Here is a 656950-nt window from a genome sequence, read left to right as displayed (position 1 = left end):
AGACACAAAACGTAGCTTTTCATCCATCTTCGTACTTTCATTCCACGGCATAGAGTGGTCCCTCCTATGCCAAAAACTGTAAAGTATGTGTCCGGTATAAAGTGTTAACTATGTGTCGAGTCGTACACAACGACTTAGGGAGAAATTCCTAAGTCGTTTTTCCTTTTGGCGTCACAAAATAAGGCAGCCTTGGGGCTGGCAGAAGGGACTTAGGCCTGTTGGTGTCGCTTGTGCTAAATTTTGTTCAATGAAAACATTTGATTACTTAGGTCTAGTTCTAAAACATGAGCTTATTGCCATCAAGGAGTCTCTAATTGAGCTCCGCATGGTAGTAATTATGATCTTGCTATTGATTGGCGGAGTCATTGTTTACCTTAAGCCCTTTCCTTTTACTGGCATTACTATTGCCACCTCTTATAAGGGTGGAGATTGGTACCAATTTGGCGAGGCCGCTATTGCTCCTTTAAAGGAACATGAGATCGACGTTGTAGTGGTAGCCACTAATGGGACGATAGAGAATGCGGAAGAACTCAAGGATCCAAAAAGTAAGGTAAATGCTGGATTTGTTTATGCTGCTACGCTGTCGGAAGAGCAACAAAAAGAACTCTATTCACTTGGTAGTGTGAGTTATGACCCAGTATGGATTTTTTATAGAAATGAGCTTGCTGACAAAATTAAAACCATACAAGATTTAACGAAATATAAAGTAGCCTTAGCCCCGAAGAAAAGCGGGTCCTATATCTTGGCTAAGAAATTATTTGAGGCTAATGGCATTAACATTGAAAGCAATTCTCATTTTGTATCGAGCTCATGGGAAGATTCCCGAGAAAACTTTTTATCCGGCAATGCTGATGTCTATATTTTTGTAGCCACTATGCTCGATCCACTTGTAAAAGAATTAATCCACTCTCCCGATCTAACCTTATTTAATTTACCAAATGCCATTGCCTATCAGAAACAATTTAATTATCTAGATGCAGTCGTTATTCCTGCTGGCTCAATTGATATTGAAAAAAAATTACCTGTTCGTGATATTTCTTTAGTTGCTACTACAACCACGCTAGCTGTTCGTAAGGATCTGCATCCCGCCTTGCAACTGGCTTTATTAATGACGAGTAAGCAGGTCATACAAGATTCATCAAAATTATTTTTCTCTAAGCGCGATGAGTTCCCCGCCTATGTTGATCCTTCTATCCCACTTAGCCCTATAGCGAGGAATTTTTACAACTATGGACCTCCCAAAACTACGGAATACCTACCTTACTGGCTTGTAGTCTTTATTGATCGATTTTGGTTAGTGGTGTTGGCGGCATTTGCAGTTATTTATCCCTTGTCTAAACTTAATTTTCATCTACGAAGGTTTCGCTTCATCATTCGTGAGCGTACTCACTATGCGCTGATCTTAAATATTGAGCAGGAGATAACGGGCAAGAAGCTGTCGATCGAAGAAAAAGAAAAGTTACTTAAAAAATTAGAAATGATTAATAAACAAGCTCTTCAGCATTTTGTTCCCGTTGGTGAAGAGCCGAATTACTTTTTATTCCTGAATGCGCTGCAATTGCTGAGAAATAAGATCGAGAGAAATGGATAATCTTATTCTTCTGTTGCAGTTTGATGTTGGCTCTCATAATCCTTTGGTCCCAGGCTCAAGTCCTGGTGGGCCCGCCAGAAAAATAAACCCTTATCAGAAATGGTGGGGGTTTTGTCATTTGAGCAATACTTTATGCATCGCTGGGCATGCTAGAACTGTGTATGCGAACTCTATAGAAAAAAATGCCTTAGTTCTTCAAGGGGGATTTAAAAGTCCATTGCATAGTTTGCTTCATGGGCTATAGAATCAATAAAGTTAATTTGCCGTTAAAGCTAATGCGGCATACCCCACTATCTCAAATCAAGGATTCAATGCTGCCAAAGAGTTCACCCTGGTAGTGATAGTAGGTACTATTTCAAATAGAGGGTAATTTTTATGAAAAAAATTATATTCAGCTTCTTGCTTGTAGCCACTCTTCCTTTTGCTAGTAATTTGATGGCTCAAGATTATCCAAATAAACCAATTAAGATTTTAGTTGGGTATGCCCCTGGGGGTGCAGTTGATTTGGTTGCTAGAACTTTAGGTCAAAGCATCTCAGCCCCTCTTGGCCAGTCGATAGTGATTGAAAACAAGCCAGGAGCTGGGTCAAATATTGCCGTCAAGCAATTGATTGATAGTCCACCTGATGGGTACACCTTAATGGTTGCTGCAAATGCCTTGGCAGCAAATATGTCTTTGTATAAGCCACAACCCTTTGATATCGAAAAAGACATTACGCCAATTGCCATGATTGGCCGCGTACCTGTAGTGCTCGCAGTCTCTGCAGAAAGTAAGTACCAAAAATTATCTGATTTGATCAGCGCTGCAAAGGCGAATCCTGATGTTATTACCTATGGAACTCCTGGTAATGGCGGCGCGCCACATATGGCCATGAAACTTTTCGAGCAATCCTCCGGGATTACTTTGAAACAAATTCCCTACAAAGGTGGAGCTCCTGCGATTACAGATCTTATTGGAGGGCAGCTAGATTTGGTTGCTGTAAATATGTTGGAAATTGCACCGCATGCCAAAAGTGGCAAGCTAAAGATTGTTGCCGTTATGAGCGCAAAGCGTTCCCCAATATTTCCAGAGGTGCCCACGGTAGCGGAATCTGGCTTTCCAGGTTTTGAAGCCTCTGTGTGGTACAGCTTAATTGCACCCGCGAAGACTCCAGCATCCATTGTGAAGACACTACATGCTCAAGTTGAGAAAGCCTTACAGTCTAAAGAGATGTTGGAGCGCTTGGGTTCAATTGGTGGAGAGGTAAGTCCTGGGACTACTGCTCAAGCAGCTTCTTTTTTAAATTCGGAGCGTAGGCGTTACGAGAAACTAGTGCGTGAAGCCAATATTAAGCCAGACTAATTTTTGCTGCCATCAGCACCATAAAGGAAAGAATAGATGATCATTGATTGTCATGGCCACTACACCACTACTCCAAAAGCCTTAAAGGCTTGGCGTAGTGCCCAGATTGCTAATTTAAATACACCAGAGCTGGGTCCTAAGGTATCTGATTTAAAAATTAGTGACGATGAAATTCGAGAGTCTATTGAGAATAATCAATTAGCTAGGATGCGTGAGCGCGGAATTGATGTCACTATCTTTTCGCCTCAAGCCAGTGCTATGGCTCATCACATTGGCGATTTCAATACCTCAGCAACATGGGCAGCTCTATGCAACGAACTATGCTACCGAGTGACCCAGCTTTTCCCGAAGCACTTTGTTGGCGCTGCAATGCTACCGCAGTCACCGGGGGTAGATATTAGTACCTGTTTACCTGAAATGCGCAAATGCATTAATGAATATGATTTTGTGGGGATCAATCTCAATCCTGATCCTTCAGGAGGGCATTGGCGTGAACCGCCATTGAGCAATTCACAATGGTATTCCATTTACGAAGAAATGATCGCCTTAGATGTGCCAGCAATGATTCATGTAAGTTCAAGTTGCAATGAATGCTTTCATAGTGTTGGTGCCCATTATTTAAATGCTGACACCAGTGTATTCATGCAATGCCTGACTTCAGATTTGTTTGCACAGTTTTCTGCTTTGCGTTTCGTAATTCCGCATGGTGGCGGGGCAGTCCCTTACCACTGGGGCCGATTTAGAGGGCTTGCGAGGGATATGAATATCCCTGATATTAATCAGAAACTACTCAATAATATTTATTTTGATACTTGCGTTTATCACCAGCCAGGGATCAATCTGCTCACTGAGGTGATCCCAGTCGAGAACATTCTCTTTGCATCAGAAACTATTGGAGCAGTAAAGGGAATCGATCCTGATACTGGGTTTTACTTTGATGATACGCGTCGCTATCTTGATGCGGTTGAGACTCTTAACAATCAAGAGAAAGCGATGATTTTTGAAGACAATGCGCGCAAGGTATTCTCTCGAATTAACAATAGAATTCCAAAGTAAAAAGGAAATAGATCTGTAGCCATTTCTTTGGAAATCTGCCCTCATAATCCTTTGGTCACAGATTCAAGTCCTGGTGGGCCCACCAGCAATATCAACGACTTAGGGAGAAATTCCTAAGTCGTTTTTCCTTGTGCGCCACCGAGCATGTAAGCAAACTCTAAATATTTTCCACTGTCACCTCATGGGATATATAGGTCAGCTGTGATTGTAGAAGTCATTCAAGAAATTATGAATCAATAAAGACTCAGTAAGTTAGTGCTTATGACTGTCTTATTGATTTGATAGTATGCGCTTATGGATAAAGAAATAGAAGATCACGAGTCGCAAACGCCTGCTAAGCAAGCGGCCGCCAAGAAGAGCACTTTGGTTAGCGTTGTTGTCAATATTGGCTTAACTGTTTCACAAGTCTTTGCGGGCATTGTGTCTGGATCTCAAGGCTTGATTGCTGATGGTATTCATTCGGCAACAGACTTAGTTGCTGACTTTGTAGTGCTCTTTGCTAATCACCATAGTGCCAAAGATGCAGATGAGGATCACCAGTATGGCCATCAACGATATGAAACTGCCGCCTCTTTATTTTTAGGAATTTCATTATTGGCTGTTGGCGCTGGCATGCTCTTTAAGGCTGGCGAAAAGATTATTGATCCAGTGCCGGCGGGACAAATTCAAATCTTAGCTCTGTATGTCGCATTAGCTTCTTTGCTTGCCAAGGAGATACTGTTTAGATATATGTTGGCAGTGGCTAAGCGGGTTCGCTCCTCAATGTTGGTGGCCAATGCTTGGCATGCAAGATCTGATGCGGCTTCTTCTTTAGTGGTTTCCATTGGTATTGTTGGTGCCTTATTAGGGCACCCAATCTTTGATGCTATTGGTGCCCTAGTAGTTGGCTTAATGGTGGCAAAGATGGGGTGGAAGTTTGGCTGGGACGCTCTGCATGACTTAATGGATAGGGCGGTATCTGAAGAAGAGTATCGTCAAATTGAGGAGATTATCAAATCAATAGATGGCGTTAGAGGCTTTCATGATCTCAGAACTCGCAAGATGGGCGATATGATCTTGGTTGATGTACATATCGATGTAGATGCAAATGCCACCGTTAAACTTGGACATGACATTGCTCTTAAGGTAGTTAATCAAATTAAGAAAAAATTACCAGTCCTTAATGTGATGACCCATATTGATCCTGTTTAATAGTATGTTAATTATAGTTAAAACAATAATTGCTGCCCTAGTCATCGTAGGGGTTGGTGAAATAAGTAAGCGCAGCTCTACCCTGTCTGCATTTTTGCTGGCCTTGCCTATTGTCTCGATTGCAGCTCTTATATTGATCTATATTGAATCCAAAGATAAAGTCAAAATTGCAGATATCAGTTACGAGACATTTTGGTATGTGATTCCAAGCTTACCCATGTTTCTATTGCTGAGCTGGCTGATGAGAAACGAATATCACTTCTATTGGTCTTTATTTTTGTGTTGTGTTCTAACGGCCGCATTATTTGCTGTTACACAATATCTATTATTAAAAACGTAGTATGAGAAGCATACATATCATCCTTTTCTTGGACTGATTCACGGACTTGATTTTTTAGATCATTCAACACATCATTGGGGCGGGGTAGCAAGTAAAACTAGGAAACCAAGCCTAATCGACAATACCATGGAAAAAACTTACAACATTGATGTGAATATTCACACCCTAGATTCACTTTTTAGTGAGTTGGATCCAAACCCGTTTAGACGTAGAGATCTTGATCCTCGAGCAGTACATCATATTTTGCAGTGGGCTAGTGATGCTCCGCCACAAATCCCAATTGTTTTGATATTGCATGTGGCAAGCGATGAACCAAGTTTAGCTACCGAGTCCGATGTCGAGCAGGCGGTAGATAATTATTTCGAATATGAGGCCGAATTAATTGGGCGACAACATAATCGTAATCGGAATAGGATGCTCAAATGGCTGGGTGCAGGTATTGCCATAATGATTATTCTATTAACGATCAAATACTATAGCTTGCAAATCTGGCCTGATAGTTACTTCAGTACTGTCATTTGTGAGGCTTTTGTGATTATGGGATGGGTCTCTTTATGGGTGCCTATTGAACGTTTAGGTTATGACGGTTTATTGGTTCGTGAGCAACTTAACCTTTATCGTCGTTTGGCTATCATGAACGTACGCTTTGCTCGAGCTTAGGCCAAAATAGCCTTCAAAAAGCGTTGAATTTTCTCGTCTTCTTCGCTACGGTTGTCTACTGGAATATAGTTATTTTGTGCCTGAACAAATTCAAAAGCGTCGCGTAGATTTGCATTTTGTTGCGAAATCTGATGGAGGCAGGCTATTTGAACTTCCGAGGTATCGAGAAAGTAGAGCTGATTTAGGAGTTGGTTAACTACAAGCTTGTCTGCAATCATCTGCAAAGCATCTTTGTCTAGATCGGTTGTAAGTTCTTGGGCTCGGGTCCTGGCGTTCGTGAATAGCGCTTCAATTAGCTCATTCATTTTTGCCATATCAAACCCTGGCTTACATAGCTGAATGATTTCAATCGAGATGCTTTTCATAGGGACTTCTTGAATGTAGTTATATTGCATGGAAAATTCCTCGACAATGAGTTGGATATGACAATATTCTCTCTTTTATACCTTAACACTCCTTAGCGAAATTTACGTGACTAACCTGAGATGCAAACTAGGAGGCTATTCAAAAATGTGTCATATATAAGTCATCTTGGGTATTTATCGTTAGATAAATGACAACCGATTCCTTTAAAAATACATCCTCCACCCTGAAAGAAGCTGAAAATCTAGCAATAGCTCCCTCGGGAATTTGGGATCTAGTTCTGTTGCCCATTATTCTGCTGATCCTTCTAGTATTGGGTTTTGGTGCAGAGGAAATGGCAAAGCCATTTTTAGTGGGTACGCCTATTGAGTTGTCCTTGGATGCGGCCAACTTGCCCTATTACTTGTTGCGTACTATTTTGCGAATGTTTATTGCGCTCGCATTCTCGGTAGTATTTGCTTTTGGCTTTGCACTTCTGGCATCTCGGTCTAAGGCGGCAGAAAAGGTCTTGGTACCAATCTTGGATATTTTGCAATCAATTCCAGTATTAGGTTTCCTTTCAATTACTGTCACAGGCTTTATTGCACTATTTCCTGGAAGCCTTTTGGGGGTTGAGTGTGCGGCAATTTTTGCTATTTTTACTGCACAAGCATGGAATATGGCATTTAGTGCCTATCAAAGTTTTAAAACGATTCCAGCAGAACTAGATGAGGCATCTAGAATTTTTAAACTGTCTCCTTGGCAGCGTTTTTGGAGGCTCGACATTCCTGTATCTATGCCAGGAATGTTATGGAATATGATGATGTCGATGTCCGGAGGCTGGTTTTTTTTGGTAGCGTCTGAGGCAATTACTGTAGCAAATCAAGATATTAAATTACCTGGTATTGGATCTTATATTGCCTTGGCTATTGATCAGCGTGATTTGGGCGCAATCGGCCTAGCAATTGTGACTATGTTGATTGGCATCACGCTTTATGATCAACTTTTCTTTAGGCCTCTGGTTGCTTGGGCAGATAAATTTCGATTTGAAGAGGGTGATGGAGAAGTCACTCCCAAGTCTTGGGCTTTAAATCTCTGGCGTCGTACTGTATGGCTGCAGCAGCTAGGATTGGGAGTTATTAAACTATTTGAAAGCAGCTTTCGCTTCTTTAGAAAGCGTACTGACGGCACTGTTGCTCCCGCAAAAAACATTATTCCCTCGCATCACGTGGCCCGCGGTTGGGATGTTTTAGTAATAATTGCGGCTTGCTCAGCAGTAATCTATTTAGTTAAGTATATTCATACCGAGGTGGGATTAACGGAGGTCTTGCACATCCTATATTTAGGAGTGTTGACCTTGATACGCGTGGTTGTCTTAATTGCAATCGCCATTGTTATATGGGTTCCAATTGGGATCTGGATTGGCCTTAATCCTCGTATTGCAGAGCATTCTCAAGCAGTAGCACAATTTTTGGCTGCTTTTCCAGCAAACTTGCTTTTTCCAATTGCCGTTGTGGGTATTTTGCATTTCAAGTTAGATCCCAATATCTGGCTCTCGCCACTGATTATTTTTGGTACGCAATGGTATATCTTGTTCAACGTGATCGCGGGTGCTTCCACTATTCCGGTTGAGTTACGCTATGCAGCGGACAACTTAGGCCTTAAAGCATGGACTAAATGGCGTCGTTACTACCTGCCAGCAATTTTCCCAAGTCTGGTAACTGGGGCCCTAACCGCCACAGGGGGATCTTGGAATGCCAGCATTGTTTCTGAGTACGTCACTTGGGGTGATATCACTCTAAAGGCTGAGGGACTGGGATCTTATATCGCTGAAATGACAACAGCAGGCGATTTTCCACGTATTGCATTAGGAATTGGCGTGATGTGTATTTTTGTTATTGGTTTTAATCGCTTTATTTGGCGCCGTCTTTATTTGCTCTCAGAAAAGGGCTTGAATTTTTAACTTGTTCGGAAAGTTTGCACGAATGTCGACACCCCTTATTAAACTTCGCTCTGTTAATAAATCTTTCAAGTCAGCAGATGGTTCAGATCGAATGATTTTGGAAAACGTGGATTTCACTCTTAGAGAGGGAGAAATTGTTGCGCTATTGGGTCAATCGGGCTCAGGAAAATCAACTCTATTACGTATTATGGCCGGCCTAATTTCAGCAGATTCTGGTGAGGTTGAATATGCTGGAAAACCGATTTATGGACCGGTTAATGGGATTAGCATGGTATTTCAGTCCTTTGCATTATTTCCTTGGTTGTCGGTTCAACAAAATGTCGAGCTTGGTCTTGAGGCTCGTGGAATTGCTCCCGATGAGCGTGCCAAAAAAGCCAAACAAGCCATTGAATTGATTGGTTTAGAGGGTTTTGAAGGAGCGTTGCCAAAAGAGTTATCTGGCGGCATGCGACAACGCGTAGGTATTGCTAGAGCTATTGTTTTGGAGCCAGAGGTCCTGTTAATGGATGAGGCATTCTCTGCTCTTGATGTGATGACAGGCGAACATTTGCGTGACGATATCTTAGAGTTATGGCAATCAGGAGATTTGCCAACCAAATCACTTTTGGTTGTCTCTCATAATATTGAAGAGGCGGTCATGATGGCGGATAGGGCTTTAATTTTTTCTTCCAATCCAGGCCGCGTTCGCTTTGAGTTACCTATTGGGTTAGAGCGACCACGTGAGCCAAAAACTCCAGAGATACATCATTTAGTAGACTGCATCTATACCGAAATGGTGAACCCTCAAAGACGTTTAGCCGATGGTCAGCTAGATTATGGCTTGGCTACTGAGCGCAGTCCATACCCACATGCCAATGTTGCATCAATTGAAGGGCTTATGGAGCGCTTAATTGACCCAGAATTTTTAGGTCGTGCTGATTTGCCTAAGATTGCTGAAGCTACTGAGATGAGTGATAACGCCTTCATAAATGCGGTAGAGGATCTGGTATTGCTAGAGTTTGCTATGGTGAAAGACGGCGATTTAATTGCTACCGAGTTAGGTAGTATTTTTGGTAATGGCGACAGTGAATTAAGAAAACAAATGCTAGGTCAGCAGGCTCTGGAGACCATTCCATTTATAAGTGAGCTATATCAAGAGCTCAAGAGTGCCCCCTCTACGAAGGTCTCGTTTGACGTACTTACTAAATCATTAGGCCTGTCTTTAGATAAGCGTGACGTGAAGAAGACACTTGATCTCATTTTAGAGTGGTCCACTTACGGCGATTTGATCGACCTAGACTTCAAGGCGCGCAAAGTATTTTTGCATTCTGAAAGTCCTGTAAGAATTTAGTTGAAAAACTAGATCTTTTTAGCAATAAATTTGCCATGTCTTATCTAAAAAATCTTTCTTTCGCTTTATTAACTCTTTCTTTAATCGGTTGGGCTCAGGCATTTGAACCCTTAAATACTGATGATGCGGGAACAGTTAAGAAGGGCGGGAATCAGATTGAAATGTATTTTTACTCAATCAATAAGGTTAACCAGCCTACAGGCACAGGTCAGGACACCTCGAGCCCAGGCACAGAATTTCTGGGGTCAGGTTCTACAAATTCATTCCCCTTTACTTACACCCGAGGCATCGCTGAGAATGTTGAGATTGCATTAGGGACGCAATACAATGCGACCCCGCGTGCAAGTAATTACTCACCGCTTAGTAACTACACCCTAAATGCAAAGTGGCGTTTTTTGGGTGAAGAGGGCGATAGCTGGAATTTCGCAATAAAACCCATCCTGCAATTTCCCGATACAAAGCAACAACAAGTAGTGGGTTTTGGACAGGCGGCATTCAATTATGGTGCAACATTAATTTCCTCTTATTATTTAAATGAGTCCTTGGAGGCTCATATCAATGTAGGTTATATGCGTAGCCCCTATAACGTAAATTACTTAAACGGTGGCAGTGCCACTCCTTTAAGATTGAACATCTACTCCGCATCCATTGCACCCGTCTGGAATGTCATGGATGGTTTACGCTTTGCCCTCGATTTTGGTGTACAAACCAACCCACCTTCGACCGAACAGCAGTCCACTATGTACGGTATGGTTGCTGCAATTATTGGACTATCTGAAAGTGTGGACTTTGGTATTTCAATGATGCGTAGTGCGCAAAATACCGGGCTAGTATTGGTTGGCAATGGACCTAATTCAACGCGCTTAGATGCGGGAATTACATGGCGATTTGATTAGGTGCGGACAACGTCTAAGATAAGCACATGCATATGCCGACAATCAGGCGCACTAGCTCTGGATAGCCCTAAGCAGTGATCAAAGCCACCGCAGCGCCATTCATGATCTCCTCAGCCGTTTGTGAAATGGTTTCATCATAAAGTTAAATTAGTTAGGTCTCAAAGTCATGACAATACAATCAATCGGCGTTATCGGCGCAGGCATTATGGGCAATGGGATTGCTCAGGTATGTGCTACTCATGGTTTGGAAGTGACCATGATTGATATCAATGATGCAGCGCTTGAGCGGGGCATGGATACCATTACGCATAGTTTAGAACGTATGGTGAAAAAAGGTACGCTCTCTCAAGACAATCTCGCGCACGCAATGAAGCGAATCGCAGTGAGTACTGACTACCATAAATTAGTGAACTTAGACTTGGTGATTGAAGCAGCCACTGAAAACCAATCTTTAAAAGAAAAAATCCTACACGAGGTAGATAGCCTAGTATCAAAAGACACCATTATTGCTACTAATACGTCATCATTGTCGATTACTAAATTAGCAGCCTTCAATTCCAATCCAGAACGCTTTATTGGAATGCATTTTTTTAACCCAGTACCACTGATGAGTTTGGTTGAGGTGATCTGTGGTTTGCAAACCAGTACTACGACCCGAGAAAGCGTGATTGCATTTGCCCGTGAAATTGACAAACATCCCATTGCTGTAAAAAATGCACCAGGCTTTGTTGTGAATCGTATTTTATTGCCAATGATCAATGAAGCCTTCTTTGTATTAGGTGAAGGTATTGCCTCTCCAGAGGATATCGATGAAGGTATGAAATTGGGCTGCAATCAACCGATTGGTCCCTTAGCATTGGCTGATCTGATTGGATTAGATACTTGCTTGGCAATCATGGAAACTTACTTTAATAGCTTTAATGACTCCAAGTACCGCCCTGCGCCACTTTTAAGAGAGCTGGTGGCCGCAGGATATCTCGGTAGAAAAACCAAGCGTGGTGTGTTTAAGTACTAAGGGGAAGAAGTAAGAATATTATTTTCTAACAGTCTCATTTTAAGTCAAAAAATTATCACTTTTACCTTAGGCTAGCCCCATGTTCAAGAAGGTGCTCAAGCGAACCACGCTGTTGCTGATGGCTTTAATCGTGCTGGCTGGAATCATGTTGTGGACTCCAGACAAATCTAGGGTAGATCTTGAGAAAGCCTACGGCTCTCCAAAAAATAGCTATGCCACAGCCTTGGGGGTCAAGATACATTATCAAGATACAGGACCCGCTAAAAATCCGATACCAATCCTGTTCCTACATGGCTTTGGATCTAGCTTGCAAACTTGGGATACCTGGTCTAGGGATTTGAGTAGTGAATATCGTGTGATTTCCGTGGATCTTCCAGGCTTTGGATTAACAGGAGAGGACCCTAGTGGGATTTATACGGATCAGAGAAGTGTTGAAGTCTTAGAGGCTTTTCTGAAGGAGCTCCAGATTCCAAAAGTAGTGATGGTGGGTAATTCGATGGGGGGCAAATTTGCCTGGCAATTTGCTGCTCAATATCCAGAGCAAGTGAGTAAGCTGGTATTAATTTCACCAGACGGCTATGCAAGTCCTGGAATAGGGTATGGCAAAAAGACCGAAATACCCGCTATTGCCAATCTTTATCGCTACTTCTTTTCGAAGTCATTCTTGGTAATGAATCTAGAGCCAGCTTACGCTGACCCAAAAACTTTAAATGATGGCTTGGTAAATCGGTATTACGACTTGATGTTAGCACCGGGAGTTCGGGGCGCTATTTTGGCTCGAATGCAACAAACCGTTTTGCAGGATCCAGTGCCATCCCTTTCCAAGATTCAGGCGCCTACTTTGTTAATGTGGGGAGAGAAGGATGCTTTCATTCCAATTTCAAACTCTGAGGATTATTTAAAGGTAATGCCCAATGCCAAAAGAGTTGCTTTACCCAATATTGGTCATTTGCCCCAAGAGGAGCAAGCTAGTATTGGTCTTCAGGCGCTAAAAGAATTTTTATAAATAATGAATACATTCGCCATTTGGTTGGTTCAACTGAGCTCATAGCTAAGCTAAACGCAATTGAAATATTCTGGAGGACTAGTTATTGGATGGCACCCATCTAAATTTGTAATTGAATGATGAATAGTCCAAGGGGTAGCAAAGTTACACAAACCGGAATTCTTTGGACCTATGTTACTAGGTTTCGGCCTGGTGTTCTGATGGCTGCATCACGTATACTTGATAGCAGGTTGTATTTACTGGGTTTATTAACTGGAGAGAGAATGTTTACATTAAAGCGCGCTTCACTAATGGTAGCAATTACCTTAATGGGATTATTAACTGCTTGCGTAACGCAACAAAGTTATAACTCTCTTGAGCAGGCATATTCACAATTGCAACAAGCTTATCAGGGAGATGAGGTTGAGATTCGTCAACTACAAGGTGAACTAAAAATTACCATTAAGGACAAAATTCTATTTCCCGAAGGCGGCTTTAAATTGAATGCAAAGGCTGATCAGGTTTTAGCAAAAATGGCGCCAACTCTTTCTGGATTTCAAAATACCAAAATTGTTGTGCGAGGCTATACCGATAATGTAGGTATTGGGCCTGGATTGCGCAGCGAAGGAATTGCTACAAACTTAGATTTATCTTCTAGACGAGCAGACAATGTCGCAGATTATTTAATCCGTAAGGGCGTAGATAAGAATTTAATTTCCGCTCAAGGCATGGGTGACACTAATCCCGTTGCCTCTAATGCCACCCCAGATGGACGTGCTCAAAACCGTCGCATTGAGGTAACTTTAGTTGGTCCTGGAAATTAATTAGCACAATATAAGTTAAGGATAAAAAATGAATAATGTATTGAAGCTTGTAGCGATGGGCTGCGTAGTCATTGGGCTAGTAGCTTGTGCTGGAACCCCTGATGTTAAGACCTCCTCGGCAGACTTTGTGAAGGTAAGTAATGGCATTTTGACTAGCAGTTACGGTAAAACGATTTATACCTTTGATAAAGATCAAGCAAATTCCGGTAAATCAGAGTGCGTTCTCACTTGCGCCGATAACTGGCCACCAGTCTATGTTGAACCAGGCATTAAGCTATCTGGTGACTTCTCTTTAATTAGTCGTAACGATGGACAAAAGCAGCTTACCTATAAAGGAAAGCCCCTTTATTTCTTCGTGAAGGACAAAAACCCAGGCGATAAGACTGGTGATAATGTCAATAAAGTCTGGCATGTTGTAACGCCTTAATTAGAAGTTGTGGAAATGAAAATACCAACCTTTGGGTTGGTATTTTTTTTGCCACTATCCAGCATTAAATCTCATGTAATGGCTATCTGATATAGTTTTTGTATTGAATCAAACTGCCGAGTCCATGAAAAAAATTACCATCTTTCTCTTTGCTTTCTTCGCTTTATCTCCTGTCATTTCTCATGCTGCAGTAATTAAAGTTGCCGCTGTTGAATTTAATCCCGCTGAGCAGAATGTGCAGGCTAATATTGATGGGATAGCAGCTAAAGTCACTACGGCTTCTCAGAATGGGGCTAAGTTGATTGTTCTGCCAGAGGTTGCTGTGACGGGTTGGATTATCACTAGCAAAAAGGACTCAGATACGATTCCTGGCAAAGCGACTACAGCCATGGAAAAGATCACAAAAAAATATAACAATTACGTTGTGATTGGTTTATATGAGAACGATCCTGTAACTGGGCTAACGCACAATGCAGCCGCCCTGATCGGACCCAAAGGATATATTGGTAAGTACCGTAAAAATCAATTGCCACCCGGTGACTTTAGTACTGCTACGCCAGGTAATTTAGGTTTTCCAGTGTTTGATACCGATATTGGTCGGATAGGCATGCTCATTTGTTTTGATGACAGTCGTCTGCAATCCTTATTGGTTCCCAGTTTGCGTGGGATAGATATTCTGGCAATGCCAATTGGTTCTGACACTACGCCTAAGTTTGAAAAAATGAGTAATGGCAATCACTCAACCATTGCAAACATAGCAACCTTATCCCCTTGGATTGGCATCAATACGGTTGCCACAAATCAAGCGGGCTTAGTGAAAATGCCCCAAATCAAATTTGTTGATCAATTTACTGGTGGATCCTCTATTTGGGATAGTAGTGGAAAACAACTTACTAGCTCTAAGGCGGGCACATGGACAAAGCCTGAGGAGCCCACAATCATTTATGCCACTATAGACACTAAGAAGAAAAGTGTGCAAAAAGAATTTTGGCTTAAGCATCGTCGCCCAGAGCTATATGGCATCTATAACCTATACAAAGCACCCGTTGATCCGGTAACCAACAATACTCAGAATCAAATTGGAGCTCTTTTAATTCAATATGATCCAGTGAATGGTGATGTAGATGCGAATGCTAAAAAAGTAGAAGGCTTGATTAAGGCCAATCCGAATGGTTTTAATCTGGCGGTATTGCCGTTCAATTCATTTTTAGGCAAGGTGGCTCTAGATAAAATCAATATCGCTAAGTATGCTGAGAGTCTTGATGGTAAAAGCGCAACATTAGCATCCAACCTGGCAAAAAATTATAAAACCTATCTTTTATTCTCTATGCCTGAGGCAAAAGATGGCAAGTATTATGAAACTGCAGTCCTGTTTGATTTCAATGGTAAGCAAGCTGGGATTTATCGCAAGTCGCATTTAAATGATCGTGAGCAGCAGTGGGCTACGCCCGGCAATGATCTTCCTGTGTTTAGTACTAATGACTTGGGTCGAGTCGCAGTCATGCTTAATGATGAAGTGCGTATTCCTGAGCTAACTGAAGTTTATGCATTAAAAAGAGCAGACCTCATCTTGATTCCAGCAATGTATGACGGTAAAGCCTATGGTGGTGAAGTCAATATACCTAAAGGCTTAGTCCCAGCAGCCAGCAATCGAGGGATGTATATGTGGTTTGATATTGCAAAGTATTCTCAAGCATTTACGCTTGTTGCTAACTATCTTCCAAAAGAATCCAACGGCTTTAATGCGAGTGCCTTGTATTCCTTAGTACCAGAAGAGGGCTTTTATCCCCCTAATATCGCTCCCAATAAAGAGATTGCACATCAAGTGCTCTTTACAACAAATCTGCAGAAAAACTTATGGATAGATCAACAGAAGCTAGTAGTAGGTAGACGTTATGATCTGGCTGCACCCTTGGCCTTGGATCCTCAAAGTGCTTGTTTTAAGGAATGGCAAAAAGATTCGACCAATAAAGAGGTATGCCCTAAAGCTGTGAGTGGGAAATAGATTCGAGAATGAGGCTGCAAAAAAATTTATATTCTTTACAAAATATTGCGTAGAGATGATTACCTTTTTAACTGTTATATATATAAATAAAGTTATGAAAAAACTATTCTCATTTTTGATTCTTGGAGTTAGTTCAATTGCTCTATCCACTTCTGTTTATGCTGATCCGCCAATGCAGCCCTTCTACGCTGCAGTGATCAAAATGAGTCCTGAAGGTAAGTTAGGCCAAGTCATTAAGCAGGAAAAGATAGCGACCTCATTAAAGGGCGCGCAGGCCTGGAGAATTGCTTATATTTCTTCTGACATTGCCGGACGCAAAACAATCTCAACTGGTTTGGTAATTGCACCTTTAGGCCCAGCCCCAGCGGGTGGACGCCCAGTAATGACGTGGGCACATGGCACAACTGGATCTGCCCAAAACTGCGGACCTTCTCAAGTTATTGACCCTGCAGTTCCTTTGAACGAGTATTTTTTAGTGGGCGGAAATTCGTGGACTGATTACGGAATCCCTGCTGTAGAAGAGTTTCTCAAAGAGGGCTATGTTCTTGTTGCAACCGATTATCAAGGTCTAGGTGGTGGCGGCAGACATCAATATAGTGTTGCCGCAACAAATGCTATGGACACAATCAACGCTGCTCGTGCTGTAACTTCAATGAAGGAGACTGGAGCTAATAAGAAAACGATAGTTTACGGATGGTCTCAGGGTGGCGGCGCTGTAATTGCATTGGCAGGCATGCCCGAATACATCCAACAAACTGGCACAGTATCTGATAATCCTGACATTGTTGGTTTCGTAGCATTAGCACCGCAAGATATTTCCATTCTTGCACCAGCCGGCAAGCTTGATCAAGCTACTGCTGATAAATATTTTCAAGACTCACAAAAGATGTTTTTGGATAGCGTTTTTAATTTCACTCATGCAACGATGTTCTACTGGGGTACTCAGGCAGCCTTTCCAAATCTCAAGCTTTCGGATATTTTTACCGATGAAGGTGTAAAAGTTGCCAATGAGATTTATAGCAATAAATGTATGCATACAGCTAGCGACACATTTAACTTTAACTACGGTTCAAGCTACGCAAGCTTATTGAAACAGAAGCCAACCAATACTGTTGCCTGGGCCCAGGCAATGTTAAAAGGCGGCGTGCCTGTAGTAAAGCCGATGGCTCCAGTGCAGATTTACTTTGGTTCTAAAGATACTGCTGTTCCACCCATGATGCATAAGCTATATCAAGAGCAAGCATGCAAATTGGGTGGCAATGTTGGAAGAATGCAGTTACCAGGCGAGCAATCTCACTTTACAACTCCTGGATCATCTAAGCCGTTCTATTTATCTTGGGTGAAAGATCGTATTGTTGGAAAGTCCTTGGCCAATGCTTGCCCATAACCTTTGAGCTTACTGTCTTCTGGTTTATGCCATTCATCAGCAACAAAGGCTTTGCCATCGAGTGCACTCATCGCACTAGTAATCCGATCTTGAAGACCCCAAAAGTAATCTTTGAGGGCTGCGATATTGATGGGGGCTTGGGGGGTGTGGGGGGGGTGTGGGGAACTTTTAGATCAGGCATCAGTAAATTGTAATTTAGCTAAGTGTGAGTAAAGTCCTTCGTTATTGACAAGGCTGGCATGATCGCCAATCTCAACAATGCGACCATTTTCGATAACGACAATTCTGTCTGCCTTCTTAACGGTGGCAAGTCGGTGCGCAATCACGATAGTAGTTCTGCCTTTCATGGCCACTTCAAGGGCTTGCTGCACCAATCTCTCTGACTCTGCATCCAATGAACTGGTCGCTTCATCTAATAAGAGTATTGGCGGATCCTTCAGTAAAGCCCTTGCAATAGCGATGCGTTGTTTTTGACCTCCAGATAAGCGAACACCACGATCGCCTAAATAAGTCTGGTATCCATCTGGCAGTCTGGTAATAAATTCATCAACTGATGCGAGCTTAGATGCTTGTATGACTTCTTCATCACTTGCATGCTCTTTACCATACCGAATATTTTCTAGTGCATTTTCAGAGAAGATGCTGATTTCTTGCGGCACTACTCCAATCAGTTGCCTTAAGTCCGCCAATTGAAATTGCTTGATATCGACCCCATCAAAGGAGATGCTTCCAGATTGCGGGTCATAAAAACGCTGAATTAATTTAAACAAGCTTGTCTTGCCCGAGCCAGATGGCCCCACAATTGCGATTTTTTCACCAGCCTTAATGTGTAAGCTCACATCAGTGAGAACATTGCTTGGGATAGATGGGTAATGAAAATTGATGTCTTGGATATCAATGCTAATCGCCTGATTCATGGCTCGATCAGAAATGAATGGCTCTTTGGGGTTTTGTACTTGTGATCTAAAGCTCAGCAGCTCTAGGAGTCGCTCACTTGCACCAATAGCTCTTTGAACATCGCCGAGCACTTCAGATAGAGCGGCAATTGCTCCTGCGACGATCACTGCATATAAAAAGAATTGAGTTAACTGGCCGCCAGACATTTCTTTATTGCTGACTGCATACGCCCCGAGCCATAGCACGGCAATAATGCTGGTAAAGCCTAAAAGAATGGCTACAAAGGTGAGTCTGCCCCTTGCCGCACTTCGATTAATGGAAGCAATGAATGAGGTCTCGATAGACTGATTAAATATCTTGATCTCTTTCTGTTCATTTGCGAAAGATTGGACAGTCAGAATGGCATTGATTTTTTCTCCTGCGATCGCAGATGCAAGCGCAATCTTATCTTGAGAATTTCTGGAGAGCAGCCGAACTTTTTTCCCCATCAGCATGATAGGGAGCACGGTTAATAAGAGCGTAGCAAGAATGATTAAGCTTAATTTAATGCTGGTAATGAACATCATCGTCATGCCGCCAACCAGCAGGAATAGATTCCGGACTGCCATTGACACACTTGTGCCTACCAGAATTTGTACTATGGAAGTGTCATTGTTAATGCGTGAAAGCAGTTCCCCACTCTGCTTGGTTTCAAAGAACTCAGGGCTTTGCACAATGATGTGTGAGTAGACCGCTTTGCGGATATCGCTCGTTACTCTCTCGCCAAGCCAAGAAACAATGTAGTAACGCAATGCGCTTGCAAAGGCCAAAACAAATGCAGCCAAGAATAGATTGATGAAGGTGATATTAATCTGCGCATGACTAATGTCACTAAATCCTAAATCAACAATCTTTCGAAAACACAGGGGTACTACTAGAGTTGCTGAGGCAGCCAGAACTAGGCTGATCGCCGCTACAAGTAGTTGCTTTTTATAGGGCTTTAAAAATGGCAGGAATGACTTTACAGACTTTAACTTTTTAGAGTTTTGAATTTCTTTATCAGTCATAGGAAATGGTCTTGCTTGTCTCTCAATATTTCTTCGATTATCGATCCTAGACATTGAATCAAGGCATACCGATTTTTGGTGATTCGATTGCCAGTTCTGCGCGCCGATTGTTGCCTAAAGTACTATGGAATTTATATAAGGGTAAATACTAGTTATATAGATTTTTAAACAACATTATTAAATTTATAGAAAATTAATTACAAATATAAGTTATTGAAAATAAACAATTAAATTTCATATTAAGGTATTTAATGTATATTGCCCTTGACAATTGTAAGTGTATTTAATAGATTACATAGGTAGTTTTGGGAATCAGTGACTTTGGTCACTACCCTGCGTGCGGGGTTGCACGTTTAGTTAGTCTTTTCTATAGGGAGACGCCAACTATGTCAGATGGAAAAATGAGCCTTACCGGGCTGACAGAGGAACAATCAGAGGAATTGCATCGCAATCTGATTCAAGGGACCCAGTTTTTTGGGATGATCGCAGCGCTAGCACATTTGCTTGCTTATATTTATTCGCCTTGGCTTAAATAAGGGAAGGGGAGATTAATATGATTTACGGAAAAATGTGGACAGTAGTTCGACCTACTGTTGGGATTCCGCTCATTATTGGAGCGGTAGCAGTTGGATCTTTTAGTGTGCATTACGCAATCCTGAGCCATACAACTTGGGTGAGTGCTTTCTTGGAGGGTGGCGCTAAGACAGCATCAGCACCAGCTCCGGCAGTACCGACGGCACCAGTTAAGAAGTAAGGAATTGAATGTCCCACTAAAGGCTGGTTTCGTACCAGCCTTTTTCATTTCCATGGGCATATTCATTGGGCTAGAATTTACAAGATGAATCGAGTAACTAAAAAACTCATGCAGTCCTGGGCAAATCTGGGACCTCGATATCTTCCTTTTGCAGACGCAGCGTCTGATCACTTACCTCTATCTCGATTATTAAGACTGTCTCTTTTTCAAGTCTCTGCGGGGATGGCTTTGGTTTTGTTAGTAGGCACTTTAAATCGCGTGATGATTGTTGAGCTGCATGTGCCAGCTTCTATTGTGTCGGTGATGATTTCTTTACCAATTATTTTTGCGCCTTTTCGAGCGCTGATTGGTTTTCGTTCGGATAACCACAAATCTGCCTTAGGTTGGCGAAGAGTTCCCTACATCTGGAAGGGGGCCTTAGTTCAGTTTGGCGGCTTGTCCATCATGCCCTTTGCATTGCTGGTTTTATCTGGTGCCGGGCAGTCTCAACAAGCGCCAGTTTGGGTTGGCTGGGTCGCATCTGGCCTGGCATTTTTATTGGTTGGAGCTGGCATACACATTACCCAGACAGTGGGCCTCGCTTTGGCTACAGATCTCGCTCCTGAAGCAGATCAGCCTAAAGTAGTTGGACTGATGTATGTCATGCAACTGATGGGCATGATTGTCAGTGCCTTGCTATTTGGTTGGGCTCTGCAAGAATTCAGTCCTGGAAAATTAATTCAAGTTATCCAAGCTTCTGCAGTTGTCACGATCGTGCTGAATGTCATTTCATTATGGAAACAAGAGCCCAGAATACAAGTGGCAAAACCACGTCATCAGGAGCCCTCATTCATAGAGTCTTGGCAGATGTTTGCGCGAGGCGGTAACGCCATGAGAAGGTTGCTTGTAGTTGGCTTTGGAACCATGGCATTTAGCATGAATGAAGTTTTGCTAGAGCCTTATGGAGGTCAAATCTTAAATATGAGTGTTAGCGAGACTACGATGCTCACAGCAATCTTAGCGGTGGGCGGGCTCATTGGCTTTAGCTGGGCCTCTCGTGTATTGAGTAAAGGTACAGATCCTTTTTACATGGCTAGCATTGGTGCCCTGGTAGGGATTCCCGCTTTTATTTTGATTGTCCTCTCCGCTCCATTGGCTTTAAAGACATTATTTTTATTGGGAACTTTTTTAATTGGTTTTGGCGCAGGCTTATTTAGTCATGGAACTCTAACTGCAACGATGCAATTGGCGCCAGCCAATCAAAGGGGGCTTGCTTTAGGAGCTTGGGGTGCAGTGCAAGCAACCGCAGCTGGAATTGCGATTGGTTTGGGCGGGGTCATGAGAGACATTGTTGTTGCCATAGGGGCTGCAAATTGGCTTCCTGAGGGGCTTATTACTGCAACGACTGGCTACTCTTTCGTCTATTTCTTGGAAATTGGCTTGTTGATTGCTACAATTTTCGCAATGACAACGCTTTTATCCAAGAAGAAATAAAATTTGAATTGGTAGGTTGATCGTTTTAATTTAGGGAGATAAATATGAATCTAACCGGAATTTTAGTAGTCGCTTTTGTAGTCGTTTGCCTGATCACGATTGGGAAAATGGCAAAAAACCTGACTAGCAAATATAAATAAAAAGAGGTACTTCTAACGCCCCTTATTTCAATACGGGGCGTTTATCGTGGGCCAAAGATTTTGAGCACCACGTATTCCATCATGAAGTTGCAAATGAGTGCGCTTACTAAGCCTGTTAGTACAGCAAGACCAACCCCACTGATTTCGTGACCAAACTTGAAGCCGAAGCCAAACCCTAAGATGCTAGCAAAGCAGTAAGGGATGAATCGCCAAATAGAATATTTCTTTTTGGTATTACTCATACCGTTTGAAATTATTTAGACGAACCCAATTTTTTAAAGTCTTTGCACAAGTTGGACGAAATTGCCATTAGGAAGTAGCCAATCAGACCAATAGTAAAGAGCACATATCCCTGATCCCGAATTGCTAGGATGAGTCCGAACAGCATGAGGAAGAGAAAAGCTAGACTAAGAATTGTTTTGGTGAACATGACTACCTCTCAAGATTGTGATGGATGAAAATGAAAATATCAGATTTAATCTGGCTATTTTTACACAGGCTTAGGTATCAACTCCGCCGCCCCTTGGGCCAGCAGATCTTGGGCTACCGCCAATCCTAGGGCTTCTGCATCAGCTACTGAGGCTACTGCCCCACTGCCTTTAGCTAGGCAGATGTTTTGACCATCGGTACTGGCGACAAAAGAGCGGATCTGCATCTGGTTTTGATCCCAAGTGGCATACGCTGCTAGGGGCACCTCACAAGAGCCACCTAATTGCCGAGAGACCATGCGCTCTGCTGATACGGCGTACAAGGTCGGTAAATCTAAGAGTGGCGCAAGCCACTCTTTAATATGCGGATGACTAGTGAGGGTCTCAATGCCTAGGGCGCCTTGACCTGCTGCTGGGGTGTAGGGATCGTAAGGCAGGCAAGCGCGGATGCGGGACTCTAGGCCTAAGCGCTTGAGACCAGCAGCGGCCAAAATAATGGCTTGATACTCACCGCGATCTAATTTACCCATGCGGGTATCTAAATTACCGCGTAGTGGCTCAATCACCAGATGGGGGAACTTAGCGCGCAATACGGACTCTCGTCGTAAGCTCGAAGTTCCCACAATCGCGCCAGCAGGTAGCTCCTCTAAGCTAGCGTAATCATTAGAGACAAAGGCATCTCTGGCATCTTCTCTGGCCATCACGCAAGACAGATCAAAACCCTCTGGCATCACCATTGGGACATCTTTTAAGGAGTGCACTGCCAGATCAGCCCGGCCATCTTCTAGGGCAGTCTCTAACTCTTTGACAAATAGGCCTTTGCCACCGACTTTAGACAGGGCTTTATCCAAAATCTGGTCCCCTCTGGTGGTCATGCCCAAAATCTGGACATCACAGTCTGGGTAGCACTTTTTAAGGCAATCTTGGACATAGTGCGCCTGCCATAGGGCTAGGCGACTTTCTCGGGAGGCAATGACCAGGCGCTTGGGGGCTGCCAAGGCAGAGGCAGAAGAGGAGGAATTTAGGGTTTGGGACATAAGGCTAATTCAATGCCACTCATTTTTTCAGAAACTAGAGGATATTCCTAATCATCAAATGCAACATTACCATTTACTTAGACTAAACTAAATTTTATTTTCTATATTCATTTGTCTTCGGATAGCAATGGCCCTGAACTTTCCTTTTACAGCAATTGTTTCACAAACCGAGATGAAGCTGGCGATCACGCTCTGCACAATCGACCCTTTAATCGGCGGCGTTCTTATTTTTGGTGATCGTGGAACTGGTAAGTCCACTACCATTCGCTCCCTGGCTGCCTTGCTACCCACTATGAAATCCATTGTGGGCTGTCAGTACCACTGTAATCCAGATTCTAAAAGTCTTTGCTCTGAATGCGAGGCTAAAAAGGCGGCAGGTCAAAAGCTAAAAACAGAAAGTATTCCAGTGCCAGTGGTGGACTTACCTCTGGGCGCTACTGAAGATCGAGTAGTGGGAGCATTGGATATTGAAAAGGCACTTACTCAAGGTATTAAGACCTTTGAACCAGGCCTGCTAGCAAAAGCGAATCGTGGCTATCTCTATATAGATGAGGTAAATCTACTTGAAGATCACTTAGTGGATTTATTAATTGATGTTGCTGCCTCTGGTGAAAATATTATTGAGCGTGAGGGTTTAAGCATTCGGCATCCCGCGCGCTTTGTATTGATTGGTAGCGGTAATCCTGAAGAAGGTGAATTACGCCCTCAAATGTTAGATCGATTTGGTTTATCGACAGAGGTGAGAACTCCTGGCGATTTTAAAGAGCGTGTAGAAATTATTAAAAGACGTGATGAGTTTGAAAGAAACCCAGAGCGCTTTATTGCCAAGTGGCAAAAAGTAGAAGACGATTTCAAACAAAAAATTATCAAATCTCAAAAACTCTTAGATAAAGTGGAGGTGGAAGATGAATTGCTTGAAGTCGCCACTAAACTCTGCGCTCATTTGGGAACCGATGGCTTAAGAGGTGAATTAACCCTGTTAAGAGGCGTTAGAGCCTTAGCTGCATTCGAGGGCAAGAAAAAAGCCAACCTGAATCATTTGAAGAAAATTGCACCCCTCGCTCTAGGACATAGATTGCGACGTAATCCGTTGGACGATAGTTCCTCAGGAGCAAGAATTGATCGTGCTATGCAAGAGTTTTTTGCCACTGCAGCAAAGTGAAATCTGATCAAACAGTATGGTTTGATGCCAATTTAATTGCCATTCTATTGGCAATTAATCCCAAAGGTCTCAAAGGTGTAACCGTCAAAAGCCAATTTGGTCCTGTGAGAGAGGCCTGGTTTAGTTATTTAAAACAACTCACTTCCTCATGCGGTATGCAGGTACTGAAAGCACCTGCCAATATCTCTGCTGAACAGCTGATTGGTGCATTAGATGTTGAAGCTAGTTTGCAGGCGGGTTCATTGGTCATGAGTAAGGGTCTTTTGGAGCGAGTCCATGGCAATCTATTGCTACTACCGATGGTAGAGAGAATGGACTTACAGGCCATTGCATTGATCTCACAAGCTCTAGATGAGAAAAATGCATTTGATGAATCTACTCACTTTGGAGTCATTGCATTTGATGAATCAGATAGTGTTGATGAATCAATTAGTCCTCGATTGCTAGATCGATTAGCCTTTGAGTTGTACTTAGATCAATTATCTTTAGTAGATATCAAAGAATCCCTTGAGGTGAATGCTGAAGATATAGAAGAGGCACGAAAACTTTTGCCTTCAGTCAAGTGCAGTGACGAATATTTGGAAGTAATGACAAAGGCAGGTTTTAGTCTAGGTGTGAGCTCTTTCAGGGCAAATCACTTTGCGCTGGAGGTAGCAAAGACCTTGGCCGCATTGAGGGGCCTGGTTGAGGTGAGTCAAGATGAGGTGATTGATGCTGCCCGCTTGGTATACACCCCATCTAAGCGGGCATATATGCCTCCTGAGATGGATCAATCTGAAGACCAAGCTAATGAGGATCAGAATGATCAAGATTCTGATAGTGAGCAAGAAGACTCTCAAAGCGATCCAGAATCCTCAGATGAAATCAAGCAAGAGCAGCCTTCTGAGCAGGAGCTAGAGGACATCATAGTTCAGGCGGTAAAGGCCTCGATTCCTCCTAAACTCTTGCGGCAATCCAAAGATATGATGCGGGCTGGTAAATCGGCTGCACATGTTTCCGGAAAGTCAGGATCAATTCAGAAAAATTTCTTGAGCGGCAGACCTCTTGGAGCACGCAAGGGAAGGCCTACCGATGGCAAACGCCTAGATATTCTGAAAAGCATTAGGGCTGCTATACCTTGGCAGCGACTTCGAAAAGGAGTGCTTGCTCACAATCAAGCGAATCAGCCTCACAGCCGAATTGACTTTAGGGCTGAAGATCTGCATATCAAGCAGTATTTAAGAAGACGAGGAACGGTCACCATTTTTTTGGTTGATGCATCAGGCTCATCCGCAACTCAGCGTTTAGCTGAGGCAAAAGGTGCTCTAGAGGAATTATTGGCACAGTGCTATATCAGGCGCGATGAAGTGGCGATGCTTTCCATGCGCGGGGCAAAGGCAGAGGTGGTGTTACCCCCAACGCGTTCACTTGCTAGGGCAAAAAGAAATTTAGCAGCTTTACCTGGTGGGGGCGGTACACCATTGGCTTCAGGTTTTCGGGCCGCAAACGAGATGGCTATCTCTCTTCAACGCAAAGGTTTAACGCCCATCATTGTCATCATGAGTGACGGTAAGGCTAATGTAAATCTTCAAGGTGTTGGGGGGAGGGGTAGCGCTCATGCTGATGCATTAACGGCGGCTAAAGAGTTAAGACTGAAAAACCATCGTGTATTGTTTGTTGATACATCGCCGCAACCTGAGATCTTGGCTCAAGAATTATCCGGCACGATGGCTGCACAATATTTTCCATTACCTTTTACAGGCTCTGGAAAACAAATATCACAAGCAGCTATGCAATTAGCAAATTACTGATGCATCTTCTTTTGTGATAATTTTTTTAGGACCTGTTGACCTCTAAAGTAGGCATTTAAAAATAGCCCTAAGCCAATAAGTACTCCTAAGAACAATGCGACATACATTATTGTGGACATGGTTCTCTCCTCTCTTCAAGTAACGCTGCTTCAATTAATTCAATAGCATATTTTTCATTTGCTTCATGAAACATATGTCCGCCTTTGATCTCAATGACCTTTGCTTGAGCAAAGTATTGCTTAATAACCTGTTGTAGAGCTTGCGCTGGAATCCAACCATCATCTTCAGTCAAGATGAATGTCAGTTTGGATTGAATTTTTTTACATTGCTCAAGCAGTCCTGGTATGTCAGTGCCGGCCATAAAGCTCATTGAGCCGTTGAGATGATCCGCATTCTTAAACAAGGTTTTATATCGATTTCGTTTTTCAGTATTGAGATTCGTATTGGTTGAGTCAATCAGGCTATCAATCATTTTGGTGTGTGGCAAAAGATCGGCAAGCACAGCAGTAAAAAATGACGATGTCACTATCGGATTTAAAAATGGTGCAACAAATCGATGATAGAAGCTAGGTAAGCTAATGAGCGAGGGGTTAAGGCCCACAATCGTTTTGGCTTGCTTATTTTGAAGGGTGTAGCTTAGGGCTAAGGTAGCTCCTGCAGAGTGACCAATGATGTGATCAAAATATTCGATATGGAGAGCCTCTCTTAACTCAGAGAGTTTGGTGGCTAAGGCATCTAGGTTTAAATTTTTTGCTCCCAGGTTTCTGGTAAACCCATGGCCGGGTAGATCAGGCGCAATGACTGTATATTTTTTTGCCAGCTCTGTGAATAGCTCACCCCATGTGTGGGCAGAAGACCCGGTTCCATGCAGTAGCAGCACATGAATCGGCCCATTACCTGCGATTTGCACGTGCCAAGATAAATCTCCAGTCTGAACCTTACGACTGAAAGATCTATTGGGCCAGTCTTCTGGAATTTCACTAATCATTCTCTAAAGCCGCTATTTATCAGGGTAAACCCTTGTATTTTGGTTTGACAGTAACTCAAATAGTGTCTATATTTTTTTACATAGTAAATTGTATTTTAAATTAGACAAAGAAAATTATTTCTTTTAAAGGGGCAAGACCATGTCACCACTTAAGCATTTAGAGCGCGCTTTAGACCATGCATTGAAATCTCATGAATCTGAAAAAGGTCCTGCTCTTTTAAGTAAGGCGATCAGACACGCTGTATTTCCAGGTGGTGCACGTATTAGACCGCAACTCACTTTAGCAGTAGCTCAGGCTTGTGGCAATGATGATCCGCAACTATCGATGGCCAGTGCAATTGCTATTGAGATGATCCATTGTGCTTCTCTAGTGCATGATGATTTGCCTTGTTTTGATGATGCCGATATGCGACGTGGTCAAACATCGGTGCATAAAGAATTTGGCGAGAGATTGGCAGTGCTCACTGGCGATGCCCTGATTGTGATGGCATATCAAACAGTTGCTGCAACATCAAGACGTTCAGCACAAAGACTGGCGCCGATCATTAAAACCATTTCTCAAGGAGTGGGAGCGCCGTTTGGAATTATCGCTGGGCAAGCATGGGAGTGTGAGTCTCAAGCTGTTTTAAGTGAATATCAAAGAGCTAAGACAGGTGCACTGTTTGCAGCGGCAACTGCCGCTGGCGCTCAAGCAGCTGGATCTGATGCTGACACATGGAAAAATCTAGGAGAGTGGCTCGGAGAGGCTTATCAAGTGGCAGATGATATTCGCGATGTACTTGGTGACTCACAGTTTCTTGGAAAACCAAGTGGACAAGATCAAGAGCATCATCGCCCGAGCTCAGCTAAAGAGTTGGGTCTAAATGGTGCTGTTGAACATTTTGATTATTTGGTTGGACAAGCCATTGCATCTATTCCAAATTGCCAAGGTGATGGCTATCTTAAAAAGCTAGTTGCTTTTGAAGCAGAAAGATTGTTGCCCTCCTCATGGTTCGAACGTGGCGAACGTCAGCTAGCTATCGTGACACAAAAACAAGCAGCATAGGGCGCTCGAATAGCTTAATGGCTCAGACCCAATCCATCGCCATTGAACATAGTCAGAAGGACTATGGTTTATGGGACAGAATCTGTATATGGCGAGATAGACTCATTGCGGATACTCGCTTTCAGAATCGCGTAGCAAAAATACCCTTTCTCAGAAATATTGCAAAGAAGAGAGCGAATCAATTATTTGATGTGATGGCCGGATTTGTATACACACAAATTTTGCTTTCATGTGTGCGATTAAATTTATTTAACATCTTGAAAGATGGCCCACTTAATTTATCTGATATCAAAAAATATTGCGGACTAGATACAGTCCCTCTTAAAAAATTATTAGACGCAGCAGTCTCCATTCATTTATTAGAAATTCGTTCTCATGATCGATATGGTTTGGGAACGCTGGGTGCGCCAATGGTTGGTAATACTGCGCTTTCAGCAATGATTGAGCACCACACTGTTTTGTACGAAGACTTGCGTGATCCACTGTCACTTTTATCGGGCGACATTGGAATTAAAAAGATGGAGAAATTTTGGCCTTATGTTTCTGCTGATCAAAAAGATCAAGAGTCAGTTAAGGACAAAGAGCATGTTAAAAATTATTCTGACTTAATGTCAGCATCACTACCATTGGTGGCAGATCAAGTGGTAGATGCATATGACTTTTCTCAGCATGAATGTTTGTTAGATGTCGGTGGCGGGCAAGGAACATTTTTGAAAAGAGTTTTCTTAAATGCTCCGCAACTCAAAAGAAAATTATTTGATCTTCCAGGAGTTGCGAATCTCGCGCAGGAAAGTTTCGCTCTCACTTCCGATCATCAAGATATTGATGTGCATGGAGGCGACTTTTTCAAAGATTCACTTCCACGAGGGGCAGATTTAATTACTTTGATTCGGGTGATCTTTGATCACGATGACGAACGAGTCAAAATTTTATTGAGAGCAATATTTGAGGCTTTACCGGCAGGCGGCAAGCTATTAATTGCCGAACCAATGGCCGATACCCCTGAACATCCTGCGATGGGACATGCTTATTTTGGCTTCTATTTACTTGCCATGGGTAGGGGTAGGCCCAGGACGATTGATGAAATCAGCCATTTAGCAATGGATTCTGGCTTTAAGAGCGTGCAAGTGCTGCCTTGCAGCATGCCGATTAATGCCCAAGTCTTGCTAATTAGTCGATAAATCAGGGTTATTACTAATGCATTTACTCTGAAATGTGTATAAATTAGTTTACATAAAGAAGGTAAAGCAAAATATACATATGTCACAGCAACTTCATTCAACCGCCGTTTTACTTGAGTCGCCACGCGAACTCAGGCTAAAGCGTCTTTTGCTAGATGAGCCAACAGATGTTGATGTTGTTGTGCAGATAGAGTGGAGTGGAATCAGCACAGGTACCGAAAAGTTGTTGTGGAACGGAACCATGCCTGAATTTCCAGGAATGGGATACCCCTTGGTGCCCGGTTATGAGTCAGTCGGAAGAGTCACTCGTGTTGGAAAAAAATCTAAGCTCGATCTCAATCAAAGAGTGTTTGTTCCAGGAGCAAAATGCTTTGGGGACGTTAAAGGATTATTTGGCGGCGCTGCCTCGCATGTTGTTGTGCCGAGCGATAGAGTAGTCGCACTCCCAGAAAAAATGGGTGAAGAAGGCGTGCTACTTGCCTTAGCTGCAACTGCATACCATGTCACTCAAGGTAAAAAATCATTACAGCCAGATTTGATTATTGGCCATGGTGTATTAGGAAGACTCATCGCGAGAATCGCGGTGATGTTAGGGCATCAGCCTGTAGTTTGGGAGATTGATGCCGACCGCATGAGTGGAGCAGAGGGATACACAGTCCTTCATCCATGTGATGACGAAGTCAATAAATATAAAAATATTTGCGATGCCAGTGGACAGGTCAGCATTCTGAATAAGTTAATTGGCCGCTTGCAGCATGGCGGTGAGATTGCCCTGGCAGGCTTTTACGACAAAGACATTCAATTTAATTTTCCTGCTGCCTTCATGAAAGAAGCCAAGTTAAGAATTGCAGCACAGTGGTCACCAGAAGATTTAAGAGATGTGAAGCAAGCCATTGCAAATGGAGATTTAAATTTGCAAGGATTGATTACACATCACCGCAGACCATCTTCAATCGATGAGGTTTATCGCACTGCATTCGAAGATCCTAGTTGTTTAAAAATGGTTGTTGATTGGAGAGAGCCATTATGAATGCGCCTACCGTTCCAAAAGAAGTAACAATTCAATTTTCTCAATTGAAAAAAGAGGCTGCGATTGAGCCTGATCCAGTTCATACCGGCGAAATCAAAAAAGAAACTCAGATCATTGCCATTTATGGCAAAGGCGGAATTGGTAAAAGCTTTACGCTTGCCAATTTGTCCTACATGATGGCCCAACAGGGCAAGAAGGTATTGCTCATTGGATGTGATCCAAAAAGTGACACCACTTCCTTGTTGTTTGGTGGGAAAGCCTGTCCAACCATCATTGAGACTTCTTCGAAAAAGAAGCTCGCTGGTGAGGAAGTCAAGATTGGTGACGTTTGCTTTAAGCGTGATGGTGTTTATGCCATGGAGCTTGGTGGCCCAGAGGTTGGTCGGGGATGCGGTGGCCGCGGAATCATTCACGGATTTGAAACCTTAGAAAAATTAGGCTTCCATGACTGGGGATTTGATTATGTCTTGCTCGACTTCTTGGGCGACGTAGTTTGTGGCGGCTTTGGACTGCCAATTGCCAGAGATATGTGTCAAAAAGTGATTGTGGTTGCAAGTAACGATTTGCAATCCTTGTATGTTGCTAACAACGTTTGCTCTGCAGTTGAATATTTCCGAAAATTAGGCGGCAATGTCGGTGTAGCGGGCATGGTCATCAATCGTGATGATGGTACTGGCGAAGCAACAGCCTTTGCAGAAAATGTAGGTATTCCGATTCTCTCCGTGATTCCAGCGAATGACGATATTCGTAGAAAGAGTGCTAGTTACGAAATTATTGGCAAGCCAGATTCTCAGTGGGGCCCATTATTTGAAGGTCTAGCAAGTAATGTTGCTGCTGCTCCGCCGGTGAGACCTAAGCCAATGACCCCAGATGATTTGCTAGGTTTATTTGCAGCGAATCAAGTTGGTAGAGATGTAGTACTTGAGCCTGCAACCATTTTTGACATGGTTGGCAAAAATGAAGTGATTAAGCCAACTCTTGAAGTGATTTACGACAAAGCTTAAAGAGTAAATCATCGTGAAATCTACTAAAGTCATTCCGATACAAGACCAGACTAATAATACGTCTGGAATTTCCTGTCATTCGGGGGCGGAAGATTTATTAGCGGCTGCTAAATCAGCGAATAAGAGTGAGATTCTTGGTCAGTACGCCAAGGATTACCCAAAGGGTCCTCACGATCAGCCACAAAGTATGTGTCCAGCATTTGGATCATTGCGAGTTGGTTTAAGAATGCGTCGCACTGCGACGATTTTGTCTGGTTCTGCTTGTTGCGTTTATGGCTTGACTTTTACTTCCCACTTTTATGGCGCACGCCGCAGCGTTGGCTATGTCCCATTTAATTCGGAATCATTGGTCACTGGAAAGTTGTTCGAAGATATTCGGGATGCGGTATACAAAGAAGCGAATCCTGAGCTTTATGACGCTATCGTGATCATCAATTTGTGTGTTCCGACCGCTAGTGGTGTTCCATTGCAACTTCTGCCAAAAGAAATTAATGGCGTACGTATCATCGGCATTGATGTTCCAGGGTTTGGAGTTCCAACCCATGCTGAAGCAAAAGATGTTTTAGCAAGTGCAATGTTGCGCTATGCCCGCACAGAAATTGAAAGCGGACCAGTTTCAGCGCCACGCAATGGAATCTCTGATAAACCAACTATTACTCTGTTGGGTGAGATGTTCCCGGTTGATCCAATCAGTATTGGCATGATGCTAGAGCCAATGGATTTGGCAGTAGGTCCAGTAGTGCCTACGAGAGAGTGGCGTGAGTTATATCAAGCCATGGATTCCAAAGTGGTGGCAGCAATACATCCCTTCTATACCGCGAGTATTCGTGAGTTTGAAAGTGCTGGCCGCACCATCGTGGGATCAGCGCCGATTGGTTATGAAGGTACAGCACACTGGTTAGAAAACATTGGAGTTGCTTCCGGCGTCAGTGCAGAAAAAATTGGCAATGCTAAAGATAAGTTTTTGCCTATGATTCAAGCGGCACTCAAAGCAAAGCCAATTAAAGGCAGGATTACGCTTAGTGGCTACGAAGGATCTGAATTATTAGTGGCTCGTTTGTTAGTTGAGAGCGGAGCAGATGTACGCTATGTTGGTAGCGCATGTCCCAAAACAGCCTGGAGTAGTGCTGATTTAGACTGGCTAGAGCAACATGGAGTCCATGTTCAGTATCGCGCCTCTCTCGAGCAAGATCTTGCTGCTATGAAAGAGTTCGAACCAGATTTGGTGATTGGTACAACTCCTGTAGTGCAAAAAGCTAAAGAGTTAGCCATTCCTTCTTTGTATTTCACAAACTTGATTTCCGCAAGACCATTAATGGGTGCCGCAGGCGCTGGATCACTTGCGCAAGTGATTAATGCTGCACTAGCAAATCAAACACGCTTTGATGCCATGAATTCCTTCTTTGAAGGTGTTGGCAAAGATCACGCAACAGGAGTTTGGGAATCAGTACCTGTTGATCATCCTGACTTTAAGGCTGATGTAAGGCGTCGCATGGAAAAAGCGAAGGCCAAGCAAAAAGCAGAGGAGATGGGCTAATGCTAGTCCTTGATCACGATCGCGCTGGTGGCTACTGGGGTGCAGTCTATGTATTCACAGCTGTGAAGGGCTTGCAGGTAGTGATTGATGGCCCTGTTGGTTGCGAGAATCTACCGGTTACCTCTGTATTGCATTACACCGATGGCTTACCTCCGCATGAGCTACCAATCGTTGTGACTGGTCTAGCAGAAGAGCAGTTAGGTAGAGAGGGTACTGAAGAGTCCATGAAGCGGGCTCATAAAGTACTAGACCCAGACTTGCCCGCAGTAGTAGTAACAGGATCTATCGCAGAGATGATTGGCGGTGGCGTTACTCCTGAGGGAACTGGTATCAAACGCTTCTTGCCAAGAACCATTGATGAGGATCAGTGGCAATGTGCTAACCGTGCCATGAATTGGTTATGGACAGAATACGGTTTGAAAAAAATTCCAGAACGTAAGCGTGATGCAGGTGAAAAGCCAAGGGTTAATATTATTGGGCCGTCCTACGGCAGCTTTAATTTATATAGCGATTTAGCTGAAATTCGACGCTTGATTGAAGGTATTGGCGCAGAAGTCAATATGGTGTTCCCACTGGGATCCCATTTAGAAGATATTCCAAAGTTAGTCAATGCAGATGTCAATGTCTGTATGTATAGAGAGTACGGACGTTTACTTTGCGAGACTTTAGAGCGTCCTTATTTGCAGGCACCTATCGGCATGCAATCGACAACTGCTTTCTTAAGAAAATTAGGTGAGCTTTGTGAGATTGATGTAGAAGGTTTCATTGAAAAAGAAAAACATACTACGCTCAAGCCAGTATGGGATCTATGGCGCTCAGTAACGCAGGATTTCTTTGGTACAGCCAGTTTTGCCATTGTTGCCAATGAAACCTATACCAGAGGTGTCCGTAACTTCTTAGAAGAAGAGATGGGTCTCCCTTGTAATTTTGCGGTATCTAGATTGCCAGGAAATAAAACCAATAATGTAGAAGTACGCGAATTGGTTCAGAAGAAAACCCCGCTCGTCATGTTCGGAAGTTATAACGAGCGGATGTATGGCAGCGAGATTGGCGCACGCTTCTCTTATATTCCTGCTTCATTCCCTGGAGCCATAATTCGCAGACACACCGGTACACCATTTATGGGTTATTCAGGTGCGGTGTATTTGATCCAAGAAGTTTGCAACTGCTTGTTTGATGCCTTGTTCAATATCTTGCCACTGGGTACGGAGATGGATAAGGTAGATCGCACCCCAGCAAAAGTTCAGAGCTCTCTCAAGACAATGCCTTGGGAGCAAGAGGCACAAACTCTACTGAATAAATTAATTAGCAATCAACCTGTGCTCACTCAAATATCTGCTGCAAAGAGAATGCGAGATGAAGCAGAGCTTGAAGCACGTAAACAGAATATTGAAAGAGTCACAGTAGATTGTGTGCAGAAGTCATCTTTCTCCGTAACGGCGGGAGAAGTTGCATGAAGTCAGCACAAAAAAATTACCCTGAAAAAGGGTTAAACCAATATGACTTTTTAAGGTCATGTCCTCAAATCTACAGGGGTGATGTAGAAAAGACCGTAAGGTCAGTTTCAAGGAGTTGTCATCATGAGTGAAAACAGATCTATATCTGGGCTTACCGATGCAGAGGCTCAAGAATTCCATGCATTTTATGTGCAAGGTCTTTTAGGGTTTGTTGCAATCGCAGTCGTCGCGCACATACTTGTATGGGCTTGGCGTCCATGGTTCTTTTGATGCATTAGTAAGTAGAAAGTAAATAGCTCAGCTAAAAGGAGTAGTTCTTATGAAGACCAATATAAATTTAATCAATAAAAATGACCTGCAGGAAACCATGTCCTTCAAGTTCATTTTTGTAATTAGTTATGTCGTGATCTTTGTGGCGGCACTCATTTTGGTTGTGTTGCCTGCCTCACGAAAAAGTTGGTTATTTTCAGAATCTGACGGAGCTTCATTCTTTAAGTCAGTGGAGTCAGGCGTCTATAGCTTTATGTCTTACTTAAATTAGGAGAAATACTATGTGGAGAATATGGAAGTTATACGACCCATTACGTGCGATGGTTGCACAGGGCGTTTTTCTTTTTGCTTTGGCGGCCATGATTCATCTCATTTTATTGAGCACTGTTCAATACAAATGGTTGGATGGAATGAGTCAAGAGCAGTACAAAGCAGCAATCTCAGCAGCGAAGAAGTAATCAGATGTACAAACCGTAGACGAATTTCTAGTGATAGATATTCGTCTACGTACGATTAATTAGTTATGAGAAATTGTTTCTCATTATGTAAGGGGCGCTAAATGGCCATGCTCAACTTTGAAAAGAAATACCGCGTACGCGGTGGAACCCTAATAGGCGGAGATCTATTTGATTTCTGGGTGGGTCCTTTCTACGTTGGATTTTTTGGCGTGACAACCATATTCTTTGCATTCTTAGGTACTGCAATGATTTTATGGGGCACATCCCAGATGGGGGTGTGGAATATTTGGCAAATTAATATTGCTCCGCCAGACCTCAAATACGGACTAGGGGTAGCACCTCTCATGGAGGGCGGCTTATGGCAGCTCATTACGATTTGCGCCCTGGGTGCATTTGGTTCGTGGGCAATGCGAGAGGTTGAGATCTCTCGCAAGCTAGGTATGGGCTTACATGTTCCAGCTGCTTTTAGTATGGCGATCTTTGCTTATTTCACTCTTGTAGTAATAAGGCCGCTTCTCATGGGTGCCTGGGGTTATGGATTCCCGTATGGCATTTTGAGCCACTTAGATTGGGTATCAAATACTGGATATCAGTATCTGCACTTTCATTACAACCCTGCGCATATGATTGCGGTGACTTTATTCTTTACCACCACATTGGCACTGGCTTTGCATGGCGCATTGATTTTGTCTTCAACAAACCCTCAGCCTGGTCAGCCAGTAAAAACGCCAGAGCATGAAGATACATTCTTTAGAGATATTGTGGGCTACTCCGTTGGAACCCTCGGTATTCATCGTCTCGGTCTATTCCTTGCATTAGCTGCAGTCTTCTGGAGTGCTGTATGTATCGTCATTAGTGGGCCGTTTTGGACGAAGGGATGGCCGGAGTGGTGGACATGGTGGTTGAATTTGCCAATCTGGGGATAGTTATATCTGAATTGAATATGCGGAGAGCATGATGGAATATCAAAATCTATTTACACAAACGCAAGTCACTGGCCCCGCTAGTCATGGCGTTCCAATTAACGCATACGACATGCGTGAGAGAACTAAGACGATTGGCTTTAGTCATCTCATGGGTCGTATCGGTAATGCGCAATTGGGCCCTATATACCTTGGACGTCTTGGAGTCGCATCTTTGATTTTTGGTATGACTGCGTTTTTCATTATTGGTATGAATATGCTGGCCCAGGTGGGTTGGAATCCGCTGCAATTTGTGAAAAAACTGTTTTGGCTATCGCTCGATGCGCCATCACCCAAATATGGCCTAACCTTTCCCCCATTAAATGAAGGTGGTTGGTGGTTAATTGTTGGATTATTTTCAACTATCTCCATTATGTTGTGGTGGCTGAGAACCTTTAGAAGGGCGCAAGCGCTAGGTATGGGTACTCATGTACCTTGGGCATTTGCATCTGCTATTTGGTTGTTTTTAGTACTTGGTTTATTCCGTCCGGTATTGATGGGAAGTTGGAGCGAAGGCGTTCCCTTTGGCATCTTCTCTCACTTAGATTGGACATCTGCCTTATCCATTCGTTACGGCAATCTGTTTTACAACCCGTTTCATATGCTCTCAATCGTTTTCCTCTACGGTTCAGTGCTCTTATTTGCAATGCATGGCGCAACCATCCTAGCGGTGAGTCGTTTTGGTGGTGAAAGAGAGATTGAGCAGATTGTGGATCGTGGTACTGCATCTGAGAGAGCTGCATTGTTCTGGAGATGGACCATGGGCTTTAATGCCACCATGGAATCTATCCATCGTTGGGCTTGGTGGTTTGCAGTCTTAACACCATTAACTGGCGGCATTGGAATCTTGTTAACTGGTACGGTAGTGGATAACTGGTATCAATGGGGTGTAAAACATAATATTGCTCCTGCATACCCAGCGATATATGGGACTGTAGCTGACCCAGCTTTAACAGCGCCAGCTGCCCCAGTAGCCAAAGGGGACAAAAAATGAAACATGTGACTCAAAAAATTTCGATTGCATTGAGTATCTTTGCAATGGTGATGTTGACGGCGTGCGAAAGACCGCCGGTCGAATCAAAGCAAACAGGCTATCGTGGAACGGGCATGGATCAAGTCAACAATCCACGTACTGAAGCACAGCTAGCCAAGATCAATGAGTTGCCAGCCATGCTACCTTCGTCACCAGATGGCCCAAAGGCGGGTGCAGTCTATAAGAACGTGAAGGTCTTGAATAATCTGAGCGCCGCCCAATTTAGTACCTTTATGGTTTCAATGACTGCCTGGGTTGCTCCTAATGAAGGATGTGCATATTGTCATAACGTGCAAAATTTTGCTGATGATTCTCTCTACACCAAAACGGTAGCGAGAAGAATGATTCAGATGAATCAAAGTATTAATGGCAATTGGGGTGATCACGTTAAGACAACGGGCGTTACTTGCTATACCTGCCATCGAGGCAATAACGTTCCGCAAAATGTTTGGTTCAATCCAATTGAAAAGAAGGGCGGCAATATGTTGGGTAATACCAATGGCCAAAATGATCCATTGGCAACGAATGGCTACTCTTCATTACCAAACCAACCTTTTCAAAGTTACTTTGTAGCAGGTGCAGGTCCTGCACGCATCATTGGAGACACTGCATTGCCTACGGGTAACAAGGCTTCCTTGCAAAAAACCGAGAATGTGTACGGTGTGATGTCACATATGTCTCACTCCCTGGGAGTGAACTGCACCTATTGCCATAACAGTCGTGCATTCAATAGCTGGGAAGAGAGCACTCCGCAGCGTATTCAGGCTTGGCACGGAATTCAGATGCTAAAGGATGTCAACACCACCTTTATCTCACCTTTAGCTGCCATATCGCCTGCCCATCGCAAAGGGCCTGATGGAGATGTTGGTAAAGCCAATTGCGCTACTTGCCATCAAGGCGTTAATAAGCCACTCTTAGGCAAAAGTATGTTGTCAGAATATCCATTCTTAGCTCCTACAAGCGGCAAGCCCAAGGATGGAAATCAAATTGCCAAAAACTAATAACCACTCCTCCACTGATAGTCTCTATCAGTGGACGTTTGATTTGAAGGAAATCTGATGGACCAAAAGGTCGATCACTTTAAGATACCGGAGAATGTGGCGTCATATAGCTATGGCAGTCACCCTGAGCGAGTACTGGTGATTGGATCGGGATTTGGTGGTCTTGCAGTTGCTATTCGATTAGCACTCAAGGGCTACGAGGTCCAAATTCTAGAAAGATTGGATAGTGCGGGTGGACGGGCTTATGTTCATCGCCGCAATGGCTTTACCTTTGATGCAGGTCCAACCATCATTACCGCCCCATTTTTGCTGGAAGAATTATGGGAGATGTGCGGTAAGAAGATGTCTGATGATGTCGACCTCCGAGCCATGGATCCTTTTTATCAAATTCGTTTTTCTGATGGGCGTATCTTTAATTACACAGGTGATTTAGAGCGTATGAAAGACGAGGTCGCTCGATTTAATCCTAAAGATTTGCCAGGATATTTACGGTTTTTAGATGAAGCGGAAAATTGTTACAAGCTCGCCTTTGAGGATCTGGGCGACGTTGCATTTGATAGCATCAAAGACTTAGTCCAGGCGATGCCCAACCTCATTAAGATGCGGGCTTGGAATAATCTCTACAGCCTGGTAGCGAAGTACATTAAAGACCCGCAATTAAGAGAGGTGATGAGTTTTCATCCTCTGCTGATTGGCGGCAATCCATTTTCAGTGAGCTCTGCATATGCGCTCATTAATTCTTTAGAGCGTAAATGGGGAGTGCACTCTGCTATGGGTGGCACAGGGGCGATTATTAAAGGTCTTGTCGGTTTATTAGATGGGCTAGGCGTCTCTATCCGCTATGCCAGCACTGTCAAGAAAATTAATATTGTTGACAATAAAGTAACGGGCGTGACTTTAGAGAATGGGGATGTTTTGTATTCCAATATGGTGGTATCTAATGCCGATACTGCTTGGACTTACAAAAATCTGATTGCGCCAGAGTATCGCAAGGTATGGACTGACAAAAAAATTGAAAATGGTCAATATTCAATGAGTCTATTTGTCTGGTATTTTGGCACTAAAAAGAAGTATCCCGAAGTGCCACACCATATGATGCTCTTAGGTAAGCGCTATAAAGAATTACTAGAAGATATTTTTAAGCGTCATCATTTGGCAAAAGACTTTAGTTTGTACCTACATCGCCCTACGGCTACAGATCCATCATTAGCGCCTGAAGGTTGCGATACTTTTTATGTTCTATCACCAGTACCCCATTTAGATAGCGGCACTGACTGGGCTGAAGTAGCAGAGTCTTATCGAAAGTCGATTGCCAAGATGCTTAGCGAAACTGTTCTTCCTGATCTGGAAGAGAACTTAGTTGAATCCTTTGTAATGACGCCCCAAGATTTTCAAGATAGATTGCTCTCTTATAAAGGTGCGGCATTTGGTCTTGAGCCTCTATTGACGCAGAGTGCATGGTTCAGGCCCCACAATCGTAGTGAAGATATTGAAGGACTTTATATGGTTGGTGCAAGTACTCACCCAGGCGCAGGTATACCCGGAGTACTGTCTTCAGCTAAAGCCCTTGACTCCCTCGTAGAGCCAGCAAAAATGGTGACCAATCGTGCTTGATCGAGCTATCACTACAGAGTACGGCTTCCAGATGGATTTGGGTTCCTGCGAGAATCTGATGCGGGATGGCTCTAAGTCATTTTTCGCTGCTGCCAAAATACTACCGACAAAAATTCGTGATTCAGCAATAGCGTTATACGCATTCTGTCGATTACTGGATGACATGGTGGATGATCAAAATGCCCCAGATGATGTCATTAAGCAAATTGAATATCGGCTAGATCGGATTTATGCACAAAACCCAGTAGATATACCAGCCGATAGGGCATTGGCGATTGTTGTTGATCGCTTTCTGATTCCGCGCAATATATTAGAGGCGCTGGTTGAGGGCTTTAAGTGGGATCGCAATGGGCGCCAATATCAGACCATTGATGAGCTTTGCGATTACGCAGCACGGGTTGCATCAACCGTTGGCGCCATGATGACGCTGATTATGGGTGTACGTGATCGAAATATTTTAGAGCGTGCTTGTGAGTTGGGTTTAGCAATGCAGCTCACAAATATTGCTAGAGACGTTGGCGAAGATGCTAGAAATAATCGCTTGTATTTGCCAAGAGAGTGGCTAGAGGAGGAGGGTATAGATCCTGATGCCTGGTTAGCCAATCCTGTCTTTAACGAGAACATATCTAAAGTCATTCAAAAGCTTATTTGTCATGCAGATGAGATGTATGCCCGTGCTTCCTATGGAATATCGGGTTTGCCGCGTAATTGTCGTTCTGCTATTGCGGCTGCAGGCCTGATTTATTCAGAAATCAGTCGGCAAATTGAGCGTCAAGGTCTAGACAGTATTAGTCAAAGAGCTGTAGTTTCTAAGCGTAAGAAAATATTACTATTATTGAAGTCGCTTCAATCGACTATCTACAGTGCCAAAAAGAATGACAGCCTTAGTCAAATTCCATCGATTCAGTTTTTGGTTGATGCCGTTGAGCCCGAGGCACCATATTCCCACTATAGCGGTTCAGTAGAGGATAGGTTGATATGGGTTGTTGGTCTGATGGAAAAGATTGAGCGCAGAAAAGTGCAATCTTTTAATTCTTTAGCGCAGCATTAAGCAAAGCCCAGCAGTATCAAATTAAAAGAGCCGAGTGGGGTTTCTCGGCATTCTCCAGGGCAACATAAACTGGACAATCTTTGACTCTAAGCGTTTGACATTCAGCGTCTCATGCATTGATATGACATCTTCACCAAGCAGTTTGGATTTCAGCATTGAGCGAGCATAAAAAGGCGTATCTTCAAAGGTGTTCAGAAGCGAGACTGTGGGCGTGTTTCCGTCTGCTTCAGAGCGCATATTGCGATGAATTCCCCAGCCCGTCTTGCGAAGAAGGACTCTTTCGGGTGGCGAGAAGGATTCAATGCTGCCATCGAGATTAAATTTACTGGCAATCACGCGTTCAAGCCCATTTTTCTGCCTAACGTCATAAATCACTGCAGTACTACCATCTTTGAGGTGTGCTCTCGACCAATCCCACTCACTAAAGGGTTTGCTAATAGCTTCATCACCCTCATTGGAATCAAAATAGGCGTTTCCTTGCCACTGAAGGGAAGGATTGGTAAAGCTGACCTCTACTCTTGCTGATGGAGCAATCGGTCCCCAGCGGTGTTTTCCTTGATCATCCAGCGTTACCACTTGCTTGAAGAGTTGCTCTGGAAATACTTTAATACTCCCCTGAACTTTGTTTCCTAGTAAAGGAACGCGTTCGTCAATCTGAATAGTGAGGCAGTCATTTTCCCAGCGTAAATGGCTGGGGCCAACGGTAAACTGATGAGCGGTTCGCTCAATGGCGTTTTGAGCTCGCTCAGTCATCGTCCAATATTTTTTTCTAGGAGTGTAAAGCGCAACATTGATTGCGCAATAGTCATCTGCTGGCGCCGGCTTACTTTTGTTAGCCCAGGCGTAGTAGGGTGAGAAGACACTCCCTACAAAGGCAATAATGCTAAATCCATGCTGCCCATCATCGCTCAGGCCATCGATATACCACCAGAGGTAATTGCCGGGATCTACTGCTTGATTAAATTGAGGCGTTCCATCAGCATGGCGGCCGCCAATCGTCCGGACATAGCTGCCATCGGAATTCCTGGGCCCGGATGCGCGCTCCCCCCTGCCAGAAGTAGGTTGTTGATCTGAGACTGAGAGCCGAGTCGTTGAAAGGAGCTCATCCAACCGTGGGTTGCTTGTCCATAAAGGGCTCCACCCCGTCCCGGAAACAGTTTGGCAAATTCTCGTGGCGAGGTGCGCGTGATCTCTGCCTCCTGAAGTTGAAGGCCATACTGGCGCATGAGTGAAAAAGCTTTTTGTTCGCATCGTTCTATTTCCTCATCATCAGATTGAGTATCGCCATTTGCAGGTGCATTGACTAAGCAAAAAATACGTTCGTAGTCATTATTTTCTAGTGCTAAATCGGTTCTGTCTTGAGCGCAAATATAGACAGTAGGATTTGAGGGTAATTTTTTCTTCTCAAAGATATCAGAAAATTCACTTTGGTATGGCTGATTAAAAAAGACATTGTGTCTAACTAATGGAAAGCCAGATGCTTTAACACGCATAGACCAAGTTAACGCAGAAAGAGAATCAGATTGCTTCAAACTTTTTGGAATGGCTGATGTAGCCTTTGCACCCAATAAGCCGTGTTGTAGTGCGCTGATGTCGCCATTGAAGATTAGGTAATTACATTCAATCACTTCACCTGATGTCAATTGAACTCCGCAAACCTTGTCTCCAGAAAATTGTAGAGATTGGACCTCAGAGTTATATTGAAAATGGCAACCCTTCTTCTGAGCCAGACGGGCTATGACTTCGGGGATTTTGGCCATGCCCCCCTTGATCGACCAGACCCCTTTCATTTCAACCTCCGCAATGAGCATGAGAGTGGCTGGTGCGAGATAAGGAGATGAGCCACAGTAGGTCGCATAGCGCCCAAATAATTGGTGTAATCGCGGATCCGGAAAGTAATGCTTAAGAGCGGACCAAAGCGAACTAAATGGGCCGATATCCCAGAGGACTTTGCTTTTTTGTACGCCTAAAGCGGACATCATGCCTAACATATTTGGGCGAGGAGATTCTATAAAGGGACCCTTTAGTGCCTCATATACTTTTTGAGCGGTTTTGCAAAACTCTAAAAATAGTTGTGCTTGCTTGGGTCCGCTAAATTGTGCTATTGCTTCTGCACTTTGATGTTTATCTGCGTAAAGATCAAGTTGACCATCGCCCCAACTATGACGAGCCAGAATATCTAAGGGCTCTAACTCAAATTCTGCCTCAAAGTTTTCATTGCACTCATTAAAGATCTGCTCAAATATCCAGCGCATTGTAAAAACAGTCGGGCCCGAATCAATCAGTGCATCACCTACCTGGATTTGTCGAATCTTGCCACCGGGTACCGAGCCTTTTTCAAGGACGGTAACATCAAGCCCCTGGTGGGCTAACTCGAGAGCGGCAGTGAGGCCGCCAATACCTGCGCCAACAATGAGAATCTTAGGCGATTTGGACATGCTTACTTTGCCAAATTCCCTGCGCACTCATTACCCTAAAGCGGGTAAACATGGATTCAGAGAAGTAGGTTTGACCATAGGCAGCTTTAATTGCAGCGAGGTGAGCGCCTTGCTGCGCGTATTGCTCAAGGCATTGAGCGTTATCCCAAATGGTAAAAGTGGCTTGACGAAAGTAGGGTGCCTCTCCCACTCCAGCCGTCAGAATTTTTCCTGATGCATGCGCAATCGCATCTTCAGCAGGCTTTGCTTTTTTCCAAAATTGCACTGCTTTGCTTGGCCTAATAGATGCTCTCGTCAAGGATGCGATTGGACCAGAGCTCGGAGGGGTTGGATCTGAACAAGACATTGAAAACCCAGACCAAGAGCCTCGACTAGAGTAGGCTTGTACAGTAGCAATAAAAAATTCATGGGCGTGATCTTGATAGGCCTTGAGAAGGCTTGAAGATTTTTGAAAGCGGCTTGCATTATCTGCGGTATCAAAGACACAAAAGAAGCCTTGTTTCGTCAGGCTCGGAGTGGTGCTAAATCCCCCATTCACGCCTGAACCTAAGAGCTTACAAAATTGCAGACCAGGAAGATGTTGAAAAGGGCGTGTACCTAAAATATACCGAGAGAAGCCCCATCCTCTGGAATCGGAAGCAATATCGACTAAGCCAAATACTGCTGTCTGATCATTCATTCGATCTTAGGCGTCTACATCATCATTGGCATTGCTATCAACAATGCCAAAACGTCTCATTTTGATATACAAACCTTGACGTGATAAGCCCAGCAGCTCTGCTGCAGAAGCTCTATTGGTCATGGTGAGATCAAGTGCAGCCAAGATACATAGCTTTTCAATGATGTCAGTGGTCTCAGTAACAATTTGTTTGAGTGGCACCTTGCCAACCAATTGTGTGAGCTCTTTAGCGTTCTTGCCTAGATTGTCAGGTTTGTCTGCTACTTGAGTTGCCGCCTTAGAAACTTGATGAATACCGATCGCTACCAACGAGAGCTTGCTGCTGTTAAATCCTACAGCAGATATTCGCACTTCGATAGGCGAGCTGCCATCATCTGCTGTAATAGTACTTGCGTAGTCTTTAATGGATCCATGTTCACGCACGGTGCCTAAAATAATTTTGAGATCAACGCTGGCCCTACCAAGCCATATCTCGAGAGATTTGCCTAAGATGCCCTCTTTTTGTGTTGATTGGGACATCGAGACAAAGGTATTGTTGGTTGTGAGAATCACTCCATTTGAGCTGCAGACAATAAAGCCATCCTGGAAATCTTCCATGGCTTGAGAGAGCAGTGCAGCTTGCTCATTCACCGTACCAAGATTTGCAGTATGAGACTTTGGCTTAATAGATACCAGGCAGATATTTTGATTTCCTTCACGCAAAATCGTGCTCGAAATCTCCACATTCTCTTTCAGATTTTCGAGCGTTGTCTGAATAGAGGATTGCAGTATTCCGGCCTTAGACTCCATGAGGTAACTCTGAATAGCCTCATGATCTTTTGCAGGAAATAGATTGACAAAAAGCTTGCCCTGAACCTTTTTCAAATCACCCACTAAAAATCCAGCGGACTTATTCACTTCAACGATTTTTAAAGTCTGGCTATCAACAATTAAGTAGGCCTGATCAATGCTATTGAAAAGTTGTAAATACCGATTCTGAATAGCATGGAGATTTGCGTAGTCACGCTCAATCTCTTGTTGAGATTCAACCAATTTTTGTTGCAGCGTAGCGATGCTGCTGAGATCTTTGCCAATAGCAACTAATTTATTTTGGTTTGCAAAAAAGATGGTGCTGTACTGTATTGGGAGTGAAATAGAACCTTCTATTTCTTGATTCACTTGACGCCACTTTTGTTCATCCTGATCTTCGCTTGTCTTGAGGAGTGCATTGACTTTAGGTTGGCTATCAATGGCAACAGTGTCTAACCATTTTTTTCCTACCAAGGCCGCTGTATTGCTGGAGATGGGCTTAGACCCATCAATGCATCTCTCAATCACACCGGATTTGTCAACGATTAATACTAAATCTACTGAGTAGGCGAGCAGCTCTGCTGCTAAATTTATATCTAAAGCATTCAGTTGTGAAGAATCTAAATTATAAATTTTGGGCACTGTTTTTCTTTTACTTTACTTAAGCATCTAAGTATTTTTTTCTAATTGGCTAAGATGTTGCTCAAGTTTCTGAACGGATTCCTCAGGACTAAATGCTTTGATATCTGCCAGAATATGCTCAAATTCATCGGGCGCTTTATTATAAAGCGGCCCCCCAATAAGAACAATAATTCCTGGGTTCTTAGATTTTTCTCTGAGTAAATTGATCAACTTTGGAAGTTGTTCTAGTTGCTCAAGAGTTGAAACAGAAATGGCAATAGCTTGGTGTTCCTTTGACATGATTCCATAGGTGATGGATTCAATGTCAGCTTGTTTAGGGCGATGAACTTTCCAACCACAAAATGTAAGAAAATTGCTAAAAATGAGAGTGCCCAGTGAGTGCTGAGAGCCTGGGCAGCCAGAGATAAAAATCGATTTATCTTGTTGCCGCTCAAGTTGATTTGCTTGAAAGAGATAATCTAATTTGTGAATCACTCGCTCAAGCCTACTTACACCAATAGAGACATCTGCAAAGCTAAGTGTGTCATCCTCCCATTCCTTGCCTAGTTTTCTGGCAATTACTGGAATGAGTTCTAGAACAATGTAATCAATTGGCATTCCATGGGCTTTGAGAACCGTGATTGCAAACTCAAATGCACCTTCTTCAGTGTTTAACAAAAGACCGGTGAGCTGATCGATTTCTTCTTGGTTCAGCGAGTTCGGATGTTGATCTCGCCTTGCTCGAGGCTCTTGTACCCAATTTTGGTTGGAGGAAGTCCTGGATGCTGACACATCCACTTTGCGTTCAATCTCCTCAATTAAGTCCGGTAATTGAGTGCTGACCACGTCTCGGATGAGTTCTTTTTTAGCTAATGAATTCACTAAACAGCCCCTATGGTAGTACCTGCCATACAAATGACAATTAAATGTAAAATAATTATTACACCTATGATCAATTTTAAGCAATAAATTTGTATAAACTAGGGTTTGTACTTACTTTTAACCCCTTATATAAGGGAAAGTACTAGTTTTTGTAGGACTTTTTTGGCGTAAAGTTTTGTTTACACATAGCCGATACAGCAACCTGAAAACATGAAGACTTATAAGCCACTTTATAGCCCTGAACAACGCGCAAGACGCGATGCCACAGTGTGGACTCTGGTTCAGGGAATTTTGGCCCCAATTCAGTTTTTGGTATGCCTTGTAAGCCTCTCTTTAGTGCTGAGATATCTGCTTACTGGAAATGGTTATGAATTAGCAACGATTTCTGTAGTGATTAAAACGGTATTTCTTTATTTAATCATGCTAACAGGCAGCATTTGGGAGAAAGTTGTTTTTGGAAAGTATCTCTTTGCTGAGAGCTTCTTCTGGGAAGATGTTTTTAGTATGTTGGTCATTTTTTTACATACTCTGTATCTCTACTTCCTTATTGCGGGAGAAATAAGCCAACGCGGATTAATGTATCTCGCTTTAGCAGCTTACGCCTCTTACTTTATTAACGCTGGTCAATTTATTTACAAACTGCGTATCGCCCGCTTGCAGATGAGCAAGGGAGTGACTGCATGAATGCTATTGTCGACTTACCAAAAGATGAAATCAGTAGGACGGGAAAAAATATTCCTATTTATAAAGAGCGTGGCCAAAGAGAAGTTTTTTGTGGTCTCACTGGGATTATTTGGCTTCACCGCAAGATTCAAGATGCATTCTTTTTGGTAGTTGGATCCCGTACCTGTGCACACCTGGTTCAATCCGCCGCAGGCGTCATGATCTTTGCAGAGCCACGTTTTGCTACTGCGATTATCGATGATCGAGATCTGGCTGGTATTGCTGATGCGCATGAGGAATTAGATCGTGTAGTGAAGGCGCTACTTACTCGTCGTCCAGATATTAAGATGCTGTTTTTAGTGGGTTCCTGCCCCTCTGAGGTCATCAAACTTGACCTTTCAAGAGCAGCTCAAAGATTAAATAAAGAATTTTTAAATCACTGTCGTATCTTGAGTTACTCAGGTAGCGGCATTGAAACCACCTTTACCCAAGGAGAGGATGCATGCTTAGCCTCTTTGGTAAATGAGATACCTAAGCAGGTCGCTACTCAAGAAAAAAATCTTCTGATTGTTGGCTGCTTACCAGATGTGGTTGAAGATCAATTTCAGCGCCTCTTTACCGAGCTTGGAATTGAGAATGTGACGTTTTTTCCGCCAAAAAATTCGCAGCAAAAAATAGAGATTCACGCCAATACTCAATATCTCTTGGCACAGCCCTTCCTGGCTGAAACAGCCAGGTTAATTGAGGAGCGGGGCGCTAAAAGAATTTCAGCACCATTCCCATTTGGCGTAGAGGGAACCACGGCTTGGTTAAAAGCTGCGGCAAATCAATGGGGCATTTCATCTGATCGCTTTAATGAAGTGACTCAAGCCAGAATAGAGCGCGCTAAAAAGAGTTTGGAGCGCTATGTACCGATGTTGGAAAACAAAAGTATTTCCTTCTTTCCGGATTCTCAATTAGAAATTCCATTGGCGCGTTTTCTTTCTCAAGAATGCGGCATGAAAGTATTGGAAATTGGAACGCCTTATCTCCATAAGCAACATCTTGAAGCAGAGTTGGAGTTGCTTCCGGAGAATTCAAGAATAGTAGAAGGCCAAGATGTTGAGAAGCAATTAGATCGTTGCCGCTCAGACAAGCCAGATATCGTGGTTTGTGGTTTAGGTCTAGCTAATCCGCTAGAAGCAGAAGGCATTACAACTAAGTGGTCTATTGAGTTGGTATTTAGTCCCGTGCACGGCTACGAGCAAGCTGCTGATTTAGCAGAGCTCTTTGCCCGTCCTTTAAATCGAAGTATGAGATTAGCTGCTTAAGGGAAACAGATGCAATTAACTCTATGGACATATGAAGGCCCTCCGCACATTGGAGCAATGCGGATTGCGACCTCGATGACAGACTTGCATTATGTATTGCACTCACCTCAGGGTGATACATACGCAGATCTACTATTTACGATGATTGGACGTTCACGTAAGCGTCCTCCAGTGACTTACACTACATTTCAGGCTAGAGATCTCGGTGGTGATACAGCGCAATTATTTAAAGATTCAGTTAATAGCGCATATCAGCGTTTTCAGCCAAAGGCGATGATTGTTGGCGCTTCCTGTACTGCAGAATTAATTCAAGATGATCCAGGTGGCTTGGCAAAAGCATTAAGTTTGCCTATCCCAGTCATCCCTTTAGAGCTGCCCTCGTATCAGAAAAAAGAAAACTGGGGTGCTTCAGAAACTTTCTATCACATTGTTCGTGGCTTAGTGGCTGTAGATAAATCCATTTCTGCGCAACAGTATCAAGAGAATCGCACTGCTAGTAAGCAAGAAGGCCAGAAACCGACTTGCAATATTTTGGGACCAACAGCCTTAGGGTTCAGAAATCGTGATGATGTGCAAGAGATTCAGGGTTTATTGGAGTCTATGGGCATTGAAGTCAGAGTAGTGGCTCCTTTAAATGCGTCTGTATCTGATCTGGCTAAGATCCCAGCAGCTGATTTCAATGTGTCACTCTATCCTGAGATTAGCCAGTTGACTTCTACTTGGTTGAACAAAACCTTTGGACAGCCATTTACGAAAATTATTCCAATTGGCACTAAAGCTACTAAGGCCTTTATTCGTGAAGTAGCGCAGTTAGCCAATCTTGATCCAGAAGCTATCTTGGCTTCGCAAGAAGAGAGGGCGCGCTGGTATGCCAAATCAGTTGACTCCACTTATTTAACAGATAAGAGAGTCTTTATCTTTGGCGATGCAAGTCACGCAATCGCTGCAGCCAAAGTGGCCGCAGAAGAAATTGGCTTTAAGGTGGTTGGTCTAGGAACCTATAGTCGCGAATTTGCGCGTGAAGTACGTGAGGCTGCTAAGTTTTACGATGTAGAAGCGCTGATTACCGATGACTATCTCGAGGTTGAGCAAAAAGTGGCTGAATTAAGCCCAGACTTAGTTTTGGGAACTCAGATGGAGCGTCATATCGCTAAGAGACTGGGCGTTCCATGTGCAGTCATTTCTGCACCAGTACACGTTCAAGACTTCCCTGCGCGCTATTCCCCTCAGATGGGTTTTGAAGGTGCTAATGTTTTATTTGATACTTGGATTCATCCTCTGATGATGGGTTTAGAAGAACATCTCATCATGATGTTCCGCGATGACTTTGAATTTAGCGCCAAAGCTGCACCATCGCATTTAGGTCATGGAAGCCCGGTTGAAAATAAACGCACTGCTGACCTAGTCAGTGATGCAGCTGATGATCAAAAGTCAACCCAAGTGAATGCGGAAGTATTTAATGGCGGTGATCCAGCCAATCTGTGGGACGCAGCTGCTGAAAAAGAATTGGGAAAGATTCCATTCTTTGTTAGAGGTAAAGCACGACGTAATACAGAAAAATTTGCAGTAGAGCACGGTATCAGCCAAATAACGATCGAAACTCTCTATGACGCAAAGGCTCACTATGGCAGATAAGCGTACTTCCATGAGAGTGACGATTGTGACGATGGATACGCATTTAGCCAGTGCGACTGAGAGAGCTCGCTATGCGCTAAAAAAGAAAATGCCTGGCTTGGAATTAACGATTCATGCTGCATCAAGCTGGACGGTAGATAGCAATGCCCTAGCAAGCTGTATTCAGGATATTGAGACAGCCGATATCTTGATTGTGACTATGCTCTTCATGGAAGATCACTTTAAGCCAGTGATCGAAGCGCTCAAGGCAAGACGTGAGAACTGTGATGCGATGGTGTGTGCCATGTCCGCAGGAGAAATCGTCACCCTGACCCGTATGGGTGGCTTTGATATGGGCAAGCCTGCTAGTGGCTTGATCGGCTTACTCAAAAGACTCAGGGGTAATAAAGAAAAATCTCAGACTGGTGGCGCTGCTCAGATGAGGATGTTGCGCCGCTTGCCTAAAATCCTCCGCTTTATTCCAGGCGGTGCTCAGGATGTTAGAGCCTATTTTTTAACTCTGCAATATTGGTTAGGAGGCTCTGAAGAGAACCTCTACCATATGGTCAAAAATTTAGTAAATCGCTATGCCTCTGGCGAGCGTGAAGTGTTTAAGACCAAAGAGAAATTGGTTGAGCCTGTCATTTATCCAGACAATGGCATCTATCATCCGCGCTTACAGGGCCGCATGAGTGAATCTTTAGCTGATTTACCCAAGTTGGTTAGCGATAAGAAATCAAAAGGCAGGGTAGGTCTGTTGCTACTCAGATCTTATATTTTGGCTGGTAATACGCTGCACTATGATTCAGCGATTGCCGCTTTGGAAGCGCAGGGCTTACAAGTACTTCCAATTTTTGCGGTAGGTCTTGATGCTAGGCCAGCTATTGAGCAATTCTTTTTCCAAGATGGAAAAAATATCGTCGATGCTGTGGTGTCCTTAACCGGATTTTCTTTAGTGGGTGGACCTGCTTATAACGATGCTAAAGCAGCAGAAGAGGTATTGGCCTCCTTGGATGTTCCTTATCTTGCGGCACAGCCCTTGGAGTTTCAAACCCTCAATGATTGGGGTGGTTCTGAGCGCGGCTTATTGCCAGTAGAGAACACTCTAATGATTGCAATCCCTGAGCTGGATGGCGCAATCGTTCCAATGGTATTTGGTGGTCGTGCCGGCGAAGCGGATGTTCAATGCACGGGTTGCCATAAGGCTTGCGTGTTTGAGGCGAGCATTAATCGTCATGATATGCATACCTGTGTAGAGCGCACAGCCATGTTGGCAGCTCGCGTAAGTAAGTTAATTGCGCTTCGCAAAGCGGAACGTGCCAATCGTAAAGTGGCATTGGTAATGTTTAACTTCCCACCAAATGCTGGAAGAGTGGGAACAGCTGCGCACTTAAGTGTTTTTGAATCTGTTTTTAATACTCTGAAGGGATTGAAGACAGAAGGGTATACCGTTGACGTACCCAATTCTTTAGATGAATTTAGGGATCAGATTCTGATTGGAAATGCCAAGCAATTTAGTACTGATGCCAATGTGCATGCGCAAATTAGTGCAGACGATCATATTAAGCGTGAGCCTTGGTTAAAAGAGATTGAGGCCCAATGGGGTCCAGCACCAGGAAAATTTCTGAGTAATGGATCATCCATTTATGTATTAGGTAAGCAATTTGGAAATGTGTTTGTAGCGTTACAGCCTGGATTTGGATACGAAGGCGATCCAATGCGCTTGCTGTACGAAAAAGGATTTGCACCTACTCATGCTTTCTCAGCGTTTTATCGTTACCTGCGTGAAGATTTTGCCGCTTCGGCAGTCTTGCATTTTGGTACGCATGGTGCCCTTGAATTTATGCCAGGCAAACAATCTGGTATGTCTGGTTCATGCTGGCCAGATCGTTTGATTCATGATTTACCGAACTTATATATTTATGCCTCAAACAATCCTTCAGAGGGAGCGATTGCTAAGAGGCGCGCGGGTGCAACACTCATTAGCTATCTGACGCCTCCTGTTTCTCAGGCAGGCTTATACCAAGGTCTCTTGGAGTTAAAAGAAGCTGTGGAGCATTGGCGCAAGGCAGCGCCTAAAGAAGATGCTCAAGCTTGGGATGTCAATACTCAGGAATTGATCGATTCATTGCAAGCACAAGCAGTTGCACTGGAGTTTGTCTCTGCAGAGCCAGTATGGAAGACTTTAGATGTAGATGCAGTCAACAAAGCAGTAATGCATTTGAGTGAGCAAATTCTAGAATTAGAGTACACGCTGATTCCTTATGGATTGCATGTATTAGGTAGTCAGATGAGTGATGAGCAAAGTCTAGATATGCTGATGAGTTATGCCTCTGTGCAAGAAGGACAGATTCAAGATTTTTCCAGAGAGTCTATGAATGCGTTGATACATTGTGAAAATCTTGAGCAGTTTGCTAAAGATCAAAAGCTGAATCTGATACCTGGTCTGAAGGAAGAGCTGAATCAGGTGCTCAATATGTACCGTGATTTGCAGTCCGACAGCGAAATGCAGGGTATTTTCAAGGCCTTAGAGGGTCGCTATATCCGTCCAGCTCCAGGTGGTGATGTACTCAGAAATCCTCAGGTGCTTCCAACCGGTAGAAATGTACATGGCTTTGATCCATTCCGCATTCCTAGTAAGTTCGCTATGAAAGATGGACAGTATCAAGCAAATAAACTGTTGGAAAGATATCAGGCTGATGGAAATCCATTACCAGAATCAGTAGCAATGGTTCTTTGGGGTACAGACAACCTCAAAACTGAAGGTGGCCCGATTGCGCAAATCTTTGCCTTGATGGGCGCGTTGCCACGCTTTGATAGTTTTGGAAGATTAGCGGGCGCTCAATTGATATCGCTAGAAGAGTTGGGCCGTCCCCGCATTGACGTGATGGTCTCTATTTCAGGAATCTTTAGAGATCTCATGCCTTTGCAAATTAAGATTTTGGCCGAAGCTGCATACCTAGCAGCAGCAGCAGATGAACCACTTGAGCAAAATTTCATTCGCAAGCATGCGCTAGCATATCAAGCTAGTAATAACTGCGATTTAGAGACTGCTGCATTACGTGTATTTGGTAATGCCGAAAGCGCTTATGGTGCCAATGTCAATATGATGATTGATAACGGTCTATGGCGTGATGAAAACGAGTTGGCTGAAACATATACCCGTCGTAAAAGTTTTGCTTATGGAAGATCTGGGACACCAGTACTCCATAGCGATTTACTCAATAGCATTCTTGCAGATGTTGAGTTGACCTATCAAAATCTTGACTCCATCGAGTTGGGTGTAACCACAATTGATACTTACTTTGATACCTTAGGTGGCGTGAGCCGTGCTGTACGTAGGGCTAAAGGCGGTAAAGCCGCACCGGTTTACATTGGTGATCAAACCAAGGGTGACGCAGTAGTGAGAACCTTAAATGAGCAAGTCTCCTTAGAAACACGCTCACGCATGCTCAATCCTAAATGGTATGAGGGCATGCTCAAGCATGGTTATGAAGGTGTTCGTCAACTCGAGAGCCACCTCACAAATACAGTAGGTTGGTCTGCTACCACTGGTCAAGTTGAGCCATGGGTATATCAGCACCTTACACAAACATTCATATTGGATCCCGAAATGCGGGAACGATTAATGAGTCTTAATCCAGCGTCATCAGCGAAAGTGGCTAGTCGCTTATTAGAGGCGTCAGAAAGAAATTATTGGAAGCCAGAGCCATCGGTATTGGAAACATTGCGTCGCGTTGCCAGTGACTTTGAAGATCGACTTGAAGGTGTTTATGAGGGAGTACCTATTTAATGGAAACGGTTAACGTACCAATTGCTTCAATCAGTTCTCGGACTAAGCCGTTAGATGGTGAGGGAAGCTTGCAAGTTCACCTTGATCCAAACGAGAAAATTGGCAATGCCAAAGTATTTGCTATATATGGCAAAGGTGGAATCGGAAAGAGTACAACCTCCTCCAATCTCTCCGCAGCATTTTCTCTTTTAGGTAAGCGGGTAATTCAGATTGGTTGCGACCCTAAGCATGACTCTACATTCACGCTGACTAAAAAGTTGGTCCCCACTGTAATCGACATTCTCGAGTCAGTAGATTTCCACTCCGAAGAGTTGCGTGTAGAGGATTTTGTGTATGAGGGCTTTAACGGAGTTATGTGCGTTGAAGCGGGCGGTCCTCCAGCGGGAACCGGCTGTGGTGGCTATGTTGTAGGTCAAACTGTCAAACTCCTAAAAGAACATCATTTGTTAGAAGACACAGACATTGTTATTTTTGATGTCTTGGGTGACGTTGTGTGTGGTGGTTTTGCGGCTCCCTTGCAGCATGCTGACCGCGCGCTAATCGTCGCCGCTAATGATTTCGACTCTATCTTTGCGATGAATCGTATCGTTCAAGCGATTAGCGCTAAAGCAAAAAACTACAACGTCCGCTTAGGTGGTGTGATTGCTAATCGTAGTCAAGATACCGATCAGATTGACAAATTCAATGATCGAGTTGGCCTTAAGAAAATGGCGCATTTCCCAGACTTAGATGCTATTCGTAAAAGCCGCTTAAAAAAATGCACGATCTTTGAGATGGAATCAACACCTGAGATTGAGGCAGTGAAAGAGGAATACCTCCGCTTAGCCGCAAGCCTTCTTTTGGATGACGATCCGTTGATTATGGAATCACTAAAAGACCGTGAAATCTTTGACTTACTAGGATTTGATTAATGATGGATGCTATTTCTTATCTAGATAGACGCGGTAAGTTACAGGACTATTTTGATCGTACCGCAAATGATGCCTGGGCAAAACTGACATCAGATGCGCCTGTTAGCGGTATTCGTGCCACTGTCAGAGCTGGGCGCGATCAAATGCGCAACAACATCATTAGTCGCTTGCCAGAGGATCTCTCAGGAAAAAGAGTCTTAGATGCTGGCTGTGGAACAGGTGCTCTAGCACTTGAGTTGGCTAATCGGGGTGCTTTTGTAACTGCGGTTGACTTGTCGCCTAATTTAATTGAGCTAGCTAAAAGCAGAATTCCTGAATCTGATCGTCAAAATATTGAGTTCTATGCAGGAGATATGCTAGACGAGGCTTATGGCGATTTTGATTATGTGATCGGTATGGACTCAATGATTCATTACTGTGCAAAAGACATGCTGGTTGTTTTGGAGAAGTTAGCCCCGCGCGTCAAGGAGAAAATTCTCTTTACTTTTGCACCAAGCACCTTACCGCTGGAGCTCATGATTCGGGTTGGTCGTTTATTCCCTAGAAGAGATCGGGCGCCATTTATTGAACCCATTAGTCAAGTGAAGTTGCAAAAGTCGATTCATGAATCCCCATGGTTTGTCGATTGGGAAGTGCCATTTACTCAATTGGTATCAAGTGGCTTTTATAAATCCCAGCTTTTGGAGTTGCAAAAAAGATCATGATAGGTATTTTTAAGATCGCTAAGGCATGGACGAGGATAAACCCTCGCTTTTTGCCTTTTGCTGATGTGGCCACCCCTGATCTACCATTGGGGCGCCTCTTAAGACTATCTTTGTTTCAGGTATCCGTTGGTATGGCTACCTCCTTATTGGTTGGTACTCTCAATCGCGTCATGATTGTTGAGATGGGCATGGATGCATGGCTTGTCGCCTTAATGGTTGCTTTGCCCTTAGTCTTTGCTCCCTTTAGAGCATTGATTGGTCATAAGTCTGATACGCACCGATCTATCTTAGGCTGGAGAAGAGTTCCTTACATTTGGATTGGGACATGGTTGCAATTTGGCGGTCTTGCCATCATGCCTTTTGCCCTTATTTTGCTCTCTGGCGATACTCACTGGCCTGCATGGTTTAGTTATCTTGCCAGTGCCCTAGCATTTTTGCTCATCGGTGCGGGTATGCAAACAACCCAAACGGCTGGCTTGGCTTTGGCAACGGATTTGGCTGATGAAAAAAATCGGCCACGTGTTGTCGCGATGATGTATGTCATGTTGCTGGTAGGCATGGTGTTTAGCGGCATCCTCTTCAGTGTATTTTTGAAGCCATTTAGTCCTATGCAATTAATTAGGGTCATTCAGGGTGTGGCCATCATCACCTTGTTTCTCAATTTATTTGCCTTATGGAAGCAAGAGGCTCGCCAGCCCAGAATGACTTCCCCTGCGATTCCTCAGCCTAAATTCACTCAGAGCTGGCATGAATTCATCAAAAAACCAAACGTACGTCGGTTTTTAATCATGCTCGGTCTTGGAACAACAGCATTTAGCATGCAAGACATTATTTTGGAGCCTTACGGTGGCGAGATATTGCATCTCAATGTATCGGCGACTAGTTTTTTAACTGCCTTAATTGCATTGGGATCCTTAATGGCCTTTTCGCTCTCGGCAAGATGGTTAAGCCGTGGTCACAATGCCTACAGAATTGCTGCACTGGGTTTATTACTAGGGTTAATTGCATTTACGATGGTCATCTTCTCCGAGCCATTGGAATCTCCCAATTTATTCAGATTAGGCGCGCTCTTGATTGGCTTTAGCGGCGGCTTATTTGCGGTCAGTACTTTGACTATCGCAATGAGTATGGAGCAAGAAAATATGAGCGGCATGGTAATCGGAGCATGGGGTGCAGTTACTGCAACGTGTGCGGGGATTGGCATGTCTTTAGGCGGCGTCATCAGGGATCTTATTGCTGAGTTGGCAATGAGTGGAATGATCGGTTCAGCACTGATGAGCCCAGCTACAGGTTATAGCTTTGTTTATCACATTGAAATTTATTTGTTGTTTATTACTTTAGTTGCATTGGGTCCTTTGGTGGCTAAGAGGACATCATTAAATGTTTCAAAAATGGGTAAGTTTGGTCTAGCTGATTTTCCAGGCTAGTTTTTAAGGAAGGGGAGAATTATGGGTACGGGTGCAATTACACAATATATCGACGTAGCTCAAGTCGTGTTTTATATATTCCTACTTTTCTTTGTTGGGTTAATTATTTATCTAACATTAGAAAGTAAGCGAGAAGGGTTTCCATTGGAAACTGAGCGTTATGGACAGGTTCGTCGTGAAGACGGCATCTTGGGTATGCCAAGAGTGAAAAAATTTGTCACAGAGTTTGGCAAAACCTATTACGCTCCGCTTGAAACACCCCCAGAGCCAGAGAAAGTTTCTGCGGTTCCTATTCATCCATGGAATGGAGCACCTTTATCTCCAGTAGGAAACCCTCTGTTGGCTGGTGTTGGTCCTGGCTCATACGCCAATCGTGCCGATCATGTGGATTACGACCTAGAAGGTCATGCGCGGATTCGTCCTTTAAGAAATCTTCCACATATGGCGATTTCTAAAATTGATATCAATCCAATTGGTTTGGATGTGATTGGTGCTGATGGTAATAAAGGCGGTAAGGTGACTGATGTATGGGTAGACCATATGGAAATGATGATTCGCTATCTTGAGGTCGATGCTGATGGCAATAAGGTCTTGCTACCGGTGAACTTTTCCCGTATTGGAAAACAAGATATTCAAGTGCAATCTATTTTGTCAGGTCAGTTCGCACAAGTTCCTAAAACTAAGCATCCAGAAGAGGTGACTTTATTAGAGGAAGAAAAAATCATGGCTTACTTTGGTGCGGGCACTCTGTACGCAACACCTGAGCGCCAGGAGCCACTAATATGAGTCCGGACATTCATCACAGTCCAGAGCATGAGTTTGAGCCTGAGTTTGGGCTGCCTGAAAGATTGCCTGAGGGCGAGCGTATCTTGTGGCAAGGATCTCCTGATACGAAGGAGATCTTGTCTCGGGTCTTTCATATCAAAATGCTAGGCATCTACTTTGGATTGCTTTTAGCCTATAGCATTGCCACCGGATTGTCTGAAGGTGAGGCTCTGACCAGCATTGCATTTGCTGCTCTTCGCATTATGGCCATATCTGCGTTAGGTTTGGGTTTGATTGGTCTGCTTGGATATTTGATTGCTTCTACAGCGGTATATACGATTACCAATAAACGCGTAGTGATGCGCATTGGAATTGTGCTCAATATGACTTTTAATTTTCCATTGAAGATGATTGAGTTAGCGGATTGCGGATTAACTAAAGAGCAGTCAGGCGACATTTATCTGAAATTGAGCAAGGAAACGAAAATTGCGATTTTTCATTTATGGCCTCATGCAAGACCAGGACAGTGGGCAGTACCGCAACCAGCTTTAAGAGGAATTAAAAACTGCCCTGAAGTGGCTAAAATTTTGGTGGATGCTTGGGCAGCACAAAATAATGTCATTGCTCGTTCTGTTCAACTGGGTGAAGCTAAATCAAAAGATTCAAAGAATGCATACTCAGGGGTTGAAACAGCATGATCTTGCGTATGAATACCGCCCAGATGCAAAACTATATTGCATTGTTCATTGCCTCATTGCTGGCGGTAGTGGTTCTGCTTGTTGCAACTTATGATCGATCTGAAAAGTTGGAGCAGCAAACAGATACTCAAGTGATAGCTAAGAGAATCTTGCACTTTAGAGACCTTCCAAATGGTTCGGTTGGTGTGATTTCGGCAGAAAGCGGTCAAATGATTGCTGAGGTTGAAGGTCAGGCTGGCTTTATAAGAGGTATTTTGAGAGCCCTTGCTCGTGATCGTCGCATCCGTCAAATCTCGAGCGATGATGCATTTGAATTAGTCAGCCGTCCTGACGGAAGGCTCACCTTAACCGATCTAGCAACAAAAAATCGAATTGACTTAGAGTCATTCGGAAAAGATAACGCAGCAGAATTTGCAGCATTTTTAAATAACACGAGATAACTATGTCAAAACAAATTGTTCCCTGTCAGGTTGATATGTCCAATACGGCTGAATTTCTTTACGCTCACGTTGATTTGAGTGGCGTCCAGGTTGGCCCTGGTGATGAAGTATTGGTCCACGACCCAATAGTAGATATCTCCTTTGGTGAAGTATTAAGTTATGAGCGCACTGCGACGGTTTCTAAGGCAGGCATCTTCTCGCGACTGTGGGTATATCTCACAGCAAGACTAGAAGTCACGATGCTCTATGAGGTCAGTTTTTCCACCACACGATTTAGTAAGGCTAAAAAATATCCAAGGCAGATGCCTAGCAAAGAGACGGTAACAATGATTTTGAATGAAGGAGTGAAGGTATGAGTGCCAATGCATCAACAATGCCTATGGGGCGTCCTCTCAATGAGTCCACAGACCGCGCTCTTGAAAATACCATTCTGAGTCCTCGCTTTTATACAACAGACTTTGATGAGATGGATCGCTTTGATATCTCATCAGTTAGACCCGAGTGGGATCGCTTAATGCGGGAGTTTGATCAGGATATTAATCAGACCCACTTTCAGCGGCCTGAGGATATGTCCAAGGATTATTCCCATCTTCCAGAAGGGCTATATCAAGAGTTTTTAGACTTCTTGATTAGCTCTATTACTTCTGAATTCTCAGGTTGTGTCCTGTATTCAGAAATTAAGAAATCGATTAGCAACCCAGATCTCAAAAGCCTATTTACCTATATGGCTCGAGATGAGAGCAGGCATGCGGGCTTTATTAACCAATGGCTGAAAGATTTTGGTATTGGTGTTGATTTAGGATTTTTGGCAAGAACTAAAAAGTACACCTTCTTTAAGCCGAAGTTTATTTTTTATGCCACGTATCTTTCCGAGAAGATCGGTTATGCACGCTATATCGCTATTTTCCGTATTGTTCAAAAGAACCCAGAATTGCGTTTTCACCCGATTTTTCTCTGGTTTGAAAAATGGTGCAACGATGAATTCCGCCATGGTGAAGCTTTTGCATTATTAATGCGCGCCAATCCTAAGTTACTTACCGGTGTGAATCGTTTGTGGATTCGTTTTTTCCTGATCGCTGTTTATGCAACGATGTATGTTCGCGATCATTCAAGACCAGAATTTCATAAGGCACTTGGCGTCTCTCCAACAGACTATGACCGTGAGGTTCTCAAGATCACTTCAGAAATTTCGAAGCAAGTATTCCCATTCACCATTAATTTAGATGACCCAAGGGTTTGGAAGGGTTTTGAAAAGTTGAGAAAGATCTCTGATGAAGTTGAAGAGCTGAAGCAAAAGGGTGGATTCTTCTCAGCAATCAAGCGTGGCGCTTTGGCGGTATCGGCCGCGGCTACCTTCGTTCATATTTATCTTTTACCAGTAGTTCCAAATGAGCTACCGGCTGATATTCGTTTGGCACCTGTCTGGTAAGTATCAATGTATTTTTGGATAAGCCCCCTGATATTCACCATCTTTGTATGGTGGTTTAGCACGGGTCTTATTTTGAAACTGAATGGTTTGCCAAAGCGTTTTTTCAAGACGATCTTTGCACTTTCAATAATTGTTTTGTTGATGGCATTTTGGGGTTTAGAAATCTCGAGTCAGCAAACCACTGTTGCTGCTGCGTATTGTTCATTCACTTGCGCCATTATGATTTGGGGTTGGCAAGAGTTAGCCTTTTTACTGGGCTACATTACTGGATCCAGGCGTTCAGATTGTCCTACTGGTCTTAGCGGTATGAGACGAGCTTGGTATGCATTTCAGACTATTAATTATCACGAGCTGACTTTGCTCAGTTTGGGTGTTGTTATCTTCCTCATGAACATGGACGCTGTAAACCAAACTGGCTTATGGACCTATGTCATCTTGTGGGGAATGCGTCAAAGCACCAAGATTAATATTTTCTTGGGCGTATTAAATTTCAATGAAGCATTCTTGCCACAGCATTTGAAATATCTCATTACTTACTTTAAACGTAGAGCAATGAATTTCTTAATGCCATTTTCTATTCTGCTTTCAGTGATCTTCCTGGTTCCCATTTGGACACGTGCTGCTTCTGAGTCCTCTGCTTATGAAATAACTTCCTCTGCTTTATTGGGAACACTCATAGCGCTTGGATTGTTGGAGCATTTATTCCTGATCATGCCATTTCCTAGTGAGCTGCTATGGAAGTGGGGCTATAAAAATCATCGTTAATTGACGGTACATTATGGGCTCATATAAAACGATCTACTTAGCTCAACCCCGCGGCTTTTGTGCGGGAGTAGAGAGGGCTATCCTCATCGTAGAGGAAGCGCTGAAGCAGTATGGAGCCCCTGTGTATGTGCGTCATGAAATTATCCATAACGCCTATGTTGTGAAAGAGTTTGAGGCCCGCGGCGTCGTTTTTGTTAATGAGTTAGATAAAGTGCCTAAAGGCGCGATATTAATTTTTAGTGCACATGGTGTTTCTAAAGCGGTTCGGTATGAAGCAGACGAACGTCAATTTCAGGTGTTCGATGCTACTTGCCCCCTAGTGGCTAAAGTGCATGCTGAGGTTGTTCGCTTAAAAGAGCGTGGTTATCAAATTATTATGATTGGTCATCGTGGTCATCCAGAGGTAGAGGGCACGATGGGACAAGTGGATTCTTCTATTCATTTAATTGAGCATGTATCGGATGTAGACAAGCTTCCTTTTGGCAAAGAGGATTTGCTTGCTTATGTCACTCAAACGACTTTATCGGTTGATGAGACTTTAGAAATTACCGAAGCTCTCATTCATCAATATCCACAGATTCATGCGCCTAAACGTCAGGATATTTGTTATGCAACCCAAAACCGACAAGACGCTGTAAAGGCCATGGTTCCCCATGTCGATGTCGTCATTGTGGTGGGCAGTCAAAATAGTTCTAATTCGAAGCGACTGCAAGAGCTTGCAAGCAGTCTGCATGTGCCGGCATTCTTGGTGGATGATCCCCAGCAGATTCAGGCCGAATGGTTCAAATCCGTGAAGAATATCGGGGTAACCGCTGGCGCTTCTGCCCCAGAGGCCCTCACAGCGACAATTATTGAGTCGATTAACTCCCTTTGCCGGGGTTCGGTGGTTCCGATGATGGGAATCGAGGAAACCGTCAACTTTTCTTTACCAAAAGGCCTGCTGAAAGCAGCTTAAGCCTCAAAATAGGCCTTACCCCTTGATATATAAGGGTTTTCACTGGTAAAAATCAGCATAAAAAGTGTCAAATTTAATTGACACTTTTAAATGTCAATGACAAAATCATTTGCATGAAGCTGCCAGATCCCAAAGCAATTTTGACGCTTTTAAAGCCCATCACTTGGTTCCCGCCAATGTGGGCATTTGCTTGTGGATCGATTACTGGCAGTGAGCAGATTGCTGACAATCTGCCAATATTTTTCCTGGGTTTATTGCTTACTGGACCTCTAGTGTGTGCATCTAGTCAAGCAGTCAATGATTGGTATGACAGACATGTAGATGCAATCAATGAACCTAATCGACCTATTCCATCAGGTCGCATTCCAGGTAGATGGGGTTTGTATATCGCGTTGATTTGGTCATTCATTTCATTATGGGTCGGAAGCTTTTTGGGCCCCATTGGATTTCTGGCAACCATCTTGGCTTTAGTGTTGGCATGGCTCTATAGCATGCCGCCAATCCGATTTAAAAATAATGGTTGGCTTGGCAATCTTGCATGTGGAGTTAGTTACGAAGGCTTAGCTTGGGTTACTGGAGCAACTTTGCTCTCGGGAGGAGTAATACCTAGCAAGCCTTCACTAATACTTGCAGGTCTTTATAGTGCGAGCGCGCACGGCATCATGACTTTGAATGATTTCAAGGCCATTGAAGGCGATCGACAAATGGGCGTGCGTTCCTTGCCTGTTCAGCTTGGTGCATTCAAGGCTGCTCAAGTTTCTGCGCTGATGATGTTGGTCCCACAACTCCTTGTCCTCGGCTTGCTCCTGTATTGGGATAAGCCTATTTATGCATTTGTCATTGGTGGACTCATGATCGGGCAGATTCTATTGCTAAGGGACTTTTTGAAAAAGCCGATTGAGAAAGCCCTGTTCTATAGCGGCTTTGGAGTCCCTTTATTGGTCTCGGGAATGATGGTGGCTGCATTTGCAGTGAATAGTTTAGGAGTGCAGTCATGAGCATTGCTATGACACAGCCTCTTTATCAATCATCTACCTTTGGGTGGATCAGTATTGTGCGTCTTGGCTTAGTACAGGCAGCCATTGGCGCTATTGTCGTCATGACTACTTCAACATTAAATCGCATTATGGTTGTGGAGTTGGCCTTGCCTGCGAGCCTTCCAGGTTTGTTAGTGGCTATTCATTATTTTGTTCAAGTCATTCGGCCACGGATGGGATTTGAGTCTGATATCGGCGCTAAAAGAACCCCGTGGATCATTGGTGGCATAGGTTTATTAGCGCTTGGTGGATTTGGTGCGGCTATCGCCACAACCCTCATGGGTGTGAACTTAATCTTTGGTATTGCGGCGGCTATTGTTGCCTTCTTCTTGATTGGTATTGGTGTGAGTATGAGTGGCACATCCTTGTTAGCGCTATTGGCAAAGGGTGTGAGCGATGACAGAAGAGCAGCAGCAGCGACTACTGTCTGGCTGATGATGATTTTTGGTTTTGCCCTTACGAGCGGCATTGCAGGAAAATTTTTGGATCCCTATTCTCCAGAAAAAGTCATTCTGATCTCCGGAATTATTTCTTCGATTGCTTGTGTATTGACAGTATTGGCTCTCTACAAATTAGAGGGGCATGAGCTAGAAAATAAACCCATTAGTAGCGAGAAAAAAACACCTTTTAGAAAAGCCTTAGCGGATATTTTGGCTGATTCGGATACTAGAAAATTCACCATCTTTATTTTTCTGTCGATGTTTGCCTTTAGCGCGCAAGATTTAATTTTGGAACCTTTCGCTGGAATTGTTTTTAAATACTCCTTGGGTGAGACTACTAGCCTCTCTGGTATCCAGCATTCAGGAGTGTTGACAGGAATGCTTCTAGTGGCGATTTGTGGATCCAGCAGATTGAGGCCTTATTTTGGATCCCTGAGATCCTGGATGATTTATGGCTGCCTTGCGTCAGCAATGGCGATGTTTGGTTTGGTGCTCGCTGGCATTGTCGAAGGTGCCTGGCCCTTAAAACTCAATGTATTTGTTTTGGGTTTAGCCAACGGTGCATTTTCTATTGCAGCGATTGCTTCCATGATGCGATTGGCTGTAGTGGGAGGTTCTGGTAAAGAGGGCGTCAGGATTGGCCTTTGGGGTGGCGCTCAAGCAATTGCATTTGGCTTGGGTGGTCTTTTGGGTGCTGGCGCTAGTGATCTTGCGAGATCTATCTTTACTAATCCGGCATTTGCGTATTCATCGGTCTTTTTTATTGAAGCAATTCTCTTTATTGCTTCCGCATATATGGCATCTCAAGTTGAGAGCAAAACCAGTAGTCCTAGTGGAGCGAGGTGAAACATGACGACAGAATTTATTTATGACGCAGTAGTAGTTGGTGGTGGACCTGCTGGTGCCACTGCTGCTCAAACGCTGGCTGAAAAGGGCAAGCAAGTCTTGTTATTAGATAAGCGTGGTCGTATTAAACCCTGTGGCGGTGCGATTCCGCCGCGTTTAATTAAAGACTTTCAAATTCCAGATGAGCTATTGGTTGCCAAAGCAAAATCTGCAAGGATGGTATCGCCACTGGGAAAAACAGTAGATATTCCGATTGAAAATGGTTTTGTCGGAATGGTAGATCGCGCTCAGTTTGATGAATGGTTAAGACAGCGTGCAGTTGCTGCAGGCGCAACCCGTGAAGATGGCTTATTTGAATTTCTGAAACGAGAAGGATCCAATGTGCGGATCTACTATCGCTCGCGTGGTGCGCGGGATGGTGATCAAGGCGCATTAAAAAGCGTTTTAACGAAAGCGGTAGTTGGGGCTGATGGCGCAAAATCACAAGTGGGAAGAAGCGCTGGGGTGCCAGGATGTGCTGAGGCAAATTATGTATTTGCCTACCATGAGATTATTAAAACCCCTACCGATAAACCACTCTCTTTTGATGCAACGAGATGTGACGTTTTATATCAAAAACCTGTATCACCTGATTTTTATGGTTGGGTATTTCCACATGGTGACACCATCAGCGTTGGCACTGGCAGTGCGGATAAAGGCTTTTCACTCAGAAATGCAGTAGCCAAGCTGCGTGCAGATATTGGCTTAGAGGGTGCTGAATTGATTCGGCATGAAGGGGCGCCTTTGCCGATGAAACCTCTCAAGAGGTGGGACGATGGTCAGCAAGTTGTTTTAGCAGGCGACGCAGCTGGCGTAGTTGCTCCTGCATCTGGAGAAGGTATTTACTACGCGATGCTGGGTGGTCAGTTAGCGGCTGAAGCTGTTGCTGAATTTGTCGAAAGTAATGATCCGGCAAAACTCAAGCTCGCACGTAAGCGCTTCATGAAAGAGCATCGCATGACCTTTATTGTTTTAGGCATCATGCAATATTTTTGGTACTCAACAGATAAAAGACGTGAGAGCTTTGTCAAGATGTGCGAGGACAAGGATGTTCAAAAGCTGACTTTTGAGTCCTACATGAATAAAAAGTTAGTACGTAAGAAGCCTATGGCACATCTCAAGATATTTATTAAGGATATGGGGCACCTCTTAGGTCTCGCAAAAGTATGAAAATATTTTTCCAACATAAGTATTTGTGGTTGATAGCTGGATGGATGGTTGCCACCTCAGTCTTGGGTGGTTTAGCCACCAAATTGGGGCCTTGGTATTTCTCATTAATCCAGCCGCCTTGGAAACCACCAGATTGGTCCTTTGGTGTAATTTGGACCATTATTTTTATTCTGTCTGCTTTAGCGTGGATGGTTGCATTTAATAGTCGTCCGACACAGTCTCAAAAAAATACTATCAACATTCTTTTCTTCTTGAATGGATTTTTGAATGTGCTGTGGAGTGTCTTTTATTTCCGGATGCAGCACCCCGACTGGTCTTTTGTGGAAGCCTTTTTCCTCTGGGGCTCAGTGCTAGCCATCATATTAGTCATGTGGCCAATACGTAGAGTTGCGGCCTATCTGATGGTGCCTTATTTAATTTGGGTAACTATCGCCATGCGTCTAAATTGGGAAACCTTAGTCCTTAATCCAGGAGCTTACTGAGCATATGCCTAGTATGAAGTTGCTAAACCTCGGTGTAAATCACCACACAGCTCCGATTGATATCCGGGAGAGTGTGGCGATTGCGCCCGAAGTTTTGCAAGACTCTTTAATAGATTTAAGAAAATACTTACATAGAGAGAGTGCTGAACATCAGCCAGAGGTTGCGATTCTATCTACCTGTAATCGTATGGAGATTTATTGTGCAGCCAATGATGTTGACTATGAGGATCATCATTTAGAAAATCGCGCTTTTGAATGGCTTGCAGCCCAGAATAATGTTCAGCAAAATGAATTAAAGCCGTATATCTACTCTGCCAAGGAGAGTGATGCAGTAAAACATGCCTTTAGAGTGGGAAGTGGTCTCGATTCCATGGTCCTAGGCGAGACGCAAATCTTGGGTCAATTGAAAAAGGCCATTGAGAACGCTAGCCAGGTTGGAACTTTAGGATCTTATTTAAAGCCATTATTTGATAAAACATTTTCAGTTGCCAAAGTAGTGCGTGGCAATACTCAAATAGGCGCCCATTCTGTTTCGATGGCAGGTGCCTCTGTGAAGTTAGTCGAACGTATTTTTGGGCAGCTAAGCGAATGCAATGTCTTGTTTATTGGCGCCGGGGAAATGATTGGGCTTTGCGCAAGTCACTTTGCTGGTAAAAATCCTAAAAAGATTGCTATCTCCAATCGAACCATGGATCGGGGTAGTGAGTTAATTCAAACATTTAACAATCAAAATTTAAAGACTGAAGTCTTTCCTTTGGCTGATTTAGCTCAGCATTTGTATCAATACGATGTGGTGGTTTCTTGTACAGCTAGTTCACTGCCAATTATTGGTATGGGCATGGTGAAAACCGCATTGAAAGCCCGTCAGTCTCGCCCGATTGCTTTGATTGATTTGGCGGTGCCAAGAGATTTTGAGCCCGAAATTAAGAGTTTAAAAAATGCTTACCTCTATTCGATTGATGACTTAGGTGAGATCGTCAATGCTGGTAAAGCCAACCGTCTTGAATCTATCGGTGAAGCAGAGAAGATTATTGAAAAAGGCGTTCTGGAGTTTTATGAAACTTTAGAAAAAAGAGCAGTTGTACCTATTATTAAGACCATTCAAGATGTGGGTGAGCAATATCAAAAGATTGAGCTAGAAAAGGCCACCAGAAGAATTGCCAATGGTGATGATCCTATGGTGGTCCTCTCGCATATGGCTATTGCATTGGCCAATAAATTTATGCACGCTCCAATCCATGCTTTGAAGCATTCTTCTAATGAAAACTTAGAAGAATATAAAAAAATCATCTCTAAAATCTATTCATCGAAGTGAGGCGGCTATGCTAAAAATGACTAACCTCCTAGAGACCATTACAAATCCGGATGATCTGCGAGCGTATGAAGCGGCTAAGTTACCGCAAATCGCTAGAGAATTGCGCAATTTTATATTGAGCTCTGTCTCAAATACTGGTGGTCACTTATCGTCTAATTTAGGAACGGTTGAATTAGCGCTAGCCTTGCACTATGTCTTTGATACTCCCTATGATCGAATTGTCTGGGATGTAGGTCATCAAAGCTATGCACATAAAGTCTTGACGGGTCGCCGAGATTCTATGGCGGGCCTAAGGCAGTATGGTGGCATCTCTGGCTTTCCTAAGCGAAGCGAGAGTGAATACGATTCCTTTGGAACTGCTCATTCATCTACGAGTATTTCTGCTGCTTTGGGAATGGCTGTCGCTGCAAAAGCCAAAAATGAAGCACGTAATGTCATTGCGGTCATCGGGGATGGTGCTATGAGTGCCGGTATGGCATTTGAGGCAATGAATAATGCGGGCGTAAATAAAAAAGTGCCTTTGATTGTTATTCTGAATGACAACGAGATGTCCATTTCACCTGCGGTTGGAGCACTGAATCGCTACTTGGTGAAATTGATTTCTGGCTCAATGTACGCTGCCACAAAAAGAGGTTTAGATAAAGTCCTCTCTGTAGCTCCACCGATTCGTGAATTTGCCAAAAGGCTAGAAGGTCACGCCAAAGGAATGGTTGGACCAGCAACGATTTTTGAAGAATTCGGTTTTGACTATTACGGCCCTATAGATGGCCATAATTTAAATGTCTTGGTAGCAACTTTAGAGAACATTAAGGTGTTAGCGCAAACCGAAGGTCCGCAGTTCTTGCATATTATTACCAAGAAAGGGAAAGGGTATTCATTAGCTGAAAGCGATCCTATTCTTTATCATGGGCCTGGAAAATTTGATCCCGCAGAAGGTATTCAAGTTAAACCTTCAAGTAAGAAAACATATACGCAAGTTTTTGGTGAGTGGTTATGCGATATGGGTGAGCAAGATCAACGTCTCATCGCCATTACTCCCGCGATGCGCGAAGGTTCTGGGTTAGTTGAATTTGAGCAGCGCTTCCCAGATCGTTACCACGATGTCGGAATTGCAGAGCAGCACGCCGTTACATTTGCAGCAGGGATTGCTTGTGAAGGATTAAAGCCGGTTGTTGCAATTTATTCCACTTTCTTGCAGCGTGGCTACGATCAGCTGATTCATGACGTCACTTTGCAAAATTTACCGATTGTGTTTGCAATTGATCGTGCCGGTATAGTTGGCGCTGATGGTGCAACCCATGCGGGCGCCTTTGATGTAGCATTTTTACGTTGCCTACCTAATTTGGTTCTCATGACGCCATCGAATGAGCAAGAGTGTCGCGCAATGCTGACCACTGCCTTCATGCATGATGGACCGGCGGCAGTACGTTATCCACGTGGGGCAGGAATCGGTTCAGAAACTACTGGTCAGGCATTAGAGCCTTTAGCTCTAGGTAAGGGTAGGGTTGTCAGATCAATTTCTGAGAAGCAGAAGCCCAATAAGAAGATTGCCTTTGTTTGTTTTGGTCCACTTCTATATAACGCTCTACCAGTGGCAGAAGAGCTTAATGCAACCGTGATTGATATGCGTTTCGTGAAGCCATTAGATGAAGCGTTATTAATCAATATTGCGCGCACTCATGATGCTTTGGTTTTTGTTGAGGATAGTGCAGTGAAGGGTGGTGCTGGTAGCGCCTGTCTCGAGGTCCTGGCCGAGCAAAATATTCAAATTGAGTCTATGCAAATCGGATTGCCTGACGAATATGTCGAGCATGGTGAAGTGAATTTCCTCTTAGATCTATATGGACTCTCTCCAGAAAAGATAAAGCAAAGAGTCATAGCGCGACTAGCTTAGACATTAGACGATGATGGAGACAATCGAGATTGCCCCATATCGTGATCTATGTACCGATTGCGGGGTCTCTAGAACCAAGCAACCTAAGCGTTGCGCAACTGCTTGTCAATTCATTCAGCCCAACTATCCTCAATTTGAAATTACTACTCATGGACGAGTTCGTGAGATGGGGGATTCAGATGAAGTCTTTTTTGGCACCTATTTACAAATGTATCGGGCGAGCCTTAAAAAGCCATTAGAGGGAGCGCAATGGACTGGCATCATCACTCGATTATGTGAGGTGCTATTGGAGCAAGGGATTGTGGATGCAGTCATCGCGATGTCCTCTGATCCTGAAGATAAATGGAGACCACAGCCTGTCATCATTAGCAGAGCAGAGGATATGCAGGTATGTAGAGGAATGAAAATGGGCTACGCACCCATTGTTCAATATCTTGAGCAAGCTAAGGATCTTGGATATCAAAGAGTGGCAATGGTCGGTATTCCGTGTCAGGTTTATGCAGCTAGAGCTCTTGAGAAAGAGTTGGATTTCGAAAAACTATTAATTATTGGTTCTCCCTGTTCAGACAACACCACAACAGAAAATTTTCATCACTTCTTAGGTTTGCTATCGCAAAAACCAGAAGAGATTACCTATTTAGAATTTAAAGCGAACTACCATGTTGAGCTGCGCTTTTCAGATGGTCGCATTCAAGAGATTCCTTTTCTCAAATTGCCCCTTTCAGATTTACCAAAAGACTTTTTCCCAACCACTTGTAAAACTTGCGTTGACTATGTCAATTCTCTTTCGGATATTACTGTTGGGTATATGGCCGGTACGGGAGAGCAGTGGCTGATCATTCGCAATGAGAGAGGCCAAGAAATGGCCAAGTTATTGGAGCCTGAAATTCTTCTGGAAGCCCTGGAGTCAGCGGGCAATCGTTTGGGCCCAGTAAAGGGCTTCATGAAAAATGTGGAATTGGCTGCGGGAGGCTTACCTCTTCAACGAATGCCTAATTTCTTGAGAAGCATTTTTGCCTGGGTCATGCCCAGGTTTGGTCCCCGTGGTCTCGAGTTTGCAAAAGCCAGAATTGAGATGAAAGCAATCGAGTCAGTTATTCATCTACGCAGTACTGCGCCGCACAAAATCAAGAATATGGTCCCGTCCCATGTATGGAAACTTGTACGGACATACGGTTTGGAGCCCAGAAAAGAGGAATTAAAGGACTCTAGGGAAAGCACCTACAGTTAATCGTTTGTGCATTTGTTGGAAAGAATCTATAAAGTAAGGATTCCAATAAAGAGGCTCTTAGGCAGCCACGGTATTTTTCAAAAAATTCTTTTTTGATGCCGTGTCTTGATCTAGTGATGTTCATGAATTTATCTCGGCTGGTGAGCATTGCAGGATTTAAGAAGAAATCCAAGCAGGAAGACTTTAAAGAAGGAAATCAACAGTCATCCAAGGTAGCGGATAGCATGTGGAGTGACTGTTTGGTATCTAGCGCGCCTACTACAGCCAACTTTAAAAAAGAACAAGAAACCCACCCGCTTGAAAAGGCCTGTACAGAGGCTGAGTACCTAGAATCCCTGGTCAAAACCATCGAAGGGAAGATACTCCCTCACATCATTGAGCGGCATCTTGAATCATCGATTCCTGAGGACTTGCTGGCAAAAGCAATTATTGATGAAACAAGGATTTCAGAATTAACTCAATTAGTTCTCCAGGAGGATGCACGCACTTCAGTAACTTATGTAAAGACCATTCATACTTCCGGAACCAGCTTAGAAGATATTTACCTGCTTTTGTTAACCCCGGTCGCTAGAAAATTAGGGCAAATGTGGGAAGAGGATGAATCGAGCTTTACTGAGGTCACCATTGCACTGTGGCGTATTAAGCAGTTGATGTATGACTTAAGTCCTGTATTTCAGCAGTACGCTGAACAAAATAAAACAGGCTCTAGCATCATGCTGGTGCCGTTGCCTGGATCTCAGCACAATTTAGGTCTGTTTATGGTTTCTGAATTCTTTGCTAGAGCTGGATGGCGCATTTGGGGTGAGTTGGCTGCTACCGAAGAAGAAATTATTGCCATGTCTGCAAATGAATGGTTTGATGTTGTAGGTTTATCAGCCAGTGTGCGAGAGCAGTTTCCGCAGTTGAAGGAATTAATTAAAAGTATCAAAGCCAAATCAAAAAATCCGCATGTTGGCGTCATCATAGGCAGCCCGGTATTTAATCAATTTCCTGAACTTGTTGATACTCTCGGTGCTGATATGGTTGGAATTGATGCTGCAGATGCGCTCGAAAAGGCTACTTTCTACGTTGAGCGATTGCGCAAAATTTAATTTAGCAAGTTATGGCAGTTCAGCTAGAGAACGATTTATTTATTAGAGCTTGTTTTAGCCAAAAGACTGAGCGAACCCCAGTTTGGTTAATGCGTCAGGCCGGTCGCTATTTATCAGAGTACCGCGCTACCAGGGCTAAAGCTGGGAGTTTTTTGGATCTAGCGAAAAATCCTGAATACGCAACCGAAGTAACACTCCAGCCGATCGATCGTTTTGGTCTTGATGCAGCGATCTTATTCTCCGACATCTTAACCATCCCAGACGCAATGGGCTTGGGCCTCTCTTTTGAAAATGGGGACGGACCACGATTTGCAAGACCTTTAAGTTCTGAATCCGAGGTCAATAAATTACATCAAGCTGATATGGATCAGTTGCAGTATGTATTTGACTCGGTAAGCTCGATTGCAAAGGCGCTTAGTTCCAATGGCAAGCAGCAAGTTCCATTAATTGGATTTTCTGGAAGTCCATGGACATTAGCGTGTTACATGATTGAAGGTGGCGGTTCGCGCGACTTTGCAAGCGCTAAGAAGATGCTCTATGACCGCCAGGATCTCATGCAGAAGATCCTGGATATTAATGTGCATTCCGTAACTGAATACTTATCTTTGCAAATAGATGCTGGTGCGCAGGCGGTCATGATTTTTGATACTTGGGGCGGTTTATTAACGAGCTCAGATTATCTGAAATATTCTCTTGAGCCGATGTCCAACATTATTCAAAACTTACGAAGTAAGCCTCAATATGATTCAGTACCCATCATTTTATTTACCAAGGGTGGGGGTATTTGGCTAAATGATATTGCGCTTTCAGGCGCAAACGTATTGGGTTTGGATTGGACCATTGATTTGGCTAGGGCGCGTGAGGTCATCAATCAAGCAACGAATGAGCCAATTGCCATTCAAGGAAATCTCGATCCCTCAATTCTGCTGTCGAATCCGAAGGAAATTGAGGATAGAATCCAACGATGCTTCGATAATTTATCGGGTGCACAGGTCAAGAATGGCAATCCGCTAGATGGACATATTTTTAATTTAGGTCATGGTATTAGTCAATTCACACCGCCGGATAATGTGGCGGCTTTGGTTGCTAAGGTTAAACAATGCTCAACAGAGCTAAGACTTTCAAAGGTTTAGGGTAAATATGTCTCACGCACATCGAATCGTTATCGTAGGTGGGGGTGCTGGCGGACTGGAGTTGGCTACTAAGCTGGGAGATCGCTTCAATGCAAATAAAGTTCAAGTGACCTTGGTTGATAAAAATAGAACGCATATCTGGAAGCCTAAATTACATGAAGTGGCGGCTGGATCAATGGATCTGGCGGATCAAGAGTTAGATTACATTGCCCAAGCGCATTGGCATCATTTTAAATTCCGCATGGGTGAGCTAACTAGTATTGATCGAGAAAAGAAGCAAATTCAAATATCTGCTTATGTTGATGATTCAGGTGAATTGGTTACTCCAATGCAAACTATTTCTTATGACACATTAGTCATTGCAATTGGTAGCTTAACCAATGACTTTGGTACACAGGGCGTCCAACAATATGCTCAACGACTCGAGTCGATGGGAGATGCGAAACGATTCCATCTCCGCTTAGTGAATGCTTGCCTACGAGCACAAGCGCAGACTACTCCCTTAGCCCCCCATCAATTAAAGGTTGCCATTATTGGAGCAGGGGCAACCGGTGTTGAGCTCGCCGCTGAGCTACATCGCACTACTCGCGCCATCATTTCTTTCGGAATGGATAGGGTAGATCCTGAAAAAGATTTAAAGGTTGCTTTAATTGAGGCTGCCCCTCAAATATTGCCAGCGCTTTCACCACGTATATCCACTGCGGCAGATAAATTATTGTCTGATCTGGGTGTTGAAGTAATGACAAATGCCAAGGTACAAAAAGTTGAGGCAGATAAAGTTGTGCTTGCCAATGGTGTTGAGGTACCAGCGGAGTTGATTGTTTGGGCTGCAGGAGTTAAGGCGCCTGATTTCCTCAAGGGTATTGGGGGTCTGGAGACTAATCATGTTAACCAGCTTGTAGTCTTGCCAACCTTACAGACCACATTAGATCCCAATATCTTTGCGATCGGTGATTGTGCTGCATGTCCCTGGCCTGAGGCAAATAATGGCAAAGGCGGCATTGTTCCACCACGGGCCCAAGCAGCTCATCAGCAAGCAACGCACTTGTATAAGCAAATTAACCGGATTATGAATAATCAAGCTCTCAAGCCATATAAATATAAAGACTTTGGTTCCTTAGTGTCGCTTGGAGAATACAGTAGTGTGGGGAGCATGATGGGTGGCCTCATTGGTGGGAGCCTCATGGTTGAAGGACTCTTTGCCAAGATGATGTATGTCAGCCTGTATAAAATGCATCAACTAGCTCTGCATGGTTGGTTTAAAGTTTTTCTGGATACTTTGAGTCGATCGATTCATCGCAGGACCCACTCTATCGTCAAGCTGCATTAGTGCTGGGTTCCACTTACCCGCAAGCTTAAAATCATGATCTAATTACCAAGTATTGAGTGGGTAAACCCAGAACGAAAACAGGGATAGAATCTCATCATGAATGACGATAAACAAACCTATATAGACAAAAAATTACGTCCATTACCGCGTTGGATATTTATGTCCCGCTGGTTACAGGCGCCCTTATATATTGGCCTTATTGTTGCTCAAGGCGTCTATGTTTGGCAGTTTTGGTTAGAGCTAGTTCATCTCATGAGCATGATGGCCAATAAGACCATCACTGAAACGGCATTGATGCTCATTGTGTTAGGTTTAATTGATGTGGTGATGATCTCTAACTTATTGGTTATGGTCATTGTGGGTGGTTGGGAGACCTTTGTTTCTCGATTGGAGTTGCAGAACCACCCAGATCAACCTGAGTGGTTGTCACATGTCAATGCCGGCGTGCTGAAGGTGAAGTTGGCAACGGCCATCATTGGTATCTCATCAATTCATTTGCTAAAAACGTTTATTAATGCTGCTTCATATGATGAAAAAACCCTGATGTGGCAAACCTTGATACATATCACCTTTGTGCTTTCAGCAGTGGCAATTGCCTACACTGAAAAGTTGGTAACTTCGGCCCATAAAAACCATTAATTAGTAGTTGCACATACAGGTTGCTTAAGGTAAGGTCTTAAAATTTTTGTCACATAGCCCCTTTTCATGGGGTGATATATTGATCGAGAGTCTTTTAAAAAGGTAGGCAATGTCTCGACGTCATTTTCTGAAAACAACAGTCGCAGGTACGGCAGCAGTAGTTGGTGGCTCGGGCATGAGTATTCCAACATCTCATGCCATTTCAAATTCAGAAGCTAAGCTTGAAGCTGCAGCAGCTGATATTTCTCAAAAATTATTCTCTAAAGATGGTTTATCTGTTCCGATTGCTAGTAAGCCCACGGTATCAAAGTTGGCCAAAGGACTTGATCGGACCATGGTGCTTGGCGGCGGCGGAGAGTATTACATTGCTTGGTATTGCGGATTCTTTCATGGTCTATACGAGGCAGGTTTAGATATGGCCAATATTCCTGAGATGGTTGTTGGTACGTCTGCAGGTGCATACATGGGCTCCTCACTATTGTCCGGGGAGTTTGGTCGCTTACGTGCTGAGTTCGATTTCTTTGGAAAGTTTCCACAAATCTTAGCTAAGATTGCGCCCGTCACCAGTCCCAATCTGAGTCAGATGCGCGCAGCTCAAATCAATATGAGTGCGGTAGATGGTAGTACTAAAACTCGCCAAATTATTGGTGCAGCGGCATTGGCTGCTGACAATAAATTAAATGGTAGTCGTATTGAGCAGCTTGCAGCTCTCTTAACTGGGGATAGTAAAAAAGATTGGCCTACTGCTCGGATGTTTACAACCGGGATTGATTGCTATTCAGGAGAGAGATTGGTTATTGGCCAAGACGTTGCTAGAAAAAATAATATTCCCTTGGCGCACGGTGCAGCTGCCAGTAGCTCGCTACCAGGGGTTGATGGTCCAACCCTATTGGGGCAACGTTATGTAATGGACGGCGGTATTTGTTCTAATCCTGCTCATATCGATGTGGTGGCTGGCTCTAAAAGAACCTTAGTTATTACATTAACTGATGGAGTAACAGGTGCAATCTTGACCAATATTCCACATCCTATTGCTCAAAACATAAAAGATGTGGAAGCCACGGGTACAAAAGTGCTCTGGATTGTTGCGGGTACCCCTCCAGGATTAAACCTCCTTGACCCAAAACAGATTGCAGGCGCGTTGCGGATAGGGTATCAACGAGCTAAAGTAGAGGCTTCAAAAATTAAAGAATTTTGGGCTTAGTATATTTATTCACTGAGCGCTTATTAATCAGTCCCATAATATTCTGATGACTGCCAGAGCCCTTCAATTATAAAAATAGACTCTCATCCACTATGATGAGAGTTAATTATTTGCGGTTTTTACCTTACGGAGTTCATTGATGACTTTATTTCTCAGATCCACTCTCGCTGCGTGTTGCATGCTGGTGCTAAATCCATTAGTGAATGCTGCTGACTCTAATGCGGATACCATTTTCTTTGGCGGCCCCATTGTGACGGTGAATGCTAAGAATGAAGAGGTGGATGCGCTAGCAGTGCAAAACGGAAAGATTGTTGCCCTAGGAAAGAAAGATGCCATTACAAAGCAGTGGCAATCTAAATCTACTAAGCTCATTGATCTGAAGGGCCAAACTCTCATGCCGGGCTTTGTTGAGCCACATGTACACATTATGTTGACTGCAGTATTCGAAGGTCTTGGACTGAATTTAAGTAACTTTACTTTGCCCTATGACACCCTGGATACATTGAGTCAGAAGCTTAAGGCTGGCCTAAAAAATGTGCCGCCTGGAGGCTGGCTATTTGGATTTGGAGTAGATCCATCAAGGACCACTCCATTTATGGCTGAATTAACTGCTGATGAATTGGATAAAGTTTCTAAAGATGTTCCTATCTTCATCGTCAATCAGTCAGGTCATATCGCTTACGTCAATCACAAGGCTCTAGAGCTTGCTGGCGTTACAGATAAAACCCCAAATCCTGCTGGTGGGGGAGTATATGTAAAAGATGCCAAGGGTAAGCTCACCGGTAAGCTGATAGAGCCACCAAGCTTTTTACCATTCATGGCAAAAATGCCAAATCCTAGTGAAGCCCAGTTGTTTTCTGCCGTTCAGGGAACTATGAAAAAAATGGCCTCAACTGGAGTAACAAGCGCATCAGAGATGAGTGTTGGCGGTAATTTTGGGGTGGATAAAGAGATCGCTATTTACAAAAATATTTTTGCAAAGAATGCCTCGCCTATTAGAGTCAGAGGATACTTATTTAGTCAGGCCTTACCTGCTGGCTACAACACAATCAAACCCAATGACGGCGACGATAAGTTACGATTTATTGGTATTAAATACATTACTGATGGCTCCACCCAAGGCTTAACTGCCGCACTCAATGATCCCTATAGCTATCCTAAGGGTTCTAAGTGGAGTGGGGCGCTTAATTACAAAGATGCAGAGATTTATGCATCCATGAAATCCTATTTCGATCAAGGCTGGCAAATTTCTTCACACTCTAATGGCGATAAGGCGATTGATCAGGCATTAAATAGTTACTCTAAGTTATTAGCAGGCAATCCAAAGCCGCAAGAGCGTCGTTTACGCATCGAGCACTTTACTGTTAACCATGAGTCACAAGTGAAAAAGGCAGTTCAGTTAGGAGTGATTCCTAGTTTTACTATTGGCCATGTGAATTACTGGGGTGCTGCGTTTCATGATCACATCATAGGGCCTGAGAGGGCTAAGCGTATTGACCCTGCTGGAGACTTCAAGCGGGCTGGCGGTAAATTTACTCTGCATAGTGATTCGCCAGTCTCGAATGTGGGACCTTTGAATTATGTCAGCGAAGAAGTGACGCGCTTATGGCAGTTGCCTCCTCAAAAAGTGCTTGGGCCAACCCAAACAGTGACTGTTGATGACGCCATTCGAGCGATCACCATCGATGCCGCATACCAAATCTTTGCCGACAATATCGTTGGTAGTTTAGAAGTTGGCAAGCAAGCTGATTTAGTGGTGCTCGAGAAGAATCCTCGCAAGACTCCACCGGCTGATATTCGTAATATTAAAGTAAAAGAAACTTGGATTGATGGCAAGCAAGTGAGCTGGTAAAACTTATTAAAACTGTAGTATTTCAAGCTTCTTGTAAGCTTGAGTAAATTATTCATGTATTCATCTGCAGCTATTTCTATAGGCGCATACTAGAGGGGTAGGTTCTGTGGAGATGATGAATGTGCATTAAAAAAGAATTACTGGTAATTGGCTTATGGATGGTAGCTGGATTGGTTCAAGCAGCTACGCCACAAGATTTTTTAAAGACCTATGAGGCTCAATCAGGTAAGGCATCTATAGCCCGAGGCGAGCAGTTCTTTAATGCAAAGCATGGCAAGGAATGGAATTGTGCCTCTTGTCATGAAACCCCTCCAAATCACGATACCAAGCATATTGTCACCGGCAAGGTGATTAAACCTCTTGCACCTTCAGCAAATCCTGCACGCTTTACGGATGAAGCTAAGGTAGATAAGTGGTTTAAGCGTAATTGCAATGATGTCCTTGGGCGCGAATGTAATGCACAAGAAAAGGCTGATGTGTTAGCCTGGCTAATGACGGTGAAGTGAGATTCCAATGAAAAGTGTATTTACATTCTTGTTTGCTGTTTTATTAGTAGGTCCAGCCATTGCTGCCAAAATGCCTATGCCATCCGATATGCCTAAATCTTATGATGCCGAATGTGCCAGTTGTCATATGGCATACCCGCCGGGATTACTAAGTGAAAAGAGTTGGCAAAATGTCATGAGTGGGCTTAGCAAACATTTTGGTACAGATGCCAGTATTGATGAAAAAGAGAAATCAGAAATTACTATCTGGTTGAAGAAAAATGCAGCCACTAAACAAAAATATAGTGAGACAGCACCAGAGAATCGGATAAGCAAGACCTCCTGGTTTATTCGTGAGCATGATGAGATAAAAGCGGATGTCTGGAAGCGAGCCGGCATCAAGAGCCCAGCTAACTGTGGTGCTTGCCATACCACGGCTGCCGAAGGCATTTTTAGTGAAAAGAATATTGCGATACCTAAAAAATGACTGATAAGCAAACTATCTTAGTTTGGGATATTCCAACCCGAGTTTTTCATTGGCTCTTAGTGATTTGTTTTGCTGGTGCTTGGCTTACTTCTGAAACCGAGCGACTCCAGATGATTCACTACGCATTTGGATATTCTGCCTGTGCTCTAGTGCTGTTTAGGCTGGTCTGGGGCTTGATTGGCACTAGATATGCCCGTTTTACCCAATTTGTGAAGGGTCCAAAAGCAATGCTGGAGCACTTTAGTGGCGTTTTAAGTGGTCATCAAGAGAGCAATCCTGGGCATAACCCTGTGGGCGGGATTGTGATGCTCGGTCTGATGTTCATGATTTTATTGATTGGATTAAGTGGTTACTGGAGCGTGAAAGAATTTCTTGGGGATTTCATGAGCGGTGCGCATGAGGCAATTTCGAGTCTAGCCTTGGCATTAGTGATTATTCATATTGCCGCTGCTATCATCATGAGCTTGCTTCAAAAAGAAAACTTAGTAAGAGCCATGGTTAGCGGCAAGAAGCAAGGAATGCCTGAGCAGGGCATTCGGTTTCCGCAGTATTTCATTGGGGTATTGCTTATTTTGGCTTGGGTCTATTGCTTCTATATGGTTGTGAGTGGCTCTTTGCCTGCTTTAACTCAGTAAGTCTGATATGAAAACTATTTACTTTAAGCTGACTACTTTTTTATTGATTGCTTTATGCAGCGTTCATGTATACGCGCAAAATGCAGCACCCTCATGTGAAGTGGTTGAGAAGGCGGTGACTCTTGAAAAAGGTTCGATCAAGTATTTCAAGATGGGAGCTGGGCAGCCGGTCCTATTGCTTCATGGGCTATTTGCTCAAAAGGAGCAATGGGCAGATTTTGCCTGTGAGTTATCAGATGCGGGGTTTATGGTTTACGCACCCGATCTGCCTGGTTATGGCCAGAGCACGGGTTTTGCAATTGAAGACTATCAATTAACTAATGAAGCTGACTTACTCCACCTCTTTGTTCGCAAGTTAGGAATACCCCCGCTGCATATTGCTGGTAATTCAATGGGTGGGGCTATTGCAGCAATTTATAGCACTCAATACCCAACAGAAGTTTTGAGTTTGGGATTCATTGGGGCACCACTGGGAATTATTGGGTGGAGTCCTCAAGTGCGCAATGCCATAGTCGGGGGTGTGAATCCATTTATTCCGACTACGAATACCCAATTCGATTTAGAGATGAGCTTTCTATTCGCTAAGCCACCCATCATTCCAGATGGAGTTAAGCAACAAATTCTGCGGGAGTACACCGTCAATAATCTACATTATCAAAAAGTATGGAATATTGTTAATCTCGATCTCAATGCATTAGAAGCTGTCAATAAATTTCCTAAACCTGCCTTTATTGTCTGGGGTGTAGAGGATGGCATCTTCAATATTGCAGGAAGACCTCTCTTGGATAAGAAATTTCAGAAACCAACTTCTTATTCCATCGCGAATGCCTCGCATTTAATCATGCTTGAAAAGCCGGTAGAGATGGCCAGTCTTTATAGGTCTTTCTTGGAATCCTGGCAAGGGCCTACCCTCGGTAAGTAATAATCTAAACAGCACATCAAGTTTCAGTTATGCTGTCTCCTTCGGAATAATTCACCTCGAAGGCTCTCAATGCCGAATACGATGCAAACCAATAAACCAGCCAGCCTTTTGCCGCCAATAGAATTAAGCGTGAAGAATGGGGATTTAAAAAAAGGGTCCTTGATCTCCATCATGGTTGCTGCAACAGGGGTTGTATTTGGCGATATTGGAACTAGCCCCTTGTATGCATTGCAGCAGTGTTTTAGCTCAGATCATGGCATCCCATTTAGCCCAAATGCTATGTTCGGCATTCTTTCAATGATCTTGTGGTCCTTCATCATTGTTGTCTCATTAAAGTATGTTGTTCTTGTCATGCGGGCTGACAACAATGGCGAAGGTGGAATTTTAGCCCTCATGGCTCTGGCACTAAAAACGGTGCCGAAAGGTTCAAAGCATGCCACTTTCATTATTGTGATGGGCATCTTTGGGGCAAGTATGTTTTATGGTGATGCAATTATTACTCCAGCCATCTCCGTCTTATCGGCAGTTGCAGGACTAGAGGTCTTATCAGCAGGACTAGCGGATTACGTTTTACCGATATCCCTCGCCATTCTTTTTGGACTTTTTCTGATTCAGAAAAAAGGTACCGGCATGGTTGGTAATTTATTTGGCCCCATCATGATTCTGTGGTTTTTAGTAATCGGACTCATGGGTCTGTATCAACTAATGCAAAACCCAGTCATTTTGGGTGCAGTAAGTCCATTCCACGCCATTCATTTCATGAGAGAGTACTCAGCCCAAGGATTTATAGTGCTTGGAGCTGTTTTTCTGGTACTTACAGGTGCAGAAGCGCTCTATGCCGACATGGGACAGTTTGGGAGTCGTTCCATTCGATTTGCTTGGTTCTTTTTAGTCATGCCTTGCCTCTTATTAAATTACTTTGGGCAAGGGGCAATGCTGCTGCAAAATCCCGCCGCTGTGAGTAATCCTTTCTTCTTAATGGTGCCAAAAGCATTTGTATTTCCTTTGGTAATCTTAGCCACGATTGCTACCGTCATCGCATCACAAGCAGTGATTTCAGGCGCATTTTCAATGACCAGCCAGGCCATACAACTTGGCTTTATTCCTCGTATGAATATTCGCCACACCTCAGATAGCCAGATTGGTCAAATATATATACCGATCGTCAATTGGACTTTATTTGTTGTCGTGGTGGGCTTGGTCTTGGTCTTCAAGTCTGCAGATAATCTAGCCGCTGCCTATGGAATTGCCGTCACTACCACCATGATTGCTACAACCATTTTGGTGTGGCTAGTGATGCAATATTTTTGGAAATGGAATCGAATCTTGGTGACACTCATCATCGGGCTATTCTTGACAATTGACTCTACGTTTTTCATTGCAAATGCCGCTAAAGTGGCTGATGGTGGATGGTTTCCATTGCTTGTGGGCGGAGTCTGTTTCTTCTTCTTTATCACCTGGTATCAAGGGAAGAAAATCGTAGAAAGTATTGTGAAAAAAGACGGGGTTAAGTTAGATGTATTTGTTACTGCTTTATTGAAAAACCCACCTACTCAGGTTGCAGGTACAGCAGTCTATCTAAACTCACACATTGAATTTGTGCCCATTGCATTTACAGATAATATTAAACATAACCACGTTATCCATGAGCGAATATTCTTTTTAAATATCGTGACTTGGGATGTTCCTTATATTAAAGATAGTGAGCGCATAAGCTCAGTGGAGTTGGGGAAAAATATTCATCTTGTGAGGGCGGTATTTGGATTTAATGAATCCCCTGATATGCAGGAAATTCTCAAATTGATTGCTGCCAAACTGGATTTGCAATTTGACTTATCTGACACATCCTTTTTTGTTTCTCGGGATGCTATTTCTCCGGAGGAGTTATCGGGCATGTCTCTTTGGCGAGAGACTATCTTTAGCTGGATGCTGAAGAACTCAGCCCGTCAATCTGATTTTTTTAAAATTCCAGTAAATGGATTAATGGAATTCGTGACCAAAATTAGGATCTAACTATCTTTTAATAATGGATATCGACTCCAGTGTCTTCTTGAATGGAGTGGGTTCTATCGCGCTCGGCCCCCAAAATGGGTTGTTATAGATGACTAAAAGAAAGAACATCACGCCAAGTGATCCACCAACCAAGGCAATCATCACTGCATGAATGCGAATGTTTTTTGTTTTAAAGAGGGCAGAAAAGAGAATTAATAACGCTGCTGAAATGATCAGCGCTGCCCACATCGGTTTTGCCAGAAATGATTTTGCACTCTCAATTCGATTACGACGTAAGTCCGTATAGTCTGATAACAAACTGAGACTTTCGTTATGTATCGCAGTACTCTCAAGGCTTGAAGGTTTATGACCAACAAAAATTTGTTTAATACGATCGAGGCGTTTAAATGCATTTAAATCAAACTGCTGTCGATTCAAAATGGGCCATTCTTGATCAATCACCGCCTGGGCATAGTTAATGAGTTCTTCTTGTCCAGCTTTCTTGGTTTCACTGGGATAGGCATCCATGATTTGATAAAGATTGAATAAGGTATGCGCTTCCTTTGATACCGTGTCACTTACAGAATTGTAGTTTTGCCACGCAGCAACAGTCACAAATGCAAAGACAAACCCAACCAGTGTAGGCATGGTGTTGGCAAAGATGGTGCCGAAAATTCCATCATCATTTATGCTTAACCAGGTGCAATACTTTTGAATTAGAAAGAAGATTAAAAGGCTTAAGCCTGTAGAGACTACCAGCATGAGGATGAGTAGGCTTGTTTCGGATAAAGTAGAAAGATAGGTCATGATTTATTTCGTTTGTGAATCAGTTCGACGTCGTACTGGTGGAGGGTATCAATGAGCTCGATTAATTGCTTGCGATCGGCTTCGCTAAACAAGACTTTGGGATTTTGCCCCTGTATTAATAGATTTTTTTCTTCAAGTGCACGAACAGATTCGCCAATTTTCATGTCGCGATATCCGGTCAATTGATAAATCTTGAAATAGAGAATAGCGATATTGACATGCTCATAATCAGGGGTCACCGCGCCAAAGCTTTTCGTAATGCCCGTCAGTGCAAACTGCGCATCTCCAATGGTTTTGGATCGGAGGAGTAAGAATTTCATACTATTGAGTCGATTAGCGATCTCAAACTCACAAGAAATGATTTCCTTTTCTTTGCTCAGCTTGGATTCATAGTGATGCTGGGTAATTTGATATACGGCGGCGCCGCCTGAGAGAAAAACCGACGATAAGAGCCATATCCCAAAATTGCTATTCAGCACTTCGCTGAGCTTGGCCCAAATATCTTTACCTAAGTTTTTGGCATTTTTTTCTGTTGCGGACCAGTCAGAGTCAAGCTTCTTGCTAATATCTCGGCGGTAACGCTCCTCGGCCTCGATTATTCGCTTCTTGTCGTCGTCTAGCATTGGCCTTATCCCGGGGGCAAATAAGCCATATTAGCAAAGATATCCATGAATAGGTAATCCTCCTATACGCTAGGATCACAAAATTGCCGATCGGGCTATACTCATTTTAACGCTCCAAAATAGGTGCGATTAAGCTGAAAATGGCATGAATTCTTGATAGGATTTAGTGCATTAAATAATAAATACATCATGTAGGAGACGAGAAATGCCAAGGTTCAATAGATGTCTGGGCCTGTATTTCATTACGAACATCGAAGTTAACTGAGCGAGTAAGAATGGAATCAACAAATAAGCCACTTCGTGTGGCGATTGCTGGATTAGGAGCTATTGGAAAGTCTTTGGCAACCCGTTTGTCAGACGGCGTTGTACCTGGCGTTGTATTAACGGCAGTTTCGGCTAAAAACCAGGAAAAAGCCAAAGAGTTCACTAAAACCTTGGCCTACCCAGTCAAGGTTTTATCAATATCCGAGCTAGAACCTGAGGCCGATGTCGTTGTTGAATGCGCACCAGCTGAATTACTGGGCGATATCATTGCCCCATTTTTGCGCGCTAAGAAAAAAGCCATCGTTCTATCTGTGGGCGCAATTCTATTTAAGCCTGAGTTAATTGAGCTTGCAAAAACCACGGGCGGAACCATCATGGTCCCAACAGGGGCTTTAATTGGTTTGGATGCCATGATTGCAGCTGCGGAAGGAGAAATCTTCTCCGTCAAAATGGTTACGAACAAGCCGCCATTAGGTTTAAAGGGTGCCCCACATCTCATTGAAAACAATATTTCAGTTGATGGACTCACGGAGCCATTAAAAGTATTCTCTGGTAATGCAAGAGAGGCTGCAAAAGGTTTTCCTGCAAACCTCAATGTAGTAGTAGCGCTTGCCTTAGCGGGCGTTGGTCCTGAAAAAACCCATTTGGAAATTTGGGCTGATCCAACTGTTGTCAGGAATACTCACACAATTACAGTCGACTCAGATTCTGCTAAGTTTTCCATGAAGATGGAAAACATTCCATCAGAGAATCCAAAAACAGGACGTATCGTTGCGCAGAGCGTTGTGGCAATGTTGCGTAAGATGTTGGCTACATTCCAAGTCGGAACCTAAAAATACAATAAAGGAAGACAGATGACTTTTACTGCTGCAAAAAAAGAAGAGATACGCCTTCGTTACTTAGAGGTAGATACCTCAAACGTCGCAGATGTTCTCGATAATATGAATCTGCTGCAACAGGGGCTTTCATCTCAGTTTGGGCCTTACCCAGAAACAAGCAAAAGAATGGCGGGTTGGGCTTATACGATTCGCGGCCAAATGACGCCTTATCCACAGGGCGGTGACGCGGATAAGATGGCAGCTTGCCAAGCCATCTCACCAGGTGAGATTAGCGTTTGGAGTGGGGATGGTAATGGTATTTGCTATTTTGGCGAGTTAATTGCGCTGGGCATGAAAGAGCGTGGCTCAGTTGGCGCTTTGCTTGACGGCGGCATAAGAGATGTTCGTTGGATTGGTGAGCATCAATTCCCTGTATTTGCTTGCTATCGCACTCCGGTTCAATCTATCGGCCGCTGGAAGGTAACTGCGAGTCAAGTGCCTGTTTATATGCGCGGTCATGATGGCGGAAATGTCATTGTTAGACCAGGCGATTTTATTTTGTGTGATGATGATGGTGCGATTGTGATCCCGGTGGAGCATGTTGAGTCTGTTTTGATTGAATCAGAGCGATTAACAGCCATTGAAAAGAATATTCGGATCGATATTGCCAATGGTTTGAGTCTTGCAGATGCCTTGAAAAAGTATGGCCACGTTTAAAGATTTAAGGGAGTTTGTTTTACTGATATTTTTTGCCTGAGTTTTATCTTCTCACCGAAATTCAAAAGGACTACTTATGCCAACGATTGAGCGAGCTTTTGTGATTCGCAGTATTGCAGTGTTGTTTTGGGCAATTTCTTTTGGTGCATCAGCGCAAACGAACTGGCCCAATGGTCAAACTGTTAGGGTCATTGTCCCATTTCCTGGTGGGGCTAGTACATTGGATTCTGTAGTTCGCACGGTTACGCCAGATATTTCCAAGACCTTAGGATCGCCAGTGATTGTGGATAACAAGCCAGGCGCAGGTACTGTGATTGGAGTAGATGCCACTGCTAAAGCAACTGATAATTTGACCGTTGGGGCTGTGGCTAATAGTTTTACTGTGAACCAATCTCTGATTAAATCTTTGCCTTACAACACCACAAGAGACCTACAGCCAGTTGTTCTCATGGCGCGTACAGCGAATGTCTTGGCGGTGAAATCTACTTTGCCTGTCAATAATTTGAAGGAATTGGTGCAGTACGCCAAGAAAAATCCAGGGAAGTTGTCCTATGCTTCATTTGGAAATGGCACAACAGCTCACTTTGCGGGTGAGATGCTGAAATCGATGGCTGGTATTTATGTAGTGCATATTCCTTATCGCGGCCAAGGTCCAGCATTAACCGATCTGATTGCGGGCAACGTGGATTTCATGTTCGGAAATTTGCCTGATTTCTTGCCCTACATTAAATCTGGAAAAATCAAGGCAATTGGCACAACCTATCTCACTCGTGCACCACTTGCGCCAGAAATTCCGACCATTGCCGAGCAGGGATTCCCCACCTTTGAAACAGATTCTTGGTATGGCATTGTTGCTCCTAGCAGCATGACTAAAGATGCCGTAGATAAGATGAATCAAGCTGTTAATAAGGCTTTGCAGGATCCTGCTGTGAAGAAGAACCTTGGTGACCGAGGTATTGAGATTATTGGTGGTACCCCCGCTAAATTCCAAGAGCATATTCAATCTGAAATTCTGAAATACGAGCGTATTGTGAAGTCTGCAAATATGCAGGCTGACTAATAAGACGATCTATGTATCCCATGCTGGTATTCAAAGAGGGTGGCTACCGCTACCTTCCGAGTGTCTTTCAATATTCTGCTGGTGTAGCGGCTGAGCCTGGCTTCCAGTTAGTGCAAGCGAGGTTCAGTTCTGTGCTGCCTATACAAGAGGCTTTCCTTCGAATCGAGCAGTATTTAGGAAAAATTGGTCGTCCCCTAACTGCATTTGCGCATTGTGAGCTGAGATCGCCAAAGCAATTTGACGATCAAGGATTTATTGCCTTCAATCGACAGTATGTAAGTACTTTAGAGCGCTGGGGAATCTATCAAGCAGAGTCCCAGGGGAATCCTGTTAGAAACCCTGTGGCTAGAACCAATGTTTGCCCTGAGTACTTTGGCCCTTCCGAGGTTGGTATGTATTCATTTGCTTTTACCGTTCCAAGTAATACGGACTGCTTAAACAGTTTTATCTTGTCTGGCGGTGGTGATGCTAGATCAGGTCCAGAGTCTTACCGTGAGCGTATAGTGGCTTATGGCGATACATCTGAGGCGGGGATGCGAGTCAAAATGGAATTCGTTACAAATGAAATGAATCAACGTTTGATGAGCCTTGGTTTTGATTGGAAAGATGTTACTAGTGCTCAAGCCTACTCAGTTCATAACATAGGCGCTTTGGCGGAAGAAGTTTTTGCTAAAACAGGGCGGATGCAATGCGGTATTAATTGGTATTTTGCTAGACCGCCAGTTGCTGGCCTTGACTTTGAGATGGACCTTCGAGGTTCAGTAAATCAAATTTTTATATAGATTTTTTATATCGTTTTCTGAGTCATTATCTGAACTGGAAGATCACTAAAGGATTACATGACTTCATCATCTTCTGTAGATAACAAACCCGCTATCGAGACTCGCAGAATCTCGCCTCCCAATATTGGGGAGGCCTATTTAGGCGAAAGGATCTTATGTTATCGCCCCATGAAGCATGGCTCTCCCAATTTAAGTGTGGTGCAAGAAGGGGGTAAGGTGATTGCTCATAACTATGGGCATGGCGGAAGTGGTTGGACTTTAGGGCCCGGATCTGCGAAGTACGTTAATTCACTATTAATCAATTCTGATTTTGGAGCTGAGCTATCGAATAAATCTACTCCCATAGCTATTATTGGAGCGGGGTTGATTGGCCTCTTTACAGCATATGATCTGATTAACCGTGGCTTTAGCAATATCACCATATATGCAGAGCAATTAAAAACATTGCCCTCACATTATGCGGGCGGTCTATTAGCTCCAGTCTCTATGGATAACGACCATGCGATGCAGGCGATCATTGATGAGATTGGAATAGAGGCCTACCGTTTCTATGATGGCATTGCCAATAATCAAAATGCAGATTTCAAAAAAGGTGCTCGTAAGGTGCCTAGTTACTTTAGTAGCCGAGACGACTCCGGTCTAGAGCCCTATGTTGGAAAAGTCATGGGGCCGGCCAAGGATGTCATCCTAGACTTTGGTAATGGCACAACTCGTGCCATGGTTGTCTATGATGATGGCGTCTTTATGAATACTGCACTTCTCATGGAAGAGTTGCATACATTCATGAAGCGTCACCATATTGAAATCATTCAACAGAAGATCCATTCCTTTAATGAGTTAAATCAACGATTTATCTTTAACTGCAGTGGTTTGGGTTCACGAGAGTTGGCGAATGATCCAGCGCTTGTTCCAGTTCAAGGTCATTTGATCATGTTGAAAAATCAGATTCCGGAGAATATGAATTACATGATTTTGGTTTATTTTGGCGAAGGTAAAACCGAAATGGATCAAAAAGTCGAACGCTCTTTTTACTTATTTCCAAAACACTTGCCAGACTCATCACCACAAGATATTGGAGTCATGGGAGGTACTTTTATTGAGGGCGGCAGCCCAGATAAGCCCAATCTAAAAGAGTTTGACACTATTGTTCAAGGTGCTAAGACGTTTTTTGGATTAAGTTAGCATGAAAGCTTCTCATCGCTTATCCATTTTTCTTTCACTTTTCCTTGGCTTATCTTTAGTCTTAGGAAATGTCAGCATTTCTCAACGTGTGCTTGCTGCCGATGTAAAGCAGATTCAGGCGAGTCAGATGATTGCATTGGCTGATCAAGAGGCGCCTGAGCTATTAAAAACTTTAGAAGAGTTGGTAGCAATTGAGTCTGGAAGTTCAGATCTAGAAGGCCTAGCAAAGATTCAGGCAGCTATAGGCAAGAAATTAGATCAACTTGGCATTCCCTATGAAGTCATTGAGGGTAGTGGTAACACTAAGACAGGCGCAATGATTATGGTGAAGCTTAAGGGTAATGGCGTCGCCAAAATTGCCATGATTGCCCATATGGATACGGTGTATCAAAAAGGGGATAGTCAAAAACAGCCCTTTAAGATAGTTGATGGGAAGGCCTATGGTCTTGGTATTCAAGATGATCGCGCCGGCATAGCAGTAATTCTGCATACACTCAAGATGATCAAGGCTGCCGGTATTAATTCATTTGGTGAATTCACTATCCTGATTAATGCTGATGAGGAAATTGGATCACCTGGCTCTAAGGAAGCCATTATGGCTTTGGGTGAAGCAAATGATTTGGTAATTTCTTGTGAAACAAGTGGAACTAAAGCAGATTATGTTCGTTTGGCTACTTCGAGTATTGCGCGTGCCGAGTTAACGGTGCAAGGTAAGGCCGCTCATTCTGGAGCTAACCCCGACTTCGGCCGGAACGCTTTATATGAAATGGCGCATCAAGTGCTGCAGACTCGTGATTTAAATAATATTGCTCCAGGCGTTAAGTTCAATTGGACCCTTGCTCAGGCTGGAACTGTACGTAATATGATTCCGCCGGTTGCTAAGGCATCAGCCGATATTCGGGCTAACAAAATGAGCGACTTTGATTTAGTTGAAGAGAAGTTAAAAGAGAAAATCAAGAATCACCTCATTCCAGATACTACGGTGACTGTTGATTTTGTTCGGGGGAGACCCCCTTTAGTGCCTACAGATAAAAGTTTGGCTGTAGCTAAATTGGCGCAATCGATAGCAAAGGAAATTCAGTGGCCATTAGAGGTGCTTGATAAGCCAACGGGTGGCGGTACTGATGCTGCGTATGCGCAAGTTCGCAGTCGGGGCGCAGTGATTGAAAGCTTTGGTTTACAAGGTTTTGGCGGCCACACCGACAATGCGGAGTACATTTTGATTGACTCCATCAAGCCCAGGTTATTTATTACCAGCATGCTGATCGATCAATTTTCAAAGCAATATTCAGCAGTGAAGTAAGCTTTGTTGGTGCTTAATCCTTAAAAGTCACCACATGGTCTGCTGCTAGGCAAATACCAATTTTTTCGCCGATAGCATGGTCATGATGGCTCGGAACTAAGGCAAAGACTTCCACTCCGGATTTGAGTCTAAGGGTATATAGAAAATCTGCGCCCCGGAAGGTTTTGCGCACTACCTCAGCTTGAGTAGGGCTATTGTCATCGTGCTGAATATCATCCTCACGAAGCAATACATTGACTTCGTCTCCAACTTGACCATCGTGCTCCTGATCAAGTTCAAGCGTGCCAAGTTCGATTTGTACTTTGTCTCCCGCTTGAATGAAGCCCTTTACAAATACCCCACGACCAATGAAATCTGCGATGTAGCGATTCATTGGCTTATGGTAAAGCTCGTAAGGACTATCCCATTGAAGCACTTTGCCATCGGACATCACGCCTACTCGATCGGCGATCGCAAATGCTTCTAGTTGATCATGCGTTACTAAAAGAGCAGTGATGTTATTGGCCTTGAGTATCTCGCGCATTTCTACTGCGAGACGCTCTCGTAAATCGACATCCAAGCTTGAGAAAGGCTCATCAAGCAAAATTAAATCTGGCTCTGGAGCCATTGCTCTGGCAAGGGCAACGCGTTGCTGTTGACCGCCGCTGAGTTCGTGAGGGTATGAACCTGCTTTATCTAAAAGGGAGACTCTCTTGAGCCATTCTTTGGCAACGGTGTCTCTTTCCTGATGGGGTAGATGCTGAAGACCAAAGGCAATGTTCTCCAAAACAGTGAGGTGCGGAAATAATGCAAAGTCCTGAAAGACCATCCCAACACGTCTTTGATTTGGTGGAATATGCAAACTTGGGGAGCTCACCACTTTGTCGCGCAAGAGGATTTCACCTGAATGTGCCGGCTCAAATCCACAAATAGCTCTGAGTACAGTTGATTTGCCGCAGCCAGATGAGCCCAGTAAGCAACCGATCTCACCTTGGGCTAGATCTAGATTAAGCCCATTAACAGCAGTGTTATAGCCATGCCCCTCTTGGCTTGGATAAACGATTTCCAGCTGTTTGATGGAAAGGAGAGTGCGAGCGGAGTTCATCTCTATAATTTTCTCATTAATGCTAGTGGTTTAATGCATAACAAGAGTCTAAACGGATTGCCGATTTCATGAACCGTATTGTCGTACCAATTGCCCTATTGATATTGTTGCCTATATTTGGTCTGGCTGTGCCATTCTTTATTTCGGGTAGCGGCGGGGGCGCGGAGGCGGTTGGCACCTTAAATCACTTGTGGACTTATGTACTGGCTTCTTATATCGCTTCCACCCTAATCCTCGTAATTGGAGTTGGGATATGTATTTTTGTTTTAGGTGTAGGAAATGCTTGGATTATTGCTAGTTATGACTTCCCTGGAAAAAGAATATTTGAATGGGCCTTAATTTTGCCCCTGGCTGTACCAACTTACGTCATGGCCTATCTATTTGTAGATACTTTGCAATTTTCTGGGCCTATTCAATCAGCACTTCGCTCTTGGTTGGATGTAAGTTCTTTATGGTTCTTTCCCGATCCCCGTTCTTTAGCGGGTGCAATTTGGTCTTTCTCATTTTGTCTTTTTCCTTACGTATACCTCCTTGCGCGTACATCATTTTTAGAGCGTAGCAGTCGACTCATGGAGGTTTCTGAAACCTTGGGCTATAGCTCCTTGCAGAGTTTTATGAAATTGGTTTTACCAATGGCTAGGCCAGCTATCTTTGCTGGAATGGCTTTAGCACTGATGGAGGTACTTGCTGATTTTGGTGCAGTCTCTTATTTCGGAGTGCAAACATTTACTACGGGGATCTTCAAGGCTTGGCTATCTTTTGGCGACCGTTTGGCCGCCGTCCAGTTGGCTTTGGGGCTCCTTGGTTTCGTTTTACTCATTTTTTATATTGAGCAAAGTAATCGCTCCAAATTACGATATGCATCAAGCGCACAAAGAAAATTTTCAGCCAAGATCTTGCATGGTAAGAAAGCCATTTTTGCCTTCGTTTTTTGTGGGACAACCTTGTTGTGCGGGTTTTTATTACCAGCCTCCGCGCTGATCCAGTTGTTACTCAAGCAGGGCCTCAGTTTCGATGTTCGTTACTTTGCTTGGCTTAGTAATTCAGTTCTGATCTCGTCAGTTACAGCGGCCATTGCCGTCTTTTTGGCCCTCTTTTTTGCCTATGCAGTCCGCTTAAATTCAGGCTTAGCATGGGTCAATCGCTTACTTGGCTTTGGTTATGCTTTGCCAGGAGCGGTTCTAGCAATTGGTATTCTTTCTTTCCTGGAAGTTATGCAATTGGCCTGGTGGATTTCTGCAAGCGTCATGGTCTTGGTATATGCCTATTTAGTGCGTTTCTTATCTTCCAGTCTGCAAAGTGTGGAAGAGGGTCTAAATAGAGTGACCACTTCAATGGATCAGTCTGCATCGTTGTTAGGCTTAAGTCAGTGGGAGATACTCAAAAAAGTACACGTTCCACTAATTAGGCGAAGTTTAGTTACTGCGGGACTTTTTGTCTTTGTCGATGTGATGAAAGAGTTGCCAGCAACTTTATTATTGCGCCCATTTAATTTTGATACTCTCGCTGTAGCGACTTATCAGTTAGCGGCTGATGAGCGACTCTCTGAGCTTGGACTTCCCGCGCTCACTATCGTCTTGGCAGGATTGATGCCGGTTTTGGTCCTGTCAAAGATGATTTCTCAAAAACGTTCTTCCTGATTCCACCTATTTGGTAGTTTCAATGGCTTAAGCCAGGCTCCCTCTATGGGATTTTTCCTACTAGTTGATAATGATTCTCATTATGATGTAAACTAGAACAAATCTATAAATAAGCCCTTAAATGGGTAAAAAGTCAGAAGGAATTAGGAATGGGTGTCAGAGTAAGCTTTATCAATCATGTGGTCTTCTTGAGTGTTATTGCTGGAACTGCCTTTGCGGCGGAGCCTGTTAAGGAGCTGAATTTATATTCTGCTCGCCATTACCAAACGGATGAAGCGCTTTACAGCGACTTTACCAAGAGGACTGGCATCAAAATCAATCGTATTGAGGCCGATGACAATGGCATTCTGGAAAGAATTAAGAGTGAAGGTGATAAGAGTCAAGCGGATGTCATTTTGTTGGTGGATGCAGCGCGTCTTTGGCGTGCACAAAACCAAAATATTTTTGCGCCAATTAAATCAAAGTATTTAGAGCAGCGTATTCCTGCTAATTTACGAGCCTCAAGTGAAGCTGCTGGTATTTCTTGGTTTGGATATTCCACTAGAGCACGGGTGATTGTTTATAACAAGGGAACAGTCAAGAAGTCTGATGTTGATACGTATGAAAAATTAGCCAGCCCAGAAAATAAAGGGAAAGTGTGCACTCGGTCCGGATCACATCCCTACATGCTCTCATTGGTTGGTGCCTTAATTGAGAGAGATGGCCTGCAGGCCACTGAGACTTGGGCAAAGAATATGGTCGCCAATATGGCTCGTAGCCCCCGGGGTGGTGATACCGATCAAATTAAAGCCGTGGCGTCGGGAGAATGCGGCGTGGCTTTGACCAATACATATTATTTTGCACGCATGATGCAGTCGGACAAGCCAGAAGACATCAGCATGATTTCTAAAATTGGATTTGTGTGGCCTAACCAAGGATCAGGCGGAGTTCATATCAATATCTCTGGAGGTGGAATGGCGCGTAATGCTCCCCATCGTGCAGAGGCTTTACAGTTCCTAGAGTATTTGGCTAGTGATTCAGCGCAAGAGTATTTGGCGAATGGGAATAATGAGTGGCCTGCAGTACCTTCAGTCAAGGTAGAGAATCCTGCCTTGAAAACCTTAGGTCCATTTCAGGCTGAAAAAGTTTCGGTGGCGGCCATTGGTAAAAATCAAATTGCTGCACAAAAGCTTTTAGATCAGGTGGGATACAAATAAATCGGTTAGCGCGTGTGAACTTAGTGCAAATTACCTTAGCGGCGGTAGCAATTGGATTGGTATTGAATTTATCAATCGAGTTTTAAATCGACCAATTCTTATGAGCGACTCAATAAAAATCCCCAGGCATGCTGGGGATTTTTATTTATTAGAGTCATTAAAAACCTAGACCCAACAAGCCATTACTATGCAGCTACAGCAGTCTTTTCAGTCTCTGGTACGGATGAGCGGATGAGGTAATCAAACGCACCCAAGGAAGCTTTTGCACCTTCACCCATGGCGATAATGATTTGCTTGTATGGAACAGTGGTGCAGTCCCCAGCAGCAAAAACGCCTGGTAAAGATGTTTCGCCTTTGGCATCCACAATGACTTCACCATGCTTAGACAGATCAAGGGTGCCCTTAAGCCAGTCTGTATTTGGCAATAGACCAATTTGTACAAAGATGCCTTCAAGCTCAATCTTGTGATCAGTGTTATTCGTGCGATCCTGATACATCAAGCCGTTCACTTTGCTGCCATCACCCAATACTTCTTTAGTCAGGGCGCTCTTAATGACGCTGACATTGCTCAGGCTGGCTAACTTGGCCTGCAGAACAGCATCTGCACGTAATTTGCTATCAAATTCGATGAGAGTGACGTGGCTAACAATACCTGCCAAGTCAATTGCAGCCTCTACACCAGAGTTGCCACCACCGATGACAGCGACACGCTTGCCTTTAAAGAGAGGGCCATCGCAATGGGGGCAATAGGCAACACCTTTATTGCGATATTCTTGTTCGCCAGGAACATTCATTTCTCTCCAACGGGCGCCGGTACTAATTACAACGGACTTACTCCTCAGAACAGCGCCATTGGCTAACTCGACTTCAAGTCCGCCGTCGGTTTTGCGAAGCGCATTAGCACGCTGCAGATTCATGATGTCGACTTCATAACTTTTCACGTGCTGCTCTAAGGCTTGAACCAACTTTGGCCCTTCAGTTTCTTGTACAGAAATGAAGTTCTCAATTCCGAGGGTATCCATAACCTGGCCGCCAAAACGCTCAGCCAGAATTCCGGTACGAATACCTTTACGGGCTGCATAGATTGCAGCTGAAGCACCTGCCGGACCGCCGCCAACAATCAGCATATCGAAATCATCTTTAGCGTTGAGTTTTGCAGCATCTTTTTCTGGGCTGTTGGTATCAAGCTTCGCAATGATTTCTTCAACGGTAGTGCGTCCTTGGCCAAATACTGCATCATTCAAAATCACCGTTGGTACAGCCATGATTTGATGTTGGTCTACTAAGTCCTGAAACAGGGCGCCATCAATCATCTCGTGCTCAACATTGGGGTTGAGCGCTGCCATCAAGTTCAAGGCTTGAACTACGTCTGGGCAGTTATGGCAAGACAGCGAAATAAAAGTCTGAAAATGCAGCTTTCCCTCAATTCCACGGATCCGCTCAATAATGTCTTGCTCTACCTTAGGTGGGTAACCGCTAGCTTGCAAGATGGCCAAGATAAAGGAGGTCATCTCATGGCCCATAGGTAAGCCTGCAAAAGAGATGCGTGCTTCTTCACCTGCTTTACCAACCGTAAAGCTTGGGATCTTCTTGGCTTGACCATTGGTGACCACAGTCACTTTTTCCGATTGCTCAGCAACTTCGTTTAACAGCTCAAGCATTTCTGCTGATTTAGGACTGTCGTCCAGAGTAGCGGTTAACACAATCGGGCTGACGATCTTTTCAAAGTAAGCCTTGAGTTGGGTTTTGATATTGTTGTCTAACATGATGCTTCCTTAATATTCAATTTTGATGAGTCTATTGGGCAGGATCCGGTCCTCTCCAATAGACTCTCCGAAGAGAGTCTGATTGGTAAATAGAATTCCTATTTAGATCTTGCCTACGAGGTCTAAAGACGGAGTCAATGTAGCTGCGCCTTCTTTCCATTTAGCAGGGCATACTTCACCAGGGTGAGCTGCTGTGTACTGAGCTGCCTTCAGCTTGCGCAATGTTTCAGAAACGTCACGAGCGATTTCATTTGAGTGAATTTCTGCAGTCTTGATGACGCCTTCTGGGTTAATGATGAATGTGCCACGCAATGCCAAGCCAGCTTCTGGAATGTGCACACCAAATGCATTTGTCAAAGTGTGTGTTGGATCGCCAACCAATGGGAACTTTGCTTTACCTACAGCTGGTGATGTCTCATGCCAAACTTTGTGTGAGAAATGAGTATCAGTAGTCACGATATACACTTCAGCACCCATCTTTTGGAACTCAGGATAGTTTTCAGCAGCATCTTCAATTTCAGTAGGGCAGTTGAAGGTAAATGCTGCTGGCATGAAAATCAATACTGACCAATGGCCCTTGAGGGTTTCGTCAGTGATAGTAATGAACTTGCCGTTGTGGAAAGCTTCGGTTTTGAACGGCTGAACTGCTGTATTGATAATAGACATGATGTTCCTTTAGAGGGGTTGAAAAAATAACAACTGGGTGAATTTTGGGGCACTGGCATAAATCAGTCAAATGAATTAAAATGATGTTAATAATCGATTTATTAGATAACTGAAGGGGCTTGCTATGGCTGCATTACCCACAATAAAGCAATTACGCTATTTAATCGCACTGAGCGAGACCTTGAGCTTCACTAAGGCTGCAGAAGCCTGTTTTGTAGGGCAATCCACCTTAAGTGCGGGCTTGAAGGAGTTGGAAGACTCCCTTGGTGTACAGCTGGTTGAGAGGGATAAGCATTCGGTCTCTATGACCCCTATCGGTCGAGGTGTTGTAGAGCGTGCGCAGCGCCTGATTGTTCAGGCGGATGATCTAGTGGATTTTGTAGAAGGTTCTGCAGGATCTATGGTGGGGGTGATCAAATTGGGCGTTATTCCAACGATTGCCCCATTCTTGCTGCCTTCTTTATTGCCCAAGATAAGAGAGCAATACCCAAACTTAAAGGTGGTCTTGAGGGAGGATCTATCAGCAAATTTAATGGAGAAGTTAAACCGCCACGAATTAGACTTTGCCTTGATTGCTTTGCCTTATGACACGGAAGGATTTTTGGTCAAAGAATTATTTGATGATGAGTTTTGGTTAGTGGCAAATGAAAACGATCCAGCCTTTAAAAATAAAGAAATTCAGTTGAACAATAAATTAACTGATCGACTCTTGTTGCTAGAAGAAGGCCACTGTTTACGCGACCATACCTTAAAAGCATGCAAAAGAAGTCAGCTGGCAAAGCACGACGGCATTGAGGCCACCAGTTTGCTGACCTTGGTACAAATGGTTGAGTCGGGTTTAGGTATTGCACTCCTGCCAGAGATGGCCGTGAAATCTGGCTTATTAAAGCAAACTCAATTAGTCGCTAGATCCTTATCTTCTTCAGCTCCCAAGAGAAGGATTGCGCTTGTAGCAAGAGCCTCAACGGCCCGTATAGAAGAATTTAATGCGCTAGTGAAAGTCATTAAGACTTAAGCTTTATTTGGTTTACAAATAAAAAACCCAGCACTAAAAGCTGGGGTTTTTTATCAATTGAACTTAGTGAACTTACCAAATAATCCAACCGCTTGTATCCCACTCTTGTTGAGTAATGAAGCCGCTGTTGTCTTTGTCTAAGGTTTTGAATTCTTGTTCAGTCATGCCAGCCTTGAGAGCCTCAGCCTTACTGATCTTTTTGTCTTTATCTGTATCTATTGGTGCAATTGAGTTGTTTTTAGTCTTATGTACATTCAATTCAGTAATGCTGATAGAGCCATTGTTATCTTTGTCAATTAGTAAAAAGATGGCATCAGGCATGCCTGCTTTGGCAGCTTCCTCTTTGGTAATTTTTTGGTCTTTATTGGCATCTAAAGTACTTAATGAAGCAATCTTAGGCGCGGTTGTCTGGGAGTATCCAGTCAGAGGTAATAGTGCAGCAGCAATGAATAAATAATTGATGTGTTTCACTGAGAGTCTCCTTTGATATTGGTTGCTAATTTAACTATACCCGATTCAGGGTGCTCAGACTATGAACTCATGGGACATCAGCTCGGCATATTCCTTTGTGAGGAAAAAGTCAGGCGGATCATCTAGCAAAGATATTGAAGTCATATAGCTAGGATTGGAGTATATAAAGAAGCGGATTTGGTCATAAGCAGCCAAAAGATTCTCTTCTTGAAGTTGTAGCCCAGTATTTTTTAGGGCTGAGAGCTGAAATAAGAATTCGCCAAATTTCACACCAAACTTAGATTCATAAAAGATCTTTCCGTAACTAAAGGAAGCGACCTTAAATTGACTATGTTGAATAAAGGTAGAAAATAATCTCTCGATGATGAAGGGCTTCATCGTCACATTCAAATCACGATGATATGACCCAGTACCGGCATATATGGATCCAACTTCAGTATTGTTAGCCGCCTCTTGATCTAAAAGTTGGAGTGCTTGGTCTACAAAGGAAAAGTAAGCGCTCCAAAATGGTGGCTTTGCAATGAAGTAATTGCAAAAGGCGAACGTATTTTTATCCATTGGTGCGTTAAACGTTACGCCCAGAGATTGTTCTAAAAAATCAATAATTTTATCTAGGCCTGCATGGCCACACTGCACCCCTTGCTGCCAAACATTGAGATGGAGCGCCTCTATTCCCATCATGGGGTTAACGAAAACACAGTCATAACCCTCATTCAATTTTTGCTCAGCAAAATGCGCAAAATCATCTATTGCTAAAAGAGACTTGTGAGTAAATTTTCTGGATACCAAGCCCCAGGCATCACTTGAGCCGCTATTGGCTTGATGGATTTGCTTAAACAGCTCATATTCTCTAGTGCTGTTATCGGTATTGCTACCTGCATCCCAAGGAATGACGCTTGGGGGAAGTGATTTTTTATCATCCTCTCCCATGTAGGGTTGATAGAGCTTAATCATGAGTATTGGCTATGTGGTTTTGCTAAGTCCTCACTGTAGCAGAGCTTCAAATAGGCAGGGGTGATAGTGCCTGCTCCAGAAGTGAGGTACGGCTAATACCTACAACGCGCATCACTCTTGTATTTAGTGAAATACACAATCAGGCTAGCGTCTGATTTATATTTTGTGTAGTAGATCGTAGCTCTGGCATCACTTTTATATTTTGTGAAATACCAAACGCCCGGATCATTGTCAGATTTATATGCTGTTTCATAAACAATGCAATTGGCATCTGATTGATACTGCGTTACGTAGACCTTAGCATCGGCATCTGAGGCATAGTCGGTGATATAAATCTGGGCAGCTTGGGTGGGGGAGCTTATCAAGATCCATCCCACAAGACTAAATTGCATGATGCTTTTTAAAAAGTACATTAATGCCCTCCTGATTACCTTAAGTAATTAAGTTGGGATTGAGCGCCCTAATGCGTTCATCAATATAGTATCCGCCGTATTCGGTATAGCGCAAATACTTGCGCCCACATTCTTGGCATTCACACACATCAGAGCGGTTATAGGGATGAAATTGAATGGAGATGGGGGCATTTTCCGACCATATATTCGTACCTTGAGGGTGATCCTCATCCCAGCACTCTGGGGCGCCCTCGATCCTGAGGGTGCCGATTGGTTTTAGACAATCTAAGCTAAATGAACCTGGAACGGTTTCCCAGCCATTGCAAGCTAGGGAGGAGCAGGAAGGGCAATTCTTTTTTGAGGGAGTGGCATTTGCTATTTCAAGCAATTCACTGCGGTTTAACTCTTTGAGCATTTCCTGGGCATTTAACTGATATGCGATATATTGATATTCATCAAACTGTACCTGAAATCGGTTTTGACCTTCTTTTAGACAAAGGCGTCTTATGAAACTTCAATCTGTCCTAGCTGCACTTCTTGCTGCAGTTGCTATCAATGCATCGGCTGCATACCCAGATAAGTCAATTAAGTTTCTTGTGCCTTGGCCTCCTGGTGGTGCAACCGATCAAGTCGCCCGTATTTTGGTGCAGCCCCTTACTAAAGAACTGGGTGTTTCAGTCTTTGTAGAAAACAAGGGTGGTGCAGGTGGCAACATCGGAACGCAGGCATTTGTTCAAGATAAACCTGATGGCTATTCCATCTTGATGGCCACTAGCTCTACTAATGCTGCTGGCCCTCATTTATTTTCTAACCAAGGCTTTGATGTTATTAAAGATTTCACACCAGTGGTACTGGTTTGTACGATTCCAAACATCATGGTAGTGCCAGCATCCTCTCCTTGGAATAGTCTGAAAGACTTGATGGCTAATGCGAAGCAAAATCCCGGCAAGTTTACTTATGGTTCAGCAGGGATTGGCGCGTCACAACACTTAGCAGGTGCTCAATTTAAAACAGTAACGGGTTTAGATATTCGTCACGTCCCTTATAAGGGTAGTGGGCCAGCTGCCTTGGATCTCATGGCAGGTCACATTGACATGATGCTAGACACTGGATCACTCAATAATATTAAAGCTGGAAAATTAAAAGCCCTAGGTGTTGCTGCTGATAAGCGTATTCCAGAACTACCAAATGTTCCCACTATGAAAGAAGCTGGCGTGCCAATGGTTGCGAATGCTTGGTATGGCGTCATGCTTCCAGCGGGTGCATCCAAGGAAGTGACCGAAAAACTCAATGCTGCATTTAATAAGGTATTGAATGATCCTGAAGTACGGAAAAGCCTGCAATCTATTGGTGCCCAAATTGATGGCGGCTCTGTTGCAGAGTTCACTAAGTTCTCACAATCAGAAGTGAAGCGCTATGAAGGTATTGTGAAGATGTCAGGTGCGCCGAGAGAATAAATAAGAAATCACTTAGAAAAAGATCATGAATCAAATAGAAATCATACGAGCAGTAAGTGACATCATGGATGCCATCGGCGTCGCCGTGGTAGCTATTGGCGTCCTTTGGGGATTTATTCTTTTTGCGAAGAACTTAATTACCCAAAACTCTGCCGAGGCTTACAAGGTATTCCGTGTGCAGATTGTGCGCTCTTTGATTTTAGGGCTCGAGGTCTTGGTGGCTGGGGATGTAATTCGGACGGTTGCCATTAGCCCAACCTTGATGAGTGTGGCTGTATTGGGTGCGATCGTCTTGATACGCTGCTTCCTAAGCTGGTCTCTTACACTAGAGATTGATGGGCGCTGGCCTTGGCAAGCACCTCGAAAAGAATAGCCATTGCTTTTGATGGCATTAATCTGATCTACATGATCTTGTTGAACTTATAAAGGTAATTCTATGTCACATGTTGCACACCTATCGCTTCAAACTAAGCCCGGCTCCTTTCAGAAGGTATGCGATCGTTATCACCAATTTGCCGAGGAAGTCTTGGCAAGTCACCCTGACTTGCATGATGTCATCATCGTGGGTAATCAGGCACAGAATATCGTTGAAGGTTTTGGTATTTGGGAGAATGCTGAACAAGCTGCATCACTCGAAGATACTGCTGACTTTGCAAAGTTCTTAGCAGATATCGAGGCTAATCTTGCTGCCCCAGTAGGAAGAAATGATTTATTGGTTTTCTACCGCATGAGACCGAAAGCTTAATTCTTTGCTCAAGCAATGGATTGATAAATAAAAACCCCAGCAATCACGCTGGGGTTTTTAGTTTGGGCTCTACTGAACTTTACTCAATTTATTTGAGATAGAGAGTGTGTCTCCAAGATCCATCTGCAAGATGTTCTGTTTCAATCCAACCACCTACGCCTCCAAACTTTCCAGTGCCACCTGTAATGGCGCGTCTTGTACTGGTTGCTTCCATTAGAGTTGCTTTAGAGCTTGGGTATTTTGCAATTCCTTGAATCACTATCTGATCTTTGGTGCCATCATCAAATGCGAAGACTGCTGAAGTCATGCGATATTCCATTCCCTTTTCACTCACGAGTCCAGTCGTGGTCATGATCCAGTCTGTAGTGATGCTGGTTCCATCATCCGTTTTTGCAGGAAAGTGCCAAAGACGGACATCGCCAATCGATTGACCGGGTTTCCCATGATCTAAAAAGGTAGGGGCTGCTACTTCCGGATGAGTGACAACGATTTTGGTTTGAGCTAGCGCTATACCGCTAGAGAAGATGGCAGTAATAACTAGAAGGGCTTTCAGAATTCGCATTTGGGACCTCTGTGGGTGGTGATGAACTATTACTATATCCAAGTTAACCTACTCCTGGCACAGTTCTCATTCCTCTGGGCTCCTAGTGTTGTATAAAGTGCCTATATGTCATCCATTGAGCAAACCAGTAAATGAAGGACCAGTCATTTAACCTACTCTCTTATCTGAATTCATTTTTAGAGGGTCATGCGTCTGTCCTAGATGCCCAGAAATTAGAAGTACTTCTTTCTACTATAGAAAAAGAAGCGCATAGCATGCATGATTTTTTAAATGCGCTAGTCAATACTGAAGTATGGAAATCTTGGCAGATTCAAGCTAATCCTTATCAATCGAATATCTTAGCTATCGGAGTAGAGATTGATCGCATTGGATCAGATCACATTGCGCCCGCCTATCACTCGAAAAAGCACATGATGGATGTCTGCTTGATGCTTTCCTATATCTTGATGCAAGAAGAAGGCGCTCAAAAGGATTTGTCAGATAGCTCACCGTGGATGACGAGCTCAACTGAAAAGTGGCAACTTCTACTTGCTGCTGCAGCACATGATTTAGGCCATCCCGGTTTAATGAATAGCGCTCCCTATGAAATAGAGCAGCAAAGCCTAGATTTATTAGCAGCACTTTTTAATCGCACTGGCGCTGATCCAGTTTTAGTAAAAGAGATTCTAGAGAGCATTGAACCCTGGATACTGGCTACAGACCATGCCCAATATGGCGCATTATTGGAGCGGGTGAGTCAGCCTGGGTTAAAGCATGTGGATTGCTTAGCCATGCTATTAGTTGAGGCTGATTTAGCCTCGAGTGTGCTGCCCGTAAGGGGTAAGTTACTGACGGATCGCCTCAGCGATGAGTGGGCTAAGCCTTATCCAGAAAAATCGATTGCTCTTCGAAATCAGGTGGGGTATCTTAGCTTCCTTGCCAGCCTACAGTTTCTGAGCCCCCATTCTGTCCATGCTGGTATCGCTACAATCTTGACTAATTCTCTTACACAACTTCGCACACGACTGTCATGAAGACTAACCATAATATTTTTTCCTTACCTAAGCCGCTCTTTTGGCTATTGGTTATTGCTAACTTAATCTATGCCTTTTGGCTAGATAGTAGCTTTGGATCATTTTGGGGATGGGATATCTCTGACTTAGCTGATAAACAAACTGCAGCTATTGAAGATGTTGCAGCCGTAGCTCAGTTTGTTTTATTTGCCGTCACAGTAGATATGACCATTCGTCATTTTGCAGTGCGCTTTAATGAAACTAGCCAAGGACACCAGATTCCTGCAATTTTGGTGCAGGCGCTTACCTTAATTTGTTACGGCATCATTGGCTTGTTTGGCTTCATCGTGCTGTACGACCATTCTGCCGGACAGTTACTGGCAGCATCGGGTGCAATAGGATTCGGCATTGTCTATGTTTTACGGGAGATGATTGCTGACGTTGTAGCTTGTATCCAAATACAAACTGACGGATTAATTAGTATTGGTGACCAGATCCAGGTTAGAGGCGATGGCGGTGGCTATTACGAGATAGTGCAGATGGATCGCCGCATGGTCACCATCCGAACTGTATTGAAATACGACGTTCGCATTCCGAACCGTCGTTTTATTAATCTCGATTACATCAATCTGTCAAAGCAAGAGACAGAAATGGGCGCGCGCCGTATTCTGGAAGTAGATTTAGATTCTGGAAACGATGCAGATAAGGTTATTGAGTTATTGAGCCAGGCGGCTGAGTTCACCATTAAGAATGATCCCAACTTTTTTCCTTGGTATCGCGCATTTTTAGCCAAGATCAACAATGGGGCTTATACCTTCTTCTTGGTGTATGAGTGCAATCCAACCATTCCTCCAATTCGTTCCAACGGTATTGTGAACTTATCGATTGCGCGCTTCTTCAAGTTGGGCGGCATCAATATGAATTCAACTGTTGAGGTTTTCAAGTCATCTGAAATTATTGATACCGTGAAGAGTCGTATCAAAGATGTTTACCGCCTGGGTGTACTCAGAGCCCTCAACTTAGAGCAGGTTACTCAATTAACGGATGCTGCTGAAATCGTCAATTGCCGTGCTAACCAGTTGTTTATTGAAAAAGGGCATACCGCAGATAGTATGTACATTTTAATTGAGGGTGGACTGGAGGTAACCATTCCGAATGAGCAAGGTGAGGAGGTTGTTGTTGCTTCTATTTGGCCTGGGGATTGTGTTGGTGAGATGTCCTTACTTACCGGTGAGCCACGTTCGGCCAATGTCCGCGCTAAGGTTCATTCCACTCTGCTGGAGATCACCAAAGCTAATATCGCCCCTATTTTTGAAAGCCATCCCGAGTTGATTGAAGAAATCTCTAGCGTTCTTGAACAGCGTAAGGCGGCAAATGAGCTATTGCTGAATAAGACTGTTGAGCCCGACGAAATGAAAAAGAACATTAAGGCCTTGACCAAAAAGATCCTTAAGTTCTTCTTTAACAAGGGTTAACCCGAGTCTGGGCTCTGCTAGCCCAGCTCCCCACCGATGCCGGGCTAGCCCAGCATTTCTTTTTTCTCATTATGAAATCCCCCCAAAAAGGGTGGATGCCCATTTTTTGGGCTTGGGGCGGGGATATTGACTTGAAAATTTGTTAGTATCAAAGCATGCTGGCAACGGCTTTTGCCCCCTTAAGGCCAGACTAAAAACAAATCCAATTGGACGACACAACATGAGCTTAATGAATTCTTTTGCCAAATTAAATCTACGCACTAAATTAGTAATTGGGTTTTCAACTGTCATTTTATTTATGGTGGTGATTACAGGATCTGCTTTTTATGGCTTAAATAAAGTTCAGGGTAGTGCACAACAGATGTATGACAGAGACCTCATAGGTATTAGTCTCTTCCGTTCCGTTAATCGCGATGTAAACGTCATTGGCCGTGTGGTGAATCGCCTTGCTTTAGCGGCAAATGCAGGTGATACAGCTGCCGAGAACCAGGCAAAAGAAACTATCGCAAAAACAAAAATTGCGCTACTGGGGAATTTTGAAAAATCTAAGGTTACTGTTATTCGTCCAGAGGTAAAGGCTTTGGTTAATGATGCAGAGAAGCAAATCTCTCGTTATTTTACTCAAGTCGATAGCATCATAGAAGCTGCTGAAGGTAAGGGCGGAGCAGTTGCTGCTTACAAAATTGTGTCCTCAAAAGAGTATCAGGAAACCCTGTATAAGTTGATGTCCGAAATAAAAGAAATTAGCGACATTAAAACTGCTGCTGCTGAGAAGGCGATGGAAGCCTCTGCAGAATCTGCATTACATCTTGAGCAGTTAATGGCTATCTTGTTAGTGGCTGCGCTAATTTTATCTTTACTAATAATTATTGTCGTTAATAAATCCATTAATGACCCAATTACCAACTTAAAGAATGCCCTAGCGGATTTGGCTGCTGAGCGTTTAGATACTAAGGTTCATAACACCGATTACACCAACGAAATTGGTCAAATGGCCAAAGCCGTTGCTGAATTGCAGATTAGCTTGCAGCATGCAGCTAAGATGGCTGAAGCGGAGCGTGAAAATAATCGTATTGCTGCTGAAACTACCAAGGAAATCGGCGGCATTATTTCTGCAGCCGCCGGTGGCGACTTTACTGCTGCTGTAAAAGTAGAGGGTAAAGAAGGTTTCTTCTTGGATATCTCAAAGCAAGTCAATCAGTTGATTGAAACTTCGCGCAATGCCTTTAAAGCCATCTCTAAGAATGCAACGAGTTTATCTGCGGCTTCTGAAGAGTTATCCGCTGTAAGCACGCAGATGAGTTCTAACGCTGAAGAAACTAATGCGCAGGCTGGTTCAGCTTCTTCAGCTGCAACTCAGGTCAGCACCAATATGCAAACCGTTGCTACTGGTGTTGAGGAGCTAAGCGTGAGCATCCGCGAGATCTCTTCTAACGCAATTGAAGCTTCTGCAGTCGCCACACAAGCAGTAAATGAAGCGCGAATGACTGGCGATACGATGACCAAGCTTGGTATTAGTAGCCAAGAAATTGGTAGTGTATTGAAAGTGATCTCATCGATTGCTGAACAAACCAATCTGTTGGCATTGAATGCCACGATTGAGGCGGCTCGTGCTGGAGAGTTAGGTAAAGGTTTCGCGGTAGTAGCGAACGAAGTTAAAGAATTGGCCGGTCAAACTTCTCGTGCTACTGAAGAAATTGGCGGCAATATTGCCAATATCCAGCGTGATGTTCAGGGGGCAATCGATTCGATCACTGCTATTTCTGGAATCATTAATAAGATCAACGACATCTCTGGAATCATTGCTAGCGCCGTAGAAGAACAGGCTGCTACAGCTAATGAGATTGGTCGTAGTGTTGCTGAAGCTGCGATGGGTAGTACTGAAATCGCACGCAATATTGATTCTGTTTCGACTGTTTCTAGAAACACCACTGAAGGTGCTAACAATTGCCAGCAAGCTGCTCAAGACCTTTCTAAAATGGCCTCAGAATTGCAAAGCATGGTCAATAAGTTCAAGGTTGAAGGCTGAGATCGGTAGAGATATTTAATAGTCAGTCTCTCCACTAGAGATATGGACAATAACGATCAAATCCTAGATGAGTTTCTGCTCGAGGCTGGCGAGATATTCGACCAGCTCGATCTGGACTTTGTTCAGCTTGAGCAAACTCCCGATGACAAAAAACTCATTGGTAATATCTTTAGAGCAATGCATACCCTTAAAGGTAGCAGCGGCTTCTTTGCCTTTCATCGTCTTGAAAAAGTAGCGCATGCCGGTGAATCTTTGCTCAGCAAATTGCGCGATGGGGTTTATATCCTGAATGAAGAGATGACCGATGTTCTTTTGGAAACCTCCGATCGCTTGCGTGCGATTGTGGAAGGCGTACAAAAACAACGTCGTGAGCCTGAGGGCGATGACTCTGCTCTGATTCAAAACCTAAAGTTTTTAACTGAAGGCGGCGTTGGTATTGTGAAGACTGCTACTCCCTCCGCTCCCTCTGCGCCTTCTGCAACCCCTGCGGTATCAAGTACTACCCCAGCTAATCCAGTGGTGGAAGAGGTGATTCAAATTGCTGAGCCTGCTTTGGCGGAAACGATTCCAGAGGTAGCCGCACAAGATCTAGAGCAAGAAATTTTAGAAGTTATTAAAGAGGCCTCTATTGATGCCGCTGTGAATGAAGCGGAAAGCTCAAAAGAGATAGCGGCACCAGTCAAAGTCAGTGTTGAGCTGCTCGATAAGCTGATGAATTTAGTGAGCGAGATGGTGCTGGCGCGTAACCGCTTGCTGTCATTTGCAAGAACCAGCGGAGATTTAGCATTTAACAATACGGTAAGACGTATTGATACCGTTACGCTCGAGCTGCAAGAGCGCATGATGAAAACGCGCATGCAACCCATTAGCCAAGTTTGGTCTAAGTTTCCGCGTTTAGTTCGTGATATTTCTCAGGACTGTGGCAAAAAAGTAGAGTTAGTGCAGATTGGTGCGGAGACTGAGTTAGATCGCACCCTGTTAGAGGGTATTCGTGATCCATTAGTCCACATTATTCGTAATAGCGTAGATCATGGTATTGAATTGCCGAGTGAGCGTATTGCTAAAGGCAAGCCTGAGCTTGGCGCAATTAAATTACGCGCCTCTCATGAAAATGGCATGGTTGTCATTGAGATTGCAGACGATGGTGCTGGCATTGACATCCCCTTAGTCAAGCAAAAAGCAATTCAAATGGGCTTAGTGACAGCTGAGCGTGCAGCAAAGCTGACTGAGCGCGAAATCATTGATTTCATCTACTTACCCGGCTTTTCAACTAAGGCCGAGATTACCAATTTATCTGGTCGTGGCGTGGGCATGGATGTGGTGCGCACCAATATCCAAGAAATTGGTGGCACGGTTGATATTGCTACTTCTGCACAAGGTACCCGTCTCCGCCTGAGTATTCCATTAACGCTGGCGATCATGCCTGCGGTCTTTGTTCGCTCTAAGCAGCAAAGCTACGCTATTCCACAGGTGAATGTGATTGAAATGCTGCGCTATGAACCGCGCGTAGGTGTGCCAGGCGTTGAGAATTTTTACGGCGTTCCTGTCTTCCGTCTGCGCGATAAATTAATTCCTTTGGTCTTCCTCAACTACGAATTAAAAGTAGATGATGTGATGCCACCAACAGATCAAGAGCTTAATATCGTCATTGTTCAAGCCGCCGGCATTCGCTTTGGTTTAGTGGTGGACGAAGTGATGTACATGCAAGAGGTTGTTGTTAAGTCTGTAGGGCCTCTACTAAAGGGTACGCCCGTCTATAGCGGAAGTACGATCCTAGGTAATGGCCATGTAGCATTGATTTTTGATATCAACGCTATTGCAGTTCGCTCCGGAATTATTGCCAAGCTTGCTGATAATCAGTTTGAACAAGATATCTCTGCTGTTTTAGGGGCAAATAATGAGTCACAGCAGATGTTGATGTTTGACCTGCTAGGTTTAGAGCGCATGGTTATCCCGCTAGAAACAGTGGATCGATTAGAGATGATTGCAGCATCACGCATAGACCGTCGTGGAAACGAGGCTGTTGTGCTCTATGGCAATAAAATTATGCGTTTAATTTCATTGGCTCATTATGTTGAAGGCGCGACGCAAAAGAGCTTGTATGGCGATGAAACGGTGCCTGTGATCGTTCATTACCACCACGATCAGCCAGTAGGATTCATTGTTAAAAAAGTACACAATATCGTCAACGTCCCTACTCAAGTGGTGATGGTTTCACCACCACAAAGAGGCATTATGGGTAGCGTGATCGTAAATGACACTGTGATGAGTATTTTGAATGTTCAAGACGTTTTAAATATGTCTGGTCTTGGCCCTAACCAAGAATCCGGTATTGCTGGAGCAGATTTTATTGATGGCGATGTGATTACGATGGATCGGGAGATGAAATGAGTCGTTCCGGTTCCTATGCCACATTTTTTGTAGGCGATTTTTTCTTTGGCATTCCGATTGCGATTGGCGTTGAAGTTACCAAAGGCCAGGAAGTGACCCCAGTTCCTTTGGGTCCTAAAGAGGTTGCGGGATTTTTTAATCTGCGCGGCCAAATTGTGACTGCTATCAATATGCGAGTTCGTCTTGGCATGCCACCAGTTGATTACGGTAGCGACGCACTTAGTATCTTCTTCCAAGATCAAGACCACCTTTTTGCACTCCTGGTTGATCGAGTTGGGGACTTTACTGAGGTTACTGAGAGGACGTTTGAAGAGACTCCATCTAATCTTGATCCCAATGCCAGAGAGTTAATTGTGGGCGTTCATAAATTAGCCGATAAACTATTGTTGGTGTTAGATACCCACAAAATAGTCTCCGGCATCAATCTGGTTCAAAGCTAGATTCTCACCCCTCATTTTAGGAAGCAGTGGATAAAGTACGTGTTCTGATTGTTGATGATTCTGCGGTAATGCGCAAAATCATCGCCAGCGCTTTACAAAAAGAACCTTCAATTGAGATTGCGGGTTTTGCTGCCAATGGTATTCAGGCAATCGAGGCAATTCAGACCTGTAATCCGGATGTGGTGACGCTTGATATTGAAATGCCAGAGATGGATGGTCTGACGGCATTGCGTGAGATACGTAAAGAAAATCGGTACTTACCTATTATTATGTTCAGCTCGCTTACACACAAGGGAGCTCAAGCTGCTGTCATGGCGCTTACTGCTGGCGCGAGTGATTATGTTGGCAAGCCTGCTAATGCAACCGGCGGCATTGATGATGCCTTTAAGGTTCTGGAAACCGAACTCATTCCAAAGATCATTGGTTTGGCAAAGCGCGTTAAATCACGTAGAGCAAAAGAAGGATCGGCAGCAGAGGTGTCTAAGCCCATTTCAGCAGCTGCTCCTAAGGCAGTGATTGCTGCAAAATCAATTGCTCCGATTAAAGCGCCATCCAGCTTAGCCTCAAAAATAAGTAAAGCTACTTCAGGTGTATTAGCAAAACCAGCAGAAGCAGTGTGTATCGGTGTCTCTACTGGTGGACCTGAGGCATTAATGCAGGTATTTGGCGCCTTTAATGCGCCCTTGAGTGTGCCTATTTTTATCGTGCAACATATGCCGGCGGATTTCACAGCTTTGCTTGCCGCACGTTTAAGTGCGACTGGCGTGATGACGGTTAAAGAGGCTGAAGAGGGTGAGATTGCTGAGCCGGGTATGGTTTATATTGCCCCGGGCGGTTTTCATATGACTGTGTCACGCCCTGGTACCAAGACCATTATTCATCTCAATACAGAGCCTCCTGAAAATTCTTGCAGGCCAGCCGTGGATGTCCTATTTAGAACCGCTGCCGATGTCTATGGGAGCAGCCTATTAACAGTCATGTTGACCGGTATGGGCTATGACGGATTAAAAGGCTCTCAGGTAGTTAAGGAAAAGGGTGGTCAGCTCATTGCCCAAGATGAAGCCACGAGCGTTATTTGGGGAATGCCTGGCGCCGTAGTGCAGGCTGGATTGGCTGACTCTGTATTGCCAATCGATAAGATCACCGACGAAATTATTTTCAGAACTCGCAAAGTTCCCGCAAGTCGCTAGTATGTCTAAAGAATATTTACCTCAGTTTTACATCATGTTAGAACAGCAGGTAGGAATTGCTTTAGATGACACCAAGCAATATTTGCTGGAATCCCGCTTATTGCCCTTAGCCACTCAAAATGGCCACCCCGATGTCTATGCCCTCATTAAATACCTGACGCAAAATCCAATAGGCCCTATTCACTGGTTGGCGTTTGAGGCTTTAACTACTAATGAAACCTCTTTCTTTAGAGATAAACATGTTTTTGAAGCGCTCAAGAACAAAATCTTGCCGGACTTAATAGCATCACGTCAAAAAGAAAAGACGCTTCGTATTTGGAGTTCTGCATGTTCTGCAGGGCAGGAGGCCTATAGCTTAGCAATGATGTTGCGTGAGGACTTTGGCCATCTCAATGACTGGACTATATACATTCAGGCTACAGATATCTCTGAACTCATTCTGGAAAAGGCTAAGTCAGGAATCTATAGCTCCATGGAAGCGCATCGAGGACTAGACGCACACTATTTACAGAAGTACTTCACACATATCGAGAAGGGTGCTTATCAAATTAAGCCGGCTATTCGGCAGATGGTGAATTTTTCCCATCACAACTTAGTAGGGAATTGGCCTTTCTACCCGAAGTTTGATTTGATCATGCTCAGAAATGTACTCATTTACTTTAAGCAGGATGTGAAAGATAAAGTCTTACAAAAGATGTATCAACAGTTAAATGGTAGTGACAGCGTACTGATATTAGGGGCCGCCGAATCTATTTACCTTAATGATCTATACAAATTAGTGCCATTAGATAAGATTTCATTCTACAAACCCAATTCTCCTGTGAAGGCCTGATATGGAAAATCAAAATACTCCTCCAGCCGATGCGATTGATCCAGTGTTCGCGGCATTTTCTGTGTTGGTCGTTGATGACAGTAGAACTTTACGTAAGATCCTCATTCGGGAGCTGAACTCCTTGGGCTTTCATAATATTTTGGAAGCAGCCGATGGTTTAGAGGCGATTGAGGTGGTGAAGACAAAGCCGGTTGATCTCATGTTGCTAGATATGGAGATGCCCGAGCTTGATGGATTGGGGGTCTTAGGGCAGCTCAAAGCAGATGAAACCTATAAAGCATTGCCTATTATTGTGATTTCTGGGGCTGATCAGTTTGAAAAAACGATTAAGTGTATTGAGATTGGCGCAGAAGATTATCTGCCAAAGCCTTTCGATCCAATTTTATTGCGTGCTCGCATATTTTCCTCTCTTGAAAAGAAGCGCTTACGTGATTTAGACCGTAAGCATTTAGAGATGCTGAATCATGAAAAGCAGTTGCTCGAGATAGAGCAAATGAAAACTGAAAAGCTGATGCTCAATATTTTGCCAAGACCAATTGCAGATCGCTTGAAGCGGGGCGAGAAAAATATTTCAGGTAGCTATCCAGACGTGACTATTTTATTTAGTGACTTGGTGGGTTTTACCAAAATGTCATCTAAGACTACCGCTACAGAATTGGTGAAATTGCTTAATGATTTGTTTACACGTTTTGACGTGAGAGCTGAGGCCTTAGGCCTCGAAAAGATTAAAACTATTGGTGATGCTTATATGGCAGTGGGAGGTCTTCCCATTCCTCGTCCTGATCATGCTGCTTTATGCGCAGAAATGGCCTTAGGCATGTTTGAAGATCTCAAGAACTTCAACCAAGAAAACAATGCTGAATTAAATATGCGTATCGGGATGAATTCTGGACCGGTAGTGGCAGGGGTGATTGGTTTTACCAAGTTCTCATATGATTTGTGGGGTAATACAGTGAATACTGCTAGCCGCATGGAGTCGACTTCCCAGCATGGGCGAGTACAGGTCTCACCAAGCACCTATGAGGCGCTAAAGGATAGCTATGAATTCGAGGATGCTGGCCTAATGGAATGTAAGGGTTTGGGTGAAATCCGCACCTATTTGCTGGTAGGGAAAAAGGGCTAGTACAGTCATAAAAGCTGTTTTATTATTAACGGATTATTCATTTAAGGGCTTCAATAATGTCTGAGCATTCCAATACAACAGAGTCAGTGCGCGATCATTCCAACGGCCTTGAGGCCTTTATAGAAAAACTGATTTTCAGAAGCCGCTGGATACTGGCCGCTTTCTATTTGATCTTGGTCGCAACACTCTTTTTAGTGGCCATTAAGTTTGTCAAAGAATTTGCCCATTTTGCAATGATCTTTTGGAATGCATCAGAGGCAGAGTTTGTTACAGGCGTTCTAGAGATTGTTGATAAGACTCTTTTGGGTAACCTGCTTATCTTGATCATCTTCTCCGGATATGAGAACTTTGTTTCTGTTATAGGCGCAGCTAAAAATAGTGCAGATCGTCCTAAGTGGATGGGTGGCGTCGACTTCGCTAGTTTGAAGCTGAAATTGATTGGCTCGATTGTGGCTTTGTCAGGCATCAATCTTCTCGCAGCCTTCTTAGAAATTGATACAACCAATAAAGACAATTTAGGTTGGATGGTTGGAATTCATCTAACCTTTGTGGTTACCGGTCTAATCTTTGCTCTGTCTGAAAAATTTATGGTTCACGGCGGTGATTGATCTTGCAGTTAGCCCGTCATTGCTAAAGAGCCCCCGTCAGTTATGTCGGGGGTTTTGCTTTAGGGACTTCTTATTTAGTTAATTTAGGTTTGCTGGGTAGTTCAGTCACTAATTTATAAGCCACTGAGTATTTGTAGATATTACTAACGTATTGGACTGTTTCACTACCGATACGCTCTGCAGCAATCCGCTCTACATTATCAAACCAGATGTTGGGATTGAGACCACGCTTTTGTGCTTCAGCTCGTAATTGCGAAACTCTAGTTGGGCCTGCGTTATAGGCAGCAAAAGCAAACAAGACCTTATTCAGATCGGTCATCTGCTCTTTACTGTAATACTGATCAATCAGGTATCGGATATATTTCACGCCACCATTAATATTGTTATCCACACTATTAATGTCACCAACCTTAAGCTCTTTGCCGGTTGCAGGCATGATTTGCATGACTCCAATGGCACCTACTTTACTTTTCTTATTTTGATCTAGCCGTGACTCTTGGTAGCCTTGGGCTGTCATGAGCAGCCAATCAATATGGTATTGATCACTGTATTTTTGAAATGTCTTAGCTAAGGTATGAAATTTCTTCAGATCTGCAGGGTTAGTGGCATTCTTTACCCATTTCAATGATTTCAGGTAAGTCTGTAATTTTTGATTTCCAAAGCTACTACCAATTTTATTTTTCTCAGTGAAGGCATCCAAGGCTTTTTTTAACTCAGGAGAGTGCTTTCGAAATCCGAAAGCGACACTACCATCCTGGTGTAGAGAAATATCTTCATGAATATGAAGGTTGGGAAAAATGCCCTTCCAGAATCGAGCTAAATACAGATCGCTGACAGTGATTGGTACTAGATTGGCATTCACCATCTCCAATATATCCTCTGTCTCAAACGTGCCGGGCGCATTTTTAATGATGATGGGCGCCTTTTTTTCCTTATGAAACTTGGTATTCAAGAGCTTCAGATTTTCAGCATAGCTGGTACTTGGATTAACGAAAACCGTCTTACCTGATAGATCCTCTAGATTGGTAATGCTTGGTGCATTGGCTGAGGTAACGATGACTTCTTTGATTCCGCTAGCTATTGGTATTGAAAAATCAATGAGCTTTTGACGCTCGGGAGTAATGGTGAGATCAGCTGCAATGATGTCACCTCTTCCAGCAAGTAGTTCTGGAATAAGTTGGTCGCGTGATGTGGGTACAAAAATAAACTGAACTTTTAAATGCTTTACTGCTACTTGTTTATTTAGATCTTGTTCAAAGGCAGTCATCATGTCATACATCAGGCCACGCTGTTGTCCATCCTTATCTAAAAAGTAGAGGGTTTTGTTGTAAGGGATTAAGACGCGCACGACGCGGCGTTTGATCATGTCATCAAGATCTCCCTTCCAGACCTTGCGTTGAGCCTGAATAGTGATGTGATCACTAGTGGGTGATTCAGCATGAGCCGAGACTATCGACAGAATGCCTAAAGCTAGCCCTAAAGCTAGGTTTCGAATAATGCCCAAATCTATGCTCATATAATGATTCCCAATACAGCCACTTAAGTTACATTTAATCAAAATTAAGCACTTATTATCATGCACAAGAAACTATTCTCCTCCCTGGCTTTGATTTTTGCGGCAATGCTCTCAATGGGCTCGGTTTATGGCGCTGAAGATATCAGCCCAATACCTAAGATTTCTGAAGAATGGCGTTTTTCAGTAGTCCCTTACGTATGGGCACCTGGTATCAAGGGCACACTGAATTTCTCTGATGGCCTGGTTAAAACGGCAGATTACTCTTCAAGCAATGTGCTCAGCAATTTGAAAACCGGCGGCATGATTGCTGGAGAAGCCCATTACGGAAAGTGGGGCGTAATGGGCGATGTGATTTCAGCAACCCTTCAGAACACAGGAAACATTCCAGTCGTTGTACCAACGCGTGCCGATGGTACGGTGAGGGCAACTTTGGCCGATAAGGTGACTGTGCAGCAAACCATCCTGACGGGGGCGGCTACTTACACCCTTGCTAATACTAAGGATCTGTACGTTGATGGCTTGTTGGGTATTCGTGCTATCTACGCTACTGCTACTTTGAACCTTGCTTTAGATGGAGGTAGAAATAAAGCCTCTGATGCTAAGACCACTTCAACAGTAGATCCTATTGTCGGCTTTAAGGGCCGCTATCGTATTGCAGAATCCACATGGTATGTACCGTTCTACGGAGATATAGGCGGTGGCGGTGGCACTACCAACTTAACATGGCAAGCAATGTTAGGTGTTGGTAAGACCTTTAATAAATTAGTGGATGCATCCCTTACTTATCGAGCGCTTTACTACGATATGAATAATGGCGGCGTATTACAAAAGACCACCATGCAAGGTCCTCAGCTGGCGGTATCTTTGAATTTCTAAAGCTACTGAGTTAGCAATTTAGTTAAGTAATTATTTAGCGGCTAGACAAGTCGTAAATCAGATTGATAGTCAGTACTAGTAAGGTGGTATTGAAGACAAACGCGGTCATTCCTTGAATCATGGCCAAGTAACGCATTTTGGTGCTGGCAATATTCACATCTGCTGTTTGACAAGTCATCCCTAGGACCATGGAGAAGTAGAGGAAGTCAACATAGTTCGGATTCAGTGTGCTTGGAAAGAGTAGGGGCGGCTGTTTAGTCTTTTCAAGGGCTTGATAGTAGGCATGGGCATAGTGCAATGTAAAAGCCGTATGGATCAGAAACCAAGAGCTGATATAGGTCAGAAGTACTAATCCGATTTCCAGAATCGTGTTATTGATCATGAGGGATTTGACATCAATCATGATCATCACAATCACAACCAGGCTAGTGATTGAGCCAAGGAGTGTAGTCAAAAGAATAAATATGGCGCCATCATCTTCTTTTTCTGAAAGATGAGCGATATTTTCCTTGGTGGAAAAGTGCATCATCACAAACGTAGATAGAACATACAGGCTGGTTGCCACAATCCAAGACAGCGCTATCCGAACCATCGCTGATGGGATTAATGACAGCGTGAAAAAAGCGACTACTCCAGCAATGACAATAATCAGCAGGCGATGGCTAGCACTGAGATAATGCCAGCGCTGTGACCAATGGATGGATTTCATAGTAGCCCTAGTATGCCTTTAACGGCGACAATTATCGCAAATACCCGTTCTATATTTTGAAGTCAGGAGGATTTGAGATAATCAGTCTTAAATTATCCAAGGAGAGTGTGTTGCGCAAGAAAAAAACTGGTTGGGGCATGGTGTTGGGCGCCATATTTCTGATTATTGCCTGTATCGTGGCCTTTAACATGACCAAGCTACCCGAGAAAAATGTTTATTTTCCTGTAATACACACTCCTAGCGCTTAAGAGTTTGTATTAACCCATCCACTGACTAACTGGGGCTGCTGCATCTTGTAGCGGTTGAGAAATGATGTCAACCAAAGCAGGCTCCCCGCACTCAATTGCAGCCTTAATCGCGGCTTCCAGTTTTTGTGGATCATCCACTGTCCAAGAGCGCACTCCATACGCTTCCGCTACTTTGGCATGATTCGTGCGATTGAAGTCTACCGAGTAATAGCGCTCGTCATATCCTGCTTTTTGACTGGCTTTAATCCAGCCATAGACAGAATTTGAAATCACAATCATGAGTATGGGTAGCTTATAACGAGTAATTGTTTCCAGTTCACCCACAGTAAATCCAAAGCTACCATCACCCATGACTGCAACGCATTTGGATTGCGGTTGACCAACCGCAGCACCAATGGCTGCAGACATAGCAAATCCTAGGGCGCCATGCGCTCTATTTGTAATGAAGTGTCTGCCCGGAACATCACTCAGGAAGTAAGCAGAGAAGTAGGGACATGGCGTTCCTGGGTCTGCGCAGACAATCGCATCTTTTGGTAGAAGACGGTTCAGTGTATGAACAATTTTTTCAGGAAGAATGGGGGTGTCATTACTATTTGCCAGCTTTAGAAAAGATTCAAACTTGATCGCTTTAGCTTTCGCAACCACGGCTTTACCATCAATACAGTTTGCATTGCGTGATTGAATATTGGCTTTTAAGTCACGATAGAGTTGCTCGAGAGAGAGCTTCGCGTCACCAACCAGCCCAACTGCAGTGGGGTAATTCGCACCAATGGTTTCAGGATCAACATCTAAATGAATAATGGGGATCGATTTATTTGGGAAACGCCAATTTTCAGTAGTTGTTGAACCAGCACGGCAGGTAATAAAAAATACTAGGTCGGCAGCATTGACAACATCTCTAGTGGCCATGACGCCGCCATTAGCGCCAACCACACCAGCATTCAATGGATGCGTTCCGGCAAGACTGCCTTGACCACTCACAGTGGTACACACTGGAATGTTGAGCATTTCTGCAATGCTCTCCAGTATTTGTTCTGCGCCTGAATTAGTTACGCCGCCACCACAAATGAAAACCGGTGATTTTGCGGCCAAGATGAGCTTGGCTGCTTTTTCAATATCAGTGCTGTTAGCTACATAACGCTGAGCTGGATATTCGCAATGTTCTTTTTGTGCCCAAATATCACTCGCAGCAACAGGATGTTTTTGTACATCATGTGGCAAACAAATATGGGTGCTACCAGGCTTTCCAGTGGTCATTGCGCGGAAAGCGTTGCGGACAGCTGATGGAATTTGCTCTGCCAGATCAATGGTGGTATTCCATTTGGTTAATGGCGCATACAAAGCTTGTTGATCAAGCTCTGTTAATGGAAACTTGCCGCGAGAGGTAACGGGCACATCTGAGGTGATGCCCAATACTGGAATAGATGATTCATTAGCCTCTACTAAGCCTGGCAGAAGATAAGTTGCTCCACCACCACTAGGCCCTTCGCAAACCCCGATTTTATGAGTGACTCGTGCATAAGCATCTGCCATATAAGCAGCGCTGCGTTCATCCCTAGTTAGGATGTGCTGCATGCCATGATCCAGTCTTGCTAGGGCATCGTAAAACGGAAGACTGGTATCGCCGCACAAACCGAAGATATGCTTGACTTCATATTGCTCCAGCATGCGTACTAGGGCTTCAGCACCAGTAATCTTTTCACTCATATTAGTCATCTAAATTCAGTTTGGTTGCTTTAACAAATTGCTGCCAACGTTCAAATTCACGTTTTGCATATTTATCTAGAGTTGGGCCATCGCTAGCTTGAACATCAAAGCCACCTTGGGTTAGCTTAGTCTTCACTTCAGGATCGTTCAGCACTGCCTGAAAATCCGCTGTCAGTTTTTTAACAGTTGCGGCTGGCGTCTCTGCGGGTGCGAACGCACCAATCCAGGAGTAAGCCTCAAAGCCTGGATAGCCAGACTCTGCCACGGTTGGGGTCTTTGGTAACTCAGGGAGGCGCTGGGCTCCAGTGACAGCAAGTGGCTTGAGCTTATCAGCCTGAATTTGACCCTTAAGGGCTGCATAGCTCAAGAGGGTCAAGCTAGCAGTATTGCCAACAACAGCAGCGATTGCTGGGCCACCACCACCATAAGGAACGTGCAGCACGAAAATCCCTGCTTTACGTTTTAAGTCTTCCATAGCCAGTTGATTCAGAGAACCAACACCGGTTGAGGCATAACTAAAAAGACCAGGGTTCTTCTTTGCTGCTGCAATAAATTCAGACAGATTATTTCCTGGTACGGATGGGTTGGCAGCAATCACAAGCGGAAAGCGAACTAACAAACTAACACCTACAAAATCCTTAAAGGTGTCATAAGGGAGTTTGGATTTAACAATGGGGTTAATGGAGTGATTATCAAAGCTGATGAGCAAAGTATTTCCGTCGGGAGCTGATCGCGCAACGTATTGCGTAGCAATTTGGCTCGCAGCGCCCGGACGATTTTCAATGACTACCGGTCTGCCAATTCTTTCGGCCAGTTTGGTTTGGATTGTTCTGGCTGTGATGTCTGTGCTTCCACCGGGTGGAAAGGGCACAACTAAGGTCAAGGGCTTATCGCTCTGAGCGATAGCGATACCTGAGAGGGTGAGTGCCGCCAATGACAGCAAGAGGTATTTAGAGAATAAATTTAAAGTGATTTTCATAGTTAAGCCCTAGTGTTGGGTGCAAAAATGGTGATCGATAATGAAGTCTACAGGATCTGATGGAGATTGACTGAGGCGCGCATCTTGTATGAAAACACCTTGAGAGCTATCTACTGCTTGAATATGGAGCTCTATATTAGGGAGGGAAATCCGAATCCCAGTTGTGTCAGAAACGATGCTTTGTTTGGAAAGGTTGAGGAGTCTTTGAAAGGTAGCTGCAGTTTGACTAATATCGGGGCTAGCAAGGGTAATTAGGGGTAGATGGCCCATCTTATTTGGGTGAGAGAGCCATGCCTTTTGCCAAACATACTCAGGATTTAAGTGTTCACAAAAATAGATCCTGAGACCTGGAATAGGCTGCTCTGAAAAGCGGACCGTCTTAAATTGGACTAATACGGTTTCTCCCATAAATTCACCCTCGCGGGATAAATCTTGCACTGGGTTTACAGCAAACCCAGATGCTTTGAGATGGGAGTAGCAGGCATCAGCATCATCTGTACGAAACACTAGGGCATCCAAGCCAATCGCTTGGTTAGCGATTTCTGCCCTCTGGATGGGCTTGCCTTTTTCCCAGCCCAATAGTTCGATATAGCTCGAGTCCAGCATGATGAGGCGATTACTTGAGCCCAGGTTATGGTGAGCGAGCGGGGTTAAGTGAAAGCCTTGGCTCGTGAAGGTTTGGCTGAGCTCGCTCAGACTATCTCTACCCATGATCACGAGATGATCAAATAGGTATTCTGTGGGGTGGTTTGAACTCACGGAGAATGAAATAGCAATATCAAAAAATTATCATATACGATATTGGAAATACATAGGAGACCTCGTGAAAATTCAGACCATTCGTCGATCTTTATCCATTTTTACCTTGCTATCCCTTGGGCTTTTTGCAGGGGTATTTGGAGTGCATGCTCAAGGGGTGAAAGACTATCCCAATAAATCGATTACCTTGATTGTTCCATTTCCGCCGGGTGGGGCTACCGATGCACTTTCTAGAATCGTTGCGCAAAAGCTCTCTACTAACTTAGGTCAATCTGTCATTGTGGAAAATCATCCTGGTGCCGGGGGAACAATTGGCGCCACTATTGGAATGAGGGCGATTCCAGATGGTTACACGCTGTTGTTCACAACTAGCAGTACGCACTCCGTTGCACCTAGTTTTCCTAAAAAACTGCCTTACGATTCAGTAGCTGATTTCACGCCAATTGGTGGCGTAGCAGTCTCCCCCGCGATTTTGATGGTTACCAAAACCTTGCCCATCAAGACAGTGAAAGATTTAGTGCTTTATGCAAAAGCCCATCCAGGTGAATTGAACTATGCATCAAGTGGTGTTGGTACGGTTATTCAATTAAATGCTGAGGCTGTAAAAGCGCAGGCCGGAATCAATATGACGCATGTGCCTTATAAGGGTTCTGCGCTAGCAATGCCGGATTTAGTTTCTGGAAAAGTTCATATCTTATTTGACTCCATCGTTTCAAGTCTGCAGCCCGTAAAAGACGGAAAGCTAACGGCATTAGCTGTTGGCGGAGTGAAACGTTCCCCTCAATTGCCTGATATACCCACATTGGCTGAGGCTGGAAAAGATTATGGAATGGGTCAATTTGAATCTTCTACTTGGTTTGGATTGTATGGCCCCAAAAATCTGCCTCCAGAGATAGTAGCCAAACTCAATGCTGCCCTAAATAAAACAATCGAGTCACCAGATGTGATTGAGAGATTTGCGCAGGTTGGCGCAGAATCAACACCGGGCACTCCGGAGAAATTTGCCAATATGGTTGCCAGAGAGCGTGCACGCTGGAGTGCTTTAATTAAACAAGCACAAATCAATCCTGATTAAAAAGAACAAGAAGAAAAACGCCTATGAAATTCAACTGGAATAATCCTTACCCCACGATTCGTGTACCTGTCATGGGGCGAAATGTGGTTTCTACATCCCACCCCTTTGCCGCTCAAGCTGGTTTAAAGATTATTCAACAAGGAGGAAATGCAATTGATGCAGCAATTGCTACAGCTGCCGCTTTGATGATTGTGGAGCCAGTGTCGAATGGATTGGGTAGCGACTGTTTTGCGATTGTTTGGGATGGAAAAGAGCTGCATGGACTGAATGCTTCTGGCACTGCACCACAAGCATGGAATCCAGATTATTTCTCGAAAAAATATGGGACCGATGCCAGTGGTTTGGCAGACAGACCCAAGCGAGGTTGGGATTCGGTAACGGTGCCTGGCGCTCTAGCTGGTTGGGAAGAATTGCATAGACGGTTTGGATCATTGCCCCTGGGTGATCTATTACAGCCAGCCATTGAAATTGCTGAGCGTGGCTATGCCATGGCGCCAGTGGTGGCTCATAAGTGGGCTGCCGCCATTCCAGAATTAAGAGATCAACCCGGATTTGCCCAAGCTTTTATGCCTCATGGTCGGGCGCCAGAGATTGGAGAAATCTTTCGCTTTGAGGCAGCAGCGAAGACGCTCAAAAAACTAGCCAAGTCAGGTATTCGTGAGTTCTATGAGGGTGAGATTGCACAAGCAATTACCAATTACTCTAAGACGCATGGTGGCTCAATGACGCTAGAGGATCTTGCTAGCTATCGTCCTGATTGGGTTGGCACGATTCACCAGGAGATGAAGGCAGCAGATGGTAAGACCTACGCCATGCATGAGATACCTCCCAATGGCCAGGGTATAGGTGCTTTAATTGCTCTGGGGATCTTGCAACATTTTGATCTAGCAAGCTTGCCAGTAGATGGCGTACAAAGTCAGCACTTGCAAATAGAGGCAATGAAATTGGCTTTTGCAGATGTGTACCAATATGTTGCTGATCCACGTTCCATGCAAGTAACACCTGAGCAGATGTTAGATCCTGCTTATTTAGCGCAGCGTGCCAAGCTCATCAATCCAAACAAGGCAACCCACTTTCCATTCGGCTTGCCACAATCCGGTGGAACAATTTATCTATCCGCAACGGATGAAAAGGGGCGCATGATTTCTTTCATTCAAAGTAACTATATGGGCTTTGGTTCAGGTGTAGTTGTTCCGGATTGGGGTGTGAGTTTGCAGAACAGAGGATTTGGTTTCTCAATGGATCCAAAGTCGGCAAACGTAGTTGCTGGTGGTAAGCGTCCTTTTCACACCATCATTCCTGCATTTTTAACTCGCAAAGAGGGCGATACCTGGTTGCCACAAATGAGCTTTGGTGTGATGGGCGGAGATATGCAGCCTCAAGGCCATCTACAAACTGTTCTGCGGATGTTGTCTTATCGTCAGCAGCCACAGGCAGCTTGTGATGCGCCCCGCTGGAAAGTCAACCGTGACTTCAGCCTCGATGTGGAAGCCAATATGAATGCTGCAACAGTTCAGGGCTTATCAGATCTAGGCCATACCTTGAAGAAAATTGATGATCCCTATATGGATTTTGGTGCAGGGCAATTTATCTGGAGACTGTCGGACGATATTGAGGACGGCTATATCGCAGCAAGCGATCCAAGACGTGATGGGCAGGCGGCTGTTTATTAACGGCCCTATTGATTACTTAATGAGCTTTAAGTTTTTAGCGCCTTTACCAGTCATCGTAGATGTTGTTCGATAGTGCTCAAGTAGTAATTGTTGTGCAGATGCTATATCACCATTAATTGCTGCTTGGAAAATAGCAATATGTTCAGCATGATGATCGCGTCTACCAAAATTTTTACTTGCAGCTACTTGACGATAGCGGTAGCTTTCAGTGCTTAAGGTTTCACTAAACTCTTTCAGCCATCTTGAGGATGCATTTTCTAGTAGAGTCTTGTGAAACTCTTTATGAAGGCTCTCCCATTCTGGGTTTGCATTATGTTCTTTGGTTTCTAGTGATCTAGGTGTTCGCGATAATTTATGTATCAGCAGAGCCAATTTACTTTCCCAATCATCGGTTCTATTTTGAATAGACTCTTCAAGCGCTTTTCCCTCAATGAAACAGCGAGTTTCGGTTAGGGCATCCAACTCTTCCCAATGCAATGGGGCCACATTAAATCCACGCTGGTCACTTCTAGAAACTAATCCCTCAGCAGACAGACGATTGAGCGCTTCTCGTAAAGGGCTAGCGCCGGTGGAATAGTGATTTGAGAGCTCTTCGATTTTGAGCTTTTGGTCTGCCTGAAGGCGGCCTTGCAGAATATCTGCCTTGAGCTGGTCATAAACCTCGCTGGCCCGTGTAGTGGCGGGTACTAGGCGGAGAGTCGCATTTTGCTTGGGTTTGCTGGTCATGAACTTTGTATTATAAATATCGATATTTTCATGATAATATAAAAATATCGATATTTAAAGGGGTATGAGGTATGGCCGAAAAGCTAGTTGCAAGTCACTCAAGTCTTACTTTGGCAGATGCTGACCAAATCATTGATGAAGCCCTGAAATTACGTCTAAAGCATCATCTCTTGCCGCTTGCAGTGGTAGTACTTGATTCAGGTGGTCATGTAGTTTCCTTTAAGCGAGAGGACGGTTGCGGCATCCTACGTCATGACATTGCCATTGGTAAAGCATGGGCATCCTTAGGTATGGGAATGCCCACAAGACACATTAGAGATAGATTGGCAAATAGACCCACTTTCCAGGCAGCCTTATCTGCTGCTTCAGGCGGAAGATTTATACCAACACCGGGCGGCGTTTTGATTGTGAATGAACAAGGCTCAGCAATTGGTGCTGTAGGTATTAGCGGGGATGCATCTGATAAAGATGAGTATTGTGCAATCGAGGCTATCAAATTGGTTGGCTTCGTTGCGGAGCCACCGATGCCTGCAGAAAATTGGAATGATGGACAGTTATAAGGAGTCATGATGAAACTAATTCAATCAGCTATATGCGTACTGGCATCCTGTTTTGTAATCTCTACGGGGGTGGCGCAGACAACAGCAACGTATCCTACTAAACCCATTCGACTGGTAGTTCCTTTTCCTGCAGGTGGTCCCACAGATCAATTTGCAAGGCAATATGCGCAATCGCTATCCGCTCAGCTTGGTAAACCTGTTGTAGTAGATAACAAGAGTGGCGCTAGCGGAGCGATAGGTAGTCTCGAGGTTAAAAACAGTGCCGCCGATGGCTATACCTTGCTCTTTGGCACGGCATCTACGCATGTGCTTTATGGCTTAATGACGCCAAAACCTCAGTACGATTCCATTAAAGACTTTACTGAAATTGCAGTTGTTGGGGATGCGCCTATTGTGTTTGCGGTAAGCCCTGGAACTAAGGGAGGCTTTAAAGAATTAATTGAGTATGCGCGCCTGAATCCAGGAAAGTTGCAATATGGTTCTGCTGGGGAAGGCACTTATCTTCATATTGTTGGTGAAAGATTGAAATATGAAGTGGGTAACTTAGATATACAGCATATACCTTTTAGGGGAAGCGCCCAATCAATTCCGGCATTGATTGGTGGTCAAGTAAATATGACGGTTGACACCCTTGGGTCTTTAATCAATCAACATCGTGCAGGTAAATTAAAAATCGTCGCCATTGCCGCTACAAAACGATCTCCTTTGATACCAGATGTTCCAACGGTCAATGAAGTGACTGGATTAAAAGACTTTCAAGCTGCCTTATGGAATATTGTTTCTGCGCCAGAGGGGCTATCGCCGGAGATTGCGAATATTTTGATCCTTGCAACCGACAAGGCTTTATCAGATCCCGCCTTGCTTGAGAAGCTAGCGTCAATATCGATTCAGCCGATTAACAACATTACCGGCGTAAAAGCAACTGCATTCATTGCAAAAGAATTGGTTAGCTTGCGACCAGTAGTGCAGTCTATTGCAGTCAAAAAAGATTAACTTAAGGGGTCAATATGCGTTTGTTTAGCTATAAAAATAAGAAAAATGAAAGAGGCATTGGCGTTCTTTGCGCTAAAGATTCAGAGCAATTTGTTGATTTATGTGCAACCGATCCGAGTATTCCGAATAGCCTTTTAAGTTTTATAGAAAGCGATGCTAGTCTTGGTAAAGCAAAGCAAGCATTAAGCAATCCCAATGCAGTCATTCGTAATTTGAGTGAGATTCAATTTGAGACCTTAATTGATCGACCTGGAAAAATTGTCTGCATGGGTTTGAATTACGCAGATCATGCAAAAGAGGGTGGCAATGCAAGGCCTGAGTACCCTAGCTTCTTTATGAGAGGTCCAAGCTCATTAGCGGCTCACAATGCACCACTCATTAGGCCAGCAGTGTCTGATAAGTTAGATTACGAAGCAGAACTCGCATTCATTGTGGGAAAACGTGCACGTAATCTCACAAGAGAAAATGCCCTGGACTGTATTGCTGGCTATAGCGTATTTAATGATGGCAGCATCCGTAACTATCAACGTAAAACTACCCAATGGACGATAGGTAAGAATTTTGATCAAACAGGTGGGTTTGGCCCATGCTTAGTCACGCCAGATGAGCTTCCTCCTGGTGCACATGGCTTACAAATTCAGTCACGCCTAAATGGGGTCGTTATGCAAAATGCCAATACCAAAGACTTTTTATGGGATGTTGCTGAAACCATTGTGTTGATTACAGAATGCATGACTTTGGAGCCTGGCGATGTGGTGATTACCGGAACGCCAGCGGGTGTAGGGTATGCAAGAACGCCGCCTGTCTTTATGAAGCCAGGAGATGTTTGTGAAATTGAAGTTGAAGGCCTTGGAATCTTGACTAACACTATCAAAGATGAGTAAACATGAAAATATCCATAAAAAAAGTATTTTGGATGGTTCTTGGGCTGGCTTTTTGCATAGGCGCCCAAGCACAAACCTACCCTCAAGGACCCGTGAAATTGGTTGTACCTTTGACGCCAGGGTCTGGCGCTGACACTGCTGCCAGAATAGTTGCCAAGTACCTGAATAAAGTCTGGCAGCAACCTGTTGTTGTCGAAAACAAACCGGGTGCTGGTGGATTGATTGGCACTGGTGCTGTATCTAATGCGGAGGCGAATGGACAAACCTTGTTATTTCAGTCAGTCACTTTTGCAACCAATCCTGCGACTTATAAAAAGTTACCCTACGATTTGGCTAAGCCGATGGTAAATATTGCCTATGTGGGTGATACCCCCTATGTCATGGTGACATCGCCTGATGGGCCTTACAAATCAATCAAAGATATTATTGCTGCGGCTAAAGCAAAGCCAGGAGAGATTCCCTTTGCGTCGGTGGGTGTGGGCAGCTCTACTCACTTTGCTGCTGAGTATTTTATTCAGGCAGCTGGGATTAAGATGAATCATATTCCTTTAAAAGGTGGCCCTGAAGCAATACAAGAGGTTATGTCAGGTCGCATTGCCTTTTGTATGGCATCTTTAAGTACTGCTCTTGGGCAAATTAAAGGTGGCAAGTTATTGGCACTCGGTGTTGCGAGTAAGAATCGCTCTCCAGCTGCCACTGATATTCCTACGATTGCAGAACAGGGCTTCCCCAATTTTGATATGAGCCTATGGTTTGGTATGTGGGCGCCATATGGAACCCCTACAGCAATTGTGCAAAAAGTGAATGGCGATTTAGCAAAGGCAATGCAAGATCCAGAGGTGCGTGAGGCTTATGCAAAAGTTGGCATTGAGCCAAAACAAATGTCGGCAGAAGAGTTTAATAAGTTTGTAAAAGAAGAAGTTTCAAGGTATCAAAAAATTGCAACAAATGCACAAATCGAATTGCAATAGTTAAAAGGAGAAACGATGTCAAATAAGCAAAATGTAACTCGCCGTAATGCTATTAAGTTAGGCTTGGGCGCGACTGTCTTAGGTGCCTCTGGTGTTGGGCATGCACAAGAGAAGGGAGTGAAAACACCTTTTCCTGTAGGGCAGGTATTAATCCCGATTGCTGGAAGCGATCAAGAGTTTCCTGTTCGTCGCATTTACTGTATTGGTCGTAACTATGCAGCTCATGCAAGAGAGATGGGATCGGATCCAACTCGTGAGCCACCATTCTTTTTTCAGAAGCCAACGGATGCGGTTCAGTTTGTAGCTCCCACTAAGATTGTTGATCATCCTTATCCTAGCCTCACTAAAAATTACCACTATGAAGTGGAATTGGTTGCAGCGCTCAACAAGGGTGGCAAAAATATCCCTGTAGATAAGGCCTTAGAGCATGTCTATGGTTACGCTTTAGGTCTTGATATGACGCGTAGGGATTTGCAGCGCTTCATGGGTGATCAGAAGAAGCCTTGGGAAATTGGTAAATCGTTTGATCGTTCGGCTCCTATAGGTCCAATCTTTCCGGTAGCGAAAACAGGGCACTTCACCAAGGGCAATATTGAGCTTTCCGTCAATGGGGTAGTCAAGCAAAAGGCCGATTTGAGTCAAATGATTTGGTCGGTAGCAGAACAAATCTCTAAGCTTTCTGAAGCAAATGAATTGTTCCCTGGCGACATTATTTATTCAGGCACGCCTGAGAATGTTGGACCAGTAGTCAGAGGTGACGTTATTCGTTGCCAGATTGTTGGGCTACCTGATCTCTCAATCAAGATCGTGTAATGCAATAGCGGGCTCCTAGGAGCCCGCTAAGTTCTTGAATAGGTAAGCCTTAAGGGCGTATTACTCTAGCTGGATTTTCTTCATAAGGTGGTGAGTAAATCACCAACAGTTTTACTGGCTCATCACTGATCACAGTAAAAACATGCATGGCATCGGCAGGGAAAAAACAGGCATCGCCTGGCCCCATTTCACAAACTTCCCCATTGACTTCTGCTCTTGCGCGACCCTCTAGCATGTAGCAGACTTGTTCAATCCCTGGGTGTGCGTGAGGCAGGGCGCCTTTCCCTTTTTCAATCGTGCCATGTAGTACTTCAAGCTGTTTTGCACCTACGGTTTCTGTGCCAATAATTCTGCGGTTCACAGTGCCCAAATGATTTGCTGGATGATAGCCTTCTACCTCTCCTGCTTTAACAAAGTAACGTGACTTAGTTGCGCTCATTTTTACTCTCTCAATCGAGTTAATAGGATTTTGGAAGACCCAAGACCTTCTCAGCAATAAAGCAAAGGATGAGTTGTGGACTCACGGGAGCTAGGCGGGGAATCCAAGACTCTCGAAGGTATCGTTCCACATGGTATTCCTTGGCATAGCCCATACCGCCGTGGGTCATGATGGCGTTTTCACAAGCATGAAAGCAGGCTTCTGCTGCAAGGTACTTGGCTGCATTCGCTTCAGCTGCACAGGACTCTTGATTGTCATAAAGACTGGCCGCCTTAAAGACCATCAAGTTGGCAGCCTCTAACTCCATCCAAGATTTGGCAAGGGGATGTTGAATGCCTTGGTTTTGACCAATGGGTCTATCAAATACGATTCGCTCTTTGGCATAGAGCGCGCCTCTTGCTAGCGCAGCTTGCCCAAGACCAATAGCCTCTGCTGCAATCAAAATTCTTTCGGGATTCAGACCGTGCAAAATATAAGAGAATCCTTTGCCCTCTTCACCAATTAGATCTTCACTCGGAATTTTGAGCTTATCAATAAAGACTTCGTTTGAATCAACACACTTACGACCCATCTTCTCAATTTCTCTGACATCAATACAGGAGCGATCAAGATCGGTATAAAACAATGACAAGCCTTCGGTTCCCTTAGCATCCTCAATAGGCGTAGTACGGGCTAAGAGCAGAATTTTGTTGGCAACCTGAGCGGTAGAGATCCAAATTTTTTGGCCGCTCACTACATAGTGATCACCTTGTTTCACTGCCTTGGTTGATAGCTTTAGAGTATTCAGGCCTGCATTGGGTTCTGTGACGCCAAAACAAGCGCGATCTTCTCCAGCGATCAAGGGTGGTAGCCAACGTTGCTTTTGCTCATCTGATCCGAACACCACAACTGGATGTAAGCCAAAAATATTCATATGGACTGCAGAGGCTCCCGATAGGCCAGCCCCAGTTCCTGAAATCGTACGCATCATCAGTGCTGCTTCAGTAATACCAAGGCCAGCCCCACCATATTCCTGGGGCATTGCAATTCCTAGCCATCCAGCATCGGCTAAGGCTTTATGAAAGTCAAAGGGGAAGTCACCAGACTGATCCTTCTTAAGCCAATACTCTGCATCAAAAGGTTTGCAGAGTTTTTCAATGGCATCGGCAATTTGCATCTGTTCTGGTGAAAACTGAAAATTCATTTTTTACTTCCAGTACGAATTAATGCCTCAATCGCATCTTCTGCATAGCCTAAGCCTCTTAAAATCTCAGCAGTATGTTGGCCAAGATTGGGAGCGGGGCTCAAGTCTTCTTTTGCTGGAGTCTCTGACCAAGATACTGGGCTTTTCATGACCCGAATTTGTCCTTCGCTGGGATGATTCTCTGTGTAAATGAAAGATTTACTATTGAGATGCTCATCATTGATCAAATCATCGATTGAATTCATCGCTTGATTGGGTAGATCATATTGGTCGAGTAGTTTATGCCATTGCGCAGTAGTGCGCGTCTTCATAATAGATTCAACTTCTCTGTACACCAGGTCAATATTGTTTGCTCGGTTGACATGGGTGCAGAAGATTTCTTCTTGAAGACGCTCAGGCTGACCAATGGCTTCAAAAAAGCTTTTCCAATGCTTGTCGTTATAGATCAGTATGGAGATATAACCATCCTGAGTTGCATACGGCTTGCGATAGGGAGACAGAAGGCGAGCATATCCAGATTTCCCAATGGGGGGAATAAAGGATTCACCACCTAGGTGATCACCCAAAATAAATTGCGCAATGGATTCAAACATTGGCACCACAATATGTTGGCCTTTGCCAGTTTTTTCTCTGGCATACAAGGCAGAGGTGACTGCGTAGACTGAATGCAGTCCAGTGACCCGATCGCCCAAAGTGGTTGGTGCGTAGCGGGGTTCGTGGATTCCATATTGCTGCATTAGCCAAGGTACACCAGCAGCACCTTGAATCAAGTCATCGTAGGCAGGTTTATCGGCATAGGGGCCATCTAATCCAAAGCCGGAACATGAAACGTAAATGATCTTCTCATTTACTTTCTTTAAATCTTCATAGCCCAAGCCTAAGCGATCTAATGCTTGAGGTCTGATATTGGAAATAAAAACATCGACTGTTTTGGCAATATCAATCGCTGCTTGTTTGGAGTCTGGATCTTTTAAATCCAGAACAATACTTTTTTTACCTCGATTGGCTTGCAGGAAGATGTGACCCATCTTAGGATTTTTCATCGGGCCGACATCACGCATATTGTCGCCGTCAGGGGTCTCAATCTTGATAATCTCAGCGCCCATAGACGCCAAAATTTGGGTTGCAAAGGGCCCCAAGATCACCGCGGTTAAATCTAAGATACGAACGCCTGCTAATGGGCCCATCACATTCCTTAATATTGTATTAATTAATTAATTTCTGACTTAATGCCAGATTGAATGATTAACTTACCCCAAAAAGCCATTTGATCGCTGACATATTGGGCAAAATCTTGTGGGTTTTTGGATGGCCAAACTACAAATCCAAGCTGTGCCAATTTAGCTTGCACCTCTTTGTCCTTTAATGCCTCTTGAATAGCCGCATTGACTTTATCAACGATGGGTTTTGGAAGATTGGCCGGACCAAACACGCCATTCCATGACACCACATCAAAACCTTGAATGGTTTTAGCAATCGGTGGAACGTTTGGTAGTTGGGCATATGGCCTGTTGCCAGTTAAACCAATCGGACGTACTTTGCCTGCCTTAATCATGCCCATGCCTGATCCAGTATCTACAACATAAACCTGAATTTGGTTGCCGATCAAATCCGTTAATGCTTGTGGGCTTGATTTGTATGGAATTTGGGTCATGCCGATCTTGGTTAAGTACATGATCGTTTCAGTGGTGACCAATGATGTGCTATTGGGTGTGCCATAGGATAATTTGCCTGGATTTGCTTTAGCGTAATCAATCAGCTCTTGAACAGTCTTCACAGGCAAGTCGTTATTAACAGTAAGCACAAATGGCAGTTCGCCAACTCGTGCAATCGGTGTGAAATCCTTGATCGGATCGTATTTCAGATTTTGAAATAAATAAGGATTTGCAGAGTGAGATGTATTGGTTGTCATTAGTAAGGTATATCCATCCGGCTTAGCGGAAGCGACTAACTGTGCACCGATTTGTGCGCTAGCACCCGGTTTGTTTTCAACAATGACAGGTTGACCTAAGATGCTACCCATTTTGGTGGCCATGATCCGCGCTACTGCATCTGTGCCGCTACCAGCTGCAAAGGGAACTACCAAATTAATATTGGAAGAGGGGTAGCTCTGAGCTGCACAGTGAAGGGAGCTAGCAGCCAGTGCAGCCGCTAGTACTTTGAGTAATTTATTCATCTTGATCTCCTATTGAATTTTTGCTGCAATTGCTCGACCAACACGTGATGCATTGGTTTTGCCAGTTGCTTTTGTTATGTAATCACCAATTTTGACAGTAGCATCAAAGTCTATCCCAGTTTCAATACCTAAGCCCTTGAGCATGTATAAGACATCTTCCGTTGCGACATTGCCAGTGGCGCCCTTGGCATAGGGGCAACCGCCCAAGCCTGCAATAGAAGAGTGAAAAATGCTGACGCCGGTTTGAAGAGCTGCGTATATATTGGCCAGAGATTGTCCATAGGTGTCATGGAAATGTCCGGAAAATTGGGTTTTAGGTGCGATGGTAAAAAGACTTTCAAATACGCTGGCAACTTGACCTGGAGTGCCTACTCCAATAGTGTCGGCAATATCAATCTCATCGCAACCCAAGTCCATCATGCGTTTAGCAACTTCGACCACCTCGGCAGGTGTTACTGATCCTTGGTAGGGGCATCCAAATGAACAGGAGATGCTTCCCCGAATGCGAATGCCATCTTGTTTTGCTGCTTTTGCAACCGGGATAAAGCGCTCAACGGACTCAGTGATGCTGCAATTAATATTTTTCTGAGCAAACGCTTCTGAGGCCGCAGAGAAGATGACGATCTCATCCGCTTTGGCTGTTAGAGCCCCTTCATACCCTTTCATATTGGGAGTGAGTACGGAGTAAATGGTTCCAGGTTTGCGTGCAATGGCAGCCATCACTTCACTGCTGCCAGCCATTTGTGGAATCCATTTGGGAGAAACAAAAGAGGCTGCTTCAATATTCGGAAAACCTGCATGTGACAGTCGATTGATTAATTCAACTTTGATCTCGATTGGCACAAACTCTTTTTCATTTTGCAGGCCATCTCTAGGTCCAACCTCAACAATCTTGACCTTTTGAGGAAGGTTAGGTGATGACTTCATTTGCTTTTCTCGAGAAAGGCCTTCATGCGCGCTTGAGCCTCATCACTAGTTCTAATATTGGCAATACGCTCTACAGTATCTTCAAGTAGGGCAGGTGTAATAGCTTGCTGTGATATATCTCGCACAATCTTTTTACAGGCCATGACCGCCATAGGACCGTTACTCAGTATGGCTTGGCAGATTTCATCCACTTTGCTATCTAAGGCATCGGGATCAACTAACTCATGTACAAATCCCATTTCTTTTCCATGGGCGGCAGTGAAGATTTCTGCTGTTACAAAATATCTGCGGGATGCTTGTTCACCTAATGCGCGAATGACATAAGGCGCAATCGTGGCTGGGAGTAAGCCTAATTTTGCTTCAGAGATACAAAAGCGAACTTGATTAGAGGCAACCAAGATATCGCAAACTGAGGCTAAACCAACTCCACCTGCATAAGCATCACCTTGTACTTTGGCAATGACCGGTTTAGGGCATGCGTAAATGGTATTGAGCATGAATGCCATCTTCCGAGAGTCAGCAATATTCTCTTCTTTAGTGAAATTGGCCATACTTTTCATCCAATTGAGATCGGCACCCGCACAAAAACTTTTCCCATTGGCTTGCAGCACAATCACGCGGCAACGCTCATCAGAACCCAGCTTGGTAAAAATGTCTTGCAGCTCAGCAATTAAGCCTTCATTGAAAGCATTTCGGACTTCTGGTCGATTGAGGGTGACGCGGACGATGTCCTCACCTTCAACAGTCAGATATTGATAAGAAGAGGGGGTGTTGGTAGTCAAATGCAGTCTCCAGTTTCTTTATTTTTTCTTTAATTTACTGGAAACGCAGGCTTAGGGGGAAATTCAGGGTCTGTGCCCAGATGGAATATGGCTCTTAGCTATCTTTGAACCAAGTCCATTTCACAGTGTTTTGCTATGTTCAACTGCATTTGGGGCGTTCCAGGCTTGAATGAGTTGCGCCATAGTGCTTGTACAGATAAGTAGAGATATTAAAAAGCTCGGAATATTTTTTTAATTGAATTCTTTGCTAATGGATTGATAAATTTTAATTACATTTAGGTTGGCGCAACACCTTTCGAAAAAGGGTTCTTTGGGGTAATCCCTTAATCTCGGTAGCTTTTGAATTCTATTTACCGCTTGCGGGATTGTTTAATATAAGAACGTGAGTCTTTTCCATCAAGTCATTTAACTTGGGTTGTATCTATGTTCGCCAGTGAATCACTTCGTATTTATTTGATGACCTCCGGTTTGCTGTTTTGGTTTTTATTAGTTTGCATGCTGGTGATGATAGAGATAGGTTGGAAGGTGGGCTTGCACTTCTCTCGCAAATACGGCATTAAAAAAATTGATGCGGCCGATACATTTTTAGCAGCCATTTTTGGACTATTGGCCTTGCTAATCGCACTGACCTTCTCAGGCGCATCAGATCGGTTTGATAAAAGACGTGATTTGATCACTCAAGAGGTGAGTGCTCTCGGAACCGCCTATCAATCAGTTGATCTATTGGCAAAAAACAATCAACCCCAGATCAGAGAGCTATTTAAAAAATACATCGATTCTCGAATTAATTTATATAAAGATAACGATACGCTCTCTGAGTTGCATTTAGAGAAAAAAGTTGCTCTCCACAATGCTGTTGGAGATGAGATTTGGAAAGCAGTTGTGCGGGCAGTTGAAGACACTGCTTATCCGCAAAAGTTAGTTGCAGCTCAAATATTGCCCGAACTCTCTGATATGTTCACGGCTTCAGAAAATCAGCGCCTTTCCAGTAAATTTCATCCACCACCGGTTGTGATGCAGTCCCTCATATTGCTAACTTTCATAGGAGCTCTCATTGCAGGATATAACATGGGAATTGAAAATAAGAGGGATTGGCTCTTGACTATTATTTTTGTTGTCCTAATGGCTGGAACGATCTACGTCATCATGGAGTTTGAGTATCCCCGGCTTGGAAAAGTCTCGCTGAATGATTTTGATATGGAACTAGTTAATCTGAGAGAGTCGATGTAGCCACCACTTGAGTAAATCATGCTTCTACTGGTATTTCTCTATGGCAAGCATTAAAAACGAGAGTAGATTGGTATCAGTATTCATGAACAAGGAGCTTATATGGCCAAGAGTCCATTTGATGTAAACGCCCTTCCGGGGCAGGAAAAGCTGATAAGAGCCACGAAAGAGGCTAACACGGTTGCCATGGAAAGCGCGCAAGCTATCAACCAAATTAATCAACAGGCTGCTCAAGAGTTGGCTATTTTGGTGCAAAAACGGGTTGCTGAATTAATGAAAACTCAGGATCCTCGGAGTGCATTTGATTATGTGCATGCAGAGGTATTACAAGATGATGCTAAAGAAGTCTCTCAATATCACCAGAAGCTCCTCAAAGTTCTCAATCAGGGTAACAAGGAATTGGCTGATATTGCTGAATCCATGATTGAAGAATCCAAAGCGGATCTCATTCACTTTGTAAACCATGCCACTAATAACGCGCCTGCGGGAAGTGAGGCATATGTGTCAGTATTTAAGACCTCATTTAATACTGCACTACAAAACTTTGAATTGATTCGAGCAGCGATGGCTGACTCATTCTCGAATTTTGAAAAGAGTGTAGAGGGTGTTGCTAAGCACTCTAATAGCGAAAAGAGTTCTTAGTACTTATTCTGAAATTCCAGGGCGGTTTTGATGGTTTGAAAATGAATCTGTACAGTCGATTCGATTTCTTTACCATAGCCGCCCGCCATCGATAGTGCGATTGGCAAATTTCTATTAAGAGCGTATTGCAGAACAGTCTCATCTCTGAGTCGCATTCCTGCGCTACTAATCTTCAATCGCCCAAGACGATCGCCTTCATGTGGATCTGCCCCTGCCAGAAAAATCAGGCTATCAGGCCGAAATCTCCTATCTAATTGATCTAGGCAATTTTCTAGGGCCTTTAGATAGGTTTGATCTTCACACTCATCAGCCAATCCAAAGTCGAGATCACTTACTTCTTTTTGAAAAGGAAAATTGTTCTCACCATGAATCGAGAGGGTAAAAATAGATGAATCCTGTTGCAGAATAGATGCGGTGCCATTGCCCTGATGAACATCCAAATCAATAATCGCAATTTTCAATTTAGAGCTCACTTCTTTCTGTAGGGCTCTTGCTGCAATAGCGGAGTCATTAAAGACGCAAAAGCCAGAGCCCATATCTCGATAAGCATGATGTGTGCCACCTGCTAAATTGACTGCTATTCCTTCAGACATCGCGGCTTTACATGCAGCTACTGTCGCTCCTGCAGATCTGCGGGATCGTTCCACCATCCTCTCGCTCCAGGGAAAGCCGATCTCTCTTTGTTCCTTTGGGCTTAAATTACCTTGAATGATGTTGATCAGGTATTGAGGATCATGGGCATACAGAATTTGAGTATCACTCGCTGCAGGCGCCTCAACAAGTTCAATGCCATCTAACGCGCCAACTAAGTTCCGGAGTTTGGAATACTTTTCCATTGGAAAGCGATGACCGCTTGGCAGCGGCAAAACAAAATGGTCGGTATAGAACGCTTTCACTCTTGAATCGAGTATTGCTCTAATACATTCAAAGGCACAACCTCAAGTGCTTTGATATTGGTGCTTTCGAGTTTAATGAGGGGCGCACAGTCTGCTTGGGCTGCTTCAACCCAGCGATTAATGCAAAGACACCATTGATCACCCGCAAGCAAACCAGGAAAGCGGTATTCAGGTCTAGGTGTGATCAGGTCATTGCCTTTAGCAAGGCTAAATTGCAGAAACTCATCGCTTACTACTGCGCAAACTAAATGGCTTCCGCTATCTTCTTCATTAGTTTTACAGCAGCCATCCCGAAAAAATCCTGTTAGTGGCTCAAAGGAGCAGGGAACTAAGGGTTGCCCCAATACATTTAGTGCTACATCATTTTGCATAAAAGCCCTCTTCTGAGTAATAGATACCAGTTTATTGAAATAAGCTTAAACTTGCTGAATGCGGAGTATGGGTAGCTCAATGTTAGATATGCCCCCTTGGAAGACTATGAAACAATTTCTGCTATCTCTTGTTGTACTGTTAAGTTTGCTTAGCTCGACGAGCTTTGCTCGTGATGCAACTCATATTAATAATGCGTTTGGTTCCGCTAGACTGCAAGGCGCTGGAAAACTGACTTGGTGGGGTCTTGATGTGTACGACGCCACTCTGTATCGCGCTGGCAATCTCAATTCTCCGGAATTTGCCCTGGACCTGCGATATCAAAAGTCCTTCACTGGAATATCAATTGCTAATCGAACCACTGAAGAGATGAAGAAGCTTGGCATACCAGATATGCAAGCTGTTCTGTGGGGTAAAGAGTTGGCAAGCTTTTTGCCTAATGTGGAATCGGGTCAAGCCTTAACTGCAATCTACACCCCCAAACAAGGCACACTGTTTTACTTTGATGGTAAACAGATTGCCCAGGTTAGAGGAGCAGATTTTTCTAAAGCCTTTTTTAGCATATGGCTCGATCCCAAAACCAGTGCGCCGAAATTACGTAGCGAACTTCTTGGACAAAATTGTCCGCCCCCACTCATTAGCGAAGGTTGTTAAGCGATGAAACTGAATGTATATAAATTAGCTTTGTTGGTACTGACGAGCGTGTTGCTGAGCGCTTGTTCTGGTCCAAAGATTTCTCAATACGCCAATGAGAAACCAGTTTTAGATTTAAGTGAGTATTTCTCGGGGACGATTGATGCCTACGGTATTTTTACAGATCGCAGTGGCGCAGTAGTGAAGAGATTCACTGTCTTGATTCAGGCGAACTGGACTATGGTTGATGGCAAGAAAGTGGGAGTCTTAGACGAAAGCTTTGAGTACTCTGATGGCACCAAGCAAAAAAGAATTTGGAAGTTGACTGAAGTTGCTCCAGGCAAATATGTAGGCAGGGCTGATGATGTTGTAGGGGATGCTTTGGGAGAGTCAGCAGGTAATGCCCTAAATTGGGCCTATACCTTGGCTTTGCCAGTAGACGGAACTATTTATAACGTCCAGTTTGATGATTGGATGTATCTCGTGACTCCAAAGGTCATGATTAATAAGGCTCAGATGAGCAAGTTTGGGATTAATTTAGGCGAAGTCACACTCAGTTTCTATAAGCGCTAAACAGAAGTCATCAATTTATGTCACACTTTCCCCTGCGGGGCAGTCTGAGCAAGGCTGTAGTCTTTGCCAACTGCACAATTTCTAATAAAAAATCATAAGGTGACATGTGACAACAGCTCGAGTCGTTAGTCTTTCTGAATTAGGCAGTGCCGACGTAATCAAACTCATTGATAAAGAGTTGCCCGCGCCAGCAAAAGGTGAAGTACAACTTCGTCAGACTGCCATTGGATTTAACTTTATTGATGTGTATCAGCGCTCTGGTGTATATCCACTCGAGCTGCCTACTGGTCTTGGTCATGAGGCAGTGGGTGTGGTACAGGCTATCGGTGAGGGTGTTACTGGTCTGAAGATTGGCGATCGTGTCATGTATATGAACGCTGGTATTGGCGCATATGCTAGTGCGCGCAATGTGGCTGCAGATAAATTGGTGCCAGTACCTGATAATGTTTCTGATGAAGTGGCCGCTGCAGTGTTTTTCAAAGCAATGACAGCGCAATACCTTGTGCAAAAGACATATAAGGTTAAAGCAGGTGATGTTGTTTTAGTCCATGCAGCAGCGGGCGGAGTTGGTCAAATTTTGGCAGGTTGGGCAAAAGCCTTGGGTGCCTTTGTCGTGGGAACCGTTGGCTCCCCGGCTAAGTTTGCCGCAGCTAAAGAGGCTGGTTGCGATGCCGTGATCGATTACTCCAATCCAAATTGGGTTGAAGAGTTTCTGAAGGCAACTGGCGGTAAGAAGGCGAATGTGGTTTACGACTCTGTTGCCAAAACAACCTTCTTAGGCTCCTTAGATTGCACTGCTCCATTTGGTACGGTAGCTCTATTTGGTGCGGCTTCTGGGCCAGCACCGGAGATTCAGCCTGAAATCTTGAACAAGAAGGGCTGTTTATTTCTAACCAGACCATCTGTATTCCCGCATAACGCAACTCATGCTCTATTGCAGGAGAACGCTAAAGCAGTGTTTGATGCCATTGCTAAGGGGCAAGTCAAGGTCCAAATTGGTGCTCAATTTTCTTTAGAGCAGGCTGCCGATGCACATCGGGCAGCAGAGGGAAGAAAGGTTTCGGGCGCTATCGTGATGATCCCTTAACTTACTTCGTAGTTCACCTTTCGAAGCCCCGTGTATGCGGGGCTTTTTTATTGCAAGTTCTAGATGTAATATGGACTCATGAAAACACTTATTCGCTCTCTTGCTCTGGTTCTTTGTTTGTTGTCAGGCTCCTCGGTTTGGGCACAAATTCCACAAACTCAGTACTCACAAGGTATTTCCTATATCACCGGTGGTGTAGGTGAAGAAGAGTCAACGGCTATCTTGACTGAGGCTAAACAATGGCCAGTTTTGTTGGAACTCTCACAGCTTGAAAATGGTAGAGGAGTGTGGATTTTTGGTAGTCAAATCAAAATACTGAATGCTCAAAATGCAGTGGTTTTTGATGCTAAAGCAGAAGGTCCTTACATGCTTATTAATCTGACTGCAGGCGACTATGCAATTCAGGCTAGCTATCAAGGTGTAGAGCAAAAGAGAAGTATTTCAGTAAAGGCAGGGCAGTCCCAAAAGATTTCCATATTCTGGAAATAATCTAATGGGTTGAAATAAAAAAGCCCCTGCAGAAATTCAGGGGCTTTTTTACTCTGTAACTCGCATTAGAAAATATCAGGCTCTGGTACTGGGGCACCAAAACTAGTCTCAAGAAAATCAAAGTCACAACCTTCTTCAGCTTGCAAAATATGACGGCTGAACATCCAGCCATAGCCCCGTTCGTATTTTGGCGCAGGCGCTACCCATTTTGCTTTTCTAGCAGCTAATTCTTCATCGCTAATCTCGAGCTGAATTTTTCTGGCATCAACATCTACTGTGATGAGGTCACCAGTTTTGACTAATGCAAGTGGTCCCCCAATATAGGATTCAGGGGAGGCATGCAAAATACACGCGCCATAACTAGTACCACTCATACGGGCATCTGAAAGACGCAACATATCCCTGACACCTTGTTTCACTAGCTTGAATGGAATTGGGAGCATGCCCCACTCGGGCATACCAGGGCCTCCCTTAGGGCCAGCATTTCTGAGAACCAGGATGTGATCTTCGGTGACATCCAAGTTTTCATCTTCAATGGCCTTCTTCATTTCTGGGTAGCTATCAAACACCAGGGCTGGCCCGGTGTGCTTCAGGAATTTTTCTGCGCAAGCACTGGGTTTAATCACTGCCCCCCCTGGCGCAATATTGCCGCGCAAGACGGCAAGGGCACCTTCTTTATATATTGGATTTTCTAGAGAGCGAATGACATCGGCGTTATACACCTCAGCATTCTGAATGTTTTCACCAAGGGTTTTGCCGGTAACAGTCATCGCTTTGTGATCAAGATGATGTTTCATTTCTTTGAGCATGGCTGGCATACCGCCCGCGTAATAAAAATCTTCCATCAAGTATTTGTCACCACTCGGCCTGATGTTTGCGATCACAGGTACTTTTCTGCTAGCAGCATCAAAATCATCTAAGCTCACAGTGCAATCTTTGCCAGCACGTCTCGACATTGCAATCAAATGAATAATTGCGTTGGTGCTGCAGCCCATAGCCATTGCAGCAGCAATCGCGTTGATGAAATTGGCCTTAGTCAAAATGCGTGATGGGGTGAGATCCTCCCAAACCATTTCTACAATTCTTCTGCCACAAGCAGCAGCCATACGAGGATGACTTGCATCCGCAGCAGGAATGCTCGAAGCGCCGGGTAGACTTAATCCTAGGGCCTCGGTAATGCCCATCATGGTTGCAGCAGTACCCATCGTCATGCAGGTTCCATGGCTACGGGCAATGCCGCCTTCTACCTCAAGCCATTGCGCTTCTGAAATATTTCCAGCACGACGTTCATCCCAGTATTTCCAAGCATCTGATCCAGAGCCTAAGATCTGGCCCTTCCAATTGCCGCGTAGCATAGGGCCAGCTGGCAAATAAATGAAAGGTAAGCCAGCAGATAGTGCGCCCATCACAAGTCCTGGGGTGGTTTTGTCGCAACCACCCATCAGTACCGCACCATCAACTGGATGTGAGCGAATGAGTTCTTCAGTTTCCATTGCCAACATATTGCGATAAAGCATGGTTGTGGGCTTTACATACTGCTCAGCTAAGGAAATCGCAGGCAATTCAATTGGAAAGCCGCCAGCCTGCAAGACGCCACGTTTCACATCTTCAACACGCTGCTTGAAGTGTGTATGGCAGGGGTTGATGTCAGACCAGGTGTTCACAATCGCAATCACTGGTTTACCAGACCAGTCTTCAGGGCCGTAGCCCATTTGCATGGCGCGCGAACGATGTCCAAATGAGCGCAGGTCATCTGGTTCAAACCAACGTGCACTGCGAAGGGATTCTTTTGTCTTTTTTGGCATAAAAGTCTGGGGCTTGGTTTATGGAGATTCTTATCTTAGTGCTTGCTACAGGGTAAAGGGTATATCAGTACTTGTTTTCTGTTGCGCTCTTAATTAATCTTACATTTAGAGACAGTAGCGATATAGATTAATTTATAAGGATCATTCAATGACCAAATTTTCTTTCTTCTCCCGGGTATTGCTTGTTTGGGGTTTGCTTGCTTCATGTTGCATCCCAGCAATTGCACAATCTGATTACCCCAATAGGACGGTAAAGATTATTGTTCCCTTTCCACCAGGGGGCACAACAGACATCATGGCTCGCATATCAGCCGAGCAATTGACCAAGATTTTGAAGCAGCCATTCGTGATTGAGAACATCTCTGGTGGTGGTGGCGTAGTTGGCGCAGAAAGAGCAGTTTCAGCCCCCGCTGATGGCTACACCTTAGTAATGACAGGCGTGGGACAAAATGCGGTGGCCCATGGTTTGGATCCGAATTTGAAATATGACTCTTTAAGAGATTTTGCGCACATCTCTTTAATTGATTTTGGTCCCAATGTCTTAGTGGTCAATCCAGAAAGACCTTTTAAGAGTTTGAAAGAGATTGTGGATTTCGCCCGCGCTAATCCCGGTAAATTAGATTACGGTTATACCTATGCCTCTTCTGGTCATATGGCGATGGAGCTACTCAGGCAAGCCACCGCTACTTGTACTGATGTGAAGAAAAGGGTCAATTGCAATCCATTGCCATTGGTGGGTATTCCTTATCGCGGAGGAGGCCCTCTGCTGAATGCAATTTTGGGTAATGAAATCCCGATGATATTTATCAATCAAGACACTGCCTTGCCCTATGTTCAATCCGGTAAGTTGAGACCTATTGCAGTCAGTAGCTTGCAACGCAATTCTTTGTATCCCAATGTACCCACTGTTGCAGAAAGTGGTTACCCAGGATTTCAGGCGCTGTCATGGGCTGGCATTAGCGCTCCCAAAAACACGCCTAAACCTGTCCTAGACAAATTAGAGGCTGCTATGGTTCAGGCTTTGCAAACTCCAGAGGTGAGACAGCGTTTAGAGTCCGTAGGCTTTGTAGTGCCTACCCCAGGCTCAGCTGCCTATGTCAGCTTCCTGAAGGCTGAAATTGATCAATGGGTTTCATTGATTAAGAAATCGGGCATCAAGCCGGAGTAGTAAATCTTTCCTCTTGGCTAAAAAGCACCTTCGGGTGCTTTTTTATTTCTAAATGAGCAGGGTTTATAATTCTATAAGCATTTGAATTAAAAGAGAATATTCTTAAAAATCCATTCTGCTTGGTTTGACAGTCCCTTTAGGGTCTTGGACAATGCCAAGGGTGGTTTGATTCAAGCCTACGATTCCTCATGACAGCCACTACTTCTGCTACCTCCAGCAAATCTGACTTTGTGCTCCAGGCACGTGCCTTGAGCTGTGTGCGTGGCGAACGTCAACTATTTTCTGATCTACACCTCCAAGTGAAATCTGGTGAGTGTCTCCATGTGCGTGGCCCTAACGGAGTTGGTAAAACCAGTTTATTGCGACTTCTCACAGGGCTATCAAAACCTGAGTCTGGTGAAATCTTATGGAAGCAGGATTCGATTGCAAAGGATCCCGTGCAATACCACCGAGATCTTTTATTTCTGGGACATCGTGATGCTCTGAAAGAGGATCTCACGGCTCTCGAAAATCTTGAAATGTATGCAGCACTCGACAATGTTGACTTGACGCAAGCACAAGCGCTCGCTACTTTGTGGCGATTTGGCTTGCGTGGTCGTGAAGATCTCCCAGTGCAATATTTGTCTGCGGGACAGAAGCGGCGAGTATTAATGGCGCGCATGGCAAGTCGCCAAGCCAAGTTATGGATATTAGATGAGCCTTTTAACGCGCTCGATGTGAATGCAGTTCAGGATTTACAAGATCTGATTGCTGAACATCTTGGTGCTGGTGGCTTAGTAGTGTTAACCAGTCACCAAGACATTCAGATTCCTCATGTGAGGGTCTTGGACTTATGAGTGCTTTCTTTGCCATCATCCATCGCGATTTACTGTTGGTTATGCGTCGTAAGAGCGAGGTCCTCACGGCACTTTTTTTCTTTGTCGTAGTGACGAGTCTTTTCCCATTAGGAATTGGTGCTGATGCTGCCTTGTTGCGTAAGATTGCCCCTGGAGTGCTCTGGGTAGCGGCACTGCTTTCTACCCTGCTAGGTTTGCAGAGAATGTTTGCAGCTGACTACTTAGATGGGGCACTGGAGCAGCTGCTCTTAACCCCACAGTCTTTAGTGCTTTTAGTTGCTGGGAAAGTCACAGCACATTGGCTAGTCAGTGGTTTACCCCTGGTTTTATTAGCCCCCATTATCGGTATTCAGTTTGACTTGGATGCCAGTTCTTTGTACGTATTAATGGGAAGCTTATTGCTGGGAACCCCTGTACTGTCCTTGTTAGGCTCTATTGGAGCAGCTCTGACGCTGGGGGTTCGGGGTGGCAGCGTCTTGATGAGTTTATTGATTTTGCCTCTCTATATCCCAGTATTGATCTTTGGTGCCGGAGCGGTTTATGCCAATAGCGTGGGCCTCGATATCTCAGGCCATTTTTCATTGTTGGGCGCCTTATTGATTTTGGCTTTAGCATTTGTACCTTGGGTAAGTGCTGCAGCCCTAAAGATTGCAATCGAATGAGCCAAGTAAATACTATTTCTGCTTCTAATACTCGCTGGATTAACTGGTTTAAGTTATCCAGCCCAAGCACTTTTTATCCAGTGGCGGGTAAGCTCATCCCAATCTTTTGGGTGCTCTCAGCAATCTTTGGCATAGCTGGTTTATGGATCAGTTTTTTTGTTGCGCCCGTGGATGCAGTTCAGGGGCAGGGATATCGCATCATCTTTGTACATGTCCCCGCTTCATGGATGTCCATGTTTATCTATTTAGTGATGGCTGCCTGGGCTGGTCTTGGGTTGATATTTAATACGCGTCTTTCTGCCATGATGGCGCAAGCACTTGCACCTATAGGTGCATGGATGGCTTTCTTATCTTTATGGACTGGTGCATTTTGGGGTAAGCCAATGTGGGGTACATGGTGGGTGTGGGATGCTCGTCTTACTTCGGAATTAATTTTATTGTTTCTCTATTTAGGATTTATTGCGCTGCAAGCTGCTATTGATAATCCACGAAGAGCTGATAAAGCCGGTGCAATCTTGGCATTGGTAGGCGCTGTGAATGTGCCGATTATTTATTTTTCTGTGAAATGGTGGAATACCTTACATCAGGGTGCATCAGTTTCCTTGACCAAGGCGCCAGCGATGGCACAGACGATGCTTTGGGGCATGCTTTTAATGGCACTCTGCTTTTGGATGTATTCGATTGCGGTAAGTTTGATGCGTGTTCGCACCCTCATTCTAGAGCGTGAGGCCCATTCGGATTGGGTGAGACAATTAAAAGAGGTCAATAGTTAATGTGGAATAGTCCCTCAGAATTTTTTGCTATGGGTGGTTATGCTCTATATGTATGGAGCAGCTTTGGTGTGTGTGCTCTTGTTCTTTTATTAGAGCCCATAGTCATTCGTGCTCGCAATAAACTGGTAGTGCGTCGTCTAAAGCAACAAGTATTAGCGGAGCAATTTGATAAAAAAGGTAGTCAGTGAAGCCAAGACATAAGCGCGCATTACTCATCGTAGCCGCCATAGCAGTCATTAGCGTTGCAGCGTTGTTGATTTTGAATGCGCTCAATAGCAATATTGCTCTTTATGTCACTCCCAGTGATGTTGCTGCAGGTAAGGCGCCCAAGGGCCAAGCATTTCGGATTGGCGGAATGGTCAAAGAGGGTTCTGTCAAACGGGATGGCTTGACAGTTCACTTTGTGATTACCGATATGGCAAAGGATATTCCGGTTGCCTATACAGGTATTCTTCCAGACTTATTTAAAGAGGGTAAGGGCGCGGTCATTCAAGGCCGCATTGATAGCAAAGGCGAATTTATTGCCAGTGAAGTTTTGGCTAAGCATGATGAAAATTACATGCCACCAGAAGCTAAGCATGCATTAGAGCAAGCTCAAAAAAATGGAAGTGCTAAATGATTCCTGAGTTTGGTCATTACGCTTTAATTTTAGCGCTGTGTATTGCGCTGATCCAGGGGGTGCTGCCGCTAGTAGGGGCTCACCAGGGTCGTCGCGAATGGTTGGTCTTGGCGAGGCCAGCAGCACAAACCGTCTTCTTCTTGCTGGCTGTTGCATTTGTGACTTTGACGTGGAGTTTTTATAGTAATGATTTCTCAGTACTCTATGTAGCGGAGCATTCCAACTCGCAGATGCCTGTTGTTTATCGATTAGGCGCTGTCTGGGGTGGTCATGAGGGATCACTTTTACTCTGGGTTTTTTTACTGAGCACTTGGACTATTTTGGTTGCCCAATTATCCAAAGCACTTGATGAGTTTATGGTAGCCCGAGTCATTGGCGTTTTAGGTTTAGTTACTAGTGGATTGCTCCTATTTGTCATCGCTACCTCTAATCCGTTTACGAGATTGTTGCCTGCTGCAGTTGATGGCCGCTCATTAAATCCTTTGCTGCAAGATCCAGGTCTAGTCTTTCATCCGCCCATGCTGTACATGGGGTATGTTGGCTTCTCCGTTGCATTTGCATTTGCAATTGCTTCCTTGCTATCGGGTCGTTTAGATGCTGCATGGGCGCGCTGGTCACGTCCTTGGACAACAGCAGCTTGGATCTTTTTAACGCTGGGTATAGCTCTAGGTTCTTGGTGGGCTTATTACGAATTGGGTTGGGGTGGTTGGTGGTTTTGGGATCCTGTGGAGAATGCTTCATTTATTCCTTGGTTGGTAGGCACAGCACTTTTGCACTCCTTGGCGGTTACAGAAAAGCGCGGCGGATTTAAAAGTTGGACCGTGTTGCTTGCTATCACTGCTTTCTCTTTATCGCTCTTGGGAACGTTCTTGGTGCGTTCTGGTGTGCTGACATCAGTACACGCTTTTGCTACCGATCCAAAACGCGGAATTTTTATTCTGATCTTCCTTTCTTTGGTGGTGGGATCATCCTTAGCTCTTTATGCATGGCGCGCTCCAAAAAGCACGATGGGTGGCAAATTTAGTTTGAGCTCACGCGAGACCTTGATCTTGCTTGGAAATGTCTTTCTGGTAGTTTCAGCTGGCTCTGTATTGTTGGGGACCTTGTATCCACTTTTAATCGATGCATTGCACTTAGGTAAGATTTCTGTAGGGCCTCCTTACTTTAATGCGGTGTTTGTGCCCATCATGATTCCTTTGCTGGTATTAATGGGTATTGGACCTTGGGCCAGTTGGAAGCAAACAGATTTAATTGCAGTACTCAAGCGTTTATGGCTTGCAGGTGTGGTGGCGGTCCTTGCTGGCATTACCATTCCGCTCATCATGGGTGAGTTCACCTGGTTGGCAGGCATCGGGTTCTTATTGGCATTTTGGGTCATCGCTTCTGGTTGTTTGCAGATTATTCGTCAAGCAAAGACTGGCAAGCCAACTCGCTCCTTTATGGGAATGCAAGTAGCGCATTTAGGCATCGCTGTCTTTGTGATTGGTGTCACTATGGTAGGTGCATATCAAGAAGAAAAAGATGTCCGCATGCTAGCTGGAGATACCGTTCAAGTTGGTGGTTATCAAATTCAGCTGCAAGATGTTAAGCAGGTTCCTGGCCCAAATTACACAGCCATGCGCGGTAGCTTCTTGCTGAGTAAAAATGGTGCTAGCGAAGCCATACTCTATCCAGAAAAGCGGAGTTATTTTTCTTCTACGATGCCGATGACTGAGGCAGCGATTGATGTGGGTTTAACGCGCGATATTTATGTTTCCTTAGGCGAAGAACTTGGCGACCAATCTTGGGCAGTACGCGTTTACTACAAACCGTTTGTTGATTGGATTTGGGGCGGCTGCCTATTGATGGCTTTAGGTGGCGTATTGGCTATCTCTGATAAGCGCTATCGCATCAAGTTAAAGGGCAAAATATCATGAAGGCCAAGTTTTTAATTCCGCTATTACTATTCGTAGTTTTAGTTGGATTCTTGGCTGTTGGATTAAACCGCGATCCCCATGAAGTCCCATCCCCTTTAATTAATAAGGCGGCTCCCGCATTCGAGATTGCCCAACTAGAGCAATCGAATAAGACTTTTTCACCGGCCTCCATGATGGGGCAGGTATGGATTTTGAATGTCTGGGCCTCTTGGTGCGTTGCCTGTCGGGAAGAGCATCCAGTACTGGTGGAACTTGCTAAATCTCAAGTTGCCCCTGTGATCGGTCTAGATTACAAAGATAAGCGTGAAGATGCTCTGGCGATGCTAGCAAGACAAGGCAATCCTTATGTGCTTTCAGCCTATGACGCCAATGGACGTGTGGGTATCGATTACGGCGTCTATGGTGTTCCTGAAACCTATGTGATTGATCGTGCTGGCGTGATCCGATTTAAGCATATTGGCCCCATCACTTCTCGGATCCTAAATCAAAAGATCTACCCCTTGGTCAGCGAGCTTAAGAAATCATGAAGTCTTTATTTCTGATCTGTGCAGCTCTTCTCTGTTTTGGAACTTCCTTTGCAAAAGATGCAGCCCCACTTGCTGAAGATCCAGTGATGGAGCAGCGTCTAATCTCTATCTCTGAAGAGATGCGTTGCTTGGTTTGCCAGAATGAATCTTTAGCTGGTTCACGATCTGATTTAGCAAATGACCTTCGTAGAGAAATTCGCAAGCTCATACAAGAAGGTAAGAGCGATGATCAAATCAGAACATTTATGGTCGAGCGTTATGGGGATTTTGTACTTTATCGTCCACCTGTAAAGCCAATTACCTGGTTGCTGTGGATTGGCCCATTTATTATTTTGGTGATCGGTATTGCAGGCTTGCTGATGTATTTACGTCGTAGAAATCAAAGTATGCCTAATACCATTCTCACAGAGGCTGATAATCAAAAGATCGATGCGCTGCTGAATCAAGATAGAAAAGACCGGCTTAATGACTAATTTTTTCATTCCTGCAATATTGTTGTTGGCTTTAGTTTTGCTATTGCTATTGCGCCCCTTTCTATTTCCGGCAAAGGTACCGGCTACCTCACGTCGTCAAATGAATGCGGCAATCTATCGCGAAGAGTTAGATAAATTAGAGGCTGAGCGTACTGCCGGACTTATTACAGCGGAAGACTACGAGATTTCTCATGCAGAGATGCGTCAGCGCCTCTTTCAAGATACCAGCGAAGAAGATGATCGCGCTACTTTAGGGTCCACTAAGAAAACAGCCATTGCACTTTTTGCGTTTGTCACACTCCTTTCCTCTGGAATGTATTTTTATTTTGGTGATGTCACTCAAGTTGCTCAGATGAATAGTGATCAGCCAATGACTCAAGAAGGTGTTGAGAAGATGGTGGCCGAGTTTGCTGACAAGATGGAAAAAGATCCAAGCAATCTAAAAGGTTGGACAATGCTTGCGCGTTCTTATCGTGTCTTAGGGCGCAATGAAGATGCGGCTAAAGCTTATGCACGTGCCGGCAATTTTATTGACAGCGATCCCCAGTTATTGGCGGATTACGCTGATGCGCTTGCATCTAATGCCAATGGTAGCTTTAGCGGCAAACCGTTGAGCCTGATTAATCAGGCCTTGAAATTAGATCCTAATAATTTGATGGCACTTTGGTTGTCTGGGACTGCGGCATTTAGCTCTGGTAATTATCGGTCTGCAGTTCAAGCTTGGGAAAAGCTTGCTACTCAATTACCTCCAAACTCTGAGGAGCTTAAGGGCATTGAGGCATCCATCGCTGAGGCGCGATCCAAGGGCGGTATGGTGGCTAAAGCTCCAGTAGCAGCTGCTGCTGGAAAAGTCATTAGTGGTCAGATTGCCTTATCCAGTGATCTCCAATCTAAGGTCAAAGAGGGTGACACTGTGCTCGTGATCGCTCGACAAGTAGGCGAGCGTATGCCGGTTGCTGTACTCAAGACCTCTGTAGCGCAATTCCCGATGCGCTTTATTCTAAATGATGCATTGGCTATGAACCCTAGTGCTCCTTTATCGAAGTTAAAAGAGGTTTCTGTAGAGGTGAGGATTTCCAAAACAGGCATGGCTAAGCCTGAGCCTGGAGATTTGATTTCTACAGCCAAAACCATTCAAGTCGGCACAGAAAATGTTCGACTACTGGTGGATCAAGTACGCCAATAAGCTTGGCGCTGATTGTTTAGCCGCGACCTACAAAAGGCATTTTCGTGGCCATGATGGTCATCGAAAGAATGTTGCTTTCTAAGGGAAGTTGCGCCATATGAAGCACTGCTTCACCCACATGAGTAACATCCATACGTGGTTCTACCTTGATCGATTGGTCAGCTTGCAAGATGCCGTTAGCCATTCGCTCGGTCATCTCTGTGGCTGCATTACCAATATCGATTTGACCGCAGGTGATGTTAAACGGACGTCCATCTAAGGCAATCGTCTTGGTCAGTCCACTGATTGCATGCTTTGTAGAAGTGTAGGGTGCTGACATAGGTCTTGGGGCATGCGCAGAGATTGAGCCATTATTAATAATTCTGCCGCCTTGAGGGGTTTGGGCTTTCATCATTCGAATTGCTTCTTGCGAGCAAAGGAAAGCGCCACACAGATTCGCGTTCACTACATTCATAAATTGCTCGTAAGTTAATTCTTCCATCGGAATTGCTGGAGCACCCATGCCTGCATTGTTAAACAGCACATCAATACGGCCAAATTTTGCTTTGAGTGCTGCGAATAATGCTTTGACATCGGCTGGTTTGCCAACATCGCAAGCTACCGCTAAGCAGTTACTTTCATTACCACCAATATCAGTAATCGCCTTTTGTAATCGCTCCAAATTTCGGCCGGTCAGAACAACATGAAATCCACCTTTAAGAAGGGCTTTTGCAGCAGCCTTTCCAATGCCGGTTCCGGCGCCAGTGACAAGTGCTACTTTGATTTGACTTGCATTCATGATGGTCTCTAGAGGTTCTAAATGACATCATCTTATCTCGATTTATTTAATCAAATTGAATCTTTTGCCAATTTCTTGGCTCGGGGCATAATGCAAAAAAGAATTGAGATAGTCATGCGATCCCTAAAAAAACACCTATATACCCCTTGGGCTATTGCCCTGAGTTTTTTATTGCTATTGGCAGCCCTATTTGCAGTCCTGTGGGTATTGATTCCACCACCGCCCAAGACGATGGAAATGGCTACAGGCTTTCCTACCGGTCTTTACTACCAGTTTGGTGAGCGCTTAAAGACTGAGCTCCGTGGGGAAGGCGTTGCGCTACAAATTAAAGCTACTGGTGGTACTCAGGATAACTTGGCTTTGTTGAATGATCCAAAGTCTGGCGTGGGCTTTGCGATGATCCAGGGTGGGGTGGCAAATACCAGTCAATATCCCAATCTCGTTTCTATTGCTGGCATGTTTTATGAGCCGGTTTGGGTTTGGTATCGCGATACGGCTTTTAAAGGTGAGGGTGGCCCACTTCGTGTTCTGAGTCAATTAAAAGGTAAGCGCGTTTCAATTGGTAATGATGGCAGCGGTACTTTGGCATTAAGTCAAACGATGTTGCAGCTTAGTGGCTTAACTGAAAAAGATATTCGGGCTGAAAAATTAAAGCCTGATGAAGCCATTAAAAAACTCAATAGTGGTGAGCTAGATGCCGTATTTATTGTGGCTGCAGCTGAGGCGCCTATTTTGCAGCAGTTCTATACCGTCCCCGGCATTCGTTTGATGAGTTTTGATCAGGCGGATGCTTATGCACGCAATCTGCCTTACCTCTCTAAGGTATCCGTTCCAAGAGGATTATTGAGTATTGAATATGATTTACCGCGCCAAGATATTCAGGTGCTCGCTGCAACAGCAACCTTGGTTGCGCATGACTCTATTAGCCCTGCGATGGTCTCGCTTCTCCTAGGTGCTTCTTACGATATTTTGAAATCCTATTCTCGTTTGCAAAAGATAGGGGAGTTCCCATCAAGCATAGGTTTGGATTTTCCTTTGCAAATTGATGCAGAAATTTATCTGAAAGATGGTCCCTCATTCCTGCATCGCCACTTGCCGTTTTGGACGGCAGTTTGGGTGGGCCGCATCATGAAGATATTGATTCCATTGCTGGTCATCTTGATTCCACTTTTTACCTATCTTCCAACATTAAATAATCTCTTATTAAAGTTGAAGTTGGCTAGAGTCTATGAAGAGCTCAAGATTATTGATAAGAATGCCCATAATCTTGAGCTACGTGAAGAAAACTTTAAGAAACTTGAATCAATAGAGCTTCGTGTAGGTAATATCAAGGTATCTAGATTAGAGGCAAAAGAGTTGTATGACTTAAGGGGGCACGTCGGAGATGTGCGTAGTCGTTTAAATCAGTTGAAATAAGGAGACAATCATTATGAAAAATAAAATATATCAATGTGTATTAACGCTTGTATTCGGTTTATTGGCGACGCAGATTTCTGCACAGACATATCCTAGTAAGCCTATTTCTTTGGTGGTGCCACAAACTGCTGGTGGAACCAATGACATCGTGGCGCGCCTAGTAGCCCCAGCGTTTGGTGAAGCGATTGGCGCCTCTGTTGTAGTTGAGAATAGACCGGGAGCGGGCGGTAATATTGGCACCCAAAGTGTGGCTAGATCGGCAAAAGATGGCTATACCCTTTTGCTGACGATTAACAGTGCTCAGGCAATCAACCCTGCGCTTTATAAAAACCCTGGATTTGATCCGATTAATGATTTTGTACCTTTGTACTATATCGGCGCAACTCCCTATGTATTAGTAACGCCACCTGGATCACCCTATAAAACATTGGCTGATGTCGTTGCTGCTGCGAAGAAAAAACCAGGTGAGCTTTCTTATGCATCTGCTGGTAATGGCACTATTAGTCACCTATTGGGCGCCATGCTTAACACCAGTGCAAGCATTGAAATGCAACACATCCCCTACAAAGGTGTAGCACCCGCAATTAATGATGTGTTGGGTGGGCAAGTGCCTTTAGCATTTGCTAGCTTACCTTCGGCTTTGAATTACATTAAAGCTGGAAAGTTGCAAGCAATTGCGATTAGCTCAGCCAAACGCTCTAGTGCAGCCCCTGAAATTCCAACGATTGCAGAAACTTATCCTGATTGTGTTGGTGAGGTTTGGGTTGCGATGTTTGCTCCAATGGGAGTGAGTGCGGAGGTCATTAAGAAAGTTCAAACCGCGATGGAAAAGGTGATGACTCGTCCTGATGTGAGAGAAAAACTCACTGCTCAGGGCTTGGATTTAAGTCCAGTACCTATTAACAGATTAGGTGCTTTACTTAAAGACGAGTTGGCGAAATGGGTCAAGATTGTGAAAGCTTCAGGTGCTCAGCTAGATTAGGTAATCCCTTTTCATGTACTGCCATAAAATGAACCTATGAGTATCACGTCACTGAAACCTCCCTTAACTTCGGCAAAAGCGCTGGCACAAGGTTTGCGCGCCGATGGTTTTGTGGTGGCTTCAGCGGAAACCGTTGCAGAGCTAGCTCATGTCCCAGTGGGCGACTTACAAACCCTATCCCAATACTGGGAAGGCTTGCCACGCGACCCTTATTTAAAAGATGGGGGTCGCTATCGTTTTCGTCGTCACGCTAGTTATGAAATCAAAAAAGAAACACTTGATCTAGTGCCTCATCGCGCCCATTGGCAATCAGTGGATTACAACGCTTTGCATGGCGGTATTGAGAGATGGTTTGAGCCAATTCAAAAACCATTACTGAGTAGTCCAGCATGGCAATCTCTCTTGCTGGGCTTAGGGCACATCTTGAGTAGTCTAAAGCCGGTGAGTACTTGGTTTATAGAGGCGCATCAATTTCGGATTGATACTACCGATGGTATTGGGCGACCAACCCCTGAGGGTGCCCATCGAGATGGTGTTGATTTTGTTGCTGTCTTTTTATTGGATCGTGTTGGTATTAAGGGTGGCGAGACCAGGATATTTGATGCCCAAGGCTCGGCAGGTTTGCGATTTACCTTAACCCAGCCTTGGTCCCTATTGCTCATGAATGATGAGCGCATGATTCATGAATCCACTCCCATTCAGCCAGTTGGAGATTATGGCTATCGCGATACTTTGGTATTAACTTATCGCTCTAATGGATTTCAGGATTCACCTAATAAAAGTCAGCAATAAATATTTATTCTGGCTCCATGCCGGCGTCTTTAATAGCCTTGGCCCACTTCACAGTTTCTAATTTAATTTTCTGACCCAGTGCTTCAGGTGTGCCCGGCTGGGATTCAAAACCCATCGCAGAAAAACGCTCGACTAGGTCCTTTGATTTAGCGGCATCGTTAATCGCCTTATTGAGCTTCATCACAGCATCTTTTGGCATTCCAGCTGGACCAAAGGCCGCAAAGAATGCGATCAACTCATAACCTTTAATGCCCAGTGCCTCATTGACAGTAGGGAGTTCGGGGATGGCAGGAGAGCGCTTTAGTGAGGTCACTGCAAGACCGCGGATTTTGCCTGCCTGAACTTGTGGCAAGGTAACGGCAAAGTCAGCAGTAAACATATTGACCTGTCCACCAATTAAATCGGTCATTGCATTTGGTCCGCTCTTATAAGAGACGCCGGTCATCTTGATTCCTGCAACACTAGATAGCATTTCTGAAGAAACACGTTGCGAAGTGCTTGCATACGCAAATGTCATTTTTCCTGGATCCGCTTTGGCAAGAGAGACAAAGCCGTTCAATGATTTAGCTGGAACATCATTATTAATCGCGACAATTAAAGGTACCGATCCAAAATAACCGATCGGTGTAAATGCGGTATCTTGGTTGTAAGGAAGATTTTTAACCAAGCTTTTTAATGCAGCATTGGTACTGTTGGTTCCAAAAAGCAGGGTGTAGCCGTCAGCTGGAGCTTTGGCTACCAAGTCTGCGCCAATCATGCCATTGGCACCAGGTCGATTTTCAATCACGACTGGCTGCCCTAAAGATTCCGCCATTTTGGCTGCAAAGGCTCGGCCAATTTGATCGGTTGCGCTACCTGCGGCAAACGGGACAATTGCTTTGATCGGTTTGGAGGGGTAATTATCTGCAAAAGCATAGGTGCCACCCAGGGTCATCACAAGGCCTGCAAGGGACAAAATTAAGTGTCTTAAAGGGGTTTTGGTTTTCATAAGGTCTCCACTGTTTTTCATAGTGTAGCGGGTCTTGCTGTTTTGAGGCGAGTAGAATGACTTCACGTTTTTACTGAGTCTTTATGCGCTTACGATCGGCTGGTTACACCCCTCTTATGCTCATGGCACAAACCTGTGCTTTATTAGGCTTTGCTTGCTATGCCGTAGTTCTTACCTCCTTGCAGGAGGAATGGCAACTCTCCAATCTTCAGTCCGGTTTAATTGCGAGCGCATTTTTCTTTGGGTATATGGTGGCGGTACCCCTAGCAACTGCACTTACGGATAGGGTGGATGCTCGTAAGGTCTATTTAGTAGGAGGGCTATCTGCGACCTGTGGTCTTCTGGGAATGGCCTTTTTTGCGTTTAACTTTTGGACAGCCTTGTTTTTTATGGCAATGAATGGCGCTGGGCTAGCAGGAACCTATATGCCTGGTCTCAAAATTTTGTCTGATCGTATTCAGACGGGGGAGTTGACGCGACATATTGCTTTTTACACCGCTTTTTTTGGGATTGGCACCGGCTTCTCTTATCTCTGCTCAGGCTGGATCCTGAGTGCTCTAGATTGGCACTATGTATTTGGCATTATTGCCTTGGGCCCATTTAGCGCATTTTTGATCGTGTTACTTCTTATTCCTCCTCTGCAGCATGAGAAGTGGAAAGGTCCGATCAATATTCGTATTCATGACATCTTCCCTGTAGATAAATGGAAATTGGTCCTGCAAGATAAAAATGCATCCGGTTTTATCTTTGGCTATACCACGCACTCATTAGAGTTATTTGCCTCAAGAAGCTGGATCGTCGCCTTCTTTGCATTTTGCACAGCAATTGCAGGAGAAACTTTTTTCTTGGCTGCCACTACTTTGGCAGGCGTGATTAATTTCTTTGGAGTGCCATCCTCCATTTTGGGAAATGAAATTGCTCTGCGCGTAGGTCGACAAAAATGGGTTTGTATAGTGATGCTCACTAGCGCGGTAATGGGTATTTTGTTAGCGTGCTCTACCGGCCAATCTTGGTGGATCATATGTGCATTGGCTATTGGGCACACTATTTTTATCATGGCCGATTCTTCTACGCTAACTGCCGGTTTGGTTATCAGTGCGAAAGAGAATATTAAAGGTGCCGCGATGGGACTCCACTCTCTAATGGGATTTGGGGGTGGCTTACTAGGCCCTGCTATTTTTGGTTTTGTATTAGACATCTCGGGATCACGCACTTCCCAAGTTTCTTGGATCTGGGCCTACGTATCCGTGGTGATTTGGGGTGTGCTCTTTGTGATTTATGAGCGCCACAATGGTTGGGGAAGCAAAGCAAGTCAATGAAACAAAATTTGGTTTGCTATCACTGCTCTAGCACCATTCTTCCGGATGAATTAATTGAAGCTGATTTGGCCGGAGTAAGTCGACCATTTTGTTGTCCTGGTTGTATGGCGATTGCGCAAACCATTCATGGTGAAGGTCTAGAAGTGTTTTATGCCAGAAGGGCTCAGTCATGTGAAAAGCCGGCAGCCTATTTAGCATCCAATGAGATTCCTGAAAAACTCCGACCTTATGACGACCCGTCTTTGCGTAGTCGATTTACGCGACCTTTTGGTGATACAGGTGAATTAGAGACAACCTTACGCTTAGAAAAAATTCGTTGCGCTGCTTGTGTATGGTTGTGTGAGCAACATCTTCGACGCATTAGTGGCGTTAGGGATGTGCAGATTAATTACGTCACACAAAAAGTAATGGTGCGCTTTTCCTCAGATCAAACTAGCTTAGCTAGATTGATTTTTGAAATCGAGAGAGTGGGGTATGAAGCTTGGCCTTTTGAACCCTCTTTATCTTTAGAGCGAGCTAAAAAGGAAAGAAGACAATTACTTACCAGACTAGGTGTTGCACTCTTGGGAATGATGCAAGTCATGATGTATGCGTGGCCATCTTATGTGGGCGCCGATGACATCACCGCTGAATACGATTTGTTATTAGCCTGGACTAGCTGGGTTTTAACTGTGCCTGTCATGGTGTACTCCGCAGGCCCGATCTTTCAGGCAGCTTGGCGTAGCGTGCTGTCATTTAAGGAAACCCGGATGTTGGGAATGGATGTGCCTATTGCATTGGCTTTGGCATTGGCATTTATTGCTGGAACGATCAATCTGATTACGGGTTCTGGCCAAAGTTATTTTGATTCGATCACGATGTTTGTTGCCTTTATATTAGCGGCGCGTTATGTCGAACTCCTAGCTAGGCAGGATGCCCAAGGTGGGGCGGAAGCCTTAGCAAAACAGCTCCCTGCGACTTGCGAGCGTATGACAGATTATCCAAGCTCACAGGTAGTAGCTCTAGTGCCCGTAGTCAATTGCAATCCTGGGGATGTCTTAAGAGTATCTCCAGGTGAAGTTGTGCCAGCAGATGGCATATTGATTGAAAATCCGAGTGCGCTAGATGAATCACTATTAACCGGAGAATCTAAACCTGTTGAGAAAAAGCTGGGTGATCGTGTCTACGCGGGAACTCACAATATTCTCAATCCACTCATCATGCGCATTGAAGCAGTAGGGCAATCCACTCGCATTGCAGGCATTGCCTCTTTATTGGATCAAGCTTTATTAGCTAAACCGGTGATGGTAAGCCTTGCAGAAAAATGGGCTGCATATTTCGTAGCATTTTTATTGTTTAGCGCCTTCCTCTCTTCGGCTATTTGGTTATATTTTGATCCAAGTCGCGCGTGGACCGTATTAGTTTCAGTATTGGTTGCCAGTTGCCCATGTGCTTTGTCCCTAGCAGTGCCTACTGCCATGGCTGCAGCTCAGGGTGCGGTGACTAAATTAGGCTTGTTGATTGTGCGTGGTCACGTGTTAGAAGGTTTGGTGAAAACGACTGATCTTGTTTTAGATAAAACGGGGACGCTCACCATGGGTCAGCCGGAGCTACAAGAAATTCTGAACTTGCGTCCGGGGTTTGATGCAAAGGAGGCGCTCGCTATTGCGGTGGCGCTAGAGGCAGGGCAGAAGCACCCTTTGGCACTCTCACTGCTGCGTGCTGCTCAAGATGATGAATTGGCTATTCCAGTTTTATCTGAGCCGGTTATGAATATTTTGGGTAAAGGCTTATCTTCGGGTAGTTACCGTTTGGGTAGTGCAACCTGGCTTGGAATTCAATCAGGGTCTCAAGTGGGTCAATATGGTCAAGTCCATTTGGCAGATGATGCTGGGCTGATTGCCAGCTTTATTTTTCTGGATACTGTTCGCAATGGCTTAGAAGATTTATTGGCTAGCGCAAAACGCAGAAACATTGCAGTGCATTTGGTATCTGGTGATGACCCCGCAACAGTCGCTTGGTGGGCTAATCATGTTGGCATCAGTAGTTTTGTTGGAGGCTGCTCGCCGGAAGATAAGTACGACTATATTGAGCGATTACAAAATGCTGGTCGATTTGTGTGGGCAATAGGAGATGGTGTAAATGATGCACCACTATTGGCGCGAGCAGATGTATCGATTGCTGTGGGTGCTGGAGCCCCTTTAGCGTCAGCTGGTGCTGATGCCATCCTGACTTCTGCCTCTCTAAAGCCGCTTGCAAAGACTTTATTGTTGGCTGATAAAACGGCAGTCATTATTAAAGAGAATTTACTTTGGGCTTTGGTCTACAACTTGCTAGCAATACCAGCGGCCATGATGGGTTGGGTTAATCCATGGGTTGCAGGCATTGGAATGTCTTTGTCATCCCTGGCAGTAACCTTAAATGCTTGGCGTTTGCGAAAGGCTTAGACTGTAGGGATGGGACTCTTTCTTCTTATTCCTATTTCTCTCCTTTTAGTGGGGCTCTTAGTTTGGATATTCAATTGGTCCATCAAAAGTGGCCAATTCGATGATTTAGAGGGTCCCGGACAGGCTATCTTGATGGATGATGACACTTCAACTTCTAAAAAAGTTAGTGAACACTCTCAAGATTAGCCATATATCTATTGGATAGATATCAGCTAGTTTCAGTCATTTTTGGGCAATACTATTTTGCCTCTCCCTTTTTGATATAGATCAAAACTCCCTTAAGACCTTACTTTGATAATCAATCCAATCTATTTGGATTATGTCGTTGTTTGGTCACAAAAAAGGAGAAACCATGGGACTTACCGTGGGGAGTAATCAAGATACCTTCAATTACAAGGTTGTCAGCCAATTTGCCATTGTTACTGTACTTTGGGGAATTGTTGGCATGCTCGTGGGGGTCATTCTCGCAGCTCAACTCATCTGGCCAGATATCACCTTTAATATTCCTTGGTTAAGTTATGGTCGTTTACGTCCGCTACACACCAATGCAGTAATTTTTGCTTTCGGTGGATCTGCCTTATTTGCAACGTCTTACTATATTGTTCAGCGTACTAGCCAGGCAAGATTATTTTGTGACAAGCTGGCAGCTTTTACTTTCTGGGGTTGGCAGGCGGTGATTGTTTTAGCTGCCATTACATTGCCTTTAGGATTCTCAACTTCCAAAGAATACGCAGAATTAGAGTGGCCGATTGATATCCTCATTACTTTAGTTTGGGTTGCTTACGCAGTCGTTTTCTTCGGCACCATTATGAAACGTAAGACGAAACATATTTATGTTTCTAATTGGTTCTTTGGCGCATATATTTTGACTATTGCCATCCTCCATATTTTCAATAATTTGGAAATGCCTGCAAGCTTGTGGAAATCATATTCTGCGTATTCAGGCGTTCAAGATGCAATGGTTCAATGGTGGTATGGTCACAATGCAGTAGGTTTCTTCTTGACTACGAGCTTTTTGGGCATGATGTATTACTTCATTCCAAAACAGGCCGAGCGACCAATTTATTCCTATCGCTTATCTATTGTTCACTTTTGGGCATTGAACTTCACCTATATGTGGGCAGGTCCTCATCATCTTCAGCACACTTCGCTGCCTGATTGGACCCAATCTTTAGGAACGGTATTCTCACTCATCTTGTTAGCACCTTCATGGGGCGGCATGATCAACGGCATCATGACTTTGTCTGGCGCTTGGTATAAGTTACGCCGTGATCCGATTTTGAAATTCCTGGTAGTGGCATTGTCTTTCTACGGCATGTCTACCTTCGAAGGTTCGATGATGTCTATCAAGACTGTCAATAGCTTGTCTCACTATACTGACTGGACTATCGGCCACGTGCACTCTGGCGCTTTGGGCTGGGTTGCGATGATTACGATTGGTTCTTTGTACTATCTCATTCCACGTTTGGTTGGTCAAAAAGAGATGTATAGCACTAAGTGGATCGAATTACATTTCTGGATTGCTACGATCGGGGTTGTGCTCTACATTGCTGCTATGTGGATTGCAGGCGTGATGCAAGGATTGATGTGGAGGGCCTTCGAGCCGGATGGAACTTTGACTTATAGCTTCGTTGAGTCAGTTAAAGCAACCTATCCTTTTTATGTCATTCGTTTAATAGGCGGCCTATGCTACTTAAGTGGCATGTTCTTGATGGCATATAACGTCTTCAAAACAGTTCAAGGTAAGGCTTTTATTAACGCGCCGATCCCAATGGCTGTTGCTGAACACTAATAGGAGAAGAAAATGTCTAGCGAAAATAAATTCTTTTCCCACGGAACACTTGAGAAAAACGTTGGGTGGTTAATCATTGCAACAATCATCGTTGTATCGATTGCTGGTTTAGTTCAAATTGTTCCCCTCTTTTTCCAGCACACCACTACTGAGCCAAGCCCTGGCGTAGAGCCCTATTCAGCTCTGCGTTTGGCTGGGCGTGATATTTATCAGCGTGAAGGCTGTGTTGGGTGTCATTCACAGCAGATTCGTACTCTGCGTTCGGAAGTGGAGCGTTACGGCCCTTATTCATTGGCCGGCGAGTCTGTATTTGACCATCCATTCCTTTGGGGTAGTAAGCGTACTGGTCCAGACTTGGCTCGTGTAGGTGCTCGTTATTCAGATGATTGGCATCGTATCCACTTGCGCAATCCACGTGATGTGGTACCAGAGTCCAATATGCCTGGTTACCCATGGTTGCAGAAGAATGCTGCTGATACTTCTTCAATCCAATCTCATATGATTGCCATGACCCGCTTGGGTGTTCCTTATACAGAGGAAATGATTGCAAATGCACCCAAGGAATTAGAAGGCAAGACAGAAGAGGATGCTTTGATTGCATACCTCCAAGGGCTTGGTATTTCTCGTCGCTACATCATGGTTGATGAAGTGGTTGCCAAGTAAGGAATAGCATTTTAATTAGAACGATATAAATCAAATGGAACAGATCACACCTTATCTTTCAGCATTTTCTACAGTTATTGGACTTATTTTTTTTGTAGGAATTGTTTGGTGGGCTTGGTCTCCAGGTAGAAAAAAAGCAAACCAGGAATCTGCGGAGCTTCCATTTGATCTTCCGGATGAATTCAGTAAGGATAAATCATGAGTGACTTTTTTAGCAGCGGTTGGAGTAGCTACATCGCACTAGTTTCATTGGTAGGTATTGTTTGGTGTGTATGGCTATTATTTTCACAGCGTAAAGCTAAAGTGGTGCATACGGCAGATGGTGCGGTTGCTGATACAGGTCATGTTTGGGATGGTGACTTACGTGAGCTAAATAATCCACTCCCACGCTGGTGGATGTGGATGTTTTTACTCTCTTGCGTGTTTGGTTTAGTTTATTTGGTCTTGTTTCCTGGGCTCGGATCTTTCCCTGGTGTATTAGGCTACAGCACTGACGGTGCTTTGATGCAATCCATGACTACTGCTAATGATGAGTTAAAGCCGGTCTATGCCAAATACGTCAAGATGGATATTGAGCAAGTTGCTGCCGACCCAAAAGCCCGTGAGATGGGACAACGTCTATTCTTAAACTCCTGCGCACAATGCCATGGCTCTGATGCCGGTGGCGCTAAAGGCTTTCCAAATTTAACTGACGGTGACTGGCTCTACGGCGGATCTCCTGAAAATATTAAGACAACGCTGATTAACGGCCGCAATGGAGTGATGCCTGCATATGGACATCTAGAAAGTGCACAGATTGTAGATTTAGCCAACTACGTTCGTAGTTTGTCTGGTCTGCCTGCTGATGATGCAAAAGTCACTCGTGGCGCAGAATTATTCAAAGCCAATTGCGTGGCTTGTCATGGCGCAGATGGCAAAGGCAATATTGCTTTAGGTGCTCCTAACTTAACCGATAAGACTTGGTTATATGGTGGCTCTGAGGCTGCAATTATTGAAACCCTAACTAAGGGTCGCATGGCGATGATGCCATCGCAGGACAAAGTGCTGAGTCCTGAGAAGATTCATTTGCTAACCGCCTATGTTTGGGGCTTGTCTAATAACAAGCAGCCAGCAGCAAAGTAATCAGTGTCAGCACAGTCGCCGGGTGGGAAGCCAGTCCCAATAGAAGTTATTGAGGAGTCTCTGTATGAGGTCCGGCGCAAGATTTATCCTCGCTCCGTATCGGGTTTATTTGCCCGCTGGCGTTTCATACTGGTATTTGCAACACAGCTGTTGTTCTATGGCTTACCATGGCTGAGTTGGAATGATCGCCAGGCCGTTCTCTTTGATTTAGTTCAGCGTAAGTTCTATATTTTTGGCCTTGTCCTTTGGCCGCAGGATGTCATCTATCTCACGCTCTTGCTGATACTTTCAGCATTAGCCTTATTTCTATTTACTGCGGTAGCAGGCCGCTTATTTTGTGGCTACGCCTGTCCACAAACGGTTTATACCGAAATCTTTATGTGGATCGAGCGCAAGGTTGAAGGCGATCGCTTTGCCCGTATTCGTTTAGATGGGGAAGAGTGGCCTTGGAGTCTTAAAAAATGGCGCCTGAAATTAACTAAGCATTTCTTATGGCTGGTGATTGCCTTCTGGACGGGCTTTACCTTTATTGGCTATTTCACCCCGATTGAAACCCTAGGTTCTTCGCTCTTGCATTTATCTTTGGGCCCTTGGCAAACTTTTTGGTTGTGCTTCTATAGCTTTGCCACTTGGGGTAACGCTGGTTTCATGCGTGAGCAAGTCTGTAAATATATGTGCCCATATGCACGCTTCCAAAGCGTGATGGTGGATAAAGATACCTTCTTAGTAACGTATGACAAAGTACGCGGTGAGCCTAGGGGTAGCCGTAATAAGTCTGCAGATCATGGCTCTCTTGGGCTTGGTGATTGCGTAGATTGCAGTATTTGTGTGCAGGTATGTCCTACTGGAATTGATATTCGAGATGGTCTGCAATATATGTGCATCGGTTGTGGCGCCTGTATTGATGCCTGCGATCAGGTGATGGAAAAAGTCGATTATCCAAAAGGACTTATTCGCTACACCACTGAGCGTGCTATTGAAGATCGCGAATCAAATCAAAGTGCTATCCGACATATTCTTCGTCCAAGAGTATTGATCTATGCTGCTTTCATCACAGTGCTAGCTTCTGCCTTCTTGATCTCCTTGGCTACCCGCAATCCATTACGTGTAGACATCATGCGCGATCGTGGCGCCTTAGCACGTGAAGTTGAGGGCGTTCGGATTGAAAATATTTATCGTATTCAGATCATGAATGCTTCTGAGCATTCGATGAAGGTTCAACTCAAAGCTACTGGCTTAGATGATTTGAAGATTCTGAATTCTCAAGGTAATGAAATTACACAAATTGATGTTGGACCAGCAAGCAATCAATTGCTTCCCATCAAAGTGAGTACTAATATTGGTCAAAATAACCCGGGTAATTACCCCATTCATTTTGATGTTGTTGCACAAGAGCGAGTAGGCGATCAAACAATTACTCGTACCCGTGATGAAAAATCCAGTTTTATTATTCCCCGTTAAGCAAGTTGTATAAGATGGAGAAAATGCAGATGAATGAACAACAAATAACGAAGCCATGGTGGAAGCAATTGTGGCCATGGTTGCTGATTAGCGGACCAGCTGTTGCGATGATTGGCTGCATCATTACTATTTATTTAGCCATCAACTTATATGCTGATAAACCTTTGCGTGACGGCGTAATTAAGCAAGGCTTGAAAGTAGAGCAGTTGAAAGAATCGCAGGCCAGTAAATGAAATACCGCCTAATGATTTGGATCTTGTGGCCATCGTTTTTAGTGGCCGGTATGGCAGAGGGTTTACTTTTTACTGTGATACATCCTCAGGATCTTTTATTCTTTGGCCATCATCCTGAGATCTCGGATGAAGGTATTTACACCATTGGGTTTTTTGTGATTTGGACTTTCTGTGCGGTTTCTAGTGCCCTGACTGCCTATATTCTTCCTGGCATTGAGGCCCCAGACAGCAAAGAAATTGATCGCGGCTTAATTTAAGCGTGTTTTACCGGGATATCAGTACTCACGCAGCTGGATCTATCAGGATTGGGGATCCCAGCTAACTCATACAAGCCATTCATATCAATGAGTTTGATATGACGTTGTTTGATTTGAATCAGCCCTGATTCAGCAAAGCGTGACAGCATACGACTTACAGTCTCAATCTGAATACCCAAATAGCTACCAATCTCAACGCGACTCATGCGTAAATCAAATTCATTATTGAGATAGCCGCGGGCGGCCAATCGTTGTGAGAGATTTAATAAAAAAGCCGCTAAACGTTCTTCCGCTCGCATCGTGCCCAATGAGAGTAGGTGACGCTGATCTTGAGTCAGCTCTCGACTCATAATCTTATGAAACTGATTTTGCAAAACAGGGATTTGTCGCGCTAAGTCTTCAAACGCTTCGTAACGAATGATACAAACTTCACTTTCTTCAAGGGCGATAGCATCCGATTGGTAATGACCTTCGCCAATGCCATCTAAGCCTAATATTTCTCCAGGAATATGAAAGCCGATGACTTGCTGGCGACCATCTTGTAAGCAGTATTCTGTTTTGAGTGTTCCAAAGCGCACGCTATAGACTGAGCTCAGTGGATCTCCATGGCGATAGAGGCTTTCACCTTTCTGAAGATGTACACGTTCTTTAATCAGGGCGTCTACTTTGCTAACGTCGCTGCTATTGAGTCCAACCGGAAGGCAAAACTGTCCCAAAACACAGACTGAGCATTTGCTTGTTGGAGAATCGGTAGGTTTGTAATTCATCTTGAGGCTTCTTTAGTAGACAGTTTATTCTATATAGGTGAAGAAACCGGTTTTTTACAGTCCCTTTTGGTGGATTAATGTTAACGACTAGCCTGCTACTGGCAGTATTTTTAGGTGCCTTGGTAAGCGGGTGGCACTGCGCTCTGATGTGCGGAGGGATAGCTGCCGCAATTGAGCGTCCAATCACCCTGGAGAGCCCATTAAGGCCTAAATCAGAGCTTTTTTACCTACAGCTAGTGATGCACTTGGGTCGCATTACGACCTATACATTTCTTGGGGCTGCTGCTGCAGGGATTGGCGTGATTGTTTGGCAGCAGAGCTGGCTCCCTATTCAAAGACCCCTCTTTGCTTTAACTTCTTTAATTCTGATATTCATGGGTATTCGTCTTCTGCGCGCGGGTGATGCTCAAGGTCTCTTGCTGGGTAAGTGGCTTGGATCTAAAGTGGCAGGCATTTGGGCTAAATATTTAGGCGGTGTTGCAAGTGGACCATCCCGTTGGTTTAGTGGGATGCTCTGGGGCTTGGTGCCATGCGGTTTGGTTTATAGCGTCCTTCCTCTTGCATTCTTATCGGGGGATATTTGGACAGGTGCCGCGCTAATGTTGGCATTTGGTTTGGGTACTTTGCCAAACTTACTGCTGATTTCTAAATTTTCTGCGGCACTCACTCAGTTTGGCCAATATCTTTGGGTTCGATATTTGGCTGCGGCGCTGCTCTTTATTGCAGGCGGCTTTGGTTTATATCGCGCTTGGGTTTTGCCTGAGGCTTTATTAAAAGGTGGCTTTTGTATATCTTAAGTTCACCAACTTAATAACTAGTAGCCAGTTCGATTCCGCTATAGAGGTCAGGGCATAAGCAATCCTTGGGAATAATTTCCAAGAAGCCACTACGTTGCGCCATCTCTAAGGGTTGATGATCTAGTCCGCAAATAATCAATTTAATATTTCGAATCTTGCAAAGGTGAGCCAGTTCCATAATCGTGTCCATGCCCGAGGTGTCGACATAAATCACATTCTTCAGATCCAGCAAGAGCGTTTGAGATGGTAAATTTTCTTCAATCTTTTCAAGAAGCTTTACTGCGCCAAAAAAGATCGCACCATAAATGCGATAAGCATCTATGCGGCCTTGCAGATTCGCGAGAGCTGCAAAATCTTTACCTTCGGCGCGCTCACACCGAGAGAGGCTAGAAATTCGATAAATAAAAGTAATAAACGCGATCAGCAGACCTACTTGAACTGCTACAGTCAAATCAAGGATGACGGTTAATAGGAAAACACTCAGGATCGTAATGCGGTAAGGTAGGCGGAATTGCTTGAGATCGATAAACTTTCTCCATTCACCCATATTCCAGGCAACGTACATCAATATCGCTGCAAGACTCGCTAGGGGAATGCTTTTTGCCAATGGAGCTGCAAACAAGATAATGATCAGCAATGTTAGTGCATGTACGATTCCTGCAATAGGTGTGTTGCCTCCACTTTCAACATTGGTTACAGTGCGGGCAATTGTTCCGGTGGCAGGCATTCCACCAAAAAAAGGCGTTACCAAATTGGCTACCCCTTGTGCCATGAGCTCTTGGTTGGAGTCATGTCGATCATGAATTAAGCCATCAGCGATACGCGCACAGAGCAGGGACTCTATCGCACCAAGCAAGGCCAGGGTAAGCGCAGGTATCACCATAAATTGAGCGGTATCCCAACTGATAGGGAGCCACTCAAAATGCGGTAAGCCAGAAGGTATGCCGCCAAAGCGACTGCCAATGGTGTCAACAGGGAGATCAAATAAGGCAGTAGCAATCGTTGCCAAAATCATCGCCACAACCGTACCAGGAATGTGCGAGAGCCAACCTAAGCGATGTCGAGATAATCGCCAGACAATGAGAACTGCAAGACTTGCGCAAGCCAAAAGAAGGGCGACTAAATTAACCGTATCTGCCGCTTGGTAAAGGGCTTGAAGCGCTTGAAAAAATTGGGCTGGCATTTTGTCAATTTTCAGCCCAAAGAAGTCTTTGATTTGCGATAGCCCAATTAAAAAGGCGATGCCGTTGGTAAATCCAATAATCACAGCAATGGGAATAAAGCGTACTAAGGTACCAAGACGAAATACGCCCATTAAGAATAGAAAGACGCCTGACATTGCAGTCGCTAATAAGAGATTAGGCACACCATAGCGCTCAACAATGCCATACACAATCACAATAAATGCGCCTGCAGGTCCGCCAATTTGTACTCTGCTTCCACCAAGAAGGGAGATGAGTCCGCCCGCCAGAATGGCAGTAAAAATACCTGCTTCAGGTTTGAGTCCACTTGCAATCGCAAAGGCCATTGCAAGGGGTAGCGCTACGATGCCAACGGTAATACCTGCGAGTACATCCCTCGTAAATAATTTACGGTTATAGCCTTGGAAAGCATCTAATATTTTGGGGTGAAAAAACATAAATAGAATTTAATCGAAGATTAAAACTCGATTACGAAATTCGGTTTCCTACCCAATAGGCAAAGCCCGCAGTTACTGCAGTGACCGCGCTGCCCCAAGCCATGTCAATAAAAGCTAATCTAGTGGGGAAATCTCGTATGACGGCGAGATTGGTAAGGTCGTAGGTCATATAACAAAAGAAGCCAAATAATGCGCCATATTGCACTGCATATATCCAAGATTGCTTAGAGAGTGCCGGCACCAAGACGAAGATGGTGACTCCAAGGGCATAAAGAGCATAGAAGGCTAGGCCGGCAAGTAACTTTGGCTCGCTAGCCATCAGACTACCCATTTCTTGTTGATAGAGATTCTTGGCAATACCAAGCAACCAGATGAGGTCGATCGCAATTAGCGTAACCAGAAAAGAAAGATAGAGCGTCAAATACTTGAGCATTTAATTTACCCTTTTGTGCTTTGTTACATGAATAATAAGCATTATGATGTATGGAGTGAATTAGTAGTTCAATTTAAAGGGAGTTGATATGTTTAAGCATTTATTGGTACCAGTGGATGGTTCAGATGTAAGTAAAAAATCTCTCAAAAAAGTGGCTCAACTTGCCATTGCAGATAAAGCTGCGGTGACACTAGTTTATGTCTCCGATCCCATGCCCCCAATGGTCTATTCCGATAGCACGATGGGCTATGGCATTACCCAAAAGGATCATCAAAAAGTATGTGCTGCCTATGCGCAGGATGTATTTAAGAAGGCTGCTACTGCTCTTGGAGCTAATGTTAAAGCGAAATCCTTACAGGTTTCCAACTCCAATTTATCTGCGGGCATCTTGGATGCTGCTAAAAAAGTGAAGGCGGACGTTATCGTGATGGCCTCGCATAAGCGGACTGGTATTAAGGGTTTATTACTTGGAAGCGAAACACATGAAGTGATCGTGCATTCGACTTTGCCAGTATTAGTGCTTGGGTAAGTTCATTTTGCCTAGTTCAAAAAGGGTCCACTTGGACCCTTTTTTATTGCTGTCATGCGAAGATTAGTTTTGAATTGGACTGCCAAACAACAGAATTTCTCGAGTGAGTTGTCCACTTTCGTTATCGCGCATTGACCACAAATCTAATTGTGTTTTTGCTGCGTAGGGATCAATATAGATCCCATTCTTTCTGAGTTCAAAATGCAGGTGTGGCCCTGTTGATCTTCCTGTCGATCCAACGTAACCAATCTCAAAACCGCGACGCACCTCATTACCCAATGCAAGTTCTACGTTGTAGTTGCTCAAATGTGCATAGTAAGTATGGTAATTGCCAGGATGCTCGATCACGATTAAGTTGCCGAATGCACCGCTGTATCCTAAATGAACCACTTTGCCATTGGCTACACTAAATACGGGAGTGCCTGTAGGAGCAGCGTAGTCGATACCCATATGGGTTCGATAGCGTTGTTTAGGAGGGGCGGCCTGAGCAGTTGGGGCTGTGCTGGCTGGACGTTTGCTCGAAGAGGCTCTTACGCTACCGACACCGCGAGAGATGCGTCGATAACTTAATGGGTTGGTCCAAAAGGAACGCTCGAGAGATTCCCCGCTACCGGTAAAGAAGCCACCAGGTACGTCACCTCTTTCAACCCAATAGGCACTTGCAAAGACTTCTTTATTGCTTGGGTCAAGAATTTCTACTGCCCAAATTTGTGCCCAGCGTTCCCGATCACCAAAATCCACAATCAGGCGTACAACGCTATTGGTATTTTCAAGAGAGTTATTTTCTTCGGGGTAAATTTGCTTGATGATGGAATTTAATTCCCAAACTAGCTCAACTGGTAATTTATCGTTGACTTTGGCGGGGTCATATAAAACTTCGCGCAAAGGCATCCGAATCTCGCTGAGATTTTGAGATTCATTTCTTAAGTAGTCTTGTTGCACTAAAAATCCACCAACAGCTGAAGGTGTAAAGGTCCACACTTCAGTATTGGCATCTTGAATAGGCCCATTCATAATGCTAAGAGAGTCAAAGCGATTTCGACTTCCAAATGCTACCGCATACGGAATGCATTCACCGCGCATTCGATCAAAGAAAGTCTTTGTTTGGTTCTTAAAAAATTCTGCAAACGCCCGATTGTCGATTCCAACATTTGCGGGAAGCTTGTCCTCATTCAAATTTCTTCTCAGGCAGCCTTGACTGACGCGATAGTCCAAATTTCCTGCGCTATCCAAAATCAGCTCATCAGGATCTTTGCGTTGAAATAAGGCTGGATTTAAGCTATTTGATTTTGAGTTGCTGTTACCGGCGGTATCTTTCAGCCCTCGTTGCCCAGAGCTCTGAATAATCACTTTTTGGGTACCCTGAGGGGTCTTTTGGATTTGCTTAGTTTGCTGTGCTAAGGCAGCCGAAGAGAACCCAAATATCACGCTGAACAGAGCGTTGCAAAAGAAGGAGGGTGCCCACGCAAAAACCAAGGTGGATTGAGATACTTTTCTATTCACAGCAACATTATCTAATAATGTGCTGGCTTGGTCTGATATTTATGTTGTGCTGCAGCAAAATGATCATATTTAATCAATATTCTTTAAATATGACGCCATCTACTTAAGCGCTCTGAGTGCTGCCACTTCAAAAGGAATTAATCGATACAATATTTTTTTGATTAAGGAGTTCAGATGCCCATTATTCAGTCAGTGCAAGTTGCCTCTGTAGCAGTTCCATTGGATAAAGTAACTTCATTCTCTACTCGTACGGTTTCAGAGCGTCACTACTGCTTAGTAAAAGTCACCAGCAAGGATGGGCACGAAGGTATCGGATTTTGTTATGTTGGTAGCGCTGGTGGTGATATTGCAAAGCTTGCTGTTGAACAATTATTGGCGCCTAAACTGATTGGCCAAAATAGCCATCGTAGCGAAGGTCTATGGATGGATATGTATAACGAATCCATCTTGCAGGGTCGTGCAGGTGCCGTCATGCGTGGAATCTCGATTTTAGATACCGCACTTTGGGATTTAAATGCCCGCTCAGTTGGGTTACCGCTTCATCACTATCTTGGAGCAGTAGTAGAAGATCGCGTTCCTGCTTATGCCAGTGGCGGCTACTATCTCGATGGCAAAACGCCAGCGAAATTGGGTAAAGAAATGGAGTCCTATGTAAAACAGGGCTTTAAGGCAGTCAAAATGAAAGTGGGGCGCCTATCTCCTTCCGAAGAGGAAGCGCGGGTTAAAGCAGCTCGCAAAGCAATCGGCGAGGATATTTTATTAACCTTAGATGCCAATAATGCCTGGCGTGATTTGCCTACTGCTCTTGAGTATGTGCGTCGTTTCGAGGCTTACAACCCTTACTGGATTGAAGAACCCTTTTCTCCCGATGCAATTGATTTGCATGCGGCATTAGCTCGTCAAACCAAAATCAATGTGGCTACTGGCGAAATGGAAGCAGGGCGCTGGCGCTTTAGAGAGTTGATCGATGCTGGTGGCGTGGCTATATTGCAGTCAGATGCTGCAGTGTGCGGCGGTATTACTGAGTGGCGCCGTATTTCTGCTTATGCGGATTTAAAAGGCATGACTGTTTGCCCTCATTGGATGCATGATTTGCATGCTCCTCTAGTGGCTGCCACTCCTAATGCCCGCTTCGTAGAATTCTTTTTAGATGATCAGGTGCTGAATTTCCGTAGATTGATTAATAAACAACTCACTTTCAAGAATGGTGATCTGATTTTGCATAAAACACCTGGCCTTGGATTTGAATTCGAGGAAGCCGCAGTGAAAAAATATGCAGGCAAGGAAGCTTGGAGCAAGATCGCATAAGAATGTCTAAGAAAACCTCAGTTGGTCGCTGCATATTAATCTTTTTCTGTTGAGACTAAAACAATAAAGCCCGCATGAGCGGGCTTTATTGTTGGTGCTTAATAAGATCTCGAATTTAAGAAGATCTGGGACTCATCTTGAAGTGGGTAATCCCTTGGGTGATAAGAACCAAGGCAAAGCCAACAAAACCAATGATGTCGGCTTCAGTGGATGGGTAGGCCAAGGCTACCCCAGAGATCACCATGATTACGCGCTCGAATACTTTGGTCTTTTCAATAAACCAACCTTGTAAGCCGCCTGCCAAGCAAATGATTCCGACCACGGCAGTAAATGAGATCCAAGCAATCTGCATCCAGTCTGCTTGCTCAAGGGCATTCGTTGAGCCCATAAGCAACAAGCTAACACCAGACTTATCAAGCACAAACATAAATGGCACCAGAATTGCAGGAGCTACATATTTCCAAGTTTGCAATGTTGTTTTATAGGGATTGCCTTTACATATAGCAGCTGCCGCAAATGGCGATAGTGCTGTTGGAGGGGATACTTCTGAGAGTACAGCGTAATAGAAGATAAACATATGCGCTGCAAATGCAGGAACGCCTAAGTTGATCAGTGCTGGTGCTGCAATCACTGCGCAAATAATATAAGAGGCTGTTACTGGCACTGCTAAGCCAACAATCCATACAATCAATGCCGTAAAGATAGCGGTTAATAGTAATGATCCACCAGCATATTGGATCACGATAGAGCTAAATTTCAGTCCAAGACCAGTCAGGGTTACAGTACCCACAATTAAGCCAGCTCCTGCGCAGGTTGCTGCGATAGCCAATACCCCAGTTGAGCCAGATGCCAGTGATTTAGTCAGGTTGGATTTATAGAGACCAGAGAGAATCGGTTCTTTGCCTTTGAACCAGGCATAGGGAATGATGGCAGTATCTTCACGCAACATGCTTGAAAACGCTGAAACGACTGTAGCCCAAAAGACCGACATGACTGGTGAAAAGCCCATCATCATGAAAACCACAATCGAGATGAGGGAGAAAAAATGGAACCAGTATTTTTTAGTTAATTGCCAAGCGCTCTCTGCAGATTCAAAGTGAATATTCTTCATGCCGTATTTGCGTACGTCAATCTCAACCATCACAAACAAGCCTAGATAAAAGAGGATGGTTGGAATGGTAGCCATTAACAAAACATCTAGATAGGATATTTTGAGGAAGTCGGCGATCAAGAAAGCGGCAGCACCCAAAACCGGTGGTGAGATGATGGCACCAAGACCACCGGCTGCTAGCAAGCCCCCGGCAGCATTTTTTTCGTAACCGACTTTTTCTAGCATGGGTGCAGCAACTGAGCCTACGGTAACTGTAGTTGCTACGCCTGATCCTGATGGACCACCCATGAGGAATGAGGACAGCACAATGGTTCTACCAACACCAGAAGATTTGCCACCCATCGCAGCAAAAGAGAAGTCAATAAAAAATTTTCCAGCGCCCGTAAATTGCAAGAAGGCACCAAAGATGGTGAACAAAATAATGAGGGTGGCAGAAACGTCAACTGCAGTTCCGTAGATCCCCTCCAATGTCATAAACATATAGCCTACCAAGCGATCTAAACCATAGCCTTTATGGGTCCATGGTGCTGGTAAGTAATTACCAAATAAGGCATAAAGCAAGAAGAGCACAGTCACAGTCACGAGGACCCAACCATTGGTTCTTCTTACGCTTTCAAGAATCAGCAGGATGAGAGCAATTCCCATCATCACGTCAGTAGAATTTGGGGCAGTGTTTCTGTCCATCAGATCATCGCCGCCAGCCAGAATGTAATAGCCAATGGCAACCGAGCCTAGGGCAAACAAAACGTCCCAAAACATCAATTTATTTTTAAAACGAGCGGAAATCGGAAAGCTTAGGAAGACTAAAAACAATACTAGGGCAACGTGAATAACCCTGAGTTGGTGTGTTGGAACAATTGAGTAGGCTGCGTACAAATGGAACAAAGACATGCCCACTGCAACTAGCGTAATAAATGTGGCTAATAGACCCTTGTAATTATTGGAGTCTCCTTCTTCCTGCTTAATAAAGGCATCTAATTTTTCTTGGGTTTCGTTATCAATTACGTTTTGGTTCATGTCTCAACCTATTTATATATTTATATTTATTGCTACAGCTTTAATGCAGAAGGGGTGAGATTAACTCACCCCCCTTTACTTGCCTTGGTATTAGTTTACCTTGGCGCCTTTTTCTTTAAGGTACTTTAAAGCACCTGGATGGTAGGCAACCGGTGTCGCATTCGCTTTTTGGTTCTCTAGTTTGATATTTCTGTACTCAGCATGTGAGCGAACAAGTTCAAGCTGATTATCAAAGATAGCTTTAACAATCTTATATGCCTCTGCATCAGACATAGAGGCATTGACAACTAATAGATTAGCAACTGCTGCAACGTTGTTATCTTTTTCCATGCCGCTATAAGTTTGCTTAGTGATAACGGATGGGAAGTAAAGGTTGCCATATTTTTTATTCATGGCTGGAACTTCGGCAGCGGTATCTACCATCACGATTTTCATGCCAGGGCTATTGGCCAAATCGGTAACAGCAGCTGTTGGCAGACCACCTACCCAGAAGAAAGCGTCGATCTTCCGGTCCTTTACTGCATTGACTGACTCGGCAACGCTCAAGCGCTCACGCTTTACATCCTTATCCTTATCCAGACCTGCAGCTTCTAGCAAGCGAAACGCCATCACTTCGGTAGCACTTCCAGGGGCGCCAGTACTGACGCGCTTACCCTTCAAATCTTTCATGGTCTTGATACCTGTAGATTCCACAGTGGCCACATGCATTAAGTTTGGATACAGAATGAGTAGGGTTCTTAAATCAACTGGTTTGTCTTTAAATTTATCGTCACCAACGGATGCATCTTTAGCAGCATCAGCCATTGAGAAGGCAACGTAAGGTTTTCCGGTGCCAACCAGTTTTAAGTTATCAACAGAGCCGCCCGTCACTTCAGCGGTTGCTGACATTCCTGGTACATACTTGGATAGTACTGAGGCTAAGCCACCACCCATCGGGTAGTAAACCCCTCCAGTACCGCCAGTCGCAATGGAAATATTTTGAGCTTGCGCGCCTGCCCAAATAAAGCTCAAGGCAATTGCAAAGATTTTGAGTAATTTCATGTTGTCTCCTATTTATTTTCTAATTAAAGGCCAGGCATTGAAAAATTCGCTTTTTGTAATTCACTTAATAATTTTGCTTGCTGTTCTGCAGTTAACTGCATGAGGGGTGGGCGCACTCTTAGCCAATCTGGGTCTTTGCTGTGATGTGCTACAGCGGTTTTCATGCCCGCAATCATTTGATATTGAGCAAAGATTGCACGAAGCTTATCTAAATCGGCTTGGCGCTCATCCGCATTCGATTCCCTCCAGTGTGCAGCCAGCTCTGCAAGGGCTTTGGGATTCACGTTGGCGGTTGCAGAAATGCAGCCAACACCACCAGCACGCAAAGTACGCATTAAGAAAACTTCACTACCAGCGTATACGCGGAAGCCTGAAGGCGCCAATAACTTAATGACGGACTCTGTATACGCCCAGTCACCAGAGCTATCTTTCATACCAACAACCGTTTTTGGATATTCCTTAGCTAGGCGCTCAAGCAGTGACAGGCTTAAATTAATCTTTGTGACAGGCGGAATGTTGTAGATATAAATCTGCAATGCAGAGTTACCCACTTTTTGAATCACTTCAGAAAAGTAAGCAAACAATCCATCATCCGTAATGTCTTTGTAATAAAAAGGCGGGAGCATCAGAACGCCTGCACACTTGTGATCCACTGCATGGCGTGTCATGTTCACTGTGGCATCAATAGAGGTTGCGCCAGTTCCAGGCATCATGTGCTCAGGATTGAGTCCGCCTTCAATGAGTGCAGTGAGCGTGCTCATTTTTTGTGGGGCAGACATTGAGTTAGCTTCTGAGTTCGTGCCAAAGATAGCCTGACCAACACCATTGGCATCTAACCACTTGCACTGCTTGAGTAGCTTTTGTGCATCAGGACTTCCATCTGCTTTGAATGGAGTGAGTACTGGGGACAGCACCGCAGGCAATGTGGAAGGGTGTAAAGAAATAGTCATGCTTGCTCCGATTTAATTTTTAACTTCTGTAGGAAGTGGCTGTTGATTAAAAAACGCTTCTAGATTATCTACGGCTAAATTCGTCATTGCTATCCGTGTTTCTGCGGTAGCGCTCCCGATATGGGGTGTTAAAAGTACATTATCAAGATTTAGGAAGGCCTCGTTAGGATTCGGCTCATTGTCATAGACATCTAAGGCTGCACCAGCAATTTTTTTATGCTGCAGTGCATATAAAAGTGCGGCTTCATCCACTACGCTACCACGAGCAATATTGATTAAGTATCCATTTGGCCCCAGCGCTTCAAGTACTTCCTGGTTGACCATTTTGTCGGTATCAGGGGTAGCAGGGCAGGCTAGAAAAAGCACATCACAGGCTGTTGCTAATGCGTGGACATCCTTGAAGTAGGTATAAGGCACCGCCTTTGGAGAAGGGCCGCTATAAGCAATATCCACCTTAAAGGGCAACAGTCGCTCAGCGAGATCCTGTCCAATGCGGCCCATGCCAGCAATGCCTACTCGTTTGCCAGCTAGGGTGGTGGTGATTTTAAAAAGACCTTTAGACCAAGCTTTACTTTTAACAAACGATTCTGATTCAGGGATACGACGCATTAAGCCAAGCATCATGCCCATTGCCAGCTCACAAACTGCATCATTCAGGACGCCGGGGGTGTTGCTCGCCTTGATGCCTTGTGCTTTGAGATAGGAGAGCGGGAGATTGTCATAGCCTACACCACAGGTAGCTACCATTTTGAGCTTGGGTAGCTGCCGCACCAAGGACTCGGGTAGCTTGGTATTCGAGCGCACTAGGATGGCTTGAAAATCCCCTGATGGCACAGGCGCCGCAGGATCTAAATGGCGAGTTGGAACAAAGCGTCGGTCAATTTCTGCCTGCATAATTTCAGGGAAATGGCCGACCTGTAGCACCGAATTGACGGGGATCATGTCTCACTTACTTTTTTATTGGAATAATGCATACATTGTAAGAGGATTTTTAGCCAAAGGTTCGCCCCCCCATGAGGAGAATGAGTGATGTTGTTTACCCCAGCCGAAACTAAAGTAGTCATTGTTGGCGGTGGCACCATGGGCGCAGACGTTGCGGCCGTGTGTGCACGTGGAGGGTGTGCCGTCCAGGTAGTAGAGCCCACTACCGAGCGTAGAGCACTTTTGCCAGATTATTTTGCTAATACCTTGACTGAGCTTGGCTGCGAAAACCGCATTCATTTACTCACTGTTGCCGGTACCTTAGAAGAAGTAGATTGGTCTGATGTAGATCTCGTCATCGAATGCGTACCCGAACGCTTGGATATCAAACAAGAATTATTTGCCAAGCTTGAGCAGTATGCAAAACCTGAAGCTGTTTTGGCGAGCAACAGCACCAGCTTTCCTATTAGCCAAATTGCCAGTGGCTTGAAAACAGCCGCACGAATGATTGGCCTGCATTTCTTTATGCCAGCACATTTAATTCCTTGTGTGGAAGTAGTTTATGGAGAAAAGACATCTCCCATGGTTGGCGATAGCTTATTTAGGTTAATGACTGCCTGCGGAATGGTTCCAGTTACTGTTAAAAAGGATTTGCCGGGATTTTTGGCAAATCGCTTGCAACATGCTTTGTCACGTGAAGCATTTTCCATGGTGGATGAGGGTATTTGTACACCCGAGGACATTGACAAGGCGGTTCGTTTTGGTTTTGGCTTTCGCTATATTGCCGCTGGCCCTGCTATGCAACGTGATCATGCTGGGCTTGAGATTCATGCTGCTGGAGGAGCCACAATTTATCCTTCATTGAACAATTCTCCTACGATTGCAAAGTGTTTAAGTGAGCGTGTAGAGAGCGGTAAGTTTGGTATGAAAACGGGTGAAGGTTTTTATTCTTGGACTGCAGAATCTATTCAGGATGAGCGTAAGCGTTACCAAGATGCTTTGCGCGAAGGCTTAAAGATTATTCAAAAAGAATTGCCTGAGATAAAGTAATCTCGATAGCAGGTTAAGCAATATCTTGAATATTTAATTTGCGTAGGTGGGGTGCAAGTCGATAAGTGATCAGGACGACAAGGATCGTCGCTGCACCGCCAAACACAATCGACGGCACTAAGCCCATGACGCTGGCTGCGATACCAGACTCTAGTGCACCCAATTCATTAGAGGAGCCGATAAAAATGCCATTGATGGCGCTAATCCGCCCGCGCATATGATTTGGGGTGGTGAGCTGCATAATGCTGCCACGAATCACGACAGAAATGGAGTCGCAACATCCAGAGATGAATAGGAAGAATGCGCAAACCCAGAGATTGCTAGAGATTCCAAAGGCAATGATTGCCATTCCAAACCCAGCAACCGAGAGAAAAAGATACTTTCCAGAGTCAGTCAATATGGGGCGTCTTGCAAGATAGATGCCGGTGATGACAGCGCCTGCTGCTGGAGCAGCCCGAAGGATTCCCAAGGTTTCTGGTCCGGCATTAAGCACTTCTTTAACAAAGGCTGGCAAGATAGAAACAGCGCCACCAAAGAGAACGGCAAACATATCGAGTGCCATCACGCTGAGAATTAATTCATTTTTTCTGACGTAACGAAATCCCTCCATAAAGCTTTTGAAAAATTCATTCTTCAGGGCGCCACTCTTTTCTTGAACCGCGCGAATAAAGGTCACTCCATACAGACCAAAGGCGCCACAACCAGCTGCTAAACAATAAGTCCACTCTAGTCCTGCAAAACCAATCATTAGGCCGCCAAGACCTGGGCCAGCAACGACGCAAATTTGAAATGCGGATGAGGCGTAGGCGGTATAGCGCGTTAACTGATCTCTTGGGATAATCTGCCCAAATAAGGCTTGGTAAGACGGTCGTAATAAGGCGCGCCCAACACCGATAAAGGCAACTGCAACATAAATGAAAGGGACTGGCGGTGTGATCCAGCCGATTGCAATGGCTGCTAGAAATAAAGCAACGGCTATATGAATCAGGCAGGCTAGTCCTGCAATCAGTTTTCTGGAGTAGTGGTCTACCGCATGGCCTGAATAGAGTGCGAGAGCAAAGTAGGGAATTAACTCAGCCAGACCAATCAGACCTAAGGAAACGACGCTATTGGTAATCTCATAGAGATGCCAGCCAACTGCAACCATCGTGATCTGGTAACTCAATGTTGCACCAATGCGATAGAGAAGCAGGGTTCGAAAGGCTTTACTAGGATTCATGAATTTTCTTAGTGTAAGGCAGATCATGCTTTATTCTTATGGTATGAAAAAAATCATTCGCGTTTGGGACTTGCCAATTCGAGTATTTCATTGGCTTTTAGTGGCCTGCATCGTTGGTAGTTTGGTAAGTGTCAATATAGGTGGCAATGCCATAGAGTGGCACGCCTATTTCGGCTACTGTATTTTGACCCTACTGATTTTCAGAATCCTCTGGGGTTTTATTGGTTCAACCCATGCCCGATTTGTGAACTTCTTTCCCTCCAAAGAAAAGATACTGAGTTACCTAAGCGGCAGCTCACCTCGTGTATTAGGACATAATCCTTTGGGCGCGCTTTCTGTTTTTGCATTGTTATTTGTCTTAAGTGTTCAAGTATTTACTGGCTTATTTGTCGATGACGAAATTGCCTTTCAGGGTCCGTTTGCAAAGTACGTTCCCAACTTCCTAGTCTCACTTTTCTCACAGATTCATGAGGCTAATCAGATCGTGATTTATGCCCTCATTGGCATTCATATTGCCGCCATTCTGTTCTATACAAAATTTAAGGGCGAAGACCTCATCAAGCCGATGTTGCATGGCGATAAAGAAATTGACCCAAGCGAGGAGGCAGATTATTTGCCTACTGACTTGGGTCAACCATCCAAGGATGGTGCTACACAGCGAACACTTGCCTTAATTCTATTAAGCGTAATCGCGGTAGTGGTGGGTTATTTCATTACTTCTTCTTAAAGTCGTCGTGACAAGTTTTGCAAGTTTGTCCTGCAGCGCCGAAGGTTTTCTTAATGCTTTCAAGATCACCTGATTGAGCGGCTTTATTGAGATCTGCAACAGCTAATTGCATCTTTTCAGAATTGGATTTGAATTTAGCGCCATCAGTCCAAATGCCAGGCTGTGCTTTGCCACCTTCAGTGCCTGCACCAAATGCTTGCCAAGGCAAGGAAGAAAGCGTCGCTACGATGGCTGCATTTTTAGCAACCTCATCTTTGTTGTAAGGCGCTTCGCCTTTTACAACGGCACCGATTTTCCCGAAGGAATTAGCCATTACTGTAAATACGCTTTGGCGATATTTAATAGCGTCTTCGGGCTTTTGGAATTGTGCAGAAGCAGGGCCAGCAGTCAGCGCTACAACGGTAGCAGTAGTAGCCAGAACAATGTGATGTAGTTTCATTTAAGACCTCTATTGAATGGATGGTGAAGAAGGGGGGCATTACTGACGAAATGAGCATACTCCAAAATGGCGGTTTTTGTCCTAAATTTGCTCTACACAATCATTTGCAAAGGCAGGGTGATGAGGTAAAGAAGATATTTGAAAAATGCCATGAGGGGTTCCATCCAGAAACTGCCAATAATTCCAGTAAACACGAGGGCTAGAACAATAAAAAAGCCCCAAGGCTCTAGTTTGCCAAGTGCAATTGACTGGCGGGCTGGTAAAAGGCTTGAAAGTATTCGGCCTCCATCCAGTGGCGGTAATGGGAATAAATTGAATACTAGCAAGCCGATGTTCCAGGTAACGCCCGCTTGTGCCATTGAAATAAAGAATTTTTCATCGACCCCAAACCCCACCAAGCAAATGAGCAAGATTGCCCAAATGATGGCTTGAATGAAATTGGATCCCGGCCCCGCTAATGCAACCCAAATCGAGTCAATTCGGGGGTTTCTGAGGCGTCCGAAGTTAACAGGAACAGGTTTGGCATAACCAACCAAGAATGGGGACCCCGTTAGGAGTAATGCCAGGGGGATCAAGATGGTGCCCACTGGATCAATGTGTTTGGCTGGGTTTAGGCTGACCCGACCCAGCATGTAGGCGGTGTTATCACCAAATTTACGGGCCGCAAAGCCGTGGGCAGCCTCATGGATCGTAATAGCGAATATCAAGGGAATCGCATTAATTGCGATAGCTTGGATAGAATAGTCAGTAATCATGGCAATATGATATCCATAGGAGCAAAAAAGTGACTGACGATAAAAAACCCGACCCTAAGAACCCAGCTAAGCCCGCAATCGCTAAGCCACCTGCCCGTCCACCGGTTCCAAAAGGCCCATCTGGCCCTGCTGGAAGGCCTCAGGCAGGCTTTGGTGGTGGAAAAGGCATGATGCGTAAGGCTGGCCGCGGTCGATAGTGGATAATTACTCCATTCATTAATGTGTTTACAGAGGATTTAGCATGAACGAGTGGCATAACGAATCTAAAGAAGAAGTTAACAAAAAGATCATTACTTTGATCGTGATGTTGGCCGCAGCAACTAGCTTGGCAATTTTGTTTGCATTGGTAGCAGCTCATACTGGTTACGTATTCGGTTAATTCGCATTAATGACTAGCCATCGCCAACCTGCAGTATTCGCTGGCCATGGCAGTCCGATGTATGCCTTAGAGCCCAATCGCTTTACTGAAGCTTGGGCGAATTTAGGTAAATCTTTAAAACGCCCAGATGCCGTTCTAGTGATCTCGGCGCATTGGGTAACTCGAGGTGTATGGGTTACTGCAATGCCAAAACCCAAAACAATTCATGACTTTGGCGGATTTCCGCAGGAGCTGTTTGATATTCAGTATCCAGCCCCTGGATCACCTGCGCTTGCCGACCGAGTAAAAGAACTTTTAAATGTTCCTGTTGTATTGGAGGAGAACGAGTGGGGCATTGATCATGGTGCCTGGTCCGTTCTCAAATATCTGTATCCCCATGCCGACGTGCCTATTGTGCAACTCAGTCTTGATGGATCAATGTCTGCAAGAGCGCATTACGATTTAGCCAAGCAACTCCGACCCTTGCGTGATGAAAATATACTCATTTTGTCGAGCGGCAATGTGGTGCATAACTTGCGCACAATTGATTGGCATGACAATGCTGTGCCACATGTTTGGGCGAAAGATTTCAATCAATTTTTTATCTCCGAAATGCGTGCTGATCACCATGAGCCACTGATTGATTGGGAGCGCTACGGTGATGCAGCACATTTATCTATTCCTACTGCCGAGCACTATTGGCCTGCACTTTATACCTTGGCATTACAAGAGGATGGAGAGCATGCACAGGTTTTTGTTGATGGTATCGAAATGAGTTCCATCAGCATGCTGGGTTTTTCAATCCAATAAAGCACTTTAAATATGTGGCTATCTCTTCTTGCAATTTTTTTTGGCGCTGGATTTGGTGCCTTATTGCGTGCCGGTTTTAATCTGATGACTGCAAGTACAGTTTCAGTCATTCCATTGGGCACGCTGTTAGCAAACATGGTGGGGGGTTACCTCGTCGGTATTGCTGTCGCATTCTTTGGTAGCAATCCCAGTCTATCTCCAGAGTGGAAATTATTTGTGATTACGGGATTTTTAGGGGGGCTGACGACTTTCTCTAGTTTTTCAGCCGAGGTAGTGGCTTTAATTCAGCGGGGTGACCTTGGTTGGGCTTTGGGCACAGCCCTTTTGCACTTGATTGGCTCCCTTGTATTGACCGTTTTAGGCATCTGGACTTATCAATCTTTTCGATAGTCAGAATTTGAAGTCTTACTGGTAGTTAGGTATAGTTTGTGAAGTACATTCTTGTGTCACTAAATTCGTATTAAAAGGAAAATAATGAAAACATCACGTCGAGACTTCATCACTTACGGTTCTGCATTTGCTTTTGTAAATAGCGTTCCCTCATTTGCATTTGCACAAAGCAAGCCTTTATTTGAATCTATCAATATGTTTGTCCCGGCTGCTCCTGGCGGTGGATGGGATAGTACTGCCAGAGCAATTGAAATGGCAGCTAAAGATGCTGGCCTAGTTGGCTCCTTTCAGTTTGAGAATGTGGGTGGTGCAGGCGGCATGGTTGGTTTGCCACGTTTTGTGAATCAGCGTAAAGGTCAGGGCAATGCCTTGATGGTTGGTGGTTCAGTCATGGTTGGTGCAGCCATTACAAATAAAAGCCCTGTGACTATGGCTGATGTCACTCCAATTGCATGCCTTACAGAAGAGGCGGGCATTCTTGTGGTGCCAACAGATGGAAAGATTAAGAATTGGAAAGATTTTGAAGAGGCGATTAAAGCAAACCCTAAAGCAGTCTCAGTAGCGGGCGGTAGTGCCGGCGGTACTGATCATTTGCTATTGGGTTTAATTATTAAGGCACTTGGTAAAAATCCACGTGAAGCAGCTTATGTTGCTTTCGCAGGCGGTGGTCCCGCAAATGCAGCTATTTTGGGCGGTCAAGTAGTTGCTGGCATCTCAGGTTATTCCGAATTTGCAGAACAAATTAAAGCAGGAAAAATGCGTGCCCTGGCAGTTTCTGGCAGCAAGCGTATTCCTGGTGTAGATGTCCCAACCTTTAAAGAGTTAGGTCTCAATATCACAGCAGCTAATTGGCGTGGTGTATTTGGTGCCCCTGGTATCAACGCTGCACAGAAGGCAGCCTTGGTAGATTTGGTTACCAAGATGCATGACACCAAATCATGGGCAGAGACTTTGGAGAAGCGCAAGTGGACAGATGCCTTTTTAGCAGGCGCAGCATTTGAAGCGCAGATTAAAAAGAATATTGCTGAGACTGAAACTGTTCTCAAAGAATTAGGACTTGCGTGAGTACCCGCCTGATAGCCAGCTTTTTGCTGGTCTTTTGTGCAGTGGCTGTCTGGCAGGTATTGAGTATTCCAGAGTCAACGATCCAATCTGAGGTGGGGCCGATTTTGGCCCCCGCCATCTTGGTCGCTTTGCTCTCTCTGTTGGGGGTGTTTTATTTGCTCTCAGCAATCAGCAATAAGGCTCCAGATTGTATTCATCAGGAAGAGGATCAACCTCTGAATGGCGGAGCAAAACGTGTCTCTTACCTACTGGGTGGTGGACTCGCATTTATTCTGCTTGCTAAATTAATCGGTTTCTTAATACCCGCCACACTTTGTGGGCTGGGCGTATCGATGGCATTTGATGCCAAGTTCAATGTCAAGACAGTGTTAATGGTATTAGCTATTGCAGGTGCGTTCTGGACATTATTTTCAGCGATCTTGGGTGTTGATTTGGGCCCACTCGTTAATCTCAGTTTTTAAGTAAAGATCATCATGAGTTCATTTGATTCCTTGATGCAAGGTTTTGCGGTTGCCTTGCAACCCATGACATTGCTATATGGGTTTATAGGATGTTTAGTGGGCACCTTAGTTGGTGTGCTTCCAGGCATTGGGCCGGCACTGACTATTGCCTTATTGTTGCCGTTAACATTTAAGGTTCCTGCAACTGCGATCTTTGTTTTATTTGCTGGTATCTATTACGGCGCTATGTATGGAGGTTCAACCACCTCTATTTTGCTTAATACGCCTGGTGAGTCTGCGACGATCGTGACCTCACTCGAAGGCAATAAGATGGCGCGTCGTGGCAGGGCAGGTCCTGCACTGGCGACTGCAGCTATCGGTAGTTTTGTGGCCGGAACCATTGGCACGATTGCCTTAACTTTCTTTGCGCCTTGGGTGGTTGATGCTGCCCTCGCATTTGGACCGGCGGAATACTTTAGTTTGATGCTGATGGCCTTAGTAACCGTTTCTGCTGTTCTGGGTAGCTCAGCGCTGCGTGGTTTGATTTCTTTAGTTGCTGGTCTTTTATTTGGCTTAATCGGTATTGATCTCCAAACAGGGCAGCCGCGTTTTACTTTTGGCCAGCCAGAATTTTTGGATGGCATCGAAGTGACGATTGTTGCCGTCGGTTTATTTGCAATTGGCGAAGCACTCTTTTTGGCTTGGCAGGGCAAAGAAAATAAGAAGACAGATGTCTTAGCGGTATCTGGAAGTCTATGGCTCTCAAGGGAAGATTTTGCGCGTTCTTGGAAGGCTTGGATTAGAGGCAGTCTGTTTGGTTTTCCGATAGGAGCAATGCCGGCTGGCGGTGCTGAGTTGCCCACATTGCTTTCTTATTACACAGAAAAGAAGCTCTCTAAAAAACCAGAAGAATTTGGTCATGGTGCGATTGAGGGGGTAGCAGGTCCTGAGGCGGCAAATAATGCTGCAGCAGCGGGCGTGCTGATGCCATTGTTAACGCTAGGTATTCCCACTTCAGCGACTGCTGCGATTATTCTGTCGGCGTTTGAGTCCTATGGAATTCAAGTGGGCCCAACTTTATTTACTCAGCAAAGTGGTTTGGTGTGGACTCTTATTGCGAGCTTATATATTGGTAATGTGATTTTGTTAGTGCTCAACTTGCCTTTAGTTGGTCTCTGGGTCAAGCTGTTGAAGATTCCGCCGCAATGGCTTTACGCAGGTATTGTGGTGATCTCGGTTGCTGGAGTCTACGGCTCTTCCAATTCGGTATTTGATGTAGGCCTGCTATTTTTCTTTGGGATTTTAGGTTTTGGAATGCGCCGCTTTGATTTTCCTGCTGCGCCACTAATTATTGGCTTAATTTTGGGCCCCATGGCAGAGCAGTCGATGCGACAAGCGCTCACGATTAGTCAAGGCAACTGGAGCACCTTCTTTACTAGACCAATCTCGGGTACTTTGATGGCAATTTCAATTGCCCTCTTGGTTGTTCCGAATCTCTTGCGTTTAATTCGCAGTCGAAAACAAGCCTAGATCAATCCCATTGAACCAATAATGGCGCCGAGTACGATTAAGTACAGCGGGTGCCAGCGGGTGAAGAGGGTAAAAAGAATAGTAAATATCGTCAAGGCATATGCAGCAACGCCTTGATTGATTTGTAATGAGATTTGCCATGCAGAGGACAGCACCAAGCCAATCGCAAGCGCTGCTGCCGCATACTGAATCGCCTGCTTCTTAATGGGATCTTTAATGCCCATAATGAGGCGCTGCAAATAGTAAATCAGTATGGATGATGGCCAAATAATTGCAAATGTGGAAACTAGTGCGCCAATGACCCCATAGAGATGCCAACCTAACAAGGTCACCGTCATGAAGTTCGGTCCGGGCGATGCTTGTGCTATTGCAAAGTAATCTGAAAACGTTTGAACATCAATCCAGTGCTCTTGATTGACTGCTAACTTAAATAGCTCTGGTAGAAGGGCATTAATTCCCCCAAACGCAATCAGGGAGAAGGCGGATAACTTGAGAAAGAGGCTTAGCAAAATACTCATGCTCTAGAGGCCTTCTTCCATGCTAAAAAGATTGCTAGTGGAGAGGCAACTAGTACCACCATGCCTAGTCCTAAGTGAAAATAGCTAGCAGCAAGAATGGTGACTATAACCACCAAAAGCATTGCGGGGTAGTGAAACTCATCGCGTAACATTTTGAATCCAGTAGATGCAATGAGCCCGATGCCCACTGCGGAGATGCCGCGTAGCAGACCTTTTACAGAATCCAGATAGCTATAGTGGTCATAGAGTACTGCCAACACCATGACTAAAGAGATGGGCCCAAGGGTGAGCCCCAGCACTGAAGCTGCTGCACCTCTAGCTCCACCAAAACGAGAGCCTACACATACGGCCAAGTTCACGATATTAGGTCCGGGAACAATTTGACAGATTCCGAGGATGGCGCTGAATTCTTCGGAAGTCAGAATCTTGTCACGCTCTACTAAAGTGCGTCTAGCCCAGGGCAAGACGCCTCCAAAACCAGACATACCTATTTTGCTAAAGCTGATAAAGAGTTGTAAGGGGCTTAATTGCAGCAAGATATCAGTGCTTTTTTATTGAGGCTTAAAAGGATGCGGCACGGGTTTATTTTCCAGCCAGGCTTCTAAGGTTTGGGTAATGCCCTGGGAGAAGACTTCAAAAATAGGCTCTGCAATAAAACCCAGATGCGGTGTGACTAAAAGATTGGGAGTATTGCGCAGTGGATCTTCAGCAGGTAAGGGCTCCAAATCAAATACATCCACAGCAGCTTGTCTAGGTCTTCCCGCAGCCAATGCCTTTTGCAGGTCAGTCATGTTAATTAGGGCGGCACGAGAAGTGTTCACCAGAATTGAGTCGGGGCGCATTAAGGCCAGTTGATCTGCGGAGATTAAGCCTTTGGTGCCAGGACCAGCAACTAAGTGCATAGTGACTATTTTTGAGGTGCTCAGTAGTTCTTCAAGACTGACTGCCTTAGCATTTCCTGCGGCAGCTCTTTCGGGAGTCATGCGCGGGCTCCACGTGACCACTTCCATCCCAAATGCTGCACCCACTTTGGCAACACGACTTCCAATGGAGCCTAAGCCCATGATGCCAAGGCGTTCACCTGCTAGCATGGGCAGAACTGAAAGTTCATCACGCCAACCGCCAGAAGAAATCAGCTTGTTTTGCTCAACCAAACGCTTTGAGGCACCCAGTATTAAAGCCCACGTTAATTCAGCAGTGGTTTCTTTAGAGGGGCCTCCAGGCGTTACTGCAATCGGGATATTTCGTGAAAGCAAAGCATTGGAATCAAGAGTGCCGTTGCGTTCACCAGTAAACATCAAAAACTTTAATCTAGGTAGGCGCGCAATCATGGCCTCATTAAAGGGAGAGCGGTCGCGAACTATCGCGATAGCATCTGCATCTTTAACAGCCTCATACAAAGCTTCATCACGTAAGGGCTCATGATGAATTGTCAGATTGGCAAGCTTCTCTAATTTTTCCCAGTTAGAGAAGCGTTTTAGGGCGCGTTCGTAATCTCCGAGGATGACGATATTTGGCTGAGTCATGATTCCGTACTCTGAAAACTAGTCTGGAGTGCACAGCTGAAGGATTTGCTTCAGATCAGATGCCTGTCCTAATTTCCAGAGAGCAGAAATTAACTGCTTCGTTTTTTCTTTACCAATAATAGGTTCAGCAAGACTAGTAAATTTTTGTTCTAAGTTAGCGTCGCTCATTGGATTTTCAACAGAGCCAATCGCATTTTTCACGAAGACGTGTACTTCTTTGCCATCTTTTAGGAAGGCCTTGACGTCCACAGATGCTTCGCTGATGGAGGTGTCGGTAGTCGCATTCACTTTAGCGCGGAGAGCTACTACGTCAGCGCGATTGACGATATCGTCAGCGTATTCGCCTTCACCAGCTTGGCCAAAAATAAGACCAACTGCACAGCCATGGTAGACGCTGAACTTGCCTTCGAGACCATCTTTAGGTGTTTTCTTGCCGGTTAGCTCTAGTACCAATGGATGAACACGTAATTCAATGCGCTCCACATCTTCCGCCTTAACACCTTGTGCACGTAACTGAGCGCAGGCATCAATCGCAGGGTGGATCACGATGCCGCAAGCAAAAGGCTTGTAAGTGTTTAAAGAGATCTCAAATGATTTTCCAAGGGCGCGATCAATTTCTGACCAATCGCATTTGGTTGAGACAGTTTGCATATATCCACGACCTGCCTCAAGCGCTTTAGGGCTGGCAGTAAAACCATGTTTCGCCAAGAGTGCAGAAAGTTGTCCTGCGCGCGCTGCGCCACCTGGATGAAAAGGTTTGGTCATGGTGCCGAACTGTTCACGCATCCCAACGGGTTGTGATGCTGCGATACCTAAGGCCATCGTTGTTTTTTGTAAATCTAAACCCATCAAGCGAGAGCAAGCAGCTGCTGAGCCTAGCATGCCTGTAGAGCCAGTAATGTGCCAACCACGATGGTAATGATCGGGATACATAGCATTACCTACGCGGCAAGCTACATCAATACCCAAAATCAATGAGTCGATCATTTGACGGCCATTGGCGTTGGTATGCTCACCTAAGGCCAAAATCGCTGATGCAACAGGGCCAGCAGGGTGGATCACTGTTTTTAGATGGGTATCATCAAAGTCAAAGGTGTGTGAGCTAATGCCGTTAATTAAAGCGGCGCCACCCATATCAACTTTGTCTTTACGGCCTAAGATGCTCGCTTGCGGAGCTGGCTGGAATTCGCGAATGGCAGCTAAAGAGGATTCAACGCTCTCGTGATTTGCGGCACCAATGGCGCAGCCAAGCCAATTTAAAAAAGTACGATGTGCCTCATGTTCAACTTCTGGGGTCCAGCCTTGGCTAGGATGTGATGTCACAAACTGCGCCAATATATTGGTTACTGGTGGGGCGTTTAAATCGGCTGCTGCGGCAATGGCGTGAGACATGTCTTTTCCTATTTCTAATTTAATTATTCGATTTCGATATTGCGATCTTTAGCAACCTTAACCCAACGTGCAATATCTTCTTTGATATACGTTCCAAACTGTTGAGGTGTCATTGGCATAAGGGTCATAGCTTCGCTAGTCATCTTTTCTGAAAAATCAGGCAATGCCAGCACTTTGTTTATTTCTGTATTGAGCTTGGCAGTAATTGCAGGAGGAAGATTGGCTGGACCAACAATTCCATACCACTGTTGACCATCAAAACCATTTAAGCCGAGCTCTTTGAATGTCGGAATATTAGGTGCGGCAGGGCTACGCTTTGATCCTGTCACTGCTAAGCCACGCACGCGATTCGTATTGATGTAAGGCAGTGCTGCAAACAAAGTGGGGAACATGGCTTGAGTCTGACCGGCAAGCAAGTCTGTGTATGCAGGGCCTACGCCACGATAGGGGATATGCACCATGAAGATGCCAGATGCCAGCTTAATTTGCTCCATACCTAAATGGGTCAGTGTGCCAGGTCCGGCAGAGCCATAGCTTAATTTGGCAGGATTCTTTTTAGCGTAATCAACAAACTCTTTGAAGTTTTTGATTGGCAAATCAGGATTAATCACCAGTACGTTCGGTGTCGCACCAATCATACTAATTGGTGTGTAATCTTTAATGGCATCGTAAGGCAGTCGACGTACCGCAGGATTTGTACCATGGGTTCCAACATAGGCAACCATTAGGGTGTAGCCATCTGCAGGCGCTTTAGCGACAGCCTGTGAGGCAATTGAGCCACCACCACCACCAATGTTTTCTACCACGACTTGTTGGCCGAGTAAGCGTGACAATCTCTCTGCCAAGGTACGAGCAATATTGTCTAAGCCTCCACCAGCGGCAACTGGTGCAATCAGTTTGATAGGCTTCGTTGGGTACGGGGTAGCAGTCGCTTGAGTTTGTGCTTGTGCATTAAAACTGCTAGCAAAAGTGAGTGACAGCAGTGCTAGGGAAGATAAAAAAATCGGCAATTGCCGATTGAGTGATTTAAGCATGTCTCAGGCCCATTTATTTTTATTAATGAAATTACTACTTGGAAATATTTTACTATTTATGGCAGATATTTTCTCGATAAGAGGCCTCATTTTGAGCTCAAACCTCCTGCAAAGGCTGGCTATAGGGGCTCTTAGCTTACTTTGAGATTTTTACGGTTCGAGGCTTCAAAAGGGATTGAGTCTAAAGTGGGCTCTAGGGCTTCCCTTTGATCAAAAACAAAACAAGAGCCCTGATAATGCGCTGAGCCGACCTCTTCAAAGTATTTAAGAATACCGCCCTCTAGTTGGTAGCTGTGTTCCATACCAATTTCACGCATGTATAGGCCGGACTTTTCACAGCGTATCCCCCCAGTACAAAAACTGACTACCGTTTTGTCTGCTAATTGCTCCTTGTGTGCCGCGATCGCTTTAGGGAATTCAGTGAATTTTTGGATATTAAAGTGCAAGGCATTCTCAAAAGTACCGTAGTCAACCTCAAAAGCATTCCGAGTATCTAGCATGACTACTGGCCGACCTAAATCATCGGTGCCACGATCTAGCCATTCTTGTAATTTTTTAGGTGTGATGAAATTCGCGCGACCCTCTTCTGGTCGAATAGCGGGATGATTCATGCGAATGATTTCTGCTTTTATTTTGATCAGCATCTTTTTAAAGGGTTGCTGCTCAGACCAACTTTCTTTGGCTTCTAGCGGCGCAAAGCGAGAATCAGTGCGGAGCCATTCTAAGAATCCGCGCAAGGCATCTTCTTTGCCAGCGAGGAACAGATTAATTCCTTCGCCTGTTAACAAAATAGTGCCTTTGAGTTCTCGGGCATTGCATTCATCCAGCATTTTGGAGCGCAGGGCTGATAAGTCATCGAGGCTGACAAATAAGTAGGCGGCAATGTTCAAAATCGGCTTCATAGTCCTCCTATTATCAAGCAAGCCTGCTGTGGGGGTGGTAATCTTGGGGCTTCCATTTGGAGGAGACAATCCATGCTGTATTTAGTGAAAATTGCCCAAAAAGTCCTTTTATTCGGCCTATTGGGCTTGGGCGCTCATAGCCTTGTAAATGCTCAATCCGCTGGGGTGGGCACGTGGCCGACCCAAAAACCGATTCGCCTGATTGCTGTATTTCCCCCGGGTGGTTCTGTGGACCAGGTTGCTCGCGTTTTAGCGCCAGCCCTGCAGTCTGAGCTTAAGCAAAATGTGGTTGTGGAAAATATTGGTGGAGCTTCTGGTGTTATTGGCACTGCAGCAATGACTCGTTCTGATCCAGATGGATATACCTTTGCGGTAGTGTTTGACACCCACGGTGTTAATCCAAGTCTGAAAGATAAACTCCCGTATGACACTATTAAGGATATAGCTCCGGTGGTGTTAATTGGAACATCGCCAATGGTATTGGTCGCTAGTAAAAAATCTGGCATTACTAGTTTTAAGCAATTAGTTGACCTTTCAAAGACTGGCAAGCAATTTAGTTACGGCTCCATCGGTATTGGCAGCTTAGGTCACTTAGCGATGGCTCGTCTTGCAAAGCAGGCGGGCTTTGATTGGAACCACATCCCATATCGCGGTGGTGGCCCCTTGATGCAAGATGCTTTAGGTGGTCAGGTGGAGTTGGCTGTGGGCTCAGAATTTTTAGTGAAACCACATGTCGACAGTGGCGGCGTTATTCCTTTGGTTATTACTACTGCGAAGAGGTCTGCTTCTTTGCCTAATGTGCCAACGATTTCTGAAAGCGGCTTCCCTGGATTTAGTGCGCCTGCATGGTGGGCTGTACTGGCCCCCGGCAAGACTCCACCAGCAGTAGTGGATGCAATGAACAAGGCCTTAAACAAGGCGCTGAAAACTCCGGCTGTTGCTGAGAAGTTCAAGGCTCAGGGCATTCAAATTGTGGGAGGTACACCTGAAGCTGCGCAAGATTTTATTGGCAAGCAAATTGGTATTTGGGGTAAGTTCGTTATTGAAAATAATATTAAAGAAGTTGGTCAATAGAGAGTATTTATGTCAGAACGTTTAATTCCTTATCAGCCAATGGATTTGGCGGAACCAGCAGAATTGGTTGCTGCGATACGCAAAAGACGTGGTGGCGATTTTATTAACCTTGATCGGATGTTGTTGCACAGCATCCCGATTGCTGAAGGCTGGAATCATTTCATTGGCGAGATTCGCAATAACCTTTCCTTGGATCCGAAGTTACGTGAGCTTGCGATGTGTGGAGTTGCAGTTCTCAATGGCGCCGAATATGAATTCTTTCATCATGCGCCTCCATTCAAAAAGGCTGGCGGTACCGAAGAGCAGGTACAGGCGATTCGATTGATTGGTCAAGCACAGTTTCCGAAGCAGTTATTTAGTCAAGTTGAAAATGATGCTGTGGATTTAACTTATCAGATGACGCGCAATATCAAAGTAGATAGTGAGCTGATGAAGCGGCTACAGAAGGAGCTAGGAAGCACAGATACGGTTGAGTTGGTCACTGTGGTTGCTGCCTACAACATGGTCTCCCGCTTCCTGATTGCGCTTGATGTTAATCCTGAAGATCATCCCCCTGCATAAAATATGATCCGTAATATTCAAACCATTATTCCTGGAGTCGCCACCTCTGATGGTGCGGGCGTGAAGTTGCGCCGAAGTCTAGGGGGCCAGCAGCAAGTCCGCCTGGATCCATTCTTGATGCTAGACGAGTTTTCTTCTAATGATCCAAATGATTATGTAGCAGGCTTTCCTGCACATCCTCATCGAGGTTTTGAGACCGTCACTTATATGCTGGAAGGTCACATGCTGCATGAAGACCATCTAGGCAATCAAGGGCATCTCAAGACTGGGGGAGTGCAGTGGATGACCGCTGGTCGCGGAATTATCCATTCTGAAATGCCACAGCAAGTCAGTGGCGCTATGCGTGGTTTTCAGTTATGGATTAACTTACCCGCAAAAGAAAAAATGAAGCCTGCTGGCTACAAAGATATTCAGGTGGAAGATATTCCTCAAGTCACTTTGCTCAATGGTGGATCGGTGAAGGTGATTGCAGGCAGTTTTGAAAATAGGGGTCAGACCATTCAAGGTCCTATACAAGGCATCACTACCGCACCTTTATTTTTAGACGTTCATCTACCCCCTGATACCCAATTTGAACATCGCATTCCTAAGGAACAAAATGCTTTTGTATATATCTATGAAGGTGATTTAGAGCTTGGCAGTCCGATGAAGGCCATTCCCAAGCAAGCGGCTGTAGTACTGGGCGACGGTGATCAATTGTTCGTAAAAGCCGGAGCAGCCGGAGCGCAATTTATTGTCCTTGCCGCTTTACCTTTACATGAGCCTATTGTGCAATATGGCCCATTTGTAATGAACACCCGCACTGAGATAGAGCAGGCGATTGACGATTATCAAAATAACCGTTTTGTGGTTTCCTAGGTGATCCCAGTAGAAACTCTTCGGTGGGAAGATAGCGGACAAACCCATAGTGCTCAGTGGCATTCTGAAAATGGCATCGCTCCGCATAAAAAGATTCAGATCGTTGACGATACGCTGACTGCTGATATTGCTTATCGCTTAGCTTGTGAAGGCACGGCGATGCTTTACAAAGGGGACTTTCAGAATGCCCGACAGCTTTTGCAGGCTATGGTTCGAAGAGTGGATAAGCCTCCCAAGAAAGCAAAGCGGGCAGATCGACTTGAGAAGACAAAGAATCAAACCCCATTAGATATCTTCAACCTCTACCGTCTTGCCCAATCCCAGCGGGCTCGTATTTTGGGGATGGTATTGATTCCAATCAATCCTGACCACAGCATCTCTTTAAGACGCGCGCCTGATGTCACACAGGCCTGTATTGAAGCCTATGGTGAGCAGACCGAGCCTTACATCATTTCCCTGCGTGAGTTACTTGGTGTCATTAGTGCGCATGAGTGGCGCAAAAAAGGTGTTCAAGTACTCACTAGGGATGATGAAGAGATTCGTATTCATCCGCACTATGGGGTGTTCTCTCCTGTGCGCGGTGAGTATATTGAGTTAGCTTTAAAGGCTCCGCTACCTGCTGCTATCCATAAAAATTCAACCGCCTTTGATATTGGTGTTGGTACTGGAGTACTTTCGGTTGTATTGGCTTTGCGAGGTATTCAGAAGATAGTTGCCACGGATTTAGATGAGCGAGCGATCATATGCGCACAAGAAAATATTGAGCGTTTAGGTTTGCAATCTCAGATAGATGTTCTTAGGGCTGATTTGTTTCCATCGGGTAAAGCAGCACTGATTGTTTGTAATCCCCCATGGATACCAGCTAGACCAAGCTCTTCTCTTGAGCATGCTGTATATGACCCTGAGAGTCAAATGCTAAAAGGCTTTTTGAGTCAACTCAAAAATCATATGCTCGATGACAGTGAGGGCTGGTTAGTTCTGTCTGACTTGGCGGAGCATTTGGGTTTACGAACAAGAGATGAGTTACTTGCTTGGATTGAGCAGGCAGGTCTAAAGGTAATTCATCGTCTTGATACAAAACCACATCACTCAAAAGTATTTGATAAAACAGATGCATTACATGCGGCACGCTCTAAAGAAGTGACTTCGCTTTGGCGTTTGGCGCTAAAGTAGTAACACAACAATAGCCCTACTAAGCTGATCCCCATTGGGATCATGGTTGTTTATCAAATGCATCATCCTTAAAATATTCGTAGAGAGTCCGTAGTTGCTGAAAGTTTTTTCAGTGAAATTACCTACTCTTTACCCGTATAACTTTTAAGGAAGTCATTTGCTCTGTAGTTTGCCACCTAGAAATGCATTGATTATTTCAGGCGTAGTCACAATCCATTTTTTGGTTTTCCTATTATTTTCACCTCCATCATTTGAGGGGGAAAGATCGCTCGCTTCAGAATCCATGATGGTGAATTTAGTCAAACTAGGCGCACATCCATCCAGTCAGAGTCAGTCCACATCAACATCTAAATCAAGCGCAACTATCCCCACTGAAAACCTAAGCCCCAGGCTGCCTGAGCACCCCTCTGTTAGCGCTAGTGGTCGAGAAAGTGGCCGCTCATCTAGCCCTATTCCCAGGCAAGTTCTGCACAACCCCAAGCCAAATTACCCCTTGTTAAGTAGAAAACTCAGGGAGCAGGGCTTGGTGATGGTGAAGTTATGCGTCAACCAGAGTGGTTTGGTGGATGAGGCCAGCATTTCCAAGAGTTCAGGCTTTCAAAGTCTAGATCAGTCGGCACTCACCACCTTATCGCAATGGAGATTTCTGCCAGACTCTTCAAGCCTCAAGTACTCTTCGCAGTGTTTTCAGGCTCCCATTCATTTCAGTCTAGAGGGGTAGTACTTGACCGAAGACAGAGCCGTCAATATTGATTTGAAATACATTCGCTCAACCGAGATTTTGCCAAAGACTGTTTCAAGTGAAGCTTTACTTGGTCAAGGAAAGCAAATCTTTATTACCCATGACGGACAAATCTATCAATTGCGTATTACTAAATTGGGAAAACTCATTTTGACAAAGTAAATATGAAATAGCTTACTAGCCAGCAAGAGCATCTTCATATGCATATAGCCAGCGATTTTTTGTTGTTATCACTGGAGATGGTATATGAAGCATCAAGATGTTTTACGTTATCGAAACAGGCTTGCCTGGTTTTCATCAATTGCATTGTTATGTGGAAGTTCTTTTTCAAGCTGGGTTAGAGCCCAGGATATTGAATTGCCCAGAATTGATATTGTGGGTCGAGAGCAAAATGCCTCGAGCAAAATTCCTGGGACCGTCGATGTGATTGATCAAAAGAGAATGGAGGAGTTGCAGCCTCAATCATTACAAGATGTTTTAAGAACAGTTCCTGGTGTCAATATTCGAGGGGATGAAGGAGGTTTTGGAGCCATTCCCAATATCGGCATACGAGGTTTGAATCCCAGTCGTAGTTCGAAAGTCTTATTGCTGGAGGATGGTGCACCAATTCAACCTAGCCTATTTATTTCTAATGCTTCCTACTACAGCCCTCCAGTGGAGCGCATTGGTGGAATTGAGGTATTAAAGGGCGCATCAGGTCTTCAGTATGGACCCTCTAATATTGGAGGGGTAGTTAATTACCTTACTAAAACACCAGCACAAGGCTTTAAGTTAACCGGTAAGGTTGGCGACTATGGCTATCGCTTGGCAGAGATAGAGGCTGGAGGCAAGTCGTCCACAAATGGCGCCATTGGCGGAATTAACCTGATTCAATCTGAGTCTAGTGGATATCAAGAAAACGGTTTTAAGATGTACGACATCTTGATGAAGGGCGGCATTGAGATAGCGCAAAATCAGTGGCTAAGCCTTAAGTACACGCATTACGATAACAACATCAATACGTCTTATGTTGGTCTGCGTCCAACCCAATATATCAATCGTTCTGGTGATAATCCAGCGCCTAATGATCGTTTTATTACCCAAAGAAATGCAGTAGATATCAATCATTCTCTGGAAGTGAATGCAGACACCAAAATGAATACTTTGATGTATTGGAGTAAGTTGTCCCGAAACTATTGGCGCCAAAGTATTGTGAAGCGAACCCAAGACGCTACGATTTTTAAGGCCTGTAATGTCGGCTCTGACTGTCTAGTCGGCCGTAATCGAGAATTTCAAATGTTGGGTATTGATTCTCGAGTAAATCATGCCTATAAGGCCTTGGGAATTGCTAACGAGGCCGAGTTTGGCGTGCGTCTACATACGGAATCTCAAATTAATCAGTTAGTAAGCTCAAAAACATTGGCATATTCTGGTCGGGTCTCGCTTCATGAAAACAATAAGGCTAATTCGATTGCCTTGTATGGACAGAATCGATTTCTGTTAACTGAGAGCTTTGCTTTAATACCAGGGGTGCGAGTTGAAAGCTATAACCAAACCCGCTCAAATGTCATCACCGGCAAAGCGGGCAGCGCTAAAAACGTGGAAACTATTCCGCAAATTGGGGCAACCTGGCAGCTCATTCCGCAATTGCAAGTCTATGGCAGCATTTATAAGGGCTTTGCACCAGCTCAATTAGCTACTGCGATTGATGACAAGGGGGTCGATCAGCAATTGTCTCCAGAGCGATCTACCAACATGGAATTGGGATTACGAGGGCGGTCAGGAGCTTTTTCTTATGATTCCGCCATCTTTAGCATGAACTTTAGCAATCAAATTGTGAACCAGAGTTTGGCTGCGGGAATTTCAAAAGCCAATGGAGGTAAAAGTTTGCATCAGGGCGCCGAAGCATCGCTGGGTTATGAGTTAGGTTATGGCTGGGCGATGAATGTTAATGCTACTTATATACCGGTTGCAAAGTTTGTTGGTACAAATTCTTTGGGGCGTGATGGCAATCGCATTCCTTATATCCCTAAGCTGACATCCAACCTAGGTGTCAGTTATGAAAAGAATGGCTTCAATACCTTGCTTAGCTTAAATTATGTTTCCAACCAGTATGCTGACTCAGCAAATACTGTGGTTCAAAATGCTATTGGAACGCTGGGTGAGGTGCCCGCTTTTACAACAGTGAATTGGAGTGCTAACTACGCCATTAATAGAGATTGGAAGGTGTTTGGAGCGGTGAATAATGTGTTTGATAAGCGTTATATTTCTAGCCGTAGTCCGGATGGTATTTTTGCTGGAGCACCGCTGAATTTTCAAGCTGGCATGAGCTATCAATTTAATTAATCTGAGTAATTGATTGCTAGAAGGTCAAACGCCACCTCAGAAGGTGGCGTTTGCTTGTTACATACTTCAATATGGTGGAGTCGGCGGGAATCGAACCCGCGTCCGCAAATCCTCCACAACAAGTTCTACATACTTAGTCATATCATTTAATTTAATCAGTTAGTCACAGATTGACATGTTCCTCGCTGACGATTCACTAAGTTTTCGTACTATTCCTCGTGACACGAAATAGTCTTATCTCTTGTATATGACCCTGATGTAGCTTGCGCTACCTGACCCAAGAGAGAATCAGTTCAGGGGCAACCGCAATTAAGCGGCTAGTGCGTAACGTTCGTCGTTAGCAGTTATTACATTCCCATTGATTTACGAGATAACGGGTCCTCGGTATGCCCTTGATGCTTTGTAATCCACGTCGAAACCATGTCGACCCCGGAGTTCATGCATTGGAGGAGCTATTTTAAAGCCGCTAGCTTTAAATTGCCCAATATCTTTTGGAGGTGTTGTTATCCCCTATTGGGGAAGATGATTTCCAATAACTCAAGTGGATGATGAATGAGGTGATCTGCACCCCAAGTTTCAGGAGCTTCTTTGCAACCACAGTAGCCATATGCAGCAGCAACTGTCAGCATGCCCGCAGCTTTACCAGCCAGTACATCACGAATGTCATCACCTACATAAATTGATTTTGTAGGATCAATATTGGCAATTCTGGCTGCATGCAGAATGGGTTCTGGATGCGGTTTGGCGTGCGGTGTTGTATCTCCAGAAACAGTTGAGGCGGATCTGTGGTGAAGCCCCATCAGTTTTACTAGCGGGTTCGTAAAGCGCTCGCTTTTATTAGTCACGATGCCCCAAGGAATATTGGCCGCTTCCATTTGCTCCAGCAAATCATCCATTCCATCAAATAATTTACTGTCAACCAGAAGGGCTTTTTCGTAGTTCAGATAAAACTCATCTCGTAAATCAATGAAATCAGCATGATCTGGAGTAATGCCAAAGGCGCCTTCTAAAAGTCCGCGTGCGCCAGCAGATGCATGGGGGCGCAAAAATTCATAAGGCTTTGGAGCCAGATTGCGATCGATCAGCAATTGATTGGTGGCTGCTACTAAATCAGGAGCTGTATCAGCCAGAGTGCCATCCAGGTCGAAGAAAACCCCATGGTATGGGCTTGAATTTTTGGTGCTCATTTACGAACAGCAATCATGTAGTTGACATCAACATCGTCATTTAGGCTGTAAACCTGAGTGAGGGGGTTGTAACTCAATCCTTTCATTCCCAGCATTTCTAGTCCGGCAGCGCGCGTAAAGTGAACTAACTCTGATGGTTTAATAAATTTGGCGTACTCATGGGTGCCTTTAGGAAGGAGTCGCAGAAGATATTCTGCTCCAATAATGGCAAATAAGTAGGATTTGGGATTGCGGTTAAGGGTGCTAAAAAATAGGGTGCCACCGGGTTTGCAGAGGTCTGCACAGGCTTGAACCACGGATGCTGGATTTGGAACGTGCTCTAGCATCTCCATGCAGGTGACAACGTCATATTGACCAGCCTGCTCTTGCGCCAAATCTTCAGCGGAGATAGCACGATAAGTCAGATTGGCACCTACCTCTAGGGCATGCAATTCAGCAACTTTGAGGGCCTTCTCGGATAAATCAATGCCAGTAGTCTCTGCACCAGATTGGGCAAGTGATTCGGCCAGAATTCCACCACCGCAACCAATATCTACGACTTTCTTGCCATTTAGGCTCACAAAGGTTTTGATCCAAGCCAGTCTTAATGGATTGATTGCATGTAAAGGTTTGAATTCGCTATTGGGATCCCACCAGCGATGGGCTAGGGCGCTAAATTTGGCGATTTCGGATTGATCGACGTTCATATTGGGTTGCTTAAGCGAAAGGCTATTGAAGAAGTTTATGAATATAGCGGAAATAAAAAAGCCCGCTAGAAGCGGGCTTTTTTACAAGTAAAACGAATTACTTAGCAGCTGCTGTACCAACAACTTCGATATCGGTACGGCGGTTCTTAGCGCGGCCTTCAGCAGTTGCATTGCTTGCAACTGGATTGCTCTTGCCTTTTGATTCTGTGTAGATACGGCTACCGTCAACACCTTTGCTTACCAAGTAAGCTTTAACGGATTGCGCACGACGCTGACCGAGGGCCATGTTGTAAGCATCTGTACCAACGCTATCAGTGTTACCAACAGCAATGATGACTTCCAACTTGATTTTGCTCAAGTCTCTAGCGATCTTGTCCAAAGTAGCTTTACCTTCTGGCTTCAATGTTGATTTGTCGAAGTCATAAAGTGTGTCAGCTTGCAAAGTGATCTTGCTTTGAGTAACGCCGGAAGCAGGTTTTTTAGCAGGAGCAGGTTTAGCTACCAAAGCACCGTCACAACCCTTAGATGCAGTTGCAGGTGTCCAGTTGTTATCACGCCAGCACAATGTGCCATCGCCGTTTTTCCAGTTGATACCAGTATTGTTTACCCAGTTATCAACGTTTTGAGCAGAAGTAGCAGTAGCAGCAACAGTAATTACGCCAGCAAGCACCAGTTTTAGGGTTTTGTTCATTTTTAGTCCTCAAAATCTCTTTTTTAAAATTAAAGTCAAACTTAAATGTAATTCGCCCTACTTTGAAGCAAAAGACCGCAAAGCGACACATCTCAATTTCGTACAAACTGACAGAATCTTAGCATAGGGGGCTCCTGTCATCAAAATGATATTATTTCTAGATGGAACAAGCCGCTAAAGAAACACTACCAATATCCCTCGAAGACGAAATGCGGCGGTCCTATTTGGACTACGCAATGAGCGTCATCGTCGGCAGAGCCCTGCCAGACGTGCGCGATGGCCTCAAACCGGTTCACCGCCGGGTCTTATTCGCGATGTATGAATTAAACAACGATTGGAACCGAGCTTACAAAAAATCTGCCCGTATAGTTGGCGACGTAATCGGTAAATACCATCCGCACGGTGATTCTGCGGTGTATGACACCATCGTTCGAATGGCCCAGGATTTCTCTCTGCGCTATATGCTGGTTGACGGACAGGGTAACTTTGGCTCCGTTGACGGCGATAACGCTGCTGCGATGCGCTATACCGAGATCCGCCTTCGGAAGATTGCCCATGAGCTTTTGGCCGATTTGGACAAGGAAACGGTCGATTTTGGGCCAAATTACGACGGTAGCGAGAAAGAACCCCTGATTCTTCCTGCAAAAGTGCCTAATTTGCTCATAAACGGCAGTTCAGGCATCGCTGTGGGTATGGCGACCAATATTCCTCCCCACAACCTGGATGAGGTGGTTACAGCCTGTTTACATGTACTTCATAACCCAGAATGCACGATTGATGAGCTGATTGAGATCATTCCAGCGCCGGATTTCCCAACCGCCGGAATTATTTATGGCGTTCAAGGTGTGCGCGAAGGTTATCGCACTGGTCGTGGCCGAGTGGTCATGCGTGCGAAGACTCACTTTGAAGATATTGATAAAGGCGCTCGTCAAGCCATCATCGTTGATGAATTGCCATATCAAGTAAACAAAAAGAATTTGCTCGAGCGTATTGCTGAGTTAGTAAACGAGAAAAAAGTTGAAGGCATTTCTGATTTGCGTGATGAGTCAGACAAGTCAGGTATGCGCGTTGTGATTGAACTCAAGCGTGGTGAAGTGCCTGAAGTCGTTCTCAACAATTTGTATAAGAGCACTCAGCTACAAGATAACTTCGGTATGAACATGGTGGCCTTGGTTGATAACCAGCCACGCTTGTTGAACTTGAAGCAAATGTTGGAATACTTCTTGCAACATCGTCGTGAAGTAGTTACCCGTCGTACGATTTTTGAATTGCGCAAAGCGCGTGATCGTGGTCACGTCTTAGAAGGTTTAGCAGTTGCTCTAGCGAATATCGATGAGTTCATTGCGATCATCAAGGCGGCGGCAAACCCAGTGGTTGCTAAGCATGAGTTGATGGGCAAGGCATGGGATTCATCCATGGTGCGTGAGATGTTGGCCCGGGCTGAGACTGATACCCCTGGCGGTCGCAATGCTTATCGTCCTGAAGGTTTGTTACCTGAGTACGGTATGCAAACTACTGGCTTGTATCGTTTATCGGATAGCCAAGCGCAAGAAATTTTGCAGATGCGTTTGCAACGCTTGACTGGTCTTGAGCAAGATAAGATCGTGAACGAGTACAAAGAAGTCATGGCTGAAATTTCAGACTTGTTAGATTTATTGGCTAAGCCTGAGCGTGTCACTTCTGTAATCGAATCTGAATTGAAAGAAGTTCAATCAGAGTTTGGTATTGCTGGTGGAGACACAGGTCGTCGTTCATTCATTGAAATGAATGCAACCGAACTCTTCACTGAAGATTTGATTACACCGCAAGACATGGTTGTGACTCTTTCTCACACTGGCTATATGAAGAGCCAGCCACTGAGTGAGTATCGTGCACAAAAACGTGGTGGTCGCGGTAAGCAAGCTGCTGCTACAAAGGATGAAGATTGGATTGATACTTTGTTTGTAGCGAATACGCATGACGCTATTTTGTGCTTCTCTGATCGTGGTCGTATGTATTGGCTCAAAGTATGGGAAGTGCCACAAGGTAGTCGCACATCCCGCGGTAAGCCAATCGTCAATATGTTCCCATTAATTGAAGGCGAAAAGATTACGGTGATTCTCCCAATCAAGGGATATCAGGATGATCAATACGTCTTTATGGCCACTAGCTTAGGAACAGTGAAGAAGACACGTTTGTCTGATTTCTCTAATCCACGTAAGGCTGGAATCATTGCAGTTGATCTAAACGAAGGCGACTTCTTGGTTGGCGCTGCAATTACTGATGGCCAGCATGATGTGATGTTGTTCTCTGATGCAGGTAAAGCAGTGCGCTTTGATGAAAACGATGTTCGCCCAATGGGACGTACAGCACGCGGTGTGCGTGGTATGAACTTGGGTGAAGGGCATCAAGTGATTGCCATGTTGGTCGCCCCGGCAGAGGCTGCAGAAGGTGCTGAGGCTGCTGTAGTTGATACGAGCGGTATTGCTATTCCAAGTAGCGTATTAACTGCTACAGAGAATGGTTACGGTAAGCGGACGCCTATCGCGGAATACACTCGTCATGGCCGTGGTACGAAAGGCATGATTGCGATCCAGACTTCAGAGCGTAACGGTAAGGTGGTTGCCGCTGCATTGGTATCACCTGAAGATCAAATTATGTTGATCACCACTGGTGGTGTCTTAGTGCGTACACGCGTCTCTGAAATTCGTGAGATGGGTCGTGCAACTCAAGGGGTTACTTTGATTAACGTGGATGAAGGTACTCGCTTGTCTGGTCTCCAGCGAATTGCGGAGAGCGACTCTGATGACGAGGGTGATGTTGATGATGCAGAAGAAGGTGATGTTTCTGCTGACCCAGCAACAGATTCCAACTCCGATGTGGCAGGTGATGCTTAAGGCATCACCACAAGACTAGTAACCATCATGACTTTTGACCGCCGCATTTTCAATTTCGCTGCGGGGCCTGCCACTCTGCCTGAAGAGGTGCTGAAGCAGGCCGCTGATGAGATGCTCAATTGGCGTGGACTTGGTACCAGCGTGATGGAAATTAGCCATCGCAGCAAAGAATTCATGGCAGTCTACGAAGAGACTTTAAAAGACTTGCGTACATTGATGAACATTCCTGACAACTACGAAATCTTGTTGTTGCAGGGAGGTGGCCTTGGTCAAAATGCCGCTATTCCAATGAATTTAATGCCTCTGGCTAAGAATGGCCCTAAGGCAGATTTCATCGTGACCGGTGTTTGGTCTGAAAAATCTTTTAAAGAGGCACAGAAATACGGCTCTGCAAATTTAGCCGCATCCTCAGCTGCAGAAAAATTTAATACGATTCCTGCGAGGTCTAGTTGGCAGTTATCTGATGATGCTGCATATGTTCATTACTGCGCGAATGAAACCATCGGTGGCGTTGAATTCCCGGATGTACCCGATGTAGGGAATATTCCTTTAGTTGCCGATATCGCTAGCAACATTCTTTCCAAGGAAATGGATGTGAATCAATGTGCCGTCTGGTTTGCTGGCGCACAAAAGAATGTGGGCCCATCAGGGGTCACGATTGTGATTATCCGAAAAGATTTAATCGGGCACAGTATGGGTATCACCCCAACAATTTGGGATTGGGCTGTTCAGGCAAATACACAATCGATGATCAATACGCCACCCACCTTTGCCATCTATATGGCTGGCCTCGGATTTAAGTGGCTACTGAAACAGGGCGGCGTGAAAGCGATTGAAAAGCGTAATCAAGAGAAGTCTAATTTACTCTATGACTTTTTAGATCAAAGCAGTCTCTATGAGAATCGCGTCACAAAAGAATATCGCTCTCGTATGAATGTGACTTTCTTTCTCAAGGATGAATCCTTAAATGCGAAATTCTTAGAAGAGACGAACGCTGCTGGTTTAGTTGCCTTGCGTGGACATAAAGCGGCTGGTGGTATGCGCGCCAGCATTTACAACGCAATGCCTTTAGAAGGTGTTAAAGCCTTGGTTGAATTTATGCGCGACTTTGAAAGGCGGGCTTAATGAGTACTGAAGAACAGCGTCTCGCACCCCTCCGTGAAAAAATCGATGCACTAGATGCGCAGATTTTAGAGTTGCTGAGCCAACGTGCTAAAGCTGCGCAAGAAGTTGGCCATATTAAAGGGGGCTTCTCCTCACCAGTCTTTCGCCCTGAGCGCGAACGTCAAGTCGTTGCCAAGCTGCAAGAAATTAATCAAGGGCCCTTATTGCCCGATGGAATTGCAGCTATCTGGCGCGAAGTGATGTCTGCTTGCCGTGCTCTTGAAGCGCGTCAAACGATTGCATACCTGGGCCCTGTAGGAACGTTCTCTGAGCAAGCTGCTCAAAACTATTTTGGCCATTCCATCGCAGGCTTGCCTTGCAGTAGCCTTGATGAAGTTTTCAAGGCGGTGGAAAAGGGCTCGGCACAATTTGGGGTGGTGCCAGTTGAAAACTCGAGTGAGGGTGCGATCTCTCGTACCCTAGATCTGCTCTTGGATTCTCCAATGCATATCAGCGGCGAAGTGGTACTGCCAATTCATCATCATTTACTCTCTAAGAGTGGCAACTTAGATGGAGTGACTACAGTATGTGCGCATGCACAAGCCTTGGCGCAATGTCAGCAATGGTTAAGTCAGCATGCGCCTCAATTAAAGCGTCAAGCTGTTAGCAGTAATGCAGAGGCAGCACGTTTGGCAGCGGGTGATCCTACTTTAGCTGCCATTGCTGGAGATCCTGCTCAAATTGCTTATGGCTTACAAGTTGTTGCTGCCCAGGTTCAAGACGATGCGCATAATCGCACTCGCTTTGTAGTGATTGGTACTTATGAGTGTCAGCCAACTGGTAAAGACCAAACTTCTTTAGTGCTGTCGGTTGAGAATCAGCCCGGTGCAGTGCATCGCTTACTTGCTCCCTTAGCTAAGCACGACGTATCAATGAATCGCTTTGAGTCTCGGCCTGCTCGCAAGGGAACTTGGGAATATCATTTTTATATTGATATCGCGGGTCATGCAGCCGATGCAAAAGTGGTCAAGGCATTGGAAGAGTTAAAAGAGATCGCTGCTTTCTATAAAAATCTTGGTTCATATTCCCACTCTGCTTAAGAGTTAAAGAAGCTTAATTTACTGTCGCCAGAATGACTTCAAAAATTGGTTTAAAACACATTCATGCAATTGCGCCTTATGTAGGCGGTCGTCCTATTAGCGAAGTCGCACGTGACTACGGCTTGGATGAAAACAAGATTGTGAAATTGGCATCCAATGAAAATCCATTAGGCATGCCTCAATCTGCTCAAGATGCCATGCTGAAAGCAGCTGCTGATTTGGGCCGCTATCCTGACTCAAACGGTTTTGAATTAAAAAAAGTCTTATCAGAGCGCCTAGGCGTTCCTGCTGATTGGATTACCTTAGGTAATGGCAGCAATGACATCCTAGAGTTGGCGGCTCGCGCTGTTGCTCAAGCGGATGATGAAGTGATCTTTTCTCGCCATGCATTTGCGGTCTATCCATTAGCAACTCAAGCGGTAGGAGCAAAGTCTATTGAGGTGGCCCCAACTACAAGTTATGGTCATGATTTGCCAGCGATGTTGGCTGCAATTCAGTCATCAGGTAGTAAAGCCAAACTCGTATTTGTTGCGAATCCTAATAATCCGACTGGCAGTTATCTTCCAGCTAAAGAGATTGAAGACTTCTTATTGGCAGTGCCCAGTAATGTTGTGGTGGTCTTGGATGAGGCTTACAACGAATACCTCGCGCCTGAGCAGCGTTATGATGCCATCGCTTGGGTAAAGCGCTTCCCCAATATGATTTTGTCTCGCAGTTTTTCTAAGGCGTATGGCTTAGCAGGATTGCGAATTGGATATGGTGTTGCTCAACCTGCCTTAACGGATTTGCTTAATCGCATTCGCCAGCCATTTAATGTGAATAGTTTGGCTCAGGCCGCTGCTATTGCCGCCTTTCAGGATACTGCCTTTTTACAAAAGGGCTATGAGCTTAATCGGGCTGGTTACGCGCAATTGACTGAAGCATTTGATCAACTTGGACTTCAATATCTTCCATCAGCGGGTAATTTTGTTCTAGTCAAGGTGGGTGATGATGACCAAGCTGGCGGACGTATTAATTTAGCCTTGCTCAAGCGCGGCATTATTGTTCGCCCAGTTGGAAATTATGGGTTGCCACAATGGCTCCGAATTTCTATTGGCTTACCCGAAGAGAATGCTGCCTTTTTAGATGCCCTAAAAGATATCTTGGCGCAACAGTAATTAAACAAGATTACACAAGACCGATATCTCTATGACCATTATTAACCCAGAAAGTAATTACGGAACAGTGACTATTGTGGGCGTTGGTTTGATCGGCGCTTCACTTGGACTTGCTCTAAAACAAGCTGGGGTTGTGAAAACAGTATTGGGCGTGGGGCGTAGTCAAGCGAACTTAGATCAAGCACTCAAGATGGGCGCGATTGATGGTGAAGTGGATCTTGTAGAGGCCGCTAAAAAATCTGATGTCATTGTGTTGTGTGTACCTGTAGCGCAAATGCGCGCAGCGTTTGAAACTATTGAGCCGTATTTGGAAGCCAAAACCCTCATAACGGATGCAGGCAGCACTAAGGGCGATGTGATTTTGGCGGCCAAAGAAGTATTAGGAAAAAAAGCCTGTCAGTTTGTGCCGGCGCATCCGATTGCGGGTGGCGCTCAGCATGGCGCTGCTGCGGCCCAAGCAGATTTATTTCAGGGTAAGCAAACGATTATTTGTCCATTACAAGAAAATTCTCCTCAAGACACTGCATTGATTGCTGGTTTTTGGGAATCTGCTGGCGCTATTGTGAAGAGGATTGGCAGCGTGCAGCATGATGCCATTTATGCGGCGGTATCTCATTTACCCCATTTACTATCCTATGCCTTGATGGCGAGTGTGGTGAATTCTGAAGATGCAGATCAAAAGCTTGGACATATTGGCGCAGGGTTTAAGGATTTCACGCGCATTGCCGCTTCTAGTCCAGAGATGTGGCGTGATATTTGCCTGGGTAATCGCACAGCTATTTTGAAAGAATTAGACCAATACTTGCTCATCGTGAGTCACATGCGCAAACTCATTGCTGATAATGATGGCGCTGGCTTGGAGAAATTATTTAACAAGGCAAGCAAAGCGCGCCAAGATTTGGATGTGCTTTGATGAGTGGTTTGCCGGATATTCAGATTGGTCCATTTAAACGAGCGCAGGGCTCGATAGTCTTGCCAGGATCCAAGAGTATTTCTAATCGTGCGTTGTTATTGGCCGCCTTATCAACCGGCACCACTACGCTCAGAAATTTATTGGATGCAGATGACACGCAGGTGATGCGTAATGCATTGCGTCAACTGGGTTTATCAGTCACTGATCAAGCAAATCATGTTTGCGTGGTAGAGGGATGTGGCGGGCAATTTCCAGTGCGCCAAGCTGATCTCTTTATGGGCAATGCAGGCACAGCGATTCGTCCACTCACTGCAGCTCTGGCAATGCAGGGCGGTAACTATCGTTTATCCGGTGTTGCACGCATGCATGAGAGACCAATCCGAGATTTAGTGGATGGCTTGCGCCAAGTAGGCGCGAAGATCGATTACGAATTGCAGGAAGGGTATCCGCCCATTCAGATTTCTGCTGCAGATATTCATATTAAAGATGTCGTGAAAGTGCGTGGCGATGTATCGAGCCAATTTTTAACTGCGCTCTTAATGGCGCTCCCATTGGTTGCTCAAGATCCAGTTCGGATTGAAGTGGTGGGCGAGTTGATTTCACGCCCCTATATTGATATCACTTTGAAGTTGATGGCTCGCTTCGGGGTGAATGTTGCTTGTCCTGATGCGCAATCATTTGTGATTCCTGCCAAAACATCGAATGCAGTTTATGGAAGCCCTGGACAACTATCGGTTGAAGGTGACGCTTCCTCAGCCTCATACTTTTTAGCTTTGGGCGCTATTGGTGGTGGCCCTGTGCGCGTTCTAGGCGTTGGTAATGACAGCATTCAAGGGGACGTTGCTTTTGCAGACGCGCTTGCTTTGATGGGTGCCAATATTTCTGCGGGTGAAGATTGGATAGAAGTAACGGGGGTTAAGAATGCCAATGGTAAGTTGAATGGCATTACGATTGACTGCACGGAGATACCAGATGCGGCTATGACGCTTGCAGTTGCTGCTTTGTTTGCTGAAGGCCCAACTCGACTGAATAACATCGCAAGTTGGCGCGTCAAAGAAACAGATCGTATTGCTGCAATGGCGAAAGAGTTAAGAAAGGTGGGTGCCATTGTTGAAGAGGGTGTTGATTACATCGTCGTGAATGCGCCTGCATCATCAAGTCATTGGCAGTCACCAAGTGAAGGGATTGATACTTATGACGACCATCGTATGGCGATGTGTTTCTCACTCGCTGCCTTTGGTCCGGGTGCCTTAAAAATTAATGATCCCAATTGTGTGGCCAAAACCTTTCCTACCTACTTCGCTGAATTTGCGAAAGTGGTGAATTAATTCATTCGCTCATCCACTTGTTCAGTCAGTCACACCATTTTTTATGAGTCTTCCACCAGTCATCGCCATTGATGGGCCTACTGCCTCAGGTAAGGGAACAGTCGCTTCCTTGGTGGCTCAAAAGCTCGGATTTCATTATTTAGATAGCGGGGCACTCTACCGCTTGGTAGCGCTGGCTAGTGAACAAGAGGGGATTGATACTCAAAATGCCTCTGAATTAGGCATTTTAGTTCCTAAGTTAATGATTTCATTCAAAAATAGTCAAATTTTCTTGAATGGGGCTGATGTGACTGAGGCAATTCGTACAGAAAGCATTGGTTTGAGGGCCTCTGCAGTGGCTGTTCATCCCGAAGTGAGGTTAGCTTTAGTCGATTTACAGCGCAGTTTTCGTCAATTTCCCGGTTTAGTGGCTGATGGCAGGGATATGGCCAGCATCATCTTTCCGGATGCGATTTTGAAGGTTTTCTTGACTGCAACTGCGGCTGCCAGAGCTGAGCGTCGCTATAAGCAATTGATAGCTAAGGGAATTTCTGCTAAACTTGAGGACTTGCTGCAAGATTTACAGGCGCGGGATGCCAGAGATAGTAATCGAGGTACCGCCCCTTTAGTGATTGCAGAAGGTGCAAAAGTGCTTGAAACATCAGATTTGTCGATAGATCAAGCAGTTAAGACAGTTTTGGATTGGTATCAGTCTGCGATTGCTTAGTTTTGTAAGTAGTAGTTGTTAGCTGTAAGAAGTAGTTTTGGCGTCTTGAGAAACTCTACAACGCGATCATTTCATTAGCGTGTTTCTTAAAGGCTTTTTTAACCTAACCCGTCAGGCCTTCTGGCGGCACAAAGTGAATACACATGTCTGAATCATTTGCAGAATTATTTGAAGAATCATTAACCCGATCGAATATGAAGACCGGCCAAGTTATTTCGGCTGAAGTTCTTCGCATCGACCATAACTTCGTCGTTGTTAACGCTGGCTTGAAGTCTGAAGCGTTTATTCCTGTTGAAGAATTCCATAACGACGCTGGCGAGATTGAAGTAGCTCCTGGCGATTTCGTTTCCGTTGCTATCGATGCCCTCGAAAACGGCTATGGCGACACCATCCTCTCCCGTGATAAAGCGAAGCGCTTGGCATCATGGATGAATTTGGAAAAAGCACTTGAGCAAGCTGAGATCGTTACCGGTACTGTTACTGGTAAGGTTAAAGGCGGCTTGACTGTGATGGTTAACGGTATCCGCGCATTCTTGCCTGGATCACTCGTTGATACACGTCCAATCAAAGACACCAGCCCTTACGAAGGTAAGACGATGGAGTTCAAGGTTATCAAACTTGACCGTAAGCGTAATAACGTCGTGTTGTCACGTCGCGCTGTGGTTGAAGCTAGCCAAGGTGAAGAGCGTGCTAAGTTGATGTCTAACCTCAAAGAAGGCGCAGTAGTTACTGGCCTGGTTAAGAACATTACTGATTACGGCGCGTTCGTTGACCTCGGTGGTATCGATGGCCTCTTGCACATCACTGACTTGGCATGGCGTCGTGTGCGTCACCCAAGCGAGATGTTGACTGTAGGTCAAGAAGTTACCGCTAAGATTTTGAAGTTCGATCAAGAGAAGAACCGTGTTTCACTTGGTGTGAAGCAATTGGGTGATGATCCATGGGTTGGTATCGCACGTCGTTACCCACCAAACACCCGTTTATTCGGTAAGGTAACTAACCTCACTGATTACGGCGCGTTTGTTGAGATCGAGTCTGGTATCGAAGGCTTGGTGCACGTATCTGAAATGGATTGGACCAACAAGAACGTTGCTCCAAGCAAAGCCACTGCATTAGGAACCGAAGTTGAAGTCATGGTTCTGGATATTGATGAAGATAAGCGTCGTATTAGCTTGGGCATCAAACAGTGCAAAGCAAATCCATGGGAAGAGTTCTCACGTGCACAGCAAAAAGGCGACAAGCTGACTGGTGCAATCAAGTCTATTACTGACTTTGGTGTGTTCATTGGTTTGCCTGGCGGCATCGACGGTTTAGTTCACCTCTCAGACCTTTCATGGAATGAGCCAGGAGAAGAAGCTGTTAAGAAATACAAAAAAGGTGATGAAGTTGAAGCCACTGTATTGGCAATTGATGTTGAGAAAGAGCGTATCTCTCTCGGTATCAAGCAATTGTCTGGCGACCCATTCAACAACTACACATCTGTCAGCGACAAGGGCAGCCTTGTAACTGGTACTGTGAAAGCGGTTGATGCTAAGGGTGCAACAATTCACTTGGCTGATGAAGTGGAAGCTTACTTACGTGCTTCTGAGATCTCAACAGATCGCGTTGAAGATGCACGTAATGTATTGAAAGAAGGCGATAGCGTTACTGCCATGATCATTAATATTGATCGTAAGTCGCGCGTTATCAATCTTTCAATCAAAGCAAAAGACAGCTCTGATCAACAAGATGCAATGAGCAAGCTCCAAGGTGATGCGCAATCTGGCACTACCAATTTGGGCGCTTTGTTAAAAGCAAAATTGGACAATCAAGGCTAAATCAATATCGCCGCTTTCCATGAGGGAAGCGGCGATTTTTTATTGATAGATCATGACAGATCAAGAGCAACAAGCTATTACTCGCTCCGAACTCGTGGAGAGCCTCGCGGAACAGTTTCCGCAGCTTCTACCTAGAGATGTGGAGTTGGCAGTAAAAACCTTGCTGGACACTATGACCCAGGCATTAGCTGAGGGTAAACGTATCGAGCTACGAGGTGTCGGTAGTTTTGTGTTGCATCATCGTCCTGCACGCGCTGGTCGCAACCCAAAGTCGGGTGAAAAAGTATTGATTCCAGAAAAACGTGTTCCACACTTTAAGCCAGGCAAAGAGTTGCGTGAGCGTGTGGATTACAAGCCTTTAAAACAGGCGGGCCCTAAAGAGGGTTCTGGTGCCTAGTATTCAGGCTCATCCTCAGTGGTCCTTCAGGACCATTTTTTTATTTAAAGTCTGCTCAGCATGATTCAGATAGAGACAGCTTGGCTATTACTTTTACCAGTCATGTTTGGTATTGGCTGGCTAGCTGCACGCTGGGACTTGCGCCTTGAGAATCGAATGGATGAGCGTGAGCGTATGCGTCAGCAGCGTTCAACTTTTAAAGGTTTAAGTCTCCTCTTGAATGAGCAGCCTGATCAAGCAATTGAGACCCTAGTCAAGATTGCGCAGTTGGATCCTGAAACTATTGAATTGCATTTCTCCTTGGGGAATTTATTCCGTCGTCGTGGTGAGACTGAGCGTGCCATTCGCGTGCACCAACATTTAGCGAATCGTGATGATTTAAAGCCGCGTGATCGTGATCATGCTGCCTATGAGTTAGGGCGAGATTTTTTGCGTGCAGGTTTATTGGATCGTGCAGAAGCTTCATTAAATCGCGTTGGTCATGGCAAATTTGCGGCGCCCGCTAAAGAGAGTCTGCTAGAGATGTACCAGGTGGAGCGCGATTGGAAAAAGGCAATTATTGCCGCTTCCGAGCTAGAGTCATTGCAAGGCAAATCTCACCATACCGAGATTGCTCAGTTTTATTGCGAATTAGCCCAAGAATCATTGCATGCAAAAGATTTGGCTAGTGCCGAGCGCTCTATAAAAGAAGCATTACAAGTGGTACCCAATCACACTCGTGCCTTAATTTTGCAGGGCGATTATTTGATGGCATTAGAACAGCCCGCACAAGCGATTGATGCTTGGAGCGTCGTGGCTACTTCGCATCCTGCCTTTATGCATTTAATTGCTGATCGCTGGATGAAGGCGCATACAGATATAGGTAAGAGTGAAGCTGGCTTAGATCGTTTATGTGAATTACTCAATACACAAGCATCCGGTGAACTGTTGGATGTCGTGCATAAGCAAGTCATGCAGATTCGAGGCATCCAGGCAGCAAATACAATGCTCTCCCAGGTAATGCAACACTCACCAAGCTTAAGTGCCCTATCTAAATTGGCAGAGACACGACTGGCCCTAGAAGAAGGTAATGCGAATCCCGATAGGGTGCAGGAGTTGAAGTCGATTTTACACCTCTTGCGTCAAAGAACAACGAGCTTGGCGCGATATACCTGTGGTAATTGCGGTTTCCGAGCAAGACGTTTTTACTGGCAGTGTCCAGGATGTAACAATTGGGAGGCATACTCCCCAAGACGTAGCGAGGGTGTCGCACCTAGCGGTCCTTCAATGTAATAACATTTAATAATGTGTTTTTATAGGAATCCATTTTGAAAGTCACCATCATCGGTAGTGGTTATGTAGGTTTAGTAACGGGAGCATGCTTGGCTGAGCAGGGCAATAATGTCTTTTGTCTTGACCTCGACCCGAAAAAAATCGAGATCCTGAATTCTGGCGGTGTTCCAATCTATGAGCCTGGCCTTAAGGAAATGATTGAGCGCAACCGCGCTGCTGGACGTTTACAGTTCTCAACCGATATTGCTGCTTCAGTGGCGCACGGCGATATTCAATTTATTGCTGTAGGTACCCCTCCTGATGAAGATGGATCTGCAGATCTCCAATATGTTGTGGCAGCTGCTCGTAATATTGGCCGTCATGCAAGCACTCCTAAGGTCATCGTAGATAAATCTACTGTTCCAGTAGGAACTGCAGATAGAGTGACGGCAGCAATTACTGAGGAGTTGGAGAAGCGGGGTCTACCTGTAGATTTATGTTCAGTAGTCTCTAATCCTGAGTTCTTAAAAGAGGGTGCTGCGGTTGAAGATTTTATGCGCCCAGATCGCATTGTGATTGGTACAGAGAATAGTCCTGCTGGCCTGCGCGCTAAGGAGCAAATGCGTAAGTTGTATGCTCCATTTAATCGTCACCATGAGCGCACTTATTACATGGACGTTAAAAGTGCTGAGCTGACTAAGTACGCTGCCAATGCCATGTTGGCTACTCGTATCTCCTTTATGAATGAGCTAGCTAATTTAGCGGATTTAGTGGGTGCTGATATTGAAGCGGTACGCCAAGGCATTGGCTCTGATTCTCGAATTGGCTTTGGTTTCTTGTATCCAGGTACTGGTTATGGTGGATCTTGTTTTCCAAAAGATGTTTCAGCCTTATCTAAAACGGCCAATGAGCACGGTAGAGACTTAAAGATTTTGCAAGCGGTTGAAGCGGTTAATGAAGCGCAGAAATATACGCTCGTCGAAAAGATCGACAAGCGTTTTGGTAAAGACCTTAGCAAGATGAAGTTTGCATTGTGGGGATTGGCATTCAAACCCAATACTGACGATATGCGTGAAGCTCCAAGCCGCGTGATTATTGGGGAATTGGTAAAGCGTGGCGCACAAGTGGTTGCTTATGATCCGGTGGCTATGAAAGAAGCACAACACTGCTTGGATCAAGATTTCAAAGAGAACCCAGACGGCTTGAAAAAGGTCTCGATGGTCAATGATCCGATGATGGCCTTAGATGGATGCGATGCATTGGTGATCGTGACTGAGTGGAAAGCCTTCCGCAGCCCAGATTTTGATGTTGTGAAACAAAAACTCAAGAATCCGATTGTCTTTGATGGCCGAAATCTCTATGAGCCAAGTGCTATGGAAGAGCTAGGCATTGAATACCAGGGTATTGGGCGACATAATTAAACCAGCCAACCAAACAACAGAACATATTAGAAAAGTCTGCCGTGGAAAAAGCGAACCGAGAACAATTCTCCAAAACACATCTGCTCGTAGTGGGTGATGTCATGCTGGATCGCTATTGGTTTGGTGATACAAATCGCATCTCTCCAGAGGCGCCAGTACCAGTAGTTCAGGTTGGTAAGATTGATGAACGCTTGGGCGGTGCTGCAAACGTAGCGCGTAATGTTGCTGCATTAGGGGCCCAGACAACGATTCTAGGGATTGCTGGTAATGATGAGCCAGGCCAGCGAGTGGTTGACTTACTCAAATCAAGCGGTGTTGATAGCCAGCTTGAAATTGATGCCAATGTGCCAACGATTGTGAAGCTCCGGGTGATTGCCCGCCAGCAACAATTGATCCGTCTAGATTTTGAAGAAACTCCTAGTGAAAAAGCCCTGGCTCATAAATTAGAGCGTTTTGAAAAGCTAGTTGGTGGTGCGGATGTCGTGATTTTGTCTGATTACGGCAAGGGCGCCTTAGGTCAAGTCGCACATATGATTGAGCAAGCCCGCGCTCAAAACAAAGTGATTTTGGTTGATCCCAAGGGTGAAGACTATGAAAAATACCGTGGGGCAACTGTCCTAACGCCTAATCGTAGTGAATTACGCCAAGTAGTTGGTCAATGGACTAGCGAGGAAGATCTCACGCGCAGAGCGCAAGATTTACGCCGCTCACTCAATCTGCAGGCTTTGCTCTTAACGCGCTCTGAAGAAGGCATGAGTTTATTTACTGAACAAGGTGTTAGCCACGTTAGGGCGCAAGCTAGAGAGGTATTTGATGTCTCTGGCGCAGGCGATACGGTGATTGCTACTCTGGCAGTAGCCTTGGCTGCAGGCTGGCCGCTTGAAAAGGCGATGGGATTGGCTAATCGTGCTGGTGGTATTGTCGTAGGCAAATTGGGTACAGCAACCGTGACTTCAGAGGAATTACAGTGACTATTATCGTAACTGGGGCAGCAGGGTTTATTGGCGCTAACATTGTTCAGGCACTCAATGCCCGTGGTGAAAAAAATATTATTGCCGTAGATGATCTTAGTCCGGCGGATAAGTATCGCAATCTAGCTGACCTCGACATTATTGATTACCTCGATAAAGATGAGTTCTTAGAAGCTTTTAGAAGCGGTCGTTTTGGCAAGGTGAAAGCAGTTTTTCATGAAGGTGCTTGTTCTGACACGATGGAGACCGATGGGATCTTCATGATGGCAAATAACTATCGCTACACCATGGATTTGCTAGATATCTGCACAGCTCAAAAAGTACAACTTTTATATGCTTCTTCTGCAGCGACTTATGGCGGCTCAGATGTATTTGTTGAGAGTCGGGAGCATGAGAAGCCACTGAATATTTATGGCTACTCGAAATTTTTATTTGATCAGCTCATGCGCAAGCGTTTTGCAGAAAATGCGAATACCGCTCAAGTGGTTGGATTTCGATATTTCAACGTCTATGGACCACGTGAATCACACAAAGGCCGTATGGCTTCAGTAGCTTTTCATCAATACCATCAGTACAAGGCCAATGGTCATGTGAAGTTATTCGGTGAATACGGAGGTTACGGACCTGGTGAGCAAAGTCGTGACTTTGTATCGGTTGAAGATGTCGTCAAGGTAAATCTCTTCTTCTTGGACCACCCAGAGATCAGCGGTATCTTTAATTTAGGAACTGGTCGTGCGCAACCATTTAATGATGTTGCCTTTGCAGTTGCAAATGCGATGCGTAGGTTGGATCAAGCCAAGCCAGCTACCTTAGCTGAATTGGTTAAAGAAAAAGCCATTGAGTACATTCCATTTCCGGATGCGCTCAAAGGCAAGTATCAATGCTTTACTCAAGCTGACTTGAGTAAGTTGCGCGCTGCTGGCTACACAGAACCCTTCTTGAATGTTGAGCAAGGCGTTGGTCGTTATATTGAGTGGCTTGAAGCCAACGCAGGATTTTTGGCAAATCCTCTAGACGCCAAATAAACTATATCTTGAGTAAGTTATTTTTTGTACTTGCTTTTTGGGTGTTCTGTTCAGTTGCGCATGCGCAAGTCTTTGATGTGCCTCATTCAGAAGAGGCGCCCACACGAACCTTATTGATTGAGGCATCAAAACCACGCGCTTTAGTGCTGCTTTTTCCTGGCGGTGGCGGCATGGCTGGTATTTCTGATAGCGGTTCTGTAAGAAGTAAACACACTTTTATTCGCTCCATGGAGATGTGGGCCCAGTATGGAATTGATGCTGTACTAGTTGATACCCCATATGATCTTGGCGATCTGCGGCGTGGAAATTTACGAGGTCGTAAAGATCACTTAACTCGCGTAGATGAGGTGGTCACGTTTTATAAAAATAAGTTCAAGCTACCTATTTGGATCTTTGGACATAGCATGGGTAGTTCTACGGCAACATACTATGCGAATGAAATTGATCAATCCAAAAAGAATCTGGCAGGAATCATTATTGCTGGAACCATTCGAACTGCATCATTGGATGACGCAGTGACATTACCGGTATTAGCAATACATCACCAATACGATGCTTGTGCGGGCACTCCAGTATCAGCATCTTCAAGAATTATTGAGGGGAGGCCACCAAAGCTGGTTTCTAAGCTGGAATTGATTGAGGGAGGCGTTACTGAGGGTGAGGTTTGCCAATCCTTTGCTTTCCATGGCTTTAATCAAACTGAAGCTGAATTTGTTAAAAGGGCAGCAAGCTTTATTTTGAGTCATTAATACTGATTTACTTGTAGTCCAGTCAACTTTCACTTTTTCTTTTCGTTGTAGATAATCCACGCAATTTGGCTGCGTGGATTTTTTATTTACTTCAGGAGAGAAAATGACTCAATACTTTAACTTGCAGGCAGCGCAGAGTTTAATGAAAGCACTTGTATTTTCGACAACGCTTTGCCTTGGTGCTTTGGGTATGGCGAGTGCTGAGCCGATCAATGTCAATACGGCTACCCAATCGGAGTTAGAAAGCATTAAGGGCATAGGTCCGGCAAAAGCAAAGACAATTATTGCTGAGCGCTTAGATGGGGGTCATTTTCAGGATGCTAATGACTTACAAAAACGCGTTCGTGGGATTGGGATGAAATCTGTTGAAAAAATGGTGGATAACGGACTCACCATCGAATCCCCTAGCTCTTTTCGGGAGCCTCATGGCAAAACCAAGAAAGAGGGTTCTAGCAGACGTGGCGCTCGTGGTCAAAGTGCTGCTCGTTCTCAGCCGGAGCGTTCGGGACCTGGTCGCAGAAATTAAACCTTATAGAGCTTAGGCTTGCTTGTGGCTAAAATGGCCATATGAGCAAACCATCTTATTTAACCATTTCACAAACTGTAGGCAATACGCCTTTAGTGCGCTTACAGCGAATTCCTGGCCAAGACAATAACGCTCGCAATAATGTGATCTTGGGTAAATTAGAAGGCAACAATCCAGCCGGGTCGGTCAAAGATCGACCTGCGCTGTCGATGATCATGCGCGCACAAGAGCGTGGTGAAATTAAACCTGGCGATACTCTGATTGAGGCTACTAGCGGCAATACTGGTATTGCGCTTGCTATGACGGCTGCGATGTTGGGATACAAGATGATTTTGGTGATGCCAGAAAATCAAAGTATTGAACGTCGACAAAGTATGGCTGCATATGGTGCAGAACTTATTTTGACTGCAGCATCTGGTGGTATGGAGTTTGCAAGAGACTATGCCTTGCAATTGCAAAGGGAAGGGCGCGGTAGATTGCTCGATCAATTTGCTAACCCGGATAATCCACGTGCTCATATTGAAACCACTGGCCCAGAAATCTGGCGGGATACTGATGGTCAGGTCACGCATTTCATATCCGCAATGGGCACCACAGGAACCATTACCGGCGTATCCACCTATCTCAAATCCATGAATCCGAATATTCAGATTATTGGTGCCCAGCCTGAAGAGGGCTCGCAGATCCCGGGGATACGAAAGTGGGCGCCCGAGTATCTGCCCAAGATTTATGAGGGTGATAGGGTAGATCGTATTGAATACGTGACACAAGCTGATGCCGAAGAGATGGCAAGACGTTTAGCGGCTGAAGAAGGAATCTTCTGCGGAATCTCTGCTGGCGGTGCTTTGGTGGTCGCCTTGCGGATTGCACGTCAGGTTGAAAATGCCACAATTGTGTTTATTGTGTGCGATCGTGGTGACCGCTATTTATCTACTGGAGTATTTCCAGCTTAATTACCCTTCACTTTTTTCTTAGTCTTGGTATTTTTGGGCTTTGATTTGGCGCTTGTGCTAGCAGTTGCTTTCGGGGTGGTTAAAGCAGGTACAACACTTTGGTTCTTGTAGCCTAGTTCTTGTGCAAACTCGGCAACACTTTGGGCATAAAAATAGCTGCGGTTGTATTGAACAATCGACAGAAAATTATTTAATCCCACAACATAGTGAACTTGATCATTGCCATCCTTATCTGGGTAGGGTAAATCCACAATCAGTGCTTTGCTTTGAGGAGCAACGCCACCAGCCTGTAAATCCCCTTGTGAGACAGTCAGAATTCCTTTATCGATTAGTTCTTGAACTGTGTATTTGAGTTGAGGTTCACCGTCGGCCAATGCCCTTGCTGCGGGAATCGCTTTTTCTTGTACCGGAAAATAAATGGGCATCCCCGTTTGCCAGCCGTGCATTTTCATAAAGTTTGCAACGCTAGCGATCGCATCCTTTGGGCTTTGTCTTAGATCAATACGTCCATCTCCATCCCCTTCAATAGCAAAGCTGCGAATGCTACTTGGCATAAATTGGGGTAAGCCAATAGCGCCAGCATAAGAACTGTTTTGATTGAGGCAAGCATTGAGGCGAGATTGGTTTACGCCTTGGGAGCTGTTATTGGAGGGTAATTTGCCTCCAGCCTCAGTCCAGCAGAGCAAGATGAGCTCTTTGAGTTGATCTTTAAAAAGTTGCTCTCGAGCAGTTTTGTTGGGAGTGTCCGGATAACTAAACGCTAAAGTAGAAAGAACATCCTTCACTCTGAAAGTGCCTGTTTGGCGGCCATAGATGGTTTCAATACCGATGATGGCAACAATCAGCTCAGCCGGAACGCCCGTGGCTTGTTCGGTTTGGCTCAAAAAGGCTTGGTTTTGCTCCCAAAAGGCACGGCCTGCCTTGAGGCGGACTGGCTCAATAAAGCGCTGGCGGTAAACAAGCCAATTCTTTTTAAAGGTGGCCGATGGGGGTAATACCAATTTGCGTATGGATGGAATCGTTTTAGCATCTAAGAAGCCAGCTTCTAAGCTCGAAAGCGGGATTTGTTGGGCCTGGGAGACCTGGGCTATCAGTTCATTTAGATTTTGGCCCATACGGGCCTCAGAGACCGTATCCTCAGCTTGGTTTACGATGGGCTGTTGGGCAAAATTAGGTTGGCTGGTGGGTTGTATGGGGGTGTTTGAGCATGCTCCCAAAAGCAGGGTAATAAGTAGGTAGGAGACGCTAAATTTCATGTCGAGATTAGATTATAAAAATAACGATTTTGCTATTAAGGAATGCGAGTAATGACAACAGGATACATAACTCACCCAGACTTTCTCAAACATGAGATGGGAAGTCACCATCCAGAGTGCCCTGAGAGAATTCAGGCAATCAATGATCAATTGATTCGAAGCGGCGTTGACCGTTTCTTACATCATCTAGATGCTCCCTTGGCTACTGAAGATCAACTAGAACTCGTGCATAGCCCTGATCACATCAGTTTTGTTAAAGAGCGCTCTCCAGAAAGCGGTTATTTCATGCTAGATGGCGACACCATCATGAACCCACATACTTACAGAGCATCTTTGCGTGCTGCAGGCGCTGCGATTGCTGGTGTGGATGCGGTGATGAAGGGTGAGGTCGAAAATGTATTTTGCGCAGTGAGACCACCGGGTCATCATGCAGAGCCAACACGCTCTATGGGTTTCTGTGTATTTGATAATGTTGCCATTGCTGCACGTTATGCCATGGAGACTTATGGCATTGAACGTGTCGCTATTATTGACTTTGATGTTCACCACGGTAATGGAACTGAAGCGGCATTTTTCAATGACCCAAATGTGTTGATGTGTAGTTTTTTTCAACATCCGTTCTATCCCTATAGTGGCTTAGATAACGCGAACAATATGGTGAATATTCCTTTGCCTGCATCTACTCGAGGCGATGTTGTGCGCTCGATTGTGGAGGAGCGCTGGCTTCCGGCATTACGTAATTTTGAGCCACAGCTCATTATTATTTCTGCGGGCTTTGATGCGCATCGTGAGGATGATTTAGGGCAAATGGGCTTGGTTGAGGATGACTATGTATGGATCACTCAGCGCCTCAAAGAGATTGCTAAGGAATATGCGCAAGGTCGTATCGTGAGTTGCCTGGAGGGGGGTTATAACCTTTCTGCTCTAGGCCGTAGTGTTGTAGCTCACGTGAAAGCGCTAGCAGATATTTAAAAATTGAACTAAAGGTAAATGATGGCCAATATTTATGAACAAGGTTTAGATCGCAATCCTGCAAATTTCACACCGATTACGCCGCTGTTATTTCTGGAGAGATCAGCAGAGGTCTATCCAAATCGAGTGGCGGTGATTCATGGAAAGTTGCGTCAGACCTGGGCTCAAACCTATGAGCGATGCCGACGCTTAGCTAGTGCTCTGCAAAAGCATGGCATTGGTTTGGGTGATACGGTTGCTGTCATGCTGCCCAATACGCCACCGATGGTAGAGGCCCATTTTGGAATTCCAATGGCGGGCGCTGTATTGAATGCTTTAAATACCCGCCTAGATGCAGAGTCTATCGCCTTCATGCTCAATCATGGCGAAGCAAAAGTCGTTATCGTTGATCCAGAGTTTTCTGCTGTGATGAAAAAAGCACTTGAGCTTGCGAAGAAGGAAAGTGGTCGCGATATCTTGGTGATCGATGCCGAGGAAAAAGAATTTGATGTGCCAGGTGAAAAGTTGGGCACACTCACTTATGAGAAGTTGCTATCTGAAGGCGATCCGCATTTTGCATGGCAGGTGCCTGCAGATGAGTGGCAAGCCATTTGTTTAAATTACACCTCTGGCACCACTGGTAATCCAAAGGGCGTGGTTTATCACCATCGTGGCGCTGCCATTAATGCTATCTCTAATGTGCTCGATTGGGACATCAACAAGCATCCTATCTATTTATGGACTCTACCCATGTTCCATTGCAATGGATGGTGCTTCCCTTGGACGATTGCTGCGCGCGCAGGCGTCAATGTCTGCTTGCGCCGTGTTGATGCACAACATATTTTTGCTGCTATTAAAGAACATGGCGTGACACATTATTGTGCAGCTCCGATTGTGCATAACTTATTAGTCAACGCCCCTGAAGAATTAAAGGCCGGCGTGCCTGCAGGAGTTAAAGGATTAATTGCTGGCGCTGCGCCGCCTGCTTCGATTATTGAAGGTATGGAGAAATTGGGTTTTGACTTAACCCATGTGTATGGTTTGACTGAGGTCTATGGTCCTGCTGCGGTTTGCGTTAAGCAAGATGAGTGGAATGATATGGATATTGGAGAGCGTGCGCGCTTAAATGCAAGACAAGGTGTGCGTTATCACCTGCAACAAGCGATTACCGTATTAAATCCAGAAACGATGGAGCCAGTACCTGCTGATGGTGAGACTATGGGCGAGATCATGTTTAAGGGCAATATCGCCATGAAGGGTTATCTCAAGAATGAGAGAGCAACCAAGGAGGCTTTTGAGGGTGGCTGGTTTCATTCAGGAGATTTAGCAGTCATGAATCCCGATGGTTATGTGAAGATGAAAGATCGCAGTAAAGACATCATTATTTCTGGAGGGGAAAATATCTCCTCTGTTGAGGTGGAGGATGTTCTTTATCGTCACCCTGCAGTCAACGCTGCTGCTGTAGTTGCCAAGCCTGATCCGAAATGGGGTGAAACGCCTTGTGCTTTCCTGGAGATTAAGTCCGGATCTGAAGTGACTGCTGAAGAGATCATTGCCCACTGTAAGCAACATTTAGCTGGCTTTAAGGTGCCAAGGGCCATTGTGTTCTGTGAGCTGCCAAAGACTTCAACAGGGAAAATTCAGAAGTTTGAGTTGCGCAAGCAAGCTGGATCAGCCACTGCTATTGATGTCTAGATCTTCGGCTCTAGGGCGGATAAAATAGATCCTTAAACATTATTACCATTATTGAGAATTCCAAATGAAAATCTTAGTAGCTGTAAAGCGCGTTGTGGATTACAACGTCAAAGTACGAGTCAAGTCTGATAACTCCGGAGTAGATATCGCCAACGTCAAAATGAGTATGAATCCTTTTGATGAAATCGCTGTTGAAGAAGCGGTGCGCCTGAAAGAGGCGGGTGTAGCTACTGAAGTCGTTGTAGTGACTGCTGGCGTTACCCAGTGTCAAGAAACCTTGCGTACTGCTTTAGCGATCGGTGCTGATCGTGCTATTTTGGTAGAGACTGATGCTGATCTGCAGCCCTTAGCTGTTGCCAAGATTCTGAAGGCGCTATCAGACAAAGAACAAGCTCAAATCATTATCTTGGGTAAACAAGCCATTGATGATGACAGCAATCAAACTGGTCAGATGTTAGCTAGTTTGCTCGATATTCCACAAGCGACTTTTGCTTCTAAAGTAGTCGTTTCAGATGGTAAGGCAACAGTCACACGTGAAGTCGATGGCGGTTTAGAAACGATCGCATTGAGTTTGCCTGCAGTCATCACTACAGACTTACGTTTGAATGAGCCACGTTATGTGACTTTGCCAAACATCATGAAGGCCAAGAAAAAACCTTTGGACATTGTGAAGCCTGAAGAGCTTGGAGTCGATATTGCTCCACGCTTGAAGACCATTAAGGTAGAAGAGCCACCTAAGCGCTCAGCCGGTGTCATGGTTGCCGATGTGGCAGCCCTTGTTGATAAATTAAAAAATGAAGCGAAGGTGATTTAAATGGCTGCTCTTGTTATTGCTGAACACGACAATCTGTCCCTAAAGGCGGCGACATTCAATACGGTAGCTGCTGCTTTGCAGTGCTCCCCAGATGTGGATGTTTTAGTAGCTGGTAGCGGTGCTGATGCCGCTGCAGCTGCAGCGGCCCAAATTGCTGGTGTGCGCAAAGTCATTCAAGTGGATGCGCCCGGTTTAGCTGATCAATTAGCCGAGCCTTTGGCTGCTCAAATTCTTGCTATTGCGAGCAGCTATAGTCATTTATTGGCGCCAGCAACTGCTAACGGTAAAAATGTAATGCCGCGGGTTGCTGCTAAGTTGGATGTTGCGCAACTGTCGGATATTACTAAGGTGGTGAGCGCTGATACATTTGAGCGTCCTATCTATGCGGGTAACGCTATTGCAACTGTTCAGTCTGGCGATCCTGTGAAAGTGATTACAGTGCGTACAACTGGCTTTGATCCAGTAGCTGCAAGTGGAGGTTCTGCTGCAGTTGAGAAACAAGCAGCTGCTGACAGCGCAGGTAAATCTGCTTTTGTCGGTCGTGAACTGACTAAATCAGATCGTCCAGAGCTGACTGCTGCCAAGATTATTGTTTCTGGTGGACGTGGTTTGGGATCAGGTGAAAAGTACCAAGAGATCATCACTCCATTGGCCGATAAGTTGGGCGCTGCTTTAGGTGCATCACGTGCTGCAGTAGATGCAGGATATGTTCCTAATGATTATCAAGTGGGTCAAACAGGCAAAATTGTTGCCCCACAACTTTACGTTGCAGTCGGCATCTCTGGAGCAATTCAGCACTTGGCTGGAATGAAAGATTCCAAAGTCATTGTGGCAATCAATAAAGATCCAGAGGCACCGATTTTTGGTGTGGCTGATTACGGTTTGGTGGCTGACTTAAATACTGCAGTGCCCGAGTTAACAAAAGCACTTGGCTAGAACCGAATAAAGAGGAGTAGTCATGCCATATGTAGCACCGGTCAAGGATATGTTGTTTGTAATGAATGAGTTAGCGGGGCTCGCTGAGGTTGTGGCATACCCCTCCTATGCAGAGGCGGGTGCTGACGTTGATTTGGCGCCAGCTATATTGGAAGAGTCAGCTAAATTTAATCAAGATGTAGTGGCGCCACTGAACTGGCCTAGTGATCAAACTCCGAGTTCATTAAAGGATGGTGTTGTTACCACTACCCCCGGTTTTAAAGATGCTTTTGCACAGTTCGCTGCTGCTGGCTGGCAAGGCGTAATTCATCCTGCAGAATTTGGTGGGCAAGGATTGCCAAAGCTAATTGCCTCTGCATGTTTTGAGATGGTTCACTCCGCAAGCCTTTCTTTTGCCTTGTGTCCGATGCTGACTGATGGTGCAATTGAGGCCTTGCTTACGGCGGCTAGCCCAGAGCTGCAAGAAAAATTTGTACCGCAGATGATTGCTGGTGAGTGGACTGGCTCAATGTGCTTGACCGAGCCTCAAGCTGGATCGGATTTATCTATGGTTCGTTCACGCGCTGTCCCAGAAGGTGATGGCACTTATCGAATTTTTGGCACCAAGATTTATATCACCTATGGTGAGCACGATATGGCTAAAAATATCGTGCACCTAGTTCTGGCAAGAACGCCCGATGCACCTGAGGGGGTGAAGGGGATATCTTTGTTTGTGGTACCTAAGTTCTTAGTGAATTCGGATGGATCTTTAGGTGAACGCAATGATGTTCATTGTGTATCCATTGAACATAAGCTAGGCATTAAAGCGAGCCCTACTGCAGTTTTGCAATTTGGCGATCATGGTGGTGCTGTTGCCTATTTAGTTGGCGAAGAAAACCGTGGTCTAGAGTATATGTTTGTGATGATGAATGCCGCGCGATTTGCAGTCGGCATGCAAGGTATCGCAGTCGCAGAACGGGCTTATCAAAAAGCAGTTCAGTACGCTAAGGATCGTGTTCAAAGTCGTGACTTAGAAGGATCGCCTGGTCCGGTTGCCATCATTCATCAGCCGGATGTGAAACGCATGCTAATGACAATGCGTGCCTATACAGAAGCTTGCCGAGCTCTGGCCTACTATGCGGCAGCCGCTTATGATGCTCAACATGCTGCACCAGATGAGGCAGCACAAAAAGCAAACCAAGCTATCTATGAATTTTTAGTTCCTATCGTCAAAGGCTTCTCTACAGAGATGTCGATTGAGGTTGCGAGTCTTGGAGTGCAAGTGCATGGCGGCATGGGCTTCATTGAAGAGACTGGTGCAGCTCAGCATTATCGTGATGCGCGCATTTTGACAATATATGAAGGTACTACTGCGATTCAGGCTAATGATTTAGTTGGTAGAAAAACTGTTCGAGATGGTGGCGCTACTGCGAAGGTGCTTATTCAAAAGATTGAACAAACTGAAAAAGATCTAGCTGCTAGTGCTACTGAGGATGCAAAAGCAGTTTTGAAGCAGCTTAGTGCCGGGCGTAATGCTTTTGAAGAGGCGCTTGCTTACATCTTGACGAATGCAAAGAGCGATACCAAGGCAGTATATGCAGGCAGCGTTGCTTACTTACGCTTATGTGGTTTGGTATTGGGTGGATGGCAGATGGCTCGTGGCCTACTAGCAGCGCAGCGTCTACGTGATGCCGACCCTAGTTTTTATGATGCCAAGATTGCTACAGCCCGTTTCTTTGCAGAAAATTTATTGCCACAAGCACAAGCACTGGCAACATCCATTGTGGAGAGTGGCCAATCTACGAATGCGTTAGCAGTAGAGCAGTTCTAGAATACGTTCTTTCTAAATCAGCAAAGCTATCCGCAATTACTGGGATAGCTTTTTTGCTTCATAGATTTGAGAAATAAAGAATTGCTCAAAAGAGACAGCTAAAAAAGTCATCATGACGCCAGCGCCGAAGACCAAAGAAAATATCACTGTCAGTATTACTGGCCAGCCTGAGCGGGTGCGCTTAACCTCTTCGATACCGGGATTAAATTGAGCATCCCATTTTTCATCTGCACGTAAACCGAAAGTAATGGTGGTTAACCAACTCGCTTCCATTGCAATAAAACCGAAGGTCACTAAGACCCAGCCTGGCGCTGAATGAAAGTGGGCTGCTTTTAGAAGACCCCAGCCTGCAATTCCACCAAGGAAAGCGATGAATTGAACCCAAGCCCAGAATGATTTGAAGCCTTGTAAGTAAAAGCAGTTAAAACCAGTACCTGGGAAAAAGAATCCCAGTGCGCAAAAAATCAGTTTCGAATTTTTCATGAATCTTTCAACTTATTTACTGGTTACTGTGTTGCTGCGTTGAGTAAAGCTTAAAACTTCACGGTCGGCACCGATCATGAGTAATTGATCGCCATTGCGCACGATACTGCGATAGTCATTGAGCTCGTATAAAAAGTCATTCTCAAGTTCGTTGCGAGCTGGTGAGCAGGACATTTTGGTGCTAGTAATTTGTTTGAAGGTAAAGCCTTTCGCATCTTCATCAAGGCTTGCTGTAAAGCGATTGCAGCCAGTTGAACCGCTGACCCTATCTCCCTTAGCATCAAAAATGATTTGGATGGGATTGCTATTTTCACCTTGGGGTATCTGGCGGGTGCGGACCTCGCCATTGGCGTTGGGAGGTAAATTCCAGCGTGTTAGCTCCCATTTAGTGTTGCGCAACTCGCTGCTCGGTGGGCTGGTTTTGGCGCCGCAAGGAGGTATGACATTGGCGCAGGCTGTCAAAAGGGATAAACCAAGGCAGGAAAACGTCATCAATAGACTATTTTGGCTGCTTTTAAGGGGCTTGGGAATGGCTATTTTGACAGTCATTTTTTATAAGCTATTGATTTATATGTATTTTTTACTTTGAATGGATTTCTATTCTACTGGCTTAAGCGCTTAGATAGGTGGAAGAAGTAGGGGTTTTCGTCTAGAATATGAGGCTTTCCGCTCTATCGTGCATTTGCATGACGAGTTGGAGCCCAAGTTTTTTTGTAGAAATTTCATTGGGTTGTAATCAACCTGTTTTCATTTTAGATTTTAAGGAATAAGTATGGTCGTCATTCGACTGGCACGCGGCGGTTCTAAGAAGCGCCCTTTTTACAGCATTGTTGCTACTGATAAGCGCAACCGTCGCGACTCGAACTTTATCGAGCGTATTGGTTATTTCAATCCACAAGCAGCTGAATCTGAGCAAGCCATGCGCATTGCTCAAGATCGTTTGACTTACTGGACTGGTGTTGGTGCACAAATATCTCCAACAGTTGTTCGTTTGATCAAAAACAATCCTGCTGTTTAAATATCATTTATCTAAAAACTTCATCTTCGCGATGGGTTTTTTAGAAGCAGGATTTTACGCAGTTTTATTTTGGGAAAATAAGGTGTCTTTCACATGAGTACACCTTCCCTAAATGACTTGATTGAGCTTGGCGCCATTTCTGAAGCGCAAGGTTTGCAGGGACAAGTGAAGATTAGACCTCACTCATCAGACCCTGTAGCACTGCTCTCTTCTAAACAAGTTTGGCTTTCTTTGATCCCTCGTAGGGATGCTGGTGTTTCTACGTCTGTAGAGCAGGCCTCCCTGACGCAATACAAAGTCAAGAATGCGAAGATGCATAGCGGTAATGTGGTGATGGCATTGGAGGGTATTGCAGATCGAGATCAAGCGTTAGCCTTAAAGGGCGCGCGTATCTTGGTAGCACGCGATGCTTTTCCAAAAGTAGAAAGTGATAGCTATTACTGGGTAGACTTAATTGGATGCCAAGCCGTCAATTTACAAAATGAGTCTTTAGGTGAAGTATTGGATGTCACTGAAAATGGTGCGCATGGTGTGATTGCGATTGGCGATGCTGCTACTAAAGAAATGAAATACCTAGTGCCCTTTGTAAAAGAAGTTGTACAAAACGTAGACTTGCCAAATAAATTAATGACTCTTGATTGGCAATTGGACTGGCAATAAACCAGAAAATAAAAAATGCGCTTTGATGTCGTGACCTTATTTCCGGAGATGTTCTCTGCACTCACGCAGTGGGGCATTACTGGTCGCGCGTGTGAGCAATCTCTAGCTAGTGTTCACTTGTGGAATCCACGCGACTTTTCTTCCGATACCCGTAAGACAGTGGATGATCGCGCTTATGGCGGGGGTCCAGGCATGGTGATGATGGCAAAGCCACTCGAAGATACGCTTGGGGGTATCAAAGCAGCACATCAGGCTGCAGGGCTTAAAAGTGGCCCTGTTTGTCTTCTGGCGCCCCAAGGGGAGCGTTTTTCACAAAAAATAGCTGGAAATATCCTGGATTACGGCAATATCAGCTTTATTTGCGGTCGTTATGAGGCAGTTGACCAACGTTTTATTGATCGTAATGTCGATTTGCAGCTTTCGGTCGGCGATTTTGTGCTTTCAGGGGGTGAAATACCCGCTATGGCCATCATGGACGCGGTTATTAGGCTGATTCCAGGGGCTTTAGGGGATGGCGAATCTGCAGCCCAAGATAGCTTTATGAATGGCCTTTTAGACTATCCACACTACACGCGACCCGAAATATATGAAAATTTATCCGTCCCAGACGTGCTTTTGGGCGGACATCACGCTAAAATAGCGGATTGGCGTCGGCAAAAGTCTTTGGAGCTGACGTTCAAGCTAAGGCCAGATTTAATTGAATCTGCCAGAGCAAATGGGTTGCTAACCCGAGAAGATGAACAATTTCTTCGCTCGCTGTAAATACTTTAAGTAAAGCGCAGTAGTGAATGGGTGGTTTGGTTTTTGGTTTAGTGAAATTGTTTTAACTGCATCCTCTGTTAGGTCCGTTGATTTATATCTCGGGATTAAACGCTAACAAGATGTTTAAGGATTAAAAATGAATTTGATCGAAAAAATTGAGCAAGAAGAAATTGCTCGCTTAAGTGCTAACAAAACTTTGCCAAGCTTTGCGCCTGGCGACACAGTTGTAGTTAGCGTAAACGTAGTTGAGGGTACACGTAAGCGTGCTCAGGCCTTTGAAGGCGTTGTGATTGCTAAACGTAATCGCGGACTCAATTCCAGCTTTATCGTGCGTAAGATTTCTTCTGGTGAAGGCGTTGAGCGTACTTTCCAAACTTATTCACCATTGATCGCTAGCGTTGAAGTGAAGCGTCGCGGTGATGTACGTCGCGCTAAGTTGTACTACTTGCGTGATCGTTCTGGTAAGTCAGCACGTATTAAAGAAAAGTTGCAAGCTCGCACTAAACCAGTAGCTGCTCCAGCTGCTGAGTAAATTGCCTTGCTGCACAAGAAAAGGCGGCCTCGGTCGCCTTTTTTGTTGCCTTAGAATATAACTATGTCCAAGATCCCAACCCCCGAAGAAGATGCAATCAATGTAGCTGCACCTCCTGGGTTTGATGCACGAGCAGTTCCGGTTCATGCTGTTTGCTCTGATCAAGTGAAGGTCTCTCCAGGGATTTTGGCGCCCGAAGTATTGCGACAACGTTTTCAGGCGCCTCCAATTTGGGAGCCTGAAATTACCGATGAAAGTCGGCAAGTGATGGTGGCTGACATTATTGCTAAACGTCAGGCTGCAGGCAAGATAACTGAGGCGGCTGTTTTGATTCCTTTGTTGCTAAAAGAAGATGGCTTATCAGTTTTATTAACCCAGAGAACGAATCATCTGCGTGACCATGCCGGGCAAATTAGTTTTCCGGGTGGCAGGATGGATCCTGGAGATGCGGGTCCTAATGACACGGCCTTGCGTGAAAGCGAAGAGGAAATTGGTTTGGAACGTAGTCGTGTTGAGATAATTGGGCATATGCCTCAATACCTCACAGTTTCTGGATACAGTGTGACCCCTGTGGTTGGCTTGGTTCAAGCTCAGGCAGAATACGTATTAGATGAGTTTGAAGTGGCTGATGTTTTTGAGGTTCCCCTACAGTTTTTGATGGATCCAGCCAATCATCAAGTAAGGATGTGGCAAAGTGAGCAGGGTAGCCGCCGTTTTTATGCGATGCCCTACGAAAATCGGTTTATTTGGGGCGCCACTGCCGGAATGTTGCGTAACCTTTATCATCTATTAAAAGTATGACTTTCTTTTCCATTCTCTTCGCCCTCATTGCCGAGCAATATCGCCCGGTAACCTCTAGCCATTGGATCGCTCGCATGAGTGCTCGTTGGTTGGATTGGGTCGCTGGTGAATTCGGCGGCAAGACAGAGGCAGGTGCAAGTCCAGTTGGCGCACGCATGGCTTGTATGGTGGCATTTATTCTGCCGACCTTTTTAGTGTTTGTGATTTATGTAGTTTGCATGGTGACCTATCCCGTTTTAGGTTTCATCTGGAACATCATCATTGCTTATCTCTTTTTTGGATTTCGTCAGTTCAGTCATTCATTTACTTTGGTACATGAGGCAATCGAGAGTCATGATCTGCCTGCAGCACGCGCCGCACTCGGTGAATGGTATGGACCAGAGTTAGATACCTCTAACCTGACAGAAACTGAAGTGATTTCTTTAGCGTTAGAGCGTGCGATTATTGGTTCGCATCGTCATGTCTTTGGTGTGCTCTTTTGGTTCTTGATGCCAATGGGCCCAGCTGGAGTTGTCTTATACCGTTTAGCTGATACGGCGGCACAGCGCTGGTCTGAGCGTGGTGACTTTAACCTCAGTGAATCTGCGCGCCATTTCTTCTACGTATTGGATTGGATTCCTGCACGTATTACTGCCATGGGCTTTGCCATTGTGGGTAATTTTGAGGGCGCCGTCTATGGCTGGCGTTACCTTACTCAGAAATGGGGCGATTCATTGTCATGTGTAATCCTGGCTTCTGGTAGTGGTGCACTTGGTGTTCGCCTGGGTGAGCCCTTAAGCGAACCCGATAGCGATGAAGCTTTGCGTATGGCTGAGGCTGGTGAGCCTTTGGTCTATGAAGTAGGTATGGAGCCTACTGAGCGCACCATGCGTTCTGCTGTCGGTTTGGTATGGCGTTTGGTTATCGCTTGGATGGCTTTGTTGCTAATGCTGACCATCGCTGTTTGGCTTGGCTAATACCCTGTAATTGCGTATCCGCTGTTTTTGAATCTGAACGCAGCTGCCTGAATAGCGCCAATCTCTCTGGCGCTATTTCATTTCTTTCTACCGCTTCTCGAACTGCACAGTCAGGCTCAGCTTGATGGGCGCAATTATGAAAACGGCATTTACCTAAGAGATCTTTAAATTCTCTAAAGGCATGCTGTAGTTCACTCACAGACATGTGAGCTAAACCAAATTCCTGAAATCCAGGAGAGTCAATCAGAGCGCCTAATCTCCCGCTTGCATCACGCCCCCACGATTCTGGTAACTCAAAGTAACGACAGGCAGTCGTGGTGTGTTTACCAGTATCTAATCGCACAGAATATTCTTGAGTGAGAGCTGCAGCATTAGGTACCCAGGCATTTAATAAGCTGGACTTACCCATACCTGATTGGCCAACAAAAACAGATACTTTGCCTTGTAGGGCGGGTCGCAATGCATCAATCGATTCAGCATCAAATTTTGCTGAGACTTCACTTACCGGGTAGCCCATGCGGACGTAGGGTTCAATGATTTTGCGCGCATGCACTATGTTATCTTTTAGATCACTTTTGTTCAGCAAAATGTGCAAGCCAATTTGGTTTGTCTCAGCAGCAACCACCGCCCTTCCCAATAGGTCGGGTGAAAATGCAGGCTGGGTTGCCAGCACTACCAAAATCTGATCAACGTTAGATGCAATCAACTTGCTTTTAAATGCGTCGGAGCGATAGAGCAAATTTTCTCTCGGTTGAATTTCTACAATGCGCGCCTGATCAGCGGAGGTGCTCTCAAGCAATAATCGATCACCTACTGCACCAACATGCTGCTTGGCTGGTGTGCTCACCTGAATCAGTTCATCACCAAGAATCTGATTACCAAGAGCATCCTTAGTAATCCGTTGCGCTAAATAGTGTCTTCCATAAGAAGCTGTCAGTAGCGCAAGAAATGAATCCATATTCTCTAGTGAAAGCGCTGCAAATTGGCAATACGCAAGGGAGCAGGGGGATGTGAACTATAAAATGCGGTATACAGAGGATCTGGGGTCAAGGTCGATGCGTTGTCTTGGTAGAGTTTGACCAAGGCTGAGATCAAATCTTTCGCTGATGATTTTTCTGCAGCAAATCCATCGGCCTCATATTCATGTTTACGCGAGGCTAAGCTGGATAAAGGGGTAAAGAAAAAGCTAAATACGGGTGATACCAACATAAAGAGTGTCAGTGCCAGACCGCCGTTATATCCATTTAAGTTAGGCAGGACGCCTAGGTTGGTATAGAACCACACCTTGGTGCTAATCCAACCTAGTAATGCAAACATACCGAAGCTCAGAGCAAAAGAGACCAGGAGACGCTTACGAATATGATTGCATTTGAAATGCCCTAGTTCATGGGCAAGCACAGCTTCCACTTCGCCTGGATTGAGTTTTTCAATCAATGTATCAAAAAATACAATGCGCTTCGCTTTACCCATGCCAGCAAAAAATGCATTGCCATGAGCACTTCTTTTGCTACCATCCATCACAAACAAGCCTTGGCTTGCAAAGTCACAGCGCTTTAGTAAAGCTTCAATTTGAGTTTTGAGTGGACCATCATCGAGTGCGACAAATTTATTAAACAAAGGCGCAATAAAGCTTGGGAAAATCCACTGCATTAATAAACTAAAAGCGGTCAGAACACCCCAAGCCCAGAGCCACCAAAAGTCACCAGCCTTAGCCATGAGAGTAAGGATGACCCATAGCAAGGGAACGCCAATCGCACCGCCAACCCCAATGCCCTTCACCATATCGCTAAAGAATAATTTTTTGTTCATGCGGTTAAAGCCAAAACGTTCTTCTAGATAAAACTGCTTGTACCAAGAAAAGGGGAGGTCAAGAATTCCGGAGATCAGCACAACCGATATCAAGAGGGCCATTTGCTGAGGAATACCAGCACCCAATAGTTGAAGTAAAGCTAGATTGAGAATCTCTAAACCACCCAATAAGGTGAAGGTAATGAGAATAATGGCGCTTACGCCATTTTCTAAAATGCCCAAACGTAATTTGGCAATGGTGTAGTCAGCTGCTTTTTGATGTTCCGCTAAAGTGACTTTTTCAGCGAATTCGGCTGGCACGCTATCGCGATGTTGTGCCACATAACGAATTTGACGTTGAGAAAGCCAGTGGCGTAGGCCAAAACTAGCAATAAAAGCAATGAGAAAAATAATAGTGAAGGTCATGAGGTCATTATATTTGTAAATCTATCAATCCTGACTTAAGCGGTAGCTTTAGTCGCCATGTCAAATAGGATGGTTTCTCAAGACTTGGCTGGGATCCTCTTGGGTTGATCCATAGAAGGTCAAACGATGGCAATAAAAAGGCCATTGAGAGCCTATAAATACAATAAGTTCAGCCCATATTAGAATCTAACCCTATAAAAATTGTTGCTAATAAATGCCTGTGCTTGGAAAGTTATTGTTTAGGGTTATTCTGCTCTAGCTTACTGAGGCCAAAAATGAATCCAAATGAAGTCCATTAAAAAGTACCATCACCCTAGAGCAATATGAAATACAACTTACAACTGACTTTTCAATACGGCCTTACTATTTTTTTAAGCGCCTTTTTATTGTTCCAGGTGCAGCCACTAATTGGAAAAATGATCCTGCCATGGTTTGGTGGTTCGGCATCGGTTTGGACAACCTGCATGCTGTTTTTCCAAGCTACCTTGCTGTTTGGTTATGTCTATTCGCATTGGATTGTGAAAATGCTAAGCCCTTATCGGCAAAGTATCTTGCACATTGCGCTGCTATTGATTAGCTTATCTTTGCTCCCTCTAACTGCTAGTGAGATATGGAAGCCTACCGGCAGCGAAAATCCTACCCTTCAAATTCTGGGCCTTTTATTTGCTTCGATTGGTTTACCTTATTTCGTGCTTTCTACAACTGGTCCATTGATTCAGGCCTGGTTTGCACGTGAGCGTACAGGCGGCATTCCATACCGCTTATTTGCCTTGTCTAATTTTGGATCCATGCTGGCTTTGCTGGCTTACCCGATTGCATTTGAGCCAATGCTGCCAACTCAGTGGCAATCGTATTGCTGGTCTGGGTTGTATGTGGTGTTTGTATTGACCTGCGCAATCTTGGCATGGCGCAATCGTCATAGTATTGCCCTCATAGAAGCAGAAAAAGAGTCAGCTCCTGCACCCTCTGCTTCTCGTTTAATGATATGGATATTGTTGGCGGCATGTCCATCCATATTAATGGTGGCAGACACTAGCTTCTTAACTGAAAATATTGCCCCTGTCCCGATGATTTGGGTTGCACCATTAGCTCTTTATTTACTCTCTTTCATTATTTGTTTTGAGGGTAGCGGTTGGTATCAGCGGAAGTTATTTCTACCCTTACTGGTAGCGGCGCTCTTTATTCTGGCTTACTTGCCAACCTTGGGCTTAAACGAATTGCCAGTGATTGTTTCTACGGGCATCAATTTGTTTTCATTCTTTGTTGTTTGTATGGTCTGTCACGGCGAGCTAGCATCCCAACAGCCTAACTCTCGCTATTTAACAACTTATTACTTGATGTTGGCGGTAGGTGGTGTGATGGGCGGCTTTTTTGTAGGCATCATTGCGCCATATTGGTTTACTGAAAACTACGAGTTATCAATCGGTATTGTATTAACAGGAATCGTCGTTGCCTTGGTCTTTTTATCCAATGCGCAATTTAAAAATATCCAATTAAAGATCGCTGCGGTTACAGGAATCGCCTCTTTTCTAGTGCTCATTAGCGTGATTCGCATTGGCGATCATTCACACGATATTGCTGGCATTGAGTTGAGTCATCGAAATTTTTATGGCACCTTAAAAGTTTATATAGATCAGGCTAATGGCTATAAAACAATGCAACATGGCCAAATTAGCCATGGCAATCAATTTATTGATCCTGCAAAAGCGCAAGAGCCGACCACCTACTATGTTCGTGAAAGTGGTGTTGGCCAGGCCATCTTGGTTAAATCTCAATCTAGTCAGCCTATAAAAGTAGGTGTAGTAGGTTTGGGTGTTGGTACCTTGGCTGGTTATGCACGCAAAGGGGATCAATACCGCTTTTATGAAATTAATCCCCAAGTGATTGATGCTGCTAAAAAGCACTTTACTTTTTTATCTAAGAGTCCTGCCGACATCGAGTATGTTTTGGGTGATGCGCGCTTACAATTAGAGCAGGAGCCAAATCAACAGTTTGATGTTCTTGTAATCGATGCTTTCTCGGGCGATTCTGTTCCGATTCATTTACTTACCCAAGAAGCATTTACTCATTACTTTAGGCATTTAAAGAGCGATGGCATTTTGGCATTGCACATTACAAATCGCTTTCTAAACTTGAGCCCAGTTATTAAAACTGCCGCAAATACATTTAATCAAGATGTCAAATTAGTAAGCTTTGCTGCCTCAAAAACGAAGGTAGGCTATCGTTCTGAATGGGCGCTAATCAGTAAAGATAAGAAGGCTTTTCGGGATATTCAATTCATTAACGCGCAAGAGATCGAAGATCCTAAGGGTTTTACCGTGTGGCGCGATGATTACAGTAGTCTCTTATCAATCATTAAATGAAAACAGGTATGAGCGAACAACCAAATACTAGTAGCCCTATTGCTCCAAAGACTGCCCCAGCAAGCGAACATTTGATCTGGGTGGATATGGAGATGTCAGGCTTAAACCCAGAAACTGAGCGTATTTTAGAGATTGCCATCATTGTCACTGATGCCCATCTCAATACCATCGCAACTGCACCGGTTTGGGTGGTTCATCAGGAGGATTTAGTTCTGGATGCCATGGATGCTTGGAATAAAGGTACCCATGGACGTTCGGGTTTGATTGATAAGGTAAAAGCATCAACTCAAGATGAGGCGACTGTCGAGGCCGAGTGTATTGCTTTTTTAAAGCAATATATCAAAGCAGGTATAGCTCCCATGTGTGGCAATACGATCGGTCAAGATAGACGCTTCATGGCTAAGTACATGCCAAAACTAGAGGCCTATTTTCATTATCGAAATATTGACGTCTCCACTCTGAAAGAGTTGTGCAAGCGCTGGCATCCAGAGTTAGTCAAAGGATTTACTAAAAATCAGGCACATACTGCCTTGGCCGATATCGAAGAGTCGATTGAAGAGCTGAAGTATTACCGTGAAAAATTTATTGTTCCCTTACCGCAGTAAGTTTTTACTTTTTAATGGCGCTCTTAGGTCTGAATACTTTTATCACGGTTTCATCAGTTTCCATATAGGGCCCACCAATCAGATCAATGCAGTAAGGTACGGCGGCAAAAATGCCAGGGACAATCGATTTACCTTCAGCATCTTTAAGGCCTTCCAAGGTTTCAGCAATTGCCTTGGGTTGGCCGGGTAGATTAATGATTAAAGCAGCATGGCCCTCAATTTCTCGGAGAACAGCGGTTTGACGAGACAAAATCGCAGTAGGAACAAAGTGCAGGCTGATTTGACGCATTTGCTCCCCAAATCCCGGCATTCTGCGGGTTCCTGCCTCTAGGGTAGCCTCTGGGGTGACATCTCTACGTGAGGGCCCTGTGCCGCCTGTGGTGAGGACTAGGTCGCAACCCAAGTCGTCCACGAGCTCAACAATCGTTTCCGTAATGATTTCTGCCTCATCGGCTATTAATCGTTCATGAAAGACGCAGGGGTTGGTCAAGGCCTTTTTGAGCCAAGTCTGCAGGGCAGGTATGCCCTCATCCTGATAAACACCCTTACTGGCTCGGTCGGAGACTGAGATCAAGCCAATTTTGATTTCGTTTGGAGCGCTTCGCTTCCAGGCTTCGGTATGCTTCATGTTTCTATTCTAGCTATTATTAGGGCATGTTTACATATACATCTAACCAGTTCCAAGAAATCGTCGATTTCATGCTTAAAGAAGCCAAAAAAAGAGGGGCTTCGGACGCTGTTGCCGAGATTTCAGAGGGCCAAGGCCTTTCTGTGACCGTTCGCAAGGGTGAGGTTGAGACGATCGAGCAAAGTCTCGATAAACAGGTTGGCGTGACTGTCTTTTTGGGACATCGTCGCGGGAATGCTAGTACGAGTGATTTTTCAAAAGCTTCTCTTAGGGCTACGGTTGAGGCTGCGTACCATATTGCCCAACATACGGCTGAAGATAATTGTGCCGGGCCAGCTGAGCGTGAGTTATTAGAAAAGAAACCTTTAGATCTAGATTTATTTCACCCATGGAATCTCGATTCTGCAGAAGCAGTGGAAATTGCTCGAGCGGCAGAGGGCAGTGCTTTTGCAGTGAGTAAGCAAATTCAAAATAGTGATGGCGCATCTGTATCAGCTCATCATGCCCATTTCATGATGGGGACATCCCACGGCTTTATGGGCGGTTATCCATTTTCAAGGCATTACATTTCTTGTGCGCCTATCGCAACGGAGACTGGAAAACAGGCCAAGATGCAGCGGGATGATTGGTATTCCAGTTCTCGCATTGCTGAGGAGTTGGCTGATCCTGCAGCCATTGGTAGATATGCTGCGCAACGCGCCTTGTCTCGCCTCAATGCAAGATCGCTTACAACCCGTCGCTGCCCCGTCATCTTTGAAGCTCCTCTAGCAGCGGGTTTATTGGGTGGTTTGGTGCAGGCAGTTTCTGGAGGTGCGCTGTATCGCCGCTCTAGCTTCTTGCTCGATAGCCTGGGTAAGCAGGTGCTACCAAAACACATCAGCCTATTTGAAAATCCACATCTGAAATCCATGACTGGAAGCGCGCCTTTTGATGAGGAAGGTGTTAAGACCTCTGCTCGTACAGTTGTAGATAAGGGAATCTTAGAGGGATATTTTTTATCCACCTATTCAGCGCGTAAATTGGGAATGAAGACCACGGGCAACGCAGGTGGTTCACACCATTTAACAATCCATAGCAAAAAAACGCCTAAGGGTGGTTTGCCTGCCTTACTGAAAGAGATGGGTACTGGCCTATTGGTAACAGAGCTTATGGGGCAGGGCGTGAACTATGTGACTGGGGATTATTCTCGGGGCGCGTTTGGCTACTGGGTTGAAAATGGTGAGATTCAATATCCAGTAGAAGAATTTACGATTGCTGGAAACTTGCGCGATATGCTGATGGATATCCAGATGATTGGAAGTGACACACTGATTCGAGGAACTAAAGAAACGGGTTCCATTTTGATTGGTTCAATGACCATCGGCGGTAAATAAGATAGGCATCTAAGAGATTGGGGAGATTGAAATGCAAAGACGTTCCTTTTTAAAGAAAGCGACTATAGGCGCAGGAGCTGTAGCCCTAGCTGCACCAGCCATTGGGCAAAATTTGCCAACCCTTAATTGGCGTTTAGTGTCGAGCTTCCCCAAATCGCTAGACACCTTATACGGCACCCCTGAAATCTTTGCTAATGCGCTACGCAAAGCGACAGATGGCAAATTTAATATCAAAGTATTTGCTGCTGGTGAAGTAGTGCCAGCGCTGCAGGTATTAGATGCGGTTCAAAATGGCACTGTAGAGTGTGGTCATACTGCTGGTTATTACTACCTAGGAAAAAATAGCGCCTTTATTTTTGATACTGCTGCACCTTTTGGTATGACTGCCCGTCAACAGTCTGCTTGGATGCTGCATGGTAATGGCATGAAGTTAATGCGCGAGCTGTATGCCAGCTATAACATCGTCAATTTTCTGGGTGGACAAACTGGTACTCAAATGGGCGGCTGGTTTCGTAAGGAAATTAAATCCCCTGCAGATTTAAAGGGCCTGAAATTTCGGATTGCTGGCTTTGCTGGGCAAGTATTAGCTAAATTGGGCGTCGTCCCTCAACAACTTCCTGCAGGTGAAATTTACTCAGCATTAGAGAAGGGTACGATTGATGCCGCAGAATTTGTTGGCCCCTATGATGATGAAAAATTAGGTCTAGCAAAGGTAGCAAAAAATTACTACTACCCCGCATTTTGGGAAGGCGCAGCAGCACTCTCTTTCTTGGTCAATAAAAAGCAATGGGATTCTTTACCCCCTTCTTATCAGGCCGCCTGGGAAGCCGCCGCCATTATGGCGCACCACGATATGTGTGCTAAATACGATGCCCTAAATCCCCCAGCACTCCAGCGTCTTGTGCAAAACGGCGCAGTCTTACGTAAATTCAATTCTTCAGTACTCGATGCTTGTTTTAAGGCGGCGGAAGAGACTTATGCAGAAGAGTCTGCGAAGAACCCTCAGTTCAAGAAGATTTTTGAGGACTATCGCGTCTTTAGAAATATGGAAGCGCAATGGTTTGGTTTGGCTGAAGAGGCCTTTGCCCAATATAGTTTTAGTAAAAAACTATAAGGCAGAAAAATCCTCAATGTAAAAAGGCTCCTGAGGAGCCTTTTTTATTTACGCTGTAGCGTCAGAAAGTGAAAGGTGATATCACCTTCAGAGCCGGGGGTACGTTCAATCTCATCCCATTCCTCAGGTTTAGGAACCTGAAAGAAGGTGTCGCCACCATCAACATCCATATCGATTTCAGTAATATAAAGTTGATCTGCTTTTGGAAAAGCCTGTGTAAATAATTGCTCACCACCAATAACAAAGACGCGCGGGGTATCGCTAAGACGGTTAAGTGCCTCATCTAAAGACCCGGCCAATTCAGCGCCTGTTAGAGTGAGATTGGCATTGCGACTAACCACAATATTGCGACGCCCTGGCAGTGGACGGCCAATGGATTCCCAAGTTTTACGTCCCATGATGACAGGAAAACCCATCGTCACCCGTTTAAAGAATTGCAGGTCTGCAGAAATCTTCCAAGGCATTTGATTGTCGCGACCAATAACATGGTTACGCGAGCGCGCCACAATCATAGAAATAGCTGGTTGAGTCATGTAAAGGTTTTCTTAAATAGCGACCGGCGCCTTAATGTGTGGATGAGATTCGTAGCCGGTAATTTCAAAATCTTCAAACTCGTAATCAAAAATAGAATCCGGTTTGCGCAAAATATTCAGCTTAGGTAATGGGAAGAAATCACGAGAGAGCTGCAGGTCTACTTGCTCAAGGTGATTGCTATAAAGATGACAATCGCCGCCCGTCCAGATAAAGTCACCTACTTCGAGATTGCATTGCTGGGCAACCATGTGCGTCAGCAGGGCATAGCTGGCAATATTAAAAGGAACACCTAAAAAGATATCGGCGCTACGTTGATATAACTGACATGACAATTTGCCGTCAGCTACATAAAACTGAAAGAAGGCATGACATGGCGCTAAAGCCATGCGCGGAATATCTGCTACGTTCCAAGCAGAAACAATAATGCGTCGGGAATCAGGATTTTTCTTGATTGTGTCGATGACTTCGGCAATCTGATCAATGTGCTGTCCATTGGGCGCAGGCCAAGAACGCCATTGATATCCGTAGATGGGGCCTAACTCGCCATCGGGTGCTGCCCATTCATTCCAGATCGATACGCCGCGTTCCTTGAGCCAATTATTATTGGTGCTACCTTTGAGGAACCAGAGTAATTCATAAATGATGGATTTCAGATGCAACTTCTTAGTGGTCACCATTGGGAAGCCTTCAGCCAGATTAAAACGCATCTGGTGGCCAAATACCGAGATCGTTCCAGTGCCAGTTCTGTCCGACTTTTGGACGCCTTTGGCAAGGACTTCTTTCATGAGATCGTGATATTGGCGCATAAGAAAATTGGCTAAAAATTAAAGGTTATCCGATAGCTTACTCGAATGTGGGTGACTTCACCCCGAGGACCTTGTGAAGCTTAGGAGAGGTGGTGGTGTATTGCAGTTGGATCTGTTTTTCAGGGTTGAGGTACTCAGCTGCAGCAAAGGCGGCTAAGGCTGCCTCATGAAAGCCTGAAAGAATCAATTTTTTCTTGCCGGGATAGACGTTAATATCGCCCACGGCATAAATTCCTGGAATACTGGTTTGAAACTTTTGGGTATCAACCGTAATTTGCTTGCGATCAATCTCAAGTCCCCAATCAGTAATAGGGCCTAACTTAGGTGAGAGACCAAAAAAAATCAGGAGATCATCTAGTGTGATGAGTTGAGGTTTACCGTCAACATCTTTGAACACGACTTCAGTGAGGCGATCATCGCGGGTCTCATAGCCCGTAATTTGACCAATGAGTAAGCGCATCTTGTTAGCAGCGCAAAGTTCACGCATCTTAGTAATTGATTTTGGCGCTGCTTTAAAGTCATCACGTCGATGAATTAAGGTGACACTGGATGCAATATCGGCAAAATGTAAGGCCCAGTCTAAGGCGGCATCACCACCGCCACAAATCACTAGATTCTTATTGGCAAATTGCTCGGGATGTTTTACTCGATAGAACACTTGCGAATCATTAAAGACGTCTAAGCCCTCGAGGTTGAGGACGCGAGGCTGAAACGCGCCAACGCCTGCGGCTATGAAGATAGTTTTGCTTAGAAAATGTTCATCCTTGGAGGTGCTTACTAAAAAGCGTCCATCAGCTTGCGGCTTTAATTCCGTGACTTCTTGGCCAAGATGAAATTGAGCGCCAAATGGCTCAATCTGCTTTAGGAGATTTTGGGTAAGCTCACGTCCTGTACAAACTGGGATCGCAGGGATGTCATAGATTGGTTTGTCTGGATAAAGCTCGATACATTGGCCGCCTATTTCAGGCAAGGAATCAATGACATGCGCCTTGATCTCTAGCAGGCCTAACTCAAAAACTTGAAACAGACCCACGGGGCCGGCACCAATAATGAGTGCATCGATTTGAATGGGGGAGTGCAACACAAATTCTCGAAGGGATGGGTGAAGGTTTACTTCACCAACTGATCAAGCTTGTTTTTGACTTCTTTCCATTCGTCAGCATCTGGGAGTGCTGCTTTAGATTTAGTGATCGACGTCCAGCCTGGTGAGAGCTCGGCATTAAGCTTAATAAATACTTGCTGGTCTCCAGGAACATCATCTTCTGCATAAATGGCATTTACTGGACATTCTGGAACGCAGACGGCGCAGTCAATGCACTCATCTGGATCGATTACTAAGAAGTTTGGGCCTTCGCGAAAACAATCAACTGGACAAACATCAACACAGTCGGTGTATTTGCAGCGGATACAAGATTCGGTAACAACGTAAGTCATGATGTTTTATTTCAAGAACCCCAAGCTTGGGGTGTGGGTGGTGAAAACCTGATTTTAGCCGAATTAGCCCATTTTTCAGGCAAAAGACTCAATTTACTTGAGGTAAAGTCTTTCCTATGAATACACAGTCAAATTCCGAATCTGGCGGCTCCAAACCCAAAATCCTCGTTGCTAGGGCTATCTTCCCAGAAGCCTTGGCCAAGCTGGAGGAATCTTTTGAGCTTATTTCAAATCAGGCGGATCGGATCTTCAGTCCTGAAGAGTTGCAAAAAGAACTCGCAAATGTGGTGGGGGCATTAGTTGCTGGAAGTGAGCGCATTGATGCTGCAGCGCTTGCCCATGCAAAGAATCTCAAAGTGGTTGCCAATATTTCGGTGGGATACAACAATTTTGATGTGCCAGCAATGACTGCTGCTGGTGTCATGGCAACTAATACCCCTGATGTTCTCACGGATACCACTGCAGATTTTGGTTTTGCATTATTGATGGCAACTGCAAGACGTATTACGGAGTCTGAGCATTGGGTCAGAAATGGCCACTGGGATAAGTGGTCAATTGTTCATAACCCTCTGGGAATGGATTTACATCACAGCACCATCGGCATTATTGGTATGGGTCGGATTGGTCAAGGCATTGCTAAGCGCGCACTCGCTTTTGGTATGAAGGTGATTTACAACAATCGCAGTCGTCTCTCTGAGGCTGATGAAAAAGCCTGTGGGGCAACTTATGTCTCTAAAGAAGAACTGCTTCGCACTGCGGACCACGTAGTCCTCGTCTTGCCTTATACCGCTGAGAGCCACCATACTATTGGTGCAAAAGAAATTGCTCTCATGAAGCCTACTGCAACTCTAGTCAATATCGCCCGTGGTGGCATTGTGGATGATTTGGCTTTAGCGCAAGCGCTAAAAGAGAAGAAGATATTTGCTGCAGGATTGGATGTATTTGAGGGTGAGCCGCAAGTCAATCCAGAGTTGCTCAAACTCAGCAACGTAGTATTGGCGCCGCATATTGCGAGTGCCACCGAAAAGACGCGTAGAGCAATGGTGGATTTAGCCATTGAAAACTTACGCGCTGCATTAGCGGGTAAGAAGCCACCGAGTTTAATTAATACAGAATTATTGAAGGCTTAGTAAAAGCCAAATTCGCAAACTACGCAAATTACTCCGCGTCGATTTCTTCTGGGAGCTCGCGCAAAGCTAATTCAATTCCACCGAACTTGCCTGCTACCCAGTTGTAGACCTTGCAGGCAATCCACAGTAAACCAAAGCCAAGTAGCGCATTGAGAATTAATGCTGAAAGAACGGTAAATCCTGGAATGGCACCATCGCGAACAAAGGCAACAAAGAGGGCCAATAAAACGATGGGAACTGAGAAACATAGATAAACCAAGACTAAGGTTTTGGCCGTATGCATGGGGTCGAGGAAGACGAGTTCTTTTTTGCTAAGTTTCATGATGACGCAATCTTAAAGCAGTCCATCAAAAAGTGCTACATCTACCCAATCACCAGCAGCAATATTTCCTTGATCATGATGAAGGATGACAAAACAGTTTGCCTCACTCATCGAACGCAAAATACCTGCGCCCTGGCTCCCGGTGAGTCTTACGGTGGGTCGGCCGTCGGGACCGGGCCCCAAGATAGCGCGCTGGAACTCGGTGCGACCTGGTTTCTTTCGAATGGAGGTTTCAGATATTGCTTGGGTTAAAGGGGCTTCAGTTTGACTTGCGCCATTGAGTTGCAAAAGTGCGGCACGAACAAACTGATAGAAGGTCACCATGACTGCTACGGGATTACCAGGTAATCCAAAGAACAGGGTTTTACGAGCAGGGGATTTTCCTGGAACAGGCTTGAGTGTGCCAAAGGCCATCGGACGACCTGGCCTCATCGCAATTTTCCAAAAGCCGACATCACCTAGCTCTTGCATGATTTGCTTGGTGAAATCCGCCTCACCAACTGAGACACCCCCAGATGAAATCAATACATCCGCTTTTTGAGCTGCCTTGCAAAAGGCCTCCTTCAGTGAGGCAGGATCGTCGCGCACAATACCGCAATCGATGATGTCCATATTGAGGCGGTTTAATAGTCCAGTGAGGCTATAGCGATTGCTGTCATAAATACTACCACTATCTAATGGCTGACCTAATGAACGAAGCTCATCACCAGAAGACAATATGGCTACTTTTAATTTGCGATGAACTTGAAGTTGTGCAATACCAAGAGAGGCGGCTAAACCTAAATCGGATGGACGCAATAAACGTCCTGCAACAATAGCTGGCTTTCCTTTTTCCAAATCTTCACCACGTAAGCGGCGGTTTTCACCAGGCTTGACTTGGTTTTGCTTGAATCGAATCACGACTTGGTCTTCAGACTCCGTGAACTCTTGCGGAATAACGGTATCGCAATGACTTGGCATTAAAGCGCCGGTCATAATTTTCAGGCATTCCCCTTGGCCAATTACTCCTGTGTATGGCTTTCCAGCAAAGGCTGTACCAATCACACGTAAGCTAATCTCAGGAGATTGACTATCTAGGCATTGACCGTTAAATGCAAATCCATCCATTGCTGAGTTGTCAGCAGAGGGCACATCAATAGGGGATAAAACATCTAGTGCCAGTACGCGATTAATCGCCTGATCTAGAGAAACAGTTTCAATATCAGTAGGGCTCTGAGTTAAACGAGATTCTGAAATCAGCTCAGCAACTAATTGCGCAATCGCTTTGCGAGCCTCGTCTACATGTAAAGAGGAGCTGAGCAGAATCGGGTTATTGGGTGAAAGATTCATCGCGATACCTCTTCTAAAGACTGGAGTTCCTCGGGAGTATTCACGTTTGCAAAGGCAGTGGCATTATCAAATACCACCGTACTTGAATGTAACTCTTTAAACCAGCGATCGATTTTGAGATCGCCTTTTGCTAAAAACCCCTGGAGTGATTTTAGTAAGTCAGCACGCATTAAACAGAAAACAGGTTGGGCCCATACCTTATCGTCAAGCTCTTTGCTTGAGGCATAAACCAATTGAAAATCCCCGCGCTCCATTTCTTCCGCTAGTTTTACTCCGAGGTCTAGGGGAAGGAGCGGGGAGTCGCAAGGGGAGGTTAAAAGATAAGGTGTTTTACAGGCCTGCAGTCCAACAGAAAATCCCGCTAGGGGCCCCGAAAAGTCTGGGGTTTCATCGAGGATGACGGGATAGCCATAGGCAGCATATTTAGTGATGTTGCGATTGGCATTAATCAGAATGGACCCCACTTGATTCTGGAGGCGCTTGATAGCGGAAGCAATTAAGGGTTGATCAAGAAAGGGAATTAAGCCTTTATCAATTCCACCCATACGCTGAGCACGACCGCCAGCGAGGATTAAGCCAGTCATATTTTCTGGAGCAATCATTAGCCGCCAATATAGGACATTTCGACTTTGCGATTGCCGGTCGATGGGTTGGCAGTATGAGACCCGCGAATTTCAGAATAGTGATCGTCGCGATGGGACCAGGTATTCATAATGGCATTCGCAATTTCTAAATCGCTACGTCCAGAGCGCAACATAGTTTTGAAATCGTAACCTTGATTGGCAAACAAGCATTGGTACATTTGGCCATCAGTAGAGATGCGTGCGCGAGTGCATTCGTGACAAAAGGTTTGAGTCACGCTAGAGATCACGCCAATTTCGCCGGAGCCATCGACATATCGCCAGCGTTGAGCAACCTCACCTGAGTAATTGGCTTCAATAGGCTCTAGTGGAAATACTTCATTAATTTGTGCAATAACTTCTTTAGAAGGCAGCACCTCAGCCATATTCCAGCCATTGGAGCTGCCGACATCCATGAATTCAATAAAGCGCAGGATAACGCCGCTGTTTTTGAAATGGGTTGCCATCGGAATGATCTCGTGATCATTAGTTCCTTTTTTAACCACCATATTGACTTTAATATTTTTAAAGCCAGCTTCTTGAGCTGCAGCAATACCATCCAATACATCTGCAACTGGAAAATCAACATCATTCATCTTTTTAAAGATCTCATCATTTAAGCCATCTAAGCTGATGGTGAGTCTTTGTAATCCTGCAGCTTTTAATTCGGCTGCTTTTTTACGCAAGATGCTGCCGTTGGTTGTTAAGGTTAGATCTAGTGGTTTGCCTGCGGGTGTTCGAATGTCGGCCAACATGCCAATCAGCAACTCTAAATTTTTACGCAGCAATGGTTCTCCACCGGTGAGGCGAATCTTTTCAACGCCTAAAGTAGAGAAGATCGAAGTGAGTCGAGTGATTTCCTCAAAGCTCAGTAATTCTTGATGTGAGAGATAAGGATAGTTTTTATCGAATACCTCTTTCGGCATGCAATAAGTGCAGCGAAAGTTGCAACGGTCGGTAACCGAGATCCGCAGGTCCCGTAATGTCCGACCTCGAGCATCCTTGGTATGACCATGGGGTGCAATCAGTTGTCCAGGAATGGACGGCGTAAGGCCGCTGCCTTCATCAATACGAATGGGGATTACTTTTTCAACCATGTTCTCAATTATGGCCGTGAAACGGGGTTTCTGCCAAACCGCCAAGTATCTTTGTGGGATAAATGGCGGTCTGGAGAAAAAGCCTTAGACCGTTTTTTCTTGGCCGCCGGTTTCAACTAAAACCATTGGGCCTTCAGGTAGGGTTGCAGCAGGTTTTGGCGTTCTGCCGATATTTTCAATAACGGGCTCAGCCTTAATTTGGACTTGGACTTCGGCATGCTTGCCTGAGTCGGTCGCTACCCAAATCATGCCTGCAGATTGCACAACGCTATGAAGTGGCGTTTCTTCAAGTGCCTGGAAGGCGACCTTAGGAAGCTCTGGCATAGGCTTCACAATCACTTCAACTGTAGATGCTGCTACTGCTGCCATTGGTGCTGGAGCAGCTGCTGGAGTAGGGCGCGGTGCACGTGGTGCACGCGGCGCTCTTTCTTGTTTTTCAGCTACCGGTTTTACGTTGCCAAAACTATTGGAAAGATTTTGCATTGGCATCGTTGCTGATGCGCCTGCCATGCCAGATGGAGGTCCTGAGAATGGGCTTGCATTGACTGCTGGAGTCGCAACTGCATCAGTAGCGCCTTCAGTACGCTCACCACGTTCACGTTGTCCACGACCGCGACCACGACGATTGCGACCACGACCACGACGCTCTTCACCATCAGCACCCGTTGCTACATCAGCACCTGGGGCAGCTTCCGTTGCAGGTGTGACAGCTGCTGGAGCAGCTTGATTACGAGTACCTTCTTGACGTTCTGGTTTTGGACCATTTTGGTTATTGCGATTGCGGTTATTGCGATTACGATTGGTGCCTTCAATTGGAGCGACTTCAGCGGCAGTCGCTGCTGGACGTTCAGCACGGTCACCTCTATCACCGCGACGACCACGGTTACGGTTATTGCGATCACCATTGCGAGTTTGATTGCGTCCGCGACCATTGCTTGGCACTGGTTTCTCTTCTACTGCAGGAGTAGAGGAGAAGAGGCGCTTAATAAATCCAAATAAACCACCAGAACTCTCTACAACCACTGTTTCAGTGCGCGCAGGGCGTGGTTGGCTAATAGGTGCAGGTTGAGTCGGTGTGATGCCTTTAACTGCAGCTTCAGGACGCACTTTAACGTCAGCATCTTTTTTGCTAACCGTTGTGTCTGTCTCAAGTTCACGTGCAGCTTCTTCAGCCATGACATAACTTGCTTTTTGATCGTCAAGACGTGGATCGTCATGGCGTAAACGCTCTAGTTTGTAATGTGGAGTTTCGAGATGCTTATTCGGCACCATCAAGACGTTGACTTTGAAGCGTGTCTCAATCTTGATGACTTCAGCACGTTTTTCATTCAAGAGGAAAGCAGCCACTTCAACTGGTACTTGAGTATGAATGGCGGCAGTATTTTCTTTCATTGCCTCTTCTTGGATAATGCGCAGTACTTGTAAGGCAGAAGACTCGGTATCACGGATATGACCTGTGCCATTACAGCGAGGGCAGGTTACGTGGCTACCTTCAGATAATGCAGGGCGCAAACGTTGGCGTGACATCTCCATCAAGCCAAACTTGGAGATCTTGCCCATTTGGACGCGTGCACGATCGTGACGCAAGGCATCGCGTAAGCGATTCTCAACATCCTTCTGTGCTTTGCTGGACTCCATATCAATGAAATCGATAACGATCAGGCCGCCCAAGTCACGTAAACGTGCTTGACGAGCGATTTCATCGGCAGCTTCTAGGTTCGTGCGGGTAGCAGTCTCTTCAATATCAGAGCCGCGTGTTGCACGTGCAGAGTTCACGTCCACAGAGACTAGCGCTTCAGTGTGGTCAATCACAATGGCGCCGCCGGATGGCAATGGCACAGTACGTGAATACGCGGTTTCAATCTGATGTTCAATTTGGAAGCGTGAGAACAAAGGCACATCATCTTGATAGCGCTTCACTCTTGGCAAGTTATCTGGCATCACTACTGACATAAATGCAGCAGCTTGTTCGTAGATGTCATCAGTGTCGATGAGAATCTCGCCAATATCAGGCTGGAAGTAATCGCGAATCGCGCGGATTACCAAGCTAGACTCAAGGTAAATCAATAATGGCGCGGAGTTACCTTTGGCAGCTTCGTCAATGGCTTTCCACAACTGCATCAAATAGCTTAGGTCCCACTGTAATTCAGTAGCATCACGTCCAATGCCGGCAGTGCGAGCAATGATGCTCATGCCATCTGGTACTTCTAATTGCGACATGGCTTCACGGAGTTCTTGGCGGTCTTCGCCTTCAATGCGACGAGAAACGCCGCCTCCACGTGGGTTATTAGGCATTAATACCAAATAACGACCAGCCAGAGAGATAAAGGAGGTTAGCGCAGCACCTTTTTGGCCGCGCTCTTCTTTTTCTACCTGAACAATAATTTCTTGGCCTTCGCGCAGTGCATCTTTAATAGAGGCATTGCGGACATCTATGCCCTCTTTGAAATAGCTACGGGCAACTTCCTTGAATGGCAAAAAGCCATGACGTTCTTCGCCGTAATTGACAAAGCAGGCCTCAAGGGAGGGTTCAATGCGGGTAATTACACCTTTATAGATATTGCCTTTACGTTGTTCACGACCGGCAGCTTCGATATCAATATCAATGAGTTTTTGACCATCAACGATGGCAACTCGCAACTCTTCTTGTTGAGTTGCATTAAACAACATGCGTTTCATAACACTCTCCTATGGGGGAGGGCGAAGTAAGCGCGCTGCGTTAGGGGACAGGTTAAATGCCGCTTGGGACCAAGCCCATGGCGGTTTATGAGTGTGGATCTTGCAAATCTAGGCTTCTTTTGCCCAGTCCACCAAAATAACGTTCGGTTAAATCGGTGCCACACTTGACGATCGCCGCAGAGACCTCCTTTAGGTCATCAATGCAGGCGCGCGCCTAAAAAACTGTCTTCTATCGCGGGTCGCGGCATACGGCACACCAACCCTGCGCCTCATTACAACGGGGGAGGGGCAACCCCGGGAGTCTTTTAAAGGGCGACTCCAAGCTCCACGATACAAGCCTGACTTCAGGTTGGTCTCGGGCCAATAAATTGGCTAGAGCGTTGATTATACGGCACAAGTTGAATGACAATGGGGTATTGTTGAGTCCCTTGTCGTCCTAGAACGAGGCGGCAAGAGAGATAAATCATGAAATCTGACCCTGTATCCAAGCCCCCAAAGGCAAAAACATCCGCTCCACCCGCAGTCCATTTGCAAACGATTGGTCCTGAAGAGGCTGGCCAACGCTTAGACAACTATTTACTCCGCTGGGCTAAAGGGGTTCCCAAAAGCCACGTTTATCGAATTATTCGCTCGGGCGAGGTTAGGGTGAATAAAAAGCGGGCCGAGCCAACTACCCGCCTTATTGAGGGCGATGTTGTTCGAGTGCCTCCGGTCCGAATTGCAGAACCCGCCCAAATGGCGGCAGTGAATACAGCACAGACAAAATCCCGTGCTCGGGGTTATTCCGACAAAATGCTGATTCTGTTTGAAGATGAAGCACTATTAATAGTCGATAAGCCAGCTGGTTTGGCGGTTCATGGTGGCTCAGGTATTGCCTTAGGCGTGATTGAAACGCTGCGCATTACACGTCCGGAACTCAAATTCTTAGAACTAGTTCACCGTTTAGACCGTGATACCTCAGGCGTTTTGCTCTTGGCAAAAAAACGGAGTGCCCTGGTTGAGTTACACCGTCAAATTCGGGAAGGGCAAACTGATAAGCGCTATTACTTACTAGCCCATGGTGAAATTGCTCAGGGTGCTCAAGTGATGCAACTCAAATTCCCGCTACATAAATATCTATTGGCTAATGGTGAACGCAGGGTGCGGGTTGATCCAGACGGACTTCCTAGCCATACTGCTTTACGGGTGAGCAAAACCCTCAAGAAAGATGAAGTAGCTATTACCCTAGCTGAGGCCCAGTTGAAAACGGGCCGCACGCATCAAATCCGGGTGCACTTACAAAAGTTGGGGCATGCCATTCTGGGTGACGATAAATATGGTTTTGAGGATCAAGATAAACTCATTAAATCGAAGCGTCTTTATTTGCATGCCCATCTCGCAGGATTTACTCATCCTCGTACTGGGGAAAAAATGCGCATTGAATCGCCTTTACCTCAAGAGTTCGAGTTGATGATGAAAACCTTCGCTCAGCCAGTGAATGAATAAAAGATTTTCTTAAAAGATGCCAGAAAAAAACAAAGCGGATCGTCGTTATGACCTGATTGTGTGGGATTGGGATGGAACTATTATGGATTCCACGCCTACGATCGTGCACTGCATTCAGCAATCTTGTCGCGACTTAGGTTTTAAGGTCCCAGATGATTCATTGGCAAGCTCAGTAATCGGCTTAGGCATTCATGACTCCCTGCGCCGGGCTGTGCCTTGGGTAGATCCGATGCACTTCCAAAAATTGACCGATCGTTTTCGTTTTCATTATTTAGCAAAAGATCACGAGCTCGACTTGTTTGTCGGCATTAGAGAATTGCTAGAAGATCTGCGATCGGATAATTATCTTTTAGGGGTGGCAACTGGTAAGTCGAGGGTGGGTTTAGATCGCTCACTCAAACATCACAAAATGACGAACCTCTTTCATGAAACGCGCACAGCGGATGAGTCCTTTTCTAAGCCCCATCCCGGCATGTTGCTGGAGTTATCCGATGTCACTCAAGTCCCAACGCGTCGCATCCTGATGGTGGGAGATACAACGCATGACCTTGATATGGCTGCGAATGCGGGGGTAGATGCAATTGCAGTAACCTATGGTGCCCACCCGCCAGATACCCTGAAGACCTCAAAGTCCTTGGCCCACGTTGATGATGTTCCGCAGTTAACCCAATGGCTTAAAGATAATCTGCAAGCATCGATTTGATCAGCATTGAGAATTCAACAAGAAACATGAAGAAGTAGTAAGACAAATACCCAGAGAAGCACTAAGAGAAACACTAAGGAATTGAAATAATGGAAAACAATCCAAACCCAAATTGGGAACGTCAAGCGCTTGAGCATTTATTGCTAGAGAACTTAAAAGAAACTCGTAAAGCGCGCCGCTGGAAAGCCGTATTACGAGTATTAACTTTGTTGGTAATGGTGGCAGTAGTCTTTACCGTTTTTGATTTTCATCTTCCAGGCCGCGGTATGGGGGTAGAGAAACATACGGCGATGGTGACTTTGGATGGCGAGATTTCCTCTAGCTCAATGGCCAATGCGATGGATATCAATTCTTCCCTAGTGTCTGCCTTTGAAAATGAAAACAGTGCTGGCGTAGTCTTGCGTATCAATAGCCCTGGGGGTTCACCTGTTCAGGCAGGCATGATCAATGATGAGATACATCGTTTGCGTAAGCTCTATCCAAAGAAACCTTTTTACGTTGTCGTTGAAGATATCTGCGCATCTGGTGGTTACTACGTTGCTGTAGCTGCTGATCAAATCCTTGTAGATAAAGCAAGCTTGGTTGGATCAATTGGCGTCATCATGGAAGGCTTTGGTTTTACTGGTTTGATGGATAAGTTGGGCGTCACTCGTCGCATGATTACTGCAGGATCCAATAAAGGAATGATGGATCCTTTTAGCAAGGAAAATCCTCAGCAAGTAGAGATGATCAAAACCATGATTGATGAAATCCATCAGCAATTTATTGCGGTTGTGAAAGAAGGCCGTGGGGCCCGCTTGAAGGATACGGCTGATTTATTTTCAGGTCGCGTTTGGAATGGTGAACAGGCAGTCAAGCTAGGTTTGGCTGATGGATTTGGTACGGTAGAGACAGTCGCACGCGATGTGTTTAAAGCCCCTGACATCTTGGACTACACCATGAAAGAAAACTTTGCTGAACGGGTTGCTAAGCGCTTTGGTGCTGAAGCTGGAGCGGCAGCAGGCAAGGCTTTAATTAAGACTCCAGATTTGAAGTAAAAAATACAAATCAAAAAGAAGATTTAAAAATCATATTTAGGCCAACAGTAGAAATACGGTTGGCCTATTTTGTAATGATGCGCAGGCAGCTTCATTAGGATAACGCTTACGCCACTCAGTAATGGATGTAGTCACAACCATTTCAGTTGGTAAGCTCAGATCTACACCAAGACAAAGCATCGTCTGCGGAGTTAAAGAATTCATACAAGCCATCAGCATCGCTGTATTGCGATAGGGCGTCTCAATCCATATTTGTGTTTGCTGTAATTTTCTGGATTCGAGCTCGAGTTGTTTTAACTTGGTACTACGCTCATGTGTGTCATGCGGTAAATAGCCTTGAAAAGCAAAACGTTGGCCGTTTAAGCCACTGGCCATCAAACCCAATAGGATTGAACTTGGACCAATCAAGGGCTTTACTTTGGCTCCTAATTTGTGGGCAGCCAACACTAGTTCAGCACCAGGATCAGCCACACCTGGTACTCCAGCTTCGGACATGAGACCCATATCACTGCCGGCAATTAAAGGCTGCAGAAGATCTGCTGGTTTTACAGAATCGCCATACTTGGCATTGCGAGCAAGGCCACGCCATTCACCCATTTGCATTTCTTGAATCGTGCAGACCAATGGCGCGACGGTATCAATTGCTTTTAAAAATGCCCGGGCTGTTTTGGCATCTTCCACAATCCAATGCTTGAGTTTGGCGGCTTGAATAATGGTTTGGTTTGGCAGAACCCAAGGCAGCTGCTCGGTACGAGCATCATCCCCAAGAGTATTGGGTACTAAAAAAAGAGTGCCAAGCTTTGCCATAAATTACTTTGTATTTGAAGATGGGATTGCAAAACCCGCATCACGTAAGAGGGTCGTCAATGCAATCAGTGGTAGACCAATGAGAGCAGTTGGATCGTCGCTCTGAATGGCTTCTAGAAGACTAATGCCCAAACCTTCAGACTTGGCGCTACCTGCGCAATCATAGGGTTCCTCCGCAAGCAGGTATGCCTCTAGTACATCATCGGATAATTTGCGAAACCGCACTTCAGTGGGGACGCATAAGGTGGTCTGTGTATCACCCTTCATCAAGCAAAGTGCAGTGTAAAAAGTGACGGTCTGTCCACGCATCAATTGCAATTGCGCCATCGCCCTTTCAAAATTTCCTGGTTTGCCAATGGCGGCACCACAAAGATCGGCTACTTGATCTGAGCCGATGACCCAAGCTTCAGGGCGCGCTTTAGAAACGGCTGCAGCTTTTGCATGCGCAAGTCTGAGTGAAAGATCGAGTGAGTTTTCGCCGGCAAGAGGGGTTTCATCCACTTTGGGTGAAATCACTTCAAAAGGAATGCGCAGGCGCTCTAAGAGTTCGCGTCGGTAAACCGAAGTGGATGCCAGGATGAGCGGGGGATTTGTAGAAATACTCATTACTGCAGGTGCTTTCAAAGTAGGCTTGATTTAGACTGATGCCATGAATCGTAATCAAGTTTTACCTCAAATTGAGTTGTCTGCAGAGCCTAGTGCCTTAAAAAAGGTCGACTTTTGCGCCCCACAGACCTATCGTGGCACAGGTTTTTTAAGTATTGATCAGCTTCCCAGGCTTGCCAAGGAGGCTTCGGTGGTTTTAAAAGGGGACGGATTTGAGTGGAGTGTTCAGTCCCATTTTGAGGATTCCCCTGGAAGCGATCCTCTACAAACCCTGGATTTAGGCTTAAAAGGCCGAATTCACCTCATTTGTCAGCGTTGTTTGCAAGATTGCGCTGTGGATTTGTCTGAAAAACGCCGTTTTGTGCTCTTGGCTAGCGAAGATCTGGCTGATGATTACCCGATAGAGGATGAGGAGCATGAAGCCTTGGTTGCTAGCCAGCATTTCAATCTTCTAGAAACGATTGAGGATGAGATTTTGCTATCTTTGCCCTTGATCCCAAAGCATCCAGAGGGGTTTTGTGAGCCCCATGCCTCTAGTTTTGGGGATGAGGGGGAGGAAGATACCCTTGAAAAGCCTGAAAACCCCTTTAACATATTGAAAAATATGAAGAAAAACTAAAATTCTGGCCTGTATTAGGAAAGTTGTATTGAATATGCTTTATTGATAAATCAAGCATTTAGACGCTTTTCCATGCTAGAATATTGCCTTGCTTAGGAGTTCAATATGGCCGTTCAACAAAACAAAAAATCACCTTCCAAACGTGGCATGCATCGTGCGCACGACTTTTTGACCGCACCTGCTACGGCTGTTGAAGCCACAACTGGTGAGGCTCATTTGCGCCACCACATTTCACCAAACGGCTACTATCGTGGTCGTAAAGTGGTTAAAACAAAAAACGACTAATTTTTTAGTCTAAATAGATCGAAGCGGCTCCACGAAAAGCCGCTTTTTTCTTGGATAAATCACTTGCAGCAATCAATGAGTTTATGAGCGTTACTCTAGCTATTGATGCCATGGGCGGAGATCATGGAGTCGTTGTGACGGTTCCAGCCGCCTGCGATTTTTTGGCAAAGCATGCTGATGTGAAGATTGCATTGGTAGGTGACCCTGCCGCAATTCAGCAAGCCCTCAATAAATTTTCTAAAGCGCCTCTTGAGCGCCTTCAAATCATTCCCGCGAGCGAAGTTGTTTTAATGGATGACCCCATTGAAGTGGCTTTGCGTCGCAAAAAAGATTCTTCAATGCGAGTTGCAATCGAGCAAGTGAAAGAGGGCGCTGCAGATGCCGTCATCTCCTCTGGCAATACTGGTGCCTTGATGGCGATTTCTCGTTACATCCTTAAAACACTTGAGGGTGTTGATCGCCCAGCGATTGCTACTGCTATACCGAATGAGTTAGGTCGTGGAACAACCATGCTGGATTTGGGTGCTAATGCAGATTGTGAGCCTGTGCACTTAGTTCAGTTTGCCCAAATGGCTAATGTGATGGTGCAGGTTGTTGATGGCAAGCCAAATCCCTCAATTGGTTTGCTCAATATTGGCGAAGAAGTCATTAAGGGTAACGAAGTAGTCAAGCAAACGAGCGAGCTACTGCGTCAAACTAAACTGAACTTCTATGGCAATGTAGAAGGCAATGATATTTTTAAAGGCACTACCGATATTGTGGTGTGCGATGGTTTTGTGGGTAATGTGGTTTTGAAGGCCAGTGAAGGCTTAGCGAAAATGATGAGCGGTATGATTCGCGAAGAATTTAATCGCTCTTTACTAACAAAGCTCATGGCTATTTGTGCAATGGTTCCCTTATTGCGGGTGCGCAAACGCGTTGATCATCGTCGCTACAACGGTGCGGTATTGTTAGGTCTACGCGGATGTGTCATTAAGAGTCATGGCTCTGCCGATCGTTTTGCATTTGGTTTTGCCTTAGATCGTGCTTATGAAGCCGCTAAGAATCGGATGGTGGAGCGTATTGCTGGGGCCTTTATGGCGGAGACAAAAGAATGAGTATTTACGCAAGAGTTGCTGGCACAGGAAGTTATCTTCCAGAGCTGCGCTTGAGCAACCAGGATTTGGTAGAGCGTTTAGCCAAGAATGGTTTAGAGACCAGTGACGAGTGGATTACTACTCGTAGCGGGATTTCTGCGAGACACTTTGCTGCAGAAAATGAGCTGACTAGCGATTTAGCGCTCAAGGCAGCACAAGCTGCATTAACCAGCGCCGGTATTGGCTCTGAAGATTTGGATCTGATTATTTTGGCCACTTCTACACCAGATCACTTGGGTGGATTTCCAAGCACTGCTTGTGTAGTACAAGATAAATTGGGTGCGCATACTGCCTGTGCGGCCTTTGATATTCAGGCGGTTTGTGCTGGATTTACCTATGCATTAGCGACTGCTGATGCCTTCATTCGATGTGGGACTTATAAAAAAGTTTTAGTGATTGGTGCCGAAACCTTCTCCCGCATCTTAGATTTTCAGGATCGTGGAACTTGCGTACTCTTTGGTGATGGTGCAGGAGCGGTCGTCTTAGAGGCCTCAAAAGAGCCTGGTATTTTGTCAACTGCCTTACATGCGGATGGTAGCCAGCGCAATATTTTATGCGTGCCCGGACGCGCTGGTAATGGTCAGGTTCATGGCTCTCCCTTTATGACTATGGATGGTCAAGCAGTGTTTAAATTGGCCGTTAAAGTTTTGGAGCAAGTAGCTCATGAAGCTTTGGAGAAAGCCAATCTCAAGCCAGAACAAATTGATTGGTTAGTGCCACACCAGGCCAATATCCGGATCATGGAAGGCACTGCCAAGAAGATGGGCATGTCTATGGATAAAGTTATTGTGACCGTGCATGAGCACGGCAATACATCAGCAGCATCTATTCCGCTTGCATTGGATTGCGGTGTGCGTTCAGGTCAAATTCAGCGAGGCCAACATCTTTTATTAGAAGGTGTTGGTGGTGGATTTGCGTGGGGTGCAGTCGCACTCAAGTACTAATTCTTAACTATTCAAAATATTCTCATGACATTTGCATTTGTTTTCCCAGGTCAAGGCTCCCAATCCGTTGGGATGTTGAACTCGGTGGCAGAGCGCACCGAAGTACGTGCAACTTTACAAGAGGCTTCTGATGCCTTGGGTGAAGATGTTGCTAAGTTGATTTCTGAGGGCCCGGCAGAGGCCTTGGCATTAACTACCAACACGCAACCTGTGATGTTGACTGCGGGTGTTGCGTTCTACCGTGCTTGGCTTGCAGCAGGTGGTGAGGCTCCTAAAGTGATGGCTGGTCATAGCCTTGGGGAGTACTCAGCATTAGTTGCTGCAGGTGTTATCTCTTTTAAAGATGCAGTGCCATTGGTACGTTTTCGTGCTGAGGCAATGCAAAGTGCGGTGCCAGTAGGGACTGGTGGCATGGCTGCGATTTTGGGTTTAGATGACGCCATGGTGATTCAAGTTTGCGCAGCGGCAAGTGCCGCATCTGGTGGTGTAGTTGAGGCAGTGAACTTTAATGCACCCGGTCAAGTAGTGATTGCTGGTGCAAGTGATGCCGTAACTAAAGCATGTGAGTTGCTGAAAGCAGCTGGCGCAAAACGCGCACTGCCATTACCTGTATCAGCACCATTTCATTCCTCTTTATTGCAGCCAGCATCAGAAAAGTTAAAAGGCTATCTAGCGAATATTGAATTTAAAGCACCGACTATTGCTGTTATTAACAACGTAGACGTGCAAATTTTGAATGATCCCGCGGCCATTAAAGATGCTTTAGTTCGTCAAGCGGCCAAGCCAGTACGCTGGCAAGAAACCATTCAAGCAATGGCACAACAAGGTGTTACCCAAGTGGTGGAATGTGGTCCCGGTAAGGTTTTAGCAGGCCTCACCAAGCGGATTAATGATCAAGTGACTGGCGTGCCAGTATTTGATGAAACCAGCTTGAATGAAGCGCTTGCAGGTCTTAAATAAAAATAAACTTAGCTAACAAAGTTCACAGCGGAAGACAAACATGAATCTCGATTTAAGCGGACAAATTGCCTTAGTAACCGGTGCATCACGCGGTATTGGTCAAGCCATTGCGGATGAGTTGGTGAAATGTGGTGCCAAAGTAATTGGAACGGCAACTTCAGCGGATGGCGCAAAAGCAATTGATGAGCGTCTGAAATCTACTGGTGGTCGTGGAATGGTCTTAAATGTCACTGAGCCAAATGCTTGTGAAAATATTATTGATGTCATTGTGAAAGATTTTGGTGCTATCAATATTTTGGTAAATAACGCTGGCATTACGCGCGATAACTTGGCAATGCGTATGAAGGGCGATGAGTGGACCGATGTGATTGATACCAACCTCAGTTCGGTATTTCGTTTATCACAAGCTGTTTTGCGCCCCATGATGAAGGCACGTGGTGGCCGCATTATCAATATCACCTCCATTGTTGGTCATATGGGTAACGCTGGTCAGGCCAACTATGCCGCTGCAAAAGCAGGTGTTTCTGGCATGACAAGGGCTTTGGCGCGCGAGATTGGCAGCCGAAATATCACGGTAAATTGCGTGGCACCGGGCTTTATTGATACCGATATGACCCGTGCTTTGAGCGAAGAGCAGCAAAATGCCCTAAAAGTGAACATTCCTTTAGCCCGTTTAGGGAGCCCTGAGGATGTGGCCCAGGCGGTGGCATTTTTAGCCTCTCCAGCCGCGGGTTACGTTACGGGAAATACCCTACACGTCAATGGCGGACTCTATCTAGCCTAAGGACAAATCAAGGATTTGGTCATTTTTAGGCGAATTTGCTAATTTGATCCGCCAAACTGATAAAATCCTTCCATCGTTTTTTACAACCCCTGGGGAAATTAATGGACAACATCGAACAACGCGTTAAGAAAATCGTCGCTGAGCAATTGGGCGTCGCAGAAGGAGATATCAAGAATGAATCTTCTTTCGTGAATGACCTGGGCGCTGACTCTCTTGACACTGTTGAGCTGGTAATGGCTTTGGAAGATGAATTCGGTATCGAAATTCCTGATGAGGAAGCCGAAAAAATTACCACCGTTCAGCTCGCGATCGACTTCGCTAAATCAAAAGCTCAGGGTTAATTCCCGAGCCTAGGTACTACTGTGTCAGTATCAAATGGCCGACGCCGGGTTGTAGTTACCGGTCTTGGCCTAATTTCACCAGTTGGCAATTCAGTTGATGTGGCTTGGTCTAATTTGCTTGCGGGCAAATCAGGCATAGCCACTATCACTAAGTTCGACCATACTCCGCTCAGTGTTCACTTCGCTGGCGAGGTGAAAGATTTCAACGTTGAAGAATATGTTTCTGCTAAAGAAGCGCGCCATATGGACACCTTTATCCATTACGGCATCGCTGCGGGGACTCAAGCTATCCGCGATAGCGGTCTAGAGATTACCGAGCAAAACGCTGAACGTATTGGCGTGATGGTTGGATCAGGCATTGGCGGCTTGCCAATGATTGAAGAGACTGGTGCTGAGCTCTTGGCTCGTGGCCCTCGCCGTATCTCACCCTTCTTTGTTCCTGGCTCGATTATTAATATGATTTCAGGCCACTTAAGCATCCTGTTTGGCCTTAAAGGTCCAAACGTTGCTGCAGTGACTGCATGTACAACTGGTTTGCACAGCATCGGTTTAGCGGCACGCTTAATTCAGTATGGCGATGCTGATGTGATGGTTGCTGGTGGTGCTGAGTCCACAATCTCTGCGTTAGGTGTTGGTGGTTTTGCTTCTGCAAGAGCACTCTCAACCCGAAATGATGATCCAGCTACAGCATCTCGTCCTTGGGATAAAGATCGCGATGGATTTGTGCTCGGAGAGGGCGCTGGCGTGATCGTACTGGAAGAGTATGAGCATGCAAAAGCCCGTGGCGCAAAAATTTATTGTGAATTAATGGGCTTTGGTATGAGTGGCGATGCCTATCATATGACTGCACCCAATATGGATGGCCCACGTCGTTGCATGGTGAATGCGATGCGTGACGCTGGTTTGAATCCAGACCAAATTCAATACCTCAATGCTCATGGAACATCTACTCCATTGGGCGACAAGAATGAAACTGAGGCCATTAAAGCGGCCCTAGGCGATCATGCCAAGAAGGCGTTGATCAACTCAACCAAGTCGATGACCGGGCACCTTTTGGGTGGCGCTGGGGGCTTGGAGTCGGTTTTCACTATTCTGGCGCTGCATAATCAGAAATCCCCACCAACCATCAATATCTTCAATCAAGACCCTGAATGTGACCTGGACTACTGCGCCAATACAGCTCGGGACGTGAAGATTGACCATGCGGTTAAAAACAACTTTGGCTTTGGTGGTACTAACGGCACCTTGATTTTTGGCAAATTGACCTAATATTCTCCTTATCTCCACTTTTTTGGTTTTTACCAAGTAGGCTTAGCATCATGAAAAAGTACTTTATTGCGCTATTGGCCGTTATGAGCCTTGGCCAACTCTCGTTTATTCCGGTCGCCTCTGCTCAGAGTCCTCGGGTGATGATTCCTGACTTTGCGGATCTGGTCGAAAGGGCTAGTCCTGCTGTTGTCAACATTCGCACAACCGAAAAAGTACAGGTACAGCAGACGGGCGGCATTCCAGGAATGCCGGAAGAGCAGGCAGAATTCTTCCGCCGTTTTTTTGGCGTTCCTATTCCTGGGCTTCCTAATACTCCTAAACAGACTCCACCAAAGCAAGGCAAACCAGAGGAAGCCGATCGCGGAGTAGGATCCGGTTTCATTATTGAATCTAATGGTTTGATTTTGACAAATGCTCACGTGGTTGAAGGTGCAACAACCATCTATGTCACCTTGACTGATAAACGAGAATTCAAAGCCAAGTTATTGGGAATGGATAAGCGCACTGATGTGGCAGTCGTCAAAATTGAGGCGCGTGATTTGCCGAGGTTGCCCTTGGGGGATTCTTCACGTGTGAGAGTGGGTGAGTGGGTGTTGGCAATTGGCTCCCCATTTGGTCTGGAGAACACCGTGACCGCTGGTATTGTCTCTGCTAAAAGCCGTGATACTGGTGATTACCTGCCCTTTATTCAAACTGACGTTGCGGTCAATCCAGGTAACTCTGGCGGCCCTTTGCTCAATACTGCTGGGCAAGTGATTGGTATCAACTCCCAAATTTTTAGTCGCTCTGGCGGCTACATGGGTATTTCTTTTGCCATTCCGATCGATGAGGCAATGCGCGTAGCGGATCAATTGCGTACAACTGGAAAAATGACTCGGGGTCGTATTGGTGTTGCCTTAGGCGAGATGACTAAAGATGTTGCAGAGAGTTTAGGTTTGGGTAAACCGCGCGGTGCATATGTTCGCAATGTTGATCCAGGTGGTCCTGCAGCTGTAGGCGGAATTGAATCTGGCGATGTGATCTTGAGTTTTAATGGGCGCGAAATTGCGAAGTCCACTGATTTACCCCGCTTAGTTGGAGAAACGAAGCCTGGCACTGCTGCTACTGTTCAGGTTTGGCGCAAGGGTGCTACCCGGGACATCACGGTCACAGTGGGTGATAGTGAGTCAAATCAAAAGGCTAGCAAAAAGCCAGAGGCACCTTCGTCAAATAGCGCTAATGCCAGCACTTTAGGTATAGCCGTTACTGATTTATCGGACGCCAAAAAGAAAGAGCTCAATGTCAAAGGTGGCGTTGAAGTCACTGGTTTAGGGGAGGGTGCTCTAGCTAGGGCTGGAATTCAGCCTGGGGATGTCATTATTCGAATTGGGGATGTCGATATCACTGGGGTCAAGCAGTTTGAGGCTATCGTAAAAGGCCTTGATGCCAATAAGGCTGTTCCAGTCTTTGTTCGCCGCGCAGATAGCACTTTAGTTATCCCGGTAAGGCCAAAATAAGGCCAATTTAGGCCTAAAAATGGGGTTGGGCGCCAAACCAGCGCCACCCATTACAATCCTCCTAAGACGGCTTTTTGCAGCGCATCATTGTGGTGCGTTCTGACAAGGCGTTTTTTGAATGACCTAATAAGACGCTATGGATTTAATCCGCAATTTTTCTATCATCGCCCATATCGATCACGGCAAATCAACGCTTGCTGATCGCATTATTCAACTGTGCGGTGGACTTTCTGATCGTGAGATGGAAGCCCAGGTTCTGGACTCAATGGATATTGAGCGTGAACGTGGCATTACGATTAAGGCCCAAACAGCTGCCTTAAATTACAAAGCAAAAGACGGCAAGATCTATAACCTCAACTTGATTGATACCCCGGGGCATGTCGACTTTTCTTATGAGGTAAGTCGTTCCCTGTCTGCTTGTGAGGGCGCTCTGCTAGTGGTTGACGCGAGTCAGGGTGTCGAGGCTCAAACAGTCGCTAACTGCTACATGGCGCTTGAGTTAGGTGTCGAGGTGGTGCCAGTCTTAAACAAGATTGATTTGCCACAAGCAGATCCTGAGCGTGCTAAGAAAGAGATTGAAGATGTCATCGGTATTGATGCTTCTGAAGCAATCACCTGTTCAGCAAAAACAGGTATGGGTGTTCAAGATGTAATCGAAGAAATGATTGCTCGGGTTCCTCCGCCAACGGGTAATGTAAAAGACCCATTGCAAGCCTTGATCATTGATTCATGGTTTGATAACTACGTGGGTGTAGTGATGTTGGTGCGCGTTGTGAACGGCACTCTCAAACCAAAAGAAAAAATTACCTTAATGGCCAATGGTTCAAGCCATTTAGTTGAGCACGTTGGTGTATTTAGTCCTAAGTCTGTTGATCGTCCAGAATTATCTGCGGGTCAAGTGGGCTTTGTGATTGCCGGTATTAAAGAATTAAAAGCTGCCAAGGTGGGTGACACAGTCACACACTCTCCTGGTCAACAAGGTCGTGCTCCTGCTACCGAACCACTACCTGGTTTTAAAGAAGTCAAACCCCAAGTCTTTGCTGGTTTATATCCAGTGGAGGCGAGTGAATACGATCAGTTGCGTGAATCTCTTGAGAAGCTGCAGTTAAATGATGCTTCACTCTTGTATGAGCCTGAGGTGTCTCAAGCGCTTGGTTTTGGATTCCGTTGCGGCTTCTTAGGTTTGCTGCACATGGAAATAGTGCAAGAGCGCTTGGAGCGTCAGTACGGCATGAATCTCATTACTACCGCTCCAACGGTGGTGTATCAGGTTGAGCAATCCGATGGAACGATTGTGTCCGTAGACAATCCTTCGAAGATGCCAGAGGCTAGCAAGATCAATACGATTCTTGAGCCTATCGTGACAGTCAATTTGTATATGCCCCAGGAGTACGTCGGCGCAATCATTACGCTGTGCGTTGGTAAGCGGGGTATTCAGATGGATATGAATTACTTGGGCCGCCAGGTTAAGCTCACTTATGAATTACCAATGGCAGAGATTGTTTTGGACTTCTTTGACAAAATGAAGTCCATCTCACGCGGTTATGCCTCAATGGATTATGAATTCAAGGAATATCGTCCTGCCGATGTGGTCAAGGTTGATATTCTGATTAATAGTGAGCGGGTAGATGCTCTCTCGGTGATTGTTCATCGCAGTAATAGTCAGCATCGTGGGCGCGAAGTGGTTGCCAAGATGCGCGGCATTATTCCTCGCCAGATGTTTGATGTGGCGATTCAGGCGGCCATCGGTAGCAATATCGTGGCGCGTGAAAACGTGAAAGCATTGCGTAAAAACGTCTTGGCAAAGTGCTACGGTGGTGATATCTCCCGTAAGCGCAAGCTATTAGAGAAGCAAAAAGAAGGTAAGAAACGCATGAAGCAAGTAGGTAATGTGGAGATTCCACAAGAAGCCTTCTTGGCTATTTTGCAGGTGGAAGATTAATGAACTTCGCTCTCATTCTCTTTATTTTGGTGATTGTTTCAGGCATTGCCTGGGTTGCAGATAAGGTCTACTTTGCCCCACAGCGTCTGCGAGCAGGCATTGCACGTATGCCTCTGTGGCTGGAATACACCGCAGGCTTTTTCCCGGTCATTTGCGCAGTATTTGTATTGCGCTCATTTCTAGTTGAGCCCTTCAAGATTCCATCTGGATCTATGATTCCCACTTTACAAATTGGCGATTTCATTTTGGTAAATAAATTTACCTACGGGATTCGTTTGCCAGTTATCAATCAAAAGGTGGTGGACTTAGGGTCACCACAGCGTGGGGATGTTGTCGTATTTCGTTACCCACGCGATGAGTCGGTTGATTACATTAAGCGTGTAGTGGCTATTCCAGGCGATGTCGTTCAATATCAAGATAAGCGCTTGACCGTGAATGGTCAGCCCTTGCAATACAGTGGTGGCGAAGCATATTTAGACCCTGAGAGCATGCGCTATGCCAAACGTTATACAGAAAGCTTTCCAGCAGATTTAGGTGGTAATCGTCACGATATCCTCAATGATCCTGATCGCCCATCAGGATTTTTCCCAACAGAGCGTTTTCCTGGCATTGAGTTTTGCCAATACCAACAAACGGGTTTGACCTGCAAAGTCCCTCCCGGCCATTACTTTGCCATGGGTGACAACCGCGATAACAGTGCAGATTCTCGTTATTGGGGATTTGTGCCAGATAAAAATATTGTGGGTAAAGCCTTCTTTGTTTGGTTAAACCTCGGAAATCTTGGCCGCATCGGTGGCTTTGAGTAATCATCATGAACGCGCGCGCCGTCATTGAAACTACACCGCTTCAAGAGCGCCTAGGCTACACGTTTAAAAAGCCGGAGTTACTGAATCAAGCTCTAACCCATCGCAGTCACAGTAAAAAGAATAATGAGCGCCTTGAGTTTTTAGGCGATTCAATTTTGAATTGTGTTGTTGCAGAAATGCTCTATGAGCGTTACTCCGATTTAGATGAGGGTGACCTTTCCCGAGTGCGTGCGAACTTGGTTAAGCAACAAGCCCTTTATGAGATTGCGCAAACCCTTTCTTTATCTGACTATCTTCGTTTAGGTGAGGGTGAGTTAAAAAGTGGAGGCTTTCGTCGTCCTTCAATATTGGCTGATACTTTAGAGGCGGTTACTGGCGCTATCTTTATGGATGGTGGCTTTGATGCTGCTAAGACTTGTTTGCGCAAGCTGTATTCCATTATCTTGGCACACGTTGATCCCAAGACCTTAGGCAAAGATGACAAGACGCTATTGCAAGAGTGTTTGCAAAGCTATCAGTTGCCATTACCAGCCTATAACGTGACTGGTACTACTGGGGCTGCACACAATCAGCAGTTTGAAGTGGAGTGTTTAATTCCGAGCCATAAGGTAGCAGTAAAAGGTGAGGGGGCGTCGCGTCGAGCTGCTGAGCAGGCGGCAGCAAAGTTGGCTTTGATAGCTATGCTCAAAGCTTTGCCACAAGAATCTCGTAAACCCAAAAAGACTCGGTCAGCCAAAAAGAAAGCGGCTAAAAAAGAAGTGACCGAAGAGCAGTTCAATCTTAAGCTGAAGGGCTAATCGTGTTTAGATGCGGCACTATCGCCATTGTGGGGCGTCCCAATATGGGCAAATCTACTCTTTTGAACGCATTAGTTGGTCAAAAGATCAGCATCACTTCCCGTAAAGCGCAAACGACTCGCCATCGTATTTTGGGAATACAGAACCGCGAAGAAGCGCAGTTTATTTTCATTGATACGCCTGGTTTTCAGACACGCTTGATGAATACCTTGAATAAGGCGCTCAATCGCACGGTGACGACTGCCTTACAAGATGTCAATGTGGCTTGCTTTGTAGTTGAGGCGGGGTACTACGGTGAGGATGATAAGAAGGTACTTCGTCTTCTCCCGAATGATCTACCAGTGGTATTGGTTCTGAATAAATTAGACCTCTTTAATAGTCGCTTTCAGACTCCTTCTGAGCGTGACCAGGCTTTGCTCAATTTTATGAAAGAGATGAGTCAGCCTTGGACTGAATTAGGTGGACATGAAGATCAAGGCAAATGCGAGTTTGCTGAAATCGTCCCAATGAGTGCTAAGAGCCCGGGTGATGTTCAAAGATTATTAGATGTATTGGAAGGCTATTTGCCTGAAGCGCCACCTGTATATGATGGCGACACCCTAACCGATCGCAGTGAGCGTTTCTTGGCGGCTGAGATTTTGCGTGAGAAGGTATTTCGTTTTACAGGCGAAGAGTTACCGTACACCAGCACTGTTGTGATTGATCAATTTAAGATGGACGGCAAGATGCGCCGCATCGCCGCTACTATTTTGGTGGACCGCGATAGCCATAAAGCGATGATCATTGGTCAAAAGGGTGAGCGCCTGAAGAAGATTTCAACCGATGCCCGAATTGATATGGAAAAACTCTTTGACGGCAAAGTGTTTTTAGAGACTTGGGTCAAAGTGAAGCGCGGCTGGGCTGATGATCGTGCTGAGTTGCGGGCACAAGGTCTGGAATAAAACGTATGGCCTCGATTCGAGTTGCTGACGAACCTGCTTTTGTGTTGCACAGCATTCCGTATAAAGAGACTAGTCTGATCTTGGATGTATTTACCAGGCAGCACGGTCGCATGGCCCTGATTGCTAAGGGAGCAAAGCGTCCTCATTCCACATTACGACCAGTACTACAGCGCTTTCAGCCGCTATTGGTTTCTTGGAGCGGTAAATCAGAGTTGCGTACTTTAACTAAATCAGAGTGGGTTGGCGGAATGCCATCGCTTGTCGGTGATGCGCTCCTATGCGGCTTTTATCTCAATGAACTATTGGTGAAATTCTTAGCCCGCGAGGATGAATACGAAAAGCTCTACGATAGTTATTCTCAGACCATTAATGCACTCTCTAACCTTGAGTTTGAGTCCAAGGGTTTAGAGGAAATTCTGCGGCCATTTGAGCTTTCGCTTTTGCAAGAGACTGGCTACGCCGCTGCACTTGATCGATGTGTTGAAACGAATGCAGCCCCCATCTCCTCTGATCAGTATGTTTATCAGCCTGAGCGCGGTGTGAGACCAGTACAGGGTGATGATCCTGGGCATTGGCCCGTCCTCTCAGGTAAATCACTCTTGGCCATTGCTGCCAGGGATTTTTCAGATACTGAGACTTTGTCTGAGAGTAAGCAACTCATGCGGTTTTTATTGGGCCTACATCTTCAAGATCAAGTCTTAACGACGCGACAAATTTTGATTGATTTGAAAAAAATCTAGTACTCTACTGTCATGACCGCACCTAAAGCCCTTGAACTGGGAATCAATATTGATCACATTGCTACTTTGCGTAATGCCAGGGGCACGATCTATCCCGATCCTATAAAAGCTGCCCGTTTAGCTGAAGAAGCTGGTGCTGATTTGATTACGCTGCACCTTCGAGAAGATCGTCGTCATATCAAAGATGCAGATTTGATTGCGTTACGTCCCCTCATCAAAACACGCATGAATTTAGAGTGCGCCGTTACTCAGGAGATGTTAGATATTGCTTGCAAGATTCAGCCGCACGATGTTTGCCTGGTGCCTGAGAAGCGTGAAGAAGTGACTACTGAGGGCGGCCTAGATGTTCTATCTCACTTTGAAGCCGTAAAGGCCGCAACAACGCAGCTAAAGAATGCGGGTATTCGGGTGTCTCTATTCATTGATCCTGATGAGAAGCAAATTAAGGCAGCCAAAGATTGCGGAGCCAGCGTGATTGAATTGCATACTGGCCGCTATGCAGATGAAACTGGCGCAGCGCAATTGGCAGAACTAGAGCGAATTAAAAAAGCGGCACAGTATGGTGTCAGCATTGGTCTCAGAGTCAATGCAGGCCATGGCTTAAATGAGGACAACGTCCTTCCGATTGCTGCCATCACAGAACTATCTGAGCTCAATATTGGGCATGCCATTGTGGCTGAGGCCGTATTTAAAGGATGGCATAAAGCGATTACAGACATGAAGGCACTCATGAATCAAGGGCGACTGAGCTCTTAAGCGCACGGTAAAAATATGATCGTTGGTATTGGTACAGACATCTTGCAGATTGAGCGCTTACAGGCGGCATACGATCGAACCCATGGGCGCTTAGCTGAAAAAATTCTAGGGCCAGATGAGATGTTGGTCTTCAAGCATCGACTTTCCAGAAATCACAAGCGTGGCATCGCCTTTTTAGCAACCCGTTTTGCTGCAAAAGAAGCCTTTTCAAAGGCCATTGGTTTAGGAATGAGAATGCCAATGACTTGGCGTTCCTTACAGACTCTAAATGAGCCTAGCGGTAAACCGGTAACAAGTTACTTAGGTGCTTTAGCGCAATTTATGCAGGAAAAAAATTGGGAAGCCCAAGTGACAGTGAGTGATGAGCAAGATATGGCGATCGCCCACGTCATCGTAGTTCAAAAATAGTAATCATGAGGATATTGATGAGTAAAACTCCATTAGGCCCTGGCCCCGTAACCCTGGATGTCGTTGGCTTACAGCTAGATTCAGAAGATCGCCGCAGAATTTTGGATCCCCTGACTGGTGGCGTTATTTTGTTTGCGAGAAACTTTGCTAATCGCAAACAGCTTACTCAATTAACAGCAGAAATTAAAAAACTACGCCCTGATGTACTGATCTCGATTGATCATGAGGGAGGGCGGGTGCAACGCTGTAAGACAGATGGTTTTACACATCTTCCGGCAATGCGTAAGTTGGGCGAGCTCTGGCTAGCTAAAAATAAATCGACTTATGCTGCTGAGTCAGCAGCTTTAGCAATGGCGGCTGCTACTGCGTGTGGATATGTTTTGGCATCTGAACTGCGTGCTTGTGGTGTAGATTTTAGTTTTACGCCAGTGCTCGATTTGGATTTTGGTCGCAGCGGAGTGATTGGTGATCGTTCCTTTAGTCGTGATCCGCAGATTGTGTTTGCTTTGGCAAAAAGTCTGAATGAAGGTTTGCGTTTGGGTGATATGGCTAACTGTGGCAAGCACTTTCCTGGACATGGTTGGGCAGAAGCGGATTCCCATGTGGCCATACCGGTAGATGAGAGATCGCTAAAAGAAATCTTGAATGACGATGCTAAACCTTATGAGTGGTTGGATTTGAGTCTGGCTGCAGTCATGCCGGCCCACGTTATCTACCCCAAAGTAGATAAAAATCCCGCAGGATTCTCTAAAGTTTGGCTGCACTCGATTCTCCGACAGGAGCTTGGATTTGAGGGAGTTATCTTTAGTGATGACCTATCAATGGAAGGTGCTAGCGTCGCTGGCTCGGTTGTGAAGGGCGCAGAGTTGGCGCTTGAGGCAGGTTGTGATGCTGTGTTGATTTGTAATCGTCCAGATTTAGCAGATCAATTATTGACGAAGTTAAAGGTTTCGTCAGCAAAGCAGGCTGAATCCATGCTACGTTTGAATCGTTTAATGCCAAGTTCCCCAGCGCCTACTTGGGAAGAGTTGCAGGATCAGGCGGAGTACCAACATGCCAAAGGTTTACTAAAGCAATTCCAGTTGATTTAAGCGATCAGCTTTTTGGTGATACTCGCTCCCATTCGGAGATGACATATTTTTTTATGTTCTCTCCTTGATCTCGCGCACAGATAATTTCATCTACATTCACTGTTTCATGTAGTTTTTGCAGGCGAAGTACATCGCCCTGCGCTGAGTAATTCGGGAGCCAAGCGCCCCAGAAGAATCCCATCTCTTCCAGTTGAGTAAAGGCGAGGGCAGCCGCCTCTTGAGAGATCGGGAGACTTAGCATCGTAAAGGCCAAATTCTGTGAATCTAGCTTGACTAGCTCAGCACTAATGGCAGAAGAAAAATCTTCACCAATATGCTGCACCTTAATATTCGCCATTTGCGTGGCAGGATTCACGGTGACCTTGTATTCTGACTTACTAGATCCTGGGGAGTTAGATTCTGAAATGATTCTTTTGACATTCACTCTCTTGGCTAAATCACTCACAAAATCAATATGATTCTTCGGTAGATAAATCGTATTGACCTGTTCTTTCAGGGGTAGATAGCAGGAAAGAAAGGACATTCTGGTGTCGGTAAAGTTTTGTAAGCCCGCCATTTCGCGAGAAGGTGCAGCGCCTAATAAGATCCCAGTCTCTTGAGCGCCAAAGGCAATCATTTCATCCTGGCTGTAGGGGTGGTTTGTGACGCAGTCGGTCCAAAAGCCCACTAAATCCAATTTTTTGGCAATATCAATCCGCATTTTGGCCATGGCTTCAGCTATGTGGTGACCACGGAAGTCTGGATCTACAACCATCTTGCCTGCCTCGGGGGAGGTGTTATGAGCGCTATCAAAAGTGAGGGCGCAATGACCAATCAGATGCCCATCTTGGTGCTGTGCAACCACGGAGTACATCAGCTTGTCTTCAACGATTTTTTGTAAAGCAGCTGGATCATACATTTCATGAAAAGGGTAGCTCTCTCCATAGCAGCGTTTGATGCACTCGATAAGTTGAGGAATATCCTCAATCTTCAGAGGTCTGATTTCTGGTGTGATGTCATTTGTCATGGTTTGGCTATTATGACCTTGGATTTAGGAATAAAAAAGCCCGGCAGAACCGGGCTTCTCATATGGTGGCTAGTGCTTAGTTCGCACGGCTACGATATTCACCGGTACGAGTATCGATCTCGATCTTGTCACCAGTGTTACAGAACAGGGGCACTTGCAATTCATAGCCAGTAGCTAGTTTTGCGTTCTTCAATACCTTACCTGAGCTGGTATCGCCTTTAACAGCTGGCTCTGTATAAATGATTTCACGAACCAAAGAGTTTGGCATTGCTACTGAGAGTGCCTTACCTTCGTAGAAAACGACTTCACATGGCATGCTTTCTTCGAGGTAATTCAAAGCATCACCCATGAATTCAGCTTCAACTTCATATTGGTTGTACTCAGTATCCATAAATACATACATCGGATCTGCGAAGTAAGAGTAAGTGCAATCTTTCTTATCCAAGATAACAACATCAAATTTGTCATCTGCCTTGTAAACACCTTCATTAGGTGCACCAGTTAACAAATTTTTAAATTTCATTTTGACAACTGAAGAGTTGCGGCCTGAGCGGCTGTATTCGGCCTTCAAAACGACCATGGCATCTGTGCCAATCATGACGACGTTACCGACGCGGAGTTCTTGTGCTGTTTTCATCTTACTATTCCTGGGTGCAGAGTGTTTGTTCTGCGGTTTTTATCAAAAACAAGATTGTAACCGCCCGTAGACCTTTATTGCTTGGGATTAAGCGACAAAGCGCAGTAGACGTGCGGGTAGGCCGCCATCAGCCTGTTTTTCTAGTAATTGGGCGCGCCAGGCTTGGGAATGGGTGTTCCACGCCTCTAAGGAGCCAATCCATTCACTGGGCATTGCCCAAGTCATGGCGGCAATGGTGTCCAGTCTAAGGCTTTGACTAGCCGCATCTAGATAAAGGTCTAAAAAGGCCGCTAATTTGATTTCATGGGCACGATCATCCTGAGGGTAGATGTGCCAGATAAATGGCTTTCCAGCTAATTGCGCCCGAATAAACGAATCCTCACCACGCACAATATTAAAGTCACATTGTGCAAGAACCCAGTCATATTCATCTTGAGAAACAAATGGAATGGATATCAACTGAATATTGTTTGGAAGTGATATCGATTTTCCAGTGGCAAGATTCAGTAATTGGGCAATACCATGCGTGAGCACAATATCGAAGTTCTCATTAAGCGAGCCCAGATCTTCTAGCCATTTTGCTAGTGGTGCTCCGGGATAGCAAAAGATGCTGATACGTTTTGCGCCTGGCCTCAAGTTAGCCCAATCCTTTTGAAGGCTTGGCGGAATATCCTTGGCCGATAAATCGCCTGTGAGCGCAATAGGGTCTAGTAGCAAACCACCTACTTCATCCTGAAATCCTGGAAAGAAAAAATACTTGGGTATGCCATGAGATTGCGGGGATGCTTTGCCATGAAATTCAGTAATCCACGGTTCAGCACTGAGATATTCAAGATTGATGATGATGGGCTTTTCTGCGGCAATAAAAAGACCGGCAAGATAGCGTTCAGGTAGTTCACAGCCGAATGCCTCGATCACGACATTGGGTGCTTTGACAGGATGTCGAGCATTGTTATAGCTTGCTTCCCAAGGCAATAGTTCAATTCTGTCCTTAACTTTCGGGTCTACGCCAGAAGCGAGTAAATTAAGGGTTGGCAAGTCGTCGCAAAAAATGCGGACATCTTGGCCATGAAGGCTTGATAAGCTTCGGGCTAGGCGCCAGCAAACACCAGCATCACCATAGTTATCTACGATTTGGCAGAAAATATCCCAACGCATGAGCAATTCGCTTTTTGAAACCCTTCAGCAGGACGTTAAACGGCTACCCGGATTGCCGGGGGTATATCGCTTCTTTGATGAGGCGGGGCAAATTTTATATGTAGGCAAAGCACGTAACCTTAAAAAACGCGTCTCAAGTTATTTTCAACGCACACAGCTTTCGCCACGCATTGAATTGATGGTGGGCAAAATTACCCGCTATGAAACAACGGTAACACGGACAGAAACCGAAGCCCTCATTTTAGAGAACAATCTTATTAAGGAGTTGGCTCCTCCCTTTAATATCTTATTCAGGGATGATAAGTCCTATCCCTATGTGATGCTGACCGGACATGAGTTCCCAAGATTGGCTTCCTACCGTGGCAAGGTAGATAAGCGCAATCACTATTTTGGACCATTCCCTAATTCTTGGGCAGTGCGTAATAGCGTTCAGATTTTGCAAAAAGTATTTCGACTCAGAACCTGTGAAGACTCTGTTTTTAAGAATCGTAGCCGCCCTTGTTTATTGCATCAGATCCATCGCTGTAGTGCTCCATGTGTTGGGCGCCTAAGTAAGGATCAATATGGGCAGGATGTTGCCCAAGCCACCCGTTTTTTAGAGGGTGATCACAGTCGCGTCTTATCTGAATTGGAAAAAGAGATGCATGCACATAGTGAGGCCATGGAATTTGAAATGGCTGCAGTATTGCGTGATCGTATTGCTGACCTTTCAAGCGTTCTCCAACAGCAATCGATGGATACCGTTGCTGAAGGTGAGGGTGACGTCGATGTGATTGCTGTAGCGCAAATGGAAGGAATGGTTTGTGTGAACCTAGCGATGGTCCGAGGCGGTCGACATCTTGGCGATCGTGCTTACTTCCCAAAAGGTTTGCGCTCGACCTCAGGTGAACTTCCATCGCCAGCAGAAATATTAGAAGCTTTTATTGCCCAACATTATTTGGATGATGTGGGGAGTGATGCTCAGACAAGTACCCATTTAATACCGCCGGTATTCGTTTTAAACCATGCCTTGAACTCTGCAAGTGATGACGGATCAATATTGAGTGAGACCCCTCCAGCAGACCTACATGATTTATTAAATGCACAGGCTGGTCGAAAAATTACTTTCTTGCATCAACCGCAAGGGCAAAGGCGTCATTGGTTGGCAATGGCTGAGGGGAATGCCAAGCTGGCATTAACTAAGCGATTGGTGGAGACCGGTGGCCAGTTAGCTAGAGCACGCTCCTTGGCTGATATTCTAGGTTTGGAGTTGGAGAGTCTCGATCAATTGCGTATTGAGTGTTTTGATATTAGCCATACATCGGGTGAAGCAACTCAGGCATCGTGTGTTGTCTATACAAAAAATGCGATGCAGTCCGGTGAGTATCGACGCTTCAACATCAAGGACATTACGCCTGGAGATGATTACGCCGCCATGCGGCAAGTTTTGCAAAGACGCTACGCCAATTTTCAAGAGTTGCCGCTAGAAAAAATTCCACAGGTCATCTTGATTGATGGTGGCAAAGGTCAAGTAGAAATGGCTAGGCAAGTCTTTTCAGAATTTGGGATCGACATTAGTTTGATCGTTGGGGTGGCAAAAGGAGAGGGTCGTAAGGTTGGCTTAGAAACACTGATTTTTGCTGATGGCCGCTCACCTTTGGAGTTGGGAATAGACAGTGCAGCGCTATTGCTAGTTGCACAAATTCGCGATGAGGCACATCGATTTGCCATTACTGGTATGCGTGCCAAGCGTGCTAAAGCAAGAACCGTCTCTCGTCTTGAAGAAATCGAAGGCATTGGTGCAAAACGTCGTCAGAAGTTACTGGCCCGCTTTGGGGGTTTAAAAGGGGTAGCCAATGCCAGCATTGAAGAGATAGCCAGTGTGGAAGGAGTATCTCTCACGCTGGCAGAGCAGATATATCATCAGCTCCATTGAGCGTCAATTTTCTTATTTAGTTTATTCTTCTCCTATGCCATTCAATCTTCCAATCGCTTTAACTTGGTTGCGTGTAGCAGCAATTCCATTGCTGGTGGCAATCTTTTATCTTCCAAATAGTTGGCTCTCTCCTTTCGAGAAAAATTTGTTTGCAACTATTTTGTTTGTGCTGGCTGCAGTAACGGATTGGTTAGATGGATTTTTGGCAAGACGGATGAAGCAAGAATCTGCCTTTGGGCAATTCTTAGATCCAGTTGCTGATAAATTAATTGTGGCTGCCGCTCTCTTGGTGCTCTTGAATATGGATCGTGTTCAAGTCTGGGTAGCGCTCATCATCATTGGTCGTGAAATTACGATATCCGCTCTCAGGGAATGGATGGCACTACTAGGTGCTGGTAAAAGTGTGGCGGTACATATGGTTGGCAAGTTGAAAACAACCGCCCAACTAGTTGCCATTCCCTTTTTGCTGCTCAATGACACTCTATTTGGTTGGCTCAATTGCGCCAAAGTGGGTACTTGGTTAATTTGGATTGCTTCTTTTTTAACGCTTTGGTCAATGTTTTATTACTTGAAAAAGGCTTTGCCACAGCTTGTTGGAAAAATCGATTAATTCCCACAAAGCCCAGCCAGCAAGCCTTTTGGTCCTGACATAGATTGAGACATTCTTTTGTTTAATACGGAAAAATGCTTTCTTTTGGATTGTTTGTTAAACTATTGCCCTGTTATGCGGGAATAGCTCAGCTGGTAGAGCGATACCTTGCCAAGGTATAGGTCGGGAGTTCGAACCTCCTTTCCCGCTCCAAGTTCGATGGGAAGCCCTCAAAAGCTTCCCATTTTTGATTCAGGTGTTTGGCGCGTTGGCCGAGTGGTTAGGCAGGAGCCTGCAAAGCTTCGTACGGGGGTTCGATTCCCTCACGCGCCTCCAGTAATTTGCCTTGACGATTTGGGGGCTTACCCTAAAATGGTTTTATTCAGTTACTAGGTAAACAGATCATGAATTTCCCGACATTCTCTAAAGCTGCTATTGCTGCAACATTGCTTTCATTGATGTTGTTGGGCTGTGCCTCTTCCAGTGATTCAGGTGCATCAGGCGAAGCACAAGAAATTCAATCTCAACTCTTGGGTGATATGCCTTTGCCAGCAGGTTCTAAAATATTGAGCGCTGACTCTTTGATTATTGGACGTGGCGATAACTGGGTTGGGCGCGCTGTTTTATCCGGTGTCCAAAATTCAACTGATATCTATGCATTTTTTCAAGCTGAGTATCCTAAATCAGGCTGGACCACTGTGAGCGCCATCAAAGCAAAAACAAGTATCTTGGTTTTTACCAAAGGTGATCGCACCTCTACTGTGGAATTAAATGATGGGTCTTTTACAGGACCTAAAACAATCATTACGATTACCGCTTCACCTAAGAATGCGAATGTGGTGGCCCCTAAAAAATAGGCCACATGATATTCATGCGATGTATATTCTGAGCAATAAAAAAAGACCTCTTGAAGAGGTCTTTTTCTTTGGCTGTTAAGCGTTTACAGGCCTTCGGCCCTGATAAGCCCTACAGCCTGCCCTTCAATAGCGAAGTTTGGTTGACGGCTATCGACCACAATATTTTTGAAGTCAGGATTTTCTGCTTGCAGTTCAATCACCATGCCGTTAGCTGTTTTCTTTTGTTGCCAACGTTTTACGGTGACTTCATCATCTAAGCGCGCCACTACGATATCGCCATTACGCACTTCAGTAGTTTTTCTGACAGCCAAATAATCGCCATCAAGGATGCCGGCGTCACGCATGCTCATGCCTTTTACTTTGAGTAAGTAATCAGCACCTTTGCTAAACAAACTTGGATCAATTGGAACTTGTTTCTCAATGTGCTCAACCGCCATGATGGGAGAGCCCGCAGCCACACGACCAATTAACGGTAAAGTCAGTTGTTGTAGTGCGCCAGATGGTAAAGACATCTGACGATATTGATTCGCATGATGCGCTTGATTAAATCGTTGTGGAATACGAATGCCGCGAGAGGTTCCTGGCGTCAGTTCGATATAGCCTTTTTTTGCTAATGCACGAAGATGCTCTTCGGCAGCATTAGCAGAAGCAAATCCCAATTGATTGGCGATTTCTGCGCGAGTAGGTGGCAGACCACTTTCCTCGATTGCTTTAGAAATTAATTCCAGGATCTCACTCTGACGTGGAGTGAGCTTGGGGAGGGCAGTCAGCTCCTCGGAATAATCGACTGTATTTATGTCCATACTGGGATTGTATACAGCCCTTTTTGATAATTCAAGCGCTTTTAGCGGGGTGATAATGGAAAGATGAGCTCAAACTTAAGTCGTCCTGAAAAAACACCCCATATTTTGGTTTTAGGAATGGGTGGAACCATTGCTGGATTGGCATCTGCTCCAGATAAGCCGCTGGAGTATGACGCTGGCAAAGTGAGGGCGGAATCCTTGCTGGCATATATTGATTCAGCAATCCCGGCAGGGGTAAATTTAGTTTCCCATCAGTTGGCCAATATCAATAGCTCTAACCTCAGTGAGTCCCTCCTGAGTCTTCTTGGACAGACTGTAAGGTCGTCCCTGGATGATCCTGCGGTATTGGGAATTGTGGTGACCCATGGCACTGACACCATTGAGGAGACTGGAGTTTTCTTGCAGTTGAGCTGTGGCCAGCTTGCTAATCAGCTGGGTAAGAGAGTCATTTTGACTGGTGCAATGCTGCCCAGTAATGCCTCTAATGCAGATGGTCCATCAAACCTCTTGGATGCGATCAAATGGGCCGCTACTCCTTTAGATAACTGTCCTGGCGGTATTTATGCGGTGATGGATGGCAGAGCTTGTATGGCAATGGATTTGGCCAAACGTCACACTACTGCCCTGAATGCCCCTTTGCAATCATCCCCAAGCAGTTCTGCGGGTTTGATAAACCCATCATGGCTATCTGGCGTGAAAGCTGTTCAGGCTGCTTGGTCTGAAGATTTACCCATTCCGAATGAGGGTGAATGGCCTTGGGTAGAAATTTTGACAAGTCATGCAGGCGCTCGACCCGAGACAATTAGTCTATGGTTAGAGAGCCCAGTCAAAGGCTTGGTATTGGCTGGAAGCGGTATGGGCAGCCTTCATAATGACTGGCTAGAGCCATTAAAGCAGGCTGCCGCAAATGGTATTGCCCTGGTCAGAACGAGTAGAACAGGCTCTGGCTCTACTTTGCCTAATATTCCAGAAAAAGACCCATCTGGCTGTCTAGCATCCGGGGGTCTGTCAGCGCCAAGAGCCAGAATCGCACTCCAATTGGCTTTAAATGCTGAACAGCAGGCCAAAAAAGCAGGTAAATCCCTGACTTGGCAGGATTTTTTTGCTAGAATAGCGGTCTTGCCTGTCATTAGGTAAGCACTAAAAAGTGGCTGTAAAAGTGTTGTAAGCAATACCTACAATTTGTTACTACCTTGTCACACTGGCGCTGAGTTCACAACCATCAGAACTTAGCAAGACGCCCAGGTGACTTAATCCTTAAGGAGTGTTTGATGCGTCATTATGAAATCGTCTTTATCGTCCATCCGGACCAAAGCGAGCAAGTGCCTGCGATGATCGATCGCTACAAAGCTACATTAGCAGCTGCGGGCGGCAAAATTCATCGTATGGAAGACTGGGGTCGTCGTCAGATGGCTTACATGATCGACAAGCTTGCTAAAGCCCATTACGTTTGCATGAACATTGAGTGCGACCAGAAAACTCTGGAAGAGCTCGAGCATGCGTTCAAATTTAACGATGCTGTTTTGCGTCACCTCATCATCAAGACTAAGAAAGCTGAAACTGAGCCTTCCATCATGATGAAAGAAGTGCAACGCGAAGAAGCGCGCAAATCAGCTCAAGCCGATGCTCCTGTAGCGGTAGCCTAAGTTAAAAATTTGAAGAGGAATACACAGACTAGAAAACGTATCAGAGTGGCGGAGCGGCGTTGAATCATTTCACCCTCACTGCAATCTTGGTATCTAAAGACGCAATTCGATTTACACCAGCGGGAATACCGGTGATGCATTGCCAGCTAGAACATAGCGGCCAAGCAAACGAGGTAGGCGTAGCTAGGAAAATTCAGATGAGCGTTGAAGCCCTTGCAATCGGTCCAATACAAAAGGATCTAGAGCAAATGGATTTAGGAACTGAGGCAGTGTTTGAAGGATTCTTAGCAGCAAAGACTCTACGTAATCAAAGACTGGTTTTCCATATCACCCATATTCAATTGAAAAATTAAAGAGGAAATCATCATGGCGTTTGGAAAGAAACCCGATTTCAAAAAGAAACCAGCTCAGAACCCATTGTTCAAGCGTAAGCGTTATTGCCGTTTTACTGTTGCTGGCGTAGAACAGATTGATTACAAAGATGTAGATACATTGAAGGACTTTATTGGCGAAAACGCCAAGATTACTCCTGCTCGTTTGACCGGCACAAAAGCTAAGTATCAGCGTCAGTTAGACACTGCTATTAAGCGTGCTCGTTTCTTGGCTTTGTTGCCATTCTCCGATCAACACAAGAAATAATTAGGAGCCCTCAATGCAAATCATTCTTTTAGAAAAAGTAACAAACCTGGGCAACCTCGGCGACATCGTGCGCGTTAAAGACGGTTTCGCTCGTAACTTCTTAATCCCACAACGCAAAGCGCGTCGTGCGACTGAAGCAGCTATTGCTGACTTTGCAGTTCGTCGTGCTGAGTTGGAGAAATTGGCTGCTGAGAAATTGGCTGCTGCTGAAGCGGTTGGCGTCAAACTTAAAGACTTGGTTCTCGAAATCGGTCAAAAAGCAGGTGTGGACGGTCGTTTGTTTGGTTCTGTAACCAATCATGACATCGCTGATGCTCTGAAAGCTAAAGGCTTCACAATTGAGAAGTCTTCAGTTCGCATGCCTACTGGCCCATTGAAAATGGTTGGTGATCATCCTGTAGCGGTTGCTGTTCATACCGACGTAGTTGCAGACATCACTATTCGTGTAGTTGGTGAGCAAGCTTAAGTTTTAATTCAGTAAACTAGCCTCATGGCTGAATCCCGTTCACGTTCCGTTACGCTGAATCCCGGCATGATGGGTTCTGGGGATGCAGTCGTGCAGGCTTTAAAAGTTCCGCCGCATTCTGTAGAAGCCGAGCAATCACTGCTCGGCGGTCTACTGATCGATAACTCCTCATGGGATAACCTTGGCGGAGTATTAAACGACAAAGATTTCTATCGCCCTGAACATGCTCTGATCTACAAGGTCATTGCTCGTTTGGTTGGTGACAATCATCCTGCTGACGTTATCACTGTTTATGACGCAATCAAATCTGAGCAGGGTGGTGATTTAGTTAGCATTGATTATCTCAACTCCTTAGCGCAAAACACGCCTAGTGCCGCCAATATCAAAGGTTATGCCGATATTGTTCGTGATCGCAGCATTCTGCGTCGCTTGATTGAGGTTTCTGACAGCATTGTGAACTCTGCATTTGTGCCCGAGGGACGCACAGTAAGAACGCTGTTAGATGAGGCAGAGTCTCGTATTTTGCAAATTGGTGAAGAAGGTAGTCGCAAGGCAGACTACCTAGAGATTGAACCGCTCTTACGTTCAGTTGTCGCTCGTATTGATGAGCTCTATAACCGTCAGGGTGGAAGCGACATCACTGGTATTGCAACCGGCTTTATTGATTTGGATAAACAAACTAGTGGTCTGCAAAAGGGTGACTTAGTCATCATCGCTGGAAGGCCCTCAATGGGGAAAACCGCGATGGCTTTGAATATTGCTGAAAATGTAGCTTTAGCTGAAGGTTTGCCTGTTGTTATATTTTCAATGGAAATGTCTGGTGAGCAATTGGCTGCGCGTTTGCTTGGTTCAGTTGGTCGCGTTGATCAAAGTCGTATGCGAACGGGTAAGCTACAAGACGATGAGTGGCCACGTGTTACTGATGCGATTGCCCGTTTAAGTAATACCCAAATTTTGATTGATGAAACAGGCGCTTTATCAAGCTTGGAATTACGTGCACGAGCACGACGGATTGCCAGAAACTTTGGCGGCACTCTGGGTCTGGTGGTAATTGATTATTTGCAGTTGATGAGTGGATCAGGATCTGAAAATCGCGCCACCGAGATTTCTGAAATTTCTCGCTCCTTAAAATCGCTTGCAAAAGAATTACAGTGCCCAGTCGTCGCATTATCACAGTTAAATCGTGGCTTAGAGCAGCGTCCAAACAAGCGCCCGATTATGTCAGATCTTCGTGAGTCAGGAGCGATTGAGCAGGATGCTGATGTGATTATGTTTATTTATCGTGATGAGGTTTACCATCCAGACACCACTACTGACAAGGGTGTCGCTGAAATTATTATCAGCAAGCAGCGTAATGGCCCCATTGGGACTATACGGTTAAGCTGGCAAGGTCCATATACCAAGTTTGATAATTTAGCAGTCGGCTCAATCGGTTACTCATCTGGCGGCTACGAACCTTTCTAAGCCAAATCAACTCAGTCAATAAAAAGCCTCGTCATGCGAGGCTTTTGTTTTATTGGGGATTGGATACTAATCTGCGAACTTCGGTAAATCGATTAGCCCAATAAGGACTCTCAATTTGTTCCAATCTTACTGTGCCACCCGAGCTTGGTGCATGTACAAACCGTCCTTTACCAACATAAATTCCGGCATGAGAGTATTTGTCACCAGTGGTGTTGAAGAACACCAGATCTCCTGGAGCTGGTGCTTGATCACCAACATTTTTACCTTTACTGCTCATTTCTTGAATAGTACGTGGCAACTTGATATTGGCAGACTTTAGGTAGACGTAGCCAATCAAACCGCTGCAATCAAATCCCGCTTTGGGATTATTGCCGCCATATCGATAGGGAACGCCGACTAGGCCGACCGCTGCAATCGAAATATCTTCACTACCTACACTCGCATCTTGTTTAAATTGAGCTACTTTAGAGCTTGGTGTTTTGCTGCTAAAAGTGCTACAACCATTGAGGCTTAACAAGGCACAAATAAAAATGCCGCACCCAATGAGAGTGCGGCATGAGAGGTCTTGATTAAAGGGCGTCTGCTGCATGATCCGCAAGACGTGAACGCTCACCGCGGGCCAATGTCACATGACCGCCGTGACGCCAACCTTTGAAGCGATCAACCACATATGTCAAACCTGAAGAGCCCTCAGTTAGATAGGGGGTATCGATCTGAGCAATGTTTCCTAAGCAGATAATCTTGGTTCCAGGACCAGCACGGGTAACTAAGGTTTTCATTTGCTTAGGCGTTAAGTTCTGCGCCTCATCAATAATCACAAACTTGCTAACAAAGGTCCTACCACGCATAAAGTTCATACTTTTCACTTTGATTCTGGAGCGAATCAGTTCTTGTGTGGCTGCACGGCCCCATTCTCCTGCACCATCATCATTGCGCTGGAGGACTTCAAGGTTGTCATCAAATGCACCCATCCAAGGCTGCATCTTTTCTTCCTCAGTACCAGGCAAGAAACCAATGTCCTCTCCGACTGGTACGGTAGCTCTAGTAATGATGATTTCGTTATAACGCTTACTGTCAAGTACCTGCTCAAGCCCAGCTGCTAAAGCAAGCAGAGTTTTACCAGTACCAGCTTGACCGAGCAGCGTCACAAAATCGACATCGGGATTCATGAGCAAGTTCATAGCGAAATTTTGCTCGCGGTTACGTGCAGTCACGCTCCAAACATTGTTTTTCTGATGAGAAAAATCTCGGAGGGTCTGCAAAAGCGCGGTCTTGCCGTTGATCTCACGAACCTGTGCATAAAAAGGTGTAGAGCCATCTGGATTTTCTTGAAAGACAAATTGGTTTACTAGCATGCTTGGTACTGATGGGCCAGTTACCCGGTAAAACATCGTACCCGATTTAGAGTCAGCCCAACTTTCCATATCTTTGCCATGCTTAGGCCAGAAGTCTGCAGACAAACTCATAACTCCGGAGTACATCAAATCGCGATCTTCAAGTACTTGGTCGTTAAAGTAGTCTTCAGCAGGTAAACCTAAAGCACGCGCCTTGATCCGCATATTGATATCTTTCGATACCAAGACCACCTCTTGTCCATTGCGTGTCTTTTGTAACTCGCTAACAACTGCCAGAATCAGATTGTCATTTTTGCCCTCTGGTAATCCTTCTGGAAGCGCTTGGGTGGAGAGTTTGGTTTGGAAAAAGAGGCGACCAGAAACATCTTGATTGCCCAGCTTATTGAGGGGGATGCCCTCATCCAAGGTGCCGCTGGTGCCAGCAATCAGTTGATCTAAAGATCTGCTGACGGTTCGGGCATTGCGCGCAACCTCAGTCATCCCTTTTTTATGATTATCTAGCTCTTCAAGGGTAGTCATTGGCAAATACAAGTCATGCTCAGAAAAGCGGAAGAGTGAGCTTGGATCATGCATTAGAACATTGGTATCCAAGACAAATAAGCTTGGTGGTCCAGTGCGGATCACGCGTTTTGGTTTAGCTGGAGCCTGTTCATTTTTATCGTTACGCATTGGCCGGTGATCGCTCTTGATTTTTTCTAGTGCGACTTCGGCCTCAGATAAGTCTTCTTCTGCTTCATGAGCCCAATCAGAGGCTTCCATCACTACTGGTTTTGCTGGTGCGGGACGTTTCTTTAAATCGGGAGTGTCTTTACGACTCAGTTTTACTTGATCAGCAATTTGAGTGGGGATGGGGGGCAGTGGCATGCAGACTCTCCTAAAAGAAAAAACCGCCAAGCGGACTGCATTGACGGTTTATTACGAAACGGGTTGTAGCGGTATTTAAAGAATGGCGGGGGTCAGTCTCCAAGCCTGTTCTGAAGTATTCAGGTTCCTGATTCAAACGAATTGTCAGACTTTCCCGTCGCTTACGGTGCATATGGATTTACTTTACCCCATTTTTTGGGGTTTGCAAGCACCTACTGCTAAATTTTTGTAAAAATTATTTGGTATCTTTGGCAGCTTGTAATACCTCTGTCACATGGCCTGGAACCTTCAAGCCGCGCCACTCTTTCACCAGCTTGCCAGAGGAGTCAAAGAGGAAGGTGCTGCGCTCAACCCCACGGACTTGCTTACCGTACATATTTTTCATCTTCATGACGCCAAAGAGTTGGCAGAGTTTTTCTTCAGTATCCGCAACGAGCTCAAAAGGGAGCTGTAGTTTGCTGCGAAAGTTATCGTGAGACTTGAGGCTATCGCGGGATACGCCAACAATCAACGTGTTCGCTTTGGTAAAGGCATCAATGTTGTCTCTAAATTCACCAGATTCAGCAGTACAGCCTGGGGTCATGTCCTTAGGGTAAAAATAGATAACAAGTTTTTTACCTTGAGCAGAAGCTGGAGTAAAAGTGAGTCCAGATGTTGCTGGAACAGCACAAGAGGGAATGGGTTGACCGATGGCTACTGGCATGATGATCCTTCGTTAGTTATTCTGAATAATCAGGTCGCCACTGCGATTCGGGATTTGACCCCAAGTCAGCGGCAATATGGCTATTTTATCGAGTTGTTTGGTCGCTTCCCAAGATTGGTGAAGTTCGCCCATGGTTACAAGCTCGTGGCCTTGATTTAGCCAGCCCATAATGAGCTTTTCAAAGGCGGGCAATAGCTTTTGCCCCTCAAGCTCTGCATGTAGGGTGAAAACTTGGTCATTCGGGTTGCTCTGAGTAATGGCTAAAAGCTTATCAACCGCCCCAAACTCATCAGCATCATCCACGCCAATTAATTCATCCAAGGTGGGTAGCGTGCTTGGATATTGAACGTGCTTGGCTTTACCCTTTGGCAAGGCTAAACGATAGGGCATGAGGTTGGCTTCTGCTCTGCCATCGGATGAATATTGAATACCCCATTCATCCAATTGTTCGAGAGCGGTTTCATTCATTTGCCAACCTGCGGCACCATAGGTAGTTGGTTGATGACCAAAGATTTCGATAAAGCGATCCCAGCTTTTTTTCATCATCGCTTTAGTCCACTGCGGATTCTGAAAGCGGACTTGATCATGCCAAGCAACGTGATCCCATGCATGAATACCTGCTTCATGACCAGCTTTGTCAATGGCGCGCATTTCTGCGGCCGCTTGTTTGCCAATGTCAGGACCAGGAAGTAGAACGCCGTATAACAAAGTTTTAATACCGTAGTGCTCGACTACGGAAGTGCGACTGACCTTTTGTAGAAAGCCTGGTCGAAATACGCGCTTTAATGCCCAGCCTGTATGATCCGGACCCAGACTAAATAAGAAGGTGGCTTTCAGCCCAAAGCGCTCAAGGGTGCGGGCTAAGTTAGGTACGCCTTCTTTGGTGCCGCGTAAAGTATCGACATCAACCTTGAGTGCAATTTTTGCCATGAACTACTGTGTTATTCGGTATCAACTAAGTGACGTGCTTTTTCCACATCTTGACGATAGGCTTCAAAAATATTTTTTAGCGCATCGGTCATCGTGGTGCTGGGCTTCCAACCCAATTCACTCATGGTGTTATCAATAGCAGGCACGCGGTTTTGAACGTCTTGGTAACCTTCGCCGTAATAAGCGCCTGAAGTCGTTTCAACAATTTTAACTTCGTTTGCAGTCTTAGCGTACTCAGGTATGCTGCGGGCAATATCGAGCATTTGATTTGCTAACTCACGAACAGAGTGATTGTTCTTTGGGTTACCGATGTTATAGATCTTGCCATTCGCAACACCATCCTTGTTATCAATAATGCGCATCAAAGCATCGATGCCATCATCGACATAAGTAAATGCGCGCTTTTGAGCGCCACCATCGACTAAGTTAATCGGTTCACCACGAACAATGTGACCCAAGAACTGTGTAACAACTCGGGAAGATCCTTCTTTTGGTGTGTAGATGCTATCAAGACCAGGGCCAATCCAGTTAAACGGACGGAAGAGGGTAAAGCGCAGGCCCTCCATGCCGTAACCCCAAATGACGCGATCCATTAATTGCTTGGAGCAGGCATAAATCCAACGCGGTTTATTGATCGGACCGTACACCATGTTTGAGGTGGAGGGATCAAACTCAGCATCTTCACACATGCCATATACCTCAGAGGTAGATGGGAAGACCAAATGTTTTTTGTATTTAACCGCAGAGCGAACGATTGGCAGGTTAGCTTCAAAATCCAGTTCAAATACTTTGAGCGGCTGTTGAACATAGGTTGCCGGTGTGGCAATGGCAACTAAAGGCAAGATAACGTCGCATTTACGAATGTGATATTCAACCCACTCTTTATTGATAGTGATATCACCCTCGAAGAAATGCATACGAGGATGCTGGACCAAATCACCTAAACGATCGTGTTGCATATCCATGCCATAGACATCCCAGTCGGTTGTCTCCAGAATGCGCTTAGAAAGGTGATGGCCAATGAAGCCATTTACCCCAAGAATGAGTACTTTTTTCATCTTTACTGCCTCGCTTCAATCTATTGTGTTTTTGCTGGAAACCATTCCAAGATTTCAATTGCTTGGTGGTCACCACAAATGCCGAATACTCGATTATCAACCACTTGGATACCCTGGGCTTCAAGATCGAGCTTCTCTGGAAATGGGCCCTGCAGGCTAGAGCGGGCCACAATTCTGGTCTGCCCCTCCCAGTCCGTAAAGGCGCCTGGATAAGGGGGCGCCACCGCCCTGATGAGGTTATGGACCTGGGAGGCAGTTTGATTCCAGTGAATTTGGCCATTGGCAGGCTTTCGACCCCCAAAATAGCTTCCCTGAGCTAAGTTGTTGGGTTTTCGAGGGACATGTCCCTGAATCAGCTCAGGCAATACCGCTTGCATTACCTTGACTGCTGCTTGGCTAACTTTGGCAAATACCTCGGTTGCAGTCTCGTTTGGTCCAATACTCACTTCAGATTGACCCACAATGTCGCCCGCATCGGGTTTCACTTCCATGACATGCAAGCTAGCACCTGTTTTGGTTTCACCATGAAGAATGGCCCAGTTCACGGGCGCACGACCACGGTACTTAGGTAATAAAGAACCATGCATATTCAAAGCTGCAATCTTGGCGCAAGCGAGGATTTCCGCAGGGATCATATTGCGGTAATAAAACGAGAAAATATAGTCCGGTGCAATGGCTTGCAGCTGAGGAATTAAATGATTGAGTTCACCCGCGCTTGGGGTGACGTAAGGGATATGCTGTTCAGAGCAAAGCTGAATAACACTTCCAAACCAAACATTTTCGTTGGGATCATCTTGATGAGTGACAACTAAATCAATCTGAATGCCTGCTGCTAAAAGCGCCTTCACGCAATGAACGCCTACATCGTGATAAGCAAAGACGACGGCGCGCAATTATTTTTTCTCTAAAACTGTTTGCACAACATATCTTGGACGTTCTCTGACTTGCTGATAAATACGGCCAATATATTCGCCTAGTAGACCTAAACCAAAGAGCATCACACCAATTAAGAAGAAGGTCAGAGCAAATAGGGTGAAGACACCCTCAACCTCAGCACCAAGCAGAAAGCGGCGGAATAGGAGGTAAGCAAATAAGCTGCCTGCAGCCAGTGAGAGGAGCATTCCCAGGATGGAGAAAATCTGCAAAGGCATCACTGAGAAGCCGGTAACTAAATCAAAGTTCAAGCGAATGAGTTGATAGAGTGTGTATTTGGATTCACCAGCAAAGCGCTCTTCATGCTTCACGGTAATTTCTGTTGGATTTGAAGCAAAGGTGTAAGCCAAGGCTGGAATAAAAGTATTGGTTTCATTGCATTGGCGAACTAAATCAATGATGTGACGGCTATAGCCACGCAACATACAGCCTTGATCAGTCATCGTGATGCGGGTAATTCTTTCACGCAAACGATTCATGACGCGTGATGCAACTTTTCTGAAAAAGCTATCGCGACGATCCGCTCTGATAGTGCCAACGTAATCATGACCTTTGAGTAACTGCTCGGTGAGTGCGTCGATTTCTTCAGGGGGATTTTGTAAGTCTGCATCGAGCGTGATGATGTACTCACCCCTAGCGTATTCAAATCCTGCCATGATGGCCATATGCTGGCCAAAGTTGCTATGAAATAAAACTGCTCGAGTGACATCTGGACGGAGTTCTACTTGTTTTGCCAGAATGCCGGCAGAGCGATCTTTGCTGCCATCGTTAATAAAGACGATTTCATAGGCAAATTTACGCTTAGCGGCTAGCGCGTCTAAAGCAGGATAGAGGCGATCGAATAAAGCTTGGAGACCATCTTCCTCGTTATATACGGGAACAATAATGCTGAGTTTTGGATCGGCGGCTAAATGTGCAGTCATGCCGCAATTTTGCCTGATCTTGGGGTTAGCCCCAAGACCTTCAGCTTTTACGGTGTTTTTGGAGGATTCCAACCAGTCCCTTGGCTATGCGGCCAATGTCATCATCATGCATAGCCGGAAACAGGGGAAGCGTCAAAATAGAACGCCCTATGCGCTCTGCATGGGGTGTATCGGATGTTTTGTAGCCCAGATTCTTGTAAAGGGTAAAGCCGGTAATGATGGGGTAGTGCACCCCTGTGCCGATGCCAAGCTCTTTTAATTCTGTCATGACTTGGGCGCGATCTACTGTTAATTGCTCTAAGGGCAGAATCACTTGGAACATATGCCAATTGGAATCTGTAAAGTCTTCAACTGGTAATTCCAAACCCATCTGATCCAGCTGAGCGGATTTCATCTCGCTACGAATGACATCAAAGTATTGACGAGCGAGAGCGGCCCGACGAGTTTGATAAGCAGGTAATTGTTTCAGTTGCTCAAGGCCAATCACGGCATTGACATCGGTCAGGTTATCTTTGCCACCCAAGACATCGACGTCCATGCCATCCATACCTTGACGAGTCAGTCCTTGCAAGCGAAATTTTTCAGCGAGCTTTGCTTCTTCAGCATTATTAAGAACCAAGCAACCACCTTCAACCGTAGTGAGATTCTTGTTGGCCTGAAAACTAAAGCTCACTAAATCACCAAAGCTACCAATCTTTTTACCCTTCCACAGCGACCCAAATGCTTGTGCCGCATCTTCAATCACACGTAATTGGTGTTGCCCAGCTAGGGCATAAAGCTGATCTATATTGACTGGCAATCCAGCGAGATAGACTGGCATGATGGCTCGCGTTTTAGGGGTAATCGCTCCAGCAACTTTATTGAGATCAATATTGCGCGTGATGGGATCAATATCGACAAAGACGGGTTTAGCACCCACACTAAGAATGACATTAGAAGTAGCTACCCAAGAGATGGGGGTGGTGATGACTTCATCACCTTCGCCAATGCCGACAACTTGTAATGCAATTTTCATGGTTGCAGTGCCATTAGCAAAACAACGTACTGGTCTACCACCAAAATAATTCGAGAGTGTTGCCTCAAACTCAGCCAACTTTGGACCAGAGGTAACCCATCCTGAGCGCAGCACCTCTGCGACCGCATCAATAGTTTCTTGATTAAAACTAGGTCGAGTAAAAGGAATAAATGCTGGAGTAGAAGCTGACATGATGAGCCTTTATTGTTGAGGCGAACTAGCAGTGTCCGGGTGTTTCACAATCACTCTGCGGGAGTCTCGATCGACTTCCCGCATTGGAAAGTGAATCTTCTGTAACGCAGTATATTGCTCAGGAACCATTAAAGCATAGGCACTCACATCGTCCTTCCAACGCTCCATAAACGCCTCTAGGCTTGGCATCCACAGATTAGGCTCTTGATTAACGCCAAACTCAAGTTCATCAGGTGATTCCACCATGATCATGGTTCTGCCTAAATAGAAGGGCATCGTGTGATCAAGCAGTCGCACTGAATAAATATTCGCATTCGCTGGAATGAGTGTTCGGACACGATTGGCAAGGTCAATTCCTGATACGGCGCGACCTAGGGTCTCATGTCCTGTTCCAGCAATAATGGCGCATAGAAAAAATCCTGTAGCAAAACTCAGGATACTTTGCATGCCATTGCGTTTGCTTTGCCATGTAGCTAAAGCACTAAAAATAATTAATGCTATTAATGCGGCGATAACCCAGTATTGATATTGTGCATATGCCTCAACTTCATCAGGCCTCGCTTGAATACTAATTTCAGAAATGAAAAAGAATCCAACGCATCCTAAAACTGCAAAACCTAATGTTTGCAATTTCCAAAAGGTACCCAGTAAATTGTTATTTCCTAGTGCACGATCTAAGCGAGCGCCAATCAGTATTGCCAGCGCTGGGAAGATCGGAATAATGTAGCCAGGCAATTTCGATTTAGAAACACTAAAAAAGGCAAAGATCACAACAGTCCAGCACACCAATAACCAGCCACTAGAAAATTCTTGCTTGCGCTCATTCCAGGCTTGTAAAAATGCTCGAGGGATCTGAAAAATCCAGGGCAGTATGCCAACTAACAGTAAGGGCACGAAGTAATAAATAGGCCCCGTTCTACTGTGGGCATCTTTGGTAAAGCGCTGTAAATGCTCATGAATAAAAAAGAACTCTAAAAACTCTGGATTACGCTGCGCTACCAAAACAAACCAAGGCGCCGTAATCGCCAGGAACAAAATCATTCCACTAAATATGTGGAGTCGCGACCATATCTTCCAATCCCATGCGCTGATGGAATAAGCAATAAAAACCATTGCAGGAATTGCAGCACCAATGAGCCCCTTTGAAAGGGTTGCTAGTGCCATCATGCTCCAGCAAAGCCACATCCAATTTCGACGGCCTGTTTTATTGTCAGAGGTTTGTGCCAATAAGAGAGTGCACAGCGCGCTTACCAAAAATGCGGAGAGCGCCATATCTAAGGAGTTGAAGTGGCCGCTAATAATCCACATTGGGCTGGAAGCAAGAACTAAGGCGCCAAGCCAGCCAGCCCGTGCATTAAAAATGCGTGCGCCAGTCAATCCAATAACGAGGATTGTCAAAAATCCTGTTAGCGCAGTCCAGAGTCGCGCTTGCCATTCACCAAAACCAAAAGCTTGGAAGGCAACTGCAGTGGCCCAAATTTGTAATGGCGGTTTCTCAAAATATTTGTAACCGTTATAGCGAGGTGTAATCCAATCGCCGGTGACCAACATTTCTCGAGCCATCTCTGCATAGCGCCCCTCATCAGATGGAATGAGATGGCGGTAATTTAAAGTGCCAAACCAAATCAATCCATAAATCAGGGCGATCAACAAAATTTTGCCTGGGTGAATCATGGAAGATTGCTTAACTTCACCCAATTGCATTAGTTTGCTTCCACAATGAGTGCCAGGAGGACTTGACGTCCTTCGCCAACTAATATGTTGTAGGTACGGCAAGCTGCCTGTGAATCCATGATTTCAAAGCCAATTTTGGCGGAAATCAGGGTTTTTAGGAGTTCTGGGCTAGGAAAGCGCTGACGGCTACCAGTTCCGATGAGGATCAATTCTGGCTTTAGATCCACCATTTGGGCGAAGTGGGAGGCCTCTAAGGCTTCAAATGACTGGACTGGCCATTGTGAGATGGCGCCATCAGAGCTCATCAGTACCGCATGACTATAGGGAGTTTGATTAATCTCTACGTAGCCAGGCCCGTAGCCAGTGATCGTATTGGCTCCAGAATGGGGGTCAGATTGAAGCTTCAATTGGACTCTCTGTCATAATTATGTGGATTATAGCTAGCTGTTTTTTCTCAGATTTCAAGAACTTACCCTTTAATTTATTGTGAAACCCATCCTAAAGTCCCAAAAACTCGATAACGTCTGTTACGACATCCGTGGGCCGGTGCTTGAGCTCGCTCAGCGCATGGAGGAAGAGGGCCACAAAATCATCAAATTAAACATTGGAAATGTAGGGGTATTTGGTTTTGATCCACCTGAAGAAATTCAGTTGGACATGATTCGCAATTTAAGCAACGCTTCGGCCTATTCTGATTCCAAGGGTATTTTTTCTGCTCGTAAGGCCATCATGCAGTATTGCCAAGAAAAAGGAATTCAAGGCGTTGCCTTGGATGATGTCTACACTGGTAATGGTGTTTCTGAACTCATTGTGCTGTCGATGAATGCATTGCTCAATGATGGCGATGAAGTATTAGTTCCAGCACCCGATTATCCGCTGTGGACTGCAGCAGTAAGTTTGTCAGGTGGCACTCCAGTGCATTACCTTTGCGATGAATCAAAAGAATGGGCGCCAGACCTAGCGGACTTGCGCAAGAAGATTACGCCTCGCACCAAGGCAATTGTGGTGATTAATCCCAACAATCCAACTGGTGCCATTTATTCCAAAGAAGTCTTACTCGAGATCACTCAAATTGCTCGTGAGCATGAACTCATTTTGTTTGCTGATGAAATCTACGACAAGATGTTGTATGACGCCGAGAAGCACATCTCATTAGCCTCTTTATCTACTGATGTAGTTGTCATTACTTTCAATGGCTTATCTAAGAACTACCGCTCTTGCGGCTATAGAGCTGGCTGGATGATAGTTTCAGGCGATAAAGAAATGGTTCGAGACTACATTGAAGGTCTCAATATGTTGGCCTCGATGCGCCTGTGTGCAAACGTGCCAGGTCAATATGCTATTCAAACTGCCCTAGGTGGATATCAAAGTATTAATGACTTGGTAGGCGAAGGTGGTCGCTTGGCGAAGCAGCGTGATCTTGCATGGAAGCTCATTACCGATATTCCTGGGGTAAGTTGTGTCAAACCCAAATCCGCTTTGTATTTATTTCCTAAGTTAGATCCTGAGATGTATCCAATTAAAGATGATCAACAGTTTGTTGCGGATCTTCTTAAAGAAGAAAAGGTCTTGTTAGTTCAAGGCTCGGGTTTCAACTGGGGCAAGCCGGATCATTTCCGCGTAGTGTTCTTACCTCATGAAGATGTGCTCAAGGAGGCAATTACTCGCCTTGCTCGTTTTCTTGAGCGTTATCGTCAAAAGCATGGCCGCAAGGCTTCTTCAACTGCAGCAAAGGCATCATGAAACCGATTCAAGTAGGTCTGTTAGGCATTGGTACTGTTGGTGGTGGCGTGTTCACTGTTCTCGAACGCAACCAAGATGAAATTCAACGTCGTGCGGGTCGCGGTATCCGCATTCACACAGTTGCCGACCTTAATGTCGATCGTGCCAGAGAGTTGGTTAAGGATCGTGCACAAATTGTGAATGATGCGCGTGCGGTCATTAATAACCCTGAAATCGATATCGTAGTTGAGTTGATTGGTGGCTACGGAATCGCTAAGGACTTAGTGCTTGAAGCAATTGCAGCTGGTAAGCATGTCGTAACTGCAAATAAAGCCTTGATCGCCGTTCATGGCAATGAGATTTTTAAGGCAGCTCACGCTAAGGGTGTGATGGTTGCATTTGAAGCGGCAGTGGCCGGCGGAATTCCGATTATTAAAGCCTTGCGCGAAGGCTTAACGGCGAACCGAATTGAATGGATTGCCGGCATTATTAATGGCACTACCAATTTCATTCTTTCTGAAATGCGTGACAAAGGCTTGGACTTTGAAACTGTTCTCAAAGAAGCGCAACGTTTAGGTTACGCAGAAGCAGATCCAACCTTTGATATCGAAGGGGTAGATGCTGCGCATAAGGCAACCATCATGAGTGCGATTGCATTTGGTATTCCAATGCAATTTGAAAAAGCCCACGTTGAAGGCATTACTAAATTAGCAGCGATTGATATTCGCTATGCAGAGCAATTGGGTTATCGCATTAAGTTGCTTGGTATTGCTAAGAAGACGCTAACCGGTGTTGAGCTCCGCGTTCACCCAACTTTGATTCCTTCCAAGCGTTTAATTGCCAACGTTGAAGGCGCCATGAATGCCGTTCAGGTATTTGGTGATGCAGTAGGAACTACCTTGTATTACGGTAAAGGTGCTGGCTCTGAGCCAACTGCCTCCGCTGTCATTGCTGATTTAGTGGATATCACTCGCTTATTGAGTGCTGATGCTGAACATCGAGTTCCTTACCTGGCATTCCAACCTGATGCGGTTCAGGACACACCAGTGTTACCAATTGGTGAGATCACCACAAGCTACTATTTGCGCTTGCGAGTTGCTGACCAAGCAGGTGTACTGGCGGACATTACCAAGATTCTGGCAGCTCATAGCGTCTCGATTGATGCGCTCTTGCAAAAAGAGGCTGATGAAGGTGAGAGCCAGACCGACTTAGTTGCGTTGACGCACGAGACTAAAGAAAAGAATATGCTTGCTGCAATTAAAGAGATTCAGAATCTCAAAACCGTTGCTGGTGAAGTAGTGAAGATCCGCTTAGAAAATCTGTCTTAATAAAAATACATGCATTACCAATCGACTCGTGGCAATAGTCCACAACAATCTTTTCTAGAAATCCTGCTCGGTGGATTAGCCCCTGATGGCGGTTTGTATTTGCCGACCCAATATCCTCAGGTGACTCCAGCTCAATTGGATTCATGGCGTGGTTTAGCTTACGCTGATTTGGCTTATGAAGTTTTGAGTTTATATTGCGACGATATTCCCGAGAATGATTTGCGCGCACTCTTGCGCAAAACTTATACCGAGCAAGTTTATTGCAATGGTCGTCCCCAAGATAATGCGAAAGACATCACTCCTTTGCATTGGTTGGGTGAAGAACAGGGCACACGTATTGGCCTTCTTAGTCTCTCGAATGGCCCAACTCTCGCCTTTAAAGATATGGCGATGCAGTTGCTGGGTAATCTTTTTGAATATGCTCTCAAGAAAAAAGGTCAGCACCTCAATATTTTGGGCGCCACCTCAGGTGATACTGGTAGCGCGGCTGAATACGCTATGCGCGGCAAAGAGGGCGTGAAAGTGTTTATGCTCTCGCCACGCGGAAAAATGAGCTCCTTCCAGTCTGCGCAGATGTACTCCCTGCAAGACCCTAATATTTTTAACTTAGCTGTTGCGGGTGTGTTTGATGACTGCCAAGATATTGTGAAGGCGGTAAGTAATGACCATGCATTTAAGGCAAAGAATCAAATTGGTACCGTGAACTCTATCAACTGGGGGCGTGTAGTTGCACAAGTGGTTTACTACTTCCAGGGTTATTTATTAGCCACCAAATCCAGCACTGAAAAAGTTTCTTTTACAGTACCCTCAGGTAATTTCGGTAATGTATGTGCTGGCCATATTGCTCGCATGATGGGTCTACCGATTGAGCATTTGGTGGTAGCCACAAATGAAAATGATGTGCTTGATGAGTTTTTCCGTACGGGCGTTTATCGTGCTCGTAAGTCTGCTGAGACATTGCATACATCAAGCCCTTCAATGGATATCTCAAAGGCCAGTAACTTTGAGCGTTTCGTATTTGACTTGATGAGTGGAGATGGTGCAGCCACTGCCGATATGTTCAAGCAAGTAGATCAGGCCGGCGGTTTTGATATCTCCAAAGAACTTATCTTTAAGGAGATTGGCAAGTATGGTTTTCAGTCCGGACGCAGCACCCATGCCAATCGCCTTGAGACGATTCGTGATATCGATCAGCGTTACGGTGTGATGATTGATACGCATACAGCTGATGGCGTCAAAGTAGCAAGAGAGCATTTACAGGCTGGTATTCCTATGCTCGTACTCGAAACAGCTCTGCCAATTAAATTTGAAGAAACGATTCAGGAGGCCCTAGGCCGTCCTGCTGAGTGTCCGCCCGCATTTAAAGATATTAAGTCTAAGCCGCAGCGCGTAGAAAATATGGATGCTGATGTGAATCAGGTTAAAGCCTTTATCACCTCACACCTCGCTTAACTAAAATCAAATAAGTAATACTTAATTTTTATGACTAAGCCACCGATGTTGACTGCGCAGCAGGCTTTAGATCATCTGCTCTCACATGCTAAAGCGGTTGAACAGACTGAAGATGTTCCAATGCAAGCGGCTTTAGGTCGGGTGCTTGCTCAAAACGTCAATAGTTTGGTTGATGTGCCTCCCTTGGATAACACTTCAATGGATGGATATGCTGTTCGCAGCAGCGATACAGCGACTTCAGGAGCGGTTCTGCAAATTGCCCAACGTATACCTGCGGGTTCTGTGGGAGTACAGCTAGAGCCTGGTACTGCTGCTCGTATTTTTACTGGTGCTCCTGTTCCGCCAGGTGCTGATGCCGTAGTGATGCAAGAAGATTGCGCTCTAGTAGAGGGATCTATCGGTGAGGTTCAAATCAATGTTGCACCTACAGCTGGTCAATGGATTCGTCGTCGAGGGGAGGATTTAAGTGCTGGTAAAACAGCATTAAGTGCAGGTATCTTTTTGCGCCCTCAAGAACTAGGCGTTGCTGCTTCTGCTGGCCTAACGCATTTAAACGTCAAACGTCGTGTCAAAGTCGCAGCATTTTTCACTGGTGATGAACTTGCATTACCAGGTGAACCACTAAAACCAGGTGGCATCTACAACTCTAATCGCGATACTTTATTGGCATGCCTAAGATCCTTGGGATGTGAGGTAACTGATTTAGGGATCGTACCCGATCGTTTGGATGCTACTCGCCAAGCCCTTCGTGATGCAAGTAAACATCATGACTTGATTCTGACCTCCGGTGGCGTTTCAGTGGGAGAGGAAGATCACATCAAGCCGGCAGTGACGGCAGAAGGTCGATTAGATCTTTGGCAAATTGCCATTAAGCCAGGGAAGCCCTTAGCATTTGGTGCGGTACGCAAATCAAATGAACCAAAAGATGGTGAAGCATGGTTTATTGGTTTGCCTGGCAATCCTGTATCTAGTTTTGTGACCTTTCTATTGTTTGTGCGTCCATTTATTTTGAAGTTACAGGGCCGTGAAGCTAAGCCAAGCCCCTCTTATATGATGCGCGCCGATTTTGATTGGTTAAAGGCTGATCGACGGAATGAGTTTTTACGGGTTAAGCTCAATCAGCAGGGTGGCTTGGATTTATTCCCCAACCAAAGCTCTGGTGTACTGACTAGCGCCTCTTGGGGTGATGGTCTAGTGGATTGCCCTCCTGGTCAGCCTATTCATCATGGTGATTTGGTGAAATACATCCCATTTGATGCGCTGCTGACTTAATCCGATTACGATTAGCTCATGAAACTCGATTTGAAATTCTTTGCTTCCATACGTGAGGCCCTCAAAGTATCAGAAGAAAGTATCACCGTCCCCGCTTCTATCAAAACCATTACAGATTTACGAAAGTATTTGGCAGAACGTGGAAGTCCTTGGGCTGAGGTCTTGGCAGATGGCAAAGTCTTACGTTGCGCATTGAACCATCAAATGGTTGATGCCAGCACTTCACTACAAGAAGGCGCTGAAGTCGCTTTCTTTCCGCCTGTCACTGGAGGTTAAGGTGCCCATTCGGATCCAAGAAGCGGATTTCGATATCAGTGCGGAGATCGCGGCCTTACGTCATGGTGATGCGCGTGTTGGTGCGGTAGTGACTTTCTTGGGTACTGTGCGCGATATGAATGATGGCAGCGCCGTCAAAGAAATGACCTTAGAGCACTATCCGGGCATGACCGAAAAAGCCTTACAAGAAATCATTGATCAAGCTAAGGCACGCTGGGATATTTACCAGACCTTAGTGATTCATCGAGTAGGTCCAATGCAGCCAGAAGAGCAGATCGTGTTGGTAGCGGTCACCAGCGCTCATCGCGGCGAGGCTTTTGCAGCATGCGAGTTCATCATGGATTATTTAAAAACGGCCGCCCCATTCTGGAAAAAAGAAGATACGCCTGAAGGTGGTCGTTGGGTAGATGCTCGCGTTACAGACGAAGCTGCAATGGCTCGTTGGACTAAAAAATAATTCTGCCCTTTTTTAGACGCATTTAATACATCATCATTTCCAGAAAAAAGGGAATCAATATGAAAAGAGCGTTTGCATTCTTACTTAGCCTATTTGCTTTAAGTATTTCTGCTGCTGAGCGACCTGTTGTCAAAGTCGAATCAGGTAGTTTGCAAGGCGTGATGGAGTACAACATGCAGGCGTTTAAAAATATTCCCTACGCTGCACCTCCAGTAGGTGATTTGCGGTGGCGTCCCCCACAACCAGCGCTATCTTGGAATGGCTTGCGTGATGCCGGTAAGTTTGGCGACGCTTGTCCACAGCAATACATTAAAAATCTCAGTGATGGTCTTGGCCTTCCTGGTAAAGAAGATTGCTTAAAGCTCAACGTATATGGACCTGCCAAGCCTGGTAAAAATTTGCCAGTGATGGTTTGGTTTCATGGCGGCGGTTTGATTGTTGATGGCGCTAGGGATCCGCAGTTCACACCAATCAATTTAATAAAAAACGGCGTCATTGTTGTAACAGTGGATTACCGTTTGGGCGCATTGGGCTTCTTTGCTTCCAAAGAATTAATTGAAGAGGCAAAAGCAAAAGGCGAGCCAGTGGGTAACTATGGCACGATGGATCAGATTGCTTCCTTACGGTGGGTTAAAAAGAATATTGAAGTATTTGGAGGTGATCCCAATAACGTGACGATATTTGGTCAATCTGCTGGCGGTAGAAGTGTCACTTGGTTGATGATTTCAGATGCAGCTAAGGGTCTATTCCACAAAGCGATTGCCCAGAGCGCTCAGCAGAGCCCGTTGCGGGGTATGACTGAAAAGCGCTTTGGCTTAACTCCTGAAGTCGATATTGGCGCCAAGTATATGTCTTCGCTTGGTGTGAAATCTTTAGCTGAATTACGGAAATTGCCGGTTCAAAAGTTGGTACTTGATGGAAGTGCCTATTATGCTGGTGAGTTTGGTGGTCCCTTTGTGGATGGTCAAATTATCAAGGGCGACCCGATTCCTTTATTTGCGGCTGGCAAGCAAGCAAAAGTGCCTTTCATGATTGGTACAAATTCATTTGATAGTGACTTCATGCTTCCTGGCGAACCTTCATTAGAGGTATTCACGAAGAAGATTCACGAGGATCCTAAAATTATTGAAAAGTTGTATGCTGATGTGAAAGATAAATGTATTTTGAATTCTTTTGTGATTCAGGATTTGATGTATCGAGCTAGTACAAAGCTGCTGGCCAATAGCATGAATGGGCTTGCCCCGGCGTATGCCTATTACTATGATTATTTAACTCCCAATATTCGATCCGCTTTATCGGGTGCGCCTCATACATACGAGATTCCTTATATTTTCGGTAGCCTGGCACTGGTTCCTCAAGCGCCAAAGCAAGCCTTAAAAGATGTGAATCAATGTGCTCGCATTGAAAAAGATATTGCTGATTTTAGGAAGACCCATGTCTGGCCAAAAGATTGGTTTCCAATTGTGGATAAAAACAGCCCACAGGATCAAGCAATGTCCGAGCGTTTATCTGCAAGCTGGACGGCATTTGCGAAAACTGGAAACCCCAATGTGACTGGCCAGGCTAATTGGCCTATCTACAACTTAAAGGCAGACGTGATGAGAAATTTTTCGTCTGGATCGGAAACCGTGACAGGTTTGTTTAAAGATCGGATTGCCTATCAAGCTCTGCATTTAAGGGAAATCTATGCCATTGAGCGAGTAAAAGACGCCTTTTAACAATCAAGTAAATAGTCATTCAACCACCCTTAGGGGTGGTTTTTTGTTTTGATGGCAATCCCTGAGGCTTCAAAGAACGCTAACTTTTCAGAACGGGGCAGTTGCTTCAATCGGATTTCCGCCTTTGAAGCCTCAGATCGATCGGGGTGTTCTTGGGTAGCCAAAAGGATGACAGGTCTACGCGATCTGGTATAGCGTGCTCCTTGCCCTGAATTGTGGGCTTCAAGCCGATGTTCCAGCCGGTTGGTGATACCGGCATAAAAGCTTCCATCAGAGCATTTGAGGAGATAAACAAGCCAGGTCAAAATAGGGAAATTAAGCTTAAAAAGGGCCTTGAAAGCCTTGAAATTGGCAATATTGCCCTTATATTCTATAGGTAGATATAGATGGAGTTGATGGGGAATAAAAATGAGAATAGATAAATTAACAACTAAATTTCAAGAGGCCCTAAGCGAGGCTCAAAGTATCGCGTTAGCTAAAGACAATCAATATATTGAGCCTGCTCACGTATTGTTGGCCATGTTGCGCGATTCTGATGGTGCTGCTAAGAGTTTATTAACCAGGGCCGGTGTCAATGTGCCTGGTCTGGAAAAGGGCGTAGAAAAAATCATTAGCAATCTTCCTGAAGTCCAGGGAACTAGTGGTGAAGTTCAGGTCGGCCGCGACTTAAGTAACTGGCTCAATTTATGTGAGAAAGAGGCCAATAAACGCAATGATCAATTTATTGCAGGCGAACTATTTTTATTGGTTGTAGCGGATGACAAGGGCGAACTTGGAAAAGTAGCTCGTGAAAATGGTTTAAATCGTAAATCGTTAGAAGCGGCTATTGATTTAGTTCGCGGGGGAGAGTCAGTGAATAGTGCGGATGCTGAAGGTCAACGTGAGGCCTTAAAAAAATATACAGTGGATTTAACCGAGCGCGCTCGTGCCGGCAAGCTAGATCCTGTGATTGGTCGTGATGATGAGATTCGTCGCACCATACAAATCTTGCAACGTCGAGGAAAAAATAACCCAGTGCTGATTGGTGAGCCTGGTGTAGGTAAGACTGCTATTGTCGAAGGTCTGGCACAGCGTATTGTGAATGGCGAGGTTCCTGAGACCTTGAAAGACAAGCGCGTTTTAGTCTTAGATATGGCCTTGCTCTTGGCGGGTGCCAAATATCGTGGTGAGTTCGAAGAGCGTTTAAAAGCTGTTCTCAGCGATGTCGCTAAGGATGAAGGTCAAACCATTATCTTTATCGATGAGATTCATACGATGGTAGGCGCTGGTAAAGGTGATGGCGCTATGGATGCCGGCAATATGCTCAAGCCTGCCTTGGCCCGGGGTGAATTGCATTGCATCGGCGCAACGACTTTAGATGAATACCGCAAGTACATCGAGAAAGACCCAGCACTTGAGCGTCGTTTTCAAAAGGTGATGGTCGAAGAGCCTAGCGTTGAAGCAACCATTGCTATTTTGCGTGGCTTGCAAGAGCGTTATGAGCTCCATCACGGTATTGAAATCACCGATCCTGCAATTGTGGCTGCCGCTGAGTTATCTCACCGCTACATCACGGATCGCTTTTTGCCAGACAAGGCAATCGATCTAATTGATGAAGCAGGTTCACGCATTCGGATGGAAATCGACTCCAAGCCAGAAGTCATGGATAAATTAGATCGTCGCTTGATTCAACTGAAGATTGAGCGCGAAGCAGTCAAGAAGGAAAAAGATGAGGCTTCTCAGAAGCGTCTTGCCTTGATTGAAGAAGAGATTAAGCGTCTTGGCGCTGAATATGCCGACTTAGAAGAAATCTGGAAAGCAGAAAAGGGCGCTGTATTAGGCGCTGCCAATCTGAAAGAAGAAATTGAAAAAGTCAAAGCAGAAATTTCAAAACTGCAACGCGAAGGTAAATTAGAGAAAGTGGCTGAGCTCCAGTATGGCAAGTTGCCAGAATTAGAATCTAAGTTGAAGTCTGCTGCTGCAGCTGAGGCTAAAGGCGATAAAGATGGCGTCGTCAAAAATAAGCTCTTGCGAACTCAAGTCGGCGCAGAAGAGATTGCTGAGGTGGTTTCTCGTGCTACAGGTATTCCGGTTTCGAAGATGATGCAAGGTGAGCGCGATAAGCTGCTGAAAATGGAAGAGTTGCTTCACAAGCGTGTGGTTGGTCAAGAAGAAGCCATTCGCGCTGTGTCGGATGCTATCCGCCGCTCTCGTGCTGGTCTCGCAGAAGAGAATCGTCCTTACGGCTCATTCTTATTCTTGGGGCCTACAGGCGTTGGTAAGACTGAGCTCTGTAAAGCATTGGCTGGCTTCCTATTTGATAGTGAAGATCACTTAATTCGCATTGATATGAGCGAGTTCATGGAGAAACACAGCGTAGCTCGTTTAATTGGTGCGCCTCCAGGTTATGTTGGTTACGAAGAAGGTGGTTATCTAACTGAGCAAGTACGTCGCCATCCTTATAGTGTGATTCTGTTTGATGAGATTGAAAAGGCACACCCGGATGTTTTTAACGTGCTCTTGCAGGTATTGGATGATGGTCGTCTAACAGATGGTCAGGGTCGTACAGTGGATTTTAAAAATACAGTGATTGTGATGACCAGTAATATTGGTTCGCACTTGATTCAGTCGATGACTGATAAGAAGCAGTCAGAGATCAAAGATGCTGTATTCGAGGAGTTGAAAAATCATTTCCGTCCCGAGTTCTTAAACCGAATTGATGAGATAGTCGTATTCCATGGCCTAGATAAAGGCAATATTGCTAATATTGCAAAGATCTTGCTGAAAAACCTGTCAGATCGCTTAGCAAAAGTGGATATGCAGCTTGAAGTGAGTGATGCCGCCTTGAGTAAGATTGCTGAAGTCGGTTTTGATCCAGTCTTTGGAGCCAGGCCACTCAAGCGCGCAATTCAGCAACATATTGAGAACCCAGTATCTAAGATGATCTTAGAAGGAAAGTTCGGTCCCAAAGATGTAGTGCCAGTCGATGTGGACAAAAAAGGTGACTTTAGTTTTACTCGCCAAGTCCATTAATTTTTAGTAGCACTGCAGCAAAACAGCAGGAATTCTCCTGCGCCAGTAAACTCGGTACATGACTGTTGCGCAAAGTAGGCGTGTCAGTGATGTCCGGGTTATTGGTCTTATTAGCCTCGCTCACGGCAGCTCCCATTTCTTTCATCTGATTCTTCCTTCCATGTTCCCATGGCTGAAGGATGCTTTTGCTTTGAGTTATGCGGAACTTGGCTTACTCATGTCCATTTTTTTTGTGGTCTCTTGTGCTGTGCAGGCCGCATCTGGTTTTTTAGTTGACCGCATTGGAGCCAGACCAGTTTTATTTGCTGGCGTTGGTCTGCTTGCACTAGCCGCAGTGACGTACTCGCAGAGTAATGGGTATGTCATGCTGATAATGGGTGCAGTCATAGCAGGATGTGGAAATGGTGTATTTCATCCTGTTGATTACACCCTAATTAACCACAAAATTTCTCCACCAAATTTACCTTATGCCTATTCAATGCATGGGGTAACTGGTTATCTAGGCTGGGCGGCAGCCCCAGCCTTCATGGTTGGGATTGCCGAGCTCTCGGACTGGCGTGTAGCTTTTGTTTGCGCAGCGCTTCTAGAGGCAATTATTCTTCTCGTTCTGTGGCTTAACCGTGATCAACTCTTTGATAACGTTAAAGAGCGACAAGAGCAAAGTCACCAAGATGCTCAAGCAGTTAATCCAGGCGGTAAGCCTGCAAGTCCTTTTGCATTTTTGAAGCTGGAAGCAGTTTGGCTGTGCTGGCTTTTCTTTTTCTTTAGTATGGCTGCAACTTCTAGCTTGCAATCATTTGCGCCAAGTGCACTCAATCAAATTTATAACATTGCAAGCAGTATTGGCAGTTACTTTATTACCTTGCTTGCATTGGGAAGTGCGGGTGGTGTTTTATTGGGTGGATATCTAGCTGCAAAATTACAAGCCCCAGAGAAAATAGTTTCAGCTTGTCTAGCGGTCACTGTTTTAACTTCCTTATTGCTTGCTACAGGTTTTATGCCAGTAGACTTGATTCCCGCTCTATTCTTTGTGATTGGGCTTGGTTACGGCATCGTGGGACCATCACGTGATTTATTGGTAAAGTCTGCTACCCCTCAGGGAGTTGCAGGCAGTGTCTATGGCATTGTGTATTCAGGGATTGATCTTGGGGCAGCAGTGGGCCCCTTTATCTTTGGTTTCTTCATGGACGCTGGCCTGCCAAGAGCTCTGTTTATCGGTATCGCATGCTTCCAGCTTATGCTCATCCTGACCGCTTTTAAGGTCTCCTCCAGCATTCGTACTAAATTTGCTTAGGAAGTCCTTTTTATTCCACAATGTGAAAAGTCATTTCCCTGCGTAAAATGCAGTGCAATATGAAGAGTTGATTTTGGTTTCGAAGGGTGAACCAGAATTCCACATTACAAAATAATAAACTTAAGCTATTGAATTTAAATAGATAATTTATTTTAAATTATTTCCCAGATCTACTTGCGTGGTTTTATTAACTCTCTAAACTCTTATATAAGACATAAGACTTAAATACTCTTAAACGTCTCAATATTTGAAGTACTTGTTTAACTTAGGGAGAAAAACATGGCAGATCGCAAAGCAGAAATCGCAGCACTACAAAAAGACTGGGATACCAATCCACGCTGGAAAGGTATTACTCGTGGTTATACGGCTGAAGACGTTGTGCGTCTTCGTGGTTCACTCAAGATTGAGCACACTTTAGCTAAGCATGGCGCGGAGCGTCTTTGGGAATTAGTAAACAACGAAGCTTACGTTAACTGTTTAGGTGCTTTGACTGGTGGTCAAGCTATGCAACAAGTTAAAGCAGGTGTGCAAGCAATTTACTTGTCTGGTTGGCAGGTGGCCGCCGATGGCAATTCTTATGCAGCGATGTATCCAGATCAATCTCTATATCCAGTAGATTCAGTTCCTAAAATGGTTGAGCGTATTAACAACTCATTCCAACGCGCTGACGAAATTCAAACAGCAAAAGGTATTAATAAAGGTGACGCAGGTTATATCGAGTATTTCGCGCCAATCGTTGCTGATGCTGAAGCAGGTTTCGGTGGTGTATTGAACGCATTTGAATTAAGCAAAGCGTTGATCAAACAGGGTGCAGCAGGCGTTCACTTTGAAGACCAGTTATCTTCTGTTAAGAAGTGCGGTCACTTAGGCGGTAAGGTGTTGTTGCCTACTGCTGAGTCAGTTCAAAAACTGATTTCTGCACGTTTGGCTGCTGACGTGATGGGTGTTCCAACCATTATCCTTGCTCGCACCGATGCTGAGGCTGCTGACTTGCTAACGTCTGATTACGATGCAAACGATAAGCCTTTCTTGACAGGCGAGCGCACTCCAGAGGGCTTCTACAAGACTCGCAAGGGCTTGGATCAAGCGATCTCTCGCGGTTTGGCATATGCTGCGTACGCCGATATGGTTTGGTGTGAAACAGGTACACCTGATCTTGATTTTGCCCGTCAGTTTGCTGAAGCAATTCGTGCGAAATTCCCAGGCAAGATGTTGGCTTATAACTGCTCACCATCATTTAACTGGAAGAAAAACTTGGATGATGCAACGATTGCCAAGTTCCAACGTGAGTTGGGCGCGATGGGTTACAAGTATCAATTCATTACTCTCGCTGGTATCCACTCAATGTGGTACAACATGTTCGACTTGGCGCAAGACTACATGCAGCGCGGTATGACTGCATACATCGAGAAAGTTCAAGAACCAGAATTTGCTGCTCGTGATCGTGGCTACACTTTTGTGTCACATCAGCAAGAAGTTGGTACAGGTTACTTTGATGATGTAACAACCGTTATTCAAGGTGGCAAATCCTCTGTAACTGCTTTGACTGGATCTACTGAAGAAGAGCAGTTCCACTAATGAGAATCCCTAAGTAGTCTGAAGTAGCAGCGCAGTAATGCTGTGCCAATACTGCCGCGGCACCTAAATTACCCCACAAGGGTGACTTAGGTGCCGTTTTCGTTTACATTCTTGACATGAAGAATTGTGTCCTTTGTGCCGATCTAAAGCCTGAAGAAGGTCAATTAATCTGGCGTGGCGATGATTGTCGAGTGATCATGGTCAAGGACTTGGACTTGCCTGGCTTTTGCAGGGTGATCTGGAATGATCACACGGTAGAGATGACTGATCTCAGTTATGGCGAGCGAGAGCACTTAATGAGCTTAGTCTTTGTGGTGGAGGAGGCGGTCCGACATATCATGAAGCCAAGCAAAGTGAATCTAGCGGCGCTGGGTAATATGACTCCCCATATCCATTGGCATGTGATTCCCCGCTTTGCTGATGATGCCTTCTATCCTGGCTCTGTTTGGTCCGCAAGGATGAGAGAGACCTCGGCCACCATCTTGGCTGCAAGATGCCAAGCCGCACTTGAGCTTCCAGATACCATTCGCAGCCTCATTTCTAAGTTGTATTAGTATTAAGTAAATTGATTCACAAAATTGATACATAAAAGTTTCAGATATTTTTTTACAAATATTCTCTAGGAGACAGCATGAACGATTGTTTATATAGAAAATTGAGATATTGGATTGTTCCTTTATTGGGCATGTTTGCCATGGGTGCACACGCACAAACTAAATGGGACTTGGCCAGCGCCTATCCAGTAAGCAATTTCCACACCGAAAATCTTCAGCAGTTGGCTGCGGATGTAGAGAAGGCCACTGACGGCAAACTCAAGATCGTTGTTCATCCTAATGGCTCATTGTTCCCGGCTAATGGTATTAAGCGCGGTGTTCAAACAGGTCAAGCACAAATGGGAGAGGTATTAATCTCCGTATTGGCTAATGAAAACCCTATTTTTGGTGTAGATTCCATTCCATTCTTAGCTACTAGCTATAAAGAGTCAGCAAAACTTTGGAAGCTCTCCAAAGGGGCTACTGAAGCAGCTCTGCAAAAGCAGGGCTTGAAAGTAGTCTACGCAGTTCCTTGGCCTCCACAGGGTTTGTATTCCAAGAATCCAATCACATCAGGCGCTGATATGAAGGGTCTTAAATGGAGAGCCTATAACCCAGCAACTTCAAAGATCGCTGAATTGGTGGGTGCCCAGCCTGTCACAGTTCAAGTTGCCGACTTAGCGCAAGCGATGGCGACGGGCACAATTAATTCCATGATGACTTCTGGTGCTACTGGCGTGGATATCAAGGTTTGGGAAAGCTTGAAGTATTACTACGAAGTAGATGCCTGGTTACCAAAAAATATTTTGATGGTGAACCAAAAAGCGTTTGATGCTTTGGATAAGCCAACACAAGCGGCATTATTGAAGGCTTGTGCTGAAGCAGAGAAGCGCGGTACACGTGTTTCTGAAGAGAAGACCAAGATCTATAACGAGACTTTGGCAAAAAATGGGATGATCGTTGCGAAACCATCCCCACAGTTGAAAAATGATTTAGATAGAGTTGGTCGAATCATGGTTGCTGAGTGGATTCGTTCTGCTGGTGATGAAGGTCAAAAAATCATCGAAGAATTTAAGAAATAAAATTTATGCATGCTTCACGAAGTTTTTATGGCCGTCTCTTAGATGGTCTGATACAAGGGGCCGCCGCATTGGCGGCCTTATGTATTCTTAGTATTTGCATCTTGATGGTGTCAATGTCCTTATCGCGAGAGTTTGGTATTAACTTACGTGGTGCCGATGATTTGATCGCCTGGCTTTGTGCCGCGGCAGCCTTTTTAATTCTGGCGCAGACTTTTCAGCATGGCGGTATTGTGCGGGTAGAAATCTTTTTGGGCACCCTAAGCCCAAAGTGGAAGCAGCGTCTTGAAATCACGAGTTTGACAGTGATGTCTATCTTTTGTTTATTTGCCCTATCTGCTTTTTCCTTATTCGTATTTCAGAGTTGGGACTTTAATGATGTATCCCAAGGGCAAATTATTGTGCCTTTGTGGATCCCACAAATTTTTGCCGCTATTGGCTGTTTCATATTTTTCTTGTCCGTGCTCGACGAGTTAGCAAGAGTTCTTAGGGGTGACAAGCCCCGCTATCAGCAAATGGCTGAAGAGCGCTTGTCTGCAGGTGACTTTGGAGAAACTTTATGAGCATTACTGTTATTGCGCTCATATTGTTTGCCCTTATGGCCTTTTTGCTTTTAATAGGCATCTGGATTCCTGCTGGGGTAGCCATCACCGCTTGGTTTGGTCTGGCATTCTTTTCTGATAAAGATACGATGATGAACTTGGCCAATGTTTGGTGGAACTCTAGTTCCTCCTACACCTTGGCATCACTACCTCTATTTGTTTGGATGGGGGAGATTCTCTTTAGAACAAAGCTATCAGAGCAAATGTTTACTGGTTTATCGCCCTGGTTAAATTGGCTTCCTGGTAGATTAATGCACGTCAATATTTTAGGTTGCGGTATTTTTGGTTCCGTCTCTGGTTCTTCGGCTGCTACTTGTGCCACGATTGCTAAATCTGCGTTACCAGAGCTGACCAAGCGTGGTTACGATGAAAAAATTACGCTCGGATCTCTTTCATGCGCCGGTACTTTGGGAATTTTGATACCACCTTCAATCACGATGGTGGTCTATGCAGTAGCTGCTGACCAATCGATCATTCGTATTTTCTTGGCTGGATTTATTCCTGCTGCAATATTGATGGGCTTATTTTCGGGCTACATCATTGTATGGGCTCTAATGAACCCAGATAAAACACCTCCAGCAGAAAAATACTCCATACGACAACGCCTGTATTCCATTGGGCAGTTAATGCCTTGCACCGCTTTAATTATTTTCATTGCTTGGCTTATGTTGGCTGGTTACTCAACTGCTACCGAAGCTGCGGCATATGGAGTAGTGGGCTCATTAATCTTGGCAGCTGCTGGCCGTAACTTATCGTGGACCAATTTTTGGCAGAGTTTGTTATCGGCTACTCGTCTTACGGCGATGATTATGTTTGTATTGGGTGCCACATCATTCTTATCCATTGTGATGAGTTATACCGGCATTCCAAGAGGTCTAGCGGAGTGGGTGCAAGCAATGCATTTATCCCCATGGGCACTCATTTTTGTTCTCACCATAATTTATATTTTGCTTGGTACGGCCTTGGATGGCATATCCATGATTGCCTTAACAACAGTCACAGTATTGCCTATGGTGCAACAGGCTGGATTTGATCTTGTTTGGTTCGGTATTTTTATTGTGCTCTTGGTGGAAATCGCCGAGGTAACACCGCCGGTTGGCTTTAATCTATTTGTTCTGCAGAGTATGACAGGCAAAGATAGCAACTATATTGCGAAGGTTTCGTTACCATTTTTCGCTATGATGGTTGTAGCCGTTGCTATGATCACAATTTGGCCTGAGTTAGTAACTTGGCTACCTGACCAGTTCATGCAAAAAGAAATTAAATAAGATCAATGCAGTTAAAAGGATCTAGGAAAGTTGCTGAAAAGATTCGCATCCTGGATCTGGGCGATGCTGCATTAATGGTGGACTTTAGAGGGGAAGTTGACCCTCTAACTCGCATACATCAATTATGTGCATTGCTCTATTCTGATCCGCCCGTGTGGCTCAGGGACGCCATTCCGGGCATCGATACGCTGTTGATTTCCTTAAATTTTGAAGATACTCAATATGCGCAAACTCGCGCTGCAGCGCGAACCTTGCTTGAAGAATTGCTTGTTACTATCCAGAAGAATAAAAAAACAGATCTGGCTAATGACACGGTTCATCGTGTGCGCGTTTGTTACGACCCGGAGATAGCACCTGATTTAATAGCCAGCGCTGAAAAATGCAAGCTTCCATTGCGAGAGTTTATTCAGCGGCACAAAGATTCTGAAACGCGCGTCGACATTCTGGGCTTTATGCCGGGATTTGCGTACTGTAGTGGTTTAGATCCTAGCTTAAAGCTGCCACGTCTTGAAACACCTCGAACTGCGGTTCCCAAGGGTTCTGTTGCAATTGCTGAATTACAAACAGGTATTTATCCAAAGCCTACACCTGGTGGCTGGAATGTCATTGGGAGAACTCCAGACATCCTTTTTGATCCTCGCAGCACGAGACCAAGTTTATTAACTCCGGGAGATCGTCTCGAGTTTGTTGAGATTGACATCGAAGAATTTAAAAAGCTTAGCGCTGAAGCAGAAGCAAAGACCCAAGTAAAGAAGCAGTCACATGCTTCCAATGAAAACACAATTGAAGTCATCAGTCCCGGTTTGCTCACGACAATACAGGGATTACCTCGCTATGGCTTTGCGCATTTAGCGCTTAGCGCAGGTGGTCCAGTAGATCAAGAGAGCCCCCGTCTTGCAAATGCATTACTGGGTAATCCAGTGGATGCAGCAGGGCTTGAGATAACAGGGGTAGGGCCCAAGCTCTTATTCCAGGCAGATACTTGGGTAGCTTGGGTGGGTGCACAATGCTCAGGTGCAGTTGAAGGCAAAGCCGTTCCAGGCAATCGTCCAGTTCATATCCGTAAAGGTCAAACACTCAGTTTTGGTGCAATGACTCAGGGTTACCGTGTTTTCTTGGCGGTAAGTGGCGGTATTGAGAGTGAATTTATTTTAGGTGGTCGAGGATCCCATTTAAGTGCTGACATTGGGGATAAGGCATTACAAAAAGGTGATGTCCTCTATTTACCTCAAGCTAATTTAGCCGAAGAAAAACCACTATTTAAAAAGTTGCGTAGTACAGCATCCGATTTTCCAAAGTGGTCAATTGCATCTCCAGCTAGCCTAGGAAAAGCGGTTCAGATCATTAAAGCGCTGCCAAGCATTCACTTTAGTTTATTGAGCTCGGAAGAACAGACCTTATTATCCAAAACGATTTGGACGGTCTCCTCTCAAAGTAATCGAATGGGGATGCGCTTGGATAGCGACTTTAAAATTGCTAAGCCGATTACAGGTATTGCATCGCAAGGGATCTGGTTTGGAACCATTCAATTGCCACCATCAGGTCAGCCTATTATTATGTTGGCTGAGCATCAAACTACCGGCGGGTATCCTCGTTTGCTTGAAATTATTAGCTCTGAGTGGTCAACCTTGGCGCAATTGAGGCCTGGAAGCAAAATTCAATTGGCTCCTATTACACTAGAAGAAGCCGATCAAATGAATGCGATGTATTTCACGGAGCAGAAGAAAACTTTGGATAATTTAGAAGCGATTCTTTTAAATAAATCATGAAAAGAAAAATTGATCTCAATAGTGATATGGGCGAGGGATTTGGTGTCTGGGAGATGGGCGATGATTTTGCGCTCCTAGATTATGTCGACTCAACTAATATTGCCTGTGCTTGGCATGCTGGCGATCCAGAGCGAATGAAAAATCTTGTTGCAGCCGCTATCAAAAAAAATGTGTTGATTGGCTCACATCCTAGTCTTCCTGATTTACTTGGATTTGGCAGACGAGAAATGGCGATTACGCCTAATGATGCCTATAACTATGTTCTGTATCAAACAGGGGCTTTACAGGCTTTCATCCAAACTCAAGGCGGCAAGTTACACCATGTGAAACCTCATGGAGCGCTGTATAACCAAGCCGCTAAAGATCTCAAATTAGCGCGCGCGATTGCGCAGGCTGTTAAGGATTTGGGTAATGGAGTGATTCTGTATGGATTGGCTTCAAGCTGTGTTGTGCAGGCAGCCCAAGAGTTGAATGTACCCATTTGGCAGGAGGTGTTTGCAGATCGCCGATATACCCCCGAGGGCTATCTTGCCCCTCGGAGTCAGGCCAATGCCTTGATAGAGGATGAGGGTGAGGCAGTAGCCCAGGCATTGCGGATGGCAAATGAGGGTGAGGTACAGGCGCTTGATGGAAGCATCGTTAAAGTTCAGGCTGATACGCTATGTATCCATGGAGACGGGGCATCCGCGCTTGATTTTGCGAAGAAAATCAGATCTTTACTGTAATTGCATTAAATTAGAGCTAGTGAGCAAAAGCCCACGTGTAGTGCCCATAATAAAAAGTTTACAAAAGACGGAGACGCGTAGTGATTCAGAAAATTAGCTCCAGTGTGACTGAAGCTTTGCAAGATGTTGCCGATGGTTCTACCATTTTAATTTCAGGATTTGGTGGTGCTGGCCTGCCAATTTATTTATTAGATGCCTTGCTTGAACAGGGAGCCAAAGAGCTCACCTTGGTTAGCAACAATGCAGGTAATCAAGGTGTAGGTATTGCAAAGCTAATTGGCGCCGGTCGTGTAAAGAGGATGGTGTGTTCTTTTCCTAGGCAACCAGAATCTGGTGCCTTTGATGATCTCTACCGCGCGGGAAAGATTGAATTAGAGTTGGTGCCACAAGGTACTCTAGCTGAGCGTATTCGTGCTGGAGGTGCTGGTATTGGGGGTTTCTATACCCCAACCGGATTTGGAACTGAGCTTGCTAAAGACAAAGACACCCGCGTCATTGATGGCGTCAATCACATTTTCGAAAAAGCAATTAAAGCAGACTATGCCCTGATCAAGGCCGACAAGGGTGATCGCTGGGGAAATCTTACTTATCACGGTACAGGCAGAAACTTTGGCCCTATCATGGCGACCGCTGCTCGTTGCACGATTGCTCAAGTGAATCAGGTTGTTGAGCTCGGGGAATTAGATCCTGAGGTAGTTGTTACGCCCGGAATTTTTGTGAAGCGTGTGGTGCTAGCTGGAGGTAAATCATGATTGATCTCTCTAATGTGAAAAAGCGTAGTACTGCCGATATTGCGAAGCGCATTGTTCAAGATATTCCAGATGGTGCACATGTCAATTTAGGAATTGGTCAGCCGATGACGATTTCTAACTACCTCCCTTCTGATCGTGAAATTTTGCTACACAGTGAGAATGGTCTTTTGGGAATGGGACCGCTTGCACAAGGTGATGAAATCGATGAAGAGTTGGTTAATGCTGGTAAGCAGCCTGTCACCATGCTGCCAGGAGCATCACTCTGCCATCACGCAGACTCTTTTGTCATGATTCGTGGTGGTCATATTGATATCTGTGTGCTGGGCGCATTTCAGGTTTCAGTGAAAGGTGATATTGCCAATTGGCGCACTGGCGATCCAAAGGCAATACCAGCTGTCGGAGGGGCGATGGATTTGGCTCTGGGTGCTAAGAAGCTCTTTGTGATGATGGAGCACCTCACAAAATCTGGTGAGTCGAAGTTAGTGAAGGAATGCACCTATCCGCTGACTGCATTGGCGGCGGTTGATTGCATCTACACTGATTTAGCAACAATTGCTGTAACCCCTGAAGGATTGCTTGCAATTGACTGGGTAGATGGCTTGAGTTTTGAAGAGCTGCAGGAACTCAGTGGTGTGCCCTTGAAGAGATTGGAGAAGAAATGAAAAAATTCTTTTATTGCGTAGTGATGTCTACGCTTGGCTTTGGCTTTACTTCATCGTTTGCCGCTGATCCTGTTAGCAACTATCCCACTAAACCTATTCGCCTTATTGTGGGATTCTCACCTGGTGGTGCAGCAGATACAGTAGGGCGTGCCTTGGCAGAAGGATTGTCAACACGCTTGGGTCAGCCAGTAGTGGTGGAGAACAAGGCGGGTGCTAACGGTAATATCGCCGCTGAATTTGTTGCGCGCGCTCCAGGCGATGGTTATGTTCTTTATTTCCCATCTATTGGTCACGCAGTCAATGTTTCTTTATATAAAAACTTACCTTATGACCCGGTAAAAGACTTTACTGCTATTGGAAGTGTATTTTCCGCTCCAAATATATTAGTTGTCCCCATGAATTCGCCCTATAAGACTGTTGGAGAGGTAATCGCGGCAGGCAGAGCAAATCCAGGAAAGCTTACTTTTGCTTCAAGTGGTAGCGGTACTTCAGTACATCTTTCAGCCGTCTTGTTTGAGAAAATGGCTAAGATCGATATGGTTCATATTCCTTACAAGGGAACAGGAAGCGCTATGCCTGATGTGATCTCAGGGCAGGTTGATATGAGCTTTCCCAACTTGCCAAGTGGTTGGCCGCAAGTCAAGGCAGGAAATCTTCGCGGGCTTGGGGTAACAACAGCCAAGCGATCTGCCGCCGCCCCAAGCGTGCCAACGATTGCAGAATCGGGTTTACCGGGATATGACATGGCTACTTGGTATGGTCTAGTGGCCCCAGCTAATTTGCCTGAGAATATTCGTACTCGCTTAAATAAGGAATTGCAACTCGTTTTGGCTGACCCTAAATTTAAGGACAAGCTCATTGCGCAAGGTGCAGATCCCATGCCGGGAACTGCAGATCAGTTTGCACAGTTCATCAAATCGGAAATTGAGAGATGGCGCAAGCTGATTGCGCAATCGAATATTACGGTTGATTAAGTACCCCACTTTTTAGGTTAGAGATATGTCCTTTGCGACCAATGCCTGCATTGCAGGAATTTATGAGCACCCGCTTCGAGTAGCGCCTGATCACACGGTAGCTCAATTACATGCTGAGGTTGCTCGTGGCGCCTTGCTGGATGCGGGCCTGACCTTAAATGATGTAGACGCCTATTTTTGTGCTGGCGATGCCCCCGGAATGGGGGCTGTATCAATGGCTGATTACTTAGGTCTAAAAAAGCTAAGCTATTTGGATTCAACAGATACTGGCGGATCTTCTTATCTGACTCACGTCAATCATGCTGCTCGTGCCATTGCACAAGGGCAATGTAAGGTAGCGTTGATTACCTTAGCGGGACGTCCTAAGTCAGAAGGCTCAAGCGGTACTCAAGTGCGAAGTCAATATGCAAGTGCACCTGATTTTGCCTTTGAAAAACCGTATTCCCCAGCACCTTTAAATACTTACGCCATGTGCGCGATGCGTCACATGTATGAGTTTGGCACCACTAGCGAACAGTTGGCTTGGATTAAGGTGGCAGCTTCCCATCATGCACAACACAATCCTCATGCCATGCTCAAGGATGTTCTAACGGTAGAAGATGTCCTAAACTCTCCAATGATTGCCGATCCTTTGCATCGTGCTGATTGTTGTGTAGTCACTGATAGTGGGGGCGCTCTGATTGTGGTGCACCCTGACATTGCTAAGACATTAAAAAAACCTGTGATCACCATGATGGGCGCAGGTGAAACTACCAAAGGTCAAATGGGTGGCAAAGTCGATTTAACTTATTCAGGTTTAGCTTGGGCTGCTCCACGGGCGTTTGCGGAGGCAAAATTAACGCCAGAGCAAATTCGCTATGCCTCAATTTACGATAGCTTCACTATTACTGTATTAATTCAGCTAGAGGATCTGGGTTTTTGTAAAAAGGGTGAGGGTGGTCGCTTTGTTGAAGGCGGACAGTTGATTTCTGGGCAAGGAAAGTTGGCTTTTAATACCGATGGTGGAGGTTTATGTAATAACCATCCAGCTAATCGCGGCGGCATGACTAAAGTCATTGAGGCGGTAAGACAGTTGCGAGGTGAGGCCCATCCAGCAGTCCAGGTTCCTAATTTAGAGTTTGCGCTAGTCTCTGGTATTGGCGGTGCCCTGGGAACACGGCACGGGGCTGCTGCGCTGATTATGGGGAGATTGCAATGAGTCAAGCACTTCGTTTACCAAGTCCGATTACCAATCCTGAAAATAAAGCATTTTGGGAAGCTGCACAGGACAATCGTTTGATATTGAAGGTTTGTAATAGCTGTAACGAGTCCCACTACTACCCACGTACTATTTGCCCACATTGCGGAAGCGACTCAACTGTTTGGGTTGAATCGCAGGGTCTTGGGGAAATCTATTCTTATACCGTGATGAGGCGAGGGGTAGAGGTGCCTTTTGCAATGGCTTATGTACGACTCAATGAGGGAGTCTCATTACTGACGCACCTTACTAATTGTGATTTTGATTCAATTCAAGTCGGTCAAAAAGTGAAAGTAGTCTTTCAGGAGACTCAAGATGGGCAAAAAACCCATCTATTTGAGCCCCTTTAAATCAAGTACTTGCTAGATGAGTTTCTTGAGGGCTTCTAGATAGTTCTCAGGATTCAGTGGCTTACCTTCTCGTTGGGCTTCCCACATCACTTGCCCCAAACATTCCATGATCCGGTGCTGTGCTTCATGCTCTGACCCCAATTTTTGGCTGAGCTTCTCTGCCACCTCTTTTATGCCTGGTGGTTGATTAATCGAGATTTGCTCGCTAATCGATAGATGCATTGACAGATGTAAAAATGGATTGGTCTCGCCGCGTTCGGGAGAGTAGTCTTGTTCTAGAGCGCTCTCTGGATCTAGCAGCAGAGTATGGTACTCGGGATGTTGTTCCATCCAATCACCTGCAAGCGTTTCCATTGAGTCCAGAACATGTTTATCGGACTTCTTTTTCCAGGTATCACAAAAAAAACGGCGCACTTCTTCACGGGTTGGATTAAATATCGCCACGAACTTTTCCTTTTGCAGTTTTTTTCTTAAATCCACACAGCGGCTCAACGATACATTGTGCACAGTCAGGGTTACGGGCCTTACAGGTGTATCTACCATGAAGTATCAACCAGTGATGTGCGTCGAGTAAATATTCTTTGGGAACCCGTTTTAATAGTTGCTGTTCAACTTGAACCACATCTTTGCCAGGCGCTAAACCGGTTCGATTGGATACTCGAAATATATGGGTGTCTACTGCGATCGTTGGCTGACCAAATGCGGTATTCAAAATGACATTGGCAGTTTTTCTGCCGACACCCGGCAGGGCTTCAAGTTCTTCGCGAGTTTGCGGCACTTCACCACCATGTTTTTCTAGTAAAAGACGACACGTCTCCTGAATATGTTTCCCTTTGGCGTTGAAGAGGCCAATATGCTGAATGTAAGGTCTAACACCTTCCTCACCCAAGTCCAGTAAAGCTTGTGGGGTATTGGCAACTTGAAATAGCTTTCTCGTTCCTTTGTTTACCGAGATATCTGTCGCTTGTGCGGAGAGCAATACGGCAATTAAGAGTTCAAAGGGTGAGCTGTACTCCAATTCTGTTTCAGGCTTGGGATTATTGGCTTTGAGTTGCTCAAAAAATGCCCGCCGTTTTTCTGGGTTCATCATTTTTTTGCTTGCGCTCTGGCCATAGCAGCTGCAATGATTGCGCGTTTTCGTTCTTGTTCTTGTTTTGCTTCATCAGACAATGCATCTTCTGCATTCACAGCCGCTAGCTTTGCCGCAGCTTTCTTAGCGAGACGCGCATCATTGTCTTTTTCTTCTCGATCTAGGCGATTCTCACGAGCGTGATAGCGCTGACGTGATATATCTGCTAGCTCAGGAGACCAAGCATCCCAGCCAGTTTTACTTTCGGTGACATCGATCATGCTGATGCAGTCAACCGGGCACGGAGGAATGCAAAGATCACATCCAGTACACCACTCCGTTAAGACAATGTGCATTTGCTTAGAAGCGCCTACTATTGCATCTACCGGACATGCTTGAATGCAGAGGGTGCAACCAATACATTTTTGCGGATCAATCAAGGCTACTGGCCTAGGGCGTTCAATACCGCAATCGGGATCGATCTTTGGATGTAATTCGAAAGCATCTTGAGGATAAATTGGAGTCAGAATTTGACTCAGTCGAACGATGCCCTCAACACCCCCAGGTGGGCAACGGTTTGGGGCCACACTGCCAGTAGCTAATGCCTCTGCGTAGCCCCGACAATCTGGGTAGCCACATTTTGTGCACTGGGTTTGGGGAAGTATGTCTTCCAAGCGATCAATTAGGTCATTCGCTTGCTTCATATAAATAGATATACCAAGTTCCTCTAGAAATAAGAGGCTCCTGAGAGCCTCTTATTTATGCAGATTTACTGCGAGCAGAAGATTTTTCCCCCGACTGATGGGTTCGAATGAAGGATTTAATTTTTGGATAAACCTTTTCGCGCCAACGACGTCCGGCAAAGATGCCATAGTGACCTGCACCAGCAACTTCATAATGGTCTTTATTGTCTTTTGGAATGCCGGTGCATAAACCATGAGCAGAGCGAGTCTGTCCACTGCCAGAGATATCGTCTAACTCACCCTCTACAGTCAGAAGAGCAGTCTTTTTAATATCTTGAGGTTTAACTAACTCACCAGCGACTTCCCAGGTGCCATTAGGCAATGAGTAATCTTGGAAAACGGTCTTGATGGTATCGAGATAGAACTTGGCATCCAGATCCAATACTGCGTTGTACTCATCGTAGAAACGAATATGAGATTCCGTATCTTGTTCATCACCACGCACGAGATTTTGGAAGTAGTCCCAATGGGATTGCAAATGGTTCTGAGGGTTCATCGCGATAAAGCCGGTGTGCTGTAAGAAACCTGGATAAACGCTACGACCAGCGCCAGGATAGGTTGGTGGCACTTTGTAGATCACATGACTCTTGAACCACTCGTAGGATTTTTGTTCTGCAAGGTTATTTACAGCGGTAGGTGATTTGCGTGCATCAATTGGCCCACCCATCATGATCATGGATGCAGGCGTTGCCTCGCCAGCTGAAGCCATAAGGGAAATAGCGCCCAGTGTTGGGACGGTAGGCTGGCAAACGGAGATGACATGTAAATCTTTTGCGCCAATGATGCGGATAAATTCTTGGATGTAGTGCACGTAGTCATCCAGACCAAAATCACCATCTTCAGTTGGCACGTTGCGTGCATCAATCCAATCAGTAATGTAAACCTTATGGTCTTGTAAAAGTGTACGTACAGTATCTCGGAGTAGGGTTGCATGGTGCCCGGACAATGGCGCTACCACTAACACTGCGGGATCATCTTTTAGTTTTTTAATAACCTCTACATCATCTGAGTAGCGCTTAAAGCGAACTAGGTTGCAGAATGGTTTAGCTAGAGTGGTGATTTCGTGAATAGCTACCTCGCGACCATGAGCATGCACAGCACGAATACCAAACTCAGGCTTTTTGTAGTGCTTGCCTAAGCGGTAGAGGAGTTCATAGCTTGCTGCTAAGCGCTCAGAGCCTGGGACCATTGAAGCTGGATTAGAAGCATTAATAAATGCTTCAGATGCAGCGCGTGCCCATGAACTCACAGGTTGAAGTAAAGCTTTTTGGAATTCGTGTAACTGATATAGCATGGTACCTCCGGTAATTCAGTGTTTCCGCTTACTACGCTAAGACGCGGGCGATTGCTTTGGCCACCTTATCAATATTTTTGGTATTGAGAGCCGCCACACAAATGCGTCCAGTGGAGAGGGCATAAATGCCATCTTCTTTCTGTAAGCGATCTACTTGCTCAGCTGTTAATCCTGAGTATGAAAACATTCCGCGCTGTTGTTCAATAAAAGCAAAATCTTGCTTAACACCAGCAGCTGCTAATTTTTCAACCAAACCATGACGCATCGCTTTAATGCGATCACGCATCTGCGAAAGCTCTTCTTCCCAAAGAGCGCGCAGTTCAGGTGTATTTAAAACGGCAGCCACAATAGCGCCACCATGCGTTGGTGGATTGGAGTAATTGGTGCGAATAACGCGTTTGAGTTGAGACATAACGCGGGTAGACTCATCTTTGCTTTGCGTCACAATCGACAGCGCACCAACTCGCTCACCATAGAGTGAGAATGATTTTGAAAATGAGCTAGAGACAAAGAAAGACATACCGGACTCTGCAAAAAGACGTACCGCTACTCCGTCTTCCTCAATACCAGCAGCAAAGCCTTGGTAGGCCATATCCAAGAAAGGAATCAAGCTCTTCGCTTTGCAGATGTCGATAACCTGGCGCCATTGCGCCTCGGTGATATCTGCACCAGTCGGGTTATGGCAGCATGCGTGCAATAAAACGGTAGTGTTCTTTGGGAATGACTCTAGTGATTTCACCATGCCAGCAAAATCAACCCCACGGGTCTTGCCATCAAAATAGGTGTACTCAACTACTTCAAAGCCAGCAGATTCAAAAATGCCGCGATGATTTTCCCAAGTTGGGTTGCTAATCGCGCAAGGTGCGTTTAAGTTGAGGCGTTTGATAAAGTCAGCGCCGACTCGTAAGGCACCTGTACCGCCAAGACATTCGGCAGTCACCACACGACCTTCTTTAATCAAGGTAGATTCAGCGCCGAACAATAAATTTTGTACGGCAGTGTTGTAAGGATTTGGGCCTTCAATTGGAATGTAGCTACGTGGAGAATGTTTTGCGACGTGAGCATGTTCCGCTTGGATTACTGCTTTCAAAAGAGGTACCTTGCCTTCGTCTGTGTAATAGACGCCAACTCCTAAGTTCACTTTATCGGGACGCTGGTCGGCAACGTAGGCTTCAGTGAGGCCAAAAATAGGATCCTTAGGGGCTAATTGAACGGAGGCGAACAGGGTCATTTGTGGGAGGTTAAGAGTTTATGAAGGTGGTAATTGACGTTAAATTCAAGTTAATTTGGTTTAATTGCCTGGTTAACAAGCCAGATTCAACTTTTTTCAAATAAAAACGGCAAAATCAATGTTTGTACAAAATTCGCTGTAAAGAAAACTTACAGATGAAATGATAGCCGAGATGCCCCCTAAGTTACCCAAAACTGCTCCTAAATCTGAAGTGAAGGATCTGAAAAAAAGCCCAGAGGCCGACCCTCTGGGGGAGGCTGGCCATGACCTAGATCCGGCCAAATTTGTGACTTTTCCGGATTCACCGTACCAGCTTTACCAGCCATTTGCCCCTGCTGGGGATCAGCCCCAGGCTATTGAGGCTTTAGTTGAGGGAATTGAGGATGGATTGACCTTTCAGACCCTCCTGGGGGTTACTGGATCCGGGAAGACCTTCACGATGGCCAATGTCATCGCTAGAACGGGGCGCCCAGCCATCATTTTTGCCCCTAATAAGACCCTTGCAGCCCAGCTTTATAGTGAATTTAGGGAGTTTTTCCCCAAAAACGCTGTTGAGTACTTCGTTAGTTACTACGACTATTACCAGCCAGAGGCCTATGTTCCTCAGCGCGACCTCTTTATTGAAAAAGATTCGTCCATTAATGAGCACATTGAGCAGATGCGCTTGTCAGCCACGAAGAGTTTATTAGAGCGTCGTGACGTCATCATTGTTGCTACCGTGTCTGCAATTTACGGCATTGGTAATCCTGGTGACTATCACAGCATGGTGATGACACTTCGTCCTGGTGACAAAATGAGTCAACGCGATATTTTGATGCGTCTGATCGCGATGCAATATGACCGTAATGAAACTGACTTCAAGCGCGGCGTATTCAGAGTGCGCGGCGATACTATTGATATCTTCCCAGCAGAACATAATGAGTTAGCAGTACGCGTAGAGTTATTTGATGATGTTGTGGAGAGCTTGCAATTTTTTGATCCCCTAACTGGAAAGATTCGACAAAAGATTCCACGCTTTACGGTTTACCCAAGCTCTCACTATGTCACCCCAAGAGAAACTGTTCTCAAAGCGATTGAAACCATCAAAGAAGAGTTACGTACTCGCTTGGATGAGTTTGTGAAAGATGGAAAATTGGTTGAGGCGCAACGACTTGAGCAGCGCACGCGTTTTGATTTAGAGATGCTCAATGAATTAGGCTTTTGCAAGGGCATCGAAAACTACTCTCGCCACCTCTCGGGCGCAGCCCCGGGCGAGGCCCCGCCTACCTTGGTGGACTACCTGCCCAATGATGCATTGATGTTTTTAGATGAGAGTCATGTTCTGATTGGGCAGCTCAATGCAATGTACAACGGTGATAAATCTCGCAAACATACTTTAGTGGAATTTGGTTTCCGTTTACCCTCGGCAATGGATAACCGACCTCTGAAATTTACTGAATTTGAAACCAAGATGCGTCAAACCATTTTTGTTTCTGCAACGCCTGCCGATTACGAAAATACACATCAAGGTCAGGTGGTTGAGCAAGTGGCTAGACCAACAGGATTAGTTGATCCTGAGATTGAAGTGTTACCAGCAAGCACTCAAGTTGACAACTTATTAGATCAGATACATGAGCGAGTCAAAGTAGGCGAGCGTGTATTGGTAACTGTTTTGACAAAAAGAATGGCTGAGCAGTTAACGGATTATCTTTCTGATAATGGCGTGAAGGTGCGCTATGTGCACTCTGATATCGACACGGTAGAACGCGTAGAAATTTTGCGCGATCTCCGTTTAGGAGTATTTGATGTTTTAGTAGGTATTAATTTATTGCGCGAAGGTTTGGATATCCCTGAAGTTTCATTGGTTGCCATTTTGGATGCTGATAAAGAGGGCTTTTTGCGTTCGGAGCGCAGCTTGATTCAGACCATTGGGCGTGCTGCTCGAAATGTCCGAGGAAAAGCAATTTTGTATGCCGATAAGGTGACAGACTCTATGCGTCGAGCAATGGGGGAGACGGAAAGACGTCGAACCAAGCAAGTTGCTTTTAATAAACTCCATGGGATTGAGCCAAAAGGGGTCCAAAAGCGCATTAAGGACATCATTGATGGGGTTTATGACGTTAAGGAGAAGCGTCAGGAAATGCAGGTTGAGCAGGAGAGGGCTCGCTATGAAGATATGGGCGAGAAGGACTTGGCTGCTGAAATCAAGCGCCTAGAGAAGCAAATGAATGCCGAAGCCAAGAATTTGGAGTTTGAAAAGGCTGCCAGCACCCGTGACCGCCTCACAAAGGTCAAGGAAATGGCCTTTGGAGCGAGATCCCGAGACTCGGTTTAGAAAGTCCTTTAATTCCTGAATTACCTTGAGGTTTTTTGAGATAATTCCCGAGCAATTTAATAGGGAATATGGTAAAGTTGAGTGGAATGGTCGGGTATTACCCGCCCGACTGTGAGCTGTCCATAACAATCCATTACCAAGGTGACATATGAGACTTACAACTAAAGGCCGTTTTGCAGTAACCGCAATGATCGATTTAGCCCTGCGCGAGACGCATGGTCCTGTAACTTTGGCTGGAATAAGCCAAAGACAAAAAATCTCCCTCTCTTATCTCGAGCAATTGTTCGGCAAATTACGTCGCTTCAATATTGTTGAGAGCACACGTGGGCCTGGCGGTGGTTATACGCTCGCTCGCAAATCTAATGAGATTAGTGTTGCAGACATTATTGTTGCCGTCGATGAGCCATTGGATGCCACACAATGTGGTGGAAAAGGCAATTGTCACAGTGATGAAGAGAATCATGGCCGTTGTATGACACACGATCTTTGGAGTAATTTGAATTCTAAGATGGTTGAGTATCTCAGCTCAGTGACCTTGCGTGACCTCGTTATTCAGCAAGAAGGACGCGGTATCGTAATACAAGATATGCGCCAAAAGAAGGTCAAGACAGAGAGCGTCAAGGCTGAAAAAGTGGCTCCAGCACGCGCAGTAAAAAAAGAGCCAGCCCCAAAGGCGCCTCTGATCAATTCCGTTTTTAATCTGGCGAGACAAAGTTAGTTCTGTGTCGCCTCAACCTATAAGTTAATTATGAACGCACCACAAGACCTTCCCCAGCAACCGGTTCCGATGTTTAGTCCTGAGCACTTCCCGGTGTACATGGACTACTCAGCGACGACGCCGATTGATCCTAAGGTGGTTGACAAGATGTTGCCTTACTTGCGTGAGCAATTTGGTAACGCAGCATCACGTAGTCATGCTTATGGATGGGCTGCCGAAGAAGCAGTTGAGTGGGCGCGTTCTGAAGTAGCTCAATTAGTTCACGCTGATCCCCGAGAGATTATCTTCACAAGTGGTGCAACAGAGAGCATTAACTTGGCACTTAAGGGTGCAGCCCATTTTTATAAAGATCGCGGTAATCACATCATTACCGTGAAGACTGAACACAAGGCAACCTTAGATACTTGTCGCGAATTAGAGCGCGAAGGTTACGAGGTGACTTATTTAGATGTTTTGCCAAACGGTTTAATTGACTATGCGCAGCTGGATGCGGCGATGAAACCAGGAACCATTTTGGCTTCAGTGATGTATGTTAATAATGAAATTGGCGTTGTACAAGATATTCCTAAAATTGGTGACTTATGCCGTTCACGTGGCGTGATTTTTCATGTGGATGCAGCGCAAGCAACCGGTAAGGTTGAAATTGACTTAGAAAAGATCAAAGTGGATCTGATGAGTTTCTCTGCTCACAAAACTTATGGCCCAAAGGGAATTGGTGCCTTGTTTGTGCGTCGTAAGCCACGTATTCGTATTGAAGCGCAGATTCATGGTGGTGGTCATGAGCGCGGTATGCGCTCTGGCACCTTGGCTGTGCACCAAATCGTTGGAATGGGCGAGGCCTTTCGTATTGCCCGTATTGAGATGGTCGATGAAAACAAACGTATCCGCGCATTGCGAGATCGCTTACTTGCTGGATTGAAAGATATTGAAGAAGTGTATGTCAATGGCGACATGGATGACCGCGTACCGCATAACCTCAACATTAGCTTTAACTATGTTGAAGGTGAATCAATGTTGATGGCGCTTAAAGACTTGGCAATCTCATCTGGCTCTGCTTGTACTTCCGCTTCTCTTGAGCCATCTTATGTATTGCGTGCGCTTGGTCGCAATGATGAGTTAGCGCATAGCTCTATCCGCTTTACATTAGGACGCTTTACTACTGAGCAAGAAGTCGATTTCACCATTAAGTTGGTGAAGGAAAAAATTGCTAAGTTGCGTGAGTTATCGCCACTGTGGGAAATGTATAAAGATGGAATCGATCTGAGCACGATTCAATGGGCAGCGCACTAAATAATTGAAGCAATAACAAGGAACTACTATGGCTTATAGCGAAAAAGTAATCGATCACTACGAAAATCCACGCAATGTTGGCTCTTTTGAAAAGGGCGATGACAGCGTAGGTACTGGTATGGTTGGTGCACCTGCTTGCGGTGATGTAATGAAACTCCAAATTCGCGTAAATGATCAAGGCGTTATTGAGGATGCCAAGTTCAAGACTTATGGTTGTGGTTCAGCGATCGCATCATCGTCCTTGGTAACTGAGTGGGTTAAAGGAAAAACCTTAGATCAAGCATTGGAAATTAAGAATTCTTTAATTGCCGAAGAATTGGCTCTACCACCAGTAAAAATCCATTGCTCTATTTTGGCTGAAGACGCCATTAAAGCTGCCGTCGCTGACTATAAAGAAAAGCATCCAGTTAAATAAACGGATACAAAAGACTATGGCAATTACCCTAACCGAAAAAGCAGCAGCTCACGTTAACCGCAATTTAGAAAAGCGCGGTAAGGGATGTGGTCTGCGCTTGGGTGTTCGTACAACGGGTTGTTCTGGCTTGGCTTATCAATTGGAGTACGTAGACGAGGCCGCCCCAGAAGACACGATGTTTGAATCAAACGGTATAAAAGTATTTGTTGATCCAAAGAGCTTGGCCTACTTAGATGGTACAGAATTAGACTTTGTACGTGAGGGTTTGAATGAAGGATTTAAGTTTCAAAATCCAAACGTAAAAGACGAGTGTGGTTGTGGCGAATCCTTCCGCGTCTGACGATTACTTTCGTTTCTTTGGCCTAGATCAGCAATTCAACCTCGACTTGCCTGCTTTAGATCAGGCATATTTAGCCGTTCAAAAAGAAGTCCATCCAGATCGCCATGCCCGTGGAAGTGAGTCTGAGCAGCGCATCGCTATGCAAATGGCTACCTTGGCTAATACTGCCTATCAAACACTTAAGAATCCTATTCAACGGGGTTTATATCTGTGCCAGTTACATGGCGTTGATGCGAAATTAGAAACAAATACCGCCATGCCTGCTGCTTTTTTGATGAAGCAAATGGAGTGGCGAGAAAATTTAGATGAGCAGGCAGAAGACCTGGCAGCGCTTGAGGCGCTGATGGAGGAGGTGGAGAGCTCTAAGCAAGATACTTTGCTAGAGATTAAGCAAGCGCTTGATCAGGCTCATAATTATGTGCGGGCAGCTGAATTACTCCGAGGCCTATTATTTATTGATAAGTTCGCTATTGAGCTTGATGATGCCATTGCCACTTTAGTCTAGCCTTACACTCTATTTCTTATGGCCTTATTACAAATCTCAGAACCTGGAAAGTCCCTAGCGCCGCATCAACGGCGAATTGCTGTCGGGATTGATTTGGGTACCACCAACTCTTTGGTGGCCATCGTCCGCGATGCACTCCCAAAGGTTTTACCAGATGCGCAAGGTAGAGAATTGCTTCCTTCAGTGGTGCGTTATTTGCCTAATGGACGAACCCAGGCAGGATTTGAGGCTCTTGAGAGTGTGGTTCTAGATCCTAAAAATACGATTGTTTCTGTAAAGCGTTTTATGGGGCGCGGTTTAGTAGATGTGGAACATCTCGAGAGCGCTCCTTATGATTTTGTTGATCAGCCAGGTATGCTCAAATTGAGAACCGTTGCTGGTGATAAAAGCCCAATTGAAGTTTCTGCAGAAATTTTGGCGCGCTTGCGACAGCTTGCAGAAGATTCAGTTTCGGATGACATTGTGGGCGCTGTGATTACAGTACCAGCCTATTTTGATGATGCACAACGTCAAGCCACTAAAGATGCTGCAAAGTTAGCAGGGATTGAGGTGTTGCGCTTATTGAATGAGCCAACTGCCGCTGCAATTGCATATGGATTAGATAATGCCACCGAAGGCGTGTATGCCGTCTATGATTTGGGTGGTGGCACCTTCGATATTTCCATATTACGGATGAGTAAGGGCGTCTTTGAAGTACTTTCCACCGGCGGAGATTCTGCTTTGGGTGGGGATGACTTTGATCATCGCCTGTATTGCTGGGTGATTGAGCAGGCTAAGCTTCCGCCGCTATCGATTCATGATCATCGCACCCTCCTACAAGCTTGTAAGCATGCTAAAGAGCAATTGAGCTACAACCCTTTGGCGCGTGTGCACGTGACATTGGCTGACGGGACGTTAGTGAATGTGGGCATTAGTCAGGCTCAATTCTTTGAAATGACGCAAAACCTACTTACTAAGACTTTGGTTGCCTGTAAAAAGGCATTGCGTGATGCGGGCCTAAAAGCTGAAGACGTAAAAGGTGTTGTGATGGTTGGTGGCTCAACTCGCATGCCGAATGTGCAGCGTGCAGTTGGTGAGTTATTTGGAACGCAGCCATTAAACAATCTCAACCCAGATCAAGTCGTTGCTCTTGGTGCTGCAATGCAAGCAGATTTACTCGCTGGTAATCAAAGCAAGGATGATGAGTGGTTATTGTTAGATGTGATCCCACTTTCTCTTGGTATTGAAACCATGGGTGGATTAGTTGAAAAAATTATTCCTCGCAACACGCCTATTCCGGTCGCAAGGGCGCAAGACTTTACAACCTTTAAAGATGGTCAAACTGCCCTTGCAATTCAGGTGGTGCAGGGTGAGCGTGAGCTGGCACAGGATTGCCGCTCCTTAGGTAAGTTTGAATTACGCGGTATACCGCCCATGGCGGCTGGCGCTGCTCGTATACGAGTTACTTTCCAAGTGGATGCAGATGGATTGCTTTCAGTTAGCGCCACTGAGCAGGGATCTGGAATAAAAGCCTCGATCGATATTAAGCCTTCTTACGGCTTGACTGATGCTGAAATTACCAGAATGTTGCAAGATGGTTTTTCATCGGCCAAAGAAGACCTTCTAGCTCGCTCATTGAGGGAAGAGCAAGTCAATGCTCAGAGATTATTAGATGCTGTCCAAACGGCATTAGATAGCGACAGAGGCTTACTTTCTAAAGAAGAGCAGTTTGTCATTGATCAAGAGATGGCTACCTTACAAAAGATTTTGAATGAAGAAACAGACAGCGCAGTAGTGCGTAGGGCTGTTGATCATGCCGCTAAGGCAACAGATGATTTCGCACAAATGCGAATGAATGCCAGCATCCAAAAAGCGCTTTCTGGTAAGAATGTCGCTGAAATTTAACTATCTATAGAAATTGATCATGACGCAAATAGTTGTTCTACCTCATAGTGAGTATTGCCCAGAGGGTGCGGTAGTTGAGGTATTGCCCGGCACCTCTATCTGCGAAGCGTTGCTGGAGAATGACATTCCCATTGAACATGCCTGCGATATGGTCTGTGCATGCACTACCTGTCATGTGATTGTTAAAGAGGGTTATCAAAGCCTGAATCCTCCAGACGAAAATGAAGAAGACATGCTTGATCGTGCTTGGGGGCTGAATCCTCAGTCTCGTTTATCTTGCCAAGCGATTGTTGCCCGTGAAGATTTGGTCATCGAGATTCCCAAGTATTCCATTAATCACGCTAAAGAAAACCACTAAAGACAAAGAGGCTGTGAATTGATCAAAATCCAGATCTCTTTATTCGCAATTCTCTTTTCAGTCCTCAGCATTGCCTACGCTGATGGTGCTCATCCTGGCATCACTACTGAATTAGTCATTCGAAGCGCGGATGATTGGTCTGGAAGCAAGTTACCCCCGTATCACAGTGATGCCCCTGAAATTGCTTTAATGCTATACAGCGTTCCCCCGCAAACTGCTTTGCCGATTCATCAACACCCCTCGATTAACGCGGCATATGTCATTGACGGCGAGATAACCGTTATGAAAGAGGGTGGTGGTGAGCGCACGTTCCGCAAGGGTGAGGCGATTATTGAGATGGTTGGAAAGTGGCATCACGGAATTAACCGTGGATCAGTCCCAACAGAGTTGATCGTTTTTTATGCAACTGCAAAAGATTTGCCCTTGGCAATAAAAAAAGACTAATACCAAAGACATTTAGCGCTTTGGTGCTGTAGTACTTGATTCGCGAATCACTAAATTCACATTCGCTTTAATTTTCTTGGGTAAATTTTCTACTCCGTTGATTTGAGAGATGAGATGGTTTGCTGCTTGAGCCCACATACCAATCGCATCGATATGAATCGTAGTCAAGCTGGGCAGAAGATGTCTTGATATTTCAAGATCATCGAACCCCACAATGGAAAGATCTCGAGGAATTTTCATTCCTTGGTTTTGTGCTTCTAAAAGGGCCCCAAGCGCTAAAACGTCCTGCCCACAAATAATCGCTGTTATTTTTGGATTGGAAATTAGTAACTTTTTTAAGCCCAGTCTTGCTTCATGAAGTTCGTAATGGCATTCCACAATGACTTCAGGTTTGAGGTGAATTTTTTTCTCAGCTAATAGCTCTAGAGCGCCTGCCACACGGTCTGTGGCGCGATCGTTGTTGTTAGTAATGCCTGTCAGAATGCCAAAATGTTTGTGACCTTTTTCAAGTAGATGTTGCACGCCTAACTTAATGGCTTCTCGATTATCAAAGCCAGAAGCATAGCCGCTATAGGGGGTATTGAGCGAACCCACATGGATGTAAGGAATACTTCGAGTTTTTAGGAGTTTGAGAGCCTCCCTCTCCTGGCTAGTTCCAAAGAGGGCGATACCTTCAACTCCTCTTGCTAGTAGATTATTAATTTGGTTTGTTTCTATTACAGGGTCATAGTTAGTGCTGGCAACTAATAATTGGTAACCAGCTTGATTAAGTTGTTTCTGAAATTCAGCAAGACCCTGTGCAAAGATGGCGTTATCCAGCGTTGGCACGATGGCGCCAATTGTTCCTGAACGCTTGAGCATGAGTGATCGTGCTCCAGCATTGGGGATATAACCTAATTTTTTGATGACGTCATTAATTTTTTCTTTTAGCGCAGTACTGACTGTGTCCGGACGATTTAAAGCACGCGATACGGTCGCAGTAGAAACTTTTGCTGCAGCTGCAACATGATCAATGGTGACTGCGCCGGTATTTTTTTTCATCATCAGTTGGGGTAAGTACTAATCCAATCTTATGGACAGAATTTATATTGCTGTTAAATTAAGGCTATTATGAAAGCGCTTACATTTTCTGTCATTCTATAAGGAATTAGAAATTTTTAGCAGACTTTTTTCTCTTGTTTTGTTTTTTGCCATATTGCTCCTTGCTTGGTTTGGTTTGACCGAGTGGAGCGGTGCCATTTCTAGCGCAAGATTCCCTTCGCCCACTGAAGCTTGGAATTCATTCAAGATTATTGCTATGCAAGGTTATGGCAATGGCAAGTTATATCAACATGTCTTGCAAAGCATGATGTTGGTAACTACAGGGTTTCTTGTTTCTTCATCTTTGGGTATCTTGCTTGGCATTCTGATGGGGGCCAATAAGAAAATTGAAGCTTTTGTGAACCCCATATTTCTGACCTTGAGGCCAATCCCACCTTTGGCATGGATTCCGTTGGCAATCGTATGGTTAGGCTTAGGTAATTCAGCTAAGGTGATGGTGATTTACGTCGCCGCATTTGTGCCGGCAGTCATTAATAGCTTTACTGGTGTTCGCTCAATCGAAGTCCCGCAGCGTGAAGCTGCTGCTATGTTGGGCATCAGCCGCTTTGCCTACTACCGTGAAGTCTTGATACCGGGCGCGCTGCCATTGATCTTTACTGGCTTACGCCTATCTCTACAAGCATCGTGGACTACCCTGGTTGCTGCTGAGTTGGTAGGGGCTACTTTGGGCTTGGGTTCAATCCTCAATCAAGCTGCACAGGACATTAATCCTGCAATGATTTTGGTGGGCATGATAAGTGTTGCCATATCTGGCTGGCTTATGACGCAAATTCTGGCAAAAGCTGAACGTTATGCAATGCCTTGGAGAGCATGATGGCGCATCGTGAGCGTTTAAACCAAGGTGAGTTTGTATTGTGGACAGGGCTAGGCATTGCTAGTTTTGTTGGCTTTTGGTATCTCTCGGTATTGATGGGTTTTGTGCCTAAGCAGTTTTTGCCTGCGCCGCATGAGGTACTCCTGAAGTTTATTCATTTGATCAATGAGCCATTTTCTGGGTACACCTTATTAGCGCATATTGCCTCGAGCTTTCAGCGATTCTTATATGGATTCTTATTGGCAGTCGTCATTGGTATTCCATTAGGTCTTTTAATGGCCTTATCTCGATTTGCAAATCAGCTCATCACACCATTTTTTGAAAGCATTCGCTTTGTTGCGCCAATTGCTTGGGTTCCATTTGCAGCGCTTTGGTTTGGAACTGGAATCGGTGGACCAGTACTAGTTATTTTTATGGGCGCATTTCCGCCAGTATTAATTAATACCTATCGAGGCGCTATTCATGTGGATAAAAAGTATCTTGAGGCCGCCAGGATGTTGGGGGCAGGTAAGTTACGTTTGATGACCGAGGTCTTATTTCCGGCGGCGATTCCATCCATCATTGCGGGCTTAAGAATTTCTGCTGGCCTTGGTTGGCAATCATTAGTGGGTGCAGAATTAATTGTGGCCTCAAGTGGTGTGGGTTACATGATGGTAAAAGGTCAAGCTAGTATTCAGACCGATATTGTCATGAGCGGGATGATTGCTATTGGACTAATTGGTTTACTTATTGATGTACTTTTAAGGCAGGCTGAAAAGTTCGCTGTTCACTATAGAGAAATTTGAGTTATGGCAGATATCGTTTTTGATTCCGTAGAGCGAAGCTTTAAGCAAGGCGGCAAAGAGTTTTTGGCTGTTGGTGGAATTAACTTGACTGTTAAAGACAGGGAGTTTGTGGCGATTGTCGGACCCTCTGGCTGTGGCAAAACAACTTGTATGCGCATGGTTGCTGGCCTCGAAATGCCTAGCAAAGGACGAGTTCTCGTAGGCGGTAAAGAGGTGAAGGGGCCTGGCCCGGATCGTGCGGTTGTATTTCAGCAATTTGCTTTATTTCCATGGAAGACAGTTCAAGAAAATATTGAATTCGGCTTGAAATCCATGAGCATGAGTAAAGAAGAAAAGCGCGATAAGACCGCTCGATTAATTTCCTTGATGGGTCTTGAAGGCTATGAGCAAGCATATCCCCATCAATTATCAGGCGGTATGCAACAGCGTGTTGCTATTGCTCGCGCTTATGTACTTGAGCCAGAGGTACTATTGATGGATGAGCCTTTTGGAGCCCTAGATGCTCAAACGAGAGTGGTCATGCAGGAAGAATTGGTGCGTTTAGCTCGCAAGAATCCTAAAACCGTTTTGTTTATTACTCACGCGGTTGAGGAGGCGGTATATCTCGCAGATCGGGTAGTTGTGATGTCTAGAAGGCCAGGTTTAATTAGGGATGTCATTGAAATTAAACCTATTCGGGAGAAAGAGGGCTGGGATACTCATTCGCGGATTGAGGATGTAATGGATTTAAGTTCGTTTGTGCAGTTGCGTAGTCAGATTTGGAAGTTGTTACGGGAACAAAACTTGGGCGTTGATCATTGATTCACTTTTGTAATGTATGAAGGAGAGAAAAATGCAATTCAAAAAAACATTAGCAAGCATCATAGGGGCAACAGTTTTATCAGCAGTTAGCATTGGGCAAGTTCAGGCGCAAGCAAAGCCTGCGCTGACAGAGATTAAGGTGAGTTATCAGCCTGCTTTGTATTGGGCGCTTCCATTCTATGTTGCGACCGAAAGAGGGTGGTGGAGTGAATTGGGCTTGAAGCCTGAATTCAGTACTTTCCCAGCAGGCGTTCCTCAGATTGCCGCCTCTGCCTCCAAATCTTGGGATGTCGGTGGTACTGGATCAGTCCCTGCAGTATTGGGCTATGTTCGATTTGGTATCAAGACTATTGGTCTAAGTAATGATGAGTCTGCAGGTAATGCACTTCTGGCAACTTCAAAAGCCGCAGAAGCCTTTGCTGCAAATCCTCAGTCCTTAAAAGGACAGACCATTGTGTTAACTGGTAACTCCACTGGAGATTATGCAGTTCAGTCTTGCCTGAAAAAGTATGGTCTATCAAAGACAGATGTTGTTATTAAGAACATGGGTCAGGGTGAAATCATTTCTGCCATGTCATCTGGCAACGCAGACTTCGGAGGCTTATGGGCACCGAATATCTATACCCTGGAAGAAAAGGCTGGCGCTAAAGTAATTTGTAGCGGTAAGGATGGCGGTGCGTTTGTTCCTGGTGCATTGATTGTTCGCGGTGATTATGCAAAAGAAAATCCACAGAACGTTGCTAAGTTCCTGGCTATTTACTTGCGCGCTTGGAAATGGATGAACGCGAATAAGCCACAAGCTATTGCCATGATGAAGAAGTTCTATGAGCAGGGCGGCGTTACTATTTCTGAAGCTTCAATGAAGAAAGAGTTCGATACTCGTCCTAATTATGATTTGGCTACAGAGTTGAAAATTATGGATAACTCGAAAGGCCCTTCACAAGTCGATGGTTGGTTTAATGCGATTGCGGCATTTATGCAGTCAACTGGTGCTATCCAAACCATTCCACCAGCAAATGAATACATTACTGATGAGTTCATGAAGATGGTGAATGCAGATAAGAAGCTACGTGATTTTGCAAACAATACTAAGTAGTATTTAAAGCAATCTAAAAAGTGAGGGAAACCTCATTTTTTAGATTAAAGCTGTAAGCGCTTACAAAATGAAGGTAACAAACATGTCTATTAATTACTTAAAAAAAGCAGCAAAAACACCCGAGACAGAAACTTCAACTGCACAGCAGGTGGTAACAGAGATGCTCGCTAATATTGAGAAAAATGGCGAAGCAGCAGTAAGGGATTACTCTTCAAAGCTCGATAAGTGGACTGGTGAAATCGTGATGTCTGAGCAAGCGATCAATGCCATCTTGGCTGACGTGCCTAGCTCCGTAAAGAAGGATATCGACTTTGCCGTAAAGCAAGTCTATGACTTTGCCATTGCGCAAAAAAATAGTATTCAAGACTTCTCAACTACTTTGCATGAAGGTGTAACTGCTGGTCAGAAGGTATTGCCAGTGAATGTTGTTGGTTGCTATGCGCCTTCAGGACGCTATGCCCACATCGCTTCAGCTTATATGACGGTAGCGACTGCTAAAGCAGCGGGAGTAAAAAATATTATTGCTTGCTCAAGCCCATTTCGTGGCGGCGGTATTCATCCATATGTCCTTTATGCCTTTAAGGCTGCAGGGGCAGATGTCATCATGACATTGGGTGGCGTACAAGCTATTGCATCCATGGCCTATGGTTTATTTACTGGTAAACCAGCCGATGTGGTTGTGGGACCAGGGAATAAGTTTGTGGCTGAAGCCAAGCGTTCTCTTTTTGGTAAGGTCGGCATCGACGTCTTTGCAGGGCCCTCTGAAATCGGAATCATTGCAGACGAAACTGCTGATCCCAAAATTGTTGCAAGCGATCTTGTCGGTCAAGCTGAACATGGGCATGAATCTCCAGCATGGTTATTCACAACTTCTGAGGAATTGGCTAAAGAAGTAATGGTATTAGTGCCCCAAATGATTGATCTCTTACCTCCGATCGCAAAAGATGCGGCTGCATGTGCATGGCGTGATTATGGTGAGGTGATTGTTTGTAAATCTCGTGAAGAGATTGCTCAAATCTCGGATAAGTATGCGAGCGAGCATCTTGAGGTGCATGCGAAAGATCTGGATTGGTGGTTAAGTCATCTCACCTGCTACGGCTCACTCTTTTTAGGTGAAGAAACAACGGTAGCATTTGGTGATAAGACCAGTGGTCCTAATCATGTCCTACCAACTAAGGGCGCAGCTAGATACTCTGGCGGTTTATCTGTTCATAAGTTTATGAAAACGCTCACTTGGCAAAAAATGACGCGTGAGGGTAGTAAGGAAATGGCCTTGGTCACCGCCAGAATTAGTCGTTTAGAAGGCATGGAGGCGCATGCCCGTACTGCAGATGATCGCTTAGAGAAATATTTCCCAAATGAAACATTTGATCTTGGTGTTCCAGTAGAGGTATGAGTTCTATGATTAATCAATTATTTGGTTTGCAGGGAAAAACAGCTCTAGTGACCGGTGGAAGCAGCGGATTAGGTGAGGGTATTGCATTGGCCCTCGGCCTTGCTGGAGCTGAAATAGCAATCGCGGCTCGCAGAGAGGCGCCATTAAATGAAGCTGTTGCCAGGCTCAGTAAGCAAGGCATTAGAGCTTCCTCATTTATGGCAGACTTAAGTATTCTTGAACAATCTGCAGAGCTATCTAAGCAAGTGCTTGCCAAGCTAGGAAAAGTAGACATTTTAGTTAATGCTGCTGGTATTAATTTGCGAGAGCCCTTTGGTGAAATCACTCCACAGAGTTGGCAGGAGCAATTAAATGTGCAGTTGGCCGCACCCTTCTTTATGACTCAAGCACTTGCACCGCAGATGAAAGAGCGTCAATGGGGAAGAGTAATTAACATTGCATCCTTACAGAGTTATCGCGCATTTGCTAATAGCGCCCCGTATGGTGCAGCAAAGGGTGGAATCTTGCAATTGACAAGAGCGATTGCTCAGGAGTGGTCAAAGTTTGGCATTACTTGCAACGCTATAGGACCGGGTTATTTTCCGACAGCACTAACAGCGCCGGTATTTAGTAATCCAGCCTTGGTCAAACTACATGCTGACCGAACTGCGATTGGACGCAATGGTGAAGTGCAAGATCTGAATGGGGTCGCTATTTTTTTAGCGAGTGATGCATCAGCCTATATCACTGGCCAAACCATCATGGTCGATGGCGGTTATACAGCTTCGTAAGGAAAGTAATCATGAAAGCCTTGGTTTATACCCAACCGAATGAGATGCAAATTTTGGATCGGCCCTATCCCTCTCTAGAGGCAAATGAAGTCGTTCTCAAGATTGAATCGGTAGGCATTTGTGGCAGTGATATGCATGCCTTTCATGGACATGATCCAAGAAGAAAGCCTGGCCTAGTTTTGGGGCATGAGTTTGCAGGTACTGTAGAAGAAACCAGTTCCTCATTATTTGCCAAGGGCCAAAGAGTCACTGGAAACCCATTGATTACCTGTGGGCACTGTGAATATTGCTTGCAGGGCAGAAATAACTTATGTGCCAATCGCACTATGGTGGGTATGACCAGGCCAGGGGCATTTGCTGAATATATGAGCATTCCTGCTAGCTCACTTATTGCCATTCCAGATGGCTTAAGTGTGGATGCTGCTGCATTAACTGAGCCAGCCGCTACTGCTGTTCATGCTATCAACTTGTCTATGCGTGCTTTACAGAGACCGATTCAAGAATGTCGCGTATTAGTCTTAGGTGGTGGGGCTATTGGGATGCTATCGGCATTACTGTTAAAGCACTATGGCGTTGGTGATCTCACAGTTGCAGAAGTAAACCCATTACGTAGGCAGGCTCTTGAAAAGCATGTAGCCTGCAACACAATGAATCCGATCGATGAGCAGCCAGCTGAAAATGCTTATGAGTTCGTGATGGATTGTGTTGGCGCGGCCGTTACCCGAAATACTGCCTTAGCAGCAGTAAAGCCCGGTGGAGTGGTGATGCACGTTGGCCTGCAAGATTGGGCTAGCGAAATAGATATGCGTAAGTTGACCTTAGCTGAAATCACACTACTGGGAACTTACACATATTCCACGATTGATCTGCAGGCTACGGTGAATTTATTGGCGCGCAATGCATTTGGTGATTTGTCGTGGGTAGAGAGTCGACCTCTTGATGAGGGGCCAAAGGCTTTTATGGATCTGCATGCGGGCAAAACTGCAGCAGCAAAAGTCTTGCTTAAGCCTTTTTAAATTGAGTAGCTCATGTCTCATGGCATAGGTGTGTAATTACTAAAGGATTTCTATGCAGTTTGATTTTCATTCGACTCGCTCAATATTGGTGCAAAGAGGAGGTTCAGCCCAGCTGGCCAAAATTGCTCAAGAGCAAGGTGCTACTAAAGTTCTCATCGTTACAGATCCTGGCGTTCTCTCAGCTGGATTGCTAGAAAAGGCTTTACCTCAATTTAAAGAGCTGCATATTCCTGTACACATATTTTCTGATGTTCAGGCTGACCCGCCGGTTGCAGTGATTGAGCAGGCGGTTCAAGTAGCGCAAGAATATCAGGCGGACTGCGTGATTGGTTTTGGCGGTGGAAGCTCAATGGATGTAGCCAAGTTAGTTGCACTGCTATCGCTGGGCAAAGAAAAATTGGCGGATATTTATGGGATTGGTAATGCCAAAGGTCCACGCCTTCCCTTGATATTGGTACCTACTACTGCTGGCACTGGATCTGAGGCTACCAAGAGTTCGGTGGTGACTGTAAGTGAGAGTGAAAAGAAGGGAGTTCTTTCTCCCCATTTATTGCCTGATGTTGCCTTACTAGATGCCGAGTTAACTTTGGGCCTACCGGCTCATGTCACTGCTGCCACCGGAATTGATGCGATGGTGCATGCGATTGAAGCATTTACTACTAAGCATTTAAAAAATCCAATGGCTGATTGTCTTGCTAAGGAAGCATTACGATTATTGTCAAACAATCTGCATCGTGCTGTGACATCGGGAGACGATATTGTGGCCCGTGAAAATATGCTACTTGGCGCATGCCTGGGAGGAATGGCATTTACAAATGCGCCTGTTGCAGGAGTTCATGCTTTAGCTTATCCAATAGGCGCTAGATTTCATGTACCGCATGGACTTTCCAATTCATTGGTATTGGCACCAGTAATGCGCTTTAACCTAGATGTGGCTCATGCAATGTATGCGGATTTAGGGCAAATTATTAAGCCTGGCTTACAGGGGTCAACTATGGAGCAAGCTACTCAATTAGTAGATTATCTGGGTACCCTGGCTGGAGAATTGGGTCTGCCCACTCAATTAAGTCAGGTTGGTATTGCAGAAAAAGATATTGATCAACTTGCGCAAGATGCGATGTTACAAACACGTCTATTGATGAATAGCCCAAGAGAAATCAAGCGGCAGGATGCAGCAGCGCTCTATAGAGAGGCGCTATAAGGTCGATAAAAAGTGTTTCTTGATCGCTTGAGTAATATTTTGCCGCCCATGCTTTCTGCGCTCTAAAAGACCTACTTTTCGGTAGACTGTTTTTCCTGGAAGTTCTTGGATTTTTAATTGACGATCGCTAGTCCAGGCAATATTGGCTAGTTGTGGAACGATTGAATAACCTAAGCCTTGTCGGACTAGCTCAATAATCGCTTCCACGGAGTTCAATTCCATGCCATCTTGAATCTTGAGTTTATTAACCTTAATGGTTTGCTCAACTAGGTGACCAGTCCAGGTATTGCGCTCAAATCGAATAAAGGGCAATTGATTATGAATGCCCTTTGCTGGTTTGAATGAGCTAGGGGATATCAAAATCATAGGCTCTTTATAAAGCTCAGTCCACTGCACTGTTTGAGGTAATGCATAAGGGGACTCAGTTACTATGGCGGCATCGAGAGTGCCCTCCATTACTTGATCAAGAAAGTTGCTAGAAAGACCTGCAATGAGTTTTATTTCTAATTCAGGGTAACTTTGTTTTAGCTCATTCAAAGTTTTGCCAAATGCACCCATGAGCGTAGATACCAGAGCGCCTAAAACAATGGTGCCGCTGAGTTCTGATTTCAACTTAGAGCCAAGGGACTCATATTGAACAATAATCTCTTGTATTGGCTCGATAACAGCACGGCCATTGCTATTGAGTGCAAGAGAGCGTTTGGTTCTATCAAAGAGCTCGACGCCAATTTCCTGCTCTAGCTGCTGTAATTGTTGTCCTGCGGCAGCAGCTGTTAAACCAATCTCCCTCGCAGCAGCAGCTACGCTTTTGTGGCGAGTGATGGCAATGAAATTTTTGAGTAGTTTGATGCTAGACATAAACTTTATTATAAATTAATTCTTTATCTCAAAGAAAAATATATTCGATTTTAATTTTACTATCTATCGATATAATGGGTCTATGTCAAATACCGACCTCAAAGTAAAAGTCTGGCGTGGTGCCGAGCAAGGGGAGTTTGTTGAATACCTTGTGCCACGCAATTCCAACCAAACTGTTTTGGATGTGGTGACCTACATCCAGCGTAAGCTTGATCCCACCCTAAGTTATCGTTTTGCTTGTCGTGTTGGGATGTGTGGCTCTTGTGCCATGACAGTGAATGGCGTTGCTCGCTGGACGTGTCGTACCCATGTGTCGCAAATTGTGAATGGCGATTCATTAGAAATTGCACCCCTGAATAACTTGCCCGTGATTAAAGACCTTGCAACGGATATGCGTGAGTTCTTTAATAAGTGGAAGGGTGCAGTTGGCTTCTTCAAGGGCAATCAAACTCGGCATGACGATTTTGCAAAAGTGGAGCCACAGTCTGAAGAGCGTCAATTGGCTAATGCAGGTATTGAATGTATTGGTTGTGGTGTTTGTTATGCCTCATGTGAAGTGGTTGAGGCAAGACCTAATTACTTAGGTCCAGCAGCCTTGAACCGAGCTTGGACATTAACGAATGACATTCGCGATGTTCAACAACTTGAGCGAATGCAAGCTGTTGCTGGCGATGCGGGCTGCCATGCTTGCCATACACAGGGATCCTGCACCGAGCGCTGCCCTAAGGCAATTGAGCCAACAGCTAGTATTGCTGGACTTAAGAAGCTAGTGGCAAGAGCTGCAGTGCGTGGCAGCAAATGGGGCAAGTTATGAGCCAGGGCGTCTTACAGGCAAAGCTTTGGTATGCCCAAAGAATCAGCGCAATGATTCTGGGTATCTGTGTAGCGATACACCTCCTCATTATTTTTTATGCCATTCGTGGCGGCATATCTGCTCAAGAGATTTTGGGTCGTACACAAGGCAATATCGCCTTCGCACTCTTTTATGAGATCTTTGTTTTGGCTTGTTTTGTCCATGCTCCAATCGGCATGGCAAATATTCTTGAAGAAACAATCCCTAAGAGCGGGTTAGCAAAACCTGTTTCTTGGGCTCTTGCGATTTGTATTCTTACCCTTGGAACAACAGCTGTTATTGGTATCTATACGGGGGGTGCATGATGAGTTCAAGACCTCACTTAGATTACAGAGCTAAAAGTCACTTATCTTATTTTGCGTATGTATGCCATCGGATTTCTGGCCTACTTTTAGCTTGTTTTATTCCCCTGCATTTTTTAATGCTTTCTCAATCCTTGCGTGGCGCTCAAGGATTTGAGGCTTCTTTGAAGCTAACCGATTTTTGGGTATTTAAGTTTGGTGAATGGGTTTTAGTCATCTTGCTGGCTATTCATCTGGCTGGAGGAGTGCGTTTGCTGATGATTGAGTTTGGGCCGTGGCGTGGTTTACGTAAGGGTTGGATTCAGGCATCTATCTTGTTCGCAATCATCTGCGGGCTTTTATTTCTCTATTTTGCTAACTAGTTAGGTTGATATGCAACTCAATATGGATTTGGTAGAAGAAGCTTGTAAAGAGCTCTATATCCGTGCACTTAAGGTACTCCCTGACGATATTAAAGAAGGGATTAATCGTTTAGACAGGGCCGAGACTGATCAACGAGCACAGGTCGTTCTCAAAACCATGATTACCAATATTTCTGTGGCAGAGCGCGAAGATAATTTACTTTGTCAGGATACTGGCTTGCCAATTTATAACGTCAAGATTGGCGGCAATGTGCAGTTTGATGGCATGGCTTTGAAGGCGGCCATTCGGAAAGGTTGTGAGCGTGCCACCAAAGAATATCCATTGAGATCTTCAGTAGTGCACCCCATCACACGTAAAAATAATCATACTTCTTGCGGCATCGATATGCCTGCAATTCATATTGATTTTGCTGACGAGTCTGAGACCGTTGAGATAGAAATGGTGCCAAAAGGCAGCGGATCAGAAAATAACTCTTTTCTCAAAATGGCAATACCAGCGGATGGTATCAATGGAGTCAAGGCATTTGTGATTGAAAGTGTAGTGTCTGCAGGCGGTAAAACCTGCCCACCAACGATTGTTGGCGTAGGCATTGGCGGCACATCTGATCAATGTGTAGCGATGGCCAAAAGAGCGGCTACTCGTCCGCTTGGCAGCACTTGCTCTGATGAAGAGGGTGCGAAGCTGGAGAAGGAGTTGAGCGCCGCCGTAAATCATCTCGGTATTGGTCCTCAAGGACTTGGTGGCGATGGCACTGCCTTTGCTGTTCATGTTGAACTTGCCCATACCCACATTACCCTTAATCCTGTTGCAGTGAATATGCAATGCCATTCTGCACGCAGGGCACGTGCAACCTTCACGCCATCAGGCGTAAGTTACGGGTTCTAAGGAGAATATTCATGACACACTATGTTCTCCAGACCCCCGTGAGCGAAGAAGACATTCGCAAACTTCGAATTAATGACACTGTGACATTGCAAAATACTTTATTTGGTATTCGTGATGCAACACAAATTCATATGTTTGACCATGATCGTCAAACCCATTTTGATTTGAATGGGCACGCAGTGATTCATACGGCGCCTAATGTACGTAAAGTCCCTGTAAGCGAAGAATTTCCAGCTGGGTATGAACCGATTTGCATTGGAACTACAACCTCCGATCGTATGGAGCGATTTACTCGTCCATTAATGACCCAAAAGGGCGTGCGTATGATAGTTGGTAAAGGTGGAATGCGGGAGGGTTCAGCGGAAGCTTTTAAGGAGTTGGGCGGCGTTTATCTGGCGATTATTGGTGGTACAGCCGCACTGGAAACTACTTGGATCGAACAAATTGAAGCCGTGGATATGGATGATCTCAATCCAGAGTCACTATGGCGTTTCAAGATTAAAGATTTTGGCCCACTCCTCGTTGCTATGGATAGTCACGGCGGCAGTATTTATCAAGAAGTAAAGAGTGATGTTGCGCGTAATAAAGATGCCGTTCTAAAAAGTCTTGGAATTCATTCATGAGCACTATCCCAACACTTGAAACCGATATTTTGATACTGGGCTCTGGTGGAGCGGGGCTCTTTGCAGCTTTGCATGCTCATCAGGCTAATCCAAATCTCAATATCACGATTGCCGTAAAGGGGTTACTAGGCAAATGTGGTTGTACTCGGATGGTGCAGGGTGGGTATAACGTTGCTCTAGCTGAAGGCGATTCAGTTGAGCGTCACTTCATGGATACCATTGAGGGTGGTAAATGGTTGTCTGATCAGGAGCTGGCCTGGACTTTAGTGAGTAAGGCTGTTGAGCGTATTCATGAGCTAGAGAATGAGTTGGGCTGCTTTTTCGATCGCAACCCTGACGGTACCGTTCATCAAAAAGCCTTTGCTGGACAAACGTTTGATCGCACAGTGCATAAAGGTGATTTAACGGGTATTGAAATTATTAATCGTCTAGCTGAGCAGGTGTGGTCAAGAGGAATTCATCGCCTTGAAGAGCATCGTGCGATTGAGTTAATACATAGCAAAGATGGTAAGTCTCTTGCTGGTGTATTGATGCTTAATATGCAGACAGGTCAATTTGTGTTGGTGCGCGCTAAGGCGGTGCTGCTAGCTACTGGTGGCGGACCAACCATGTACAAATATCACACTCCATCGGGAGATAAGAGTTGCGATGGGCTGGCTATGGCGCTCCGTGCAGGACTCACCTTGCGGGACATGGAAATGGTTCAGTTTCATCCTACGGGATTATTGGCTGGCTCAGATACGCGCATGACCGGAACAGTCTTAGAGGAGGGCTTGCGCGGTGCCGGTGGTTATCTGCTGAATGGTAATAACGAACGCTTTATGGGAAATTACGATCCTCGCAATGAGCGCGCTACTCGAGATATTGTTTCCAGATCAATCAACTCAGAAATTCGGGCAGGACGAGCTACTCCCAATGGCGGCGTTTATATCCAAATGAGTCACTTAGGACCAGAAAATGTACGCAAGCAATTTAAAGGGATGGTTGAACGCTGCGCTGATAGTGGTTTCGATTTAGCAGGTGATTTAGTAGAGGTGGTTCCAACGGCCCATTACATGATGGGTGGCTTGGTATTTAAAAAGGATTGCAGTACTGACCTTCCAGGACTTTTTGCTGCAGGTGAAGATACTGGTGGAGTGCATGGGGCCAATCGACTTGGTGGAAATGGTGTTGCTAACTCTACCGTCTTTGGTGGCATTGCAGGTGATGCAATGGCACAGTGGGTTACCTCCCAAAGCCTGCAGGAATGCAATATGGATGAGGTAAGGGCAAGTATCCAGGCTCATGAAGCTCCCTTGCAAAAAGCTGCTGGTGATATTGAAGCAATTCGCGATGCTTTAGCTGAATGCATGTGGGATGACGTTGGCATCTCTCGAACTAAAGAAAGCTTGCTTCGCGCTCGCGATACCTTAGAGCAATTAGGGGTGCAGCTTAATCAAATAGGCGTTGGTAATATTCAGCGTGAGTACAGTATCACCTGGCAGGATTGGATGAATCTGCAGAACCTCATTCAGGTGAGCAAAGCGGTTACTGAGGCTGCAATTTCCCGGGAAAATTCAAGGGGCGCACATTACCGAGAAGACTTTCCAGAGGCTGGATCTCTTGAGAATTCCTATTTCACCGCAGTGAATATCCAAAATCAGCAATTACGAATTGAAAATAAGGCCGTTAAGTTCACCATGGTTAAACCAGGTGAAACGATTCTTGTTGAGACCTAATCATTTTTGAGCTCATTGAACCACTTCCATTTGCGCTAGCAATATTAATAATTTTTGGTGCCTATTTTATTTTTGGCGTCTCTGGATTTGGATCTTCCATCGTTGCTGTTCCACTGCTTGTGCAGATGTATCCGCTCAAGGCAGTAGTGCCCATGATGGTCATTATCGATATTTGTGCTTCACTTTATGTCGGCAGGAAGTCTTCGTCAGACGCTAATTTCAAAGAACTCAAATGGCTATTTCCCTTTAGCTTAATTGGGATGGTGCTGGGTATCGTGTTGTTGATTAAAGCGCCAAGTGAACCATTGCTTCTAATATTAGGTTGCTTTGCTGCTGCCAACGGAGTACGCGTCTTGTGGCAACGAAATCACGAGGTGCGAGACCCTATTAATAAGTGGTGGGCTGCCCCCTTTGGTTTTATGGGAGGTGCCTTTACTGCATTATTTGCGACGGGCGGCCCGATTTATGTTTCCTATCTTGGTTTACGCATTAATGATCCCAAAGCATTAAGAGCCACAATGGCCTTCGCTATTTTCATGCTGACCTTTTTGCGTCTAAGTCTCATGCTGGTGACAGGATTAATACTCAGTTGGCCTGTCATAGGGTTGGCTATTTGCTTAATGCCGGCAACCTTCCTTGGTATTTGGTTAGGAACGCATGTTCACAGCAAACTCAGTAATGCAGCAATGCGCGTGGCTTATGGCTCTATCTTGCTATTTTCAGGTGTTGCACTTTTACTGCGACAATTTTCTTAAAGCACTTTGCCTGGGTTCATTAAATTTTTGGGATCAAGGGCTTTTTTAATTGATCGCATAATCTCTATTTCGATAGAGCCTTTCCTGAGAGGCAACTCATCTCGCTTAGATTGACCAATGCCATGCTCCGCAGAGAATGATCCCGAATACGAATAGACTTGATCGTGCACTAATTGATTGATAGAACTTCTTCTCTCTTCAATATCTTTTGATAGATCAGGGGAGAGTGGTGCCAAGTTGTAATGAAGATTGCCATCGCCCACATGACCAAAAATAATTGTTTGCATATTGGGCCAAAGCATCTTTAATTTAGCTTCTGTCTCCTCGATAAAACTAGCAATATTGGATATTGGTAGTGAAATATCGTGCTTGATAATATTTCCAAGCTTTAGTTGCGCCTCTGGAATGCCTTCTCTAATGCTCCACAAGTCCCCGCTTTGCTGTATGGAGCTGGCGATTACAGCATCAGAAATTAAGTCCAATTCCAATGCTTTTCCAAGAAATGCCTCAAGTTGATTGCGGCTTTGCTGCTCATTCTCCATACTTGAAAATTCAAGCAGCACTACCCAGCCTGATGGTGTATCCAGTATTGATCCTAAATTTTTTACCTTATCGAGGTCTAATGTGAGTGCGCGGGTAGAGATAAGCTCAAACGCAGTGAGGTCAGCATTGCAACTTTCTCGTGCCTGATGAATTAACTTAATTGCACAGCCAATATCTTTAATAGCAACCAGTGAGCTTGTCTTGGATTGGGGTAGTGGATATAGCTTTAGTGTTGCTGCTGTAATAATGCCAAGCGTACCTTCTGAGCCAATATAAAGATCTTTCAGGGAGTAGCCTGTATTGTCTTTTCTTAAGCCACGTAAACCATTCAAAATTGAACCGGTGGGTGTAACAACTTCAATGCCTAGCGTTAAGTCTCGCATGTTTCCATAGCGCAATACTTGTACTCCACCTGCATTGGTGCCTAAATTACCTCCAATCGTACAACTGCCTTCCGCTGCCAGACTTAAGGGAAACAGTTTTCCTGCACTCAGAGCTACCTCTTGGGCATGGGCAAGGATAACGCCAGCATCCAGGGTGATAGTGGCGTTATCCACATCAATCTCGCGTATTTGATTGAGGCGTGATGTACTAATAACTACAGAGATTCCCTTATCCTGTGGTGTTGCGCCACCGCATAGTCCGGTATTTCCGCCCTGGGGGACGATAGCAATATTCCGCTCGTGACATAGACTTACCAATTCAGAAATTTCTTGAGTATTTTTAGGTCGAAGAACGGCTATCGCATTGCCGGTATATCTTTTACTCCAGTCCGTCAGAAATGGTTTTTTATCTTCGTCGCTAATAAAAACATATTCAGCGCCGATCAGCTGTTGGCAACGCTCAATAAAGTGACGGTACTCTTCCAAGTTATGTCCGCTTAATATTAGGAGCTGCCAAGCCCTCAATTAAGATATTGAGGCAAGAGGGAAGATTACTAGCTTGTGCGCGTTTTGCAGCTAGCAATACTTCGTTTGAATCGTTAACCAATTCTCCATACCCTCCAAATGCTTCGCATACTTTCTCATAATTGGATGGTAGAAGTTCGCAGCCAATAGTTCTATCTTGACCATAATCACGAACTTGAATTTGGTATTCCGCATTCCAGCGAGCGTCATTTCCAACAATCAAGATAAATGGTAATTTGTAACGAACAGCGGTATCAATCTCTGCGCAATGAAAGCCAAAGGTGCCATCTCCCACAACTGCAACAATTGGAGAGTCAGGTTTTGCTACTCTCGCTGCCGTTGCAAAAGGCAGTCCTGCGCCAATAGAGCCAGCAACGCCATTTAACACTCGGTTAGGTGCTTTTAGACAAGCCTGAGCCCATTGGCCAATTTCACCGCCATCGCTGATAAGTACTGAGTCTGGATGACTATCTAGAATTGCCTGAAGCGGAGCAAGCGCTTGAACGGGGTGAATATTTCCGGTTCTGGGCGTAAGCTCTTTCCATGCATTTGGACGGAAGTCAATTGCAGCGTGAACCTCTTCTTGCCATTTTGAAGGTGCAGGCTTATTGCCCTGGTTCGCTGCTATTAGTGCCTCGATTGCAGTTGGCGTATCTGCTTGTATGGAATGAAGCAATCGGTCTCCCACGGCATTCTTTGCCCGTTTAATTTCTTCGACGTCCGGATCAATTTGCAAAAAGACACAATCTTTTTGGATTCCAGGACTTTGAGCAAACTTCAATGTAAAGTCGACCTTCTTGCCTAAAAGTAATACGCAGTCAGCTTGCGCTAATACTTCTGCAAATGCGCCTAGACTGGGATCACCAATTCCGCGTGGACTTTCCATTCCAACGACAGGCATTCCGAGAGTGGCTTCCAAAGACTTAAGTATGACTCGACCCTTCTTAGATTGCATCATCGGCCCAGTCAGAATTAAGGGCTTAGTAGCTCCTTTTAATTGGGCCAATATTTGTTGAATATCATTGGCTGCAATTGCCGAGTGTTCAGCTTCAAATGATTCTGCTTTCGGGCTAATAGCGTTTGATGGAAGTGCTGACTCAAGCGCATCCGTTGGTAGGCTAAGGTGCACTGGCCCAGGTCTGCCTGACTTAGCAATGCGGATTGCTTTCGCTATGTCAGTGCCTACATCTTCTACCTTTTGGCAAACCCAAGATGCTTTTGTTAAGGGCGCTGCAATGTCTGCTTGATTCATTTCTTGGAATGCACCTTTTCCTAACTGTCCTATAGGCGCATGACCTGATATGAGAACAACGGGCGATTCGGCCATGGCAGCTGTATAAAGGGCGGAAACTGCGTTTGCGTGACCTGGACCTCCAGTGACAAGAGCTATCCCCACTTCTCCCGTAAGTCTAGCCCAGGCATCAGCCATATGTACGGTTGCACCTTCATGACGAGTATGAATTAAATCAATATTGCTTTCAAAGATCGCATCATAGACTGGCATGATGTGATTACCAGAGAGCGTAAAAATTTTATTGATACCTGCTGCCTTAAACGCATCTACCAGTAAATGTGCACCATTTTTTGTCTTTGTATTCATTTTTATCTTTATTGAAAATTATTTAATGCCAAGCTGCGTACTCAGTCTTGTGTAAGAGACGTATTGAGACGCTGCAAATCTTTCGGTGTCAGAAGGGGACATAATTCGTGGAATTCCGCCATAGCGAACATTGCCAGCTTGCCAATTTGCATCTTTATCAGCGACCGCTAATACTTCAGTCCATTTATTAATAGCATCTGGGCTCATCTTTGGAGGTCCATACAATGCGCTCCATCCAACGATAGCTTCTAGTTGTGGCATACCAACTTCTTTTGCTGTTGGAACTGTGGGAATTTCTTTAACACGCTCCGGAGTTGTTACAACCAACGCGCGTAATTTACCGCTGCTAATCTGGGTGAGTGCTGAGGTGAGGTTGCCACAACTAAAGTCCACTTCTTTTGCGAGTACCGCCACAACCGCCTCTGATCCACCTTTGTAACTGACGTTAACTGCTGCCTCAGGTTTTAACTTAAGAGTTTGAAGAATGAGTTGGGGGCCAAAATTTAAGATGGTACCCGGACCTGAGGAGCTGTAATTAAGTTTTCCTGGTTGGGCTGTAATTGCTTTAGTGAGATCTTCAAAAGTTTTGTATGGAGATTCTGCATTCACTACGCACACTACAGGATTGAGTTCTAGCAAGCCTATAAAAGTGAAGTCATTCCACTTATAACTTAAGTCATTTTTCATAGCAGGTAATACGGCCTGTGAGCCAACCCTTGCTAGCAGAAGGGTGTAACCATCTGGCGCCGCATCTTTAACAAACTGAGACCCAATGGCACCGCTCGCCCCGCCTTTATTCACTATCACAATAGATTGCTTTAGTACATTTTGCGCTACCGTTGCTAAATTTCTGGCAGACTGATCAGCATCTCCTCCAGCTCCAAATGGCACGACAATCGTAATCGGCTTATTAGGGTAGGTTTGCGCTGACAGTGAAGCGGATAGTGCAATGGATGAAGAGAGAATAACTTTGAATGCTGTTGCAAGCGGTATTTTTTTAGCAAATCTCATGAGAACTCCTAAAACAGTTGAGGGGTAATTTGGTAAATAAAAAGCCACGTTTGTACGTGGCTTTTTAGATTACTGAGTGCTAATGTTGCGTCCTTTGATCACCTTATCCCAAACTACCGACTCGGCTTTTACTTGAGATTCAAACTCTTTTTGGTTATTAACTATTGCAGTTAAGCCATTGAGATCTAAGCTTGCACGAAGAGCCTCAGAGTTCACTGCCTTTACTGTAGCGGCATAAATCTTATCGGTAATAGTCTTAGGAGTGCTTGCAGGAGCCACTAAGCCAAACCAGCCTGTTGATTCAAAGCCCGGAATACCTGCTTCTGCAACTGTTGGTACATCAGGTAATTGCTTAGCTCTTTTCGAGCTTGTTACTGCCAAAGGCTTGATTTGCCCATTTTTAGCAAATCCTGTTGCAGCAGTTAAATTCCCAACCATGAAGTCAATTTGACCTGCCACCAAATCGTTGATCGCTGCGGATTCACCTTTGTAGGGAACGTGTGTAGCAGGGATATTAGCGGAATAGGTTAAATTCTCAGCCGCCATGTGAACCTGGCTACCAATTCCAGCTGAACCAAAATTGAGATCCTTTGTTTTGGCGTAGGCAATGAATTCACCCAAGGTTTTAACTGGCAACTTTGTGCTCACCGAAACAAGCATTGGACCGCTAGCTACATTGGTGATGTACACAAAATCTTTTGCGTAGTTCACAGGTAATCTTTTGTAGAGGAATGGATTAACCGTAAGCATGCTTCCTGAGGCGAGCATGATGGTGTAGCCATCCGCAGCTGATTGGGCAACAAATTCTGCTGCGATATTTCCACCTGCTCCAGGTTTATTTTCAACAACAACATTTTGCCCAAGGTCTTTTGTCAATTGCTGAGCGAGTAGGCGTCCAAGGATGTCAGTAGTGCCTCCAGCAGCAAAAGGAATGATGAGCTTAATGGGCTTTGTTGGCCAGTTTTGTGCCATGGCCAGGGGTGATGCAAGAAGGGTGAGTGCCCCCACAATCAATGCAATTTTTTTCCCTAGCTTACTTATAGATTGCTTAAACATACTTACTATCTCCAGTGGTAATTTGATCTAAATATCTTATCTGCATTTGCATCTAAAAATTCTTACGATCTCTATTTATTAGTTATAAGCTTATGTATTACTAGTGTCTCCTCCAATGATTGTTTAATGCAATCAAATTCGTAATTGCGTTGCACAATAATGGGGTATTGCAAGATATCTAAATCATCTATATGATCTAGATATGTCATCTATTTTGATCTCCGAGTTCATTACAAGTCAAGCCCTAGAAACCCTGCGTTCACAGCATGATGTTGCTTATGAGCCAGAGTTATACAAGGATCGCCCAGCACTAATTGCTGCAATGCAAAATATTGAGGGCCTAATTGTTCGTAACCTTACTCAGGTTAATGAAGAAATACTGGCTGGCGCTTCAAACCTGAAAGTCGTCGGTCGTCTAGGTGTTGGGCTAGAAAATATCGAATTGCCCGCTTGTGCCAAACGCAATATCAAAGTTATCCCTGCTACTGGGGCTAATGCAGATTCAGTTGCCGAGTATGTGGTGGGAGCGGCTGTTGCTTTAACCCGCGGCTTCATTCCTGCCACGATTGCAAGCTTGAAAGGTGAATGGCCGCGTCCACGCTTTTCTAGTTATCACGAGTTTTTGGGAAAAACCATAGGAATTGTTGGTTTTGGGAGTATCGGTAGGGTGGTAGCAAAGAAAGCCCATGCTTTTGGATTGCAGTGCCTTGCTTATGACCCTATGTTGTCTGGTAGCTCAGTAGAGTTAGATGGATTTTCAGTGCCCTTACTTTCCTTAAGCGATTTACTGGGGAAAAGTGATGCGGTGACCTTGCACCTTCCATTCCTACCTGAGACCAAGAATTTATTTAATGCAACTACATTAGATCAAATGAAAAAAGGCGCATGTCTCATTAATACAGCGCGAGGCGGCATAGTTGACGAGTATGCCTTGGCTGAGCGTTTACGTTCAGGAGTTCTAGGTGGGGCAGCCATAGATGTTTTTTCGACAGAGCCCGCAAAAGACTTGAGTCATTTCACTGGAATTGAGAATCTGATTCTGACTCCGCATATTGCAGGCGTTACACATGAGAGTAATGAGCGCGTAAGTCAAATGATTGCAGATGAAGTTAACCGATTTTTAGGAGCTTAAGATGAATTTGTCCTATCAAGAGATGGTTCAGTTGGCATCTGCTGGTCTAAAAGCTGCCGGAATTGGGGAGAAGGCGGCTTTTGAAACCGCGCAATTTTTAGCTCTCGCAGAGCTTGATGGCTTGGCATCGCATGGTTTGGCTCGCGTTGCTCAATATGCTGGTCATGCAAAAAATGGCCGAGTAGAGCTAGCGCCAAAAATTAAAGTGCGACCATTTAAAACCTCAGCAGCTTTGGTAGACGCATGTGATGGATTAGCATTTCCAGCACTTCGTTTTGCTACTGATCTTTCAGTGAATCTTGCTTCTAAGACAGGTGTTGGTCTTGTTGCGGTAACGAATAGCCATCACTTCGGAGTGGCGGGTCATTTTGCCGAAGCTGCAGCACGAGCTGGTTACATCTCACTGTTGTTTGGAAACACGCCTGCTGCTATGCCGATGGTCGGTGGTAGTAAAGCAATCTTTGGAACCAATCCTTTGGCTGCAGCCTTTCCAGTTGCCAAACGTGATCCATTGGTCATTGATATGTCTTTATCGGCCGTCGCTCGCGGCAAATTATTAGTGGCGGCTAAAAAAGGCGAGTCTATTCCCGAAGGTTGGGCTTTAACGGCAGACGGTAAACCTACAACGGATCCACAGGAAGGGCTGAAAGGCCTCATGGTTCCTTTGGGTGGTGATAAAGGTGCCTTGCTGGCATTAATTATTGAACTCCTAGTAGTTGGTCTATCAGGTAGCAGATTCTCGTATGAGGCCGACTCATTTTTTGATGCTAAAGGTAATCGCCCTCGTATCGGACAACTTTTACTAACGATTGATCCAGGTCTAGCAGGTAGCCAAGTGTTCGCAAACAAAATGCATGATTTCCTGAAGACTTTGGCGTCAGATGCGGGCACAAGATTGCCAGGTCAGCGTCGTTTCAAGCAGCGTGCAACCGGGTTTAAAGACGGTGTGAATGTTTCTGAAGTGGTAGTAGAAGAAATTCAGGCTGGTATTCGCCAGTCATGGGGTGTTTAGTAGTTCAACAAGATTAAAGAGGAGAAGGTAATGATCCATTTTGTCGTGCATGAGCCAGGAGATGGCGTTGGTGTAGTTGTTGTTGAAGGCGTAAAAGCCGGAGATGATTTGATTGGTTGGGTAATGGATGGAGATTTAACTCTCAATATGAAGTCTGAGAGTGACATTCCAATTGGCCACAAAATTTCATTAAATGAATTTAAGCCAGGCGATACGGTGATGAAGTATGGCGTAGACATTGGCAAGGTGGTAGCTCCTATCAAAAAAGGTGAGCACCTCCATGTTCAAAATGTAAAAACTAAGCGCTGGTAATCCAGTCTCTTATTCACCCATTCATTTAGAAAGAAAACAAGATGATTAATTTGAAAGACGCGAGCTTCATGGGTTACCGCCGTGAAAATGGCCGCATGGGCATTCGTAATCACGTATTAATTTTGCCTTTAGATGACTTGTCCAACGCAGCTTGCGAAGCTGTGGCAAACAACATCAAAGGAACTCAGGCGATTCCTCACTCATACGGACGTTTGCAGTTTGGTGCTGACTTAGAGCTGCATTTCCGTACTTTAATTGGAACTGGTAGCAATCCAAACGTAGCTGCAGTTGTGGTTATCGGTATTGAGCCACAGTGGACCAAAATTGTGGTTGATGGTATCAAGGCTTCTGGTAAGCCAGTAGAAGGTTTTTGGATTGAAGGTAATGGGGATACAGCAACGATTGCATCCGCAAGCAAAGCCGCATATCAAATGATGAAGCATGCATCTAAGCAAAAGCGCATTAAGGCGCCTTTGTCTGAGTTGTGGGTATCTACTAAGTGCGGCGAATCTGATACAACATCAGGTTGCGGTGCTAATCCAACAGTGGGCGATGCCTTTGATAAGTTATACGACATTGGCTCAACATTGGTGTTTGGTGAGACGACTGAGTTAACTGGTGGCGAGCATTTAGTTGAAGCACGTTGCCGTACTCCAGAAGTTAAGAAGAAATTCCGCGAAATGTTTGATCGTTACCAAGATGTGATTGAGCGTCATAAAACTAGCGATCTTTCTGATTCACAGCCAACCAAGGGTAATATTGCAGGTGGTTTAACAACCATTGAAGAAAAAGCTTTAGGTAATATTCAGAAAATTGGTAAGAGATGTATTGTTGATAGCGTTCTGGACAAGGCTGAAGAGCCAAAAATCCCTGGCTTGCACTTTATGGATTCCTCATCAGCGGCTGCTGAGATGGTGACCTTGTGTGCTGCCGCTGGATTTGCTGCGCACTTCTTCCCAACAGGACAAGGTAACGTGATCGGTAACGCAATTCTTCCTGTAATCAAGATCTGCGCAAATCCAAAAACAGTTCGTACTATGGGTGAGCATATTGACGTTGACGTTTCTGGCCTCTTACGTCGCGAAGAAAATATGGATCAAGCGGGTAATAAATTGTTGGAGTGCCTCTTGCGCACCGCTGACGGTGAATTAACTGCCTCTGAAATCCTCGGACATCGTGAATTCGTACTTACCCGTTTGTACGAGTCTGCGTAAGTTTTAAAGCATGAGAAACCTGACCGCTTATCAAGAAGTTAAGCAGAAGATCACCGAGGATCTGGTCAGGGGTCGATATCCAATGGGGCAGGCATTGCCTGCTGAAAAGGATTTGGCCAAAGAATTAGACGTATCTATAGGAACCCTGCGCAAGGCGGTAGATGAGCTAGTTGCAGAAGGTATCGTTGTCCGTCGCCAAGGTAGGGGAACCTATGTAGCAGAACATGACATCAAGAGACTTCTCTATTATTTTTTCCATGTTGTTAAACATGATGCTGATAAGAAAACAAATCCACGTGTCGACTTAGTTTCTTTGACGTCGGCAACTGCGACCAAGGAAGAGGCTAGTAAGTTACAAATAAAAGAGGGTGCCCCTGTATGGCGCTTAGTGAACTGTCTTTATTTGGATAATCAGTGCGTCATGATTGATCAAATCTCATTAGACAAAAAGCGCTTCAAGAATCTTACGCGTACCGAATTTATCAATCGCGAAGGAAGCATTTATCAGCTCTATCAAATGAAGTATGGTCAAACAGTCATCAAAAGTAGTGAACGCTTGCGTGCCGGAATGGCAGGAAAACAGCATGCTGAGTGGCTGGGATTAAAGCCAGACTCACCTGTGCTGATCATTAGAAGGGTAGCATCCGGCATTCAGGATGAGCCCTTAGAGTGGCGTGTGTCTACCTTAAATACCAATCAACACGAATACTTTAGCGAGTTAGTCGTTTAATCTTTTTATGCTGAAAACGACTCAAAAAATCATCCCAGGACTACTGGTGTGTCTGGTCATTGCGATGTCAACCAGCTTCTTATCAGAAAACTATGGCGGCCCACAACTGCTCTACGCATTATTGATTGGTCTGTCACTTCATTTTTTATATCTCAATGAAGCAGTTAAGCCTGGAATCGATTTTTCTGCGAAAACCGTATTACGCCTGGGTGTGGCATTTCTTGGGATTCGAATTACCTTTGCCGATATTGGGGCTATAGGACTAAACACCGGTTTGATGGTGATGTTGGCAGTGGCTTCTACTGTAGCGCTTGGCTATATCTTAGCAAAAGTTTTAAAAATCTCACCTGATTTTGGCCTGATTGCAGGTGGATCCGTAGGTATTTGCGGAGCTTCTGCAGCACTTGCAGTTGCCTCAGTGCTTCCAAAATCAAAAGAGAATGAGCAATTTACTTTGTTGGTAGTGGTTGGTGTAACAGTGCTATCCACTATTGCGATGGTGACTTACCCATTTCTATTGCAGATGATGGATGTGGGGGCCTTACCGGCAGGTATTTTTATAGGGGCAACTATTCATGATGTTGCTCAGGTAGTTGCAGCTGGTATGTTATTTGGCCCAGAAGCGGGGGATGTAGCAACAGTAGTGAAACTGTTTCGTGTCGCTCTCTTATTGCCTGTAGTCTTATTCATCTCATTATTTTTTGGCGCACAAAAGTCAACTACAGGACTTGGGTGGGGGAGCTTGCGCTTAATCCCGACATTCTTATTGGGATTTGTAGCGCTTTCAATAGTGGCATCTATGCAAATCCTCCCTAGCGCAGTAACTCAGCAGATTGGAGGTTTGTCCCGTTGGATGCTGGTGATCGCCATTGCAGCAGCAGGACTTAAGACCAATTTTCAGGAATTGGCAAAGCTAGGTTGGCAGCCCGTGCTGATGCTAGTAGTTGAAACACTGTTTATTGCGCTTCTTGGGTTTGTATTTATCTACAAACTCCCTTAACACTCAAACTTAGATACCAGATCCTTAAGCTTAGCCGCTACTCTTGCAAGTTCAGCAGAGGAGTTTTGAATTTCGGATGAGCCTGAAGAAATTCCTCTTGAAGCAATCGCTACAGCTTCTACAGTCTCAGTAATTCTGGCTGAGCTACCCGCAGAAGTCGATATATTGCGTGAAATCTCGCTAACAGTTGCTGCCTGTTCTTCAACCGCAGTAGCGATAATGCTGGAGATATCATCGATCTTATTGATGATTTGGGTAATTTCAGCAATGGATTCGATGGCACCCTTGGCATCGGACTGGATAGCATCAATTGACTGACCGATTTCATTGGTAGCTTTGGCGGTTGAGCGGGCCAACTCTTTGACCTCATTAGCCACTACAGCAAAGCCTTTGCCTAATTCGCCTGCACGAGCAGCCTCAATGGTGGCATTAAGTGCTAGTAAGTTAGTCTGTTCGGCAATATCAGCAATCACAGCGACTACTTCACCAATTTGAATGCTGCTATTACTTAGCTTAGACATTTGTTGGTTGGTGCTATTAGCGATGGTGACTGCTTGATTGGCAACCCGTGAAGCTTCCATGGCATTAATGGAAATCTCGCGAATGCTAGTACTAAATTCTTCTGCTGAAGTAGCTACCGATTGCGTATTTTGACTCACGATATCCGATGACTGTGCTACTTCGTTTGCTTGAGAAGAGGTTTCTTCAGCATTGGCATTTAATTGTGCGCTAACTACTGCAAGCTCTTCAGAAGAGGCGCTAATCATCAAGGCATTGCTGCTAATCTCTTGAATAGCTCCACGAAGATTATTTTGCAGCTTTTGTGCAGATTGTGCGATTTGACCGACTACACCAGCATAGTCTGCGCCTTCAATAGTGGTATTCAGGCGAGATCCAGCTAATGCATTTAGCGCTTCTTTGGTTTTGTGGAGGGGGTCAATAATGGAGTGACGGAAGCGAATACCAATCAAGATGCTGAGCATGAATGAGATTAATATAGTCACAAGCGTAGACAGAATGGCGTAATGCTTGGCTGATTCAGCCTCTTGATGGAATAAGTTAGCACTTTCTAGTTTGGCATCTACAAAATCCTGTAGATTTTTATTAATACGTGGCTTGAAGCCCTGAAACTTTTCACTGAAATACATCGTGGTAGCAGTAGCTGGCGAGCCTTTTTCTAGAAGGGCAATTTGTTCAATCGCTATTAAGTAAATATCAAAGTCTTCAACTAGCTCATTGAATTCAACTCTTGTTTTAGAGCGAATAATATTGGCATCAACTCGCTTAATAGTCGTTTGAAGATTGGTGCGCAACTTTTCGATATTTGCCAGGGATAGCTCACGCAAGGCTTGGCCTTCTGCTTTATTGGCAAGTGTTGAAGAGAGTAGCAAGTGATTGAGTTCAATATCTAAGGCAACAGCCTCAAGTTGTAGCTGCTTTGAATCTTCAATGCCTTTGGCACCTTGCACATATAGCCAGTCGGCACTTTTACCCATCACGTAGTAACCGTAGATCGAAATCCCCCCAACAATTAGAGTAAAAAATAGAATGAGTCCGAAGCTCACAACAAGCTTGGTTTTAACGGTTGATTTTCTATCGAATTTATCTAAAAAGTTACTAAACATTCGGTGAGGCTTCCTGTAGAGGGTTCATGCGTAAAGCGGGCTATTGATTAGAGCTGTTTATGTGAATATTCACTAATATAAGCTAATATCTCAGTAGCCCCCATTCTATCTGCCTGCCCAAATAAATGTCCATTACTATTAGCTTACATGGAAAATCACGACGAAATCCTCGCTGAATTTATCCTGGAAGCCCGGGAAATCATCGATCGACTTGATGGTGACTTTGTTCGTCTGGAAGAAAACCCTGGGGACCAAGCTTTAGTCGGGAATATCTTTCGGGGCCTACATACGCTCAAAGGTAGTAGTGGCTTCTTTTCTCTAAAGCGCTTAGAAAAGCTTTCCCATGCTGGCGAGAGTCTATTGGGAAAAATTCGTGCAGGTCAGGCTGAGTTAGATTTTGAAAAGTCAACTCGCTTACTGGAAATGAATGACATTCTCAGAAGCATTATTGAGGGTGTTGAAACCAATCATGTTGAACCTTCTGGTGATGACCAGGAACTCATTGCAGTATTACTTGGCTCGACAGCGACTACAGCCAAAAAAGCAGATGAGATTCAATCTCCGCCTGCTGAAAGCCAAGCCCCTGAGCAGTCATCAAAGACATCTTTTCCACCTGCTGCTGAAATGCAGACTGAATATGCAGAGCCATCCGAATCGCCGATGATGTCTGCTCCAGGACAGGAAGTGGTTGTCCCGGTTAAAGTCAATCCTGAGGTTCTCGATAAGTTAATGAATATCGCGAGCGAGATGGTGCTAGCGCGTAATCGCTTGCTTCCATTCTCTCAGCAGTCAACTGATAAGTTATTTACTAGTGCCGTCCGAAGTATTGATCTATTAACTCTAGAGCTGCAAGAGCGCATGATGAAGATGCGGATGCAGCCCATTTACCATATATGGGATAAGTTTCCTCGTTTAGTTAGGGATGTTTCCGCTGAGTGTGGCAAGAAGGTACGGCTCTTACAGGAAGGCTCTGAAACGGAGCTTGACCGTATTTTGCTAGACAGTATTCGAGATCCCTTGATTCACCTCATTCGTAATAGCATTGATCACAGTATTGAGACGCCAGAAGTGCGCCTAGAAAAGGGTAAGTCAGAGATTGCTTATTTGGTACTGCGTGCAGCTCACCAAAACGGTACCGTCATTGTTGAAGTAATTGATGATGGTGCAGGGGTTGACTATGAACGCGTTCGACAGCGTGCAATTTCTCGCGGCTTAATCAGCGTAGAAAAAGCGCATTCACTCAATCACAAGGAATTAATAGAGTTAATTTTCTTGCCAGGATTCTCGACGCGCGACACGATTACCAATCTCTCTGGCAGGGGAGTGGGCATGGATGTCGTCAAGAATAATATTGAAAATATTGGCGGCAGTATTGAAATTACTAGTGTTCCGAATGAAGGCACTCATGTTCGGTTGAAGATCCCGCTCACATTGGCAATTTTGCCAACCTTGTTTGTCAGGTGTGCAGAAGAGATCTTTTTGATCCCGCAAAATCGTATCTTGGAATTAGTCCGTTTTTCGCCAAACCAGCCCAATAATGGGATCGAGGATTTTTACGGTACTCCAACATTCCGCTTGAGGGATAAATTAATTCCTTTGCTTTTCTTAAATGAGCAACTGAACTTGGCTGCAAGTCCCCTCAAACCGAAGCAGAAGCTTTTTATAGCTGTTCTCAATTTTAATGGCACCCTCTTTGGCTTGGTTGTAGAGGAGGTCTTGAATATCCAAGATATTGTGATTAAGCCCTTAGGTGAGTTGTTGAGGGATATGTCCAATTTTGCAGGTGCGACCATTATGGGTAATGGTGAAGTTGCCCTGATTTTAGATATTGATGGTATTGCCCGTAAATCAGGCCTGGTTGAGCGCTTGCAAGCCAATCCAATTCGACAAGATGAACTTTATGTGGCTCCTGTTGAGGAGATGATTTCTGTATTGCTCTTTGAAATTCCAGGTCTACATAAGATTGCATTGCCATTGGATGCCATTGATCACATCATTAAATTAGCTTCGGAGCAAATCCAGCAAAACGGCAATCGAGAGGTTGTTTACTTTAATGAACAGTTGATGGATTTAGTGCGACTCGAGCAGTATGTCAGTGGGGGTGCAATAGAGGCATATCCCAATACTCGTGCCCCAGTGTTAACTTGCCGTTATCGTGATCGTTTGTATGGCTTAGTGGTTAAGCAAGTGACCGATATTATTGAAGTGCCTGCTAAGTTGCATGAGCTATCAACTCCACAGAGAGGGCTCAATGGCTGCATTATCTATAACGATCAAGTGATTAATGTATTAGATCTAGAAGAAGTCCTTGTAATGCACAACATCCAAGAAGAATCTGGTCAATACCCAAAAGTTATTGACGTGTACTTACCAAATTGAATATGGAACGCTCATTCTTAGCCTGTAATGTCGGTGCTTACACCTTGGGTATACCTGCCGAAGAGTTGATTGAGGTCAATCGAAATTTAGGATGCACTAAAGTTCCTGGTAGCCCAAAAATGATTCGTGGAATATTAAATCTACGAGGCTTACTTATGCCTGCGGTTGATATGAGTGCCTACCTTGAAATTGCTGACTCTCAGTGCGAGTCATTTAGCATTATTTTGAAAGTGGAAGAAAATAATATTGCCTTGATGGTCGATTCTATTGGCGATATCTTGACTTTTGAAGCATCTGCGTTGGTGCTCCCCCCAGCCCATTTGTCAGGGCAATTTCAAGAGGCGATTCAGGGGGCTTTTAGACTATCCGAAGGCCTTCTCATCATTCTAGATACAGCAGCAATATCTCGGAATGCTCAAAATCCAAATGGATCAAGTCTGAGTGATTTACAGACTCTGCCTGCATCCATTTAGGATCTTGTGTTTGCCGCTTAGGCAAAAGACTCTGAAAATTCTTCCATCTTGATAGTGGCCATTAAAAAAAGAATGCGCCTTTGAAAGCTTTTGCGTTCTTCGACCTTGTCATGTGGCAAGCGATCATGCTCTTTCAGTAAGCCTGTGATGATGGGGTTGTAGTGCTCTCGAGCCGGTGACATCTGAATTCCTTAGTAAATGTATCGTTGTAGCCAATTTACCAATCTGGCTATATATCCACAAGAAATATATAGCGATAACTAAATTACTTTTAGCTATTAAGGAATAACGCTTACTTTTCTACGAAAGCGCGCTCAAATACATAGTCACCCAATTGACCCAAACTAGGGGAAACCTTGAAGCCTTTAGCATCCAGCATTTCAGCAGTTTCTTTGAGCATAGAAGGGCTACCGCAAATCATCGCTCTATCAACGGCAGGATCTAGCGGTGGTAAGCCAATATCTTTGAAGAGCTGACCAGATTCAATTGCCGTAGTTAATCGGCCTGTATGTTTAAAGGCCTCACGTGTAACAGTGGGGTAATAGATTAACTTTTCACGAATGAGCTCTCCCAAGAACTCGTCTTGAGTAAGCTCATTTTTAATGTAATCGCCATATGCCAATTCGCTGACTAAGCGCACGCCATGGATCAGCACTACTTTCTCGAACTTGTCATAGGTCTCGGGGTCACGAATGATGCTCATGAAAGGTGCAAGCCCAGTACCTGTGCTGAATAGGTATAAATGTTTTCCAGGGTTTAGATCATCAAGTACTAAGGTGCCAACTGATTTCTCGCTCACCAAAATAGGGTCGCCCACCTGAATTTTTTGTAAACGTGAAGTCAATGGACCATCTTGTACTTTGATACTCAGGAATTCCAAATGTTCTGCATAGTTAGGGCTTGCAACACTGTAGGCTCTCACTAATGGTTTTCCTTCTACCTCAAGACCGATCATTAAAAAGTGACCGCTACGAAATCGTAGACCCTTATTACGGGTAGTAGTAAAGCTAAAGAGTGTATCGTTCCAATGGTGGACGGTTAAAACGGTTTCGGTGTTGTAGGCGGCCATAAATGCAAAAAATAAATAAAGCTTGGTTATAACAAGTCTTGATTATCCCATTCCTAAACCTCAAAATCCGCCAAGATATCCAGTAAACAGGACTGTGTAGTGATATGAATCCAATTTTTGGTAATAAAGGACTCCTTTTGGGGAATTAACCCCTTTTTCTGGCCGTATTAGGCGCCTTCTGAAGGGGCGGTGGCCTAATGGCTCGGGCTTATATTCTTTATATCTAAAAGTAGTGATGGTATGAAAAGGGAGTCTTTTACAAAGACCCACCCCTTCCGTAAGATCCTTTATTAAGAAATCAAAGGAAGCCTTATGTCAAAGAATCAAGCTCTAGAAAAGTCAGTTGTCTTTACTGTCCTGCAGTTAGTTTTAGGTATCGCCTTGCTGACACTGTCTACCCATTTAGCATTGGAAAGCAATACCTATTTAGAGGTTCTAAACCAAAGTGGCCTAAATCAATATCATGCATTCGCATTATTGGTTTGCCTCAGTTTCTTCTCCGGAATTTTTTTGATAGCACAACATGTACTCAAATACGAGTCACAGGGGTTTGATGAGCTTTCACCTTATTAACTCAATTGCAATAAATGAAAAAGGCACCCTAGGGTGCCTTTTGTTTTATCTGTAAATCTAAAAGAATGGATTACTAGCTTTTTATTCTTCTTCACGACGCAGGTGAGGAAAGAGGATGACATCCCGAATATTAGGTGCATCTGTCAGGAGCATTACTAAACGATCTATTCCAATACCGCAGCCGCCCGTAGGAGGCATGCCATATTCCAGGGCACGGATAAAGTCATGGTCAAAGTACATGGCCTCTTCATCACCAGCTTCTTTTTGTTCAACTTGCTTACGGAAGCGGTTCGCTTGATCTTCCGCATCATTAAGCTCGGAGAAGCCATTGGCAATTTCACGACCAGTAATAAACAACTCGAAGCGCTCAGTAATACCAGGGCGAGTGTCTGATTCTCTTGCTAGTGGACTAACTTCAATTGGGTAGTCAATGATGTAAGTAGGTTCCCAGAGGTGCTCTTCCGCTACCAATTCAAATAAGGCTAGCTGCAAAGCCCCAATACCAGCATTCTTCAAAGTGGGGGAGTCAGGATTCTCACCACCTTTTTTCAATTCAGTACGAATGAAGTCGATGTCTTCTAATTGGTTTGCTTGGTAATTCTTGCCAGACTGAGCACAGTACTTGAGAGTTGCTTCATTGATGGTGAGTCTTTGGAAAGGCTTACTCAAATCCAATTCACGACCTTGATGAGTTAATACCGCAGTGCCTTGAGCATCCATAGCTGCCGCACGAATAAGCCCCTCTGTGAAATCCATCAACCAACGATAGTCTGTATAGGCAGCATAGAACTCCATCATCGTAAATTCTGGATTGTGGCGCGGGCTCACTCCCTCATTACGGAAGTTGCGGTTAATTTCAAAGACGCGCTCAAAACCGCCAACGACTAATCGCTTGAGGTAGAGTTCTGGCGCAATACGCAAGAACATCTGCATATCTAAGGCATTGTGATGCGTGATGAAAGGCTTAGCTGCTGCACCACCAGGAATCGGATGCAGCATGGGCGTCTCCACTTCCATGAAGTCTGCATCTAGCATATGACGACGCAAAGAAGCGATGGCATTACTGCGAGCTTTAAAAGTATTGCGGCTTTCTGGATTCACAATCAAATCCACATAGCGCTGACGATATTTGGTTTCAAGATCAGAGAGGCCATGAAACTTATCTGGAAGAGGGCGCAAGGATTTGCTTAGAAGGCGTAAATTGCTGCACTCTACAGATAGCTCTCCTTTATTGGTTTTAAATAAGTTGCCTTCTGCAGAAATAAAGTCACCCATATCCCAGTGCTTGAAAGCACCATGGATATCAGCACCAGAAATCTCATCATTGATATAGAACTGAATTTGACCACTACGATCTTGAATGGTTGCAAAGCTGGCTTTGCCCATGACGCGTTTTAAGACCATGCGTCCTGCAACTTTGACATGAATCTTCTTAGCCGCAAGCTCTTCTTTGCTCAGGCAGTCGTAGTGCGTATGCAGATCAGCCGCTAAATGGGTCGGTACGAAATCATTTGGAAAGGCAATGCCGCCTTCACGAAGCTTGGCCAGCTTTTCGCGGCGCTCTGCAATGATGTGGTTTTCATCAACTACTTCAGTAGCTGGGGCGGGGCTAGGGTTGGCTTTATCGTTCATATCTCGTTTGATTGCAATTAACACTACTTTGGGTTCTATTACACGCCTTGCTTCAGGCTGGCTTCAATGAATGCATCTAGATCTCCGTCCAAAACCTTTTGCGTATTGGAAATCTCCACATTGGTACGCAAATCTTTAATGCGACTTTGATCTAGGACATAGGAGCGGATTTGGTGACCCCAGCCTACATCTGTCTTGCTCGCTTCTAATTTATCTTGCTCAGCACGACGCTTTTGCATTTCATGTTCGTAGAGGCGTGATTTCAGCATACTCATTGCTTCAGCGCGATTGCGATGTTGGCTGCGATCATTCTGGCATTGCACCACAATCCCAGTTGGGATATGCGTTAGACGTACTGCAGAATCTGTTTTATTAATATGCTGACCACCTGCACCAGAGGCGCGATAGGTATCCGTACGAATATCAGCAGGATTCACATCAATCTCAATCGAGTCGTCAATCTCTGGATAGACATAGATGCTAGCGAAAGAGGTATGGCGTCCATTGGATGAGTCAAAGGGTGACTTGCGAACTAAGCGATGAACTCCAGTCTCAGAGCGAAGATGGCCATAGGCATACTCACCATCCACTTTAATAGTGGCACTTTTAATCCCAGCAACATCGCCATCGGATTCTTCGAGAATTTCTGTTTTGTAGCCCTTGCGCTCGCAATACTTAAGGTATTGACGATAAAGCATGCTAGCCCAGTCACAGGCTTCAGTTCCACCCGCGCCAGCTTGAATATCAATAAAGCAATTGCACGAATCCATCTCATTGTGAAACATACGACGGAACTCGAGATCACCAATGATCTTGCTGTAGCTTTCTACATCTTTCTCAATGGCAGAGATGGTTTCAAAATCATCTTCTTCTTTGGCCATATCAAAGAGCTCAAGAGCGCTAGTGATATTGGAATTGAGATCGGTCAAGGTGGCAACGACGCCATCAAGCAATTTCTTTTCTTTGCCTAGGGCTTGAGCTTTCTTTTGATCATCCCAGATCGTTGGATCTTCCAGGATGGAATTAACTTCAGTAAGGCGACGTGACTTTACTTCGAAGTCAAAGATACCCCCGAAGAGCTTGCTCACGAGAGAGCAGATCAGACAAGGTATTTGAAATAGTATTTAATTGTTCGGCTTCCATCCCACAATTATAAGGGGGTTATTCTGGCCAGGCGCTTAGGTGTCAGAACTCTCGTCATGGGCCTCAATCATCAGCTGGACCCGAGCCTGACCCTGGTAGCGATCGGTGACAAGGCGATAGGCTAATTTAGCCTTGCTTGGTAAGCTCTGGGTGCGGTTAAACCAAACAGCAGTAAAGGGCTTGCTGGCGACAGGACCACCGCCTAGTGGGCGCAGCATTAAACGTAAATGCTTTTCTTTCATGAGGCTTTGTTGCGTGATTTCAAACTCGCCGTAGAAGATGGGTTGCGGAAAGCCTTGCCCCCAGATTTCCTCAGCAAGTAAGTCACCTGTTTCAGACGTGAACTCAGAAGGGGCTAGTGCACCGTCATGAACGTGACGTCTTTGCAATAACTCTTCAGTTAGGAGTTCGCTGGCGACTTGTTGAAAGCAAGCATCAAATTTTTCGAAATCACTTTTGCGAATAGTTAGGCCAGCTGCCATGGCGTGACCACCGAATTTCAATATCAGTCCAGGTTCGCGTTTAGAAACCAGATCAAGGGCGTCTCTCAAATGAAAGCCAGTCAGCGAACGACCTGAACCGCGTAACTCTTCACCTGTGCTGCCATCGGCTGGGGCAAAAACAATAGCGGGTCGATTAAAGCGCTCCTTAAGACGGGACGCCACAATGCCAACGACTCCTTGATGCCATTCAGGATTCCACAGGCAAATGCTTGTGCGCTCTGAAATACTGCCTTCTAGCTGATCATCTGCCAGATGCGCTAATGCAGCTTCTTGCATCCCAGATTCAATAACACGACGTTCCCGATTAATGCGATCAAGCTCATGGGCAAGGTTTAATGCTTCATCTGCACTATCAGTCAGCAATAAGCGAATACCCAGACTCATGTCAGCTAGGCGGCCAGCGGCATTGAGTCTGGGTCCGATCGCAAACCCAAGATCAAAGGTATTGGCCTTGCGTGGATCTCGTGTTGCTGCTTGGAAGAGGGCTTGGATACCTGGTTGAGAGATTCCCCCGCGAATTCGCTTTAAACCATTAGAAACGAGGATTCGGTTATTACGATCCAGTTGTGCAACATCAGCAACGGTGCCTAGTGCTACGAGATCCAATAAATTTTCAACTTTAGGTTGGGTCTCTGCGGTAAATTTATCTCGTTTGCGTAACTCTGCTCTTAAGGCAACTAATAAATAAAACATGACTCCCACACCAGCAAGAGCTTTGCTTGGAAATAAGCAGCCAGGTTGATTTGGATTGACGATGGCCTTTGCCTTTGGAAGTCGATCTCCGGGTAGGTGGTGGTCAGTCACAATCACTTCCATTCCCAGCTCATGTGCACGATCAACACCAGCTTCACTCGCAATACCGTTATCTACAGTAATCAAATATTTAGGTTTAGGAGTTTGTTGCGCAGCGAGTTCTACTACTTCAGGTGTTAGCCCATATCCCATCGTAAATCGGTTGGGTACCAAAAAGTGAATAGGAGTCTCTGGCCCACCTAGCATTCTCAGGCCACGCAAACCTACTGCACAAGCAGTAGCGCCGTCACAGTCGTAGTCCGCAACAATGAGTATTGGCTCTTTTGATTCAAGGATATCGGCTAATAAGCTGGCAGTGCTGAGGCAATTCTTCAACTCTGCTGGCGATAACAGTTGCTTTAAATCAAGCGAGAGTGCGTCAGGAGACTCCAGTCCACGCGCAGCATATAGACGAGCCAGCAAGGGATGAAGGCCACTTTGTTGCAACCAGCTAGCAGTTCGTTCAGAAAATGGGCGCTGGGAAAAAAGACTCATATTGGTCATTATTGCTGAGCAATCTCTTGCCAGGTCAGCACTTCAGATGTTTTCCAAAACATCCAAGAAGGTTTAAGTAAATTTTTGCTCGTAAAAATACGTAGCCGTTTTTTGCCTAATGGAAAATCAATGATCAGCACTTCATCAAGACGCTTTTCAGATAGCGCCTGACTCAGAAGTGGCCAAATTGCTGCCGGATCTTCTGACCAGGCAAATGTTTGAGATAAATCTTGTGGCTTGATTGTTGTGCTGTAGTTAATCTGGTAGTGTTTGGCCAGGCCAGCAAGAAGTGGGTGACTTCCACATAGGCAGCTTGCATGTTGAATTACTTCTGGGGCATCTAGGTCTGCCAATTTGCCAATGCCACTAATCCAAAGAGAGTTGATGCTCGGTAGACCGCGTTGCTCACGCGCCTCATTGACCGGGTCAATATGCCAAAGCATTTGAATCTCATTTTGGAGTTTGCGCCAACGCTTAGCTATTCCAGGTACATCTGAATCACGTGGCATCCACCAGTCGATGTTTCTGCCGTGAGCCTGATCAACACTATGGGTACTTAAGCCAGTAAATGGCCCAGCAGGAATAAACCAATAGTATTGTCCCTCAAATACAACCTTGGACTGAAAGTCTTCTTCAATGAAGGGTAGAGCCGTCTTTAGGAGAAGTTTAGATTCTTCGGTTGTCAGATCCACCTGATCTTGACTCATTAAAACGAGGTGATCACGTGTCGCATGTAGATGAACCGGCTGTAGGCAGGCGATGTATTCCTGAGGGTTGATTGCTTGACTTGATTGTCCTAATAAGAGGACTGGGGCAATCGGGACTGCATTTCCTAATAGGAAGCGTTCATGTGGAAGACCTATAGGAGGGCTAGATAAGCCTTGCCCATCCTCTAGATCAAGCGCATCCTCCCCTGAAACCATCAGAGTGAAGCGTTTGGCTCCATTTTTAGGGGAATTGAAATTGGCTGTCATTTCCCTGATTTTAGGTGGCATTTAGGTATTCCATCAGTTTGCGCTCCCAATTGTCTAAACTGTCGCTATGTTAAGACTTCCTATTGAGCTAGAAATTGGCCTGCGCTATACCCGATCCAAGCGTCGTAAGACGGTTGGAAAGCGTGATGGCTTCTTATCTTTTATCTCCGGAATTTCTACTGCTGGTATCGCTTTAGGTGTAGCTGCATTGATTGTTGTTCTGTCCGTGATGAATGGATTTCAGAAGGAAGTACGAGATCGGATGCTCTCTGTTCTTTCCCATGTGGAAATATCCGCTCCTGATGGATTGGCAAATTGGGAACCACTGGCGGCCAAGGTAGCAACCCAACCCCATGTTTTGGGAGTGGCCCCCATGGTGAGCTCTCAAGGATTGCTTAGTCGCGACAGCATGATGCGTGGTGTATCCATTCGTGGAATCTTGCCAAGTGATGAAGGTAAGGTCTCTGATCTGCCTAAGCAATTTGTTGCTGGAAATATTAATGATCTTCAGCCAGGAAGTTTTGGTGTTGCATTGGGTGCGCAGCTGGCATCGATTGTTGGCGCTCGAGTCGGTGATCGAATTAATTTAATTGTTCCGGAGAGTGATTTGACTCCTGCTGGTGCGATGCCTCGGATGCGTGCTTTGAATGTAGTTGGGATTGTCGACAGTGGCCATTATGAATATGACAGCTCTTTAGCCATCATGCATTGGAAGGATGCTGCCGCTTTGTTACGACTGCGCGATCCCTCTGGCTTAAGGGTAAAAGTGGATGATATGCAAAGGGCGCCTGAGGTAGCTAATGAATTAGCGGCGCTGGTGCCGCAGGCACTTTGGGTAACGGATTGGTCTCGCTCTAACCGAAATTGGTTTGCTGCAGTTCAAACAGAAAAGAAAATGATGTTCATTATCTTGACGCTGATTATTGCGGTTGCTGCGTTTAATCTCGTTTCTACTCTAGTGATGACAGTCAATGAGAAGCAGGCGGACATTGCGATTCTGCGGACGATGGGCGCGAGTCCAGGATTGATTCAGAGAATCTTCCTCATTCAAGGCTTGGCGATTGGCTTATTAGGCTCACTTGCTGGAGTGGCTTTGGGTTTATTAATTGCATTAAATATTGATGTGATTGTTCCAACCATTGAAGCTATCTTCAGAGTACGTTTCTTGCCACGCGAGGTGTACTTCATTAGTGAGCTACCTTCTGACGTCAGAATGTCAGATGTACTGACTGTGGGCTTAATGGCATTTGGCTTATCTGTTCTGGCAACCCTGTACCCCAGCCGTCGCGCAGCGAAGGTATTGCCTGCGGAGGCCTTGAGATATGAGTAATGTATTAGTTGCTAAAGGCCTTGCTAAGACCTATGGTCAGGGTGCTACTGCAGTCGAGGTTCTGAAATCCGTTGATTTAGAGATTGCGTCGTCTGAAAAGCTTGCGATTGTGGGCTCATCTGGCTCCGGTAAGAGCACCTTGCTGCATTTATTAGGCGGTTTAGATACGCCAAGTTCTGGCACAGTCCTTTTAGATGGCTCCAACATCAATCAATTATCCGTTTCTAAGTTAGATCGCTTGCGAAATCAGAGCTTAGGCTTTATCTACCAATTTCATCATCTCCTGGATGAATTTAGCGCTGTTGAGAATGTTGCATTGCTCTTGCGTATTCGTGGCCTAAGTAATGATGAGTCTATGGAGCGTGCTAGCAAGATGCTCAAGGCAGTGGGTTTGGCTAATCGCGAATTGCATACCCCTGGTGAGTTGTCGGGGGGTGAGCGTCAGCGAGTGGCAGTAGCTAGAGCATTAGTTGGTAATCCGGCTTGTGTATTGGCAGATGAGCCTACTGGAAATTTAGATACTGAGACTGCAGATGGGGTATTTGATTTGATGTTAGATATTGCTCGCGAACAAGGTACTGCCTTTGTGATCGTGACGCATGATCCAGTGCGCGCTAAACGTTGTGATCGTATATTGCATCTAGAGCGTGGAGTATTAAAGACCTTCGCTAAGTGAGACAGCCTCCCGTGTGGATAGATACGCATTGCCACTTAGATGCACCCGAGTTTGCAGACTCTCTCCCAGATATTATTTCTGCAGCACAGAATAAGAATGTCCAAGCAATTTTGTTGCCGACTGTGAAAGCTGCCGATTGTCAAAATGTCAAAGAACTGATTTCGAAATATAGCAATCAGATTCCTGGCTTGGTCTACACCTTAGGCATTCATCCCTTGTATAGCAATCAACTTCAAGCGGGCGATCTGGAGATTGTGGATCAGCAAATCGCGCAATCTTTATCTGACCCACGTTTTGTTGGTGTAGGTGAAATTGGCTTAGATTACTTTGTTGAAGATTTGGATCCCCAGCAGCAAGACTTTATCTTTAACGCCCAATTGGACTTAGCAGAAAAATATCAATTGCCTGTCATTTTGCATGTTCGTCGTTCACAAGATGCCATTCTGAAGGCATTACGTCGACGCAATATTCCCGGAGGAATTGCGCATGCATTTAATGGCAGCATGCAGCAGGCAGAACAATTTATTGCATTGGGATTCAAATTAGGGTTCGGGGGCGCAGCAACCTATGAGCGAGCTCTACAAATACGTCGCTTGTTAAAGGATTTACCGCTCGAAAGTATTGTCACTGAAACAGATGCTCCCGATATTCCGCCTGCATGGCTTAGGGCTGAGGGTATTCGTTTTAATGAGCCTGCTTTTTTGCCTCGGATTGCACGAGAGCTCGCTGCTATTCGTGGTATTGATGAGGCGGTATTTGCTCAAGCTGTATGGCGTAATGCAATGCATGTATTGCCACGCTGGTCAGCGTTGTGCACATCTAATCCAACTCTCTCAGTAGTCTCTTAAGGTTTTGCGCTTAGCTATTACGGCATTTATTGCCGGGGGATCTCTCCTTTTCTTTTTGCCTCAAGTCCCTCAATATGGTTTATTGATCTGCGCACTCAGCTCAATTCTGAGTATTGCAGTTGCCATAATAAAAACAAATTCGAAAAGAATACGCCAAGCCGCAGTGATCGTTTTAGCACTCAGTTTGGGCTTTGCTTGGAATGTACGTTATGCGCAAGAACGTTTAGAAAACATTCTGATAAGCGAGCTGGAAGGTAGGGAATTGACAATAGAGGGTCGTATTGCTGCCTTGCCTCAAAGTAAATCGGATGGTGCAAAGTTTGCCTTTGCAGTAGATCAGGCAGGTCAAGAACGTGCTGATCAATTTCCAGACAGAATTTACCTGAGTTGGCAGCCGGCCTGGAGAAACCCTGAAGATATTCCCGACATTATTCCCGGGCAGAGGTGGCGCTTTAAAGTCAAGTTGAAGCAACCATATGGAACTTTAAATCCGCATACTTTTGATTTTGAGCGATGGGCTTTTCATCAGAACTTTGGCGCAAGCGGTTCCGTGAGAAGTGGCACTTTATTAGCCAAGCGAGAGATTGGGTTACTCGAGTTTGAGTTACACATGGAATTGGCGCGCTGGAAACTTCGCAAGAAAATTCAGGACTTACTTCCCAAAGATGCGCGATATGCAGGCGTCATTATTGCCTTGGTGATGGGTGATCAAAACGCGATCGATCAAAATGATTGGCGCGTATTTAATGCTACCGGTATCGGGCACCTCATCTCCATATCGGGACTGCATGTCACCATGCTGGCAGGAGTGGGCGCTGCACTAGCGGGCTTCATCTGGCGACGTAGATATTTACCCTTGCTGATGCCGGTAAGTAAAGTGGCTGCAGCAGCAGGATTTTTGACTGCATTTATCTACGCTTGGTTAGCAGGTTTTCAGATTCCAGCCCAAAGAACCATGTATATGGTTGGAGTGGTGGGCTTTGCTTTATGGTTCGGCAGAAATCCGCGGTCTTTTGATATTTGGTGGTGGGCTTTATTGATTGTGCTGTTGATTGATCCTATGGCACCTTACACCCCAGGATTTTGGTTATCTTTTGGGGCAGTTGCTGCCATTTTGTATGCGATGGGAAACTCAGTAGGTTTATTGGGTATACCAACGGGCAAAGAGCTAGAAGTACATTGGACACAAAGACTGATGCAGGCATTGCTCGAAGCCTGTCGAGTACAAGCGGTTGTCACCCTGGCATTGCTGCCACTTACTTTGTTTTGGTTTTATCAAGTCTCCATAGTTTCGCCGCTTGCAAATGCATTTGCCATTCCTGTAGTCAGTTATATCGTGACGCCATTGGCAATTGCAGGAGCCTTATTGCCAGATTTTATTGGCCGCTGGCTTTTGCTTGCCGCCCACATTTCAATGGAATATCTTTCTGAATGCTTGCATTGGATGGCAAGCTGGAAATGGTCTGTCCTTTGGCAGCCACAGCCAGAGTGGTGGGCTCTTCTGCTCTCAGGCATTGGGATTACCTATGCCATCGCTCCTGGCCCTCTCAGTCTCAATTGGCGCTCTCGTACTGCCGCACTTTGCTTGCTTACGCCATTATTTATTTGCTTTGATAACGCACCCATCAACCCAGGGGGGTTTCATGCAACGGTATTTGATATAGGGCAAGGTACTGCAGTATTGATTGAGACTGCCTCTAAAAAATTACTCTATGACACAGGTCCCATTCAAGGTAAAAAGGATGACGCAGGACAACGAATTTTGTTACCTTATTTACAGGCTAGAGGAATTGATCAAATTGATCGTATGGTGATTAGTCATAGTGATAGCGATCATGTTGGTGGAGTAAATACGCTTTTAAAGCATATCGAATTTTCCTCAATGATGGGCTCCCTTCCAATTACAAATCCTTTGCTAGAAAATCTTCGGGCTAAGAAAGTCCCCAGCATTCCATGTCGTTATGGGCAGCGCTGGATCTGGGATGAAGTCGAGTTTTATATCTGGCACCCACATGAGCACTCTCTTTTTGAGAAGGAGTATTCCAGAAAACCCAATGAAATGAGTTGTGTACTAGAGGTTCGCAATAAAACCACATCATTTTGGCTAACGGGCGATGTTGAAAAACAAGGGGAAGCAGATATCGTAGATCGTCTGACGCAGACCATGCTTGCACAGATTGGTGATAGAGAGCTTATTTTTATGGCCCCTCACCATGGCAGTAAAACATCATCTTCTGAACCTTTATTAAAAAGACTCATGCCAGATCATGCATTTGCTCAAAATGCCTATCGCAACCGCTATGGCCATCCTCATCCAACAGTTGTAGAGCGTTACCACTCTTTGCAAATACCTTTTTTACAAACCCCCAAAACAGGCGCTCAGATTTGGAGGCTTGGAAAAAATCAAGGGGGGCTTCAGATATTTTGGAGGGATCATAGTCGTCGCCTATGGCATAGAGGGAAAGCTCAGCCCTCAAAAGTAAAGAGATCTTAAAAAAATAATAGTTGAATAAGTAAATCTTGGTTGCAAAGGACTGGAGTCTTCGGGTTTTGAGGGGGTAAAACAACATATTGCGTGGTTTTGATTTTCTTTTCCAGGTCTTTGTCAAACCTAAAGAAGTCAACATTTATGAGGCTTATAAGCCCATTATTAGAGTTGCTTGACATTCCCCAAAATAGACGATGTTTACTTTAACAAGCGCTGTGGCTTAATGAGATGGGGTCTTGGCTTGCTAGATGTCCCTAAAAAATACTTTTTGAGACCATTGGAAACGTGAAAGCATGTTTTAATGGGTTCAAAAAAAATAGACTTTCAATTATGACGTTATTTAATTAAGCCAGGCTTTGAGACTATGAAAAACCCAAAAATATTCATCCCAATAATTATTGCAATAATTATTATCCTTGTTAACTATTGGGAAAGGCCAAAGGCAGGCCCAGGTCTTCAAGTCTATGATTCGCTAATCATTTACACGACTTACATCATTTTGGCTTTCTTGGTGAGTTACCTATACTTTAATCAGCAATTTTTGAAGTTAATTGCATCAGCTGGTTTTGCTATTCAATTCATTTCAACTGCTATCTTAATCTACAATATTTCTCAAATTCCATACATCAAGCTTGATAAATTTCTGCTGCATATGGCGCTATTAATGGAGGCATTAAGAATCGTCGCCATATATTGTCTGATCAGTCATAAAGATACACCCCAAAAAACAAGTACTACTGAATAGCTTTATAAAAATAAAAAACAGCCTAAAGTAATTTTGGTGTTTCTTCTTGGCCGTTTGGCGGAATCGACGGAAGGAGGGATGTCTGATTTTTAGGGTTTTAAATGATCTTTGACTTCGCTAGGCTTGTTGATGACCCTCTGCAATGCATAGCTTTATTAAGCAAAAAAGCCTCTAAGAAAAAATTGTCCTAGAAGCTTTTTACTGTTTGGTTGCGGGGGCAGGATTTGAACCTACGACCTTCGGGTTATGAGCCCGACGAGCTGCCAGACTGCTCCACCCCGCGTCTGAATCTGAAATTCTACCATTTTTTAGGGGGTCCTGTCGAGGCAAACCTTTAAAAGACGCATAAATAAGCGCATTTTTTAGGGTTTAGAGAGCTTTGGGATGACCCTTATAAGGAGTAACATATTGCCACGCAACAACTCCTTAAGGTTCTGAGATGTCCATTAGTAATCCTGAATTTTCAAGCTCCACGCTATTAAAGCCCGTGCAGGTGCATGGACCCGAAGGGGAGCATAAAAAAAGTCTTGGAGTAATGATGTTGGCGGCCATTGGTGTTGTCTTTGGCGACATCGGAACCAGCCCCTTGTATGCCCTTAAGGAATGCTTTGATCCAACTCATGGCATCGCTTATACGCCCGAAGCACTATTTGGTGTGATCTCAATGATGATTTGGGCATTGATCTTAGTTGTGACTTTTAAGTATGTCTTGTTTGTGATGCGCGCTGACAATAAAGGGGAGGGTGGCGTTCTTTCGCTAATGGCATTAGCGCTACGCTCATTTGATAACAAATCAAAAAGGCATTACTTTTTAATGATTATTGGAATGTTGGGAGCTTGCATGCTCATTGGTGAGTCTGTCATCACCCCAGCGATTTCTGTTCTGTCCGCAGTTGAGGGAATTAATATTGCCGCACCCGGATTAAGTAAATACATTATTCCGATTTCATTAGCTATTCTGGTGGCCCTATTTGCGATTCAAAAATATGGCACTGCTGCCGTTGGCAATTTATTTGGCCCTATTACGCTCGCATGGTTTTTAACTCTGGCTGCATTAGGTATCTGGAATATTGGTGATGCACCTCAGATCATCTCGGCCTTCAATCCCTTATTTGCCATTAACTTTATCGTTCAACATCCAACCACTGCTTATATTGTGATGGGCGCGGTAGTGTTAGTGGTTACGGGGGTTGAGGCACTCTATCTAGATATGGGACATTTTGGTCGTAGTCCAGTGCGCTATGCCTGGCTTTTAGTAGTGCTACCAAGTTTGCTGATTAACTATCTTGGCCAAGGCGCTTTGGTACTTTCAAATCCAGAAGCAATCAAAAATCCTTTTTATTTAATGGTTCCTGATTGGGCACTATGGCCTACCGTTGGTTTGGCAACTGCTGCCACTGTGATTGCATCTCAAGCCGTGATCTCAGGGACTTATTCTTTGGTGAGCCAAGCAATTCTGTTGGGGTTTTTACCCCGCATGAAGATTTTGTTTACCTCGGATTCTGAGCAAGGTCAGATCTATATTCCTCTTGTAAATTGGACCTTGTTGTTTATGGTGGTGGTTACCATCGTTGAATTTAGAGAGTCTGTTAATTTAGCAGCGGCTTACGGAATTTCAGTGACCTCAACTATGTTGATCACGACGATTTTGCTTGCAGTAGTCATGTTTAGAGAATGGAAGATGAATATTGTTTTGGTGGCTCTCATTACTTCCTCCTTCTTCCTGGTCGACTTTGCTTTTTGGAGTGCGAATCTCATAAAGATTGAACATGGCGGCTGGTATCCACTAGCTCTTGGTTTAGTTTGTTTTACTTGCCTAATTACCTGGTATCGCGGACGCCAAATTTTGCGTCAGCGCGCTATAGAAGAGGGTATTCAGTTAAGCAGCTTTATTAAATCTTTGCTGGCTCACCCGCCACATCGTGTTGAGGGTACAGCCATCTTTTTAACTGCGCACGTTGACTATTTGCCCGTTTCCTTTTTGCATAACTTAAAACATAACCATGTTTTGCATGAGAGAGTCTTCTTCTTAAAGGTCAGTATTTGGGATGTGCCTTACGTCAATGATGCTGAGCGTATTACCTTAGAAGATTTGGGCGGCAATATATTTGTTGTCAGGGCCATTTACGGTTTCAAGGAAACTCCAGATATGGGGACCATCATTCATCTGATTGAAAGTCATTTCAATATGCACTTCGATATGATGAATACTTCTTTCTTCTTGTCCCGCGATACGATTGTCCCATCTCCAACTCCAGGAATGGCCTTGTGGCGTGAGCGCCTATTCTGCTGGATGTATCAAAATGCAGGGCGTCAGTCGGACTTCTTTAAGATTCCAGCCAATCGTCTGGTGGAGCTTGGTGCTAAGGTGGAAATTTGATCAAATTAGCATCTTTTCATTCCAAAGTATTTCTAGGAATATTGTTAATAGTTTGCTCTTTGGGTGGGGTGGCACTAGCCACGCCTGCTGAAGAGGAAGAGCTTAAGCAATTAACGAAAATTGAACAAGAGTTAGAGCTTCAACGAGAGTGGGTTGAATATCGCTGGAAAAGAGATTCCTCTCTTTGCTATCAAGAATTCTGGGTTAATTATTGCCTCGGTGATGTCAGGGCTGATTATCGTAAAGAGTTAGATCCCATTAGGGCGCAGGAAGTTGCTGTGCGTGACGCTCAGCGCAAATTGCGTGAGAGCTTGAAGAATCAAGAGGACATTAAGCGTGCTGCCGATCGCGCGGCACCTGAGAAAGCGGCTGAACGTGCTGCCAATCAGCGCGAGTATGAAGAGAAGCAAAAAGATGCTGCAGCGAGAGCGGCCGACTTAGAGCAGCGTCGCAAAGATGCACCTAAGCGCGCACAAGAAAATAAAGCAGGAACGCAACTTGACTAATTCAGTTCAGTGCAATTTCAGTAGGACATTTTTTGGCTAAAATTAAAACAATCTATATTTGCCAAGCGTGTGGCGGTACTTCAGCCAAATGGCAAGGTCAATGCCCTTCATGCCAGGCATGGAATACGATGGAAGAGGGGTTGCCAGAAGTCAGTTCTAATTCTCGCTTCCAAGGTTTAGCGCAATCACTGCCAAGACAAAAGCTTTCTGCTATTACAGCAGAGGATTTACCCAGATTTAGTACTGGTGTTGAAGAGTTTGATCGCGTCCTCGGGGGCGGTCTAGTTCCTGGCGGTGTAGTGCTGTTGGGCGGCGATCCTGGCATCGGCAAATCCACTTTACTATTGCAGGCCTTAGCTGAAATGAGTTCAGCCGGGATGAATGTTCTCTACAGTAGTGGCGAGGAGTCTGCTGCGCAGATTGCACTGCGTGCTAAACGAATTGCCCTAGATGCTCCCCAGTTAGAAGTCTTGGCAGAAATTCAGCTCGAGAAATTGTTATCCATTATGGATACCGTTAAACCACAAGTTTTGGTTGTGGACTCTATTCAGACTTTGTATTCTGAGGTACTCAGTTCTGCTCCAGGCTCTGTGGCACAAGTGCGAGAGTGCGCAGCGCAACTTACTCGCGCGGCAAAGTCGAGCGGTATTTGTGTTCTGATGGTGGGACACGTGACCAAGGATGGTCATTTAGCAGGGCCTCGTGTCTTAGAGCATATTGTTGATACCGTTCTGTATTTTGAAGGTGACACCCATTCATCTTTCCGCTTAGTGCGATCAATTAAAAATCGTTTTGGTGCCGTGAATGAGTTGGGCGTATTTGCGATGACAGAAAAAGGTTTGCGCGGTGTTGCCAATCCGTCGGCTATCTTTTTATCGCAACATGAACAGATGGTGCCAGGTGCGTGCGTACTAGTGACACAAGAGGGTAGCCGTCCTTTGTTAGTAGAGATTCAGGCATTGGTTGATACAGCCCATGTCCCCAATCCGCGGCGTTTAGCAGTCGGCTTGGAGCAAGCTCGCTTAGCGATGCTATTGGCAGTATTGCACCGCCATGCTGGCGTAGCCTGTTTTGATCAGGATGTTTTTCTTAATGCGGTGGGTGGAGTCAAAATTTCTGAGCCTGCAGCGGACTTAGCTGTCCTTTTAGCGATTCAGTCCTCTATTCGTAATCGTGCCTTGCCAAAAGAGTTGATCGTATTTGGTGAAGTTGGATTAGCAGGTGAAATTCGGCCATGTCCGAGAGGGCAGGAGCGCCTGAAGGAGGCTGCCAAACTTGGATTTACTGTTGCCATCATTCCTAAGGCGAATATGCCAAAGACCAAAATACCAGGGTTAAGGGTGATTCCAGTAGAGCGGATTGACCAAGCGATTGCGGCAGCAGCCGAGCTAAATTAAGACTGAGTTAATACTCAGCGCAGATCTTCTGCCTGAATGAGTAATACTTGCTCTTCACCCGCAGAGACTTCCATCCAAATTACCGGTATTTGTGGAAATGCATTCTTGAAATTTACAAACTCATTGCCAATCTCTAACAGCAGAGCGCCACGCTCAGACAAGTAGTCCGGAGCGGCAGCAATGATGCGACGAATTAAATCCATACCGTCATCACCGCCGGCTAAGGCAAGAGCGGGCTCGGCATGGTATTCCGCAGGTAATGTATTCATAGAGTTGGCATTGACGTATGGAGGATTGCAAATAATGAGATCAAATAGATTGTCATCATGAGGTTCGGGTAAGGCATCCCATAAGTCACCATTAAGCAACTCAATTTGAGAGCTCAAGTTATGGCGATCAATATTGCGTGCAGCGAGTGCAAGGGCGGGCATGCTGATGTCGCAAGCGCTGACATGAATATCAGGGCAGGAAAGCGCAAGCAAGATGGCAAGTGAACCATTGCCGGTACACAGATCTAACACCTTACCATCTGCCGGTAACCAAGGCTCCAGCATGCCATCTACTATTAATTCAGCAATCCATGAGCGGGGTACGATGCTTTGCTCGCTACAGAAAAACGGTACGCCCATTAACCAAGCTTCACCCAAAATATAGGCGAGTGGTTTGCGGGTGCTAATGCGTTCTTCGGTAATTTGCAAAGCCTGTTGAGTTTGTTCTGTAGTGACAGTTCGCTCCAGGCAGTCAAGTGCTTCACTAGGGCTTAAATCAAGCTGTTTGCTAGTAATCCACAATGCCTCACTACGAGAATCTAGAGCGCCATGACCATGGTGCAAATTGGCAGCCTCTAATTTTTGTGCAATTTGTTCAATGCACTGGTTTAGGGTGAGAGATTGTGAAGGCTCAGGGTCCATGGAGGATAGATAAAAGGTGATTGGGAGTTAATGCAACTTAGGCAACGAGTTGCTCAAGCGTTCTGCGATAAATATTCTTGAGAGGTTCTACGTTATCAATGATGACGCATTCATTGATCTTGTGGCTTGTAGCATTCAGTGGGCCAAACTCAACAACTTCTTTACATACTTTGGCAATAAAGCGGCCATCACTTGTTCCGCCCGTAGTCGAGAGTTCAGTATCGATCTGAGTTTCTGCCTTAATGGATGAGCGTAGGGCGCTAGCAAGTGCACCATCACCAGTAATGAAGGGGCTACCACCTAAATGCCAGTCAATTTCAAAATCGAGACCTTCATCTTTAAGGATCTTCTCTACACGCTCACGCAACTGCTCAGGTTTACTCTCTGTAGAGAAGCGGAAATTAAATTCAATTGCCAATTCACCAGGAATGATGTTGTTAGCACCGGTGCCTGCATGAATATTCGAAATTTGAAAGCTGGTTGGCTGGAAATATTGATTGCCTTTATCCCATTCCGTCTCAGCAAGTTTGGCAATGGCAGGTGCTGCTAGATGAATTGGGTTCTTGCCCAGGTGTGGATAGGCAATGTGCGCTTGTAAGCCATTAATCCTGAGCTTTCCAGAAAGTGAGCCACGTCGACCATTTTTAATCATATCGCCTAAGCGATCAACAGATGTTGGCTCGCCAATCACGCAATAGTCCAAACGTTGTCCATGCTTTTGAAGGCGCTCACACATAATGACGGTGCCATCATGCGCTGGGCCTTCTTCATCGCTGGTAATGAGAAAGGCAATTGAACCTTCGTGATTAGGATGGGTCACAACAAATTCCTCTGTGGCTACTACAAAGCCTGCCAAAGAGGTTTTCATATCCGCAGCGCCGCGACCGTACAGCATGCCATCGCGGATGGTTGGTGTGAAAGGATCGCTATCCCATTTTTCTAACGGGCCTGTTGGAACCACATCAGTATGACCAGCAAATACAAAGACTTTTCCTTGATCTCCCGCTGTTCCTTTTTTAATCGCCCACAAATTCGTTACCTGGAAGTTGTCGGGTCCACTGACAACACTCTCAGTATGAAAGCCGATAGCCTGAAGACGTTTGGCAATGAGTTCCTGGCAGCCGCCATCCGCTGGAGTAACGGAACGACAGGAAATTAGTGCTTCGGTCAGTTCAAGTGCGGCGCTCATAAATGGTCTTTTCTTTATTTAATCGCGTAGCAATTCATTAATGGCTGTCTTTGCTCTGGTTTGAGCATCTACTTTTTTCACGATCACAGCAGCATAAAGACTGTATTTACCGCAAGCAGAAGGAAGGGAGCCAGGCACAACAACGGAGCCAGCTGGCACTCGGCCGTAATGCACCTCACCAGTTTCACGATCATAAATCTTGGTGCTTTGCCCAATATAGACACCCATGGATAAAACAGCATTTTCTTCAATAATGACACCCTCAACCACTTCTGAGCGGGCACCAATAAAGCAGTTATCCTCAATGATGACTGGGCCAGCTTGGATTGGCTCTAAAACACCACCAATACCGACGCCACCAGAAAGGTGAACATTTTTGCCAATTTGGGCGCATGAGCCTACGGTAGCCCAGGTATCAACCATCGTGCCTTCGCCTACATAAGCGCCAATATTGACGTAGGAAGGCATCAAAACAGCATTTTTGCCGATAAATGAACCACGGCGAGCCATGGCGGGGGGTACTACGCGAAAGCCGCCAGCTGCAAAGTCCGCGGCTGTGTAGCTTTCAAATTTACTAGGTACTTTGTCGTAGAACTGGGTAAAGCCACCAGCGCTCATCGGAATGTTGTCTTCCAGGCGGAAAGAAAGCAAAACAGCCTTCTTAACCCATTGATTTACCTCCCATTTACCAACGCTAAGGCGTTCAGCAACGCGAATAGTGCCGTTGTTAAGGCCTTCTAGGACGGCATTAACAGCGCCGCGGACGTCGCCAGGGGCGCTATTTGGAGAAAGGTCTGCGCGGTTTTCCCAGGCTTGTTCAATGATGCTTTGTGGTGATTGGCTCATGCTTTTTAGTTAACTATCAGATTGTTAAGGGATTTTGTCCCTGGAGGTAGATTTATCATTATATCGATGGGGCAAAAACGCGTCTAAGTCGCCTCAAGCTTGCTATCATCTTCCCACTTTAGATGTAATTTTTATCCCCTTTTATTGAACCTCCTTTTTCCCTGCAAAGTACGCCGTGCAACTGAAATCCATCAAACTTTCCGGCTTTAAGTCCTTCGTTGACCCAACCCATTTTGAAATGCCTAGCCAACTTATTGGCGTTGTGGGCCCTAATGGTTGCGGAAAGTCAAACATCATTGACGCCGTTCGCTGGGTTTTGGGCGAGTCTCGCGCCAGCGAATTACGTGGTGAATCTATGCAGGACGTTATTTTTAATGGTTCTGGATTGCGTAAACCGTCGGGTCGAGCCAGCGTTGAACTCATTTTTGATAATGCTGAGGGACGTGCACAAGGTCAGTGGAGTGCATTTACAGAATTAGGTATCAAACGCGTTTTGACTCGCGATGGCAACTCTAGTTATTACGTGAACAACCAAGTAGTTCGCCGAAAAGATATTCAGGATATTTTCTTGGGTACTGGTATGGGTCCAAGAGGTTATGCCATCATTGGACAGGGAACAATCAATCGTATTTTGGAATCCAAGCCTGAAGAGTTGCGCGTGTTCTTGGAAGAGGCAGCAGGAGTATCTAAATACAAAGAGCGTCGTAAAGAAACAGCATCACGCCTAGAGGACACCGTTGAGAATTTAACTCGTGTTGAAGATATCTTGCGTGAGTTAGATCAGCAGTTAACCCGTTTAGAAAAACAAGCTACAGTTGCCGAGCGACATGCTGAACTTTCTACACAAATGAAGTCGCAACAACAGTTGCTGTGGTTTGTACGTCAAACTGAAGCGGGTAAAGAACAAGAGCGCCATGCTAATGGCATCCGCGATACCCAGGTTGGCCTTGAAGAACAGACTGCTAAGCTCCGTCATGCAGAGGCTGAGCTCGAGACAATGCGCACACAACAGTACGCATTACAAGATAAAGTTTCTGAAGCGCAAGGTGAGTTGTATCAAACCAATTCTGATGTGAGTCAGGTTGAGTCACAGATTCATTATGTACAAGAAGCGCGTCAACGTTTGCAGCAGCAAATTCAAGATTTACATGCGCAATTACAGCGCTGGACTGTGCAAGAAACAGATGCTGCACAAGCGCAACGCACTGCTGAACATGAGTTGAGTCTGGCGGCCGAAAAAGAACAAACGCTATTGGCAGACTTGGCTGGTCTAATAGATCAAATGCCCGGGCGCGATGACGCTTATCAAAACTCAATTAATGGTTTAAATGCAGCACGTGATAGCTTAGCTACGATTGAACAGCGCTTAGCTAGTTTGGGCGAGCGTATGCGCGCCATGACAGCTCAGTCTGATGAACTCAAAGGGCGTGAAGCACGCTTAATTAGTGAGTTAGATGGAATGCGTAGACCTGATGCAGAAGCACTTCAAATGGCAATTGATCGTCAGACTATGGCGCAACGCAAGGTCGATGAATCTAAACAGCGTGCTCAAGAAACTCAACAACGTGTTCCTGCAGCAGATGAAGCAAGAAACACTGCTCAGCAAAATATTCAAACAGCAAATCAAGATGTTGCTCAAACTGAAGCGAAGTTAACGGCTTTAACTGCTTTGCAAGCAAGCGTCCAGGCGCAGGGCAAGATTGGTCCATGGCTAGAGAGCAAGGGCCTTAAAGAAAGCAAGCGTTTATGGCAAGAGCTCAAGGTTGAGAGCGGCTGGGAAGCTGCACTTGAGTCAGTATTGCGCGAGCGTTTAGCTGCAGTCACCGCAAAGAGTGTGCAAGAAACATTGGCTTTAGCCAATGATGCACCGCCAAGTCGTTTAGCGATTTTGCTGACTGAAGAGATTACTCCGGCACACACCAATGTTCCTGCAGACTTCACGCCTTTACTCAGTCGCGTTCAAAGTGCTGGTGCTCCAAGACTGACTTCGGTACTCCAAGAGTGGTTAGACAATATTTATATTGCATCGAGCTTGGAAGATGCTTTGCATCGTCGCGAAAAGTTACCTGCTGGTGGCGCATTTGTTACTCAACAAGGCCATTTAGTTAGCCGTGTAGGTGTTCAGTTGTACGCAGCGGATTCTGAGCAGGCTGGCATGCTTGCACGTGCTCAAGAGATGGAGAGCTTGGAGAAGCAATTACGCGCCCAGCAGTTGATGCAAAGTGAATTACAGGGTGAGTTGGATCAATGTGCTGCTAATTACCAAGCGGCTCATCAAGCGGCAGAGCAGGCTCGCATCAATGCTGAGCATGCTGTTCAAGAAGCGCATGGTTTTGAAGTTGAGAGAATGCAGCTAACTCAAGCTGAAGAGCAATACAGTACTCGTGCCGCTCAAATTCAGAATGAATTAAGTGAATTGCGCCAGCAAATGGAGCAATTGACTGCGACTCAAGAGCAATCTGCCGCTGAATTATCCGAATCAGAAGAATCGAAACAGGAATCTCAAGTTGTATTGGCCTCAGCGCAAGAAGCATTAGAGCTGGCGACTCAGGAGCGTGATCGTTTACGTGAGTCATTGCGTGCTGCCGAGATGGCTGCGCAAGAGGCGGCTTTTGCTACCCGTTCTTTGCAGCAACGTATTACTGATTTACAGCGTGATCAAAGTACTGCACGTACTCAAATCATGGAAATTCAGGACAAACACGATTCTGCTACTCAAGAGTTGGAAGTCTTAAGTGATGAAGAGGCGCAAGAAAAGTTACAAGATCTTTTATTGGCTCGCAGTGCTCGTGAGGCTGCATTGGCTAATGCCCGTACTGAACAAGACGCACTCTTACATCAATTGCGAGAAGCGGATGAGGCGCGTATGCAGGTTGAGCGTAGCCTGCAGCCAATGCGTGACAAGGTAGTCGATTTACAGTTGCGCGAACAGGCAGCTCGCTTAAATTATGAACAGTTCGCCACATTGTTGTCTGATGCTGAGGCAGATTTAATTGCCCTAGAGGCTAATTTCAGTCCTGACCTTAAGGTTGGTACCTTGCAAAATGAAGTCAATCGCTTGAATTCAGAAATCCAATCTCTTGGTCCAGTCAATATGGCTGCATTGGATGAGTTAGCAAGTTCTCGTGATCGTAAGCAATTCTTGGATGCTCAGTCAGCTGACTTGAATGAAGCAATGCAAACCTTGACTGATGCGATTGCCAAGATTGATGCTGAGACCCGTGACTTGTTACAAGGCACTTTCGATCAGGTCAATGGACATTTCGGAAGATTGTTCCCCGAGTTGTTTGGTGGCGGCCATGCAGAGCTGGTAATGACTGGCGAAGAGATCCTAGATGCTGGCGTACAAGTGATGGCTCAACCTCCTGGCAAAAAGAACAGCAGTATTTACCTACTCTCCGGTGGCGAGAAAGCGTTGACTGCGATCGCCTTGGTGTTCTCACTCTTCTTGTTGAACCCAGCACCTTTCTGCTTGTTGGATGAGGTGGACGCGCCATTAGATGATGCAAACACCTTGCGCTACTCACAGATGGTTGCCAAAATGTCAGATAAGACTCAGTTCGTATTTATCTCGCATAACAAGATCACTATGGAAATTGCTCATCAATTAATTGGCGTCACGATGCAGGAGCAGGGCGTATCCCGAATTGTTGCAGTAGATATTTCTTCCGCAGTCTCAATGGTGGAGGCCGCCTAAGTGTACGTAGAACAAATCATGACGATGTTGGGTTTGTCTGATTTGCAGTTTGCTTTGGCTGTTATTGGTGTGCTGATTTTGATAGCAGTTGCTATTCTTAATATCAGACATGCGTATGCTCGTAAAAAGGCAAAAGAGCAGGGTGAATATGTCTCTGATGATCGTTTTGCCCGTGAACCCAGTTTTGGACAGGTCTTTGCTGATGCAGAATCTACAGACCGCTCTGAACCATCTTTTGATTCCAGCGCTTATGAAACTAGTCGCGCCCCCGAAAAGTTTGCAATTGATCCACGGATTGATTGCGTCATTACACTTCGATTCGATGAGCCAATTAGTGGTTCGGAAATTTTAGAAGAGGTTTCTACCTGGACTGATCTGGGATCCCAAGCTAGTGCTCGTTGGATGTGCGAGGGACTGAATGCTGATGATGGCGAAGCTTGGGAAGAATTAAATCCAGAGGCTTCGTATTCTGAGTTGCAATTAGCGATTCAACTGGCAAGCCGTCGAGGACCCATTGGTGTGCTTGAGTTATCTGATTTTTGCTCTCGTGCCCAAGCCCTTGCTGAAACTTTGGGTTCTCAGATTGATATGCCTAGCGTGAGCACCATGCTTGAGAGTGCAAAAGAATTAGATGTCATGGCTGCTGACAGCGATATACAGCTCAGTATCAATATCTTGTTTGATGAACCATGTCCTTGGGGTAATTTTGATGCGCTGATGCGTCAAAGAGGTTTTAAGCTGGCACGCAGCGGCAGGCAATATGAGTATTACAGCAATGGCTCATTGTTATTTAATAGTGCTGATTTGGATCCCAACAGAGGCGTCACGCAATTGACCCTCTTGCTTGAAGTCCCCTTGGTGCCGCAAGATGAGCGTGCTTTTGAAAGAATGCTTGGGGAAGGTGTTGAGATTGCCCAAGCTGCCCATGGTCGCTTAGTAGATGATAATGGCATCAACTTATCTGAAGCCGCTGTTATTAGCATTCGACAACATCTTGATGTGCTCTATGCCAATCTAGAGAAGAACGGTGTTGCATCTGGCTCTTCTACAGCTAGCAGACTCTTTAGCTAGGAAATTACCTTGTCGTCTAACAGTCCGACAAATTTAGCGGAGCGTTACGCATTCTTACAGGCTGAGCTCGCTCGCTTGGAGCATGCCTACTATGTACTAGATAACCCCTTATTGCCCGATATTGAATACGATCGTCTTTATCGCGAACTATTAGAGATTGAAGCTGAGCATCCAGAGTGGATTACGCCCGAGTCTTTATCTCAAAGGGTGGGTGGCGTAGCCTTAAAAGAGTTTGACTCTGTCACTCATGAAGTTCCTATGCTTTCACTCAATAATGCATTTGAAGAGTCTGAGCTAGTTGCATTTGATCGGCGTTGTCGTGAAGGCTTGCATGCTGATCATGTTGCCTATGCTGGCGAGCTGAAATTTGATGGTCTTGCAATATCACTACGATATGAAAATGGCTCATTGGTCAGGGCTGCTACCCGCGGCGACGGAGCTAGTGGTGAGGATGTTACTGCCAATATCAAAACCATCCGTGCCATTCCTTTGAAGCTGACAGGTAAAAATATTCCAAAAGTGTTGGAGGTGCGTGGCGAAGTGTTTATGTATCTTCAAGATTTTCAGAAGATGAATCAACAGGCGGTAGCGCTTGGTGAAAAGGAGTTTGCAAATCCTCGTAATGCTGCCGCTGGTAGCTTGCGCCAATTAGACTCAAAGATTACTGCCAAAAGACCACTCTCATTCTTTGCGTATGGCTTAGGTGCTTTAGACCCTCAATCATGGTTACCTAAGACCCATGAAGAGTTGCTTAATGCCTACGTTGAACTTGGTTTGCCGGTGTGCTCGGAGCGTAGAGTTCTTCATTCTGTCGCAGAAATTCTCACTTTTTATCAAGAGATTGGCAGCAAACGGGATTCCTTGCCCTATGACATCGATGGCGTCGTCTATAAGGTGAATTCTTTTGCTGATCAGGCTAAATTGGGCTTTGTATCTCGAGCACCACGTTTTGCCTTGGCTCATAAATATCCAGCTCAAGAAGCACTAACGACAGTATTGGGTATCGATGTCCAAGTAGGGCGTACTGGCGCTATTACGCCAGTAGCTCGGCTTTCACCAGTCGAGGTTGGTGGTGTCACCGTAACGAATGCCACCCTGCACAATGAAGATGAAGTAAAGCGTAAAGATGTACGTATTGGAGATACGGTCTCAGTCAGACGCGCAGGCGATGTCATTCCAGAAGTGGTTTCGGTAATCAAAGATCGACGTCCCGCTGATGCTAAAGAATTTGTAATGCCATTACGTTGCCCTGTATGCGATTCACATATCGAGCGTCTAGCTGATGAAGCGGTAGCGCGTTGTAGCGGTGGCCTATTTTGTGGCGCTCAGCGCAAACAGGCTTTAATTCATTTTGCACATCGTAGGGCTCTAGATATTGAAGGCCTTGGCGAAAAAATAGTGGATCAGTTGGTAGATCAAAATTTAGTCAGGACGCCTGCTGATCTCTATCGATTAGGGTTTACTGCCTTGGCAAACTTAGAGCGTATGGGTGAAAAGTCTGCGGATAATCTCATCCAGGCAATTAATGCTTCTAGAAACACTACGCTTGCTCGGTTTATTTTTGCTCTAGGTATTCGACATGTGGGCGAGACAACTGCTAAGGACCTAGCGAATCACTATCAAACGATGCATGCATTGATGGACGCAAGTATGGATGATTTACTCACAGTGAAAGATGTGGGTCCGGTAGTTGCAGATTCGATTATCAGTTTTATGCAAGAGTCGCACAACCGTGAGGTGATTGAGCAATTATTAGCTTCTGGTATGCAATTGGCTGTAGAAGAAAAGATCATTAGCGCTGCTGTTGCTGGAAAGACTTTTGTCTTAACGGGAACATTCCCGACCATGACTCGTGATGAAGCTAAAGATCTTCTAGAAAAAGCAGGGGCCAAAGTAGCCGGCTCTGTTTCTAAAAAAACGGATTACGTTGTGGCAGGTACAGATGCAGGTAGCAAGCTCACAAAGGCAGAAGAGCTGGGCGTCCCAGTGATTGATGAAGCTGCCATGTTGGAGTTGCTGGGTTAACAATCCCCCGTCAATTTAAGAGCGTAAGTTCTTGCTGAAAATTCAAATTTTTTATCTCTAATGACAATTTTTACAGCTATTGCAGTTGCAGCAAAACATACGCCTTATTTAAATCAAACCAATTTGATATTGACGTCTTCGAATCCTTTTGCTCGCAATACTCAAGAGGGGCATATCACTGCCAGTGGATTAGTTATCCATGAAAATAAAGTGTTGTTGATATTTCACCCGTACATTAAATGTTGGTTTCAGCCTGGCGGCCATATTGATGAGGGTGAGTTGCCAGTTGATGCAGCAATTCGAGAGGTTTATGAGGAAACTGGTTTTGTTTGCACCCTAGACCCAGAGTTTCCCGAGCTAATTGATATTGATATTCATGAAATTCCAGCCAATCCCAAGAAAGGCGAGGGCCCTCACTTGCATATAGATCTACTTTATAGGCTGAAAGTCTTACGACAAGAAAAATCTCTTGAGGATATTTCTTATAAATGGTTTTCTTTTGATCAGGTAGAAAGCATTCGCATTCAGCGTGCCTTGACTAAATTAGCCTAGGCCCCTAAAACCTCAAGTAACTCTGTTTCCAGCTGAATCTGTAGCTTAGGGTTCTTGCTCAAGTTCATCGCATCTAAGAGTAGTACGTCTTCCACTCGTTCACCCAAGGTATTAATTCTGGCGGTATGAATCGAGACTTGATGTTTAGCGAGTACTCGAGAGATGGTGTAGAGCAGGCCCGTACGATCGCTGGCGGATAGTGCGAGTGTGTAATATCTGCCACGATCATCTGGAACCATGTGAACCCGGGGCTGAATTGGGAAAGTACGTGATTGCCTTGAAAGGCGTCCCATACTTGGGTTAGGAAGTGGGTCCGCATTACTTAAGGCGGCCGTTAATTCAAATTCAACCAATTGAATGATGTCTCGATAGCTTCCACCTTCATCTACTAAATTGCTGCCTGAGATTTGGAAGGTATCTAGCGCATATCCATGGCGCGTCGTGTGAATACGGGCATCCCAAATTGAGAAGCCATGTCTTTCAAAGTAAGCACAGATACGTGCAAAGAGATCTTCTTGATCTTTGACGTATACAGCCACTTGTAAGCCCTCACCAATTGGGGAGAGTCTAGCGCACACAATCGGCTGTTCGCTATTAACCTTGTTAAAAAGATGGCGAGTAAGCCATGCAATATCGGCCGAATCTTGTCTTAAGAAGAAAGCAACGTCGAGTTGTGTCCAGAGCTCTTCATAAGAATCATCATTGATGCCATAGAGGCGTAACTTGGCGCGAGATTCTTCCTGATGCTGTGCCAATTCAGAAGAGGCATCCGGTTTGGCGCCCCCCAAGACTCTCAGGGTGGCGCGATACAGATCCTCCAGGAGTTTGCCTTTCCAGGCATTCCATACTTTGGGGCTAGTACCACGAACATCTGCTACCGTCAGGAGATATAAGGCAGTCAGATGGCGCTCATCACCTACTTTTTTGGCAAACGCTCTGACCACATCTGGATCGGTAATGTCTTGTTTCTGTGCTACTTGACTCATGTACAAGTGCTCTGCTACGAGCCACACTAAAAGCTCAGTGTCTTTCTTGTCGAGACCATGGTCTTTAGCAAACTTACGTATGTCTGCTTTACCTAGCTGTGAATGATCGCCGCCACGTCCCTTGGCAATGTCATGGAAGAGGGCGGCAATGACGATTAACCATGGCTTTTCAAAATGGGCGATGAGGCGGCTGCAGAAGGGGAACTCATGGGTGTGCTCTATCACCATAAAACGGCGCACATTACGCAGCACCATCAAGATATGTTGATCTACCGTGTAGACATGGAATAAATCATGCTGCATTTGCCCCACAATTCTGCGAAAGGCAGGAAGGTAACGGCCTAATACGCTGCTTCGATTCATGAGCTGGAAGGCGCGGCTCACGCCCTCGGGCTGCTTTAGGATTTCTATAAACAGCGCGCGATTGATGGGGTTAGCACGCCACTTGCTATCCATTTTTTGACGGGCGTTATAGAGCGCGCGAAAAATAGTCGGTGAGAGGCTTTTAACGTTTTGCGTTTGAGCAAAGACTAAAAAAGTCCGCAGAATTTGTTCTGGATGCTTTTCGTAAAGCTGTGGATCGGTAATATCCAACACCCCTTGTCTTTCAATGAAGTGTTCATTGCCCTCGCCGGGAATGGGATGCGTAGTTTTGGATTCTTGAGGAAAGAGCAATGCTTCGATATTTTGAAGTAGTACGTCATTTAATTGTGTAACCGCTTTAGCTGCCCAGTAGTAACGGCGCATAATCGCTTCACTGGCTTGGCGAGAATTTTCTTCTTTAATCCCCATTGAAGCGGCAAGTGCTGCTTGCAAGTCAAATGCCAAAACATCCTGTCTACGACCAGCTAATAAATGCAGATTGGCTCGCAGAGTCTCTAAAAAACGTTGATTGCGATTGAGCTCAGTTAGTTCACGCTGCGTCACTAAACCAGCTTCGTTTAAATCTTTGAAGGTGTTGCCTAGTAAGGCCGCTTTACTTACCCATGAAATGACTTGCAGATCGCGCAGGCCACCTGGACTTTCTTTGCAGTTGGGCTCAAGAGAGTATGGGGTGTCTTGATATTTGTAATGCCGTTGAATTTGCTCTGCTTGTTTTGCCTGAAAAAAAGATTTGGGATCGAGAGAGGCTTCAAAAGCCTTTGCAAATTCTTTAAAGAGTACTTTCTTGCCGCAGATGAGTCGAGATTCCAGGAGGGATGTTTTGACGGTGATATCTTGATCGGCCTCAGAAATACATTCAGTAACCGTTCTAACTGAAGAGCCAATCTCAAGACCGGTATCCCAGCAATTTGTAATGAATTGCTCAACTCTTTTAGACAGAGCCTCAACCTCTTTTGCATCGGCTGGCAAGAGAATTAAAATATCAATATCGGAGTAGGGGAATAATGCACCTCTGCCAAAGCCGCCGACAGCAACGAGAGCAGCCTCATTATTGAAACCGCATTGATTCCATAAATTACTCAAGAGCTCATCGCTCAGCTTACTTAATTGCTTGGTGAGTTTTCCAACAGCTTGAGTTTTCCGAAATTGAGTGTAGGCAACTTCGCGCGCAGCTTTCAAGCCAGCTGCATCTTGAATGGTGCTAATGGCCTGCGGCTCATTCATGGATTTAAGCGTTTGCTAATGTCGGTCTAAAGGAAAGGTTCTTAACGCAATCGGGCGGAGAGTTGCTGCCTTCAGACCAAGTTAAAACTTCTACCCCAGAGGGGGTCACCAACAAGGTGTGCTCCCATTGTGCTGACAGGCTACGATCTTTGGTCTTTACTGTCCATTGATCAGGCATGGTTCTGATTTCACGACGACCAGCATTAATCATGGGCTCAATCGTAAAGGTCATTCCAGCAACTAGCTTTTCCCCGGTACCGGGGCGGCCGTAATGAAGAATTTGTGGATCTTGATGAAAGACTTTGCCGATTCCATGTCCGCAATACTCACGCACAATGGAATAACCAGCCTGTTCTGCATGCGTTTGAATCACATGCCCAATGTCGCCGAGAGCGGCACCGGGTTTTACTTGTGCGATTCCTAGCCACATACATTCAAAAGTAATTTGGGTAAGACGTTTTGCGAGAACGGATACTTCTCCAACCATAAACATTCTGCTGGTGTCACCGTAATAACCATCTGGCGTGATCACGGTGATATCTAAATTCACAACATCCCCATTTTTAAGAATCTTTTCACCAGGTATGCCGTGACAGATGACATCATTTACGGATGTACAAATAGATGCCGGAAAAGGAGGGTAACCTGGAGGTTGGTAATTGAGTGGTGCAGGAATAGTCTTTTGGACATCACGCATGTATTCATGACATATGCGATCTAATTCGCCAGTGCTGATCCCGGGCTTCACATAAGGGCTAACATGGTCCAGTACCTCACTAGCCAGGCGTCCTGCCTCACGCATCCCTAGGATGTCTTTTTCTGCTGTAAATACACTATTCATGCCTTGATTATCAACGACTTGCTGGGTTTTGGCATGCACCAATTGCTTAAATATTAGGCAATAAGCCTGTTTTACTGACGCTAGGGCGGTCTTAGGTGCCCAAAACTGAATAGCTGGAGGGGGTAGAGCTAGCTAGACCCTTGATATTTAAGCTATAATTTTGGTCTCAGGTCTATTTTGGACTTGAAATCGCGAGTTGAGCCTTCCGGGGTGGCGCTTTTTAGCGCAGCTAGGACTCAGCTTTAGAACCAACCCTTAGGAGAAGTTATGTCAGTAACTATGCGTCAAATGCTGGAAGCCGGTTGCCATTTTGGTCACCAAACTCGCTTCTGGTCCCCAAAGATGGCCCCATTTATTTTCGGTCATCGTAATAAGATCCACATCATCAACTTGGAAAAAACATTGCCAATGTTTCAGGACGCCCTGAAATTCGCAAAACAAGTTGCTGCTAATCGTGGCACGATTTTATTTGTTGGTACTAAGCGTCAATCACGCGAGATCATTGCTGAAGAAGCAGCTCGTGCTGGTATGCCTTACATCGACAGCCGTTGGTTGGGCGGTACGCTCACTAACTTCAAAACTGTTAAAGGCTCTTTGAAGCGTTTGAAAGATATGGAAGTTGCTAAAGAAGCGGGCGACTGGGAAAAGCTTTCTAAGAAAGAAGCTTTGACTAATGACCGTGATCTCGACAAATTACAAAAAGCACTTGGTGGTATTAAAGATTTGAACGGCGTTCCTGATGCGATTTTCGTAGTGGATGTTGGCTATCACAAGATTGCTATTACTGAAGCTAACAAGCTTGGTATTCCAGTGATCGCTGTTGTAGATACCAACCACTCACCAGAAGGTGTTGATTACATCATTCCTGGTAATGATGATTCAAGCAAGGCAGTAACCCTCTATGCACGTGGTATTGCTGACGCAATCCTCGAAGGCAAGGCGAACTCTGTTCAAGAAATCTTGACTGCAGTTAAAGAAGGTGAAGAAGAATTTGTTGAAGAAGGGAAAGCTGAATAATGGCCGCTATTACCGCTGCAATGGTTGGCGAGTTACGCGCCAAAACTGATGCTCCGATGATGGAGTGCAAAAAAGCATTAACTGAAGCTGAAGGTGATATGGCTAAAGCAGAAGAAATTCTGCGTGTAAAGCTCGGTAGCAAGGCTGGTAAAGCTGCTTCTCGTGTGACTGCTGAAGGTATCGTAGCTTCATCTATCGATGGAACTAACGGTGCTTTGCTTGAAGTGAACTGCGAAACTGATTTCGTTTCTAAGAACGACGACTTCTTGGCTTTTACCAATGCATGCGTTAAGTTGATTTCTGAAAAGAACCCAGCTGACGTTGCTGCCTTGTTGGCATTGCCAATGAATGGTCAAACTGTTGACGAAGTACGCAGTGCATTGATCGGCAAGATCGGTGAAAACATCATGCCACGTCGCTTTAAGCGTTTTGCTGGTGGCAGCAAGTTGGTTTCTTATTTGCACGGCACACGTATTGGCGTCATGGTAGAGTTTGATGGTGATGAAGCAGCTGCTAAGGATGTAGCAATGCACATTGCCGCAATGAAGCCAGTTGCCTTGTCGATGGCTGATGTTCCGCCTGAGTTAATTGCTGTAGAGCGTAATGTGGCTGTCCAAAAAGCTGCTGAATCTGGCAAACCACCTGAAATCGTTGAAAAAATGGTTGAAGGTTCTGTTCAGAAGTACCTCAAAGAAGTGTCATTGTTAAATCAGTCATTTGTTAAGAATGACAAGCAAACCGTTGAGCAAATGCTCAAGGCTGCAAATACAACAATCAAGGGTTTCACCATGTTTGTTGTAGGCGAGGGCATTGAGAAGCGTCAAGACGACTTTGCGGCTGAAGTGGCTGCCCAAGTAGCTGCTGCTTCTAAAGCAACTGCTTAACTAGTTTCCAGGGCTCCCCTGGCTAGTTTGTATCGCCCAAAAGGGCATAGAAACCTTAGTTTCTATGCCCTTTTCTTTGATCCTACCCAAGCCCTTTATAATTTGGCGGAGATATTAAAAAGCGCTTAAAGATCAATAAGCTAAGTAAGTAAATTACTTGGCAAATTACGGAAAATAGAAAATATGCCAGCCTATAAACGAGTCCTCCTAAAACTATCTGGTGAAGCCCTTATGGGCGACGATGCATTTGGCATCAATCCAGTCACAATCGATGCCATGGTTTCTGAAATTGCGCAAGTTGTGAGTAGCGGAGTGGAGTTGGCCATCGTGATTGGCGGCGGAAATATTTTCCGCGGTGTTGCCGGTGGAGCAGCTGGTATGGATCGAGCAACTGCCGATTACATGGGTATGTTAGCGACAATGATGAATTCCCTGGCACTGCAAGATGCATTACGTCAAAAGGGCGTTGAAGCTCGTGTGCAGTCAGCCTTGAGAATGGATCAAGTAGTCGAGCCCTACATTCGTCCACGCGCTATTCGTGCCATGAGCGAAGGTAAGGTTGTTATTTTTGCTGCGGGTACTGGCAATCCTTTCTTTACAACCGATACTGCCGCCGCATTGCGTGGCGCAGAGATGGGTGTTGAGGTGATGTTGAAGGCCACCAAGGTTGATGGCATCTATAGCGCAGACCCAGTAAAGGATCCCAGCGCAACTTTATACAAGACCATCACTTTTGATGAGGCGCTAATTAAAAATTTACAGGTCATGGATGCAACTGCATTTGCTTTGTGTCGTGACCGCAAGTTACCAATCAAAGTATTTTCAATTCTCAAGCCAGGCGCTTTGATGCGCGTTGTGCAGGGTGAACCTGAAGGTACTTTAGTACACGTTTAATAGGAGGCTTGATGTCCGCAGCAGAAATTAAATCCAATTCCGATCAAAAGATGCACAAGTCCCTTGATGCATTGAAAACCAATTTGGCAAAGATTCGTTCTGGTCGCGCTAACCCTGGCATCTTGGAGCACATCCAAGTTGATTACTACGGCAATCCAACTCCATTAAGTCAGGTAGCCAGCTTAGGTTTGGCTGATGCCCGCACAATCAATGTGCAGCCCTTCGAAAAGACTATGGTTGCAGTAATAGAGAAGGCTATTCGAGATTCAGATTTGGGTTTAAATCCTGCCTCACAAGGAACGGTCATTAGGGTTCCAATGCCTGCCTTAACTGAAGAGCGCCGTCGTGAATTAACGAAGGTTGTTAAGAATGAAGGCGAAGAAGCCAAGATTGCAGTTCGTAATTTACGTCGTGATGCAAATGAGCATTTGAAACGTTTAACCAAAGATAAAGAAATTTCTGAGGATGAAGAGCGTCGCGCAACCGACGATATTCAAAAGATGACTGACAAAGCAGTTATTGAAATCGATAAGATCATTTCAGAAAAAGAAAAAGAGATCATGACGGTCTAAATAGCCGTCATCATTACGCTCTCATTTATGACCAAACACATTAGTTCAACTTTAGCCGTTCCTGAGGCAAGTGCTATTCCACGGCATGTTGCCATCATCATGGATGGCAATGGACGTTGGGCTAGTAAGCGTTTAATGCCTCGAGTGGCAGGCCACTCAGAAGGTTTGGGGGCGGTTCGTAAGGTTGTCCAAGAATGCCGTCGTATTGGTGTCGAGTATTTAACTGTCTTCGCATTTAGTTCTGAGAACTGGCGTCGTCCACCTGAGGAAGTAGGCTTCTTAATGAAGCTGTTTCTGAAATCGCTTAAAGGTGAGGTTTCACGTCTTGCGGAAAATGATATTTCTTTGCGACTCATAGGCGATTTGAGCCGCTTTGATTCTTCTATCCAAGAGATGGTGCAATTTTCTGAGCAAAAGACTGCAGGATGCAAGGGTCTCACGCTGACAATTGCTGCAAATTATGGCGGTCGCTGGGACATTTTGCAGGCTATGCGTCAATGTGTAGCAGCTAACCCCGATTTGCAAGCAGATCAGCTTACAGAAGAGTTGTTGCAGCCTTATTTATCGATGTCCTATGCACCAGAGCCAGACTTATTTATTCGCACCGGTGGTGAGCAACGAATTAGCAATTTCTTATTGTGGCAACTGGCTTACACCGAGTTGTATTTCACAGATATTCTCTGGCCTGACTTTGATGAGGCTGAACTGCATAAAGCATTTGATTGGTATAGCCAGCGTGAGCGTCGCTTTGGTCGCACGAGTGCCCAGCTTGCTACGCAAGTAATGAGCGATGCTGTTTGATTTATCTGCCAATTAAAACATGCTAAAAACCCGAGTCATCACTGCCATTGTTCTCTTGGCAGTCTTATTGCCGATCTTATTTTTATTGCCACCCATTTACATAGGTGTCTTCTTCTTACTAGCTGTATCCGCTGCAGCTTGGGAGTGGAGTCGTTTGCTAAACCCGCAAGCAGGCAGAGCCGCTTGGTTATATGCCGTATTTTGTTTAGCGATTATTCTGTTTTTATTGGCCATGCAAAATGTGGCTTGGCAATTTGCCTTATTACTCTTGGCGGTGATTTTTTGGTTTTTCTTGGCTCCCTTTATTTTGGCTAAAGGGATGAGTGTTTCACTGCAAAAGTTACGCCCCTTTTATATTGTTCTTGGATTTATTCTCTTGCCTGCGACTTGGTTCGCATTAGTCTATCTACGTGAACTTGGTCTCGTTTTCTTATTAAGTACGATGGCTTTGGTCTGGGTTGCAGATATTGGCGCGTATTTTGTCGGCAAAGCAATTGGCAAACGCAAGCTCGCTGCACAAATTAGCCCTGGAAAATCGATAGAGGGTGCCATAGGAGGGCTTCTCCTCTGTTATGGATACGCTTTGCTATGCGTATTTTATTTACCATTTGAGTCCACTATATTTGGCGCCTGGGCAATTCGTTTTGGTTGGGTGCCCATGTTTGTCATGGTGACAGTGCTTACAGCATTTAGTATTTTTGGTGATTTATTTGAATCACAGTTAAAACGTATGGCCGGCGTCAAAGACAGCAGCCATTTGCTCCCTGGGCATGGTGGTGTGCTTGATCGTGTAGATGCATTAATTCCAACAATGCCAATTGCTGCCTTGTTAGCAGGACTGGTGTAAAAGTGATGAGACACGTTGCCATTCTCGGATCAACTGGCTCTATTGGCGTGAACACCTTAGATGTCATTCGCGCACACCCAGATCGTTTTAAAGTTTTCGCGCTCACCGCAAGTAAGCAGGTTGAGTTATTGGCGGAGCAGTGTATTGAGTTTGCTCCAGCAATTGCCGTGATAGGGGATGTACAAGGTGCTGCTCAGTTATCAGCCCTGTTAAAAGAAAAAGGGATTCATACTCAAGTGTTGTATGGTCCTGAGGCTTTAGTTACCGCTGTTACTGATTCAGGCTGCGACACCGTCATGGCCGCAATTGTTGGGGCAGCAGGTTTAGTGCCCACCTTGGCGGCGGCGAAAGCGGGTAAGAGAGTATTACTAGCAAACAAAGAGGCTCTGGTGATGTCCGGCCATCTCTTTATGCAGGCCATGAAAGCCGGTGGGGGCGAGTTACTCCCAATCGACAGTGAGCACAATGCCATTTTTCAATGTTTGCCCGACCAATTTACCAAAGCACCCCATCCTTCCTTGGGGGTAGAGGAGTTGTGGCTCACTGCCTCAGGCGGTCCCTTTAGAAATACCCCTCTTCAGGAATTAAACGTCATCACTCCTGCACAAGCCTGCGCCCATCCGAATTGGGTGATGGGCAGAAAAATTTCCGTTGATTCCGCAACGATGATGAATAAAGGATTGGAAGTAATAGAGGCATTTTGGTTATTTGGACTGCCATTAGAAAAAATTAAAGTACTCATCCATCCACAAAGCGTAGTTCATTCGATGGTGCGCTATGTCGATGGGTCTGTTATGGCGCAGCTAGGTCAGCCAGATATGCGAACTCCAATTGCGTATGGGCTTGCTTGGCCAGAGCGTATTGAAGCAGGGGTTGCGGCACTCAATTTGACCCAGCTTGCTTCATTGAGTTTTAGTGAGCCAGACTTAGCGCGCTTTCCTTGTTTAGCTCTGGCATTTGCGGCTGCAAAAGCAGGTGGTGTTGCGCCGACCGTTCTCAATGCTGCCAACGAAATCGCTGTAGCTGCATTCTTGGATGAGGGAATGCCTTATTTACAGATTCCTCAAGTAGTTGAAAAAACCCTAAACGCGATTCAAATCAGCTCGGTGGATTCTCTTGAGGTGATTTTAGATATTGATGCTCAAGCCAGAAGAGCTGCGCGCGACTTTATTAAGGCAATTCATTAATTGCAAGCTTTAATTACTCTTGCCGCATTTTTAGTGACCCTAGGGGTGCTTGTGAGTTTTCACGAGTTCGGCCACTTTATTGCTGCACGAATATGCGGCGTTCGCGTATTGCGATTTGCTGTTGGTTTTGGTAAGCCGCTTTATACCTTTCACGCAAAAAATCAAACCGAATGGGTATTGGCAGCAATTCCACTTGGGGGCTATGTCAAATTATTGGATGGCCGTGATCGCGAGCAGGTGATTACTCCTCAAGAGCAAGCGCACGCATTTGATGGAAAAAAATTATGGCAACGGTCATTCATTGTTGCGGCTGGTCCATTAGCCAACTTTATTCTCTCGATCATATTGTTTGCCGTCATTTATATTTCTGGAGTTCCACAGCTGCCAGCGGTATTGGATACTCCGCCAGAACATTCATTAGCAGCTAAATTGGGCTTGACCCAGGGTGATAAGGTCCTAGGGTGGCAGGACTTATCTGATGATCAGGATCTGATTCGGGATGATCGATTTGAGCCTGTGTTGAGTTGGAATGCACTACGTTGGGATTTACTCAATTCAGTCACCGGACAAGAAGGCTTTGCCCTGGAGTTAAAGGACGCTTCTGGTGCGCGCTTTACTAAGGCATTTAAAGCCTCAGACTTGCCGCAAATCACGCCAGAATCGGACCCTATGCAGGCCCTAGGAATACGGCCCATGATTAGCTCGCCCCCAGCATGGCAAGAGCTGCAATTAGGCCCCATTGACGCCCTGGTTTATGCGAGCCATCGGGTGTGGTTAATCACTAAGGTTTCTGTAAGGCTAATGGCCGGAATTTTGACAGGAAAGAGCTCCATAAAGCAGTTGGGAGGGCCCCTGAGTATTGCTGATATGGCTGGGAAGTCAGCCCAGGTTGGCTGGCAACCTTTTTTTGCCTTTTTGGCACTCATGAGCATCAGTATTGGGCTCTTGAATTTGCTCCCTTTTCCCATGCTTGATGGGGGTCAGCTCCTGTATGATGCATGGGAGTTAGTTGCTGGTAAGCGAATTTCGATTTCCATGCAAGAGCGGTTCCAAAAACTGGGCTTTCTTTTGCTGATTTCTCTCTCGCTCCTAGCCTTGTTTAATGATTTGCAACGCTATTTTTCACCTTGAATTTTCTGACCTCACCCCTTTCTGTTTTTACCCGTTTTCTAGCCCAAATTTTGTTGGTCTTGGCTGCTGGTATGAGCTTGAACGTGCAAGCAGCAGATTCTTTTGTGATTAAAGACATTCGCATCGAAGGTTTGCAGCGCGTAGAGCCAGGCACAGTATTTAGTTATTTGCCGGTACAAGTAGGCGATACCTTTACAGATGAGAAGGGTACCGAAGCGATTAAGTCTTTGTATAGCACTGGCTTCTTTAGAGATGTGCAAATTCAAGCTCAGGGCAATGTATTGATTGTGATTGTGGATGAGCGTCCAACTATCTCTCGTATTGAATTTACGGGAATGAAAGAATTCGATCAAGAGGTGGTTCGAAAATCCCTCAAAGCAGTTGGAGTTGCTGAAGCACGCTTTTATGACAAGGCGCTGATCGATAAAGCAGAGCAAGAGCTCAAGCGCCAATATATAGGTAAGGGGATGTATGCCGCCGAGGTGGTCGCTACCGTTACTCCGGTTGAGCGCAATCAAGTAGCCATTTATTTCAATATTGATGAAGGTCCTGTAGCAAAGATTCAGGAAATCAACTTCATTGGTAATTCAGTCTTTAGCGAAAGCACGCTTAGAAGCGAGATGCAATTAAAGACGGGTGGTTGGTTATCTTGGTATAGCAAAGACAATCTGTATTCAAAACAAAAATTAACTGCTGACTTAGAGAACATTCGCTCTTTCTATTTGAACCGCGGCTATTTAGAGTTTGTGATTGAGTCAACTCAGGTTTCTATCACTCCTGATAAAAGAGGTATTTATTTAACAATCAGTATTCGTGAAGGCAGTAAATTCACAGTCAAGAATGTGCGTCTTGCCGGGGACTTGTTAGGCAAAGAAAATGAATTGATGCAGTTGATTACCCTAAAGCCAGGCGATACCTTCTCCTCAGCTAAATTAACTGAGAGTACGAAGGCGATTGCCGAGATTCTGGGTTCCTATGGCTACGCTTTTGCCACTATCAATCCGCAGCCAGATATACGACGTGAGTTGAGTGAAGTAGATTTAACTTTGGTGGTAGATCCAGGGCGCCGCATTTATGTTCGCCAGGTCAATATCACCGGGAATTCAAAAACACGCGATATGGTAATTCGTCGAGAAGTGCGTCAATTTGAAAGCTCTTGGTTTGACGGCGATAAGATTGATTTATCGAAAAAACGCTTAGGAAGATTAGGCTACTTTAATGAAACGGATATCGCTACTGAAGATGTTCCGGGCTCCCCTGATCAAGTCGATGTCAACGTCAAAGTGGTCGAAAAACCAACTGGCTCAGTTACTGTAGGTGCTGGTTTCTCCTCAACAGAAAAATTAATTCTTTCTGCTGGTATTAATCAGGAAAATGCATTTGGTACAGGTACAGCGATTGGTTTGAATGCATCCCTAGGTAAGATTAATCAAAATCTAGCGCTTTCCCAATACGATCCCTATTTCACGGAAGACGGCATTAGTCGTTATACCGATTTGTACTACCGTTCATCCAAGCCTTTGTATTACACCGGTGATCCTGATTATCAAATCAAGTCCTTGGGCTCCAATATTAAATTTGGTGTCCCATATAGCGAAGTAGATCGCGTGTTCTTCGGATCGGGATTGGAGTTCTACCGAATTACCACTTCATCGAGCACGCCTCAGCCCTACTTAACATATGCCGAAAGCTACGGTATTGCGCCTCCAGGTTACCCAGCTACTTTGACAACCTATAACGTACCAGTGACAGTGGGTTGGTCACGTGATGGGCGCGATAGCTCCCTGATCCCATCTGCTGGATCTCTGCAACAGTTATCAGGTGAGGTTGGCACTCCTGCCGGCAATATGACCTTCTACCGTATTTTTGGCCAGTATCAGAAATACCATTCCTTTTCAAAAGGAAACATCCTTTCTTTCAATGGAGAGGTTGGCTATAGCCAGGCATACGGCAATAATCCATTCCCAATCACCAAAAACTACTATGTGGGTGGTATTGGGTCGGTTCGTGGATATGCCCCTGGATCCCTTGGACCTACCTTCTACAACACCAATACTGGGACGAATCAGCCTACCGGCGGCCAATCCAAGATCGTATCTAATATCGAATATACGGTGCCAGTTCCAGGGTCTGGGGCTGATAAAACCCTTAGAGTATTTGGGTTCGTGGATGGCGGTAACGTCTACGGCGAGAATATCAACCTGGTTTTACGCTATTCTTATGGCTTAGGTTTATCATGGATATCACCGCTGGGACCACTAAAATTCAGCTACGGTATCCCGATTAAGTCATTACCAACGGATAATGTGCAGCGTTTGCAGTTCCAGGTAGGTACAGCGTTTTAATTGTTTAAGGAAAGTTTTATGAAGCTTCATCATTCTTCAAAGTGGATTCAAGCCAGCTTGGTTGCTGTGATTGCAGTATTTTCTGCATCATCTGCATATGCGCAAGATACTGGAAGCCGCGTAGCCGTTGTGAACTCAGAAAAAGTTTTCAATGAGTCCAACTTAGCCAAAGCAATGCAGACTCGCTTGCAAAATGAATTTACTAAGCGTCAGAATGATTTGCGTGATAGCGCGCAAAAAATTAAGACTGCTGCAGAAAAACTGGATCGTGATGCGGCTGTAATGAATGAAGCAGAGCGTATTCGTCGTCAACGTGAGTTGGCAGATCAGGATCGCGAATTGCAACGCAAGCAACGTGAATTTACTGAGGATTTAAATCAGCGCACTTTTGAAGAGCGTGCAAAGATTGCTGAAAAAGCAAACTTAGTTCTGAAGCAGATTGCTGAACAAAGAAAGCTTGATGTCATTGTTCAAGAAGCAGCCTACGTTAGTCCTAAGGCTGATATCACTGATGATGTGATCAAGGCTTTGAATAGTCTCAAGTAAGCTTTATGCCTACCGCCATCGAGCTGGCCAAACAGTTTCAAGCAAGCTTGGTGGGGGAGGCCTCCCTCGTATTTAACAGCCTCGCTCCACTTGAGCGAGCGCAAGTAGATCAAATCTCCTTTTTATCTAATCCACTGTATCGTCAGCAAGCAAGTGACAGTACAGCTGGAGCTTTGATTGTCAGTCAGTCTGACCTCGATTTTTTACAAGCAAACCCTGGGGCGCATTCAGCGAGTCGGGTGTACTTTGTTTCTAAGAATCCCTATGCCACGTTTGCCAGAATGGCGCAGCACTTTGCTAAAGCCAGTTCGCCACAATATCCAGCGGGTATCCATCCAAGTGCCGCAATAGATCCAAGTGCAATGGTTCCTGCTTCATGTCACATTGGTCCATTTGTACAAATTGGCGCTGGAGTGAAGCTGGGGGAGCGCGTCTCTATTTTGGGTAATAGCAGTATTGCTAGGGATTGCGTAATAGCAGATGATTCGGTCATTTATCCATCGGTATCGATTTATCATGCATGCCAAATTGGCGAGCGTTGCATTATTCATAGCGGTGCTGTGATCGGTGCAGATGGCTTTGGATTTGCTCCTGATTTTTCAGCTACGGGCGGTGAGTGGGTCAAAATTCCTCAAACTGGGCGCGTCATCATCGGCAATGATGTTGAAATCGGCGCCTCAACCACGATCGATCGTGGTGCGATGAGTGATACCGTGATTGGCGCAGGAAGCAAAATTGATAATCAAGTACAGATTGCTCACAATGTCGTGATTGGTAATTGCTGTGTGATTGCAGGATGTGCGGCAATATCCGGAAGTACGAAGATCGGACATTTTTGTATTATTGGCGGCGCGGCTAATTTTGCTGGTCATTTGACTATTGCCGATCGCACTACAGTGTCTGGTAATACTTCCATTATTCGCTCTATCACCGAGCCGGGTCAGCATTTCACGGGGGTCTATCCTTCAATGCTGCATAGTGCTTGGGAGAAAAATGCTGCTATCTTGCGCGGGCTAGATAAAATACGTCAACGCTTGCGTTTATTGGATAAAAACCAAAACAAGGAGTCTTAGGACTTCGCCAACCCAATTAATTTATTAAGTAGGTAATTTATGAGCAAAGCTATTGCAATCGATATTCATCAGATTCTAAAGTTGTTGCCACATCGCTATCCTTTTTTGCTGGTCGATCGCGTTTTGGAAATTACTCCGCGAGAGAGTATTACTGCTTTAAAGAATGTTACGATGAACGAGCCTTTTTTTCAGGGGCACTTCCCTGATTTTCCGGTCATGCCTGGCGTATTGATTATTGAAGCGCTTGCTCAAACTGCAGCATTACTGACTTTCTCAGAAGAACGCCAAGAGAATGCGGTGTACTACTTTGCCGGTATTGATGGTGCTCGGTTTAAGAAGCCCGTCTTGCCAGGCGATCAATTGATCATGACTGCCAGGTTAGAGCGTGAACGTGCAGGTATTTATAAGTTCCAAGTGCAAGCCACAGTCGACGGTGAATTGGCTGCAGAGGCTAACATTACTTGTGCGGTTCGTACGAAAGGCGCGTAATGACTCGGATTCATGCATCTGCTGTTATTGATAGCAAAGCAGAATTGGCTAGTGATGTAGAAGTCGGACCTTATTCGGTCATTGGCCCTAATGTCAAAATTGGGTCTGGTACCAAAATTGGGTCACACACCATCATTGAGGGCTACACCACAATTGGCAAAGACAATCACTTTGCGCATTTTGCTGCTATAGGCGGACCTCCACAAGATATGAAGTATCGCGGTGAGCCAACCCAGTTGATTATCGGCGATCGCAATACTATTCGAGAGTTCACAACCATCCATACTGGCACTTCACAGGATGTGGGTATTACCCGCATTGGTGATGACAACTGGATCATGGCCTACGTTCATATCGCGCATGATTGTCAAATCGGTAATCACACCATTTTCTCTAGTAATGCACAAATTGCGGGTCACGTGCATGTAAATGATTGGGCCATCATGGGTGGTATGTCAGGCGTGCATCAGTTTGTTCGCATTGGACAGCATGCCATGCTCGGCGGTGCCTCTGCTTTAGTTCAAGATATTCCACCTTTTGTGATTGCTGCTGGTGATAAAGCTTCACCGCACGGTATCAATGTAGAAGGTTTAAAGCGCCGTGGTTTTTCTAGTGAAACGATCACAGCCTTACGTCAAGCATATAAAGTACTTTACAAAGACGGCCTTAGTTTTGAAGAGGCTAAAGTAGAAATTCAGAAAATGGTTGTCGCCAGTACTGCTGATGCTGCTACTGCAGAGAAGCTTGCAGAATTTCATGACTTTATTGCCGCCTCAACGCGCGGCATCATTCGGTAACGATAGGTCGACTTTGCCAAAGTTAGCTTGTGTAGCTGGCGAACCATCCGGTGATTTACTTGCTGCGCCAGTATTAAGCGCATTAAATCAAATACCCGATATGGCAGGCCTAGAGGTGTATGGCATTGGCGGCCCGCGCATGCAGGCTGAAGGAATGCGTTCAGATTGGCCAATGGAAACGCTCAGCGTTCGGGGATATGTTGAGGCTATAAAACAGTTACCGGCTATTTTGAAGCTTCGTAAAGAACTCATCACCCACATGTTGGGTGAGGGTCGACCTGATGTGTATTTAGGAATAGATGCACCCGATTTCAATTTAGGTGTGGAGTTGCAGCTACGTAATGCGGGTATTCCGACCTTGCATTTGGTTTCTCCTTCGATTTGGGCTTGGAGAGCGGGTCGCATCAAAAAGATTTCGCAAGCAGTTGAACGCATGCTCTGCATTTTCCCTTTTGAGACGGAGATCTATGATCGTGCTGGCGTAGCCTCTACTTATGTTGGTCATCCCTTAGCTAGTGAAATTCCCCTAGAGCCCAATCCAACAAAAGCACGCGAACAATTATCTACACTGCTTCACCTTCCTGCTAATGCATTAGAGGGAATCGTCATTGCAGTCTTGCCAGGTAGTCGCGGCTCTGAAATTGAACTCATTGCCCCAGTTTTCTTTGAGACGATGCAATTGCTAGCAAAGCAGATGCAAGGCCAGATATTGAATTTCTTAATTCCGGTTGCTACCCCACGTTTACGTGAGCCACTTGAGCAACTTTTGCAGCAAGCGAAAAAAGTAAGTCCCGATATTCAGATTCATTTGCTGGAGGGTAGGGCAGACGAGGTATTGGAATCTGCCGATGTAGTGTTAATCGCTAGTGGTACCGCAACCCTGCAAGCTGCTTTATGGAAGAAGCCCATGGTCATCTCTTATAAGGTGCCATGGTTAACCGCGCAGATTATGAAGCGCCAAGGTTACCTTCCTTATGTTGGATTGCCTAACATTTTGTGTGGCGAGTTTGTGGTTCCAGAATTACTGCAAGATGAAGCCACTTCAGAAAAACTAGCAGCAGCTCTTGTGGAATGGCTGAATCACCCCACTAAAGTCGCTCAATTAAAAGAGCGCTTTGAACAGATGCATGAGACTTTACGCCGTCCAACTGGACTATTGGTTGCCCAAGCTGTTGCGCAGACTATAGCGAGCGCACCTAAACATCGAGTAGCTCGATGAGTGTGATCTGGGTCTGTGGTGTTGATGAAGCCGGTCGCGGGCCTTTGGTTGGGGCTGTCGTTGCTGGTGCCGTGGTACTTGATCCTGCTCAGCCCATAGAAGGTCTGAAGGACTCAAAGAAACTCACACCAGCACGACGTGAATATTTGTATGAGCAAATCATGCAAAAAGCGAAAGCTTGGGGAATAGGCGAGGCCTCCCCTCTGGAAATCGATCAGATCAATATCTTGCAAGCAACCATGTTGGCGATGCGCCGAGCCATTGAAGATCTGACTACTCGCTTGGGCGCTTGGCCTGATAAGGCACTGATCGATGGTAATCGCTGCCCAGAATTGCCCATCAGTGCTGAAGCGATCGTAAAGGGTGATGCAAAGGAGCCAGCTATTTCAGCGGCATCTATTTTGGCCAAAGTGACTCGAGACAGACAGATGCAAATCCTGCATGAGCGCCATCCTCAATATGGTTTTGCCCAGCATATGGGGTATCCAACCGAGGCGCATTTTGCGGCACTCAAAGCCTTTGGAGTCTGTGATGAGCACCGTCGTAGTTTTGCGCCGGTGCGTAAGGTATTGGAGGCGCTATGAGTTTTGATCTGATTAGCTCTAAAGAAAATCCCCTCTTTAAAGAAATTCGTCTTCTGCAGGCAACGGGATCAAAAGGACAAAAAGCACGTCTTGCGCGGGGGCAAGCATTGCTCGAGGGAATTCATCTAGTGCAAACATGGATGGGTGATCCAGCATTAAAGATCTTACTCACCTCGGAAGTCGGCCTTCAGAATGAAGAGATTTCACACGCGGTCTACTCCCATTTAGAAAGCTGTCCAGATACCCGCGTTTATCAATTGGACAGTAGCCTGTGGGATTTATTGAGTGATCTGGTTAATGCGCCTCATATTGCCGGCTTGCTCGATTTACCAAAATCTTGTTTAACTCCCTCTCAATCGATTGCGACTTTGCCTGGAGATGTTCTGATCTTGGATCGCATTCAGGATGCTGGTAATGTCGGGTCAATACTGCGCACTGCAGCTGCTGCTGGCTTTACTCAGGTGATTGCTTTATCAGGATGCGCCCATTTATGGTCAAGCAAAGTCCTGCGTGCCGGTATGGGGGCGCATCAACTGCTCAATCTGTATGAGGGTTGGTCAAATCAGCAAGTATTGAGTGCTGTTACTGCACCATTATTGGCGGCTAGTGCAGATGCCTCAAATGAGCTCTATGACATACAGCAGGATCTGTTGCATCCTGTGGCTTGGGTAATGGGAAGCGAAGGTCAGGGCGTATCAGAAGATCTGATGGTGCAGGCCAAGGGCATATCGATTCCCATTGACCCAAGGGTAGAGTCACTCAATGTCTCTACTGCAGCAGCCCTATGTTTATTTGAGACTATGCGAGTCAGGCGGAGTTAAACCTACGGTTTAGCCCAAGATGGTCTTATCGGATTTAATTGCTTGCAGCACGGTTGTGGCGATCTCCTCGATCGATTTACTAGTGGTCACAACCCAGGGAATCGATTCCTTTTTCATCATGTCCGTGGCTTCATTAATTTCATAGCGGCAATTTTCCAGCTTAGCGTAATTACTTCCAGGGCGGCGCTCATTGCGGATCTCCGAAAGACGCTCAGCATCGATCATGAGGCCAAAAATCTTGTTGCGGAAGGGCACCAGATCCGAGGGCAGTTTTCTACGCTCAAAGTCTTCTGGTATCAGCGGATAGTTGGCTGCCTTAAGGCCATATTGCATTGCCAAATACAGACTCGTCGGCGTTTTACCCACCCTGGAGATGCCAACTAAAATGACATCTGCATCAGCCAGGTTCTGGTTGGACTGGCCATCATCATGGGCAAGAGAGTAATTAATTGCCTCAATACGGTTTTTATAGGCCTCGGTATCCGCATTGTGGTGAAGGCGGTTCATGGCATGGGTCGATTTAATGCCTAAAGCTTCTTCTAAAGGGGCCACAAAGGTCTGAAACATATCCAAAATCAGGCCATTGGCTTTGGTAACAATCGAATTGAGTTCAGAATTTACCAAAGTAGTGAAAACAATGGGCTGAACCCCATATTTGCTGGCTGCTTGATTAATGCTGCTGACCGCATCGTGCGCTTTATCAACGCTGTCCACGAATGGCACCCGAATATGCTTAAAACTGGCCTCAAATTGGGCCAAAATGGACTGGCTGAAGTTCTCTGCGGTGATACCAGTACCGTCAGAAACAATAAAAACAATGCGGGTTTGGGTGGACATGGGATTGGTCTATCAGTCTAGGTCAGCACTACAATGGATATTAATTGAAGTATGCCGTATTTTATGCGGCGGCTTGACCAGTTTCCTTATCTTTAGAGAGTATTTTATGTCCAACCAACAGCAACAAAATAGCAGTATGGCAGATGCCTATGTCTTGCCTTTTGAGCAACTCCGCATGACTGATGTTGAGTCAGTGGGTGGCAAGAACGCATCTTTAGGCGAAATGATTTCTCAATTGGCTTCAACTGGTGTGCGAGTGCCGACGGGTTTTGCAACCACCGCATTGGCTTTTAGAGATTTCTTAAAGCATAATAATTTGACTGAACGTATTCAACAGCGTTTAGAAAATCTCAATATTGATGATGTTCGTGCATTGGCTGTGGCTGGTGCAGAAATTCGTAATTGGATTGAAACCGCCCCATTTCAGCCAAAGCTAGATGAAGAGATCCGTAAGGCATTTGCAGTATTGGATGATTCTGGTAAAGGTTCATTTGCAGTACGCTCCTCCGCTACCGCTGAAGACTTGCCTGATGCTTCATTTGCTGGACAACAAGAAACCTTCTTAAACGTTGAAGGCATTGAAGATGTCCTCAAGAAGATTCGTGAAGTATTTGCCTCCTTGTATAACGATCGCGCTATCTCTTATCGTGTTCATAAGGGCTTTGCCCACGCTGAAGTAGCCTTATCGGCAGGTATTCAACGTATGGTGCGCTCCGACTTAGGCGCTGCTGGCGTGATGTTTACTTTGGATACAGAGTCTGGTTTTGAAGACGTTGTCTTTATCACCTCAAGTTACGGCTTAGGCGAGACAGTAGTTCAGGGCGCAGTAAATCCTGATGAGTTTTATGTATTTAAAACCACCTTGGCTCAAGATAAGAAAGCCATCATTCGTCGCTCTTTAGGCTCTAAGTTAATTCAGATGCAGTTTGCACCAAAAGGTTCTACAGAAAAAGTGCAGACTGTCGATGTCAGCCCAGAAAAGCGCAATCGTTTTTCTTTGGAAGACGCAGATATTACTGAGTTGGCAAAATACGCCGTCATTATTGAAAAACACTACGGACGTCCAATGGATATCGAGTGGGGTAAAGATGGACAAGATGGCCGTATTTACATTCTCCAAGCCCGCCCTGAGACAGTGAAGAGTCAGGCTGCTGGCCAAGTTGAGATGCGCTACAAACTCAAGGGTAGTTCTAAGGTTTTAGCTAAGGGCCGTGCGATTGGTCAAAAGATTGGCGCAGGTCCTGTGCGCATCATTCGTGACCCAAGCGAGATGGATCGTGTTCAGCCAGGCGATGTATTGGTAGCGGATATGACAGATCCGAACTGGGAACCCGTGATGAAGCGTGCTTCTGCGATCGTTACCAATCGCGGTGGTCGTACATGTCACGCAGCGATTATTGCGCGTGAGTTAGGTGTTCCTGCAGTCGTAGGTTGCGGGGATGCGACTGAGCATTTGCAAGATGGCATGGTAGTTACTGTTTCATGTGCTGAGGGTGATGAGGGTCATATCTACGATGGCTTGATTGAAACTGAAGTCACCGAAGTTTCCCGTGGCGTCTTGCCAGAAATTCCGGTGAAGATCACGATGAACATTGGTAATCCTCAATTGGCATTTGATTTCTGTCAAATTCCGAATGCAGGTGTTGGCTTGGCACGACTTGAGTTCATCATCAATAACTATATTGGTGTACATCCACGTGCAGTACTAGAGTACCCCAATATTGATCAGGATTTGAAGCGGGCAGTAGAGAGCGTGGCGCGTGGTTATGCAAGCCCACGTCAGTTCTACGAAGATAAATTGGTTGAGGGTGTTGCTACGATTGCCGCTGCTTTCTATCCAAAGCCGGTCATTGTCCGTTTATCAGACTTTAAATCCAACGAATACAAGAAGTTGATCGGCGGATCACGTTATGAGCCGGATGAAGAAAACCCAATGTTAGGTTTCCGCGGAGCATCCCGTTACGTTTCTGAAGATTTCGGTGAAGCGTTTGCGCTGGAGTGTGCAGCAATGAAGCGCGTTCGTGAAGATATGGGACTGGACAACGTTGAGATCATGGTGCCGTTCGTACGCACCATTAATCAAGCCAAACGCGTGATCGATATGATGGAGAAGTTGGGCCTCAAGCGTGGCGTGAATGGTCTACGTCTCATTATGATGTGTGAGATTCCATCCAATGCCATCCTGGCAGATCAATTCCTCGAATATTTTGATGGTTTCTCAATTGGATCTAACGATATGACTCAGTTAACTCTTGGTCTTGATCGTGACTCCGGCATGGAATTATTGGCAATTGACTTTGATGAGCGCGATCCAGCAGTAGAGTTCATGATTGCTCGCTCGATTGATGCTTGCCGCAAGCAAAACAAGTATGTTGGTATTTGCGGCCAAGGCCCTTCAGATCATCCAGACTTTGCGCGTTGGTTGGTGGAGAAGGGTATTACTTCAATCTCTTTAAACCCAGATAGCGTAGTTGCAACCTGGGAGATGCTGGGTAAGAAGTAAGGAAAGCGTCAGCACTACAAAAAGCCTAGATTCGTTCTAGGCTTTTTTCTTTTCTGCAATTTATTTGGCCGGTTTAATGACTTTCACTGCGGCGTAGTGCATTTCATCGAAAGGTAATTTTATGGTTACCAAGCTTATGCTTTTGCAGGGGCTAAATTGAGGGATTTGAAGCAGCTTGATGCTGTATTGCACCATACAAGTGCATAAATGCTTAGATATTAGACCTGAAGCCAGTCTAACCCAGTTTTAAGGGCTTTAAGCGTTTAAATCGCCTCTAGCAATGCGGCCTTTTTGGACTTCCCACTCACGCTCTTTAGTGGCGGCACGCTTGTCATGCTGCTTTTTGCCTCTAGCTAGGCCAATCTCGCATTTCACATTCCCTTTTGAGAAATGCAGGTTGAGCGGCACAAGGGTATAGCCCTTTTGCTCGACCTTGCCAATGAGTTTCCTGATTTCAATCGCATTTAAAAGGAGTTTTCTGGTGCGAGTGCTATCGGGAACAATATGGGTAGAGGCTGAAAGTAGTGGGGTGATATGGCAGCCGATGAGAAACAGTTCCGCCTTGCGAATGACCACATACGCTTCTTTGATGTGCACGCGACCAGCGCGGATGGCTTTGACCTCCCAGCCCTCCAGCACTAGCCCTGCCTCAAAGCGTTCCTCGATAAAATAATCGAAGAAGGCTTTTTTGTTATCGACGATACTCATATTTATTTAGCTTCTCAAGATCGATTATGGCAGACGTCTACAAGACCGTTTTAATTGGCCAATCCGCTGACCGTATGTATGGCTTGGTTACTGATGTAGCACGCTATCCCGAGTTTCTCCCTTGGTGTGGTGGGGTGGAAATTTTTGAGCAAACTGAGACCGTGCTCGACGCCAAAATCAAGATCCATTTCAAAGGAATTAATCAGTATTTTCATACCCGGAACATCAATCATCGTCCGGAAACAATCGATATGGTGTTTGTAGATGGGCCTTTTAAGCATTTTTCAGGTCAATGGAACTTTATTCCCCTCAAGGAGGATGCTTGTAAGGTTGAATTTAAGCTGCATTGGGAATTCAAAAGCGCCATTCTGGATAAGATCATCGGGCCTGTTTTTGGACACATCGCCGGAACCTTTGTGGACTGTTTTGTGAAGCGTGCTGAAGAGCTCTATGAGTAGCCGTTCAATCGATATTCTGCTCTGTGATGCGCGGCAGGGTGAGCCGGTTTTAAGACCATTCCAACTCATGCTGTCAAATGACGAGCCGCCTACGGTGGGGATTGCTTTGATGCAGTCTGGTATCGCAACAGGCCCGAATGACCCAGTTTTGGCAAGGAAAGGTTGTTTTGGGGTCTTTGGTAAACGCAAGGACTGGGATAGCCTAATTTATGCTGGGGATCGTTTAGAGCTTTATTCTGCCTTGTTAATTGACCCTAAGGCGGTTCGACGTAAGAAGGCTAACCAGAACCAAGATGCCAAATTCCAGGCTGCTGCAGCTAAAAGAAAGGCTAGGAGGCTATAATCTGTTTTTGCGACTAGGGGTTTTGCATGCGACTCATTCAAAAAGCACTCACTTTTGACGATGTGCTCCTCGTACCGGCCTATTCTTCGGTACTCCCTCGAGATGCCAGCTTGGCAAGTAAATTAACTCGAGAAATATCACTCAATACACCATTGGTTTCTGCTGCGATGGATACTGTCACTGAAGGTCGCTTAGCAATTGCGATGGCCAGTGAAGGTGGTATTGGCATTATTCATAAAAACCTAAAGCCATCCGAGCAAGCTCGTGAAGTGGCTAAGGTGAAACGTTACGAATCAGGCGTCCTGCGTGACCCGATTACGATTGGTCCTGATATGACTTTGCGTCAAGTCATTCAGTTATCACGTGAACATGGATTCTCTGGATTTCCAGTGCTCACTGGCAAAGAGGTCGTCGGAATCATTACCAACCGCGACTTGCGTTTTGAAGAAGACTTAGATGCACCGGTAAAAACCAAAATGACTCCACGCGAGCGTTTGGTTACTGTGAAAGAGGGTTGTTCTTTAGAAGAAGCTAAGCGCTTGATGAGTCAACATCGCTTGGAGCGCGTCTTAGTTGTCAATGAAAAATTTGAATTGCGCGGCCTCATCACTGTAAAAGATATTCTGAAAGCCACTGAGCATCCGAATGCTTGTAAGGACGGCGAAGGCAAGCTGCGTGTGGGTGCGGCGGTAGGAGTAGGCCCTGACAATGATGAGCGGATCGAGCTCTTAGTGCGTGCTGGTGTTGATGTCATTGTGGTTGATACAGCACATGGTCATAGCCAAGGTGTATTAGATCGCGTTAAATGGGTGAAGAAAAATTATCCTCACGTTCAAGTGATTGGCGGAAATATTGCAACGGGTGATGCTGCGAAAGCATTGGCCGATCATGGCGCCGATGGCGTCAAAGTAGGTATTGGTCCTGGGTCTATTTGCACCACTCGTATTGTTGCGGGTGTTGGCGTTCCCCAAATTACCGCAATTGTGAATGTTGCGACAGCCTTAAAAGGTACTGGCATTCCATTGATTGCTGACGGCGGTGTTCGCTATTCTGGTGATGTTGCGAAAGCATTAGCAGCTGGTGCAAGTTCTGTGATGATGGGTGGTATGTTTGCTGGCACAGAAGAAGCGCCAGGAGAAGTGTTCCTGTACCAAGGGCGTTCATATAAAAGTTATCGTGGCATGGGTTCTTTGGGCGCAATGGCCGATGGATCTGCTGATCGTTATTTCCAAAATGACATCGTTGCTAACGCTGAAAAGCTGGTACCCGAAGGTATTGAAGGTCAGGTCCCATACAAAGGTAGCGTACTGGCGATCTTGCATCAATTAACGGGTGGCATTCGCTCTTCTATGGGATACCTTGGTTGCAAAACAATTGATGAACTCCATGAAAAAGCCAACTTTGTGGAAATCACTTCAGCTGGCGTTCGTGAGTCGCATGTACACGATGTGAAGATCACTAAAGAAGCACCTAATTACCATATTGATTAAGACTTAATTAAGATTGCTTCATTCGTGCACGACAAAATACTGATACTCGACTTTGGTTCGCAAGTAACTCAATTAATTGCTAGACGTGTGCGCGATGCGCGGGTGTACTCAGAGATTCATCCTTATGATTGCGACCCAGAATTCATTCGCAAATTCATTCAAGAGCAGGGTGGTAAAGGCATCATCCTTTCTGGTGGACCTAGCTCCGTAACTGAAGATGGTAGTCCGCGAGCACCACAAATCGTTTTTGAATTAGGCGTTCCCGTTTTAGGTATTTGCTACGGTATGCAAACCATGGCTACCCAATTGGGTGGTGCAGTTGCTTCTGCTGAATCATTGGGTAAGGCTCGTGAATTTGGATATTCAGAAGTTCGAGCGCATGGTCACACCCATCTTCTCAAGGGCATTCAAGACTTTTCTACTAGTGAAGGTCACGGCATTCTGAAGGTGTGGATGAGTCACGGCGATTCGGTGACCACAATGCCTCCTTCATTCAAGTTAATGGCGTCAACTGAATCTTGTCCAATTGCCGGCATGGCTGATGAAGATCGTCGCTTTTATGCCTTTCAATTTCACCCGGAGGTAACGCACACCATTCAAGGGACAGCAATCATTGAGCGTTTTGTCCATGAGATCTGCCAATGTAAGCCAGATTGGGTCATGGGTGATTACATTAGCGAGGCGGTTGAGCATATTCGTAAGCAGGTAGGTAAGGAAGAAGTGATTCTTGGTTTATCTGGCGGCGTTGATTCTAGTGTTGCTGCAGCCTTAATTCATCGTGCTATTGGCGATCAACTCACTTGTGTTTTTGTAGATCACGGCTTACTTCGCTTGAACGAAGGCGATATGGTGATGGAGATGTTTGCGCGAAATCTTGGTGTGAAAGTGATTCGTGTAGATGCAGCACAGACATTTATGTCGAAGTTGGCTGGTATTTCTGATCCAGAAGCTAAGCGCAAAATTATCGGTAAGGAATTCGTAGAAATATTCCAAACTGAATCGGCCAAAATTGAGAATGCCAAATGGCTTGCGCAGGGAACTATTTATCCTGATGTGATTGAGTCTGCTGGTAAAGGCAAAAAAGGGGCTCATACCATCAAGAGTCACCACAATGTGGGTGGCCTACCTGATGATATGCACCTGAAATTGCTTGAACCATTACGTGAACTATTTAAGGATGAGGTGCGTGAACTTGGTGTTGCTTTGGGTTTACCAAGGGAGATGGTTTATCGCCATCCATTCCCAGGCCCTGGTCTAGGTGTCCGCATCTTGGGAGAAGTGAAGGCAGAGTATGCCCATCTACTCCAGCGTGCAGATGCGATCTTTATCGAAGAGTTGCGCAATACGATTGATGAAGTAAGTCAGAAGTCTTGGTATGATCTAACCAGCCAAGCCTTTGCAGTCTTTTTACCAGTCAAGTCAGTAGGTGTCATGGGCGATGGGCGTACCTATGAATATGTCGTAGCACTCAGAGCGGTCCAAACGCAAGACTTCATGACGGCACATTGGGCTCATTTACCTCATGAGTTATTGGGTAGAGTTTCTAATCGCATCATTAATGAGGTGCGTGGCCTCAATCGCGTTGTCTACGACATTAGCGGAAAACCTCCTGCCACTATTGAGTGGGAATGATATTAGGTAATTTTTGCTCTTTTAGATAGCTAGCAATTTTTTCTAGAAGGGTGGAAATATCTTTCTGCACCACTTCAAAATTGCTGCTTGGTTCTCGAGTGATCTCATCCATATAAATTGGTCGCCGAATTTCGATTTGCATGCTGTGTCGATTTTCTTTTGGCTTTCCAATATTGGCTATGAGTTGCATACCCTTATAGGGGTCATTGCGAGCTACAGAGTAACCCATTGATCTTAGATTATTCTCAATCAGATCCATAAATTCAGGTTCACAAGTGGTGCCATCACGATCCCCAAGAACGAAGTCGGCAAGTGGATGCGGAGGATTTTTTATTTGCAATCTTTCATAAGCATTATTTGGCATTGAGTGAAGGTTTAGATGCCAGACGCTGCCAAATTGCTTTACTTTTTCTTCAATAGCATCATTGAGGGCGGCATGATATGGAAGATAGTATTGATCAATTCGATTTCTAACTTCGGCAATACTTAATTGACGGTCATAGATTGGTGTAGTCGCATTAAGATTGCGCCAAATTAATCCAAATCCTAAGCGACTTTTTTCAGTGGGCTGCAAGGGTTCTGGCCATACCTCACCAAGCAATAGTTGATCAATATCATTTAAGGTCCGATTTGGATCAATGTAGGTTCTCGGAAACTTGGCCATTAATAATGACGCGCCTACACTCGGGGTGGCTGACCATAGTTTGTCAACGTGCGTGTCTTCACCAGCTCTCAGTTGTGCATGAGATAAGACATGACCAAAATCATCTGGATACATGGTGCCACTGTGTGGAGAATCACAAACCAAGGGAATTTGGGGGGCTTGTGCTTCAAGAAGAACGTATGGCGTTATGCTGGAGGACATGGGGGTCAGTCAACTTGTATTTTGGCAATCTTGGCGATACGTTGATATCGGTCTATCGCCTGTTGGATCTGAGTTGCAAATTCTGCAGGCGTACCGGGAATTGCTATTGCGCCTGATTCATCTAATTTTTTGATCAGATCAGGATTTTTCATGGCTTGAAGAATGGCTTTGTTGAGTTTTGTGATGACGCTTGGTGGAGTGCCTACAGGAGCCACAATGCCAAACCATCCTCCATTACCCATTTGTGGGTATCCTAATTCTCCATAGGTAGGAACATCAGGGAGTGCTGGCGAACGTTTGTCAGAAAGGACTGCAAGAGCGCGTAAGCGACCAGCTTTAATGTGCGGCAGCGCTGAGGGGAGGTTATCAGTAATCGCATCGACCTGGCCCGCTAAAGCGTCATTCATGGCTGCACCTGCACCTTTGTATGGAACATGCAATAAGCGTATGTTTGCAAGAGCAGCAAAATATTCCACATTAGCGTGACCCAATGAGCCGGTGCCCGGACTAGCGTAGCTGTACTTATTTGGATTGGCTTGGGCTAGCGCAATAAATTGCTGCATATTATTTGCTGCAACTTTGGGATTTACGGCAAATACACTAGGAGTAGTTGCAACATTGGTAATCGGGGCAAAATCTTTTATGGGATCGTACTTTAATTTATTGCCATAGACTGCCGAATTAGCGCCATGGGTACTCATGGTGGCCATTCCAAGGGTGTATCCATCAGGCTTGGACTTTGCTACATACTCCATTCCTACGGAGCCACCTGCACCCGCACGGTTTTCTACGATGATGGATTGACCCAATTCTCGTCCGGCATATTCAGCAATGAGACGGGCAGCTAAATCAGTCGAGCCACCAGGCCCGAATGGAACAATCAACTTGATTGGCTGATCAGGAAATCCTGATTGAGCCGATGCTAAATGACTATTTAGAATAAATAGCGTTGTAATAACGATTTTCAGTGTTCGAAACATATGCATAAGAAATCTCCATTAGTCTGGAATGGGAAAGCTTTGTGTAGCTGTTTTATAGCATTAATATTGAATAATGAAGCGGTTTTTCAAACTAGAAGGCCTCATTATTGACCTTATAGCTATTAAACTCCTAGTATGGCCTTTACCCCTTTAATGAATATCAGTGAACTACGCCAAGCCTCTCTCGAAATACTGGCTCTGACTGATCCCCAGTCTAAGGTCAGTGACCTCAATCAATTGTTTGATCAATACCATGCTAATCAAGTCAGCTTGAATGTTGATGCCTTAATAGATGCTAGTGCGATTTGTATTCCTGGGCGACCAATCAAACCCGAATTGGTGCCACCCTTAGAAGTGCCTAAGCGGGCAATGAATACCGATCAAGGTCGAGCTTCCTTATTACATTCTTTAGCTCATATTGAATTTAATGCGATGAATTTGGCCTTAGATGCCATCTGGCGCTTTCAGGGAATGCCAAAAGCCTACTATGAGGATTGGCTTAAGGTCGCCAAAGAAGAGGCATTTCACTTTAGCTTGCTAGATGGTTATTTAAAGCAATTAGGCTATACCTATGGTGATTTTCTTGCGCATAATAGTTTATGGGAGATGGTTGAGAGAACGACGGATGCAGTCATTGCGCGTATGGCACTTGTCCCCAGAACAATGGAGGCTAGGGGCTTAGATGCAGTGCCGATGATTCGTAATCGGTTTCAGCAAATCAAAGATGTAAGAGCAGTAGAGATTCTGGAAATTATTCTTCAGGACGAAATAGGGCACGTTTTGATTGGGAATAAATGGTTTAATTTCTTATGTGAGCAAGAAGGCCTCTCTGCCATTTCAAGTTATAAAGAATTAGCTAGAAAATATCGTGCACCTATTTTAAAAGGCCCCTTTAATTTAGAAGGAAGAAGGCAAGCTGGCTTTACAAGTGAAGAGCTCAGTCTCCTAGGAGCTGACTAAAGTAGTACTTTCTGAAAACCAACCGGAGATGATGATATGAACGTATCCCGCAGAACATTTATTGCAGCAAGCGCTTTGACGCCAGTAGCTTGTGGTGTCCCCCTAGGCTATGAAAGAGGCACTCCAGTTGCTCAACCTCAGCCCATTCCAACAGTACGCCCACCAAAAGTGGGGCAAGAGTGGACTTATGTCCAGCGCAACGTCTTTGATGGAAAAACTGTAGGTCTGATTACTGAGCGTGTAGCTAGCGTAGGTTCAAGCATTGTGATTGAGCGAACCGATGAGAGTGGCGGAAGATTTTCTAATGAAGTGCAAGGCCCCTGGGGAGTGGTGATCACTGATCCTCATTGGTCACGGACGATGACATTTAATCCGCCTATTCCTCTTTGGCCTCAGGAGCTTACCGCTAGTTGGTCAAAACAATTTATGACTAAATACACTCTAGCTGGTTATCCAGATTCCTCCTATCAATGGCAGGAATATATGGGTGCGCATGGTTGGGAACAAATCAATGTGCCTGCTGGATCTTTTTTAACTTTGCGTTATCAAAACCTCATTAATTATCAAAGTGATGATGGTAATAAAGTGAATTGCATTCGGAAAGAAATCATTTGGTTCGCGCCGAGTATTGGACGCTGGGTGGCAAGAGAGTCTTCTGGTTCTTACATGATCCAGGGTGTACTTGGCGTACCTAGTTTGGAAGATAGTTATCACTGGCAATTAACTTCCTATAAGTAACTGATGCTCCGCGTATTCCTTTGCTGTGTTTTTTCTCTTTCACTGCTTGGGTGTATTGCTTCTCAACCCTATCCCACTACAACACCCTTAGCGACGCCCTTAAATGCGCCGAGCATGCGCCCCCCACAGGTGGGGCAGCAATGGGTTTATCAAATTCGTAATGTTTTCAATCAAGAAATTGTGGATGTAGTTACTGAGACGGTAGTTGCAATAAGTCCACAAGTTCGTATTGAGCGGATTGGTAAAAAGTTGGGACCCTTGCCTGAGGAGATTCAAGAGCCTTGGGGTTATGTTATACAGGATCCCCAATGGAGGCCCGCACAACGTTTCCAGCAAGCCTTGCCTTTATGGCCTGAAAAGCTCATTCCAGGCTGGTCTGACTTTTACCGTACTCGTTACCAAGTTCCCGAGTATCCAAATGCAAGTTACTACTGGGGTTTATCGATCAAAGCGCTTGGATGGGAGAGTATTTCGGTACCAGCTGGTCAGTTCAAAGTATTCAAATACCATAGTGAAAATCCTTATTTCGAGAGTAACGATGTATTTAGGGTGGGCAATTATCGAGAAGAGGATGTCTGGTTAGCCCCTGAAATAGGGCGCTGGGTCGTCCGGAGATCATTTGGGCGCTACATTACCTTAGGCGTTTCCTGGTCTAACGCATATTGGGATGACTATCTTGAGTGGGAACTAATCTCCTGGAAGTAAATGGAGCAGTGGTAATGCGCTTAAAATATGGGCACTACCATGTACACCGTTAAAGAACTTTTCCCTACACTTCAAGGCGAAGGTGCGCACACCGGAAGGGCTGCAATCTTTTGCCGCTTTGCGGGCTGTAATTTATGGAGTGGCAGAGAAGAAGATCGCGCTAGCGCTGTTTGTCAATTTTGCGATACGGATTTTGTTGGGAGCGACGGTCATGGTGGAGGGAAGTTTGAGCAGGCGGCAGATCTCGCTAATGCAATAGAACTGGCTTGGAAAAGCACCTCAGCAGGCCCGCAGCAACGATATGTTGTATTTACCGGAGGGGAGCCACTACTTCAATTGGATGCTCCTTTAATTGATGCACTTCATCAAAAGGGATTTGAAGTCGCGATTGAAACGAATGGCACGATCAAGATTCCAAAGGGCGTTGATTGGGTCTGCGTCAGCCCTAAGGCTGGTTCTGAATTAATCGTGCTGCAAGCAGACGAGCTAAAGCTTGTCATTCCACAAGCAAATCATCACGCCTTAGAGAGTTTGTTAGCTCGTTTTGAAAAAATGGATTACCGCCATCGCTATTTGCAGCCAATGGATGGGCTTGACCTGAAGAAAAATACTGAATTAGCAGTTGGCTTATGTCAAAAGCGGCCACTGTGGAGATTGAGTCTCCAATCCCATAAACTGATCGGAATTCGATAATTTGGCGTAAGCCAGAAATACTATTTAAGCCAGCATGACTACCAATTCACCAGTAATCTCTATTACCCGCCGTCTCGAATTTGATTCAGGACACCGTATTCCAAATCATGGCGGTCAATGTCGTCATTTACATGGTCATCGTTATGCTATCGAGGTAACTTTAACTGGGGAGGTAGCTGATCATCCAGGTAAGGCTGATGATGGCATGGTGCTCGACTTTGGAGATATCAAGCGTTTAACTAATCAGCATATCGTTGAACTATGGGATCACGCTTTTTTAGTAGCCAAAGAAGATGAAGGCTTGGTTGCCTTCTTGGCTTCAATTCCCAATCACAAAACAGTCATCATGGATCACGTGCCTACTGTAGAAAATTTGGCAAATACGGCCTTTGCTATTTTGCAGCCCGTCTTTAATCAAGCTTTTGGTGGACATCTTGAGTTGAGTTCGCTCCGCTTATATGAAACCCCCAATTGTTGGGCGGATGTGAGTCGCTAAGACATCATGCAAGCTGAGCTTGATCGCCAATTTATGCAGCAAGCTATAGAGCAAGCGCAATTAGCTGCACTTGCAGGCGAGGTTCCTGTTGGTGCCGTACTTGTACGTGACGGCCAGGTGATTTCTAAAGCATTTAATCAGCCCATCACCCATCATGATCCTAGCGCTCATGCTGAAATGCTTGCCTTGAGACAGGCTGCGCTTGCAGAGCAAAATTATCGCTTACCTGGTAGCACTTTATATGTCACTCTTGAACCCTGTACCATGTGCGCGGGCGCCATCTTGCATGCCAGAGTGGATAGGGTGGTGTATGGCGCACCTGATCCTAAAACGGGAGCGGCAGGCAGTGTAACGGATGTATTTTCCTCTAAGCAAATTAATCACCAAACCAGCGTCGAGGGTGGCATCATGGGTGAAGAGTGTGGTCAATTGCTCAGATCTTTCTTTAAGGAGCGACGTTGAAAGCGATTCATTTGATTGCTCCCTCAGGAGCTAGCCTCGATGTGAAGAGTCCTTTAGCCGGTATGGAATGGCTCAAGTCGCAGGGTATTCAAATTGAAAATGCTGCTTGTGTTGAGCGGATTTCTGAGCGTTTTGCAGGTAGTGATCAAGAGCGTTTAGCAGAGCTGAATCAACTTGCCCAGATAGCACCACAAAAACTCGTCATGGCGATGCGCGGTGGTTACGGTATTCATCGTCTTTTGCCCGATATTGAATGGGCAGCTATTGCAAAAGCCATACAGGGCGGTTTACAAATTTGCGGCCATAGTGATTTCACAGCATTCGAAATGGGATTATTGGCCAAGACAGGTGCAATAACGCTCTCAGGCCCTATGCTCAATTATGACTTTGGCCGTGCTCAGGATGATGGTCAAGCAATTACGCCAGACAAATTCATGTGGCAGCATTTTCTGAGAGCAATTGACGAACGAAAATTAGATTGTGAAGTTACTGCATCCCAATCCTTTCTGGGGAATGCAGCCTCTAACACCTTGTCTGGAATGCTGTGGGGTGGTAATTTAACGGTCCTAGCATGCTTGATAGGTGGAGCCTATATGCCTAGTTCAGCCCAAACGCAGGGTGGAATTCTATTTTTAGAAGATGTGAATGAGCACCCATATCGTATTGAAAGAATGTTGATGCAATTATTAGACGCAGGTATTTTGGCAAATCAAGGTGCCATTTTGTTAGGCGGCTTTTCAGCCTATCGTCTATACGACAATGATCGTGGCTACTCCTTACAAAGTGCCATAGAGGCGATTCGTAAGCGTTTACCAAAGTCTGTTCCCATTTTGACGGGTTTACCTTTTGGGCATCAAGCAGATAAATTAACCTTGCCAGTTGGAGTTACAGCTAATCTGAGCTATAGCCCTGAAAGTTTTACGCTTCAAGCACAGTGGTAAATATTCTTGCGAGACAAAATATGATCAAGCGCCTTGTTTTCTCATTTCTTTTTCTTGCGCAACTATTTGCAGGAGCGGCGATGGCTATCGAAGAACCCAAGTATTCTGTTATTGAAAAAACAGAACCATTTGAATTGAGGCAATATGCCCCTATGATTCTGGCTGAAGTAAAGGTGGATGGCGATCTGGATGATGCGTCAAGCCAAGGATTTCGACTCATTGCTGCTTATATTTTTGGGCAAAACCAAGTGAGCGAAAAGATTGCAATGACTACTCCTGTTGCAATCGAGGAGCAGGGGGTTAAAAGCGCCAAGATCGCAATGACAACACCCGTAAACATTGAATCCAATGGCAGTCAGTGGACCGTGTCGTTTGTAATGCCTTCCGAATACACACTAGAAACCCTACCAAAGCCTTTAAATTCAAAAGTACAGATAAGGCAAATACCAGCCGTAAAGAGAGCAGTCATTCAGTTTTCTGGTTTTTATAACCCACAGAAGGTCGCCGATAAGACGCTTGAGCTCGAGCAATGGATGAAAACTAAAAACCTTCAAGGTGTTGGAGTACCAAAGTTTGCGCGTTATAACCCGCCCTGGACTTTACCGTTTATGCGGCGAAATGAAATTATGATGGATGTTGCAAACTGAAAGCTAACTTAGTAAAAGTTTACTTAAGCCTCAAAACTGTTTAGTACAAACTTTGCGCCATCATTAAGGCCAAGCGCCTCAACTAGTACTGGTAGAGCATCGGCCAAATGTTTTTCAAGCGTCCATGGGGGATTAATCACAAACATCCCGCTTGCTTGAAGGCGACGCTCCCCAGGCGCATTTTCAACCCGTAATTCAGTGTGCAACCAAGATCGTTGATGCGCAGCAGCTATTTTCTTCATGCGATCAGGTAGGGCAGCAGATTCTCTTCTGGTGAGAATTGGATACCAAACAGCATAGCAGCCTGTAGCAAATCGCTGCAATGCTTCTTCTAAAGCGACTTCTAAGTAGCGATAGTCTTGTTTATCTTCGTATGAAGGATCAATTAGGACTAGACCGCGTCGACTCGGCGGCGGCACTAATCCCTTGAGTCTGGCAAAGCTATCTTCTGCATACACATCAATTTGCTTTGCTTGCGGTAGCTGTTGAATGTTATGACGCAGGATATCAATTTCTTTAGGGTGCAACTCAAATAATTTGAGGCGATCTTGTGGGCGCAGTAGTCGAGCGAGAATAAATGGGGATCCAGGATATACCGACAAATTTCCATCAGCATTTTCTGCGTGGATACACTCTGCATATTTTTCAATAGAGCTCGCAAGAGGTGTTCCTGATTTTTTGCAGGACTCGACATATTGCACTAAACGAAAAATACCACCTTGTGACTCATTGCTTACTTTTGCAAAGCCATCCTCTAGGTTATATATTCCAGCACCTGCATGGGTATCAACAATAGTGAGTGCCCCTGGCTTTTCTTGTAAATACTCAAGTAGATGCACCAAGGTTAAATGCTTCAGTATGTCGGCATGACTGCCTGCATGAAATGCATGTCGATAGCTAAACATCGATTTATTGAGTCTTGACGAATTGGGCTTTGATGAAAAATATCAAAGTAAGACCAATAATGGCAATAGATGCATATTGCAATGGTAGATTTAGCTCGAGATCCATTATCTGTGTGAGATGTACATAAATAGAAAGGGCGCCTGCAATGGCGATTAAACGCGGCCAAATTTTGTTAGGCACTAATTGGGCATCAGAAATATGCTGACCTAAAGCGGCCCCTATTAAACCGCACCACATGCCCACGCCTGCACCGGCAAGTACATCGGTAAGCCAATGGGCACCGACTGCGCTTCGAGAAAGACCAATCAGACAAGCAAAGACAAAAATCAGCAGCATAGGTCGACGTTTATCATTATCAATTGAAAAGTAGATTGCAGTACTTACGGCAAAAGCAGTCAAGGTATGTCCTGAAGGAAGGGCTCTATGCAGTAAGGGTTCGCCTATTCGATAAAAACTACCATCCAATAAGATGCCTGCAGGTCTCGGTAAGTCGAAAAAAGATTTTAAGGAGGTACTGGCTATTGCAGCAACTGCGCCAGCAAATATACCTGAGCTTAGTAAACGCGGTGCTAGCAACAGCAAGGGAAAAGCCATTGCAAAAACCCCCCAACCATTGCCAAAGAAGGTGAGCCATGCCCAGAAGGTATCAGGAAGTAATTGAGTAAAGCGATTGATGAAGATAAAGCTAGAACTTTGAACTTCACCAAAATAAATGGCGCTAGCAAGAGCAATGGGCAGTAATGGAATAAGCCAAACTAGTGTCGGAATTGCTTTTTTGCCCATTCCGCTTAACGGCCCTTTGCTTTATCGGCAGCTTCTAATTGATGGCTTACTTTATCCATAACCTGGGTAACTGTAATGGCTTGCATACAGACATTATCTTGACAAGGGGTCTTGCGATGGTTGGCAGCACTCACACAAGGGGAGCACGCAAGATTGGCTGTGATTGCAATAGAGTTGCCTATTGATCCGTATAAGGCAGGAGTTTCAGGGCCAAAGAGAACAACAGTTCTTAGAGGTGTCACTGCGGAAAAATGTCCTGGCCCTGAGTCATTGGTCACCATAACATCGGACAGAGTGTAGAGGGGAGGTAACTCTGCAAAGCTTACTTGCCCTGCAAAATTCAGTGCATTTTTAACATTCGCAACGGAGCGAACTTTTTCAACATAGTTGATTTCAGCAGGTGAGCCGGTGATCAAAATCAAATCTTGTGGATAGCGCTGATGAATCGCTTGAATCAGCTCAGAGAAGCGCTGTTGCGCCCAACGTCGTTGCGGCAATAAATCGCTGGCATTCGGATTGATTAAGATTAATCGCTGAGTTCCGGGGGTGAAGGCAATACCAGCATCTGTTGCAAGTTTTTCAATTCTTTGACGTACTGTCTCCAAAGCGCTGGGATTAATTACGGCTTGCTCAAGGCGCACTTCAGAATCTGGAATTTGAATTTTGCTAAATGGCACTTCAATTTCAGTTGCAAATGCCGCATGAATTAAAGATAAAAAGTTCTTGGTAATGTGAATATGCGGGTTGTAATGTACTTTGCGTGTCAGCATAAAGCCGCGCCATAGTCCCTCACCGTGGAAGATGTGATAGCCCACTCGGCGTCTAGCCCCACAAAGGCCAGTCAGAATGGCTGTGAAGCGTGAAAATAGCTCTAAGTCAATTACAGTATCAATACGATGGCGTCGCGCTAATACTAAAAAGCTGAGGGTATCCTTAATCAAGCCACCTATACTAGAGGAATCAATCGTAAAAATATTTTCTGGCTTTACCGTATTCAATAGAGTCAAGCTAGCGCGATTACTTTTAAAAATCAAAAAGTAGAGTTCTGCACCACGTGCTTGTGCATTGCGCATAGCAGGATCAACTAGGATGGCGCTGCCCATCTCTGATAATTCAATAAAGAGTAATTTTTTTGGTTTATGAGTATCACTACTGAAGATATTTTTAATGCCATCGACCAGTGCTACCACTGGGCTAATTAGGGCGCATAAGGGCACTCCAACCCAGTGATCAATCGCCCGCATTGTATTGACGCTAATTGCCATATTTTTTGCTTTAAAGATTATTTACGTTTTAGTAAAAAGTATGCGCCAGGCAATACAGAGATTACGGTGATCGCTCCAAAGCTAATGGAAGCTAAAACAGTGATAGATTGATTTACACCCCACAATGCTAAGACTGAGGATAGGGTGGCTTCACGCAAGCCCCAACCAGAAATACTAATAGGAAGCATCAGCAATAAACTTAAGGCTGGTAAACCGATCATTAACCCTGCAATTGGAGCAATGACACCATAGGCTCTGAGGCAGCAGAAGAAGGTAAAGATTAAAAGGCAGTGAATCGCAATGGCATAGCATGCTTGCCCGATGTTATACGGCCAAGAAAAAGCAATTTTTATTCCCGGTAGGGCGCCACTCATCTGAAAGCGCTCCAGAATCTTTTTCAGTAAGTTAAATGTCGGTGTGATGGCAAGGCCCAGAGCGATCAAAAGACCTACGGCAATCATGACGCCAGTGACCAGGTAGCCTAAATCTTGACCCCATGCCGCTAATGTTGCGCCACCAATGATCAAGCCAATTCCACCAAGGAGATTGTTGCCCGCTAATCCAAGTAGACGATCTACTAGAACCATTGCAAAACTTAAACGCAAGCGTGGAGTGGCATGCTCAAGATCTACCGAGTGGTGCAATTCTTCATCTAAATCTTTTTTGCCTGTTACAGAGCCAGTCTTATCTAAATGGGTGGCAGTAATAGCACGATAGCTATCACCACCCAAGGTGCTAGGTAAACCCTGGTTAACTAATGCGCCGGTAAAGTACAGCAAGATGTAATTTCGAAGGCGACCTTGAAACCCGGATTTGCGCATGAGAATTGCCCAGCGAAGTCCGCCACAAAGACATGCAGTGGTTGCGCTCACGAGGGCAGCCAAAAACCACCAAGGCTCCATCTGGATTTCAGATTCAAAAATGGCGTGCCAATCAATTCCGCTAGTTGCTTTCCATAAAAGGCCAATTGACAACAAAATCCGGATTGTGGGCCAAGCGCGTTTGAGGGCTGATTTCCACCCAGAAGTGGGTTTTGGGGTTGACTCTGAATGTAAGCTCATAGGCATAAGGATAATGCCTAGCGCGTATAAGCCCTTGAATTTGGTGAATTAGTCTGCCAAACCGCCGTCTTGCCAGTTGCTGCAAAGACTAAAGTCAAATTTGGATAAATTTTGACCAAAATGCCTAATTTCTAGGCTATCTAAGGGTTGGCAGGCTTCAAAAGCCTGCTTAGGCCCTATAGGCGCTGTGAAAGGCATGCCTGACCAGCTCACCAGCACGAGATTTGCACCCTTAGGGAGTTTGCCAAACCAAAGGTCAAATTGATCTTGACGCTGATCTAAAACGAATACGGGGATGGGTTTTGAATACCAAGCCGCTCTGCTGCCCAGAGTCCAGTTTTGGACTGCTATTCCATCAGCATTCGTACCTCGCGCCAGTTCTGCCGCTTTTGCGCCAGCAGCTTTCCAGCCGTATAGATCGGCTATCGGATTCGATTTGACGGCTGAAGTTTGGATACCACCAGATAGTACGTATGCAAAACCAATCAAACATAGAGCGATCTGCGTGAGAAATAAAATACGAATGAGTTGTCGATGACCCAATGACCAAGCTTTTGCAAGACCAATGCCGGCAAAGGGCGCCAAACAAAACCATGCTGGTGTTGTCCAGTGTGGCAATCCACCACCACCCGAAAGGCTGGCAAAGATGACAAAGGGAATAAAAAAGAATCCCAATAGGGCGAGAAGAGAAAATTTACTCGCACGAATAAAGTTCAGTACAAATTGAATGCCACCCAAAATCAGCAAAGGGCCAAAGACTAGCAATTGAAGTAAAAGAAATAAACCAAGACCCCGCCAGAGCCATACCCCGCCACCACCATGGGCAATTTGGTATTTAAATGAAATCCAATCATGAGTCCAGTTCCAATAGAGTACCGGGCTAATCAGGATCAATGCCACTAAAGCGGCTAACCAAAAACCGATCTGTGTGAGCCATGGTTTTTTTGGCAAGCTTAGAAATACAAACAATAGTGCTACAGCGGTAAAGGCAGCGGTGTATTTACTCAGACCTGCAAGACCCAGTAAGGCGCCTAAGATGAGCCACTCCCCTAAGCTAAAGGTGTGTGATCGCAACCACCGCAATGCCATCCAAAGAATACCCAGGCTGAGTGGCGCCAAGATGGTGTCTGGCAGTAAACCAATAGCCAGCACATGCGGCATGGGTGCGGCAATGATCGCTAGCACGGCTAATAAGCCGCATAAGTTTGCTGAAGGTAATGCTGTGGTGAGGTAGCCCGTGTTGCGACTTTGTATGAGGTGGTGCAACTCAACCGTTACCTGATAAACCAGAATGCATGCAATGATCCAGAGGAATTCTGGGACGATACGGATGAGGCCCTCGGAAGAGGTGACTGCAACCAAAGGCCATTGAATCCAGCCTACGAGAGGAGGATGATCAAAATAACTCCACGCAAGATGCTGGGCATACAAAGCGTAGTGCGCTTCATCTACAGAAAATTCGATAGCAAAGCCAAGTGCAAAATGCACCATGGCAGCGAGGCAGATGCTAATTGCGGCCCAGGTGGAGGGTGATTGATGGCGCATAAAATAGATTTTAGACTCACTTAGTCAATTCTTTGGGACAATCGCCTCATGCATCTCAATCGAGCCTTTTTTCCTCTTGTTTTTTTAGTTGCAGCCCTTACTGGATGTGCGGGTTTTGGTGGTGGTTCGATTCAAGATGAGTATGGTCAGGCAGTCAATATGGATCAAGTACCAACTCAAGAGGACTTGCCTAGATTTTCTAACCAGACCGCTCGCGAAGGTATGCCAGGTGGTTGGCATTTCTATCGAATTGCTCCTAATAAAAAGAATACGGTTTATCGCCTGGAGAACTATCAAGGTAGGACCGTACTCAGTGCGAATTCAAAAACCTCCGCCTCAGGTTTGGCTGTGAAGCTAAAGCCGAGAGCAGCACAAAATTTATGGCTAAAGTGGGAATGGAAGGCAACCTCTCCAATAGCAGCAGCTGATAATACTGAGCGTATTCATGACGATGCGCCGCTCCGAATTTTGGTGGCTTTTGATGGCAATAAATCCAAACTGACGCTAAAAGAGAAGATGACTTTTGAGATGGCCAATCTCATTAGCGGTCAAGAATTGCCTTATGCAACACTCATGTATATCTGGTCAGGTAAATCCCCGATCAATGCAGTTTTAGATAATCCCCATACTTCTCGTATCAAAATGATTGTGGTTGATTCGGGGTGGGATCGATTGGGACAATGGCATGTACATCAACGTGATCTTGCCGCAGATTATCAGAGCGCTTATGGTGAAGTACCTGGAGAGGTAATTGGCATTGCCTTGCTGACAGACACTGATAATACAAAATCAGAAACGAAAGCCTTCTATGGCGATATTGAATTGATCCGTAAACCCCAAAAGTAAAGTTAGATTTTAGAAGGGCGCCAACGTTTTAGCAGAAGCGCATTACTGAGTACGCAAAAACTTGAGAGAGCCATTGCACTTCCTGCCAGCATTGGCGACAGAAATCCAAGCGCTGCCAATGGAATACCTGTTGTATTAAAAGCGAAGGCCCAAAATAAATTTTGCCTAATTTTGTTCCAAGTTTTCTTGGAGATATCAATTGCATCTGCCACTAGTTCAGGATCCCCTCGCATGAGGGTAATACCAGCAGCTTGCATCGCCACATCAGTTCCGGTGGACATTGCCATACCGACATCAGCTGCAGCCAAGGCAGGCGCATCATTCACGCCATCGCCCACCATCGCCACCCAATGGCGCCGACCATCTGTTTTAGTCTCCTGTAGATCACGAATAATCTGAGCTTTATCGCCAGGCAGAATTTGAGCGAACACTTTATCAACGCCAAGGAGTTTTCCAACGCGTGATGCAGCTGCTTGGTTGTCACCTGACAGCATGACAGCGCGGATATTGAATTTGTGAAGTGTGCTAATAGCTGCTTTAGCACTTACTTTAAGTTCATCTCCAAAACCAAATACAGCGAGTGGCAATGGAGAGGGGTCAACTCTCATGAGTACGGAAACTGTTTGACCTGCTTCGAAACAAGGCTGCACCTTTTCTAAAATAGCGGCAATATGCGAACTAGCTTCAAGGGAAGCAACGCTTTGAAGGCATAGTTTTTGATTTGCCCAAGTCCCACTGCTGGGACTACCTTCAATGCCGATGCCAGCTATGGCTTTGCTAGAGGCAGGTGTAATTGGGGTGATTGCCCGGTCCTTTGCTGCATCTAATAAAGCCTTCGCCAAAGGGTGCTCACTACCTAACTGCAAACCTGCAGCACTAGCAAGGATTTCATCAGGATTCATCCCGGCCTCAAAAGGCGTGAGCGTAAGCATTCTGGGCTTGCCAAGGGTCAGAGTCCCTGTCTTATCAAAGGCCACAATGTTGAGGCGATGGGCTTGTTCTAGAACCTGTGGATCTTTGATCAAGATACCAAAGCGGGCTGCGACACCTGTGCCTGCCATGATGGCGGCTGGTGTTGCTAAACCTAAGGCACAAGGGCAGGCAATCACCAATACCGATACAGCGCGCAAGATGGCGATAGATGCTGAATCTAAATAAAACCAATTTACTAATCCAGTAATGAGGGCAATCAGAATGACAGTAGGGACAAAAATGGCGCTTACTTGATCAACTAATTTTTGAATGGGTGCTTTTTGAGTTTGGGCATCCTCCACTAGAGAAATGATTTTAGAAAGTACGCTTTCTACTCCCACTGCTTGTGCTTCGATTACGAGTACACCTTCACCATTGAGTGAGCCGCCGATGAGCAAATCCCCAACTTGTTTTTTGACTGCTTCACTTTCTCCAGTGAGTAATGATTCGTCTACATGACTTTTGCCTAATAAGATCAGGCCATCCACTGGAATGCGCTCTCCTGGCAAAACCAATACACGATCTTTAGGAAATACTTGTTCTAAAGGAAGGTCGCGATATTGATCAAGCGCTGATGTTTCTGAGATAGTGATTTGAGAATCTAAGACTTTCGCATGCTCCGGCCAAAGTTTTTGTAATGCTCGAATGGCTTCGCTGGTTTGTTGTTTAGCTCGCGCCTCAAGCCACTTGCCAAGCAGTACCATGCAAATGATGACAGCTGAGCCCTCGAAGTAGAGTTCATGGCTAGCATGTGGTGAGTTCCACATGAGATAGAGGCTTAGGCCATAGGCCGCGCTTGTTCCCAGGGCCACTAAGAGATCCATATTGCCAACCCCAGACATGAGGGATTTAAAACCGGCCCTATAAAACCGCCATCCTAAAAAGAATTGAACGGGGGTAGCAAGTAAGAGCTGCCATTTAGGGGAAAGCGCCCAATGAATTCCAAACGGCATGAGGAACATGGGTACAAAGAGCGGGGCGGATAAAGCAAAACCCAGTAAAACGCGACCGAGGCCATCAGAGCCCCAAAACTGTTTGCTGCTAGAAATAATCTGAGGCCCGTGAGGCTGGCTTAATTTAGCCTCGTACCCCGTCTTTTGCACTTGAGCAATCACCTCCTCAATCCGAGTTCCACTACCTGCTTTAAGCCGTATCCTGGCCTGCTCTGTAGCTAAATTGACGGTGGCAGCCTCAATTCCGGGAACTTTATCAAGCGCTTTCTCAACTCTCCCCACGCAGGATGCACAGGTCATACCGCCTATGTCCAGAGTAAATAATTCAGAATTGCTATCTATTGGGTTGCTCATATAGAAGATAATCTACTTCATACGAAACAATTTCAATATCTAGGGGTTGCCATGTTGAGTCTAAAAGTGTCTGGAATGACTTGTGGAGGTTGTATCAACGCCGTTACTAGGGCAGTTCAGTCGCAGGATCCTCAGGCTAAGGTTCAAGCAGACTTAGCTACCCAGACAGTGAATCTAGAGACCTCGCTGTCACCAGAGCAAGCTAGCCAGCTCATAACAGATGCTGGATTTCCCGTTTTAGCCTAATGCCTTGATCCCTGGTTCAATTGATATCGCATTTGAAGTATCCAGTCGCAGGGTTGTTAATCCCCTGTGAGCAAAGTTTCTCTTGTGCGTTTAATCTACCTACTAACTTATTATTTGAAATAACTAACAAAATAACTATTCAACTCCCTTAGAGGGAAGTTGTTCTTAGGAGAATGAAGTGGCAGTTACTGTTGATGCGGTTCAAGAGACATTAAAAACTTTGGTTGATCCCAATACCAAAATGGATTACGTGGCAGCTAAAAACGTAAAAAATATACGTGTTGAAGATGGCGATATTTCCTTGGACATTGTTTTGGGATATCCCGCCAAGAGTCAATTTGATAGCGTACGTAAATCTGTGATCAATGCATTGCGTGAATTGCCCGGCGTAAAAAATGTCAGCGTGAATGTCAGTAGCCAAATAGTTGCTCATGCGGTTCAGCGGGGCGTGAAATTACTTCCAGGCGTGAAAAATATTATTGCCGTAGCCAGTGGTAAAGGTGGGGTTGGTAAATCAACTACAGCAGTAAATTTAGCCTTGGCCCTTGCCGCGGAAGGCGCGCAAGTAGGTATTTTGGACGCGGATATTTATGGTCCAAGTCAACCAATGATGTTAGGTATTACGGGTCGTCCTGAATCAGTTGAAGAAAACACCATTGAACCAATGGAAGGCCATGGTCTTCAGGCGAGTTCGATTGGGTTTTTGATTGAGGAAGACGCGCCCATGGTTTGGCGAGGCCCCATGGTCACTTCTGCTCTAGAGCAATTACTCCGTCAAACACGTTGGCGTGACTTGGATTACTTGGTGGTAGATATGCCCCCTGGTACTGGTGATATCCAGTTAACCCTATCGCAAAAGGTTCCTGTGACTGGATCCGTGATTGTGACTACACCTCAGGATATTGCCTTGCTCGATGCGCGTAAGGGCTTAAAAATGTTTGAGAAGGTAGGGGTGCCCATCATTGGCATTATTGAAAACATGAGCACGTATGTTTGTACTCAATGCGGTCATGAAGAACATATTTTTGGCTCAGGCGGTGGTGAAAAAATGTGTAAAGAATATGGCGTAGATTTTTTAGGGGCACTGCCGCTCAATTTATCTATACGGGAGCAGGCGGATGCTGGACGTCCTACTGTAATTGCTGACCCTGATGGGGCAATTAGCGTCATTTATAAGAACATCGCTAGACAAGTTGCCATTCGTGTAGCTAATCTAGCAAAAGATATGAGTAGCAAGTTCCCTAATATTGTGATTCAAAATACCTAAGCCTGTAAAAGCTACAATGTGCAAAAAGATCTGCTCAAGAATTATTCAGCTAGCTCTTGATGTAAGTAGCATTTAGCAGCGCTTGTTTGGGGATCGGCAAAGAAAGGACCTGCGGGTCCTTTCTCTTTTATTTCTCCATGATCAATAAAGAGAATGTATTGAGCTAGCCTCTGTACTTGAGCTAATTGATGTGAGGAAAAAATAACATCCGAGCCATCGGCACCCAGATCACGCACAATATTCTCGACTTGCTCAGTAGTGTTGGGATCAAGATTGGCAGTGGGCTCATCTAGCAAAACTAGATTGGGCTTTTGAAGAATGGCTCGACCAAGGCAAAGCTTTTGTCTCTCGCCGGCAGATAACTTCTGAGCAGGGCTTGAAGCCAGCTGACTTAGGCCAACTCTCTCTAACACGAGATCAATCTCAGCTGATGTGATTAAAGGGTATGCATCTTGAATCATTGCAATATTAGTCTTGGTAGAGGCTTTAATCATGGGTGTGTGATGCAGCACCAAGGCGGTATTGTTATCAAACGAATAACTTACCGAGCCAGAATCTGGAACGATTAATCCATCTAAAACTTTTAGTAAGGTTGTTTTACCTGCGCCATTGGGTCCAATGCAGGCCGTAATTCTGTCGGCCGGGATAATCGCATGAGGAATATTTAGAATGATCCTGCCATTGCTTTTGACAATGACATCTTTTAACTCAATGTATTTATCAAATTGTTCGATGGACTTATCCATAGCGTTTCTCCGCAACTTGACGAACGACAAAGATAAAGAGGTTGGCTAAAAGCACAATCCCTAATAAAACGATACCCAAGGCTAAAGCCAGAGGTAAATCACCTTTGCTAGTTTCGAGGGCAATGGCAGTGGTCATGGTGCGAGTGGATCGATCAATATTGCCGCCAACAATCATGACGGCACCCACCTCGGAGATTGCTCTAGCTAGACCTGCAAGAACGGCGATAGTGAGGGAGAAACGGCAGTCCCAGATAAGCCATTTCAGGCGAGATAGAGGAGGCAATCTTAAGCTTAAAAAGGAGTCGCGATGGATACGCCACGAATCCTCTAGGATTTGACGGCTTAGCGCGGCTATTAAGGGGGTTGTTAGCAGGGTTTGAGCTACGATCATGCCCTTGGGTGTAAAAAGCCATCCCCAGGCGCCTAAAGGCCCTGATCGGGATAGCATGAGATACACCAGGACCCCAATAATGACGGTAGGTACCCCCATCAAGGTGTTAAGAGCAATGATGGTGGTCTTTTTGCCCTTGAATTCCTCTGTTGCCAGAAGGGCTCCAATAGGTAGGCCTAACACAGTGCCAAAAAATAGCGCACTCAGGCTGACCTGAAGAGATACCATCACAATGCCCATTACTCCACCATCCAGATGGGTGAGTAAGGCAATAGCTTCTTGAAAAGTGCTCAACATGCGCTTGATTCTATCAAGGGGATGGCAAAATGGACTTTGTGAATGATTTAACCTTAATTTAGACCTATGGCCGAAGTAATTTGCCTCTGTAACTCAGTGTTTGACGAAGATCTTCGCGAATATCTGGATGCCAACCCAATCAACTCAATTGATGAGTTGCGTGAACAGGCTGCCATTTGCAATAAATGTATGCAGTGTCAAGAATTGGTTGAAGGGGAGATTTACTTGGCTCGCGTGAGACGTCAAAGTGCGTCAGGGCAGTTTTGATGAGTTTGGAAAAAGGCAATCGCTTTACCGTGATGAGCATGAATGTCCACAAAGGACTTTCTCCACTACATCGACATTCCACTATTTATCAGCTACGTCAAAATATGCGTAGCCACCATCCGGATCTTTTGTTTTTACAAGAGCTTCAACAAGAACATCGAGGCAGGATACGGCGATTTGGGCAGTGGCCCTTAACGGAGCTAACCCATTTCTTATCTGAGGATTTTTGGCACCATTGGCACTACGGTAAGAATGTGGAATATCCTGCCGGACATCATGGCAACGCCATTCTTTCTAAGCATCCTTTGCAGAAAGGTCAAAACTACGATATTTCTGCATACCGATTTGAGCGCCGAGGGCTCCTACACAGCGTTACGCAATTAGAAGGTATTCAAAAGCCAATTCATTGTTTTTGTGTGCACTTGGCTTTATTTGAGCGTGGAAGAGAGCGGCAGCTAGAAGAAATTATTCGCTACATTGCAGAGCTCGCGCAAGAGGGGCCCACTATTGTGGCTGGCGACTTTAATGATTGGCGCAATCGAGTCAGTGGTCCGATGCGTGCTGCTGGATTTAATGAGGTTTTCGAAACCTTGACCGGCGCGCCTGCCAAAACATTTCCTAGTGTGAAGCCTATCTTGGCAATGGATCGCATTTATGTACGAGGTTTGAAAATTCATTCTGCACAAATTTTGCATGAATGGATGGGGCTTTCAGATCATCTTGGGATTTCTGCTGAATTGGAGTTTTAATGAATGACCTTTTAAATCTATTTATACATTCAACTTTTGATATGAAATTGAATGGACTCCTCTTATTTCATTTTTTACTAGTAACTTATTTTATCGGTGTCATTATTTCTGTAAGAAGACCAGTTGGCGTTGCCTTTGCTTGGATCTTTATTGTCATGACATTTCCAGTGGTCGGAATCAGCCTCTATGTATTGATAGGTGAGCGTCCAGTAGGTCGTAAGTTAACGCGAAAAATTATTCGCATGAATCGTGAGTATGAAAAGATCACTGAGGATATGCGGATTATGTATGCTGGGGATAGGCTGAAGCTACCAATCGAAGCTCGCTCATTTAGTCTTTTGGCGGAATCAAATAATGGTACACCTGTAGTCGCTGGAAATAAGGTGGAATTGCATACCAATTCATTGCAAATACTGCAGCTCTTCATTGATGAGATTAATCAGGCAAAAGAAAGTCTTCATCTTGAATTCTATATTTGGGCCTTAGGCGGTGATGCAGATCGAGTTGGCGAAGCACTCATTGCAGCTTCTAAACGGGGTGTTGAATGCAAGGTATTGTTAGACTCTTTGGGTAGTAGTGCCTGGTTTAAATCTCGTTGGCCAGCACGTTTTCGTAATGCCGGAATACAAGTAACTGAGGCTTTGCCTATTCAGATTGGGCGTTTTCAGTTTCGCCGCGCCGATTTACGTTTACATCGCAAGATATTTATCATTGATAACGCTGTTGTATGGACAGGCAGCATGAATTTGGTTGATCCACGCACATTTAAGCAAGATTCCGGAGTGGGTGAGTGGGTTGATGCCATGGTTCGAGTTGAGGGTCCAATTGCGACACAGTTTGAGCTGACATTCGCTTTTGACTGGAGTGTTGATAATCCGAGTATTACCCATTTTCGAGACCAGAAGCCTCGAAAAGCGCCTCATGAGGGTGGAGTCATTGCACAGGAGCTTGCATCAGGCCCCGTATATCGTGACGATATTTTGTATCAAGTGATGTTGTCGGCGATTATTGATGCAGAAGAAGAGTTGACAATCACTACTCCTTACTTTGGCCCGGATGATGGACTAATGCAGGCGCTCATGGCGACTGCTAGACGTGGAGTGAAGGTCACTTTAATTGTGCCTAAATTAAACGATTCAAAACTGGTTGCCTGGAGTAGTAGAAGTTATTACGCAGATCTTTTGAATTCAGGTGTGTGTATTGCTGAGTTTCATGGTGGCCTTCTGCATACCAAGAGCTTGCTAGTCGATCAAAAGGCAGCCATCTTTGGTTCAGTAAATTTTGATCAGCGTAGCTTACGTCTCAACTTTGAAATTAGTTTGATCGTATATGACGAAGTATTTTGTGCCGGCCTTGAAAAACTAGTGGAATCTTACATTGCCCAATCCAACTTTGTAGATCCTAAGGCATGGGCAAAGCGTCCTAAATGGCAACACTATTTAGAGAATGCAGCCCACCTGACATCGCCGCTGCTCTAAATCGCTCCACTGGCGCGCATGCTGCCGATTTCAGATTCAGCTAAGCCAAGCTCTTTCAGGATGGCATCGGTATGTTGACCGACAGATGGAATGGGATCCATCCGATATTCATAAGTATCGTTGAGTCCAGGCGGTAGTAGGGCAGCAATCTGACCATTCGGAGTACCAACTTCCGTCCAGCGCTTGCGCGCCTTCAACTGCTCGTGTTTCCACAAGCCTTCCATGTCATTCAGATGAGCGTTAGCGATCTGCGCTTTTTCTAATCGTGCAATCAGTTGCTCAGAGGTGAGCTTAGCAAAACAGGAGTTAATAATCTCTAGTAACTCCCCACGCTTTTCATTACGTTTGAAATTTTTATCAAAACGCTCATCCTTAGCAAGCGCTGTGTTTTCGAGAACGATCTCACAGAATTGCACCCACTCACGTTCGTTTTGAAGACCCAACATCACCGTTTTGCCGTCACCTGCCACAAAGGGGCCGTATGGATAAATCGTGGCATGCGATGCGCCATTTCTGGAGGGTGGGTTAGCACCTTTGTAGGCGTAGTACATGGGGAAGCTCATCCACTCACTCAAGGCTTCCAGCATGGAAATATCAATGACTGTGCCTTTGCCTGTTTTACCTCTTTGTAATAGCGCAGCCAGTATGTTGGTATAGGCATACATGCCTGCAGCAATATCGGCAATCGAGTTGCCAGCTTTACTTGGTGTTTCAGGGGTGCCTGTAATCGATAGAAAGCCTGCTTCACTCTGAATTAAAAGGTCATAGGCTTTTTTGTCACGATAAGGGCCATCATTGCCATAGCCCGAGATCGCGCAGAGAATCAAACCAGGGTTGTCTTTTTGTAAAGCCTCGGCTGTCAGACCCATACGCGCTGCTGCACCTGGGGCCAAATTTTGAATAAAGACATCCGCAGTCTTTAATAGTTGCTTTAATACTGCGATCGCTGAATCTTGTTTGAGATCGAGAGTCAAACTTTCTTTAGAGCGATTGACCCAAACAAAGTGAGAAGAGAGCCCATCTACTTGTGTGTCATATCCTCTGGCAAAGTCACCGCCTCCAGGACGCTCAATTTTAATGATACGGGCGCCCAAGTCGGCTAACTGACGGGTACAAAATGGTGCTGCAATTACATGCTCAAGTGCGACAACAGTAATTCCATCTAAAGGGCGAATGCTCATAGGGGGCAATCAAAAAGACCTAGGTAGACCAAGAATATGCTCGGCAACATAAGAGTAAATGAGGTTGGTAGAGATAGGAGCCACTTGATACAAGCGGGTTTCTCTAAATTTGCGCTCTACGTCATACTCATTAGCAAACCCAAAGCCACCATGGGTCTGCAGACAAACATTGGCTGCCTCCCAAGATGCTTTCGCTGCTAAATATTTCGACATATTTGCTTCTGGACCGCAGGGCTGCTGATTATCAAATAGTTCACATGCCCTAAAGCGCATTAAATTTGCTGCTTCAGTTTCAATATAACTATCCGCGATAGGAAATTGAATGCCTTGATTTTTACCAATAGGGCGATCAAACACGACACGGTCATTTGCATAACGTCGGGCACGATCAATGAACCAATAGGCATCCCCAATACATTCGGCTGCAATCAATACGCGTTCAGCATTTAAGCCATCCAAAATATATTTAAATCCTTGACCCTCTTCGCCGATGAGATTCTCGGCAGGGATTTCAAGATTGTCAAAGAAGACCTCATTGGTTTCATGATTCACCATATTGGCAATAGGTCTTACTTCCATGCCATGGCCAATGGCATCTTTAAGGTTAACGATAAAAATCGACATACCTTCGGATTTACGCTTCACTTCACTTAATGGTGTGGTGCGCGCCAACAAAATCATGAGGTCTGAATGTTGAATGCGAGAAATCCATACCTTTTGACCATTGATAATATATTTATCACCCTTTTTCACGGCAGTCGTTTTGAGCTTAGTGGTATCGGTGCCGGTTGTCGGTTCTGTGACTGCCATACTTTGCAGGCGTAATTCACCGGTAGCAATTTTAGGTAAATACATTTTCTTTTGAATATCTGACCCGTGACGCAATAGAGTGCCCATGTTGTACATCTGCCCATGGCATGAGCCTGAGTTACCGCCTGAAAAGTTGATTTCTTCCATGATGACGGAGGCCTCGGCCAGGCCTAAGCCAGAGCCACCATATTCCTCTGGAATCAGTGCTGCCAGCCACCCAGCCTCAGTCATTGCCGTTACGAAGGCCTCTGGATAGCCGCGCTCATGGTCAATTTTTTGCCAATAAGCAGAGTCATATCGATTACAAAGGTCGCGCAGCGCTTCGCGCATATCTTGGAATTGGTCTTCCTTAGGGATTGGGTGATTCATCGTTGTCTCAGATAGTAGGTTTATAGTTGTTTTCTTATATAGGCAATAGTTTAAGCAAGATTTGAAAATCCGTGAAAATAGTGAAAAGAAGCGGAAAATCCCCTCAAATATTCTTTAAGGATATTAGCTAGACCATGGAAAAAAATCACCACCAGATTCTTGCAGGAATCAAAGTATTGGAGCTGGGACAGCTGATTGCTGGACCATTTGCCTCTAAAACACTGGCCGATTTTGGGGCTGAAGTCATTAAAGTTGAATCACCAAAAGATGGTGACCCTCTACGTAAGTGGCGCATGCTACATATGGGCACCTCGGTATGGTGGCAGGCCCAGTCTCGTAATAAGCAGTCTGTCTGTTTGGACCTCCGCGTGAAGGAAGGTCAAGATATTGCGCGTCAGTTAGCGCTTGAGGCGGATGTCGTGATCGAAAATTTTAGACCTGGCACCTTAGAAAAATGGGGCTTAGGCTGGGAAGAGTTGCATCAAGCAAATCCGAAGATGATTATGTTGCGTATCTCTGGTTATGGACAAGATGGGCCGAGACGTGATGAGCCAGGGTTTGCAGCGATTGGTGAAGCTATGGCTGGCCTACGTCATATCACCGGGCACCCTAATCAGATACCCGTAAGAGCAGGGGTGTCACTGGGAGATACGATTGCAGGACTTCATGGGGCCCTTGGCGTATTGTTGGCTTTATATGAGCGCGATGCCCGAGGCGGAGAAGGTCAAATGATTGATGTTGCTTTGTATGAAGCAGTCTTCAATCTGACAGAGAGTTTGTTGCCAGAGTACTCTGCATTTGGCGCAATACGTCAACCAGCAGGAGGTGCATTGCCTGGGATTGCACCGTCAAATGCTTATCGCTGCAAAAACGGTGAATATGTCTTGATTGCAGGTAATGGCGACTCTATTTATAAGCGTTTAATGACATTAATTGGAAGAACAGATTTGGGTGAGGATCCTGATCTCGAGCGCAATGATGGCCGCGCAAAGCGTGTGGAAGAAATTGATGCTGCCATTAATGCATGGACTGGTAGCTTGTCGATTGATGAAGTTCTGAAAGCGCTTGTGATCGCTCAAGTGCCATCTGGAAAAATCTATACCGCTAAAGATATTGCTGAAGATCCTCATTATCATGCGCGTGGAGTGATTGAAACCATTGAAGGTGCAGATGGTCTCAAAGTACAAGTGCCCGGAATCATTCCCAAGCTCTCCCAAAATCCTGGGGCGATTCGCTATCGTGCACCCACTTTGGGGGAGCATACAAATAAAGTGCTGCAAGAGGCTGGCCTCACTGAAGAACAAATCACGCTCTTAAAAAAATCAGGAGTGCTCGCTTAATGGAGCAAATATTCGGGCATTTTTTTGCCTGGTTTGGATTGCCCTCTGTAGGTTTGCCAGCAGTATTTATCAGCGCCTTTATTTCTGCAACGCTCATTCCGATTGGCTCAGAACCAATTCTATTTGGCTATATAACAATCAATCCTCACCTGTATTGGATTGCAATCTTGATAGCTACCATTGGTAATACCTGCGGCGGAATGCTGGATTGGTGGCTTGGCATTATTAGCCGTAATAGTTTTGAATCGCTTAAGGGCCCTACCCATAGTCGTATGCAGGCTTGGTTGGAAGCGCGGGGCCCTAAAATGCTGCTGCTTTCATGGTTACCCGGCTTTGGAGATCCCCTCTGTTTTGCCGCAGGCTGGTTACGCCTAGCCTGGGCACCATGTTTAATCTACATGTTCTTCGGAAAATTATTGCGCTATCTCACGATGACTTGGTTGTTAACCTTGGTCCCCGAAAGCTTTTGGCATCAATTAGGACATTGGCTTCGTATTATCTAAACAGCACAATATTTTTGTTGAATCTCATCGTTGTTGAGGAGATTTTGCGCTGTATCTTGAAATACGATTTCTCCTTGATCCAATATGTAAGCTCTATCTGAAATCTTGAGAGCTTGCTGTACATTTTGTTCTACCAAAAGAATCGTTAAACCCTTTTGCTTTAATTTAGCAAAGAGTTCAAACATTTCTTCAACAAGAACAGGCATGATTCCCTCGGAGGGTTCATCTAGCAGAATGACTTTCGGTTTGCCAATCATTGCCCTTGCAATCGCAAGCATCTGTTGCTCGCCACCCGACATTGAAGTGCCATCCTGATTTAATCGCTCTTTGAGTCGCGGGAAGGTTTCAGCAATCTCATCTACTAGCACATTCATATCGCCACGATTTTTTTGAGCGATTACCCCTAGCTCAAGATTTTCTTTTACGGTTAAGCCTGGAACGATGCGTCGATCTTCTGGGACATACGCTAAGCCTAGGTGAAAGCGCGAATGTGCAGGCATATCTAAGAATGATGTGCCATCGATTGAAGCAGAACCTTGACGCTTTGATAGCAGCCCCATCAGCGAGCGAAGGGTGGTGGTTTTACCTGCACCATTACGACCCATCAAGGTTACGATTTCTCCTTTATTTACCTCTAGAGAAACACCTTGTAATACATGGCTCCGGTCATACCAGGCGTTTAAATTTTCAATACGCAACATAGATTTCTTTCAATTAACCTTGACCAAGATACACGCGACGTACTTCAGCATTATTTTGAATATCCTCAGGCGTGCCTTCAGCTAAAAACTCACCATGGTGCAGAACGATGATGCGTTTACATAAACCCATAATGAGCTTCATTTTGTGTTCTACCAAAATGACTGTGCGTTCATTAGCCAGGGTACGAATCAGATCCATCATGACTAAGGTTTCTTCGGGAGACATACCAGCAGTGGGTTCATCCAATAGAAGTAGGCTTGGATTGCAGGCCAAGGCCATCGCAATCTCAAGGGCTCTTTGTTGGCCATGTGCTAAATCACCTGTCTTTTTATTGCGAAGATGCTCCATATTGACTCGCCGGAGCAGTTCATCTGCAATCTCGATGGGCTGGGGATAACTTTGGGCATTACGTAAGAAGTTATAGCGGGCCGTTTCCATCTGGGCAGCTACACGAACATTCTCGTGAACGGTGAGTTGCTTAAACACATTCGTAATCTGAAAGCTTTTAGAGATTCCAATGCGGGCAAATTCATGTTGCTGCATGCCGGTAATATCTTTGCCATTAAAAAGAATTTCACCGCTAGTGGGAGGAAATGCGCCGCTCAACACATTAAAGAAAGTGCTTTTGCCGGCACCATTTGGGCCAATAATGGCGGTAAGTGTGCCTGGCATAAAACTGGTCGATACGTTTTGCAGAGCCTTGAACTTGCCGAAGCTTTTGCTGACCTTGCGCGCCTCAAGAATGGGGGTGTTGTTATGAGCGCTATTCATTATTTTGTATCCTGCGCAATTTGAAGCTTACTTAAAATAGTTCCCCAAATACCCTTAGGGAAGAACAGCACAAAGAACATAAACACGACGCCAATCACTGCCATCCAGTGCTTCGTGAAAGTGGTTACGATATCTTCAAGGTACAGCATGACAGCTGCACCAACAAAGGGGCCAAAGAAGGTACCCATGCCACCCAGGATGCTCATCATAATGGCCTGTCCTGATTGCAAATAATGCAATGAGTCAATGGGAACAATAGAAAGGTGCAAGGCACGCAAGGTGCCTGCTAAACCGCAAATGGCTGCTGATAGGACAAAGACGAGCAATTTGGTACGTGCTACATCAAAGCCACATGCAGAAGCACGTTTTTCATTTTCCCGAATTGCTTCCATCACCGCACCAAGAGGGGAGTTGAGAATTCGTGAAATAAACCAAATGGCAATCACTACAAAAAAGAGAATGATGTAGTACTTCACTAGTGGATTTAAAAAGTCTACTGGGATGCCTAGGATATTGAAGGTGTCTACTCGAACACCTCTTAAGCCATTTTCTCCGCCTGTCAAACTCTCAGCCTTGTAAAAAATGTAATACATAATTTGACCCAGGGCGAGGGTGACCATTGAAAAATAAATACCGCGAGTCCGAATGGCTAAGAAGCCCATGATCAAGCCGCCGATAGCAGCTCCAATGACGCCTATGATGATGGCTGCACCCCACGGAAGTCCGTAATGCACGATGCTAATACCTGCTAGATAGCTACCTATTCCTAAAAAGGCAGCGTGACCAAACGAAAGTAGGCCCATGTAACCAAATAGCAAATTGAAGCCCATGGCGAATAGACCAAATATCAAAATATTGATCGCTAATGCCTCGTAGGGCATGATGAACGGAAAGATTGCCAAAAATAGTGTGCTCGCTAATACGCGATGGCGTGCAATGAGTTGAAAGTAAGTATTCATGTAGATACGCGGCCTTAGCCCATCGCCCCCGCTTTACCAAATAAACCTTGTGGACGAATTAGCAGTACCACAGCCATAAAGATAAAAATAGAGAGCTCTGCGAGGTCGGGGAAAAAGAGGGAGGTCATGCTGTACACAATACCCACCAGCAGACCGGCAATGACTGCGCCGACTGGTGATCCCATGCCACCTACAACTGTTACTACAAAAGATTCGGCCAAAATAGGAATACCCATTTCTGGATTTACAGAACGAGTGGGGGATGCCAAAATTCCAGACAAGCCAGCGATAGCACAACCAAGGCCAAAGACTAATAGCCATACTTTTGCAATATCGACCCCTAGTACTTTGACGATTTCTTGGTCGGCTGCACCTGCCTTAATAATCAAACCGTAACGGGTCTTTTGAATCAAGAACCAAACACCCAAAATAATCACAGCTGTTGCGGCGATGAGAAATAAACGATATTTAGGGAAATAACCAATTCCTACATTGACAGTGCCACCTAAACCTTCTGGAGTAACAGAGGGGAGGCCTTCAATGCCAAAGGTGACGCGCATTACTTCGATTAAGACGTAAGAAAGGCCAAAGGTCAGTAGTAGCGGGTAGTCTAGGCCTCGACCATAAAGCGGTCTGACCAGAAAGCGCTCAGTAACTAATCCTAAGCATCCGGTAATGATCGGAGTCAGTATTAGGCTGAACCAAAAATTTCCAGTTACTCCTAAAAAATAGACCCCTAAAAAAGCACCCACCATAAAGAAGGCACCGTGGGCAAAGTTCACTACGTTAAGCATGCCAAAGATGAGGCATAAACCTAATGCTAGAAGTGCATATATGCTACCTAGGGCTATGCCTGTCAGTAGTTGCATGCATAAAAGTTCGAATGTCAGACCGGTCATAATGTACTCAAAAAAACTCCCCTTGATTCAATCGAATCAGGGGGAGTAGTTCAGGGTATTCAGATGAGTACCCTGAAGTGTTGGCTTTAGGCTTTATGGCCCAATTCTGCGCAAGAACGCATGTTCTTTTCTGTAGTGGGTTCAATCGTCAAAATATTGAAGACGTCATACTTGTCTTTCATATTCTTTGATTTAGATTCCACGATGATGACGGTCTGAACTGCTTGATGGTCGCACTTGCGATAGTACTCAGGACCTTTGTACCAATCGTATTTGAGGTTTTCCATCGCGGCAATCACTTTGTTCGTTTCAGTCGACTTAGCAATTTTGACGGAAGCAAGAACACTCTTGACGCCGGCATAACCTAATGCACCGTAATCGGAGGGTACTGAGCCGTTATACATTTTGCGGAATGCATCGTTAAATGTCTTCGCTGTTGGAATGCGATCTTCCAGACCCCAGTAATAAGAAGTGCCGCCGATGATGCCTTCAAAAGCCTCTGGCCCACCAGCAAGACGCGCGGTATAAAGCAAAACAGGCGTCACAATCTTGATGCTCGACTTCAAGCCAAAGTCAGTACATTGTTTTGCGGAATTCACCAGATCGCGACCAAAGTTACAAAGCACCAAAATATCTGGGTTCAAGGCTTTGATACGTGGCAAGAATGCTGAATAGTCGGAAGCGCCCAATGGATGACGAATATCCGCCAGGGTTGTCGCTCCCATTTCCTTACCAGCGCGTTCAAAAGCGCGAACCATTTCATGGCCGTAGGCATAGTCGGCTGTTAAGAACACAATCTTTTTACCAAAGCGTGGAATAGAGTAGCGTGCTAGTGCGCCTGCTGTCATGGTTGGATTTAATGCCTCATGGAATGTGTAAACACTCCAGTCTTTCACTTCATTAATGGCATCGGATTGGCTAATGGAGTTAAAGAGAATCTTACGTTCTTTGCAAACAGCATTAATGGAGAGTTGAGTTGCAGCAGACAGTGAGCCAACGACGTAGTTGACTTTATCTTTCTCAATTAACTCGAGTGTGCGAGTTGCAGCTTCGCCTGGATTTAATTTGTCGTCACGTACCAAGAGCTCTGCTTTACGGCCATTAAAGCCGCCAGCATCATTAAATTCCTTGATAGCTAGTTCTGCAGCCTTGACCTGGTCTTGAGCCTCAGCAGAGAAGGGCCCTGTTAGGGGCACTGGAAAGCCGATCTTAATTGTGTCAGCCTGAGCATTGGCGGCGTTTAACCAAAGCGGAGTGCTTGCAACTGCTGCACCGCCGATGAGTACTTTTCTTCTAGTTTGATTCGTTACTTTTTGTTTCATGGTTGTCTCCTCCATATAAAACTTTGTTTAAATAAGAATACTTTTTATTGCATAAATCTTAACTGAATGCACCAATCAATGCGTAGATTCAGGCACTGCTTTCCCTTGGGCTAATAATTCGCTGATATCAATAGCTGTTTCAGCCATCACGGTATCGGCATTTCTCTTCAGGTTTTCGCTGTTTGGAACCCCTTTGCTGCCCTGTGCTTGCATGTAGCGCCCTAAATACTGCGCTCTTGCAACGACTTGTTGGCCCAGTTTTAGGCGCTCATCCCGGTATGCGTTTAAAGACGCTGGAGTAGCCCCTAGCTTGGCAATATGTTTGGCAATAACAACGGCCTCATCTCCGGCCTTGGTTACACCCATCCCGACATGCGGTCTGCCAACAAAGGCGGCATCCCCCATGAGGGCAATGCGTCCAAATACAATTTCTTCTGAGCGCACATCGTAAATTGCCTGCAAGAAAGGAGCTGCTGTTTTTTCAAGGATTTCTGCGTATTGTGGTGCCAATATATCGCGTGCAATTGTTCGCATCTTGGCAATATGTTTCCAGGACACTTTTAATGGAGGGATGCCAGTAGGGTAGTGGCGTCCATCATCATCCGTTAGTAAATTAACGAGCTCTTCGTTTTCTGAGGCGGGACGATACCAAACAAAGTTATAGCGGCGCTTGCCTGGACGAGTATCGTTTCCAGTTCCAGCCACAGGGTAACCTAGCATTTGCTCGCCTTTAGGCAGGCAAAATCCAAAACGATTGAAGAGGGTATCTAAGGTGTAATTCGAAAGGCAGGCTTCATCGCAAACCCCGCGCCATGCAATATAGCCGGCATATTCTGGCTGTATCTGAGGCGCTACCTGTGCTCTTACGCCAGAACGTATGCCATCTGATGCAATTAAGAGTTCAGCGTTATAGCGACTTCCATCTTCGCAAAGGACTTCTACTTGATCGGAAGTTTGACTAACTGATTTAACAGTCTTGCCTTGCAAATAATGCTCCGCAGGAAAACATTCTTTGAGCATGTGATAGAGACGACTCCATGATGTCAGTATTTGAGGCAATTGCATCGTGCCCAAGCTTTGTCCATCAGTATCCAGTGTAATTCGCTCTGTAACAGGCACACCAAGGGTGTCATCTACTGCAACTCCTGCTTGACGAAGGGTATCTGCCAAGGCGTCATGAGTAACGATTCCGGCACCGCGACCATCTAGAGATCCAGTTGCCTTTTCAAGCAAGGTGACATCATGGCCTTGGCGCAGCAAGATATTTGCTGCAAAGAGCCCGCCTAATGAGCCGCCGACAATGAGGATCTTGGCCATATGAATGTTTACGCAGCCTTGGCATCGAGTGCAGCTTTTTCTGCCGCGGGGTAATTTAATTCAATGACAACGCCATTAGGGTCATCTAAAAAAATCTGGTGGAGTTTTAGGACTGGAACAGTGCGCTCACGGTAAGAAATGTTTAATTTCTTCAGCAATGCAATTTTTTCTTCAAGCCCATTAGCAAAGAAGGCAATGTGATCCACTGCGCCAGAACCATGGAGAGAGGAAGGGTCGCGATCGCCCAAGTATTTTTTTAAACCATTCGGATCATTTTTATCAATGGCAATCAAATGGAGGACTGCGTTGGCCCAACTGTTTTCATCGCCGTTGTATAGCCATACACCTGGAAATGGAAACTCAGGCCTAGGGCCAACAGTAAGGCCTAAAAGCTTAGTAAAAAACTCTGTTGTTTTTTCAATCTCGAGGCTGCGGATGGAGAAATGATTCAGGCTTAAATTTGACATGATGACCTTTTGAATTAAGCAAATAATGATTTAGCAGATTGAAGGTAAGACTGGACTCGATCCCGAATAATCTCTTGTTCGGTATTGGGGCTCTCGGCAGCATAGATGGCCTGACCATAAATCCAACGCCGCATTCCAATGTAAAAAATTCCCCCATGCAATCCCATCAAAAACTCTAGCTCTCGCTGGGTGGGCTTTGATGTAGTAGAGCGATTACAGTATTTTCTTGTCTCACGAATGAGTCTTGGTAGCAAGCGTGAACGCAAGAGTTCAAAAAAGCGATCGCTAATAGAGTGATCACTGAGACCTGAAAAAATTAGGATACGAACAAAGTCATAAGTAAGGACGGTATTGGTGTAGTCCAGATAGAAAGCATTAAATTTTTCTTCGGGACTTAGTTTCTGATCATCAAGTAACTTCTCCCACTCAGGCTTCCAGCGGGATTCAAAGACCTCTTTGTAAACTTCCTGGATGAGCGCATCCTTTGTGGGGAAGTAGTGATAGAGGAGGGTATGCGTAACCCCAAGCTCTTTAGTTAAGTTTCTGAGTTGCCCGTCCATTCCATGCTGGGCAAAAAACTGAATAGCGCGATCCAGTATCTGGCGCTTACGGTCAGCAGTATTCATTCTGCGCTTGGTTGGCGTCATTGAGCCTGCTGACATTTCGCTTGTATTTAGGCTGGAATCACGATCTTCAATCAAACGCATGGGTTCTCAGGGTTTATCCGAATTTGGACCTATTGACCAAAAGTTAAATAATGGTACATTGTTGAACAATTGGTAGATAAGACTCTATTCGGACAAACCCCAAGGAGAATGCATGGAACTTAATGGCGAGCAATTGATAGCCGCTTCAATCCCAGACGTTTGGAAGGGCTTGAACGATATTGATGTGCTTGCTAAGTCCATTCCAGGGTGCGAAGAGATCAGCCGCATTTCTCCGGAGGAGATTCATGCCAAGGTGATGTTCAAGATCGGACCAGTTCGGGCCCGTTTTTCTGGGAAATTACTGCTTAGCGACATTATTCCTGATCAATCCTGTTCAATGGCGTTTGAAGGTTCGGGTGGCGCCGCGGGTTTTGCTAAGGGCAAGTCGAGAGTGGAGTTGAAATTGGCTGAGGGCGGTACTTTGGTGTCCTATACAACTGAGGCCTCTATTGGAGGTAAGTTAGGTCAAATTGGGGGTCGCTTGATTAGCGCGTCTGCTAAAAAGATTGCAGATGATTTCTTTCAAAAATTTGCAAAAGAATTAGGTGGAGAGGCAATCGCATTGGAGTCGGATGCGAATAAGTAGTAAATCAAAAAAGCAGTTCATAAAAATAATGAGTAGTTGCATGAATCGTCTGGCAAGAGTCAGTAAAAAATAAAAAGCCTCAAAGGCTTATAAATTGGTGGTGGAGGAGACACAATGAAAGCCGCAGCATTTGATTATGTTAAGCCGAAGGCTTTGCCCGAAGCGCTGTCATTATTGGCGGAAGCCGGAGAGGATGCGCGCTTAATTGCAGGCGGGCAAACTTTGTTGGCCACTTTAAATATGCGCCTCTCAGAGCCTAGCATCCTTATTGATATTACGGATATTGCTGAGCTTAAGGGCATAACATTGAATGGTGATCAATTACGAATTGGTGCCTTAGTCACGCATACCGAGATTGAAGATTCAGATCTCATCGCCAAGCATGCTCCATTGCTTAAAGCAGCTGCACCACATATTGCCCATCGTGCTATTCGTAATTTGGGCACTTGGGGCGGATCCTTGGCTTACGGGGATCCTGCAGCCGAATGGCCTGCATGTAGTCTGACCTTAAATGCCAGCATGATTATTCATGGGCCTGCAGGTGAGCGCCGTATATCTGCACATGAATTCTTTATTGATCTCTACACAACCTCGTTAGAGCCAGATGAAATCTTAGTGGCTACAGAAATTCCGATCGCTAGTAGCAATCAAGTATTTTATTTCCATGAGTTAGCAAGAAGGCATGGTGATTACGCAGTTGCGGGATTGGCTGCTGTTGCCAATAAGCAGGGTAATACCTTGACTGATTGTGCATTTACTTTTTTCTCAGTTGCGGCCACACCAGTCATGGCAACGCAAGCGCAAGAATTGGTGAATGGTCAGTCAGTAACTCCAGAACTGATTGCAAAAGCAGTTGCCGCTACGCGAGCTGAAATTGAATCGATTGCGGATATCACCAATAGTGCGGAAGCGAAACAACATTTAATTGGCGTATTGCTTGAGCGTGGCCTTAAGCATTTAATCGCCTGATTTACTGAAGAAGAATGCGGAGATTTTCATGAGCCTTAAGAAAACCATTTCAATGACAGTCAATGGATTGCCCGTCACTGCCGAAATAGAACCACGCAAGCATTTGGTTGATTTTTTGCGTGAGGATTTGCATTTAAAGGGCCCCCATTTGGGATGCGAGCAGGGTGCCTGTGGAGCTTGTACTGTCAAAGTGAACGGGCAAATTATCCGTGGATGCCTTTACTTGGCAATTCAGGCAGATGGTGCGGAGGTTGAGACAATTGAGGGTTTAACAAAAAGCGGTGCGTTAGCAGATCTTCAAGAATCTTTCATGCGTCATAACGCAATGCAATGCGGTTTTTGTTCTTCGGGGATGTTATTGGCAGCAGCGGAGTTAATTGAGCAGCGACCTAAGGCTAGCCGTGAAGAAGTCCGCGAATGGATTTCTGGAAATTATTGCCGATGCACTGGATATCACTCGATTGTGGATGCCATTGTGGATGTTTTGGATGCTCGTGCCAATGGTCAAAAGATTAAACCCGTAGTAGCTCACGCTTAATCAGGTTAGGAAAACGCATTATGAATAAGCCAAGTGATTTAAAAGGACTCGTACTCGATCCTGTTACCAATGACCAACGCTATATTGGTGTGAGCGAACCAAGACACAGCGCGCGACGTCTCTTGGAGGGTCAGGGAACTTACATTGATGACATTAAGTTACCGCGTATGGGGCACGTTGTATTTTGGCGCTCCCCAGTTGCTCACATGAAGATCGGCAAGATTCATAAAGACCAGGCTAGCAAGATGCCGGGTGTTTTGGCGGTTGTTGATGGCGCGCAAATGGCAGAAATATGCAAGCCTTGGGTCGCAACCTTAGGGCACTTAGCTGGTATGAAGTCTGCGCCTCAATATGCCTTAGCGATTGAGCGTGCTTGCTGGCAAGGTGAGCCGGTGGTTGCTGTGGTTGCCGAAACACGTGCCCAAGCAGAAGACGCATTACAGCTCGTAGATGTTGAGTGGGAGGAGTTGCCTGCGGTAGTCTCTATGGAAACTGCGCTAGATCCTCAGACACCCGTGATTCATCCAGAGCTTGGCGATAATTTATGTTTTACCCGCACCTTGGATGTGGGTAATGTAGATGAAGTCTTTGCGAATGCCGATGTAGTAGCTGAAGCGACATTTGGCTTTGGTCGACATACTGGTGTGACCTTGGAGCCCCGTTGCCAGATAGCAGATTACAACCCAGGGGAGCGACGCTTAACGGTGTATCACTCTCAACAAGCGCCTCATATGATGCAAGATTTATATTGCCGCCAATTTGGTTTGTCTGAATCAGATGTGCATGTGATCTGTAAAGATGTTGGCGGATCCTTTGGTATTAAAGTGCACGCCTATCCCGATGACTTTGCTACCGTAGGCTTAGCGATGATGCTCGAGCGACCAGTCAAATTCGTAGCCGACAGACTAGAGTCTTTTACTAGCGATATTCATGCGCGTGAGCATCGTATCAAGGGACGCATTGCTGCCAATAAGGCCGGCGATATCTTGGCTTTTGAAATTGATGACTTAACCGCTATTGGTCCTTACTCTATGTTCCCTAGAACGAGTGCGATTGAGGGAAATCAAGTGGTGAATTTAGTCGGCGGACCATACAAGCATCAGAACTATCGAGCCAATTTAAATGTCGTTTTTCAAAATAAGACGCCTACTTGCCAATATCGTGGAGTAGGGCATCCAATTGCCTGTGCTGTAACCGAAGGCTTGGTAGATTTAGCGGCGCAGAAATTGAAAATGGACCCACTGGAGTTCCGTAAACGTAACGTTATTCCGGATGATGCTTATCCCTGTTCCGGAATTTCTGGAATCAAGCTTGAAGTTCTATCGCATGAGCAATGTTTGCGCACGATTGAAAAAATGATGGACTATCCAGCCTTGCGTAAAGAGCAAGAAGAATTACGTAAGCAAGGTATTTATCGTGGCATTGGTTTTGCCACTCTGATCGAGCTTACTAATCCTAGTCCTGCATTCTATGGTGTTGGTGGAGCGCGTATTGCCTCACAAGATGGCGCATCTGTTCGCTTAGATCCTAGCGGTGTGGTTTCAGTATTGATTGGCGTAGGTGAACAGGGTCAAGGCACCGAAGGTATTTATGCTCAAATTGCTGCTGATGCAGTAGGCGTCTCCATTAATCAAGTGCGTGTTGTCACTGGCGATACTGATGTCACTCCATATGGTGGCGGTACTTGGGCATCTCGTGGTGCTGGTGTTGGCGGCGAAGCGGTTTTATTAGCATGCCAAGCATTGCAAGAGAATATTCTGAAACTCGCAGGCACTATCTTGAATCGGCCGGTTACAGAGCTATCGATTCGTCGAAGCCACGTATTAGATAAGGCTACGGGAGAGCAGTTATTGCCATTTAGTGAAATTGGGCGCATTGGTTACTTCCGAACCGATACATTGCCTCCTGGATTTTCAGCTGAATTAATGGTGACACGTCACTACACTCAAAAAGACTACCCATTCATCTTTACTAATGGCGTCCAGGCATCTTATGTTGAAGTAGACCCAGATACCGGATTTGTAAAACTTCTCAAACATTGGGCTGTTGAAGATTGTGGACGTGTGCTCAATCCGATGTTGGTGGATGAGCAAGTTCGTGGAGCTATTGTTCAGGGTATTGGGGGTGTTTTATTTGAAGAATGTTTGTATGACGATAGTGGCCTACTGAGAAACGGCAGTATGGCCGACTATCTCGTGCCAATGGCAAATGAAATGCCGGATATTGAAGTGGCTCACGTAGAAACGCCGACCCAGTCATCTAAGTTGGGCGCAAAGGGGGCTGGGGAAGCTGGAACTGCAGGTGCTCCTGGTGCCGTACAAAATGCGATTAATGATGCTTTAGCTCCCTTCAATACAGCGGTATTTGATCAGCCGATTACCTCAGAAAAGATCTTGCGAGCGCTCAAAAAGATCTAGTTTTTCATCTGAATTCCGTTTTCTTGGTGCATACCCCATCTCTATGGGGTATGCACATCCTGTAACATCAAGCTTTAGCGGACCACCTTGGGTGGGCTCATGATTAACTTGATACGGTATTGAGAGATATGTTCACATTAAAAGGTAAAACAGCCCTGGTTACAGGCTCTACCAGCGGTATTGGCTTGGGTATGGCCATTGCATTGGCAAAGCAGGGCGTCAATATTATGGTGAATGGCTTTGGAGAAAAAGACGAGGCTATTGCCAAGATTAAAGCCTGTGGAGTCGAGGTCGATTATCACGGCGCTGATATGAGTAAGCCTGCAGAAATCGAAGATCTCATCAAGCAAACGGAAAAGCGTTTTGGATCCCTGGATATTTTGGTCAATAATGCCGGCATTCAATACACTGCAAATATTGAAGACTTCCCTGCAGACAAGTGGGATGCCATTATTGCGATTAATTTAAGTTCAGCTTTCCATACAACGCATCATGCATTGCCTGGGATGAAGCAACGTAATTGGGGTCGCATCATTAATATTGCATCAGTCCATGGTTTGGTTGCTTCAACACAAAAAGCGGCATATGTTGCTGCTAAACACGGCATCGTAGGCTTGACTAAAGTGACCGCTTTAGAAAATGCGCATACTGGAATTACTTGTAATGCAATATGTCCAGGTTGGGTCCTAACACCTTTGGTTCAAAAGCAAGTAGATGCTCGTGCAGAGCGCGAAGGGATCTCCAATGAAGCGGCCAAAAAAGCGCTTGTTTCTGAAAAACAACCTTCAGGAGAGTTTGTTACTCCTGAGCAGTTAGCGGCGCTAGCGGTATTTCTCTGTGGACCAGATGCCTCAGAGGTGAGGGGCGTGGCCTGGAATATGGATGGTGGCTGGACTGCTCAATAAAGCGTGAGCAGTACCGAACCATCAATGACAGCCGGGTAATTTACTCGGCTGTAATTTTTCTATCCGCAATAATCTTGCCCCAAGTGGTAGATTGACTCGCAATATATTTCGCTAAATCTTCGCGGCTACCTGGATTAGGAGTAAGGCCATGTTCAGATAATTGCTTATTGATTGCTTTGTCATTCAGAACAGCCACTAGTGCCTTATTCCATTTTTCTAAAATGACATCAGGTGTCTTGGCAGGGGCAACGAAAGCATACCAGTTCACAGCATCAAAGCCGGGATAACCAGATTCTGCAATAGTGGGTACATTAGGCAGTGTAGGTGCGCGCTTCGGACCCGTTGTTGCAATCGGAATTAATTTGCCATTCTTGATATATGGGTCGGCTGTAGCCAATGCTGAATAGTAGGAAGATACGCGACCACCAAGTAGGTCAATCATTGCTGGGCTGCCACCTTTATAAGGGACGTGTGTTGTATCTATATCTGCACGAACGTTTAAGAGTTCACCTTGGAGGTGGGAAGCTGAGCCGCTGCCAGTAGAAGCGAAGGTAATTTTCCCCGGATTCTTTTTGGCCATCGCGATATATTCTTTTAAATTTTTGACACCTAACTCAGGGGTGACAACCAATACATTAGGGAATGTCACACCCATAGTGAGTGGTGCCAAATCCTTTTGAGGATCGTATGGCAACTTCATAAGGTGAGGGGCGATAGAAAGTGGACCGATTGATCCAAACAAAATCACCGATCCATCTGGAGTAGCATTTGCAGTGTAGGCGTGAGCAATATTGCCGCCAGCACCAGGTTTGTTATCCACAATAACGTTCTGACCTAAGTCTTCACTCAACTTCTTGGCAATTAGGCGTGCGGCGCTGTCAGCAGAGCCTCCTGGGGCAAAGCCAACCACGATGGTGATGGTTTTCTTTGGTGGAAATTCTTGAGCGTTTGCGAAGCTGTAGATACAAAACAGCGTCAGCGCAATGAGTGCGCCAAATTTATTTTTGAAGGCCATAAGCATAGTGTTGTCTCATCAATTTTATATTTAGGGTTGGCAGGGTGCTACGTGTAGTTTATCTACTTTTCCAGCCATTAATAACTGGCTGGGTAAAGGGCGACCAATTAAAGTTTGTAGGTCTTTGGAGCAGGCTAGGAGGGCATCAATATTCATATTGGTATTAAAGCCCATAAGATCAAGCATATGCACTAATTCTTCGGTACAGATATTGCCAGTGGCCCCAGGGGCGTATGGGCAACCTCCAAGACCACCCAAAGAGGAATCAAAGCGATCTATACCACTATTGACGGCAGCCAGCGCATTGGCGAGACCCATTCCCCTGGTGTTGTGGAAATGTAAGGTCCATTGCAACTGAGGGTATTTACTTTGCGCAGCCTCACATACTGTTTGTACTTGAGCAGGGTTTGCCATGCCGGTAGTGTCACAAATCGTTATACCCCTCACACCTACTGCTGCAAAGCGATCGATCCAATGCATCAAATCCGCTAATGAAATGATTCCCGTCATGGGGCAGCCAAAACTCGTCGATAGTGAGATATTGACGGGTATCTTATTTTGATGCGCGAGATCAATCACAGAGCTCAGAGCGGCAAAAGAATTCTCACGACCCATTTTGAGGTTGGCCATATTGTGAGCCTCGCTGACTGACATGACTAGATTGAATTCATCCACCCCAACGCTAATTGCTCGCTCAGCACCTTTGAGGTTGGGAATAAGAACGGTGTATTCCACGCCGAGAACTCGATCGATTGCCTTCATTACGGCCTCTGCATCTGCCAGCATGGGAATGGCCTTGGGGCTTGTGAATGACGTTACTTCAACCTTTGCATAGCCAGTCCGACTCAGTCGATTAATGAGGGCAATCTTTTCCTCGGTTGGAACAAAAACATGCTCCGCCTGAAATCCATCCCGAGTGACAACCTCTTGAATATGGAGTTTTTTGGTGTTTTGGTATGGGTGAAGGCTGCTCATATAGGTATATATATTAGATGCCCGAAAGGAGGCGTCAGCCTCTATTTTAAGTAAGATTTCTGAAAAAATGCCCAAACAAACAAAAAAGCCAGAATAGTCTATAGTTATCGCAAAATACCGTATATTTTTATTGGCTTATGTAATTAAAAGGAACAAAAATGGAACATACCTTACCTCAGTTGCCCTACGCTCTCGATGCTTTAGCTCCCTACATCTCTAAGGAAACCTTGGAGTATCACTATGGAAAACATCATCAGACTTATGTAACGAATTTAAATAATCTCACCAAGGGTACAGAGTTTGAGTCAGCCACTCTTGAAGATATTGTCAAAAAATCCGCAGGTGGTGTATTTAACAATGCTGCTCAAGTCTGGAACCACACTTTTTACTGGATGGGAATGAAGCCAAACGGAGGAGGAGCTCCTACTGGTCCATTAGCAGATGCTATCAATGCTAAGTGGGGTTCATTTGATAAATTTAAAGAAGAGTTTACTAAGTGCGCTGTAGGTACTTTTGGATCAGGTTGGGCTTGGTTGGTTAAGAAGCCAGATGGAAGTCTTGATCTGGTTTCAACAAGCAATGCTGCTACCCCATTAACAAGCGACTCAAAACCATTGCTAACTTGTGATGTATGGGAGCATGCTTACTACATCGATACACGCAATGCGCGTCCAAAATACGTTGAAAACTTTTGGAACTTGGTCAACTGGGATTTTGCAAGCAAGAATTTTGCTTAATTGATGAGATCCTCAGGAAAAATTTGATGACTTCAATCTTGACATCATTGGGACGCACAGTATTAGCTGGTTTTGTGCTCCTGATTGTGATTATCTTTGCTTTGGGTGGCAACTTTAGCTCTGCTGAATTGCCATTTATCTTCCGTTGGTTGCACGTGATGTTTGGTGTCATGTGGATTGGTTTGCTTTGGTACTTCAACTTTGTGCAGATTCCTTCAATGCCCAAAATCCCAGATGAGCAAAAACCTGCGATTGGTAAAGTCATTGCTCCTACAGCTTTGTTTTGGTTTCGCTATGCAGCATTGTTTACTGTTCTGACAGGCATCATCGTGGCTGCATTAAATGGTTATTTGCATCAGGCTTTCACACTGCAAACCCCATTTCGTGCGATAGGCTTAGGTATGTGGATTGCTTTGGTGATGGCTTTTAATGTCTGGTTCATTATTTGGCCAAATCAAAAACGTGCCTTAGGTATTGTTGCTGTTGAGCCTGATGTGAAGGCAAAGTCTGCACGTGTCGCCATGCTGACATCACGTCTGAACACTATCCTCTCAGTTCCAATGCTGTTTTTGATGGTTGCGCAATCACACAATACAACTTGGTTTGTGCTTGTCTCATAAATCTCAGCACTGGTTTGATTAAAAAGGCCCGCGATGCGGGCCTTTTTAACTCAGCAGTACATCAAACATATTTAGCCGAGTAAAGGTGGTAATTCTTTTGTGAGCGCCGCACGCTGAGATGTTGCAGCCCCCATTAAAGCAAAGCCGAGCAACTGACCATCCTCAGATTCGAAGCGAGCCTCTAAGCCACCATCCATTCGCTCCACCTTCCATGCCCCCTTGGCATCTTTGGGTGGTGGAGAAACAATCGTTGGTAGGGAGGGAGTCTTCACCATGACTGGCATGGCTGGATAACTCAGAACTGTTTTTTGGCCGAGCAAGTTTGGTGCGAGTGCTCTTGCTGCTTGCATGATAGGCATGACATAGGGCAGGACTAGTCCGTCAACTTCAGCACAATCTCCAAGTGAGTAGATATTTTTTACGCTTGTTTCTAATTCTCGGTTGACGACAATGCCAGTGTGAGTTTGAATACCTGCAGCTTTAGCGAGATCAAGTCTTGGCCTTAGACCGATTGCAGAGAGGACTGCATCGCAAGTGAGTGTTGTGCCATTTGCTAGAGAGATTTTGAGCGCGCTCTCATGATGATCAATACTTTGGATAGTGGTGTTGAAGTGCCAGCGAACACCTGCGGACGCTAATTTACTTGCTAATTCTAGTGAGGCTTCCTCCGGTAGTAAGCGCCCAAGTGCCTGTGGAGCCATATCAATCACATCAACTTCATAAGTGCTTAAGACAAGATCATTCGCAAACTCACAACCAATGAGGCCGGCGCCTAGGATGACAATGCGTTTTTTGTCTTGAATCTGCTGGCGAAACTTTGCATAGTCCTCTAGATCATTTACTGTCAGAACTTCAGCAGCGGCAGAGCCTTGAAGTGGTAAGCGGATTTGATCTGCACCTAAAGCTAAAACTAATTTGCTGTAGGGAATGCTGCCTTGATTAGTAACAATCTCTTGTGTATCGATTTGTATCGCACTTACTTCTGTTTGCGCCAAGATATTGATCTCTAGCTGAGATGCCATGCCATCGGCAGGTGTAGAGATCAGTTGTGACGCCTCTTTCTTGCTGGCAAGGGCGGTGGAGAGCATGGGTTTTGAGTAGAAGTATCCCGGCTCTTTAGTAATCAGCGTAATCGGAATTGTTTTATCGAGTTTGCGAATTTCACGGATAACGGTATACCCAGCTAAGCCGCTACCGATGATAGTAATAGCGCCTTGGGTTAATGTAGCTTCTTGATTCAAGATAGAGTCCCTAATATGGTGCTACGAATAGAAATGTTCAACCTACTTGAACCATTTCAAAATCAGACTTTGAAACGCCACAGTCAGGACACTCCCAATTATCTGGAACGTCAGCCCAGGCAGTGCCGGGAGCTATTCCATCTTCGGGTAAACCTTTTGCTTCGTCATAAATAAATCCGCATACGATACATTGCCAAGTTTTCATCATTATTCCTTATTCATAGCCACGATTTTAAAGTCAAATTCAGTAAAGCGCTTATTCAGCATATATAACTAAAACTTGTTACAGTCAGCTATTCCAGTGAAATTTTTAAGTAAAAAGAAAGAACCCTATGACCGGTAAAGAAATGATGTTTACCCCTGTAAGCCTTGGCTCCATTGAGCTTAAGAATCGCCTAGTGATGGCGCCTTTAACGAGAATGCGTGCTGTTGCGGGGCATATACCTAGTCCATTGGCAAAAACCTACTATGCACAGCGGGCAAGTGCTGGCCTGATCATTACAGAGGCCACTCAAATTTCGAACTTGGGCATGGGTTATCCAGGAACTCCTGGGATCTACACTTCCGAACAAACCGCTGCTTGGAAAGAGATTGTGCAAGCTGTTCATGATAAGGATGGCTGCATTGTGGCGCAGTTATGGCACGTAGGACGTATTTCTCACTCTTCATTACATCCTGAGCATGGTGTACCGGAGGCTCCCTCTGCTATTCCGGCATCTGGTCAGACCTACGGTGCTGATTGGCAACTGCACGATTATGAAACGCCAAAGGCGATGAGCATAGAAGATATCGCACGCTTGATTCGTGAGTATGTAACGGCGGCACAGAACGCAAAAGATGCGGGATTTGATGGGGTAGAAATTCATGCGGCCAACGGATATTTGCTTGATCAGTTCTTGCAAGATAAAACCAATCAACGTCAAGATCAGTATGGTGGTTCGATTGAAAATCGTTTGCGTCTCTTAAGTGAGGTGATTGATGCAGTGGCTCAAGTATTTCCAAGTACACAAATTGGGGTGAGACTCTCCCCATATGGCACATTTAATGATATGGGGGACAGTGATCCAGTAGCACTCTTTACTGCCGCTATTCAGAAATTAAATCAGCACCACTTAGCTTACGTGCATATGATCGAACCGCGCGCTACCAGTGCTGGTGGTGGCGATCAAGTCAACGAAGAGGCACCAATTACCTCTGAAATGTTCAGAGCAGCCTATCAGGGTCAATTTATCACTGCTGGGGGCTACGATCAGGCAATGGGCGAGAAGGTATTAGAAGATGGTCTGGCCGATGCGGTTGCCTATGGCCGATTATTTATTTCTAATCCAGATTTAGTAGAGCGCTTTAAGCAGGGCGCGGAATTGAATGCCTACAGTCGCGCTACTTTTTATGGTGGTAATGAAGCAGGATATACGGACTATCCAACGCTGAAATAATCGTCTTACCTAGGTAAATCAGTAAGGCCTTCGACAATATCGAGGGCCTTATTTTTTATCTTCTGGATCTTTGAGTAAGTCGTACTGATTAGCAATGATCAGAAGGGCGAGGGAAGCGCAGCCCATGGCAAAGAATTGCCATTGATGCAACATGGCAGTACCAACCACAGTCATGAGTATGGTCCAACCTACGGCCATCTTGGCTTTTTTGGTGAGCGGTTTCATCTCGAATGTTCCTTTTAAAACAGATTTAGCCTAAAACATTATTTTATGCACATTATTGATTAATGCTTAATTGTTGAGTCTGACCCGTGCGCTTAACTCGCTTACAGCGCCTCGTTTATCTAACTGGGATAGCCTTAAAGCTTCGACCTCAAAATCGGCTTGGCCTGGATGGAATTCCTCATCATTACGCAGGTCGATCACATATGTCCAGACCAATTCGCGGCCACGATTCTTAAAAACATCCACTACTCTTTTCATATGTACCGCCTATAGGTTGATGCTTATTTAATGCTGGAAGATAGATTTACGTCGCTTTTGGGGGTACCCAAGGATTCTTTTAAGATGAGCAAGTTTTTTGGTTCGATGCGAATAACGCCCCCTCTAGGACTATCGATATCGGCAATCAAGAAAAAAGAAACTGAGGTTACTAGAGGGAAAATCATAAATAAACCTATATTCTTTTTGAAGTTCCGTGCGCCAAAGCCAACCAATAAATTAGCGCATATAGCGATCGAAGCCATCAGGGCCCAGGCCGTGTTTGGGATGCGATTCCACCAAGCTGCCTGAACATATCCTTGAGAATTCAGAACATCATTCATTCCAGATGCAACCATAGCCATGATGGGGGTTTGTTGGGCACGAGCATGCGGAAGCACTTCTTTCCACAGTGCGTCTTGTAATTCATCCGTTCTTTGCCGGATTTTGGCAATAACATCATCAGGTTGCTTGGAATAAAACAAAATGCGTTGATCTATATATTCTTTTAAGAGAGTTTTGGTTTTTTCTGCTGATGGTGCAGGAAGTAGGTCAGCTCTTAAATATTCAGTGCCAATGGCATTTGCTTCTGCCTCCTCTAAGACTTCACGCTGGTCATGACGATTAATGGCCATAGAAAAAGTGAAACCAATAATGAGCGCTAAAAGCGTTAGTGTCGCAGTCTGAATGACGCCTAAATCTTGTGAGGTCTCACTGTCTTTCGTCCGAAAACGACTCAATACGGCATTACCGAGCCATACCGATGCGGAAAATAGAAGAAAGCAGACCCCAAAAAGAATGATGGGGTGATTGAGTAAATATTTAATTTAAAAAGTTCCTGGATACAAGATATCGGTAGTGACATTTTGAATATCGCGATGTCCAACATGGGCCATGGTGATATCAAGCTCATTGCGAATAATTTCAAGACATTTGGTGACTCCGGCTCCACCCATAGCGCCTAAGCCATAGAGGAAAGGGCGACCAATCATGGTACCGCGAGCGCCAAGGGCCCAGGCCTTAAGAACATCTTGACCAGAGCGGATACCGCCATCCATCCAAACCTCAATATCTTTGCCAACAGCATTCACAATTCCGGGCAGTGCTTGGATACTAGAAACAGCGCCGTCTAGTTGACGACCGCCATGATTAGAAACAATCAATGCATCAGCACCAGAATTCGCTGCAGATCGGGCATCCTCTTCATCTAGGATCCCCTTAATAATCAATTTCCCGCCCCAGAGTTTTTTAATCCACTCTACATCTGCCCAACTAAGGCCCGGATCAAATTGCTCCGCTGTCCAAGAGGATAGGGAGGACATATCACCAACGCCAGTAGCATGACCTACTATATTACGAAAGGTTCTGCGGGGAGTCATCGCCATACCTAAGCACCAGCGTGGCTTAGTGGCCATATTCATGATGTTAGCAATCGTTAATTTTGGTGGTGCGGTTAAGCCATTCTTTAAATCCTTGTGGCGTTGACCTAAGATTTGCAGGTCAAGCGTGAGAACTAGTGCAGAACAATTTGCTGCCTTAGCGCGCTCTATCAAACGCTCAATAAAGCCGCGATCTTTCATCACATAGAGTTGGAACCAGAATGGCTTGGTAGTGCGCTCTGCAACATCTTCAATAGAGCAGATGCTCATTGTGGATAAACAAAATGGCACTCCAAACTCTTCAGCTGCTTGTGCTGCCAGAATTTCTCCATCAGCGTGTTGCATGCCAGTCAATCCTGTAGGTGCCAAAGCGACCGGCATGCTCACTTCTTGCCCAACCATGGTGGTTTTCAAGGTGCGGTTATTCATGTCGACCGCAACCCGTTGCCGAAACTTAATTTTTTGAAAATCAGATTCATTAGCACGGTAGGTTGACTCAGTCCAAGATCCTGAGTCTGCATAGTCGTAAAACATCTTTGGAGTGCGCTTTTTATGAAGTACTCGTAAGTCTTCAATATTGGTAATGATTGCCACTAGGTGTCCTTCTGATAATTGAGTATTGGCTTATTTATGCTCTATCTTAGCAATACCGAGGATTTGTTTCTACAATAGAGGGTCAACCCATGCTTGGGGCCCCTGAATTACCATTGTCCTCATTAAACCGGAATGCCCCAGCTTAATCTCGCTACTGCTCTGTATTTACTAACCGCCACGGCTCTTTGGGCCGGAAATGCAATTGCGGGTCGCGCATTGGTCGGAAGCATTTCTCCAATTACCTTGAGTGCAGTACGTTGGGGCTTGGCTGCGTTGATCCTATTGCCTTTTGGATGGCGCATTTTTAAGACTGGTAGTCCATTGTGGAAAAACAAAACCCGTTTCTTAATTCTAGGTTTGTTTGGCGTTGGAAGTTACAACGTATTACTTTACCTGGCGCTACAAACTTCTTCTGCTATTAATGTGACCTTAATTGGTGCCAGCATGCCAATTTGGATGCTATTTATTGGCAGCGTGTTTTATCAAGTCAAACCCAAGTTGGTTCAAATGATTGGAGCGGTGGTCTCCTTGGTGGGTGTGGCGGTGGTATTAACTCGCGGTGACCTTAGTGCATTGCTTTCAATGCAAATGGTTGTAGGCGACCTTTTAATTATGGTGGCTACTTTCTTATGGGCATTCTATAGTTGGATGTTGAGTCGCCCTGGATCTAGCAATGAACGCCAGTGGCCCTGGGCCGATTTTCTAATAGCACAAGTCCTTATAGGTTTGCTCTGGACTGGATTATTTGAAGGCATTGAAATAGCTTCTGGGCGTGCCTATTTAGATCTCAACCTCTGGACTGGATCGCTCATTCTTTTTGTGGCTATCGGCCCATCCTTGATTGCGTATCGTTGCTGGGGTCTCGGGGTTACCGGGGCGGGGCCAACGGTAGCCGCCTTTTTTGCTAACTTCATTCCATTGTTTACCGCACTATTATCTGCTGCCATTCTTGGGGAGCCTCCAGGCTTATTCCATGGGGCAGCTTTTGCTTTAATTGTTGCTGGTATCTGGGTTTCTTCTCCTAAAAATCGTTCGACCTAGCAAAGACTGTTTGATCGGGGTTCAGGAAAGAATCTGAAAAAAACAGTACAGTTAGTTCTTTTGATTTATAAAGTTTTACAGTGTCTATGGTTGATGTTCTTGTCATTGGTGGCGGAAATGCCGCCCTTTGTGCTGCCCTAATGGCCCGAGAGGCCGGCGCTAGCGTATTGGTATTGGAGTCAGCCCCCAAGGAGTGGCGGGGTGGTAATTCTGCCCATACGCGCAATTTACGCGCCATGCATGATGGGCCTCAAGATGTTTTGTTGGGCACATACTCAGAAGAAGAGTACTGGGAGGATCTTCTAAAGGTTACCGGAGGTCTTACTGACGAAGCGCTTGCCAGATTGGTGATTCGCTCGTCCTCAAGTTGTCGCTCATGGATGATGAAGCATGGAGTCCATTTTCAAGCGCCACTCTCTGGGACGCTACATCTCTCGCGTACTAATGCATTCTTTATGGGCGGTGGCAAGGCATTAGTCAATGCTTATTATCGTAGCGCTGAAAAACTGGGTATTCAGATTCGCTATAACGCACCAGTGGATTCTGTTGAGTTGAAAGATGGCAAGTTTATTGCCGCTTATGTTGGCAAAGAGCGGATCGAAGCTAAGGCATGTGTACTTGCGGCCGGTGGATTTGAATCTAATCGTGAATGGTTAAAAGAAGCTTGGGGAAAAAATGACTCAGGTGAGTATCCTGCGGATAATTTTTTAATCCGCGGTACTAAATTTAATATGGGCGTTTTGCTCAAATACATGATTGAAGCAGGGGCAGATACGATTGGGGACCCTACTCAGGCGCACATGGTAGCCATTGATGCGCGTGCTCCTTTATATGACGGTGGAATTTGCACACGCATTGATTGTGTTTCCTTGGGTGTAGTGGTGAATCAAAAGGCTGAGCGCTTTTATGATGAGGGCGAAGATTTTTGGCCTAAGCGTTATGCCATCTGGGGTCGCCTTGTGGCGCAACAGCCTGGTCAGATTGCCTATTCCATTATTGATTCCAAAGCGCTTGGACGTTTTATGCCACCAGTATTCCCAGGTGAGAAAGCGGATACCTTGGAAGCGTTGGCAGATCAAATTGGAGTTGACCAAGCAACCTTTGTGAAAACAATTAGGGACTTTAATGCGGCATGTGTTGATGGTACTTTTGATCACACTGCCTTAGATGATTGCCATACAGAAAGTCTCAATCCGCCTAAGACACACTGGGCAAGAAAAATTGATGTGGGACCTTTCTATGCATATGCAGTAAAGCCAGGCGTGACATTTACTTACTTAGGTTTGAAGACGGATCAGAATGCCAATGTATTTTTCGACGGCAAGCCCAGTCAAAATTTATTCGTTGCTGGGGAAATGATGGCAGGAAATGTATTGGGCAAAGGTTATACCGCGGGGATTGGAATGACTATCGGCACGGCCTTTGGTCGAATTGCTGGTGTTAGCGCTGCAAGAGCAGTGGGCTTGAAAACGGAGATAAATGATGCAACAGCTTAACTCTCTGATTCAAGAGGCTTCTAACTTAGGTGCTGGGCGTGCTGACCAAGAAGTGGCTCGCATTATGCAGATCTGTAATGCATGCCGTTATTGCGAGGGCTTTTGTGCAGTCTTTCCTGCAATGACACGTCGTATTGAATTCAATACTGCTGATGTCCATTACTTAGCAAACCTTTGTCACAACTGCGGTGCATGCTTGCATGCTTGCCAATACGCACCTCCACATGATTTTGCGGTAAACGTTCCCTTGGCAATGGCAAAGGTGCGCCAAGAAACCTATATTGATTTTGCCTGGCCGCATGCTTTTGGAAGTTTGTATAAGAACAATGGCGTTACGCTTGCTATGGCCAGCTCAATTTCCTTGATCGCTTTTTTATTGCTGACTCTTGCACTTAATGGCACTTTATTCTTGGCGCCTAATGGTGGAAATTTCTACGCCATTTTTTCTCATAACACACTAGCGCTGATGTTTGGAGCGGTGTTTCTATTTGCCATTCTGGCAATAGCAGTCGGAGTAATTCGTTTTTGGAGTCAGGTTTCACCAGGGGCTATTACTGGAGTTGCTGCAGCCGAAGCTACGCACGATGTCTTAAGCCTTAAATATCTAGGCGGTGGTCATGGTGAGGGTTGCAATAATGAAGATGATGCTTTCTCTCTGTGGAGAAAACGTTTTCACCATTTCACATTTTATGGTTTCATGTTGTGCTTTGCCTCAACAAGTGTTGCCACTCTCTATCACTATCTCCTAGGTCTGTCAGCGCCTTATGCTCTCAACAGCTTGCCTGTTATCTTAGGTACTCTTGGCGGCATTGGGCTTCTCATTGGTCCTACTGGTTTGCTCTATTTAAACTACAAGCGTGATAGTGCGCATGGAGATGCCAATCAAAAACCGATGGATAGAGCATTCATTTTGTTGCTCTTATTAATCAGTGCAACTGGCTTAGCACTCTTAGCCTATCGTGATACCACTTGGATGCCGATTTTGTTGGCTGTTCACTTGGGCTTTGTTATGGGATTCTTTTTAACTATGCCCTATGGAAAATTTGCTCACGGGATATATCGCACTGCAGCATTATTAAAAAATGCGATAGAAAAGCGGCAAAAAAATTCTCTGCAACTGGGCGCAGATTAATCCCTTAGGCCCTCAATCCTAGGATTAAAGCTCTCTGACAGGGGTGGTGCCAAACTTTTGCATCTGATCACCCATAAATACCCTTAAATCGGTATCATTTAGCACTTATCGTCAGAAATTCTTAGGAAATTACTATGCCAGGCTTACTACCAAACGTTGACCCAGATGGTTTATTGGAGTTCTCAGTCGTTTATACCGACCGCTCCTTAAATCACATGTCTGAAGAATTTAAGCGTGTGATGGTTGATATCTCCAGTGTGCTTAAAGATGCATACAATGCGAGCTCTGCTGTGATTGTTCCTGGAAGCGGCACGTTTGGCATGGAAGCCGTGGCTCGTCAGTTTGCAAATCAGCAAAAGTGCTTAGTTTTGCGTAACGGCTGGTTTAGCTATCGCTGGACCCAGATTTTTGATTTGGCCAACATTACAAATGACATTACTGTTATCAAAGGCAAGCAATTAGAAAATACTACGCAGGGTGTATTTGCTCCTGCACCAATTGAAGAAGTAGTGGCTTTTATCAAAAAAGAAAAGCCTGCTGTTGTCTTCGCTCCGCACGTTGAAACCTCTGCCGGAATTATTTTGCCAGATGAATATCTCAAGGCGGTTGGCGAAGCGGTTCGTTCTGTGAATGGTTTGTTCGTACTAGATTGCATCGCTTCAGGTGCAATGTGGGTTGATATGAAAGCATGCAATGTGGATGTATTGATTACTGCACCACAAAAAGGTTGGAGTAGTTCCCCATGCTGTGCGTTGATTGCTATGAGTGACCGTGCTCGTGAGCTTATTGATACTACACAGAGCAGCAGTTTCTCGATGGATTTGAAAAAATGGCTTCAGATTATGGAAGCCTATGAGAAGGGTGGTCATGTTTATCACACCACTATGCCTACCGATGCTCTGAAGATTTTGCGTAATGTGATGCAAGAAACCCAATCTCTTGGATTTGCAGCTCTCAAACAAAAACAAATTGAATTGGGTACGAAGGTTCGTGAGCTCTTGGTATCAAAGGGCTATGACTCAGTTGCTGCAAAAGGTTTCCAGGCTCCATGTGTCGTGGTGAGCTATACCAAGGATCCGGATATTCAGTCGGGTAAAAAGTTTATTGCCCTGGGTATGCAAACAGCTGCAGGTGTTCCATTGCAGTGTGATGAAAGACCAGACTTCCGCACTTTCCGTATTGGATTGTTTGGCCTGGAGAAATTGGCACACGTTGATCGCACCGTTGATCACCTGGCTAAAGCTTTGGAGAAGATTACTGAGGCTGAAGCACTTCCTGCTTAATTCAACAGAGTATTAAGACAAGGCCATCATATGATGGCCTTTTTTATTTCCTTGCTAGAGGATTTGGTGTTGCTTCTCCAATCTTATGCAAGGTATTGTTATCAACGTGATGAAACAGGGCATCTTGGCCTTTGATTTTCAACACGGTGTCTTGTTCATATGACCAGGTCTCATCATCATGGATGATCACCTCAATATGATATTCAACAGTTTTAAATGCGTACTCTAAAAATGGATTGGAAGAGATCCCTGCATTAGGATCACCTTCTTTCGCATGCAATTCAAAGTGCTTGGCAGTGGCAGTGGCTATGCCCGAAGCCATCGTCGTCATTCCGCGTGGAATAGTGAGCGTGTGAATAATGTTTCCAGTTGCAGGCTCCCAAAGCCAGTAGCCCACTTGATCATGATAGGTTTTAACTTGATCAGGCTTAGTAATGTGGGCGTGATATCTCAAGCCATAAAATAATTGAGGGCCATTGGTTTGAGGATCTATCGGCTGAAGCTCAATGCGTTCAACATAAGCTTGTTTCTTAGGGCCATCTACTTTGGGTTTGACATCAAGGCCGCGAATACCTTCCCATATCCCAGCCATTCCTGTGAAAGGACCAAGCATGCTGAGGGTATCAACTGAATAGCCTTGAGGCTCCGTAAAAATATCGCTAGGAAAATCATTCATCAATAACTTTCTTTAAATGAGGTATTTATGACAAATTTTTGAGTATGATCAAATTATCAACCAACTTTCCTGGAGAATTTTATGATTTCTCGAATTGCGCACCTCAGCACTATCACTTTGGTATCTGCTGCTATTGCCTTATCACCTATAGCAGTGATGGCTGCGGATCCAGCTCCAGCTCCGGTGGCTGCTCCAGCCGCCGCACCTGTGCCAGCTGAGCCGGTATCAGAGAAAAAAGTAAAGAAGACTAAGAAAGACAAGAAGGCAGACAAAAAAGCAAAGAAGAAGTCTAAGAAGAAAGCCAAAGCTGCCGCTACCGCCCCTGTAGCAACTCCAGCTCCTGCACAGTAAGGTTTCGCTAAGCCCCCTCTTAATTGAGGGGTTCAGTTCTATCAAAGTCATCTGATTTTTTGGGATCAGGTGACTTTTTATTTGATGGGTCATTGCGAACTAAAAGCCACATGGCGGCGATTACCAAAGTCATCCCGCTGATTTGCATCCAGGTAATGGGTTCCGATAAAAATGCATAGCCCATAAAGATGGTGGATACGGGTCCCAGTATTCCTGCTTGCGCAACCAAGGGTGAGCCAATGCGATTGATTGCCATCATGATCATGAGCATAGGAATGACAGTGCATAAGCTGGCATTTAGCAAGCTCAGCCAGTAAATTTGCGGCAATTGCTCGAGCAAAGAAGTGGGGTTGTAGATAAGAGACTGCGCCACACTAAATACTGTAGAGGATGAGCTGGCATAAACAACCAGGCGCACACTTCCAATGCGCTTCACCATTTCCCCTGCGCCAATCATATAGACCGCATAAAAGCAGGCGCTAGAGAACACGAGGAACATACCCAACCATGCACTAATACCGGAGGAGCTGGCATCCTGAATGAAGACCACAATCACGCCTAGATAGCCAACAATTAATGCATACCACTGCAGGCGAGAGATGGATTTTTGGAGAACAAAATAGGATATGAGTAAGACGATTGTTGGAGTGAGATACAAAACGATTCTCTCTAAGCCAACAGAAATATATTGGAGCCCCAAGAAATCGACATAGCTAGAAAGAAAGTAGCCTAAAAATCCGAGGCCAATCATCTTGCCGCGATCAGACCAACTTAAAGGACTCATGGGGCTTCTGCGCGAGTACCACCAATAGATTCCCCAGAACATCGGAAAAGCCATCAACATACGGAGCGCTATGAGGGTTTCCGCATTTGCACCATCTGCAAAAGCTAGCTTGATCAGAACGGCTTTGCCAGAGAAGAGCATTGAGCCAACAGCAGCCATCAGGATGCCATAGAGGTAATGTCGATGATGATGTGCTGCGCTAGCCGATTGCATACCGTTTTATAACAGTCTATTTAACAAGCTTCTCATCTCCAAGATGACTTCAGAAGGTGTTAAGCCTATTGGCCCAACACCTTTACTTACCAGACTATCTGCAGCGCGTGCATGAAGTTCTACAGCGAGCCCACTTGCCTCCCAGAGATTCAGTTGGTGACGAAGTCCTTGGGCTGCAATCGCGGCAATACTTCCTGTGAGTACATCACCCATGCCACCTGTTCCCATGCCGGCATTACCTTCTGCACACTGCAGCGGCTGGTAATTTGGTGAGGCAATTAAGGTGTTTTGGCCTTTGAGTACTACGATGGATTGAGTCAACTCTACTAACTGCGCTAATGCGTCAACGCGATTGGCTTGCACATCTACTGCAGAGCTATGTAATAAGTTGGCGGCTTCACCGGGATGCGGTGTGAGTACGGTTTGCTCGGGATACTCTTGATTGCGTTTTTGAAGTGCCTGTAAAAGATCCTGATTACTAGCAATTAAATTAATCGCATCTGCATCAATAACAATGGGCGCATGAGTACTGCTTAAGATATTGTGAAGCAAATGTTTAGCTAATGCAGAAACTCCAAGCCCAGGACCGATGGCGATGATATCTGCTTTATTTTGTTGAGCGCTGAAATTAATCTTGGGATCCGCAAGACGAATCATCAATTCTGGATGATCCATGTAGGCATGGGCCGAAGTAGGGTCGAGCATTTCTAGAATGGTCCAGCCAGCACCTAAGTACAGACAGGCGTTGCCAGCTAATAAGAGCGCACCTGCCATACCAGGCGCACCACCGACCAAAATCACTTTACCGGCATCACCCTTGTGCTCAGCGGGAGCGCGTTTTAAGCGTTGAGCTAATTTAAGTGCATTGAGTTTGATGGGTAAGGTGCTCATATAGCCAGTATCGATCCAATCCAGGGGATTGAGATCATTGTAAGGCTGGATACTCTTGCTAACTCAACCTTGTCACTTATTCGGCTACTCTAGCGCCTTGTATGCCATGACGTTTCATAGATTCAGCTACAAATCCTGATGACTTTAAGTCAGCAATGATGCCGCTCAAATAAATGGTCGTCTTTTCAAATTCAGGTCTAGCCTTCGGAATGCCAATGGCCTGATTAATGACCATGAATCGTCCAGGAAGCATGCGTAAACCGTTATAGCGTTTGGCATCACTTTCTAGCTGTTGTTTAACTCCTGCAGCCACATTTCCTTTACCAGCCATAAAATCATCCACTACAGCTTGTGAACTGGCTGCACGAAGTAGGGTGGCATTTTTAATTTCACGGGTGAGGAATAGATCGTATGCGCTTCCTTTACCAACCACAATCTCTACACCAGAACGATCCACATACTCATTTACCTTGAGATTGGAATCGGCTTTGACCATGTAGGCACCTTCAATCTGGATGTAGGGCGGTGTGTAGCTTACATCTGCACCTCGAACGGGATCAATTGCTACAAAGATGAGATCAATCTTGCCAGTCTTAATGGCATCCACTGTAGAGCCAGCGGTTTGAAAAGGAACGAGTTCAATTGGGATGCCAGCACGTTTACCGATTTCATTTGCAATATCAATCGTCACTCCCTTTGGCTTTTGAGTGCCCGCATCAAGTCCAGCCAAAACGGGATTGCCTAAATTAATACCAACACGCAAAGTGCCGGTAGGAGCAAAGGATTGAATCATTTTGGCGTCAATTTGGTTCATTGGTTGTGAGAAGCTTATTTGAGAAAAGAAAAGGAGGAGTAGGGTAAGCGTAGTTTTCATGGGCAAATGATATAAAAAAACCGCGGCTAGCCGCGGTTTCATTTTCATTGCGAAAAATTACTTCTTAGCGTCAGGTGCTGGTGCAGCAGCAGGGGCTGCTGGAGCCGCCGCAGGGGCATCTTTCTTAGCTTCTTCCATGTGAGCAGCTTCAGCGCCATGCTTCTCGCCACCCATATCAATGTCGCCGTCGCCTTTGATGAGTAAATAGGCGGTGGCACTAATTAAAACCAGTACCATGATGATGATTGAACGGTTGCTCATTGCTTTTCCTTCGATTTGGTTGAAATTCTAGGGATTTTAAACCTTAATAAGGGTGGGGTATATCCCTAAAACCCCCTAGACTTGAATTTTGTTAAGGATAGGTATAAATACTAGTTTCCCCAATATAAGTTGATGAAGTTAGGCTTACTCAGTCCAAAAGGTAATATGGAGTTACTCTTTCCGCCAAAGGTTGCAGCATGAAGTCCAAGCTCCCAACAAATAATTCTCAGACTATTACTGACTTTTTGGATATTAAAAAAAGCCAGATTTCTGAGGAAAGTTCAATAGATTCCTATAAGTTCGCATTTGATGATGAGGCTTTTCTTGCTCGTCGTGAAACCATCGGTATTCGCTTTGAGCTGGAGTTACTCAAGCCAGAAATTCTGTTGAATGAACATGGCATCGAGCACACCATTACTGTATTTGGCTCAACCCGTTTTGTCAGTTATGAGCGAGCCCTTGATCTAGAGGCAAAGGCTGTCACTCCAGTGGAGATGGAGGAAGCAAAAAAAGCACTGCTACACAGTCGTTATTACGAATCAGCTAGAGAGTTTGGCGGTTTAGTGGCCCAGTACAACGCTACGCAAAAGCAGGGGAATAATAAGTTATACATCTGCACTGGTGGCGGCCCAGGAATTATGGAGGCTGCCAATCGTGGTGCATTTGAGGCTGGTGATCAAACTATTGGATTTAATATCAGTCTACCTAGAGAGCAGCATCCCAATCCTTATATTAGCCCCGGTTTAAGTTTTCGCTTTCATTACTTCGCTCTTCGAAAAATGCATTTTATGTTGAGAGCTCGAGCGATAGTTGCCTTCCCTGGTGGCTTTGGATCATTTGATGAGTTGTTTGAAGTATTAACGCTGATGCAAACCAAAAAGGTTGACCGCTTCCCAGTTATTCTGGTGGGCAAAGCCTTTTGGACTGAAATGGTGAATTTCAAGCAAATGATTGAGTTCGGCGTCATTGATGAAATTGACATGCATGGGGTGCACTTTGTAGAAACTGCTGAGGAGGCCTGGAAGTACATTCGAGACTGGTACCAGCTCGCTTAATGCCCCTGTAAAATAGCGTTAGTTTTAAAGATTATGAATATTCACCAAACTCTCGCCACCGAACTAGATCTTCCAGCCTACCTATTGGGAGCTTTGATGTTGATCGTAGTCATGATCTTTCATGGCGTCTTACTTTTGCAGATTGCTAAACGCTATGAAGTGAGATCCTATCTATTACTAGCTGAAAAGAAATTTGCCTCTGTCAGTATCTGTTTTTACATCAGCGTATTTCTTTTGTTTATGACCCATATTGTTGAGATCGTGATATGGGGTTTTGCTTTGTATCTATTTAAGCTCCTACCTAACCTAGGTGACAGTATTTTATTTGCTGGTAGCACTTACACTGCAATGGGATTTATGGAGGACATACTTCCTAATGGTTGGAAGATGTTAGCGGTCATTATTGCGTTTTCTGGGATGTTTGCCTTTGCTTGGACTGCCTCGGCGATGATCTCCATGACCAAAAATTTCCGGCAGGCCTATACCAGGATGCATATGGAGAAACTAAAGATTTCTTCTGACATCATTGATCGCTTTCATTAAGCCATGAGCAAAATATGGGATGCCGTCATTATTGGCGGTGGCGCGGCTGGCCTGTTTTGCGCTGGCGTCGCTGGGCAACTAGGTAAAAAAATATTAGTACTCGATCATGCCGATATCTTGGGTGAAAAGATCCGTATTAGCGGCGGCGGCCGCTGCAATTTCACGAACATGCACAGCACCCCAGCCAATTTTTTATCGCTCAATCCCCATTTTGTAAAAAGCGCCATAGCCAAATATCCAGCAAAAGAATTTATTCAACTTGTCAGCGAATACGGGATTCGATATCACGAGAAGCATCAGGGGCAACTGTTTTGTGATGACTCTGCAAAACAAATTATTGAAATGTTGATGAGTGAATGTGCAAAAGGCGGTGTGACTATTCGTCATCCGGTCTCAGTTCAATCTATTTCTCAAGCAGATGCTCAATGGCGTGTTGAAACAAATCATGGCATTGAAATCACAAAGGCTGTGGTGATGGCTACAGGCGGTTTACCAGTACCAGCAATTGGGGCAAGCGCCTATTCTTTGGATATCGCAAAACAATTCGACTTAGCAGTCGTTGAGCCTAGGCCAGCCCTAGTGCCGCTATCGTTCACTGCCGATACATTCGGCAATCTGAGTGAGCTTGCAGGTTTAAGCGTTCCCGTTCGCATTGCTTCTGGTTCAAAAGGAGATCGTTATGGCGCCTGCCGCTTCAATGAGGATTTACTTTTGACGCATAAAGGCTTATCTGGGCCAGCTGTCTTGCAAGCAAGTAGTTATTGGGTTGAGGGTGAGCCCATTCATGTGGATTGGCTAGGTTCACTTGAGCGCCCCGGAGGCTTTAATTGCGATGAGTTATTTAATAAGGAAGAAAATCGCTTAAAGCTAACGGAAACAATTTTGGCATCCGTACTACCCCAGCGTCTTGCAAGAGCTTTTGCCGAACAAAAAAATTTACTGGGACGCAAATGGGCTGAGGTTTCTAAAAAAGATCGTCAGGCTTTAAAAGAATTGCTAACGAATTGGTCCGTCAAGCCAGCAGGAACTTTGGGTTGGAAGAAGGCCGAAGTTATGCTTGGCGGCGTTGATACAAAAGAGCTAGATGGTCAAACAATGATGTCTCGCAAACATTCCGGTCTATTCTTTATTGGCGAGTGCGTTGATGTAACGGGCCATTTAGGAGGGCACAATTTTCAATGGGCTTGGGCGAGCGGTTTTGCCTGTGCTCAGGCCCTTGGCTAGTTTGGCTGATTTCTCATCCAGTCAGCCGTATTGAAAAAAGATTCTTCTAGCTGCTTTCCAACATCTTCATGAATGCCGCAATCTTCCATAGCTTGATACATACAAACTAACCATTGATTGCGTTCTTTCATTCCTATTTTATAAGGAAGATGTCTGGCACGTAACATCGGGTGACCATATTTCGGAGAGTAGATATCAGGTCCACCCATCCATCCAGTGAGAAAAAATTTCAGTTTTTCTCTAGAGTCCGATAGATCTTGAGGATGCATATTGCGTAATTCAGCCAAACTGGGTTCTAAGGCCATGAGGTCGTAAAAGCGGTCCACTAGTTCATTGACCTTATCGACTCCCCCAATGCTCTCATACAGGTTTTGACGTTCACTCATACCCTTTATTTTAATACTGATAAGAGGGGGAATTGGCAGTTCCCTAATTTGGGTATAGAGTAGAGAATGGACTTAAATAGTAGTGCAATTAATCAGAAACAAATGGATAGGAGAGTGGAAATGGACCCAAAAGATATGCAGAAGTGGCAGCGAGAAAAGGCAAAAGAGTTGTTTGATTATTCCCATAAGCTATTAGACGCAGCCAAAGATCTGAGTGCTCATCACCTTGCCGAGATGGAGTGGGGCATGAAGAACGCACTAGACAGCGCTAAATCTGCAGCTAAAAATGATTTGGAAAAATTAAAAGGTTTACAAGACGATGCTGCAAAAGAAGCTGCTAAACGTGCTGCTACCTATCAAAAGAAGGTGAAGTCTGTTCTCAAGGATATTGGCGAGAGCGCTGCAGATGAAACTGAAAAGCATCTTGAGCAAGTACGTAGCTCTTTAGTATCCTGGTTGGAGGATGCGGAAAATAAAATGCCATCCCATGCTGACAAGATATCTAAGGTAGTGCATGAGATGTCAACGACCGGTCAAAAGATGTTTCAAGAAGGTCGAAAAATTGTGAACCAAGTAGCAGAGACTGCTGAAAAGAATCTTGATGAGATGGTGAAGAAGTCTTCTGGAAAAAAATAAGCTTTAAGTCAATCGTTTTTCAAATCAGCTGCCCTTATAACCATAAGTGGCAGCTTTTTTATTTCCAACCCTGAATCCATAGATTGCTGTCTCGCAGTTCTTTCCAGGGGATTTGCTTGGTTTTCTTGCTATAGACCGCCTCAATCTCAATGAATTCAATCGGCTGACTCAGATCCTCTGGCAGGATCAATTTACTCACTAAAAAATGTTTTTGTTTGGCGATGGGTTGTACTGCCGTCCATTTACTTAAGAGTAATTTCTTGGGACTGATCCGATTCATCGTATTACAGTGCAGTGCACTGATAATCCTGGCTATTGCCATGAAGCAATCCCGATACTGGTGTAAATACAAAGTCAGCATCTTGAATATTGGCAGGACAGGCTTTGGAAAAGAAGCTACGCTCACCAAGGCTTCCACAATAGTCAAACTGCTGTTCCTGAAATTGCATCTGCGCTTTTTTAGTCACCATTTTGCTTTTGGCTCCTGCCGATGAGAGGCAGTTCCATGTGGTGTAGCTATCTCGCCCGCAGGCCAGTAGAGCGCAGCAGGAAAGTATCAGCGCAAATGACCGTACTGCAATTTTACTTAGATGCATTAAAGAACCCAAAAGTGATGGGTGCCATCCTTGCCCAGTTGTTCAACTAAGCCAAATTCCCAATCCAAGTAGGCTTGCATTGCTTTCGGATCAACGCTAGTGCCTTCGTATGGGCGCTTATACCGATCTAGGGGTGGTGATGCTAAGTGGCTAGCCCCTTTTTCTAGTTCCAATCCACTCTTGACCCATGCTTGGGTACCACCATCTAAGACATACACTTCGGCCTTAGTCAGTTTTTCCAGTTCATGAGCCGCAAAGTATGCAAGCTCACTTGGATTGCTCGTCAGAACGTAGCGATCGACTTGTGGAATCTGCTTTAGGGCTTCAGTTAGTTGAGAGCGCAGGGCATACCAGCTTCCTGGAATATGACCTTTAATGTAATTAGCATGGGTACTCAAATCAATTGCTATCGTATTGCTATCCGTTTTAAGCCAGCCAGAAAGTGTATTGGCATCTACTAGATTGACTTTGGGAAGGACGGGTAATGGTGGTTTCCATGTTCCTTTTTCCGTGAGATCGCTTGCATTGAGACCATCCAATACGTAGACATCCCATGCCATTTGGGCTAACCAAGAGGCGGGCATATTTGCCCTGACGCCACTGGGATCAGCCAACACAATGCGCGCGCCTCGAACGGGCGCTGTCATTTCTGTTTCTTGCACAAGTTGACCTCCGGGGACGGAGCGAAAGCCTGGTAGATGACCAGCTTCATACTCTTCGGGGGTGCGAGTGTCAAAAAAGTAGGTGGTTCGTTCCGATTGGCCTTGCCAGAGTTTGACATCGGCAAGACTAGCGCGTTTCACGCCTGCACGATCGGCGACGCTTCTTGCGCGATCAGCAGCCTCTTCAGCAGTTTTGTTGCTGACATCCGGAAAGCGGCGGGTTTGACCTTTATCAAGCTCTTGTCCAGCAAGTGTCCAACCTATAGTGCCATTGCGCAATGCATTGACTTCATTAGGAATGCCTGCATTGATGAGGGATTGCGTACCAATAATGCTACGCGTTCTACCAGCGCAATTCACAATAATTTTTGTTTTAGGATTGGGTGCTAGTTCAGGTACGCGTAGAACCAACTCTGCTCCCGGGACGCTAATACCAGTTGGGATGCTCATCGTGTTGTACTCATCAAAGCGACGCACATCTACTACGACAACATCCTCTTGAGCATCCAGCATCCGCTTTACGTCTTGCGCTGATAAAGAAGGAGTATGGCGTTTTGATTCAACAAACTCACCAAATGATTTACTTGGAACATTAACATCTTTAAAAACCTCGCCACCCGCCGCTTTCCAAGCGGTAACGCCACCAGCAAATACGGAAACGTCTGGGTACCCGAGCGCAATGAGTCTTTCAGCTGCGAGCTGAGCAAAACCTTCACCATCATCCAAGGTAACAATGGGCACATCCCTACGGGGCAACTTCCCATAGGCATCAAATTCAATTTTGGATAAGGGGAGATTGGCAGCAAATAGAGGATGTTCTTGAGCATGAGGATCTTCTTCACGGACATCTAGGAGCGCAATCTCCTCCTTATTGAGAAGTTTATTCCGAATAAATTCATAATTTTTAGTGTTGATACTCATCTTGTCTCTATTTATTTCTTCAATTAATCTAATTTAGCGTTAGATTTTTTAACGACTTCACTCCAGCGAACAATTTCTTGGCTTATAAAGGTAGAAAGTTCAGCGCGTGACATCTTAGGAACGCTAGCTCCCAATCCTGCCCAACGCTCTTTGATCTCAGGAGAGGCAAGTGCGATTTGTACTTCGGCACTCATTTTTTCAACAATCTCTTTAGGGGTGCCTTTGATTGCCCACATTGCGTACCAGCTAGAGACAACAAAATTGGAGATACCTAATTCCTGTGCGGTTGGTACATTGGGGAATGCATCACTTCTCTTGCTGCTAGCAACAGCGACTGCAACTAGCTGACCACTTTTGATAAATGGAGCTGCTCCCGCCAAGGTATCAAACATCATATCGACCTGACCGGCAACCAAATCTTGAAGCGCAGGGCCAGTGCCACGATAGGGGATGTGCGTAATAAATAATTTATTTTGCATCTTAAATAATTCGCCGGCAAGATGCTGAGAGGTGCCATTTCCTGTAGATGCATAGTTGAATTTACCTGGATTCTTGCGAATTTCTTCAACAATGGATTTCAGATCATTTTTGGAAAACTTGTTGGGGTTCACAACAATGACGTGTGGAACGCTACCAATGATGGCGATCGGCTCAAAATCCTTAGTAATGTCATAAGGTAGATTGAGATACATACTTGGGGCAATAGAGTGGTGCACTGCACCAAGAAGCCAGGTGTATCCGTCTGGGGCCATTTTGGCTGCTGCTGCCGCACCTACAGTCCCGCCAGCACCACCGCGGTTGTCGACAACAATCGAAGTGCCCAGCTGAGTAGATAGTTGCTTGGCTAAAGGGCGCCCAAATGCGTCAACCGCGCCGCCAGGGGGGAAGGGGTTAATAAAGGTAATTGGCTTGCCAGGACTTGGCCAGGAAGTCGTTTGAGCGCTTGCCGTAAGGACAAAGAGTCCGGTTAGGGCTAATAGAACGAATCTTTTAAGCATGATGACAGTCTCCATTTTGTTTTTTTACTAATGTACTCGTTTTTAGCTGATCCCTGCTTTCTAGGCGTTATCCCTGATGAAAGCGGTCATTTTCTATAGTTTTTATGGGGATATACTGATTTCGTTGTTGGAATGTATATTTTTTAGATGATGAGGAGACAAGATGTCACAACACGATACATTGTTAGCTGCTTTTGAAACATACAAAGCTGAGAACGAAAAGTTTATTGAAAAGGGCATTAAGGCATCCGCTGCACGTGCTCGTAAAGCCTTACAAGAAATTGCTGGTGCTTGCAAAGAGCGTCGCAAAGAAATCACAGCAGCAAAAGAGGCAATGGAAGCTAAGAAGTAATTCTTATCCCATTGATCTGCAGGCCTAGCCTTAAAACGCTAGGCTTTTTTATTGCCTCAATTTAGAGAGTCACGCCAAACAGGGTCAGTTTCATAGCCTGACTGCGTACGGATACTAATGCCTGATATTGGGGACTCTTGACCCAAGCATGTGCATCCTCTTGGCTCGGAAAGTGTAGCTCTACATAAGTACTAAAAGAATTGCAATCAAGTTCATTCCAAAAGATCTCAGTAATGGCTCCGCGCGCATAGATCAATCCTTTGTGCAGCTCCACGGTTTGGCCTACCTGCCTCCGGTATTCCTCAAATGCATTTTGATCAGTAAGCTCCATTAAACCAATCACTTTGAAAGTCATATATCCCCACTTAGATTCTTTAATATAGAGAGTTTATAAGCACGCTATAGTTTAGGTATGAATCGAGAGCAATTTTTCCAGAAACTAGAGAAGGATGGCTATCCTCACCCTGTAGAGGTAGTTCGAGAGCCAAATGGATCTTTAGGTGATCACACGCATCCGTTTGAGGTTATTGCACTCGTCTTGAGTGGCAATATTGAATTAACGGTTGAGGGCATTACAAGTCACTATCAGGCTGGTGAAGCTTTTCATCTAAAGCATGAGCAGCCGCATTCTGAAACCTATGGTCCAAATGGTGTGCATTACTTGGCCGCTAGAAAATAATCCTTAATACTGAATTAGGAAAAATATGAAAATCGGATTTATTGGCTTGGGAAATATGGGATTGCCGATGGCTATCAATTTAGTGAAAGCAGGTCATGAGGTCACTGGATTTGATTTGGTAGATAGCCAACTGAAGGCTTTTACTACCGCCGGAGGTAAGGTAGTTGCTAATGCGAATGCTGCAGCTCAGGATGTTGAGGTGTTAATTAGCATGTTGCCAGCCTCTAAGCACGTAGAAGGCTTATATCTTGGTGAGCATGGTTTATTGGCTCACGCAAATCCAAGAACATTATTGGTGGATTGTTCAACGATTTCACCAAAGGTTGCGCAAACTGTAGCGGCTGCTGCAAAAGCAAAAGGTTTTTCTATGATTGATGCACCCGTCTCTGGTGGCACCGCGGGCGCTCAGGCGGGAACTTTGACATTTATGGTGGGTGGTGATCCGGCAGATCTGGAGCGTGCGCGTCCTTTGCTAGAAAAAATGGGCAAGAATATTTTTTATGCGGGATCGAGTGGTGCTGGTCAAACTATTAAGGTTTGCAACAATATGCTTTTAGGTATTCAGATGCTAGGTACCAGTGAGGCTTTACGTTTAGGTATTGCCAATGGTTTAGATCCCAAAGTACTGTCAGACATCATGGCTAAAAGTTCAGGCCGAAATTGGGCGCTAGAGCTCTATAACCCATGTCCTGGTGTGATGGATAACGTGCCTTCTTCAAAAGGCTATGCAGGCGGTTTTGGGGTGGACTTAATGCTAAAAGATTTGGGCTTGGCTGTTGAGAATGCCGAAAATTTAGATGCTGATGTCCCATTGGGAAAAATGGCTAGAGCGCTTTATGAAGCCCATAGTCAATCAGGAAATGGACAATTAGATTTCTCGAGCGTGTTTCATCTCAAGAAAACTAGTTAAGAAATAACTAGCGCCCGCTCTTGACGCTTGCTCATTTGACCTATGACCCGAGCACCAAGGAAGTGATGTTGATTGAAAATGTCTAAGACTTCCTTAACGCAATCGGGGCTGCAAGACACCAATAAGCCACCGCTTGTCTGGGGATCAGTCAACAGTGCTTGTTGTGCTAACGAGAAATCGCCTGGAATAGTCACTTCACTTCCATAGCTTTCCCAGTTACGGCCAGAAGCGCCAGTAATGACGCCATCATCTGCAAATTGTTGAACATTCGATAGCAGGGGCACTTGACTCCAGTCGATGTGCGCAGTGCAGTTTGATCCTCTAGCCAACTCAAGTAAATGACCGGCCAAACCAAAGCCAGTGACATCAGTTAGCGCATGAACACCAGCAAGCTTGGCGAGATCTGGACCAGCGGCATTGAGTTTGGTGGTGTTGGCAATCATCTCGCGATAACCATCTGGTCCGAGAAGATCTTTTTTAAGAGCAGCTGAGAGAATGCCGACACCCAAAGGTTTGCCTAATATCAGTACATCACCAGGTTTGGCTGAAGCGTTGCTTTTAATTCTTTGTGGATCAACGATGCCAATAGCAACTAAACCATAAATGGGTTCTACGGAATCAATCGTGTGACCGCCCGCAATCGGAATGCCAGCGCTACGACATGCTTCAGCACCACCTTCTAAAATGCGCGCAATTGTTTTATTTGATAAGACCTTAATAGGCATGCCTACTAAAGCGAGTGCAAATAAGGGGGTACCACCCATGGCGTATATATCACTAATGGCATTGGTCGCCGCAATCTTTCCAAAGTCATAGGGGTCATCAACGATTGGCATAAAAAAATCAGTGGTAGCCACAATCGCTTGAGTGTCATTGATTTGATAGACCGCTGCATCATCTGAAGTTTCGATGCCGATCAGCAGTTCTTTTGGAAAGGGCAGTTGAGGAACACTCTTCAGAATTTCAGAAAGAACGCCGGGGGCAATTTTGCAGCCACAACCGCCACCATGAGATAGGGAGGTCAGGCGCGGTTCTGGGTTTGTACTCATGGTCAATATTTTATCGGATGATTTAGCGATTAAAGCTTCTCTTTGGCGGGCTGCTGCGTTTGGCGGCAGGCTTGCCAGCGCTCCCGGGTTTCCTAGATTGCTGGTGCTGCTGACTACGAAGCTGAATGGGTTGAGCGACTGCATTAGGATCCGGTTCAAATCCGGCAATGACCTCTTGCGGAAGTTTTTGCTTAATCAGTTTTTCAATATCTCTGAGCATTTGATGTTCATCTACGCAAACCAAAGAGACGGCTACACCATTTGATCCTGCTCGACCTGTACGTCCAATGCGGTGCACATAATCTTCTGATATGTTCGGTAAATCATAGTTCACAACGTGAGGCAATTGATCAATATCGATTCCGCGCGCAGCAATATCGGTGGCAATCAAAGCGGTTAATTTACCCGCCTTAAAGTCTGCCAATGCCTTAGTGCGAGCAGTCTGACTCTTGTTGCCGTGAATGGCCATACAGGTAATGCCATCTTTTTCCAGCTGGGTGACGAGTTTATTTGCACCATGTTTGGTGCGAGTAAATACCAGTACCTGCTTCCAATCATTGGTCTTAATTAAATGTGCCAGTAAAGGCTGCTTCTTATTACGATCTACGGGATGTATTAATTGGGCAATCGCTTCATTTGCACTATTGCTGCGGGCCACCTCTATCAACTCTGGTGAATTCAGCAATCCATCGGCTAAGGATTTAATTTCATCAGAAAAGGTTGCTGAGAACAACAGGTTTTGACGTTTCTTGGGAAGAACTGCCAGAATCTTTTTGATATCACGTAAGAAGCCCATGTCGAGCATTCGGTCTGCCTCATCGAGTACTAAGATCTCAATATCATTTAGTGAAACGCATTTTTGCGACATTAAATCTAAGAGGCGACCAGGCGTAGCAACCAAAATATCTAAACCTGAAGCAATTGCTTTGATCTGAGGATTTGCACCCACGCCACCAAAAATCACAGCCGATTTAAGACCGGTGTATTTGCCGTAAATCATTACAGATTCTTGAACTTGAGCTGCTAATTCACGGGTAGGAGTCAAGATGAGTACTTTAAGTAAGCGCTTTCCACCGCCTGATTTGGTGCTACTGCTGAGGCGCTGCAGGATAGGTAGGGTAAAGCCAGCTGTTTTACCGGTGCCAGTTTGTGCAGCAGCCAGTAAATCGCCGCCTTTTAAGACGGCAGGAATCGACTTAGCTTGAATAGGAGTGGGGCTGGTATAGCCTTCTTCAGCAATAGCGCGAAGCAGGGGTTCGGATAAACCGAGATCTGTGAATAACATAGGGACCAATGAAGTATTGGCCCGTATTCAATTGAAAGACAATCCCGGCCAATGGGGTGAGCTGCCACGCTAAAGCATTTGCAGTAAGAGCTTCTATTTTAAGTCATAGGTGACTTAATGGTAACTAAAAGGTGACCAAAGCGAGTTTACTGTGAAGTAGCCCAGAGATTGGGAACTAGCGTATTGGCATAACCTGAGATAAAAGTCTTTTCTTGGCCTGTAATGGGGTCATAGACAGCACGTTGTACTTTGCCAATATTGGCACCATAAACATGAATACTGATAGAGGTTTGATCTGTATGGTTATTGGCTACTTCATGGATGTCATGCGTATTTGGCGAAACGGTGTCGACATGACCTGGCGAGCAAATGACGGGAGTGCCCGACTTATAACTGCCATCAGGCTGTTGGTGAAAAGGGGTGCCTTTTTCTTCTCCCCGAAGTTGTCCCACCATGCCCCATACGGTGTGGTTATGTACGGGCGTTTTCTGGCCGGGCCCCCAAACAAAGCTGACGATCGAAAAGCGATCAAATGGATCTGCGTAGAGTAAATATTGTTGATAGTACTGAGGGTGTGGTTTGGTAAATTCTTCTGCAAGCCAATCATCTTTAGCAATTAACTCTTCGAGTAGCGCTTTTCCTTGCGTAAAAATAATCTTCTCGCTTGGCTTAGTCTCAAGCAATTGGCTTAGTTGTTTTACAAAGCTGAGTAGTCTTCCGTCAGTCATGGTGTCATCAGTCTATGAAAAGCCAATCAGGAATGGCTTTAGGTTTGAGCGTTTTGGTATCAACACAAACAATATGTAATAAAGCGCTGGCGATCATCTGCAAGTCGTCAGTATCACCATCCTGAATCATTCGGCTGGCAGTTTGTTTGACGGCAACTTGTGTTCTACCTCGATGTTCGATCACTTGATCAATGTATAGCAGGTCATCTAATCTACCCGGTTTGTAAAAGTTCATTTTGAGCTCGCGTACGGGAAGTAGGATGCCGAACTCATTAATGAGTTTAGTGGGGCTCAATTCTCTTTGATAGAGCCATTCAGCTCGACTGCGCTCAAAAATTTCGAGGTAGCGTCCGTGATAAACAAAACCAGCAGCGTCAGTATCTGAATAGCAAACGCGATGTAAATAGGGGGTAGGGGCAACAGTCATTTGTATTAGCTAGAAATTGGCAATAAGAGAATCATATTACGATGTGGAATACCCGCTTCCTCATAGATTGATCCCTGGGCCATAAAGCCGAATTTTTCATAAAAAGGAATAGCGCTAACCTGAGCGTGCAGGGTGAGTGTAGACATCCCTTGATTAGCCGCTAGATCAATCAGTTGAATCAGAATGGCTTTACCGAATCCTTGCCCCCGAAAGTCGGCTAAGACCGCCATTCTCCCAATCTGGCCTGCATTCTGATTAACTGCAACCAGCCTACCTGTTCCAATACATTGATCCTCCCAGAATGCCAGGGCGTGCCAAGCTATGGGGTCAAATTCATCTAGCTCCAACTCCTTGGGGATGCCTTGTTCCTCAATGAAGACCGTTTGACGTATGGCATAGGCTTGCTTAGAGGCTTCTTGCCAGGTCTGAATCAATATCACTGAGCGCCTTTTAAATGAAAGAGAAATGAAATATACCGTAGGTACAATCAGATCAGTAATTGCAAAAGTTACTAAATTCTTACACAACCCCACATTAAATTGGAGCTATTTTGAAGAGAACATTTATCGCAGGTTTACTAGCCACCGCCGGTCTTGTTATGGCAAGCGCTTCTATTGCACAAGTCCCAGCAAAGATGGTCCCATTGGCTGCTGATATCGCAGTATTGACTGCAACTGTAGATTCAGTTGATGCAAAGAAGCGCATTGTGGTTCTCAAAGATGCAAATGCTAATTTGATGCAGATGAACGTATCTAAGCAAATTAATGATTTAGAAAAAGTAAAGAAGGGCGACATATTTGTGATTGAGCATGCTCAAGCTATTGCAGTTGGACTAACTGCAGCGGGTAAGGATGCTAAGCCTGGGGTATCTGGCGTTCGTTCTATGACTATTGCAGGCAAAGGATCAGCAAAGCCTTTTGAAGAAATTACGGATACTGTTTACGCTACTGTCAAGATTTCCACAATCGATGCTAAATCACGTATCGTCACTTTCACAATGCCAAATGGCGAGAAGCAGAAAGTGAAAGTGGATCAAAGTGTTTTAGGTCTTGAAAAATTCAAGGCAGGCGATGATGTCATGATTGAGTATGTTGATGACACAGCGCTTGGATTTGTTGCTCCTAAGAAATAAGCTTTTCCAAGATAAAAAGCCCGCAGATGCGGGCTTTTTTCATAACTGCAATAGGGTTCATTTCTTAGCATTTGGGAAAAACAGCTGCTCGCCACCAATTTGATAGCTGGCAATCACGTCTTGTCCATTCTTAGACAGAATCCAGTCGATGAATGCCTGACCTTCAGCTTTCTTCACATTAGGAAACTTCGCTGGATTGACTAACATCACGCCATATTGATTAAAGAGCTTTGGGTCACCTTGGACTAGGATGGCTAGATCGCCACGGTTCTTAAAGCTTAACCAGGTTGCACGGTCTGCCAAGATGTAGCCATTCATAGCTGAGGCCGTATTTAATGCTGGACCCATTCCTGAGCCTGTCTCTTTGTACCATGATGAGCCTGGGACAGGTGTGACGCCTGCATCTTTCCAGTAACGCAATTCTGCAGCATGCGTTCCGCTCTTATCTCCACGAGACACAAAAGGCGCTTGTGAGGATGCAATCTTTTTAAATGCTACTTGAATGTCTTTTCCTCCAGCAATTTTTGCGGGATCAGATTTGGGGCCAATGAGTACAAAGTCGTTGTACATCACTTCATTACGTTGTGTAGAAAAACCTTCGCTCACAAACTTCTCTTCGGCTGGCTTGTCATGCACAAAGACCACATCGGCATCACCACGTCGTCCAATATCGAGCGCTTGACCGGTTCCTACGGCTACTACTTTGACATCAATACCTGTTTTCATTTTGAAAATTGGCAAAATAAAGCCAAACAACCCAGATTGCTCAGTGGAAGTGGTGGATGAAAGCACAATGCTTTTCTCTTGGGCGGTCGCATTTTGAGCTAATAGCCCAAGCGTTGTGATAACAATCGCTAGGAAGCGTTTAGAGAAAGTGTTCATTCTGTATTCCCATTGGTATTCAGTTAAGATCTGTCATATTACAAAACATCAATATGCAAAAAATTACATATGCGAATTCAGATTAGACCCACCTTAGTGTTTGGAAGTAAAAATGCCAAGGATCCGACTGTTATTGATTTGGTCTGGCTTACCAGCCTACTGAAGGATATTGATCAAGGTAAAACCTTGATGTCTGCCTGTAAAAAGGCCGGGCTTTCCTATCGGAATGTCTGGCAAAAGGTCAATGAGGTGGAAAACGCACTTGGCTTTAAGCTAATGGAGCGGGTGCGGGGGCATGGTTCGCAGTTATCTGAGTATGCAAAATATCTCATTCAGTTCATTGAGGATTTTGATGATAAGACTCATAGATTGGGTCAAACCAGCTTAGCTCACTTAGAAGAAGGCTTTGCCTTATTCAGAAATAAGGCTGAGAAGCGTTGGCGATTTGCCAGCAGTAGTGATCCCATTATTCAAACTGCGGTTGCTGGATTTGACGCATTTGAGTTAATAACTGCTGGCTCTGGTGAGGCTCTAGAGCGCTTATTCAATTATGAAGCCGATATTGCTGGATACCATGTCTCGGAAAGTCAGGCATCTAAGACGATTGCCAAGCGTTTACAAAAAGAAGGTAAGCAGATATTCCCGGTGATGAAGCGTGTGCAGGGCTTAATGGTTGCGAAAGGTAATCCCCAGAACATTACCGGCATCAAGGATTTATTGCGACCCAATATCCGCTTTATTAATAGACAGAAAAGTTCGGGTACGCGCTTGCTCCTAGATACTCTGCTGATTAAAGAGGGTATAGATTCCAAAAAGATTAAAGGGTATGAACATGAGGAATTTACTCATACTGCCATTGCAACATCGATTCTGGCCAAGAAAGCAGACGTCGGGCTTGGTGTGAAAAGTATTGCTATGGAGAATGGGCTTGATTTTATTCAACTGAAAGACGAACTCTTTTTCTTAGCAATGTCAGATGAATTGGCTGTCAATAAGGATGTTGCAAAGCTCATTCGTAAAATTCGACAGTTATCTAGTGAAATTCCGGGCTATAAATCGCTTGGCTTAAAGCGCCAGATCGATGGTTGGATTTAAACTCATTACATTGTGATTTATCTAGGAATTTGATTGCGCGCCTTTCGTTTCATCATCACAACCCTTTTGATTATGTGTGCCCCAAGTCTATGGGCGCAGCCAGTCACGATTGCCGTTGCTGCAAATATGAAGAATGCCTTTGCGGAGATCAATGCCGCTTTTCGGGCAACCGGTAAGTCTGAGTTAAGAGTGGTATTTGGTTCCTCCGGAAACTTTACCGCTCAAATCATGAATGGAGCACCCTATAGCTTACTGATTGCTGCTGATGAGCATTTTCCGCTTGAGTTGTATAAGAGCGGCAAGGCTGTAGATGAGGGCACGATCTATGCGATTGGCAAATTGGCCGTCATTGCAAAAAAATCTTTGAATCTATCCTCTGCGGCCAGTAAGGTGGATATTGCTGGCGCCATCACTAAAGCAAATAAGGTAGCTATTGCAAAACCGGAGCTTGCACCTTATGGCAAAGCAGCAGTGCAATATTTAAAGTCTGAGGGGTTATGGGATCTTGCCAAAGATAAGTTAATCTATGCAGACAATATTGGTGTGGCAACAATGTATGTAGCTTCAGGAGCCGCAGATATCGGCTTCAGCGCACTTTCTTTGGCCATGTCGCCAGAACTCATGAAAAGTACAAGCTACAGCACATTAAATCACTCGTTTTATGAGCCGATTAAGCAACGCATGGTTCTAATGAAGAATGCGCCAACTGAGGCAGTTGAGTTGTATCAATTTATGCAAAGTGCTCAAGCAAAGTCCATTCTGCATAAGTACGGCTATACAACGCCTTAAGGAATCCATTGATTTGGAGTAGCCTCTTTTTTGGATTGCATAGAAAAAGCCACCACGAGGGTGGCTTGAGGGTATTGCAATTACTGCCAATTCTTATTGAGCGATAAAGGTATTTTCCAGTTTGCCGATCCCACCCATTTCGACGACGACGACATCGCCATTGACTAAATACTTTGGTGGCTTAAAGCCAATGCCAACGCCAACGGGAGTGCCGGTAGCAATGAGATCTCCTGGGTAGAGAGTAATACCGGCAGAGACAGTGGCGATCATATTGGGGATATCAAAAATCAGGTCTTTTGTATTGGAGTTCTGACGCAGTTCACCATTCACCCAACATTTAACCGAGATGTCATTCGCATCTACTTGATCGGCAGTTACAACCCACGGGCCCATTGGGCAGAAGGTATCGAAACTTTTACCTAAAAACCATTGTTTGTGACGCTGTTGCCAGTCGCGCGCAGTGACATCGTTGATGGCGGTATAGCCCCATACGTGAGTCATAGCATCTGCTTCACTAATTCCTTTACCGCCCTTACCAATCACAATGGTGAGCTCGGCCTCATAATCGATTGCAGTCGAAACTGCAGTAGGGATGATGACATTGGTGTTGGGGCCTGTAACGGATTCCGGTGGCTTAGTGAAGAAAATCGCGTGAGTCGGAATATCTTCACCAGGCTTGGCGCTGCCATCAAATCCACTATTTGAAAATTCTTTAGCGTGCTCATGATAATTCTTGCCAACGCAAAAAATGTTTCTGCGTGGTCGTGGTACCGGAGCTAACAATCGGATATCTGTAAATGCATGGATTGCGACAGGCTTTGGTAATTTTCCATTTAAATCAGCCCGCAAAATAGCAACGATGCCATCTTCGCTAACATCCCCAAGGTCAAATTCCTCTACCTGCTTGCCATCAGCAGAAATCGAGCCCACGCGAGTTTTGCCCGGTTCACTAATTAAAGAAAATGCTGCATATTTCATGATTGCTATCTCCATTAGGGCTTCTAGCGTAGGCCCCGTTTATTGTGATTAATCTTGTAGTAGGATAAAGAACATAAATAATAACGAAATAAGGACTGTGAGACAAAAAATGAAAATAAGACATTTACTGGCTTTCTGGGCTGCTTGTTTGCTCATCCCATCTGCAATGGCTCAGGCTCCTGAGGCATGGCCTACAAAGCAGATAACGATGGTTGTGCCATTTCCTCCTGGTGGAGTGGCTGATACGGTAGGTAGACCTGTTGCAGATGCGCTTTCCAGAATTTTGGGTCAGCCTGTCGTGGTTGAGAATAAACCCGGTGCTGGAGGCGGCATTGGGATGGCCGCAGTTGCAAAATCCAAACCAGACGGTTACACCATTTTGATGGCCTTATCCTCTATTTCTATTATTCCTGAGGCAGATAAGATTGTTGGACGCGAACAATCTTTCCAGTTGAATCAATTAAAACCGATCGCCCGTTTTACAGCTGATCCAACTGTATTGGTGGTCAGAGCGGACAGTCCTTGGAAAGACTACAAATCATTTATTGCGGCAATGAGGGCAAATCCAGGTAAATATAATTTTGGATCTTCTGGTAATTACGGCACTATGCATGTGCCCATGGAAATGCTCAAGTCATCTGAGAAGTTCTACATGGTTCACATTCCTTATACAGGGGCTGGTCCTGCCATTGTGGGGCTCTTGGGTGGACAGGTGGATGCGATTGCTACCGGCCCATCATCGATTGTTCAGCAAATTAAGGCAGGCAAAGTGCGTGCTTTGGCGCATTGGGGTGATGGTCGTTTAGCAAGCCTGCCAGATGTTCCTAGCTTTAAAGAGATGGGCGTGAAGATAGAGTTTGCGCAATGGGCAGGTTTATTTGTTCCTAGCGCTACGCCAGATAGCATTACAAACAAATTACGCGAGGCTGCAAAGCAGGCAGCAGTTGATGAGCGTGTTCGCACTGTGATTAACGGAGCGGGTAGCCCAATTCAATATCTTGATGCACCAGAATTTAAAACCTATTGGGATAAAGAGTCGGCTCAAATGGGTGAGATTGTGAAGAAGATTGGTAAGGTTGAGTAAGAGCTGTATATATCTTTTTATAGGACAACAAAAAAGCCACCCTAGTGAACTGGGGTGGCTTTTTCTATGCTGCAACTACTAGCAGATGATTAATCTGGAATGTTAGCTTTACGGATGATAGGACCCCATTTATTGATCTCTGCATCAAGATGGTCTTTTAGTCCCTTATCGTTAATCTTACCGACAGGCACGATATCAATGTTGGCATCAGCTAGACGCTTTTGAACATCAGGAGTATTGAGCGCCTTCTTCAGAGCAGCATTCAATTTATCCAAGATTGGTTTTGGAGTGCCTTTAGGCGCATACATGCCATGCCATACCTTAACTTCAAAGCCTTTGAGACCTTGCTCATCCAATGTTGGTACATTCGGGATAGCAGGCAAACGCTTCAATGTTGTAGTACCGAAGGCTTTGACGCTGCCGTCTTTGATATAAGGAATAGTCTGGGTTGTTTGATCGCACAAGAGATCAACTTGACCACCTAAAAGATCGGTAAGAGCAGGACCAGTTCCTTTGTAAGGAACGTTGGTTAACTTCACACCCAAACGGCTTTGAAAGAGCAGACCGCAAAGTTGAGAAACTGCACCAGGACCAGCATTAGCCATAGTCACCTTAGAACCATTTGCTCTGATATAGGCTTCTAGTTCTTTAAAGTTGTTAGCTGGCAAGGTTTTTTTGCCCAAGAGGACCATTGGCACATCGGCTACTTGACCAATATGTTCAAAGCTAGTTAGTGGGTCATACGGTAATTTATCGTAGAGCGCATTGGCTGTAGCCATGCCCATGTGATGGAGGTAAATGGTATAGCCATCTGGAGTAGCGCGCGCCACTTTAGTGGAGGCAATCGTGCCACCAGCGCCAGGAACGTTTTCTACTACAACGGTTTGACCTAAGGCTTGTCCCATTGGGACTGCAATTAAGCGGGCTACTGAGTCAGTAGGGCCACCAGCAGCAAAGGGGACAATTAAAGAGATTGACTTTGTTGGCCAAGCATTTTGTGCGATTGCAGAGTTGCTGAGCAGTAACCCACCTGCAGCAATACTGGCCATCACTCCAGTGAATATAGATTTCTTAATTTTCATAACAGCCTCCATGTTTTACTTATGGGCATGATTATGACATTTTTATGTCTCTTTAAGCAGGCCAAGACCTTAGTGTTTACCAGCAAGTGCCAGTGTGCGCTGCGCTAGTAAAACAACAGGGCGGTCAATCATGCGTCCCTCCAGCTTTACAGCCCCACCTTTTGAAGCTTTATCAGCCTCTATTACCCTTTGGGCCCATGCCAGCTCATCTTGACTAGGCATAAAAGCGGATTTCACAATCGAAACTTGCTTTGGATGAATGCATAGTTTGCCCCCAAAACCCATGGCCTTAGCCCTTTGAGCATCACGGTTAATTCGTTCAAGATCATCTGTAGATGGAGTAACCCCATCAATAGGAGGGGCTATTTGTGCAAGGCGCGATACCAGAACGATTTGGTAACGGGCAGTCTGTAATTGAGTTTCATCCTGATCGCAAATCATGCCAAGATCTGCCTGGAGATCTAGATTGCCTAATGCCAGGCGAATGACTTGGTTGGAATTGGCAATCTCACGAAGTTGATCTAGACCAATCGCCGTCTCAATCATTGGAATAATGGCAGTGTTGGGCAGAATCAATGCAGCACCGTTGATTTCGTCTTGTGATTCACTTTTGGGAATCAAGACGCATGCCACATCAAGCTCTTGTGCCAAGATGAGATCTGCTGCATAGAACTTACTACCAGGGGAATTGCTGCGAATAACTAGTCGATTTTTTTGTTCAGCAGTAAATGTAGGCCAAGCTGTTCGAATAGCATTACGCGCTAGTTCTTTATCTTCTTCTGGAACGGCATCTTCCAAATCGAGTACAACAGCATTTGCTCCGCTATCTAAAGCTTTGCTAAAACGTTCTGGACGTGTTCCGGGAACAAATAAAAAGTTACTACTAAAAGCTAAGATTTGATCAGATGAGTTCATATTAAAAAATGATTTAAGAATAAGGAAGTAATAAGCCTATCTTGGACTGATTGCGAATATTCCACAAGGAATCAATTGCGCTAGTCATTTGGGCTGGGGTTGCGCCACCACTGAAGGCGGCAAGACGCATTGCTTTATCGGTAATCTCAGCACGCGTGAGCGTATTGCCAGGATCTCCTTTGGGCTCATCAACCCTGCCATCGAGAACTTGGCCATTCGACAGGTGGACTTTGACTTTTCCAATCCAGCGTTGTGGGTAGGCTGTATCCACTTCTGAATCCAGCGTCATCGTCACACGATCGCGGAAAAGACAAATTGCATCATCATGAAAATGATCATCAAATTCTTGTAGACCAGCAAATTGATAGTGTGCAATGAGGGCTAGAACAGTTCCCATGGAAAACTTCGACTGATGGACTGTGGCTGGATCCGTCACTGGACCAAGGACATCGATAGCGCCTTGGTGTACTAGCGTTTCTACTTTAGTAATATCGCTTGGCTTGAGTTTGTGAGCCAGCATGACTTGCAGTAATGCATCAGCAGCAGGGTGGGTGTGTCTGCAGGAGGCATGATATTTAAAGCTGGTTTCAGCCAAGGCCCAGCGACTACCTAATTGATCGGTCAACTTACTTGGATCAGCATCGCTTGACATACCAGCAGCTAAACCTTGTTTGCCTTCCAGAATATGTTGTGCACCAGTGAATCCCGATTGCGCAAGATAGGCGGACATCAAGCCAGTGGAGGCAGCATGAGCAGTATGCAGTTGCTTGGAATCCGCGGCATCACGTAAAAATTCCCAAAGACCAGCTGATTGAGTGCCAGCTGAGCCAAAGGCATTGAGCATTTGGCTGGGATTGAGTTTTAGTAGACGTCCAACTGCAGCGGCAGCGGCTATGGTGCCAGCAGTACCGGTGGTATGAAAGACTTTGTAATGGGAACGACCTAGAAATTCACCAACCCGAATGCCGACTTCATATCCCGCTATCGCGGCTAGCAAAAAATCTTCACCTGATGCGCCAATGGATTGTGCACAAGCAAGAGCGGGTGGAAAAACCACCGTTGCCGGATGAAAGACTGAGCCGTTGTGGACATCATCTTGTTCGGCAACATGAGATGCAGCTGCATTGGCCATGGCTGCGAGGAAGGGGCTTGAAGTACTGCGGTTAATTAAAATTTCTGAAGGACCTCGATGCGTACCATCAAAGCCACCCATCTTTTGAGCAAACTGCGTAATTGTTTCTACGGGGCGTGACCCTTTGCCGGCGATAGCAGAGCCAAACCAATCTACCAATAAATCTTCAGCACGACTCATGACATCAGCAGGAATATCTTTCGATTGCAGAGAGGAAGCAAAGCTGGCTAATTCTTGAGATAGATGGGCATTAGACATAGGGTAAGTTTTCTTTTGTTTCTAACGATATTGACGATATTGATTTAGGTAAGCACTGCGCTTGCTTGCATGGTGAGCCAGCCTTCATGATCTTGTGCCCAAATAGCAATTGTTTTTCCGGAAGGATCTTTTTCCAAATCGGGCTTAGCAGAGACTTTGAATATATTGATATCAAAGGTCGGGCGAATCGCGCGGAATTCAAAACTTTTGAGTTTGCACCCAGGAATACTTTGACGTACAAGGTCGACCAGTAGTGTGGCAATTAAAGGGCCATGCACGATTAGGCCTGGATAGCCCTCTACTTCAGTAACATATTTGCGATCGTAGTGAATGCGATGGCCATTAAAAGTCAGAGCGGAGTAACGAAAGAGAAAAACATCGTCTGGGGTGATCGTCTTAGTCCACTTGGCTTCGGTAGGAGCTGGTGTAGGCGTAACTGGCTTGTCATCCGGCCCAGGGGCATCGCGATAAACAATGTCATGTTCTTCAACAATAGCTAGGCCTTGCTGATTGGAGATCTGATGTTGCACGAGAACAAAAATGAGATCACCCGTTCGTCCCGCTTTATGAGTAACGGATTGAATGGTTGAAGTACGCTCGATTTCATCGCCGACGGAAAGGGGTGCTAACCACTCAATCCGGCTTCCTGCCCACATACGTCGTGGTAGAGGAACTGGCGGTAAAAATCCTCCGCGTTTAGGGTGGCCATCGGGCCCGATTTCTGATTCACGCGCATGGGGTAAGAAATACAGCCAATGCCATAGTTCAGGTAAAAAAGTTCCTTTGGCAGGAGGGGGATCTTCGCGATCCAAGGTTGCTGACAGTGCCCGTACAGGAGCGGCGGTGACTGTGTCAGAAAGGGTCTCGGATTTTCCTAGCCACTCTTGAAGATGGGTGATGGTTTGAGGTTCGATTCGCATAAGTTCCATTATGCCAATCTTAAGAAAATACTTACGCCAGCAACATGGCTGCTAGGTAACTCAATAAGCCCGCTAGTGCGGAGCCTGCAATGACGGTTATGACTCCTTTTTGAAATTTCAACAGGGCTAAGCCTGCAAATACACAAATCACAATCGAGATCCAGGATATCGATCCTCCAATACCCCGCGGTAAAAATACGTGATAGGCAAAAAATAGACCTAAATTGGCAACGACCCCGACTACAGCTGCCGTAATGGCGGTAAGGGGTGCGGTAAAGCTGAGTTTGCCGTGGGTAGATTCAATCAATGGACCGCCAACCAAAATAAAAAAGAAAGAGGGTAAAAAAGTAAACCAAGTGGCGACGCAAGCCCCAAGCACGCCAAACCAAAATGGGCTTCCGCTTCCAATGAGATGTTGAATATATCCCGCGAGATAACCCACAAAGGCAACCACCATGATGAGCGGACCGGGCGTAGTTTCGCCAAGGGCGAGACCATCAATCATTTGGTTAGCACTGAGCCAGTGAAAATGATCAACTGCACCCTGGTATACATAAGGCAGGACTGCATAGGCTCCACCAAACGTCAGCAGTGCTGCTTTGGTAAAGAACCAAGCCAGTTGCGGATAGAGTGTGCTCCAACCAAAGATCGCTAGAAGTGCACCCATGGGCAAGAGCCAGCAACTGAATGCAATGGCGCTATGTCGCAATGTTCTCTGCATACTAAAGAGCGCATGAGCGGGGGTAGGGGTGTGATCGTCAATGATGGCCTTGCCATAATGCTTGTCATTCGCATTGCCATGACCGCCAGTCTGCTGAAAATATTCTGGGTAACGCTTGCCACCCCAGAAACCAATAGCAGCAGTAATGACGACGATGATCGGAAAAGATAAGTTCAAAATGAAAATTGCTAAAAAGGAAACAAGCGCTATCCATTTGAGTACTTGATTATGGAGCGTCCGCTTGCCAATGCGAATCGCTGCGTGAATCACAATAGCTACTACCGCTGGTTTGATGCCAAAGAAGATTGCTGCAATCAAAGGAACCTGTCCATAGTTAAGGTAGATCCATGATAGGGCAATCAAAATCACCAGAGAAGGCAAGACAAAGAGTGTTCCCGCTAAGATCCCACCCCAGCTGCGGTGCATGAGCCAACCAATATAGGTCACCAGTTGCTGAGCCTCTGGGCCTGGGAGCAGCATGCAGTAGTTCAGCGCATGTAAAAAGCGCCGCTCAGAAATCCAGCGACGCTTTTCGACTAACTCTTGATGGAGAACTGCAATCTGACCTGCGGGGCCACCAAAGCTGATAAAGCCGAGCTTGGCCCAAAACTTTACCGCCTCACCTAATGGAATACTCAAATGCCGTCCATTCCACCAACAACATGATTGAATCCGTTATCAACATAAATGATTTCAGCGGTGATGCCATTAGCTAAATCAGATAACAGAAAGGCCGCGGCATTTCCAACGTCATCAATAGTGATGTTGCGACGAAGTGGCGCAGTTTGTTCAACAGCCTCCAAAATTTTCCCAAAATTTTTGATGCCTGAGGCAGCGAGCGTTTTAATGGGTCCAGCTGAGATGCCATTTACACGAATACCTTTAGATCCTACCGAGCTGGCGAGGTAGCGTACGGCAGCCTCTAATGAAGCTTTGGCCAATCCCATCGTGTTGTAGTTTGGAATATTGCGTGTTGACCCTAAGTAGGTCAAAGTCAGTAAAGCCGATTTATCGCGCAACATTGGGAGCGCTTCTTTAGCCATTGCAGGGAAGCTATAGGCCGAAATATCGTGAGCAATTTTGAAGCCTTCTCTTGTTAGGCCATCTAGGAAGTCACCGGCAATCGCCTCACGTGGTGCAAAACCAATCGCGTGCACAAAACCATCAAACTGGGGCCAAGTTTTTGCAAGATCCTTAAATAGGGCAGAAATTTGCTCATCGCTCCCCACATCGCAGTCAAAAATGAGTTCCGTATTGAATTCTTTTGCAAAGTCCACAATTCGTTCCTTAAAGCGGTCGCCCACATACGTGAAGGCCAATTCGGCACCCTCACGATGGCAGGCCTTGGCAATGCCATAGGCAATGGAGCGGTTGGAGAGGAGGCCGGTAATGAGAATTTTTTTGCCGGAGAGAAAGCCCATGTGATGTCCTTTGCTTCAAATATGATTTGCTAACTACAATTGTTGCATATATGTCTAAGCTAAGTCCCATTCGCCAAATTGCCCGTTTTTGCCTTCTGGCCCTATTTTTTGGGGTGGGCTTTAACGCAGTAAAGGCATCACAAGGGATAGCACAGTACGGTAAGCCAAAGTACGCAGACGGCTTTAGTCACTTTGACTACGTTAATCCCAATGCGCCAAGGGGCGGTACTTTAGTTTTACCCAATCCGGATAGGCGGACTAGTTTTGATAAGTTCAACCCATTCACATTGCGTGGCGTAAATGCGCCTGGAGTGGCGCAGCTGATGTTTGAGTCCTTAGCCGTTGGTAGCGCCGATGAGGTCTCTAGTGCTTATGGGTTGATCGCAGAAGATATTTCAGTTGCACCTGACAAGATGTCGGTGACCTTTCGTATTCGTCCAGAAGCTACTTTTTCTGATGGCAGTCCCATCTTGGCGAGCGATGTCAAATACAGCTTTGATACTTTGATGAGCACGCTGGCGAATCCGCAATTTCGTACAGTCTATGCTGATGTGAAACAAGCGGTAGTCGTTTCAGAGCGCGTCATTCGTTATGACTTTAAAAATCGCAATCCCGAATTACCGGTCATGGTGGGAGCCTTGCCAGTCTTTTCTCGTAATTGGGGCAAGAAAGCCGACGGATCCTTTACCTCATTTGATAAATTGAGTTTTGAGCATCCGATTGCCAGTGGCCCATATGTGATTGAGTCTTATAAGGCGGGTAAGACCATCATCTTTAAGCGCAACCCGAATTACTGGGCAGATCGCGGCGGCAAAACCTTGAATGTGCGCGTGGGGTTTTTCAACTTTGATCGCATCCTCTACAAACTCTACAGTGATGACACTGTGCGTCTAGAAGCATTCAAGGCGGGTGAGTTTGATGCATTGGTGGAGTACCGTGCAAAAAATTGGGCGAAGAGTTATGTTGGGCCACGCTTTAATGACGGCACTCTTATTAAGAAAGCATTTCTTAATCACAATGGCGCCGGTATGCAAGGCTTTGCCATGAATTTACGCCGACCCCTTTTTCAGGATCCTAGGGTGCGTCAAGCACTGGGTTATGCCTTAGACTTTGAGTGGCTTAATCGCCAACTCTTCTTTGATCAATACAGCCGTATTAATAGCTATTTCACGAACAGCGATTTGAGTGCTAATTTCGATGGTCCTCGCAAGCCAACCGATGCAGAATTGAAATTGCTCAGACCGCTGAAAGAAAAATATCCGCAATGGGTGCCTGATGCAGTCTTTGGGCCGATGCCGCCAGCACCTACAACAGTGTCACCTTCAAGCTTACGTCAAAACTTACGTAAGGCTAGAGAGTTGTTGATGCATGCCGGCTGGCAATATCGTGACGGCGCCTTGAGAAATGAAAAAGGGGAGCCATTCCGCTTTGAAATGGTAGAAGATGGCCCATTCTTCTTGAGGGTCATATCAGCCTATGTGCGTAATTTAGAAAAACTCGGAATTCAGGTGGATATTCGCACGAGCGACTTTGCTTTGCATCAAAAGCGGATGGATGAATATGATTTCGATATGACCACAATCCGTTTCCCGGACTCGCAAAGTCCAGGCAATGAGTTATGGGATCGCTTTGGTAGTCAAGCCGCTAAAGAGAAGGGCTCAGATAATGTCATTGGTATCCAGTCGCCAGTAGTCGATGCCCTAGTAGAGGCGATTACTAAGGCCGAAACCCGTGAGCAATTGAGGGCAGCAACCAGAGCGCTCGATCGCGTACTGTGGAATAGCTATTTAGTAATTCCACAGTGGTACAACCCAACGCATCGGATTGCTTACCGTAAAGAAATGCAATATCCAGCACCGCCTTTGTATTACAGCGCAGAAATGTGGATTTTGATGAACTGGTGGAAAGGGGATGCCCAATAATGCAAGGTCAAATGTGGTCTTACATCCTCAAACGCATTCTTTTAATGATTCCTACTTTGTTAGGAGTGCTGACGCTTACCTTTGCAGTAGTGCAGTTTGTTCCTGGAGGGCCGGTTGAGCAAATGATGTTGGAGCTCAAAGGGAAGGGCGATGCTGGCGTCAGTGGTGCCGAATCTTCAGGAGGAGGTAGCACCTATCGTGGGCGACAAGGCATTGATGCAGAGCGCTTAGCGGAGGTAAAGGCCTTATATGGATTTGATAAGCCGCCATTAGAGCGTTATTTCATGATGTTGAAGCGATTTGCTCAATTCGATTTAGGACAAAGCTATTACCAGCATCAAAGCGTTTGGCAGCTCGTGGTTTCTAAGCTACCGGTGTCGATCAGTATTGGTCTGTGGACTTTCTTCTTAACGTATTTGGTGTCGATACCGCTGGGTATTGCCAAGGCGGTTAGAGACGGGTCTCGTTTTGACGCTGTAACGAGCACCATGATTTTGGTGGGATATGCAATACCAGGCTTTGTACTTGGCGTCTTGCTATTGGTTATTTTTGGTGGCGGTAGTTTCTTGCAAATATTTCCCTTGCGTGGTCTTACTTCAGACAATTGGAGCGAGCTTAGCCTCATGGGTAAGGTGATGGACTATCTATGGCATTTGGTATTGCCGATTACGGCTTCAGTCTTAGGTAGTTTTGCAGTTGTCACCATGCTCACGAAAAATTCTTTCTTAGAAGAAATTCGCAAGCAGTATGTATTGACTGCAAGAGCTAAAGGATTAACTGAAAAGCAAGTGCTCTGGAAGCATGTATTCCGCAATGCTTTACTACCTTTGGTTACTGGATTTCCTGCGGCATTTATCGGCGCCTTTTTCACGGGATCATTGCTTATTGAAACTTTATTTTCACTGGATGGCTTAGGGCTGCTTTCCTATGAGTCTGTTATGCGCAGAGATTACCCAGTGGTCTTTGGTACGCTTTATCTCTTTACCTTAATTGGCTTATTTACTAAGCTGATCTCTGATCTTTGCTATGTCTACGTTGACCCTCGCATTCAATTCGGTGCAGGAGGGGGTTCATGAACCGTTGGCAGCGCTTTAAAAATAGTCGCATGGGTTATGCCAGCCTATGGATCTTTATGATTCTGTTTGGCATCTCTTTGTGTGCAGAGTTCATTGCAAATGACAAACCACTATTGGTTCGTTATCAAGGCAATTTTTATTTTCCGATTATGAAAAGTCAGCCTGAGACAGTTTTTGGTGGGGACTTTGCTACGCCAACTGATTTTTTAGATCCTGATATACGACGCAACATCACTACGAATGGCAATTGGGCAATTTATCCTCCTATTCCCTATAGCTATGAAACCCTCAATTACTTTTCTAAAGCGCCAAATCCAGCGGCGCCATCTTGGGATAACTGGTTAGGAACAGATGATCGCGGGCGTGATGTTTTAGCTCGCTTGATTTATGGTTTTCGCTTATCCATCCTGTTTGGCTTGGCTCTAACAATCGTGGGCGTAAGTGTTGGCATTTTGACTGGTGCCTTAATGGGATTTTTTGGCGGCAAGTTTGATTTGATATCACAACGCATCATCGAAATTTGGTCTGCGATGCCTGAGCTTTATTTATTGATCATTTTTGCTTCGATTTTTAATCCTAGTATTTGGTTGCTCATCATCCTGTTAGCAGCCTTTGGGTGGATGGGGCTCTCGGACTATGTGCGGGCTGAATTTTTCCGTAACCGCGCACTAGAGTATGTACGTGCTGCACGCGCTTTGGGTTTAACCAATCTACAAATCATGTGGCGTCATATTCTTCCCAATAGCTTGACGCCAGTGATCACCTTTTTACCGTTTCGCATGAGTGCAGCTATTTTGTCTTTAACCAGTTTGGATTTTTTAGGGCTCGGTGTTCCTCCTGGTACGCCGAGTTTGGGTGAGCTCCTTTCTCAAGGTAAAAGTAATCTAGATGCATGGTGGATTTCTTTATCAACCTTTGTAGTGCTAGTGGCAACTTTATTGCTCTTAACTTTTATGGGTGAAGCATTACGTAATGCCTTTGATTCTCGCAAAGCAGGCTTGATGAGTGGAGGGCGCTCATGAGTAAGACCCGTAGCAATATTGCTTTGCTGAAGTACGAGGATCTGAGCATTTCATTTGGCTCAGGGCGTCGTGAAAAGTTTGCCGTGAAAAATCTCGATCTGGAAATCGGGATTGGTGAACGGGTTGCTTTGGTTGGTGAATCAGGCTCTGGCAAGACACTAACCGCATTAGCGCCCTTGAGGTTGGAGCCAGAAGGCGCTCAAGTGACTGGTCGTATTTGGTGGAATGAGCAGGGCGATCAAGGGCCAGTCGATTTATTGTCATTACCGATGCAGGATATTCGCCAGATTCGTGGGCGTGAAATTGCCATGGTTTTTCAAGAGCCGATGACGGCATTAAATCCATTATTTACAGTAGGTAATCAAATTATTGAGGCAGTTCAGATTTATCAACCACTCATTTCTAAATCGGATTGCGTAGATGCTGCGATTGATTTATTAAAAAAGACAGGCATTCCTGAAGCTGAGCGCCGCTTACATTCTTATCCGCATCAACTCTCTGGTGGTCAGCGTCAGCGCGCCATGATTGCGATGGCACTTGCTTGCAAACCGCGTCTCTTGATTGCAGATGAACCCACTACAGCGCTAGATGTCAGTCTTAGGCTGCAAATCTTGGAGTTGTTAATCAAGCTTCAAGAAGAGTCCAAGGATGATGGCGGCATGGGGATCTTGCTGATTACCCATGACCTCAATTTAGTCAAGCATTTTGCCCAACGCGTTGCCGTTCTCAATCAAGGCAACCTCATGGAAATAGGATCTACCAAACAAGTCTTTGAGCACCCCAGTGATGCCTATACCCGTGCCTTAGTTAATAGTGAGCCGGTACGAGATTTAGCTCCGGTGATGCCATTGGCGCCAGTGTTGCTCAATACCGAAGATTTGTCAGTGGCTTATCCCAGCACTCAGTCTGGCCCCTGGTTTAAAAAATCACCACCAAACAAAGTCTTACGTAAGGTGAGTTTCTCATTAAAGCAAGGCCAGACTATCGGTGTTATTGGAGAATCTGGTTCAGGCAAAACCACTTTGGGTATGGCAGTTCTGGGATTGCTTGGCGACTCAGCAGCGCAGGTGAGTGGAACGGTTGATGTACTTGGTAATGATTGGCAAACCCTCGAGCCGGCGGAGCGACGCGCAATGCGTTCAAGCTTGCAAGTGATCTTTCAAGATCCCTTTGGTTCACTTTCCCCGCGCATGAATGTGATGCAAATTGTTTCCGAAGGCTTGGATATTCATTTTCCTAAACTAACAAGCGCTGAACGTGAAACTCGTGTGATTGATATGTTGCGTGAGGTTGGTATAGAACGCTCTGCCTTAACTCGATATCCTCATGAGTTTTCAGGAGGTCAGCGACAACGGATTGCGATTGCCAGAGCTTTGATTCTGCGCCCGCAAATTTTAGTTTTAGATGAACCCACTTCAGCATTAGATGTATCCATCCAAAAGCAGGTGCTGGCTTTGTTGACTGAATTACAGAAGAAATACAACTTAGCCTACCTGATGATTAGTCATGATTTGGCTGTCATTCGCGCCATGTCGCATGAAGTCATGGTTTTAAAAGAAGGGAAAGTGATTGAGTTTGGTGATACTGAAACCATGATTCGGCATCCAAAGCAGGTCTATACCCAAGCGCTTTTTGCCGCTGCACAGCTGGTCTAACGTACTCCAAAACCCCTTCCAGATGGGATGGTTTGGTGCATCCGACCTCATTAAATACAAAAAGATCAATAAAAACAATGGTTTGAGCGTAATGTCTAAAGTTGGGTAATCACTCATTCTTTGTTAAACTGAATAAATGTCGTTGAAAAACACACCCCTGATAAAGCGAGGCTCTTTCCTTCGCTTAGGCTTTGCTATGTATTTAGCCTTTGCCATGAATGCGCAAGCGGCTGATACGGTGGCAGAGTCAACGCCTGAGTTAGCGACTCCAAAAGAGAGCATGTTTCAGGCAGGTAAAACGTATATCTCAAGAGTTTCTGATCGCTTGGTCGATACCGTTTCTGGAAAATCGGACGAATTGATTAATCGGGCAATGGAAGTGATTGGAGTGCGCTATCGCTGGGATGCTGAGTTACCTCAGTCCGGTTTAGATGGCAGTAGCTTTGTTGGTTACGTATTTAAAGATAAGCTCGGATTTTTATTGCCACGTAAATCTACTCAGATGAGTAGGGTTGGCAAACCGATTAATCGAGATGAGTTGCAGCCTGGCGATCTGGTTTTCTTCAATACGATGCGACTGACTTTTTCGCACGTTGGAATTTATGTTGGCGATAACAAATTTATTCACTCACCCTCTAAGGGAACCAGTGTTCGTGTGGACGACCTGGGAAGTTTGTATTGGGATAAGCGCTTTGATGGCGCACGTCGTTTGGATGGCAGTGACAATCTAAACGATGCTGAACGTCAAGAGCTTCTCAATGAAGTGAAAAACCTCAAGCGTAAATCACGCAGCCTATAAGCCAATAGGCATCAGCCTTGCTGCTCAGGCCTTGAGCTTCTCTTTAATTAAAGCCATTTGCTCTTGTGCTGCTACTTCACCAGCCAGGATGGCGGCATTTCTCGAGCGGAAATCACTGCCGCCCATTTGCAAGAGATGGGGTTGAATGATGACATCTGCACTTTTTAATTCGTACTGATTAATGCTTCGCTGCATGATGGAGATCGTTTGCTGAAGCACTCCTAAAGTACCACTCGCATCTTGATGAACGGGTTCAGAAGAAATATTGACGGCAATCACCAGCGTTGCCCCCATCTGTCTTGCATAACTAACGGGTACTGGAGCAACTAGGCCACCATCTACATATTCTTTGCCGCTGATTACAGCTGGCTGGAATACGCCAGGAACACTGCATGATGCGCGTACTGCAAGACCAGTATTGCCAGATCGAAACAAGATTCCTTTGCCCGATTGCAGGTCGGTGGCAACAATACCTAGTGGGATCCGCATTTGCTCAATGGATTTATTTTGTACTTCGCGGTTCACCATGTTTTGTAATGCATCCCCTTTAATGAGACCACCAAAGCGACCAGCAAAGGGAAGACCCCAGTCGGCAATCGTGGCTTCATCCAGATTAAGGGCAAGGCGATTGATTTCATTTCCTGTGGCGCCAGAAGCCAGGAGGGCTGCGATGACGCTGCCGGCGCTACTACCAACCACAAGATCGGGCCTGATTCCTTGGGATTCCAGGGCTTTAATTACACCCACATGGGCAAAGCCACGTGCAGCCCCAGCCCCTAATGCCAGACCAATAACCGGTTTGCGGGTGCTAAAAAGGCTACAAGAGCTCAAACCACCAGCCCCAATGAGGGCGCCCAATCCAATGCCAAGACCTAAAGAGCGGCGTCTTGCTTGAGAAGTGACTGGAGCGGCAGGGAGTTTATCTAGAAATTCATACATTTGGCTATTGTATTGAGCCTACCTTATAATGGGCCCACGGTGAACGAAAAGGACTTCGTTTGAGTGCGGACATATCTTCTAATAAGCGGTTTTGAGATAAGTGGACCGTAGTAGCCAAAGAACACCTAAAACCCATTACTGAAATACATTTTTTAAAGCTTCATCAGGATTATTCCTGGTAGCCCGACTTTTATGGATGATCACAACAAGCGCGTAATTGAAACAGCCCTCCTGTGCGCGCAGGAGCCACTCACAGTTGCTGATCTGTCACGTTTATTTATTGAAGACATTTCGACTGCTGATATTGATGAGGCCTTAGTGGAAATTCAGGGTGCTTGGGATGACAAGGGAATGGAGTTGGTTCATATTGCAACCGGCTGGCGTTTCCAAAGTCGTTTATCCATGCGTGAGTATTTAGATCGCTTAACACCAGAAAAACCGCCAAAATATTCACGTGCCGTGATGGAAACCTTGGCGATCATTGCGTATCGTCAGCCCGTGACCCGCGGAGAGATTGAAGAAATTCGCGGTGTAGCTGTTAGTAGTAACGTAATGAAGCAGTTAGAAGATCGAGGTTGGGTTGAAGTAATTGGCCATAAAGAAACGATCGGCCGTCCAGGTTTATATGCAACCACAAAACAATTTTTAGATGACCTGAGTTTGACCAATTTGCAAAGCCTGCCGATTTTGGAAGACGCAGCTCCAATGGCAGCTGCAGAACAATTGGGTCAGGCAGTAATGGAATTTGATCCTGATGCAACAGTAGAAACAGTTGTGATCAATGAGGGTGAAGTGACAGAGGTAGTAACAGAAGAAGTAATAGAAGAGGTAATAGAAGTTACAGAAACAATCTCAGTTGAAATCACTGATGATGTAAGCGAAGCAGTAGAAGAAGTTACTCCAGAGTCTGGTGAAAAGTCAGACGAAGCAAAATAATTATTAATGACAAGCTCAAACGAAAACGATTCATCTCCGGTAGTTAATTCATCGGCAGCCCCCACAAATACTGATAGCGCGCCATTCTCCGAGGGTGGAGCTAAGGCTGAGGGCCGCACTGGTAACGACCGTGGTGAACGCCGTCCACGTCGTCCAGGCACTGGTAAGCATCCTTTTAATAAGAAGCGCCCCTTTAATAAAGACAAGCCCCGCCGTGAGGGTGATTCACCTAATGGGCCTAGAGAAGGTGGCGGTAATCAATCTGCGAAGTTAGCGCCCAGTCCTGCTGACATTGAAGCTTTGTTTGCTTCGGTAGTGTCTGGTGAGTTTGATGCTGCACTAGACGCACCAGAGGCTTTGGAAGTGAAAAGTCCAGAGGGCCTTGATGAGCAAGCAATTTCTCATCAAACCGGGGCAGAGCGTCGCGCACAACGCGCACAGGGTTCTCGTGAAGACGAAGATTCAGATGGGCCTACTGAAGAAGAGATGAGTAGTTTGCAATTTGCAAACGTAGATGAATTGCCTCTCAGTTTACGTGATGAGGTGTGGTCTGATCTCGATGGCTTGGATGATGAAGCGGACGACGAAGACACTGTCAAATTACATAAAGTATTAGCGGATGTGGGCATGGGCTCGCGCCGCGATATGGAAGATCTGATTATTCAGGGTCGCGTATCAGTTAATGGATTGCCAGCCCACATTGGTCAGCGTATTGGACCTACAGATCAAGTGCGTATCAATGGTAAGCCAGTGCATCGCAAGATACAAACAAAGCCACCGCGCGTCATTTTGTATCACAAACCATCAGGTGAGATTGTGAGTCAATCTGATCCAGAGGGGCGCCCAACTGTTTTTGATCGCCTTCCTAAGCCACGTCAAGGACGTTGGATTGCGGTTGGTCGTTTGGACTTTAATACTGAAGGTTTGTTGCTGTTTACAACTTCAGGTGAGTTGGCAAATCGATTAATGCATCCACGCTACGGAGTAGAGCGTGAATATGCTGTCCGTATTTTGGGCGAGTTAAGTCAAGAAAATACTGCTCAACTGAAAACCGGTATTCAGTTAGATGATGGGCAGGCTAAATTCTTACGTTTATCTATGGGTGGTGGTGACGGTGCAAATCGTTGGTACCACGTTGCACTGACTGAAGGACGCAACCGAGAAGTGCGCCGCATGTTTGAGGCAGTCGGCCACACAGTTTCTCGTTTGATTCGAACTCGTTATGGCATTTTCTTATTACCTCCACGCTTAAGACGCGGTAAATGGGAAGAAGTTGAGGCAGGTGGTATCTATAACCTGATGAAGTTTGCCGGCTTGAAGATGCCGCAACCACAAGATAAAGGTCGTAATCCAAATTCACAGGGTCGTGATCGCAATCCAGCGGGTGTTGATTTCCAGCCGGATCCAATGCAAACCTCAGTTTCTTATTGGGGCTCACGCGATGCCTTAACCCTTGCCAGCGGTCATAATGGCTTAACGCATCAGGGTAGAGGCGGTAAACCTGGCGGCGGCGGTTCTGGAGAAGGGCGCGGGCCTTTCCGTGGGCGAACCCAGGGCGGTAGACCTGGCCAAGGCGGTCAGGGTGGCCAAGGCCAAAACCGCAGTAAAGGCGGCAAAGTTCACCATGGCCAGTCTGCTTTTGTGACTGGTAACCCCCAATCTCCTGGAAATGGACCTAAACGTAGCGCACCAAAAGGGCGCAAACCCTTCAATAAAGGACCAAGAAAACCGCGCAACCCGGGCGAAAGCTTCTGATTTGTATCGGTTTTCTGCTAAATAGGCTATAATTTCGCTCTTATTGCAGATATCTGCAAAGTTTTGTTGTTACCGACTGATGTTGCGATCAACGTAAGTCGGCCTGTTCTGAATTTCGAGAATATGGGCTTTGAAGCCCATTTTTTTTTGCCAATTTGGCATGAAGGGTAGTCGTGAAGGATCAGCAGGTTATTTCTGCAGAGCTGGAAAACTTGGGTTACACGCTGGTAGATATCGAGCGTGAAGCCGGAGGTTTGCTGCGTGTCACGATTGAAAACCCAGATTATGAGCGTTTGATTACAGTTTTAGATTGCGAAAAGGTAAGCCATCAATTGAGCTATACCTTGCCAGTAGAGAATATTCCTTTCGAACGTCTGGAAATTTCTTCCCCCGGCTTAGATCGTCCAGTCAAAACAGCAATCGATTTTGAGCGCTTTACTGGAATGGAAGTGGATTTGAAATTACGCGTTGCTGTTGGAGCTCGTAAGAATTTTCGTGGTGTATTGCAAGGCTTGCTGAGTGGTGAATTGAATTCACCTGATGCGAAATTTGGTTTGGTATTTGAGGGTGCTGATGGCCAGCCCTCTCAGTTGGAGTTTTCTTTAGCCGAGGTCGATAAGACTCGGTTGGTCCCTGTTATTGATTTCAAAGGAAGAAAGTCATGAGTCGAGAAGTTCTCATGTTGGCAGACGCCTTAGCGCGTGAAAAGAACGTTGATCAAGCAATCGTGTTTGAGGCGCTAGAGTTAGCATTAGCCTCAGCCACTAAGAAACGTTATGCAACAGAAGATGTTGATATTCGTGTATCGATCGATCGCGAGTCTGGCGAATACGAAACCTTCCGTCGCTGGTTGGTTGTGCCTAATGAGGCCGGTCTCCAGGAGCCTGATAAAGAGATCCTGCATTTTGAAGCCCAAGAACAAATTCCTGAGATGGAAGTTGGGGACTACATCGAAGAGCAAATTGAATCTCTTGCCTTTGGCCGTATTGGCGCTCAAGCTGCTAAGCAAGTAATCTTGCAACGCATTCGTGATGCAGAGCGCGAGCAAATTTTGAATGACTACTTAGAGCGTGGCGAAAAGGTCATGACAGGTACCGTCAAACGTGCCGATAAGAATGGTTTGATTATTGAATCTGGTCGTGTTGAAGCTTTATTGCGCCGCGACCAAATGATTCCTAAAGAGAACTTGCGTTCAGGCGATCGTGTCCGCGCTTATATTCTGAAAGTGGATCGTGAAGCGCGTGGTCCACAAATTGAATTATCCCGCACATGCCCTGATTTCTTGATTAAATTATTTGAGAATGAAGTTCCAGAAATGGAGCAGGGCCTTTTAGAGATTAAAGGTGCTGCTCGTGATCCTGGTATTCGTGCAAAGATTGCTGTTGTTACTTATGACAAGCGCATTGACCCAATCGGTACTTGTGTAGGTGTACGTGGAACTCGCGTTACTGCTGTACGTAATGAAGTTGCTGGTGAGGCAGTGGATATTGTGTTGTGGTCAGAAGATCCAGCACAGTTTGTCATTGGCGCATTAGCTCCAGCTCAGGTTTCTTCAATCGTGGTTGATGAAGAGCGTCATGCAATGGACGTTGTGGTTGATGAAGAAAACTTGGCAATCGCCATTGGTCGCAGCGGACAAAACGTCCGTTTGGCTAGTGATTTGACTGGTTGGCAGATCAACATCATGACTCCTGAAGAGTCAGCTGAGAAAACAGAAAAAGAAGCTTCTTCTGTACGTCAATTGTTTATGGATAAATTAGACGTTGACCAAGAAGTTGCAGATATCCTGATTGAAGAGGGTTTCAATACTCTGGAAGAAGTGGCATACGTTCCACTTTCAGAAATGTTAGAGATCGACTCATTTGATGAAGATACCGTAAACGAATTACGTACTCGCGCACGTGATTCTTTGTTGACGATGGAGTTGGCAAAAGAAGAGCGTATCGGCGAAGTGTCACAGGACTTACGTTCCCTAGAAGGAATGACGACCGAATTAATTGCTAAGCTTGCTGACAATCAAGTTCATACCCGTGACGACTTAGCTGAACTGGCTGTTGATGAGCTGGTTGAGGCGACACAAATTGACGAAGAAACTGCGAAAACGCTCATCATGAAAGCGCGCGAACATTGGTTTACTTCATGAGAGGAAGTAGTGCATGGCAACAACAACAGTAAAAGTACTCGCTAAGGAACTTAAACGAACCGCAGTTGACCTCTTGGAGCAATTGAAGGCAGCTGGGATCGATAAAGGTTCTGAGGACGACAGCATTACCGAGAAGGATAAAACGGTATTACTTGAGCATTTGCAAAAAGCTCATGGCAATGCTGAAGCAGGTGCTCGCAAAAAAATCACATTGATTAAGCGTGAGAGCTCTGAAATTCGTCAAGCGGATTCCGCAGGACGCACGCGCACCGTACAAGTTGAGGTTCGTAAAAAGCGTGTGCTGGTCAAAGCGGGAGATAAAGCTCCAGTAGTTGAAGAGGCGCCTGTAAAAGCAGCTGCTCCTGCCGCACCTGCAAAACCGATTCTCTCTGCAGAAGAATTAGAGAAGCGTGCAGCTGAAGCGACTCGACAAGCTGAATTACTAGCACGCCAAGAAGCAGAAATGAAGGCTGCTGAAGAAGCGCGTCAAAAAGAAGCTGCTTCATCTGTTGTTGAAAAGGAAGTTGAGCCTATTGATGCTGCTCCGGCTGCATTAGAGCAAGCTGCTGAGAAAAAGGCGAAGTCTGAAAAGGCTGCCAAAGATTTAGCAGCAAGCAAAGAGAAAGAGTTGGCTGACATACGAGTCCGTCGTGCAGCAGCTGAAGCGGAAGCTTTGGCGATTCGCGACATGATGAGTGCTCCCGCTCGTATTCTTAAGGCGCCAAGTGAGATTACAGCTGAAGAAGCCAAAAAAGGTACTTTGCATAAGCCTGCTAAAGCAGAGGGTGCAGAGGATAAGAAGAAAGCTCCGGCGAAAGTTGGCGGCAAAACGATTAAGTCTTCAGAGACTTCATCTACGTGGCAAGAAGAAGGTGCTAAGAAACCTGGCGGCCTAAAAACGCGTGGCGATACTTCTGGTGGTGTTGGCGGTTGGCGCTCTGGCGGCGGCCGTAAGAAGCAACGTCAAATTGCTGAAGCCAATGTGGATACCAACTTCCAGGTTCCTACCGAGCCTGTAGTTCGCGATGTGCATGTTCCTGAAACGATTACGGTTGCAGAGTTAGCGCATGCCATGGCAGTGAAGAGTGCAGAAGTGATTAAGCTTTTGATGGGTATGGGTCAGATGGTAACGATCAACCAAGTGCTTGATCAAGATACAGCGATGATCATCGTTGAAGAAATGGGTCATAAAGCCCTTGCTGCAAAACTGGATGATCCCGATTTAGATCTTGGTACCGACGGTCATGATGCTGAATTGTTGCCACGTCCGCCTGTAGTGACCGTGATGGGTCACGTTGACCACGGTAAAACATCCCTACTGGATAAGATCCGCTTAGCAAAAGTAGCCTCTGGCGAAGCTGGCGGTATTACTCAACACATCGGTGCTTACCATGTGGAAACACCGCGCGGAATGATTACCTTCTTAGATACCCCAGGCCACGAAGCGTTTACGGCAATGCGTGCTCGTGGTGCTAAGGCAACTGATATTGTGATTCTGGTAGTTGCTGCAGATGATGGTGTCATGCCGCAAACAAAAGAAGCGATTCACCATGCGATTGCTGCTGGCGTTCCTTTGGTTGTGGCTATCAATAAGATTGATAAACCTGAAGCGAATTCTGAGCGCGTGAAGACAGAGTTAGTTGCGGAGCAAGTTGTTCCAGAAGAATATGGTGGTGATGTGCCATTCATCCCAGTTTCTGCAAAAACAGGCGAGGGTATTGATGCCTTGCTTGAGAACGTCTTGTTACAAGCAGAAATTTTAGAACTTAAGGCACCAAAAGATGCACCAGCACAAGGTCTAGTGATTGAGGCTCGCTTGGATAAAGGTAAGGGTCCTGTTGCAACGGTACTCGTTCAATCCGGCACCCTCAAGCGCGGCGATATGTTGCTTGCAGGTTCTACTTTTGGCCGTGTTCGTGCGATGTTGGATGAGAATGGCAAGCCATGCTCTGAAGCGGGCCCGTCCATTCCAGTGGAAATTCAAGGTTTATCTGAAGTGCCTGCAGCAGGTGAGTCTGTTCAGGTGGTTCCTGATGAGCGTAAAGCGCGTGAGATTGCACTATTCCGTCAAGGTAAGTTCCGCGATGTGAAGTTGGCAAAACAACAGGCATTCAAGCTTGAAACCATGATGGAAAACATGGAAGAGGGTGCAGTTGAAGCGAAGTTGTTGCCATTGATCATTAAGGCAGACGTACAGGGCTCCCAAGAGGCACTGTCACAATCGTTGATGAAACTTTCTACTCCAGAAGTTAAAGTTCAAATCGTGCACGCTGCAGTTGGTGGCATTACTGAAACTGACGTGAACTTAGCGGTTGCTTCTAAAGCAGTCATCATCGGCTTTAACTCTCGTGCAGATGCTGCAGCACGTAAGTTGGCTGAGAACAATGGCGTCGATATTCGTTATCACAACATTATTTATGACGCAGTTGATGAAGTGAAGCTTGCATTGAGCGGCATGTTGACTCCAGATAAGAAAGAAGAAATCACCGGTATGGTTGAGATTCGTCAAGTCTTCCTGGTATCTAAGGTTGGCGCGATTGCAGGTTGTTTGGTGGTTGACGGTATCGTTAAACGTACTTCAAGCGTTCGTCTCTTGCGTGATAACGTGGTTATTTGGTCAGGCGAATTGGATTCGCTCAAGCGCTTTAAGGATGATGCTAAAGAAGTTCGTGCTGGTGTTGAATGTGGTCTCTCACTAAAAGGCTATAACGACATTAAAGAGGGCGATCAACTTGAAGTATTTGAAGTGACTGAAGTTGCGCGTTCACTTTAAGCCTAAGCACTATGCATAAATCTAGTCCGCATCGTAACCAGCGTCTTGCTGATCAAATTCAGCGAGACCTGGCCGAACTGATTCCCCGCGAGCTGCGTAGCCCAAGCTTAGGCTTGATTACGCTTCAAAGTATTGAGCTCACGCCTGACTTGGCGCATGCCAAAGTATTTTTTACTGTTTTAGGTGCCGAGCCAGAACATGCTCTCAAAGCATTGCAAGAGAAGGCAGGTTATTTGCATTCTTTGTTGTTTAAGCGTTTGCATATTCACACTGTGCCGACTTTGCATTTTCACTATGACAGCTCAGTTGAGCATGGCATAGAAATGTCTCGATTGATCGATCAAGCGGTAGAGAGCGATCATAAAGACGAGACCAAGTAATTCATATGTCTATACGGATCGATGGCGTAGTGTTGCTAGATAAACCCGCTGGAATGAGCTCACAAGGTGCAGTTACCGCTGTTAAGCGTGCTTTTAATGCCGATAAAGCTGGCCATACTGGTACTTTAGATCCAATGGCCACTGGCTTATTGCCCATTTGTCTTGGGGAAGCCACAAAGTATTCTCAAGATTTATTAGAAGCTGATAAGACTTACGTCGCTAGAGTCCAATTTGGCGCGCGTACCGATACAGGCGATGCTGAAGGTCAAGTTATCGAAACGTATACCTTGCCTACATTTGCCAATGAAGCTGAACTCAAGCAGGCGCTAGATGCATTGCTGCCAAAATTTACAGGAGCTATTTCTCAAGTACCGCCAATGTATTCAGCGCTCAAGCGTGATGGCAAGCCTTTATATGAATATGCTCGCGCAGGTGTTGAGTTAGAGCGCTCACCCCGAGACATCACTATTCATCGCATTCGTTGGACTGATATTCAATGGCCAGAAGCGACTTTAGAAGTCAGTTGCAGCAAGGGTACTTATATTCGAGTTCTTGCAGAAGATCTTGGTACTGCCTTAGCTTGTGGTGCACATTTGGTTGGATTGCGTCGGACAGAAGTAGGGCACTTAAGCCTTGAACAGTCTTTTACTATCGAATCCATTCAGCAGGGTCTCAAAGATAGCGCCAGTTATATCTTGCCGGTTGATGCTTTATTGCAGACCTTGCCACATTTAACAGTGGATGAGCAACAAGCAAAACGACTTGAGATGGGTCAACGTGTCCCACTCAATTTACCTTCTATTGAAGCGCTGGTTCGTATTTACCGCGCTACTGCTGCACCCCATAACTTTATTGGTACTGCAGATTGGCGTTCGGGAGTATTACATCCCAAGCGTTTAATTTCGCAGGCTCATTAACCTTTTTACTGATCCTTAACTTTAGAAGCTTCACATGACTAAACGCGCACTACGTAACATTGCCATCATCGCCCACGTTGACCACGGTAAAACCACCTTGGTTGACCAACTTCTCCGCCAATCGGGAACATTCCGTTCAAATGAAAAAATGACTGAACGCGTTATGGACTCCAATGATTTGGAAAAAGAACGCGGTATTACTATTTTGTCTAAAAACTGTGCAGTGGAATACGATGGTACTCACATCAATATTGTTGATACCCCAGGACACGCAGACTTCGGTGGTGAGGTAGAACGCGTTCTCTCCATGGTTGATGGCGTATTACTCTTGGTGGACGCTGTTGAAGGTCCAATGCCTCAGACCCGCTTCGTTACTAAGAAAGCACTCGCCTTAGGATTAAAGCCAATTGTGGTGATTAATAAGGTTGATCGTCCAGGTGCACGTTGCGACTACGTAATCAATGCAACCTTTGAATTGTTTGACAAGCTTGGCGCTACAGAAGAGCAGTTGGACTTCCCAATCATTTATGCATCTGGTTTAAATGGCTATGCAGGTACAACGGAAGATGTGCGCGAGGGTGATATGCGTCCGCTGTTTGATGCCGTATTGAAATATGTCCCAGTGCGTGATGATGATCCAGATGGTCCTTTACAGTTCCAAATTTCTTCCATTGATTACAACAGTTATGTGGGCAAAATTGGTGTTGGCCGCATTAGCCGTGGTCGCGTTAAATCTGGCATGGAAGTGCTATGTATGAACGGTCCTGAAGGCGTCCCATTTAAGGGCCGCATCAACCAGGTATTGAAATTTAAAGGTCTTGAGCGCGAAATCGTTGATGAAGCAGTTGCTGGTGATATTGCTTTGATTAACGGTATTGAAGACCTAGCGATTGGCACAACAGTATGTGCTGTTGATAAACCAGATCCATTGCCAATGCTCAAGATTGATGAGCCTACTTTAACCATGAACTTTATGGTGAACACGAGCCCATTAGCAGGTCGTGAAGGTAAATTTGTAACGAGCCGTCAGATCCGTGAGCGTCTTGACCGTGAGCTCAAGGCCAATATGGCTTTGCGTGTGCGTGAGACGGATGACGATACTGTATTCGAAGTATCAGGTCGCGGAGAGTTGCATCTCACCATTTTGGTTGAAACTATGCGTCGTGAGGGCTATGAGATGGCAGTTTCTCGTCCGCGTGTTGTTTTCCATGAAGAGAATGGCGTAAAGATGGAGCCATACGAAAACTTAACAGTAGACGTAGAAGATGCAACTCAAGGCGCCGTGATGGAAGATTTGGGTAAGCGTAAAGGCGAACTCCAAGATATGGTCAGCGACGGCAAAGGCCGCACACGTCTTGAATATCGTATTCCTGCGCGAGGCCTGATTGGTTTCCAGGGCGACTTTATGACGATGACCCGTGGAAATGGTTTGATGAGTCATACATTTGATGCTTATGCTCCTGCTAAAGATGGCATCTTAGGCGAGCGTCATAATGGCGTGCTGATTAGCCAAGATGATGGTGAAGCAGTTGCTTACGCTATTTGGAAACTCCAAGATCGTGGTCGTATGTTCGTAAAACATGGCGATCCAGTATATGAAGGTATGGTCATTGGTATTCATAGTCGCGATAACGACTTAGTTGTCAATCCAATCAAGGGTAAGCAGTTAACCAACGTGCGCTCTTCTGGTACTGACGAAGCAGTTCGTTTAGTAACACCGATTGATTTGACCTTAGAGTATGCGGTTGAATTTATTAGTGATGACGAATTGGTAGAGGTAACACCAAAGAGTGTTCGTATTCGTAAGCGCCACCTCAAGGAGCATGATCGTAAGAAGGCTTCCCGCGAGTAATTGTTTGCAGGACCTTGTTGCTTAATAAAAGCCACCTACGGGTGGCTTTTTCTCTATTAACATACTAGCTCTCAATAGTTTGTAACACGATTGTCATATATTTCTATATAATTGGAAATATGAAAAATTCTATTGCAGTTCAAGCCTTTTTGGCTCTGGGCCAAGAATCCCGCTTAAATATCTTCCGCCTCATTGTGCAGAAGGGTGATTTGGGTTTAACCCCGGGTCAAATTATTGAAAAACTGGGCATACCGAATGCCACACTGAGCTTTCATTTAAAAGAGTTAGTACAGGCCGATCTACTGTTGGTCGAGCGGCAAAGTCGAAATCTCATTTACCGACCCAATGCGGGACTAGTTGAGGAGCTCAGTGGATTTTTGCTAGAGAACTGTTGTGGAGGAGTGGTATGTACTCCCGTAAAAACGATCAAGAAAGTAAAATAAATATGAAGCAATACAACATTCTCTTTTTGTGCACCCATAATTCTGCGCGCTCGATCATTGGTGAGGCCTTAGCCTCTACGCATCCGAGTGGAAAGCTGAGGGGTTTTTCTGCTGGCTCTACTCCTGGCACTAGTGTGAATCCCTATGCAGTGCAAATTGCTAAAGAGCTAGGTCTAGACATAGCGCTGCTCAAATCAAAGAGTTGGGATGTGTATGTAAAGTCTGATGCTCCCAAAATGGATTTCATCATTACCGTTTGTGATAATGCGGCCGGTGAACAATGCCCATTTTGGCCGGGTCAGCCGACAACGGCTCATTGGGGCTTCCCAGATCCATCGCAGGTACAAGGCACAGAGCTTGAAAAGAAGGCAGCCTTTAACGAGGTTATGAATGGCTTGAAAAAACGTATAGATATTCTGGCTTCGATGCCTCTAGATAAGCTTGACTCAATGAGTCTGAAAGCGATTCATACACAGTCATGAGCTCATCATCTAAAAAACTCTCTTTTCTAGATCGTTACTTAACGGTTTGGATTTTCGCTGCCATGGCCTTTGGTATTGGCTTAGGTTTTTTCTTTCCCGGCATTGATGGCTTCATCAATTCTTTTCAAGTGGGTACAACCAATATTCCCATTGCGGTGGGATTGATATTGATGATGTATCCCCCGTTTGCAAAAGTACGTTATGAAGATTTGCCTGATGTCTTTAAAGATAAGCGTATCTTCACCATCTCCTTTTTGATGAATTGGATCATCGCTCCTATACTAATGTTCCTTTTAGCTATTATTTTTGTACCTACTCAACCAGAGTACATGGCTGGCCTAATCCTCATTGGCATCGCACCTTGTATAGCAATGGTTATTGTCTGGAATGATTTGGCTAAGGGATCAACAGAATATGCTGCTGGCTTGGTAGCCTTTAATGCGCTCTTTCAAGTACTATTTTTTAGTGTCTACGCCTACATTTTCTTAACAGTACTTCCGCCATATTTTGGTTTAGCAGGATCCAATGTCAGTGTCAGCATGAGTGAAATTGCTCAAAGTGTCTTTATCTATTTGGGTGTTCCTTGTATTGCAGGCATCTTGACACGCATGCTGATGCTCAAGCGCGTTACTAAAGAGTGGTACCACGAGCATTTTGTTCCGCGTATTGGCAAGATCACCTTACTCTCACTGCTTTTTACTATTGTGGTGATGTTTAGCCTAAAGGGAAGTCTGATATTAAGTTTGCCAATGGATGTGCTGACCATTGCTCTTCCATTATTGATTTTCTTCTTAGTCATGTTCCTGCTGACTTTCTGGGTCACGAACCAATTGGGTATCGATTACAAGCGTTGCTGTACTTTATCGTTCACAGCCTCAAGCAATAACTTTGAACTAGCGATTGCAGTGGCAATTGCTGTGTTTGGGATTAATTCGGGGGCAGCCTTTGCTGCGGTGATAGGGCCTCTAGTAGAGGTTCCCATTATGATTGGGCTGGTGACAATTGCTCTTTGGTTTAAAGAGCGCTATTACGCCCGATAAGGTCGAACTAAGTTTTCTACTCCATTCGTATCTTCATCGGATTGCAGTTGATCTAGTTTGGCACGGAGTTGCTTTACTTCCTTACATTTCAAGGAGCGTAATTTTTTACGACTCAAGCCATAGGTGTCTACTAGGTAGCGTACTCTTGCCAGGCAAATTTGCATTCTGATAAGCCAGATAATCGCAAAAATGCCTGGGGCAAATAAAAGCAGTAATATGCTCACGGGTAGATCTTATTTGATCAGTAATACAGGTTGTTTTGCGCCTGCACTGACCTTTTGAGCGACTGATCCCATTAAGGTATCCAGTAATCCAGATCTGCCTTTTGAGCCCATCACAATTAAATCAAATTTTTCTTTGTTAGCAAGACTGAGAATTTCTTGGGCTACATTGCCGCGCTTAATGACCATATTGTGTTTCACGCCAGCTACATCCAAGGCTTTTTGAGCAGTCTTTAAATCTTTTTCGCTGACTTCGCGTAAATAATCGTCGATCACACTATTGGCGACAAATTGTTTAACGTGACCCAGACCAATATCGTCATGAATACTCACTAAGGTTACAGTGCACTTGCTACGCAGATCTTTGACCAACTTTACTACGTACTTCGCTGCATTAAGAGATGATTTTGAGCCATCTACTGGAAGTAATATTTTCATATAAAGCCTTTTCTAATAGGAGTTAGTAAAAATTACTTATTTATTCAATCTATAAAGAGTGTAGTCCATATTCTATTGTGCAAGCAAGCCTAATGGATGAGAGCTTGAATTGGCGATCACGTCAAACCAAGTCCTTAGTCGAAAATGGTATATGTATTCAGTATTTAGTAAAATTACACTACAAATACTATTCCTTTTTTCAGATCTTATGACTGTAAATTCCGCAAGCGTGTCTCCATCGAGAGTCTACTTACCTCTTAATAAGACATACTCCAGATTACTCGATTTTTTTGTTCACAAATTTCCCCATATCGATTGTAGGGAATGGATAACCCGCTTTGATGCTGGACAGATAATGACTATAGATTGTCAGCCCGTTGCTGCAACTGATGCATATTTTGGCAATACTCACTTAATTTATTTCCGTCATTTGGATCGTGAGCCTGAGATTCCGTTTGAGGAACATATTCTTTTTCAAGATGAACATATCTTGGTTGCTGATAAACCTCATTTTTTGCCGGTCACCCCTAGTGGACTTTACTTGCATCAAACTCTGTTAAATCGCTTGAAGCATAAAACTGGAATTCAGGAGCTTAGCCCAATCCATCGAATCGACCGCGATACCGCGGGACTGGTAGTTTTCTCGGTTCAAGCAGTAGAAAGAGGTCTATATCAGAATCTATTTAGAGATAGACTTGTTAAGAAAGTGTACGAGGCAATTGCAGCATATTCAGAAAGTTTGATTTTAAAACTACCCATGACATATCAAAGTCGAATGCAGATATCTGAACATTTTTTACAAATGTGTGAGGTTGATGGTGAACCTAATACAGACACCCAAATTGAGCTTATTGAGATAGTGAAACCCTGGGCAAAATATCGATTAAGACCTGGTAGTGGAAAAAAACATCAGCTACGCTGCCATCTCAATGCCTTAGGTATTCCTATTTTGAACGACCAGATTTATCCGGAGCTCACGCCATATCGGCAATATGATTTAGATCTCAATAGACCCTTGCAATTATTAGCAAAAGAAATATCTTTTTTTGACCCAGTAATACATCAAGAGAGGCAATTTAATAGTCAAATGCAATTAATGAAGCTTGATTAATTTAGGATTTGAGTGGTGCAAAGCTATTTGCTTGAGCAATATCCCAGTAGGTTTGATAAAGTCGTGGCAAATTGCTACCCTCCTCATTAAGCAACAGGCTACCAGCTGGAATGGCGGGTAAAAGATCTGCCAACAGACGAACTTCATTTGCATTAATACGTCGAACAATATGGCGGGTATCTATCTCAATCGGATGATTAAGGCCAGCAGCCTCCACAATCTCCTTTAAAGCCTTGAGTGTTTCATTATGAAAGTTATAGACACGTTCAGACTTATCAGATACTACCAATGCTTTTTGTCTATTTGGATCCTGAGTGGTTACGCCAGTAGGGCAAAAACCGGTATCGCAGATTTGAGCCTGTATACAGCCAACGGCAAACATAAATCCTCGAGCACTATTGCACCAGTCAGCCCCTAAGGCAAAAGCAACCGCCATATCAAAGGCGCTAATAATCTTTCCTGAGCAACCAATTTTGATCTGATCTCTTAAATTAACTCCTACTAGAGTGTTGTGAACTAGGCGAAGACCTTCTTGCAGCGGGGTTCCTACATGATTGGTGAACTCTACAGGTGAGGCTCCAGTTCCGCCCTCAGTGCCATCCACCACGATAAAATCAGGATAAATCTGAGTCTGCAGCATCGCTTTGACGATGGCAAACCACTCCCAGGGGTGACCTATACATAATTTAAAGCCTACTGGCTTACCACCAGATAGATCGCGCAGTTTTTTAACAAAATACATCATCTCAAGCGGCGTACTAAAGGCGCTATGTGAAGCAGGGGAGATGCATGCCTCTCCAACTTTAACGCCACGAGCTTCAGCAATTTCCTGGGTGACTTTAGGGCCAGGCAAAATACCGCCATGGCCAGGCTTTGCGCCCTGGCTGAGCTTGATCTCAATCATCTTCACTTGTGGATTCAGTGCACTGTTAGCGTATTTTTCTGCATTAAAACTACCATCCTCATTGCGACAGCCAAAATAACCTGAGCCAATTTCCCAGATAATGTCGCCGCCATGAGTAAGGTGATGTCTGGATATGGAGCCTTCACCTGTGTCGTGTGCAAAATTTCCTTTTTTAGCGCCTAAATTCAGCGCCTTCAATGCATTGGCGCTCAGGGACCCAAAGCTCATTGCAGATATATTAAAGATGCTAGCCGAATATTTTTGAGTGCAATCTTTGCCGCCAATATTTATTCTGAAGTCATGATTTGCTAATTGGGTAGGGGCAAGTGATTGATTAATCCATTGATATCCAGGTGCCATTACATCTAGTTGGGTTCCAAAAGGGCGCTTATCAGAGACAGCCTTAGAGCGCGAATAAACCAAAGTGCGCTGACTTCTGGAGAATGGTGTTTTGTCGTTATCACCTTCTATGAAGTATTGCCGTATTTCGGGGCGAATGAATTCCAGCATAAAGCGCATATGGCCTAAAACAGGATAGTTGCGCAAAACAGCATGCTTCTTTTGGAGGCAGTCATGAATGCCAATGGCCGTGAGTAATCCAAAAATTTCGAAGAAATACCAAGCGTCAATACCTAATGAGATCGCTATTGCGCTAGTAATAGTCAGCAAAATGCACATTGCAAAAGTGAATAACCTAATAGGAATAGGGCGGAAAGGTTTGGTGTGCATGTGGATAGTCTCAATAATCAGTCCTATTGTAAGCATTTGGTATTCGCCAAATATTTTACTTATCTAGGTATTTCTAGTCACTTAAGCCCATTAATATAATATGCATAAAGCTAGGATTGATCTAGCTCAACTAAATAGATGACTAAACCTCATTCTAGGTGTATTGTGAAGCTGTTAATTATAGATACTAAGGAAAATGATGTCTTTTAATCATGCAGTCGTTTGGATAGACCATCAAGAAGCGCACGTTATGTTTTTGAGCGAATCAGCTAGTGAAGCAGAAGTCATCAAAACAAAATCATCACACCAGCATTTACATCACAAAGGTGGTGCAGTGGGTAGCGGCAGACTTGAGTTGGATGAAAAATATTTACATTCAGTGATCAACGCTGTTAATGAGACAAAAGAAATTCTCGTGATTGGGCCAGGCTCTGCAAAGTTAGAGTTAATCAAGCATGCGCATCATCATGATCCAAAGATTGCCGCAAATATCGTTGGCGTTGAAACCGTAGATCATCCTAGTGATAAAGAAATTCTGGCTTATGCGCGTAAGTTCTTCTACAAAGTGGATCAAATGCTATGAGTATGGAGCCCTTAGATCCTGATGGACTGCCAGGTCATGACTACTTCTTAGATGCAGTCAATCATATTGATCAAGCAGTCTCTAACAGTACGATTCCTGCAAGTGCTGCCAAGGGAATTGTGTATAGCTTAGTCGAAACGCTGGGAAGTATGGTGGGTGACCCCGATCTACCGGCGCATCTCAAATCCGGTTATATGGGTGCTTTGGATTTAGCGGTTGATTTAGAGGCAAAACTCTCTAAATTGCGCTAGATCTTGTTTCATTAGTGTTTCAGCATGTATTTCGAGATGGGGGCAAATTGTTTGCCCCTTTTCTTTTGTCTTCTCGTTTTAAAATAGCGCTTAATCCGATCTTTTTAAGAAGTACATGCTGAACACCCCCAAGAAGCGCTTAGCAGTTGCACCCATGATGGAATGGACTGATCGCCATTGCCGATCATTTCACCGCACACTCACTAAAGAAGCTGTTCTTTATACCGAGATGGTGACAACTGGCGCTTTAATGCATGGTGATGTGCCGCGACATTTAGATTTTTCATCAGATCAACATCCAGTTGTGCTTCAGTTAGGTGGATCAGAGCCGAGCGACTTGGCTAAATCTGCAGCACTTGCACAGCAGTGGGGCTATGACGAGATTGATTTGAATTGTGGTTGCCCATCTGAACGAGTGCAGCGTGGTGCATTTGGTGCCTGCCTCATGGCTGAGCCTAACTTGGTGGCCGATTGCGTTAAGGCCATGAAGAGCTCGGTTGATATTCCGATTTCGGTAAAGCATCGCCTAGGATTGGACTCCATGGATGCTGCAAGCTCAGAGCAGGATTATCAATTTGCGCTCAATTTCATCTTGGCAGTAGCTGATGCCGGGGCAAGTCAAGTAACGATTCATGCGCGTAATGCAGTGCTAAAAGGTTTATCGCCCAAAGAGAATCGCAGTAAGCCACCTTTGCGTTATGGGGTTGCTGCAAAACTGAGACTTGATGCACAAAAGCAATTTCCCAATTTGAAAGTGCTGCTTAATGGTGGTCTGGAATCGAATGATCAGATCGCAGGACATTGGGATGAGTTCGATGGCTTTATGGTGGGTAGGGCGGCATATCATTTTCCGGCCTTACTGTTGGGTTGGGATGATCTGATTCATACCAATGGCGATGCGGCGGGTTATCTCTTTAGCGAGACAGAGTGGCACCGTATTCAGATTGCGTTGGTCAAACAGGTTCATGCATGGTTTGATGAATGCAAAGCCAAAAACAAACCTTTTTATATTGGCGCATTTACTAGACATATTTTGGGCTTGGCTCACGGTCGAGCTGGCTCTCGTTATTGGCGCCAGAGACTCTCCGATCACCATGCTTTGGCTAAAGTGCAAAGCAAAGCTGCCATAACTGACTTTTTCATCGATGCCAGTCTGTGCCTTGGTGATTGGGCTGCTTTTGAGTTTGAAAGCGCCTAAATAGGCCATTTTTGACAGCTTTTTAAGCAAAAAGCTATAATGTCACCTCTACAACGGCGGACGTAGCTCAGTTGGTAGAGTCCCAGATTGTGATTCTGGTTGTCGCGGGTTCGAGCCCCGTCGTTCGCCCCAAAATAATTAAATAAAAGCTCCTTATGGGAGCTTTTTCTATTAGAGTATTTCCCATGAAAAAGTTCGACATTTACCAAATCCTTTTTGGCCTGGCTCTCACAGTAATTGCGCTGTATTTCATGCTACGGCCATCAACTAGTCAAGCCGCCCCTAAGTCCTCGATTTCGACTATCCAAATCGATAAGCTCATCTGGGATCAAACGGAGATGACGATTGGGGATGTCAAAGGCTTTGCATCAGCTACAGGCTTTGTCAGTGCGGCTGAGAAAAATGGCGGTGGCCTTTCTTATGAAGCGGGTTTTGTTAAAAAGCCAGGTTGGTCTTGGAAAACACCTTACGGCGTTCCTGCCAAGGATTTAGAGCCAGCAGTGCATCTCAATCAAAAAGAAGCGGAATCTGTATGCCGTTATTACGGCAAGAGATTACCCAGTAATGAGGAGTGGATTTCTGCTGCATTCTTAGAGCAAAGAAATAATCCGCCAGCTGGCTATGTCAAAGGGCAGCGTTACCCTTATCCAGGCGGAAGCACTCCAACACCATCCCACTGCTTAAGCGGCTGTGGTGACTACAAAGGTCTAGCACCAGCAGGTGCATTGAATCGTGGCACAGGTCATGTAGTAGCTGGCACCACTAAGCCTGGCGTCAATGGTCTATTGGATATGGGCGGTAATGTTTGGGAGTGGACGGCTACCGAACGCAACGGGGGCTACATTACTCGAGGTGCGTCTTGGTGGTATGGGCCAGAGCGACAGCAAGAGTCTGATGTGGAATCCAAGCCTGGCGATATCGCCGTGGTTTATATCGGATTTCGGTGTGTAGCTGATGCCGTGAAACAATAGGGAATGTCTATCACCCCAAGTAATGCATCCGAGATTGAAGTTACGCCCGACTATCAGGCTGTAATAGATGCCATTGAACGTCATGATCCCTATATATTTGTTAGTGGTAAGGCAGGTACCGGTAAGACAACCTTAATTGGTTATCTACGAGAAATCATTCCTGGCAACGTCGTTGTTGTCGCGCCTACTGGTGTAGCCGCATTGCAAGTGAAGGGTGTGACTATTCATTCCTTCTTTAGGTTGCCACCACGCCTGATCTTTCCCGAGGAAGATATCAAGCCACTGCGTGATAAGCGCCTCTATAAAGATATTCGCTTGCTCATCATTGATGAGATCTCCATGGTTCGAGCCGATGTAGTGGATGCGATGGATTTATTTCTGCGCGAGAACGGTCCGCAAAAAGGAAAACCTTTCGGTGGCATTCAGGTGATGTTTGTGGGGGACTTGTTTCAGCTACCCCCCGTAGTCTCTAGTGGCGATATGCAAGTACTCTCAGAGCGAGGCTACGAGGGTCCTTATTTTTTTTGCGCCATGGCGCTCCATCGTAAAGATGTCACCATGATTGAGCTCTCTAAAATATTCCGTCAAAAGGATGCGCATTTCGCCAGCCTATTAAATCAAATTCGTATTAATCAAGATGTGGATGAGGCTATTGATACGCTCAATGCGCAGTGTTATCGACAGAATGAAGTGGTGGATGAAGATACGATTACCTTAACCACGACCAATGCCAGAGCGGATCAAATTAATGGGGCGGGTTTACGTGCAATTACAGAGGATGTCAAAGTCTATTCCGGCAAGACCACTGGCAAGTTCAATGTAGATGAGCGTAATTTGCCATCACCAAATAATCTAGCCTTAAAAGTAGGTGCTAAGGTGATGTTTACTGCTACCGATAGTGGGTTTCCAAAGCGCTGGGTTAATGGGACGATCGGTGTTGTACGCGAACTATTGCCAGATAAGGTCAAGGTCATGGTCAAGAATGGACCTTATTCCAATACGGTAGAGGTGGTAGGCCATCAATGGGAATCCTATCGCTATGACCACGACATGATGTCTGGAAAGATATCGCCACAAATTATTGGTACCTATGTACAAATACCACTGATGTTGGCTTGGGCGGTCACGATTCATAAAAGTCAGGGCAAAACACTAGACAAAGTGAAGGTAGATCTTTCATCTGGTGCCTTTGCCTCGGGGCAAGTATATGTCGCACTCAGTCGCTGTAAAACCATCGAAGGCATTTCACTACAAAGGCCAATTGAACCTAAAGATGTGAGTTGTGATCAAGAAATTAAACGCTTCTATCTGAATTGCCTCCCTTCCTCATAGGGATTTTCAGGCCCCTTGACTGTGCTTTTATTTAGTAATAACATTGTTATTACTATGAATAAGAAGCAAAACCTCATTACCCCTCTTAAGGTATCCATGCCGGTTTCGGTAAGGGCTATTGGTAATTCCAGGGGTGTTGTTATTCCTAAAGCGATTCTTGAGCAACTCGGTATTGAGAGAGAGATGGATATGTCAGTCGAAGATGCAAAAATTATATTGAGTAAACCAAAAAACCCAGTGCGAAAAAGTTGGGCAAATGACGCTAAGGCGATTGCAACTGCTGGGGAAGATAAATTGATTGCTGGCGACTTTAATAACGAGAATGATGGGGACTGGGTTTGGTAAGAAGCATTGTTGGTCGCGGAGAGATATGGCTCATTAAGCTTGATCCAACTAAGGGAAGCGAAATTAAAAAAACTCGACCATGTCTTATAGTTTCACCTCAAGAAATGAATGACTATTTGAATACTGTCATTATTGCGCCAATGTCAACCAAGGCTAGGGCTGCCGAATTTCGTATTCCCATAACCCACGATAAAAAGCAGGGACTAATTTTGCTTGATCAAATTCGTACAATAGACAAGGGTCTCTTGCTTAAAAAGATTGGCTCTTCTAGCCCGAAAACATTGCAGGCTAGCTTGAGAGTTTTACAAGAAGCATTTGCAATCTAGTAATCACTAGAAACCAGCAGCTAAACCGTCTCTTCGATGGTCACTTCCAGCGATAAATGCGGAGTCTGCATCATCATTGATCATGGCAATGGCTTGTGCGCTTCCAAAGTCTAGACTATTCGCAGGCTGAATAGCCACCTCATGACCAAGTACCTTGAGGCCATCAACAACACTTTGGGGCATCGATGCTTCAACCGTTAACTTACCTAGATCATCAATTCGCCAACGCGGCGCATCAGAGCAGGCCTGAGGATTCAGATACTCATCAACGAATCGCATGACAAATTGAATATGACCTTGAGGTTGCATATTGCCGCCCATCACACCAAAGGCCATTGAGGGTCTACTTCCTTTGGTTAAGAACGCTGGAATGATGGTGTGGAATGGGCGCTTGCCAGGAGCAACTTGATTAGGATGACCATCTTCAAGATTAAAGCTCATTCCACGGTTATGAAAAGCAATGCCACCAGGCGCAACAACACCAGAGCCGAAGCCTTTGAAGTTCGACTGTATATAAGAGATCATCATGCCTGATTCATCGGCGGCGCATAGATATACCGTGCCACCAGAGTGAGGATCACCTGGGCCATAGGTTCCAGCTTGCTGGTGATTAATTAAGGCTGCGCGACTTGCTAAATAGGCTTTATCTAATAGGGCGCTAGGTGCTACCTTCATTGAGCTAGAGTCAGAAACATAGGCATAGGCATCTGCAAAAGCCATGCGCATCGCTTCTACTTGTAAATGAATACGTTGAGTAGAATTGGCTGGATACTGTTTTACGTTAGCAGCTTCTAGGATACCTAGTGCAATTTGAGCAGCAATACCTGAGCCATTCGGTGGAATCTCATGAAGCGTGTATTCGCCATAATTAAACCCTAAGGGCTCAACCCATTCAGTACTGTAGTTGGCAAAGTCTTGCATCGTAAAACAGCCACCAGTTGCTTGAGCAAAATCGACCATCGACTTTGCTAAGGGACCTTTATAGAAAGATTCAGTTTCTGTGGCGGCAATTTCTTTTAAGGTTTTAGCCTGAGCGGGATAGCGCCAGATTTGGCCAGCACTTGGCGCCTTGCCATCAATCAAAAAGGATTCAGAAAACCCTGGTTGATTTTTCAGGATCGGAATCGCTTCACGCCATTGACGTGCAATGACTGGTGAAACTGGATAACCATTCTCTGCGTAATCAATTGCGCGTTTAAATAGTTGTGCAAAGGGTAGCTTGCCAAATTTGCGTGATAGCTCAATCCATCCTGCAACGACACCCGGTACGGTTACGGTTTTCCAGCCAATCAAATCCATTGCCTTCTGGGTGGCAAAGTATTCTGGAGTCCATGCGGCAGGCGCTTGACCTGATGCGTTTAAGCCATGCAATTTTTGACCATCCCAGATTAATGCGAAACCATCTCCTCCAATGCCATTCATGGTGGGTTCAACAACCGTGAGGGTGATGGCGGTAGCAAGTGCAGCATCAACTGCATTGCCACCATCCTGTAGTGCTTCAATACCTGCTTGGGTTGCAAGTGGTTGCGAACTGGCTACTGCATTTCTGGCAAGTACTGGGGCACGGCCGCCACCAAAGGGAGGGGAAATCAACATAAGGTATTTAAAAAGCTAAATAGGTTTAATCAAGTCAGTCGATAAAGGGATTAGTCGACTTTCACATTGGCAGACTTTACTACTTTCTCCCATTTGTCGTGTTCTTTTACTGTGATCTCTGCTAACTGCTCAGAGTTGGCAAATTGCGGGTGAATTCCCTGAGTTGCCATACGCGCTTTGAAGTCAGGATTCGTCAAAATCTTGCGGATCTCCCGTTCCAATCTTGCTACTACAGCAGGTGGAGTATTTTTAGGTACATACACCGCATAAAAGTTTTCAACATCAAATTGTTTCATGCCATCTTGTCCTAAGGTGGGAACATTGGGCATGAGGGGTGAGCGCTCTGCAGCAGCGATTGCAATTGGGCGTAGCTTGCCGCTTTGGATATGCGGTAATGATGCGGTTACGCTATCAAACATCATCAAAGTATTGCCCGCAATAAGGTCAGGTAGTGCAAAGGCGCTCCCTTTATAAGGGATATGGGTGCCGGTAGCGCCGATACGCTGCATGAAGAGAGTGGATTCAAGATGAGATAGGCTGCCATTTCCTTGGGAGGCATAGCTAAGGTCACCCTTTTTGGATTTAATAAAGGCAATCAACTCAGGAACATTTTTTGCGGGGACGCTTGGGTTCACCACAATTAAATGAGGCACCGTACCAATCAAAGCAACTGGCATGAAATCTTTACGAAGATCTGCGGGAGGGTTTTTAAATAAAGCTTGAGAGATGGATTGATTAGTAAGGGCGCTTATATGAATGGTGTATCCATCTGGATTCGCTTTAGCAGCTGTCCCTAGGCCGATCATACCTCCAGCACCGGGCTTATTTTCCACAATCACAGATTGCCCCAGAGCTTCACTCAGAGGGGCCGTCACTGCACGCGCGAAGACATCGGTAGATCCACCCGCAGGAAAAGAGAGCACCGCAACAATCGGCTTTTTAGGCCAATCAGTTTCATTCGCTGCGAGAACAGATGCGGATAGGTTCAAGAGGGTAAATAAACTGAGAAAGATCGGTTTCAGGAAAGTCATTTTGGTATCCGATGGGTTGATAGGTAATATAGTATTAGAAATTACAGATGCACCCAAAAGAAAGATTCGAGAGCTCTATGTCAGTAGGAAATAAGCAGCAAACCCAAAATCCCAATGGCTTGGATATGTCAGCCTATTGGATGCCATTCACTCCCAACCGCTACTTTCATCAACATCCCAAGATCATGCAGTCTGCTAAAGGAGCTTACTACTTCGATGATCATGGTCGTAAGCTGTTTGATGGTCTTTCTGGGCTTTGGTGCTCACCATTGGGGCATGGTGATCCACGTATTGGTGCAGCCATCAACGCGCAATTTCAAAAGATGGACTATTGCCCAGCATTTCAGATGGCAAGTGAGGCAACTTTTAGTTTAGCTAGTCGGATTGCCAAAATGGCGCCAAAAGGTTTGGATAAAGTTTTTTTTACCAACTCCGGATCAGAGGCGGTTGATACTGCCTTAAAAATTGCAATAGGCTATCACCGTGTCATGGGTAACGCCTCCCGCATTCGATTGATTGGGCGAGATCGTGCTTATCACGGTGTTGGTATTGCAGGAATATCGGTTGGTGGTATGGTGGCCAATCGCAAAATGTTTGCAAGCATGATGATCCCAGGAGTGGATCATTTGCCCCATACACTCAATCTCTCAGAGATGGCTTTCTCACGCGGTCAGCCTAAGTGGGGTGCTCATTTAGCCGAAGAGTTGGAAAAGATCGTGGCACTTCAAGATGCTAATACGATTGCTGCAGTCATTCTTGAGCCTGTTCAAGGATCAACGGGCGTGATTGTTCCTCCAGAAGGTTATCTCCAAAAGATTCGAGAAATATGTACCAAGCATGGCATCCTGCTGATTTTTGATGAAGTGATTACAGGCTTTGGGCGCTTGGGCGCCAACTTTGGGGCTGATCGCTTTGGCGTTACACCAGACATGATTACCTTTGCAAAAGGAATTACCAATGGCGTGCTTCCAATGGGCGGTGTGATCGTGCGTGGCGATATCTACGACAACATCATTTCTCATGGTGGACAAGAACAGGCGATTGAATTCTTTCATGGTTATACCTATTCCGGTCATCCGATACCGGCTGCTGCAGGTCATGCAGTACTCGATATCTTCGAGTCTGATGACTTAGTGAATCGCGCTCGTGCTCTAGAGCCTGTTTTGGAAAATGGATTGCACGCCTTAAAAGGTAAGTCAGGCATTTTAGATATTCGCAACTTTGGTTTATCGGGTGCGGTGGATTTAGACCCTGTGCCTGGCAAACCGGGCCTTCGCGCGATGAAAGTATTGGAAGCCTGTATTGAAAGAGGTGCGCTAGTTCGAGTGGCAGGGGATGTAATCGCAGTCGGCCCTCCATTTATCTCAAGTCCACAAGAAGTTGAGTTTTTATGTAACGTGCTAGGTGACGCTATTGATGTCGCAATGCAGATTCAATAAGCGGATAAAGTGACTACTTATTCAATAAGTTATAAATCACCGGGATTGCAACGGCGCTAATCACGCCATTCAATCCCATGGCCAAGCTGGCATAGGTACCCGCTTCAGGGTGAATGCTAAATGCACGTGAAGTACCTATTCCATGGGCGCCAACGCCAATAGCAAAGCCTCTTTGCCACCATGCTTTCATGCCCAAGGCATTCAGTACGAAAGGCGCCAGAATAGCGCCCAGGATCCCAGTACTAACGGCAAAAATAGCAGTCAGCGTCGGCGACACACCAATTCGTTCGGCAATACCCATGGCAATTGGGGCAGTGACGGACTTTGGATACATTGCTCCCGTAATGCTGGAGTCAGCCCCAAGTAGTGTGGCGATGCCAACCGCGCTAATAATAGAAACAAGACCGCCGACCACTAAAGAAAACGCCAGCGGAATAGATCTACCCTTAAGGCTATGTAGTCCTCTATAAATGGGGATAGCGAGTGATACCGTTGCCGATCCGAGTAAGAAGTGGATAAATTGTGCGCCTTCAAAGTAGCTTGAATAAGGCATCTCAATAAATTGAATCGTGCATGCAACGATCAGAATGGCGATGGCAACAGGATTGGCTAGAGGGTTTTGCTTGCTGGATTTATAAATAGATAAACCTATTTGATAAGCCGCTAAGGTGATGAATAGCGCAAATAGGGGGCTGCCGGATAGGTAGACCCAAATCTCCACAATGGAATGTTTCTCATTCATGGGCCGCTCTTTTACTCAGTAAGCGTGCGACTAAGGCGCTGCTTGCAATCGTTAAGACCACGCTTCCAATCAAGGCGGCAATAATAGCTAATGCATTGGCTTTTAATTGTGGCAAGAAGAGCACTACCCCCACCGCAGCTGGCACAAAGAGCAGGCCAAGATATTGACTAAATCCATCGGCCACCATAGCCAGCTCTGCATTTACCCCTTTGCGGATAACTAGCCATAGAACCAAGAGCACTAAGCCAATGACTGGGCCTGGGAGGTTGGGGAGTAAAAATTTGGAGACTAATTCTCCAAGACTTTGAAAGAGCAGGATTTGTACGAAGCCAAAAATCATGATTTGATCTTACTGCCCCTCATTTATGTTGCAAAGCAATAATTCAATTGTTCGTTAAGATAATCACATCATAAGCAGGGGCTTTATATCAAAAGCCTTTATTACAAGAAAACCAACAGGAGACCATTCATGGCCAATTTAAACGTCAATGGCAAGAAGTACAAGGTAGATGTAGATCCAGATACCCCTCTTTTGTGGGTCATTCGCGAACAAATTGGTTTAACCGGCACGAAATACGGTTGTGGTATCGGTACCTGTGGTGCCTGTACTGTGATTTTTGAGGGTCAGGCGATACGCAGCTGCTCTTTACCGGTCTCCGCTGCTGAAGGAAAAAAAATTGAAACGATTGAGAGCTTAGAGAAGAGCGGTCAACTCTCTAAAGTTCAAAAAGCTTGGATTGAAAAACAGGTACCCCAGTGTGGCTATTGCCAATCTGGCATGGTGATGGCAACCACAGCATTGTTACGAAACAATCCAAAGCCAACAGATGCACAAATAGATGCCGCTGTTACTAATATCTGTCGTTGCGGTACTTTCCAACAAGTACGTGAAGCGATCCATGCAGTAAGTAAGGCATAAGGGGAAAGACATGACAACAACTACAAACACTTCTCGCCGTCATTTTGTGATTGGCTCTAGCGCAATTGCTGCTGGCTTAGCTATCGGTTTCGATTTACCAATGATGTCCAGTGCAAATGCTGCTATGGGAACTGGCATAACTGCCATGGATCCATTAACAAACCCAGAGATTGGTATCTGGGTGGTGGTGAAACCCAATGATGACGTCATTGTCAGAATCGTGCGCTCAGAAATGGGTCAAGGAACTATTACTGGCTTAGCGCAAATGGTGGCTGAAGAGCTGCAGTGTAATTGGAATAAAGTTTCATATGAATATCCTTCACCATCAGAAAATTTAAAACGCAATAAAGCATGGGGAAGCTATTCCACCGGTGGTAGCCGTGGCATTCGTACTTCTGAGCAATATGTTCGTAAAGGGGGTGCTGCAGCCCGCATGATGTTGGTACAGGCAGCTGCAAATCAATGGAATGTTCCGGTCGCTGAATGTATTGCTAAAGATAGCGTCATTACTCATACCCCTTCTGGACGCAAGACTACGTTTGGCAAGGTATCTGTAGCAGCCTCACAACTTGAAGTACCTAAAGACGTTCCATTGAAGGATCCAAAAGACTGGCAGTTAATTGGCAAGTCAGTGAACCGTATCGATGGTATGGCAGACAAAGTAACTGGCAAGCAAGTTTATGCCATTGACTTGAAATTCCCTGGCATGCTCAATGCAACCATTAAAGAGTCTCCAGTATTCGGTGGCAAAGTCAAAAGCTTTGATGCTGCTAAAGCACAATCCATGAAGGGCGTCAAGAAAGTAGTCCAAGTAGGAGATACCGCTGTAGCGGTGATTGCGGATACTTTCTGGCAAGCTAAAACTGCCTTAGATCAAGTCAATATTGTTTGGGATAGCGGCAGTAACGTGAATGTTTCTAGTGAAACAATCAAGAAAATGCTAGAGGATGGTCTGAATGCTAACGATACCTTTGTTCATAATACGAACGGTGATGTCAAGGCTGCCCTCGCAAGTGCATCCAAAACTGTTGAGGCAACCTACTTTTATCCTTACTTAAATCATGCAACCTTAGAGCCGCAAACAGCTACTGCTAAGTGGACACCTGATAGTTGTGAAGCCTGGGTGCCAACTCAGGATGGAGAAGCTTCATTGGCAGCAGTGATTGCGGCTTCGGGATTACCTGCAGAAAAATGTAATGCTTATAAGGTCAATCTCGGCGGTGGCTTTGGTCGACGTGGTGCGTTTCAGGATTACACAACGCAAGCAGTCAATATCGCCAAGCAAATGCCTGGAACTCACGTCAAATTAATCTGGACTCGCGAAGAGGATATGACTCAGGGTCGCTATCACCCTGTGATGATGTGCAAAATGACTGCTGCGATTGACGACAAGAAAAATGTTACTGGCATCAATATGCGTTTATCAGGCCAGTCTATTTTGTCTGCAGTGCGTCCTGCAGTAGTCGCTGCTAATAAAGGTAAGGACCCTGTAGTATTTCAGGGACTTGAGGCATCCGGTGAGCATGGAATTACTTATAGCTTTCCTAATCTGACAGTGGATCACGCAATGCGCAATACGCATGTGCCGCCAGGCTTTTGGCGCGGTGTAAACGTGAACCAAAATGCGATATTTATCGAAACGTTTATGGATGAGCTTGCCGAAACAACTGGTATGGATTCTGTAGAGTTCCGTCGCAAGCATATGGAAAAGTACCCACGTGCTATTGCTGTCTTAAATGCAGTAGCAGACGGTATTGGCTGGACTAAACCTGCTGCACCTGGAGTCTTCCGTGGCGTTGCTCAAATGCGCTCCTTTGGCAGTTACGTAGCGGCAGCATGTGAACTTTCAGTCACCAATGGTACTGATGTGGAAATTCATCGGATTGTGGCTGCTACCGATCCTGGTTATGCTGTGAATCCTGCACAAATTGCACGTCAGGTTTCTGGATCATTCCTCTATGGACTTTCAGCTCTTTTCGAAGAAGAGATCACGATTGATAAAGGCGCGGTAGTACAAAAAAACTTTGATACCTTTAACTCTATTCGTCTTTACCAAATGCCTAAAGTCGAAACCATCATCATTCAAGGTGGTGGCAAGGACTGGGGTGGGGTAGGTGAGCCAACTATTGCAGTTGCCGCACCTGCGGTACTCAATGCTATTTACAGAGCTACTGGTAAGCGTTTGCGTACTGTGCCTTTGAAAAATAGCGGCATGAAGTTGGTCTAAGCGAAGTTGTGAAACAGCTGCGATGAGAAAGGGGTTTGCGCTAGCATTCATCTTGCTAGTCAACCTCATTCTCGCTTCAGCGCATGCCCAAGTAGTAGTTGGCGACTCTATTGCGGAGTCTCTATCTGGAATGCCTGGAGACCCAGTCCGTGGTCGTGCCATTGTCGCTAGCCGTCAAACTGGGCTTTGTTTACTTTGTCACAGCGGCCCGTTTCCGGAGGAGCGTTTTCAGGGTAATTTAGCGCCCGAGTTGAGTATGAGTGTTAAACGTCTGAGTGCTGGGCAATTGCGCGCTCGTATTGTGGATTCCAGCCGATTTAATCTTGACACCATCATGCCCACTTATTACAAAGCAGTTAATTTGAAGCGAGTTGGCTCGAAGTGGATTGGTCAACCCATCTTAAATGAGCAGGAGATTGAAGATGTTGTTGCATTTCTGGGAACCCTTAATAGTCAACCTTAGATTATGAAAGTCATCATGCATTCACCTACTATCCAGAGTCGACGTTTGTGGTTGACGCGACTAAAAAATATAAGCGTTTTACTTGCTGCTACCTGGTTTAGTCCGCTAACAGTATTTGCTAAAAAAGAAGATGCTGATAAAGCCATCCAAGCAATTACGGGCGGAGCGAAAATAACTCAGGGTCGAGTGACTCTAGTAATTCCTCCTTTAGTGGAAAACGGTAATTTGGTAGTGTTGAAGGTCAGCGTTCGGAGCCCAATGACGGCAAATGATTACGTGAAAGCCATTCATGTGATTGCCGAAGGCAACCCATTACCCAATATATTTACTGCATACTTATCACCGCGCTCAGGCACCGCCAACATTACCACTCGAGTCCGTTTGGCTGACAGTCAACGTGTTTGGGCAATTGCACAAATGAATAATGGCAGTTTTTGGCAAGGATCTGCAGAAACTTTGGTCACGCTTGCTGCTTGTACGGAGGTGGTATGAGTAAAACTTCCCGCACGGTCATCACCATGCCCGCCCAGGCAAAAAAGGGCTCGATTGTTGAAATACGAGCAATTGCACAGCATGACATGGAGTCAGGTTTTCGCTATACCGAAGGTGGAAAAATTATTCCTCGCGATATTATTCGCACCTTCACATGCACTTATAACCAAGTCGAAGTATTTAAGGCTGATTTTTATCCCGGCATTGGCGCAAATCCTTTAATCATTTTTACTACCGTTGCTACAGAAACGGGCGTATTGGAATTTAAATGGTCTGGAGATGATGGATATGAAGCTAGCAATCAGGCGCGCATAACGGTTACGTGAAAAAGCTACTCCCTTTTTATTTTTTCAGTTGTTTATGTCTGCTATTGATTGCTTGTCAATCAGTTGAGGTCAGTGCTGCATCTGGCTCTAGCAAGAAACAATCTAGCTATGAGTTAATGACAGCTGAAAATAAGGCAATGCAAGATGATCCCACCTTGAATCCTGCTATGTTTTGGGTAGGGGATGGCGAGGCCTTATGGAATGCTAAGCCCAGTACAAATAAATCGAGTTGCGCAGGCTGTCATCAGGACGCTAAAAAAACGATGCGTGGAGTAGCGGCCCATTTTCCCAAAGTAGTGAATCGAAAATTGCAAACTTTGGAAGGGCAAATTAACCAATGCCGTGAAGGTAGACAAGACCTACCCAAATTAGCTTATGAAAGCAAAGATCTTTTGGCCCTCACTGCATTTATCGCAATTCAGTCAAAAGGCATGCCAATTGCCGTCAAAGAAACTAGCGCTAATCGCGAGGCATTAAAAACAGGGCGTCAGTGGTTTTACGAAAGAATGGGTCAGCTCAATTTATCTTGTGCACAATGCCATGAAGAAAGGGCTGGTCTTAAGCTTGGCGGAAGTCTGATTCCACAAGGACACCCTAATGCCTATCCTATTTATAGACTGGAATGGCAAACATTGGGCTCTGTACAGCGCCGTCTGCGTAATTGCATGAGCGGAGTGCGAGCCGAACAATTCGAATATGGCTCTCCAGAAATGGCGCAACTGGAATTATTTCTGATGTGGCGTGCTCGAGGTATGCCCCTGGAAGCACCAGGGGTGAGGCCTTAAACTTTCCTGCTAGTGGAACTTAGTCCGAGAAAACTACTGAGGTTGCACCATTAATCAATACGCGATCATGCAGGTAGTAGCGTAATGCTCTGGATAGTACGGTGCGCTCTAAATCCCGTCCTTTGCGTACTAAATCCTCAGGCGTATCACCGTGGGTAACGCGAGTGACGTCCTGTTCGATGATCGGCCCTTCATCTAAATCGCTCGTAACAAAGTGGGCAGTTGCACCGATCAATTTAATTCCACGTGCATGTGCTTGGTGATAAGGCTTAGCACCTTTAAAGCTTGGCAAGAAAGAGTGATGTACGTTGATACAGCGTCCGGATAATTGAGTGGATAAATCATCAGACAAAATTTGCATATAACGAGCCAAGATCACCATATCTACTTTTGATTGGGCAACGATCTCAAGTAATTTAGCCTCTTGTGCTGGTTTTGTTTCAGGTGTAACTGGGAGGTGATAAAACGGAATATCGGCAAAATCAATGCTGGAGTAAACCTCGCGCGGATGATTAGACACAATTCCACAAATGATCATCGGCAGTTCGCCAATACGCCAGCGATAGAGTAGATCTACTAGGCAATGATCTAGCTTGGAGGCCATGATGAGAACGCGCTTGAGGTCTTTGACTGCCCGCAGATCCCAAGTCAGTTCAAATTGCTTAGCAATATCTAAAAAACCGTTTTTTAGAGTCTGTGTATCACTTGGACAACTAAAGCTTACTCTCATAAAAAAACGTTTAGAAGCCTTGTCATCAAACTGTTGGGCTTCTTCAATGTCGCCGCCAGCATTAAAAATATAGGTGGAAACCGCAGCAACAATGCCAGGCTTATTAGGGCAGGTAAGGGTAAGGTAATAGTTTTCTGTAGCCATGACTTCTATATTCAAAAATTGCTTTAAAGTCTAATTTTAGACCGATCGGTCAAATTGAGAGGAATATGACCCTGCTTATTGCGTAGAGCTTGTACGGGTCCGATCTGCTGGGCCAGGATAGGGTTCGCTTTTGTCTTTAATGCTTGGCACCGAAACCTCAACGCAAATTGCTTTCCCGCCAACCAGATTAAATAAACTGCAATCCATTTTGGTGGCCGCTGAGGTTGCATGCTCCAAGGGAGATTTGCCTGTGGTAACCGTAGAGGCAAGGCTTGCTGCCGTTGCAGGATTGGCAACAGCAGCCGTGGTAGCAGCTGTACCTGCTGTACTAGCGGTAGCAGTACCTGCGCCACTTAAGGCGACTATTGGTGCTGCACACCCACTGAGCAACATGGTGAAAAGAAAGACGCCCCCTAACTTGAGGGCAGTATTCCAGAATAACTTGGGATTACTTAGTTCGACACGCAACGTTAAATACTCCCGCAGCCCATGAACCATTTTCAATTGGCTCGAAAGCGCTATCAGGCGTTTTTACTGCTTCAAAGACATAAGGTTTAGGAGTTACAGTTGGCGCAACCTTAATATCTTTACCATCTCTGCTAGGATACATCTTCACTTCAAGCGGTCGGTACTGCGCAGTACTGCAATCATATTCATTCAGACCCACAACAGAATTTACAAATTCACCAGTTAGTGGATCTTTACCCGTTTTCTTAAAGCTCAGCATTGACATCATTTGTGCTTTATTGCCATCTAATTTTAGAGTGGCTACATCAACTAAAACTACCGTTTGTTCATTTTGACCAATTTCTTGCCAGGCTGCTAATGCATTTCCGGCTGAAGCAAGGGTGAGTGTGGCAGTTGCAAGGGTGGTGAAGTATTTTTTAATCATGCTGATTTCCTATGATGGCGTATAGACGGTTGAGATCATTCTAAAGCCAAGTGCTCAAAACGCATTATTTGATATGGAGCTCAAGTTGGCGAGTCACATTAGCAGGCTTCATCTGAAGTGGCAGGTATTCATTTTTTGCCCAAAGTGGGTTCATATTGCGGTAAAGCTTGCTTTGAACCCAGCCAGATTGGCCAGTTTGATAAATAAAGACCGATTGCTCTAGGTCCGATAAATCATAGATCGTACGAAGACTGGCGGCCTGCAATGTTTCATAAGGATTACTGGATCTTAGTAACTGCAATCTACCCACATTAACGGAGAAGCTATCACCTGCAAAAGGTGTTTTGAGGTTAAAGAATGATCCCAAAAATGGCACTTTGGTTAAAGGGCGGTGTTCAGAGAGGGCGGTATGGGCTACACCCCACGACCATTTGCCAGGGTCTTTGCCATACTCATTACTCAGATAATCCAGCGCTTTATCAAATGCTATATTGGAAGCATCTTGGCAAGTTTCTATGGAGGCTGTCTTAGGATCGTCACACCAGGGGCTATTGGGATTTTGTAGTTGAATGATTAAGGGCAATCTAAAGTGGCGTGCGCCATAATTTTCTGTAAACAAATAGCTCAATCTGGAGAAAAGACTCCGCGTCAGCTGGTCAGCCCATGCATTAAAAATGAGAGCGGTAGCGCTATCTGCTTTCATATCCCCATTAAAGCCTTGACTGATTTGGAGGGCTTGTGATCCTAGTGGATGGCTCGGTGAGCTGGATTTAAATAAATCGAGCAGAGGCGTGGCTCCCAAAGAGAGTGTATCTGCCTGCATGATTTTCATGGACTCTAGGTTGTGACTCTTTTTAGATTTGATCAGATCAACGATGCGGTCATAGCGAGTCGGTAGATCCCAATCACCAGTGAGTGGATTTGGCTCATTGCTGGCAACAATTTTTTGATTTGCCGTCGCAAGCCAGCCTTGCTCTGGATTGGTGCTAGTAGGTAAGTGATCGTATGGCACGTAGCCAGTCCAGTCATATTGCTTTTCCCAGCCAATCGACGGAGCAACACCATAAAGACCTTGATTGATTACTCTTTTAGGCGCAACACCAGCAGCCTGATAGGCAATATTTCCCTCGACATCAGCCATGACAACGTTTTGCATAGGCGCATAATTTTTGCGCAGTGACTGTTTAAATGTTTCTAAGTTGTTAGCTTGATTTAGAGCCAGTAAACCAGCAACAGATTGATTCTCAATATCGAGTGCGGTCCAACGAAGTGCTAATGCATAGCGATCAGTATCAATCGTGCGTTTGGCTTTTGCATAGACATCTGAAATGACAGGCCCATGGCGCGTTTCTTTAACAAGAAAGGTGAGGGGAGATGATCCTTTGATATCAATGATTTCTTGGCGAACCTTGAATGGGAGGGGTCCGTCAGGGCCGCGATACATGGCAGGATTTTTAGAGTCAATTTGCTCTATGTAGAGATCTTGGACATCAGGTCCTGTGTTGGTGAAGGTCCAGGCATATTGATCCGTTCTACCTAAGACAACTCCAGGAATACCAGGAAGGGTTCCACCAATCACATTCATCCCGGGTGCATCAAGATGGGCAAAGTACCATATTGCAGGAGCAGAAAGGCCCAGGTGCGGGTCATTCGCCAACAAGGGTTTGCCGCTAGAAGTCAACTTGCCACTCAGCGCCCAATTGTTAGAGCCAATTCCATCTTTACCGCCCGGAAGATCATGCATTGCCAGTTCAGTAGCGGGAAGATCTTTGGATTTTCCTTCAGCTGGACCTATTTTGGGATTAAAGACTTTGAGATCTCGATAGAGTTTTGCAAAATCCAGATTGCTTAAAGTTTCATTTTGATTATGTAGCGGTACAACTTCCCATACTTGCTTGGTACTTAGGAATTGAGACAACTCAAGACGCTGCAATTCTTTTTGCCAGTTGCCACCCAGATCGTATGCCATCATCAACATCCAGGCAACGCTATCAGTAGGCGACCAATGGCCAGGGCGTGACCCTGTTAAAAAGTATTCGATGGGTAATGCCCAGCCTAAATGTGCATTACCGGTATTCACACCATCTGCATAGGATTGCAATAAGTGCTTGGTTGCTGCAGGGTAACGATCATATTGACGTTCGGCTGCGCGCTTAATACCCAGGGTGCGGATAAAGCGATCTATCGGTACCGTATCTTTGCCTAGAATTTCTGAAAGGCGACCGCTGCCAATGCGACGATTCATTTCCAGTTGCCACGAACGTTCTGTGGCGTGTAAATAACCTAAAGCAAAAAGCGCATCAGCTGGGCTATTGGCTTTAATGTGAGGTATGTCACTTTCATCAAAGCGAATCTCAACCGAATCCCCCAGATTTTTAATTTGACGCTTTCCTGAAATCGCAGTCTGGGCGGAGAGCAAATACGTAATGACAGCAAGCAAAATTAGTACAAAAGCTGTAGCGATGAGCCATAAAAGTGGCCGCAGGAGCTTAAGCAGTCTACTTGTATTGGCGGGTGATTTCATGGGCCTAGTTTAGTGGTTTTAGGCCTAGCAGGGCTTCGCGGGGCCTAGTGCCCTTGCATGCTAAAATTGCATTTGTCTTGATTTATATAGCGCGGCAGTTCCTGCTAGTGCGAGCCCGAGTGGTGAAATCGGTAGACACAGCAGATTTAAAATCTGCCGACTCAAAAAAGTCGTGCCGGTTCGATTCCGGCCTCGGGCACCAATCGAATATCTTTAGGCTTTTAACGCAGAGATGAAGATCCTACGGGTCTTTCTACTTCAAAAATATCGCCGCTGCGTAAGTAGAACGATTTTCCATGCATACGCGCTACCAATCCCAGCTTTTCGACTAAGACATAGCCATTCTCAGCATCATAGAATTGATCATCGATATGGTAGTGAATCACATTGCCAATCACAATATTGCGGTCGTGCCCAATATCCATGATGTCGACAATTTTGCATTCCATATTGATTGGGGATTCTGCAATGCGTGGGGGCTTAACCTGAATGGATGGGGCCGCAGTTAGTCCAGAGTATTGCAGCTCATCCTCTCCCGCTGGCAGAGGGCTTGCGCAAAGACTCATTTTTTCAACGATATCTTCCGAAACCATATTGACTACAAACTCTTTAGTGAGTTGCATATTGCGCACGGTATCTTTAGGAACACCAGGACTTTTAGAGTCAATTCCGAGTACCACAATGGCAGGTGTGCTGGCCATGATATTAAAAAAGCTAAACGGTGCAGCGTTGACTCGACCTTCTAAATCTTGAGTAGTGACTAAGGCAATTGGACGAGGCAGAATGCTGCTCATTAGCAGCTTATAGCGTTGTTTCTTATCTGCAGCGTTCAGGTCAAGATTCATAATTAGTCTAGGGTGATGCCGGCTTTATTGATCACGACTTTCCAGTCTTGAATCTCCGTCTGTATTTGCTTGTTCATTTGTGCTGGGGTGGTGTGAACAGTAGTCCATCCTTGTTCAAGGAGTTTGGCTTTCACATCAGGCATAGCGATAATTTTGCCAAGCTCCAAATTGATCTTATTAATGATGGCCGGAGGTGTTCCACTAGGCGCCAAGATGCCGTACCAAGAGCTGACTTTAAAGCCAGGTACGCCTTGGTCTTTAATTGGCTTGATTCCAGGTAATGCTTCAAGAGATTTATCTCCGGTTACCGCAATCGCTCTGAGCTTTCCAGATTTGATGTATTGAATAGCCGCAGGAACTGTAGAAAAACTCATTTCAATATCGCCCGCAAGTAATGCCGTTGTCACTGGCGCACCTCCACGATAGGGAACATGCACTATATCGACCCCAGTTTGTTGATTAAAGACTTCCAGGGAGAGGTGACCCGTTGTAGCGATGCCAGAGGAGCCTGAATGAAGCTTGCCGGGATTAGCCTTGGCATAAGCAATTAATTCAGGGATATTTTTGATGGGCACTTGGTTATTTACAACCAAAACATTTTCGACGTTGACCAAGATATCCACCCCAGCAAAATCTTTCTCTGGGTCGTAACTTACTTTTTTCATGATGCTAGGGAGTACTTCAACGGGCCCTACAGAACCCAGAAGAAGGGTGTAGCCGTCTTTCTCAGCCCGGGCAACCTCACCGGCCGCAATCACACCACCACCACCGGCCTTGTTTTCAACAATGATGGTTTGTTTCCAGGCCTCGCCTAATTTTTGAGCCAAGAGCCGCGCCAAAATATCTGTGGCACCCCCTGGAGCAAATGGACTAATAATTTTGACTGTCTTATTGGGATAAGTTGCCGCCGCATCTTGTGCCTGGCTAAGTGGGCTCAGACCCATTAAAGCCATTAGAAAAAGTGAGCGTAGTAATTTGCTAGAAGATTGTTTCATTTTTTGTCTCATTACCCGTTTTAATTGATGTTATCGCTGCAGTTTATCTGTAATTCTTTGAATCAGCATAGAGCGCCATTTTTGACCTCCGAGCCCCATTGGGATAATGAATCCATCTAAAATTCCTTATCATTGATGATGTATGAAAAACTCCCAACATCCCCGAAGTCGAGGCCCTCAAATTAGATGGCTACTGTTACTGCTCCAATGCTGTATTGCATCTGAGTTATTTGCAGAGACTTTAATCCTGACTTGCACTCGGTTTGAGCGAGATTTTTCTGAGACCTATGAGCTCAAGATAGTGACTGCCGGTCCGGGAGCTCCAAAAGGGAAAGTCTTTTTAGATAGTCGTGATCTAGATCGAACTGGAGCAGATGGTGAGCAGTCCGTAAAAAATGTACTGATTTCAAAGCAAAAGGCATCTTATCTAGTGGATACCAAGTTTGAGCCTGAGATGCTCGAGGGCATTGCTTATTCTGCAGGCAGCGTAATGTCGATGGTGATGATTGATCGTGAGACCGGAAAACTCCGTAAGGTCGACACGATACAAGGTGGCATATTGGGTAAAAACCTAGGTGATGGCACTAGGTCCTATGAAGAGCAGTGCGTAGCACCGCCCATGATCTCCGCAAACTAATTGGGCTCAGTGACAAAGCCCAGCTTGGTTAAGCCAGCGCGTCTAGAGGCCGCCAATACTTGCGCAACGTATTCGTATTTCACGGATTTATCTGCGCGTAAATTGATTTCAGGTTGAGGTTCTTTTTGAGCTGCCTTTTCTGCATAGCCATCAAAGGTTTTTAAATCAATCGGTGTGCTGTTCCAAAAAATCTGACCATTCGCATCAATCGATAATTGCACCGACTCTGGCTTGACTTCATTGCGAACGCTATTTGCCTTTGGAAGCTCGACTTTGACTGCCTGTTGTATGACGGGCAATGTAATGATGAAAATGATTAAGAGCACCAACATGACATCCACCATCGGCGTCATGTTGATTTCAGACATGATGCTGTCTTCGTTCTGATCGTTCTGCAGATTAAAAGACATGCTTATTCTCCAGACTGAACACGTGCGCCGGTAACGAAGTAGGCTAACAAGTCATTTCCAAAACGATTGAGATCAGCAACAAATAATTTGTTGGCGCGATTGATTGCATTAAAGCCCAATACCGCTGGGATGGCTACTGCCAAGCCCAGTGCGGTCATGATGAGGGCTTCACCAATAGGACCCGCTACTTGATCAATTTGCGCACTGCCTGAGCTGCTAATGGAGATCAGAGCGTGATAAATGCCCCATACCGTTCCAAATAGGCCGATAAATGGTGAGGTAGCGCCAGTTGACCCTAGGAAGGTAAGTCCTTTTTGAAGTTTTGCGGCAACCCCATCAATACTGTTTTTAATACTTCTAGCCATCCACTCAGAGTAGTTCAGGGTTTGTAATAGTTCGCGGTGATTGGCTGATTGGCTTTGGTGATGCTGCGAAGCTTCCGTTGAGGCCTTAGCAATTTGATAGTAAGGATTATTAGCGTGATCGCTTAATTCTTTGAGCCCCTGTTCGAATGAAGTGGCGTGCCAAAATTTATCAAGTTCAGGTGATAATTTTCGTAGATTACGTAGATCCCAAAAACGGGTTAACAAAATAACCCAGGTAACAATCGAGCAAATCAGCAAGGCAATCGCAATAAAGCGTGTAATAGCGTCGCCTTCAAGCCAGAGATTAGCTATACCAAATGGTGTATTCATAATAATTAATTCTTTAAATTAAATTTGATTAAAAGGTTAGTAGAAATTCGGGCTGGTGATCCATTTACCAAAAACGGTTTAAAGCGATAGCGTTTACCAATTTCTGATGCCGCCCGATCTAGTCTCGGGTATGAACTCGATCGAAGTAATGCAACATCCTCAACAGAACCTGACTCGTCAATAATTAAGCGGACAACCACTTCACCTTGTTCGCCTGAGCGCTTGGAGAAAGAGGGATAGTAAGCATCAGCATCTGGCTGGTAGGCCACGACTAGTTTACCAATGTCAGTCTGAATTGGTGTGCCGCTTGCCCCTCCTGTGGTTGCGGGTGCTACGCTGGCATTCGGTAGGGTAGATTCACTCTTGGTCTGCGGGCTGTTCTGTGGACTTGTCTGTGGATTCTGTGTAGCTTGTTGTGTTTGAGCGGGAATAGGCTTTTCAGCAGGTTTTTCTTCAACTGCTTTCTTTTTCTGCTCTGGCTTCGGTTTAGGCGGTGGCGGAGTAGCAGCGGGAGGCTGTTGGCTTTTATTTGCTGCCTCTGGGCTGACTAGGTTGGCCATCACTCGCTCATCTTCATCTGGCTTATTCGGCTTTGATGACCAATGCAAAAACTCTAAGGCAGGTAAAGCATGCAGTAGTAACACAATGACAATAATGATCCGTTCTGTTTTGTTAAACGGAATACGGGCATCCAATTTATTTAGAAGGCTGCTCATGCGATAGCGCCTAATAACTTGGCTTGAATGCGATGTGAAGTCATATCACTGAGCATCAAGTCATTGGCCATAGTCAATAAACTGCGTTCATCTTTACTGCTGATAAAAATAAGTTGATGACCTTGTGAATTTGCTTGCGTCATCGAGCTTGCCTCTAGCTGCCTCTTGAGTTGCCTAACCACCGCTTCGCTCGTATCAATTAAGGCGATGGATTCGCCCAGTAATTTACGAATCGACTTACGTAGAAAAGGGTAGTGAGTGCATCCAAGCACTAGTGTGTCAGCTCCGGCATCTTGAATCGCCTCAAGGTGCTGGGCAAGCAATTCCAATGTTTCTTCGCTGTTCGCATCGCCGGCCTCAATGAGTGGAACTAAACCCGCACCAGCTTGTTTAATAAATTGACAGTTGCTTGGAAGGGTTGCTAATAGGGCGTTGAACTTATCGCTCTTCAGGGTGGCTTCGGTTGCCAAGACGCCCACAATTCCATTTTGAGATTGCATCGCTGCCGGCTTGATTCCGGGCTCAACGCCAACTACCGGAATAGCTAGCTCTTTACGAATCTGGGCAATCGCTTCCGCGGTAGCGGTATTACATGCGACCACAATCGCATCGCATCCCTGATCGAAAAGATGGCGACATAAAGCCAAGCTTCTGGCGGCAATCCAATCGCTGGAGCGTTCACCATAAGGCGCATTTGCAGAGTCGGCTAAATAGATATAGCTGTGTTGCGGCAACTGACGAAGAGCCTCATCCAAAATGGATAAGCCTCCTACGCCAGAATCAAATACGCCGATGAGTGCCAATGCTTGCTTAGTGAGCTAATTAGATAATCTTGACTGGGATGCCAGCAATTTTTGTCTTCCAGTCACGAGGACCTTCCTCGTGCATTGAGATACCCTCAGAGTTGACGGCCACAGTAACTGGCATATCTTTAACATCAAATTCGTAAATGGCTTCCATGCCGAGATCGGCAAAACCTACTACCTTGGAAGTCTGGATCGCTTTCGATACCAAATATGCAGCGCCACCAACAGCCATGAGGTAGGCTGATTTATGTTTCTTGATGGCTTCGATTGCTTCTGGACCACGCTCCGCTTTGCCGATCATGGAAATTAATCCAGTCTTTGCTAACATCATCTCAGTAAATTTATCCATCCGGGTTGAGGTAGTTGGGCCTGCAGGGCCAACGACTTCATCACGAACTGGATCAACTGGACCAACGTAATAGATGACACGATTTTTAAAGCTGACTGGTAACTCTTCGCCTTTGGCCAACATATCCTGAATACGTTTATGAGCTGCATCACGGCCAGTCAGAATTTTTCCATTAAGTAAAAGCGTTTCACCCGGCTTCCAGCTAGCGACTTCCTCTGGCGTAAGGGTATCGAGATTGACGCGCTTCGATTTTTGAACGTCTGGAGTCCATGTGACATCCGGCCAGTCTGATAAAGAAGGCGCTTCTAATTTAGCCGGGCCATCGCCATGAAGGTGAAAGTGAATGTGACGTGTAGCGGCACAGTTCGGAATCATTGCCACGGGCAATGAAGCTGCATGGGTTGGATATTCCATGATCTTGATATCTAATACTGTTGCAAGACCACCCAATCCTTGGGCGCCAATACCAAGCTTGTTTACTTTGTCATAGATTTCCAAGCGGAGCTCTTCAGCGCGAGTCTTGGCGCCGCGTGCAATGAGTTCTTGAATATCAACCGGTCCCATTAAGGACTCTTTTGCCATCAACATCGCTTTTTCTGGAGTGCCGCCGATGCCAATGCCTAAGATGCCAGGAGGACACCAGCCAGCGCCCATCGTGGGAACTGTTTTTAATACCCAATCGACGATCGAATCAGAAGGGTTGAGCATCACCATCTTGGCTTTGTTCTCTGAGCCACCACCTTTAGCAGCGCAGATGACCTCAACATCGTCGCCTGGAACGATTTCATAATGAATCACGGCAGGGGTGTTGTCGCCAGTATTTTTGCGTTTCCCAGCGGGATCACTTAAAACAGAAGCGCGCAACATATTGTCTGGATTTAGGTAGGCACGGCGAACACCTTCGTTGACCATATCCGTCACGCTCATTGTGGCATCAGGCCATTGCACATTCATGCCGATCTTCAGGAAAACCACCGCAATACCGGTGTCTTGACACATTGGACGGTGACCTTCGGCGCACATTCGGCTATTGGTCAGGATTTGGGCAATAGCATCTTTAGCCCCATGACCCTGTTCTAGCTCATAAGCCTTACCCATGGCAGTAATAAAGTCCTTTGGGTGGTAGTAGGAGATGAACTGAAAGGCGTCCGCAACGCTTTGAATAAGGTCGTTTTGTTTGATATTTGTCATAGTTTTATGGTTAATTTGTAAGGTTTGCCTTATTTTAAGGGTTTGCCATAGAGCAAATCCCGGGTATTTTCACTTATCTTCTAAGGTCTTGATGGTGTAATTCCGTCATTTTGCGATATTTTTGCAAAAAAGATTATTGATTATTAGATAGAGGGCAGTGAAGCATGGAACCATTAAAGCAAGAAACTCGCGTTTTTAACCCACCGGCAGACTTTGTAAAAAATGCTGCTATTCCGGGAATGGACGCCTATAACAAGCTTTGTGATGAGGCTAACAAGGATTATGAGGCTTTTTGGGGTCGTCTTGCTAAAGAGAATATCTATTGGAAGAAGCCATTTACTAAGGTTTTGGATGAGTCCAAAGCGCCTTTCTACAAATGGTTTGAGGATGGCACTACTAACGCTTCATACAACTGCTTAGATCGCCAGGTTGAAAATGGTTTGGGTGATAAGACCGCCCTGATTTTCGAGGCGGATGACGGCACAGTTACAAAAGTAACTTATCAAGACTTGCTAGAGCGTGTTTGCAAAATGGCAAATGCGCTACGCAAGATGGGTGTTAAGTCCGGCGATAGCGTCATCATTTATATGGCAATGACTATTGAAGGTATTGTTGCGATGCAAGCTTGTGCTCGTATTGGTGCAATTCACTCTGTGGTATTCGGTGGCTTTTCTGCCCAAGCTTTGCGTGATCGCATTATGGACGTGGGTGCCGTAGCGGTGATTACTGCTGATGGACAGTTCCGTGGTGGTAAAGCATTGCCATTGAAGTCGATTTGTGACGAAGCCTTATCAACTGGCGAGTGCCCTAAGGTGAAGCATGTCATCGTCAACAAGCGTACCGGCTCTGAAGTCACGATGACTGCAGGCCGCGATGTGTGGATGCAAGAAATCGTCGCAAATGAATCTACTACCTGCGAGCCAGAGTGGGTCAGTGCTGAGCATCCACTCTTTATTCTTTATACATCTGGATCTACTGGTAAGCCTAAGGGTGTTCAGCATTCCACTGGTGGTTATTTATTGTGGGCCATTCTCACAATGAAGTGGACGTTTGATATTAAGCCAAACGATGTGTTCTGGTGTACTGCCGATATCGGCTGGGTAACAGGCCACTCATACATCACTTATGGCCCGCTCGCAGTAGGCGCCACTGAGATTGTGTTTGAAGGTGTTCCAACCTATCCAAATGCCGGTCGTTTCTGGGACATGATCCAAAAACACAAAGCCAGTATTTTCTACACAGCACCAACAGCGATTCGTTCATTGATTAAAGCATCTAGTAATGATCCAGCAGTGCATCCAAAGAGCTATGACTTGTCTTCACTGCGCCTCTTGGGTTCTGTAGGCGAGCCAATTAATCCTGAAGCATGGATGTGGTACTACGAAAATGTGGGTGGTTCACGTTGCCCAATCGCTGATACCTTCTGGCAAACTGAAACAGGTGGTCACATGATCACCCCACTACCGGGCGCAACACCAATGATCCCAGGATCATGCACATTGCCATTGCCGGGTATTCAGGCGGCGATTGTGGATGAGGCAGGTGTCGACGTTCCAAACGGCAACGGCGGTATTTTAGTAGTGAAGCGTCCATGGCCTTCAATGATTCGCACTATTTGGAATGATCCTGATCGTTTCGTGAAGTCTTATTTCCCAGAAGAATTAGGCGGCACTTTATATCTCGCAGGCGATGGCGCGATTCGGAATAAAGAAACTGGTTACTTCACCATTACTGGTCGTATCGATGACGTGTTAAACGTTTCTGGTCACCGTATGGGTACGATGGAAATCGAATCTTGCTTAGTGGCTAACCCCTTAGTTGCGGAAGCAGCAGTAGTAGGTCGTCCAGATGAATTAACTGGCGAGGCAATTTGCGTATTCGTGGTACTCAAAGGCGGTCGCCCAACCGGTGATGACGCTAAAAAGCTAGCTACTGAGTTGCGTAACTGGGTTGGTAAAGAAATTGGCCCAATCGCTAAGCCAAAAGATGTGCGCTTTGGTGATAACTTGCCCAAGACCCGTTCCGGCAAGATCATGCGTCGCTTACTTCGCGTGATTGCTAAAGGCGAAGAGGTTACTCAAGATACCTCCACCTTGGAAAACCCACACATCCTAGAGCAGCTCAAAGAGTCACTGTAAGCCGTCTTTACTGGGATTTGGGGCAAAGCCCTTTCGGCAATCGTATAATCATGGGTTTCCGGAAGGGTGGATGAGCGGTTTAAGTCACACGCCTGGAAAGCGTGCGTAGGTTAATAGCCTACCGCGGGTTCGAATCCCGCCCCTTCCGCCAGTAGTACAAAACCACCTTCGGGTGGTTTTTTATTGGCGCAAGTACTCGGCATCATGGATACTTAACGGATACGAAATACTATTTTCAGATTGAGTTCATAGTTAGGAATCAAGATGCCTTACCAAGAATTTAACAGCTTACTGGCACCCATTATTGCAACCTTTTTTTGGTCCCTATGTATCGGCGTCGCCTCCTATCTATTGGTCTTTAAAACCAAGTTATTTGATAATTTAATTGAACACCCTCTAGTACCACCTTTTTTATGTCTGCCAGCCATTATGTTTGCTTTCTTAATGGGCTTTATGTCAGCAGATGCATGGCAAAACTATACGCAGGCAAGAACGGCGCTCATTAACGAGGCATCAGCCATTTCAAGATTGGCTTTTGTGCCGATGAAGAGTCCAGAAAAGCAAAAAAGTTACAGCGCTAATTTACAGGCTTATCTGGAGGCTGTTCTAGATGAAGAGTGGGAAAAATCATTCAATAAATCTTCTAGCCCAAAAGCGAAAGAGGCATTAAACCAGTTATCGGTCACCATTTGGAAGGGAAGTATTGCCTGTGCGAATGGATCAGAAAAACAGGATCAATGTATTGATGCCTTTACCAGTGCTTCCTTAATTAAGGCTCATGATGATCTCAGAAATGCCCGAGAGCAAAGGCTCTCATTGGGATATTTGGGAAGTGTCTATGCCAAATGGATCATGGCAATTCTTTTGGCGTTCATTGCTGCTGTGAGTGTTGCGGCAGTTCAAAGGGGCAATCAAAAAACAGGTGTTATTTCCCTGATTTTATTTTGTTTAAGCATCTGGATTTTATTTAGTATCGTGACGATGTATAGCAATCCATATAAATGGGCAGAAAGACTTGAGCCAATTCCTTTAAGCTTAATACTAGATGATCTCAAGACAATTCAAAAATAAACTAAAACAAGTGGAGAAAAAATGATATTCGCAATTTTATTAATGGATCGTCCTGGAACTGGTGATCTTCGCATTCAGGTTAGACCTGAGCATCGAGCCTATTTGGCCAAGCTCTCTGATCGCATGGCTTTTGCTGGGCCTTTGATGTCGGACGATGGTCAGACTCCAATTGGAAGTCTGTTGGCAATTGATTTTGCTAGTAGGGCAGATGTTGAGGCTTGGTTAAAAGATGAGCCTTATACAAAAGCAGGCGTTTATGAAAAGCCAGTGATTCATGCGTTTAACAATATGTGGGCACAAAAGATGGGTTTTCCCCCAGCCTAATAATCCAGTAGACTTGAGGTATGAATTCAACAAAATTACGTGTTCTGCTGATCTCTGCTTTCAGCCTTTTGCTTCTATCTGCCTGCGGCTCCATGGAGTCGGCTGCTCAGGATGACTGCACCTCCATTGGCTGGCAAATCGGCAGCCCAGGCTATAACGACTGCTATAGAGCCCGTCTGTATGAGCGCAAGATGGATTACGCGCTTCCTCCTGGCGATAGACCAAGGCCTTCGCTTCTTTGATTAAGGGTAAACCCTAGTTAAAATCCCTTGAGCGGCGTCAAGGACACGGGTCTCGAAATAACCCAAAATCATTGAATAAATGCACTTTTCTAAGTTAAGCAGTCACTGTTGATTGCTGGCTTAGAAGGTAATTCACTATAAAACTCAGGGCGTAAGCCTTGGGGCAGAAAATTAGAGACTACAAGTTATGAATCACCCTAAGCCTTCAGGAGAAGTCCAAGCCATTGCAGTTGTAACTGCAGATGATTTGAGGGAGACCATTCGTCGTAAAAGTAAGTTGAAGGGACGTCAACCAGATGACACTTCATTGGCTGAGGTTCGCCGTCTTGTCGGGAGCGCAGTAAATCGCAGAGATCTATTAATTGAAAACTTGCACAAGCTCAATGATGAATATCGTGCTTTGCATGATCGTCATTTAGTTGCACTTGCTAAAGAAATGAATCTGCCTATGGCAGAGGTTTATGAAGTTGCCACTTTCTACCATCACTTTGAAGTAGTGCGTGGTAATGATCCAGTTGCTGATATTACTGTTCGAGTATGTGATGGCATCGCCTGCGAATTATCGGGTGCGCAAAATCTCTTGGAAAAACTTCCAGCGATCTTGGGTAATGACAAGATTAAAGTGATTGCTGCACCCTGTGTTGGTCGTTGTGAGCAAGCCCCTGTGGCAGTAGTGCATCAATATCCAGTGCTCTTTGCAACGGTAGATAAAGTGGCTGCGGCCATCAACAATAATTTAACAACTCAGCCCTTGGCTAGTGATGATGCCAATTTTGAACCTGGTGCATTAGCAGAGCAGGGTGTTTCCCCGCAAGGTCAAAATCAAGCAGTGTCTCCAGGGTATGTTGGCTACGAGTCGTATTGCAAACAGGGTGGCTATGCCTTAGCTAAAGAAATTGTTGAAGGTAAAAAAGATGCTGAGAGCATCATTAAGGCAATGGAGAGTTCTGGTTTGCGTGGTCTTGGCGGAGCAGGTTTTCCGGCAGGACGAAAATGGCGAATTGTTAAAGACCAAGTGGCTCCTAAATTAATGGCTGTCAATATTGACGAAGGCGAGCCAGGCACATTTAAAGACCGTACTTATTTAGAGCGTGATCCTCATCGCTTTCTAGAGGGTTTGCTGATTGCTGCAAATGTTGTCGGTATTGATGCCTGCTACATCTATTTGCGTGATGAATATCACGGCTGCCGCGAATTATTAGAAATTGAATTAGCTAAATTAAAAGCCAATCCACCATTTATATTACCAACGATTGAATTGCGTCGCGGTGCAGGTGCTTATATTTGTGGTGAAGAATCTGCCATGATTGAAAGTATTGAAGGTAAACGCGGTGAACCGCGTATGCGCCCACCTTACATCGCACAAGTTGGTCTGTTTGGCAGGCCAACACTTGAGCATAACTTTGAGACCTTGTACTGGGTGCGTGACATTGTTCAGCGTGGGCCAGAATGGTTCAGCTCTTTTGGTCGTCATGATCGCAAAGGCTTGCGTAGCTTTAGCGTGAGTGGGCGCGTGAAAAATCCTGGTGTGAAGTTAGCGCCGGCGGGCATCACGATTCAAGAATTAATAGATGAGTATTGCGGTGGTATACAGGATGGCCATACTTTCTATGGTTATTTACCGGGTGGCGCATCCGGCGGTATCTTACCAGCGACTATGAATGACATTCCTTTGGACTTTGATACTTTGCAGCCTTATGGTTGCTTCATTGGTTCTGCTGCAGTCATGGTGTTTAGCAATCAAGATAAAGCACGTGATATGGCATTGAACGTCATGCACTTTTTTGAGCATGAGAGCTGTGGTCAATGCACTCCATGTCGAGTAGGTACTGGCAAAGCTGCCAAATTAATGCAGTCAAAAACCTGGGATCAGGAAACGCTTGAAGATTTGGCAACAGTGATGGTCGATGCATCTATCTGTGGTCTTGGTCAAGCAGCACCTAATCCCATTCGCTGTATTGCTAAATATTTCCCACAAGAAGTAGCTTAACTACAGGGAAAGCTAAAAGAACATGAACGCACCTACAAATCCTAAAGAACTCGAGCTACAAACCGTTGAGTTCAAGCTTGACGGACAAACCATCATCTCCTATGAGGGTGAGACTATTCTCAAGGCAGCAAAACGCCATGGAATTGATATTCCTCATTTATGTTTTAAAGATGGCTATCGTCCAGACGGTAACTGCCGCGCTTGCGTAGTGGAAATTAATGGCGAGCGTACCTTAGCTCCTAGCTGTTGCCGCAGCGCTACTCCTGGTATGGAAGTAAAAGCCAATAGTGAGCGCGCCTTAAAGAGTCAGAAGCTGGTTCTCGAGATGCTTCTTTCGGATATGCCAGATGAAGGCTTTAAATGGGTTGGCGATAGCAAAGAGCAAGAGCAAAAAAACCAGCATGGTGAGTTAAGTACTTGGGCAGCACGTATGGATGTGACTGTACGCCCAGAACTCAAAGCCTTACGTCGCGACAAAGTCAGCGCAGATATCTCTCATCCTGCGATGGCAGTAAATCTTGACGCTTGTATTCAGTGCAATCGCTGTGTCCGCGCCTGTCGCGAAGAGCAGGTCAATGATGTGATTGGTTATGCGATGCGCGGTGCTCATAGTGAAATCGTATTTGATTTAAATGATCCAATGGGTGAAAGTACCTGCGTTGCTTGCGGTGAGTGTGTGCAAGCCTGCCCAACTGGTGCCTTAATGCCTAAAGGACTTATTGGCTCCCAAACAGTGGATCGTAAGGTCGATTCTGTTTGTCCATTCTGCGGAGTAGGTTGTCAGATTACCTACAACGTCAAAGATGAAAAAATTGTGAGCGTTGAGGGCCGTGATGGTCCAGCCAACCATAATCGACTTTGCGTGAAGGGTCGCTTTGGTATGGATTACATTCATAGCCCACAGCGTTTAACTAAGCCACTCATTCGTAAGCCAGGTGTACCCAAGGATGAAACTGCAATTCAGAATCCCCAAGATTGGTCGAATATATTCCGCGAGGCAACTTGGGAAGAGGCCCTCGAATTGGCTGGCGGAAAATTAAAAGCTTTAAAAGAACAACATGGCTTAAAAGTATTGGCTGGTTTTGGTTCTGCCAAGGGAAGTAACGAAGAAGCTTATTTATTCCAGAAATTGGTTCGTACCGGTTTTGGTAATAACAACGTTGACCATTGCACCCGTCTTTGCCATGCCTCTTCTGTAGCGGCGCTTTTAGAGGGCGTAGGTTCTGGCGCCGTCAGTAATCAAGTGAACGACGTGGAGAACTCGAGTTTGATCATGTTGATTGGTTCAAACCCAACCGCTAATCATCCAGTAGCGGCCACTTGGTTTAAGAATGCTGCTAAACGGGGCGCTAAGATTGTGCTTTGTGACCCACGTTTAACTGATATTAGTAAGCATGCTTGGCGCACAATGCAGTTCAAGCCAGATACTGACGTTGCTATGCTCAATGCCATGATCTATACGATCATTGAAGAAGGTCTAGCTGATCAGAACTTCATTCAGGAGCGCGCAAATAATTTTGAAGCGCTCAAAGAGAATATTAAAGGTTACAGCCCTGAAGCAATGGCACCAATCTGCGGTATTCCATCAGAAACATTACGTGAGGTTGCTAGAGAATTTGCTACTACTAAATCAGCCATGATTTTGTGGGGTATGGGTGTTAGTCAGCACGTTCATGGCACTGATAATGCGCGTTGCTTGATTGCTTTGGTCAGTATTACTGGCCAAATTGGTAAGCCAGGCTCTGGTCTTCATCCATTGCGCGGTCAGAATAATGTGCAAGGCGCTAGTGATGCTGGTTTGATACCGATGATGTTCCCAAATTATCAACGCGTAGATCATGATGCTGCACACGCCTGGTTCGAGAACTTCTGGGATACCAAGCTTGATAAAAAGCCCGGGTATACCGTGGTAGAGATCATGCACAAGATCACAGCCCCTGATAGTGATCCGGACAAGATTCGCGGCATGTATATCGAGGGTGAAAACCCAGCCATGAGCGATCCCGATTTAAATCACGCTCGTCATGCGCTGGCCTCTTTGGAGCACTTAGTCGTACAAGATATCTTCATGACTGAAACTGCACTCTTGGCTGATGTGGTCTTACCAGCGAGCGCATGGCCTGAAAAGGTGGGTACAGCAAGCAATACCGATCGCATGGTGCAGATGGGTAAAAAAGCCATTGATCCTCCAGGAGATGCAAAGCCTGATTTGTGGATCATTCAACAAATTGCTAAGCACATGGGCTTGGATTGGAATTACCAAGGTCCTGATGCTGGTGTGGCAGAGGTCTATGATGAAATGCGCCTTGCGATGCATGCTGCTATCAAGGGCATTACCTGGGAGCGTCTAGAAAGAGAATCTAGCGTTACTTATCCATGTTTATCAGAGGAAGATCCTGGCCGTCCAATCGTATTTGATGATCACTTTGCCACTATTGATGGCAGGGTGAAGTTGGTGCCAGCCGATATTATTCCGGCCAATGAAAGGCCAGATGCAGAATATCCATTTGTATTGATTACCGGTCGTCAGTTAGAGCATTGGCATACAGGCAGTATGACCAGAAGAGCAACGATCTTGGATGCGATTGAGCCAATGGCAACAGTATCGATGCATGGTGAAGATATGACCCAATTGGGCATTGTGGCTGGTGATGTCGTTACGGTTCAATCTCGTCGCGGTGAAGTTGGCATCCACGTTCGTCGAGACGATGGCACTCCAAGAGGTGTGATCTTTATTCCGTTTGCTTATTATGAGGCAGCAGCAAACCTCATTACCAATCCTGCCTTGGACCCATTTGGCAAGATTCCAGAATTTAAGTACTGTGCTGTCAAGCTCACCAAAGGTGGTCAGGCAGCCCCAGTAATTGGTTATGGAACCAATGATCCTAAGCGTCAAAAGATCGTCTCTGCGACTTAGTTTGACTTTTATGCCAAACAAAACCCCACCCTTGAGGTGGGGTTTTTTATAGCTTGCTGGAGATTAATAATGTAGATACAATGTGTCTACATTAGACACGGAGCTTATATGCAAACTATCATCAAGAAGTGGGGTAATAGCCCCGCTTTGCGCTTAAATGCAGCCGTTATGAAGTCTGCACACCTAAATATCGATCAATTGGTTTCTGTGAAAGTCCAAAAAGGTCGAATTGTGATTGAGCCGATGGTTAAGCAAGAATATCAACTGAATGATTTATTGAATGGCATTACAGCCAAGAATCTTCATGGTGAAGCTGACTTTGGAAATCCTGTCGGCAAAGAACTTCTTTAATGGCTGTATCTTACGTACCAGATGCAGGTCATATTGTATGGTTGGAGTTTGATCCTCAGGTTGGTAGAGAGCAAGCCGGTCGTCGCCCTGCAGTTGTTTTGACTCCCGCCTCCTATAACAAAAAAACTAGTCTAATGATTTGCTGTCCGTTAACTTCTCAAATCAAGGGTTACCCGTTTGAGGTGCTAGTTGAGATTGATGGCACCCAATCAGTGGTTTTATCTGATCAGGTGAAATCGCTAGATTGGAAAATTAGAAAAGCAAAATTTAAAGACAAAGTAAGCTTAGATGTACTTGTTGAGGTGAGAGCTAAAGCAAAATCTTTGCTTTCTATTTCGTAAAATGTCCGCATATGTCCTATTGAGCCAGGAATTATATGAAGGAGCAAAGTCTGCTGCCCTACATAATGGATTTCGTGCTGATGAGCAAATTGAATTCTGGGCCCGCCTAGGACGTGCGTGCATAGAAAATCCTGATTTACCCTCTGCATTTGTAGCAGAGTGTTTGCTTTCGCTCGCTGAATCTAGGACTCAGGAAGTAATGCCTTTTATACCTCGTAGTTCATCAATTCAGACTTAAACCTAGATCTCAATTGCCCTTTAGAATGAACCCTCTATGGCCAGTTCAAAACCCACACCAAGCTCACCAGACGCAAAAGCCGATCTACCAGTGCTCATCATTGGGGCTGGTCTTGCCGGCTTAACCGTGGCATTGCATATGGCTGAGACTCAGCCTGTCATCGTGATGGCTAAAAGGGGTTTAGGTGAAGCAGCAACTGCGTGGGCCCAAGGCGGTATTGTAGGGGTAGTTGATAAAGAGCACGACAGCATTGATTCTCATGTGGCTGATACCTTGGATGCTGGAGCAGGGCTAGTGGTTGAATCCACCGCTCGTTATATAGCAGAAGAGAGTGCAGATGCCATTCGTTGGTTGGTAGACCAGGGTGTTCCATTTACTGCTGATGAATCTGGTCCGATGGGATTGCACCTCACTCGCGAAGGCGGTCATAGTCATCGCCGTATTGCTCACGCTGCTGATGCTACTGGTAAGGCAATTCATGAAGTGCTCTTAGATAAAGCGCGAGTACACAAAAATATTCAACTCTTAGAGCATTGGATTGCTCTAGATCTCATTACCAATCGGCATTTAGATGCCAAGACCCAGAGAACAAAACCAAATCGTTGTTATGGGGTGTACGCACTCGACATTAAAAATAATCGCGTTGAGACGATCGCTGCCAAATCTGTTGTCTTAGCAACAGGTGGTGTTGGTAAGGTTTATCGTTACACCAGCAACCCCGATACGGCTACAGGTGATGGTATAGCGATGGCTTGGCGTGCAGGTTGCCGTGTTGGCAATATGGAATTCATTCAGTTTCATCCGACTTGCTTGTATCACCCTAGCGACCGAACCTTCTTAATCACTGAAGCGATGCGCGGTGAGGGTGGTTTACTCAAATTGCCAGATGGCACACGCTTTATGGCTGAGCATGATGATCGCAATGAACTAGCCCCACGTGACATTGTGGCAAGGGCTATCGATTTTGAAATGAAAAAGCATGGTCTTGATTACGTGCATCTCGATGCAACCCATTTAGGCGAAGCGTTCATCAAAGAACATTTCCCGATGATTTATGCCCGCTGCTTAACTCTGGGTCTGGATATTACAAAAGAAGCTATTCCGGTAGTTCCTGCTGCGCACTATACCTGTGGTGGTGTGGTGACTGACCTCAAAGGACGCACTGATTTGCCAGGCTTATATGCGGTAGGTGAGGCAACTTACACAGGTCTTCACGGTGCCAATCGATTAGCAAGCAACTCTCTCTTGGAATGTGTGGTGATTGGCAAGGCTGCTGCTCAAGATATTTCAGGGCTCAAAACCCCAAGCCTACCGAACTTACCCCTTTGGGATGAAAGCCAAGTAGAAGATGCGGATGAGCAGGTAGTTATTGCACACAACTGGGATGAGTTGCGCTCACTCATGTGGAATTACGTTGGTATTGTCAGGACGAATCGACGTTTAGAGCGCGCCTTACATCGTATTAAATTATTAAGATACGAAGTGCAAGAGTACTACGCCAACTTTAAAGTGACACGCGATTTAATTGAATTGCGTAATTTATTGGAGTGCGCAGAGCTCATCGTAAGATCTGCTCTGATGCGCCGCGAGAGCCGGGGCTTGCATTACAGTCGTGATTACCCAGGTACATGGGCTGTTTCCTATCCGACTATTCTGACGCCCCAAGCTGAGGGCGCAGAAAACACCAAAGAAACATAATTCATTTAAAGAGTGCCTTTTAAGACTGCCTCTTTTATGTGTTTGCTTAGGCGGGTTTGCCAACCCTTACCACTGGCGCGTAATTTTTCGAGAACATCAGAATCTATCCTAAGGCTTAGCATTTCTTTTGCGTTCTTAATCGGTGGACGACCCACACCTCTTTTAATCAGGGTATCGCCTATATAGACATGGGCATTCCTAAACCACTCCTCATCGACTTCCGGCACATCATCAGGGTCAACCCATTCTTCCTTGATATTTTTTGATTTCACGTTCATTTGCTCTCCTCATGCTAATGATTCTTCTTCTACTACCTCTATATGTCCATGCTAGAAATACTGGCTGATCATCTAGATACCCAAACGTTGAGATTCTTACTTCACCATAATTTTTTCTGGAGTCAATTTGATCCATGTGAGGCGCTGCAAATACTTCATTTGCTCTAGCCATATCTAGACCTCGCACAAACAAGGTGATTTCACGCTTCACATCATCAAACTCAATCACTCGTCCACCCAATAAATGTATATACAAAAATAATTAATGTCAATACATAAATTGAGAAAATAGGGTCTTAAGCCAATAAATGTATGGGCTTCAGTCTAGAAATGAAAAACCCCGCTGAATATCAGCAGGGCTTGAAGAGTGTGTCAGCTAGATGCTAACGGAGAGGAGTCTTACAGGACGCGCATTGAGAAATCCACCGCATGAATATCCTTAGTAAGCTTACCTAAGGAGATGCGGTCAACACCTGTAGCGGCAATGGCGCGCATTTGGTCTAAATCAATGCCGCCCGAGGCCTCTAGCAAGGCTCTACCAGCAGTAAAAGCAACAGCCTCTCGCATTTGATCGGTGGTGAAGTTATCAATCAAGATACTTTTAGCACCTGCATTAATCGCTTCAGCCAATTCAGCCATATTTTCTACTTCTACCTGAATATCTGCTCCAGAGTTCAAGGCTTGGGCTGCTTTAATGGCGGCAGCAACACCGCCTGCAGCAGCGATATGATTTTCTTTAATCAAAATCCCATGCCAGAGGGCTAGGCGCTGATTTTGACCGCCACCAACACGAACCGCGTATTTTTGCGCTTGGCGTAATCCCGGAATAGTCTTGCGCGTATCTAATACGGCACAACCATTGGGGTTAGGGCTGACTCCTGCAATGGCATCGACGTGATCACGAGCAATGGATGCTGTCCAGGAAAGTGTTTGTAAGAAGTTAATGCAAGGGCGCTCAGCCGATAGCAATGCACGAGAGTCTGCTTCAATATCACACACCTTGGTATCGGGTTTCATGAGGTCGCCCTCAATGTAATGCCAGGTCACTTTTGCAGAAGGATCTAGTTTCTTAAGAGCACCCTCAAACCAATCAACACCACACAGTACGGCTTCTTGACGAACAATCAGTTGGGCTTTCACTGGTTTGCTTGGGACTAATTTCGCTGTCCAGTCACCAGTGCCTATATCTTCCATTAGGGCATCAGCAATATTGCGTTGACGGGCTTGCTCTAAGGTTTCGTTGTATTCAAACATGCAAATCGATCAATAAGTAAGTCAAAAAAATAAAAAGAGAAACAACGAATAAAAGGAAAAAATAAAAGAAAAGGTATTAAGCTGCGCCGATGTTCTTCACAAAGCCATGCTGGGCTTTAGCTAAAAGATCGGGGTGATTCTTGGTGAAGTCGAGCATGCGCTCAATACAGACTAGGGCTTCAGAGCGGGTAGGCTCAGGAACAAAAATCTCACCAGTGGCATTCTCAAGACAATCTAAGATACCTTGCAAACCATTCATAGCCATCCAAGGGCAATGAGCGCAACTCTTACAGGTTGCGCTGTTTCCAGCGGTAGGTGCTTCAATTAGGATCTTGTTGGGCGCTAATTGACGCATACGATGCAAGATGCCCTTATCAGTAGCCACAATATATTCAGTGGCGCTACCTTCAACTACAGCCTTGATCATGGCTGAGGTAGAGCCTACGACATCTGCCAAATCTACAACCGCTTGCGGTGATTCAGGGTGAACCAAAATCATGGCATTGGGATGAGAGGCTTTCAGCATTTCAAGCTCAACCGCCTTAAATTCATCATGGACAATGCACGCGCCATTCCAGAGCAACATATCGGCGCCAGTCTGCTCTTGGATATATCGACCTAAATGGCGATCAGGTGCCCAAAGGATTTTTTTACCCTCAACTTTAAGTTGGTGAACAATGGCTAGGGCGCAAGAACTCGTGACCATCCAGTCGGCTTGAGCTTTAACGGCAGCGCTGGTATTAGCATAGACCACCACTTCACGATCAGGATGCAAAGCACGGAAAGCAGCAAACTCAGCAGCATCGCAACCCAGATCAAGAGAGCAAGTAGCTTCCAGATCCGGCATAAAGATTCGCTTCTCAGGACTCAGAATCTTGGCAGTCTCACCCATAAAGCGAACACCCGCTACGATCAAATTCTTGGCAGGATGATTCTTGCCAAAACGGGCCATCTCTAATGAATCAGCAACAAAACCACCAGTCTCAAGGGCTAAGTCCTGAATATCGCCATCGACATAGTAGTGGGCAACCAAAGCCGTATCTTTCTCTACTAATAGCTGCTTAATCCGGGCAATCACAGACGCTTTGTCAGGGGTAGATAAGTAGCGTGGAGTTTTAGCCCAGGCTTGGGCAGTGCATGTTGCGCCGGCAGCATTTTGCTGCGGGTAATCAAAGGAAATCGGGGTGCTAACAGTTGAGTTCATACGAAATCTTAACCTGTCTTAGGGGTTTTGCCCTGAAGTCTGGTTTCAGCCCAGGTAATCTCTCAAACACCCTCAAAAATGAACCAAATGATCAGATTCGAAATTTAATTACTGAGCGTAAATATAACTTAGGTTAAGGGTTAAAAAGACACCCAAAGAATCAACTTTTTTACAAAATATTTCCCAAAAAATGGATTAATGTAATCGTAAATTTCTACTCAAAATGAGAAAAAGTGAATGCGAAATCCTCTTAAAAAGGGACTCATTTTTAACTCAAGCACTTCATAAAAATAAGGTCGAGTGAAGATTACCTTTTCTAAAAATCAATAGTGCAAAAGAGATCAAATTTGATGAATTTAAACATCAAAATAAAGACTTATAAATAGACATAATTAGACACCAAAATAAACTCTCTTTTTATATCAAAACTAGATCTTTTATTTCTGAAAAGTAAGAAAAAACGCTAGTTAAAAAATGCAAAATAATAAAGCTAGAACATGATAGCTTTTTGCAAAAAAAGAGACTGAAAAATTACATCCAAACAAGTTAAAAATTGATCGTATAAAACGCCTATAAATGACACGTAAATCTTCAAAAATTTAGCTAGATTTTTATCAAAAAATAAATGAAATAAATCTAATTTTTTCTGTATCAATTTATTGCGCTTATACCTATTTTTATCGAGTCTTTTTTTGTTCACTTACCAAGAAAAAATATGATTCGAAAGATGATCTTTTTCTACATTGAGGCTGCAGATTCATTAACATCTTCACGGTTAAAGGAGTGAGCGTAAGTTACATTTTTCAAGAGATGATTATGTAATTTGGAATCATCTGGCTTGACCCAGTCAGCCTCAGCTACCTCGGGCTAAATTCAAAATCACTTCATTATTTTTCAGATTACGGAAAAAGGCCCATTTTTTTGGCCATTTTTTGGCATTTGTTACCCCTAGGGTGAATTCAGAAATCCCTCCTAAAACGCGAAAATTTCATCTGTCGTTTTACTAGTAAAGACCTACGATTTGTACATTGATTTGCTTACAGGGTCGCTCCTTGTAAAAAATTCTTCTCAAGATTCGCATTTGCAGAATCCAATCGCTAAACGCGTAGCAATTTTTTTATTGCTCGCATTAGCGGCCTTGTTGCATGTCAATTTTTCGTATGCACAAACGGTGAATGTGAATATGAATCCTGGTGGCGGTAAAGTCGTCGCCGGAACAGCAGTCATCACCCAATCTGGTCTGCAAACAAACGTTAATCAAACATCTCAAAGAGCAGTCGTAAATTGGGATAGTTTTAACGTGGGCAAAGATGCCTCTGTCAACTTTAATCAGCCTAATAGTTCTGCAGTTACTTTGAACCGCGTTATCGGTGCATCACCATCAGTCATTGATGGTGCAATTAAAGCCAATGGACAGGTCGTTTTAGTCAACCCTAATGGCATCACTTTTGGTCGTGGTGCACAGGTGGATGCAGCCGGTGTTGTGGCAACAACCATGAACATCTCGAACAAAGATTTTATGGATGGTAAATCCACCTATAAAGGTGACGGTACTGGCAAGATTTTGAACGAAGGAACGATCACTACCAATACCAAAGATGGTTACATTGCATTACTCGCTCCAGAAGTGCGTAATGATGGTTACTTAGTTGCCAAAATGGGATCCGGAACAGTGGCTTTAGGTGCTGGCAAACAAATCACTCTGGACTTTAGAGGCGATAGCCTCATCTCCCTCAAGGTGGACGAGTCGACTGTTAATGCCCTGATCGAGAACAAGCGCCTGGTCAAAGTCGAGGGTGGCTTAGTGATCATTGCTGCAGGGGCAGCCAATAATCTCATGGGCTCGGTCATTAAGAACACTGGCCGTATCTCTGCTTCTTCAATGCAAAACAATGGCGGTGTGATTGAGCTAGTAGCGTCAAACATCACCCAGGCTGGCACGATTGCGGCTAATGGCAAAGCTCAAAACGCCGATGGTGGCAAGATTACCCTGCAAGGTGAAGACATTACTTTGGCTGATGGCTCAAACACCAATGCCAGAGGAACCGCTAATGGTGGCCTGATTAACGTCGGCACTACAAAAGTCACCTTTACCCAAAATCAAGATGGCACCCGAAGTAACGTTCAAGCTGAGAACTTAGCCAAAACCACAACAGTTCAAGCTGGCGCCACAGTCGATGCCTCATCTACCAATAAAGGTAATGGCGGTGATATTAATATCTGGTCAAGCATCAAAACCATCGTAGCGGGTACCTTTAAATCTCAAGGTGGCGCCCTAGGAGGTAATGGCGGCTTTGTCGAAACCAGTTCCTCAGGCGCATTAGAGATCCTCAAATCTACAGTGGTGGATGTCACAGCAAAGCTAGGTAAAGCAGGTCATTGGCTGCTAGATCCGGAAGGCATGACCATTAGTGCATCAACCGCTAGTGCGATCTCATCCGCCTTGGCAACGTCAAACGTCACCATTGAAGTCAAGGGTGATTTAACGGTAGCTGCTGGCGCAGCGATTGCCCCAAGTAATGGAGCTGCGACCACTTTAACGCTCAACGCTACAGGCACCATTACGAACAACGGCACCATTAGTACCAGTAGTACTGGTAGCTTAGTGACCAACTCGGCAGCTTTATCCCTAGCTGCTGGTAGTACTACCTCCGCCAACCAGATCACGGCAACCGCTCAGGCGGTTACGGTTAATGGGGCACTCTCCTCAACTGGCGGCTCAACCGGTTCTATTAATGTCACCGGCGGGGCAATTATCGTGGCTGGCAGAGTCAGCTCTAACGGCTCATCTACCACTGGTAGCGCTACTACAAGCAATACCGCGACGACTAGAACCAGAGAAGAAGAGTTAGCAAGCCAAGCCCCAACGACTCCCGCATCTACTGGTACTAACAACACAACAACGGCAACGGCAACGACTGCAGCAGTAGCGCAAACGGCTGCTAAAGCGCAAGCAGCAGCTGCAAGTACTGCAGTGGCTGCCACAGTGGCAAGTAATAATGTGACAGCGAACGCCGCTAAGGTATCTACTCCAGCGGTAGTAAATAATCTGGCCAATAACGCTAATGCGGGATCTGCAGTCATTACGCCAGCCGTTAATGTGGTGAACCTCGTAGCCCCTAATGCAGCAGTCCTAAACACCAATATTGCCAATGCTGCTCAGGCAGCAGGTCAGGGAACGACCACCATTATTAATGTGGCAAGTAGCGCCAGTGGTTCAATTCCATCCGCACCAAGTACACCAATAGCAAGCCTGACCTTTACTGCGCAAACACCAAGCCAAATTGCGCAAACAGCTAGTGCAGCCACAGCAACACCGAACACTGCTGGCGGCACGATTACTTTGACTGCTAGCAATAGCGTGACTGCTACCTCAACTGCCACGATTACCGCTAATGCAGCGCCAGCTACAGCCGATCAACCTGCTATTAGTTCAGCAGGGGGAGCAATTAATATCGCTGCTCCACAGTTAGTGACCCAATCTGGATCAGTTATGCAGGCCAATGGCAATAATGGCCCTGGTGGAAACTTCAATCTGCAAGCGACTCAGCTCTCTATTGCAGGATCAGTGCAAGCCAACGGTAATACCGGCGGTACGATCACAGTAGTAGCAAACAGTAGCAATCTTCAATCTGGATCTTTAATCCAGGCAAATGGTAATAACGGCCCAGGCGGCGCAATTACTCTACAAACCATTAATAACCAAGTTATTAATAATGCCCAAATACAAGCTAATGGCTCTGGTAACGGCGGCAATATTCAAATCAGCACCACATCGGGTGACATCAATTTACAAAGTTCTACTATCCAAACTAACGGTTCAAATGGCCGTGGTGGACAGATTGGAATTGCAGCAACGAATTACACCAGTATTGAATCATCCACAGTAGAGGTAACGGGTTTTAATCAAGGTGGACACATCCTCATTGGTAATGATGCGAAGAGTAACACCCTGCCGTTCTCAATCTTCACTAACCTTGATGCCAATAGCATCATCAAGGCAAATCAAACCAATCCACTGAACACTAACGGCGGTGGTTTTATCGAAACCTCCGGTCAGGCTATCAGTCTGCTCTCCAGTATTAATGCTGGTAGAGGGGGGATGTGGTTATTGGATCCCTGGGATTATGAAATTGGCAGTAGGGAAGCAAGCAGGATTCGTAATGTACTGAATAATAATGAATCCGTAACCATTAAAACAAGCGATCGTTCAGCGTTATCTGGTAGTAACAAAATTGATAGCAAAGATGATTCTCGCTTGGGGTCTGATTCGATCACCATTGATAGTGATATCTCCTCTACGGGATCTGGATCATTAACCTTCATTGGCTCCAACATTCGGCTCAATGCCAATATCACCACTGCTGGTAAACAGTTCTACACTGGCGCAGTAATTCTGCGCGACGATGTCACCCTCAGTGCGAGTGAAATTACTACATCCAGTACGGTAACGCTTAGTAGTTACGACCTTACGCTAATTACAAATGTACTTACTTTAGGCGGAAATGTAACAGGTAGTAGCGGCAGCTCGCTTGCCATTCGCCCTAGATCTAACAACACAATTGCAAGTATTGATCTTAATGGAAACATCACTACCTCTGGTAATCAAACCTACACCGGTGCAGTGACCTTGGCAGCCAACACTGCACTGACCACCAATAATGGCAATGTGGTGTTTAACAATGCGATTACCGGATCGGCCAAGAATCTCACGATTGCCACCGGTAGTGGCGCTATTACCTTAGGCGGCGTTGGTACTAATACTTTGTCGATCGGCAACCTCATCCTCAATAGCACTGGCGCTACTAGCTTGGATGGTGCAATCTACGCGGCAAGAATTGAGACCGACTCCAGTGGAGCAGGGTCTGGCAGCATTGCTATCAATGGCGCTGTAGTAAATACCGGCGGAGTACAGATCTATCGTGAGGCGATGACCCTAGGCGCAGCAACCACCTTGACCGGTACCACGATCACAACCCAATCTAACCTTAATGGCGCTAACCATAGCCTCACTATCAACGGTAATGCGGTCTTTGGGGGCTCTATTTCGAACGCAGCTGCTTTGGATGTATCGGGCACTACCAGCATCGGCGCCAACATCACCACTTCCGGTAATCAAACCTACACTGGCGCCGTGACCTTGGCAGCCAACACCACACTGACAACGACGAACAATGGCAATGTCACGATGGGCGCTAATGTCGATGGCGCTAGAACGCTTACCATCAATACCCACGGCACAGGCGATGTCACGATCGCTGGAGATCTGGGTAATAGCACACCATTGACTAGGCTGACAGTTAGTACTGATGTTCTGAATGCCACCACCTTTAGATTAGCTAGTAACAGCGCGATCAACATTACCAACAGAGATGCCTCTACTATCAGCGGCATCATCGCAGGATCGGGTGTCGCGCTGACTAAAGCTGGGGTAGGCACCTTTACTCTCGCCGGTAACAACTCCTACAGTGGCGATACCCTAATCAATGGCGGTACCCTGGTGTTAACCGGTAGCCTAGCTACGGGCGCTGATGTGGTGATGAGTAATGCAGCTATCTGGGATCTGCAAACTTCTCAAACCATTAATAGTCTGAACATGTCCAGCGGCAATAGCATCATCAATACTGCAGGCACATCAAGCCTCACCGTCAGCGGTCCATCGACCTTAGCAAACAACATCACCACTTCCGGTAATCAAACCTACACTGGCGCCGTGACCTTGGCAGCCAACACCACACTGACAACGACGAACAATGGCAATGTCACGATGGGCGCTAATGTCGATGGCGCTAGAACGCTTACCATCAATACCCACGGCACAGGCGATGTCACGATCGCTGGAGATCTGGGTAATAGCACACCATTGACTGGCTTAATCATCGATGCCGGTGGAAATGTGAAGATAACCGGCTTTATCAATACTAGCGGCTCCTCGAGTAGTTCTGGAAACGGTAATAATGCTGGAGCCGTAGATATCAAAGCTAGTGGAGCCATTACCCTTAATAGAATCACCTCTAATGGCGGCGCATCAACGTTTAAATCTTCAAGGGACGATGATGACGATGATGACGATGATGACGATGATGACCGTCGTCGCAAAGAAAATGATTCAGCTAGAAGTAGCACTAGGTATGTGGGTGGCAATGCTGGCAATATAGCATTGCGGTCTAGTTTCCTTGTCATAACCGGAAACATTAGCTCTATAGCTGGTGCTAGCAATACTGGATCTAGCGGTCAAAGCAGTACTCTAATGATTGACAATAGTAGTAATGGCTCTATTGATGGGGTCATTTCTGGTCCAGGCCTTTCCTTCATTAAAACAGGTGCTGGCACCTTAACTCTCGCTGGTAACAACACTTATAGTGGCGCTACTTTTGTTAGCGAAGGTGTTCTGAGTGTTGCCACCATTGGTAATGGTGGAGCTGCTGGTAATTTGGGTGCAGCGACCAATGCAGCTACCAATCTCGTGATTGGTAATGGTACTTTGCAGTACACCGGTAGTACTGCATCAACCGATCGCGCCTTTACTCTGACTGCAGGTACCACTGGCACAATTGACGTTACAACAGCGCTGACCAATCTGACTATCAGCGGATCATCAGCCACTACAACTGGTGGCTTAACTAAGATTGGATTAGGCACTCTAACTTTAAGTGGTAACAACACCTACAGCGGTGACACCACTGTAAATGCCGGTTTAGTCATCGCTAAGTCAAATACTGCCTTAGGCTCTGGATTAATCACCATTAACTCTGGCGCTACTGTTGATCTACACGGTAACTCACTAGCCAATCATTTTGTTTTATCCGGCAGTGGCATGGATGGCAATGGTGCCTTAATCAATAGCGCATACCCAACAAACTCGGTACTGAGTGGTACGGTAATTTTAGCTAACAACACGAGCATTGGTGGGGCTGGCAATATTGTCATCAACGGCGTAGTGAGCGATGCTTCAGCCTATCGCGGAGTATTACTCAATGCCTTCTTGAGATTGATTGGTTATGTCTCTGGTAGCTATAACCTATTAGGCGCCAGCCTGACAAAAGAGGGTGACGGTAGGCTGACCCTCAGTAATAGTAATAGCTATAGTGGTCGTACCACTATCAATGATGGCACCTTGGCCATCACAAGCGATAGCAGCTTAGGATCTGCACCACTCTTATTAGCAAACCCAAGCTTACTGCGCTTAAATGGCGGCACACTCCTTGCCCTGCAAAATCTGAGCCTCAATACCAAGCGTGGCATTACTTTAAGTGGCAGTGGCGGCTTAGCCGCAGCCCAGAACGCTATCTTCACCATCGGCTCCGTGATTACCGGTGATGGAGAGTTAGTCATTAATGGTGACTCACTTGGCACAGTGCAATTATCTGGCCGTAATACCTATACCGGTGATACCACTCTATTAGGTGGCACATTAAAACTGGGCACTGCTAATGGCAGCAGCTTTTTAACTGGAAGTTATAGCGCTCTAGGTCGCAACACGGCTTTATTGATCAATGGCGCCACTCTAGATCTGAACGGCTTTAATCAAACGGTAAGTGCTGTTGAGGTCGGCATTTTAGGTGGCTCCATTATCAATAGTGTAGGCACTAAGACTTTGACGGCTACTGACTTTACATTTAATAACACTGAAAGCTTGAATGTGAGCGCCATCTTAGGCGGCAATGGCGCAACCTTAAAGCAACTAGGCTCTGGCACCACCACGCTGTCAGGGGCAAATACTTATAGTGGCCAAACCACTATTAATGCCGGTGCGACACTCGTCTTAAGTGGCTCTGGCAGACTCTCTAATTCCTCAAGTATTCACCTAGATGGTACTTTGGATCTCCAAGTTGGCTCAGCTACTCTAAATTCATTAGTAATGAGCCCTACTGGTTCTATCATGAACTCTACTGTTAACTTAGATTCACCCATCAATACTGACCTCGTATTAAATGGTGCAACTACCATAGCCAATGCGATTGTTATTGGCGGTAGCCAAACCTATAACGGACCAGTGACTTTAGCTGGATATACCATGCTGGGTGGTAATTCAATTCATCTGAACAATACCGTTGATGGCGCATATCAGCTAGGAATAATTGATAGTGGTATTACAACCATTAGTGCTGCCATCGGTGCAACAAACCCATTAAGCACGCTTACTATCGAATCTGCCAACATCAAACTAAATGGCGGTAGCATAAAAACTGTAGGAGATCAGTTATATGGTGGTGCGGTAACTCTTGGTGCAGACATCATTTTTACCGCTAGCAGCGGTAATATTCAATTCTCTTCAACAGTGGATAGCTTCGATACAACTCCATATAGCCTAACGATAGCCAATAGTTCATATGACTCAATGTTTGCAAGTGCAACTGGCGCTACTAATCCACTAAATACTTTAACAATTAGCGGCAATACCATCCTTGGTGGCGATGTTAATACTGTTGGGGACCAGACATATAACATCAATGTGACCTTGACAGCCGACAGCATTAGTCTGAATTCCAATGTAAATGGTGGCGCGGGTAATGTCAGTATTGCTGGGAATATTTCAGGTAATGCTACTCGATCAACCATACTTGAGTTATTGGGGGGTGGTAATTATCTGTACAGTACTAATGGAGGATCTACTTTCATTGATGGTGTTGCAACAGAAACTCCAATATCTTTAACTGGTGGAAGTCTGCAGTGGGATGGTCTTGCATATACCTGGATACCTAATTCATCATCAAGTGCACAAATGCTCTTAGTCGCGGGGGGTGGTGCAGGGGGTACTACATATGGAGATGGCGGTGGCGGAGCGGGAGGTCTCATATTCCAGCCTAACTTTAGCTTTAATTCTGGCATTACCTACCTGATATCAGTCGGAAATGGTGGAGTAGCTACATCTCGAGCAGGCGGAAATGGGGCTAATTCTTCAGTGATTTGGACCACAAGTTCTCTAATTGCTCTTGGCGGTGGCGGTGGTTCTTCATATGACTCCTTGCCTAACACTGGCGGCTCCGGTGGCGGCGGGCGTATTGATAATAGTTTCCCAGGCACCAGTCCAGGCGCCGCCTCTGCAGATCCTGCACAAGGAAATGCTGGCGGTATTGGAGCGCAAAGTCCATTTACCCGAAATGCTATGGGCGGCATTGGTGGTGGCGGTGGCGGTGCTGGAAGTGCCGGTATTGATGCGGGATTAAATACGGGGATTGCTGGTAACGGAGGATCTGGAATTATGAATCCAATTGCCGGTTCAAACATTGGTCAATTAGTTAATGGCCAATACTATCTTGCAGGCGGTGGCGGCGGAGGTTCTGAAGGTGATCGATATGGTGAAGGCGGGCTTGGCGGCGGCGGAGTTGGTGGTGCCCAAAATTCTGCATCTAGTGGGTTCGCAAATACTGGTGGCGGTGGCGGAGGTGGTGCATACGATTCTCTGGGCGGAAGTGGTGGCTCTGGTGTTGTGATTTTTGGGGGTACCTCACTCACTATTAATTCCGGAGCGGGCAAAGTGACGCTTGGTGGCAATACTACAAACCTTGGATCACTTACGATTAACTCGACCAGTGCAGAAAATATTGTTAATGGAGCAATTGCCGGTAATGCTAATTTCACGGTTTCTGGGCTGGGCGGCGTCACTTCTATAACTGCTGCCAATACCCATACAGGCTCAACTAATATTAATACCGGAGCTACCCTTGTAATCAGAGGTTCTGGCTCAATTGCAAATTCATCCGCAGTGAATTTAGAGGGCGTTTTAGATCTTCAAGTTAGTTCAGTAACTTTGAATTCATTAAAGATGGGAGCAAGTAGTTCGATCATTAATACTGCAGATGCCTCAAACCTAATACTTAACGGACCAACTTCTATAGAGAATACGATCACTACGGTTGGATCCCAAACCTATAACGGACCCATAAGATTATTAGGCGATACCCAATTAACTGGTAATGAAATTCATTTCAATAACACCATTAATGGTAATTACACTTTATTGATTAGTGATACAGGCACAACAATTATTAGTGGAGCAATTGGCTCCTTAACACCCTTGAATGCAATTTCAATTAGTTCTACTGGCTTACTAATTGCTGCAGACATCATCACAGCAAATGCTCAAAAATATAATGCTCCAAGTATCACATTGGCTGATGGGGTTGTATTAAACGGATCCGGTGGATCAATGACGTTATTCACTGATGCTATCAATGCGAGGGTTGGCACACAGATCTATAGTGGTGATGGCACTCTAGCAATTAATACCTACACCCCAGGAAATGCGATCAGCATAGGTGCCGGCCCAATTACTGATGCATTATCGCTACCAGTTTCGCTGTTCTCTGGTTCAAGCCGCGTCTTTGGTGAGACTTTCTCCAGCATTACTATTGGCGATAACACTAGCGGTAATATTTATATCGGTGGAGTAACTTCTTTTGCTAACTCAGTCAGCATCCTTAGTGGTGGAGACATCAATATCCAATCAGGAGCATCTATATCTACTAGCACTGAAGGAGGCCAATTGGTTTTATCTGCTTTTGGAAACTTCATCAATCTAGCTGGTTCTGAAGCATTAACTTCCAATGGTGCTGGCTCACGCTGGATTGTCTATAGCAACTCGCCGGCTGGAAATGCTTTTGGCGTTGGCTCTTATTTAACTAGTGGAAATGATGCTTATTGGGGAAGTGATATTGTTTCATTGCCACCAGCCGATGTCGGTCCAGGTAATCACTATGTATTCAAAAATAGTCTTACGCTGACTATTTCATTGAATAATGATCCATCTAAAATTTATGGCAAAACTATAGATTTAAGTAATTTTGCATCGCTTTATACCGTCACTACAAATGCTGATCCCGCTAGTTATCATGATGTCTTTACTAATTCTGGACTAGGTTCAATTTCTTCAGTTAGCATTAGTTCAGATGGATTTAGTTCGGCTGCTAATGTTGGCGGTGGAGAACTACAAAATGGAGGTAAATATCTAGTAAGTTTGAACAGTGCCGACGCCACTGGCTATACAGTTAGTCTTGGCAATGCGACAAGTTATTTAACCATTACCCCTGCGACTGCCTATGTGAAGATTGGGGCTGACCAGTTCAGCACTTATGGCTCAACACCCTCTATTGGCTACACTTTTAACTTTAATAGCGCAGGTACTGGAGACTCAATTTCCATATCAGATGGTTTGAGTGGAAGCGCTATTTTTACTAATGCTCCAACATCATCATCATCTGTAGGAACTTATTCTCTAACGTATGCCAGTGGCTTAACATCAACAAACTATATATTTAGCCCTAGTTCAAGCCCGGTTGATTACCTAGTTAACAAGGCACCATTAGCAATCTATGTAACCGGGACCTACAATTCAACAACAAACTATACCAGTACTAATGCCAACATTAAATTAGCTGGATTGGTTGTGGCTGATGCAGGTGGTGCTGTTACTAGTGTCAGCGTGAATGATAAAAATGTTGCATCTGCCAACTACGTCACAGCCATTAATGCATTTAGTGGCTTTAATATTAATAATTATGAAATCAATCCGACAACAAACAATTCATTGTCAGGCTCAACACCGATAGTAGGTGTAAACAGCTCAGATAGTACTAACTTAGTAGTTTTAAGTAAGGCAGCGCTCTCTATCGAAGCGCTTATTCCCGATGGGCCTAGGATTTATAAGGGTGAGGCTTATAGTAGCTCATACAGAATGAATTCCCTAGGTAATGACGCAGCCGGCATCACGGTGACAGGTATGGCCACAGGAATTAATGCAGGTACCTACACCTCTAACCTAGCTGCATCAGGCGCCGTGCTTGATAACTACCACGCCCCAGTAGTCACTAATACTAATTTGGTGGTATCGCCCAAACTAGTGACGATTACCAATAACCAGAGCACCAACACTTATGATGGGATAACGACTTATTCCACCTTAATGGCCAATGCTGGTTATTCGAATAGTGACCTAGTGGGCTCAGATGCCATTAACTCCGTAGTTCAGACTGCAACTATTGCCGGCAATGCAGTCAGTGGAGTAGCTCAAGCTGGAAGTTTCACCTCAACTCCCGGTGGTGTAAGTCTATCTAATGGCAATATAGATAATTACAACTTCTCTTATGTTGGGGTTTCAAGCAATGCTGTTGCTAAAGCGACCCTTGCGATTGCTGCAGTAGAAAGCTTAACCGGCAATACTTATAAAGGAAGTGCCTACACCGGAACCTATACGACTAATGCCCTAGGTAATGACGCAGCCGGCATCACGGTGACAGGTATGGCCACAGGAATTAATGCAGGTACCTACACCTCTAATCTGTCTGCAACAGGTGCTGTGCTAGATAACTATCATGCCCCAGTGATTACCAATGCGAACCTGGTGGTTTCGCCTAAACTAGTCACAATTACCAATAACTCAAGCACAAGTACCTACGATGGTGTGACTAGTTACGCTAATTTAATAGCGAATGCTGGCTATACCCGCAGCGACTTAGTAGGTTCAGATGCTATTGCCTCTGTAGTCCAGACTGCAACGGTTAACGGTAATGTAGTCAGTGGAGTAGCTCAGGCTGGAAGCTTCACTTCAAATCCAAGTGGAGTGAGTTTATCCACTGGCAATATAGATAATTACAACTTCTCTTATGTTGGGGTTTCAAGCAATGCTGTTGCTAAAGCGACCCTTGCGATTGCTGCAGTAGAAAGCTTAACTGGCAATACTTATAAAGGTAGCGCTTATACCGGAACCTATACTACTAGCGCCCTAGGTAATGACGCAGCGGGCATCACGGTGACTGGTATGGCCACAGGAATTAATGCAGGTACCTACACCTCTAACCTAGCTGCATCAGGCGCCGTGCTTGATAACTACCACGCCCCAGTAGTCACTAATGCTAATTTGGTGGTATCGCCAGCGCCTCTTGGTATTGAGTTGTTTGGTGTCTACTCAGGAACCCGTAATGTAGTTCCTACCCGCTATACTCTAACTGGTCTCGTTGATGGCGATAAGGTAAATTCAATTTCAAGTGCCAATTTAGCAAACGCAAATGTTTTATCTAATGGTAGTAATTATGTGACGTCGATTACTGGTGTAGCTGGTACTGCAGTCATGAGTAATTATTACATTACAACTAGTTATAACGCCACTCCGAATACCAACACTACTAATGCTGCAACCATTACCCCTGCAAATTTAGTTATTTCTGCAGCTCATGATGCAAAATTTGTCACTCAAGCTGACATCGCTGCATCGGCAAATAACTGTGGCGTCGGAATTTCCTGTATCGGCGGCTATATGGGCGTCACTTACAATGGTTTTGTGAATGGCGAAAATTCTTCGATATTGGCTGGCATGCCATCTATTATCCGAACTAATTCTTCTGAGAATTCAGCTGGCGTATATACCAATGTATTAAGGGCTAGCGGACTAACTTCATCTAATTACACCATCTCTTATAACAATGGTGATTACATCATTGCCCCTGCTAATACTTTGCTTGTTCGCATCACACCATCTACAAGAAATTATGGTACTGAGCCAACTTACACTGCTAAAGCTCAATATTTAGATTCAGATAACAGAACTATTGTTGATCTAACGCCAGTAGTAACTGGCTCTCGTATTAGCGTTGTTGATGGCGTAGGAGGAGGGGCTAACTTCAATTTGGTATTGTCAGGCGCAACAAGTAGCACGTCCGGCAATACCAACGTGGGCGGATACAACTTAACACCATCAAATGCAGTAGTTATAGGAAATAATTTTAATTCCTTGATGGTGGTTGGCTCCAATACAGTAATACCTTATGTATTACAACCTAGTGAGCTGGGGATCTCTGGGGTGGCTAAAGTTTATGACGGTAATATCAATATCGGAGGGTTGGTTATGAATGTTGACCCAACTCTATCCAGTATTTTAGGTAGCGGTGCCTCTAAGGACAAGGTCACTATTATTGGCTCTGGAACATTTGATAACCGAAATGTTGGCGTTTCTAAAGCTGTTGATATCAGCCTAACTTTAGCCGGAGTCGATGGTGGTAACTATGTTCTTGGTACCAATACTTATAGCTCGAATATCGGAACGATTACACAGCTTAATTCGGTAAGTTATGTTGGTGGCAATGGCGGAAAATGGTCAACTCAGTCTAATTGGGCGGGTGGTGCAATTCCAACCCTCGGTAACGTTGCTAATGTCTACATACCAGTTGATAGCTCAGTGGTTTATGACGTATCAGTTGTTAATGCTGCAGGTGCCATGAGAAGTAATATTATTAATCATGGTATTTTGACTTTTAATGAGTCAGTGGATACTACTATTGCGAATACATTAAGCGGTAGTGGCACATATGCACACGCTGGAGCGGGAGTTTTGACTATATCAGGCAACAATAATCAATCAAACCCAGGAATATTCACAGGTAAGATTTCTGTCAATAGCGGGAAAACGCTGATGCTTGATAATGCGGATGCTTTGGGAAGTGGTTCAATTTTGTCTGATAACGCCAGGGTGGGGGTAACAGACGGCACAATATTAAAGTCCCTCACGATTTCAGGTCCTGTGAGCTTAATCACAAACATTAATACTGTAGGTGCTCAGATTTATAGCGGTGCCGTAACATTAAGATCAGGAACAGCAATAGACCCAATATTGATGAGTAGTGGAAATTCTGACATTACTTTCTTGGGCGCTCTCAATTCTGATTCAGAAAATCGCTCATTAACATTGAATGCATTACTTGGAAAAATAACCTTTACCGATACTGTGGGTTACCTATCTCCTTTAAGAGCTATTAAGGGCCCAAGCATATTTAATTTAACGGTGAACTCAAAAGATATTCTATTGAAGGGTGATATCTATACATTGAGTGCACAGATATACAACGGCGCAGTAGTGATTTCTGATAATGGTACCAATGGTTTGACCAGAATTCTTTTGTCGCAGGACCCTAGTATTGACTTCCTAGGAACCATCGATGATTCTACAAATGTCACTCATACGCTAAGCGCTAAAGCAGTTTCATTTGATGCAAATCAATTGCCTAGTATTACATTTAGAGGGGCAATTGGATCAATAGTGCCTCTAGGTGGCCTTATTGTTGCCACAGAAATGCGTCTTGATGCCAATCCAGATCCAGGTAAGCCTGGAGTCCCATCGGGTGTAATTACGATCGGTGATGATATTAGCACCATTGGACCCATCACCCTTACGGGGGGTGGTATTACATATGATCCCGCCCCTGGAGCGGGTCCAATAATCTTAACCTCAAAGAATGGCCCCATAGAATATTTTGGCCCTCTTGGAGGTGGCAACCCACTTGATGGACATGCAAAGACCGGCGGGAATAATGGTAACAATGGAATTAATGGCCGCGGGGGAAATGATTACGCAGAAAATCTGATTCGTACCATTGGTACAAATATTGCAGGCAACTTAGAATTCTCTCAAACAGCAAATCAGGAATCTACAAAATCCATTTTAAATTCTAATATAACTACTATTCAGCCATATGATGTCCGATTATCAGCTTACTTCGAGGCTCGAGTGTTGGTAAGTGAACCTGAAAAACCCATTCCATGTGAGTCAGTTGCAGAGGATGAGTGTAGCTCTAAATCATTTAATTGAATTAGTTAATTAAAATATTTAAATGTCTATAAAGCAACTAAACGCTACTTATCTTCTTCAAGAAGACCGCATCCTATTTCGGATTAATACTGAAGAGAAGGCTGAATTTGGATTCCTGCTGACTCGCCGGGTAACTCTATTTATCTTGGCTGCTTCAGGTCATTTGGTAGAGAAGCAACTAGAGCAAAAGCACGATCCTGAAACGGCTAAAGCGGTTGCAGACTTTGAGCAGAAAAACCTCGTGAGCTCTAATCTCAATGGCCCGGAGTTTGAAGCAGGCGAATCATTCCCATTAGGAAATGCACCTATATTGGTTCTAGATGTGACTTGTGGAATTGCAGAGGCCGAAGCACCCAATGAGCAGCAATTCTCCATTGATCTGGTGCTGGGAAAAGATCAAAGCATTAATCTCAAGCTGCCTAAGCCAATGTTGATTGCTTTGCGCCTGCTATTAGAAAATCTCTGCGATCAGGCTTCATGGGGTAGAGCAGTCATTACTTCATCTGCACCAGAAACATCGGGAACTATTTCTGTGGATACGCCAAGTAGCTCAAGCACGATCCATTAAAAAACCACCTTGTAAGATGGTTTTTCTTTAATCGCGATTGAGATCGATTGGTGCTTAGAACGGCAATTTTGCATCCGGTTTAGCCGCCAATAGGGCTGTTTTAAATTCACCCTGGATGCGAGCAATCGCTTCATCACTATCCGCCTCAAAGCGCATGACAACAACTGGTGTTGTATTTGAAGGTCTAGCTAAGCCAAAACCATCGGCATATTCCACGCGTACACCATCAATCGTATTAATGGCTTCCGAAGTGGGAAACTTGGCGTTTGCTTTAATCTTTTCTAAGATGGCAAAAGGTTCGCCTTCTGCACAGGCTAGTTGCAACTCAGGCGTGCAAATGGCATTCGGTAAATCATTCAAGGTTTTATTCGGATCTGTTTCTTTGCTGAGAATCTCTAACAAGCGTGCGCCAGTGTAGAGACCATCATCAAAACCAAACCAACGGTCTTTAAAGAAGATATGACCACTCATCTCACCAGCTAATGGAGCGCCAGTTTCCTTGAGCTTAGCTTTTACAAGGGAGTGACCTGTTTTCCACATCAGCGGCTCACCACCATGCTGCTTAACCCAAGTTGCTAAATTACGTGTGCATTTCACATCATAAATAATTTGACCGCCAGGATTGCGTGAGAGGACGTCTTTGGCAAAGAGCATCATTTGACGGTCAGGGAAAATCACTTGTCCGTCTTTAGTGACCACACCTAAACGGTCTGCATCACCATCAAAGGCTAAGCCGAGTTCGTTATCGGTAGTTTGCAAGTTTTTAATCAGATCCTGCAAGTTTTCTAAATGGGCTGGATCAGGATGGTGATTAGGGAAATGGCCATCCACTTCACAGAAAAGTTCTTGAACCTCGCAACCCAGGGCTCTGAAGAGTTGACCGGCAAATGCGCCACCCACACCATTGCCACAATCTACTGCAATCTTGATTGGTCGAGCTAGTTTCACATCACCGACAATGCGCTTTAAATACATTGGGAAAATATCAAAGGTTGAACGGGAACCTTGACCACTGGCAAATTGCTTTGCTTCAATGCGTTTACGTAAAGCTTGAATTTGATCGCCGTAAATAGCAGCGCCGCCCAAAACCATCTTGAAGCCGTTGTAGTTTGGTGGGTTATGGCTACCCGTAATCATGATGCCGGACTTTGGTTTCTTGCCATCTAAGACTTGATTGGCGCCAAAGTACACCATCGGTGTAGCAACCATACCGAGATCAATTACGTTAATGCCAGTAGAGAGCAGTCCTTCTGTCAGCGCTTCAATTAAGCTGGGGCCAGAAAGACGTCCATCGCGTCCAATTACCACTTCGGTTTCACCAAGATCACGCATCTCAGTGCCGAATGCTTGGCCAATCAATTTGGCGATCGATGGATCTAATGTTTCATCGATGATGCCGCGAATATCGTAGGCTTTAAATATAGAGGGAGATAGTTGCACTTTAGATTCCAGTATTTATTATTGGGCAATTTCGATAATTGAATTTAATCCTTCACAAGCCTCATGAAATAGGGGGGCAGGCAAAGTTTTCCATGGATGTGGCCTGGCTGATCGCAGGCGCCAATCAAATGATTTAGGTTGGTGAGTCAATATATAAACTGGTTCACCGCGACTAACTGAGAATTTAATCGCAAATGGATTGGTTTCATTAGATTTAGCATGTGTCATTGGAAGTCCAATAACAATACCAGTCCTCTCATTAAAAGTTTTCGGTGAAATGACGAGCATTGGATGCTCATCTTTCATTTCATTTCCAGTTTGTGGATTAAAGTTAATCCAAATCATGTCCCTACGCTCAGGGGCCCAAGACTTTAATTTTTCCACCATTAAAGAATTTCTTTCCCTACTGCCATTGTTGCCATAATTTCGCCGCTATGTTTTTCTGGATCAAAGGCTTTCAATTTTTGATTAAGGCTAAGCTTAGGTTTGCCAACTACTCTGAGTAGTACTCCATTTTTAACAACCTCTACAGAAATAGGAACCCCTTGTGATAGGTGGGCCGCCTTAGCAACTGGAGAGGTGATCCTGACCCCTAAGCCATTACCCCATTCTTGTACTGTTTGCTCTACTTTTAGTGCTGGAGCCATTTTAACCTCCTCTAAATGTTATGTTTAAACAAGTATAAACATTTAGTGAAAAAAGTCAAATGTAGCCAGAATTTGATAGTTAACTTTTTAAGGTTGATTAAAAAGATTAATACGCTGCGCAGTAATGGCATCAATATTGGAATCTGCCTGCACTGAAGTAGCATCTTTGAGTGCTGCTTCAATTGGCGTAGCCAAGACTTTGCCTAATTCAACGCCTGGCTGATCAAAGCTGTTGATATTCCACAAAGCACCAAGCGTTGTGGCACGGTTCTCATAGAGTGAGAGCAGAGCGCCCAAATAGAAGGCGTTTAACTTTGGCAGAATTAATAGATTGCTAGGGCGTTTGCCAGGATAGGTATTGTTTGGGTTATCTGTTTGTTTGCCGTTGGCTAAAGCTTGGGCTTGGGCTAAACAATTCGACAGCAAAATGCGATGATGTTCTTTGGCCTCAGGCAAATGACTCATTGGTTCACGAATCGCAATGAAGTCAATTGGAATCACTTCTTTACCCTGATGCAAGAGTTGAAAGTAGGAATGTTGTGCATTGCTACCGGAGCTACCAAATACCACTGGGCAAGAGAACTTCACTGGCTTGCCATTGCGATCTACGCTCTTGCCGTTACTCTCCATATCGAGCTGTTGCAGCCACTTAGGAAACCAATCTAGGGCATCAGCGTAAGGGATCACTGCAAAGGACTTGATGTCATGCTGCTCTTGCTGGTACAGCAAAGTTAAAGCCATGAGGACTGGCAAATTTTCTTCAAGCGGAGCTGTGCGGTAGTGCTGATCAATTGCTTGAGCACCAGCCAAAAATTCTTTAAAAGTCTCAAAGCCATATTGCAAGGCAATTGGTAGGCCAACAGCAGACCATACAGAATAACGACCACCTACCCAATCCCAGAATGGGTAAATGTTTTCTTCTTTGAGTCCAAATTCTTTTGCAGCAGGTACATTGGCAGTGACTGCAAATAAAGCATTGTTGATTTGGCTCTCAGTACGTCCGCTATCTTTTAACCAGCGGACAACCGCTTTAGCATTCTTGGTGGTTTCTAAAGTGGTGAATGACTTAGAAACAATAATGACGCGGGTGCTGTGAGGCAAAGCGCGTTGCAAAATACGACCCAGTTCTGCGGTATCGATATTGGCTAAGAAATGCATGCGCATGCCACGACTCTCAATGTCAGGAACATGTGCTAAAGCTTCAATAGCTAGACGAGGACCAAAATCAGAACCTCCAATACCAATATGAATGACATCGGTTATGCCGACCCATTTATTGCAGAGCGCCTCAATGCGATGCCAAACTTCAGAAACCGCAGGCATGACATCTTTGCCATCGACTATCACAGGCGATTTATCTAAGTTACGCAGAGCCGAGTGTAGGGCGGGGCGATCTTCAGACTGATTGACGTGCTTACCTGCAAAAATGTCTTGAATAAACTGCTCAAGCTTAGCGCTGCGGGCTTGGGCAAATAGTGATTGCCAGGCTTTGGCGTCGATACCTTGATAGGCGCTATCTAGAACGATATCTGTGGCGCGAAAGACGGATTTTGAGGTCTGTGAAGCAGGATTTAAAGACATTCCTAGATTTTATCAAGAACTAGGGGTCTAAATGACCCAAACCCCCTTTAAACCACTGAAAATGTTACGATTTGTGCCTATTCATAGTAATAAATGCTATTAAACAAGTCAGGACCAAGTAGATGGAGCAGGTTGATTGCGTCGTTATTGGCGCAGGGGTGGTTGGTTTAGCGGTTGCCCGAGAAATGGCCTTGCAAGGTCGAGATACGATCCTTTTGGAGCGTGAAAACGCCTTTGGCACCATCAGCAGTGCCCGCAATAGCGAAGTCATCCACGCAGGAATCTATTACCCCAAAGGCTCTATTAAGGCTCAGCTTTGCGTTCAGGGCAATCGCATGCTCTATGAGTATTGCCGAACTCATCAAGTTAGTACCCAAGCCTATGGAAAATTGATTGTTGCTAGCGATGATTCACAGTTAGATGATTTGCAAGCAATTCTCTATAAAGCACAAAACAATCATGTGCCTGATATCCGCATTATTTCTGGCGAAGAGGCAAAAACCTTAGAGCCCCAGCTGCACTGTTCTGCAGCTATCTTGTCGGCATCGACTGGCATTGTGGATAGTCATGGTTATATGTTGTCTTTACTAGGTGGCTTTGAGGATGCTGGTGGCATGGTGGCATACCAATCTCCACTGATCAGCGCCAAGGCACTTGGTACTAATGCAGAAAATGGTTTTGCTTTGGAAATTGGTGGAGCCGATGGGATGCATATTCAAACTCGGCTTCTGATCAATTGTGCGGGCTTAAGTGCGCCTGCCATCGCGCAAAGAATTGAAGGTTTATCTGCTTCTCAAGTGCCGAAGGCCTATTTTGCTAAAGGCAATTATTTTTCGCTTTCTGGAAAATCACCCTTCACCCATTTGATTTATCCCATTCCTGAGCCTGGAGGTTTAGGCGTGCACCTGACTTTAGATATGGGTGGTCAAGCTAAATTTGGGCCTGATGTGGAGTGGCTGGATATTGAATCTGAGAATCAGATTGATTACACGGTAAATCCCAAGAGAAGCGAAGGTTTTTATGAAGCGGTTCGCCGCTATTGGCCAGGCTTAAAAGATGGGGCCTTGCAGCCAGATTATTCCGGCGTCAGAGCCAAAATTGTTCCTCCGAATGCCCCGGCAGGAGATTTCTGTTTTAACGGTCCAAGAGAACATGGCTTACAAGGCTTATTCAATCTCTATGGATTTGAGTCCCCAGGGCTCACCTCGAGCCTAGCAATTGCAAGGCATTTAGAGGGCCTAATCAAAAGTTCTTTATAATTTAGGCACTTACCCAGTATTGGGAAGGTCTAAGGAAGAGTGGCAGAGCGGTTGAATGCACCAGTCTTGAAAACTGGCGAGGATGAAAGTCCTCCGTGAGTTCGAATCTCACCTCTTCCGCCATTTAATTATCTCTCTTGATCAAAATGCGCATATTGAAGTATTCCTTACTACTGATGCCTATGATTCTTGCCGCTTGCGCAACGCAATCTGGCTTGTGGGTCAAAGCTGATGTCACACCTTTGCAATTTAATCAAGATAACTACGTCTGCCTTCAGGAGTCACAGCAACCCTTTGGCTTTAATCAGGGCGGATATGGCTGGGGACCAGGTTGGGGCGGATATAACGGCTATTCCGGTGTGCAAACCAACCCAGAGTTGTACTCAGCCTGTATGAAGGCGCGTGGATACAGTTGGCAGCCAGATATCGCAGCAAGTCGCTAAGGACATTTCCTCTTAAATGCTCAACCACCTTCGGGTGGTTTTTTATTGCCTCCCGTGCCCAAATCGATTCAGTCCAACGCTCGCGTGAATTGTTCAACAGCATTTTTCTAAGCACTGTATTATTTTTTTACTATAATTCACAACTTCACAACTTCTGTAGTATAGTAATGTTACTGGGAGATGAAATGAAGAGACGGGTACCAAAAACACATCAAGCCTTGGAATTAATAGGCAAAGGCTTGTCTGCAGCGCAGGCAGCTAGAAAGATGGAGATTTCAGAGTCCAGTGTGTATGCCGCATTACGTAAGACCAGAGCAAAAGATCTGGGATGTTGTCCAACTTGTGGTCATAAATTAAGGAATTAGTATGAAAAAGACTCTGTTAGCTGTGGCATCAATTTCCGTTGCTGCATTTGCTTACGCAAATAGTTCTACGGATTCATCCGCCTTAGTTCAGCAGCAATGCAAGATTTCTGCAGAGGCTGTATCCACCTTAAAGGGATTGCGTTATGGCAATACAGCAATTCGGAAAGACGTGGCTAGCTTGATTAATCAAAGCTTAAAAATGCCTGAAAATCGAGTTGTTGCACAAAGAACTTTGAATCAGATGGTGGACGACAAAGTGAGTGATGTACGTTCACTTGAGGATAAGTATTGTTCTTAATTACATTAATTCAGGGTGCTAATGACGCAAGTTGCTGAGTGCCCTGAATGTGGCAATCCAAGACCATTGTTTGAGCAATGTCCGTATTGCTCATCCCAAGAATCTCCAACCCTAGCGCTTGATACGATTGAAATCAATCTCAAGCAAGGCCAACCCTTGGTTGAAGAGGCTATAGAAAGCCTCGGTAATTATCTTCGCAATGCTTCTGAACTGGGTATCAAAGCCATTGTGCTGATTCATGGCTATGGATCTAGTGGTGAAGGCGGAAATATTAAAAGAGCCGTTCATCACGCCCTAGAAAGTAATTACTTTTCAGATCGCGTTCATGAATACTATTTTGGGGAAACGGTACCCTACGGCAGTCATGCCTATCACGCCTTGATTAAAAAAAGACCAGGATTAAAGGCTTATCTGAAGCGATTTAAGGCTGGAAATTCTGGTATTACGGTGCTGTTATTGAATGCCCCTGGGGTGTACGCTTAGAATGACAGTAAAAGAGTAACTCCAAAAGAAGGATATCAGTATGACTAATAATAAATCTACTAGCGCTACAAGCCATGACGAGCTTCATTCTGATCAATTAATCGGGGATTTCAAAGCGCTGATGGCTGATGCCGAAGCCTTAATCAAAGCAACAGCAAGCCACGAGGATGGCACTATTGCCTCAATACGCTCAAAGGCAATGGACACCTTAACGAGCGCCAAAGAGAACCTGTCTTTACTCGAGGGACCTCTTACTGAAAAAGCTAAGGCTGTGGCAGAGGGTGCGGATGACTTTGTTCATCGCAAACCATGGGAAGCGGTTGGGGTTGCAGCTGGCTTGGGGCTATTGATTGGTTTGCTGATTCGCAGACACTAAGGCGCTATGTCTCAAGAAAATTTACTCTCTTCGCTGAAGAATATTGTCGCCACTGGAGCCTCTATTGCCCAAACACGTCTAGAGCTTTTATCGGTAGATGTGCAAATTGCCCGATCAAAATTCATTAGCCTATTGGTCATGATAATTGGCGCATTGTTCTTTTTATTCTTTGGTTTGGTAATGCTATCCCTGCTGATTGTGATTTACAGCTGGGAAACCAATCGTATGTTGGCACTGGGTTTACTGACTAGCGGCTTTATTGCTATTGGGCTTATTCTGGCTTTATTGGTGATGCAATCTCTGCGGACCATGCCTAAACTCTTTGAAGCATCTATTGCAGAATTTGCAAAAGATCGCGAGGAGCTCACTAAATAATGGGTCAGCAGCTAAAAGCATTAGAGAAGCGTCGGCATGCATTGCAAACTCTGGCCAATCATGAGCGTAAAGAGTTTGCGCTGCATCTTGAGCCATGGGAAAAGCCGCTATCCTGGGCTGATAAGGGCGTCGATATCTTTCATTTCTTAAAAAATAATCCCATTATTCTCACTGGAGCTTTTGCTACCTTAGCGCATTACAAGCCCAAGTTAGCAAGTAGGGCATTAGCCGTAGGTTGGGGCGCCATCAAGCTCATCAAAAGCGCTAAATCACTGATTTAAATCTAGGCTTTCAATACTGAGCGATTGGGTATGTGATGCTGATCGAGCAGTTGAGCGCCATTCAGTATTTCAATTTCAAGCAAGGTAAGAGCGCCAGCCACTTCAAAGCCTGCTGCGCGGATCAACTTGTCAGCAGCAATTAAGGTACCGCCAGTAGCAAGAACATCATCTAATAGCAATACCCGTGCACCTTGAGGTAGTGTTGATTGCTGTATCTCTAATGAATCTGCGCCATATTCCAGTCCATAGGATTCTCGATGGCTGGCTAAAGGCAATTTATTGGGCTTGCGGGCTAAAGCTAAGCCTTTATGTGTTTGGTGAGCAAGAGCAGAGCCGAAAATAAAGCCCCTCGATTCAATGCCTAGGATATGGGTGTATTCAAAGTCATTTGATAGGACTTCTAGTTGACGAATAGCCTCTTTGAAAGCGACAGGATTCGCTAAGAGCGGAGAAATATCCCTAAATAAGATTCCTGGTTTAGGAAAATCAGGCACTCCAGGAAGAAAATCTAATAGATTCATTTTGATGTTTAATGACATACATGAAGAATAAGCTACTCATTATCACCGCCTTAGAGTCTGAGCTCAAACAGGAGGCTCTGCCTACTGGCGTGAACATTATCTATACCGGCGTTGGCAAGATTAATGCCTCGATTGCTACCTGCCAGGCGATTCATCAGCATCAGCCAGCACGCATCATCAATTTTGGTACGGCTGGCAAGATTAACCCTCAAATCCATGGGTTACTAGAGATTGGATCTGTCATTCAACGGGATATGAATGCGGAGCCCTTAGCGCCTCGTGGAAAAACACCATTTAGCCATACTCCAGTCAAATACCATTCCAAGGCAGGTATCTATGTTTGTGGAACAGGTGATAGTTTTGTGAATAGCCATGATCAATGGCTTCATGAACAAAAGGTGGATCTAGTGGACATGGAGCTATTTGCAATTGCTGCAGTTGCACATCATCACCAAATTCCATGGCAATCGTTTAAATACATCACGGATGAGGCCAATGAAAACTCCGGCGATGATTGGCAGGATCAGGTGAACCATGGTCAAGCGCTTTATTTAGAGATGCTAGAGCAGCTTCTGAACAGTTAAGCAATGTTTAGAATGTGCATAAGACTGCATTATTAATGCCGACATCATAAAAGGAGACAGTCTTTCACGATGACTAATCCTAACAAGCCATGGTTAAAAAGTTACCCTGAGGGAGTGCCTCATAGTATTGGGGAATCTTCTTACACTTCTTTAGTAGATATGTTTGAAGAATCATTCGCAAGTTATCCGAATCGGAATGCTTGTGAATATCTTGGTAAGTTCATGACTTATGCTGAGCTAGATCAGCAGTCTAAGTACTTTGCCGCCTACCTTCAAACCCTGGGCATGGAGCCAGGAACTAGGGTGGCCATCATGCTCCCCAATGTGATGCAATTTCAGATTGCCATGATGGGTGCATTACGAGCAGGGTGCGTAGTGGTGAATGTCAACCCACTCTACACCGCACGAGAGTTAGAGTATCAACTCAAAGATAGTGGCGCTTTAGCCCTGATCATCTTAGAAAATTTTGCCCATGTGTATCAAAAAATAGCCCATCAAGTTTCTGTAAAGTATGTGGTCGTAACTAGCTTAGGCGAGTTTATTGGCGCCAAGGGCAAGGTGGTTGATTTGGTAGTGCGTCACGTCAAGAAAGTGGTGCCTGCTTGGGATATTCCAGGAAGCATTCGCTTTAAGGAAGCCCTGAGATTGGGGGCGAGCACCCATTTTGTGAAACCAAACATTGCGTTGGATGATATTGCCTTTTTGCAATACACCGGTGGCACTACTGGCGTTTCAAAGGGAGCGGTTTTATTGCACCGTAATATCTTGGCCAATGCGAAACAAATTGAAGTTTGGCTAGAGCCTGGTCTCAAAGGCAAGCAGATAGATCAACTGGTATTTCTGTGTCCTCTACCGCTGTATCACATCTTTGCGCTTACAGCCTGCGCTGTATTTGGTGCGCGTATGGGAGGCCTGCTGATTATGGTTCCGAATCCAAGAGATATACCGGGTTTCATTAAGTTGCTCAAGACGCATCCAGGCATACATATTTTCCCGGGCGTAAACACACTTTTTAATGCGCTGATTCATCGCCCAGAATTTTCCAAAATCAAGTTACCCAATTTGCTTGTCACTATTGGCGGTGGCATGGCCATGCAGAAGGTTGTTGCAGACGAGTGGCAGCGACTAACTGGCATCCCAATTGCAGAGGGCTATGGTCTGTCTGAGACATCGCCTGTAGCTTGCGTCAACACACCGCTGATTCAGTCATTTACTGGACATGTTGGATTACCTGTACCCGGAACGGATGTGGCTATCTTGGATGAGCAGGATAAGGAACTTCCACTTGGCCAGTCAGGAGAAATTGCCATCAGGGGTCCACAGGTAATGACACAGTATTGGAATATGCCTGATGAGACGCGTAATGCATTTACTGCGGATAGTTACTTTAAGTCAGGTGATATTGGCGTCATGGATGAGCACGGTTACGTCAAAATCATTGATCGCAAAAAAGACATGATCATTGTCTCTGGATTTAAAGTCTATCCAAATGAGGTAGAAGAAGTTCTTTCACTGATGCCAGGTGTATTAGAGTGTGCAGTGATCGGTACTCCGGATGAAGATACTGGCGAGTCAGTAAAGGCTTTTATTGTCAAAGATCATGAAGGTCTTTCGGAAGAGCAGGTGCAGGCGTATTGCAAGCAGCAACTGACAAACTATAAGCGACCTAAACAAATTGTCTTCAGGACAGAATTACCCAAAACTAATGTGGGCAAAATCTTGCGTCGTGAATTAAGAGATGAAGTTAAGAGACTAAGTTAAGAGACTAAGTTAAGAGAATTAATTAAGAGATTATTCAGTGCAAATCTATCTTAGATCCTTTCTTTTCTATCTCTATTTAGTTCCTTTCACCGCTGTTGCTGCTGTCCTCTGTGTTCTCATCATACCTATCAGTACCGTGCAGCAACGTTATGGCATGGTGCGTTATTGGAGCGGTTTGAATCTCCTCATGCTCAATCTCATTTGTAATGTTCAGTACCGTGTATTAGGGATGGAGCATATAAAAGAGTGCGGCGCTAAGCCAATGATTTTACTGAGCAAGCATCAATCTGCTTGGGAGACAATTGTGTACCCCCATATCTTTCCTAAAACCCTTTGCTTCGTATCTAAACGAGAATTACTTTGGTTGCCTTTTTTTGGCTGGGCCTTAGCCTCATTGAAGATGATCACAATTAATCGCGGGGACAGAGACGCTGCGAGAGCTGCCGTAGCCATTCAGGGTAAAGCCCGGCTTGAGCAGGGTCAGTGGATTGCGATATTTCCGGAGGGGACTCGGACTCCGGTTGGCACTTACCATCCTTATCGCAAAGGTGGGTTTCGTTTGGCAATCACTACCCAAACCGACATTATTCCGGTGGCCCAAAATGCCGGTAATGTCTGGCCTCGGAATAGTTTTCGTAAATACCCAGGACTAGTAACTGTGTCGATTGGCCCAGCTATCTCGGTTCAAGATAAAACTGAAGAGCAGATTCAGGCAGAAGTTGAGGGATGGATTGAGGGCGAAATGCATCAAATCGACCCTCAAGCCTATCTATAATTAAACACTAAGCCTTTGGTGTTTTACCCACCATCTTTGCAGCACGTAAGAAGTCAAAATCAACCCCTTTATCGGCTTGCATCACCGTGTCTAAAAATAGTTTTTTGTAACCTCGTTCAGCAGTAGGTGAGGTAATGGGATTATCAATAGCTCGTTTCGCTAGCTCTTCATCGGAGATGAGTAAGCTAATTTCACGATTTTTAACGCTCAAACGAATTTGATCGCCATTACGAACATGTGCCAAGGGTCCGCCAATCGCTGATTCTGGGGTCACATGCAACACAATCGTTCCAAAAGCGGTGCCACTCATGCGCCCATCTGAGATCCTGACGATGTCTTTGACACCTGCACGCGCCAGCTTCATCGGAATAGGGATGTAGCCAGCCTCTGGCATGCCTGGGGCACCTTTGGGGCCAATGTTCTTGAGTACTAATATATCTTCCGCAGTGACATCTAAATCAGGGCTATCAATACGGGATGCGAGGTCTTCTGCATTCTCAAAAACCACCGCACGACCTGTATGCTCCATCAGCTTTTCATTGGCAGCAGATTGTTTGATGATGGCGCCGCCGGGTGCTAAATTGCCATGCAAGACCGCAATACTGCCTCTTGGGTAAATAGGATCATTAAATTGACGGACGACATCTTGCTTAAAGCTTGGGGGTGCTGCATCAATCTCTTCGCCCAAGGTTTTACCTGTCACTGTCATGGCATTTAATTTCATGAGTGGCTTTAATTCACGAAGCAAAGTCGTCATACCGCCCGCATCATGAAAGTTTTCCATGTAATGATCGCCAGAAGGTTTTAGATCAACCAATACCGGGGTGTCATTACCCATTTTGTCTAAAGCATCTAAATCAATCTCTAGACCCATGCGTCCTGCAATGGCTGCAAGATGAACAATACCGTTCGTAGACCCGCCAATAGCAAGCAAAACACGCATAGCATTTTCAAATGCATCGGCAGTTAAGATCTTGTCAATCGTTAGCCCATCTTTTGCCATCTGCACAGCACAAGTGCCGGTCTCTTCAGCAATACGTATGCGATCTGCAGTGACAGCAGGAGGCGTAGCACCCCCGGGCACCGTCATTCCCAAGGCTTCAGAGATGCATGCCATAGTGCTAGCAGTACCCATCACAGAACAGGTTCCAACGCTAGCCACTAGTTGATCATTTACTTCATCTTTTTCTACTTCATCAATCTCGCCTGCGCGAAACTTAGCCCAATATCGGCGGCAGTCAGTACAAGCGCCAACACGCTCGCTGCGATGAGAGCCAGTTAACATTGAACCAGTAATGAGCTGTATGGCAGGTAAGCCAGCAGATGCCGCACCCATCATTTGGGCTGGAACAGTTTTATCGCATCCGCCAATCATGACAACTGCATCCATCGGTTGTGCACGCAACATCTCTTCCGTATCCATCGACATGAGATTGCGTAAGTACATACTGGTAGGCGCTGCAAAACTTTCATGAATGGAGATAGTTGGAAACTCCATTGGAAGACCACCCGCAAGCATGACACCCCGTTTAACAGCCTCTATCAATTGAGGCATATTTCCATGGCAGGGGTTGTAGGCGCTACCTGTATTAATAATGCCAATTACTGGGCGATCTAGTGCGCTATTGGTATAGCCAGCACCTTTAATAAAAGCCTTGCGTAGAAATAAGGAGAATCCTTTATCTCCATAACTCGTAAGACCCTTGCGCAAAGCGCTTTCAGATTTTTGATCGGATGGGTTTTTTGGCTTTGTACTCATATTTGTCTCGAAACTATAGTTATTGTTGAATTAGATTGTAGCCATTAGCAGATGGTCTTACTTAGATGCCGCCACCCCAGCGATATTGCCAGGAAATGCCTATTAAATCGTAGCTATTATTGGTGCGGGAATAGGTGCCAGTGCTTCCATTGATTCTGATGAAGTTTTGTTGGTTGATCGGATAAGAGAAGGTTGCTCCAAAACGCCAATTTTCTTGTGACCCACTGACCGGCATGCTGTTGATATAGGTTTGACCACCCACGTAATAGGTAGCATCTACAGAAATCCAAGCGGTCGATGGAAAGTAGTAAATGACATGAGTTTGAGTGGAGTAGATCGGGTTTTGCGAGAGCGTATTGCCGCCTAAGAAGCTATTGTTGCTGGTATAGATTGTTGCTGCACCAGCTAATTCAAAACGCCATGGTCCCACGGCTTGAGAAGCGCCAACACCTGGCTGAATAAACCAACGATTAGCTCCAACATTAATCATTTGCTCATTGTTGTACTGACCCCATGGAATAGAGGCCGCTAGACTGGCGCCGATGATGAGATCTTGCTGGTAATTCTTAAATTGATCTAGGGTGAGAGCAGGTGCGCCATATAAGTTAACTGATGCCTTGATAAGGGGGTCTGATAAACCTTCTGATGTGGCATTAATTGACTGGCTCCCTATCTTACCGGTGCCTGATAGTTGGGCGTAAGGAAGAACTAGGGTAATTTTTCCGGATTGGCCGGCTACATCTAATATGCGCGTATAGCTGGCTGCTTCAGAAGTGAGCTTATACGAAGAGCTTGAGGCTTGAGCTATGCCAAAACTGGCAAAGTTAATTCCGATTGGAGCGTTGGAATAGGCTCGCGCTTCGATTTCTTGGGCATGGGCCTGTGATCCAAGGATCCAGAATAAAAATAGAAGAAACGCCCGCATCAATTTTAAATACAAGAAAAGATCAGGTCTTGTTAACTGGCTCATCAGGCATGGTTCTATCACCAAAAAGAATGGCAATCGTTGCATTGCTGCCCAGTGAAATTTTCAGTCCGATCAATACTAAATAAGGCCAGACAATTAACCAATACACGATACACATTGCAATGACGCGTAAGGGGTTAGCTTGACCAAACGCTGCAAGCGAATCCCAAAAGTTCTTGCCATGAATGAGGCCATCAAAGCCTGCTTCAAGATAATTCAGACCAAGGACAATCCCAACATAAATAAAAGACTGCAATAAGAGCGACCGAATTAGACCTTTAGCCTTGCTGACTTTGATCGGAAAAGCGGCTTCACTAATAAGTAAGAATTTTGCAGATAAAGCGCCTTTGACTATGGCAAAGCCAAAGATGGATAGCGGAATAGGCCTCTCATCCAAAATGGTCGCCGCTAAAAAGCTGAGGGCGCAAAACCAGGATCCAAAGTAAACCGAAAGGGTAAAGGCTTTTTTTGCCTCATCTTCTAATATTTGGATTAAACCGTTCTTTGGCTTGGCGCTTTGATTGCTAGTATTCATGACATCATTGTATGTGCTTGATCTAAAATAAAAAAAGGCCGCTAAATTAGCGACCCTTTCAGATTTGGCTCCTCGACCTGGGCTCGAACCAGGGACCTACGGATTAACAGTCCGGCGCTCTACCGACTGAGCTATCGAGGAATAAGCCGATATTATAGCAAGATGAAATCTTCCTTTCCTACTTCTGTGCTGATCCCTAAAGTGCTGACCATTGCTGGGTCAGATAGTGGCGGCGGCGCAGGGCTACAGGCCGATCTAAAGGTAATTACTGCTCTTGGGGCTTATGGCATGAGCGTAATTACTGCTATTACTGCCCAGAACACCTTGGGTGTGATGCGTATTCAGGATGTGGATTTGGATGTAGTTGAGGCTCAAATCGACGCAGTGTTTACCGATATTGGCGCTGATATTGTGAAGATTGGGATGTTAGCTAGCCCAGAAATAGTACGAACCGTAGCTAAGGCTTTGCGTCGACATGGGGTAAAGCGCATCGTATTGGATCCGGTATTAAGAGCGACATCGGGTGCAAGCCTCGGCGGTGATGACACTGCACAAGCCATCATTGCTGAATTATTTCCGATGGCTACCTTAATTACTCCAAATATGGACGAAGCATCGTTACTTTTAGGCCGCGATCTCAAGGGATCAGATGATTTCAAACTCGCTGCTGAAGAATTATTGGCAATGGGGCCACAAGCCGTTTTAATTAAAGGCGGACATCTTGATAGCACCCATACACAGATTACTGATTTTCTGATGTGGCATACACTAGAAGACGGTCTCGAAGTAACCCAATCAAAAGCCTTTAAACACAATCGCATTCATACTGCGAATACCCATGGTACTGGATGCTCTTTAGCGTCAGCTATTGCTACGTATTTGGCTGATGGGCATGATTTAAGTCTTGCTGTTGCAAAAGCAATTTCTTATGTTGAGGCTGGCTTAGAGGCTGGCCGTTTTCTTAGCATTGGCGAGGGTCCCGGACCCCTTTGGCACATGCATGATTTTTATCCGACTGCATTACTGGATGAACAAAGTCCAGGCTAAGCGCGCATTAACTCTTGTAGATGCTTAACTGCAGCCTTAGGGTCGGTTGCTTGTGTAATGGCCCTTACGACAGCTACTGATCCAACGCCACTTTTTGAGACGGCGTGAATACTATCTTGATCAATGCCACCAATAGCAACTAGTGGATAGTGGCTTAGTAATTTCGCATATTGATAAAGACGTCCAAGACCTTGAGGAGCTGTTGGCATCCGCTTTAAGTTCGTCGGAAAGACAGCACCCATCGCAATATAACTAGGGCAAAAATGATCGGCATAAGCCATTTCTGCATAGCCATGAGTGCTTAAACCCAGACGCAAGCCTGAAACACGGATTGCCTCTAAATCTGCCAACTCTAAATCCTCTTGGCCTAGATGAACGCCATAGGCCTCGGCATCAATAGCCTCTCGCCAATAATCATTAATAAATAAAAGCGTTTTACTATCTTGAACCGCTTTGACTGATTCACGAATTTGTTTCTTGATTTTGCTTTTGTCTTCTGATTTAAAGCGCAATTGCACGGTGGGCAATTCAGCATCTACCATGCGTTTTACCCAATCGGCATCAGGCATAACGCCATATAAACCCAGACGTTTAGGACATTCTGCAAACGCTTTTGGATTCATATTGCGTGTCCAAGGCAATAGATCAAAGTGCTCTGGTCTGCTTGGCCATTTGAAGGGATTAAAGCCCCCATCTTGAATAGCCATACGCGACCATGCTTTACCTAATATGCGGGCGTCCTTTTCGATAAAGCCCATGTCAATGGCAGCCAGCGCACCAGCCAATTCGTAATGATCGGTGGCGGCTTCATTATCAACTTGGGGTGGTGGATTACCCAGACTGTATTGCGGAATCGGGATAGACAAATCATCACTACGATGTGCGGCAACAATTTGGTCTGCAAGGTCACGAATGAGGCTCATATATTAACGATGCTTAACTTTGATGCCAAAACGGAGTTCCCACCAGTGGGGTGCTAGCCTGTGCAGAGAGTTGGGGTTTCATTGCGCCTGATAAGTACGCAGAGCGTCCAGCCTCTACCGCCATCGCAAAAGCATTAGCCATGATGATGGGGTCATCTGCTAGAGCAACTGCAGTATTGAGAAGGACGCCATCAAAGCCCCATTCCATTACGCTACAAGCATGCGAAGGAAGGCCAAGACCTGCATCGACTAGGAGAGGTACCTTTAGTCGGTCACGCAAAAGCTTCATGGCGTAGGGATTGAGTGGACCCTGACCAGTGCCAATCGGAGCAGCCCAAGGCATCACTGCCTGGCACCCTACATCTACTAAACGTTGGCAAAGAATGAGATCTTCAGTGCAATAGGGCAGTACCTTAAATCCATCTTTGATCAAGATCTCAGCTGTTTCTACCAGTCGTAAGGTGTCGGGTTGAAGGGTGTAGTCATCACCAATCAGCTCTAACTTAATCCAATCCGTTTCAAAAACTTCACGTGCCATTTGTGCGGTAGTAATAACTTCTTGTGGACTATGGCATCCAGCTGTATTTGGTAGTACGGGTACAGCCATTTTTTTGAGGAGATCCCAAAAACCACTATGTGCTTCAGAAGTTGCGCTTCCTTGGCGTCGTAGACTAACGGTAATCATGGCTGGCTTAGCTGTTTTCACTGCAGTCTCTAGCACTTGAGGCGAAGGATAACGTGATGTTCCTAAGAGTAAGCGACTAGCAAAAGTTTCACCATAGAGGATCAATGGATCTGTTTGCTTAAAGGTTTGCGGTAATGGGGCTGTCATATACAAATATTGGTATTAACCACCAGTCACAGGTGCAATGATTTCTACCTGATCATTTTCATTTAGTGGGTATTGGGTATGTTTACTTTTAGGTACAAATTGCAGGTTGACTGCTACGGCATAGGGGGGCTTTGCTTGAATTAAAGTCAAGGCATCGCTCACCATACTTTGATGTGGCATGTCATATTCTTGTTGATTAACAATTACACGCATACATCTACTCCAGAATATTTCTCTGCGCCCGTAATGTTGAGGCCCAATTCTTGTGCCGTAGGACTTGCACCTGATTCCAGTATTTCTAATACACAGTCTAAGATAGCCGGGGCAATCATAAAACCGTGACGATAAAGTCCATTGATTAATATCAAATCAGACCGACCTTTATCTTGATGAATTTGCACTGCAGGCAAATTGTCTTGTAGGGTTGGTCTACATTGTGTTGACATTTCCAGAATGCGTGCTTCAGCAAAGCCGCTATGTACCGTATAAACGGCACTAAGCAATTCCATGGCCGAACGCACGCTCATTTCAGATAAGTCGTCTGATTCAATTTCAGTTGCACCGACAACATAGACATCATTTTCTTTTGGTGCAATATAAATTGGGTAGCGTGGATGAATTAAGCGTGTGGGTCTACGCAGTTTCACTTCGGGCGCATACAGTCGCAATACTTCACCACGAACCCCACGTAGTGTGTTGCTTGATTGATTCCAGGCCTTCTGAGCGCCAACTCCACGACAATCTAAAACTTGGTCATACAGAGATAGATCCCGAAGGGATTCCGGATTGACCTCGCTAAACCAATGGCAATGAACAGATAGCAAATCCAACTCGGTCATGAGTGCATCTAAGAGTTGGCGATTGTCTAGTTGCCCCTCATTCGGAAGATAGAGACCCTGTTGAAAACGGTCTGCAACACCCGGCTCTAATTGCATTAAGGCTTGTCTATCTAGCACTTGCGGCAAAGCAAGCTGATGATTGCGAAGACCATTCTTCTTTAGGTGAGCAGTAAATCGTTCAGCATCATTGCTGTCTTGGCGATGCCATAAGATCAGAGTGCCATCCTGCTGAAAAAAGACGGGGCTACTCAGCTTGCTAATGATGGCTTTCCAGCGGGGCAGACTATGTATGCCCATGCGCACCACAGCATCTTCAGTAATAGCGGATTCTGCCAGCGGGGCCAACATTGCTGCTGCAATGCGTGCAGCAGCATGTTTAGCGTCCGGACCAGATTGATCAAAAAGATCCACCTTGGCACCTTGCTGGGCAAGTGCCACAGCTAGCATCCGACCCATGAGGCCGGCGCCAACAATGGCAATCTTGCTTTGCGAGAATGCAGCTTTAGTCATGCTTACTGATAAATTTCACTACCGCGCTTGCGGAACTCTGCAGACATTTCTTCCATGCCTTTATTCGCTTCTGCTATCGGAATGACTTTGCCAGGTACTTTTGGATTGCCATCTGCATCTAAGCTTGCTGCGTAATCACGTACTTCTTGTGTAATTTTCATTGAGCAGAATTTAGGTCCACACATTGAGCAGAAGTGAGCGATCTTGGCACCCTCGGCAGGCAAAGTTGCATCGTGATACTCACGAGCGCGTTCAGGATCTAGACCGAGATTAAATTGATCTTCCCATCTAAATTCAAAGCGCGCCTTAGATAAGGCGTTATCGCGAACTTGAGCACCTGGTAAACCTTTCGCAAGATCCGCGCCATGGGCAGCAATCTTATAGGTGATGATGCCTTCGCGAACGTCTTCTTTATCTGGTAAACCTAAGTGCTCTTTTGGTGTCACATAGCAAAGCATGGCTGTGCCGTACCAACCAATTTGAGCGGCACCAATACCGCTGGTAATGTGATCGTAACCAGGGGCAATATCCGTAATCAATGGTCCGAGGGTATAGAAGGGTGCCTCGAGGCAATGCTTCAATTCCTCGGTCATATTTTCTTCAATACGTTGCATTGGAACGTGACCAGGACCTTCAATCATGACCTGTACATCATGTTTCCATGCTTTAGCAGTTAACTCACCCAAGGTATGGAGTTCGCCAAATTGTGCGGCATCATTAGAGTCTGCAATGCAACCGGGGCGTAAGCCATCTCCCAAGCTAAATGAGACGTCATAGGCTTTCATAATCTCGCAGATCTCATCAAACTTGGTATAGAGGAAGTTTTCCTTGTGATGAGCAAGACACCACTTGGCCATGATTGATCCACCGCGAGAGACGATGCCGGTTATGCGATCAGCAGTGAGGGGGACATAGCGTAGCAATACACCCGCATGAATAGTGAAGTAGTCCACGCCTTGTTCAGCTTGCTCAATCAAAGTATCGCGGAACATTTCCCAGGTGAGATCTTCAGCAATGCCGCCGGTTTTATCAAGTGCTTGATAGATTGGAACAGTGCCAATAGGTACTGGTGAATTGCGAATAATCCATTCGCGTGTCTCATGAATGTGTTTGCCTGTAGAGAGATCCATGATGGTGTCTGCGCCCCAACGAATCGACCACACCATCTTTTCTACTTCTTCATTGATAGACGAGGTGACGGCAGAGTTACCAAGGTTGCCATTAATCTTCACGCGGAAGTTACGGCCAATAATCATCGGTTCTAATTCAGGATGATTAATATTAGCTGGAATGATGGCACGGCCAGCAGCGATTTCAGAGCGAACAAATTCGCCAGTCACAATATCTGGTAGGTTGGCGCCATAGCTTTTGCCTGGATGTTGCTTTAACAGCATTTTGTATTCTGGGTTTTTGCGCAGCTGCTCTAAACCCATCGATTCACGCAAGGCAACATATTCCATTTCAGGAGTGACAATGCCTTGACGTGCGTAATACATTTGACTGACATTTTTGCCAGCCTTTGCTACTCGTGGTGCGCTGATATGCGCAAAGCGTAAATTTTGAGTTGCTTCATCTTGAGCACGCGCTACACCGTAATCAGAACTCGGCCCTGCAAGTTGCTCCGTGTCATTACGTTCGTTGATCCAGGTATCCCGTAATCTAGGCAAACCCTTTTCTAGATTAATCACAATTTCTGGATCACTATAAGGACCTGAAGTGTCATATACCGGTACAGGTGGGTTGGCGATAAGTTCTTCACCAACACGTGTTGGTAATTGCTCAATCATTCGAATCGGTGCTTTGATGTCTGCACGTGATCCCTGTAAATAGGTTTTAGTTGAAGCCGGGTAGGCAAACTTTTGTCCAAAGTCTCGCTCTAGGCTCTTTAGACTTGGAATCTCGTGTTTAGTTTGGTTTTTGCTATTACTCATGTCCATCTCCTGACTGTTTTGGATGGACGAAACCGGGTGTGTCGGTCTGATGTAACTCCCCACGCCAGCATTACCTGGATCGGGTTAAAGGGTCTTTCTCAGCGCCTCAAAACGACATTCTGTTTTAAGGGCACCCCTGTTTCATCCTTAAAGCTATTTAACCATGAATTGAAACAATACGTGTCGATAATGCTCATTATTTGCTGCGTCGCAATATAAAGTCTGCTGTAACAAACGCAGCATCACTGGTGAACTCATCAGCCAGGATTCTGGCAGCCGCTTCGGCTAGGGAAATCTCAATGAAACCGCTGACTTCTCCATCTTGATTGTTTGGTACAAAGTGATCCGCTAGCTCAAGATCGTAGATATAAAGCAATTCATCATGAAAGCCGCGTCCAACAATAGGGCGCCGCATATGAATTCTGCCAATCGGTTCAATACTCTCCGCAATTTTCTCTGGAACTCCAGCTTCTTCCCAAAGTTCGCGACGAGCGCTCACCCAAGGTGTTTCATCAGCGGTAATGCCACCTGCAGCAATATTGTCGAGTTTGCCCGGATCGGTTGCTTTGGTTTCGCTGCGACGGCCGAGCCATAGGGTATGAGCTCTTGTATAGCCGTTGATGTGAGTTGCCATGCTCCGAAAACCAAAGGTTCGAAAAGCAGACCGTTCTAAACGAAAGTATTTATGCCCATTCTGATCCAACCATGCAAAGTCCTCATTGCGCCATCCCGGAATAAAACCGCCTGCGCGCATGGTGTCCGCTAATTGATAAAGGCTTTGTGATAACTCTTTAGGTCTGCCTAAGGCAATCGACAATTGATCATTGCCCATTGAGATCAATGGAATCGGATGTTTTTCTAGTGATTCCTGAAGATAAGAAATAAATTCAGGATTAAGATGTCCAATAGTCTGAGTGCTAGTGCTGTTGCCGATGAGTTGAATGGGTAAAAAATCGGGTGGAGCAGAGCGCGCGGTATTTTGTAGCATCTCTTCCAGGGCGGCTAGAGTGCTGGTGGAAAGCGTATTCATAAGGAAAGTGTAAGAGAAAACAATGGGGACAGCCAAAAAAATCATGCATGGCGGACAAATATTAGCCAATGCACTTGTTAGACAAGGTGTTGATGTTGCCTTTGGCGTGCCAGGAGAAAGCTTTCTGCCTTTGCTTGATGGCTTAGTTGACCACCCAGAATTTCGTTTTATTACCTGCCGTCAAGAGGGCGGCGCAGCCTATATGGGTGAGGCCTATGCCAAGTTAACCGGCAAGCCTGGAGTCGTCATGGTGACGCGCGGGCCAGGCGCATCAAATGCGATGGTGGGGATACATACCGCCTATCAAGATTCCACGCCGATGGTGCTCTTGGTTGGCCAGGTAGGTACAGACATGGTGGAGCGTGAAGCTTTCCAAGAGGTGGACTACCGACGTATGTTTTCAGAATGTGCCAAATGGGTAGGCAGCATCGATCGCGTTGATCGCATCGATGAATTTGTTTCCCATGCCTTTCATATTGCCCAGTCGGGACGCAAAGGCCCCGTGGTTTTGGCTCTACCAGAAGATATTCTGTATCTCAATGCTGAGGAAAAGCCAACTGCTGCTGCTCATGTTGTTCAGCCTGGATTGGATCAATCGATCTTTACTGAAGCAATGAAGCAATTTGCTAACGCTAAAAACCCCATGGTGCTTGCTGGTGGAGGTAATTGGAATGCAAATGCCTGCAATCAACTAATAGCATGGGCGAATCGCGAAGGGGTTCCTGTTGCAACTAGTTTTCGCTCGCAAGATTTGATCGACAACCAAAATGCTTGCTATGCCGGTGATCTCGGAATTGCTGCAAATCCCGCCTTGGTAAAACGTATTCAAGAGGCCGATGTTTTGCTAGTGATTGGTGAACGCCTCGGAGAAATGACAACTGCGGGTTACAGCGTTCTCACGCCACCTAAGGCAGCCAATACACTCATTCATGTTTTATCGAGCCCAGATGAATTGGGTCGAGTGTATCGCCCAGAATTTGCCCTAAGCTGTAGTCCTGAGAACTTTTGTGCGGCACTAGACAACGTCAAAATGGCCAATGCTTATCGTACAGAACGTATGCTAGAAGCACATACAGAGTATTTGGCTTGGTCATCTCCAGTAACTGTATCCGGTAATTTGCAGTTAGCCCACATCATGGCATCTTTACCCAGTTCAATACCGCGTGATGCCATCATCACCAATGGTGCAGGTAACTTTGCTACATGGGTACATCGTTTTTATCCTTATGGCAGTATTCGTAGTCAATTAGCACCCACCAATGGTTCCATGGGCTATGGATTACCTGCAGCAATAGCAGCAAAAATTGCCGACCCTAAGCGAGTAGTGATTGCCGTCTGTGGCGACGGGGATTTCATGATGAATTGCCAGGAGCTGGCGACAGCTGCGCGATATGAGGCATATCCCATCGTGCTGGTAGTCAACAATAGTATGTTGGGCACCATTCGAATGCACCAGGAAAGAGAATTTACAAAACGAGTCATGGGTACTGGCTTAACTAACCCTGATTTTGTGAAGTTTGCTGATAGCTTTGGCATTCCGGGATACCGCGTAAGCAATACCGAAGAATTTGCTCCTGCATTTGCTAAGGCCCTAGAAAGCAAGCGCGGCGCTCTGATTGAGTTAGTTCTAGACCCAGAGGTCATTACCCCAACTAAGCTTTTATCGAAATTAGGTAAATAAAAAAGAGGAGCAATGCTCCTCTTTTGACTTTAGCTAGCTTAAGGCTAAATCTTTAGTCAACCTTAGCGCCAGAATCTTTCACTACCTTAGTCCACTTGGCAATCTCCGCTTTAATAAAGTTAGCAAATTGTGCCGGTGTGTTACCAACAGGCTGAGCACCCATCGCTAAATATTTTTCCTTCACTGATGGACTATTGATTGCAGCCATCAATTCAGTACTGTCTTTATTCACAACATCCGCAGGCATATTCGCTGGCCCCACAATACCGAACCAAGATGTAGCTTCATAGCCAGGTAAGTTTGCTGCCTCTGCAATCGTTGGCAGATCAGGAAATGAAGGAGAGCGCTTTGCACTGGTAACGGCTAATGCCTTGAGACGACCCGCGCGAATATAGTTGATTGAGGAAGGTAAATTGTCGAACATAATGTCCACATTGCCTGCCAATAAATCAGTCACAGCAGGTGGACTGCCTCTGTAGGGCAAATGAACCATATAAGTCTTAGTCATTGACTTAAAGAGCTCCCCAGCCATATGAATAGATGTACCATTACCGCTAGAGGCCATATTGACCTTGCCAGGATACTTCCTGGCATATGCGATGAGGTCATTCACGCTATTGATATTGTTCCTAGCGGCAAAGTCAGTATTAAGTACTAGAACATTCGGTAACTCAGCAACTAAAGTAATTGGGGTGAAATCTTTAATAGGATCAAAAGGTAATTTTCCTCCACCCTGTGTATAGAGGGGCAGATTAATTCCGTGAGTACCAACAGAGGCCATCAACCAGGTGTATCCATCAGGTGCTGATTTGGCAACAATTTCTGCACCAATGTTTCCACCCGCTCCGGGTTTGTTATCAATCAGCACATTCCATTTGCTCATGTTCTGCAATTCATTCTGGAGTGGCCTAGCAACGTTATCCGTTGCGCCACCTGCTGGAAATGGCACGACTAAGCGGATAGGTTTATTCGGGTAGTTGCTCTGTGCATAAGCTGGAAATGAAAATGCGAACAATGCAGAGGTGCACGCAAGGGTGGCGCTGAGTCGCTTAATTATTTTTGAGTGAATTGCCATTATTACCATCTCCATTTTTTAGTTCTTATCACATTTTCATGTGAAGTTTTATATATTTATTTTGCCTATCGACAATGTAAACCATTTCTCAGGGATTTGTCATCAATGCTTAACATTTGAGCATGCCAGCTTGCTCTATATAAATCTACGACTTACGAAAACTTTTGCGTATTTATCCACAAGGCCTGTGGATAAGTTTCTGACAAATTTGGTCCCGCCGACAGGAATCGAACCTGTATCCCACGCTTAGGAGGCATGTGCACTATCCATTGTGCTACGGCGAGAGCTTGACATTAAGGAAAGTATGCTGGAGAGCATAAATCAGAGTTAGGTCTTCTACCAGCCACATAAGGCCCAAACTTGATTCGTAACGGCGATCATGACATCGGGCGCAAAGTAGGAAGTAAAAATCAGCAGCAGCAAACTGGCCGCAATAATATATCCAAGCAGACGTCCGTAATTGTACTTAAGCATTAGCTACTCGAACCAAGGCACGCTCCTTCACGGGTAAATTGACCAAGAAGGCAAATACACCCAGTGCAATGGCGATTTCCCAAACAATCAGGTAAGACCCCGTTTTATCAAACAGATAGCCGCCAAAAAATGCGCCGCAGAAACTGCCTAATTGATGCGAAAAAAAGACTAAGCCAGAAAGCATCGTTAGATATTTCACTCCAAAAATTTGGGCAACGATACCGTTGGTCAGCGGAATGGTTGAGAGCCATAAATATCCCATAATGGCCGCAAAAATATATGTTGTTATCGGCGACAAGGGAAGAACTAAAAATCCAATAATGGCAATTGAACGTCCAAGGTAAATGCCAGAGAGCAAATACTTTTTGGGGAAGCGTTGACCCAGCATGCCGGCGCTATATGTCCCAAAAATATTAAAGAGACCTATCAAGGCTAGGGCACTAGTTGCCACTACAGGAGCGCCGACATCAGGATAGACAGCAGAAAGATCTTTGAGATAAGGGGCTAAATGAACGGCGATAAAGACGACTTGGAATCCACAAACAAAATAGCCTAGCGTAAGTAAGCGAAAGCTGGGATTCGTGATGGCCTCTCCGAGGGCTTCCTTAATAGTTTGATCACCTAGTTGATGATGATGACTAAAATTTTTCTCGCGCAACATGAATGCCGTTGGAATCATGAGGCTAGCCATGAGCGCTAATAAAAGGAGGGCATCTTGAGCGCCAAAGAAACTTAAGAAGCCTTGCTCAACAGGAATCATCAAAAACTGACCAAAGGAGCCGGCGGCAGCGGCAATACCCATGGCCCACACTCTTTTATCAGCAGGAACATTACGCCCTAGAATTCCGTAGATCATGCTGTAGGTTGTTGCCGTCTGTGCAAGGCCAATGAGTAGGCCGCCTGCCAGCGTGAAATTAAGAGCATCGGTGGAAACGGCCATTCCAGCTAAGCCAAGTGCGTACAAGATTCCACCTGCAACCATGATTTTGAGTGCACCATAGCGATCAGCAAGGGCGCCTGTGATGGGTTGAACTGCTCCCCAAATCAAGTTTTGTAAAGCAATAGTTAGGGCAAAAGTCTCACGCTCCCAGCCATTGGCAACCGTGATGGGCAAATTGAATAGGCCAAATCCATGTCGGATGCCCATAGACAAGGTCACCATCAGTCCGCCATAAATCAGTACTTGATTTATGGATAAGGAGGGTTTGCTGGTTGAACTTGTCATATTGAATGTAATCAGAGACTTATGATATCGCTTGCAAATAAATTAGGCAGATCAAGCTTCCTTAGTTTTTAGGCTGTATTGCCAATTTTGGCATGGACGATAGGGTAATTGGTGAAAAGTTCAGGGTAAGCTACAGACATGACTACAATTTGCGCGCATGGCTACCCGTAAAACATCCGAATACAGCGAATCATCGATTCAGGTCCTAAAAGGACTAGAACCAGTCCGTCAACGGCCTGGTATGTACACCCGCACTGATAACCCTCTACATATCATCCAAGAGGTCTTGGACAATGCCTCTGATGAGGCTTTAGGAGGCTACGGCAAGCACATTATTGTGACTTTGCACGCAGATAGCAGTGTCAGCGTGGAGGATGACGGACGAGGTATTCCGGTCGGAATGCATCCAACCGAGAAACTTCCTGTAGTAGAAATCGTGTTTACCCAGTTACACGCGGGTGGAAAGTTTGAAAAAGGCAGCGGCGGCGCTTATGCGTTCTCTGGTGGTCTGCATGGGGTGGGTGTTTCAGTTACCAATGCGCTATCTAAGCGTTTAGAGGTCACTGTTTGGCGAGACAAACAAGTTTCGACCCTCACATTTGCCGATGGCAAGGTCATTGAAAAACTCAAAACAAAACCATCAGCGTCTGAAGATAAGTCACACGGCACTCGAGTAAGAGCTTGGCCGGACGGTAAATATTTTGATAGCTCAGCTATTCCAATGCCAGAGCTCATTCGACTCTTGCGCTCAAAGGCAGTTTTATTGCCCGGCGTCAAAGTAACACTCATTCAAGAGAAATCAGGCGATACCCAAACCTGGCAGTACGCCCAAGGTTTGCGCGGCTATTTAAATGAAGCTATTGCCCAAGCAGGACATGGCCCTGAAGTAATCCCTCCATTTGAAGGTGAGCAATATGCCACCGGTACAGGTGAGGATGACTCCTTTGCTGAAGGCGAGGGTGCTGCATGGGTCGTCAGCTGGACAGAAGATGGTGCGCCAGTGCGTGAGAGCTATGTCAATCTCATACCCACGCCTGCGGGAGGAACACATGAGAGTGGGTTGCGCGAAGGATTATTTAATGCAGTAAAGGGTTTCATTGAAATGCATGCGCTACAACCTAAGGGCGTTAAGTTAATGCCAGAGGATGTATTTGCACGCGCCTCCTTTATTTTGTCAGCAAAAGTATTGGATCCCCAATTTCAAGGTCAGATTAAAGAGCGCTTAAATTCTCGAGATGCAGTTCGTCTTGTTTCTGGATACGTTAAATCGGCTCTAGAGCTATGGCTTAATCAGCACGTTGACTACGGCCGCAAACTTGCAGACCTAGTGATTAAACAAGCACAGGCTAGAACCCGTGCTGGACAAAAAGTAGAGAAGAAAAAATCATCTGGTGTTGCAGTTCTTCCTGGAAAACTCACTGATTGTGAGAGCGAAGATATTGCTCAGAATGAAATCTTCTTGGTCGAGGGCGATTCAGCGGGCGGCTCCGCCAAGATGGGTCGCAATAAGGAATATCAGGCGATCTTGCCCCTACGCGGTAAGGTTTTAAATACCTGGGAGGCTGAACGCGATCGTTTGTTTGCTAATAATGAGGTGCACGATATTGCTGTCGCAATCGGCGTAGATCCTCACGGCCCTAATGATGATCCGGATTTATCAAACTTGCGTTACGGTAAGGTTTGTATTTTGTCTGATGCGGACGTTGATGGTGCCCACATCCAGGTATTGCTCTTGACGCTCTTTTATAAGCATTTCCCAAAACTCATTGAACTAGGCCATGTGCATATTTCTAGGCCACCACTGTTCAGAGTGGATGCTCCAGCACGCGGCAAAAAGCCGGCGCAAAAAATTTATGCCCTAGATGCAAGTGAGCTACAGGCCATTGAAGATAAATTACGTAAAGATGGCGTCAAGGAATCTGCTTGGCAAATCTCCCGATTCAAAGGTTTGGGAGAAATGAGTGCTGAGCAGTTGTGGGACACCACGCTCAATCCGGATACACGCCGTTTGTTGCCAGTTACCCTAGGAACGTGGACTGAGGATGAGACTTTTAAAACGATGGATATGTTGATGGGTAAATCAGAATCTGGTGCGCGTCGTGACTGGCTTGAAGAGCGCGGCAATGAAGTAGAGGCGGACATTTAATGGCTACAAAAAAGACCCCAGGTAAAAAGCCAGCTCTTGAGCAGGCAGATTTATTTTCAAATCCTATTGAAGAGATCGATATCGTTGAAGTGGATGAAGCGCCTGCGCCAAAGAGTCCAAATGGGCCAAAGGATCCACATGATCCTAAAACCATCGATCTGAACGAAGATAACAAAGACAGTTTGACTCTTGCGGTCTATGCCGAGCGCGCCTACTTAGATTACGCCATCAGCGTGGTGAAAGGCCGTGCGCTACCAGATGTATCTGATGGCCAAAAGCCAGTACAGCGCCGTATTTTGTTCTCAATGAGCGAAATGGGCTTGCGGGCAGATGCTAAGCCAGTAAAGAGTGCGCGTGTTGTTGGCGATGTCCTCGGCAAGTTTCATCCGCACGGTGACCAATCCGCTTATGACGCTTTAGTGCGTTTGGCGCAAAGCTTCTCCTTGCGTTATCCCTTAATTGATGGACAAGGTAACTTTGGTTCCCGTGATGGTGATGGCGCAGCAGCGATGCGTTATACCGAAGCGCGTTTAACTAAAATTGCCGGCTTGTTACTTAGCGAGATTGATGAAGGCACTGTCGACTTTGCGCCAAACTATGACGGCTCATTTCAAGAGCCTAAGTTATTGCCAGCACGCTTACCCTTTGTCCTGTTGAATGGGGCTTCTGGTATTGCAGTTGGTATGGCTACCGAAATTCCTTCGCATAATCTACGTGAAGTTGCTTCTGCTGCGATCGCCTTAATGAAGTCCCCCAAGCTGTCTACAGCAGAATTATTAGAGATCATGCCTGGGCCGGATTATCCGGGTGGCGGACAAATTATTTCCTCTCCCGCTGAGATTGCCCAAATTTATGAAACCGGTCGTGGTAGCGTTAAAGTTCGTGCTCGTTGGTCGGTAGAAGAGTTGGCTCGAGGTCAATGGCAGATTGTTGTCAATGAATTGCCGCCTTCAGCATCCTCACAACGCGTCCTGCAAGAAATTGAAGAGATCACTAATCCTAAGGTTAAGGTCGGCAAAAAAACCTTAACGCCAGAGCAAAATAATCTGAAGTCCACGATTTTGAATGTGCTTGATGGTGTGCGCGATGAATCTAGTAAGGATGCCGCAGTCCGTTTGGTGTTTGAGCCCAAGAGTAAGAATATTGATGTCAACGAGTTTGTAAATCTCCTATTGGCACATACCTCTCTAGAATCCAATGCGCCAATGAACTTGGTGATGATTGGTACCGACGGTCGACCACGTCAAAAGGGCTTAAAAGAGATTATTTCTGAATGGATTGAGTTCAGGGTTGCTACTGTGACGCGTCGTACTCAGTTCCGCTTGGGTAAAGTTAAAGACCGTATGCATATTTTGGAAGGGCGCCTTATCGTTCTTCTGAATATTGACAAGGTCATCAAGATTATTCGTAATAGCGATGAACCAAAAGCCGATTTAATCAAAGAATTTAAGTTAAGCGACCGCCAGGCTGAAGACATCCTGGATATTCGTTTGCGCCAATTGGCTCGACTAGAAGGCATCAAGATTGAGCAAGAGCTCAAAGAGTTGAAATCTGAGCGTGATGACTTAGAGGGTTTATTGCAAAGCGATAACGTATTACGCAAACGCATCATTAAAGAAATCGAATCTGATATCAAAGACTTTGGCGATGATCGCCGAACTCTGATTCAAGAAGATAAGCGTGCTATTGCTGAAACTAAAGTCATTGATGAGCCGGTAACAGTGATTGTTTCGCAAAAAGGCTGGGTACGTGTTCGTCAAGGTCATGAGCATGACGCTACCCAATTTAGCTTTAAGGCAGGTGATGCGCTCTACGCAACTTTTGAAGTGCGAACAGTAGATGTCATCCAAGGCTTCGGTAGCGATGGCCGTGTCTACACAGTCTCAGTGAGCGAGTTACCTGGTGCTAGAGGAGACGGTTCTCCCTTGACTAGCTTTGTAAATCTTGCTGCTGGATCCCAAATGGTTGCTTATTACGCTGGCCAACCAGATGATTTGGTTTTGCTTTCTACCAGGGCTGGTTATGGCTTCTTGGCTAACGTATCGGATATGAGTACTCGCAATAAGGCAGGTAAATCATTTATTACTATTGATGCCAAAGTAGCTGGTGACGCACCCTTAGGTGCAAACAAGGTACAAGTTGGTATGAAGCAAGTAGCCTGCTTATCAGAGGCCTCTAAGTTACTCGTCTTCCCATTGGATGAACTTAAGCGTCTGCCAACCGGCGGTAAGGGTGTGATTTTGATGGGCTTAGATGACAAAGAATTTATGGCATCCGCAATAGCTGTAGGCTCTAATGGTGCAGCTTATTTTGGCGCTGGACGTGCAGGCAAACCAACTGAGCTCAGCTTAGATGCAAAAACCTTGAAGTCTTTTGCTGGTAATCGCGCACGTAAGGGTCACTTCGTGGAGCCAAGACTTAAAGACGGAAAGCTCAAGGCTAACTAAACAGTAGTTAGATCTGAATACTTAAACCTTCTTTGGTATTGGAACGCTGTATTTAACCGCAATCACTTCTGCCAGAATCGATATTGCGATTTCTGGTGGGGTGAGTGCCCCAATGTATAGGCCAACTGGCCCATGCAATCGTTCCACTTGTTCTTTGCTGACATCAAACTCTAGTAAGCGTTCTTTTCGTTTCTGGGTATTTTTGCGGCTCCCTAAGGCGCCAACATAAAATGCGGGGGACTTTAATGCCTCCATCAGCGCCATATCATCCAGTTTAGGGTCATGTGTCAGGGCAACTACAGCGGTATGTGGATCTACGCCAATTTCCAGCAACACATCATCAGGCATGCCTTGTATAAAGGTCACATCATCTCGGTTGAGCCCTTCAGCATATTCTTCTCGAGGATCTATCACAATCACTTCAAAGTCAGAGGCTAGTGCAAAGTCAGCGGTGTACAAGGATAGCTGACCGGCTCCAATGATGACCATTCGCCAACGAGGTCCATAAGTAGTGCACATCTCGGAATCTGAGCAAGTAAATTCATCATGACGATCACCATCATGCAAAGTGGATTTACCGTTAGCAATAGTGACAGTGCGTCTAATGACTTGATGAGAGGAAATATTTTCAAGCAGTTTTTCTAAAACGGCTAATTCAGGCTTGGGCTCAACTAATAAGCGCAGCGTACCACCACAGGGTAAGCCGAAACGGGCTGCTTCTTGCTGGCTGACGCCATACACAACGAATTCAGGGATATCTCTGGTCAGAATTTCGGTTTGAACCCGGCGAATGAGATCATCTTCAACGCAGCCGCCCGACACTGATCCTGCAACCTGGCCATCCTGACGTATAGCCAACCAAGATCCAATTGGGCGTGGGGCTGAACCCCAGGTTTGAACTACGGTAGCGATGGCTACGGGATGGCCTTCTTTTAGCCAATGCACGGCGGCTTTGAGAACGCTTAGGTCGGTACTATTCATGCTGATTGGGATCTTTGTTATAAGTATTGGAAATCCTATTTATTATCACTCTAATGACATTAACAGGTATATCTCCCCTAAATACTCGTCTTCGACTTGCAATCTTGCTGCTTGCCGCAGGTGAGGGTAGTCGCCTGGGTGGTCATCCTAAAGCCTTGCTTAAAAAGGATGGGAAAACATTGTTACGATCTTTCATCTCTTGCGTAGAGGAGATGGCGCCTGTTGAAGTGGTCATTGTGACTGGGTTTTACGCGCAAGCTATTGAATCTGAGATCGAATCTTGTGAGATATTGAATCTACCTATTCAGATAGTAAGAAGCCCTCATCCGCAAGCAGGGCAAGCATCTTCTGTGCGACTGGGGATTGAGACCTTGAAATCTGACTACGATGTGTTGCTTGTTGCCTTATCTGATCAGCCTAATATTGGGTCTACAGAGATTGGTGCGCTATTGGATCAATATCGTTACCGATCTGCTCATGAAGAAATTGTCTTGCCTCAGGTGAATGGGCAGCGAGGGAATCCAGTATTGTTTTCCAAGAAAGCAGTAGAAGCCATCCTATCAATGCCAGAAATGGTATGCAGGCCTTATATGGATCAAAACCCTGCACTAGTCAAAATCTACGAGACAGACAACACTGCATTTATTCTGGATGTGGATACCGAAGCAGACATCCAGAAATTAGGCATCTCACGCTGAGATTACTTTTTTAAATCTCTGCAATCAGCTCGATTTCAACGCAGGCACCCAAAGGGATTTGCGCTACGCCAAAGGCACTGCGCGCATGCTTGCCAGCATCTCCAAAGACTTCAAATAAGAGTTCTGAACAACCATTGATCACCAGATGTTGTTCGGTGTATTCGTTGGTGGAGTTCACCAAGCCCATGACTTTGACAATTCGCTTGACCTTATCTAGCGAGCCAATATGATTTTGTAGTGTGGAAAGCAAATCGATCGCAATTGAGCGGGCTGCAGCCTTACCAGTATCGGTATCCATATTCTGACCTAATTTACCTACCCAAGGTTTGCCATCTTTTTTGGCGATGTGACCAGATAAAAACACGGTGTTGCCAGTAGTTGCAGCCATCACATAGGCGGCAGCGGGTGGTCCGGCTGGAGGCAAATCAATACCAAGGGTTTTGAGACGATTGTTAATATTGCTCATAGTGTTTGTTCAATCAATGTAGGGATTTAATTAATAGAATCTTACTGGGAAATTATTTGGATAGTTGCCTCATGGCGCTTTCTAGGCCATTTAATGTGACTGGGTACATTCGGTCCTTCATGAGATTTTTCATGATGTCGATAGACTGTCTATATTGCCAAATCGATTCTGGTTCAGGATTGAGCCAGGCAAAATGGGGGAAGTGATCTAGCAGGCGATTGATCCAAACGGCACCAGCTTCCTGATTGTTGTATTCCACTGAACCATTTGGACTCAGAATCTCATAAGGGGACATAGTGGCATCGCCTACAAAAATCAGCTTGTAGTCGGGGCCATATTTATTAATGATCTCTTGTGTAGAAGTGAGTTGATCTCTGCGACGACGATTGTTTTGCCAGAGATTTTCATAAACACAGTTATGAAAATAGTAATACTCAAGATGTTTAAACTCTGCCTTAGCAGCAGAGAATAATTCTCCAATCTGCTTTATGTGATCGTCCATCGAGCCACCAACATCCATCAATAGTAATACCTTGACTTGGTTGTGACGCTCGGGCCGCATTTGAATATCCAGCATGCCAGCATTGGCTGCAGTTGAATGAATGGTTTTATCTAAATCAAGCTCTAAGACCGAGCCCTCACGAGCGAAACGACGAAGGCGACGAAGAGCCAGCTTAATATTGCGTGAGCTTAAAGCTAAATCACTGTCGTAATCTTTAAATTCTCGCGCTTCCCAAACCTTAATGGCAGTTCGATTACCGGCGCTTTCTCCGCCGATACGAATGCCCTCAGGGTGATAGCCGCTGTGACCAAATGGAGATGAGCCGCCGGCACCAATCCATTTATTGCCACCGCCATGCCACTCCTTTTGCTCCTTAAGCAGCTCTTCAAGGCGCTTTTGTAGTGCTTCAGGACCGCCTAATTTTTGCAGGGCAGATTTTTCTTCATCAGTTAAAACGCGCTGTAATTTCTTTTCTAGCCAATCCAACGGAATATCAGGAGAAAGGGCGATGATTTGCTCAACTCCATTGAAGTAGCTAGCAAATACTTGATCAAAGCGATCATAGTGTTGCTCATCTTTAATCAAAGTCATGCGTGAGAGTTGATAAAACTCATCAATCGATGGGCTGATTACACCAAGCTTTAATGCTTCTAAGAGCGTTAAAAACTCTCTGACAGAAACCGGAATCTTGGCCTCTTTCAGATTGAGAAAGAATTGAATCAACATCTATTTAGATTCAATATGCTTAGCGATGATTGCGATTCATCATCACTAAACGCTCAAATAAATGAATATCCTGTTCATTCTTCAATAGGGCGCCATGAAGTGGTGGCACTACGATTTTTTCATCCTGGCTATAGAGCGCGTTGGGTGGAATATCTTCAGCCAATAAAAGCTTAAGCCAATCAATTAACTCGGATGTAGAGGGCTTTTTCTTTAAGCCAGGTAGCGAGCGTATTTGGTAGAAAGCTTTAAGGGCGGCCTCTAATAGTTCCTGCTTAATATTGGGATGATGGACATCCACGATGCTTTGCATTGTTTTGGCATCCGGAAAGGTGATGTAATGAAAGAAGCAGCGACGCAAAAAGGCATCAGGCAGCTCTTTTTCATTATTTGAAGTGATGATGACGAGTGGGCGATGCTTTGCCTTAATGAGCTCCCGTGTCTCATAGACATAAAATTCCATTCGATCGATCTCTCGCAAAAGATCATTAGGAAACTCAATGTCCGCTTTATCAATTTCGTCGATTAGCAGTACCGTGGGCTCATCTGCTTCGAAAGCCTGCCACAACACACCTTTGATGATGTAGTTGCTGATGTCTTTGACTTTTTCATCGCCCAGTTGAGAATCGCGTAGACGACTAACCGCATCGTATTCGTACAGACCTTGTTGTGCCTTGGTAGTGGATTTAATGTGCCATTGCAAAAGTGGCATCTTAAGCGCTGCAGCAACTTCTTCAGCCAGCATTGTTTTTCCGGTTCCGGGTTCACCTTTAATTAATAGTGGACGTTGCAGGGCAATGGCAGCATTGACGGCTAGCTTAAGATCCTCTGTTGCAACATAGCTTTGACTACCATCAAAACGGCTTGGATTTAGGGTGGTGGGTGTGTGAGGAAGCTTGGTCATCGGGCGCAATCAAAAGGTCTTTTAAGGGACATTCAAGTATAGGGAAATAGCGCTAAATCTTCAGGATTTGTAGCGTTTTTGCGCTTAGGAATGGGTAAACAATGGTTAAGAGGGCGGCTCTCCGCTATACTCTCCCACATTGATTTAAATCAAACTCATAAATACCGATTCTATGAAAAAACTCCCAATTCTTACTCGATTGCTTGTCTGCGCTGGTCTGGCATTTGCTGGTATTAGTGCCCAGGCGCAAGATGTCAAAGGTAATGCAGCGGCTGGAAACGGCAAAGTTTGGCTTTGCGTTGGTTGTCATTCCATCCCAGACTACCGTGCAGACTATCCATTGGTTTACAGAGTGCCTATGTTAGGTGGTCAAAATGCCGCATACATCGCATCTTCTTTGGCTGAATACAAGAAGGGCAACAGAAAGCATCCAACGATGCGTTCTATCGCCGCTAGCTTGTCCGACCAAGATATGGCCGATATTGGCGAATACTATGCTGCGCAAACTGCCAGCTCACCTAACAACCCATTGAAGTGATAGAGGCACGTTTATGAAATTTGCACTAATGACAGCTGTTTTGCTTTCCAGTATTGGCTTGGTTAATGTTACTCATGCTGCTAGCGTAGACAAAGGCAAGGCTTTGGTTGAAAAAGCCAATTGCGCCTCATGTCATGGCGCAGGATTAAATGCGCCAATCATGCCGGTTTACCCAAAGTTAGCCGGTCAGTATCCTGACTACCTTTACTATGCATTGAAGGCTTATAAAGTTGGCAATAGTAATGCTCAATACGGTCGTAACAATGCCATTATGGGTTCACAAGTTCAGGCATATTCTGATGCAGACCTGCAGGATATCTCTGCTTATATTGCATCATTGCCTGGAAACTTCGTTATTAAGAAGTAACTCCACAAGCAGTTTCTGACTTGGCTTTACTTAAATTAAAGGCTTAGGAATTCATCCTAAGCCTTTGTTATTCATAGATATTTAATAACTATCTGAGAGCTTCTAGGCCTCTCGCTAAATGTTTGCGCATGGCGCTCTCAGCTCCAGCTTGATCTCGTTTTAGTAGGGCATTAAGAATGGAACGATGTTCAATTAAGGAGTTTTGAAGCCTTCCAGTACTAGTAAGAGAGTCTCTGCGATGTAATTTAAGCACCTTGCGTAAATCAGCAATGACGCCGTTCATCCAGCGATTTCCAGCGATTTCTTGAATTAATTCATGAAATTTGCCATTTATTTCAAAGAATTGCTCAATATCTCGATCGGCAGCAGCTTTTTCTAGGCGGTGGTGCCAGTAATCGAGTTGATTTAATTCTTCCTCTGTTGCCTTGATGGCAGTTTCCCTGGCTGCTTCACCTTCAAGTAAGGAGAGGATAGTAAAAATCTGTTCCAAGTCCTTTCTAGCTACTTCGGTTACATAGGCGCCACGACGCATTTTGATGGTGACAAGGCCCTCAGAGGCCAATACCTTGATTGCCTCTCGCATTGGCGTGCGACTAATGCCGAATTGCTCGGCCAAGCTTTGTTCATCAAGCCAACTTCCTGGGGCTAATATCTTTGCAAATATCTGCTCCCGAAGTCTGTCTGCAACATCTTCGTATAGAGGTCTATTATTCAGTTTTGTATTCATAATTATGAATACATGATAACTAGACAAAAGAAGAATAGTCAAGCAGAATTACGAAATCCTATATGCAATGCAACAAATAACAGGAGTGCTTTGTGAGTTCAGAAAAGAAAAGTTCATCCAGTACATGGCCATCATTTCCCGAGACCAATCTTGATGCTTGGAAGAAGTCAGCCCAAAAATCTGCACCCAATGGCGACGTAGATAAGCTTGGTTGGAAAACTCCAGATGGGATTCAGTTAAAAGCGCTCTACACATCTTCTGACACCAAGGGTTTAAATTACACTGATACCTTGCCTGGTTTTGAGCCATTTGTTCGTGGACCACAGGCAACCATGTACTCAGTACGTCCATGGACTATTCGCCAGTACGCAGGATTTTCAACTGCTGAAGAATCAAATGCCTTTTATCGCAAAGCCTTAGATGCGGGTGGTCAAGGCGTTTCTGTTGCTTTTGATTTAGCAACACATCGCGGTTACGACTCAGATCATCCGCGCGTTACAGGTGACGTTGGTAAAGCAGGGGTAGCTATCGACTCCGTTGAAGACATGAAGATTTTGTTTGATGGCATTCCATTGGATAAGGTGTCTGTTTCAATGACGATGAACGGTGCTGTACTCCCGGTACTAGCGGGTTATATCGTCGCTGGTGAAGAACAAGGCGTTAAGCAAGAGCTCTTATCTGGAACGATTCAGAACGATATTCTGAAAGAGTTCATGGTGCGGAACACCTATATCTACCCACCAGAGCCATCGATGCGCATTATTGGCGACATCATTGAGTACACCGCGAAATACATGCCGAAATTTAATTCGATTTCAATTTCGGGTTATCACATGCAAGAGGCTGGCGCTAACCAAGTGTTGGAATTGGCATTCACCTTGGCTGACGGTAAAGAGTACGTCAAAACTGCGCTTGCTAAAGGCCTTGATGTAGATGGCTTTGCTGGTCGCCTCTCATTTTTCTTTGCGATTGGCATGAACTTCTATCTAGAAGTTGCCAAATTAAGGGCGGCACGTTTGTTGTGGTGGCGCATCATGAAATCATTTGAACCCAAGAATCCGAAGTCTTTGATGTTGCGTACACACTGTCAGACCTCTGGATGGTCCTTAACAGAGCAGGACCCATACAACAACGTGGTGAGAACGACAGTTGAGGCAATGGCGGCGGTCTTTGGTGGCACTCAATCCCTGCATACAAACTCATTGGATGAAGCTATTGCTTTGCCTTCAGAGTTCTCAAGTCGCATTGCGCGTAATACCCAGTTAATTCTTCAGGAAGAGACCCACATCACTAGTGTTATTGATCCATGGGCTGGTTCATACATGATGGAGAACCTGACTCAAGAGATGGCTGATAAAGCTTGGGAGATTATTCAAGAAGTTGATGCCATGGGCGGTATGACCAAGGCGGTTGAGAGTGGCTGGGCAAAACTCAAAATTGAAGCAGCAGCGGCTGAGAAGCAAGCCAAGATTGACTCTGGCTCTGACGTCATTGTTGGCGTTAATAAATACAAGCTGGGCAAAGAAGATCTCGTCGATGTATTGATGATTGATAACGACAAAGTTCGCGAAGGACAGGTCGCACGCTTAAAAGAAATCAGAGCAAAGCGTGATAGTAAAAAAGTTGAAGCTGCATTAGAGGCATTAACAAAAGCTGCAGAAGATAACACTGGCAATCTATTAGAGCTTGCGGTCAACGCAATCCGTCTGCGTGCCACTGTTGGTGAAGTATCTGACGCATTGGAAAAAGTTTACGGGCGCCATCGCGCCGATACTCAAAAGGTGACCGGAGTGTATGCAGCTGCTTATGACTCAGCTGAGGGCTGGGCAAAATTACAAACAGAAATTGCAGACTTTGCAAAAGAATTTGGTCGTCGTCCACGCGTGATGATTGCTAAGCTTGGACAAGATGGTCATGATCGTGGAGCTAAGGTGGTAGCGACTGCTTATGCAGATTTAGGCTTCGACGTAGATATTGGACCCTTGTTTCAAACCCCTGAAGAGTGCGCCCGTCAGGCAATTGAGAATGACGTGCATGCATTAGGCGTATCTACTTTAGCGGCAGGCCATAAAACTTTAGTGCCAGCCATTATTGCTGAATTGAAAAAACAAGGCTCCGATGACATCATTGTTTTCGTGGGCGGTGTTATTCCAAGGCAGGACTATGACTTCTTATATGAAGCCGGCGTTAAGGGCATCTATGGTCCAGGCACACCAATTCCAGCTTCAGCTAAGGATGTGCTTGAGCAAATTCGTAAATCCGTAAAGCCGGTTTAAGTCAGAGCGAACGGACTACTGAGTATGCTCGAAGCCGCTGATCTAGCTTTAGTGAGTGATCTCACAAATGCGCCATCGCTAAAACAGCGACGCGCATTGGCTAAGGTCATCACTTTGCTGGAATCGACACGTTTAGATCATCGTAAGCGTGCTGATGAGGTACTCAATACCCTTTTACCTAAAACGGGTAAATCCTTTCGTTTAGGAATATCAGGGGTTCCGGGTGTTGGTAAATCCACTTTGATTGAAACTCTAGGCCTGTACTTAATTGAAAAAGGTCATCGCGTTGCCGTTCTGGCAATCGACCCATCCTCTAGTTTGTCTGGCGGTTCAATATTGGGCGATAAAACCCGGATGGAGCGCTTATCCGTTCTGGAAAATGCCTTCATTCGTCCGAGTCCATCATCATTGACACTTGGAGGTGTCGCTGAGAAGACTCGTGAAGCCATGCTGGTGGCAGAAGCTGCAGGCTTTGACATCATCATCGTAGAAACAGTCGGCGTTGGTCAAAGTGAGATTTCAGTAGCTGGTATGACTGATATGTTTATGCTGCTGCAGTTGCCAAATGCCGGCGATGATTTACAGGCAATCAAAAAAGGGGTGATGGAGATTGCAGATCTGATTGTGATTAATAAAGTTGATCTTGATCCAGATGCTGCTATGCGGGCGCAACTATTTATTACTAGTTCACTGCGTTTACTCGGCTTTCAAGGAAATCCTGAGCACGCCACTCATGATGAGGATTTTTGGCATCCAACAGTGATGACATTGAGTGCTCTAGAAGGAAAAGGGATTCCTGAGTTATGGGATAAGGTCTCCCATTTTGAAAAACTGCAAAGAGCCAATGGCAAATTTGATTCTCGTCGCAAGCAACAGGCTGGCGCTTGGATGTGGGATCGTATTGATGCAGGACTTAAGAACGCCTTTCGGAGTAATGAAGCAGTCCAAGCGCTGCTACCCAGCTTAATAGCACAAGTAAATCAGGGAACCATGGCGCCTTCAGTAGCAGCAAGACGTCTATTGGAGTCTATGGGACATGAATTTTTCTAAGGAGTAGTTTAATGAAGGAAATCATTCAACAACTGGAAGCAAAGCGCGAGCTCGCACGCTTAGGCGGCGGACAAAAGCGTATTCAGTCGCAACATGCCAAAGGCAAGTTAACTGCTCGTGAGCGTATTGAGCTTTTGCTGGACGCTGGCACCTTTGAAGAATGGGATATGTTTGTAGAACACCGTTGCTATGATTTTGGAATGGCTGATCAGACAGTTCCAGGTGATGGTGTAGTTACTGGTTATGGAATGATTAACGGCCGTTTGGTATTTGTTTTCTCACAAGACTTTACTGTGCTCGGTGGCTCTTTATCTGAAGCGCATGCAGAAAAGATTTGTAAGATCATGGATCAAGCATTGAAGGTTGGTGCACCCGTGATTGGTTTAAATGACTCCGGCGGTGCGCGTATTCAAGAGGGTGTTGCCTCCCTAGGTGGTTATGCAGAAATATTTCAGCGTAATGTAACGGCCTCTGGTGTGATTCCGCAGATTTCCTTGATCATGGGGCCATCCGCTGGCGGAGCTGTATATTCACCTGCTCTGACGGACTTCATCTTTATGGTGAAAGACAGCTCATACATGTTTGTGACTGGCCCTGAGGTAGTGAAAACAGTTACTCATGAAGACGTTACTGCTGAGGAGTTAGGTGGTGCGGTAACGCATTCGACGGTATCTGGAGTATGTGATCTAGCATTTGATAACGACGTTGATGCCATCATGATGTTGCGTCGCTTCTTTAATTACCTGCCACTTTCTAATCGCGAAAAGCCGCCTCTCATCAAGGGCGCTAACCGCACTGAAGAACCAGATTTTTCACTAGATACCTTGGTGCCATCAAATCCAAATCAACCTTATGACATGAAAGAGTTGATTGAAAAAATTGCGGATGATGGTGAATTCTTTGAACTCCAGCCTGACTATGCAAAGAACATTATTATTGGTTTTGCCCGTATGGAAGGACGTTCAATTGGCATCGTTGCCAATCAACCCTTGGTCCTTGCAGGTTGTTTGGATATCAAAGCCTCTATTAAAGCGGCCCGCTTTGTACGTTTTTGTGATGCCTTCAATATTCCTGTAGTAACCCTAGTTGACGTGCCAGGATTTATGCCAGGCACTGCTCAAGAATACGGCGGCATTATTAAGCATGGCGCTAAGTTGCTATATGCCTACGCTGATTGCACGGTACCTAAGGTAACTTTAATTACACGCAAAGCCTACGGTGGTGCTTATGACGTAATGGCCTCCAAGCACTTACGCGGCGACGTCAACTTTGCATGGCCCTCTGCAGAAATTGCAGTAATGGGGCCCAAGGGCGCTGTTGAAATTATTTTCCGCGAAGAAAAGTCAGATCCTGAAAAAATTGCGGCCCGTGAAGCCGAATACAAAGCAAAGTTTGCCAATCCGTTTGTAGCCGGTCGCCGTGGTTATATTGACGATGTCATTCTTCCGCATGAGACACGTAAACGCATCGCTCGCTCTTTGGCAATGCTTAAAGATAAAGACTTAAAAAATCCTGCGCGTAAACACGGCAATATTCCTCTGTAAAGGCGCTGACTAAGATGACTACGAAAATGTTTAAGAAAATATTGATTGCTAACCGTGGTGAGATAGCTTGCCGCGTCATGAAAACTGCCAAGAAGATGGGTATCAAGACGGTTGCCGTTTATTCAGAGGCCGATAAAGAGGCGCGTCATGTTCAACTTGCGGATGAGGCGGTATGCATTGGACCAGCACCTTCACGAGAATCCTATCTTGTAATAGATCGAATCATTCAAGCCTGTAAAGATACGGGCGCTGAAGCAGTGCACCCGGGCTATGGCTTCTTATCTGAAAACGAACAGTTTGCTAAACGTTGTGAAGAAGAGGGAATTGTATTTATTGGGCCAAAGTACCAGTCTATCGCCGCAATGGGTGACAAGATTGCCTCTAAAAAGCTTGCCTTAGAGGCAAAAGTGAATACGATTCCTGGTCATAACGAGGCGATTGCCACTACTGAAGAAGCTGTGAAGATAGCTCAAGGCATTGGTTACCCCGTCATGATCAAAGCATCGGCTGGTGGTGGTGGTAAAGGTCTGCGGGTTGCCTTTAATGATAAAGAGGCTGCTGAGGGCTTTGCAGCTTGCAAGACTGAGGCAATGAATAGCTTTGGTGATGATCGTATTTTTATAGAAAAATTTGTTGAAGGGCCACGTCATATTGAAATTCAGATTTTAGGTGACTCTCATGGCAACGTGGTCTACCTCAATGAACGTGATTGCTCAATTCAACGTCGCCATCAAAAGGTGATTGAAGAGGCGCCGTCACCCTTTATCGATCCAGCTACTCGTAAGGCAATGGGTGAGCAAGCGGTTGCATTGGCTAAAGCAGTGAATTACCAGTCTGCGGGTACTGTAGAGTTTGTGGTTGGTAAAGACAAGTCCTTCTATTTCCTTGAAATGAACACCCGTTTACAGGTTGAGCATCCAGTAACCGAGAGTATTACTGGCTTAGATTTAGTAGAGCAAATGATACGAGTGGCTGCCGGTGAAAAGTTAGCCTTCAAGCAAGAGGACGTCAAGCTCGATGGCTGGTCTTTGGAGTGTCGTATCAATGCGGATGATCCATTCCGCAACTTCTTACCCTCTACCGGCCGTTTGGTAAAGTACCGTCCTCCTGAATCTATTGATGGAGTTCGCGTAGATACTGGCGTTTACGAGGGGGGCGAAATACCTATGTATTACGACTCCATGATTGCCAAGTTGATTGTGCATGGCAAGGACCGTACTGAAGCCATTGAAAAAATGCGTTTGGCCTTAAATGATTTTGTGATTCGAGGCATTCATTCCAATATCCCATTTCAGGCCGCCCTGTTGCAGCATCCCCGTTTTGTTTCAGGAGACTTCACGACAGGCTTTATTGCTGAGGAGTATCCAGAAGGCTTTAAGAAGGATTCCGTTCAACCTGCAGATCCTAAGCGGATGGCGGCATTGGCAGCATTCATGCGCTATCGTTATCTTGAGCACATCAAGATGATTGATGGTCAGTTAGCTGGCCATGAAATGATTATTGCCAAGAAATTTGTGGTGGTTACAGGCTCAAAAGTGGGATCTATGCTTGATCCGTATGAAGTGCCTATACGTGTAGAGTTGAAAGATGGTGTTTACTCTGTCTATATTGATGAAGCGGATGGCGTAAGTCGCTATGACATTGTGAGTGATTGGCGCCCTGGTCAAATCTGTCTCAATGCTACGATTAACGGAACTCACAAGATTACCGCTCAAGTTGAGCGCCGTGGAGTGAGATATGTTCTAGTTTTAGATGGCGCCCATTATGAGTGTATGGTGCTCAGTCCCTTGGGTGCCGAGCTTCAGCGTCGTATGCCTGTGAAGTTGCCACCTGACACTTCAAAATTGGTCATGTCGCCAATGCCTGGCTTACTTACTAAAATTGCTGTCAAAGCCGGTGAAGCAGTCACTGCTGGTCAAAAATTAGCTTCGATTGAAGCAATGAAAATGGAGAACACCATTTCAGCGATGCAAGATGGTGTTGTAGCAGAAATTTGCGCCAAAGAGGGTGATAGCTTGGCGGTCGATCAACTCATTATCCGTTTTGAATAAGGATTGACTATGTCGAATATCAGCAATAAACCTTTTAAAATTTTAGGTATACAGCAAATTGCGATTGGTGGGCAAGACAAGACTCGTCTCAAAAAATTATGGATCGATCTCTTGGGATTTCAATACAAAAGTACTTTTGTTAGCGAGCGTGAAAACGTAGACGAGGACATTTGTGGAATTGGTTCTGGAGTTCATGAGGTAGAGGTGGACTTGATGCAACCCTTGGATATTGAAAAAAAACCAGCTGTACATCAGACCCCCTTAAATCATGTTGGCTTATGGGTCGACGATCTGCCTAAAGCGGTAGAGTGGCTTTCTGCTAATGGTCTTCGCTTTGCTCCAGGTGGAATCCGCTCAGGAGCGGGGGGTTTTGACATTGCTTTTGTTCATCCCAAAGGCAATGATGAGTTTCCATTTAGTGGTGAGGGGGTCTTGATTGAATTGGTACAAGCCCCTCCCGAAGTGATTACAGGATTAAGTTCATAATCAACCCCTTTAGTTGATAAAAAAGGGTTTGAGTTGATGCATATCTTAGCCATCGATACCTCATCAGCTTGGTGTTCGGTGGCTTTATCTGTCAGTGATCAAGCTCCCTTATATAGACACGAGGCCGTGTCTGCAGGAGCTAGTCAACTTCTGTTACCGTGGATAGACGATTTGCTCTCCAGAGCTGATACTCCTTTATCTAAATTGGATGCTATCGCTATAGGCGTGGGTCCTGGCGCTTTTACCGGTGTTCGTTTGGGTCTAGCAGCGGTTCAAGGGCTTGCTATTGGCGCAGAGCTTCCAGTAATCCCTGTTGCGAGCTTAGATGCACTTGCATTGCAGTTAATTCAAACTCCCCGGTTCAAAACTAGCCAAGCCAGAAATTTTGTCATTGCTGTAGACGCTCGTATGGATGAAATTTACTGGGCCCGATTTGAGATGATGAGCAACGCAATTCCAGTCAGAGTAGGTGAGATTCATTTATCAAAACCAGAAGAACTCAACTTAAACGATATTCAGTTTTTGGCAGGCAGCGCTATCAGAGAGTATGGCCAGAGACTATCTTCAAGTCAGCATGCCAAATTGGCCCCAGAATATTGGGATGATGAGCTAAGTATCTCTGCGCTTGGGGTATTGGAAGTGGCCAAAATTGACTTAAACAAAGGTAAGCAAATTCCCGTTTCTAAGCTGGAGCCTCTCTATATTCGCAATAAAGTCGCTCTGACGACTGAGGAAAGAATGGCTATCAGTAGCCCTGGAATGAGTTCTTCATGAGTGCCCAGGAGACTTCATCTATTCAAGGCGTAACAGAATTGTCGTTTATGCCCATGCAGACGGGTGATCTCGATGCTGTTTTGGAGATTGAATCTATTTCTCACCTTCATCCGTGGACTCGTGGAAATTTTAGCGACTCTTTAGCTGCAGGTCATTGGGCCTACTGCATACGACCACAGTTAGACCAGGCTGTCCGGGGCAGCTTTTTAGATCCAAATATACTTTGGGCTTATTGCATTCTGTACCCGGCTGTTGACGAACTGCATTTATTAAACATTACAGTTACGCCCAAACTTCGCAAACTGGGCTTAGGCAGTAGATTGATGACTGCAATTGAGGGTGTTGCTGCACAACAAAAGATCCCTAGAATCATATTAGAGGTTAGGCCATCAAATTCTGATGCTGTCAATCTCTATCAAAAACTGGGCTATGAACAGATTGGTGTTCGCAAAAGTTACTATCCAGCGGATAAGACGTCCGGAACTCGTGAAGATGCGCTGGTCCTAGCTAAATCGATTAAGCTTGAGGTATGAGTAATTCGCATTCAAGCTTTCTAAAAGAGATGGGCATCACGGAGTGGATCTCTCGTGAATCAGCTCCAGTAGGAGATTCATTTAAACCGATAATGGCAAGCTCTGAGGATTCTGCGTCACCTAGAAATCAAGAGCCCCAAGTTGCTCAAGAACCGAGATTCTTTTGGTGGTTTATAGGGGATCAAACCCAAGGTGACGCCCAACTTCTTTTTCAAAATATTGTTCGCGTTTTGGGTCTTGGACCACAAGAATGGTCATGGCTAAAGCCCTCTGAAAAGCTAAATATGCTTATAAGCTCTGCACCAGAAATTCCCGTAGTAGCACTTGTTTTTGGAGGACCTGCTGCTCAAAAGATTACTGGTGAGCGCGATTCACTTCCACAGTTGCGCGAAACCGTATTAGCAATTGATGGCGACGGTCTTGAGGATATTCCAGTAGTGGCTACTTTTGATTTATCGCATCTCTTAAGCAAGCCCAAAGATAAAGCCTTGCTTTGGCAAGATCTCTTACTTGCTAAATCTGTACTTCAGAGTCTTTAAATTGAGTAGGGCGTAACTTAGTGCTTATGCTCGCCGATGAGATGCATAGAGTCATACTCAGCTTGATTTCTGGCATGGCGTTTAATAACCAACCACATAATGGCGCTCACTGCTAAACCAAATCCAATGATGACAAATTGGATCGGTACATCCAGCCAAATGAGTAATGAATAGACCAATAACATGGTGAGCACTGAAATATTTTCGTTGAAGTTTTGCACCGCAATTGAATGGCCTGCAGACATGAGAACGTGTCCACGGTGTTGCAATAGCGCATTCATTGGAACAACAAAATAACCAGCAAGCCAGCCGACCAAAATAAGTAATATATAGGCGGGCAGTAAATTCAGCGACACCTCTAGCTTTCCAATTGTCATGAGAGTGGTATTGGGTAGCATATCGCTGTTATAGATAGCCAAGATGCACACCACCAATCCCATGGCGATGCCATAGGGTAGAACATTTAAAGAGTTACGCAAAGGGATGCGCCAAGCAGCATAAACTGCGCCACCGGCTACACCTACTGCTGAGATCGCCTGAAGAATGGCGCCTTGAGAAAGATTCATGTTTAGCGCCACTTGGGCCCACTTAATCACAATGAATTGCAAGGTAGCGCCAGCACCCCAGAACAAAGTTGTTACTGCTAAGGAAATTTGTCCTAAGCGATCATCCCAGAGTGTCTTAAAGCAAACTGAGAAATCCTTGATTAATTCAATTGGATTAGTCTTTTGGGTAACGTAGCGGGCACCTGTATCTGGAATTCTTAAATTAATCAGAGCAGCTACAACATAAATCATCATGATGATGAGGATGGCGGATTCTGCTGGAGTGTCTATCCCGGTCTCTAAACTAGGCATGTCCAGAGCCAAAAGGCTTTGCGATACGCTACTGCTGATCAGAACACCACCCAGGACAGTTCCCAAAATAATGGAACTCACCGTTAAGCCCTCAATCCAGCCATTTGCAGCAACCAATTTTTCAGGGGGTAGTAATTCGGTCAGAATTCCGTATTTGGCTGGGGAGTAAGCGGCTGCCCCAAGACCGACAATGGCATACGATAAAAGGGGGTGGCTGCCAAAAAGCATGGCAACACAGCCTACAAACTTAATGGTGTTAGTGATGAACATCACATTGCCTTTGGGGCGAGAGTCTGCAAAGGCCCCAACGAAGGCTGCAAGGACTACATAGGACAATACGAAGAACAATTTGAGCAACGGCGTCATCCAGGCCGGAGCACTAAGCTGGACCAAAAGGGCAATAGCCGCGATCAGGAGAGCATTATCAGCAAGCGACGAAAAAAATTGCGCCGCCATAATGATGTAAAAGCTACGGTTCATTCGTACAATCTAGTCATGAATGTTATTAAAGCATGAAAGGGCGGGTGAATATGGGTAGTCCAGCAAATGGCCTGATAAACAGACCAATTTTGGCATCTATTCACACAGAAGCCTTTCAGCATAACTTAAATCGAGTTCGGGCCCTCGCGCCAGAATCTAAGATTTGGGCGGTCATTAAGGCTAGGGCGTATGGGCATTCTTTTAATGCCGCTATCGAGGGTTTGGCCTCTACTGACGGCTTTGCGCTATTGGATATAGAGGATGCCCGTTGGTTGAGGCAGCAGGGCTGGGAGGGCCGTATCCTACTTTTAGAGGGTTTATTTCATGAAAATGAGCTGGACCTTGCTCAGCAACTAGATTGCGATTTAGTGGTTCATTGTGAAACTCAAGTGCAGTGGCTGGAGCATTTTGAAGGTAAAGCCCATATGCCCTTTAATGTCTTTTTGAAGATGAACTCTGGGATGAACCGACTAGGGTTTAAGCCATCTCAATACAGAACTGTTTACCACCGCCTTCATGCCGCCGGATACCACCTTCACCATATGACCCATTTTGCAAATGCAGATCAAGTCGATCAGCAGCCATCCGTAGGCAAACAGATGGAGGTCTTTAGTCAAACAATTGAGGATCTTGATGCCCCCACATCCCTTGCAAATTCCGCCGCTATTTTGTGGCATCGAAATGCGCTTGGAGACTGGGTACGTCCAGGCATCATGCTCTATGGAGCATCACCTACAGGAAAATTTGCGGACATCGAACATGCAAACCTAAGGTCTGTTATGCAACTCCACAGTGAAATCATTGATATCCAAGAATTAAATCCTGGTGATCGTATTGGTTACGGTGGTCGATACGAAGCAACTGAAGCAATGCGGGTTGGGATAGTGGCTTGCGGCTATGCGGATGGCTATCCACGGCATGCAAAAGACGGCACTCCTGTTTGGGTCTTTAATGCTACTGACGATGGTGCCGGACTGTCCTGTCCTATTGTTGGCCGCGTTTCAATGGATATGTTGACGATAGACCTTCGAAACGCCCCAAAAGCCAAAATTGGCTCTGTCGTGGAATTATGGGGCGATCAAGTGCCGGTAGATGAGGTTGCTCAAATGAGTGGCACTATTGGCTACGAATTACTTTGTGCAGTAGCGCCCCGCGTGCCAGTATCAATTAAATAATTACTTATTCCAGATCTGCCACCATTTACGTTCTCTTTTAGAGCGCATGCCGGTTTCTAGCATTGGACTATCTGGAAAGTTCAATTTAAATACCCGAGCCGTATCATTACTTAGCTCAACCATACCTAGTTTTTCATAAGACTTATAGAGCAGGTAAAGCGCCTCTTCAACTGCAGGGGCGCGATCATAATCACGGACAACCAACTGCGCACGATTAGCTGCAGCTAGATAAGCTCCGCGTTGGTAGTAAAAGCGAGCAATAATCACATCGGCCTCGGCTAGTGAGTTCACGATGTAGCGCATCCGATCTAGTGAATCAGGCGCATATTTACTATTGGGGAAGCGCTCCACTACAACCTTGAAAGATTCAAATGCATCCTTGGCTGCTTTAGGATCTCGCTCGCTCAGGTCTTGTCCAGTGAATCTACCAAGCCACCCAAGATCATCATTAAAGGTGATTAAACCTTTGAGATAGTAGGCGTAATCTAAATTTGCATTTCCTTGGTGTAATTTAATGAAGCGATCAATCGAGACTAAGGCTTGAGTTGTATCCATTGCCTTCCAGTAACAATACGCAGCATTAATTTGTGCTTGCTGAGAGTAGGGGCCAAATGGAAAACGCGCTTCTAGTTTTTCAAAGTATTTGCCACATTTTCCAAAGTCTGCATCATTTAATTTTTCAGTTGCCTCAGAATACAATTTGGCCTCTGACCAGGTATCGGTATCGTCCTTTTGACCATCGCTACCTGCGCAGCCAGTTAAAAGGATTGTTGCCACCAAACTCAGAAGGAATAGGGTAAAAAGCCTTGAACTAGTAAATAGAGCTGATTTAGGCGAAGCAGAATCCACGGCAAGCCTTAAACTGGCATCTAAAACTACGTCGGACATAACTGAAAGGCTTCTTAAGCGTGGCATTGCCGCAAACTCCTGATTCGAATCCCATTGATTATATCGATGATGAGGATTTCATTGCCCTAGAGATTCCCCAAGACATGGCTGGTGAACGCTTGGATAAGGTCCTAGCAAGCTTTTTGCCTGATTATTCCCGCAATCGCTTGAAAGCATGGGTTGAAGCGGGGGCGGTTATGGTCGACGGCAAGGTAACAAAAGCCCGATATTTACTTCATGGTGGTGAAAGTATTAAGGTTTTTCCACAAGAGATGCCTGAGCAGTTTGCATTTAATCCTGAGGATATTCCTTTGGAGGTTATTTATGAGGATCCGTCGATCATTGTGATTAACAAGCCTCCGGGTTTAGTGGTTCATCCTGCTGCAGGAAACTGGTCTGGAACTTTGCTGAATGGCCTTTTATTTCAATATCCAGAGCTCAAAAATTTGCCGCGTGCTGGCATCGTTCATCGCCTCGATAAAGATACTTCTGGGTTGATGGTAGTTGCAAGAACCTCGCAAGCGCAGACCGCATTGGTAAAACAACTTCAAGAGCGAACGGTTGGAAGGCGATATTTAGCATGGGTATGGGGTGAAGCACCAAGTCAAGGCAAGGTATTGGCAACAGTAGGGCGCGATCAACGCGATCGTCTAAAAATGGCGGCTGGAACTGCACAAGGTAAACCTGCCGCAACATTATTTCGTCGCTTAGCCAAGGGCTTATTTAATGAGGCCTCTTTGGCATTACTTGAGTGCCGCTTAGAAACCGGACGTACCCATCAAATTCGGGTTCACTTGGAGTCCTTAGGGCTGCCAATCTTGGGCGATCCTGTTTATCGAAAAAAAGCGCCTGCTGCATCAAAGTCTTTACCCTTTGCAAGGCAAGCCTTGCATGCCTATGCGCTTACCCTTGAGCATCCTTTAAATCATGAGTTGATGACTTGGTTTCAAACCCCTCCAGAAGATTTAATGGAGCTAATGCCAATTGTTGGGATAAGTTCTGTTGACTTGCCAAAGCATGAGACTTTATTAGCATCAATTCACAATGAGCGGCGGGAATGAAGTTTATAAAGCCCATTTGGCCAGCCCCTTATCAAGTGCACTCCTTAGTGAGTACACGTTTGGGTGGTGTGAGTAAGATCCCTTACGATTCTCTTAATCTTGGAGACCATGTCGGCGACAGTTTGGAATTGGTTGCGCACAATCGTGATTTGTTACGCAGGCATCTTCCATCAGACCCCATTTGGTTAAATCAAGTTCACAGCACCCTTGTGAGTACCCCAGATCAACGTATTAATATGACTGGCCAACCTATAGTTGCGGATGCCATTATTAGCGTTACCCCAAATGAAGTTTTAACCATCATGACAGCAGATTGTTTGCCTGTTTTGTTTACGGCAAATGATGGGTCCATTATTGGGGCCGCTCATGCTGGATGGAAAGGCTTATGTGCTGGAATTCTTGAGAATACTGTTTCTGAAATGCTGGCTTCTAGAAGCCATCTGAAAAGCTCAGATTTATTGGCTTATATGGGGCCAGCTATTGGTCCCAAGGCTTATGAGGTGGGTGAGGATGTATATAGTGCCTTTCAATCATCGAGCATCAGTATTAAAAAGGGCGACTTTCAAGCCATACCCAATAAAAAGGGTAAATATCTAGCTGATCTTTACTCCATCGCTACAAATCGTTTGCTAGCCATTGGGTTAAAACAAGTTGCTGGTGGTCAGATGTGCACTTTCAGTGATTCAGAGCATTTTTATTCATATCGTCGAAATGGTGTAACTGGTCGATTTGCCTCCATGATTTGGATTGCTAAATAGCAGTCTTTAGTGATTCATCGGGGTTACTACTAGATTTGCCCTAGGGCTAGGGTTATTGCGTATAACCCTATATTCCTTCTAGATGGAGAATGACTACTCATAAATGAAGAGAATATTATGTTTGCAGGCATGAATCACGGCGCCACCCCATCTTTGGCAGCGCACCATATGGCGTTAATTCCGCCTGAGCGTTTGACAGAAATTCAAAAAGAATATTTCACTGAGTTGGCCCATATAGCGACCAACCCAGAGGCAATTGAAGTGAAAGATCGTCGTTTTGCAGGTAAGGCCTGGAATTCATCCTGGAGCAAGGTCATTGCCGCTACCTATCTCTTGAACTCAAAACACTTAATGGCTTTAGCTAAAGCAGTTGAGACGGATGAAAAGTCAAAGCAAAAGATTTTATTTACAACTGAACAAATGATTGATGCGTTATCGCCATCGAATTTCATTGCAACCAATCCAGAGGTACTTGAAAACATTATTAGTACCCAAGGGCAATCGATTCAAAAAGGAATTGTCAATTTATTGGGAGATATGAAAAAAGGGAAAGTCTCCCAAACGGATGAGAGCGCATTTGAAGTTGGTAAAAACATTGCAACTACCGAAGGCCATGTTGTATTCCGAAATGAATTATTTGAATTAATTCAATACACGCCACTAACAGAGCAAGTATTTGAACGACCATATTTGATGGTGCCCCCTTGTATTAATAAATACTACATACTGGATTTGCAGCCCGATAACTCAGTAGTGCGTCATATGGTTGCCCAGGGTCATACGGTCTTTTTGGTTTCATGGAAGAATCCAGATCCATCTATGGCTGAGGTAAGTTGGGATGACTATGTAGGTAAAGGTGTTATTAAATCAATCGATGTTGTAAAAGAAATTGGTGACACGGATCAAATTAATATTCTTGGCTTCTGCGTTGGCGGTACCTTAACAACATCTGCCTTAGCCGTCTTAGCGGCGCGCAATGAGCATCCTGCCGCTAGTTTGACCCTGTTTACTACCTTGCTTGATTTCACCAATACCGGCATTTTGGATGTCTTCATTGATGAGGGCATGGTTGAGATGCGTGAAAACACTATTGGCGGCAAGGGTGGTAAGTACGGAATGATGTCTGGCTTAGACCTTGGCAATACCTTTTCTTTTCTACGTCCAAATGATCTCGTATGGAATTATGTTGTGGAGAACTACCTGAAAGGTAACTCTCCGCCACCATTTGATTTGCTTTATTGGAATGGCGACTCTACGAATCTTCCTGGTGCTATGTATTGTTGGTATTTGAGACATACCTACTTACAAAATGACTTAGTGAAGCCTAATAAGGTCACTATCTGTGGCGAAAAAATCGATTTAGGCAAGATTAAATGCCCTGCCTATTTATATGCATCACAGGAAGATCATATTGTTCCATGGCAATCTGCTTATGAATCTACCCATTTGCTCAAGGGTAAAAATCGTTTTGTACTTGGTGCATCTGGTCATATTGCTGGAGTCATTAATCCGCCGGCTAAGAATAAACGCTATTACTTTGAGAATAATAAGATAGCGGCAACAGCGGAAGAGTGGCTGGAAGGGGCAAAACAAATTCCAGGAAGTTGGTGGCCAAACTATACAAAATGGCTTGAACAATTTGCAGGTAAGCAAAAGTCTGCAAGTACAACATTTGGAAATGCGAAGTATAAAAAAATGGAAGCTGCTCCCGGCGTTTACGTCAAGGAAAAAGCGGATCTTGCAATTAAGTAAGTGAATGATTAATGAAGGTTTTTAAAAGGGGAAAGTAATGTCTCAAAAAGTCGCATATGTAACTGGTGGCATGGGTGGAATTGGTACCGCAATTTGCCAGCGTTTAGCCAAAGATGGTTTTAAGGTCATCGCCGGCTGTGGCCCTAATTCACCTCGTAAAGACCGCTGGATTGGTGAGCAGAAGGCCTTAGGATATGACTTCATTGCCTCTGAGGGTAACGTTTCGGACTGGGATAGTACGGTAGCAGCGTTTGAGAAAGTCAAGGCCGAAGTGGGCCGTGTCGATGTATTGGTGAATAACGCTGGTATCACTCGAGACAGCGTTTTCCGCAAAATGACTCCGGATGCCTGGAAGGCCGTTATTGACACTAACCTCAATTCACTATTTAACGTAACTAAGCAAGTGATTGATGGAATGGTCGATAACAATTGGGGTCGAATTATCAACATCTCCTCTGTAAATGGTCAAAAAGGCCAGTTTGGACAGGCTAACTATTCCACTGCTAAAGCAGGTTTGCACGGATTTACGATGGCCCTAGCTCAAGAAGTGGCAACCAAAGGGGTTACGGTTAATACCGTTTCTCCTGGCTATATTGGGACAGATATGGTCAAAGCGATCCGTGAGGATGTTTTGGAGAAGATCGTTGCAGGAATCCCCGTCAAGCGCTTAGGTACCCCAGAGGAAATTGCTTCGATTTGCTGCTGGATTGCATCAGATGATGGTGGTTACGCCACAGGAGCTGATTTCTCCTTAAATGGCGGTATTCATACCGGTTAAACAGCATTTGCTGATATTGAAGGAGGCGCAACACGGCTAATTTACCTTTTGGTCAAACTAGGGATAAACTATGCCGATGTTGCGTTGCGGTACTAAGTAAGGAAAACCATGGCTACTAGAGCAAAGCGAGTTGGCGAAGAGCGACTCATTAAGAAATATCCCAATCGTCGTCTGTATGACACCCAGACCAGCACTTATGTGACCTTGGCCGATATCAAGGGCTTAGTCATGGCTAATGAGGTTTTTAAAGTTGTTGATGCTAAAACCGAAGAAGATTTAACTCGCAATATTTTGTTGCAAATTATTCTCGAGGAAGAGGCTGGCGGGGCGCCAGTATTTTCATCTCAGATGCTTTCTCAAATCATTCGCTTTTATGGAAACTCCATGCAAGGTTTGATGGGAAATTATTTAGAAAAAACAATGCAGTCCTTTGTTGATATTCATAATAAGTTAGGCGATCAAACTAAGGGACTAGGTGCAGGCAGTACTCCAGAAGCTTGGTCCCAGATGCTGAATATTCAAAATCCATTAATGCAAAATTTAATGGGTAGCTATATGGAGCAAAGCAAAGACTTGTTCATCAAAATGCAGGAACAAATGCAAGGCTCACAAAATATGTTTGGCGGCTTCCCATTTACCCCTCAGCCTAATAAAACAGAAAAAGAATAGTTGTGGCGGGAAAAATTGGGTTTGTATCCTTGGGTTGCCCTAAGGCGCTAGTAGATTCAGAACTGATATTGACTCAGCTTAGCGCTGAAGGTTATGAAACCGCTAAGGATTATTCGGGCGCTGATTTAGTAGTGGTAAACACTTGCGGCTTTATTGATTCAGCGGTAGAAGAAAGTCTTTCAGCGATTGGCGAAGCTCTTGCTGAAAATGGCAGGGTGATTGTTACGGGCTGCTTAGGGGCCAGGAAAAATCCAGATGGCTCTGATCTCATACAGAGCATCCACCCTAAAGTCCTGGCCGTTACTGGACCCCATGCCACTGATGAAGTAATGCAGGCCATCCATCTTCATTTACCTAAGCCGCATGATCCATTCACTGATTTAGTGCCGTCAACCGGCGTTAAGCTCACACCAAGGCATTACGCATATCTCAAAATTTCAGAAGGCTGCAATCATCGCTGCACCTTTTGCATCATCCCAAGTCTGCGAGGTGATTTAGTCTCAAGACCCATCGGCGAAGTTCTACTCGAAGCTAAGCGCCTCTTTGAATCTGGGGTCAAGGAGCTGTTGGTAGTTTCACAAGATACTAGCGCTTACGGCGTCGATATTCAATATCGAACTGGATTTTGGGATGGTAAGCCAGTCAAAACCAGAATGTTTGATTTGGTCAATGCGCTAAATCAAATTGCACGAGAGCATCAAGCCTGGGTAAGACTTCACTATGTCTATCCATACCCGCATGTTGACGATATTTTGCCTTTAATGGCTGAATTTTCGGAGCATGGTTACGGAGTGCTGCCGTATCTAGATATTCCATTGCAGCATGCGCATCCAGATGTATTGAAAAGAATGAAACGCCCAGCAAGTGGCGAAAAAAATCTTGAGCGGATTTTGGCTTGGCGTGAGGCATGTCCTGATTTAGTTATCCGCAGCACTTTCATTGCTGGCTTTCCAGGTGAGACCGAACAAGAGTTCGAATATTTATTAAATTTCCTTGATGATGCTCAAATCGACAGGGCTGGTTGTTTTGCATACTCACCTGTTGATGGGGCAATTGCTAATCAACTTGATAATCCTGTGCCTGATGCGATTCGTGAAGAGCGTCGAGCTAGATTTATGGCTAAAGCGGAAGAAATATCCATCAAGCGTCTGACCAAAAAAGTGGGTAAGCGCATCCAGGTCCTAATTGACCGCGTGGATGAATCAGGCGGAATTGGGCGAACCATTGGTGATGCCCCTGAAATCGATGGCCTGGTGAGGGTTCTACCCGCAAATAAACCCTCAAAACGCTATCGGTCCGGAGAAATCATACGGGTAACCGTTGTTAGCTCCCAAGGGCATGACCTAATAGCCGAAACTTGAAGTATGTTATTAAATTGTTTGTTGAAGTCTTAATTAAGTGTAATAAAGCCTAATTTTTAGGCACAGCTAAGGGGATTGATATGAGTCGTGATGTCGTAGTTTTGAGTGCTGTTCGTTCCGCAATTGGTTCCTTTAATGGCTCCCTCAGCAGTTTTGAGCCTTCTGAACTTGGCGGTATTGTGATGAAAGAAGCTGTTGCACGCTCTGGTGTAGATCCAGCATTGATTAACTATGTCACAGTGGGAAATACCATTCCAACTGATAGTCGTTATGCCTATGTTGCTCGTGTTGCAGCAATTCAAGCAGGTCTGCCAATGGAATCTGTGGCGATGGCCTTAAATCGTCTTTGTAGCTCAGGTCTTCAAGCGATTGTTACAACTGCCCAGCAAATCATGCTCGGCGATTGCGATTATGGTGTTGGCGGCGGCGTAGAAGTGATGTCCCGCGGTATGTATGGATCACCAGCAATGCGCAGCGGTGCTCGCATGGGTGATACCAAGATGCTCGACTTGATGGTTGCTGTTTTGACCGATCCTTTTGGCGTTGGACACATGGGTGTTACCGCTGAAAATTTAGTTGAAAAATGGAAGTTGACCCGCGAAGAGCAAGATGCGCTGGCGATGGAATCTCATCGCCGTGCTGCCCATGCCATTAAAGAAGGTCGCTTTAAATCTCAAATCGTTCCAATCACCATTAAGTCACGCAAAGGCGATGTGGTTTTTGATACTGATGAACATTGCAAGCCAGACACCACAATGGAAACCCTCGGAAAAATGAAGGCTGTGTTTAAGAAAGAAGGGGGAAGCGTTACTGCTGGAAATGCATCAGGTATTAATGATGGCGCAGCATTCTTTGTTCTTGCAGATGCAGAAACAGCGAAGAAGGCGGGTCATAAGCCAATCGCACGTCTGGTTTCTTATGCGGTCGCTGGTGTGCCAAACCATATTATGGGTGAAGGCCCAATCCCAGCAACCAAGCTTGCTCTCGAGCGCGCAGGTCTCAAGCTTGATCAAATGGATGTTATTGAGTCCAATGAAGCTTTTGCAGCACAAGCTTTGGCTGTTACAAAAGGCTTGGGTCTAGATCCGGCAAAAACAAACGTGAATGGTGGCGCGATTGCGCTTGGTCACCCAATTGGTTGCTCTGGTGCTGCAATTGCTACTAAAGCAATTCATGAACTGCAACGAGTTCAAGGTAAGTACGCACTAGTAACAATGTGTATTGGTGGTGGTCAGGGTATCGCTACAATTTTCGAGCGCATGTAAAACCAATTACTATGATTACTAGAAATATGCTCTAGGCAATCAAAAGTAAGGCAGCATCTAAGCCGACGTAGTCAAAAGCTGCGTCGGCTTTTTCTTTAACTACTGGCTTAGCTCTGTATGCAACACTGATGCCGGAGCCAGTCATCATGATGAGGTCATTCGCTCCATCGCCCATCGTCATGGAATTGACTTTAGTACAGCCTAAATTACTGCAGACCTCATCTAAATAGAAAGCTTTAGCAAAGCCATCAACAATGTCTCCCAAGACTTTGCCAGTCAGTCTGTTGTCTATGATTTCGAGGGTATTAGCTTGTGTCCGCTTCAGGTCAAATTGCTGTCTTAACTTCTCAGTAAAGAAGGTAAATCCACCCGAAACCAATAAAGTAAAGATGCCGCGCTCATGGGCGCCTGCTAAAAGTTCAGCAGCGCCAGGATTTGGGCGTAATCTTTCGCGATAAACAGCCTCTAAGGTGTCTGCAGGCACTCCTTCTAGTAGCGCAACACGACGACGAAGGCTTTCCTTGAAGTCTTTAATTTCACCACGCATAGTGGCTTCAGTAATCTGGGCAACAGCCGCTTTTTTTCCTGTGAAATCAGCAATTTCGTCAATACACTCAATATTGATTAAGGTTGAGTCCATATCCATAGCTAACACGCGAATAGGATTTGTATTGAGATCAGGCTTTAAAAAACATAGATCTGCGCTGTATTTATTAGTAATCAAGCGCAAGTGCTCTCGCTGTTGTGTGTCTAGGAGTTGATTGCTAACCCAGCGTTCTGAATAATATGTGCCATTAAATGATTGCTCGCCTTCGGTATGTAAGCTTGCGCCATATTGAAGTGCTGCTTCTTTAAGCTCAAAACTGAACTTCTGCGCTATAGGGTCACGAGAAATCGCAAGGAGAGTAAGCAGGGACATAGTATTAATCATAATCGTGATTATTTAATTTGCTTGGACAGTATTGAGCATGGCTGATTCATTCAGGCGACGCAAGACCTGACGGATTGCATCGAGCCGTTGCTCTAACTTTTCAAATTCACGGTCTTTTTGCGGCAATATCTTCAGCTTATCTTGTCCATTGAGTTGAATATATTTTGAGCTTTGAATGAGCTGAATAATCTTCATGGGATCTAATGGTGGATTGGGAATGAACTGAATTTGAATAGAAGCGGGGAAAGCATCAATCTTCTTTATTCCAAAGCCAGCCATTTCTAAACGTAGTCGATGGGTTTCGTAGAAGGATTTAGCCTGATCAGGAAGATCGCCAAAGCGATCTACTAATTCTTCGCGCAAACCCATTAGCTCTGAAAAGTCATTTGTACTAGCAAAGCGTTTGTATAAAGACAGTCTTTCATGCACATCAGGGCAATAATCATTAGGGAGTAGGGCAGGTACTCCCAAGTTAACGTCAGTAGTCGCCTGTAATGGGGCAAGTAGATCTGGTTCTTTTCCACTGCGCAAAGATTTCACTGCACGATTAAGCATCTCTGTATACAGCTGAAAACCGATCTCGTGTATTTCACCTGATTGTTTATCGCCAAGTACTTCTCCGGCGCCGCGGATTTCAAGATCATGCATTGCCAAATAAAAGCCAGAACCCAATTCTTCCATGGCTTGAATCGCATTTAAGCGCAATTGCGCTTGTTTACTCAGCGCCTCAGGATCTGGAACTAATAGATAGGCATAGGCTTGATGATGGGATCGACCTACACGCCCCCTAAGTTGATGGAGCTGAGCTAAACCAAATTTATCTGCTCGGTGCATGATGATGGTATTTGCAGTAGGTACATCAATACCAGTTTCAATAATAGTGGTGCATAGCAAGATATTGGTTCTTTGCGTAACAAATTCACGCATCACTGATTCCAGCTCTCGTTCATGCATTTGTCCATGTGCTACGCTAATACGGGCTTCAGGAATCAGTTCTTGTAAAGCGTGCTTACGGTTTTCAATCGTTTCCACTTCGTTATGTAAGAAGTAAACTTGACCGCCTCGCTTAATCTCACGTAGTACGGCTTCTCTGATTACGCCATCACCTTCGCGACGAACAAACGTTTTAATTGCTAAACGTTTTTGCGGGGCTGTAGCAATAATGGAAAATTCTCTAAGGCCTTCCATTGCCATCCCGAGTGTTCTTGGTATCGGTGTTGCAGTTAGGGTTAGGATATCTACCTCTGCACGCAGGGCCTTGAGGGCATCCTTTTGTCTTACGCCAAAGCGATGCTCCTCATCCACAATGACTAGACCAAGATTTGCAAATTGCGTTTCTTTTGAAAGCAATTTATGAGTGCCAATTATGATATCTGCTTCACCTTTGGCTATTGCCTCTAGTGCAGCATTAATTTCCTTAGTAGTTTTAAAGCGAGAGAGTTCAACGATACGGACAGGCCAATCAGCAAAGCGGTCTTTCCAGGTGGCAACATGTTGTTCAGCCAGTAGAGTGGTCGGTGCTAAGATAGCAACTTGTTTGCCGCCCATCACTGCCACAAAGCTCGCGCGCAAGGCCACCTCAGTCTTACCAAAGCCAACATCACCGCAAACCAATCGATCCATCGGGCTGCCACTAGTCATATCGCCAATGACGGCGGCAATTGCATTTGCTTGATCAGGCGTTTCTTCAAATCCGAAACTCTCAGAAAAAGCTGCATAGTCATGGGCAGAAAACTCAAATGCATGACCTTTGCGAATCGCTCTAGCAGCATATAGACTTAAAAGCTCCGCCGCAGTATCTCTAATCTGTTGGGCAGCCTTACGTTTGGCTTTATCCCACTGTCCTGAACCAAGCTGATGTAGCGGGGCTGAATCTGGATCAGATCCCGCATAACGAGTGACCATTTGCAGTTGTTGTACAGGGACATAGAGGGTAGCCTGGCCTGCATATTGCAGATGAAGAAACTCTTCAAAAATAGGTGTTTCTTTAGCTGCAGCAATATTGAGGAGGACTAGCCCCTGATAGCGGCCAATTCCATGTTCTGCATGAACAACCGGATCTCCAATCTTGAGCTCAGATAAATCCTTAAAGAGCATGTCTGGATCAGCACTCTCAGACCCCTTACCTTTACGTCTTTGTCTTGCCGTCGCAGTAAATAACTCTGCTTCCGTTATAACAATTAAATTTTGATCTGGCCAAGAAAAGCCATTAAATAGAGGTGCTGTAACTAATCCAAATGAGGCTTCACTCTTAATAAAATCAGCAACACCTTCAAAGCCCTCAGGCTTGAGTTGGAAGAGGGGTTTACCATTTGCGCCGGCTACTGAATTACTCTCTTCCAAAAGTTGACGAATAGATTCCTTACGTCCTGCGCTATCGGCACATATCAGTAGCCGTACTTTTTCTGCTGATACTAAAGCCCGAAGCTTTGCAATAGGATCAGCATCTCGGCGATGAACCGCTAGATCTGGAACTGGATAAAAGTGTGCTTGATCCGATGAGTCAAATTCAAGGGCTATACGTGCATGTGGTTTGGCAGAGGAAAAAAATTCATCTACATCTAAAAATAATTGCTTAGGCGGAAGAATGGGTCTATCTAAATCGTGCTTTAAAAATTCATAGCGAGACTGGGTATCTTTCCAAAATCCACGGATGGTTTCCTCAATATCGCCAGCACTCCAGATCCATACTGGGTCGCCAGAGCGAGGGAAGTAATCAAAGAGACTTGATTGTTCTTCGAAAAACATTGGTAGATATGATTCAATACCAGCGCTTGGTATGCCTAAGTTTGCATCCTTGTAAATTGAGCAACGGGTAGGATCGCCTTCAAAAACTTCGCGCCATCGATTTCTAAAGGCGGTACGCGATACGTCATCGAAAGGAAATTCGTGACCAGGAAGAAGACGAACCTCTTTTACTGGATAAAGACTGCGTTGGGTGTCTGGATCGAAGGCCCGTATTTGTTCGATTTCATCACCAAATAGGTCAAGACGATATGGAAGACTGGATCCCATCGGAAATAGATCAATTAATCCACCTCGAATGCTGTACTCCCCGGGCCTCATCACTGCACTTACTGGGTCATACCCAGCTTGCTGAAGTTGCAGCTTTAGTGCGACCTCATTTAACTTGTCACCTTGCCTAAAGAAAAAGGTATGGCCTGATAAAAAATGGGGAGGACCAAGTCTTTGTAATGCTGTAGTGATGGGAACCAAAACAATGTCGCAACTACCATTCAATAACTCATAAAGGGTAGCTAGTCGTTCAGAGACTAAATCCTGATGTGGTGAAAAGTGGTCATAAGGAAGAATTTCCCAGTCTGGAAGTAGGCGAGTCTTTAACTGAGGGGCAAAAGCAGGTATTTCTTCTAAGAGCCTTTGCGCCTCTTGAGCTTGGGCGCAAAAGATCACCATCACTGAAAAAAGACTGCGATATTGGATGGCAGATTGGGCTATTAAAGCGGCATCAGCCGAGCCTACTAGGCCCGAGAAGGTAAAGCGCTGCCCAGCCCGTGGAGCGGGTATGGGGGTAACAAGATTTAATGCATCAGACATCTTGGCTCATTATAGAATCAGGCATGGGTTTCACAAATCAAACCAGCAAGAAGTGTCATGCGCTCCTACCTACAGCGGGCTCTGGGCTGCGCCTCGGTGGTGAACTGCCAAAACAATTCCAGCTGCTGGCAGGAAGACCGATGCTGGAATATGCTCTTGGGGCATTTATAGAATCACCACACATTGAGTCAATATGGCTTGGTGTGAGTCCAGGCTTTGTTGATCATCCGCTGTTAAATAATCTTGTTATAGGCAATAAGCCTATTCACGTTCTCCCTACTGGTGGACCAACTCGTCAAGAAACAGTACGCAATACCCTAGCCGCGATGCTGGATTCAGGTTTGGATCAGAATGATTGGGTTCTGGTTCATGATGCTGCACGCCCAGGGATTACCCCTCAGTTAATTGAGAAGTTGATTCATGCAGTTGGTGCTGGAAATGCGGGGGGCTTATTAGCCATTCCATTGGCAGACACTCTTAAGCAAGCAGATTTAGATTCCGTCATTGCTGGCAATATTCCTCATTCTGAAAAGACGATTCCGCGAGCGCATTTATGGCAAGCTCAAACGCCGCAGATGTTTGGTATTCATGATTTGCATGAAGCACTTGTCAATGCCATTCGGCTTGAAGCTGATATCACCGATGAAGCTAGCGCCATGGAGTTAGCAGGCTTTCAGCCTTTATTGATAGAAGGCGCAATTCGCAACTTCAAGGTGACTCATCCTGCAGATTGGGATTTAATGCAATTGTTACTCCAGTCAACTCAAAAATAATCCTAAGCCTATGACTCAAGTCCCACTACACATTCCTCAATTCCGTATTGGGCAGGGCTATGACGTCCATGCTTTGGTAACAGACCGCAAACTCATTCTTGGTGGTGTTCACGTGCCTTATGTAAAAGGTTTATTGGGCCATTCTGATGCAGATGCCTTGCTGCATGCTTTAACGGATGCCTTGTTGGGTGCCGCTGGCCTAAATGATATTGGCCAGCTATTTCCAGATACTGACCCACAATTTAAGGATATGGATAGTCGTATATTGCTCAGAGCGGCCTTGCAAAAGGTTCAAGCAGCTGGCTTTCATATCGGAAATGTCGATGCCACGATCATTTGTCAGAAGCCTAAGCTAGCAGAATTCCTGCCAGAAATGGTACGCAATATTGCTGCCGATTTAGCTGTAACGCCCAGTCACGTCAATCTAAAAGCCAAGACGAACGAATTGCTTGGGCATTTGGGTCGAGGTGAGGGTATTGCAGTTCATGCCGTAGCCCTAGTCTATAAGGCTTAATACCCCAGTAATCTGTCTTGCTAGCCACCAATCTGACCTACAAGATCCTCTAAACCCCCAAGCATTGTAGAATTACGGTCTTTAGAGTGAAGTTTAGGCTTGGCAGTGTTTGCGGATATCGCGAGGATGGCGAAATTGGTAGACGCACCAGGTTTAGGTCCTGACGCCAGAAATGGTGTGGGGGTTCGAGTCCCCCTCCTCGCACCACAAGATTGCCACTTGGCCTGGACTTCACATACCCTGATCTTCAATTAAGAGACGAGAATGGCTGTGCAAATAGAAAACTTAGGTTCACTGGACCGTAAAATAACTTTGGAGTTCGCTCGCGCCGATTTGGCAAAAGCACGTGAAGCCCGCTTAGCAAAAGTTGGTAAGACCATGAAAATAGCTGGATTTCGTCCTGGCAAAGTTCCTAAGAATATTGTTGAAAAGCAGCACGGTATGCAAGTGGATTACGAGCTTCAGTTTGATAAAGCCGCCGAACTCTTTTATGAGCTCAGTCAGAAAGAGGGAATTGCACTTGCTGGCCAACCAAGACTCGAACCAAAAAGTGAGCTCGGAGCTGACAAAGTTGTTTTTGAAGCCTTTTTTGAAGTGCTGCCTGAAGTCAAAATCGGAGACATTAGTAGTGCAGAAGTCAGCAAGTACACCACTGAAATTGGCGATGCAGAAATTGACCGCGCAATAGATGTTCTTCGTAAACAGCAAGTGCATTACCATCCACGCGGCCAAGCTGGTGCGCACGGTGATGGCGGTGCCAATACTGCAGCCCAAGCGGGCGATCAAGTAGTAATCGATTTCGTTGGCAAAATTGATGGCGTTGAGTTTGCTGGCGGTAAAGCTGAAAATTTTGAATATGTATTGGGCGAAGGTCGCATGCTTCCAGAATTTGAGGCAGCGACTTTAGGGCTAAAAGCAGGCGAAAGTAAATCATTTCCATTGAGCTTTCCATCCGATTACCATGGTAAGGATGTTGCCGGTAAAACTGCTGAATTTACAATTACTGTGAAGTCAGTGAACTGGGCTCATATGCCAGTCGTTGATGATGCTTTCGCTTTGTCACTAGGTATTACTGAGGGTGGCGTTGCCAAGATGCGCGCCGACGTAAAAGAAAATTTAGATCGAGAAGTAAAGCGTCGCATCACCACGTTATTGAAAGGTGAAGTGATGGAGAAATTAAACTCTATTTGCGATCTAGATGCGCCCAAATCTTTAGTAGCTTCGGAACAAGAACGCTTGGTGGAAGGTGCTCGTCAGGATCTGACGCAACGCGGTGTTCCCAATGCAAAAGATGTACCAATCCCCGCAGAACTGTTTGCTGAGCAAGCTCTCAAACGCGTCCGTTTGGGCCTTATTTTGAGTGAGTTGGTTAAAAAGCAAAACTTGACAGCGACGGCCGATCAAATTAAAGCTGAAATTGATGAGCAAGCTGCTACATACGAGGACCCGAAAGAAGTGGTTCGTTGGTTCTACAGCAATCCAAGCCGTCTAAAAGATATTGAAAACCTAGTTTTAGAAGATAACGTCATCAAATACTTCACATCGCTTGCTAAAGTGACTGATAAAGCCGTAAGCTTTGAAGAATTAAGTAAGCTTAATTAATCGTTTCATTGCCACCTATTACTTTTAAAGGGCTCTCAACATGAACCATCTCCAATCTGAATATATAGAACCACAAGGATTGGGCTTGGTTCCCATGGTGATAGAAACCTCTGGTAGGGGTGAACGTGCCTACGATATTTACTCACGCCTATTAAGAGAGCGCGTTGTTTTCTTGGTGGGTGAGGTGAATGATCAAACTGCAAACTTAGTCATTGCACAGCTTCTCTTTTTGGAGAGTGAAAATCCTGACAAAGAGATTTCTTTGTACATTAACTCTCCGGGTGGCTCAGTATCTGCTGGTCTCGCAATTTATGACACCATGCAATTTATAAAGCCACATGTGAGCACTCTGTGTATGGGCATGGCGGCAAGTATGGGCGCCTTCTTATTGTGTGCTGGTGAAAAAGGTAAGCGTTACGCATTGCCTAATTCTCGAGTCATGATCCATCAACCGCTTGGTGGAGCTCGTGGGCAAGCTTCGGATATTGAAATTCAGGCGCGTGAGATTCTGTATCTGCGTGAGCGTTTGAACAAGATCTTAGCCGACCGCACTGGTCAATCTATTGATACGATCGCCAAAGACACTGATCGTGATAATTTCATGTCTGCTGAGCAAGCTCGTGAATATGGTCTGATCGATAAAGTGATTGATAAGCGTCCTTGATATTTACTAGCAACCTAGGCAAGCAAATTGAGCGATACCAACTCCAATAATTCAACAGATAAAGTTCTGTATTGCTCTTTTTGCGGCAAAAGCCAGCATGAAGTAAAAAAGCTCATTGCTGGGCCATCTGTTTTTATATGTGATGAGTGCATTGATTTATGTACAGACATTATTCAAGAGGAAATCGCTAAACTTCCTAAAGAGACTGGCGATGAAGCTTTGCCAACCCCTCACCAGATTCGCGAAAATCTCGATCAATATGTGATTGGTCAGGACCATGCTAAAAAAACCCTAGCAGTTGCGGTTTACAACCACTACAAGCGTCTTCAATACTTGCCTAAACCTAAGAAGGTGAAGTTGGATAAAGATGGTAAGCCAATTGAAGCGGCAGATAAAAAAGAAACCAAACTTCCAGCCAAGGCGATGGTTGATGGAGTTGAACTAGCTAAAAGCAATATTTTGTTGATTGGGCCTACAGGCTCAGGCAAAACCTTGCTGGCACAAACATTAGCTCGCATGCTCGATGTTCCTTTTGTAATGGCTGATGCCACCACCTTAACTGAAGCGGGTTATGTTGGTGAGGATGTTGAAAACATTATTCAAAAACTATTGCAAGCTTGCGACTACAACGTTGAAAAAGCACAGCGTGGCATTGTCTATATCGATGAGATTGATAAAATTTCACGTAAGTCTGACAATCCATCCATCACTCGCGATGTATCAGGTGAGGGTGTTCAGCAAGCCTTACTGAAGCTGGTAGAAGGCACAATGGCTTCCGTACCCCCACAGGGCGGTCGCAAGCATCCTAACCAAGATTTTTTACAAGTTGATACAACCAATATTTTATTTATTTGTGGCGGTGCTTTTGATGGGCTTGAAAAGGTAATTCAACAACGCACTGCTAAAACCGGTATTGGTTTTAATGCCACAGTTCCCGGTAAAGATGATCGCGGTGTCAGCGATCTTCTGATTGAGGTTGAGCCAGAAGATTTAATTAAGTTTGGTTTAATTCCTGAATTGATTGGTCGTCTTCCCGTGGTGGCAACCTTGGCCCAGCTGGATGAAGAAGCTTTGATTCAGATTCTGACTGAGCCTAAAAATGCGCTAGTAAAACAATATCAAGCACTTTTGACAATGGAAGGCTCAGAACTAGAAGTGCGTCGCGAAGCCCTTTCAGCCATTGCCAAGAAGGCGATTGCCCGTAAGACTGGTGCTCGAGGACTTCGGTCTATCCTTGAAGGCTCTTTAATGGACGTGATGTACGACTTACCGTCTTTAAAGAACGTCCAAAAAGTGGTTATCGACGAATCCAGCATTGCAGAGGGTGGAAAGCCTCTGTTAGTTTATAAGCTAGATGCTGAACAGCCAGAATTAAGTAAAAAAGCTTAATTTCTTAGGGTTTTCGCTATTTTTAAGGCATTTTTGCCTCTTTTTGACCCTTTTCCCCCTTGAATTTCTCAAAGTGCTACCCATATAGGTAGTATGCTATTCAAGAATAAAGTCTGTATCTAGTGGTTTATGCTTTAAATACCACTAGACGTAGACACTTGAGGATTGATTACTTTGGAGGAATTGCCCCATGCCTGGCCACCTATTACTACCCTCTGAACCGATTCAACTACCTTTGCTCCCTCTGCGGGATGTAGTTGTATTCCCTCATATGGTGATCCCTTTATTTGTGGGTCGCCCTAAATCCATTAAAGCCTTAGAAGCTGCAATGGAAACCGGCAAGAATGTTCTCTTAGTGGCTCAAAAAGCAGCCGCTAAGGATGAGCCCTCGATTGAAGACCTCTATGAGGTTGGCTGTATCGCCAACATCTTGCAGATGCTCAAATTGCCAGATGGCACAGTAAAGGTACTTGTAGAAGGCGTGCAACGCGCTGAGGTAAGTCAGATTGAAGATAGCATGGGTTACTTCAATTGCGAGGCTACACCAACAGCAATGGATTCTCTAGATGCCCATGAAACAGAAGCATTACGTCGTGCCATCATGGCGCAGTTTGATCAGTACGTAAAACTGAATAAAAAAGTTCCACAAGAGATTTTGTCCTCACTTGGAGGTATTGATGACCCAAGTCGCCTTGCAGATACTATCTGCGCGCATCTTCCAGTTAAGCTTGAACAAAAGCAACGTCTCCTAGAAATGGTAGATGTTGTTCAGAGATTGGAAAGTCTCTTAGCCGATCTTGAAAGTGAGATAGACATCTTGCAAGTAGAGAAACGTATCCGTGGACGTGTTAAGCGTCAGATGGAAAAAAGTCAGCGTGAGTACTACCTTAATGAGCAAGTTAAAGCAATTCAAAAGGAGCTTGGTGAAGGCGAAGAGGGCGCTGATTTAGAGGAGCTAGAAAAGCGCATCAAAGCTGCCAAGATGCCTAAAGAGGCTCTAAAGAAGGCAGAATCTGAGCTTAAGAAACTGAAGCTCATGTCTCCAATGTCGGCTGAAGCGACTGTAATTCGAAACTTTATTGATACCTTAGTCAATCTTCCATGGAAGAAAAAAACAAAGATCAATAATGACCTAACTAATGCTGAAAAAGTATTAGATGAAGACCACTATGGATTAGATAAGGTCAAGGAACGTATTTTGGAGTATCTCGCTGTTCAACAACGCGTTGATCGAGTGAAGGCTCCCATTCTCTGTCTAGTAGGCCCTCCGGGTGTTGGTAAAACTTCCTTGGGCCAATCTATTGCCCGTGCTACAAATCGTAAATTTGTTCGCATGGCCTTAGGCGGTGTGCGTGATGAGTCTGAAATTCGTGGACATCGTCGCACTTACATTGGTTCTATGCCAGGCAAGATTTTGTCTAGCCTTACCAAGGTAGGTGTTCGCAATCCACTCTTTCTGCTAGATGAAGTCGATAAGATGGGTATGGATTTTCGTGGTGACCCAGCCAGTGCTTTGCTAGAGGTTTTAGATCCAGAGCAAAATCATACTTTCCAAGATCACTATGTTGAAGTGGATTTTGATCTATCTGACGTGATGTTCGTTGCTACCTCAAACTCACTCAATATTCCCGGTCCTTTGCTAGATCGTCTGGAAATCATTCGTCTAGCGGGTTACACCGAGGATGAAAAAACCAGCATTGCTGTGAATTACCTTATTCCCAAGCAGATCAAAAATAACGGCCTGAAGATAGATGAGTTAAAGATTGATGATAGCGCCGTAAGGAGCATTATTCGCTACTACACGCGCGAAGCAGGCGTGCGATCCCTAGAGCGTGAAATCAGCAAGATCTGCCGCAAGGTCGTTAAGTTATTACTCTTAAAGAAAGAAGCTGCTCCAATTGTGGTGAATGCAGATAATCTTGAAAAATTCCTCTCAGTTCGGATGTATGACTTTGGATTGGCTGGAAAAGAAAATCAGATTGGGCAAGTAACCGGCTTAGCTTGGACAGAAGTTGGAGGAGATCTCTTAACTATTGAAGCAGCTACCATGCCGGGAAAGGGTGTCATTACCCGTACAGGTTCAATCGGCGATGTGATGAAAGAGTCTGTTGAGGCAGCTCGTACTGTCGTGCGCTCGAGAGCTCGTCGTCTTGGTATTACGGATGAGGCCTTTGAAAAGAAAGATATTCATATCCACTTTCCAGATGGCGCGACTCCCAAAGATGGTCCTTCAGCTGGTATTGCTATTACTACTGCGCTGGTCTCAGTATTTACGGGTATTCCAATCCGCTCTGATGTGGCAATGACAGGGGAGATAACTTTGCGTGGAGAGGTCTTGCCGATTGGCGGCCTAAAAGAGAAGCTTCTGGCTGCCCATCGCGGTGGAATTAAGCTTGCTTTAATTCCCGAGGAAAATGTCAAAGATTTAATTGATATTCCTGATAACGTGAAGAACGCAATTGAAATTGTTCCTGTTCGCTGGATTGATAAAGTGCTAGAGCTGGCGTTGGAGAGAATGCCTGAGGCATTGCCAGACCCAAGCCCTGAAGAGTTGGCTAAAAAGGCTTCAGAAGCCAGCAAAGCGACAGAAAAGGTTTCTTCTGGGGAAGTGCTTAAGCATTAATCTACAAGGGAGTTTCCCGTCGTTTTAATCTAGAGTTTTCAGCTTAAATTGACGGGAAATCATGTTCTTTTTGATGTTTAGGTTACAATCTTGTTTGTAATAATTTGGGGCGCTTAGCTCAGCTGGTAGAGCGTCTGCCTTACACGCAGAATGTCGGGAGTTCGATCCTCTCAGCGCCCACCAAATCTTTACCATTTCCAGCCTTTTCCAGGCAAGCTCACACCTCATCTTCTTCTGCCTAGTAAACTAACGGTTTACTTATTCATTACTAGCGATCTACTCCATGTTTGACACAATCCGCAAGCACCAAAGATTAATGCAGTTCGCGCTGATGTTAGTTATTGTTCCTTCCTTCGCCTTTTTTGGAATATCAAGCTATTCCGAGTTCATGGATAAAGAAACTGATTTGGTTAAAGTGGATGGAAGACCCATTACAGCCCAAGAAGTAGAGATGAGCGCAAAGCGTCAAGCAGAGCGTGCCGGTGGTAATTTGCAAATTGCTCAAAGCTTGCAATTTCGTCAGGCAGTTTTAAATGAATTACTTCAACAGCGCATTCTAGGATTTGCCGTCAATAATTTGCATTTACAGGTAGGTAAAGAGGCGCTGATTAAAAGCCTCCAAAATATTCCTCAAATTAGAGCGCTTTATAAGCCTGACGGAAGTTTTGATGATGCTCGATTTAAGCAACTATTGACTAGTAATGGTCTAAACGAAGAGCAATTTTATGCAAGTCAGGCTTTTGATCTGAAGATAAGTCAGCTCTTAAATTCTGTAACAAGAACTGAGTTAGCTACGCCAAAAATCTCCGAGATCATTTCTACGCTGTATGAAACTGAAAGACAAGTTCAAGTCTTATCATTTAACGCAAAAGATTATTTATCCAAGGTGAGCCCAAGCCAAGATGAGCTCCAAGCCTTCTATGAGGCTAATGCTAAGTTATTTGTAAGCCCTGAATATGTTGATGTGGAATACATTGTCCTAAGAGCTGATCCTAAAGAAGATGCAAAAGTGTTTAGCGAGAAGGCTGATATCTTTGCAAATCTCACATATGATCAATCGGATAGCCTTAGGCCTGCTGCAGATAAGTTGAAGATATCTGTTCAAAGTCAAAAAGGACTAACGCGTAGTGGTTTTATTTCAGGCTCTAAGGATCACCCACTTGCCAATCCAAAGGTAGTTCAATCTTTATTTGGGGATGAGGCAGTAAAAAACAAACGTAATATTGAAGCGGTTCAAGTTTCTCCCGGTGTTTTTGTATCCGCTCGCGTTGTCACATTTCATCCTGCGCAAACTCTTCCATTCAAAGATGTTGCGGCTGAAGTAAAGCGGCAGGTAAGTCAACGTGCTGCTGAAAAATTAGCCATTGCAGCTGCTGCAGAGCGCTATGAATCCTTGCAAAAAGATCCAAGGAATAATGCCGGATTTGCAGCCCCAGTCTGGGTATCGCGTAACAAGCCCTCTAATTTATTAGGTACTGCATTAGATGATGTCATGACTATTAGTGCTGATAAGTTGCCTGCCGTAGTCTCAGTTCCTAATCCTGGAGTTGGTAGTACCTTGTACCGCGTGGACCAAGTTCGTCAACCACCTGGTGGCGATCCAAAGGTTTATAAAGCCCAAGCAGCACAGATCCAGGCTCTTGCAGCCCAGTCTGAATTTGCTGGCTTTATGTCCTTTTGGCGTAACTCTGCGAGTGTTAAGGTAATTAATCCGCTTAAATCAAGCAATACTGGAGCCGGCAGTTAATTCAATTCGTTTTTTACTTGCTGCCTAGTAATTTTTGATAAGGCGTCATTGCCCCCCAGACATTTCTAAAAAGAATTTCCTGAGCCTTTTCATTTGGATGAATATTGTCTGCTTGAAAAAGCTCTTTTTGAGATGCTATTCCTTGCAAAAAAAAGGGTAAGAGTTCAACCCCCTCTTGCTTCGCTAGTTTTAAATAGATGGCCTTGAATTGATTGGTGTAATCCTGACCGTAATTGGGCGGTATCTGCATCCCAAATAACAATACCTTCGCACCAGATTTCTTGCTCTCCTGAATCATCTTACGAAGATTCTTTTCGGTCTGTTCAACTGAAAGTCCTCGCAGGGCATCATTTGCACCAAGCTCCAATAGGACTATCCCAGGCTTTTTCTGTTCAAGAAGAGCTGGCATTCTAGTAAGGCCGCCTGAGGTAGTTTCCCCACTGATGCTTGCGTTAAAGACCTTCCATGGACTAGATTGTTTTTGCAACTGATCTTCCAGGAGCTTTACCCAGCCAGTCCCTCGCGCTAAGCCATACTCTGCTGAAAGACTGTCTCCCATAACCAAAATTGTCGTATTTGCCTTGGTCAATGTCACAATGGACATAAGCAGGCAAAATAGACTGAGAAAAATAAGTCGACTAAATGGGCGGTAACTACTGTATTGATTCATCATCTAAGAGATATAAGTAACGATATTTATGAGTAATCCAATCAAAGTTCTCAGCGCAAATCATTTGAGTAAGCAAGTATCTACCAATGATGGTGATTTAAGTATTTTGCACGACATTTGTTTTGACCTTTATGAAGGCGAGAGTGTCGCCATTACTGGGAGCTCGGGCTCAGGTAAAAGTACTCTATTGGGGCTCTTGGCTGGTTTAGACATACCTACAAGTGGCAATGTCTTTTTAATGGGCCAAGATCTGAATGCCTTAAATGAGGATAGTCGAGCATCCCTGAGGGGGGCTCATGTAGGTTTTGTATTTCAATCATTTCAGCTTTTGCCCCATTTAAATGCATTAGAAAATGTGATGTTGCCTGCAGAGCTCAGGGGTGACTCAAGTGCCAAAGAAAAGGCATCTAAGTGGTTAAATTTGGTAGGCCTAGGTGATCGTCAGAAGCATTTTCCTAAGACCCTGTCGGGAGGGGAGCAGCAGCGTGTCGCCTTAGCGCGCGCATTCATTAATAAACCAAAGATTTTATTTGCGGATGAGCCTACTGGCAGCCTGGATGAGGCTAGCGGCAATAGGGTAATAGACCTACTTTTTGACTTAAATCAGGCCAATCATTCCACCTTAATTTTGGTTACTCATGACCCAGCCTTAGCCAGTCGCTGTCAGCGCCAATTACAACTTCAGGGTGGGAAATTGCTGTAGGCAAAACCTTATAATCTAGGGATGTCTTTTTTCCACTTTTTACCCGGCGCTAATGCGCTTTCCCCGTTCCGTCAACAACGTCTCTTAGCCTCCTTGGCTAGTCAAGGCGTAATGCTTGAGTCAATTGAGGCCCAATATATTCACTTAGTTTGGTCTGAAAACCAACTGACAAATGTAGAAGAGGGTGTTTTAAAGAGCTTGTTGACCTATGGTCAGAAATTTCAATCCAACATTCAGAGTGGTTCAGGCTTGTTTTCAAAGCCGTCTTTAGATGCTGCCATTGTCATTCCTCGCTTTGGAACTGTATCTCCATGGGCAAGTAAAGCTACCGATATTGCGCGTCAATGTGGTTTAGATGTTTTGCGTATTGAGCGCGGCATTCAATTTGCATGGAAGACTAAAAAACCCTTAAACACTGAACAAAATTTACTGGTCATAGCAGCCATACATGATCGAATGACAGAGGTAGTGATTCAGTCGATTGCTGAAGCAGAAGTACTTTATCAGTCATTAGATGATCGCCCATTAAAGCGCATACCAGTTCTATCGCAAGGCAGGGCAGCCTTAGATGCAGCTAATCAAGAATTAGGACTGGCTCTATCCGATGACGAGGTCACCTACCTAACTGATAGTTTTATTCGGCTAGAACGTAATCCTAGCGATGTAGAACTTATCATGTTTGCTCAAGCTAATAGCGAACATTGTCGTCACAAAATATTTAACTCCTCATGGACCATAGATGGTGAGGATCAAGAGCGTTCATTGTTCGCCATGATTCGTAATACGCACCAGTTACATCCTGAAGGGACAATTGTTGCTTACTCTGATAACTCAGCTGTGATGGCAGGTTGTGAGGCTGAAACTTGGGTTCCTCAAGGCACAGATCATCTCTATGAAAAGGATACTCGCTTAGTTCACACCTTGATGAAGGTGGAAACCCACAATCATCCGACAGCCATTGCCCCATTTCCCGGAGCATCAACAGGTGCTGGGGGCGAAATTCGCGACGAGGGCGCAACTGGTATCGGCGGTCGCCCAAAGGCAGGATTGACTGGTTTCTCAGTATCTAACCTGAATATTCCAGGTGTCGATATGCCTTGGGAGTCTGAGGTGTATGGAAAGTCAGAAAGAATTGCGACACCACTACAAATAATGATTGATGGTCCTTTAGGTGGGGCAGCATTCAACAATGAGTTTGGTAGACCTATATTGGGCGGATATTTCCGCGTCTTTGAACAGACTTTAGATGGTGTCCGCCGTGGTTATCACAAGCCCATCATGATTGCTGGCGGGATTGGCAGCATTGACTCCATTCATACAGAGAAGAGACCTATTCAATCAGGCCACTTGTTAATTCAGCTTGGCGGCCCTGGTATGCGTATTGGTATGGGCGGTGCCACAGGAAGCTCTGTTTCGACGGGGACTAATACTGCTGACTTAGATTTTGATTCTGTGCAGCGAGGAAATCCTGAAATGGAGCGCCGTGCACAAGAAGTGATTAATGCTTGTCGCGCAATGGGTGAAAACAACCCCATTGTTTCAATTCATGATGTTGGCGCAGGCGGTTTATCCAATGCCTTTCCTGAACTTGCAGATGGTGCTGGCTTAGGTGCTAAATTTAAATTACGCAGTGTTCCTCTTGAAGAGAGTGGCATGAGTCCCGCTGAAATTTGGTGTAACGAATCTCAAGAGAGATATGTTTTAGCCATTGAAGCTAAAGACTTAGGTCTCTTCAAGTCACTATGTGAACGTGAGCGCTGCCCCTTCGCAGTGGTTGGTGAAGCTACAACGGAGCGCCAACTTCAGCTAGATGACTCAAAGCAGGGTGTTGGAACTGATGCCGCACTACCAATTGATATGCCAATGGAAGTGTTGCTTGGCAAGCCTCCTAAGATGCATCGCAATGTTCAAAGAGAGCTTCAATCATTTGAAGAACTTAATGTTACCGATGTGGATTTAGCCCAAGCAATAGCCTGGGTGCTTCAACACCCTACGGTTGCAAGCAAATCATTCCTCATTACGATTGGCGATAGAACTGTCGGTGGTTTAAACGCGCGCGATCAATTTGTGGGCCCATGGCAGGTGCCAGTCGCAGATTGCGCCGTCACATTAATGGATTACAAGGGCTATCGCGGTGAGGCGATGAGCATGGGGGAGCGAACTCCCGTTGCTGTGATTGATGCACCCGCGGCTGCACGCATGGCTGTTGGCGAAGCAATTACCAATTTATTGGCTGCAGATATAGCTGATATCCGAGAAATTAAACTCTCAGCCAATTGGATGGCAGCCTGCGGCTCACCTGGTGAAGATGCCAAATTGTATGACTCGGTAAAAGCCATTGGCATGGAATTATGTCCAGCCTTAGGTATTTCTATTCCTGTAGGCAAAGACTCTTTATCTATGTCAACGGCCTGGAGTGATGGTGAGCAATCTAAAAAAGTAGTTGCGCCAGTTTCACTGATTATTTCTGCTTTTGCTGCAGTCCAAGACGTCCGTAAAACACTTACCCCACTCTTAAGATTGAAAAATCAGGATGGATCTGGATTGGATACTGAGTTGATTCTGATTGACCTAGGTCGAGGAAAGAATCGTATGGCAGCCAGCATCTTGGCTCAAGTCCTCAATCAATCTGGCAGTAAAGCGCCCAATGTAGATCATCCAGAAGATCTTAAATCGCTTGCTGCGGCAATCATAGCCTTACGTAAAGAAGATAAGCTCCTTGCTTATCATGACCGATCTGATGGCGGCTTGTTAGCGTGCATTGCCGAAATGGCTTTTGCAAGTCATTGTGGTATCTCCATTAACGTCGACATGATTGCAGTGGATTCTGAGCGAGAGCCGGATTATGGCGACGCTAAAAACTGGGCTCAACAAGTATCTGGCCGCCGTCACGAGCAAACATTAAAAGCGCTATTTAATGAAGAGCTTGGGGTAGTTATTCAAATTCGCAGGTCTGATCGAGATGCTGTATTTGCAGTGCTCAGGCAATTGGGCTTAAGTGCATTTAGCCATGTGATTGGTAAACCCAATACCAATGGTCAAATTGAAATATGGCGCGACGCTAAAAAAATATTTGCAGAGCCTCGCGAAGTTCTTCAAAAGATGTGGGCCAATACCAGTTATCAGATTGCTCGCTTAAGAGATAATCCTGCTTGTGCTGATAGTGAATTTGCTCAGCTAGATAATGTTTCGGATGCCGGTCTATCACCAAAGCTTACTTTTAATGCTGCTGAAGATATAGCTGCACCTTACATCAAGAAGAATGTACGACCCAAAGTGGCTATTTTGCGCGAGCAGGGCGTCAATTCCCATGTGGAAATGGCCTATGTCGTAAATTGGGCCGGGTTTGATAGTTATGACGTGCATATGTCAGACCTTTTAGGCGCTAAGGCAAAGTTAGATGACTTCAAGGGCTTGATCGCCTGTGGTGGGTTTAGTTATGGCGATGTTTTGGGAGCAGGCGAAGGTTGGGCCAAAACGATTCTCTTTAACCAGGCACTACGCGATCAATTTTCCAGCTTTTTCCAGCGTCAAGATAGCTTTGCTTTGGGTGTCTGTAATGGCTGCCAAATGATGAGCAATTTAGCGGAGATTATTCCAGGCGCCCAGGCTTGGCCTAAATTTACCCGCAATCAATCTGAACAATATGAGGCGCGTTTGGTCATGGCTGAAGTATTGGCTTCGCCATCCATCTTTACGCAAGGCATGGAGGGCAGTCAACTGCCTATTGCTATTGCACACGGCGAAGGTTTCGCTAACTTTAGCGAGCAAGGAAATTTACAGCAGATTACTCAGCAGGGATTAGCTGCATTAAGGTTTGTTGATAATCAAGGTAGGCCGACCGAAGACTACCCTATGAACCCTAATGGTTCACCTGGTGGCCTTACAGGTGTGACTACCCCTGATGGACGCTTTACAGTCATGATGCCTCATCCTGAGCGTGTATTTAGAGCGGTTCAGATGAGCTGGTGTCCTCCAGAATGGTTAGATACACCCGATGGAGCAAGTCCTTGGTTACGCTTATTCCGCAATGCTCGTCGCTGGGCAAATTAAAGCTAGAAATAATTTATATGGAAGCAGTCACATTTTCTGAGAGCGGAGGGGTTCGCTACCTTCATTTTGGAAGTGAGTTAATTCAGGGTGCGATGCGGATGCGTGATCCTGACGAAATCTATCTTGAATATAACCAGCAAATGATGGCATGGTTATTATTTTTAGAAACCAAACCTGGAATGCGCGTCGCTCAATTAGGTCTTGGGACAGGGGCTTTAACAAAGTTTCAATATCGTCATTGCCCAGCAGTTAAAACTACTGTAGTTGAGCTCAATCCTGCCGTCATCGTTTCTGCACGCAGTATGTTTTTTACTCCTGACGACGATAGAAGATTGGAAACCTTACAAGTAGATGCTAAGCAATTTGTAAAGAGTGCAAAACACCGCTGCCAGTTTGATGCTATTCAGGTCGATTTATATGATGCCATCTGCGATGGACCTTCAGCAAGTTCCCTAGATTTCTACAAAGGCTGCTTTGATATTCTGAAAGCTCCAGGTGTCATGACAGTAAATCTATTTTCACGTCACCCTAGTTTTAAAGTGAATCTAAAAAATATTTGCGAGGCATTTTCGAACAGAGTCTTATTGTTCCCTGAGTCGCACGATTGCAATGTTGTTGCCATCGCTTTTAAAGGACCAAAATTAGAAGTCGAATGGAGTGAGGTTAAGAAGCGAGCCAAACTCATTGCAGAGAAAACGGATCTACCAACAAACAAATGGGTGCCTGGACTTAGTGGTGAAAATGCAAGGCAAGAAAATAAGCTCTCCATTTAATCCTGAATGAGTCAATAAAAAAGGCGATCAGAAGATCGCCTTTTTTACTACCTAAAATTAGGTTTTTAGATTGTTACCGTATCTGCAACATCACTAAACGACTTCAACTTATCAAAGCTCATGTATCTATAAACTTCGCCTGATTTAGCATTCAGAGACTGTACTTGTTCAAGATACTCTGCAGGAGTAGGCAGGCGGCCCAATAATGCGGCCACGGATGCCAATTCTGCAGAGGCCAAATAAACACGCGTATCAATACCCAAGCGATTTGGGAAGTTGCGTGTGGATGTAGATACTGCAGTTGAACCCTTGCGGATTTGAGCTTGGTTACCCATGCAGAGAGAGCAGCCTGGGCTTTCCATGCGAGCCCCTGCAGCACCTAACATGCCGTAGTAACCTTCCTCCATCAAGACCATTGCATCCATCTTGGTTGGTGGGGCTACCCATAAACGCGTCGGCATATCTTTTTTGCCCTGTAGAACCTGACCAGCTGCACGGAAATGTCCAATATTGGTCATGCATGAACCAATAAACACTTCATCGATCTTATCGCCAGCAACTTCAGATAGCACTTTAACGTCATCTGGGTCATTTGGGCAGGCCAGGATTGGCTCTTTGATTTCATCAATATTAATTTCAATGATCTCGGCGTAATCAGCATTGTCATCAGCCTTTAGAAGCTGTGGGTTAGCAATCCAAGCTTCCATTGCCTTAATGCGACGACCTAAGGTACGCTTATCTTCATAGCCATTTGCAATCATCCACTTCATTAAAGTAATGTTGGACTGCATGTACTCAATGATGGGCTCTTTGTTCAGATGAACTGTACAACCACCAGCAGAGCGCTCTGCTGAAGCATCGGAGAGCTCAAATGCTTGCTCGACTTTTAGGTCTGGGAGGCCTTCGATCTCCAAAATACGTCCTGAGAAAATATTTTTCTTTCCTTGCTTCTCAACAGTGAGCAAACCCTTTTTAATGGCATACAAAGGAATTGCATTCACCAAATCGCGCAATGTAATACCAGGCTGCATTTTTCCTTTAAAGCGAACAAGCACTGATTCAGGCATGTCTAAAGGCATAACGCCTGTAGCAGCGGCAAACGCTACTAGACCTGAACCAGCAGGGAAGGAGATCCCAATAGGAAAACGAGTATGGCTATCACCACCAGTACCGCAGGTATCTGGAAGCAATAAACGATTCAACCAACTATGAATGACGCCATCCCCTGGGCGTAATGCAACGCCACCACGATTCGTCATGAAGGGTGGTAATTCATGTTGCGTACGAATATCTACAGGCTTTGGATAGGCAGATGTATGGCAGAAGGACTGCATCACTAGATCAGATGAGAAGCCTAAACAAGCCAGATCTTTCAATTCATCGCGAGTCATTGGACCGGTCGTATCTTGTGATCCAACTGTCGTCATGCGTGGCTCACAGTATGTACCTGGACGTACGCCTTGACCCTCTGGCAAGCCACATGCGCGACCGACCATTTTCTGAGCCAAGCTGAAACCTTTTTTATTATCTGGAGGACTTACTGGTACGCGGAACTCTGTTGAAGCAGGTAGGCCAAGTGCAGCACGAGCCTTAGCTGTTAAACCACGACCAACGATCAGAGGAATACGACCTCCTGCACGTACTTCATCCAAAATTACTGGTGACTTAAGGGCAAAGCTGGTAATTTCTTTTCCATTCTTAAACACCTTGCCTTCATAGGGACGTAATTCAATCTCATCCCCCATATTCATTTGAGAAACATCTAACTCGATTGGTAATGCACCAGAATCTTCCATAGTATTAAAGAAGATAGGAGCAATATTTCCACCAAGACAAACGCCACCAAATCGTTTATTTGGTACGAATGGAATATCTTGTCCAGTCCACCAGAGCACGGAGTTTGTAGCTGATTTACGTGAAGAGCCGGTTCCGACTACGTCACCAACATAGGCAATTTGATTCCCTTTTTTCTGCAAAGCATCGATCTGCTTCATTGGGCCGCGAACTCCTGGCTCATCAGGCTCAATACCAGGACGAGGATTTTTTAGCATGATCGTCGCATGCAGAGGAATATCAGGGCGGCTCCAAGCATCAGGCGCCGGAGAAAGATCATCGGTATTGGTTTCACCCGTGACTTTGAAAACTGTCAGCTTCATATTTTCAGGAACGGCTGGGCGACTCGTAAACCATTCAGCATCTGCCCAGCTCTGCATTACAGCTTTAGCGTTGGCATTACCTTTTTCTGCAAGCTCTTGAACATCATTGAAATAATCAAACATCAAGAGTGTTTTCTTTAGAGCCTCAGCTGCGGTCGCTCCGCATTCTGCATCTGATAACAGCTCAACCAATGGCTTGATGTTATAGCCACCAAGCATTGTTCCTAAAAGCTCAGTTGCTTTTAGCTTTGAAATTAAAGGTGACTTTTCAGTTCCTTTGGCAATGGCGTCTAAAAATTCAGCCTTTACTTTTGCCGCTTCATCAACACCAGCTGGGACACGATTGCTAATAAGCTCAACTAGTTCAGTCTCTTTGCCGGCAGGAGGGTTTTTTAGCATTTTCACCAATTCAGAGGTCTGATCCTTGGTAAGTGGGAGCGCTGGAATTCCAAGGGCTGCGCGTTCGGCAACATGGGCGTTATAAGCTTCAAACATGATATTTCCTATGAGGTAAATGTGTTCAAGAGAAAGGCCAAATAGGGATTTTCTCCCGATTTCCCCAATTATAGTTACTAAATTGAGTCTTATATAAGAGTTTAAACCCTTAAAAATGTCATTCTTAGTGGAAAAGGCCTAAATTTGGATTTTTAGCGTAATAAATACGCCCCTCAAATGATGCGCTCCTCCTTTAGGGCCCATACGAGTGCGACCACCCAACCAATTAAAGACCAGCCTAAAAAGAGGTTCAGGGCAAAAATAGCCCCAGTATTTGCGCGCTTTTTATTGAAAGCGATCGCAAAAGGGAGGAAATAGAAAATGGATAAAAGGGTAATTAATACTGCAAAAAAGAGGCGCATATATACAAAAGAGGGGTGAAGTAATGGGATGGAACTGAAATAGTACTGATTTTGAAATATTTCTGCTTCCCTTAGGTGTCGTTATAATTACTTTTTCCAACAGAGCTTAAGCGATGACCAAATACGTTTTTGTCACTGGTGGTGTGGTTTCTTCTTTAGGGAAAGGAATCGCAGCTGCCTCGCTTGCCGCGATTCTCGAATCACGCGGCCTGAAAGTCACCCTCCTAAAATTAGACCCTTACATCAACGTCGATCCAGGCACTATGAGCCCGCTTCAACATGGCGAGGTTTTTGTTACTGAAGATGGGGCGGAAACTGACTTGGATCTTGGTCACTACGAACGCTTTGTTTCAGCGAAGATGCGTAAAAGCAATAATTTTACTACTGGCCAAATTTACGAGTCTGTTATTAGTAAAGAGCGTCGTGGCGAATATCTTGGCAAAACAGTTCAGGTAATTCCGCACATTACAAATGAGATTCAAGCTTTTGTAGAGCGTGGTGCAAAAGCCAGTCATGAAGGAAAAGCAGATATTGCAATTTGTGAGATTGGCGGTACTGTTGGTGATATTGAATCTCTACCATTTTTAGAAGCAGCTAGACAGATGAGTCTGCGCCTTCCCTTGCATGGTTGCGCCTTTGTTCACTTGACTCTAGTGCCCTATATTCATAGTGCCGGGGAATTAAAGACTAAGCCAACTCAGCATTCTGTGCAAAAGCTACGTGAAATAGGCATCATGCCCACCGTTTTGTTGTGTCGTGCAGATCGCCCAATTCCTGAAGACGAGCGTGCCAAGATTTCTTTATTTTCTAATGTTCGTGAAGAAGCGGTAATTTCCGTTTGGGATGTTGATACGATCTATAAGATTCCAGAAATGCTCCATGCTCAAGGTATGGATGACTTGATTTGTCGTGAGTTAGAAATTAAAGCAAAGCCAGCAGACCTCTCTGTCTGGGCAAAATTGGTATACGAGCTAGCCAATCCAAAACACGAAGTTACCATCGGTATGGTGGGTAAGTATGTGGAGTTAACAGAGTCTTACAAGTCCTTAATTGAAGCTCTGCGCCATGCGGGAATTCATACACACACCAAAGTCAATATTAACTACATAGACTCGGAAGTGATTGAAAAAGATGGGGTTGACTGCCTAACTAAATTGGATGCAATCCTTGTTCCTGGCGGCTTTGGTAAGCGTGGTACTGAAGGAAAAATTGCTGCCATTCGCTATGCCCGTGAAAATAACGTTCCCTATCTTGGTATTTGCTTGGGTATGCAATTAGCGGTTATTGAATTTGCACGCCATGTGGCTAATATTTCAAAAGCAAACAGCACAGAATTTGATCCGCTAACAGAAAACCCAGTGGTTGCGCTTATTACCGAGTGGATGGACCGCGAAGGGAATGTCGAAAAGCGCACCAATGATTCTGATCTGGGCGGCACAATGCGCTTGGGATCGCAGCGCTGCCCAGTTAAAGCTGGTACGTTAGCGAACCGTATCTATGGCGCCGAAGTCAATGAACGTCATCGCCATCGCTATGAAGTGAATAACACCTATGTTCCGAAACTTGAGCAATCTGGCTTAATTATTTCTGCAAGGACGCCAAACGAATTCTTGCCTGAAATGATGGAGCTTCCAGAATCCTTACATCCATGGTTTTTTGGCGTTCAATTCCATCCTGAATTCACATCAACCCCACGCGATGGACATCCTTTGTTTTCTGCATTTATTCAAGCAGCCCTTGAACACCAAAGCGTTTCTCTCAAGCAGCTTGCTTAAGCCAATTTATGAATAATTTTAAATTATGCGGATTTGATGTTGGTCTAAATCAACCATTCTTCTTGATTGCAGGCACTTGCGTTATTGAATCTGAGCAATCAGCTATTGACGTTGCTAGCCAACTTAAAGAAATTACTAGCGCTCTAAAAATCCCATTTATTTATAAGTCTTCTTTTGATAAAGCGAATCGCTCATCAGGTAAATCATTTCGTGGCTTAGGAATGGAAAAAGGCCTAGAAATTTTGGCTAAGGTAAAGCAAGTGGTTGGCGTACCAGTATTAACTGATGTACATGATATTAGTGAGATTAGCGCAGTATCTAAGGTGGTAGACGTGTTGCAGACACCAGCATTTTTATGTCGCCAAACTGACTTTATTCATGCTTGCGCGCAAAGCGGCAAACCCGTTAACTTCAAAAAAGGGCAATTTCTATCTCCTCAAGAAATGCTTAACGTGGTTGAAAAGGCCAGAATGGCAGCTGCAAAGGCTAATCTTCCAGATCAGTTTATGGTCTGTGAGCGTGGGGCTTCCTTTGGCTACAACAACCTTGTTTCAGATATGCGGAGCCTTGAAATACTGCGCGCCTCTAAAGCACCCGTTGTATTTGATGCCACACATTCTGTTCAACTACCTGGCGGTCAAGGTAACTCTAGTGGGGGGCAACGCGAGTTTGTGCCCGTATTATCTCGGGCAGCTGTTGCTGTCGGTATCAGCGGTTTATTTATGGAAACCCATCCAGACCCTTCAAAAGCACTCTCTGACGGGCCAAACGCCGTGCCATTAAATCGAATGAAGGAATTGCTTGAGTCCCTAGTTGCCATCGATACAGTTGTGAAGAGAGATGGCTCGTTCTTAGAAGATAGTTTTAAATAATTAAGTGATTTAGTTTAATTAACCCCATTTCATATTGTTTTAAGGAGAAGGTGCATGAGCGCCATTGTTGACATCATCGGTAGAGAAGTTTTGGATTCACGTGGAAACCCAACGGTTGAGTGCGATGTTTTGCTTGAATCAGGCGTTATGGGTCGTGCTGCCGTCCCTTCTGGGGCATCTACCGGCTCTCGTGAGGCGATCGAATTACGTGATGGAGATAAGTCTCGCTATTTGGGTAAGGGCGTTCTAAAGGCCGTTCAAAATATCAATATAGAAATTGCTGAATCCATATTGGGTCTTGATGCTAGCGAGCAGGCATTCTTAGATCACACTTTGATTGAATTAGATGGCACTCACAATAAGGCACGCCTTGGTGCTAATGCTACGTTAGCTGTCTCAATGGCCGTAGCAAGGGCAGCCGCTGAAGAGGCTGGCTTGCCTCTATATCGATATTTTGGCGGATCTGGAGGCATGCAATTACCAGTCCCCATGATGAATATTGTTAATGGCGGCGCGCATGCTAATAACAGTTTAGATATTCAAGAATTTATGGTGATGCCTGTAGGGGCTAAAACTTTCCGTGAAGCATTGCGTTGTGGTGCAGAAATTTTTCATGAATTAAAAAAAATCTTGAGTACACAAGGTATGCCAACATCCGTTGGTGATGAGGGTGGTTTCGCTCCCAATTTTAAGAGTAATCATGAATGCCTCCAAACCATTTTGAAGGCAATTGAAGGCGCCGGATACCAGGCTGGTGAAGATGTCCTGCTGTCCTTAGATTGTGCAGCTAGTGAATTTTATAAAGACGGTAAATATCATCTGTCTGGCGAAGGCTTGCAACTTAGCTCCAGCGAATTTTCAGACTACTTGGGTCAATTAGCGGATCAATTTCCTATCGTATCGATTGAAGATGGTATGCATGAAAGTGACTGGGATGGATGGGCTGACATCACTAAGAAGCTAGGTAAAAAGATTCAATTGGTTGGAGATGATCTTTTTGTTACCAATACTCGGATCCTAAAAGAGGGAATTGATAAAGGTATCGCTAACTCAATTCTGATCAAAATTAATCAAATTGGAACCCTAACCGAGACTTTTGCTGCTATTGAAATGGCAAAACGCGCCAATTACACGGCAGTGATTTCTCATCGCTCCGGTGAAACAGAGGACAGTACTATTGCCGATATTGCAGTTGGTACCAACGCTGGACAGATTAAAACAGGCTCACTTTCTAGATCTGATCGCATTGCTAAATATAACCAACTCCTTCGTATCGAAGAGGACTTAGGTGATGTAGCAACTTATCCAGGCAAATCGGTTTTCTACAATCTCAAGCACTAGATTACGCTTACAGCCGATTAAATTATGCGGATAGTTATCTACTCAATGTTGCTGCTATTGATTGCTATTCAATACCCATTATGGCTAGGTAAGGGCGGCTGGATCAAGGTTTATGAGATGGAAAAGCAAGTAGAGCTTCAAGAGGCTAAAAATAGTCTCTTGGCTCTGCGTAATGCTAAGTTAGCAGGTGATGTCAAAGACTTGAAGGATGGCACCCGCGCTATCGAAGAGCGCGCTAGAGTAGAGCATGGCTTGATTAAGGAAGGTGAATTTTTTGTTCAAATTCTGCCTGCTGATAAAGCTGCCGCCGACACCTCTGGTGATGGTTTAAAGCAAGCAAACACAAAGCAATAATAGGGAGTCTAGTGGCCTCGGGACGGCGGTCTAGTTGCATCGCTGAGCAGGTCCGTCTTGAATACTTGCTGGCAATCAACTGCATCAAAACGATACGGTTTTGCACAGAAATCACATATCGTTTCTACAAGTCCTTGTTCGGCCAATATGCTTTGCACTTCCTGCTCTCCAAGCATTCTTAGGACGTCAGCGACTTTAGTACGCGAGCAACGACAGGCAAAATGAATCTGTCTAGGGGGAAAACTGCGAACGCCATTTTCAGTAGATTCTTCCAAGAATAGTCTGCGCAAAATAGTGGAGGGCGGTAGTGTTAGCAACTCTTCATCAGTAATAGTTTCACCAAGAGTCTGTATTCTTGTCCAGCCCTCAGCGGCAATCTGAGGATCTAGATGTGAATGGCCACCAGAGTCAGGCAGGCGCTGTAATAACAACCCGCCAATATTTGTTTCGTTTGAGCTTAACCAAATACGGGTATCTAACTGCTCAGAATTTTTCATATACAGCGCAATTGCTTCTGCAGCACTTATTACTGGTTTAACTGCCGCTCCTTGATGCTCTTGCAAAGCCACTATCCCTTGATATGGGGGGTGTCCTGGCTCTCTATCAGCAGGATCGAGGGTGATGACCAATCTACCAGTTTTATTGGCATCCAGAAGTTCGCCTAAAGTGGCATTTGGCTTGATAGCTTCGGGATCCACTGACAACTTTACTGTGGCGCGTATGGATAAATCAGAGCGGCACTCCACTACCAGTAGCTGAATTGGGCCACTACTTTGTGCTTGAATGATCAGGGTGCCGTCAAACTTTAAACTAGCAGTGAGCAGGGTGGCTGCACCGACAAAATCGCCTAAGATTTTACGAACTGGAGCAGGGTCATTTCGGCGCTCTAAAACCGCTTGCCAAGCACTGCTAATGGAGACTATTTCACCCCTTACCGGGGCTCCATCACACATAAATACGAGTAATTCATTCATAGGACAAAGTATCCACTTTTTTTGAATTTGCCGTCAAATATCCCAACCTGAGATAATGTAGCTTATGCATATTCGTACTCGTTTCGCCCCAAGTCCCACGGGCTTTATTCATCTGGGAAATCTTCGCAGTGCTCTATACCCATGGGCATTTGCTCGCCACAATCAAGGTGACTTCATCCTGCGGATTGAAGATACCGATTTAGAGCGCTCAACACAAGAAGCGGTAGATGTCATCATTGAAGGCATGGCTTGGCTAGGCCTCGATTTAGATGAGGGTCCAATCTACCAAATGCAAAGGATAGATCGCTACCGTGAGGTAGTAAAACAAATGTTGGAAGCTGGATTGGCTTATCCCTGCTACATGAGTGAGGATGAACTCAATAAGCTTCGCGATCAGCAGATGGCAAATAAGGAAAAACCTCGCTACAACGGTCTATGGAGACCTGAACCAGGAAAGATACTTCCGCCTGCGCCAGAAGGCGTGCTTCCTGTCATTCGTTTTAAAAATCCAATTGGCGGCTCCGTCATTTGGAATGATGCCGTTAAAGGCAAAATCGAAATCAGTAACGATGAATTAGATGATCTGGTGATTGCTCGTCCTGATGGAACGCCCACCTATAACTTTTGCGTAGTGGTTGATGACCTAGATATGAAAATCACTCATGTCATTCGTGGAGACGATCATGTTAACAACACGCCAAGACAGATCAACATTATGAAGGCCTTGGGTGGTGTTCCCCCTGTATATGCCCATCTCCCAACCGTATTAAATGATGCCGGTGAGAAGATGAGTAAGCGCAATGGAGCGATGAGCGTACGTGATTATCAAAAAGCGGGATATTTACCGGAGGCGATTCTGAACTATCTTGCGAGACTGGGTTGGTCACATGGAGATGCTGAAGTGTTTTCGAAGGAGCAATTTGTCCAGTGGTTTGATTTAGATAGCTTAGGTAGATCACCTGCGCAACATAACCCTGAAAAATTGCTTTGGTTGAATCACCAATACATCCAAAATTCTGATCCTATGCAATTGGCAGAGCTTACTAAGCCATTCGCATACCAACTTGGAATTGATACAGAAAATGGCCCCGATTTTGTACAGGTAGTTAGTCTATTAAAAGATCGTGCCAATACCTTAATTGAAATAGCGGAAGGGGCAAAGCTTTTTTATTCACCTGCACCTGAACACAATGCAGAACAAATTGCTCAAAATATCCCAGCAGCTATTGTTCCTGCATTAAAAGATTTAATTCATGTTTTAAAAGTAACAGACCACAATAAAGAAGCTTATAGCGCCGCCTTTAAGCAAGTTTTGACTCAGCATCAAATCAAAATGCCTGCGCTGGCAATGCCTGTTCGCTACGCTTTATTTGCTACAACCCAGACACCGGCTATTGACTCAGTCCTAGTTGTTTTAGGCAAGGATGAGGCTGTTAATAGGCTTTCCAAGGTGATCCACTAGCCAATTTGCGTGCCTGCACAAAAATAGGCTAAAATCTTGGATTGTTTTGAGTGTCTTGTAGTTTTATAGCGAGATTTCGGGGGTATAGCTCAGCTGGGAGAGCGCTTGCATGGCATGCAAGAGGTCAGCGGTTCGATCCCGCTTATCTCCACCAAGCATTTAAAATAGTTGTAAATTGCAGTAGTCCAGGTCCCCATCGTCTAGAGGCCTAGGACATCACCCTTTCACGGTGAGTACGGGGGTTCGAATCCCCCTGGGGACGCCAGATTTTTTTGGTCAGCTTTATAAGTAGTTCTCGTTGTAATTTGGAGCGGTAGTTCAGTTGGTTAGAATATCGGCCTGTCACGCCGAGGGTCGCGGGTTCGAGTCCCGTCCGCTCCGCCAGATTAAATGAGGTACGTACCGGACACATGCTTTACGTCCGGTACCGACCACATGGTTTTCACCTTTACCAATCACATCCCCAATACTTTGGGACCAAATGGATTTTCTAGGGCTTGTACCCGCGAAGACTCCATAT

644 protein-coding genes, 14 tRNA genes, 1 other RNA gene, 1 pseudogene and 1 riboswitch are annotated in these 656950 nt (G+C 45.1%); of the genes and pseudogenes, 436 read left to right on the top strand and 224 right to left on the bottom strand.

All coding sequences use genetic code 11. The features are described 5' to 3' along the window. Positions 1–247 precede the first annotated feature (247 nt). From ICN41_RS03295 to ICN41_RS03270, 6 genes are all read left to right on the top strand, one after another. Positions 248–1591 carry a TAXI family TRAP transporter solute-binding subunit gene (locus ICN41_RS03295; protein ID WP_216291354.1) on the top strand — a complete coding sequence of 448 codons (1344 nt, stop codon included), beginning with the start codon at positions 248–250 and terminating at the stop codon, positions 1589–1591. Between the two features lie 375 nt (positions 1592–1966). Then, entirely contained in the window at positions 1967–2932 is a 966-nt protein-coding gene (locus tag ICN41_RS03290; RefSeq protein WP_216291353.1) for a tripartite tricarboxylate transporter substrate binding protein, read from the top strand. Between the two features lie 36 nt (positions 2933–2968). Continuing rightward, positions 2969–3988: an amidohydrolase family protein gene (locus ICN41_RS03285; protein ID WP_216291352.1), complete on the top strand. Its 1020-nt coding sequence runs from the start codon at positions 2969–2971 to the stop codon at positions 3986–3988. Between the two features lie 294 nt (positions 3989–4282). Then, positions 4283–5179 carry a cation diffusion facilitator family transporter gene (locus ICN41_RS03280; RefSeq protein ID WP_216291351.1) on the top strand — a complete coding sequence of 299 codons (897 nt, stop codon included), beginning with the start codon at positions 4283–4285 and terminating at the stop codon, positions 5177–5179. A gap of 4 nt (positions 5180–5183) precedes the next feature. Next, positions 5184–5519 (top strand): DUF3147 family protein, encoded by a 336-nt coding sequence (locus tag ICN41_RS03275; protein ID WP_216291350.1) that lies wholly within the window; start codon positions 5184–5186, stop codon positions 5517–5519. 126 nt (positions 5520–5645) lie between these two features. Further along, positions 5646–6179 (top strand): hypothetical protein, encoded by a 534-nt coding sequence (locus ICN41_RS03270; RefSeq protein ID WP_216291349.1) that lies wholly within the window; start codon positions 5646–5648, stop codon positions 6177–6179. On the opposite strand, the gene ICN41_RS03265 is transcribed toward ICN41_RS03270, so the two are convergent. Beyond that, positions 6176–6574 (bottom strand): hypothetical protein, encoded by a 399-nt coding sequence (locus tag ICN41_RS03265; RefSeq protein ID WP_216291348.1) that lies wholly within the window; start codon positions 6572–6574, stop codon positions 6176–6178. The two genes, ICN41_RS03270 and ICN41_RS03265, sit on opposite strands and share 4 nt — an antisense overlap. Before the next feature lie 158 nt (positions 6575–6732). Between ICN41_RS03265 and ICN41_RS03260 the strand changes: the two genes are divergently transcribed. The 9 genes from ICN41_RS03260 (at position 6733) to ICN41_RS03220 (ending at position 17353) form a co-directional block, all read left to right on the top strand. Next, positions 6733–8484, top strand: a complete 1752-nt coding sequence (locus ICN41_RS03260) for an ABC transporter permease subunit (protein WP_216291347.1) — start codon at positions 6733–6735, stop codon at positions 8482–8484. Between the two features lie 22 nt (positions 8485–8506). Further along, a complete protein-coding gene (locus ICN41_RS03255) occupies positions 8507–9814 on the top strand; it encodes a nitrate/sulfonate/bicarbonate ABC transporter ATP-binding protein (protein ID WP_216291346.1) in 1308 nt (435 codons plus the stop codon). A 35-nt stretch (positions 9815–9849) separates the two neighbouring features. Then, positions 9850–10710, top strand: a complete 861-nt coding sequence (locus ICN41_RS03250) for a hypothetical protein (protein WP_216291345.1) — start codon at positions 9850–9852, stop codon at positions 10708–10710. A 166-nt stretch (positions 10711–10876) separates the two neighbouring features. Beyond that, complete coding sequence (locus ICN41_RS03245) at positions 10877–11725, top strand: 3-hydroxybutyryl-CoA dehydrogenase (RefSeq protein WP_216291344.1); 849 nt, start codon at positions 10877–10879, stop codon at positions 11723–11725. Between the two features lie 79 nt (positions 11726–11804). Next, complete coding sequence (locus ICN41_RS03240; RefSeq protein ID WP_216291343.1) at positions 11805–12731, top strand: alpha/beta fold hydrolase; 927 nt, start codon at positions 11805–11807, stop codon at positions 12729–12731. Between the two features lie 263 nt (positions 12732–12994). Further along, a complete protein-coding gene (locus ICN41_RS03235) occupies positions 12995–13534 on the top strand; it encodes an OmpA family protein (protein ID WP_255537858.1) in 540 nt (179 codons plus the stop codon). Positions 13535–13562: 28 nt separating this feature from the next. Beyond that, positions 13563–13961 carry a hypothetical protein gene (locus ICN41_RS03230; protein WP_216291342.1) on the top strand — a complete coding sequence of 133 codons (399 nt, stop codon included), beginning with the start codon at positions 13563–13565 and terminating at the stop codon, positions 13959–13961. A 124-nt stretch (positions 13962–14085) separates the two neighbouring features. After that, positions 14086–15966 carry a carbon-nitrogen hydrolase family protein gene (locus tag ICN41_RS03225; RefSeq protein WP_216291341.1) on the top strand — a complete coding sequence of 627 codons (1881 nt, stop codon included), beginning with the start codon at positions 14086–14088 and terminating at the stop codon, positions 15964–15966. A gap of 94 nt (positions 15967–16060) precedes the next feature. Next, entirely contained in the window at positions 16061–17353 is a 1293-nt protein-coding gene (locus ICN41_RS03220) for an alpha/beta fold hydrolase (RefSeq protein WP_216291340.1), read from the top strand. A gap of 173 nt (positions 17354–17526) precedes the next feature. On the opposite strand, the gene ICN41_RS03215 is transcribed toward ICN41_RS03220, so the two are convergent. After that, complete coding sequence (locus tag ICN41_RS03215) at positions 17527–19296, bottom strand: ABC transporter transmembrane domain-containing protein (protein ID WP_216291339.1); 1770 nt, start codon at positions 19294–19296, stop codon at positions 17527–17529. A 386-nt stretch (positions 19297–19682) separates the two neighbouring features. On the opposite strand from ICN41_RS03215, the gene pufB (ICN41_RS03210) reads away from it, so the two are divergent. The 3 genes from pufB (ICN41_RS03210) (at position 19683) to ICN41_RS03200 (ending at position 21523) form a co-directional block, all read left to right on the top strand. Then, positions 19683–19832 (top strand): light-harvesting antenna LH1, beta subunit, encoded by a 150-nt coding sequence (gene pufB / locus ICN41_RS03210; protein WP_087909593.1) that lies wholly within the window; start codon positions 19683–19685, stop codon positions 19830–19832. A 17-nt stretch (positions 19833–19849) separates the two neighbouring features. Further along, entirely contained in the window at positions 19850–20050 is a 201-nt protein-coding gene (locus ICN41_RS03205; protein ID WP_216291338.1) for a light-harvesting protein, read from the top strand. An 84-nt stretch (positions 20051–20134) separates the two neighbouring features. Next, entirely contained in the window at positions 20135–21523 is a 1389-nt protein-coding gene (locus ICN41_RS03200; RefSeq protein ID WP_216291337.1) for a PucC family protein, read from the top strand. Positions 21524–21704: 181 nt separating this feature from the next. Here ICN41_RS03200 and ICN41_RS03195 read toward each other — a convergent pair whose 3' ends face one another. Next, entirely contained in the window at positions 21705–21905 is a 201-nt protein-coding gene (locus ICN41_RS03195; RefSeq protein ID WP_216291336.1) for a hypothetical protein, read from the bottom strand. A 248-nt stretch (positions 21906–22153) separates the two neighbouring features. Beyond that, entirely contained in the window at positions 22154–23128 is a 975-nt protein-coding gene (hemC, locus tag ICN41_RS03190) for a hydroxymethylbilane synthase (protein WP_216291335.1), read from the bottom strand. A gap of 127 nt (positions 23129–23255) precedes the next feature. Between hemC and bchI the strand changes: the two genes are divergently transcribed. After that, complete coding sequence (bchI, locus tag ICN41_RS03185) at positions 23256–24290, top strand: magnesium chelatase ATPase subunit I (RefSeq protein WP_216291334.1); 1035 nt, start codon at positions 23256–23258, stop codon at positions 24288–24290. Beyond that, complete coding sequence (locus tag ICN41_RS03180) at positions 24287–26080, top strand: magnesium chelatase subunit D (RefSeq protein ID WP_216291333.1); 1794 nt, start codon at positions 24287–24289, stop codon at positions 26078–26080. Before bchI ends, ICN41_RS03180 begins: the two co-directional genes overlap by 4 nt. On the opposite strand, the gene ICN41_RS11335 is transcribed toward ICN41_RS03180, so the two are convergent. Both ICN41_RS11335 and ICN41_RS03175 read right to left on the bottom strand, forming a co-directional pair. Then, the gene (locus ICN41_RS11335; RefSeq protein ID WP_255537857.1) at positions 26074–26199 is read right to left on the bottom strand and encodes a hypothetical protein; all 126 of its coding nucleotides are present in this window, start codon (positions 26197–26199) and stop codon (positions 26074–26076) included. The two genes, ICN41_RS03180 and ICN41_RS11335, sit on opposite strands and share 7 nt — an antisense overlap. Next, complete coding sequence (locus ICN41_RS03175; protein WP_216291332.1) at positions 26187–27068, bottom strand: alpha/beta fold hydrolase; 882 nt, start codon at positions 27066–27068, stop codon at positions 26187–26189. Before ICN41_RS03175 ends, ICN41_RS11335 begins: the two co-directional genes overlap by 13 nt. A 139-nt stretch (positions 27069–27207) precedes the next feature. Between ICN41_RS03175 and ICN41_RS03170 the strand changes: the two genes are divergently transcribed. From ICN41_RS03170 to ICN41_RS03105, 14 genes are all read left to right on the top strand, one after another. Beyond that, positions 27208–28113 carry a polyprenyl synthetase family protein gene (locus tag ICN41_RS03170; protein WP_216291331.1) on the top strand — a complete coding sequence of 302 codons (906 nt, stop codon included), beginning with the start codon at positions 27208–27210 and terminating at the stop codon, positions 28111–28113. A 17-nt stretch (positions 28114–28130) separates the two neighbouring features. Further along, positions 28131–29294, top strand: a complete 1164-nt coding sequence (locus tag ICN41_RS03165; protein WP_216291330.1) for a methyltransferase — start codon at positions 28131–28133, stop codon at positions 29292–29294. 79 nt (positions 29295–29373) lie between these two features. Further along, positions 29374–30324 carry a chlorophyll synthesis pathway protein BchC gene (bchC, locus tag ICN41_RS03160; protein WP_216291329.1) on the top strand — a complete coding sequence of 317 codons (951 nt, stop codon included), beginning with the start codon at positions 29374–29376 and terminating at the stop codon, positions 30322–30324. After that, a complete protein-coding gene (locus ICN41_RS03155; protein WP_216291328.1) occupies positions 30321–31328 on the top strand; it encodes a chlorophyllide a reductase iron protein subunit X in 1008 nt (335 codons plus the stop codon). The genes bchC and ICN41_RS03155 overlap by 4 nt, the downstream gene beginning before the upstream one ends. Positions 31329–31341: 13 nt before the next feature. After that, positions 31342–32865 (top strand): chlorophyllide a reductase subunit Y, encoded by a 1524-nt coding sequence (gene bchY / locus ICN41_RS03150; protein WP_370629084.1) that lies wholly within the window; start codon positions 31342–31344, stop codon positions 32863–32865. Further along, a complete protein-coding gene (gene bchZ / locus ICN41_RS03145) occupies positions 32865–34322 on the top strand; it encodes a chlorophyllide a reductase subunit Z (protein ID WP_216291327.1) in 1458 nt (485 codons plus the stop codon). The genes bchY and bchZ overlap by 1 nt, the downstream gene beginning before the upstream one ends. 123 nt (positions 34323–34445) lie before the next feature. Further along, on the top strand, positions 34446–34592 hold the full coding sequence (gene pufB, locus ICN41_RS03140) for a light-harvesting antenna LH1, beta subunit (RefSeq protein ID WP_087909627.1): 147 nt from the start codon (positions 34446–34448) through the stop codon (positions 34590–34592). Positions 34593–34641: 49 nt separating this feature from the next. Then, positions 34642–34863, top strand: coding sequence for a hypothetical protein (locus tag ICN41_RS03135; RefSeq protein ID WP_216291326.1), 222 nt, complete (start codon positions 34642–34644; stop codon positions 34861–34863). A gap of 10 nt (positions 34864–34873) precedes the next feature. Beyond that, the gene (pufA, locus tag ICN41_RS03130; RefSeq protein WP_071608677.1) at positions 34874–35050 is read left to right on the top strand and encodes a light-harvesting antenna LH1, alpha subunit; all 177 of its coding nucleotides are present in this window, start codon (positions 34874–34876) and stop codon (positions 35048–35050) included. A gap of 101 nt (positions 35051–35151) precedes the next feature. Beyond that, entirely contained in the window at positions 35152–35976 is an 825-nt protein-coding gene (gene pufL, locus ICN41_RS03125; protein ID WP_216291325.1) for a photosynthetic reaction center subunit L, read from the top strand. A gap of 31 nt (positions 35977–36007) precedes the next feature. Beyond that, entirely contained in the window at positions 36008–37006 is a 999-nt protein-coding gene (pufM, locus tag ICN41_RS03120) for a photosynthetic reaction center subunit M (protein ID WP_255537856.1), read from the top strand. After that, a complete protein-coding gene (pufC, locus tag ICN41_RS03115) occupies positions 37003–38046 on the top strand; it encodes a photosynthetic reaction center cytochrome PufC (RefSeq protein WP_216291323.1) in 1044 nt (347 codons plus the stop codon). The genes pufM and pufC overlap by 4 nt, the downstream gene beginning before the upstream one ends. Before the next feature lie 57 nt (positions 38047–38103). After that, a complete protein-coding gene (locus tag ICN41_RS03110) occupies positions 38104–39660 on the top strand; it encodes a phytoene desaturase (protein WP_216291322.1) in 1557 nt (518 codons plus the stop codon). After that, positions 39653–40711, top strand: coding sequence for a phytoene/squalene synthase family protein (locus tag ICN41_RS03105; protein ID WP_370629083.1), 1059 nt, complete (start codon positions 39653–39655; stop codon positions 40709–40711). The genes ICN41_RS03110 and ICN41_RS03105 overlap by 8 nt, the downstream gene beginning before the upstream one ends. Before the next feature lie 21 nt (positions 40712–40732). Here ICN41_RS03105 and ICN41_RS03100 read toward each other — a convergent pair whose 3' ends face one another. The 5 genes from ICN41_RS03100 to ICN41_RS03080 all read right to left on the bottom strand — a co-directional run bounded on the left by ICN41_RS03100 (position 40733) and on the right by ICN41_RS03080 (position 46120). Beyond that, entirely contained in the window at positions 40733–41464 is a 732-nt protein-coding gene (locus ICN41_RS03100; protein WP_255537855.1) for a carotenoid 1,2-hydratase, read from the bottom strand. 194 nt (positions 41465–41658) lie between these two features. After that, positions 41659–43149, bottom strand: coding sequence for a 1-hydroxycarotenoid 3,4-desaturase CrtD (gene crtD / locus ICN41_RS03095; RefSeq protein ID WP_216291321.1), 1491 nt, complete (start codon positions 43147–43149; stop codon positions 41659–41661). Then, a complete protein-coding gene (locus ICN41_RS03090) occupies positions 43133–43828 on the bottom strand; it encodes a spheroidene monooxygenase (RefSeq protein ID WP_216291320.1) in 696 nt (231 codons plus the stop codon). Before ICN41_RS03090 ends, crtD begins: the two co-directional genes overlap by 17 nt. Before the next feature lie 6 nt (positions 43829–43834). Beyond that, positions 43835–45259: a transcriptional regulator PpsR gene (gene ppsR / locus ICN41_RS03085; protein ID WP_216291319.1), complete on the bottom strand. Its 1425-nt coding sequence runs from the start codon at positions 45257–45259 to the stop codon at positions 43835–43837. A 27-nt stretch (positions 45260–45286) separates the two neighbouring features. After that, a complete protein-coding gene (locus ICN41_RS03080; protein ID WP_216291318.1) occupies positions 45287–46120 on the bottom strand; it encodes a B12-binding domain-containing protein in 834 nt (277 codons plus the stop codon). Positions 46121–46330: 210 nt separating this feature from the next. On the opposite strand from ICN41_RS03080, the gene bchF reads away from it, so the two are divergent. From bchF to ICN41_RS02920, 32 genes are all read left to right on the top strand, one after another. Further along, on the top strand, positions 46331–46804 hold the full coding sequence (bchF, locus tag ICN41_RS03075) for a 2-vinyl bacteriochlorophyllide hydratase (RefSeq protein WP_216291317.1): 474 nt from the start codon (positions 46331–46333) through the stop codon (positions 46802–46804). Next, entirely contained in the window at positions 46801–48093 is a 1293-nt protein-coding gene (locus ICN41_RS03070) for a ferredoxin:protochlorophyllide reductase (ATP-dependent) subunit N (protein WP_216291316.1), read from the top strand. The genes bchF and ICN41_RS03070 overlap by 4 nt, the downstream gene beginning before the upstream one ends. Before the next feature lie 9 nt (positions 48094–48102). Next, the gene (gene bchB, locus ICN41_RS03065; protein ID WP_216291315.1) at positions 48103–49728 is read left to right on the top strand and encodes a ferredoxin:protochlorophyllide reductase (ATP-dependent) subunit B; all 1626 of its coding nucleotides are present in this window, start codon (positions 48103–48105) and stop codon (positions 49726–49728) included. Beyond that, positions 49718–53500 (top strand): magnesium chelatase subunit H, encoded by a 3783-nt coding sequence (locus ICN41_RS03060; protein WP_255537854.1) that lies wholly within the window; start codon positions 49718–49720, stop codon positions 53498–53500. The genes bchB and ICN41_RS03060 overlap by 11 nt, the downstream gene beginning before the upstream one ends. Continuing rightward, on the top strand, positions 53500–54411 hold the full coding sequence (gene bchL / locus ICN41_RS03055; RefSeq protein WP_216291313.1) for a ferredoxin:protochlorophyllide reductase (ATP-dependent) iron-sulfur ATP-binding protein: 912 nt from the start codon (positions 53500–53502) through the stop codon (positions 54409–54411). Before ICN41_RS03060 ends, bchL begins: the two co-directional genes overlap by 1 nt. Continuing rightward, positions 54411–55115: a magnesium protoporphyrin IX methyltransferase gene (bchM, locus tag ICN41_RS03050; RefSeq protein ID WP_255537853.1), complete on the top strand. Its 705-nt coding sequence runs from the start codon at positions 54411–54413 to the stop codon at positions 55113–55115. Before bchL ends, bchM begins: the two co-directional genes overlap by 1 nt. Then, complete coding sequence (locus tag ICN41_RS03045) at positions 55112–56542, top strand: BCD family MFS transporter (protein ID WP_216291312.1); 1431 nt, start codon at positions 55112–55114, stop codon at positions 56540–56542. Before bchM ends, ICN41_RS03045 begins: the two co-directional genes overlap by 4 nt. A gap of 21 nt (positions 56543–56563) precedes the next feature. Beyond that, entirely contained in the window at positions 56564–57328 is a 765-nt protein-coding gene (gene puhA / locus ICN41_RS03040) for a photosynthetic reaction center subunit H (protein WP_216291311.1), read from the top strand. Continuing rightward, a complete protein-coding gene (puhB, locus tag ICN41_RS03035; protein WP_216291310.1) occupies positions 57325–58005 on the top strand; it encodes a photosynthetic complex putative assembly protein PuhB in 681 nt (226 codons plus the stop codon). The genes puhA and puhB overlap by 4 nt, the downstream gene beginning before the upstream one ends. An 8-nt stretch (positions 58006–58013) precedes the next feature. Beyond that, complete coding sequence (gene puhC / locus ICN41_RS03030; RefSeq protein ID WP_216291309.1) at positions 58014–58445, top strand: photosynthetic complex assembly protein PuhC; 432 nt, start codon at positions 58014–58016, stop codon at positions 58443–58445. A gap of 2 nt (positions 58446–58447) precedes the next feature. Continuing rightward, the gene (locus ICN41_RS03025) at positions 58448–58801 is read left to right on the top strand and encodes a hypothetical protein (RefSeq protein ID WP_216291308.1); all 354 of its coding nucleotides are present in this window, start codon (positions 58448–58450) and stop codon (positions 58799–58801) included. After that, on the top strand, positions 58798–59874 hold the full coding sequence (gene acsF / locus ICN41_RS03020; RefSeq protein ID WP_216291307.1) for a magnesium-protoporphyrin IX monomethyl ester (oxidative) cyclase: 1077 nt from the start codon (positions 58798–58800) through the stop codon (positions 59872–59874). Before ICN41_RS03025 ends, acsF begins: the two co-directional genes overlap by 4 nt. Positions 59875–59880: 6 nt before the next feature. Further along, on the top strand, positions 59881–60639 hold the full coding sequence (gene puhE, locus ICN41_RS03015; protein WP_216291306.1) for a putative photosynthetic complex assembly protein PuhE: 759 nt from the start codon (positions 59881–59883) through the stop codon (positions 60637–60639). A gap of 13 nt (positions 60640–60652) precedes the next feature. Beyond that, entirely contained in the window at positions 60653–61594 is a 942-nt protein-coding gene (gene ispH / locus ICN41_RS03010; protein WP_216291305.1) for a 4-hydroxy-3-methylbut-2-enyl diphosphate reductase, read from the top strand. A 113-nt stretch (positions 61595–61707) separates the two neighbouring features. Then, entirely contained in the window at positions 61708–62592 is an 885-nt protein-coding gene (gene chlG, locus ICN41_RS03005; protein ID WP_216291304.1) for a chlorophyll synthase ChlG, read from the top strand. Continuing rightward, positions 62589–63917 carry a BCD family MFS transporter gene (locus ICN41_RS03000; RefSeq protein ID WP_255537852.1) on the top strand — a complete coding sequence of 443 codons (1329 nt, stop codon included), beginning with the start codon at positions 62589–62591 and terminating at the stop codon, positions 63915–63917. Before chlG ends, ICN41_RS03000 begins: the two co-directional genes overlap by 4 nt. A 3-nt stretch (positions 63918–63920) precedes the next feature. Further along, positions 63921–65126, top strand: coding sequence for a geranylgeranyl diphosphate reductase (locus tag ICN41_RS02995; RefSeq protein ID WP_216291303.1), 1206 nt, complete (start codon positions 63921–63923; stop codon positions 65124–65126). Further along, entirely contained in the window at positions 65123–65608 is a 486-nt protein-coding gene (locus tag ICN41_RS02990) for a TspO/MBR family protein (protein ID WP_216291302.1), read from the top strand. The genes ICN41_RS02995 and ICN41_RS02990 overlap by 4 nt, the downstream gene beginning before the upstream one ends. A gap of 13 nt (positions 65609–65621) precedes the next feature. Next, the gene (gene hemA / locus ICN41_RS02985; protein WP_216291301.1) at positions 65622–66923 is read left to right on the top strand and encodes a glutamyl-tRNA reductase; all 1302 of its coding nucleotides are present in this window, start codon (positions 65622–65624) and stop codon (positions 66921–66923) included. A gap of 16 nt (positions 66924–66939) precedes the next feature. Continuing rightward, the gene (gene dxs / locus ICN41_RS02980; protein ID WP_216291300.1) at positions 66940–68817 is read left to right on the top strand and encodes a 1-deoxy-D-xylulose-5-phosphate synthase; all 1878 of its coding nucleotides are present in this window, start codon (positions 66940–66942) and stop codon (positions 68815–68817) included. A gap of 10 nt (positions 68818–68827) precedes the next feature. Then, positions 68828–70048 (top strand): Coenzyme F420 hydrogenase/dehydrogenase, beta subunit C-terminal domain, encoded by a 1221-nt coding sequence (locus ICN41_RS02975; protein ID WP_216291299.1) that lies wholly within the window; start codon positions 68828–68830, stop codon positions 70046–70048. A 122-nt stretch (positions 70049–70170) separates the two neighbouring features. Next, positions 70171–71139: a B12-binding domain-containing protein gene (locus ICN41_RS02970; RefSeq protein ID WP_216291298.1), complete on the top strand. Its 969-nt coding sequence runs from the start codon at positions 70171–70173 to the stop codon at positions 71137–71139. 11 nt (positions 71140–71150) lie between these two features. Further along, on the top strand, positions 71151–72272 hold the full coding sequence (gene hemE, locus ICN41_RS02965) for a uroporphyrinogen decarboxylase (RefSeq protein WP_216291297.1): 1122 nt from the start codon (positions 71151–71153) through the stop codon (positions 72270–72272). A 7-nt stretch (positions 72273–72279) separates the two neighbouring features. Next, positions 72280–73602 (top strand): NAD(P)/FAD-dependent oxidoreductase, encoded by a 1323-nt coding sequence (locus ICN41_RS02960; RefSeq protein WP_216291296.1) that lies wholly within the window; start codon positions 72280–72282, stop codon positions 73600–73602. Between the two features lie 96 nt (positions 73603–73698). Continuing rightward, the gene (locus ICN41_RS02955) at positions 73699–74241 is read left to right on the top strand and encodes a TIGR00645 family protein (protein ID WP_216291295.1); all 543 of its coding nucleotides are present in this window, start codon (positions 73699–73701) and stop codon (positions 74239–74241) included. 109 nt (positions 74242–74350) lie between these two features. Next, positions 74351–75445 (top strand): patatin-like phospholipase family protein, encoded by a 1095-nt coding sequence (locus tag ICN41_RS02950; RefSeq protein ID WP_216291294.1) that lies wholly within the window; start codon positions 74351–74353, stop codon positions 75443–75445. 139 nt (positions 75446–75584) lie between these two features. Continuing rightward, on the top strand, positions 75585–77297 hold the full coding sequence (locus ICN41_RS02945; RefSeq protein WP_216291293.1) for an amidohydrolase: 1713 nt from the start codon (positions 75585–75587) through the stop codon (positions 77295–77297). 119 nt (positions 77298–77416) lie between these two features. Then, the gene (locus ICN41_RS02940; RefSeq protein WP_216291292.1) at positions 77417–77803 is read left to right on the top strand and encodes a DUF1924 domain-containing protein; all 387 of its coding nucleotides are present in this window, start codon (positions 77417–77419) and stop codon (positions 77801–77803) included. Between the two features lie 7 nt (positions 77804–77810). Then, positions 77811–78269 carry a diheme cytochrome c gene (locus ICN41_RS02935; protein ID WP_255537851.1) on the top strand — a complete coding sequence of 153 codons (459 nt, stop codon included), beginning with the start codon at positions 77811–77813 and terminating at the stop codon, positions 78267–78269. Next, positions 78266–78904 carry a cytochrome b/b6 domain-containing protein gene (locus tag ICN41_RS02930; protein WP_216291291.1) on the top strand — a complete coding sequence of 213 codons (639 nt, stop codon included), beginning with the start codon at positions 78266–78268 and terminating at the stop codon, positions 78902–78904. The genes ICN41_RS02935 and ICN41_RS02930 overlap by 4 nt, the downstream gene beginning before the upstream one ends. Before the next feature lie 7 nt (positions 78905–78911). After that, positions 78912–79826: an alpha/beta fold hydrolase gene (locus tag ICN41_RS02925; protein WP_216291290.1), complete on the top strand. Its 915-nt coding sequence runs from the start codon at positions 78912–78914 to the stop codon at positions 79824–79826. 69 nt (positions 79827–79895) lie between these two features. Next, a complete protein-coding gene (locus ICN41_RS02920; protein WP_255537850.1) occupies positions 79896–81839 on the top strand; it encodes a potassium transporter Kup in 1944 nt (647 codons plus the stop codon). On the opposite strand, the gene ICN41_RS02915 is transcribed toward ICN41_RS02920, so the two are convergent. Both ICN41_RS02915 and ICN41_RS02910 read right to left on the bottom strand, forming a co-directional pair. After that, positions 81840–82625, bottom strand: coding sequence for a DUF4239 domain-containing protein (locus tag ICN41_RS02915; RefSeq protein WP_216291289.1), 786 nt, complete (start codon positions 82623–82625; stop codon positions 81840–81842). Beyond that, entirely contained in the window at positions 82622–83248 is a 627-nt protein-coding gene (locus tag ICN41_RS02910; protein WP_216291288.1) for a hypothetical protein, read from the bottom strand. Before ICN41_RS02910 ends, ICN41_RS02915 begins: the two co-directional genes overlap by 4 nt. Positions 83249–83523: 275 nt before the next feature. Between ICN41_RS02910 and ICN41_RS02905 the strand changes: the two genes are divergently transcribed. The 6 genes from ICN41_RS02905 (at position 83524) to ICN41_RS02880 (ending at position 89374) form a co-directional block, all read left to right on the top strand. Next, on the top strand, positions 83524–84345 hold the full coding sequence (locus ICN41_RS02905; protein ID WP_216291287.1) for an aspartate dehydrogenase: 822 nt from the start codon (positions 83524–83526) through the stop codon (positions 84343–84345). A 21-nt stretch (positions 84346–84366) separates the two neighbouring features. Next, positions 84367–85047, top strand: a complete 681-nt coding sequence (locus ICN41_RS02900; protein WP_216291286.1) for an RraA family protein — start codon at positions 84367–84369, stop codon at positions 85045–85047. Positions 85048–85123: 76 nt separating this feature from the next. After that, positions 85124–86107, top strand: coding sequence for a tripartite tricarboxylate transporter substrate binding protein (locus ICN41_RS02895; RefSeq protein WP_216862264.1), 984 nt, complete (start codon positions 85124–85126; stop codon positions 86105–86107). A gap of 20 nt (positions 86108–86127) precedes the next feature. Continuing rightward, positions 86128–86889 (top strand): hypothetical protein, encoded by a 762-nt coding sequence (locus ICN41_RS02890; protein WP_255537849.1) that lies wholly within the window; start codon positions 86128–86130, stop codon positions 86887–86889. Positions 86890–86946: 57 nt separating this feature from the next. Then, positions 86947–88071 carry an FAD-dependent oxidoreductase gene (locus ICN41_RS02885; protein ID WP_216291284.1) on the top strand — a complete coding sequence of 375 codons (1125 nt, stop codon included), beginning with the start codon at positions 86947–86949 and terminating at the stop codon, positions 88069–88071. A gap of 1 nt (position 88072) precedes the next feature. Continuing rightward, positions 88073–89374, top strand: coding sequence for a glutamate carboxypeptidase (locus tag ICN41_RS02880; RefSeq protein ID WP_216291283.1), 1302 nt, complete (start codon positions 88073–88075; stop codon positions 89372–89374). A gap of 13 nt (positions 89375–89387) precedes the next feature. On the opposite strand, the gene ICN41_RS02875 is transcribed toward ICN41_RS02880, so the two are convergent. After that, positions 89388–90458 (bottom strand): ABC transporter ATP-binding protein, encoded by a 1071-nt coding sequence (locus ICN41_RS02875; RefSeq protein ID WP_216291282.1) that lies wholly within the window; start codon positions 90456–90458, stop codon positions 89388–89390. Between the two features lie 68 nt (positions 90459–90526). On the opposite strand from ICN41_RS02875, the gene ICN41_RS02870 reads away from it, so the two are divergent. Beyond that, entirely contained in the window at positions 90527–92098 is a 1572-nt protein-coding gene (locus tag ICN41_RS02870; protein ID WP_216291281.1) for an iron ABC transporter permease, read from the top strand. A gap of 149 nt (positions 92099–92247) precedes the next feature. Continuing rightward, positions 92248–93294, top strand: a complete 1047-nt coding sequence (locus ICN41_RS02865) for an extracellular solute-binding protein (protein WP_216291280.1) — start codon at positions 92248–92250, stop codon at positions 93292–93294. A gap of 185 nt (positions 93295–93479) precedes the next feature. On the opposite strand, the gene ahpF is transcribed toward ICN41_RS02865, so the two are convergent. Both ahpF and ahpC read right to left on the bottom strand, forming a co-directional pair. Next, positions 93480–95060: an alkyl hydroperoxide reductase subunit F gene (ahpF, locus tag ICN41_RS02860; protein ID WP_216291279.1), complete on the bottom strand. Its 1581-nt coding sequence runs from the start codon at positions 95058–95060 to the stop codon at positions 93480–93482. A gap of 102 nt (positions 95061–95162) precedes the next feature. Further along, on the bottom strand, positions 95163–95726 hold the full coding sequence (gene ahpC, locus ICN41_RS02855) for an alkyl hydroperoxide reductase subunit C (RefSeq protein WP_216291278.1): 564 nt from the start codon (positions 95724–95726) through the stop codon (positions 95163–95165). A gap of 124 nt (positions 95727–95850) precedes the next feature. Here ahpC and ICN41_RS02850 point away from each other — a divergent pair, with 124 nt between their 5' ends. Continuing rightward, positions 95851–96741: a hydrogen peroxide-inducible genes activator gene (locus ICN41_RS02850; RefSeq protein ID WP_216291277.1), complete on the top strand. Its 891-nt coding sequence runs from the start codon at positions 95851–95853 to the stop codon at positions 96739–96741. 72 nt (positions 96742–96813) lie between these two features. Here ICN41_RS02850 and ICN41_RS11435 read toward each other — a convergent pair whose 3' ends face one another. From ICN41_RS11435 to ICN41_RS02830, 4 genes are all read right to left on the bottom strand, one after another. Continuing rightward, a complete protein-coding gene (locus ICN41_RS11435) occupies positions 96814–97212 on the bottom strand; it encodes a hypothetical protein (protein WP_216291276.1) in 399 nt (132 codons plus the stop codon). A gap of 54 nt (positions 97213–97266) precedes the next feature. Then, positions 97267–98166 (bottom strand): hypothetical protein, encoded by a 900-nt coding sequence (locus tag ICN41_RS02840; RefSeq protein ID WP_216291275.1) that lies wholly within the window; start codon positions 98164–98166, stop codon positions 97267–97269. A gap of 92 nt (positions 98167–98258) precedes the next feature. Further along, positions 98259–98579, bottom strand: coding sequence for a DUF6150 family protein (locus ICN41_RS02835; protein WP_216291274.1), 321 nt, complete (start codon positions 98577–98579; stop codon positions 98259–98261). 19 nt (positions 98580–98598) lie between these two features. Next, complete coding sequence (locus ICN41_RS02830) at positions 98599–98973, bottom strand: hypothetical protein (protein ID WP_216291273.1); 375 nt, start codon at positions 98971–98973, stop codon at positions 98599–98601. 91 nt (positions 98974–99064) lie between these two features. On the opposite strand from ICN41_RS02830, the gene ICN41_RS02825 reads away from it, so the two are divergent. From ICN41_RS02825 to ICN41_RS02815, 3 genes are all read left to right on the top strand, one after another. After that, positions 99065–100015 carry a tripartite tricarboxylate transporter substrate binding protein gene (locus ICN41_RS02825; RefSeq protein WP_216291272.1) on the top strand — a complete coding sequence of 317 codons (951 nt, stop codon included), beginning with the start codon at positions 99065–99067 and terminating at the stop codon, positions 100013–100015. A gap of 25 nt (positions 100016–100040) precedes the next feature. Continuing rightward, on the top strand, positions 100041–100388 hold the full coding sequence (locus ICN41_RS02820; RefSeq protein ID WP_216291271.1) for a DUF1622 domain-containing protein: 348 nt from the start codon (positions 100041–100043) through the stop codon (positions 100386–100388). A 63-nt stretch (positions 100389–100451) separates the two neighbouring features. Further along, positions 100452–100760, top strand: a complete 309-nt coding sequence (locus tag ICN41_RS02815) for a hypothetical protein (RefSeq protein ID WP_216291270.1) — start codon at positions 100452–100454, stop codon at positions 100758–100760. Positions 100761–100848: 88 nt separating this feature from the next. Here the strand turns inward: ICN41_RS02815 and ICN41_RS02810 are convergent, their stop codons facing one another. Further along, positions 100849–101322, bottom strand: a complete 474-nt coding sequence (locus tag ICN41_RS02810; protein WP_216291269.1) for a hypothetical protein — start codon at positions 101320–101322, stop codon at positions 100849–100851. A 131-nt stretch (positions 101323–101453) separates the two neighbouring features. Between ICN41_RS02810 and ICN41_RS02805 the strand changes: the two genes are divergently transcribed. From ICN41_RS02805 to ICN41_RS02765, 9 genes are all read left to right on the top strand, one after another. Then, entirely contained in the window at positions 101454–102335 is an 882-nt protein-coding gene (locus ICN41_RS02805; protein ID WP_216291268.1) for a hypothetical protein, read from the top strand. Further along, complete coding sequence (locus ICN41_RS02800) at positions 102332–103789, top strand: mechanosensitive ion channel family protein (protein ID WP_216291267.1); 1458 nt, start codon at positions 102332–102334, stop codon at positions 103787–103789. Before ICN41_RS02805 ends, ICN41_RS02800 begins: the two co-directional genes overlap by 4 nt. A gap of 220 nt (positions 103790–104009) precedes the next feature. After that, positions 104010–105818 (top strand): methyl-accepting chemotaxis protein, encoded by a 1809-nt coding sequence (locus ICN41_RS02795; RefSeq protein WP_216291266.1) that lies wholly within the window; start codon positions 104010–104012, stop codon positions 105816–105818. A gap of 42 nt (positions 105819–105860) precedes the next feature. Next, positions 105861–108209, top strand: a complete 2349-nt coding sequence (locus ICN41_RS02790; protein ID WP_216291265.1) for a chemotaxis protein CheA — start codon at positions 105861–105863, stop codon at positions 108207–108209. Continuing rightward, on the top strand, positions 108206–108649 hold the full coding sequence (locus ICN41_RS02785; RefSeq protein ID WP_216291264.1) for a chemotaxis protein CheW: 444 nt from the start codon (positions 108206–108208) through the stop codon (positions 108647–108649). Before ICN41_RS02790 ends, ICN41_RS02785 begins: the two co-directional genes overlap by 4 nt. A 26-nt stretch (positions 108650–108675) precedes the next feature. Then, positions 108676–109839, top strand: a complete 1164-nt coding sequence (locus ICN41_RS02780) for a chemotaxis response regulator protein-glutamate methylesterase (protein WP_216291263.1) — start codon at positions 108676–108678, stop codon at positions 109837–109839. 1 nt (position 109840) lies between these two features. After that, entirely contained in the window at positions 109841–110671 is an 831-nt protein-coding gene (locus ICN41_RS02775; protein WP_216291262.1) for a protein-glutamate O-methyltransferase CheR, read from the top strand. Between the two features lies 1 nt (position 110672). Further along, positions 110673–111794: an adenylate/guanylate cyclase domain-containing protein gene (locus tag ICN41_RS02770; RefSeq protein WP_216291261.1), complete on the top strand. Its 1122-nt coding sequence runs from the start codon at positions 110673–110675 to the stop codon at positions 111792–111794. Positions 111795–111850: 56 nt separating this feature from the next. Then, entirely contained in the window at positions 111851–112402 is a 552-nt protein-coding gene (locus ICN41_RS02765) for a YqhA family protein (protein ID WP_216291260.1), read from the top strand. 70 nt (positions 112403–112472) lie between these two features. Here the strand turns inward: ICN41_RS02765 and ICN41_RS02760 are convergent, their stop codons facing one another. Continuing rightward, positions 112473–113918, bottom strand: a complete 1446-nt coding sequence (locus tag ICN41_RS02760; RefSeq protein ID WP_216291259.1) for a transporter substrate-binding domain-containing protein — start codon at positions 113916–113918, stop codon at positions 112473–112475. 60 nt (positions 113919–113978) lie between these two features. Between ICN41_RS02760 and ICN41_RS02755 the strand changes: the two genes are divergently transcribed. Next, on the top strand, positions 113979–114794 hold the full coding sequence (locus ICN41_RS02755) for a hypothetical protein (protein ID WP_216862263.1): 816 nt from the start codon (positions 113979–113981) through the stop codon (positions 114792–114794). Positions 114795–114828: 34 nt separating this feature from the next. Here ICN41_RS02755 and ICN41_RS02750 read toward each other — a convergent pair whose 3' ends face one another. Further along, the gene (locus tag ICN41_RS02750) at positions 114829–115503 is read right to left on the bottom strand and encodes a DUF1345 domain-containing protein (protein WP_216291258.1); all 675 of its coding nucleotides are present in this window, start codon (positions 115501–115503) and stop codon (positions 114829–114831) included. A 110-nt stretch (positions 115504–115613) separates the two neighbouring features. Between ICN41_RS02750 and ICN41_RS02745 the strand changes: the two genes are divergently transcribed. Next, complete coding sequence (locus ICN41_RS02745) at positions 115614–115751, top strand: hypothetical protein (protein WP_216291257.1); 138 nt, start codon at positions 115614–115616, stop codon at positions 115749–115751. Positions 115752–115760: 9 nt separating this feature from the next. Here the strand turns inward: ICN41_RS02745 and ICN41_RS02740 are convergent, their stop codons facing one another. From ICN41_RS02740 to ICN41_RS02730, 3 genes are read right to left on the bottom strand one after another with little or no spacing between them, the layout of a single operon-like run. Next, the gene (locus tag ICN41_RS02740) at positions 115761–117458 is read right to left on the bottom strand and encodes a thiamine pyrophosphate-binding protein (protein ID WP_216291256.1); all 1698 of its coding nucleotides are present in this window, start codon (positions 117456–117458) and stop codon (positions 115761–115763) included. A 1-nt stretch (position 117459) separates the two neighbouring features. After that, the gene (locus ICN41_RS02735) at positions 117460–118437 is read right to left on the bottom strand and encodes a tripartite tricarboxylate transporter substrate binding protein (RefSeq protein ID WP_216291255.1); all 978 of its coding nucleotides are present in this window, start codon (positions 118435–118437) and stop codon (positions 117460–117462) included. 9 nt (positions 118438–118446) lie between these two features. Then, the gene (locus tag ICN41_RS02730) at positions 118447–119196 is read right to left on the bottom strand and encodes a VOC family protein (protein WP_216291254.1); all 750 of its coding nucleotides are present in this window, start codon (positions 119194–119196) and stop codon (positions 118447–118449) included. Positions 119197–119260: 64 nt separating this feature from the next. On the opposite strand from ICN41_RS02730, the gene ICN41_RS02725 reads away from it, so the two are divergent. After that, positions 119261–120271 (top strand): tripartite tricarboxylate transporter substrate binding protein, encoded by a 1011-nt coding sequence (locus ICN41_RS02725; RefSeq protein ID WP_216291253.1) that lies wholly within the window; start codon positions 119261–119263, stop codon positions 120269–120271. A 23-nt stretch (positions 120272–120294) separates the two neighbouring features. Next, complete coding sequence (locus tag ICN41_RS02720) at positions 120295–121944, top strand: gamma-glutamyltransferase family protein (protein ID WP_216291252.1); 1650 nt, start codon at positions 120295–120297, stop codon at positions 121942–121944. Between the two features lie 12 nt (positions 121945–121956). Here ICN41_RS02720 and ICN41_RS02715 read toward each other — a convergent pair whose 3' ends face one another. Then, on the bottom strand, positions 121957–122670 hold the full coding sequence (locus tag ICN41_RS02715; RefSeq protein ID WP_216291251.1) for a GntR family transcriptional regulator: 714 nt from the start codon (positions 122668–122670) through the stop codon (positions 121957–121959). A gap of 71 nt (positions 122671–122741) precedes the next feature. On the opposite strand from ICN41_RS02715, the gene ICN41_RS02710 reads away from it, so the two are divergent. From ICN41_RS02710 to ICN41_RS02690, 5 genes are read left to right on the top strand one after another with little or no spacing between them, the layout of a single operon-like run. Then, positions 122742–123230, top strand: a complete 489-nt coding sequence (locus ICN41_RS02710; protein WP_216291250.1) for a heme-binding protein — start codon at positions 122742–122744, stop codon at positions 123228–123230. A 9-nt stretch (positions 123231–123239) separates the two neighbouring features. Beyond that, positions 123240–124223 carry a tripartite tricarboxylate transporter substrate binding protein gene (locus tag ICN41_RS02705; RefSeq protein ID WP_216291249.1) on the top strand — a complete coding sequence of 328 codons (984 nt, stop codon included), beginning with the start codon at positions 123240–123242 and terminating at the stop codon, positions 124221–124223. Positions 124224–124237: 14 nt separating this feature from the next. Next, positions 124238–125107, top strand: coding sequence for a fumarylacetoacetate hydrolase family protein (locus ICN41_RS02700; protein ID WP_216291248.1), 870 nt, complete (start codon positions 124238–124240; stop codon positions 125105–125107). Positions 125108–125109: 2 nt separating this feature from the next. Then, the gene (locus ICN41_RS02695; protein WP_216291247.1) at positions 125110–126078 is read left to right on the top strand and encodes a tripartite tricarboxylate transporter substrate binding protein; all 969 of its coding nucleotides are present in this window, start codon (positions 125110–125112) and stop codon (positions 126076–126078) included. Between the two features lie 15 nt (positions 126079–126093). Beyond that, the gene (locus ICN41_RS02690; protein WP_216291246.1) at positions 126094–126891 is read left to right on the top strand and encodes a fumarylacetoacetate hydrolase family protein; all 798 of its coding nucleotides are present in this window, start codon (positions 126094–126096) and stop codon (positions 126889–126891) included. 49 nt (positions 126892–126940) lie between these two features. On the opposite strand, the gene ICN41_RS02685 is transcribed toward ICN41_RS02690, so the two are convergent. From ICN41_RS02685 to ICN41_RS02660, 6 genes are read right to left on the bottom strand one after another with little or no spacing between them, the layout of a single operon-like run. Then, positions 126941–127330: a cupin domain-containing protein gene (locus ICN41_RS02685; RefSeq protein WP_216291245.1), complete on the bottom strand. Its 390-nt coding sequence runs from the start codon at positions 127328–127330 to the stop codon at positions 126941–126943. Between the two features lie 19 nt (positions 127331–127349). Further along, a complete protein-coding gene (locus tag ICN41_RS02680) occupies positions 127350–128513 on the bottom strand; it encodes an acyl-CoA dehydrogenase family protein (RefSeq protein WP_216291244.1) in 1164 nt (387 codons plus the stop codon). Further along, entirely contained in the window at positions 128510–129700 is a 1191-nt protein-coding gene (locus tag ICN41_RS02675; protein WP_216291243.1) for a CaiB/BaiF CoA-transferase family protein, read from the bottom strand. The genes ICN41_RS02680 and ICN41_RS02675 overlap by 4 nt, the downstream gene beginning before the upstream one ends. 23 nt (positions 129701–129723) lie before the next feature. Next, on the bottom strand, positions 129724–130689 hold the full coding sequence (locus ICN41_RS02670) for a tripartite tricarboxylate transporter substrate binding protein (RefSeq protein WP_216291242.1): 966 nt from the start codon (positions 130687–130689) through the stop codon (positions 129724–129726). Positions 130690–130698: 9 nt separating this feature from the next. Continuing rightward, positions 130699–131616: a hydroxymethylglutaryl-CoA lyase gene (locus tag ICN41_RS02665; RefSeq protein WP_216291241.1), complete on the bottom strand. Its 918-nt coding sequence runs from the start codon at positions 131614–131616 to the stop codon at positions 130699–130701. Continuing rightward, positions 131613–132398 (bottom strand): enoyl-CoA hydratase/isomerase family protein, encoded by a 786-nt coding sequence (locus ICN41_RS02660; protein ID WP_370629080.1) that lies wholly within the window; start codon positions 132396–132398, stop codon positions 131613–131615. The genes ICN41_RS02665 and ICN41_RS02660 overlap by 4 nt, the downstream gene beginning before the upstream one ends. A 423-nt stretch (positions 132399–132821) precedes the next feature. Between ICN41_RS02660 and ICN41_RS02655 the strand changes: the two genes are divergently transcribed. Both ICN41_RS02655 and ICN41_RS02650 read left to right on the top strand, forming a co-directional pair. Beyond that, positions 132822–133628 (top strand): hypothetical protein, encoded by an 807-nt coding sequence (locus ICN41_RS02655; RefSeq protein ID WP_216291240.1) that lies wholly within the window; start codon positions 132822–132824, stop codon positions 133626–133628. Between the two features lie 99 nt (positions 133629–133727). Beyond that, a complete protein-coding gene (locus ICN41_RS02650) occupies positions 133728–134267 on the top strand; it encodes a phasin family protein (RefSeq protein WP_216291239.1) in 540 nt (179 codons plus the stop codon). Here ICN41_RS02650 and ICN41_RS02645 read toward each other — a convergent pair. Both ICN41_RS02645 and ICN41_RS02640 read right to left on the bottom strand, forming a co-directional pair. Continuing rightward, positions 134264–135163 carry a histone deacetylase gene (locus tag ICN41_RS02645; protein ID WP_216291238.1) on the bottom strand — a complete coding sequence of 300 codons (900 nt, stop codon included), beginning with the start codon at positions 135161–135163 and terminating at the stop codon, positions 134264–134266. The genes ICN41_RS02650 and ICN41_RS02645 overlap by 4 nt on opposite strands. Next, positions 135160–135534 (bottom strand): DUF2237 family protein, encoded by a 375-nt coding sequence (locus tag ICN41_RS02640; RefSeq protein WP_216291237.1) that lies wholly within the window; start codon positions 135532–135534, stop codon positions 135160–135162. The genes ICN41_RS02645 and ICN41_RS02640 overlap by 4 nt, the downstream gene beginning before the upstream one ends. Positions 135535–135640: 106 nt before the next feature. Between ICN41_RS02640 and ICN41_RS02635 the strand changes: the two genes are divergently transcribed. The 4 genes from ICN41_RS02635 to ICN41_RS02620 all read left to right on the top strand — a co-directional run bounded on the left by ICN41_RS02635 (position 135641) and on the right by ICN41_RS02620 (position 138314). Continuing rightward, positions 135641–136186, top strand: coding sequence for a chalcone isomerase family protein (locus tag ICN41_RS02635; RefSeq protein WP_216291236.1), 546 nt, complete (start codon positions 135641–135643; stop codon positions 136184–136186). Between the two features lie 3 nt (positions 136187–136189). Further along, on the top strand, positions 136190–136738 hold the full coding sequence (locus tag ICN41_RS02630) for a DUF3833 domain-containing protein (protein ID WP_216291235.1): 549 nt from the start codon (positions 136190–136192) through the stop codon (positions 136736–136738). Between the two features lie 106 nt (positions 136739–136844). Further along, positions 136845–137825: a zinc-binding dehydrogenase gene (locus ICN41_RS02625; protein ID WP_216291234.1), complete on the top strand. Its 981-nt coding sequence runs from the start codon at positions 136845–136847 to the stop codon at positions 137823–137825. Between the two features lie 78 nt (positions 137826–137903). Next, positions 137904–138314, top strand: a complete 411-nt coding sequence (locus tag ICN41_RS02620) for a carboxypeptidase-like regulatory domain-containing protein (protein WP_216291233.1) — start codon at positions 137904–137906, stop codon at positions 138312–138314. Positions 138315–138379: 65 nt separating this feature from the next. Here the strand turns inward: ICN41_RS02620 and araD are convergent, their stop codons facing one another. Continuing rightward, the gene (gene araD / locus ICN41_RS02615) at positions 138380–140119 is read right to left on the bottom strand and encodes an L-arabinonate dehydratase (RefSeq protein WP_216291232.1); all 1740 of its coding nucleotides are present in this window, start codon (positions 140117–140119) and stop codon (positions 138380–138382) included. A 148-nt stretch (positions 140120–140267) separates the two neighbouring features. Here araD and ICN41_RS02610 point away from each other — a divergent pair, with 148 nt between their 5' ends. The 10 genes from ICN41_RS02610 (at position 140268) to ccmI (ending at position 148279) form a co-directional block, all read left to right on the top strand. Continuing rightward, entirely contained in the window at positions 140268–141287 is a 1020-nt protein-coding gene (locus ICN41_RS02610) for a tripartite tricarboxylate transporter substrate binding protein (RefSeq protein WP_216291231.1), read from the top strand. Positions 141288–141475: 188 nt separating this feature from the next. Next, entirely contained in the window at positions 141476–142123 is a 648-nt protein-coding gene (gene ccmA / locus ICN41_RS02605) for a cytochrome c biogenesis heme-transporting ATPase CcmA (protein ID WP_216291230.1), read from the top strand. After that, the gene (gene ccmB / locus ICN41_RS02600; protein ID WP_216291229.1) at positions 142120–142785 is read left to right on the top strand and encodes a heme exporter protein CcmB; all 666 of its coding nucleotides are present in this window, start codon (positions 142120–142122) and stop codon (positions 142783–142785) included. Before ccmA ends, ccmB begins: the two co-directional genes overlap by 4 nt. Then, complete coding sequence (locus tag ICN41_RS02595) at positions 142782–143558, top strand: heme ABC transporter permease (protein WP_216291228.1); 777 nt, start codon at positions 142782–142784, stop codon at positions 143556–143558. Before ccmB ends, ICN41_RS02595 begins: the two co-directional genes overlap by 4 nt. Then, entirely contained in the window at positions 143558–143746 is a 189-nt protein-coding gene (ccmD, locus tag ICN41_RS02590; protein WP_216291227.1) for a heme exporter protein CcmD, read from the top strand. The genes ICN41_RS02595 and ccmD overlap by 1 nt, the downstream gene beginning before the upstream one ends. Continuing rightward, positions 143743–144177 carry a cytochrome c maturation protein CcmE gene (ccmE, locus tag ICN41_RS02585; protein WP_216291226.1) on the top strand — a complete coding sequence of 145 codons (435 nt, stop codon included), beginning with the start codon at positions 143743–143745 and terminating at the stop codon, positions 144175–144177. The genes ccmD and ccmE overlap by 4 nt, the downstream gene beginning before the upstream one ends. After that, positions 144174–146093, top strand: coding sequence for a heme lyase CcmF/NrfE family subunit (locus ICN41_RS02580; RefSeq protein ID WP_216291225.1), 1920 nt, complete (start codon positions 144174–144176; stop codon positions 146091–146093). Before ccmE ends, ICN41_RS02580 begins: the two co-directional genes overlap by 4 nt. Beyond that, positions 146090–146620, top strand: a complete 531-nt coding sequence (locus ICN41_RS02575) for a DsbE family thiol:disulfide interchange protein (protein ID WP_216291224.1) — start codon at positions 146090–146092, stop codon at positions 146618–146620. The genes ICN41_RS02580 and ICN41_RS02575 overlap by 4 nt, the downstream gene beginning before the upstream one ends. Continuing rightward, positions 146617–147093 (top strand): cytochrome c-type biogenesis protein, encoded by a 477-nt coding sequence (locus ICN41_RS02570; RefSeq protein WP_216291223.1) that lies wholly within the window; start codon positions 146617–146619, stop codon positions 147091–147093. The genes ICN41_RS02575 and ICN41_RS02570 overlap by 4 nt, the downstream gene beginning before the upstream one ends. Further along, complete coding sequence (gene ccmI / locus ICN41_RS02565) at positions 147086–148279, top strand: c-type cytochrome biogenesis protein CcmI (RefSeq protein WP_216291222.1); 1194 nt, start codon at positions 147086–147088, stop codon at positions 148277–148279. The genes ICN41_RS02570 and ccmI overlap by 8 nt, the downstream gene beginning before the upstream one ends. A 16-nt stretch (positions 148280–148295) precedes the next feature. On the opposite strand, the gene ICN41_RS02560 is transcribed toward ccmI, so the two are convergent. Then, on the bottom strand, positions 148296–149057 hold the full coding sequence (locus tag ICN41_RS02560; RefSeq protein ID WP_216291221.1) for an SDR family oxidoreductase: 762 nt from the start codon (positions 149055–149057) through the stop codon (positions 148296–148298). Positions 149058–149078: 21 nt separating this feature from the next. Between ICN41_RS02560 and ICN41_RS02555 the strand changes: the two genes are divergently transcribed. From ICN41_RS02555 to ICN41_RS02545, 3 genes are read left to right on the top strand one after another with little or no spacing between them, the layout of a single operon-like run. Beyond that, positions 149079–150473 carry a TAXI family TRAP transporter solute-binding subunit gene (locus tag ICN41_RS02555; RefSeq protein WP_255537847.1) on the top strand — a complete coding sequence of 465 codons (1395 nt, stop codon included), beginning with the start codon at positions 149079–149081 and terminating at the stop codon, positions 150471–150473. 13 nt (positions 150474–150486) lie between these two features. Beyond that, positions 150487–151455 (top strand): tripartite tricarboxylate transporter substrate binding protein, encoded by a 969-nt coding sequence (locus ICN41_RS02550; RefSeq protein ID WP_216291220.1) that lies wholly within the window; start codon positions 150487–150489, stop codon positions 151453–151455. Between the two features lie 36 nt (positions 151456–151491). Then, positions 151492–152247, top strand: a complete 756-nt coding sequence (locus tag ICN41_RS02545) for a 2OG-Fe dioxygenase family protein (protein ID WP_216291219.1) — start codon at positions 151492–151494, stop codon at positions 152245–152247. Between the two features lie 4 nt (positions 152248–152251). Here ICN41_RS02545 and ICN41_RS02540 read toward each other — a convergent pair whose 3' ends face one another. Then, the gene (locus tag ICN41_RS02540; protein ID WP_216291218.1) at positions 152252–153235 is read right to left on the bottom strand and encodes a tripartite tricarboxylate transporter substrate binding protein; all 984 of its coding nucleotides are present in this window, start codon (positions 153233–153235) and stop codon (positions 152252–152254) included. Positions 153236–153318: 83 nt separating this feature from the next. On the opposite strand from ICN41_RS02540, the gene ICN41_RS02535 reads away from it, so the two are divergent. From ICN41_RS02535 to ICN41_RS02490, 10 genes are all read left to right on the top strand, one after another. Next, the gene (locus ICN41_RS02535) at positions 153319–154554 is read left to right on the top strand and encodes an MFS transporter (RefSeq protein ID WP_216291217.1); all 1236 of its coding nucleotides are present in this window, start codon (positions 153319–153321) and stop codon (positions 154552–154554) included. Beyond that, on the top strand, positions 154551–156980 hold the full coding sequence (locus ICN41_RS02530; RefSeq protein ID WP_216291216.1) for a heavy metal translocating P-type ATPase: 2430 nt from the start codon (positions 154551–154553) through the stop codon (positions 156978–156980). Before ICN41_RS02535 ends, ICN41_RS02530 begins: the two co-directional genes overlap by 4 nt. Before the next feature lie 9 nt (positions 156981–156989). After that, positions 156990–157166 carry a cbb3-type cytochrome oxidase assembly protein CcoS gene (gene ccoS, locus ICN41_RS02525; RefSeq protein WP_216291215.1) on the top strand — a complete coding sequence of 59 codons (177 nt, stop codon included), beginning with the start codon at positions 156990–156992 and terminating at the stop codon, positions 157164–157166. 166 nt (positions 157167–157332) lie between these two features. Continuing rightward, positions 157333–158772 carry a cytochrome-c oxidase, cbb3-type subunit I gene (ccoN, locus tag ICN41_RS02520; RefSeq protein WP_216291214.1) on the top strand — a complete coding sequence of 480 codons (1440 nt, stop codon included), beginning with the start codon at positions 157333–157335 and terminating at the stop codon, positions 158770–158772. A 12-nt stretch (positions 158773–158784) separates the two neighbouring features. Beyond that, entirely contained in the window at positions 158785–159435 is a 651-nt protein-coding gene (ccoO, locus tag ICN41_RS02515) for a cytochrome-c oxidase, cbb3-type subunit II (RefSeq protein WP_216291213.1), read from the top strand. Positions 159436–159469: 34 nt separating this feature from the next. Further along, positions 159470–159637 (top strand): cbb3-type cytochrome c oxidase subunit 3, encoded by a 168-nt coding sequence (locus ICN41_RS02510; RefSeq protein WP_216291212.1) that lies wholly within the window; start codon positions 159470–159472, stop codon positions 159635–159637. Continuing rightward, positions 159634–160557, top strand: coding sequence for a cytochrome-c oxidase, cbb3-type subunit III (ccoP, locus tag ICN41_RS02505; protein ID WP_216291211.1), 924 nt, complete (start codon positions 159634–159636; stop codon positions 160555–160557). Before ICN41_RS02510 ends, ccoP begins: the two co-directional genes overlap by 4 nt. Positions 160558–160560: 3 nt before the next feature. Beyond that, a complete protein-coding gene (gene ccoG, locus ICN41_RS02500; protein ID WP_216291210.1) occupies positions 160561–162018 on the top strand; it encodes a cytochrome c oxidase accessory protein CcoG in 1458 nt (485 codons plus the stop codon). 29 nt (positions 162019–162047) lie between these two features. Beyond that, positions 162048–162251, top strand: coding sequence for a FixH family protein (locus ICN41_RS02495; RefSeq protein ID WP_216291209.1), 204 nt, complete (start codon positions 162048–162050; stop codon positions 162249–162251). After that, positions 162248–162508, top strand: coding sequence for a hypothetical protein (locus ICN41_RS02490; protein ID WP_216291208.1), 261 nt, complete (start codon positions 162248–162250; stop codon positions 162506–162508). The genes ICN41_RS02495 and ICN41_RS02490 overlap by 4 nt, the downstream gene beginning before the upstream one ends. On the opposite strand, the gene fnr is transcribed toward ICN41_RS02490, so the two are convergent. Then, entirely contained in the window at positions 162505–163275 is a 771-nt protein-coding gene (gene fnr / locus ICN41_RS02485) for a fumarate/nitrate reduction transcriptional regulator Fnr (protein WP_216291207.1), read from the bottom strand. The two genes, ICN41_RS02490 and fnr, sit on opposite strands and share 4 nt — an antisense overlap. Positions 163276–163352: 77 nt before the next feature. Between fnr and ICN41_RS02480 the strand changes: the two genes are divergently transcribed. Beyond that, a complete protein-coding gene (locus tag ICN41_RS02480) occupies positions 163353–164072 on the top strand; it encodes a sulfite exporter TauE/SafE family protein (protein WP_216291206.1) in 720 nt (239 codons plus the stop codon). A 10-nt stretch (positions 164073–164082) separates the two neighbouring features. On the opposite strand, the gene ICN41_RS02475 is transcribed toward ICN41_RS02480, so the two are convergent. Together ICN41_RS02475 and ICN41_RS02470 are read right to left on the bottom strand one after the other, a co-directional pair. Continuing rightward, on the bottom strand, positions 164083–165711 hold the full coding sequence (locus tag ICN41_RS02475; RefSeq protein WP_216291205.1) for a SulP family inorganic anion transporter: 1629 nt from the start codon (positions 165709–165711) through the stop codon (positions 164083–164085). A 31-nt stretch (positions 165712–165742) separates the two neighbouring features. Further along, positions 165743–166144, bottom strand: coding sequence for a DUF2177 family protein (locus tag ICN41_RS02470; RefSeq protein WP_216291204.1), 402 nt, complete (start codon positions 166142–166144; stop codon positions 165743–165745). 88 nt (positions 166145–166232) lie between these two features. Between ICN41_RS02470 and ICN41_RS02465 the strand changes: the two genes are divergently transcribed. Further along, complete coding sequence (locus ICN41_RS02465; RefSeq protein ID WP_216291203.1) at positions 166233–166673, top strand: universal stress protein; 441 nt, start codon at positions 166233–166235, stop codon at positions 166671–166673. 63 nt (positions 166674–166736) lie between these two features. On the opposite strand, the gene ICN41_RS02460 is transcribed toward ICN41_RS02465, so the two are convergent. Continuing rightward, the gene (locus ICN41_RS02460; protein ID WP_370629078.1) at positions 166737–168176 is read right to left on the bottom strand and encodes a M23 family metallopeptidase; all 1440 of its coding nucleotides are present in this window, start codon (positions 168174–168176) and stop codon (positions 166737–166739) included. Between the two features lie 174 nt (positions 168177–168350). Here ICN41_RS02460 and ICN41_RS02455 point away from each other — a divergent pair, with 174 nt between their 5' ends. Continuing rightward, positions 168351–169484: a mandelate racemase/muconate lactonizing enzyme family protein gene (locus tag ICN41_RS02455; RefSeq protein WP_216291202.1), complete on the top strand. Its 1134-nt coding sequence runs from the start codon at positions 168351–168353 to the stop codon at positions 169482–169484. Positions 169485–169599: 115 nt separating this feature from the next. Here ICN41_RS02455 and ICN41_RS02450 read toward each other — a convergent pair whose 3' ends face one another. The 4 genes from ICN41_RS02450 to ICN41_RS02435 form a co-directional block, all read right to left on the bottom strand. Next, entirely contained in the window at positions 169600–171612 is a 2013-nt protein-coding gene (locus ICN41_RS02450; RefSeq protein ID WP_216291201.1) for a TRAP transporter fused permease subunit, read from the bottom strand. A gap of 90 nt (positions 171613–171702) precedes the next feature. Then, positions 171703–172653: a TAXI family TRAP transporter solute-binding subunit gene (locus ICN41_RS02445; protein ID WP_216291200.1), complete on the bottom strand. Its 951-nt coding sequence runs from the start codon at positions 172651–172653 to the stop codon at positions 171703–171705. Between the two features lie 23 nt (positions 172654–172676). After that, on the bottom strand, positions 172677–173603 hold the full coding sequence (locus tag ICN41_RS02440; protein WP_216291199.1) for a dihydrodipicolinate synthase family protein: 927 nt from the start codon (positions 173601–173603) through the stop codon (positions 172677–172679). A gap of 12 nt (positions 173604–173615) precedes the next feature. After that, on the bottom strand, positions 173616–174545 hold the full coding sequence (locus ICN41_RS02435) for a 2-hydroxyacid dehydrogenase (RefSeq protein WP_216291198.1): 930 nt from the start codon (positions 174543–174545) through the stop codon (positions 173616–173618). 87 nt (positions 174546–174632) lie between these two features. On the opposite strand from ICN41_RS02435, the gene ICN41_RS02430 reads away from it, so the two are divergent. Continuing rightward, a complete protein-coding gene (locus ICN41_RS02430) occupies positions 174633–175574 on the top strand; it encodes a 3-hydroxyacyl-CoA dehydrogenase family protein (RefSeq protein ID WP_216291197.1) in 942 nt (313 codons plus the stop codon). Positions 175575–175587: 13 nt separating this feature from the next. Here the strand turns inward: ICN41_RS02430 and ICN41_RS02425 are convergent, their stop codons facing one another. Further along, complete coding sequence (locus tag ICN41_RS02425; RefSeq protein WP_216291196.1) at positions 175588–176793, bottom strand: MFS transporter; 1206 nt, start codon at positions 176791–176793, stop codon at positions 175588–175590. A 43-nt stretch (positions 176794–176836) separates the two neighbouring features. Here ICN41_RS02425 and ICN41_RS02420 point away from each other — a divergent pair, with 43 nt between their 5' ends. After that, entirely contained in the window at positions 176837–177520 is a 684-nt protein-coding gene (locus ICN41_RS02420; protein WP_216291195.1) for a cytochrome b/b6 domain-containing protein, read from the top strand. On the opposite strand, the gene ICN41_RS02415 is transcribed toward ICN41_RS02420, so the two are convergent. Beyond that, a complete protein-coding gene (locus tag ICN41_RS02415; protein ID WP_216291194.1) occupies positions 177507–177959 on the bottom strand; it encodes a cytochrome c in 453 nt (150 codons plus the stop codon). The genes ICN41_RS02420 and ICN41_RS02415 overlap by 14 nt on opposite strands. A gap of 92 nt (positions 177960–178051) precedes the next feature. Further along, positions 178052–178714 (bottom strand): site-2 protease family protein, encoded by a 663-nt coding sequence (locus ICN41_RS02410; RefSeq protein WP_216291193.1) that lies wholly within the window; start codon positions 178712–178714, stop codon positions 178052–178054. Between the two features lie 29 nt (positions 178715–178743). Between ICN41_RS02410 and ICN41_RS02405 the strand changes: the two genes are divergently transcribed. The 7 genes from ICN41_RS02405 (at position 178744) to ICN41_RS02375 (ending at position 183307) form a co-directional block, all read left to right on the top strand. Then, positions 178744–178911 (top strand): hypothetical protein, encoded by a 168-nt coding sequence (locus ICN41_RS02405; RefSeq protein WP_216291192.1) that lies wholly within the window; start codon positions 178744–178746, stop codon positions 178909–178911. A 44-nt stretch (positions 178912–178955) separates the two neighbouring features. After that, positions 178956–179093, top strand: a complete 138-nt coding sequence (locus ICN41_RS02400) for a hypothetical protein (protein ID WP_172793433.1) — start codon at positions 178956–178958, stop codon at positions 179091–179093. 9 nt (positions 179094–179102) lie between these two features. Further along, entirely contained in the window at positions 179103–179882 is a 780-nt protein-coding gene (ygiD, locus tag ICN41_RS02395; RefSeq protein ID WP_216291191.1) for a 4,5-DOPA dioxygenase extradiol, read from the top strand. Between the two features lie 12 nt (positions 179883–179894). After that, entirely contained in the window at positions 179895–180272 is a 378-nt protein-coding gene (gene crcB / locus ICN41_RS02390) for a fluoride efflux transporter CrcB (protein WP_216291190.1), read from the top strand. Positions 180273–180356: 84 nt separating this feature from the next. Beyond that, complete coding sequence (locus ICN41_RS02385; RefSeq protein ID WP_216291189.1) at positions 180357–181337, top strand: tripartite tricarboxylate transporter substrate binding protein; 981 nt, start codon at positions 180357–180359, stop codon at positions 181335–181337. After that, a complete protein-coding gene (locus ICN41_RS02380; protein ID WP_216291188.1) occupies positions 181334–181798 on the top strand; it encodes a tripartite tricarboxylate transporter TctB family protein in 465 nt (154 codons plus the stop codon). The genes ICN41_RS02385 and ICN41_RS02380 overlap by 4 nt, the downstream gene beginning before the upstream one ends. A gap of 12 nt (positions 181799–181810) precedes the next feature. After that, positions 181811–183307, top strand: coding sequence for a tripartite tricarboxylate transporter permease (locus tag ICN41_RS02375; RefSeq protein WP_216291187.1), 1497 nt, complete (start codon positions 181811–181813; stop codon positions 183305–183307). Here the strand turns inward: ICN41_RS02375 and ICN41_RS02370 are convergent. From ICN41_RS02370 to ICN41_RS02345, 6 genes are all read right to left on the bottom strand, one after another. Then, the gene (locus ICN41_RS02370; protein WP_216291186.1) at positions 183304–183825 is read right to left on the bottom strand and encodes a chromate transporter; all 522 of its coding nucleotides are present in this window, start codon (positions 183823–183825) and stop codon (positions 183304–183306) included. The genes ICN41_RS02375 and ICN41_RS02370 overlap by 4 nt on opposite strands. Then, on the bottom strand, positions 183822–184361 hold the full coding sequence (locus tag ICN41_RS02365) for a chromate transporter (RefSeq protein ID WP_216291185.1): 540 nt from the start codon (positions 184359–184361) through the stop codon (positions 183822–183824). Before ICN41_RS02365 ends, ICN41_RS02370 begins: the two co-directional genes overlap by 4 nt. Before the next feature lie 15 nt (positions 184362–184376). After that, positions 184377–185351, bottom strand: a complete 975-nt coding sequence (locus ICN41_RS02360; RefSeq protein ID WP_216862261.1) for a D-2-hydroxyacid dehydrogenase family protein — start codon at positions 185349–185351, stop codon at positions 184377–184379. Positions 185352–185369: 18 nt separating this feature from the next. Next, positions 185370–186743, bottom strand: a complete 1374-nt coding sequence (locus ICN41_RS02355; protein ID WP_216291184.1) for an MmgE/PrpD family protein — start codon at positions 186741–186743, stop codon at positions 185370–185372. A gap of 23 nt (positions 186744–186766) precedes the next feature. Continuing rightward, complete coding sequence (locus tag ICN41_RS02350; protein ID WP_216291183.1) at positions 186767–187777, bottom strand: tripartite tricarboxylate transporter substrate binding protein; 1011 nt, start codon at positions 187775–187777, stop codon at positions 186767–186769. Positions 187778–187908: 131 nt separating this feature from the next. Further along, positions 187909–188679 carry a sulfurtransferase gene (locus ICN41_RS02345; RefSeq protein WP_216291182.1) on the bottom strand — a complete coding sequence of 257 codons (771 nt, stop codon included), beginning with the start codon at positions 188677–188679 and terminating at the stop codon, positions 187909–187911. A gap of 72 nt (positions 188680–188751) precedes the next feature. Between ICN41_RS02345 and ICN41_RS02340 the strand changes: the two genes are divergently transcribed. The 7 genes from ICN41_RS02340 (at position 188752) to ICN41_RS02310 (ending at position 195412) form a co-directional block, all read left to right on the top strand. Then, positions 188752–189753: a tripartite tricarboxylate transporter substrate binding protein gene (locus ICN41_RS02340; RefSeq protein ID WP_216291181.1), complete on the top strand. Its 1002-nt coding sequence runs from the start codon at positions 188752–188754 to the stop codon at positions 189751–189753. 9 nt (positions 189754–189762) lie between these two features. After that, the gene (locus tag ICN41_RS02335) at positions 189763–190314 is read left to right on the top strand and encodes a carboxymuconolactone decarboxylase family protein (RefSeq protein ID WP_216291180.1); all 552 of its coding nucleotides are present in this window, start codon (positions 189763–189765) and stop codon (positions 190312–190314) included. 3 nt (positions 190315–190317) lie between these two features. Then, the gene (locus ICN41_RS02330; RefSeq protein WP_216291179.1) at positions 190318–191172 is read left to right on the top strand and encodes a pirin family protein; all 855 of its coding nucleotides are present in this window, start codon (positions 190318–190320) and stop codon (positions 191170–191172) included. Continuing rightward, the gene (locus ICN41_RS02325) at positions 191173–192345 is read left to right on the top strand and encodes a 50S ribosomal protein L11 methyltransferase (RefSeq protein WP_216291178.1); all 1173 of its coding nucleotides are present in this window, start codon (positions 191173–191175) and stop codon (positions 192343–192345) included. A gap of 283 nt (positions 192346–192628) precedes the next feature. Beyond that, positions 192629–193066 (top strand): energy transducer TonB, encoded by a 438-nt coding sequence (locus tag ICN41_RS02320; RefSeq protein WP_216291177.1) that lies wholly within the window; start codon positions 192629–192631, stop codon positions 193064–193066. Between the two features lie 3 nt (positions 193067–193069). Then, positions 193070–193249 carry a hemin uptake protein HemP gene (gene hemP / locus ICN41_RS02315; RefSeq protein WP_255537846.1) on the top strand — a complete coding sequence of 60 codons (180 nt, stop codon included), beginning with the start codon at positions 193070–193072 and terminating at the stop codon, positions 193247–193249. Positions 193250–193333: 84 nt separating this feature from the next. Beyond that, entirely contained in the window at positions 193334–195412 is a 2079-nt protein-coding gene (locus ICN41_RS02310) for a TonB-dependent receptor domain-containing protein (RefSeq protein WP_216291176.1), read from the top strand. A gap of 72 nt (positions 195413–195484) precedes the next feature. Here the strand turns inward: ICN41_RS02310 and ssrA are convergent. The 4 genes from ssrA to ompA all read right to left on the bottom strand — a co-directional run bounded on the left by ssrA (position 195485) and on the right by ompA (position 197976). Continuing rightward, positions 195485–195843, bottom strand: a transfer-messenger RNA (tmRNA) gene (ssrA, locus tag ICN41_RS02305). A gap of 72 nt (positions 195844–195915) precedes the next feature. Beyond that, a complete protein-coding gene (locus tag ICN41_RS02300) occupies positions 195916–196599 on the bottom strand; it encodes an HAD family hydrolase (protein WP_216291175.1) in 684 nt (227 codons plus the stop codon). Then, positions 196596–197285 (bottom strand): bifunctional 2-polyprenyl-6-hydroxyphenol methylase/3-demethylubiquinol 3-O-methyltransferase UbiG, encoded by a 690-nt coding sequence (gene ubiG, locus ICN41_RS02295; RefSeq protein WP_216291174.1) that lies wholly within the window; start codon positions 197283–197285, stop codon positions 196596–196598. Before ubiG ends, ICN41_RS02300 begins: the two co-directional genes overlap by 4 nt. 97 nt (positions 197286–197382) lie before the next feature. Continuing rightward, positions 197383–197976, bottom strand: coding sequence for an outer membrane protein OmpA (gene ompA, locus ICN41_RS02290; protein WP_216291173.1), 594 nt, complete (start codon positions 197974–197976; stop codon positions 197383–197385). A 161-nt stretch (positions 197977–198137) separates the two neighbouring features. Between ompA and gyrA the strand changes: the two genes are divergently transcribed. From gyrA to cysM, 16 genes and pseudogenes are all read left to right on the top strand, one after another. Then, on the top strand, positions 198138–200852 hold the full coding sequence (gene gyrA, locus ICN41_RS02285; protein ID WP_216291172.1) for a DNA gyrase subunit A: 2715 nt from the start codon (positions 198138–198140) through the stop codon (positions 200850–200852). Positions 200853–200879: 27 nt separating this feature from the next. Continuing rightward, positions 200880–201977, top strand: a complete 1098-nt coding sequence (gene serC / locus ICN41_RS02280) for a 3-phosphoserine/phosphohydroxythreonine transaminase (RefSeq protein ID WP_216291171.1) — start codon at positions 200880–200882, stop codon at positions 201975–201977. Continuing rightward, a complete protein-coding gene (gene pheA, locus ICN41_RS02275; RefSeq protein WP_216291170.1) occupies positions 201977–203056 on the top strand; it encodes a prephenate dehydratase in 1080 nt (359 codons plus the stop codon). Before serC ends, pheA begins: the two co-directional genes overlap by 1 nt. 32 nt (positions 203057–203088) lie before the next feature. Next, positions 203089–204213, top strand: a complete 1125-nt coding sequence (gene hisC, locus ICN41_RS02270; RefSeq protein WP_216291169.1) for a histidinol-phosphate transaminase — start codon at positions 203089–203091, stop codon at positions 204211–204213. A 31-nt stretch (positions 204214–204244) separates the two neighbouring features. Next, the gene (locus ICN41_RS02265; protein ID WP_216291168.1) at positions 204245–205126 is read left to right on the top strand and encodes a prephenate dehydrogenase/arogenate dehydrogenase family protein; all 882 of its coding nucleotides are present in this window, start codon (positions 204245–204247) and stop codon (positions 205124–205126) included. Positions 205127–205134: 8 nt separating this feature from the next. Beyond that, positions 205135–206454 carry a 3-phosphoshikimate 1-carboxyvinyltransferase gene (gene aroA / locus ICN41_RS02260; RefSeq protein ID WP_216291391.1) on the top strand — a complete coding sequence of 440 codons (1320 nt, stop codon included), beginning with the start codon at positions 205135–205137 and terminating at the stop codon, positions 206452–206454. Positions 206455–206497: 43 nt separating this feature from the next. Continuing rightward, positions 206498–207160, top strand: coding sequence for a (d)CMP kinase (gene cmk / locus ICN41_RS02255; RefSeq protein ID WP_216291167.1), 663 nt, complete (start codon positions 206498–206500; stop codon positions 207158–207160). A gap of 143 nt (positions 207161–207303) precedes the next feature. Further along, complete coding sequence (gene rpsA / locus ICN41_RS02250; RefSeq protein WP_068324328.1) at positions 207304–208977, top strand: 30S ribosomal protein S1; 1674 nt, start codon at positions 207304–207306, stop codon at positions 208975–208977. 52 nt (positions 208978–209029) lie between these two features. Next, a pseudogene (locus ICN41_RS02245) lies at positions 209030–209368 on the top strand (integration host factor subunit beta); the annotation flags it as partial. Positions 209369–209434: 66 nt separating this feature from the next. Next, on the top strand, positions 209435–210646 hold the full coding sequence (gene lapB, locus ICN41_RS02240) for a lipopolysaccharide assembly protein LapB (RefSeq protein WP_216291165.1): 1212 nt from the start codon (positions 209435–209437) through the stop codon (positions 210644–210646). Positions 210647–210681: 35 nt separating this feature from the next. After that, a complete protein-coding gene (locus ICN41_RS02235) occupies positions 210682–212046 on the top strand; it encodes a UDP-glucose/GDP-mannose dehydrogenase family protein (protein ID WP_216291164.1) in 1365 nt (454 codons plus the stop codon). Positions 212047–212087: 41 nt separating this feature from the next. Beyond that, the gene (gene rfaE1 / locus ICN41_RS02230) at positions 212088–213017 is read left to right on the top strand and encodes a D-glycero-beta-D-manno-heptose-7-phosphate kinase (protein WP_216291163.1); all 930 of its coding nucleotides are present in this window, start codon (positions 212088–212090) and stop codon (positions 213015–213017) included. Next, positions 213014–214042, top strand: a complete 1029-nt coding sequence (gene rfaD, locus ICN41_RS02225; RefSeq protein ID WP_216291162.1) for an ADP-glyceromanno-heptose 6-epimerase — start codon at positions 213014–213016, stop codon at positions 214040–214042. Before rfaE1 ends, rfaD begins: the two co-directional genes overlap by 4 nt. Before the next feature lie 8 nt (positions 214043–214050). Further along, entirely contained in the window at positions 214051–214791 is a 741-nt protein-coding gene (locus ICN41_RS02220; RefSeq protein ID WP_216291161.1) for an alpha/beta hydrolase, read from the top strand. 103 nt (positions 214792–214894) lie between these two features. Continuing rightward, entirely contained in the window at positions 214895–215317 is a 423-nt protein-coding gene (locus ICN41_RS02215) for a helix-hairpin-helix domain-containing protein (protein WP_216291160.1), read from the top strand. A 41-nt stretch (positions 215318–215358) separates the two neighbouring features. Further along, the gene (gene cysM, locus ICN41_RS02210; protein ID WP_216291159.1) at positions 215359–216270 is read left to right on the top strand and encodes a cysteine synthase CysM; all 912 of its coding nucleotides are present in this window, start codon (positions 215359–215361) and stop codon (positions 216268–216270) included. On the opposite strand, the gene ICN41_RS02205 is transcribed toward cysM, so the two are convergent. Next, positions 216267–217526, bottom strand: a complete 1260-nt coding sequence (locus ICN41_RS02205) for a lytic transglycosylase domain-containing protein (RefSeq protein WP_216291158.1) — start codon at positions 217524–217526, stop codon at positions 216267–216269. The genes cysM and ICN41_RS02205 overlap by 4 nt on opposite strands. 51 nt (positions 217527–217577) lie before the next feature. Between ICN41_RS02205 and ICN41_RS02200 the strand changes: the two genes are divergently transcribed. From ICN41_RS02200 to ICN41_RS02180, 5 genes are all read left to right on the top strand, one after another. Then, on the top strand, positions 217578–218498 hold the full coding sequence (locus tag ICN41_RS02200) for a histone deacetylase family protein (RefSeq protein WP_216291157.1): 921 nt from the start codon (positions 217578–217580) through the stop codon (positions 218496–218498). Between the two features lie 21 nt (positions 218499–218519). Continuing rightward, positions 218520–220172, top strand: a complete 1653-nt coding sequence (locus ICN41_RS02195; protein ID WP_216291156.1) for an acyl-CoA synthetase — start codon at positions 218520–218522, stop codon at positions 220170–220172. A gap of 64 nt (positions 220173–220236) precedes the next feature. Next, the gene (locus ICN41_RS02190) at positions 220237–220986 is read left to right on the top strand and encodes an electron transfer flavoprotein subunit beta/FixA family protein (RefSeq protein ID WP_216291155.1); all 750 of its coding nucleotides are present in this window, start codon (positions 220237–220239) and stop codon (positions 220984–220986) included. After that, positions 220987–221922 carry an electron transfer flavoprotein subunit alpha/FixB family protein gene (locus ICN41_RS02185; protein ID WP_216291154.1) on the top strand — a complete coding sequence of 312 codons (936 nt, stop codon included), beginning with the start codon at positions 220987–220989 and terminating at the stop codon, positions 221920–221922. 22 nt (positions 221923–221944) lie between these two features. Continuing rightward, positions 221945–223732 (top strand): acyl-CoA dehydrogenase, encoded by a 1788-nt coding sequence (locus ICN41_RS02180; RefSeq protein ID WP_216291153.1) that lies wholly within the window; start codon positions 221945–221947, stop codon positions 223730–223732. 36 nt (positions 223733–223768) lie between these two features. Here the strand turns inward: ICN41_RS02180 and ICN41_RS02175 are convergent, their stop codons facing one another. After that, positions 223769–224215 (bottom strand): hypothetical protein, encoded by a 447-nt coding sequence (locus ICN41_RS02175; protein WP_216291152.1) that lies wholly within the window; start codon positions 224213–224215, stop codon positions 223769–223771. A gap of 12 nt (positions 224216–224227) precedes the next feature. Beyond that, complete coding sequence (locus ICN41_RS02170) at positions 224228–224707, bottom strand: META domain-containing protein (RefSeq protein WP_255537843.1); 480 nt, start codon at positions 224705–224707, stop codon at positions 224228–224230. A 280-nt stretch (positions 224708–224987) separates the two neighbouring features. Between ICN41_RS02170 and rpsP the strand changes: the two genes are divergently transcribed. The 6 genes from rpsP (at position 224988) to ICN41_RS02140 (ending at position 228944) form a co-directional block, all read left to right on the top strand. Next, on the top strand, positions 224988–225233 hold the full coding sequence (gene rpsP / locus ICN41_RS02165; RefSeq protein ID WP_062311119.1) for a 30S ribosomal protein S16: 246 nt from the start codon (positions 224988–224990) through the stop codon (positions 225231–225233). A gap of 93 nt (positions 225234–225326) precedes the next feature. Next, on the top strand, positions 225327–225893 hold the full coding sequence (gene rimM, locus ICN41_RS02160; protein WP_216291150.1) for a ribosome maturation factor RimM: 567 nt from the start codon (positions 225327–225329) through the stop codon (positions 225891–225893). A gap of 15 nt (positions 225894–225908) precedes the next feature. Then, a complete protein-coding gene (trmD, locus tag ICN41_RS02155) occupies positions 225909–226655 on the top strand; it encodes a tRNA (guanosine(37)-N1)-methyltransferase TrmD (protein ID WP_216291149.1) in 747 nt (248 codons plus the stop codon). Positions 226656–226791: 136 nt separating this feature from the next. Further along, positions 226792–227187 carry a 50S ribosomal protein L19 gene (gene rplS, locus ICN41_RS02150; protein ID WP_216291148.1) on the top strand — a complete coding sequence of 132 codons (396 nt, stop codon included), beginning with the start codon at positions 226792–226794 and terminating at the stop codon, positions 227185–227187. Between the two features lie 63 nt (positions 227188–227250). Further along, positions 227251–227988, top strand: coding sequence for a CoA pyrophosphatase (locus tag ICN41_RS02145; RefSeq protein ID WP_216291147.1), 738 nt, complete (start codon positions 227251–227253; stop codon positions 227986–227988). Then, the gene (locus ICN41_RS02140) at positions 227985–228944 is read left to right on the top strand and encodes a CobD/CbiB family protein (protein ID WP_216291146.1); all 960 of its coding nucleotides are present in this window, start codon (positions 227985–227987) and stop codon (positions 228942–228944) included. Before ICN41_RS02145 ends, ICN41_RS02140 begins: the two co-directional genes overlap by 4 nt. Here the strand turns inward: ICN41_RS02140 and rsgA are convergent. Both rsgA and ICN41_RS02130 read right to left on the bottom strand, forming a co-directional pair. Further along, complete coding sequence (gene rsgA / locus ICN41_RS02135; protein WP_216291145.1) at positions 228889–229902, bottom strand: ribosome small subunit-dependent GTPase A; 1014 nt, start codon at positions 229900–229902, stop codon at positions 228889–228891. The two genes, ICN41_RS02140 and rsgA, sit on opposite strands and share 56 nt — an antisense overlap. A 5-nt stretch (positions 229903–229907) precedes the next feature. Beyond that, positions 229908–231158: a M48 family metallopeptidase gene (locus tag ICN41_RS02130; protein ID WP_216291144.1), complete on the bottom strand. Its 1251-nt coding sequence runs from the start codon at positions 231156–231158 to the stop codon at positions 229908–229910. A 323-nt stretch (positions 231159–231481) separates the two neighbouring features. Between ICN41_RS02130 and ICN41_RS02125 the strand changes: the two genes are divergently transcribed. Both ICN41_RS02125 and orn read left to right on the top strand, forming a co-directional pair. After that, positions 231482–233521: a spermidine synthase gene (locus ICN41_RS02125; protein ID WP_216291143.1), complete on the top strand. Its 2040-nt coding sequence runs from the start codon at positions 231482–231484 to the stop codon at positions 233519–233521. After that, a complete protein-coding gene (orn, locus tag ICN41_RS02120; RefSeq protein ID WP_370629076.1) occupies positions 233518–234126 on the top strand; it encodes an oligoribonuclease in 609 nt (202 codons plus the stop codon). The genes ICN41_RS02125 and orn overlap by 4 nt, the downstream gene beginning before the upstream one ends. A gap of 4 nt (positions 234127–234130) precedes the next feature. Here orn and mog read toward each other — a convergent pair whose 3' ends face one another. Beyond that, positions 234131–234754, bottom strand: coding sequence for a molybdopterin adenylyltransferase (gene mog, locus ICN41_RS02115; protein WP_216291141.1), 624 nt, complete (start codon positions 234752–234754; stop codon positions 234131–234133). A 26-nt stretch (positions 234755–234780) separates the two neighbouring features. Between mog and pmbA the strand changes: the two genes are divergently transcribed. After that, positions 234781–236127 (top strand): metalloprotease PmbA, encoded by a 1347-nt coding sequence (pmbA, locus tag ICN41_RS02110; protein ID WP_216291140.1) that lies wholly within the window; start codon positions 234781–234783, stop codon positions 236125–236127. A 31-nt stretch (positions 236128–236158) separates the two neighbouring features. Beyond that, positions 236159–237241: a TRAP transporter substrate-binding protein gene (locus ICN41_RS02105; protein WP_216291139.1), complete on the top strand. Its 1083-nt coding sequence runs from the start codon at positions 236159–236161 to the stop codon at positions 237239–237241. Positions 237242–237285: 44 nt separating this feature from the next. On the opposite strand, the gene ICN41_RS02100 is transcribed toward ICN41_RS02105, so the two are convergent. Genes ICN41_RS02100 through fdxA form a run of 4 tightly spaced genes read right to left on the bottom strand, consistent with a single transcriptional unit; the run spans position 237286 to position 240015 of the window. Beyond that, positions 237286–237774, bottom strand: a complete 489-nt coding sequence (locus tag ICN41_RS02100) for a dihydrofolate reductase (protein ID WP_216291138.1) — start codon at positions 237772–237774, stop codon at positions 237286–237288. A 12-nt stretch (positions 237775–237786) separates the two neighbouring features. Beyond that, positions 237787–238581, bottom strand: coding sequence for a thymidylate synthase (locus ICN41_RS02095; protein ID WP_216291137.1), 795 nt, complete (start codon positions 238579–238581; stop codon positions 237787–237789). A gap of 37 nt (positions 238582–238618) precedes the next feature. Then, a complete protein-coding gene (locus ICN41_RS02090) occupies positions 238619–239665 on the bottom strand; it encodes an FAD-dependent oxidoreductase (RefSeq protein ID WP_216291136.1) in 1047 nt (348 codons plus the stop codon). Between the two features lie 26 nt (positions 239666–239691). Further along, entirely contained in the window at positions 239692–240015 is a 324-nt protein-coding gene (gene fdxA / locus ICN41_RS02085) for a ferredoxin FdxA (RefSeq protein ID WP_216291135.1), read from the bottom strand. A 116-nt stretch (positions 240016–240131) separates the two neighbouring features. On the opposite strand from fdxA, the gene ICN41_RS02080 reads away from it, so the two are divergent. Beyond that, complete coding sequence (locus ICN41_RS02080; protein WP_216291134.1) at positions 240132–241145, top strand: D-glycerate dehydrogenase; 1014 nt, start codon at positions 240132–240134, stop codon at positions 241143–241145. A gap of 28 nt (positions 241146–241173) precedes the next feature. On the opposite strand, the gene ICN41_RS02075 is transcribed toward ICN41_RS02080, so the two are convergent. From ICN41_RS02075 to ICN41_RS02055, 5 genes are all read right to left on the bottom strand, one after another. Beyond that, complete coding sequence (locus ICN41_RS02075; protein WP_216291133.1) at positions 241174–241467, bottom strand: hypothetical protein; 294 nt, start codon at positions 241465–241467, stop codon at positions 241174–241176. Positions 241468–241479: 12 nt separating this feature from the next. Next, positions 241480–242796, bottom strand: a complete 1317-nt coding sequence (glp, locus tag ICN41_RS02070; RefSeq protein WP_216291132.1) for a gephyrin-like molybdotransferase Glp — start codon at positions 242794–242796, stop codon at positions 241480–241482. Next, positions 242793–243398 carry a molybdenum cofactor guanylyltransferase MobA gene (gene mobA, locus ICN41_RS02065; RefSeq protein ID WP_216291131.1) on the bottom strand — a complete coding sequence of 202 codons (606 nt, stop codon included), beginning with the start codon at positions 243396–243398 and terminating at the stop codon, positions 242793–242795. Before mobA ends, glp (ICN41_RS02070) begins: the two co-directional genes overlap by 4 nt. Then, complete coding sequence (moaA, locus tag ICN41_RS02060) at positions 243398–244513, bottom strand: GTP 3',8-cyclase MoaA (protein WP_216291130.1); 1116 nt, start codon at positions 244511–244513, stop codon at positions 243398–243400. Before moaA ends, mobA begins: the two co-directional genes overlap by 1 nt. Positions 244514–244597: 84 nt before the next feature. After that, entirely contained in the window at positions 244598–247192 is a 2595-nt protein-coding gene (locus ICN41_RS02055) for an Rne/Rng family ribonuclease (protein ID WP_216291129.1), read from the bottom strand. Positions 247193–247657: 465 nt separating this feature from the next. Here ICN41_RS02055 and ICN41_RS02050 point away from each other — a divergent pair, with 465 nt between their 5' ends. From ICN41_RS02050 to sppA, 3 genes are all read left to right on the top strand, one after another. Beyond that, a complete protein-coding gene (locus ICN41_RS02050) occupies positions 247658–248677 on the top strand; it encodes an RluA family pseudouridine synthase (protein ID WP_216291128.1) in 1020 nt (339 codons plus the stop codon). A 16-nt stretch (positions 248678–248693) separates the two neighbouring features. Then, positions 248694–249380 carry an HAD-IA family hydrolase gene (locus ICN41_RS02045; RefSeq protein ID WP_216291127.1) on the top strand — a complete coding sequence of 229 codons (687 nt, stop codon included), beginning with the start codon at positions 248694–248696 and terminating at the stop codon, positions 249378–249380. 89 nt (positions 249381–249469) lie between these two features. After that, positions 249470–250417 (top strand): signal peptide peptidase SppA, encoded by a 948-nt coding sequence (gene sppA, locus ICN41_RS02040; protein WP_216291126.1) that lies wholly within the window; start codon positions 249470–249472, stop codon positions 250415–250417. A gap of 36 nt (positions 250418–250453) precedes the next feature. On the opposite strand, the gene ICN41_RS02035 is transcribed toward sppA, so the two are convergent. Together ICN41_RS02035 and ICN41_RS02030 are read right to left on the bottom strand one after the other, a co-directional pair. After that, the gene (locus ICN41_RS02035) at positions 250454–251224 is read right to left on the bottom strand and encodes an SAM-dependent methyltransferase (protein ID WP_216291125.1); all 771 of its coding nucleotides are present in this window, start codon (positions 251222–251224) and stop codon (positions 250454–250456) included. A gap of 3 nt (positions 251225–251227) precedes the next feature. Continuing rightward, positions 251228–251830 carry a Maf family nucleotide pyrophosphatase gene (locus ICN41_RS02030; RefSeq protein ID WP_216291124.1) on the bottom strand — a complete coding sequence of 201 codons (603 nt, stop codon included), beginning with the start codon at positions 251828–251830 and terminating at the stop codon, positions 251228–251230. Positions 251831–251873: 43 nt separating this feature from the next. On the opposite strand from ICN41_RS02030, the gene ICN41_RS02025 reads away from it, so the two are divergent. The 17 genes from ICN41_RS02025 to nagZ all read left to right on the top strand — a co-directional run bounded on the left by ICN41_RS02025 (position 251874) and on the right by nagZ (position 267145). Continuing rightward, positions 251874–252449, top strand: coding sequence for a DUF177 domain-containing protein (locus tag ICN41_RS02025; protein WP_216291123.1), 576 nt, complete (start codon positions 251874–251876; stop codon positions 252447–252449). A gap of 105 nt (positions 252450–252554) precedes the next feature. After that, positions 252555–252734, top strand: coding sequence for a 50S ribosomal protein L32 (gene rpmF, locus ICN41_RS02020; RefSeq protein WP_011902241.1), 180 nt, complete (start codon positions 252555–252557; stop codon positions 252732–252734). An 83-nt stretch (positions 252735–252817) separates the two neighbouring features. Then, positions 252818–253831 carry a phosphate acyltransferase PlsX gene (gene plsX / locus ICN41_RS02015; protein ID WP_216291122.1) on the top strand — a complete coding sequence of 338 codons (1014 nt, stop codon included), beginning with the start codon at positions 252818–252820 and terminating at the stop codon, positions 253829–253831. Beyond that, a complete protein-coding gene (locus ICN41_RS02010; protein ID WP_216291121.1) occupies positions 253828–254814 on the top strand; it encodes a beta-ketoacyl-ACP synthase III in 987 nt (328 codons plus the stop codon). Before plsX ends, ICN41_RS02010 begins: the two co-directional genes overlap by 4 nt. Positions 254815–254838: 24 nt before the next feature. Continuing rightward, a complete protein-coding gene (gene fabD / locus ICN41_RS02005; protein WP_216291120.1) occupies positions 254839–255774 on the top strand; it encodes an ACP S-malonyltransferase in 936 nt (311 codons plus the stop codon). 40 nt (positions 255775–255814) lie between these two features. Then, positions 255815–256558, top strand: a complete 744-nt coding sequence (gene fabG, locus ICN41_RS02000) for a 3-oxoacyl-ACP reductase FabG (protein ID WP_216291119.1) — start codon at positions 255815–255817, stop codon at positions 256556–256558. A gap of 101 nt (positions 256559–256659) precedes the next feature. Continuing rightward, on the top strand, positions 256660–256899 hold the full coding sequence (gene acpP / locus ICN41_RS01995) for an acyl carrier protein (RefSeq protein ID WP_028819177.1): 240 nt from the start codon (positions 256660–256662) through the stop codon (positions 256897–256899). Positions 256900–256920: 21 nt separating this feature from the next. After that, complete coding sequence (gene fabF, locus ICN41_RS01990; protein ID WP_216291118.1) at positions 256921–258168, top strand: beta-ketoacyl-ACP synthase II; 1248 nt, start codon at positions 256921–256923, stop codon at positions 258166–258168. A gap of 50 nt (positions 258169–258218) precedes the next feature. Then, a complete protein-coding gene (locus ICN41_RS01985) occupies positions 258219–259664 on the top strand; it encodes a DegQ family serine endoprotease (protein ID WP_216291117.1) in 1446 nt (481 codons plus the stop codon). 136 nt (positions 259665–259800) lie between these two features. After that, positions 259801–261606, top strand: coding sequence for a translation elongation factor 4 (gene lepA, locus ICN41_RS01980; RefSeq protein WP_216291116.1), 1806 nt, complete (start codon positions 259801–259803; stop codon positions 261604–261606). After that, the gene (gene lepB, locus ICN41_RS01975; protein WP_216291115.1) at positions 261606–262412 is read left to right on the top strand and encodes a signal peptidase I; all 807 of its coding nucleotides are present in this window, start codon (positions 261606–261608) and stop codon (positions 262410–262412) included. The genes lepA and lepB overlap by 1 nt, the downstream gene beginning before the upstream one ends. A gap of 5 nt (positions 262413–262417) precedes the next feature. Continuing rightward, on the top strand, positions 262418–263209 hold the full coding sequence (gene rnc / locus ICN41_RS01970; protein WP_216291114.1) for a ribonuclease III: 792 nt from the start codon (positions 262418–262420) through the stop codon (positions 263207–263209). A 2-nt stretch (positions 263210–263211) separates the two neighbouring features. After that, positions 263212–264150, top strand: coding sequence for a GTPase Era (gene era, locus ICN41_RS01965; RefSeq protein ID WP_216291113.1), 939 nt, complete (start codon positions 263212–263214; stop codon positions 264148–264150). 5 nt (positions 264151–264155) lie between these two features. Further along, positions 264156–264890: a DNA repair protein RecO gene (recO, locus tag ICN41_RS01960; RefSeq protein ID WP_216291112.1), complete on the top strand. Its 735-nt coding sequence runs from the start codon at positions 264156–264158 to the stop codon at positions 264888–264890. Positions 264891–264902: 12 nt separating this feature from the next. Next, entirely contained in the window at positions 264903–265646 is a 744-nt protein-coding gene (gene pdxJ, locus ICN41_RS01955; protein WP_216291111.1) for a pyridoxine 5'-phosphate synthase, read from the top strand. A gap of 15 nt (positions 265647–265661) precedes the next feature. Beyond that, positions 265662–266054 (top strand): holo-ACP synthase, encoded by a 393-nt coding sequence (acpS, locus tag ICN41_RS01950; RefSeq protein WP_216291110.1) that lies wholly within the window; start codon positions 265662–265664, stop codon positions 266052–266054. Between the two features lie 17 nt (positions 266055–266071). Then, positions 266072–267145: a beta-N-acetylhexosaminidase gene (gene nagZ, locus ICN41_RS01945; RefSeq protein ID WP_216291109.1), complete on the top strand. Its 1074-nt coding sequence runs from the start codon at positions 266072–266074 to the stop codon at positions 267143–267145. 4 nt (positions 267146–267149) lie between these two features. Here nagZ and ICN41_RS01940 read toward each other — a convergent pair whose 3' ends face one another. The 3 genes from ICN41_RS01940 to earP form a co-directional block, all read right to left on the bottom strand. Next, positions 267150–268151 (bottom strand): GNAT family N-acetyltransferase, encoded by a 1002-nt coding sequence (locus ICN41_RS01940; protein ID WP_216291108.1) that lies wholly within the window; start codon positions 268149–268151, stop codon positions 267150–267152. A gap of 76 nt (positions 268152–268227) precedes the next feature. Then, positions 268228–268788, bottom strand: a complete 561-nt coding sequence (efp, locus tag ICN41_RS01935; protein WP_216165596.1) for an elongation factor P — start codon at positions 268786–268788, stop codon at positions 268228–268230. Positions 268789–268875: 87 nt separating this feature from the next. Next, a complete protein-coding gene (gene earP, locus ICN41_RS01930) occupies positions 268876–269946 on the bottom strand; it encodes an elongation factor P maturation arginine rhamnosyltransferase EarP (protein ID WP_216291107.1) in 1071 nt (356 codons plus the stop codon). Between earP and uvrC the strand changes: the two genes are divergently transcribed. From uvrC to ICN41_RS01905, 5 genes are all read left to right on the top strand, one after another. After that, positions 269945–271861, top strand: a complete 1917-nt coding sequence (gene uvrC / locus ICN41_RS01925; RefSeq protein WP_216291106.1) for an excinuclease ABC subunit UvrC — start codon at positions 269945–269947, stop codon at positions 271859–271861. The two genes, earP and uvrC, sit on opposite strands and share 2 nt — an antisense overlap. 34 nt (positions 271862–271895) lie before the next feature. Next, positions 271896–272471: a CDP-diacylglycerol--glycerol-3-phosphate 3-phosphatidyltransferase gene (pgsA, locus tag ICN41_RS01920; RefSeq protein WP_216291105.1), complete on the top strand. Its 576-nt coding sequence runs from the start codon at positions 271896–271898 to the stop codon at positions 272469–272471. A 116-nt stretch (positions 272472–272587) separates the two neighbouring features. After that, positions 272588–272663: transfer RNA gene (locus ICN41_RS01915), tRNA-Gly, on the top strand. Between the two features lie 49 nt (positions 272664–272712). After that, a tRNA-Cys gene (locus ICN41_RS01910) sits at positions 272713–272786 on the top strand. A 68-nt stretch (positions 272787–272854) separates the two neighbouring features. After that, on the top strand, positions 272855–273307 hold the full coding sequence (locus tag ICN41_RS01905) for a hypothetical protein (RefSeq protein WP_216291104.1): 453 nt from the start codon (positions 272855–272857) through the stop codon (positions 273305–273307). A gap of 83 nt (positions 273308–273390) precedes the next feature. Here ICN41_RS01905 and lexA read toward each other — a convergent pair whose 3' ends face one another. Further along, positions 273391–274110: a transcriptional repressor LexA gene (gene lexA, locus ICN41_RS01900; protein ID WP_216291103.1), complete on the bottom strand. Its 720-nt coding sequence runs from the start codon at positions 274108–274110 to the stop codon at positions 273391–273393. A 63-nt stretch (positions 274111–274173) separates the two neighbouring features. Between lexA and ICN41_RS01895 the strand changes: the two genes are divergently transcribed. From ICN41_RS01895 to dnaB, 6 genes are all read left to right on the top strand, one after another. Next, on the top strand, positions 274174–275247 hold the full coding sequence (locus tag ICN41_RS01895; protein ID WP_216291102.1) for an asparaginase: 1074 nt from the start codon (positions 274174–274176) through the stop codon (positions 275245–275247). Positions 275248–275381: 134 nt separating this feature from the next. Next, complete coding sequence (rpsF, locus tag ICN41_RS01890) at positions 275382–275756, top strand: 30S ribosomal protein S6 (protein ID WP_216291101.1); 375 nt, start codon at positions 275382–275384, stop codon at positions 275754–275756. A gap of 59 nt (positions 275757–275815) precedes the next feature. Beyond that, positions 275816–276109 (top strand): primosomal replication protein N, encoded by a 294-nt coding sequence (gene priB / locus ICN41_RS01885; RefSeq protein ID WP_216291100.1) that lies wholly within the window; start codon positions 275816–275818, stop codon positions 276107–276109. Positions 276110–276122: 13 nt separating this feature from the next. After that, on the top strand, positions 276123–276395 hold the full coding sequence (gene rpsR / locus ICN41_RS01880; RefSeq protein WP_076022861.1) for a 30S ribosomal protein S18: 273 nt from the start codon (positions 276123–276125) through the stop codon (positions 276393–276395). A gap of 13 nt (positions 276396–276408) precedes the next feature. Beyond that, the gene (rplI, locus tag ICN41_RS01875; protein WP_216291099.1) at positions 276409–276861 is read left to right on the top strand and encodes a 50S ribosomal protein L9; all 453 of its coding nucleotides are present in this window, start codon (positions 276409–276411) and stop codon (positions 276859–276861) included. Between the two features lie 24 nt (positions 276862–276885). Continuing rightward, positions 276886–278325 carry a replicative DNA helicase gene (gene dnaB / locus ICN41_RS01870; protein WP_370629075.1) on the top strand — a complete coding sequence of 480 codons (1440 nt, stop codon included), beginning with the start codon at positions 276886–276888 and terminating at the stop codon, positions 278323–278325. Positions 278326–278374: 49 nt separating this feature from the next. Here the strand turns inward: dnaB and ICN41_RS01865 are convergent, their stop codons facing one another. From ICN41_RS01865 to ICN41_RS01820, 10 genes are all read right to left on the bottom strand, one after another. Continuing rightward, positions 278375–278938: a C40 family peptidase gene (locus ICN41_RS01865; RefSeq protein ID WP_370629074.1), complete on the bottom strand. Its 564-nt coding sequence runs from the start codon at positions 278936–278938 to the stop codon at positions 278375–278377. Further along, positions 278895–280544: a PhoH family protein gene (locus ICN41_RS01860; RefSeq protein ID WP_216291098.1), complete on the bottom strand. Its 1650-nt coding sequence runs from the start codon at positions 280542–280544 to the stop codon at positions 278895–278897. Before ICN41_RS01860 ends, ICN41_RS01865 begins: the two co-directional genes overlap by 44 nt. 235 nt (positions 280545–280779) lie before the next feature. Beyond that, positions 280780–281247, bottom strand: coding sequence for a peroxiredoxin (locus ICN41_RS01855; RefSeq protein ID WP_216291097.1), 468 nt, complete (start codon positions 281245–281247; stop codon positions 280780–280782). Between the two features lie 12 nt (positions 281248–281259). Then, on the bottom strand, positions 281260–282177 hold the full coding sequence (locus tag ICN41_RS01850; protein WP_216291096.1) for a polysaccharide deacetylase family protein: 918 nt from the start codon (positions 282175–282177) through the stop codon (positions 281260–281262). An 11-nt stretch (positions 282178–282188) separates the two neighbouring features. Then, a complete protein-coding gene (locus ICN41_RS01845) occupies positions 282189–283235 on the bottom strand; it encodes a bifunctional UDP-4-keto-pentose/UDP-xylose synthase (RefSeq protein WP_216291095.1) in 1047 nt (348 codons plus the stop codon). Between the two features lie 20 nt (positions 283236–283255). Then, on the bottom strand, positions 283256–284128 hold the full coding sequence (locus tag ICN41_RS01840; RefSeq protein WP_216291094.1) for a formyltransferase: 873 nt from the start codon (positions 284126–284128) through the stop codon (positions 283256–283258). After that, positions 284129–285091 carry a glycosyltransferase gene (locus ICN41_RS01835; protein ID WP_216291093.1) on the bottom strand — a complete coding sequence of 321 codons (963 nt, stop codon included), beginning with the start codon at positions 285089–285091 and terminating at the stop codon, positions 284129–284131. It abuts the gene before it with no gap. A gap of 40 nt (positions 285092–285131) precedes the next feature. Continuing rightward, a complete protein-coding gene (locus ICN41_RS01830; protein WP_216291092.1) occupies positions 285132–286298 on the bottom strand; it encodes a DegT/DnrJ/EryC1/StrS aminotransferase family protein in 1167 nt (388 codons plus the stop codon). A 9-nt stretch (positions 286299–286307) separates the two neighbouring features. Then, positions 286308–288002 (bottom strand): glycosyltransferase family 39 protein, encoded by a 1695-nt coding sequence (locus ICN41_RS01825; RefSeq protein ID WP_216291091.1) that lies wholly within the window; start codon positions 288000–288002, stop codon positions 286308–286310. Continuing rightward, positions 288002–288379: an Mth938-like domain-containing protein gene (locus ICN41_RS01820; RefSeq protein ID WP_216291090.1), complete on the bottom strand. Its 378-nt coding sequence runs from the start codon at positions 288377–288379 to the stop codon at positions 288002–288004. Before ICN41_RS01820 ends, ICN41_RS01825 begins: the two co-directional genes overlap by 1 nt. A gap of 79 nt (positions 288380–288458) precedes the next feature. On the opposite strand from ICN41_RS01820, the gene ICN41_RS01815 reads away from it, so the two are divergent. The 7 genes from ICN41_RS01815 to ICN41_RS01785 are packed head-to-tail and all read left to right on the top strand — an operon-like array spanning position 288459 to position 296197. Next, complete coding sequence (locus ICN41_RS01815; protein ID WP_216291089.1) at positions 288459–289715, top strand: aminotransferase class I/II-fold pyridoxal phosphate-dependent enzyme; 1257 nt, start codon at positions 288459–288461, stop codon at positions 289713–289715. Continuing rightward, positions 289712–291022, top strand: coding sequence for a homoserine dehydrogenase (locus ICN41_RS01810; protein WP_216291088.1), 1311 nt, complete (start codon positions 289712–289714; stop codon positions 291020–291022). Before ICN41_RS01815 ends, ICN41_RS01810 begins: the two co-directional genes overlap by 4 nt. Before the next feature lie 9 nt (positions 291023–291031). Further along, positions 291032–292474 carry a threonine synthase gene (gene thrC / locus ICN41_RS01805; protein WP_216291087.1) on the top strand — a complete coding sequence of 481 codons (1443 nt, stop codon included), beginning with the start codon at positions 291032–291034 and terminating at the stop codon, positions 292472–292474. Between the two features lie 45 nt (positions 292475–292519). Continuing rightward, positions 292520–293746 carry a gephyrin-like molybdotransferase Glp gene (gene glp / locus ICN41_RS01800; protein WP_216291388.1) on the top strand — a complete coding sequence of 409 codons (1227 nt, stop codon included), beginning with the start codon at positions 292520–292522 and terminating at the stop codon, positions 293744–293746. Between the two features lie 18 nt (positions 293747–293764). Beyond that, a complete protein-coding gene (gene moaD, locus ICN41_RS01795) occupies positions 293765–294022 on the top strand; it encodes a molybdopterin converting factor subunit 1 (protein ID WP_216291086.1) in 258 nt (85 codons plus the stop codon). Between the two features lies 1 nt (position 294023). Continuing rightward, positions 294024–294479 (top strand): molybdopterin synthase catalytic subunit MoaE, encoded by a 456-nt coding sequence (moaE, locus tag ICN41_RS01790; RefSeq protein WP_216291085.1) that lies wholly within the window; start codon positions 294024–294026, stop codon positions 294477–294479. A gap of 59 nt (positions 294480–294538) precedes the next feature. Beyond that, the gene (locus ICN41_RS01785) at positions 294539–296197 is read left to right on the top strand and encodes a carboxylesterase/lipase family protein (RefSeq protein WP_216291084.1); all 1659 of its coding nucleotides are present in this window, start codon (positions 294539–294541) and stop codon (positions 296195–296197) included. Positions 296198–296226: 29 nt separating this feature from the next. On the opposite strand, the gene ICN41_RS01780 is transcribed toward ICN41_RS01785, so the two are convergent. Beyond that, positions 296227–296502, bottom strand: coding sequence for a GIY-YIG nuclease family protein (locus ICN41_RS01780; RefSeq protein WP_216291083.1), 276 nt, complete (start codon positions 296500–296502; stop codon positions 296227–296229). Positions 296503–296605: 103 nt separating this feature from the next. Between ICN41_RS01780 and clpB the strand changes: the two genes are divergently transcribed. The 14 genes from clpB (at position 296606) to ICN41_RS01710 (ending at position 312032) form a co-directional block, all read left to right on the top strand. After that, entirely contained in the window at positions 296606–299209 is a 2604-nt protein-coding gene (gene clpB / locus ICN41_RS01775) for an ATP-dependent chaperone ClpB (protein WP_216291082.1), read from the top strand. A gap of 58 nt (positions 299210–299267) precedes the next feature. Further along, complete coding sequence (locus ICN41_RS01770) at positions 299268–300503, top strand: MFS transporter (RefSeq protein ID WP_216291081.1); 1236 nt, start codon at positions 299268–299270, stop codon at positions 300501–300503. A gap of 279 nt (positions 300504–300782) precedes the next feature. Continuing rightward, on the top strand, positions 300783–302081 hold the full coding sequence (gene aceA, locus ICN41_RS01765) for an isocitrate lyase (RefSeq protein WP_216291080.1): 1299 nt from the start codon (positions 300783–300785) through the stop codon (positions 302079–302081). A gap of 116 nt (positions 302082–302197) precedes the next feature. Further along, a complete protein-coding gene (locus ICN41_RS01760; protein WP_216291079.1) occupies positions 302198–302635 on the top strand; it encodes an HIT family protein in 438 nt (145 codons plus the stop codon). A gap of 131 nt (positions 302636–302766) precedes the next feature. Next, a complete protein-coding gene (locus ICN41_RS01755; RefSeq protein WP_216291387.1) occupies positions 302767–303696 on the top strand; it encodes a TRAP transporter substrate-binding protein in 930 nt (309 codons plus the stop codon). Between the two features lie 5 nt (positions 303697–303701). Next, positions 303702–304256: a TRAP transporter small permease subunit gene (locus tag ICN41_RS01750; protein ID WP_216291078.1), complete on the top strand. Its 555-nt coding sequence runs from the start codon at positions 303702–303704 to the stop codon at positions 304254–304256. Then, positions 304253–305563 (top strand): TRAP transporter large permease, encoded by a 1311-nt coding sequence (locus ICN41_RS01745; RefSeq protein WP_216291077.1) that lies wholly within the window; start codon positions 304253–304255, stop codon positions 305561–305563. The genes ICN41_RS01750 and ICN41_RS01745 overlap by 4 nt, the downstream gene beginning before the upstream one ends. Positions 305564–305568: 5 nt before the next feature. Then, positions 305569–307332, top strand: coding sequence for a 5-oxoprolinase/urea amidolyase family protein (locus ICN41_RS01740; protein ID WP_216291076.1), 1764 nt, complete (start codon positions 305569–305571; stop codon positions 307330–307332). Next, positions 307329–308057 carry a 5-oxoprolinase subunit PxpA gene (locus tag ICN41_RS01735; protein ID WP_216291075.1) on the top strand — a complete coding sequence of 243 codons (729 nt, stop codon included), beginning with the start codon at positions 307329–307331 and terminating at the stop codon, positions 308055–308057. Before ICN41_RS01740 ends, ICN41_RS01735 begins: the two co-directional genes overlap by 4 nt. 80 nt (positions 308058–308137) lie before the next feature. Then, positions 308138–308809, top strand: a complete 672-nt coding sequence (locus tag ICN41_RS01730; RefSeq protein ID WP_216291074.1) for a 3-oxoacid CoA-transferase subunit A — start codon at positions 308138–308140, stop codon at positions 308807–308809. Continuing rightward, the gene (locus ICN41_RS01725; protein ID WP_216291073.1) at positions 308806–309471 is read left to right on the top strand and encodes a 3-oxoacid CoA-transferase subunit B; all 666 of its coding nucleotides are present in this window, start codon (positions 308806–308808) and stop codon (positions 309469–309471) included. The genes ICN41_RS01730 and ICN41_RS01725 overlap by 4 nt, the downstream gene beginning before the upstream one ends. Further along, positions 309468–310445 carry a tripartite tricarboxylate transporter substrate binding protein gene (locus tag ICN41_RS01720; RefSeq protein WP_216291072.1) on the top strand — a complete coding sequence of 326 codons (978 nt, stop codon included), beginning with the start codon at positions 309468–309470 and terminating at the stop codon, positions 310443–310445. The genes ICN41_RS01725 and ICN41_RS01720 overlap by 4 nt, the downstream gene beginning before the upstream one ends. 25 nt (positions 310446–310470) lie before the next feature. Further along, positions 310471–311643 carry a thiolase domain-containing protein gene (locus ICN41_RS01715; protein ID WP_216291071.1) on the top strand — a complete coding sequence of 391 codons (1173 nt, stop codon included), beginning with the start codon at positions 310471–310473 and terminating at the stop codon, positions 311641–311643. Then, a complete protein-coding gene (locus ICN41_RS01710; protein WP_216291070.1) occupies positions 311640–312032 on the top strand; it encodes a Zn-ribbon domain-containing OB-fold protein in 393 nt (130 codons plus the stop codon). The genes ICN41_RS01715 and ICN41_RS01710 overlap by 4 nt, the downstream gene beginning before the upstream one ends. Before the next feature lie 12 nt (positions 312033–312044). Here ICN41_RS01710 and ICN41_RS01705 read toward each other — a convergent pair whose 3' ends face one another. From ICN41_RS01705 to ICN41_RS01685, 5 genes are read right to left on the bottom strand one after another with little or no spacing between them, the layout of a single operon-like run. Further along, positions 312045–312476 (bottom strand): DUF1841 family protein, encoded by a 432-nt coding sequence (locus tag ICN41_RS01705; protein WP_216291069.1) that lies wholly within the window; start codon positions 312474–312476, stop codon positions 312045–312047. Continuing rightward, positions 312463–313119: an endonuclease III gene (nth, locus tag ICN41_RS01700; RefSeq protein ID WP_216291068.1), complete on the bottom strand. Its 657-nt coding sequence runs from the start codon at positions 313117–313119 to the stop codon at positions 312463–312465. The genes ICN41_RS01705 and nth overlap by 14 nt, the downstream gene beginning before the upstream one ends. Then, the gene (rsxB, locus tag ICN41_RS01695) at positions 313119–313805 is read right to left on the bottom strand and encodes an electron transport complex subunit RsxB (protein ID WP_216291067.1); all 687 of its coding nucleotides are present in this window, start codon (positions 313803–313805) and stop codon (positions 313119–313121) included. Before rsxB ends, nth begins: the two co-directional genes overlap by 1 nt. Before the next feature lie 55 nt (positions 313806–313860). After that, complete coding sequence (locus tag ICN41_RS01690; protein WP_216291066.1) at positions 313861–315138, bottom strand: polyhydroxyalkanoate depolymerase; 1278 nt, start codon at positions 315136–315138, stop codon at positions 313861–313863. A 31-nt stretch (positions 315139–315169) separates the two neighbouring features. Next, positions 315170–316369 carry an amino acid aminotransferase gene (locus tag ICN41_RS01685; protein WP_216291065.1) on the bottom strand — a complete coding sequence of 400 codons (1200 nt, stop codon included), beginning with the start codon at positions 316367–316369 and terminating at the stop codon, positions 315170–315172. A gap of 160 nt (positions 316370–316529) precedes the next feature. Between ICN41_RS01685 and uvrB the strand changes: the two genes are divergently transcribed. The 9 genes from uvrB to ICN41_RS01640 all read left to right on the top strand — a co-directional run bounded on the left by uvrB (position 316530) and on the right by ICN41_RS01640 (position 324637). Continuing rightward, the gene (uvrB, locus tag ICN41_RS01680; protein WP_255537841.1) at positions 316530–318683 is read left to right on the top strand and encodes an excinuclease ABC subunit UvrB; all 2154 of its coding nucleotides are present in this window, start codon (positions 316530–316532) and stop codon (positions 318681–318683) included. 148 nt (positions 318684–318831) lie between these two features. Next, positions 318832–319401 (top strand): Fe-S cluster assembly transcription factor, encoded by a 570-nt coding sequence (locus ICN41_RS01675; RefSeq protein WP_216291064.1) that lies wholly within the window; start codon positions 318832–318834, stop codon positions 319399–319401. Between the two features lie 30 nt (positions 319402–319431). Next, positions 319432–320691 carry an IscS subfamily cysteine desulfurase gene (locus tag ICN41_RS01670; protein WP_370629073.1) on the top strand — a complete coding sequence of 420 codons (1260 nt, stop codon included), beginning with the start codon at positions 319432–319434 and terminating at the stop codon, positions 320689–320691. A 28-nt stretch (positions 320692–320719) separates the two neighbouring features. Continuing rightward, on the top strand, positions 320720–321106 hold the full coding sequence (gene iscU / locus ICN41_RS01665) for a Fe-S cluster assembly scaffold IscU (RefSeq protein WP_216291063.1): 387 nt from the start codon (positions 320720–320722) through the stop codon (positions 321104–321106). A 16-nt stretch (positions 321107–321122) separates the two neighbouring features. Then, positions 321123–321446 carry an iron-sulfur cluster assembly protein IscA gene (iscA, locus tag ICN41_RS01660; RefSeq protein ID WP_216218833.1) on the top strand — a complete coding sequence of 108 codons (324 nt, stop codon included), beginning with the start codon at positions 321123–321125 and terminating at the stop codon, positions 321444–321446. After that, positions 321424–321951, top strand: a complete 528-nt coding sequence (hscB, locus tag ICN41_RS01655) for a Fe-S protein assembly co-chaperone HscB (RefSeq protein ID WP_216291062.1) — start codon at positions 321424–321426, stop codon at positions 321949–321951. The genes iscA and hscB overlap by 23 nt, the downstream gene beginning before the upstream one ends. 18 nt (positions 321952–321969) lie before the next feature. Next, a complete protein-coding gene (gene hscA, locus ICN41_RS01650; protein WP_216291061.1) occupies positions 321970–323835 on the top strand; it encodes a Fe-S protein assembly chaperone HscA in 1866 nt (621 codons plus the stop codon). A 19-nt stretch (positions 323836–323854) separates the two neighbouring features. Further along, positions 323855–324193 (top strand): ISC system 2Fe-2S type ferredoxin, encoded by a 339-nt coding sequence (fdx, locus tag ICN41_RS01645; RefSeq protein ID WP_216263503.1) that lies wholly within the window; start codon positions 323855–323857, stop codon positions 324191–324193. An 18-nt stretch (positions 324194–324211) separates the two neighbouring features. Continuing rightward, positions 324212–324637 (top strand): cupin domain-containing protein, encoded by a 426-nt coding sequence (locus ICN41_RS01640; RefSeq protein ID WP_216291060.1) that lies wholly within the window; start codon positions 324212–324214, stop codon positions 324635–324637. Positions 324638–324649: 12 nt separating this feature from the next. Here the strand turns inward: ICN41_RS01640 and ICN41_RS01635 are convergent, their stop codons facing one another. After that, entirely contained in the window at positions 324650–325678 is a 1029-nt protein-coding gene (locus ICN41_RS01635; RefSeq protein ID WP_216291059.1) for a LacI family DNA-binding transcriptional regulator, read from the bottom strand. Positions 325679–325832: 154 nt separating this feature from the next. On the opposite strand from ICN41_RS01635, the gene ICN41_RS01630 reads away from it, so the two are divergent. From ICN41_RS01630 to ICN41_RS01595, 8 genes are all read left to right on the top strand, one after another. Beyond that, positions 325833–326552, top strand: coding sequence for an ABC transporter permease (locus tag ICN41_RS01630; RefSeq protein WP_255537840.1), 720 nt, complete (start codon positions 325833–325835; stop codon positions 326550–326552). Then, positions 326552–327337 carry an ABC transporter permease gene (locus tag ICN41_RS01625; protein ID WP_216291058.1) on the top strand — a complete coding sequence of 262 codons (786 nt, stop codon included), beginning with the start codon at positions 326552–326554 and terminating at the stop codon, positions 327335–327337. Before ICN41_RS01630 ends, ICN41_RS01625 begins: the two co-directional genes overlap by 1 nt. Before the next feature lie 3 nt (positions 327338–327340). Continuing rightward, positions 327341–328138 carry an ABC transporter ATP-binding protein gene (locus ICN41_RS01620; protein WP_216291057.1) on the top strand — a complete coding sequence of 266 codons (798 nt, stop codon included), beginning with the start codon at positions 327341–327343 and terminating at the stop codon, positions 328136–328138. 31 nt (positions 328139–328169) lie between these two features. Beyond that, entirely contained in the window at positions 328170–329234 is a 1065-nt protein-coding gene (locus tag ICN41_RS01615; protein ID WP_216291056.1) for an ABC transporter substrate-binding protein, read from the top strand. An 82-nt stretch (positions 329235–329316) separates the two neighbouring features. Further along, positions 329317–330630, top strand: coding sequence for a histidinol dehydrogenase (hisD, locus tag ICN41_RS01610; RefSeq protein WP_216291055.1), 1314 nt, complete (start codon positions 329317–329319; stop codon positions 330628–330630). Continuing rightward, positions 330627–331400 (top strand): SDR family oxidoreductase, encoded by a 774-nt coding sequence (locus ICN41_RS01605; RefSeq protein WP_216291054.1) that lies wholly within the window; start codon positions 330627–330629, stop codon positions 331398–331400. Before hisD ends, ICN41_RS01605 begins: the two co-directional genes overlap by 4 nt. Before the next feature lie 11 nt (positions 331401–331411). Further along, positions 331412–332416 carry a galactitol-1-phosphate 5-dehydrogenase gene (locus ICN41_RS01600; protein ID WP_216291053.1) on the top strand — a complete coding sequence of 335 codons (1005 nt, stop codon included), beginning with the start codon at positions 331412–331414 and terminating at the stop codon, positions 332414–332416. A 52-nt stretch (positions 332417–332468) separates the two neighbouring features. Next, positions 332469–333617 (top strand): iron-containing alcohol dehydrogenase, encoded by a 1149-nt coding sequence (locus tag ICN41_RS01595; RefSeq protein WP_216291052.1) that lies wholly within the window; start codon positions 332469–332471, stop codon positions 333615–333617. Here the strand turns inward: ICN41_RS01595 and ICN41_RS01590 are convergent. Further along, positions 333612–334475 carry a LysR substrate-binding domain-containing protein gene (locus tag ICN41_RS01590; protein WP_216291051.1) on the bottom strand — a complete coding sequence of 288 codons (864 nt, stop codon included), beginning with the start codon at positions 334473–334475 and terminating at the stop codon, positions 333612–333614. The genes ICN41_RS01595 and ICN41_RS01590 overlap by 6 nt on opposite strands. A gap of 82 nt (positions 334476–334557) precedes the next feature. Here ICN41_RS01590 and ICN41_RS01585 point away from each other — a divergent pair, with 82 nt between their 5' ends. From ICN41_RS01585 to ICN41_RS01555, 7 genes are read left to right on the top strand one after another with little or no spacing between them, the layout of a single operon-like run. After that, on the top strand, positions 334558–335289 hold the full coding sequence (locus ICN41_RS01585) for a succinate dehydrogenase/fumarate reductase iron-sulfur subunit (protein ID WP_216291050.1): 732 nt from the start codon (positions 334558–334560) through the stop codon (positions 335287–335289). Then, a complete protein-coding gene (locus ICN41_RS01580; RefSeq protein ID WP_216291049.1) occupies positions 335286–335633 on the top strand; it encodes a succinate dehydrogenase in 348 nt (115 codons plus the stop codon). The genes ICN41_RS01585 and ICN41_RS01580 overlap by 4 nt, the downstream gene beginning before the upstream one ends. Further along, positions 335633–335992, top strand: coding sequence for a succinate dehydrogenase, cytochrome b556 subunit (gene sdhC, locus ICN41_RS01575; RefSeq protein ID WP_216291048.1), 360 nt, complete (start codon positions 335633–335635; stop codon positions 335990–335992). The genes ICN41_RS01580 and sdhC overlap by 1 nt, the downstream gene beginning before the upstream one ends. 10 nt (positions 335993–336002) lie before the next feature. Then, complete coding sequence (locus ICN41_RS01570; RefSeq protein WP_216291047.1) at positions 336003–336878, top strand: fumarate hydratase; 876 nt, start codon at positions 336003–336005, stop codon at positions 336876–336878. Between the two features lie 11 nt (positions 336879–336889). Continuing rightward, on the top strand, positions 336890–337501 hold the full coding sequence (locus ICN41_RS01565; protein WP_216291046.1) for a fumarate hydratase C-terminal domain-containing protein: 612 nt from the start codon (positions 336890–336892) through the stop codon (positions 337499–337501). Then, positions 337498–339219, top strand: coding sequence for an L-aspartate oxidase (locus ICN41_RS01560; RefSeq protein WP_216291045.1), 1722 nt, complete (start codon positions 337498–337500; stop codon positions 339217–339219). The genes ICN41_RS01565 and ICN41_RS01560 overlap by 4 nt, the downstream gene beginning before the upstream one ends. Next, positions 339219–339974, top strand: coding sequence for a TSUP family transporter (locus ICN41_RS01555; protein WP_216291383.1), 756 nt, complete (start codon positions 339219–339221; stop codon positions 339972–339974). The genes ICN41_RS01560 and ICN41_RS01555 overlap by 1 nt, the downstream gene beginning before the upstream one ends. Here the strand turns inward: ICN41_RS01555 and ICN41_RS01550 are convergent. The 4 genes from ICN41_RS01550 to ICN41_RS01535 form a co-directional block, all read right to left on the bottom strand. Further along, positions 339971–341386: an FAD-binding oxidoreductase gene (locus ICN41_RS01550; protein WP_216291044.1), complete on the bottom strand. Its 1416-nt coding sequence runs from the start codon at positions 341384–341386 to the stop codon at positions 339971–339973. The two genes, ICN41_RS01555 and ICN41_RS01550, sit on opposite strands and share 4 nt — an antisense overlap. Before the next feature lies 1 nt (position 341387). Beyond that, positions 341388–343025 carry a thiamine pyrophosphate-binding protein gene (locus ICN41_RS01545; RefSeq protein WP_216291043.1) on the bottom strand — a complete coding sequence of 546 codons (1638 nt, stop codon included), beginning with the start codon at positions 343023–343025 and terminating at the stop codon, positions 341388–341390. Between the two features lie 18 nt (positions 343026–343043). After that, positions 343044–344036 (bottom strand): tripartite tricarboxylate transporter substrate binding protein, encoded by a 993-nt coding sequence (locus ICN41_RS01540; RefSeq protein WP_216291042.1) that lies wholly within the window; start codon positions 344034–344036, stop codon positions 343044–343046. A 69-nt stretch (positions 344037–344105) separates the two neighbouring features. Beyond that, positions 344106–345092 carry a tripartite tricarboxylate transporter substrate binding protein gene (locus tag ICN41_RS01535; RefSeq protein WP_216291041.1) on the bottom strand — a complete coding sequence of 329 codons (987 nt, stop codon included), beginning with the start codon at positions 345090–345092 and terminating at the stop codon, positions 344106–344108. A 202-nt stretch (positions 345093–345294) separates the two neighbouring features. Here ICN41_RS01535 and ICN41_RS01530 point away from each other — a divergent pair, with 202 nt between their 5' ends. Genes ICN41_RS01530 through ICN41_RS01505 form a run of 6 tightly spaced genes read left to right on the top strand, consistent with a single transcriptional unit; the run spans position 345295 to position 350492 of the window. Next, entirely contained in the window at positions 345295–346224 is a 930-nt protein-coding gene (locus ICN41_RS01530; protein WP_216291040.1) for a hydroxyacid dehydrogenase, read from the top strand. A 1-nt stretch (position 346225) separates the two neighbouring features. Beyond that, a complete protein-coding gene (locus tag ICN41_RS01525; protein WP_216291039.1) occupies positions 346226–347236 on the top strand; it encodes an Ldh family oxidoreductase in 1011 nt (336 codons plus the stop codon). A 30-nt stretch (positions 347237–347266) separates the two neighbouring features. Beyond that, positions 347267–347548 (top strand): flagellar biosynthesis protein FlgA, encoded by a 282-nt coding sequence (locus ICN41_RS01520; protein ID WP_215367250.1) that lies wholly within the window; start codon positions 347267–347269, stop codon positions 347546–347548. Between the two features lie 41 nt (positions 347549–347589). Then, entirely contained in the window at positions 347590–348762 is a 1173-nt protein-coding gene (locus tag ICN41_RS01515) for a UxaA family hydrolase (protein WP_216862257.1), read from the top strand. Between the two features lie 10 nt (positions 348763–348772). Further along, positions 348773–349492, top strand: coding sequence for a GntR family transcriptional regulator (locus ICN41_RS01510; RefSeq protein WP_216291038.1), 720 nt, complete (start codon positions 348773–348775; stop codon positions 349490–349492). 7 nt (positions 349493–349499) lie between these two features. Then, a complete protein-coding gene (locus ICN41_RS01505) occupies positions 349500–350492 on the top strand; it encodes a YeiH family protein (protein ID WP_216291037.1) in 993 nt (330 codons plus the stop codon). On the opposite strand, the gene ICN41_RS01500 is transcribed toward ICN41_RS01505, so the two are convergent. Beyond that, on the bottom strand, positions 350489–352117 hold the full coding sequence (locus tag ICN41_RS01500) for a methyl-accepting chemotaxis protein (protein ID WP_216291036.1): 1629 nt from the start codon (positions 352115–352117) through the stop codon (positions 350489–350491). The genes ICN41_RS01505 and ICN41_RS01500 overlap by 4 nt on opposite strands. A 147-nt stretch (positions 352118–352264) precedes the next feature. On the opposite strand from ICN41_RS01500, the gene ICN41_RS01495 reads away from it, so the two are divergent. Together ICN41_RS01495 and ICN41_RS01490 are read left to right on the top strand one after the other, a co-directional pair. After that, positions 352265–354496 carry a chemotaxis protein CheA gene (locus ICN41_RS01495; protein ID WP_216291035.1) on the top strand — a complete coding sequence of 744 codons (2232 nt, stop codon included), beginning with the start codon at positions 352265–352267 and terminating at the stop codon, positions 354494–354496. Between the two features lie 2 nt (positions 354497–354498). Then, complete coding sequence (locus ICN41_RS01490; RefSeq protein WP_216291034.1) at positions 354499–354969, top strand: chemotaxis protein CheW; 471 nt, start codon at positions 354499–354501, stop codon at positions 354967–354969. Positions 354970–354986: 17 nt separating this feature from the next. Here ICN41_RS01490 and ICN41_RS01485 read toward each other — a convergent pair whose 3' ends face one another. Together ICN41_RS01485 and ICN41_RS01480 are read right to left on the bottom strand one after the other, a co-directional pair. Next, positions 354987–355151, bottom strand: a complete 165-nt coding sequence (locus ICN41_RS01485; protein ID WP_216291407.1) for a hypothetical protein — start codon at positions 355149–355151, stop codon at positions 354987–354989. Between the two features lie 110 nt (positions 355152–355261). After that, the gene (locus ICN41_RS01480; RefSeq protein ID WP_216291033.1) at positions 355262–356038 is read right to left on the bottom strand and encodes a ferredoxin--NADP reductase; all 777 of its coding nucleotides are present in this window, start codon (positions 356036–356038) and stop codon (positions 355262–355264) included. Positions 356039–356350: 312 nt separating this feature from the next. Here ICN41_RS01480 and ICN41_RS01475 point away from each other — a divergent pair, with 312 nt between their 5' ends. Continuing rightward, positions 356351–356611, top strand: coding sequence for a hypothetical protein (locus tag ICN41_RS01475; protein ID WP_216291032.1), 261 nt, complete (start codon positions 356351–356353; stop codon positions 356609–356611). An 81-nt stretch (positions 356612–356692) separates the two neighbouring features. Here the strand turns inward: ICN41_RS01475 and lysS are convergent, their stop codons facing one another. The 4 genes from lysS to ICN41_RS01455 form a co-directional block, all read right to left on the bottom strand. Then, on the bottom strand, positions 356693–358243 hold the full coding sequence (lysS, locus tag ICN41_RS01470; RefSeq protein ID WP_216291031.1) for a lysine--tRNA ligase: 1551 nt from the start codon (positions 358241–358243) through the stop codon (positions 356693–356695). A 38-nt stretch (positions 358244–358281) separates the two neighbouring features. Beyond that, positions 358282–359386 (bottom strand): peptide chain release factor 2 gene (gene prfB, locus ICN41_RS01465; RefSeq protein ID WP_216291030.1). Its coding sequence is split into 2 segments (ribosomal slippage): positions 358282–359313 and positions 359315–359386, totalling 1104 coding nucleotides; the frame shifts between segments, so codons are not numbered across the junction. A gap of 35 nt (positions 359387–359421) precedes the next feature. Beyond that, complete coding sequence (recJ, locus tag ICN41_RS01460) at positions 359422–361176, bottom strand: single-stranded-DNA-specific exonuclease RecJ (RefSeq protein ID WP_216291029.1); 1755 nt, start codon at positions 361174–361176, stop codon at positions 359422–359424. Positions 361177–361184: 8 nt separating this feature from the next. Next, entirely contained in the window at positions 361185–362150 is a 966-nt protein-coding gene (locus tag ICN41_RS01455) for a hypothetical protein (protein WP_255537839.1), read from the bottom strand. A gap of 67 nt (positions 362151–362217) precedes the next feature. Between ICN41_RS01455 and ICN41_RS01450 the strand changes: the two genes are divergently transcribed. The 5 genes from ICN41_RS01450 (at position 362218) to ICN41_RS01430 (ending at position 368237) form a co-directional block, all read left to right on the top strand. Next, entirely contained in the window at positions 362218–363480 is a 1263-nt protein-coding gene (locus tag ICN41_RS01450; RefSeq protein ID WP_216291027.1) for a lipoprotein-releasing ABC transporter permease subunit, read from the top strand. Next, a complete protein-coding gene (locus tag ICN41_RS01445) occupies positions 363473–364156 on the top strand; it encodes an ABC transporter ATP-binding protein (protein ID WP_216291026.1) in 684 nt (227 codons plus the stop codon). Before ICN41_RS01450 ends, ICN41_RS01445 begins: the two co-directional genes overlap by 8 nt. A gap of 11 nt (positions 364157–364167) precedes the next feature. Next, positions 364168–365004: a TatD family hydrolase gene (locus tag ICN41_RS01440; protein ID WP_216291381.1), complete on the top strand. Its 837-nt coding sequence runs from the start codon at positions 364168–364170 to the stop codon at positions 365002–365004. A gap of 4 nt (positions 365005–365008) precedes the next feature. Next, positions 365009–367498: a DNA internalization-related competence protein ComEC/Rec2 gene (locus tag ICN41_RS01435; protein WP_370629071.1), complete on the top strand. Its 2490-nt coding sequence runs from the start codon at positions 365009–365011 to the stop codon at positions 367496–367498. A 358-nt stretch (positions 367499–367856) separates the two neighbouring features. Then, positions 367857–368237, top strand: coding sequence for a hypothetical protein (locus ICN41_RS01430; RefSeq protein WP_216291025.1), 381 nt, complete (start codon positions 367857–367859; stop codon positions 368235–368237). Positions 368238–368443: 206 nt separating this feature from the next. Here the strand turns inward: ICN41_RS01430 and ICN41_RS01425 are convergent. Continuing rightward, positions 368444–368520: transfer RNA gene (locus ICN41_RS01425), tRNA-Met, on the bottom strand. 255 nt (positions 368521–368775) lie between these two features. Between ICN41_RS01425 and ICN41_RS01420 the strand changes: the two genes are divergently transcribed. The 3 genes from ICN41_RS01420 to radA are packed head-to-tail and all read left to right on the top strand — an operon-like array spanning position 368776 to position 372520. Next, positions 368776–370617, top strand: coding sequence for a potassium transporter Kup (locus ICN41_RS01420; protein ID WP_255537864.1), 1842 nt, complete (start codon positions 368776–368778; stop codon positions 370615–370617). Then, on the top strand, positions 370614–371123 hold the full coding sequence (locus ICN41_RS01415) for a hypothetical protein (RefSeq protein WP_216291023.1): 510 nt from the start codon (positions 370614–370616) through the stop codon (positions 371121–371123). The genes ICN41_RS01420 and ICN41_RS01415 overlap by 4 nt, the downstream gene beginning before the upstream one ends. 32 nt (positions 371124–371155) lie before the next feature. Then, entirely contained in the window at positions 371156–372520 is a 1365-nt protein-coding gene (radA, locus tag ICN41_RS01410) for a DNA repair protein RadA (protein ID WP_216291022.1), read from the top strand. Positions 372521–372534: 14 nt separating this feature from the next. Here the strand turns inward: radA and prmB are convergent, their stop codons facing one another. The 3 genes from prmB to dapD are packed head-to-tail and all read right to left on the bottom strand — an operon-like array spanning position 372535 to position 375466. Then, positions 372535–373431, bottom strand: coding sequence for a 50S ribosomal protein L3 N(5)-glutamine methyltransferase (gene prmB, locus ICN41_RS01405; RefSeq protein WP_216291021.1), 897 nt, complete (start codon positions 373429–373431; stop codon positions 372535–372537). Between the two features lie 37 nt (positions 373432–373468). Beyond that, a complete protein-coding gene (gene dapE / locus ICN41_RS01400) occupies positions 373469–374620 on the bottom strand; it encodes a succinyl-diaminopimelate desuccinylase (RefSeq protein ID WP_216291020.1) in 1152 nt (383 codons plus the stop codon). Positions 374621–374638: 18 nt separating this feature from the next. Beyond that, a complete protein-coding gene (gene dapD, locus ICN41_RS01395; RefSeq protein ID WP_216291019.1) occupies positions 374639–375466 on the bottom strand; it encodes a 2,3,4,5-tetrahydropyridine-2,6-dicarboxylate N-succinyltransferase in 828 nt (275 codons plus the stop codon). A gap of 175 nt (positions 375467–375641) precedes the next feature. Here dapD and smc point away from each other — a divergent pair, with 175 nt between their 5' ends. The 4 genes from smc to ICN41_RS01375 are packed head-to-tail and all read left to right on the top strand — an operon-like array spanning position 375642 to position 382811. Next, positions 375642–379163, top strand: coding sequence for a chromosome segregation protein SMC (gene smc / locus ICN41_RS01390; RefSeq protein ID WP_216291018.1), 3522 nt, complete (start codon positions 375642–375644; stop codon positions 379161–379163). Further along, positions 379164–380234 carry a cell division protein ZipA C-terminal FtsZ-binding domain-containing protein gene (locus ICN41_RS01385; protein ID WP_370629070.1) on the top strand — a complete coding sequence of 357 codons (1071 nt, stop codon included), beginning with the start codon at positions 379164–379166 and terminating at the stop codon, positions 380232–380234. A 9-nt stretch (positions 380235–380243) separates the two neighbouring features. Next, positions 380244–382259 (top strand): NAD-dependent DNA ligase LigA, encoded by a 2016-nt coding sequence (gene ligA / locus ICN41_RS01380; RefSeq protein WP_216291017.1) that lies wholly within the window; start codon positions 380244–380246, stop codon positions 382257–382259. Between the two features lie 60 nt (positions 382260–382319). Next, positions 382320–382811 carry an NUDIX hydrolase gene (locus ICN41_RS01375; protein WP_216291016.1) on the top strand — a complete coding sequence of 164 codons (492 nt, stop codon included), beginning with the start codon at positions 382320–382322 and terminating at the stop codon, positions 382809–382811. On the opposite strand, the gene ICN41_RS01370 is transcribed toward ICN41_RS01375, so the two are convergent. Then, a complete protein-coding gene (locus ICN41_RS01370; protein ID WP_216291015.1) occupies positions 382808–385405 on the bottom strand; it encodes a [protein-PII] uridylyltransferase in 2598 nt (865 codons plus the stop codon). The genes ICN41_RS01375 and ICN41_RS01370 overlap by 4 nt on opposite strands. Positions 385406–385409: 4 nt before the next feature. Then, on the bottom strand, positions 385410–386246 hold the full coding sequence (gene map, locus ICN41_RS01365; protein WP_216291378.1) for a type I methionyl aminopeptidase: 837 nt from the start codon (positions 386244–386246) through the stop codon (positions 385410–385412). Positions 386247–386513: 267 nt separating this feature from the next. Between map and rpsB the strand changes: the two genes are divergently transcribed. The 16 genes from rpsB to ICN41_RS01285 all read left to right on the top strand — a co-directional run bounded on the left by rpsB (position 386514) and on the right by ICN41_RS01285 (position 401453). Next, on the top strand, positions 386514–387263 hold the full coding sequence (gene rpsB / locus ICN41_RS01360) for a 30S ribosomal protein S2 (protein ID WP_071467757.1): 750 nt from the start codon (positions 386514–386516) through the stop codon (positions 387261–387263). Beyond that, complete coding sequence (tsf, locus tag ICN41_RS01355; protein ID WP_216291014.1) at positions 387263–388147, top strand: translation elongation factor Ts; 885 nt, start codon at positions 387263–387265, stop codon at positions 388145–388147. The genes rpsB and tsf overlap by 1 nt, the downstream gene beginning before the upstream one ends. A gap of 183 nt (positions 388148–388330) precedes the next feature. Then, entirely contained in the window at positions 388331–389041 is a 711-nt protein-coding gene (gene pyrH / locus ICN41_RS01350) for a UMP kinase (protein WP_216291013.1), read from the top strand. 11 nt (positions 389042–389052) lie between these two features. Continuing rightward, positions 389053–389613, top strand: a complete 561-nt coding sequence (frr, locus tag ICN41_RS01345) for a ribosome recycling factor (protein ID WP_216291012.1) — start codon at positions 389053–389055, stop codon at positions 389611–389613. Positions 389614–389640: 27 nt separating this feature from the next. After that, a complete protein-coding gene (locus ICN41_RS01340; RefSeq protein ID WP_216291011.1) occupies positions 389641–390414 on the top strand; it encodes an isoprenyl transferase in 774 nt (257 codons plus the stop codon). Positions 390415–390433: 19 nt separating this feature from the next. Then, positions 390434–391261 (top strand): phosphatidate cytidylyltransferase, encoded by an 828-nt coding sequence (locus ICN41_RS01335; RefSeq protein ID WP_216291010.1) that lies wholly within the window; start codon positions 390434–390436, stop codon positions 391259–391261. Between the two features lie 2 nt (positions 391262–391263). Beyond that, a complete protein-coding gene (ispC, locus tag ICN41_RS01330; RefSeq protein ID WP_216291009.1) occupies positions 391264–392448 on the top strand; it encodes a 1-deoxy-D-xylulose-5-phosphate reductoisomerase in 1185 nt (394 codons plus the stop codon). Next, positions 392449–393579 (top strand): RIP metalloprotease RseP, encoded by a 1131-nt coding sequence (gene rseP / locus ICN41_RS01325; protein ID WP_216291008.1) that lies wholly within the window; start codon positions 392449–392451, stop codon positions 393577–393579. A gap of 71 nt (positions 393580–393650) precedes the next feature. Further along, positions 393651–395924, top strand: coding sequence for an outer membrane protein assembly factor BamA (gene bamA / locus ICN41_RS01320; protein WP_216291377.1), 2274 nt, complete (start codon positions 393651–393653; stop codon positions 395922–395924). 18 nt (positions 395925–395942) lie between these two features. Further along, positions 395943–396470, top strand: coding sequence for an OmpH family outer membrane protein (locus ICN41_RS01315; RefSeq protein WP_216291007.1), 528 nt, complete (start codon positions 395943–395945; stop codon positions 396468–396470). Between the two features lie 5 nt (positions 396471–396475). Then, positions 396476–397543, top strand: coding sequence for a UDP-3-O-(3-hydroxymyristoyl)glucosamine N-acyltransferase (lpxD, locus tag ICN41_RS01310; protein WP_216291006.1), 1068 nt, complete (start codon positions 396476–396478; stop codon positions 397541–397543). A gap of 39 nt (positions 397544–397582) precedes the next feature. Beyond that, positions 397583–398032, top strand: a complete 450-nt coding sequence (gene fabZ / locus ICN41_RS01305) for a 3-hydroxyacyl-ACP dehydratase FabZ (protein WP_216291005.1) — start codon at positions 397583–397585, stop codon at positions 398030–398032. Then, entirely contained in the window at positions 398032–398829 is a 798-nt protein-coding gene (gene lpxA / locus ICN41_RS01300) for an acyl-ACP--UDP-N-acetylglucosamine O-acyltransferase (protein WP_216291004.1), read from the top strand. The genes fabZ and lpxA overlap by 1 nt, the downstream gene beginning before the upstream one ends. Next, positions 398789–400048: a lipid-A-disaccharide synthase gene (lpxB, locus tag ICN41_RS01295; RefSeq protein ID WP_216291003.1), complete on the top strand. Its 1260-nt coding sequence runs from the start codon at positions 398789–398791 to the stop codon at positions 400046–400048. The genes lpxA and lpxB overlap by 41 nt, the downstream gene beginning before the upstream one ends. Continuing rightward, a complete protein-coding gene (gene rnhB / locus ICN41_RS01290) occupies positions 400045–400632 on the top strand; it encodes a ribonuclease HII (protein WP_216291002.1) in 588 nt (195 codons plus the stop codon). Before lpxB ends, rnhB begins: the two co-directional genes overlap by 4 nt. Further along, entirely contained in the window at positions 400629–401453 is an 825-nt protein-coding gene (locus ICN41_RS01285) for an RNA methyltransferase (RefSeq protein WP_216291001.1), read from the top strand. Before rnhB ends, ICN41_RS01285 begins: the two co-directional genes overlap by 4 nt. A gap of 9 nt (positions 401454–401462) precedes the next feature. Here the strand turns inward: ICN41_RS01285 and ICN41_RS01280 are convergent, their stop codons facing one another. Beyond that, on the bottom strand, positions 401463–402290 hold the full coding sequence (locus ICN41_RS01280; protein ID WP_216291000.1) for a pyruvate, water dikinase regulatory protein: 828 nt from the start codon (positions 402288–402290) through the stop codon (positions 401463–401465). Between the two features lie 106 nt (positions 402291–402396). Here ICN41_RS01280 and ppsA point away from each other — a divergent pair, with 106 nt between their 5' ends. After that, positions 402397–404793, top strand: coding sequence for a phosphoenolpyruvate synthase (gene ppsA / locus ICN41_RS01275; RefSeq protein WP_255537838.1), 2397 nt, complete (start codon positions 402397–402399; stop codon positions 404791–404793). Positions 404794–405048: 255 nt separating this feature from the next. Here ppsA and smpB read toward each other — a convergent pair whose 3' ends face one another. Then, complete coding sequence (gene smpB / locus ICN41_RS01270) at positions 405049–405501, bottom strand: SsrA-binding protein SmpB (RefSeq protein WP_114638281.1); 453 nt, start codon at positions 405499–405501, stop codon at positions 405049–405051. Between the two features lie 26 nt (positions 405502–405527). Here smpB and ICN41_RS01265 point away from each other — a divergent pair, with 26 nt between their 5' ends. Genes ICN41_RS01265 through guaA form a run of 4 tightly spaced genes read left to right on the top strand, consistent with a single transcriptional unit; the run spans position 405528 to position 409424 of the window. Further along, positions 405528–405959 carry a type II toxin-antitoxin system RatA family toxin gene (locus ICN41_RS01265; protein WP_216290999.1) on the top strand — a complete coding sequence of 144 codons (432 nt, stop codon included), beginning with the start codon at positions 405528–405530 and terminating at the stop codon, positions 405957–405959. Continuing rightward, positions 405952–406302, top strand: coding sequence for an RnfH family protein (locus ICN41_RS01260; protein ID WP_216290998.1), 351 nt, complete (start codon positions 405952–405954; stop codon positions 406300–406302). Before ICN41_RS01265 ends, ICN41_RS01260 begins: the two co-directional genes overlap by 8 nt. Before the next feature lie 26 nt (positions 406303–406328). Next, the gene (gene guaB / locus ICN41_RS01255) at positions 406329–407792 is read left to right on the top strand and encodes an IMP dehydrogenase (protein WP_216290997.1); all 1464 of its coding nucleotides are present in this window, start codon (positions 406329–406331) and stop codon (positions 407790–407792) included. 24 nt (positions 407793–407816) lie between these two features. Further along, positions 407817–409424, top strand: a complete 1608-nt coding sequence (gene guaA / locus ICN41_RS01250; RefSeq protein ID WP_216290996.1) for a glutamine-hydrolyzing GMP synthase — start codon at positions 407817–407819, stop codon at positions 409422–409424. Here the strand turns inward: guaA and ICN41_RS01245 are convergent. Both ICN41_RS01245 and ICN41_RS01240 read right to left on the bottom strand, forming a co-directional pair. Beyond that, the gene (locus ICN41_RS01245) at positions 409408–410289 is read right to left on the bottom strand and encodes an N-formylglutamate amidohydrolase (protein ID WP_216290995.1); all 882 of its coding nucleotides are present in this window, start codon (positions 410287–410289) and stop codon (positions 409408–409410) included. The genes guaA and ICN41_RS01245 overlap by 17 nt on opposite strands. A 5-nt stretch (positions 410290–410294) precedes the next feature. Further along, positions 410295–411269, bottom strand: a complete 975-nt coding sequence (locus ICN41_RS01240; protein ID WP_370629087.1) for a Bug family tripartite tricarboxylate transporter substrate binding protein — start codon at positions 411267–411269, stop codon at positions 410295–410297. A 135-nt stretch (positions 411270–411404) separates the two neighbouring features. Here ICN41_RS01240 and ICN41_RS01235 point away from each other — a divergent pair, with 135 nt between their 5' ends. The 8 genes from ICN41_RS01235 to ICN41_RS01200 all read left to right on the top strand — a co-directional run bounded on the left by ICN41_RS01235 (position 411405) and on the right by ICN41_RS01200 (position 416911). Further along, positions 411405–412229 carry a ferritin-like domain-containing protein gene (locus ICN41_RS01235; protein WP_216290993.1) on the top strand — a complete coding sequence of 275 codons (825 nt, stop codon included), beginning with the start codon at positions 411405–411407 and terminating at the stop codon, positions 412227–412229. A 36-nt stretch (positions 412230–412265) separates the two neighbouring features. Then, a complete protein-coding gene (locus tag ICN41_RS01230; protein WP_216290992.1) occupies positions 412266–412967 on the top strand; it encodes a hypothetical protein in 702 nt (233 codons plus the stop codon). Positions 412968–413081: 114 nt separating this feature from the next. Further along, positions 413082–413672 (top strand): hypothetical protein, encoded by a 591-nt coding sequence (locus ICN41_RS01225; RefSeq protein WP_255537837.1) that lies wholly within the window; start codon positions 413082–413084, stop codon positions 413670–413672. Positions 413673–413711: 39 nt separating this feature from the next. After that, positions 413712–414365, top strand: a complete 654-nt coding sequence (gene queE / locus ICN41_RS01220; RefSeq protein ID WP_216290990.1) for a 7-carboxy-7-deazaguanine synthase — start codon at positions 413712–413714, stop codon at positions 414363–414365. A 34-nt stretch (positions 414366–414399) separates the two neighbouring features. Further along, on the top strand, positions 414400–414861 hold the full coding sequence (gene queD / locus ICN41_RS01215) for a 6-carboxytetrahydropterin synthase QueD (protein ID WP_216290989.1): 462 nt from the start codon (positions 414400–414402) through the stop codon (positions 414859–414861). A 6-nt stretch (positions 414862–414867) separates the two neighbouring features. After that, positions 414868–415323: a tRNA adenosine(34) deaminase TadA gene (gene tadA, locus ICN41_RS01210; RefSeq protein WP_216290988.1), complete on the top strand. Its 456-nt coding sequence runs from the start codon at positions 414868–414870 to the stop codon at positions 415321–415323. Then, positions 415320–416264 (top strand): LD-carboxypeptidase, encoded by a 945-nt coding sequence (locus tag ICN41_RS01205; RefSeq protein WP_216290987.1) that lies wholly within the window; start codon positions 415320–415322, stop codon positions 416262–416264. The genes tadA and ICN41_RS01205 overlap by 4 nt, the downstream gene beginning before the upstream one ends. Before the next feature lie 20 nt (positions 416265–416284). Further along, the gene (locus ICN41_RS01200; protein ID WP_255537836.1) at positions 416285–416911 is read left to right on the top strand and encodes a heme-binding protein; all 627 of its coding nucleotides are present in this window, start codon (positions 416285–416287) and stop codon (positions 416909–416911) included. 23 nt (positions 416912–416934) lie between these two features. Here ICN41_RS01200 and ICN41_RS01195 read toward each other — a convergent pair whose 3' ends face one another. The 5 genes from ICN41_RS01195 to ICN41_RS01175 are packed head-to-tail and all read right to left on the bottom strand — an operon-like array spanning position 416935 to position 422471. Then, entirely contained in the window at positions 416935–417816 is an 882-nt protein-coding gene (locus ICN41_RS01195; protein WP_216290986.1) for a 23S rRNA (adenine(2030)-N(6))-methyltransferase RlmJ, read from the bottom strand. Positions 417817–417820: 4 nt separating this feature from the next. Continuing rightward, the gene (locus ICN41_RS01190) at positions 417821–418600 is read right to left on the bottom strand and encodes a phosphatase PAP2 family protein (RefSeq protein ID WP_216290985.1); all 780 of its coding nucleotides are present in this window, start codon (positions 418598–418600) and stop codon (positions 417821–417823) included. Positions 418601–418605: 5 nt separating this feature from the next. Next, positions 418606–419865, bottom strand: coding sequence for a glycosyltransferase family 9 protein (locus ICN41_RS01185; protein ID WP_216290984.1), 1260 nt, complete (start codon positions 419863–419865; stop codon positions 418606–418608). A gap of 17 nt (positions 419866–419882) precedes the next feature. After that, positions 419883–420932, bottom strand: coding sequence for a lysylphosphatidylglycerol synthase transmembrane domain-containing protein (locus ICN41_RS01180; protein ID WP_255537835.1), 1050 nt, complete (start codon positions 420930–420932; stop codon positions 419883–419885). Between the two features lie 42 nt (positions 420933–420974). Next, entirely contained in the window at positions 420975–422471 is a 1497-nt protein-coding gene (locus ICN41_RS01175) for a glycosyltransferase family 39 protein (RefSeq protein WP_216290983.1), read from the bottom strand. 48 nt (positions 422472–422519) lie between these two features. On the opposite strand from ICN41_RS01175, the gene ICN41_RS01170 reads away from it, so the two are divergent. Next, entirely contained in the window at positions 422520–423317 is a 798-nt protein-coding gene (locus tag ICN41_RS01170) for a DUF3047 domain-containing protein (RefSeq protein WP_216290982.1), read from the top strand. A gap of 2 nt (positions 423318–423319) precedes the next feature. Here the strand turns inward: ICN41_RS01170 and ICN41_RS01165 are convergent, their stop codons facing one another. Beyond that, positions 423320–425596: a cation-translocating P-type ATPase gene (locus tag ICN41_RS01165; RefSeq protein WP_216290981.1), complete on the bottom strand. Its 2277-nt coding sequence runs from the start codon at positions 425594–425596 to the stop codon at positions 423320–423322. Between the two features lie 51 nt (positions 425597–425647). Here ICN41_RS01165 and ICN41_RS01160 point away from each other — a divergent pair, with 51 nt between their 5' ends. Together ICN41_RS01160 and apbC are read left to right on the top strand one after the other, a co-directional pair. Beyond that, positions 425648–425842, top strand: a complete 195-nt coding sequence (locus ICN41_RS01160) for a heavy-metal-associated domain-containing protein (RefSeq protein WP_216290980.1) — start codon at positions 425648–425650, stop codon at positions 425840–425842. 178 nt (positions 425843–426020) lie between these two features. Further along, positions 426021–427109 carry an iron-sulfur cluster carrier protein ApbC gene (gene apbC / locus ICN41_RS01155; protein WP_216290979.1) on the top strand — a complete coding sequence of 363 codons (1089 nt, stop codon included), beginning with the start codon at positions 426021–426023 and terminating at the stop codon, positions 427107–427109. A gap of 41 nt (positions 427110–427150) precedes the next feature. On the opposite strand, the gene ICN41_RS01150 is transcribed toward apbC, so the two are convergent. Together ICN41_RS01150 and ICN41_RS01145 are read right to left on the bottom strand one after the other, a co-directional pair. After that, on the bottom strand, positions 427151–427855 hold the full coding sequence (locus ICN41_RS01150) for an ATP-binding cassette domain-containing protein (protein ID WP_216290978.1): 705 nt from the start codon (positions 427853–427855) through the stop codon (positions 427151–427153). Beyond that, on the bottom strand, positions 427848–428543 hold the full coding sequence (locus tag ICN41_RS01145) for an ABC transporter permease (RefSeq protein ID WP_216290977.1): 696 nt from the start codon (positions 428541–428543) through the stop codon (positions 427848–427850). Before ICN41_RS01145 ends, ICN41_RS01150 begins: the two co-directional genes overlap by 8 nt. A 66-nt stretch (positions 428544–428609) precedes the next feature. Between ICN41_RS01145 and ICN41_RS01140 the strand changes: the two genes are divergently transcribed. From ICN41_RS01140 to cls, 3 genes are read left to right on the top strand one after another with little or no spacing between them, the layout of a single operon-like run. Next, positions 428610–428810: a (2Fe-2S)-binding protein gene (locus tag ICN41_RS01140; RefSeq protein WP_216290976.1), complete on the top strand. Its 201-nt coding sequence runs from the start codon at positions 428610–428612 to the stop codon at positions 428808–428810. Beyond that, a complete protein-coding gene (locus ICN41_RS01135) occupies positions 428810–429559 on the top strand; it encodes an endonuclease/exonuclease/phosphatase family protein (RefSeq protein ID WP_216290975.1) in 750 nt (249 codons plus the stop codon). Before ICN41_RS01140 ends, ICN41_RS01135 begins: the two co-directional genes overlap by 1 nt. After that, positions 429559–431037 carry a cardiolipin synthase gene (gene cls, locus ICN41_RS01130; protein WP_216290974.1) on the top strand — a complete coding sequence of 493 codons (1479 nt, stop codon included), beginning with the start codon at positions 429559–429561 and terminating at the stop codon, positions 431035–431037. Before ICN41_RS01135 ends, cls begins: the two co-directional genes overlap by 1 nt. Here cls and ICN41_RS01125 read toward each other — a convergent pair. Beyond that, entirely contained in the window at positions 431034–432218 is a 1185-nt protein-coding gene (locus ICN41_RS01125; protein WP_216290973.1) for a CaiB/BaiF CoA-transferase family protein, read from the bottom strand. The two genes, cls and ICN41_RS01125, sit on opposite strands and share 4 nt — an antisense overlap. Positions 432219–432227: 9 nt before the next feature. Further along, the gene (locus ICN41_RS01120) at positions 432228–433397 is read right to left on the bottom strand and encodes an acyl-CoA dehydrogenase family protein (protein ID WP_216290972.1); all 1170 of its coding nucleotides are present in this window, start codon (positions 433395–433397) and stop codon (positions 432228–432230) included. 134 nt (positions 433398–433531) lie between these two features. Here ICN41_RS01120 and ICN41_RS01115 point away from each other — a divergent pair, with 134 nt between their 5' ends. After that, positions 433532–434737, top strand: a complete 1206-nt coding sequence (locus tag ICN41_RS01115) for a CaiB/BaiF CoA-transferase family protein (protein WP_216290971.1) — start codon at positions 433532–433534, stop codon at positions 434735–434737. After that, positions 434737–435240, top strand: coding sequence for a YqaA family protein (locus tag ICN41_RS01110; RefSeq protein ID WP_216290970.1), 504 nt, complete (start codon positions 434737–434739; stop codon positions 435238–435240). The genes ICN41_RS01115 and ICN41_RS01110 overlap by 1 nt, the downstream gene beginning before the upstream one ends. Here ICN41_RS01110 and ICN41_RS01105 read toward each other — a convergent pair. The 8 genes from ICN41_RS01105 to ICN41_RS01070 all read right to left on the bottom strand — a co-directional run bounded on the left by ICN41_RS01105 (position 435237) and on the right by ICN41_RS01070 (position 442384). After that, a complete protein-coding gene (locus tag ICN41_RS01105; protein ID WP_216290969.1) occupies positions 435237–435941 on the bottom strand; it encodes an ABC transporter ATP-binding protein in 705 nt (234 codons plus the stop codon). The genes ICN41_RS01110 and ICN41_RS01105 overlap by 4 nt on opposite strands. Positions 435942–435954: 13 nt before the next feature. Next, a complete protein-coding gene (locus ICN41_RS01100; protein WP_216290968.1) occupies positions 435955–436713 on the bottom strand; it encodes an ABC transporter ATP-binding protein in 759 nt (252 codons plus the stop codon). Continuing rightward, on the bottom strand, positions 436713–437672 hold the full coding sequence (locus ICN41_RS01095) for a branched-chain amino acid ABC transporter permease (protein WP_216290967.1): 960 nt from the start codon (positions 437670–437672) through the stop codon (positions 436713–436715). Before ICN41_RS01095 ends, ICN41_RS01100 begins: the two co-directional genes overlap by 1 nt. 14 nt (positions 437673–437686) lie before the next feature. Next, positions 437687–438571: a branched-chain amino acid ABC transporter permease gene (locus ICN41_RS01090; RefSeq protein ID WP_255537833.1), complete on the bottom strand. Its 885-nt coding sequence runs from the start codon at positions 438569–438571 to the stop codon at positions 437687–437689. 86 nt (positions 438572–438657) lie between these two features. Next, complete coding sequence (locus ICN41_RS01085) at positions 438658–439893, bottom strand: ABC transporter substrate-binding protein (protein ID WP_216290966.1); 1236 nt, start codon at positions 439891–439893, stop codon at positions 438658–438660. A gap of 75 nt (positions 439894–439968) precedes the next feature. Continuing rightward, entirely contained in the window at positions 439969–441210 is a 1242-nt protein-coding gene (locus ICN41_RS01080) for an FAD binding domain-containing protein (protein ID WP_216290965.1), read from the bottom strand. Positions 441211–441218: 8 nt separating this feature from the next. Then, positions 441219–441677: a glyoxalase gene (locus ICN41_RS01075; protein ID WP_216290964.1), complete on the bottom strand. Its 459-nt coding sequence runs from the start codon at positions 441675–441677 to the stop codon at positions 441219–441221. Positions 441678–441691: 14 nt separating this feature from the next. After that, on the bottom strand, positions 441692–442384 hold the full coding sequence (locus ICN41_RS01070; protein WP_216290963.1) for a TetR/AcrR family transcriptional regulator: 693 nt from the start codon (positions 442382–442384) through the stop codon (positions 441692–441694). Positions 442385–442496: 112 nt separating this feature from the next. Here ICN41_RS01070 and ICN41_RS01065 point away from each other — a divergent pair, with 112 nt between their 5' ends. The 5 genes from ICN41_RS01065 (at position 442497) to ICN41_RS01045 (ending at position 447799) form a co-directional block, all read left to right on the top strand. Continuing rightward, positions 442497–442970: a CoxG family protein gene (locus tag ICN41_RS01065; RefSeq protein ID WP_216290962.1), complete on the top strand. Its 474-nt coding sequence runs from the start codon at positions 442497–442499 to the stop codon at positions 442968–442970. 114 nt (positions 442971–443084) lie between these two features. After that, positions 443085–443939, top strand: coding sequence for a xanthine dehydrogenase family protein subunit M (locus ICN41_RS01060; protein ID WP_216290961.1), 855 nt, complete (start codon positions 443085–443087; stop codon positions 443937–443939). Positions 443940–443967: 28 nt separating this feature from the next. Further along, the gene (locus ICN41_RS01055; protein ID WP_216290960.1) at positions 443968–444477 is read left to right on the top strand and encodes a (2Fe-2S)-binding protein; all 510 of its coding nucleotides are present in this window, start codon (positions 443968–443970) and stop codon (positions 444475–444477) included. 20 nt (positions 444478–444497) lie between these two features. After that, entirely contained in the window at positions 444498–446894 is a 2397-nt protein-coding gene (locus ICN41_RS01050; protein WP_216290959.1) for a xanthine dehydrogenase family protein molybdopterin-binding subunit, read from the top strand. Between the two features lie 128 nt (positions 446895–447022). Then, complete coding sequence (locus ICN41_RS01045; RefSeq protein WP_216290958.1) at positions 447023–447799, top strand: 3-hydroxybutyrate dehydrogenase; 777 nt, start codon at positions 447023–447025, stop codon at positions 447797–447799. A 40-nt stretch (positions 447800–447839) separates the two neighbouring features. On the opposite strand, the gene ICN41_RS01040 is transcribed toward ICN41_RS01045, so the two are convergent. Both ICN41_RS01040 and ICN41_RS01035 read right to left on the bottom strand, forming a co-directional pair. After that, on the bottom strand, positions 447840–448814 hold the full coding sequence (locus tag ICN41_RS01040) for a tripartite tricarboxylate transporter substrate binding protein (protein ID WP_216290957.1): 975 nt from the start codon (positions 448812–448814) through the stop codon (positions 447840–447842). A 30-nt stretch (positions 448815–448844) separates the two neighbouring features. Then, positions 448845–449789 carry a hydroxymethylglutaryl-CoA lyase gene (locus tag ICN41_RS01035; RefSeq protein ID WP_216290956.1) on the bottom strand — a complete coding sequence of 315 codons (945 nt, stop codon included), beginning with the start codon at positions 449787–449789 and terminating at the stop codon, positions 448845–448847. A gap of 158 nt (positions 449790–449947) precedes the next feature. Between ICN41_RS01035 and ICN41_RS01030 the strand changes: the two genes are divergently transcribed. After that, positions 449948–450526, top strand: coding sequence for a superoxide dismutase (locus ICN41_RS01030; RefSeq protein WP_216290955.1), 579 nt, complete (start codon positions 449948–449950; stop codon positions 450524–450526). Positions 450527–450552: 26 nt separating this feature from the next. Next, positions 450553–451146 (top strand): urate hydroxylase PuuD, encoded by a 594-nt coding sequence (locus ICN41_RS01025; protein ID WP_216290954.1) that lies wholly within the window; start codon positions 450553–450555, stop codon positions 451144–451146. A gap of 71 nt (positions 451147–451217) precedes the next feature. Here ICN41_RS01025 and ICN41_RS01020 read toward each other — a convergent pair whose 3' ends face one another. After that, positions 451218–452387, bottom strand: a complete 1170-nt coding sequence (locus ICN41_RS01020; protein ID WP_216290953.1) for an FAD-dependent oxidoreductase — start codon at positions 452385–452387, stop codon at positions 451218–451220. 37 nt (positions 452388–452424) lie between these two features. After that, complete coding sequence (locus ICN41_RS01015) at positions 452425–452592, bottom strand: rubredoxin (protein ID WP_216290952.1); 168 nt, start codon at positions 452590–452592, stop codon at positions 452425–452427. Between the two features lie 127 nt (positions 452593–452719). On the opposite strand from ICN41_RS01015, the gene ICN41_RS01010 reads away from it, so the two are divergent. Beyond that, positions 452720–453823, top strand: a complete 1104-nt coding sequence (locus ICN41_RS01010) for an alkene reductase (RefSeq protein WP_216290951.1) — start codon at positions 452720–452722, stop codon at positions 453821–453823. Between the two features lie 48 nt (positions 453824–453871). On the opposite strand, the gene ICN41_RS01005 is transcribed toward ICN41_RS01010, so the two are convergent. From ICN41_RS01005 to ICN41_RS00990, 4 genes are all read right to left on the bottom strand, one after another. Then, positions 453872–454048, bottom strand: a complete 177-nt coding sequence (locus ICN41_RS01005; protein WP_216290950.1) for a hypothetical protein — start codon at positions 454046–454048, stop codon at positions 453872–453874. Positions 454049–454114: 66 nt separating this feature from the next. Further along, positions 454115–454306, bottom strand: a complete 192-nt coding sequence (locus ICN41_RS01000) for a hypothetical protein (RefSeq protein WP_216290949.1) — start codon at positions 454304–454306, stop codon at positions 454115–454117. Between the two features lie 23 nt (positions 454307–454329). Next, entirely contained in the window at positions 454330–455043 is a 714-nt protein-coding gene (locus ICN41_RS00995) for a hypothetical protein (RefSeq protein ID WP_216862256.1), read from the bottom strand. Positions 455044–455130: 87 nt separating this feature from the next. Further along, the gene (locus ICN41_RS00990; RefSeq protein ID WP_216290948.1) at positions 455131–456276 is read right to left on the bottom strand and encodes an L-lactate dehydrogenase; all 1146 of its coding nucleotides are present in this window, start codon (positions 456274–456276) and stop codon (positions 455131–455133) included. 132 nt (positions 456277–456408) lie between these two features. Here ICN41_RS00990 and ICN41_RS00985 point away from each other — a divergent pair, with 132 nt between their 5' ends. From ICN41_RS00985 to ICN41_RS00970, 4 genes are all read left to right on the top strand, one after another. Beyond that, complete coding sequence (locus tag ICN41_RS00985; RefSeq protein WP_216290947.1) at positions 456409–457317, top strand: DMT family transporter; 909 nt, start codon at positions 456409–456411, stop codon at positions 457315–457317. A gap of 86 nt (positions 457318–457403) precedes the next feature. Further along, positions 457404–458813 (top strand): FAD-dependent tricarballylate dehydrogenase TcuA, encoded by a 1410-nt coding sequence (gene tcuA / locus ICN41_RS00980; RefSeq protein ID WP_216290946.1) that lies wholly within the window; start codon positions 457404–457406, stop codon positions 458811–458813. After that, the gene (tcuB, locus tag ICN41_RS00975) at positions 458800–459945 is read left to right on the top strand and encodes a tricarballylate utilization 4Fe-4S protein TcuB (RefSeq protein ID WP_216290945.1); all 1146 of its coding nucleotides are present in this window, start codon (positions 458800–458802) and stop codon (positions 459943–459945) included. Before tcuA ends, tcuB begins: the two co-directional genes overlap by 14 nt. 134 nt (positions 459946–460079) lie before the next feature. Then, complete coding sequence (locus tag ICN41_RS00970; protein WP_216290944.1) at positions 460080–461228, top strand: aminotransferase class V-fold PLP-dependent enzyme; 1149 nt, start codon at positions 460080–460082, stop codon at positions 461226–461228. A 43-nt stretch (positions 461229–461271) separates the two neighbouring features. Here the strand turns inward: ICN41_RS00970 and ICN41_RS00965 are convergent, their stop codons facing one another. Further along, positions 461272–461904: an FABP family protein gene (locus ICN41_RS00965; RefSeq protein WP_216290943.1), complete on the bottom strand. Its 633-nt coding sequence runs from the start codon at positions 461902–461904 to the stop codon at positions 461272–461274. Positions 461905–461985: 81 nt separating this feature from the next. Between ICN41_RS00965 and ICN41_RS00960 the strand changes: the two genes are divergently transcribed. Beyond that, on the top strand, positions 461986–462255 hold the full coding sequence (locus ICN41_RS00960) for a protein tyrosine phosphatase (RefSeq protein WP_216290942.1): 270 nt from the start codon (positions 461986–461988) through the stop codon (positions 462253–462255). 19 nt (positions 462256–462274) lie between these two features. Here the strand turns inward: ICN41_RS00960 and ICN41_RS00955 are convergent, their stop codons facing one another. The 4 genes from ICN41_RS00955 to ICN41_RS00940 all read right to left on the bottom strand — a co-directional run bounded on the left by ICN41_RS00955 (position 462275) and on the right by ICN41_RS00940 (position 465278). After that, positions 462275–463252 carry a DMT family transporter gene (locus ICN41_RS00955; RefSeq protein WP_216290941.1) on the bottom strand — a complete coding sequence of 326 codons (978 nt, stop codon included), beginning with the start codon at positions 463250–463252 and terminating at the stop codon, positions 462275–462277. Positions 463253–463258: 6 nt separating this feature from the next. After that, positions 463259–464143: an NAD(P)H-hydrate dehydratase gene (locus ICN41_RS00950; RefSeq protein WP_216290940.1), complete on the bottom strand. Its 885-nt coding sequence runs from the start codon at positions 464141–464143 to the stop codon at positions 463259–463261. A gap of 76 nt (positions 464144–464219) precedes the next feature. Continuing rightward, positions 464220–464957: an ABC transporter substrate-binding protein gene (locus ICN41_RS00945; protein WP_216290939.1), complete on the bottom strand. Its 738-nt coding sequence runs from the start codon at positions 464955–464957 to the stop codon at positions 464220–464222. Between the two features lie 117 nt (positions 464958–465074). Next, entirely contained in the window at positions 465075–465278 is a 204-nt protein-coding gene (locus tag ICN41_RS00940; protein WP_216290938.1) for a hypothetical protein, read from the bottom strand. 197 nt (positions 465279–465475) lie between these two features. On the opposite strand from ICN41_RS00940, the gene ICN41_RS00935 reads away from it, so the two are divergent. The 3 genes from ICN41_RS00935 to ICN41_RS00925 are packed head-to-tail and all read left to right on the top strand — an operon-like array spanning position 465476 to position 468100. Beyond that, a complete protein-coding gene (locus tag ICN41_RS00935) occupies positions 465476–466333 on the top strand; it encodes an LOG family protein (RefSeq protein ID WP_216290937.1) in 858 nt (285 codons plus the stop codon). A gap of 33 nt (positions 466334–466366) precedes the next feature. Then, complete coding sequence (locus tag ICN41_RS00930; protein ID WP_216290936.1) at positions 466367–466876, top strand: ion channel; 510 nt, start codon at positions 466367–466369, stop codon at positions 466874–466876. A 3-nt stretch (positions 466877–466879) separates the two neighbouring features. Next, on the top strand, positions 466880–468100 hold the full coding sequence (locus ICN41_RS00925; protein WP_216290935.1) for an NAD(P)/FAD-dependent oxidoreductase: 1221 nt from the start codon (positions 466880–466882) through the stop codon (positions 468098–468100). Here ICN41_RS00925 and ICN41_RS00920 read toward each other — a convergent pair. Next, positions 468097–468486 (bottom strand): group II truncated hemoglobin, encoded by a 390-nt coding sequence (locus ICN41_RS00920; protein WP_216290934.1) that lies wholly within the window; start codon positions 468484–468486, stop codon positions 468097–468099. The two genes, ICN41_RS00925 and ICN41_RS00920, sit on opposite strands and share 4 nt — an antisense overlap. Before the next feature lie 120 nt (positions 468487–468606). On the opposite strand from ICN41_RS00920, the gene ICN41_RS00915 reads away from it, so the two are divergent. Further along, positions 468607–469122: a hypothetical protein gene (locus tag ICN41_RS00915; RefSeq protein WP_216290933.1), complete on the top strand. Its 516-nt coding sequence runs from the start codon at positions 468607–468609 to the stop codon at positions 469120–469122. Positions 469123–469180: 58 nt separating this feature from the next. On the opposite strand, the gene ICN41_RS00910 is transcribed toward ICN41_RS00915, so the two are convergent. From ICN41_RS00910 to ICN41_RS00895, 4 genes are read right to left on the bottom strand one after another with little or no spacing between them, the layout of a single operon-like run. Continuing rightward, a complete protein-coding gene (locus ICN41_RS00910) occupies positions 469181–469402 on the bottom strand; it encodes a TIGR02450 family Trp-rich protein (protein ID WP_216290932.1) in 222 nt (73 codons plus the stop codon). A gap of 4 nt (positions 469403–469406) precedes the next feature. Beyond that, complete coding sequence (locus ICN41_RS00905; protein ID WP_216290931.1) at positions 469407–469718, bottom strand: hypothetical protein; 312 nt, start codon at positions 469716–469718, stop codon at positions 469407–469409. Further along, positions 469718–471301: a rhodanese homology domain-containing protein gene (locus tag ICN41_RS00900; RefSeq protein WP_216290930.1), complete on the bottom strand. Its 1584-nt coding sequence runs from the start codon at positions 471299–471301 to the stop codon at positions 469718–469720. Before ICN41_RS00900 ends, ICN41_RS00905 begins: the two co-directional genes overlap by 1 nt. Before the next feature lie 23 nt (positions 471302–471324). Next, the gene (locus tag ICN41_RS00895; protein ID WP_216290929.1) at positions 471325–472299 is read right to left on the bottom strand and encodes a tripartite tricarboxylate transporter substrate binding protein; all 975 of its coding nucleotides are present in this window, start codon (positions 472297–472299) and stop codon (positions 471325–471327) included. A gap of 163 nt (positions 472300–472462) precedes the next feature. On the opposite strand from ICN41_RS00895, the gene ICN41_RS00890 reads away from it, so the two are divergent. Then, positions 472463–472651 (top strand): hypothetical protein, encoded by a 189-nt coding sequence (locus ICN41_RS00890; protein ID WP_028819023.1) that lies wholly within the window; start codon positions 472463–472465, stop codon positions 472649–472651. Between the two features lie 61 nt (positions 472652–472712). Here the strand turns inward: ICN41_RS00890 and ICN41_RS00885 are convergent, their stop codons facing one another. Further along, positions 472713–473006 (bottom strand): DUF1330 domain-containing protein, encoded by a 294-nt coding sequence (locus ICN41_RS00885; RefSeq protein ID WP_216290928.1) that lies wholly within the window; start codon positions 473004–473006, stop codon positions 472713–472715. A gap of 57 nt (positions 473007–473063) precedes the next feature. On the opposite strand from ICN41_RS00885, the gene ICN41_RS00880 reads away from it, so the two are divergent. Beyond that, a complete protein-coding gene (locus tag ICN41_RS00880; protein WP_216290927.1) occupies positions 473064–473330 on the top strand; it encodes a cupin domain-containing protein in 267 nt (88 codons plus the stop codon). A 25-nt stretch (positions 473331–473355) separates the two neighbouring features. After that, complete coding sequence (gene mmsB, locus ICN41_RS00875) at positions 473356–474240, top strand: 3-hydroxyisobutyrate dehydrogenase (protein ID WP_216290926.1); 885 nt, start codon at positions 473356–473358, stop codon at positions 474238–474240. On the opposite strand, the gene selD is transcribed toward mmsB, so the two are convergent. From selD to ICN41_RS00850, 5 genes are all read right to left on the bottom strand, one after another. Continuing rightward, complete coding sequence (gene selD, locus ICN41_RS00870; RefSeq protein ID WP_216290925.1) at positions 474237–475289, bottom strand: selenide, water dikinase SelD; 1053 nt, start codon at positions 475287–475289, stop codon at positions 474237–474239. The genes mmsB and selD overlap by 4 nt on opposite strands. Positions 475290–475311: 22 nt before the next feature. After that, positions 475312–476574, bottom strand: a complete 1263-nt coding sequence (locus ICN41_RS00865; RefSeq protein WP_216290924.1) for a DEAD/DEAH box helicase — start codon at positions 476572–476574, stop codon at positions 475312–475314. A 146-nt stretch (positions 476575–476720) separates the two neighbouring features. Beyond that, the gene (locus ICN41_RS00860; RefSeq protein ID WP_216290923.1) at positions 476721–477302 is read right to left on the bottom strand and encodes a hypothetical protein; all 582 of its coding nucleotides are present in this window, start codon (positions 477300–477302) and stop codon (positions 476721–476723) included. Between the two features lie 7 nt (positions 477303–477309). Beyond that, positions 477310–477729 carry a YbgC/FadM family acyl-CoA thioesterase gene (locus ICN41_RS00855; RefSeq protein WP_216290922.1) on the bottom strand — a complete coding sequence of 140 codons (420 nt, stop codon included), beginning with the start codon at positions 477727–477729 and terminating at the stop codon, positions 477310–477312. Positions 477730–477734: 5 nt separating this feature from the next. Beyond that, the gene (locus ICN41_RS00850) at positions 477735–478169 is read right to left on the bottom strand and encodes a GNAT family N-acetyltransferase (RefSeq protein WP_370629067.1); all 435 of its coding nucleotides are present in this window, start codon (positions 478167–478169) and stop codon (positions 477735–477737) included. A 110-nt stretch (positions 478170–478279) separates the two neighbouring features. On the opposite strand from ICN41_RS00850, the gene ICN41_RS00845 reads away from it, so the two are divergent. Further along, on the top strand, positions 478280–478861 hold the full coding sequence (locus ICN41_RS00845; protein ID WP_255537832.1) for a hypothetical protein: 582 nt from the start codon (positions 478280–478282) through the stop codon (positions 478859–478861). A gap of 57 nt (positions 478862–478918) precedes the next feature. Here ICN41_RS00845 and ICN41_RS00840 read toward each other — a convergent pair whose 3' ends face one another. Further along, positions 478919–479743, bottom strand: a complete 825-nt coding sequence (locus ICN41_RS00840) for a substrate-binding domain-containing protein (RefSeq protein WP_216290921.1) — start codon at positions 479741–479743, stop codon at positions 478919–478921. Between the two features lie 69 nt (positions 479744–479812). Between ICN41_RS00840 and ICN41_RS00835 the strand changes: the two genes are divergently transcribed. Then, positions 479813–480838, top strand: a complete 1026-nt coding sequence (locus ICN41_RS00835) for a substrate-binding domain-containing protein (RefSeq protein ID WP_216290920.1) — start codon at positions 479813–479815, stop codon at positions 480836–480838. A 33-nt stretch (positions 480839–480871) separates the two neighbouring features. Further along, positions 480872–481627 carry a molybdate ABC transporter substrate-binding protein gene (gene modA / locus ICN41_RS00830; RefSeq protein WP_216290919.1) on the top strand — a complete coding sequence of 252 codons (756 nt, stop codon included), beginning with the start codon at positions 480872–480874 and terminating at the stop codon, positions 481625–481627. 93 nt (positions 481628–481720) lie between these two features. Here modA and ICN41_RS00825 read toward each other — a convergent pair whose 3' ends face one another. Next, positions 481721–482605: a fumarylacetoacetate hydrolase family protein gene (locus ICN41_RS00825; protein WP_216290918.1), complete on the bottom strand. Its 885-nt coding sequence runs from the start codon at positions 482603–482605 to the stop codon at positions 481721–481723. A 109-nt stretch (positions 482606–482714) separates the two neighbouring features. On the opposite strand from ICN41_RS00825, the gene ICN41_RS00820 reads away from it, so the two are divergent. Further along, complete coding sequence (locus ICN41_RS00820; protein WP_216290917.1) at positions 482715–483689, top strand: tripartite tricarboxylate transporter substrate binding protein; 975 nt, start codon at positions 482715–482717, stop codon at positions 483687–483689. Positions 483690–483778: 89 nt separating this feature from the next. Here the strand turns inward: ICN41_RS00820 and ICN41_RS00815 are convergent, their stop codons facing one another. From ICN41_RS00815 to fabI, 6 genes are all read right to left on the bottom strand, one after another. Beyond that, positions 483779–484771, bottom strand: coding sequence for a tripartite tricarboxylate transporter substrate-binding protein (locus ICN41_RS00815; RefSeq protein ID WP_216290916.1), 993 nt, complete (start codon positions 484769–484771; stop codon positions 483779–483781). Positions 484772–484840: 69 nt separating this feature from the next. Then, positions 484841–485686 (bottom strand): CoA ester lyase, encoded by an 846-nt coding sequence (locus ICN41_RS00810; RefSeq protein ID WP_216290915.1) that lies wholly within the window; start codon positions 485684–485686, stop codon positions 484841–484843. Between the two features lie 13 nt (positions 485687–485699). Beyond that, positions 485700–487076, bottom strand: a complete 1377-nt coding sequence (locus ICN41_RS00805) for an MmgE/PrpD family protein (RefSeq protein ID WP_216290914.1) — start codon at positions 487074–487076, stop codon at positions 485700–485702. Positions 487077–487120: 44 nt separating this feature from the next. Beyond that, positions 487121–488005: a MaoC family dehydratase N-terminal domain-containing protein gene (locus tag ICN41_RS00800; RefSeq protein WP_216290913.1), complete on the bottom strand. Its 885-nt coding sequence runs from the start codon at positions 488003–488005 to the stop codon at positions 487121–487123. A gap of 22 nt (positions 488006–488027) precedes the next feature. Beyond that, positions 488028–489356 carry a chromate efflux transporter gene (gene chrA / locus ICN41_RS00795; RefSeq protein WP_216290912.1) on the bottom strand — a complete coding sequence of 443 codons (1329 nt, stop codon included), beginning with the start codon at positions 489354–489356 and terminating at the stop codon, positions 488028–488030. Continuing rightward, complete coding sequence (gene fabI, locus ICN41_RS00790; protein WP_216290911.1) at positions 489353–490138, bottom strand: enoyl-ACP reductase FabI; 786 nt, start codon at positions 490136–490138, stop codon at positions 489353–489355. Before fabI ends, chrA begins: the two co-directional genes overlap by 4 nt. 50 nt (positions 490139–490188) lie before the next feature. Between fabI and ICN41_RS00785 the strand changes: the two genes are divergently transcribed. The 5 genes from ICN41_RS00785 to ICN41_RS00765 all read left to right on the top strand — a co-directional run bounded on the left by ICN41_RS00785 (position 490189) and on the right by ICN41_RS00765 (position 496612). Then, complete coding sequence (locus ICN41_RS00785; protein WP_216290910.1) at positions 490189–492060, top strand: extracellular solute-binding protein; 1872 nt, start codon at positions 490189–490191, stop codon at positions 492058–492060. 11 nt (positions 492061–492071) lie between these two features. Then, the gene (locus tag ICN41_RS00780; protein ID WP_216291369.1) at positions 492072–493136 is read left to right on the top strand and encodes a microcin C ABC transporter permease YejB; all 1065 of its coding nucleotides are present in this window, start codon (positions 492072–492074) and stop codon (positions 493134–493136) included. Then, positions 493133–494158, top strand: coding sequence for an ABC transporter permease (locus tag ICN41_RS00775; RefSeq protein ID WP_216290909.1), 1026 nt, complete (start codon positions 493133–493135; stop codon positions 494156–494158). The genes ICN41_RS00780 and ICN41_RS00775 overlap by 4 nt, the downstream gene beginning before the upstream one ends. After that, a complete protein-coding gene (locus ICN41_RS00770) occupies positions 494155–495813 on the top strand; it encodes an ABC transporter ATP-binding protein (RefSeq protein ID WP_216862255.1) in 1659 nt (552 codons plus the stop codon). The genes ICN41_RS00775 and ICN41_RS00770 overlap by 4 nt, the downstream gene beginning before the upstream one ends. A gap of 136 nt (positions 495814–495949) precedes the next feature. After that, positions 495950–496612 (top strand): C40 family peptidase, encoded by a 663-nt coding sequence (locus ICN41_RS00765; RefSeq protein ID WP_255537831.1) that lies wholly within the window; start codon positions 495950–495952, stop codon positions 496610–496612. Positions 496613–496636: 24 nt separating this feature from the next. Here ICN41_RS00765 and ICN41_RS00760 read toward each other — a convergent pair whose 3' ends face one another. Then, positions 496637–497551, bottom strand: coding sequence for a patatin-like phospholipase family protein (locus ICN41_RS00760; RefSeq protein ID WP_216290908.1), 915 nt, complete (start codon positions 497549–497551; stop codon positions 496637–496639). A 192-nt stretch (positions 497552–497743) separates the two neighbouring features. Here ICN41_RS00760 and scpB point away from each other — a divergent pair, with 192 nt between their 5' ends. From scpB to arsB, 11 genes are all read left to right on the top strand, one after another. Next, entirely contained in the window at positions 497744–498487 is a 744-nt protein-coding gene (gene scpB, locus ICN41_RS00755; RefSeq protein WP_216290907.1) for an SMC-Scp complex subunit ScpB, read from the top strand. Positions 498488–498493: 6 nt separating this feature from the next. Then, the gene (gene rluB, locus ICN41_RS00750) at positions 498494–500242 is read left to right on the top strand and encodes a 23S rRNA pseudouridine(2605) synthase RluB (RefSeq protein WP_216290906.1); all 1749 of its coding nucleotides are present in this window, start codon (positions 498494–498496) and stop codon (positions 500240–500242) included. A 173-nt stretch (positions 500243–500415) separates the two neighbouring features. Next, positions 500416–500907 carry a ribosome maturation factor RimP gene (gene rimP, locus ICN41_RS00745; protein WP_216290905.1) on the top strand — a complete coding sequence of 164 codons (492 nt, stop codon included), beginning with the start codon at positions 500416–500418 and terminating at the stop codon, positions 500905–500907. Beyond that, positions 500904–502385, top strand: coding sequence for a transcription termination factor NusA (gene nusA / locus ICN41_RS00740; RefSeq protein WP_216290904.1), 1482 nt, complete (start codon positions 500904–500906; stop codon positions 502383–502385). Before rimP ends, nusA begins: the two co-directional genes overlap by 4 nt. A 13-nt stretch (positions 502386–502398) precedes the next feature. After that, positions 502399–505158 carry a translation initiation factor IF-2 gene (gene infB, locus ICN41_RS00735; RefSeq protein ID WP_216290903.1) on the top strand — a complete coding sequence of 920 codons (2760 nt, stop codon included), beginning with the start codon at positions 502399–502401 and terminating at the stop codon, positions 505156–505158. An 11-nt stretch (positions 505159–505169) separates the two neighbouring features. After that, entirely contained in the window at positions 505170–505538 is a 369-nt protein-coding gene (gene rbfA, locus ICN41_RS00730) for a 30S ribosome-binding factor RbfA (RefSeq protein ID WP_215322622.1), read from the top strand. A 5-nt stretch (positions 505539–505543) separates the two neighbouring features. Continuing rightward, positions 505544–506455 carry a tRNA pseudouridine(55) synthase TruB gene (truB, locus tag ICN41_RS00725; RefSeq protein WP_216290902.1) on the top strand — a complete coding sequence of 304 codons (912 nt, stop codon included), beginning with the start codon at positions 505544–505546 and terminating at the stop codon, positions 506453–506455. 34 nt (positions 506456–506489) lie between these two features. After that, positions 506490–508307 carry a translational GTPase TypA gene (gene typA, locus ICN41_RS00720; protein WP_216290901.1) on the top strand — a complete coding sequence of 606 codons (1818 nt, stop codon included), beginning with the start codon at positions 506490–506492 and terminating at the stop codon, positions 508305–508307. A gap of 119 nt (positions 508308–508426) precedes the next feature. After that, the gene (locus tag ICN41_RS00715; protein ID WP_216290900.1) at positions 508427–508750 is read left to right on the top strand and encodes a helix-turn-helix transcriptional regulator; all 324 of its coding nucleotides are present in this window, start codon (positions 508427–508429) and stop codon (positions 508748–508750) included. Next, complete coding sequence (locus ICN41_RS00710) at positions 508747–509232, top strand: arsenate reductase ArsC (RefSeq protein ID WP_216291366.1); 486 nt, start codon at positions 508747–508749, stop codon at positions 509230–509232. Before ICN41_RS00715 ends, ICN41_RS00710 begins: the two co-directional genes overlap by 4 nt. After that, positions 509229–510272, top strand: a complete 1044-nt coding sequence (gene arsB / locus ICN41_RS00705) for an ACR3 family arsenite efflux transporter (RefSeq protein WP_216290899.1) — start codon at positions 509229–509231, stop codon at positions 510270–510272. The genes ICN41_RS00710 and arsB overlap by 4 nt, the downstream gene beginning before the upstream one ends. On the opposite strand, the gene ICN41_RS00700 is transcribed toward arsB, so the two are convergent. After that, positions 510260–510496 (bottom strand): hypothetical protein, encoded by a 237-nt coding sequence (locus tag ICN41_RS00700; RefSeq protein ID WP_216290898.1) that lies wholly within the window; start codon positions 510494–510496, stop codon positions 510260–510262. The genes arsB and ICN41_RS00700 overlap by 13 nt on opposite strands. Before the next feature lie 9 nt (positions 510497–510505). Continuing rightward, positions 510506–510931: a universal stress protein gene (locus ICN41_RS00695; protein ID WP_216290897.1), complete on the bottom strand. Its 426-nt coding sequence runs from the start codon at positions 510929–510931 to the stop codon at positions 510506–510508. Positions 510932–511139: 208 nt separating this feature from the next. On the opposite strand from ICN41_RS00695, the gene ICN41_RS00690 reads away from it, so the two are divergent. Further along, positions 511140–512042, top strand: coding sequence for a pseudouridine synthase (locus tag ICN41_RS00690; protein WP_216290896.1), 903 nt, complete (start codon positions 511140–511142; stop codon positions 512040–512042). Position 512043: 1 nt separating this feature from the next. On the opposite strand, the gene ICN41_RS00685 is transcribed toward ICN41_RS00690, so the two are convergent. Beyond that, positions 512044–513624, bottom strand: coding sequence for an FMN-binding glutamate synthase family protein (locus ICN41_RS00685; RefSeq protein WP_255537862.1), 1581 nt, complete (start codon positions 513622–513624; stop codon positions 512044–512046). Positions 513625–513874: 250 nt separating this feature from the next. On the opposite strand from ICN41_RS00685, the gene ICN41_RS00680 reads away from it, so the two are divergent. The 8 genes from ICN41_RS00680 (at position 513875) to ICN41_RS00645 (ending at position 518681) form a co-directional block, all read left to right on the top strand. Next, positions 513875–514258, top strand: coding sequence for a translational machinery protein (locus ICN41_RS00680; RefSeq protein WP_216290895.1), 384 nt, complete (start codon positions 513875–513877; stop codon positions 514256–514258). Further along, on the top strand, positions 514255–514509 hold the full coding sequence (locus ICN41_RS00675; protein ID WP_216290894.1) for a hypothetical protein: 255 nt from the start codon (positions 514255–514257) through the stop codon (positions 514507–514509). The genes ICN41_RS00680 and ICN41_RS00675 overlap by 4 nt, the downstream gene beginning before the upstream one ends. 115 nt (positions 514510–514624) lie before the next feature. After that, entirely contained in the window at positions 514625–515707 is a 1083-nt protein-coding gene (dusA, locus tag ICN41_RS00670; protein ID WP_216290893.1) for a tRNA dihydrouridine(20/20a) synthase DusA, read from the top strand. Between the two features lie 56 nt (positions 515708–515763). Further along, positions 515764–515839, top strand: a tRNA-His gene (locus ICN41_RS00665). 53 nt (positions 515840–515892) lie between these two features. Beyond that, positions 515893–516678 (top strand): SUMF1/EgtB/PvdO family nonheme iron enzyme, encoded by a 786-nt coding sequence (locus ICN41_RS00660; protein WP_216290892.1) that lies wholly within the window; start codon positions 515893–515895, stop codon positions 516676–516678. Between the two features lie 3 nt (positions 516679–516681). Then, complete coding sequence (locus ICN41_RS11420) at positions 516682–518010, top strand: ATP-dependent RecD-like DNA helicase (protein ID WP_216290891.1); 1329 nt, start codon at positions 516682–516684, stop codon at positions 518008–518010. Positions 518011–518064: 54 nt separating this feature from the next. Further along, complete coding sequence (locus tag ICN41_RS00650; protein WP_255537827.1) at positions 518065–518355, top strand: AbrB/MazE/SpoVT family DNA-binding domain-containing protein; 291 nt, start codon at positions 518065–518067, stop codon at positions 518353–518355. 5 nt (positions 518356–518360) lie between these two features. Then, positions 518361–518681 carry a type II toxin-antitoxin system PemK/MazF family toxin gene (locus ICN41_RS00645; RefSeq protein WP_216291363.1) on the top strand — a complete coding sequence of 107 codons (321 nt, stop codon included), beginning with the start codon at positions 518361–518363 and terminating at the stop codon, positions 518679–518681. Between the two features lie 6 nt (positions 518682–518687). Here the strand turns inward: ICN41_RS00645 and ICN41_RS00640 are convergent, their stop codons facing one another. Continuing rightward, entirely contained in the window at positions 518688–520277 is a 1590-nt protein-coding gene (locus ICN41_RS00640; protein WP_216290890.1) for a gamma-glutamyltransferase family protein, read from the bottom strand. Positions 520278–520327: 50 nt separating this feature from the next. Next, on the bottom strand, positions 520328–521308 hold the full coding sequence (locus ICN41_RS00635; protein WP_216290889.1) for a tripartite tricarboxylate transporter substrate binding protein: 981 nt from the start codon (positions 521306–521308) through the stop codon (positions 520328–520330). 77 nt (positions 521309–521385) lie between these two features. On the opposite strand from ICN41_RS00635, the gene ICN41_RS00630 reads away from it, so the two are divergent. After that, a complete protein-coding gene (locus ICN41_RS00630; protein WP_216290888.1) occupies positions 521386–522747 on the top strand; it encodes an aspartate aminotransferase family protein in 1362 nt (453 codons plus the stop codon). Positions 522748–522760: 13 nt separating this feature from the next. Here the strand turns inward: ICN41_RS00630 and ICN41_RS00625 are convergent, their stop codons facing one another. Then, positions 522761–523489, bottom strand: coding sequence for an LrgB family protein (locus tag ICN41_RS00625; protein ID WP_216290887.1), 729 nt, complete (start codon positions 523487–523489; stop codon positions 522761–522763). Further along, positions 523482–523829 (bottom strand): CidA/LrgA family protein, encoded by a 348-nt coding sequence (locus tag ICN41_RS00620; protein WP_216862253.1) that lies wholly within the window; start codon positions 523827–523829, stop codon positions 523482–523484. The genes ICN41_RS00625 and ICN41_RS00620 overlap by 8 nt, the downstream gene beginning before the upstream one ends. Positions 523830–523958: 129 nt before the next feature. On the opposite strand from ICN41_RS00620, the gene ICN41_RS00615 reads away from it, so the two are divergent. Genes ICN41_RS00615 through soxA form a run of 6 tightly spaced genes read left to right on the top strand, consistent with a single transcriptional unit; the run spans position 523959 to position 528701 of the window. Beyond that, a complete protein-coding gene (locus ICN41_RS00615; protein WP_216290886.1) occupies positions 523959–524408 on the top strand; it encodes a (2Fe-2S)-binding protein in 450 nt (149 codons plus the stop codon). 10 nt (positions 524409–524418) lie between these two features. Next, positions 524419–526635 (top strand): xanthine dehydrogenase family protein molybdopterin-binding subunit, encoded by a 2217-nt coding sequence (locus tag ICN41_RS00610; RefSeq protein WP_216290885.1) that lies wholly within the window; start codon positions 524419–524421, stop codon positions 526633–526635. A gap of 22 nt (positions 526636–526657) precedes the next feature. Further along, the gene (gene soxX / locus ICN41_RS00605) at positions 526658–527098 is read left to right on the top strand and encodes a sulfur oxidation c-type cytochrome SoxX (protein WP_216290884.1); all 441 of its coding nucleotides are present in this window, start codon (positions 526658–526660) and stop codon (positions 527096–527098) included. A gap of 15 nt (positions 527099–527113) precedes the next feature. Then, positions 527114–527590 (top strand): SoxY-related AACIE arm protein, encoded by a 477-nt coding sequence (locus ICN41_RS00600; protein WP_216290883.1) that lies wholly within the window; start codon positions 527114–527116, stop codon positions 527588–527590. Next, positions 527587–527916 carry a thiosulfate oxidation carrier complex protein SoxZ gene (locus ICN41_RS00595; protein WP_216290882.1) on the top strand — a complete coding sequence of 110 codons (330 nt, stop codon included), beginning with the start codon at positions 527587–527589 and terminating at the stop codon, positions 527914–527916. Before ICN41_RS00600 ends, ICN41_RS00595 begins: the two co-directional genes overlap by 4 nt. Further along, positions 527913–528701 (top strand): sulfur oxidation c-type cytochrome SoxA, encoded by a 789-nt coding sequence (gene soxA / locus ICN41_RS00590; RefSeq protein ID WP_370629066.1) that lies wholly within the window; start codon positions 527913–527915, stop codon positions 528699–528701. The genes ICN41_RS00595 and soxA overlap by 4 nt, the downstream gene beginning before the upstream one ends. Positions 528702–528720: 19 nt before the next feature. Here soxA and purU read toward each other — a convergent pair whose 3' ends face one another. The 4 genes from purU to ICN41_RS00570 all read right to left on the bottom strand — a co-directional run bounded on the left by purU (position 528721) and on the right by ICN41_RS00570 (position 532991). Then, a complete protein-coding gene (gene purU, locus ICN41_RS00585) occupies positions 528721–529575 on the bottom strand; it encodes a formyltetrahydrofolate deformylase (protein WP_216290881.1) in 855 nt (284 codons plus the stop codon). A gap of 75 nt (positions 529576–529650) precedes the next feature. Then, positions 529651–530043, bottom strand: coding sequence for a hypothetical protein (locus ICN41_RS00580; RefSeq protein WP_216290880.1), 393 nt, complete (start codon positions 530041–530043; stop codon positions 529651–529653). After that, positions 530024–530467, bottom strand: coding sequence for a surface-adhesin E family protein (locus ICN41_RS00575; RefSeq protein WP_216290879.1), 444 nt, complete (start codon positions 530465–530467; stop codon positions 530024–530026). The genes ICN41_RS00580 and ICN41_RS00575 overlap by 20 nt, the downstream gene beginning before the upstream one ends. Before the next feature lie 64 nt (positions 530468–530531). Further along, positions 530532–532991 carry a penicillin acylase family protein gene (locus ICN41_RS00570; protein WP_216290878.1) on the bottom strand — a complete coding sequence of 820 codons (2460 nt, stop codon included), beginning with the start codon at positions 532989–532991 and terminating at the stop codon, positions 530532–530534. A 113-nt stretch (positions 532992–533104) separates the two neighbouring features. On the opposite strand from ICN41_RS00570, the gene ICN41_RS00565 reads away from it, so the two are divergent. Beyond that, positions 533105–533193, top strand: a tRNA-Leu gene (locus tag ICN41_RS00565). Between the two features lie 19 nt (positions 533194–533212). On the opposite strand, the gene ICN41_RS00560 is transcribed toward ICN41_RS00565, so the two are convergent. Together ICN41_RS00560 and ICN41_RS00555 are read right to left on the bottom strand one after the other, a co-directional pair. Continuing rightward, positions 533213–533836 carry a flavin reductase family protein gene (locus ICN41_RS00560; protein ID WP_216290877.1) on the bottom strand — a complete coding sequence of 208 codons (624 nt, stop codon included), beginning with the start codon at positions 533834–533836 and terminating at the stop codon, positions 533213–533215. 2 nt (positions 533837–533838) lie between these two features. Continuing rightward, the gene (locus tag ICN41_RS00555) at positions 533839–534831 is read right to left on the bottom strand and encodes a tripartite tricarboxylate transporter substrate binding protein (RefSeq protein ID WP_216290876.1); all 993 of its coding nucleotides are present in this window, start codon (positions 534829–534831) and stop codon (positions 533839–533841) included. Positions 534832–534973: 142 nt separating this feature from the next. On the opposite strand from ICN41_RS00555, the gene ICN41_RS00550 reads away from it, so the two are divergent. Further along, on the top strand, positions 534974–535468 hold the full coding sequence (locus ICN41_RS00550; RefSeq protein WP_216290875.1) for a hypothetical protein: 495 nt from the start codon (positions 534974–534976) through the stop codon (positions 535466–535468). On the opposite strand, the gene ICN41_RS00545 is transcribed toward ICN41_RS00550, so the two are convergent. The 5 genes from ICN41_RS00545 to ICN41_RS00525 are packed head-to-tail and all read right to left on the bottom strand — an operon-like array spanning position 535465 to position 539635. After that, positions 535465–535878, bottom strand: a complete 414-nt coding sequence (locus tag ICN41_RS00545) for a biopolymer transporter ExbD (RefSeq protein WP_216290874.1) — start codon at positions 535876–535878, stop codon at positions 535465–535467. The two genes, ICN41_RS00550 and ICN41_RS00545, sit on opposite strands and share 4 nt — an antisense overlap. 2 nt (positions 535879–535880) lie before the next feature. Then, a complete protein-coding gene (locus ICN41_RS00540; RefSeq protein ID WP_216290873.1) occupies positions 535881–536573 on the bottom strand; it encodes a MotA/TolQ/ExbB proton channel family protein in 693 nt (230 codons plus the stop codon). Positions 536574–536578: 5 nt separating this feature from the next. Further along, positions 536579–537289, bottom strand: a complete 711-nt coding sequence (locus ICN41_RS00535) for an energy transducer TonB (protein WP_216290872.1) — start codon at positions 537287–537289, stop codon at positions 536579–536581. After that, positions 537286–538092 carry a glutamate racemase gene (gene murI / locus ICN41_RS00530; protein WP_216290871.1) on the bottom strand — a complete coding sequence of 269 codons (807 nt, stop codon included), beginning with the start codon at positions 538090–538092 and terminating at the stop codon, positions 537286–537288. The genes ICN41_RS00535 and murI overlap by 4 nt, the downstream gene beginning before the upstream one ends. A 19-nt stretch (positions 538093–538111) precedes the next feature. Then, on the bottom strand, positions 538112–539635 hold the full coding sequence (locus ICN41_RS00525) for a fumarate hydratase (protein WP_216290870.1): 1524 nt from the start codon (positions 539633–539635) through the stop codon (positions 538112–538114). Between the two features lie 164 nt (positions 539636–539799). On the opposite strand from ICN41_RS00525, the gene acs reads away from it, so the two are divergent. The 11 genes from acs to nadB all read left to right on the top strand — a co-directional run bounded on the left by acs (position 539800) and on the right by nadB (position 550945). Then, positions 539800–541773, top strand: coding sequence for an acetate--CoA ligase (gene acs, locus ICN41_RS00520; protein ID WP_216290869.1), 1974 nt, complete (start codon positions 539800–539802; stop codon positions 541771–541773). Positions 541774–541833: 60 nt separating this feature from the next. Next, positions 541834–541924: transfer RNA gene (locus tag ICN41_RS00515), tRNA-Ser, on the top strand. Positions 541925–542037: 113 nt separating this feature from the next. Then, entirely contained in the window at positions 542038–542844 is an 807-nt protein-coding gene (locus ICN41_RS00510) for a DUF4239 domain-containing protein (RefSeq protein WP_216290868.1), read from the top strand. A gap of 21 nt (positions 542845–542865) precedes the next feature. Continuing rightward, on the top strand, positions 542866–543168 hold the full coding sequence (locus tag ICN41_RS00505; protein WP_216290867.1) for a YciI family protein: 303 nt from the start codon (positions 542866–542868) through the stop codon (positions 543166–543168). Between the two features lie 20 nt (positions 543169–543188). Beyond that, complete coding sequence (locus ICN41_RS00500) at positions 543189–543410, top strand: hypothetical protein (RefSeq protein WP_216290866.1); 222 nt, start codon at positions 543189–543191, stop codon at positions 543408–543410. Positions 543411–543597: 187 nt separating this feature from the next. Continuing rightward, positions 543598–545400 (top strand): NADH-ubiquinone oxidoreductase-F iron-sulfur binding region domain-containing protein, encoded by a 1803-nt coding sequence (locus tag ICN41_RS00495; protein WP_216290865.1) that lies wholly within the window; start codon positions 543598–543600, stop codon positions 545398–545400. 22 nt (positions 545401–545422) lie between these two features. Beyond that, on the top strand, positions 545423–548317 hold the full coding sequence (gene fdhF, locus ICN41_RS00490; protein ID WP_216290864.1) for a formate dehydrogenase subunit alpha: 2895 nt from the start codon (positions 545423–545425) through the stop codon (positions 548315–548317). A gap of 108 nt (positions 548318–548425) precedes the next feature. Beyond that, complete coding sequence (locus ICN41_RS00485; RefSeq protein WP_216290863.1) at positions 548426–548668, top strand: PbsX family transcriptional regulator; 243 nt, start codon at positions 548426–548428, stop codon at positions 548666–548668. Further along, positions 548668–549009, top strand: a complete 342-nt coding sequence (gene mazF, locus ICN41_RS00480) for an endoribonuclease MazF (RefSeq protein ID WP_216290862.1) — start codon at positions 548668–548670, stop codon at positions 549007–549009. Before ICN41_RS00485 ends, mazF begins: the two co-directional genes overlap by 1 nt. Before the next feature lies 1 nt (position 549010). Next, a complete protein-coding gene (locus ICN41_RS00475; RefSeq protein WP_216290861.1) occupies positions 549011–549247 on the top strand; it encodes a ParD-like family protein in 237 nt (78 codons plus the stop codon). A 36-nt stretch (positions 549248–549283) separates the two neighbouring features. Next, positions 549284–550945 (top strand): L-aspartate oxidase, encoded by a 1662-nt coding sequence (gene nadB / locus ICN41_RS00470; RefSeq protein ID WP_216290860.1) that lies wholly within the window; start codon positions 549284–549286, stop codon positions 550943–550945. 5 nt (positions 550946–550950) lie between these two features. Here nadB and ICN41_RS00465 read toward each other — a convergent pair whose 3' ends face one another. The 4 genes from ICN41_RS00465 to nadA form a co-directional block, all read right to left on the bottom strand. Further along, complete coding sequence (locus tag ICN41_RS00465; protein ID WP_216290859.1) at positions 550951–551223, bottom strand: BrnA antitoxin family protein; 273 nt, start codon at positions 551221–551223, stop codon at positions 550951–550953. Next, positions 551183–551479: a BrnT family toxin gene (locus ICN41_RS00460; RefSeq protein ID WP_255537826.1), complete on the bottom strand. Its 297-nt coding sequence runs from the start codon at positions 551477–551479 to the stop codon at positions 551183–551185. Before ICN41_RS00460 ends, ICN41_RS00465 begins: the two co-directional genes overlap by 41 nt. Before the next feature lie 143 nt (positions 551480–551622). Next, positions 551623–552477 (bottom strand): carboxylating nicotinate-nucleotide diphosphorylase, encoded by an 855-nt coding sequence (nadC, locus tag ICN41_RS00455; RefSeq protein WP_216290858.1) that lies wholly within the window; start codon positions 552475–552477, stop codon positions 551623–551625. 76 nt (positions 552478–552553) lie between these two features. Next, entirely contained in the window at positions 552554–553681 is a 1128-nt protein-coding gene (nadA, locus tag ICN41_RS00450) for a quinolinate synthase NadA (protein WP_216290857.1), read from the bottom strand. Between the two features lie 1081 nt (positions 553682–554762). On the opposite strand from nadA, the gene ICN41_RS00445 reads away from it, so the two are divergent. Beyond that, entirely contained in the window at positions 554763–569261 is a 14499-nt protein-coding gene (locus tag ICN41_RS00445; RefSeq protein ID WP_216290856.1) for an S-layer family protein, read from the top strand. Positions 569262–569283: 22 nt separating this feature from the next. Next, positions 569284–569829 carry a hypothetical protein gene (locus ICN41_RS00440; RefSeq protein WP_216290855.1) on the top strand — a complete coding sequence of 182 codons (546 nt, stop codon included), beginning with the start codon at positions 569284–569286 and terminating at the stop codon, positions 569827–569829. 54 nt (positions 569830–569883) lie between these two features. On the opposite strand, the gene ICN41_RS00435 is transcribed toward ICN41_RS00440, so the two are convergent. From ICN41_RS00435 to pgi, 4 genes are all read right to left on the bottom strand, one after another. After that, entirely contained in the window at positions 569884–571269 is a 1386-nt protein-coding gene (locus tag ICN41_RS00435; RefSeq protein ID WP_216290854.1) for a phosphomannomutase/phosphoglucomutase, read from the bottom strand. 18 nt (positions 571270–571287) lie between these two features. Further along, positions 571288–571656 carry a type II toxin-antitoxin system PemK/MazF family toxin gene (locus ICN41_RS00430; RefSeq protein WP_216290853.1) on the bottom strand — a complete coding sequence of 123 codons (369 nt, stop codon included), beginning with the start codon at positions 571654–571656 and terminating at the stop codon, positions 571288–571290. Continuing rightward, positions 571656–571916 carry a PbsX family transcriptional regulator gene (locus ICN41_RS00425; RefSeq protein ID WP_216290852.1) on the bottom strand — a complete coding sequence of 87 codons (261 nt, stop codon included), beginning with the start codon at positions 571914–571916 and terminating at the stop codon, positions 571656–571658. The genes ICN41_RS00430 and ICN41_RS00425 overlap by 1 nt, the downstream gene beginning before the upstream one ends. An 87-nt stretch (positions 571917–572003) precedes the next feature. Then, positions 572004–573497: a glucose-6-phosphate isomerase gene (gene pgi / locus ICN41_RS00420; RefSeq protein ID WP_216290851.1), complete on the bottom strand. Its 1494-nt coding sequence runs from the start codon at positions 573495–573497 to the stop codon at positions 572004–572006. A 122-nt stretch (positions 573498–573619) separates the two neighbouring features. On the opposite strand from pgi, the gene ICN41_RS00415 reads away from it, so the two are divergent. The 9 genes from ICN41_RS00415 (at position 573620) to ICN41_RS00375 (ending at position 577377) form a co-directional block, all read left to right on the top strand. Further along, positions 573620–574756 (top strand): NAD(P)/FAD-dependent oxidoreductase, encoded by a 1137-nt coding sequence (locus ICN41_RS00415; RefSeq protein WP_216290850.1) that lies wholly within the window; start codon positions 573620–573622, stop codon positions 574754–574756. Between the two features lie 33 nt (positions 574757–574789). Continuing rightward, a tRNA-Ser gene (locus tag ICN41_RS00410) sits at positions 574790–574879 on the top strand. Positions 574880–574932: 53 nt separating this feature from the next. Continuing rightward, entirely contained in the window at positions 574933–575199 is a 267-nt protein-coding gene (locus ICN41_RS00405; protein ID WP_216290849.1) for a hypothetical protein, read from the top strand. A 185-nt stretch (positions 575200–575384) separates the two neighbouring features. After that, positions 575385–575564, top strand: coding sequence for a sigma factor-like helix-turn-helix DNA-binding protein (locus tag ICN41_RS00400; protein WP_216290848.1), 180 nt, complete (start codon positions 575385–575387; stop codon positions 575562–575564). 1 nt (position 575565) lies between these two features. Next, positions 575566–575862 (top strand): hypothetical protein, encoded by a 297-nt coding sequence (locus ICN41_RS00395; RefSeq protein WP_216290847.1) that lies wholly within the window; start codon positions 575566–575568, stop codon positions 575860–575862. Between the two features lie 21 nt (positions 575863–575883). Then, positions 575884–576345: a Smr/MutS family protein gene (locus tag ICN41_RS00390; RefSeq protein ID WP_216290846.1), complete on the top strand. Its 462-nt coding sequence runs from the start codon at positions 575884–575886 to the stop codon at positions 576343–576345. Positions 576346–576385: 40 nt separating this feature from the next. Then, positions 576386–576721 (top strand): YqjD family protein, encoded by a 336-nt coding sequence (locus tag ICN41_RS00385; protein ID WP_216290845.1) that lies wholly within the window; start codon positions 576386–576388, stop codon positions 576719–576721. 6 nt (positions 576722–576727) lie between these two features. Next, positions 576728–577096 carry a phage holin family protein gene (locus tag ICN41_RS00380; RefSeq protein ID WP_216290844.1) on the top strand — a complete coding sequence of 123 codons (369 nt, stop codon included), beginning with the start codon at positions 576728–576730 and terminating at the stop codon, positions 577094–577096. Further along, positions 577096–577377, top strand: coding sequence for a YqjK-like family protein (locus ICN41_RS00375; RefSeq protein WP_216290843.1), 282 nt, complete (start codon positions 577096–577098; stop codon positions 577375–577377). The genes ICN41_RS00380 and ICN41_RS00375 overlap by 1 nt, the downstream gene beginning before the upstream one ends. Before the next feature lie 2 nt (positions 577378–577379). On the opposite strand, the gene ICN41_RS00370 is transcribed toward ICN41_RS00375, so the two are convergent. Next, on the bottom strand, positions 577380–577898 hold the full coding sequence (locus ICN41_RS00370; protein WP_216290842.1) for an adenine phosphoribosyltransferase: 519 nt from the start codon (positions 577896–577898) through the stop codon (positions 577380–577382). Positions 577899–577918: 20 nt separating this feature from the next. Between ICN41_RS00370 and ICN41_RS00365 the strand changes: the two genes are divergently transcribed. From ICN41_RS00365 to ICN41_RS00355, 3 genes are all read left to right on the top strand, one after another. Then, positions 577919–578482: a 5'-methylthioadenosine nucleosidase gene (locus ICN41_RS00365; protein WP_216290841.1), complete on the top strand. Its 564-nt coding sequence runs from the start codon at positions 577919–577921 to the stop codon at positions 578480–578482. Positions 578483–578551: 69 nt separating this feature from the next. Further along, positions 578552–580243: an AMP-binding protein gene (locus ICN41_RS00360; RefSeq protein ID WP_216290840.1), complete on the top strand. Its 1692-nt coding sequence runs from the start codon at positions 578552–578554 to the stop codon at positions 580241–580243. A 37-nt stretch (positions 580244–580280) separates the two neighbouring features. After that, the gene (locus tag ICN41_RS00355; protein WP_216290839.1) at positions 580281–581018 is read left to right on the top strand and encodes a 1-acyl-sn-glycerol-3-phosphate acyltransferase; all 738 of its coding nucleotides are present in this window, start codon (positions 580281–580283) and stop codon (positions 581016–581018) included. 7 nt (positions 581019–581025) lie between these two features. Here the strand turns inward: ICN41_RS00355 and ICN41_RS00350 are convergent, their stop codons facing one another. From ICN41_RS00350 to ICN41_RS00335, 4 genes are all read right to left on the bottom strand, one after another. After that, complete coding sequence (locus ICN41_RS00350; protein WP_216290838.1) at positions 581026–582777, bottom strand: IlvD/Edd family dehydratase; 1752 nt, start codon at positions 582775–582777, stop codon at positions 581026–581028. Between the two features lie 61 nt (positions 582778–582838). Beyond that, positions 582839–583702, bottom strand: a complete 864-nt coding sequence (locus ICN41_RS00345) for a transporter (RefSeq protein ID WP_255537825.1) — start codon at positions 583700–583702, stop codon at positions 582839–582841. A 22-nt stretch (positions 583703–583724) separates the two neighbouring features. Next, positions 583725–584279: a hypothetical protein gene (locus tag ICN41_RS00340; RefSeq protein ID WP_216290836.1), complete on the bottom strand. Its 555-nt coding sequence runs from the start codon at positions 584277–584279 to the stop codon at positions 583725–583727. Positions 584280–584344: 65 nt separating this feature from the next. Continuing rightward, positions 584345–584420, bottom strand: a tRNA-Asn gene (locus ICN41_RS00335). Between the two features lie 21 nt (positions 584421–584441). Between ICN41_RS00335 and thiD the strand changes: the two genes are divergently transcribed. Beyond that, positions 584442–585326 (top strand): bifunctional hydroxymethylpyrimidine kinase/phosphomethylpyrimidine kinase, encoded by an 885-nt coding sequence (gene thiD / locus ICN41_RS00330; protein ID WP_216290835.1) that lies wholly within the window; start codon positions 584442–584444, stop codon positions 585324–585326. Here thiD and thiE read toward each other — a convergent pair. The 6 genes from thiE to ICN41_RS00300 form a co-directional block, all read right to left on the bottom strand. Next, positions 585323–586249: a thiamine phosphate synthase gene (thiE, locus tag ICN41_RS00325; protein WP_216290834.1), complete on the bottom strand. Its 927-nt coding sequence runs from the start codon at positions 586247–586249 to the stop codon at positions 585323–585325. The genes thiD and thiE overlap by 4 nt on opposite strands. A gap of 13 nt (positions 586250–586262) precedes the next feature. Next, positions 586263–587081 (bottom strand): thiazole synthase, encoded by an 819-nt coding sequence (locus tag ICN41_RS00320; RefSeq protein ID WP_216290833.1) that lies wholly within the window; start codon positions 587079–587081, stop codon positions 586263–586265. Between the two features lie 15 nt (positions 587082–587096). Further along, entirely contained in the window at positions 587097–587294 is a 198-nt protein-coding gene (gene thiS / locus ICN41_RS00315; RefSeq protein ID WP_216290832.1) for a sulfur carrier protein ThiS, read from the bottom strand. Continuing rightward, positions 587285–588430 (bottom strand): FAD-dependent oxidoreductase, encoded by a 1146-nt coding sequence (locus ICN41_RS00310; RefSeq protein WP_216290831.1) that lies wholly within the window; start codon positions 588428–588430, stop codon positions 587285–587287. Before ICN41_RS00310 ends, thiS begins: the two co-directional genes overlap by 10 nt. 2 nt (positions 588431–588432) lie before the next feature. Next, positions 588433–590361, bottom strand: a complete 1929-nt coding sequence (gene thiC, locus ICN41_RS00305; protein WP_370629064.1) for a phosphomethylpyrimidine synthase ThiC — start codon at positions 590359–590361, stop codon at positions 588433–588435. Positions 590362–590400: 39 nt separating this feature from the next. Next, positions 590401–590509, bottom strand: a riboswitch (TPP riboswitch). Positions 590510–590557: 48 nt separating this feature from the next. After that, the gene (locus ICN41_RS00300) at positions 590558–591391 is read right to left on the bottom strand and encodes an NUDIX hydrolase family protein (RefSeq protein WP_216290830.1); all 834 of its coding nucleotides are present in this window, start codon (positions 591389–591391) and stop codon (positions 590558–590560) included. 22 nt (positions 591392–591413) lie between these two features. Here ICN41_RS00300 and ICN41_RS00295 point away from each other — a divergent pair, with 22 nt between their 5' ends. Continuing rightward, positions 591414–593072, top strand: a complete 1659-nt coding sequence (locus ICN41_RS00295; protein ID WP_216290829.1) for a thiamine pyrophosphate-binding protein — start codon at positions 591414–591416, stop codon at positions 593070–593072. 52 nt (positions 593073–593124) lie between these two features. Here ICN41_RS00295 and ICN41_RS00290 read toward each other — a convergent pair whose 3' ends face one another. The 4 genes from ICN41_RS00290 to ICN41_RS00275 form a co-directional block, all read right to left on the bottom strand. Next, the gene (locus ICN41_RS00290) at positions 593125–594147 is read right to left on the bottom strand and encodes a tripartite tricarboxylate transporter substrate binding protein (protein ID WP_216290828.1); all 1023 of its coding nucleotides are present in this window, start codon (positions 594145–594147) and stop codon (positions 593125–593127) included. A gap of 209 nt (positions 594148–594356) precedes the next feature. Next, a tRNA-Arg gene (locus ICN41_RS00285) sits at positions 594357–594431 on the bottom strand. 52 nt (positions 594432–594483) lie between these two features. Further along, on the bottom strand, positions 594484–594621 hold the full coding sequence (locus ICN41_RS00280; RefSeq protein ID WP_216290827.1) for a hypothetical protein: 138 nt from the start codon (positions 594619–594621) through the stop codon (positions 594484–594486). Next, a complete protein-coding gene (locus ICN41_RS00275) occupies positions 594614–595846 on the bottom strand; it encodes an MFS transporter (protein WP_216290826.1) in 1233 nt (410 codons plus the stop codon). The genes ICN41_RS00280 and ICN41_RS00275 overlap by 8 nt, the downstream gene beginning before the upstream one ends. 157 nt (positions 595847–596003) lie before the next feature. On the opposite strand from ICN41_RS00275, the gene ICN41_RS00270 reads away from it, so the two are divergent. Both ICN41_RS00270 and parC read left to right on the top strand, forming a co-directional pair. Further along, entirely contained in the window at positions 596004–597992 is a 1989-nt protein-coding gene (locus ICN41_RS00270; protein ID WP_216290825.1) for a DNA topoisomerase IV subunit B, read from the top strand. Between the two features lie 74 nt (positions 597993–598066). Beyond that, positions 598067–600439 (top strand): DNA topoisomerase IV subunit A, encoded by a 2373-nt coding sequence (gene parC / locus ICN41_RS00265; RefSeq protein WP_370629086.1) that lies wholly within the window; start codon positions 598067–598069, stop codon positions 600437–600439. A 21-nt stretch (positions 600440–600460) separates the two neighbouring features. Here the strand turns inward: parC and ICN41_RS00260 are convergent, their stop codons facing one another. Beyond that, positions 600461–601420 (bottom strand): XdhC family protein, encoded by a 960-nt coding sequence (locus ICN41_RS00260; protein WP_216290824.1) that lies wholly within the window; start codon positions 601418–601420, stop codon positions 600461–600463. Between the two features lie 53 nt (positions 601421–601473). On the opposite strand from ICN41_RS00260, the gene ICN41_RS00255 reads away from it, so the two are divergent. Further along, complete coding sequence (locus tag ICN41_RS00255) at positions 601474–602118, top strand: NTP transferase domain-containing protein (RefSeq protein WP_216290823.1); 645 nt, start codon at positions 601474–601476, stop codon at positions 602116–602118. Between the two features lie 10 nt (positions 602119–602128). Here ICN41_RS00255 and ICN41_RS00250 read toward each other — a convergent pair whose 3' ends face one another. Genes ICN41_RS00250 through ICN41_RS00240 form a run of 3 tightly spaced genes read right to left on the bottom strand, consistent with a single transcriptional unit; the run spans position 602129 to position 604713 of the window. After that, positions 602129–602584 (bottom strand): RidA family protein, encoded by a 456-nt coding sequence (locus tag ICN41_RS00250; protein ID WP_216290822.1) that lies wholly within the window; start codon positions 602582–602584, stop codon positions 602129–602131. A gap of 52 nt (positions 602585–602636) precedes the next feature. Further along, positions 602637–603812 (bottom strand): VWA domain-containing protein, encoded by a 1176-nt coding sequence (locus ICN41_RS00245; RefSeq protein ID WP_216290821.1) that lies wholly within the window; start codon positions 603810–603812, stop codon positions 602637–602639. 19 nt (positions 603813–603831) lie between these two features. Beyond that, the gene (locus ICN41_RS00240; RefSeq protein WP_216290820.1) at positions 603832–604713 is read right to left on the bottom strand and encodes a MoxR family ATPase; all 882 of its coding nucleotides are present in this window, start codon (positions 604711–604713) and stop codon (positions 603832–603834) included. A gap of 172 nt (positions 604714–604885) precedes the next feature. Between ICN41_RS00240 and ICN41_RS00235 the strand changes: the two genes are divergently transcribed. Together ICN41_RS00235 and ICN41_RS00230 are read left to right on the top strand one after the other, a co-directional pair. Beyond that, positions 604886–605251, top strand: coding sequence for a cytochrome c (locus ICN41_RS00235; RefSeq protein WP_255537823.1), 366 nt, complete (start codon positions 604886–604888; stop codon positions 605249–605251). A 13-nt stretch (positions 605252–605264) separates the two neighbouring features. Further along, entirely contained in the window at positions 605265–605618 is a 354-nt protein-coding gene (locus ICN41_RS00230) for a cytochrome c (RefSeq protein WP_216290819.1), read from the top strand. An 88-nt stretch (positions 605619–605706) separates the two neighbouring features. Here the strand turns inward: ICN41_RS00230 and ICN41_RS00225 are convergent, their stop codons facing one another. Beyond that, positions 605707–606345, bottom strand: a complete 639-nt coding sequence (locus tag ICN41_RS00225) for a GntR family transcriptional regulator (RefSeq protein ID WP_216290818.1) — start codon at positions 606343–606345, stop codon at positions 605707–605709. A 92-nt stretch (positions 606346–606437) separates the two neighbouring features. On the opposite strand from ICN41_RS00225, the gene scpA reads away from it, so the two are divergent. The 8 genes from scpA to ICN41_RS00185 are packed head-to-tail and all read left to right on the top strand — an operon-like array spanning position 606438 to position 615598. Further along, the gene (gene scpA, locus ICN41_RS00220; RefSeq protein ID WP_216290817.1) at positions 606438–608621 is read left to right on the top strand and encodes a methylmalonyl-CoA mutase; all 2184 of its coding nucleotides are present in this window, start codon (positions 606438–606440) and stop codon (positions 608619–608621) included. A 24-nt stretch (positions 608622–608645) separates the two neighbouring features. Continuing rightward, the gene (meaB, locus tag ICN41_RS00215; protein ID WP_216290816.1) at positions 608646–609671 is read left to right on the top strand and encodes a methylmalonyl Co-A mutase-associated GTPase MeaB; all 1026 of its coding nucleotides are present in this window, start codon (positions 608646–608648) and stop codon (positions 609669–609671) included. An 11-nt stretch (positions 609672–609682) separates the two neighbouring features. Continuing rightward, on the top strand, positions 609683–611215 hold the full coding sequence (locus ICN41_RS00210) for an acyl-CoA carboxylase subunit beta (protein ID WP_216290815.1): 1533 nt from the start codon (positions 609683–609685) through the stop codon (positions 611213–611215). A gap of 26 nt (positions 611216–611241) precedes the next feature. Beyond that, a complete protein-coding gene (gene accC, locus ICN41_RS00205; RefSeq protein ID WP_216290814.1) occupies positions 611242–613266 on the top strand; it encodes an acetyl-CoA carboxylase biotin carboxylase subunit in 2025 nt (674 codons plus the stop codon). Between the two features lie 9 nt (positions 613267–613275). After that, on the top strand, positions 613276–613752 hold the full coding sequence (locus tag ICN41_RS00200) for a VOC family protein (protein ID WP_216290813.1): 477 nt from the start codon (positions 613276–613278) through the stop codon (positions 613750–613752). Between the two features lie 36 nt (positions 613753–613788). Further along, a complete protein-coding gene (gene tsaB, locus ICN41_RS00195; protein ID WP_216291356.1) occupies positions 613789–614526 on the top strand; it encodes a tRNA (adenosine(37)-N6)-threonylcarbamoyltransferase complex dimerization subunit type 1 TsaB in 738 nt (245 codons plus the stop codon). Then, complete coding sequence (gene rimI / locus ICN41_RS00190) at positions 614523–615059, top strand: ribosomal protein S18-alanine N-acetyltransferase (RefSeq protein WP_216290812.1); 537 nt, start codon at positions 614523–614525, stop codon at positions 615057–615059. The genes tsaB and rimI overlap by 4 nt, the downstream gene beginning before the upstream one ends. Continuing rightward, positions 615056–615598 carry a DNA polymerase III subunit psi gene (locus tag ICN41_RS00185; protein ID WP_216290811.1) on the top strand — a complete coding sequence of 181 codons (543 nt, stop codon included), beginning with the start codon at positions 615056–615058 and terminating at the stop codon, positions 615596–615598. Before rimI ends, ICN41_RS00185 begins: the two co-directional genes overlap by 4 nt. Before the next feature lie 17 nt (positions 615599–615615). Here the strand turns inward: ICN41_RS00185 and lplT are convergent, their stop codons facing one another. Further along, positions 615616–616935 (bottom strand): lysophospholipid transporter LplT, encoded by a 1320-nt coding sequence (gene lplT, locus ICN41_RS00180; protein WP_216290810.1) that lies wholly within the window; start codon positions 616933–616935, stop codon positions 615616–615618. 74 nt (positions 616936–617009) lie between these two features. Here lplT and alr point away from each other — a divergent pair, with 74 nt between their 5' ends. After that, on the top strand, positions 617010–618110 hold the full coding sequence (gene alr / locus ICN41_RS00175) for an alanine racemase (RefSeq protein WP_216291355.1): 1101 nt from the start codon (positions 617010–617012) through the stop codon (positions 618108–618110). On the opposite strand, the gene ICN41_RS00170 is transcribed toward alr, so the two are convergent. Continuing rightward, positions 618111–618998, bottom strand: a complete 888-nt coding sequence (locus ICN41_RS00170; RefSeq protein ID WP_216290809.1) for an outer membrane protein assembly factor BamD — start codon at positions 618996–618998, stop codon at positions 618111–618113. It lies immediately after the preceding gene. A 20-nt stretch (positions 618999–619018) separates the two neighbouring features. Between ICN41_RS00170 and ICN41_RS00165 the strand changes: the two genes are divergently transcribed. From ICN41_RS00165 to ICN41_RS00135, 7 genes are all read left to right on the top strand, one after another. Then, positions 619019–620059, top strand: coding sequence for an RluA family pseudouridine synthase (locus ICN41_RS00165; RefSeq protein WP_216290808.1), 1041 nt, complete (start codon positions 619019–619021; stop codon positions 620057–620059). Next, the gene (pgeF, locus tag ICN41_RS00160) at positions 620056–620817 is read left to right on the top strand and encodes a peptidoglycan editing factor PgeF (RefSeq protein WP_216290807.1); all 762 of its coding nucleotides are present in this window, start codon (positions 620056–620058) and stop codon (positions 620815–620817) included. Before ICN41_RS00165 ends, pgeF begins: the two co-directional genes overlap by 4 nt. A gap of 117 nt (positions 620818–620934) precedes the next feature. Continuing rightward, entirely contained in the window at positions 620935–622569 is a 1635-nt protein-coding gene (phaC, locus tag ICN41_RS00155; RefSeq protein ID WP_216290806.1) for a class I poly(R)-hydroxyalkanoic acid synthase, read from the top strand. Between the two features lie 37 nt (positions 622570–622606). Beyond that, complete coding sequence (locus tag ICN41_RS00150; protein WP_216290805.1) at positions 622607–623347, top strand: 3-ketoacyl-ACP reductase; 741 nt, start codon at positions 622607–622609, stop codon at positions 623345–623347. Between the two features lie 108 nt (positions 623348–623455). Beyond that, the gene (gene phaR, locus ICN41_RS00145; protein WP_216290804.1) at positions 623456–624016 is read left to right on the top strand and encodes a polyhydroxyalkanoate synthesis repressor PhaR; all 561 of its coding nucleotides are present in this window, start codon (positions 623456–623458) and stop codon (positions 624014–624016) included. 2 nt (positions 624017–624018) lie between these two features. After that, a complete protein-coding gene (gene rimO, locus ICN41_RS00140) occupies positions 624019–625377 on the top strand; it encodes a 30S ribosomal protein S12 methylthiotransferase RimO (RefSeq protein WP_216290803.1) in 1359 nt (452 codons plus the stop codon). Between the two features lie 80 nt (positions 625378–625457). Next, positions 625458–626642: an acetyl-CoA C-acyltransferase family protein gene (locus tag ICN41_RS00135; protein WP_216290802.1), complete on the top strand. Its 1185-nt coding sequence runs from the start codon at positions 625458–625460 to the stop codon at positions 626640–626642. Positions 626643–626673: 31 nt separating this feature from the next. Here ICN41_RS00135 and serB read toward each other — a convergent pair whose 3' ends face one another. Both serB and mfd read right to left on the bottom strand, forming a co-directional pair. Continuing rightward, a complete protein-coding gene (serB, locus tag ICN41_RS00130) occupies positions 626674–627561 on the bottom strand; it encodes a phosphoserine phosphatase SerB (RefSeq protein ID WP_216290801.1) in 888 nt (295 codons plus the stop codon). A gap of 24 nt (positions 627562–627585) precedes the next feature. Next, complete coding sequence (mfd, locus tag ICN41_RS00125) at positions 627586–631128, bottom strand: transcription-repair coupling factor (RefSeq protein ID WP_216290800.1); 3543 nt, start codon at positions 631126–631128, stop codon at positions 627586–627588. A 23-nt stretch (positions 631129–631151) separates the two neighbouring features. Between mfd and ispD the strand changes: the two genes are divergently transcribed. From ispD to ICN41_RS00080, 9 genes are all read left to right on the top strand, one after another. Further along, positions 631152–631901: a 2-C-methyl-D-erythritol 4-phosphate cytidylyltransferase gene (ispD, locus tag ICN41_RS00120; RefSeq protein ID WP_216290799.1), complete on the top strand. Its 750-nt coding sequence runs from the start codon at positions 631152–631154 to the stop codon at positions 631899–631901. 10 nt (positions 631902–631911) lie between these two features. Continuing rightward, positions 631912–632415, top strand: coding sequence for a 2-C-methyl-D-erythritol 2,4-cyclodiphosphate synthase (ispF, locus tag ICN41_RS00115; RefSeq protein ID WP_216290798.1), 504 nt, complete (start codon positions 631912–631914; stop codon positions 632413–632415). A gap of 120 nt (positions 632416–632535) precedes the next feature. Next, positions 632536–632622, top strand: a tRNA-Leu gene (locus tag ICN41_RS00110). Positions 632623–632679: 57 nt separating this feature from the next. Continuing rightward, entirely contained in the window at positions 632680–634017 is a 1338-nt protein-coding gene (gene tig, locus ICN41_RS00105) for a trigger factor (protein ID WP_216290797.1), read from the top strand. A 40-nt stretch (positions 634018–634057) separates the two neighbouring features. Further along, positions 634058–634681, top strand: coding sequence for an ATP-dependent Clp endopeptidase proteolytic subunit ClpP (clpP, locus tag ICN41_RS00100; RefSeq protein ID WP_216290796.1), 624 nt, complete (start codon positions 634058–634060; stop codon positions 634679–634681). Positions 634682–634708: 27 nt separating this feature from the next. Next, on the top strand, positions 634709–636070 hold the full coding sequence (clpX, locus tag ICN41_RS00095; protein ID WP_216290795.1) for an ATP-dependent Clp protease ATP-binding subunit ClpX: 1362 nt from the start codon (positions 634709–634711) through the stop codon (positions 636068–636070). A 190-nt stretch (positions 636071–636260) separates the two neighbouring features. Next, positions 636261–638693, top strand: coding sequence for an endopeptidase La (lon, locus tag ICN41_RS00090; protein ID WP_216290794.1), 2433 nt, complete (start codon positions 636261–636263; stop codon positions 638691–638693). A gap of 107 nt (positions 638694–638800) precedes the next feature. Continuing rightward, a tRNA-Val gene (locus tag ICN41_RS00085) sits at positions 638801–638876 on the top strand. Between the two features lie 100 nt (positions 638877–638976). Further along, positions 638977–640440 carry a peptidylprolyl isomerase gene (locus ICN41_RS00080; protein ID WP_216290793.1) on the top strand — a complete coding sequence of 488 codons (1464 nt, stop codon included), beginning with the start codon at positions 638977–638979 and terminating at the stop codon, positions 640438–640440. A 13-nt stretch (positions 640441–640453) separates the two neighbouring features. Here the strand turns inward: ICN41_RS00080 and ICN41_RS00075 are convergent, their stop codons facing one another. Then, positions 640454–641044, bottom strand: coding sequence for an arylesterase (locus ICN41_RS00075; protein ID WP_255537822.1), 591 nt, complete (start codon positions 641042–641044; stop codon positions 640454–640456). A 94-nt stretch (positions 641045–641138) separates the two neighbouring features. Between ICN41_RS00075 and ICN41_RS00070 the strand changes: the two genes are divergently transcribed. From ICN41_RS00070 to ICN41_RS00060, 3 genes are read left to right on the top strand one after another with little or no spacing between them, the layout of a single operon-like run. Beyond that, positions 641139–641813, top strand: coding sequence for an ABC transporter ATP-binding protein (locus tag ICN41_RS00070; RefSeq protein WP_216290791.1), 675 nt, complete (start codon positions 641139–641141; stop codon positions 641811–641813). A gap of 21 nt (positions 641814–641834) precedes the next feature. Beyond that, the gene (purL, locus tag ICN41_RS00065; RefSeq protein ID WP_216290790.1) at positions 641835–645866 is read left to right on the top strand and encodes a phosphoribosylformylglycinamidine synthase; all 4032 of its coding nucleotides are present in this window, start codon (positions 641835–641837) and stop codon (positions 645864–645866) included. 17 nt (positions 645867–645883) lie between these two features. Beyond that, positions 645884–646639, top strand: coding sequence for a spermidine synthase (locus ICN41_RS00060; RefSeq protein ID WP_216290789.1), 756 nt, complete (start codon positions 645884–645886; stop codon positions 646637–646639). A gap of 65 nt (positions 646640–646704) precedes the next feature. On the opposite strand, the gene ICN41_RS00055 is transcribed toward ICN41_RS00060, so the two are convergent. Further along, a complete protein-coding gene (locus ICN41_RS00055; protein ID WP_216290788.1) occupies positions 646705–649290 on the bottom strand; it encodes a bifunctional aconitate hydratase 2/2-methylisocitrate dehydratase in 2586 nt (861 codons plus the stop codon). Positions 649291–649463: 173 nt separating this feature from the next. Beyond that, the gene (locus ICN41_RS00050) at positions 649464–649652 is read right to left on the bottom strand and encodes a superinfection immunity protein (protein WP_216290787.1); all 189 of its coding nucleotides are present in this window, start codon (positions 649650–649652) and stop codon (positions 649464–649466) included. A 113-nt stretch (positions 649653–649765) separates the two neighbouring features. Here ICN41_RS00050 and ICN41_RS00045 point away from each other — a divergent pair, with 113 nt between their 5' ends. The 4 genes from ICN41_RS00045 to ftsB are packed head-to-tail and all read left to right on the top strand — an operon-like array spanning position 649766 to position 653994. Continuing rightward, a complete protein-coding gene (locus ICN41_RS00045) occupies positions 649766–651427 on the top strand; it encodes a CTP synthase (RefSeq protein WP_216290786.1) in 1662 nt (553 codons plus the stop codon). An 8-nt stretch (positions 651428–651435) separates the two neighbouring features. Beyond that, positions 651436–652299, top strand: coding sequence for a 3-deoxy-8-phosphooctulonate synthase (gene kdsA / locus ICN41_RS00040; protein WP_216290785.1), 864 nt, complete (start codon positions 651436–651438; stop codon positions 652297–652299). Between the two features lie 54 nt (positions 652300–652353). Then, positions 652354–653640: a phosphopyruvate hydratase gene (gene eno / locus ICN41_RS00035; protein ID WP_216290784.1), complete on the top strand. Its 1287-nt coding sequence runs from the start codon at positions 652354–652356 to the stop codon at positions 653638–653640. Positions 653641–653664: 24 nt separating this feature from the next. Continuing rightward, on the top strand, positions 653665–653994 hold the full coding sequence (ftsB, locus tag ICN41_RS00030; protein ID WP_216290783.1) for a cell division protein FtsB: 330 nt from the start codon (positions 653665–653667) through the stop codon (positions 653992–653994). Positions 653995–654002: 8 nt separating this feature from the next. Here ftsB and ICN41_RS00025 read toward each other — a convergent pair whose 3' ends face one another. Continuing rightward, the gene (locus ICN41_RS00025) at positions 654003–654968 is read right to left on the bottom strand and encodes an Hsp33 family molecular chaperone HslO (RefSeq protein ID WP_216290782.1); all 966 of its coding nucleotides are present in this window, start codon (positions 654966–654968) and stop codon (positions 654003–654005) included. Between the two features lie 64 nt (positions 654969–655032). Here ICN41_RS00025 and gltX point away from each other — a divergent pair, with 64 nt between their 5' ends. The 4 genes from gltX (at position 655033) to ICN41_RS00005 (ending at position 656814) form a co-directional block, all read left to right on the top strand. Next, entirely contained in the window at positions 655033–656430 is a 1398-nt protein-coding gene (gene gltX, locus ICN41_RS00020) for a glutamate--tRNA ligase (protein ID WP_216290781.1), read from the top strand. Between the two features lie 78 nt (positions 656431–656508). Further along, a tRNA-Ala gene (locus tag ICN41_RS00015) sits at positions 656509–656584 on the top strand. 35 nt (positions 656585–656619) lie between these two features. Further along, positions 656620–656695 (top strand) — tRNA-Glu (locus ICN41_RS00010). Between the two features lie 42 nt (positions 656696–656737). Then, positions 656738–656814: transfer RNA gene (locus ICN41_RS00005), tRNA-Asp, on the top strand. The last annotated feature ends 136 nt before the right edge of the window (positions 656815–656950 follow it).

It is taken from the genome of Polynucleobacter sp. 15G-AUS-farblos (assembly GCF_018882445.1).
GTDB lineage: Bacteria > Pseudomonadota > Gammaproteobacteria > Burkholderiales > Burkholderiaceae > Polynucleobacter.
This window is presented reverse-complemented; position numbering and strand designations above follow the sequence as displayed.

What these genes read in the sequence shown, in the direction of transcription:
- ICN41_RS03295 (WP_216291354.1), top strand. Translation starts at nt 248, where the DNA reads ATGAAAACATTTGATTACTTAGGTCTAGTTCTAAAACATGAGCTTATT.
- ICN41_RS03290 (WP_216291353.1), top strand. Translation starts at nt 1,967, where the DNA reads ATGAAAAAAATTATATTCAGCTTCTTGCTTGTAGCCACTCTTCCTTTT.
- ICN41_RS03285 (WP_216291352.1), top strand. Translation starts at nt 2,969, where the DNA reads ATGATCATTGATTGTCATGGCCACTACACCACTACTCCAAAAGCCTTA.
- ICN41_RS03280 (WP_216291351.1), top strand. Translation starts at nt 4,283, where the DNA reads ATGGATAAAGAAATAGAAGATCACGAGTCGCAAACGCCTGCTAAGCAA.
- ICN41_RS03275 (WP_216291350.1), top strand. Translation starts at nt 5,184, where the DNA reads ATGTTAATTATAGTTAAAACAATAATTGCTGCCCTAGTCATCGTAGGG.
- ICN41_RS03270 (WP_216291349.1), top strand. Translation starts at nt 5,646, where the DNA reads ATGGAAAAAACTTACAACATTGATGTGAATATTCACACCCTAGATTCA.
- ICN41_RS03265 (WP_216291348.1), bottom strand. Translation starts at nt 6,574, where the DNA reads ATGCAATATAACTACATTCAAGAAGTCCCTATGAAAAGCATCTCGATT.
- ICN41_RS03260 (WP_216291347.1), top strand. Translation starts at nt 6,733, where the DNA reads ATGACAACCGATTCCTTTAAAAATACATCCTCCACCCTGAAAGAAGCT.
- ICN41_RS03255 (WP_216291346.1), top strand. Translation starts at nt 8,507, where the DNA reads ATGTCGACACCCCTTATTAAACTTCGCTCTGTTAATAAATCTTTCAAG.
- ICN41_RS03250 (WP_216291345.1), top strand. Translation starts at nt 9,850, where the DNA reads ATGTCTTATCTAAAAAATCTTTCTTTCGCTTTATTAACTCTTTCTTTA.
- ICN41_RS03245 (WP_216291344.1), top strand. Translation starts at nt 10,877, where the DNA reads ATGACAATACAATCAATCGGCGTTATCGGCGCAGGCATTATGGGCAAT.
- ICN41_RS03240 (WP_216291343.1), top strand. Translation starts at nt 11,805, where the DNA reads ATGTTCAAGAAGGTGCTCAAGCGAACCACGCTGTTGCTGATGGCTTTA.
- ICN41_RS03235 (WP_255537858.1), top strand. Translation starts at nt 12,995, where the DNA reads ATGTTTACATTAAAGCGCGCTTCACTAATGGTAGCAATTACCTTAATG.
- ICN41_RS03230 (WP_216291342.1), top strand. Translation starts at nt 13,563, where the DNA reads ATGAATAATGTATTGAAGCTTGTAGCGATGGGCTGCGTAGTCATTGGG.
- ICN41_RS03225 (WP_216291341.1), top strand. Translation starts at nt 14,086, where the DNA reads ATGAAAAAAATTACCATCTTTCTCTTTGCTTTCTTCGCTTTATCTCCT.
- ICN41_RS03220 (WP_216291340.1), top strand. Translation starts at nt 16,061, where the DNA reads ATGAAAAAACTATTCTCATTTTTGATTCTTGGAGTTAGTTCAATTGCT.
- ICN41_RS03215 (WP_216291339.1), bottom strand. Translation starts at nt 19,296, where the DNA reads ATGACTGATAAAGAAATTCAAAACTCTAAAAAGTTAAAGTCTGTAAAG.
- pufB (WP_087909593.1), top strand. Translation starts at nt 19,683, where the DNA reads ATGTCAGATGGAAAAATGAGCCTTACCGGGCTGACAGAGGAACAATCA.
- ICN41_RS03205 (WP_216291338.1), top strand. Translation starts at nt 19,850, where the DNA reads ATGATTTACGGAAAAATGTGGACAGTAGTTCGACCTACTGTTGGGATT.
- ICN41_RS03200 (WP_216291337.1), top strand. Translation starts at nt 20,135, where the DNA reads ATGAATCGAGTAACTAAAAAACTCATGCAGTCCTGGGCAAATCTGGGA.
- ICN41_RS03195 (WP_216291336.1), bottom strand. Translation starts at nt 21,905, where the DNA reads ATGAGTAATACCAAAAAGAAATATTCTATTTGGCGATTCATCCCTTAC.
- hemC (WP_216291335.1), bottom strand. Translation starts at nt 23,128, where the DNA reads ATGTCCCAAACCCTAAATTCCTCCTCTTCTGCCTCTGCCTTGGCAGCC.
- bchI (WP_216291334.1), top strand. Translation starts at nt 23,256, where the DNA reads ATGGCCCTGAACTTTCCTTTTACAGCAATTGTTTCACAAACCGAGATG.
- ICN41_RS11335 (WP_255537857.1), bottom strand. Translation starts at nt 26,199, where the DNA reads ATGTCCACAATAATGTATGTCGCATTGTTCTTAGGAGTACTTATTGGC.
- ICN41_RS03175 (WP_216291332.1), bottom strand. Translation starts at nt 27,068, where the DNA reads ATGATTAGTGAAATTCCAGAAGACTGGCCCAATAGATCTTTCAGTCGT.
- ICN41_RS03170 (WP_216291331.1), top strand. Translation starts at nt 27,208, where the DNA reads ATGTCACCACTTAAGCATTTAGAGCGCGCTTTAGACCATGCATTGAAA.
- ICN41_RS03165 (WP_216291330.1), top strand. Translation starts at nt 28,131, where the DNA reads ATGGCTCAGACCCAATCCATCGCCATTGAACATAGTCAGAAGGACTAT.
- bchC (WP_216291329.1), top strand. Translation starts at nt 29,374, where the DNA reads ATGTCACAGCAACTTCATTCAACCGCCGTTTTACTTGAGTCGCCACGC.
- ICN41_RS03155 (WP_216291328.1), top strand. Translation starts at nt 30,321, where the DNA reads ATGAATGCGCCTACCGTTCCAAAAGAAGTAACAATTCAATTTTCTCAA.
- bchZ (WP_216291327.1), top strand. Translation starts at nt 32,865, where the DNA reads ATGCTAGTCCTTGATCACGATCGCGCTGGTGGCTACTGGGGTGCAGTC.
- pufB (WP_087909627.1), top strand. Translation starts at nt 34,446, where the DNA reads ATGAGTGAAAACAGATCTATATCTGGGCTTACCGATGCAGAGGCTCAA.
- ICN41_RS03135 (WP_216291326.1), top strand. Translation starts at nt 34,642, where the DNA reads ATGAAGACCAATATAAATTTAATCAATAAAAATGACCTGCAGGAAACC.
- pufA (WP_071608677.1), top strand. Translation starts at nt 34,874, where the DNA reads ATGTGGAGAATATGGAAGTTATACGACCCATTACGTGCGATGGTTGCA.
- pufL (WP_216291325.1), top strand. Translation starts at nt 35,152, where the DNA reads ATGGCCATGCTCAACTTTGAAAAGAAATACCGCGTACGCGGTGGAACC.
- pufM (WP_255537856.1), top strand. Translation starts at nt 36,008, where the DNA reads ATGGAATATCAAAATCTATTTACACAAACGCAAGTCACTGGCCCCGCT.
- pufC (WP_216291323.1), top strand. Translation starts at nt 37,003, where the DNA reads ATGAAACATGTGACTCAAAAAATTTCGATTGCATTGAGTATCTTTGCA.
- ICN41_RS03110 (WP_216291322.1), top strand. Translation starts at nt 38,104, where the DNA reads ATGGACCAAAAGGTCGATCACTTTAAGATACCGGAGAATGTGGCGTCA.
- ICN41_RS03100 (WP_255537855.1), bottom strand. Translation starts at nt 41,464, where the DNA reads ATGACTGAGCGAGCTCAAAACGCCATTGAGCGAACCGCTCATCAGTTT.
- crtD (WP_216291321.1), bottom strand. Translation starts at nt 43,149, where the DNA reads ATGTCCAAATCGCCTAAGATTCTCATTGTTGGCGCAGGTATTGGCGGC.
- ICN41_RS03090 (WP_216291320.1), bottom strand. Translation starts at nt 43,828, where the DNA reads ATGAATGATCAGACAGCAGTATTTGGCTTAGTCGATATTGCTTCCGAT.
- bchF (WP_216291317.1), top strand. Translation starts at nt 46,331, where the DNA reads ATGAAGACTTATAAGCCACTTTATAGCCCTGAACAACGCGCAAGACGC.
- ICN41_RS03070 (WP_216291316.1), top strand. Translation starts at nt 46,801, where the DNA reads ATGAATGCTATTGTCGACTTACCAAAAGATGAAATCAGTAGGACGGGA.
- bchB (WP_216291315.1), top strand. Translation starts at nt 48,103, where the DNA reads ATGCAATTAACTCTATGGACATATGAAGGCCCTCCGCACATTGGAGCA.
- ICN41_RS03060 (WP_255537854.1), top strand. Translation starts at nt 49,718, where the DNA reads ATGGCAGATAAGCGTACTTCCATGAGAGTGACGATTGTGACGATGGAT.
- bchL (WP_216291313.1), top strand. Translation starts at nt 53,500, where the DNA reads ATGGAAACGGTTAACGTACCAATTGCTTCAATCAGTTCTCGGACTAAG.
- bchM (WP_255537853.1), top strand. Translation starts at nt 54,411, where the DNA reads ATGATGGATGCTATTTCTTATCTAGATAGACGCGGTAAGTTACAGGAC.
- ICN41_RS03045 (WP_216291312.1), top strand. Translation starts at nt 55,112, where the DNA reads ATGATAGGTATTTTTAAGATCGCTAAGGCATGGACGAGGATAAACCCT.
- puhA (WP_216291311.1), top strand. Translation starts at nt 56,564, where the DNA reads ATGGGTACGGGTGCAATTACACAATATATCGACGTAGCTCAAGTCGTG.
- puhB (WP_216291310.1), top strand. Translation starts at nt 57,325, where the DNA reads ATGAGTCCGGACATTCATCACAGTCCAGAGCATGAGTTTGAGCCTGAG.
- puhC (WP_216291309.1), top strand. Translation starts at nt 58,014, where the DNA reads ATGAATACCGCCCAGATGCAAAACTATATTGCATTGTTCATTGCCTCA.
- ICN41_RS03025 (WP_216291308.1), top strand. Translation starts at nt 58,448, where the DNA reads ATGTCAAAACAAATTGTTCCCTGTCAGGTTGATATGTCCAATACGGCT.
- acsF (WP_216291307.1), top strand. Translation starts at nt 58,798, where the DNA reads ATGAGTGCCAATGCATCAACAATGCCTATGGGGCGTCCTCTCAATGAG.
- puhE (WP_216291306.1), top strand. Translation starts at nt 59,881, where the DNA reads ATGTATTTTTGGATAAGCCCCCTGATATTCACCATCTTTGTATGGTGG.
- ispH (WP_216291305.1), top strand. Translation starts at nt 60,653, where the DNA reads ATGGGCTCATATAAAACGATCTACTTAGCTCAACCCCGCGGCTTTTGT.
- chlG (WP_216291304.1), top strand. Translation starts at nt 61,708, where the DNA reads ATGAAGCTGCCAGATCCCAAAGCAATTTTGACGCTTTTAAAGCCCATC.
- ICN41_RS03000 (WP_255537852.1), top strand. Translation starts at nt 62,589, where the DNA reads ATGAGCATTGCTATGACACAGCCTCTTTATCAATCATCTACCTTTGGG.
- ICN41_RS02995 (WP_216291303.1), top strand. Translation starts at nt 63,921, where the DNA reads ATGACGACAGAATTTATTTATGACGCAGTAGTAGTTGGTGGTGGACCT.
- ICN41_RS02990 (WP_216291302.1), top strand. Translation starts at nt 65,123, where the DNA reads ATGAAAATATTTTTCCAACATAAGTATTTGTGGTTGATAGCTGGATGG.
- hemA (WP_216291301.1), top strand. Translation starts at nt 65,622, where the DNA reads ATGAAGTTGCTAAACCTCGGTGTAAATCACCACACAGCTCCGATTGAT.
- dxs (WP_216291300.1), top strand. Translation starts at nt 66,940, where the DNA reads ATGACTAACCTCCTAGAGACCATTACAAATCCGGATGATCTGCGAGCG.
- ICN41_RS02975 (WP_216291299.1), top strand. Translation starts at nt 68,828, where the DNA reads ATGATGGAGACAATCGAGATTGCCCCATATCGTGATCTATGTACCGAT.
- ICN41_RS02970 (WP_216291298.1), top strand. Translation starts at nt 70,171, where the DNA reads ATGAATTTATCTCGGCTGGTGAGCATTGCAGGATTTAAGAAGAAATCC.
- hemE (WP_216291297.1), top strand. Translation starts at nt 71,151, where the DNA reads ATGGCAGTTCAGCTAGAGAACGATTTATTTATTAGAGCTTGTTTTAGC.
- ICN41_RS02960 (WP_216291296.1), top strand. Translation starts at nt 72,280, where the DNA reads ATGTCTCACGCACATCGAATCGTTATCGTAGGTGGGGGTGCTGGCGGA.
- ICN41_RS02955 (WP_216291295.1), top strand. Translation starts at nt 73,699, where the DNA reads ATGAATGACGATAAACAAACCTATATAGACAAAAAATTACGTCCATTA.
- ICN41_RS02950 (WP_216291294.1), top strand. Translation starts at nt 74,351, where the DNA reads ATGTCTCGACGTCATTTTCTGAAAACAACAGTCGCAGGTACGGCAGCA.
- ICN41_RS02945 (WP_216291293.1), top strand. Translation starts at nt 75,585, where the DNA reads ATGACTTTATTTCTCAGATCCACTCTCGCTGCGTGTTGCATGCTGGTG.
- ICN41_RS02940 (WP_216291292.1), top strand. Translation starts at nt 77,417, where the DNA reads ATGTGCATTAAAAAAGAATTACTGGTAATTGGCTTATGGATGGTAGCT.
- ICN41_RS02935 (WP_255537851.1), top strand. Translation starts at nt 77,811, where the DNA reads ATGAAAAGTGTATTTACATTCTTGTTTGCTGTTTTATTAGTAGGTCCA.
- ICN41_RS02930 (WP_216291291.1), top strand. Translation starts at nt 78,266, where the DNA reads ATGACTGATAAGCAAACTATCTTAGTTTGGGATATTCCAACCCGAGTT.
- ICN41_RS02925 (WP_216291290.1), top strand. Translation starts at nt 78,912, where the DNA reads ATGAAAACTATTTACTTTAAGCTGACTACTTTTTTATTGATTGCTTTA.
- ICN41_RS02920 (WP_255537850.1), top strand. Translation starts at nt 79,896, where the DNA reads ATGCCGAATACGATGCAAACCAATAAACCAGCCAGCCTTTTGCCGCCA.
- ICN41_RS02915 (WP_216291289.1), bottom strand. Translation starts at nt 82,625, where the DNA reads ATGACCTATCTTTCTACTTTATCCGAAACAAGCCTACTCATCCTCATG.
- ICN41_RS02910 (WP_216291288.1), bottom strand. Translation starts at nt 83,248, where the DNA reads ATGCTAGACGACGACAAGAAGCGAATAATCGAGGCCGAGGAGCGTTAC.
- ICN41_RS02905 (WP_216291287.1), top strand. Translation starts at nt 83,524, where the DNA reads ATGGAATCAACAAATAAGCCACTTCGTGTGGCGATTGCTGGATTAGGA.
- ICN41_RS02900 (WP_216291286.1), top strand. Translation starts at nt 84,367, where the DNA reads ATGACTTTTACTGCTGCAAAAAAAGAAGAGATACGCCTTCGTTACTTA.
- ICN41_RS02895 (WP_216862264.1), top strand. Translation starts at nt 85,124, where the DNA reads ATGCCAACGATTGAGCGAGCTTTTGTGATTCGCAGTATTGCAGTGTTG.
- ICN41_RS02890 (WP_255537849.1), top strand. Translation starts at nt 86,128, where the DNA reads ATGCTGGTATTCAAAGAGGGTGGCTACCGCTACCTTCCGAGTGTCTTT.
- ICN41_RS02885 (WP_216291284.1), top strand. Translation starts at nt 86,947, where the DNA reads ATGACTTCATCATCTTCTGTAGATAACAAACCCGCTATCGAGACTCGC.
- ICN41_RS02880 (WP_216291283.1), top strand. Translation starts at nt 88,073, where the DNA reads ATGAAAGCTTCTCATCGCTTATCCATTTTTCTTTCACTTTTCCTTGGC.
- ICN41_RS02875 (WP_216291282.1), bottom strand. Translation starts at nt 90,458, where the DNA reads ATGAACTCCGCTCGCACTCTCCTTTCCATCAAACAGCTGGAAATCGTT.
- ICN41_RS02870 (WP_216291281.1), top strand. Translation starts at nt 90,527, where the DNA reads ATGAACCGTATTGTCGTACCAATTGCCCTATTGATATTGTTGCCTATA.
- ICN41_RS02865 (WP_216291280.1), top strand. Translation starts at nt 92,248, where the DNA reads ATGGGTGTCAGAGTAAGCTTTATCAATCATGTGGTCTTCTTGAGTGTT.
- ahpF (WP_216291279.1), bottom strand. Translation starts at nt 95,060, where the DNA reads ATGTTAGACAACAATATCAAAACCCAACTCAAGGCTTACTTTGAAAAG.
- ahpC (WP_216291278.1), bottom strand. Translation starts at nt 95,726, where the DNA reads ATGTCTATTATCAATACAGCAGTTCAGCCGTTCAAAACCGAAGCTTTC.
- ICN41_RS02850 (WP_216291277.1), top strand. Translation starts at nt 95,851, where the DNA reads ATGGCTGCATTACCCACAATAAAGCAATTACGCTATTTAATCGCACTG.
- ICN41_RS02840 (WP_216291275.1), bottom strand. Translation starts at nt 98,166, where the DNA reads ATGATTAAGCTCTATCAACCCTACATGGGAGAGGATGATAAAAAATCA.
- ICN41_RS02835 (WP_216291274.1), bottom strand. Translation starts at nt 98,579, where the DNA reads ATGTACTTTTTAAAAAGCATCATGCAATTTAGTCTTGTGGGATGGATC.
- ICN41_RS02830 (WP_216291273.1), bottom strand. Translation starts at nt 98,973, where the DNA reads ATGCTCAAAGAGTTAAACCGCAGTGAATTGCTTGAAATAGCAAATGCC.
- ICN41_RS02825 (WP_216291272.1), top strand. Translation starts at nt 99,065, where the DNA reads ATGAAACTTCAATCTGTCCTAGCTGCACTTCTTGCTGCAGTTGCTATC.
- ICN41_RS02820 (WP_216291271.1), top strand. Translation starts at nt 100,041, where the DNA reads ATGAATCAAATAGAAATCATACGAGCAGTAAGTGACATCATGGATGCC.
- ICN41_RS02815 (WP_216291270.1), top strand. Translation starts at nt 100,452, where the DNA reads ATGTCACATGTTGCACACCTATCGCTTCAAACTAAGCCCGGCTCCTTT.
- ICN41_RS02810 (WP_216291269.1), bottom strand. Translation starts at nt 101,322, where the DNA reads ATGCGAATTCTGAAAGCCCTTCTAGTTATTACTGCCATCTTCTCTAGC.
- ICN41_RS02805 (WP_216291268.1), top strand. Translation starts at nt 101,454, where the DNA reads ATGAAGGACCAGTCATTTAACCTACTCTCTTATCTGAATTCATTTTTA.
- ICN41_RS02800 (WP_216291267.1), top strand. Translation starts at nt 102,332, where the DNA reads ATGAAGACTAACCATAATATTTTTTCCTTACCTAAGCCGCTCTTTTGG.
- ICN41_RS02795 (WP_216291266.1), top strand. Translation starts at nt 104,010, where the DNA reads ATGAGCTTAATGAATTCTTTTGCCAAATTAAATCTACGCACTAAATTA.
- ICN41_RS02790 (WP_216291265.1), top strand. Translation starts at nt 105,861, where the DNA reads ATGGACAATAACGATCAAATCCTAGATGAGTTTCTGCTCGAGGCTGGC.
- ICN41_RS02785 (WP_216291264.1), top strand. Translation starts at nt 108,206, where the DNA reads ATGAGTCGTTCCGGTTCCTATGCCACATTTTTTGTAGGCGATTTTTTC.
- ICN41_RS02775 (WP_216291262.1), top strand. Translation starts at nt 109,841, where the DNA reads ATGTCTAAAGAATATTTACCTCAGTTTTACATCATGTTAGAACAGCAG.
- ICN41_RS02770 (WP_216291261.1), top strand. Translation starts at nt 110,673, where the DNA reads ATGGAAAATCAAAATACTCCTCCAGCCGATGCGATTGATCCAGTGTTC.
- ICN41_RS02765 (WP_216291260.1), top strand. Translation starts at nt 111,851, where the DNA reads ATGTCTGAGCATTCCAATACAACAGAGTCAGTGCGCGATCATTCCAAC.
- ICN41_RS02760 (WP_216291259.1), bottom strand. Translation starts at nt 113,918, where the DNA reads ATGAGCATAGATTTGGGCATTATTCGAAACCTAGCTTTAGGGCTAGCT.
- ICN41_RS02755 (WP_216862263.1), top strand. Translation starts at nt 113,979, where the DNA reads ATGCACAAGAAACTATTCTCCTCCCTGGCTTTGATTTTTGCGGCAATG.
- ICN41_RS02750 (WP_216291258.1), bottom strand. Translation starts at nt 115,503, where the DNA reads ATGAAATCCATCCATTGGTCACAGCGCTGGCATTATCTCAGTGCTAGC.
- ICN41_RS02740 (WP_216291256.1), bottom strand. Translation starts at nt 117,458, where the DNA reads ATGAGTGAAAAGATTACTGGTGCTGAAGCCCTAGTACGCATGCTGGAG.
- ICN41_RS02735 (WP_216291255.1), bottom strand. Translation starts at nt 118,437, where the DNA reads ATGAAAATCACTTTAAATTTATTCTCTAAATACCTCTTGCTGTCATTG.
- ICN41_RS02720 (WP_216291252.1), top strand. Translation starts at nt 120,295, where the DNA reads ATGAAATTCAACTGGAATAATCCTTACCCCACGATTCGTGTACCTGTC.
- ICN41_RS02715 (WP_216291251.1), bottom strand. Translation starts at nt 122,670, where the DNA reads ATGACCAGCAAACCCAAGCAAAATGCGACTCTCCGCCTAGTACCCGCC.
- ICN41_RS02710 (WP_216291250.1), top strand. Translation starts at nt 122,742, where the DNA reads ATGGCCGAAAAGCTAGTTGCAAGTCACTCAAGTCTTACTTTGGCAGAT.
- ICN41_RS02705 (WP_216291249.1), top strand. Translation starts at nt 123,240, where the DNA reads ATGAAACTAATTCAATCAGCTATATGCGTACTGGCATCCTGTTTTGTA.
- ICN41_RS02700 (WP_216291248.1), top strand. Translation starts at nt 124,238, where the DNA reads ATGCGTTTGTTTAGCTATAAAAATAAGAAAAATGAAAGAGGCATTGGC.
- ICN41_RS02695 (WP_216291247.1), top strand. Translation starts at nt 125,110, where the DNA reads ATGAAAATATCCATAAAAAAAGTATTTTGGATGGTTCTTGGGCTGGCT.
- ICN41_RS02690 (WP_216291246.1), top strand. Translation starts at nt 126,094, where the DNA reads ATGTCAAATAAGCAAAATGTAACTCGCCGTAATGCTATTAAGTTAGGC.
- ICN41_RS02685 (WP_216291245.1), bottom strand. Translation starts at nt 127,330, where the DNA reads ATGAGCGCAACTAAGTCACGTTACTTTGTTAAAGCAGGAGAGGTAGAA.
- ICN41_RS02680 (WP_216291244.1), bottom strand. Translation starts at nt 128,513, where the DNA reads ATGAATTTTCAGTTTTCACCAGAACAGATGCAAATTGCCGATGCCATT.
- ICN41_RS02675 (WP_216291243.1), bottom strand. Translation starts at nt 129,700, where the DNA reads ATGGGCCCATTAGCAGGCGTTCGTATCTTAGATTTAACCGCGGTGATC.
- ICN41_RS02670 (WP_216291242.1), bottom strand. Translation starts at nt 130,689, where the DNA reads ATGAATAAATTACTCAAAGTACTAGCGGCTGCACTGGCTGCTAGCTCC.
- ICN41_RS02665 (WP_216291241.1), bottom strand. Translation starts at nt 131,616, where the DNA reads ATGAAGTCATCACCTAACCTTCCTCAAAAGGTCAAGATTGTTGAGGTT.
- ICN41_RS02655 (WP_216291240.1), top strand. Translation starts at nt 132,822, where the DNA reads ATGTTCGCCAGTGAATCACTTCGTATTTATTTGATGACCTCCGGTTTG.
- ICN41_RS02650 (WP_216291239.1), top strand. Translation starts at nt 133,728, where the DNA reads ATGGCCAAGAGTCCATTTGATGTAAACGCCCTTCCGGGGCAGGAAAAG.
- ICN41_RS02640 (WP_216291237.1), bottom strand. Translation starts at nt 135,534, where the DNA reads ATGCAAAATGATGTAGCACTAAATGTATTGGGGCAACCCTTAGTTCCC.
- ICN41_RS02635 (WP_216291236.1), top strand. Translation starts at nt 135,641, where the DNA reads ATGAAACAATTTCTGCTATCTCTTGTTGTACTGTTAAGTTTGCTTAGC.
- ICN41_RS02630 (WP_216291235.1), top strand. Translation starts at nt 136,190, where the DNA reads ATGAAACTGAATGTATATAAATTAGCTTTGTTGGTACTGACGAGCGTG.
- ICN41_RS02620 (WP_216291233.1), top strand. Translation starts at nt 137,904, where the DNA reads ATGAAAACACTTATTCGCTCTCTTGCTCTGGTTCTTTGTTTGTTGTCA.
- araD (WP_216291232.1), bottom strand. Translation starts at nt 140,119, where the DNA reads ATGCCAAAAAAGACAAAAGAATCCCTTCGCAGTGCACGTTGGTTTGAA.
- ICN41_RS02610 (WP_216291231.1), top strand. Translation starts at nt 140,268, where the DNA reads ATGACCAAATTTTCTTTCTTCTCCCGGGTATTGCTTGTTTGGGGTTTG.
- ccmA (WP_216291230.1), top strand. Translation starts at nt 141,476, where the DNA reads ATGACAGCCACTACTTCTGCTACCTCCAGCAAATCTGACTTTGTGCTC.
- ccmB (WP_216291229.1), top strand. Translation starts at nt 142,120, where the DNA reads ATGAGTGCTTTCTTTGCCATCATCCATCGCGATTTACTGTTGGTTATG.
- ICN41_RS02595 (WP_216291228.1), top strand. Translation starts at nt 142,782, where the DNA reads ATGAGCCAAGTAAATACTATTTCTGCTTCTAATACTCGCTGGATTAAC.
- ccmD (WP_216291227.1), top strand. Translation starts at nt 143,558, where the DNA reads ATGTGGAATAGTCCCTCAGAATTTTTTGCTATGGGTGGTTATGCTCTA.
- ICN41_RS02580 (WP_216291225.1), top strand. Translation starts at nt 144,174, where the DNA reads ATGATTCCTGAGTTTGGTCATTACGCTTTAATTTTAGCGCTGTGTATT.
- ICN41_RS02575 (WP_216291224.1), top strand. Translation starts at nt 146,090, where the DNA reads ATGAAGGCCAAGTTTTTAATTCCGCTATTACTATTCGTAGTTTTAGTT.
- ICN41_RS02570 (WP_216291223.1), top strand. Translation starts at nt 146,617, where the DNA reads ATGAAGTCTTTATTTCTGATCTGTGCAGCTCTTCTCTGTTTTGGAACT.
- ccmI (WP_216291222.1), top strand. Translation starts at nt 147,086, where the DNA reads ATGACTAATTTTTTCATTCCTGCAATATTGTTGTTGGCTTTAGTTTTG.
- ICN41_RS02560 (WP_216291221.1), bottom strand. Translation starts at nt 149,057, where the DNA reads ATGAATGCAAGTCAAATCAAAGTAGCACTTGTCACTGGCGCCGGAACC.
- ICN41_RS02555 (WP_255537847.1), top strand. Translation starts at nt 149,079, where the DNA reads ATGACATCATCTTATCTCGATTTATTTAATCAAATTGAATCTTTTGCC.
- ICN41_RS02550 (WP_216291220.1), top strand. Translation starts at nt 150,487, where the DNA reads ATGAAAAATAAAATATATCAATGTGTATTAACGCTTGTATTCGGTTTA.
- ICN41_RS02545 (WP_216291219.1), top strand. Translation starts at nt 151,492, where the DNA reads ATGAGTATCACGTCACTGAAACCTCCCTTAACTTCGGCAAAAGCGCTG.
- ICN41_RS02540 (WP_216291218.1), bottom strand. Translation starts at nt 153,235, where the DNA reads ATGAAAACCAAAACCCCTTTAAGACACTTAATTTTGTCCCTTGCAGGC.
- ICN41_RS02535 (WP_216291217.1), top strand. Translation starts at nt 153,319, where the DNA reads ATGCGCTTACGATCGGCTGGTTACACCCCTCTTATGCTCATGGCACAA.
- ICN41_RS02530 (WP_216291216.1), top strand. Translation starts at nt 154,551, where the DNA reads ATGAAACAAAATTTGGTTTGCTATCACTGCTCTAGCACCATTCTTCCG.
- ccoS (WP_216291215.1), top strand. Translation starts at nt 156,990, where the DNA reads ATGGGACTCTTTCTTCTTATTCCTATTTCTCTCCTTTTAGTGGGGCTC.
- ccoN (WP_216291214.1), top strand. Translation starts at nt 157,333, where the DNA reads ATGGGACTTACCGTGGGGAGTAATCAAGATACCTTCAATTACAAGGTT.
- ccoO (WP_216291213.1), top strand. Translation starts at nt 158,785, where the DNA reads ATGTCTAGCGAAAATAAATTCTTTTCCCACGGAACACTTGAGAAAAAC.
- ICN41_RS02510 (WP_216291212.1), top strand. Translation starts at nt 159,470, where the DNA reads ATGGAACAGATCACACCTTATCTTTCAGCATTTTCTACAGTTATTGGA.
- ccoP (WP_216291211.1), top strand. Translation starts at nt 159,634, where the DNA reads ATGAGTGACTTTTTTAGCAGCGGTTGGAGTAGCTACATCGCACTAGTT.
- ICN41_RS02495 (WP_216291209.1), top strand. Translation starts at nt 162,048, where the DNA reads ATGAATGAACAACAAATAACGAAGCCATGGTGGAAGCAATTGTGGCCA.
- ICN41_RS02490 (WP_216291208.1), top strand. Translation starts at nt 162,248, where the DNA reads ATGAAATACCGCCTAATGATTTGGATCTTGTGGCCATCGTTTTTAGTG.
- fnr (WP_216291207.1), bottom strand. Translation starts at nt 163,275, where the DNA reads ATGAATTACAAACCTACCGATTCTCCAACAAGCAAATGCTCAGTCTGT.
- ICN41_RS02480 (WP_216291206.1), top strand. Translation starts at nt 163,353, where the DNA reads ATGTTAACGACTAGCCTGCTACTGGCAGTATTTTTAGGTGCCTTGGTA.
- ICN41_RS02475 (WP_216291205.1), bottom strand. Translation starts at nt 165,711, where the DNA reads ATGTTTTTTCACCCCAAAATATTAGATGCTTTCCAAGGCTATAACCGT.
- ICN41_RS02470 (WP_216291204.1), bottom strand. Translation starts at nt 166,144, where the DNA reads ATGCTCAAGTATTTGACGCTCTATCTTTCTTTTCTGGTTACGCTAATT.
- ICN41_RS02465 (WP_216291203.1), top strand. Translation starts at nt 166,233, where the DNA reads ATGTTTAAGCATTTATTGGTACCAGTGGATGGTTCAGATGTAAGTAAA.
- ICN41_RS02455 (WP_216291202.1), top strand. Translation starts at nt 168,351, where the DNA reads ATGCCCATTATTCAGTCAGTGCAAGTTGCCTCTGTAGCAGTTCCATTG.
- ICN41_RS02450 (WP_216291201.1), bottom strand. Translation starts at nt 171,612, where the DNA reads ATGAACCAAAACGTAATTGATAACGAAACCCAAGAAAAATTAGATGCC.
- ICN41_RS02445 (WP_216291200.1), bottom strand. Translation starts at nt 172,653, where the DNA reads ATGAAATTACTCAAAATCTTTGCAATTGCCTTGAGCTTTATTTGGGCA.
- ICN41_RS02440 (WP_216291199.1), bottom strand. Translation starts at nt 173,603, where the DNA reads ATGACTATTTCTTTACACCCTTCCACATTGCCTGCGGTGCTGTCCCCA.
- ICN41_RS02435 (WP_216291198.1), bottom strand. Translation starts at nt 174,545, where the DNA reads ATGATCCCCGTCAATTCGGTGCTACAGGTCGGCCATTTCCCTGAAATT.
- ICN41_RS02430 (WP_216291197.1), top strand. Translation starts at nt 174,633, where the DNA reads ATGTTGTTTACCCCAGCCGAAACTAAAGTAGTCATTGTTGGCGGTGGC.
- ICN41_RS02425 (WP_216291196.1), bottom strand. Translation starts at nt 176,793, where the DNA reads ATGAATCCTAGTAAAGCCTTTCGAACCCTGCTTCTCTATCGCATTGGT.
- ICN41_RS02420 (WP_216291195.1), top strand. Translation starts at nt 176,837, where the DNA reads ATGAAAAAAATCATTCGCGTTTGGGACTTGCCAATTCGAGTATTTCAT.
- ICN41_RS02415 (WP_216291194.1), bottom strand. Translation starts at nt 177,959, where the DNA reads ATGAAACTACATCACATTGTTCTGGCTACTACTGCTACCGTTGTAGCG.
- ICN41_RS02410 (WP_216291193.1), bottom strand. Translation starts at nt 178,714, where the DNA reads ATGATTACTGACTATTCTATCCAAGCTATCGCAATTAATGCGATTCCC.
- ICN41_RS02400 (WP_172793433.1), top strand. Translation starts at nt 178,956, where the DNA reads ATGAACGAGTGGCATAACGAATCTAAAGAAGAAGTTAACAAAAAGATC.
- ygiD (WP_216291191.1), top strand. Translation starts at nt 179,103, where the DNA reads ATGACTAGCCATCGCCAACCTGCAGTATTCGCTGGCCATGGCAGTCCG.
- crcB (WP_216291190.1), top strand. Translation starts at nt 179,895, where the DNA reads ATGTGGCTATCTCTTCTTGCAATTTTTTTTGGCGCTGGATTTGGTGCC.
- ICN41_RS02385 (WP_216291189.1), top strand. Translation starts at nt 180,357, where the DNA reads ATGAAAACATCACGTCGAGACTTCATCACTTACGGTTCTGCATTTGCT.
- ICN41_RS02375 (WP_216291187.1), top strand. Translation starts at nt 181,811, where the DNA reads ATGAGTTCATTTGATTCCTTGATGCAAGGTTTTGCGGTTGCCTTGCAA.
- ICN41_RS02370 (WP_216291186.1), bottom strand. Translation starts at nt 183,825, where the DNA reads ATGAGTATTTTGCTAAGCCTCTTTCTCAAGTTATCCGCCTTCTCCCTG.
- ICN41_RS02360 (WP_216862261.1), bottom strand. Translation starts at nt 185,351, where the DNA reads ATGACTCAGCCAAATATCGTCATCCTCGGAGATTACGAACGCGCCCTA.
- ICN41_RS02355 (WP_216291184.1), bottom strand. Translation starts at nt 186,743, where the DNA reads ATGTCTCACGCCATTGCCGCAGCAGCCGATTTAAACGCCCCACCAGTA.
- ICN41_RS02350 (WP_216291183.1), bottom strand. Translation starts at nt 187,777, where the DNA reads ATGCTTAAATCACTCAATCGGCAATTGCCGATTTTTTTATCTTCCCTA.
- ICN41_RS02345 (WP_216291182.1), bottom strand. Translation starts at nt 188,679, where the DNA reads ATGAAGCCGATTTTGAACATTGCCGCCTACTTATTTGTCAGCCTCGAT.
- ICN41_RS02340 (WP_216291181.1), top strand. Translation starts at nt 188,752, where the DNA reads ATGCTGTATTTAGTGAAAATTGCCCAAAAAGTCCTTTTATTCGGCCTA.
- ICN41_RS02335 (WP_216291180.1), top strand. Translation starts at nt 189,763, where the DNA reads ATGTCAGAACGTTTAATTCCTTATCAGCCAATGGATTTGGCGGAACCA.
- ICN41_RS02330 (WP_216291179.1), top strand. Translation starts at nt 190,318, where the DNA reads ATGATCCGTAATATTCAAACCATTATTCCTGGAGTCGCCACCTCTGAT.
- ICN41_RS02320 (WP_216291177.1), top strand. Translation starts at nt 192,629, where the DNA reads ATGATGGTGAATTTAGTCAAACTAGGCGCACATCCATCCAGTCAGAGT.
- ICN41_RS02310 (WP_216291176.1), top strand. Translation starts at nt 193,334, where the DNA reads ATGAAGCATCAAGATGTTTTACGTTATCGAAACAGGCTTGCCTGGTTT.
- ICN41_RS02300 (WP_216291175.1), bottom strand. Translation starts at nt 196,599, where the DNA reads ATGAGCACCAAAAATTCAAGCCCATACCATGGGGTTTTCTTCGACCTG.
- ubiG (WP_216291174.1), bottom strand. Translation starts at nt 197,285, where the DNA reads ATGAACGTCGATCAATCCGAAATCGCCAAATTTAGCGCCCTAGCCCAT.
- ompA (WP_216291173.1), bottom strand. Translation starts at nt 197,976, where the DNA reads ATGAACAAAACCCTAAAACTGGTGCTTGCTGGCGTAATTACTGTTGCT.
- gyrA (WP_216291172.1), top strand. Translation starts at nt 198,138, where the DNA reads ATGGAACAAGCCGCTAAAGAAACACTACCAATATCCCTCGAAGACGAA.
- serC (WP_216291171.1), top strand. Translation starts at nt 200,880, where the DNA reads ATGACTTTTGACCGCCGCATTTTCAATTTCGCTGCGGGGCCTGCCACT.
- pheA (WP_216291170.1), top strand. Translation starts at nt 201,977, where the DNA reads ATGAGTACTGAAGAACAGCGTCTCGCACCCCTCCGTGAAAAAATCGAT.
- hisC (WP_216291169.1), top strand. Translation starts at nt 203,089, where the DNA reads ATGACTTCAAAAATTGGTTTAAAACACATTCATGCAATTGCGCCTTAT.
- ICN41_RS02265 (WP_216291168.1), top strand. Translation starts at nt 204,245, where the DNA reads ATGACCATTATTAACCCAGAAAGTAATTACGGAACAGTGACTATTGTG.
- cmk (WP_216291167.1), top strand. Translation starts at nt 206,498, where the DNA reads ATGAGTCTTCCACCAGTCATCGCCATTGATGGGCCTACTGCCTCAGGT.
- rpsA (WP_068324328.1), top strand. Translation starts at nt 207,304, where the DNA reads ATGTCTGAATCATTTGCAGAATTATTTGAAGAATCATTAACCCGATCG.
- lapB (WP_216291165.1), top strand. Translation starts at nt 209,435, where the DNA reads ATGATTCAGATAGAGACAGCTTGGCTATTACTTTTACCAGTCATGTTT.
- ICN41_RS02215 (WP_216291160.1), top strand. Translation starts at nt 214,895, where the DNA reads ATGACTCAATACTTTAACTTGCAGGCAGCGCAGAGTTTAATGAAAGCA.
- cysM (WP_216291159.1), top strand. Translation starts at nt 215,359, where the DNA reads ATGAGCAAACCATCTTATTTAACCATTTCACAAACTGTAGGCAATACG.
- ICN41_RS02205 (WP_216291158.1), bottom strand. Translation starts at nt 217,526, where the DNA reads ATGAAATTTAGCGTCTCCTACCTACTTATTACCCTGCTTTTGGGAGCA.
- ICN41_RS02200 (WP_216291157.1), top strand. Translation starts at nt 217,578, where the DNA reads ATGACAACAGGATACATAACTCACCCAGACTTTCTCAAACATGAGATG.
- ICN41_RS02195 (WP_216291156.1), top strand. Translation starts at nt 218,520, where the DNA reads ATGGCCAATATTTATGAACAAGGTTTAGATCGCAATCCTGCAAATTTC.
- ICN41_RS02190 (WP_216291155.1), top strand. Translation starts at nt 220,237, where the DNA reads ATGAAAATCTTAGTAGCTGTAAAGCGCGTTGTGGATTACAACGTCAAA.
- ICN41_RS02185 (WP_216291154.1), top strand. Translation starts at nt 220,987, where the DNA reads ATGGCTGCTCTTGTTATTGCTGAACACGACAATCTGTCCCTAAAGGCG.
- ICN41_RS02180 (WP_216291153.1), top strand. Translation starts at nt 221,945, where the DNA reads ATGCCATATGTAGCACCGGTCAAGGATATGTTGTTTGTAATGAATGAG.
- ICN41_RS02175 (WP_216291152.1), bottom strand. Translation starts at nt 224,215, where the DNA reads ATGAAAAATTCGAAACTGATTTTTTGCGCACTGGGATTCTTTTTCCCA.
- ICN41_RS02170 (WP_255537843.1), bottom strand. Translation starts at nt 224,707, where the DNA reads ATGACGTTTTCCTGCCTTGGTTTATCCCTTTTGACAGCCTGCGCCAAT.
- rpsP (WP_062311119.1), top strand. Translation starts at nt 224,988, where the DNA reads ATGGTCGTCATTCGACTGGCACGCGGCGGTTCTAAGAAGCGCCCTTTT.
- rimM (WP_216291150.1), top strand. Translation starts at nt 225,327, where the DNA reads ATGAGTACACCTTCCCTAAATGACTTGATTGAGCTTGGCGCCATTTCT.
- trmD (WP_216291149.1), top strand. Translation starts at nt 225,909, where the DNA reads ATGCGCTTTGATGTCGTGACCTTATTTCCGGAGATGTTCTCTGCACTC.
- rplS (WP_216291148.1), top strand. Translation starts at nt 226,792, where the DNA reads ATGAATTTGATCGAAAAAATTGAGCAAGAAGAAATTGCTCGCTTAAGT.
- ICN41_RS02145 (WP_216291147.1), top strand. Translation starts at nt 227,251, where the DNA reads ATGTCCAAGATCCCAACCCCCGAAGAAGATGCAATCAATGTAGCTGCA.
- ICN41_RS02140 (WP_216291146.1), top strand. Translation starts at nt 227,985, where the DNA reads ATGACTTTCTTTTCCATTCTCTTCGCCCTCATTGCCGAGCAATATCGC.
- rsgA (WP_216291145.1), bottom strand. Translation starts at nt 229,902, where the DNA reads ATGGATTCATTTCTTGCGCTACTGACAGCTTCTTATGGAAGACACTAT.
- ICN41_RS02130 (WP_216291144.1), bottom strand. Translation starts at nt 231,158, where the DNA reads ATGACCTTCACTATTATTTTTCTCATTGCTTTTATTGCTAGTTTTGGC.
- ICN41_RS02125 (WP_216291143.1), top strand. Translation starts at nt 231,482, where the DNA reads ATGAAATACAACTTACAACTGACTTTTCAATACGGCCTTACTATTTTT.
- orn (WP_370629076.1), top strand. Translation starts at nt 233,518, where the DNA reads ATGAAAACAGGTATGAGCGAACAACCAAATACTAGTAGCCCTATTGCT.
- mog (WP_216291141.1), bottom strand. Translation starts at nt 234,754, where the DNA reads ATGAAGCATACCGAAGCCTGGAAGCGAAGCGCTCCAAACGAAATCAAA.
- pmbA (WP_216291140.1), top strand. Translation starts at nt 234,781, where the DNA reads ATGTTTACATATACATCTAACCAGTTCCAAGAAATCGTCGATTTCATG.
- ICN41_RS02105 (WP_216291139.1), top strand. Translation starts at nt 236,159, where the DNA reads ATGCAAAGACGTTCCTTTTTAAAGAAAGCGACTATAGGCGCAGGAGCT.
- ICN41_RS02100 (WP_216291138.1), bottom strand. Translation starts at nt 237,774, where the DNA reads ATGACTCAACCAGCTATTTCTATGATTGTGGCGCGCTCGCGTAACCAT.
- ICN41_RS02095 (WP_216291137.1), bottom strand. Translation starts at nt 238,581, where the DNA reads ATGCGCCAATATCACGATCTCATGAAAGAAGTCCTTGCCAAAGGCGTC.
- fdxA (WP_216291135.1), bottom strand. Translation starts at nt 240,015, where the DNA reads ATGACTTACGTTGTTACCGAATCTTGTATCCGCTGCAAATACACCGAC.
- ICN41_RS02080 (WP_216291134.1), top strand. Translation starts at nt 240,132, where the DNA reads ATGAATACACAGTCAAATTCCGAATCTGGCGGCTCCAAACCCAAAATC.
- ICN41_RS02075 (WP_216291133.1), bottom strand. Translation starts at nt 241,467, where the DNA reads ATGAAACTTAGCAAAAAAGAACTCGTCTTCCTCGACCCCATGCATACG.
- glp (WP_216291132.1), bottom strand. Translation starts at nt 242,796, where the DNA reads ATGAATCTTTCACCCAATAACCCGATTCTGCTCAGCTCCTCTTTACAT.
- mobA (WP_216291131.1), bottom strand. Translation starts at nt 243,398, where the DNA reads ATGATTGCTCCAGAAAATATGACTGGCTTAATCCTCGCTGGCGGTCGT.
- moaA (WP_216291130.1), bottom strand. Translation starts at nt 244,513, where the DNA reads ATGGTTGAAAAAGTAATCCCCATTCGTATTGATGAAGGCAGCGGCCTT.
- ICN41_RS02055 (WP_216291129.1), bottom strand. Translation starts at nt 247,192, where the DNA reads ATGAAACGCATGTTGTTTAATGCAACTCAACAAGAAGAGTTGCGAGTT.
- ICN41_RS02050 (WP_216291128.1), top strand. Translation starts at nt 247,658, where the DNA reads ATGAAATCTGACCCTGTATCCAAGCCCCCAAAGGCAAAAACATCCGCT.
- ICN41_RS02045 (WP_216291127.1), top strand. Translation starts at nt 248,694, where the DNA reads ATGCCAGAAAAAAACAAAGCGGATCGTCGTTATGACCTGATTGTGTGG.
- sppA (WP_216291126.1), top strand. Translation starts at nt 249,470, where the DNA reads ATGGAAAACAATCCAAACCCAAATTGGGAACGTCAAGCGCTTGAGCAT.
- ICN41_RS02035 (WP_216291125.1), bottom strand. Translation starts at nt 251,224, where the DNA reads ATGGCAAAGCTTGGCACTCTTTTTTTAGTACCCAATACTCTTGGGGAT.
- ICN41_RS02030 (WP_216291124.1), bottom strand. Translation starts at nt 251,830, where the DNA reads ATGAGTATTTCTACAAATCCCCCGCTCATCCTGGCATCCACTTCGGTT.
- ICN41_RS02025 (WP_216291123.1), top strand. Translation starts at nt 251,874, where the DNA reads ATGAATCGTAATCAAGTTTTACCTCAAATTGAGTTGTCTGCAGAGCCT.
- rpmF (WP_011902241.1), top strand. Translation starts at nt 252,555, where the DNA reads ATGGCCGTTCAACAAAACAAAAAATCACCTTCCAAACGTGGCATGCAT.
- plsX (WP_216291122.1), top strand. Translation starts at nt 252,818, where the DNA reads ATGAGCGTTACTCTAGCTATTGATGCCATGGGCGGAGATCATGGAGTC.
- ICN41_RS02010 (WP_216291121.1), top strand. Translation starts at nt 253,828, where the DNA reads ATGAGTATTTACGCAAGAGTTGCTGGCACAGGAAGTTATCTTCCAGAG.
- fabD (WP_216291120.1), top strand. Translation starts at nt 254,839, where the DNA reads ATGACATTTGCATTTGTTTTCCCAGGTCAAGGCTCCCAATCCGTTGGG.
- fabG (WP_216291119.1), top strand. Translation starts at nt 255,815, where the DNA reads ATGAATCTCGATTTAAGCGGACAAATTGCCTTAGTAACCGGTGCATCA.
- acpP (WP_028819177.1), top strand. Translation starts at nt 256,660, where the DNA reads ATGGACAACATCGAACAACGCGTTAAGAAAATCGTCGCTGAGCAATTG.
- ICN41_RS01985 (WP_216291117.1), top strand. Translation starts at nt 258,219, where the DNA reads ATGAAAAAGTACTTTATTGCGCTATTGGCCGTTATGAGCCTTGGCCAA.
- lepA (WP_216291116.1), top strand. Translation starts at nt 259,801, where the DNA reads ATGGATTTAATCCGCAATTTTTCTATCATCGCCCATATCGATCACGGC.
- lepB (WP_216291115.1), top strand. Translation starts at nt 261,606, where the DNA reads ATGAACTTCGCTCTCATTCTCTTTATTTTGGTGATTGTTTCAGGCATT.
- rnc (WP_216291114.1), top strand. Translation starts at nt 262,418, where the DNA reads ATGAACGCGCGCGCCGTCATTGAAACTACACCGCTTCAAGAGCGCCTA.
- recO (WP_216291112.1), top strand. Translation starts at nt 264,156, where the DNA reads ATGGCCTCGATTCGAGTTGCTGACGAACCTGCTTTTGTGTTGCACAGC.
- pdxJ (WP_216291111.1), top strand. Translation starts at nt 264,903, where the DNA reads ATGACCGCACCTAAAGCCCTTGAACTGGGAATCAATATTGATCACATT.
- acpS (WP_216291110.1), top strand. Translation starts at nt 265,662, where the DNA reads ATGATCGTTGGTATTGGTACAGACATCTTGCAGATTGAGCGCTTACAG.
- nagZ (WP_216291109.1), top strand. Translation starts at nt 266,072, where the DNA reads ATGAGTAAAACTCCATTAGGCCCTGGCCCCGTAACCCTGGATGTCGTT.
- ICN41_RS01940 (WP_216291108.1), bottom strand. Translation starts at nt 268,151, where the DNA reads ATGACAAATGACATCACACCAGAAATCAGACCTCTGAAGATTGAGGAT.
- efp (WP_216165596.1), bottom strand. Translation starts at nt 268,788, where the DNA reads ATGAAAACAGCACAAGAACTCCGCGTCGGTAACGTCGTCATGATTGGC.
- uvrC (WP_216291106.1), top strand. Translation starts at nt 269,945, where the DNA reads ATGAGCAATTCGCTTTTTGAAACCCTTCAGCAGGACGTTAAACGGCTA.
- earP (WP_216291107.1), bottom strand. Translation starts at nt 269,946, where the DNA reads ATGCGTTGGGATATTTTCTGCCAAATCGTAGATAACTATGGTGATGCT.
- pgsA (WP_216291105.1), top strand. Translation starts at nt 271,896, where the DNA reads ATGCCATTCAATCTTCCAATCGCTTTAACTTGGTTGCGTGTAGCAGCA.
- ICN41_RS01905 (WP_216291104.1), top strand. Translation starts at nt 272,855, where the DNA reads ATGAATTTCCCGACATTCTCTAAAGCTGCTATTGCTGCAACATTGCTT.
- lexA (WP_216291103.1), bottom strand. Translation starts at nt 274,110, where the DNA reads ATGGACATAAATACAGTCGATTATTCCGAGGAGCTGACTGCCCTCCCC.
- ICN41_RS01895 (WP_216291102.1), top strand. Translation starts at nt 274,174, where the DNA reads ATGAGCTCAAACTTAAGTCGTCCTGAAAAAACACCCCATATTTTGGTT.
- rpsF (WP_216291101.1), top strand. Translation starts at nt 275,382, where the DNA reads ATGCGTCATTATGAAATCGTCTTTATCGTCCATCCGGACCAAAGCGAG.
- rpsR (WP_076022861.1), top strand. Translation starts at nt 276,123, where the DNA reads ATGGCGTTTGGAAAGAAACCCGATTTCAAAAAGAAACCAGCTCAGAAC.
- rplI (WP_216291099.1), top strand. Translation starts at nt 276,409, where the DNA reads ATGCAAATCATTCTTTTAGAAAAAGTAACAAACCTGGGCAACCTCGGC.
- dnaB (WP_370629075.1), top strand. Translation starts at nt 276,886, where the DNA reads ATGGCTGAATCCCGTTCACGTTCCGTTACGCTGAATCCCGGCATGATG.
- ICN41_RS01860 (WP_216291098.1), bottom strand. Translation starts at nt 280,544, where the DNA reads ATGCCACTGCCCCCCATCCCCACTCAAATTGCTGATCAAGTAAAACTG.
- ICN41_RS01855 (WP_216291097.1), bottom strand. Translation starts at nt 281,247, where the DNA reads ATGCCAGTAGCCATCGGTCAACCCATTCCCTCTTGTGCTGTTCCAGCA.
- ICN41_RS01850 (WP_216291096.1), bottom strand. Translation starts at nt 282,177, where the DNA reads ATGGCAAAAATTGCACTCAAGGTTGATGTCGATACTTTACGCGGCACC.
- ICN41_RS01845 (WP_216291095.1), bottom strand. Translation starts at nt 283,235, where the DNA reads ATGAAAAAAGTACTCATTCTTGGGGTAAATGGCTTCATTGGCCATCAC.
- ICN41_RS01835 (WP_216291093.1), bottom strand. Translation starts at nt 285,091, where the DNA reads ATGACTGCACATTTAGCCGCCGATCCAAAACTCAGCATTATTGTTCCC.
- ICN41_RS01830 (WP_216291092.1), bottom strand. Translation starts at nt 286,298, where the DNA reads ATGTCAGCTTCTACTCCAGCATTTATTCCTTTTACTCGACCTAGTTTT.
- ICN41_RS01825 (WP_216291091.1), bottom strand. Translation starts at nt 288,002, where the DNA reads ATGCAATTGGGTGAAGTTAAGCAATCTTCCATGATTCACCCAGGCAAA.
- ICN41_RS01810 (WP_216291088.1), top strand. Translation starts at nt 289,712, where the DNA reads ATGAAACCGATTCAAGTAGGTCTGTTAGGCATTGGTACTGTTGGTGGT.
- thrC (WP_216291087.1), top strand. Translation starts at nt 291,032, where the DNA reads ATGCATTACCAATCGACTCGTGGCAATAGTCCACAACAATCTTTTCTA.
- glp (WP_216291388.1), top strand. Translation starts at nt 292,520, where the DNA reads ATGTTGACTGCGCAGCAGGCTTTAGATCATCTGCTCTCACATGCTAAA.
- moaD (WP_216291086.1), top strand. Translation starts at nt 293,765, where the DNA reads ATGAAACTCGATTTGAAATTCTTTGCTTCCATACGTGAGGCCCTCAAA.
- ICN41_RS01785 (WP_216291084.1), top strand. Translation starts at nt 294,539, where the DNA reads ATGAAAAGAGCGTTTGCATTCTTACTTAGCCTATTTGCTTTAAGTATT.
- clpB (WP_216291082.1), top strand. Translation starts at nt 296,606, where the DNA reads ATGAGAATAGATAAATTAACAACTAAATTTCAAGAGGCCCTAAGCGAG.
- ICN41_RS01770 (WP_216291081.1), top strand. Translation starts at nt 299,268, where the DNA reads ATGACTGTTGCGCAAAGTAGGCGTGTCAGTGATGTCCGGGTTATTGGT.
- aceA (WP_216291080.1), top strand. Translation starts at nt 300,783, where the DNA reads ATGGCAGATCGCAAAGCAGAAATCGCAGCACTACAAAAAGACTGGGAT.
- ICN41_RS01760 (WP_216291079.1), top strand. Translation starts at nt 302,198, where the DNA reads ATGAAGAATTGTGTCCTTTGTGCCGATCTAAAGCCTGAAGAAGGTCAA.
- ICN41_RS01755 (WP_216291387.1), top strand. Translation starts at nt 302,767, where the DNA reads ATGTTTGCCATGGGTGCACACGCACAAACTAAATGGGACTTGGCCAGC.
- ICN41_RS01750 (WP_216291078.1), top strand. Translation starts at nt 303,702, where the DNA reads ATGCATGCTTCACGAAGTTTTTATGGCCGTCTCTTAGATGGTCTGATA.
- ICN41_RS01745 (WP_216291077.1), top strand. Translation starts at nt 304,253, where the DNA reads ATGAGCATTACTGTTATTGCGCTCATATTGTTTGCCCTTATGGCCTTT.
- ICN41_RS01740 (WP_216291076.1), top strand. Translation starts at nt 305,569, where the DNA reads ATGCAGTTAAAAGGATCTAGGAAAGTTGCTGAAAAGATTCGCATCCTG.
- ICN41_RS01735 (WP_216291075.1), top strand. Translation starts at nt 307,329, where the DNA reads ATGAAAAGAAAAATTGATCTCAATAGTGATATGGGCGAGGGATTTGGT.
- ICN41_RS01725 (WP_216291073.1), top strand. Translation starts at nt 308,806, where the DNA reads ATGATTGATCTCTCTAATGTGAAAAAGCGTAGTACTGCCGATATTGCG.
- ICN41_RS01720 (WP_216291072.1), top strand. Translation starts at nt 309,468, where the DNA reads ATGAAAAAATTCTTTTATTGCGTAGTGATGTCTACGCTTGGCTTTGGC.
- ICN41_RS01715 (WP_216291071.1), top strand. Translation starts at nt 310,471, where the DNA reads ATGTCCTTTGCGACCAATGCCTGCATTGCAGGAATTTATGAGCACCCG.
- ICN41_RS01710 (WP_216291070.1), top strand. Translation starts at nt 311,640, where the DNA reads ATGAGTCAAGCACTTCGTTTACCAAGTCCGATTACCAATCCTGAAAAT.
- nth (WP_216291068.1), bottom strand. Translation starts at nt 313,119, where the DNA reads ATGAACCCAGAAAAACGGCGGGCATTTTTTGAGCAACTCAAAGCCAAT.
- rsxB (WP_216291067.1), bottom strand. Translation starts at nt 313,805, where the DNA reads ATGAAGCAAGCGAATGACCTAATTGATCGCTTGGAAGACATACTTCCC.
- ICN41_RS01690 (WP_216291066.1), bottom strand. Translation starts at nt 315,138, where the DNA reads ATGCTATATCAGTTACACGAATTCCAAAAAGCTTTACTTCAACCTGTG.
- ICN41_RS01685 (WP_216291065.1), bottom strand. Translation starts at nt 316,369, where the DNA reads ATGACCCTGTTCGCCTCCGTTCAATTAGCCCCTAAGGATCCTATTTTT.
- uvrB (WP_255537841.1), top strand. Translation starts at nt 316,530, where the DNA reads ATGATAGCCGAGATGCCCCCTAAGTTACCCAAAACTGCTCCTAAATCT.
- ICN41_RS01675 (WP_216291064.1), top strand. Translation starts at nt 318,832, where the DNA reads ATGAGACTTACAACTAAAGGCCGTTTTGCAGTAACCGCAATGATCGAT.
- ICN41_RS01670 (WP_370629073.1), top strand. Translation starts at nt 319,432, where the DNA reads ATGAACGCACCACAAGACCTTCCCCAGCAACCGGTTCCGATGTTTAGT.
- iscU (WP_216291063.1), top strand. Translation starts at nt 320,720, where the DNA reads ATGGCTTATAGCGAAAAAGTAATCGATCACTACGAAAATCCACGCAAT.
- iscA (WP_216218833.1), top strand. Translation starts at nt 321,123, where the DNA reads ATGGCAATTACCCTAACCGAAAAAGCAGCAGCTCACGTTAACCGCAAT.
- hscA (WP_216291061.1), top strand. Translation starts at nt 321,970, where the DNA reads ATGGCCTTATTACAAATCTCAGAACCTGGAAAGTCCCTAGCGCCGCAT.
- fdx (WP_216263503.1), top strand. Translation starts at nt 323,855, where the DNA reads ATGACGCAAATAGTTGTTCTACCTCATAGTGAGTATTGCCCAGAGGGT.
- ICN41_RS01635 (WP_216291059.1), bottom strand. Translation starts at nt 325,678, where the DNA reads ATGAAAAAAAATACCGGCGCAGTCACCATTGATCATGTTGCAGCTGCA.
- ICN41_RS01625 (WP_216291058.1), top strand. Translation starts at nt 326,552, where the DNA reads ATGGCGCATCGTGAGCGTTTAAACCAAGGTGAGTTTGTATTGTGGACA.
- ICN41_RS01620 (WP_216291057.1), top strand. Translation starts at nt 327,341, where the DNA reads ATGGCAGATATCGTTTTTGATTCCGTAGAGCGAAGCTTTAAGCAAGGC.
- ICN41_RS01615 (WP_216291056.1), top strand. Translation starts at nt 328,170, where the DNA reads ATGCAATTCAAAAAAACATTAGCAAGCATCATAGGGGCAACAGTTTTA.
- hisD (WP_216291055.1), top strand. Translation starts at nt 329,317, where the DNA reads ATGTCTATTAATTACTTAAAAAAAGCAGCAAAAACACCCGAGACAGAA.
- ICN41_RS01605 (WP_216291054.1), top strand. Translation starts at nt 330,627, where the DNA reads ATGAGTTCTATGATTAATCAATTATTTGGTTTGCAGGGAAAAACAGCT.
- ICN41_RS01600 (WP_216291053.1), top strand. Translation starts at nt 331,412, where the DNA reads ATGAAAGCCTTGGTTTATACCCAACCGAATGAGATGCAAATTTTGGAT.
- ICN41_RS01595 (WP_216291052.1), top strand. Translation starts at nt 332,469, where the DNA reads ATGCAGTTTGATTTTCATTCGACTCGCTCAATATTGGTGCAAAGAGGA.
- ICN41_RS01590 (WP_216291051.1), bottom strand. Translation starts at nt 334,475, where the DNA reads ATGTCTAGCATCAAACTACTCAAAAATTTCATTGCCATCACTCGCCAC.
- ICN41_RS01585 (WP_216291050.1), top strand. Translation starts at nt 334,558, where the DNA reads ATGTCAAATACCGACCTCAAAGTAAAAGTCTGGCGTGGTGCCGAGCAA.
- ICN41_RS01580 (WP_216291049.1), top strand. Translation starts at nt 335,286, where the DNA reads ATGAGCCAGGGCGTCTTACAGGCAAAGCTTTGGTATGCCCAAAGAATC.
- sdhC (WP_216291048.1), top strand. Translation starts at nt 335,633, where the DNA reads ATGAGTTCAAGACCTCACTTAGATTACAGAGCTAAAAGTCACTTATCT.
- ICN41_RS01570 (WP_216291047.1), top strand. Translation starts at nt 336,003, where the DNA reads ATGCAACTCAATATGGATTTGGTAGAAGAAGCTTGTAAAGAGCTCTAT.
- ICN41_RS01565 (WP_216291046.1), top strand. Translation starts at nt 336,890, where the DNA reads ATGACACACTATGTTCTCCAGACCCCCGTGAGCGAAGAAGACATTCGC.
- ICN41_RS01560 (WP_216291045.1), top strand. Translation starts at nt 337,498, where the DNA reads ATGAGCACTATCCCAACACTTGAAACCGATATTTTGATACTGGGCTCT.
- ICN41_RS01545 (WP_216291043.1), bottom strand. Translation starts at nt 343,025, where the DNA reads ATGAATACAAAGACAAAAAATGGTGCACATTTACTGGTAGATGCGTTT.
- ICN41_RS01540 (WP_216291042.1), bottom strand. Translation starts at nt 344,036, where the DNA reads ATGAGATTTGCTAAAAAAATACCGCTTGCAACAGCATTCAAAGTTATT.
- ICN41_RS01535 (WP_216291041.1), bottom strand. Translation starts at nt 345,092, where the DNA reads ATGTTTAAGCAATCTATAAGTAAGCTAGGGAAAAAAATTGCATTGATT.
- ICN41_RS01530 (WP_216291040.1), top strand. Translation starts at nt 345,295, where the DNA reads ATGTCATCTATTTTGATCTCCGAGTTCATTACAAGTCAAGCCCTAGAA.
- ICN41_RS01525 (WP_216291039.1), top strand. Translation starts at nt 346,226, where the DNA reads ATGAATTTGTCCTATCAAGAGATGGTTCAGTTGGCATCTGCTGGTCTA.
- ICN41_RS01520 (WP_215367250.1), top strand. Translation starts at nt 347,267, where the DNA reads ATGATCCATTTTGTCGTGCATGAGCCAGGAGATGGCGTTGGTGTAGTT.
- ICN41_RS01515 (WP_216862257.1), top strand. Translation starts at nt 347,590, where the DNA reads ATGATTAATTTGAAAGACGCGAGCTTCATGGGTTACCGCCGTGAAAAT.
- ICN41_RS01510 (WP_216291038.1), top strand. Translation starts at nt 348,773, where the DNA reads ATGAGAAACCTGACCGCTTATCAAGAAGTTAAGCAGAAGATCACCGAG.
- ICN41_RS01505 (WP_216291037.1), top strand. Translation starts at nt 349,500, where the DNA reads ATGCTGAAAACGACTCAAAAAATCATCCCAGGACTACTGGTGTGTCTG.
- ICN41_RS01500 (WP_216291036.1), bottom strand. Translation starts at nt 352,117, where the DNA reads ATGTTTAGTAACTTTTTAGATAAATTCGATAGAAAATCAACCGTTAAA.
- ICN41_RS01495 (WP_216291035.1), top strand. Translation starts at nt 352,265, where the DNA reads ATGGAAAATCACGACGAAATCCTCGCTGAATTTATCCTGGAAGCCCGG.
- ICN41_RS01490 (WP_216291034.1), top strand. Translation starts at nt 354,499, where the DNA reads ATGGAACGCTCATTCTTAGCCTGTAATGTCGGTGCTTACACCTTGGGT.
- ICN41_RS01485 (WP_216291407.1), bottom strand. Translation starts at nt 355,151, where the DNA reads ATGTCACCGGCTCGAGAGCACTACAACCCCATCATCACAGGCTTACTG.
- ICN41_RS01480 (WP_216291033.1), bottom strand. Translation starts at nt 356,038, where the DNA reads ATGGCCGCCTACAACACCGAAACCGTTTTAACCGTCCACCATTGGAAC.
- ICN41_RS01475 (WP_216291032.1), top strand. Translation starts at nt 356,351, where the DNA reads ATGTCAAAGAATCAAGCTCTAGAAAAGTCAGTTGTCTTTACTGTCCTG.
- lysS (WP_216291031.1), bottom strand. Translation starts at nt 358,243, where the DNA reads ATGAACGATAAAGCCAACCCTAGCCCCGCCCCAGCTACTGAAGTAGTT.
- recJ (WP_216291029.1), bottom strand. Translation starts at nt 361,176, where the DNA reads ATGAGTCTTTTTTCCCAGCGCCCATTTTCTGAACGAACTGCTAGCTGG.
- ICN41_RS01455 (WP_255537839.1), bottom strand. Translation starts at nt 362,150, where the DNA reads ATGACAGCCAATTTCAATTCCCCTAAAAATGGAGCCAAACGCTTCACT.
- ICN41_RS01450 (WP_216291027.1), top strand. Translation starts at nt 362,218, where the DNA reads ATGTTAAGACTTCCTATTGAGCTAGAAATTGGCCTGCGCTATACCCGA.
- ICN41_RS01445 (WP_216291026.1), top strand. Translation starts at nt 363,473, where the DNA reads ATGAGTAATGTATTAGTTGCTAAAGGCCTTGCTAAGACCTATGGTCAG.
- ICN41_RS01430 (WP_216291025.1), top strand. Translation starts at nt 367,857, where the DNA reads ATGAAAAACCCAAAAATATTCATCCCAATAATTATTGCAATAATTATT.
- ICN41_RS01420 (WP_255537864.1), top strand. Translation starts at nt 368,776, where the DNA reads ATGTTGGCGGCCATTGGTGTTGTCTTTGGCGACATCGGAACCAGCCCC.
- prmB (WP_216291021.1), bottom strand. Translation starts at nt 373,431, where the DNA reads ATGGACCCTGAGCCTTCACAATCTCTCACCCTAAACCAGTGCATTGAA.
- dapE (WP_216291020.1), bottom strand. Translation starts at nt 374,620, where the DNA reads ATGAGCGCCGCACTTGAACTGACCGAAGCACTAATTTCCTGTCGTTCC.
- dapD (WP_216291019.1), bottom strand. Translation starts at nt 375,466, where the DNA reads ATGAGCCAATCACCACAAAGCATCATTGAACAAGCCTGGGAAAACCGC.
- ICN41_RS01375 (WP_216291016.1), top strand. Translation starts at nt 382,320, where the DNA reads ATGACAATTTTTACAGCTATTGCAGTTGCAGCAAAACATACGCCTTAT.
- ICN41_RS01370 (WP_216291015.1), bottom strand. Translation starts at nt 385,405, where the DNA reads ATGAATGAGCCGCAGGCCATTAGCACCATTCAAGATGCAGCTGGCTTG.
- map (WP_216291378.1), bottom strand. Translation starts at nt 386,246, where the DNA reads ATGAATAGTGTATTTACAGCAGAAAAAGACATCCTAGGGATGCGTGAG.
- rpsB (WP_071467757.1), top strand. Translation starts at nt 386,514, where the DNA reads ATGTCAGTAACTATGCGTCAAATGCTGGAAGCCGGTTGCCATTTTGGT.
- tsf (WP_216291014.1), top strand. Translation starts at nt 387,263, where the DNA reads ATGGCCGCTATTACCGCTGCAATGGTTGGCGAGTTACGCGCCAAAACT.
- pyrH (WP_216291013.1), top strand. Translation starts at nt 388,331, where the DNA reads ATGCCAGCCTATAAACGAGTCCTCCTAAAACTATCTGGTGAAGCCCTT.
- frr (WP_216291012.1), top strand. Translation starts at nt 389,053, where the DNA reads ATGTCCGCAGCAGAAATTAAATCCAATTCCGATCAAAAGATGCACAAG.
- ICN41_RS01340 (WP_216291011.1), top strand. Translation starts at nt 389,641, where the DNA reads ATGACCAAACACATTAGTTCAACTTTAGCCGTTCCTGAGGCAAGTGCT.
- ICN41_RS01335 (WP_216291010.1), top strand. Translation starts at nt 390,434, where the DNA reads ATGCTAAAAACCCGAGTCATCACTGCCATTGTTCTCTTGGCAGTCTTA.
- bamA (WP_216291377.1), top strand. Translation starts at nt 393,651, where the DNA reads ATGAGCTTGAACGTGCAAGCAGCAGATTCTTTTGTGATTAAAGACATT.
- ICN41_RS01315 (WP_216291007.1), top strand. Translation starts at nt 395,943, where the DNA reads ATGAAGCTTCATCATTCTTCAAAGTGGATTCAAGCCAGCTTGGTTGCT.
- lpxD (WP_216291006.1), top strand. Translation starts at nt 396,476, where the DNA reads ATGCCTACCGCCATCGAGCTGGCCAAACAGTTTCAAGCAAGCTTGGTG.
- fabZ (WP_216291005.1), top strand. Translation starts at nt 397,583, where the DNA reads ATGAGCAAAGCTATTGCAATCGATATTCATCAGATTCTAAAGTTGTTG.
- lpxA (WP_216291004.1), top strand. Translation starts at nt 398,032, where the DNA reads ATGACTCGGATTCATGCATCTGCTGTTATTGATAGCAAAGCAGAATTG.
- lpxB (WP_216291003.1), top strand. Translation starts at nt 398,789, where the DNA reads ATGACTTTATTGCCGCCTCAACGCGCGGCATCATTCGGTAACGATAGG.
- rnhB (WP_216291002.1), top strand. Translation starts at nt 400,045, where the DNA reads ATGAGTGTGATCTGGGTCTGTGGTGTTGATGAAGCCGGTCGCGGGCCT.
- ICN41_RS01285 (WP_216291001.1), top strand. Translation starts at nt 400,629, where the DNA reads ATGAGTTTTGATCTGATTAGCTCTAAAGAAAATCCCCTCTTTAAAGAA.
- ICN41_RS01280 (WP_216291000.1), bottom strand. Translation starts at nt 402,290, where the DNA reads ATGTCCACCCAAACCCGCATTGTTTTTATTGTTTCTGACGGTACTGGT.
- ppsA (WP_255537838.1), top strand. Translation starts at nt 402,397, where the DNA reads ATGTCCAACCAACAGCAACAAAATAGCAGTATGGCAGATGCCTATGTC.
- smpB (WP_114638281.1), bottom strand. Translation starts at nt 405,501, where the DNA reads ATGAGTATCGTCGATAACAAAAAAGCCTTCTTCGATTATTTTATCGAG.
- ICN41_RS01265 (WP_216290999.1), top strand. Translation starts at nt 405,528, where the DNA reads ATGGCAGACGTCTACAAGACCGTTTTAATTGGCCAATCCGCTGACCGT.
- ICN41_RS01260 (WP_216290998.1), top strand. Translation starts at nt 405,952, where the DNA reads ATGAGTAGCCGTTCAATCGATATTCTGCTCTGTGATGCGCGGCAGGGT.
- guaB (WP_216290997.1), top strand. Translation starts at nt 406,329, where the DNA reads ATGCGACTCATTCAAAAAGCACTCACTTTTGACGATGTGCTCCTCGTA.
- ICN41_RS01245 (WP_216290995.1), bottom strand. Translation starts at nt 410,289, where the DNA reads ATGTCCTCCAGCATAACGCCATACGTTCTTCTTGAAGCACAAGCCCCC.
- ICN41_RS01240 (WP_370629087.1), bottom strand. Translation starts at nt 411,269, where the DNA reads ATGTTTCGAACACTGAAAATCGTTATTACAACGCTATTTATTCTAAAT.
- ICN41_RS01235 (WP_216290993.1), top strand. Translation starts at nt 411,405, where the DNA reads ATGGCCTTTACCCCTTTAATGAATATCAGTGAACTACGCCAAGCCTCT.
- ICN41_RS01230 (WP_216290992.1), top strand. Translation starts at nt 412,266, where the DNA reads ATGAACGTATCCCGCAGAACATTTATTGCAGCAAGCGCTTTGACGCCA.
- ICN41_RS01225 (WP_255537837.1), top strand. Translation starts at nt 413,082, where the DNA reads ATGCGCCCCCCACAGGTGGGGCAGCAATGGGTTTATCAAATTCGTAAT.
- queE (WP_216290990.1), top strand. Translation starts at nt 413,712, where the DNA reads ATGTACACCGTTAAAGAACTTTTCCCTACACTTCAAGGCGAAGGTGCG.
- queD (WP_216290989.1), top strand. Translation starts at nt 414,400, where the DNA reads ATGACTACCAATTCACCAGTAATCTCTATTACCCGCCGTCTCGAATTT.
- tadA (WP_216290988.1), top strand. Translation starts at nt 414,868, where the DNA reads ATGCAAGCTGAGCTTGATCGCCAATTTATGCAGCAAGCTATAGAGCAA.
- ICN41_RS01200 (WP_255537836.1), top strand. Translation starts at nt 416,285, where the DNA reads ATGATCAAGCGCCTTGTTTTCTCATTTCTTTTTCTTGCGCAACTATTT.
- ICN41_RS01195 (WP_216290986.1), bottom strand. Translation starts at nt 417,816, where the DNA reads ATGTTTAGCTATCGACATGCATTTCATGCAGGCAGTCATGCCGACATA.
- ICN41_RS01190 (WP_216290985.1), bottom strand. Translation starts at nt 418,600, where the DNA reads ATGGGCAAAAAAGCAATTCCGACACTAGTTTGGCTTATTCCATTACTG.
- ICN41_RS01185 (WP_216290984.1), bottom strand. Translation starts at nt 419,865, where the DNA reads ATGGCAATTAGCGTCAATACAATGCGGGCGATTGATCACTGGGTTGGA.
- ICN41_RS01180 (WP_255537835.1), bottom strand. Translation starts at nt 420,932, where the DNA reads ATGCCTATGAGCTTACATTCAGAGTCAACCCCAAAACCCACTTCTGGG.
- ICN41_RS01175 (WP_216290983.1), bottom strand. Translation starts at nt 422,471, where the DNA reads ATGCGCCATCAATCACCCTCCACCTGGGCCGCAATTAGCATCTGCCTC.
- ICN41_RS01170 (WP_216290982.1), top strand. Translation starts at nt 422,520, where the DNA reads ATGCATCTCAATCGAGCCTTTTTTCCTCTTGTTTTTTTAGTTGCAGCC.
- ICN41_RS01165 (WP_216290981.1), bottom strand. Translation starts at nt 425,596, where the DNA reads ATGAGCAACCCAATAGATAGCAATTCTGAATTATTTACTCTGGACATA.
- ICN41_RS01160 (WP_216290980.1), top strand. Translation starts at nt 425,648, where the DNA reads ATGTTGAGTCTAAAAGTGTCTGGAATGACTTGTGGAGGTTGTATCAAC.
- ICN41_RS01150 (WP_216290978.1), bottom strand. Translation starts at nt 427,855, where the DNA reads ATGGATAAGTCCATCGAACAATTTGATAAATACATTGAGTTAAAAGAT.
- ICN41_RS01145 (WP_216290977.1), bottom strand. Translation starts at nt 428,543, where the DNA reads ATGTTGAGCACTTTTCAAGAAGCTATTGCCTTACTCACCCATCTGGAT.
- ICN41_RS01140 (WP_216290976.1), top strand. Translation starts at nt 428,610, where the DNA reads ATGGCCGAAGTAATTTGCCTCTGTAACTCAGTGTTTGACGAAGATCTT.
- ICN41_RS01135 (WP_216290975.1), top strand. Translation starts at nt 428,810, where the DNA reads ATGAGTTTGGAAAAAGGCAATCGCTTTACCGTGATGAGCATGAATGTC.
- cls (WP_216290974.1), top strand. Translation starts at nt 429,559, where the DNA reads ATGAATGACCTTTTAAATCTATTTATACATTCAACTTTTGATATGAAA.
- ICN41_RS01125 (WP_216290973.1), bottom strand. Translation starts at nt 432,218, where the DNA reads ATGAGCATTCGCCCTTTAGATGGAATTACTGTTGTCGCACTTGAGCAT.
- ICN41_RS01120 (WP_216290972.1), bottom strand. Translation starts at nt 433,397, where the DNA reads ATGAATCACCCAATCCCTAAGGAAGACCAATTCCAAGATATGCGCGAA.
- ICN41_RS01115 (WP_216290971.1), top strand. Translation starts at nt 433,532, where the DNA reads ATGGAAAAAAATCACCACCAGATTCTTGCAGGAATCAAAGTATTGGAG.
- ICN41_RS01110 (WP_216290970.1), top strand. Translation starts at nt 434,737, where the DNA reads ATGGAGCAAATATTCGGGCATTTTTTTGCCTGGTTTGGATTGCCCTCT.
- ICN41_RS01105 (WP_216290969.1), bottom strand. Translation starts at nt 435,941, where the DNA reads ATGTTGCGTATTGAAAATTTAAACGCCTGGTATGACCGGAGCCATGTA.
- ICN41_RS01100 (WP_216290968.1), bottom strand. Translation starts at nt 436,713, where the DNA reads ATGAATAGCGCTCATAACAACACCCCCATTCTTGAGGCGCGCAAGGTC.
- ICN41_RS01095 (WP_216290967.1), bottom strand. Translation starts at nt 437,672, where the DNA reads ATGAATACTTACTTTCAACTCATTGCACGCCATCGCGTATTAGCGAGC.
- ICN41_RS01090 (WP_255537833.1), bottom strand. Translation starts at nt 438,571, where the DNA reads ATGACCGGTCTGACATTCGAACTTTTATGCATGCAACTACTGACAGGC.
- ICN41_RS01085 (WP_216290966.1), bottom strand. Translation starts at nt 439,893, where the DNA reads ATGAAACAAAAAGTAACGAATCAAACTAGAAGAAAAGTACTCATCGGC.
- ICN41_RS01080 (WP_216290965.1), bottom strand. Translation starts at nt 441,210, where the DNA reads ATGGCCAAGATCCTCATTGTCGGCGGCTCATTAGGCGGGCTCTTTGCA.
- ICN41_RS01075 (WP_216290964.1), bottom strand. Translation starts at nt 441,677, where the DNA reads ATGTCAAATTTAAGCCTGAATCATTTCTCCATCCGCAGCCTCGAGATT.
- ICN41_RS01070 (WP_216290963.1), bottom strand. Translation starts at nt 442,384, where the DNA reads ATGCGTTTGATTGAAGATCGTGATTCCAGCCTAAATACAAGCGAAATG.
- ICN41_RS01065 (WP_216290962.1), top strand. Translation starts at nt 442,497, where the DNA reads ATGGAACTTAATGGCGAGCAATTGATAGCCGCTTCAATCCCAGACGTT.
- ICN41_RS01060 (WP_216290961.1), top strand. Translation starts at nt 443,085, where the DNA reads ATGAAAGCCGCAGCATTTGATTATGTTAAGCCGAAGGCTTTGCCCGAA.
- ICN41_RS01055 (WP_216290960.1), top strand. Translation starts at nt 443,968, where the DNA reads ATGAGCCTTAAGAAAACCATTTCAATGACAGTCAATGGATTGCCCGTC.
- ICN41_RS01050 (WP_216290959.1), top strand. Translation starts at nt 444,498, where the DNA reads ATGAATAAGCCAAGTGATTTAAAAGGACTCGTACTCGATCCTGTTACC.
- ICN41_RS01045 (WP_216290958.1), top strand. Translation starts at nt 447,023, where the DNA reads ATGTTCACATTAAAAGGTAAAACAGCCCTGGTTACAGGCTCTACCAGC.
- ICN41_RS01040 (WP_216290957.1), bottom strand. Translation starts at nt 448,814, where the DNA reads ATGGCCTTCAAAAATAAATTTGGCGCACTCATTGCGCTGACGCTGTTT.
- ICN41_RS01035 (WP_216290956.1), bottom strand. Translation starts at nt 449,789, where the DNA reads ATGAGCAGCCTTCACCCATACCAAAACACCAAAAAACTCCATATTCAA.
- ICN41_RS01030 (WP_216290955.1), top strand. Translation starts at nt 449,948, where the DNA reads ATGGAACATACCTTACCTCAGTTGCCCTACGCTCTCGATGCTTTAGCT.
- ICN41_RS01025 (WP_216290954.1), top strand. Translation starts at nt 450,553, where the DNA reads ATGACTTCAATCTTGACATCATTGGGACGCACAGTATTAGCTGGTTTT.
- ICN41_RS01015 (WP_216290952.1), bottom strand. Translation starts at nt 452,592, where the DNA reads ATGAAAACTTGGCAATGTATCGTATGCGGATTTATTTATGACGAAGCA.
- ICN41_RS01010 (WP_216290951.1), top strand. Translation starts at nt 452,720, where the DNA reads ATGACCGGTAAAGAAATGATGTTTACCCCTGTAAGCCTTGGCTCCATT.
- ICN41_RS01005 (WP_216290950.1), bottom strand. Translation starts at nt 454,048, where the DNA reads ATGAAACCGCTCACCAAAAAAGCCAAGATGGCCGTAGGTTGGACCATA.
- ICN41_RS01000 (WP_216290949.1), bottom strand. Translation starts at nt 454,306, where the DNA reads ATGAAAAGAGTAGTGGATGTTTTTAAGAATCGTGGCCGCGAATTGGTC.
- ICN41_RS00985 (WP_216290947.1), top strand. Translation starts at nt 456,409, where the DNA reads ATGCCCCAGCTTAATCTCGCTACTGCTCTGTATTTACTAACCGCCACG.
- tcuA (WP_216290946.1), top strand. Translation starts at nt 457,404, where the DNA reads ATGGTTGATGTTCTTGTCATTGGTGGCGGAAATGCCGCCCTTTGTGCT.
- tcuB (WP_216290945.1), top strand. Translation starts at nt 458,800, where the DNA reads ATGCAACAGCTTAACTCTCTGATTCAAGAGGCTTCTAACTTAGGTGCT.
- ICN41_RS00970 (WP_216290944.1), top strand. Translation starts at nt 460,080, where the DNA reads ATGCCAGGCTTACTACCAAACGTTGACCCAGATGGTTTATTGGAGTTC.
- ICN41_RS00965 (WP_216290943.1), bottom strand. Translation starts at nt 461,904, where the DNA reads ATGAATGATTTTCCTAGCGATATTTTTACGGAGCCTCAAGGCTATTCA.
- ICN41_RS00960 (WP_216290942.1), top strand. Translation starts at nt 461,986, where the DNA reads ATGATTTCTCGAATTGCGCACCTCAGCACTATCACTTTGGTATCTGCT.
- ICN41_RS00955 (WP_216290941.1), bottom strand. Translation starts at nt 463,252, where the DNA reads ATGCAATCGGCTAGCGCAGCACATCATCATCGACATTACCTCTATGGC.
- ICN41_RS00950 (WP_216290940.1), bottom strand. Translation starts at nt 464,143, where the DNA reads ATGAGCACCTTACCCATCAAACTCAATGCACTTAAATTAGCTCAACGC.
- ICN41_RS00945 (WP_216290939.1), bottom strand. Translation starts at nt 464,957, where the DNA reads ATGAACCAAATTGACGCCAAAATGATTCAATCCTTTGCTCCTACCGGC.
- ICN41_RS00940 (WP_216290938.1), bottom strand. Translation starts at nt 465,278, where the DNA reads ATGAGCAACCGTTCAATCATCATCATGGTACTGGTTTTAATTAGTGCC.
- ICN41_RS00935 (WP_216290937.1), top strand. Translation starts at nt 465,476, where the DNA reads ATGAAGTCCAAGCTCCCAACAAATAATTCTCAGACTATTACTGACTTT.
- ICN41_RS00930 (WP_216290936.1), top strand. Translation starts at nt 466,367, where the DNA reads ATGAATATTCACCAAACTCTCGCCACCGAACTAGATCTTCCAGCCTAC.
- ICN41_RS00925 (WP_216290935.1), top strand. Translation starts at nt 466,880, where the DNA reads ATGAGCAAAATATGGGATGCCGTCATTATTGGCGGTGGCGCGGCTGGC.
- ICN41_RS00920 (WP_216290934.1), bottom strand. Translation starts at nt 468,486, where the DNA reads ATGAGTGAACGTCAAAACCTGTATGAGAGCATTGGGGGAGTCGATAAG.
- ICN41_RS00915 (WP_216290933.1), top strand. Translation starts at nt 468,607, where the DNA reads ATGGACCCAAAAGATATGCAGAAGTGGCAGCGAGAAAAGGCAAAAGAG.
- ICN41_RS00910 (WP_216290932.1), bottom strand. Translation starts at nt 469,402, where the DNA reads ATGAATCGGATCAGTCCCAAGAAATTACTCTTAAGTAAATGGACGGCA.
- ICN41_RS00905 (WP_216290931.1), bottom strand. Translation starts at nt 469,718, where the DNA reads ATGCATCTAAGTAAAATTGCAGTACGGTCATTTGCGCTGATACTTTCC.
- ICN41_RS00900 (WP_216290930.1), bottom strand. Translation starts at nt 471,301, where the DNA reads ATGAGTATCAACACTAAAAATTATGAATTTATTCGGAATAAACTTCTC.
- ICN41_RS00895 (WP_216290929.1), bottom strand. Translation starts at nt 472,299, where the DNA reads ATGCTTAAAAGATTCGTTCTATTAGCCCTAACCGGACTCTTTGTCCTT.
- ICN41_RS00890 (WP_028819023.1), top strand. Translation starts at nt 472,463, where the DNA reads ATGTCACAACACGATACATTGTTAGCTGCTTTTGAAACATACAAAGCT.
- ICN41_RS00885 (WP_216290928.1), bottom strand. Translation starts at nt 473,006, where the DNA reads ATGACTTTCAAAGTGATTGGTTTAATGGAGCTTACTGATCAAAATGCA.
- ICN41_RS00880 (WP_216290927.1), top strand. Translation starts at nt 473,064, where the DNA reads ATGAATCGAGAGCAATTTTTCCAGAAACTAGAGAAGGATGGCTATCCT.
- mmsB (WP_216290926.1), top strand. Translation starts at nt 473,356, where the DNA reads ATGAAAATCGGATTTATTGGCTTGGGAAATATGGGATTGCCGATGGCT.
- selD (WP_216290925.1), bottom strand. Translation starts at nt 475,289, where the DNA reads ATGAGTACAAACCCAGAACCGCGCCTGACCTCCCTATCTCATGGTGGC.
- ICN41_RS00865 (WP_216290924.1), bottom strand. Translation starts at nt 476,574, where the DNA reads ATGTTATTCACAGATCTCGGTTTATCCGAACCCCTGCTTCGCGCTATT.
- ICN41_RS00860 (WP_216290923.1), bottom strand. Translation starts at nt 477,302, where the DNA reads ATGACTGACGGAAGACTACTCAGCTTTGTAAAACAACTAAGCCAATTG.
- ICN41_RS00855 (WP_216290922.1), bottom strand. Translation starts at nt 477,729, where the DNA reads ATGACTGTTGCCCCTACCCCCTATTTACATCGCGTTTGCTATTCAGAT.
- ICN41_RS00840 (WP_216290921.1), bottom strand. Translation starts at nt 479,743, where the DNA reads ATGAACACTTTCTCTAAACGCTTCCTAGCGATTGTTATCACAACGCTT.
- ICN41_RS00835 (WP_216290920.1), top strand. Translation starts at nt 479,813, where the DNA reads ATGCGAATTCAGATTAGACCCACCTTAGTGTTTGGAAGTAAAAATGCC.
- ICN41_RS00825 (WP_216290918.1), bottom strand. Translation starts at nt 482,605, where the DNA reads ATGAAATATGCAGCATTTTCTTTAATTAGTGAACCGGGCAAAACTCGC.
- ICN41_RS00820 (WP_216290917.1), top strand. Translation starts at nt 482,715, where the DNA reads ATGAAAATAAGACATTTACTGGCTTTCTGGGCTGCTTGTTTGCTCATC.
- ICN41_RS00815 (WP_216290916.1), bottom strand. Translation starts at nt 484,771, where the DNA reads ATGAAAATTAAGAAATCTATATTCACTGGAGTGATGGCCAGTATTGCT.
- ICN41_RS00810 (WP_216290915.1), bottom strand. Translation starts at nt 485,686, where the DNA reads ATGAACTCATCTGATCAAATCTTAGCTTTTAGTAGTAACTTTTTATTT.
- ICN41_RS00805 (WP_216290914.1), bottom strand. Translation starts at nt 487,076, where the DNA reads ATGTCTAATGCCCATCTATCTCAAGAATTAGCCAGCTTTGCTTCCTCT.
- ICN41_RS00800 (WP_216290913.1), bottom strand. Translation starts at nt 488,005, where the DNA reads ATGGAACTTATGCGAATCGAACCTCAAACCATCACCCATCTTCAAGAG.
- fabI (WP_216290911.1), bottom strand. Translation starts at nt 490,138, where the DNA reads ATGGGCTTTCTCTCCGGCAAAAAAATTCTCATTACCGGCCTCCTCTCC.
- ICN41_RS00785 (WP_216290910.1), top strand. Translation starts at nt 490,189, where the DNA reads ATGTCTAAGCTAAGTCCCATTCGCCAAATTGCCCGTTTTTGCCTTCTG.
- ICN41_RS00780 (WP_216291369.1), top strand. Translation starts at nt 492,072, where the DNA reads ATGTGGTCTTACATCCTCAAACGCATTCTTTTAATGATTCCTACTTTG.
- ICN41_RS00775 (WP_216290909.1), top strand. Translation starts at nt 493,133, where the DNA reads ATGAACCGTTGGCAGCGCTTTAAAAATAGTCGCATGGGTTATGCCAGC.
- ICN41_RS00770 (WP_216862255.1), top strand. Translation starts at nt 494,155, where the DNA reads ATGAGTAAGACCCGTAGCAATATTGCTTTGCTGAAGTACGAGGATCTG.
- ICN41_RS00765 (WP_255537831.1), top strand. Translation starts at nt 495,950, where the DNA reads ATGTCGTTGAAAAACACACCCCTGATAAAGCGAGGCTCTTTCCTTCGC.
- ICN41_RS00760 (WP_216290908.1), bottom strand. Translation starts at nt 497,551, where the DNA reads ATGTATGAATTTCTAGATAAACTCCCTGCCGCTCCAGTCACTTCTCAA.
- scpB (WP_216290907.1), top strand. Translation starts at nt 497,744, where the DNA reads ATGGATGATCACAACAAGCGCGTAATTGAAACAGCCCTCCTGTGCGCG.
- rluB (WP_216290906.1), top strand. Translation starts at nt 498,494, where the DNA reads ATGACAAGCTCAAACGAAAACGATTCATCTCCGGTAGTTAATTCATCG.
- nusA (WP_216290904.1), top strand. Translation starts at nt 500,904, where the DNA reads ATGAGTCGAGAAGTTCTCATGTTGGCAGACGCCTTAGCGCGTGAAAAG.
- infB (WP_216290903.1), top strand. Translation starts at nt 502,399, where the DNA reads ATGGCAACAACAACAGTAAAAGTACTCGCTAAGGAACTTAAACGAACC.
- rbfA (WP_215322622.1), top strand. Translation starts at nt 505,170, where the DNA reads ATGCATAAATCTAGTCCGCATCGTAACCAGCGTCTTGCTGATCAAATT.
- truB (WP_216290902.1), top strand. Translation starts at nt 505,544, where the DNA reads ATGTCTATACGGATCGATGGCGTAGTGTTGCTAGATAAACCCGCTGGA.
- typA (WP_216290901.1), top strand. Translation starts at nt 506,490, where the DNA reads ATGACTAAACGCGCACTACGTAACATTGCCATCATCGCCCACGTTGAC.
- ICN41_RS00715 (WP_216290900.1), top strand. Translation starts at nt 508,427, where the DNA reads ATGAAAAATTCTATTGCAGTTCAAGCCTTTTTGGCTCTGGGCCAAGAA.
- arsB (WP_216290899.1), top strand. Translation starts at nt 509,229, where the DNA reads ATGAGCTCATCATCTAAAAAACTCTCTTTTCTAGATCGTTACTTAACG.
- ICN41_RS00695 (WP_216290897.1), bottom strand. Translation starts at nt 510,931, where the DNA reads ATGAAAATATTACTTCCAGTAGATGGCTCAAAATCATCTCTTAATGCA.
- ICN41_RS00690 (WP_216290896.1), top strand. Translation starts at nt 511,140, where the DNA reads ATGACTGTAAATTCCGCAAGCGTGTCTCCATCGAGAGTCTACTTACCT.
- ICN41_RS00685 (WP_255537862.1), bottom strand. Translation starts at nt 513,624, where the DNA reads ATGTGCATTTTGCTGACTATTACTAGCGCAATAGCGATCTCATTAGGT.
- ICN41_RS00680 (WP_216290895.1), top strand. Translation starts at nt 513,875, where the DNA reads ATGTCTTTTAATCATGCAGTCGTTTGGATAGACCATCAAGAAGCGCAC.
- ICN41_RS00675 (WP_216290894.1), top strand. Translation starts at nt 514,255, where the DNA reads ATGAGTATGGAGCCCTTAGATCCTGATGGACTGCCAGGTCATGACTAC.
- dusA (WP_216290893.1), top strand. Translation starts at nt 514,625, where the DNA reads ATGCTGAACACCCCCAAGAAGCGCTTAGCAGTTGCACCCATGATGGAA.
- ICN41_RS00660 (WP_216290892.1), top strand. Translation starts at nt 515,893, where the DNA reads ATGAAAAAGTTCGACATTTACCAAATCCTTTTTGGCCTGGCTCTCACA.
- ICN41_RS11420 (WP_216290891.1), top strand. Translation starts at nt 516,682, where the DNA reads ATGTCTATCACCCCAAGTAATGCATCCGAGATTGAAGTTACGCCCGAC.
- ICN41_RS00650 (WP_255537827.1), top strand. Translation starts at nt 518,065, where the DNA reads ATGAATAAGAAGCAAAACCTCATTACCCCTCTTAAGGTATCCATGCCG.
- ICN41_RS00640 (WP_216290890.1), bottom strand. Translation starts at nt 520,277, where the DNA reads ATGTTGATTTCCCCTCCCTTTGGTGGCGGCCGTGCCCCAGTACTTGCC.
- ICN41_RS00635 (WP_216290889.1), bottom strand. Translation starts at nt 521,308, where the DNA reads ATGACTTTCCTGAAACCGATCTTTCTCAGTTTATTTACCCTCTTGAAC.
- ICN41_RS00630 (WP_216290888.1), top strand. Translation starts at nt 521,386, where the DNA reads ATGTCAGTAGGAAATAAGCAGCAAACCCAAAATCCCAATGGCTTGGAT.
- ICN41_RS00625 (WP_216290887.1), bottom strand. Translation starts at nt 523,489, where the DNA reads ATGAATGAGAAACATTCCATTGTGGAGATTTGGGTCTACCTATCCGGC.
- ICN41_RS00620 (WP_216862253.1), bottom strand. Translation starts at nt 523,829, where the DNA reads ATGATTTTTGGCTTCGTACAAATCCTGCTCTTTCAAAGTCTTGGAGAA.
- ICN41_RS00615 (WP_216290886.1), top strand. Translation starts at nt 523,959, where the DNA reads ATGGCCAATTTAAACGTCAATGGCAAGAAGTACAAGGTAGATGTAGAT.
- ICN41_RS00610 (WP_216290885.1), top strand. Translation starts at nt 524,419, where the DNA reads ATGACAACAACTACAAACACTTCTCGCCGTCATTTTGTGATTGGCTCT.
- soxX (WP_216290884.1), top strand. Translation starts at nt 526,658, where the DNA reads ATGAGAAAGGGGTTTGCGCTAGCATTCATCTTGCTAGTCAACCTCATT.
- ICN41_RS00600 (WP_216290883.1), top strand. Translation starts at nt 527,114, where the DNA reads ATGCATTCACCTACTATCCAGAGTCGACGTTTGTGGTTGACGCGACTA.
- ICN41_RS00595 (WP_216290882.1), top strand. Translation starts at nt 527,587, where the DNA reads ATGAGTAAAACTTCCCGCACGGTCATCACCATGCCCGCCCAGGCAAAA.
- purU (WP_216290881.1), bottom strand. Translation starts at nt 529,575, where the DNA reads ATGGCTACAGAAAACTATTACCTTACCCTTACCTGCCCTAATAAGCCT.
- ICN41_RS00575 (WP_216290879.1), bottom strand. Translation starts at nt 530,467, where the DNA reads ATGATTAAAAAATACTTCACCACCCTTGCAACTGCCACACTCACCCTT.
- ICN41_RS00570 (WP_216290878.1), bottom strand. Translation starts at nt 532,991, where the DNA reads ATGAAATCACCCGCCAATACAAGTAGACTGCTTAAGCTCCTGCGGCCA.
- ICN41_RS00560 (WP_216290877.1), bottom strand. Translation starts at nt 533,836, where the DNA reads ATGAATCTTGACCTGAACGCTGCAGATAAGAAACAACGCTATAAGCTG.
- ICN41_RS00555 (WP_216290876.1), bottom strand. Translation starts at nt 534,831, where the DNA reads ATGAAACAATCTTCTAGCAAATTACTACGCTCACTTTTTCTAATGGCT.
- ICN41_RS00550 (WP_216290875.1), top strand. Translation starts at nt 534,974, where the DNA reads ATGAAAAACTCCCAACATCCCCGAAGTCGAGGCCCTCAAATTAGATGG.
- ICN41_RS00545 (WP_216290874.1), bottom strand. Translation starts at nt 535,878, where the DNA reads ATGTCTTTTAATCTGCAGAACGATCAGAACGAAGACAGCATCATGTCT.
- ICN41_RS00540 (WP_216290873.1), bottom strand. Translation starts at nt 536,573, where the DNA reads ATGAATACACCATTTGGTATAGCTAATCTCTGGCTTGAAGGCGACGCT.
- ICN41_RS00535 (WP_216290872.1), bottom strand. Translation starts at nt 537,289, where the DNA reads ATGAGCAGCCTTCTAAATAAATTGGATGCCCGTATTCCGTTTAACAAA.
- ICN41_RS00525 (WP_216290870.1), bottom strand. Translation starts at nt 539,635, where the DNA reads ATGACAAATATCAAACAAAACGACCTTATTCAAAGCGTTGCGGACGCC.
- acs (WP_216290869.1), top strand. Translation starts at nt 539,800, where the DNA reads ATGGAACCATTAAAGCAAGAAACTCGCGTTTTTAACCCACCGGCAGAC.
- ICN41_RS00510 (WP_216290868.1), top strand. Translation starts at nt 542,038, where the DNA reads ATGCCTTACCAAGAATTTAACAGCTTACTGGCACCCATTATTGCAACC.
- ICN41_RS00505 (WP_216290867.1), top strand. Translation starts at nt 542,866, where the DNA reads ATGATATTCGCAATTTTATTAATGGATCGTCCTGGAACTGGTGATCTT.
- ICN41_RS00500 (WP_216290866.1), top strand. Translation starts at nt 543,189, where the DNA reads ATGAATTCAACAAAATTACGTGTTCTGCTGATCTCTGCTTTCAGCCTT.
- ICN41_RS00495 (WP_216290865.1), top strand. Translation starts at nt 543,598, where the DNA reads ATGAATCACCCTAAGCCTTCAGGAGAAGTCCAAGCCATTGCAGTTGTA.
- fdhF (WP_216290864.1), top strand. Translation starts at nt 545,423, where the DNA reads ATGAACGCACCTACAAATCCTAAAGAACTCGAGCTACAAACCGTTGAG.
- ICN41_RS00485 (WP_216290863.1), top strand. Translation starts at nt 548,426, where the DNA reads ATGCAAACTATCATCAAGAAGTGGGGTAATAGCCCCGCTTTGCGCTTA.
- mazF (WP_216290862.1), top strand. Translation starts at nt 548,668, where the DNA reads ATGGCTGTATCTTACGTACCAGATGCAGGTCATATTGTATGGTTGGAG.
- ICN41_RS00475 (WP_216290861.1), top strand. Translation starts at nt 549,011, where the DNA reads ATGTCCGCATATGTCCTATTGAGCCAGGAATTATATGAAGGAGCAAAG.
- nadB (WP_216290860.1), top strand. Translation starts at nt 549,284, where the DNA reads ATGGCCAGTTCAAAACCCACACCAAGCTCACCAGACGCAAAAGCCGAT.
- ICN41_RS00465 (WP_216290859.1), bottom strand. Translation starts at nt 551,223, where the DNA reads ATGAACGTGAAATCAAAAAATATCAAGGAAGAATGGGTTGACCCTGAT.
- nadC (WP_216290858.1), bottom strand. Translation starts at nt 552,477, where the DNA reads ATGTTTGAATACAACGAAACCTTAGAGCAAGCCCGTCAACGCAATATT.
- nadA (WP_216290857.1), bottom strand. Translation starts at nt 553,681, where the DNA reads ATGAACTCAACTGTTAGCACCCCGATTTCCTTTGATTACCCGCAGCAA.
- ICN41_RS00440 (WP_216290855.1), top strand. Translation starts at nt 569,284, where the DNA reads ATGTCTATAAAGCAACTAAACGCTACTTATCTTCTTCAAGAAGACCGC.
- ICN41_RS00430 (WP_216290853.1), bottom strand. Translation starts at nt 571,656, where the DNA reads ATGGTGGAAAAATTAAAGTCTTGGGCCCCTGAGCGTAGGGACATGATT.
- ICN41_RS00425 (WP_216290852.1), bottom strand. Translation starts at nt 571,916, where the DNA reads ATGGCTCCAGCACTAAAAGTAGAGCAAACAGTACAAGAATGGGGTAAT.
- pgi (WP_216290851.1), bottom strand. Translation starts at nt 573,497, where the DNA reads ATGTCTTTAAATCCTGCTTCACAGACCTCAAAATCCGTCTTTCGCGCC.
- ICN41_RS00415 (WP_216290850.1), top strand. Translation starts at nt 573,620, where the DNA reads ATGGAGCAGGTTGATTGCGTCGTTATTGGCGCAGGGGTGGTTGGTTTA.
- ICN41_RS00405 (WP_216290849.1), top strand. Translation starts at nt 574,933, where the DNA reads ATGCCTATGATTCTTGCCGCTTGCGCAACGCAATCTGGCTTGTGGGTC.
- ICN41_RS00400 (WP_216290848.1), top strand. Translation starts at nt 575,385, where the DNA reads ATGAAGAGACGGGTACCAAAAACACATCAAGCCTTGGAATTAATAGGC.
- ICN41_RS00395 (WP_216290847.1), top strand. Translation starts at nt 575,566, where the DNA reads ATGAAAAAGACTCTGTTAGCTGTGGCATCAATTTCCGTTGCTGCATTT.
- ICN41_RS00390 (WP_216290846.1), top strand. Translation starts at nt 575,884, where the DNA reads ATGACGCAAGTTGCTGAGTGCCCTGAATGTGGCAATCCAAGACCATTG.
- ICN41_RS00385 (WP_216290845.1), top strand. Translation starts at nt 576,386, where the DNA reads ATGACTAATAATAAATCTACTAGCGCTACAAGCCATGACGAGCTTCAT.
- ICN41_RS00380 (WP_216290844.1), top strand. Translation starts at nt 576,728, where the DNA reads ATGTCTCAAGAAAATTTACTCTCTTCGCTGAAGAATATTGTCGCCACT.
- ICN41_RS00375 (WP_216290843.1), top strand. Translation starts at nt 577,096, where the DNA reads ATGGGTCAGCAGCTAAAAGCATTAGAGAAGCGTCGGCATGCATTGCAA.
- ICN41_RS00370 (WP_216290842.1), bottom strand. Translation starts at nt 577,898, where the DNA reads ATGAATCTATTAGATTTTCTTCCTGGAGTGCCTGATTTTCCTAAACCA.
- ICN41_RS00365 (WP_216290841.1), top strand. Translation starts at nt 577,919, where the DNA reads ATGAAGAATAAGCTACTCATTATCACCGCCTTAGAGTCTGAGCTCAAA.
- ICN41_RS00360 (WP_216290840.1), top strand. Translation starts at nt 578,552, where the DNA reads ATGACTAATCCTAACAAGCCATGGTTAAAAAGTTACCCTGAGGGAGTG.
- ICN41_RS00350 (WP_216290838.1), bottom strand. Translation starts at nt 582,777, where the DNA reads ATGAGTACAAAGCCAAAAAACCCATCCGATCAAAAATCTGAAAGCGCT.
- ICN41_RS00345 (WP_255537825.1), bottom strand. Translation starts at nt 583,702, where the DNA reads ATGCGGGCGTTTCTTCTATTTTTATTCTGGATCCTTGGATCACAGGCC.
- ICN41_RS00340 (WP_216290836.1), bottom strand. Translation starts at nt 584,279, where the DNA reads ATGAATACTAGCAATCAAAGCGCCAAGCCAAAGAACGGTTTAATCCAA.
- thiD (WP_216290835.1), top strand. Translation starts at nt 584,442, where the DNA reads ATGAAATCTTCCTTTCCTACTTCTGTGCTGATCCCTAAAGTGCTGACC.
- thiE (WP_216290834.1), bottom strand. Translation starts at nt 586,249, where the DNA reads ATGAGCCTCATTCGTGACCTTGCAGACCAAATTGTTGCCGCACATCGT.
- ICN41_RS00320 (WP_216290833.1), bottom strand. Translation starts at nt 587,081, where the DNA reads ATGACAGCCCCATTACCGCAAACCTTTAAGCAAACAGATCCATTGATC.
- thiS (WP_216290832.1), bottom strand. Translation starts at nt 587,294, where the DNA reads ATGCGTGTAATTGTTAATCAACAAGAATATGACATGCCACATCAAAGT.
- ICN41_RS00310 (WP_216290831.1), bottom strand. Translation starts at nt 588,430, where the DNA reads ATGACTAAAGCTGCATTCTCGCAAAGCAAGATTGCCATTGTTGGCGCC.
- thiC (WP_370629064.1), bottom strand. Translation starts at nt 590,361, where the DNA reads ATGAGTAATAGCAAAAACCAAACTAAACACGAGATTCCAAGTCTAAAG.
- ICN41_RS00300 (WP_216290830.1), bottom strand. Translation starts at nt 591,391, where the DNA reads ATGAATACGCTTTCCACCAGCACTCTAGCCGCCCTGGAAGAGATGCTA.
- ICN41_RS00295 (WP_216290829.1), top strand. Translation starts at nt 591,414, where the DNA reads ATGGGGACAGCCAAAAAAATCATGCATGGCGGACAAATATTAGCCAAT.
- ICN41_RS00290 (WP_216290828.1), bottom strand. Translation starts at nt 594,147, where the DNA reads ATGGCAATTCACTCAAAAATAATTAAGCGACTCAGCGCCACCCTTGCG.
- ICN41_RS00280 (WP_216290827.1), bottom strand. Translation starts at nt 594,621, where the DNA reads ATGCTTAAGTACAATTACGGACGTCTGCTTGGATATATTATTGCGGCC.
- ICN41_RS00275 (WP_216290826.1), bottom strand. Translation starts at nt 595,846, where the DNA reads ATGACAAGTTCAACCAGCAAACCCTCCTTATCCATAAATCAAGTACTG.
- ICN41_RS00270 (WP_216290825.1), top strand. Translation starts at nt 596,004, where the DNA reads ATGGCTACCCGTAAAACATCCGAATACAGCGAATCATCGATTCAGGTC.
- ICN41_RS00260 (WP_216290824.1), bottom strand. Translation starts at nt 601,420, where the DNA reads ATGAATAGTACCGACCTAAGCGTTCTCAAAGCCGCCGTGCATTGGCTA.
- ICN41_RS00255 (WP_216290823.1), top strand. Translation starts at nt 601,474, where the DNA reads ATGACATTAACAGGTATATCTCCCCTAAATACTCGTCTTCGACTTGCA.
- ICN41_RS00250 (WP_216290822.1), bottom strand. Translation starts at nt 602,584, where the DNA reads ATGAGCAATATTAACAATCGTCTCAAAACCCTTGGTATTGATTTGCCT.
- ICN41_RS00245 (WP_216290821.1), bottom strand. Translation starts at nt 603,812, where the DNA reads ATGTTGATTCAATTCTTTCTCAATCTGAAAGAGGCCAAGATTCCGGTT.
- ICN41_RS00240 (WP_216290820.1), bottom strand. Translation starts at nt 604,713, where the DNA reads ATGACCAAGCTTCCTCACACACCCACCACCCTAAATCCAAGCCGTTTT.
- ICN41_RS00235 (WP_255537823.1), top strand. Translation starts at nt 604,886, where the DNA reads ATGAAAAAACTCCCAATTCTTACTCGATTGCTTGTCTGCGCTGGTCTG.
- ICN41_RS00230 (WP_216290819.1), top strand. Translation starts at nt 605,265, where the DNA reads ATGAAATTTGCACTAATGACAGCTGTTTTGCTTTCCAGTATTGGCTTG.
- ICN41_RS00225 (WP_216290818.1), bottom strand. Translation starts at nt 606,345, where the DNA reads ATGAATACAAAACTGAATAATAGACCTCTATACGAAGATGTTGCAGAC.
- meaB (WP_216290816.1), top strand. Translation starts at nt 608,646, where the DNA reads ATGCTCGAAGCCGCTGATCTAGCTTTAGTGAGTGATCTCACAAATGCG.
- ICN41_RS00210 (WP_216290815.1), top strand. Translation starts at nt 609,683, where the DNA reads ATGAAGGAAATCATTCAACAACTGGAAGCAAAGCGCGAGCTCGCACGC.
- accC (WP_216290814.1), top strand. Translation starts at nt 611,242, where the DNA reads ATGTTTAAGAAAATATTGATTGCTAACCGTGGTGAGATAGCTTGCCGC.
- ICN41_RS00200 (WP_216290813.1), top strand. Translation starts at nt 613,276, where the DNA reads ATGTCGAATATCAGCAATAAACCTTTTAAAATTTTAGGTATACAGCAA.
- tsaB (WP_216291356.1), top strand. Translation starts at nt 613,789, where the DNA reads ATGCATATCTTAGCCATCGATACCTCATCAGCTTGGTGTTCGGTGGCT.
- rimI (WP_216290812.1), top strand. Translation starts at nt 614,523, where the DNA reads ATGAGTGCCCAGGAGACTTCATCTATTCAAGGCGTAACAGAATTGTCG.
- ICN41_RS00185 (WP_216290811.1), top strand. Translation starts at nt 615,056, where the DNA reads ATGAGTAATTCGCATTCAAGCTTTCTAAAAGAGATGGGCATCACGGAG.
- lplT (WP_216290810.1), bottom strand. Translation starts at nt 616,935, where the DNA reads ATGAACCGTAGCTTTTACATCATTATGGCGGCGCAATTTTTTTCGTCG.
- ICN41_RS00170 (WP_216290809.1), bottom strand. Translation starts at nt 618,998, where the DNA reads ATGTCCGACGTAGTTTTAGATGCCAGTTTAAGGCTTGCCGTGGATTCT.
- pgeF (WP_216290807.1), top strand. Translation starts at nt 620,056, where the DNA reads ATGAAGTTTATAAAGCCCATTTGGCCAGCCCCTTATCAAGTGCACTCC.
- phaC (WP_216290806.1), top strand. Translation starts at nt 620,935, where the DNA reads ATGTTTGCAGGCATGAATCACGGCGCCACCCCATCTTTGGCAGCGCAC.
- ICN41_RS00150 (WP_216290805.1), top strand. Translation starts at nt 622,607, where the DNA reads ATGTCTCAAAAAGTCGCATATGTAACTGGTGGCATGGGTGGAATTGGT.
- phaR (WP_216290804.1), top strand. Translation starts at nt 623,456, where the DNA reads ATGGCTACTAGAGCAAAGCGAGTTGGCGAAGAGCGACTCATTAAGAAA.
- ICN41_RS00135 (WP_216290802.1), top strand. Translation starts at nt 625,458, where the DNA reads ATGAGTCGTGATGTCGTAGTTTTGAGTGCTGTTCGTTCCGCAATTGGT.
- serB (WP_216290801.1), bottom strand. Translation starts at nt 627,561, where the DNA reads ATGTCCCTGCTTACTCTCCTTGCGATTTCTCGTGACCCTATAGCGCAG.
- mfd (WP_216290800.1), bottom strand. Translation starts at nt 631,128, where the DNA reads ATGTCTGATGCATTAAATCTTGTTACCCCCATACCCGCTCCACGGGCT.
- ispD (WP_216290799.1), top strand. Translation starts at nt 631,152, where the DNA reads ATGGGTTTCACAAATCAAACCAGCAAGAAGTGTCATGCGCTCCTACCT.
- ispF (WP_216290798.1), top strand. Translation starts at nt 631,912, where the DNA reads ATGACTCAAGTCCCACTACACATTCCTCAATTCCGTATTGGGCAGGGC.
- tig (WP_216290797.1), top strand. Translation starts at nt 632,680, where the DNA reads ATGGCTGTGCAAATAGAAAACTTAGGTTCACTGGACCGTAAAATAACT.
- clpP (WP_216290796.1), top strand. Translation starts at nt 634,058, where the DNA reads ATGAACCATCTCCAATCTGAATATATAGAACCACAAGGATTGGGCTTG.
- lon (WP_216290794.1), top strand. Translation starts at nt 636,261, where the DNA reads ATGCCTGGCCACCTATTACTACCCTCTGAACCGATTCAACTACCTTTG.
- ICN41_RS00080 (WP_216290793.1), top strand. Translation starts at nt 638,977, where the DNA reads ATGTTTGACACAATCCGCAAGCACCAAAGATTAATGCAGTTCGCGCTG.
- ICN41_RS00075 (WP_255537822.1), bottom strand. Translation starts at nt 641,044, where the DNA reads ATGTCCATTGTGACATTGACCAAGGCAAATACGACAATTTTGGTTATG.
- ICN41_RS00070 (WP_216290791.1), top strand. Translation starts at nt 641,139, where the DNA reads ATGAGTAATCCAATCAAAGTTCTCAGCGCAAATCATTTGAGTAAGCAA.
- purL (WP_216290790.1), top strand. Translation starts at nt 641,835, where the DNA reads ATGTCTTTTTTCCACTTTTTACCCGGCGCTAATGCGCTTTCCCCGTTC.
- ICN41_RS00060 (WP_216290789.1), top strand. Translation starts at nt 645,884, where the DNA reads ATGGAAGCAGTCACATTTTCTGAGAGCGGAGGGGTTCGCTACCTTCAT.
- ICN41_RS00055 (WP_216290788.1), bottom strand. Translation starts at nt 649,290, where the DNA reads ATGTTTGAAGCTTATAACGCCCATGTTGCCGAACGCGCAGCCCTTGGA.
- ICN41_RS00050 (WP_216290787.1), bottom strand. Translation starts at nt 649,652, where the DNA reads ATGCGCCTCTTTTTTGCAGTATTAATTACCCTTTTATCCATTTTCTAT.
- ICN41_RS00045 (WP_216290786.1), top strand. Translation starts at nt 649,766, where the DNA reads ATGACCAAATACGTTTTTGTCACTGGTGGTGTGGTTTCTTCTTTAGGG.
- kdsA (WP_216290785.1), top strand. Translation starts at nt 651,436, where the DNA reads ATGAATAATTTTAAATTATGCGGATTTGATGTTGGTCTAAATCAACCA.
- eno (WP_216290784.1), top strand. Translation starts at nt 652,354, where the DNA reads ATGAGCGCCATTGTTGACATCATCGGTAGAGAAGTTTTGGATTCACGT.
- ftsB (WP_216290783.1), top strand. Translation starts at nt 653,665, where the DNA reads ATGCGGATAGTTATCTACTCAATGTTGCTGCTATTGATTGCTATTCAA.
- ICN41_RS00025 (WP_216290782.1), bottom strand. Translation starts at nt 654,968, where the DNA reads ATGAATGAATTACTCGTATTTATGTGTGATGGAGCCCCGGTAAGGGGT.
- gltX (WP_216290781.1), top strand. Translation starts at nt 655,033, where the DNA reads ATGCATATTCGTACTCGTTTCGCCCCAAGTCCCACGGGCTTTATTCAT.